The sequence below is a fragment of the Sodalis praecaptivus genome (assembly GCF_000517425.1).
Taxonomy (GTDB): domain Bacteria; phylum Pseudomonadota; class Gammaproteobacteria; order Enterobacterales; family Enterobacteriaceae; genus Sodalis_A; species Sodalis_A praecaptivus.
Map to the genome: position 1 here is coordinate 4,029,694 of NZ_CP006569.1, position 679,835 is coordinate 4,709,528.

Here is a 679,835-nt window from a genome sequence, read left to right on the forward strand (position 1 = left end):
TGCAGTCTATGGATTAGGAAGATTAAGCGCTACACTTGCCCCATCTTGACACCACGACCATGATACCTTCAGGAGTTATTTTGAATAAGAAAGTCGCCCTCATAACCGGTATTACTGGCCAAGATGGTTCATATCTTGCCGAATTCCTTTTGAATAAAGGCTATGAGGTCCATGGCATAAAACGACGGTGTTCTCAGTTTAATACGCAGCGTATTGAACATATTTTTCAAACGTCACATGATAATAACGCCACACTGAAATTGCACCATGGCGATCTCTCAGATACATCAAATTTAACCCGAATATTAGCGGAAGTCCAACCGGACGAAGTTTATAATTTGGGCGCGCAATCCCATGTCGCGGTCAGCTTTGACTCACCCGAATATACCGCTGATGTCGATGCCATCGGCGCCCTACGGTTGTTGGAGGCTATTCGCTTCCTGGGTCTTAGTGAAAAAACGCGCTATTATCAGGCATCCACTTCGGAACTTTTCGGTTTGGTGTGCGAACCGCGACAAAAAGAGACCACGCCTTTCTATCCCCGCAGCCCTTATGCCGTGGCGAAAATGTACGCCTATTGGATTACGGTAAACTACCGGGAAGCGTACGGTATTTATGCCTGTAACGGTATTTTGTTTAATCATGAATCGCCACGTCGCGGCGAAACTTTCGTTACCCGTAAAATCACGCGCGGTCTGGCAAGTATCGCTCACGGGCTGGAAAAGTGCCTGTATATGGGCAACCTTGGCGCCCTGCGCGACTGGGGCCACGCGCGCGACTACGTCCGCATGCAATGGATGATGCTGCAACAGGATAAACCCGAGGATTTTGTTATCGCTACCGGTAACCAGTATAGCGTCCGTGAATTCATTACCATGGCGGCGCGGGAGCTGGGTATTGACGTTGTTTTTGAAGGTCAGGGTATCAATGAGAAGGCCTTCGTCAGTAAAATTACCGGCGATCTTGCTCCCTCATTACGCGTCGGCGATGTCATTGTGGAGGTGGACGAACGCTATTTCCGGCCGACCGAAGTAGACACCCTCCTGGGCGATCCCAGCTACGCGCAGCAGCGGCTCGGTTGGAAACCCGAAATCAGCCTCCAGCAATTAATTGCAGAAATGGTGGAACACGACCTCCAGGCCACACGCCAGCACAGTTTACTCAAGTCTCACGGTTACGCCGTTTGCCATAGCATCGAATAACGTCTGAAAGCGGGTCTTTCCGGCAACATTAAAAAATCAATGATTATTATCACATGCTAACCGATCTGATCATGGCGTTAAAAAAGCCGCAAATCTGGAGCGTGCTTTCTTGGTTTGATATTAAACAACGTTATAAGCGCTCCGTTCTTGGGCCATTTTGGGTAACTTTAAGCACCGGCGTCCTGGTGGGAATGTTAAGCGTATTATGGTCCACGCTTTTCAAATTGGATGTTCGCGATTATTTACCTTTCTTTTCCATAGGGCAGGTCGTCTGGACCTATATATCGTTGCAACTTACGGAAGCTTGCAATGGATTTGTGCAATTCGACTATATTATCAAACAAAGCAGCACCTCTTTTTGCTCACTGATCTTGCGTATCTTGAGCCGAAACGTCATCGTTTTTGCGCACAATTTCATTATCATCGCGTTGGTTATCACACTCGTGGGCCCAGGCTGGCATTGGCGAATGCTCTGGTTTCTGCCGGGATTATTCATCCTGACCACATCGCTTTTTTTCTGCTCTATTATTCTCGCCATTATCTGTACACGTTTCCGGGATGTATTGATGATAATGCAAAACCTCCTCATTATTGCTTTCTATTTCACCCCCATTATGTGGAAAACGGAGCAAGTGCCCGCAGCGATGTTGCATTACATCAATTACAATCCCCTAGTCTATTACTTCAACATCATTCGCCCGCCGTTGTTGGGCGTGATGCCCGACGCGCATTCGCTAAGCGTTGCGCTCATCATCACTGTTATCCTTTTTTTACTGGCAATGCTATTGCTAGACAGAACGCGGCGTCGAATCGCCTACTGGTTATAAACGATGCAAGCCATTATCAAAGTGGAAAAACTCTCCGTTGAGTTTCCTATTTATACCGCCTCTCAACGCAGTTTAAAAAAATTACTGTTTCGGCGTGCAGTGGGCGGCAATCTGGCCAAGCACCATCAGGCGCTGGCGGTGAAAGCGCTGGATAATGTTTCCTTTGAAGTCCACCAAGGTGAGCGCGTGGCGCTGTTAGGCGGCAACGGCGCCGGCAAAACCACCTTATTACGGGTTTTGGCCGGCGTCTATCACCCGACCGGCGGCCGCCTATCCATACGCGGCGAGGTGGTGTCGCTTATCGATATGGCCATGGGGATGGAAAGCGAGGCGACCGGTTACCAGAACATTTTTATCCGCGGTTTACTGCTCGGCCTGACCATGAAACAGATAGCGCGCCAGGTTCCGTTTATCATCGAATTTAGCGAGCTGGGGGAATATATCTCCCTGCCGGTGCGTACTTATTCCAGCGGTATGCTGCTGCGCCTGGCGTTCGCCATTATTTCCGTCTTACAGCCCAGCGTGTTGCTGATGGATGAATGGCTAACGGTAGGAGACAGTCAATTTCGCGAAAAAATGAGTAAAAAATTGCAGCAGATGGTAGATCGGTCCGCGGTGATGATTCTGGCCTCACACTCCCGCGAGACCATCAAGGCGTTTTGCAATACCTTTTTTCTTATGCAAAACGGATCGCTACGTCAAATAAGCCGCAGGGAAATTGATGATTATATTTAATCAGGGAGTCGACGATGGAACAGGACGCTAAAATCCTCATTACCGGCGCCAATGGCGTGTTGGGCCACGGACTGCGGCATGCGCTGCAGAAACGGGGATATCGTCATCTCCTTTGCCCGAACCGCCAGGAGCTGAACGCGCTGGATGCGCAACAGATGGACGACTTCTTTTCTTATCATCGGCCGCACTACGTTTTTCATCTTGCCTCGCTGGTATTTGGTCTGCTGGGCAATATGGAAAACCAGCTCAACGCTATCGCGACCAATACGCTGATAAATCAGCAGCTGTTTCTGGCCTGCCAGCGGTATCCGGTACGTAAGATCTTTTTTGCCAGTACCGTCGCCGGCTATGGTTACCCTTATCAGTCACTGCCGTTAACCGAGCCCTATTTCTTTAGCGGCGCGCCTCATGCCGGCGAATACGGTTATGCTATGGCAAAACGCCATGCGCTGGGCTACTTGGAAATCCTGCGCCGGGAATATGATATTGATTACTGCTACGGTATTTTTACCAACCTGTTCGGCCCGTACGATCGCTTCGATATTCACTGCGGCCACGTAATTCCTTCGCTGATTGAAAAAGCCGCCGCCAGCGTCCAGCGGCAGGATCGCTGCCTCCATGTTTGGGGACGGCCGGAAACCAGCCGCGATTTCATGTTTAGCGAAGAAGCCGGCGCTGCGGCACTGCACGCCTTTTTGCACGGCAGCGGTATGGTCAATATTGCCAGCGGCTGCGAATCAACTCTGGCGCAGGTGGTGGCGGCAATCAACCTCTGCCATCAGCCTCGCCTGAATATCGTTTGGGACGCCGACGCGCCGATAGGCGTCGCCAAACGCAGCGTCGATATCAGCCGGTTACGCGCCCTCGGCTATTACCCCACGTCCAACCTTAATGATGCCATCGCTCAAACCATCGATTGGCACCGGCAAAATAGAGACAGGATCCGCAAATGAAAAGAATCGCCATCGTATCGAGTTTCGCCGAAAGCTGTGGCAACGCTTATTTCACCCAAATATTGGTGAATTCAATGCGCCGCCTTGGCTACCACGTGGAATGTTTGGGCCTGAATCTGTTGCTCACGCAATCCACCAGCCGAGCCATCCGCGCCAGAGCCGATGAACATATCGATGAGATTTGTGCACGGCTGAAGACTTTTGACGGGGTGAATATCCAATTTGAATCAGGTTTGTATGGCTCGCTACCCGGCGATATTCTTCGCCGCGCCCGTAAGCTCATCGACGCCAATCCTAATACCAGTATCACCCTGCACAGTCCACGCCTGCTGAGCGAAACCGCTACGCAGCGCGAGGCGATCAAAATGGCCCTGCGATTGTCATTTAAGCGCGCGCTACAGCTTTACGTTGAACCGCTCCGGCAAAACATTCCGATGCGAATCAACCATCGCCTAATACGCTATCTCAAGCAGCGTAATATCAATATCATCGTTCACACGCTGCGCGCCCGTGAGCAAATTGAGATGTACCACAACTACCGCAACGTGGCGGTTCATCCGCTGAAGATCGTCGATGACTACACCGACATCAAGCCGGACCTGATGGACGCTATCCGCAGGAAATACCGCTTTGGCAAAGACGTGAAGATTATCGGCATGTTCGGTTTCATCAATGAATACAAAGGGCACACCCTGGCGATCAAAGCATTAGCCTGTCTGCCACGCAATTATAAACTTCTGCTGTTCGGACGTCAGCATCCGCAAACCATTAGAAAAAATGAACCGGTAAGCCATTACACTCATTTGCTACAGGCGAAGATCGAAGAGGCCAAACTCGAAGACCGCGTGTTCTTTATGGGAGAATATGAGCATGAAGCCTTCGTGAGTCTCGTGGCGGCGGTGGATGTCGTCTGGCTACCCTATGTGGAGAATGGTCAGGACGGATCCGGCATAGCCTCTATCGCGTTCGACGTCTCGGAGTGCGTACTTTGCTCCTCCTCGTTCGCTTTCGATGAGATGTTCCGGCTGCTGCCCCATTATGACAATTACATGCGTTTCGATATCGGAAATTACATGGAACTTGCCAGTAAGACCTGCAATTTCTTGCCGATAACACCCGCCGCTGGTCGCAGCGCGCAGCCGGTGTTTAGCACCGATAGCCAGGCGGAACTGTATGTCCGGCTTAGCCTGGGCGAACCGCTGCATGAAACGATGGCCTGCGAAGTAGATGCGTTACCGGCAACGTGACCCGTTGCAAAACAGTGTAGTGCGGCACGCCGTCATCGGGGGGCGACATTGCCAAACGCGTTCACGTGAAGGAAATTGGAGCGGGAAACGAGGCTCGAACTCGCGACCCCAACCTTGGCAAGGTTGTGCTCTACCACTGAGCTATTCCCGCTGGGTTGCCGCTTACCGGTAGCGTTAGGTGCCGGTTGGCGCTAATGGGTAAATCGAAACAGAAAAAGCAACGGGTATTTATTGCTAATGAATTGAATACTGATGCTTTTCCTATCCCCTGTTGGGGAGTGGGCGCTATTATGGCGATGTTTCGCGTCTCTGGCAAGGGCCGCTACCGCTTCCCAAAGGCGTTTGCCGAAATCTTGTTCATTGCGCCGGCAAGCGGCGATGCTCACGACCCTATAGCGCGGCGCGGCAGTTCACGTTGACGACACTGTCCACCTGGAGGCTAGCGCTTCACGCCAGCCACGCCAGCCACAGCATCGTTGCGCCTAGGGCCACAGCAGGCTGTCGCGCGAGGTACTGAGCGACACCAGCGCCGGTTTATAAATCATCAATGGCTCCGCCAGCGGGCAGGCAATATAGTTACCGTGCGGGCTCGGCACGAATTCCGAGCGGGGAATAAACGCGGCGCCGTCAAAACCCTGTTCCATCATTTCCAAAATCAGGCTGGGCTCCGAGACTTTGATACTAATATTCACCGGCGTCAGCGTCTCGTAAAGGGTGTTGCGCAGCATTTCATAGGTCCCCTCACCGCCGATACGGTGCAGCAAAATAAGCGGCAGGCCGCTAAAATCATCAAATTTTAACGCTCTGCCGGCAAACCGCGCGGCATCATGGCTGGAAATCACGGCCAGCGTGTCGATGGGCGCCAGCTCACGCAGGGACCAGGGCGTTTTATCGGCGGGACACTGCATTAAGGCGATATCGATAGCGTGATTGAGCAGCATCTCTTCGAGATGGCTGGAATCCGATACCAGAATGTGGATATCCCATTCTGGCCGTTGGCGATAATAATCCAGCAACAGCGTGGTAAAATAGCGGAGAAACAGATAGGAAACGCCGATAGAGACCACCCGTTTTTTGCGGGTGGCTATCTGACGGGTTTGCTGTTGCAGGCTATTGACCTTACTTAGAATGTCGCAAGCCTGACGATAAAGGAATGTTCCTGCCTCGGTGAGTCGCATTCGCCGCGAGGTGCGAATGAACAGTGGCGATCCAATTTCGTTTTCCAGTTCCTGAAGACGTTTCCCCAGCGGCGGTTGTGCCATATTCAATAGCTTCGCGGCCTTGCTGATGGAGCCCTGTTCCGCGATGGTGCAAAAATACTGCAACCTTTTCAGATCCAAAGTCCCTCCTCTCTCACAGGTCCGGCGTTAAGCCGTTAGCGAATAGTATGGCGCCCACCGCGCGCCGCCGGGCGTTAATGTATCAGCAACGTCCAAAGATATGATACCGGCATCGCCAGTATCAGCGCCGGCAGCATATTCGCTACCGGAAAAGATTTGATGCCGGCGATACGAAAACCGGCGGCCAGCATGACAAACCCGCCGGCGGCGGTAAAGTCGTTCATCATTGGCCCGGTAATATGCGGCATAATGAGCACGGCGGACGAGGCCAGCAGCAGTTGAATAATCAACTGCGGGATGGCGATAACCGCTACCGCATAGCCGAGTACCGTGGCGAAAATGGCGGCGGTAAAAATATCCATAATCGACTTCACCAGCAAAATATTGGGATCATGGGTCATACCCTCGGTCATGGCGCCGATAATACCGGTTCCGCTTGCGCAAAACAGTACCATGATGGCGACATACTTTTCGGTGAACACCAAAGGATCCATCCCGGCGTCAGCGGTCTGAAACCGGCTGACCCAGCCTTTCGCCAAATTACCCACTTTGCCGATTTTTTTCTCCAGGAATATCCATTCCCCCAACGCGCTTCCGATAATCAGCGCCAGTACCACCGCCGGCAGACTATGAATTTTACCAATCAGAACAATGCCAAGACCCATGGACGACAGACCAAAGGTCATCGGCAGCGCCACGCGCAGCCTTTCAGGCACTTTAGTGCCGAGAAAGGCACCGACAAGCCCCCCTATCAGCACGGCGCTCCCATTGACAAACGGGCCCACTACCATTATTAACTCCTTCTTTCTTCTATTTTTTTTCACCCCAGCGCGTGAGGTCCCCAACGTCCAGATCAAAAAGATCCAGCGCGCGGGCTACGCTGTGATGAACGATGTCATCCACCGATTGGGGTTGTTGATAAAAGGCGGGAACGGGGGGATAAATAATCCCGCCCATTTCGCTCACCAGATGCATATTTCTAATCTGTGTCAGATTAAGCGGTGTCTCACGCACCATTAGCACCAGGCGCCGACGCTCTTTTAGAATAACGTCCGCCGCCCGGGTTAACAAATTACCGGCTAACCCGTGGGCAATGGCTGCTAATGAATTCATAGAGCAAGGCGCGATAATCATGCCAAGGGTTTTAAAGGAGCCGCTGGCAATAGCGGCGCCGAGATGATGAATGCTGTGGACCTCATCGGCCAGGGCGACCACCTGCTCCCGCTGCCAGTGGGTTTCCATCGCGCGGGTGACTTCCGCCCCTTTGGTCACCACCAAATGCACTTCGATATCTTGGTCACGCAGCAGCGTTAGCGCTTTCATGCCGTACTGGAAACCGGATGCGCCGCTGATACCCACGATAATGCGCCTTTTGCCCACGGCCGCCTCTCTTATACAAAATCTGGCAGAAAACGTTTCACATCAACCCGTTTGAACTTGGAACGTTCAAAGTGCGCCTTGAGGTGCCAGGGGACGGTACAATCAAAAATCGTCTTGCACGTCATCCCTTGCTGCAAAATGCTCGGGCTGTAGGACGGCATTTGCGATGGATCGAGCGGATGGCAGCGCACGCCGGGAATGAAAACGGTATCGACGTCACCCTGATAACGCGTCTGCATCGCCCAAAGAATGTCGTCGGTGTCAAAAATGTCGACATCCTCATCTACCACAATCACCTGCTTAAGTTCCGAGAATGCGGCAAAGGCAATAAGCGCGGCCTGCCGCTGGCGGCCTTCATCCACCGGCGAGGCTTTGCGAAATTGCAGCACCGCCAGTAGCTTACCGCCGCCGGCGGTATGCGCGTTCACGTTCAGGACGCGCCCCGGCATGGCGCGGTCGAGCATATCGAGAATGCTGGCCTCGGTCGGAATGCCCGCCATGCTGACATGCTCGCCGCTGGGACCAAGCGTGGTTTGTAAAATCGGCTGACGGCGGTGAGTTACCGCTTTGACTTTAATCACCGGCAGCGCGTCTTTGGCCTCGCCGGTGTAGCCCGGAAACTCCGGCATGGCTTTACCGGTATGGGTATTCTGGTCCTCACGTACGCGCACATGCGGCAACAGCTCGCCTTCAATAACGATTTCCGCCTGGGCAATGGCGCGTTCATCAATGGTCAGGCACTGCGCCAGTTCCACCGGTTTACCGCGTAGTGCGCCGGCGATACCGAGTTCGTTAAAGCCCAGCGGCGTGGTGGGCGGCTCGAAGCAGGCGGCGATTTCAATCGCCGGATCGACGCCGATGCTAATAGAAATCGGCAACGCCTTGCCCGCCTTCTCCGCTTTTTCGCGGAAAGCATCAATATGACGGCCGGGCGTCAGCCACATCGACAGTTCATCCCGGCTCTGAATACACAACCGGTGAATGGTGATATCCGATTCGCGCGTGTCGGGATCAGAGGCGTAGCACATGCCCATCGTGAAATAAGGGCCGGCATCCTCTTCCGTATTGGTGGGCGCAGGCAGTAACGTACGCAAATCAAAGGCCGGATCATCGGCGTAATGGACGACTTCCTGGCAAACCGGCGCACCAGAGGCCAGCACCGGGGCGATGGCACGATGAACCGAGTCACGTAGCAAAAAACCCAGCTTTTCCGGCGCACAATCGAGCAAATGGCCGACGCGTTCGCGGGTGGACATCAGACCGGTCACCACGCGCACCTCGGGAAAACCTTTAATCTTATTGAACATCATGGCCGGCCCCTTACGGGTCGGACGTTCGCAGGTCCCCCCCGCCCCGACATAACGATAAACGCCGGATAATTCGGCGTGAGGATCGACTTCGGTATCGGTGCTGACAAATTCACCGTCTCTTTTTTTAAGTAATTCGATGGCTGAGCGTAAATCATAGGGGGCCGTTTCTTTGTGACTTGACATATTCCCTCCGGCGAATAATGCGAAACACAATAATTGGCAAGAACTATAGCGCCAATAAAATGAAGGGAAAACTACCGTTTATATTTCCTCGCCAAACCTTTTTGGTTTAGGAGAGAATTAACCGTATCAACGTGAGTCAAAGAATAACGCTGCGGATAAGAAAATTGATAAAAACACTGATATATCAACTGCGTTCTATTTTCTTGGCGGCTTCATCCAGCGCATCGATTATGGCGTGCAGGGCGGCCTTGGATATATCGGCTTGTGATAGTCGCGTATTTAACGCGGTTTTCATATTATGAATTGCCCGCTCAACTTCAGGAAGACGACGATTATTTACCAGAATTGTTAATGATGTTAAACGATTTATAATCTTCGTTACGCGCTCCCGGTTTTCCTGTAGCAAAATAGTGCCTTTTCGATCGGCCATATAAGCTTTACGTTTATCACCCACGTCCTGCACGCGAATACCGCCCGTCTCTTCCAGCAACGTCAGGTTCGGATAGATGATACCGGGACTCGGGGTATATTCGCCCTGGGAAAGATCCTCGATAGCTTTGATAAGCTCATAACCGTGGGCGGGCCCCTGGGTGAGAAAATGCAGAATCAGAAGCCGTATTTCGCTGGCCTCCAGCATCTTTTCCCGCCGTTTGCGGCGCACGCTGGCGCACGCGGCACGACGCTCGTTATCGGGGGTCAGCGGGGCAGCGCTGTGATCGGGTTTCATCGCTTGTCCGGGCCTGCCATGAAAGGAGGTTGATAGTAGTCCGCCGCCCGCTAAAATTCAACTCGGCCGACGGCAGGCTAAAGGCAGGCATAGAGGTTATTTCTGATGCCAATAAGCCACCGCGCGCACAGACGCGTCATCCCGCCGACGCTGGCCGATGAAATAGTCGCTAAGCCGTTTCACCCGCTGCCCTTCCCCCGTCAACCAGATAAAGTAATCCTCATCGGGCAAGGTCAGCGTATCCAACGTGGTGATAAGCGCGGTGGGATCCTGCGCGCCGGGCAGGTCGCCGCTGCCCAGCCAGGTGACCTGCGCGCCGCCGATATCCCCCAGATAGGCCTGGCCTATCGCGGCATCGGTCAGAAGATACAGGTGAATATCGGCTGCCTGTACCGTTTGCAACCGGCGTTTTAATGCCGGCAAGCCGGTTTCATCACAAACATACAGTTGGAACGCATAATCCTCCGCCACCACCAGCGAACCGCGCGGGCCGCCCAGCGCCAATTTGTCTCCCGGCTGCGCCCGGCTGGCCCAATCGCTGGCCACGCCGCCCGGGTGGATATAAAAATCCATCGTCAGACGGTTACGCTCGGCGTCAAAATCCAGCGGCGTATAATCCCGAGCCGCCGGCCGCACGCCGTCCTGCCAGACAATCCCCTGTTCGGTGACGGTCGGTAGCCGTAATTCGCCGGTAGCATCGGGGAAAAACACCTTAACATGGTCGTCGAAACCGGGCGCAAGGAAGCCGTCCAACGCATCACCGCTGAAAACGATGCGATAAAAGCGCTGTGCTACCAAGACCTTTTCCGCCACCGCAACCTGGCGGAAGCGTAGCTCATGGCGAATGCGCTGCGGCAGTCGACGGAGGTTATCCTTCTCACTATTAGACACGCTAGTACTCCTCTTTTCCCCGCGGCGGGGGAAATTAAGCATTACGCCGCCCGCGGCGGAGTAGGCATAGCATCATGATATTCTTCGGGGCGGCCAAATCGCTGTTGCGCCCCTGGCCAGCCCGCATTGAAAATATATCTATGATATATCTTAATGCAAGCGCAATTCATGCGATGCCGGGCGTTAAAGGGGGAGATCGGGCGGCTACGCTTTACGCCGCCGCACGCGCAGCGCAGCGGCCCAGGGCTCGCTGCCGGCGTGTTAGACGAAGCGGTACCCCACCCCGTTTTCGGTAATAAAATGCCGCGGCTGGGCGGGTTCGGCTTCCAATTTGTGACGTAAATGCCCCATATAGATGCGCAGATATTGGCTATTGTCCGCCGTCGGGCCCCAGACCTGCCGCAGGATATGCGCCTGCGTCAGCACCTTACCGGGGTTGCTTACCAACAGGGCGAGCAGTCTGAATTCCGTCGGCGTGAGATGCAGATCGTTGCCGGCGCGCGTCACGGTGTGGCCGCTAAGATTGACCGTCACATCGTCAAAGGTTATCACCTGTTCGCGCGCATTTTCACCTCTGCGCAGCGCCACCCGCACCCGGGCCTGTAGCTCCCCCATGCCGAAGGGTTTACACAGAAAATCATCGGCTCCCGCATCCAGCGCCTCGATTTTGTCGTCTTCGCCTACGCGCGCGGACAGGACAATAATGGGTTTATCGCTCCATTGGCGGAATTCATGGATAAAGGTCACCCCGTCGCCGTCGGGCAACCCCAGATCCAAAATCACCAAATCCGGCTGGCGCGCCGCGGCGGTACTTAGCCCACGCGCCAAGGTTTCCGCCTCGAAGACTTTGATGTCGTCGCTCTCAAGCGACGCGCGTAAAAACCGGCAAATATGTTTTTCGTCGTCGATGATAAGTAAGGTTTTCACGCGTCCTCCTGTAAAGGTTCCTCCAGCGCGGGAGCGGGCGGCAAGGGAAGAATAATCGTAAAGCAGGCACCGCCCGAAGGACGATTCGCCGCATAAATTTCACCCTGATGCATCTCGACGATAGCGCGGCAAATCGCCAGCCCCATGCCCACGCCGGGAATAGCCGATTCCTGGTGGCCGCGGGTAAATTTATCAAACAGCTGGTTTTCCTTGCCCACGGGCAGGCCAGGACCATTATCCCATACCGTTATCGTTAGCGTATCCGTGCGTTTTTCCGCCCGGATGCCGATTTCCGCCCCCTGACCGGCGTATTTTTGCGCATTTTCCAGCAAATTGACGAAAACGCGTTCCAACAGCGGCCCGTCCGCCCGCAGCAGTATCATTTCCCGAGGTAAATCCAGCCGGACGTGGCGCGCCGACACGACACCCTCCAGGGATTTCAGCGCGCTGCCGATGATCTCTTCCAGCGCAATCCAGTCCGTTTGCGGGCGAAAACCATCCGCTTCGATTCGCGCCATATCCAGCATATTATTCACCAGCCGAATAGTGCTCAGCGTTTGCCGGCGCAGCTCGTCGGCCTGGTGAACGTAGCGCGATCCCTCGGCGGAGAGATTAAGCATCAAAATCTCCGCCTGACCAAACAGCACCGTGAGCGGGGTGCGCAAATCGTGGGACAGCGCCGCCAGCAGCGAATTGCGCAACTCTTCGCGCTCCGCCGCCAGACGCGACAGTTGCTCGCGGCGCGTCAGCTCGAGGCGCTCCAACGCCCCGGCAATTAGCACCAGGAACGTTTCCAGTAAGCGCTGCTGCTCTGGAATCATCAGATGACGTACATTGCTGGGTTCGATTATCAATAATCCCAGCGTCCGTCCCGATGAGGTCAACGGCAGGATCTTGTAGGGTACGCCGGGCAGCGTGTCGGTACCGGCCCCGGCCACCTGCCCTTTATCAAAGCTCCATTTGACGATCGCCGCATCCGGTACGGTATGCATCATGCTTTGGGCCGGCCCCTGCAGCTCGCCTTGTCTATCGGGCAGCCAGATTTCACAGCGGGCCAGCAACGCGGCGCTTACCACCCGCTGGCAGATGTGCGCGATCGCCTCTGGCCGTCGGACACGGCTCAGGCCATCGGCCATCTCATAAAGATAGCGCGCCCGCTGCTCCCGATGTCGGGCGACGCGGGCCTGGTAGCGCACGCCCGCGGTTAAGTTGCCGGTAAGCAGACCGACGGCCAGCATCACGGTAAAGGTGACCAGATACTCGGCGTCCGACACGGCAAACGAGCCGGCCGGCGCGACAAAGAACAGATCAAACGCCACGATATTCAATAATGCGGCAGCCACCGACGGCAAGCGGCCAAAGACGATCGCTATCAGCACCACGCCCAGCAAATAAATCATCACCAGGTTTATCGGCGAAACGCCCGGCAGCCATTGGCACACCAGCGTAATCAGGGCGCACAGTGCCGCCGCCGCCAGCGCGCCGCGCATATTCTGCCGCCAGCCGTTGCCCATGCCGCGGCCGTCCTCGGCTCTTGCTAGGCTCGTGTCGGGCACATCATCCAGGGCGACAATCAGCAAATCCACATCCGGACCGAGACGGCTAAGGCGGCGATGGAAACGGTTGGCAAAACGCCAGCGGCGCTGCGGCGGCCGGCCCAGAATGATTTTGCCCAGGTTATGCTCGCGCGCATAGCGCAGCACCGCCTTTGCCTCGTCGGGGTCCGATAGGGTAGCGGTGACGGCACCCATTTTTTGCGCCAGCTGCAACGTGCGCAGCGTTGCGCGCCGTCGCGCCTCGCCCCGGCGGTAAAGCGTCGGCGTCTCGACCGTCACGGCATGCCATTCGCTGCCAAGTTTGGCGGCCAGCCGCGCGGCGGTGCGCACCAGTTTTTCGCTACCGGTGCTGGCGCCGATGCACAGCAATACCGCGTCCCGGGTATGCCAGACTTTCTCCTCGCGCCCGCGGGCGTCGCGCCAGGCGCGCATCTGGCCATCGACGCGATCGGCCGTTCGCCGCAGCGCCAGTTCGCGTAACGCGAACAGATTTCCCTTGCGGAAAAAATTCTCGATCGCCCGCTCCGCGCGATCGCCGACATAGACTTTGCCCTGCTTGAGACGCACCAGCAGATCGTCCGGCGGCAGGTCCACCAGCACTACTTCCGCGGCGGCATCGAAAAACGGATCCGGTACCGTTTCACGCACCCGCACGCCGGTCACGCCGCTGACCACGTCGTTGAGGCTTTCCAGATGCTGTACGTTGACGGTGGTCAGCACATCGATACCCGCCTCCAGCAGTTCCTCGATATCCTGCCAGCGCTTGGGGTGCCGGGCGCCCGGGGCATTGGAATGGGCGAGCTCGTCCATCAGGATCACGGCGGGACGGCGCGCCAACGCGGCGTCTAAATCAAATGCCTGATGGCGGCGCCGTCCGGTGGCGCGTGGCTTGAGCATCTCCAACCCTTCCAGCAGCGCCGCGGTCTCCTGACGACCGTGGGTTTCCACGACGCCGGCCACCACATCCAGCCCCTGCGCCCGCAGCCGGCGCGCCTCTTGCAGCATCGCCCAAGTTTTGCCCACCCCCGCGCAGGCACCAAAGTAGATTTTCAGCTTACCGCGGCCGTCATTATCGGCCTGCGCCAGCAGGACGTCCGGATCGGGACGCAGGGGTTCATCCGTCATGAAGATTCCTTAACCTTTCGCGCGCGCATCCAACGCCTCATTCAGCTCAAGCACATTGACCACCGGCTCGCCGATAAAATACAACAGCGGGCGCGTGGTGTAGTCATCCACCAGGCGGCGCAGCTCCGCCTGCGGCATTTGCCGGGCCTCGGCCACGCGCGGCACCTGCCACAGCGCGGCGGCGGGGCTGATGTGCGGATCCAGACCGCTGGCGGAGGCGGTAACGAGCTCAACCGGCACCGGCGCATCCGCGTGCGGATTGGCCTGCAATAGGGCCGCTACCCGCTGTTTCACCGCGTCGTCCTGGGCCGGGTTGCTGACCGCCAGATTACTGCCCGACGAGGCCAGCGCATTATAAGGCGTCGGTGCCGTCGCCGACGGCCGCCCCTGGAAATAGCCGGCGCGGGTAAACGCCTGACCAATCAGCGCGGAACCGCGCGGTTGGCCGTCTTGCATCACCAGCGAACCTTGCGCCGCGCCGGGAAACCACCACTGGGCCAGGCCGGTGACGACCAAAGGATAGGCGACGGCGGTCACCAGCACCAGCAGGAAAAATACGGATAGCGCGGGACGTAACACATTCATCATCAGACTCCTCACACCCAGCCCAAAACGGTCAATAGCACATCAATCAATTTGATGCCGATAAACGGCACCAGCAGTCCCCCCGCGCCATATATCCACAGGTTGCGGCGCAGCAGCAGCGCCGCGGACATCGGCCGGTAACTTACCCCTTTCAACGCCAGCGGGATCAGCAGCACGATGATGAGGGCGTTGAAAATAACCGCCGACAAAATGGCCGAGGTCGGCGAATGCAGCGCCATGACATTGAGCCGATTCAACGACGGATAGGTCACCGCAAAAGCCGCCGGAATAATGGCAAAATATTTCGCCACATCGTTGGCGATGCTGAAGGTGGTCAGCGACCCGCGCGTCATCAGCATCTGTTTACCAATATGCACCACTTCCAACAGCTTGGTGGGATTGGAATCCAAATCGACCATATTGCCCGCTTCCTTGGCGGCCTGGGTCCCTGAGTTCATCGCCACCGCGACATCGGCCTGCGCCAACGCCGGCGCGTCATTGGTGCCGTCGCCGGTCATGGCGACCATGCGGCCCTCGCTCTGATACTGGCGAATAAGCGCCAGCTTGGCCTCGGGCGTGGCCTCCGACAGGAAATCATCCACCCCCGCCTCGGCGGCGATGGCCGCCGCGGTCAAAGGGTTGTCGCCGGTAACCATCACCGTTTTGATGCCCATTTTGCGCAGCTCGGCGAAACGTTCCTTAATCCCGCCTTTGACGATATCCTTCAGCGCCACCACGCCCATTACGGTGTTATCTTCGGCCACCACCAGCGGCGTCTCCCCCTGACGCGCCACCGCCTCCACCTGCGCTTCCACATCGCGCGGGAAGCGCCCGCCATGACTTTCCACATGGCGGCGAATAGCGTCCACCGCCCCTTTACGCACGAGTTTTGACCCAATGTTCACGCCGCTCATCCGCGTCTGGGCGGAGAAGGGAATAAAGGTGGCGTTCAGACTTTGCAGGCTGCGCTCGCGCAAGTTGTACTTGGTTTTCGCCAGAACCACGATACTGCGCCCTTCCGGAGTTTCATCCGCCAGCGACGCCAGCTGCGCCGCGCTAGCCAGCGCGTCCTCGCGGATCCCCTGCGCCGGTAAAAACTCGCTGGCCTGGCGATTACCCAACGTGATAGTGCCGGTCTTATCCATCAGCAAAACATCCACATCGCCGGCGGCTTCAACCGCCCGACCGCTGGTGGCGATCACGTTCGCGCCCAGCATGCGGCTCATGCCGGCGATGCCAATCGCGGACAACAGCGCGCCGATCGTGGTCGGGATGAGGCAGACCAACAACGCCACCAGTACCGTCACGCTGACCGGCGCGCCCCCCCAGGCTGAAAACGGATAGAGGGTGGCGGTGGCCAGCAGGAAGACAATCGTCAGCGAGACGAGCAAGATGGTCAGCGCCACTTCATTCGGTGTTTTACGGCGCTGGGCGATCTCCACCATGGCGATCATCCGATCCAGGAACGTCTCGCCCGGATTCACGCTGCACTGAATCACCAGCCAATCGGACAAGATGCGCGTGCCGCCGGTCACCGAGGCGAAATCGCCGCCGGCTTCCCGGATGACGGGCGCCGATTCGCCGGTTATCGCGCTTTCATCCACCGAAGCGCCGCCGACCAGCACTTCGCCGTCGCAGGGAATGATCTCCCCCGCCTCCACCAGCACGTAATCTCCTTTACGCAGACTCTCGGCCGCGACCTTTTGCCGCGGGGAGTCTACCTGCGGCGTGGTCAATTTTTGGGCCCAACGGGTCCGTTTAATACCTCTGAGACTCTCCGCCTGCGCTTTGCTGCGCCCTTCCGCCAACGCTTCAGCCGCGTTGGCGAACAAGACCGTGAACCAAAGCCATACGCTGATGGCGAGCGTGAAGCCGAACGGCCCGCCGGCCTGGCCCGACGCTATGGCGATGGCTAGGCACGTCGTCAGGATACTGCCCAAATACACGACAAACATCACCGGATTGCGAAACTGTACCCGGGGATCGAGCTTATACAACGACGCGATCAGCGCCGTACGCCACAGCGCGCTGCGCTGAAGGGAAAAAGATTGATGTCCCATAGGGATTTTCTCCGGCAATTAATGACCCGTTAATTGCAAATGTTCAACAATGGGCCCCAAGGCCAGCGACGGAATAAACGTCAGTGCGCCTATCAGCAGTACCGTGCCGATAATGAGGGCGACAAACAGCGCGCCATGGGTCGGCAACGTTCCAGAGCTAGCGGGCTGGGTTCTCCTTGCCGCCAGCGAGCCGGCAATCACCATCAGCGGCACAAACGGCGCGAAACGCCCAAGCAGCATGGCCACCGCCAGCAAGACATTCCAAAACGGCGTATTGGCGGACAGACCGGCGAAGGCGCTGCCGTTATTGTTGGCCGCAGAGGAGACCGCGTATAGCACTTCGCTGAAACCATGCGCTCCTGGGTTGAGCATGCCGGCGCGCCCCGCGTCGGTCATCATCGCCAGCGCCGTTCCCAGCAGTACCAGCGCGGGGGTAATAAGGATATAAATGGCCGCCATTTTCATTTCCGGTACGCCAATTTTCTTACCGAGATATTCCGGCGTGCGTCCTATCATCAACCCGGCAATGAACACCGCCAGCAGCACATTGATCAACATGCCGTATAGCCCCGAGCCCACGCCGCCAAACACCACCTCGCCGAGTTGTATCAGCCACAGCGGAATCAGGCCGCCGAGCGCGGTGAAGGAGTCATGCATCGCATTAACCGCACCGCAGGAGGCCGCGGTGGTGATAACCGCAAACAGGCTGGAGGTCAAAATGCCGAACCGGCTTTCCTTGCCTTCCCAATTCATCGCGCTGTCCGCTCCCAACGCCGTGAGATGCTCATTGCCGTGAACTTCGGCCAACATGACCAGCACCGCCGCCGCCACGAACATCAACACCATCGCCCACAAAACCGTTTTTCCCTGACGTCGATCGCCCACCGCCTCGCCAAAGGTAAAACACAGCGCCGCCGGTATAAGGAATATCGCCAGCATTTGCACAAAATTGCTTAGCGCGGTCGGATTTTCAAAGGGATGGGCGGAGTTGGCGTTAAACAGGCCGCCGCCGTTGGTGCCGAGCATTTTTATGGCTTCTTGTGAGGCGACCGGCCCCATGGGCAGCGTCTGCTGCGCACCTTCCAGCGTGGTGACCGTCAGATAGGGGCTAATGTTTTGTATTACTCCCTGGTTGACCAAAAACAGCGCCAGCAGCAGCGATAGCGGCAGCAGGACGAACAGCGTGACACGTACGAGATCCCGCCAGGCGTTACCGAGATCCTGGGTACTGTGCCGGGCGAAACCCCGGATCAGCGCGAACAGCACGGCGATCCCGGTCGCCGCCGACAGAAAATTCTGTACGGCGAGGCCGGCCAGGGTGCTGAAATAGCTGATGGTGGTTTCACCGGCATAAGATTGCCAATTGGTATTGGTGACGAAACTTATCGCGGTATTTAATGCTAAATGCCAGGATAAGCCGGGCAAGTGCTGCGCATTGAGGGGCAGCAGCCCCTGGAGCAGCAAAATCGCCAACAGCAGCGCGCCGCCCAGCAGGTTGAATAGCAGGATGGCGCACAGATAATGACGCCAGTGCATAGCGCCGCCAATCCCGCACAGGCGCCAGAGAGTCCGCTCAAAGCCCGCCGTCAGCGGCAGCGGACGATCGAGCACCAGCCCCGTCATCAAACGCCCCAGCGGTTGCGCCAGTAATAGCAGCACCGCTAAAAAACTGGCCAGCAATAAAAACGCTTCGGCTGCCATTAGAATTCCTCCGCCCGGAACAGGGCATAAAATAAATAGGCTAATAGCAAAAACACCAGCACAATGCCGGCGATCACCCCTATATTCACGGCGATTCTCCAAAAGAGTTGGCGTCAGGAAAGTCTAAACAAATAAAAATATAAATATCGTCAATATTGTCGGGGCGGGTATATAAAAAATATAAAAATGGCGACTTTCGGTCTGGCGTGGGTATAGCGTCGCGGTCGGGCTGAGGCAGCATGCTGAGGCGTTGATGCTCGAGCGAACCGCACGGCGTCATGACAGGGCGCTAGCACCCGTGAGGGTCCGCCTGCCGCCAGGTGATGATGACTGGATTCATTACGACACTGGAATCAGTGCTAAACGGGTTCATCACTATATCGGGTTTAGCGCAATACCAGAATCATAGAGTGAGCCACGTTATAAAATAGCGGGTTGCCCCACTCTGTGGCCTTTATTGCGGCAACGGGAAAAAGCGTCAACGGATTGGACCGGCCGGAAAATAACCCCAAAGTATACGCGACGGTAAATGACAAATTAACCAGGCACCTGCCGTCCAACGACTCATCGGATATTGATTCTTTTCTGCGGTTAATGGCAACGTTCAGAAAGCTAATGACAAGCCGTTATTTTGCGCTGGAGCAGTGTAAGCGCGATGGCAACAGTGGGAATGGGGTATTTTGTGTCACAATCAGGCAAGGCGAAGGATCTGCCGAGGCAATGGCGGTACGAATTGGAGAATTGGAGCGGGAAACGAGGCTCGAACTCGCGACCCCAACCTTGGCAAGGTTGTGCTCTACCACTGAGCTATTCCCGCTTGGGCGTAACGTGAAAGTCTGGCGTTACGGGGAGCGAATTATACGGAAAACGCCACCGGCTGCAAGCCTTTCAGCGACAAAATGGAGTTTCGCCGGTGCGATTGACGCAAAAATAACCACACCGGCGCCATTTTCACCGCAAAGCGGCTACAGACGGATAAAATGCTCGCGATAGTAGGCCAGTTCCGCCACCGACTCGCGGATATCGTCCAGCGCCTGATGGGTGTTTTTTTTCTTCAGTCCGGCCAGGATTTCCGGCTTCCAGCGGCGGGCCAGTTCTTTAAGCGTACTGACATCCAGATAACGGTAGTGGAAATACGCTTCCAGCACCGGCATATAGCGGAACAAGAAGCGCCGGTCCTGGCCGATGCTGTTGCCGCAAATCGGCGACTTGCCGGCAGGGACCCATTCGGCCAAAAAGGCCAGCGTCTGCGCCACCGCCGCCTCTTCATCCAGTTGGCTGTGACGGACCCGGTCAACCAGCCCGCTGGCGGTATGGGTACGCACATTCCATTCATCCATCAGCGCTAACTGGGCGTCGGATTGATGTATCGCCAGTACCGGCCCTTCCGCCAGAATAGCCAGATTGGCGTCGGTAACAAGCGTCGCGATTTCAATAATGCGATCGCGCTCGGGATCCAGCCCGGTCATTTCCAGATCAATCCAAATCAGGTTGTTATCATTTACCGGCATGTTTTTCTCGTAGCAAGGGATTTTACGGCTTATCTGATAGAATACCCTGTATGATAGCCGTTTTCGTCGCCACGGGCGATGCATCCGTACTAAGTGAGGCGCAGTGAGCAAAAATAAACTGTCCAAAGGTCAGGAGCGCCGGGTACAGGCCAACCATCAGCGCCGCCTGCAGCAGCGTGAGCGCGGCGCCGCCCAATGGGACGACCAGCAATTGGGGGAAGCCCAGGAGGGGGTGGTCGTTAGCCGGTTCGGCATGCATGCCGACGTGGAGGACGCCGCGGGCCGCATTTACCGCTGCAATCTGCGCCGCACGCTGAAATCCCTGGTCACGGGTGATCGGGTGGTCTGGCGCGCCGGTAGCCCTCAGCCGTCCGGGGTCAGCGGTATTGTAGAGGCGGTCCATCCGCGCCGTTCGGTGCTGACTCGTCCCGATGTGTATGACGGCGTCAAACCTATCGCGGCAAATATGGACCAAATCGTCATTGTCTCCGCGCTTTTGCCCGAGCTGTCTTTGAATATTATCGATCGCTATCTGGTGGCGTGCGAAACGGTGGAGGTGGAGCCGCTTATCGTTTTGAATAAAATTGACCTATTGACGGCGGCGTCGCGGGCGGACGTGGAGCGTCAAATGGCTATCTATCGCCGCATCGGCTACCGGGTGCTGATGGTGTCAAGCCATACCGGCGAGGGGATGGATCCTTTCCGGGAGACGCTGGCCGGACGAACCAGTATTTTCGCCGGTCAGTCGGGGGTGGGCAAATCGAGCCTGCTCAATGCGCTGCTGCCGCCGGATCACGAGAAGATTTTGGTCAATAGCGTCTCCGATAACTCGGGGCTCGGGCAGCATACCACCACCACCGCCCGGCTATATCATTTCAGCCACGGAGGCCATTTAATTGACTCTCCGGGGGTACGGGAATTTGGTTTGTGGCACCTGGCGCCGGAACTTATTGCCCGCGGTTTCGTCGAATTCAGGGATTATCTGGGCACCTGTAAATTCCGCGACTGCCGCCATGATACCGATCCCGGCTGCGCGATCCGGGGGGCGGTGGAAAGCGGCGCTATCGCCCGCGAACGCTTCGATAACTACCATCGTATTCTCGACAGTATGGCGCAGGTCAACGCCCGTAAGGCGTTTTGATGGCCCGATCGCTGACATTTATTGCCGCCGCCGGTACAATGCGGCCCCCTTTGGCTATTCATTGAAACAGGAAAGAGGTCCCCGTGCTGGACAGGATAAAGATAGCTCTACAACACCTACTGCCCAAGCGCTGGCTGACGGAGCTGGCCGGCTGGGGCGCAAAACGCCGCGGCGGCTGGCTTACCCGCTGGGTTATTACGCTGTTCGTGCGCTGCTATAAGGTTGATATGCTGGAAGCGCAGCAGCCGGATGTCGCCGCCTATCCCACCTTTAACGCCTTCTTTGTCCGGCCGCTGCGCGACGACGCGCGGCCCATTGATGCCGACCCGGCGGTAATGGTCTTGCCGGCGGATGGGATCATCTCGCAGCTCGGCCCCATTGAGGGAGAGCAGATATTCCAGGCGAAGGGGCACCATTACAGTCTGGAAGCGCTGCTGGCCGGCAATGAGCCGATGATCGCCCACTTTCGCGACGGCAACTTCGTCACGACCTATCTGGCCCCGCGCGATTATCATCGCGTGCATATGCCTTGCAACGGCGTGCTGCGCGAAATGCTGTACGTGCCGGGGGAGTTGTTTTCGGTGAATCCGCTGACCGCGGCCAATATCCCCAACCTGTTCGCCCGTAACGAGCGCGTTATCTGCCTGTTCGATACCGATTTCGGCCCGATGGCGCAAATTTTGGTGGGCGCGACCATTGTCGGCAGTATCGAGACCGTTTGGGCGGGCACCGTCACGCCGCCGCGGCAGGGGATTATCAAACGCTGGCGCTACCCGCAGGCGGACGCCGACGAGGCGGTGGTACTGCTGAAAGGACAGGAAATGGGGCGCTTCAAACTGGGTTCCACCGTCATCAACCTGTTTGCCGGCAAAAACGTGCTGCTGGGCGATCATCTGTCCACCCGCTATGTCACCCGCGTCGGCCAGCGGCTGGCCCACGGCACCGCGCAAACCGACAGCCCGCTGACCTGAATCCGCTACGGTTAACAAGAGAGTCCTCACCTTGCGCCCGATTACACTTTTTCTCCTGGGGTGGCTGCTGGCCTCCCCGGCCTTCGCCGCCAACCTGCCAGACGAGGGTCAGCTCAAAAAGGAACTGCAGCAGGCGCAGGATGATAAAACCGCGCCGAACCAGGCGGCGATGGTTGAGGCGCTACAGTCAGCGCTGAACGCCCTCGCCGAGAGTAAAGCGTCCAGCGCCAAAATACGGGAATATCAGAAAGCCATCGACGACTTTCCGGCGCTGACACGCCAACTGCGGGATGAAAAAGACAGCGAACCGGATGAACCCGACCCTCTTAGCCCCAAACTCGCCAGCGGTGAACTGAATCAACGGCTGCTACAGGCCAATAGTCAATTGATGGATTTGGCCGGCCAGTTACAGCAAGAGCAGGATCAGGCGCGCGCCATCAGCGACTCGCTGGGCCTGCTGCCGCAGCAGCAGACCGAAGCGCGCAGGGCGTTAAGCGATGTGGAACAACAGCTCCAAGCGCTGCCCACCCCCGGCACGCCGCTGGAACAGGCGCAGGCCACCGCGCTACAGGCTGAACAGGCCGCCCGCCGCCTCAAGGTGGAGGAGCTGGATCTTGCCCAGTTAAGCGCCAATAACCGTCAGGAGTTGTCGCGCCTGCGCGCCGAGCTGCTCAAGAAACGTCACGACCGCGTGGATCAAGCGCTACAGGCGCTGCGCAACCAGCTTAATAGTCTGCGTCAGCAGGAGGCTGAGCAGGCCATCGAACACACCGAAATGCTGGCGGAACAGGTCGGCGAGCTGCCCAAGTCGATCGGCACCCCGTTGCAAACTAATCGCGAACTGTCCATTGCGCTGAATCAACAGGCGCAGCGCATGGATCTCATCGCCTCGCAGCAGCGTCAGGCCGCCTCGCAAACATTGCAGGTCCGTCAGGCGCTTACGACGCTACGCGAGCAGGCGCAATGGCTGGATAAGTCGCCGGCGCTCGGGGAAACGCTGCGCGCCCAGGTGTCCAGGTTGCCGGAGATGCCCAAACCGCAGCAGCTCGACAGCGATATGGCGCAGTTGCGCGTGCAGCGCCTGCATTTTGAAGACTTAATGAACAAGCTGCCGCAGCTTGCTCAGGGAACGCAGGACGACGGTCCCCCGCTGACGCCGGCGCAACGCCGCATTCTTGACGCGCAGCTCGCCACCCAGCGCAACCTGCTCAATGCGCTGCTGACCGGCTGCGATACCCAGATCCTGGAGCTTACCAAGCTGAAGGTGGCCAATAGCCAGCTTGAAGAGGCGATGAATGAGATCCAGGAAGCGGCCCATCGCTACCTGTTCTGGGTGGCCGACGTCAGCCCGATTGGCCTTTCCTACCCGCTGCACGTCGGTCAGGATCTGCGCCGGCTGGTGACCCTGGATACGTTCAGCCAATTGACCCACGCGCTTGGCATGATGCTGACCAGCCAGGAAACGCTCATTCCGCTGTTCGGCGCGCTGTTGCTGGTTGGGTTCAGCCTCAGTTCCCGCCGGCATTATCATGCCTTTCTTGAGCGCTCCAGCGGCCGGGTGGGGAAGGTCAATCAGGACCATTTTTCCCTGACCCTGCGCAATGTGTTCTGGTCGGTACTGGTTGCCCTGCCGCTGCCGGTCCTGTGGGCGGCCCTAGGCTATGGCTTGCGCCACGCCTGGCCCTATCCGGTGGCGGTCGCTATCGGCGACGGCGTCAGCGCCACGGTGCCGGTGCTGTGGGTGTTTATGGTATGCGCCCACTTCGCCCGCCCGCAGGGGCTATTTATCGTGCATTTTGGCTGGCCACAGCAGCAGGTGAAGCGCGCGCTGCGCTACTACACGCTGTCTATCGGTATGATCGTACCATTGATTATGGCGCTGATATCGTTTGATGATTACAGCGAGCGGGAATTTGCCGGCACCCTGGGCAGATTATGCTTTCTCCTGTTGTGCGCCTGTCTGGCGCTGGTGACCAGTAGCCTGAAACGCGCCGGCTTGCCGCTGTATCTTGATAAGCACGGCGCCGGCGATAATGTCGTCAACCGTTCGTTGTGGAATCTGATGATCTGCGCCCCCATCGTCGCGGCGGTGGCGGCGTGTCTGGGGCATCTGGCGACCGCGCAGGCGCTGTTGGCGCGGCTGGAAACCTCGGTTGCGATCTGGTTCTTCCTGCTGATCATTTATCACATTATTCGCCGTTGGATGTTCATTCAGCGGCGGCGCATCGCCTTCGAGCGCACCAAGCAGCGCCGTGCGGAGATGCTGGCCCAGCGGGCGCGCAATGAAGAAGATTTGTCGCAATCCCAGCTGAATGAGGCCGCCGCCGAAGTCGATGAAAAGGTGTTGGATCTCGATACCATCAGCGCGCAATCGCTACAGCTGGTGCGTTCCATATTGACGCTGATTGCGCTGCTATCGGTGATTTTACTGTGGTCGGAGTTGCATTCGGCGTTCGGCTTCCTGGAAAACATTACCCTTTGGGATGCCACCTCCACTACTCAGGGCGTCGATAGCATCCAGCCGATTACGCTCGGCGCGGTGCTGATCGCCATTCTGGTCTTCATTATCACCACCCAGATGGTGCGCAATTTGCCCGCACTGTTGGAGCTGGCGCTGCTGCAGCATTTAGATTTAACCCCCGGCACAGGATATGCCATTACCACCCTGACCAAATATGGCCTGATGCTGTTGGGGGGAATAATCGGATTCTCCATGATAGGCATCGAGTGGTCGAAACTACAGTGGCTGGTGGCGGCGTTAGGCGTAGGGCTGGGGTTTGGCCTGCAGGAGATCTTCGCCAACTTTATCTCCGGCCTGATGATCCTGTTTGAAAAACCGATTCGGATTGGCGATACCGTTACCATTCGCAATCTGACCGGCAACATTACCCGTATCAACACCCGCGCCACCACCATTACCGACTGGGATCGAAAAGAGATCATCGTGCCCAACAAGGCCTTTATCACCGAACAGTTCGTCAACTGGTCGCTATCCGATACCGTCACGCGCGTCGTGTTGAGCGTGCCCGCCCCCGCGGGGGCCAATATCGAGCAAGTGGCGCACATTCTGGTGCAGGCGGCGCGCCGCTGCCCGCTGGTGTTGGAGCTGCCGGCGCCGGAAGCTTTCCTGGTGGATTTACAGCAGGGTTTACCGCTATTTGAGCTGCGTATGCACGCCGCCGAAATGGGGCACCGGATGCCGCTGCGCCATCAGGTCCACGCGCTGATCTTGGAAGGCTATCGCGAGCACGGCATGGAATTGCCCTTCCCGCCCTTCCAACTGCGCAAGGATCAAATCAAGGCTGATAATACCCCTGGCAACCGCATTAAACCGGAAAGCGGCTCGCTCTGACGGGGGACGGCTCGCCGTCCTCTATACTGAGCGCGCGGGCGGCGAAACGCATCAGCCGCTCTGCGAGTAAACGGGGCGAAGCCGGACGCGGCACCTGGCGGCGCTAGCGGGCTGTCAGTAACGGCGGTGGTCCCGTCAACACGGGGCGGACAGAACCTGCGATCGCGCCAGTGCCGGCAAAGGCCGTCGGCGCCGGCGCACCAACGGGGGCGCTTAGGCGCGCTCCACCGGAAAGGCGATCACATCACTCAAGCGCTCGGCCTTCAGCGCCAGCATGACCAGTCGATCCACGCCTAACGCCACCCCGGAACACTCCGGCATACCCTGCGCCAGGGCCGCCAGTAAATTTTCATCGATGGGCTGTTCGGTCAGGCTCATCGCCACCCGCTTGCGGTTATCCTGCTCGAAGCGCTGGCGCTGCTCGCGCGCATCGGTTAATTCACGGAAACCATTGGCCAGCTCAATGCCCTTAAAATAGACTTCAAACCGGTCCGCCACCCGATGATCCTCGGTGCTGATTTCCGCCAGCGCAGCCTGAGAAGCGGGAAAATGGTAAACAAAAGCCGGCTTATCGCGCCCGATGTTGGGTTCGACCACCATAGCAAACAGCAATTGCAGCAGGGTATCGCGATCGTCCTCGGCAGAAGTCGCCTCACCGAGATCCCATTTAACCGCCGCCTCATACAACTGCCCTTTGTCCGCCGATAAAGGATCAATACCCACATGTCGGGTAAAGACCTGCTGATAAGAAAGCGTTTCCGCACTGTCGCAATCCAGGATCTGCTGCAGGAGATCGTCAACCTCATTCATCAGGCGGTACATATCATAATGGGGGCGATACCACTCAAGCATGGTAAATTCTGGATTATGATAACGACCGGCTTCCTCATTACGAAAGCTGCGGCAAAGCTGGAATATAGGGCCGCTACCGGCCGCCAGCAGGCGCTTCATGTGATATTCGGGACTGGTCATCAAATACAGCGGCAGACCGCCGGCCGCGCCTGGCCCGATAAAGCGGGTCTGGAATGGAACCAGATGGATATCCGTCACCGTTGCCTGGCTCATGGCCGGCGTTTCTACTTCAAGTAATCCGCGATCGCTAAAAAACCGCCGGATCTGGCCCACAATTGCAGCACGCTTTAACAAATTGGTAATGGGCGCGCTTGGTTGCCAGCTGGCCGAATCGCTCATATTTTTCCCTCCGTTAAACAGGGGATGCAGTCTACCCGTATCTTTGAGCGCAAACAAATATCGCCGTCGCCCTTTTCAACGCCGGCCACGCCTTAAAAAGGGGTGGGTTAGCGCTTTCCATTCTTAATACAACGACCTGTACCGTTTCGCATCAGTCGCCCTCCCCGCTTTTTTTTATCGGGCCGGCTACACATTCGCGGCGGATTACTACACTTATTTCTTTTCCCTAATGGATTATGCGCTATGTCTGCATGGAGAACCTTTTCGCTGCTCATCTCTTCGCTGCTGTCTTTATCCTGTAGCGTATCGCCGCCCGCCGGCGTGCGACCGGTTGAGCCTTTTACCGTCGACCGCTATTTGGGGACCTGGTATGAAATCGCCCGTCTCGATCACCCCTTTGAGCGCGGCCTGGATCATGTTACCGCCCAATACATCCTTCGTTCTGACGGCAGTATCAAGGTCATCAATTCTGGATTCTCCGCCGCCAAACAACGCTGGAAGCAAAGTATCGGAAAGGCGCGTTTTCTTGGCTCGCCGCAGACCGCCTCGCTAAAGGTCTCTTTTTTCGGCCCCTTTTACGGCGGCTATCACGTTATCGCCCTGGATGAAGATTACCGTTATGCGCTGGTTGCCGGACCGAGCCGTGATTATTTGTGGATTTTATCGCGCACACCAACGCTGAACGCACAGGCGAGGCAAGCGCTGCTGCACACCGCCAGGGAACTCAACTTTCCGGTGGACAGCCTGATTTGGGTTAAGCAGGACATGCCGCCGCCGGCATAAGCGTTGTTGGCACCCCCATAGTGAAACGCGTTGACGCTGGCAAGGATGCCGGATGTATAGATACCAATAAGCGAACCTGACGTATTGACGCCGACAACGACAGGGGGTTCATCGGCGCTGGGAATTCAACGAAAATAAGGACACGCTGCGGGAGATTGGACAACAACCAGCAGCCCAAAGCCCACAGGCAACTGGCGGCAGGCAACTGGCGGCAGGCAACTGGCGGCAGGCGGCAGGCGGCAGGCGGCAGGCGGCAGGCGGCAGGCGCAACGGTACACTGTTCGCGCTGGGGGTAAACTGGGAAAACGGCTGACCACTTTGATAACGGTCAGGAAAATCACGATTAACGTCACAAACCAGCGTCAATGAACGTCATCAACCCGCATCAGTGTCAGTGTCAGTGTCAGTGTCAGTGTCAGTGTCAGTGTCAGTGTCAGTGTCAATATGAGCGTGCATAAGAAGACGCGTGGTGAAAGCACAGAGGGGGTGAATATCATACAAAGCAAAGGGATACGGCCAAGCACTTTCTCTGGTCGTACCCCTCGGACATCGCTTGCGCTACATCATCCTAAGCCTTTAGGGGGCGCGGTGCGCAAAGGTGAAGCTCTAATCGCTACCAAATTGCCGTTACTGTGCTGCGCGCTGAATCGCCTCACCCCCCGCAGAGACGTCTTCACCGGCACCACGGGTGGTGTTACACGCGGTCAGGGAAGACAACACCACAACTGATAACAGGGCAATGACAGTTTTTTTCAACATAGTATTATCCTTATAATGAACACCAAACGTGATTCACTATAAGCATAGTTTAACTATCCCGTTTCTGTAGCCAACATGCTCAATTTCAGACTTTTTACGCGCTGAGATCAGCTGGCGACCCGGGAAATGGCCCCGCCGAGATGTTGTACATCTTCGCCGAAGCCGCGGGTGGTGTTACACCCGCTTAAAGTCGTTAATGCCAGAACGGCGAGCAACAATAGCTTGGTCATTTTTGCCAACCAGGTTCCAAAAATCCACGAATGCCAAAAGTCAGCTACCGCCGCCTCTGGGACGGCGTTTCCCGTAACGCGTTATTTAACCCGGGAGACATACTCGCCGGAGCGCGTATCGACTTTAATCACTTCACCAATCTGAACGAACAGCGGTACTTTCACCACCGCGCCGGTGGTCAACGTGGCGGGTTTGCCGCCGGTGCCGGCGGTATCGCCTTTGAGGCCCGGATCGGTTTCGGTGATTTCCAGCTCCACGAAGTTAGGCGGCGTCACGGCAATCGGCTGGCCGTTCCACAATGTCAGCACGCATTCGGCCTGTTCGACCAGCCATTTGGCGTTGTCGCCGACGGCTTTAGCATCGGCGGCCAGCTGTTCAAAGTTTTCATTATTCATGAAATGCCAAAACTCACCGTCGTTGTACAGGTAAGTCAGGTTGATATCCATCACATCGGCGGCTTCCACCGAGTCACCGGATTTGAAGGTTTTTTCCAGCACTTTGCCGGAAACCAGCTTGCGCAGACGGACCCGGTTGAACGCCTGGCCTTTGCCGGGCTTCACGAATTCATTCTCAATGATCGCGCACGGCTCGCCATCAAGCATGATTTTAAGACCGGAACGGAATTCATTGGTACTATAAGACGCCATGGTGGTCCTCTTAAATATAAACTTGGTAATTAAGCCAAAAAATGGCACATATTATAACCCGAAATACGCCCGCTAGAGAAGAATGGTTACATCAACTTGCCGATGTCATCACCGACCCCGTGCAACTCCTAGAGCACCTTGGGCTCGAGCAACACCCTGACCTGCGCGAGGGCGCCGAGGCGCGACGCCTGTTCCCGTTTCGCGTTCCCCGCGCTTTTGCGGCGCGCATGGTGCCGGGCGACCCAAACGATCCGCTCTTGCGCCAGGTGATTACGGCACGTGAGGAATTCGATCGAGCGCCGGGATTCAGCACCGATCCGCTGGACGAACAGCACAGCGTAGTGCCCGGCCTGCTGCATAAATACCAAAACCGCGCGCTGCTGCTGGTGAAAGGCGGCTGCGCGGTCAATTGCCGCTACTGTTTTCGGCGCCATTTTCCCTACCAGGAAAATCAGGGCAACAAAACGAATTGGCTGCGCGCCGTGGCCTATATCCGGCAGCATCCTGAACTGAATGAGATCATTCTTTCCGGCGGCGACCCGTTAATGGCTAAGGATCATGAGCTGGATGAGCTGATTTGTCTGTTGGAAGAGATCCCCCACCTGACCACCCTACGCATTCACAGCAGGCTGCCGGTCGTCATCCCGGCACGTATTACCGCGCGTCTTTGCCAGCGGCTGGCCGGCTGCCGACTGAAGGTGGTGCTAGTGACCCACATCAACCACGCCCGCGAAATCGATGCCGCCGTGTGCGACAGTATGACACGGTTGCGCAATGCGCGGGTGACATTACTCAACCAAAGCGTACTGCTGCGCGGCGTCAATGACAACGCGGCTACGCTGGCCGCGCTCAGTGAAACGCTTTTCGCCGCCGGCATTTTGCCCTATTACCTGCATGTGCTGGATAGGGTACAGGGGGCTGCGCATTTTATGGTGCAGGATACCCAAGCACGAGAGATTATGCGGCAACTGCTGGAGAAAGTATCAGGCTATCTGGTGCCGCGGCTGGCGCGGGAAATCGGCGGCGAGCGCAGCAAGACACCGCTGGATCTGGGACTGCGGCAACGCTAACGGCATTGGCTGCCCAGCGGCTACGCGCCAGAGTGGCAAGAATGGCCCCCAGCCTGGCGTTTGTGGCTGCCCGGAGAGGGCGCGCCATGGCCCGCTGTCTGCCGGCGGTAAACGGTCTCTACCGTGGCCGCCGGGCAGATCAGCAGCTCGGGCTTTACGGCTTCACGGACAGTTATACACCTGGCCCTGGATCTTACTGTCCAGCGGTACAAAGCTCGCCAGGTAGGTTTCTTTTTTACTGACCGGGCTGGTGGCACCGTAGATAACGTTGCCGCCCATTGCGGCCGCGCGGTTCCTCAAATCATTCGCGGCCCCACGCATGGCGCTATTTTCGCCGTTCTGGCCGGAAAACCAGTTACTCTGAGTACCGGTAAGCTCGCCCAAAAGGCGGCATTCGCTGCCGGGCTGGGTATCGGTGAAACGCACCGATTGGCCGGCTGCCGTTAAATCATGCGTACTGCTGCATCCCGCCACCAACAGACTGCCGGCACAAAGCATCATTAAGAATTTGGTCCGCATCTTTTTCCTCATGAATTCCTGAAGGGTATGGCAAATTTGCTGTGCGCGCCACGCTCCCCGCTGGCGCGGCCGGCCCGTTTTATCCGGCGGCCCGTCCTGTGGACGCCCTGAATTTATACCCTAAATCCCGCTTGGTTGATAATTTTTTACCAAAAAAACAAAAACCCCCGGCAAGCCGGGGGTTTCAACGCCATTAGCGATACGGGGGGATTACATCATACCGCCCATGCCGCCCATGCCGCCCATGCCGCCTGCGCCGCCCAGGTCAGGTTTGTCTTCCTTCGGCAGGTCGGTCACCATACATTCGGTGGTGATCATCAGACCGGCGATGGAGGCCGCATACTGCAGCGCGGAGCGGGTTACCTTGGTCGGATCCAGGATACCCATGTCGATCATGTTGCCGTACTCTTCAGTCGCCGCGTTGTAACCGGTATTACCTTCACCCGCTTTCACCTTATTGGCGATAACGGACGGCTCTTCACCGGCGTTAGCGACGATCTGACGCAGCGGCGCTTCCATCGCGCGACGCGCAACTTTGATGCCGACGTTCTGATCTTCATTGTCGCCACGCAGTTCAGCAATGCTGTTGGCTACGCGAATCAGCGCCACGCCGCCGCCGGCGACCACGCCTTCTTCCACTGCGGCGCGGGTAGCGTGCAGGGCGTCTTCAACGCGGGCTTTCTTCTCTTTCATTTCGACTTCGGTAGCGGCACCTACTTTGATAACCGCAACGCCGCCAGCCAGTTTGGCCACGCGCTCTTGCAGTTTTTCACGATCGTAATCGGAGGTGGCTTCGTCACGCTGCTGGTTGATTTGCGTAACGCGGCTATCGATAAGGGCCTTGTCGCCCACGCCGTCGATGATGGTGGTGGTGTCTTTGGTAATAACAACACGCTTGGCCTGCCCCATATCTTCCAGGGTAGCTTTTTCCAGCTCAAGGCCGATTTCTTCGGAAATAACGGTACCCGCGGTCAGGATAGCGATATCCTGCAGCATGGCCTTACGGCGATCGCCGAAGCCCGGCGCCTTCACGGCGGCGACTTTAACGATACCGCGCATGGTGTTTACCACAAGCGTAGCCAGCGCTTCGCCTTCAACATCTTCAGCAATAATCAGCAGCGGTTTGCCTGCTTTGGCAACGGCTTCCAGCACCGGCAGCATTTCGCGGATATTAGAGATTTTCTTGTCGGCAAGCAGAATGAACGGGCTTTCCAGTTCAACGGCGCCGGTTTCCGGCTTGTTGACAAAATAGGGGGAGAGATAACCACGATCGAACTGCATCCCTTCAACCACGTCCAGCTCATCCTGCAGACCGGAACCCTCTTCCACGGTGATGACGCCTTCTTTGCCGACTTTCGCCATGGCTTCAGCAATCAGGGTGCCGACGGTTTCGTCGGAGTTGGCGGAGATAGTACCCACCTGAGCGATCGCTTTGGAATCGGAGCAAGGTACGGACAGTTTTTTCAGCTCTTCTACAGCGGCGATAACGGCTTTATCGATACCGCGCTTGAGGTCCATCGGGTTCATGCCGGCGGCCACGGCTTTCAGGCCTTCGTTAACGATAGACTGAGCCAGCACGGTCGCGGTGGTGGTGCCGTCGCCTGCAGCGTCATTGGCTTTAGAGGCAACTTCTTTCACCATCTGGGCGCCCATGTTCTCGAATTTATCTTCCAGTTCGATTTCACGTGCAACTGATACGCCGTCTTTGGTGATGACCGGCGCGCCGAAGGATTTGTCCAGCACTACGTTGCGGCCTTTAGGACCCAGGGTCACTTTTACCGCGTCGGCCAGAACATTTACGCCGCGAAGCATTTTTACGCGAGCGTCGTTACCGAATTTTACGTCTTTAGCTGCCATTTCGATTTCCCTTAAATTCGTTCAGTTCAGATGATTACGCGCGGATTACTGCTCAACGATAGCCAGAATGTCGCTTTCGGACATAATCAGCACTTCATCGTTGTCGATTTTCTCAGCCTTCACGCCATATCCGTCATTGAAAATCACGATGTCGCCAACTTTCACGTCCAGCGCTTTCACTTCGCCGTTTTCCAGAATACGGCCGTGGCCCACAGCCAGTACTTCACCGCGAGTGGACTTGCCCGCTGCAGAACCGGTCAGCACGATGCCGCCCGCAGACTTGGCTTCAACTTCTTTACGCTTGACGATAACGCGATCATGTAATGGACGAATTTTCATTGATAGCTCCCCTTGAGAAAGTCCGTATCAGTTTTTTTGGGATGAATGCCCGGCATGATGCTATGCCCGGCCTCGTGGTGAATAAGATGGGGGCGTTCAGAGAAGCTTCAAGGGGGAAAAAAAAAAATTTTTCACTTAAGCGAGGGAATTTTAGCCATAATAAATTTAACGTTAATTTAATCAACAGGTTACATGTTATCACCCCACCCTTTTTTTTTACCTATTTTTCATCGTCACGCCGGTCGTTTAATCTGTCGTGAGGAAGATCATGACGGCGGTACTCGCCCTCAAAGGTCTCACCGCCGGCGCCGGGACCGCGCTGAAAACGCAAATAAGGCAGCAGGCGCAGCGTCAACAGATTCTGTATCGGCGGCAATAACAGTAGCAGACCGAGGAAATCAGTGAAAAAACCGGGCAGCAGCAGCAGAAATCCCGCGAGCGACAGCGAGACGCTTTTGATCATCTCGCCGGCGGGACTCTCACCGCGGGCCAGTTTGATCTGCATTTGCCCCAGAATACGCAGCCCCTGGGCCCGTACCAGCGATACACCGATAAATGACGTCGCGATCACCAGCAGTAACGTTGCCAGTACGCCAAGCACGTGGGCGACCTGGATGAAAAGGGAAATCTCAATGTAGGTGATGATAAAAATGATTAATAACGGGATCCAACGCACCGAATTCTCCTGTGTTATCGATTGCCGTCGCGAGAGGTTCCGCCCAAAGCGATAAAATTCGCCACCGCAAAAAATGCGCCTTGTTGCCGGCTGGTCTTAATGTAATGGTATCCCTTAAGACAATTTTCAAGCGATACGCCGAGTCGTGGCCTGCCAGCGCCCTTCACCTCCCGCGCTAACTGGTTAAATAAAAACGATTAACTAAGCGTGATCGGCTTAATGGTCTTGTCTTAATGACAGAATATAATGGCAAAAATAAAAACAACGTCAGTTTAAGACACTATATAGAGTAGATATTAACCCATTTTCTTTTAACATTAATGATAAAGACCGACAATTACAAGGAAGACGCATGTCAACCCTCATCCGTATAGAAGAAGACCTGCTCGGCACCCGTGAAGTGCCGGCCGACGCCTATTATGGCATTCATACCCTGCGCGCCAGTGAAAATTTCTACATCAGCAATACGCGTATCAGCGATATTCCCGAGCTGGTACGCGGTATGGTGATGGTCAAAAAAGCCGCCGCATTGGCCAATAAAGAACTTAAGACGCTACCGCGGGATATCGCCGATATCATCGCCCGCGCCTGTGATGAAGTTCTGGTCCGGGGCCGCTGCATGGATCAGTTTCCGGTGGATGTATTTCAGGGTGGCGCCGGCACCTCCGTTAATATGAATACCAATGAAGTGCTGGCAAATATCGGCCTGGAGCTGATGGGGCACCAAAAAGGGGAATACCAATTCCTTAATCCCAACGATCACCTCAACTTATGTCAGTCCACCAATGACGCCTACCCCACCGGTTTCCGCCTGGCGGTCTATCACGCGCTCCAGCGCTTGGTGGAAGCGATAGATTATCTGGGGGCGGGTTTTGAGAAAAAAGCGCAGCAATTCAACGGCATTCTCAAAATGGGCAGAACCCAGTTGCAGGACGCGGTTCCAATGACGCTCGGCCAGGAGTTCCACGCCTTTAACGTGCTGCTAAAGGAAGAGAACAAAAACCTGCTGCGCACCGCGCAATTGCTGCTGGAGGTGAACCTCGGCGCGACCGCTATCGGTACCCGCCTGAACACCCCTGAAGGGTACCAGACGCTGGCGGTGGAGAAGCTGGCGGAGATAAGCGGGCTGCCCTGCATCCCGGCCGAAGATTTGATTGAGGCCACCTCCGACTGCGGCGCCTACGTCATGGTCCACAGCGCGCTGAAACGCCTGGCGGTGAAACTGTCCAAGATATGCAACGACCTGCGGCTGCTGTCTTCTGGCCCGCGAGCCGGCTTGAATGAGATCAATTTGCCCGAACTGCAGGCGGGATCGTCTATCATGCCCGCCAAGGTCAACCCCGTGCTGCCGGAGGTGGTAAATCAGGTGTGCTTCAAGGTGATCGGCAACGATACCTGCATCACCATGGCGGCGGAAGCGGGGCAGTTGCAGTTAAACGTCATGGAACCGGTTATCGGCCAGGCCATGTTCGAGTCGATGCATATTCTTACCAATGCCTGTTTCAATCTACAGGACAAATGCATTGGCGGGATTACCGCCAACCAGGCTATTTGCGAACAATATGTTTTTAATTCCATCGGTATCGTGACCTATCTTAACCCGTTTATCGGCCACCACAACGGCGATATCGTCGGTAAAATCTGTGCCGAGACCGGTAAAAGCGTGCGCGAGGTCGTGCTCGAGCGCGGCCTGCTCACCGCGGCGCAACTGGATGATATCTTCTCGCTGCAAAACCTGATGCATCCAGAATACAAAGCCAAACGCTATCCTGACGATACCCCGTCCTGACCCTGCACTGTCGCCGGCGGCGCGAACAGGCTATAATGCCCGCCGGCGTTTTCCACACAGGGGGTGATAATGGCAGATAACCCAGACGGCAAGCCGGAAGGCGTTCTCCCACAGCCCGACGATGCCGGATTGTGTATCATTCTTTGCACCGCGCCCGACGACGCCTGCGCCCGCGCCATCGCCCAGCGCTTATTGGCCGGCAACCTCGCCGCGTGCGTCACGCTATTGCCTGGCGCCACGTCGCTTTACTACTGGCAGGGGGCGCTTGAACAACAGGCCGAGGTGCAACTGCTTATCAAAAGCCACATGGCCCTGCGGCAGGCGGTATTCACGCACATCAAAGCCCATCACCCTTATCAAACCCCGGAGTTATTGGTACTGCCCGTCACCGGCGGCGACCCCGATTATCTATCATGGCTCAACGACTCTTTACGCTGATCTTGCTGGCGTGGCTGGCATGCCTGCCGCCGTCGCCCGCCCAGGCCGCCTTGTTCGGCAATACTCACGGCAACCAGTTCATTCCGGTGGATCAGGCGTTCCGCTTTGATTTTCGTCAGCAGGGATCGCAATTGACGCTGAGCTGGGACGTCCATCCCGGCTACTACTTATACCGTCAGCAGATCCGGCTGGAGCCGGTAAACGCCACCCTCGGCGCCTTCACGCTGCCCGCCGGCAGCCGTCATCACGATGAGTTTTACGGCGATGTGGCGATCTACCGCGATGACCTGCACATCACGCTGCCGCTGACGCAGGCGCAAAACGACAGCCAGCTGCGGGTCAGTTGGCAAGGCTGCGCGGAAGCGGGCTTTTGCTACCCGCCGGAAACCCAGGTCATTCCGTTATCAGCCGTCGTGGCGGCGCCGGCTGACGCGAAAGCCCCCGGCAGCGCCGCCCTCGTCCCGACACCTTCGCCCGCGATCGGCCAGGGAATGATAACCCCAGCGCCTCCGCCCCAAAGCGACAGAGTGCCGTTTTCGCCGCTGTGGGCACTGCTTATTGGCATCGGTATCGCCTTCACGCCCTGCGTGCTGCCGATGTATCCGCTGATTTCCGCCGTCATTCTCGGCAATCGCGTGCGGCTTAGCGCCGCCCGGGTACTCCTGTTGGCGGTGGTCTACGTTATGGGGATGGCCATTACCTATACCCTGCTGGGCGTGGCGGTGGCGGCCGCCGGCCTGCAATTCCAGGCGGCGCTGCAACAGCCCGCGCTGCTGATTGGACTTGCCGTGCTGTTTTTCCTGCTGGCGTTGTCGATGTTCGGCGTGTTTACCCTGCAACTCCCCCCGGCGCTACAGACCCGCCTGACGCTTTGGAGCAACCGCCAGCGTCAAGGCACCTTACCCGGCGTCTTTATCATGGGCGCGCTGGCGGGCCTGTTTTGCTCCCCCTGCACCACCGCGCCCCTGAGCGCCATTTTGCTGTACATCGCCCAAAGCGGTAATCTGTGGTTCGGCGGTTTCACGCTGTGGCTGTATGCGGTAGGCATGGGTATTCCGTTGGTGCTGGTCGCGCTGTTCGGCCATCGAATGCTGCCCAAAAGCGGCCCCTGGATGCAACAGGTCAAACAGGGGTTCGGTTTCGTTATCCTGGCGCTGCCGGTATTCTTGCTGGAGCGCATCCTGGGCGATAACTGGGGGGCGCGGCTATGGAGCCTCCTGGCGGTCGCGTTTTTCGGCTGGGGATTTATGCTATGCCTGCAGGCCCGCGGCCGCGGCCGCCTGCTGGCGGTGCTGCTGCTTGGCCTGACGCTGATAAGCGCGCGGCCGCTGCAGGATTGGCTATGGGGAGCGCCCTCCGGCACGCCGTTGGCCACCGGCGCGGCGCCGGCGTTCCAGCCGGTGCAAACGCTTGAGCAAATCACGCGGGCGCTAAATGCCGCCCCCGGAAAGCCGGTGATGCTGGATGTGTACGCCGATTGGTGCGTGGCCTGTAAAGAGTTCGATAAATACACCTTCAGCGATCCCGCCGTGGCCGAGCAAATGCATCGCCTGACTCTGCTTCAGGCGGATGTTACCGCTAATGCGCCCGCGCAAAAAATGCTGCTCAGCCAGCTGCAGGTGATGGGGCTGCCGACAATTTTGTTTTTCGATAGCCGCGGCAACGAAATCCCCGGCTCGCGGGTAACCGGTTTTATGAACGCGGCGGATTTTGCGCAGCATTTGCGGAAACTGGCGCCGTGAGCGACACTCAGCAAGGCAACCGCCGGTTAACCAGGAGGAAATGTGCAACGAGAACATATACGGGACCGGGCGCTGAGCCTGCTTGAGCAACGGGGTTTCGCGCGGGTATCACTGCCGATGCTGGCCGATGAGCTGGCGCTGCCGCTAGCGCAGTTGAGCGTCTACTGGCCGGATCGCGAGGCGCTGCATTATGACTGCTTGCGCTACCATGCCGGCCAAGTGGACGAATGGCGCAACCGCGTACGCCAAGATGATGCGCTGGATGCGCAGCAAAAATTGCTGGCGCGTTATCAGATCTTGGCGGAGCACGTTGAGCAACGGCGTTATCCTGGCTGCCTGTTTATCGCCGCCTGCAGCTTTTATCCCGAAACGGCGCACCCCATCCATCAACTGGCGGACCAGCAAAAACAGGCGTCCTATCGCTACACCCGGGCGCTACTGGTAGAGCTTGAGGCTGACGATCCGACCATGGTCGCCCAGCAAATGGAGCTGGTGTTGGAGGGCTGCTTGAGCAAACTGCTGGTCAAACACAACGCACAGGATGTAGCGGTAGCGCGCCGTCTGGCGGAAGATATTTTACGTCTGGCGCTGTGCCGGAAAAACGGCGCTTTGAGTTGAATTTTCCGCGTTTTGCCTGAAAACTCAGCAATTGACGACGGTTTCACGTAATTCTCGGATAAACCCGTTGACGAAATCGAGCCAATACGGTTTAATGCGGCCCGTTGCCCGGATAGCTCAGTCGGTAGAGCAGGGGATTGAAAATCCCCGTGTCCTTGGTTCGATTCCGAGTCCGGGCACCATTCATCTGCATCAAAGCACGCTGGTTAAGAGAGAAGAACCTTAACGGGCGGTTAATACAGGGGCCGGTCGTCACGGAATGTATTCCGGTGTAGGCAGGTCTGGAACTGGCTAACGTCTCTGAATCAGTCCCTCAAGGAAGGGAGTCTGTGTCAGCGGGTTCCTTACTCTTAAGCGCTGGCAATAATTCAAGTCAATCAATTTGTGTCAATAGTTGTAGTTCCCTTTCTACACAAAAATCTGTGTGCATCAACAATTTTTCTTTCAGTGTTTTGCCCATATTGTCCATTTAACTACAGGCCAGAAGTGTCCAGGATCCTAAGGACAGTCCATCAACACGAGGGTGTTATTCTGCACCAGAAAAAAACTGATCAGCACAAAAATCACTAAAAAAAAATGACAGTGTATTTGATTCTATTTTCCAGATTTCTTTTTTTGTTTCAGCTTAATTCACCCCATCAATTCGTTAATTTTATTGAAGAAAAAAACCGCAGCCTACCGGCATTAACTGGCGGGCAGATTAAAAGGAAAATAAAATTTTTAGTCAGATAGTGCTGGCCTGAGACTTATATTTCCCTATTTTAAAATACTCTTATCCGAAAGACTGTTCTTTTTATCCAACGCGGCGATTTCCGTACTCATTTGCTTATATACGATGGCAACAATTTCACGTACAGGTTGTAAGGCAGCCAGCCGGCTGTCGCTCTCATTTCTGGCCTGCTGCGCCGAGCTGACGGCGGGGTTGAACGAACTGCCCGCCGTGATGCTGACGTTGCCCTGACTGCTGCCGACGGTGCTAACGCTCAGGCTTTGCGTGGTCCCCTTTTCGTCTACCTGATGACGGCTCGACTGGCTGCCGAGGGTAAAGCCAATGCCTCCGCTGCCCAGCAAGCCACTCTTTTTCTTCTCCTCGAGCAGAAAGTGCGTCTCGCTTTCGGTGGCGGCAATGATATCGACGTTATTACCCGCCTGAAGGCTGATGTCTCGGTCGGCGGCGAGGGCTGAACCTTTCACCGTCAAGTCATTGCCGGCGGTAACGGTGACGCGCTCCCCGCTGAGCAGCGCGCCCCTCTCGCGTATGCTACGGTCGTTGGTCACGGTGAGGCTGCTGCTTTTGCTCAAGAACCCTTTGCTGTTTGACCGCTCGACACTGTTTTGCGACTCGCGCTCGGTGGCGCTGTCGAGTATGACGTCTTTTTTCGCCCGCAGCCCGATGGCGCCCTGCTCACTGTGAAGAACGCTGCCGGTGACCGTGATGTCGCCCTCGCGACCCACAATCGTGACACCCTGTTGCCCGCTAAAAGTGCTGCCCGTGCTGATCTCACGGCTAGACACCTCTCCCCAGGGCACCCTCCCGCGGCGTGCCATGTCAGTGAAACGGTCAAGCGTGCGATCGCCAGCCCACAGCGCTGACGACTCCAGTCTGATGGGCCGCGCCTTCGGCAGGACGGTGTCTGCGTCGGGCATCAGCTTATATCTCACTCGCCTTAAGGCAAACTCTCACGGCTTTCGCCGTCAGGGTCTCACCGACAGGCCGGCTCCCCAGCGCCTGCTGCTGTGTCTTCCGTGCCGAAAGGCGGGAGACAGTCAAGGCACTGACATCATCACCAACGTCTCGGCCTTAAAAAACGCGTATCACGACCGATAATGCCTTGCCGGGACGCTCCTGCTATGGCGCAAGCAATGTTGGACGGGCGCATATCGGTCGATGATACCGATCGACGATATGCGTGATGGCTAAATCCCGCGCCAACAAACATGCTCCCACGACCGTGGCCTCCGGCCCCATTTGGGAGACCTCGATGCGCGTGTCCTGATTTCGTAGACTAAACTCGTCCATAATCCGTTGAGCGAAGGGCTGATTTTGCGACAGGCCGCCCCCCAGGATCAAAATGCTGGGGTCGAGGATCGTCGCGGCGGTGGCGGCGATGCGGCCAAGGGCGACGCCGTGCTCGTCCATCAGCGCCTGCGCCTGTTCATGTCCCGCGGCGGCCAGCGAAAATAGCGCCTGCGGCGACAGCGGTTGGCTACCCCTATATGATCATGCCGGACCATGTCCCGACCATCGGCGGCCGAGACCCGTTAGGCGTCGCCTTCAGCTTTTGCTACGGTTATATCGCCGCGCTGCTGGAAGCCATGGAGGCGGGGCATTTGTAGGCGCGGGCCTGGGCCTGACGCCGGCCGCCGCCATGGCTGAGAAGACATCAGGATCAATCGGAAGGGAGGTCCTGATACCCTACGGGAAAGAGGGCATTTCAGATCCCCCTTTCCTTTGCCGCTCCACGTATTATTCCCACCCTCCGTCCTTACTTAGAACCTTATCCGCGCCTGGCTTTCCCCCCGATGATCTTCACTGCGCTGCATGAAATGCCTCAGGCCCTGGTACAGCAAAGGCGCCGCTTGCCGCGGGTACAAGATCGGTTGTGGTTAAGAAGGCATAGCTTCCTTAAGCGCACCCACCCGAATAAGGAACGGCCGCGCCCCTATCAGCAAGAACGCGCCAACGGGGAACCAAGAGCCGGGAGTTTGTCAAATTCTGTACCTTAGGTTATTGGAACCTCGCGCGTCGCAGCTGTCAGTCGTAGCCGCTCATGGTAAGATGAATCGTGTCGGCCAGAAACTGAAAGCGTTTGCCGCTTGTTGCAACCTCTCCTTTGCGCGGCGGATTCACCCCGCGGGGGCCCCAGCCGGCGTCAGCGAGTGCTGCCGGGGCGCCTACGGCATACGGTATGAAATCCTGCGTTTACGCCCCCACGGCTGAGTGGCTTGTGAGCCATGTTACGGGCGAAGCAGAACGTTTGCTGAAGGCTTGGTCGATTGATGCACGACATGAACGTCGCACGATTTTACTTTTTATCAGGGCGGAAGCATGCAAGAACCGGTAGAAAAAAGTGAGTTGAAATGGTGGCAGCAAGGAAAACGTCCCGATTATCGTTTTTCACTGGCCAATGAAAGAACCTTTCTCGCCTGGATCCGCACTGCCCTGGCGCTTCTTGCCGGCGCGGTGGGACTGGAACAGTTTACCGCTCATTTCGATTCGTCCCGGACCAGCCATATTCTCTCATTTTCCCTTGCCATCGGTGCCGGTTTACTGGGTGGCCTGGCCTGGTATCGCTGGAAAGAAAATGAAAAAGCGATGCGCACGGACCGCGATATGCCCTATTCAAAGCTACTTATTGCGCTCTCGTTATACCTGCTGTTTATTGTCTTGGTATTTATCTATTTGACCTTTATTGACTGAACGAGGCCAACTGATGCGGGACCCTGGTTTACAACCCGAGAGAACCTCACTGGCGTGGGCCAGGACAAACTTTCTTCTTTTTGTGGTTGCCCTGCTTTTCATACGGGAAGCCATTTTGTACGATAAATATCTTTATGCCCTGGCCGCGGTGATATTATGTTTCATCGGCAGCAGTAATTTTATTATCAACAAAGTGTCCGCTTTTTATCCCTGCCCGGATACCCTGGGCAACTATCCGGTACGCTATTTTATGATCCTGGCCTATAGCGCCTCGGTCGTTTTGGCAAGCCTGCTATTTCTGGTGGACTTTCTATCTGATGGGCATTAACGCCTGCCGCAGGCTTAAACGCGAGTCGCCCTTAGGGCCGTGAAAATGGCGGCAACCGCGCCGGCCGAGCTGTTCCCTGACGCGTCAGACAGGGATCGCGGATGGCCGCCTACGGCGCAGGACCAACCTCGCTAACGCTCGATTGCCAAGGACCTCCGCTGCAATTCGCGCCGCGCTTGATTCAGCTTCGCTTTGCGCTTTACGTTGCTGCAAAACATACCATGAGTTATTTACCCGCGGCCGAATCAAAGGCCGGTTTTTTAAAGTGTGGTGCGCACCATTATGGCATTCTCGCCACCTTGCCATTATTAACCTGACCTGTTTTCTACGGATCTCCTCCCAGCAGGTCAAGGCTAATCAATATTGACTTTTGGCGAACATCCCTTGCTAACACCTATTTGCACTCATGCCAAACCAGGGAGTCATCATTGTATGAATAGTAGTGCTCTACGACCTTATCATGCCTGTTACCCCCATTATACTTCCTACTCGTTTGCGGACGTCCCGGTAAGCCGGCCGCCCCGCCTTACCGTCGCCGAAGAAGCTTCGGGACGGCGTCAGGAAGATTATCATTTAATCTGGGAGACCTGGATGAATAACGCGCCGCCAGGCTCGCTGGAGCATCGCGCTATCGCCTGCGAAAGAATGAAAAATTGTTTGGCCAACAATGACCATGAGCTGTATTTAACAGAAATGAATTTGTCCTCGCTTCCCTCCCCGCTACCGCCGTGCATAAAGCTACATCTTTCCGACAATCGCTTAGAAATATTGCCCGAATTGCCTCCTGAATTGGAGTATTTAGACGCCAGCAATAATCAACTTAGGGAATTACCCGTGAATTTGCCGCCACAGTTGACCTTTCTGCTGGTGGATTATAATCAGTTGGAAGCGCTGCCCGAAAATTTGCCTGATAGACTGAAAATACTGCTGGCCTGCAATAATAGCCTGACAGCCCTACCGGAAAGGCTGCCCGCGGGCATGCTAACGTTAAAAGTCTGCAATAATTGCCTCAGCGCGCTGCCCGCGGTGCTGCCCACGCAATTAACGCATTTGGCCGTCGACGCTAACAGATTATCTACGCTGCCGAACGTTTTACCGCCGAGGTTGATTACCTTGAGCGCCAATTTCAATAACCTTCAGTCGTTGCCGAATATGTTGCATACCGCCATTGCCACATTGCTCATCAGCAACAATTGGCTGGGGAAGCTTGACGACGCGCTACCGAAAGACATCCTGTTCCTCGACGCGAGTTTCAACCAATTAACGCGTCTGCCGGACACCCTTGGCGAAAAGCAACCCAGACTGATGTTTCTTAATCTGAGCAACAATTCGCTGACCTCATTGCCGGCTTGCCTGCCAGCGGGACTGACCCAAATTTATCTTGGCCATAATCAGCTTACCGCGTTGCCCCCTTGTCTGCCCGAGACGCTGGTTTATCTCCAGGTAAGAAATAATTTATTGCGCACGCTGCCGGCCAGCCTGCCTGCAGGTCTCGCGCGGTTGCAGGCGGAGAACAATCAGTTGGTCTCCCTACCGGAGACATTACCCGCCAGTTTAACTCACCTCACTCTGACCAATAATCAACTTACCGCATTGCCAAAAACGCTGCTGACGGGCCTGGCGTATCTCAACGTAGATAATAATCCGCTGCCCTCTTGTTAGGTCGTGTTGCCTAAACCCAATCGCCGTTGGCGGTTGTGCCGCATGCTCGTTGGCGCGCACGCGTCGGTTACTGACACCGTCCCTGGCATACGGCGCGCGCGCTATCTGTTATCATAAAGCCCATTAGCCGGCCCTGATCTTTACATCGCCCTGCCGGTAAACCGTCGTTCTGCCGCCAGCGCCGTTTTGCCTGCGACGACATGACGCCGCTATCACGGAGCATTATGAACAACAAACATACCGGCCTGATGCGCCTGTCGCGAGCCACTGTCTATTCGGTCCAGGGCATTCGCGCCGCCTGGCGCCATGAGGCGGCCTTTCGTCAGGAAATCGTCCTCGGCGCACTCGCCATTGCCGTCGCCTGCTGGCTGGATATTGATGCCATCAGCCGGTTACTATTAATCCTTCCCGTCATCTTGGTGGCGGTGGTGGAATTGCTTAATAGCGCCATCGAAGCGCTAATCGATCGGGTGAGTCCAGAACGGCATCCGCTGGCCGGACGCGCAAAAGATATGGGATCAGCTGCGGTCTTGATGGCGATAGTGCTGGCCGCGACCAGCTGGCTTACCCTATTATGGCACCATTATGGCTGATTTCTCGGCCTGGCGCGTCAGGAGCGACGGATGAAAATTAATGTTGTCGGCACCAGCGGCAGCGGCAAATCCACCTTTTCCCGCCGTCTGGCGGCGCAGCTGGCGATCCCGTATATAGAAATGGACGCGCTGTTCTGGCAACCGAATTGGACCCCAAGCAGCGATGCGGCGTTTTTTGCCCGCCTAGAACAGGCTTTGGCGCAGGCGCATTGGGTGCTGGACGGCAACTATCATCGCAGTTGCGGGATAAAATGGCGGCAGGCGCAGATGATCGTTTGGCTGGATTACAGCCTGACGCGCACCCTATGGCAGGCCACCGCTCGCGCCTGGCGCCGCAGTTGGCGGCAGCAGGAGATTTGGCCCGGTACCGGCAACCGGGAGAGTCTTCGGCGATCCTTTCTCAGCCGCGAATCCGTGGTGCTTTGGACGCTAAAAACCTACCGCAGCAACCGCCGGCGCTACCTGGCGATTCAGCAAGACCCACGCTATCGGCACGTGCAGTTTGTCCCGCTGCGCTCACCGCGCCACGCGGAGCGCTTTCTAAGTCAGCTGACCGCCAGCGTGAGCGGCCAGCCCTTGAGCGCCGCCGCCGATGGACGCGATAGCGCCGCCGGCGGCGAGACCGACCAGTAGGACAGCGCCACTCTGCTTAGGGTGGGGGGCTGCATGAGCGGTTACCGGGCACGGCGCTGGCGGCCATGGTCAACATCCTGCTGGTCCTGTTGATCATCGACGGCCGACAGGCATATTGGCCCGAGGAGGAGGGCAACGGCCCCGACCTGACCACGCCGGACGGGGACCGGAACGGCTAGCCCCGTTTTTCAGGAACGGCGGAATCCCGCTTGGGGATGGGGCGTCCCGACCAGTAGCCCGCTAGCACCGAGCCGGACAGGTTGTGCCACACCGAGAACAGCGCGCCGGGCAATGCCGCCAGCGGCGTGAAATAGATCTTGCCCAGCGTCGCCGCCAGGCCCGAGTTCTGCATGCCGACTTCCATGGCCAGGGTACGGCAGGTGGTTTCGTCGAAACCGAACAGCCGGCCGCCCCAATACCCCGCCAGCAGTCCGATGCCGTTATGCAGGATCACCGCCACAATAACGATAAGACCCACCGAGCCGATAAAACTCTGGCTGCCCGCCACTACCGCGCTGATGATCAATAAGATACACACCATTGAGAAGGCAGGTAAAAACGGCTCGACCTTTTTGACCGTGGCGGTAAACAGATGATGGATCACCAGTCCGGCGAAAATCGGTATTACCACGATCTGTAGAATGCTCATCAGCATGCCCGCCACGTCCACCTTGATGTGCGTGTCGACATAAAGGCGCGTAAGCAGCGGCGTGGCGAAAACCCCCACCAGCGTCGACACGGCGGAGATAGTAACCGACAGCGCCACATCCCCCTTCGCCAGATAAATCATGACATTGGACGCGGTGCCGCTGGCGACGCTGCCGACCAAGATCATCCCCGCAGATAAATCCGGCGGCATACGAAAGAGCCAGGCCAAGACCCAGGCCGCCAGCGGCATGACCAAATAATGCAGGAAGGTGGCGGCGGCCACCGGCGCAGGACGGGACAGTACGCGTTTAAAATCTGCGAAGCGCAGGGTCACGCCCATGGCGAACATGATAAGCATTAACAGCGTGCTCACCCAGGCGCCGATCGGCGTAAAACTGCCCGGCGTATAATAAGCGACGATGGACAATAAAATAGCCCACAGCGGGAACAGGCGGGTAATTTTGTTCAACATATTCGGGAGGATCCTTAATTGTTTTTTTAATTGTCTGTGATGTTGCGGTCATGCCAGCGAAGACGCGACCCGTGCCATAGCGGCATTAGTTTTACCGTCTATTGTTTCTAGTAGCAATAATTTCACGATAATTCCCCGCCTTGACGCACAGGCGCGTTAGCTCCAGCTTGCCACTGAGCTCAAGCCGTTACTGGCAGAGATGCGGAGGTTTATCGCTATCGAACGTTTCCAGCGTCAGAATCCCCCGGGAAAAGTCTTTCCCTTTCCTGGTGGGAAAATGAGGAGGCCGTGGCCGGTTGGCAACGTCATCGCATGCATCAGGCGGTCAGGAAGACGGGTACGGCCGTTACGCGGCTTTTAGACAGGTAAAGAATCTCAGGCGAGCCTGCGCCATTGGCGGCCCGTTGCTAAACACCAAAGCGGGAAAGGCAGCGTAAACAGCAGCAGTAACCATATCAGGCTATAAACCGCATTGACGCCATCATTTTGCAGGTTGATATACAGCTTGACCGGTATCCCCTGCGGGAAATAGGAAAACACCAGCACGATGCCGAATTCACCGACGGCGCGCACCCAGGCGATCGCCAGCCCCGTGGCCAGACCGCGCCGCGCCAGCGGCAGCGTTACGCGCCATAGCACCTGCCGCGGCGGCGCGCCCAGCACCTTGGCCGCGTCCTCAAGCGACGGCGGTACGCTTTCAAAGGCCGCTCGCGCCGACAGGATGAAATAAGGCAGCGCGCCGTAAACCTGCGCCAGCACAAAAGCCGCGGCATTGTTGGTCAGGGCCAGTCCCACCGTCGCCAGCGCTTCACCCAAAGTACTGTAGGGGCCGTAGGCCGATACCAGTAAAATACCCAGGGCCAGCGGCGGGGTCAGTAGAGGGATCAGCACCAGCACCTCGGCCCAGCGCCGCAGCGGCGACGTGGCACGAGCCAGCCACAGCGCCAGCGGCGTGCCCAGCACGATGATGAGCGGCACGGAAACCGCGCTGAGGCCGAGCGACACCGCTACGGCATTCCAGTCGCCGTAGGCCAGATGAAATTCCCCCCACGAGGTCACGCCAATGAGGGTGATAAACGGCAGCGCCAGCAACAGCAGCGCCGGCGCGCCGAACCAGCCGGCCGGCGACAACGGGCGTCGGATCATTAGCGGTTACGGATACAGCACGCCGCCTTTCGGCTGGCCATAACCGTTATCCTTCAGCAACTGTTGACCGGCCACGCTTTGCATAAAGCTGATGAAACGGCGTCCTGCCTGCGCATCGGGGGCATTTTTCAGCACCGCCGCATAGAACACCAGCGGCTGCGTGTGCAGCACTTTCTCTTTACCCGCCGCGTCGCGCACCGGGAAGCTTACCTTGCTATACCATTGCTCGTTCATATCGGGATTACTCAGATTGATTTCGTCCGGCAGCGTGATATAGGGCAGCTTAGCGGAAATCGTCGCGCTCTCATAGCCGGAAGCCGCGTCCACCTGTCCGGCTTCCAGCCGGGTCAGCAATCCGCCTTCAGCAAACACCTGTTGTGGATTTTGCACGTCGCCGAGGATACGGTGCGCCAAACCGGGCTGATGATAGAAATTTTCCGCCAGCAACAGCGTAAAGACGATGTTTTGCCCCTGCGGATCGCTGACCGGATCGGTGCGGCCAAAACGCAACCCGGGGCTTTGCAGCACTTTCCACCAGGGTTGCGCGTCCGCTTTGCCCTCTTTAGCGGCGGCCAGCGCCGGCGCAAATTTGCCTTTCGGATTGTAGGCTATCACCATGCGGGTACTGGCCACCGGCACGGCGCTGTCAATGAGCCCCGCCTGTTTGAGGATATCCATCGGCCCCGGGGTGATGGAAACAAAGACGTCCGCCACGACTTTTTTCGACGCCAGCAGGCGCGCCATACCGTAAGCACCCTGCCCCTGTCCTTGGTAAGTAAGGTGCTCTTTCTCGGCAAATGCCGGTCCCAGATGCTTATCCATCACCACGCCCATTGAGCCCGCATAGGTCACGCGAATTTCATTCGCCGCCTGCGCCTGCAACGCGAGGAAAATGCCCAAGGTCCCTGCAAGTACCGTTTTAAATAGATGTCTTTTCATTGTCTCTGCTTATCGTTATATAAAAAGTTATATAACAATAGCGAATTTAATCCCTTGAAAGCAAGCGGTGTCCGCCGGGATCGCGACGCCTTTCGCGGTCCGAACGCCGTCACACCTTGGCTCGGGCGATCATCATGCAATAACTCATTGATTGACGGGTCATTGCCCGCTGCTGGGATGCTGCCTACCCTTAAATTATTGTCAATCATCGCGTTATATTTCCACTCTTTCGCCAGGTGGTGTCGTGAGGTACGCGGAGATGTCACCCATAAGCGCATCGCCCATGCGCCTTCCGCGCTTGCCGAGCATCGACGGTACACGCGACGCCCGTTGAGGCGTCACGGCAGCATTCTCGCGACACGGATCACGGTCGTGATGGCGCGGGGCCGTGGAGAGACAAGACAACAACCTTTCCGGTAGGAAACAAAGCAAACTGCACTAATGCATAAACGACAAGAATAACGACAAACCTAGGGTCACCCGCGGTCGACGAGACCACGCCGACCGTCATGACAGGGTGGCAATTAACACTTATCCCTAATGAGAGAAACTAATATGAAAATGACATTTATTGCCGCGACGGCGCTTATTCTGGCAACCTTTTCGTTCCCCCTGCTTGCTGCGCAGGAAGTCACCTCGCCGCCGCCCGGACAGCAGCCGATGGGTACCGTTTCCGCCACGACGTACAACAGTAGCGTGACCGATTTACAGCAGCAATTAGAGGCCAAGGCGGATGAAGCGAACGCTTCCTCCTATCGCATTACTTCCGCTGGCGGCACCGATACCATGAGCGGCACCGCAGAATTGTATAAATGATCCCCACGACCGGGGCGGGGGACGCTTCCCGCTCCGGTATTCCCCTCTCTCGCTGCGGCAAAACGCTCCCTCCGTGACACTCCCCCCCTACGCGGCGGCAAAGACAGCCCATCAGCGGCAATCCCCCCGCCCGCGACGGCAGAAACCCTTATCAGCGACAATGACACCTTATCGCCCGCGGCGGCCAAGACCTGTCATCCGCGGCACTAAAGCCACCCCACCCGCGGGGGGCGGTCACTCCGCAACCGGTACGGCAAACAACAGGCCGGTGACTGCGAGCGTCATGGCCGCTGCTGATAGTGGAGCAGCGCCACGCGGTGATTACGGTGCACCATATCCGCCTTCGGCAGGCCGGGCGGCAGATCCTGCCCGCGATCAAGCAACAGCAGCAGCGCCACGTCCCCCTTATGGCGCATCCGCGCTAGCCACGCGGGAAAATCCTCCCGGCTCAGATGGCGTCCCTGCGCATCGGCGTAAGTCAAACCGTAGGCTAACTCGCCTTTATCGTCATACATGACGATATCGTTGCGCTCCAGCTCCCAGGCCAGCGCCGTCGCTACGCCGACATGATTACTGAGCACATAGCGGCTTTGGTTGAGCGTGGTCTCATGACGGCGGATGAATTCCTGCGGCTGATTCCCATCAATGACGCGTTGGGGAATGATCTGCCCCACCAACAGGCTTAACAGTAGCGGACAAAGCGCCGCCAGCGCCCAGCGGTCCCCCTGTGCCCGTCGCGACACCGCGGCAAAACACAGCCAACCGGCGAACGCCAGCGTACCGATGACAATGCGCGGCCACTCGCCGGTGGAGTAAATTCGCGCGCACGGCAGCATACCGCTGCCCGCCAGCAACAGGGCGGCGATGGCGCCCAGCGCGAAGATGGTATTGATATTCGCGTTGGCGTTGAAGACCTTACACCGCAGCGCGTCGGCGCACTCTCGCCCGTGGGCCGCCAGCAGCAACGCCAGCGGCGCCATACACGGCAGGATATAGGTCAGCAATTTTCCTTTCGCCACGCTGAAGAACAGCAGCGGCATCATCACCCAGCACAGAAGCAAGAAGCGTTCCGGCTGCGTCTGGCGCGCGCGCCAGCCCGCGGCCAATGCGCCCGGCAGCAGCCCCAGCCAGGGCAACGACCCCAACACCAGCACCGGCAGGTAAAACCAAAGCGGGGCCCTGTGCTGGGCATTTTCCGCGGCGAAGCGCTGAATATGTTCTACCCAAAAAAAGTAGCGCCAGAAATCCGGCTCCAGCCGCGCCAGCCTCAGCGCCCAGGGCAAATTGACCAGCGCCGCCAGCAGCGCTGCCAATGCGCCGTACCCTAACGTTGACTTAAACTGCCGGTAGTAAAGCGACACCGGCAGGACCGCGATAGCGGGTACCACCAGGGCAAGAAACCCCTTGGTCATAAAGCCCAGGCCGCAGGCGAGGCCGAACACCAACCAGGCGCAGAATCGCCCCGTCCGGCTGTTGGCGCGCAAGGCGAAGACGTGCGCCGCCATGGCGGCGTTAAGCCAGAGGGCGAGCATCGGATCCAGCACGCTGTAGGTGCCGACGCCAAACACCAGCAGCAGCGACAGAAATATGAGCGCCGACAGCACAGACTGACGCAGTTGATGCCGCTGCGTCCACGCCAGACCAAACACCAGCAGCGCGCTTAGCCCGGTACTGAGCACCGAGGCGAACCGCACCGCAAAGTTGGTACTGCCAAACAGCCACTGACCGATGTTATTCATCCAGTATCCCGCCAGCGGCTTCTCAAAGTAGCGCAGCCCCAGTAAATGAGGCACCGTCCAGTCGCCGCTGGCCAACATTTCCCGGCTGATTTCGGCGTAGCGGGTTTCATCGGGCTGCCACAACAGCCTCCCTTCGAGCGGTACCAGATAGGTCAGCACGAAAAACACCGCCAGCAGACCCAGCCAGATCCCGGCCTTATCCCCGAAACTTCCCGGCCGGGCGCCACGCAGGGAGGGATGAACGGCCGCCGGCACCGCACCGGTGGCGCAAACGCCGGGTTTCCCCCTGCGCCAGACGATGTCGCCCCGTTCCCCGTCCGTCTTGTATTCGCCGCTCATGACGATATCTCGCCGCGCGCGGCCGGTGACGCGCCCACAACCTGCCGGATTACCGCACCGGGTCGGTCGCGCAGGATCTGGTAGATGCGGCCGAGATACTCGCCGAGCAGCGCCAGCGCCAGAAGCTGTGCCCCGACGAAGGTGAAGAGAAAGGCGAAAAGCGTAAACACGCCGTCCCCGGCCCAGACCTGGCCCAGCAGGCAGCGCAGCAGCAGCATCCCCAGCCCCATGCAAAACCCGGCCAGGGCGACGATACCGCCGATAACGCTCAGCAGACGCAGCGGGGCGGTAACCAGCGTCGCGGCCAGATCGCACAGACGGTGAAAGCCGCTCAGGGTTCTGCCCCCTGATGTGCCGTGCTTTCGCGGCGCGTGGCTTATCTCTATATCGGTAATGCGCTCGGTCAATCTGTTCGCCAGGATGGGAACGATGCCGCGCTCGCGGCTTTGCAGCAGCGCCGTGACGATGGGCCGACGATAGGCGCGCAGCGCACAGCCATAGTCCGCCGTGCTTTTACCGGTGACGCGACGGATAATCCCGTTCACCGCAACGGAGGCCAGCCGGCGCGGCCAGCCATCTCGGCGGTTGGCACGAATTGCGCCTACGATGTCATAGCCTTCGCTGGCAATGCTCACCATGCGCGGAATCTCTTCCGGCGGCGACTGCAAATCGGCGTCGAGGGTAATGATCACCTCTCCCCGCGCCTGGCTGAAGCCGGCCATGATGGCGGGGTGTTGCCCATAATTACGGTTGAGCAGCACCGCCACAAACCGACTGGCGGGCGCCTGGGCGGCGGCGCGCAACAGCGCGGAGGTGCCATCGCGGCTACCGTCATCCACCAGGATAATTTCGTAGGGCAGCCCAAGCTGGCGACAGGCGGCCTCGGTGCGCAGCAGCAGGGCCGGCAGGTTTAGTTCCTCGTTGAAAAGGGGAATGACGACCGAAACCGAGCTCAAACGCGCGACGTTAGACACCTGCCTGCTCCTGCAATGGCCAAAGGCGCCCAGAGTACGACGTCCTATTATTTCCGTTGTCGGTCATGAGGGAAGAAAAAGACGGATAGAAGCTCACGGCAGTTACCCTATAAATATCATATTTCCGGGCACTATAAATCCTGACTCCTTAACGAAGAATAAACATCAAAAGGATCCGTTTAATATTGCACAGCGTTTATAGGGATTATTCCCGCCCTGTCGCACATAAAAATAAGCGCGCACCACAAAGATATTAAAGAGGATAGTCATTGGCGGATATTGGCGATGGGTGTTCGCCAACCGCGGCCGGCGCCATGAGATATCCGCGGATTAAACGGGGCATAATGGCAATGTCATCTCGCCTATTATTGATGGAAAGCAACATTATTCCGACGTGGTGTTATTTATTACTGTAATTGAATAAAAGAGGTTCAATGATCCCGGGCCAAAACTATTTTTCACCCTCGCGGGTCGCGTTTGCCGCCTTGGTAAACAGATAAATTTTCCGCCGGCGGGGTCAACTTTCTTATTCCCACGGGCGCCCCTTGCCCGCGCGGTAGGACCACGGGAGCAGTGACGCGCACGTTCACCCGTGGAGACGCTTCGGCAAGCCTATTTACCGCCGGGGGACGGGAAAACGCCCCCCACAGGGTTGCGACCAGGTTAGCAGCGCTTTGCGGCTGCGGCCAACCCTGCCGCCTGCGGCCTGTCTCAGCAGGGGAACAACGCCGGGAGCGATGTGGACATCAAGGCCGCGGCACGGCCGGTTTGCCGTCGTGATCGCCGAAAGGCAGATCGGGATAATCCAACCAGCGGTCGGCGCGGCGCGCTTCATACTCGGGATTCATGGGGTAGCGGATCCGGTTCTCCGGCTTGTCGGCCTCCCCCACCACCAGCAGCATCACATCGTCTGCGGTGTTATTAATGAAGGTATGGCAAATTCCGGTACCGGCCGGCAACCCGACCGCATCACCCGGCGACAGAGGGTACAGCTCCCCGTTTAGCCAGACGTCGGGATTGCCCGCCAGGACATAGACGAATTCCTCTTCCTGGCTTTCCGCGTGGGGATAGGTGCTGCGCCGCCCGGGGGGTAAACGCTCATGGTGGATGCCGATACGCGTCAGCCCCAGCGCCCGCCCGAGCGGCGCACCGAAGCTGAAACGTTCGTTATCGCCTTCATAGGTGTCGTTGCCATCGTCTTCTAATTCTTGCCAGTGGCGGATAAAGTCGGGTCGTGTCATTGAAGATACCGATGAGCTGACGACCCGAATGACGGATCGACAGACTACTGAAGTCGCGGGTTACTTACCAGCACATAGCGGCCGGCGCCAAGCAGCATAATAATAATGCCGCCCATGAAGTATAGCGCTTCCGTTTCCAGCTTCCAGGCGCCGACCTGGGTACGGGTAAAGAAATCGGCGGTATGCACCAGCAGGGTCGCGACCACTAAATTGATGGCGTAAATCAGCGCGGCGGGACGGGTCATGAAACCAATGAGTATCATCAGTGGCGTCACGATTTCACCGATATAGGCGCCATAGGCGATGAACGCCGGCAGCCCGTGCTGCGCCAGTAGGCCGCCGATCCAGCCCACGCCGTGCTGCATTTTGAACGCGCCGTGAAACAGCATGAGGATCCCGAAAGTCAGGCGCAGTAACAACTTGGCGAAGTCAGGATGGTCGGACAGCCTGGAAAAACCGTTATTCAGGGAAGCGAACATGGGAGATACCGCTCATAGGATTTACAGTAAAAACAATCCTAACGATAAAAAGTATCAATCTCCAATCAAATTCCCTGACTAAGTTCTTCGAATAAATGCGCCGACAGCGGCGCCGATGGGGTAGGTTCGAGACATTATTGCGGACGCTGCTGACGTTTGATTTCTTCCAGTTGACGGGAAATATCCGCCAATTGCTCTTTAATCGAGGTAACGATATCGCCTTCCAGGTAATCAGGTAATCAATTTTATCGTGCAGCGCGTACATTTCCAGATCCGATTTGACGTTAACGTTAGAGGCGATTTCCGCTCGATAGCGATCCACTTCCCCCTCCCTTTTCTGGCTCATCATAATCGCCGGCGCGGTATAGGCCGCCTGGAAGGATAAAAATAAATTCAGCAGGATAAAGGGGTACGGATCGAAGCCGCTTTTGCCCATCAACAAGTTATAACTGGTCCAGCCAATAATGATGATGGTCTGGATAATAATAAAGGTCCAGGTCCCAATCACCGCGGTAATGGTATCGGCCATGCGCTGGCCCAAAGTCCGTGGCGCGATGGCATCCGAAGAAGGCATTAATAACGTTGCATGCTCACTGCGACTGCTCGCCCGTAATTCTTCAAGCTGTTTTTTTGATTTGGCGTCCATGGTGGCATCCCTGGTTAAGTGTATTTTATTGATAATATTGATTATTATTTAAAATAAAGTATAAATGACTTCAACAAATTTGCCACTTTTCCGCCGAGGAATTGTATATATATTTGTTTCCGTTGCCTGTTATGACATTAAAAATTCACAGGTTATCGGTTATCTTTCTTAAGCCAGCACGAAGCCGCCAGCGGGTTTTTTTGCAGAATTCATGGTAGGGTTGAGCTTGGGTAACCCTTTGCAGAGGTGACGGCAATGGAAAAACGCTGGTCAGAGGTAGACCGTTATATCGCGGCAAAACTGATTCCTGACGATCCCGTGTTCAGCCAGACGCTGGTAGCCAACCAGCGCGCCGGACTGCCGGCGCAGGATGTCGCCCCCAATCAGGGGAAATTTCTGCATATTGTGGCGCTGATGATTCAGGCTCGGCGCATATTGGAAATCGGCACGCTCGGCGGTTACAGCACCCTTTGGCTAGCGCGGGCGCTGCCGCCGTCAGGCCGGATTGTGACGCTTGAGGCCAACGCCCGCCATGCCGAGGTGGCGCGGGACAACCTCCGACGGGCCGGCGTCCTCGACCAGGTCGAGCTGCGTACGGGTCCGGCGCTGGCCAGCCTACCGACGCTGACCGGGCCGTTCGATTTGATTTTTATTGATGCGGACAAACCCGCCAATCCCGAATACCTGGCCTGGGCCATTAAACTATCCCGCCCGGGCACGGTCATTATCGGCGACAATGTGGTGCGCGCAGGGGAACTGGTAAATGCGCACAGCGAGGATGAACGGGTCCAGGGCGTGCGGCGATTTTTTGACCGGCTCGGGGAAGATCAACGGCTTATCTCCACCGCGCTTCAGACGGTGGGCGGCAAAGGTTGGGACGGTTTCAGCCTGACCTGGGTGCGCTAAGCGCTTCGCACGCAGGCGCTTAGATGCCGCCCAGATAAGCTTTGCGCACCTCCTCGTTGCCGAGCAGCGCTTTGCCGGGACCGCTCATGCGAATCTGGCCGTTAACCATCACATAGCCGCGATCGGACAGCGTAAGCGCGTGATGCGCGTTTTGCTCCACCAGGAAGAGGGTCATTCCGCCGGCCGCCAGCTCGCGCAAGATCTGGAAAATCTGCTTGACGATAATCGGCGCCAGCCCCAGGCTCGGCTCATCGAGCAGCAGCAGTTTGGGCCGGCTCATCAGCGCGCGGGCGATGGCCAGCATTTGCTGCTCGCCGCCGGACATCGTCATTGCGCGCTGGCCGCGCCGCTCCTCCAGCCGAGGAAACAGCTGATACATCCGCGCCAGATCCAGAGCCTGATAGCGGGTGCCGATGGCGATACTGCCCATCAATAAATTTTCCTCCACCGTCATATCGGGGAATACCCGCCGCCCCTCCGGCGACTGCGCGATGCCGTTGGCGGCCACGTAATGGGCGGATTTACGGCTGATATCTTCCCCTCGATAGAGGATCTGGCCGCCGCCGATACGCGGCTGTCCAAAGATGGACATCAACAGCGTGGATTTGCCGGCGCCGTTGGCGCCGATTAGCGCCACGGTTTCGCCTTCATCGATCCGCAGCGAAACCTTCTGCAGCGCCTGGATGGGGCCATAGTTGACGTCCACCTCGCGAAATTCCAGTAAAGGGGTCGTCATAGCGTCACCGCCTGTTCATCGGTGCCCAGATAGGCCGCGATAACCCGCGGGTCTTTTTGCACCGCCTGCGGCGGCCCGCTGGCGATGACGTCGCCGTGATCCAGCACGATAACCTGATCGGATATGTCCATCACCATGCCCATATCATGTTCAATCAACAATACGGTCATACCGTGATCATCGCGCAGCGTGCGGATAATACGGCTCAGCGCGCGCGTTTCCACCGGGTTTAAGCCGGCCGCCGGTTCATCAAGGCAAATCATCTCAGGCCCGGTACACATCGCGCGGGCGATCTCCAGCCGCCGCTGTTGACCATAAGACATCTCGCCCGCCAACCGGTTGGCGCAGCTGACCAAATCCACCACCTCCAGCCAGTAAAAGGCGCGATTCAGCGCCTGGCTCTCCGCGCGGCGATAGGCTGGCGTATTTAATATTCCGGCCAACAAATTGCGGTTAATCTGCATATGCTGCGCCACCAGCAGGTTCTCCACCACCGACATCTCGCGGAACAGGCGAATATTCTGAAAGGTGCGCGCCAGACCGGCGCGATTGACCAGATGGGTGCCGCCGAACATTTTATAAAAAAGCCGCCTGCCAAGCCGGGTGGGATGAAACCCGTCCGCCAAGCGCAGTCTCTCCCCCAACACCTCGATGACATTGATGCGGCGCCGCCGGGTGTTAAGCATGATCTGTCCGCCGCTGGCCCGATAAAATCCGGTCAGGCAATTGAAGACGGTGGTCTTGCCGGCGCCGTTCGGGCCGATAAGCGCGGTAATAGAGCCGCGCGCCACGTCCAGATTAACATCATTCAGCGCTTTGATGCCGCCAAACCGCATATGCAAATGCGCCACGCTCAGTATCGTTTCACTCATGGCGCCACCCCCTTGCGCGGCGTAAACCCGCTGCGGCTGACGCGGATCAGGCCGCGCGGTCGCCAGATCATCATCAGCACCATCAGCACGCCGAACAACAGCACCCGATATTCGGCAAAGCCGCGCAGCAACTCGGGCGCGACCGTCAGTACAAAAGCGGCGATCACCACGCCGATAGTGGATCCCAACCCGCCCAGCACCACAATGGCCAGGATCAGCGCGGATTCAAAGAACGTGAACGAGGTGGGATTAACAAATCCCTGGTAGCTGGCGAAGAACACGCCGGCCAGACCGGCGGTGGAGGCGCCGAGCGTAAAGGCGGACAGCTTGACCAGGACATGATTCAGCCCCATCGCGCGGCAGGCGATCTCATCTTCGCGCAGCGCTTCCCAGGCGCGGCCGATGGGCATCCGCGTCAACCGATGTTTGATATACAGGACCAACAGCACTACCAACACCAGCACCGTATAAATAAAAATAAACTTCAAATTCGGGTTATAGCTCATCCCGAAAAACTCATGAATAGGCACGCCGCCCTCCCTGGCGCGGCGGCCAAACTCCAGCCCGAAAAAGGTGGGCGACGGCACCGGAACGCCGTTAGGGCCGCCGGTAAACGCCAGCCAGTTATTCAGAACCAACCTGATTATCTCGCCAAATCCCAGCGTCACGATCGCCAAATAATCACCGTGCATCCGCAGCACCGGGAAGCCGAGCAGCGCCCCCGCCGCCGCCGCCATAACGGCGGACAGCGGCAACATCGACCAGAATCCCAGCCCAAGATATTGGTATCCCAGCGCCAACCCGTAGGCGCCGATGGCGTAAAACGCCACATAACCCAAATCCAGCAGGCCGGCCAGCCCCACCACGATATTCAACCCCAGACCCAGCAGGACATAAATCAGCCCCAGGATCCCCACCGTCAGCAGGTATTTGGTGGCCACGAAGGGAAACAGTATCGCCAGCAGCAGCAGCAGCGGCACTATCCAGCGCAGCCGGCTTTTCGCCTCCGGCGCGCGCACATAAACGCCCTCTCTTTCCCCCTCGAAACGGGACAGCCAGCGTTTGCCCGGCGCCGTCTGCCAAAAAAGACTCAGCAACAGCCGCCCGACCACCACGGTCAATACCATCACCGCCAGGCGTAGGCCGTGAAAATCGAAGCGATAACCGTTCAATACCACGCCGACCATCGGGCCGAAAATGATGAGCGCGATCAAACCCGCCAACGCCGCCTCCTTAAAAGCGTCCCTTAGCGCCATGTCGCGTTTTCCCGTCGTCGTTGTCATCGCGCCAGCTCCTATACTTTGGCGACCAAGGGCCGGCCCAACAATCCCTGGGGTCGGAAAATGAGGATCACCACCAGGAGAGAAAAGGAAAATACGTCTTTGTAATCGGAATTCACCATGCCGGAGAACTGCGCTTCCGCCACGCCGAGGATCAACCCGCCCAGCATCGCCCCCGGTAAGGAGCCTATCCCGCCCAGCACCGCGGCGGTGAAGGCCTTGATGCCGATGATAAAGCCGGCGTAGAAATCGAAGGTGCCGTAGTTCATGGTTATTAATACGCCCGCCAAACCGGCCATGGCGGCGCCGATAACGAACACCGCCGAAATGACCCGATCGGTGTTGATCCCCAGAATGGCGGCCATCTTGCGGTCCTGCTGCGTCGCGCGGCACATCCGGCCGAGGCGGGTATGCCGGATGACCCAATTCAGTACCAGCATCCCCACTAGCGATGCCGCCAGGATAAACACCTTGGTATAGGTCAACTGCACCACGCTGTCGCCCAGTGAAAATTTGACGACGCCATCGAGCAATGTGGGAATGCCCTGCTGGCGAGGCCCTTGGCTGATTTGCGCATAGTTCTGCAATATCAGCGACATACCGATAGCGGAAATCAGCGGCGCCAGCCGGGTGGAGTTGCGCAGGGGCCGGTAAGCGATACGTTCGATGACCCAGCCATACACCCCGGTGACCACCAGCGTGAACACCAGCGTGCCGAAAATCAGCAGCGGAAACGAGGACACCCCGAAGAAAGAGAGTAGCGCCAGGCCGATGGCGCACAGGTAGGCGGAGATCATATAGACTTCGCCATGGGCGAAATTAATCATGCCGATAATGCCATACACCATGGTATAGCCGATGGCGATAAGACCATATACGGCGCCCAGGGTTAAGCCGTTAAACATCTGCTGCCAAAAAAATGCTTCCATAGATAAGCGGTCCCGTCTGGCCCGACAGAACGCCTCGCGGCGCTCTGCGATTACGGCGCGCCGGGCTTATCATGCCGGCGCGCCCCTCGAAGTGCATGCCGCGCGGTTAAGGCAACTGCTGATATTTACCCTGGTTATCCCATTGATAAACGACATAATCAGAGACTTTCAAATCCCCCTTGCTGTCCCAACTTTTCTGCCCCATCACGGTGTCTACCGAATGGGATTTGAGCCAATCGCTGGCCTTGGCGGAATCGCTACCGCCGATGGCTTTGAAGGCGGCGGCAATGGCCTGTAGCGAGGCGTAAGCGTACAGCGTGTACCCCTCAGGCTCGAACTTGCTGGCGCGGAATTTCTCAATGACCGATTTGCCCGCCGGTATCAAACGCGGGTCCTGGCCAAAGGTCATCAGCACGCCGTCGGTATATTGCGGTCCCCCCGCCGCGGTCACCAGTTCTTCGGTGACAATGCAGTCGCCGGAGAAAAATTTCGCCTTCACGCCCTGTTCACGCATTTGACGAACCAACGGCCCGGCTTCGGGATGGCAGCCACCGAAATACACCACCTGCGGGTCTACCGAGCGGATTTTGGTCACCAGGGCATTGAAATCTTTTTCGCCGCGCGATAACCCTTCGTACATGACCTCCTTCACGCCCGCTTTATTCAGCGCGGCCTTAGTGGCATCCGCCAGCCCCTGCCCGTAAGTATCTTTGTCGTGGATGATCGCCACTTTGGTCGCTTTTAATTTGTCGATGATGTAACTGGCGGCGATAGCGCCCTGCTGGTCGTCTCGGCCGCACATGCGAAACAGGTTGCTCATGCCGCGCTCGGTGATCTGCGGGTTGGTGGAACCGGGCGTGATGGCGAGAATGCCGGCATCGTCATACACCTCCGAGGCCGGCATCGTGGACGACGAACAGAAATGGCCGATGACCGCCGCCACGTGGGATTGATCCACCAGCCGGTTGGCTACCGCGACCGCCTGTTTGGGCTCGCAGGCGTCGTCCCCCTGCACCAAGGTAATTTTCTCACCGTTGATCCCACCGGCGGCATTGATATCCGCCGCGGCCTGACTGGCGCCGCGCCAGTATTGATCCCCGTAGGTCGCGTTGGGACCGGAAAACGGCCCGGCGACGCCGACGGTAATATCGGCGTGGGCCGCAAACGCCGTTCCAAGACAGCCGATGATGAAAGCGGCAAGCGGAGAGGCTATCGGTTTCAATGACATTATCGTGTTCCTTAGTGCTGGGTTATTGGAACGCCAAAGGGCGACAATCGGCAACAAACTCTGCAGTAACACCGTTTAACCAATGAAAACAGCTGATGACACGCAACCGCCGGTCACGAATGCTCAGGCAATTCAGCTAAGCAATATCTCTGCCAGGTCGGCGAAGGGTGGCCAGCCGTGGGCAAGCAACAATCTCGGCTCCCCTACCCTTGGGGTTTGTTAAGCGTAGAGGGGCGAGCGCACCAATCCGGTGCGTGGGTTCTCATTTTAAGGAAATAATGGAAAATAAAGGTTGGGCGTGATATCCCCGCCAGCGCTTATCGCACGCCGTCATTCCCACCTGCGCTTCAGATGGGGGTGGCTGCATACCTTCAGGGCGATGCGATGACGACCGTGCCCCGAGCTGCCCAACACGCCGCTCCCGGGTTGTGACCTCTGATGCGAAAGCGATGGGATCCCACGGGTAAATGGGCGTTTGATGCGAAAGCGATGGGGTTCCACGGGTAAATGGGCGTTTGATGCGAAAGCGATGGAGTCCCGCGCGCAAATGTTGCTTTCTCCTTTCGCGCGGGAGACGACGCGCCCAACTCGGTGACGCTGTACCCGCGACGGGCACGCCTCGGGTACGGTGACGCTTTACTCTCGGCGGGTACGCCCCGGGCGCGGTGACGCTGTACCCGCGGTGTAGCCCCAGGCGCGGTGACGCTTTACCCGCGGTGTAGCCCCAGGCGCGGTGACGCTTTACCCGCGACGACACGCCTCAGGTACGGTGACGCTTTACTCTCGGCGGGCACGCCCCGGGCGCGGTGACGCTAAATCAGATCGGCGCGCTAGCGCGACTTCTATGCGATGACGCCGCCGGCATAATGGCGCCGCACCTGCACGGGGTCGTGCCGCTTTAGGTAAACGCGTCGGTTACCGTTTTGACGAAGCCGCCGGTCGGCAACGGCTAAGCGCGCCGCCGCGCCGACCCAGGTCGCATAAGCGATAAATCAGGGAGATACTGAGCAAAAACCCGCCGCCGACCGTTAACGACATACGGGTGTCCGGGCTTAACGCCATCCCCAGCAGCACACAGCCTAAGAAAGCCATGGTGAAATAATTTACCCATGGGAACAGCACCGATCGGAAAGGATGATCGACTAACGCTTGCCGATGGCGGCGGCGAAAGCGCAGCTGGCTTATCAACACCACGAACCACGGCACCATTCCCGGCAAAACGCTGGCGCTGTATACGTAGACAAACACTTGCCGCGGATTGGGGATAATATAATTCAAACAAGAGCCCGCCAGCAGTACGATTATCGACACCGTCACGCCCACCGCCGGCACGCCGCTCTGCGAAAGCCGCCCCATCGCCGCCGGCAGTTGGCGGTTATTCGCCAGGGCGTATAACATACGCCCGCAGCTGTACATCCCGCTATTGCAACCCGATAGCGCCGCCGTCAGGATGACAAAGTTAATAATCCCCGCGGCGGCGGTGATCCCGATTTTCGCGAAGGTCAGTACGAACGGACTGCCGTTGGCGCCGATCTGGTTCCACGGGAACAGCGTGACGATGACAAAGATAGCGCCGACATAGAAGATCAGTATGCGCCAAAGAATATTGCCGATGGCGCGACGCAGCGTCACCTGCGGATCTTTCGCTTCGCCTGCGGTAATGCCCACCAGCTCTACGCCTTGATAAGAAGCCACAACAATACACAGCGCGACGAGAAATCCTCGCCAGCCGCCGGTGAAGAAACCGCCGTGGGCGGTCAGATTTGCCAGCCCCACCGGCTGGCCGCCGTTGCCGACCCCCAGGAAAATCACCCCCAGTCCAACCAGGATCATGACGATGATGGTGGTGATCTTTATCAAGGCGAACCAGAACTCGATCTCGCCATATAACCGCACCGCCGCCAAATTGGCGGCCGCCACCAGGCCTACCGCCGCCAGCGCCGGGATCCACTGCGGCAAATCGGGAAACCAGAATTGCACATAAACGCCAATCGCGGTGATTTCCGAAATCCCCACCGCCATCCACATAAACCAGTAACTCCAGGCGGTCAGGTAACCAAAGAAGGGGCTCATATAACGGTGGGCGTAGACGGCAAAAGAGCCAGTGACCGGCTCCAGATAGAGCATTTCCCCCATGGCGCGCATGATGAAAAACACAAAAATACCGGCGATAATGTAGGCCAGCAGAACCGACGGCCCGGCCCATTGCAGCGTGCTGGCCGCCCCCATGAACAGACCCACGCCGATGGTGCCGCCCAGCGCAATCAATTCTATGTGGCGGGCCTCGAGACCTCGGTTCAGCCCCTGATGTTCTACCGTCATAATCCCTCAATATCACCGCCGTTCCGGCAGTCCCGTTAAAAAATGGCGATAAGAGTAGCCTAAATTGCCGCCCAGCGCAGGTAGCAAATTGCCCGGTAGGCGAAAAAATATCCCTGCCCCCGCGCAGGTGCCGCCAGATGTAGCCTTTACCGCGAGTGGAGATTTAGCTGTTGGGAGAGTAGCCACAGCAGCACAGCGGACGGTTTCGGTGGTTTTGGTGGTTTCGGTGATTTCGGTGATTTCGGTGGTTTCGGTGGTTTCGGTGGTTTCGGTGATTTCGGTGATTTCGGTGGTTTCGGTGATTTCGGTGGTTTCGGTGGTTTCGGTGGTTTCGGTGGTTTCGGTGGTTTCGGTGGTTTCGGTGGTTTCGGTGGTTTCGGTGGTTTCGGCAGGTTCGGCAGGTTCGGCAGGTTCGGCAGGTTCGGCAGGTTCGCCAACGTTGACGGCATTATCAGAAGGGGCAAATGCCATCGTAAAAAGTAAATAGCACGGGCAGATGGCGACTCATCGGCAGTTGGGGGATGAAAAGAGCCCACCCGTAACGCGAGGGATTCGAGACCCGCTACCGCGCCAGCCGCTGAAAACAGGACAGACCTCCTCGCCGACGGCAGCTTACGCTAAACGCTAGCACCGTAAACAGCCGGCGCTAGAGCGGTCGCCGCCGAAAGCAATCTAGGGTCGGCCATCGGCAGCGGGGATTTGTCAGACGCAGATAACGTAAACCCCTCATGCCACCAGACGTCGAAAAGCTAAGCCGACCCCATCACCCGACGGCGATAACGTAACGCCTGTGGGTGACGCGGGCGAAAGGGAAGTGACGTCATTTTGAAGGGGGGCGGCACCATTCTAGAGGGTAATGACGCCGTTAAACCTATACGGCGTCAGTAAGGCACCCCATCGCCCCAGCTCGCTTTAGGGAGGGTTAGCGAACGCTAACTTCAGGCGTTGGCGGGGTAAAGCATTAGAGCCATGCCGCCTTAACGTCGTGTTACGCGATTTCGCCTTAACGTCGCAGCACGCGATGCCGCCTTGACGTCGTGTTACGCGATGCCGCTTTAACGTCGTGCTACGCCGTTAACGCATAATCCGCTTTCCCCTTCCACGCGCCGGGATTATTTCGATGCGGCAGGTTTTCTACCGCCGCCATGGCTGTTGCGTCCCCCTTTTTCTCCCGCTTTGGACGCACGCTGCGGATCGTTTTTAAAGTTTCCGCCGCTCATCTGACCGCCTTTTTTACCGGCGCTGGATGCTTTGTCACGATCTTCGGCAAAGTTGCCGGAACCACCACGGTGTGTTGCCATCTTTAACCTCCGATGAAAATGACTCTATAACCAGAGAGATATCGCTTTTTAAGCATGTATAAATTAAAAAACGCTGTTGCTGGTCACTCACGCTTAAATTAATCGTTTAAGCGAACGGTATATTTAAGGGTAGTCAACTTGGCGGTGCTGGCAAGCCTAATTAACACCTTGAAACATTCTGGCGCAGCGGTGGATATCTCCCGGCTGAAACTTCTTACTAACGCGGTGAAATTGCAGTGAAATAACGCGCAACCCCATTCATACCGGCTTAAACGCCGCGATTTTCCTGCAAAGGCCACACTATAGCACCTGCTGCGGAGTCACGCCTGGCGGGCAGCACCGCGAATCCCATGCTCGTCACAGTCTAATGCCCAGCCGCGCCCTGTGAATGCTACAGCGGCGGCACCAAGTGAGTTTTCGTCTATAATTAGAGTGAGAGTTATTATTGCGTTAATTATATTATCGTTTATATACCGTGGCCGAGGGATATTAAGACGTGGCCCTGAGCGCCTAATTTCGTCGCCCATATTCATACTTAACGTTAAAACATTAACGCACTTTAACGTTAAACAAACGCGAGGTTGACCATGACGCAGAAACCACAACAGAAACCGCAGCAGAATCGAGAGAGCCGTCCAAAAGATGATCCCGCCAGCGCGCCTGAATCGGGCGATAAGCAGCCTGAAAAGGAGTAGGCGTCTTTATCCCTGTGGGGCAGCGTTGTCGTGAACGGCAACGCCGCGGGCCGCGTTCCCCCTTTCCATGAAAAAATGGATCAAATGCGCGGCCCCGGGATCGTATGCGCGGTGGGATCGCATGGCGAATTGCATTACCTGGCATGCCGCGCCCACCTTGAACAATGCTTTTTTTGGGCACTTCGCCACCTCGATTCCTCACGGGCGGTGACGCCCCTGTCTGTTAGTGGAATTACTCTTAGCTTAGGGCATCCCCCAGGGTGCTCTCCTGCCCGCCTTTGTTGTCGATTTATCCCTCCCTCCCACGCCAATACTATCCCCCGGCCCCGCATTGCTGGCGCTCGTTGCCGCCGTTTTACCCGCTTTCGGCTATCTTTAACTCCGGACTTCTCATTTGCCCGCCTCGAAATGGAGCTGTGCGCTAACTGGATAGCCATTATGAAGACAAATTCCCAGATAACCCCGCAACGGACCGACGGATACGCCGAACTGGGCGATTATGCGGCGATTGGTGAAGGCCGATCGGTAGCGCTGATCGCCCCTGACGGCGCCATAGATTGGTGGTGTGCGCCGAATCTTGACTCGGCGCCGCTGTTTGACAGGATCCTGGACGCCGGCAACGGTGGCTTCTTTCAGCTTGAGCCGGTGGGGGCATATCACATTCAGCGCCGCTACCGGGAAAACAGTAATGTTTTGGAAACCCGATTTATTACCGAACGGGGGGAGGCGCTGCTCACCGAATCCATAAACAGCACCCTTGCCGGCCGGCTGCCCTGGAGCGAACTGGCCCGGCGAATTGAAGGTATCCGTGGGGAGGTTATCTTTCATCTGACGCTACGTATTGGCACCTTTGCCGAAACCATAAGCCCTTGGCTGCAAAAAAATCCGCTGGGTATCGTTTATCATATCGGTCCTTTAATGGCGATGCTGCATGCTTCGGAAGACGTGGTCTTCTCCCACTACAGCGACGAAGGCGCGCGCGGCCGTTTCCATACCCACCCCGGCTCACGTAGCCTGGTGGCGATTCTGGCCACGGAAAATGAACCGCTGGCTATTCCGCCGCTGGACAAAATCGACCAGCGTATCGAGACCAGCCACCGCGCCTGGCGCGATTGGGTGGCGAATTTAAGTTACCGCGGCCTGCACCGCGACCATGTCATTCGCTCGGCGCTGGCGCTGAAATTTTTGTGGTATTCGCCGAGCGGTGCACTGGCGGCGGCGGCCACGATGTCGCTGCCGGAGGGAATCGGCGGCAAAAAAAACTACGACTATCGCTACGCCTGGGTACGTGACGCTTGCCTGATAATCAAGTCGTTTGTCTATCTCGGCGCGCTGGAGGACTGCAAGGCCGCTTTTTCCTGGCTGTCGTCGACGATTATCAAACACGGCCCCGAGATGAAAACCTGCTATACCCTGGCGGGGGGAAAGGTGCCCGATGAACGCTATCTGCCGCTCCACGGTTATCGCGGCTCGCAGCCGGTACGTGTCGGCAATAACGCCCACGATCAGCGCCAGCTCAGTATGTATGGCGATATGCTCGCCACCGCGGCGCTATTCGTTAAGGCGGGACACGTTATCGACATCGCCACCGCCCGCATGCTGATAGATTTGGCTAATCAGTGCGCCGATCGCTGGCGGCGCCAGGATTCCGGAATCTGGGAATTGCCGGAGCAACAACATTATACCCACTCTAAAATGGCCTGCTGGCTGGCGCTGGATCACGCGGTGGCCCTGGCCCGCGACGGCCATCTCGAATCTACCTGGCAGGAACGGTGGAAACGGGAGCGGGACCGTATCAGCAAGTGGGTAGAAAACCACTGCTGGTCTGACGCCAAGCAGGCCTATACCTTCTATCCTGGCAGCGACAAGCTGGATGCCGCGGTGACGCTAATGCATGCCTACGGCGCCAGGATCAACCGGCCACGTATGCTGGCAACTTACGCCGCCATCCATCATGAATTGGGGCATGGAAGCGCTATGCTGTATCGTTATTCAGGCGTGGAGAAAGAAGAAAGCACCTTTATCGCCTGCTCGTTTTGGCGCGTGGAGGCGCTGGCCAATCTTGACGGCAGGGATGAAGCCAATGCCGCCATGGGCGAGATTTTCGACAACCTGTGCGATAACGGCAACATTGAGACCTTTAATGAGATGTTTGACGTGAACACCGGCCTGTGGCGCGGGAATTTGCCGCAGGGACTCAGTCATTTGGCGCTTATTTGCGCGGCTGCGGCCCTGTCGCACCAGACGATACCCTCTGCCGTCACGTCGAGGCAACGCGGGACCACGGACGATGAATGACGTCTACTCCAGGCCAGAGGAATGAAGCCGTCAGCGCCGCGCAGCAACCGGTTCCGCCCGTAAAACCAGGCGAATCTCCGCCCGGCGTCCGGCAAGCGTGGGCGGCGGAGACGGCGCTTACAACAAACCTGAAGGGCGTAGGCGCCGAGGATGCAGTCTGGCGGAGGTGACCACCCGGCATCGTAAGCGACATCCCTATCGGCAAGCGGGTCATCCGGCCCGTGACTGCTGCCCGCGACCGATGCATTTTTTTATCAAGGCGACAGCCAACACAACGATCGTACCGGCAATCAATCCCAACAGCATATCGCTGAGACTTATCACCAGCGTCCCGATTAGCCCGCGATAGTGTTCGCCGATGCTGTCGATAAGACCGTGCGTCCAGGGAAAACCATGCGCCAGGATGCTGCCGCCCACCAAAAACATGGCAATGGTGCCCACCACCGACAGGGTTTTCATCAATAGCGGCGCGGCGCTGACGATCCCTGCGCCCACGCGACGCAGTAAGGCGCGCGACGCACCCTGCCCCGTCAAGCGGCTCATATACAGCCCCAGGTCATCCATTTTGACAATAGCCGCCACAATGCCGTAAACCCCCAGCGTCATCACCAGCGCTATCAGCACCATTACCGCGATCTGATTCAACAACGGCGCTTGAGCGACGATATTTAGCGATATCACGATTATCTCGGCGGAAAGAATAAAATCGGTGCGCACCGCGCCTTTCACTTTGTCATTTTCCAAGGCTAACAGCGCTTCACGCCCGCGGTTTGGCCCGGCATCCTTGTCAACCGCCGCCGCATCGCTAACGGATGGCGCGTCAGCCAGTGCAGGTTCGTCGGCCATTTTGGACGGGCCCGCCTCCGACGGGTTTACCCCCTTGCGGGGGTCTGGGAGGCGCTGTTTTTTGGCTTGGCGGTGGTGCCAGTTTTCAATTAATTTCTCCACGCCCTCGTAGCTCAGGTAAGCCCCCCCTACCATCAACAGCGGCGTAATGGCCCAGGGAAGCCATGCGCTGATAACCAACGCCAGCGGCACCAAAATCGCTTTGTTGAGCAGCGATCCTTTCGCGACTTTCCATACCACCGGCAATTCGCGATCGGCTTTCACGCCTGAAACCTGTTCGGCATTCAACGCCAAATCGTCGCTCAATACGCTGGCGGTTTTGCGGGCGGCGACCTTACTCATCGCCGCAACATCATCCAATATCGACGCGATGTCGTCGAGTAATGCCAGCAAGCTGGTTCCGGCCATATTTAATTCCTTTCACTGCACAGAGACAAAAGCGACGTTAGCCATAATCAACGATAACCCGCACGATTCTCGATCGTGACGGGTCCAATGATAGTAGCATGTCGTAAAATGGTTAAGACCGGACTCAACCGAAATCATCAAAGGAGAAGTCAATGTCCACCGATATCCATGTTGTGGCAGTCGTAGAAGGCAAACCCGGCAGCGCAAAGGCAATCGTCGACGTCGTCGCCCCGTGCATTGCGGCCACGCGGCGCGAGCAGGGCTGCCGCAGCTATACTTTTCATCAGGATAAAGAGCGTCCCGATCGCTTCATGTTTATTGAAACGTGGGCCAGCGAGGACGCGCTAGAGCAGCATGCGCAATCGGCGCATCTCAAGGCGCTGGTAGACGGTCTGGCGCCGCTGACCTCCCGTCCGCTGGAAGTCTCGGTGTTACAAACGCTGTTCTAAGCGGCAGCCGCCAATGGTGCGGCGGTCCGTCCGGCAACGAAAGCGCTGGCCTGAATCGGCGCCAGGCGTCGGCGGGGGCCCGCCTGCGGGATAACGGTGAAAATCGGCCGGAACTAACCTCTGCCGGGCGCTGGCGTTCGGCGGCAAGAGATACCCGCCCCCTGCCAGGGCGGGCTCGACGGCGGAAATGGGGGCAGCCGCAGGCTCGGTCGATGTTGTCGACGGCCGCGCTGTCGCCGTCCGGCCTGTCGGTGCCTCGGGCTTTGCAAGCCAAACGTCGGCGTTATAAATGCTGTTTCAACCATTGTAATTGCAAGCCGATGACGTTCTCAAAATGTTTTCCCTTGAACATATCGAAGTGATAAGCCTGCGGTTCGATATGGCAGGCTTTCGGCGCGGTGATGGCCTGATACAGCGCCAAACCATGTTCCACCGGTATGACCTTATCCCATTCCGCCAGGACGACCAGCGTCGGCTGTGTAAGCTGTTGTGCATTAATTTTCGGCTGATACAATATCGCCTCGAGTACGGTCAGATAAGGAACTTTGACGTTCAGCGAGGGATAATCGTGTATTGCATGCTCATAGAAACGTCGCGACTCTTCATCGGTCATCACTTTGATGATGGGAACCATCAGTTCACGCCCGGATTGGTTCTTTTTCTGCTGCATACGTTCCATGGTGTTCATGAAACGCTCTCTTTCCTCTTCGGCCATATCGCCCGTCACCAGCCGATTGCCGCTGGCGAAGCCCATCTGGCTTATCACGCACTTCACCTCAGGACAGCGCACGGCCACATCGATAACCAGGCAACCGCCCAACGAAGTGCCCCATAATGCGATACGTTTAGCATCTATATAGGACTGGGTTTTACTCCAGGCTAAGACCGCGATAATATCGTTATTCTGTTGTTCGGGAATGATCCGGCCCTGATCTCCCTCGCTTTCACCGAAACCACGGTAATCAAAGGTAATGGCATGGTAGCCGGCCTGGGTGAATGCCTGGGCATAAATGGGTAATAACAGATCCTGAATGCCATAGAAACCATGGCACAGCAGAACTGCCGGTGCCGGCACCTTGCTGTTGGCACGGTATACACGTACAGCCAGTTTTTCATTTTGGCTAACGACATAGTGCCGTTCAGTGTTCATCGTCAAATCTCCTTGTATTACAAACAACATTCAACGTATGACTATAATGATGATAAGACGCCATACCCTTCAGAAAACACGACACCTGTCCCTCAACATCAAGCCGCAGACGACGCGCTTGAACGTGGAGGAAATAATGATGCAGCTTAACGCTTTCTGTTGACGCAAGGGATAATAGTATTGATTCGCAAATCCGAAAAAGCTAATAAATACAATTTTAGATAATTTCAATTACAATGATATTAAACATTAATCAATAGATAAACCAGATAATAGTGCTACCTACCCTGGTTAAACACTTATTAATGCTGTCCGTGGTTGACATCACTTTGCAAGTGCCCTGCGGCCGGCGAGCGAAATAAAGAAACCATCGCGAACCGTTTATGTCAACGTCAACCGGTGGCGGCACACATGAAAGGGTAACGACGGATTCCCCCAGGCGCGACAAGATAATTAACCAAGCCTCTACTAACGAAAATAATAGCCGCCGTTATGGCTCATCTGTATGGCTTATGATTTTCTATCTAATAATTATTAAGCTATTTATTAGTGGTAAATTTTTGTTAATAAACCGCTGACACACTAAAAATAACATATCCAGTAAGTCAATATCGTTAACGTCGTCACTGGCAATGACTATTTAACCTGGCGGCAAGGCGTTTTTTTGTTTCTCGCCTGTATTCGCCAGTGGTGGTAAAGCGACAACAGCGGCGCTGCGCGAGTGATACCGCTGGCGATACCAGGATAGAAACGCCTGTAGCGGCAGCGGCTCGGCAAATAAATAGCCCTGCTGATAAACCACCCGCTTATTGAGCAGATAGTTTTTCTGCCATTCTGTCTCGACGCCTTCAGCAATCACCTGCATCCCAAAGCGGTTGGCAAGATCGATGACCACATCGACCAAATCGGTGGTGCTCTCGTCCTCCGCTATCATCGCGACAAAAGACCGATCGATTTTCAGAAGATTAATATGCATGCTGCCCAAGTATGAAAGCCCCGAATAGCCCGTGCCAAAATCGTCGATAGCGATGATGACACCGAGGGCCTGTAGCGAGGCCAGGACATGACGGGTAACGGCATTGAACTCGATATACTGCCGCTCCGTCAGTTCCAGTACCAAAAGAATATGACGCGGATGCACCTTTTGCAAAAACTGGCGGCAATCCTTGACGATTTGCTCGTTGCGCAAATGAATGGCCGCAATATTGAATGCGACGTGCAGCGTTCCGTCATCATCGTTCCAATGCCGCGCCAGATCTTCCGCTACTTGCGTCATTAAATGCGCCGTTAACGGCAAGATTAAACCAGAGGTTTCGGCCAGGGGCACGAAAACCTCTGGAGAAATAACCCCATCCGAGGGATGTCGCCAGCGCACCAGAATTTCCACGCCGGAACAATAACCTTGCGCAACGTTCATGACCGGCTGATAATAGGCCTCGAATTCATTCCGCTTAAGACCCAGCATGATATTATTCTTCAATGAGCTTGCCGCCCGCAACCATTGGTGAATTAACAGCGCCATCATGAACGCAATGGCGGCAATCAGAAAAATAATAGGGCCGTGGTTAATGAGAAAATAACGCCAGGACATGCCCGGAGAAATCGCTACCTGCAACCGGTAGGGATATCGCGTCGATGCGCCGGTAACGATAAGCATTTGCGGGTCTTGAGCGCCCAGTGGAATAAGCGTGCCGGCCGACGTTAATACCGTGTCGCCTATTGTCAGCGCCACCGTTCGGGAGGGGCTTAACGTATTCATCATCGTGCGCAAATATTGCGAATCAATTATCACCACCGCGCGCGTTTGCCCCCTACGCTGTTGCAGCACCATTTCAGCCGCAGCGGTGGCAGCGTGCAGACTAAGCGCCGCCCCATTCGCGCCGGCGGGCATAGGCGCCAGCGCATCTTTCATCGCGGCCATCGGCACCGGCGAACAGTAAAGGCCGTTTTGGTCCGCCAAACTGACCGAGCGTATCAGAGGATATTGCCGGCCAAGATCGCGCAATGCCTCCACCACCACCGGACAGGGACGCCCCGCCAGCAGCAGCGCCCGTTGAGCGGTTTCGTCGCCATTGCCCAACACGGTGTCGATAAAGTCGATAAGGGCATGGATATCCTGGCGTACCTGACTTTTCATATTTTGCTGGGTAATAAACAGCAGCAGAACAAGAGAAAAAATAAAGAAAAGAAGAGGAATGATACCCCATAGGATAAAACGGTTGTTATTCATCACCTTTGCCAGCATCGCGGTTGCAAGTATCCTGCGCATGTTCATTTTTCCTGATGTCGGTCTTGATGCGCGGGCCTATCCCCTGAAAGGATGTCACCACAATGGCATGAAGAAGAAGTATAAGTTAAACCCGCTCTCGTGTCAGCTTCGCCGGATGCGTCATGGCCGCATCGTGGCGCAGACGTAAAGTTAGCCGGCTAATCAGATGCATCATTCATTTTATAATATACACAAATTATAAATTTAATAATTATTTAAGTTACTTTTAGGTTAATACCCTCCCAACAATAAAATTTGACTTATTGTGAAAATAACATGATACTGAATAGTAAATAATAGATACGTGGTATATTTAGCGGCATAAACATTAGCCAAATCTTTTCATTCTCGCTAACAATATAAAAACTAATAATCAAACAAATTGGTTATTTAAAAGCTATATCGTGTTAAGTGCGCACAACCGCTAACGGGCACGTTTTGCCTGTTGCTAATTTTCTCATGGCAGACAATGCCTGGAAAATATTTTCATGATTATCCTTTTGCGCCTCAATATACCGCCATTATCACTTAAATCAAACGATGAGAAGCAAAATGTTCTCTATAATTAAGCCATTTACGTCTCGGGAAAACGGTCTGATCATTGCAGAAATTCATGATCTCCTACAGCATGAAATGAATATAGGTCAGCCCATCCGCTTCGCTTATTTTATTTTCAACAAATCGCAGGATGAAAAACCCGTCATCTATTCTAACTACCCAAAGGACTGGGTAGAAAAATACATGAAGAATGAATTATATAAGCAAGATCCCGTTCTGTTGGTCGCTAGCCAAAAGATTATGTCGTTCCCCTGGCACAAGAATTACTTTAAAAAAACCAAACGTCAGAAAAGCAATATTTTCATCCAAAGTTCAGAATACAACATCACCCGTGGCTATACTTTTCCGTTGCACGATTATGAAAATAATCTGGCTATGCTGAGCCTGTACACTGAAAGCGATCCCGACTTGCTGATGAAATGTATCAGCGACCACGAGGACCGTCTTTACCTGCTGTTTCTTTCCATTCATAACCGATTTCTAGCGGAGAAGACGCAGCAGACCAATAAACTGCATGCTAAAGTGGAGAAAAGGCTTACATCCCGCGAAATCGAGGCGCTGCATTGGGCCAGTATCGGTAAAACCTACCGCGAGATCGCTATCATTATGGGCATTACCGAAAGCACCGTAAAATTCCATATCGGCAACCTCATCGTAAAGCTCGACGTCATTAACGCCAAACATGCCATAAAAAAAGCGACGGACCTGCACCTACTTAATTTCAATGAGTAGCTATCTAATTACATTGTCAATGGCTCAAGAAATAGCGTGGTGGAGTATATTCTTTTTGGCCTAGGATAGCTCATGCCATTGACAATCGATATCTGTCAGAAGGCGGTCACGCTTTATCCACAAATAACTCTTTAAAACGTCGCGATTACAGATAAACGGGCCATTTCTTTAGATAATACTCATCACAATAATGATAACGCCGGATATATTTTATTAAATTGGCCTGACTATCGTCATCGATGGCGAGTCGCAGCAGATAAACCGGTTCGTCTTTTTCAGAATTACCGATGGTTTCTACCTGAATATTCCAGCCGCTGCGCTTGAGGATGGTGTACATCGACCGGCTGCACACGGTGAGTATCCCTTTCATCCCGATGGCGCGCGTGTAATTAATCATGCCTAAAAACAGCAGATGGCAAAAGGGCAGTTTAGTTTCCGTCAATGACTTAACTCTGTCTTTATCGACAAAAAAGCGGCTCGACTCCAATAGTGTATCGTCTGCTGACGCAGTGTAATGAAAAAAGTCGCGAAAGGGGCCGGTAATCATGTTAGGGTATTTCATGCTGATAAATCGGACGCTGCAAATCAGTTCACCGTTATAGCACCCAAGCAAGTAGTGAGTGTTTTCGTTATCGTACTCATCAAATTCACGTTCTCCTTTACAGGTAACCTTCCAATTCAAACGATCTTTAAACGTTCTTTTGCGCAGAAGATATAATTCTTCCAGCCTGTCATTTATTATGTCTTTGTATTCTACGTTGATCAAATTAAACATAGACCATCCTTTTATCATTATAAATAAAAATGAGCAGAAGATATTTAAAGCGTATTTATAGTATCAGTAAAGAAATTGACTAACAACCTGTACTAAAGTTCAGGTTATTAACGCTGTTTCCTATCGCCATAGTTAATTTAATATACCGAAAAAGGAGTGAAAGACCAATCGGAAGGGAATGATAAGAATAATTACACTGATTTACTCGCAGCAAAAATAAACGCTCGCTGGAGTCGCTCCCTTACATTGCAATAGCATTGCAGAGAGAACGCTTTTTCCATCAGCATAATAGGGATAATGATACGGCAATTTTTCAGAAAGAGAATAAAAAATCACGCAACAACCCCTTACCTCAGATTATTATATTATTTACCGTTACATAGTTTGTTATCGATAAATTTACTTATTCTGATAGTAATTAGACAAATTCATAAACATTAACTAACCTTAATGCTACCTTTCGCCAAAACAGACACAGCACATGGAGAGAATAATGGCTGATTATGATCAATATAAAATGCAAAATCCGGTGACCCAATATTCAAAGGACGGCTTTCCTAAACAACAACAGAATCCGCCCGGCTTGCAAACCGACATGACCCCTGTTCCTGACTGTGGTGAAAAGAGTTATCGCGGCACCGGTCGCCTTGAAGGCCGTAAAGCCTTGGTAACGGGTGCCGACTCCGGCATCGGACGCGCGGCGGCTATCGCCTTTGCCCGGGAAGGCGCCGATGTCGCTCTGGCCTATCATCCCAGCGAGCATAAAGACGCCGAGCAGGTCGCCGAATTGGTTAAAGAAGCCGGTCGTAAAGTGGTGCTGCTGCCGGGCGATTTGCGTGACGAATCGGTTAACGTGAAGGTGGTTGAGGATGCGCTGAATCAATTGGGCGGCCTGGATATTCTGGCCCTGGTGGCCGGTAAGCAAACCGCCGTGGAAGATATCGCCGACCTCACCACCGAGCAGTTTCGCGAAACGTTTGAAACGAATGTTTTTTCCCTATTTTGGATGACTAAAGCCGCGCTCCCCCATTTGCCCCCCGGCGCTTCGATTATCACTACATCGTCAATCCAGGCATATCAACCCAGTCCGACGCTGCTGGATTACGCCTCGACCAAAGCCGCCATCCTGAATTATACCCGCGGCTTGGCCAAACAAGTGGCGCAGAAAGGAATTCGCGTTAATTGCGTGGCCCCGGGGCCCATCTGGACCGTCCTGCAGGTGTCCGGAGGACAGCCAACGGATGCGCTCCCCTCTTTCGGTACCTCGACCCCGCTGGGCCGCGCGGGTCAGCCTGCAGAACTGGCGCCTATCTATGTTTACCTTGCCTCGCAGGAATCAAGCTATGTGACGGCGGAGGTACACGGCGTTACCGGGGGTAATCATTTGGGATAAGCGTCTGACCGGATACAGACCGGCGCGTTCAACGCGGCAAACGCCAAGTGGGCCCAGGTGAGCATCGACGTTCGCGCTTAGGACGGGACGTTGCAACGATGGGCTGCTTGACGCGACCGGCCGAGCATGACACCCAGCGCTAACGGCGCCGGCGCCCGTCCGCCGGCGAACAGTTATCCCTGTCCGGGGGATTCCAGCCCTACCAGGCCAACTTTGAAATACCCCGCTTTACGCAGGTTATCCATCACCGACATCAGCGTGGCATAGTCCACGCTCTTATCGGCTTGGAAAAATATCGGCGTGTCTTTATTGCCTTGAGTCTGTTCGTCCAGCGTCTGGGCGAGCGTCGCCATCGTTACCGTCCGATCGCCTATAAACAGCTGTTTATCCGCTTTAACCGATAAATATACAGGCTTGTCAGGCCGCGGTTGAGGCGCGGCGGTGGAGTTGGGTAAATCCACCCGGATATCTACCGTTGCCAGCGGCGCGGCGACCATAAAGATAATCAGCAGCACCAGCATAACGTCGATAAAAGGCGTAACGTTGATATCGTGCATTTCGCCGTCGGTATCAACATCCTCGTTTAAATGCATCGCCATGACTTATCCAACCCGAAACTTGGTCACCTGTGCGGACACTTGGCTGCCCGCTTCTGCGGCCAGATCCAAATCGCGGCCGAGCAACAGCAGCAGCTGTGCGGCGCAGTCCCCCACCATCGCTTTGTAGCTGGCGATGGTACGGGCAAAGATATTATAAATAACCACCGCCGGAATCGCGGCAAACAGGCCAATGGCCGTCGCCAGCAGCGCTTCGGCAATACCGGGCGCCACTACCGCCAGATTGGTGGTCTGGGTGTGGGCGATGCCGATAAAACTGTTCATGATGCCCCAAACGGTGCCGAACAGACCGATAAAGGGGGAGATGGCGCCGATAGTGGCGAGAAAACCGTTACCTTTCCCCATGGCGCGGCTAACGCCGGCAACCCGGCGCTCCAGACGAAACGCCACGCGCTCTTTAATCCCGTTGTTATCGCTGAGGCGGGCCGACAGGTCGAGTTCGTTGGCGGTTTCGGCCAATAAACTGGCGCTCAAGCTGCGGGGAGAGAAATTGGCCGCCACCGTCGTGGCTTGATCCAGGCTGCGCACGTCTTTTAGCAGCTGCAACTCGCGGCGCAACCGGCGCTTAACCGCCAATAATTCTGCCCCTTTACCGAAAAACAGTGCCCAGGTGACGACCGAGGCCAGCAGCAGGCCAATCATAACGATTTTCACTACGATATCGGCGTGCTGATACATGCCCCAAACGGAGAGGTCCATCTGCATTAATTGCCGCTGTGCGGGCGTAGCCGACACCGAAGCCGGCAGCGACAACGGGCTGCTGGCCGCGGTCTGATCGGCGGTAGGCGTTGGGGTTGTATCGACGGCGGCCTCGGCCGAGGCGGCAGTGGCCGGCGGCGCGGCAGTGGTCGGCGCGGCGATGGCGCTGCCCACCACGCCCGCCCCCAAAAGCAGGCTCAGGAAAATGCCGCGCAGCATCGGGGCGAATACTGCGCCGTGTCCGGCTAATACGCCGTCAAATGATAAACTCTGTTGCTTAACAGCCGATTTCACGCTGTGCCTCCACCCGATACTCACCCAAAATTAATTCAGCCAGAATAATAGCAAATGGGACAGGAATTGATAGTGGTTATCATTATTATTTGTGCTACGCACCCGTCACCTTCGGGGTAATAGCATAGTAAAATTTTCACCCGCGCAATAAAACCCCAGGGTGTCCGTGGAACCGCCATCGAGGTCGAAACCGATATTTGCTGTCGATACCGCGCGGGCATAATAGCGCGGTAGCGCCAAACGGCGAAAAAGCCGGCGCAACGTCTGCCCCGCGCCCGGCATTAGTGATAACCTGAATCGCATGACACACCTCCCGCCGCCACGTACGGTATTTATCATCTCTGCTAGAAGGCAAAGCGCGAATAATGACGTCGAAGAAATTGGAAACGGTGCTGGTCAGCGCCGGCAGAAAACCCTCGTTTACCCATGGGTCGGTTAATCCGGTAATCCAGCGGGCATCCTCGCTGGTTTTTGACTCAGTCCAGCATAAGAAAAAGGCGACGGCGGGACGCGCCAGCGGCGAGCTGTTTTATGGCCGGCGCGGCACGCTTACTCATTTCTCATTGCAGCAAGCGATGGTGGAGTTGGAAGGGGGTGCCGGCTGCGCGCTCTATCCCTGCGGTACCGCAGCAGTCAGCAATGCGATTCTTTCCTTCGTCTCGGCGGGCGATCATATATTGGTGACCAATTCAGCCTATGAACCGACGCAAGACTTCTGCCGGCATATCCTTGGCAAAATGAATATCGCCACCACGTGGTTTGATCCGCTCATCGGTGCGGATATCGGCTCTCTGCTTCAGGATAATACGCGGGTGGTGATGCTGGAATCCCCCGGTTCGATTACCATGGAAGTGCAGGATATCCCGGCCATCGTACGCGCGGTGCGGGCCAGAAAGCCGGATATCGTCATTATGCTGGATAATACCTGGGCGGCAGGCATATTACTTAAGGCGCTGGATTTGGGCGTCGATATCTCCCTTCAAGCCGGCACTAAATATCTGATCGGCCATTCCGATGCGATGATCGGTACCGCGGTAGCCAACGCGCGCTGCTGGGAGCAGTTGCGCGAGCAATCCTATCTGATGGGACAGATGGTTGACGCCGATACCGCGTATATGGCCGCACGGGGGCTGCGTACGCTCGGCATCCGGCTAAAGCAGCATGAGGAAAACGGCCTGCGCGTGGCGCGCTGGCTGGCGCAGCGGCCTGAGGTGGCGGTAGTCAATCACCCGGCGCTGCCGGGCAGCAAAGGGCATGACGTCTTCGTGCGCGACTTCACCGGGGCCAGCGGGCTGTTTTCTTTTGTGCTAAAGCAACGATTAAGCGATCAGCAACTGGCACATTACCTGGACCACTTCACGCATTTCAGCATGGCTTACTCATGGGGCGGTTTCGAATCGCTGATACTGGCGAATCAGCCGGAAGAACTGGCGGCCATACGGCCCGCGGGCGGTGTCGATTTCACCGGCACGCTGGTGCGGCTGCACATCGGGCTGGAAAACGGCGATGATCTCATCGACGATTTGGCCGCCGGCTTCGCCCGCATCGCGCAAGGAGAGCGATAAAATCACGTTTATGCGCCGATTAATCGCCGGTTGACGCTTTGCTGACTAAAATAGATTAAAAAAAGTGTTTGGTTGGGTGATGGATCAAGGACTGGGAACCGGCGTAACGCTAAGCTGTCGATAAAATGTGAGTAAGCAGGTTGAAATGAATCTACTAGAAGAGATTATCCGGGCGCTTTGGCATCAGGATTTTGCCGCTTTGGCCGATCCCCGGGTGATCTGGGTGGTCTATGGGGTAATGTTTACCACGCTGTTTTTAGAAAATGGATTGCTGCCGGCTTCCTTTTTGCCGGGTGATAGTCTACTGCTGCTCTCGGGCGCGATGGTCGCCAAAGGCGTCATGGCGTTTTTTCCCACGCTCATCATTCTCAGCGCGGCGGCGGGTTTCGGCTGCTGGTTCAGCTACCTGCAGGGGCGCTGGCTGGGTGATACGCGCATCGTCAGAAGTTGGTTGCTCCATCTGCCCGCCCACTATCACCTGCGCGCTTACACCATGTTTAATCGTCACGGGCTGACCGCGCTGCTGGTCGGCCGTTTTCTGGCTTTTGTGCGCACGCTGCTGCCGACGATGGCCGGCATCTCCGGCCTCAGCAATACCCGTTTTCAGCTGTTCAATTGGTTAAGCGCGCTAATCTGGGTCACCGTGCTGGTGACCCTTGGCTATGCTATCAGTCATGTGCCGGTGGTGAAACATCATGAAGATCAGGTGATGATGGCGCTAATCGTCCTGCCCGTGGTGCTGCTGGTCACCGGTCTGATAGGCAGCGTACTGCTGATTATCCGCCGGCGGCGGGTGAAAAACGCCTAAACCCGTGATGCAGTAACGCAGGCAAATCTGTTGCGGCCGGCCGTTTTCCCCATCGCCGCGGCGTGAAGCGGGTCACCGCCTAACATCATTGCGCGCACAGCGGCCCTAACGCATCGCCGACGCCGCGGCAGGCTCTTTTTTCTGCTAAAACTAAACTTATCCCATCACTCATGGCCCTCGCCGTCCCGCACGGGCGCGGCGCTTGGACAAAAAAGGAGAAAGCATGACAACGCAACCTACGGTCACATTCCACGATGGACATACCATGCCGCAGTTGGGTTTGGGGGTTTGGAAAGCCAGTAACCAGGAAGTGGTCACCGCAATCGAGGCGGCGCTGGAGGCCGGCTATCGCTCCATTGATACCGCGGCTATTTACAAAAACGAAGAGGGTGTCGGTCAGGCGCTGCAGGGCGCCACGGTGGCGCGGGAAGATCTGTTTATTACCACTAAACTGTGGAACGGCGATCAAACCATGGCCCAGAAGGCTATCGAGCAAAGTCTGGCCAAGCTACGCCTGGATTATGTCGATCTTTATTTAATGCACTGGCCGGTACCGAGCAAGGATAACTTTGTACAGGCCTGGCGCGACATGGTGAAACTGAAGGAAGAAGGGCTGGCGAAAAGCATCGGGGTGTGTAATTTCGAGCCGCACCATCTTCAGCGCCTGCTGGATGAAACCGGCGTGGTGCCGGTGATAAACCAAATTGAGCTGCATCCGCTGTTGCAGCAGCAGGCGTTACGAGACTTCGATGCCCGGCATCAGATTTTGACTGAATCCTGGAGTCCTCTGGCGCAGGGCGGTAAAGGGGTGTTTGACCAGGCGATTATCCGAGAGCTGGCGGACAAATACGGCAAAACGCCGGCGCAGATTGTTATCCGCTGGCATATCGATAACGCCTTGGTGGTGATCCCGAAATCGGTCACGCCGGCGCGGATACGCGCTAACTTCGACGTACTCGACTTCAGCCTGACGCAGGATGATCTGGATGCCATTGCCACATTGGACAGCGGCAAACGGCTGGGTTCGCATCCGGATACCATGGCTATGGTCTGAGACCGAAGCCGGATCCGGCGCCGCGAGGGTAGCGGGCCGCGCTAGCTCCCAGCGCAGGAATAGCGCTGGCTCCCCCTGCCCCGTTTTCACGCACTGGCCGCTTTGGCGACGCGCGCCACGTTCGGCGCGACGCGCACGGCTTTGCTGTCGCGGCGGCACCTCACGGCGGTGGCGCACTCTGCGCCGCCGTTAACCCAGGGCCGCGGGCCGTACGACAAATTGCCCCGTGGCGCCGCGATCGGCCATTTCCAGCGTCTGGCTGTAATAGAGATAAGGAAAGTGCTCCGGCGCCACCTGTGGGAACCAAACCAGCAGTTCCACTTCGTTATCGACCCACACCGTATCTTTCCAACCCTGATCTTCCGGCAATGGCGTGCTGCCATTGACGCGTTTAATCAGAAAAGCCACCCCCTGAATATGGAACGCCTGCGGGGTATTGGTATGGACTATCCAGCGCTCAAAACTGCCCTGTAAACTTTGAAAGTCGTTGCGGCTCATATTCCATAGCGCACCGTTGATATCGGGGGTAGCCCCCCCGAGGGAGAACTCGCGGGTGCGGCTGATGCCGCCGTCGATCAGTTGATCGGACAACAAGCGCATCGGCAGGTTATCGGTGACCAAGGGTAACAGCCCGGTCGGTTTAAGCGTCAGCACCGTGGTATTGACCAGTATTGACGAGGGTTCAAAAAAGCCGCGTACCCGATCCATCAGACCGGCCGCTTCGCCGGCGGTGATGACCACGTCTTCCCCTTTGGACATGTCGATGAGAATCTCACGCCGCTCGCCAGGCGCCAGCGACAGCCGGGTGACCGGCACCGGCGCAGGCAAGAACCCCTGGTCGCCGGCAACGACCTGCATGGCGCGGCCGTCGCTGAGTTGCAGCTGATAACGCCGAGCGTTGGAGGCATTGAGCAGCCGCAGACGCACCCAACCGCGCGACACTTCCACAAAGGGGCTCTGCGCGCCGTTCACCAGCAGAGTATCACCGAGGAAACCGCCGCTGGCGGGTGGGTTGTACACCGGCTGGCCGAAATTATCCAGCCGTTTGTCCTGGATGATAAGCGGGAAGTCATCGACGCCATAATGATTCGGCAGCGGCAGCACTTTGCTTAGGGCATCCTCCACCAGCCATAACCCCGCCAGGCCGTTATAGACATGCGGCGCCATACGATTAGGAGTATTGGCATGGTACCAACAGGTGGCCGCCGGCTGACGGATCGGCAGCACCGGCGACCAGTCCGCGCCCGGCGACATCATCCGCGCCGCGCCGCCCATTAGCGTACCGGGCATCTGCAGACCGCTGACGGTCATTGCCACGGGTTCATTCAGCCGATTGTTATAAATAAGTTTGACGTCATCACCGTTGAACACCCGCACCGTCGGGCCGAGATAACCGCCGTTGATGCCCCAGGTAGCGGCGCGTCGGCCGGCGGCAAAGGTCCAGTGCGAGCGCTGCAGCGTCAGAAATAACGGCTGCCCGCGGCGTGATTCCAGCAAGGGTGGGATCGGCAGCGCTACGGGCGCATCGGCGGCTCGCGCCCGCAGCGGCAGCGCGCTGGCCGCAAGCGTAACCCCGGATGCCTGAATAAACCGACGCCGACTGAGTGACATATCTGCTCCATTAGACACGGCAAAGCTTTTCTCGTCATGTCCGGCCTGCGTCAGGCCGGGAAATCATCAACCGTACACCGGGACCGAATTGCGCCTGGGCCTCAATTCGTCCCGGCCACGGCTTTATTGTTACGGATCCGGCCGGCATTAAGGGGAAAGGCTTTCGCCCTTGCAGCACCCGCCGTTCGTCAAGTCGCGACCGACGGTCTGGGGTCAAAAGCTTTCAGCGCTCCAGCGTTTCTCGCCTGGCCACTTCCGCGTTCAAATCGTCGAGCTTGTTTTTCATCACTTCCCGACAGTGTCGGGTCAATGCGCGCACCTGCTCACGGCTATAACCGGCCGTTTCGACCGGCGGCAAGATTTCGATGATGACCAAGCCGTTGGACCAGCGATTGAGTTTGATTTTGTTCGAGGTATTAGAAACGCAAATCGGCACAATAGGAACCTCGGCGGCAATCGCGGTGTAGAACGCCCCGGTTTTAAAGGGCAGCAAACCGCGACCGCGGCTGCGGGTCCCTTCTGGAAACATCCAGATGGAAATATTGCGCTTTTTGATACTCTGTACGATTTCGGTAAGCGTGCTATGGGCGCGGGCGCTGTTGTCGCGATCGATAAGCAAATTGCCGGTCAACCAGTAAAGCGGCCCAAACAGCGGGATCCATAGCAGGCTTTTTTTTCCCACCGTTACGGTACGCGGCTGCACGACATAGGCCGCGGTTACCATATCGTAGTTGTTCTGATGATTGGCAATATAAATGCAATTTTGCGGTAGCGTCACGCCTTCGGGATGGCGAACTTCCACCCGGATGCCAAACAGGGGCGACATACGGCCAAACCAGCGGCCGAAGGTGGCGACATGACGAGGGTCTCGCGGGCTGAACAAGCAATAAATCAAGCCAAAAACGCAGATGATTATCGACAACAGCACCACCAAAATGGTGCGAACAATAGCGAGCATAGTTACCCCTTAACCTTCAGCCGTCGCTAGTATACCGGCTTCCTGACAAAATACACGGTTATTCCCCCGGCCGTCGGGCGGTATTAAACAACACGGAGGATCATCACCTGTCACCAAAGAGAAAACCGGCCGGGGGATGCCCGGCCGGCGCAGGTATTACGCCGTTTCCTCTTCGCCGGCGCCGGCCAGCGGATCGTTGATTTCCACCCGATCGATTTGTTGCAGTCCGCGCGGCAACAACGTTCCCTTACGCCCGCGTTCAGCGCTGAATTTCTGCAAGTCTTCCGGGCGAAGAGTGAGCTTGCGTTTGCCGACATAGAAAGTAACGGAGGCTTTGGTGGACAGCAGATACAGACCGGCGAGACGATCCTTGCCCGCCGCCGCCTCTGCGGAGGGGATGGAGATGATTTTATTGCCTTTTCCTTTCGACAGCTGCGGCAAATCGTCGACCGGGAACATCAGCAAACGCCCGGCTTGGGTGAACGCCAACAGCTTATCGGCGGCGCCTTTTATCCAGAGCGGCGGCATGACTTTGGCATTTTCCGGCAGCGTCAACAGCGCCTTACCGGCGCGATTGCGCGCCACTAAGTCGCTAAAACTGCACACGAAACCGTAGCCGGCATCGGAAGCCATCAGCAATTTCTGATCGTCAGCGCCGGTGAGCATTTGCTCCACCGAGGCGCCCGGCGGTAGCGTTAGTTTACCGGTCAGCGGTTCGCCCTGGCCGCGCGCCGACGGTAGACCGGCGGGCTCTAAGGCGTAGCTGCGTCCGGTGGAGTCGATGAACACCACCGGTTGGTTGCTCTTGCCGCGCACCGACGACAGGTAATTGTCGCCGGATCGGTAACTAAGCCCGCTCGGATCGATATCGTGGCCCTTGGCGCTGCGTACCCAGCCCATGGTCGACAGGATCACCGTCACCGGCTCCGACGGAATCAGCTCATTTTCGCTCAGCGCTTTCGCCTCGTCGCGTTCCACCAGCGGCGAGCGGCGCGCATCGCCGTAAGCGGCGGCATCCGCCTCGATTTCTTTTTTCAGCAGGTTGCTCAGCTTGCGTTCCGAGGCCAGGATCGCCTGGATTTTGTCGCGTTCCTTCTCCAGCTCATCCTGTTCGCCGCGGAGCTTCATTTCTTCCAATTTGGCCAAGTGGCGGAGTTTTAATTCGAGAATGGCGTCAGCCTGGGTTTCGCTCAGCTCGAATCGCTGCATCAGAACCTGTTTCGGCTCATCCTCGGTGCGGATAATGTGGATAACCTCATCCAGGTTGAGGTAGGCCACCAACAGGCCGGTCAGGATATGCAACCGGCGCAGGACTTTCTCCAGGCGGAAGTTCAGCCGGCGGCGTACGGTGTCGCGACGATAAACCAACCATTCCGACAAAATTTCGTGCAGGTTTTTCACCGCCGGACGGCCGTCCAGCCCGATCATGTTCATATTGACGCGATAGCTGCGTTCCAAATCGGTAGTGGCGAAAAGATGGTTCATGACCTGCGCCAGGTCAACGCGGTTGGAGCGCGGGACGATGACCAGGCGGGTCGGGTTTTCATGGTCCGATTCGTCGCGCAAATCCTCCACCATCGGCAATTTTTTCGCGCGCATCTGACTGGCTATCTGTTCCAGAACCTTAGCGCCGGAAACCTGATGCGGCAACGCGCTGATAACCGCCTCGCCCTCCTCGATGGTCCACAGTGCGCGCATGCGCACGGAGCCGCGGCCGGTCTGGTAAATCTTGCGCAGATCGTCATGGGGAGTAATGATTTCCGCCTCGGTGGGAAAATCCGGCCCCTTTACATATTCCAGCAAGTTTTCCAACGTGGCGGAAGGGTTGCCCAGCAGCGCAATCGCCGCGGCCGCCACTTCGTTGATGTTATGAGGCGGTATATCGGTCGCCATCCCGACCGCGATACCGGTCGTGCCGTTCAGCAACACATTCGGCAACCGCGCCGGCAGCATCTTCGGCTCTTCTAGCGTCCCGTCGAAGTTGGGTACGTAATCCACCGTGCCTTGCCCCAATTCGCCGAGCAGTACTTCGGCATAGCGGGACAGGCGCGATTCCGTGTAGCGCATGGCGGCGAACGATTTGGGATCGTCCGGCGCCCCCCAGTTACCCTGGCCATCCACCATCGGATAGCGATACGAAAAGGGTTGCGCCATCAGCACCATGGCTTCGTAACAGGCGCTATCGCCGTGGGGATGGTATTTACCCAGTACGTCGCCGACGGTACGCGCCGACTTTTTGTATTTCGCGCTGGCGTTCAGCCCCAGCTCCGACATCGCATAAACGATGCGGCGTTGCACCGGCTTGAGCCCGTCGCCGATAAACGGTAGCGCACGATCCATGATGACGTACATGGAATAATTGAGGTACGCGTTTTCGGTAAATTTATGCAGCGCCAGGCGTTCGGCGCCGTCATGAGTCAGCTCGCTCATTGATTATTGTTTCCTCTGACCGCGGTATGGCCACGTGAGCAGTCACATCGCATACGCCGCGGGTATGGGGTTCGTGAGCATGATACTACCCTATCCGCCCCCTCGCTGTCACAGGACTCGCGCGGGCGCCAATACGTCAGCGTGGCTTAGGCCCCGCTGCATTCAGTATAATAAGTGGTCGAATCACGGATGCGATAAAATATCACGAGCATCCGGCCCGCGTCTTTGGTTAACTAATGGCGCCCCCGAACGAAAGTGAAACAGAGGAAGCGATGATCACGGTAATTGCAGAAATCAAAGTCAAACCGGGACGAAGAGAAGCGGTTTTAGCCGCTATCGAAGCGCTCAGGCCGAACGTGCTGGCCGAAGACGGATGCGGCGAATACACTTTGCTCACCGACTATAAAGCGCAAGTACCGTGGCGTAAAACCGCTCCCGACTCCATTTTTATGCTGGAACAATGGAAGAGCATTCGGCATTTGGAGCAGCACCAACAAACCGCACATATGGATGCCCATCGCGCCAATATTCGCGATGACGTGATGGATGTCACATTTCATATTTTAGAGAGACGCACGGGAGCGTAACCGGCGACACACATGGGCCGGTCGCGACGACATTATTGTCGTTGATCGCGCCAAAACAAGGGGAAGGGAGGCTGGCGCTAACGGGCGTGCCGTTAGCGCCGGTCGGAATCAGAAGATCAATTTAAAGACACCGGTCAACGTCAGCAGGCCGACGATAAAAATAATGGCAATTATCCACAGAAATATTTTCATTCCCTGTTCCTTCTCGTTAAGTGATTATCGTTTTGACCATAAGTCGATGATATCGTTATTTGAGTATAGAAGAGGAATCAGGATTTACCGTATCGGCCGCAAGAAAATTGTCCGTCGCGCAAGGGACACCGCCTGACAGAAAGCCGCTTTGCGCGGCCCCGGCGCGCGGGATAACCCCGCGGCGGCGGCCCGGCCGCTTAGGCATGTTGACGTATACGGGCGTCCAACGCGTCGGCGTCGGCGATGTGCGGTGCGGCGAGGATCAGCATTTTGCCCAGCGCCAGCGCCCGTCGCTGGCAAGCGTGGCGCATTTCGGCGTCTTGAATCCCGTCCAGATCGCTAACGTGGGCCAGCCCCACCGTACGCCGGATAAGCTCTGTGCCGCAGTAACCTATCGCGTCCTGTAACACTTCACGCAAAAACAGCTGTACATAACCGGGCTCAGCCAAGGTCTGGTCACGGCTTTTTTCCGCCGCCAGGCCGTGAAATCCCTCACTGAACGCCTGCCAGACTTCCTGCACATCGCGCAGGCGCTGCTCGCGTCCCGCCGCGGCTTCGCGCGGCGGCAACAGCCCCGGCAAACCGCAGTAATTGAGCAACAAATTACCCACCGCGGTGCCGATATCGAACCCCACGGGACCATAGTAGCCAAATTCAGCATCGATCACCTTTAGGCGCTCGCGGGCGACGAAAAGGGAACCGCTGTGAATATCCCCATGCAGCAGCGCTTCCGCTTTCGTCAAGAAACGGTGTTTGAGCACCGCCACCCTGAGCTTCAGCTCCCGATCGTCGCGCAGCGCGGCCGCGTCCGCTTCCAGTTCGGGCTCATAGGCGTTGCGCTCATGGACCCGATAGGGGTCGGTAAAGAACAGATCTTCCGTTATGCGGCACATTTCAGGGTTGGAAAAACGGGCGACTTCGCTTTTTTTCTCCTCGGGCGGCTGAAAGAAATCAGAGGTGTGAAACAATGTCTGCGCCAGATACTCGCCCAGTTGACGGGCGGCATCAGGATACCACGCCCCCTTCACCAGCTCGTTGCGCCAGATGAGATGATCGGAAAGATCTTCCAGCACCATCGTCGCCTGGAGCGGATCGTGATGTATCACCCGCACCGTGTGCTGCGGGCAATAGCGGCCATGAATCAGCAGCGTTTCCGCCTCAATACGCGCCCGATCGAGCGTCAGCGGCCAGGATTCCCCGACGCAGCGCACGTACGGCAGCGCCTGTTTGACGATGACCCGGCTGACGCCGTCAGCCTGTAAGATTTTGAATACCAGATTGAGATTGCCGTCACCAATCTCCTGCGCGGCAATAAGCGCGCCGGGGTCGCTTACGCCGGCGAACCGGCGGGCATAGGCCACCGCGTCAGCGGCGGTAAGGGTACGGTAAGCTGTCATATCGACTTCCCTGATTAGCTGCTAAAAGGCCGTAAAGGCGTAAAACCATTTAGACGTCTATACATCTTGATGGCATGTTGGCAGAATAGTCAACCAGATGCAATAACCAGTAAGGGACAACAGCAATGCTGACGTTTAGCACCACCAGCCTGCGGGTCAGGGAAAATCAATTATGGATTTTGGATCAGCAGGCGTTACCGCAGCAGCAACGCTGGCATCCTGCGCAGACGGTGGCGCAATTGGTGGATCACATCCGCGCGCTGCGCGTGCGCGGCGCGCCGCTTATCGGTCTGTCCGCCAGCCTGCTGTTGGCCTTATTGGCGGAAAACGGTCAGCCCCGGGCGCAGCTTGAGCGCGATTTGGCGGTGCTGCGCGCGGCGCGGCCGACCGCGGTAAATTTGATGAATAATCTCTCGCGCATGGCGCAGGCGTTGGCGCAGTCTGATTTCGTCACCGCGATGGGGCAGGAAGCGCTGCGATTGGTGGAGGAAGATCGGGCGCTGTGCGACGCCATTGCCCGGCACGGTGCCGCGCTGGTCAAACCGGGAAGCCGCCTGTTGACCCACTGCAATACCGGCGGGCTGGCAACGGCCGGCACCGGTACCGCTCTGGGCGTGATTGCTCTCGCTCATCGCCAGGGCAACATCGCGCAGGTATGGGTGGACGAAACCCGGCCGCTGCTCCAGGGCGGCCGTCTCACCGCCTGGGAACTGGGAGAGTTGGGAGTACCTTACCGGCTGATATGCGATGCGATGGCCGCGGACTTAATGGCGCGCGGACAGGTGGACGCCGTTTGGGTCGGCGCGGACAGAATCGCCGCCAACGGCGATGTCGCCAATAAAATCGGTACCTATAGCCTGGCGGTGCTGGCCCGTTGGCACCGTGTGCCGTTTTACGTGGCGGCGCCCCATACCACCTGTGACGCCAGTTGTCCCAGCGGCGATGCCATTCCCATTGAGCAGCGCGACGCTGCTGAAGTGACCGGCGTAACCGGCAGCTTTGGCCAATGCCGATGGGCGCCGGACGGCGCGGACGTTTACAACCCCGCCTTTGACGTCACCCCGGCAGCGCTGATTGACGGCTGGGTGCTGGATACCGGTATCGTTACACCGCAGCAGGTAGGAGAGGGCCTGTTCAGCCGGCCGTTGCGCTCAGAGGGAGCCGTCTGAGGCCGCCGAGGCTTTGCCCGCCGGCGAAACGGCTGGCTTAGCGGCGAACGATGGCCGTACCGGTTGCTGGGCTGCCGATGGCTGCATTGATTGATAGGCTGACGCGTCGGCAACGATAGGCTTGCGGAACCAGCCTGGCATGCTGCCAGCCTGGACTTAACGGCGCTGCCAGCTCAGCGCCTCAGCCGCGGATACGCGTCAGCGATAGCATCGCCGGTAAAGCGGGCAATCCAGCCCTCGGGATTATCAAACACTCGGATAGCGGTAAAATAGGGCGCCTCGCCCATATCAAACCAGTGCGGCGTGCCCGCCGGCACCGAAATCAAGTCATTCTTTTCGCACAATATCTGATAGATTTTTCCCTGCACATGCAGGCAGAACAGACCGGCGCCTTCGACGAAAAACCGCACTTCATCCTCACCATGGGTATGCTCCGCCAGGAATTTCGCGCGCATGACCTCGCGCTGCGGATTATCCGGACGCATGCTGATGACATCCCAGCTTTGATAGCCCTTTTCCGCCACTAAACGATCGATGGCGTGTTGATAGGCGGCAATCACCGTCTCGGCGTCGGGATTTTGCCCCAGTTCGCCGTCGGCCTGCCAACGCTCGAAACGAACGCCGATAGCGTTCAGCTCACGTTGAATGGCGTCCCCCTCGCGGCTTTGCCAACGCGGCGCCGAAGCATCAGTATCGGAATAAACGGTCAATGCGCTCATTAAACAAACTCCTGGAGGGTTATCTCGTCAAAACGACGCGCCTGCGGATGGCTTCCGCTGGCGCAATGATCGTTGCGAATCAGCTGACAGGTGCGCCATCCGGCGTCACGGGCGGCATCCAGCTCCTGATAGATATCGGATAAAAATAAAATAGCCGCTGGCGGCAGCGCCAATTCAGCGGCAATAGCCTGATAGGCCGCGCTCTGCCGCTTAGCGCCGACGCGCGTATCAAAATAGTGGCTGAACAGCCAACGCAAGTCGCCCTTGTCGCTGTGGCCAAATAGCAGCTGCTGTGCTTCCACCGATCCTGAGGAATAAACGCCGAGCGCTACCCCCTGCCGACGCCAGGCCGTCAGCTGCGGCACCACATCGTCGTAAACATGGCCGAAAAAGTCCCCCTGTCGATAGCCGTCACGCCAGATAATACCCTGCAAAGTTTTTAGCGCGGGGGATTTACGATCTTCCGCCATAAAGCCGTACAGCACCGTCAGCAAATCATCGCCATCGGCATCGGGCCTGCCAATCTCGGTGCGCAGCGCCTGTAACGCCGGCGCGATCTCGCTATCGTTGGCACGCCGGTGCACCACCTCGGCCAGCCGTTGCCGGGCGTAGGGAAATAGCACCTCATGGACGAAACGGATATCGCTGGTGGTACCCTCGATATCGGTGATGACCGCCTGGATCATTTGGCCTCCAGCAAACGGCGACGCCACTCGCACTCAAACAGAAATTCGAGGCCTTCTAGATGGCGCCGGGCCTCGCGCACATCCCGTCCCCAGCAGGTCAAACCATGGCCGCGCATCAAAAAGCCATAGCGCAAAGGGGTAATTGTATCCCGCTGCGCAATGCGCTGAACCAGCGCCGGGATGTCCTGAGCATTATCGAAAACGGCAATCGCCACCTCATCTTGGTGATCCGATTGGCCCGCCAGCGCTTTTTGCATCTCGTAGCCGGACAGCCGCAGGGCGCTTCCCGGCTCCGCCCGCGATAGCACGGTGGCGCTGACCGAATGGGTGTGGAGCACGCAACCGACCTCGGGAAAACGCCGATAGAGAAAAGCATGCAAGCCGGTTTCCGCGGAAGGCCGGCGCCCGGACTGGGTCTCGCCGGTATGGATATCCACCGTAATAAAATCGTCGGGGCCGAGGTCGCCCTTGTCCAGCCCGGAGGTGGTGATAAAACAGCTGTGCGCGTCTCGCCGCTGCGACATGTTGCCGCCGGTAGCCGGGCTCCAACCCCGCGCGCCTATCCAGCGGCAGGCGGCGACCAGTTCAGCCAAAGGTTTATTTTCCGCCATGAGCGTCCTTGTTGCGATCCGCCGACATCAATGCCGTCCGGGAATCTAGCCATCTGTATGTCTTGATAGCCAAATACTACCATCGACGCCCGGCGGCAGCAACCGACAGACTGAGGCATCCGCCATCCGCAGAGAGGCGGGGTCGAGAATGTGGCGTTAATGTCCTTTAAGGGTGAAACGCCGGCGATAGGCGCTGCAAGTCGGAGAGGGTTGCGGCAAAAACAGCGTTCGGCAGCCCGCGCTGCGTTACGCCAGCCATTATCGCCAGCACGCTAGAACGCCAGCGCCAGCGCCAGCGCCAGCGCCAGTAGGGACCTTGAATTAGGACGACGCCTCATGGCTATACCGACAGGGACGCATTCGGCCTGCTATGCATAGACTGCATAGGAGGTGTTTCATGCGCTGCGGGCAAGCCGCTAGGAACAGGTAAGCGCTCCTGGAACGGACTGCAAATCAGGTGTGTGACGCACCGCGGGCAGGCTGCAGCGGCGAGATTTTGGCCAACCACCGTGAAAGCCCCGCTATACGCCTGGGAAGACGCACAGCGTAGTGGCACGGGATCGACTCCCCATCCCCTCGCCGCAATCAAAGCCTGCTGCCGCGGCCCGAAGCTTGCGGTATTCTGAGACGAACGCCGGAGATCCCTCGAGGTTTACACCTCGATTTCCGCTTCGTCGCCCTTTTCCTGCAACCAGTTGCGGCGGTCTTCAGCGCGCTTTTTCGCCAGCAGCATATCCATCATCGCCAGCGTCTGCTGCACATCGTCCGCCCCTACCGTTAACTGCACCAGCCGGCGGGTATTGGGGTCGAGCGTGGTTTCGCGCAACTGCAACGGGTTCATTTCCCCCAGCCCTTTAAATCGCTGTACGTTGGGTTTGCCCTTTTTGCGTTTCAACTGCTCCAGCACGCCGGTCTTCTCTTCCTCATCCAGGGCGTAATAAACCTCTTTACCCAAATCGATGCGGTAGAGCGGCGGCATCGCCACGTAAACATGCCCCTCCTCCACCAGCTTGCGGAAATGCTGCATAAACAAGGCGCACAGCAGCGTGGCGATATGCAGGCCATCGGAGTCGGCATCCGCCAGGATACAAATTTTACCGTAGCGCAGCTGGCTAAGATCGTTGCTATCGGGATCGATACCCAACGCCACCGAAATATCATGGACTTCCTGCGATGCCAGCACCTCGTCGGAGGAGACCTCCCAAGTATTAAGGATCTTTCCCTTAAGCGGCATGATCGCTTGATATTCCCGATCGCGCGCCTGTTTGGCGGACCCGCCCGCCGAATCCCCTTCCACCAGGAACAATTCCGTACGCGCCAGATCCTGGGCGGTGCAATCGGCCAGCTTGCCCGGCAGCGCCGGCCCGCTGGTCAATTTTTTACGCACCACCTTCTTCGCGGCGCGCAAGCGACGCTGGGCGCTGGCGATAGCCAGTTCCGCCAGTTGCTCCGCCACCTGGATATTCTGATTCAGCCACAGGATAAAGGCATCTTTCACCACGCCGGAAACGAAGGCGGCGCTTTGCCGCGACGACAGCCGCTCTTTGGTTTGGCCGGCAAACTGCGGATCCTGCATTTTCACCGACAGGACATAGGCGCAGCGCTCCCAAATATCATCAGCCGACAGCTTGACGCCGCGCGGCAAAATATTGCGGTATTCGCAAAACTCGCGCATCGCGTCCAGCAGGCCCTGACGCAGCCCGTTAACGTGGGTCCCGCCCTGCGGGGTGGGGATCAGATTCACATAGCTCTCGGTCAGGAGTTCCCCCCCCTCCGGCAGCCACAAGAGCGCCCAATCCACCGTTTCGGTATCGCCGCTTACCGCGCCCACAAAGGGCGCTTCGGGCAGCGTGATAAGCCCATTTATCGCTTCGTTGAGGTAATCTGTCAGGCCCGCCTGGTAGCACCAGCGCTGCTCGGTGTTATTGACCTGATCCTGGAAGACGATTTCCACGCCGGGACACAGCACCGCCTTCGCCTTCAGCAAATGGGTCAGACGGGATATCGAGAAGCGGGGACTATCGAAGAAGCGCTCGTCCGGCCAGAAATGGACGCTGGTGCCGGTATTGCGCTTGGGACAGGTGCCGACCACGCTCAGATCTTCGACTTTATCGCCATTCTCGAACGCGATGCGGTAGACATTGCCGTTACGGCGCACCGTCACCTCGACCCGCGTGGACAGGGCGTTGACCACCGAAATCCCCACCCCGTGCAGACCGCCGGAAAACTGATAGTTTTTATTGGAGAACTTGCCGCCGGCGTGCAGACGGCAGAGGATTAACTCCACCGCCGGCACGCCCTCTTCGGGATGGATATCCACCGGCATACCGCGGCCGTCGTCGGTGACCTCCAGCGACTGATCGGCATGCAAAATCACATCAATGCGCCGGGCGTGGCCGGCAAGCGCCTCGTCGACGCTGTTATCGATGACTTCCTGTCCAAGATGATTGGGCCGCGAGGTGTCGGTGTACATCCCCGGACGGCGGCGGACCGGTTCCAGTCCGCTCAGTACTTCTATCGCGTCAGCGTTATAGCTTGATTGAGTCATGGCTTGAATCATATTTCGTGACAAATTGTTGGAGAGCCTACCGCAAAGGCCGGCCTTCGGGAAGCAGATATTCTGTGCGGCGTCGATTGCGGTCTCACCCGATGGTAAGCCCCAAAAAATGCACGATGGAGGAGAAATAATGGTCAAAACCGACGAAAGCGTGGTTGCCGCCCGACTCGACGGTTTGGCGACAATGGGTGTAGTAGGCCACCGCCTGGCGATAATCGAGGATCTCGTCGCCGCTTTGCGCCAGCAACCAGATAAGATCCGGCGACTCTAACACTTCGACCTGCATCACCTTTAAATCATAGATATGCCGCGGCGCCAAAACATATTTCTCGCCGGTATAGGGGTTCAGGTTTTCCCCCAAATAGCCCGTGAGCAAATCAAACGGCCGCACCGCCGGATTGACCACCACCGCCGGCAGCAGAAACGATTGCGACAGCCAGGTGGCAAAATAACCGCCGAGGGACGAGCCCACCAGCCCCAGCGTTTCTCCGGCCCGCTCCATCACCAGCGTTTCCATCATTTCCGCCGCATCGGCGGGGTACACCGGCAACTGCGGCACCAGCAGCTCGATATCGGGATGGTGGCGCGCCAGCCAGGCGCCGAGGGCGGTGGCCTTGGCGGAAGAGGGAGAACTGTTGAAACCGTGGAGATACAAAAGCGTCGCCATCAGTAGCCTTCATAATCGGTGTCGGGCAGATGTTCAGTCCCGTCCAGCCGACGGACTTCGGTCTGCACCGCGCCGCCCGGCAGCAGGTCGAGATAGCGCCAGCCGGGCCCCAGGGTGTCGATGGTGAAGTTGGTGCAGTGCGGTTTGAACTGCACGCAGGTGGAAGGCGTTGCCAGCACGCGCCGGCCCAGCCAATCAACGTCCAGTTCCTGATGAATGTGGCCGCACAGCAGGGTCTTCACCCGCTGATGGGGCTGTAGCACCTCCGCCAGCATGTGGGCGTTGCGCAGGCTGTGCTGATCAAGCCAGATACAGCCGGAAGGGAAAGGATGATGGTGCAGCAACAGCAGCGTATGGCGTTCAGGCTGGCCGGCCAGCGCCTGCGCCAGCCACTCCAGTTGATAGTCGCTCAATTCACCGTGGGGCACGCCGTAGACCTGGCTGTCCAGCAGCAGCAATTGCCACTCGTCGCCGATTAACACCTGTTTGGCGCAGGAAATTCCGCACTCCGCCAGCACATCAACCATCGCCGGCTGAAAGTCATGGTTGCCCGGCAGCCAGACGCAGGGCGCGGGCAGGCGCGCGATCCGGGTGGCAAAATGCCGATAGGCCTGGGGCGAGTGATCCTGCGCCAGGTCGCCCGTGGCGACCACTAAATCAAAATGCCGCTGTTCAGCCTGTACCGCCTTCAGCACCGCGCTGTAGCTGCGCAAGGTATTCACCCCGAGCAACGTCTCGTCCTCACCCGCAAACAGGTGAGTATCGGTGATTTGTAAAATCCTGATATTGGCCCCACGCGCCACAGGAAGTTTCAACAGGCTTTCCAAAGATTGTCCTTGGTTATCGAAATCTGCCTAACAAACAGGAACCGCCATGGCACCATACGCCAAACAATAGCGTAACCAGTCCGCGAGGAACTGGTTGATTTGATGTTTCTCATCACGTTGATGTAACTTTTTATTCGGATAATCATAACGCGCTTTGAAGCGAGAGATCTGCTGACTGGAACACACTTCCGCAACCGTGGCGTCATGGTAGAGCCTGACGGTCATCGAGGGTAGGCTCCAGTAGCTGGCGACGGGCGCGGTCTGGGTGATTTCCACAAGCGTTGTGTAGCGGGTGGACTCCTGAATGGTCAGCCGGTAGCTGGCGCCGTGCACCTGATAGGCGACGGTTTCACCCACCTGATTCATCGGCGGCAGCAACCGGCGCAGCTGGGCGAAATTGGTTTCGCACAACCGCATCATTTCAGGGAAATCGGGCGTGTAGCGCTTTATCATTAATCGGCCCACTCTTTTCTCAAGGATTCATGGTGTAATGCCAGCCATTGCAGGGCAATGACAGAGGCGGCGTTATCGATCACTCCCTCCTCCACCCAGCGGTACGCCTGTTCGCGGCTCACGGCATGGAGACGGATATCTTCATTTTCCTCCACCAGTCCATGGATACCCTCGGCTTTCAGCGCGTCCACTTCCCCCACCATTACCGTCAGGCGTTCGCTGGTGCCGCCAGGACTGGCCAGATAGCTTAGCATCCGTTTGCAGCGGCCCACCGCAAGTCCCGTCTCCTCAACCGCTTCGCGCCGGGCAACCTGCTCCAGCGTTTCTCCCGGCTCAATCATACCGGCCACCAGCTCCAGCAGCCAGGGGGTCGGGCTGCTGTCATAGGCGGCGATGCGGATTTGCTCCAATAATATCACCTGGTCACGCCGCGCATCATAGGGTAATAGGACGACCGCATGCCCGCGCTCGAAGATTTCCCGAGTCACCGTTTGGCTCATGCCGCCATTAAACAGCCGGTGGCGGAAGTGGTAAAGCTCCATCTTGAAAAAGCCGTTATATAACGTCTCACGGGAAAGCATTTCAACATCATCACGGCCAAATGTCACCGGCGTGACAAAAGAAGAGGTCATCATAGCGCTCCTATTGGCAAATAACGCCGCCGGCCGGCCAGCTAAAACAGTCTGCCGGAAACTGACGGTTTATGATAGATTTTGTAAATAGCGCCGGCATGGCACGTTAAGCCACCTATTCCGTCCGGCAGTGTCTGCTAGAATTAGCCACAATTTTTTTAATAGCGCTACCCTAGCAATTTTGCTGTTTCAAAAGGAATGCAAATGAAGAAACTGCTCCCCCTCCTTATTGGACTGAGTCTTGGTGGCTTCAGTGCAATGAGTCAGGCAGAAAATCTGCTACAGGTGTATCAGCAGGCGAGACTGTCCAATCCGGATCTTCGCCGTTCCGCCGCCGATCGCGATGCAGCCTTTGAGAAAATCAATGAAGAGCGCGCCCCGCTGCTGCCTCAATTGGGATTGGGAGCAGATTATACGTACACCCAAGGTTTTCGCGGCAACCGTGATATCAACTCTAACGCGTCCAGCGCCGCGCTACAGTTGACGCAGACCCTTTTTGACATGTCCAAATGGCGTGCCCTGACCCTCCAGGAAAAAACGGCGGGTATTCAGGATGTCTCGTATCAAACCGACGAGCAATCGTTAATTCTTAATACCGCTACCGCTTATTTTAACGTATTGAGCGCCATTGATACACTGTCTTATACCGAAGCGCAGAAGCAGGCGCTTTATCGCCAGTTGGATCAAACCACCCAGCGCTTTAACGTCGGCCTGGTGGCCATTACGGATGTGCAGAATGCGCGCTCGGAATATGACACGGTTTTGGCCTCGGAAGTGAGCGCCCGTAACGATCTGGACAATGCGCTAGAAGCGCTGCGCCAGATAACCGGCATTGATTATCCACAGTTGGCGACGCTGAATATTGCAAGCTTTAAGACCCAGCGTACCGATGCGATTACCAATCTGTTAAAAGAAGCGGAAAACCGGAACCTTAGCCTGTTATCGGCACGTCTGTCGCAGGATCTGGCCCGTGAACAAATTCGCTACTACCAAACCGGTCATATGCCGACGCTGGATCTCAACGCCTCGTCGACCGTCAGCAATACCGACTACAATGGCTCGCGCAATAATTCCGTCACCAATCCCGATAAGCATATCGGCGGAAACGCTATCGGCCTAAGTCTGAACGTGCCTCTGTATAGCGGCGGTTCCGTCACTTCCCAGGTAAAGCAGGCGCAGTACAATTTCGTCAGCGCCAGCGAGCAACTTGAAAGCGCGCATCGCACCATGGTCAGAACCCTGCGCTCGTCGTTCAACAATATTTCCGCCTCCATTAGCAGCATCAATGCTTATGAACAGGCGGTAGTGTCGGCGCAAAGCTCCCTGGACGCCTCGGAAGCCGGCTACCAGGTGGGTACCCGCACTATCGTTGATGTGCTGGACGCCACTACCACACTTTATGATCGCAAGCGGAATCTTTCCCAGGCGCGCTACGATTATCTGATTAATCAATTAAACCTGAAATCCGCTCTCGGCACGCTGAACGAAGCGGATCTGGTGACGTTGAATAATACGCTCGGCAAAATAGTCCCGACCGATCCGCAGACGGTGGCGCCGGAAAACGCCACGCAGGAAGCCCGTGCCGATGGCGCCGATACGTCGCGCAACGCCAATACCGCGCGCGGCAGCGCGGCGCAAAGGGCTGTCCAGCCGCGCGCGGCCAGCGTGACGACAGCAGCGCCTGCCGCCGGTACCGGCAGCGCTACCGGACGTAATCCATTCCAGCATTAAGTCCTTTCCCGGCGGCCGGGGCGAACCTTTGGTTCCCCCTGCCGGGCACGCTCGCGGGCGCAATCCTTTTTAGCATTACGTCTTTTCCCGGCGGCCGTGGTGAACCTTTAATCCCCCCTGCCGGGCACGCTCGCGGGCGCAATCCTTTTCGCATTACGTCTTTTCCCGGCGGCCGTAGCGAACCTTTGGTTCTCCCTGCCGGGCACGCTCGCGGGCGCAATCCTTGTTAGCATTACGTCCTTTCCCGGCGAACAGGCGGATCGTCTGTTTCCTCTGTTGGCCGCCGGCGCCGTCCCTTGCCCACCGCTGTCCGCGCGAGCGATCACAGGGAAGTGTATAACTACGTAAAGATCCCGGCCGTCGGCGGCCCATGCTTCATTTATCACCGTTTTTCCCCTATTCTACAGTGACTTCTCTGGGTCGCAGTGACTATTAATAAAGCAGGAACATAATGAAACGCACTAAACAGATTAATCACGCCAGCTTTCGCAAGCATTGGCGCGTTTACCGTATGGCGCCCATCGCGCTGGCCGTCGGTGCCGTTTTTGTACTGGCCGGCTGTGAAAAAAGCGACGAAAACGTTTCGATGTACATGAACAGCGACGACTGCGCGCGCGCCAATCCCTCACTGAGCGAACAGTGCAGCACCGCTTACAACAGCGCGCAGCAGGAAGCGGTGAAAACCGCCCCCAAATACGTCTCCCGCGCCGACTGCGTGGCGGAGTTCGGCGAAGATCAATGCACCCAGGTCCCGGCGCAGGCCGGCATGGCGGCGGAATCCCAGCACAGCGGCGGCATGTGGATGCCGTTGATGGCGGGCTATATGATGGGCCGCATGATGGGCGGCGGCGGCTATGCGCAGCAGCCGCTGTTCAGCTCGCGCGCCGCCAATAGTCCGGCGCGCGGCCAGTTTGTCGACGCCAGCGGCCGCAGCTACGGTGCGGCCACCAGCGGCCGGTCGATGACCGTGCCCAAGACCGCCCTGGCACCTAAGCCGGCAACCACTCAGACCATTACTCGCGGCGGCTTCGGCGAGACCGTCGCCAAACAGAGCGCCATGCGCACCAGCAGCGGCACCACGCACCGCACCATGGGCGGCTAACGGGACATGAAACGAGTCACCCTCAGCGAAAGGCCGGACTGGCGCGAGAAAGCCACCGAGTACGGCTTTAATTTTCATACCCTCTACGGCGAGCCTTACTGGTGCGAGGACGCTTACTATCAGTTCACCCTGGCGCAAATCGAAACGCTGGAGGAGGCCACCGCCGAGATTCATCAGATGTGCTTGCAGGTGGTGGATAAAGTGGTGGCCAGCGACGAGCTCATGACCAAATTCCGGATCCCCCGGCATACCTGGTCGTTTGTACGCAACGCCTGGCAAACGCGTCAGCCGTCGCTCTATTCGCGCCTGGATCTGGTCTATGACGGCCAGCACCCGCCAAAACTGTTAGAAAACAATGCCGATACGCCCACCTCGCTGTACGAAGCGGCGTTCTTTCAATGGATTTGGCTGGAAGATCAAATAAACGCCGGGCAGTTGCCGGCCAACGCCGACCAGTATAACAGCCTTCAGGAGAAGCTTATCGCCCGCTTCGCCGAACTTCAGTCGCAGCACGGTTTCAGCCTGCTGCATCTGGCCTGCTGCCAGGATACCGAAGAAGATCGCGGCACGGTACAGTATCTCCAGGATTGCGCCACGGAAGCCGGGTTGCCCAATACGTTTCTTTATATTGAAGAGCTGGGGCTGGGTGAGAAAGGGCAATTTACCGATATGCAGGATCAGGTCATCAGCAACCTGTTCAAGCTCTATCCGTGGGAGTTCATGTTGCGCGAAATGTTCTCTACCAAGCTGGAAGACGCCGGCGTGCGCTGGCTCGAACCCGCCTGGAAATGCATTTTGTCTAACAAGGCGCTGCTGCCGATGCTTTGGCAGATGTTTCCCGACCATCCCAATCTGCTGCCGGCCTATTTTGCCGAAGACGATGTCCCGCCGATGGACAACTATGTCGTGAAACCGCTGTTCTCGCGGGAAGGCGCTAACGTGCGGGTCGTTGAGCAAGGGCGGGAGACCGCGCGGGTGGACGGCCCCTACGGCGAAGAGGGGTCGATTGTCCAGGCCTTTTGCCCGCTGCCCCGCTTCGGCGACAGCTATACGGTGATCGGCAGCTGGCTGGTTAACGATCAACCTTGCGGCATCGGTCTGCGCGAAGACAGGCAGATCATTACTCAGGATCTCTCCCGCTTTTATCCGCACATTATCGTTGATTGATCCTGCGGCGGCGCAGTGATGTTGCGCCGCCGTCTTAGCCCACCTGCACCGACAGCATACTGATGGACCCCAGCGTGATACCGTCCACGGGCACCGTGACCGGCTCATCGCCGATCCGGCTACCCAGCACATACAGCAACGGCAAAAAGTGCTCCGGCGACGGGTTGGACAGCGCAGCATCCTGATGCTGCCGATACGCTATCAGCGGATGCGGTTCCTCTTGCGCACTGAGGTTTTCGCGCACAAACTGATCGAACGACAGTGCCCATGGGTAAGGTTCAGCCTCGTCCTGCCAGCGTACCGTGCGCAGGTTATGTACTACATTGCCGCTGGCCACCAGCATCACGCCTTCATCGCGCAGCGCGGCCAGTTTTCTCCCGAGGGCGAAATGGTAAGCGGCATCGCGCGTCGCGTCGATGCTGAGTTGCACCACCGGAATATCCGCCTCGGGATACATTTTAATGAGTACGCCCCAGGTGCCGTGGTCCAACCCCCATTCGCCGGTATCAGCATGCACCGCCACCGGTGCCAGCAGAGACTGTACGTGTTGCGCCAGCGCAGGCGATCCCGGCGCCGGGTAACGCTTATCGAATAGCGCCTGCGGAAACCCGCCGAAATCGTGTAGGGTGCGCGGCTGCGCCATGGCGGTGACGGCGGTGCCCTGCGTATACCAATGGGCCGAAATGGCCACAATGGCTTTCGGCCGCGGCAGTGTCTGACCCAGCTGTTGCCAGGTATGGGTATAGCGGTTGTCTTCCAGCACGTTCATCGGACTGCCGTGACCGAGGAAAAGGGCGGGCATGCGTGGGCTACTCATCGGGTATCCTTATTCGTAGTGCGTCGCTTACGGCAACGGATGACATCACATTAGCGCTTTTCGCCGCGCAAAGAACCGAGATAACGATGATGAAGATAATCAGGAAAATTGAATAACCGAGGCCAACAAATGAAAACAGCATTGCTATTTGGCGCCAGCGGATTAGTGGGCGGAAATCTTTTGTCCATCTTGTTAGGTCATCGCGCCTACGGGCAGGTCATTGCGGTAGTGAGGCGAGAGCTGCCGCTGCGCCATCCGCAGTTGATTCAACTCATCGGCGATATCGACACGCTGCCCGCGCAGGCGGACGCGCTGGCGGCGCAGGATGTGTTTATCGCGCTCGGGACGACGCGCAAAAACAGCCCCGATCGGCGAGACTATTACCGCATCGATCATGATTATCCCCTGCTGGCGGCGCGGCTGGCCCTCGAACAGGGCGCGCGTTCGCTATCGCTGGTGTCAGCGGTGGGCGCGAGCGTCGGCTCTTACGCGTCGTATCTGCGTATTAAAGGGGAAACGGAACGGGATATTATTGCCCTACGCGCGGCGCAGACGCATCTATTTCAGCCCGGCATGATCCTGGGCGAGCGACAAGAGCGCCGCCCGCTGGAGAGAGGGCTCAACCGCGTTTGGCCGCGGCTGGATCCGCTACTGCGGGGACGGGCGAAAAAATACCGCGCCATAACGGCGGCGGATATCGCGGCGGCGATGGTTGCCGCCGCGCAGCTCTCCACAGACGAAGTGATGATTTACACCTGGCAGGAAATGCGGAGCTTAGCGCTGGCGGCCCACTGACGCCCCCCTGCCCTGCCAGGACGGTCAGCTTACTTCGCGCGCCAGAGCGCGACGATAGGTCACCAGATCTTCAATGGTGAGCACCGGCATGCCGTGGTGCCGGGCGAAGGCCACAATTTCCGGCGCATGCGCCATAGTGCCATCGTCATTGGTCACTTCGCACAGCACGCCCGCCGGCTTCAGGCCGGCGAGGGTGGTTAAATCCACGGCCGCTTCGGTATGACCGCCGCGCACCAGTACGCCGCCCGGCTGCGCGCGCAGGGGAAACACATGCCCAGGACGGTTAAGATCGGTGGGTTTGGCGTTATCTTTGATGGCGGCCCGAATTGTCGTCAGGCGATCGGCGGCGGATACCCCGGTGCTGACCCCTTCAGCGGCTTCGATAGTGACGGTAAACGCCGTCTGATAATGACTGCTGTTGCGTTCAACCATCATCGGCAGCGCCAATTGCTGGCGGCGCTCTTCGGTCAGGCACAGGCACACGATACCGCTGCCGTGGCGGATGGTTAGCGCCATCTGCTCAACGGTCATGTTTTCCGCGGCGAATATCATATCGCCTTCATTTTCACGATCTTCATCGTCCAGTACCAGTACTCCGCGGCCGTTGCGCAGCGCCTCCAGCGCGTTTTCCACGCGTTGGAGCGGAGAACCGAATTCGGAAAGAAGCGTCTGATTCATGGTAAATAAAACCTCATAATTGATATGGATTACCAGAATCAGGGCAGACTTAGGAGCGGCCGCGAGCGGGCCAAAAAATAACGATAGCGGGCCATAGCCCGTTTGGACGTCGTTACTCTCTCCCATCCGGACTATCACCGTCGGCCCCGGAATTACACCGGATCTGCTGACCTCAGATTGCACGCAACCTGAGCGCTCGCGGGCTTCCTGTGCAATAATTTAGCCAGGTTTACCGCCGGTGGGGAATTGCACCCCGCCCTGAGAATAAGCAGAAATACTATAGCGCCAACCCGCTGCCGAGGCAATTAGCAAACGCATAATTTCAATGAATGCTTTTGTTTCCACTCAGGGGGAACTGGCATTACACTTAATGCATTCTGACCAGTTAGGGAACCGACGATGATTGATCCAAAGAAACTTGAACAGCTTGCCCGCCAGGTGCAGGAATCGCTGCCGAAAGGCATTCGCGATTTGGGCGACGACGTGGAAAAAAAGATCCGTCAGGTGCTGCAAAACCAGTTCAGCCGAATGGACTTGGTCAGCCGCGAGGAATTTGACGTGCAGACCCAGGTGCTGTTGCGCACCCGAGAGAAACTGAGTCAATTGGAACTGCGCCTTAACGCGCTGGAAACCATGCCGAAAAGCGATCCGCTGGTCAGCCCGGCGGCGCCTGCCGGAGCCGCGGCGGGAGCGCCGGTGGCGGGAGCGAAACCCGCGGGCGTGAGCGGCGTGGACGACACCACCAGCGTCTCCCCCGCGGAACAGGCGGTGCCGGAGGGCAGCGGTGCGGACGACAAGCCGGCCAAAGACACCTTCAAGAAGCTATAACGGCCCTAGCCCCTTGCGACGTCAGCGGCAGCGATGCCCCGCTGACGTGCCGCTCGCCTCGACCAGGACGGCTCCCCCCGGCGCGCGCCTTATCCCCGCTCGCCGCGTTTAATGGCGTTGATGATATTGGTGGTGGAACAGCCGTCTTCAAAATTCAGCACCAGCACCTCGCCCCCGTTGTCCCAGACCTCCTTGCTGCCGGCGATCTGATGCGGCTGATAGTCGCCGCCCTTGACCAACACATCCGGCAGCACGTCGGCAATTAGCCGCTGCGGCGTGTCCTCGCTAAAAGGCACCACCCAGTCCACCGCCTCGAGCGCCGCCAGGACGGTCATGCGCTGCGCCAGAGGATTAACCGGGCGGCTTTCTCCTTTAAGACGCTTGGTGGAATCATCGCTGTTTACCGCCACGATAAGCCGGTCGCCCAACCTGCGGGCGTTGGCGAGATAGCTGACGTGGCCCGCATGCAAGATGTCGAAAATACCGTTGGTCATCACCACCTTTTCGCCGCGCTGGCGCGCCAGCGCCACGGCCTGCTTTAATTCGCTTTCGGTCATGACGCCAAAGCCCGTTTCGGCGCGGCCGCGGATGGCGTTTTCCAGCTCGATGGGGCTGACGGTCGACGTACCCAATTTCCCGACCACCACGCCCGCCGCGGCATTGGCCAGAAAACAGGACTCCTCCAGGCTATTGCCAGCGGCCAGCGCGGCGGCCAGCACGCCAATGACCGTATCCCCGGCGCCGGTCACGTCGTAGACCTCCTGCGCCTGGGTCGGTAAATTCAACGGTTCTTTACCCGGCTGCAGTAGGGTCATCCCCTGCTCCGACCGGGTAATCAGCAGCGCCGAAAGCTGATAATCGGCGATAATTTTCATGCCGCGGCTCACCAGCGTTTCCTCATCTTTGCAAGCCCCTGCCACCGCCTCGAACTCGGACAGGTTTGGCGTCAGCAGCGTCGCCCCTTGATAGCGGCTGAAGTCGGTACCTTTCGGGTCGACAAGCACCGGCACGCCGGCGGCCCGCGCCAGCGTAATCATCTCGCGCACGCGCGCCAGTGCGCCTTTTGCATAGTCGGACAGCACCAGCGCGCCGGTTTTCGGCAACGCGAGCTGGATACGCTCTAACATGGGAGCGGCGTCGACATCGTCGAAGCCCTGCTCGAAATCCAGGCGGATAAGCTGCTGATTACGTGATAACACCCGCAGCTTGGTTATTGTGGGATGGGTGGCAACGGCAACAAAATCGCAGGTCACCGCCACTTCGCTAAGCCGCGCGCCCAGGGCACGGGCGGCGTCGTCAATGCCGGTCAGCCCGACCAGGCGCGAATGGCAGCCCAGCGCGGCGATATTCATCGCGACGTTGGCGGCCCCGCCGGGGCGCTCCTCAATAGCGTCCACTTTTACGATAGGCACCGGCGCTTCCGGTGAAATCCGGCTGGTAGGACCGTACCAGTATCGGTCCAACATCACATCGCCCACGACCAGCACGCCCGCCCGGCGGAAATCAGGCAAGGTCACTTTCATCCACTCGCTCCAAAGAGATCCTGTTCAAGGGGCGCAATAATATCACAGGCGGGAGAAATTCGCCCCCTGCGGCGCCTGGCCCTTGCCCGCCCGCGCCCGCGCCGCGTAGTCGAACCCTTGCTGCGTACCGATGATGCGGGCAGCGCGCACCCGCGAACACTGAGCGCTTCCTGCCCACGGCGGCATCGCTACGCAGCCAAGCCGCTGCCGTCAGCGGGCGTCGAGGGTATCACGGCCTGCAAAGACATGGCGCTCCGCGATTGCGGCAGCCACGGCGCCCCTCAGTCCAGCCATTGACGCCAGCAGCGGCCGATCAAGGCGCGCTCGCGGGCGAACTGCGATACCGGCACCCGACCGGGCAGCGCCTGCAGCGCCAGATGATGAAGGGTATCGCGCAGCGTGGTGTAACTGGCGCGCAGCCCATCGGCATCGTCGCCGTCAATAATCCCATGTTGGGCCATCAGCTCGAAGATACGCACATTATCCGACCAGCGCGTCAGTTCAGGCTTTTCGGCGGCGTGGCGCAGCACCAGATACTGCGCCAAAAACTCGATATCGGTAATACCGCCCTCGTCCGTTTTGATATCAAAAACGTCAGATTGCTTACTGGCCAAATGTTGCCGCATCTTGGCGCGCATTTCACTGACCTCTCGGCGCAGCGTCGCGGGATCGCGCCCGCGGCACAACACGCGGCGGCGAATAGCGTTAAACCCCTCTTGCAGAGCCGAGGTACCATAAACCATCCGCGCGCGCACCAGCGCCTGATGCTCCCAGGTCCAGGCTTCGTTGAGCTGATAATCCTCAAACGCCGCAAGCGTACTGACCAGCATACCGGCGGCGCCGGAGGGGCGCAGCCTGGCGTCCACTTCATACAGTACCCCCGCCGGGGTTCGGGTACTGAATAAATGCATCACCCGCTGCGCGAGCCGCAGATAAAATTGCCGGCCATCAATGACGCGTGGCCCGTCAGTGATGGCGTCATCCGGGCACTGATGTAAAAACACCAGGTCCAGATCGGAGCTATAGCCCAGCTCCCAGCCACCGAGTTTCCCATAGCCGATAACCGCAAATCCGGCGTCCTGGCCGGCGCCCAGATGCGAAGGACGCCCGTGACGTGCCACCATGGACTTCCACGCCTGCTGGATAACGGCGTGGATCATGGCTTCCGCCAAATACGTTAAGTGATCGCTGACCTGCATCACCGGCAGCACGCCGGCAATATCGGCGGCGGCAATGCGCAGCTGCTGCGCCTGCTTGAATTGGCGCAGCGCCTCCAGCTGCTGCTCCTCGTCCTCTTCAGGCACCCGCAGCAAGTATTGGCGTAGCTCGTCGCCATAGGCCGACGGCGCCGGCGGGTGGTAGAGGGTGGCAGGATCGAGTAATTCATCCAGCAGCAGCGGATGTCGCGCCAGCTGGCTGGCGATCATCGGCGACGCGGCGCACAGACGAATCAAGTGCCCCAGCGCGCCAGGGTACTCCAACAGCAGCTCCAGATAGGTGGTGCGGGAGACGATACTGAGCAGCACCGGCGCCAAGCGTTCAAACGCCACGTCCGCCGTGTCGCCATCGCCGATATGCGTCAGCAACCGCGGCATCAGCGCGTCCAGCACTTCCCGCCCGCGCGGGCCGAGCGTGCGTTTCGCCACATCGCGACGGAAATCGGCGACATGCTGCGCCAGGCGGGGCCAGGGAATCCCTGCGACGTCGGCCTCCGACGCCTGCGACATCGGCTCCAGCCACAACGCCGCCGCGGCGCCGGGCGTATCATTATCTTCGGCGTCGGGCGCATCATCGCCTATGAGCTCATCAAACACCGCCCTCACCGCCTGCATATGGGCGGCCAGCCTCCGGGTGAGCTGCGGCCAGTCCGCCTCGTCCATACCCCAGGCCAGACGCGCCTGATTGAGCGCGTCGGCGGGCAGCGTTTGGGTCTGCTGGTCGTTGATGCCCTGCAACAGGTTTTCCAGCCGCCGCAGGTAAAGATAAGCTGCGCCCAGGCGCGCGCTTTGCGCCGGCGCGAGCAGACCCAGTTCGCCTATTGCCGCAAGCGTCGGCAACAGCGCGCGCGCCTGGAGGCGCGGTTCGCGGCCGCCGCGGATCAATTGAAACACCTGGGCGATAAACTCTATTTCACGGATACCGCCGGCGCCCAGTTTGATATTGTCCTTCAACCCGCGCCGCCGCACCTCCCGGGCGATCATCTGTTTCATATTACGCAGCGACTGGATAACGCTGAAGTCAATGTAGCGGCGGAAGATAAAAGGACGCAGCATACTGCGCAGTTCCTGGCTATAGCGATCGCCGTCGCCGCCCATCAGCCGCGCCTTTATCATCGCATAGCGTTCCCAGTCCCGGCCCTGCTCTTGATAATAGTCTTCCAGCGCAGCAAAGCTCAGTACCAGCGGCCCGCTGTCGCCGAACGGCCGCAATCGCATATCCACCCGATAAACAAAACCGTCGACGGTAGGCTGGTCGAGCGCCTTAATCACCCGTTGACCGAGCCGGGTAAAAAACTGGGCGTTATCCAGCTCGCGGCGGCCGCCGCGGGTGAAACCGTTTTCTGGGTAAGCGAATATCAGATCGATATCGGAGGAGAAATTCAGCTCACCGCCGCCCAATTTGCCCATGCCCAAAATCAGCAGCGGCTGAGGGGTCCCGTCGGCGCCGCAGGGCGTACCCCATTCGCGACAACACGCCTGCCACAGCCAGTCGCGCGCGGCGATAATCAGGGTTTCCGCCAGCTGGCTGAGCTGGGTCAGCGTTTCGCCGGTGTCACACAGGCCGAGGATCTGCGCCCAGCCGATACGCACCAGCGTACGGCGCCGGAACAGCCGCAGCTCGCGCATTAGCGCGGTCTCATCATCCACCGCCGCCAGGCGAGAGGCCAACAGTCCGGCATAATCCCGCCACTCGCCCGGTCGAGGCGGCTGCGCCGCCAGCTCCTGCAGCCATGCCGGATGAGTTATCAGCGCGTCGCTGATGAAATCGCTCATGGCCAGCGCAGAGATGGCTGCGTCGTCCGCCGGCGCCGGCAATGCGGCCGCCGTCTGCTGCCCTTGCTGTTGCAGGATCGGCGGTAGAGGTCGCGTCATCATCGAACAAACTCCTTGCAGACAAACAGGGCTTAACGGCGGCGCGGTGGCCGCTAACGCATTTTTGCCGCTATTTTAGCCAGAATCCCACCTGCGCCAGCGCTTGCCGACGCAAATGTTCCCTATCCTCGGGTCCTTGCTGCACGATTGATTGATGCAGCGCTTTCCAGTGCATCAGATAGGCCACGACCTCGGTCGGCCGATAGGCGCCGGATAAGACATGAAAGGCCATCAGCCGCCGTTCCAGCCGCGGCAACTGTTGCAGGTATTCTTCATCGGACAGCGTGCGGCCGAACGCGACCTTCAATTCCGCGCCGCAGCGCGCAAGCGTCATGTCGGCGAACTGCCGGTAGGCGCCGGCGAGTTTTTTGCGTGTAGCCTCATCGGCGGTATTCTGCCAGACGCTGAACATTAGCCAAGAGGTCAACGCCAGTTTGGTTTGCAGATAGACGGGCAGATAACAGATCGCCTGCGGATCCGCCCGTTCGGCGGCGATTAACGGCATAATATCCGCCAGCAGCGCGCGCAGCGCGGTCGTCGCTTTCCGGCGCACCAGGTTACCCATTACGCGGAAGGTCTCGCGTATCAGCGTGATACCCTCCATCACGCCGACCTTGGCCTGCGGATCGTCGCGCAGCCAGAGCTCCTCATGGTATTGCCAATGATCCAGCGCCAGATGCAGCGCCGCGCTCATTCCCTCCTCCACCGTCGCCCGCGCGGCGGGATTAAGCAGCGGCAGCGGCCGGATGGCGCGCGCAGGATTTCCCCGCTGAAGATGATAACCGCGCGCGGCCTTGCTCAGGCTACCCAAACGAAGGCCGCCGGCATCGCTCAGTGTCCTGGCGAAGGTAAATAGATCGCGCGCGTTGCCGCTCAGCAACTCCATTTCCAGTTCGCAGATCGGCTCGCTGAGAGAGCCAGCGCTGACCTCACCTCGATCCAGCGCGACCTCGATTTGGCTTTCACCCTGCGTCACCCGCCATTTCTCACGCGCGAAATCGGTGGTGAACAGCGGCTTAAGGCGCGATTGCAGCGCGGCGGGACTCAGCCCTTCCGGCCACGCCTGCGCCGGCAGCCGTTGCAGTTCCAGCATCGGCCCCGGCAGCGGCACATTATATTCAGGGTGCTGATGTAATCCGCCGATAACCTGGCCAGCGGTTTTCATCGTCATCTCATATTGCCCGTCCACCTGACGAATGCGTAACCCTATGCCGTGGCGGCGTAAATCAAAACCGTCCGTCTCAAAATAGGTATTGGTCAATTGCCGGAGCGCATGACCGTCATGGCCCGTCGCCGATAACCGCTGCCGCAGTGCGGGCAGCGTCTCGGGCTGCACGATAAATTTTAACTCGATTTCTTCATTCATAGTGTTATATGGCCATACCGGTGAAGTTCATTGACGCTTAAGCCATCCCTAGATGAGAGCAACCACTTGAGATGACAAGTGTTAACGCCTAATCATGGCCTTAATGGACAAAACGGACAAGCCCAACGGCACTTTTCGTGCCAGGCGTGGTCAAAAGTTTTCATCGCTTTTGACGCGTTTTGTCATTTTCACCCCTCACCACCGCCACCGGCGGCGAAGAGGGCACGCCGCGCCCGTAGCCGCGCGGCGCCGGCCCGTGGATGCCGGCCTCATCGTGTAGCGGCAGCGGCAACGGCCTGGCGCGGGTTCGAGAGTAAGAGTGTTCTCATTTCGGACCCGACGTTGCGTCGTCACACTGAAGCCACTACTATCGTGCAACATTTGCTTAAAAATGACGGAATAATGCTGAAATTACGCCATATTTACTTCGCCGCGCTCGGTCTGGGTCTCGCCTGCGCCGCCAGCGCTGACGAGCAACGTTATGTTTCCGACGACCTGCTGACCTATATACATAGCGGCCCGGGCAACCAATATCGCATTGTCGGCACCTTGAATTCCGGCGACGCCGTTACGCTTATCGGCCAAAACGACGACGCCGGCTTTGCGCAGGTGCGCGATGAAAAGGGTCGCACCGCATGGATCCCGCTGGACCAGTTGAGCGCCCAGCCCAGCCTGCGCACCCGGGTGCCGGCGCTGGAGCAGCAGGTGCAGGATCTGACGCAAAAGCTCAATACCCTCGATGCCAGCTGGAATCAGCGCACCGCCGACATGCAGAAAAAAGTGGCCACCAGCGATGGCGTTATCAATGATCTCAAGAAGCAGAATCAGGCGCTGAAGGATCAACTCACGACGGCACAGAAAAAAGTCAACGCGGCGGCGGTTCAGCTTGACGATAAACAGCGCACCATTATCATGCAGTGGTTCATGTATGGCGGCGGCGTGGCCGGCGTTGGCCTGCTGTTGGGCCTGTTGCTGCCCCATATCATTCCCCGCCGCAAAAAAGACAACCGCTGGATGAACTGAGCCGTGCGCCCGCTACGGCGCCGGTGAATCGCGCGCGAGATACGGCTACACTCAATGGATAGTACCGATAAAGGCAACACCGGCTTTGCCAGGAGTGAATTGTGAAAAAATATCTGGTGGGCGGCGCCGTGCGTGACGGTATCCTGCAGCTCCCCGTCACGGAAAGGGACTGGGTCGTGGTCGGCGCGACGCCGCAAGACATGCTGGCGCAGGGTTATCAGCAGGTCGGCAAAGACTTCCCGGTTTTCCTGCACCCGAAGAGCCGCGAAGAGTATGCGCTGGCGCGCACGGAGCGCAAATCCGGTCAAGGGTATACCGGTTTCATTTGCTACTCATCGCCGGAAGTCACGCTGGAAGAGGATTTGCGCCGTCGCGATCTCACCATCAACGCCATCGCCCGCGATGACCAGGGCAATCTGATCGATCCCTATCAGGGGCAGCGCGATATCCGCCAGCGCTGGCTGCGTCATGTCTCCGACGCCTTCGGCGAAGATCCGTTGCGGGTGCTGCGGGTCGCCCGTTTTGCCGCGCGTTTTGCCCATCTGAATTTTCGCATTGCGCCGGAAACGCTGGCGCTGATGCAGCACATGACCAATGAGCTGCCGCTGTTGGCCCCCGAGCGGGTCTGGAAAGAGACCGAGCGGGCGCTGGCAACTCGTAACCCGCAAGTCTATTTTCAGGTGTTGCGCGACTGCGGCGCGCTGAAAACGTTGTTCCCGGAAGTGGATGCGCTGTTTGGCGTCCCTGCGCCGGCAAAATGGCATCCGGAAATCGATACCGGCATTCATACCCTCATGACGGTATCGATGGCGGCCCGGCTATCGGATGATATCGCGGTACGTTTCGCCACGCTTTGCCATGATGTGGGCAAAGCGCTGACCCCGCGCGAATTGTGGCCCAGTCATCACGGCCACGGCCCGGCGGGGGTGAAAGTGGTGGAAGGACTGTGCCAACGTCTGAAAGTACCCAATCCGCTGCGTGATTTAGCGAAGATCGTGGCCCAATACCATGACCTGCTGCACGGCGCCGAGAGCCTGACGCCGAAGACGCTGGTAAAATTGTTCAGCGCCATTGATGTCTGGCGCCGGCCGGAGCGTCTGGAGCAAATGATCCTCGCCAGCGAAGCCGACGCCCGCGGACGTACCGGTTTTGAAAACCATCCCTATCCGCAGGGAGATTTCCTGCGCGAAGCGTTCCGCGTGGCTGCGTCGGTTATCGCCCGCGACGTTATCACGGCGGGATTCAACGGCGCCGAGATCGGCGAGGAGCTCACCCGGCGGCGCCAGCAGGCCCTGGCCAGTTGGAAGCGACAGCAGGCAAGCAGCGACACCGAAACCATTCAGGACTGAGCCGTCGCCGTGGACGCTACGCCCAGGACGTCGACGGGCAGGCCCCCTGCCGAAGCAGTGCGCCACGCGGCCGCGAATAATGCCTAGCGCCTATCGGCGGCGTCCGCTGTACTGTTCCGCCTCGCCCCCGATCTGGCGTTATGACCACATCCCAGCGACGGGTTGGGCGCTTTTGCGCTCCTCGGCGACATCGACGCTTTATCGTTTGGCCGCCCACGCGCTAGGCGCGACGGCGGCGTTGGCCCCTATCGCTCGGCCGGCATCGGCGCAGCGAGAGCGGCCTATAACGTCCGATCAGCCGACCAAGACCCAATACACCACCGCCGCCAGAATAAAGCGATAAATGGCAAACGGCACGAACGAGATGCGCTTGATGATTTGCAGGAAGAATTTGATGGCGAGCAGGGCCACCACGAAGGCGGTGACGAAGCCGATGGCGAACATCGGAAAATCCTGCCAAGCGAGGAACGGCAGGCTTTTGTAGAGATCAAGCACCGTGGCGCCCAGCATCATCGGCACCGCCAATATAAAGGAAAACTCCGATGCGGCATAACGGCTGACGCCGACCAAAAGACCGCCGCTGATGGTGGCGCCGGAGCGGGAAAAGCCCGGCCACAGCGCCAAACACTGGAAACAGCCGATCAAAAAGGCCTGCAGATAGGTCAAATCATCAATGCCCGCCGCACGCGGTTGCTTGGGTTTCAGCCATTCCCCCGCCAGCAGAAGCAACCCCCCAACCACCAGGGCATACATGACATACTGCGGCGCGAAGATGGCTTTAATCTGCTCATGAAACACCAATCCCAGCACCACCGCCGGGATCATGCCCAGCAAGATATGCCCCAAACGCAGACGGCCGCTGCCGATCCCCTCGTGGGGTACCTGGCCAAAATGAATCCCGATAAGACCAAACAGCCGGCGCCAAAACACCACCACCACCGCCAGGATCGACCCCAACTGGATGATAACCTCGAAGGTCTTGGCCTTATCATCCGTGAAGCCAAGCAGGCTACCGACCAATATCATATGTCCCGTCGAAGAAACCGGCAGAAATTCCGTTAACCCTTCCACCACTCCCAGAATGAACGCGATAACCCACTCGTGCATATCCGCCATACAACGTTTCCCTCAAAGTCACGACAATAAAAAAGCGGCGGTATGTAAACAGACCAGCCGCTAAATCTCCCGAAAATTGAGACAAACATACGGTAATTTGGTTGCAACCGCATGGCCAAATGATTACCGCTACGCTATTTTCAGACTTTTCGCCGACCGCGCTCGATGACGACGCCGACATTGGCCGCCTGCGGTACCGCGCCGGGTTTACCGATTTTGACGCGTATCCAGGGCAATTTAAACTGGGTCATCAGCCGCTCCGCCGTCTCCTCGGCGACCCGCTCCACCAGCGCAAAACGCTTACCGTTCACGAGCGACAGCACGGCTTCGGTGACATCCGCATAGCTCAGGCAGTCCGCAACATCATCGCTACGTGCCGCCGGGCGGTTGTCCCAACCCATTTCCAGGTCGAAAACCAATTTCTGGAGGCGTTGCTGCTCCCAGTCATAGACGCCTATCACCGCCATTACCGTTAATTGCTCAATAAATACAATGTCCATGTGCCATACTCGGTTTTTGTGGCTATCGGATACCACTTCCTCGGGAATATGCGTATTATCCACAGATAGCGAAATAAAACGAATGTTGATGAATGGAATGTGGTTATGAATGCTATCGCGATTGGCATGATAATCTTCGCCTACCTGTGCGGCTCAGTATCCAGCGCGATCCTGATCTGCAAAGTCGCGCGTCTGCCGGATCCACGTACCAGCGGCTCCGGCAATCCCGGCGCCACCAATGTGCTGCGGCTCGGCGGCAAACTGGCGGCCGCGGGCGTGATGGTATTCGATATACTCAAAGGGATGATCCCGGTGTGGATAGGCTACGGCCTCGGTCTGCCGCCGTTCTGGCTGGGCCTGGTGGCGATTGCCGCCTGTCTCGGCCATATTTATCCGGTGTTCTTTCACTTTCGCGGCGGCAAAGGGGTCGCTACCGCCTTGGGGGCTATTGCGCCCATTGGCTATGATCTGTCCGGCCTGATGATAGGCACCTGGCTTCTGACGGTACTGCTCTCCGGTTATTCTTCGCTGGGGGCGATCGTCAGCGCCTTGATCGCGCCCTTCTATGTCTGGTGGTTCAAACCGCAGTTCACCTTCCCGGTCGCAATGCTCTCCTGTCTGGTGCTCTTGCGCCACCATGACAATATTCAGCGGCTGTGGCGCGGTCAAGAAAGCCGCATCTGGCGCCGCCGACAAAAAGACCGGGATATCGACCAGCAACAAAGCAAACATTGACTCACGCACCGAGCGCCGGCAATTCCCCGGCAAAACAGAACCGGCTCATGCACCGAGCGCCGGTAATGACCCAGCAAAACAGAACCGGCTCACGCACCGAGCGCCGGTAATGACCCAGCAAAACGAAACCGGCTCATGCACCGAGCGCCGGTAATTCCTCCAGCGGCCAGCGCGGCCGTACCGACACCGCCAGATCCTCCCGCGTCCCGCCCTGCAGCCGCACCATGCCGGCATAAGCGATCATCGCGCCGTTATCCGTACAAAACTCAGGACGGGCGTAGAACACCTCCCCGCCCCGCTGGCGCATCATTTCCCCCAGGCTGGCGCGCAGGGAGTGATTGGCGCTGACGCCGCCGGCCATCACCAACCGCGAGAAACCGGTGAGATCGAGCGCGCGCCGGCATTTTATCATTAGCGTCTCCACCACGGCGTCCTCGAATGCCCGCGCGATGTCCGCACGCGTCTGGTGATCATCGGCGCCGGCGCGAACGGTGTTGGCGGCGAAGGTTTTCAACCCCGAGAAGCTGAATGCCAACCCCGGCCGGTCGGTCATCGGGCGCGGGAAAGTATAACGTCCCGGCACGCCCTGCTGTGCCAGACGCGCCAGCATCGGCCCGCCGGGATAATCCAGCCCCAGGAGCTTGGCGGTTTTGTCGAACGCCTCGCCGGCGGCATCATCAATAGACTCACCCAGCAGTCGATATTCGCCGATACCCGTCACCGCGATAAGCTGGGTATGGCCGCCGGAAACCAGCAGCGCCACGAACGGGAACGCCGGCGGGTTTGCCTCCAGCATGGGCGCCAGCAGATGCCCCTCCATGTGATGCACGGCGACCGCCGGGACCCGCCAGGCATAAGCCAGCGCGCGGCCGACGGTGGCACCGACCATCAACGCGCCAACCAATCCCGGTCCGGCGGTATAGGCCACCCCGTGGATATCTGACGCCTGCATACCCGCCTGCGCCAGCGCCGCCTGAATCAGCGGCACGGTTTTGCGGACATGATCGCGGGAGGCCAGCTCCGGCACCACCCCGCCATAATCGGCGTGCAGTTTCACCTGACTGTACAGCTGATTAGCCAGCAACCCTTGATGCTGATCGTAAATCGCCACGCCGGTTTCATCGCATGACGTCTCAATACCCAATACGTGCATAGTCATTACCACCCTTTTTTGCGGCGCACAGTCTATCATAGTCTACGCCGCGACGAGGCGTTGGGACCACGCTTTGGCGTAAACCGCTATCTTTCCGGCGGCCGTCATGATAAAAAAGCCGGCCTGTCGCTGACCTGCCCCAGCAGGATCCCGCGTCGATCGACCGCGATCTTGCCGTTAGCCCAAGCCGCCGCCCTAATTAAACGATTACGCCGATTGATACGGGTTTTTTCATCGGCAGTTCTGCCCAGTGGCGTTTTTTTTGCGCGCCTCTGGCGCTATTTTGCTCCTGACATCAGCGGCTTGTGCCGCACGGGGCGCGAGGATCATAAGATCATGCAGCGCGGCGCTTTACAAAGCGGGCAGGCTTGAAGTAAAATTCCGCACCATTTTGAAAAGGCTGGCACAGGTCAGCGACAAAATCCGAATTCTATCGAGGTGAGAGGCACATGCCGGTAATCAAAGTACGTGAAAACGAGCCCTTCGACGTAGCACTGCGTCGCTTCAAGCGTTCCTGCGAAAAAGCGGGTGTTCTGGCCGAAGTTCGTCGTCGCGAGTTTTATGAAAAACCGACGACTGAACGTAAGCGCGCTAAAGCGTCTGCCGTTAAACGTCATGCCAAGAAACTGGCTCGCGAAAACGCACGCCGCACTCGTCTGTATTGATTTTCCGGGGTGCGAGCTACCCCGACCGCGTGATTAATCCGCAGACTTAGCTGTTGCATACGAAGGCCGTGCCGTCCGGAAGGATTGCGCGGCTTGTTGTCGTTCAAGTGCTTACCTGACAGGGCTTATGGCTGGACGAATCCCACGTGTCTTTATCAATGACTTGTTGGCGCGTACCGACATCGTCGATCTGATCGATGCGCGGGTAAAGCTCAAAAAGCAGGGCAAGAACTTTCACGCCTGCTGTCCATTCCATCATGAGAAAACCCCGTCGTTTACCGTGAACGGCGAAAAGCAGTTTTACCATTGTTTTGGCTGCGGCGCCCACGGCAACGCCATCGACTTTTTGATGAATTACGATCGGTTGGAGTTCGTTGAATCCATCGAGGAACTGGCCGCCCAACACGGCCTGGAAGTGCCGTATGAAACCGGCTCCGGCCCGAATCAGCAGGAGCGCCATCAGCGTCAAAGTCTGTATCAGCTGATGGACAAGCTCAGCGGCTTTTACCAGCAGGCGTTGAAGGCGCCGACGGCGACGCAGGCCGATCACTATTTGCAACGGCGCGGGCTAAGCGAAGCGGTCATCGCGCATTTCGCCATCGGCTTCGCGCCGCCGGGCTGGGATAATGTCATTAAGCGTTTCGGCCGTTCGGCCGAGGATCGCGCCGCGCTCAACGACGCCGGCATGCTGGTGGTCAACGACACCGGTCGAACCTACGACCGTTTTCGTGAACGCATCATGTTTCCGATCCGCGACAAACGCGGCCGCGTTATCGCCTTCGGCGGGCGGATATTAGGCGAGGGGCAGCCAAAGTACCTCAACTCGCCGGAAACCGACATTTTCCATAAAGGCCGCCAGCTGTACGGTCTGTATGAAGCCCAACGACAGCATCCGGAATTATCGCGGCTGCTCGTGGTCGAAGGGTATATGGACGTAGTGGCGCTGGCGCAGTTCGGCATCGACTATGCGGTGGCTTCGTTGGGCACCTCGACCACCGCCGACCATATTCAACTGCTGTATCGCGCCACCGATCGGGTGATCTGCTGTTATGATGGCGATCGGGCCGGGCGTGAAGCGGCCTGGCGCGCGCTGGAAAACGCGCTGCCCTACCTGAGCGACGGCCGCCAACTGCGTTTTATGTTCCTGCCGGAAGGCGAAGATCCCGATACGCTGGTGCGCAAAATTGGTAAAGAGGCGTTTGAACAGCGCATCGAACAGGCGCAGCCGCTATCGACGTTTTTATTTGAAACGCTGATGCCGCAGGTAGATTTAAGCAGCCCCGACGGCCGCGCCAAACTCAGCACCCTGGCGTTGCCGCTGATAGGACAAGTGCCGGGGGAGACATTGCGTCTTTATCTACGCCAGCAGTTGGGCAATAAACTGGGGATCCTTGACGACAGCCAGCTGGAGAAACTGCTGCCCAAGGCGGCGCTAAAGGCAAATATTTCACCGCAGCCGCGGATAAAACGCACAACCATGCGTATACTGATAGGATTGCTGGTGCAACATCCGCGGCTTTCCGCCCTGGTCCCCACGGTCCAGGGGCTTGAGCAGGCAAATCTGCCGGGCGTGCCGCTGTTTATCGAGTTAGTCGAGGCCTGCCAGGCCCAGCCGGGGTTAACGACCGGCCAACTGCTGGAGCATTATCGGGAGAGTAAATTCTCCTCACAGCTTGAAACTCTGGCGACCTGGAACCACATGATCATTGATGAGATGATCGAGGCGACATTTGTCGACACCCTGGCGAGTCTTTACGACTCCATACTTGAACACCGCCAGGAAGCGCTTATCGCCCGCGACCGGACCCACGGCCTAACGGCCGAAGAACGCCAGGAGCTCTGGTCGCTGAATCAGGCGCTGGCGAAAAAAACCTGAATGACGAGGCTTAATTGCCTATATCTGGCAGGGCAAGACCCTGCGCAATGCCGTATTGGGCTACGGCGCGAAACAAAGCCCAGATCTCTTGTTGGTGATGCGCTTTCACCAACCAACACCGATTATTACTCTGAAGTGTGGATACCGTCTTATGGAGCAAAACCCGCAGTCACAGCTCAAGCTGCTTGTCACACGTGGTAAGGAGCAAGGCTATTTGACCTTTGCCGAGGTCAATGACCATCTGCCGGAGGATATCGTCGACTCCGATCAGATCGAAGATATCATCCAGATGATAAATGACATGGGCATCCAGGTGATGGAAGAAGCACCGGACGCCGATGACCTGCTGCTGGCCGAAACCACCTCCGACACCGACGAAGATGCGGCGGAAGCCGCGGCGCAGGTCTTGTCCAGCGTCGAGTCCGAGATTGGCCGCACCACCGACCCGGTGCGCATGTATATGCGCGAAATGGGTACCGTGGAGCTGCTGACCCGCGAAGGCGAGATCGATATCGCCAAACGTATCGAAGATGGCATTAATCAGGTTCAGTGCTCGGTCGCCGAGTACCCTGAGGCCATCACCTACCTGCTGGAACAGTACGATCGCGTCGAGGCCGGCGAGGCCCGCCTGTCCGATCTTATCACCGGCTTTGTCGATCCCAACGCGGAAGAAGATATGGCGCCCACCGCGACCCATATCGGCTCTGAACTCTCCGCCGACGAAATCGCCGATGACGACGACGAGGATGAAGAGGACGGCGACGACGACAGCACGGACGACGATAACAGCATCGATCCGGAGCTGGCGCGCCAAAAATTTGTCGAGCTGCGTGAGCAGTATGAAATCACGCGCAATGTCATCAAAACCAACGGGCGCAGCCATGCCAAATCGGCCGCGGAGATTCTGAATCTTTCCGACGTGTTCAAACAGTTCCGCCTGGTGCCGAAGCAGTTCGATTACCTGGTCAACAACATGCGCGCCATGATGGATCGCGTGCGTACCCAGGAACGTTTGATCATGAAGCTGTGCGTCGAAATCAGCAAGATGCCGAAGAAAAACTTCGTCACGCTGTTCGCCGGTAATGAAACCAGCGAAAGCTGGTTCAAAGCCGCGTTGGCCATGAACAAGCCCTGGTCGGAAAAACTGCATGAGGTCGATGATGACGTGCATCGCAGCCTGCAAAAGCTGCGGCAGATTGAAGAAGAAACCGGTCTGACTATCGAGCAGGTGAAGGATATCAACCGCCGCATGTCGATCGGCGAAGCCAAGGCGCGGCGCGCCAAGAAAGAAATGGTCGAAGCGAACCTGCGTCTGGTTATTTCCATCGCCAAAAAATACACCAACCGCGGCCTGCAGTTCCTGGATCTGATCCAGGAGGGGAACATCGGTTTGATGAAGGCGGTGGATAAATTTGAATACCGTCGTGGTTACAAATTCTCGACCTACGCCACGTGGTGGATCCGCCAGGCCATCACCCGCTCTATCGCCGACCAGGCGCGCACCATCCGCATCCCGGTGCATATGATTGAGACCATCAACAAGCTCAACCGTATCTCCCGGCAGATGCTGCAGGAAATGGGACGCGAACCGACGCCCGAAGAGCTGGCCGAACGCATGCTGATGCCGGAAGATAAGATCCGTAAGGTACTGAAAATCGCCAAAGAGCCTATCTCCATGGAAACGCCTATCGGCGACGATGAAGATTCGCATCTGGGGGATTTCATCGAGGATACGACCCTCGAGCTGCCGCTGGATTCCGCCACCTCCGAGAGCCTGCGTTCAGCGACCCATGATGTGTTGGCCGGTCTTACCGCGCGCGAAGCCAAGGTGTTGCGCATGCGCTTCGGTATCGATATGAATACCGACCATACGCTTGAGGAAGTAGGGAAACAGTTCGACGTCACCCGCGAACGTATTCGTCAGATCGAAGCGAAAGCGCTGCGTAAACTGCGGCATCCGAGCCGGTCTGAAGTGCTGCGCAGCTTCCTGGACGATTAAGTCCCGTTGTGGCAGGCGTGGAACGGCCTGTCACAACGCACGATAAAACCCCGCGGACACCCGCGGGGTTTTTTATTGTCCTTCGCTTAAGCGGCGGTATGGCCCGTGCGCTGGTCAGTAGGGAGGGAGCGTGTCGGCCAGTGCGCGATAGGCCGCCAGCAGCGCATCACCGCTCATACGGTTCAGCCCGCTGGGATTGGGCAGTACCCAGAGCTGCGTTACGCCGATGCGCCGTTCCTGCCGTCCCCAGGGGGCGTTCCTTACCTGAAACGCCTGGCAATACGCTTGCTTACCTAAAATCGCCAGCGCCTGCGGCTGATAGGTTTCTATCTTGGCCATCAGCCGCTCGCCGCCCTGGCGGTATTCCGCCAGCGACAGCTCAGAGGCTTCGGTAGTGGGTCGCGCCACCAGCATGGTGATCCCGCAGCCGGTCTCGAGTAGCCGCTGCTCTTCCTCCGGCCGCAGCTGACTTGAGGTAAACCCCGCCAAATGAATCGTTTTCCAGAAACGGTTGTTGGGATTGGCGAAATGTACCCCTTTATGTGCGCTGGATAACCCCGGATTGATGCCGCAAAACACCACCCGTAGCCCTTGCCTGAGAATATCTTCCATTATTGATCCCTCTCATTTATCTCTGGCACTGGCGCCGAAGTGTTAACGATTCTAGCCAAAAAACGGCGATAAATCATCCATCTGGCGGGGGAGACTATAGACCCCGTTGGCGCCATCATTTATAATCAACGCCCACTCGGCCCCTTAGCTCAGTGGTTAGAGCAGGCGACTCATAATCGCTTGGTCGCTGGTTCAAGTCCAGCAGGGGCCACCACATTAAGTGATTGAAATCATGAAATTAAGCCATCCCTCACGGTGGCTTTTTTGTTATCTGTCTTGCCACTGCCCCCTTTTGTCCCCTACGGATCAGCTTGATACCGACAACGCACTGATTAATCTCTTTTTTGGTTGGGTGATAGAGACCGAACAAATCCCCCATCATCTGCAAATACGTTTTTTCTACTCTGGTAATGTGAGAAGGATCACTCTGAATTGAAAAAATGATCAGGACACCTCCGCCGCTCTTACTTAGCTCCAATTGTGCGATGTCGGGTAAAGTATCTGCTGTCGTTAATAGTCGCTGGTTTTACGAAGCACGGGCAAATAGCTATTGGTTATTCCACTGGTGACAGTTTTCACGGCTTCCCCTTACGGTCAAAAATATTAAGCACCCAACGACGAAACTCTTTGGCAACCCGCGTTCTGGCGCACATAGCCAGCAGGTGGGCACCACGCAGCGAGAAAAACGTGTAATGTTCGCTGGACTGTACGCCATTGACTTAGACCCACGATGTGATAGCATTGTTTAAAGCATACGCCATTGACGTACTAAATCATGCTGTTTATCGAAACCCATATTTTCACCGAAGATGTAAAGGAACTATTGAACGATGACGAATACCGTGAGTTTCAGCAGTTCATGGCAGATAACCCCGATTGGGGGGATGTAATTCAAAATACTGGCGGGCTGCGTAAAATCCGTTGGGCGGCCAGAGGCAAGGGCAAACGTGGAGGTGTCCGAGTGATTTACTATCACAAGGTCACTGAATCACAAATCAGGCTGTTGCTGATCTACAAAAAAGGCGTCCAGGATGATTTATCCGAGGGCGACAAGCGCCAGTTAAGGGCGTTAACCGAGGGCTGGTAATGGAAAAAAAACTATTTGAGCGTCTGAAAGAAAGTATGATGCAAATGAATGAAATCATCGAGGGTTCCCGCGAACCCTCTCGCGAGACAAATGTTATCGCCGTTAAGGTTAAAGCTATCAGGACGGCTACAGGGTTGTCACAAAGCGGGTTCGCTAAGCTGATTTCGGTCAATGTTGATACGTTAAAGAATTGGGAACAGGGCAGACGTGAACCCACTGGGCCAGCTAAGGCTCTTTTGAAAGCCATTGAGCGCGACCCGTTACACGTGATCCCAGCGCTATCAGCTAAACCGTGACCAGTAAATTTTAACCAGCTTGCGAGCTGGTTTTTACCCCCCTCAGATGTTTAATATCGCAGTTTGCCCCCTACGTTAAATTTTAGCCGTCATCGGACAACCGTGACAACCATTACGCCCGATAAGATTACCGTTTAATAAACTGATTATAAATAATTAAAGGTTGTTATGATTCCGATAGATCCCTTTAAGTTTATAAACCTTTATCACTGCTAGTAAAAAATATTGAATTGTTCGAGAGTATGTAATTACTCCGTTACTGAGTATGCGACAGACGCAAGTGAAATAATAGCAACTTGATGAAGCGCTGGTTGGGAAAAGTATTTGCAGTTCAGTTTTCGTCACAATTATCCCTTAAAGATTACCAAGCAAGACTAGTCCGGTTCCCCCCGTTTACTGTATTCCGTTGATGACTGGAGTTTAACACTCACGTTATCGTTGTTGACTCCGCATGGGGTCTGGCTCCGGCTTTCAGCACGTCAGTCCGTCGACTATACAAAAATTGAAATTTATGAAATCCATTTCACACACTTCAGTTGGTGAGCGGCCGTCAAAGCCTTAGCTCTGGCACGGGTTGGTCTGATAGTTTGTATGGTCAACAAAACTAGAATCATTTCCATGGCGAAAACCGCAGGCGGGTACGGTGTAGCGCCGTTTTCGTCACTTCCATAATTATTCCGTCCTATTCACGCAGCGTTGCAAAGGTGGTACGTCATTTATAATTATTTTTCTGCTTTGGGCAAGGTATAAATGATGGACCTATTGAGAATGCGTTTGTAGGATATAAAGAAAAAATGCATTAATTCGGGTACGGTACAAGGAGGGAATAGCGGAAATTAGACAATGATTGGAGAGAAAGCTTCGATGAGTTCATCGGCACGGGTACCGTTGCCACGCATTGCCGCCGCGTTGGTCGGCGCGCCGGTGTTGCTAAGGCTATAGTCAGCCGTCTGCTCCGTCAGTTGCTTTACGACGTCTTATCAGTACAGTCGGTGGAACTGATAGTAAGGCAATCCTATGCTTGTCTTCAAAGCGGTAATAAATTCCCGTTATGACAATAGGCAGAGCACGATCATCATCATATTCAGCCCTGGGCGTCCGCATGAAATAAATTGCGGGCTACACTAAAATCCGTTAAGGCATTTTTATCGCCATATAATTCTGAGAGATGACTGATGAACCGGGAATTCTAAATACAAGGATTATCATATTGAATTACTCCTTCCTCGATTAGCAAAAAAATCATTGGAATTTCGCCATTAAAGGCTTCACATCCTGATATCTATCCTCTTGTTTTCATTTGTCAGCTTCGTAAATTGGACGGCTTTCTAAAGAGTTTACTCCAGGACTCTAGAACAGTGGTTTGCTACAGGCGCCAATAGTTTGTGACAACCAGAGCGTTGCTGGCGCATGGCTAGGAGCCAACGTGTTATGGCAAAGAAGAGGAATCAATATTCGTGTCGGTAACGGAAGCCCTTGAAGCTGAGCGGGAGTTGGAGATAAACTCTGTAGGTCAAATTGAACGTGCGCTTGAGCGACACCTTCTACGCCGCAATCGAGAAAACTATAACCTATACCCTAACTTGATATTGACTTATTATCAAACTCATCACCATATATTTCGTGACGCTGCTCATGCTTATGATTTGAAGCCGAATACGTCGTCGATGGGAAAATGGCAACAAAATTACCTGTTCATAATTAATCGTGACGGGGATCCTAACAATCCTTGATAAATACATCAAACATCGTGACTTACCTATCGACGCCCGACCCAAAACCCCAGCCGCCCTATATCATCATCATTTTCGCCATGAAATCAATCTATGCCTAAGAAATCTTTTCTATATATCTTAGAACCGCCGAGGCTGAAAAATTGAACAATTAAGAGATTATGACAGTTTGTGAAACGACCAGAGAAATTTCTTTAATATTTGCTGATTGAATCTTTATAAAATTGGGAGTCATCATGAATAACTTCTATAGGTTAATGTTCGCTTTAATTTTTTTACCGCTAATGAGTTTGGGGATAACCAAACAGAGCAATGCTTATCAACTCAAAGGCAAAGTAACCGGACTTTTAGCCACCAATGATAAATGTTATGTGGCAATACACGACGACAATGATAAATACTATTCTGACCAGTGGCACTTAGCCAAAAGCGATGCGATATGTCATTTTGCCAAAATGGCTTATTTAATGAACATATCGGTAATTACCGAGGTCGATATTGATTTTGCTCCAGCGAATGCCAATAACATACAATCCATTGAAATCTCAAATCGTAAAGTTACTTGGCCACCGTATACTGAAGATAATAAATGATTTAACAATAACCGTCTGTTGTACGATAGAACACTCTTTCACCAAGTCACTCAGGCGCGGTTGCAGGTTACCTGCGGTCACAGTTGACGTTGTGCTTTATCTGAAGTGGCTGCGGAAAAGAGGTTAGGACGTCACTCTAAGGGGCATATGCCTTATGAGCAGGATATAAAACGGGTAAGAGATTTAGCATGGCTTTACCTATCACCGCACACGACGTCAACCGGTTGCATCTACGCCAAGGGCAACCCGGTTTCTCTTTCATTTGTGTTCCAAAGGTCTTATCCGCCTGCCGCGCAAATTGGCCGGCGATAAGTGTGGGTTTGGATCAAAATACTCGCCCGCCCAACGGGCGAGCGATGATTAATACTCCGTGGCCGTTTCGTTGCGCGTTGGCTGGTCTTGCCAGTCGTGATGCCCCTGGTTTAGCAACAATGCCCCTATTGCGGCCAGAATCGCCAGTGAAATGGCATAAACGGCAATCGGCCACCATTCCCCGCCGGCGCTGCTTTGCAGTGCAACGGCGATAAACGGTAATGTTCCTCCGGCAATGGCGCCCGCAAGCTCACGGCTGCTTGCCATACCGGTGTAACGTATATGGGGAGGAAAAGCCTCCGACAGCATAGCCGCCTGCGCGCCGAGCATGGCATCGTTGCACAAACAATAAATCAGGAACATCCCTAGCCAAATCAGGCCCTGTTCTCCGGTATTCAGCAATAAGAAGAACGGCACCATTAATACCCCCAGCCCGAAAGCCCCCGCTAAAAAAACTTTTTTTGCGCCAAACTTATCGCTCAAAGCGCCGGCCGAAGGAACGGTAATGAATTTGATAAAATTACAAATCATTACCCCCATTACCCCCACGCTCTTATCAACGCCGACGTGCGCGACAAGGTACGTTAGCGCAAACGCCGAAGGCAAATAGGACGTGACGTTTGGCCCGATGCTGAGTAGAAAAGCCCCAATAAAATTGCGTGGCTTACGCTGAATAATTTCAAACAGCGGAAGGCGTTTTGCGGGATGCGTCGCTTTGGCGGCGTTAAATTCCGGGCTCTCGGCGACCCCGATCCGTATCCAAATACCGACAATACCGATGACAAATGAAGCGACAAAGGGGATGCGCCATCCCCAACTAATCATCTCTTCTTTTGGCATTTGCTGGACGGCGATGATGGCGAGACTCGCGATGATCGACCCCAACGCATTTCCCGCGCCGGGAATTGAAGCGAACAGGCCCCGGTTCTTTTTCCCCGCATGTTCGGCGGATAATAATACTGCGCCTGAGTATTCACCGCCCGCAGCAAACCCTTGCCCAAGTCGGCAGATAACCAGCAATATCGGCGCCCAGAGGCCAATAGTATGATACGCCGGTATCAGCCCGATAAGCGTGGTGGAGACGGCCATGAGCACCAGGGTAAAAAACAGCATACCTCTGCGCCCGAGTTTATCCCCTAAGGAACCGACAATTAGACCGCCAAAGGGACGCGCGAAAAAACCAACGCCGAAAGTGGCAAAGGAAGCGAGAACACCGTAAGCGCCGCTCATTTCGGGAAAAAAAACATAGGGAAAAATTAGCGCGCTAGCCATACCGTATAGCGCAAAATCATACCACTCAAGAGCGGTCCCCACCGTCGAGGCCAGGGCAGAACGTTTTGGATCGGACATAACCTACCCCTTCAATGCCAAATGCAATGTGATCATCGCCGTTTGTGCGGCGCCTTCCAGGGAGAGCTCAAGTCGCAACCATCCGCCGAAATGGGATTGCGCTATGGCGGTTAATCCCGGTTCGCTGATAAGCGTGGCATCACCGGGCGCATTGACCCAATGCACGCCATCAGGCGAAATTTTTGGCCTGACCACTATCGTGTTGAAGTCGGCTATGTCTGGATGCACCGTCAAAAAGAATAGCGCTTCATTCGCCCAGCCGCATTCATAAGGTTCACTGGAAAATTGCCGGCTGATAGGCTGGCGCAGTTCAATGACCGAGGTATAAAACTCTTTCATTATTATATTCCTTACTTGGCAGGATTAACGTAACCATCGGTGGAAATGACTACTGAATCAAGGTAAAGAAAAACCCGACGGTTTGCCCCGGTTTCGATAAAAAAAACAGGATTCAATAATCCAGTAATGCCTTTATATTCCGGGGCTAGCGTGGGTTGTTTTCCGCGGAGATCCATAATTTTATCCATACATTGCAATTCCACATATTCCCGCCGTGAAACATCAATGGTTAATCGCAAATACATCCAATTAATTTTGTCATCCGCTTCATTAGCGACCAGATCCTGATCCCCTCCCTCAATCCATTGAAACCCATCGCCCGCGCCATCAGCCTGGCGTTGCCCATACCATTGCCCATCGACCCCAACTTTGTGCCAGCCGTCATGGCCGTAATTCCAGCGCCGGTGATCAACCCCCTCGCTTACCCGAAAATATTGCCAGCGTTTGATCTGTTCCCCATCGGCGCTGTTGACGTAGCGAACGCCCGGCATCCAACGATTTCCCTGGCTTTGTAAATCAACAAAACAGCCGAAGGCCCGCACATCTCTATCGCCGATTCCAGAAACGGAGGGTTCGGGCGTATAGGTGAACCAGGCCTCAACCTGCAATAAATGCAGGCTGCCGGGTACCGCCATACGTTTAATCGCCAGTCCCATGCTCCCAGGGGCCGGCGGCTGGTCAATGGGCGCACTGTTGGCGCGCGTGGTTAACTTTAAAGACCGGCTTCCGCTCATTGCGCCATGGGTGCCCATCATCGGAAAGGTAGCGGACGAGAGCATTGTCGGCCCCCAATGAATAAGGTCGATTTCTTCAGAATGCGGCGCGAAACCGGATTTAACAAAATTCGGCCTCAAATCGAGCCAACCGTTATGGCCATGATTAAAATCATCGAAGGTGATGATCTTTTCGAGGGGATTATATTTTGCAAGGCTGTAATTAACCATGGCGCTCTCTCTTATTTTAGCGATAGCAATACCGGCCATTAACGCGAATGGCGAGGTAAATATTGGGGAGTGTCGGTTTGACGCACGGCGCATACCGTCACGCTTATTATTATCTCGCGTGCGACAATCGCCTGCTTTTTATATCTCTCGTTTACTAAAGCAGAAAGTATGAAGTGAGCATAATAGCGACTTCAATTACGGGTAAAGTCGCTTGAATCGATTATGTGAAGCAGAACACAAAATTGGTCTGACTTAATGCTGACAAACGCCATTTCGGCCGGACCAATTTTAATGGCTACCAGCTCAATCGCTGTTCAGTGGTGAGGACGTAAACATGTAGCCGTCGAAATCGGCCGCCGCTGTATCTGCCAGCTTGAGCATTTTATTTTTCACATTTTCAATATGTTGCCACATTGCACGCTTCGCTCCACGGGCGTCGCGGCGCTGAATCGCTTGTACAATACGTAAACGGTCTTCATACCACTCCCAGCGCGCGCTAAAATCGCTGGTGTCACGATGTTGATTGAGCCACATACCGGACCGGTTGCGCAATTTCCAGCTCTCTTGCATGATGGCCACCAATGCGGCATTTTGCGTCGCCGCCGCCACCAGATAGTGGAAATGCTCATCCGTATCATCAGCAATGATGCCGGAAGAGAGCTGCTCCCGTTCCAGCTCGATTGCTTTACGCAGTTCCTGAATGTCGTTTCTGTTCGCCTGAAGGGCGGCAAAGGAGGCGATTTCACTTTCCATAAGCTGCCTGGCCTGTAATAGCTCAAACACGCCGCAGCTCACGCTGTCCGACAAAGCCTCCGAGGATAATGTCGTTTCAGGCGATGGCAGGACATAGACACCGGAACCTTTGCGGATTTTGACGCATTGCTCCAGTTCCAGCAGGATGAGCGCTTCTCTGACGACGCTGCGGCTGACTTCAAATTGCGCCGCCAAATCGCGCTCCGCGGGCAATTTATCGCCAGGTTTGAAAGCGCCTCGAGAAATGGCATCGCGCAATTTCTGTCCAATTTCTTGGTATAGTCTCATGCTCACCCTATTCATTTTGTCTATAAGGCTGGACTGACCACCCTCCCCTCCTTTGGTCAGTCCAATAGTGGTTTTATCATAACGTCTCCTCCGCGCAATAGCCAATGGCCAATCGCGCTGCCGTTTGCGGCGACGTCATCCACAACGCGGGCGGCAATAACCACGGTTGCGCCAATCCGCTTATTTCTTGATCCACCTTACGCTGCGGTAATGTCCACCCTGTCAACCGCAGGACACGGTATATCGGCATTGGCCCTGGCGGCACGCAAAACAGAAAAACGTCGGTGTGACCCCAAGGGTGCCCAGCGTCGGCTATCCAGGCTCCGTGATGCGTCAGAAAACGCTGATCGCCCTCGCAGAAATATGCCGGTAAAAACGAGATGAACTCCGTTGTGCACGGTGAGACAAATGATTGACCCTTTGCGATTGCCCTAGCAGAAAGAGACGAAATGCGGCTGGTTATCCGCTGGTAAGCCAGCGGGTCAGCATGAGCATTGGGCCATTGACGGTTGCGAATTATGCGCAGCGCCGGCGTCATAAGGCTTCAAACTTCAAACTTCAAACTTCAGGCTTTAGGCTTCAGGCTTCAAGCTTCAGGCTTTAGGCTTTAGGCACGAAGTGAGTGGAAAGAGGTAGGACGTCAAAGGAAAGAGATTAACAGTACGAGGCTTCGAGTATCGAGCATCGAGCATTAAGCAGCAGGAGGCTGGAGGCAGGAGGCAGGAGGCAGGAGGCAGGAGGCAGGAGGCAGGAGGCAGGAGGCAGGAGGCAGGAGGCAGGAGGCAGGAGGCAGGAGGCAGGAGGCAGGAATTATCTGTTTTCGGCGTGTCATCGTCCATCATCTTTCTTTTCTTTCAAGGATTATGTAGTCTGAGGCCATCTTGATTCATGGAGCGTTCCATTTTGTCGACCCCCACGCCGTATGGCTGCCGGCCACTGCGCCAGCAACCGCCGTTTCGCGACGACCTTCTTCTGGCCGCAGCCCCCCCGGTTCTTTCCCCTGTAGATTGCCATCTGCGTTGATCCTCAATGTAACCGTGTAACTAAGGCCAAAACGTCTATGCTGTTGATCAACAAATACTCCAGGCTGGAAAATGCCGCGCTGATATTGTTCACGGCGTTCCTGTTTTTCAGCACGCTGTTTTGCAATGTCACGAAAGTCAACAACCTGTTCCATGCGTCCTGCGCGCTGCTGCTGGTAAGTCTGTTGATGCGCGGGCAGCTTTACCGTGACCTGCGGCAGGATCGGATAACGTTACAAGGACTGAGCTTGATAGCCCTGTTTGCGGTCTATTTCGCCGTTAGCAATATCTGGGGCGGCGACGCGCGGCAAACTTCCTCTACGTTGACCCACGGGTTGTACCTGATTATCTTCACCCTATTGGGGTCGCTGGCGCTGCAGAATTCGAGCCGTCATGTGGTGATGATCGCCATGATCGCCGGGGTTACGGCGCTGTCGGTGTTCACCATTGCCACCGATGCCGGCAAAGTCCTTTATTTTCGCAAAGTTTCCGACTTCAATCCCGGCCCTGACAACGTGATCGATCTGGCGGGCTATTGCGCCATCGCCATCATGCTGAGCATGATAATCGCACGGGAACGGCGACGCGTCGGCTATCTCTTGTTGGCGGTCATCCCCGCGGCCATGCTGGTGATGACCCAAAGCCGCGGTCCCTTACTGGCGCTGGTACTGGTCACGCTGACGACGCTGCGCTGGCGTCGCCCGGCGCCGCGCGCGCTATGGCTTGGCGCGCTGCTGGCGCTGCTGGCGGCGCTAATGCTGATTTTCACCCCGGTCGGCGAGCTGTTGTTGTTGCGTTTTGAGAGCCTGAGCAACGAATCCGGCCTGCGTATTAGCATTTGGCATCATGTTTTGACGGAAGTGAGCCTGCATCCCTGGTTCGGGCTGGGTTTCAACCACGAGCTGAACTTTATCAATTACGACGGCACGCACATCAGTACCGCCCATAGCGTCTATCTCGGTACGCTTTACAAGGGGGGGGCTATCGGCCTGGCGTTGCTGGCGCTGCTGCTGGGCTTCGGCCTGCGCTGCGCGCTGCGCGCCTATCGATCGGAATATCGCCTGGACGCGGCGCTGTATCTGTTCATGCTGCTGTTTATCGCCTCGCAGGGCATGTTTATGATAAGCAATCCACGCGAGACGTGGATTTTGATTTGGTTACCGCTGGCGGTGGTGTTCAGCGCCGGCAGCCGAGCGTCTTCCGCCTAATCCCCCATCGCGACGGTGGTAGACGACGCCCGCAAGCGAGTCATGTCGGCCAGTTTCTCATCCACCGCCGATAATAACGTTTCCAGCGGCAGCTCGCGCACCGCGGGACGATCGATGACCAGCTGTACCGCATTATCGTAATGCGGCGCCCAGATGTTATAGCCTACCAGCCCGTTGTCTTTAAGCCGACGCGTGTTGTATACCGCGACCAACGGAGTGTTAAAGGCGCAGGCCATATGCACAATGGAGGTATCGGGGCTGACCACCAGATCGGCGCTGCGCACGATCTCCACCGCCGTGTTGATGGTGCTATCGGCGACAAACGCCGCATCGTCGATCCGCCAGCGACTCAGTAAATCGCCGCGGCCGATCAACAACACGCGAAAACGCACGCCGCGCCGGCGCAAATGGGCGATCAAGCCTTCTACCTGCTCGCGGGAAAAATCTTTATCTTCGGCGCCGGTAAACGGATTGATGGCAATAAGCCATTCGTTGGCGGGGCGGGATAAATAAGGCGCCAGAGCGGCGACGGCCGACGGATCGCGCCCGAGAGAATAGAGAAACGGCGCCGGCGGTAAATTGAACAGCGCCAGGACCGCCCGATGTCGTTCGGTGATATGCCGTTCACTGTCTCGCCAGGCCAACTGGGGCGCATAGCGCGCCAAACCCGGTTTATTGAAACCAATGACATATCGCGGCGCCAGGCGGTGCAGGAGCCGTAGCCTTTCGTAGTTCGCTACATCGTCAAAATCGATGATCACATCAAAGCGCTGCTGGCGCAGAACAGTTAGCGACATTCGCTTATCGTAGCGGTAGGTTTGATGTACCGCATCGCAACAGGCCAGTAATGTCTGGCACGCGGGACCGGTTAGTACCGAGATGTGATAGCCATTGTCGGCCAACTGTCGGGCGGTGCCGGTGGTAATCACCATGTCGCCGATTTTATCGTCCAGACGCAGCAACAAGATCCGCTTAATCTTGTCCAGCGCCCAGTGCTGCGGGCGACAGGTCAAATTTAACCAAGCATTTAGCGCTTTGAATTTAAGCTGGCGAAGCGCCGCATTTTTGCCGCGATTAATGTCTCTTAAGGTATACATACCTGTCCGCCAAGCTGGAGCGATTCAGTGACCAGAAAGACCAAGATAACAAGCGTGCTAACGAACCGCAAGAAAGCGCTTACTACAACCAGTAACCCACTGCGCTTATCTGCAGACCCGATTGCTATCAGCAATGAATAACGGTTACAGGCGATTAATGAGCTTGGCGCATAGACGCATGCACAGGAAGGCGACTAATAGGCTGTCGCCGATTCACGTATCATCTTGCTAAACCAGTCTTGGCCAAATAGGCGTTGACGCTTTCGCCGCCGCGCGCGAACCGCCGGCGTCTGGCAGGCGTAAAACAGAGAGGAAAACCTGATGCAGAGCACAACATTAAATAACGGCATCGCCATGCCGTTGGTGGGATTTGGCGTCTACCAGATCGCTGAGCCTGTCGAATGCGAGCGCGCGGTGTTGGATGCCATTAACGTGGGGTATCGCCTAATAGACACTGCTGCTTCGTATCAAAATGAAATTCAGGTGGGCAACGCTTTAAAACAAAGCGGTTTGCCGCGTCATGAGCTGTTTGTGACGACCAAACTTTGGCTACAGGATGCCCACTATGAGGGAGCCAAGGCGCAATTCGAGCGATCCCTTCATCGCCTGCAACTTGACTATTTGGACCTGTACCTGATTCACCAACCCTACGGTGATGTCCACGGCGCCTGGCGGGCAATGGAGGAACTGTATCAGGCGGGTAGAATACGAGCGATTGGCGTGAGCAATTTCCATCCCGATCGCCTTGCCGATATGATGGCGTTTAACCGCATTCCTCCGGCGGTTAACCAGATAGAAATAAACCCTTTTCACGCGCAACCGCATGCCGTCGCCTGGATGAAGAGCAAAGGCATCCAACCGCAGGCCTGGGCCCCTTTCGCTGAAGGGCGTCAGGAGATATTTCAGCACCCGCGGCTGACGGCAATCGCTAATCACTATGGCAAAAGCGCCGCTCAAGTGATCCTACGCTGGTTAGCACAGCGCGGCATCGTATCGCTGGCAAAATCCGTACGAAAAGAGCGTATGGCTGAGAACTTCCACGTTTTCGACTTTCAACTAAGCGACGAAGACGTGACGCAAATTGAAGCGATGGATACCGGTATCAGCGCATTTTTCTCACACCGCGACCCGGCTCGAGTAGAATGGCTGACGGCGCGCCAACTTGACGTTTAACCCGGTAGATCCAACACCATTGGTGTAACGTTAGTCGATAACATTTTCTCCGTATCTCCGCCTCAGTACGCCGTTGCTAAACGACTCCCCGGCCCCCACATACGCTGAGCCAAATGCTTACGAACCGGCGGTCTATGTCCTCAGCGGCGTCATGGCAATAACGCTATTTCAGGTCGCGCCATACCGAGCCAGCCGCTGGTGCTGAGACTACCTGGCGGTGGCGCGGCATACCTTTCGCAACGCGGGAGCCGATGCCTTTCCTCTTCACAGCGGAGTCGTTGGCCAACGGCTTAACCCGATACGGGCCTTGGGGGGTCCTGGCGGGATAGCCGTTAGCCCCAAGACACGGCGGATGTTCCTTAGCACTAAACTTATTCGTTTCAACAACCGGCCGGCTTAATGAGCAATACTGAGTGGTAGTTGCGGCTGTCATTAATCGGCAGCAGAACCCGAACAGTAATAAAGATTTATTCTTAATCCTTTGGCAGTAGGGTAATTATCTATGCGCATTAAGCACAATGTATTTAACGCAGCATCTAAAAACTACCCGGTGTATGCCACTATTATTAAAATATATTTAGTAAATTTATAATTACCTATAGCAAAAAGAGGGCATAAATAGCCGTGCCCTTTCTAGCATCAAATTACAAAAATACCTAGAGATGAATCACAAAAAATTGAATATCTTCAGCAGCAATTTCGTCATAAGCGCTCAGGTAAGACGTATTGTCTTATACACATCTTTCTCATTAATTACCTGACTGAAGGATATTAATTACTCTCGCCACATGGGGTCCGGCAAGAAATTAATTAGATTTATCTACCACCTGTCAAACATGTCTAATTCCTGAGCGCAGATTAAAGAGGAGTAGTGACGAAAGAGATTTTCCTGGCCGCACTAATCCGTGCTAACGCATGCGTGTGGCACCACCGCAGCCACCACGCCCGGTTTGACGATAGACCCGGTAATACTCTCTAAGGTTTTAAAAGTATGCCCACAGTTGATATTAGTACATTGATGATAACGTTCCTTGGTTGTTTCGCTCAAATAACGGCTGGAACGCGTGTGTGCTGAAGATTTGCAGAGGGGGCAGTGCATCATGGCAATTTCTCCTTATTGATTTAACTATCGGCACTGAAAGGATATCATCAAGGGAGACGACTTAACAAATAGTTAATCACCTTAATACCTTAACTATTCGTTGTGTCATCCTCTGGCAATAAACCGTTAATTGACCTTATTCACTAAGTGATAAAGGCATATCAATTTGCCTGGGTGACAACGACAAAGTAACCGTTTACTTGCTGGAGTCGGACCCGTTAGCTAGACGGTGAATTATTATGACGGTCTCTTCGACGGGTCTTTGCGCATATCTATCGTGGCAAACAATGTCACCGTTGCCACAGCCAACTCACACCGGCGCGAATGGCAAGAGAGTAGGGTCGAGAACCGCCGTGAGTTAAGCCTGTCGCGCTTTTGCCGCTGCGCTGCCCATCTGCCGCTATAGCGAGAGAAGCCTGGCGGCGCGCCGCCTGCCGGTTCGCGAATACCGCTGACTTAGCCGCTCGCTCCGTCCTCTTCTGTGTATCATAAACGGCCGAGCCTTTTACGTACGTCGCGTTGCGGCTCATAAGGGTGCAGGCTCTGGGAAGCACTCGCCTGATGATCGTGCCGTTGAAGGTATGGCTCTTGTTCGGCGTCTACGCGTCCGGCCGATGATGACACCGTCCGCTACCGGTTTGGGAAATCGCCCCTAGGCGCTAGCCGCTTTCCCGCGCTGGCGGGCCGCATTTTTCGCGGGTGCAGTGGCATAATGAATACCCGCCGCGGCAGGGGTTACTCACATCCTAAGGCACGGCAAAAGAGTGCCAAGAAAAACGCCTACCGCTCTGGCTCTGCCGGAATACGTGCCGACACCAGAGCGTTGAAGCGCCCTATAAAAACTGATCGGCTCTTCATGTGTGGTAAGGACGGCTGAGTGAAGCCGCCACCGTATACCCCTATAGTCTATCCCACCGTGGCCTTATCGCTGAGCACAAGCTTGCCGCTACCGTGGCCGTGAAGGCTCATCATGTCATCGATTAATCGCAACATGACTATTGACCGCTGCGAGACACCTGACTCAATAAAACGAAAAAGAGATGAAAGTAACATTTTGACTCTCCTCTACGGTGGAAGGAACAAGTAAGCCCCCGGTAATAAATCCTGCGTTTTGCAGCTGGAGCGTCAGTAATATTATGCACCGTCATGAAATACAATAAATTTTATGCTTCTGCTTCTAGATGCCATTCCTTTTCTTTTGACGCGATCGTAAAACTTACCAGGGATATAGGATATATTAATTGTAATATGCCATCTTCAATGAATATCTTTAACAATAATTTTGTGCATCTATTATCAAGAAGAGATAATAGGAACGAACCCCCTTCTGCCGAATAAATGAGCACTATGAAGCGGGGTCGAACAATCCATCAACACTTACCCTCCAGATCGGTGAAACTGGGAATCATAGCCAGCTTATTTACTTTGATAACGTATTAATGCGCTTCATCAACCTTCTCGTGAAAAACCGGCACGACATTTTGCAAGCAATGATGAGAATATCACCGTTTTGCTGATAAAAAACAGATTGCTTACCTTCGGTAGATTATCCAATCATGCCTGGGAATAGCGCGAAAGGTAATTTTCTATAAGGCCAATCCCTCTTTATTTTGATTTTGAACAATATCCGTATCCAGGATGCTCTGCGCAATTTCGGCTATCATCATCAAAGCTATCTCCTTGTCTCTTTCACGACATTCCACTGCAGTGGTCAATCTAGCAATTAACTCCATTCGCTCTAACAGCACCAACTTATCAAACGTGAGGTCCATTGATCCTCCTCGTTATAACATGATTTTTTTGTAAATTGTCGCATCACCCGGATAATAGATAGGAATTCCTCCCCAATACATCAGGCGAAATATTATGTTTATAACGTTGAAATTGTAAAAGCGCAACCACTATTCATCCGTATTCCTGCATAGAAAGAAGGAAATAGGCGCGATACGGCAGCGAAAGCCTGGAGGGTAGCCCGCGAAGATTCCTTTATAATGGAGCAAAATATTTCCATTACACTTCTTTAGTTTCTATAAGGAGAGACGCGAAATGATTCCATCGTCTCTGCCGTAATGGGGCTCATCATGTGATTAATTGCGCCGAGGGAGCGCCTGGTGGACGATGCACGCGCAGGGCAAACACGGTTTGTCGGCGATACGGGCGAAAACATCGCACCATCGCCATGTTTTTGGCCTACGCCCCATCCTCGACCTGAGATCGAGTTGAATCAGTGTTGAACCGTCGCTATCCGTTTTGCCCCGCTTTCGACGTTTGGGGGTCTGTGACGTCGCGTCGAGGTCAAAAATCGCGAATAATGACGCTGTCGACCCGAGCGATTGGCATCAATGACAATCATTGCACATAGGGATGAAATCCCAGGACAATTAAATCTTCAGAGTAGGCGATGCTCTCCAGCCGCCATGTCGGCTCATGGCAGCCTGTTGTTTGCCGCTTTTTACGGCGTCGCCATTATGGTTGAACACTGCAAAGCCGTTAATTGAAAATTCTAGCGGCATAAGGCATCATTCTTTATTAACAAAACAGAAGAATAAGCGGTTAAAATTAAGCGTTAATCTAAGCGATGACAATAATAATTTACAAGAGATAATGTATCTTTGCGGAAACCATGCCATGTTCAGTATAAATTTTAAAGCGGGAGGCGGTGCAGTCTTGGACAGAATTATCCAAGCCTATGGTTTTGATACTAAAATTGAGTATTGTAAGCATCTTGGTATCACGGCCAGCAATCTTTCAATGCGCTATAAAAGAGATTTATACCCTTCTGATTTAGTGGTCAAATGCCTGGCGGATACGGGCGTCCGTCTGGAATGGCTCACCGGCGGTCAGGGAGATATGTTTGCCGGTCCGAACGCGCGCAATCAAAGTCAGCAACAAACACTCGAAGTCCCGGCAAGTAACCTTATCAAGGGTGAAATCTATGATGCAGGCACATTTTACCTTGATATTGGTTGGTTTAAACCCGATCGGGATATCCCCGCCCGGCCCGGCGTGCTGTTGGAAGGGAGCAAACGCTTTATCGTCGATTATCAGTTCAGTGACGTTAGCGATGGCCGGTGGTTAACGGAAATAGAAGGCCGCCTTCTGATACGGGACCTGTTCCGCATCCCGATCGGCCGGGTTAAAGTCTGCGGGGGCGAGATGCCTTTTGACTGCGACTTACAAGATATCCGCATCCTTGCCCGAGTGATAACAAGTTGCGTATAACCGCTAAAGGGCCCCTGCCAGTCTCAAATCCTGATTCTTCCACTCCCGATGGGTAAGCCGCGATAGTTTAACATATCGACCAGACACCTAAAAAATTTTACCCCTCAAGACATTTCGCTGGAAGTGCCACTTTCATCGTTTCTCCTTTACGCATCTTGAGCCGGTTTGCGGTAAATGACCCTCCGCGTTAATTTTCACCCTCATTTTTGATTATCGCGACAATAGTCGCGGTAAAAAATAAGCCACGTCAAAGATGAGAAAAACAGGTGCGACAGGGGCCAATCGGTATCACATACGTTATTAACTCAATATAAATTGCGTAGAAAGTTATTCACTGCATGCGAAAAGACAAATCTTTTTTTTTGCTTATTATGTTTGCTTTCTCTGTTAAAGGGTCGCCAAGCGAAACACCTCAACACCGCCAGGATTCACCCGTAATCCGGTGGAACGGTTTTGCATTGGCTTATTCATCCATTCAATCAGGGCCGCGTTTTATGCAACCCACTCTTTTCGCTCCCGCTATTATCACCGCCAAAATTTTTCCGCCGCCCCCCTACGAGGAGCAGGCGCTACACCGCCGTTTGGAGGACTATTTCAACCGATTTACCCCCGCCGACAAAGCGGATGTCATTGCGCAACTGTGGGCCGCGCCACCTGAACCCGGCGGCGCGCTCAAGGGCCTGGCGCCTCCCGGCGAGACGCTAGGTTTGGGCCTCGCGCTGTGCGATCGCATGGCGCAAGACGGGGAATACACGACGGTACAGCACCATTTGGCGTACGCGGCCCATAAAGTTCTTTTCTCCATCGCCTCGGGCGCGATGCCGATGCCGCACCCGCCGCTGAAGCACTTGGCGCGTTTGTGTCATATGGCGTTGAAATGGCAAATAATACAACCGACGGTGACCGGCGAAGCCGCACTTAACGATGTGTGGCAGAATTTCTGTCAATTGGCCCAGTTGCCGGCGGAATTTAGCGCCATCGCGCTGGCGAGGGAACAGGTCGACTGGCATGTGCTGCATCAGAGCATTTCGCTGCTGTGCGCGCCCCATGACAATGTGGTGGTGAGCCCAACCGTGCTCTACAATCCGATACACCAGGACAGCATCAAGGCTGTTGCGCGCTACCTGCGCGATGAATTGACGCAGGGCCTCAACCTGGCGCGGGAGAAGTTAAAACAGCTGCTGGAGGGGCAGATGCTGCTGTTGCCGATGATGTCCGTCCCCATTTGTCCTTATGAAGGAACCGTGCTAACCGGGCATTTCAGCGCGGTCGTTGCGGTGAAAAAAGATGAGTATTGGCATTTTGCCATTTTCGACAGTCTGGACGACAGCGACACTGAGCCGCTAAAAGAAGCGGTACTCGCTCAGTTAGTGCCCAAAAAGCGCGGGCGCTACTATTTTTTCCAGCAACATTTTCAGCAGCGCAACGACTGTGCCATTCATGCCTTTAATTTCTTCAGCCGCTGTCTTACCTTGAAGGAAACGTATTGGAGCGGACCGGCGCAATGGGGGCAGCTGTTTGATGATTATTGCCAAGAGACCGCGGACTTGACGCTAATGCTGGGCGAAGATAGCACCTTAAGCAGCACGATGTTGCGCCGCTATTTTATGCTGGAGTGTCTAATAAACGGCTATCGTCCCGACGAATGGGCAATGGTGCAAAATGAACCGGTTTTGCGGCGCGAGCCTAGACGCGGTCTGAGTTTGTCGCACTCTTTCCGTCATTTGTTGGGCTGTACCGGCCACTATCGGCGGCTGGAAGACAATTAAGCGTCGTGCGCCGAGGCAAATTCTCGGGCGTTAAGGGAGGGTGTCGACGTCAGTTTGTGGCCGCGCCACCCGGGATAGCACAAAACACACCACCGCGGCTGGCATGGCAGGGTTCACCGTAGCGCGGCGCCGCGGATGAAATGAAGAACGCCGCACGCGGCACGGCACAGGTGCGCCACCGGTCGGGAATCGGACACAGCGCCTATCTCGCCCATCAGTGCTGGCATGACTGGCGAAACGCCGCGGCCTCTTTCGCTAACGCATCAATATGCGCGCTGATAATTTTTATCTTGTGAAGCAGGGGATTGCGATCCGGCGAGCTGTCCAGGCTATTGAGTTTGCCCACCAGCATAGCGTTATGCTCCCGCAGCCGCGCCTCGCGCGCCAGGCATTGCTCTAACTGGTGCTGCAACGACTGGTACTCCTGCCGCCACACATGCTGGCGCTGTATTACACTGTTTTCCAGCAGTGAAAAGGCCGCATCTAAACGCGTCTCTAACTCTTGCAACAACATGACTGTTCCTTTCCTCGGTCTTTGGCGCAGTATAATGATTGTCCAGCGCGGCAACAAACCCATTATGGCGCGGGCCGCCTGTCAGCGCCCCTGGCGCGTCTTTATGCTTTTTAGCACCACAAATTTCTGATTGGCGCCCAGGGCCTGGCAGTTGCCAAACAAACGTTTAAGTTGACGAAAATAATCCAAATTACGATTGGCCACGATGCGCAGCTCGCCGCCCTGCTGCAGGCTGCGCCGAGCATCGCGGAACATTTGCCGGGCGATGTGATCCGTTATCGCCTGCTGTTGGTGAAAAGGCGGATTACAGACAATGGCCTGTACACTGTCCGCCGCGACGCCCGCCAAGCCGTTGTCAACCTGAAACCGGCAGCGCGGCAGATCCGCCGGCCGGTTTTCGCTTATATTAAGCCGGCTGGAGGCGATTGCCATATAGGACTCATCGACAAAATGTATCTCGGCCCGCGGGTTGGCCGTCAGCGCCATCAACCCCAGGATACCGTTGCCGCACCCCAGATCCACCAGCGTCCCCTCAACCTCTTGCGGCAAATAGGACAGAAAAAAACGCGCGCCGATATCCAGCGATGTGCGGGAGAAGACGTTGGCGTGGTTGTGGATCCGATACGGTGTGTGCTCCAGCGGCCAGATGCAGGGCGTCGGCGGCGATAACGGCGCCTGCTCGGCCAAGGTGCTGTAGATGAGCCGCGCCTTTTTTTGCGCCAGCGAGGTGTGGGTCGGGCCGATAATGTCGCTAAATAGCGCCAGCGTGGAACGATGGATCTCGCGTACCCTGCCGGCGGCAAGGAAAAGAGTGTCAGGACCCGCCACCTGGCGCACGGCGTGCAGTTGCTGTTCAAGCAGCGCCAGGGTTTTGGGCACTTTTAGCAGCACCAGCCCGGGCGACGGCGGCAAAGGCGCCAGACTGTCCAGCAGGGTGACCTGCTCCCCCTGTGTGTTTTGCGCCAGGTTATGACGGGTGGCGAGCTGGCTCAGGTACGAATCGCTGACGCAAAACGGCGCGCGCCCTTGCAGCGCACAGGCCAGCGCGCCGAAGGCATCATTGAAAATCAACGTCGGTCCGGTTATCGCCTGCGCCGACGGGCACGCCTGTAGCAAATATTCATCCGCGGCATCCCAGGCCTGTAGGGTGTCATTGGCCGCGCCGGGCGGATAACGTTCCAGCCGCATTGCGCCGAACGGGGGTTCAAAAAGGCTCATACGCCCTACCTGATAATGAAATGATGCGGTTAAGCGGTAATAAGGGCGGCAGTATACTGTTTTTTTACCCGGTGCAGGAGACTTGCCTTGCCGGATGGGCATGTTACTCTGCTGTTATCCTCCCTTACCTGCAGGTTGTCGGTTCAGATGATTCGTTTCGCAGTCATAGGTACCAATTGGATCACCCGTCAGTTTATCGATGCCGCTCATGAAAGCGGTAAGCTGAAACTAACCGCCATTTATTCGCGCCAGCTCACGCAGGCCCGTGCCCTGGCGGCGGATTACCCGGTCGAACAGTGTTTTGATTCTCTGGAGCAACTTTCCACCTCCGACCTGATTGACGCGGTGTATATCGCCAGCCCCAACGCCCTGCATTGTCAGCAGAGCCTGCTGTTTATGCGCCAGGGTAAACACGTGATCTGTGAAAAACCGCTCGCATCCACGCTAGCCGAGGCGGAACAGATGATTGCCTGCGCCCTTGAACATCAGGTGGTGCTGTTCGAGGCGTTCAAAACCGCCTATCTGCCCAATTTTCAGGCGCTCCAACGGGCACTCCCGAGCGTCGGGCGACTGCGTAAAGGGCTTCTGAATTACTGTCAGTACTCTTCGCGCTACGACAAATATCTTGCCGGCGAGAATCCCAACACCTTTAATCCCCATTTCTCCAACGGCTCGATCATGGATATTGGCTTTTATCCGCTGGCAACCGCGGTGACCCTATGGGGGGAGCCGGAACGGGTGCAGGCCAGCGCGTCGCTGTTGCCCAGCGGCGTGGACGGCCACGGCACGGTCATTCTCGATTACGGCGATTTTGACATTACCCTGCTGCACTCCAAAGTGAGCCAGTCTGCGCTGCCGAGCGAGATCCAGGGCGAGACCGGGTCGCTGCTTATTGAGAAAATAGGCGAATGCCAGCGCCTGACGCTGGTTGCCCGCAACGGCAATCAGCAAGATCTGAGCCAACCGCAGCATATCAACAGTATGCTGTATGAGGCGCATGCGTTCGCCGATCGGATAGCGCAACGGCAAAGCGATCACCCCGCGCTGGCGATAACCCGCAGCACGGCGCGGCTACTCACCGAAATCCGGCGGCAAACCGGGGTCGTGTTCCCTGCCGACTCGTCAGCGCAAGGTGAGACAAGCTAATGAGCGATAGTAAGCCCATACTCATCTTGCAGACCGGCGATGCCCCCGAATCGGTCAGGCGCGAGCACGGCAACTTTGACCGCATGTTCATACTGGCGGGCGAAGTGAATGAGGCGCGCGTTCAGGTGGTTTATCTGCCCGGTGGCGAGCGGCCTGAAGCGCCGGAAACCTATGCCGGCGTGATGATTACCGGCTCCGCGGCGATGGTGACGGACAAACTGCCCTGGAGCGAGTACGCCGCCGATTGGCTACGCCGGGCGGTGGCGGAGAACACGCCCGTTTTCGGCGCCTGTTATGGTCATCAGTTGCTGGCCTATGCGCTGGGCGGTAAGGTGGATTATCACCCCGACGGCATGGAGCTGGGTACTCAGGCCATCGAACTGCTGCCGGCGGCGGCGGATGACGCGCTGCTGACGGCGCTGCCCCGACGTTTCGGCGCCAATCTGGTGCATTCGCAGTCAGTGCTTACTTTGCCTCCAGGCGCTACGGTGCTTGGCCGTTCCGCTCATGATCCCTACCAGATCCTGCGCTATGGGCCCAACGTCATCAGTACCCAGTTTCATCCTGAGTTCACCGCAGCCGTCATGCGCAGCTATTTGGCGCGCATGATGGCGCAAGAGCCGGAACGGCGCGACCATTACCAGCATCTAGAGGGTCAAATCGCCGCTACGCCCCACAGCCAGGGTCTGCTGGCGCGCTTCGTGCGCCGCTGTTTGCGCGGTGATGTTACGGTTTGATATTGACGGTTGCAATTTTTTACATTAACGTGGTTCACAGCAAAGGGGAGTAACTTTCCGCCGGCCAGCCGTCAATACGATGCCAATGCATCCGGTAGCCGGGCAACTGCAGAATTTTCATGCGGGTTGTAAGTGAGACCTTGCCGGAAGGCGAGACTCGCTTATAGCCCAGACCGTGAACAACGGCTGGCGCCTTCTGACGTCAGCCGTTGTTCGTTGTGGAAGGACTATCTCAGATGCATACCGTCGGAAATCCCTTGCTGTGGGGCAGCTTTGCTGTCGTGGTGATAATCATGCTGGCCGTGGATTTATTAATGCAGGGCCGCGCGGGGGACAAACCCCCGTCGATGAAACAGGCGGCGCTATGGTCGCTGCTGTGGGTCGCGCTGGCGCTGGTGTTTAACGCCCTGTTCTGGGCCTATTTGCTCCAGACCGAAAGCCGGGCGGTGGCCGATAGCCAAGCGCTGGCGTTCCTTACCGGCTACCTGCTGGAAAAAACCCTGGCGGCCGATAATGTGTTCGTCTGGCTGATGCTGTTTAGCTATTTTGCCGTACCGCTTTCACTACAGCGCCGCCTACTGACCTGGGGCATTCTGGGCGCCATCGGGCTGCGTGCCGTCATGGTGTTCGCCGGAAGTTGGCTTATCAGCGAATTCCAGTGGCTGTTGTATGTCTTCGGCGCGTTTTTGCTGTTTACCGGCATCAAGATGGCCCTGCCCGGCCATAACGAACAGGATATCGGTAACCGCCCGCTGGTCCGCTGGCTCTACCGCCATTTGCGGGTGACGAATGAACTGCACGGCGAGCGTTTTTTCATTCGCCGCAATGGTCTGCTGTTCGCCACGCCGCTGTTGCTGGCGCTGATCATGGTGGAATTCAGCGACGTCATTTTCTCTCTCGACAGCATACCGGCGATCTTCGCCGTTACGACCGATCCCTTTATCGTATTGACGTCCAATTTGTTTGCCATCCTGGGGCTACGGGCAATGTATTTTCTGTTGGCCAATGTGGCCGAACGTTTCTCACTGCTGAAATACGGGCTGGCGGTGATTTTGGTCTTTATCGGTATCAAAATGCTCATTGTGGATATCATCCATATTCCAGTCGCCGTATCGCTGGCCATGGTCGCGCTCACGCTCACGGTGACGCTGATGCTGAACGCCTGGGTCAACCGGCGGCAACGCCGCGTCAGGCAACGGTAGCGGCGGCGGAGCTAGCGCGCCGGCGCGCGTGGGACGGGGGCATTCCGTCGGGGTTATGCGCCAGCGGCGCGCTTAAATAGGCAGGTCAGCGGCGGTGCGCCGCAATAGCACCAGGATCTTGCCGGCGGGAGCACCAAAGGCGTCGCTCAGCGGCCGGGGACCTGAGCCGGCAGCGCGCGGTTTTCCGTGACGAAGGGGTCAATGCCCTGCTTGATAAGCCGGTGAAAACGCACAATCGCCAGGCCATTCATGATAAGAAAGCTGCCCTCTATCAATGAACCGCCGATGGAGCCGAGCCAGATATTGTGGGTAACCCAACATGCGGTCGAGCACCACATCACGCAGCGTATGGTCAGACCGCGACAGCGAAACAGCGCCCAGGTACTGGCCACCGTACCAACGATCGGCAGTAATTCGACCCCATAGCGGACTTTCGGCAAACCGAGCCCCAGCGTTAAAGCGATAAATACCAGCATGGCCCAGACACTGCGGGTGCGCGTGGAAACCAGCGTGCGTAACGTATTCAGCACGGCGCTCATGCCGGCGGCATTCGCGCCCAATAAAAAGAAATGCAGGCCGATTATCAGGCTATAGAGCGCCAGTTGCAGCTTAAACCGGCGCTCGTTGCGGTTGAAAAAAGTGGTGATGCCGACGACGAACGCCAGCCCGCCTACCGCTTGGGCAAACCAATACAACGTCATGAGGGAAAATCTCGGTCAAGAGAATGGGAAAGTAAATGAAAACGGCGTTTCATAATACGAAACGCCGTTCCCCGGCCGAAAAAAAAACCGTTAAAAAAATTACAAGGTCACGCCGCTTTTGAAAATCGCCAGTTCGCGAAAATCGTTGATCTCGTTTCGGGTTTGCTTGCCGTTGGCAAAGGCGACGATAAGATCGACAAACTCGGTTAACACCGCATCCATACTCATACCGTGGATCAACCGCCCGGCGTCGAAATCGATCCAGTGCGGTTTTTTCGCCGCCAGCTCGCTGTTGGTCGCCAATTTCACGGTCGGTACAAAACCGCCGTAGGGCGTACCGCGACCGGTGCTGAACAGCACCATGTGGCAGCCTGCACCGGCGAGGGCGCTGGTGGCCACCGCATCGTTGCCCGGCGCGCTCAGGAGATTTAGCCCCGGTACGCTTAACCGCTCGCCGTATTTCAACACGTCGACCACCTTGCTCTGACCGGCTTTCTGGGTGCAGCCAAGGGATTTCTCCTCAAGCGTTGTGATACCGCCGGCTTTATTGCCCGGAGAGGGGTTTTCATAAATCGGCTGCTGATGGGCGATAAAGTACTGTTTGAAATCGTTGACCATATGCACGGTCTTTTCAAAGGTGGCTTCATCACGGCAGCGGCTCATCAGGATCCGTTCGGCGCCGAACATTTCCGGGACTTCGGTCAGCACGGTGGTGCCGCCGTTGGCGATCAGATAATCCGAAAAACGTCCGAGCATGGGGTTGGCGGTAATCCCCGACAGGCCGTCCGAGCCGCCGCATTCTAGTCCAAATTTCAGTTCGCTGAGCTTGCCCGGTTCGCGATGGTCGTCGCGCATGCGCTGATAAAGCGCGCGCAAACATTCCAGTCCGGCCTCCACTTCATCATCCTGCTGCTGGCAAATCATGAAGGTGACCCGCTCGCTATCGAACTCGCCGAGGGTGGTGCGGAACACATCCACCTGATTATTCTCGCAGCCCAACCCGATGACCAGCACCGCGCCGGCGTTGGGGTGGCGCACCATGTTTTGCAGCATGGTGCGGGTGTTCTCATGGTCTGCCCCCAGCTGCGAACAGCCGAACGGGTGGGTGAACAAATGCACGCCGTCGATATCTTCCGCGCCAAAGGTCTCCTTGAGGAACCGCTGCTGGATCTGGCGGGCGATGCCGTTGACGCAGCCCACGGTCGGCAGGATCCACAGCTCGTTGCGAATACCGACCTGGCCGTTGCGGCGCCGGTAAAGCTGCACCTCGCGGTCGGGCATTTGCGGCGGCAGCGCGGGGAACGCCGGCTGATATTGATATTCATCCAGATCGCTGAGATTGGTTTTCGCGTTCTGCGAGTGAATATGTTCGCCCGGCTGGATGAGGCTTTTGGCGTGCCCGATGGGCAAACCGTATTTAATAATCATCTCCCCTTCGCCGATGGGCGTTAGGGCAAACTTATGGCCGCGCGCAACGGGCTGACGTAGCGTAACGCGGTCATTACCGACAGTTACCGTCTCGTCAGCCGGCAGGTCTTGCAGGGCGACCGCCACATTGTCAAGGGAATGAATTTTAATAATATTCATGATGAACCTTTGGGTTTCAGCAATAGGCGGAAACGGCGTCCCGCATGCCCCGGTCAAGGATGGCCTGCAGTTGCTGTTCAACCTGTTTCGCCAGACCGGGTACCTGCAGCAGATCCTGCTGCCAGTGTCCGGTATCGCTCAGTACGGTTTCGACCAGTTCGCCAAGCGGGGTGGTGCCGGCCGTCACGCCGCTCCATAGCGTCTGGTAACGATCCAGCCATGACTTATCATCTTGCAGCGGATAAGACTCGCCGTTGCGTTCGCCGCGATAAAACGCGATAAGCGCCGCCAGCGCGAACGTCAGCCGTGCCGGCAATTCGCCATGCTGTTGCCGGTAGGCCAGCAGCTGCGGCAGGATCCGGGTGCGGAATTTGGTCATACCGTTGAGCGCGATGGACAACAGTTGATGCTGGATAAACGGATTGCGAAAACGCCCCTGTACCGCCTCGGCAAAAGAGATAAGTTCGTCGTGAGGCAGATCCAGCACCGGCACGATTTCTTCGGCGATGGTTTTTGCCACGAACGCACTGATCTGCGCGTCGTTCATCGCCGCGCCCACGGTATCCAGACCGGCCAGCCAGGCTACCGGCACCAGAGCGGTATGCGCGCCGTTCAAAATAGCCACTTTGCGCTCTTTATAGGGTTTGATGTCGTCGACGATGCGGATGTTCAGGTTGAGCTGATCCAAACGCAACGCCTGGGCCAGCCAGGCCGGTCCCTGAATAACGAACAGATAAAAATATTCGGCGGTGTCGAGGAAGGTGTCCTGATAGCCGAGCTCCGTTTGCAGCGCCTGCACTTCATCGCGCGGGTAACCCGTGACGATGCGGTCCACCAGCGTCGAGCAGAAGGTATTGCTATCGTTCAACCAGTGGACAAATTCCGCCGGCAGCGCCCACAGGTCGGCATAGCGCAGCACCATTTCGCGCAGGGCGTCGCCGTTATAATCGATAAGTTCGCAGGGGATAAGCACCCACCCTTTATCCGCCGCGCCGTCAAAATGGCAGAAACGTTCGTACAGCAAACGCGTCAGTTTGGCGGGGTAACTTTGCGGCGGCGCATCCTGCAGCCGGTCGCCGTCGTTAAAGCTAATGCCGGCCTCGGTGGTGTTGGAGAAGACAAACCGGATGTTGGCATCGTGAGCCAGCGCCAGATAGTCATCGAACTGGCGGTAGACATTGATCTCGCGGTTGACCGACCGGATAACGCGCGACTGGCGCACCGCGTCGCCCTGCTCGTTCAGGCCGCGGATAATCGTGGTGTACAGGCCGTCCTGGGTCGACAACGACGGGGGGAAATCGGTATCGATCGGGCGCACGACGACGACGCCGGCATCAAGATCGGTGTGTTCGTTCAGCAAGTCCAGTTGCCAGTCGACAAAGGCGCGCAAGAAATTCCCTTCGCCGAACTGGATAACGCGGTCGGTATACTGGCGACCGGGAAAATTTTGACGATTTAGCGTTTGCATTCGGGGGTTACCTTCAATATAAAGCCGTTCACGGGCGAGCCGTCGGCCCGCCCGGCTTAATCAGAGTTCAATGGCAAAGTAGTTTTTGGCGTTGTCGAAGCAAATGTTTTTCACCATTTCGCCCAACAGCTTGATGTCCGCCGGCGCTTCGCCCTGCTCCACCCAGTGACCGATCATCCGGCATAGAATGCGGCGGAAGTATTCGTGACGGGTGTAGGACAGGAAACTGCGGCTGTCGGTCAGCATGCCGACAAAGCGGCTGAGCAAGCCGAGGTTGGCCAGTTGGGTCATCTGACGCTCCATACCGTCCTTCTGATCGTTAAACCACCAGCCGGAACCAAACTGCATCTTGCCGGGCATGCCTTCGCCCTGGAAGTTGCCGACCATGGTCCCGATGGTTTCGTTGTCGCTCGGGTTCAGGCAATAAAGGATGGTTTTCGGCAGCGCATCGTTTTTCGCCTGTGCATCCAACAAGCGGGAGAGGTTCTGTGCCACCGGCTGATCGTTGGCGGAATCGAAACCGGTATCGGGGCCGAGCAGTTTCAGCATGCGGCTATTGTTATTGCGCAGCGCGCCAATATGGTACTGCTGTACCCATCCGCGGCGGGCGTATTCTGCGCCGAGGAACACCAGCACCGCGGTTTTGAACTGCGCGATTTCCTCGGCATTCGGCAGCTTACCGTCCAGGCGACGGGCCAGGATGCCATCGAGCGTGTGGGTATCGGCTTCGCCATAGACCACCACATCAAGCGCGTGGTCAGAGACGCGGCAGCCGTGGGCGGCGAAATGGTCCAGACGTTTCGACAACGCGTCGCAAAGCGCGCTGAATCCGCTAATGGCGGTGTCCGAAGCGCCCTCGAGCTTCTGCAGATAATCCACGTAACCTTCGGCTTCAATATTGAAGGACTTATCCGGGCGCCAGCTGGGCAGCACTTTGATGGCGAAGCTGCTGTCTTGCGCGACGGCTTTATGATGGCGCAGGTCATCGATCGGATCATCGGTGGTGCCGACCATTTTCACGTTCATCTGCTGCATAATGCCGCGGGCGGTGAAATTATCCTGTTCTAGCAGGGCATTACCGCGGTCCCAGATTTGCCGCGCGGTCGCCGGCGACAATAAGGTGTCGCTGATGCCGAACGGACGGCGCAGTTCCAGATGGGTCCAGTGATAGAGGGGGTTGCCGATGGTGTGCGGCACGGTCTGCGCCCAGGCTTCAAATTTTTCCCAGTCGCCGGCGTCGCCGGTACAAAAACGTTCGGCCACGCCGTTGGTGCGCATCGCGCGCCATTTATAGTGGTCCCCTTTCAGCCAGATGTCGTACAGGTTTTTGAAGCGGTAATTTTGCGCGATCTGTTCCGGCGGTAAATGGCAGTGATAATCAAAAATCGGCTGGTCTTTCGCATAGTCATGATACAAGCGGCGGGCGAATTCGCTGTCCAGCAAAAAATCTTCAGTTAAAAACGCGGTCATAACAGGCTCCTCACCTTCGTTTTTTTAAGCAATGTTTCCAAAATGTTGAAAGATGTTATACCAATTTAGGACCAACTGATTGGATTCTAAGCCCTGTCGTAGCGAACACCCTTCATGAATCAACAAAAATGTCACATCTTTGCGCCAATTCCGCCGAAAAAGGCGGCTGGCGGGACCGAATTATTATCCCTTAAATTATTAATGGTTTTTGTGATGGTCCTCAACTTTTAAATCTGTATGACAAGTTATCGTAACGCCGTTTTCAGTCAGGACTCAAGTTTTGTTTATTGGCGAGGACCGCGGGGCGTTTAGCGACACCCAAGCGGGGTGGGTGCGATTCGGAAGAGCCGGCAATTAACCGGCCCGCTGAAAAGCCGCACCGGCAGGACGCAGCACCCTGGGCAGCCTGATAAAAACAATACCTAGGGGAACACCCTACGTTGGGTTCTCTATATCACACCGTCGAGCCACCGACCGAGCAGTTGGATTGACGGCACTACTATTGGGAGAAGTTTTAATGCGTAAGATTAAAGGGTTACGCTGGTATATGATCGCCCTGGTCACCGTGGGCACGGTGCTGGGCTACCTAACGCGTAACGCCATTGCGGTGGCGGCCCCGACGTTGCAGGACCAGCTGCACATTACCACACAGCAATACTCTTATATCATCGCCGCTTATTCCGCCTGTTATACCATTATGCAACCGGTGGCGGGTTATGTCCTGGACATGCTGGGCACCAAGGTCGGCTATGCGGTGTTCGCGATTCTGTGGGCGGTATTCTGCATGGCCACGGCGCTGGCCAGCAGCTGGGGTGGACTGGCTATCGCCCGCGGCGCGGTGGGGATGGCGGAAGCCGCAATGATCCCGGCCGGTCTGAAGGCCAGCAGCGAATGGTTCCCGGCGAAAGAGCGCTCTATTGCGGTCGGCTACTTTAACGTTGGCTCCTCCATCGGCGCCATGGTTGCGCCGCCGTTGGTGGTTTGGGCGATTATGATTCACAGCTGGGAAATGGCCTTTATCATTACCGGCGTGCTGAGCCTTATTTGGGCACTCTGCTGGTTGTTGTTCTATAAGCACCCGAAAAATCAGAAGAAATTGACGGAAGAAGAACGGGATTACATCCTGAGCGGCCAGGAAGCCCAGCACCAGGTCAATAACGGCAAGAAAATGAGCGCCTGGGAAATCCTGCACAATCGCCAATTCTGGGGCATCGCGCTGCCGCGTTTTCTCGCCGAGCCGGCGTGGGGGACTTTTAACGCCTGGATCCCGCTGTTCATGTTTAAAGTTTACGGCTTTAACCTGAAAGAAATCGCTATGTTCGCCTGGATGCCGATGTTGTTCGCCGATTTGGGCTGTATCGTCGGCGGTTACATGCCTCCGTTCTTCCAGCGCGTCTTTGGCGTGAATCTGATCGTCTCGCGCAAACTGGTCGTGACGCTGGGGGCGTTCTTAATGATTGGCCCCGGCATGATTGGCCTGTTTACCAGCCCGTATGTGGCTATCGGCCTGCTGTGCATCGGCGGCTTCGCCCATCAGTCGCTGTCTGGCGCGCTGATTACCCTGTCCTCGGACGTCTTTGGCCGTAATGAAGTGGCGACCGCCAATGGCCTGACCGGCATGGCAGCGTGGCTGGCGAGCACCCTGTTCGCCCTGGTGGTCGGCGCGCTGGCGGATACCATCGGCTTTAGTCCGCTGTTCGCGGTCCTGGCGCTGTTCGATTTGTTAGGCGCCCTGTGCATCTGGACCATCCTGAAAAACCGTCCGGCGGATGAGGTGGAATCACAGAGAACCCCGGCGACGGTGTAACGTCGCCCCGGCGCGCCAGCGCCCGCAGTCGGCCTGGCGCCCGCCCTTCTCTGCCCCGCTCCCCGGCGACGGTTGTCAACCGCGCCGGGGATTTTTTCCTCCACGGGTGGGGAAATTAAAGAACGGTAAGGCCGGGTGGCGCATCTGGCCCATGAGGACAAAAAGTGGTATAACAAATACGTGCCGGCCCTCCTTTTTGTCCCGCCGGCGCCGGCCGCTAAACGTCAGCGCCACCCTTTCTCTGTATTGTGAAGAGCATGCAAAATGGAACCCACTGAGACCCGCAGATTATACCAGCAGCTGGCGGCCGAACTGAAACGGCGCATCGAATCCGGTATTTATCCGGTCGGCGAGAAGCTGCCGGCGGAACGCTATATCGCCGAGGAGATGAACGTCAGCCGCACGGTGGTGCGGGAAGCGATCATCATGCTGGAGGTGGAAGGTTACGTGGAAGTGCGCAAAGGCTCGGGTATCCATGTCATCGCCAATCAGCAAAAACATGTGGTGTTGCCCGCCGGCGAAATTCAGGCCGCCACGCCCGGCCCGTTTGAGATGCTGCAAGCGCGGCAGCTTATCGAAAGTAATATTGCCGAATTCGCGGCGACCCAGGTGTCCAAACAGGACATTATCCTGCTGATGGAAATCCAGGAGAACGCGCGCCAGGAAGACAGATTTCGCGATTCGCAATGGGACCTGAAATTCCACGTTCAGGTGGCGCTGGCCACCGGCAACAGCGCCATGGCGTCCATCGTTGAACAAATGTGGACCCAGCGGGTGCATAACCCCTATTGGATCAAGCTGCACGAGCATATCGACGATAAAGCGATAGAAAGCTGGTGCGAGGAGCACGACCAAATTCTCAAGGCGCTGATCCGCAAGGATCCCTACGCGGCCAAACTGGCGATGTGGCAACATTTGGAAAACACCAAGCAGATGCTGTTCCACGCCACCACCGACGATTTTGAATCCAGCGTTGACCGCTATATGTTCAGCGACAACCCCGTGGTGCACCTGGACACCGTGACTACCGGGGTAAAATAACCGGCGCGCCGCCGCCTCAGGCCTCGAAGGTTAGCAGAGCGTAGGTGGCCAGCCAGTGGGCGCCCATATAGTTGGTGTCCAAATGCGCCAGCGCGGCGTGCAGATGCGCCGCGGCCACCTGCTGTAGCCCATGATCCGGCGCCGTTCCCAACTGCCGGGCGAGGGTGCGCCAGCACCAGGCGCGGCTGAGGTTCAAGCCGTCGAGATGAGCAATCTTGCTGTCAAAGCGATCGCTGACGAAAACCGGGTGGAACAGCGTCTGAGGCTGTTGCGCGTCAAGCTGTGGCAAGAACGTCTGCCACCAGGCGCTAAACGCCGTAGCCGAGAGACAGCGCGACATATAGACCGCTTCTATCAGCGTCGGCGATAAAAATTCATCTCCCGCCGGCTCCCACGCCTGACAGGCGCGATCGCCGCCGAACCAGCGCTTCCCGCCCTCGACCAGCACCGCTTCCAGCGCCGCATCCTGGCTGCCTTGCGCGTAATCCAGCGCCAGTACGCCGGCAAAGGCGCTATTAAAGTGCGTGCCGGTGCGGATGGGGTAGGTTTGCAGCGGCCAGAATTTTTTGAAACTCGTCACCATGTGATCCGCCAGCGGCGCCAGCGCCTCGGCGTAGCGGCTGAGACGATCGTCGTGACCGGCGCCAAACTCAGCCACCAGTTTTAACAGCCAGGCCCAGCCGTAGGGACGCTCGAAGCTGCCGCGGTTGGGCTGGGTAAAATAGGCCAGTTCTTGCGCTATCGCCTCGGGCGTAAGGCGGCGGGCAAACAGCGCGCGGGCCGCTTCCGCCTCCGCAAGCTGGGGAAAGCGGTTGGCAATGCGCGCGAGTAGCCAATAGCTATGGACGCACGAGTGCCAGTCGTAGCTGCCGAAAAAAACCGGATGCAGGGCGCGCGGTCCGTTGATGTCCCGTTCGTCCTGTAAATTGTGCATGATGTGGTTGGGGTATTCGCGTTCCACATGTCCCAGGGCGATGCGCGCCATAGCCGCGGCCCGTTCGCCGTCCAATAGAAACGCGTCGCTTTGCAGGGTAGTCATTGTCTTTTCCTTATTCTCGTCACCGAATCAAAAACGGAACACCAGTACCGACATTAATATAATATTGATAATTAATAATAAAATGGCGGTAGGAAATTGCACCTTGATGACCCCATGCTGGTCGGAAAGCTCCAGCAGTGCGGCGGGAACAATATTAAAATTGGCCGCCATAGGGGTCATTAGCGTACCGCAAAATCCCGCCAACATGCCGATGGCGGACATGATAGCCGGATTGCCGCCCATATGGCCGACGATAATGGGTAAACCGATGCCGGCGGTCATGATGGGAAATGCCGCAAAGGCGTTGCCCATAATAATGGTGAACAGCGCCATGCCGATGCAGTAGGCGGCGACCGCGACGATGGGCAGTCCAAGCGGGATGACATCGGTAATCAGCCCCGCCACCAGCTTACCCACCCCGGCCAGGGCGAAAATTCCCCCCAGCGCCGCCAGCATTTGCGGCAGGACGCTGGCCCAGCCGATGGCGTCCAGCAGCCGCCGGCCTTCGTTCATCGCGCTGGCGGGCGTCTCACGCAACATCATCAGCGCGACGAAGAACGCAACGATAATGCCCAGGCCCAGCGCGGCCAGGGTGGAGGAGCCGGCGGGGATCAGCAGCGCGCCGTTCCAGGTCAGGTTTTTAAAGACAAAGGTGCCGAGCAGTGTCACCAACGGGATCAGCAACGCCGGAATGAACAATCGGTTGCCAAAACGACTGGCGCGCACTTCCCGCTGTTCAACAGACGCCTCGGGTTGCTTGCTGCGGCCCAATCCACCCAGCCCCGCGAGCAGCACCATGACTATCACCAACAGACCATTGGCCAGCGCCGGCAAATAACTGCCGAAAATGAAAATAATCGCATTAATGCCCCAAAAGCCGGCGCTTTTCCAACGTTTTGGGTTAGAACTATCACGCAAGTTGATGATAGCCGTGGCGGCGAACATGATGCCCACCAGCAAATAAAGCGCATCCAGAATCGTCATCCTTTATACTCCCCTGCCGCCCGCGTTTTGTTCTGCGCGGCATAGCGCCGAATAAGCGCGCGCTGGTAAAATGCCACGCGGCAGCTATGAATGATAAACGCAAAAAAGGCGGTGGGAATGGCCCAGACGGCAAAATGCAGCGGTTCGATAATATAACCGTTTTGCTCCATAAATCCTTTCATCAATAAGATCGAGCCGATGGCGATAAATATGTCTTCGCCGAAAAATACGCCGATATTATCTACCGCCGCACAGTGCGCTCGGATTTTTTCACGCTCCGCCTGGGGTAAATCCCCCAACCGTTTACGCGCCGCTCCTTCGGCCATGGGGGCTATCAGTGGCCGCACCATTTGTGCATGGCCGCCGAGCGCGGTCAAGCCCAGCGCGGCGGTTAACTGCCGCATCAGCATATAGAGAATCAGAATGCGCGACAGCGATGCGGAGTGGATGCGCGTCACCAGGCGCTGCGCCTGCTCGCGCAGTCCGTTGCGCTCCAGCAGCCCGATGACCGGCAGCGCCAGCCAGATAAGCGCCATATACCGATTTTGCACATAGGCGGTACCAAAATCGCTTATCACCGCAGGCAAATCCAGACCGCTGGTCAGCCCGGTGATAAGGCCCGCAAGCGTTACCACCACCAGAGGATTGAAACGTAGCGCAAAGCCGAGAATAACGATAACGATGCCTATTAAAGGCCACATAATGATACCCCAAAAAATGGTGAGAATGGCTTTCACCCGAGTGATGAAGGCTTAAGGAATAGCCTTCCGCTGGCCAGCCCGAACAATGGGTAAACCCCTTTCTAAGCTATTTCCAAACAATTTGGAATACTTAATTACCGATCCTTTCTTAACAGAATAAAAAGTGCACACCTGCGCCGGCGCATAATTGGCCTGACGAGAAGCGAAGCGGGGAATTATCATCGCTGCGCGTAAGTGATTACCGCACGCGCGCAAGATAGCTACGACGTTAATTATCTGCTAAGCAAAGAAGCCTGCCGGCATAAATATCTTACCGCTGGTTTTTTATGCTGCTTTATTAGCGTATAGCGCGGCAAATTGCCTTTTTTTGCAGACTTCCCGGCCAGACCTTTTTGCCGGCTAACGCGATCTCTTCTGTTTGGCAACGCTCTTCGCCACCATCAACGCTGTCCCTGTCGCGCCGGTCGCCGCCTTAGACGCGTTTTCACGCCCGAGGGGGGCGCCGCCGCCGCTCGTCATTAAGGCTTGGCCGGCGCTATTTTGCAGCGCAAGGCGACGGCGGCGCGGGCGGATAAAGTCAGTAAGCGTGATTTTATGTCAGCCGATGTAAAACTGACGGCGCAGGGCCTATTTTTCCCCTTAAAAGCGCCCATCGCGGGGCATTTTCGGCTATATTTCACTGTCTCAATGGAGTTGGTTTTGTTACAGTATGGATGATTTTTTTACACTTTAGCCGGTTCGCCAGCCGCCGTTTCGCGCGCGGTTTTTCTCTCGCTTCAGACGCAGGGACGGGTTTCGCCGGCGCGGATAGAGCAGCGCTTGCCTTGCCGTTCGCGGTTGATAGGCGCGTAAGCGTGCGTTCCGAAGCCAACGCCGCGGGTTCGCTTCCTCTGTTCCGATTCGGCGGCGGGCAGTAGATGACATGCCGTCAATGGTTGAGAATACACAATGGATATCTTTAAGGAACTGTTGCACGCCCTCTGGCAACAGGATTTTGAAACGCTTTCCGATCCCAGCCTGGTTTGGACCATTTATTTGCTGGTGTTTGTCATCCTTTTTTTGGAGAACGGCCTACTGCCCGCCGCCTTTTTACCCGGCGACAGTTTATTGATATTAATCGGCGTGCTGATTGCAAAAGGGACGCTGAATTTTCCTCTCGTGCTGCTGCTTCTGACCGTCGCCGCCAGTTTGGGCAGTTGGATTAGTTACATACAGGGGAAATGGCTGGAAAATAACCGGCTGGTGAAGAGCTGGCTGGCGCATCTGCCGGCGCACTATCATCAGCGGGCCTACCGGATGTTCCATCGCCATGGGCTTTCGGCTTTGCTTATCGGCCGGTTCGTCGCGTTTGTGCGAACGCTGCTGCCGACTATCGCCGGTTTGTCCGGCCTAGGCAGTTCGCGTTTTCATTTTTTTAATTGGATCAGCGCCTTTCTATGGGTGTTTATCTTAACGCTCGTCGGGTTCATCCTCGGGAAAACGCCGGTGTTTCAGCGCTATGAAGAGGAATTGATGCTGTGCCTGATGCTGCTGCCGCTGGCGCTGTTGACTATCGGGCTGGTGAGTTCGCTGGTGGTCATCTGGCGCCGTAAACGGCTTACCGATTCGGATAAAGAATGATGAAAGTGTCAGGTTGTTTTGGCCTTATGAAACGCTCCCGCCTCGGTTTGCTGGCGGTGGCGGTGCTGGTGTCGCTGACGCTGTTATTGCCGACGCTGTGCCGCGACGACAGCACGCTGCAAATCACCGTTGCCCGCGAACGCGGTTCGCTGCCGGACGGTTTTTTTCTCTATCAGTTGCTTGAGGATCGCGGTATCCGCGTGAAAAGCATTACCCCCGCCAAGGACAGTATGATTATTCATCTGGACACCCCGGAACAAGCGCAGGCGGCGCAATTGGTGTTGCAAAGTCACCTGCCCGAGGGCTATGCGATTCTAAAAAGCCGCCGCTACAGCGCCTGGCAGTGGCTATACCGTCCTGCCGCCGATGAGGAGCGTCTGGGTTAACCCCGCCGCTTCGGCGTGCCGTCCTTGCCAAGCAGGCGCGCTCGCCAACCCTCTGCCCACTGCCGCCGTCGGGCGGCCTGGTCTTTAGCCGGATTAACCCTAAGAAATTGTTACCACTTTTTTGCGGTTTAGCGGATCCGGGGCTACGCTTACCTTAAGCGCTAAACATCAGAAGCCCTTCTGGCTTTTAGCATGACGACCCGGATTCAACGCACCCGGTGCAATGACCTCTCACCCCGCGGTACGCCGCTACAGGCCGCGCTTCATGCCTGGCTCATGACGCCGGGAGGTTTCATCGGCGCTATCAGCGCCGGCGGGCAACACGGCTCAGGGCGTAGCAGGGTTAAAAATAATTAATGGTTGGTCGGGTGGACGCGGGCTTTTTTTCACCCCCTCCCCCGATGCCAAAACCTTGAAGGAGTCTAACCATGGTCAAAGATGCCACTTCTGAACATTTACGTGCGGAATTGAAATCACTGGCGGATACGCTGGAAGAAGTGCTGCGTGGTTCCGCGCAGAAGCCCAAAGCCGAGTTTGAAAAACTGCGTACTAAAGCGGAGAGCGCGCTCAAGGATACGCGCAGCCGTCTTGGCGATGGCGGCGAGCGCTTGGCGGAGCAAACCCGCGTGGTGGCCAGTAAGGCAGATGAATACGTACACGAATATCCTTGGGCGGGCATTGGCGTTGGCGCCGTGGTCGGCTTTATCCTCGGTGCACTTATTACACGGCGCTAATCATTATGATCGAACAGCAAAACCAGGGCCCTGGTAATGGCTTATTCAATATCGCCCAGCGAATCCTTACTATTGTCGTCGGTATGGTAGAGACCCGCCTGCGCCTGGCCGTAGTGGAGCTGGAGGAGGAAAAATCCAATATCATCCAGATGCTGATGATGGCCGGTATCACGCTGCTGTTTGCCGCGTTTGGTCTGATGAGTCTGCTGGTACTGGTGGTCCTGGCCATCGATCCGCAATACCGCCTGACGGCGATCGCCACCACGACCGGCATATTGCTGCTGCTGGCGATTGTCGGCGCGGTGGTGACCTTAGCGAAAGCGCGGAAATCCTCGTTACTTGGCGCCACGCGCGAGGAGTTGCAGGTGGATCGTAACATTCTTGAAAAGCTTCAGGATGAAATTAAAAACGAAGAAGCCGAACGCAAGCACGAGGAAGCGGTAAAAAGTAAGCAGCGCGACAGGATTGCGGAGGCAAAATGAGCGAACTCAAGCCGAAACACGCCAAAAAGCGGCTGCTGCTGCACCAAATCCAGCAACAGCGCCAGGCGCTGGGCGTGCAAAGCCGCCGGTGGCAGCTCGCCACCGCCCCTTGGGATCGGCGCTGGTTGCGTCTGCTAAGTTTCCGCCGCTATCTGATTGCGGGCACCAGTCTATTGGCGCTATACAACGTTCGTCACCCCAGCCGACTGATGCGCTGGGCGAAACGAGGCATTGGCATTTTGGGCGCGGTCAAAATGGTGCGTAAGGCGCTGGAAACCCGCTAGCCTTCGCCCGTATCGAGGGGCGCGTATAATCAACACCGCCCGGCAATCAATGGCGGGTTAACCCGCCTTTAATTGCTCAAGCAGCCGTGCCGCCGTCGCCGCGGACGACGCGGGATTCTGGCCGGTTATAAGCAGTCCGTCGCTGACGACGTAAGGCGCCCAATCTTCCACCTTGGTATAATGGCCGCCCAAAGCCCTCAGCTCATCTTCGACCAGAAACGGCACGACCTCAGTCAATTCGACGCCGGCTTCCTCAGAATTGCTAAAGCCCGTGACATGCTTACCCTCCACTAGCGGCCTCCCCGCCGGGGTCTTAACGTGACGCAGCGCGCCCGGCGCGTGGCAAACTAAAGCTATTGGCTTGCCGGCGGCCAGAAAGGCGGCAATCAGCGCGATAGAATGCCTGTCTTCGGCCAAGTCCCACAGCGGACCATGGCCCCCTGGGTAAAACACCGTGTCGTAATCGGCCTGCGCTACGCTGTCCAGGCGCACGGTAGCGGACAATTGCGCCATCGCCCCGGCATCGGCCTCGAAACGGCGGGTCTTTCCGGTCTGGAAAGCCGGCTCGTTGCTTTTGGGATCGAGCGGCGGCTGGCCGCCGTTAGGCGAGGCCAACACGATCTCGGCGCCGGCATCCTTGAAGGCGTAATACGGCGCGGCCAATTCTTCCAGCCAGAAGCCGGTTTTACGGCCGGTATCACCGAGCCGATCGTGCGAAGTCAGGACCATTAATATTTTCATTCTCACTCCAGGTTGCGTAAACGTTGCTATTAGACCGGTCGTCTCGAAACGAAAGATATAAAAGCACTCCGGTGGAAGTGCGTTTATCTGTTTCCCTCCGATCAGAGGGTCAGATGCAAAATATGACGCGTGGTTGCCATGGCCGTGACAAAGGGCTGAGTATCACGGGCTATCTTGACCATGACGCTGGCGCCTAGCCACAATTGGTAGAGGCTTTGCGCAACTTCCGCAGGCGAACCCTCAATGGTTAGCGACCCATCCGCAACGCCGTCTTTAATGGCGCGCGTCAGTCGACGGGTGATGCCAGAGGTCCCGCGCGCCAGCGCCAGCCGCATCGCCTCGGACAGATCGGCTACCTCCGCGCCCAACTTGACCGCCAGACACTTGCCCTGGCAATCGTGAAAAGACTGCGTGTCCTGCCAGTTCTGCCAATACGCCATCAGACGCTGCGCCATGTTCTGGTCGGGTGCGCTCAGCGTGGCGTCAAGATAAGCGAGATAGTCCGCGAAATAACGCTCCAGCAGCGCTTCGCCAAACGCCTCTTTTGAACCGAAGTAGTGGTAAAACGACCCCTTCGGCACGCGGGCAGCAGCCAGAATTTCATTAAGCCCTACAGCGGAAAAACCCTTGCCGGCCATGATCCGCTGACCGTGCGCCAGAATGCTGTCCCGAACGGGATGGGTTTCGGTGTTTGTCGCCATGTTCATACTTTGAAGGTAGCATCGATTGGACCGGTCGTCTAGAACCATTTTTATCGCCCCCCGTTATTCAATTTTTCTGATCAATCCTGACAGTTTTACTCGCTATCACCGGTCAGAGCTGCGCATTACACTGCCTGCATCCGGTGTCCTCCCGCCGACTCATCCGCGGGGCGCATCCTATAGAAGCCTTAGCCGTGCATTGCGCCGGCAGACACAAACCAAGAGAGAATCATGAAAAAATTAGATGATAGCGCCTTGCTGGTGGCACGTGTATTGATGCCTATACTGTTTATTGTGGCCGGTTACGGCAAACTGGGCGCCGGTTATGCCGGTACCCAACAATACATGGCGGCGATGGGCGTGCCGGGCTTTTTATTGCCGTTGACCATTTTGCTTGAAGTCGGCGGCGGTCTGGCGGTGCTGTTCGGCTTACTGACCCGCAGCGTAGCGCTTATCACCGTGGTATTTACGCTGTTGACGGCGTTTATTTTCCATGCGGATTTTACCCAGGCGGGTAACCAGATCAATTTTATGAAAAATCTGACCATCGCCGGCGGTTATCTGCTGCTGGCGGTGAGCGGCCCTGGCGCCTTCAGCATTGATCGTCTGCTGGCTAAAAAAGGGTAACCGCGGCACCCTCCTAACCCGCCGGCCCAAGCGGGTCAAGGGGGTAAGCGGATAAAAAAACCGACCTCCCGCTCTTTCCGCTGACGGCGGGCTCGGGGCGTCGAAAAGCGAACGGCATGATGTTGAGAGGAGTGTGGACATGGGCTTACTCGTCGAGGGGCAGTGGCAGGACAAATGGTACGATACCGCCGCCAGCGGCGGACGGTTTCAGCGCTCGGCGTCGGTATTCCGCAATTGGATAACGCCCGACGGCAGCGCCGGTCCTGAAGGGCGCGGCGGCTTTCGCGCCGAAGCCGGCCGCTACCATCTTTATGTGTCATTGGCGTGCCCATGGGCGCACCGCACCCTGCTGATGCGTCAGTTGAAAGGGTTAACCCAGTTAATCCCCGTCTCGGTGGTCCACCCGCTAATGCTCGAGAACGGCTGGACCTTCAGCCAGGATTTTCCCGGCGCTACCGGCGATCCCCTGTTCAACAAAGCGTTTCTTTATCAACTCTATTTACAGGCGGATCCCGGCTATAGCGGCCGCGTTACGGTACCGGTGCTGTGGGATAAGCAGCAGCAGACCATTGTCAGCAATGAATCGGCGGATATCCTGCGGATGTTCAATAGCGCGTTCGACGGCGCCGGCGCGCTGGCCGGCGACTATTACCCCCCTGACCTGCGCGCCGCCATTGATGAAATCAACGGCTGGGTATACCCGCAGGTCAATAATGGCGTCTACAAAGCCGGCTTCGCGACCCGTCAGGAGGCCTACGATGAGGCGGCGGAGGAGGTTTTTGCTGCCCTGGCGCGATTAGAGGAGATCCTCGGCCGACATCGCTATCTGACCGGCCCCCGCCTGACCGAAGCGGATTTACGGCTGTGGACCACGCTTATCCGCTTCGATGCGGTGTACCACACCCACTTCAAATGCGATCGTCAGCGCCTGAGCGACTATTTGAACTTGTCGGGGTTTTTGCGCGATATTTATCAGCTGCCGGGCATTGCCGAAACGGTGGATTTCGCCCATATTCGCCACCATTATTTCCGCAGTCATCCGACCCTCAATCCGCACGGTATTATTTCTATCGGGCCGCAGTTCGATCTCGGCGAACCCCACGGCCGCGCAGCGCGTTTCGGCACCCGCGAGGCGTGAGCGTCGACCGCCGGACGGCGACGGCGGGCGCTAGCTAAACAGTTTGGGAATTTCGCGCAGGAACCAAGATTTGGCTTCGCCCATGCTGTCGCGGCGCCAGGCCATGATGATATCGCTGCCGGCGCTGTACTCCGGGCTAACCACCCGCAGCCGCCCGGCGGCGATATCCGCCTCCACCAGCGGGTAGGGCATCGTCGCCACCCCCAGCCCGGCGAGCAACGCCTTATGTTTATCCGCCATCGTGCTCACCGTTAGGCGCTGCTGTTTATCCAGCAGTTGCACCGTCAACACCGGCCGTTCGCGGGCGGTATCGGCGATGGCGATCCCGCGATATTTGACGCGGGTGACTTCGGACAGCGGTTCGGGCTCCTGGTGGATCGGATGATCGGGGCTGGCGACATAAACATTGAGCAAGCGGTAAAGTTTGCGGCTGTTGATTTCCGAGGACGCGCGGAAATGCAAATCCGGCGCGATGACGATATCGGCCCGCCCTTGTTCCAGACGCTCCCAGGCGCCGGCCAGCACTTCACTAATGATGGAAACTTGGGTGTTGGCTTTGCGCGCCAGTTTGTCTATCAGCGGAAACAGTTTCTCAGCGGGGACCAGCGCTTCGGTCACCAGCGTCAGGTGGGTTTCCCAGCCGCGCGCCAGCGCCTCCGCGTCGGTGGTAAGCTTATCCGCCGCTTCCAGTAACACCCGCCCGCGCTCCAGCAACATACGGCCGACATTGGTGAATTTGGTGCGATGGCCGGAGCGGTCGAACAAGACCACATCCAGCTCCTCCTCCAATTTCTGCATAGTGTAGCTTAGCGCCGAAGGCACCCGCCCCAATTCATCCGCCGCGGCGGCAAAGCTGCCGCGCCTATCGATCGCATCCATTACCCGCAGGGCTTCCAGCGTCAATGCCCGGTCTTTAGCCATCGGATCTTCTCATTCAGGATTTTTGAATATGGCGTCCAGATTAACTTGCTAACAATCCGCCGTCCAGCCGCTTACACTTTATCCAGACCCCGTGGAAACAGATTACGCCATGATTACTTGCAGAACAGCCCAACAATGCGGCCAGGCGGACTTCGGATGGTTGCAGGCACGCTATACCTTTTCTTTCGGCCACTATTTCGATCCGGCTTTCTTGCACTACGCTTCGCTGCGGGCGCTGAACCAGGAAGTGCTGGCGGTCGGCGCCGCCTTCCAGCCGCGGACCTATCCCCCCGTCGATGTGTTGAATCTCGTCTTGCGGGGCGAAGCCGAATACCGCGATAGCAACGGTCATGCCGTCCGCGTGGCCGCCGGCGACGCGTTGATGCTGGGTGCCCAGCCCGGCGTTAGCTATAGCGAGCATAATATCGGCGCGCAACCGCTGACCCGCATGCAACTGTGGCTCGATGCCTGCCCCACGCGGGAAAATCCCGCCGTGCAAACGCTTACGCTGCCCGTAGCCCCCCACGTCCTGCTGGCCTCGCCACAGGGGGAACAGGGGAGCCTGCGGCTGCGCCAGCAGGCGTGGGTGCATCGGGTGACGCTGGCGGCGGGTGAGAGCCTGACGCTACCGCTAAACGGCCGACGCGCTTATGTGCAATCGGTGTATGGCCAGGTGGAGATTGGCGGTATGCAGGGCGCGCGCGGGCAGCTTTCCTGCGGCGACGGCGCGTTTGTGCATGATGAGCAGCCCCTGACATTGCGAGCCACTGCGCCGTTGCAGGCGCTGTTGATTGATTTGGCCGGCGACGACCGACCGGCGCCCTAAGCCCGCGGACGCCAACGGCAAAAAAAAAACCCGCGCCAGGGTGAGGCGCGGGGTTAACGCAAGAGTGGAGTTGACCGTTAAGCCGGGTTCTGTCGTGGACAGTCATTCATCTAGGCCAGCGCTCGCGCGCTGGCTCAAGCAGCCTACCCGGGTTCAGTACGGGCCGTACCATGTGAACCCCTATTTGGCCTTGCTCCGGGTGGAGTTTACCGTGCCGCGAACTGTTACCAGCCGCGCGGTGCGCTCTTACCGCACCCTTTCACCCTTACCTGTTCCCGCCTGCGCGGGCCATCGGCGGTTTGCTCTCTGTTGCACTTGTCGTGGGTTTGCACCCCCCAGGCGTTACCTGGCACCCTGCCCTATGGAGCCCGGACTTTCCTCCCCTCCTCCTGTTTCCCCTTGCGGGGACGACGGCGAAGCGGCGACTGTCTGGTCAACTCCGGGGCGCAGTATAGGCACTTTCCCGACGCTTGTCATCCGCGATATGCGTTCCAGGCATGACGCCGGCGCGCCGCGTTATGCTTTTTGCTGCCGATCGAGGGCGTAGCGGTACAGCGCATTCTTTTTCACGCCGTGGATCTCCGCCGCCAGCGCCGCGGCTTTTTTCAGCGGCAATTCGGCCAGCAACAGCGCTAACGTGCGCAGCGCCTCCGGCGGCAGCGCATCGTCCGGCGCACGATAGCCTTCGACGATGAGCACCATTTCGCCGCGGCGGCGCATGTCATCCTCCCGCACCCAGGCCAATAGCTCCCCGACGGGCGCGCCGTGAAGGGATTCCCAGGTTTTGGTCAGCTCCCGCGCCAGCACTACGTAGCGCAGCGGCCCCCAGGCGGTGGCCATATCCTCCAGGCTCTCCAGCAACCGGTGGGTGGACTCGTAAAAAATCAGCGTGCGCGGCTCCTGTGCCAGCCCCTGTAGGGAATCGAGGCGCGCTTTGCGCTTCGCCGGCAGAAAGCCTTCATAACAGAAACGATCGGAAGGCAGTCCGGCGGCGGACAGGGCGGTAATCGCCGCACAGGCGCCCGGCAGCGGCACGACGCGAATGCCGGCCTCGCGGCAGCGGCGCACCAGATGATATCCCGGGTCGTTGATAAGCGGCGTGCCGGCGTCAGAGACCAGCGCTATACTTTGTCCGTCTTGCAGTTTCGCCAATAAAACGTCCGCCTTTTGCTGTTCATTATGGTCATGCAACGCGAACAGCCGCGCATTTATGGCAAAATGTTGTAACAATAGACCGGTATGACGGGTATCCTCAGCGGCAATAAGATCAACGCCCTGTAGGACAGACAGCGCCCGCCGGGTGATGTCCTCCAGATTACCAATGGGAGTCGGTACCACATACAGCGTTGCTGCGGAAATATCCGCTTGTTGGTGTTGATTCATTGTTTCATCCGGATTGCCGATTTAATATTGAGCATCTTGAAAAAAAACATCACTGGATACAGTATGCTTTCCTCTTATGTATTGGGTTTTAAAACAGGACGTCTGCTTCCTGTCTTGCTGGCCTCGTTGATACTGGCCGCGTGTACCGCCCAGGGTCCGGAAAGCCAGACCGGCCGCGCGTCCATTCCGGCCAACGCCAATGCCGACTATTATTTGCAGCAGATGCAGCAAAGCCGCAATGATACCAAGACCGACTACCAATTACTCGCCATTCGCGCGTTGATTAAAGAAGGCCGCCTGCCGCTGGCGCAGCAGCAGCTCGCCGCGCTGCCGCCCCAGCTTGATGCGGCGCGCCAGCGCGAACGCCTGCTGCTGAGCGCGGAATTTGCGCTGGCCTCGCGTCAGCCGCAAAGCGCCGCCGCCGCCCTACGGCAAATCGACAGCGACTCCCTCGACCCGCAGCAGCGCCTGCGCTACACCCAGGCGATGATCGATGCCGGTCAGAGCCAACCTTCGCTGGATCTGGTACGGGCCTATATTGCTCAGGCGCCGCTGCTGACCGACCCGGCCGCCCGTCAGCAAAATATCGATAAAACCTGGCAAACGCTGGTGTCGCTCCCGTCCCAGCAGGGCAATCTGGTGATCAACGCCAATGAGAACGTGCTGCAGGGCTGGCTGGATCTGTTGCGGGTCTATCAGGACAACCGTCAGGATCCTACCCTGCTGCAAGCGGCAATAAAAGACTGGCAGACCCGCTATCCGCAAAACCCGGCGGCGAAAACCCTGCCCACCCCCCTGGGCCAGGTGCAAAACTATTCATCGTCATCGGTGGGGGGCATTGCTTTGCTGCTGCCGCTGAACGGTCAGGCGCAGGTATTTTCCAACGCGATTCAGCAGGGGTTTACGGCGGCGAAAAACGGTCTGACCGCACAACCCAGCGCCCCGGTTCAGGACCCTAACGCCGCCGGGCAGACCGCCGATGGCGCCAACCTTAACGACGGCGCGGCGGGCACGCCGCCCGACGGCGGTAGCGCAAATCAGAACGGACCGGTAACCGCTCCCGGGACAACGCCTGCACCGGCCGCGTCGGAAGACGGCGGGCAGAATCCCGCCTCCGGCGCCGTACCGCGGGCGACAACCCTCGACGGGCGAGACGCCGAAGCGCCGGCCCCCGCCGCTGCTTCTACCGCCAGCAGCGTGCAGGTGAAGGTCTATGATACCTCCAGCCAGCCGCTGCCGGCGCTCCTGGCCCAGGCGCAGCGGGACGGCGCCAGTATGATAATCGGTCCGCTTTTGAAAAACGACGTGGAGCAGTTGTACAACGATAACGCCGGCGCCGTGGCCGCCGGCACGCTGAATGTCCTGGCGCTCAATCAGCCGGAACATCTGCAATCGCGGCCCAATATTTGCTATTTTGCCCTGTCTCCGGAAGATGAAGCGCGCGACGCGGCCAACCATATTCACCAGCAGGGCCGACAGCAGCCGCTGTTGCTGCTGCCGCGCGGCGCGCTGGGGGACAGAGTGGCGAAGGCGTTTTCCGACGCCTGGCGCCAGGCCGGCGGCGCCACGGTGCTGGAACAGCGCTTTGGCTCCTCCGCCGAGCTGAAACAAAGTATCAACAGCGGCGCCGGCATCCCGCTGACCGGCACGCCGGTAGCCGGTGGAGAAGCGCCGGCCAACGCGGCGGTGACCATCGCGGGCCTTACCATCCCCGCACCGCAGGATAACGGCGCGGTGTCGACGTCCGCCAATGCCAACGGCGGTATCGACGCGGTCTATATTATCGCCACCCCCGACGAGCTGGCGCTGATTAAACCGATGATCGACATGCGCGTCAGCTCCCGCGCCCGGCTGGCGCTGTATGCCAGTTCGCGCAGCTATCAGGCCGATGCCGGTCCCGATTACCGCCTGGAAATGGAGGGGCTTGAGTTCAGCGATATCCCGCTGCTGACCGGCGACAACCCGGCGCTGCTGTCGCAGATAAGCGCCCAGTTCCGCGGTGATTATTCGCTGGTGCGGCTGTATGCCATGGGCATGGACGCCTGGACGCTGGCCAATCACTTCAGCGAAATGCGCCAGCTTCCGGGCTTTCAGGTCGCGGGCGAAACCGGCACGCTATCGGCAACGCCGGATTGCGTGATCAACAGGACGTTGTCATGGCTGAAATACCAGCGGGGCCAACTCATAGCGGCGCGGTAAGCGGCCGCTCACGCGGGGCGCAGGCGGAGCGGTTCGCGCGCCGCCGCCTAGAGCAGGCCGGTCTGCGCTTTGTCGCCGCCAATATGCAGGTGCGCGGCGGCGAGATTGACTTGATTATGCGCGAGGGGATGACCTGGGTGTTCGTCGAGGTCCGCTACCGTCGCAGCGACACTTTTGGCACCGCCGCCGAAAGCGTGACGGCCCGCAAGCGCCGCCGTTTACTGCGGGCGGCGCAGGTCTGGCTGGCGCAGCGCGGCGCCAGTTTTGACACTTCCGCCTGTCGCTTCGACATTATCGCCATTACCGGAAGCCGGGTAGAATGGCTGAAAGACGCCTTTGGCGCACCGTAATGACGCCCCATTCATTTTTTGACTTATCAGGTTGTTAAACGTGCTGGAAAGAATAAAAGGCTGTTTTACCGAAAGTATCCAAACCCAGATAGCGGCAGCGGAAGCGCTGCCCGACGCCATAGCCCATGCCGCCAATGTACTGGCGCAGGCGCTGCTCGACGATAAAAAAATCTTATGCTGCGGCAACGGCACCTCCGCCGCCAACGCGCAACACTTCGCCGCCTGTATGCTGAATCGTTTTGAAGCCGAGCGCCCCAGCCTGCCGGCAATGGCGTTGAATGCCGATACCGTGGTGTTGACCGCCATCGCCAACGATCGCCAGCATGACGAGATCTACGCCAAGCAGGTGCGCGCGCTCGGGCAGGTCGGTGATATCCTGCTGGCGATTTCCACCCGCGGCAACAGCCGTGATATCGTGAAAGCCGTCGAGGCGGCGGTCACCCGGGACATGAAAATTATCGCCCTGACGGGCTACGACGGCGGCGAATTGGCTGGCCTGCTCGGTCAACAGGACGTTGAAATCCGCATCCCGTCCCATCGCAGCGCGCGGATTCAAGAGATGCATATGCTCACCGTGAACTGTCTATGTGATTTGATAGATAATAAGCTGTTTCCCCACCTGGACGATTAAGGAGCCCAGATGAAGGTTCATACGCCATTAATACTGCTGTGTACCGCCCTGATGCTGCAAGGATGCGTCGGCGCGGTGGTGGTTGGTACCGCCGCGGTTGCCACCAAAACCGCCACCGATCCCCGCACCGTCGGCACCCAAGTCGATGACGGCACGCTTGAAGCCCGGGTCGCCAATGCGCTGGCCAAAGATCAGCAACTGAAGAAAGAGGCGCGCATTGTCAATACGGCCTATCAGGGCAAAGTTCTGCTAACCGGCCAGGCGCCGACCCCCGAACTGGCCGAACGCGCCAAGCAGATTGCGATGGGCGTCGACGGCGCCACCGAGGTGTATAATGAAATCCGTCAGGGGCAACCGGTGTCGCTCGGACGCGCGTCAATGGATACCTGGATCACCACCAAGATCCGTTCGCAGCTGCTGGCCAGCGACGCGGTCAAGTCCTCCAACGTCAAAGTGACCACGGAGAACGGCGAAGTCTTCCTGCTGGGGCTGGTGACCAACGCCGAAGGCAAGGCCGCGGCCGAAGTCGCCAGTAAAGTGAACGGCGTGAAACATGTCACGACCGCCTTCACCTACTTGCAGTAATCGCGGTTTAGGCCGACCGCTGTTAACCGCGGCTTAACGCAGGCCCGCCTGCGCCAGATAAGCATCACCGCCCATTTGCCGCATCTGACGCAGGATCCAGCGCTGCCGTTGGCGAACATAGCCGCTGGGAGCGTCGGCGCGTAAACTTAACGGGTTGGGTAATACCGCCGCCAGCAGCGCCGCCTCCTCGGCGGTCAGCCGGCTGGCGGGTTTAGAAAAATAGCGCTGTGCCGCCGCCTCCACGCCAAATATGCCCTCGCCAAATTCCGCAATATTCAAATACACGGTCAAAATGCGCCGCTTGGTCCACACCCCCTCTATCCCGAGCGTCAGGCCGGTTTCCAGTCCTTTACGCAGCCAGCTGCGCCCCTCCCACAGCAGCAGATTCTTCGCCGTCTGCTGCGATAGGGTGGACGCGCCGCGAATATGCCGGCTGCGCGCATTGTGATTAAGCGCATCGCGGATAGCGGTGATATCGAACCCCCAATGGCGGGAAAACTTTTGGTCCTCGGCCGCCATTACCGCCAACGCCATCGGCGGGGCAATAGCCCGCATCGGCACCCAGCGCGAGTGGGCGACATAGCGGAAATCCCCTCTTAGCCAGTGGTCTATCTGCCGCTCCGCCATGACGGCGGTGAAAGGCACCGGCACAAAAGCGAACAACACTATCGCCAGCAGCCACAGCGCCACCAGGGCCAGACAGCCTCTTAATAGCCAGCGCCATACGCGCCGCAGCACGGAGCGATCGCCCGCGCGCCCCCTCATGGAATAAATTCCAGCACGCGCGCCACCAGTTTGTCGATACCCTTGGCCACCTCGGCAATCGAGGTCTCTTGCATATAGGCCGGCGTGGTGATGATGTTGTTATCGCCGTCGATAACGATGTCATCCACCGGGCAGGTAACATGGATCGCGCCCATGTCGTCGACCATCTCGGCGGCATCGACATCGGTGCCCAGCGTTAACCGTAGCGGGACCGCCAGAATTTTGGGCAATAGCGCCGGCGCGATGCAGATAAACCCTAATGGCTTGCGCTTTTCGTGCATCGCCTGCACCAGGCGCGCCAGTTCGGCATCGACTTCACAATCAGCGCCCGTTTGCGCCAAATTGCTGAGGTTTTTTGCCACACCGAAGCCGCCGGGAACGATCAGCGCATCGAGTTCATCGGCGCTGGCCGCCGATAGCGGCTGGATATGCCCGCGCGCGATCCGCGCCGCTTCCACCAGCACATTGCGCCGTTCGTCGCACGGCTCGCCGCTAAGATGATTTATCACCTGCAACTGCGGTTTATCGGGCGCAAAACAGAGCGCGCCGGCCCCCGCGCGGTCGATGGCCAAAAGCGTAAGCACCGCTTCATGAATTTCACTGCCGTCATTGACGCCGCAGCCGCTCAACACGACACCGATCCGTTTCATTGGCTAGATTCCTTCTGTCTGGTAGGTGAACTTGTTATTTCCATTGACAAAATCTGTATTACATCCCAAATTTTAATGGATCTTGTAACATTATTCTGTTGTTTTGCTATGGTTTATCCATGAATACGGGTGACGTCTTTTCCCCGTCCCCTACCCCCGCTGAGCTTTCTCGGCGGTAAACAGTTTCCCTGGTGTTGGCGCAATCTTCGCGCACCCCGGCATAAGTCGGGGTCATTTTTTTTCTGCCTGCTGAACCCAATCACGCAACGTTTGCACATCGTGGCGCCATTCGTGCTTCAACTCGTCGATCCACTCCTGGACGTTATCCCACCAGGCCGGCAGCTCAGGGCTTTGGATCTGCTGCGCCAACTGCTGCAAATGACGTAGCCCTACCGACCCCGCCGCGCCCTTGATTTTGTGCCCCTCTTCCGCGATGCCCTGCCGATCGCGGGCGGTCATGTTGGAATCCAGGATCGCCAAATAGCCAGGCATCATTTTTTCAAACATCGCCAGGCTTTGCGTAATCAGTGACGGCCCCACCAGTTCCAGATATTGTTCCAGCATGGCGGTGTCCAATACCTGGCGGTTTTTATCCACCGCCGCCGGCTCTGCTGGCGCCACAACGGCGGCGCTATCGGCATGATCCCAAAACGTCTTTATCACCTGGGTAAGCGCCGCGACCTCTAGCGGCTTGCTGAGTACATCGTCCATGCCGGCCGCCTGGTACTCTTTTTTGTCCTTCAAGACGTTGGCGGTCAGCGCGATGAGCGGCGGCATATGCCGCCCCTGGTAGCGGCTCTTCAACTGGCTGGCGATATCCAGACCGGTCATATCCGGCAGTTGTATATCCAATAGCACCAGGTCGAACTCATCGGGATCGAACATTGCCAGCGCGTCCTTGCCGGTCATCGCGACCTCCACGCTGCTGCCGAGCTTCTCCAGTACGGAGCGGGCCACCAAGACGTTCAGCTCGATGTCCTCCACCAGCAGGACATTTAGCGCCGGCAGCGGCATCGCCTCTTCATCCTCAACCTGCTCTTGCACCTGCGCCACTTCCGGCGCCACGATGGAAAGCGTAAAGCAAGAGCCTTGGCCGGGTTGGCTCTTAACGGTGATATCGCCGCCCATCGCCTGCGCCAGCCGTTTGGAGACCGCCAGGCCAATCCCGGTGCCGGTCGCCGGCTTGCCGCCGTGCTGCCCTTTCACCTGGTAGTACATAGCGAAAATCTTCTCTTGCTCCTCTTCGGGAATGCCGATACCGGAGTCCTGCACGTCAAAGCATAAACGGTCCTGCTGTTCACGCCAGATGCGGATCACGATCTCACCCTGTCGGGTGAATTTCACCGCGTTGCCGATGAGGTTCCACAGAATTTGCCGCAGGCGGGTGCCGTCGGCGATGATAGCGCGCGGTAGCGGCTGCTGCGGCGCCATCACCAGCTTCAGCCCTTTCGGCTGCACCAGCAGGCCGGAAAGGTTTTCTAAATCCATCAAGAAATCGGTGAAATCCAGCGGCTGATTGTCCAACCGTACCTTGCGGCGCTCCAGCTTATCCATTTCGATAATATCGTTGAAGATATAGCCTAAGGTAACCGCGCTGACATGGATGGTTTTCAGGTAGTTATGCTGCTCTTGCGTCAGTTGGGTATCCAGCAAAATCCGGCTCAAACCCACGATGCCGTTAAGCGGCGTACGCAGCTCATGGCTGATGGTGGAAATAAAAGTGGTTTTCTCCCGGCTGGCGCTTTCCAGCGCGTCCTGATAGCGCTTACGCTCGGTAATATCGCGACCAAAGCCCATGAGGCCGTGGCGCTTGCCGATACGATCGTAAAACGGGACTTTGCGCAACTCAAAGCAGGCTTTACGACCGTCGGGATATTCCAGCCATTGTTCATAGGTGAGTGAAACGTTATGGCGGAAGACCTTTTCATCGGTTTCGATCACCTTTTCCGCGATCTCGGGGGAATACACCTCGCGCGGAGTAAGCCCCACCAACTGTTTCTCACTTTTACCGGTGAGCAGCTCGGTGGCGCGGTTACAGCCGGAAAACTCTTTGTTCTCATTACGGTAGTACACCAGGTCGGGCGATGCATCGAGGAAGGAGCGCAAGAGCGAGGACTGCTGCTCAAGCTCTACCTGCGCCTGTTCACGCCGCGCCATTTCCTCGGTCAGTTTCTCCATCGCCCCGCGCCGCGCCTCTTCGGCCTTTTCGCGGTCTGCCATCTCCTGGTTGAGCTGAGCGATGTTGTTTTGCAGTTGGGCGTTGAGCTGTAAATCGCGATTGCGCATTTCCTCAAGCTTATCCACCAGCCGCGACAGGCGCTGGCGTGATGCCTCAAGCTGCTCCACCACCACCGACAAAAAGTAAACCGCCCACGGAGTGATTAACAGACCGAAGAAAATGGAGCGCACGACGTCGATACTCTCCACTTCGCCCCTCAGCACCATCGTGACGGCCATTTGGACGATCATCGCCAGAACCACCAGCGCCGAGGCCAGCAGCAAGGAGAAGCGTACCAAGCCGAGTTTCACCATCAGGTCGACATAATATTGAGCCAGCAGGCGAATTTGCTTCATGGAAGATTCCTTTAAGGGCAATAGATGAATCATACCGTAAATAATTCCTACTGAACCAGTCCGGGTGCGTCACCCTCGCCGGCGATGTTGAAAACGCGAGTGGGATCAAAATGGTGGCAAGGGGGGCGGTCTCGGCGCATGCGCCGTCTCCCGTTCAGCCCTGGCGTCGATCTGTGGTGTGATGCCGGTATGGCGCGCGCGGCGGTGCCGGTATGGCGCAGCCTTAGCCCGCGCGACGGTGCCGCTTGCCACGCGGCATAGGTCCGCGCCGCGGTGCCCGTTATGACGCGGCTTTGGCCCACGCTGCGACCTCAGTATGGCACGCTCTCGGCGCGCGCAGCGGCGTCAAAGCGCGGTGGCGGAGGGCGGTGCCTAATCGGCAATGTCGCCGCGCGCGTGGGCTGGCCGGCAAATGCGCATAAAAGAGTAAGCGGTCACAAACTCTGTTCGGCGACGGGGAGCCGCCAAGGTGTGCCGATGGCGCTGCCCTGCGGTCCTTGTTCCTGTAGATAGTGATACACGGCCAGCATGCCGTCCCAACGATTTGCGCACCATTGTGGCGCAAGCAGTAGGGAACGATGGGCATTGGCGGATACGCGATGAAAGAGAATGTCAGGGGGGGTATGGCGAATCATTTCGCCGGCGATGGCGGCATAGGCCGCCAGCGTCAGCGTCGTCAACCTGCCCGCCCGCCAGGCGCGGGCCAATACGCTGCCGTCAACAATATGCAGCGGATGCAATTTTAGACCCGCCACGCCCCCAGCTACGACTTTGCTGAGGGTGTCGAGGCACGCCGTCGCGTCCTCGCCGGGCAAACCAATAATAAGGTGAGTGCACACTTTCAGTCCCCGCTCCCGCGCCAGGGCAACGGTGCGCTGGTAACAGGCAAAATCATGGCCGCGGTTGATGCGCCGTAGGGTTTTATCCTGCGCGCTCTGTAAACCCAACTCCAGCCAGATTTCATAGCCCTTATCCCGATACCCGGCCAGCAGATCCAGCACCGACAGCGGCACGCAATCGGGTCGTGTGCCGACACATAAGCCGGCGATATTCCCTTGGCTAAGCGCTTGTTGATACAGGCTGTCCAAAACCCGCACTTCTGCATAAGTACTGGTATAGGCCTGGAAGTAGGCGAGATAGCGTTTGGCGCGATCCACCCCCGCGGCCTGGCCGGCCAGCTGTTCGGCGATAGGAGAATATTGCCGCTGCGGATCGCTGAACGCCGCGACATTGCAGAAGGTGCAGCCTCCCCGTCCCCGCGTACCGTCGCGATTGGGGCAGCTAAAACCGCCGTGTAGGCTGAGTTTATGGATCTTCTCGCCGTAGCGGCGCTGGAGATCGTTGCCAAACATATTGACTAATTTCTGTAACTGCATAGGCTATGGATCCGGTGTTTCCGTCGCCCTGAAGCTTACGCTTTTCCCCGCCCTCAAATGCTGACCGCGATCAAATGCCCTGACCGTCCTGTTTCAATGGCATAAATATGCATTATAATCGAGAATTGAAGCACTTTCCTGTGGATTAATAATTCTTATTCCGCCCCTGTGATTCATTCAAATGCGCACTAATCCTGAAAAACAGTGGCATCCGTCGCAGAAAATGGCGTTGACAGAATAACGTGCTACCAAAGCGCCCCGCACTAGCATGGTGCAGAGATGGCGGCGCTGCACTACAGTGAGACAGCGCAATACCCAGGCCCCTCGCCGACGCCTCATTAACGGGGTAAAAATCACACTTTATTATTATCTTTCAAATAGTTAATCCATAAATTTCCCTTATCACCGTCCTTTACATGGATATTTGACCTGCGTGGTGAATATCGTTAATTTGGAAGGCCGCTGGAAGAAATCCTGACGGGGCAACGACTCGTCATATTTATGCAGTTATTGAAGACTCCTTCTTAATACTAGTCGTTTATCAGTGTCAGACCGCCACGAGAGGTATTGAGTGAGAGCGGGACAGCAGATCGCAGAGAGGGTTTCATCCTGCCATCCGCTGCCGTTCCATACCGATTCGCCTCCTCGCAGCAGGTTGTGTGAGTTAGCAGGAGCCTGGGGAGGTTCACGATATGTTGTACGATTCTACGCACGAGAAGGACAACTGCGGCTTCGGCCTGATTGCCCATATAGAGGGCGAGCCCAGCCATAAAGTCGTGCGCACCGCCATTCATGCGCTGGCCCGTATGCAGCATCGTGGCGCGATCCTGGCCGACGGCAAGACCGGCGACGGCTGCGGTCTGCTGTTGCAAAAACCCGATCGCTTCTATCGTATGGTGGCGCAGGAGCGCGGCTGGCGGCTGGCGAAAAACTACGCCGTCGGCATGATGTTCCTGAGCCAGGATGAAGAGGAAGCCCGCGCCAGCCGCCGCATCGTCGAAGAAGAGATGCAAAACGAGACGCTGTCCATCGCCGGCTGGCGTGACGTCCCCATCAACGCCGACGTATTGGGCGATATTGCGCTGTCTTCACTGCCGCGTATCGAACAAATTTTCGTTAACGCCCCCGCCGGCTGGCGCCCGCGCGATATAGAGCGCCGCCTGTATGTGGCGCGCCGCCGTATTGAAAAGCGCGTCACCGACGACAGTTTCTACGTCTGTAGCCTGTCCAATTTGGTGACCGTGTATAAAGGCCTCTGCATGCCGGCGGACCTGCCGCGCTTTTATCTCGACCTGGCGGATTTGCGGCTGGAATCGGCCATCTGCCTGTTCCATCAGCGCTTTTCAACCAACACCGTGCCGCGCTGGCCGCTGGCCCAGCCATTCCGCTACTTGGCCCATAACGGTGAAATCAATACTATTACCGGTAACCGACAGTGGGCGCGCGCGCGCGCTTACAAGCTGAAAACACCGCTGATCCCCGATTTGCAAGATGCCGCGCCGTTCGTCAATGAAACCGGCTCGGACTCCAGTTCGCTGGATAATATGCTGGAGCTGTTTTTAAGCGGCGGGATGGATCTCATCCGCGCCATGCGCCTGTTGGTGCCGCCCGCCTGGCAGAACAACCCGAATATGGATCCCGAGCTGCGCGCCTTCTTCGACTTTAACTCGATGCATATGGAGCCCTGGGACGGCCCGGCCGGTCTGGTCATGTCCGATGGCCGCTTCGCCGCCTGTAACCTGGATCGTAACGGCCTGCGCCCGGCGCGCTACGTCATTACCACCGATAAGCTCATCACCTGCGCCTCCGAGATCGGCATATGGGACTACCAGCCCGACGAAGTCGTGGAAAAAGGCCGCGTCGGCCCCGGCGAACTGATGGTAATAGACACCACCAGCGGGCGCATTCTGCACTCGGCGGAAACCGATAACGATCTCAAAAGCCGCCATCCCTATAAAGAGTGGATGGAGCGCAACGTGCGCCGCCTCACGCCGTTTGAGGATCTGCCGGACGATCAGGTTGGGTTCCGCGCGCTGGATAATGATTTGCTCAGCAGCTATCAAAAACAGTTCGGTTATACTTTTGAAGAGCTGGACGCCATCGTGCGCGTGCTGGGGGAAAACGGCCAAGAAGCCACCGGGTCGATGGGCGACGATACGCCGTTCGCCGTGCTTTCCAGCCGGCCGCGGGTGATTTATGACTATTTCCGCCAGCAGTTCGCCCAGGTGACCAACCCGCCTATCGACTCGTTGCGCGAGGCCCACGTGATGTCGCTGGCCACCTGTATCGGCCGCGAAATGAACGTGTTTAGCGAAGCGGAAGGTCAAGCGTACCGTTTGGCGTTCAAATCGCCCATCTTACTCTATTCCGACTTTACCCAGCTCACGACGCAGGCGGGAGATCACTATCGCGCCAACAAGCTGGATATCACCTTTGAGCCGACGCAGGCGAGCCTGCACGACACGCTCTTAGGCTTGTGCGATCGGGCGGAAGACATGGTGCGCCAGGGCACGGTGCTGCTGGTGCTGACCGACCGCGCCATCGCGCCGGGCCGCATACCGGTGCCGGCGCCGATGGCGGTGGGCGCCATCCATACCCGCCTGGTGGAAAAGAACCTGCGCTGCGACGCCAACTTGATTGTTGAAACCGCCAGCGCCCGCGATCCGCACCACTTTGCGGTGCTGCTGGGCTTCGGCGCCACCGCTATCTATCCGTTCCTGGCCTATGAAAGTCTGGCCGGGATGGTGGATAACGGCACCATCGAGAAAGATTATCGTACGGTGATGCTGAACTTCCGCAATGGCATCAACAAAGGGCTGTACAAGATCATGTCCAAAATGGGCATTTCGACCGTCGCCTCGTACCGCTGCTCGAAGCTGTTTGAAGCGGTAGGTCTGCATCGCGATCTGACCGATCTGTGCTTCCAGGGCGTGGTCAGCCGCATCGGCGGCGCCAGCTTTAGCGATTTCGAGCTGGATTTACTGAACCTGTCGAAACGGGCCTGGCTGAAACGCAAAGCCCTCGATCAGGGCGGGCTATTGAAATACGTCCACGGCGGCGAATATCACGCCTACAATCCTGATGTGGTGCGCACCCTGCAACAGGCGGTACGGAGCGGCGATAGGCAGGATTATCGTCAGTATGCCGATCTGGTCAACCAGCGGCCGGTCGCGACGCTGCGGGATTTGCTGCAACTGAAGCCCAACGGCCAAGCGGTCGCATTGGATCAGGTGGAGCCGGCCGAAACGCTATTTAAACGGTTCGACACCGCCGCGATGTCCATCGGCGCGCTCAGCCCGGAGGCCCACGAGTCGCTGGCCCAGGCCATGAACGGGCTGGGCGGTTTCTCCAACTCCGGCGAGGGGGGTGAAGATCCCGCCCGTTACCGCACCGATAAAGTCTCGCGCATCAAACAGGTGGCGTCCGGGCGCTTCGGGGTCACGCCGGCCTATCTGGTCAATGCCGACGTCATCCAGATTAAGGTGGCACAGGGCGCCAAGCCCGGAGAGGGCGGTCAGTTGCCTGGCGACAAGGTCACGCCGTATATCGCGCGCCTGCGCTATTCGGTACCCGGCGTCACGTTGATTTCGCCGCCGCCGCATCATGATATCTACTCGATAGAAGACCTGGCGCAGCTGATTTTCGATCTCAAGCAGGTAAACGCCAAGGCGCTGATTTCGGTCAAGCTGGTGTCCGAGCCGGGCGTCGGCACCATCGCCACCGGCGTGGCCAAAGCCTATGCGGATTTGATAACCATTGCCGGTTATGACGGCGGCACCGGCGCCAGCCCGCTGTCCTCGGTGAAATACGCCGGCTCGCCCTGGGAATTGGGCCTGGTGGAAACCCAGCAGGCGCTGGTGGCCAACGGGCTGCGCCATAAAATCCGCCTGCAGGTGGACGGCGGGCTCAAAACCGGCCAGGACATCATTAAGGCGGCGATCCTCGGCGCCGAAAGCTTTGGCTTCGGGACCGGCCCGATGGTGGCGCTCGGCTGCAAATATCTGCGCATCTGCCACCTTAACAACTGCGCCACCGGCGTCGCCACCCAGGACGAAAAACTGCGCCGCGATCATTACCACGGCCTGCCGGAACGCGTGACGAATTATTTTCACTTTATCGCGCAGGAAACGCGCGAAATCATGGCGGAGCTGGGCGTGACCCGCCTGGTGGATTTAATAGGGCGCACCGATCTGCTTTGCGAGCTTGACGGGATAACCGCCCGGCAGAATAAGCTGGATCTCGCGCCGCTGCTCGCCACCGCGCAGCCCCATCCGGGCAAAGCGCTGTATTGCACCGAGGAGCGCAATCCGCCGTTTGACCCGGGGGCAATGAATAAAACCCTACTGCAGCAGGCGATGCCGTATGTGGACGCGCGCCAAAGCAAGACGTTCTACTTCGATATTCACAACACCGATCGTTCGGTGGGCGCATCGCTGTCGGGCGCCATCGCCGACGTTCACGGCGATCAGGGCCTGTCCGCGGATCCGATTAAAGCCCACTTTACCGGCACCGCCGGCCAAAGTTTCGGCGTCTGGAACGCCGGCGGCGTGGAGCTGACACTGACGGGGGATGCTAATGATTATGTCGGTAAAGGGATGGCGGGCGGCAGCATCGTGGTGCGTCCGCCGGTCGGTTCGGCGTTTTTGAGCCATGAAGCCACCATTATCGGCAACACCTGCCTGTATGGCGCTACCGGCGGCAAGCTGTTTGCCGCCGGGCGGGCCGGCGAACGTTTCGCGGTGCGTAACTCCGGCGCCATCACGGTGGTGGAAGGCGTGGGCGATAACGGCTGCGAATACATGACCGGCGGCATTGTTTGCGTGCTCGGCCGTACCGGCGTCAACTTCGGCGCAGGGATGACCGGCGGCTTCGCCTATGTCCTCGACGAGCATGGCGACTTTGCCAAGCGCGTGAATCCAGAGCTGGTGGAAGTCCTGGCCGTGGCGGATTTGGCCATTCACGAAGAGCATCTGCGCGGGCTGATAACCGAACACGTTCATCTGACCGGCTCCCACCGCGGCGAGGAGCTGCTGGCCGATTGGCCGGCCTGGGCGGGTCGCTTCGCGCTGGTGAAGCCAAAATCGAGCGATGTGAAAGCGTTATTGGGCCACCGCAGCCGCTCCGCGGCAGAATTGCGCGTGCAAGCGCAGTAAGAGGTTAATGATGAGTCAAAATGTCTATCAATTTATCGACCTGCAGCGTGTGGATCCGCCGAAAAAGCCGCTGAAGGTGCGTAAAATTGAATTTGTGGAAATCTACGAGCCGTTCTCCGACTCGCAGTCCAAAGCGCAGGCGGACCGTTGTCTCTCCTGCGGCAACCCTTACTGTGAATGGAAATGTCCGGTCCACAACTACATTCCCAACTGGCTGAAGCTTGCCAACGAGGGACGCATTATCGAAGCGGCTGAACTTTCGCACCAGACCAACAGTCTGCCGGAAGTGTGCGGGCGCGTCTGCCCGCAGGACCGGTTGTGCGAGGGCTCCTGTACGCTCAACGACGAGTTCGGCGCGGTCACTATCGGCAATATTGAACGCTATATTAACGACAAAGCCATTGAAATGGGCTGGAAACCCAGCGTTGCCAACGTGGTTCCCACCGGCAAACGGGTGGCGATTGTCGGCGCCGGCCCCGCGGGGCTGGCCTGCGCTGACGTGCTGGCGCGCAACGGCGTACAGGCGGTGGTGTTTGACCGTCATCCTGAAATCGGCGGTTTGCTGACTTTCGGCATCCCCGCCTTTAAGCTGGAAAAAGAGGTGATGATAAAGCGCCGCGAAATCTTCAGCGACATGGGCATTGAGTTCCGATTGAATACCGAAATCGGTAAAGATGTGCAGCTGAGCGATCTGCTCGGCGAATACGATGCGGTGTTCCTGGGCGTCGGCACCTATCAATCGATGCGCGGCGGTTTGGACAATGAAGATGCGCCGGGCGTGTATGACGCGTTGCCGTTTCTGGTCGCCAATACCCGTGAACTGATGGGCTTCGGCAACCCCGCCGAAGCGCCCTATGTCAACATGAGCGGCAAACGCGTGGTCGTGCTGGGCGGTGGCGATACCGCCATGGACTGTGTCCGGACCTCCATTCGCCACGGCGCCAGCCGGGTTGTCTGCGCCTATCGCCGCGACGAGGAAAACATGCCCGGCTCGCGCCGTGAGGTAAAAAACTCGCGCGAGGAAGGGGTGGAGTTCATGTTCAATCTGCAGCCGGTAAGTATCGAAGTGGACGCCGAGGGCCGGACCTGCGGCGTGAAGATGGTCCGTACCGCCATGGGCGCGCCGGATGCCCACGGACGCCGCCGCGCGGAAATCGTTGCCGGCTCTGAGCATATTCTTGATGCCGATGCGGTGGTCGTCGCCTTCGGCTTCCGTCCGCACCACATGAGCTGGCTGGCCGGTTTCAGCGTTGAACTGGACAACCAAGGCCGGATCTTGGCGCCGGAACACGGCGCGGCCGCCTTCCAGACCAGCAATCCGAAGATCTTCGCCGGCGGCGATGCGGTACGCGGCTCCGATCTGGTGGTCACCGCCATTGCTGAAGGGCGTAAAGCGGCCGAAGGCATCATGGATTATCTGGAAGTGTAAGCGCTTCCATCCACGCTAGGGCCAAAAACACACGCCGTCCCGCCGCAGTGCCGGGACGGCGTTTTATTGTGCGGTTTGGAACCGGCGTGTTTCTGTTAAAGGCGGGAAGCGGCGGCGGGATCAGGCCGCAAATCAGCGGCCTGGGGCGGGCAGCGCCGCAACGTCGTCGGGCAATTACTTCACCACGCGCAATGAAGGTCGGCCACCGCCGCGCGGCGGCGTGGGCGGCTCGTCTTCCGGATTATCGGCCTGCGCGTTGTCGGGCCGATCGCCGTCGATAACCGACATGACGGTTTCCGTGGTCGGGTCTTCAGCGCTATCGTCGTCGGCCAGCGCCAGCTGCTCGTAGGCCACCTCGGGCTCAAACATCGTGCCGGCGCCGTTTTCACGGGCGTAAATCGCCAGCACGGCCGCCATCGGCACTACCACCTGCCGCGGAACCCCGCTAAAGCGGGCGTTGAATTGCACTTCATCATTGCCCAGCGCCAGATTCGCCACCGCGCGCGGCGCGATATTGAGCACGATTTGCCCGTCGCGGGCAAATTCCATCGGCACCATCACGCCATCCACGTTGACATCCACCACGAGATGCGGCGTCAGCTGATTATCAAGCAACCATTCGTAAAACGCCCGCAGCAGGTAAGGCCGGCGCGGCGAAAGCTGAGTCACCTCCATCCCTCTACCCCCGGGTCTGTAGGCGCATTTCGCGCTCGGCTTCGGTCAGCGAGGCCAGGAAGGCATCGCGTTCAAATACGCGCGTCATGTACCCTTTCAGCTCTTTGGCGCCCGCGCCGGCCAGTTCAATGCCCAACTGCGGCAAACGCCACAGCAGCGGCGCCAGGTAGCAATCCACCAGGCTGAACTCTTCGCTCATGAAAAACGGCGCTTCGTTGAACACCGGCGCCACCGCCAGCAGCTCCTCGCGCAGTTGCCGGCGCGCGTTATCCGCCTCGCTGCCGCTGCTTTGCTCGATTTTGCGCATCAGCGTGTACCAATCGTTTTCGATGCGGTGCATCATCAGGCGGCTGGTGCCGCGCGCTACAGGATACACCGGCATCAGCGGCGGATGAGGGAACCGTTCATCCAGGTATTCCATGATAATGCGTGACTCGTAAAGCGTCAGTTCGCGATCGACCAGCGTCGGCACGGTGCGGTAGGGGTTAAGGTCAATCAGGTCCTGCGGCAGATTATCCATCTCAACCTGCTCAATTTCGACACTTACCCCTTTTTCCGCCAGCACGATGCGCACTTGATGGCTGAAAATGTCGGTCGTGCCGGAAAACAGCGTCATCACCGAACGTTTGTTGGCAGCGACAGCCATGAAAACCTCCAAGTTTATTGAGAAAATACCGCGAATAACCCTAACCCAGGGTTATTTTCCTGATTTGTCCGCCGTTGACCCGTAGCCACTTTGCCCGCTGCAACCGGAGCCGGAAAGCTTGCAGCCGGTTGACAAAACGCCAGCCAAGTAAACAGGCATATAAGCGTTGGCTAGTTTATCAGATTTTGCCTGTTTTGTGGGGCACGATATGGCAAATCAGCGTGAATAACTGGCTGCGGTTGATATTCCAGGCGGGTCAGGACGCAATAAATAAAAAAGCCCGGACGGGTCGGGCTTTTTGTGGCAGTGAATACTGCGAAATTAACGTTTGGAGAACTGCGGACGACGGCGTGCTTTACGCAGACCGACTTTCTTACGTTCAACCTGACGGGCGTCACGGGTAACAAAACCGGCTTTGCGCAGATCGGCGCGCAGCGTTTCGTCATATTCCATCAGCGCACGGGTGATACCGTGGCGAATGGCGCCTGCCTGACCGGAGATGCCGCCACCTTTAACGGTGATGTACAGATCCAGTTTGCCCACCATGTCGACCAGCTCCAGCGGTTGGCGAACGACCATGCGGGCGGTTTCGCGACCGAAGTACTGATCCAGACTACGCTGGTTAATAACGATGTTGCCGCTGCCCGCCTTAACGAAGACGCGAGCGGAAGAGCTTTTGCGGCGACCAGTGCCGTAATATTGATTTTCAGCCATTGCCTATAATCCCGATTAAATGTCCAGAACTTGCGGTTGCTGTGCCGCGTGGTTGTGCTCGGTACCGGCGTAAACTTTCAGTTTACGGAACATAGCACGACCCAGCGGGCCTTTTGGCAGCATGCCTTTAACCGCGATTTCAATCACACGCTCAGGGCGGCGGGCAATCATCTCTTCAAAGGTCGCTTGTTTGATACCACCGACGTGACCGGTGTAGTGATAGTAGATCTTATCGTTACGCTTGTTGCCGGTAACGGCCACTTTGTCAGCGTTCAGAACAATGAGATAATCACCGGTATCCACATGCGGCGTATATTCCGCTTTATGCTTGCCGCGCAGACGACGAGCCAGTTCGGTAGCAAGACGGCCAAGGGTTTTCCCTTCGGCGTCGACAACATACCAGTCACGTTTGACCGTTTCCGGCTTTGCTGTAAAAGTTTTCATTAAAAGCTTACCCAATTTAAGTTACACGTTGGTGAACACCCAAACGCTTCAATGAACAGTTATGAGGCTCACACGGCTTTCAGTCCAGCAAACCTACCCCTTCGAGTAGCCGTTGCTGGCGCGATTGAAGTTTTGGGAAAAAACCTCAATGTAACGTGGGGTCGCAAGATTATAGAGAAGTCATCCGCAAAGATCGACCCTTTTTTACGTCATCAGGGCTGATGCGCCAACCGGAGATACTCCTCGCTCTGCATTTCCTGCAAACGCGACAAGCAGCGCTGGTACTCGAAGCGCAGCAGCTGCCCCTGATAGAGCGCGGCCATCGGCACGCTGGCGGCGACCACCAGCTTGACGTGGCGCTCGTAGAACTCATCCACCAGCGCCAAAAATCGGCGGGCGGTATTTTCCTCGTCGCTGCTCATCGGCCGCACATTGTGCAGCAGGACGCTATGAAAGCGCTCGGAGAGCACAATATAGTCGTTTTGACTGCGCGCGCCGCCGCACAGCTCGGCGAAATCCAGCGCCACCACCCCGTCGGTCACGCCCAGGGTCGGCAGCGGCCGATGATTGATTTCCAGCGCCGGGGCGTCGCCCTCAAGCGCGAGATGTTTCCCCGCCAGGGCGCTGAACATCCGCGCCATCGCCCGGTCCGTCTCGCCGCCGAGGGGGGTGAGCCACAAATTGGCCTGCGTCAAGGTGCGCAGCCGGTAATCGATGCCGGCATCGACATTCATCACTTCGCAATGGCGTTTGATAAGTTCTATGGCCGGCAGGAAACGCGCGCGCTGTAACCCGTTGCGGTAAAGATCGTCCGGCGGAATATTGGAGGTGGCCACAAGCGTAATGCCGCGGGCAAACAGCGCCTGCATTAGGGTACCCAGCAGCATCGCGTCGGTAATATCGGTGACGAAGAATTCATCAAAGCAGAGCACGTCGGTCTCGGTTTTGAAGCCGTCGGCGATGATCTCCAGCGGATCCTGGTGGCCCTGGAGACGGGTCATCTCCTCATGCACCCGCAGCATAAAGCGGTGGAAATGCAGCCGCAGTTTACGCTCGCCGGGCAGGCTGCGATAAAATAAATCCATCAGCCAGGTCTTGCCTCTGCCTACTCCGCCCCACATATATAAACCCTGGACCGGCTCGTCCGTTGCGCGCTCACCCTTGCCACGCCATTTTTTGCCCAGCAGGCGTAACAGGCCCGAGGGGGCGCTGGCGGCGGTGTGTTGCGCCGCGCCCAACTGCTGGTGGATCCGGTCCAGGCGGGCAATGGCGGCGGCCTGGACGTCATCGGGCTGGTATTCCCCTTGCGCCAGCATCTGCTGATAAAGGGACAACGGCGAGGTGGCTTGCATGTGGCTGACGTTCCCTGAATGAAAATGAAAGGTAAAAAAGCGCGTGCCGCACATCCTAAACAGCGGCGCGGTCGAACACAATAGCCCCGCGTCCCGGCCGGTAACCCGTCGTCACACTCTCCGGTTCCACTGATGGCGCGTTACCGGTTATAGTGAAGCTAACTGTGTATTAAACCCTGCGGGACAACGAAGTCAAAAATAGGAGTCATTATGACCTGGGAATATGCGCTGATTGGGTTGGTGGTGGGCATTATCATCGGTGCGGTCGCCATGCGGTTCGGTAATCGTAAACTGCGTCAGCAGCAAACGCTTCAGCACGAGCTGGAGAAGAGTAAAGCCGAGCTGGACGAGTATCGCGAAGAGCTGACCAGCCATTTCGCCCGCAGCGCCGAATTGTTGGACAATATGGCCGACGATTACCGTCAGCTGTATCAGCATATGGCCAAAAGCTCCAATAGCCTGCTGCCGGACCAGCGCCGCGAAGATAACCCGTTCCGCTATCGCCTGACCGAAGCGGAAGCGGACAACGATCAAATCCCGGCGGAAATGCAGCCGCGGGATTACCCGGAAAGCGCCAGCGGCTTGCTGCGCACCACGCGCGGTTTGCGCAAATAGCGCCGCCAGCCCGCGTTTTGCCGGCGTCGACGCGCGCCCCGGCTGAACTTTTCCGTGCCCGGCAGGGTCATAATGGCGATTATGCTACCGTCACCGGGTGCCTGAACCAGGGTATCTGATACGAAAACGAGCGAGTTAACGTTACAATGAAAACAACACCTCTATTCAGCGCATTGGCGCTCAGTATCGGGCTGAGCCTACTCCCTTTTTCGGCGCCCCGGGCGGCGCTGCCGGCCGAAGTGGCGGGGCAGTCCATGCCCAGCCTGGCGCCGATGCTGACCAAAGTCCTGCCGGCGGTGGTAAGCGTCCATGTGGAAGGCTCCCAGCCCGTCCGGCGTCCCACGCTGCCCAAGGAATTTAAATACTTCTTCGGTCCCGACGCCCCGGGCGGCAACGGCGGAACGCGTCCGTTTGAAGGGCTGGGGTCAGGGGTCATCATCAACGCCGCGAAGGGTTATGTGATCACCAACAATCATGTGGTCAACGGCGCGGACAAAATCAAAGTGCAGCTCAATGACGGTCGCGAATTCGACGCTAAGCTGGTAGGGCACGACGAGCAGACCGATCTGGCGCTGCTGCAGTTGCCCTCGCCGAAAAACCTCAGCGAGGTGACCATGGCCGACTCCGACGCCCTTAAGGTCGGCGATTTCGCGGTCGCGGTGGGTAACCCGTTCGGCCTCGGCCAGACCGCCACGTCCGGTATCGTATCCGCCCTGGGCCGCAGCGGCCTGAATTTGGAGGGCCTGGAGAACTTCATTCAGACCGATGCCTCCATCAACCGCGGCAATTCCGGCGGCGCGCTGGTTAACCTCAACGGTGAGCTTATCGGCATCAACACCGCCATTCTGGCGCCGGGGGGCGGCAATATCGGCATCGGTTTCGCCATCCCCAGCAACATCGTCAAAAACCTGAGTCAGCAACTGATTGAATTTGGCGAAGTCAAACGCGGCCAGTTGGGCATTAAGGGCACCGAGCTGACCGCCGATATCGCCAAAGCCTTTAACATCGACGCCCAGCGCGGCGCGTTCGTCAGCGAAGTGTTGCCGAATTCCGCCGCGGCCAAGGCCGGTATCAAAGCCGGCGATATCATCGTCTCGGTGGAAAACAAGCCGATTCAGAGTTTCGCCGAACTGCGGGTGAAAGTCGGCACGACCGCCCCCGGTAAAACCGTCAAACTCGGCCTGCTGCGCAACGGCAAGCCGCAAACGGCGTCGGTGGTCCTGGATGACAGCGCGTCCGCCACCACCAGCGAAGAGATCCTTACTCCGGCGCTGCAGGGGGCTTCTCTGAGCAATGGTCAGTTGAAAGACGGCACCAAGGGCGTTCAGGTAGAGGATGTGGTGAAAGATTCCCCCGCCGCCGCGATCGGCCTGCAGAAAGGCGATGTGATCGTGGGCCTGAACCGCGAACGGGTACAAAGCCTGGCACAACTGCGCAAAGTGTTGGAAGCCAAACCGGCGGTCATGGCGCTCAATATCGTGCGCGGCGACGCGAGTATTTTCCTGTTACTGCGCTAAGGGATTAAAAAAACGGACGCCGGCGCTGCGGTGTCCGTTTAACTCATGTTATCCTGCCGCTATTTTCCACTACCCCTGCGAGTCCCATGCTCCTCAAGTTGCTACGTGCCGTCATTATCGGTTTCATTGTCGCAGCCCTATTGCTGGCGCTGGTGCCCACGCTTCGCTCCACCACCGGCCAGTTGCTGCATCGTGCCGATAATAGCGATAGCGAGGAGCCCGTCAGTTATAATCAGGGGGTGCGCCGCGCCGCGCCGGCGGTGGTCTACGTGTATAACCGCAGCATGAACAGTAGCGCCCATAACCAGTTGGAAATCCGCACGCTGGGCTCCGGCGTCATTATGAACCAGAAAGGCTACCTGCTGACCAACAAACATGTCATCAACGACGCCGAGCAAATTATCGTCGCGCTGCAGGACGGGCGGGTGTACGAGGCGCTGCTGGTCGGTTCGGATAGTCTGACCGATCTGGCGGTGTTGAAAATCGACGCCAACAACCTGCCGGTGATCCCGATCAATCCCAGCCGCCAGCCCCATATCGGCGATGTGGTGATGGCGATTGGCAATCCCTACAATCTGGGGCAGACGATTACCCAAGGCATTATTAGCGCCACCGGCCGCATCGGTTTGAGCCCGTCCGGGCGGCAGAATTTCCTGCAAACCGACGCCTCCATTAACCACGGCAATTCCGGCGGCGCGCTGATCAACACGCTTGGCGAGCTGGTGGGCATCAATACTTTATCATTTGATAAGAGCAATAACGGCGAAACGCCGGAAGGTATCGGTTTCGCCATTCCAACCGCGCTGGCCACCAAGGTGATGAACAAGCTGATCCGCGATGGTCGGGTGATCCGCGGCTATATCGGTATCGGCGGCCGTGAAGTAGCGCCGATGCACAACGGCGGCGGCCTCGATCGCATTCAAGGCATCATCGTCAACGAAGTGACGCCGGGCGGCCCGGCGGCGCAGGCCGGTATTCAGGTGGAAGATGTGATCCTGAGCGTCAACCATAAGCCAGCCATTTCCGCGATCGAAACGATGGATCAGGTGGCGGAAATTCGTCCCGGATCGCGTATTCCGGTCGAGATCTTGCGCAACGGCAAAAAATTGACTGTCGAGGTCACCATTCAGGAATATCCCGCCTCAAACTAAAGCGTCGTGCGCGCCCCGCCATGACGCGCTAGCCGCCGCAGAGGCGAGCCAGGCCGCAGGGGCGACGCCAACGAGCGGCAGGCCGCACGCCCTGATGCTAGTTTGGCGCGCCGTACAGCAAGGCGCCAGGCCGCAGAGGCGACGCCGGCGAGCAATACGCCAATCACTCAAAGCGCGCCGGTGTGCACTGCGGCCGGGCGCGGCGGTTGACTACTCGCCGCTGATCCGTTCGATATTGGCACCCATACGCCGCAGCTTTTCCTCGATACAATCATAACCGCGATCGATATGATAAATACGATCCACCACCGTCACCCCCTCGGCAATACAGCCGGCCAGTACCAGGCTGGCGGAAGCGCGCAGATCGGTCGCCATGACCTGTGCGCCCGACAGCGTCTCGACGCCGTGGCAGATCACGGTGTTGCTTTCGATTTCCGCATGCGCGCCCATCCGAATCAGTTCGGGAACGTGCATGAAACGGTTTTCAAAAATGGTTTCGGTAATCACCCCCGTGCCGTCGGCCACCAAATTCAGCAAACTGAACTGCGCCTGCATATCGGTGGGGAAGCCGGGATGGGGGGCGGTGCGCACCGTCACCGCTTTCGGACGCTGGCCGTGCATATCCAGACTGATCCAGTCGTCGCCGACGGCAATATCCGCGCCCGCTTCTCGCAATTTGGCCAGTACGGCATCCAGCGTATCGGGACGCGTGGCGTGGCAGACCACGCGACCGCGGGATATAGCCGCCGCGACCAGGAAGGTGCCGGTTTCGATGCGATCGGGCAGTACGCGATAGACGCCGCCGCCGAGGCGCTTCACCCCTTCGACGGTAATTTTATCGGTACCGGCGCCGCTGATTTTCGCACCCAGCGTGATAAGGAAATTGGCGGTATCGACAATCTCCGGCTCGCGTGCGGCGTTTTCAATAATGGTGGTGCCGGTCGCCAACGTCGCGGCGCTCATGATCGTGACCGTGGCGCCGACGCTGACTTTATCCATGACGATATGCGCCCCGCGCAGACGGCCGTCTACGGAGGCTTTGACGTAACCCTCTTCCAGCTTAATGGTGGCGCCCAGCTGCTCCAGGCCGCTGATATGCAGATCCACGGGACGCGCGCCGATGGCGCAGCCGCCCGGCAAGGATACCTGCCCCTGGCCGAAACGCGCCACCAGCGGCCCCAGCGCCCAAATCGACGCGCGCATGGTTTTCACCAGCTCATAGGGCGCGCAATAAACGTTAACGCCGCTGGCGTCCACATGCACCGAACCATTGCGTTCAACTCTGGCGCCGAGCTGGCCCAGCAGTTTCATGGTGGTGTCGATATCTTTCAGCTTGGGGACGTTTTGGATCTCAACCGGCTCTTCCGCCAGCAACGCGGCGAATAAAATCGGTAACGCGGCATTTTTGGCCCCCGAAATGGTGACCTCGCCGCTTAACCGGGTAGGACCCTGGACACGAAATTTATCCATTACGACTGCTCTCTATTTAACGGGAAGACTGTTGCCCGCCAGGGTCAACATTTAAAAACCGTTCAGCTTGCGATCGCGCTGCCACTCTTCGGGGGTGTAGGCTTTGATCGATAAGGCGTGGATGCGGTTGTCTGAAATATATTCCATCAGCGGCGCATAAATCGTCTGCTGTTTTTTCACCCGGCTCATGCCGGCGAACTGGGCGCTGACCGCAATAACCTGAAAATGGCTACCGTCGCCGCTTACGTGGGCTTCGTCCAGCTTCAAGGCGTCCATCAGCACCGCTTTGATTTCACTCGTTTCCATATAACGTCTTACTTTGCAGGGTCGGGAATCAGACCGCTATCTTAGAGGAAACCGCCGCGCTCGGGAACAGGCAATAAGATTAACCGCGATTCTTTACGTCGCGCAGCCAGGGGCCAGGCGCCGGTTCCCCACCTCAGCAGGCGGGGCGCCAGCGGCTACTGCACCAAGACGCTGCCCGCAGCGTGGGAGACGTCGACAACGTCAAAACAAGTTAATGATTACGTCAGGCGGGGGTTTAGCGGGTTTCGCGACAGCATCTTCCGGCGGCGTGGGAAGCACCGCCGGGATGATAGATTAGACGCTCGCGGACGGCGCACAGGGCAGGATCGCCTGCAGCTTGTATAAAGCGATCAAGGTGCGCAGCCGATCGGTGACGCCGGTGAGCGCGAGCGTCGCGCCCCGCTGCTGCTGCTGATGATAAAAATGCAGCATCAGCGCCACGCCGGCGGAATCGACACGTTTTAGGCCGGATACATCCAGGAAACGGATGCCGTCAAGCAACCCCTGGCGCTGCTGCCAAAGCGTCGGCAGCGTGTCGCGATCCAGCTCGCCCCGTAGGATTAACGTTTGCCCCTGCGCGTGCCAGCTTAGCTCATCAGCCATTGCGTTGCTTATCCAGGGTAATGGGCTGACCGGCGGCGGCCTGCAATTGCTGGGTCAGCCCGTCAATGCCCTTGGTGCGCAGCGTGGAGGCCCACTCGTTTTGCTTGGTGGTAATCATACTGACCCCTTCGGCAATCATGTCGTAGGCCTGCCAGTTGCCGGAGACGCTATTTTTACGCCACTGAAAATCAAGACGTACCGGCGGCCGGCCGCCCTGATCGATAATCGTGACGCGTATAGCCACAATCGTTGCATCACCCAGCGGTTTCTCCGGCGCGATTTGATAGGTTTGATTGCTATAAAGCGCCAGCGCTTGGCCGTAAGCCTGCTCCAGATAGGCCTGGAAGGCTTTAAAATAGGCGTCGCGCTGCGCCGGCGTGGCTTCGCGATAATAGCGCCCCAGCACCAGCGCGCCGGCGTATTTCACCTGCACATAGGGGAGCAGCTCTTCACGCACCACGGTGCGCAGATAGTTGGGGTCCTGGTGGATTTTGCCCTGTTCATTCTTTAAGCGGGTAAAGGTTTTGCTCGCCGCATCGTTCATCAAATGATAAGGGTTGGTCTGATCGGCAGCCTGTGTCAGCGGCGCAATCACCAGCAGCGCCACCATTAATAAACGTTTAAACATGCATTTCTCCTGTTGAGGTTACCCCGCTGCCGCCGCCCTCAAGCGGTGCGGCGACGGGACAACCGGTCGGCGACGCTAACGAGAGAACCGCGTCGCCCGGTATCGATCATAAGTCGGCGGCCGGCGGCAAAGCCTTTGCGGCCGCGGACATCACCTTATTGCCCGGCCGCGGTGCCGTTACTCTGGGCCGCGCCGGCACCGTTTGCGTTCTCGGCGCCGCCGCTCTGGCCTGCATCCGAGCCGTTTGCCTTCTCGGCGCCGCCGCTCTGGGCCGCGCCGGCGCTACTATTGTCACCGCCGCTTTTATACAAGAACTGGCCAATCAGGTCCTCCAGCACGATGGCGGATTTGGTATCCTGGATCACGCCGCCGTCTTTTAGAATAGACGTCCCCATTTCCGGATCCTCGAAACCGATATTCAGCGCCAGGTATTGTTCCCCCAGCAGCCCCGAGGTGCGAATCGCAAGGGAACTGGTATCCGGTATATGATTATAGGTCTGTTCAATGTCCATGGTGACCTTCGGCGTATACGTTTGCGGATCGAGGGTGATATCCGCGACCCGGCCGATAACTACCCCGCCAACCCTCACCGGCGAGCGCACTTTGAGTCCGCCGATATTATCGAAAGACGCGCTGATCCGATAGGTTGCGGCATTGCTCACCGAACGGATATCCGCGACCTTGAGACAAAGAAACACGATGGCGCAGAGGGCGATAATCATAAACGCGCCGACCCAGATTTCACTTTTTTTGGTTTGCATTCACTCAGTTCCCAAACATCAGTGCCGTCAGCACAAAATCCAATCCCAATACCGCCAACGAGGCGTGAACCACCGTGCGGGTCGTTGCGCGGCTGATACCCTCGGAGGTCGGGATCGCGTCGTAACCATTGAACAGCGCAATCCAAGTGACGGTGATAGCGAAAACCACACTCTTGATTACACAGTTGACCAAATCTTGCCGCCAGTCCACGGCGCCTTGCATCGCGGACCAGAAGAACCCGCTGTCGATACCTTTCCATTCCACGCCGACCACGGCGCCGCCCCAGATGCCGACCGCGACGAAAATCGCCGTGAGCAGCGGCATACTAATCACGCCGGCCCAAAAGCGCGGCGCCACCACTCGGCGCAGCGGATCCACCGCCATCATCTCCAGACTGGAAAGCTGCTCGGTGGCCTTCATCAACCCTATCTCGGCGGTAAGCGCCGATCCCGCCCGGCCGGCGAACAACAGCGCGGTCACCACCGGTCCCAGCTCGCGCAGCAGCGACAGCGCGACCAGCATGCCCAGACTGGATTCCGCGCTGTAGGTCGTGAGAATAATGTAGCCCTGCAGCCCCAGCACCATACCGATGAACAGGCCCGAGACCATAATAATCACCAGCGATAATACGCCGACGCCGTAAAGTTGTTTCACCAGCAGCGGCCATTGTTCGCGCAGGGCCGGTTTGCCTATCAGCGCATTGAACAGCATGACACCGGCCCGGCCGAAACCGTGGCAAATACTGATCCCCCGGCGCCCGAAGGACGCTATAGCTTCTAATACCATGACTGAGGTTAACTCCCTGCGCCCAATAGCTGGGTCTGATAATCTTCGGCGGGAACGTTAAAGGGCACTGGCCCGTCGGCGATGCCGTCGAGAAATTGTCTCACCCGGGGATCCTGGTTGTCACGCAGACTGGCCGGGGTGCCTTCCGCCACGACGTGCTGCTCGGCGACGATATAGGCGTAATCGGCGATGCTCAACACCTCCGGCACGTCGTGGGACACGACGATGCAGGTGACGCCGAGCGCGTGATTCAGCTCGTCGATAAGCTTGACCAGCACCCCCATGGTAATCGGATCCTGTCCTACGAACGGTTCATCGAACATAATCAGCTCAGGATCCAATGCAATAGCGCGCGCCAGCGCCGCACGGCGCGCCATACCGCCGGAAAGTTCGGCAGGCATCAACGCGGCCGCCCCCCGCAAACCCACCGCCTCAAGCTTCATCAGCACCGTGCTGCGCAGCACCGGCTCCGGCAAACGGGTATGGCGCCGCAGCGGAAACGCCACATTCTCAAAAACGTTGATATCGGTAAACAGCGCACCGGATTGAAACAGCATGCTGATTTTTTTACGTACCTCATAGAGGCGCCGGCGCGACAGCGTGGGAATATTATCGCCATCCACCCAAATTTCACCGCTGTCCGGCGGCAGCTGCCCGCCGATGAGGCGCAGCAGGGTGGTTTTACCGATGCCCGACGGCCCCATGATCGCGGTGACTTTGCCGCGCGGAAACTGCATGCTGATATCATCGAAAATAACGCGATCGCCCCGACGAAAGCTTAATCCGCGAATCTCGACCAGGTTATCGCTCTGGTTCATAGTTTACTGCCCTTTTCTTCCCGCACCCACGGTCTGCAGTGATGATAGTAAAGCAAGCTGACCATTTCATCGAACTTTTCTCGCCCCATCAGGCCCATCAATGCGGATAACTTTATCGCCGCGTTTTACTTTTATCCGTCAGGCGGTCAAAATTAATGCCAGTTTGCGTTTATTGTCCGCCTTTCGTCTCCCTTTTAAGGCTATGATGCGCCAACGGAACAGGTTTTTGCTCAAGCCAAGGATTTATCATGCTTTTTGCCACGTCATTATTAATTATTGGCCTCATTCTATTGGTTTATGGCGCGGACAGATTGGTCTATAGTGCGGCCGTATTGAGCCGCTCGCTCGGCGTTGCGCCCTGGCTTATCGGCTGTACCATCGTCGCTTTCGGCACTTCGCTGCCCGAATTACTGGTGTCGGTGACCGCCGCGCTGAATAATCAAATCGATATGGCGGTGGGCAATATCCTGGGCTCCAACATTATCAATATCATGCTGATTGTCGGCGGCGCGGCGCTTATCCGGCCGGTGACCTTCCGCTCCGACATCGTGCGGCGCGAGCTGCCGCTACTGCTGTTGATTACGCTATTGTGCGGCCTGCTGCTGGCGGACCACAGCCTGGGCAGGCTTGATGGCGTCTTGCTGTTGGCGGCGGCGGCGGGTTACCTGCTGATTATCGTCACCATCTCCCGGCTTGCGCTGCGCGAAGGCAGCGACACGCTAACCCGTGAACAGCTGGCGGAGCTGCCGCAGGATAGCAATAATACCGTGGCGGTCCTGTGGCTGGTGCTGGCGTTTATTATTATGCCCATTTCGGCGCGCATGGTGATTGATAACGCCAGCGTCCTGGCGCGTTATTTTGGCTTGAGCGATTTGCTAGTCGGCCTGACGGTACTGGCGATCGGGACCAGCCTGCCGGAGCTGGCGACGCTTGTGGCCGGGGCACTCAAGGGAGAAAATGATATTGCCTTGGGGAATGTTATTGGCTCCAATATCTTCAATAGTGTTATTGTGCTGGGCGTTCCCGCGCTGCTCTCTCCCGGCCCGTTCAATCCCGACGCCTTTGCCCGCGATTATTGGGTCATGCTGGCGGCGAGCATTATCCTCGCCGCCCTATGCCTGCGCAAACGGCGCCGGATTAATCGCCTGTCGGGGGCTTTGCTGGTTTGCGGGTTCATCGCCTATCTCGCGGTGCTGTTGATCTAGTTTCCCGCACCGCGAATAATCAGGATACGTTTTATGTCGCAGAATACATTAGCGCCGGCCTTTGATTTTATCGCCGCCGGAAAGCAAGTTCTCGCAATTGAGCGCGAGGGTCTGGCGCAGTTGGATCAATATATCAACGACGATTTTCGCCGCGCCTGTGAAGCGCTGTTCCGCTGCACCGGCAAAGTGGTGGTAATGGGCATGGGCAAATCCGGCCATATCGGCCGCAAACTGGCCGCCACTTTCGCCAGTACCGGTACTCCGGCGTTTTTCGTCCATCCCGGCGAGGCCAGCCATGGCGATCTGGGCATGGTTTCGCCGCAGGATATCGTCATCGCGCTGTCCAATTCCGGCGAATCCCACGAGGTACTGGCGCTGATTCCGGTGCTCAAGCGCCTGCATATCCCGCTCATCTGCATGACCGGCAAGCCGGACAGCACCATGGGGAAAGCGGCGGAAATCCATCTTTGCGTGCATGTGCCGGAAGAGGCCTGCCCGCTCGGCCTGGCGCCCACCGCCAGCACCACCGCCGCGCTGGTGATGGGCGACGCGCTGGCGGTGGCCCTGCTGCGGGCGCGAGGCTTCACCGCCGAAGATTTCGCCCTGTCCCATCCCGGCGGCGCATTAGGACGCAAACTGCTGCTGCGCGTGAGCGATATCATGCACAGCGGTGACGATATTCCGCAGACCGCCCGCACGGCCTCATTGCGCGATGCGCTCTTGGAAATCACCCGTAAAAATTTGGGCATGACGGTGATTTGCGATGCGCAAAATGTCATTGCCGGTATTTTTACCGACGGCGATCTGCGGCGGGTGTTTGATATGGGCATCGACCTTAACCGGGCGCGCATCGCCGATGTCATGACCCCCGGCGGCGTGCGCGTCGCCCCCGACATGCTGGCGGTGGAGGCGCTCAACCTGATGCAGGCGCGCCACATTACCTCGCTGCTGGTAGCGCAGGACGACCACCTGATAGGCGTGGTGCACATGCATGATATGCTACGCGCCGGCGTGATATAACAAGGAACACCTTCATGCAACAGACCCCCACCGTCGAGACGTGTTATGGACCGGTCGCGCAGCAGGTGCTGCAACGGGCCCGCCATATTCGTCTACTGATTTGCGATGTGGATGGCGTGATGTCCGACGGCCTGATTTATATGGGCAATCACGGTGAAGAACTCAAAGCCTTCAATGTCCGCGACGGCTACGGCATTCGCTGCCTGCTGACATCGGGCATTGAGGTCGCTATTATTACCGGCCGCTCCGCCAGGCTGCTGGAGGACCGCTGCGCCACGCTCGGCATTACGCACCTTTACCAGGGGCAGTCGGATAAGACTTTGGCCTTTAAAGCGCTTCTGAGTAAACTGACATTAACGGCACAACAGGTCGCCTACGTGGGCGACGACCTGATTGATGCTCCGGTCATGGACCAGGTTGGCCTGAGCGTGGCGGTGGCGGATGCGCACCCGCTATTGCGGCCCAGGGCCGATTACGTTACCCGCATCGCCGGCGGTCGCGGCGCCGTGCGGGAAGTCTGCGACCTGCTGCTGCTGGCGCAGGGAAAGCTGGAGGATGCCAAAGGGCAGTCGGTATGAGTAAGAATTTGCGTTGGACCACGGCGCTGCTGGGATTATTGGTACTGGTGCTTATCGGCTGGAATCTGGCGGATACCGACTCGGCGCCCGCCCAGGCGCCGGTCAATACCGGCGAGCCAACCTATCAGAGCGAATATACCACCACGGTGGTGTATAACCCGGCGGGGGGGCTTAACTATAAGCTGGTGGCCGATCACGTGAATCACTACGCCGAGCAACAGATAACCTGGTTTACTCGGCCGGTCGCCACCACGTTCGATGAGGACAAAGTGCCGACCTGGACGGTAAAGGCCGATAAGGCCAAGCTGACCCAAGACAGGATGCTTTATCTGTATGGCCATGTTCAGGTGGATAGCCTGACCGACGCCTCGCAGCTTAAACGCATTACAACAGATAACGCGGTGGTTAACCTGGTCACGCAGGACGTCTCCTCGGATGATGAGGTAACCTTATATGGTACCGGCTTTAACTCCACCGGCATGAAGATGCGCGGCAATCTGCGCAACAAGACCGCCGAGTTGATTGAAAAGGTTAAGACCTCTTATGAAATCCAGAATTCACAACGTACGCCCTAGCCTGCTTCTGGCCGGCGGCTTAATGCTGGCCAGCGCGCAGGCGCTGGCGCTCACCAGCGACAACCAGCAGCCGATTCATATCGACTCCGCGCAGCAGGCGGTGGATATGGCGACCAACACCGTGACCCTAACCGGTGAGGTGGTGGTCAAGCGTGGCTCCATCGATATTCGCGCCGATAAGGTGGTCATCACCCGTCCCGACGGTAAGGACGGTAACGAAGTGGTGGAAGGCTTCGGTAATCCGGTGACCTTCTATCAGTTGCAGGACGACGGCAAGCCGGTGCGCGGTCATTCGCAGAAAGTGCGCTATGAGACCGCTAATGATCTGGTGATCCTGACCGGCAATGCCTATCTGGAGCAGTTGGACAGCAACGTCAAGGGCGATCGTATTACCTATCTGGTCAAGAAACAGCAGATGGAGGCGTTCAGCGACAAAGGCAAACGGGTCACCACCGTACTGGTGCCGGCGCAGTTGCAGGATAAAAGCGGCGCTAAAGCGCCGGCGAAATCGGCCAAATAAACGGGTATAGGATGTATGGCAACATTAATCGCAGAAAATTTGGCTAAAGCCTATAAAGGGCGCCGCGTGGTGGAAGACGTCAGCCTTAAGGTAAGCTCTGGCGAAATTGTGGGATTGCTGGGGCCAAACGGGGCGGGTAAAACTACCACGTTTTATATGGTGGTGGGCATTATTCCCCGTGACGCCGGCCGCATTGTGATCGACGAAGACGATATCAGCCTTCTGCCGCTGCATACCCGCGCCCGGCGCGGTATCGGCTATCTGCCGCAGGAAGCCTCGATCTTCCGCCGTCTGAGCGTGTTCGACAATCTGATGGCGGTGCTGCAAATCCGCCAGGATCTGACCAGCGAACAGCGCAACGACCGCGCGAAAGAGCTGATGGAAGAGTTTCATATCAGTCACCTGCGCGACAACCTCGGCCAGTCGCTATCCGGCGGTGAACGACGCCGGGTGGAGATCGCGCGCGCGCTGGCCGCCAATCCTAAATTCATCCTGCTTGACGAACCTTTTGCCGGCGTCGATCCGATTTCGGTCATCGACATCAAAAAAATCATTGAACATTTGCGCGACAGCGGCCTTGGCGTGCTGATTACCGACCACAACGTGCGTGAAACCCTCGACGTGTGCGAACGGGCCTATATCGTCAGCCAGGGTAAGCTTATCGCCCACGGCTCCCCCGCCGACATCCTGCTCGACGAACAGGTCAAGCGGGTTTATCTGGGCGAAGAGTTCCGCCTCTGATAAGGTGACGTTACCGCCGTGGTTCGTGAGGATAGTTGACGCATTATATGAAGCAAGGTTTACAACTCAGGCTGAGTCAGCAGCTAGCCATGACCCCGCAGTTGCAACAGGCCATCCGTCTGTTGCAATTGTCCACGCTTGAACTCCAGCAGGAAATTCAGACGGCGCTGGAAAGTAACCCCTTGCTTGAGCAGGCCGATTTGCATGACGAGGTGGAGGCGCACGATGCGCCCGACAGTGAATCGCTGGACACCCGCGAGGCGATGGAACAAAAGGACATGCCGGAAGAGCTGCCGCTGGACGCCACCTGGGACGAAATGTACTCCGCCGGCACGCCATCCGGCACCGGTACCGATTATCGCGACGAAGAATTACCCGTCTATCAGGGCGAAACCACCCAGACCCTACAGGATTACCTGATGTGGCAGGTGGAGCTCACCCCTTTCTCCGATACCGATAAAGCCATCGCCACCTCGATAGTCGACGCCGTGGACGACACCGGTTATTTGACGGTGCCGCTGGACGATATTCTCGACAGCATCGGTGACGAAAACGTGACCCTCGACGAAGTAGAAGCAGTGCTAAAACGCATTCAGCGCTTTGATCCGGTCGGCGTGGCGGCGCGGGATTTGCGTGATTGCCTGCTGATTCAGCTCTCGCAGTTTCCGGTCGATTTGCCCTATCTCAACGAAGCGCGGCTCATCGTCAGCGATTATCTTAATCTGCTGGGCAGCCATGATTTCCGCACTCTGCTGCGTTCGACTAAGCTGAAAGAAGAGGTGCTGAAACCCGCGATGGGGCTGATACAGTCGCTGGATCCGCGTCCAGGGCAGTCCATCAATACCGGCGAGTCGCACTATGTCATTCCTGACGTGCTGGTGCGCAAACTGCAAAACCGCTGGGTCGTGGAACTGAATACCGACAGTATCCCGGCCCTGCGCATCAATCAGCAGTACGCGGCGTTGGGTAGCAGCACCCGCAATGATTCGGACGGTCAGTTCATCCGCAGCCATTTGCAGGAGGCGCGCTGGCTGATTAAAAGCCTGGAAAGCCGCAATGAAACGCTGCTGAAGGTGACGCGCTGTATTGTCGAACGGCAGAGAGCGTTTTTTGAACAAGGGGAAGAGTTTATGCGGCCGATGGTGCTGGCGGACATTGCCCAGGCGGTAGATATGCACGAGTCCACGATCTCGCGCGTCACCACCCAAAAATATCTGCACAGCCCGCGCGGCATCTTTGAATTGAAATATTTTTTCTCAAGCCACGTCAATACCGAAGGGGGAGGCGAAGCGTCCTCAACGGCTATTCGTGCGCTGGTGAAAAAACTCATCGCCGCGGAAAACCCGGCGAAGCCGCTTAGCGACAGTAAGCTCACCGACCTGCTTTCCGAGCAGGGTATCATGGTGGCGCGGCGTACCGTAGCAAAGTACCGAGAGTCTTTATCCATCCCGCCGTCGAACCAGCGAAAACAATTGGTTTGACCTCTACAGAGAAGGAAGACACTATGCAGCTGAACATTACCGGACAGCATGTTGACATCACCGACGCCTTACGAGAATTTGTTACCACCAAATTCTCAAAGCTGGAACAGTTCTTCGATCGCATCAATCAGGTTTATATTGTCCTGAAGGTGGAGAAAGTTCAGAAGATTGCCGAAGCGACGGTGCATCTCAACGGTGGTGAGCTGCACGCGACTGCGGAAGCGGATGATATGTACGCCGCCATCGATCTATTGATCGATAAACTCACGCGGCAGTTGAACAAGCATAAAGAGAAGCTGAAACAATATTAATTTAACCGTAGCCGACAACGCTACCTAAACCTCACATCGGCTCGTTATCCCTACGGTAACGGGCCGATGAGTCTTAAAGGTTAACCAGCGCCTAAGTGACCCGAAATGACTAACGATACAGCAATGCAAATTGATTCAGTGTTAAACATTGAATGTACCCGCAGCGACGTCCACTGCCAGAGCAAGAAAAGAGCGCTGGAAATCATCAGCGAACTGGCGGCGAAGCAGCTCAACCTGGCGCCGCAAGTGGTGTTTGACGCCGTATTGACGCGTGAACGCATGGGCAGCACCGGTATCGGTAATGGCATCGCCATTCCGCACGGGAAGCTGGAAGAGGACACGCTGCGCGCGGTCGGGGTTTTTATCCGGCTTGAACAGCCTATCGCCTTTGACGCCATCGATAATCAGCCCGTGGACCTGCTGTTCGCGCTGCTGGTGCCGGCGGAGCAGTGCAAGGTCCATTTGCACACCCTGTCGCTGGTCGCCAAGCGGCTGGCGGACAAAACCGTTTGTCGCCGCTTGCGCGCCGCGCAAAGCGACGAGGAGCTGTATCAGATTATGACCGAGACGGATGACGGCGACTGATGTCGCGGCGCCGTCCCGACCGCGGGATGGAATGGGCGAGGCATGGCCGCATCGCCAGGGGATGAGATAAGTAAGGCAGAGGGGTGTAGCGTCATGGTGCTGATGATAGTCAGCGGTCGTTCCGGCTCAGGTAAATCCGTTGCGCTGCGCGCGCTGGAGGACATGGGTTTTTATTGCGTCGATAATCTGCCGGTGGTGCTGCTGCCGCAGCTTGCCAGTACGCTGGCGGCGAGCAATATCTCCGCCGCGGTGAGTATCGATGTGCGCAATATGCCCGAATCGCCGGAAATTTTTGAGCAGGCCATGGATAACCTGCCGCAGGGCTTTTCCCCGCAGCTCCTGTTTCTGGACGCCGATCGTAACACGCTCATCCGCCGCTATAGCGACACCCGCCGGCTGCACCCGCTCTCCGCCCGGAACCTGTCGCTGGAAAGCGCCATCGATGAAGAGGATTCGCTGCTTGAGCCGCTGCGCTCGCGCGCCGATTTAGTGATCGACACCTCCGAAATGTCGGTGCATGAGCTGGCCGAAATGCTGCGCACCCGCCTGTTGGGCAAGCGCGAGCGGGAACTGACCATGGTGTTTGAATCCTTCGGCTACAAGCACGGCATCCCCATCGACGCCGACTATGTATTCGACGTACGCTTTTTGCCCAATCCCCACTGGGATCCCAAGCTCAGGCCGATGACCGGCCTGGATCGCCCCGTCGCGGCGTTTTTAGATCGCCATACCGAAGTACATAATTTCATCTATCAGACCCGCAGCTATCTGGAGCTGTGGCTGCCGATGCTCGAAACCAACAACCGCAGTTATCTCACGGTGGCGATAGGCTGTACCGGCGGCAAGCACCGTTCGGTCTATATCGCTGAACAGCTGGCGGACTATTTCCGTTCTCGCGGCAAGAATGTCCAGTCCCGCCACCGCACTCTGGAAAAGCGCAAATCATGACGGTCAAACAAACGGTAGAGATAAAAAACCGCCTGGGGATGCACGCCCGGCCGGCAATGAAGCTGTTTGAATTGGTACAGAGTTTTGATGCCGAAGTGCTGTTGCGCAACGACAGCGGCACCGAAGCGGAAGCCAGCAGCGTTATCGGTTTGCTGATGCTCGATTCCGCCAAAGGGCGGATGATCGAAGTCGAGGCCACCGGGCCTGACGAGGTACAGGCGCTGGCGGCGGTGATCGAGCTGTTTAACGCCGGGTTTGACGAGGATTGACCCCGACCCCGTCCGCCACCCTTTCCCTGCCCCCTCTGCGGTCCAAGCCTGTCACGGGCGACGCTCTCGCCGCGTGTAGCTTCCCCGTCTTGCATCGGCATTCAACGCCGACAAACCTTTGCCCGCTTAGAACGTAGCCGGCGGTCGACGCCGCCGGGTGGTGGCGATGGGTATCCGGTCGGGCTATCCGCACCCGGGTGCAGGCAAATGCGATCTTCCGAGCTTCGGCCGCCCCAGCACCGAAGTGCGGCCATTACGATGGGGGAATGGATTCAAGTTAAGCGTAAAGTCCAGGTCCAAATCCAGGTCCAAGCCCAGGTCCAGGTCCACGTCCACGTCCACGTCCACGTCCACGTCCACGTCCACGTCCAAGTCCAAGTCCAAGTCCAAGTCCAAGTCCAAGTCCAAGTCCAAGTCCAAGTCCAAGTCCAAGTCCAAGTCCAAGTCCAAGTCCAAGTCCAAGTCCAAGTCCAAGTCCAAGTCCAAGTCCAAGTCCAAGTCCAAGTCCAAGTCTTATATTTAGTTTAAGTTTACATTCTAGCTACTGTGTTAATATTTATTTTTAATCGTCATCTTCAATAATCAATCTACTTTGAAAAATAAGTCTCCCTTGAGTAGGGAGCTGCCTCGTTTTTATTTCTTGGCCACCGGCAGTCAGGGTTGTCATTTAACCGACATTCATATCAAGAACGTAAAATCAATAAGCCACCTACGTCGCGGCCGTTTGCGCGCGGTCAATTAAAAAGGGAATCATTAATAAAAGGATTTATTTATGAAACCGCTGTTTTTTATCATCGTCTTTGGTATTGCCTTATCGCAACCCGTCCCTGCCTTGGCCGAGTTCCACAGCCTTAGCGCCAGTTACCTTCACAGCTTTATCAAAATTAAAACCGGCGGCACGGAAGCCGACGCCGGCGCCTTGGACGGCATCAACGTTAAATATCGTTATGAATGGGGTGGCCCGCTCAGTCTTATCGGCTCGCTGAGCTATATGACCGCCAATGCCTACAACCGCCAAGTTTCTGAAAATAGTTTTCAGGAGGATGCTCGATATCGCTACAGCGCGGTTTCATTGACGGCAGGGCCTGCCTGGCGTTTCAATGAATACGTCTCTCTTTATGGCATTATCGGCGTGAATTACGATGATTATTCATTACACGCCAGCAAAATCGCTATAAAGGCAGGCACATCGACCGCTACGCAGCATTACCGAGATCAACGACAGAAAGCCGCCCTCGCCTATGGCGCAGGCGTGCAAATCAACCCGGTCCAACACATGGTAGTGGACCTAGGCTATGAAGCCAGCCGCTTCGACCATCGCGGTTTAACCTTTACCCGAAACGCGCTGCTTTTCGGCGTCGGCTATCGTTTCTGAGCGCTGAGCCGGCGCGCAGGACGGTGGTCTTCCTCTTCCTTCGCCGTCTGAGACGTTTTGCCCGCGGTGCCTTGGTGTCTGTCGAAAGGCCGGCGCGTTAAGGTGGTTCTAAGGCTAGAGCGAGGCTAGTGAGGCTGGTGGGCCAGCGAAGCTAGTGGGGCCTGCGAAGCCTGCGAAGCCTGCGAAGCCTGCGAAGCCTGCGAAGCCTGCGAAGCCTGCGAAGCCTGCGAAGCCTGCGAAGCCTGCGAAGCCTGCGAAGCCAGTAAAGCCAGTAAAGCCAGTAAAGCCAGTAAAGCCAGTAAAGCCAGTAAAGCCAGTAAAGCCAGTAAAGCCAATAAAGCTAGTCTGTGTCTGTCAAATGATTAAGGCAGAACATCTGCCTGAGTGAAGGAATAAATACCGTTATGGCACTGAATGATCTGCCCGATGCAGCCTGGGCATGGTTATTCCCCCGTCCTCTCGACAGGACATCCTCAGAAGCCATTTGATGCCGTTGAGTCGCAGTTGAACTGCGTTAAGCACCTCCGCAACACCCTCGACTATTCATCGCCAATCTGATCGAATAATGATCGCCCTCAGGCATACAGTTAACTGGCCTATACCTAGGCTACTCTAGGTGCGTTATTGTAACTTAGTGTCTCAAGTAATATCGTTTAGGTCTCCCCCCATCGTAAAGAGGCATGTCTACTATGACCACCACCGATGTCCTGTTTCGTCCTTTCCGTATTGGCACCATGGAGCTACCTAACCGTATCGTCATGGCACCCATGACCCGCAGCTTCGCCGTGGATGGGATCCCTGGCGCGGCGCATGCGGATTACTATCGCCGTCGGTCGGAGGGCGGGGTGGGCCTTATTCTCTCCGAAGGCACGGTTATCGATCGTCCTGCGTCGCGCAACGATCCTGGCGTCCCGTTTTTCCACGGCGACGCAGCGCTGGCGGGCTGGAAGGGCGTGATCGATGCGGTTCATAATGGCGATGCCAAGATGGGCCCGCAGCTTTGGCACACCGGTGCGCTCAAGAGCTTTCTGACGGAGTGGGAGCCGGACTCGCCGGTCGAAAGCCCGTCTGGTTTAGAGGCACCGGGCGTTGAGCGCGGCGTCGCCATGAGCGATGGCGACATTGCCGACACGATCGCCGCCTTTGCCCGCGCCGCCAGCGACGCGAAGCGCCTTGGCTTCGACACCATCGAACTGCACGGGGCGCACGGCTATCTGTTCGACCAGTTCTTCTGGGCGGCCACCAACCGGCGGACCGATAGCTATGGCGGTGCCACGATCGGCGAACGCTCGCGCTTTGCCGCAGAAGTCGTCGCGGCGGTCCGGGCGAGCGTTGGCCCCGACTTCCCGATCATCCTGCGTCTCAGCCAGTGGAAAGTGCAGGACTTCACCGTGCGGCTCGCAAAGACGCCCGACCTCATGGCCGACTGGCTGCTGCCCCTGGTAGAGGCCGGCGTTGACGTGCTGCACTGCTCGCAGCGACGATTCTGGGAGCCCGAGTTCCCGGACATCGATGGCGAGCAGGGCCTGAATTTCGCCGGCTGGGCCAAGAAGCTGACCGGCGCAGCCACCATCAGCGTCGGCTCGGTCGGCCTTACGGGAGACTTCATGGGCGCATTCAGCGGCGAGGGCTCGTCTACGGCAAGACTCGACAAACTCGTCGAACGGATGGAGCGCGATGAGTTCGACCTGATCGCCGTCGGCCGCGCTCTGATCGCCGATCCGGCATGGTCAGAGAAGGTACGGAACGGCAATAGCAGCGCCTTGAAGGACTTCGACGTAGCCATGCTCGCCGATCTGGTATAGCAATTGGCAGCGCCGTTCATCACCGCGAACCCGGCGGACCCGAGACGCGGAACGATCAGGCTTCGGCCCCCAAGACCTGAGACCTTGATGACGGCGCATCCGTGATGCGCGACATTAAACACATCCCGACCGGGCGTATGTTGTACAGGTAGCATGCGGACGGCAGCGTCGTCGGGTACGGTCAGTGGGCGCCCGAGCTGGTCGAGCAGCACATCTTCGCACCGCTGCGCGCCGGGACGTCGGCCTCGCAGATCTGACCTGGGCCATGCTGCCGTCCACCGGCAGCGCGGCCCCGTTGAGGTATCGATCGCGTCGGCGATTTTCCTGAAAGCATGCCCAACCCTCCGCACCTCGCTGGTGATGACGAAGATATCATTCCTATATATAATCACAGGAAGGCACCGGGTGGTGCTCAGATAGTGAGGTGGATACCTATGCCCAAAGACGTGCTCGAGCTGCCTCTTGATGTCACCGCGACGCGGCCTATCCTCGAACATATTGCCAACAAGTGGACGGTGCTGATCCTGAACGTTCTCTGCACGCAGCCGGCGCGGTTCAACGACCTCAGGCGCCGCCTCGACGGCATCTCCCACAAGGCCTTGTCTGAGGCATTAAAGCGTCTGGAGCGCAACGGCCTTATCAGTCGTAAAGTCCTGCCGACGCAGCCGGTCGGCGTCGAGTACACCATTACCTCGCTTGGCTGCTCGCTACGCGAACCCTTTGCTGCCCTCTACAACTGGTCGCTTGCCAACGGCGCCGCGTTGGAAAAAGCGCAGCGTGCCTATGACGCATCGCGAAGGAACGAAGGGTTGGAAGAGCAGATGTAGCTACCAGAGGGCATGACATTGCTTTTTAACCGTCAATGCGGTTTGCTGCCGTGATGCTCTCCACCATAACGATCGCCGGCTATACCCTGGTTTTCTGGCTACCGCAAACGATTCACCCCATCCAGGGCTGTGGCGAGTTCGGTATCGGCCTGCTGACCGCGCTTCTCAGGCTGTGCGCCATCCTCGCCATCACTCTGATGGGAAATATCAGCGACCGCTTCGGTCACTGCCTTTCATCGCGCCGCCATCCGATAAAATCAAGGACCGGCGCCACCGCCCGGTCCACGGCTCGCGTTCAGGATTGGTACTGCAGATAGACCACGTGGGTTTGCAGGTACTCCTCCAGCCCGTGGCGCCCGTCGGCGCCGCCGATGCCCGATTTGCGCCAGCCGGCGTGAAAACCCTGCATCGCTTCAAAATTTTCCCGATTGATGTAGGTTTCACCGAACTTCAGCTTTTTAATGGCCGCCATGGCGGTGTTCAAATTGGTGGTGTAAATCGATGACGTCAGTCCGAACTCGCAATCGTTGGCCATGTTTACCGCCTCATCCAGGGTTGAGAAGGTTGTCACCGGCAACACCGGACCAAATGTCTCCTCGTGCATAATATCCATCTCGTGGCGCACGTCCACCAACAGCGTCGGCTGAAAAAAGAAACCCTTACCCTCGGCGCGCTTGCCGCCGGTCACCAGCGTTGCACCCTGAGAAACCGCGCGATCGACTTTTTCCTGTACGCCCTGGAGAGAAACTTCATCAATCAGCGGGCCCATATCCAGCGCGTCCTTTTCGGCGGGATTGCCGAAGGTCACTTGCTTGAACGCCTCGGTCAGGCGGTTGAGAAACGCATCCTTAATACTGTCCTGCACATAGACCCGCTCGGCGCAGTTACACACCTGCCCGGTATTGATCACCCGCGAGGCCACGATGGCCTTCACCGCCAGATCCAAATCGGCATCCGCCATGACAATAGCCGGCGCCTTGCCCCCCAGTTCCAACGACACCTTAATGATGTTCTTCGCCGCGGCGGCCATCGTTTGCTCGCCCGCCGACACGCTACCGGTAAGGCTGACCATGCCGACTTTCGGGTTGGAAGCCAGCTCATTGCCGACCACAGAGCCGCGGCCGGTCACCAGATTGAATACGCCCTTCGGCAGTCCGACCTCGTGGACGATTTCAGCAAAGGCGATCGCATTATTTGGCGTCAACTGACTGGGTTTGACTACGATGGTATTGCCGGTCACCAGCGCCGGCGCCGCTTTGCGCGCTACCAAAAAGAAAGGAAAGTTCCATGGCAAAATGCCGGTAGTGACGCCGATGGCTTTTTTAAAAACAAAGATATTCTCATCGCGCCTGTCGCTTTGCACGATTTCCCCTTCGTAGCGCCGCGCCCACTCCGCCATATAATCCAAATAGTCGGCGGTAAATAACACTTCAGTATTGGCAAGGGCGCGGGTTTTACCCCCTTCGGCAATAATGATGTCGGTCAACGCTTTCTCACGGGCGCGAATACCCGCCGCGATTTTATGCAGCCAGACGCCGCGCTCCTGTGCCGGAAGTTCCTCCCAGGCTTCTTGCGCACGCTCCGCGGCGTCAATAGCGCTTCTGACGTCTTCCACGCCGGCGTCCGGAACGCGGGAGATCACTTCTTCGGTCGAAGGATTCAGTACCTCAATCCATTTATCCCCCCGATGATCAACAAATTGCCCATCGATATACATTTTCTGCTGCTTAATCGTCATGAGAGCGGCTCCATTAAAGAAATGTTGGGAAAATGTTACGCGTTTGCCTCACGTTGTACCCCGCCGGCGCTGAGAATGCAATCCAACCGACGTCGGGCGACAGCGAGGAAAAAACGGCGGCGGGCGGCTGCGATTCTCATCCCCACCGACAGGAAATAAAGGATAGAAAGAATATCAAAAACAATGAATTAGGTGCCATTCATTAACACTTGACCGCAGCAGACCGACGGGCGCTGTCTAACGCGAACGGCGTGGATAACAGATCATTATAACGGGCTATAACCTCTTCGCGCCTTTATCGGGCTGCCAAAGAAACGAAATGAATGGCAATAACGCAAAGGAAAACACGATATCAATCACAAAAAATGGCCGTAACGCGGAGGTTTTCCCCGATGGAATAGGGAAAATATGGGACGAGGTCCGGCAAAAAAATTGTCAAATCATGATGACCATCACGTTTTGCTCTGATTGGCAGGGCGAGACCCGGCCGCCGCTGACGCAGCATTAGCAGCGATGATCCTCCCGGCTTGCGCACGCGCAGCGCCATGGCGCGACGACGCCGCAATAGCGACCTCTCTGACAGCGGCCACATCGCCGATATCGTCTACGCCGCCTATACGTCTACTTCATCTACTTCATCTGATTTGTCTACTTTTTCTACTTCGTCTACGCCGCCTATACGTCTACTTCGTCTACACCGCCTTTACGTCTACATCGTCTACATCGTCTACATCGTCTACCTAGCAACAATGACCGTCTGACGGGCTAAGGGCAAGAAACCGCAACGCCGGATAAAGCGGCGGCGCCCTGCCCTGCACGGCGGGCGAAACGCAAGCCTAGCCCGCGCCGTTGCAGCCGCTTCAACGCGGCAGACTAGGGATCCTTGCGGCCAGGATTTATTTCCGTTTGGGATCGCGCAGCGGATCAAGAGCACCGTTGCGCTCCTCGTTAGGGAGACCGTCTTCATCCACCCACAACGGGTCGCGTTCTTCCTCTAGCAGAGGATCTTCACCGCGCAACCGCTGTTCCCCCGTCGCGGGATACGTTTCCTCGCGTGTTCTTTCATCATCAATATGCTCGATATCGACTTCCTGGCGGCGTACGGTTTCGTTTACCCGCGCAACCCGATCGGAGCCGTCGGTGCGCACCACCACTTCTTCCACGATGTCGGCGGTTTTATTAATCACCGGCTGCTCGCGGGTTTCGGCGACCTCGACGGTTTTATCCGACCAATCGACTTCATCCAGATAAGCCGGTTCGTTTCGGGCGCGGCGAAAGATATCGGCATGTTGCTCATGTAGCGCCACCTCGGCCTCGACATCCTCATTCACCACATAGCGACGTACGCGCGTGGCGCCCTCTCTAACCACCCGTTTACCCACTTCAAGCCGCTCTTCCGCCAGGCGCAAGACTTCTTCACGCGGCGCGTCAGGGTCAAGAGAGCGGGAGGCTGGGGACGTTTCATCCCCGACGTCGTAAGACGGGGCGCCATCGCGCGCCACATCCGCGGCATCCGGCAATACCCCGCGGCTTACGGGCAATAGCGCCTCATCTTCATAGTCTGGCGCGTCAATACCGGCCTGAGTCCGGCCAATGGGAGATGTTGTCTGATAGTCCTCGACGTCGCGAGCATAGCCGGTGTCTGGCCCCCCCGCATAGTCCGCGCCAGCGCCGGCCGCTGCACCGCTCGCGTCCAGAATCGCCAGCGCCTGCGGCACGTCGTCCTCTTTGGCGCGCAAGGTCAGAATCACACCGCCGGTATCCAGCGCTTGCGTATAAAGTTCCGCATTTTCTTTATCGACGCCGGTACCAAATAGGCGCTGCCACAAGCTAGGATGACGAATCGCTTTCCCTTCCGATTGCAGGTCCTCGCCGGAGATAATACTGATATCGTGATTCGCAAAACCGGCGGCTTCAAGCTCTCGCCGGGCGTCTTTCGCCTGCTGGACAGTATCGAACAACGTTACGATTTTTTCGTGTGCCATGATTGCTACCTCGTTAATGGGGTAAATTGTACGGTCATTCATCATCCCGCTGTTTTTCAACGGTTATATCCTGACTGCGCAACGTCACACTCTCCTGATAAGGGACGGCGGTCGTCACTTTGCGAATGTGGATCTCTTCCCGCAACACCAATGTGCGCACCACTTCAACATGCTCATCCACCACCGGAATAATCATCACGCCATCTTCCTCACGGATAGCGGGATGGGCTTCCAGCGGCGTCCCTTTTATAACGCGGTGTATCTCGACATTTTCCTGTTGTAACCACTCCTCAATGGCCTGCTCGCGCTCGGTTGTCCTGCGCGTGACCCTAACGCGCCCCTGCACTACCCGCTGTTTCGCTACCTCGACCCGCTCCTGAGCCAACGGCAGGGTCTCCTGGACGGTTTCCGCGGTTTCCCCCTGTGCCGTAGAGGGCGGCGACGAGTCATCCGCCGAGTGATTACGCATCGTTCGATCCTCCCCGTGCCCTCTCTGGCGCTATTTGATTAATATCACTGATATTTTCGCTAGTAAGCCGAAAAATATTTTAGATTAATAATTATCCATATAATTATTAGCCTCATTCAACGATAGCCCAAAACAGGCGGGTTCGCCGGCGATAAGCGAAATAAGACGCCGCCATCGCCGCCGCCCAGAGCTTAAAAGGTTAACGGTAAAAACATTAGCGCAAGATAAGTTTTCACCGTCTGAGAGAGGTATCAGAGGTATTCCATGCGGGCATCTCTTTGCCACACCAGCCTTTTTTGCCCGTTGTTTGCCGCGGCTCGGAAAGCGAGAGAGGGTTATTTCCAGCCGGGTAAGATCCGACGCTACGGCTGTTGCGGCCGAAAGCGCACCGTTTCACGCCGTCGTTAACCGACCACGCTAAGGTTACGGCACGCGTTTACGCCGTAAAAAGCAGCGGCGGACGGTTAGCCGCCGCGATCGTCGTCGACGCAGCGCTGATAACGGCTATCGACCCGCTTGGCGAACCAGGCGGTGGTCAGATCGCGGGTGATCTTCGGGCTTTCCAGTTTAATGCCGGGCAGCATTTCCCGCGGTAACCGTTTACCGCCGCGTTCCGCCAGGGCGTAAACCTGCCGGTAGAGGGCCGTTTTCTCGAAGCTCTCTCGTTCCCCCTGCTCAAGCATTTGACGAATCGCCGATGCGCTCAATCCCAGCGGTTGCTGCACCGAACGCAGCGCCAGTTCCGTCTGGCCCGGGCTGTCGGCAGCGTAATTGATCAGATCGCCATCGAGCGCCAGCTTTTTACCGCTAATGCGGCTGACCGCGCTTTGAAAGGCGGCGTTGCGGCTGGCGTACCAGCCGGCGTTATAGTCGGCAAAGCGGTACAGCGGCTGGGAATAGGCGGCGGGATAACCGAGTAAATGCGCCAGGCCGAAATAGATCCCCCCGCGGCGGGTGAACACTTCCTGACGCAACGTGCCCGGAATGGGATAGGGATAATGCTCGGCGTGAGCCTGCGCGAAGGCGATACTGACCTGCATGGGCCCGCCGGTGTGCACCGGATTGAGGTTGCCGAACAGACGCTGTCCCAGCGGCACGGCGTCGATAAAATCATCAAACAGGTCGCTGAGATCTTTCTCGCTGCGCACCTTATCTAGCCGCGTGCTGTAACTGCGGCCATCGGATGAAGGGAGTAGTAACGCGGCATGCATCACAAACGCCGGAATATGCCGCGCGGCGCCGCGGCGGTCGATTTCAGCCCGGGCGATCCCCGCCAAATTTGGCACCGTGGGATCGGCATTAAAGTTGGATTCTTGAGCAATGACCGCCAGGACGGAACAGATATTTTCCGTGCTGGCGGGAAGGGTCTGCGCCGACAGCGCGGCGGCGATATCGGCAGCCCAACCCGGCCTATCGCGCACGCTGGAGGGCATCAGGCGCAGGATATGCGCCTTCACCACCTCCGGTCTGGCGCTGTCGGCCTGCTTACTTTGTTGACTGCCGCAGCCGGTAAGTCCCAGCAGCAGCGTCAGCATTCCCAGCGCCGTCACTCCCGGCCACCGCACGGGCTTAGACCTTACGCCAGGCGGCACTGCGCCGGCGGCGCGCAACGGGTAAAGCACTGCGGGGAATACCAACCGATGAATGTTGTGCAACAGGTGATCCATAACGTCCTTAATAGCGATGCTAACCCTCAAAATCCGTACACCGGGCGGTTTATAGGCCGCGCTGCCCACCGCATCGCACGCCCCAAGACGATGATTGCCGTCCGGAAACGTTGCGTCCTTTGCCGAAAGCAGTATAGTCTTTTCGGCCAGCAATGGCGCGCCGCCGCCGGCATTCTGGCGGCGGACAACATTTCACCGCGGGGCCAATCGTAATGGATGATCAACTGGCGGCCATTTGCCGCTTTATCACTAAACAGCACGTCCTGACGCTGTGCGCCGGCAACCTCGACGATCTTTGGTGCGCCAACTGCTTTTATGTCTTCCACCAGCCGGCGATGGCGCTATGGTTGTTGACCTCTCCGCAAACCCGCCACGGCGAACTGATGCGGCAAAATGCACGGGTAGCCGGAACCATTGCCCCACAGCCGAAAACGGTAGCGTTAATAAAAGGCGTCCAGTATCGCGGTATCATCACCTGTCTCGAGGGCGAGGAGGAACAACAGGCGCGTAGACGCTATTATCATCGCTTCCCGCTGGCGAAAGCGCTGCCCTCTGCGATCTGGCAGTTGGATTTGCTGGAGGTAAAAATGACCGACAATACCCTGGGCTTCGGCAAAAAATTGCGCTGGCGGCGGGAAGCCCTTTGAGATTTGCCGTCCAGCCGAAGGTCTGCGTCGCTGGCCGTTGCGTTCGGCGCGCCGGATCTTGCCCCGCGCGCGGCCTCGTCAGCCTTTTTTGCCGGTGCTGATGCGCCGGGATATGCTGCCGCTGCAATGTCCAGGCACACAGTAATCCGTCTGACTGGCGGGTTTGCGACGCCGGCCGGAGGCAATAATCAAGGCATAGATTTTGCGCGGCAATTGGGACAAGCGATCGCCCGGTAATCGCGTTTGTCCCTCAGGGATATACCGCCTCCCTCTCCCCAGGTCGTAGATGTACGTCGCCACCGTATCGGCATCATCCATCAACAGATTGGCCCTAAGAAGCGTATCCTGCCACAGGCGCTTGATGAAGGCCGCTTTGCTCATGGCCGTGACGGCACGATTGCGCCGTTGCCGCGCCGCCGGGTCCGTTTCGCCCAGCGCCGCGACAGACTTAAGCAAGGCCCGGCGGTAACGATCGATAAATTGACCCTCCACGTTGTAATACATCAGATCCGCCTCGCGAATATCCTCTCTATCTTCATAGACTTCAACGCGCTCGTTGGTCTGCCCGTTATCGGTCGCTATCGGCGCACGGAGATAATTGACGCTGGCGAGGCGTAATGAGGCTTCGTGCAATAAATGCATTCTCGGCAACGTCTGGTTAGCGTCATCAAAGCTATCGGCCATGATGAGCAATCGCCGGTATTTATCGTTGCAAAACGTAAACCCCATAAGGGAAGGCTTACCGTCAGGCTGTATCCGACGCGCCTTATGCGCAACGAACAGGACATTTTCGGCAAGGGGTCGCGCCGCAAATTCCTCATCAATGCGTTCGGTGTAATAACACAGCCAGCGCGCCGCATATTGAATAATCTTATCGTCTGCGGGCGTCACCCCCAGCGCAAACAGAAGGTAATGATATATCGGGCTGGTCCGGGGAAGGGGCGGCGACTGAGCCAACGATTTATCCCGATCGCGCGGCAGAAAGCCGGCTTCTGCAAACAGCTGCTTCAACGCGAGCACCGCCTCGCGGGCCTCAGCGGTTTTCTCAAGCATGCGCTCTTTGTTCTGGTGTAAAAAACTGGCTGGAAACGTCGAGGTCGCCTTTTGGTTTTGCTGAAGGTCGTCATGCGACAACATATAATATTGCCCTTTACCCAAAAAACGATCGAGCAACACGCTGATTTTTCTTATATTGATATACTTGAGGCCCATCGCCGGGCGCAGGGAAATAAAACGTTGCAGCGCAGGAAGATCCCCTGTCGCAATCCCGGCCAGATCCAGCGTGATATGGGCCGCGCGCATGACGGATGCACCGCGTGAGGATGGGGGAAACATAAAATAGACATCCAACACATCGGACGTTTGTTCAATTACGCCGATGCTGTTTTTGTTGCGTTGCTGAAGCATAAATTGCGGGCCATAGAGGGCTCCCATCTCCGGCATCACCTTCGCGTAAATGCCGTGTTGGCTGATGCGTTGAAACGGCAGCGTCAACTTGTATTGCCCCGCCACGGCGATGAGATCGGCTACCGGCGCGTCCGGCAGCGGGCGCAGGAAAGCATGGTCGTCCATCTTCGTCAGCAGCCAGCCATTATCGTGCAACGTTTCGCTAACGGCGTACCCCATGGTCACGACATGGGCCACCGCGGCTTTGGACAGCGAGTAAATGCCTTCCACGTCCGGATCGAGCCTGTAATCCACTCCGGACGTCGGCGCGCCGGGAGGTTGCTGGGCGGCCGGCTGCCCGTGATTCGCCGCGTCGGGCAGGGGGATACGCAGTCCATCCCCCCCTCGCTTGGTGAGCAGCAAGTTTGACCGGATACCCGTGATAACTGCGTCAATCACCCGGCGTTGGGCGTCATTTTTGGCCGATGTCGCCATTTCGCCCATCACCGTCATAAGCAAATGCGTATTCAGATGGCAATCTAGCCCTTCGGCGTCGGGACGATGCTCGTAGCAATCGGTGAACGGCATTTTCGCGACTAATGCCGTATGCAACATCTCGTTGAAGCTCGTCAATTTGCCAAACTCACTCAACCGGCCGGTGAACATTTCCTGATGCCGGTGCGCGATGGTGTCAATAAACGTCGCCAGGGACTGCTGTTCGCTTTTGACCTGTATGAGGGGGGAGACGCGAATTCCGGCTTCCGCCACCGTGGTTGCCTGCATCAATTCGTCTAAATGGGTGTCAATCTTGTCAATTCGCCTGACTTTGCACCCGTCAGAGGCGTTGATGGCGGCATAGAAACGCACCTCGTCGCCCCACACCGCCTTAAAGACATCGATACTTTCCTTCGGTCGGTAAACATGCTCGGATTGGCTCCATTCTGGACGCCGCTGCGATGGCTGCAAAAACCACAGCTGTATCAGATGGATCGTCGCCTGGCGAAGATAGTTCTGCTCGTCGTCAGTCAACCCCTCCCAGCCCGCAGCGCAAAGCCAGCGGTACTGCGCCACATAGCTTCGACTGACCTTTTCCGTCGTTTGCCGGTACGCTTCCTCAAGTTGGGGTAAATCCGTCAGGTCAGATTGCGGCGTATCGGTGGCGTGAGCCGGTTTGCGGGCGGTGAGTCCGGCGTAGGGGTAGAGGTAACGTTGCAGGGTTTCAGCCTGTTCCGCCGGTGAGAGCCCGGGACGATGACGGGCTATAATGTCTTTCGCCAATTGCCGCCGCGTTCGCCATTGCCCGATCGCTTCCTGGAAGGCCGCCACCCGATCATGCGTCGCGAGGTGAGCGTTGCGCGCGGCGAAATAGTGACTCAGCGAGTAAGGCCGTTTTTTAAACATCACGCCTTGCGTCGGGGATGACGTCAGCGCCGCATGCAGCGCCGCCGGCAGTTTGAAGAAATGGCCGTATTGGCCCGTCGCACGGCTAAGGATAAAGAGGATGTTGCCAATAGCCTGAGCAAAGGATTTATCCTTGGGGATGAGGTGGTCCGGACTGGCATAGCTCAAAAAAAGCGTTCCAGCGTGCAAGTCGTGCCAGTCAAAACTGTCGATCCGCAGCGCGTCGGTGGCTTGATCATGAGGTATCAATAGGGGACAGTGCGCCAGCATAAGGAATTGCCATAATTGATTGGCCTCGTCCCGCGTAGAGGAGGCGTCACATTCCACCAAATTCAATAACTGGTCGTACATTTTCCCTCGTAATTTACTGAGGGTGAGTTCGCTTTCGTCGCATTGGGGAATAAGCGTATGCACAATCCAATGCTCTAACGTCCCGCCCAATAAAAGCTGGGTCAGCCAAAGCCGAATCGCGGTATCTTGCTGACTGACCAAGGTAACGTGATGGCCCTGGCCCCCATACCAATAATTGGCTTTTTCCAGCGCCTGAAACAGTAATGTTTTATTAGTCGGGGAGCGCTGAATAAAAGACAGCGATTTTAACGCCAACGTGACCAACCCCTTATCATCAAGCGTGATGTTTGGCGCGAGTTCACCCATTCTGATGAGTAAATGGAGAATGGACCGCCGCTGCTCTGCCACGTAAGGGGGAATAAACGGCGCTCCCGCCGAGCGTGTCTTTCTGACTGTCGCCGGTGCCGAATGCAGGGGAAAAGCGCCGCGCTCGCCCCCGGTCTGCTCCGGGGCCGACAGCCTCAGCATGGCGTTTCCCGGCGGCAGGGGCTCAACAGGCGGCGTTATCGCCAGCTCGACGTTGGGCGGGTGAACAGATGCCGGGGCGAGCGCTGAGTGAGCCGCGACGGCAGGACCGTCGCGGCCGTCTGCCGCTGATGTCGAATCGGTATAAATGACTTCTTTATCCATGGTGTCCTCAATAAAGCTGATTTAAGCCTATTCGCCCAATGCTCTTGCATTAGGCGAGCTTGCAAACGAATAGCAAAATCTGATTACGCTCGCGCCATGTCTGGCGAGTGGCTAAAAAAACTTGGCGTAGCCCGTCATCGGTAAGGGGTGCTGCACCTTAATACCGACATGACGGCGCAAAATAACGTTGCGCGCGCGCCGAAGGCGGTAACAGCGCTGAATAACTTAATCCCTTCTCTCATACCTTGTTGGGTAACTATTGACGTTAATAGCAGTGAAAATGAGGATTCAACGCCGGAATGCAAATTGCCGTTTAAGTCCATTTACTTAATATGCCGCGTAGCTTAAGCCCATTGGCTCAAAATGCCGTGTGGCTTGAGCACATTTGCTTATTATACCGTGTAGCTTGAGACCATTTTCTCAATATGTCGCGTAGTTTGAGCACATTTGCTTGATACACCGCGTGGTTTGAGCACATTTTCTCAATATTCCGTGTGGCTTGGGACATTTGTTTAATATACCGCGTAGCTTGAGCGCATTTGCTTGATACACCGCGTGGCCTGAGCCCATTTTCTCACTATTCCGTGTAGCTTGTGCACATTTGTTTAATATACCGCGTGGCTTGAGCGCATTTGCTTAATACACCGCGTGGCTTGAGCCCATTTTCTCAATATTCCGTGTAGCTTGTGCACATTTGCTTAATATACCACGTGGCTTGAGCGCATATGCTTATTATACCGTGATGAAATCTACCGCTTATTTTCTCTCGTGATGAACGAAAGCCAGGATCTCAGCGTCGCTTTGCCCGCGACGCATTCCCATGCACTGTTGTCGGTGTCAATTACAAAGCGTTTAACATCGCCATACATTGAACTCATGCAGACGTTTAGCCAGAGGGGCACCCCCCGTTTTAGCTTAAATAACGCGGCAAACCGCGCAGGGTGGTCGTGGCCTCTGATCGGTTTAGGACGCTATTAATCGATTCCTCTACCCACGGTGTTTCGCCTTCTCTCCGCTCTGGATAGACAGACCTTAGCGGCGTTTTTACTCTACCATGAGTCAGCACAGTCGGGTCAATAAACGGTTATTATCGCTCCCGTCATGAGGTTGCCTGAAGACGTTCTGGAGGGGTTGCGGGGCGTTCAAACAAGGACTTACGACACCCTCAGCCTTGGCGATGCCACACAAGAGGCGATAATACAGACTGCGGTGCTGTGTACCGACAAGCGGAATAAGGCGTCAGCCCGGGCCAGGCGGATCTCAGGGCTCGGGCGGCGTAACCCCGCCGATCCAGATCCGCCGCGCCGCCTCGTGGCAGATGATCAGCTGCGCCGCCCCGTCCTCTCGACATTGTTCAGCCGCTGCGGCCAACGACAGCCAGGGCGTGGCCATCCCCGCCGGGCCCAGTACATCGTCAAGATGATGAATCAGCGTCTGCGGCGCTAAGCGTAGCGCCTGCTCTGTCGCGGCGGCGACCGCGCCGTTGCCCGTTAGCCAGGCATGTCGCACCGCTTTCGGCTCCAGCCGCGCCCACAACAACGCCCGCGATAACGCACGGCTACAGGCCGACGCCGGCTCAGGCTGGGGCCGATGGATCCGCGCCAGCACCGGCAACGACGGGCAATATTCGCTTATCATCACCAGTCCCACCGTCGACTCGATAATCCCTTCCGCTCCCGGTAGCGCCCCTTTCTCCTCCAGGGCGTCCTCCGGCGGCACGGCCCGCTGTACCGCAATAACCACCAAGGCGCTCGGCGCACGCGCCGTATCATCAAGCCAGTCATCCAGCGCCAACAGCCCGCTCGCGGACAAAGGGGTAAAGTGTCGGTTAAAAGGGGCGCCGGTTTGCAACAGTAATTGCTGCTCTTCTTCCACCGGCAGGCCGCTGTCACACTGCATCACAAGGTAACAGGGCATCGAAGGGGGCAAGGCGTTCAGTGCTGGGCCCAATTGCTGTGCCAACCAGGTAAAATGGCCGGCGAGCCAGCGCGGTGGCGTCATGGCCTGGATCTGATCCCTCGTCGGCGTCACGCCAGAGCAGGCGAGTATCTCGGACTGAAACCGACCCACCGGCGGCAGGATTCCGGCCGCCAGACGCTGGCCGTCCCTGTCGAGACAGGTTGTCGCACAGCGGGCCACAAGCCGTCCGTAACGCTGCCCGCGTTCGATTTCATCGCGCAAACGCTGCGCACGCTCACAATCCTGGGTAGCGAAATACAGAGTATCACAGCGGCCGCCGATACGGCTCAGAGCATAAAATATCCCGGCAATCACGGCAGCAACCAGCAGGCAGCTTAGCCAGAACGTCTCGCCGCGCGCATGCTCACACCAAAGACACCAGCCGCTGAGCGCCGAGAGAGCGAAGTACCCCGTCGCCTTAACGCCCCAACGTTTACTGCCGCGCCACCGCGGGCAGGCGTTTTCCTCTTTCTCTGGCGACCGATCAATTGACATAGCTTGCCCTGCCCCTAACGGTAGCTGCCCCGCCGACGACACCGAAAGGCGCTTCCCTCTTAGGCACTCTGCTCGTCAGCGCTAAGCGCCAGGTCAATAACATGGTCGATCGGCATAAATGCGTTACCCACATAACTGTTCCTTTTAATTACTTTTTATTCATCCACCCTGGACCCTGGCCGGCATGTAAAATAGAAACATACAATTCAAATATTATGCTGGATACCTATTACCGCTGATTTTCACCTTAGCATAGGGCAGTTGCGCTTATATTAATGAAATAGCAACGGCTAAGTTAAAAAGTCTTTATCGACAGCGGGCTTATACGCGCCAGCCGCCAACGTGGACGGCATCGCGCAACGGCCCCCCGGTAAGGGACAACCTGGGCTCAACGGCCCGCCAGCGATACCCTAGGCGGGCCGTAATATACGCAATTAATAATTAAGTCAAAAATAATAATAAATACATATTTTATGCGATATTTTTATCAAAAATGACGCAGCGATATTAGCCTATTTACCCACGGTTATCGCTTGCAATAATAGACCTTATTTCAGAAAGTTACATCGCCGCGCAGAAACCCGCATGATTATTACGCCTTTTCGTGAGTGTCGGACATTGACGGCAGCAGGCGTTAAGCTACAGTTGATTGAATTTGCCAATATTCATTGCGCCTAAGGGAGGGGGCACCATGAATGAATTTTTTTCCTTGCTCGAAAGCATGCATATTGATTTTTCTCAGGCACCCGGCGGTATGTTATTAGTCGGCGAAACACTGGATCTTTCCGCCAGCCGAATTGATCGCTTACCTAATGACATGGTCATTATCGGTTCGCTTATATTGCGCGGCTGTAATATCACCGCATTACCCAGCGGCCTGCGGGTGCTGGATTATCTCGATCTCAACTATACGGCAATTCGCCGGCTGCCGGCAGACTTACACGTAGGCGGGTCTCTTTACATCGAACGCTCACAATTGCGTCAGCTGCCGGACAATTTCAGCCTCGACGATCATCTGGTGCTGGAAAATACCCCGATAACCTCACTGCCGCGGAATATGTGCGTCGGGGGCTGCCTGAATATACTCGGTACCGGTATTACCTATCTGCCGGAAGATCTGTACGTGGGTGAACGGCTATTGCTGGATGCGGAGAAAATGACCGGCAACGTTGCCTGGCGCCAACTGCGTAACGCCGAGCTGCCGCCAAATCCGCTGTTCAGCCCTGCCAGCGGCAGCCACCAGCGCGACTTGACGGTATATGCGGTGTCGCTCGCCGGTGAGATCAAAATTTCCGCCGGTCGATTCTACGGATCGCCCTCGGCGTTTATTCGCAATAATCCACCGCAGCCTTTTCGCCAACGGGTATTGGAGTGCGTGGAGGAACTGAACCAGAACGCGATGATCGGTTGAACGCTACCGTGCGCCCATGAACCCCCAGCCGCCGCCAACGCGGCGCGCTGCCTCTTTACCCCATCCCCCGCAACAGCCATACTAGGAAGGCGTCCATCGCGGGCGCGCCTCCCGTCACCGCAGCGAGAAAAGGAGAAACTGTTGAACGGAAATCTGCCTGGATGGGGCCGGCGCCTGCTTTTGCTGGCCGCACTGCTGTCGCCAATGGTGTCTTTTGCCCATCCGCACAGTTTTATCGCTATGCGCGCCACGTTTATCAACCAGGCGGAGACGTTGACCGGCGTGCATATGCGCTGGACGATGGATGAGATGACCTCCGCCGATCTTCTCTACGATGCCGGTGACGCGCCCGCCGGCTCGGTGATATGGAAAAAACTGGCGGCGCAGGTCATGGCAAATGTCTTGGGGCAGCATTATTTCAGCGAGCTGTACCATCAGGGGAAGCGGGTAAAATTCGACAACCTGCCGCCGGCGTATCAGTTATCGCGGGAAGGCCACAAAGCAGTGCTGGACTTCGTGTTGCCGCTGGCGGAGCCGCAGCCCCTGGCAGGACAGACCTTTACGCTCAGCACCTTCGACCCCACCTATTTCGTAGATATGACCTACAAAGATGCTGCCGCGCTGGTGCTGCCGCCGGCGATGGCGCAACGCTGCAAGGTAACGCTGACCACACCCGATCCTGACGCATCGTGGCAGGAGTATGCCCGCTCGCTGGACAAGGCGGACGCGCCGCCGCCGGATAAAGATCTCGGCAGGCAATTCGCCCAAACGGTCACGCTGACCTGCCGCTAACGCGCCAAGGACAATAATTTATCATCACTCTTTTTGGTCCTGTGTTGGAGTAGGCTTATGCGACTAAGCGCTTTTTGTCTGCTCCTGACGCGATGTTGTCCCCCCTTAAAGTGCATAACGGTAACAAAAGTCATCGCGCCATAGTGATAGGCGCCTGGGTGCCAGGCTTATTTTCGGGCCGATGTTCTCTATTAATAACCCCCGGGCGCTATCATCGTTAATTTCTTCTTGCTGAAACGCCAACGTCGCGGATAAATATAAAACAGCAGCAGCGACACAAAAATTATTAGAAAGGTTAGCGTTAGCGAGACAAATCAATCTCTCAGCACGTCATGTTCCAAGCACCTTAATGGGTGGCTATATTCTCCAGGCGCAAATGCTAACCAGTTGATTTTTCTGGCTGTAATTTACTTGGATTTTAAATAAATCATTATTTATTTTTTGAAAATTAACTTTCAATTAATGTCAGTGAGCGAATAATAAAATAGATCGAAACGATCGAATAAAGTCATTTTATTTTTAATTCACGTTGATGAACAATCCGACTCCTGCGATTCCGGCCGGTTCGTATAACTAATTATCTTTCTGCGTGAATAAGGATTGAAACATGAGCAGCAAAAAATTAAAGTCGGAATTATTATTTTCATCCACCTTAAGTGAATCGCCGTATAGCACAAAATATAATTCCAATAGAGAATCAACCATGAGGGGTTCCTTGCCGAGAAAGGCAATGCTGTCCTATTGTATTTTGGGAATCTTAAGCGCATTTTCCCATTCCGCCATTGCGCACGGGCCAGAAAAAATTACGCCAATAGAGAATGACGAGCAATTCTTAACGGGCGTGCCCGATCCCAATACGCGCAATGCGAATCAGGAAGGCCTGAGAGGAATTCTCAATTCTAATCCGTTTGGTGTCGCGGATGGGGGTTTGACGGGACAACGGACAAATAGCCCCGCGCCGGCAACGGCAGCCACATCGGGCGAGAATGCGGCGGTACTGCCTACCCCTCCCGCCGCCGCTGCTTCACCCACCGTAGCGGCTGGAAGTAGCAAGGCAACTTCCGTTACCACCACCGAACCGGTAGCGGTCACAGCACATAAAGAGAGCGCGGCGGTACCGCCTACCCCTCCCGCTGCCGCTGCCGCTGCTTCACCCATCGCCGTGGCTGGAAGTAGCAAGGCAACTCCCGTTACTACCACCGAATCGGTAGCAGTTACGGCACATAACGAGAGCGCGGCGGTACCGCCTACCCTTCCCGCCGCCGCTGCTTCACCCATCGCCGTGGCGGGAAGTAGCAAGGCAACTTTCGTTACCACCACCGAACCGGTAGCGGTTACGGCACATAACGAGAGCGCGGCGGTACCACCGACCCATGCCATTGACACTCTCTCCCCGGCCGCACCGGCTGAAAATCTCATGGCTCCCCCTGCCGCCACCCCAGCGCCGGCAACGGCTGCGGTAATAAAAGATCCCTCTTCTGCCTCTGATGCGGAATCTGACAATGAAAAATCTCAAGACAAACGACGCAGCAAAAAAAAGAAAAAACTCAAGCAGGCCGCCCTTAATCACGCAAAGGGGACCGGACACGCCGAAGATAATGCAAAAACGGCGGCTGACGCGTCAGTCAAGCACAAAAGCAGTGTACAGAATCCAGCACAATCTGCGGGTCAAACGCTTGAGCAGGAACAGGCGGCTATGAATGCTCGTCGTCCGGTGGATTCCGTTGCCGCCAACGCCGGCAATCTCACCCTAGCGGCAGGGTCATCCCCCTCAGCGGTGGCGCAGCAGCGCCACGGAGCGGCGTTATCAAGGGGACAAAACATCAATCAAGCCTCTAACCCTGAGGACATGTTCACTTATGACCCGCAAACGGGCGTCATGCATGTTGGTGAAAACGCCGTGGGCACCACAATTTCCATAGCGGGTAGGCAAGGCGACAGAGGCATCACCGGTTTAGCCGATGGCGTTCATAACAATGATGCCGCTAATGTCGGGCAACTAAACCGGGTCAATAATACGGCGACATCAGCGCAAGCGCTGGCGCAGAAAAATACAGCTCGAATCAAAGATATTGAGAATAAATTATCCAAAACCAATACCAAAATTGACCGCGGATTAGCCGCTTCCGCCGCATTGACCGGGCTATTTCAGCCCTATGGCGTAGGTAAAATCAACTTCACTGCGGGCATGGGGGGCTATGGCTCGTCCCAGGCAATAGCCGTCGGTTCAGGGTATCGCATCAGTGAGAATACCGCCTTTAAGGCCGGGGTCGCCTATTCCGGCGGCAGCAATGTCATGTACAACGCGTCCTTCAACCTGGAATGGTAAAGCGCTAATCTACCATTAGCCCTCACCCCGGTTTTGGCCGGGGATGAGGCTACTCTTTTGCCACCTCTCATCGTCGCCGACCGTCTCGATGCGGCCACGATCGTAGGTGTTGTGGGTCTATAACAATATCCTTCCTGGCCAACACGCGTTGACTGCTGTACGCGCAAATACCGCTTTCGGCATCGGATGGATGAGACCTACCGAGGGCATGGCCATACTCGCTTCGCCATGGCTGTGCCGTTTCACGCGTTATTCTGTGAGGTGCTTGATTAAATATCGCCGATTGCCGTCATCCCGATGCGTTCACGTCGGGCTTAGAAATGTTGTCTAGGCTTGTGGGGTGAATACATTGTCGCGCTGAACCCTTCGATCCCGCCTTTAACGCCGACGCTTCGTGATTAACCTCGGCAATCGCCTGGCATGTTGTGTTTCGTCTCCCATAAGTCACAGCGTGATGCCGTGGCCGGGCAATTCCCCCGACCACGGCGCTTACCCCCGTGTTTATTTCATACTGCCGGCAAGCGTGGTGACATTGTGGCGAAACGCCGCTTCATAGGTAGCGGCGGGGCCATCCTTGGCGGACAAGGCTTCGGGGTACAACTCACCACCGGGCTGAGCGCCGCTGGCGCTGGCGATTTGTTTTACCAGCCGCGGGTCGGTCTGGTTCTCAATGAAATAGGTGGCGATGTGTTCCTGCTTAATTTGATCGATTAACCCCGCCACATTGCTGGCGCTGGCCTCGGATTCGGTGGAGAAACCGACCGGTGACAGGAATTGCACGCCGTATTCGGCGCCAAAATAACCAAAGGCATCATGGCTGGTCAGCACTTTACGTTTTCCCTGCGGTATGGCGGCAAATTCCGCCTTAGCCCAGGCGTCGAGCTTCTCCAATTGCTGAATATACGCTTCGCCGCGCTGACGGAAATAGTCAGCGTCCTGCGGGTCGGTGGCTATCAGCGCATTCATGACGTTACGCGCGTACAGGGCGCCATTGCGGGCGCTGTTCCACGCGTGCGGGTCGGTAATGGTTTTGCCATCCTCTTCCATTTTGCGCGGACTGACGCCGTCGGAAGCGGTAATGACTTTACCCCGATAACCAGAAGCGGTGACCAGGCGATCGATCCAGCCCTCAAGCCCCAGCCCGCTGACAAACACCACGTCCGCTTTCGCCAACGCCTGGCTGTCCTTCGGCGCCGGTTCAAAGGCATGGGGATCGCCGTCCGGCCCGACTAATTCGGTCACCTTGACATGCTCACCGCCAACCTGCCTAACGATATCCGCCAGCACCGAAAAACTGGCCACCGCGTCTACGGTTTTCGCCAGCGCCGTCGGGCTGACCACGATCAATGCCATCGCAATTGACAGCGTAAAACGTTTCATATCTTCTCCTTGTTAACTACCCTGCGACGCCGGCGCAGCAGCAATGCAATACCGCCGCGCGGACCTAATAATACCGAGAGGAAAAACACCAGACTGGCCGATAACACAATGGTCGGGCCGGCGGGCAACGAAGCGTAGAATGACCACAGTAGCCCACCCCACGAACAGAACACGCCGATGGCGGTCGCCAACGCCAGCATCCGCGGCAGGCTGGTGGTCCAGCAGCGCGCGGCCACCGGCGGCAACATCATTAATCCCACCGCCATCAGGGTGCCCAGGATTTGAAAGCCCGCCACAAGATTCAGCACCACCAGCGCCAAAAACAGCGCCTGGATTAAGCGCGGAAAACCGGTGGGATTGACGCGCAAAAACGCCGCGTCAAAGGCTTCAACCACCAGAGCGCGATACATCAATGCCAGGCTGAGGAAGGTGCTGCTGGCAATGGCGCCGACAAAACGTATGGCGTCGGTATCCACCGCCAGGATGGATCCAAACAGTAAATGCAATAAATCGACGCTGGACCCGCGCAGGGATACCAGCGTCACCCCCAGCGCCAGCGATCCGAGATAAAAGCCGGCGAAGCTAGCGTCCTCTTTAAGCTGCGTCATTGAGCTGACCCAGCCGGACAGGACCGCCACCACCAGACCGGCGATAAAGCCGCCTATGCCCATAGCGATAAGCGACATGCCGGACAGCAGATAACCGATGGCGACGCCCGGCAATATGGCATGGGATAGCGCATCACCCACCAGGCTCATGCGGCGCAGTAACAAGAAACTGCCCAAGGGCGTGGTGCTGAGGGACAGGGCGAAACAGGCCACCAGCGCCCGGCGCATAAAGCCGTAATTGACAAAAGGATCAAACAACAAATGCAACATGATCACACACTCTGCAGGCGACAAGCGCTCAACGGGGCGGCCGACTCCGGCCATGGCGCCAATACCTGGGCGGAGGGCCCCCAGACGGGCCGCTCTGGCGTTAGCCACAGCGTTTGCGGAAAATGCTCGACGACCAGTTGATTGTCGTGCAGGACGACAATAATCGTGCGCCCCTGGCGGTGCAGTTGCTCAATGACCGTCATCAACAGGCCGCAGGTGGGTTTATCGATGCCGCTGAAAGGCTCATCAAGCAAAATCAGCGGCGCCTCTTGGACCAGCAGTCGGGCAAACAACATGCGCTGAAATTGGCCGCCGGAGAGCGTGCTGATGGCGCGATGGGACAATGCTTCTAGGCCGACGCGCGTCAACGCTTGCCAGACAGCGGCCTGTTGGGCACGATGAAGGCGGCGCAGCAGGCCACAGGTCGGCCAGCAGCCCATCGCCACAACGTCAAATACCGTCAAGGGGAACTGTCGATCCATTTCCGCCTGCTGCGGCAAATAGCCTACTCGCGGTCGACCGCCCTGGCCGAACGATAGCGACCCTTGCACCGGGGGCAGCAGGCCGGCCAGGGTTTTCAGCAGTGTCGATTTACCGGAACCGTTAGCGCCGACGATGGCGGTCATGCTGCCGCTGGCGAAGCAGCCGACCAGCGGCACGCCGATGCCTTGCCCTTGATATCCCGTAAGCAGATTGCGCAACGTTATCATGGCAGCATCGTCGACCAGATGATGGCGGCCCACAGCAGCGCGAGCAGGGCCAACGCCATCAGCATCCGCGTCAACCCCGAGGCAATAAGCAGCCTCCGACCCACCGTCAGGCGCCGTGATGATACGTAAGAAGACATGAAGTTACCCGAGACTGTAAATGTTATAATATAACATACCATGCAGAACGATCTGCGGGCAATGCTTAATGTGCGCCGAAAGGATTTTGTTTCTAAACATATATGTGCCGTACCGCTACGGCGAAAGACTGCGGGCATGCGCCGGGTTAAATTTTTCGTGAAGCAGGATGTTGTCTTCGGCCATGCCGTCCCCGTCGTAGCGCAACGGCGGGCGCGGCAGCGGCCAGCCCCCAAGGCGGCCTACGCTTTTCGTCGCTGTTTTGCGCGCGGCGGGAGCTCAATTTCTGAAACATTTATTTTCTATCGCAGAGGGGGGATATTCAGTAACACTTTCTCGTGTTTCAACCACCGCTGATTTCCGAAGAGAGCGTTATGTCGACCGCCAAAAAAACGCCGCGCGCCCCTACCCCTTATCTGGGCTCCCGCTTTACCTTGTTATGCCTGGGCGTATTGTGCTGCTTGCTACTGCTATTGGCGCGCGTCGGCTATTTGCAGCTTCTCAAACGACCGATGCTGGAAAAGCAGGCGGACGCCCGTTCGCTGCGCACCATGCCGATTCAGACCAACCGCGGTACCCTCACCGATCGCAATGGCGAGGTGTTGGCGCTCAGCGTTCCTTCGCGCACTATCATTGCCGATCCGAAAGTGATCCTGGCCGCCCGTCCCGATTTTAATGACGGCAAATGGCGCTATCTGGCGGAGGCGTTGAAAATGCCGCTGGCGGATTTACAGCGTATCATCGCGCAGGATCCGTCTCGCCGCTATGTCGCGCTCGGACGCAAAATCGAATCAGGTATCGCTCAGGATATTATGAAGCTGCATCTTAAAGGGATAAGCAGCCTGTTCGACGACAGCCGCTACTATCCGATGAGCGAAGCGGCGGCGCCGCTTATCGGCATTGTGGGCGCCGACAACCAGGGGCTAAACGGTATCGAGCGCGGTTTCGATAATTTGTTGCAGGGCAAACCGGGCATGCGGCAATACCGTCAAGACGGCGATAATAACGAAATTGCGCTGGTCAATTATACAGCCCCCCAACAGGCGCCCGATGTTACGCTGAGTATCGATAAATTCGATCAGTATGCGCTTTATTCCCATCTGCGCGCCGGGGTGATTTTAAACAAAGCCGACTCCGGGGCGGCGGTGCTGGTCAAAGTAAGCACCGGCGAGATCCTGGCGATGGCCTCTTACCCCTCTTTCAATCCCAATAACTTCGCCGATGCCACGCCGCAGAGCATGCGTGATGTGGCCATTAGCGACAGCTTCGAGCCAGGCTCGACGGTGAAACCGCTGGTGGTCATGGCCGGGTTGCAGCAGCATTTGATCCAGCCCAATTCGGTGCTGGATACAACCCCTTATCGCATTAACGGGCATTTGATCCGCGATGTGGGCCATTGGCCGCGGCTAACTATTACCGGGATTTTGCAGAAATCCAGCGATATCGGCGTTTCGCACATCGCCATGGCGATGCCCGCCAGCGTACTGGTGAATCTTTACCAATCCTTTGGTTTGGGCAAACCCACCGGGCTGGGCATCACAGGGGAAACCAGCGGCTATTTCCCTTTTAATCGGCAGCGCTGGGCGGATATTGAGCGCGCCACCTTTTCCTTTGGCTATGGTCTGCGCGCCACGCCGCTGCAAATCGCGCGCGAATACGCCACCATCGGCGCCTTGGGCGTTTACCGGCCGCTGTCCATCACCCGCGTAACGCCGCCCGTCATGGGTAAACGGGTTATGGACGCCGGCATTGTGCGTACCGTATTGCATATGATGGAAAGCGATGCGCTGCCCGGCGGAAGCGGGGTACGCGCGGCGGTACCGGGCTATCGGCTGGCTATTAAAACGGGAACCGCCGAGAAGATGGGTCCCAGCGGCAAATACGACGGCGGCTACATCAACTATACCGCCGGCGTGGCGCCGGCCAGCAATCCGCAGGTCGCGCTGGTCATTGTCGTCAACCATCCCACCGCCGGCGACCATTTCGGCGGCTCGGTGGCATCGCCGATTTTCGGCCAGGCCATGGGCGCCGTGCTGCGGCACATGAATATTGCGCCGGACGCGATGCCGGAGAAACCGCCGGCCGATAACCCGACGCCCGCCGCCGGCAAGGCGATGGTCATGAACGGTGGACGGTCTGGCGGCGGCGCGTAACATCCTCGGCCGCTGACGCCATGGCGGACGGGAACGGCATAGAATGTACACATCGCTAGACGCCACGGCGGACGGGAACGGCATAGAGCGCATACATCGCTAGACGCCACGGCGGACGGAGACGGCGTAGAACGCACACATCGCTAGACGCCACGGTATACAAAAGCGCCCATCGCGGGACACGACAGCGGCAAAGAAGGCGCCGTCCGCGCCGGTGCCTCAAGACCCGCGCCCTGCGCCGTCCGGCCCGATACAGGATAAGCCAGCGCCATTTGGCGCCAAAAAAGCGCCATAACGGCATCTTATTGGTGCCGTTTTAGTGTCAAATGCATCTTTACCGATGTCGACCGCACGGCTTACGCCGAAGAAGCCTTCCCCCCGGCTACCGCCGCCGTACCGCTAAGCGGCTGGCAGCCGTTATTATTTCCAGGGGAGGCGTCCTAACGCTCGGCGGGTCGCGCCTTCGCCGGTGGACTGGCGCGGCCCCCTCGCCCTTTTTCCTGCGCGATATGCCCCGGCGCACGGCTACCGTCGGGGCAAAGCGGCCTCTCCCGCCCGCATTACGCTTTGCGCGCGGGTGAATAGGGTGAATAATGTAACCACAGCCGCATGGCAGCGGCGTTCTTTTGATATGTCTTTTGACGGTGAAAATAACCTTATGGCCAGGAGTAAACAGGCGCCAACAGCGCAGCACGACGAGACGTCCTCGGAAAGCGATACGTCGCCACAGCACGCAACCAAGGGCATTTCAGGTATGGCGCTACTGGTGGCAGGCGCCTTCTTTATGGAATATCTCGACGGTACGGTGATCGCGACCGCCCTGCCGCAAATGGCCCGTGATTTCGGCGTGGCGGCGGTGGATTTAAACATCGGTATGAGCGCCTATCTTATTACTCTGGCGGTGCTGATACCCGTCAGCGGGTGGACGGCGGATCGCTACGGCGCGCGCAACATTTTCAGCGCCGCTCTGTTGATTTTCACCCTCTCCTCTTTTCTCTGTGGGCTGACGCAAAACGTCGGCGAGTTCATCGCCATGCGGGTGGTCCAGGGTATCGGCGGCGCCATGATGGTGCCGGTCGGCCGCCTGGCGGTATTGCGCAACACGCCGAAAAATCAATTGATTGTCGCCATCGCTACCCTGACCTGGCCCGCCTTGGTCGCGCCCATTCTCGGGCCGCCGCTGGGGGGATTTATCACCAGCTACGCCAGTTGGCGCTGGATTTTCTTTATCAATATTCCGCTGGGGATAGCAGCGATGATTATCGCCTGGATCATCATTCCCAATGTGAGTGAAAACAAGCCACAACCTTTCGACAAAATGGGCTTTGTCTCGATGGGCCTGGCGATGCTCTGCCTGGTCACCGCGCTGGAGCTTTGCAGCCAGCTGCCGGTCAACTGGCCGGCGGTCTGGCTGCTGCTGGCGGTGGGGCTGCTCGCTCTGGTCATTGCCTTACGCCACCTACGTCGCGCGCGTTATCCGATGGTGCGCTTGGATGCGCTGCGCATTCACACGTTCCGCATTACCATGGGCGGCGGAACGCTGTTCCGTATTACCGTCAGTTCGGTACCTTTCCTGCTGCCGCTGCTGTTCCAAGTGGGCTTCGGCATGGACCCTTTTCATGCCGGCATATTGGTGCTGGCGGTTTTCGCCGGCAACCTGGCGATGAAACCGGCGACAACGCCGCTGATGCGCCGCTTCGGTTTCCGGCCAATCCTACTGGTGAATGGCGCGCTGTGCGTCCTGTCGCTCCTGGTCTGCGCCACCTTCACCCCCGACACATCGCCGGCGTGGGTCATGCTGATGCTTTTTTGGGGCGGGCTGTGCCGCTCAATGCAATTCACCGGCATCAGCTCGCTGGCGTTTGCCGATGTTCCCGCCGGCGAAATGAGTTCCGCCAATACGCTGTTTAGCACCGCGCTGCAATTGTCGGCGGGTCTGGGGATTACCCTGGGCGCGCTCGCCGTTCGCGCGGGTGAGCTTATCGCCCGGCATAGCGGGTTGGATGCGATACCGGGCATCGCTTTTCGGCTGGCGTTTGTGTTTATCGCGCTGGTTACCGCCGTCGGGCTTATCGATCTGCTGCGTTTACCGGCTAATGCCGGCGACGGCGTGGCGCGAAAAACACCTAACCGTAAATGACGACGCTCGTCGCCTGGGGATGCGCCGCGCTTTAATAAAAGGACACTGGCGGCGGGTCATCCTCGCCGTTTGTCTCCTAAATAGACAAACGGAATGCAGGGAACGCATTCCTTTACCGATTAAATTGACAATCGCGATAAGCGATATAACTTATCTGCAATTCGCGCGCAAATTATGTCATGCCTTCTATGATAAAGACGAGGGAACGTTGACATGAGTGAGTGACATTCGGATTAGCGGTTACCTAGTGAATTCACTAAACGATGAGATAGATCCATGAAACCAGCGGCAATGTCTTATATCCCCAATATACCGATACTGGGGATATGGTTATTGGTTTATTATCTTTCTGGGATAATATCGGTTCAGTTTGACAATCCCGAGTTGCATGTTGCCCTTATCTGGTTTCCGGCGGGCGTCGCCACAGCGGCATTTCTCCATTATGCCATGCGGCATTGGCCGTTACTGCTGCTGACATTTATTATTATCGATTTTTCGGTGAGCCATCCCTCAAGCGAGCATCTCATTTTCAATATGGTGTTTGCCGTGGTTTCGTTGCCATCCTCTCTGGCCATCGCTTGGATTATCAAGCGGTTTTCCCGCCCTGGCGATGATATCAACATCATATTTTACTGGTTCATCACGACTATTCTGGTCAGCCTACTGGATTCTCTTTGCTTTGCGCTGGTCTTCGCATTCGAGACCCAAAAAGCCTTTGGGCAGATTTTCTGGGCGTGGTTCATCGCCGATATCAGCGGCAACTTCTTCTCCACGACCGTCATCATGGGATTCCTCAATAACCGGCTACGGCCCGCCCCCCTCGCAGCGCGGCATTTACTCCTTGGCGCGATAATCTGGGTGTGTATGGTGCTCTACACTACGTGGGCTTTTAGCGGCAATGTCAATGCCCTCAACTTCGGTAAAGCGACAGGCTTACGCGACATTGTGTTATTCACTTCGATCCTGTTACCCGTGGTTCTCACCGCCTTTATGACGCTCGTTTGCGGTAACCGCGGTGGAGCGCTGGCACTGCTGACGTTAGGGAGCGTGATGATCTTTTATGCGGATAAAGGCATCGGCCCGTTATTTCTCAAAAGATTGCATGCTAATGAAGCGTTACTGCTGGTACAGGTCTATTTGACGGCAACCTCCCTGTTCTTGGTTTTTCTGCGGGTAATTACGCATAATATCAGCCATATGACCTCCGACGGTCAATTACGCCACCAGCGCCAGGCCATTTATCAGCTCAATCTCACTAACGGCTCGCTGAGTTGGGATAATCTCCCCCCGCCGTTGGCGGCGCTTCCCCTCGCAACGCTTAATAACAGACAACGGCTCATTGCACAGCTGCATCCGGGCGATCAAGCGCGGCTAGCTAAGCATTGGCGCACCGATGCATTTGTTCATAAATTCCCCACGATACGCTTCAGGCTGCAAGATGCACAGGGCGACTGGTTACACGTTACCGACAGCGGTGCGGTTCTGATCGACGATCGTGGTTCGTTAGTCATTGTTGGGAATTGGTCTTTATCTTCTTAAATGACCAGAATGACAATCGAGAGAGGCATAAATTGATCCAGTTAGTATTGCTACTGCTTGGTACCAAATACATCAAGCGCAACGCGTTATATCTGTCCGTCGCCGGTATTATTTGGATGGTATGTGGGCTACTGATTTTCATTGATGGTTTAGACAACCATCCCTACTTCCCTTTAAAAACGTTCGGTTGCATTTTATTACTGGAAAGTCTGTTGACCCTAAGCGTCATGTCCAGCGTTGAAGGAACGAAGAAAAGCATCCTCTTTTTTAAGGGGGGACTATTTTTCTTGGTGGCGCTGCTCATTCTGGTTGGAAAGTCGTATAGCAACCTGCTATTGGCGCTCATTTTCGCCTTTTCCTTCTTCCTGATAGGCTTTTTCACCACGCTCTCTTCGTTTGTCGTCCGTTATCCTCATTGGAAAAAAGCGCTCTTTTATGGCTTATCGTTGATGTTGTTCTCCTTGTTTTTGCTGCTTCATCACGCCGCGGCGATTTCATTTTTTATCGGCTTACAGCTGATTGTCAGCGGATTAAGCTGCGTGGGAATTGCCCGCAAAGCCAGGCGCATGGAAAATGGCACGTCCATTTTTCAGCTGATTCAGCCGGGGGATGTGCTGTTAAGTTATGTGCCTCTTCAGGAGGGCAAAGGCGCCGCGCCAGTGGCCGAAACAAAAAAAAGAAACACCACCCCGTTGATTGTCCACATTTGGACACCGGAAGAATCTGCGGCAACCCAGCCCGTTCCGCGTCCTATCATCAATCGCTATATCGCCGCCGTGGATGCGGACGGCGTCATCTCGACCGGACACGCTGCGCTAGAAGTGCCGGGGAAGCTCTATTTAAGCCTCTACCCGGCGGAAGAAATTGATCGCTCTCCTTCAGAATTTCTGCGAATTCTCAGAGCAACGCGTGATAATGATGTTGGCGGCCGATTTTTAACCGACTATGGTTCGGAGGCCGAGAGCTGGTGTGAATCGACGCGCAAAATTGAATTCCACAAATTCAATTACCACAAGCTGGAGTCGTTTTGGCAAAATTATAGCCTCGATAAAACCTACAACCTCACCTACCGTAATTGCTCAAGCACCGTGGCCTACGCTTTGGAAGCCGCGCTGGATGGGGTATTGGAAAATAATAAATTCAGTTATCTTTTCCAGTCGCTGATCGTCCCCGAACTTTGGATTGCGGCGCAGGTGCGTAAGCGCGCCCAAATGATGGCCTGGACGCCGGGTCTGGTAATGGATTATAGCCGCGCACTGTATTCGATTGTTCATCCCGCTTCCCGGCCCTGGTTCCGACGCCTTCCTGGGTTAATGCGCAAAAGCGTAAAATGATCTCAAACCAGCCTGCGCCGGGATAGACCTTTTGGAGCAACCACGGAATTTTATCCCGTTTATTGGTGTCCTTTTCCCGCTGCTGGCGCTGATAAGCAGGCTGGCCCGGAGGCTGGCACCGCGCTACGGCGTAAAAGAGACACCGCTTAAGTGTCTTACCCGCGTGACGCGGGCATGTAAACTCTGCCGATCACGTGGCGTTCCCGCTTCACTGGCTCCGCGCTGGCGGTAGCTATTACGGCGTCTTCAATCTCAGGGGCGATAGGCGCTTAGGTAAAACCGGGTTTGTCAGGGGGCGTTGTCGTGACCTTCACGGGGGGTTAACGCAAACGTTGACGCGATCATGCGCTCTTTCCGCCTGTGTTCCGCGGGCAGATGAACGGGTTCGACCGCAGTTCCCCTTTGCGTTAAATGACATCGGATGCGGAGCACAGTTTTGCGATGAAAATCGACCGCAATCACAGATGCGCAACATTTCCGAAACCTTTTATTGATCTTTCCATCGCCGCTCATTATATCTTCTATGAAATTTATTTCTTACCGATGAAATAAATTCCAAAACCGCCCCGGCTCGTTTTTCCGTGTTAATGCTGTAACGGCTGAGCCAGGAACACCAGACGTTTTCCGGGGAAGATAATAATGAAAAAATCTTACGCTGTTGCCGCCTGCCTGCTTTGCGCCCTGACGTTGGCTCCCGCCGTCAAGGCCGCGGATGAGACACCGCAATTCCGCTGCAAACCGGGTGAAACCTATTACATGAATGTCATGAACACCGGCGTGGAATATTGGTTCCCGGTGTACGAAATGTTCAAACAGGCCGCCCAGCAACTGGGATGCAAAACCGTTTACGGCGGTACGCCGGCCTATGATGTCAACCAGCAGCTCTCAAGCTTCGAGCAGGTGCTGGCTCAGAAACCCGCCGGTATCTTTCTCCATCCGATGAATCCCGATCCCTTTATTGAACCGATCAACCGCGCCGCGGAAATGGGCATTCCGGTGGTCACCTTCGCCGCCGACTCGCCTAACAGCAAACGTGTCGCTTATGTCACCTCGGACAATTTCCGCGAAGGTAAGGCGGCCGCGGATGAAATGGGCAAGGTCATGCAGGGTAAAGGCGAGTACGCCGTGCTGGAAAATCCGGGTCAAGATAATCACGACCGACGCGTCAGCGCGTTCATTAATGAAATGAAAACCGCTTTTCCAAACACCAAACTGGTGGCGCGGGCGGCAACCAATCAGGATCCGTCGAAGGCCTATAACGCCGTACTGTCCATGCTGCAAGCGCACCCCAATCTGGCGGTGCTGTTTATGCCCGAGGCCAGTTCGGCTATCGGCGCGGCTCAGGCGGTGGCCGAGAACGGCGGCAAGGTGAAGGTCATCACGGTCGACGTTAACGCCAAGGTGCTGGATATGATAAAAAGCGGTCAGGTGTACGCCAGCATCAACCCCAATCAGGGGATCCAAGGCTATCTCGGCTTTATCACCTTGTTCCTTGCCGCCCATCCTCAGTTGATCGATCCGATGAATGACGCCAAACGCAGCGGTGCCAACCCGTTCGCGTTCCCCATTTTGGATAACGGTTTCTCGGTGGTAACCAAAGACAATGCCGATGATTTCCGTTGGGACACCTATTTGAAACGCCGCGGCACCAAAGGCATTAACGAGTAAGGAGCGTTTAATGAGCATCTCACCGGTATTAACGCTGCGCGGCATCAGCAAATCATTCGGCGCGGTCAAGGCGCTGCGGCAGGTGGATTTAACCGTGCGCGCGGGCGAAGTGCACGCGCTGGCGGGGGAGAACGGCGCCGGCAAATCGACGTTAATGAATATCGTCGATGGCATTTTGCGCCCGGACGCCGGCAGTATCCTGCTGGACGGTGAACCGGTTGACATCCGCTCACCCGCCGACGCTCAGCGGCTAGGTATCGGGCTGGTGCATCAAGAGATAGCTCTGTGCCCGGATATCTCGGTCTATGAAAATATCTGGATGGCGCAGACCAGCGGCAGCGGGCGGCCGCTGATGCGCCATGACGACCTACGCCGGCGGGCGCAGGCGGTGATGGATCGTCTGGCGCCGATCCCGGTCACCGCGCGGGTACGGGATCTTTCGCTGTCGCAGCAACAGTTGGTGGAGATAGCCAAGGCGCTCACGCTGGATTGCCGCATTCTGATCCTCGATGAGCCCACGGCGGCGCTGACCGAGCCGGAGGCGCAGACGTTGTTCGCCATCGTCCGCCAGCTCAAGGCACGCGGTATCGCCATTATTTACATTAGCCACCGCATGGCGGAGATTTTCGCGCTGTGCCAGCACATCACCATCCTGCGCGACGGCGAAACCGTCTACAGCGCGCCCCTGGCCGGTATGACGCCGGACGAGGTCATTACCCGTCTGGTCGGTCGGCCTCTGACGCAATTGTTTCCCGACAAACGTCCACCCGCCGACGCCGCGCCGCGGCTGGAGGTGGTCAATCTCGGCGACGGCAAACATTTTCACGACATCAGCTTTAGCGTGCGCCCCGGCGAGATTGTCGGCATCGGAGGCCTGATGGGCGCCGGACGTAGTGAGATCGCCGAAGCGGTCTGCGCGCTGCGCCGCCATTCGCAGGGGGAAATCCGTCTGGGCGGCCGGCCTGTCGCCCTGAAAGATTACCGCGACAGTATCCGGCGCGGCATGGTTTATCTGTCGGAAGACCGCAAGGAGGCGGGGCTGTTTCTGGCAATGCCCATCGACTGGAATATGTCGGCGCTGGATTTGGGGCCGCTACAAAATCGGTGCGGGTTATTGAGCCAGCGCGCCGAACGACGCCAGGCAGAGCGGCTGGCGTCGCAGGTGCAGTTAAAGAAAGGCCGTCTTAGCGATCCCGCTTCTTCGCTTTCCGGCGGTAATCAACAGAAGGTGGCGCTGGCGAAAGTGCTGTCTGTGGCGCCGGACGTGGTGTTTTTCGACGAACCGACCCGCGGCGTGGACGTCAGCGCCAAAGCGGAAATCTACCAGATCCTGCATCGGCTGGCGCAAAACGGCGTGGCTCTGGTGGTCATCTCCTCCGAACTGCCGGAGCTAATCGGGTTATGCGATCGCATCCTGGTCATCCATGAGGGGCGACTTAGCGGCGAAGTCCGCGAGGACGCCATGACAGAAGAAAATATTATGCGGCTCGCCGCCGGCATCGCCGCTTGAACCGGGGGACCTATGGCGCTGAACACTCTGCTTTCCAACCCGAAACCCAGCGGCGCGGTGACGCCGCTGAGTCTCTTGATAAAACTCTTCGCCGCGCTGTTTCGCCAGCGGGAAGTGGGATTGGTCACCATCATTGTGGTCATTTTTGTGGTGATGAGCTTTACCTCGCCCTATTTCCTCAGTTGGGCCAACATGAAGGCCATGCTGCTGTCGTTTTCCATCGAGGGGATCGTGGTGGTGGGCATGACCATCCTGCTGATCGTCGGCGGCATCGATTTATCGGTGGGATCGGTGGTATGTCTATCGATGGTGGTGGCGGGCCAGCTATTTCTTAACGGCGTCGATCCCTGGCTGGCCAGTTTGGCCGGGATTGCGGCGGCGGCGGCGGTCGGCCTGTTAATGGGGCTTACCGTCACCCGCATCGGTCTTAGTCATTTTATCGCCTCGCTGGCGGCGATGGTTATCGTGCGCGGTCTGTGCATGATTATCACCCAAGGCACGCCGCTGTCGTTATTCACCCTGCCGGGGAGCTTTAAATTCCTGGGACAGGGGGCGGTGTACGGCATCCCTTTCGTTATCGTGCTGTTTTTCCTGCTGGTGGCGCTGTTCGACTTCCTGCTGCGCAAGGCGACGGCGTTTCGTAAGGTGTTCTATACCGGCAGTAACGAGCGGGCCGCCGCGTACTCTGGTATCCGCGTCAATAAAATCAAGCTGGCGGTGACGGTACTGACCTCCACGCTCGCCGGGGTGGCCGGCATTATTTATATGGCGCGCCTCGGGTCCGCCACCCCGACCTTCGGCGTCGGTATGGAGCTGAACGTTATCGCTGCGGCGGTGATCGGCGGCGCCAGCCTGAAAGGCGGCACCGGCTCGATTCTCGGCGCGGTACTGGGGGTTGCACTGCTCTCCATCGTTACCAGTTCGCTGATACTGATTAACGTATCGGTTTACTGGCAGGATCTTATTAAGGGATTGATTCTGCTGGCGGCCGTGTCGATGGATCATATTATGAACAAATACCGTGCGGGCTGACGGCAACCCTTGCCGCCGGTCTTCTTGCCTCAACAGGAGCTGATGCCGATGGATAATGAGAATGAACTGCTGTCGTTCAACGGTAGCCGTCAGGTGTATCGGGTGCTGGTGATGTACTACCAGGACGGGCGCAAGCAGTCGGAGATCGCCGCGGCCACGGGGTTATCGGTAACGACGGTCAACCGCATGATTCGCCAGGGCCGGGAAAGCGGCATGGTAGAGATAACGATCACATCTCCCTTTTTGTCCGCTCATCAATTGGAGAAAGATCTGGCGCGCGCCGGCGGGTTGTCTGAGGCGGTGGTGGCGCCCAACGTCACCCGCGCCGATGACGCGGAGCTGCGCGTCGTCGGCGCGGCGGCGGCGGCGTTTTTGCTGTCGCGGCTGCGCGATGGCGATGTTATCGCCATCACCGGCGGCAAGGGCGTCAGCGCGCTGGTGGAAGCGCTGGCGCCGGCGCGCAAATATCAGGTGGAAGTGGTGCCGGCGCTCGGCTGCGTACAGGGTAAACACTATACCGATGTCAATCATGTCGCCTCGGAGATGGCGGCGCGCCTCGGCGGCCGCGCCTGGCAAATCCATGCGCCGCTGTTTGCCGACACGCCGTCGCAGCGGGAATGGCTAATGGGCATCAGCGGAGTGGATCAGGTGCTACAAAAGGCGCGCGAGGCCACGCTGGCGGTGGTGGGACTGGGCTCCATCTTTAGTAACAGCTCCAGTTACTACGACCTGAACCTGACGGCGCGCGAGGCCAGCGATAGCATCGAAACCAGCGGCGCCCGTAGCGAATTACTGGCGTGGCTGCTGGATGAAACCGGCCGGCCGGCGCGCTTCGCCGATAACCAGCGATTGGTGGGACTGACGCTGCCGGAGCTGCAGCGTATCCCCTTCTCCTTCGCGGTGGCGGCGGGGAGCAACAAGATTGACCCCATCCATTGCGCGCTGCGCGGCGGCTATCTCAAAGGGCTGGTGACCGACGAAGCTACCGCCGCCGGCGTAATTGACCAGTTCGGTACGTCAGGAGGACATCATGGCTGAACACGACCGCGAACCGCTATTGGGGCGGGAAACCCAGCTGGCAGCGCTGCGCGCGCGCGATCGGGTGCCGGTCCTGATCGTGGGCGGCGGCATCAACGGCATCAGCACCTTCCGTGAATTGGCGCTACAGGGCATCCCCGCCATTATCGTCGAGCAAGGCGATTGGTGTCAGGCGGCCAGCGGCGCGCTGTCGCGCATGATTCACGGCGGTTTGCGCTATTTGGAGACCGGCGAATTCGGTTTGGTGAAAGAATCCGTTACCGAACGCGACCGGTTACTGCTCAACGCCCCGCACTATGTCGCGCCGCTGCGCACGACGGTACCCATTGACAGTTGGGGCGGTGGTCTCGTTAACGCCGGTAAGCGCTTTCTGCGTCTTGGCGAAAAACCCGCCCGGCGCGGCGCGCTGATCATTAAAACCGGCTTGACGCTTTACGACCTCTATACCCGTCAGAGCGGCACGATGCCGCGTCATCAACTCAACGGCCTTGGCGCCACCCGCCGGCGCTGGCCGGGATTCGCCCCCTGGATCCGCTGTAGCGCCACCTACTACGACGCCTGGATCACCGCGCCGGAGCGTCTGGGTGTTGAACTGTTGGAAGATTCACGGCGCGCGAATCCACAGGCGCTGGCGCTGAATTATCTCAGCGTGGAAGGCACCGACGGCGTGCAGCTGACCCTGCGCGACGCCCTCAGCCAGGAAACCTTTACGCTGCGACCCCATATCGTGGTCAATGCCACCGGCGCCTGGGTCGACGCGCTTAATGGCATGCTGGCGCCGGAGCGGGCGGGTCAGAAAATGATTGGCGGCACCAAGGGATCTCATCTTATCGTGCGCAGCCCCGAACTGTTGCGCATGCTGGGGGATGAGATGGTGTATTACGAAAACCACGAGGGACGGGTATGCATTATGTTCCCCTGGTTTGGCAATGTGCTGGTCGGCTCAACCGATATCCGCATTGATGACCCCGATGAGGCGGTCTGCGATGAAGCGGAAAAACGCTATATCTTGGAATCCCTGAACTTTGTATTCCCCTCGCTGCGCGTGGGCGAAGACGATGTGCTTTATACCTTCAGCGGGGTGCGGCCCCTGCCCGCCAGCGATGCCGCGTTAAACGGCCGCATCTCGCGTAACCACTCTCTGGCGCTGCTGCCGCCGGTCAACGGACGGGAGTTCGCCACGCTATGTCTTATCGGCGGCAAATGGACCACGTTCCGCGCTTTTGGGGAACAGGCGGCCGACCGGGTGCTGCATCTGTTGGGGGAAAAGCGCCAGGTCGGCACGCAACACCTGGCCATCGGCGGCGGTCGCGATTACCCTGCCGCCGAGCAGTACGCCACCTGGCTACGGCAACTCACCGTGCAAAGCGGCCTGCCGTCGACGCGCGTGGCGCAGCTCGCGGCTCGCTACGGCACGCGGGCGGAGGCGATTATCGCCGCCATCGGCCGCCGGCCCGACCGGCCGCTGCGCCATCATGCGGACTACAGTGAAAACGAAATCGCTTATCTTATCCATCACGAGCAGGCGGTCATGCCGGAAGATGTGCTGGTACGCCGTACGCGTATCGCCATCAGCGGCGAAGCTACCCTGGCGCGGGTGACCGAGCTGGCAACGCTGATGGCGCGCGAACTCGGCTGGTCCGACGATCTGCTGGCGCAAAACATCGCTTTGACCTGCTCCCGTCTGGCCAGCCGGCATGGACTGGCCAATCTTACTTCAACCGCTGATACCGAGGAAACCCGCTATGCCGACCACCCCTAAAGTGAGACTCCATCGGCTGTTTAATCATGACAAATGCCTGGACGTCGCCATCGACCATGGTATTGCCAACGAGCCGGATTTTCTCGTCGGACTGGAGGATATCCGCGGCGTAATGAAGAGTCTCATCGCGGCCGGACCCGATGCGATCCAGGTGAATTTTGGTCAGGCCGATTTGCTACAGCAAACGCCGGGACCGAAGCCGGCGCTGGTAATGCGTGCCGACGTCGGCAATGCCTACAACGCCACCCGCCATCGGGAAATGTGGGCGGTATTGCATAACCCCGAGGCGCCGATCCTGGCGGCGCTGCAAATGGACGCCGCGGCGGTCGTGGTCAATCTTTACCAGATCCCCGACGAGCCGGGCATTTTCCGCCAGTGTATCGAGAATATCAGCCGCCTGCGCCATGCGTGCGACCGCTATGGCATGCCGTTGATGATTGAGCCGCTGGTCATGGCGCCCGCCGGCCAAGGCGCGGCCTATGGCTCGTTGGGGGATGTCGGGCAGATCGTTCCGCTGGTGCGGCTGGCACGTGAGCTCGGCGCCGATATCATCAAAGCCGATCCCACCGATGAGGTCGACGAGTTTTATCGCGTGGTGGAGGCGGCACGCTGTCCGACGCTGGTCCGCGGCGGCGGCAAAGGCGAGCTGGCGGACGTGTTGGTCAAAACCGCGGCGCTGATGGCACAGGGCGCCGCCGGCATGGTGTACGGGCGCAACGTCTATCAACATGCCAATCCTTCACGCGTCGTCAGGGCGTTGATGGCCATTATTCATCAGGGCGCCAGCGGGCAGCAGGCGCTGGCGATTTATCAGCAGGACTGACCTGCGACGGCGCCTGTGCAGTACGCCGCATCCTCCCCGTGTTGCGGAGAAAAAAATGAGCCAATGTTTGCTGGGTATCGATGCCGGAAATACCATGATCAAAGCGGTATTGTTCAGTCTGGAGGGTCATGTGTTGTCGGTGGCCGGTCGCGCCGGCGCCACCCATCAGCCCCGGCCGGGCTACGCCGAACGGCCGATCGAAGACATATGGCGGGACGTGACGGGCGCCATCCATGACTGCCTGCGCCAGGCCGGCGACGCCGGCCACCGGGTCATCGCCGTGGGCGCCGCGGGGCACGGCAACGGCCTGTACGCGCTCGACCGCCGGCAGCAGCCCGTCATCGGTATTCAATCCATCGACAGCCGCGCGGATGCCCTGGTACGCGAATTTGAGCGTCAGGGGAAGCGCGCAGCTATTTATCAACGCTCATTACAAACCCCCTGGGCCGCCGCCACGCCGGTACTGTTGAGCTGGCTGAAGCGCCATGACGCCGCGCTTTACCGCCGCATTGGCCACGTGCTGTGCGCCAAGGATGTTATCAGCCATTTCCTGTGCGGATCGCTCAGCGGCGATTACTCCGATGCCGCCGGCGCCGGTCTGATTGACTATCGCCGGCGCGACTACGACCGCGAGCTCATGGCGCTGTATGAGGTGCCCGACGCGCTGGCGCTGCTGCCGCCGCTGCGCGAATCCTGCGAGGTCGCGGGACTCGTCAGCGAGCGCGCCGCCCGTTTGACCGGCCTGACCGCCGGCATCCCGGTCGTAGCCGGCATCTTCGACGTGGTGGCCAGCGCCATCGGCTCGGGCGTGGTCGCCAGCGGCGATGCGTCTATTGTCGCCGGCACGTGGAGTATCAACCAGGTGGTGGTGGACAGGCCGGATTATCTACGGCCGGTATTTATGAATTCCATCATCGAAAAAGATCGCTACATGGCGATCGAAGCCAGCGCCACTTCCGCCGCCAATCTCGACTGGTTCGTGCGCGAATTCGCCGACGGCCGCGGCGGGCAGGGCGCGGCGCGCAGCAGCGAAGAGGTGGCGTCGGTGCTGCCCGATGACCGTTTGCCGCTCTATCATCCCTATTTGTACTCGGGCCGCAAGGCAGGCCCCGCCAAAGCCGGCTTTTACGGCTTGGGCGGCTGGCATACCCGGGCCGATATGTTGTATGCGCTATTTGAGGGCGTGACCTTCGCCCATCGCGCCCATATCGACCGCCTGCGGGCGGCCGGCATCGCGTTCACCCACGCGACGCTTTCCGGCGGCGCGGCGCGCAGCTGCGTCTGGCCGCAGATGTTCGCCGATGTGCTCAATATCCCTATCCGCACGGCGCAGTGCCAGGAGACCGGCGCGCTGGGTGCAGCGCTGTGCGCCGGCGTGGGCGTCGGCGTTTGGCGTAATCTGGCCGCGGGGGTGGCGCAGGCGGTCCAACTCGACCCCCGGACGTTATTACCGCGCGTCGATCGACACGCGTTTCACGACGCCCGCTATAAGCTATTCAAACGGCTGGAAATTGTCATGGGCCAGGTCTGGCAACAGGATCTGGATGACGCTGTTTAGGCCACATAACGCCCTCGCCGCCGGCGGCGCCTGCCCGCCAGGCATGGAACTTGCTTGCTCGTTAAAAGGGCATGTCGCGGCCGTGCGGGCGGGGACAAGCGCGCATCGCCGCCCTGGCCTGCACGTTAGGGCGGCGATGGCAGAGCGTTTACGTGTTGTACGCAGTGACCTGCACTCTTGCGGCGCAGATGCACCCGACCCAAGCTGGCGTGGCCCCGATACCGCCCGGCCGGCGTTTGTCGCCGCGCGGGCGTTCGCCGATGGGTTTTCCGATGACAGCAAGATGCGGGAGAAACGGTATGATCATGAATTGGCCTCAGGCCACCGCCGTCGCGCAGGCCATTGTTGACGACTGGCAGCGCGACGGGGAGCCGGGCGGCGCTATTGCGCTGTTCGATGCTAACGCCATTCACGCCTTTTGCTGCGGCGGGCTGGCCGATTTGGCACAGCGCACCCTGTTCAGCCCCGACAGCGTTGTGCGGTTCGCCTCGGTGACCAAACACCTCTTCGCTGCGCTGGTTACCGGGCCGGCGGCGGAGGCGCTCGCGCTAGAGGATCCGCTGGCCCGGCATTTGCCGCAGCTGACCGGCGCCAACGGCCAGGTCAGCGTCGGCCAAGCGCTGGATATGACCGGCGGTCTGCCCGACGTGCGCGAGACGCTCTCCTTACTGGGGCTCTCCATCTTCAGCGCCACCCGCCAGGAAGATCTGCTGCCATTTCTTACCGACTGCGGCGCGCTTAATTATCCCGCCGGCAGCGAAATCAGCTACTCCAATACCGGTTACCGGCTGGTGGAGGAAGCGCTGAACGCCAAGGGCATCGCCTTTGCCGATCTTCTGCAGCGCCACATCTGCGCCCCGCTGGGGATCCGGTTGCATGCGCCGGCGACGTGGTTCGATATTGTTCCCGGACTGGTGCCCGGCTACTGGCGCGGCCGCGAAGGCTGGCAGACCGCGTGCGCCGGTTTGCCGCTTTCCGCCTCCGGATCCGCGGCGGGCAGCCTGCGCGATCTGGCCCGCTGGCTGCAATCGCTGTTGGGGGAGGACGCAGAGGCGGTGTTGACTCGCCTTAGCGCGCCGCGCCGGCTGGCGGACGGCCGCGAGACGGGTTATGGCCTGGGCCTCGGCCATGTGCGGTGGGGCGAGACGCATCTGCTGGGCCACGGCGGATCTCATCCCGGTTATAAAACCCATTTTTTGCTCGATCCTGTCCAGCGCGTCGGCATGGCGCTGGTCGCCAATCGGGAGGATGTCGCGCCGCAAACTGACGCGCTGCGGGTGATGGCTGCGCTGCTCGGCCAGCCCTTACCGCCGATCGGTCACAGCTTGAGCCCCGGCCTATACCTCGCCGAAGGCGGCGACGCGTGGCTGGAGGTGGCTGAGCACGGCGTCAGTTGGCTTGACGCTGACGAAACGCTTTATCACGACGCGCGGTCCGGTAACGCGTATTCCCTCACCAGCCATTTGCCGATGCGTTTGCACCAGAATGGCGCGGCGGTGGAAGGCGAAATCGGTCACCGCGTCCGCCGCTTTGTGCCGGCGGACGCGGATGCGCGCGCTTTCGCGCCGGCGCAGGGCCGCTGGCGGCTGGCGCGGTGGCGTAGCGAGTTGACGATCGACGGCGATCGCCTGCTCCTAGGCCCCGGCCCGTCGCCGCTCACCGCGACCCTGCGCCCGCTCGGGCAGGGCCAGCTGCTGGCAACGGCCTGCGATGGTCCATGGCGAAAACGGATCCTGCTTAAGGTCCGGGATGACCAGTTGGCGTTGACCACCCACCGCAGCCGTGTAGTGCACTATTGCCGGGCCTGACCGCTTGTTCGAGGATCTGTCCGAGGAGCTTTTCAATCGTCAATCCGCAGGCCGTAGGTTTTAAATTTTTCCAACACGCGCGCCATCTCCTGCTTTGACAGCACCGGTACAGGATCCATCACCGGCAGGACGGCCAGATAGAGCTTGGCAAGAATTTCGACTTCCTGCGCAAGCCATAACGCTCTGGCCAGATTCTCACCGCAGGTAATCAAACCGTGGTGTTGCAGCAGCGTCGCTTTACGGTCCCGCATCGCCACCGCCACATGCGCCGCCAGATCGCGGCTGCCAAACGTGGCATAGGGCGCACAGGGCACATTGTCGCCGCCGGCGGCGGCAATCATGTAATGAATGGCGGGGATCGCCCGATTGAGGACCGACACCGCCGTACTGTAGACGGCATGATTGTGAATGACCGCTTGACTGTCTGGCCGGGTCAGGTATACCGCCTGATGGAAGCGCCACTCGCTGGAAGGAAGCTTGCCCCAGTCGGTCCTGCCGTCGGCGTCAACAAACACGATGTGCCGTTCGGTCAACCGCTCGTAGGGAATACCGGTGGGCGTGATCAGCATTCCGGTTTGATAACGTACGCTGACATTGCCGGCCGTTCCCTGATTCAAACCCATCTTTCCCATCCGCAGGCAGGTGGCAATGATATCGCGCGCCAGCGCCGTTTTATTCATAATAACGTCCTCTTCCATCCTGAGATGCTCCACATCTTTACCCGCCGCCGGCGTCGGGCAAATAATAACGCTGGTTCTGTGATCGCCATCATGACTAAGCTGTCTTCCTAATCATTAGTTAGATTAAAATTTCGCTAAAATCTGGCCGTTTGTCGTTTGCGGTCGATAAACGGGCAAATGCGCTTTATTAATTTGCCCGTTTCACCTCGAATTAAAATATACGGTCAACGAAGGCGACATTTTCCCTTGCCCAAAGGGCAAATTAGGCATTATTTTTGTTTAATTAGGGTGATTAAATCCCCAAAACGCTGGGCAATTATTTTTAATGTGAGCTGACGCATATTTTTGCCGTTTATGAATTTTGACAATAGCCCCATCGATTGTGCCGGCGGCGGGTACCCCGCCGTCGGTAACGGCGTAAAGGGTCAACCGCTTGCTCCGGCCCGAACAGCTAATACCTCTACTTTCACTTCATCGCCGCAGTACGGGCCAGACGAGGATGTTATGGGAAATGCGCTACTGCCGTCAGAAAAATACCGCGTCGCTTCCGGTCCCCGGAACAATAATAACCTGCTGCCCTTCACATTACTCTGCTCATTATTTTTTCTTTGGGCAGTTGCTAACAATTTGAATGATATTCTTCTGCCTCAATTTCAAGAGGCCTTCACCCTTAATAATTTTCAAGCAGGATTAATACAATCTTCTTTTTATTTTGGCTACTTTATTATTCCCATCCCTGCCGGAATTTTGATGAAGAAGCTAAATTATAAATCAGGAATAATTACCGGACTGATGTTTTATGCCGCCGGGGCCGCCCTATTCTGGCCCGCCGCGCAAACAATGAATTATTCCCTCTTTCTGGCCGGTCTGTTTATTATCGCCGCCGGTCTGGGCTGTCTGGAAACCGCCGCCAACCCCTTTGTTACCGTACTCGGGCCGGAGGAAAGCGGCCATTTTCGTATCAATCTCGCGCAAACCTTCAACTCTTTCGGCGCCATTATCGCCGTGGTGTTCGGCCAAAATTTTATCCTGGCCCATGTCCCTCACCAACCTCCCGCGGTACTGGACAGCATGACCCCCGAAGCGCTGGCCTGCTATCGCCACAGTCTGGTGATGGCGGTTCAGACGCCCTATATGCTGGTGGTGGCGGTGGTGCTGACGGTAGCGCTGTTGATTCTGCTCACCCCTTTCCCCCCCATTCACAGCGAAAGCGGCGACGAGAAACCCGGCGGCTTTTTTCACGCTACGCGACGGCTGCTTGGCTATCGCCACTGGCGCTGGGCGGTAATGGCCCAGTTTTGTTATGTCGGGGCGCAGACCGCCTGCTGGAGCTATCTTATCCGCTATGGTGTGGAGGAGGTGGCGCAAATGACCCCCGATTTTGCCGCCAATTATCTGACCGCGACCATGGTGTGTTTCTTCGTCGGTCGTTTCAGCGGCACCTGGCTCATACGCCGTTTCGCACCGCAAAACGTCCTGGCGGCCTGCGCCCTGGCGGCCATGCTGACCTGCCTCATCGCCGCCGCCGGCGGCCAGCGTGGCCTGATGGCACTGACGCTGTGCAGCCTGTTCATGTCCATCCAGTACCCCACCATTTTTTCGCTTGGCATCCGTAAGCTTGGGCACGACACCAAATACGGCGCATCGATTATCGTGATGACCATCGTTGGCGGCGGCATCGTCACGCCGGTGATGGGCTATGTTAGCGATGCCGCCGGAGCTATCGCGCCCGCCGAGCTGATCCCCGCGCTGTGCTTCGGCGTGATTTTTTTCTTTGCCCGGTTCCGCTGTGGCGTTAAGCCCGAGGCAGGCGTAGCCGCGGTGTCCCATTAACCGAATCGTAAAAGGACTTACTATGTCTGAGACGAAAAATCTGCCCAGGGTTGGCATCCGGCCGGTGATCGACGGACGCAGAATGGGTGTGCGCGAAGCCCTGGAAGCGCAAACCATGGCGATGGCCCGCGCCACCGCGGCGCTTATCAGCGCGCGCTTACGCCATGCCTGCGGTGCGCCAGTGGAATGCGTCATCGCCGAACACTGTATCGCCGGCATGGCGGAAGCAGCGGCCTGCGACGCGCAGTTCGATACCTGCCACGTCGCTCTCACGTTAACCGTCACGCCCTGCTGGTGCTACGGCAGCGAAACCATCGATATGTCCCCGCTGCGGCCGAAGGCCATTTGGGGCTTCAACGGGACGGAGCGGCCGGGCGCGGTCTATCTGGCCGCGGCGCTCGCCGCCCACAATCAGAAAGGGCTGCCGGCATTTTCGATTTATGGACGCGACGTGCAGGATGCCGGCGACCATCATATCCCCGTCGACGTGCAGACCCGCCTGCTGCGCTTTGCCCGCGCCGGCCTCGCGGTCGCGGCAATGAAAGGGCGTAGCTACCTGTCGCTCGGCGGCGTCTCGATGGGTATTGCCGGCTCGATCGTCGATCACCACTTTTTCGAGGCGTGGCTCGGGATGAAAGTGCAAACGGTGGACATGACCGAGCTGCGCCGCCGGATCGAACATGAGATCTACGATCGGGACGAGCTGGCGCTGGCGCTGGCGTGGGCGGAAGTGAATTTCCGCTTCGGCGAAGATACCAACGCCGCCGAACATCGTCGCTCGCCGGAGGGCTATCGCGACGTGCTGCGCCAAAGCCTGCAAATGACGCTTTGCATCCGCGATATGATGCAGGGCAATCCACGTTTGTCCGGCCTGGGTTTTGCGGAGGAAGCGCAGGGGTATGACGCCATTGCGGCCGGTTTCCAGGGCCAGCGTCACTGGACCGATCAATATGCCAACGGCGACATCGCCGAAGCACTGCTCAACAGCGCTTTTGACTGGCACGGTGTTCGCCAACCCTTTATCGTCGCCACAGAAAACGACAGCCTCAACGCCGTGGCGATGCTGTTTGGCCATCTGTTGACCGGCAGTGCGCAGGTTTTTACCGACGTGCGCAGCTACTGGTCGCCGGAAGCGGTGAAAAGAGTCACCGGCCACGCGCTTGAAGGCGACGCCGCGCCGGGGGTGATTCACCTCATCAACTCCGGTTCCGCCGCGCTTGATGGCGCCTGCCGCCAGCGGGATGAGCAAGGCAGGCCGACCATCAAACCGCATTGGGAAATCACGCAGCAGGAGGTGGCTACCTGCCTGGCGGCGACCGAATGGTGCCCCGCGATCCACGAATATTTCCGCGGCGGCGGCTTCTCCTCCCGTTTCCTCACGCTCGGCGGCGTGCCCTTTACTCTGTCTCGCATCAATCTCATCCGCGGCCTGGGACCGGTGCTGCAAATCGCCGAAGGCTGGAGCGTAGATCTGCCGCCGGCGATCCATAAGCAACTGGATAAACGCACCAACGCTACTTGGCCTTCCACCTGGTTTGTACCGCGCCTGACCGACCGCGGGCCATTCAAGGATGTCTGGACCGTAATGTCCCACTGGGGCGCCAATCATGGGGTGCTGACCGCCGGCCATGTGGGTGCCGATTTGATGACGCTGGCGGCGATGCTGCGCATTCCCGTGTGCATGCATAATGTTGCCGAGGAGCATATCTTCCGGCCTTCCGCGTGGGCGTCGCACGGTATGGATTTGGAAGGACAGGACTACCGCGCCTGCCTTAACTATGGCCCGCTTTACCGGAACTGAATGCCTAACGCGGCGACCTTGCCGTTCCCGCAGACAGGAGAGATTATGAATCGTGATGTTGTCATCGTGCTGGATTGCGGCGCTACAAGTATCCGCGCCATCGCGGTAGACGCCGAAGGCCGGCTTGTCGCCCAGGCCACAACCCCTAACGCCACCGCGCCGGCGGCTGAAAATCCCCAGTGGCATATCTGGCCGCTTGAACCGCTGCTGCAACGCTTCGCCTATTGCTGCCAGCAGATCATGCCGCAGCTCAGGCAAGACCATATCCACGCGCTCACCGTCACGACCTTTGGCGTCGACGGCGCACCGGTGGACCAGCAGGGAGAACTGTTGTATCCCGTTATCAGTTGGAAATGCCCGCGCACCACGCCGATCATGGCGCAAATTGGCCGCCTCATCAGCCCTCATGAACTTCAGGTGCTGTCCGGCATTGGTCAGTTCAGTTTCAATACGCTCTATAAGCTGCTGTGGCTACAACAGAATCATCCGCGGCTGATGGAGCGGGCGCACTGCTGGCTGTTTCTTTCCTCGCTGATTAATCATCGCCTGACGGGCGAATTCACCACCGACCGCACCATGGCGGGCACCAGCCAGCTGCTCGACGTGCGCCAAGAGAAGTTCAGCGACACGATTTTACAGCGTACCGGTCTGTCGCCCGATCTCTTCCCCCGTCTGGTGGCCGCGGGCGAAGTCATTGGCACGCTGCGCGCGTCGATGGCGGCACGGCTCGGTTTACCCGTCGGGCTGCCGGTCATCGCCACCGGGCACGACACGCAGTTTGCCCTGTTCGGTTCCGGTGCGGCGCTCGATCAGGCCGTACTGAGCTCCGGGACCTGGGAGATTTTGATGGTGCGAACGCCGCAGGTGGATACCAGCCTGCTGCCGCGCTATGAGGGTTCTACCTGCGAACTGGACAGCTGCCGCGGCCTGTTTAACCCCGGTTTGCAGTGGCTGGCGTCGGGCACGCTGGAGTGGGTGCGTCAGCTTTATTGGCCCGACGATCCGCTACCCGCCGCCTATGATCTCATGATTGCCGAGGGGCGGACCATTCCGCCGGGTTGCCAGGGCGTGCGTTTACAGGGTCAATTGCTGGACTGTCGACGCCAGACCAGCTGGACCGGCCTGTCCCTGTACTCCAGCCGCGGTCATTTTTACCGCGCCGCGCTGGAAAATCTCGCCTGGCGTCTGCGCCATCATCTCGGCGTGCTGCAGAATATCGGCGGTTTTCGCGCCACCGGCCTGCTGCTGGTAGGCGGCGGCAGCCGCAATCCGCTCTGGAATCAAATCAAGGCCGATGTCCTTAATCTGCCGATCAACGTGCTGAAAGATGCCGAGACCACCGTACTCGGCGCCGCCATGTTCGCCTGGAGCGGCGCCGGCTTCTATGATTCGCCGGAAACCGCGCGCCAGCAGGTCAACTACCGCTACTACCGCTACTATCCCGGCGAGCAGTGCGGCGATTATCAACAAATGGTGGAACAACTTGACGCAATGACGGAAGGAGAATGACATGTTGAAAACGCTTTCGCCGCTTATTGGACCCGAACTGCTCAAGACGCTGTGGGAGATGGGGCACGGCGATGACATTATCTTCGCCGACGCCCATTTTCCAGCCCATCGTCTAAACCCGCGCGTGATACGGGCCGATGGCCTGCGCATCGCCGAATTACTGGCGGCGGTGGCGCCGCTGTTTGCCTTGGATAGCTACGCCCCGCCGGTGGTGATGATGGCACCGGTCGGTGGCGACACGCTGGATATCAAGGTGGAGCTGCGCTATCGCCAGGCGCTGTTCGGCGCGGGGGACGGCGTGGCCGTAGAGCGGATTAGTCGTGAAGCCTTTTATCAACGCGCCGGGACAGCTTACGCCGTGGTAGTGACGGGTGAGACCGCCCGCTATGGCAATATTTTGCTGAAAAAAGGCATCACGCCTTGATTCCCCGGTGATTATCCGGCCACTACGGCCGGCGCGAAGGATGTATGCGGTGAAAACAATGCGTCAACAGGATCTGGTGCAATTGCTGCACCAGCACGGCAGCCTCACCACAGAACAGCTGGCCACCATGCTTAACGTTAGTCGGGAGACAATCCGTCGCGATTTGAATGCCATGCAGAGCCAGGGCAAGGTGTTGCGTCAACATGGGCGCGCCCGCTGCGTGATAGGCGATAGCGAGGATAATGGCGATCCTTTTCTTACCCGGCTGAAGATCCAGCTCAACAGCAAGGCCGAGGTTGCCCGGCTGGCGTTGCGCTGGATCGATCCCGGCATGTGTATCGCGCTAGACGCCAGCTCGACCTGCTGGTATCTGACCAAGCAGTTGCCCGATATGGATATCACGGTTTTTACCAATAGCGTGCGCGTGTGTCAGGCGCTGATTAAACGCCAGCATATCCGGCTTATCTGCTCAGGCGGTGTGCTACAGCGCAAATATGCTTGTTATGTTAATTCGGCCATTCTGTCGCAGCTAAAAAATCTGGAGGTTGATCTGTTTATTTTCTCCTGCGAAGGGATCGACCAGGCGGGGGTGATGTGGGACTCCAATTTGTACAATGCGGGGTTTAAATCCCTGTTGCTTAAACGCGCCGCGCAATCGCTATTGCTGATCGATAAAAGCAAAATGCATCGCACCGGCGAAATTCGCCTTGGCGACATCAGCCAAGTGACCGAGATCATCACTAACAAGGAGTAGTCAAACGGCATCGGCCCGGGGCGGCAATCATGCCCTTTAAGGCGAGGTCAATCGCCTGACGGCATCGGCCGGGGTCGGCAATCATGCCCTTTAAGGCGAGGTCAATCGCCTCGACGGCATCGGCCCGGGGTCGGCAATCATGATTCTCCAGGCCGAGTCGAAGACGCATCAGCCCTGGCGAAACGGCAAGGCGCCGCGCGCCTCCTCAAGCCAGCCGCGTACCGCATCACTCTCCTGTACCAAAAACGCGGCGACCGCCTCGCGCAGGCCCGGATGGCGTAAATAGTGCCAGGAGCGGGTCAGTGCCGGCTCAAAACCGCGAATGAGCTTATGCTCCCCCTGTGCGCCGGCGTCAAAACGCGTTAAGCCGGCGGCGATGGCGTACTCTATTCCCTGATAGAAGCAGGTTTCAAAATGCAGGCCGTCAAATTCCGCCAGGCAGCCCCAATAGCGGCCGAATAAGCTGGCGCCGCCGGTCAGATAAAACGCCATCGCCACAGGCTCCCCGTGACGCTGAGCCAGCACCACCCGAATGCACTGCGGCAGCGCCGCCGCCAGCCGGCTAAAAAAATCGCGGGTCAAATAGGGCCGTTGGCCGCGCACGGCATAGGTATTGGCATAACAGCCATAAATAAAATCCCACTGCGCTTCGCTAACCTGACAGCCGTCGAGCCAGTCAAAACTGAACCCCTGCTCCGCCACGCGCGCGCGCTCTTTGCGCAGTTGCTTACGCTTGCGCGAAGTGAGCGTATCGAGGAAATCCTGAAAATCCCGGTAACCCCGATTGTGCCAGTGGTACTGGCAACCGAGCCGCATCAGCCACTGCGGCTGTTTCTCCAGCAGGCGATCGGCGTAAGAGTCGGTAAAGTTGATATGGGCACTCGACAAGCCGTGCCTGGCCAGGTGATCTGGCAATTCGGCCAGCAGACGGGCGGCGGCGGTGGGCGCCCCGATCACACGCGGTCCGGTGACCGGACTAAAGGGCACCGCGCCCAGCCATTTGGGATAGTAGGCGATACCGGCACGATGGCAGGCTTCGGCCCAGCCCTGATCGAAAACATACTCGCCGCGGGAGTGCGTTTTGCGATAGCCGGGAATGGCGGCCAGAACACTGCCCTGCTCCAGCCACAGTAAATGATCGCTCTGCCAGCCGCGCCGGGCACCCAGGCTGCCGCTCTCTTCCAGCGCCAGCAAAAAGCCATGACGCAAGAAGGGTTGGTCCTCCGGCAACAAAGCATCCCACTGGTCGGCGGACACATCGGCGATTCGCGCCAGCGGCATCAATGACATGGTCGTTCTCCGCGGTTAGCCGATTTGCCGATTATGCCGCGTTTGTTCCCCCCCGATCCAAGTATTTTGTGCTGGAGGGAATGCCCCCCGCTGGAGAAGGGGACTCCGCCGACCGCCGTTTAGACCTTAAGAGAAGAACTCGACCTTGCCGCCGACCAGATGATACATGCTGCCGACGAGTTTGATTTTGCCCTCATCTTCAAGCGCTTTCAGCACCGGGCTTTTTTTACGAATATCTTCCAGGGTCATGATGACATTGGTTTTGGCTACAGCATCCACAAAACCATAGTTTTTACCGGAGCGTTCGCCCTCATATTCTGTTCTGGCGATAGCGGGTTTGATCATATTAAGCAGCCCGGTCAGGTTACCTAATTCGGCGTTATCGATAGCGCCGCGCACCGCGCCGCAGGAACTATGTCCCATGACCAGGACCACTTTAGCGCCGGCAAGGGCGCAGGCGAATTCCATACTGCCAAGAATATCCGCGCTGGGAATATTCCCCGCCACACGGCAATTAAATGTCTCGCCAATGCCGGCATCCAGCAGAATTTCCGCCGGCGCCCGTGAATCAATACAGCTTAAAATGACCGCGCCGGGATATTGCCCCGCCTGGCTGGCCTGTTTCTGCGCCAGATAATCGTGACGCAGCATTTTGCCCGCGCGAAAGCGGGCGTTGCCCTGTTTAAAGCTCTGAATAATATCATCCGGCGTCATAGCGTCGCGTTGCGCTCTGGTCATCGCGGCGGCGAAGGACAATGAGGGTGTCATAAAACCCGCTATCCCGGTCATGGCCAATAACGAACACGCTGTCGTGGCTTTTAATAGAGTGCGGCGGGACGGCTTGGCGGCGGTATGGTCAGTCATAATAGGTTACCTCAGGCGTGATAAAACAAAAGGTGATTATGATTACGGATTTACGCCGCTCTCGCCGGGCAAACACGTAAGCAAATATAGCACTTAAAACTAATGTTGTTTGTCATTATTTAATCACTATCGTTGTGTGATGCAAGGAAAACATTGAGATTATTTGTTTTACACATCATCAATAATTACAGGAATAGATAAAACACTTCCAATGAAAGTTATTTACCCCGTTTTTATCGGGAACTAATTCATTGGGTTACGGCTTAATTTTTCACCGTAAACATTAGCGAGCATTAATGTCTTTAATTGGACGTTGTATCGGTGTTAACCCCAGCGCTAATGTCACCACATTTAGCGAAGCGCCGCGCTGACGCAAGAAAGCGTACGCGGCAGAAGCGCCGCGCTGGTGCAAGGAAGCGCACGCGGCAGAAGCGCCGCGCTGGCGCAAGGAAGCGCACGCGGCAGAAGCGCGCTTTGGTATTCAGCGGCGTTGGTTGCGCAGGCCGCTCAGCCTGTAGACGCTCAGCTCCCCTGCACGACGGCTTGGTGGATGGTGTTTAGCGTGCTATGCAGCGCCGCTGCGTCAATTTGCCCCGGCGCAGAGGCGCCGCCCACCTTACCGAAAGTGAGCGCGGACCCCGTTAATTCCCCCGCCAACCGGGTGACGACACCGCGGCTCCCCATGGCCATCGTAAGCAGCGGCCGCTCGGCGTAGCGGGAAAACATTTCCCAGGTCGCGTTCATCAGGCGCAGCGCATCGCCCCCGTCCCGCGGCATGACGGCAATCTTTAGAATGTCCGCGCCCAAAGCCTGCTGCTGGCGCAGTCGGCGGACGATCTCCGCCTGCGGCGGCGTGGCGTGAAAATCATGATTTGACATCACCACCCCGACGCCCGCGCGGTGCGCCTGGCTGACAAGCCGGGTGACAATTTCCCGCTCACGCATCATTTCCACATCCAGCAAATCCATCTGGCCCTCGCGCAGCAGGGTCACATAGAGGTCGCCGTAGGCAGGATCCGTTAGCGCGCGCAGGCCCCCTTCAGCTTGGGTACGAAAGGTCAGCAGTACAATGTGCTGCGGCAAGCGCGCGTAAATTTGCCGGCTCAGCGCCGCGATAGTCGAGGGATCCCGTACCGGCGGCAACGCATCAATACGCAGCTCGACCACCGCGATATCCCGGCGTCGGGCCAGCGCATCCGCCCTCGCGAGCGCTTCGTCGGCGTTGCCGGCGACGATCGGCACGACTATCTTGGGCCGGCCCGCGCCGATGGTAATATTTTTGATTTGCAGCGTCTTCACTTGACCACTGCCGCCGGCGGAGACTGAACCGCGCTTGGCGACGGGCGCCGGATGCCCACCGGTTGCGGCGGCCGCAATCCCTTCGGCTACAGGCGCCGGATGCCCCTTGGCGGTTACCCCGCCGGCGTTTCTGGCCGCTAGACCGTTGAGCAACAGCGCGGAACCCGCCATTAGCAATTCACGTCGTTTCATAATACGTCATCCTTATACGATATCCGCCGGCGCGGATGGCCTCCTGCCGCGGCGTTGTTGCCTAAAGTACCCGCTGGCGTCGGGCGGCGCTATTTCACGCCGACCAGTCCCCCCGTCTGATGACGCCACAACCGCGCATACAGCCCATTAAGCCGCAGCAGCGCATCATGATTGCCGGTTTCCACCCTCTTGCCGTTATCCATCACCACCAGCCGGTCCATCTTGGCAATCGTGGAGAGCCGGTGCGCAATGGCGATCACCGTTTTGCCCTGCATTAGAGTTTCCAGATTCTCTTGGATAGCGACTTCGACCTCCGAATCCAACGCCGAGGTGGCCTCGTCCATAATCAAGATGGGTGCGTCCTTCAACAGCACGCGCGCAATGGCGATACGCTGACGCTGGCCGCCGGACAGTTTCACCCCACGCTCGCCTACGTGGGCATCCAGGCCGGTGCGGCCCTGATTATCCATCAGGCGAGGGATGAATTCATCGGCCCGGGCGCGGCGCAGCGCCGACAGCAGTTCGGCATCGCTGGCGCCCGGTTTGCCGTACAGCAGATTATCGCGGATGGAGCGATGCAACAGGGAGGTATCCTGGGTGATCATACCGATCTGCGCGCGCAGGCTTTCCTGGCTTACTTCGGCGATGTCCTGATCATCGATCAGAATGCGGCCATCGTCGAGGTTGTACAGCCGCAAGAGTAAATTCACCAGCGTTGATTTGCCCGCCCCGGACGGTCCGACTAAACCGATTTTTTCTCCCGCGGCGATATCCAGTTGCAAATCGCTTATCACCGGCGTTCCCTTGCCGTAGTTGAAATAAATATGGTCAAAATGAATAGCGCCGCGGCGCACCTGCATCGGCGCAGCCTGCGGCCGATCGCTGACGGCAACCGGCTGGGTGATGGTCTGTAGGCCGTCCTGCACCATGCCGATGTTTTCAAAAATACCGTTCACCACCCACATAATCCAGCCGGACATCGTGACGATTCGTATCATCAGCCCGGTAGCGAGCGCAATGGCGCCGACGCTTATCAGCGATTGCGTCCACAGCCACAGCGCCAAGCCGGTGGCGCAGACGATTAAAAGCCCGTTTAGCGTGGTGACGGTGACGTCCATACTGCTGACCATCCGGCCGGCGCGCTGGCTTTTATCCGTCTGATCGCTGATGGCATCGCGGGCGTACTGCTGTTCCAAATCCGTATGGGCGAACAGCTTCAGCGTGGTGATATTGGTGTAACCATCGACGATACACCCCATCAGGCGCGAACGAGCATCGGAAGATTGTACCGAGCGACGTTTCACCCGGGGGACAAAATAGGCCAGACATAGGGTGTAGCACAGGATCCAGACAATAAGCGGGATCATCAGCCGCCAGTCGGCCTGCGACAGCAGCACCAGCGCGGTGACGGCATAAATGACCACGTGCCACAGCGCATCCACCGCCTGCACCGCCGAATCGCGCAGAGCATTGCCGGTCTGGATAATGCGCTGTGCGATGCGCCCCGAGAAATCACTTTGAAAAAAAGGCAGGCTCTGTTTAAGGATGGTGTTATGGTTTTGCCAGGTGATCATACTGGTCATACCGGGATTGATCGTTTGATGAATCAGCAGGTCGTGCAGACCGATAAACACCGGGCGCAACAGCAATGCGACCACCGCCATCCACAGCAGCACCGGCGCGTGGGCGCGAAAGAAACTTGCCGCGGGGGTTGTGTTAACCATATCGATAATGCGACTCAGGTAGTCGAACAGCGCCACCTCAATCAGGGCGCCGACCAGTCCCACCACCAGCAGTGCGGCAAAACTCGGCCAGACCTGGCGCAAATAGTAGAGATAAAACGGCACCAGCCGGTTGGGCGGTGGCGAGGATGGCGCGGGTTGGAAAATGTCGATCATGCGCTCGAAGCGGCGATACAGCATAGATAAGCCTCTCAGGGTTTTCTGACCGGGAGACGTCCTGCCGACGCGCGGCGCCGGCTCCCGATAATGGTCGCGTCATTGCCGTGCCGCGGGCGCCAGACCGGCGCAACGATCCTCGCCTGCGGGCGCAGCACGTTGAAAACAACGCGAAACGTCTGAGAAAGCTTAGTGCATTTTTGCGGGGGTAAGGGCGCCGGACGCCGATTCCTTCCTCTTGGGCGTTTCCGGCGCCGTTATCGACGCGGCGCTCTACAATTTGCCGATACTGCCGCAGATACGCATTTTTTCACGCACCACCGCCTGCATCGCCACCTTGCCCGGCGCGATATATTTACGCGGATCGTTGGCGTCGGGATGCGTCAGAAAGTACGCTTTTACCGCATCGGCAAAGGCGATTTTTAAATCAGTGGCCACATTGACTTTGCAAATACCCAGCGCGATGCTGCGCTGCACCATCTCTTCAGGAATACCCGAGGCGCCATGCAGCACCAGCGGCAGGCTAACCTGCTGGCGGATTTCGCTAAGACGCGCAAAATCCAGCTTCGGCTCTCCCTGATAAAGACCATGGGCCGATCCGATCGCCACCGCCAGCGAATCAATACCGGTTTGGTCGACAAATTCCGCCGCCGCGGCCGGATCGGTAAAGAAACTATCCCCCTCGGCCACGACCACGTTATCCTCCGCGCCGCCGAGGCGGCCCAGTTCCGCTTCGACGCTGGCGCCATAGCGATGGCAGAGCCTCACCGCGTCGCGCACCAGTTGGATGTTTTGCTTAAACGGCAGGTGAGAACCGTCAATCATCACCGAACGTACGCCCTGACGCACCTTGGCGCTAATATCGTCCAGGGTCTCGTGATGATCCAAATGCAGCGCCAGCGGCAGATTATAGCGCCGCGCCGCGGCCTGGCAGATCTCCACCAGATAATCGGTGCCGGCATAGCTGAAAGTCCCCGGCGTGCCGGCCATGATGACCGGCGACTGTAGCTCGGCCGCCGTTTCCGCCACCACCTGCACCGTTTCGAGATTATGGACATTGAAGGCCGGGACGGCGAAACCCGAACGCTGGGCGTGGTGCAACATCTCGCGATTGGAAATTAAATACATGCCGACCCCCGCTTATCAGAACGATCGCCGGCCGCCGCGGGGGCGCCTGCGTAGGGATAGATGGAAACGCCTTGCACCACCCGATTGACGCTGCCGCCGGGGCTGGGATTATCGGGGGTGATGCCCAGAGCCAGAGAAGTTTCAAACGCCAACATCTGGGTTAACAGCAAATAAGGGAACATGAGCCAGGCGTCGTTGTCTTCCCGGTAGATAACATCCACCCCTTCCACCGCTTCGCCAGCGCCGCCAAACGCGCACAGCACGCCGGCCAGACCGTCGCGCCGCAGCTCCTGCCACAGGTCACGGTCATATTGCCGGGCATAGGGATCGGCGGAAAACAGGACGAGTAGCAATGTGTGGCCGTCAACCATGAATTTTGGCCCGTGCCGCAACCCCAGCGAGGAATCGAACCGGGTGGCGACATTGCCGGCGGTCAACTCCAACATCTTCAACGCCGCCTCCTCCGCCAGACCGGTGAAGCAACTGCCGCCGACGACGATATAGCGGCGGTAACCGCCGGCCGCCAACGCTTTGACCTGCGGCTGCCGGCGCACCAACAGCTGTTCACACTCGTCGGCCATCCGCGCCAGAGGCGCCGCCGTCTGCGCGATGTCCTGCGGGCCGAGCAGCAGTAGCCCGGCGAGCAACATACTGCTGAAACTGGAGGTCATCGCAAAGCTTTTATCGTGCGTCCCTTCAGGCATCACCTGGGTACAGACATGGGCCTTGCCGGCGGCCCAGTCGCACAGTTGGCTGTCGGGGTTGCACACCAGCAATAGATGGTGGCAGGCCGGCACGCACTGATCCGCCAGCGCCACCGCGGCGACGCTTTCGGGGCTGTTGCCGGAACGGGCAAATGACACCAACAGCAGTGGCCGCGACGGGTCAAGATAATGATACGGATTGGCGACGATATCGGTCGTGCCGTAGGCCTTTACATCGCGCCCGGTCTGCTGGCGTAGCCAGGGCGCCAGGGCGCGGCCGGCAAACGCCGAACTGCCGGCGCCGGTCAGCACGATCTGTAGGCGCGGATCCGCCAACAGCGGCGCTAGGAACGATTGCCAGTACGGACGATCCGCCGTCAACTGCCGATGCAGCGCGCGCCATACCGCCGGCTGCTGCCAGATTTCCCGGGCGGTATGCTGCGCCTGATGCTCGTTCAGCCAGGCGTTGGAATAGCCAAAAAATTCAGTCATGGATAGGGCTCCTTGATGAAAACTGACAGGCATCCGCATAATCGGTAAGCACTTCGCCGATTTTATGCATGATCCAGTCAAGGGGATCGGCGGAAATCTGCCCCGCGGCCAGCGCCCGCGCCTGGGCCGGCAGGTATTGACTCAGCAAGGTCATCGGCGCCGGATGGGCACGGAGGTTGTCCAGCAGCGCCTCCACCGCCTGCGCCACCTCGGGCCGCGGCCAGTAGTAGCGCACGCGATCGCTTAGGCTGTAGCGCCGGTGCAACCGTTGCTGTTGGGGCGTACCGGGGTAATAGCGCTGCCAGTAACCGGGATGATCGCCCATCACCTGTTCCAGAGTGGCGCAAAGATGGGCGGCGCGATGTTCACCGCGCCACTCCCGCTCAATGCGGTCCAGCGCGAACAGCGCCTCACGCAGCGCATAGGTCAGCGCCGGCCCGACCTTGAGGATAGCGAAGTGATCGCGCACTAACTGGCGATACGCTTGCGGCGACTGATAGTCGGTGGAGTGCGCTTCATAGACCAGGTGTGGCCATTGCTCAATGAAACGGCTGAGGGCGGCGGCGCGCTCGGGCCGATAGCGCTCCACGCTCTGATGATCGAATTCCACCCCCGGCTGCACCACCAGCCCGATAACCCGCGGCCACACCGCCTCCAGGCCGGCCGCACGCCACGCCTGATGGTGGGTGTTTAAGGTTTGCGCCACCGCCTGCGGCGAGGTGACCGCCAGCCCGTCCAGCGCTTCATGCGCGCCGCCGGGCACCGGGACTTCCGTACCGATAATGTACACCGGCGGTTCGCCGCCGTCCCGCCGCCAACGCCGCTCGGCCACCGCACAAAGCCTGGCGGCGCGCTGCGAAACCTGCTCATCGTCCAGCTGCGCCGGATCATCCTGACAGCGCATCGAGCAATCCAGGTGGATCTTACGAAAACCCGCCGCGACATAATCGTCTATCAATGTCTCGGCCAAGGCCATTGCTGCCGACGCCGGCCGATCCTGCCAGGCGTTAGGGCCAAGGTGATCGCCCCCCAACCAGACCCGCTGCCGCGGCAGCCCGCACTCATCCGCCTGGCGCCAGACCGCGTCGCGAAACTGCGCTGGCGTCATGCCGGTGTAGCCGCCGAATTGATTAACCTGGTTAGAGGTGGCTTCAATCAGTACCGGCTTGCCACGGCGCACCGCCTGCGCCATTGCGGCGCGGATCACCCAGGGATGGGCGGAACACACCGAGAAAACGCCCACCGGCTCGCCCGCTTTATGTCGTTCGATCAGTGCTATCAGCTGTTGCATTGGAACTCCTGGAAAGTGTGGCTAACGATCGGCGATGATCACCTCGACGCCGAGATCGCGTAGAGCGCGCAAGTAGTGGTCAGAAATCCCGCTGTCGGTTATCAGACGGTGAATCTGACCCACCTCGCGGATCATGCAGAAACTGGTGCGGCCGAACTTACTGGCGTCGGCCACGGCGATGATCTCTCGCGACACATCGCACATAGCGCGATTCAGCTGCGCTTCCCCCTGGTGGGGCGTAGTAATGCCGCTCGCCAAATCCAGCCCGTCGACGCCGAGAAACAGCTTGTCGAACCGATACTGCCGGATATGTTGTTCGGCCACGGGGCCGCTCAGCGACCACGACTGGCCGTGTACGCTGCCGCCGATGACCATCAACTCAATATGATCCTTGCCCGCCAACTCGTAGGCGATGTTGAGCGCATTGGTCATCACCACCAGACCGCGTTTTTCTTGTAACGGGCCCGTCATCAGGCTGGTGGTGGATCCGGAATCAAGAATGATCGTATCGCCGTCGTTCACCAGCGCCGCCGCGGCGCAGGCGATGGCGGTTTTGACATCGCGGTTGATGCGGCCCTTATCCTCCAGCGGCCGGTCGAAAACGAACTGCTTATTTAGCCGTGCGCCGCCATAGCCGCGGATCGCGCAGCCGCTTTTTTCCAGAAAACGCAGGTCGTTGCGGATAGTCACGGTGCTGACATTAAACAGCGCGCTGAGCGCCTCCACCCGCACCGCCCCCTGACGGCACAACTGCTCGATAATCTGTTCCCGACGTTTGCGGGTATTAATCATCACGACCGGCGCCCTCCTCGCTGAGCAATGCCGCACCGCGTACGCCGCTGCTGTCGCCATAAACGGGCGGCATTACGGGCGCCGGGGCATAGCCGGGGAATAGCCAACGGCCCATGGCGGCGGGCAATAGCGGGTAAATTTCGCTGATATTGGACAGGCCGCCGCCAAGCACAAAGGCATCCGCATCCACTACCATTTGCAGCCCTGCCAGCGCGCAGGCGAGAATATCGATAAACAAGTCGAACAAGTCGCGCGCATGAGGATCGCCGGCGCGGTAGCGGGCCATCAGCGCCGGCAGACTGTCCGCCGGATGCCCCCTATGCTGGCTCAGCGCCAGCAGTCCCGGGCCGGAGACATAGCGCTCATAACAACCGGTCAAGCCGCAGCCGCACGGAAAAAGCGGTAACGCGTAACGCTGCACCAGCGAGGCCGGAATCGGTAGATGCCCCCACTCTCCCGCCATGCCGTTGCGGCCCCGCTGTAGCCTGCGGTCAATCACCAGGCCGCCGCCGGCGCCGGTGCCGATGACGGCGCCGAACACCACCCGGCACGCCGCGGTCTGCGGCGTGCTGGCTTCCGACAGGGCAAAACAATGGCAATCGTTGCCAATCGCCACCGGACGCCCCAGCATTTTTTCCAGATCGTCCGCTAAACAGCGGCCGGTCAGGCAAGGTACGTTGGCGGAAAGCTGCCGGCGGGTCTGGGGATGCACCACGCCGGGCAGGCCGATGCCGATGCGGCCCGTCACGCCCAGCTCGCCATCCGCGCGCTGCACCAGCTGCTTAACGGCCGCCAGAAACGCCGCATAATCCTCGCCGGGGGTGCTGACGCGCTGGCACCAGACTTGATTGAGTAGGTCATCGTAGGCGGCAAGCTCCATTTTGGTGCCGCCGATATCAAAACCGTATCGCATGGGGATAGCCTCTCAGGCCGCCGCTGATGCGGCCGGGTTCAATAGGTTGCCTGCACGCCTTTGTCCGGCGTTTATAAGGTGTGAAAGTTGCCGGTAAGCCTAAAGGACGTTATCGCCCGGTGTAAGGCGACGATTCGTGCGATCTGGCGCCCAAAGCGCCCTTTTTTCGTTGCACTCTCTTTGCCGTGTGACACATCGTAATAAATACCGCGCCGCCGGCGAGTAGCGAAGACGCCCTTAATTGCGCGACGCTATTTCTTTTTGCGCTGCTATTTCCGGTTTCGCTGCGAACCCATATTTATCCTCTCTCATTTTGGAGAAGATTAATTAAATGACGACAGCCATCGAGGCCAGAAAAAATAACGCCACGCTGACGGCCTGACGGTTTAATACCGCATCAACGATGGCGCGAAGGCGTTTTCATCCGCGATGCGCGAGTAACGGTCCAGCGAAAAACGTGACGTCATGATTGGGCGGTAATGTCTTTGTAACGGCTAAGCTGAATGCTGTCAATATGGAACCCTATGCACCAAAATAGCGCAAAATGCTTTCGTTTCAGTCAAATCGAAAGGTGTCACCGAAAGATTTATCGCCCGCAACGCCCTAATGTTCACCCATGGGGGAAAAAAAGGATCCTAGCGAACGTCGGCGCGACGCCCCGCAAAAGTCCTCACCGCAGCCGTCCAAGCGCCAACGTGCTAAGGGTAAATAAAAGTTTTTTTTTGCCAGCCGCTGCATTTTCTTTCGCTTATCGGGGAAAAATAACCGGCTTTTTTTTCAAATTTTCCTCGTCCTCACTTATTTGCAGGCCCCGATCGTCTCCCACGGACCTTATCATTATTATGATGCTGGCCCCCTAAACCTATTTTCTCGCGCTTGCGTTCGCGCAAGAGATGTTATGAATCATTGAGCAGCATCAATCATGGCCCTGGATGCTTGAGCCTTTCCCCTGCAAAAGAGATTCTCCTATCCGCGCCTGGCGCGTCACGCTAACGCCGACAATGGAATATCATCGCTGCGCGGTATCCCTTGCCGGAAACACGAAGGGCGACAGGTCGGTCGGAAGAAATAACGACGCCGCGCTGACTGCGGGCGCTTACGGCGTGGGGATCTGCACCGAGAGCCACAAAGGGCGACCGAACGGCAAAAACGGCAGGGCGAGAGGCAATTGGGGGCATGAGGCAACAGGGATGACAGAGACAACAGGGGCGACAGGAACAACAGGAGCGATCTCGGGGTGGCGCAGCGGCAGCGATGCCAACCGTGCGCGGTCATCGCTACTCCCGCTGCGCCAAAATTGCTTCAAGCAGCCCCGGAAAGCGGCAATCCAAATCGTCTTTGCGCAGCGTGTTCATATGGGTGGTGCCAAAGTTTTGGGTATGAACCAGCCCGGCGTCGCGCAGCACGCGAAAATGGTGGGAGACGCTGGATTTTGGCCGCCCGCCGTCCAATTCGCCGCAGCTGGCGGCATCAACGCAGGCAAGACGGCGCACGATTTCCAGGCGCAGCGGATCGCTTAGGGCGTAAAGTACGCGCCCAAGGCTAAACTCATTGACGTTAGGGTGTTTGAAAGGTCTCATGATCAGATCATACACAGCCGGTTGCCAAAAATCCATAATTCGATTATTATCGAAATACAGAATCAATGACGCTAATAATTTGGGAATGCCTATGTCAGCTTTGTTTCAGCCCTTCAAACTGAAGGATATTACTTTACGCAACCGCATCGCCGTTCCGCCGATGTGCATGTACTCTGCTCATGATGGCCTGATTAACGACTGGCATCAAGTCCATCTGGCTTCGCTGGCTCGCGGCGGCGCGGGTCTGGTTATCGTCGAAGCGACCGCCGTCTCGCCCGAGGGCCGTATCACCCCGGGGTGCGCAGGTATTTGGAACGACGATCTGGCGCAGGCGTTTGTCCCTGCGGTGAAGGCGATCAAAGCCGCCGGCGCGGTCCCCGGCATTCAAATTGCCCATGCGGGACGCAAAGCCAGCGCCAATCGCCCGTGGGAAGGCGACGACCACATCGCGGAAGGCGAGCCGAACGGTTGGCAGACCATCGCGCCTTCGGCTATTCCCTTCGGCGCTAACCTGCCCAAACGGCCGAAAGCCATGACCCTGGACGATATCGCCCGCGTCCGCCAGGATTTCGTCGATGCCGCTCGGCGCGCCCGCGATGCCGGTTTTGAATGGCTGGAGCTGCATTTTGCCCACGGCTATCTGGCCCAGAGCTTTTTCTCTGCGCACGCCAATCAGCGTGACGATTTGTATGGCGGCAGCTTCGATAACCGCAGCCGCTTCCTGCTGGAAACCCTGGCGGCGGTGCGCGAAGTGTGGCCGGAGCACCTGCCGTTTACCGCCCGTTTTGGCGTCATCGAGTTTGACGGACGCGATGAGCAGACGTTGAGTGAATCCATTGAGCTCGTCCGCCGCTTCAAACAGGCCGGGCTGGATATGCTCAGCGTCAGCATGGGCTTTAACATCCCCGACGCCAAAATCCCCTGGGCGCCCGGTTTCATGGGCCCCATCGCGCAACGCGTACGGGACGAAGCGGGTATCCCGGTGTCCTCCGCTTGGGGCTTCGGTACCCCGGCCGTGGCGGAAAAGGCGATCCAAGAAAAGCAATTGGATCTGGCGATGATCGGCAAGGCCCATTTGGCCGACCCGCACTGGACCTATACCGCCGCCCGCGAGTTGGGCATTGAGCGCCCGTCCTGGACGCTGCCGGCCCCTTACGCACACTGGCTGGAACGGTATTGATCCTTTCCCCGGCGCGGAGTTATCGCCGCGCCGCGGGCTCACACCAACGCGGGGTTATCGCCGCGCCGCAGGCTCACACCATCGCGGGTTATCACCGCGCCGCGGGCTCACACCAACGCGGGGTTATCGCCGCGCCGCGGGCTCACACCATCGCGGAGTTATCACCGCGCCGCGGACTCACACCATCGCGGAGTTTTCGCCGCGCCGCGGGCTCACGCCGGCACGGGGTTATCGCCGCGCCGCGCGCTGACACCGACGCCCTATTGAGGCCTCGGAGCAACTCAGCAGCTATCGCCGCGCTGCAGGCTAACGCCGACGTTAGCCGCGTTGCTTGGTGGCAGTATCCATCCACACCGCCAGCAGCAAAATGGCGCCCTTCACGATGTACTGCCAGAAGGTGGGCACATCCAGCATACTCATACCGTTATCCAACGACGCCATGATGAACGCCCCCATGACTGCGCCGGCCACGCTTCCGACGCCGCCGGCCAGGCTGGTGCCGCCGATGACGCAGGCGGCAATGGCATCCAGTTCGGCGATATTCCCAGCGGACGGCGAGCCGGCGCCGAGGCGTGAACTGAGGATAAGCCCCGCAATCGCTACCAGCAGACCATTGATGGCAAATACCGCCATTTTGGTGCGCTCGACGTTGATGCCGGAAAGACGGGCGGCGTCGATATTGCCGCCAATGGCATAAATTCGCCGACCGAAAGCGGTGCGCATCGCCATGAACAACCCGGCAAGCATCAGCGCCACCAGCAACAGCACCGGCGTCGGTACGCCGCGATAATCATTGAGCAGGTAAATTGCCCCGAGCACCAATAGCGCGGTCAGTGTCTGGCGGCCAATCTCGCCGCCGCGTGCCGCGACGGCCAGCCCCAGACGCGCGCGGTGATGACGCCGCCGCCACTGCCAGGCGATAAACAGCGCCAGCGCGACAATACCGAGAGCAAAACCGGCGCTCCCCGGCAGATAACTTTGGCCGATTAACGCCATGGCCGGCGTCGTGGGCGAAACGGTGGTGCCGTGCGTTACGCCAATCAAAATCCCGCGGAAGGCCAGCATCCCCGCCAGCGTGACGATAAACGACGGCACTTTACGGTAGGCGACCCACCAACCGTTCCAGGCCCCCAACAGTAGGCCGAGCAGCAGCGTTACCGCAATCGTCAACGGCAGCGGCCAACCGAGCCAGACGTCAAAAATCGCCGCGGCGCCGCCCAGCAACCCCATCATCGATCCCACCGAGAGATCGATCTCCGCCGCGATGATGACAAATACCATGCCCACCGCCAAAATTCCGGTGATGGCGGTTTGGCGCAGCAGGTTGGAAATGTTGCGCGCGCTGAGATAGGCCCCCTCGGTAGTAAAGGTAAAAAACAGCATAATCACCACAATAGCCGCCAGCATGACGAAGACCTGGAGATGGATAGCGGCAAGTTTGCCGCGCACCGCGGCGGGCGCGCTGTTAACGGGGGGTAGTTTCGACATGGGGAACACTCCTCAGCGCCGCCTCCATCACCTGCTCTTGCGTCAGGCCATGGTTGGGCAGATCGGCTTTAATGGAACCTTGATGCATGGCCAAAACCCGGTCGCTAATGCCCAGCACCTCAGGCAGCTCCGACGAGATGACGATCACCGCGATGCCCTGCTGCACCAGTTGATTGATCAGCAAGTAGATTTCCTGTTTGGCGCCGATATCGATCCCTCGCGTCGGTTCATCGAGGATCAGAATCTGCGGATTGAGCAATAGGCATTTGGCGAGTATCGCTTTTTGCTGGTTACCGCCGCTCAGACGGCCGATAGCCAGCGCCGGCGAAGCGGTCTTCACCCGCAAACGCGTCAGGGCCGTGTCGATCATGCTTTGTTCTCGCGCTTCATCTATCACGCTCAAGGGGCCGCTGACGTTATCAAGCGCCGCCAGGGTAATATTGGCGCCAACCCCCATCACCGGAATGATACCGTCTTTCTTTCGATCTTCCGGCACCATGGCGATGCCCTGGCGCATAGCCTGACGGCAGTGGCGAAAGCGCACCTTGGCGCCGTTTAGGGTAATGTCCCCTTCCCAGCGGCCGGGATAGACGCCAAACAGACATTGCACCATCTCCGTTCGGCCCGATCCCACCAAGCCGGCAATGCCGAGGATCTCCCCCTGCCGCAGCGTGAAAGCGGCGTTATTGACCCGCTTAATATGCTGATTAACCGGATGCCAGGCGTTGAGCCTCTCCACGCGCAAAATTTCCTTGCCGGGAGTATGCGGCGCGCGCGGATAAAGTTCGGTCAGCGCTCGTCCCACCATCAGGTTAATAAGCCGATCCTCGCTAAGCGTATGCGCCGGGCATGTCGCGATAGGTTTGCCATCGCGGATCACCGCGATCACATCGGAAATGGCCTTCACTTCGTTCAACTTATGGGAAATATAGATACAGGCGATGTCGTGATTACGCAGATCGTCGATGATCGCCAGCAACAGCGCGGTTTCCTTTTCCGTTAGCGAGGCGGTCGGCTCATCCAGAATAAGTAAGCGCACCTGCTTGTTTAACGCTTTGGCGATTTCCACCAGTTGCTGCTGTCCCAGCCCCAGCTCGCCCACCGGGGTATCGGGGTCGACATCCAGCTTCACCTGCGCCAGCATCCGCTGGCAGCGCGCATACATGCCCGCATCGTCCATCACGCCATAGCGCTGCCATTCGGCGCCGAGAAACATGTTCTCCCGCACCGTCATCGTCTTCACCAGCGCCAGCTCCTGATGAATAATGGCGATCCCTTTTCGCTCGGTATCGCGGATCCCCTGCGCCCTGAGCGGTTCGCCGCCAAACTGGATTTCCCCGTCAAAGCTTCCCTCGGGATAAATACCGGCCAGCACTTTCATCAGGGTGGATTTGCCCGAACCATTTTCGCCGCATAGCGAGAGAACTTGCCCCTGCGCCAGGGCCAACGAGACGTCGTCCACCGCTTTCACCCTGCCGAACCGCTTGGTGATATGCTTCATTTCCAATAGATTTGCCGCCATGGTCTCTCCCCGCGTCGGACGGCCATTAACCGTCCAGCGCCTATGTTGACGATGAAACAGTGCGGATGAGGCGGGACATTACTTCAGCTCGGCCTGGCTGTGAAAACCGTCGGCGATCACGGTGCTGGCAATGTTGGTGTTATCCACCGCAATCGGCGTCAATAACCAGGCGGGAATATCCTTCAGGCCGTTATTCAATTTGGCATTGCTTTTCGGCGTTTCCCCCTGCCCCAGCTGCACCGCAATCTCCGCCGCCTCGGTGGCCAACTGTTTGATGGGCTTATAAACCGTCATGGTTTGGGTTCCTTGCTGGATCCGTTTGATGGCCGCCAAATCGGCATCCTGACCGGAAATCGCCACTTTTCCCGCCAGCCCTTGCGCCGCCAGGGCCTGAATGGCCCCGCCCGCCGTAGCATCGTTAGAGGCCACCACCGCATCGATATGGTTGTTGTTGGCGGTTAACGCATTTTCCATGATTTTCAGCGCATTTTCCGGCAACCAGCCGTCGGCCCATTGATCGCCCACGATGTGGATTTTGCCGCTATCGATAAGCGGCTGTAATACTTTCATTTGCCCTGCGCGAAACAGCTTGGCGTTATTGTCCACCGGCGATCCTCCCATCAGGAAGTAATTACCCTGCGCCACGCGCGTCACCAGGCTGTGGGCCTGTAATTCGCCGACCCGCTCATTATCGAAGGAGATATAGAAATCCACATCAGCGTTATTAATCATGCGATCGTAAGCCAGCACTTTTATTCCCTCCTGCTTAGCCTCGGCGATAACATTTGCTAACACCTGGCCGTTATAAGGAATAATTACCAGCACATCGACGCCGCGGTTTATCATATTCTCGATCTGAGACATTTGTGTTTCTTCATTACCGTTGGCGGATTGAACAAACACGCTGGCGCCAAGGGATTCCGCCTGGCGGACGAAAATATCGCGGTCTTTTTGCCAACGCTCAAGACGCAGGTCATCTACCGCCATACCTATCTTTATCTGTTTGGCCAGAGCGGGCTGGCAGGCCAGTAAACATACCGCACACGCGGTCAGAAGCAGGTTATAGAGTTTCATCTTTGCATTCCTATTATGTTTTTATCAGAATTGGCGCAGTGAAGGGAGCGGCTGCGCGGGCAACGTCGTAATTTATGCTGTTACGGGCGGCGACGCAGGTAAGAAATGATGATCTTCACAGGCAATATTCCTCGCCGCGCGCGATCCGGCAATTGCAAATTTTCACAATGCTATTACAAAATTTCGTATCCATTGTTAATTTGTGAGCCACGCCTTATTTTGCAGCGATAATCGCCGCTTAATGCTTATCTCGGTAACCCAACATAGCCGGCGGTTATTTCCCATCGAGACGTGATCGTGCGCACAATAAATAATTTCATGAATGGCGTTGTGAAATAACATAATTGATCCGCGGCGGCGTTTATTACCACAATCTCAACACTTAAAGGTTAGCGCCTATGGATCCCACGGGTCTGTCGTGGCGCATCCGTCGTTCCCACATCCTCACCGCGTGGTTTACCAGGAGCCGTATCATGTCCCACTATTTCGACAACATTGACAAAATCCGTTACGAGGGCCCGCAAAGCACCAATCCCTTCGCCTACCGCCACTATAATGCCGATGAGCGGGTGCTGGGGAAACGGATGGAGGATCACCTGCGGCTGGCGGTGTGTTACTGGCACAGCTTCTGCTGGGGCGGTACCGATATGTTCGGCACCGGCGCTTTCGAGCGTCCGTGGCAGCAGCAAGGGGACGCGTTGGCGATGGCGCGGCTAAAAGCGGATGTCGCGTTTGAATTTTTCAGTAAGCTCGGCGTGCCCTATTACTGTTTCCACGACGTGGACGTCTCGCCGGAGGGCGGTTCGCTCGCGGTGTACCGCCATAATCTGGCGACGATGACCGATGTACTGGCGCAAAAACAGCAGCAGACCGGCGTAAAATTGCTTTGGGGTACCGCCAACTGTTTTAGCCATCCGCGCTACGGCGCCGGCGCCGCGACCAATCCCGATCCGGCGGTGTTCGCCTGGGCGGCGGCGCAGGTCAACGGCGCCATGGAAGCGACCAAAACGCTGGGCGGCGAGAATTACGTGTTGTGGGGCGGCCGTGAAGGTTATGAAACGTTGCTCAACACCGATTTACGTCAAGAAAGGGAACAGATCGGCCGCTTCATGCGCATGGTGGTGGAACACAAACATAAAATCGGTTTTCAGGGCGCGCTGTTAATTGAACCAAAGCCCCAGGAGCCGACCAAGCACCAGTATGATTATGATGTCGCCACCGTGTACGGCTTTCTTAAGCAGTTCGGACTGGAGAAAGAAATACGGGTCAATGTCGAGGCCAACCACGCCACCCTGGCGGGTCACTCTTTCCACCATGAGATCGCCACCGCCATCGCGCTGGGCGTTTTGGGCTCCATTGACGCCAACCGCGGCGATCCCCAGTCAGGGTGGGATACCGATCAATTTCCCAATAGCGTGGAAGAGAACACCCTGGTGATGTATGAGTTGCTCAAGGCCGGCGGGTTTTCTACCGGCGGCATGAATTTCGACGCCAAAGTGCGGCGCCAAAGCACCGATCGCTACGATCTGTTCCATGGCCATATCGGCGGCATCGATACCTTGGCATTGGCGCTGAAAAAAGCGGCCAGAATGATAGAAGACGGCCGCCTGGATGAGTGGGTCAAACAGCGTTATGCCGGCTGGAATGAGGATCTCGGCCAGCGCATTTTACAGGGCAACCTCTCGCTAGCGGATCTGGCCCGCTACGCCGATGAGCAGGGGCTGGCGCCGGTCCATCGCAGCGGCCGGCAGGAACTGCTGGAGAACATCGTTAATCAGGCGTTATTTGACTAACCACGGCGGGGCGCGCCGCAGCGCCCAGGGCGACGCGCAGACAGGCGGCGTACTGGGTAGGCGCTTCCCCGCCGCCACAATTGGTTCGTTCCGCACAGGCGCGGGGGTAACGCGCGCCTTCCCAGGAGCCTGTATATGTATATCGGCATCGATTTAGGCACCTCCGGCGTGAAAGCTATCCTGCTCAGTGAGGATCAGCGCATCCTCGCCAGCCACAGCGAACCGCTACGAGTGTCACGTCCGCATCCACTGTGGTCGGAGCAAGATCCAGAAATTTGGTGGCAGGCCACCGATACGGCGCTGCGCGCTCTGGCCGCTAACCATAGCCTGCGCGGGGTGAAAGCGGTGGGGTTGAGTGGCCAGATGCACGGCGCGACCCTGCTGGACAAGCGGCAACGGGTGCTGCGACCGGCGATTTTATGGAACGACGGCCGCAGTTATGCCCAATGCCAAGCGCTGGAGGCGGCGGTCCCGGCCTCACGGCGCATTACCGGCAACCTGATGATGCCGGGTTTCACCGCGCCCAAATTACGCTGGGTGGCGGAACAGGAGCCGGATATTTTCCGCCAAATAGATAAGGTTTTACTGCCAAAAGATTACCTACGCTTGCGCATGACCGGCGATTTCGCCACCGACATGTCCGACGCGGCGGGGACCTTATGGTTGGACGTTGGCCGGCGGGACTGGAACGAGGCGCTGCTGGCGGCCTGCGGCCTGGACCGCACGGCTATGCCAGCGCTGTTTGAAGGCTGCCAGATCACCGGCACGCTGCGCGCCAGTCTGGCTGCACGCTGGCAAATGCCGGCGGTACCGGTGGTGGCGGGAGGCGGCGACAATGCGGCGGGCGCCATCGGCGTCGGCATTTACCGTCAGGGTCAGGCGATGCTCTCCCTCGGCACCTCCGGCGTGTATTTTGCCGTCAGCAACGGTTTTTTAAGTAATCCTGAACAGGCGGTACACAGTTTTTGTCATGCGCTGCCGGATACCTGGCATTTGATGTCGGTAATGTTGAGCGCCGCGTCGTGCCTCGACTGGGCTGCCAGGCTAACCGGCCTGAATAACGTGCCGGCCCTGCTAGCCGCCGCCGCCGGCGCGGACGATAACGCACCGCCGGTGTGGTTCCTGCCCTACCTTTCCGGCGAACGCACGCCCCATAACAATCCCGCCGCCACCGGCGCTTTTTGGGGGTTGACTCACCAACACGGGCCGTCGGAGATTGCCCGGGCGGTAGTGGAAGGCGTCAGTTTCGGCCTGGCGGACGGTATGGATGTCCTGCACGCAACCGGATTACGGCCGGCATCGGTGACGCTTATCGGCGGCGGGGCGCGCAGTCATTGGTGGCGACAGCTGTTGGCGGATGTCTGTGGACAGCAGTTGGATTACCGCACCGGCGGCGATGTGGGACCGGCGCTCGGCGCCGCGCGCCTGGCGCTTATCGGCCTGCATCCCGGCGAGCCGCTGGAGAATTGGCTGACGCCGCTGCCGCTGGAAGCCAGCTATGTGCCGGAGGCGGCGCATCATCAGCGTTATCAAACGAAGCGACGGCTATTCGCTGACCTCTACCGGCAACTGGCGGCGCTGCGCCCCTAGAGCGCGTCGGCCATGCGCGAGAGCGCCGACCGCCGCCGCTGCGCCTCATCGGGCGCCGCTGTGGGGAAATTGACTGATTTTGCCGGTTGACGCACAGCGGACCAATTCTTTCTTATCCTTGGACGGTATATGCTGGCTTCCCGGACACTTCAGGCGAGATCTGCCGCTATGTTTGACAAGCGTTATCGCATCACATTGTTGTTTAACGCCAACAAAGTGTACGACCGGCAAGTGGTTGAAGGCGTTGGCGAGTACCTCCAGGCATCGCAGTGCGATTGGGATATTTTTATCGAAGAAGACTTCCGTTGCCGCATCAACGGCGTGGACGAATGGCTGGGAGACGGGGTGATCGCCGATTACGACGACCGCGCCATCGAGCACTTTCTGAGCGGCGTAGCGGTGCCGGTGGTGGGCGTCGGCGGCTCTTATCAGCACGACGAGGATTATCCGCCGGTACCTTACATCGCCACCGACAATTACGCACTGGTCGCCAGCGCATTTAATCACTTAAAAGAAAAGGGCCTTAGCCGATTCGCCTTTTACGGCCTGCCCGCCAGCAGCGGGAAACGCTGGTCCATTGAGCGGGAACAGGCATACCGCCAGTTGACCGCTAACGAATATTATCAGCCGGTGGTCTATCAAGGCATGGAAACTACCGCCGACAACTGGCAGCACGCGCAGAACAGACTCGCCGACTGGGTACAGTCGCTGCCGCCGCAGACGGGGATCATCGCCGTTACCGATGCCCGCGCCCGCCATTTATTGCAGGTGTGCGAACATCTCAACATCGCCGTGCCGGAAACGCTGTGCGTTATCGGCATCGACAATGAGGAGTTGGCCCGCTGTCTGTCGCGGGTCCCGCTCTCCTCGGTAGCCCAAGGGACGCGGCAAATGGGGTACCAGGCGGCCAAATTGCTGCATCAACTGCTGAATAACGCCCACCAGCCCCTCGCGCGCATCAACGTGCCGCCGGTACGCGTAGTGGAACGTCGTTCGACGGATTTCCGTTCGCTGAACGACCCGGCGGTGATCCAGGCCATGCATTACATCCGCTATAACGCCTGCAAGGGCATCAAAGTGGAGCAGGTGCTGGATGCGGTGGGCATGTCGCGCTCCAATCTGGAAAAACGCTTCAAGGATGAAACCGGTAACACTATTCATAATATGATCCACCAAGAACGGCTCAACAGCGCCCGTAATTTGCTGACCTCCACCTCGTTGACGATCAATGAGGTGTCGCAAATGTGCGGCTATCCTTCGCTGCAATATTTCTACCTGGTGTTTAAAAAAGCGTTCGATACCACGCCAAAAGAGTACCGCCAGCGCCAGGGGGAAACCGCTTTCGGATCCCCCTGACGCGACGGGGGCGCCGGTTAAACGACCGCGTTGCGTCGTCACACCCGGTCGCAAAAACCGGCCGCCGCGCCTCCCTGCGCGGATCCCGCTGTCACGCCAGCTGACGCGCCGCGGCCGTTTATTTACGCATATGCTGCAGGATAATCAGAACGTGGGTAATGATCAGCAGCCCCAGGAAATACAAGATAATCAGGCGAGCCACATTGTGCTTTTTCACCGCGCGCCCCTTATCTCAGAACCACTGGCCGAAACGGCGGATATACAGCTGTTTCACCCCCTGCGCCAGCAGGCAGTAACCCAGCAGGAGAGCGACCAGCCACGGGAAATACTGCCACGGCAACGCTACCAGCCCGACCGCCTGTCCCAATGGCGAGAAGGGAATAGCGATGCCCGCCGCCATGATTAGCAGGGTCATCAGCATCACCGGCAGCGCGGCGCGGCGCTGAATGAACGGGATTTTCTGCGTGCGCAGCATATGCACTACCAGCGTTTGCGACAATAGCCCCTCGATGAACCAGCCGGATTGAAACAGCGACTGATGCGCCGCCGTATTGGCGCCAAACACCTGCCACATCAACCAAAACGTGGCTATATCAAAAATCGATGACGTCGGCCCCATCCACAGCATGAAACGCCCGATGTTTTTGGCATCCCATTTACGCGGCTGGCGCAGAAATTCCTTATCCATCTTGTCCCACGGCAGCGCCAATTGGGAAATGTCGTACATCAGATTCTGAATCAGTAAATGAATCGCCAACATCGGCAGAAACGGCAGGAAAGCGCTGGCCACCAAAACCGAAAACACATTGCCGAAATTGGAGCTGGCCGTTAGATTCAGGTATTTAATAATATTGCCAAAGGTTTCCCGCCCTTTGATAACCCCCTCTTCCAATACCAGAAGATTTTTCTCCAGCAGAATGATATCTGCCGATTCCTTGGCGATATCGGCGGCGCTATCCACCGAGATGCCGATATCCGCGTGGTGCAACGCCGGCGCGTCATTGATCCCGTCGCCCAGAAAGCCCACGGTATGAGCATTACCCTGTAGCGCTTGTACCACCCGGGATTTCTGCTGGGGCGTGAGACGGCAAAAGACGGTGGTGGTTTCCACCGCGCGCGCCAGTTCGTCATCGTTAAGCTTAGCGAGATCGCCGCCGCATAACGGTGTCCCGGGCGCCAGCCCGACATCGCGGCAAATCTTGCCGGTAATCACCGCATTATCACCGGTGAGCACTTTCACCGACACGCCGTTAGCTTGCAGCGCGCTAATGGCTTCGGCGGCGCTTTCTTTGGGCGGATCCAGGAATGTCAGCAGCCCAAGAATGACCAGCTCACGCTCATCGTCTGCGCATAAGGGCGCGGCCAGCGTCCCGTCTTCCAACCGGCGCATCGCCACCATCAGCACGCGAAATCCCTGTTGGTTATAGTTCTCCACCCGGCTGAGCCAGCGGTCGCGGGCCGCCTGATCCAACGCCCGCAGCTCATCGCCTTCCATCCAGTAGCGGGATACCGCTAGCATTTCATCCACCGCCCCTTTGCAAATCAGCGTCTGCTGACCGTCCTCATCGGCGACGACGATGGACAACCGGCGGCGTTCAAAATCAAACGGCAATTCATCGATTTTGCGATAGCGCTGCAGGCCGGCGATGGCGGGATTGTCGCTGCCGAAATGTATGATGGCCCGGTCCATCAGGTTTTTGATACCGCTCTGGTGATGGCTATTCAGCCAGGCCATCCGCAGTACGCGGTCGTCATTATGGCCGTTGATGTCCAGATGCTGCTCAAGGATGATTTCATCCCGGGTCAATGTCCCCGTTTTGTCGGTACACAGCACATCCATGGCGCCAAAGTTCTGAATAGCGTTAAGGCGCTTGACCACCACCTTACGCCGCGACATGGCAATCGCCCCTTTCGCCAGGTTGGAGCTTACGATCATCGGCAGCATTTCCGGTGTTAGCCCCACCGCCACCGCTAAGGCAAACATCAGAGCATCGGTCCAGTCGCCCTTGGTGAACCCATTCAAGAACAGCACGATAGGCACCATGATCAGCATGAACCGGATCAGTAACCAGCTTACGCTGTTAACGCCGCGATCGAAGGCGGTTTGCGGCCGACGGCCGACGACCGATTTCGCCAGCGTACCGAACCAGGTCGCCGACCCAGTCGCCACCACCACCGCACTGGCGCTGCCGCTGGTCACATTCGTGCCCATCAGGCAAATCCCCGGCTGACTCAACAGATCACCCGCGTCGCCGGACGCCTGGCTTTCTTTCGCGCTGACGTTGGCCAGAAGATCATACTTTTCAACGGGAATCGCTTCACCGCTCAGCGCCGTCTGGCTGACAAAAAGATCCCGCGATTTCAGTAATCGCACATCCGCGGGTACCATATCCCCCGCCGACAGGAAAATAATGTCACCCGGTACCACCTCCTCCAGCGCGATCTCTTTCTTTTCCGGCCGGCCCGAGGGCGTCGCGCGCCGGATTACCGTTGCCGTGGTGCGCACCAGCGTTTTCAGCATCTCCGCGGCTTTATTGGTGCGATACTCCTGCCAAAAGCGCAACATTCCGCTAAGCGTCACCATCAACAGCATAATGGCGACGCCGGTGAGATCGGTGTCGTCGCCTTGGCGCAGCGGCAGCCAATAATCGGTAACAAAACTGATGGCCGCCAGCACGATAAGTACCCAAATAAAGGGATTATTAAATGCGCCAAGCAACTGAATGAGCGCCGGCGGCGCCTTCTCGGTCGCTACGCGGTTTTCGCCGTAGTCGAGCAAACGTTGCTCGGCTTCATCATCGGTCAATCCGCTGCGCTGCGTATGCAGGCGCGCCAGCGTCGTCTCCAGGCTCTGCGCCTGCGCGCTGGCGATAGCCAGGTCACGGGCGGCATCTAATTTGGTATGTGTCATTTTCATTGGCCAATTCCTTGCAATCATCAAAAATGGGCGCACGGCCAGCCTCTTGGCAGCGGGAAGCGGGCAGTGCGGAACGCGTAAGCACAGGAAGTGGGCAAAGGGGGTTTACTGCGGGGATCGAAGTGTTGTTATTCTCCCGGCATCTCTCCGCCTTTCCCGCCTGTCGCCGGATGGGGGTTCATTCATAGTCATCTCCTGCTCAGCAACGGGATTGAGGGATAGCGATACACCAGTTAACCGCACAGACGCTTTTCTCCAGACTGATACGGCAAACCATATTTTCGATGTCTTTTTGCGCGGCCGGATAAGCCATGATGTCCGCACTCACCTCCAGGTGGCCTGGTCGGGCAATATCCGAGCTGCGCAGCGCTTGCAACCGCAAGGCGACGTGATTCACCGCCTGCAAAATCAGCGTACGCACCAAAATTTCATCATCGCTGCCGCAAACGATACGTATGCGGAAACGTTGCTCGACGTCGTTATCCGGCGCTTTCGGCTGCAAATTGATACGCTGGGCCGCTTCGCGCAGCAGAATGTTGGCGCAGAGCAGCACCAGGGTCGCGACACAGGCATTGGCGAACTGTCCGAGCCCGCACAACAGCCCCACCGCGGCGGAACACCACAGTGTCGCCGCGGAATTCAAGCCAGAGATATTCATGCCTTGACGCATAATGACGCCCGCGCCTAAAAATCCGACCCCGGAGACAATTTGCGCGGCGATGCGGGAGGGATTATCGGCCGCCGTACCGAGCGAACTCATAATGAAAATAGCGGCACCGGTGGCCACCAGCGCATTAGTGCGCAAGCCGACCATGCGCTGGCGCCATTGGCGCTCGGCGCCAATGGCGGCGCCCAGCAATGCCGCCAGCGATAAATGCAGGATAAAAGAGGTCCATACCATAACGCTTTCCTCATGGTTGGCGTAATTACGTTTTCTTTTTGCGCACGCGTTATTCGCGTCGTGTAATTAAACGCGGAAAACCCGGAGGAAATAAGTGATGGCGTTGTGGGATAATTAATGGCATAAACATAACCCGTCAACGCGCGGATGAATGATCCACACGCAAAAGAAATTCAGTTCGGGTATGAGACAGCTCTAAGAGGTGAGATGAAACATTGCCCGCCGTGTTAAGGCAAGCAAACGATGAAGTTGGCTGGCCTTATAAGTTGTCACTTAAAGGGTGAACGTCCAATTCATTACTCCATCTATTAAAATTGCCGCTACTATAGCCGCGCGCCTCAGAATTGTAAACCTGAAAAATGCAGCATGCCGTTAGGATAAATATGAAATAAATTTATTAAAAACAATGAGTTATTATTTAATACACTTTCGTTGCCACGTTTCAATCTTAAACACGCCATCAACGAAAGTGATTTCGCTGATCGCCCCGAGGTAGGTTGCGTTTGACCGTTTACCTTCGGAGGTATCGTGCTTGTGCCGGCAATCGGCATGATATTGATATTGCGACATCTTATTATTTTTCTCATGAACATTTTCGCCATCACTATTACGGAATTTAGATTAATAAAGTTTAGCGCGGACCACTGTAACAACAGCGCCCGTATCATAACGGCATTAGCGCCGACCAAGACAACGACGGCGCTCGTTTCGTAACGGGGTTGGCACGATCTGTTGCAACGAAGGTGACAATGACATAACGGTGTTAAGGTGCAGAAAGAGACGTGTTACGCCTTTACCTTTTTTAGGATGATGAGGTATTGTCACCAGGGACGAGAATTGTCGACGCGCTAACGGTTTGCACCGGTCTAGGCTGACAGCAGCGCTACAGGTCACGAAACCCTCGTACCCTTTGCCCCATTCTCGTCTGAAACGAAAAACTTATTGGTTGGTTACTAGACGAGCTGTATTTCTGGCCCGCTGGCAGCGGAACGTCATAGGGGCGTTATCCCATTAACCTGACCTGAAAGGAAAGTATTTCTCCCGATAAGCTAGTCAAACCATGCAGACCATATAGACCATGCAGGCCGTTCAGTCCATTCAGTCCATTTAGGCTATACAGACCATTCACGCCATTCACGCCATTCACGCCATCCACGCCATCCACGCCATCCACGCCATCCACGCCATCCACGCCATCCACGTCATCCACGCCATCCACGCCATCCACGCCATCCACGCCATCCACGCCATCCACGCCATCCACGCCATTAAGAATAGGTCTCTCTCGGTATTAATAAAACACCAATTTGGTACCTTTATGGTTCCTATTATGTATATTTTTAGCACTTTATCGGTACCAATAAAACCTGTTGCTGTGGGTACCGCTTTGATGGGCTGTACTAATAAGCCGCTGAGATGAGGCGAGCAAAGATGCCAGAGCCCCCTTGAATGGAGTTAGGCAAACGTCAGCGGCGGCGCCATTACAAGATAGGTTCGCCCAGTTAGGCCTATTATCCATGCTTATCAACGGCATTAGGCGTACCGGCGGCCGAGTGCTTGGTGCTTTCTGCCGTGAGTTTGGGGTATGGGGTAGGGGAATTGAGGAGTTTAGGCCTTACCTCGAGACCGCCGGATGTCACTGCTGGCAGCTGTCTTTTATACTATTGGCGTCCCCGCCTGTAGTAATCGATCAATGTTTATAAGCAGCCAATCCCGTGCCGGCGATGTGCAGAGATGGCCTTCATTTGGCGATTGCTCTAAAACATAATCATCTATTACCGCGATTACGTGATTTGGGTGATTTAGGTGATTTAGGTGATTTCGGTGATTTCGGTGATTTCGGTGATTTGGATGATTTGGATGATTTGTGTGATTTAAATGTATTTGGTGATTTTGGTGGTTTAGGTGATTTTGGTGGTTTAGGTGATTTTGGTGGTTTAGGTGACGCCATCCTGCTCTGCGATGTGAAGCAAATAGGTCTAAGCAACGGGACACCAGGGCTTTAGCAGCAGTTGGAGCAGTACGGGGCCACTAGAGCAAAATGCGCAACAATCGCCCTTAAGGGTATCAATAGATCACACCTAAGGCCCCAAAACGGCACCATAGCACCAGAATTGCACCTTATTAACACCATTGCAGCACTAAAAATGCACCTTAATGATTTCAATCCAGCACCCTACCAAAACGCTAAAGACGCTTCGCTCACAGATATTACGCTTAATAGGAGTTTGGTACCTTATCGACGCAAAATATGCGCAGTAAGGGAGCCTATTTTGCACTCAAACAGCACTATAGTGGTACTTAAATGGCGCCATCTCTCTATAGCATTTGTACAGCGCTATTTTTTCACAAGCAGATCTTCAACGAGTCCTTATGCCAATACAATGAAAGCCTATTCGCTTCTGGCCGTAGGGTTGCATACCCTTTGATGATAACGTTTGTTTTCCCTTAGTTATCGGCTTCTGCGCGCTGTCGAGCGCAAGGCCGACGACTGCCTCAACAAAGATGCCGACGGCGACTCATCTAGCGAATACCGATACCTCACACATCATTGCTGGCCATGGCGGCTCATTTAGCGAATACCGACGCCTCACACATCATTGCTGGCCATGCCGGCTCATCTAGTGAATACCGACGCCTCCCACATCATTGCTTACCATGGCGGCTCATCCAACGGACGAGAAAACTGGCGCCGCCGGCCCAGGTGATAAGAATGACCACACCGGGCCAACCCCAATGGGCGAAAATCGCGCTACCCACGGCCGACCCGGCCGCCATACCGATAAATACGCCGGTAAAGAGCAGCGCATTTAGCCGGCTGCGGGCTTCCGGCTCCAGCCCGTAGATGATCGTTTGATGCGCAACCAACGCCGCCTGTACTCCTAAATCAAAACCCACGGCGCTCAATACGATGAGCCCCAATTGCAACGGTGCCGGCAACAGCGGTAAAAAAAGCATCGCGGCGAATGACAACGTCGCTAGGGCGGTACCCAACCGGGTCACCGGTTCAGCACCTCGTCGATCGGCCATGGCGCCCGCCAGCCTGGCCGCCAGAGCACCCGCGGCGCCCGCCAGTCCAAAGGCCCCGGCGGCAGCGCTGCCCAAGTGAAAATCCTGGTGCAGCATCATGGCAAGCGTTGACCAAAACGCGCTGAACCCGACCGACAAAAGTCCCTGCGCCAGCGCCGCTCGCCGCAGTGCCTTATAGTGGCGTAATAGCTTTCCCATTGAGGTAAAGAGCGCCGGATAGCTAAGTGTTGTTGTGGGACTAAAGCGAGGCAGTTTGCGCCAAATAACCACTGTAATCACAGCAATAGCCACTGCCGCCGCCACAAACACCGCCCGCCAGCCAAAATATTGCGCCACCGCACCACTTATCACCCTGGAAAGCAAAATACCCAGCAGGAGACCGGTCATTACCGCGCCGACTATTTTGCCGCGCTGCGCCACAGGGGCCAGCGTGGCCGCCGCAGGCACCAAATCCTGCGCCATTGTTGCCGCCACGCCAACCGCCAGGCTGGCCGCCAGCAATCCGCTCATGGCGGAGGCAAAACCGCTCAGCAGCAGCGCCAAGGTAAGTAATGCGCCTTTGGCCAATATAATCCGTCGGCGATCGTGGCGATCCCCCAACGGCGCTAAAAACAGTATCCCCAACGCATAACCCATTTGCGTCAACGTTGGCACCAGGCCGATAGTATCGGCCCCAGCCTGCATATCGGCGCCTAAAATGCCCAGCATCGGCTGACTATAGTAAATCGACGCCACGCTCAAACCCGCCCCGGCGGCCATTATCATGACAATGGCCGGCGTTAGTACATGTGGCGTATGGGAAGCAATGGGCACTCCCTTGGATACTATGGACATAATCTTTTTTCCTAAACGGGTAACCAGGCAGGATTATTGCCTGGGAAAGCGACGCCGGGTAGTAGCCGGCAGAGTAAAACTGTTATACGTTATATGTATGAACCAGTTCTCATTATCCGGCATCGACCGCATCGCGCTGATGGAAACCTTCGTCCGCATCGTCGACGCGGGCAGCCTATCGGCTGCCGCCGCACAGCTGGGCACCAGTCAACCTACCGTCAGCCGTCGGCTACAGGCGCTGGAACGCGCCCTGGGGTTGAAGTTGCTGCAACGAACGACTCACGTGATGACGCTGACCGACGACGGCCAGCGTTGTTACACCCATGCCAAAGCGCTGCTGGATAATTGGCAAGGGATTGAACAAGATTTGCGCGGCGCCACCGAGGAGCCGCGCGGCGTATTGCGCGTCCTGGCGCCGCACGCCTTCGGCCAGGAACAACTAATCACGCCATTGCTGGCGTATCTCCGCCGCTTTCCCGCCATGACGGTCCAGTGGATGCTCAACGATCGCCGCCCGGACTTCATCGCAGAGGGTATCGATTGCGCGATTCAGGTAGGCAGCGTCACCGATCCTTCGGTCGTCGCCATTCAGTTGGCGGAAGTGCCGCGCATCGTCGTGGCGGCGCCGTCGCTGCTGGCAGGGCGCGCGCCTCCCGCCACGGCCGCGGAGCTGCACGCGTTGCCCTGGCTGGCGCTAAGTACCTTTTACCTCAATGAGGTCGCGTTAAGCCGTCAAGCCGACGGCAAGATGCATCGATTCGCCATACAACCGCGCCTGATTACCGACAGCCTTTACGCGATTCGTAATGGCGCATTGGCCGGCTTTGGCGCCGCGCTGGTCTCTACCTGGATTGTCCTTGAGGACATTCGCCAGGATCGTCTGCTGCATCTGGCGCCCGATTGGCAGGGCCTGCCGCTGCCGGTCTATCTGGTCTACCCGCAGGCCAGTTTCTATCCGGCGCGCCTGTTGCGTTTTTTGGACATGATGCGTCTGGCAATGGCGCAACTGCACGGTACCCGCAGACCGGGAGCAGGCCGCGCCGGTAAATTCTAAAACAGGCGCCCAAATCCTGTTAACGGCAATAGGCCCGTGTGCGGGCTACCGCGGGCCGCGTATGGGCCAGGTATCAGCCGTTCGCTATTCACACTCCCTTGATTTGACTCTATAAGAGCCTGCGGCGCCGCCTGACCGGGCGACGGGCGACGGGCGACGGGCGACGGGCGACGGGCGACGGCCCAGGCGACCGTATATTAGCCGCTTTTGCAAGTTAAATCGCCTTGTCTTGGCGCCGGACTCGCTGCGTCATGGCAGGGTAAGCGTTAACCCGCCAGCAAAATCTTACTTTTGATGATGACGTTTGTCGCATTACTTTCCACTCCGTTTCCAGTCAGGCGTCCTATCCGTCTATAGTTAACTAGTCATTAACTAAACAATAGGTTGAATCGCGCGACATTCCCTGTCTGTCCGCATTCGTTATGTTTCCTTACCGGCAACTCACGCTGCCGATGTTGACAACGGAGTTGAACATGCTGGCCGACCACATCCACGGTTGCAAACCCGCCCTGTTATCATTTGTCCTGGCGCTGTGTCTGGGCTCTGCGCTGCCCGCCACGGCGGTGGCTCCAGCAGCGGAGCCGCTAATAAGCCCTAGCGCCGGCGGCAATCCTTTCGCCGATCGGCCTGCGGACCCGACGACGGACACTCGCGGCCCGCGGCTCGACGCGCCGCAGCCGCCGGACACGCTTTTCGGCCCGCTCTTTGACGCAGTACAACGAGCCAAACTCTACCCCGATCAAAAAACGTTCGCCGACGCGGTGCCGCGTCAGGCGCCGGCCGCCATCCTTGCCGCTTACCGCCAGCAATACCGGCAGGCGGGATTTGATCTTAAACGCTTCGTCGAGGCACGCTTCGACCTGCCGGCAGCAAGTAAAGGCTGGCAACCGCCAGCCGGCCAAAGCCTACGCCAGCATATCGACGGACTTTGGCCGATATTGACCCGTAAAACGGCTACGGTGCGTCCTTATGATTCCTTATTACCGCTGCCGGAAAGCTACGTCGTGCCCGGAGGACGGTTTCGCGAAGTCTATTATTGGGACAGTTATTTCACCATGCTGGGGCTGGCGGAAAGCGGGCAGTGGACGCTGGTGAAAAATATGACCGATAACTTCGCCCATGAAATAGACGCCTACGGACATATCCCTAACGGCAACCGCAGTTACTATCTGAGCCGTTCGCAGCCGCCGTTTTTCTCGTTCATGGTAACGTTACTGGCGCAGCACCAGGGTACCGGCGTTTATGCCCGTTACTTACCCGAGTTGAAGCAAGAGTATGCCTACTGGATGCAGGGCAGCGCACAACTGCCGCCGGGACAGGCAAGCGAGCGCGTTGTGCGTTTGGATGACGGCAGCCTGCTCAATCGCTATTGGGACGATCGTGACGTGCCGCGTACCGAATCCTATAGCGAAGATATCGCAACCGCCGCCAAAGCACAGGGCCGAAGCGCGGCCAGCGTCTATCGCGATTTGCGCGCCGGCGCCGCTTCGGGATGGGATTTCAGCTCTCGCTGGCTAGGCGATCCTAACGACCTGTCCACTATCCGCACCACCGCGCTGGTGCCGGTGGATCTAAACGCACTGCTTTATCACCTGGAAACCACGCTGGCCGAGGGCAGCAAGGCGCTCGACGCCCATCAGGATGCCGCCCGCTATACGCAGTTGGCGCAACAGCGCCGGCAGGCGATCAATCACTATTTATGGAATGAGCAGGACGGCTACTACACCGATTATGATTGGCAACGGCGGCAGATTACCCGCCCGGTCACCGCCGCCACGGTATTTCCCTTATGGGTGAAAATAGCGCCGCAAGATCGCGCCGGTCGAGTTGCCGCGACCGTGCGCAATCTGTTACTTAAACCCGGCGGACTGGTCACCACCACGGTTAATAATGGGCAGCAATGGGACGCGCCAAACGGTTGGGCGCCGCTGCAATGGGTTGCCGTACAAGGCTTTGGCTATTACGGTCAGGATGCGCTGGCGCGGGCGATTGGCACCCGCTTCCTGGCCAACGTCGAGAAGCTTTATCAGAAAGAGCATAAGCTGGTGGAAAAATATGTGGTTGAAGGCGATGGCCTAGGTGGCGGCGGCGGCGGCGAATATGCGCTACAGGACGGCTTTGGCTGGACTAACGGCGTCACGCTGATGTTGCTGGATGCCTATTGTGCCGGTATGAGCGGCTGTAGCCCGGCGGATAGGCCCGTTAACCCCAGTCCAGATCACGAAACCGACGCCCGCGCGCCGCTGGCCGGTGCGGCCGCCTCAACGCCGGCGATGACGCAGCCCTAACATAGCGCCGCTGGCGCGCTGCCCGGCGGCGATCTCCTGTTAACGGCGGCATCGATGCCTGCCGCCGCGATGTGCCGTCCGCCGCCCCCTAAAGGTCGGCGGCGGACGGCACTGGGTTAGGGATACAGCCCGCGCTCGCGGCGCGCCATCAATATCCGCTCGCAGGCGACGGCGTAAGCGGCGGTGCGCAGCGTGACATCCAGCGCATCCGCTTTATGCCACACCGCCTCCAGCGCCTCGCGCATGATGCGATCCAGACGGTCATTGATTTCCTGCTCGCTCCAAAAGAAACTGGAGAAATCCTGTACCCATTCAAAATAACTCACCGTCACGCCGCCCGCATTGCAAATCACATCCGGCACTACCGTTATGCCGCGCTGGCGTAGAATATCATCCGCACCCGGCAGCGTAGGGCCATTGGCGCCCTCCAGCACCAGACGGCATTGCAGCGCGCGGGCGCGTTCGGGCGTGATCACGCCTTCCAGCGCGGCGGGCACAAAAATGTCGTACTCCTGGTGCCAGAATTCGTCCTCCTTCAATGGCGTCCCCCCGGCAAAACCGGCAATAGCGCCATGCTGGCGTTGATAGTCCGCCAATGCTGGAATATCCAGCCCGCGGGCCTCAAACACTGTGGCGCTATGATCCTGCACCGCCACCACTTTGGCCCCTGCGCGATGAAACAGCCCGGCCGCGACGCTGCCGACATTGCCGAATCCCTGGATTGCCACGCGGCAGTCCGGTACCGTTAAGCCGATGCGGTCCGCCGCGCTGCTGCCGGTAACAAACACGCCACGGCCGGTCGCGTTCACCCGCCCAAGGGAGCCGCCTAAATGGATTGGCTTACCGGTGACGACGCCGGTGGTGGTGGCGCCAATATTCATGGAGTAGGTATCCATCATCCACGCCATCACCTGCGCATTGGTGCCGACGTCCGGTGCCGGGATATCCTGCTGCGGTCCGATAATAGTACCGATTTCGCTGGTGTAGCGTCGGGTCAGACGCTCCAGCTCCTTTTCCGAGAGCTCGCGCGGATCGACGCGAATCCCCCCTTTCGCCCCGCCGAAAGGCAGATTTAGCGCGGCGCTTTTCACCGTCATCCACGCCGACAACGCCATCACCTCTTCCAAAGTGACATCGGGATGGAACCGCACGCCGCCTTTACCCGGCCCGCGCGATAAATTGTGCTGCACTCGAAAACCTTCAAAATGACGGATGGTGCCGTCATCCATTTCCAGAGGAATATCCACTATCAGCGCGCGTTTAGGATGGCGCAACGTGTCTGCCCAGAGGGCCAGGTCGCCCAAATAGGGAAGCACGCGCTCCACCTGCGCCAGAAAAGTGGACCACGCAGAATTGTTATCTGTAGAAACATAGGAAAGGGAACTCATAACACAACCTCTTTCAAGCTAAGCGATGGGACGGTAACGGCGAATCGACACGGACATTGGCGCTTACGCGATTACCGGCGGGGAAATTGCACATCCATTTTTGTTTTACACTGCTGCGGCCCTAGTTTACCCGCGCAAAACCCCGCGAACCTTGCCGACGCTAGCAATTCCATCTTGTTGTTACCGCCACATCGTCATAACTTTACTGTGCCGGCGCCGCAACAGGACCCGGAGCGTAGCGATGTCGCATCTTCCCTCTCGCCACTGCACGCGCATTCTGCTTCGCCCTCCTCTTCGACCGCATCAACGTGACGCGAGCGTTATCGGCGGTCACCGTCATGTGCCGCCTACACGCCCGCGCCCCCCAATGAACGCGGCGACGGAATGTTGCTTTATCGGCAGCGTACGCGCCCTTATAGCCGGGTGGCCTCAATATCCATCTCCCGCGCCGGCGTCAGCCTGGTAACGCTTGCGACGTTGCGATGGCGGGTAACCATCAGGCTGAGCAAAAAGACAATCAGCGCCACGGCACCCGTCATCAACGCTTCATATCGGTAGAGGGGCGCGCAAGCCATGTAACCCAGCACGGTGCCGATAATGCCGATGCACAGCCAGTTAAGCCAGGGGAACAACCACATTTTGAACTGGGGCGGCTGCCCTTGCCGCTCCAAGATGCCGCGCATCCGCAGTTGCGATATTGCGATCACCAAATACACCAGCAGCGCTACCGCGCCGGTGCTGGAGAGCAGAAAGCCGAACACTTTACCGGGAAACAGATAATTGGCCAGGCAACCCAAAAACCCGGCCAAGGTAGAGGCCAGCACCGCAATGCGCGGCGTGCCATGGCGAGAAACCCGCTTACCCGCCGCAGGTGCATCTCCCCGACAGGCCAGCGCATAAAACATGCGCGAGGCGGTGTAGAGAGCGGAGTTCATACAGCTACTTACCGCTATCAGCACCACAAAATCCATAATCCGTTTAGCGCCAGGCACGTTGAGCATCGAGAGAACATATTGGAAGGTTCCCTGACGGGGAAGCTGCGGATCGTCCCAATTAACCAGGCAGACCACGAGAAAAATCGACAGAAGATAAAACAGCGCGATCCGGTAAATAATCAGGTTGGTAGACCTGCGGATTTGCTTTGCCGGCTCCTGTGATTCCGCCGCGGCAATACTCAAAATCTCCGCGCCAAAGAAAGAGAATATCGTCACCAAAACCCCGCCTAACACCGCCCCTGGGCCGTTGGGAAGGAAACCCCCGTGACTGAACAGCCTCGCCGCGCCACTGATGTCGGCCAACGGCCAAAACCCTATCACCGCCAGCGTGCCGATGACGATAAACGCGATGATAGCCAGCACTTTGACCAGCGAAAGCCAGAACTCGAATTCGCCAAAATGCCTAACGTGGCAAAGGTTGGTCAAGGTCAATAACATCATAATGCCTACCGCGTAGGCCCAAGGCGGCACCGAGGGAAACCAGGCATGCAATATATCCGCTCCGGCAATGGCTTCAACGGGGATCACCAATACCCAAAACCACCAGTAAAGCCAGCCGATGGTAAAACCCGCCCAGGGGCCAATCGCGCGGGCCGCATAGGTGGAAAATGAACCTGAGTCCGGTTGAGCGACGGCCATCTCGCCAAGCATACGCATCACCAATAACACCAATAGACCCGCAATAGCATAGGAGATAAGGATTGCAGGGCCGGTAACGGCAATAGCGTTAGCGGAGCCGATAAATAACCCGGCGCCGATAATACCGGCAATTGAAATCATGGTGACCTGACGGTTGGAAAGCCCGCCCCCCAGCGAGGGTGAAGCTTCCGATGCTTTTAGGTTTTTCATAAGTCATCCCGCTAACTTAGCATTTGAAAAGGTTTTTCTCGGCGAAGCGCCGATCGTGCCCGAGATAAGCCTTTACCTTCGTCATTTCTGCGAAAGGTTAATGTCTCCCTTACGTCAACAACTGCCTCTTCATGAGGGATTTGGCAGCATGATGTTAACTCTCAGTTAACCTCTATGACATATCATTTTCTTCTTGTTCACGACCAGCGCATAAACGCTGAAATAGCGATTAATATTGCATTTTTAGTCATTGATCACATCCCGCGCGTGCGGCGGTTACAGGTTTAGCTCAAAAAAAAGTGAGTATCTTCATATACTTTCCTCGCAGCGGCGCTTGGCCCTTTTTCGGCAATCAGCACGGGAGACGTTTTTCCGATGACCGTTTGCTGCACTGTTGTTAAAAAGGCAACGGACAAAAGCGTTCGCTTTAGAGCCGAGCGAAAGCCGCCTAGGGTGCAGATTTGGCTTATTAACGCCACCGGTAGCCGAGGGCGCCCCTCTTTTGCCGCACAGGGTGCAACACCCTACGTCGTAACGGCCATGCCTCCCCGTCTGCAGCAGGCGAAATAGTCCAGACAGGCAGCGCCACAGGCGTTTTGCTACGGAGCCTTACCTTGCCACCGCCCGCCGTCGGGGTCGATGGGGTAAAGGACTGACTCGCCGCGGCGGCGATAATGCGCTAAGCCGACCAGAAACGGTGACGCGCCCGGGCTTGAGCCTGGTTGAATACATAAGTAATTTATTATCTAATTAATCATTAGTTACTGAATTAAATAGATTTTTGCTTTCCTGCCGTTAACGAGGGACAATCAAGCTAGGCATGCTGTCTTCGGTTCCTCCCGCTTCTGCGGCATCACCCCGAGCCGGTTCGCCCGGCGATACCTTTTCAGCCCGAAGAGGGCAGATGATCTTCCCGGCACGCCAGTCGCTCAGGCGAGATAACCCAGCATTGCCTACGCAACCCTCTCTTTTCACATGTGTTTATGCCAAAAGGAGTTACTCATGATGATGAAAGCCGCGGTCGCGAAAGCCTTTGGCAAACCCCTGGAGATAGAACAGGTGCCGGTTCCTGACGTTGGTCCCGGTCAGGTGCTGGTGAAAATCGCCGCAACGGGCGTTTGCCACACCGACCTGCATGCCGTAGAAGGAGATTGGCCCGTCAAGCCTGTTCCTCCATTCATTCCAGGCCATGAGGGTGTCGGACAGATCGTCAAAATTGGAGCGGGCGTCACCCATCTAAAGGAAGGCGATCGCGTCGGCGTTCCCTGGCTTTATTCGGCGTGCGGACATTGCGACTACTGCCTGGACGGGTGGGAAACCCTTTGCCCCCGACAGCAGAATTCGGGTTATTCTGTTAACGGCTGTTTTGCTGAATATTGCCTGGCTGACGCCGATTATGTCGGCATTCTCCCGGATAATGTTGATTATCATGCTATTGCCCCCATTCTTTGCGCCGGCGTCACGGTTTATAAAGGGCTTAAAATGACCGATGTCAAACCAGGCGACTGGGTGGTTATCTCCGGTATCGGCGGTCTGGGTCACCTGGCGGTACAATATGCCCTGGCAATGGGGCTAAATGTCGCTGCGGTGGATATTGATGACAGCAAACTGGAATTGGCCAAGCAATTAGGCGCCAGCGTAACGGTCAACGCCCGTAATAGCGATCCCGTTGCCCATTTGAAGCAGGAAATAGGCGGCGCGCACGGCGTGCTGGTAACCGCGGTCTCCCCGCGGGCATTTGAACAGGCTATCGGCATGGCGCGGCGCGGTGGCACCATTACCCTTAATGGCTTGCCGCCGGGCAAATTCGATCTCTCAATCTTTGACATGGTGCTCGATGGAATAACCGTACGCGGTTCGATTGTCGGGACGCGCAAGGATTTGCAAGAAGCGCTTGATTTCGCCAGCCGTGGTAAAATTTCGGCCAATATCAGCGTTGAACCGCTAATGAATATCAACGCCATTTTTGACCGCATGCGCGCTGGAAAAATCGCGGGCAGGGTTGTTATCGATATGGCGTTGTAATCGCGCTATCTGTGTCGGACGGCCGCTTGGCTGCTTAACGCGGCCTATTTCCGCCCGCGCCGCGCTCGAAGAATCGATAGGCGCTTATGGGCATACCCCGCCCCCTGGGGCAATAGCGTGTACAGCACTGATTAGAATTCTGTTGGCCAACATTATATCAAGGAGTAAGTTATGGCTTTACCCTTTCATAGTTTAATGATCAAGATCTCTCTTATTAATCCCACATAAATTACCCTGCACAGGCCAATTTGAAACGGCTCCCCAACATTTATTTGTATTGTTCCCCCTTTTGCTGATGAACGAGTTAATACATCTATTTTCGTCTTAACCGCCCAACCTTATTAATATTCACAACTGTGAACGAGATCATAATAATTATTTCAAGTGCAGAATACACTGTTAATAATTTCTCTTATTCTCATTAGAGCGAACCGTTACATTGATCGGCGTTTCGCGTGACGACAGAACGGCGTTTTTTATAAACGCATTCACTTCTACTAATACAGGAACTGAAGTTTAACTTGCCTGAAGCTGTTTATTATTGGAAGTAGAGTCAAATTGGAGGTGAACATGAAAGCCATGGTATATAAAGGTCCAGGGCAGCGTTGTCTATCGGACGTCGAAAAACCCTCAATGCGCAAACCCACCGACGCCGTGGTAAAAATCCTGAAAACCACTATTTGTGGCACCGATCTTCATATTTTACAGGGTGATCTCCCTGAAGTCGCCGCCGGGCGGATTTTAGGCCATGAAGGTATTGGCATTATTGAAGAGACAGGAGAGAGCGTCCGCCATTTCAAAAAAGGGGACCGGGTGATCATCTCCTGCGTTACCGCCTGCGGCACCTGCCGCTATTGCAAGCGCGCGCTGCCGGCCCATTGTGAGGACGGCGGTTGGATTTTGGGGCATCTGATCGACGGCACCCAAGCGGAATATGTTCGCATTCCTCATGCGGACAACAGCCTTTATCTCCTGCCGGATAATGTGGATGAGGAAGCCGCACTGATGCTGAGCGATATTCTGCCAACCGGTTTTGAAATAGGGGTGCTCAATGGCAAAGTTAAACCGGGAGATACGGTGGCCTTGGTGGGGGCCGGGCCGGTTGGCATGGCGGCCATGTTAACGGCGCAATTTTTCTCGCCGGCAAAAATTATCATGATCGATACGGACAAACAGCGTTTGGCAATGGCCAAGCGCTTTGGCGCCACCGACATCATCAATCCTCAACGGCAGGATGTTGTGGCGCAAATCGCGGCTTTAACCGGCGGAGACGGTGTGGATGTGGCGGTGGAATGCGTGGGATTAGGCGCAACATTTAAAATCTGCCAGGACATAGTGGCGAAAGGCGGCCACATCGCCAATGTCGGCGTACACGGCAAGCCGGTCGACCTGCATCTGGAAACGTTGTGGATCAAAAACATTACGCTGACCACCGGTTTGGTGAATACCACCAGTACGCCGATGCTGTTAAAAGCCCTTAATCACATCCGGGTGAACCCCAATAAATTGGTCACGCACCATTTCACCCTTGCGGAATTGGATAAAGCCTATGAGGTCTTTGCCCATGCCGCGCAGGAAAAAGCCATGAAAGTTGTTATCGCGGCCCATTAAACAGCGCGCAGGATGCCGGAATCGACTGCGCCGGCAGGTGCAGAAACATTCATAGTCATTGAAAATGCTCGGCGCCGCGACCCTTAACTGCCCATGACGTACCGCCGCGCCGGAATATAGGTCAACCCCCCTATACCGTCTACTTAACCAGGGTATCCATTTTACCGCCGGCGGTCATGGCGCTACCCATGCCGGCGGTGATGGAAAAAGCGATCGCAATAACCTGGATAAACGTAAGATGTTCGGAAAGCATGAAAAAGGCGATGATCGCCACTATCGCCGGCTCCATACTGACCAAAATGCCAAACGTTTTATGCGGCAAGCGTTTCAGCGCGGCCATCTCCAGCGACATCGGCACTGAACTGGAAAATAAGGCGATCAAAAGCCCCATCAACACCAAATAAGGATGCGCCATGATGTTGCCGGCATCAATGATCCCCACCGGAAACGTCACCATTGAGGCAAAAATCAAGCCGATCGCCACCGTATGGCCAGAGTGAAGATGGCTCAGTTTCTTGCCGAAAATGATATACAGCGCCCAGCAAAATGCCGCGCATAGCGCAAAGAGCACGCCGGTGGCGTCCAAGGCGCTATGATTATTCCCTAACGGCAGAATGAGCAAAATGCCGGTAACCGCAAAGGCAATCCAGATGAAGTCGATTGGCCTGCGGGAATAAATCAGCGTGACGCTAAGCGGCCCGATAAATTCAATGGCGACCGCCAGGCCGAAAGGGATGGTTTGTATCGACAAATAAAAGCATAGATTCATCACGCCAAGCGTCACGCCATACAGGGCGATGTAACGCAAATCCCCCAGGGTGATTTGCGCGCGCCACGGCCGCCACAGCATCAGCAATATGATGGCGGAAAAACCGGTGCGCAGCGCCGTGGTCCCTGTCGCCCCCACCAGCGGAAATAAAAACGTCTTGGCCAACGAGGTGCCGATACTCAGGGATAATATTGACCCCAGCACCATGAGAAAGGGAACCATGCGGTTCGATGCGGATCCTTGCATAACATTTAACCGTTTATCTTCTTTGTTGAGAAGGGAGGTTTTACCATGGAGAAGAAGGATTAGAAATGAAAATAAAATGAAAATGACGGCGTGCAGAGACGGGCTGCGGCAGGCTGCCTCCGCCGGGCGGACGTTTGCGTTCCGCCGGCGGCGAGATCATCGCGTTAAGCGCTATCTATCCCGCGGTGGTTATAGCGGCGAGATCATCACGTTAAGCGCTACCTATGCCGCCGCGGTGGTTTTAGCGGCGAGATCATCGCGGCAAGCGCTATCTCGCCGCTGCGGCCGTCTAGCTAATCTCCGTATCTATTACCTGGTAAAAAGCATTTCCCGTATCGGCAACATTCCAAACCGCAAGCAAGACATGATATCCCGAATAATTCTCCGGAATTGTATATTCGATAGTGACGCTTTCAGGGGGAATGTCATCATCGGCAGACTTATCATAAAGCGGTCGCAGGTCAAACTGCGCGCGGCTTAGCGGTTGATTGGGATCCCAATCCTCTCGGGTGATATATAACTGCCAAGACTCGGTGCGGTGCTGTACCTCTATGCGCCAATGAAGGACATTGTTGCCGGTTTTGAGCGGCTCTTTATGCCATCTGTCCGCGCTTTGCTCATCCAGTGGAGCAAAACGCTCATTACCCGCGCTGGCAATAGCGCCATCCACCGGTCCCCCGTCGGGAAACCCTTTCGGCCCCTCCAAGGACTGCGGCTCCCATTCTACTTGACCACAGTTTATATTTAATGCGCCCCCTTCGGCGGTACATAAAAACGCGCGGCATTTTGGTTCATCGATAATACCGTGTCTCGGCTGTATGGCGCGGGCTGGCGTTACGGGAAGGTTGGCGGCTAACGCCGTATCAGAAATCATCGCAATTAAAACGCTCATATGAGTCTCCTCCTTAAGTGTTACCGGCCTAATACGTTGCCGGTCGGAATAAACTATAAATCGACTTTATCAATACGCCGGTAAATAACTTTTAGCGCCAGGACGCGTTTATTTAACTGGACAAGACAGCGTGATACTTTCATCATTCTCGTTGAATTTAGTTCATTTTTCTTGCCGATGCGGGCGCCGGCATTACGCTTTTGTAAAATATCCCACCTGTGTTTTGGTGATGAAATTATAAGCGGGCGCATTCTATTTTTTAATGAGTAAATCGAAGCCGATCTCTGGCGAAAAAAATAAACAATCTGGCGTTAGGATAAGCCTGTTGCCTTTAATCATGGATTAGGTTCGAGGAGGTTGGCACCCGCTTCTCGGATAAGGGTAAGGAGATTTGCCAGTTTAACCGTAAAGTTGGACACCGGCGAGCACGTGAGCCCGTCTCGCCGGCAGGGTAATAGCCATCATGCTAATGCATGCTAATAAAAGTGGCCGGGCATCCAGGGAGGGCAAGGCATGCGCCCATCACTGAACGCCCTTAATCGGTTATTACCCAAGCGCTAATTCAGCTGATAATTGAGAGTGACTTCCGCTTTGACAAGCTGTGACACCGGACACCCCGCTTTCGCCTTCTGGATGATTTTGTCGAAGGCCGCTTCATCAATGTTCGGGACGTTGACTTTACTGTCCAGGGCGATTTTGGTGATGGCAAATCCTCCCTCGACCTTGTCCAGCGAAACATCGGCGGTGGTGTCGATGCTTTCCGGCGTATAGCCTTCCTCCCCCAACATCAGCGACAGCGCCATTGAGAAACAACCCGCATGAGCGGCGCCGATCAGTTCTTCGGGATTGGTCCCCGCCGCGCCTTCAAAACGCGTATTGAAGCCATAGGGTTGCTGCTTTAAGGCGCCGCTTTCGGTGGAAATCGTTCCCTTGCCGCGTTTAATGTCGCCTGCCCAGTGGGCCTGTCCTTTCTTATGAATTGTCATACGCTCCTCCTATTTTCCAGAACATAAGGGTAAGTATAGAAGGAATTTCATCCCCCGCCGCGGATGGCGCTTCCGCCGACGGCCGCGAACAGAGTTGATGGCATCCTGAATGCGCCATGGAGCCTCCCCTAGCGGACAAAGCACTTTGCCAAAAGGCCGTTCTTTCACCTTGTCACATTTAACGCACCGCGACCATTCGTGGCGCCAAGAGCATTGCACAACGGTGCGCGATACCCTAAATTCATGGACATGAACACTGTCCCTGTCGGAGGGAACAAATGGATGTTACCGCGCTAAAGAAAGTGACCCTCACCGAGCAAATTATGGAGCAAATAGCCTCGCAAATTACCTCGGGCAAACTCAAGCCAGGGCAACGGTTGCCAAACGAGCGTGCGATGGGCGAAATGTTCAATGTTACCCGCAGCCGGGTGCGTGAAGCGTTGCGCGCCCTCTCGCTGATAGGCTTGATCGAAATAAAACCGGGGGATGGCAGTTACGTTTGCGAAAATAAGCCACATTTGCCGGAAGAAACCATTACCTGGATTTTCCACAAGGAAATCCATAACTTGGATGAAGTCTACGCCGCGCGTAAATTGATCGAGGAAGAGGTCTACTTGACCGCGGTGGACATTGCCAGCCGTGATGATCTCATCCGACTACAGGCCATTATCGATAACATGACGGAAGTGCCGCTATCGGGCGGCAAGCCGGAAGATTATCATCATTTATTGGACGAATATGATCTTTTGATGGGCAGGATTTGCGGTAACCAAATCTACGACAAGCTGATGCAAACCATTGTCATGTTACGCAAAGACTTTTCGCGCAAGCTCTTGAATGCGGAGGGCGCGATGACCCATAGCCTTAAACTCCGTCTGAAAATCCACGACGCGTTCATGGGGCGCGACAAAGCGCAATTGAAGAAGAACCTGCATACCTTCTTCCAATCATCGCGCAAATTTTACGACAAGATGGCGGACAGCTAAGATAATTACGATGGCTAAAGTAAAATCAGCGGAAAGAACTTTCAGGCTAGTGGAGTTAATCGCTAGCCATCGCGAGGGATTGAGTTTTACTCAATTACAGGCCAGCTTGGCTATCCCGCGCAGTTCGGCACACAGCCTTATCCAAGAATTTCTGGATAATGATTATTTACTCTATGTGCCGGACAACAAGAAATATTACGCCGGATTGGCGTTGATAAAAGTCGCGGCCAATTGTATTGAAAGCACCGATCTCATTCGCGATTTGCGGTTGCTGACCACGTTCTTAAGCAAGAAACTTGGAAAGACCACCCATGCCGCCATTCTGGACGGTAATCAGGTCATTTATCTGGCGAAGGCGCATGCGCAAGAAGACCTGTCGTTGATGCGCAACATCGGCAACCATTTGCCCGCCCATTGTACGGCGGTGGGGAAAGTACTGCTCAGTCAGTACAGCGATGAAGACATCGCGCGCCTGTACGAGGATGTTCCCCTGGAGAAAATGACCGTGAACTCCATCGGTACGCTGGCGGTGCTGTTGGCGGAATTAAAACAGGTGCGTCAGCAAGGCTATGCGCTTGACCAGCGTGAAGCGAATGAACGCGCCGCCTGTCTGGCGCTGCCCCTGTACGCGACCAGCGGCAAAATGATTGCCGCATTCAGCGTGACGTTTCTCGCCTATGAATGGGAAAGTCTGCCGACAGATGAGGTACTGCAGGTAATGAAAGAAAGCCGGGCGATGGTACGTTAACCTCTCCCGGCGGGAAGGCGCGCGTCAGGCGGGATTGTCGGCGCCAAGGGGCGGCGCGCCCACGGGACTTGTGAAGATTGCGCCGTCGATTTTGATAGGACAGCGTGTGGTCAGCAGCGTTTTGCCGCTGTGCAACGTCAACCGTTGCACCATATCCAGCGCCTTGAAGCCCTCGCTGGCGATAAGCTGTTCCCAGTTAAGCACGTTTGCGCACCAAATATCTTCCTTTTCCAATAGCTCTAGCCAGTGAGCGCTGGTCTGCTGCCGTAAATGGTTTAACAATAACGTTTTGATTTCATCGCGGCGGTCAAACGCGCTTTGCGGGTCGCTAAAGGCCGTTAACGCCGGACAGCCCAGCAATTCTCCCAGACGAGGCAGAGGCGCCATCGCCAGCGCAAGGAAACCGTCTGCGGTCGGATAGATACCGTAAGGCGCCGCGATATAGGCATTGGCGTTATTGACCGCGCTTCTGACGGGATCTTGCTGCCCATCGTTAAGCCAGGTGGTTAACACCTCGAATTGTAAATCCAGCAGCGTATCCAATAGGCTGACCTGTACCAGGCAACCGCCGCCGGTGGCGCTGCGTTGTACCAGACCGGCCATAATGCCCTGCACCAGGTAGTCGCCGGCGAAAATATCGGAGACCGACAGACCCAGGGGCAACGGCGGCTGGTCGGCGTTACCGTTGAGATAACCTATACCGGACAGCGCCTGTACCAACAGATCCTGACCGGGGCGCGACACCCAGGGCCCGCGCTCGCCGTATCCCGAAATTTCGCCGTAAATCAACCCCGGATTGAGCGCCTTGAGCGAGGCATAGTCCAATCCGAGGCGTTGCGTCACCCCTGGACGATAGTTGAATATGACAACATCGGCCTGCTCAATACGCGGGCGCAGCGCTGCCCGCGCCGTACTCTCTTTGAGATCGACGGTAATACTTTTTTTATTTCGGTTAATGGCGTGAAACAGCGCGCTCTCCCCATCAATTTGCCATTCTGAAAGATACAGGCTGCGGCAAATATCGCCCCCCGCCGGATTTTCGATTTTCGTGACGTTGGCGCCCAGATCGGCTAAACGCAACGCCGCCGAGGGCCCGGAAAGGAATTGGCTGAAATCGAGAACGTTAATACCTGCCAGTGGTTTCATTCGCCAGCCCCCTTCAATTGCATGTGCGCGCTAATACGCGCCGTATCCGCCCCTAACCGTGGTGCAGGACGGCCTATCTCGGGCCGCACGCCATTAAAACGTAGCGGGCTGCGCAGCAGCGTGATGTCTTTACCCTGCGGCAGATGAACGCACTGGGTCATTTCCAGCGCGCGAAAGCCCTCGCTGGCGTAGAGCGTTTTCCAGTCATAAACTTCGGCGGCCCAAAAGCCGCGCTGCCAAAGCAGCGTCAGCCAATGCCCGGTCGAGTTCTGCATTAGGCATTCGGCGATAATGGCCTTAATGGCATCGCGGCAGCGAAATCCACTGGTCGGGTCGCGATAGGCGGCAAGCTTGTCTGAGCCAAAGACCGCCGCCAGGTCAGCCAACGATCCCATCGCCAGCGCGAGATAACCGTCGGCCGTCTGATAGATCCCGTAGGGCGCGCTAAGCCAGGCATGGGCATTGTTTTTTGCGCAGCGGCGCGGTGGCTGATGGCCATCATTGAGCCAGGTAGTCAGGACTTCAAATTGCAGGCTTAACAGTGACTCCATTAGGCTAATCTCAACCCGTCCCCCCTGCTGTGTCTTGCCGCGGCGGATTAAACAGGCCAGGATACCCTCCACCAGGTGCGCGCCGGCAAGGGAATCCGCGACCGACAGCGCGAAAGGCGTGGGCGGCTGATCGCGATCGCCGTTTAGCCAGGTCAGCCCAGACATGGCCTGAATCAGCAGATCCTGGCCGGCCTTTTTGGCCCACGGCCCGCGCGTGCCATAACCCGTTACCGATGCGTACACCAGGCGGGGGTTAAGCGTTTTGACCGCGTCAAATCCCAAGCCGATTTTGTCCATTACGCCCGGACGAAAGTTTTCAATCACGACATCGGCTTGAGCGATAAGCGTCTTGACCAGCGCCAGCGCCTGGGGATCTTTCAAATCGGCCGTGAAGCTCTCTTTACCGCGGTTAATGGTATGGAACAGCAGGCTATCCTCCCCCACCCATTGATTCCTTAAACTTAGCCGTCGACTGCCGTCGCCGCCTTCCGGCCGCTCTACTTTAATAACCCTGGCGCCCATATCGGCAAGGCGTAGCGCCGCCGACGGGCCCGCCAGGTACTGGCTAAAATCCAGTACCATCAAACCTGCAAGAGGCAGCATAGTTACTCCGTTCCGCGCAGCGAATCTTGATAAAGTTGATTCAGGGTGTCAAAGGTGGCTTTGCTGCTGCCGCCCCGCATGACGAAGTCGCGCACGCCATGTCCGGCGTGATCCTGAAAGTTAAGAAAACCGTTGTAGCGCGGCCGCTTGGCCGACCTGTCGAGGGTCATTAGCGTATCGGCGAAAAAGTCGAGGCTGCGGCGGTTGACCTCGGCGTCAATCCAGGCCGCACGATGACCGGGCTGGCCGCCGGTATCAAAAAACAGCGTTTTCTGTATCGCCGCTGAAGCGGTATAGCGTAGGTAATCCAGCGCAATGTCCCGGTGCTGGCTATGCGCCGAAATCGCCAGACCCGTTCCGCCGAGCACGGTCCGCAATGCGTTGCCGTGATAGCTCACCACATCGGTAGCCTTAAGCAGGTAGCGGGCATATCCGCGCCGCGAGTAATTGGAATAGCCATAGGCGAACGGGCAGTAACTCCAACGATCCTCTTGCGATAGCGTTTCATGGATTTGTATCGGATCGGCGTCAAAAATGGCCTCGGGACAATATGACGCCAGTTCGCGCAGCGTCTCCAGCGCCTCGATACCGGTTTCACGATCGGTAATGGTCTCGCCGTCAAACCAGGTGCCGCCGCGAGTGGCGCACAGCATGAGAAAATCCATCAATAAATTGATGGGGATACCGGCATAGATCACGCGCCCCGCCTGCGCCAGGGCGAGCAGGTGATCCCAAGTGGTAGGCAGACTAAAGCGCCCCGCCGCCAGATGATCCGGGCGATACACGGCTATCGGCGTGGCGGCATCAATGGCCAGCGCGCTCTGGCAACCATTGAATTCATAGCTTTCATAAGAGCCACCTACCGAGTTCGCTTTCTGATCGGCGAGATACCCCGCCGGTAAATACTGCTGCAACGGCAATAACAGCGATTTTTCCACCACAAAACCGGCCCAGGGATGATCAATTACCAGCAAATCATATTGCTGCGCCAAAGTATCAAGGCTGCCATCGGCGAAGGCCTGCAGCGAGCGCTTTTCCCATTGAATATTCACCTCTGGATGCAGTTCACCAAACCGCTGAGCCGTGGCGACCACCGATGTGTATCCCCGGCTGTGCCCCCAGGTGATCCCCCGTAATGTCACCATAATTGCTCCTTTTTGGAATTCTGATCACATAAAATTGGTACTACCACGCTACCATTGAGGCACAGCATTAGCCGATTTTGTAGTGAAAGCTGGCGAAAATGTGATCGCCGCTGAAAAAAAATAAGCAGGACAATATTTAGGTTGAATATTGAAAAAAGGAGGATTAGCTTCCCTGTGAGTTTCTCATAAAGAACTTCTGTTCACATATAAGAACAAACAATTATCCGCGATGTTCTTTAGACAACAAAGATAATTCATAGGAGAGACGCTATGCTGGCGGGATTTATCGTTTTAATGATCGCTTGTCTGTTTCAGGGAAGTTTCGGCCTTGGAATGAAAAATTACCGGCCTTTCTCATGGGAGGCTTTTTGGATCATCTTTTCTGTTATCGGAATATTGCTAATTCCCATTCTCTGGACCGGGATCGAAGTACCGGGATTCCTGCGCTATATCCTGGCAACGCCCACCTGGGTATTGGCCATTGCGGCCGCCTGCGGGTTCCTATGGGGCATCAGCGCTATCTGGTACGGCAAAGGCATCGACAGCATCGGTCTGTCGTTAACCGTGGGCATCAATACCGGCGTGGGTTGCTCTCTCGGCTCGCTTATCCCGTTATTCATCCTGGGCAATATCCCTGCCGCCCGTTCGCTTACGTGGCTACTGGCGGGAATGGCGGTGATGATCGTCGGGGTCGCCATTATCACCCGCGCCGGAATCTTAAAAGATCAACAGTCAAAGCTTGAAATTACGCGAGTAAAGAATGAAAAATTTGTCAGTGGGTTGCTAATGGCGCTGGCATCCGGCTTCGGCACCGCCGCCATGAATATCGGCTACACCTACGCCAGCCGCGCCAGCGCGCTCGCCGTCGCCGACGGCATCAATCCCGTAAGCGCCAGCCTGATCGCTTATGTGATCGTCTTTGCCTCCGGCGGGTTTATTTCCAATATAGGTTACGCGCTGTGGATGCTGAACAAGAACCACACCTTCAGCGATTTTTCGCGTCCAGGCTCATCCTTTGCCTGGTTCAAGGCGCTGCTCACCGGCTGCATCTGGTTCGGCGCGCTCGGCTTATATGCTAAATCGACCGCCTTGCTGGGTGATTTGGGCCCGGTTATCGGCTGGATTGCTTTCCTTTCCGGGGCTTTGATTATATCCAACGCCTGGGCATTAAAAACCGGCGAATGGCGCGGATATGAGCGGCCTAAAAAAGTGATGCTCCTGGGGAACGTGGTGCTTGTGCTCTCGGTCGCTATCGTCGGTTATGCCAACGGACTGGCCTAATATAATGGAGAAACCTATGTCATTGTCAACGAAACACCCCTTGCCTGTTAACCCCAAAGCGATTGCCATTATCGGCGCCGGCGGCATCGTCACCGACTCGCATTTGCCGGCCTACCGCAAAGCCGGTTTTACGGTGTTCGCCCTGTACGATCGCGATAAGCAAAAAGCAAAAAACGTGGCGGAACAGTGGCACATCCCCCACTGCTGCGACACATTGGAGGACTTGATAGTGCGTGGCGCGCAGGAAGGGTGCGTTTTTGATATCGCCGTCCCGGCGTCCGAAATTCTGACCATCCTGCAAAAACTGCCCGCACGCGCCGGTGTCCTCATTCAAAAACCGATGGGTGAAACCCTGGCGCAGGCCCAGGCCATCCTCGACTGCTGCCGGCAAAAAGGGCTTATCGCCGGCATCAATTTTCAACTGCGCCGCGCGCCCTTTATGATGGCCGCTAAACAGCTGGTGACGGAAGGCAAATTGGGAGATATCCACGATGTCGAAATGCGCGTGATCTGTCAGACGCCGTGGAACCTGTGGCAATTCCTGTATGAAAAAGAAAGGATGGAAGTCAATTACCACAGCATTCACTACATTGATGTGATCCGCTATTTCCTGGGCGATCCGCAGGCGGTTTATTGTAAAACGATGAAACATCCCAAAATGTTGGAATTGGCGCAAACGCGTTCGTCCATTATTCTGGATTATGGCGATATAGTACGTGCCAATATTCATACCAATCACGGTCATGATTACGCGCCGGATAAACAGGAATGTTTTTTCAAAATTGAAGGCACCCGGGGCGCCATCAAAATTCAGATTGGCGTGATCCTGAATTACCCCCAAGGATCCGTCGATAAGTTTGAATATATTCTCGATGACGGTAAAGGGTGGCGGGAAATGTCCATCGACGGCACCTGGTTCCCGGACGCTTTTATCGGCCCGATGGCGGGCCTGCAATGCAAAATGGAAGATGAGAATTACCCCTACCTTAATAGCGTCGAGGATGCCTGGAAAACCATGTGCGTGGTGGAAGCCTGTTACCGTTCATCCGCAACAGGCGCCACCCCGGTATCCTATTAGAAAGCCATCAGGAGGCACGTCGTGCTGCACATTACCGATACGCATCTTCATTTGTGGGATCTGTCCCGTTTCCGGCTTCCGTGGCTGGAGGCGGTACCGGCGCTGCAGCACGATGTGGCGTGGCAGGATTACCCGACCGGCGACCGCAACGGTCGCTGGCGCATCGATCGGGCGCTGTACGTGGAAGTGGACGTTGCCCCCGACCAACGGCAGCAGGAAGCGGACTACCTGCGCGAGCTGTGCGAAGACTCCGCCAATTCTGTCTGCGGTGGCATCATCTCGATGGATTTGCAGCAACCGGACGCCGTCGCGCGCTGGCGGGAGGCGGGGCTGTTCCATCGCTGGGTGAAAGGCGTCAGGCACGTTTTGCACGTGCCCGGCCAGCCGCCCGGCAGTTGCCTGACGCCCGTATTCATCTCAAATGTCATCGCTCTTGGCGACGCCGGTCTATGCTTTGAGGCCTGCGTGCGTAATGAAGAGTTGGGTGACGTGACCGGTATTGCGCGCCAAACGCCGCGAACCGATATGGTATTGAATCATATGGGGAACGTGGATGCCGAGCGCCTGAGGCATGACGCGAACTACTCCCGGCGCTGGCGGCGCAATCTGCAATCGCTGGCGGCGTGCGACAACGTCTTCTGCAAGGTCTCCGGCGTTATAACCCCTCCCAAAGCCGATATTAACCTGGTCCGCCCCGCCGTGGATATTGCCCTCAACACGTTCAGCCGCGACAAAGTGGTTTTTGCCAGCAATTTCCCCGTCTGCGATCTCGGGACGGGAATGACGCCGTGGATCGATGTGATGATAGATATCACTCATGAATTCGGCGTTGACTATCAGGCCAGACTGTTTAGCGCTAATGCCGCGCGGCTTTATCGGTTGTCATGATTAAAGCGTTCACTCCCGGCAACGGGCAACGTCACACTTTCATTCAAGCAGGAGAAAAAGTATGTCCGTGAAGTTTAGAGGGGTCATTCCACCGGTTCCGACGCTATTTGACGATCGGGAGCAGTTTGACGAAGCGGCGATGGGGCGGCTTATCGATCATTTGCTGACCACCGAGGTTGATGGGCTATTTTTCCTCGGCAGCGCCGGGGAATTCGCGCACATGTCGGACGCGCTGCGCACGCAGGTAATGAAGTTTTGCATTGGCCATGTCGCCGGCCGCAAGCCCGTGCTGGTGGGGATTGCCCATTCGGGCACCCAGGCGACGTTGGCCTTCGGCCGGTTGGCGCAGGAATATGGCGCGGACGGCGTGGTGGTGGTGAACCCGTGGTATAACCCGCTGGCGGAAGACTATCTCTTTGAACATTACCGCTATATTGCCGAGAATCTTCCGTTGCCCATCGTGCTGTATAATTTCCCGGGGCTGACGGGCCAATCCATTCCGGTAGCATGCATCGTCCGCCTGGCGCAGACGTGCCCGAATATCGTTGGCCTTAAGGATACCGTGGACACCCTGAGCCATATTCGCGAGGTGATCCACGCCGTCAAGCCTGTGCGCCCTGATTTTGCCGTGTTTGCCGGCTATGACGAATACCTGCTCGGTACGTTGATCCTCGGCGGCGACGGCGCTATTCCCGCCAGCGCCAATTTCGCCCCAGAGCTCACCTGCGGGATTTATCGCCACTGGCGGCAGGGCGAGTATGACCAGGCCAATGCTCTGCAAAGCCGGCTGTCGTGGATCCCTGCCCTCTACGGGCTGGATGTGCCGTTCTATAACGTCGTGAAATATGCCCTGACACAGATCGGACTGGAGATTCCCGTACATTCGCTACGCCCTACCGGTCCGCTCACTGAGCAGCGCAAAGGCCAAATTCGTGAAGCGCTGGCGCGCAGCAAGATTATTTAACCGCGGAGGGAAATAGTATGAGACCCATTCAGCGTTTTGGTGGCGTGATCAAAGTTAAGCCCGAAAAATATGCCTATTATGCGAAATTACATGCTAATCCCTGGCCCGATGTTAATGCCATGATCAAAGAATGTAATATTGCCAATTATTCTATTTACTTTAAGGATGGCTATCTCTTCAGTTATTACGAATATCATGGCGATAATTATCAGGACGACATGAAAAAAATGGCTGCGGATCCGGTTACCCAACGATGGTGGGCTGAATGCGTCCCCTGCCTGACGCCGCTTGAGACGCGCGCGCCTGAGGAATTATGGGCGACCATGAAAGAAGTCTACCACCTGGATTAACCGGCAGCCTGGAGTAACATTATGTTCATCGATAAATACTTCGAAGAATTTGCGCTGGACGACACCCGTACCACCACGGCACGCACGATTACCGAAAGCGATATTGTGATACACGCCGGCCAGACCGGCGATTTTTATCCGCATCATATGGATGCCGAATGGTGTAAAACCCAGCCCTTCGGCCAGCGCATCGCCCACGGCACTCTAACCTTCGCGGTGGCGGTGGGGATGACCGCGGGCGATATCAATTCCCGCGCCATGACCTATGGCTATGAGAAATTACGTTTCCCCGAGCCGGTATTTATTGGCGATACCCTGCATGTGAAGGTGCGGATCAGCGAAAAAAAAGATCATCCGCGCAAACCGGGCTATGGCTTGGTTACGGAACAGCTTGAAGTGCTCAATCAACGGGGCGGCTGCGTGCTGGCAACACAACACATCTTATTAGTCGAAAAACGCAGCCACGCATAAGCCTTCCTATCCATTATTTTTTTCAAGGAGAATAAGATGGCATACAGAATGGTTTTGAATGAAACAGCCTGGTTTGGCGCCGGCGCGATTGCGCATATTGTCGACGAAGTTAACCGGCGCGGTTACCGTAAGGGCCTAGTGGTGACGGATAAAGTCCTGCGCGACTGTGGTGTCGTGGATAAAGTCACCACCCTCCTGGAGGATAATCATCTGGAATATGCACTTTTTGATGAAGTGATGCCTAACCCCACTATCGGGGTGGTAAAAAGGGGCGTGGAGGCGTTCCGACACAGCCGCGCCGATTATTTACTGGCGATCGGCGGCGGTTCGCCGCAGGATACCAGCAAAGCCATAGGCATTATTATCAATAACCCTGAATTCTCTGATGTACGCAGTCTCGAGGGGTTCGCGGCCACCCGCAAGCCTTCGGTGCCGATTATCGCCGTGCCGACCACGGCGGGCACCGCCGCTGAAGTCACCATCAATTATGTCATCACCGACGAGGAGAAACGGCGTAAATTCGTTTGTATCGACCCCCATGATATTCCGGTTGTGTCGATTGTCGACGCCGATATGATGGCCAGCATGCCCGCCGCATTAAAAGCCGCCACCGGTATTGATGCTTTAACTCATGCCATAGAAGGCTATATCACACGCGGCGCCTGGGAAATGACCGACATGCTGCACCTTAAAGCCATCGAGCTCATCGCCCGATCCTTGAGAGATTCCGTTGCCGGGCAATCCGCAGGCGGAGAAGGGATGGCGCTGGCGCAATATATTGCCGGCATGGGCTTCTCCAACGTCGGTCTCGGATTGGTGCACGGCATGGCGCATCCCTTGGGTGCTTTTTATAATTTACCGCACGGTGTGGCGAATGCGATTCTGCTTCCGCATGTCATGGCCTGGAATGCCGAATACACCGGCGAAAAATATCGCCAAATCGCCATAGCTTTGGGCATAAGCGATGCGCGCAATGTGAGTATTGCACAGGCGCGCCAGATGGCGGTCGACGCGGTTAAAACCTTGTGCCGCGACGTCCATATTCCCGGAGGATTACGCGAGGTAGGGGTGAACGCAGAGGACATTCCCCCGTTGGCGCAGGCGGCGCTAGATGACGTCTGTACCGGCGGCAATCCCCGCACCGCCGAAATTGACGATATTAAAGCGTTATATTTAAGCGCCATGTAAGCGGCGGGAATTCGGTTTCCCAAGCGCAAGACCTAGGGCGGGGAAATCAGCCCGCCCAGCGCAAGGAAAGCGGCCAGCTATGAGGCCGCGCAGCGTCAGGGTCAATAACGCGATGTTGATAACATCGCGTTTTACTGCGTCACGTCAAATGAGCTCTGCCTGCGCCTGAGCACACCGTCTGACGCAAGCGTAGTCAGAGGCGCAGAAGTTGCCTTGGCCATCAACGGCGTAATGTGTCCCCCCTTTAGGCGGTTGTATATTACTGGTTGTTAATTGCAACCTTACCGCAATAGACCATAATGGCCGAGGGGGAGAAAGATGACGCCACGTTAATATGGAGCCGGTTCATTATTCGCGCATTGCCTCATATCGTTCTTAACCTCAACCTCACTTTTTGACCTGCATCATTTCTTATTTCCGCATAGCAACGGCAACCTCTAATCTCAATGTCGCGATCGGATGAAAAGGCCTTTCCGTAGGCGCAATGGAGCGCAGGATAGATATAACGAGATAAGGTATTTTGCGGATCATAATAGCCCAGTATCATTGTCACCGGTACGCCCTGCTGAGCAGGTTTAACTACCACAGGAAACGAGAAATCATCCACACGCGTCCAGCTTGCCCCATTTGACTCCTAACCACAACGTCGCCACGCGTAATGGCTACAGATTGGCCATTGACATACACCCTAGCATTACAGGTGGCATCATGAAAAATATGAACACCTCGGGCTTCATTGCTTTGATTCGCTGCCGGTATTTCTCTATCTTTCGCAGATCAGCGAAACGGCAGCGGATATTAGCGCGCTCAACAGTAGGCTGAAAGCCCGAGTACCGCCAAACAGCCATTGGCCGGGCTTTGTTCTATATCACCATGCTTGCAAGCAGAATGAATATCAGACCGCAGATCGACAAGAGCGTCGACATCAGCGTCCAGGACAACAAGGTTTCTTTTGTCGTCAGGCCAAAGAAATCTTTTATCATCCAGAAGCTGGCATCATTCACATGAGAACAAATGCAAGATCCCGCTCCTGTTGCCAGCGTAATCAACGCCAAATTGGTGTTTGGATGTGCAGCCAATAGCGGGATGACCAACCCTGCGGTTGAGATCGCCGCAACCGTCGCTGATCCCAGACAAATTCGCAAAAAAGCAGCCACACCCCATGCCATTAGAATCGGGTTGATGTCCAATCCCGATACCAACGTAGAAATGTACTGACCCACGCCCGAATCAATAAGCACCTGCTTAAAAGCGCCACCGCTACCGATGATTAATAACAGCCCCGCAATACCGGCAATGGCCTTGCCGCACGAGTCCATCAGTTCCGGGATAGATTTTCCTCTGCTTATGCCCATCGTATACACTGCGAAGATCAGTGAAATTAGCATCGCAATGGTGGAGTTCCCCAAAAAGAGAAACAGATTGAACAGTGCGCCAGGATCACCGGCGTCTTTCGGACGCACCATCTGCATTAATGTCACCAGCGCCATCAAGATCACGGGCAGCATCGCTGTTAAGAAACTGATACCAAACCCCGGCATTTCCTGTTCGCTAAAACTTTTGGTCGCACCAAGCGAAGCGATGTTGCCCTCCTTTTTGAACGCATCCGGTATCAAACGCATGCACACCTTATTCAATACAGGGCCGCAAAGAATAAACGTCGGGATACCCACGATAATACCGTAAATGAGCACCATACCAACATCAGCGCCGTATTCTCTCGCAATCACCGTAGGACCAGGATGGGGCGGCAGGAACCCATGCGCCACCAGTAAACCGGATAACATCGGCACACACATATGCATCGGTGAGATGTTAGCGGCGCGAGCGATAGCGAACAGGATTGGCACCAACAAAATCAAGCCAACCTCGAAAAATAACGCAATCCCGACGATAAAGGCTGAGCAGACCACCGCCCAGTCCAGTTTTTTGGCGCCAAAATAACGCAGCATGGTTAACGCAATACGCTGCGCGCCCCCCGCATCGGATAATAAGCGCCCGAGCATTACGCCAAAGCCGAATATAAGACCGATATGGCCGAGCGTCCCGCCAAGCCCTGATTCGACCGACGTAACAACCTTTTGAAGATCCATTCCGCTGGCGATGGCAACACCAATCGAGACGATAATCAAGGAGACAAATGTGTTTAGTTTAATTTTTATAGTTAACAGCAGGAGTACAGCAATACCTGCCACAACAATTAAAAGTGGCATAACATCCTCTCAGTAATCAGGTAAACACCCAGAGTGATTCAGGTTGCATGAATAATTTCTTTTATTTGCAACCCGAATGATTCAGGATAAATAATATTTTTTTATTTCAGGTCTTAGCAATATAGTGGCGCAGCGCCTGGTTGATTTTATCCACATCATAAATACAGCCAGTCCACGTGCCGCCGCTGACCGCCTGAAGCAGTGCCCATAGTCGTGTATCATCAGGTAATTCCGGATCGGGCATTAAATCAGGATGCGTGCTTCTGTTATTCAATATGTCGGTTGCCTCCTCGCGTGAAGGTAATGTTTCCTCGGTACCGGCACCCAAGAAATTGACTTCTCCCTGAAGTTGCCTGCAATCAATCTTAATTTCAATAATATCTCCGGTGCGTAGTTTGCCAATTGCTCCCCCTGCCAATGCTTCCGGCCCAACGTGACCAATACAGGCGCCGGTTGATACCCCAGAGAATCGGGCATCGGTGATTAATGAAACATGCTTGCCATAAGACAGATGTTTCAATGCGCTGGTAACCTGATATGTTTCCTCCATCCCCGTCCCACACGGGCCAACGCCGATAATCACCAATATATCACCCGCCTTGATCTTATCGTGCTTGATATCATAGATGGCGGCTTTCTCTGAGAGATACACCTTCGCTATCCCTTTGTGGTAATAAATCCCCTCTTTGTCGACGACAGAAGCATCAATGGCGGTAGATTTTATTACCGAACCTTCTGGCGCAATGTTGCCCACCGGGAAAGTAATGGTGGAGGTTAACCCTCGTTTTAACGCCTGTTCAGGAGACATAATCACGTCATCGGGCTCTACGTGTTCCTGCTTGCGCAAAAGATCCTTAAATTGCTGACGCCGGTCGGAATTCTGCCACCAGTCGAGGTTCTCTTTTAACGTATTGCCCGTGACGGTCATGACCTCTTCATGCAGCAAACCGAGGCTGCGCAAATGCAGCATGACCTCTGGAACGCCGCCAGCCATGAAAGCGTTTACCGTCGGATGGTAAACGGGGCCATTTGGCAGCACACTCACCAACCGCGGCACTTTTTTGTTTATGCGAATCCAATCCTCTACGGTAGGTATGCGGCAACCCGCCTGGTGAGCAATGGCCGGAATATGCAGCAACAGGTTAGTGGAACCGCCAAAGGCGGCGTGTACCATCATGGCGTTCTCAATGGCTTTATCGGTAAGGATCGCCTTAGTGGTGATGCCTTTGCGAATCAGCTGTAACGCAGCACGCGCTGACGCGCTGGCAATCTCTTTCCAGACGGGTTCCCCCGAAGGCGCCAGCGCGGAATGGGGGATCGCCAGCCCAAGCCCTTCGGCAACGACTTGCGACGTCCCCGCCGTTCCCAGGAACTGACAGCCTCCGCCGGACGAGGCACAGGCCTGACAGCCCGCACGACGCGCGGCCTGTAACGACAATTCACCATTGGCAAAACGTGCGCCAATCGTCTGCACCTTTCCGTTATCTTCGCCTCCTTGCGCCGGAAGCGTAGCCCCTCCAGGGATTAATACCGTCGCTTTATCATGCTGAGAAGCCAACGCCATCATGGTGGCGGGCAGGCCTTTATCGCAGGTCGCTATACCTATCACCGCTTTAGCATTGGGCAGCGAGCGGATCAGCCGGCGCATCACCATCGAGGCATCATTGCGATAAGGCAGAGAATCGAACATTCCGTTCGTGCCTTGGGTCCGCCCATCGCACGGATCCGAGACGTATACCGCATAGGGCAGCGCCTGATTGGCTTTTATCGTTTCTGCCGCTGCTTTCATCTGGATATCAAGTTCATAATGTCCCTGATGCAACGCCAGCGCGACGGGTTTACCGTCATCGCCCCGCAGTCCGCCTAAGGTACTCAGCAACAGGATGTCGTCACGGTCAAGTTCTGTCGGCGCCCAGCCCATACCGGCATTCATCGTCATACCGAATATATCCCCGCTGGGACGTTTAACGAGCATTTCTGAGGTTAGCGGCAGTTCGCCCTGCGGGCCTGCCGCATGGGTTCTGATACGGTAAATATCTTGGTTTGCGTCATTAAAAATATCGCGGATAGACATGGTGCCCCCTTATTTCAAAATCCCCTGTGCGACCAGCAGCGCATGCACTTTATCTTTGGCCTCGTCCGATGCAGCCAGTATCGGCGGCAGACAATAGGCGTCTATTGGCAAGCCGACACACTGCATGGCATGCTTTATCAACGAGACAAAAGGCGTTTCCAGCGCATAAAGGGAGGGGAGTTGTAATAATTTTTGGTTGAGGGTTGTGGCAAGCGCGAGATCGCCCTCCTGCCAGGCGTGATAAATGGCAACCGATAATTCCGGTGCAAAATTCGCGCTGGCGGTAATTGCGCCATCACCACCCAAGAGCAAGGTATTCAACAGATGGTCGTCGTAACCGCAAAACACGGAAAACGTCGGACGTACGGCTTTCACGGTATTGATCATTGCGCGTAAATGGCCAACGCTATCAATGGTATCTTTGATGCCGACGATATTCTCGTGTTCCAGCACCAGACGTTTCACTATCCCCGGCGTTAAGTCCTGGCCGGTAAGATCGGGGAAATTATAAATGATCACCGGCAGGCCGACGCTGCTTGCGATTTGGTGGTAATAATCGTCAAGGTTACGGGGAGCCAACTTCCAGTAGTAGGGGTTAATGGCGACAATACCCTCAGCACCGCAGGCCTCTGCGTGTCGAGCCAGTCTTACCGCTTCATCCGTGGAAGGCGAGCCGACGCCAATCAGGACCGGGACACGCCCCTCAACCACACGGATAGCTTCTTCGGTAAGAACCCTTCTCTGGTCGGTGCTCATCTGACTAAACTCGCCACCCGTACCAAGATAAAACAACCCATCGACGCCTTTTTTTATCAGGAAATCGGCGACGATTTTCATCGCTGTTTTATCAATATTTCCCTTAGAATCAAAGGTACTTGAAACCGGTGGGATAATGCCTCGAAATTTTCTCATTACATCAATTTCCTTTTCTTAAATATTCATTTTCATTCCGGTACCCCAGCCCATATGATACTTGCCCTGCGCATTTCCTCAGCAATTTCAGGTAGCTATTGACATTTTTTCCTGAATACACGGCCGGATCTCCTGACAGTGATATCGCATAGTTAACGCGGTTATACATATTGAAAACTGGCATACTTAAACATACGGCCCCATAGGTAGATTCCTCATTATCTATGGCCCATCCTCGCAGACGCGTTTTTCGTAACTCCTCCCTAAATACGCTCATTTCCGTGATGGTATTTTCCGTGTAACCCTTTAAAACCAGCGCATTCAAAAAATAATCGATTTCTTCCTGTGACTTCCAGGCCAACAGTGCCTTGCCTAGTGCGGTAATATGCAGCTCCAGTGTTTTACCAATCCAACTTTTCCGTGTGGGCACCGAGTTTGGGCTTTCGACCTTGTCGAGATAAATGGCAGAAAAGCTTTCCATCGCCCCCAAATGGCATACGAGCCCGCTTTTCAGCGACAGCTCCTGCATGGGTCGCTTGGTGATCTCAAAAATGTTTTTTCGGTGCAATGCTTGGCAGCCTAGCTCATAATTCTTTATGCCTAACGCATATTGATTACGTTCACTTTTGATTAAAAACCCGCAATCTACCATTACGTTCAGTAAATTTAGCAAACTGCTTTTGGGGAATTGAAATTCTTTTAGAATTTCCATGAAACTTGCCTCCCCCACATAAGCAATATGGGTTAATATTTTTTCGGCACGAACTAATGAATTACACCCTTTACCGCCCATAACGGCTCCTAATTCTGCTGGAAATAAGTTTATCGCATGTAACAGCATAAAAACACGCCTGGTTCAGCATGCTGAACCAGGTTACACGGCTAAAATGTGATCCAATGCATATTTCAGAACTTAGTACGGCGCGTAATAAACATTTTCCCTTTATTCTCCGCTCAGGTTTTGCCTAAGCCTAAAAAGCACGCCATAAAACCTGGCGACATGCATTTGCACCCTCATTACCCATCCAATTATTTTTTATAACATTCGCCGATGATCAGACATCTATCCCTATGGACATTTAAAAAAGCCACTAACGTTGTTATTCAGTAGCGTCTGCCGGATGACAATTTAGCGGCAAGCGCCAACCCGGCAATGATGACTTCCGCCATGTACCTTGGTTGAGCCTGTGACAAAAAAAAGCCAGCATGACGCTGGCTTGTTACGAAGGGAATGTTTAACGGACTGGGGCATCTGACCTAACGCGCACCCGCACGGTGACCGTTTTCTCTGTCATATTCAGCCAGGGTCGGCCATAGGCGAAGTGAATATCCCCGGTACCCTGCTGTACCCCTCTGAAGGTGAAAGTTCTTTCCACCGGGCAGCCTGTCGCTTTTTTACCACAGCTGGCGGGCTGCCGGTAATTTTCAGAAACTAACATGACAGGGGCAGGCAACGTGCGTAACATCCACTTATAGCCCGTTCCCGGCGTATCCTGCAGCGTGACCGTGAACTGCTCGCCGCCTGAGATGTTTTTATCTGATATCTCACCTGACAAAGCCTGAACGGAGCCAACCAGACAAAGTAACGCAACGGCGGTTTGGGTTATGCGCCTAAGGATGTTTCCAAACACCTTGCTCTCCTGACTTATTAATAAAAAGAGTTATTGACGTCAATTCTTACATCCCTACCTGATTTATCACAGGGCAAAATAGCAGCCGGTTTAGCTGCCATTTGATTTACGCCGCCTGCCGGTTTATCGCCGGGCGCACGGAGTGGTGTTTTTTTGCGCGACAGCGGACCGCGGTTGCGGCGTGCCGTTCCGGTTTGGCAGCTTGATGGCATTTATCTCGGTTGTTGCATGAAAAGTGCATACGCCTGGACGAGCTGAAAGCTCAGATCTATTACCGTCGCGCTTATTCATTTGGCTGCCGATGTATTCCTCAAGCTCAAACACACGCCCTGCGCTGCCCATCCGCGCTGCCTATGCTCAGACTTTAGAGCGGGATCCTCTTACCGGCGCGCTTATTCATTTGGCTGCCGATGTATTCTTTAAACTCAAACACACGCCCTGCGCTGCCCATCCGCGCTGCCTATGCTCAGACTTTAGAGCGGGATCCTCTCTAGGCGCGAGGGCTGTTTATCTGTATGGCAGGACAGCCTACCGCGACGAGGGGCAGTTTAACCGCAAGGCGGGATCGCCTATCGTGCGGGGGCTCACTATCCGCTGAGAAGGGCCAGCCCCCGTTTGCGCCGCGAGTACTTTTTCAGCCTCCCAGCATCTGAGCACTGAAGCCAATGGCAGCAAGGGCTGCTGTTTCCTGGGGAGACAGTTCGTTGTAATGCCCTATTTCTGCATAATCGTTTGAAGTTTTATACCTATCACTTATTGCAGAAACATCTTGAGGCGACAGCCGCTCACAAAGAGCGATAGGAAAATAAGATAGATGCGTCATGAGATTACGGGCGCGAGAAATCGTTTCTGGCTCTACGTCATTAAAGCCGATTTTAAAAGCGACAAAATCTAACACCCCGCGCATGCGATTGCCAAAGTCTCCGTTGAGATTATCGAGCATCTGAGTACACTCTTCTGGGGTGTGGCTTTCAAGTAATGTTATCAGCGTTGCATTAATAAACTGCCCGCGCTTATCTGCATCATACAAGCTGGCGCGATCTTGATCTTGTTTAGCCCAATCCTGGCTTGTTTCTCTCACAAGATGATCTAGAAATAGCAGAGTCCCCATCGGTTCAGGCGTTGTCATCATCAATCCAGACTGGGCCAGCGTCCGGACCGCCCCGCTGGATTCCGCCGGTGAATCCAATCCGGATGGCGTTTTTTGAAACACCCGGACAATATGTCTAAATACGCTAGCGAAAGCACGTTTGATGAATGACCAACATGAGGGTTTGCTATCGAAATCCGACGGCTGGTTTTTAACTTCGGCTATGCCAGCCTTTAAGGTAGAGAACGATTGTCCGCTGGATGCAGGATCAATTGTTGGCGAAGACCATCCCTCTCTTTGATATGTCGCTGAAGCAATAAGCATAAAACCTCCGCATGCATCTTCTTTCCCAATAAATATTATTATCACATTAACGCTATGTAATATAAAAAAACGCCCCGTCCGGAAAGGCCTCTCATCGTCAATGACGTTCTATAGAAAAGGTTTGATGGAGAGTTATTATGCTCGCCCTAGCGGAAAATGGCAGGGGGAGAGCCATGCACTACAGTAGGCGACTCGTTACGCGACATCAATGTGCGGTTTCAGCGCGCAGGGAGGCTCCCTTAATGAGGGGAGAGGATTGCCGTCAACACAGCATTATCCCTCCCTGGCATCGGATCATCCGAGTACCGATGCTTGTCAACTCGGTGTTCGGCCACACCTCTTTTTCCCTGAAGGCTGGACAATGTGTCGAAGGCGGCATTCGCTTTGGTGAATCTCCCAGGTCGCCTCAAGGGCAAGCGGCCGTGACCTAATCTGTCCACGCTTGCCAATAGCCCCTGCGACATGAAGCGACTGGTACCCTAAAAGCGACAATGAGAATGGCGCCCATTTACGGGACATTCAGGCCCGCATGCCTCCCATCGTAAATCCTCCATCTACTCTGATTTCCTGGCCGGTAACATATGCCGCGTCCTCTGAAAGTAACCAGGCCACGGTTCCTGCCACGTCATTCGGAACCCCATTGCGCAACAGAAGTGAATTTGCGGCCAGCCGGTGCACGACATCACCAGGAAGAGCAGCCTCGGCCATGGGCGTAATTATCACGCCGGGACTGATGGCATTTACCCGTATCTCACGCGGTCCGACTTCAAGTGCCAGCGTTCGCATGATGGCCAGTAAGGCTGACTTTGTCGCGGAATAAATCCCGGCGCCAGGCATGACACCCTGAGTCGTCCAAGAGGCGTTAATGAGAATTGCACCCTGCCGCATTAAGGGCAGGCAGTGCTTAATGGTTATAAATGTGCCGGTAAGATTGGTTGCTAAAGGTGCGGAAAAATCCTGCACTTCAGCGTCTGATAATGGCGTAAAGTGACCTAAAACACCCGCGTTGGCAAAAAGTGCATCGACCCCGCCAAAACGTAGACGGGCTTCTGCAAAAGCGGTTTTTATCTGTACTTCATCAGTGATATCGCAGGCTAATGCCAGCGCGGTTCCGCCTTCTGATTGAATGTCTTTTACCAGCTGTTCCAGCGGCTCGGCCCGCCTGCCGATTAGCACCAGCGCAGCGCCTTCCGTCGCCAAACGAAGCGCGCAGGCGCGGCCCATGCCGGTCCCGGCCCCGGTGATAACGAAGTCTTATTTCTAAATCGCAAATCGCTCATGTTTTTCTCCGTATTGATGTCAGGGCAATAGCGTAATACAGAAGTTTTGCTAAGATAATTTGGCTAAAACTTTCTACATTCAAAAGCACAGGTATCAAATGGATCTTTTTCGCTCAATGAACGTGTTCATCACCGTCGTGCAAGCGGGTTCCATGAGCGCAGCGGCAATGCGGCTCGGAATTTCACCCGCTATGGTTGGGCAATATATTGCCGCCCTTGAAGATCGGTCGGGGATGCGTTTACTCAATCGGACGACGCGCAAGCAGAGCCTTACCGATTACGGGAAAAGCTATTTTGATCAGTGTCGAGATATTCTTGAACGAGTTGCGGTGGCTGATGCGCAAGCTGAAACGCAGCAGACTTCATTGCATGGAAAAATCAGGGTCACGGCGCCCATGACCTTTGGCACCGAACGGCTAATGCCGGCACTAGTGGATTTTCGGCGTTCCGCCCCGGATGTGATGCTCGATATCGTGCTTACCGATCGCACCGTTGATCTCGTGGATGAAGGCATTGATATCGCTTTTCGCATTGGTCATTTGCCCGACAGCAATATGGTAGCGCGTCCGTTATCGCCGTACCGTATGATGATTTGTGCTTCCCCTGACTATCTGTCGCAAAAAGGCATACCTGGGCATCCATCAGAGCTGGCTGACCATGAGGTAGTCGGTTTGACGACGGCCGCGCGCTCCTCATGGCGTTTAATAAAAGGGGAAAACAAGGTGGTGGTTTTACCTTCCAGCAAACTCGTCGTGAATAGTGGCCAAGCCGTACGAATGGCCGCCAAGGCGGGTTTGGGGATCGTCATGCAGCCTGAAATGCTTTTGTCCGCGGATGTACGCGCAGGCGATCTAATACAGCTTTTTCCTGATTGGCAACTGAGAGAACGCCCTATGTGGCTGCTTTATTATAAAGACAATAAAATGACGCCACGAATGCGTCGTTTTATTACTTTCGCGGTTAATGCCTTCGTTTGATACCGCTTTGTTGACGGATGGCTAAGTGACCACCTCAGCATAAAAAGAGATGTTGAGCCAGGCGAGGGAGATCTCAAGGACAGCCTTCAATTCTACAGTATTGAGAAATGCAGGTGTAGTAGCGTTGAGCCACAACCCCATAGGCAAAAAAATATGCAGCGACGACGCGCTGGGTAAAATAGGTGAATGGCCGCCCTATGTTCATGGCAAGGTCATTTTATTTTTACCCATTCGTGTATTAACAAAAAAATAGCGGTAACGAATATGACCGCCCATAAAGCTATATAATAATAATCAAAAGAGAAATGGGTTGTGAAATTGCTATTGTTATATAACGCATTGTGATTATAAGAATAGGGCGTGTAGATCGACTGTGATAATTCAAGAATTGAAACTACTGATGCTGCCATGCAGTAAATTTTGCTATATTTGTGCGTGGTCCCGCGCTTGACTCTCGCTATGATAATAAGCAGACAAATAACAGAAATTGTTATCAAAACCAGAGCATCTTTCATAGTGTAGTTCCCTTGTTAATTCGTTTCCCTATCGGGTAATATTAGCAGCCACGCAACTTTTCGGCGTGACCACATCACCTACCCACTTCTACGGCGTTAATATTACCCTGATGTGCCGTCCGCGTCGACACATCCTGTTCAATTAGTCCTATCTACTTAGGATTGCAAATGAATAGGCTGCCACTGTCAAATGACGGCGATGACCGGCTATTGACGACCGCGATAATTGCGTGGGTATTATCCATAAAGCTATCAACATCGATTTCGCCGCGTCCTTTTCTTGTCCGACCATCGTTATCATTCTTGCGTATAAATCAACAGCATCGAAATAGCCACAATTTGGTTTATCAACGATGATTGGCTATCATTCGCTGGCTAGACTATAGCAGGCGATCTCTACATTAATCTTACGGCAGGTCAATCTGATTAATCACGGCCACGTATGGGCCAGGCAAATTCTCTGTTTGGACCGACCCCGGGCTTAATGCTGGCAAAGACAGGGAAAGGTATAGCACTGGCTTTACCCTTTATATCGAAAGCCGATACCCTCCCTCACGTCTGGCGCCAGACTTATAGCTGGCGCTGTTCGAGGCTGGTATAAATCGTTTTGATTTCACTTTGTAAGCTATCGCCACGATACACCATCGACGTGTCGTACCGTTGGTACTTCTCATCTCGCGCGGCACTGAACCAGTTGAACGACCCTACGCATAATAAACCCTGATCCCCAATCACGATTTTACTGTGAACGCGCTTGACCAGCTTAGTGGTAACTCCCATCGCCGCCAGCTTTTCCATCGCGCCATGAAGACGCCGTTGTTTTTCTTGTCGCTTTTCATAATCGGCGTGTTCGGTATTGAAATCTCTGTCCGTCACCACGGTGATATCAATACCACGCGAGCGCGCCTGAGTCATCGAGGTTAAAAAACCGGTTTGCTCCAGCTTTTGCCAAGTCAACCAAGGTGAAACGATGGTAATGCTGTGCCTGATAGTATCGAAAGTTTGATGCAAAAACGCATCGTGCTGTTCAACGCCATGCAGGGCGGAAATATGCGTTTGCGCGGTGCTTAAATCTTTGCGTTCTTTATAAGCAAACCGCAAAGCATTACCTTCACAAGCGAAAAGGTATTTCGCCAGTAATCCTCGGGGTGAAGAGACTGGCTGGATCTCAAATAAATCCATGTCGCCAAAAACCAAAAAACTGTCTTTGGCACGGGAAACAGCGACATTGAGCATGCTGCTGTCGCTGTCAATAAACCCACCATCCTCATGTTTGGAATAGACCGGGGAGAAGAGCACGATTGCTATTTCAGCCCCCTGAAGGGCATGAACGGTCCCCACCGTCAATGAATTTTCATTGCCCGAACAAATCAGGCCCGCCTTACGTAAAGCTTGTCGAATGGCGTTGACCTGTGCCGAAAATGGCGTAACAACCCCCACCAATTGGTGCAACGGTTTGTCGTAATGACGCTCTATTTCCTCTTTGTGAGCCACCAGCCATACAGCAATTGTCTCAGCTTCAAAGGCGTTGTAACGGCTCCCGCCGTTTGCCTGCATACCTTTGCCATCGATATGCAGATAACCCATTGCGGGGAAAAGCACCTCTTTTTCAGCGCCTCGTTTGGGCTGCAACTTACCGTGATAGCAAAGAGCATTACAGAAGCCGATGATGTTATCAAAGCAGCGCCGGTGCTCATAAAGATACATTCCGCGCGCAAAATCAGGGTCGTAGCGGTATCGCGAGTTAAATTGCGCAATTTTCATGACGCTGCCGGATGCAGCACTTTTGCCTGATTCGCTCACCAATGCATAAGCATCAGTAAGTTCTTCTTGCGTGCCGCCCGGCAGAATGTGCTCTTCAACCATATTGCCGATATCAATGCCGGGTAGACTATTCCAGATTGGCGCTATTTGTTCCGTATCGCCAATCACTAACGCTTTCTTCGCCAATGCGAAGGAGGCTGCGGCTACCTCAGGGAGTACCTGCCCCGCTTCATCGACGATCAACAAGTCGGCAAAATTATATAAATAGCTGTCATCAAATTTCTTTGCCCCGCCGACAAATTCACTAGTTTTCATATGGTGAGGCAACATGTAGCAGGTCATCACCACGCAGGGAGTGAGCTTCATTCTTCGCAGCCAGCGGGCTTTAACGCTTTTCGCCCCGCTACGGGTTTTTTCTTTTTGTAGATTATCAATCGCGGCCATATCCATCAGCCAGCGACCTTCCCAGTAATGGCTCGCCATCAGGAACGCCGGAAAACGGATTTTAGTATCGGCAAGCTCATCGGCTTCAGCCAGGCTCAGCTCCTCTTCGCCCTTATGTCCCAGCAAAGAAGACAGCTCGCGCCAACGTCGGGCGGCGTCGTTTTCGCGTCGAGAAACATTTTGGGCACACTCGATTTGCTGTTGATATTCATCCTGCTGTTTTCGCGCCTGAGCAATAAGTCCGTCGATATAGGCGTCAACGCCTTCCGGCAATATTCCCTGGAACGCTGACATTCTTGCCCCAAACGTAGCCTCCAGGAAAAGGTTAATCTGATAATGGCGCTTAATACGGACAACGGGGAGCCAGGAGAGGAATCCATATACCATCGACTCACTGGCGCGGTAGTTCTGCCACTGTTTTTTTCCCCGAGTTAACAACGCGATTTCGTTCGAGCTGCCAAGCAGTAACGCACTTTTATCTTGAATATACTGGTCGAGATCTTCACTGATAGCACACCGCTCCCGGCGGATACAATTCAGTCTGTCCCAAGCGGGCTCGATTTGCCTAAGCTGGGTATAGAGTTCAGTTAAACGCTCATGTAAGCAATCAACAACATGCTCGGGTGAACGACACGCCTCATTCACAAACGCCGCCCTTGCCCTTTCAAGGTAGAAAACCTGCGCGTCTTCAACATACTCCAGGGATTCAACGCGGTTAAAAAAATCTTCCGTCTGGTATTTTTTCACTGCGTCAGCCCGGCGGCCGGAAGACGGAAAGTAAGCGCCAAAGCTTTTCAATTCAGGCAGCCAACGCCCGGCCATGGCACCGGTACCGGTGCCAAAATCTTTCCCAAAGGCTTCAATGATGTTGGTCACGGCCTGGTTATTGGTTGAAACGGCGATGACGACTGGCGGTTCGGTTTTGTTAACAGCGGCTCTTACCCATCCAGTGGCAACGATAGAAAGAACCAGTGTGGTTTTTCCGGTGCCTGGCGGCCCATTAACGGCGAGGATATCGCCCGACTGCTGAGTGAGATAATGGCTGAGGGCATCACGCTGCGCCACAGCCAGCGGGAATTTATCGCCAGAATGCCCTAAACGCTCGCTAATTTTGGCATTGCTCGCGAGGAGCGGCTCTACAGGACGCATTTCTTTCGAGGCAAAACGCGTTAATAGCGGGACCTCTTTTTTGCACGTGAGGAGATGATCGTACATGGGGAGGATATGGATGCTGGCACTACCGGGTTGGTTCGCTTTGATCACATAACCATATCTAGCAAATTCATATTGCTCGTGGGTATCGGTCCATTTTCCGGCCACGTTGGTTAGAAGTTCGTCGGACTTCTCAAAATATCTTTTCAATTGCTGCTGATGCCGTGCAAGCCGTTCTTCCTGCTGTTCGTCAGTTTCCGAGCAGGGCTCAAGCTCATTATCAGCAACAAAAGTGGTTGAGTTATGCGTGGTTTTGTATTTGTCATACTGCGCCATCTCACCAATTGAAAAAGTACCTTTGGAAAGTGGTTCAAGCAGGTCACGAGGAATCGTGGCAGGAGCCTTGGGGAACAACCAGCCTTTGCGGTTCAGCCTCGCGGAGATAACTAATGGCGTAACGATGCTTGGCGCGCCAGCCGTCCGCTCTTTGCCATGCTGTAACAGGCGAAACCATACCTGAGGCCGTAACAACACTTCGACGGTTTCAACCGAATCGTCCTCACCTTTAAAGAACGCATGGACAATTTTTTCATCCAGCGCCTCCGAGAGGGGACTCATCCACTGGATGAACCTATCCTCATCTTTACGTTCAAACGCGCCTTTACCAGACTCGGCATCGGCTAAGGTATTGCGCCAGTATGAAGTGAATCTTTCAGTGTTCCTGTCCATTTCACATCCTGTGAATGAGTAAAATATAATAATTTCATTGATATAAACGCTTCCCTACAATAAGCATTGTCCACAATGCGAGCGTGATCGCAACAGGTTGTTTGTGCTGGAATGGGGGCTGGGCACGGTAACCTCAGCAATTCAGGCCCTAAAAAACCCTGTTCCTGCTTACTTGATAGCCAACACAGGATCAAAAGCGCGTTGCAACCGTCGGTAAACATCACAGCGGGCGGGTAACGTTCGCTAGATACCTTAGGGAAAATCGTAGTTGTGACATTACTCGTTAAGAAGTAACGCTTTGCCACCTTGGGATTGCTAATCAAGACATGACTCGTATCGCGGTGTGTTACTCATTGGGAGCAGGTTCCTAATGTACAATCGGAACAGATAGCGCGAAATATACCTTATGGATAAGAACAAAACGTTATAGTCACCGATACCAAGGATGAGTAATAGCGATGATATTGTCAAACCGGCGTGGGCAACTGCACTTATTAAACCTGAATTTATATGCATAAACACTTTTTCTGGCTATAGAGGAAGCCTGCGTGATCCCCACGGTGCCCATTATATCGCTGCTTCGGACACCACGGATATTGAGTTCAGTTTTAACGTCCTCGATGCATTGACCCGTAGCCGATTTGTCGTCCCAGAACGCCGGCCCGATGTTTGAGTCCATCCTGAAGCAACCTTTGATTCGATTTTATATGAAAGGACGTCTTTGTACAAAAACAATGCAGACTGGATAGATGATATGATGACGCGGTTTAATGATAAAAACCCGCGTGCATTATGTAAAGAAATGCATAGAGTAGGCATCGTTAGCGCCAAAATAACATGACTTTTAGTCCTAGTTATCATGTTAAAGGTGATTATCGGACTGACGATGGATTCACCGCTACAGATAATGTTATCATACTATCCGACAGCAAAACTGAACAGATAGGTGCGGCGTTACGTTTGGCAATTTTACGATGTAAAAGTTGAAGGCGTTTTCCTCTCTAATCAAAGCAATATCAGTTTTATGCTATTCTTACTTTCAGCAAACACTTAGCGCCCGCCGCATGCGGGCTATTCCCCCCCCCTTAACCCGCACGAAACGTGCTTACTTTACCCGCTAAAACTCTACTCTTCATTACAAATATAGCGCCTTGCGGGAAGCTCGCTTTTTCGGGTCATCATGTTTATTTTACTTTTGCGCTTATATAGCGTATTTCTGTAAATAAGTCTATCCGGATTGTCTGGATCTTGTATTAACTTTCTAAGCTTCAAAGTGCTTAGTGAAATAAATCCCCCCCTGTTTTCTGGGTCTGGTATATTTTTTCGATAGAATAATCTTTTTCGAGAAATAAGCCGAGCCGGATTTTCAGGATCTGGTACCAACTTGCGCCAATATAACTTGTTTTGAGAGATAAGCAATCCTGGATCATCAGGATCCGGTACTTTTTTTCGACTATATAACGTTCCTAAAGTAATTAACTTTCCCGGTTTGTCCGGGTCTGGTACTTTCTTACGCTTGTAAAGCGTATTTCGAATGACATATTTACCCGGACAGTCAGGATCTGCTATCTTTTCCCGATAATAAAGCTTTCTTTTACTAAAAGCATGGTCAAAATTGACTAGTTCTTTCCCTTTCTGGCTGCCTTGCACGGGAATGAGTTCATCTAGATTCGGAACCACGGAACTCAGGTCAGGCAGAGGGGGTGAACTTCTCCCATTTGTCAGTCGAACGAGAATCTTATATGTATATTCTTCAAGAAATTGAGAATCAGATTCAGCCATATCTGGTTTATACGCGATATTCTTTCCCAATGCAGTCTCGTACCATTGCGTCTTAAAGATATCTTTTTCCTTTGGACCTTCTTTTGTAAGTTGATCGGTTAAAATATTATCTATTATATTCACTTGTTTTGATGAAACGCTCTGACCTATGTTATTAAATCCATTTGTGATTCCTGTCGGAGATGGAAGGTTATTGATTTGCATGTTGGCATTTTTCACATCCTGCTTTCGTATATAAAAATTCAACGGCGTGTTGCTAATGAATTCTGGGCTATACATGATGTTATTCCGGAAAGATACCTGTCCAGATGATGTCATTGGAGTGGCAGCGTATGGTTGCGTGATAAAAAAATTCTCTGATTTGAATAGTGTTGAGTTGATGTGCATCATGACAGTCCTGTTAATATAGGTGTCCAAAGGCATGTGAATTTAAATTAAAGTACATCAACAATTAATAAATGAGTGGCAACTATGTTGGTCTATAGGTAAATTACACCTTGATAAATATTGAATTAGTGCCATGGCGCGTCTTTCTCTCTGTCGCCTTGAGGTTATAAATTTTGTATCCGTCACTGTTGATCCGTGTTGATTGGTTACTTCGTGACTTCAACATCATCGAACGCACACCACGAAAATGTCTATCACAAGCACATTAATTCTGTTGCATTGAGTCAGCCTGCTACTTTTGGACTATTTCCATCTAAGTGGCATTAAATCATTGTTCAGTATCTGCAGTTTTACGCGTGTGCGGAAACGCATTTTTATCTCCGAATTAGCCATCAACCACTCTTTTTTAAATTTCTATTAAGATGATCTCAAAATCCATTGCAAACATTCCCGCTAAACTTTTCGACTTATATTTTAGCGTCCCCCTAACCTGAAACTAATATTCAAATAAAAGTCAGTCTTGGCGTTTAGTCTTTACGACTAGATGATAGCTTGCAGGTTAATCTACAAAGTACCATGAAAAAATCAGTCATGGTACATGTCGTAAATTTGGCGAATAAGTCCGACTTCGCTCACTTGCACGGTCGAGCTAGTTTACCGATGGCCACTGCGTATCCCAATATCCCTGAGGGCGCGATGAGCTTCAGCATCTCTAGTTATGCTATGATCATCCAATACTTTGTAGATGTTTTCACCGTTACGTACGCGCTCTCCCGCTACTCCGGTTACCGCTTTTAGCTCAAGATTAATATAAGCGAGGCCCTTTATGTCATGCTCAAAAGCGACTTTGTCACAGGGTTCTCCATTCTTTACTCGTTTTGAGGCGATATCTAAAGTCAATTGGGGATTTTTTGTAAATTGTAATATCTTGGATACTGACCAATTGAGTGAATCATGCATTCTCCTAGTATAGGATTCACTGTCCAGATAATTTGATACATTTCTTATATTAGACTCCCATAAGGTCATATTGGATGTGTCTCGATTAGCCAAAGCGTATATGCACCATGTAGAAATTCGTTGGACAGATTGCGTGCTTTGAAAGGTATTATTTGTATTTGACGCTTTGGTTACCATGTTTATGATTGATGAATACGTTGGCTGATTAGGCGCTATGGCGCCATCTTCTGCCCTAGTGGGTCTTTGTATAGCGTTTAAATTAGCATTGTTTACGTTCATTGTTGCTATATCCTCTTAATCAAACAGACGCACATTCAACATAAAACTATTTATATTATTTTATATAAAAAAACGATTGCGAACATATGCCTATATAAAGACCGGGTTTTACATTGATGCTAATTGATTGAATAAAAGGAATATTGCGGAACTTTTTTGTCACACCTGGACGTTTTCCACTGATGTGCGGCTTGGCGTATTGCGATCGAAGCTCTATAAAAGTGAAGTAGCACATTGGTTTGCCGGAAGATCAGCTAATATAACGAGCTCTTTCATCCTCTGAGTGCGCTGGGACACTGTCAACAGGCGGGATAAAGTTTGCGTTGGGTGTTTATCTGATCCTACCTACGTAAAGTGGACACAGCCCTAAGCGAGGTTTTGGTTTTCAAACTGTACCGGGCTGAGCCCGCTACAGGCACTGTGGCGACGCCAGCGATTGTCATCGCACTCGATATAATTAAACACCGCCGTTCGCATTATTTCCCGGCCGGCAAAGCACTCACGGTGGTTACATTCCACTTTCAGCGAGTGGAAAAAGCTTTCCACACAAGTATTGTCGTAACAGCATCCCTTTGCGCTCATGCTGCCACGCAGATTATGGCCTTTTAGCAAGATAATCTCTGGAGCAGAACTGACCGCCGCGGTCGGTATAAACACTGACGTTTTAGGGGCACTTTCGCCGCCACAGTGCCATGTGGAGTGCATTACGTGCCAGTGCCGTCGTCATTCTCGATGACATCGATCAGCCGATAACGGCGCGCGACTACAGGTCAATAACCACCACCAGATACAGCCAACCTTCATCTGTACCTAAGAAAGTGATATCTCCTGCCCCTTTTTGATTCGGACCGCTGGCGATAAAATCTTGCTTCAGCAGATTTTCAGACACTGGCAGGCCGTGCTCCCGGTAGCTGACCGGACTGAACTTCCGCGCGGCTTTTGCTCGCAGCCCCTGATGGCGCAGACTGGCAGCAATGGTTTACACGTTATTTTCCGGTAGCTCATCTGCCAGTCGTGGGACACCGTACCGCTGTTTAAGGCATACTTCATTTCAGGCGCTTCGCGAAGTATGTCGCGGCCTTTTGGAGGATGGCCAGCTCCTCATCCCGCTCAGCCAACTGCCGTTGGAGACGGGCATTCCTTGCGGCCAATTCGCTTTCGCGTTCTGAAGATGTCATTTGCTGCTGTTGTTTACTGCGCCAAGCATAAAGCTGTGATTCATTGAGACTGAGTTCGCGGGCAGCGGTAGCGGCAGCATGGCGCGCTGCCAATTTCAGGGCATCATTGCGAAACGCTGGCGTATGCTGTTTACGGGGCTTCTTGCTGGTTGGTATGGACTTTGTCATGTGAGTCACCTTGGTCTCACTTGGTCGTGTGTCCACTGTTGGTGGGTAGGATCAATCACCCTTCGGGGGTTGATGCTCATCTTTGCCGCCGACGATTAGGAAGCGGAGCGGAAAAGGTAAAACGTTCCGCTCCAGAAACCGAACTACCCTAGGGCCTTAGTGAAACAAAAAGCAATCACTTTGCGTGTTTATGTTAATGCTTAACGAAGCGGCGTTACGCAAGGGTACTGAAGGGTGCCCCCCTCTTCGGGTTGCTTGGGTATTAGTACTTTGACGGCTCTACCGGATGACTGTCACCGGGTAAATGTGGGGATTTAACAAAAACGCCTTTCCAGGGCACTTCTCCTTTATTCACCAGAAAATGCGCTTCGCCGGGGTCGCAGTGCAAAACATCACCCAAACCCAACGTGTGCGGCTCACCGTTCAGATATAGCGTCACTTCACCTGCCAAGGTATAAAAAATCTCGCAGGCTTCGATATGCCGATGATTAGGGAAAGACTGCCCAGGCTGGAGCATCACTACGCCCATGTCACACACCGGACCGCGAATAAGATATTTAGGACCATTATCGCCAAAACGGTACTCATGCTGCGTTTCATTGGATTTAATCATTGCGATCTCCTTTTACAAACCCGGCGCTTTCCACAAAGAGGTCGTTAACCCGTGATCGACCAATCCAAGCTGCTCTTGATACACCGCCTGCCATTTCTCGCGGGACTCAAGATAGAGCGCATGCTTCGCCATATCCGGCACATGCTTGCGCTCCCAACGTACCAGCCGCTCCCCGGTTTCTGCCATCGATGACCAGATCCCCGCGCCCACTCCGGCAGCAATCGCACAGCCCAACGCGGTTGCCTCTTTGACCACCGGCACGTTCACCGTCAACCCTGAGACATCCGCCAGAATCTGGCTCCAGAGACGACCTTTTGCACCGCCGCCGGCAAACACCAGTGATGTCGGGTGAATGCCGGTGAAATCGGCGATTTGCTGTAAATTACAGGCAGAAACGATGGCGGCATTCTCTTCCAGGGCGCGGAACAGCGTGGCTTTATTACATTTTTCCGGGTCGATAGACAGATTGATAAACGAAGGCGCGGCGTGATACCAGCTTTTAAAGCGCATTCTGTCTGAGAAAATGGGTATAACGCCCCACGCGCCGGCGGGCACCCGGGTGGCCATTTCCTCAAGTAGCGTGTAGGTGTCAACACCCAGACGCTCTGCCATCAATTTCTCTTCTGCACAAAACGCATCGCGGAACCAGCGCATCGTCAGACCGGTAAAAAAGCTGATTGATTCGGTTTGCACCATCCCGGGAATTACGTGCGGGTTAACACGAACGTTCATTTCGGGATCAACAACCGGCTCGGGCAAATTAACCACCTGCTGCCAGAATGTGCCTCCCAGCACGGCGGTTTGCGCCGGACGTACGACCCCAAGCCCAAGGCAACCCAGTTGGACATCACCGCCGCCTACCACCACCGGCGTTCCCGCCTTCAACCCGCACTGTGCGGCGGCCTGCGCGGTAACGCCGCCCAGCAACGTTCCCGTCTCTTTTACCGGGGAAAGAATATCGGCCCGCAGTCCGGCCATTTCCAGTAATGAAGGCTTCCAGTTACGCGTCTTGAGATCCAACAGGCCCGTTGTTCCGGCATTGGAGGGATCCACCGCCAGCTCGCCGCTGAGCATATACGCCATCCAGTCGCTTATCATCGTGACGGTTGAAGCGCGACGATAGATATCCGAACGATGGTGCGCCAGCCACAGCAGGCGTGGAATGGCGCTCAACGCCAGCGTCTGACCGGTACTGCGATAGACATCGCTCTCAAAGGTGTAATCGTGGAGCTCCTTAAGCTCGCTCACCTCCCTTGCCGCCCTGGCATCTACGTTCGCGCAGGCCCACACGGGCGTGCCCGCAGCGTCATAAACCACAATACCTTCACGCATCGAACAGGCGGCGACGGCAGCGATCGCTTCAGGTGCAATCCCGCCGATATGTAGCGCCTGTCGGATACATTCACAGGCCAGTTGCCAGTTTTTCTCCAGACTGAACTCCATCGAACCGGGAACGTCCGGTACGGCAAGATGCCGCCATTCCGCCTGTCCCACAGCGATTTGTTTGCCATCCAGGTCGAAAATAACCGCCCGGACGCTGCCGGTTCCGGCGTCCAGTGCCATCAGATAATGTGCTAATTCAGTGGGGGTACAGAGTCGGGCCATCGTTTTAGTCCTCGGCTTATTATTTCTGTCAGGTCGCCAATGCTTTCTCCAGGGTACAAACCAAAAAGCGGTTACAGCTCTGCTGCGCAATGGCGCGGCAGATTGATATCATTAATCACTGACAATCGCGGCGGCAGTATCCTGGTCGGTGACCAGCGCGTTGATATACCCCCCTTTCATCGCCGCAGCGATTGCTTCCGCCTTATTCACGCCCCCGGCCACACCGATCACCGTCGGGATCGTTTTTAGAGAATTAAGGGTTAAGCCGATCAGTTCATTGTGGATGTTCATGTCGGGAATAACGTGCCCGTCGGCATCAAAGAAATAACCCAGAATGTCCCCCAGGGCCCCTTTACGTCCGATCATGAGCTGTTCACCCTGAGTGATATAGCCTGAGCGAATAATCGTGGCTTCCTCTTTCTGGTTGATTGCGCCAATACCGACAATGGCCGCATCGGCCGCCTGCGCCGCCAGCAGCACATCCTGTACGCTATTCTCATGCTTTAAGGTACGGGCAATTTCCGCAGAGGAAGCGCGAAGCGGTGCTGGAATAATGCTGACCGGGCAGGCGGCATTAAGCTGCCCGATCCCCGTCATATAAGGCCCAACGCCGCCCGACAGCGTTACCAAGCGAATTTGCTGGGCAGAGATAAACCCGCTGAGCCGCTTTAAGGTGTTCATGGTCGCTTCACCAAAGCCCGCCGCCAGAATTTGCTGTGGTTGTAACGACTCCATCAACATGTGCGCCGCGCCGATTCCGAGTCGGACACAAACGTCCGCGCCGGGAAGCCCCGGAATAACGCGTACGTTATTCAGACCAAAGCGGCTACGTAATTCAGTTTCATATTGAAGACAGCCTTCAAAGCGAGAATTAATCTGTACGCGAATAATCCCGGATTGATGCCCTTTCTCCAGCAGTCGCGAAACTTTAAGACGCGTCAGCCTAAGTCTGTCGCTGATGTCGCTCTGGGTCATACCATCGTGGTAGTAGAACCACGCAATGCGCGCCACTAGCTCTTCTTCACTCATGCCTTGCTCGGACATCATCGGGTCGTTAATTGTCATTATTCTGTCTTCACATTGAACATATCGAAATCCTCAACACAATTGTTCATTCATTACGGGTTAATAACTGTGACCGAAGCCACATTACGGGCGTACGCCAGTGAACAAATTAGTTATTCCAAATCATTTTAGCATGAAACGTGATCTGTTCATCGGTTTTATGAGCAGTTAGGTCATAAGGTTATGAACAATTCGACTAGCAAAATACATTTGTTCAACCCGAAACGACTCTGGGTGAACGGAGGTGATAGGCCAATGCGTCACGAAAAAAACTCACCGCTGCTCAGCGCCCGATCAGTTCATAAACAGTACTCTGGCGTCAACGTACTGAAAGGCATCGACTTTGTTTTGCACAAAGGCGAGGTACATGCGCTATTAGGGGGAAATGGCGCGGGGAAATCGACGTTGATGAAAATCATCGCCGGTATTACCCCTGCCGATAGCGGCATTATTGAGATTGAGGGAGCCCGCTGCACAAAACTGTCCCCCGTGCTGGCGCACCAGTTGGGCATATACCTGGTGCCTCAGGAACCGCTGCTGTTTCCCAGCCTGACGGTAAAGGAGAATATTCTCTTTAGCCTGCCCAAACATCAGAAATCGGTGCAGAAAATGGCTTCGATGCTGCTCGCGCTCGGCTGTCAGTTCGATATCAACAGCCCTGCGGGTTCACTGGATGTCGCCGACCGTCAGATGGTCGAAATTATGCGTGGGCTAATGCGCGATTCACGCATTTTAATTCTCGACGAGCCCACCGCATCACTGACGCCGGCAGAAACGGATCGCCTGTTCAGCCGCCTGCGGGAATTACTGAGCACCGGCGTGGGGATCGTGTTTATCTCCCACAAGCTGCCCGAAATACGTCAGATTGCCGACTGCATCAGCGTGATGCGCGACGGAACCATTGCGTTATCCGGTAAAACCACGGACCTCACCACCGACGAGATTATTCAGGCTATTACGCCAGCCTCACGGACCACCGCCCTGAGCGCGACACAAAAACTGTGGCTGGAGCTGCCTGGCAACCGTTCCCAGCACGCGGCGGGCACACCGGTTTTGACCCTGGAAAACCTGACGGGTGAAGGGTTTATGAACGTCAGTTTTGACGTGCGCGCCGGGGAAATTTTAGGTCTGGCCGGACTTGTCGGCGCAGGGCGTACCGAACTGGCGGAAACCCTGTATGGGCTTCGACCCCGGCGGGCGGGACGCGTCGTGCTCAATGCGCAGGACATCTCCACGCTTTCCACGCGCGAGCGCCTGCAGCGTGGACTGGTCTATCTGCCGGAAGATCGACAATCTTCAGGGTTGAATCTGGATGCCTCGCTGGCGTGGAATGTCTGTGCCTTAACGCATAACGACAGCGGCTTCTGGGCCAAACCGGTAAAAGATTGCGCCACGCTCGAACGCTACCGGCGGGCGCTCAATATCAAGCTCAACGATCCCGAGCAGCCGGCCCGCACGCTTTCAGGCGGCAATCAACAAAAGATTTTGATCGCCAAATGTCTCGAAGCCTCACCGCAGGTTCTGATCGTGGATGAACCCACACGCGGCGTGGACGTCTCTGCCCGCAACGACATCTATCAGCTGATCCGGAGTATCGCGGCACAGAATGTCGCAGTGCTGTTTATCTCTTCCGACCTGGAAGAGATTGAACAGATGGCCGATCGCGTTTACGTCATGCATCAGGGAGAAACCGGCAATGACGCCCTTTTGGGCGACGATATCAATGTCGACACCATCATGCACGTTGCCTTCGGCGACCGCGCGTCAGGGACCACGCAGCATACAGGGGAGGCATCATGTTGAAATTTATTCAGAATAACCGCGAGGTGACCGCGCTGCTGGCCGTCCTGCTGCTGTTCATTCTACCGGGCATACTCGATAGCCAGTACCTCAGTGTCCAGACGCTGACGATGATCTTCAGCAGTGCCCAAATTCTTATGCTGTTGGCTATGGGGGCAACGCTGGTCATGCTGACGCGTAACATCGACGTGTCGGTCGGCTCTATCACCGGGATGTGTGCTGTTCTGCTGGGGCTGCTATTGAACGCGGGATATTCCTTACCGGTGGCCTGCTTGGCAACCCTGCTGCTGGGCTTGCTCGCGGGCTTTATCAATGGCGCGCTGGTCGCTTGGCTAAAAATTCCGGCGATCGTCGCCACGCTGGGGACGCTTGGCCTGTATCGCGGCGTGATGCTGCTCTGGACCGGCGGTAAATGGATTGAAGGACTACCGGCAGAACTGAAGCAACTCTCTGCCCCGGTGTTCATGGGCATTTCCGCCATCGGCTGGCTGACGTTGCTGCTGCTGATGATGATGGCCTGGCTACTGGCAAAAACCGCCTTTGGCCGCTGTTTTTACGCCACCGGCGATAATTTGCAGGGAGCGCGGCAGTTGGGCGTGCGTACCGAAGCCATCCGTATCCTGGCCTTCTCGCTCAATGGCTGCATGGCGGCGCTGGCCGGTATCGTCTTTGCCTCCCAAATTGGCTTTATCCCCAATCAGACGGGAACCGGGCTGGAGATGAAAGCCATCGCCGCCTGCGTTTTGGGTGGAATCAGCCTGTTGGGCGGTTCCGGTACGATTATTGGCGCAGTACTCGGCGCCTATTTCCTCACCCAAATTGACAGCGTACTGGTACTGCTACGCATTCCGGCCTGGTGGAACGATTTCATTGCCGGTTTGGTATTGCTGGCGGTACTGGTGTTCGACGGCCGTCTGCGCTGCGCGCTGGAGCGCAATATTCGTCGGCAAAAATATGCCCGCTTCACGCCGCAATCCCCGTCGCCCCCGTCGGTAAAAAATGATGCTGACCCGGTGTGCGCCGCCAAAAAACGTGAGGTAGCCTGATGACACGTTTACACCTTTACGGATGGGAACTGGCGCTTGCCGCGCTACTGGTGCTTGAAATTCTGGGATTCGGCGCGCTGAATCCACGCCTGCTGGATCTGAACGTATTGCTGTTCAGCACCAGCGACTTTATTTGCATCGGCATTGTTGCCCTGCCTTTAACGATGGTCATTGTCAGCGGCGGGATTGATATTTCATTTGGCTCGACAATGGGCCTCTGCGCCATCGCGCTGGGTGTCATGTTCCAGGGAGGTATTCCCCTACCGCTGGCGGTTGTTCTGACGCTCGCCCTGGGCGCGCTCTGCGGCGTGATCAACGCCGGGCTGATTATCTACACGGGGGTGAACCCTCTGGTCATTACCCTGGGGACATTGTACCTGTTTGGCGGCAGCGCGTTGCTGTTGTCGGGGATGGCGGGGGCTACCGGTTATGAAGGTATCGGCGGTTTCCCTCAAGGCTTCACCGATTTTGCCAATCTCGCTGTGCTGGGGCTGCCCGTCCCGTTGATCTTCTTCCTGGTCTGCGTGCTGTTTTTCTGGCTATTGATGCACAGAACCCATGCCGGACGAAATGTCTTCCTGATTGGGCAGAGCGCACGCGTCGCGCTGTACAGCGCAATCCCGGTAAACCGGACGCTATACGCACTGTATGCCATGACAGGCTTGGCCTCGGCGGTCGCGGCGGTTTTGTTGGTTTCTTACTTTGGCTCCGCCCGTTCCGATCTCGGTTCCTCCTTCCTGATGCCGGCCATTACGGCGGTCGTTCTGGGCGGAGCCAATATCTATGGCGGTTCCGGGTCAATTCTCGGTACCGCTATCGCTGCGCTGTTAGTGGGCTATTTGCAGCAAGGGTTGCAGATGGCGGGCGTACCGAATCAGGTATCCAGCGCCCTCTCCGGCGCGCTGCTTATTGTCGTTGTCGTAGGTCGTTCCGTCAGCCTGCATCGTCAGCAAATCAAGGACTGGCTGGCGCGTCGTCGCGCCAACCGGCAGGCCGAAAACCCATTGCCATAAAGGAAAAGTACATGACTATTCAGAGCATTAAAAAAATTGCCGTAATCAGTACCCTTAGCCTGGCGGCGTTTACCCTTAATGCCTACGCCGCAGAGCGAATCGCGTTTATCCCGAAACTGGTTGGCGTGGGATTCTTTACCAGTGGAGGTAACGGTGCCCTGGAAGCCGGTAAAGCGTTGGGGATCGATGTCACCTACGACGGTCCGACAGAGCCCAGCGTTTCCGGTCAAGTTCAGCTTATCAATAACTTCGTTAACCAGGGGTATAACGCCATTGTGGTTTCCGCCGTCTCGCCTGACGGCTTATGTCCGGCGTTAAAACGCGCCATGCAGCGTGGCGTGAAAGTCCTGACCTGGGATTCCGACACCAAACCGGAATGCCGTTCGTACTACATCAACCAAGGTACTCCCTCCCAGCTCGGCAGCATGCTGGTTGATATGGCCGCGAATCAGGTCAAAAAAGAGACAGCCAAAGTGGCCTTCTTCTACTCCAGCCCGACCGTCACCGATCAAAACCAGTGGGTGAAAGAGGCAAAAGAGAAAATCGCGAAAGAGCACCCGGGCTGGGAGATCGTCACCACCCAGTTTGGCTATAACGATGCCACAAAATCGCTGCAGACCGCAGAAGGCATCATTAAAGCTTACGCCGATCTCGACGCCATCATCGCTCCGGATGCCAATGCCCTCCCCGCCGCCGCCCAGGCAGCAGAGAATCTGAAAAAGACCAACGTGGCGATTGTTGGATTCAGCACCCCCAACGTGATGCGTCCTTATGTTGAACGCGGCACGGTGAAAGAGTTCGGCCTCTGGGACGTGGTCCAGCAGGGCAAGATTTCTGTCTACGTCGCTGACGCTTTACTGAAAAAAGGCGACATGAATACCGGCGACAAGCTGGATATCCCGGGCGTGGGTCAGGTAGAGGTGTCGCCTAACAGCGTACAGGGATACAGCTACGAGGCAAAAGGCAACGGCATTGTTCTTCTTCCTCAACGCGTGGTGTTCAACAAAGAGAACATCGGCAAATACGATTTCTAATTTTATTCCTTAACGTGGAGCAGATCATGGCTGATTTAGATGACATTAAAGATGGCAAGCATTTCCATATCGATACGCCGCAACGCAATACCCCGTTTACGCTTAAAGGCTGTGGCGCGCTCGACTGGGGTATGCAATCCCGATTGTCGCGAATTTTTAATCCCGCCACGGAAAAAACGGTCATGCTCGCCTTCGATCATGGCTATTTTCAGGGACCGACAACGGGACTTGAGCGTATTGATATCAACATCGCCCCCCTGTTCCCGCTCGCCGATGTCCTGATGTGTACCCGCGGGATCCTCCGCAGCGTGGTTCCTCCCGCCACCAATAAACCAGTGGTCCTTCGCGCCTCTGGCGCTAACTCAATCCTGACCGAGTTGAGCAACGAGGCGGTCGCGCTGTCCATCGACGATGCCCTGCGTCTGAACAGTTGCGCGGTGGCGGCACAGGTCTATATCGGCAGTGAGTACGAGCACCAATCGATCAAAAACATTATCAAACTCGTCGATGCCGGGATCAAAGTCGGCATGCCGACAATGGCGGTGACGGGGGTGGGTAAAGACATGGTGCGCGATCAACGTTACTTCTCGCTTGCCACCCGTATCGCTGCAGAGATGGGCGCACAGATCATCAAGACCTATTACGTTGATAAAGGTTTCGAGCGCATCGCCGCAGGGTGTCCTGTGCCCATTGTCATCGCAGGCGGCAAAAAATTACCGGAACGTGAGGCGCTTGAGATGTGCTGGCTGGCTATCGACCAAGGGGCATCCGGGGTGGATATGGGACGCAATATTTTCCAATCCGATCACCCGGTCGCCATGATGAAGGCGGTTCACGCCGTGGTGCATCGCAATGAAACCGCAGACCGCGCCTACGAACTCTATCTGAGCGAGAAAAACTGATAAATCATGGGCCTGCCCGGCTGGCCCATGCTTCCCAAGGAGGAAATTATGCATGTCACTCTGGTTGAAATTAACGTTCATGAAGACAAAGTTTACGAATTCATCGAGGTGTTTCGCCTGAATCATCTTGGGTCTGTGCGTGAAGAAGGTAATCTCCGTTTCGACGTGTTACAGGATCCGGAAATTCCAAGCCGCTTTTATATTTACGAAGCTTACAAAGATGAAGATGCCGTCGCGTTTCATAAAACCACGCCCCATTATCAGGCTTGTGTCGCCAAACTGGAATCACTCATGACCGGTCCACGTAAAAAGCGTGAATTTATTGGGTTGATGCCATGAGGATCTAAAAATGAATGCTCTTTTTTCCGGTTTGAATCGCGCAGAGTGCGTATCGTTGATGAGGCGTTACCCGTTAAGCATGGGTATCCTTGCCGGCCGGTGGCTCAAACTCGGGGAGTATCAGCAAATTCTTCGCGCGCTGGAACAGCCCATACTTCACCTTGACCTGATGGACGGGCATTTTTGCCCTCAGTTCACCGTAGGCCCCTGGGCAATCGAACAATTGCCACAGCAGATGATTAAGGATGTTCACCTAATGGTGGATAATCCCTGGCCCGTGGTGCAGGCAAGCGTAAAGGCTGGAGCCCATTGCGTCACTTTGCAGGTGGAAAACACGCCGCACCTGCACCACATGCTCCATTGGCTTGGTGAACAAAACGCTGAAGTCGCAGGCGGCAGTATGCCTGTGTTGCGTGGCATTAGCCTGTGCCCGGCAACACCGCTGGAACAACTGATGCCGTTAATTGAAGAGATTGACATCGTGCAGATTCTGGCGGTAAACCCCGGCTACGGCAGCAAGTTACACATCTCAGCGTTACTCAGGCGCATCGCCCAGGTTGTGGCGTTACTCCGTGCTGCCGGCAAGCGGGATTCCACTCTGCTCGCTGTTGACGGTTCGCTAACCTTGGATCAACTTCCGCAGATTATCGCCAGTGGCGTCGATCGCGTGGTATCCGGCAGCGCCCTGTTCAGAAACGATGCTCTGGCTGAAAACATCACCCGCTGGCTCACGACAATAAATGCTGCAAAGGTGTAGTGGGGGGGGGTATTTCTGCTGCGTAAAGAGCAGCTTAGGGCTAAAAATGGCTTGTTTTGGATGAGATAAAGTTTAAGGAATAGGGCTGAGGGAAGCGAATGAATTGACCCGAACCCCGAATTAGCTCCGCCTATTATTGAAAATTGCCGGTTCGTTTTATCTATCTTTTTGCCCTGATCCGGCGGATTTTCGGGCATAGTCCACCGGCGTTTGCCACCCCAGGTAAGAATGGGGACGACTCTGATTATAAAATACTCTCCACGCCTCGATTTTGCACCGGGCATCGTTCACAGACATGAACCATTTCTCGTTCAGGCACTCTTGTCGTGGCCGGCCGTTGAAAGATTCCACTGTGACATTATCTGTAGGTTAACCGGCCGGGAGAAATTGATCTTTATCCGGCGTTCGTACACACACTTGTACAACATTTTGCCGGCGAATTCGCTGCCGTTATCTGCCTTCAGCATTAACGGCCAAGGGCGGCTAAAGGGAATAGTATCCAACATATCAATGACATCGTCTGCCCGCAGATTTTGCTCCACGCAGATCCCCAGGCATTTGCGGGTAAACAAATCGATAATGGTCAATGACCTCAGGCGGCGCCCGTCATACAGCGCGTCCGAGACAAGATCCATGCCCCAGATATGATTGGGGTGGCTCCCTTGCTTTACCGGTTGACGGGAGCGGGCTGATTTATTCCGGTGCGCACGCTTCAGATGCAATGACAACCCTTGATCCCGATAAAGGCGATAGATCCTTTTATGGTTATCGCGCAGCCCTCGCGCCTAAGCAGGATGTGCACCCGTCGATAGCCGTAATGGACACATGTCTCGGCAATCTCCCGGATACGCAGACATTAGGCACCTGAATCACGGGCGACCGAACGGTATCGCACTGAGCTGCGGCTGGCTTTGTACGCGCCACATATCTGACACTGACTGGCTCCATAGCGCGTCTGCAAATCGAGGATCCATTCGCGTAACCGTGTCAGCGTCATTTTTTTTTAGATAGCACATCCTGCAGCATGGCTTTGTCGAGGCTTAAATCGGCCACCCACTTCTTCAGCCGGGTATTTTCTTCTTAAAGTTGCCGTAAGTGTTTCAATTCAGAGGGAGACAGGCGGCGAATCGTTTTCGCCAAGTGTAAAACGTGGCATCGGAAATGCCCAACTTACGACACACTTCCGGTACTGGCGTACCCAGTTCGGCCTGCTTAAGGGCAAACGTGATCTGCTCTTCGGTGTAGCGAGACGTTTTCACCGGCATCACCTCCGTCAACGGGGTGGTTTTATCATGCCGGATTTCCAGTTTTGAGTGGAGCAGAATTGTGGGTTAGGGTTAGGGTTAGGGTTAGGGTTAGGGTTAGGGTTAGGGTCAGAGCAACATCACAGACAGATAAGGATGGCACTGCCGTTGTGAGTACAGGAACACTATCGAGCAAATATCAATATCCCTGTTCACTACAACGATCCTGGAAGTTTCACCAACATAAGGCAGGTAATCGCGTATATGATAAAAATCCAACAGCAGGAGGGATTGCTACTCCACGGCTGCAACGAAGTACCTGAAGCGTCCGCTGACAGGTCGTCCACGGCCTACCCTGAGAATCAACTGACAGGTATGCAGGTTTATCTGCTGCAGGATACGCTCTGATGCCCAATGCGGCAGACCAGAAAACGATTGCCGCAGCAACAGCAAATAATCAAATTTTTACGATGCACACAGATACGGGTAACTGGCATAGCCTTTCTGCCTCCGCGGAGGCCTCTTACCGGAAAAGGTATAACTGGATCAGTTATAGGTACAGTCGTTGAGAACAAATTGCGGTAAAATCTCGTCAACAGTAGTTGTTAAGAATCGAACACAGGATAAAAAATGACTAGCTTTCAACAGCGTGCAGAACTACATCGTCAAATCTGGGCCATCGCCAACAATGTCAGAGGCTCGGTAGATGGATGGGATTTTAAACAGTATGTTTTAGGCGCGCTTTTTTACCGCTTTATCAGTGAAAACTTCTCAAGTTACATCGAAGCCGGTGATGACAGCATCCACTATGCTGCGCTGGATGACAGTATCATAACCGATGACATCAAAGATGATGCCATCAAAACCAAAGGTTATTTCATTTACCCGAGCCAGCTATTCTGCAATGTTGCTGCTAAAGCGAATACCAACGACAGGCTGAATGCTGATTTAAACAGCATCTTTGTTGCCATTGAAAGCTCAGCTTATGGTTATCCGTCTGAAGCTGATATCAAAGGCCTGTTTGCCGATTTCGATACCACCAGTAATCGCCTGGGTAATACCGTTAAAGACAAAAATAGCCGTCTGGCCGCCGTGCTGAAAGGTGTCGAAGGTTTAAACCTGGGTAACTTTAACGACCACCAGATTGACCTGTTCGGTGATGCGTACGAGTTTCTGATTTCTAACTATGCGGCTAATGCCGGTAAGTCAGGCGGGGAGTTCTTCACACCACAGCATGTCTCTAAGCTGATTGCACAACTGGCAATGCACGGTCAGACCCACGTCAATAAAATCTACGACCCGGCAGCAGGCTCGGGTTCACTGCTGCTGCAGGCCAAAAAGCAGTTTGATGACCACATCATCGAAGAAGGTTTTTTTGGCCAGGAGATTAATCATACGACGTTCAACCTGGCGCGTATGAACATGTTTCTGCACAATATCAACTACGACAAATTTGATATCAGGCTGGGCAATACCCTGACTGAACCACACTTTGGCGACGAAAAGCCGTTTGATGCGATTGTTTCGAATCCGCCTTATTCAGTCAAATGGATTGGCAGTGACGACCCGACGCTGATAAACGATGAGCGTTTTGTTCCGGCAGGTGTGCTGGCTCCAAAATCAAAAGCTGACTTTGCGTTTGTGCTTCATGCACTAAACTATCTCTCAGCCAAGGGCCGTGCGGCGATAGTGTGTTTCCCAGGCATTTTCTACCGTGGTGGTGCTGAGCAAAAAATCCGTAAGTATCTGGTCGATAACAACTATGTTGAGACGGTGATTTCACTTGCTCCTAACCTCTTCTTCGGCACCACCATTGCCGTTAACATTCTGGTGCTGTCAAAGCATAAAACCGATACCAGCGTGCAATTTATTGATGCCAGCGGACTGTTTAAGAAAGAAACCAATAATAACATTCTCACCGATGCCCATATCGCTCAGATCATGCAGGTGTTCTGCAGCAAATCAGATGTTGACCATCTGGCGAAATCTGTAGCCTTCGAGGAAGTGGCTGGGAATGATTACAACTTGTCCGTCAGCAGCTACGTGGAAGCTAAAGACACCCGAGAAATCGTCGATATTACGGAACTGAATGCCGAGCTAAATACTACCGTCAGCAAAATTGATCAGTTACGCAAAGACATTGATGAGATTGTGGCTGAAATTGAAGGCAGTGAGGCGCAGGCATGAGCGAGCTAAATTATCTGGAAAAACTGTTGGATGGGGCAGAGGTGGATTGGTTGCCATTAGGTGAACTAGGCGAACTAGTGCGTGGAAATGGATTACCTAAATCTGATTTCACGGAGTCGGGAGTACCTGCTATTCACTACGGTCAGATATATACTTTTTACGGACTATCAACTGAAACTACAAAATCATTTGTTTCTCATCAAACAGCGGAAAAGCTAAAAAAAGTAAATCCGGGTGATGTTGTTATTACTAACACTAGTGAAAATTTTGAAGATGTTGGCAAGGCGTTGGTATATCTTGGAAAAGAACAAGCCGTTACTGGTGGGCACGCTACAGTCTTTAAACCCAGCAATGGAATTATCGGGAAATATTTTGCTTATTGCACTCAAACGGGATTTTTTGCAAGCGAGAAAAGAAAGTACTCCAAAGGAACAAAAGTAATAGACGTATCGGCAACTGATATGGCGAAAATTACTATCCCAATCCCCTGCCCCGACAACCCGGAAAAGTCCCTTACCATCCAGTCTGAAATCGTACGGATTCTGGATACATTTACTGCACTTACCGCTGAGCTTACCGCTGAGCTTACCGCTGAGCTTAGCATGCGTAAAAAGCAGTACTACTACTATCGCGACCAGTTGTTGAGTTTTGACGATGGTGAGGTTGAGTGGAAGACGCTAGGAGAGTTGGCAGAGAATCTTGACTCCAAAAGAAAGCCAATCACTAGTGGTTTGAGGGAAGCAGGGAAAATACCTTATTACGGAGCATCAGGGATTGTCGATTATGTAAAAGATTATATTTTCGATGGCGACTTTCTATTAGTATCAGAAGATGGCGCAAACCTGTTGGCTCGCAATACTCCGATAGCGTTCAGTATCAGTGGTAAGACTTGGGTGAACAATCATGCTCATGTGCTTAAATTCGATACCTATGCAGAAAGAAGATACGTTGAGTACTATATGAATAGTATTGACTTAACAACCTATATTTCAGGTGCCGCACAACCTAAGCTGAATAAGAAAAACTTAGAGAGCATCCGTATCCCAAATCCGTCGCCAGAAGAAAAAGAGAGGATCGTTTCAATCCTCGATAAGTTTGATGCATTAACAAACTCCATCACTGAAGGCCTTCCCCGCGAAATCGAGTTGCGCCAGAAGCAGTACGAATATTATCGGGACATGCTATTTAGTTTCCCGAAGCCGGAAGTGGCAGAGGCGTGACATGAGCAAGACACTCCTGGAAATAGCCCAACAGCTGAGTACGCCTAAGAAAGTCAAGCAAACTGTCTCTGAAAAAACGCAGGAAGTTGAAGAGACCAGGCCCGTGCCAAAGGTGCAGTTAATCTACGCTTTCAATGGCACAGGAAAGACGCGCCTTTCCCGGGATTTCAAGCAATTGATTGCGCCCAAAGTCATGGACGGAGAAGGTGAAGACGAAGCTGAACAGTCCGAATTGTCGCGCAAAAAAATCCTCTATTACAATGCTTTCACTGAGGACTTGTTTTATTGGGATAACGATCTCCAGGAAGGCTCCGAGCCGAAGCTGAAGGTGCAGCCGAATTCCTACACAAACTGGTTGCTGACACTGCTGAAAGATTTGGGACAGGATGGCAATATCGTCCGTTATTTCCAGCGCTATGCGAACGACAAGCTAACGCCACACTTCAATCCAGATTTTACCGAGATCACATTTTCTATAGAACGCGGCAATGATGAGCGTTCCGCCCATATCAAGTTATCCAAAGGTGAAGAAAGTAACTTCATCTGGAGTGTGTTTTACACCCTACTGGATCAAGTCGTCACAATTCTCAATGTCGCCGACCCAGATGCGCGCGAAACCCGCGCATTTGATCAACTGGAGTATGTATTCATTGATGATCCCGTCAGCTCCCTCGATGACAACCATCTGATTGAACTGGCGGTTAATCTTGCGGGGCTGATCAAATCCAGCGAATCCGATTTGAAGTTCATTATCACGACGCATAGTCCACTATTTTATAATGTACTTTTCAATGAGCTGAACAGGAAAGCTTGTTACATGTTGGAGAGTTTTGCGGATGGTACATTTGCCCTCACAGAAAAAAATGGCGACTCTAACAAGAGTTTTTCCTACCATCTCCACCTAAAGCAAACTATCGAACAAGCCATTGCTAACAACAACGTGGAAAGATATCACTTCACGTTACTGCGCAATCTTTATGAGAAAACGGCCAGTTTTTTGGGCTACCCTCGATGGTCCCTACTTTTACCTGACGACAAACAACTCTATTTGAACAGAATTATGCAGTTCACAAGCCACTGTACGCTATCGAATGAAGCCGTTGCGGAGCCAACGCCAGCGGAGAAAGCAACGGTCAAACTGTTGCTCGATCACTTGAAAGATAACTATAACTTCTGGCAGCAGGAACAAAAAAATGGTTGATTGCACCAAGCCAATTGCTGAGTCCAATAATTTTATCATTTTGGACAAATACAACCCGGACTGGAAGATTACCGAAAGCTACCAGAGCGAAGGTGATCTGGAGCGTGAGCTGATTCAGGATTTAGTTAACCAGGGCTATGAATACCTGCCAACCCTGAACAATACCAAAGCTATGCTCGCTAATGTCAGGGAACAGTTGCAAACCCTTAACAATGTGGAGTTCCTGGAGGCTGAATGGCGTCGCTTTGTGGAAACTTGGATGGACAAGCCCAGCGATGGCGTTGTCGAAAAGGCCCGCAAGATTCATGATGATTATGTTCATGATTTCGTCTTCGACGATGGCCGTATTCAGAATATCTATCTGCTGGATAGAAAAAACATCCTTCGCAATAAAGTGCAGGTCATCAAGCAGTTTGAACAAGCAGGCACGCACGCCAATCGCTATGATGTCACCATACTGGTCAATGGCCTACCGCTGGTTCAAATCGAGTTAAAAAAACGCGGTGTCGCTATACGTGAAGCCTTTAATCAGATACACCGCTACAGTAAGGAAAGCTTTAACAGCGACAATTCTCTGTTTAAATATCTGCAACTGTTTGTGATATCTAACGGCACCGATACCCGTTACTTTGCCAATACCACCAAGCGGGATAAAAATAGTTTTGATTTCTCCATGAACTGGGCGAAGTCCGATAACACGTTGATTAAAGACCTGAAGGACTTTTCCGCCACGTTTTTCCAGAAGCATACCTTGCTCAATGTGCTGTTTAACTACAGCGTGTTTGACAGTAGCCAGACGCTGCTGGTGATGCGCCCCTATCAGATTGCTGCCACCGAGCGAATCCTATGGAAAATTAACAGTTCCTTTAAAGCGAAGAACTGGTCAAAGTCAGAAAGCGGGGGGTTTGTCTGGCACACCACCGGATCGGGCAAAACCCTGACCAGCTTTAAGGCCGCACGGCTGGCAACCGAACTGGACTTTATTGATAAAGTTTTCTTTGTGGTCGACAGGAAAGACCTCGATTACCAGACCATAAAGGAGTACCAGCGTTTCTCGCCGGACAGCGTCAATGGTTCTGACAATACTGCAGGCCTTAAAAGGAATCTGGATAAAGACGATAACAAAATTATCGTCACCACTATCCAGAAACTGAATAACCTGATTAAGGCGGAAGCGGACCTGCCCGTCTACCAGCAGCAAGTCGTCTTCATTTTTGATGAATGTCACCGCAGTCAGTTTGGTGAAGCACAGAAGAACTTAAAAAAGAAATTCAAACGTTTTTACCAGTTCGGTTTTACCGGCACGCCAATTTTCCCGCAAAACGCATTAGGGTCGGAAACGACCGCCAGCGTGTTTGGCCGTGAATTACATTCCTACGTGATTACCGATGCTATTCGTGATGAAAAGGTGTTGAAGTTTAAGGTGGACTATAACGATGTCCGCCCGCAGTTTAAGGCGCTGGAAACCGAAACCGACGAGAAAAAACTCAGCGCCGCAGAAAACCGGCAGGCTTTTCTTCACCCGCTGCGCATTCAGGAAATCACACAGTACATACTGAACAACTTCCGCCAGAAAACACATCGAACTTTCCCTGGAGCCAGAGGTTTTAATGCCATGCTGGCAGTAAGTAGCGTGGATGCGGCAAAAGCGTATTACGCGACGTTTAAAGAGCTACAAGAAGAGGCGGCTAATAAATTAGCCAGCTATAAACCGTTGCGGGTGGCAACTATCTTCTCTTTTGCGGCTAATGAAGAACAAAATGCTATCGGTGCCATTACTGATGAAAGCTTTGATACCAGTGCAATGAATAGCAGCGCCAAAGAGTTTCTGGATGCAGCCATTGATGACTATAACGCTTACTTTAAAACAAATTTCAGCACTGACAGCAACGGCTTTCAAAACTATTACCGTGATTTAGCCCTGCGAGTTAAAAATCAGGACATCGACCTGCTCATTGTGGTGGGAATGTTTTTAACCGGTTTTGATGCGCCGACGCTGAACACCCTGTTCGTCGATAAAAACCTGCGTTATCACGGTTTGATGCAAGCATTCTCCCGCACTAACCGTATTTTTGATGCTACAAAGGCCTTTGGCAATATTGTGACGTTCAGAGATCTGGAACGCGCAACCATTGATGCCATCACGCTGTTTGGCGATAAAAATACCAAAAACGTGGTGCTGGAGAAAAGTTACAAAGAGTACATGGAGGGCTTTACCGATATCGTGACAGGTGAGGCCAAGCGCGGGTTTATGGATATTGTTACGACATTGGAACATCAGTTCCCTGATCCGGCTAGCATTGATAGCGAGAAGGGGAAAAAAGCCTTCGTTAAATTGTTTGGCGAATACCTGCTGGCTGAAAATATCCTGCAAAACTACGATGAATTTGCCATGCTGAAAGATCTGCAAAAAGTCGATATCAGCGACCCCGATGCCGTCGAAACCTTCAAGACAGCGCATTATCTTGACGATGAAAAGTTTGCCGAACTACAGACAATTCGTCTCCCCACAGAACGCAAGATTCAGGACTATCGTTCAGCCTACAATGATATCCGTGACTGGCAGCGTCGCGAGAAAGTGGCTAATGACAAGGATAAGTCAAGCACTGACTGGGATGATGTCGTGTTTGAAATTGACCTGTTGAAATCTCAGGAAATTAACCTGGACTACATTCTTGGTCTGATTTTTGAACATAACAGGCAGAATAAAGGTAAAGAGGCACTCACTGAAGAGGTTAGACGATTAATCCGCTCAAGTATGGGTAACAGGGCCAAAGAAGGTCTGATTGTTGACTTTATTCAGCAGACAAACCTTGATGACATGCCGGACAAAGCCAGCATCATTGATGCGTTCTTCGTTTTTGCTCAGCGTGAGCAGCAGCGTGAAGCTGACGCGTTGATAAAACAAGAAAACCTGAACGAAGAGGCTGCAAAGCGCTATATCCGTACATCGCTAAAACGCGAATATGCCACCGAAAATGGTACTGAGTTAAATGAAACTCTACCAAAGCTTAGTCCGTTAAACCCCCAGTACAAAACGAAAAAACAGACCGTTTTTCAGAAAATTGGTGAGTTTATTGATAAGTTTAAAGGGGTAGGTGGACAAATTTAGTCGTGGGCACATAGGGGGACAAAGGGGTCCCCCTGATCTATCCCCAGTGTTCGATACAACTGTCAATTAGAAATACCGGCTTTTTGACTGAAGTGCAGATTTCAGTGTATTAGATAATAATCGATAAAAACATCTTTAAAGATACGGTTTATTTTTCAAAATGGTAGACTTGGATAAATTAATCTATCTGCATCGCTTTATTTATTATTATATTTGGTGAGCGCCTACACCTCCATCTTTATAACATTTACTATTTCATCGTTACGCAGAAAGAGTTTCTAAATATCACTAACTATAAACATCTCGATATTCATAATCTACATTGTCTCGAATCCCCTCTAATGAATTATTAAGAAATATTAGAGCGGATTATCTATTCCAGAGCGCTTTGTGTATTTTTCCTGTCTGGTGATAATCAGAAACCAGATCGATAAACTCTTTAAAATCCTTGTTCTCTACCACCAGGCGGTTGACGGATTGCCAATCAATGCTGGTGCGCTCTCGCGCAGGAATCAGAGTTAGGCTATTACCGGGATCTTGCGGATTAATAAGGATCACACCAATACCATGCAATGCACACAACATCTGCAGTTCTCTTTCTACGCCTCGCTGCTTATCTTCATTTATTTCTGTCGCAACCAGATAACCAAAATGGGCCCAGCTTGAATTACTCACTGCCTGGAAGAAACATTCTCGAACATTGCTTCGGTTAAGCTGACGTTTTACCTCAAAAGACCACAGTCGGGTTAAACGCCCTTCGCTATACCGTACACAGTTTTGCACGACGCTATCCCAACCTTTATCGAGAGGCTGCAATGCAACAATATCAGGATAAAGCCAATGGTTCGCCCCAAGACCTTTGTTGTTGCTTGAACGCTTTTCATCGATACGGCGACAAAGTAATTCTTCTTCTTCAGAAAGATACTCGATCAAAAGCGGGTAAAGAGCATGCTCAGAAAAACCTACCGTCTCAGCAGACGGAGTCGGAGCAATATCAAAAGATGACTCTTGTTGCACACCATTATCGATTTCCTTACCCCAGTAATAAAGTCTGGGCCGAGGTTTGTCACGCGTCATAACTTGGGGACACATCGCTTTTGCCTGAACGGTTCTGCTCCCACCGATTTCAGCAGCTATTTGACTCAAGAAATCTTCATCACTGGCAAATCGAGGATTTTGACGCTTTACAGCAAGCTCTGCACCATAGTGATCTATAATTTTTTGGGCAAGCTGACGGGCTGTAAATTGCTCATCAGGATTAGCCTGAAGAACATTAATAATCATCTGTGGGCGACTAGTCATGGCTCCTGCCTTTGATGTAACAGTAAGAACGCTTCTATCTGAATGAATGGCTAAACCTCGGATGCTGCTTTTCTGATGACACAGTGTAAAACTACTTATCACTTGAACCAAGCTTACAATATGAGTTTTTGGCGTTGAACAACAGATTTAATTACCAAAACGAACACCCCATCAGAAGCCATGTTTTAGAGAAAAATGAGGTATGTCAATTACATACCTTAAATATATCTAATCATCCCGTGCTTAAATTTGGCAAAATCAAATGGACTCACCGTCTAATCAGGATTCGCATCAAGAAAGCCAGCCCACCACTGCAGCATCAGTCCGCGCTCATCCAGATGCTCGGCCTTATGAATATATGAATATAACCCGCACGCACAGAGTTACGCTCCATATGGCTCATCTGCCGTTCAACCGCATCTCTCGACCACAACCCCGATTCTATCAATGAACTACATGCCATCGTCCTGAAACCGTGTCCACAAACCTCTACCTTAGTGTCATAACCCATAATGCGCAGCGCCTTGTTCACCGTGTTTTCACTCATCGGTTTGCGATGGTCGTGATGGCCAATGAAAACAATAGATTAGCCCCATAGATCACCAGACACTTCGCCTCTCTTAAAATAAGAGGTAGTCTTGGAACTATGTTTAACACCAGTCAGAATAATAAGATGGTTGAAGTGTTATCAGGACCTGAGCGGCGTCGGCGTCGTACACCGCAGGAAAAAATTGCCATTATTCAGCCGACTATGGAACCCGGTATGACCGTGTCTCATGTCGCTCGCCTGCATGGCATCAATGCTAATCAGATCTTCAAATGGCGCAAGCAATATGAAGATGGTTCTCTGACTGCCGTGGCTTCAGGCGAAGAGGTCGTACCCGCCTCTGAACTTGCTGAGGCTAATAAGCAAATCCGCGAGCTCCAGCGCCTTCTGGGCAAAAAGACGATGGAAGCCGAGATCCTTAAAGAGGCCGTGGAGTTCGGTCGGGCAAAAAAATGGATTGCGCATGCGCCCTTGTTGCCCGGGGACGACGACTAACCGACGTCTGCCGGAGTATTGGTGTGTCGCGTGCGCAACTGAGCATCAGGGCTTACCGGCCATCTGACTGGCAGGATCACAGACGGCAGCCCCGTTCTGACGATACCACCGTATTGTCCCGGATAAACATGGCGGTGGCTGACCTGCCGACGTATGGTTATCGTCGGGTGTAGGCGCTGCTGCGACGGGAGTCAGAGCGGGACGGCCTGCCTGTGGTTAATGCGAAGCGGGTGTATCGCATTATGAGAACACATAATCTGCTTCTTGAACGTAAACCCGCAGCTCCTTGCCGTAAGCGGGCTCATAAGGGGCGTGTAGCAGTCGCTGAAAGTAACCGGCGCTGGTGCTCAGATGGCTTTGAGTTCCGCTGTGATAATGGCGAAAAGCTGCGGGTGACCTTCGCGCAGGACTGCTGCGACAGGGAGATCATTGACTGGGCAGGGAGCACCGGAGGCTATGACAAAGAAACGGTGCAGGATGTCATGCTGGGTGCGGTGGAAAAACGCTTCGGAAGGCAGTTGCCAACAGAGTCGCTGGAGTGGCTGACGGATAACGGTTCAGCCTACAGGGCTCATGAAACACGGGCGTTCGCCCGGTTGCTGGGACTGGCGTCTTGCACGACAGCAGTGCGAAGCCCGGAAAGCAACGGTATAGCAGAAAGCTTCGTGAAGACGATAAAACGGGACTACATCAGCATCATGCCGAAACCGGACAGCCAGGCAGCGGTGATGAATCTGGCGGTGGCGTTCAGTCATTACAACGAACATCATCCGCATAGTGCACTGGGATATCGCTCACCACGGGAATATATACGCAGGAAGTTATCGCAACCGTAAGAGAGCAAAAACGTCTGGATATAAAGGGTCAAATCTAGCTGTTCTGACTTTAATATCTGTTAGAGCCATGCTTATCCCCTCCTGTTGGTACAAGCATTATCGAACCGGAAATACCATCATCTGTACCAACATCTGTTGGTAGATGTACGTTGAACCCGGTTGACCTTGAGAGAGTTACTATAGCGGGAAAGATAGGTAAATATTGGAATTCAGGCACAAAAAAAGACGTCCGTTGACGTCTATTGATGTTCCGATGGTGCCGAAGGCCGGACTCGAACCGGCACACCCGAAGGCGGTTGATTTTGAATCAACTGCGTCTACCGATTTCGCCACTTCGGCACTGAAGGGGTACGGATAGCGAGGTGCATTATACCGTTAACAGATCCCGGCGCAATACTAATCCGCCTCTCGGGTGCGCAACTGCTGAAAAAACGGCCTTACGGTGCATTTTGGCACCTGTTGGCTAAGGTGGGTTGGTGGCTTGGTGGGCTGGTAGGTTGGTGGGCTGGTGGGCAGACAAAGCAACTCTCCCCCTGCGCATCTGTTGGCTAACGCGAGCAGCCGGAGCATCCACGTTGCCCGCACGCCTGCTAGCGAGTCTGGACGCCGGTTTACATTCCTCCCGCGCTTGCTGGCTATTGCTGGCATCCCGGGCACCAATAAAACGGTCGGCCGGAAAACGTGGTTTTCTCAATTGCGTGGCCACAGCGCTCGCAGGCTTTGCCTGCACGGTGAAAGGCGCGAAAGCGAAACGTGGCGCCGTGGTGATCTTTAGCGCCCGGCTGGCCGCGGGTCGTGTAAGATAAGCGCGGAATGTCGAGAATAGCCTGACACAAAAGCCGTTGCTGCTCCTCGTTTAAAACGCGCGGTCGATGTTGCGGCGCCAGCCGCGCTTGCCACAGAATTTCCACCCGCAGATAATTGCCCAGGCCGGCAATGAAGGATTGGTCCAGCAGCAGGGCGCCAAGCTGGCGGCCGCTAAAGCGCTTGGACATCAGCCGCGCCTGCACGGTTTCCACCGTCAGTTGCAAGTCCAATGCATCTGGGCCAATGCGCAGCAAAAAGGGGTGCTCGGTAACCTCGTCAGCGCTTAAGATACTGATTTCTGATGCGCTGTAGAGCAAGATGGCGGCGTTGTGATTCTCCAGCCGTACGCGCAGGTCGCGTTTCGTCACCGGCGTTTCCCCCGCTTTGACTACCCGCCAGACGCCGTACAGCTGGTTGTGGCTGTAAAGCACCAGTCCATTGGAAAACCAGGTCAGCAGCGCTTTACCCCGCGCCTCGATCTTGTCGATGGTTTGCCCGGTCAGTTGCGTCTCCCATCGTTTAAGATGGGGAAAGGCAAACCACGCCAGGGTTATCGGTAAATGGGACATCGCCTGCATCAAGCCATCGGCTGCACGACGTATTTCCGGTCCTTCCGGCATTCTCCCCTCCCTTCAACAAGCCTGCATGCTGATGATAGCACCCGGCGGGAAAAGTCGTCTAAGCGAAATTCTAGGAAACCCGTCCCGGCATTTCCCCCGAGACTCTACCCGAGGTCGAAGGCGCGCACCGATTGTCGCTGGCGACCCCGCGTGATGCAACCGTTGCGGATTGACAAGCGCTTTGTCTAGCTGTCGCCGCCGTTCTATTAATCGATAGCGGCGGCCGAACGAAGCGCAAGGACGTCAATTACCGCCCTTACCCCTGGTCGCGGCGTCGCAGTTGGCTAAGGATGCATCGCGAGAGGTTTCACATCAATTGAGCTCATACCGTTGCCACCGGCAGGAATAGTCCCAAAATGGCAGTTTACGGTGGGTTGGTCCGATATTCCGCTGCCCGGCAGGCATTGATGCGGCATACTGTGTCGATACGCCTACAGGGTTGCGACGCTTATGCAGGTGCCGCGATCGGCTATTAATTCAGGAGCTTATTATGATGACCCCTTCCCGCCGCCTATTATGCGCGCTGAGCGTCTGTATCGCCATGTCTTGCGGTGTGGCGCAAGCGGCCAGTTGGATGGATTCTGCCGCGAATGTGGCCAGCAGTTTGCAACAATCGAACGCCAACAGCGGCGGGCAAAATTCCACCGCTACCAATAATAATGGTACCTCGTTAAGCTCGCTCGCCGGGCTGCTGAACGGCGGCGATAAGGCGTTAAGTTCCGGTTCAATGACTAATGCCGCCGGCGTGCTGCAATACTGCGTTAAAAATAATTTACTGTCCGCCGGCAGTACTTCCACGGTCAAAGATCAACTGTTGGATAAGCTTGGCATTAACAATAATGCATCGACCACCGCCTCCGCTGCGAAAACGCAGGATTACCAGTCCGGTCTGGCGGGTATCTTGAATACCCGTCAGGGCAACACCGTGAATTTGAATGCCCTTAGCACTTCACAGCTGACTGAAAAGGTCAAAACCAAAGCCTGCGATTTGGTCCTTAAGCAGAGCAAAAACTTTATTTCCTGACGCGTGTACCGGCGGGGTGCCGCTGCACGCCCCAGCGGAAGGCATGCTAGCACCCGAGCCGGGATACTACCGCCTCCCGACGCAGACGGCATAAAGGCGCTCACCGCGAAATGCGTGCGGATGATTCAGCCGTCCGCTATAAAAAGACGTCATCACGAAGAGCGAGATTCGCCTACATAAAAAGCTTGGGGTGCTATAGCAGCCCACAGCTAAACACGCTTCAGCGCAATGGCCATTAGTGGGCCGCTTTGCGCGCTGTGAAGGTGATTCAGCAGCCCATGGCTGAAGCAGCGCCAGCGCGAGGTTCACCCTTGGGCGAGACTGGGCAACCTCTGCCCGCTGCACAGCCTCGCGTTGGGAAACCCTGGCGCTTGCCGCTACGCATCCGTCAGGGGAAAATAGCCGAGCACCTCGCAGCCCTCACCCACCCGCGGTGTGGCAATCACTTGCAGCAGGTGCAAATCGATCGCGCTTAGGGTGCCGTCATCCTCATTAGCAATCAGCAACAGCGCGTTATCGGGGCTGAAGCAGCCATCCATCGGCTTATTGCCGACGCGCAAGCTGGCCAGCGGCGTGAGTTCACCGTCCAAGAGTGTCACCACCGGCTCGCCGTCGCCCACGACCGCCAACAGCGAACCGTCGTGATTAAAGCGGACGACCTGTGCGTTGTGATGATGATCGTTAAGAGCTAACGTGCCGCGCAGCTGATGGCTGTCGCTATCGACAATATACAGCGCCGGGCGGTCGGCGGCCGTGGCCACCACATAGGGATGGCGGGGCGAGGCGGCGATACCGCCGATCGGTCCCGGCATAGCAATGGTATCCAGCACCCGTCCCGGCGAGACGGCGATATCCACTACGGTAATACTGGCGTCCTCTTCATTCTCGGTAAACAGCTTTTTCCCCGACGGCGTAATGGTTAGGCGGTGCGTGTTGGCTGAAGGGGTCGCTATCCGCTCAACCACCCGGTCATCATCGGTGTCGATCACCACGATGGCGCGGCTATTTTCACAGCAGAGATAAAGGCGCCCATCATCGCCAATACGGCCGGTATGGGGAGATTGCAACGGGCTAATGTCGATAAAACCCCGTAGGGTGCGCCGCGCCAGGTCGATGACGGCGATTTTGTGTCCTGGATGCGGATTGTCTCCATGTACGCCGTCGCCGTACAAGGGAACGTAGGCCTTCCCTTTCGCTGCCGCGATCACCAGCTCGTGCGGACGGGGCGGAAAGCCGTTCAGCCTTTGCTGTACAACATAGCTGTCAGCATCAAGGAACAGAACGTTTGAGCCTTGCTTGTCAACGGCAATCAGGCCATAGGCGTTGGCGAGTGTGGTCATAGTCGCTCTCCCTTCTCAGCTATCTTTACCCTGAGAATAGTTCATCATGCAAGGTTTGGCGCCGACGCAGACAGCGTTTACACTGGGAGCAGTGTCGACAGTCGCTATGGTAATAGCGTAAGTAGCGGCGGTGGCACCGTCAGCAACATGCGCGGCGGCTCGGGCAGCGAAACATTCATAGGTCATCAGAAAGAGTCTGTCGGAAAGGGTACCTCCCCGCCTGCGAGAGGGGCCTTTTATTAATTTATTCACAAATTAATAATATATTTACTAGCATTAAAATGGCCCTGCGGCGGGAAGATTTAATTTATGTCATGTGCATTAAAATAAATAACCCACTATTTACCTAAGGACAATAACATTATTCCCCACAGGTGGAAAAGGAGGACAAGCCAGTAATAGCGCCCGCTGCGGGGGGATTGGCCGGCAAAGCGATAACTCTGGACCAGAGGGGAAGGTTAATTTAATGTTGTCATAATTAAAAAATCAAAGATAGAATCATTAGTTACCAAAAGCAGTTAACTATCGCGCCCAATGTTATTTTCGTTCACGACCTTGTCAAGGACGTTTAATGACTTGGATTCCTTAATATTCGTTCACTAACGAATATCTCACAAACCAGCCATTTAACGAATGCCTCTTATATGAATAACTTTGATTTTAATTTATTAGTGGTTCTCAACGCATTACTGGAAGACTGTAGCGTCAATCTGGCTGCCAGGAAGCTTAACGTCACCGCGCCGGCTATCAGCAAATCGCTGAATAAAATCCGCGCCTTATTCAATGATCCGATTCTGGTGCGCAGCGGCACCAAATTAATACCTACACCCAAGGCGATTGCATTAAAGGAGGATGTTAGACAACTCGTCAATCGGATTGAATCCATGCTCAACACCAATATGGCGTTTGAGCCGCACACCACCACCGTCTCATTTACCATCGCCGCTAATGCCACTATCGTGTTCACCCTGAACGCGCTGCTGTTCTGCGAGGTTCAGCGCAGTGCGCCAAATGTGTTTATTAATCTGGTGCACGACTCGGACTACGACGATGATTTTCTCCGCTCCAACGATATAGATCTCTATATCGGCGAGATGCGTGATTTAAACCCGGAGATTACCATTCGCACTATACACTCGGCGAAATGTTACTTTATGTGCCGATGCGGCCATCCTATCCTGGCCAGCGATAAAAGCATGGACAATCTACTAAAATATCATTTTGTTCAAACCAAGGAGAAGTATCCGACGGGAACCGACGAGGCAGCGAAATACTTTTGGTCGGCGCGTCATGTGATGGGGGCCACCCCCGGCTACATGGCAACGATGAACGCCATTACGCATTCTGATGCGCTGGCTATCGTGCCCGATTTTGTGGTCACCACAATGAAAAAACTGAATGTGGCGGTGGAATTTTTCAGCGCCGATTTCGATCTGGGTAAGCGCAGTATTATCCAGGCATGGCATTCAAAACATAATCATTCACCCTGCCATAAATGGTTGCGGGATTTGACCAAAGGCATGTTTATTGACAGCATGAAATAATTTGCCGCTGTCGGCATGACACAGCATTAAGGTCCAAAATGAAAGCCACGGCAATAAAAAAACGGCGCTGACGGTATTAACCAACAGCGCCTCACCAGGGAATAATTACCGCGTCATCGACGCCTTAACAGCATAACAATGCTGATGATAAGAAACGCCATACTGGGTAGCAAGGCCCCGAATACCGGCGGCATGTTGTACACCAGACTCAACGGCCCGAAGATCTGATCCAGCACGTAAAACAAGAAACCGAAGCTTATCCCGGTGACGACCCGTACCCCCATAGGTACGCTGCGCAGCGGTCCGAAAATAAACGACAACGCCATAAGCATCATCACCGCCACCGAGAACGGCGAGAAAATCTTACTCCACATATTTAGCTGGTAACGGTTGGATTCCTGCCCGCTCTGCTTGAGGTAGTTGACGTAATTATACAGCCCCGAGATAGACAACGAATTTGGCTCCAGCGCGACGACCCCCAGTTTATCCGGCGTCAGGTTGGTTTTCCATTCGCCGTTCAGGGTTTGCCGGCCGGTTATCTGCTTGTCGTTGGTCAAATCCGATTCATCCACCTGCGACAATTTCCAACTGCCGTTGCTGAAGGTGGCCGTGGCGGCATAGCGCAGCGATTGCAGCCGTTCGGCCTTGTCGAAATGATAAATATTGACGCCGGCCAGCTCATCACTGCCCACCACCCGCTCGATGAAAATAAAGTCATTACCGTCCTTGGCCCACAGCCCGTTCTGGGTTGAGAGCATGGAACCGCCGTAAATCGCCTGAGTGCGGTAGCTGTAGGCCATTTGCTCGCCCGCCGGCGCCACCCATTCGCCGATGGCCATGGTCAAGAGCACCAGCGGAATGGCGGTTTTCATCACCGAACCGGCCACCTGCAGCCGGCTGAAACCGGATGCCTGCATTACCACCAGCTCACTGCGGGTCGCCAGCGAACCCAGCCCCAGCAGCGCGCCTAGCAGCGCCGCCATCGGGAAGAAGATTTCGATATCCTTGGGTACGCTGAGCAAAGTAAACAGGCCCGCGCCCAGCGCCGAGTAGCCCCCCTGTCCCACTTTGCGCAGCTGCTCGACGAATTTGATAATGCCCGACAGCGACACCAGCATGAACAGCGTCATCATGATGGTATTGAAAATGGTTTTACCGATATAGCGGTCCAATACGCCAAACATTAGGCCGCTCCTCTTGCATGCAGCCGCCCGCGAAGCCTGCGCGCCGGTACGCTGTCCCATAAATTCAGTACCAGCGCCAGCGCCAGGTACGCCACATTGGTTAGCCACATCCACAACATCGGGTCAAGCTTGCCCTTGGCGCCGTTGGAGCGCAGCGAGGTTTGCAGCAGGAAGAAAATCAGATACAGCAGCATCGCCGGCAGCATGCTCAGGACCCGGCCCTGCCGCGGGTTGACCACCGATAACGGCACCACCATCATCGCCATAATCAGCACCGACACCACCAGCGTGAGCCGCCAGTGCAACTCAGCGCGCGCCTCCGGTTCCGGCGAGCGCCATAGCTGGTGCAGCGTCATCTGCTCGGCGTCGGTGCTGTCCACCGCCACCGCCCGATGGCCGATAACCGCCTGATATTGCGTAAAATCGGTAATGCGGAAATCGCGCAGCAGCGCGGTCCCCTCATAGCGGGTGCCCTTATCCAGCATAACCAATTGCGATCCGTCCGGCCGCTGGGTCATATGACCACGGTCCGCGATAACCACGGAAGGACGCGCATTGCCGTTCGGCTTGAGCTGGGCGAGAAACACATGTTCAAACCCTTTATCTTTCACGTTGCCGACGAACAGCACCGAATTGCCGTTTTCCGCCGGTTTGAATTGCCCCTCGACCAGCGCCGCCATGCTCGGGTTGGCCTTGGCTTCCGACATCACCAGATCCTGATGGCGCGACGACCAGGGCGAAAGCCATACCACATTCACCGCCGCGACTATCGCGGTAATCAGGCTGAGCACAAGCGCTGCGCGAATCAACACGCTTTTACCCAGCCCGCAGGCGTGCATAACCGTAATTTCGCTCTCGGTGTACATACGGCTCAGCGTCATCAACAACCCCAGGAAGAGACTCAGGGGAAGGATCAATTGCGCCATTTCAGGCACGCCCAAGCCGAGTAAAGATAAAACCAGGTTTGTCGGAATATCGCCATCCACCGCCGCGCCCAAAATCCGCACCAGCTTTTGACAGAAAAAAATCAGCAGCAGGATGAACAGAATGGCAAGCTGGCTTTTAAATGTCTCCCGAACCAGATATCTAGTGATTATCACGCTTATTTCGCCTGTGAAAACTTGTCTTTTTGCAGGAAAATCGATAATTTCATCGCTAATCCATCATTAATACGTATCAAACAGCCACCTTTATCGCTAGATAGAGTATAACAACATTAAGCGTTCGGCCGAGCCATGAGAACGCACTGATTGTCGACAGAATAGCGTCCTTTGCGTCGTTCAGATTAACACATAGAGTGAATGCAAAGGCGGGACGATGACGGGAAAGTCTATTTTATCCCGCGCAACCGTCTTTGTCTTTAAGATTCAGGAGAGTGCATGGAGTTCAGTGTAAAAAGCGGTAGCCCGGAAAAACAACGCAGTGCCTGTATCGTCGTCGGGGTTTTTGAGCCGCGCCGTCTGTCCCCGATCGCCGAACAGCTTGATAAAATCAGCGAAGGCTATATCAGCGCGCTGCTGCGCCGTGGTGAACTGGAAGGCAAGGTCGGGCAGACGCTGCTGCTGCATCATGTCCCGAATGTGTTGTCCGAACGTATTCTGCTTATCGGCTGCGGTAAAGAGCGCGAGCTGGATGAACGCCAGTATAAGCAGGTTATCAACAAAACGATTAATACGCTCAACGACACCGGCTCCATGGAGGCCGTGTGCTTTTTGACCGAGCTGCACGTCAAGGGGCGTAATACCTACTGGAAAGTACGCCAGGCGGTGGAGACGGCGAAAGAGACGCTTTATACCTTCGATCAGCTGAAGAGCAATAAAACCGAGCCGCGCCGGCCGCTGCGCAAAATGGTGTTCAATGTGCCGACGCGCCGCGAATTAACCAGCGGCGAGCGCGCGATTGCGCACGGTCTGGCTATCGCCGCCGGTATCAAAGCCGCTAAAGATTTGGGCAACATGCCGCCCAATATTTGCAATCCGGCCTATCTGGCCTCGCAGGCGCGCCAGCTGGCCGACGGCTACGGCAAAGCCACCACGACCCGGGTCATCGGCGAACAACAGATGAAAGAGCTGGGCATGAACGCCTATCTGGCGGTCGGTCAGGGCTCGGCCAATGAATCGCTGATGTCGGTGATTGAGTATAAAGGCAACCCCGACGCCGAAGCGCGGCCGATCGTGCTGGTGGGGAAAGGGCTGACCTTTGACGCGGGCGGCATTTCCATCAAGCCCGCCGACAGCATGGATGAAATGAAATACGACATGTGCGGCGCCGCAACGGTCTATGGCGTGATGCGCATGGCGGTGGAGCTTAATCTGCCGTTGAATATCGTCGGCGTATTGGCCGGTTGCGAAAACATGGTGGACGGTCGCGCGTTTCGGCCCGGCGATGTGTTGACCACCCTCTCCGGCCAAACGGTGGAAGTGTTGAATACCGACGCCGAGGGCCGGCTGGTGCTGTGCGACGCCCTCACCTATGTCGAACGCTTCGACCCGGACGTGGTCATCGATGTCGCTACGCTGACCGGCGCCTGCGTTATTGCCCTGGGGCATCATTTGACCGGGCTGATGTCGAATCATAACCCGCTGGCCCATGAGCTCATCGGCGCCGCCGAGCAGGCCGGCGACCGCGCCTGGCGTTTGCCGCTGGGGGATGAGTTCCAGGAGCAGTTGGAGTCGAATTTCGCCGATATGGCGAACATTGGCGGCCGGCCCGGCGGCGCGATAACCGCCGGCTGCTTCCTGTCGCGTTTCGCGCGTAAATATAATTGGGCGCACCTGGACATCGCCGGCACCGCCTGGCGCTCAGGTAAAGCCAAGGGCGCCACGGGACGGCCGGTGGCGATGCTGTCGCAATTCTTGCTCAACCGCGCCGGACTCAACGGTGACGAGTAACCGCAAAAAAGGTATGCTTGCACGGGCGGCCCTTGCCGCCCGTTGTTTTTTCAGTCATCCCCTGGTGAACAAAACGGTACATGAAAAACGCAACCTTCTATTTGCTCGACCAACACGCCACCAGCGACGACCTGACCGCCGTGGAGCGGCTTGCCTGCGATTTGGCGGCCGGTAAATGGCGGGAGGGGAAACGGGTGCTTATCGCCTGTGAGGACGATGCCCAAGCGCTCAGACTGGACGAGGCGCTGTGGGCGCGCGATCCCGATGCGTTCGTGCCACATAACCTGGCGGGTGAAGGCCCGCGCTACGGCGCGCCGGTGGAAATTTGCTGGCCGCAGCGCCGCGGTAACGCGCCGCGGGATCTGCTGATAAGCCTGCTGCCGGCCTGCGCGGATTTTGCCTCCGCTTTCCATGAAGTGATAGACTTCGTCCCGGATGAAGATGCTTTAAAACAGCTGGCGCGCGATCGTTATAAAGCGTATCGCAGCGTCGGCTTCCAATTGACTACGGCCACGCCGCCAACGCAGTGATTAACGACGCATAATGGACAAAACATACAATCCCAAAGATATCGAGCAGCCGCTGTACGAGCACTGGGAGCAGCAGGGCTATTTCAAGCCGAACAATGATACCCGGCAGGATAGCTACTGCATCATGATCCCGCCGCCGAACGTCACCGGCAGCCTGCATATGGGCCATGCCTTCCAGCAGACCATTATGGATACCCTGATTCGTTATCAGCGTATGCAGGGTAAAAATACCCTGTGGCAGGCGGGCACCGATCACGCCGGCATCGCGACGCAGATGGTGGTGGAGCGCAAAATCGCCGCCGAAGAGGGTAAAACCCGCCACGATTACGGCCGCGACGCCTTTATTGACAAAATTTGGCAATGGAAAGCGCAATCCGGCGGCACCATTACCCACCAGATGCGCCGACTGGGCGATTCGGTGGATTGGGAACGCGAGCGGTTCACCATGGACGACGGGCTGTCCAACGCGGTGAAGGAAGTGTTCGTGCGTCTGTATCAGGACGATTTGATTTACCGCGGCAAACGCCTGGTGAACTGGGATCCGAAATTACGCACCGCGATCTCGGATCTGGAAGTGGAAAACCGCGAGTCGAAGGGCTCTATGTGGCACCTGCGTTACCCGCTGGCCGACGGCGCGCGCACCGCCGACGGTCTGGATTATCTGGTGGTCGCCACTACGCGGCCGGAAACCATGCTCGGCGACACCGGCGTGGCGGTTAATCCGGAAGATCCGCGCTATCGCGATTTGATTGGAAAGTTCGTCATGCTGCCGCTGGTCGGCCGCCGTATCCCGATTGTCGGCGACGCGCACGCGGATATGACCAAAGGCACCGGCTGCGTCAAAATCACGCCGGCGCACGATTTTAACGACTATGAGGTCGGCAAGCGCCATGCGCTGCCGATGATCAATATCCTGACCTTTGACGGCGACATCCGCCAGGAAGCCGAGGTGTTCGACACCAACGGCGAGGCCAGCGAGGCGCTGTCTGGCGCTATCCCGGCGGCTTTTCGTGGCCTGGAACGTTTCGCCGCCCGCAAGGCGATCGTGGCGGAATTCGACCGCCTGGGCCTGCTGGTCGAGGTCAAGGCCCATGATCTCACGGTCCCGTATGGCGATCGCGGCGGCGTGGTTATCGAGCCGATGTTGACCGATCAATGGTACGTGCGCGCCGCGCCGCTGGCGAAAGTGGCGGTGGCAGCGGTGGAACAGGGCGAGATCCAGTTCGTACCGAAGCAGTACGAGAACATGTATTTTAGCTGGATGCGGGATATTCAGGATTGGTGTATTTCCCGCCAGCTGTGGTGGGGCCACCGCATTCCAGCCTGGTACGATGCCGAGGGTCGGGTCTATGTGGGCCGCAGCGAGGCCGAGGTGCGCCAGCAACATCAGTTGGCGGACGACATCCCGCTGCGCCAGGACGATGACGTGCTGGATACCTGGTTCTCCTCCGGACTGTGGACCTTCTCTACCCTTGGCTGGCCGGAAAACACCGACGCGCTGCGCACGTTCCATCCCACAAGCGTAGTGGTGAGCGGCTTTGACATTATCTTTTTCTGGATAGCGCGCATGATCATGCTGACCATGCATTTCATTAAGGACGACAACGGCAAACCGCAGGTGCCGTTTAATACCGTCTATATGACCGGTCTGATCCGCGATGAAGAAGGGCAGAAAATGTCCAAGTCCAAAGGGAATGTTATCGACCCTCTGGACATGGTGGACGGCATTTCGCTGGCCGATTTGCTCGAAAAGCGCACCGGCAATATGATGCAGCCGCAGCTGGCGGAAAAGATCCGCAAACGCACGGAAAAACAGTTTCCGAACGGCATCGAGCCGCACGGTACCGATGCCCTGCGTTTCACGCTGGCGGCGCTGGCCTCTACCGGCCGCGATATCAATTGGGACATGAAGCGCCTGGAAGGGTATCGCAATTTCTGCAATAAATTGTGGAACGCCAGCCGTTTTGTGCTGATGAATACCGAAGATCAAGACTGCGGTTTCAACGGCGGCGACCAAGTGCTGTCGCTGGCGGATCGCTGGATCCTGGCGGAATTTAACCAGACGGTGAAGGCGTTTCGCGAAGCGCTGGACGCTTACCGTTTCGATTTGGCGGCCGGGATTTTGTACGAATTCACCTGGAACCAGTTCTGCGACTGGTATTTGGAGCTGACCAAACCGGTGATGAGCGGCGGCAGCGACGCCGAGCTGCGCGGTACCCGCCATACGTTGGTCAACGTGCTGGAAGGGCTGCTGCGCCTGGCGCATCCCATCATTCCGTTTATTACCGAAACCATCTGGCAGCGGGTGAAACCTCTCACCGGTGAACCGGGTGAAACTATTATGCTGCAGCCTTTTCCGGCCTATGATGCGGCGCTGGCGGACGCCGACGCGCTCACCGACCTGGAATGGATCAAGCAAGCCATCGTCGCGGTGCGCACGATTCGCGCCGAAATGAACATTGCGCCCGGTAAGCCGCTGACGGTGCTGCTGCGCCAGGCTTCACCGGCGGTGGCGCGCAGGGTGAACGAAAACTTGAGCTTTATACTCACCCTGGCACGGCTTGACAGCATTACCCTGCTGCCGGCGGACGATAAAGGGCCGGTTTCTGTCACCCAACTTATCGACGGCGCCGAGCTGCTGATCCCGATGGCGGGCCTGGTCGATAAAGACGCCGAGCTGGAGCGTCTGGCCAAAGAAGCGGCGCGCATCGAAGGCGAAATCGGCCGTATCGCCGCCAAGCTCGGCAACGAGGGCTTTATCGGCCGCGCGCCCGAGGCGGTGGTGGCGAAAGAGCGCGAGAAGCTGGAAAGCTATCAGCAATCCAGGGCGAAATTGCTCGAACAGCAAGCGATCATCGCCGGCTTGTAATCGCGCTGACGTCGGTTGGCAAGCGCGCGACTCCCGGCCGGCAACGGTGCTATCGCCGGGGGTCATCACGCTATCGCCGGGGACCGTTACGCTAGCACCGGTTTACCCGTGCACTATCGCCAGCGGTCATCACGCTAACGTCGGCGGTTAAACACGTAATCGCTGGCGAGTGATCGTTCCCCGGTCACCGCGCCCCGTCAGGCGGCGGCCGTCCCCGACCATCGCCCAGGCGCCTCGGCGGTTTCAGTTGCATCGCCAGGCCCTGCGGTGCTATTACTTTTAACCCATTGTGCCTTTATTTATGACTATCCGGATCATGACCATGCCCACTACCTCTGCAGATGCCATACGGGTGCGTCCGATAACACCGGCAGACAATAACGCCATCGCGCAGGTGATCCGCCGGGTTTCCGCCGAATTCGGCCTGACGGCGGATAAAGGCTATACCGTTTCCGATCCCAACCTCGATCATCTCTATGAGCTCTACAGCCAGCCGCGCAGCGCCTATTGGGTCATTGAGTTGCACGGGCAGCTGGCGGGCGGAGGCGGCGTGGCGCCGCTGAGCGGCGCAAACGAAGAGGTTTGCGAACTGCAAAAAATGTATTTCCTGCCCGAACTGCGCGGACGGGGGGTGGCGTGGGAGCTGGCGCAGCGCGCGCTGACATTTGCCCGCGAGCAGGGTTTCCGCCAATGTTATCTGGAAACCACCGCCACCCTGGATCGCGCTATTGCCCTCTATGAGCAGCTGGGCTTTTGCCATATCGCTGGCCCGATGGGCAATACCGGTCACGTCGACTGTGAAGTCACCATGTTGAAAACGTTATAAACCGTCTGGGTGGACGCGAATAGCGCCGGCGACGGCCGTTATTCGCATCATCCTTCAGCCGACCTTGGCGGTCAGCGGCGGGGGCAATCAATGGCGTGTGGCGGGCACCTCGTCGCTATCCGCCGGGTCGTCGTCTTCGTCTTGATCGAACTCATCGCCTTCTTCATCCTCTCCGTCTGGATCCTCGAAATAGGTGCCCCAGCCGTCGTAATTTACCCCCAGACGCTGCGCCAGGGTGAAGAGCTGTTCTACCTGTGCATCGATAAGCTCCGCCTGTAGCGCGACTTCACTGACCGCATCGCAGCACATCAGCGTTTCGCCGCCTTCCACTTCCAGCTCTTCGGCATCGGTGACTTCGTAACCCAATTTGAAGGCCTCTACCGCAACTTTCTCCAGGGTGTCAAAATTGTCCGCGGAGAGATGATGTTCGATGGTATAAAGCGCCTCCGGATCGCTGCCGTCTTCCAGCAGTTCGTCAATAATCAGACGCGTCTCTTCGCGTTGCTCTTCAAGAAATGAATGTGCCATGCCCCTGTCCTCAATACGTCGGCCTGTAGGAGGGCTATTTTCACACACCGACGGGTGCGGCTCCAGCTTAATGGTGAAAGATTTGCTGTCAGCACTTGAATTTGAATATTCATACATATAAAGTGAATTTTAATTCAACCTGTTTGACAGAGTATTCATGGAGAAACGGATGATGAATCAGTTATTTCAACGCAATTTGCTGAGGTTAATGGATTTTACCTCTGCCGAAATTAATCAGTTACTGACGCTGGCCGCCGACCTGAAGCGCCAGAAGCGCGCCGGCGGCGAGACGCCGCGCCTGGCCGGTAAAAATATTGCGCTCATCTTCGAAAAAGATTCGACCCGTACCCGCTGCTCTTTCGAAGTTGCCGCCTTTGATCAGGGTGCCCGCGTGACCTATTTGGGGCCGAGCGGTAGCCAGATAGGCCATAAAGAATCCATAAAGGATACCGCTCGGGTACTCGGCCGTATGTATGACGGAATCCAATACCGCGGTTATGGCCAAGGGATCGTCGAAACGCTGGCGCGTCACGCCGGCGTGCCGGTTTGGAACGGGCTTACGACCGAGTTCCATCCTACCCAATTGCTGGCTGACTTGATGACCATGCAGGAATATTTGCCGGAAAAACCTTTCAATCAAATGTCGCTGGCCTATGTCGGCGATGCGCGCAATAACATGGGCAATACGCTGCTGGAAGCGGCGGCGCTAACCGGTATCGATTTGCGGTTGGTGGCGCCGAGCGCCTGCTGGCCGGATCAAGAGCTGGTGACAACCTGCCGTCGATTGGCGCAGCAAAACGGCGGCGATATTACCCTTACCGAAGATATCGCCGCCGGCGTGCAGGCGGTGGACTTTATCTATACCGATGTATGGGTATCCATGGGCGAGGACAAAAGCGTATGGCAGGAACGCATCGCGCTTCTGCGCGCCTATCAGGTCAATATGGCCATGCTGCGCCAGACCGGCAATCCACGGGTGAAGTTTTTGCACTGTCTGCCCGCGTTCCATGACGATCAAACCACCCTCGGCAGGCAAATGGCGGAACACTATGGCTTGGCGGGCGGCATGGAAGTGACCGACGAGGTATTTGAGTCCGCGCACAGCGTGGTATTCGATCAGGCGGAAAACCGCCTGCATACCATCAAAGCCGTCATGGTGGCGACGCTGACGCAGCCGTCAGCCGGTTAGTTAGCGCCCGTTTATGACGCCGAATGACTGCCGCCAAAATCCGGCGATTGCCTTATTGCTGGCGGCGCATAACGGCGCCAAGCGCGGATCAACGTCGTTGTTTCTGCTGCTACACGGCTGACGCACGCAGTGGCGCATCCTTTGCGCTTAAGCTGAGGTTGGGAAACCGCGCCGCGGCCCACGGCAACGAGGCGCCAAGGGTAACGCGGTAGCACACCTCGGGCCGGCCGCGGCGGAGGTCGGCGTCGCGCTTACATCGCCCGCGCCGCGTCGATTTTTATCACCGCCTTGCGAATATTCGCCGGCTCGCCCACCGCGCACAGCGGCGTATGCACTTCACCGGGGAAATACACCACGAAATCCCCCGCCTGTAGCACTACCTGTTTTTCATGCTGGCCCGACGGCAGAAAGGCGATATCTTTTTCTTCCAGCCGGTCGGTCTCCGGTTTACCCGCCGGCAGCGTGCTGTAGCATTGCGCTTCGGTACCATGCAGCAAAATCTGGATATCAAGATATTTCGCATGATATTCGGCACGGCGCGCCTGGCGCGGTTCCGTCACATCATTGGAAACGATAACAAACACTTCATTGCCCTCGATATCATGCTTGCCCAAGGGCGTCTCATCATTAATGTGGCGTTTGACGTAATCGATGGCGGCGCGCAATTTGGCGGGCAGATACGGAATGAATTCGAGATGATTGACGTTACCGGTGATCATAATAGTTCCCTGAAAATGAAAAGTCGTTTTAGTGTAAAACAAGAAATGGGTGAAAGGTGAGAGCAATCCGTCAGTTATTTTACCGCGCCGACTAATTGGTTCCTTTTCGTTGCCGTCGGACAAGATTTAGGCTTGAAGTAGAAAATCACCGGCGTATAATGCCGGGCAATTTGCCGGGAGGAATCATGCACAGCATCAGCACGTTGGCTTATATTCAGCTGCATACGTTTCACGCTGGCGGCCAGGCGCCGCGGCTGCTCCCGTTATATTCTGTTAATATCGCCCCTCAATGAGGGGCTTTTTTTTGGACGCAAATCGGCGCGCCCTACGTCATCCGACGGCATTACCGGCACCTATAAGGAGGAAGGAAAGATGGTGAATCCCCTTTATCAAAAGCATATCATTTCCATTAACGACCTGAGCCGCGAGGAGTTGGAAATGGTGTTAACCACCGCCGCCGCGCTTAAGGCCCGGCCGCAGCCGGAATTACTGAAACACAAAGTCATCGCCAGCTGTTTTTTCGAGGCTTCGACCCGGACCCGCCTGTCGTTTGAAACCGCTATTCACCGGCTGGGCGCGTCGGTCGTCGGTTTCCCCGATGCCGACAATACCTCGCTCGGTAAAAAAGGCGAGACGCTGGCCGACACCATCTCGGTCATCAGCACGTATGTCGACGCCATCGTGATGCGCCATCCGCAGGAGGGGGCAGCCCGGCTCGCCACCGAATTCTCCGGACAGGTGCCGATTTTGAACGCCGGCGACGGCGCCAATCAGCATCCGACCCAGACGCTTTTGGATCTGTTCACCATTCAAGAAACCCAGGGTCGTCTGGATCATCTCAGCGTCGCCATGGTAGGCGATCTGAAATACGGCCGTACCGTGCATTCACTGACCCAAGCGCTGGCCAAATTCGACGGCAACCGCTTCTATTTTATCGCGCCGCAGGCGTTGGCGATGCCGGCCCACATCCTGCACATGCTGGAGGAAAAGGGAATCGCTTACAGTCTCCACACCAGCATTGAAGACGTGGTGCCGGCGCTGGATATCCTCTATATGACCCGGGTGCAGAAAGAGCGGCTGGATCCCTCGGAATATGCCAACGTGAAAGCACAGTTCGTGCTGCATGCCGGCGATTTGCAACAGGCACGCGCTAACTTGAAGGTTTTGCATCCGCTGCCGCGAGTGGATGAAATCGCCATTGACGTGGACCGCACGCCGTATGCGTATTATTTCCAGCAGGCCGGTAATGGAATTTTTGCCCGTCAGGCGCTGCTGGCCGCCGTGCTGGGCCACAACCCGGACCAACCGACGCCGTAAAGTTATCGTTCGCTTCAAGGAGAAGCGGTAGACCGTTCCCTGTGAGGGCGGCAGTACGATGGCGGCAGCGCGCGGCGGCCGGCGTTCTCGCCCTCACAGGGTGATGCTGTCCGGCGCGCGATTGCCGATAGACACCCGGACACCATCCGGCTAGCATAACAGCGCGTATCGTTGGTGCTGCGCCGGGCCAGCGGTTGACGCGGCGCTTACGGTCTGGTGCGCTGCGGCTGCAAGGTTTAGGCCGCCGGCTGAGCTGCGCCGCCCGTGCTCTTCGCCCGCCCGCCGGCACGGTGTGGCCCGATAGCCGCCGCGCCCCGCTGACGGGGTCAGGACCACCGGCGACGACGCGGCATACTGAGTTAACCGCCTGATCAACAGCAGGCGCATGAGGGGGAATCACCCATGACGCAAGATAATAAACTACAAGTCGAAGCGATACGCCGCGGCACGGTCATCGACCATATCCCGGCGCAGGTGGGCATGAAATTGTTGAGCCTGTTTAAGCTTACCGCCACCGATGAACGCATTACCATTGGTCTCAATTTACCGTCCAACCAGCAGGGTAAAAAGGATCTTATCAAGCTGGAAAATGTCTTTTTGACTGAAGAACAAGCCAACCAGCTGGCCATCTATGCGCCGCACGCCACGGTTAACCGTATTGATAATTACGATGTGGTGCGTAAACAGACGCTGCAATTGCCGGAGCGTATAGATGGTGTGCTCACCTGCCCCAACAGTAACTGTATTAGCCGCAGCGAGCCGGTGGCCTCCGGTTTTCGCGTCAAGGTCCGCGGTCAGCAGGTGCACTTACAGTGCAAATATTGCGAGAAGGAATTTGAACACCAAGCGGTGATTCAAAGCGCCTGATCTCTTCGCAGCGGCCGGCCTATGGCCTATGCTGGCCGGCACCGTTATTTCGCTTAATGTACAATCATCAGGAGTAGCCATGACCCGCATAATCAATACGGAAAACGCGCCCGCAGCCATTGGTCCTTATGTGCAGGCGGTCGATCTCGGCAATATGATCCTTACCTCCGGCCAGATCCCGGTGTGCCCGAAGAGCGGCCAGGTCGCGGAAGCGGTTGCCGATCAGGCGCGCCAGTCGCTGGAGAACGTCAAAGCTATCGTCGAGGCGGCGGGTTTACAGGTCGCGGACATTGTAAAAACCACGGTGTTTGTCAAAGATCTTAACGATTTTTCGACGGTTAACGCCACCTATGAAGCCTTTTTCACCGAACATCACGCGCCGTTTCCGGCCCGCTCATGCGTGGAAGTCGCACGGTTGCCGAAAGACGTGAAAATCGAGATTGAAGCTATCGCCGTACGCCGCTAGGCGCAGCGCCGGCGGGGCGTTGCCTGCCGGCGTCATCTTGGCCGATCTGTTATTGCTCCCACAAGCAACATATTACAGCACAGCAGTAAGCCCAGATAAATCCCGGCATCGCCATCGACCACTCAGACCACCGCCTGTGATCGATCCCATCCATCTGCGCCATGCTAAGAGCCAAAATGCCTTCGTTAATCGAACTGAGCGCCATTCGCGCTGCTGCAACTCGCATAAGCCGGGATATCATTCGCACGGCTTCTATCCTTAGTCCCGGCTTATCAGCAATGATAAAGCGGCCGGTCTACCTAAAGCTGGAAAATACCCAGATAGGCGGCTCATTTAAAGCACGAGGCGTTTTGAACAAATTCGCCGGTGTGGCTGATGAATTATCTTCCGGGCGCTTCGTCGCCGTAAGCGGCGGCAATTTCGGCATTGCCCTTGCGCAGGCCGCAGCCAAACTGCATGCCATGGTAACCATTATCATGCCGCAAACTGCGCCTGCCGCATCAATGCGGAAAATACGCGCGCTCGGTGCCAGTGTGATAGTTACTGATGACGTCAAAGACGCTTTTGCTCATGCTGAAAGACTCGCGCAGGCAGGCGATAAAATTCTCGACGATTGCGCTGACACGGCCATTGCCGAGGGGCACGGTACGCTGGCGCTGGAATTTATCGAAGATTGTCCTGCTTTAACCGATGTTTTCGTAGCTGTGGGCGGGGGGGCGATGTTGGCCGGGGTTGGGGCAGCGTTAAAAAACATCAAACCGGAAATCCGGATCTGGGGTGTGGAGTCAGCGGGGGCGAACTCAATGGAGCGCGCATTATGCGCAGGGAGGCCGGTTGAGATCGACGTGACCTCGATCATATCGACGCTCGGCGTTCCGCTGGTAAGCGACATAATGTTTCATCATGCCAAAGCCTACGTCGAAGGGATCGTGGTTGTTTCTGATGACGATGCCATTAGAGGGATGATCTCCTTTGGCGAAAACGCCGGGCAGTGGGTAGAGCTTGCTACGGGTTCCTTGATTGCGGCGGTTCATAAGATCGCGCACCATTTGCCGTCCGATGCTGTCGTCGGGCTTGTTGTCTGTGGCGGCAATATTTCGCACCAGGATAGGCAAAAGTGGAGCGCTAACCAACCCAGGGGTCGCGGGGCGGCTCAGGCGTGAAACGAGATGGAGCGGCAGCGTGCTATGTGGTAGGTTGAACGCCACATGCGACAATATTGATGGAAAACCCGTGTTCGCCGATAAAATTGACCTGACACTTGAACATCTGTGGGCAGAAGCCGCCAATTTCGCCGAAATTGAGAGCAAATATGATGAGCCGGCGTTATATGGAGTAACGGACGGCAAGGCGGTCGGGACCTATCTTGAGCACAAATTCACCTCCCATCTCATGGAGCGTTATCGGTTCGGCGCGGGTAATTCGGCCAACGGCATCGATCTGCCGAGTTTGAACGTTGATATCAAGGTTACGAGCATCCGCCAACCGCAATCCTCCTGCCCCTATAAGTCGGCGCGTCAGAAGATCTATGGTCTCGGCTACCACCTCATTGTGTTTGTCTATGAGAAAGTGGACGATCCGTTCGCCCGTACGGGCCGGCTGAATATGATGCACACGATTTTCGTGGATAAGGGCCGTACCGCCGACTTCCAGACGACGCGCGGCCTACGACAAATTATTGCTAATGAGGGAAATGCTGACGATATTGTGGCCTTTCTCCAGGATAGAAACTTGCCCGTTGACGAAATCGAAGCGCGTAACATTGCCGAAACCATTTTGGCTGAACCGCCGCTGCAAGGTTACCTCACTATCTCAAACGCACTGCAATGGCGGCTGCAGTACAGTCGGGTGATAATACAGGCGGGTAGCGTGGACGGTCTGGAAAGGGTGCGCTGACCATGGCCGGCAAAAAAGAGCGGAACGTGTGGCAATTCGGGGATTTTCAAACGCCGCTGGGTCTGGCGCGCGCCGTGTGTGCCGTCCTGACTCGACGCGGCATTTCCCCCGGCGCCGTGGTGGAGCCCACCTGCGGCCAAGGCGCTTTCCTTGAGGCCGCCGTTGCGCATTTCCCTGCGGCGCGGCATGTGCTGGGCCTTGAAATCAATGCGGCATACGTGCAGGAAGCCCGGATGCGTCTTGGTCGCGCCGCCCGGGTGGACCAGGGCGATTTCTTTACCCTCGACTGGGACGCGGTGCTGTCTGACGATCCGGGGCCATGGTTAGTATTGGGTAACCCCCCGTGGGTCACCAATGCCGAACTGGGGCTGCTACAGAGCGCCAATCTGCCCGCGAAAAGCAATTTCCAAGGGCATAAGGGACTGGACGCACTGACCGGCAAAGCCAACTTCGATATTTCCGAATGGATGCTGCTTAGGCAGTTGGAATGGCTTCGGGGACGCTCAGGCTGGATAGCAATGCTCGTCAAGACCGCGGTGGCGCGAAAATTGCTGCGGCAAGCGTGGCGGCGAGGCGACCCGGTCGGTCGAGCCGCCATCTATAAGATCGATGCCATGCAGCATTTTGGCGCTGCCGTCGAAGCCTGCCTTTTTGTCCTGCCGATCGCCGTTGGGGATGACTCGCAAGACTGTGATGTCTTTGCCAGCCTTGAAGCCTCGGCGCCGGAATCCACCATCGGTTTTCACGATCAGTTTCTGGTCGCCAATGTCGACTCGTACCTCCGCCATCGCGATCTGATTGCCACCAACACGCATTACGTCTGGCGCTCCGGCGTGAAGCACGACTGTTCAAAGGTCATGGAGCTGTCCAAGGGGGGGGACGGCCTGCTGACCAATGGCCTGGGAGAGTGCGTGGATCTTGAAACCGACATCGTCTTTCCGCTGCTCAAAAGCTCCGATGTGGCGAAAGGCAGGAGCCGCGCGGACCGCGTCATGATCGTCACCCAGAAAGAGATCGGCGAGGATACCGCTACGCTCGCCGGCACGGTGCCGAAGACCTGGCGATACCTGATGGATCATGGGGATAGACTCGATGCCCGGGGCAGCGTTATCTATCGGGGAAAGCCGCGTTTCTCGGTGTTTGGCGTCGGCGCCTATACCTTTGCGCCCTGGAAAGTCGCCATCTCAGGCTTCTACAAGTCGTTTAATTTCATGAAGGTGGGGCCTATGAATGGCAAGCCCGTGATGCTGGACGACACCCTTTATTTCCTGCCTTGTCAGCATGAATCGGAGGCGGATTTCATCATGACATTGGTGCAATCACAGCCGTTCACCGAGCTTCTCGGCGCGATGGTGTTTAACGACGAGAAGCGCCCCATCACCGCCGAACTGTTAAAGCGCGTTTCCCTTGAGCGCGTGGCGGGCAAATTGGGCATGAGCAAAGCCTACGACGCCATCACCCGGCAGCATCAACCGGCGCCGCCTCGCCGTAGGATCACCACGGTACAGCCTTAATCGCTGACAAGGTCCCTTTTCTCTTTATCGCCCATCGCCGCTGCGCCAGGTGCCGGGGGTGGCGTTGGCGTTGGCGTTGGCGTTGGCGTTGGCGTTGGCGTTGGCGTTGGCGTTGGCGTTGGCGTTGGCGTTGCCGCAGCGCACCGCCGATTTATCACCGCCGTCAAGTCCAAATTTGCTGCCGGGAAAGGGGTAAAATTCGCCTACCTCCCCTTTTCCCAGCTATTTCAAGCGTTACCGCGCGGACGGGTAAAAATCGCGCTGACCAGCAATTCATCCGAACATAAACTTTATTGCGCAAAGTCAATTTTTAGTGCGATCGTTGCGACGCTTTTCTACATCTTGTGCCAAAATCACATCACAAAGACTACATATAGTGCCATGCGATGCAGCGCACACACTGCCGGCAATCGGCCGCTTCGTCGCATCGCGGATGATTACTGGCCGGCACGCGCGGTTTGCGCGCGTAAACGCTCCGCGGCGTAGCCGACCTTGGCAACATGAGCGATTGTCTTTTTCAGGCGCTGCCCGCAGGTGCGGCGCTTAACCTCTCTCGGCATACAAGGAGTCACATCGTGCAACCGGTAGTGATCAAACGGGACGGATGTCAGGTCAATTTCGATGAACAGCGTATTTTCCAGGCGGTTTTGCATGCCGCACAGGCGGCAGGCGTAGACGACGCGGATTATTGCGCGACCGTCGCCGCGCTGGTCGCGCGGCAGATGGCGTCCCGCTCCCATGTGGATATCCGCGATATCCAGGACGCGGTGGAAAATCAGCTGATGGCGGGTCCTTATAAAACCCTCGCGCGGCTGTACATCGAATACCGTCACGATCGCGACGTGGCGCGCGAGCAGCGCGGCCGGTTGAACCAGGAAATCCGCGGGCTGGTGGAACAGAGCAATATGGCGCTGTTAAACGAAAACGCCAATAAGGACAGCAAAGTGATCCCCACCCAGCGCGATTTGCTGGCCGGGATCGTCGCCAAACATTACGCCCGGCAACACATCCTGCCGCGCGATGTGGTGCTGGCCCACGAACGCGGCGAGATTCATTATCACGATCTGGATTACTCGCCGTTCTTTCCCATGTTCAACTGCATGCTCATCGATTTACAGGGCATGCTTACCCAGGGTTTTAAAATGGGCAACGCCGAGATAGAGCCGCCGCGCTCGATCTCCACCGCCACCGCGGTCACCGCGCAAATTATCGCCCAGGTCGCCAGCCATATTTACGGCGGCACCACCATTAATCGGATCGATGAAATCCTAGCGCCCTATGTCGCCGCCAGTTATGACAAGCACCGTAACACCGCCAGTGAATGGCATATTGCGGATGCGGAAGGCTATGCCCGCGCCCGTACCGAAAAAGAGTGTTTTGATGCTTTCCAGTCGCTGGAATATGAGGTCAATACTCTGCACACCGCCAACGGTCAGACGCCGTTCGTCACTTTCGGCTTCGGGCTGGGCACCAGCGCGGAATCGCGGCTGATTCAGCAGTCCATACTGCGCAACCGCATCGCTGGTCTGGGTAAAAACCGGAAAACCGCGGTGTTCCCCAAGTTGGTGTTCGCGATTCGCGATGGCGTCAATCATAAATTCAGCGATCCTAACTACGATATCAAACAGCTGGCGCTGGAGTGCGCCAGCAAACGGATGTACCCCGACATCCTCAATTATGACCAGGTGGTGAAAGTCACCGGATCGTTTAAAACGCCGATGGGCTGCCGCAGTTTCCTCGGTGCCTATGAGGAAAATGGCCAGCTTGTCCACGATGGCCGCAATAATCTTGGCGTTATCAGCCTCAATTTGCCGCGCATTGCGCTGGAGGCTGAACGCGACGAAGCGCGCTTCTGGTCATTGCTGGACGAGCGGCTGCGGCTGGCCAAAAAAGCGTTGATGACCCGTATCGCCCGACTGGACGGCGTAAAAGCGCGGGTCGCGCCAATACTGTATATGGAAGGGGCCTGTGGCGTGCGCCTGAAGGCGGATGACAACATCGCCGAGATCTTCAAACACGGTCGCGCCACCATTTCGCTGGGCTATATCGGCATTCACGAAACCATTAACGCGCTATTTGGCAACCGCACCCACGTTTACGACAGCGTCGAGCTGCGGGAGAAAGCGCTGGCGATCGTCGCACGGTTGCAGGCGGCGACCGACCGTTGGAAGAAAGAAACCGGTTATGGTTTCAGCCTCTACAGTACGCCGAGCGAAAACCTGTGCGACCGTTTTTGCCGCCTGGACGCCGCCGAGTTCGGTATTATCGACGGCGTCACCGATAAAGGGTATTACACCAACAGTTTCCATCTGGACGTGGAAAAGAAAGTGAATCCCTATGACAAGTTGGATTTCGAGGCGCCCTATCCTCCGCTGGCAAGCGGCGGTTTTATCTGTTACGGCGAGTACCCTAATCTGCAACACAACCTGCGCGCGCTGGAAGATGTCTGGGACTACAGCTATCACCGCGTGCCTTACTACGGTACTAATACCCCTATCGATGAGTGCTACGAGTGCGGTTTTACCGGCGAATTCGCCTGCACCAGTAAGGGCTTTACCTGCCCGAAATGCGGCAACCATAACCCGGCGCGCGTGTCGGTGACCCGACGGGTCTGCGGTTATCTGGGCAGCCCGGATGCGCGGCCGTTTAACGCCGGTAAACAGGAGGAAGTCAAACGGCGCGTCAAGCATCTCTCGACCGGCGAGCTGGGTTGAGGGACGATGAATTACCATCAGTACTACCCGGTGGACGTCATCAATGGCCCCGGTACGCGCTGTACGCTGTTCGTCTCCGGCTGCGAGCACCAATGTCCGGGATGCTACAACAAAAGCACCTGGCGGCTTAATTCCGGTTTACCCTTTACCGCGCAGATGGAGGATCGCATTATTTGCCATTTGCAGGATACGCGTATCCGGCGGCAGGGTTTATCCCTGTCGGGCGGCGATCCGCTGCATCCGGCAAATCTGGCGCCGATTCGCCGTCTGCTGCAACGGGTACGTCGGGAATGCCCCGATAAAGATGTTTGGATGTGGACCGGCTATACCCTCGGGACGCTAACCGAGGCGCAGCAGCAGGTGGTAGCGCTTGTGGATGTGCTAGTGGACGGCAAATTCGTGCAGGATTTACACGATCCCGCGCTAATTTGGCGCGGCAGCGGCAATCAGGTGATCCACGATTTGCATGCGCAGCGCAGGCTACAAGGGGCGAGCTTGCGGGCGTCGCTCAACGCGGCGGAGATAAGCGCAGCGATGGAGACCGGCGACGCGAAGGGGAGCCCCGCTCCCACCGGCGTCGCCGACACGAGGGAGTAACCAAACCGATAGGGGCTGCCGACGCGGGGGGGCAGCCATTTCCACCCATGCCGCCGCAGAGAGAGAGGCGGCCAATTTACCTCTGTCGCCGCAGTGAGGGAGGCAGCCACATTCCCCCCTGTCGCGGCAGTGAGAGAGGCGGCCAATGTAGCCCTGTCGCCGCAGTGACAGAGGCGGCCTATTTAGCCCTGTTGCCGCAGTGACAGAGGCATCCATACCTACTGGCGCTGCCGGATCATTTGCGCGGCGCCGATGGCTTAGGCGCCGCCCGGCCGGCGGTGCGCCCTGATCTTGCCCGCGGGTATCCCGCCGGTTCGTGGTGGTGCGCCAAGCCGCCGTAGCGCCAGCGAACAGGGTGACGCTCACGCGTAAGCCGTGTCGGTTATTGCGGCGGCGAATTGTCAATAAGCGCAAATTTGCTCATGTAATGGGTGTTTATGCCGATAATATTGATGCGTATCAATAAGCCTGGTGTGTTTTTCACGTTCACTTAAGCTTGGCCAACTTATTTATCAACAACTTGAAATAGGAATTTCATGCGCGTTTGTGTTCGTCCCGCCCGATTCAGCCATCTGCTTAGCCGCCGCCGCCGGCGGATTGCCTGGCAGTGCATGCTGTTTATCTGGCTGTGGATGAACGCGCAGCTGGCGCTGGCCAGCCACGATTGCAATCTCAAACCCATCTCGCTGCCGCCCAGTATTCAGCACAGTGAGGGCATGATCCATAGCGCCATCCCGCAGCCGGGCCACACCAGCACCACCGAACCGATCTGCGGTAAACACTGCCTGCCGGATTCGGCGCAGCAGGAAAACCATCACGCGCCGATTATCGCGCTGCCGAACAGCGCCAGACTCAGTCTAATCGACCGGCATGAGCCGCCACGGCAACAAATCGTTGCCTGGCTGATGCCGCCCATCGCGGGGCCGCCGGCGGAAGAGAAGTTCTGCCGCTACCGAGAATAACCACCTGACAAAACGCAATCGGTTGTCGACGCAGTCATTGCGCCGGCAGTTATTGACTTTTGTTCAGGAATTGTCCTCATGCGTACTTTATCGCTCAGCGTTAGCGCTGTTGTAAGCCTGTTTTCCCTTTTTTTGCCGCTGGACGCCTCTGCGTCCGCCACGCTAACCGTCGCCGGCGCTCCTGGCGCGATGGCGCAGATGATGCACGGCCACGCCGACACCCCCATTACTCCAGCCATGACGCTCATCGCCGCTGACGGCCAGCCCGGCATGGCGCAAATGATGCTCGACCACGCCGACACCCCCGCTACCCCAGCCATGACGCTCATCGCCGCTGACGGCCAGCCCGGCATGGCGCAGATGATGCACGACCACGCCGGCGCGATGACCGCCGCTGCTCAGACCTTGCCGGCCACACAGCAGGCCGACGTCGATACCGCCGCCGCAGTCTATAGCGCGCAAGGCGCCATCGCGCGTTGGGATGCGCATGAAGTCGCCATCGCCCATCACGCGATCCCCGCGCTCAAATGGCCGCCGATGACCATGACGTTCGCGCTGCCCGACGCGCTGGCGGCCAAGCCGCTCGCCACAGGCACCGCGGTGAATTTCAGCTTCCGCTTGCAAAACGGCAGCTATACCGTCACCGCCATTCAGCCCATCCAGCCATAAGCGAGGAATATCATGCTGTTACCGTGCCGTTATCCTCGGGCATGGCTGGTCCTCGCGCTCCTTTTCTCTACGGCCGCCGGCGCCGAAGAGATGGGGCTTGCTGAGTCACTGGTCCGAGCCGAACGCTACTCGGCGGATTTATCCGCCACCGTTTATCAACGTCAGGCGCTGGAAAACCAGGCCGACACCGCCAACCAGCTGCCGGACCCGCAGCTTAAGTTCGGTATTGAAAATGTCCCGGTGGGCGGCAGTAACGATCGCCGCTTCAGCCGGGAGGGGATGACCATGAAGCGCGTGGGCATCATGCAGGAGTATATCAGTCAGACCAAACGTGACCGCAAGGCGGACGCCATCCGCGCCGAGGCGGACGCCGTCTCGGCAAACTATCAGCGTCTGCGCGCGCAGCTCCAGCGGGATACCGCGCAAGCCTGGCTGGATCTGGCGCTATCGCAACGCGCCGTGGACAGCGCCGTGCGGCTGGCGGCGGAGAGCGAACAGCAAATCGGTGTACGACGCGCCGGCGTCGCGGCCGGCGCCAATGCGGCCGCGGTGCTGGACGCACGCCTGGCGCTTAGCGCCATGCGCGATACCGTCACCGATGCCCACCGGGATGTGGCGCTGGCCCAAGCGCGTCTCACGCAACTCACCGGCGTCGCTCAAGTGCAACCTACAGGCGCGCTGCCGCGCTTTGAGCGCCTACCGGCGGATGTGGCCGTGCTCACTCAGGGTATCTCGCAGCACCCCGAAATTCTGCAGGCGCGTCGGGAGGCGGACGTCGCGCAGGCTCGCTCGGCCCAATCGGCCGTCGCCGCGCTGCCTGATGTCGGCGTGGAGGTGTACTACGCCCAGCGCGCCAGCGGCTATGACGATATGGCCGGCATCATGTTCACGGTCGATTTGCCGCTATTTCAGTCGCAGCGCCAGGACAAGGAGCACGCGGCCGATCGGGCGCGCACCTTTGAGGCCAATGATCGGCTGGCGCTCGCCATTCGCGATCATACCGCGCAGTTACAGGCGCTGATCGCCCGCTATGAAGCATCCCAAAGCCGCTGGCGGCGGCAAACCCAGGAGGTCTTGCCATTGCAGCGCCAGCGCATCGCGCTTGTGCAGGCGCAATATCGCAGCGGTACCGCCGGCTTGGGCGAGCTGCTTGAGGCTCGCCAGGCGCTATTGAGCAGCGAGCTCGAGGAAAGCCGTGCCGCCAGACAACTGGCCCAGGACTGGGCCGCCATCCGCTATTTGATCCCCGAGGAGAATAGGCTATGAGCCTCTCTGTTACCGGCCGTACCGGCGTCATCACGCTGGCGATCGCCGGGTTGATTGCGGCGTTCGCCGCCGGCTATGCGCTGCACCCAGCCGCGCCGGAGCAGGTCGTCACGGCGCAGGATGCGCGCCCTGACGACCATCGCAAAGTATTATATTGGTACGATCCCATGGTACCCGGCCAACGTTTCGACAAGCCCGGCAAATCACCGTTTATGGATATGCCGCTGACGCCCCGCTATGCCGATCAGTCGCAGGATAACGGCGGGATAACCCTCAGCGCCCGCCAACAGCAAAACCTGGGCGTGGCGGTCGCGACGGTGCAGAAAAGTACGCTGTTGCGGGACCTGGACGCCTTCGGTACCGTCAATATCGACGATCGCGGCCTTCGCGTTATTCCGGCGCGGGCCGGCGGACTGGTGGATAAATTATACGTCCGCGCCGAACAGCAGCGCGTCACGCAGAATCAGCCGCTGGCGCGGCTGTGGATCCCCGAGTGGAATGCCGCCCAACAGGAATATCTGGCGATAAGGCAACTGGGGGACCGCGCCTTGACGGCCGCTGCGCGCCAGAAACTGCAATTGCTGTTGATGCCGGAGGAGGTCATCCGCACGGTTGAGCGAAGCGGGCAACCGCAGACCCGCATCACCCTGCGCGCGCCGGCAAGCGGCTTTATTAGCCAATTGTCGGTCCGTGAGGGTAGCCAGGTCACCGCGGCGCAGCCGCTGTTTGAGCTGGCATCGCTGGATCCGTTGTGGTTGGTGGCCGATTTCCCGCAGGCGCAAGCCGGTGCCGTGGCGGCGGGGGATGACATTGTCGCCACCACCGCGCGCTGGCCGGACATGCGTTTTCACGGGCGTGTCGAAGAGTTGCTGCCGGTCGTGGATAACAGCACCCGCACCTACCGGGCGCGTATCGCTATCGATAATCATGACGCCCGCCTACAGCCGGGCATGTACATGCGGGTGCAGCGGGCCGACGGCGGCGCTACAGGTGAAACGGTGCTGACGATCCCCCAGGACGCGTTACTACAGACCGGCAGCCGCAATACCGTGCTGCTGGCCGAGGGTGACGGCTATTTCCGGCCGGTTGCGGTCACTGCCGGGCGCAGTTTGGGCGACCGGGTTGAAATCGTCAACGGGCTGCACGACGGGGATAAAGTCGTCGCCGCCGGGCAATTCCTCATCGACTCCGAGGCCAGCCTGCGCGGCGCGCTGCCGCAGCTAGCGGGTGCGCCGGCCGATGGCCAGGGCGCCTCAGCGCCCATGCCGGCAACACCGTCAGGCAATGACAGCGCCGGCGGCGTATCGGCCCCGCCACAGGCGCATCATGATGCCGGCAGCCACGACATCTCGTCGCCCATGCCGGCGACGCCGTCAGGCAATGACAGCGCCGGCGGCGCATCGGCCCCGCCACAGGCGCATCATATTGCCGGCAGCCACGACGCCTCGCCGCCCATGCCGGCGATGCCGTCAGGCAATGACAGCGCCGGCGGCGCATCGGCATCGCCACAGGCGCATCATGATGCCGGCAGCCACGACGCCTCGCCGCAAACCTACCGGGGAGAAGGGACGCTGAAAGCCCGTCATGATCGGCGGGTGACCCTGGCCCACGGCGCCATCGCGGCGTTGGACTGGCCGGCGATGACCATGGATTTCACGCTGCTCGAGAGCGGTTTACCGCCGGAGGTCAACATCGGTAGCCGGGTGCAATTCGCCTTTATCCTGAACGACAGCGGCGCGCAACTCACCACCATCGTACCGCTAAGGGGCGACCAATGATCGCTTTCATTATTCGCTGGTCGCTGCGCAACCGCCTGCTTGTCATCTTGGCGGCGCTGCTGCTGGCGGCCTGGGGCATTTGGTCTCTACAACGCACGCCGGTGGACGCGCTACCGGATCTGTCCGATGTCCAGGTCATCGTTCGGGTCAGCTATCCCGGCAAAGCGCCGCAGGTTGTAGAAGATCAGGTTACCTGGCCTTTGACGACCACGATGCTGTCGGTTCCCGGCGCGACCACCGTGCGCGGCTTCTCCATGTTCGGCGATGCTTATATCTATGTCCTGTTCGCCGATGGTACCGATCCCTATTGGGCACGATCGCGGGTGCTGGAATACCTGAGCCAGACGCAAGCGACGCTGCCGGCAGAGGCTCGCGCCGGCCTGGGTCCGGACGCAACCGGCGTCGGCTGGGTTTATGAGTACGCGCTGGTGGATCGCAGCGGCCGGCACAATCTGGCGGAGCTGCGGGCGTTGCAGGATTGGGTCCTTAAGTTTGAGTTGAAAACCGTGCCCAACGTGGCGGAAGTCGCGAGCCTCGGCGGCATGGTGCGGCAATACCAGTTGGTGCTGCAGCCGGACAAGATGCGCGCATTGAATATCAGCCATCAACAAATCATCGAAGCGGTACAGCAGGCCAACCAGGAGGGCGGCGGCTCGGTGCTGGAGATGAGCGAAGCCGAATATATGGTACGCACCGCCGGCTATTTGAAAACGCTGGCGGATTTCAACCACATTGTCATCGACGCCCGCGGCGGCGTGCCGATATTGTTGTCCGATGTGGCGCAGGTCCGCCTCGGGCCGGAGATGCGACGCGGCGTGGCGGAACTGAACGGGGAAGGAGAAGTCGCCGGCGGGATCGTCATTATGCGCTACGGTAAAAATGCGCTGGATACGATCAACGGCGTTAAAAACAAGCTGGCGGACATTCGCCGCAGTCTGCCGCCGGGCGTAGAAATCGTGCCGGTTTACGACCGTTCCCACTTGATTGAGCAGGCCATTGATTCGTTATCCCATAAACTGATCGAAGAGTTTATCGTCGTGGCGCTGGTGTGCAGTCTGTTTTTGTTTCACTTCCGCTCCGCGCTGGTGGCGATAATCACCCTGCCGCTCGGCATATTGGGCGCCTTCATCGTCATGCGTTATCAGGGAATCAACGCCAATATCATGTCGCTCGGCGGTATCGCCATCGCCATCGGCGCCATGGTCGACGCCGCCATCGTGATGATAGAGAACATGCACAAGGTGCTGGAGCAGTGGCGCCATGATCATCCCGGCAAGACGCCGTCAAACGAGGACTATTGGCACGTTTCCGCCCGCGCCGCCACCGAAGTGGGGCCGGCGCTTTTCTGTAGCCTGCTGATCATCACTCTATCTTTCATTCCGGTTTTCTCGCTGGAGGCGCAGGAGGGCCGGATGTTCAGCCCGCTGGCGTTCACCAAGACCTACTCCATGGCGATCGCCGCCGGCCTGGGGATCACGCTGGTGCCGGTACTGATGGGGTACTTCATCCGCGGCCGCATTCCAGACGAGAGGGCCAATCCCCTTAACCGTTGGCTGATTGCGCTGTATCGCCCCGTGCTGGATTTGGCGCTGGCCAGGCCCTGGGCCACGCTCGGTCTATCGCTCACGCTGTTGTTGGTTACCCTTTATCCCCTCAGCCGGCTAGGCAGCGAGTTCATGCCGCCGCTAGACGAAGGGGATTTGCTGTACATGCCCTCGACTCTGCCCGGCATCTCGGCGCGCGAAGCCGCTCGGCTACTACAGCAGACCAATCGGCTTATCAAGACCGTGCCGGAAGTGGAGACGGTATTCGGTAAAGCGGGCCGGGCGGATACCGCGACGGATCCAGCGCCGCTGACCATGCTGGAAACCACGATTCATTTCAAACCCAAACAGCAGTGGCGACCGGGGATGACCATGGATAAATTGGTGCGCGAGCTGGATAACGCCGTCTCCCTGCCCGGCATTGCCAATGTGTGGGTACCGCCCATCCGCAACCGGCTGGATATGTTGGCCACCGGTATCAAGAGTCCGGTTGGCATCAAGGTCAACGGCAATAACATTGACCAGATTGAAGAGGTCGCACAGCAAATCGAACGGGTGGTACGGCAGGTGCCGGGCGTCACGTCGGCGCTGGCGGAGCGCTTGAAAGGCGGACGCTATATCGATGTGGATATCGACCGGGTGCGCGCCGCGCGCTATGGCGTCACGGTGCAGGCGCTACAGTCCCTGGTCGCCGCGGTCGTCGGCGGAGAGAACATCGGCCAAACCATCGAGGGGCGCGAACGTTATCCCATTAATGTGCGCTATCCGCGCGAGTTGCGGGATTCGGTGCAAAAACTGCGCGACCTGCCGGTTATCACCGCGGCCGGCGCGCAGGTTACGCTGGGGGATTTGGCCTCCATCCGCGTTAATGACGGGCCACCGATGCTGAAAAGCGAAAATGCCCGGCTGTCGAATTGGATCTATGTCGATCTGCGCGGCCGGGATTTGAAATCGGCCGTCGAGGAGATGCAGCGCGCGGTGACGCAACAGGTCAAGCTACCGCAGGGGGTGTCGCTCAGTTGGTCCGGGCAGTTCGAGTATCTTGAGCGCGCCAGCGCCAAGCTGAAAATCGTACTGCCTTTCACGCTGGCGATTATCTTTGTTCTACTGTATATCACCTTCAGCCGGGTGCGCGATGCGCTGCTTATCATGGGCACACTGCCGTTTGCGTTGATTGGCGGCGTCTGGCTGCTCTATCTGCTGAACTACAATTTGTCGGTGGCGGCCGCGGTGGGCTTTATCGCGCTGGCCGGCGTTGCGGCAGAATTCGGCGTGATTATGGTGCTGTATCTTAACCACGCGCTGGTCAAGCACCGCGACGAACAGGGGCAGTTAGACGAACGGGCGTTGCTGGCGGCCATTCGCGAGGGCGCGGTGCTGCGCGTGCGGCCGAAAGTCATGACCGTTGCGACCATCATGGCCGGCCTGCTGCCGATCATGTGGGGCGGCGGCGTCGGCTCGGAGGTGATGCAGCGCATTGCCGCGCCGATGGTCGGCGGGATGGTCAGCGCGCCGCTGTTGTCGATGCTGGTCATTCCGGCGCTGTACAAGCTGCTGCACCGCCGCGGCTGATGGCGTCAACGCATCTGGGGCGATCCGCGGGTTTTTCCACGCCGCCTTGGCCGCGCGGGTCACCTTGACACCTCATTACCGCTCCAACCAAAACGGCCTGATATCATTAACATCGGGCCGTTTTGGTCTCTGCTTCGCGCCGGCATTCCCCCTGCCGATAGCGCCATGGGGCGCTGATCGGGCAGACGGGTGACAATCAGTCTTTGGTTGCCAACATCTCTTTCTCATACGCCAGCGCCTGCACGCTGTCGTACTGATTTTCCCATTTGGCGATCACCAGCACCGCCAGCGCATTCCCCACTACGTTAAGCGCGGTACGCGCCATATCCAGGATCCGGTCGACGCCGGCAATAAACGCCAGCCCCTCTAGCGGAATGCCCACGCTGCCAAGCGTCGCCAGCAGCACCACAAAGGATACGCCCGGTACGCCGGCGATCCCCTTGGAGGTGACCATCAGCGTCAGCACCAGCACCACTTCCTGGCCCAGGGACAGTTCAATGCCGTACAGCTGCGCGATGAAAATGGCGGCGATACTCTGATACAGCGTCGACCCGTCCAGATTGAACGAATACCCCGTCGGCACCACGAAGCCGGTAATCGCCGCCGGTGCGCCGTACGCCTCCATTTTTTCGATAATGCGCGGCAACACGCTTTCCGAACTGGCGGTGGAGAAGGCCAGAATCAGCTCTTCCTTTAAAATGCAGATAAGCGTCCAAATACGCAACCGGCAGAGCCGCGCCACGGCCCCCAGCACCACCAGGGCAAAAAAGATAATGGCGCCGTATACCAACAGCACCAGCTTGGCCAGCGGCAGCAGCGAGGCGAAGCCAAAGGTCGCCACGGTGACCGAAATCAGCGCAAAAACCCCCACCGGCGCATAGCGCATCACCATATGCGTGACTTTGAACATCGTCTCCGCGACCGCGTTGAACACATTTAACAGCGGCGCTCGGGTATTTTCCGGCAAAGAGGCCAGGCCGAGGCCGAACAAGACGGAGAAGAAAATGATCGGCAACATGTCGCCGTTGGCCATCGAGGCAAAAATATTCGCCGGGATAAGCGACAAAATGGTGCCGACCAGACTATGACCGCTGGACTGCACTGCAACGGTGGTTTGCTCATATTTTGAGATATCCACCACCGCCAGCGTCGACATATCAATCCCGTGGCCGGGGTGAAAGACATTGGCGAGGGTAATTCCCAGAATGATCGCCAGCGTCGTGATTATCTCGAAATACAGGATGGTTTTAAATCCGATGCTGCCGAGCTTTTTGGCATCGCCAATACCGGCAATGCCGACAACCAGCGTGGCGACCACGATGGGCACCACGATCATTTTGATCATGCGGATGAAAATATCCCCGGCCGGCGAAAGAATATTGGCAATCATCCAATCGCGTAATTCTCCCTGGTTATGGAGTACCGCACCGAGCAGGATACCCAGGACTAAAGCAACGAGAATTTGCCAGGCGAGCGTTATTTTTAACTTTTTCATAACAATAGTGCTTTCCATAGTAGACCCCACCGTGACGAACACCTGTCCATCTCCGTCACCGGCTTCACTTATTCACCTCTTATGATCATGCGAAGCGGGGGTGCTTTAAAAAGTTGGTATAAATCGAAAATCTCAAAAACGCCGAGCACACGCGGCGCCTCGTTAAGACTTGATTTATAAGAGCTTTCGACAATTTTTCCGGTTATTCCACGTATTTTACAGGAGATTAACTTTAACTCTTTGTTATTAAAGGGTTAAGTAATAGAAAACGCGCTGAAATCGCTGCTATCAGACGCGCTACCCGCCTTTATATACGCTTTTTAAACAGAATAAAATGATAAATATCGCTGAAAAGGGTCTGAGAGGGCCATTAATGCCTGTTATCCCAGGTCTGGCGGGGGTATGTTTTTTCCATAAGTGCAGAGACCTTATAGGCGATGCGTGATCTGTCGCGCAAAAAAGAAACAAAGCCAATCCAGGGAGGTTTAATTAACCAAGGGTTGACATATCATTAACAAATACAAGGAGGAAACTATGAGCCAACCCCATCGTTACCCGATTCCCGATAGCCTGGCGGAACATACGCTGATTTCTGCAGAGCAGTATCGGAAATTGTATGCGCAGTCCATCAACAATCCCGATTCCTTTTGGCGGGAATATGCTCAGATTGTGGAATGGATTACCCCTTTCAGGACGGTGAAAAATACTACCTTCGATCCCGGCCATGTCAATATCCGCTGGTTTGAAGACGGCACATTAAATGTGGCTGCCAACTGTCTCGATCGTCATTTGTCAGAACGAGGCGACCAAACCGCCATTATCTGGGAAGGGGATGACGCCAGCCAAAGTAAAACCCTTACCTACCGCGAATTACATCAGGCGGTGTGCCGCTTCGCCAATGTTTTGAAGGCGCAAGGGATCGGTAAAGGGGATGTGGTGGCCCTGTATATGCCCATGGTGCCGGAAGCGGCGGTGGCCATGCTGGCCTGCGCCCGCATTGGCGCCGTCCACTCGGTGATTTTCGCCGGTTTTTCGCCGGAGGCGATCGCCGGCCGCATTATCGACTCCAGCGCCAAATTGGTGGTGACCGCCGACGAAGGGCTGCGCGCCGGGCGGAAGATCCCGCTGAAGAAGAATATCGACGACGCGCTAAATCATCCGGCGGTGAAGAGCGTCAACCGGGTCATCGTGTTCCGCCGTACCGGCAACGCCATTGACTGGCACCCCGACCGGGATGTGTGGTGGCATGACGCCGTCAACGGCGCCGACGAGGCCTGCCCGCCCGTGGCGATGGGCGCAGAGGATCCGCTGTTCATTCTTTATACCTCCGGCTCCACCGGCACCCCGAAGGGCGTGCTGCACACCACCGGCGGTTATCTGGTCTACGCCGCCACGACCTTTAAATACGTCTTCGATTATCATCCCGGCGATATTTACTGGTGTACCGCCGACGTCGGTTGGGTAACCGGCCACAGCTATCTTCTCTATGGTCCGCTGGCCTGCGGCGCCATTACCCTCATGTTCGAGGGCGTACCCAACTGGCCTGACGCCAGCCGGATGGCGCAAGTGGTGGATAAACATCAGGTTAATATCCTCTATACCGCGCCGACCGCTATCCGCGCGCTCATGGCCGAAGGGGACAAGGCGATAGCCGGCACTTACCGTACGTCGCTGCGGATCATGGGCTCGGTGGGCGAACCGATCAATCCCGAAGCCTGGGAGTGGTATTACCATAAAATCGGCAATGGCCGCTGCCCCATAGTCGATACCTGGTGGCAGACGGAAACGGGCGGTTTCATGATCACCCCGCTGCCCGGCGCCATGGCGCTGAAACCCGGCTCGGCGGCGCTGCCGTTTTTCGGCGTGCAGCCCACGCTGGTGGATAACGCCGGCACGCCGGTGGAGGGCGCCGGCGAAGGCAATCTGGTGATTGCCGACTCCTGGCCCGGCCAGGCGCGCACGCTGTATGGCGATCACGATCGTTTCGAGCAGACTTATTTTTCCACTTTCAAGGGCATGTATTTCAGCGGTGACGGCGCCCGACGCGACGAGGACGGTTATTACTGGATAACCGGTCGCGTGGATGACGTGCTGAACGTTTCCGGCCACCGCCTCGGCACCGCCGAGATCGAATCGGCGCTGGTGGCGCATCCGAAAATTGCCGAAGCGGCGGTAGTGGGGATCCCCCATAACATTAAAGGCCAGGCAATTTATGCCTATATTACGCTCAACGCGGGCGAAACCCCGACGCCGGAATTATATAACGAGGTCCGCGCCTGGATGCGCAAGGAGATCGGCGCTATCGCTACCCCTGATGTCCTGCACTGGACCGATTCGCTGCCGAAAACCCGCTCCGGCAAAATAATGCGCCGCATCTTGCGCAAAATCGCCGCCGGCGATACCGGCAATCTGGGCGATACTTCCACGCTCGCCGATCCCGGCGTGGTCGAAAAGCTGCTGGAAGAAAAACACTCTCTGACCTTGCCTTCGTAGTCCTCCGCCACCTTCGGGTGGCTTTTTCTACCGTACCTCTGACCCCACTGGAGAATCCCTGATGAATGCGATCATTTATCAACGGATACAGAGCAATCCGCGTTTTCAAGAGCTGGTGAGTAAACGCCAGCGTTTCGCCCTGTTGCTTGCCCTAATCATGCTGGTGCTGTACTACGGGTTCATTCTGCTTATCGCTTTCGCGCCAGACTGGCTGGGAACGCCGCTGCATCCCGGTACCAGCGTGACGCGCGGCATCCCGCTCGGCATCGGTCTGATTGTGGCCTCCTTCATACTGACCGGTATTTACGTCATTCGCGCCAATGGCGAGTTCGACCGTCTGACCCAACAGCTGTTGCGCGAGGTGCAGTATGACCAATAAATACCTCTGGACCGCGGCGCCGCCGCTGGTCTCCTTTCCGCTGCTCATCCAGGCCGAAACGGTCAACGGCGCGGTTGAGCGCCAACCGCTTAACCTACAGGCCATTATCCTGTTTGTGCTGTTTGTCGCCGCTACGCTGTATATTACCTATTGGGCGTCGAAACGGACCCGCTCGCGCAAAGATTATTATACCGCCGGCGGCAATATCACCGGCTTGCAAAACGGGCTGGCGATCTCCGGCGATTTTATGTCCGCCGCGTCGTTCCTCGGTATCTCGGCGCTGGTCTATACCTCCGGCTATGACGGGCTTATCTACTCGCTCGGCTTTCTGGTGGGCTGGCCGATCATTCTATTTTTAATAGCCGAACGGCTACGCAATCTCGGGCGCTATACGTTTGCCGATGTCGCGTCATACCGCTTGCAGCAGAAACCGATCCGCACGCTTTCCGCCTGCGGCTCGCTGGTGGTGGTGGCGCTGTACCTGATAGCGCAGATGGTGGGCGCCGGCAAACTGATTCAACTGCTTTTCGGCCTCAATTATCATGTCGCCGTGGTGCTGGTGGGCATTTTGATGGTGTTGTACGTCCTGTTCGGCGGCATGCTGGCCACCACCTGGGTACAAATCATCAAGGCGGTGCTGCTGCTGGCCGGCGCCAGCTTTATGGCGCTGATGGTGATGAAAACCGTCGGTTTCAGCTTTAACCGACTGTTTGCCGATGCCATGGCGGTACACGCCAAGGGCGCGGCTATCATGCGGCCCGGGGGGCTGGTGGCCGATCCGGTCTCGGCGCTGTCGCTGGGGCTGGCGCTGATGTTCGGGACGGCGGGCCTGCCCCATATCCTGATGCGTTTTTTTACCGTCAATGATGCCCGCGAGGCGCGTAAAAGCGTGTTCTACGCCACCGGTTTTATGGGCTACTTTTACTTTCTGACGTTTATTATCGGCTTCGGCGCGATTTTGTTAGTGGGCGCCAACCCCGCTTTCAAAGACAGCGCCGGCGCGCTGCTCGGCGGTAACAACATGGCGGCGATCCATCTGGCCAATGCGGTGGGCGGCAACTTTTTTCTCGGCTTTATTTCGGCGGTGGCTTTCGCCACCATTTTGGCGGTAGTGGCGGGGTTAACGCTGGCCGGCGCGTCGGCGGTTTCCCACGATCTGTACGCCAGCGTGATTAAAGCGGGAAACGCAACGGGGCGCGACGAGCTGCGGGTGTCGAAAATTACCGTGGTGGTGCTGGGATTTGTGGCTATCGGTCTCGGCATACTGTTTGAAAACCAGAATATCGCCTTCATGGTGGGCCTGGCGTTTTCCATCGCCGCCAGCTGTAATTTCCCCATCATTTTACTGTCGATGTATTGGCGCCGGCTGACCACGCGCGGCGCGATGGTCGGCGGCTGGCTGGGGCTGATTACCGCGGTAGTACTCATGATTATCGGCCCAACCGTTTGGGTGCAGGTGTTGGGGCACGCCAAGCCGATTTATCCTTATGAATATCCCGCGCTGTTCTCAATGCTGGTGGCGTTTATCGGGACTTGGCTGTTTTCCATAACCGATCACTCGCCGCAGGGCGCGAGGGAACGCGAGCTGTTTCTGCCGCAATTCATCCGTTCGCAGACCGGTATCGGCATTTCAACCGGCGCGGATCATTGACCTCGCGCTTCGTTACGCGCGCCCCCTTTGCCCGCGCCAAAGGGGGCGCGGCGCGGGGTGACGGGCGCTACCACATGATATGACCAATTAACGGCGCCAGTAGCACCGTCACCACCCCTGCCAGCATCATCACCAGACTGGACACCACCCCTTCCCGTTGCCCCATTTCATAAGCGCGGGCGGTGCCAGCGCCGTGGGAGGAGGCACCTAATCCCGCCCCGCGCGCCACGCCGGCACGCACCGACAGACGCAAAAACAGGATATCGCCAACCGCCATGCCGAACACGCCGGTAATCACCACGAACAGCGCGACCAAATCCGGCTGGCCACCCACCTGCTCCGCCGCCGCTAGCGCAAAGGGGGTAGTGATTGAGCGCACAGACAAACTGCGCTGCACCACTTCCGGCAGCGCCAGCAGCCGCGCCAGCCACACCGAGCTGCCCACCGCCACCACGGTAGAGGTGATGACCCCGGCGCTCAAGGAAAGCCAATGCCGGCGGATGATGGCCATATTTTCATAAACCGGTACCGCGAAAGCAATGGTGGCCGGCCCCAGCAGCCATAATAGCCAGCGAGCCTCGCCCATATAGTGCTGGTAAGAGATATGGGTCAGTACCAGCAACAAGACCAGCACCGCTGGCGTAAAAATCAGCGGCATCAGCGGCAGATGATGGAAACGGCGATAAAGATGTTTGTTAAAGAAATAGAGCAGCAGCGTGACCAGCAGACACAGCGCCCCCAGCATAAAATCACCGCTCATGTCGTTTCCTGCGCGCCAGCCAGAGTTCAAAACGATAGACCCGGTCCACCACCAACGCGGTGATCCCCAGTACCAAGGCGGTGCTCAGCGCGATGACCAGAAAGATCCGCCATCCCTCAACGCGCAACAGTTGAGTGTAATTGACCACTGCCACCACCGCCGGCACGAAGAACAACAGCATTTCCGCCAGCAGCCAGCGGGCGCCGTCGCGCACCCAACGCAGAGGAAGGATGCGCAATAGAATTAGCGCCAATAACAGGAACATGCCGACGATATTGGCCGGCAATGGCAAATGCAAGCGCAGCACCAGCTGCTGCGCCAGCACAAATAACCCGACGTACAGCGCCACCTGCAACGGCACCTGCACTCGACCCCAACGCGACGGCATAACGAGGCGCCCGGTCAGCGGCATAGCGATACCCTTATTAGTGTGAGATTGCTCACAGTATAGGCGGCTAGCAAATATTGCTGAAAATGAATTAATATCATAGAAATTATGCCCTCCAGGAATAGTGAATGGACATCCGAACGCTACGCTATTTTGTCGAGGTGATCCGGCAACAAAGCTTCACCCGGGCGGCCGCCAAACTCTACGTGACCCAGCCCACCATCAGCAAAATGCTCAAACATCTTGAGGAGGAGTTGGATTGCCGGTTGATCGTTCGTGAAGGACGCGCGCTCAAGATGACCGATAGCGGCCGGGCGGTCTATCAGCGCGGCTTGGCGATCCTTGACGAATTCGGGCAACTGAAGGCGGAACTCGAGGATATCACCGCCCTGCGCAAAGGCAGGCTACGGTTGGGGATCCCGCCGATGGTGGGGACGCAGATGGCGGAGCTTATCGGCGATTTCCGCCAGCGCTACCCGGGCATCGAGCTGGAGATCGCCGAGTTTGGCGGCGTCACCATGCAGCAAGCGGTGCTGGCCGGAGAACTGGATCTGGCGCTGACCGCATTGACCGCCGAAGTCGACCCCGCCCTCGCGGCGCTGCCGCTGTTCAGTCATCCGCTGTGTGCGGTAGTGCCGCGTCGCGCGCCGTGGCTGACGCGGCGGGACGTGCCCTTTACGCTGCTGGGGGAGTGGCCGGTATTGATTTACAACGAAGACTTCTCGCTCTACCGGCAATTGCTCGACGCATTCGACGCGGCCGGCATTGAGCCGCAGATTGCGGTACGCAGCGGCCAGTGGGATTTTCTGGCGGCGATGGTTGCAGCCGGCATCGGATTAGCGGTACTGCCGGAACCCCTCTGCCGGCGGTTGGATAGTCAACGCCTGCTCTGGCTGCCGCTGATGCCGCAAATGCTATGGCAACTCGGGCTTATCTGGCGTCAGAACAGCTATCTCTCTCATGGCGCGCAGGCGTGGATTGTCGCCTGCCGCGAACGTTGGCTACCCGGCGAGCGCCTGCGGGGGGCGCAGCAAGCTCCCCGCTAGCCGCGTAACGCAGCGGGCAGCAGGTGCGTGAGGGCGCCCAAAGCGGCCGCCCGACCGCGCGGCTTATTCGTGCTCGACCAGCAGCGCTTCCAGCAGATCTAAATCGTGCAGCAACTTCATCAGCGTTTCATTGCTGATTTTTTGCTGCGCGCGTAAATGATAATATTCACCGCGCTCGGCGCGCAGCGCATTCAGCCGCATGCGCCGTTCCAGATTTTCAATCAGCAGCGCGCTGTCCGCATCGTCATTGCCGTCAATCCGGCGGCGTAGATTGCCGATAACCCGGGCGCTAACTTCATTTAGGATCTGAGCGTCGATATTCTCTTCCTGGCTATTGGCCAGCCGCTCTTCCATTTTATGCAGGCTTTCAATGGCCACTTCCGCCGCCGCCGCGCGCGCCATGCGCTCTTCCTGGCGGTGCTGCGCTTTGTCGGACACCTGAATACCGCGCAACAACAGCGGCAAAACAATTACGCCGCAGATCAGGGAAAACAGAATCACGCCGGTGGCGATAAACACCAGCTGATAGCGCGAGGGAAACGCCGATCCGTCGCTGAGCAGCAGGGGGATCGACAGCACACCCGCAAGCGTGATGGCGCCGCGCACGCCGGCGAAAGACGATATCAGAATCTCGCGGGTGCTATAGTCGCCGAACACCATCGGCCGCTTGGTCATAAAGCGTAAACTGATGCGTTTCATCAGCCACAGCCAGCCGAAACGCAGCACCATCAGCGCGGCGTAGATGAGGATCACATCGGTAAACAGCATCCAGGTTTGGATAGTGGGATCCAATTCAGCCTGGGTGATGGAGGTCTCAAGAATGTCGGGCAGCTGTAGCCCGAGCATAATAAACACCATGCCGTTGAACACAAACTCCAGCATCGCCCAGACGCTATTGCCGCGCAGGCGCATCGCCAACGGGGCATTGCGTATTATACCCGACTGGCCGATGGTCATACCCGACGCCACCGCGGCCAGGATGCCGGAAACGCCGATATGTTCGGCAATCAAATAGGCGGCGAACGGCAGCAACAGCAGCAGTACCGTCTGCGTCGCGGCGTCGTCGCCGCTCCAGCGGGTGATAAGCCGCAGGGACTTGCTGTATCCCCAGGTCACCGCCACGCCGGCCAGCAGCCCCCCTGCCGCCACTTTGACAAACTCAAGCGAAGCGCCGCCGACGGAAAACACCATCGTCCCCATCGCGACCGCAATGGCGAACTTGAGCGACACCAGACCGGAGGCGTCGTTCATCAGCGCCTCGCCCTGCAAAATGTCCATCAGCTTTTTCGGGATGCGGCCTTCGCCGACGATGCCCGACAGCGCCACCGCGTCGGTGGGCGATAACACCGCCGCCAGCGCCAGCGCCGCCACCAGCGGGATGCCCGGCACCATCCAATAAATCAGATAACCGATTCCCACTACCGTAATAATGACCAATACCAGCGCCAGCGCCACTATCTCGCCGCCGTGCCGCAAAAATTCGCGCGTCGGCGTCTTCCAGCCGTCGGAAAACAGCAGCGGCGGGATGAACAGCACCAGGAAGAGCTCGGGATTGAAATCGACGTGCAGGCCGAATTTGGGCCAGGCGAGCAGCGCGCCGAGCGCGATTTGCATCAAGGGCAGCGGAATTTGAAACGGTAGAATACGTGTCACTACCCCGGATAGGGACACGATAAGGGTGAGGATAAGAATCGTAAAAAAGATTTCCATGCTTTCCTTAGTCTCTAACTTTTGCGGCAATGTACAGGACGCGCGAGAAAATCTCCCCGCAAACGCGAACCCCGATGATAGTAGATCATTTTCCCGGCAGTTAAAAAGCCGTTATCAACTATCGGCCGGCGTAACGGAATTTTTAACCGAGTGGGGCGACGGCCGCTGCGCCGCCGCCGGTAGGGAAAAAAAAACGCACCGGCAAGCCGGTGCGTCTGTATCTCTGGGCGACAAGCGCCAGCCGCGTGGCGCTTAGAAGTCCACGGTCATGGAGAGTTTCAGCGAGCGCGGATCGCCCTGGGTCAGGTAGCCATCGCTGGCGGAAGCCCAGTAGTTCTCGTTGGTGACGTTTTCCACGTTGGCGCGCCAGACGATATTGTTTTTCGGCAGTTGCATGTCGTAACGCACGCCCAAATCCAGGCGGGTCCAGCCGCTGGCTTTCAGGTCATTGGCTTCATCAACATACTGTGACCCGGTACGGATCACACGACCGGTGGCGGCGACGCCGCTGAGCCACGGCAGATCCCATTCGCCGCCCAAGACGAACTGATAGCGCGGTACGCCGATGGCGTCGTTACCATCGTTGGCGCCGTCCTGGGTTTTGGTCAACTCCGGATCCATCCAGGTGGCGCTACCGTTGAGGCGCACGCCGAGTATCGGTTCGCCGAACAGATTCAGCTCAATACCGCGGTTGCGCTCTTCGGCGTAGTTGCCGTATTCATACTGTGCGCTGCCGTTGCTGGTACCCAGATAGCGATAGGCCGCGACCGGTTTTTTGATTTCAAACACCGCCAGCGAGCCGGCGATACGGCCGTAATCCGCTTTTACTCCCACTTCGTTTTGCTTGGACGTTTCGATGCCGGTCACCTGGCCGCCGTTGACCACGGTGCCGGAGTTATAGGTGCTGCCGGCGGTTTCGCCGGCCTGCAGCGCTTCGATATGGTTAGCATACAGGGAGATGTGTTCCCAGGGCTTCACCACCAGGCCATAGGCTGGCGTCAACTTGGTGCGCTCAAATTTGGCGGACTGCTCGCCGGTATAGGCGTAGTTAGTGACATTTACGCTCTGACGGCGCAGACCGGCAATCACTTTGACGCGATCATCAAGCATCGAAAGCGTATCCGACAGGCTCACACCGCTGTTGTAGGTCCGGTTGGTGACGCCAGGGTTGCCCATTTTGCCGCCCGCATAGGTCGCGTCCGTCGGCTCGTCGGAATAGCTTGGATCGTAGATATTGGTGGAGATGCTGCTGGACGAAATTTGATAGGCCGTACGTACGCGGCGGTAGCTGCTGGAGTAACCCAGGTTGACGCTATGATCGATAAAGCCGGTGTCGAATTTCCCGCGAATACCCGCCTGGCTGGAGAAGCTGTCGGAAAAATAGGGAACCCGCATCTGGCCCATGGTGGCGTCGCCGCTGTCATTATAAGGAGTAGGCACTGAATAAGAGCCATACTCATGGGTATGATTGCCGCCAACCGCGCCATAAACCGTCCAGTCATTGGTCAGATCGTATTCGCCGCGCAGCGCGCCAAACTGGCTTTCAGTGTTGGTAAACGCCCACTTCTGGCCGTAGTTGGTGGTGGCGGAGGGCGCCTTGAGGATCTTATCCATACCGGAGGTGTACACCACTGAGCGGGCACCGTGAACCGTTTGTTTCTCGGCGCCCGCATCCAGCGAGGCGCGGAAACGATCACCGCGGTAATCCAGGCCAATGGTGCCCAGCGTCAGACGGCGTTTCTGCTCATCCACCGCCGTCTCGCCTTCGCGATGCACGCCGCTGACCCGTACGCCCCATTGGTTGTTATCGCCAAAACGGCGCGCGACGTCAAAGGCGCCGCCAACCTGAGATTTCGAGGTGTAGTCGACGGAGACGCGATTCAGCGGCTCGTCGCCGGCGCGTTTCGGTTCGATGTTTACGGTCCCCCCCACGCCGGTACCGCCGGGAGGAACGCCGTTCAGGAACGCGCTGGAGCCTTTGAGTAATTCGACGCGTTCCGCCAGCTCGGTAGCCACAAATTGGCGCGGCAGCACGCCATAGAGACCGCCGTAGGCGATATCTTCGCTGTAAAGATCAAAACCACGCACCCGGTACGACTCTTGGGTATTACCGTAGCCGTAGGTGGTCTGTACCGAAGCATCGTTACGCAACACATCGCTCAGAGAGCGGGTCTGCTGATCCTGCATCAGCTTGGAGGTATAGCCGACCACGTTAAACGGCACATCTTGTGCCGACTGTTCGCCCAGCAGGCCCAACCGGCCGCCGTTGGCGATCTGGCCATCCAAATAGGCCGGCACCAGCCGATCGCCGCCGGGGGTAAAGCCGTTGTCCGGTTTTGCCACAACGGTAATGGTTTCCGTGCCTTTACCGGTCGCAGCAGCGGACGCAGCGCCGCCGGTTGTTGCCGGGGTCACGGTGGCGGAGGGGGTCGCTGCCGTGGATGTCGTTGCCGTGGTGGCGGCAAAGGCCGGTACGGCGAAAGAGCCGCAGCTGGCGCTAATCACTAACGCCAACAGACGCGGCGAAGAAACCTTGGCCGCAGGAAAAGCGAGACGCGCGCTGTACATATACTTTTTACCCGGTTAAATGTGAATGATAATAATTATTATAAGAGTTAGTGATTATGTAAATTCAGGTCAATTTTGCAAGAGCTTATTAACTATTTTTAATGAAAAGTTTTACGGGGGGGAAAGGCGCATCGTTAAGAAAGCGTAAAGAGGGCCTGAGCAGTCGCACGGCGCTTCCTTCGCCATCGTTAGGGCCGCCGGCCCGCGGCGACATGATACCGTCAATCGCCGCCCGCCCGCGGCGCTTGACGCCACTGCGCCCCGGCTAAGCCGCGTGGCCAGCGTGCTTACGCCGGCCAGTGCCTGGGCCGCAAGGGTTAAAGGTACATTCCGCCGGACGCCTCAACGCGCTGAGCGGTCATCCAGTGGCAATTATCGCTCAACAGCGCCACGACCGCCGCGCCGATATCATCCGGCAGTCCCACCCGTCCCAGGACGGTATTCTCGGCGATGACCTGATTCACCTGTTTATTATCGCGCACCGTGCCGCCGGCGAAATCCGACTCGATCGCGCCGGGCGCGAGAATATTAACCCGTATCCCGCGGCTGCCCAGCTCTTTGGCCTGATAACGGGTCAATACCTCCATCGCCCCTTTTGTCGCGGCATAGGCGGCGAAGCCGGGCGTAGTGAACCGCGTAAGCCCGCTCGACATATTCAAAATACTGCCGCCGTCGGCCAGCAGCGGCAGTAATGCCTGGGTGAGGAAGAACGGGCCTTTGACATTAATGCTCATCAATTGATCGAACTGCGCTTCGTCGGTCGCGGCAAACTCGGCATGAATGCCAATCCCGGCATTGTTCACCAAATGGTGAAACTGTGTCTGGCTAAATTTATCGTTCAGCACCTGCTGCAAATCGCTGACGAAACCGGCAAAGCGACTGCTCTCCCCGGTATCAAGCTGCAACATGGCCGCCCGGCCCCCGCTCCATTCAATTTCCTTTACCAGCGCCTGCGCTTCCTCTGCCCGGGAGTGATAAGTGCCAATAATATCGAAACCGGCAACGGCAAGATGAATTGCGGCGTTGTAGCCCAGTCCGCGGCTGGCGCCGGTGATTAATGCAATGGGACGACTCATAGCAAAACTCCTATGGCTTGCGATTGAATAACCCTGCGCCGGTTGACGCAGAACAGCGACTGTATTAATAAGAATATTGACCGGATCGAAAGGGATAAAGAGCGTTAAACCGGAAATACTGTTCAATAAAAGCTAACAATCAAGGAAGCGATGATGAACAAACTGGCGGTGCTGCAAAGCTTTGTGCGGGTTGTCGAGCTGGCAAGTTTTACCCAGGCGGGCAACAGTCTCGGTCTGCCTAAATCAACCATGTCCGAGCACATCCAAACGCTGGAGAGCGTGATGGGTGCCCGATTGCTGCACCGCACCACTCGCCGGGTGACGCCGACGCAGGACGGCCTGGTCCTGTATGAACGCGCGCGGGACGTACTGGCCTCGATGGATGAACTGGACGGCTTGTTCCGCCAGCAGGGACCGGTGTTGGCCGGCAGACTGCGCGTCGACATGCCCACTGCCTTTGCCCGACTGGAAGTCTTCCCGCGCCTGGGGGAATTTTTACAGGCGCATCCGGCTATCCAGGTGGAAATAAGTTGCACCGACAGACGGGTGGATGTCGTGCGCGAGGGTTTCGATTGCGTGGTGCGCATCGGCCAGTTAAACGACGCCAACCTGGTAGCGCGCCGCCTGGGAAAACTGCGCATGGTCAATTGCGCCAGTCCGGCCTACTTGCAGGCCCATGGCATACCCGCCACCCCTGCCGACCTGGATCATCATGTCTTGATAGATTATGTCCAAGTTTTGGGGTCGCAATCGACGGGATTTGTCTATCAACAACAGGGCCGCAGTGTCAGCCGGCAAATGCCCGTCCGGGTCACGGTGAATAATGCCGATGCCTATGAAGCGGCCTGTCTACACGGACTGGGAATTATTCAGGTTCCCGTCGCCCGTTATGTTGACCTTTTCACCAGCGGTCAACTGGTGGAGATATTGCCCGATTACCGGCCGCTGCCCATGGATATTACACTACTTTATGCCCACCGTCGCCATCTGCCCCCGCGGGTAAAGGTGTTTATGGATTGGCTGGCGGACCTGATTACCCCAGGGGTATTTCCCGGTTGAACCGGCATGTCGAAAGGACCACAGACGCCACGGCCGCTGACCGCCGACCGCCGACAGCCGACAGCCGACCGCCGTTGGAGGATCCCCCGCCACGGCGCGCCGGGCAAAACGAAACGCACCGACCCACGTCGCCTAAATCCGCGCCGTTTCCGGCCGGCCTTGGCGCGTCAAACCCCCTGACGCGCAAGGGCTAATGCATAACGCCTAATGCTTTACGCTAATGCCTAATGCCAGAGGGCTAATGGCTAATGGCTAATGGCTGATGGCTAATAGCTGATGGCTGATAGCTGATAGCTGATAGCTGATAGCTGATAGCTGATAGCTGATAGCTGATGCTTAATGCCAAAAGCCAAAAGCCAAATGCCTGATGCCAAATGCCTGATGCCTGATGCCTGATGCCTGATGCCTGATGCCTGATGCCTGATGCCTGGTGCCTGGTGCCTGGTGCCTGGTGCCTGGTGCCTGGTGCAGATTAATTGCGGCTCAGGTAATCCGCCAGGAAATATTGCGGACTCAGTTGCGCCGACAGCGTAGCATCATAGGCGACCGGATAAGCCTGTGTCTCGCCGGGCAAAGTGATGCGTCCCGAGCCGTCTTTCGCGACAGTGAGCGCGACAAAGCGTTTGCCCTGCACATTAAGCCAATAAAGGCTCTCCGCGGCGGTTTTTTTTACTTCCAGCTTTTGGATCTTGCCCTCCCAGGCGTGTTTGCTGCCGCTGAACTGCACCAGCGCTTCGCTTACCCGGGTGGGACCATAACGCAGTACCAAGACATCGATTCCGTCGGGGCCGGTATAGACACTGACTTCATCACCCACCTCCTGGCGCGCCGGCATATCCATCGGCGCGGCGGGCATCAGCGGCCGCGGCATGAGGCGCTGAGGACCGCGCGACGGAGGGTTATTGGCTTCCTTCGCCGCGCCGCCAGGGGGATCCTGCAGACTTGGCGTTAGCCCTTGCGCCTTGCGGTAGCGCTGCAAAGCCTCATGAGCCGCTAGCGCCGCGCCATCCGCCGCCGCGACCGTTGACGGCGCATTAACCGTCTCGGCGGCGGGTACCCTACCCACGGCGGTAACGGCATTTTTTTGTGGCACGGCGGCAGAACCCTGCGGCGCGGCGGGGGTATCAGTCGTTTGCGTGGCGCCAACGGCGTCAGCCGGCGCGGACGCCGCAGCATTGGGCGTCTCTGTTGCGGCGGTCATTTCACCCTGCGCATTAGTGGCTGACTGGGCGCCGGCCGGCAATGCCAGCATTAATACTATCAATGGCCAACAGGGCCCGATACATGATTCCATAACGATCCAGAAGATAAAGTTAACGGCCAACGCGGCGGCCTGCTAAGGCAGAGCGCGCCTTCCCTGCCGCACAAGCCGCGCCGGCGGCGGCGCTATGGGCATAACCTCACGGTCGGTGATGAAGCTCTAGTATGACGCAGGATGCTCAGGGACGACAGCCAGCATAACGCCGCATAGCGTAACCGGATAGATGAGTACCTCAATAAACGTTGCGGCCCCTCCCGCCTGAATAAACGTTGCGGCCCCTCCCGCCTGGCGATGCCTCGTTAGAGACCGCGGCGCGATAAGCGTGTCGCCATTGGCGCAATAGCCCGCGGGGTGAACCAGCGCCAGTTCGCCGTTTCATCCGAGCATTGTTAAAGCACATTATTCGCTAAGCGTGCGCAAAAAAGTTGTTTGTTATCAATGCGCGGGCTGGTTAGGGTGAACGCTTTCACAGGGGAGCGTTCCATGTTGTTATCGGCTTATTTACGCTTTAAAATCTGCTGGCGGGCCACATGGCCATTATGGATAAGTCTGCTTTGCATGACGTCCGCCTCCGCCGCCGCGCCGTTGGCCAAAGAGTCACAGACCGTACTGCGCGTCGGCGTCGCCAGCCGTCTGGGCCAGGATTTGTGGTTTAAAGCTTCCGGCGAAGATCAACACTTACCTTACACCGTGCAATGGGTAAATTTCGACGCCGCGCCGCCGGCGATGGATGCCTTGCTGGCGGATTCGATCGACACCTTTTGGGGCGGCGACACCCCTGCCGTGTTTCTCGCTTATAACCAGCGCGATGCCAAAGTCGTGGCGGCCAGTGAAAAGGGTCTGTTTGGCGCGCTGCTGGTAGCAAAAGACTCCCCTATAACCACCGTCGAGCAGCTGAAAGGGAAAAAAATCGCCGTCTATCGCGGCTCAGGATTCCACAACAGCCTGCTGTCCATCCTACAGGATCACGGCCTGTCCGCCGACGATGTGCAGTTGAGCTATCTGGCGCCGGCGGAGGGATTGGCGGCGCTGACGCAAGGTCGAGTTGCTGCCTGGGGCATTTGGGATCCGAACGCGGCCATTGCCGAGAAAACCTTCGGCGCCCGCATTCTTGCCACACCGCGCACCTTTAGCCTCGGTTTGCAGTTTGCCTCGCAGAAGACCCTGGCAGACAGAGGAAAATCCCAAGCGTTACAGGACTTCTTATTGCGCAGCTACCGCGCGACCGCCTGGCTACGCGCGCACCCGCAACGGTGGGCGGAGCTGCAAGCGAAAGAGGCCAATATCAGCCCCGACGTAGCGCGCCTGGCCGCTTCCCGCGTAGGTGGACAATTCGTGCCGATCGACGCCGGCCTTGATAAGGCGGTACAAACTATCGCCGATAACTTTTACCGGCTCGGGATCATTGACCATGCCACCGACGTCAGCCCCGTCTTTGATGCGCGCTACACCGCCTTTTTGCAGCAACGGCTTCTGGAGAAAAAATAATGTCCGGTTTACGTGAATACCTCCAGGTTAAACGCGAAAAAATGTTGGCCTGGCGCAAAAAAATCAGCGCAGACGGCAGTCAGCCCAGCACGATTTCCGCGCAGGTAACGGCTGAGGGCCGCAGCGGCGTGCGCCGTATCCGTATCAAGGATCATCAAATTATTCTCGACAGCCCGCCGGAGCTGGCAGGCTACGGCCTCGGTCCCGGCTCGCAGGAAGTGCAGCTCGGCGTATTGGGCAGTTGCCTCACCCATGTCTACCTGACGCAGGCGGCGCTGCAATCGGTGCCGCTGGATGCCTTGTCGGTAAACGTTACGGCGGAAATCGACCATCGCGCCACTCAGGAAGCGTTCGCGCACTTGCCGGTATGGCCGCAAAATGTGCGCTATACCGTACAGGTATCCTCCCCCGCCAGCGACGAGCAGTTGGCCGCCGTGCTGGCGGCGGTGGAAAAAACCTGTCCGATTTATAATTTTCTCATACGGCCCCAAACAATTACCGGCGCCGTGCAGCGCATCCAGGCTGAAGGCTGATCGCTATGGCGTTTAACATTATTGGTCATGTCCCCCACAACGCCTTCAGTGAACAACCGGAAGCACGCCGCGCCGCCGAGATCGATCTGCCGTGGATTAGCGAATGCGCCCGCATTCACGAGCGGGCGGGCTTTGACAGCGTTCTGATAGGCCACGACGCCTGGCGGCCAAACGCCTGGCTGTTGGCCGCCCATATTGCCGCGCAAACGGAACGGCTAGGCGTCTGTATTGCCGAAAGACCCGGTACCGCACTACCCACTTATGTCGCCCGCCAGGCCATCACGCTTGAGCGGCTAGCGGGACGCGGCCGCGTAACGCTACATGTAGTAACGGGCGGCAGCGAAAAAGACCAGCGACGGGATGGCGATCAAATCGATTATGCCAGACGCTACGATCGCTGCGCCGAATATCTGGACATCGTGCGCCAGACCTGGCGCGCGGCGGCGCCCTTCGATTACCAGGGCGACTATTTTCAACTGCGCGAGGCCTGGTCGCCGGCGCAACCGCTGGCGCACGGCAGCATCGGTTTATCCTTTGCCGGCACGTCGGAGGAGGCGCTGGATTTATCGGCTCGTTATGCGGACCTGCATATGCTGTGGGGCGAACCGCTGGCGGAGACGGCGCAAAAAATTGCCACATTGCAGCAACGTGCCGCCGCTCAGGGTCGCCAGCTGCAATTTTCCATTTCGCAGCGCGCGATTGTGGAAGACAGTGAAAAACTGGCGTGGGAAAAAGCGGAGCATCTGTATCAGCAGGCGCTGAAGCAGCTGGGACCGAAAGCGGACCAGCCTGCCGATTTCAAACTGGATATGCAGCAATCCGCCAGCGCACGACAGCTTAACGAACTTGCTGCCCGGCGCGATATCTATGACGAACGATTATGGATGAAATATGCCCGCGTACTGAAAGTGGGCGGATCTACCACCGCCCTGGTCGGTACGGCGGAGCAGGTCGCGGAAGCGTTTTTACGCTACCGCCAGTTGGGAGTTTCCGCCTGGTATCTGCGCGGCTGGGATATTGCCGAAGACGCGCGCCGCTATGGCGAGCAACTTATCCCATTATTGCGCGCGCGCGTGGCGGCAGCTGAGGAGGCGTTAGCGTAACCGGCTAAATTTGGTCAGGGCGAGAACGGCGCTAATTATTGCCTAAGGCGGTGGCGAACGTCATCAGCCAGCGGGTTGCTGACCCGCGTAGTAGACCCGGCTGCTATCGTCCAAACGCGGGCAAAAGCACCGGTTTTGCCACATTGTCTCTGCGCCAACGATCATCAAGTCGTTTCTGCGTGACTAAAACGCCATTCGCTCAGCTGCGGCGCCAAGAGATTTCATCCCACACCCGTTTACAGCCTGCGACGGGGAAGATGAATTTGTCATAATCCACCCTTGTTTCCTTTTGCAACGCGGTAGTTTGATCTCGTGGACCGTTTGCGGAATTAAACACCTTCATCATAGTGAGTTCATCGATAGATTTCACGCGTGCGCGAGTATAGGGCATCATTTATACCAGGGCTGCAACGTATATCGAGATGCATAGGCCAAGTTATCACGGTATCGAAATTTTATAGAATACCCCTCTAGAATCATTAAACTCCTTGAACACATTGGATAAAAAAAACAAATAAAAGACGAATTAGTCTTAAATAAAATCGTCTGAAGAAACTACTGGCGGCAAGGATTTATTGGGTCGATGTCAATATATCGGTCATCCTGCTTGGCAAGTATTTCCTATCTTTCATAGATTCGTTAATTTAAAAAAGGTAAATGTATGACATGCATAACTTCTCTTCATAAGCCAGTTCATTCTGCTCATAACAGCGTAAGCTGCGAAGCAAATAAAACATCCCCAGTAATTAACCGGCATGGGACATTATTTCAACCTTATTGGTGCGGCAATAATGCGAATGCCGTGTTGAAAACCACTATTTATCGCTCCACCGGCACGTTAAATATCATAGGGTCAACGCCGAAAGGCGCAGGCGCGGCGGTTAACCAAGATAAAGCCTTGCCGCTGGCCAAAAATGCCCTCCAATATAATAGCCAACCCCTCGCGCAAACCTCACCTGCGGTTGATAGATTCAAGGCCAATACCACCGCTAGCATTGAATTTGCTAAAACGTTGCTGAATACTGACGACACGCCGCCACCCATCAAATGGTCCACGCACCCTCTTCTTAACGCGGTACGGCATACCCCTTCTTCGCTCGCTAATACCGCCACAAACGAGGCTGGTACCCCCACGCAGGATGAACGCATTCCACCTCAGGCCAAAGATCTGCATCAACATCAGCGTCTAGAGTCAAAAGCGCTATTGCCTATAACCGCTACCGGCGCGAATACACAACAGACAAGGGTGAATTTAACGGCCAATATCGTTAAAGTTACCAATGTTTTGATGCGCTTAGAGGAGAACAGCAAAAAATTACGGGCGATGCAACAGCAAGCTGTAGCGACAAGCACAACGTTGCAAACGTTGGCGGAAAAAAATCACGCCACCAGGGCGGAGTTCAACCAACGCATCCGATCCCGGGACAATAATCAACACGCCTCGCGTCTGACCGACGGTCCGCAGGCAACCCCACAGGGCCGGTTTGAGAGCACGGCGATGCCCAGCGTCTCTTCAGCGCTACCGCTGCAGCCGGTCAACGTCAAAAGAAAAGGGGCCAGGATTGTGGTGCCACCAGCACAGCCCCATCAAGCCTCGTTAGATCCGCAGACCAACGCCAGCAATACATCAAGCAATAACGCGGCTCGTATTACTCGCTCGCCGCGCAAGAAGCCGATTGTCGCCGAAAGCCGATTGCCGAATTACATGAAACCCACTCAATCCACATTGGCGAAAAGGGTGAAAACGCCTCAACAGAGTAAGCATTCCCGATAAGGTATTCTGGGGTTGCAATGTCGTTTACTTACTCTCGGTCAAGGTAACGCGTTAGGGGCATGGCAGGCATTTCTGAATATGCGTCAGCTCAATGGTCATGCTTATATAGCATGCTGCTTGGTGATAAGCATTTAAAGAGGCGTTTTATTTTAACCGACCGGATATAAAGCGTTGCACCGTGATGGGAAAGTGAATGATGACGCCACTGTTGTCGTTTTGCTTATCCTAGTCTGCGAACAGTACCGCACAGAATAGGACGCTAACCCTTATTATTGTGATGGTTATAGACCAGGAAGCAGCCGATCCCTTTTTCGATAGCAACATTGCCGCTAGCCAGCGAAAATAGGCTGATGTCGTAGCGTTATTTTAGTTAATACACGAAATAGTGTACGCGAAAATAGAGGATATGCTATTCATTAAATTACGCCATTACCGTTAACGTCTCCAGCATCGAGTTAAAACAAAAAACCTCCTGGTATAGGAGGTTTTCTTTGCGCATCAGTGACAATGTTGTCTAAGGTTAGCCTTAGAACGGAATATCGTCATCGAAGTCCATCGGCGGTTCGTTGCTGGGCGCAGGCGCTGAGTTCTGCGCGGGGCGCGCCGCCGGCGCGTTGCCGCCGCTGAACTGCGCGTTATTGCCCTGCGGCTGCTGAGGCTGCCCCCAGCCACCCTGCTGCGCGCCACCGGCGTTACCGCCCGCCCCGCCGCCCTGTCGACCGCCGAGCATTTGCATGGTGCCGCCGATATTGACCACCACCTCGGTGGTGTATCGATCCTGGCCGCTCTGATCTTGCCATTTGCGGGTCTGTAGCGATCCCTCAATATACACCTGGGAGCCCTTACGCAAATATTCACCCGCCACCTCGGCCAGCTTGCCAAACAGCACCACGCGATGCCATTCCGTTTTCTCCTTGGTCTCGCCGGTCTGCTTGTCGCGCCAGCTCTCAGAGGTGGCCAGGGTGATGTTGGCTACCGCACCACCGTTAGGCATATGGCGGACTTCCGGATCCTGGCCCAGGTTTCCGACTAGAATCACTTTATTAACGCCTCTGCTGGCCATGGGGGTCTCCTGATAAGATGAATGACTAAGTTTAATCGCTCAAGTTTACCATTGCCAACGCTTAAAGAACATGTTTAGAAACTTGGACTGCGCATCGAAAAACCGGGTGAAGCAGAATTATTTGTTACAATCAATACTGGATATTCATTCAGCTTTTTTTGTGCCATAATTGACCGTTTCGCGCCGCCGCGGTTTTGTCAACCGCACAGGCCGCCCTCGTTCATCCGGTGTTGGGATTAGTTGAATGGATAAGATTGAAGTTCGTGGTGCTCGTACCCATAACCTGAAAAACATCAGTCTGGTGATACCCCGCGATAAATTGATAGTAATTACCGGCTTATCAGGCTCGGGAAAATCATCGCTGGCGTTTGATACGCTCTATGCCGAGGGTCAGCGTCGCTATGTGGAATCGCTTTCTGCCTATGCCCGGCAGTTTCTGTCGTTGATGGAAAAACCGGATGTGGATCATATCGAAGGGCTGTCGCCCGCCATCTCGATTGAGCAAAAATCCACGTCCCATAATCCGCGCTCGACGGTGGGCACGATCACCGAAATCCACGATTATCTGCGTCTGTTGTACGCCCGCGTCGGCGAGCCGCGCTGCCCGGACCATGACGTTCCGCTGGCGGCGCAGACCGTTAGCCAGATGGTGGATAATGTGCTGTCGCAGCCGGAAGGCAAACGGCTGATGCTCCTGGCGCCCATCGTGAAAGAGCGCAAGGGGGAGCACAGCAAAACGCTGGAAAACTTGGCGGCGCAGGGCTATATCCGGGCGCGTATCGACGGGGAGGTCTGCGATTTGTCGGATCCGCCGAAACTCGAGCTGCAAAAAAAACATACTATCGAAGTCGTGGTCGATCGTTTCAAAGTGCGCGAGGATCTCGCCCAGCGCCTGGCGGAATCTTTTGACACCGCGCTCGGTCTCTCGGGTGGTACCGCGGTAGTGGCGGATATGGATGACGAAAAAGCGGAAGAGTTGCTGTTTTCCGCCAACTTCGCCTGCCCGATCTGCGGCTATAGCATGCCCGAGCTGGAACCCCGGCTTTTCTCTTTCAACAACCCGGCCGGCGCCTGCCCCACCTGCGACGGGCTCGGCGTGCAGCAGTACTTCGACCCCGACCGGGTTTTGCAAAATCAGGACATCTCCCTGGCCGGCGGCGCCATTCGCGGCTGGGATCGGCGCAACTTCTATTATTTTCAGATGCTGCGCTCGTTGGCCGAACACTATAAGTTCGACGTTGAGGCGCCGTTCCATGCGCTGAGTCCGACGGTTCAGCAAAAAATTCTTTTCGGGTCCGGCAAGGAAAATATCGAATTCAAATATATCAACGATCGCGGCGACACCTCGGTGCGGCGCCACCCGTTTGAAGGGGTGCTGCCGAACATGGAGCGCCGCTATAAGGAAACCGAGTCCACCGCGGTGCGCGAAGAGCTGGCCAAATATATCAGCAACCGCCCCTGCGCCACCTGCGGCGGGACCCGTCTGCGGCGCGAAGCCCGCCACGTCTTCGTGGAGCACACTACCCTGCCGGAAATTTCTGAGATGGGCATCGGCCATGCGCTGGCATTTTTCGACGAGATGAAACTGAGCGGTCAGCGCGCCAAGATCGCTGAAAAAGTATTAAAGGAGATCCGCGATCGGCTGAAGTTTCTGGTCAACGTCGGTCTGAACTACCTTTCCCTGTCGCGTTCGGCGGAAACGCTTTCCGGCGGCGAGGCGCAGCGCATCCGTTTGGCCAGCCAGATTGGCGCCGGCCTGGTGGGCGTGATGTATGTGCTGGATGAACCCTCCATCGGTTTGCATCAGCGCGATAACGAGCGATTACTGGAAACCCTGGTGCATCTGCGCGATCTCGGCAATACGGTGATCGTGGTGGAGCACGACGAGGACGCTATTCGCGCCGCCGATCATATTATCGATATCGGCCCGGGCGCCGGCGTTCACGGCGGAGAGGTGGTGGCCGAAGGCACCGCCGAGGAGATCATGGCCCATCCGGCGTCGCTGACCGGCCAGTTCCTCAGCGGCAAGCAGGAAATTGCCATTCCGCAGGCGCGCATTCCGGCGGATCCCACCCGGGTATTGAAGCTGGTCGGCGCGCGCGGCAATAACCTTAAGGACGTGACGCTGACCCTGCCGGTGGGGCTATTTACCTGCATCACCGGCGTTTCCGGCTCGGGCAAATCGACGCTTATCAACGACACGCTGTTCCCGGTAGCGCAGCGCCAGCTCAACGGCGCGACCACTACCGAAGTGGCGCCCTATCGCGAAGTGCAGGGCCTGGAACATTTCGATAAAGTCATTGATATCGATCAGAGCCCTATCGGCCGAACGCCGCGCTCCAATCCCGCGACCTACACGGGCGTGTTTACGCCTGTGCGCGAATTGTTCGCCGGCGTGCCGGAATCCCGCGCCCGCGGTTATACGCCCGGCCGTTTCAGCTTCAACGTGCGCGGCGGGCGCTGCGAAGCTTGCCAGGGCGATGGCGTCATCAAGGTGGAAATGCACTTCCTGCCGGATATTTATGTGCCCTGCGATCATTGCAAGGGCCAGCGCTACAACCGTGAAACCCTGGAAGTGAAATATAAGGGCAAGAATATCCACCAGGTGCTGGAGATGACCATCGAGGAAGCGCGCGAGTTTTTCGACGCTGTTCCCGCCCTGGCGCGCAAACTGCAAACGCTGATAGATGTCGGTCTGTCCTATATTCGCTTAGGGCAATCCGCCACCACGCTGTCCGGCGGCGAGGCGCAGCGGGTCAAGCTGGCGCGCGAGCTGTCCAAGCGTGGCACCGGCCAAACGCTGTATATCCTCGACGAGCCGACGACCGGCCTACACTTCGCCGATATTCAGCAATTGCTGGCGGTGCTGCATCAGTTGCGGGATCAGGGCAATACCATCGTGGTAATTGAGCATAACCTGGACGTGATCAAAACCGCCGATTGGATCGTCGATCTTGGCCCGGAAGGCGGTAACGGCGGCGGTGAAATTCTGGTGGCCGGCACGCCGGAAACGGTGGCGGCCTGTAAAGCGTCCCATACGGCGCGCTTCCTGCGCCCCATTCTCGAGCGCGCGTTGCAAAAAGCTTAGGGGGCGGCCGGATACGGATAGGCGGGACGAAAGTGCCTCGCGACCTCCGCTAACGTCTGGCGCTTTGGCGCTGGATCCGTCGACGTATTGACACTTTGGCCGCGGACCCGTCGACGCTTTGGCCGCGGCACCACCGGCGCTTTGGCCGCGGACCCGTTGGCGCTTTGGGCGCGGCACCCCCGGCGCTTTGGCCGCGGACCCGTTAGCGCTTTGGCCGCAGCACCCCCGGCGCTTTGGCCGCGGACCCATCGACGCTTTGGCTGCGGCGGCACCGGCGCTTTGGCCGCGGACCCATCGACGCTTTGGCTGCGGCGGCACCGGCGCTTTGGCCGCGGACCCGTCGACGCTTTGGCCGCGGCACCGCCGGCGCTTTGGCCGCGGACCCGTTGGCGCATTGGTGCATTGGTGCATTGGTGCATTGGCGCATTGGCGCATTGGCGCATTGGCGCATTGGCGCATTGGCGCATTGGCGCATTGGCGCATTGGCGCATTGGCGCATTGGCGCATTGGCGCATTGGCGCCTCAGAGTTTAAAGGCGTCTTTTTGCTAATACCATCCCAGGCCGCCGCTATGCCTCACGGCACGCAGGGGTCATCGCACGTCGCGGCGCGCGGGTATTTCGCTGCAAACAGGCAGCGCCGCGTCAGATATTCAGCGTTTGGCGCGTCGCTTCCGGCAGGCCCGCTACCGCCCATTGCCAGGAAGCATCCACCAGTTGATAAAATTGTGAATCAGGGATATCACCGTCAAGAAACAGCGTGCTCCAGTGGGCTTTATTCAGCCGCTCGCCCGGCACCGCCGCATTAAACGCGCTGCGTAATGCCTCAGCCATTTCGGCGCTGCTTTTCAGCGATACCGCCGGTCTGCCGTCCACGGTATGGGTCATAGCAAACATCACCTCTCCGACTTTAATCTGGTTTGCCTGCCACTCCTGGCGTACGCTCTGTACCGCGCCCGGTTTGGTCATGCAATAACTCAACAGCGTCGATTGATCCATAAATTATTCCCCCTGTAATGTGGCGACGATACGTCGGCCACCGCCGCGATTACGATGCTCACCCAGCCAAATTCCCTGCCAAGTGCCCAACAACAGCGTGCCATGACCAACGGGCAATAACAGTGAGGTGCCAAGCAGAGAAGATTTGATATGTGCCGGCATGTCATCCGCCCCTTCATAATCGTGCTGGTAGGGGGCCGATTCCGGAACCTGACGTAAAAAATGGTTTTCCATGTCGGTTCGGACGGTGGGATCGCAATTTTCATTTAGCGTCAGCGAAGCGGAAGTATGTTGCAGCAATAAATGAAGCAGCCCGCGACGGACAGCGCTCAACGACGTCAATTGGGAAACGATTTCATCGGTGACCAGATGAAAGCCGCGCGGTTGGGCTTTCAAAGTCAGGGTTTGTTGGTACCACATAATACCTGCTCCTTTTTACCACTCAGTATAGTGGCTACACGGGAGCAGGGGAAAATCGCTCGCGGCTACTGCACGGCCGCGAAGGCTTGGGCCACTTTGCCGACGTTAGCGGTATTCAGCCCGGCCAGACACATCCGGCCGCTGTCGATCAGATAGACGCCGTACACTTCGCGCAAATGCGCCACCTGGGCCGGGCTGAGGCCGGTATAGCTGAACATGCCCCGCTGACGCAGCAAATAGTCGAATTGATGTTCGGGTAGCGCGACCTTTAGCGCCGCCACCAGGCTCTGGCGCATTGCCAGAATACGCAGGCGCATCGCCGCCACCTCCTCACGCCACAGAGCATTGAGTGCCGGCTCGTTCAGCACCTGCGCCACCACTTGAGCGCCAAAGTTCGGCGGACTGGAGTAGTTGCGGCGCACGGTCGCCTTTAATTGGCCCAGCACGCGCTCGGCTTCGTTCGCGCTATCGCACACAATCGACAGCTCGCCCACCCGCTCACTATAAAGGGAGAAAATTTTGGAGAAAGAGTGGCTTACTAGGCAAGGCAACCCCAGGCGCGCCATTTCACGCACCGCATAAGCATCTTCCTCCAACCCGTCGCCGAACCCTTGGTAGGCGATATCCAGGAAAGGAATGAGCTGACGTTCCGCCACCACCTCGATGATTCGATCCCATTCGGACCGGGTCAGGTCCGAGCCGGTCGGGTTATGGCAGCACGGATGCAGCAGCACAATGCTCCGCTGCGGCAATTGCTGAAAACAGGCCAGCATCGCGTCAAAATTGACGCCCAGTTTCTCACCGTCGAAATAAGGATAACGATTAACCTGGAATCCGGCGCCGGTGAAAATGGCCACGTGGTTTTCCCATGTTGGGCTGCTGACCCAGACCTGGGAGTCGGGAAAGTAACACTTCAGGAAATCCGCGCCGACTTTCAGTGCCCCTGACCCGCCCACGGTCTGAATCGTGGCGATCCGCTGCGCGTTGCGCATCGGATGGTCCTCTCCGAACAGCAGCGCCTGGGTGGCGCTGCGGTAGGTTGACAACCCTTCCATCGGCAAATAGGAGGAGGAGCTTAGCGCCGGGCGGGCGAGCAGCATGGCCTGCGCCTCGGCCACCGCCCGCAGTTGCGGGATAATCGCCTGTTCGTTGTAATAAAGACCGATGCTTAGATTGACCCTATCAGGGCGCGGATCCTGTTTATAGGTTTCCATCAGCGTAAGGATGGGGTCTCCCGCATAAGCATCAACATTTTGGAACACGGTGCAGCTCTCCTGGATGAGCGGATGCAACGTTGCACCCACTGCTCACAATATCAAATAAAGCGAATTGAGTGGCGATTAAGTTAACAAAAAGCGTCAAAAATGGGAGCGCGATAAGAAAAAAAAGGCGCCGAAGAGCATCACTCATCGTCATATTGCGGGCCGGCATAATTGTCGAATCGTGACCATTGTCCGTTAAAGGTTAGCCGCACGGTGCCGATAGGGCCGTTACGCTGCTTACCGAGAATAATTTCAGCAATCCCCTTCATATCGCTATTCTCGTGATAGACCTCATCGCGGTAGATAAACATAATCAGGTCGGCATCCTGCTCGATTGAACCGGACTCACGTAAATCGGAGTTGACGGGGCGCTTATCGGCGCGTTGTTCCAAGCTTCGGTTCAGCTGCGACAGCGCCACCACCGGCACCTGCAGCTCTTTAGCCAGCGCCTTCAACGACCGGGAGATTTCCGCGATTTCCAGGGTACGGTTATCGGACAGCGACGGTACGCGCATCAGTTGGAGATAGTCGATCATGATCAGACTCAGGCCATCGTGTTCGCGAAATACCCGCCGCGCGCGCGATCGCACTTCTGTCGGGGTCAACCCTGACGAGTCATCAATATACATGTTGCGTTTTTCCAGCAGGATCCCCATGGTGCTGGAAATGCGCGCCCAATCCTCATCGTCCAGCTGGCCGGTACGAATCCGGGTTTGATCGACGCGCGAGAGCGACGCCAGCATACGCATCATGATCTGCTCGCCGGGCATCTCCAGGCTAAAGATCAGCACCGGTTTGCCCTCGGTCATGGCAGCGTTTTCGCATAGGTTCATGGCAAAGGTGGTTTTCCCCATGGACGGGCGCGCGGCGACGATGATCAAATCCGACTTTTGCAGGCCGGCGGTCTTTTTATCCAGGTCCAAATAGCCGCTGGAAACGCCGGTGACGCCGTCGTGCGGCTTCTGGTAAAGCTGTTCGATGCGCGCCACCGTATCTTCAAGAATACGGTCGATGCTCTTCGGGCCTTCATCTTTACTGGCGCGGTTCTCGGCTATTTGGAAAACCCGCGACTCCGCCAGATCCAGCAGATCCTCGCTGCTGCGTCCCTGGGGATCGTAACCGGCATCGGCTATCTCATGGGCGACGGCGATCATTTCCCGCACCACGGCCCGTTCGCGCACAATATCGGCATAAGCGGAAATATTCGCGGCGCTGGGGGTATTTTTCGAGAGCTCCGCCAGATAGGCGAACCCGCCAACGGCGTCCAATTCCCCTTTTTGTTCGAGAGATTCCGAAAGCGTGATCAGATCGATAGGCTTGCCCAGCTCCAACAGACGCTGCATCTCGTTGAAGATAAGACGGTGCGGGCGGTTAAAAAAATCGTTGCCGGTCACACGTTCGGCGACGTTGTCCCAGCGTTCGTTATCCAGCATCAAACCGCCCAGCACCGACTGCTCCGCTTCCAGCGAATGGGGCGGCATCTTCAGACCTTCAACCTGACGGTCGCGGGGAAAATTTGCTTTGTTAGACGGTTTTTTTTCTGACATGAAAGGGTACTTTACCTATCAAGAAGTCCTTGGATAAGGGCGCATTGTATCCTCTCTCGGGTCGAGATCCTATGCGCTTTGCAAACCACGCCGCAAGGCTTATGGTTATTAAAGATATCTTAATTGGAGGAAGAGTGATGGCTAAGCGTATACAGTTTGCCGCCCACGGCGGACCGGAAGTGATGGAATATGTGGATTTCACCCCCGTGGATCCCGGTCCGGGCGAGGTACAGATAGAGAATAAAGCCATCGGCATCAATTACATCGACACTTATGTCCGTTCCGGCCTCTACCCCACGCCATCGCTGCCCTCGGGCCTTGGCACGGAAGCGGCCGGGGTAGTGAGCAAGGTCGGCCCCGGCGTCGAGGGGTTTAACACCGGCGACCGGGTGGTGTACGCCCAGTCCCCGCAGGGCGCCTACGCCACGGTGCATAATGTGCCGGCGGAAAAACTGGCTTTGTTACCCTCGGCCATCTCGTTTGAACAGGCCGCGGCCGCTTTTTTAAAAGGGCTGACGGTGTTTTATCTGCTGCGCCAGACTTACGAAATCAAGCCGAATGAGATCTTTTTGTTCCATGCGGCAGCCGGTGGCGTCGGGCGCATCGCCTGCCAGTGGTCGAAAGCGCTGGGCGCGAAAATGATCGGCACCGTCGGTAGCGCGGAAAAAGCGGCGTTGGCGAAACGGGCGGGCGCCTGGGAAACAATAAATTACCGTGAGGAAAATGTGCCTGAGCGCGTGGCGGCGTTGACCCACGGTAACAAGGTTAACGTAGTGTACGATTCGGTCGGCAAAAACACCTGGGAAGCCTCCCTCGACTGCCTACGCCGCCGCGGATTGATGGTCAGCTTCGGCAACTCCTCGGGACCGGTTACCGGCGTCAATCTGGGGATCTTGAATCAGAAGGGCTCACTGTACGTCACACGCCCCTCGATCAACGGCTATATCACCGATGCCGCAAGCCTTAAGCTCGCCGCCGATGAACTGTTCAGCATGATTGCCAGCGGGGTGATCAAAGTCGACGTGCCCGACCAGCAAAAATTCCCGCTGGCCGAGGTGCAACGGGCGCATCAGGCGCTTGAGAGCCGGCAAACCAACGGGTCGCTACTGCTTATCCCGTAACGGCAGACTGCCGCCTGGCCCGCGAAGACCCTTGTGCCTGCCCCGGCGTCACACTGACCGTAAAAACAACGGGCTTCCCAAGGGAAGCCCGTCACGTAACGCTATGACATAACACACTGTAAAAATGTAGGGGCAGAGCAGAATTTGCCGGGCCATGCGGGTTGCCGCCGCTATTATTGCCCGGCAATGATGAAATCAATGAGTCTAAAGCGGGTTTATCCTAGCAGCCGCCTTCTAAAAAAAATATCGCCCCGGGGTGTAAAACTCAAAGCTGTGATCCATCCCCCATTTTCGCACCGAAGACCTAGCGCAGACGGGAATCAAACCGCGAGCGCGGGGGCGACGGTTTTTTTATCGCACGCCATAGCCACGCCGCCGCCAGCGCGACCAACAGCCACGGCAGCAATTTGACCGCCGTGACGAACAGCCCGGCAAACAGCATCGCCAGCGACCCCACCACCAGCGCCACCAGCACGCCCAACGCCGAGATACCGGTCAACAACAACATGAGAAAAAAACCAATGACAAAAAATAATTCCAGCATGGGGGTGGCTCCTTATTGAGCGCAATAGCGCTCGCCGCGGCGGTAAATGTTAGCTCTCTATATGCATTACAAGAACCATGCCAAGTTGGCATTCCCCTAAACGGCTGTTTTTGCTGATTAGTGGGTAAAAAGACACTGTTGCGACTTAGCGAATTTGACCACTTTTTAGCAAAAAGCGCCACGACGGGTTCCTTCCGCGGACCGCGATTAACGTACGGGGGCCAGCGTGCCCACCGCCCGGGCCCGGATCCTAATCGCATTTGCGGGCATATAACCCAGCGGCAGCGAATCCAGCTCGATAATATCCACCGTCTCCGGCAGCGCGCCGGCGGCGATGGCCGCCTCCCGCGCCTGATGTTCCGCCCGCCGCAGGCACGACTCCAGCGACTCATCGCCCGGTAACACAATGGTATCCACGCTACCGCTGACCTGGGCAATAGCCACACCGGTGGCGTTGGCGACGCCGGCGTGGGGCGGACGTATCACCTCGGAGGCGCCTTTGAGATGCATAGGAAGCAATACCGCACCGCCCCCCACCAAGATGACGGGCATGTCATGCTGACTGGTATTCATACGCGCAAGGCATTTTTCCACCATCGCCACATAATGCTCCGCCACCCGGGCCACCATTGACGGGCACAGATGCGCGACCCGCCCGGCGTTGCCAATGTCCGCCCAGCCACGGGCCACCGCGATATCCGTCACCGTTAGGGTGTCGCCGCCAAAGACCAGCGACCGCTGCGGCAAGGCATATCCTACGCTTTCCGGCCCGACGCTGATGTCGCCGTCCGCGTCCACCGTGACCACAGAGCCGCCCCCGAGGCCGATAGACGCGATATCCGGCATGCGGAAGTTAGTACGTACTCCGCCTATTTCAGCCTCCATCGCCGACTGGCGGGGAAATCCGCCGCACAAAACGCCGACGTCCGTGGTCGTGCCGCCCACATCGACCACCAGCGCCTGTTGCAGACTCGATAGCCGGGCCGCGCCTCGCAGGCTATTTGTGGGCCCGGAGGCGATCGTCAGGATCGGGAAAGTCCGCGCCTGATGCAGCGGCATTAACGTACCGTCATTCTGACCGAAAAACAGTTCGGCAATGATCCCCTGCCGCGCCAGCGTCTGACGAAAACCCTCGGTGAGAGTATGCGCAATCCCGCACAACGCTGCATTCAGCACCGTGGCGTTCTCCCGCTCCAAAAGGCCGATGGAACCGATTTCCGATGACAGGGAGATCGGCGTATTTGCCCCCAGGATCTCACGCGCCAGGGCCGCGACCCGCTGCTCTTGCTCGGCCACCACCGGTGAAAAAATACCGCAGACCGAGACCGCCCGCACCGCCCCTTTGACCGCCTGCAACTGTTGACGCAGGGCGGATTCATCCAGGGCTGATAATATATCGCCGTTGTAATGATAGCCGCCGGCAAGGGTAAACAGCCGTACCGGCAAACGCGCGCGGAAGTCGGCCGGCATATCGCTTAACGGCGGCACCGCCAGCGAGGCCGGTGCGCCGAGGCGGAAATGCGCCACCGGCTGTAAACCTTTACGCTCAACGATGGCATTGGTGCAATGGGTCGTGCCGAGCATCGCCCGGCGTATGTCGCCGCGGTCCACGTTGACCAAAGCCAGCAGGGCCGCCAGCGCCTGACCTATCCCTTGCATGACGTCAACGCTGGTGGGCTGTTTAGTATGGGCGATAATCCTTTGCCGCGCATCCAGCAGCACCGCATCCGTATGGGTGCCGCCGACATCGATCCCCAAAGATATACTCATGCGCTTTCCTCCTTGCACCGGGCTGCCAGCGTCTCCACCGGCGTATAGTCATTTTGATAATGAAAATAACGCGGTCCGCACACCTCGATTCCCCGCGACGTGCGCCATTTTTCATGGGCGGGAACGCCCAGCGCCACCACGCGCATCCCGTAACAAAGCCTTTCGCCCAGAATCGGCAGCCCCGTTTCCTCATCGAGCAGAATAATCAGATCCGGCGTCATGCACAGCGGCCGATCGTCCCGGCGTGCCAGCAAATATTCGTTCTGAAAAAGCACGTCAAAGCGGCCGCCGCTATCGTTGTCCACCCCGACAAAACAGGCGGTGCCGTGATTGAAACCGCCTTCGCTACGCTGGTTTACCCGATTCGCTTTACCGCGAAACAGCACGACGCCGTGCAGCAGCGCCGTGAGGGTATCGATAACGTTGCGGCGCGCGGCGCGCGCTTGCTGAACTTCTCGGCCGATGCGCCACATCAGCCCCAGCGTCCCCGCAATCCCCGAGGCGCGCGCTTGGCCGACCGTAACCGGATAACCGGCGAAGGTTGCGGCACCGCCCATCTTCACCGCGACCGCGCGGGCCAATTGCTCCGCCTTCATGCTGTCTTCAGCCTCCACCAGCACGGTGTTAGCATGCTCATCCACGACGGCAAACGGCGACGCATTGAGGCCGTCGAGATAGAAGGTGGTCATTTGAAACTCGGGAAAAGCCCGGCCCATGGCGTCGACGTCCATGACGGGTAGCCCGAGAATACAGGCCGAGGCCAGCGGTAACAGCGAATTGATGCCGCCGGTCTCAATCGGGTAAATAGCGGATAAAGCGCGGCCCATATGCTGAGCGATAATTCGGCAGGCCGTCAGGGATTCCTGACCGTTTGGCAACTTTTCCATCATCACGGCCGGCGAACCTATCATGCCCGTCGCCAGCAGCAATTCTTCCGGCTGAAGCTCATCTAACGTTAATAATCGAATAGGCCCATACTCGGCAATTGCCCGCTGAGCCATGATTTTACCGATATAGGGATCGCCTCCACCGCCGCTGGCAAGGATAGCGGCGCCGTAACTGATGTAATCAATCGCTTCATGATCCAGCCATTTCATCTCACCACCTCCCTTGGTTCTGCACAGGCGCTGATGCCCTATTCCCCGTTAAGAAACCCATTGCGTAGATATACGCCGGCGCACGCATAATAAGCATGACATCAATATTAGACATATTATAATTCCCCACCTTTGATATTCCCTTCAAAGACAGAGAAATTAAACCATAAATATATTCGACCTCACAAAATTTTTCTAATCAATCCAGGTTTAAAAATTTAATATCACGATTAATGAATGCAATATTCATAATAAAACAGATCAAAACAATAGCAGATTATTAATCAACCCTGGACTTTGAATAAAAGCCTGAAGTCTATTCTTTTGGTGCGCCTCCTTCGGAATATTCAATTAACCCTGCATCGGCCGATAAACCTATCGTCTTATCCTTTAAACGAACGCACGGCCAGGTAACCAAATACTTTGACGCCTGGCCGATTTACTCCCCTCTCCGACATTTCCCCATCACCTATTCTTGGTCCAGCGCCATGCTCTCTCAACGGCCCATGACCTGTAATATAATCACCCGTTTTTTTTGCCGAGAAGACAATCTATCCACATTACCCTTGTCGAGCCATCGACATTCCCATCCATAAGCACATAAATAAGCGCAACAATAGCCGCCCACAGATAGCAAAATAAATAAATTAATTATCACCTCATTAATAACCTTGGCCGAGGGAATATTACACGAAAGGCGGACGGGCTATATCGACGAAGCCGTTAATCATAAATTTATAGGGGGCCAGGCTGGATCAAAAATAACATTTGCGGTAAAAATAGAATTGCCACGCGGTATTTTTCAAAAGGACTTTATATGAACAGCGATTGCCTATCTCGCGATACTCAGGATAGCGTCATAGCACCGCAGCTGCTAATGCTATGGGAATCGTCCCGTGAACCTTGGGGCGTCAAGGACCTTGAATCACGCTATCTTTATGCCAACCCTGCTTATTACGATCTGCTGAATATTAATCCAGCACTTTTCACCATCCCCGGCTGCTTCGATCATGATTTACCGTCACCGGTGGCGGATTTTGCCTCGCATTTCCAACGCCACGACCGTTGCACCATCAAACAGCAGGATCGCCTTTGCTCCATCGAAATCCATTGTTACGGCCGAGAAAAGCTTATTCAACCTTATTTTTTCGATAAATATCCACTCTACCATCAGATCACCCGTGAGTGCATTGGCTCAATTTTCCACGCGCGTAAAGTCGAAGACGTCTCGCTGCAAAAGCAGTTATGCGGCAAAAGCCCCGGTTATTTCCTGTTTTATCCGCCGGAACCGATCTTTACCGAGGGCGAGCTGGACGTGATCTTTTTTGTCCTGCAAAACATGAGCAGCAAAGTCATTGGCCGTCATCTTGGTCTTTCGCACCGTACGGTGGAGAACAAGCTCCAGGGCATCTATCAGAAAGCGGGAGTACACTGTTTGCGCCAGTTTAGCGAATACAGCCGCCACACCGGTTTTGACCGTTATGTGCCGCAAAAATTCTTGAAGCCCTTGAGTCAATTATTAATGCTGGACGCAGGATAGCGCTTTAATCAACACCTCGGCACCCGCGCCTGGGCGGTGGGCGTGTTCGCTTAAATAGCGGCGCCACTGCCGGGCGCCCGGCATTCCTTGAAACAGCCCGAGCATGTGGCGCGTAATGTGGCCAAGGGCCGTGCCGCAAGACAGCTCCCGCTCTATATAAGGCAACATCGCGTCAATCACCGCCGCCGGATTCGGCAGGGGATCCGCCTCGCCGAACAGCTCGCTGTCAACCCGGGCCAGGATGCCCGGGTTCTGGTAGGCTTCGCGGCCCATCATGACCCCATCAAGTCGCTGCAAATGTTCCCGAGTATCATGTAGGGTGGTGATTCCGCCGTTGATCATGAGCCGAAGCGACGGGAAATCCCGCTTTAGCTGATACACCCGGTCGTAATCCAGCGGTGGAATTTCGCGATTCTCTTTGGGACTCAAGCCGCTAAGCCAGGCTTTGCGGGCATGAATGATGAAGGTCTGGCAGCCGCCGCGAGCGGCAACGGTATCGATGAACTCACAGAGAAACGCGTAGCTGTCCTGCTCGTCGATACCGATACGGGTTTTTACCGTTATCGGCAACGATACCGCTTCGCGCATGGCGGCGATACACGCCGCCACCCGCTCTTTCTCGGCCATCAAACAGGCGCCGAAACGGCCGTTCTGCACGCGATCGGAGGGGCAACCGATGTTGAGATTGACTTCATCATAGCCTCGCGCCTGTGCCATTTTCGCGCAACGCGCTAGTGCATCCGGTTCACTTCCGCCCAGTTGCAGCGCCAAGGGATGTTCCGCGTCGTTATAGGCCAGATAATCGCCTTTACCGTGCAACAGAGCGCCGGTGGTTACCATTTCGGTGTACAGCAGCGTACGGCGGCTCAACTGGCGCAGAAAATAACGGCAATGACGATCGGTCCAATCGAGCATCGGCGCAACGCTGAACCGGCCGGGCGCAGTCGATACCAAACCGGCCGAGGTCATCGTGGACGGCTGAACGTTTTGATTAAGGCGGTTTTCAAGCATGGCTGATATTTTCACGTCTGTTCGGGCAATCGGCTACCCACGCGGCACGGGAACAAAGGGAACCGACAGGGAATTCTTCGGGGAGATTCTAGCATAGAAAAGCGGTTGCCGGTGGCCCCTGATAAAAGTCAAACGCCGCTTCCATCGGCGCGCGTTAGAGAAGTTAAAACAAAACACGCTGGCGCCCCTCTTGCCTATGGGTTGTTTAAACCACTCTCCGTATTGCCTGACCGCAGGATGACACGATCTTACCGCTATATTCTGTTAGCGCCGTTTCCGCCAGAAACCGGTTGCGTATGCCTATCAATCGGCGGCATATCGCAGTAAACAACGAAGCCGGTTAACGTGTTATGTAGCGAATAGGCATTTTGCGTCTTTTATTAATCTCTATAATCATGGAAAGGGGAGTTAACGGCCTATCAGGCTGTGCGGCTAAAGGCTTTGGCACGATGGGCGCCGCAGCCGTTTACCGTCCCGGCCGGCGTGGCATACGTACATAGACTTAGATAACCTCAATCAGGAGCTGATGCGATCATTTTGTCCCAAATTGCCCACACTGCGTCCCAATACCCGGAGGGTGGATTTACAAAATGCCGCGTCTGTTCTATCAAAAGAAAGCTGGGCATTGAAAATGCATGCCGGCGTTGCCCAAGGCAAAGGACCCGCGCTTCGCATGTAATCGTGAACAACTGCCTAGTATCGGTAGGTCATTTTTACGGCTATTAACCGCCGACTCACAGCAACGGCACCGGCCTGCGCCGCCGCGAAATCGGCGGCAACATGCGTAGTTCTGAGGCCTGATATGTTAGCCAAATAATAATCTCTTTTTCCCGATGGTGAAAAAGCTACCAGACTGAGCAATATGACAGCCTTTATCCTTGATCATTGTGTATTTACCCGTAGTGCAATGCGGTCATTGCTAACTGATAGTGGCGTGAGAGGAAATATCTATACTCTTAATGATGTTCTGAAATTGGATACGCTTTGCCATAAAATTATCCCTGACATTGTCATAATCAGTCAACGCTATATGCATGCAAAAGATGACGGCCACATTTTAAAGACATTAATCGAACGACTGCCCCACACTTTTTTTCTGATTTTTATTGGCAATGAAAACATTGTCTATAACGCCGTTGTCCCTCTTAAAAGTAATGTTATCGTGACCTCCAAATTTCTTGCCGTTGACGGATTTACACAGCTATTCCGCCATTTCGCCGGACAAGAAAGATCTCCGATCGCCAGCAGAGCTAAACGCTGCACACCGCTGCGATTCAGTAAAACCGAAAAGCAAATTCTGGCCATGTGGATGGCTGGCGAGAACACTAAAGCAATTTGCGCCCATCTGAATATTAAAGATAAAACGCTGTCGTCACATAAGATCAATATTAAACGCAAAACCAATGCCGATAATAAATTGATTATCTATTATATTTTGCAGATCGCCGGCAGCGTCACCGATGATCTGTATGCCCGCCAATACAACGGTTGAGGCACCTTTAGTCGTGGTTTTGGCGCCGTCGTGGTAATATGACTAGAGAAACCGTAACCGGGGAGCATCATGAAAGCCACCACTGAAAACCCACTTCTCAGCCAGGCCGAACAATTGTGCGAGCAGCGCAATGTCCGCCTGACGCCGCAGCGGCTGGAGGTACTGCGCCTGATGTCGCAGCAAAACGGTGCGATAAGTGCTTATGATTTGCTGGATTTATTGCGCCAGTCTGAGCCGCAGGCAAAACCACCGACCGTTTACCGCGCCCTGGATTTTCTCTTGGAGCAAGGTTTTGTTCACCGCGTTGAATCCACCAACAGCTTTGTGCTGTGCCATCATTTTGCCGAACCGTCCCATACCTCCGCTTTTTTCATTTGCGACCGCTGTGGCTTGGTCACTGAGCAAACCACACAGGGCATTGAAGACATATTACAGCGTATGGCGGCCGTCGCCGGCTTTACCCTCTCCCATAACGTGGTAGAAGCGCACGGTTTCTGTCCGCAGTGTGCTGAAGTGCAGGCCTGTGAGCATCCTGACGCGTGCGAACACGACCACAGCATTGCAATAAAAAAACGATAAAAATCCTCGCCTACCTAGGCATTATTTTAATGAGGGCGGGATGGCGGACCCTGTGCTCGGCTGGGCCAACAGCGCCGCGTTTTAGCACAGATAATAAGGCGCCTAGGCGGCGAGTCGCATCATCGCTGTTGACCACGCCCTGTAAATCAGACATCAATTGCATGACGCTACAACCTCACATCGTTAAAAATGGCCAACCGGCCTGCCAGTGATCCCCTCGCCAGTACTTCGAGCCTTCCACCCTTCGTGTGGGGGGTCGAAGAGAGGCAATAGCAGCCAGAATACGCGCTCTGAATTGATGTGGTAATATCCCACAGGATTAGACCCAAGGTAGGGTAATATTCCATTAGGGTTAATGGCAGCATCTACCGTAATAGTGTTTTGATCGCAGCGTTGCACATCGGCTCGGTGTTAACGAAGAAGCATCAAGTAACGTTTAGTTTGATGTCAATTTGCCTTATCACTTCTTGGCCATGATAAATGTGCAGTGGTCGTCTATTATCTGGCGTAATAAAATCCTCTGCTATTAAGTCGTTCAGTAGCGTTATTTATTTCTCAGCCCTCTGTCACAAAACATGCCAACAAACTATTAATCCTTAAAAACGTTATATTAATAAATCATAATCTTCCCATTAACGTGACTATAGGCCTAATGTGTCGATAACCTCGTTGATGGGATAATGTCAACCGCTAAGGAGCGAAAATATGATTATCGGATTAATTAGTGATATTCACCAAAATGGGCAAAATGAGAATAAGGTACTAGAAATATCCCTGAAGAATATGGCAAAAAATGGGGCTACGGCATTGATTATGGCCGGCGACATCGGTGATGAGCACAGCAGGAGAGAGAAAGCGTTTTCAATCATAAACGATTGTTTCCCCCAAGAATTTCATAACGCCATGATGCTTATGTTAGGCAATCATGATGTCAGAACGGGTGTAAGACCAGATAAATCCTTAGATCCAGATTTGGTAAACTTATATCACGACTATTTAGATAAATTTGGCATTCACTATTACGATAATACCATGTGCATTGACACTTGGTTTAACGATTATCATGTTTTGTGTTTGAATACCGATCAGGGTCTCAAAGATAGTATGTTTCTAATTGCGACTTCACTAGCATGGCTAAAAGAGAAATTAGCCGAAGATAGCGACATCCACAAACCCATTATTGTCGTTACACACCAGTCTTTCAACTCATCCCATTGGCGTGCGGGGCTTTTTGGGGGTTTTGGCGAGCAAGATGAAATACTTAAGGAATTATTCAACCATTATCCGCAAATCATTTTGCTGAACGGCCACATACATAATGGCTTGGGCGTGATCGAATTTATTCAACGCCCTTTTGGCACACTTGTCGAAATCCCCAGTTTAACTAAAAGTGAAAATGGCGTTAAATCAGCGGGCACGGGATGGTTAATTAAAACAAGTCAGGAAACATTTGTTTTTGAAGCATGGGATTTTTTTAATGACAAGAGATTAAATCAATATGACCAAGCCATTAATTTCCCGCAATTGTCGGTCTTGACCCAGGAGCTAACGGATGCCGAGAAAAGTGCACCGCAGGACCTGCTGGCTAAAGCATCAGTGTTAATGAACAAGCAATACCTGGACGATATGCCTGATGGCGATTCTACCGTTAAAGGGCAAAGTGATTATGGTATTAATAAAATTTATGATGAGGACACTTGGATCGATATAGAAGCGTTACGACATGAAATAATTGATTATTTAGACGAGGAAAATTCTATCTCTTCCCCATAAACAATGGAGAAATTATCAGCGACGTGTCATTGCGAAAAATATTAAATGCCCACGATCAGGTCCTCATTAAAATATACGATGGCGGATGGACCCCTAAGATTTTTCTTCCTGCAATGGATGGCGGCAATAAAACGATCAAAATCGTTACCAACGCCGGCTATCAGACGCGAGTCTATTACGATAAGCAAGAGGTGGTCCTCAACAAGGGGAATGCGTTAAAGGTAACTACCCGCGTGAAATGGCATCGGGTTTAAGCGGTTAAAAGCTGTGCTGAGTAATGAAAGAGGTTTGCTTTGCCGTTGGCGGTAACTCATTATCATCATTGATGACGACAACCTTGAGACGGCACTTAACAGATCAAAAAGAGAACAGAAATAACATCTTCTATATCAAGAAAGGGTAAGCGCGTAGCGTCATTCATTATTGTGTGGTTAATGAGAGAAGGGTTTAGGGTCTACCCAACTGTGAGGAGAACTCCCGCTTTATCAGAGCAACGAATTTAGTAAAACGGCGATAAGGATGACAATCAATAGCACAGATCGGTGATTGCAGTTTTATCTTAAGCAGCTTCATTTAATAGAAAGGAGAACCGGCATCTTGACCCGCTATAGCCAACAATATACATCATAAATAAGCGCCTGGCACTTGCAGCCAGGTGGTACATCCTTGTACCTTTGGGTAGGAACCCTTCGGTGGGAAAGCACTTAGGCTAACCCACCCTTGATGACCTGAAACCGCTTACCAACGATATTTGTTGCGGGTTTCCCAATCTTTCACTTCGGTTTCGGCCGCATCTTTGCCGTAGCCGTAGCGTTCCTGGATTTTACCGACTAATTGATCGCGTTTCCCTTCCACCACGGTCAAATCATCATCGGTAAGTTTTCCCCATTGTTCTTTGATTTTACCTTTGAATTGTTTCCAATTGCCGCTGGCTTCGTCTTTATTCATGTGATGACTCCTTCTGTAAGGTAGTTTATCAATAACCTTCATTTCCTCGTCTGAATTCGCAAATCCAGCCATACGTGTAAAGAAGCGATGCGCTAAGCATTAACTAAATTATAGCAGCGGATTTGGCAAAGGCCGGATTTACCAGACGATCCCATCGTAAAATGCCGTAGAGGGTGGAAAAATTGAAATAACACCTGTTAAAACAGCAGGAAGTAAGACATTGGAAAAATACTTAGTCTGTAAGTAAATGTGTCGGTGACTCGGGTTAACCGCGTGACGCCGATCGGAGAAGAGCAAAAGGCAGCGTTAGGCCCGCATTTCCGCACTCATCACCGCCGAGCGCCTAAGGGCATAGAGCGCATGGCGACCTGGACGCCATTTGCCCGGAAAACGGACGACCGCGCAGTGGGGCCAGCGTGGTGCGACCCCGCCGCGCTGCGATCATAGCCAGTTGCCGTTGCGTATCACGCCAACCGCAAGCCCCTCGATGGTCAGTTCCTGCTGACGCAGATCCACCACGATGGGAGAAAATTCGCTGTTTTCCGGTAATAATTCGACGATGTTGCCCTGGCGCTTCAGCCGTTTGACGGTGACGTCATCGTCGATGCGCGCCACGATGACTTGACCATTGCGGGCTTCCTGCGTTTTATGGACCGCCAGCAGGTCACCGTCCATAATACCAATGTCTTTCATTGACATACCGCTAACACGCAGCAGAAAATCCGCGTGGGGCTTAAACAAGGCGGGATCCACCTGATAATGGCTTTCAATATGCTGTGTCGCCAGCAGAGGCTCTCCGGCGGCCACGCGACCAATCAGCGGCAATCCGCTTTCTTCTTCTATCATCAGACGGATGCCGCGCGATGCGCCGGAGACAATTTCGATAGCGCCTTTGCGCGCCAGCGCTTTCAAATGCTCTTCCGCCGCATTGGGAGAACGGAACCCCAGACGCGACGCAATCTCGGCGCGCGTGGGCGGCATGCCGGTCTGCGTGATATGGTCGCGGATCAGGTCAAAAACCTCTTGTTGTCTGGTGGTTAGCGCTTTCATTCCGTCCCCTGTTTGTTTATACAGTCTTTCTGAGAGTATATACAGGTCATTGCCAATTGAAAACCGAAAACGCGCGAAATAGGGTGCCATTCACGATAATATAACTCCCTCGCCGTGTAGTCGCGGCAACCGGGCGCCCTAAGACATGGCGCGGGCAGCGCTCATAACATTGCTCCGCCTCCCTTGGTTAGCCGCCGCCCCCGGGCCGGTTACCCACGATTGCCATGGAACCCGAACCCGGCGGGCATTAATTTTGCACGCGATGCCGCAGCGATTGCCGCTGTGGCCTCAGACGCTGACGCGCCACAGATCCGCCGCGCGGTTTCTGGTATTCTTGCATCGCATTGCTAACAAGAGGCTTCACAAAGACATGTCAGGTTGGCGTAGAATTTATTATACGTTGTTGGATTTACCGCTAAAGTTGCTGGTAAGAAGTAAAGTTATTCCGGCCGATCCGCGCGCTGAAGCTGGCCTCGATCCCCGGCAGCCCATGATGTATGTGCTGCCCTATAATTCCAAAGCGGACCTGCTCACATTACGTACGCAATGCCTGAAACAGGGGTTGCCCGATCCGCTGACGCCGCTGCATATCGACGGCGTTACCCTACCGCGCTATGTTTTTATTCATGACGGGCCGCGCATATTGTCGTGGTACGCCGAAAAACCGCAGTCGGTCTCGCTGTTTCATAATTATCTTGATTTGCACCGCTCGAATCCTGCGCTGGATGTGCAGTTGGTGCCTGTGTCGGTCATGTTCGGCCGTTCGCCCGGCAGAGAGTCGCAATCCAGTCAGCCGGCGCCGCAATTGCGACTGCTGAACGGTATCGAGAAGTTCTTCGCGGTGCTGTGGCTTGGACGCGACAGTTTCGTGAGGTTCTCGCGGCCGTTATCGCTGCGTTATATGGCGACAGAGCACGGCACCGACAAGTCTATCGCGCAGAAACTCGCCCGTGTCGCGCGTATTCATTTTGCCCGGCAGCGGCTGGTGGCGGCGGGGCCGCGGCTGCCGGTACGTCAGGATCTGTTCAATAAGCTGCTGGCCTCCAAAGCCATTGAAAAAGCGGTGGAGGATGAGGCGCGCAGCAAGAAAATTTCCGTGGAAAAGGCCCAGCAAAACGCCATCGAACTCATGGAGGAAATCGCCGCCGATTTTTCTTATGAAGCGATCCGCCTTTCGGACCGGGTGCTGAGCTGGACCTGGAACCGGCTGTATCAAGGGCTACACGTGCGCAACGCCGAGCGGGTCCGTCAACTGGCGGAAGAGGGCCACGAGATTGTTTATGTGCCCTGCCACCGCAGCCATATGGATTATTTGTTGCTTTCCTATGTGCTTTACCATCAAGGGCTCGTGCCGCCACATATCGCCGCCGGCATTAACCTAAATTTCTGGCCGGCGGGCCCGATTTTCCGCCGGCTGGGGGCGTTTTTTATTCGTCGCACCTTCAAAGGCAATAAGCTCTACTCCACCATTTTCCGCGAATACCTCGGCGAGTTATTCACCCGCGGCTATTCGGTGGAGTATTTCGTCGAAGGGGGGCGCTCCCGCACCGGGCGGCTGCTGGAGCCGAAAACCGGGACGCTGACCATGACCATTCAGGCCATGCTGCGCGGGGGTAACCGCCCCATTACCCTGGTGCCGATTTATGTCGGCTATGAACATGTGATGGAAGTGGCGACCTACGCTAAAGAATTGCGCGGAGCGGCCAAAGAGAAAGAGGGGCTTTGGCAAATGCTGCGTGGATTGCGCAAATTGCGCAATCTCGGCCAGGGTTATGTCAATTTTGGCGACCCGCTGCCCCTGGCCACCTGGCTGTCGCAACAGGTACCGCAGTGGCGTGATTCCATCGATCCCATCGAGGCCCAGCGCCCGGGCTGGCTGGCGCCGGCGGTGGATGACATTGCGGCTACCCTTATGGTGCGGATCAACAACGCCGCCGCGGCCAATGCGATTAATTTATGCTCCACCGTACTGCTGGCCTCGCGCCAGCGCTCGCTCACCCGTCCGCAGTTGCTGTCGCAGTTAGCCTGTTATCTGGAGCTGCTGCGCAATGTGCCCTATGCGCCGGATATCACGGTACCCGATTTGACGCCGGAGGCGCTTTTGGCCCATGCGCTGGCGATGAACAAGTTTACCGTCGCGCATGACACTATCGGCGATATCGTCTGTTTGTCGCGCGATCAGGCCGTACTAATGACCTATTATCGCAATAACATCCAGCATCTGTTCATCCTGCCGTCGCTGGTGGCGAGTATTATTTGTGGCCGTCCGGGTATCGCGCGCCCGCAGCTGCACCAGCGGATCATGCTGTTGTATCCACTCCTGAAAGCGGAACTCTTTATGCGCTATAGCAAACAACAGTTGCCGCAGGTTATCGACAGTCTCATTACCGAACTGGCGCGCCAGGGACTGGTGGAAACGCGGGAAATGCTGCTGTACCCGGCACAAACGCGTCTCCATCCCTTGCAACTGCTGGCCGCCAGCGTGAGCGAAACGCTCCAGCGCTACGCCATTACCTTTTTGTTATTGCGCGCCCATCCGCAGCTTAACCGAAGCACGCTGGAAAAAGAGAGCCGGATTATGGCGCAGCGGCTTTCGGTACTGCACGGCATCAACGCGCCGGAGTTTTTCGATAAAGCGGTGTTTTCGACCCTGGTGGCGACGCTGCGCGCCGAGGAATATATCAGCGATACCGGCGACGCCATCGATGAGAAAGTCAGCGAGATGTGCGACATCCTGAGTGAATTGATCACGCCGGACGTCCTCGGCACCATCGAAAGCGCCAGTCTACTGGCGAACGGGCCGGCTATCGCGGCGCTGCCGGCGGAATAAGCGCAAAACCGCCGGCAGGCGCGATGGCGATAGTGCCGCGGCGACACCGCATTTCGTCAACCCATCGCGCCGATAACCGCCTACGCCGCAGTCTGCATTCCCCTCGCGGCGAAACGCGTTTAGATGAGGCAGCTTAACGCGGTAATAAACTCAGCAAAATGCCGATAAAAATCAGCATGCCAACAAAGTTATTATTCAGAAACGCCCGAAAGCAGGCCTGTCGCTCGCGGTTGGCGATAAGCTTTTGCTGCCAGAGAAACAGTGCCGCGGCGCCCGCCAGGGCCGAATAGTAGATCCCGCCGAGCCCGGCCTGCCAGCCGATAACGCCGAGCAACCCCAGCGTCGCCAATTGCAGCAACCCGATGATCAGTTTATCGAAGCGACCAAATAGGATGGCGGTGGATTTGACGCCGATACGCAGATCGTCGTCCCGGTCCACCATGGCATATTGGGTATCGTAAGCCACCGTCCAGGTGATATTGGCAAGAAACAGCAGCCAGCAATTTAGAGGTAAGGACTCACTCACAGCCGTAAACGCCATCGGAATCGACCAGCCGAACGCCGCGCCCAGCACCAGCTGCGGCAAATGCGTGTATCGCTTCATGAACGGATAAGCCCACGCCAGCGCCAGCGCTACCGTTGACAGCGCGATGGTCATACTGTTCAACGTCAACACCAGCGCAAACGAAATCCCCACCAGCGCGCCAAACAGGAGTTTGGCCTCTTTTTCACCGATTGCGCCGCTGGGCAAGGGGCGGGCGCGGGTACGTTTGACATGACCGTCTATTTTACGGTCCGCATAATCGTTAATCACGCAGCCGGCGGCGCGCATAAAGAAGACACCCAGAACAAATACCGTCAACGTTCCCAGAGCGGGCACGGCCATGCCCGCCAGCCACAGGGCCCAAAGCGTCGGCCACAGCAACAGCAGCGAACCGATGGGCTTATCAATCCGCATCAATCGGCACCATGCCTGCCATTTATCCTGTGTCAGACTGTGATCCAACGGAATTCTCCTTTTCTATTCTGGCGCACCGCCGCCGCGGGCATACAGCGGGCAATCGGGTAGAAACGCCTCTGTCAGCAGCAGCGGTTGCCCGTCGGGAAGCAGGCGAGCACGCCGCGCCCATAGGTCGCCCACCCGGCCGAATTGCATAATATCGCGCGCCGGCGGCCGATGGCGAAAAAGCCATTGCCCGAGCGGCACATCGCCGAGGCTCAGCACGTGCTGCGCCGGCCCTGCCTTTGTCGCGGCGGGAACCAGAGTGCGCGCGGTCAGCCAGGGCTTGTCATGACCATAAAGCACCACTTCCCGCAGCCAGAATCGCCCGCAGTCCGGCAGTAACGCCGCCTCGCCCGGTTCGATGCAGGCGGGGACAAACCCTTCACGAAAGCGCTGTACGCGGATTTGCCCGCAGTAGCGTTCAAGACGGCGCGTCATCGATCCACGCTCGGTCAACCAGCTGCGCGTGACGTCATCGGGCCAGGATGGCGGCGCGTCCAGCCACTGAATACCGTCAAGTAGCGCAACAATCGCCTGATCCGGCATAGGGTCCACGCTCGCTCCCAGGGTTAAAGATTTCATTGTAGCCCAGAACCGCCTTTCATTGACATGCCACACCTACAATTCACCGCGACGGACCGCGCCTCACGCCCGACGCAGATAGCCCTCTCCATGACACACAAACAGGCCGTGCCGAGGCGCGGATGAAAAAAATGGCCTCCATGAGGAGGCCATCCGTATTATGTACCGCGTCAGAGCGCTTATTCTACCGCGGGCGAGCGCCTATTCCACCGCGGGCGAGCGTTCGTCGGTCAGACCATAGAGATAGTATTTGCGTCCCACCATCTGACCACCGTCGCGGGTAAGCGGCGTCCAGTTGAACTGAGCGCGGGTCCGGTTCGGCGTAACCGTGAGGACATCCAGCGGGATCGATAGATAGAAGCCTTTGGTAAAGGATCCCTCGCCGTACTCCTCTTTCGAGACGTTGGTAAAGGTGGCGTAAGCACCGGCGGTAATACCGCTGTCGAAACGTTTAGAAAGGTCGAAGGTGACGCCCTTATCTTTCGCCAGATACTGCCCGACGCTGGCCTTGACCAGTACCCCCTTCAAGAAGGTCGGCTGCCAATACCCCGTCAGGTTACCGGTCGCGACCTTGTAGTCGGTGAACTTCATCATATTGTCCCAATCGCGCTGCTTGACGTAGTTACCGTCAACGCCGACCGCCCAGTTACTGTCCAGCGGACGATAAAGCAGCTCGCCGCCGACGCCGCCATACATCATCTCCAGATACCCACCGTACAGCTGGCCGTACCAGCCATCCCCCAACCGATCGATATAGGTGGTCTGCAAGTTGCTGATATAAACGTCGTTTTGCACGTAGGAGCGGATATGGGTACGCACGCGCGGCAGATGGGAATCCGACGGCGGATCGGTGTAGTTGAATTTATCGTAATTATTTACGATATTGCCGAACAGGCTACCCGACAGCGCCCAGTGGTTAGTAAGCCAGTAATTGGCCGTCCCCTCCACGCCGATCTGATAAAGATAGAAACTTTCCGGGCCGCCAAAGGACTGGTTCAGCACCGGCGACCAGCTCAGCTGCAGCCGGCTGCGGTCGATGTAATAGCCCTGCTCGGCGGTTTTCGGCACGTCGGGCTCGACGCGGCGCTGAATCAGCGGCTTCTCATGGCCCAGCGGATAGCCTTGCAGCGTGTCTTGCAGGCTGCGTACATTGGTCTCGGTGGTCACCATCGGCATATTTTCGCGCATTTCGGTGACTTTCAGCGTGTCGATATTTTCCGGCAGATTATTCACCATAATGCGGTTGGCGCGATCCACGCCCTCCGCGCTATCGCGGTATTTATACTGCTGGCCGGTCATATACATGGTGTGACCTTTCACCTGAATATGCGGTGCCGTATAGCCGGCATTACTCTGCATATCGGTCAATTGCTGCGCCACCACCTGATGCTGCAAAATTTCCGTCTGCGGATTCGGGGCGTAGTCCGGTTTTTTCTCGTCGATATGCTGCTGCCGCAAATCGTTAAAGTTGGTGCGCAGCGTAACGCCGAACATGAAGGTGTTGCCGCGTTCGTAGCTTACGTTGACGTCCGCCCAGTCGGCGACTCGGTAAATCGCCCCGACGTTAACGGGGGATTTCTGATCGAGGGTCCCCGCGAAATCATCCTGGTAATTGTTACCTTCATACTCGACCTTCAAACGCAGCGGCTGCCAGGGGGTTTGATATTCAACGCCGCCAAAGACCGCCGACGGCCCGTGGAAGAAAGAGTCGGTATTGAAATTGCCGGCCCGGCGATTGGAGTTATCGCGATAGCAGTAGCTGTCTTTGACCTTACAGAACGGGTTGGTGACGTTACCGCGGCTGCCGAGATAGCCCCATCCCAAACCAAGGCTGAAGTCGAACGGCCCCCAGGCTTTGCTGGCCGCGACAAATTCGCTGTCAAACAGGCCGGTACCGCCGAAGTCGCGTACGCCCACCGATAACTCAGGCAGCCAATAACTCTCTTTCAGCAAGCGCAGTTTGAAATCGACGCCCTTATCTTTGTAGGTCTGATCGCCGCTGAAACTTTCCACGCTGCTGTATTTCCGCGTACGCACATCGGTATAGCGGATGGTGCTTTCCAGCCAGGGGAACAGTTGCAGGTTCAGGGAGTAGAAGCGATATTGATCGTTATCGCGGTAGTTCATGCTGAACTCGCCTTCCCGCGCCATACGCCCGGTAGGCGTTTGCAGCAGGCCCACGCCGCCCTGATCCATTTGCGACGGCCCTACCGGTTCGGGATAAGAAGCGGCCTGACAGGCGCTGGCCACCGATAGCGCAATAAAACTGAGGAGATATTTTTTATTCATCAGTCAGGGATCCGGTGAGTCAGTAAGGAGATAATCTGTTCATTTACGTCCCGGTAGGCCCTGGGCAGTGACCAGGAAGAGAACCCGACATAGATGATGCTGCCCGGTGCCACTTCCACATGACGGTGATTCCAGTAAGCCACGGGCACCTCCTCCGTTTTACCATCCGGCGCAATGACCCAAGCCACGTTTTTCTCCGCACCGCTTAAACGCTGGTGGGTTTGCAGATATTCCACAACATCGCGACCAGGCTGATAGGGCTGCGGGCCGGCAGGCGTCGTGACACCGACCACCAATACGCTGGTGGGCCGGGATAAGGTATAGACGCTATAATCGCCGCTCAGCCTGCGGTTGGCTTCGGGATGTAAACGTATCCAGTCAGGATCCAGCGGCACAAACTGCCGTCCGGTCACCCGCATCGCGGCCAATTGCGCGCGCACCCGATCCACGGAGTCGGCCAACTCGCCGTTGTTATCCGCGCGCAGTTCGGCACTGAAGGCACTTAACCGAGCCAGCCATTGTTGCTGCACCTGCTGCTGCACCCCGCTGGCGCCCCTTTCCGCTATCACGGTGCCCGGCCACCAGGTGCGTCCGTTAAGCTCCGGGCGCAGCGTAAGCTGTTCCAGATTGGCGGCGCCTTGTAACACCACCGCTTGAGATTGCCCAGGATAATGAATCGCCACCCGGCTGTCGGCCAAGGCGGACGCGATAAAACCAGCACATAAACTCACGGCGATTAAGAGTTGTTTTTTCATGGTTTATAGGGATTTAAAGTGGTGGTTTCAATCGGGAAGTAATCCGGGCCAATGGATTGTTCCGTTTTTATCACGGCGCCGGATCGCGCATCGACCCAGTAACGGTTACGATAGTGCGTTTTCAGCTCGACAACGGTGACATCTTCCTCAAGCACGCGGGTTGCGCGGGGGACATTGAGTATCGTCAGGGTTTCGTTATCCGCCAGGCTGAACCGGGAGACAAACGTCGCGGCCCGCAGTTGGCCTTTCTCCGTCCACGACCGGGTAGAGGTCCATTCGGTACCATTGAGGATACGATTGGGATGGATAAGGGGATCGGTGTCGAGGTTGGTCACTTCCAAGAGGTTATCCGGCAGACCCAGGGTTTTGATAAGACGGCCATTGCGCGTGACCAGCATAGCCTGATCGCGGGTAGCCCATTTAAGATCACCCTGTTCGGCATAGGCCAACACCACAAAGATTTGCGACCCGTCGTTCACTTTGGCGTACATGCTGGCGTAAGGGATCGCGCGCACCTGGGCCGGCGTCATCTCAACGTCAGGCGTCCCAAAGATGGCCAATGCGAACGTATCACCTATACCCTTTTGTGACTGACTGCAAGCGGCCAACAGAAAGCACACTACTAACAAAAAGAAATAGCGCACGTCGTTTCATCCTAAACGAAAAATGTCCAAAAAATAACCACACTTGCGTGTGGTTACTGATTATTTTTTTACTTAGAACGTTGAAGTCGTGGTGCTGGTGCTGGTGTTATTGCCGCCACCATTATCGTCGTTGTGGGAGGAGATCAACGCCGCGCCAGCGATAACGGCGATAGCGCCGACACCTACCGCAGTGGCCGCGCCAGCGCTCAGGCCGGAAGCCGTAGCGCCACCCGCGGTGCCGCCCTGATCAGAACCGGTCGTGGTCGCCGGTGCAGCGATCGCATAGGAACCACTCGCCATCAACGCTGCAGCTATTACTACATTTAACAGTTTTTTCATATTAAATACCTTTAACTCATGAGGATGATGACTATAGGCAAGATAAATGGTTATCTGCCTTATATAAGCATCATAAAGCAATATAATGCAATAAAATACAGATTGCATTCTTGGCTAATGAGAAGGTCGCAAAAGTGCTGAAAGGCGGGTAAGAAGAGAACAATGCGATATATTTCACTGCCTTGTTATCGGCATGTAAAATTAAATATCGCCATTACTCCATTATTGTCGCGATAATTTGCTGAAAGGCTTATCAAGTGGACCGCGCAGTAGGCGAAAAGTTGCATCCCACAATAACGGCAACATAGACGAAAAAGGGCGACGGCGTTTAAACGCGTAATGGGTTAATTCACTGATTTTAAATGTCTAATAGACGTTTACCACCGCTAATTTTCATCGCCCGCGACCGGCGATGACCGGGGTATTTTTAAGAATAACCCTAAAAGTGTTTCTTAATAGTCGCCGGCGTCACGCTTTGAGTTATTGGTGGCCTGCTGCGGGAAGTAAAGCGGCCCGGAATCGGCCGCACTTCCACAAAGAAAATTTATCAGTGACGCCAGGCCTTATAGCGATTAATCAGGCCGTTGGTAGAACTATCATGCGCGTCAATCGGCTTATCCTGAGCCAGTTCCGGCAAAATGCGATTAGCGAGCTGCTTGCCCAACTCAACGCCCCACTGGTCGAAGGTATAGATATTCAATATCGCCCCTTGGGTAAAAATCTTGTGCTCGTACAGCGCAATCAGCGCGCCCAGGCTGTAAGGGGTAATCTCGCGCAGCAAAATAGAGTTGGTGGGACGGTTGCCCTCAAACACTTTAAACGGCGCCACATGCCGCACCTGTTCCGGTGATTTACCGGCCGCGCTGAATTCTTGCTCCACGGCATCGCGTGATTTGCCAAAGGCCAGCGCTTCAGTCTGGGCGAAGAAATTGGACAGCAGTTTGGCGTGGTGATCGGCAAGAGGATTATGGCTGATGGCGGGAGCGATAAAATCGCAAGGCACGATTTTCGTCCCCTGGTGAATCAGCTGATAAAATGCATGCTGGCCGTTGGTGCCCGGTTCACCCCAGATAATAGGCCCGGTTTGATAACTCACGGGATGCCCTTCGCGATCGACATATTTCCCGTTGGACTCCATATTACCCTGCTGGAAATAGGCCGCGAAGCGGTGCATATATTGATCGTAAGGCAGAATCGCCTCGGTTTCCATGCCGTAGAAATTGTTATACCAGATGCCGATGAGCGCCAACAGTACCGGTAAATTCTTCTCCAGCGGCGTTGCGATGAAATGATGGTCCATGGCGTGCGCGCCGCTGAGCAGTTTTTCAAAATTATCAAAACCCAGCGACAGCGCAATGGATAAACCGATGGCGGACCACAGCGAATAGCGGCCGCCAACCCAGTCCCAGAACTCAAACATATTCTCGGTATCGATGCCGAATTCCGCTACCGCTTTGGCGTTGGTGGACAAGGCGGCGAAATGGCGGGCGACATGTTTCTCATCACCGGCGGTTTTCAGGAACCAATCCCGCGCGCTGTGGGCATTGGTCATGGTCTCCTGGGTGGTAAAGGTTTTGGAGGCCACCAGGAATAAGGTGGTCGCCGGATCCAGGTTTTTAATCGTTTCAGCGATATGGGTGCCGTCAACGTTGGACACATAATGCATGTGGAGATGATTTTTATAAGGCCGTAACGCCTCGGTTACCATATACGGACCCAAATCGGAGCCGCCGATACCGATGTTGACGATATCGGTGATGGTGCGGCCGGTATACCCTTTCCATTCGCCGCCGATCACCCGTTCGCAGAAGTGTTTCATTTTCGCCAGCACCGCATTGACGTCCGGCATCACATCCTTGCCGTCAACGTTGATCGGCGTATTGCTGCGGTTGCGTAGCGCCACATGCAGCACCGCCCGATCTTCGGTACGGTTGATTTTCTCGCCGTTGAACATGGCGGCAATCGCTTCCTTGACGCCACATTCTTCCGCCAGCGCCAATAAGCGGGTCAAGGTCTCGGCGGTAATGCGGTTTTTGGAGTAATCCACCAGCATCTGGTCGTCGAACGTTGCCGAGAAGGCGGAAAAACGCGCCGGCTCCTGCGCGAACAGGTCGCTTATCTGCACGTCTTTCATCGAGTCGAAATGTTGTTGCAGCGCTTTCCAGGCCGCGGTATGACTGGGATTGATATTTTTCATAACAACACTCTTATAGGTGATTAAATCGTCGCATATTTTTTTGATTGTATCGCTTAACGCCGCGCCGGGGAGGCTTTTTCTTGCGCTAATGCGTCGCCCTGTGCGAAAACCGGCATCGGCCGCGCGGCATACCTTTATTCAGCCTAACAGACTCGCGCTGTTTTTCCTGCAGCAAATTATCCGCCGCCAAGAATCGGGCCGGCGATAATAAAATCACGCGCTGCCACGTTGACATCATCGTTATTACCCGTTATTTCTAATGGCCTAGTGACGCATCTGATGCGTGAACCAGAAGAGGCGCGTCGCCCAGGCAGGGTGTGGGAGGATCCGTTTTCCCGCGATCACACCCCAGGGGGAGCGACGCCGAGACGATAGCGGGCATACGGGCCGGCCGCCGTCGACCACAGGGGCTGAATCCCCTGGGTTGTCACCAGCATTGTTCGCCACCAGGCGATCGGCACGGTGGGGCGCTTCTGGGTGTACCGTAGCCTACCTCTACGCCTGCTCCCTGTTTCCCGCGCTTGACTCGTGCCTGGTCTGATATCACCGATGCCACCAGCCATGGCATCTGACACGAGGCATTTTTAGGCATGTCAAACAACTCTGCTGCTCCCCTGCGAGTAGCCAAATTCGGCGGCACCAGCGTGGCCGATTTCGACGCGATGAACCGCAGTGCCGATATCATCTTAGCCAATCCCGCGGTGCGTCTGGTGGTGCTTTCCGCCTCGGCCGGCGTCACCAATGTGTTGGTGGCGTTGTCGGAAGGCAACGAAGCGGAGCGTCGCGCCTACTATCTGGACGAAATCCGCCGCATCCAATATAGCATTATCGACCGTCTGGCCGAGCAAACGGTGATCCGCGAAGAGATCGATCGGATGATTGATAACATCGCTATGCTGGCCGAAGCGGCGGGCCTTGCGACCTCACTGGCGCTGACCGATGAGTTGGTCAGCCACGGCGAGCTGATGTCGACCCTGCTGTTTGTGGAAGTTCTACGGCAGCGCGGCGTGGCGGCGGCGTGGTTTGATGTACGTAAAGTGATGCGCACCAACGATCAGTTTGGCCGCGCCGAGCCGGACAGCCATATGCTCAAGGCGCAGACGCGCACCCTGCTGCTGCCGCGCCTGGAAAGCGAGCTCGTCATCACCCAGGGCTTTATCGGCAGTGAGGCAAAAGGGCGCACTACCACCCTCGGCCGCGGCGGTAGCGACTATACCGCGGCATTGCTGGGGGAAGCGCTGGAGGCGGGACGCATCGATATATGGACCGATGTGCCCGGCATCTATACCACCGATCCCCGCGTCGTGCCGCAGGCCAAGCGCATCGACGAAATCAGTTTCGAGGAAGCGGCGGAAATGGCCACCTTTGGCGCCAAAATTCTGCATCCGGCGACGCTACTGCCGGCGGTGCGCAGCGCGATTCCGGTGTTCGTCGGCTCCAGTAAAGATCCCGGCGCCGGCGGTACTCTGGTGTATAATCACACCGACAATCCGCCGCTGTTCCGCGCCCTGGCCCTGCGCCGACGCCAAACGCTGCTGACGCTGCATAGCCTCAACATGCTGCATGCCCGGGGGTTTCTGGCGGAGGTGTTTAATATTCTGGCGCGGCACGCGATTTCGGTGGACCTTATCACCACCTCCGAGGTGAGCGTCGCGCTCACCATGGACACCACCGGCTCCACCACCACCGGCGCAAGCCTGCTGACGCAAGCGCTGCTGACCGAACTCTCCTCTCTTTGCCGGGTAGAAGTGGAAGAGGATCTGGCGCTGGTGGCGTTGATTGGCAATAAATTGTCGCAGGCTTGCGGGGTGGGAAAAGAGGTCTTTGGCGTCCTGGATCCGTTCAATATCCGGCTTATTTGCTACGGCGCCAGCAGCCATAATCTCTGCCTGCTGGTGCCGGGCGGCGATGCCGAGCAGGTAGTAAGAACCCTGCACGGCGCACTGTTCGACTAAACTTGCCCGGCGACGGGCTTAGCCCGCCACCGAAGCGAAAACGGGCGAGCATACCGCCCTCCTCACCCTGCGGGGGGACGGCCGAGCCTTGCCTATCCCTCACCCGCCGGCGCGGCGACAGGAAGCCGCTATGACGCGGGCGGGCCATGGGGCGCCCTACCGGCGGCCCCGGGCCGTACCGTCAGGGCTTACCGGCGGCCGGGGGCCGGTTGTCGTCACGGTCGCGGATCTCATCCTCTTCCGACTCCTCATCCAGCTCCAGCACGTTATAGGCCACCGAACAGAACAGCGAATTGACCCGTTTCAGATCCCCCAGCAGGCTCAAATGCAGCGAGCTGGTTTCCAAACTCTGCACATTCTGCTGGTGCAAGCGATCCACATGGGCGTGCGCATAGCGGCGGTCGGTAATACGAAAGCGGTGCTTGGCGCGGCGCAGGCGGCGGGCGCTGGTCATATCGTTTGATAAGAACACCGATAGACTTAAGCGCAGATTTGACATCAGCTGCTCATGCAGCGTGTCCAGCTCCTTCATACCCTGGGCGGAGAAAGCCCGGCGCGCATTCAGCGATTTGGCGGCAATATCCCCCGTCATGCGCTCGATAATATCCCCCGCCTGCTCCAGATTGAGCGCCATTTCAATAATTTCCGCCCAGCGGCGCGAATCCGCTTCGTCCAGATCTTCCTTGGGGATCTGCGCCAGATAAAGTTTAATGGCCGTGTACAGCACATCAACGTCGTCGTCCAGACGGCGAACCTCGCGGTTTTTTTCCACCTGACCGTGCAGCACCTCGGTGTGCAACAGCAACATGCTTTCCACCACGTCACCCATACGCAGCGTTTCACGGGCGGCGTTCACCAGCGCCAGCGCGGGCGTATCCAGCGCGCTGGTATCCAAATGGCGCGGGCGCACGCTGCGATCGTCTATCGGCGTATCGGCAATCCACTTACTGCACAGCCGCGCCATAGGATCGGCGAAGGGCACCATGGCCAGACAGCGGAACAGGTTATAAAACACGTGGAAATAGATGACCAATTCCGAATCCGCCAGCGGCAGTCGTTCCAATAGCCCCGCCAGCGGCGAGACAAACGGCAGCACCACCAGGCAGCCGATCAATTTGAACAGCAGGCTGCCGAGGGCGACGCGTTTGCCCTCGGCGTTCTGGCCGCTAGCGTTAAGCATTGCCAGGATCCCACTGCCGAGATTCGCGCCTATCGCCAGGCATAGCGCCACTTTGAAGGAGATGACATCGGTAGCGGAGAGGGTCGCGGTCAGCAGCACCGCCGCCAGGCTGGAATAACTGATAATGGCGAACAACGCCCCGGTCAGCGCATCCAACAGGATATCGCCGGTAAGGGAGGAGAACAGCACTTTGACGCCGCTGGCCTGGGTGATGGGCGTGGAGGCGCTGACAATCAGTTCCAGGGCCAGCAGAATCAGGCCCAGGCCGATAGCGACACGGCCCAGTTGCCCGGCGCGGGATTGTTTACGGCCGAGAAACAGACAAACGCCGATGAAAATAAACAACGGCGACAGCCAGGAAAGATCGAAGGTCAGCACCCGCGCCATCAGGGCGGTACCCACATCGGCACCGAGAATAATGACCAGCGCCGGCGTCAGCGCCACTAATTTCTGGGCCACGAAGGAGGTCACCAGCATCGCCGTGGCGTTGCTGCTCTGCACCAGCGCGGTCACGCCGATACCGGCCATGAAGGCCATAGTTTTTTTCTCTACGCTGCGGCTAAGCACCTGCCGCAGACGGGCACCATAGACACGCATAATTCCTGTGCGAACGATATGGGTGCCCCATACCAGCAACGCCACGGCGGACAGCAAATGTAACAGCGTTAACACTCGGTTTGAAGCTCCCTTTTGCAGATGAATACCGGCGCTCCCTACCGGCGATGCTGATAAGGAGGTTCATGGGGCCGCGCAATCAGGCAACCTCGCATAGTGTTGATATCTCTAACTGTAGACCAATTCGCCCGCCATTTGGATAGAGATCGGCCACAGAACGATTCAAAACATCCACCGCGAGGGAAACCTGGCGACATTCTACCCGATAGCGGATGACATTGCCCAACAGGCTATGGCCGAGGATGACGGCATCAAGCCCTTGTCCGGCCGGCAGCAGCGTTATGGATTCCGGCCGTATCGCCACCCGCGAGCTGTAGCGCCGGCCGGTCAGCGCGCTGGCCTGGTCGCCCTCCAGGATATTGTAATTACCGATAAATCCGGCGGCGAAAGCGTCCACCGGCCGGGTATAGAGCATTTCCGCGCTGTCGTTTTGAACGATGCGGCCCTGATTCATCAGCACCACTCTATCGGATAGCGTCAGCGCCTCCTCCTGATCGTGGGTAACGAAAATGGCGGTTAATTTAAGCTCCTGCTGAATAAGGCGTATTTGATCGCGCAAATAGCGGCGTATGCGCGCATCCAGCGCCGATAGCGGCTCATCGAGCAGCAATAGCCGCGGCCGGGTCACCAGCGAGCGGGCCAGCGCCACCCTCTGGCACTGACCGCCGGAAAGCTGATGGGGATAGCGGTGGGCGAAGGTTTGCAACTCCACCAGCGCCAGCGCCTCATCGGTTCGCTGGCGAATCACGTCGGCCGGCAGCCTCAGCATTTTCAGACCGAACGCGACATTGGCCGCGACCGTCATGTTGGGAAACAGCGCATAGCTTTGGAACACCATGCCGATACCGCGCTGCTGCGGCGGCAGCGGCACCAGGTTTTGTCCTTGCAACATCATCTCGCCGCTGTCCACCGATGTCAAACCGGCCAGGCAGCGCAGCAGCGTGGACTTGCCGCAGCCGCTCGGGCCCAGCAATGTGACGAATTCGCCTTCGTCGGCGCTGAAGTCGATATTGGTGAACACCTGAGTCGGACCATAGTGTTTATTCAGCTGCTTAACCGTCAAATACGCCATGTTTACTCCTTTTCCCTGCCGAGGGCATTGGCCAGCAATGTCAACAGCAGCACCACCACAAAATAAGAAATGACCAGCGCGCTGGTGAAATGACCGCTGCCGTTGCGCATATTGTAGAGATAGACCTGCAGGGTTTCGTAGCGATTACCCACTAACAGATTGGCGAAGACAAACTCGCCGATAAGAAAGGAGAATGACAATAGCATCGCTATCATACAGCCTTTGCGCAAATTGGGCAGGATGACCAGCAGCGCCGCCTGAGCGGTGCTGGCGCCCAGCAAATGCGCCGCATCCATCAAGTCGCGCAGATTGATCGCCTGCAAGTTGTTATTCACGGCGCGATAAATAAACGGCAGCATTAGCGTGAAATAGCAGCAGACCAAGATCCAGGGGGTGCCGGTCAGCGTCAGCGGACCATCGGAATAGAGTTGCAGCAGTCCTACCGATGAGACGACCGGCGGCACGGCGAACGGCAGCAGGATCAAAATGTTCATTACCCCGTCCAGCCAGGGGAAATAATAGGCGATAACGAAAATCACCGGCAGCACCAGCAGCACCGACAGCAGCAGCGCCCCCAGGCAAATGAGCAAAGAGTGCCCCAGCGCCGCCAAAAATCGCGGGTCGCGCCACAGATCCGCAAACCATTTAAGCTGAAAACCCTGCGGCAGAATCGTTGCCCCCCAGGTGGTGCTGAGAGCATAAACCAGCGTTGCCGCCAGCGGCAATAACAGTACCACCAGCAGCAAGGCCACCACGCCGCGATGCCAAAGTAATTCGGCCTGACTCATACCTTTCTCCTCGCGCCTTTAGGGGCGGGCGCGGATATAGCTGCGGCGTACCAACAGTTGATGCGCCAACGTGATTAATACCATCAACGCCACCAGCACCATTCCCAGCGCGCTGGCCAAGTACGGGTCGAGATCGAGATCCCCTGCCACCAGCGCCGATATACGGATCGGAATGATGTTGTAATTACCGGTGGTGAGCGCAAAGAGGGTGGCATAAGCCCCGAGCGCATTGGCCAGCAGGATAACAAAGGTGCCCAGGAGCGCCGGCGTCAATACCGGCAAACCGATATGCAGCCAGAAACGCAGGCGGCTCGCGCCCAAGAGCGCCGCGGACTCGCGCCACTCTTCGCGCAACGCGCCGAAAGCGGGATACAGCAGCAGCACGCCCAGCGGGATCTGAAAATAGGTATAGAGCACCGTCAACCCGGTTTTTGAATACAGGCTAAAATCCGTCATCCAGCCATAGCGGCGCAGTAGCAGGGTGACGCAGCCGTTGGCGCCCAGCAGAATAATAAAGGCGAAAGCCAGCGGCACGCCGGTGAAGTTGCTGGTCATGTTGGTAAAGGCGATGGCGCCGTCGCGCAGGGGCGAAATCCCCAGCCGGTGCAGGGAGTAGCTGGCGACGGTGGCGATGAGCAGGCCGCACAGGCTAGAGGAAAACGTCAACTGTAAGGAGAACTGCATGGCCTGGCGATAAAACGGCGAGCTGAAAATGGTGCGATAGTTGCCGAGACCCCAGCCGTCGAGGTCGCTCATGAAACTGCCAATGGCCATCCACACCAACGGCGCTATCTGAAATGCGGTAAACAGCAACGCAAACGGCAGCAGCACCAGCGCCGCAATCCCTTTGCCCTTCATCGCAGCAAGTCCCCGCAGACCGGTCTGTCGTGGTCTACCCCGAGCAGATGACATACCGTGCCGCAGAGTTCCGTTTGCTGTGGTCGGGCCGGAGCAAGGCTGAAGGCATCGCCGAACACAAACAGCGGTACCTGACGCTCTTCAGGCAAAATGCCGCCGTGGCTGCGGTCATCATTCATACCGTGATCGGCGGTCACGATGACCTGATAGCCCGCGGCCAGCCAGCCCGGCAACCAGCGCGACAGCAAACCATCGGCGTTGCGTGCGGCGTTGCGGTACTGCGGCGTCGACAAGCCGTGGCGATGGCCGGCGTCATCGATATTCATCGGATGGATCAGCAGGAAGTCCGGCTGATGGCGCAGACGCAGGCTTTCCGCATCCTCGAACAAATGGGAGTCCGGATAATGATCCGCATGATAAAAGTGCCCGTATTGAATGGGCAACGCCGGCGCCAGCGTGTGCCGGTCTTCCGCGGCGTTGAACGGCGCGCGGTTGTAAAGTTCGCTGACCCAATGATAGGCCGCCGCCGCGGTTGTCAGCCCCGCCGCGCGCGCGAAATGAAAAATACTGCGGTGGTGAGACAAACGGATGACCTCATTGTGCACCACGCCGCTTTGCACCGGCGGGACGCCGGTAAGAATACATTCGTACAGTGGACGCGATAACGACGGCAATTCGCAGGTCAGCGAGTACAGCCGCCCACGTCCGGCGGCGCATTCACCGTGCAGGTAACCCATAGTGTCATAGGCCACCACATAGCTCAGTCCGTCCAATACCACCAAGATTGTTTTCACTGCCCTTCCTCATACCAGTCCGCCGCGCTTGTTACGCCGTTCGCCGCGGAGGAATACCGTGGCGGGGCGCAATACGCCGGCGCTCATGCCCCCTGCCGCCGGCACGCAACCGGCGAGGAGGGGGATGTCCGATGGCCCGTGACCGGGCGATCCCCTCTACCGCGTTTACTGCTTCATCGCCATCATGACGTTTTCCTGCCACAGACGCGGCAACGCTTTGGCATTCTTCTCCCAGGCCGCGGCGTCGGCTATCGGGTGCGCATTTTTATACTGTTCGTCAGGCAAAAGTTTCGCCTTGACGTCTTCCGGCAACGTCAGTCGTTCAACGCGGATCGGGCGGGCATAGCCGCGAGCCAAATTGATCTGCCCCGCGTCTGAGAAGATGTATTCGCGCGCGAACTTGGCGGCGTTGGGATGTTTGGCGTATTTATTGATGATAGTGCTGTAACCGGAAATGACGCTGCCATCGGAGGGGATCAGTACCTCAAACCGGGTTTTATCAATCTGGTCGCGATAATTGAGGCCGTTAAAGTCCCAGAGGATCCCGACGTCCACTTCTCCCTTCTCCAGCGCGGCAATAGAGGGATCGTTTAGGCCCAGCCGACCGGCCTTGGCCAGTTTGGCGAAGAAGTCGAGGCCCGGTTGCAGATTCGTCTCGTTACCGCCCATGGCGTAAGCGGCTGCCAACACGCCATTGACCGCCTGCGCCGCAGTGCCGACATCCCCTAAAGCAACTTTGTAATCGCCCTTCAACAGATCCGCCCAGCTATGGGGAATCGTTTTCACCGTCTGCTTGTTGACGATAAACGCAATCGTGCCGGTGTAAGCCACCGCCCACTGCCCCTCTTTATCTTTCGCCCAGTCGGGGATCTGATCCCAAGTGCTGGGTTTATAGGGCTGCGTCACGCCTTTTTGTACCGCCAGCGGGGCAAAGGAGACGCCGACATCGCCGATATCGGCGCTGGCGTTATTCTTTTCCGCCAGGAATTTGGCGATTTCCTGCGCGGAACTCATATCCGTATCGCTGTGCTGTATCTGATACTGGCTGGCCAAATCCTGCCAGGTCTGTTTCCAGTTTGCCCACGAATCGGGCATGCCGACGCTCATGACCTGCCCTTCCTGACGCGCCGCCTGCTCCAGCGCCGCCACATCGGCCGCCGCGGCATAGCCTGCCGGACCGATGGCCAGCAGCGCTGTCGTTAACACAGAAGCGTACAAATATTTCATAGCTGAAGCTCCGCATAGAGGATGAAAATGCCTGGCCCTACTGGTCTAGTCCAGCAAGAACTACGCCAATCTACCCCAGCCGGATGAATATTTAATGACAGCAACCCTTACCGGCGTTTTTTTGTTATGGTTTTCGTTCATACCGCCGCTGCTGGCGAAAACAGCTGCACTGAAAACAGGCAAACCGGTGATAAACATGCCCTCTGATAAAGCCTCCCCGGCCGGGGAAAGCGCGCGCTACAGGACGGTGGATGCTATCTGCCAGACCATCGCCGACTGGATAGATGCCGGTCGGTTGGGCCATAACGATCGTCTGCCGGCGGAGCGGATGATGAGCGCGCACTTTGCCACCACCCGCATCACGCTACGTGAAGCGCTCGGGCAATTGGAGGCGAGAGGTATGATTTATCGCGAAGAGCGGCGTGGCTGGTTCGTCAGCCCGCCGCGGGTGGTGTATAACCCGCTGCAGCGCAGCCACTTTCACGCCATGGCGCGCGAGCAGGGGCGGCGCCCTGCCACGCTGGTGCTGGACGCACGTGAGGTGGAGGTACCGGCAGCACTCTGTAGCCTGCTCGCGCTGCCGCCGGCCGCCAGAGTTTACCGCATCCGCCGGGTGCGGCGGATCGATGGCCGCGCGGTACTGTATGTAGAGCATTATCTGAACCCGGCCTATTTCCCGGCGATTTTGCAGCAGGACCTCACCGCCTCGCTGACCGAGCTGTACGCCAACCGTTATGATATCCGCTATGGCAGAGTGCGCTTCGATATGTGCCCGACCACCTTTCCGACGGCGGCGTCGCTGGCGCTAAAGGTCGCGGAAAACAGCCCGGCGCTGTTTATTACCCGCATCAATCGCGACCAGCATGGCCGTATTATCGATTGCGATCTGGAATATTGGCGCTATGACGCTCTGCACGTTAGCGTTGAGGCTGAATAGCAGCGCCGTGGAGAGACGCACATCGCTGTCTGCCGCGCAGACGCTGCGATGTCGGCGAGAAAACCCTCTTAGCCTTGCCCCGGCGGCGAGGTGTTACCGCTAAAGCCAGCCGCACGCGGCGTAAAGCTTACGCCGTCGGTATCCCGCACGCGGCGTTAAGCCTACGCCGTCGGTATCCGGCACGCGACGTAAAGCCCACGCCGTCGGTATCCCGCATACGGCGTTAAGCCCAAGCCGCCGGCATCCCGCACGCGGCGAAAAGCCTACGCCGTCGGTATCCCGCATACGGCGTTAAGCCCAAGCCGCCGGCATCCCGCACGCGGCGAAAAGCCTACGCCGTCGGTATCCCGCACGCGGCGAAAAGCCTACGCCGTCGGTATCCCGCATACGGCGTTAAGCCCAGACTTTCGGCATCCTGCGGGAGCTGCCGCCTCGTCCAGAACACGCCAGGTCCACGGAAAGGAGTCTATAGCCCCTTTCCGCCACGCCCGCGACGGCGAAACCGGGCGTTTAAAACGCGTCCGCCGGCAGGCGGGGCTGTCCGTCGGACGCGGTGACGCCGCCGTCTACCGGCAGGTTGACGCCGGTAATAAAACTGGCGTCATCGCTGGCCAAAAAGGCCATGGCGGAAGCGACCTCACTGGCCTCCCCTGCACGCTCCATTGGGATACGCTGATAAAACTTCTCGCAGGTTTCAGCGGCGAACCCCGCCGTCATCCCGGTCATTACCAGGCTGGGACACACGGAATTCACCCGCACGCCGTCGGCGGCATGGTCAAGCGCCATAGCGCGGGTGAGATTCACCACCGCGCCCTTGGCGGCGCAATAATGCGCGCCGCCCCAATCGCCGCCGAGTCCCGATACCGAGGCATTATTGACAATGCAGCCGCGGCTGGCGATAAGATGCGGCAGCGCCAACGTCGAACAGGCGAGAACGCCGTCAATATTGACCGAGGCCACCTTATGCCAGTTGTCCAGGCCGCTTTGCAACACGGTTCCAGGTATCTGCACCCCTGCATTATTCACCAGCACATCTATGCGGGCATAGCGCCCCATCACCTGGCCTATCATGGATTCCACCGCCTGCCTGTCGGCCACATCCGCCTGCACCACCATATGCCGGTCGGGCGCCAGTCGCGCGGCCACGCGCTGCAGTTTATGCAGTTGGCGGCTGACCAGCACCACCGTCGCACCTTCCTGGGCGAAACGCTCCACCGCCGCCGCGCCGATACCGCTGGACGCACCGGTCACTACCACTACTTTCCGCTGAAAACGCATGGTTGACACTCCTTTGGGTTGTAACTCCTTTAACTAGCTGACGCAGGCTTCGCTTCCGGCAGCCTGCAGTTTGATACCGCTAAAGCGGGCGACCAGCCCCGCTTTATCCGGACAGGCGGCGTAAACGCCCCACAGCAACGGCGCACGACCAACGGGAAAGGGGCAAATCCGCACTACCCGCAGACAACCGTCCGATCCGCCGGCCGACAGCACTAGCGCCTCCTGGCGCAGACTGATTTTGAAAAATAGCCGCTGGGTCTGCCCCCCCGGCCACTCCATCCCCGACCAGTCGGACAACCCCGCGCGCGTCGCCGCCACGCCGAGCCAGGTGGCATTATCCGGCTCGCGTTCCGCGCAAAATTTGATCCAATCGTCGGCGGACAGTCGGACCATCAGCCCGGCCTGGTCATAGCAATGGCGCGGCCGGAAGTGAACGCAGGCGCAAAGCTCGGCATCGCCGCGAAATTCGCTCAGCAGCGCATGTCCATTGTCGGCGTTATGACCAAACCAAGTCTGTCGCCAGAAATCGGTGCCGGCGGCCGGGCATATCGACACCCCCGACGGCCCGATGAACATTTTGCCGGCAGGATTGAGCGCCACCATACGACTATCGGGCGGACGAAGGGTAAAGGCCTCAGCGACCATCGGTACCGTCCTCCGCCCGGCGATCGAAAACCAGCAGCGACTCGACACCCTGCGCCAAGGCCGGTAACAGGATATCGCCGCTGACCGTTTGATGATGGGGATGTGCCAAATAGGCCTCAAGCGCCGACCTATCCTCGAACCAAAGCGCTATCATATGGTGGAAGCCTTTATCGCGCTGCTCACGGCTGAGATTGTCGTACCAGCGCGCGCGTTTGATGCTCGGGATATGCGTCTCCATATCCAGTAGCGCTTTGGCGACAGACTGAATCGTTTCTTGTGATGCATCCTGACGAAATTGCAAAAAGACATTGTGCTCTATCATGGTCCCTCCTGCTTTAGGCTTTCCTTAATAAATACCGGCGGCGAGCGCTTGCCGCCGGCTTGCCGTACTGTCGGCCGTCGTCACGGCGGCGGTGAGGTTTTTTTCACCGCCTTGGCCGGCAGATAGTTGCGCTGCATATAGCGATGTGTTGAAACAAACGCCGCCACCAGCGTCATAACAAAGTGTCTTTTTTCATGTTTATCCATACCTCCCCCTTGCCTTAAAAGACCCGAGAATCGTCCCTCGGGATTAATCGCCGCTGCCCGCCCTGCCGGGTGACATCACGACCCAGCTTCGCGTGCCGGGCAACGGCGGGTTATATAAAAGTTCATAAGGCAACTGACGCAGGTCGGTTTTTTTGCCCAGCAACGTGGCGAAAAAAGCCTGATGCTGCTCGACATAACTCAGCGCCTGCAAAAAAATGGATTGCGTACAGCCCGACATTGACGCCATCAACGTCAATTCACGCTCGAATATCTCACGCGCGCTCACCGGTAACGTTTCCCCGGCCTGCGGTACGCCATAAATCATCACCACACCGGCGTCGCGTACCGCCGCCAGCGCCGTCAGCATCCCGTCCCGGCTACCGGAGCACTCAATCACCATGTGGTAATGCCGGTCCTGAGGGGTTTGCTGGCACACGATGGGATAACTTTGCGCCCAGGCCATCGCGTCGTCATGGATATCGCATAGCGCCAGATGCGCTTGCGTCCAGCGGTGCAGCAACAGATGGCCGAACATTTTGCCCGCCACCCCTGACCCGACGATCAACACGCGTGGCGCGCTGGTGTGTTGTAATGCCGCAGCATGGGTCAATCGGCTAAGGCCGTGCATGACGCACGCCAGCGGTTCCACCAGCACCCCCAGACGGGGATCGTTCAGCGACAAAGTATGCAGACTGCTGTCCGGCGCGCAGATATGGGTGGCGAAGCCGCCGTGGTGGGTAATGCCCAGCTCCTGTTTATGGAGACAATGGCTTACCCACTCTTCCAGGCAGTACTCACACTCACCGCAGGGGATCTCGTTATTCAGCACCCGATAGCGCCCGTCGGTTCCGCGGCAAACGACTTCATGGCCGAGCACACGGCCCTCGCTCTGATCGGACCAGGCCAGGGCGCGATCGGTTTTACAGATGCCGCAGTAGCAAACTTCCCATTGTTGCCACTCGTGGTGTTGCGGGATCAATTTCTCCAGATAACACAACTTACCCGGACCGAGCTTGACGACCGCGGCCATATCAAACCTCCTCCGCGTCGGCCAGGGCGGCGAAGACCTGATCGAGAATGGTCAGCATGCGCTCCATTTCTTCGTAACCCATATCCAGCCAGGGGGCCAATTTGATTTTTTCGCAATGGTAGCCGCCGCTATTAAGGATCAGACGCAGCGTTTCTCCCTGGTAGACGTAATCATTATCCTGCGCCAGCGTGACCGCCTGCTTACCCGCATTACGCCAGGGCAAACCGTCCGGCGTGGTGAAGGTAACGCTAAACAGCATCCCCAGCCCCTCGATTAGCCCAATGAAGGGATAACGCTGTTTTAGACGCCGCAGTCCGCCCATGAAATAGGCCGATTTTTGCGACAGTAGCGGCTCATAATCATGAGCGATCATATAGCGCCAGGTTTGCAGCGCGGCGGCGGTGCCTAAGGAGTGATTGGCAAAATTGCTGTGGGCATGGCCCGGGGTAAAAATATCGCGACTCACTAATTCTTCCCGAGCCCAGACCGCACTGAGCGGGCTGAGGCCGTTAGTCAGCGATTTACCCAGCGTGATGATATCCGGCACAATATCGTAATGCTCAAAGGCAAATAATTTTCCTGTTCGGAACATGCCCACCTGTATTTCATCATCAACGATTAATATCCCGCGTTTTTGCATTTCCGGCACAAACTGGCGGAAAAAGTCTTTTGGCGGCACCGTATAACCCCGCCCTTGGCAAAGCTCAAGGAAGAAAGCGCCTATTTCATTACTGTTTTCGCTGGCAATACCATAAAAATCATTTTCCATCGCTCGCGAAATCATTTTGCCGCAATAACTGCCGCATTCGCCGGGCTGTTTGTCATAATAGCATTGCCCACAATTGGCGTAAGGAAACATTATCGCCCGATCGGCGAATTCGCCATAGTACTGGCGATAACGGTGACTGCTGGACATACCCGACACCGTTAAAGAGCGGCCGTGATAGCCCCCCATCAGGGTCGCCACCCGGTTGCGCCCGGTATTCTTACGTACGATTTTCAACGCATCTTCTACCACCAGCGTGCCGCCGACGTTAAACCCTACCCGGCCGCGTAGCCCGGTGCGTTGATAGATCGCTTCGCAGATTTCCTCCGCCAGCAGTAGCTTTTCCTCATGCAGATAATCCCCGCTAACCTGCGGCAGCTTGTGCAGTTGGCGCTCCACGGCTTGTTCAATTTCACGGTTGCGGTAGCCAAAATTGCAGCTGGAATGCCACATTTGGCTATCCAAATAAATATTGCCGTGAATATCAACCACACGATCGCCCAGACAACTGTCGGCGATAATGGGTCGCGATTGATAATGCACCGTGTCGCCCCAGGACATATATTTATCATCCAGTCGATACAATGCGCTATTTTTTAGCTCCTGCTCACTCAGTTGGGGAACGCTACAGTTCGTCATGACTCATCCTCATCATGAATTAAATTCCGAAAGCTGCCATTTGTGTGATTTACGCTTGAAAAAGCAGATTGCATGGCTAATTTTGCGTGACTTAATGGATTCAGCTCCTTGACCAGGATCAACTTTATGCGGCAGGAAATTAAAGGCAACAGCAATATATTATTTTCAAAAATTACTTAGCTGAATATTAGTTTTTAATATAAATAACAATGGAATATTATTATGGAATAACTGATGACAAAGGCGAAGAGAATATTGGTTTTTGTCGCGACATGAGATATTGCCGCTGTTAACGGATAGCGTTCACAACAGGATTGCCTGCCTTCCCGCACTAGGGCCGGCGATCGCCGGGAGTAGCAGAGGCAGCGGCATCGATGGGTTGGGTGCGTACCGGCGCCGCCGTCTATAGGCGCGGTTGGGCGCCGCTAGGCATGGCTGGACACCCCTAACGCAGGGATGGGCGCCATTAACGCAGGGGTGGGCGCCACTGGGCATGACTGGACACCCCTAACGCAGGGGTGGGCGCCATTAACGCAGGGATGGGCGCCGCTAGGCATGGCTGGCCACCCCTCACGCAGGGGTGGGCGCCATTGACAGAGCCCGCCGAGGCGGAGGCCCAGAGTTGCGGCGGCGGGCGCGAAACGGGCGGTTATTCGGCGTCGTAGCCCAGATTTGGCCCCAGCCAGCGTTCTATTTCTTCCAGCGCCAGCCCTTTGCGTATCGCATAATCCTCTACCTGGTCGCGCTGGATCTGCGCCACGGCAAAGTATTTGCTGTCAGGATGGCTGAAATACCACCCCGCTACCGACGCCCCCGGCCACATGGCGAACGATTCCGTCAGTTGCATGCCGGTGTGGCGCGTTACCTCCAATAATGACCACAGCGTTTGCTTTTCGGTATGGTCAGGGCAGGCGGGATAGCCTGGCGCCGGCCGGATACCTTGATAACTTTCGCGTATCAACGCCTCATTGCCTAAATTTTCATTAGCGGCATAGCCCCAGTACACCTTACGCACCCGCTCGTGAAGATATTCGGCAAACGCCTCCGCCAGCCGGTCGGCCAGCGCTTTGACCATAATCTTGTTGTAATCATCCAGGCGGGCATCAAACTCCGCCGCCAGGCTATCCTCTTCCAAACCGCCGGTGACGGCGAACGCGCCCAAATAGTCTGCTTTGCCGCTGGCTTTCGGCGCCACGAAATCCGCCAGACAATAGTTGGCGAAATCGTTTTTTTCGGTCTGCTGGCGCAGATGATGGGCGACGGCCAGCCGCTCGCGCCGGCTTTCATCGCGATAAATGACGATATCATCGCCCTCCCGGTTGGCGGGAAACAGCCCCACCACGCCGCGCGGCCGCAATAATCCGCCTTCATCCAGCTTGTCCAGCATGGCATTGGCGTCCGCAAACAGCCGCCGGGCCTCTTCGCCCACCACCTCATCTTGCAGGATACGCGGATATTTACCCGCCAGCGACCAGGTCATAAAGAACGGCGTCCAGTCAATATAATTGCGCAGCGTGCCGACGGTCGCGCTGACCGCCTGCACGCCGGGACGATGCACCACCGGCGGCGTGTAGCTCTGCCAGTCCAGCGCCAGCGCATTCTCCCGCGCCGCTTCGAGGCTGACCGGCGGGGTACGCGACTTTTTACGTCCGTGCTGAAGACGTACCGTTTCATATTCGCGGCGGGTGCGCTCCACCAACCCTTCCCGCAAGGTCTCAGACAGCAGCGCGGCGACCACACCGACGCTGCGTGAGGCGTTCTGCACGTAAATCGTCGGCCCGCTGTAGTGTGGCTCGATTTTCACCGCCGTATGGGCTTTGGAGGTGGTGGCGCCGCCGATCAACAGCGGCAGCGTAAACCCCTGACGTTCCATTTCTTTGGCAACGTTGACCATTTCATCCAGCGACGGGGTAATCAGTCCCGATAACCCTATGATATCTACTTGCTTTTCGCGCGCGGTCTTGAGAATTTTATCCATCGGAACCATGACGCCAAGATCGATAATGTCATAGTTGTTGCAGGCTAACACCACGCCGACAATATTTTTGCCGATATCGTGTACATCCCCCTTCACGGTCGCCAGCAGAATTTTGCCGGCGGCTTTCAATTCGGTCTTCCCGGCTTGGATGTAAGGCTCCAAATAGGCCACCGCCTGTTTCATTACCCGGGCCGATTTCACCACCTGCGGCAAAAACATTTTGCCGGCGCCAAACAGGTCTCCCACCACGTTCATGCCGGCCATTAACGGCCCTTCGATCACTTCGATAGGGCGTGCCGCCTGCTGCCGCGCCTCTTCGGTATCCTGCTCAATGAAGTCGGTAATGCCCTTAACCAGGGCATATTCCAGGCGTTTAGTCACCGCCCATCCGCGCCACTCCGCCTGCTGCGCCGGCGCCTCGCCGTCCCCCTTGCTGTCGCGATACGTCTCGGCCAGCGCCAGCAAGCGTTCGGTTCCGTCTACGCGCCGATTCAGCACCACATCTTCCACCCGTTCGCGCAGCTCTGGCGGCAAATCGTCATAGATCGCTAATTGGCCGGCGTTGACAATGCCCATATCGAGGCCGTTGCGAATAGCATGATAAAGAAACACGGCATGAATCGCTTCACGTACCGGCTCGTTGCCGCGAAATGAGAATGAAACATTGGAAACACCGCCGGAAATGAGCGCATGGGGCAGTTCCGCTTTAATATCCGCGCAGGCGCCAATAAAATCCTGAGCGTAGTTATTATGTTCTTCGATACCGGTGGCGATGGCGAAAATATTCGGATCGAAAATGATATCTTCCGGCGGAAAATCTAGCGTCTCGGTCAAAAGCCGGTAGGCGCGGCGGCAGATCTCGATTTTACGTGCCCGAGTATCGGCCTGGCCCTGTTCGTCAAACGCCATTACCACCAAAGCGGCGCCATAGCGCCGTACCAGCCGCGCGTGATGGAGGAACGCCGCCTCTCCCTCCTTCATCGAAATGGAGTTAACGATGCCCTTACCCTGAATACATTTCAGCCCCTGCTCGATCACCTGCCATTTGGAGGAGTCGATCATGATCGGCACGCGGGCGATATCCGGCTCGCCGGCAATCAGATGGAGAAAGCGCACCATGGCCGCCTCGGCGTCCAGCATGCCCTCATCCATATTGATGTCGATGATCTGCGCACCGCTCTCCACCTGCTGGCGCGCCACCGCCAGCGCCTCATTGTATTTCTCTTCTTTGATCAAACGCTTGAAACGCGCCGAGCCGGTGACATTGGTACGCTCGCCGACGTTAACGAACAGTGAGGCCGCCGTAATATTCAGCGGCTCCAGCCCCGCCAGCCGGCAGGCGACCGGCAGCGACGGCAGCGGGCGCGGCGCCACCCCTTCCACGGCGTGGACCAGGGCGGCGATATGCTCCGGCGTCGTGCCGCAGCAGCCGCCGACGATATTCAGTAAGCCGGCGTGGGCCCATTCACCAATATGGTGCGCCATCGCCTGCGCGCCCAGGTCATATTCGCCGAACGCATTGGGCAGGCCCGCATTGGGGTGGGCGCTGACATAGCAATCGGCGATGCGCGACAGTTCCGCCACATATTGGCGCAATTCATCAGGACCCAACGCACAGTTCAGACCGAACGACAGCGGTCGCGCGTGACGCAGCGAGTTGTAAAACGCTTCGGTGGTCTGCCCGGAAAGCGTACGCCCGGAGGCATCGGTAATGGTGCCCGAAATCATCACCGGCAGGGTGATCCCCAGCGCCTCAAATTCCATTTCCAGCGCAAATACGGCCGCCTTGGCGTTAAGGGTGTCGAAGATGGTTTCCACCATAATCAAATCGACGCCGCCTTCGATCAGCGCTCGGCTACTCTGACGGTAAGCATTTACTAACTGGTCAAAGTCGATATTACGGTAGGCGGGATCGTTCACATCCGGCGATATCGAAGCCGTGCGGTTGGTTGGGCCTAATACGCCCGCGACATATCGCGGCTTTTCCGGGGTACGCGCGCTCCAGGCGTCTGCGCGCTCTCGCGCCAGACGGGCGGCGGCGAAGTTAATTTCGCTGGCCAGCGACGCCATCTGATAATCGGCCATCGCAATAGTGGTGGCGTTAAAAGTGTTGGTTTCCAGAATATCGGCGCCGGCGGCGAGATAGGCATCATGGATGGCGCTGACGACATCAGGCTTACTCAGCACCAGCAGATCATTATTGCCTTTCACATCGCACGGCCAGTCCGCGAAACGTTGCCCACGATAATCCGCTTCTTGCAGCTGATAACTCTGAATCATGGTGCCCATGCCGCCGTCCAGCACCATTATCCGTCGCGCCAGCGTCGCACCCAGTTCGTTTATCCGATTCGTCACGATGATCTCATTTGCCGCCAATGTAAGCGTCATTCCGCCTGAAACAGAGCAACATCCTAGCACAGGTTGGTAATGAACCCGGTTATCGCCTAACAAGACTTTTTTCCTTCCGCGGCGGCGTTGTTTAACGTTTTGTTAAGGGGGCGGGACATAATGTTTTAATGAGGCTTGAATATTTGATGTTGATCACAGTTAAACATTTATTACGCCATAAAGGTTGAAACCTCATGAAAAGCGCGCACAATGTTACCGGTAACATCATTGTGTTCCATATTATTGCTCACGGAGCTACGTCCATGACTACCCAAACTCAAAATCATATTTTCGTCCTGATGGGCGTGTCGGGCAGCGGCAAATCCGTTGTGGCTACCGCCCTGTCCCGTGAGCTGTCCGCTGCTTTTCTTGACGGAGATTTCCTCCATCCGCGCGCCAACATTGAAAAAATGTCCGCTGGCCATGCGCTGAATGACGATGACCGCGCCCCGTGGCTGAGCGCCATCAATGACGCTGCTTTCGCGATGCAGCGGACCAACGCTATCTCCATTATTGTCTGTTCAGCCCTGAAAAAGCACTATCGTGACCGGTTACGTGAGGGGAATCCCAATCTGTCGTTCATCTATATGCAGGGCAGCTTTGACGTGATTGAAGCGCGCATGAAGGCCCGGAAAGGACATTTCTTTAAACAGCAGATGCTGATAACGCAATTTGAGACATTGGAAGAGCCGGGCAGCGACGAACCGGACGTGCATACTATCAATGTCGATCAGCCGCTGGAAGGCGTCGTTGCCGATACCGTGGCCTGGATCCGCACCGCTACCGCTGGTTAAGCCGCCGTCGGGGTTGTGTTAAGGCGCGTGGCCAACCGCGGCGGCGCGCATATAAGGAACGCCAGCCCTCATGCTGGTTGTTGCAAAGTCCATCACGGAGGTGGGCTCTATTCCATTCGGTTGCCAAACCGAATGCAGATTACCGTTAAAGATAAACGCGGTGATCGCCGCGCAGCAGCGTCCCGCACGCGGGTAAAGCGACTCTGCTCCAACTGAATCGTTTCAAGGAATATCACCCGCATCCCAACATGAGGCCTTCGCCTTGGGAGGCGCGGTTAATAATAACAAACGGTATTACCATATTGTCATTCAACCTTCTCAGCCAGCTTCAGGGACAAAGGGGATGACGCGGTATTAAGTGAGGAATGTATGAACGCCACTCTGCAACGCGTAACCCAACGCATTATCGACCGCTCATGCGTCAGCCGCGATGCCTACTTGACCCGCATTGAGGCCGCGCGCAGCCAAACCGTCCATCGCGCGCAGCTGGCCTGCGGTAATCTAGCGCACGGCTTCGCCGCCTGCCAGCCTGGCGATAAGGCCGCGCTGAAAAGCCTGACCCACAGCGATATCGCCATCATCAACGCCTACAACGATATGCTTTCCGCCCATCAGCCATACGAGCATTACCCGCAGCGAATCAAACAAGCGTTGCAGAGCGTTGGCGCGGTAGGCCAGGTGGCCGCAGGCGTGCCGGCTATGTGCGATGGCGTTACTCAGGGCCAGGATGGTATGGAGCTATCGTTGATGAGCCGCGAAATCATCGCCATGTCGGCGGCCATTGGCCTGTCGCATAACATGTTTGATGGTGCGCTCTATCTGGGCATATGCGATAAAATCGTCCCCGGCTTGGTCATGGCGGCGCTCTCGTTCGGCCATCTACCTTCGGTGTTTGTTCCCGCCGGCCCCATGGCTACCGGGCTGCCAAATAAAGAGAAAGTGCGTATCCGCCAGCTGTATGCCGAAGGTAAAGCGGATCGTCAGGCAATGCTGGAAGCGGAAGCCGCCTCCTATCATAGCGCGGGCACCTGCACTTTTTACGGCACCGCCAATTCTAACCAAATGGTTATGGAAATGATGGGCCTGCATTTGCCCGGCTCCTCCTTTATTCAGCCGGACAGCCCGCTGCGCGACGCCCTTACCGATGCGGCGGCGATACAAGTTACGCGACTCTCCGAAGCCAGCGGTAACTATCTTCCGATCGGGCGCTTGATAGATGAAAAAGTGGTGGTCAACGGTATCGTGGCGCTACTGGCTACCGGCGGCTCAACCAACCATACCATGCATTTGGTGGCCATGGCCCGCGCCGCCGGTATCATCATCAACTGGAACGACTTCTCTGACTTGTCGGATGCGGTACCGCTACTGGCCAGGATTTACCCAAACGGGCCGGCAGACATTAACCAATTTCATGCCGCGGGCGGCGTTGGACTATTGGTGCGCGAATTGCTGGCCGGCGGACTGCTGCATGAAGACGTGCAGACGATTGTCGGATTCGGCCTGAGCCGTTATACGATGGAACCCTGGCTGGATGACGGCCGGCTGGCCTGGCGCGACAGTCCGGCGGCCTCGCTGGATGCAACCATTATCGCCAGCGTCGCCCACCCCTTCGCGCACCACGGCGGCACCAAAGTCCTCGACGGCAATCTCGGTCGCGCGGTGATGAAAACCTCCGCCGTACCCGAGGAAAATCAAGTTATCGAAGCGCCGGCCATGGTGTTTGAAAGCCAGCACGACGTCGGCCCGGCGTTCGACGCCGGCTTACTGAATAAAGACTGCGTGGTGGTGGTCCGCTATCAGGGACCCCGCGCCAACGGCATGCCGGAACTGCACAAACTGATGCCGCCGCTAGGGGTGTTGCTGGATCGCGGTTACAAGGTGGCGCTGGTGACCGACGGCCGTCTCTCCGGCGCATCCGGTAAAGTGCCCTCAGCGATTCATGTGACGCCGGAAGCCTATAACGGCGGTCTGCTTGGTAAAATCCGCGACGGTGATACCGTGCGGGTGAACGGCAAAACGGGCGAATTGACGTTATTGGTGGACGAGGCGGAACTGGCGCAGCGCCAGGTGCCTGTGCCGGATCTTTCTACCGGCGCGGAGGGCTGTGGCCGCGAGTTGTTCGGTGCGCTGCGCCATCAGCTTTCCGGCGCGGAACAGGGCGCCAGTTGCATCAGTTTCTAAAACTCGACGGCCGCACAAGGTGGCACGCGGGGTTAACCGCGCGGCAAAATGGGAACGCGTTTTTTGGCCGGCGGGAAGAGAAGGGTACGCGCTAGCCGACGCTTATTCTAGCGTCGGATTCATGCGCCGCAAATCAAACGGGGTAATTTGATAAACGTAGTAGTTAAGCCAGTTGGCAAACAGCAAATGGCCGTGGCTGCGCCAGCTGGCTTTCGGCGTCAGGTCGGAATTATCATGCGGGAAATAGTTAACCGGCAACGCTGGCTGGAGACCGTTTTCCCGATCGCGGTGGTACTCGCTGGCCAGAGTAAGCGCATCGTATTCCGGATGGCCGGTGACAAACGCCAGACGCTTGTCCGGGCTGGCGAACAAATAGGCTCCCGCCTCGTCAGATTCGGCCAATATTTCTAAATCGGTGTACTGTCGAATCACCGCGGTGGGGAAATCCGCATTGCGGGAATGCGGAGCGAGAAAGGTTTCATCAAAACCCCGGGTCAGTAATGCATGTGGCTTCAGCGTGTGGTGCTGATAGACGCCCGCCAGCTTCTGCTGGCGGGTCATTTTGGGGATGCCGTAGAGAATATTCAACGCCGCCTGAACCGCCCAACAGACAAACAGAGTGGACGTCACATGATCGCGGGCCCAATGCAGCACCCGGTCAATCTGCGGCCAGAAGACAACATCCCGGAAATCCACCAGGCCCAACGGTGCGCCGGTCACGACTAAACCATCGAAGTTATCATGCTGAATATCTTCAAAATTGCAGTAAAAATTATTTAAATGCTCCGCTGGGGTATTCTTCGATTCACGGCTGTCGATGCGCAGCAGTTGAATATCCACCTGTAACGGTGAATTGGATAATAAACGCAGAAACTGATTTTCGGTTTCAATTTTCTTCGGCATCAGGTTCAGGATCAGCACTTTCAACGGGCGAATTTCCTGCGTGCTGGCGCGCGAGGACGTCATCACAAAGACATTTTCATTACGTAGAAAATTGACAGCAGGGAGCTCGTCTAACACCCGAATCGGCATAACCTTAGATCCTCAAAGCATACGTTTAAACGTTTAGACATCCAGATGCCTGAAGATAGCCGTTTTAAGGCGTGATGTCGAGTTCTCAGCCGTTAGTTGAAAATGTTTCATCTTGTCCCGAAAAAGGTATTAGCAGACTTGCCATTGCAAACGCCCTTGATGCGCGCCGCAGCGGTGAACTCATCGATTTAGCGTCGGATGCCGCCTAGGGAAGTGGGATAGGATAGTCATAATCAATTATGGCGTTATCCCGGCAGGTATCTCCCTGCCGGGATCGCTTTTCAGGGCCATAACGATTAATTGAGGCTCCAATAATCTACGGTACTTTTGCTATCAAAGGTGATGTACAAACGATTACCATGGATTTCAGTGTTACCGCTCATTTTTCCCGAAACTTTGTTCGCCTGAGAAGAGGCTGAATTGGCCATAGTCGCCATCCCTAATGCGCTGGAAATCGCGCTAGCGCCAGGTATATAGCTTGTCAGACTGGAGGCATCGTTTAAATTACCGTTTTTGTGATACACCCAAGTGACGCCGTTGGATGATTTTTCATTATCGTCGGGTACACCATATAAACTCTGTACTTCACTTTGGGTCGTTTTTCCTTTAACGATATGCGACTCAACATAGGAAGTACTGAATTTGTCTTCTCCCCCCGTTGTTCCGCCCGCACACGCGCTAAGAGAAAGAATTACCGCTAACACCAAACCGGCCTTTTTCATTTTTATCTCCTGGTATTTCGATTAGACAAGCAGCAAGTATCAGGCAAGCCATCCCGAATTTTTTGTAACATAAAACTAATTAATATCCAACATATTATCTGCATACGCACGCCATCACCCCCTTACACATTGATTTATATATCGATTAAAAGCGCATCTCTCAGCGCGAATCGCAACAAATGTCAGAAAATCGTTAAAGACCGTACCCTTCTCACAAAGGAACATAAAACAGGATAAAATTAGCTTTTACGACAGGGTGTCTCAGGGGAAATAGCATTGCGCGGAGGCGACAATTGCTGCGGGCCTAGGGCAGCGTAGCGGAATATTTTATTTCGTCAGAGGGAAGTCTATTTTTAGCGCGTAAAAAATCCGCTAGCTACCAGAATATATTGCCCTGGCGGAATCTTATAGCATTAATGACTTAAGTTAATGACGGTATTTCGCTATGATTATACCTGTATTCCCCGCCACCCCCTTATACGCACGCAGACGCTTTCTTTCGCGCACCCGCTCTTAATGCGTTAAAGCTGTATAGCTGGGGATCTCTTCTCACCGGCATGTCTAAAATAATTGTGGCGCTTAAAAGCGCTGCACGTTATTCCCGAAGGACGCGAACGCGGGCCCGTCAATAACCGATGCGCAGGCTAGCATTCCAATGACCCCTTTCACAACGTCCCCTGCGCTGGCAGAGGGTTCATTGATAGCACCTGCCGTCCCGGCCTTGACCGTGACAATCGCGTGCCTCGGAGGCAAGAAAAAAGCCCCCGGCTTGCGCCGAGGGCTCATTGATAGTGCCTGCCGTCCTGGTCTTGACCGTGACAACCGCGTGCCTCTAGGCAAGCAAAAAGCCCCCGGCTTGCGCCGAGGGCTCGTTGATAGCATCTGCCGCCCCGGCCTTGACCGTGTCAACCGCGTGCTTTAGGCAAGCAAAAAGCCCCCGGCTTGCGCCGAGGGCTCGTTGATAGCCCCTGCCGTCCCGGCCGTGACCGTGACAACCGCGTGCTTCTAGGCAAGAAAAAAGCCCTCTGCGTTAGCAGAGGGCTTCTTGATTGGCTGCCTGGCAGTTCCCTACTCTCGCATGGGGAGACCCCACACTACCATCGGCGCTACGGCGTTTCACTTCTGAGTTCGGCATGGGGTCAGGTGGGACCACCGCGCTAGTGCCGCCAGGCAAATTCGTTCTCCGCACCGCTTTCGCCGTGCAGAAGGCTCTTGCTGCCCGACCCTCACTCACGTGACCGTCGGGCGTTATCCGGAACATCGCTGATAGTGTCTTGTCTCTTGCGCACGCTGCACGCCCTGCCGCCGCACCGGGGTCGGTGTGGCTTATGCCTTTCGCGGCCATATCTGGCCTGCGGTTGGCGCGGGTGTCGGCGGTGTCATCCGCCTGCGCTTTGAGCGTCAACGTTCGCTTTCGCTCTCGTCTCACGCTCGCTCTCAAACAGCTCAGGTGTTGTAAGGTTAAGTCTCACGGGTCATTAGTATCGGTTAGCTCAACGCCTCGCAGCGCTTACACACCCGACCTATCAACGTCATCGTCTTTAACGTCCCTTCAGGAGGCTCTAGGCCTCAGGGAAGACTCATCTCGAGGCAAGTTTCCCGCTTAGATGCTTTCAGCGGTTATCTCTTCCGCACGTAGCTACCGGGCAATGCCATTGGCATGACAACCCGAACACCAGTGGTGCGTCCACTCCGGTCCTCTCGTACTAGGAGCAGCCCCTCTCAATCTTCCAGCGCCCACGGCAGATAGGGACCGAACTGTCTCACGACGTTCTAAACCCAGCTCGCGTACCACTTTAAATGGCGAACAGCCATACCCTTGGGACCTACTTCAGCCCCAGGATGTGATGAGCCGACATCGAGGTGCCAAACACCGCCGTCGATATGAACTCTTGGGCGGTATCAGCCTGTTATCCCCGGAGTACCTTTTATCCGTTGAGCGATGGCCCTTCCATTCAGAACCACCGGATCACTAAGACCTGCTTTCGCACCTGCTCGAGCCGTCACTCTCGCAGTCAAGCTAGCTTATGCCTTTGCACTAACCTCACGATGTCCGACCGTGATTAGCTAACCTTCGTGCTCCTCCGTTACACTTTGGGAGGAGACCGCCCCAGTCAAACTACCCACCAGACACTGTCCTCGGCCCGGATAACGGGCCTGAGTGAGAACATCAAACATTAAAGGGTGGTATTTCAAGGTTGGCTCCATGCAGACTGGCGTCCACACTTCAAAGCCTCCCACCTATCCTACACATCAAGGCTCAATGTTCAGTGTCAAGCTATAGTAAAGGTTCACGGGGTCTTTCCGTCTTGCCGCGGGTACACCGCATCTTCACGGCGAGTTCAATTTCACTGAGTCTCGGGTGGAGACAGCCTGGCCATCATTACGCCATTCGTGCAGGTCGGAACTTACCCGACAAGGAATTTCGCTACCTTAGGACCGTTATAGTTACGGCCGCCGTTTACCGGGGCTTCGATCAAGAGCTTCTCGCAAGCGATAACCCCATCAATTAACCTTCCGGCACCGGGCAGGCGTCACACCGTATACGTCCACTTTCGTGTTTGCACAGTGCTGTGTTTTTAATAAACAGTTGCAGCCAGCTGGTATCTGCGACTGGCTTCAGCTCGGGGCGCAAGGCCCTCCACCTACATGCCAGCGTGCCTTCTCCCGAAGTTACGGCACCATTTTGCCTAGTTCCTTCACCCGAGTTCTCTCAAGCGCCTGGGTATTCTCTACCTGACCACCTGTGTCGGTTTGGGGTACGATTCGATGTGACCTGGAGCTTAGAGGCTTTTCCTGGAAGCGTAGCATCAATTCCTTCACCACCGTAGTGGCTCGTCATCACGCCTCAGTGTTAAGAATGAGCGGATTTGCCTGCTCATTCCACCTTCACGCTTGAACCGGGACAACCGTCGCCCGGCGAACCTAGCTTTCTCCGTCCCCCCTTCGCAGTCACACCCAGTACAGGAATATTAACCTGTTTCCCATCGACTACGCCTTTCGGCCTCGCCTTAGGGGTCGACTCACCCTGCTCCGATTAACGTTGAACAGGAACCCTTGGTCTTCCGGCGAGCGGGCTTTTCACCCGCTTTATCGTTACTTATGTCAGCATTCGCACTTCTGATACCTCCAGCAGCCCTCACAGGCCACCTTCGCAGGCTTACAGAACGCTCCCCTACCCAACAACACTTACGTGTCGCTGCCGCAGCTTCGGTGCATGGTTTAGCCCCGTTACATCTTCCGCGCAGGCCGACTCGACCAGTGAGCTATTACGCTTTCTTTAAATGATGGCTGCTTCTAAGCCAACATCCTGGCTGTCTGTGCCTTCCCACATCGTTTCCCACTTAACCATGACTTTGGGACCTTAGCTGGCGGTCTGGGTTGTTTCCCTCTTCACGACGGACGTTAGCACCCGCCGTGTGTCTCCCGTGATTACATTCTACGGTATTCGCAGTTTGCATCGGGTTGGTAATCCGGGATGGACCCCTAGCCGAAACAGTGCTCTACCCCCGTAGATGACGTCACGAGGCGCTACCTAAATAGCTTTCGGGGAGAACCAGCTATCTCCCGGTTTGATTGGCCTTTCACCCCCAGCCACAAGTCATCCGCTAATTTTTCAACATTAGTCGGTTCGGTCCTCCAGTTAGTGTTACCCAACCTTCAACCTGCCCATGGCTAGATCACCGGGTTTCGGGTCTATACCCTGCAACTAGACGCCCAGTTAAGACTCGGTTTCCCTGCGGCTCCCCTATACGGTTAACCTTGCTACAGAATATAAGTCGCTGACCCATTATACAAAAGGTACGCAGTCACACCCCGAAGGATGCTCCCACTGCTTGTACGTACACGGTTTCAGGTTCTATTTCACTCCCCTCGCCGGGGTTCTTTTCGCCTTTCCCTCACGGTACTGGTTCACTATCGGTCAGTCAGGAGTATTTAGCCTTGGAGGATGGTCCCCCCATCTTCAGACAGGATATCACGTGTCCCGCCCTACTCATCGAGCTCACAACAAGCACACCTTCGGATACGGGGCTATCACCCTCTGTCGCCGGACTTTCCAGACCGTTCTCCTGATGCGCAAGCTGATGATGGCTCTGGGCTGTTCCCCGTTCGCTCGCCGCTACTGGGGGAATCTCGGTTGATTTCTTTTCCTCAGGGTACTGAGATGTTTCAGTTCCCCTGGTTCGCTTCGTTAAGCTATGGATTCACTTAACGATGATGCAACGAATTGCACCGGGTTTCCCCATTCGGACATCGCCGGCTGATAACGCTTCATATCAGCTCACCGGCGCTTTTCGCAGATTAGCACGTCCTTCATCGCCTCTGACTGCCTAGGCATCCACCGTGTACGCTTAGTCACTTAACCTCACAACCCTGAGCTGTTTGCACCTTGTCCGACGGGCTGCACGACCGAAATCCGGCGTTGCGCGGTGCTCGGCATCCTCATGGACATCAAGTCCACTGCGGTGCCTGCGTGCCGTGCGCCTGGGCTTTCAGCCGTTCGCGCCGTCTCGCTCGAGTGTCGCCATACTGGCGAGACCCGGCGGCGTCTGTGAAGACGCCACGGAGACGACAAGGCCTGTCGCGCTACAGTGATAACGCTTACGCGTTATCTCAGGTTTGCTTACTTCGTTTGAGAGACTCGCATACTGAGTTTGCACTTCAGCATGTGTTTCAAATTTTCAGCTTGTTCCGGATTGTTAAAGAGCGGTATTTCGCAGCGCGCTTGATAAACGCGCTCTGAAATAAATCAACGACAGAAAAACCTCTCATCCCGCAGGATGACAAAAACATTCCATGACGGAATGGTGGAGCTAAGCGGGATCGAACCGCTGACCTCCTGCGTGCAAAGCAGGCGCTCTCCCAGCTGAGCTATAGCCCCAAGTCGTTCACCTTGCATATGCCGTCGGTCACCCGCGCTGAGTCCGCCTACCTGCGTGCACAGGTAATGCCTCGTTCATCACAGTCAGTAAACAGGACGACAGCCAGTTTCCCTTTTCGCCGCATGCCGGACACCGCCTGACACGCTTGCCTGGCGGCAACACGCTGCGGTCTCATTCATCGGGATAAGCGAAACTGGTAGGCCTGAGTGGACTTGAACCACCGACCTCACCCTTATCAGGGGTGCGCTCTAACCACCTGAGCTACAAGCCTATAGAAGGTTTTTCTTGCTCGTTACAGTTATCAGACAATCTGTGTGGACACGTCACTCAACGTATCGTCTAGGTAAGGAGGTGATCCAACCGCAGGTTCCCCTACGGTTACCTTGTTACGACTTCACCCCAGTCATGAATCACAAAGTGGTAAGCGCCCTCCCGAAGGTTAAGCTACCTACTTCTTTTGCAACCCACTCCCATGGTGTGACGGGCGGTGTGTACAAGGCCCGGGAACGTATTCACCGTGGCATTCTGATCCACGATTACTAGCGATTCCGACTTCATGGAGTCGAGTTGCAGACTCCAATCCGGACTACGACGCACTTTATGAGGTCCGCTGACTCTCGCGAGATCGCTTCTCTTTGTATGCGCCATTGTAGCACGTGTGTAGCCCTACTCGTAAGGGCCATGATGACTTGACGTCATCCCCACCTTCCTCCGGTTTATCACCGGCAGTCTCCTTTGAGTTCCCGACCGAATCGCTGGCAACAAAGGATAAGGGTTGCGCTCGTTGCGGGACTTAACCCAACATTTCACAACACGAGCTGACGACAGCCATGCAGCACCTGTCTCAGAGCTCCCGAAGGCACCAAGGCATCTCTGCCAAGTTCTCTGGATGTCAAGAGTAGGTAAGGTTCTTCGCGTTGCATCGAATTAAACCACATGCTCCACCGCTTGTGCGGGCCCCCGTCAATTCATTTGAGTTTTAACCTTGCGGCCGTACTCCCCAGGCGGTCGATTTAACGCGTTAGCTCCGAAAGCCACGGCTCAAGGCCACAACCTTCAAATCGACATCGTTTACAGCGTGGACTACCAGGGTATCTAATCCTGTTTGCTCCCCACGCTTTCGTACCTGAGCGTCAGTCTTCGTCCAGGGGGCCGCCTTCGCCACCGGTATTCCTCCAGATCTCTACGCATTTCACCGCTACACCTGGAATTCTACCCCCCTCTACGAGACTCTAGCCTGCCAGTTTCAAATGCAGTTCCCAGGTTGAGCCCGGGGATTTCACATCTGACTTAACAGACCGCCTGCGTACGCTTTACGCCCAGTAATTCCGATTAACGCTCGCACCCTCCGTATTACCGCGGCTGCTGGCACGGAGTTAGCCGGTGCTTCTTCTGCGGGTAACGTCAATCGATAGCGCTATTTACGCCATCGCCTTCCTCCCCGCTGAAAGTGCTTTACAACCCGAAGGCCTTCTTCACACACGCGGCATGGCTGCATCAGGGTTTCCCCCATTGTGCAATATTCCCCACTGCTGCCTCCCGTAGGAGTCTGGACCGTGTCTCAGTTCCAGTGTGGCTGGTCATCCTCTCAGACCAGCTAGGGATCGTCGCCTAGGTGAGCCATTACCCCACCTACTAGCTAATCCCATCTGGGTTCATCCGATGGTGTGAGGCCCGAAGGTCCCCCACTTTGGTCTTGCGACGTTATGCGGTATTAGCTACCGTTTCCAGTAGTTATCCCCCTCCATCGGGCAGATCCCCAGACATTACTCACCCGTCCGCCGCTCGCCGGCAAAGAAGCAAGCTTCTTTCCGCTGCCGCTCGACTTGCATGTGTTAGGCCTGCCGCCAGCGTTCAATCTGAGCCATGATCAAACTCTTCAATTAAAAGCTTGATGCTCAAAGAATTAAAACTGGTATTCATATGAATATTCGTTGTTCACTCTTCAAGACTTGATATTTCGTGTATCGATATCGTCTTGTGAGTGCCCACACAGATTGTCTGATAAATTGTTAAAGAGCGCTGCGCTGCCGTCATCGGGCTGGCGCGAGGTGCGTATATTACGCTTTCCTCTTACAGAGTCAAGCCCGCCGGGCCAACTTCTGCGTCGTTCAGCCTGCTGCGCCGTAGCGGTAACAGGCCGGACAATGGAGGCGCATTATAGGGGGTTCCGGCCCCATGGCAACCGCTATTTTTGTCAAATGACACCGTTTGCTGCTTTCCACAGCAAATACCGGCTTATACCTGCTTTTACACAAACTTATCCACAACAACAGGCGCGAGAACAAAATTTGGCGAGCATCGCGCAATCGTTTTCGCTACAATTCAGGCAAATTTTTCTTGTCCGGGTCGAGTGGCCACGGACATCAATGCCGCTTCGGCATTGCCTGACAACGCCAGTTAACGTCATTGCTATTCATATCAAGGGTCATTTGCCATGCAACCACCACGTCCTGTCCGCCGCGCGCTGCTCAGCGTCTCCGACAAAGCCGGTATTCTGGAGTTCGCCCGCTCTCTGTCCCAGCGCGGAGTTGAGCTGCTTTCCACCGGCGGCACCGCCCGCCTGCTGGCCGAGGCGGGCCTGCCGGTCACCGAAGTGTCAGACTATACGGGCTTTCCCGAAATGATGGACGGGCGTGTCAAAACGCTGCATCCCAAAGTGCATGGCGGCATTCTGGGACGTCGCGATATTGATGACGCCGTTATGCATGAGCATGACATTGCGCCGATTGATATGGTGGTGGTCAACCTTTATCCTTTCGCCGCCACGGTGGCGCGCGCGGACTGTACCCGCGAAGAGGCGGTGGAGAATATTGATATCGGCGGCCCCACCATGGTGCGCTCTGCGGCCAAAAACCATAAAGATGTGGCAATTATAGTCAACAGCGCCGACTATCCCGCGGTGCTTGCGGAAATGGACAGCCACGGCGGCTCGCTCACCTTGGAAACCCGATTCGACCTAGCGATTAAAGCATTTGAACATACCGCCGCCTATGACAGTATGATTGCCAACTACTTCGGCAGCCAGGTGCCGGCCTATCATGGCGACACCAAGCAGCCTTCCGGCCGCTTTCCACGCACCCTCAATCTCAACTTTATCAAGAAACAGGACATGCGCTACGGCGAGAACAGCCACCAATTGGCGGCGTTTTATACCGATCCCGAAATGCATGAAGCGTCGGTGGCCACCGCACGGCAGCTACAGGGGAAAGCCCTCTCCTACAACAACATCGCCGACACCGATGCGGCGCTTGAATGCGTGAAGGCCTTCACCGAGGCGGCTTGCGTCATCGTTAAGCACGCCAATCCCTGCGGCGTGGCCACCGGCGATACCCCGCTGGCAGCCTATGATCGCGCCTACCAGACTGACCCCACTTCCGCGTTTGGCGGGATTATCGCCTTCAACCGGCCGCTGGACGCCGAGACCGCCAAAGCGATCGTGAGCCGCCAATTTGTGGAGGTCATTATCGCCCCGGCCGTCGACGATGACGCCCTGACGGTGCTGGCCGGTAAGCAAAACGTGCGGGTACTGGCCTGCGGACGCTGGCAGCAGCAGACGCCGGGGTTGGATTTCAAACGGGTTAACGGCGGCCTGTTAGTGCAGGAGCGCGATGTGGGTATGGTGGATCTGCAGGATCTGCAAGTGGTTACCGAACGCCAGCCGACAGAGGCGGAAATGCGCGATGCGCTGTTTTGCTGGAAGGTGGCGAAATTCGTCAAATCCAACGCCATCGTTTATGCCCGCGAGCAGCGCACCATCGGTATCGGCGCCGGACAAATGAGCCGCGTTTACTCGGCAAAAATCGCCGGCATCAAGGCGGCGGACGAAGGTCTGGACGTCAAGGGATCGGCGATGGCCTCTGACGCCTTCTTCCCGTTCCGCGACGGTATCGACGCCGCGGCGGCGGTAGGCGTACGCTGTGTCATTCAACCGGGCGGATCGATTCGCGATAACGAAGTCATCGCCGCCGCCAATGAGCATGGCATCGCCATGATCTTTACCCATATGCGTCATTTCCGCCATTAAGCCCAGGAGTTAGCTCGCCATGAATATTTTGATTATCGGCAACGGCGGACGTGAACACGCCTTGGCCTGGAAAGCCGCGCGATCGACGCTTGCCGACAACGTCTATGTTGCGCCCGGCAACGCCGGCACCGCGCTGGAACCCACGTTGCAAAATGTAGACATCGCCGCGACCGATATTCCGGCGCTGGTCGCCTTTGCCCAAGAACGTCACATCGGGCTGACCATCGTGGGACCGGAAGCGCCGCTGGTGAAGGGGGTGGTGGATGCTTTCCGCGCCGCGGGCCTGCGGATTTTTGGCCCAACGCAAGCCGCCGCGCAGTTGGAGGGTTCCAAGGCCTTTAGCAAAGACTTCCTTGCCCGCCACGGTATTCCCACCGCGCGCTATGAGAACTTTACCGAGGTCGCGCCGGCGCTGGACTATGTGCGTCAGCGGGGCGCGCCGATCGTTATCAAAGCGGACGGTTTGGCTGCGGGTAAGGGCGTGATTGTCGCCATGACGCTGACGGAAGCGGAATCCGCCGTGAACGATATGCTGGCCGGCAACGCTTTTGGCGATGCGGGGCACCGTATTGTCATTGAAGAGTTTCTCGACGGAGAAGAGGCCAGCTTTATTGTCATGGTAGACGGTGAGCATGTGCTGCCGATGGCCACCAGCCAGGATCATAAACGCGTGGGCGATGGGGATACCGGCCCGAATACCGGCGGTATGGGCGCTTATTCACCGGCGCCGGTCGTGACCGATGAGGTCCATCGCAGGGTGATGGAGCAGGTGATTTGGCCAACGGTGAAAGGCATGGCGGCGGAGGGGAATGTCTATACCGGTTTCCTGTATGCCGGCCTGATGATAAGCCCTGATGGCCAGCCGAAAGTCATTGAGTTTAACTGCCGCTTCGGCGATCCGGAAACCCAACCTATTATGTTGCGCATGCGATCCGACCTGGTCGCCCACTGCCTGGCGGCCACCGAAGGCCGTTTGGACGAGGAAACCTCCGAGTGGGATGAACGGCCGGCGCTGGGCGTGGTATTGGCGGCGGGAGGTTATCCCGGCGACTACCGCACCGGGGATGAAATCAGCGGTCTACCGACAGCCGAGGCGGAAGGGGAAAAAATCTTTCACGCCGGCACCCGCCTGCATCAGGGTAAGGTATTGACCCAGGGAGGCCGCGTGCTGTGCGTCACCGCGCTGGGGGCGACCGTTGCCGACGCGCAGGCCCGGGCCTACCGCGCGGCCAAGCCTGTCCATTGGCATGAGGGTTTTTGCCGCCGCGATATCGGCTATCGCGCTATCGCTCGCGAAACCTAAACCCTCTCACGGAGCGGGGCCAGCGCGGTCCCGCCCCGCCAAGGCGGCCTAGAGATCGTTCTCATTCGGCTGCCAGCGGCAGAAATTCTCATTGGCGACCAGCAGCAGCTGGGTGCCTTCCGGCGCGTCCAACCAGGCAATCCCTAAGTCTCCCGACGCGTTGCGGGTGCGGCCGGCAAGCCAACCCGCGGCGCGCGCGTCAAAATCTGGCGTCGCCGTCCCACCCTGGCAAAGCGTAATCACGCCGTTATGCCAAATTCCCTGCTTTAACCGGACCTGGCCGGCGCGCAGCGCCTGGCTGATTTCCAGCACGCGGCGGGCCTCGAACGCATACAGCGCCGTCTCGTCATCGCTAAGGGATTCTCGCCGCTGCCCGCGCTCGCGCTGCATGAAACTCAGTTTACCCTGCTGATCAAAGCGTAGCTGTACCGTTTCAGGTTGTTCTCCGCTTTGTTGTCGGCGGATCTGACGCACCTCGCCCTGCTGGTATTCATAACGGGTCACGACCGTGTCAGCGCCGCGATAGGGGCTGTAGACACTTTCAAGCGTCACGCGCTCGCTGGCGGTATCGTCTTTACGCCAAAGACGAACGGCGCCGCGATCGGCGATATAACCGGTGGCGGTAAACGCGGGGGGGGTTTGATGGAAGCTACATGCCGTCAGCATCAGAGCCATAAGCCCTATCCGACCACAGAGCCGTAAAGACAAAAGGGGCATGGGTGCCCCTCTGCTTATTGTTTTCACCTGCACACTGCGTTTATTTGACTGCGTCTTTCAGTGCTTTACCAGAAACAAAGGCAGGTACGTTGGCAGCTGCGATTTTGATTTCTTTGCCAGTCTGCGGATTGCGGCCAGTGCGTTCGCTACGATGATTAATTTTGAAAGTGCCGAAACCAACCAATTGTACTGCATCACCCTCTTTAAGAGACTCGGTAATTGCTGCCAAAGTGGATTCCAGCGCAGACTTCGCTTGTGCTTTAGAAAGATCAGCTTTATCAGCAATTACATCAATCAGTTGAGTCTTGTTCATATGTTATCCTTACAGTGTGTTTATCGCTTGCTAAGCATCGAGTGCGACGGATATGCCGATTGACAGCACTCTCCTGCATACACGCACCGATAGCCACTTTTTTCACGCCCCCCAAATGTAGACCAGACAGGGTGCTAATGTGAAGCCTTATGGACCAGCAAAACAGGTGTTAAATCACGTTTTTCTGCCTTATTGCTGCAAATTTATCCCAATATTGCTAATTCCGGCCTCGCGCAGATCGGCGCGCAGTCCTTTAATCAATTCAATGTCGCGTTCTTCGCTGGCCGCCAATAAACGGTAAATTTCCCATTGCACATCCCATTCCTGCTCAATGGCCGGCAATGCATTTAGCTCTTCTTCGGTCATTTCCCGTTCCGCTTGGGTCATTTCCACCATCGCCACGCTACGAATAGACGTCTCGCTTACGGTGACGGCATGCGCCAACGTTTCTCCGCTCAAGCGAGAGTGAAGAAGTTCACTTAAAGCGACACAGGCGTCTATTGCGGGATAAACGCCGTAAAAATTATAATCATCGGCGGCCGGAATCGCTTCCTCAAGTTTTTCCAGCTGCAAATCGAAATTGACCTTAGCATCTTTTACTACCAGCGTCTCCCAGACGAGATCCAGAATGCGCCGAAAAATCGCCGCGTCGCCAAAGGCGGTTTGTAGACAAAACAGCTGATAGTTAGGATACATGCGCTCACAGAGGGAAGCCATAAACGTGATATGTTGCCAGCTTTCCAGCTTTTCCAGGCGCAAATGTATCGGATTACGTAACATTGGGTGTCCCATTACTCTTTATCTTGCGCGCAGTTTACCTGAAATTCGCGCCAGACCCTATTGCGGCGGGAAAAAGTCCGCTTCATCCCGCCCCTGCTGCCAGCGCTGAAAAGCCGTGCGGTTCGATGCCACCGCATCCGCCCAGCGCGTCGGCTCCGGCAAGCGGTAGCCGCGCATGCAAAGTTGCACCCAATGCAGGGCCGACTTCAGCCCCACCCGATGGCCGGTGGAAATAAACAGCGGATTGCAGCGCGGTTTGCTGCGCCACACCCAGGCCAGTTGCTCGCCTTTGTCCATCAGCGGCGCCAGCGCTCCCTCCTCTTCCGCCAGCGACGCGAATTGACCGCATAAGCGTCGCTTGGCCACGCCGATGGTCGGGATATCCACCAACAGGCCGAAATGGCTCGCTACGCCCAAACGCCGCGGATGCGAAATGCCATGACCGTCCACCAGCAACAAATCGGGACGGCGGCCAAGCTTGTCCCATGCCGCCAGCAGCGCCGGATATTCGCGAAACGACAAAAAGCCGGGAATATAGGGCATTGTCGTGGCGACACGCGCCACCTGATATTCCAAGAGCTCCAGCGACGGAAAGCGCAGCAGGGCAATGGCGGCGCGCGTGACCTCGCCCCCTTGCTCAAAGCCGACATCGGCGCCGGCGATAAGCGCAGGCTGGGTAAAGGCGAAATCGTCGTGGCGTATAATTTTTCCCGCCGTGGCTAGCTGTTCGGCGCGCAGCGCTGCGATATCCATACGTCTATGTCCTAGCGGTGATAAGGCTGCGACAGCCGGTGTACCGCCTCAACGAAATGGCCCGCGTGCGCCGGCGGCACATCCTGATGAATGCCGTGCCCAAGATTGAAGATATGCCCCTCGCCCGGGCCGAAACCCTTCAGTATAGCGGCCACTTCGCGCTCGATTCGCGCCGGGGAGCCGTAGAGCACCGACGGGTCCATATTCCCCTGCAATGCCACCTTGTCGCCAACCCGGCGGCGAGCGTCCGCAATATCGGTGCTCCAGTCAAGGCCGAGCGCATCGCAACCGGTGGCGGCCATCGCTTCCAGCCATTGGCCGCCGCCTTTGGTAAATAGCGTTACCGGCACCCGGCGGCCCTCATGTTCACGCTGGAGGCCGTCAACGATTTTGTGCATATAGTGCAGCGAAAATTCGCGATAATCCGCGCCGGTCAGCGCGCCGCCCCAGGTGTCGAACAGCATGACCGCCTGGGCGCCCGCGCGGATTTGGCCGTTCAGATACAACACCACGCTGTCCGCCAGTTTATCCAGCAGCAAATGCAGCGTTGCCGGCTCGGCGTACAGCATCTGTTTAATTTTGGTGAAGGCCTTGGAGCTGCCGCCCTCCACCATATAGGTGGCCAGCGTCCAGGGGCTGCCCGAGAAACCGATTAACGGAACCGCCCCCTCCAGACGCCCGCGAATGGTGCGCACCGCGTTCATCACATAGCCAAGCTCCTGCTCGGGATCGGGGATCGGCAGGTGTTCCACGTCGCGTCGGCTTTGTATGGGACGCGCAAAGCGCGGCCCTTCGCCCTGTTCAAACCACAGGCCCAGTCCCATGGCGTCCGGGACGGTGAGAATATCGGAAAACAGGATGGCGGCGTCGAGCGGGTAGCGGCGCAGCGGTTGCAGCGTCACCTCACAGGCCAGATCGGCATTGCGGCACAGCGACATGAAATCGCCAGCCTCGGCGCGCGTGACTTTGTATTCCGGCAAATAACGGCCGGCCTGGCGCATCATCCAGACCGGCGTGACGTCGACCGGCTGGCGCAGCAGGGCGCGCAAATAGCGGTCGTTTTTCAATTCACTCATTCGGGTATCCTTGCTGTTATGGGTGAATTGTAGCATGGGCGCCGGGTTTTACCGATGCGCGCGACAAAGGGCAACGGTATCTTCAATCAACCGGCGCGCCACGGTCCCGGGCGGCGGCAGCAGCGGTAGCGCGTCGTAACGATACCAGCCGGCGTCGAGAAGCTCGCGCGGATCATGCTGGATGTCGCCCCGGTCATAATCGGCCATAAACGCCATCATCAGCGAATGGGGAAACGGCCAGGGCTGGGAGGTCACGTAACGCACATTTTTCACCTGCACCTGCGTTTCCTCCATCACTTCACGCGCGACGCATTGCTCCAGCGTTTCGCCCACTTCAACAAAGCCGGCCAGCACGGTATAAATGTCTCCGCGATGGCGGCTGTGGCGCGCCAGCAAAATCTGGTCATCGCGGCGGATGGCCACGATAATGCAGGGGGCGATTTGCGGGTAATAACGTTCGTGGCAGTGATCGCATAGGCAGGCCCATTCCGTTTTGCTCAAGCGCATCCGGTGGCCGCAATAACCGCAATGACGATGCGAACGGAAGAACTCCGCAAGCTGCACGCCCCGCCCGGCCAGTTGGAACAGGCCCGGCTCGGCATCCAGCATTTGCCGCACCGATCCCATGTCCCGCGGCATCGTTTGGCGCACCAGCCAGACCGGATCCCCCGCCCATTCGCCGATGGGCAGCGCCAGCATGCCGGTCAGTCCCGCATCCGCCGCGCTGCCGAAAGGCAGTTCCCCCTGCGGCAGCCAGAGTTTGGCCTCTTGGCTGACCACCCACCAGCCCCGTTCATACCCGCTAAGTTCGTGTTCCATTTTAGTTGCACTACCTCTTATTCACTGGCAAGCTAGAAAACCTTAACGTTTTACTCGCTTTTATTTATCCGTCACGCAGCGTTATTTTTATCACTTCGGAGTCAATCATGCTAAACCAGTTGGAAAATCTGGCGAAATGCGTTGCTGGCAATAATGAATTTATTGATCAGTGGTTACAGGCCCGCAAGGGACTTTTGGTGGCGTACTACCATTTGATCGGCTTAAAGCCCAACAAAGAAAAGCATACTCCCCTGGACGAAGAAGCGCTGGACGCCTTTTGCCATCAGTTGGTGGATTATCTCTCCGCCGGTCATTTCCACGTTTACGATCGTATCGTGCCGGAAGGGGAAACGACGTCCGCACTGATTTACAGCGCTCTACAGGAAAACACGCAGCAGATCATGGCGCTTTACGACAGTCACCTTGAAAGCGCTATCGACCACGACAACTATCTGGCGTTTCAGGAAGCGTTGTCGGGCGTGGGTGAAGCGTTGGCGAACCGTTTCATCCTTGAGGATAAACTGATTCAGCAGGCGCTGGAGTACAGTGTGCAGGCCGCATCGGCCCTCCCTGCCGCCAATAGCGCCGATATGGCCCGCCCGGCCTGAATCTCCCCGGTAACGGTCAGCGCCGACGTTGCCATTTAGTGCCAAGAAATTGTAGTCTGTAGCGGTCCGCCTGGCGGACCATCATCTTGTCGGAGTGCCCAGCGCGTATGTTACGCCGGGCTGAGACCGTTCATTCGGGATCCGCGGAACCTGATCAGGTTAAAACCTGCGAAGGGAACAAGAGTAATTCATTCTGTCTGGCGTCATTGCCCCTCATCACGGCCGCGGCGCCATTCATTACTCCCCGCAACGCTCCTGACAAGCAACTCCCGGTAATTTTATTGAGGAACTTGCTATGTCATCATCTGCTCCTCCCGTTTCACGCCGCACCAGCCGCGCGCAGGCGCAGGCGTTTATTGATACCCTTAAAGGCACCGATTTCCCCCGCTCCCGCCGCATCTATTTGCAAGGACAGCACCCGTCAGTTCGCGTGCCGATGCGCGAAATCCAGCTCAGCCCCACCCTCATCGGCGGCCACGGCGCTGAGGCGCAGTATGAGGATAACGAGCCGGTGCCGGTCTACGATACCGCCGGTCCCTACGGCGATCCGACGGTACCCATTGACGTTCGCGTCGGGCTGGCGCCGCTGCGCGCGCAATGGATCGCGGCGCGCCAGGACAGCGAACCGGTGACGACGCTCAGCTCCGGCTACAGCTGCGCGCGCCGCGCCGACGCCGGACTGGCCCACTTGCGCTTCGCCGCACCGCCCACGCCGCGGCGCGCCCTGACAGGCCGCTGCGTTACCCAAATGCACTACGCTCGCGCCGGCATCATTACGCCGGAAATGGAGTTTATCGCGCTGCGGGAAAATATGGGCCGGGAACGCATCCGCGGCGATACCCTGCGTCAGCAGCACCCCGGGCAAGCGTTCGGCGCGGCGCTGCCGGAAAATATTAGCCCGGAGTTCGTGCGCCAGGAGGTGGCCGCCGGCCGCGCCATCATTCCCGCCAACATCAATCACCCCGAAGCGGAGCCGATGATTATCGGCCGCCACTTTTTGGTCAAGGTCAACGCCAACATCGGCAACTCGGCGGTCACCTCCTCGATTGAGGAAGAGGTGGAAAAGCTGGTGTGGGCCACCCGCTGGGGCGCAGATACGGTGATGGATCTCTCCACCGGTCGCTATATTCATGAAACCCGTGAATGGATTTTGCGCAATAGCCCGGTGCCTATCGGCACCGTCCCGCTGTATCAGGCGCTGGAGAAAGTCCACGGCGTGGCGGAGAACCTCACTTGGGCTATCTTCCGCGATACGCTGCTGGAGCAAGCGGAACAGGGTGTAGATTATTTCACCCTGCACGCGGGCGTGCTGCTGCGCTACGTGCCGATGACCGCGCGACGTCTGACCGGCATCGTTTCGCGCGGCGGCTCCATCATGGCCAAATGGTGCCTGTCGCACCATCAGGAAAATTTTCTTTACGCGCATTTCCGCGAAATATGCCAAATTTGCGCCGCCTATGACGTGGCGTTGTCGCTGGGCGACGGGCTACGTCCGGGGTCGATTCAAGACGCCAACGATGAGGCGCAGTTCGCCGAGCTTTATACGCTGGGCGAGCTGACCAACATCGCGTGGGAATACGATGTGCAGGTCATGATCGAGGGGCCGGGACATGTACCGATGCAGATGATCCGGCGCAATATGACCGAACAGCTGACGCATTGTCATGAAGCGCCTTTCTATACCTTGGGGCCGCTCACCACCGATATCGCGCCCGGTTACGACCATATCACATCCGGTATCGGCGCCGCGCTTATCGGCTGGTACGGTTGCGCGATGCTCTGCTACGTCACGCCGAAAGAGCATCTCGGGCTACCCAATAAAGAAGACGTCAAACAGGGGTTGATTACCTATAAAATCGCCGCCCACGCCGCCGATCTCGCCAAAGGGCACCCCGGCGCGCAAATCCGCGATAACGCGATGTCGAAAGCGCGTTTCGAGTTTCGCTGGGAAGACCAGTTCAACCTGGCGCTGGATCCCGACACCGCCCGCGCCTATCACGACGAAACGCTGCCGCAGGCGTCGGGTAAAGTGGCGCATTTCTGCTCCATGTGCGGCCCGAAATTCTGTTCGATGAAAATATCCCGCGAGGTGCGCGACTTCGCGGACGCTCAAGCGGCGCAGGCCAAAGCGGCAGGAATGGCCGGCATGGCTTCGGCGTTTCGCGAACGCGGCGGCGATATCTATCTGCCGTCTGCCGATAGCGAGGTGAGCGATGAAGACTAAAGCACCCTTTGCGCCGGTACCGCACCGTCTCGGCCTCTATCCGGTAGTGGATTCGCTGGCCTGGCTGGTGCGCATGCTGGATGCCGGCGTGACCACGGTACAATTGCGCATCAAAGACCGCAGCGAAACGCAGGTGGCGGCGGATGTCGAAGCGGCGGTCCTGCTGGGCCGCCGTTATGACGCCCGGGTGTTTATCAACGATTACTGGCGGCTGGCTATCCACTATGGCGCCTACGGTGTGCATCTGGGTCAGGAGGATATGGTTAGCGCCGACGCCGACGCCCTACGCGCCGCCGGCCTGCGGCTGGGTCTGTCCACCCACGACGAAACGGAGCTGGCGCGTGCGCTGGCCTGGCAGCCCTCCTATATCGCCCTTGGTCACATCTTTCCCACCGCCACGAAAGTGATGCCGTCCCGCCCTCAAGGGCTGGAGACGCTGCGGCGCCTGGTCGCCGAGCTGCCGCCTATCCCCACCGTGGCCATTGGGGGAATCGGTCGCGAACAGGTGGAGGCGGTATTGGCGTGCGGCGTGGGCAGCGTCGCGGTGGTCAGCGCCATCACCCGCGCGCCGGACTGGCGCCAGGCGACCTCCGCCTTACAGTCGATAATAGCGGCATGGGAGCGTCGCCATGACCAATGAACCCCGACGCACCACGGCCGACGCCGACCGCTTGCCCGAGGCTAAGGGCGGCCGTTCGTCAGAGACGTTAGACGATCAGGCTTTTATGCGCTACAGCCGCCAGCTGTTGTTGCAAGATATCGGCGTAGAGGGCCAGCAACGGCTACAGGCGGCAACGGTGCTGCTGGCGGGGCTGGGCGGACTGGGTTCGCCGGCCGCCCTGTATTTGGCGGCGGCCGGTGTCGGCACGCTGCTGCTGGCGGATGACGATGCGCTGCACATTACCAATTTACAGCGGCAAATCCTCTATCGCACCGCCGATCTCGGCCGGTCGAAAGCGGAACTGGCGCAGCGCGAACTGACGGCGCTCAATCCCGGCGGCCGCTACCTGCCCCTTACGCGGCGGCTGGCGGGCGACTGGCTTGACGAGCAGGTTGCGCGCGCCGATTTGGTACTGGATTGTAGCGATAACATGGCGACCCGCCACGCCATCAATGCCGCCTGTGTGCGGCGAGGGCTCCCCCTGATTAGCGCCAGCGCGGTCGGTTTCGACGGCCAATTGTTGATAGTGCGCCCGCCGTGGCGCGAAGGTTGCTATGCCTGCCTGTTTCCCGAGAAAGAGGAGGTACAGCGCAACTGCCGCACCGCCGGCGTGCTGGGTCCGGTGGTTGGCATGATGGGCACGCTGCAGGCGCTCGAGGCAATTAAGCTTCTCTGCGGCCTCCACGGCGATAGCCCCGATCAATTGCGGCTGTTCGACGGCAAAACCCTGCAATGGCGCACCCTGCGCCTGAACCGCGATCCCCACTGCCCCGTCTGCGCCGCCGCGTTAGCGCGCCCCGCGTCGACCGCGGGGACCGCACGGAGAACCCTTTGATGAAAATCACGCTCAATGACCGCCCGCTGACGCTGACGCACCCGGTGACGCTGGATGCCTTACTCACGGAGCATCACCACCCGGGGCCGGGCATCGCTCTGGCCGTGAATCAAACCATTATCCCGCGCCGCCAATGGACACAATACCGGGTGCAGGACGGTGACGATATTCTCTTATTCCAGGCAATCGCCGGAGGCTGACCCATGTTTACCCTTGCAGATACCCCATTCCGGTCACGGTTATTCACCGGTACCGGCAAATTCGCCTCGGCGCAGCTGATGCTGGACGCCATCCTCGCCTCCGGCAGCGAACTGGTTACCCTGGCGATGCGTCGGGTAGACTTACGCGGCGGTGACGACGCGCTACTGCCGGCATTACGACAGGCCGGTGTCCGGCTGCTGCCCAACACGTCCGGCGCCAAAACCGCCGATGAGGCGCTGTTCGCCGCCCGTCTGGCGCGCGAGGCGTTAGGCACCCACTGGATCAAACTCGAGATCCATCCGGACATGCAATATCTGCTGCCCGATCCGATAGAAACGTTAAAAGCAGCGGAGCAACTGGTCAAAGAGGGGTTTGTAGTATTGCCCTATTGCGGCGCCGATCCGGTGCTTTGCCGTCGGCTGGCGGAGGCGGGCTGCGCCGCGGTGATGCCGCTGGGATCGCCTATCGGCTCTAATCAAGGACTGCAAACGCGCGATTTCCTGCGCATTATCATCGACCAGGCGCAGGTCCCGGTCGTCGTCGATGCGGGTATCGGCGCCCCCAGTCAGGCGTTGGAAGCGCTGGAAATGGGCGCGGATGCGGTGTTGGTGAACACCGCTATCGCCGTGGCGCAAGATCCCGTTGCCATGGCCCGCGCTTTCCGGGTCGCCCTGGAGGCCGGCGAACTCGCCCGCCAGGCGGGTCTGGCGCCGCGCCGTCGTCAGGCCAGCGCCACCAGTCCGTTAACCGGCTTCTTAACACCGACCGCGGAGGCGCAATCATGACCACCTTCACGCAGCACTGGCAACAGCTCCAGTGGGACGACGTCGGCATGCGGATCCACAGCCAGACGGCCGCCGATGTCGAGCGCGCGCTGGCGGCGGACAATCCCGGACCGGAGGAGATGATGGCGCTGCTGTCGCCGGCGGCGCTGGCGTATCTCGAGCCGTTGGCCCAGCGGGCGCAGCGGTTGACCCGCCGGCGCTTTGGCAACACCATCAATTTCTACCTTCCGCTCTATTTGTCTAATCTGTGCGCCAATGACTGTACCTATTGCGGCTTCTCCATGAGCAACCGCATCCGCCGCAAAACGCTGAATGAACAGGAGATCCTGAGCGAATGCCGCGCCATCCGCGCCAAAGGTATCGACAATGTGCTGCTGGTCACCGGCGAGCATAAGAGTAAAGTGGGCATCGACTATTTCCGCCGCTACGTGCCGCTGGTGCGCCAGGCGTTCAGTTCGCTGATGATGGAAGTGCAGCCGCTATCCCAGGCGGAGTATGCCGAGCTGAAAGGGCTGGGTTTGGACGGCGTGCTGGTATATCAAGAAACCTATCACCCGCCTACCTATCGGCGCCATCATTTGCGCGGGCAGAAGCAGGATTTTGTCTGGCGGCTCGAAACGCCGGATCGCCTGGCCCGGGCCGGGATCGACAAGATCGGCCTCGGCGCGCTTATCGGCCTTTCCGATAACTGGCGTGCCGACTGCTATATGGTGGCACAACATCTGCTTTATATGCGCCACACCTATTGGCAGAGCCGCTATTCGCTGTCGTTTCCCCGGTTACGCCCCTGCGCCGGCGGCGTCACGCCGGCCTCCCTAATGGACGAAGCTCAACTGCTACAGGTGATGTGCGCTTTTCGCCTGCTGGCGCCGGAAGTGGAGATATCCCTGTCGACCCGCGAATCCGCCCATTTCCGCGATCATGCGGTTCCTATCGTGGTCAATAGCGTCAGCGCCGGCTCCAAAACGCAGCCGGGCGGCTACGCCAGCGATCGGCCAGAGCTGGAGCAATTCCTGCCTCACGATAACCGCTCGCCCCAAGAGGTGGCGCAGGTCCTTACCCGCGCAGGGCTACAGCCGGTGTGGAAAGATTGGGATCCGTATCTGGGACGCGTGAGCGTCGCCGCCGACGGCGCCTGAGCGCGGGGAGAAAACCGCGCGCGCCGGCGCCGCTTGGCAACTTATCCGGGCGCGGCGACGGCGGATGTGGACAGATTGTTCCGGCTATCGAGGGCGCGCGGCCGTCCTCTTTCGAGCGGAGGTAAAAAAAAACCGCTCCCGAAGGAGCGGTTTTGCTTTCGCCAGCGGCGAGGGACAATGCCGACAATCAGTCGTCGTTGCCGCCCAGACCCGCGTTCAGCAGCTCAGCCAGATTGGCAGAAGCTTCATCGGCGGTAATCTGCGGTGCGGCAGGCGCTTCACCCTGCTGACGATGGCGGGCGCGTTCCTGATGATAAGCGTAACCGGTACCGGCCGGGATTAACCGTCCGACGATGACGTTTTCCTTCAGGCCGCGCAGTTCATCGCGTTTCCCGGCAACGGCGGCTTCGGTCAGCACGCGCGTGGTTTCCTGGAACGACGCCGCGGAGATAAACGACTCCGTGGCCAGCGAGGCTTTGGTGATACCCAGCAGATCGCGCATGTAGGTCATTTCCACCTTGCCGTCGTTTTCCAACTGACGGTTGGCGATCTTGATGCGCGAGTACTCCGCCTGCTCCCCTTCCAGGAACTCAGAGCTGCCGCTGCTGGCGATCGTCGCTTTACGCAACATCTGACGAACGATAACTTCGATGTGTTTATCGTTGATCTTCACGCCCTGCAGACGGTAGACGTCCTGGACTTCGTTGACGATATAGCGGGTCACCGCATGCACGCCACGCAGACGCAGAATGTCGTGCGGCGATTCCGGACCGTCGGAAATCACATCGCCGCGCTCCACGCGTTCACCTTCAAAGACGTTGAGCTGACGCCATTTCGGGATCATCTCTTCGTAAGCGTCGCTGCCGTCCACCGGCGAGATAACCAGGCGGCGTTTGCCTTTGGTTTCTTTACCGAAGGAAACGATACCGCTGATCTCGGCCAGGATCGCCGGCTCTTTCGGACGACGGGCTTCAAACAGATCGGCAACGCGCGGCAGACCACCGGTAATATCCTTGGTCCCGCTGGTTTCCTGCGGCAGACGCGCCAGCGTATCACCGCCGGTGATTTTGGCGCCGTCTTCCAACTGCACGATCGTTTTGCCCGGCAGGAAGTACTGCGCCGGCATGTCGGTACCCGGCAGCAGCACATCATTGCCGTTGGCATCCACAATGCGCAGCGCCGGGCGCAGATCTTTACCGCCGCCGGTACGCTCGGCGGTATCCAATACCACGATAGAGGACAAACCGGTCAGTTCGTCGGTCTGGCGGGTAATGGTCTGGCCGTCGATCATATCGGTGAAGCGGACGAAACCGTCGACTTCGGTGATAACCGGCATGGTATGCGGATCCCAGTTGGCAACGGTTTCGCCGCCCATGATTTCCGCGCCGTCGCCTTTGGCCATCACGGCGCCATAAGGCACTTTGTAGCTTTCTTTGGTACGGCCGAATTCGTCAATCAGCTTCAGCTCGGTATTACGCGAAGTAATCACCAGCTTGCCGCTGCCGTTAACCACGAACTTGGCGTTGCTGAGACGGATGGTCCCTTTGTTTTTCACCTGAATGCTGGATTCCGCAGCGGCACGGGACGCGGCCCCGCCGATATGGAACGTACGCATGGTCAGCTGGGTACCGGGTTCGCCGATGGACTGCGCGGCGATAACGCCGATGGCTTCGCCCTTGTTCACCAGATGCCCACGCGCCAAATCGCGGCCGTAGCAGTTGGCGCACACGCCGAAATCGGTGTCGCAGGTCACGACCGAACGCACCTTGACGCTGTCCACGGAGTTTTCTTCCAGCACGTCACACCACTGCTCGTTCAACAGGGTATTACGCTCAACCAGAATATCCGCGGTGCCCGGCTTCAGAACATCTTCCGCCGTGACGCGGCCCAGTACGCGTTCGCGCAGGGGCTCTTTCACGTCGCCGCCTTCGATGACCGGCGTCATCACGATACCGGCGAAGGTGCCGCAGTCGTCCTCGGTCACCACCAGATCCTGCGCCACGTCGACCAAGCGACGGGTCAGGTAACCGGAGTTCGCGGTTTTCAGTGCGGTATCCGCCAAACCTTTACGCGCGCCGTGGGTGGAGATGAAGTACTGGAGTACGTTCAAACCTTCACGGAAGTTCGCGGTAATCGGCGTCTCGATGATCGAGCCGTCGGGCTTGGCCATCAGACCACGCATACCGGCCAGCTGACGAATCTGCGCCGCCGAACCACGGGCGCCGGAGTCGGCCATCATAAAGATGCTGTTAAACGACACCTGACGTTCTTCCTCGCCGTCGCGGTTAATCACCGCTTCGGTGGACAGGTTGTCCATCATCGCCTTGGCGACACGCTCGTTGGCTGCGGCCCAGATATCGATAACCTTGTTATAGCGTTCGCCGGCGGTCACCAGACCCGACTGGAACTGCTCTTGGATCTCGGCGACTTCGGCTTCGGCTTCATCGATGATTTCGGCTTTCTTCGCCGGGATCACCATGTCGTCGATACCGACCGACGAGCCGGAACGGGCAGCGTAGGCGAAACCGGTGTACATGATCTGGTCGGCAAAAATGACGGTCGGCTTCAGACCCAGTACGCGATAGCAGGTATTAAGCATCTTGGAGATGGCTTTTTTACCCAGCGCCTGGTTCACCAGCGAGAACGGCAGCCCTTTCGGCACGATCATCCACAGGATGGCGCGGCCGACGGTGGTGTCCACCAGACGGGTGTTCTCCACCCACTCGCCGTTGTCGCGTTTCTCATGCTCGGTGATACGCACTTTAACGCGCGCATGCAGCTCGGCCACGCCGGCGCGGTAGATGCGTTCCGCTTCTTTCGGCCCGGTCAACACCATGCCTTCGCCTTTGCCGTTGACGCGATCGCGGGTCATGTAGTACAGACCCAGCACCACGTCCTGCGACGGTACGATAATCGGCTCGCCGTTAGCGGGCGACAGGATGTTGTTGGTAGACATCATCAGCGCGCGCGCTTCCAACTGGGCTTCCAGCGTCAGCGGCACGTGTACCGCCATCTGGTCGCCGTCGAAGTCGGCGTTGTACGCCGCACACACCAGCGGGTGCAGCTGAATGGCTTTACCTTCAATCAGTACCGGCTCAAACGCCTGGATGCCCAGACGGTGCAGCGTCGGTGCACGGTTCAGCATGACTGGGTGCTCGCGGATGACTTCGTCCAGGATATCCCAGACCACGGCTTCTTCGCGCTCCACCATTTTCTTGGCGGCTTTGATCGTCGTGGCGAGGCCGCGCAGTTCCAGCTTGCCGTAAATGAACGGCTTAAACAGCTCCAGCGCCATTTTTTTCGGCAGACCGCACTGATGCAGACGCAGGTACGGACCGACGGTAATAACCGAACGGCCGGAGTAGTCGACGCGTTTACCCAGCAGGTTCTGGCGGAAGCGACCTTGCTTGCCTTTGATCATGTCGGCCAGCGATTTCAGCGGACGCTTGTTGGAGCCGGTAATGGCGCGGCCGCGACGGCCGTTATCCAGCAGCGCATCGACCGCTTCTTGCAGCATACGCTTTTCGTTGCGCACGATGATATCCGGCGCAGCCAGATCCAGCAGGCGCTTCAAGCGGTTATTACGGTTGATCACCCGGCGATACAGATCGTTCAGATCCGACGTTGCAAAGCGGCCGCCGTCCAGCGGCACCAGAGGACGCAGATCCGGCGGCAGCACCGGCAGCACGGTCAGGATCATCCATTCCGGTTTGTTGCCGGACTGCACGAAGGCTTCCAGCAGCTTGATGCGCTTGGTCAGCTTTTTGCGCTTGGTTTCAGAGTTGGTTTCTTCTAGCTCTTCGCGCAGCTGCTCGCATTCCTGCTCCAGATCCATATTTTTCAGCAGGGCCTGGATCGCTTCGGCGCCCATTTTGGCGTCAAATTCGTCACCGAACTCTTCCAGCGCGTCCAGATACTGCTCTTCGGTCAGGATCTGACGGCGCTCAAGGTTGGTCATGCCGCCTTCAACCACGACATAGGATTCAAAATACAGCACGCGCTCGATATCGCGCAGCGGCATATCCAGCAGCAGGCCGATACGGGACGGCAGCGATTTCAAAAACCAGATGTGGGCGGTAGGCGAAGCCAGCTCAATATGGCCCATGCGCTCACGACGCACCTTGGTCTGGGTCACTTCAACGCCGCACTTCTCACAAATGACGCCGCGGTGTTTTAAACGCTTGTACTTACCGCACAGGCATTCATAGTCTTTTACCGGCCCGAAAATACGCGCGCAGAACAGACCGTCGCGCTCCGGTTTAAAGGTACGGTAGTTAATGGTTTCCGGCTTCTTCACTTCACCGAAAGACCAGGAACGGATCATGTCTGGCGAGGCCAGCGCAATTTTGATCGCATCAAACTCTTCGGTCTTAGTTTGCGCTTTCAGAAACTTAAGTAAATCTTTCACGGATTGGCTCCTGTCGGAGTTGGACCTGTTAGGCGCCTGAAACGCTCAGGCGCCCTTATTACCAGTGCGAATCGCACCCGGGCGGAAAAATCAGTCTTCTTCCAGCTCGATATTGATGCCCAGCGAGCGGATTTCTTTCAACAGAACGTTGAAGGATTCCGGCATACCGGGTTCCATCATGTGATTGCCATCCACGATGTTTTTGTACATCTTGGTGCGACCGTTAACATCATCCGACTTGACGGTAAGCATTTCCTGCAGGGTGTACGCCGCGCCGTAGGCTTCCAGCGCCCACACTTCCATCTCCCCGAAGCGCTGGCCGCCGAACTGCGCCTTGCCCCCCAGCGGCTGCTGGGTAACCAGGCTGTACGAGCCGGTGGAACGCGCATGCATCTTGTCATCAACCAAATGGTTGAGTTTCAGCATGTACATATAACCCACGGTAACCTGGCGCTCGAACTGCTCGCCGGTACGGCCATCGAACAAGGTAATCTGACCGGAGGTCGGCAGGCCGCCGAGCTGCAGCAGCTCCTTGATCTCTTTCTCTTTGGCGCCGTCGAATACCGGCGTGGCGATCGGCATTCCTTTCTTCAGGTTCTCCGCCAGACGCAGCACTTCCTCATCCGAGAAAGTGTTGAGATCCACCCGCTGGCGCACGTCATCACCCAAATTGTAGGCTTTCTGAATGAACTCGCGCAGTTTGGCCACTTCTTCGTGCTGCTTGAGCATGGCGTTGATCTTGTCGCCGATGCCTTTTGCCGCCATACCCAGATGGGTTTCCAGAATCTGGCCGATGTTCATACGCGACGGTACGCCCAGCGGGTTCAGAACGATATCCACCGGCACGCCGTTTTCGTCGTAAGGCATATCTTCGATCGGGTTGATCTTGGAGATAACGCCCTTGTTACCGTGACGGCCCGCCATCTTGTCGCCCGGCTGAATCTGACGTTTCACCGCCAGATAGACCTTGACGATTTTCAGCACGCCCGGCGCCAGGTCATCGCCCTGGGTAATTTTACGGCGCTTAGCTTCCAGCTTCTTCTCGAACTCGTGCTTAAGCTCGTCGTACTGCTCGGCCAGCTGCTCAAGCTGATTCTGCTTCTCTTCGTCGGCCAGGCCCAGTTCCAGCCAGCGCTCGCGGGTCAGCTTATCCAGCTTCTCCGCCTCGATGCCGCCAGAGATCAGCACGTCGCGAATACGGGCAAACAGACCGGCTTCAAAGATCTGCAATTCTTCGGTCAGGTCCTTTTTGGCCTGCTTAAGCTGCATTTCCTCGATTTCCAGCGCGCGCTTGTCTTTTTCCACGCCGTCGCGGGTAAAGACCTGAACATCGATAACGGTACCGGAAACGCCGTTCGGCACACGCAGCGACGAGTCTTTAACGTCGGAGGCTTTTTCACCGAAGATGGCGCGCAGCAGTTTCTCTTCCGGGGTCAGTTGGGTTTCGCCTTTCGGCGTCACCTTGCCTACCAGAATATCGCCGCCGGTCACTTCCGCGCCGATATAGACGATGCCGGACTCATCCAGTTTGGAGAGCGCGGCTTCACCCACGTTCGGGATGTCGGCGGTAATCTCCTCAGGCCCCAGCTTGGTGTCGCGGGACACGCACGCCAGTTCCTGGATATGGATAGTGGTGAAACGATCTTCCTGCACCACGCGTTCGGAGACCAACATGGAGTCTTCAAAGTTGTAGCCGTTCCACGGCATGAAGGCGATACGCATATTCTGACCCAGCGCCAGCTCACCCAGATCGGTGGACGGACCGTCGGCCAGCACGTCGCCGCGCTCAACCGGCTCACCCAGCGAAACGCAAGGCGTCTGGCTGATACAGGTGTTCTGGTTGGAACGGATGTATTTGGTCAGGTTGTAGATATCAATGCCCGCTTCGCCCGGATACATTTCATCCGGATTAACGTTAATCACGATACGGGAGGCGTCCACGTACTGCACCGTTCCGCCGCGTTTCGCCACGGCGGTCACGCCCGAGTCAACGGCAACCGCACGCTCCATACCGGTGCCGACCAGCGGCTTATCGGTACGCAATGTGGGCACCGCCTGACGCTGCATGTTCGCACCCATCAAGGCGCGGTTGGCGTCGTCGTGCTCCAGGAACGGAATCAGCGAGGCGCCGACCGAGACCACCTGCTGGGTGGAAACGTCCATATAGTCAACCTGATCGCGACTGAACAGGCTCGATTCGCCCTTGCTGCGGCAGGTTACCAGATCATCAACGAAACGACCGTCTTCGCCGAGGTTGGTGTTGGCCTGCGCGATAACGAAGTTGCCTTCCTCAATCGCCGACAGATAATGGATCTCGTCGGTGACCACCCCGTCCTGCACGCGGCGATACGGCGTTTCCAGGAAACCATACTCGTTGGTCTGCGCATACACGGACAGCGAGTTGATAAGACCGATGTTCGGCCCTTCCGGGGTTTCGATGGGGCACACGCGGCCGTAATGGGTCGGATGCACGTCGCGCACTTCAAAGCCTGCGCGCTCGCGGGTCAGACCGCCCGGGCCCAGCGCGGAGATACGGCGCTTATGGGTAATCTCGGATAGCGGGTTGTTCTGATCCATGAACTGCGACAGCTGGCTGGAGCCAAAGAACTCTTTCACCGCCGCCGAAATCGGTTTGGCGTTGATCATGTCCTGCGGCATCAGGGTATCCAAATCGCCCAAAGACAGACGCTCTTTCACCGCGCGCTCCACGCGCACCAGGCCAACGCGGAATTGGTTTTCCGCCATTTCGCCCACCGAGCGGATGCGGCGGTTGCCCAAGTGGTCGATATCGTCGACTTCGCCTTTACCGTTACGGATATCGATGAGCTTCTTCATCACGTCAATGATGTCGTCTTTGCTCAGGATACCGGAACCTTCAATCTCTTCCCGCAGCAGCGAACGGTTGAACTTCATCCGGCCTACCGCGGACAGATCGTAACGATCTTCCGAGAAGAACAGATTTTCAAACAGGTTCTCGGCGGCTTCGCGGGTCGGCGGCTCGCCGGGACGCATCATGCGGTAGATTTCCACCAGCGCGCTCAGGCGATCGCTGGTCGGATCGACGCGCAGCGTCTCGGAGATATAGGCGCCGTGGTCCAAGTCGTTGGTGAACAGCGTCTCAATACGCTTGTGCCCCGCCTGGCTCAGCTTGGCCAGCAGGTCCAGCGTCAGTTCCATGTTGGCGGGAACAATGATTTCACCGGTGTTTTCATCGATGTAATCTTTTACCACCACCTTGCCGATAATGTATTCGACAGGGACTTCGATCTGCGCGACGCCGTCTTTTTCCAACTGACGAATATGGCGCGCGGTGATGCGACGGCCTTTTTCGACATAAACGGTGCCGTTGGCCTCGATATCAAACGAGGCGGTTTCACCACGCAAGCGCTCAGGAATAAGTTCCATCTGCAGCTTTTTGTCGTGAATTTCGTAAACCACTTTGTCGAAGAACGTATCCAGGATCTGGCCGGTGCTGTAGTTCAGCGCGCGCAGAATGATGCTCGCCGGCAATTTGCGGCGGCGGTCGATACGGACGAACAAATTGTCTTTCGGGTCGAACTCGAAATCCAACCAGGAGCCGCGGTAAGGAATAATGCGTGCGTTATACAGCACCTTACCGGAGGAGTGCGTCTTACCCTTGTCGCTGTCGAAAAATACGCCGGGACTACGGTGCAGCTGGGAAACGATAACACGTTCGGTGCCGTTGATGACAAAGGTACCGTTGTCGGTCATGAGCGGGATTTCGCCCATGTAGACTTCCTGCTCCTTGATGTCTTTTACCGTGCCTTCCGGCGCTTCACGCTCATAAATGATCAGGCGCAGCTTCACGCGCAGCGGTGCGGAAAACGTCACCCCACGGATCTGGCACTCTTTGACATCAAAAACAGGCTCGCCCAGACGGTAACTGACATATTGCAGTTCAGAGTTGCCGCTGTAGCTTTGTATGGGGAATACGGAACGGAAAGCCGCTTCCAGACCGTACTGACCTTCCGGATCTTGCTCGATGAACTTCTGAAACGAGTCAAGCTGGATGGATAGGAGATAGGGAACGTCCAAAACCTGCGGACGTTTTCCGAAGTCCTTACGAATGCGTTTTTTTTCGGTATAGGAGTAAACCATAGGGTTCCTCAGCTCGCTGACAAGTCGACCCACTCTGTCCGCCCTACTAGGACAGTACATGCAACACCATTTTCGTGTTCGGAGATTGGCTATCCTCTCCGCAATACCTGTTTCTATCACTCTTAAATCATTTCGCTGCACTTTGCTAAACCAGGGAGGCTCGGCAGGCGATGCAGTATATTAAGTCGTCGATAGAAAAAAATATTGTGGTTAATCAGCAGCTAAATGATGTGAAACGCTACTGACCCCCTACAGCGCAAAAAGGCTGGTGACCCAAAAGCCACCAGCCATCAGCCTAAATCAGGCTGCAACCTGGAAGGTTAACTTATTTAACCTCAACAGAAGCACCCGCTTCTTCCAGGGCTTTCTTCAGTGCGTCAGCGTCATCTTTGCTCACGCCTTCTTTCAGGGTGGCAGGTGCGGATTCAACCAGGTCTTTGGCTTCTTTCAGGCCCAGACCGGTAGCGCCACGCACGGCTTTGATGACGGCAACTTTGTTCGCGCCGATTGCGCTCAGCACAACGTCAAACTCGGTTTTTTCTTCAACGGCTTCAGCCGGGCCACCCGCAGCAACGGCAACGGCGGCAGCGGCGGAAACGCCGAATTTTTCTTCCATCATGGAGATCAGTTCAACCACGTCCATGACGGACATTTCGGCAACCGCGTCCAGAATTTGTTCTTTAGTGATAGACATAACAAGTGTTCCTAAAATTCAGAAAGTGTGTATACGTTTGCAATTGCTTCAGAATAGAGCCGGCGATTATGCCGCTTCTTTCTGATCGCGCAGTGCGGCCAGCGTGCGAACCAATTTGCCTGCAGAGGCTTCTTTCATGGCCGACATCAGGCGGGCGATTGCTTCTTCGTAAGTTGGCAGAGTTGCCAGGCGGTCGATCTGCGACGCCGGGATAACTTCGCCTTCAAAGGCTGCGGCTTTGACTTCAAAATTGGCATTGTCTTTGGCAAAAGCCTTGAACAAACGAGCGGCTGCGCCCGGGTGTTCGTTAGAAAATGCAATCAGGGTCGGACCGACAAACGTGTCTTTCAGGCACTCAAAAGGAGTGCCTTCAACGACGCGGCGCATCAGCGTGTTGCGAACAACGCGCATGTAAACACCGGCTTCACGACCTGCTTTACGCAGTTCAGTCATTTTATCTACCGTCACGCCGCGAGAATCCGCGACAACGGCAGACAGCGCGCCTTTGGCTACTTCGCTGACTTCAGCAACAATCGCTTGTTTGTCTTGAAGATTTAATGCCATTAGCTTGTGCTCCTGGATTTAGCCGGGGAAAATCCCCGGAACTCACTTCACATACCGTCACAGTGACGGTAAGCGTCGACATACGGTGAGCAGAATCCAGCAAACGAATATGTTATTCAGGCTCTGTCACCGTCTACGCAGGAAAATTAAGTGCTGTGACACACACCTGCGGTCTTGGACGGAGGCTTGGATAGGCCAAGCTCCAACCGAAAAAATCTTGGCGTTGCGCCCGCGGTCAAAAGGAAACCGCTCCGGCGAAACTTCGGGCGTTAGATTCTAGACAAATCCAACGCCCGCGTAAAGCAATAATTAAGCGGTCGCCGTGGACAGGCCGCTTTGATCGATTGCTACACCTGCGCCCATGGTGGTAGACAGGCTGACTTTCTTGATATAAACGCCCTTGGCCTGCGTCGGTTTGGCTTTCTTCAGCGCAACCAGCAAAGCTTCCAGGTTTTCTTTCAATTTGTCAGACTCAAAGTCCACTTTACCGATGGTGGTGTGGATGATGCCGTTTTTGTCGTTGCGATAGCGCACCTGACCGGCTTTGGCGTTTTTAACCGCTTCAGCGACGTTCGGGGTAACGGTGCCGACTTTCGGGTTCGGCATCAGGCCGCGCGGACCGAGGATCTGGCCCAGCTGGCCGACAACGCGCATCGCGTCAGGAGAAGCGATAACCACGTCGAAGTTGAACTCGCCTTTTTTGATCTGGTCAGCCAGATCGTCCATGCCCACCAGATCCGCGCCGGCGGCTTTGGCCGCTTCGGCGTTGGCGCCCTGGGTGAACACGGCAACGCGAACGCTGCGGCCGGTGCCGTGCGGCAGTACGGTGGCACCGCGGACGTTCTGATCGGATTTACGTGCATCAATGCCCAGATTCACGGCAACGTCGATGCTTTCAACGAACTTGGCGGTGGCCAGCTCTTTCAGCAGCGCTACGGCTTCACTGATGTCGTACTGTTTGGTGGAATCAACTTTGTCGCGGATGACGCGCATGCGCTTGGTCAGTTTAGCCATTTCTTAATCCTCCACTACCAGGCCCATGGAACGCGCGGTACCCGCAATGGAGCGGGACATCGCTTCCACATCGGCACCGGTCATATCAGCCGCTTTGGTTTCCGCGATTTCACGGACCTGAGCGCTGGTCACTTTACCGACTTTTTCTTTATTCGGCTTACCGGAACCGGATTTGATGCCCGCGGCTTTTTTCAGCAGCACGGCGGCCGGCGGCGTCTTGGTAACGAAAGTGAAAGAACGGTCGGAATACACGGTGATAACAACCGGAATCGGCAACCCTTTTTCAATGCTTTCGGTTTTGGCATTGAAGGCTTTGCAGAATTCCATGATGTTAACGCCCTGCTGACCCAGGGCCGGACCTACCGGCGGACTCGGGTTTGCCATGCCTGCAGCAACCTGCAGTTTGACATAGGCTTGTACTTTCTTGGCCATGTTGATTTCCTCTAATGGGTGATAGCGCCGATTAAGGCTCCCCGTGAATAAGCGTTTACGCGTTCAAGGACGCATAAAAACGAAAGGCGCGAAATTTTAGATTAATTTCGCGCCCCGAGCAAGCAAAAATGTGTTAGGCGACTCAGCCTTTCTCGACCTGACCGAAGTCCAGCTCCACCGGCGTGGCGCGACCAAAGATCGACACCGACACCTTCAGGCGGCTTTTCTCGTAGTCCACCTCTTCCACCACGCCGTTGAAGTCGGCGAAGGGACCATCGTTGACGCGAACCAGCTCGCCCGGCTCGAAAAGGGTTTTCGGCCGCGGCTTGTCGCCGACCTGCTGCAGGCGGTTCATGATGGCATCGACTTCTTTGTCGCTGATAGGCGCAGGACGATCCGAGGTGCCGCCGATGAAGCCCATGACGCGCGGTACGCTGCGCACCAGATGCCAGCTGGCGTCGTTCATCACCATCTGCACCAGGACGTAGCCCGGGAAGAATTTACGTTCGCTTTTGCGACGCTGGCCGCCGCGAATTTCAACCACCTCTTCCGTTGGCACCATCACTTCGCCAAACAGCTCTTCCATATCATGAAGTTTGATATGTTCGCGGAGGGACTGCGCTACGCGTCCCTCAAAACCGGAAAACGCCTGAACGACGTACCAGCGTTTTTTTGGAGCTTCGGACATCTTAGAACCTCAGGCCAGTAATAAACGATACCACACGGACCAGAATGCCATCCAGTCCCCACAGAATCAGTGACATCACGGCGGTCACCGCGGCGACGATCAACGTGGTATGTAACGTTTCCTGGCGGGTCGGCCAAATCACTTTACGTACTTCGGTACGCGCTTCACGCGCAAACGCAACCGTGGACTTGCCTTTGGCAGTCATCATGGCCACACCGCCCGCGATAGCGATAATAAGCACGACAGCCAGCGCTCGCAGGGGTAAGTTGTAATCGCGATAAAAATAGTTACCGACGATAGCCACGACCAACAGAATCGCGACGACTAACCACTTAACCACTTCCAGGCCGCGCCCGCTTCCTTGAGCTTCGGTATTCGCACTCATAAAAAAAACCTGTCACATAGGATTCAGACAAACAACTTATCAGCCCCGTAAAGATCGAGGCTACCAACCGAAGCATGCTCTGAATTAGCAACAAAACCTCGACGTTTTACGCCGCAGAACAAGAGCCCATCTCACCAATGATTATGACTCAAAATCGCTGATGAGATAGGTTCTCTGTCACAGCGTAGAAAAAGGGCATCAAATGATGCCCTTTAACCGCATGTCGCGTCAAATGGTTATTCGACAAATGTCGGCATTTGCCGACTTAAGCGATAACTTTGGCAACAACGCCGGCGCCAACGGTACGGCCGCCTTCGCGAATAGCGAAACGCAGACCGTCGTCCATGGCGATCGGGGCAATCAGGTTAACAACCATCTTGATGTTGTCGCCAGGCATCACCATTTCAACGCCTTCCGGCAGTTCGATGGTACCGGTCACGTCAGTGGTACGGAAATAGAACTGCGGACGGTAGCCTTTGAAGAACGGCGTGTGGCGGCCGCCTTCGTCTTTGCTCAGAATATACACTTCCGATTCAAACTGGGTGTGCGGCTTGATCGAGCCCGGCTTGGCCAGAACCTGACCACGCTCGACGTCGTCACGCTTGGTGCCGCGCAGCAGCACGCCAACGTTCTCGCCGGCACGGCCTTCGTCCAGCAGTTTACGGAACATTTCAACGCCGGTGCAGGTGGTTTTGGTGGTGTCTTTGATGCCGACGATTTCCACTTCTTCACCCACTTTGACGATGCCGCGCTCTACACGACCGGTTACCACGGTGCCGCGGCCGGAGATGGAGAATACGTCTTCGATCGGCAGCAGGAACGGCTTGTCGATGGCGCGTTCCGGTTCCGGAATGTAGCTGTCCAGCGCTTCCGCCAGTTCAATGATTTTCTGCGTCCAGGCTTCGTCGCCTTCCAGCGCTTTCAGCGCGGAACCGCGGATAACCGGCGTGTCATCGCCCGGGAAGTCGTACTGCGACAGCAGTTCGCGCACTTCCATTTCCACCAGTTCCAGCAGCTCTTCGTCATCAACCATGTCGCATTTGTTCATGAACACGATGATGTAAGGTACGCCAACCTGGCGACCCAGCAGGATGTGCTCACGGGTCTGCGGCATCGGGCCGTCGGTGGCGGCTACAACCAGGATCGCGCCGTCCATCTGGGCCGCGCCGGTGATCATGTTTTTCACATAGTCGGCGTGTCCCGGGCAGTCTACGTGCGCGTAGTGGCGGGTCGGGGTATCGTATTCAACGTGCGAAGTGTTGATGGTGATACCACGGGCCTTTTCTTCCGGCGCGTTGTCGATCTGATCGAACGCGCGCGCGCTACCGCCGTAGGCCTTGGCCAGAACGGTGGTGATGGCGGCGGTCAGGGTCGTTTTACCATGGTCAACGTGGCCGATAGTACCGACGTTAACGTGTGGTTTTGTGCGTTGAAACTTTTCTTTAGACATCGATTGTCCCTCTAAGACACGAATATATCGGTGGTATCACCACATCAACCAGGCGAAATGCCTGATGAATTTTTTTTCTTACAGAAAGTGAATCAGGAGGGAGACTAGAAGTGGTGCTGATAGGCAGATTCGAACTGCCGACCTCACCCTTACCAAGGGTGCGCTCTACCAACTGAGCTATATCAGCACATTGGAGCGGGCAGTGGGAATCGAACCCACATCATCAGCTTGGAAGGCTGAGGTAATAGCCATTATACGATGCCCGCATCTTGGAACTCGGCTACCTGATATTTCTGTAGATTGTAGTATGATGCATGGGTTCAGGACCGATGCTGCGCATCGTTGTCTCGCTGCGCTCGGCCCGAACCTTGGTCGAAGGTTCTCACCTTCCCCCCACTGCGCCATGATGCTCCGCAGCCGGGTGTGTATCGTGCTTGATACGAATTTGGTGGTGGGGGAAGGATTATTCGTCGCTTCGCTCCTCACCCTTCGGGCCGATGCTGCGCATCGTTGTCTCGCTGCGCTCGGCCCGAACCTTGGTCGAAGGTTCTCACCTTCCCCCCACTGCGCCATGATGCTCCGCAGCCGGGTGTGTATCGTGCTTGATACGAATTTGGTGGTGGGGGAAGGATTCGAACCTTCGAAGTCTGTGACGGCAGATTTACAGTCTGCTCCCTTTGGCCGCTCGGGAACCCCACCAGATTTTTTTTGGTGCCGGCAGAAGGAGTCGAACCCTCGACCTACTGATTACAAGTCAGTTGCTCTACCAACTGAGCTATGCCGGCATCAAGTGCTGCGCATTCTAGGTAGAGCGGACGACCTATGCAACAAAAAAATCGCGTAAATCGCACTTTCGCTCAGAAATTACCCAATTTCACAACACGGCGCGCAAAATTGGTTATTATTCATGCTCGAAGCAGTGAGATATCACGCTTTGGCCGGCATAGTAGCACTGTCGGCGTAACGGGTACAGCCCCGGCATAGCCCCGTTTATCCCTCCCTGATCGTACATCGGCGATGGGAAGGCGGCGGCACCGGTCGAGGATCCCCCGTCAGGTTCACAATTCCTCTCCAGCGGCAGAAAAAACACTCTACGACAGGGGCGAAGCTGTCTATACTATGCAGCTTGTTTTCTTTCCGGGTTAGCGTCCTGCGCCCTGAATAGACTGTGCAACGGGCTGGCTCACGTTATGACTAAAGCTGTGCAATCTCCCCCCACGCCATATCTGCAATTCAGCCGCAAACAGTGGGCCGCGTTGCGTAATTCCGTGCCGCTGACGCTCACCGAGGCGGAAATCGTCAAGCTGAAGGGGATTAATGAAGATCTCTCCCTTGATGAAGTGGCGGAGATTTACCTGCCGCTGTCGCGTCTGCTCAACTTTTATATTAGTTCCAATCTGCGTCGCCAGGCGGTGCTGGAGCAGTTTCTCGGTACCGACGGCCAGCGAATACCCTATATCATCGGTATCGCCGGTAGTGTGGCGGTCGGCAAAAGCACCACGGCGCGCGTCCTGCAGGCGCTGCTGAGCCGCTGGCCCGAACACCGTACGGTTGAGCTGGTGACGACCGACGGGTTTTTGCATCCCAACCAGGTGCTCAAGCAGCGGGATCTCATGAAAAAGAAGGGTTTCCCGGAGTCTTATGATATCCGCAGCCTGGTCAATTTCGTCTCGAAAGTGAAATCGGGAACGCCGCGGGTGACCGCGCCGGTCTATTCCCATTTGATCTACGACGTCGTCCCCGACGAACAAAAAGTCATTTCTCAGCCGGACATTTTGATCTTAGAGGGGCTGAATGTTTTACAAAGCGGCAGCGATTATAACCACGATCCGCACCACGTGTTTGTCTCCGACTTTGTCGACTTTTCCATCTATGTCGATGCGCCTGAAGCGCTACTGCAAAGCTGGTATATCAATCGTTTCCTGAAATTCCGTCAGGGCGCGTTTTCCGATCCCGACTCCTATTTTCACCATTATTCTCAACTTTCCGAACAAGAGGCGGTGGCTATCGCCAGCCAGCTGTGGACTGAAATCAACGGGCGCAATCTGCAACAAAACATTCTTCCCACGCGCGAGCGCGCCAGTTTGATCCTGGGTAAAAGCGCCAATCATGCGGTGGAGAGGGTCCGGCTGCGCAAATAGCGTCGCGCGGCCGTCGGGTCATCTCAGTTGGCGCCGATACCGCGCCCGCTAGCGTCCCGCACCTCAGCGCCTGACACCCTGTCCGGCGCGTTGCAGCGTCCGCGTCGCGGCTTTCGCTCCTTAAGCCGCCCTGTTTATTGGCGCAAGATGTTCCCCCAGGTAGTATGATGCTCACACGGTATGTCTCCGGCGCGCCTCTGCCGCGTCGTCGCCCCGCTCCTATGAGCACAGCATGACGCGCAGCGGCTCGTACGAGAGCCCATTATGCGGTCCTCGCTACCCGACCGGCCGCGACGGCGCGCCCTGAACCGCAACCGGCCGTCTTCCTGGCCAGCTCGGGCCGGCAGGCGCGATAATGACCACCGACGCAGATAACATCTTATCTGCCCGACACTGGGCGGAGTCGATTTTTTAAGGGGGGAGTGAATGCAATTATTACTACTCAGCAACTCTACATGTCCCGGTAAAAGCTATCTGGAGCACGCCATCGCGCCAATCGGCGAACTGCTGCGGGGCCGACGGCAGGCGCTGTTTGTGCCCTTTGCCGGCGTCATCGTCGATTGGGACGCCTATACCGATAAAGTCAGGCAAGCGCTGACGCCGCTGGGGGTAGACGTCATGGGAATACATAGGACGGCGGACGCGGGTGCGGCTATCGCCACTGCCGAGATCATCATCGTCGGCGGCGGCAACACCTTCCATTTAGTGAAACATTGTCGCGACCGAGGCTTATTGCGCGCGATTCACCGGCGGGTACAGGAAGGGGCGACCTATATCGGCTGGAGCGCTGGCGCCAATCTGGCTTGCCCCACCCTTTGCACCACTAACGATATGCCGATTGTCGAACCAGGCGGTTTTGACGCGCTGGGGCTGATAAATTTTCAAATTAATCCCCATTATACCAATCAACTTCCCGCGGGCCATCAGGGCGAAACCCGCCAACAGCGGCTGGATGAACTCTTGCGCGCACGACCGGAGATGACGGTGGTAGGGCTGCCGGAGGGGGATTGGTTAACGGTGGCCGACGGTGCGGCAACGCTTGCCGGCCCTTACGATGCGGCGCTTTACCGCGCCGATTTGGCCGAGCCGGGCGTGCTGACGCCGGGAAGTACGATCACGTTGAAGTAAATGCCCCGCGTTCGGCTTGGCGCCGAAATAGGCCGCGGCACAACCGGCGGCGGCAGGGCCCAAGCATCGCACGGGTTTGCCGCCATCGTCGCCGCCAGGACGCTACGGCTAAAGACCGCGTAGCGATATCTCTCCGCCCAAATAGGCGTGGCGTTCTCCGTCCTGCTCCAACAATAGGGCCCCTTGCGCGTCGATGCCGCGCGCAATGCCCCTTATCTCCCGATCGCCAATGAGTAATTTCACCGGCCGGTCAAAGAAGTTATCCAACGCCTGCCAGCGGGCGACAAAGGGCGCGAACCCCTCGCCCTCGAACTGCCGCAGCGCCTGACGCAGCGTAGCGGTCAATTCGGCGACCAGCGCATTGCGATCGATGACGATGCCCGCTTCCTGCAAATTGATCCAACCCTGGTCGATCATCCCCGCCGCAGGCTCGCGCATCGCCAGGTTAATACCGGCGCCGATCACGACATGGGCGGCATCGCCGGCCTTACCGTTAATCTCAACCAAGATCCCGGCCAGTTTGCGATCGTTGAGATACAGGTCGTTCGGCCATTTGACGCGCACCCCTTCAGCGCCCAGTCGCTGCAGCACCTCCGCCATGACGATACCGACCATCAGACTGAGGCCGCCGGCGGCCGCCGGACCCTGCTCAAGACGCCAATAAAGGGACAGATAAAGATTATTGCCGAACGGCGAAATCCACTGTCGACCGCGTCGACCGCGTCCCTGCGCCTGATATTCCGCCACGCAGGCGTCACCCGGCGCTAAGGTGCCGATACGCTCGATCAAATATTGATTGGTTGAGTCAATAACCGGCAGAACCGCCAGGCGACCCGACGGTAGGCGCGAACGGATCGCGGCTTCATCCAATAACTGCAGCGGCGCATGCAAACGGTAGCCTTTACCGGGCACCGTAAAGACATCCACCCCCCAGTCGCGCACCGTTTGAACGTGCTTGTTGATGGCGGCGCGGCTCATTCCCAACGCCGCACCAAATTGCTCGCCGGAATGAAACTCGCCATCGGCCAGTAAACTTATCAGCTTAAGCGGGATGGTCACGTCTTTCATGTTAATACTCCCACCGCATCCACCTCGCCATTGGCGCCAATGAAGCGCACTTCCGGCTCCAGCCAAACGGCAAAGCGTTCCGCAACCTCTTGACGCACATAGCGCGCCAGCGCGGCGATATCCTTACCCGACGCATTATCGGCATTGACCAAAACCAGCGCCTGCTTGTCATGAATCGCCGCGCCGCCGAGGCGATAGCCTTTGAGACCACAGCGATCGATAAGCCAACCTGCCGCCAGCTTCACTCCGCCTTCCGGCTGAGGGTAATGGGGCGCATCAGGATAGCGGCTTAGCAATCGTTCCGCTCTCACAGCATCAATCACCGGATTTTTGAAAAAACTACCGGCATTGCCCTGCACCGCAGGATCGGGCAATTTCCCACGACGCATCGCGCAAACCGCATCATAAATCTGCCGCGGAGTGGCCTGCTGCGGGTCCAGACGGGCCAAATCGCCGTAGGTTAATACCGGTTGCCAGGCTTTGGCGAGCCGAAGGCCAACCGCAACAATGGCATGGCCTTCGCGCAACGCGTGTTTAAAGATGCTGTCGCGGTAACCGAATTGGCATTCAGCCGCGCTCAGACGCCGTAAGGTGCCGGTTGCCAACTGCAGCACGTCAACATAGTCACAAAACTGACGCAACTCGACGCCATAGGCGCCAATGTTTTGGATTGGTGCAGAACCCACGCAGCCGGGGATGAGCGCCAAGTTCTCCAGACCAGGCATGTGTTGTTCGAGACAGGTACGCACCAGGTCATGCCACACCTCCCCGGCGCCGACGTGCAAATGCCAAGCGTCGGAACGCTCTTCGATTGCTACGCCCGCTATCCGGTTTAGCAACACGGTGCCAACATAGTTTTCCAGAAACAACACATTACTACCGCCGCCCAACATCAGCACCGGTGTAGCGTCCTCCGCCGCCTGCCGCCAGATCGTGAACAGCTCGGCCTCCGTATGCGCAACGATTACGCGCCGCGCCAACGCATCAATCGCAAAGCTGTTCAGGGACTTTAGCGCCCCACTGTCCGTCATCATCACATAATCCGTCTTCACTTTTGTTGCCGTTAGTCTACTCGATCGCACAGGAAGGCAGCGAGTGACATTTTATGACGTGAGCGTGCCTGTACAGCGTTAACACAGCAAAGAGAAGCGTTATTGGTCCTGCTTATTCACCGATTACGATTTTTTCAACTTATTCTCTACAGCCCATTTATCGTACGCAGCGTCCAGTGCAGTTTTGAAACCGGTTAGCTTATGGTCGGCGGTGTCGCATAGCGTATAGATTTCTCGGCAAACCTGTTCTTTATGTTCCTCGCCTAATTTCGCTTCGGGAGCCGTGAACAACATGTTGTTTTGAAAAACACCATATAGCGCGTGCATGCCGGCACCTTTGAGACTTAATCTGCCGTCCTTTCCTAGACTTCCCGTTAGCTTCCGGTCGAACGCAACAGCGTTTAACTTCTCTAGCCCGGTCTTAGTATCGATAGAAAGCGCAGGATGTTTTTCGCGCTGCGCTAGCACGGTATCACTGGCATTGCTCAACGCTAATGCATACGCCGTCTCGCGGCACTCCTCGACAAATTTCGGACTTTGCCTCATTTCGACAAAAACAGCCTTCATTTTTTCAATAGATGCTTGTACCGCCACGTCCAATTGCGGACCACTCTCACCACGGGGAGCCCCCAAACACGTATGATTTGATGCCTTAAAATCATCGGCGGGTCGCCTTACGAGTGTCGGATTGAAGGCAGAGACAATGTTCGTACGGATGGATTTAGTCGTTTTATCGCCGCTGCCTTGTTTCTTAGTGGTAAATTTCAGGATTCCGTTATGGAATATCTCTTTTATCTTGCTCCATAGCCCGGAGTTAGGATTACTGCGCGCGGAGGCGTCCTTATCTATTTTATCATCAGCTGCGGCTCTCAAATTATAACTGCCGGTTCTGAAGCCAAAATTCACGCTGCTCAAGATATTCATCTCCATTCATTATACGTAGTCATTCCCTCTAACGAGGCAAACAATCCACACTTTCTGTCGCTGTTTAGTCGTTACGAGGCTGAATTTTTGGCCAATAAATACACTGCATTGAGTGCCTGACCTTATGGCAATTAGATAATGAAAGTGAATGGCCAACTATCAAATACCGATATTCACGGTTAATCTTTTTTGAACGACTTGGGCCATCGATTTGAGTCGCGTTTTAGCAAACAATATCAATGCATTATAATATTCAGCTGGCATGCGCCTTTTATCACTACGGCGCGACTGCATCGACCGTCATTGGTCGCCGTACAAGGAGGGAGGTTTCTGACCGATGGAGAACAATGCTACGTGGCCGCATGGCGAAGACGCGAGACTGGCGTTCGCCTACGGCGCTACCCATGGGCGATTCCTTATGGCGCGCTGCCTGTTCCGTCCCTAGCGGCGGGTCGCCGTTGCCCAAAAAAAGCCCCCGGCTTGCGCCGAGGGCTCGTTGATAGCCCCTGCCGTCCCGGCCTTGACCGTGACAACCGCGTGCCTCGGAGGCAAGAAAAAAGCCCTCTGCGTTAGCAGAGGGCTTCTTAAATGGATGCCTGGCAGTTCCCTACTCTCGCATGGGGAGACCCCACACTACCATCGGCGCTACGGCGTTTCACTTCTGAGTTCGGCATGGGGTCAGGTGGGACCACCGCGCTAGTGCCGCCAGGCAAATTCTTTCAGCCGAACTCGTACCGTTTAATGACTGGTGCTGATACCCAGAGTCGAACTGGGGACCTCACCCTTACCAAGGGTGCGCTCTACCAACTGAGCCATATCAGCGTGCTTCTTGTCGTCACCCCGGGCTACCAGAGGGCTTCTTGATTGGATGCCTGGCAGTTCCCTACTCTCGCATGGGGAGACCCCACACTACCATCGGCGCTACGGCGTTTCACTTCTGAGTTCGGCATGGGGTCAGGTGGGACCACCGCGCTAGTGCCGCCAGGCAAATTCGTTGTCCGCACCGCTTTCGCCGTGCAGAAGGCTCTTGCTGCCCGACCCTCACTCACGTGACCGTCGGGCGTTATCCGGAACATCGCTGATAATGTCTTGTCTCTTGCGCACGCTGCACGCCCTGCCGCCGCACCGGGGTCGGTGTGGCTTATGCCTTTCGCGGCCATATCTGGCCTGCGGTTGGCGCGGGTGTCGGCGGTGTCATCCGCCTGCGCTTTGAGCGTCAACGTTCGCTTTCGCTCTCGTCTCACGCTCGCTCTCAAACAGCTCAGGTGTTGTAAGGTTAAGTCTCACGGGTCATTAGTATCGGTTAGCTCAACGCCTCGCAGCGCTTACACACCCGACCTATCAACGTCATCGTCTTTAACGTCCCTTCAGGAGGCTCTAGGCCTCAGGGAAGACTCATCTCGAGGCAAGTTTCCCGCTTAGATGCTTTCAGCGGTTATCTCTTCCGCACGTAGCTACCGGGCAATGCCATTGGCATGACAACCCGAACACCAGTGGTGCGTCCACTCCGGTCCTCTCGTACTAGGAGCAGCCCCTCTCAATCTTCCAGCGCCCACGGCAGATAGGGACCGAACTGTCTCACGACGTTCTAAACCCAGCTCGCGTACCACTTTAAATGGCGAACAGCCATACCCTTGGGACCTACTTCAGCCCCAGGATGTGATGAGCCGACATCGAGGTGCCAAACACCGCCGTCGATATGAACTCTTGGGCGGTATCAGCCTGTTATCCCCGGAGTACCTTTTATCCGTTGAGCGATGGCCCTTCCATTCAGAACCACCGGATCACTAAGACCTGCTTTCGCACCTGCTCGAGCCGTCACTCTCGCAGTCAAGCTAGCTTATGCCTTTGCACTAACCTCACGATGTCCGACCGTGATTAGCTAACCTTCGTGCTCCTCCGTTACACTTTGGGAGGAGACCGCCCCAGTCAAACTACCCACCAGACACTGTCCTCGGCCCGGATAACGGGCCTGAGTGAGAACATCAAACATTAAAGGGTGGTATTTCAAGGTTGGCTCCATGCAGACTGGCGTCCACACTTCAAAGCCTCCCACCTATCCTACACATCAAGGCTCAATGTTCAGTGTCAAGCTATAGTAAAGGTTCACGGGGTCTTTCCGTCTTGCCGCGGGTACACCGCATCTTCACGGCGAGTTCAATTTCACTGAGTCTCGGGTGGAGACAGCCTGGCCATCATTACGCCATTCGTGCAGGTCGGAACTTACCCGACAAGGAATTTCGCTACCTTAGGACCGTTATAGTTACGGCCGCCGTTTACCGGGGCTTCGATCAAGAGCTTCTCGCAAGCGATAACCCCATCAATTAACCTTCCGGCACCGGGCAGGCGTCACACCGTATACGTCCACTTTCGTGTTTGCACAGTGCTGTGTTTTTAATAAACAGTTGCAGCCAGCTGGTATCTGCGACTGGCTTCAGCTCGGGGCGCAAGGCCCTCCACCTACATGCCAGCGTGCCTTCTCCCGAAGTTACGGCACCATTTTGCCTAGTTCCTTCACCCGAGTTCTCTCAAGCGCCTGGGTATTCTCTACCTGACCACCTGTGTCGGTTTGGGGTACGATTCGATGTGACCTGGAGCTTAGAGGCTTTTCCTGGAAGCGTAGCATCAATTCCTTCACCACCGTAGTGGCTCGTCATCACGCCTCAGTGTTGAGAATGAGCGGATTTGCCTGCTCATTCCACCTTCACGCTTGAACCGGGACAACCGTCGCCCGGCGAACCTAGCTTTCTCCGTCCCCCCTTCGCAGTCACACCCAGTACAGGAATATTAACCTGTTTCCCATCGACTACGCCTTTCGGCCTCGCCTTAGGGGTCGACTCACCCTGCTCCGATTAACGTTGAACAGGAACCCTTGGTCTTCCGGCGAGCGGGCTTTTCACCCGCTTTATCGTTACTTATGTCAGCATTCGCACTTCTGATACCTCCAGCAGCCCTCACAGGCCACCTTCGCAGGCTTACAGAACGCTCCCCTACCCAACAACACTTACGTGTCGCTGCCGCAGCTTCGGTGCATGGTTTAGCCCCGTTACATCTTCCGCGCAGGCCGACTCGACCAGTGAGCTATTACGCTTTCTTTAAATGATGGCTGCTTCTAAGCCAACATCCTGGCTGTCTGTGCCTTCCCACATCGTTTCCCACTTAACCATGACTTTGGGACCTTAGCTGGCGGTCTGGGTTGTTTCCCTCTTCACGACGGACGTTAGCACCCGCCGTGTGTCTCCCGTGATTACATTCTACGGTATTCGCAGTTTGCATCGGGTTGGTAATCCGGGATGGACCCCTAGCCGAAACAGTGCTCTACCCCCGTAGATGACGTCACGAGGCGCTACCTAAATAGCTTTCGGGGAGAACCAGCTATCTCCCGGTTTGATTGGCCTTTCACCCCCAGCCACAAGTCATCCGCTAATTTTTCAACATTAGTCGGTTCGGTCCTCCAGTTAGTGTTACCCAACCTTCAACCTGCCCATGGCTAGATCACCGGGTTTCGGGTCTATACCCTGCAACTAGACGCCCAGTTAAGACTCGGTTTCCCTGCGGCTCCCCTATGCGGTTAACCTTGCTACAGAATATAAGTCGCTGACCCATTATACAAAAGGTACGCAGTCACACCCCGAAGGATGCTCCCACTGCTTGTACGTACACGGTTTCAGGTTCTATTTCACTCCCCTCGCCGGGGTTCTTTTCGCCTTTCCCTCACGGTACTGGTTCACTATCGGTCAGTCAGGAGTATTTAGCCTTGGAGGATGGTCCCCCCATCTTCAGACAGGATATCACGTGTCCCGCCCTACTCATCGAGCTCACAACAAGCACACCTTCGGATACGGGGCTATCACCCTCTGTCGCCGGACTTTCCAGACCGTTCTCCTGATGCGCAAGCTGATGATGGCTCTGGGCTGTTCCCCGTTCGCTCGCCGCTACTGGGGGAATCTCGGTTGATTTCTTTTCCTCAGGGTACTGAGATGTTTCAGTTCCCCTGGTTCGCTTCGTTAAGCTATGGATTCACTTAACGATGATGCAACGAATTGCACCGGGTTTCCCCATTCGGACATCGCCGGCTGATAACGCTTCATATCAGCTCACCGGCGCTTTTCGCAGATTAGCACGTCCTTCATCGCCTCTGACTGCCTAGGCATCCACCGTGTACGCTTAGTCACTTAACCTCACAACCCTGAGCTGTTTGCACCTTGTCCGACGGGCTGCACGACCGAAATCCGGCGTTGCGCGGTACTCGGCATCCTCATGGACATCAAGTCCACTGCGGTGCCTGCGTGCCGTGCGCCTGGGCTTTCAGCCGTTCGCGCCGTCTCGCTCGAGTGTCGCCATACTGGCGAGACCCGGCGTCGTCTGTGAAGACGCCACGGAGACGACAAGGCCTGTCGCGCTACAGTGATAACGCTTACGCGTTATCTCAGGTTTGCTTACTTCGTTTGAGAGACTCGCATACTGAGTTTGCACTTCAGCATGTGTTTCAAATTTTCAGCTTGTTCCGGATTGTTAAAGAGCGGTATTTCGCAGCGCGCTCGATAAACGCGCTCTGAAATAAGTCAACGACAGAAAAACCTCTCATCCCACAGGATGACAAAAACATTCCATGACGGAATGGTGGAGCTAAGCGGGATCGAACCGCTGACCTCCTGCGTGCAAAGCAGGCGCTCTCCCAGCTGAGCTATAGCCCCAAGTCGTTCACCTTGCATATGCCGTCGGTCACCCGCGCTGAGTCCGCCTACCTGCGTGCACAGGTAATGCCTCGTTCATCACAGTCAGTAAACAGGACGACAGCCAGTCTCCCTTTTCGCCGCATGCCGGACACCGCCTGACACGCTTGCCTGGCGGCAACACGCTGCGGTCTCATTCATCGGGATAAGCGGAACTGGTAGGCCTGAGTGGACTTGAACCACCGACCTCACCCTTATCAGGGGTGCGCCCTAACCACCTGAGCTACAAGCCTATAGAAGGTTTTTACTTGCTCGTTACAGTTATCAGACAATCTGTGTGGACACGTCACTTGAACGTATCGTCTAGGTAAGGAGGTGATCCAACCGCAGGTTCCCCTACGGTTACCTTGTTACGACTTCACCCCAGTCATGAATCACAAAGTGGTAAGCGCCCTCCCGAAGGTTAAGCTACCTACTTCTTTTGCAACCCACTCCCATGGTGTGACGGGCGGTGTGTACAAGGCCCGGGAACGTATTCACCGTGGCATTCTGATCCACGATTACTAGCGATTCCGACTTCATGGAGTCGAGTTGCAGACTCCAATCCGGACTACGACGCACTTTATGAGGTCCGCTGACTCTCGCGAGATCGCTTCTCTTTGTATGCGCCATTGTAGCACGTGTGTAGCCCTACTCGTAAGGGCCATGATGACTTGACGTCATCCCCACCTTCCTCCGGTTTATCACCGGCAGTCTCCTTTGAGTTCCCGACCGAATCGCTGGCAACAAAGGATAAGGGTTGCGCTCGTTGCGGGACTTAACCCAACATTTCACAACACGAGCTGACGACAGCCATGCAGCACCTGTCTCAGAGCTCCCGAAGGCACCAAGGCATCTCTGCCAAGTTCTCTGGATGTCAAGAGTAGGTAAGGTTCTTCGCGTTGCATCGAATTAAACCACATGCTCCACCGCTTGTGCGGGCCCCCGTCAATTCATTTGAGTTTTAACCTTGCGGCCGTACTCCCCAGGCGGTCGATTTAACGCGTTAGCTCCGAAAGCCACGGCTCAAGGCCACAACCTTCAAATCGACATCGTTTACAGCGTGGACTACCAGGGTATCTAATCCTGTTTGCTCCCCACGCTTTCGTACCTGAGCGTCAGTCTTCGTCCAGGGGGCCGCCTTCGCCACCGGTATTCCTCCAGATCTCTACGCATTTCACCGCTACACCTGGAATTCTACCCCCCTCTACGAGACTCTAGCCTGCCAGTTTCAAATGCAGTTCCCAGGTTGAGCCCGGGGATTTCACATCTGACTTAACAGACCGCCTGCGTACGCTTTACGCCCAGTAATTCCGATTAACGCTCGCACCCTCCGTATTACCGCGGCTGCTGGCACGGAGTTAGCCGGTGCTTCTTCTGCGGGTAACGTCAATCGATGGCGCTATTTACGCCATCGCCTTCCTCCCCGCTGAAAGTGCTTTACAACCCGAAGGCCTTCTTCACACACGCGGCATGGCTGCATCAGGGTTTCCCCCATTGTGCAATATTCCCCACTGCTGCCTCCCGTAGGAGTCTGGACCGTGTCTCAGTTCCAGTGTGGCTGGTCATCCTCTCAGACCAGCTAGGGATCGTCGCCTAGGTGAGCCATTACCCCACCTACTAGCTAATCCCATCTGGGTTCATCCGATGGTGTGAGGCCCGAAGGTCCCCCACTTTGGTCTTGCGACGTTATGCGGTATTAGCTACCGTTTCCAGTAGTTATCCCCCTCCATCGGGCAGATCCCCAGACATTACTCACCCGTCCGCCGCTCGCCGGCAAAGAAGCAAGCTTCTTTCCGCTGCCGCTCGACTTGCATGTGTTAGGCCTGCCGCCAGCGTTCAATCTGAGCCATGATCAAACTCTTCAATTAAAAGCTTGATGCTCAAAGAATTAAAACTGGTATTCGTATGAATATTCGTTGTTCACTCTTCAAGACTTGATATTTCGTGTATCGATATCGTCTTGTGAGTGCCCACACAGATTGTCTGATAAATTGTTAAAGAGCGTGGCCGGGAGGGTATTTTCTCTACCGGCGCGGGTGGCGTATATTACGCTTTTCCGCTGTAGAGTCAAGCTTTTATTTGCCCTTCGCGGGTCGCTTGCCTCTGGCTGAGCCGGTAAGTCGCAACGACTGTTCCCGGTCAGTGGAGGCGCATTATAGGGCCTTCACGGCCGGTGACAAGCGCTAATTGCAACTTTTTCGTCGACTGGCGATAAATTAAACGAAGCACTCTTTTTTCCCCGCCCGTTTATCCACCGGAACCTATTTTTCAGTCAACTCTGACGCCGACGGAGGGAAAAATTCATTTTTTTGCTCGCTGGTGAAAGGTTTCCACCTCCGGCACGTGCGCGGGGTGAGGCTGGCATCGCGATCGCGGATCGCGAAGAGGGAGTAAGAGAGACGAAACGCCAGCGGCCTAGGCGTCAACGGTGAGGACAGCACAATGGGACAGGTCGGGTTAACGCCGTGTCCTAGCCAAACGGCATGGTCCGTTGCTTGGCATTGTCGGTGGTTAGGCATGGCCTGCTATGAAAGACCTGGCCGCTAAAAAGGCATAGCCTGTTGGTAGAGGCATGGGCTGCTGTTAGAGCGTAAGCTTTCCCAATGATCCGAAACCATAGCGCGTCAATGCGGGCATCAGCGCCACCGCTTGCGGCGTGGTGGCAAGGCAGTAGGCCCTGTTTGGGCCCGCTTCGCCCTGTAGGCCGTTGACATCGATATCATGTTCTACCAACCAGGCGGCGCGGCGGGCAATGGCTGAGCCGGAATCGACCAGGCGGGTTCCTTCCGGCAGTACCGACTGTAATTCTGGGCTTAACAAGGGAAAATGGGTGCAGCCCAGCACGACCGTGTCGGGGGGCTCCACCGCTCTCAACCAGGGACGAAGGAGTTTACGCAGCACCGGCAGCGGCACCATTTCACCGTGCAGTTTGGCTTCCGCCATATCCACCAGTTCGGCCGTCCCCAATTGCAAAATTTGGCAATCGCCGGCGAATTGACTGATGAGATCGTGAGTATAGCTGCGCTGCACGGTAGCGCGGGTCGCCAGTAGTCCGACGATGCCATTACGGGTAAGCCTGGCCGCCGGTTTGATGGCCGGCACCACGCCGATGATGGGGCAGGGAAAACGCTCGCGCAACGCCGGCAGTGAAATCGTGCTGGCGGTATTACAGGCAACGATGACCATATCGAGCTTATGCAGCCGCCACATCGCGCCAACGATGGCGACGACCCTATCAACAATGAACTGTTCCGGTTTCTCACCGTAGGGGAACGCCTCATTGTCAAATACGTATAGATAATGGGCATCCGGCAAGGTTTGCCTGACCTCATCATAAATCGATAGGCCCCCCACGCCGGAGTCAAAGACAAGAATGGTGGGCCGTTTAGCGGTGCTGCCGTCAGAAAGCATAGGTCCCGGTGAGATAGAATTCCCGTCCTGCAGTCTGGTAGCCATAAGCTGTCTCATAATTTTTATCGAACACATTGGCAAGTCTACCACGAACCGTCAAGCGGGTTGTGAGCGGATATGACGCCGCGATATCCCAAAGACTCACGCCGCCCAGCCGTACGCGTTGATTGGTGTTGTAATTCGTATCCCAGCGCTGCCCCAAATAACGGTAATTCAGCGACCAGTCGATATTGGCCACCAACCAGTCCAGTTGATATTTCACCTGTTGTTTGGCGCGGCGCGCCAAGATTTCGTTGGTCTTGGCATCGCGCGGATCGAGGTATTCCAGCGTCACCTGGTGGGCCAGCACGCCTGTGGTAAACGAGCCCGTCCACTCAAGCCCTTTAATGCGCGCCTTGCCGATGTTGTAATAGGTTTCGCTGCCGGTATCCCACGCGATCATATCGTCTATATCATTGCGATAGGCCGATAAACGCCAGTCCAGCGGACCGGTTAAACCTTCTATTCCCCCTTCCCACTGTTTACTCTGCTCGGGATCGAGCTGTGCATTGCCGCCATAGGCGCTATAAAGCTGGCCGAGATTGGGCGCTTTATAGGCGGTGCCATAGGACAGCAGGAGGCGATAACCGTCGACGACTTCCCAGGCGGCGCTGCCCTGCCAAGTCCCGTGCCAGCCGAACTGCGAATTATTATCTTCGCGCGCCGCCCCCTCCAGAGTGACCGGGCCGTATAATTGCTGAACCGTGGCATATAAGCCGGTATTACGTTGCTGGTAGCCATCGCTGAGATAATCGGTACCGGGCTCGGTGGTCTGTTTCTGCCAATCCACCCCGGCGCTGGCGGTACCCTGTGCAATTTGCAATGTATTACCCCATTGCAGGTAATACTGCTTGGAGTCGTCCAACGTGGCGGAATCCGCATAGGGTCCATAGTGGGGATCATAGTTATAGTCTTTGGTATGGTTATAACTGAAAGACAGTTGGGAAGCATAAATCCCCTGCTGGAAACGCAGGCCGGTATCCCAGGTACGGCTGTAAAGCTGCCGGGTGTCCGGCAGCGCATCCAGATGATTGGGGTCGCTATAGGAATAGGTGCCGTCGTAGGCGCTGCGGTTGTTAAAACCGTAAGTGCGGGTGAAACCGCTGAATTGTTCGTTGAACCGATGTTCCAATGCGGCGTACAGCGTTTTGCTCATAAAGCCATCGCGATCGGGCTGGGCCGGATCGCCATAGTTATCCGGCAAGTTGGCCCGAACATCGAATCCGCGGGTATAGGTATAATTGCCCGCCAACGTGGCGGTGGTGTTTTCCCCCAATTGCTGACGGGTAGCGCCGTCATAGGTTTGGTAACCGTGGGAGCCCATACCGGCGCTAAGCGTGCTGCCGTCCTGTTCTCGGGTGGTGATGATATTTACCACGCCGCCAATCGCATCGGAACCGTAAACCGCCGAACGCGGCCCGCGAATATATTCAATGCGTTGCACCAGCGCGATGGGAATTTGGCTAAGATCGGAGGCGCCGGATATGCCCGCCTGATTCATCCGCACGCCGTCGATTAACACCAGCGCATGGCTGGCGTTGGTGCCGCGGATGAAAAGCGAACTTTGCTGGCCGAGACCGCCGTTCTGGCCGATATCCACACCCGGCAACCGGCTCAGCGCCTCGGCCACCGATTTGATCTGGGCGCGATCGATATCTTCGCGGGTGACCACGCTGACCGGCGCCAGTACCGAGGATACGGGCTGGGGAAAGCGGTTGGCGGTCACAATCAGCGCCTGGCCCCCGGCAGCCTGCGTAGCGGCATTATTATCTTGTCCCCAGCCGGAAAAGGCCGTGACGGACAGCGTCACCAGTACGGTTGTTTTTGTTTTAGACATCTCTTCGCATCCAATCGATTGGCAGGACGCCGCTGGCTACAGGTACCGGCCGTCTGCGGCGGACCCTGGAGGAGACGGCGGAAAACCGGCAGCGTCTTGGGCCGGCCCATAATCCTACCGTTCCGGCGATAAAAGTGTCCAGGGAACAAATGCGCCAGGACACTTACACGCGACAAAACTGGACATTAACGGTTTATTCCCTACAATCCCGGGCAAAAGCGGTCAATACCGCCCAATTAGCAGGAAACGACCATGACGCCACAGACGTTACCCCTCGACCAGTATGAACACCAGTTGACGGAAAAAGCGAACCGTCTGCGGCAGATGATGTTGGCGTTTCAGGCGCCCGAGGCGCAGATTTTCCGATCGCGGCCGGCGCATTATCGCATGCGGGCCGAGTTCCGCATCTGGCATGATGAGGACGATCTTTATCACATCATGTTCGATCAGCAGACCAAAGCGCGGATCCGCATCGATCATTTCATGGCCGGCAGTGCCCTCATCAATACGTTAATGACCGAGATGATGACGGCCATACGCCCTGATCCGGTGCTGCGCGCCAAGCTGTTTCAAATAGACTATCTCACGACGCTAAGCGGTGAAGCGGTCGTTACGCTCATTTATCACCGACCGCTGGACGATGCCTGGCGCGATGGCGCCGCGCGCCTGCGCGACACATTGCGCGCCCGCGGGTACCACATCCAGCTCATCGGCCGCGCCAACAAGACTAAAATATGCCTGGATCGCGATTATGTCGACGAGCGCCTGCCTGTCGCCGGCCGCACGCTTATCTACCGACAGATTGAGAACAGCTTTACCCAGCCCAATGCCGATATCAATATTCACATGCTGGAATGGGCGCTGGCGGCCACCGAGGGCGCGCAGGGTGATTTGCTGGAGCTTTACTGCGGCAACGGCAATTTTTCCCTGGCGCTGGCGCGTCATTTTGACAAAGTGCTGGCTACCGAAATCGCCAAACCGTCGGTGGAGGCGGCACAGTACAATATTGCCGCCAACCATATCGATAACGTACAAATAATCCGTATGTCGGCGGAAGAATTTACCCAGGCGATGCGGGGGGAACGTGAATTCACCCGTTTGAAGGGCATTGATTTGCGCAGCTATCGTTGCGAAACGATTTTTGTCGACCCGCCGCGCAGCGGGCTGGACGATGAGACGGTGAGCATGGTGCAGGCCTATCCGCGCATCCTGTATATCTCCTGCAATCCCGACTCCCTGTGCCGCAACCTCACCACGCTCGCCGCCACGCACCGTATTGAACGGCTGGCGCTGTTTGACCAGTTTCCCTACACCCATCATATGGAATGCGGCGTGTTGCTGGTGCGCAAGGCGACGGCGGGTTAACGCCGCCGGCACGCCACGCCGGCGCTTAACACCAGAAGGCAACGCCTGGACATCCCTACAAGGCCAGGCGCCGCCCGCGCGCGTCATCAAGCGGGGCATCGTTAACCGTCAGCCGGGGCGGTCATGCCGATGGCGCGAGGACGTCAGACCGGCGCCTTTTGGCTAAGAAGCAAGACAGCCAGACCTACGCGGCAAGCGATTCCCCGCACGGGGTGATGCAGGCATCAGTAATTTTCATCGCCGTCCGTTTGCGTCCGACGCAGCATTTTCAGCCGCCGGCCAATCCACAATACCAGCACCACCGCCAGAATTGACGGCACAAAATTGGAGCCGATAGCGGGGTATTCGGCGCGCACGATGGCGCTGTACACCAACAGGCCCAGCAGAAAATTTGCCGCCACCAATAGAGGATAACCCGGCGGCATCGCATGATGCTGATAACGCTGATGCAGGCAATACAGCGCCAGCGCCAGCGCGATCGGCGGAAAGAGGGAAAACGGAACGATGGCGCTAAACAGCGCGGTGAAACTGCCGTTAAGGGACAGGCCCGCAATCAGTGCCAACAGCAGCGTGCCTTTCTCTGCGAGGGGATTTTGGGTCATCTGTTACCTGCCATTATTCTGGGTAAGGGTCAGCGCTTTTTCCTGTTCGCGACGGTACCAATAAAAAGCCCCTTTGGAAATCATACGCAACTGCAGCACCAACCGCTCTTCCAGTTGGCGGCGCTGCTCTAAATCGACATCCAGCGCTTCGGCACCGGCATTGAAAACGATGATAACCATCGCTTCCGCCTGCGCTTCGGTAAAGTTGCGCGGCATATGGTTTTCAATTTCCAAATAATCGGCGAGCTCGGCAATAAAATGCTGGATTTCCCGCGCCACCGCGGCGCGAAAGGCGCTGGAGGTGCCGGAGCGTTCGCGCAGCAGCAGGCGGAAGGCATTGGGGTTGTTACCGATAAATTCCATAAATGTGGCCACCGAGGTGCGGATCACGCTCCCCCCCTTGGCGATGCGCTGACGCGCCTGGCGCATCAATTGGCGCAACATCAGGCCGCTTTCGTCCACCATGGTGAGCCCCAGCTCATCTACATCGCGGAAATGGCGGTAAAACGAGGTGGGCGCAATGCCCGCTTGGCGGGCAACTTCACGCAGGCTCAGGCTGGCGAAACTGCGTTCAGCGCTCAACTGGCTGAATGCCGCCTCAATGAGCGAACGCCGCGTCCGCTCTTTTTGTTGCGCTCTGACGCCCATATAAACCATCCAGCCTCGCAATAATCGTAAAAAAACAACTATATCAAAATTTGTTGCAACAGCGTTGATACAAACTGTGTATTTTAACGTCCCGTACGCCTTGCCACCCTCAGCGACCGGGGGGTCTGACAGGACGATCCGTGCTGTTACGGCCCACCCGCTACGTTGACAATTGGGATATGCGGGCGTTGATGTTACAATTAGGTTGTTAATTTGTATTCATCAGGTTGGGACAGCTATGCAACCAAAGTACGATTACGATGCCATTATTATCGGTTCCGGACCGGGCGGCGAAGGCGCCGCCATGGGGTTGACCAAGCGTGGCGCGCGCGTCGCGGTGATTGAGCGCTATGACAACGTCGGCGGAGGTTGCACCCATTGGGGCACCATTCCCTCCAAAGCGCTGCGCCAGGCGGTCAGCCGGATTATTGAAGTCAACCAGAGTCCGCTGCATGGCAATACCCGCCTGCCCCATACCGGTTTCGCCGATATTCTGCGCCACGCCGATCAAGTCATAAAGCAGCAAACCCATATGCGCCAGGGCTTTTACGAGCGCAACCATTGTCAGATATTCACCGGCGAGGCCAGCTTCGTCGATGAACACCGGGTGCAGATCCACTATGGCGACAATACCACCGAAATCCTGAGCGCGGAAAATATCGTCATCGCCTGCGGCTCGCGCCCCTATCATCCCCAGGATGTGGATTTTGACCATGCGCGTATTTACGATAGCGACTCTATCCTCGATTTAAAGCACGATCCCCACCATGTTATTATTTACGGTGCCGGCGTCATCGGCTGCGAGTACGCATCCATTTTTCGCGGCATGAACGTCAAGGTTGATTTGATTAACACCCGCGATCGACTGCTGGCGTTCCTCGACCAGGAGATGTCCGACGCCCTGTCTTATCATTTCTGGGAAAACGGCGTGGTTATCCGCCACAACGAGGAATACGAAGAAATCAAAGGGCTCGATGACGGCGTTGAGGTGCGTTTCCGCTCCGGTAAACGCATGAAAGCCGATTGCCTGCTTTACGCCAACGGCCGCACCGGCAATACCGACACCCTTCAGTTGGATAATGTCGGGCTGGAAGCGGACAGCCGCGGCCTGATTAAAGTCAACAGCATGTATCAAACCGCCGCGCGCCATATCTATGCGGTCGGCGATGTGATTGGCTATCCCAGCCTGGCCTCCGCGGCTTACGATCAGGGCCGTATCGCCGCACAGGTGATAATCAAAGGGCAAGCCAACGTGCAGTTGATCGAAAATATTCCCACCGGCATTTATACCATCCCCGAAATCAGCTCTGTCGGTAAAACCGAGCAAGAACTTACGGCAATGAAAGTCCCCTATGAAGTCGGACGGGCGCAGTTCAAACATCTGGCGCGGGCGCAAATCGTCGGCATGAACGTTGGCAGCCTAAAACTGTTATTTCACCGCGAGACGAAACAGATTTTGGGCATTCACTGTTTTGGCGAGCGCGCCGCCGAAATTATTCATATCGGCCAAGCCATCATGGAGCAGAAGGGGGAAGGCAATACCATCGAGTATTTCGTCAATACGACCTTCAATTACCCCACCATGGCGGAAGCTTACCGGGTTGCGGCGCTTAACGGGTTAAACCGCCTGTTTTAAGCCAGTCCCCATGTAGGCTTGCATATGGCTGCGGATACAGTCCGCCAGTTGTTCATAACGCGCGCGCAGCGGTGAACCGGGCCGGTACACCAGCGCGATAGTGCGTTTGGGCTCTGGTTTATAGCAGTTGAGATAGCAAACGCCATCCCGTTTGCGTTCCCGCGGTACCGCCAGCGAGGGCAGTAGGGTGATGCCGCTGCCCGCCGCCACCATATTACGCAGGGTTTCCAGACTGGTAGCGCGAAAGTGGGTATCTTCGTCGGCGCCGGCCTGGAAGCAGAAACCCATCGCCTGGTCGCGCAGACAGTGGCCGTCTTCCAGCATCAGCAGCCGCTCGCCGGCAAGATCCGACATCGGCACCCGATCGCGATCGGCCCAGGGATGATCGGCATAGATAGCCAACTGCATCGGTTCATCGAACAGCGGCACCTCGATAAACGCTTCCGACTCTTTCACCAGCGCCAAAATAGCGCAATCCAGCTTGCCGCTATCAAGCTGCTGCAACAGCTGACTGGTTTGTGACTCGTGCAAATACATTTCCAGCTTGGGAAAGGTCTGGTGCAGCGTCGGAACAATATGCGGCAGTAGGTAGGGCCCCACGGTGGGGATAAGACCGATATGCAGCGGCCCCGACATGGATTCTCCCTGCTGGCTGGCCATCTCGCGCAGAACTTTTACTTCCCGTAGTACCGTCCGCGCCTGATCCACCAGCAGCAGGCCGGCTTGGGTAAACAGCACTTTACGGCTGGTTCGTTCCAATAACATCACGCCCAATTCATCTTCCAGCTTGCGCACCTGTCCGCTGAGAGTGGGCTGACTAACATGGCAGGAATCGGCGGCGCGTCGGAAATGACGATGCTCGGCCAAGGCCACCAAATACTCAAGATCGCGAATGTTCATGAAGTCCTCCGTCGACGCGATAGCCCGCGTCGATAGATAGAATAGCAATCAACGATTAGCCCTATCAATAGCTAAAACCAATAATAATCCCCGCAGCAGGCTCAGGCCGCCGTTTTTCATCCATCCCGTTAATAAGGTTAGTTATGTTCCATAGTCAGGAAGGAAAGAGGGTCCCGCACGTCATATTCCATACCCGCCAGGACGATCAATGGGTGGATGTGTCAACGGATGAACTGTTCAGCCATAAGACGGTAATCGTTTTTTCACTGCCGGGGGCGTTCACGCCAACCTGCTCTTCCAGTCATTTGCCGCGTTATAACGAACTGGCGGGACTGTTTGCACAGCAGGGCGTGGACAGTATCGTCTGCCTCTCCGTTAACGATGCTTTTGTTATGAATGCCTGGCAAGCGGATCAGCATGCGGACCACATCCAATTCATTCCCGACGGCAACGGCGAATTCACCCGCGGCATGGGTATGCTGGTGGAGAAGGCGGCGCTGGGCTTCGGTCCCCGCTCTTGGCGCTACTCCATGCTGGTGCGCGACGGCGTAGTGGAAAAGATGTTCATCGAGCCGGACAAATCCGGCGATCCGTTTGAAGTGTCCGACGCCGATACGATGCTATGTTATCTGGCGCCGGGATGTCAGGTGCAGGCGTCGGTGTCGTTATTTACCAAACCCGGCTGCCCGTTTTGCACCAGAGCCAAGCAGATGCTGGTCGAGCGCGGTATGCCCTTCGAGGAAATTTTACTCGGGAAAGACGCCACCTCCGTCAGCCTGCGCGCGGTCACGGGACGCGCAACGGTGCCGCAGGTGTTTATCGGCGGCAAACATATTGGCGGCAGCGAAGAGCTGGCGGCGTTTCTGGAACAGGCGTAGGCGCGCGTCCCACGTCTAAGCGGCAGCGCCGCGGGACGTTCATTTTTGCCCCGGGCGCAGAGCCGCTCACGTCACGCCAGACGCTGTTTCGCCTCGGCGATAGCCTGCGCGATCTGTTCCGGCGCCACGCCGCCTTTCGCCTTACGCTGCGCCAGGCATGAGGTTAGCGCCAATACCGGATAGACATCATCGCCTATCACCGGGCTGAAGGCCTGTAATTGCGCCAGCGGCAGCGCCTCCAGGGGCAGCCCCTGGCGAATCGCCTCCACTACCGCCTCACCGACGATATGGTGCGCCTCGCGAAAGGGAATACCCCGCGCCACCAGATAATCCGCCAGTTCGGTGGCATTGGCATAGCCCTGCTGCGCCGCTTCACGGCAGCGCGGCGATTTCAGTTGGATGCCATCGAGCACCAGCACCGCCATGTGCAGGCAGTCAAGCCAGGTATCCAGCGCGTCAAACAACCCCTCTTTATCTTCCTGCATGTCCTTGTTATAGGCCAGCGGCAACCCCTTGAGCGTCATCATCATAGCGGTCAGCGCGCCCTGTACCCGGCCGCATTTACCGCGGATAAGCTCCAGCGCATCGGGGTTTTTCTTCTGCGGCATCAGCGACGAACCGGAGGTGACGCGATCCGATAACTCAATGAAGCCCGCCTCGCCGGTGTTAAAGAAGATGAGATCTTCGGCAAAACGGGAAAGATGTACCATGCCGATGGCCGCGTCCGACAACAACTCCAGAACGTGATCGCGATCGGAAACGCTATCCAGGCTGTTGCGGGTGGCGCCAGCGAAACCCAGCCAGCCGGCCAGCCGATCGCGATCGATAGCGTAAGCGGTGCCGGCTAACGCGCCGGCGCCGAGCGGGCTGACGTCCAGCCGTGTTAATGTGTCGCGCAGGCGGCTTTCGTCGCGGGACAGCATCTCGCCGTAGGCCAGACACCAATGGGCGAAGGTGACCGGTTGCGCGCGCTGCAAATGGGTATAGCCGGGCATCACGACGTCCTGATTGGCCTCGGCGGTGAGCACCAGCGCCTGCTGCAATTGGCGAATTGCGCCAAGCAGCTCGGCGACTTGCGCTTTGCACCACAGCTTCAGATCCGTCGCCACCTGGTCGTTGCGGCTGCGCCCGGTATGCAGCTTCTTGCCCAAGTCGCCCACCTTCTCAATCAAGCGCTGCTCCACCCAGCTGTGAATATCTTCCGCATCGCTGGCGAGGATGGCCTGCGGCGCGGCGCGCACTTCTTCCAGGGTGACGTTCAGGGCGTCTTCCAGCTGCTGTTGTTCCGTTTCGCTCAATACCCCAACGGTGACCAGCGCGCGGGACCAGGCCACGGAGCCAACAATATCCTGCTCGGCCAGGCGATAATCGAACCGCAGCGAGTCGTTAAAAGATTTAAAACGTTGATCCGCCGCCTGACTGAACCGTCCGCCCCAAAGTGCCATAACCTGCTCTCCTGAAAACCATGCTGACCCGCGCCGTCGCGCGCGGGCAATGTGAGGGCGCGGCCTCATGCCGCGCCGTAAGAGGGTAATATCAAACCGGCCGGCGACCGAAGCGGCCGGCGGCGCCGAGAATCAGGCCAATATGCGGGTGCCGATGGCAACGCCGTTGAACAACGCCGGCAGCTGCTCGGCGTGACGCCAGCTGGCGATATCCACCGGCCTGCCCAGCGTACGTGCCGCATCGAGCGCGGCATTGACCTTCACTATCATACCGTCGGTGATGATCCCCTGTTCGATCAGCTGTTCGGCTTTCTGCGCCGTCATTTCCGCAATGCGCTGGCCTTTGCCGTCGAGGATCCCGCTGACGTCGGACAGCAGGATCAGATCCGCGCCCAGGGTGGCGGCCAACGCGGTCGCCGCCTGATCGGCGTTAACGTTCATCAATTCGCCATCGGCGGTGATCCCGATAGAACTGATGACGGGCAGATAGCCCGCGTCCAAGAGCGTGGTCAGCAGCGCCGGTGAACCGGGATGCGCATGGCCGACATGGCCCAGCGCCGGGTCAAGCGGCGTCACGCTTACGCTGTCGCCGTCCCCTAGGCACAGCCCTACCCCATTAATGGCGTGTTTCTTCGCCCACGCCAACAACGTCTTATTCGCGGTGCCGGCCAGCGCGCCGGTAATAATCGCAATCTGATCCGCAGGCGTCACCCGCAGACCGTTTTTCTTTACCACCGGTAGGGAAAGTTTATGCATCAACTCGTCCACCAGGCAACCCCCGCCGTGGACGATAAGCAAGGGGCGCTGGTGCTCGGCGCGGTAACTATCGAGCGCGGTAAATAAACGCTCCAGCGCCTCGTCGCTGTCCAGCAATACGCCGCCCAGTTTGATAATCAATGGATTCATTATGTTGTTGGCCTCACTTGCCCTTACCAAAGCGCCTGCGTCTGCGCATAACCAAAACGGATATTGGCGCACTGCACCGCCTGCGCCGCCGCTCCCTTGAGCAGATTATCCTCGGCGGCCACCACAATCAGATGTTCGCCCTGCATTTTAAAACCAATATCGCAAAACGGCGTGCCCACTACCGCTTTGAGCGCCGGCACGCCCTGATCGTAAAGCCGCACCAGCGGCTTGTCGTCATAGGCCTGATGGAAACTGGCCGCGACCGCCGCCTGGGTCACGCCGGGCCGCAGCCGACAGGTAATGGTCGCCAGGATGCCGCGGGCGAAATTGCCCAAATGCGGCGTGAAAATCACCGGGATACCCAAATGGCGGGCGATTTCCGGCTGGTGGCGATGGGTGAAGATACCGTAAGGCTGCAGACTGACTTCGCAGAAGCTATTGCCGAGCGTTGCCTTGCGGCCGGCGCCGCTGACGCCGCTGACCGCATTTATCACCGGCCATTGTTCGCCGTTAAGCAACCCCCCTGCGACCAGCGGTTTAAGCGCCAGCTGCGAGGCGGTGGGATAACAGCCGGGCACCGCTATCAGCTGGGCGGTTTTAATCGCCTCTTCCTGCCACTCCGCCAGGCCGTATACGGCCCGGTCTAGCCAGTCAGCGTGCTGGTGCTCGAACCCGTAATATTGCGGGTAAAAGTCTGCCTGATTGACGCGGTAGGCGCCGGAAAGATCAATCACCACGCAGCCGGCCGCCAGAAACTGCGGTGCCATCGTATGGCTTACTTCATGGGCGGTGGCGAGAAACACCACATCGGCGCGCTTCGCCCATGCGCTGACATCGTCCATCGGCTGCAGCGGCAGATCAACTATGCCTTTTAACTGCGGATGCAGCTCGGAGAGCAATTTGCCGGCGTCGGCGCTCTGCGCGGAAACCGTCAGCGCGGCAAGATTCATCTGCGGGTGGCGGGCCAGGTAGAGCGCGAGCTCGGCGCCCGTGTAACCGCTGGCGCCGACAATCAGCGTATTCAGCATGGAATTTGTTTGCCTTCTTAACCTTATCGAAACGGGAGTTGGGCGATTCAGCGCCAATCCGCTGTTCACCCGCGAGGTCAAGCGTAGTAGTCTGGTAGGAACCCGTTTACATCACGCTCGACGTTAATGTATTTTTATTCACAATAATTGCATGAATATTGATACTATCCAAAGCAAAGGCTGTCAACTACGATGATAAAAATACCCCCTTTTATTGAGCTCTACCGTGCGCTTATTGCCACGCCGTCCATCAGCGCCACCGACGCCGCTCTGGACCAAAGTAATGAGGCATTAATCACTTTGCTGGCGGGCTGGTTCCGCGATTTGGGGTTTCAGGTTGAAGTCCAGTCGGTGCCGGGGACACGCAACAAGTTTAACATGCTGGCAAGCATAGGCAGCGGGCCGGGGGGATTATTATTAACGGGCCACAGCGATACGGTCCCGTTCGACGATGGCCGCTGGACGCGGGATCCTTTTGTCCTGACCGAGCACGACAATAAGCTTTACGGCCTGGGTACTGCGGATATGAAAGGCTTCTTTGCTTTCGTGCTCGACAGCCTGCGGGATATCGATGCCGCCATGCTGAAAAAACCGCTCTATGTGCTGGCGACGGCGGATGAAGAAACCTCCATGGCCGGCGCCAGTTATTTCGCCCGCAGCAGTCAATTAAGGCCGGATTGCGCCATTATTGGCGAACCGACCTCCCTGACGCCGGTACGCGCCCATAAAGGCCATTTGTCCAACGCGGTCACCGTGATGGGGCAATCCGGGCACTCAAGCGATCCCGCCCGCGGCGTCAACGCCATCGAAGTGATGCATGAGGCCATCTCTCAGCTCAAGCTCCTGCGTGATTCGCTACAGACGCGCTATCACCATCCGGCCTTTGTCATTCCTTACCCCACCATGAATTTTGGTCATATTCACGGCGGCGATGCGGCTAACCGCATCTGCGGCTGCTGTGAATTGCATATGGATATTCGTCCGCTGCCCGGCCTAACGCTCGGCGATCTGGAGGCGCTGATGACCGAGGCGCTGGCGCCCGTCAGCGAACGCTGGCCGGGCCGTATTACGGTGTCGGCGCTGCATCCGCCCATCCCAGGCTATGAATGCCCGGTGGATGCGCCGCTGGTGCGCGTGGTGGAAAAACTGCTAGGGGTAGAGACCGAGGTGGTCAACTATTGCACCGAGGCCCCGTTTATTCAGGCGTTATGTCCCACCTTGGTGCTCGGTCCCGGCTCTATCAATCAGGCGCATCAGCCCGACGAATTTATCGACACAGCATTCATCAAACCCACCCGGGAATTGATCACGCAAATTGTTCAGCATTTTTGCCATCACTGAATGAGTAACACGCTTTCCACGCCGGCATCGTCGCGCGTGGAAAACACCCTTTGCGCAGAAAATACCGCCTGAATGAATAAGATATTCTTATAATTGGTAGGTGTAATTAAATTTCGCGAATTGCCGCGAATGTGAGGATTTTTGTCGTGAAATGTTGGCAATTGACGAACCTTGCGATACGTGGCTAGATAATGGCAAACAATTTACGCCATCCGGTGAAATAAATTTTCAAAGAGTCCAATCAGGGTCCATATGAACGAACAATATTCGGCAATGCGAAGCAACGTTAGTATGCTCGGGAAGCTTCTGGGCGACACGATTAAAGATGCGATGGGAGAAAATATCCTGGAAAAGGTTGAAACCATCCGCAAGCTGTCCAAATCGTCCCGGGCCGGCAATGAAAAGCATCGCCAGCAGTTACTTTCCACCCTGCAAAACCTTTCCAATGATGAGCTGCTGCCGGTGGCGCGCGCCTTCAGCCAATTTCTTAATCTAGCCAATACCGCTGAGCAATTTCATTCTATATCCCCCCATGGCGAAGCGGCTAATAATCCTGAAGGCCTGGGCAAAGTCTTCACCCGGTTAAAAAACCACCCTGAACTAAATGAAAAAGCGATTCGCGCCGCGGTGGAATCCCTGTCGATTGAATTGGTCCTTACCGCGCACCCCACCGAAATTACCCGCCGCACCCTGATACACATGCTGGTCGAGGTCAATAACTGTCTGAAACAATTGGATCACAACGATCTGGCGGAGTATGAACACAAGCAGATCATGCGCCGCCTGCGCCAATTGATCGCCCAATATTGGCATACCGACGAAATCCGTAAACACCGCCCAACGCCGGTGGATGAGGCCCGCTGGGGGTTCGCGGTGGTGGAAAATAGCCTTTGGGATGGAGTACCGCGCTATTTACGCGAGCTCAATGAACAACTGCAAAAGGTTTTCGGCTATAAACTGCCGGTGGAAAATGTCCCGGTCACCTTCACCTCCTGGATGGGCGGAGACCGCGACGGCAACCCGAATGTTACCGCCGACATCACCCGCCGCGTGCTGCTGCTCAGCCGCTGGAAAGCGGTGGATCTTTTTATGCGCGACATACAGGTGCTGGTCTCGGAGCTGTCGATGGGGGAATGCACCCCCGAGCTGCGTGCGCTGGCCGGGGGCGGCGAAGAGGAGCAAGAGCCTTATCGCCGGCTAATGAAGCGACTGCGCGCGCAGCTGCTCAGTACCCAGGACTGGCTGGCGGCACAGCTGCGTGGGGAACATCGCGCGGCGCCGCCGGATTTACTGGAAACCAACGATCAACTTTGGGAACCGCTTTTCGCCTGTTATCAGTCGCTGCGCGCCTGCGGCATGACGATTATCGCCAGCGGTCAGCTGCTGGATACGCTGCGGCGAATCAAATGCTTCGGTATTCAATTAGTGCGCATCGATGTGCGCCAGGAAAGTACCCGCCATACTGAAGCGTTGAGCGAAATTACCCGCTATTTGGGGCTGGGAGATTATGCCAGCTGGTCGGAGACCGATAAGCAGGCATTCTTGATTCGCGAGCTCAATTCTCGGCGACCGCTGCTGCCCCGGCGCTGGCAGCTGAGCGAAGAGACCACCGAAGTGCTCGATACTTGCCGGGTGATCGCCGACGCGCCCCAGGGGTCGGTGGCCGCCTATGTGATTTCCATGGCGCGCACGCCTTCGGACGTCCTGGCGGTACATTTATTGCTGAAAGAAGCGGGCTGTGATTATACCTTACCGGTGGCGCCGCTGTTTGAAACCCTGGACGATTTGAATAACGCCGATCGGGTCATGACCGAGCTGCTTAATATCGATTGGTATCGCGGTATCATTCAGGGCAAGCAGATGGTGATGATTGGCTATTCCGATTCCGCCAAAGATGCCGGCGTGATGGCCGCCTCCTGGGCGCAATACCGCGCGCAGGACGCGTTGATCAAAACCTGCGATAAGGCAGGTATCAATCTTACGCTGTTTCATGGACGCGGCGGCTCCATCGGCCGCGGCGGCGCGCCGGCCCATGCCGCGCTGCTCTCGCAACCGCCCGGCAGCCTGAAAGGCGGCCTGCGCGTGACCGAGCAGGGCGAGATGATTCGCTTCAAATACGGTCTACCGGAAGTCGCTATCAGCAGTCTGGCGCTGTACACCGGCGCCATCCTCGAAGCCAATCTACTGCCGCCGCCGGAGCCGCGCCAGGAGTGGCGCGCGCTGATGGAGGAGCTGTCGGCGGTCTCTTGCGATATGTATCGCGGCTACGTGCGCGAAAACCCGGATTTCGTTCCTTATTTCCGCTCGGCAACGCCGGAGCTGGAGCTAGGCAAATTACCGCTCGGTTCTCGGCCGGCCAAACGCCGGCCCTCCGGGGGCGTCGAAAGCCTGCGCGCCATTCCCTGGATCTTCGCCTGGACGCAAAACCGCCTGATGCTGCCGGCCTGGCTGGGCGCCGGCGCGGCGCTGCAGAAAGCCGTGGAATCCGGTAAGCAAGACCAATTGGAAACCATGTGCCGCGACTGGCCGTTTTTCTCCACGAGGATCGGCATGCTGGAAATGGTTTTCGCCAAAAGTGACCTGTGGTTGGCCGAATATTACGATCAGCGGCTGGTCGAAGAATCGCTGTGGCCGCTGGGTAAACAGTTGCGTCAACAGTTGGCGGACGACATCAACGTGGTGCTGACGATCTCCAACGATGATCATCTTATGGCCGATTTACCGTGGATCGCGGAATCCATCGCCCTGCGCAATGTTTATACCGATCCGCTGAACGTGCTGCAGGCTGAGCTGCTGCATCGCTCACGGCAGCAGGAGCAGCCCGATGCGCGGGTGGAACAGGCGCTTATGGTCACCATTGCCGGGGTCGCGGCGGGCATGCGTAACACAGGCTGAGCAACGGCAATGCGCCGGCGGCGGGAGACGGCTTGCGCCAGAGGAGGGGCCGCCGCCGTCGCAGGATGGCGCGCGGTGGGCGTCTGTGGTGCCGCTGCCGTAGGCGCGCGCGGTAGGCGTCGGTGAGGACGCTGTCGTTGGCAGGCGCGCGGTAGGCGTCTGTGAGGACGCTGTCGTTGGCAGGCGCGCGGTGGGCGTCTGTGAGGCCGCTGTCGTTGGCAGGCGCGCGGTGGGCGTCAGGATGAAGTGTCGTCCGCGGGCTTTACCTTCCGCGAACATGTCATAAACGCCTGGCCGGCCCCGTAACTAACCCGCGGCCCGATTGGCCGCAGGGGCAGCCTTGATTTCCGGGCGCACCCCCAGCGTATGGCAGATGGCATAGGTGAGCTCGGCGCGGTTCAGGGTGTAAAAATGAAAATCCTTCACCCCCTCCCGGCTGAGAATTTTTACCATGTCCATGGCGATGGAGGCCCCCACCATCTTGCGCGTTTCCAGATCGTGATCCAGCCCGTCGAACATGGCGGTCATCCAATTGGGCACTTTCACATTCGTTAGGGAAGCGAAGCGTTGCAGCTGGCGAAAATTGGAAACCGGCAGAATGCCCGGCACAATTTCCGTATCAATCCCGGCGGCCACACAACGATCGCGAAAACGCAGATAACTTTCCACATCGAAAAAGAACTGGGTGATCGCCCGACTGGCGCCCGCATCCACTTTCTTTTTCAGATTGATGAGATCCGACTGGGCGCTTTTAGCTTCCGGATGTACCTCCGGATAAGCCGCCACGGAAATATCGAAATCGCCCACCTTTTTGAGCAGCGCGACCAAATCAGCGCCGTACATCGCCGGTCGGCCGCTGCCGGGCGGCAAATCGCCCCGCAACGCCACAATATGGCGGATCCCGCTGCGCCAGTAGTCCTGTGCAATCGCCTGCAGCTCGTGCGGCGTGGCGTCGATACAGGTTAAATGCGGCGCGGCATCCAAACCGGTGCGCTCCTTAATATCTTTGATAATGCTGTGGGTACGCTCGCGTTCACCGGAGTTCGCACCGTACGTCACCGAGACAAAAGTCGGTTTCAATTCGCTCAGCCGGTCGATAGATTGCCAGAGGGTCTGTTCCATCTCGCTGGTGCGGGGCGGAAAAAACTCAAAAGAGACGTTTATCTGACCCTGCAGTTCAGCCAGATTCTGGTTCAACGCTTCCCGCTGATTGGCGTGAAAGAAACTCATACTTATACCTCATGACACAATGTAGGGGGGGCGAAAAGCCCGCCACAGATAAGCGTCTATACGTTTAGACGTCTAAATAGAAAATGACTGAATTCGCGATGTTCGTCAATCAATTCATTGTTGCCGGAGGCGAGTAATATTCAAGGCGCGTGAATTAATTTCAATTTGCCCGCGGCGGGGGTGAATCGATTACAGCGATGGGGCGCAAAGAGGAAACGGACACAAGCGCGGCCCGGTGTAAACGGGCCTGAGCGACGACACCCAAGGCAGCGGCAACCATGGAAAAGGCGCGATACCACATTGTGGGTTATTGGCGAAGGTGCGCACGGCATGAAGATGGGTGATATTGCCACCGAGACGACGTGGGGATGCGGCGTAAAACGCACGGCATGACAATGGGTCGCTTTGCCGTCGAGAGGATTTGGGGATAGAGTGTAAAACGCACGACTCGCATCTGGGGTCAAAGCGACGGAGCGGTCGGGGTATAACGCACCACAGGGCATTACGGCGGGAATGTAACAAGTCATAAGCGCTAGCGGCCCCCGTTTGCCACGAGAACCGCTAGCCCCGCACGTCTCCTGCTGCAATGGCGCGCCGTTGAGGCTGCCCCCGCCCTTCCTTATCTGAAAGGTATGAACGACGTACGGCGCCGGCCACGCCCGCCGTTTCTCGTTGCGTTCCGCTGCCTCGGACGGCCCGCCGCTGCGCGCTTAGAGCAATTGCGCCAGGCGGTTTAGATCCGACTGAATAGCCCCGGCGGTCACATCCCGCCCGGCGCCGGGCCCGCGGATAACCAGCGGGTTATCACGGTACCAGCGGCTCTCGATAGCGAAAACATTGTCGCAAGGCAGCAATGAGGCCATCGGGTGTTCCCGCCGCACCGCCTCCACGCCGACTCGCGCCTTGCCGTTAGCCTCGAAGCGCGCAATATAGCGCAGCACCAGCCCCATTTCCTTCGCCGCTTCCAGCCGCTGCAGCATGTGTTCGTTAAGCGCCTCGCCGCCCTCTTCAAAGAAGTGATCTACCGACCCCGCTTCATGACCGGGCGCCACCAGCGATTCGACCCGCACCTGATTAGGCTCGATAGCATACCCCGCCTCGCGGGCCAAAATCACCAGTTTACGCATGACGTCCTGACCGGAAAGATCGACGCGCGGATCCGGCTCCGTCAGCCCCTGTTGCCAGGCTTGCTCCACCAGTTCGGTAAAGGGCACGCTGCCGTCAAACTGCAAAAACAGCCAGGACAGGGTGCCGGAGAAGATACCGCTGATGGAGAGGATGCTGTCGCCGCTGTCCAGTAAATCCCGCACCGTATGGTTCACCGGCAGGCCGGCGCCCACTGTCGCGTTGTAAAGCCAGTGGCGACCGGTTTTGGCGAAGGCGTCGCGCACCTGACGATAGTTGTCGCCGCCCGACGCGCCCGCCAGTTTGTTGGCGCTGATGACGTGGAAGCCGTAGCTGGCGAAATCCAGATACTGATCAGCAACGGCCTCGCTGGCGGTCACATCCAGCACGACCAGATCGTCATACGGGTGGGCGCGCATCCACAAAAACAGATCTTCCGGCTCCGTAAGCGTCGCCTCGTCGTTGAAAAAGGCCAGCGCCCGGCTGGCATCCAACCCGTCGTAGCTAAGCAGGCTGCGCTGACTGTCCACCACACCGCTGAGAATGAATTCAAAGCCGGTGCGCGCCGACAGGTTTTTTTGCTCGCGGGCAAAAAGCTCCAGCCAGCGGGAGCCAATATTGCCTTTGCCGAACAGCATCAGGCCGATACGTTTTTCGGCGCGAAACAGCGAGGTGTGCAGCCCCTGTATAACATGCTCGGTAGGCCCGACGCGCAGTACCGCCACCAGACTGATGCCGTCCTCGGCCTGCCAAAAGAATTCGATAGGTTGATACTTCAGTTGCTGATAGAAACGGTGGCTGTGCAGCGGATTTTTCGCCACGCCGGCGCCCACCAGCGCCACCAGCGCCACTCCCTCGCGCAGTTGTAAATGCGCCGGTAAACCGGCCTGTTCAAGGCTATGCAGCGCGCTACCGGCGACCTCAGAGGTGTAGCACAGCTGCAGCAAACGCCGGTCGCGGTGCACCCCTACCGCCAGCGGTTTGATCTGGGCGCGTTTTAGTACCAGCTCCATCTCTTTGTGGGCCAGCGCGAAGTCGTGCTGCGGCGGGATGGTGAGTTCAATCAGGCAGACATCATCATGACTGGTGACGATTTTCGCGCCGGTACCGGAGGCCAATACCCGCTCAATGCGCGTAGAGCCTTGCTCCGGCTGATAGCTACAGCGCAGCAGTAAATCGATATCGCTAGCCGATACCGGCTGCAGGGTGCGGGCGTGCAGAACCGGCGCCGCGAGACGCGCCAGCTCGCTGGCCTCATCCAAGCGCAGCAGCGGCAGTAGGCAGGCATCCTTTACTTTGCGCGGATCGGCGCTGTAAACGCCGGCCACATCGCTCCAGATAGTGACGCGGGCGACACTGGCCAGCGCGCCAATTTGGGTGGCGGAGTAATCGCTGCCGTTACGGCCCAACAACACCGTTTCACCCGCCTGGTTGCGGCAGATAAAGCCCGTCACCACCAGCCGTTTGGTGGGATGCTGGGTCAGCAACTGCTGCAACAGCGGCCACGAACGCCCTTCATCTACCTGGGGCTGGGCAGCGCGTTCGGCACGGAGAAAATCGCGTGCGTCCAGCCACTGCGCCTCCATGTCAAGCTGGCTGAGCAGCGCCGCCATCAGCCGCGCCGACCAAATTTCACCGTGCCCAACCACCTCGGCATAAACCGCGTCGGTAATAGGGCCGTCAAGCAGTGCCGCCAGCCGCTCCAGGTCGCGAATGAACGCGACAAGCAACCCTTCGGCATCCGTGGCGGGCAGCAAGCCGTTGATAAGCTCGCTTTGATAGCGTCGCAAATTCTGCTGCACCTGATGGGCAGACAGGCGATCGCTTTGGCTCAGCGTCAACCAGCTTATCAGCTGGTTGGTGGTGCTGCCCGCCGCGGAAACCACCATCAGATCGCCAGGCTGGCTGTATTCGGCCATAATCCCTGCCACCCGCTGGTAGCATTTCACGTCAGCGAGACTACTGCCGCCAAATTTATGCAATTGACGGCCAATCGGGCTGTCCGCGCTTACTAGTGGACTCATGCTTACCTCTGTAGCGCCGCCTGGAAAGCCTGTTCCAGATCGGCAATTAAATCTTCGCTATCTTCGATCCCGACCGACACCCGCAGCAGCGTTTCGCCAATACCGGCGCGCGCGCGCGCCTCGGCGGCCATTCCCGCATGCGTCATGGTCGCGGCGTGGGAGATAAGGCTCTCCACGCCCCCCAGCGATTCGGCCAGGGTAAACAGCTCCAGCGCGGCCAAAAACCGGCGCAGCGTGGTTTCGTCGCCGTCCAGTTCAAAACTGAGCATCGCGCCAAAGCCGCTTTGCTGGCGGCAGGCGATGGCGTGGCCGGGATTCTCCGGCAGGCCGGGATAATACAACTTTTTCACCTGCGGATGTTGCTGTAAATAGGCGACGATAGCTTGGGCATTACTTTGCTGTTGCCGTATGCGCGGCGTCAGGGTACGTATTCCGCGCAGCAGCAGATAGCTGTCAAACGCGCTGCCGGTCACGCCGATATTGTTGCCCCACCAGGCCAATTCGGTGGCAACATCCGCCTCGTTGGCAATCACCGCGCCCGCCACCACATCGGAATGCCCGTTGAGATATTTGGTGCAGGAATGCACAACCAGATCGGCGCCCAGCGCCAGCGGCTGTTGCAGCGCCGGACTCATAAAGGTGTTATCCACCACGCATAAGGCGCCCGCCTGGTGCGCATCGCGGCAGATAGCGGCGATATCCACCACCCGCAATAGCGGGTTACTGGGCGTTTCGATCAATACCAGCTTCGGCTTGGCGGCCAGCGCCTGGGCCAGCGCCTGCGGGTTTGCCTGATCGACGAACTGCACCCGATAGGCGCCACGCCTGCTTTGACTTTCAAACAGCCGATAGCTGCCGCCATAGCAATCATGGGGCGCCACCAACAGATCGCCGGGTTTGAGAAAGACCGTGCACACCAAATGAATAGCCGACATGCCGCTGCTGGTCATTACCGCGCCCGCACCGCCCTCCAGCTCCGCTAGCGCCCGCTGCACCACATCGCGCGTCGGGTTACCGCGGCGGGAGTAGTCGTGGGCGCGCGGCTGGTTGAAGTCAGTAAAATTATAGGTACTCGAGAGGGTGATCGGCGGAACAACACAGCCGAATTGCTCGTCGTTATTCAACCCGCTACGAACTGCGATAGTGGCCTGCTTGCGCGTCATGGTGTCGCATCCTGACAAATGCTAAAAGTGAGGTGAAAGAGTAAACCGCGCAAAGATAGACGTCAATACATCTGGACATCTAAACTTCTTTGCGTATAGATTGAGCACAGCAACAATAACCGCTAAAATTATGCTGAATTGAACAGTTAAAATCCATTTCATCTGTTGTAACGTAGGCGAAGGGCGGGGTCGAGTGCGAAACGATAGGAAATGGTGATAAACAGCAAATTTAGCCGGCATTAAGTAGAGCGTTTCCCGCATATACGGCATAATTAGCGAACTTTCTGCAATTTATATTCATTCGTTGAGACATTAAGGTATCCCATGGCGGAATGGAAAGGTGAATATGTCAGCCCTTATGCTGAACATGGTAAAAAAAGCGAACAGGTCAAAAAGATAACGGTATCCATTCCGCTGAAGGTTCTGAAGATTCTGACCGACGAAAGAACCCGGCGTCAGGTCAACAACCTGCGCCATGCCACCAACAGCGAACTGCTGTGTGAAGCGTTTTTGCATGCGTTCACCGGCCAACCGCTACCGGACGACCACGATTTGCGTAAAGAGCGAAACGACGAAATCCCCGAAGTGGCGAAAGAAATGATGCGCGAAATGGGGATAGACCCCGAGACCTGGGAATATTAACAGCGAGCAAACCTGACAAGGCGCACAGGGCCACCGCGCGCGTTAACCGGCAGCAACGAAGGTCATTGGCGTCTTAACCCCTCCCGCGCACCGCGCGGTAGAGAGTCTGACGAAGCATCAACCAATACGTTAGCCTTTACCACCCTAGAGTGCGCCAATCAGGTGCCGCCTATCACACCGGCCCGCATCGTGGATTTGGCTGCCGCGAGCGCTCCGCGGAATCGGCGCTAGCCGCGCTTGGACGAAGACAACTTGACTGAGCGATAAGCAAAGCCTGGGCTAGGCGTACTCTTTCCCTCAGCCAGCGTACCCGTGGGCTGGCTGTATCGCTATCTTCTTTTTTTCCTTGTACCTACATCCAGCACTGCGCTATGGCATGTTCGCATGAAACTATTTAAACCCTGCGGGAGGCGGCGATGTTCAAACCCGAGACGGCTGGCCGCCGTGGCCTGACTTACCGATTAGCATTATTTCCCACTGCCCGACGGGTAAACGAGATGACCGTTATAAGATAATAGATCGCCAGTCAATGAGAGAGCACGGCGGCGCCTGTGGGACAAAACTTTAGCCCTTCTCACATAGCGGGCGGCAATAGGGACGACAGCGGTTCTCTATTAGCGACAACATGTCTTTTCATCGCTTAAGATGCGTAGCGGATCGCCGTTTTCGATCTTTGGTTATTCAGCCATACACTGATACCCGCTATTTTCGCGACGCATGTTTACCGTGGCGCGTGAAGCGCCGTACAGCGGCCAAGAATTCAAGAAAATTTATACCTTGCTTAAGGCTCTTGATAAATTGCCTCTCGGCCGCGCCCAAATTGTCTATATGTCACGACGCTCGATGTCAAACATCTATCGCTTTTCACAACTGATCATAACTAAGGTCGTTACTCCAAACAAATTCGGTCAATCGCTTCATAAAGTTATCAACCCAGCGCTATGAACGGATGATAGAGCAGGAGATCCATGACGCGTTCATCAAATAGAGCTAACGCCATAGGGTTTATTTCCTGCCAAAACAGCGTCCCAGACGATAAAGAGAGAATTCATGCCCAAGGATCTGCGAAACGCCACATTTGCAGCGATTAAAAAGATCGCAACGGGCAATGTGAAATCTTTAACCACAGCGTTTGTCATGTATACAGCCATTAATTGTTTACATTCTAGCACCGGGCAGTTTTGCTTTGCTCAGATCGATATAGTTTAGATCTACCTGGCTCAGATCAGCGAAGCTTAAATTGACACCGGTAAAATCCGCGTCCGTTAAATGACTACCAATAAGTTTAGCGAAGGTCAAATCGGCATCGATAAGGTCGGCACCGGTAAGATTGGCCTGGACCAGATTAGCATAAGACAAATTGGCCCGGTTCAGGTCAGCGTGATTCAGCCGGGCTCGAAAAAAAGTCGCCTCCGTCAGATTGGCGCTGTCCAGTTCAGCCCTGGTCAGGTTAGCATCGGTTAAGTCAGCCTCGGCCAAGGTCGCATTGCACAGGTCGGCTTCAATCAATTCAGCACGGTTTAGATCTGCTTCATTCAGGTTAGCCGCGGTGAGATCGGTGCCACTCAAATTGGCACGAATCAGCCTGGCGCCTGTCAAGTTGGCGCCCGCTAAGTTTGCGCCCGCTAAGTTGGCACGGATGAGATTCGCATGGGAAAGATCAGCATCGGACAGGTCAATACCGGCTAAATCAGCCTGTGCCAGGTTAACGCCGGTAAGGTTCATCTTACCCTTATCAGTCAAAATAACGGGGTCTTGCGCAAGCTGTAACTCTTTTCTGAGCAATAATGTCCGGCATACTTTGTGGTATGCCTGGATATCAATGTCATGACCTATTAAATGACCGCCTTCTCGTACTTCCACCGTCACTTTGGTATCATCGCTGCCCATAGGCGGAAGTTTAAATGAGACTTCACAGCCCATGACATCATGTAAGGTGATAGCCTTAGGCTCGGTGATATCTGTGCCATCCAATGCTTCGGCCATTTTATCCATCATAATCGTGTACACATTTTCCTTTCCGCGGCGGATACCGCCAAATGTTAAAAGATCCAAAATATGCTGGAAAATACCTGAGGGCGTTATGGCATCTTTCACGGCATCCGCTGAGCCAACGCCCGCGGCACAAGCGAATGTCAAGGTGTTATTGATGGACGTATTCATTGCAATCATACCAGCCTCTATGTCTAAGGTGTGTGTATTGAGCTGACGGGGCGAATATAGGAAGAGTGCTATAAATTTAAGATATGCAAAATCACGTTGCCTCATAGCGCATCGTTAATTCATGATTCCGCAACATAACGATGACGTAATTTAAGCTATTTCCTGTGCATTGATCTGCATGCGCCGGTGCCGGTTAAAAATCAATTTTTTCTTGGCTTGAACTTGTCATAGTCGGTTATATCTATCAACACAGGTTAAATTAAATCACCACGTCACCATTATTGAGATTGAACAGCGCCTTATTATTAGTGAGCATTATATTTATGCCACCCTTCCGGTGTAAGGAGTGCAGATGATTTTGGTGTTTTTTTGGAAATGCGGTAATAAGGTGAACGCCTTATTTATCCATAGGCGATTCGCGCGCATTTATTAAGGAATTAATCCTCGACTATCGCTATGGCGCAGATAGATTTTAAAAGAGACCCTATTGGACCCTACTGTCTTATCACCATGAAAAATGCGGCGGAGTTAATATGAAAGGCGCGAGTGGCTCTTTCGCCAGGCGCGATAAAATCTCAATATCGGTTGTAAGCCAAAAAACCATGGAAACCGTAGCGCAATTAAAAGCTGGGCTGACCAAGAGAAGATCCATCACCCTTTTTATCGGCACGCCAAAAGGCTGATAAAAAAAAGGCGCCCGCGGCGCCTTTTTCTTCTGGTGGGGCAATTATTTCTTGCCGACCGGAATGCTGAAACGCTTGTTGAAGCGATCAACACGACCACCGGTATCAACAACACGTTGTTTACCGGTATAGAACGGATGGCAAGCGCTGCATACGTCCAGGTTAAGGTCGTGGCCCAGAGTAGAGTGGGTCTTGATGACATTACCGCAGGAACAGGTTGCAGTAATTTCTACGTATTTCGGGTGGATATCTTTTTGCATGAAAACCTCTTCGTAAGGCCGCGTCGCTATCCGGTCTACTTTAGCCAGACACCACGCGAATGGCGTTTATCGCTTTAATGCCGGATGACATCAAAGGCGGCGAATCATACAGAATGCCGCCAATCTTTGCAAACACAATCCGCACATCAAAGGCAACACAGTGTACACTATCAGCGCTTTTTTGACACCCAGGATGGATGCATGCCCGTTGTAAACGTCGCATTACCGGTGCCGCTGGCTCGGACTTTTGATTACCTTTTGCCCGCTAACGCCGCGCCTGCGGTTGGGGGGCGGGTGCGGGTTCCGTTTGGTCAACGCCAGGCCATTGGTATCGTCACCGCCATCCGCGAGCACAGCGACGTGGCCCTGGACAAGTTAAAGCCTATCAGCGAAGTGCTCGACGACCGGTCGCTGTTTTCCGACAGCCTCTGGCGCATACTGAACTGGGCCATCGGCTACTACCATTACCCCGCCGGCGAAGTGCTGTTCCACGCTCTGCCGATCCTGCTTCGTCAGGGCAAGCCCGCTGAGATGGCGCCGCTATGGCAGTGGTTCGCCACGGAACAGGGGCGCAGCACGCTGCCCGATAGTCTGAAGCGAGCGCCCAAACAGCAACAGGCGCTGGCGGCGCTGCTGCGCGGGCCGGTTTATCGCCACCAGGTAGGCGAGCTGCTGCTTGCCGACCCGGCGCTGCAGGCGCTGCGCGCCAAAGGATTATGCGATCTGCGGCCCCAGGCGGTGGAGGCAAGCGACTGGCGGCCAGGGTTCGGCGTTAACGGCGAACGGTTGCGGCTGAACACTGAACAGGCCACCGCCGTGGGCGCTATTCGCAGCGAGGACGATCGGTTCACCGCCTGGCTGCTGGCCGGCGTGACCGGCTCCGGCAAGACCGAGGTTTATCTGACGGTGCTGGAGAATATTCTGGCCAAAGGGCAGCAGGCGCTGGTGCTAGTGCCGGAAATTGGTCTGACGCCGCAAACTATCGCCCGCTTTCGTGAGCGCTTCAATGCGCCGGTAGAGGTCCTGCATTCGGGGCTCAACGACAGCGAACGGCTGGCGGTCTGGCTTAAAGCGCGACGCGGCGAATGCGCTATCGTCATCGGAACCCGTTCGGCATTGTTCACCCCGTTCGCCCGGTTGGGGATTATCGTCATCGACGAGGAGCACGATAGTTCTTATAAGCAGCACGAAGGCTGGCGCTACCACGCCCGCGACCTGGCGGTTTTTCGCGCGCGGGAAGAAAATATACCGATAGTGCTCGGCACCGCCACGCCGTCCCTCGAAACCCTTTATAATGTACAGCAGAAAAAATACCGCCAGCTCACCTTGGCCAAACGGGCCGGCAGCGCCCGACCAGCCGGCCAGCACTTGCTGGATATGAAGGGGCTACCGCTGACCCATGGCCTCTCAACGCCGCTGCTGGATAAAATGCGCGCACATCTACAGGCCGGCAATCAGGTCATGCTGTTTCTTAACCGGCGCGGCTTCGCGCCTGCGCTGCTGTGCCATGAATGCGGCTGGATCGCCGAATGCCAACGCTGCGATCACTACTACACGCTACATCAGCATCAGCGTCAATTGCGCTGCCACCACTGCGACAGCCAGCGCCCGCTGCCGCATCAATGCCCACAGTGCGGCTCCACCCAGTTGGTGGCCGTCGGGTTAGGCACTGAACAGCTGGAGGCGGCGTTGACGCCGCTGTTTCCAGAGGTGCCGGTGACGCGAATCGATCGCGACACCACGGCGCGCAAAGGCGCGCTTGAGGACTATCTGGCCCAGGTACAGCGCGGCGGCGCGCGGATTTTAATCGGCACCCAAATGCTGGCCAAAGGCCACCACTTTCCAGATGTTACGCTGGTTTCGCTGCTGGACGTGGATGGCGCGCTGTTCTCCGGCGATTTCCGCGCCGCCGAACGTTTCGCCCAACTTTATACCCAGGTTGCCGGCCGTGCCGGCCGCGCCGGCAAACAAGGGGAGGTTTTACTGCAAACCCACCATCCCGAGCATCCCCTGCTGCAAACGTTGCTGCATCACGGTTATATGGACTTCGCCAATCAAACGCTAGAGGAACGCCGCCAGGCGGGCCTGCCTCCCTTTACCAGTCATATCCTGTTTCGCGCGGACGATCACGACAACCGCCAGGCGGGGCTGTTCCTTGATCAATTACGCCAGCTGCTGGACGCCAGCCCGCTGCGGGATAACGCCCTGTGGCTCATGGGGCCTATCCCCGCGCTGGCGCCCAAGCGCGGCGGGCGTTTTCGCTGGCAGTTGCTGTTGTCGCACCCCTCGCGTCCGCATTTGCAACGCCTGGTGGCCGCCAGTTTACCGCTGATAAGCACCCTGACTCAGGCGCGCAAGGTTAAATGGTCGCTGGATGTGGATCCCCTCGACGGCTGACGCCGCAGGTTTTGCGATCGCGCTTCGGCAATAGCGTAAAGATAAAAATCAGCGTGAAATTGCCCTCTGCTCGTCGACGTGGGATCTGATACAAAGGGAGGGCCGTAGAGCATGAATAGGGCCACGGTGCCCCCAGGAGTAATGCGTGGAACAGAAAAGGAGCCGTACCTGCGCTGCGACAATGCGAGATGTGGCGCTGCAGGCGGGCGTTTCCACCGCGACCGTCTCACGGGCGCTGATGCGTCCAGAAAAAGTGTCGCCGGCAACGCTGCAGCGCGTGCGGCGGGCGGCGTGCAGCATCGGTTATGCGCCGCTTACGCCGGGCCGCCTGATAAAACGCGACGAGAGCGCTACGCTTCTGGCGTTGCTGCCCGATAGCGGCGACCCGCACCTCAGCGAGGTTTTGCGCGGTATCCAGGAAACCGCCGCCGCGCAAGGCTATTGGCTGCTGCTGCTGCCATATCGCCCTGCGCCGACGCAGAAAAAAAGCCTTAGCGACATGATCTACGGCAGAACGATTGATGGTATGTTGCTGCTCGGCGCCGATGTGCCGTTTCGCATCGATGGCGATACGCGCTCAACCCTGCCGCCGATGGTTATGGTGAATGAATATGTGCCGGCGCTGGCGCTGCCGACGGTGCATACTGATAATTTGACCGCGGCCTGGCGTGCGGTGGATTATCTCTATCGGCTGGGCCATCGCCGCATCGGCTGTATCAGCGGTCCGGCGCAGTTGCCGGCGTGCCGGCTGCGTCTGGAGGGGTACCGTCATGCGCTGCGCCGTCACGGCATCGCGCCGCGAGAACAAGGTGTCTTTCAGGGCGCGCTAAATTGCCAGACCGGCAAAGCGGGACTTAACATGTTGATTTCACGACCACAGCCGCCTACCGCTATCTTTTGCCATAGCGATATGATAGCGCTAGGGGCGCTGGCGCAGGCGAAAGTGCTCGGCCTCAGAGTACCGGAAGAATTATCCCTGACCGGGTTTGGCAATTTAACGGCGGCGGCCCACTGTTGCCCACCGCTCACGACGGTGGCGCCCCCCAGTTATTGCATAGGCCGCGAAGCAGTGCTGTTACTCTTGCGCCAACTCAGGCAACATGCGACAAGGGCGGCAGCCTCTGTCATGCTCGACAGTGAATTGGTCATCCGCGGGTCCAGCGCTCTGCCCCAGACACGTCACTGATGCGCATTTCGGAATGCTGACGCTGGTCAAATATTATTGCCTTCAGTAACATGACGGCCTGATGATTATCTCAAATTTAGCGAAACGATAGTGGCACAAAGAGACTATGTAGGCCGTGGCAAGTCCTCGGGCACGCGGCGTAAAACGACCAACCGTAAAAAGAAACGTTCCTCCTCCGGCACGTCCAAAACGATGATCGCACTGGCGGCGGCCGTACTGATTACGTTTATTGGCGGTCTCTATTTCATCGCGCATAACAAATCGGAAGAAGCGGTGATTGTGCCTAATCGCGGCAAAAACGCCGGCAGCGGGTTACCACCCAAGCCGGAAGAACGCTGGCGTTATATTAAAGAGCTGGAAAATCGTCAGATCGGAGTGCAGTCCCCCACCGAGCCAACCGCGGGCGGAGAGGTGAATTCGCCGGCGCAGCTGACCGATGAGCAGCGTCAGCTATTAGAACAGATGCAGGCGGATATGCGCCGTGAGCCCACGCATTTGAACGAAGTGCCTTATAACGATCAAAGCAAAGCGCCCGCAGCGGGCACGGCCCAAACCCGGCCAACCACCCAAACGCCGCGCAATCCGTTCAGTCAGCAACCGGTGCAGGCTCCGCGTCAAACGCCGCCGGCCACGGTCGCGCCTCAGCCGGCTCAACCGGCGCGCCAGGCGCCCGCGCCGACACGTCAGACCCCCGCGCCCATTCAGCCGGTTCAGAAAAGCGCCGAGCAGAATGCGGCGAAAGAGTCGCCAAAAGAGAAGCCGCAGCGCTGGCTAGTCCAGTGCGGTTCGTTCAAAGCGATGGACCAGGCGGAGTCGGTGCGTGCCCAACTGGCCTTCGCCGGCATCGAAAGCCGCATCACCACCGGCGGCGGCTGGAACCGCGTCTTGCTGGGCCCCTATTCCAGCCGCGCCGGCGCTGATAAAATCTTGCAGAGCGTACGCGCCGCCGGAGTATCAAATTGCATCCCCGTTGCCGCCGGGGGTTGAAAACCCGTATTCCCGCCCCATTTAATAGTTATCCTCGCCCCGTATTCTTTGCGGGGCGCTCACTATTTCCATTCCAAGGGGTTGCTCGTGACAACAATCGTAAGCGTACGCCGCAATGGGCATGTCGTCATCGGTGGTGATGGACAGGCTACTCTGGGTAATACCGTCATGAAAGGTAACGTGCGCAAAGTCCGTCGCCTGTATAATGAAAAAGTTATCGCAGGCTTCGCCGGCGGCACCGCGGATGCTTTCACCCTATTTGAGCTGTTTGAACGTAAATTGGAAGTGCACCAGGGCCATCTGGTCAAAGCGGCCGTTGAATTAGCCAAAGACTGGCGCACCGACCGCATGCTGCGCCGTCTGGAAGCCTTGCTAGCGGTGGCCGATGAAAACGCCTCGCTCATCATTACCGGGAATGGCGATGTCATACAGCCGGAAAACGATCTGATCGCTATCGGATCTGGCGGCCCGTATGCCCAATCTGCAGCGCGCGCGCTGTTGGAAAATACCGATCTCGGCGCACGTGAGATCGTCGAAAAAGCGTTGGGTATTGCCGGTGATATCTGCATCTACACCAACCATTTCCAAACCATTGAAGAATTAACGTCCACGCGTAAGGATCCTGAAAATGTCTGAAATGACCCCACGGGAAATCGTCAGTGAACTCGATGGCTATATTGTAGGCCAGCACAACGCCAAGCGGGCGGTGGCCATCGCGTTGCGCAACCGCTGGCGCCGCATGCAACTGGACGAAGCATTGCGCCATGAAGTGACACCGAAAAATATTCTGATGATTGGCCCCACCGGCGTCGGGAAAACGGAAATCGCCCGTCGCTTGGCAAAACTGGCCAACGCCCCGTTTATCAAAGTCGAGGCCACCAAATTCACCGAAGTCGGCTACGTCGGTAAAGAAGTGGATTCCATCATCCGCGATTTGACCGACGCGTCCGTCAAAATGGTACGGCTGCAATCCATTGAGCAAAACCGTTTCCGTGCAGAAGAACTGGCGGAAGAACGGGTGCTTGACGTCTTGATCCCGCCGGCCAAGAATAATTGGGGACAGCCGGAGGAGAGCGGCGAGCCCTCCAGCGCGCGCCAGAATTTCCGCAAAAAATTGCGCGAAGGTCAGCTGGATGATAAAGAGATAGAAATCAATCTCGCTGCGGCGCCGATGGGGGTGGAGATTATGGCCCCTCCCGGCATGGAGGAAATGACCAACCAGTTGCAATCGATGTTCAAAAATCTGGCCGGCCAAAAACAGAAGCCGCGCAAGATAAAGATCAAAGAGGCCCTGAAGCTTTTGGTGGAAGAAGAAGCCGCCAAGCTGGTTAATCCGGAAGAGCTGAAAGAAAAAGCGATCGAGGCGGTGGAGCAGCACGGCATCGTATTTATCGACGAGATCGATAAAATCTGTAAACGCGGCGAAGTATCTGGACCGGATGTTTCCCGGGAAGGCGTGCAGCGGGATCTGCTGCCGCTGGTGGAAGGTTGTACCGTTTCTACCAAGCACGGGATGGTGAAGACGGACCATATTCTGTTTATCGCCTCCGGCGCGTTCCAGGTTTCCAGCCCGTCGGATCTCATTCCCGAGCTACAGGGGCGTCTGCCGATCCGCGTCGAGCTAGAAGCCCTGACCACCGAGGATTTTGAACGCATCCTGACCGAGCCCAGCGCTTCGCTCACCACCCAATATATCGCCCTGATGGCGACGGAAGGGGTGAGCATTACCTTCACCGAGGACGGCATCAAGCGTATCGCCGAAGCGGCCTGGCAGGTGAACGAGCGCACCGAAAATATCGGCGCCCGCCGTTTGCACACCGTCCTGGAGCGTTTAATGGAAGATATTTCCTATGACGCCAGCGAGTGGAACGGTAAAACTATTTCTATTGATGCAGATTATGTTCGCAGTCACCTGGATGAGTTAGTATCTGATGAAGATTTGAGCCGCTTTATCCTGTAACCCATCTCAGGGTAATCGACATCCGCAACGGGAGGCTCAGGCCTCCCGTTTTTTTTGGCGTTCCCGCCACCGTAGAGAAGAGTGCAAACATGAGCGACACAGCCACACTCAGCCCGACAAAAGCCTGGATGATCAGCCTGCGGCTACGCACCCTGCCGCTGGCGCTGGCCTCCATTGTAACCGGTTCGGCGATAGCCGGCTGGCAGGGACAATTCCGGCCGGTGGTGGCGCTGCTGGCGCTATTAACCGCTTCCATGCTGCAAATTCTCTCCAATCTGGCCAACGATTATGGCGATGCGGTGAAAGGCAGCGACGACCGCGGCCGGATTGGTCCCCTGCGCGGTATGCAACTGGGCCTGATTTCCCGCGAGCAGATGAAATTCGCGCTGCTGCTGGCGGTGGCATTATCGCTGCTGTCGGGCGCGCTATTGATTTTCGTGGCCTGCAACACCGCGGCGGACGTGCTCGGCTTTTTGTGTCTGGGCGTCTTGTCGATCATCGCCGCTATCACCTATACCGTCGGCACCCGCCCCTATGGCTATATGGGGCTCGGCGATTTGTCGGTGCTGATTTTCTTCGGCTGGCTGAGCGTGGGGGGAAGCTATTACCTGCAAACCGGCGCCTTTCACGCCGTGGTGATCTTGCCCGCCACCGCCTGCGGCTTGCTGGCCGCGGCGGTGCTGAATATTAATAATTTGCGCGATATCGAAAGCGATCGTCAAAACGGCAAAAATACCCTGGCGGTACGCCTGGGACCGCAACGGGCGCGTTATTATCACGTTTGCCTGCTGGCCGGCGCCGTGTTGTGCCTAGCGATTTTTGCGCTGCTGGAGCTGCATAATCTCACCGGTTGGCTGTTTTTGCTCGCGGTCCCGGCGCTGTATATGCAGGCGCGCTATGTCCTGCACGAAACGGATCCGTCCGGTATCAGACCGATGCTGGAGAAAACCGTGAAATGCGTGTTGATCGTGAATATTCTGTTCGCGCTGGGCTTGCTGCTGGCCTAACGCCGCCGCTTTTCTGACGTGCGTCAAGTTCGCCTTTGATGACTTTGGCAACTCTGCCGAGAACGCGATATACTTGCGACTCCAGTGGCAAACCGACGTAAATCCTATGAAATACGATACCTCAGAATTATGTGACATTTATCAGGAAAACGTGAACGTTGTTGAGCCTCTTTTCACTAATTTTGGCGGCAGAACCTCTTTCGGCGGTCAAATAACGACCGTGAAGTGTTTTGAGGATAACGGATTGCTCTACGAGCTGCTGGAAGAAAACGGCCGCGGCCGCGTCCTGCTGGTGGACGGCGGCGGATCGGTACGACGGGCGCTCATTGATGCCGAACTAGGCAATCTGGCCGTACAGAACGAGTGGGAAGGGATCGTGGTTTACGGTGCGGTGCGCCAGGTGGACGACCTGGAAGAGCTGGATCTTGGCATTCAGGCTATGGCCGCCACCCCCGCTGGCGCCGCCGGCGAAGGGATTGGCGAAAGCGATATCCGGGTAAATTTCGGCGGCGTCACTTTCTTTTCCGGCGATCATCTCTATGCCGACAATACCGGGGTCATCCTGTCCGAAGACGCGCTAGATTTGGAATAACGTCAGCGGCTCCACGCGCGCCGTCGTCAATAGCCGGGCCGGCGTCCTATCTCGGCCCGGCGTGGTGATCTCTGGGCAACGCCCGATGTCGGCGAGTGGCTCAGCGGAGATCACCGCCGAAGTACGTCAGGTCAGGATGCACAGCGCCGCTGCCCGGACGCGCAAGGCGATGCACGCACCGCCCGCAGGGAAACCCTAGGGTGTTCAAACCTCATCCATTTTGCTCAACAGGCCGCGCAAGCGCTCTTGCCACACATGCTGCTCCTGCTTTAGCTGCTCGTTTTCATTTACCAGCGACTCACGGTTGCTCTGCGCCTGCTGCACTTCCTGGCTCAGGCTGGTGTTCTTTTCTTTTAGCTCCTCGATTTCCATCTGCAAAAGCGTGATGGTATCAATAGCCTGCTGGACTTTCGCTTCCAGTTTCTCAAATACTTCAAATGCCATTTGTTTCCCCTTAAAGACACAAGGCGTCTTGGTCAGTGGTCGCTACACACCCTTGTGTAACTCGAAAAAGCCGACCGCCCAGGCGTGTTGCCGCTGCCTTTTGCCGTGACTGATACCGGATTTTAAGTAGCCTGCCTGCCCGTGTCCATACACATTGTCTCAATTAGGACATTAGCCCCCCGCCTATGCCGCCGGTTCGCCCCGCGGCGGGAAAACCGGCCATGGCGACTTCTTGCTTCCGGCCGACGGCGGCGCGTGCGTTTTCCTTTGAGAGGGAAACGCGGCAAAAAAATTAAGGTACTTAGCGGCGTAAGAAATGGGTGTTTAGGAACCAATTTTTAAGCGAATACGCGCATTTTTATGACACGGCCCACACATTTAGATTTCGATATTTCTCGTTTTTGCTCGTTAACGATAAATTCACATTATAACTACATAAGTTATTACCCTATATTTTATCAGTGACAAGGGTGTTGCATCAGCCTGGTTCAACACCTTTCCAGCCACAGGAACCGTTTATGAGCCAATTAACATCACCGACAATAAAAGGGCAATGCATCGCCGAATTCCTCGGGACAGGATTACTGATTTTCTTCGGTGCCGGCTGTGTCGCCGCCATGAAATTGGCCGGGGCCTCTTTCGGTCAGTGGGAAATCAGCATTATCTGGGGCATGGGCGTGGCAATGGCGGTCTATCTCACCGCGGCCGTTTCCGGTGCGCACCTCAGCCCGGCGGTCACCATTGCGCTCTGGCTGTTCGCCAGCTTCGAGCGACGCAAAGTGCTACCGTATATTGTGGCGCAAATGCTGGGGGCCTTTTGCGCCGCGGCGCTGGTTTACGGCCTTTACTATAATCTGTTTTTTGATTATGAGCAGGCACACCATATGGTTCGCGGTAGCGTCGAAAGCCTGGATCTGGCCGGCATTTTCTCAACCTATCCTAATCCGCATATCATCTCGGTAGCCCAGGCGTTTTTGGTGGAAATGGTGATTACCGCCATCCTGCTGTGCCTGATCCTGGCGCTGACCGACGACGGCAACGGCATTCCGCGCGGCCCGCTGGCGCCGTTGCTGATCGGTATTCTTATCGCGGTGATAGGCGCCTCGATGGGGCCGCTGACGGGCTTCGCCCTGAATCCCGCCCGCGATTTCGGCCCCAAAACCTTCGCTTTCCTGGCCGGCTGGGGCAAAGTCGCCTATACCGGCGGCCGGGAAATCCCTTACTTCTTGGTTCCGTTGATCGCCCCGGTGGTCGGCGCCTGTCTGGGCGCCTTCGGCTACCGCGCACTGATTGGGCCGCATTTGCCCGGCCAACTGAGCGGCGAAGAGGCCGATGATGTCGCCGTTGCCCAAAGTCGCGCCGCGCGCTCCGAACCCAAGACCTGATTTCCTTTGTTGAACGTCTAAAATAGCGAGAAACTTTTATGTCAGCAGAAAAAAAATATATCGTCGCGCTCGACCAGGGAACCACCAGCTCGCGCGCGATCGTGCTCGACCACGACGCCAACATTGTCAGCGTTTCCCAACGGGAGTTTACGCAAATTTATCCTAAACCCGGCTGGGTGGAACATGACCCAATGGAAATTTGGGCCAGCCAGAGTTCAACCCTGGTGGAAGTGCTGGCTAAAGCCGATATCCGCTCCGACCAAATCGCCGGCATCGGCATCACCAACCAGCGGGAGACCGCGGTGGTATGGGATAAAGAGAGCGGTAAACCCATTTATAACGCCATTGTATGGCAGTGCCGCCGCACTGCGGACATCTGCGAGAAACTGAAACGCGACGGCCTCGAAGAATATGTGCGCCACACGACGGGTCTGGTCATTGACCCCTATTTCGCCGGCACCAAGGTCAAATGGATCCTCGACCACGTAGAGGGCGCCCGCGAGCGCGCCAAGCGCGGCGAATTGCTGTGCGGCACCGTTGATAGCTGGCTCATTTGGAAAATGACCCAGGGACGGGTCCACGTCACCGACTACACCAACGCCTCGCGTACCATGCTGTTCAATATCCATGAACTGGAGTGGGATGACCGCCTGCTGGATATCATGGATATTCCGCGCTCCATGCTGCCCAAGGTACGGCCCTCGTCGGAAATTTACGGCCAGACCAATATCGGCGGCAAAGGCGGCACCCGCATTCCCATCGCCGGTATCGCCGGCGATCAGCAGGCGGCGTTGTACGGCCAGCTGTGCGTCACGCCCGGCATGGCGAAAAATACTTACGGCACCGGCTGCTTCCTGCTGATGAACACCGGCACCGAAGCGGTACAGTCGCGCCACGGTCTGCTGACCACCATCGCCTGCGGACCGCGCGGCGAAGTGAATTACGCGCTGGAAGGCGCGGTGTTTGTCGCCGGCGCCGCCATTCAATGGCTACGTGATGAGATGAAACTGATTAACGACGCCACCGATTCGGAATATTTCGCCGGCAAGGTGAAAGACACCAACGGCGTGTATGTGGTGCCGGCTTTTACCGGTCTCGGCGCTCCCTATTGGGACCCTTACGCCCGCGGCGCCATCTTCGGCATTACGCGCGGCGTGAACGCCAACCACATCATCCGCGCGACGCTTGAGTCGATTGCCTTCCAAACGCGCGATCTGATCGAGTCGATGCAGGCGGATTCCGGCGAGCGGCTGAAAGCGCTACGGGTAGACGGCGGCGCGGTCGCCAACAATTTCCTGATGCAGTTCCAGTCCGATATTCTCGGCACCCGCGTCGAACGCCCGGAAGTGCGGGAAGTCACCGCGCTCGGCGCCGCTTACCTGGCGGGTCTGGCGGTCGGCTTTTGGAGCGATCTGGAAGAGGTGCGCAGCAAAGCGGTTATCGAACGAGAATTCCGTCCCGGTATTGAAACCGTGGAACGCAATTATCGCTACGAAGGCTGGAAGAAAGCGGTGGCGCGCGCACGCGCCTGGGAAGAGCAGGACGAGAAGTAACGGCCCCATCAACCCCAGCCGGAATCCCCGAGGGGAGCGGCGGAGTGTGGTAAACTGACGGCAATATTCCTCTTTGCCGTCAGGAAACTCAAAGTCATGAAACGTGAATTAGCCATTGAATTCTCCCGCGTCACCGAAGCCGCCGCTTTGGCCGGCTACAGCTGGCTTGGCCGCGGCGATAAAAACGCCGCGGACAACGCCGCGGTTCAGGCTATGCGCATTGTGCTGAATCAGGTGCCGATCAATGGCCGCATTGTGATAGGCGAAGGGGAGATCGATGAAGCGCCGATGCTCTACATCGGTGAAGCGGTCGGTACCGGCGCCGGCGCGGCGGTGGATATCGCCGTCGACCCCATCGAAGGCACCCGCATGACCGCCCTGGGGCAGGCCAACGCCCTGACGGTGCTGGCGGTCGCTGAAAAAGGCGCATTTCTCCACGCGCCGGATATGTATATGGAAAAATTGGTGGTCGGGCCGGCGGCGCGGGGCGTCATCGATCTCGCCGCCCCGCTGGAAGATAATTTACGTGCGGTGGCCAGCCGTTTGGGAAAAACCCTGTCGGAGCTGACGGTGTCGCTGCTGGCCAAGCCGCGTCATGATGCGTGCATTCAAGCGTTGCAGCGGCTTGGCGTGCGCGTTTTCACCTTCCCCGATGGCGACGTTGCTGCGTCTATCCTCACCTGCATGCCCGATAGCGAAGTTGACGTCATGTACGGCATCGGCGGCGCACCGGAGGGGGTGATTTCCGCCGCGGTGATCCGTGCCATGGATGGGGATATGCAAGGCCGCCTGCTGCCGCGGCATCAGGTAAAAGGCGACAGCGAAGAGAACCGCCGGATCGGCGCGGATGAGCTGGCCCGCTGCGCGGAGATGGACATCATGGCAAATCAGGTGCTGCGGCTGGAAGAGATGGCGCACAACGATAACGTCATATTTTCCGCCACCGGCATTACCAAAGGCGACCTGCTGAACGGCATCACGCGCAGAGGCAATATCGCCACTACCGAAACGCTGCTTATCCGCGGCAAAAGCCGCACCATTCGCCGCATTACTTCGGTTCACTACCTCGATCGCAAGGATGCCGCGCTGCATCCCTTAATCCTATGAACCACCGCCCGGCCGGCCGCTGCGTATTTTTAAACGATTTCCGAACCCTGGCGAGGCATGGTTTGCGACAGCGGCAACCAGCACAGCAAAATTAGCATACCCATGGCGAAGGTGATCATCCCCAGGCTGAACTGCCCTTGCTGCGGCAGCAGCGAGGAGAAGCCGGCTACCACGCCTGAGCCGATGTTTTGCAGGCCGCCGACCAGCGCGCCCGCGGTACCGGCCAGATAGGGATAAGGCTCCATCGCGCCGGTGGTGGCTAGCGGAAACAGCATGCCGGCGCCGAAAAAGAACAGGCCGGCGGGCAACAGCAGTGTCCAAAGGGTCATGATGCCGAACCAGGCCGGCAGCCACATCAATATCCCCGCCAGCAGGCAGCTCAGCACCGCCCGCCACATCAGCGCGCTGAACGGCCTGACCGCGCGCCCCGCATACCAGGCGCCAAGAAACGTGCCCGGCAGCGGCAGGATAAATAACAGGCTGACCTGCCGGCCGCTCAGCCCCATACTGCCCAACAACACGCCGCTACCGGCCTCGAAAGCGACAATCCCCGCCAGTCCGCCGACCAGCATCAACAGATAATGATTGAACACTTTCTCACTCAGCAGGGGCCAAAAGCCAAGGCTTCGGCCGCTGCTGGCCGGCCGCATCGGACGCGTTTCCGGTAGACGAAACCAGACCAGCAGACTGACGCTGCAGCTCAGCAACAGCAAAAACGCGAAGCACGCGCGCCAGCCCAGCCAGTCGGCAAGCACGCCGCCGATTAGCGGCGCCAGCAGCGGACTAATCAAAATGCCCATATTGAGCAGACCGTTAGCCCGCCGCAGCGAGCGACCATCGCAGATGTCGCGCGGCAATGTCCGCGCCATCACGCCGCCGACGCCGGTACCGACTCCCTGGATACCGCAGGCGAATGTCATCAGCGACAGCGATTGGCTGAGCATGGCGAGCATTGTCCCCAGGCAAAAGATCGCCATACCGCTCAAGATGACCGGCCGGCGCCCGACCCGATCGGAGAGCGGACCATAAATGAGCTGCGAGCCGCCATAGCATAGCAGGTAGGCGGCCATCAGCCGCTGTATCGCGCCCTCGCGCACCATCAAATCGCGGGCGATAAGCGGTATGCCCGGTACGTAAATGGTCTGAGCCATCTGCCCGACGGCCACCAGAATAATCAAAAGCATTAACACGGATATCGCACGCGGGTTCATCATAGATATTACTTAGATAGCTGATTAATTCTGTGTATTGCTTATAAGTAGTGATATATACAGAATATTGGTTAATTTTCCGACATAAATACCATATTAAGGCCACTTGTCCAGTTAATATCTTCATTATCTCGCCGTACTGGCTGTAATGTCCGGTGGACAGAAGGTAAATTTTTCTGTACGTGCGCCCTAATTCGCCGCCGCCGCGCCGTGGACTGGATGCGCTAGCGAAATTAGCTGATAATGGCAAGTCCGCGGATTGGCGGTTCAGGCCGCGCGCCGGACGCCGGCGCGTCCTGAAGCACAAATCTCAGCCGCTGTGACAGAGCGGATAAACGCATGTCGACCGGGGAACATCCGGCAGGATCAAGGGGAGTTAAACACTATGGCTGAATGGGTAACGGGTAACGTGGTGCAGGTGAAGCACTGGACAGAGAGTCTTTTTAGTCTCATTGTGCATGCGCCAGTCGACCCCTTTACCGCCGGACAATTCGCCAAGCTGGGGCTGGAAATCAACGGCGAAAAGATTCAGCGCGCCTATTCCTACGTTAACGCGCCGCGAAATAACAACCTGGAATTTTACCTTGTCACCGTGCCGGAGGGGAAACTCAGCCCGCCGCTGCATGCGCTTGCACCCGGCGACAGCCTGATGGTGACCAAGGAGGCGGCGGGGTTCTTCGTGCTGGACGAGATTCCCCCCTGTGACAATCTGTGGATGCTGGCGACGGGCACCGCGCTAGGTCCGTATCTATCGATTCTCGAGCAGGGCGAGGGGCTCGAGCGCTTCCAGCAAATTATTCTGGTGCACGCGGCGCGCTTTGCCCAGGACCTTAGCTATCTGCCGCAGATGCTGGAGCTACAGCAGCGCTATAACGGTAAGCTGCGCGTCCAAACGGTGGTCAGCCGCGAGCAGGCTCCCGGATCGCTCACCGGTCGCGTCCCCGCCCTGATTGCCGATGGCTCACTGGAGGCCGCGGTAGATCTGCGGCTGGACGCCGAAAACAGCCACGTCATGCTGTGCGGCAACCCGCAAATGGTGCGCGACACGCAGCAGATGTTGAAGGACAGCCGCGGCATGCGCAAACATTTCAAGCGCAAACCGGGCCATATGACCAGCGAGCATTACTGGTAATGGCGGCGCCGTCCTCTGCGCTGAACCGCCGGGCCGCACGCCGCCGTAGCGCCTGGCTGCTGGCGATGCTCTGCGCGACGGGCATCGACGTCGTCCATGGGGAAGCGACACCCGCCGCGCCGCCGCCCGCCGGCAACGCGGGGGGCGCCAACCATGGCGCATCTGCCCCCCCCGCCAGTGACGTGAACCCGCCGCCGCCCGCCGGCAACGCGGGAGGCGCCAACCGCGGCGCATCTGCCTCGTCCGCCCGTGTCGCCAACGCGCCGCCGCCCGCCGCCAAGGGTATCGCCGGGCCGCCGGCGCCCGCCGGCACCGCACCGACCGCCCCGTATCTGCTGGCCGGCGCCCCCACTTTTGATACCACGGTGACGCAATTCCGCGAACGGTACAATCGCCATAATCCGACCTTGCCCATCGGTGAATTTCGCGCGCTGGAGGGCCCGAGCGAACCGGCGAATCTCACTCGCGCCGCCAGCAAGATTAATGAGACATTGTACGCCTCCACGGCGCTGGAGAAAGGCAGCGGCAAGATCAAAACGCTACAGCTGACCTATCTGCCGGTGGAAGGTGGTACCGAAAAGGCCGCTCGCGCGACCGCCATTGCCTACATGGCGGCGCTGCTGCGCGAGTTTGAACCGACGATCAGCGCGGAACAGAGCACGGCGCGGGTGTTAGATCTGCTCAACCGCGGGCAGGGTTCACGCTTTTTCCAACAGCAATGGGGCGCGTTGCGCTATGTCGTGGCGGACAATGGCGATAAAGGGCTGACCTTTGCCGTTGAACCCGTCAAACTTGCGCTGGCCGAGCCCTGATCCATGCACGATAAATGACAAAAAACAAAGCCACCTTAGTATTTCCTCTTTATACTGAGGTCAGGTAAAACTTGCCCTTTGGCACTCATTTTCATCTCTCGCGTTCCCTGAATGGAGGAATAACAATGCGACATCCGTTAGTGATGGGTAACTGGAAACTTAACGGCAGCAAGCACATGGTCAACGAACTGATCGCGGCGCTGCGCAATGAACTCAGCAGCGTTGTCGGCTGCGACGTGGCCATCGCCCCGCCGGTGGCCTATCTCGACCTGGCGAAACATCATTTGGGCGGCAGCCGAATCGCTCTCGGGGCGCAGAACGTTGACACCCATCTTTCCGGCGCCTTCACCGGCGAAGTTTCCGCCGAAATGCTTAAAGATATCGGCGCGAAATATATCATCATCGGACATTCCGAACGCCGCACCTATCATAAAGAAAGCGATGAAGTTATCGCCGAAAAATTCGCCGTGCTGAAAGAAGCGGGTCTGATTCCGGTTTTGTGTATCGGTGAGAGCGAAGCGGAAAACGAAGCCGGACAAACTGAAGCGGTATGCGCTCGTCAGATTAATGCGGTACTGAACAGCCTCGGCGCCAAAGCGTTCGAGAATACCGTTATCGCTTATGAGCCCATCTGGGCCATCGGCACCGGCAAATCCGCCACCCCGGCGCAGGCGCAGGCGGTGCATAAATTCATCCGCGGCCATATCGCCAAACATGATGCGGCAATCGCCGAGCAGGTCATTATTCAGTACGGCGGCTCGGTCAACGCCGGTAATGCTGCTGAACTGTTTACCCAGCCGGATATTGATGGCGCCTTGGTCGGCGGCGCATCGCTGAAAGCTGACGCTTTCGCCGTTATCGTTAAAGCCGCGGCACAAGCGAAACAGGACTGACGGCCTACAGCCGACGACGGGGTTCACCGTCATCCCGCAAACAACCGGGCCGGTCACTCGCTGACCGGCCCGGTATTATTGATGGCGACCAGCCGGCGGGTCGCCGCTCGTCAATCGTTAGCGTTGGCTAATCTGATCGAAACTGCCGCCGCTGGCGAAGTGTTCCTTCTGTACTTTGGTCCAATCGCCAAAGGTTTCAGCCAGGGTGAACAGCTTCAGCGTCGGAAACTCTTTGGCGTATTCCTTCGCTACAGCCGCGTCGCGCGGGCGATAATAGTTTTGCGCCGCGATACGCTGCCCCTCGGTTGAATAGAGATAGTTGAGGTACGCCGTGGCGACATCGCGGGTTCCGCGTTTATCCACCACTTTATCCACCACCGACACCGTCGGCTCGGCTAAAATCGATTCACTCGGGGTGACGATTTCAAATTGATCCTTACTGTTCAATTCATTGATCGCCAACAACGCCTCATTTTCCCAAGCGATAAGCACATCCCCCTGGCCGCGCTCAACGAAAGTATTGGTGGCGCCGCGGGCGCCGGAATCAAGCACTTCCACATTTTTGAACAGCGCTTTGACAAACGCCTGCGCTTTGGCCTGATCGTTATTATTCTGGTGCAGCGCATAGCCCCAGGCCGCCAAATAGTTCCAGCGCGCACCGCCAGACGTTTTCGGGTTAGGCGTAATAATCGACACGCCGGGTTTGATGAGATCGGGCCAATCATGAATCTGTTTCGGGTTGCCTTTACGCACCAGGAAAACGATGGTTGATGTGTAAGGCGCGGAATTGTCGGGCAGGCGCTTAATCCAGTTTTTATCAATGCGTCCACGTTCGGCGATAGCGTCCACATCCGACTCCAGCGCCAGCGTGACCACATCCGCTTCAATGCCATTGATAACGGAAGTCGCCTGTTTACCGGAACCGCCATGAGACTGGCGCACCGTAACATGATCGCCGGTTTTTTGCTGCCAGTATTGGCTAAACGCCTTATTGTATTGCTGATAGAATTCACGGGTAGGATCATAGGAAACATTCAGAAGCTGTACATCCTTAGCCATTACGCTTCCTGACAGCAACATGAGTAATACGCCGGCACGCCATTTGGACATCTTTCACTCCCTCTGGAAATGTTTGGAATTGGAAACGTTTTCTGCAGAGAGTGGCAGAAAAATATAGCCAGCTAAAAGAATATAAAAATAGTTTATATAACCAAAGAATATAATGTGAATTGTCAGCATGAGGGGAGCCGGCGCACGGCGCGCCAAAGCGCTTGCCCCCAGCAGCGAGGGCAAGCCAGCCGGCGAAATTAGAAGAGTTTTTTTGCCGTTTCCAGAATATCGCTGCGGAAGGGCCGTTTCATATTTTCGATGGCGTCAACGATATCGTGATGCACCAACCGCTCATTTTGCACCCCGACACAGCGGCCGCCATAGCCCTGCAACAGCAGTTCGATGGAATACGCGCCCATGCGCGAGGCCAAAATACGATCGTACGCCACCGGACTGCCGCCGCGCTGGATATGGCCCAGCACCGTGGCGCGGGTTTCCCGTCCCGTTTCTTTTTCGATGTATTGCGCCAACTCGGCGACATTACAGATGTGTTCGGTGATAGCGACAATGGCGTGTTTTTTACCCTTAGCAATACCCGCCTTGATTTCGTAGACCAGGTCTTCCGGTTTGAATTCCACTTCAGGTAGCACAATGAATTCGCAGCCGCCGGCGATGGCCGCCGCCATGGTCAAATCACCGCAATACCGGCCCATGACTTCCACGATGGAGATACGTTGATGGGAGGTAGAGGTGTCGCGCAGGCGGTCGATAGCCTCGACGACGGTTTCCAGCGCGGTAAAATAGCCAATAGTGTAATCGGTGCCCGCCACGTCATTATCAATCGTGCCAGGCAGGCCAATGCAGGGGAAACCCATTTCAGTCAAGCGCTTGGCGCCCATATAGGAGCCGTCGCCGCCGATCACCACCAGTGCATCCAGGCCGCGCTTGGTCATGTTTTCAATAGCGATAGCGCGCGTGCCTTCCTCGCGGAATTCTGGAAAACGCGCGGAACCGAGAAAGGTACCGCCGCGGTTAATCATATCCGAGACGCTATAGCGGTCCAGTTTCGCCATCCGATCCTGAAATAGGCCCAGGTAGCCGTCATAAATTCCGTAAACTTCCAGGCCTTCGGAAAGCCCGGCCCGCACGACGCCCCGGATGGCCGCATTCATTCCTGGTGAATCACCGCCGCTTGTCAGTACACCGATTTTTTTAATCATGACTACCTCTGAACTTAAAATACTGCTTGTAGAATACAATACGTTTGTTACCGCTTTTCCCATCAGCAACGAATGCCGGGGCTTGTGATGAAAGAGTATAACAAAACGCCAAAGCTGAATTGATTCAGGTCAGACTACTTTCCAATACTCAGCGAATAAATACCCGTTTTGCGGTACATATCATACTGTAAAACGTACCCGACCGCTTCCGCTTTAATGCGGCCACTAGCACCACATCGGCAGCATAAATCCCTGCCGTCAAGCATGCACCGGTGCCAACAAGGTGCTGTTTATGTACTAGTTTAGTACCAACTGCCTGCGCACCGCACCATAGCCCGTCTAACGTGGTATCAAGCCTCGCCTTAATTTAAACCGCAGTTAAACCGGACGCCGGTTAACCGCCTCAGTCTTATTTTGTGACATAAGTCACATTGAAAAGCGTTATACTGCCGCTGAGATCCCCAGATACTGTTAACGCAGGGTAATGACACCATGATTTCCGGAACGCGTATTGCCGATGCACTGCAAATGATTTTGAATATCGGCCTGGTATGCTTGAGTATAATATTGATTATTTTCTTAGGCAGGCAAACCTTCGATTTGGCACGGGTGCTGCTCAACGCTGGAGAGCAAAGCTCCACCTACCTGCTTATTGAAGGGATTGTCACTTATTTTCTTTACTTTGAATTTATCGCTCTGATAGTGAAATATTTCCAGTCCGGGTATCACTTTCCCCTACGTTACTTTATTTATATCGGCATCACGGCCATCATCCGACTCATCGTCGTCGATCATGAAAACCCGTTGGATACACTCTGTTATTCCGCTGCCATATTGATATTGGTGGTGACATTGTGGCTGGCCAATAGCTCGAGACTGATGCGCGAATAGCCCCGGGGGGCGGCCGATTTTTTGCGGTGTGCGCTCTCATCCGCATCGCTGCTATGCAGCCCGGTTTTCGCCGTCGCTTTTACCCGGTTTTCGTCGTCGCTTTTATTTGAGGAATTTGCTCTCCACCGCGCGCATTCTGGCGTCGCCTTGCAGCGCGATAATATCGCTCACGGTAGGTAATGCGGCATCCACGCAATGGATGCCGCCATCGCGCCGTATCTGCCCAAAGAGACTGCGCATCGCCCCCACTGCGGCGCGGATAGCGTGATTCCCATAAATGACGATCCCCACTTTGCCGCTGGCGGCAATGGTCGACTCGGTAAGCTGTGGATAGGCCGTAGGCACCAGCACCAGCGGAACCCGGCCGGCCCAGGCGTCGATGAAAGCGAGGATCTCGGCGGGCGTTTTCTGCCGGGAATGGATGAGGATCGCATCCGCGCCCGCTTCCTGGTATGCGTAAGCCCGGCGCAAAGCTTCTTCCTGGCCCAGCCCTGCAATCAACGCCTCAACCCGGGCGATGATCACTAAATTATTATCCTGTCGGGCGTCGATAGCGGCGCCAATCTTACCCTGAAACGTCTCGAGATTAACTAATTCTTGCCGCCCACCGGCGCGCAGGCTCGTGTCTTTGGGGAAAGTTTTATCCTCCATCACCACCGCTGAAACGCCGGCCGCCTCATACTGCGGGATAACATAGCTGACATTCACCGCGTTACCAAAGCCGGTATCGATATCCGCAATCACAGGCGTCGCGACGACGGATGCGATGGCGCGCATCATCTCCAGATGAATCCCCATGGGCAAAATATTGGCGTCCGGCACCGCATAGCTGGCCGCCAACTCGAAACCGCTGCCCCAGATACCGTCAAAGCCCGCCTCTTCGGCAAGCCGCGCACACAAGGGGTTATGGGCGGCCATGACGGTGAAAAGCCGCCGGTCGTTGAGCGCCGAGCGCAACATCGCGTGCTTAGACATAGTTTACTCCTAATCGGAAGAAATCATGGACCGCGGCAGCGGCGACGCTGGTTTTCCGTTCGCCGTTCCTCTTTTTGCGCGCCAGGGTACTAATGTTGGCCGATAGCAGGGTAGTGGCCCCGGGCGTAAGCGATGTGGCGCACGTTAACGATCACAACGAGCAGGTCAAACAGGTCAAACAGGTCAAACAGGTCGAGCAGGTCGAGCAGGTCGAGCAGGTCGAGCAGGTCGAACGGGCCAAGGACCCTTGCTGCTGGCTAATACTATTCATCCACCAGGAATTCATCGCCAGCGAGACGCTTGAAGACGTGCCGGGTTTATTCGACGGCCGGCGATCAACCATACTTTCTGGCGAATTTTTCATCAGACGTGCATAAATAGACGATGAATTCGATGAACGCAATAAATGCGGGAATGAAGGTCCAGCAGAACAGCAGGTAAAGCACCCCTTGCCCAATTTTGCCCAGATAAAATTTATGAACGCCAAGGCCACCCAGAAAAAACGCCAACAGCGCGGCGGCAATGCGGTTTTTACTGCCGATGACGCTAATGATGGCGCCACAGTGCGGGCAACTTCTTGCTGTTTCATGGATTTCCTTCCCACAGCCCCGGCAGTAAACATAATTTCCCATCGTCATAATCCTTATTGAGTTATTTTTTATTGCAAGACGTTATGCAAAAGCTTTGAGATATATTTTACTGCTCTCAACCATCTTTACAAGGCCCTGATCAACGACATCCCGCGGGCATCTTCAGCCTAATGTCAGCCCGACACCGCCTCCGATGCCGGTTGCCTCATGGCCGATGTGCCATAGTGAAATTTCCGCCATAGGTTTATTACTCACTTAACATTCGTCAAAACTCTATTGACGCTGGAAATGTGTTTCTTAAATGAAAAGGTCACGCTTCGCCAATGTCTGGAATAAACGCTATTCGCTATCGTTTTTTTCCAGTAACCTTTTTGCTGATGCATTCCAGTTTTATCACCTACGTTTCCCCGTCAATGATCATGAGGATTTTTATGCCTATTAAACAAGAAAAGATGAATAGAATTACCCTGTTAGCATTCAAAAAATTACAGTGCGCTATTTTACTCGAGCACTTCCACCAGCAAAGCCTTGAAAATCTTGCTCACCTCGACAAACAGAAAGTGATTCACCGTGCTTTGTTCTATTTAACACTTGAACTCATGCTATTCGATTATGCCGAGCCGAGCCGTGATAATTGGAATTATATAAATGGTGATAAATACGCACGTACATTCATCATAGCCCGGACAAACATCGATCCCGCCGCCGCATTGAGTTTGACCGCGCCTCAACTCATTTTCTTACTCTATCCCTATATTAATGACTATGATATCGATCTTAAATTAAAAGCACATCTGCAAAGTGAAATAACCCTGCTCTCGGGCTACCGAGGCGAAGACGCTCTGCCGTGGAGACCGTCGAAAGAATGGATCCCAGGCGTCATCTTTTCCTATTATCGTCAAGAAACTATCGTAACGTCTCCCCCTCAAGACGGCTGTTGTGGCACGACGGCGGAATCCTTGGCGCCAATTAGGGCGGACAAGAAAGACGCTGGGTCAAATGCTGAGCTGAAATAAGGGGCATTAGGATAAAGATGCGCGGAAAAGCGGCGCCTATGAGGGCATCACCCCTTCATTTCATCAGATCGCGGTAGATAAATTTCCCGCCTGTTTTTGCTCCAGCCTCAACCCCGGCTTTATCTGGCGAACAAAGGCGGTAAACGATAAAATCATGCCGAGATGGCGGGGCCAACGCGCTGCCAGCGCGCCAAACCGTTGCGTACCGCACCACGGCCATAAAAGACAGCGCCGGGCCATTACCCAAAACATAGGGTCTGCAACCCTTAAACGCTGCGTTAGGCGGCAAGCGCAGCCTCAACTTGGGCCTGGCATCGTCGTCGTATGCAATCGGCTTAACGCCGCATTTGCGCCCTGATTCACGTTATGTTGAGGGCAAGCGGATTTAGAAACGTTCGGCACGAGCGGCCACCCACAGGGGGAAACCGCATACAGCCAGCTAAATTACAGGTTAATCATATGAGTAGTGTAGGAATATTTTGCGGCTCCGCTAACGGCAATGATCCGGTTTACAGCAAAGCCGCCAGACAGGTCGGCCAGCGGTTAGCCGAACAGGGGGTGGGTATCGTCTACGGCGGGGGAAAGGTCGGACTGATGGGGGCCGTTGCTGACGCGGCGTTACAGTACGGCGGCGCTGTCATCGGGGTGATTCCGCAGTCGTTGGTCGCGCGTGAAATCGCCCATACCGGATTAACCCACCTTCACGTCGTCGCGAACATGCACGAACGAAAAATGAAAATGGCGGAGCTGGCGGATGCTTTTATCGCGCTGCCCGGCGGTGCCGGGACGCTGGAAGAGATATTCGAGCAATGGACATGGGCTCAGCTCGGGCTTCATGCCAAGCCCTGTGCCTTTTTTGATGTCGACGGTTTTTACCGCCCGCTGCAAGACATGATTCGTCAAATGGTCAGCAAAGGCTTCCTGAAAAAGAGCTATGAAGATATGCTCCTTTTTTCGGAAAATCTGTCGGAAATTACGGAATATTTCGCTGATTACCGCGCGCCAGACGTCAAATGGTCGAGATAAGAGAAAAGAACATGGCGGATGAAAAAGTAATCCATATCGCTGCGGCGGTAATCACTGACCCGTTGGGCCGCGTATTGCTGGTGAGGAAACGGAATACGGCCTTTTTTATGCAGCCGGGGGGCAAAATCGAGGCGGGCGAGCGGCCGGCAACGGCGTTGGTGCGTGAACTGCATGAGGAGCTTCAGATGCAGGTTGCCGAGCAGGACGCCGCTTTTCTCGGGCAATTCACCGATATCGCCGCCAACGAACCCGGCTACAGGCTGATTGCGGATGTTTTTGCCGTGCCGGCACCCACCCATATCGTCACGGCCTCCGCGGAGATAGAAGACGTTATTTGGCTCAGTCCATCAGCCAGTGAAGGTGTTCCGCTGGCGCCCCTTACTCGGAAGCAACTTCTACCTTTGCTAATGGAAGCGAAGACGCCGATTAACCCCTGAGCCCGTCGGCACCGCTTTTGCGTCAGGATGCGGGTGCATCTGCCACAATAAAAAAAAACCCCGCTGATGAGGCGGGGAAGACAGGGATGGTGTCTATGGCAAGGAAAAAAAGTGAATCTTTATTCATTTACTGCTGGCTTCTGGGCAGAAGTCGAAATCCTGTCCGCCATCTGCAACTTTAAATCATTGATCCGCTGCAGATGCTTTTGCTCTAGAATCTGTTGCTGTTCCGGCGTAAGCAAGTTATACATTTGGTTGCGCACCCGAGCCATTTCAACCTGACGAGCAACCTGCTCCTGGGCCATTTTTTCCGTTTGTTCCCTAACGGCGGCCTCGTCAAAAGTTTTAGCGGTCACCAGCGTATGCAGGCGTTCCATTTCGCTAATATTGATGCGGGGCGTATCGCGACTTGCGAGGCTCATGAGATCCCGCAACTGCTGCCGCTGCTGTTCCGTAAGCTTAACGCCATCGAACATGCTGTAATGGCTATCCTGTATCCGGTGCGTAAGGGCATCCTGTTGCCAATTTTCCAAAGTATTCTTTTCAGCGGCTACAGTATTAACAGAGACCAGCGTGGCGGCGATGAACAAGAGGATGTATTTGTGCATCCCGGCCCCCTTGGCATGTTTCTTTGTCGCTATATGATGGAAGTTAGTTTACCCAAGCCGCTGCAAACATGCGTCAGGCGGTGTAAAGCTACGTAAAGTCATGGATTGGAAGGGATTGATGACGTATTTTGCGTCAGGAGGTGAATAAAATGAATAAAATCCTTTTGGTTGATGATGACCGCGAATTAACGTCGTTGTTGAAGGAACTATTGGAAATGGAAGGCTTTAACGTCCAGGTAGCCCATGACGGGGAACAGGCGTTGAGCCAGTTGGACAGTTCCATTGACTTATTGCTTCTTGATGTGATGATGCCGCGCAAGAATGGCATTGACACCCTAAAAGAGCTGCGTCAGCAGCATCAGACGCCGGTGATTATGCTGACCGCCCGCGGCAGCGAGCTGGATCGCGTTTTGGGCCTGGAGTTGGGGGCGGATGATTATCTGCCCAAACCGTTTAACGATCGCGAATTGGTGGCGCGCATACGGGCAATTCTGCGCCGCTCGCACTGGACGGAGCAACAGCAGACCGGCGAGGCGGGCACCCCGTCCCTTGAGGTGGATTTTCTGCGCCTGAATCCGGGCCGGCAGGAGGCGACCTTCGACGGTACGCCGCTGGAATTGACCGGAACCGAATTCACTTTGCTGTATTTGTTGGCGCAGCATCTGGGCCAGGTCGTGTCGCGCGAGCATTTAAGCCAGGAGGTCCTGGGCAAACGATTGACGCCGTTTGACCGGGCGATTGATATGCATATTTCCAATTTGCGTCGCAAGCTGCCGGAACGCAAAGACGGGCATCCCTGGTTCAAAACGCTGCGCGGCCGGGGCTATTTGATGGTATCCGCTGCATGATCAATAGTTTGACCGCACGCATATTCGCCATATTTTGGTTGACCCTTGCCCTGGTGCTTATGTTGGTGCTTATGGTGCCCAAGCTGGACTCTCGCCAGATGACGCAGTTGCTCGACAGCGAGCAGCGTCAGGGCGTGATGTTGCAACAGCATGTGGAGGCGGAGCTGGCCGCCGATCCGGCTAACGATTTGATGTGGTGGCGCCGGCTGTTCCGCGCCATCGATAAATGGGCGCCGCCCGGCCAGCGTTTGATTTTGGTGACCAGCGAAGGACGGGTCATCGGCGCCCAGCGCAACGAGATGCAGATCATCCGCAATTTCATCGGCCAATCTGACAATGCCGATCATCCTCAGAAGAAAAAATATGGCCGCGCGGAACTGGTGGGGCCTTTCGCCATTCGCGACGGCGAGGACAATTATCAGCTTTACCAGATTCGTCCGGCCGGCAGCGCCCAGTCGGACTTTATTAGCCTGCTGTTCGATCGCCCGCTGCTCTTGCTGATTGTCACCATGCTTATCAGCATCCCGCTGCTGTTATGGCTGGCCTGGAGCCTGGCCAAACCGGCGCGTAAACTGAAGCATGCCGCCGATGAAGTGGCGCGCGGCAATCTGCGCCAGCATCCTGAGCTGGAAGCGGGGCCGCAGGAATTCTTGGCGACCGGCGTCAGTTTTAATCAGATGGTCAGCGCGCTGGAGCGCATGGTGACCGCCCAGCAGCGTTTGCTGTCCGACATCTCTCATGAGCTGCGCACGCCGTTAACCCGACTACAGCTGGCCACCGCGCTGATGCGCCGGCGGCACGGCGAAGGGCATGAACTCGCGCGCATCGAGACCGAGGCGCAGCGGCTCGACTCAATGATTAACGATCTGCTGGTGCTGTCCCGCAATCAGCATAAAAACGAGCTATCGCGTGAGGTGTTGAAGGCCAACGATCTATGGTCGGATGTGCTGAGCGACGCCCAGTTTGAAGCGGAGCAAATGGGCAAAAGCCTTGAGCTGACTTCGCCACCGGGCAACTGGACGCTGATGGGGAATCCTTCCGCGCTGGACAGCGCGCTGGAGAATATCGTGCGCAACGCCCTGCGTTACTCGCACCAGCGCATCTCGGTCGGGTTTAGCGCCGATCAACAAGGCATCACCATTACCGTGGACGATGACGGCCCCGGCGTCAGCGAGGATGACCGCGAGCAGATTTTCCGACCGTTCTACCGCACCGATGAAGCGCGAGACCGCGAGTCCGGCGGCACCGGCCTGGGGCTGGCGATAGTCGAAACCGCCGTTATGCAGCACCGCGGCTGGGTAAAGGCCGAGGACAGCCCGCTCGGAGGGCTGCGGCTGATTATCTGGCTCCCCCTTTTGCCCCAGCGCTGAGGGCGCTCAGGCGCGGGCTTCTGACCGTGGGCGGCGGCATGTCCGCCGCCGTTCGCCGGGGGGCTTTCCCTGGCGCGACAGGAAGAGGCAACCGCGCGCCGCTGCCCCCCCAGCGTCCCGCGCTTTTCCTGGCGCCACAGGAAGAGGCGGCGGGAGCGAACTATTTTTGCTATTCTGCGCCCTGCTTAAGGGGGCATCATGCTGAACATTGTGTTATACCAACCGGAAATACCGCCCAACACCGGCAACATCATTCGCCTGTGCGCGAACACCGGTTTTCACCTTCACCTCATTGAACCGCTGGGATTTACCTGGGACGACAAGCGCCTACGCCGTGCGGGGCTGGATTATCATGAATTCGCCGCGATTCAGCATCATCGAGATTACGCCGCCTTCCTGGCGCAGGCGCAGCCGACGCGGCTGTTTGCGCTAACGACCAAGGGCCAGCCGGCGCACAGCGCGGTAAGCTATCAGGCTGGAGACTATTTGTTGTTCGGGCCGGAAACCCGCGGGCTGCCGCCGTCGATTCTTGACGCGCTGCCCATGTCGCAGAAAATCCGCATTCCGATGCAGCCGGACAGCCGCAGCATGAACCTGTCCAATGCGGTGTCGGTCGTGGTGTACGAGGCCTGGCGCCAGCTGGACTACGCCGGCGCACGGCAATAAACGCCGTCAGATGCCGTCGCCGAATTCAAAACCGGGGCTGCTGAAAGACTGATCCATCTCCTCCGACGGCCGGTCGCTGTCCGGTCTGCCCACCACCCGTGCCGGTACGCCGGCGGCGGTGGTATGGGCCGGTACCGCGCGCAAGACGACCGAACCGGCGCCGATTTTCGCCCCCCGCCCTACCTCGATATTGCCGAGGATGGTGGCGCCGGCACCGATCATCACCCCTTCGCGGATCTTGGGGTGGCGATCGCCGCTGGTCTTGCCCGTGCCGCCGAGCGTAACGGATTGCAGAATGGAAACATCATCTTCCACCACCGCGGTTTCGCCAATGACGATCCCCGTGGCGTGGTCGAGCATAATGCCGCAGCCGATGCAGGCCGCAGGATGTATATCCACGCCAAAGGAGACGGAAATCTGATTTTGAAAATAAATCGCCAGCGCCTGGCGGTTTTGATACCACAGCCAATGGCCGATACGGTAAGCCTGTAGGGCGTGGAATCCCTTAAGATACAGCAGCGGCGTGGAATATTTATCCACCGCCGGGTCGCGCAACCGCACCGCATGGATGTCGCGCGCGGCGGAGAATATCATGCCCGGATCGGCGCCGTAGGCCTCCTCCACCACCTCACGAATGGCGATGGCCGGCATGATGGGATTGCTAAGTTTATTGGCCAGCATATAGCTCAATGCACTGCCCAGGTTTTCATGCTTTAGCAGGGTAGCGTGAAAAAAACTGGCCAGCATGGGTTCACAATCGGCCAGCAATCGCGCTTCAGCTTTAATGTTATTCCATACAAGTTCCAATTCTTCTGTCGACATACCGCCCGCCTTTTTCTTCTGTTGCTGGGTGACCGACCTTAGCCGCCGGCCCTTTCATCTTTCTGCGCGCGGCCCAGCAGCGTCAGCGCCGCCTGATGCGCGTTTTTGTTCTGATACAGCACCTGATAAATCTGTTCGGTAATGGGCATCTCCACCCCGTAACGGTTGGCCAGCGCCAATACCTCCTTGGTATTGCGGTAGCCCTCCACCACTTGCCCAATCTTTTCCTGCGCGTCCTCGACGCCGGCGCCCTGCCCCAGCAGCATGCCGAAACGGCGATTGCGCGACTGATTGTCGGTACAGGTAAGCACCAAATCCCCCAGCCCCGCCATGCCCATGAAGGTGCCGGGCTCGGCGCCCATCGCCGCGCCAAGGCGCGACATTTCCGCCAGACCGCGAGTGATCAATGCGGTGCGCGCGTTAGCGCCGAAACCGATGCCGTCGGAGATGCCGGCGCCGATGGCAATAACGTTCTTCACCGCGCCACCGAGCTGAACGCCAATGAGGTCGGGATTATTGTAAACCCGAAAACTTTTACCGCAGTGTAACAACCGCTGTAAATCGGCGCTGAACGTAGCGTCGGTGGCGGCCAATGCGATGGCGGTGGGCAGACCGGCCGCCAATTCGCGCGCGAATGTCGGCCCCGACACAACCGCCAGCGGTATCTCGTCGCCCAGCACCTCCCGCGCCACCTCCTGCAATAGCCGCCCGGTCTCCGCCTCCAGTCCCTTGGTAGCCCAGACAATGCGCGCATCCTGCCGCAGATGCGGTTTGAGTTGCGTTAGCACGCTGCCAAATACGTGGCTCGGGACAACAATCAGCACATCGCGGCCGGCGGCCAGCGCCGTCGGCAGCGAGGCTTCCAGGCGTAGCGTCGGCGGAAAGGGCACATCGGGCAAAAAAGCCTGATTGCAGCGCGCCACCTCCAGCGCCTGGATATGGGCCGGATCGTGCCCCCACAGCAACACCTCATGACCGTTACGCGCCAGGGTGATAGCCAGGGCCGTACCGTAAGAGCCGGCACCGATAACAATCATTGAAGCATCGCCAGGCATAATCAGGCGTCCTGAGCCGGCTGGCTGCCTTCGCCGTCGGCCTGCTGCTGCAGGTAGTTCATGAACAGCGCGTCAAAGTTGACCGGCGCCAGGTTCAGCTGCGGGAAGGTACCGCGGGACACCTGACTGGTGATGCACTCGCGGGCGTAGGGGAACAAAATGTTCGGGCAGTAGGCGCCGAGGCAATGCGCCATTTGGGTGCCGTCAATGCCGGAGATGGTAAAGATGCCCGCCTGCTGGACTTCGCATAAAAACGCGGTGTCGTCCCCCAGCGTCGCCGTCACGGTGACCCGCAGCACGACTTCATAAATCTCTTCCGCCAGCTGGCTGGACGCGGTATCAAGATCCAGTTTGATTTCAGGCTGCCACTCCTGCTGGAACACCTTGGGCGCGTTCGGCGCTTCAAACGAAACATCCTTGGTGTAAATGCGCTGAATCTGAAACGCCATCTCGGTATTATTTTGTTCTGACATTGAAAAACCCTTTGGTTAACGTGCCGGGTATGGGCGCCAAGGCGCCCGCCCCGTGGTTTCTGTTTATTTAAGCAGGGGATCCAGGCCGCCGCGCGCATCAAGCGCGTGCAGATCATCGCAGCCGCCCACATGCTTGCCATCAATAAAAATCTGCGGCACCGTGGTGCGGCCGCTGCGCTTAATCATCTCTTCTCGCAGATCCACGTCGCCATCGATGGGGATTTCCTGAAACGGCACCTGTTTGCGGGTGAATAACGCTTTAGCGCGATGGCAATAGGGGCAGGTTGCTTTGGTATAAATTTCGATATTGGCCATGGTCTTCCCTTCTTAATGGAAAAAGAGTTATTTACCCCGGACCAGCGGTAAATTTTCCCCGCTCCAGCCGGATATGCCTTCTTTAAGCACATAAACCCTCTCAAAGCCGGCTTTGATCAGGTTTTGCGCCGGATCGCGCGAGGTGGTGCCGCTGGCGCAAACGACAATGACCGGTTTACCCTTCGCTTTCTCCAGCTCGCCCAGATTGCCGGATTTGATGTCCGACGCCGCCAGATTCAGGCTATTGGCAATATGCCCTTTACGGTAATCATCGCGGTTGCGCAGATCAACAATCACCGCGTCTTCCTTGTTGATCAGGCGGATAGCTTCACCGCGGGCGATGTCGCCCACTTTGGAAAACCGGCTTTGGAAAGTGGTAAAAATTACGGCACCCAAAAGGACCACCCACGCTAAACTAAGCATGGGATGGTTGCCGACAAATTGCATAATTTCTTGCATGGGGTGAAAAGACTCCCGTTAGTAAATGTCCACACGTCAAAGCATTCGAGTATACCCTCGCCGTCGGGCAAATTCAGCCAATATACCGATACATCGCCAAGAAACTGACGGCAATGCGCGTCTCGACGCAAAAATCTCGGATGAAACCGATGCCAAAGCGCTAATAGATGACTGGTAAGCCGCTGTTCAACGTGAAATAATCGCCGCCATGAGGGAAAAAGCACCGTTGAAAAATTCATATCCTATGCGCGCCGGCGATCGGCAGCGCGCCACAGGATTCAGGTATCGTCTCTGCGCCGGCATGCTTTACGCCGGCGCACTGCTGTTGCCTGTCGCCGGCCACGCCGCGGATAACAAACAGCAGCTTGAAACGGTGCAACAATCTATTCTCGCCAAAGAAAAAAGCGTACAGCAACAGCAAAAACAGCGCTCCGCTTTGCTCGGCCAACTCAAGCAGCAAGAGCAGTCCATCGCCCGCTCCTCCCGCGCCCTGCGGGATACCCAGCGCACGCTGGAGACGCTGAACCGCGACATCGATCGGCTGACGCGCTCCATACGCCAGTTGCAGGACCGTCAGGCCGCGCAGCAGAAATTGCTGGCGCAGCAGTTGGACGCCGCTTTTCGCCAGGGGCAGCATTCCGGGCTACAGTTGATCCTCAGCAACGAGGAGAGCCTGCGCAGTGAACGCATTCTGGCCTATTTCAGCTACCTTAACGAAGCGCGCGCGAAAACCATTAATGATCTGCGCCAGACCCGTACCGACCTCGCGGCGCAAAAGCGCGAACAGCAGCAGAAACAACAGCAGCAACAGCAGGTGTTGCAGCAGCAACAACAGCAACAGCAAACGTTGCAAAGCGCCCGCGCCGCGCGTCAGAAAACCTTGAGCGGCCTGAATTCGTCTATCGCGGAAGATAAGCAGCGTCTGGCGGAGCTGCACCAAAACGAGGCGCGACTGCGCGATACCATCGCCCGCGCGGAGCGCGAAGCCAAGGCCCGCGCCGAGCGCGAAGCGCGGGAAGCGCAGCGGGTGCGTGACCGGGAAGCGCAGGCGAAAAGCCGCGGCAGCAGTTATAAACCCAGCGCAAGCGAGCGGGCGCTGGTCGCCCGTACCGGCGGTCTCGGTCGTCCGGCGGGACAAGATCTCTGGCCGGTGCGGGGCCGCACGCTGCACAGCTTCGGCGAGCCTCAGCAGGGAGAACTGCGTTATAAAGGGTTGGTGATTGCGGCGCCGGAAGGCAGCGAGGTGAAAGCCATCGCCGCCGGCAGGGTACTGATGGCCGACTGGTTGCAAGGTTATGGGCTGATGGTCGTAATAGAACACGGCAAGGGCGATATGAGCCTGTATGGTTATAACCAGAGCGCGCTGGTCAACGTCGGCGACCAGGTCAAGGCCGGGCAACCTATCGCTCTGGTCGGCGCCAGCGGCGGCCAGGGCACGCCGTCGCTTTATTTTGAAATTCGCCGCCAGGGCCAGGCGGTCAATCCCATACCCTGGTTAGGAAGGTAGTTTGTCGATTAAAACGTTCAGCACCGCGATAGTCACTCTTCTGCTGGCAAGCGCTGCGGCACAGGCCGGGAAATTGGCCATCGTCATAGATGATTTCGGTTACCGGCCCGCGACCGAAAATCAGGTATTGGCCATGCCGGTCAATATTTCCATCGCGGTGCTGCCCGATGCGCCCTATGCCCATGCGATGGCGGTGAAAGCCCACCAGCAGGGACGCGAAATCCTGATACATTTGCCGATGGCGCCGTTGAGCAAACAGCCTTTGGAGCGCAATACGCTTACGCCGGCGATGAGCCGCGAACAAGTGGCGGACATCATTCACCAGGCGAGCCAGAAAGTGCCTTACGCGGTGGGGCTGAATAACCATATGGGCAGCGCCATGACTTCCAGTCTCAGCGGCATGCAAAACGTCATGCAGGCATTGAGTCGCTATTCCTATTATTTCCTCGATAGCATGACCATCAGCAACAGCCAGTCGGTACCCGCCGCCGCCGGCACCGGCGTTCGGGTGCTCAAACGGCGGGTCTTCCTGGACGACACCGATAACGAGGCCGACATCCGCGCGCAGTTCAACCGCGCGGTGGCCTTGGCCCGCCGCAACGGATCCGCTATCGCTATCGGTCATCCCCATCCCGCCACCGTGCGCGTGCTGCAACAGATGCTGCCGTCCCTGCCCGGCGATATTGTGCTGGTGCGTCCGAGTATGCTGCTCAACGAACGGCCCGAGCCGGGTACCGCGGCGCCGCCGATAGGCAAACCGGCGCCGGCGCGCCGGCCTGCTTTCCGCGGCGTGCCCTACTGTTCGAGCCGCCAGGCGCCGCCGCCGGTCTATGCCGACGCCCTGGTAAGCGCCATCGCATCAAGCGTCGCCGAGACCTGGCGGGGGATTTTGCGCGGTGAGACCCCGCCTCAGGCGGGTAAGCTTGATCTCGGTAAACCTGACGACGGTAAGCCCGACAACAGCACGCCCGGTATCGGTAACCCCAACAGCAACAAGCCCGACAGCAGCAAGCCCGACGATAGTTCGCCCGCGGTCGGTCAACCCGACGCAGGCAAGACTGGCGTCGGTAAATAGCCGACCGACAAACCGCGCGACCCGTTCCAGCCCTTAGGTGAAGAAGAGGTCTTGCCAGCGCAAGGCCGTCAGGGGGAAAAACATAGCCCGCTTGCCTCACCCCCCCCTGGAACCGCAGCCACAACGCCGCGCGTTTAGCCCGCGCAACTCGCCATTTTCACGCCCGGCGTCAACAACCGGCGCTCGCCGCCTTACCCCCTGGGACCGCAGCCGCAGCGCCGCAGGTTTAGCCGGCGCGACACGCCATTTTCCCGCCCGGCAACAACAACCGGCCCTCGCCGCCTTACCGCGGTGACATAGTGTGTGGTTGTGCATCTATGTTACTATGCGCCCAACTTATGGATGGTCTGTCCGGTGGAAAAGCATGACGATGCCACAAGGTCGGTTGAAAATTCTGCTGTTGGATAACGGCAAAGAATGGGGCGGCGGCACCAACAGCCTATTGGAGCTCCTCAAACGTATCGACCGCGACCGCTTTGAGATTACGTGCTGTTTTTACCATAATTATCGGCGCGACAACGAAGAAACCATTGGCGACGTCCTGAACGCCATAGGTATTCCGACGCGGTTCATTGTCCAGCGCCGGCAGCCGTCGTGGGCCAAACTGAGCAAGGAGATCTTGCGCGGCCTATTGCTGTTCAACGCCGACTGGCGCAAACGCGCGGTGCGAGCCATCGACCAGCGCTGGCGCGTCGCGCCGAACGCCCGCCGTATTGCCGACCTGCTGCGCGCAGGGAAATATCAGCTGCTGTATATGAATAATCAGCCCAGCTCCAATGTAGAAGGGTATCTCGCGGCCGAGAGCCTACCGGTAGCGGTGGTGCAGCATTGCCGCATCGAACCGCTGCTCGACCCGCCGATTGTCGCACGCGTCAACCGGGGCGCGCGCTGCGTCATTGCGGTCTCCGACGGCGTGCGGCAAACCCTGGTCCAGGGCGGCGTCCGTCCGGCGTTGTGCCAAACGGTGTTCAATGGCATCGATATTCACCAGCCGCTGCCGGATGGCGCGAGACTGCGCGAATCCCTTGGCGCCGACGCGCGCACTTTTCTGTTCGGCAGTATCGGTTCGCTCATCGCGCGCAAGGCGCATGACCATACGCTGCGGGCGCTGCGGGCGTTCCAACAGGCCCACCCCGACGCACGCTGGAAAATGGTACTGGTAGGGTCGGGTAGCGAGCAGGCCAATCTGGCGCGCCAAGCGGCGCAATTGGGTCTCGGCGATCGCGTGATCTTTACCGGCTTTCAGCGCAATGCCATGGAATACCTGGCCGCCTTCGACACGCTGATACTAGCCTCGCGCAGCGAGGGGCTGCCGCGGGTGGTGTTGGAAGCCATGCTGCTCGGGACGCCGGTTATCGGCTCGGCGGTCACCGGCACCGCCGAATTGGTGCGCCATCAGGACACCGGCCTGCTCTTCCCCTATGGCGACGTGGCGCAGTTGGCGCACCATCTGGCCACCCTTTACAGCGACGCCGACCAGCGTCGTTTGCTGGCCCGGCGCGCCAATGAGCGCCTTCGCCGGCAGTTTACCATTGAAAACTATGTCGCCGGCGTCGAGGCCGTACTCGCAGGCGGACATTCATCCTGAGGCTGGGTATGTTTACTTTGTTCAATGCCAAATACCGCCGCATCCGCGCGCGCCACGACAGGCCCTATCAACCGGTCGCCGGCGGTTTGCCGGTCTCGTCGGTGGTGATCCCCTCCGTGGGCGCCGATTATGTTGAGGAAGCGCTGCTCAGCGCGACGTTTGCCGCGCGCTATGCGCCGGACTTGGCCGAGATAGTGATCGTCACCGATCAGAGCGCCGCCGCCTTTCCCGTATTGCCGGCCAAAACCCGCGTCGCCACGCTCAGCGATGAAACCCGCGGCGGCGATTACCCCTATAAGCAAATTTTTCTCAGCCGCCTGGTCAAAATGCAGGCACCGCTACAGGCCCGCACCGATGGCATCCTGATGATCGATTCGGATCTGAATTTGCTGTCAATGCCGCATATTGCGCTGCATGATGATCATCTCTACTCCAGCTTTCGCCGCGGGAAAATGATCGACAAACTGCGCGGCCTCGCACCGGAGGCGGTGCCGGCTTATTATCGCGATGCGGTGCGGCCGAAACTGGTGGACCATGTCAACGGCGCCTTTCTCGCCGCCACTCGCCAGACCTGGCTGCGCATGTGCCCGATATGGATCGCGTTTTTCCGCGATACCTGGTCGCGCATGGCCGGCTCCCAGCCGCCGACCGATCAGCTGCCGCTGGCGGCGATGCTGGATACGCTGGACATCCGCACCGTCAATTTGGGCGAATGGATGAACTGGCCGGTGGCGAAACGCATTGGCGGCACGCTCTCGGTCATTCCACCGCAGGTGGTGGGGGCTCACGGCGGCTTCCCTCTGTCGGAATGGCAGAAATATCTTCAATCACGGGAGACCCCGCTGCTGTTTAAGCCGCAAACCTACACCCGTAAAGTACGTTATCTAAGCGATGAGGAACGGCTTGCGCATGCTGCGGCACCGCATTCGCAGTCAACCGGGAAGATATAAAGCCGGGGGAGGAAATGCTATGATAAGACCATTATCAGGAGCTGACGTTGTGCCGGCTCCGACAGTCACGCAAGGGTAACCCATGATAGTTGTCACTGGTGGGGCCGGTTTTATCGGCAGTAATATCGTCAAGGCGTTAAATCAGATCGGCTACAACGATATTTTGGTGGTGGATAACCTGAAAGACGGCACCAAATATGCCAATCTGGTCGACCTCAATATCACTGATTATATGGATAAAGAGGATTTCATCGCCAGTATCGTCGCCGGCGATGATTTCGGCGATATTGATGCGGTATTCCATGAAGGCGCCTGTTCTTCCACCACCGAGTGGGACGGCAAGTACATGATGGATAACAATTATCAGTACTCTAAAGAGCTGTTGCACTACTGCATGGAACGCACCATTCCCTTCCTGTACGCCTCTTCCGCGGCAACTTACGGCGGTCGGACGGAAAACTTCATTGAGGATCGCCAGTACGAACAGCCGTTGAATGTTTATGGCTATTCCAAATTCCTCTTCGATCAGTACGTACGTGCGCTGTTGCCGCAGGCCGAGTCGCAAATTTGTGGCTTCCGTTATTTCAATGTGTATGGCCCGCGCGAAGGGCATAAAGGCGGCATGGCGAGCGTGGCCTTCCATTTGAATAACCAAATCAACGCCGGTGAAAATCCAAAACTGTTTGCCGGCAGCGAAGGTTTCAAACGCGATTTCGTCTATGTGGGCGACGTGGCGGCGGTAAATCTTTGGTTCTGGCAAAACAGCGTCTCGGGGATTTTTAATTGCGGCACCGGCCGAGCGGAATCTTTCCAGACCGTCGCGGACGCCGTGCTGGATTATCATAAAAAAGGCCAGTTAGAATACATTCCGTTCCCTGAAAAACTGAAAGGGCGCTATCAGGCCTACACCCAGGCGGATCTCACCCAGCTACGCGCCGCCGGTTATCAGCAACCGTTTAAAACCGTCGCCGAAGGGGTCGCGGAATATTTACGCTGGTTGAACCATAACCATTGATATCCTTCAGGGCACGAAAGAGAGCGGCGGCATGAAAATACTGGTGGTCGGACCATCCTGGGTCGGCGATATGATGATGTCCCAGAGCCTGTATCGCCTGTTGGCGCAGCGCCATCCCGACGCGCAGATCGATGTGATGGCCCCGGCCTGGTGCCGCCCTTTGCTTAACCGCATGCCGGAGGTCAACCAGGCGCTGGCGATGCCGCTCGGCCACGGCGCCCTGGCGCTGGGGGAGCGCCGCCGGCTGGGGCGGGCGCTGCGGGAGGGCGGCTATCAGCAGGCGCTGGTCCTGCCTAATTCGTTCAAATCAGCGCTGGTGCCGTTTTTCGCCGGCATCCCGCAACGCACCGGCTGGCGCGGCGAGATGCGCTATGGTCTGCTTAACGACATCCGCACGCTGGATAAGCAGGCCTTTCCGCTGATGGTGCAGCGCTACGCCGCCTTGGCCTTCGATCGCCAGGAGATGCGCAGCGCAGCCGATTTACCCACGCCGCTGCCCTGGCCGCGCCTGACGGTCAGCGCGACGGACATCGATCTGGCCCTGAGCACTTTTGTGCCCGACGGCGCGCGCCCGCTTATCGGCTTTTGCCCCGGCGCGGAATTTGGCCCCGCCAAACGTTGGCCGCATTATCATTATGCCGCGCTGGCCGAGGCGCTCATACGCCGCGGCTATCAGATAGCGCTGTTCGGCTCCGCCAAGGATCAGGCGGCTGGAGAGGCGATCGGCGCCGCGCTGCCCGCGGAGTGTCGCGGCCACTGCCACAACCTGGCCGGCAAAACTTCGCTGGAGCAGGCGGTAGCGCTTATCGCCGCCTGCCAGGGGATCGTCAGCAACGATTCCGGCCTGATGCATGTGGCCAGCGCCCTGGACCGTCCTCTGGTGGCGCTGTACGGTCCCAGCAGTCCGGATTTCACCCCGCCGCTTTCCCACCAGGCCCGGGTGATTCGCTTAATCAGCGGTTACCATAAAATACGAAAAGGTGACGACGAACAAGGCTATCATCAGAGCCTGATCGCTATCCAACCTGCCCAGGTGCTGAGCGAACTGGAAACATTATTGCCCCCCCGAGAGGAGAATGAATGCAGGTTCTGATCGTCAAAACGTCCTCGATGGGTGATGTATTGCATACGCTGCCTGCGCTGACCGATGCGGCGCACGCCTTGCCGGGGATCCGTTTCGACTGGGTGGTGGAAGAAAATTTCGCCCAGATCCCCACCTGGCATCCGGCGGTGCGGCGGGTCATTCCGGTGGCGATTCGCCGCTGGCGAAAAAACTGGTTCGGCACGGCCACGCGGCAGGAGCGCTGCGACTTTAAACGGCAGTTGCAGCAAGAGCGTTACGACGCGGTTATCGACGCGCAGGGCCTGATGAAAAGCGCCGCACTCGTCACCCGCGTAGCGCGCGGCGAAAAACACGGCCTTGACTGCAAAAGCGCGCGCGAACCCTTCGCCAGCTGGTTTTACCACCAGCGGCACGACGTGAGCAAGCAACAGCACGCCATAGAGCGCATCCGCCAGCTGTTCGCCGCCAGTCTGAATTACCCGCTTCCCACCACAGCCGGCGATTACGCCATTGCCGGCCACTTTACCCCTGCGTTCGGCGGCGAAGCCTACCTGGTCTTTCTGCACGCCACCACCCGTGCCGGCAAACACTGGCCTGAAGCCCACTGGCGCACGCTTATCCAGCTTGCCGCTGACGCCGGTTATCGCATCAAGTTGCCCTGGGGGACGGAGCAGGAGCAGCTACGCGCCCGACGTCTGGCCGAGGGATTTAGCGCCGCGCAAGTGCTCCCGCCATTGTCGCTGGCGGAGGTGGCGGCGCAGCTGGCGGGCGCGAGGGCGATGGTGTCGGTGGATACCGGCCTCAGTCATTTGGCCGCGGCCCTCGATCGGCCGAACCTGACGCTGTACGGCCCTACCGATCCCGGGCTTATCGGCGGTTACGGGCGCCACCAGCAGGCGCTGCGCGCGGACGACGGCAATATGGAGAGTCTGACGGCGGAGCACGTCTGGCGGACGTTGCAACCGATGCTGCCGCCAAAGGAACAGGGATAGCCCATCATGAATTATCTGTTCATCTTTCTGCTGCTACTGCCGGTGAAGCTGCTGCTAAAGCTGATTCAGCGGCCTACGGGCAAAAATCTGGTTATCCAGACGGCGAAAATCGGCGATTACGTCAACATTACCCCGCTGCTGCGCCATCTGAAGCGGTCGGACGCGCTGCTCAGCCGCACGGTCCAGCCGCTGGCGGAACATGACGACACGCTGGCGGAGTGCCTGTATATCGAAGACTACAAGCAGAATCTGTTCAGCAAGATACGCCTGGGCTTACGGCTAATAAACCGCTACAGCCACGTCTACCTGCTGCATCCCAACAACGGTAATTTGTTTTATGCCGCCCTGTGCAACGCGCCTGACAAACAGTTTCTCAGCACCTACACGCGGCGCTGGTACCATAGATTATTTTATCTCACCGCCAGCGGCGTGGTCGAGCATCGGCGCGATACGCTGACCCTGCAAAACTATCTGCGGCTGGCGGATCGTTCCCTTAGCTGGCGCAGCCAGCCTAAACACGCCACCTCGCCGCTGTGGAAACCCTCCACGCCACGCCCGGAGCTGGCCGTTCCCTCTGATACCCTTAACATCGGCATCAGCATCTCCGCCGGGAATAAAGCCAAGACGCTGCCGCCGTCGGTGTGGGGAGAAATTTTTACGCTGCTGGCCAGCCTGCCGTGCCGTTATTATGTCTTCGGTCCCGCCAATGAACAGGGCTATCTTGATGCGCTTATTCGCGACGCCGGCGCCGAGGCGGAAATCGTCAGCCTGATAGGTTTGCTGCCCCTGGAGGAGGTGCCGGATGCCATTCGCCGCATGGACTGCTATATCGCTACCGATTCCGGCAATATTTATATTGCCGATGCGTTACGGGTACCGGTAATCTGCTTTGCGGGTCCCTGCGAGGCTGAAGAACAACGGCCGCTAAACAATGCTCTGATAATTCGCCCCGACGCTATTGCGCCCTCATCTTTTGTCTTCGCCGCGCTGTATCATTTCGCTCACCCGGCGACGGAACTTTACGCGCTAACCGCGGAGGATCGGGTGAATATTGTCAATTTTGTGGGGAGTCTGCCCGCCAGACAGCGGCTGACCGCCAAGCGGTCGGATGCGCCTGCCTCTTGAATGGTCCCTTTGCTGTCTGCGCTAACCTGAACGCTATGGCGTAAGAATCGAGAAATGAGCACATTTTTTAAGCAGATATACCGCTATACCCGACCGCGCGCTTACCGGCACAACGAAAACCTCTGGCCCTTTTGCCGCATCACCCGCGCCTCGACAGGCGACATCACCCAACTGCGCTATAAGGGGCAACCGGTGCCGCTGGTGCCGCTGACCGACTGGCATCACCGTTTCAGCGGCGATGCGCTTATCACCGCCACCGGCCCCTCGATCAACGAGATGGATTTCGCCGGGCTGCCGCCGATGACCGTCGTGGGCGTAAACGGCGCTTACGCGCTCAAGGATCGGTTGGATTTTCAATTGTATATTATCGTCGATATGAGCTTTATCGATCGCCGCACCGACGTTGTGCGGGCCATCATCGCCGATCCGACGCTGACCTTATTCACGACCTTGCACGGTATCGCGCGGATTATCGATCGGTTCACGCTGGCGGCGGTGCGCTGCCGACTGGCGCTGATTGAAGACGCCTGTTATCGCATCTATCAACCCCGGGTACCCGGCGACGGTGTAGGCCGTCACTTCGGCCAGGAACCCCACATTCGGTTCAGTCCTGACCATCCTGATATCGCCTTTACCACCGATATTCGCAGCGGCATATTCGATGCGGGCACGGTGGTGTTTTGGGCGCTGCAAATCTTGCTTTATCTGGGGTTCACGCGTTTGTACATCGCCGGGCTGGACATGACCAACTTCCACCAGCCACGCTTTTATGAAACCGATCACGACAAGCTGCCGTCGTTCCTGGCGGAGAAATTTGCATCGATCATCGTACCCGCCTTTACCCTGGCCAGCGAGGTGCTGCACCACCACGGGGTAGAGGTGAAAAACTTATCATTGAACAGCGCGTTAAGCAGCGAGATTTTCGAGAAGGTCAGTTTTGATGATGCTTTTCAGGATTAGCGTTTATGCGGAGAAAGGCTTCGAGGTGTTGTTTCCGCTATTTCTTTTCTCCAGCGCTATTTTTTGCGGTTATACGCGAGTCAATAATCTCTTTCACCTGTCCGCGCTGTGCCTGATGGGGATGCTGGCGGGCAATCCCGTCCTGCGACGTCGACTCTTCAACGACCGGCGGTTCAATACCGGGCTGTCGCTGACCGCTTTGATGTTGGGCTACTTTTGCCTTACCACACTATGGTCCGCCCAGCCAAACGACCTGGTTTCCGACCTCACCCACGCTCTCTATCTGCTGCTGTTTATGATTATGTACCGATCCATGGTCCTTCAGGGCCATCGGTCGATCGCGCTATGGGCCGTAGCCGCCGGGATGATGGTGCTGGTAGCGCTGACGTTTTTGACCGTCAATACCCAGACTATCCTAAGCAATCGCCTGACGGACGGTTTTTTCGGCGCGCCGGCTAACGTTATCGATCTGGCGGGCTATTTCGCGTTGGGCATCTTTATGTGCCTTATCATTATGCGCGACACGGGCGCGCGCTGGCTCTATTTACCGGTCGCCGTGCTGTTGCTGGCCCTCTTGCTTACCCAAAGCCGCGGCCCTTTACTGTCGTTGCTCTGCGCGCTGGCCGTTTTGTTGACCTTACGATCGTCAGTGCGTCGGCGCCATCTCGTGGCGGTGGCGCTGATAGGGGTAGGGGTGGCAGCCCTGTTGTTGATGACCCGCTTTGGCGATATCTTTTTGCAGCGCATGGCGAACGGCTACCAGCAAAGTTTCATCCGTTTCGGCATTTGGCGCCACACGTTGGCGCTGGCGGCGCAGAAACCCTTTTTCGGCTGGGGACTGGATGAACAGCTGTCGTTTATCAACCTGCTGGGCGATAGCATCACCACTACCCATAGCCTGTATCTGGCCGCGCTGCTGAAAGGCGGCGCAGCCGGCGCATTGCTGCTGGCGCTGGTCATAAGCTACGGCTTCATCATGGCCAAGCGGCAGTGCGATGGTCATCAGGGGCTGGAGGGGGCGCTATTTCTGTTCGCCGTCGGGTTTTACCTTACCCAGGGCATGTTTATCATCGGCAATCCCAACGTCGCCTGGTACATGTTCTGGTTCCCGCTGGCGGTGGTGCTGACGCTGCCGTCGCCCGCCCCTCAGACCGAGGCTGCCGATTGCCCCAGGCGGTGCTGATAATACTGCGCCAGCGTCATACCGATTACCCGATTTTGCAACCCGTCGAACAGCATCTCCAAATCGTGATATAGCCGCTCTATGGCGGCCTCGTCCTTGAACGTCGGGCTACCGCCCGGCATAAACTCGGACGAATGCAGCATAAACTCCACATAATCACTTCCGGCGGCCAGGCTCTGCGCCGCCACCTGGCACATTTGCGCGGCGTTGCCGCCGGCGGGCCGTAACCATTGCACCGAAGGGCCACGCCGTTTACCGCGCAGACGATCGTAAACCTGACTGATTGCATTCACCCACGGGGCGTGCTTGTAGGCGGTGGTCACCGGCACTTCCAGCAGCCGTGAGGCGCCAGGACGTGAAATATCCTCGGGATCGATAAAATAGGCGCGATCGGGAAAATGACGGTAATTGCTGCCGCCCGCCCCTGACGGCGCGCCGGGGGAGCGACGCCAGTCCACCCGCGGAGTGACGGAGCAATCCACCTGATAGCCCAGCTCAAGCAGCATCGCGGCGTAGCGCTCGTCAAACGCCCAGCGGCCGGCGCGATGGCTTAACATCTTTGTCTGGAAAGTCTCTTCCAACAGCTGCGTCATAAACAGAATTTTCTCCCGCATCACCGCCTCGGGATATTCAATCAGGTAAGGCTTATGACGCCCGTCATTGCCGGTGAGATCGTGGGCAGGCGGGCTATTCCAGGCGTGCAGATGCATGCCGATTTCCGCGCTGCCGCGCGCTATGGCGTCGCGGGCGAAGTCCACAAAGGCGTCGTCCATCGCCATTTCATAATTGGTGAGATACACCGGCTTGAAGCGATACTTTTCGCATAATGTCTGGAAACGCGGCAGAAAACGGGCGTTCTCGGTAGTAATATGCCCATGGTTTTGCCAGAGATTGTCGCCTTCTGTGTCTATAGTAATAATAAAAGCAGGGGTAGCCATACCGAGTCCAGTCTGAAATCAGAGAAATCCATGTTACGCAGCCGCCGTTAACAGCGCAAACTGGATTGTTCGCGATAATCTACCCAACAGGTGCGCCAATGTGATGGATACCTTCATGGTCTCGATGAAACTTAAGGAGATTTTCATCTCGCCTTAGGGTAGGATCACCGAGAAAACAGACCGTGTACAGCGGCATACAGCGGAAATCAGCATGCGTATATTGATGATCATTGATGGTTTACCCGGCGGGGGCGCAGAGAAAGTGCTGCTAACGCTCGCGCAGGGGTTAGCGTCCCAGGGCCATCGGGTGTCGATATTTTCGCTGCGGGGAGTGTGCGACTACGCGCTACCGGACGGCATTGAGTATCAGATTATCGCTGACCACGCCAGCACCCCCTGGCGCAAACTGACGGAGCTATCGCGCCGGGCGCGGGCGCTGGATAAGGCGGTGCTGGCATCGCAACAGCGCAACGGCGAGTTCGATCTGGTGGTCTCCCATCTGCACAAAACCGACCGCATCGTGGCGCTCAGCCGCGTGTTACCGCGGGATCGCATCTGGTTTTGTCTGCATACCATGTTTTCGTTGGGCTATTTGGGCCATCGCACGGGCTTCTCCCGCTGGCTGAAACGCCAGAAAATTCATGCGCTCTACCAAAACCGCAATATTATCGCCGTCTCGCGCGGCGTCCTGGATGATATGCGCCAAGCCTTCAACGTGATGCCGCGCCATGCCGAGGTGATTTACAACCCCTTCGATTTCAGCGCTATCCGTCGGCTGGCCGAGGCGCCTTGTGAACTGGCCGGTCAGGATTACCTCATTCACGTTGGCCGTTTGCATGAAAATAAACGTCAGGATCGGTTGCTGAAAGCCTACGCCGAAAGCGGTATTCAGGCGCCGCTGGTCATTCTGGGCAAAGGCAGCGACGCTATGCTGCGGCGGCTTAAGTCCTTGGCGCAAGATCTGCAAATTACCGATCGGGTGTTGTTCAAAGCGTTCAATACCAATCCTTATCCCTATATCCGCCACGCCCGTATGCTGATCTTAAGCTCCGATAGCGAAGGGTTTGGTAATGTGCTGGTGGAAGCGCTTATCTGTGACACGCCGGTGGTCAGCACCCGTTGTCCCGGCGGTCCGGAGGAGATTCTGGACGGCGAACTTTCCGCGGGGCTGGCGGAGTTGAGCAGCGTTTCGCTGGCGAAAACCATGCGCGCGGTTTATGACCGGCCGCCGGCGATTTCCTCTTCCCGTCTGCAAGCCTACGAGATAACGACGATTTGCCGGCAATATATCGCCTTGGCGCAAGGTGCGTCCTGACGCCGGCGGCAGCGCCAGGCGCTTTTCATCCGATAAAAGACCCATGACGACAATGACACAACCGGAATCCGCAACGATTAAGCTAAGCGTTATCGTTCCTCTGTATAACGCCGGCGCCATGTTTCACACATTTATGTCTTCCCTGTTGGCGCAAACGCTTACTGACCTGGAAATCATCTTGGTCAACGACGGTTCGACGGATGGTTCGGAAGTGCTGGCGCATGAATACGCCGAGCGCTATGCCCATGTCCGGGTAATTGACCAGCCCAACGGTGGGGTATCGCGCGCGCGCAACGCCGGCCTGGCGACGGCGCGCGGCGTCTATGTCACCTTTCCCGACGCCGACGATATGCTCTATCCCACCCTATATCAGCGGCTGTTGACGATGGCGGAGCAGGATGACCTGGATGTGGCGCAATGCAACGGCGAGCGTTTTTTCGCCGGCTCGCAGCGGATTAAGACGCTTATTCCCCTTGATCGCCTGAGCTCGACCGGCGTACTGAGCGGTAGCCAATGGCTGCGCCGAGCGCTGGCCACCCGGCGTTACCTGCATGTGGTCTGGCTCGGCATCTATCGCCTGTCGTTGATAAAGCAGTTGGATTTGCGCTTTGAGCCGGGGCTGCATCATCAGGATATACCCTGGACCACCGAGCTGATGTTCAACGCCCGCCGCGTGCGCTATACCCAGGACGTGCTGTATCGCTATTACATCCACGAGAGGTCCATCAGCAATCGAAAACGAACCGGCGTGAAAAACGTCGAATATCAGCGGCATTATTTGCGCATCGCCGAGCTACTCGAAGGCATCAACCGGCGCTATCGCGGCAAAATCCCTCTTTACCCTGAGTTTGCGCGGCAGGTGACCCATGAAGCGCTGTCCGTTTGCCATGCGGCACGGCGCGAACCGGATCCGGCGGCGCGGCGGATGATCATTAGCGATATTTTCAGCAGCGGCACCCATAAACGCATGATCCGCAATGCGCGCGGCATCCGCCAGTGGTACCAGCTGCTGCTGTGGCTGTGCCGTCTCTACGCCTGGCGCCGGCGATAACCCGAGCGCCATTAACGCTCTCCGGCGGTATAGCGATAGCTGAATGCCCGGCGCACTGCGCCGCCGGTTTTTTTTGTTCCTCCGTTAGCGCGACGCCTCACCTCTTACGGCTGGGGCCTGTCTTCATCATCTGCCCCAGGATCCCTATCCTACGGCGGTGAAAGCTTAGCCTTTGCCATTTGACCCCACCACATCCGGCGACTGCCCTGCTGGCACCCTTTGGCTGCCGTTCAACCACGCTGGCGCTTCGCCCCTCATACCACAACCTGTCGATACCGCTCGCGATGATTAATGAGATATTGCGAAGCGCGACCCCGCCGCGTAATCCCCGCTCTGAGCGCGGACTGGGGCGCCCATCGCCCAGTTTGCCGCGTTTACCCCGCTTCTCTGACTAACGTTTGCTTGATGAATAGAGGTTGTCGACACCATTTTCGATACTTATAATTATCTAATAATGGTATTCCTTACCGGAATTTACCGGATAAAGCAGGTGTTCACCCTTGGCGATTCTCATTTCCTGGCCGGTCCTGCTCAGTAATCCACTGTTTGATACAGGTCCGCGCCACCATGCCCACGCGTCACGACGATACGCCCTTCCTGCCCCGCAAGATTTTACTGATTAAATTACGCCACCATGGCGATATGATTTTGACCACGCCGGTGATTAATAATCTGCGTCAGCATTATCCGGCGGCGGAAATTGACGTGCTCTTGTATAAAGAAACGGCGCCGATCCTGGCGCATCATCCGGCGATAGGCCAGATCCACGTCATCGATCGTCAGTGGAAAAAACAGGGCCCGCTGCGTCAGTTGGAACAGGAATTCGCGTTAGCGCAAACCCTACGCGCGCGCCATTATGATCTTGTCATCAATCTTGCCGATCAATGGCGCAGCGCGATTATCACGCTGCTCAGCGGCGCGAGGTTGCGCATCGGTTTTAATTTCACCAAGCGGCGTTCTTTTCTCTGGCGCCTGGCGCACAACCGTCTAGTGGCTACCAGCAACCACGCGCAACTGCACACCGTGGAACAAAATCTCAGTATTCTGGAACCGCTTAACCTTGCCATTACCGACCGCAGTTGCAGCATGTACTTTACGGCGGCGGATAAAGTCCGGGGCGAAACGTTATTGCGCGAACAAGGGGTGTCGGGCGACTATATCGTTATCCAGCCGACCTCGCGCTGGTTGTATAAATGCTGGGACGACGCCAAAATGGCGCAGCTGATTGAAGGATTGGCAACCAGCAGGTTGCCGGTGGTGCTGACCGCTGCGCCTGACAAAAAAGAATTGGAGATGGTTGATCATATCATTTCGCTTTGCCGCGCAGTGAAACCCGTCTCCCTGGCCGGGCAGCTCTCGCTGCCTCAGCTGGCGGCGGTCATAGAGGGTGCACGCCTGTTTATCGGCGTCGATTCTGCGCCTATGCATATGGCGGCGGCGCTGGACACCCCCTGCGTGGCGCTGTTCGGCCCGACTAAACTGCAGCGCTGGCGTCCCTGGAGCGAAAAGAGTACCGTGCTGTGGGCCGGCGATTACGCCGAACTGCCGGATCCGGATACGATTGATACTCAAACCCGGCAGCGCTACCTCAGCGCGATACCGCTTGAGCCGGTGCTGACGGCAGCGAGAGGCTATTTATCAGCACCCGACCCGCTGACGGTAAGGGATCTTGCGCCGTAAACGCGCGACGCCGGCGGAAACGCGCCATCGGCCTACCGCGCGGTGCCGGCAAGGGCATTTGCGCCATCGCAAACGGCCGCCCGTGGATCGCGGCGGCAAGGGAAACTCCGACATGACAACTATCCGCCTGGCGATAGTACGGCAAAAATACCGTCCCGACGGCGGCGCGGAACGCTTTATCTCCCGCGCCTTGGAAGCGCTTGATAACAGCGGACTGGAACTGAACATCATTACGCGCCAGTGGTCAGGCGAACCGCAGCCCGACTGGCAGGTGCATATCTGTAACCCGCGCGGTGGTGGCCGCATCGCACGCGAGCGCGGTTTCGCCGATGCCGCCCGGCGGTACTGGCAACAGCACCATTTCGATCTGGTGCAAAGCCATGAGCGCATCGCCGGCTGTGATGTGTTCCGCGCCGGCGATGGCGTCCACCGGGCGTGGCTGGCGCAGCGCGCGCGCATCATTCCCGCCCATCAGCGCTGGCTGACGCATATCAGCCGTTATCACCGCTATGTGCTGTCGGCGGAACGCGACATGTTTCAATCCCCGCAGCTAAAGAAAATCATCTGCAATTCGGCGATGGTGCGGAACGATATCATGCACTATTACGGCGTAGCGGAAGATAAGTTCGCTCTGATTTACAACGCCATCGATCCAAATCGATTCGCCCCCGCCGACGGCGCGCAACGCCGGGCGGCACGGGAAGCGCTATCGATTCCGGAACAGGCCTGCGCGCTGATTTTCGTCGGCTCCGGTTTTGCGCGCAAAGGGCTACGACAGGCCCTTAGCGCGGTAGCCGACACCGATCGCTACCTGATTGTCGTTGGACAAGACAAACACCAGCGGCGCTATCAGGCCCTGGCGCAAAGCCTGGGCTGCCTGTCGCGCGTGCGTTTCACCGGGGTCCGCCAAGATGTGCTGCCCTGTTACCACGCCGCGGACGCGCTCATCCTGCCGACGCTGTACGACCCGTTCCCCAACGTGATCCTTGAGGCCATGTCCTGCGGCCTGCCGGTCATCACCAGCCAGCGCTGCGGGGGCGCGGAATTTATTGAGCAGGGCCGCGAGGGCTTTGTCTGCGATGCGCTGGATATCGCCAGCCTGAAGACGTTCGCCGCCGAGATGCCGTCCCGGGAGCGAGATCCCGCCATGGGCGCCGCCGCGCGCCAGCGGGTAAGCACTTGCACGCCGGCAAATCTTTCACGTCAGCTTATGGGTCTTTATCGGCAACTGTTATCATAGCCGTGGCGTCGGTCTAGGATGGCTCGCGCGCCGCGGCCGGCAATCAGCACTAATCAGATAAATGCCTGCCCGCTAATGAGGGATAATGACTTATCTGCTAGCATGTTCCCGATTTTGGGGAAATTCACATTATCTGGTTAAAAACTCACTCAGCACATGGGTCGCTGTGCCTTACAATAGTTAATTATAATGATCTACAACATAATCATATATTTAATCCAGCCGCTGGTGTGGATACGGTTATTATGGCGCAGTAGAAAAGCGCCCGCCTACCGCCGCCGCTGGCCCGAACGTTACGGCTTTTGCCAGGGCAAGGTGAAACCCGGCGGTATCATGCTGCATTCCGTGTCGGTAGGCGAGACGCTGGCGGCCATACCGCTGGTGCGCGCCCTGCGCCACCGCTACCCGTTGCTGCCTATTACCGTCACCACGATGACGCCCACCGGCTCCGAACGGGTACAGTCGGCGTTCGGCAATGATGTCCATCATGTCTACCTGCCCTATGATCTGCCCGGGTCGATGAACCGTTTCCTCGATCGGGTCAATCCCAAGCTGGTTATCATTATGGAAACCGAGCTGTGGCCAAACCTTATCAAGGCGCTGCACCGCCGCAGTATCCCGCTGGTGGTCGCCAACGCGCGCCTCTCGGCCCGCTCCGCCGCCGGTTATAAAAGGTTTAGCGGCTTTGTCGCCGACATCATGCGCCGCATTACCCTCATCGCGGCGCAAAACGAAGAGGATGGCGCACGCTTCCTCGAGCTTGGCCTGAAAAAGAACCAGCTGGCGGTCACCGGCAGCCTGAAATTCGATATTTCCGTGACCCCCGAGCTGGCGGCGCGGGCGCTTACTCTGCGCCGCCAGTGGGCGTCGCGGCGCCCGGTATGGATAGCCACCAGCACCCATGATGGTGAAGAAACGCTATTATTGCAGGCGCATCGCCAACTGCTGGCCAACTTTCCCGATCTGTTGCTTATCTTGGTCCCGCGCCACCCGGAGCGTTTTCCGGCGGCGCGGGAGATGACCATGAAGGCCGGCTTCAGTTACATCATGCGCAGCAGCAGTGAAATTCCGTCCGCCAGCACGCAGGTGGTGGTGGGCGATTCCATGGGCGAGCTGATGCTGCTGTACGGCATCGCCGACCTGGCGTTCGTCGGCGGCAGCCTGGTGGCGCGCGGCGGCCATAATCCCCTCGAAGCGGCGGCGCACGCCATTCCTGTGCTGATGGGGCCGCATACTTTGAATTTCCGCGATATTTGCAGCAAACTGGATGAAGCCGGCGGGTTGATTACCGTCACCGACGTGCCGTCGCTGGTCAACGCGGTGTCCACGTTGTTGACCGATGAGGACTATCGCCTGTATTACGGCCGTCACGCCGTCGAGGTTCTGCATCAGAACCAGGGCGCGCTGCAGCGCCTGCTGAATCTGCTTGAGCCTTATCTGCCGCAACGGAGCCAGTGAATGTCGCAAAGAAAGCGTCTGTCGGTGGTGCTCATTACCCGCAACGAGGCTGAGCTCCTGCCGGATTGCCTGGCGTCGGTAAGCTGGGCCGATGAAATCGTGGTGCTGGATGCCGGCAGCAGTGACCAAACGCGCCATATCGCCGCGCAGGCGGGCGCACGCGTTTTCCAGTCCACAGACTGGCCGGGCTTCGGTGTACAGCGCCAGCGGGCACAGGCCTATGCTAGCGGCGATTATATTCTGATGCTTGACGCCGACGAGCGCGTCACGCCGCCGCTGCGCCGGGCGATTCAGGAGGTGCTGCGACAGCCCGACCCGGAGTTGGTCTACAGCTGCGCGCGGCGCAATCTGTTTCTTGGCCGCTTTATGCGCCACAGCGGCTGGTACCCTGACCGGGTGGTGCGGCTGTATGCGCGCGAGCGCTATCGCTACAACGCGCTACCGGTACATGAATCCCTTGAGACCAGCGGCGCCGGCATCGTTGCCCTGGCGGGTGATTTACAGCATCTGACGTGCCGCGATTTGCCGGCTTTTCAGCGTAAACAGCTGCAGTACGCCGAAGCCTGGGCGCGGGAACGCCATCGCCAGGGGCGGCGATGCGGCATGTTGGCCATTATTAGCCATACCTATGGTGCTTTCCTTAAAACCTGGCTGCTGCGCGCCGGTTTTCTGGACGGCAGACAGGGCTGGTTGCTTGCGGTGGTGAACGCACAATATACTTTCAATAAATACGCCACGCTGTGGGCCTTAAACCACGCCGAGAGGGAAAATGACCTATGACCACCAAAGCCATCTATCCCGGCACCTTCGATCCGCTGACCAATGGCCATCTGGATTTAGTGACCCGCGCCGCGCAGATGTTTGATGGCGTCGTGCTGGCGATCGCCGCCAGCCCCAGTAAACGGCCGCTGTTTGATTTGCATGAACGGGTGGCGCTGGCAACCCAGGTGACGGCCCACCTGCCCAATGTGACGGTCACCGGCTTTAGCGATTTGATGGCCGATTTTGCTCGCCAGCAGCAGGCAAATATCCTCATCCGCGGCGTACGTGCGATGACGGATGTCGAATATGAGATGCAACTGGCAAAAATGAATCGTCATTTGATGCCGACGCTCGAGACCGTGTTTATGATCCCCGCCGAAGCCTGGTCTTATATCTCCTCCACGCTGGTGAAAGAGGTGGCGCTGCACGGCGGCGATGTAGATCACTTTTTGCCCGCGCCTATCGCCAAAGAGGTCCGGGCACGGCTGCACCCCTAACGGGCGGCACGCAACGCCGCGCCACAGGGAGGCGCGGTATCGCACCGTTCAGTGCTGACATTGGGGGCAGAAAAACGTGCTTCGCTGGCCGTGCTTGGCGGCCTGTATCGGCGTTCCGCACGCTCGGCAGGGTTCGCCCGCCCGGCCGTAAACCTGCAGCTCTTGCACAAAATAGCCCGGCTTGCCGTCTGACTGCAGGAAATCTCGCAGCGTGGTGCCACCCTGCTCAATCGAGCGCAGCAATACCGCCTTGATGCTCTGCGCCAGCAGCGCAGCGTCATCTTCGCTTAAGGAATTGGCGGCGCGGCCGGGCAAAATGCCGGCGACGAACAGCGATTCGCTGGCGTAAATATTGCCGACGCCAACCACCAGCTTATTATCCATCAGCCACGGCTTGATCGGCGTGCGTTTATTGCGCGACTTCTCGTACAGCCAGCGGCCGTCAAACTCGTCGCTGAGCGGTTCAGGCCCCAGGTGAGCCAGCACGCGGCTGGTGAGCAGATTATCGCTCCATAGCCAGGCGCCAAAACGCCGCGGATCGGTATAGCGGATGACACAGCCGTTGCTAATGACCAGATCGACATGATCGTGCTTTTCAGGCGGCTGCGGCTGCGGCAGCACCCGCAAACGTCCCGACATACCGAGATGGATAATGATCCAGCCCTGATCCAGCTCCAACAGCAGATATTTCGCCCGGCGCTGTACGCTCAGTACCCGCCTGTCCCGCAGCGCGATAATCTCTTCGTCCACCGGCCAGCGCAGCCGCGCATTACGCACCTCCGCCCGCAGAATCGTCTGCCCCGCGACCCAAGGTTCAATCCCTCGGCGGCTGGTTTCCACTTCCGGTAATTCCGGCATCTGATGCTCCCTGTCAGCGGGATGTCCGCCGGTCGAGAATAGCACGTCCGACGGCCCATAAAAAAACCCGGCCGGAGCCGGGTTTTTAGCCAGTCGCCAAAATTATTTGATTTTGGCTTCTTTGTAAATCACATGCTGGCGTACAACCGGATCGAATTTTTTCAATTCCATCTTTTCAGGTTTGGTACGCTTGTTCTTCGTGGTGGTATAGAAGTGACCAGTACCAGCAGAAGAAACCAGCTTGATCTTCTCGCGAACACCCTTAGCCATGATTTAGTTCCTTACCTTAATACTTCTCACCGCGGACACGGAGATCGGCCAAAACCGTTTCGATGCCCTTCTTATCGATTACACGCATACCTTTAGCAGATACGCGCAGCGTGACAAAGCGTTTTTCGCTCTCAACCCAAAAACGGTGAGAGTGCAGGTTAGGCAGAAAACGGCGTTTGGTCGCATTCATTGCGTGGGAGCGGTTGTTGCCGCTCACCGGGCGCTTGCCAGTAACTTGGCAGACTCGGGACATGTCTATTCTCCAAAAATCAAATCAGCTCGAGCTCTAAGAAAGGTGGTAGCCGCCTCGTCAGGCTTTAGAGCCCATCTCAGCATATTCACTGAGGAGAGACTTCCAACAGAGAGACTCTGCTGAGATAGGCTCTCAACGCTACACCCAAGATTCTCAAAGGTGGCGTAGTATACGCTTTGACGCGCGACTGCTCAAGTCCCGCACGGCTAAAGATCCCGCAGGATCGCCGGAAAAAGGCTTACAGCCAACCTTTTTCGGCAAAAGAAACCATTTCCCCCGCGCCGATAACCAGATGGTCCAGCACCCTGATATCGAGAAACAGGCAGGCTTTAACCACCCGTGCCGTTACTTCGCGGTCGGCTCGGCTCGGTTCAGCGTTACCAGAGGGATGATTGTGCGCCAAAATAATCGCCGCCGCATTGATCTTGAGCGCCGCGCGGACAATTTCCCGCGGATGGACCTCTACGCTGTTCACCGTACCTTGAAACAACTCCTGGTGATTGATAAGGCGATTGCGGTTGTCGAGAAACATGACTACAAACACCTCTCTTTCCCGGCACACCAGAATTTGCTGCAGGTAACGCCGGGCCATATCCGGGCTGGTCATTGCATCCTCGCGCATCAGATGCGAACGAAAAATGCGCTGCGCCATTTCGCCAATCGCCCGCAGCTGCGTACATTTTGAGACCCCCAGACCGTACGTGGCGCTCAGGGTTTGGTGGTCGGCAGTCATCAATTTATCGAACGAACCGAACTGCGCCAGCAGTTCTTCCGCGAACTGCAGCACATGTTTTCCCCGAGTGCCGGTGCGCAAAAACAGCGCCAGTAATTCAATGTCCGTCAGCGCGTCGGGACCGTGGGCAATCAACTTCTCACGCGGTGCCAGCGTTGATGGCCAGCTTTTGTTACTCACCTTTTCCATTGTACGGACCTCCCCGGGCACCGTTCCCCCCCTAGCTTTATAATGCCAGCAGCAACACCGTTGTTCGACATGGCACGGTGAAAAGCCGAATGACGATTCCAAAACAGCCGTAAACAGACAAATGACCGTGGCGCTGAGGGTTATGATAAAATGCCTATAACCATATTTTCACCTGGACATGCGAGATGACGGGACTGGCCGGTAAACATATTGTTCTGGGCGTAAGCGGCGGCATCGCCGCCTACAAGGCCCCCGAACTGGTGCGCCGTTTGCGCGAGCGGGGTGCCGAGGTGCGCGTGGTGATGACGGCGGCAGCAAAGGCGTTTATTACCCCCTTGAGCCTGCAGGCGGTATCGGGCTATCCGGTGGCGGACGACCTGCTGGATCCCGCCGCAGAGGCGGCGATGGGCCATATTGAACTGGCAAAATGGGCCGATCTGGTGCTGCTGGCGCCCGCGACCGCCGATCTGCTGGCGCGCCTGGCGGCGGGAATGGCCAACGATCTGCTCACCACGCTCTGCCTGGCGACGGCGGCCCCCGTCGCGGCGGCGCCGGCCATGAACCAACAAATGTACCGGGCGGCGGCCACGCAGGCGAACCTGACCACGTTGAGCGGCCGCGGCGTGCTGCTGTGGGGACCCGACAGCGGCAGCCAGGCCTGCGGCGATATCGGCCCGGGGCGGATGCCCGATCCGCTGGTGCTGGTGGACCACGTGGCGCAGCATTTCACCCCCGATCGCTCGCTAAGTCACCTCAATATCATGATAACCGCCGGGCCGACCCGAGAAGCGCTGGATCCGGTACGTTTTCTCAGTAATCACAGCTCGGGCAAGATGGGCTTCGCCATCGCCCGCGCCGCCGCGGCCAAAGGCGCGCGGGTCACGCTGATAGCGGGCCCGGTCTCCCTGCCAACGCCTGCGGATGTGGAGCGTATCGACGTGACCAGCGCGCTGGAGATGCAGGATGCGGTCATGCGCACCATCCACCAACAACACATTTTTATCGGCTGCGCGGCGGTGGCGGACTACCGCGCCAGCCGTTTTTCACCGGAAAAAATCAAAAAACAGGGCGATGACCTGATGATCACCCTGATTAAAAATCCTGATATTGTGGCGGCCGTGGGCGCACTAACCAAACAACGTCCCTACGTCGTCGGATTTGCCGCCGAAACCCACAATATGGAAGAATACGCCCGGCAAAAGCGTATCAATAAGCAAATGGATTTGATTTGCGCCAATGACGTTTCCCAAACCGGCCAAGGGTTTAACAGTGATAACAATGCGTTGCATCTGTTCTGGCAGGATGGGGAAACCCTGTTACCTCTGAGCGATAAATCACTGCTCGCTCAACAACTAATTGACGAGATTGTCAGCCGTTATGATGAAAAAAATCGACGTTAAGATCCTGGACCGCCGCATTGGCGATCGTTTCCCGCTGCCGGCTTACGCCACCACGGGGTCCGCCGGTCTGGATTTACGCGCTTGTATCGATGAGCCGGTGGTGCTGGCGCCGGGTGAAACCACCTTGATCCCGACCGGGCTGGCGATTCACATTGCCGATACCCATCTGGCGGCGGTTATCCTGCCGCGATCCGGTCTGGGTCATAAGCACGGTATTGTGTTGGGCAATCTGGTGGGGCTTATCGATTCGGACTACCAAGGGCCGCTGATGGTCTCGGTCTGGAACCGCGGCCAGGACATTTTCACCGTTGAACCGGGGGAGCGCATGGCGCAAATGGTCTTTGTGCCGGTCGTGCAGGCGGAGTTTAACCTGGTGGAATCCTTCGATACCAGCGAACGCGGCGAGGGGGGCTTCGGCCACTCCGGGCGACAATAGCCCCTGACGATTCGGCCCATTACCCGGCATCGAATACAAATCCATTAACGCCATAGCGCCACGGGCGCTACGGCCGATGCCTGGTGTTTAACCATTATTGACAGTGATTACTCAGGGACCTATTCAGCATGGCAGAAAAAGAGAATACGAAACGCAACCGCCGCGAGGAGATTCTGCAGGCATTGGCACAGATGCTTGAATCCAGCGACGGCAGCCAACGTATTACCACCGCAAAACTGGCAGCCAATGTTGGCGTTTCGGAAGCCGCGCTTTACCGCCACTTTCCCAGCAAAACCCGGATGTTTGACAGCCTTATCGAATTTATCGAGGACAGTCTGATTAGCCGGATTAATTTGATCCTACAAGATGAGAAAGAGACTCTGAATCGGCTTCGTCTGATATTGTTGTTGATTTTAGGCTTTGCCGAACGAAATCCGGGTCTTACGCGCATTATGAGCGGCCACGCGCTAATGTTTGAACAAGACCGACTTCAAGGGCGCATCAATCAGTTGTATGAGCGTATCGAAGTGCAGCTGCGCCAGGTATTGCGCGAGCGCAAACTGCGCGAAGGGGAAGCGTTTGAGCTGGATGAGTCGCTGCTCGCCAGCCAGCTGCTGGCTTTTTGCGAAGGCATGCTGTCGCGCTTTGTGCGTACTGAATTCAAATACCGGCCCACGCAGGAGTTCGAGCTGCGTTGGCCGCTTTTGGTGGCGCAGCTCCACTGAGCGGCGCGGCGCGGTGGATAGCGGCGCTCCACCGCCCGTCAACGTGAGCGCTTCACTACCGGCATGAAAGCGGAACGTCCGTCACACTCGGTCGACTCAGATGCCGTACTGCTGCTGATAGGCGCGAACCGCGGCGAGATGGTCGGCCATTTCGCCTTTTTCTTCCAGATAGGCGATCAGATCCGCCAATGTGATAATAGCTAAAACCTTGCAGTGATAATCCCGCTCCACTTCTTGAATGGCAGAAATCTCGCCGCGGCCCTTTTCTTGCCGATCCAACGAAATCATCACCCCGGCAAGCGTTGCCTGATGGGCGGCAATAATGGCCATCGACTCGCGGATAGCGGTGCCCGCGGTAATAACGTCGTCAACCAGCATCACTTTACCCTGGAGCGGACTACCGACCAGCGTCCCGCCTTCACCGTGATCCTTGGCTTCCTTACGATTAAAACAATAGGGAACGTCCCGTTGATGCTGCTCCGCCAGCGCCACCGCGGTGGTGGTCGCAATCGGAATGCCTTTGTAAGCAGGCCCGAACAACAGATCGAATGGCACGCCTGAATCCACTAACGCCGCGGCATAAACCCGCCCCAAAAATGCCAGATCGCGCCCGGTATTGAACAAACCGGCATTAAAGAAATAGGGGCTGATGCGGCCCGATTTGAGCGTAAATTCGCCGAATTTTAATACCTGTTTGTTTAACGCATACTCGATAAATTTACGCTGGTACTCTTTCACGGACTGTTACTCCTCACCGGTGGGTTGGACAAGCTGCGGCGTACGGTACCGAAAAGGTATCGGCGCCGGGACGATGATAAAGTGGCCGTTACCAAGATGCCAGCCATAAATCGGCTGGCGGCATGCTTCGGTATAAACGCCGGCGAGTGGGTACCGGTTGGCGGTATCGATCAGACGTACTCAACGCAATGGCGTTTGCCCCAATTGCGCGGCAAACGCCAAGTCGTTTCAATGCTTACTGGTTAAGATTCTATTCGTTAGAAAAAAACTTGCGTAATTCTGCTACCGACAACCTTCCCGAATCTTGTTGCCGAATTGCCCGCTCTGATTTAACCGGTGTCATCTGTTTTCCAGCGGCACTTATCGGATGGCTTGGGCCCGGCAAGGGGATGCTGCTTGATGAGGAAGGCACGCCTGTAACACTGGTGGTTGTTACGGGCCAATTCGCGAATATCTCTCTGAACAGGTCGGGCATGTCTTGCTTGAATTCATTGGGCGACTGCGGCGTAGTTTTTGCAAACAAACTAGACGATATAATCAACGCTAAGGCCTGCTTATTGAATTTCGCATTAATATCCTCTACGGCATGGTTATAGCAAAAGTTCACTGTTGAGAGCAATTGCCGGATGTGAGCCTGCTCAACAAGCTTGGAACGATAGTGGTAAGCAATGTCAGCATTCAGCATATGACCGGATTGGCTTTTATGATCCTTCATCTTAAGATAAAGATCTTGATGTATTGGTGTTAGTTCTCGTAATAGTGATTTAAATATGCGTGAAAGTTCATTATTGTTAAGATCATCTACAGCCAGCGCCTGTTTGTCGAAATTAGCTAAGGCCTGGTCGGCTTTGAGTTGTTTGCTCACTTCGCGAAATAACCCCATATTTTCTTCGGGATTTTCAGCGATACTCTCTATCTTTTGACAAAGTGTTCTCAAATTGGTCGTTTTTATCGAATTGTCTTCTCCTTTAGACAGAGTGCCCGGTGTAACAGATGTATCAGCACCGCGCACATTACGCCAATTTGAGAGTACAGCCTTACAGATTGTGGAAAAATTATACGTTGTTATCTTGTTCAAATCTATTTGTACTTTGCTGAACAGCCTAGGGGCTATTGTGTTAAGGTCATTTTTTCTATCAATGACCTCGCCTCCGCTCTTTCCATCTAAATTGAAATATTCACACAGTGCTTCAAGCATTACCCGAAAATTATTTTCTTTTTCCGGTTGCAAGGAGTAATGATAAGCTATGGTGTCATTGAGACTGTGACACGCTCCTTGCGGATCTGTCGCCATATGCGCAAAATCGTCCTGCGTAACCGGTGATAAAGTAGCCAAAGTTCTTTTAAAGATGCCTGCGATATCATAAGGTTGCAATTCATCTTCTTTCAGAAGCGTTTGGTCGATTTTTTCGCAAGCCTGGTTAATTACTCTAACATTACCCGACTTGCAAAGGAGGTCCTTATCATTAATCTCTTTGCTGTCCGCCACAAGACGCTGACAAAGTATCTTGATATTTTCCCTAAATATCATCTCTTTCTTCATAATATCGTTCAGAGTACGGGCGACTTCATAAATATTTACACCCTGCTTTTCCTGACCCTGTTGAAGTTTTGCTTGGATACTTTCGTCATCAGGTACAAATTTAATCTGGCCATCGACCTCTTTCAAGATAAAGGGAACATCGCCGATAACGACTCCCCTTAGGGTATTGAGATTGAGATGTTCTTTATGTTGTTCAACTTCTTCCAGTGAGGAAAACGTCCGTACGTTTTGCCCTACTTGTTGGACGCTCAATCCTTTCCCTGAAGAGGCCGCTTTTTTTTCTTCACCGAGCCCTGTGATCTGACGATATGCTTGACCCACCTGGCTGGTTTGAGAATCACGAGATTGACTTATCGGGTACATGGCTAACTCCTTGAATTATTTTTGTTGCAAGGAAAATATAGCCCCGACTAATTCAGATGCACTATAAAAAAACGCTTACCAAAAAGATATATAATTAAAATTAATCTTTTGTGATAATATTAACTAAGGTTACCTTAAGCTTCAACGATAATAGATGCAGTAAATTATTGCCTACCTTCAATTATTCACGCGATGGTACGAGTTAGCAGCAAATTGTCGCTGTGGCAGAGATAACGCAAATTGCGTGCCTAAACGGATAGGATTAGTGTGCCATCGGACCACCAGTCGCAAATAGCGGCGACTAGGCTGGTTAGGCTGACTTAAGCCGACTGGGTTTTAATTTGCTTATTGATAATCTCCCCTACAGGCGCCCCATCCCTAATACTGCGATTACACGAGGCAGCAGAGATAGCGTTAAACGTTAAGCTACGGCAGGTTAATGACCTTGTATTTGTCCCTTATGGTGATAAAAGGTGCGGATATACCCTTAAAGATGGTCTACACCTTCTGACGGGTTAAACAGCGCCACGGCGGCAATCGCGAGAAAGACTGAAGGATTAAGGGCACCCAAGGAGGGGCCGGCGGGTATCGTGAGACCGCTGAAAAAGCGGCGGATTATCATCTATCCGCCGGCGATAGGCGCTGACGGCTTAAGACCATTGGCCTTAACAGTAGCGGAAATGTAAAGTGTGAAGGGCGGCCGGCTCATGATATTGCAGGTGCCCGCCCAAACGGCTGCTTACTCATCAATCGAGCGTAGCGGGCGCCAGTCGGTGAACAACATCACGAAACAGGCGCGAAATGCCCGCGATCGCGGCAGACTATGCTTCCGCCAGCGCGGCTTTTTGCGCCTGGATCAAGCTGTCAATACCGCCGCGCGCCAATTCGAGCAGCGTAATTAGCTCCTGCTGACTGAAAGGCTCACCTTCGGCGGTTCCCTGCACCTCAATCATGCGACCGTCTTCCATCATCACCACGTTCATATCGGTTTCGGCGGCCGAATCTTCCACATATTCCAAATCGCACACCGCCTCACCGGCCACAATGCCGACGGAGATCGCCGCGACGAATCCTTTCATCGGGTTGGTCTTCAGTTGGCCCTTTTTCTGCATGCTGGCCAGGGCGTCAGCCAGCGCCACGCACGCGCCGGTAATGGACGCGGTGCGGGTGCCGCCGTCAGCCTGTAGCACATCGCAATCCAGGGTAATGGTGTATTCGCCCAATTTGCTCAAATCCACCGCCGCGCGCAGCGAGCGGGCGATAAGACGCTGAATTTCCAGGGTGCGGCCGCCCTGCTTGCCTTTCGCCGCCTCGCGGGGATTGCGGGTATGGGTCGCGCGCGGCAGCATACCGTATTCGGCGGTAATCCAGCCCTGGCCCTGCCCCTTGAGAAAACGCGGCACACCCTCTTCCACCGACGCGGTACACAGCACGCGGGTGTCGCCGAAGGCTATCAGCACCGAGCCTTCTGCGTGTTGGGTAAAATGGCGGGTAATGGTTACTGGGCGTACTTGCTGTACGCTTCTGCCTGCTGGGCGCATAGGGGTATCTCCGGCTCGCAAATCATGGGTTGGCTGCGCATTATACGGACTTCCCCGCCTAATGCCTATCTTGCCTGCCGCTGCGGGGCTATAATCGCAGCAACTTCTTAATAAACGGGTACGCCTATGATCCGCAGTATGACCGCCTTCGCCCGGCGTGAAATTAAGGGCACTTGGGGCACTGCCGCCTGGGAGCTGCGCTCCGTTAATCAGCGCTATCTGGAAACCTACATACGTCTACCGGAACAATTCCGCGGTCTGGAGCCCGCCATTCGCGAACGCATCCGCCTGCGCCTCACCCGAGGCAAAGTGGAATGTAATCTGCGCTTCGACGTAAATCCCGGCGCGCAAAGCGCGCTGATCCTCAATGAAAAACTCGCCAAACAATTGGTGGAAGCCGCGCAGTGGGTGAAAATGCAAAGCGACGAAGGTGAGATCGACCCGCTGGCCATTCTGCGCTGGCCGGGCGTCATGTCCGCGGCGGAGCAGGATTTGGACACCATCAGCGCCGAATTACTCGCCGGGCTGGACGCTACCCTCGGCGACTTTATCAGCGCGCGCGAAACCGAGGGCAACGCGCTCAAGGCGTTGATAGAACAACGGCTGGCGGGCGTCAGCGCCGAAGTGGCCAGCGTGCGCCAGCAGATGCCGGCGGTGCTGGTCTGGCAGCGTGAAAGACTGCTGAGCAAACTTGAGGAGGCCCAGGTTCAGCTGGACGGTAATCGCCTGGAGCAGGAACTGGTCATGCTGGCGCAGCGGATAGACGTCGCGGAGGAGCTGGATCGCCTCGACGCCCATGTTAAAGAGACCTACCAGATTTTGACCAAGAAAGAGGCGGTAGGCCGTCGGCTGGATTTTATGATGCAGGAATTTAACCGCGAGTCGAACACGCTGGCGTCGAAATCCATCAATGCCAGCGTGACGGCATCCGCTATCGAACTGAAAGTATTGATTGAACAAATGCGCGAGCAGATTCAAAACATCGAGTAATCACCGCACCGGTCCATTATCTCCCTCCACGCCCTTTTCCAGGGCGTGTTTGATAGTACCGGTGTAGGCGGTCCGACCTGTCGCGAGCCGATGTTCGCTTCAGCCGACGAGGCTCGAAAAAAGTAGCAACAACGGCCGTTCCATCATCGAACGTCAACGCCAATGACCTGGAGGATCCCTACCGTCGTGGAGGCGTTTGTTTTGCTGATTTCGATGCTTTATGTTCTCGCTAACATCGCCCTTTATAGCATGCGTCACATGCCATAACAGCGCAGGGAGGTGATACTGCGTATCGCCGATTAACGGCGTTTCATCTGGCGGCCGCTGCAAACGTAGGGTCCCTCACCCGGAAAGTTTGGCGATTTCCTGTATCACGGTCTTTGCCAGGGACGATATTAATTAGACGTCCTGCTAGGCGAGGAAATGCATTTAAAGTGGGAGAACCACGGCCGTCGCAACTTAGCCATTATTAATGAAGTATTCACGGTCATCGACATAGATTCAAGACCCAACATGATCCCAGCCATTTACCGGCGTCGCATGAATCGAAAATAAGGGTAAACAATGGCGATGGTTGATAAGGCGGTAAAATAGCCCGGCAGTATGAATACACCCCATCCCCATAACGGTGCGCCTAAATATCAACGCACAAATTTAATTTAAATAAGCCATCAAAATCATCATCTTTTACCAATTGGTCGACAAAAGGAAACGCAGCATCTTGGATCATCCGAAAGCTGATGGTAGTCAAGGATGCGGGTAAAACGCGCGTTCCCGGCATTAACTTCATTACATGTTCATTTTGCATATAATAATTACCCTTTTCAAACAGGCTGAGAACCTGCTGTGGCTCCTGATCACGGAAATCCAAATGGGTAAATCGATGGTAATCTGCGTCACCATAAACCTGCCGTAGATGGGTAAGCTTCGCAAAGATTTCGCCATCGGCTTGCAGGCGAGGTCTTTTCATTTGCGGGCCATTATCGCTGACCCTGTCCGCGCTATTTCTTTTGTGTCCGTGCTCTACGTTCCGTACCTGTGACAAAGGGGAAGCGATTCGCCCGATGGGCATGTCATGATCACCACGGTTGACGTCGTATAAGGAACCACAGGGTGCGGTGCTATTTGTTCTCATAAATTCTCCATATAAAAATAATATAATAATCAATAAATCAAAAGCTTTTGATTGTGACCGCTAATCCGGCAAAAGAACAGAGGCCATTAGCTGACGACTGCGCTCGCCCTAAGATAAAAGTCATTAGCGCTGATATATCAGGCTGAAGACTAGTGCTTTCGATTAAATATCGATTCGATGAAAAAATGCTTTTTTTGGCTTAATTAATCTCCCTAGCGCTTAAACGTTAGCGCGCAAAAAAACGCAAGCGGCAAGGTAATGAGGTGGCATAGCGGTAAGGTATCGATCGCCATCCTGGCCCAACCGCGTCCGACCTTGGGCGGTTGCCCCATGGCAAGCACCAAGGAGAGGGCAATAAGCACGCTCCCCTCTGGGGTGACTTTTTAGCGTTGCCGTTTCAAGTCGGCTTGACGCTTATGTCGCCGGCGCGCGGTTTCTGGCGCAAATGGCAGGCGACCCAGCGGCCATCGCCTCTATCGCTCAGCGTCGGCTCAACCGTGCGGCACTTCTCCCCCACGGAGGGGGCATAAGGGCAGCGGGTATGAAACCGGCACCCGCTTGGGACATTCAGCGGCGAGGGGATATCCCCCGCGAGAATGATGCGGTGACGCTTCACGGTCGGGTCCGGCACCGGAATGGCCGATATCAGCGCTTCGCTGTAGGGGTGTAACGGCGCGGAGTAGAGCTGGCGCGTCGGCGAAATTTCCATAATTTTCCCCAGATACATCACGGCCACCCGATGAGAGATGTGCTTTACCGCCGCCATACCGTGGGCGATAAACAAATAACTCAGTTCCAGCTCTTGTTGTAATTGGCGCAGCAGGTTGAGGATCTGCGATTGTATGGAGACATCCAGGGCGGAAACCGGTTCATCACAAATAATCAGCTTGGGGTCGAGCGCCAGCGCGCGCGCAATACCGATACGCTGGCGCTGACCACCGGAGAACTCATGGGGGTAGCGCCGGGCATGGTAAGTGGCCAACCCTACCAATTCGAGCAATCGCGCGATGCGCCGCGTTCTGTCCGGGCCCGCCGCCAGTCCGTGAATGTCGAACGGTTCGGCAATGAGCTCCTCTACCGTCATTCGCGGGTTAAGCGAGGCAAAGGGATCTTGAAAAATAATCTGCATATCGCGCCGGCAATGGCGCAGTTGGCGGGGTTTGAGCCCAAAGATATCGACGTTTTGGAAAATAGCCTGCCCCGCCGTCGGCTCATGCAGACGCAGGAGGGTCTTGCCCACCGTGGTTTTGCCAGACCCCGACTCGCCGATAAGCGCTAAGGTTTCCCCTTTCGCCAGCGTGAAGCTCACGCCATCCACGGCCTTGAGCATCGTGCCTCGCTGTCCTGGCGCGGGGAAATATTTTTTCAGGTCATGTACCTGCAAAAGGGGGGTGCCGGCCTGCGGTGAAGATGATGTCATCGTGCTTGACCTCTTTTCAACGGCGGCGTTTTCACGTCCGCCTCATCAGATTGCGCGCAGGAGACCGGCAGCGGCGGAGGAACGATAGCGGGGGGCGCCCGGAACGAAATCGGTATCCCTGCGAGACGTTCCTGAGCGAAATGGCAGGCAATGTGCCGTCCCGGTTTCATTTCACGTAACGGCGGTTCCTTTTGCCGGCAGATATCCTGAACGTAAATACAGCGCGGATGGAAACGGCAGCCGCTCGGGATCTGCTGCGGATTCGGCACATTGCCCTCAATAACAAACAAGGTGTCCTGTTCAATATCCATGCGCGGCATGGCGTTGAGCAACCCTTCGGTATAAGGATGGCCGGGTTGGGCAAAGAGGGAAAAGACATCCGCGCTTTCCACCACGCGGCCGCAGTACATCACAAGGACCCGCTCCGCCATCTCCGCCACCACGCCAAGATCGTGGGTCACCAGGATAATCGACATACCGAGCGTCTGTTTCAGTTGCTTCATCAACTCAAGCACCTGCGCCTGGATGGTGACATCCAGCGCGGTGGTCGGTTCGTCGGCGATAAGCAGGTCGGGATGGGTAAACAGCGCCATCGCAATCATGACCCGCTGCCGCATACCGCCTGAAAGCTGGTGCGGGTAATCCCGCACGCGCCGTTCCGGCGAGGGAATGCCCACCAGGCGCAGCGCCTCAACGGCCTCCCGTGCCGCGGCGCGGCGCGACAGGCCCTGATGCAGGCGGATGGCTTCGGATAACTGTGACCCTATGGTGAAGATGGGATTCAGCGACGTCATCGGCTCTTGAAAGATCATAGAGATATGATTTCCGCGCAGGCCGGTCATCTCTTTTTCCGAATAAGCGAGCAGATGACGGCCGCGAAATACCATTGTCCCGCCGGCAATTCTGCCCGGTTTCTCAATCAAACGCATGATGGAAAGGCAGGTTTGACTTTTGCCGCAACCGGACTCACCGACAATAGCCAGCGTCTCGCCCGCCTGAACCTGGAAGCTGACGCCATCAACGGCCCGCACCACACCGTCTTCGGTGTCATAGACCGTTTGCAGGTCGTGAACATCAATGAGGGGTTTTGGCGTGGCCATCGCTTAACCATCCTCGCGCACAATAAGATTGCCATAAGCGTCCACCCGGGCGATTTGTCCCGGTAGCAGATAGGTGGTCGCATCCAATTGTTCGATAATGGCCGGCCCCGCGATAAGCGCTTCAGCGCCGAGCCGGACCCGTTCATAGATAGGACAATCTTGCCATTCCCCGCCGGCATAAACCCGCTGGCTGCCGCGCTCAGACGCCGCGGCCGGCGCACCCGCTGCCGCGAGGGTGGGTAATTGCGGTTTCGCCAGCCGCCCGGTCGCTTTAACGCGGGCCAGCACCACTTCCACCGGCATTTCGGGCTGCGAGAACGTATACAGTTGGTGATGCGCCGCATGAAAACCGTCAATCGCCCGCTGAAGTTCCGCCGGCGTTACGTCGTTGCCTTGCCAAGGTATGGTCAGTTCAAAACCCTGATGGATATAGCGCATACCCACATACCACTCAATCGTTCGGCCTTCGGCCGGCACCTGCTCCGCGTCAAGCCAGGCGACAGCGCCGGCGTTCAGCTCGCTGAACGCGCGCGCCAAGCGATCGAGATCATAATCCGGCGCCCGCAGGATACAGGTCACGGAAAAATCGTTTTTCAGATCGGAGGAGAGCAGCCCCAGACTCGATAGCACGCCGGCTTCCGGCGCGATGATCGCCGCCTTCATGCCTAACAGGCGGGTTAAGAAACCGCTGTGCAGCGGGCCAGCGCCGCCGAACGGCACCAGGGCGAAATCGGCCGGGTCATAGCCGCGCACCACCGAAACTTCGCGTATGGCGCCCATCATATTATTGTTGGCGATATCGATGATACCGCTTGCGGCGTCTTCCACGGTCAGCCCCAGCGGCTTGGCGATGCAGTCTTCTATCGCTTTGGCCGCCGCCGCAACATCCAGCGTCATTTCACCGTTTAATAGGCGGGGCGTCAAATGGCCGAGCACCAGATGCGCGTCCGTCACCGTAGGCTCGGTGCCGCCGCGGCCGTAGCAAACGGGCCCCGGCATGGCGCCCGCGCTCATCGGCCCTACCATTAACGCGCCGTTGACGAAGCGGGCAATCGAACCGCCGCCGGCGCCAATGGTATGGATATCGATCATCGGCAGGCTGAGCGGCCAGTCACCGACGTGGCCTTCGGTGGTGACATTGGCATCTCCGCCGTTGATAAGGCAGATATCCGCCGAGGTGCCGCCGACATCAAAGGAAATCAGCTTGTTCTCCCCGGCCAGGCGACCCACCAGCCCGGCGCCGACCACGCCCGCCGCCGGACCGGAGAGTGCGGTCTGGACCGGCTGACGGCGAATGGTATCCACGCCGGTCACGCCGCCGCTGGATTTCATCAGCAGCAAACGGCCGTTAACCCCCTCGTCGACGATGCGCTGTTCCAGGCGGGTGACATAACGCGAAACTTTTGGCATCACGTAACAGTTGAGCAGCGTCGCCATGCTGCGCTCGAATTCCCGAAAGGTGGGCAAGACTTCAGATGACAGGGAGACCAGCGCCTGCGGGTACGCTTGCGCGATAATATCGCGCGTCCGCTGCTCATGGCGGGCATTGGCGTAAGAATGCAGATAGCACACCGCGATGGCCTTGATGTTGCGTTGCCTGATGCGGGCAATGGCGGCGCGCACCTGCTCTTCACAGAGCGGCGCCAGTTCATGCCCTGCAAAATCCATACGGCCGTCCACTTCATAGATGCGTTCCGCCGGTACCGGCCGCGTCGGCTTTACCCATGAGTAGATGTTCTCATTGCGCGGAATATCGTGCCGGCCGATTTCCAGCACGTGTCTGAAGCCGGTGGTTGTCAACAAAGCGCATTCGGCACCGTCCATTTCCAAAATGGTATTGGTGGCAACGGTTGTGCCGTGAAACACGTGACTGATGTCTTGCGCCCGCATCCCGGTTTCGGCGAGTATTCGCCGCATGCCCGTCACGAAACCCAGCGAGGGATCCTCAGGCGTCGACGGAGTTTTCGCCTTGAAAAGTTTGCCGGTGCGGCGATCCACCAAGGTGATATCGGTAAAGGTACCGCCAGTGTCGACGGCAACGGAAAGCAGGTGTTCCATGATAGCTGATCCTTGGGTTAAACGCGCGATGGACGGGAGGAGCGAAGAGCGTCGGCAGAGTCCCACCACTCTTCGGCATCAAAGTAACGGCGACGGTGAAATAATTTGGTTGGCCAGCGGTGCGCCGCGCGGCGATCGCGGGTCGCGGCCAAATCAACGGCCTCCGACTCGACATCCAGGACGACGCCATAGTCCTCCAGTGCGCTTTCGCTGCTGACAAAACCCGCCAGCACATCGCGTAAGACCCGTTCCGGTTCGCGATCGAAAGGGTGGCCATAACCGCCGCCGCCCGGCATGGCGATTTGCAATATATCCCCCGTCTCAAGCGTCACCCCATCTTGCAGGCTGGGCAGGATTTTCTCGCCGGGCGTGCCGGGATTAAGCACGAACCGGCCGGAGCGGCCGCTCATGCCGGCGTTAACGCCATAGGCGGGATAGTCCACATTGCTCATGCGAATGGAAATGGAGGCGGTTTTCGAGATCATTTGAAATTCGCGGATTACGCCGCAGCCCCCGCGCCAGCGTCCCGGTCCGCCGGAATCCTGATTGATGGCGTAACGCCGCATAAGCAGAGGGTAATTCTGTTCGGCGAACTCGAGGGGGTAATTTTGCTGGTTGAGGAAATACACCGCGTCCGGCCCGTCTGACGCGGGACGCGCGCCTTGGCCGGCGGCGATCGCCAGGGTTTTCAGGAAGACTTTGCCGCTGCCCATAAACACGCCGCGCAATTTATTGGCGCTATAGGCGGAGCTGGACGCCAGCGCCAAATCAGGACGGGCAACGGCGATAAGGCCCAGGCAGGCGCTGGTCACGCGCGAAACGGTGACGGAGCGCTGACCGAGAGAGGCGGGGAAACGGGGCTTAATGACGCTGCCCTCGCGCAGTTTTACCTCATCAATGATACCCAGCAGCCCCTCGTTGAACATAAATTCCGGATGTCCCGCCAGGGCATAGATGCCAAAGACCATCTGTACCACCGACGGATGCATGAGAAAATTAATCGGACCGAGGGTTTGATCGTCGGTATCGGTGGCATCGAGGACAAGCTTTCCCTCGGCGGCGGTGAGCGTCATACGGATGGCGATAGACGTGGTGCCGTGGCCGTCCTGGTCAATAAGCTCGGCAAACTTATAGCTGCCGGGGGTAAAAATGGCATCGAGCCGGGCGCGGGCGAATTCCCGGGTCTGTTGAATAAGTTGGTCGAAAGCCTGATGAGCGGTCTCCACGCCGAACCGCTCGAACAACTCGACCATGCGCAAACGGCCCAGCTCCACCGCCGCCATCATGGCGCGCACGTCGCCTTTGATCATGTCGGGGAAACGTGAATTGCGCACAAAGGTGCGAAACAGGTCTTCGTTCAGCACCCCTTCGCGATACAGTCTGACCGGCGGAATGAGAATACCTTCATGGAAGATTTCGGTCGCATCCGGCGTGGTTGACCCGGAATGGGTGCCGCCAATGTCCAGGAAATGCGCCCATGAATGGGTAAAGCCGACCAATTGTTCCGCAACAAAGATGGGGCTGATAAAAACCTGATCCGGCGTATGGGACACTCCTCCCCGGGAAAGGTAGGGATCGTCGTACCAATAGACGTCGCCCGGTTTCATCTCCGACATGGGAAAGAATTCCAGCACCGGATCGAGAATGTTGCCCAGCAGCGGCAGCTTGGTTCCCATCAGCAGACGGCCTTGCCTGTCGAACAGCCCACAAAAATAGTCCTGTTTTTCACGGATGACCGGCGACATGGCGGTGCGCTGTAACAGACGTTCCATTTCAGCCTGGGCCGAACTCAACGCGCCTTTGACAATTTCCAGCATGACCGGCGTTACGCTCGGTGCCGGCCGGACACCGCTTGCCTCAACGAAATTTTGCATGAATAAATCCTTTCCGATAAATTGCGCGGCGTCGCGCAGGCGTAGTTAATTGCCGAGCCGCCCGAGGGCAGCCGCGATAAAGTTCAGATGGCTCTGGCTATCAAGGCGTTGTAGCTGCGCATACAGCTCATCGGCCCTCTGCTGATCCAGGCGTCCGTTGCAACAATCAAAAAATTTCTCCCGGCGGTCGCCGGCGCTAAACGGATCGGCAAGACCGCCTTTGGCCATTGCCCGCGCGGCATGGAGCGTCCTGCCGTCCCGCAGATGTACGCTGAGCCGGTGCGTCACATAGCCAGAGCTATCCTCTTCGGCGGGGCTCGCCGCATGCATCTTGGTTAACGGCAGGAGACGGCGGAGGGCCGGATCAAAAATCCTCTCGCGATCAAAATCCGCCAGGCGCAGCCGGTTATTGGTCAGGGCGACGGCGAGGCAGTAGGGCATCGAAAAGCGCGCCTGCATTGCGTCGATCGGCTCGGCGTAGGGCAGGTTGTTCTGATTAATTGAGCCCACCAGACAGTCCAGCAACACAACGTCTTCCGCCGCAAAGCCGTGGGCGGCTTTGAGATCCAGCAGCATATCAATCGCATTATGGGTGGAAGCGCAGCAGGGATGCCGCTTCGGCGTCAGTCCCAGGGTTTCGATGACATGCCGCTCATCGCCCGCGGTTGTCGCCGCGGCCCAGGGCCGGCCGGCGGCACCGTACAGGGCGGCAAAACCAAACGGATGATCCATGATGTCGGGATTGCCGCCCATGCCGGCGGCGGCGAGCGCGGCGGCCTCAACCGCATTGCGCGCCGCAAGGCCGGCATGCAGAGGTTTGGCCGCGGTGCCAAATTGCCCCTTGACGCCGGCGGCCATACTGACGGCGAGACACATGGCCTGCAAAATGCCCTCTTCATTCAGCCCCAGCAACCAGGCGGTGCCGGCCGCGGCGCCGATGGCGCCCACCGTCGACGTCGCGTGCCAGCCGGCGGCATAGTGGCCTGGATTCACCGCCGCGCCGATGACGGCCTGCGCCTGTAGCCCGACCAGATAGCTTTCCAGCAGCCGCCTGCCGTCGGCGTCCGCGGCCTGCGCCGTGGCCAGCAAGGCGGGAACCAGAACCGCGGAAGCATGGCCCATCAAAGGACGAAACGTGTCATCGTAATCAAGGGCGTGCGCCGCCGTCGCGTTTATCAGCGCCGCCACGCCGGGTGAACCGGTTCCTCCGCCGATCGCGGTACTGACGCCGGCGCTAAGGCTCGTGCGATAGGCCTGTCTGACCATTGCCACAACGGGATCCCCGGCGCCGGCTATCATGCAGGCCAGCGTATCGCGGATCGCCTCGGCCGCCCCCTGCCTGGCCGCCGGGCTCACGTTTTTGCTCTTCCGGCTCCAGCCGGCGAGATATTGCAGAATATTCATCGGCATCTTCTCGTTATAAGGCGGTATCCAAGGCGTCGCGCAGACCGTCGCCCAGCCAGTTGAACAGCAGCACCGTGACGAAAATAACCATGCCGGGAATAAAGGCCAGCAGGGGCGCGTTCCACATGTAACCGCGCGCATTGGACAGCATATTTCCCCAGCTCGGGTCCGGCGGCTGCACGCCAAGGCCGAGAAAAGATAAGGAAGACTCGATGAGGATCGCCCAGCCGATGCCGAGCGTGGCGGAGACAATGATGGCCGGCCAAGACTGCGGCAGGATATGTTTGAAAAACAGCCTGAGCGGGGTCGCACCCAGCGCCCGTGCGGCTTCGACATACACCAGCTCCCGATTGCGCAGCACCTCGCCCCGCACGATGCGGGCGATGCTCATCCAACTGGTGACGCCGATGACGATCACAATATTGGCGAGCGTCGAGCCAAACAGCGCCAGCACGGTCAGCATAAAAAAGAAGATGGGCACGGATAGCATGCCGTCGGTGAGCCGCATCAAAACGCTATCGACCCGGCCACCGGCGAAGCCCGCGATACCGCCTATCAACGTGCCGATGGCCACCGAGAAGATGACTGCCGACACCCCAACCGACAGAGAAATTTGCGCGCCGTAGATCAAGCGGGAAAAAACATCGCGCCCGTTCTCATCTGTCCCCAGCAAATGGGTTAACCCCGGCGGCTGCATGCGGTCGCGCAGCGACATCTGGTTTGGCGGAAAAGGCGCGATAACCGGCGCCAGCGCAGCGCCCAGGCTGAGTATGACAAGCAGAAGCAAGGCCATTACCGCGCCTTTATTGCGCCCAAAACGGCGCAATGCCCGCCGGCCTGGTGAACGGCTCGCCGGCGCTGCGGCGTCGGCTAACGGCTGTATCTGTTGCAGCGTCATAGCGATCCTCACTCTAATGAGATGCGCGGATCGATCCACGCATACAACACATCCACGATAAAACTGGCGATGATGACAATGGCGGAGGTCACCAGCGTCACCGCCATAATGACCGGATAATCCCGCTCAAAAGCGGCGCGCACGGCAAGCTGCCCCATGCCAGGCCAGCCGAAAACGGTTTCGGTGATTGCCGCGCCGCCAAACAGCCGAGGAATCAATAACCCAATCACCGTGACGACCGGTATCAAAGCGTTGGCCAACGCGTGTTTGTAAATCGTGACGCGTTCGTTTACGCCTTTGGCACGGGCGGTGCGGATGAAATCTTCTTTTAATACCGTGATCATGGCCGAACGGGTATAGCGCACCAGCTCCGCCATATTGGCCACGGCCAGCACCAGCGTGGGCAGCACCAGATGACGGGCCACGTCCAAAAATCCGCCCCCGCCTTCGCTTACCATGCCCCCCGCCGGCAGCCACGGCAGTTTGATGGCAAAAACAATCACCAAAATCAGCCCAAACCAGAACGGGGGTACCGATAAACCGAAGAAACTGAACATCGCCGTGGCATGATCAAACGGACTGTTGCGCCGTCTGGCCGACATCACGCCAAGAGGAACCGACAGCAGCACGGCGGCCACCAGCGAACAGGCCGCCAGCAACAGGGTATTGGGCAATTGTTGGGCGATAATGCCCGCAACGGGTAGCCGGACGCTGAGCGAGGTGCCGAAATCCCCCCGCAAAATGCCGTTCAGCCAGTGTCCATACTGGACAATAAACGGCTGGTCCAGCCCCATCAGCCTCTTCATCAATGCCGCGTCTTCCGGCGACATGCTGGGATCGATAAGAATCGAGGGCCCCCCGGGCGCCATCGTGATCAGCATGAAAGCCACAAAAGACACCACCAGGAGAAGCACCGCCGCGCTTAACAATCGGCGTACAAAATACCGCACCATCAGCGCCACCTTGTTGAGTCAATACTATTATCGGTCCCGCCGAACGTCGGCGAGTTCACCCAGGCTGTAGCGGTAGCCCAGCGTGGGCGACCAGCCGTGAATGGCGGAGGAGAGACATTCAATGTCGTGGGCGTAATAGAGGAAAATCACCGGCGCATCGTCGGCGATAATTTCCTGTACCCGCTGATAAATGTGGATACGCTCGCCCTCGTCCACCGTCAGGCGACCTTTTTCCAGCAGCGCGTCGGTTTGTGGATTGGAATACTTAGCGATATTCAACGACCTGTCGGTACCGTAGTAGGTGATGATGTCCGGATCGGGCGCGGTGATATACCAGGTAATCGCCGCCTGAACATCGGAAGGTTTCGCCCGTAACCGCTGAACCAGCGCGCCGAAATCACCGGCTTTCAGAGTGACGTCGACACCCAGTTTCTTCCAGGTATCCTGCAGGATCAGCGCGATCTGCTGGCGGGTCATGTTGCCCGCGTCCACCTCCAGCACAAATTTAAGCGGCTTACCGTCTTTGCTTCTGATGCCGCGGGCGCCGACTTTCCAACCGGCATCATCCAAAATCTGCGCGGCCCGCGCTAAATCGAAGTCATAACGTTTAACGCTGCCGTTATGGTACTTGGCGAGCACCGGTGTAATGGGGGAGGCCGCCGGCTCCGCCATACCGTACAGGCTGCTGTCGATAATCGATCGGCGATCGGTGGCATAGGCCAACGCCTGCCGCACCTGCTTATCATTGAACGGGAAAACCTGGTTATTCAGGCTCACAAAGAAGTAGGTATTCGACAGCACTTCATTGACCCGCAGCTTGGGATTGCCTTTGAGGGCATCCATCTGGTAAGGCTCGATCAACATCCAATCGAGCTGCCCGCTTTGCAGCTGGGCGAATTGCTGCTCCAGATCGGGCATGACCTTAAATGTCACCGCGTCCAACTGCGGCTTGCCGCCAAAGAAGTCATCAAACCGCGCCAGGCGGACATAGGAGCCGGGAACAAATTCGGCGAATCGAAACGGCCCGGTGCCGATGGGGCGTTTGGCAAACGCCGCGGGCTGCGTGAATTGCTCGGGCGTCCAATCGCCCAGGCTGTGTACGGGCAGTATCGGCGCCAGGTAACCCAGCAGGACCGGCAGGACGGGGCTGGGATCGGTGGTGATCAATTTGACGCTATAGTCATCCAATTTTTCCGCCCGGACCAACATGGTGAAATTAGAGCGCTGCGGGAAACTGATTTCAGGATTCAGCCAGACCTTATTAATGGTAAAAATGACATCGTCCGCCGTGAAGGCCGTACCGTCATGCCACTTCACATTTTTACGCAGATTAAACGTCCAGCTCAGTCCATCTTCGGCCACCGTCCAGCTTTCGGCGAGATCCCCCACCACTTTTTGCCCCGGATCGCCGTAAGTGGTCAAGTTGTTGAACAGTACGCGGTTCACCATGACGTTCTGCACGCCGCCAATCAACGGCCAAAGCGCCGGGTTACTGATGACCGGCAGCGTGAAGACGCCGCCCGCAGCGGCGGGTGCCGCGGCGTCCTGAGCAAAGGCCAGGTGGGTAACGCCGACGGGCAGCGCCGCGAGCGCAACCGTACGCGCAAGCGTTGCCAGCAATGACCGGCGGGATAAGCACAGAACATCATGCGGTGTAGTCGTGGACATCTGAACCCTCTCTTTGATGTTGCTCAATCAGGTCCGGCTACGGGACGGAACGACGGTGCTATCGAGCCGGGACAAAAATTGGATAAGCTGTTGCAGGCCGGGAACCATAGATGGTATGTGCAGACTTTCACCCACCGAGTGAACGCCTTTTCCCAGGCTGGAGCCGATGGATAGGGCGGGGATATCGAGGGAAAAGGGGATATTCGCGTCGGTGCTGGAGTAGGTTTTGTTGGGGGTGATGCCCATCGCCGTCAAGACATCACAGGCGGTGCGAATCAGCGGGTGCGCTGCATCGATTCCCCCTCCGGGCCGGTCGCCCACTTGCTCAATGTCGTGTTGACAGCCGAATTCCTGCGCCGTCGTCTGGAAAATATCGCGTGCCGCGCTGGCGACCTTTTCCAGTTCTAGCTGGGAGACGGAACGCATATCGATCACCGCCACCGCCTCTTGCGCAATGACATTGACCGACACACCGCCGTTGAACTTACCGACATTCAGCGTGGTTTTGGGATCGCGCGGTACCGGGATTTGGCAAAAACGGGCACAGGCGGCGGCCAGGCCATGCACCGCGCTCGGGTTGCCAAAAGCGGAGAAACTATGGCCGCCTTCGGCCCGGTAAGTGATCTTGTATCTTTTACTGCCGGCGCCGCCATAAACCACCGTGCCCAAATCGCCGTCATAGGCCACCACGGCGTCAACCTTATCACCCCAGGTGGCCATCAACCGGCGGATGCCGCGCAGATCGCCCAAGCCCTCTTCACACACGCTGCTCGCCAGGATCAGATCGCAGGGCAGGGACAGGTTGCTCTCCTGCAACAGGCGGGCAAGGCTTATCAGATTCGCCACCGCGGCGGAGTTATCCCGAATACCGGGACAATAGAGGCGATCGCCCTCGACACGCGGTTGCAGGGGGGTTTCGAGAGGAAAGACGGTATCCATATGGGAAACGACCATAACGCGCGGCCCACGACCGGCGCGGCGTCCCGTTACATTGCCGATCTCGTCGCTGGCCACATCGGCCAACCCCACCTCGGAAAAGCGCCGCGCGATATGCGCACCGCGTTTGGCTTCGTTAAAGGAAGGGGCCGGAATGGTCGCAATGGCGACCGCTTCCTCCAGCAGTCGTTCGGCATTGCGTTCAACAAGCCGCATTATCGCGGTGAGATCAGGTTCCATAAGAAATAAGCTCCTGTTTTGCGCTCCGCAAGGGCGGACCGGCCAAAGGAAATAGGTTCAGGTGGGGATTCACGCCGTGAATCCACGCCAAAACCCGCTGCGGTATGTGGCCCGGATGTAGAGGTATTGGGAGAATATGACTTCTCTTATGTTAGCGAGATAACGATATTTGTTGCTTGAAACTCGGTCAATCTTGAATCAATAATTCAACATATGACATATTTATGCATCTAGGGCAGGACGATGGACGACAGCGATAACCATGGAATGATCGACGCCGGTGAAGCCACCCGCCGATTAAGAGTGAGTTTTGCGACGTTATATTCCTACGTAAGCCGTGGCCTTATCCATTCAGAGGCCCAGCCCGGCAATACCCGCACCAGACTGTACTCCACGGCGGATATTGAACGGCTTATTTGGCAGAAAACCTTGGCGCGCAAGCCCTCCGCCGCCGCCGCTACCGCCCTGAGCTGGGGATTGCCGGTACTGGAAACCCGCATCAGCCAGATTCAAAATGGCATGCTGACCTACCGCGGACGAAACATTCTTGAACTGGCCGATACAAGTACGCTGGAAGACGTGGCGATGCTGCTATGGAACGCGCCGGTAAACCCGTTTGCCGCCGCCCGTTTTTCCCGTGCGGCTATTCCCGGCTGGTCTGAGGCGGCAGAGCGGCTTAGGGATGATCCGGTCATCGATCGGGCCATTACGCTCATGTCGTTTGTGCGCCGCGTTCTGAAAGACGCCGACGATAGCTCTGCGTTGGCGGCGCAGCTGGTGCAGGCGATGGCTGCCGCCGTCGTTACCGGGACCCCCGATGTCGAACGCCCTTTGCATGAGGCGCTCGCCGCCTGCTGGCACGCGCCCGCCGCCGCGGATATCATTCGACGCGTGCTGGTGTGCTGCGCGGAGCATGAATTGAATACGTCCTCATTTTCGGTACGCGTCGCGGCGTCCACCGATGTCGATCTGGCAACCTGCCTGCTTACCGGCCTGACGGCCTATTGCGGTTATGAACATTCTGGCGTGGTGCTGGAGGCCAGAGAACTGTTGCGCCAGGTTATGGCGCAACAGGATCCCACCCCGCTCATCGCTTCCCTGACCCGGACCGGCGTGCCGGTAGCGGGGTTTTTCCACCGCCTTTACCCGGATGGCGATCCGCGCGCCCGGGAGATTCTTTCTCATCTCAGCGTTCCGGCTCCCGTCGCCCGGACAATCGAGGCCATCGGCCAAATCACGGGCTTAAAACCCAACATCGAACTGGCGCTGGTCATCGTCGAGCAGGTGTATCGCCTGCCGGTGGGGGCGGCCGAGGCGATGTTCATTACCGGCCGGTCCGTCGGTTGGATATCCCATGCCATGGAGCAAAAAATGAGCGGTATCCGAATCCGTCCACGCGCCAGCGCGGGGCGTTAGTATTCCCGCCGCCCTTCGGGAGACGCTGACGATCCCTTCATTGGCGCCGCACCCTCGCACCCGACGGCCGCCCCGTCCCCCAGCGATTCACACAGAAAATCGATAAACACGCGGCTTTTGAGCGGCATAAACGGCCCCGCGGGCCAAAGCGCCCATAAGGGCTCGCAGCGTTCGGAAAAATCCTCCAGCAGGCCAACCAGCGACCCGCGCCGGAGATCCTCTTGTACGTAATAATCGGGAAGCCAGGCGAGTCCCAGCCCTTTTCTGGCAAAATCCCGCCGCGCATGCATGTTGTTGCACACCATCGTCAACGGTAGCGCGGCAAACTGGGCGGGAGAAAAAGTCTTCAGTTGCCACAGTTCCAGCTTACCGCTGTGGGGAAAACGGTAATGTAAACAGGCATGGCCTGCCAAATCCGCTGGCGTCTCGGGGGCTCCCGAGCGCTTGAGATAGGCCGGTGACGCCACCACGCTGGAGCTGAAGGTGGTGATTTTGCGCGCCATCAGGCGCGAATCGGCGACGTGGCCGCTGCGTAACGCGACGTCATAGCCTTCTTCGATCACGTCGACCAGGCGGTCGCAGAAATCGAGATCAAGCACGATATCAGGGTATTTGGCGGCGAACGCCGTCATCCACGGAAACGCCTGACTTTCCTGGGCCAAACTTAGCCGTAGCGTGCCGGAAGGGGCATGGTTAGCCTGCAGCAGCTCGTTTCTGGCCTCCTCGACGGCGTTGAGGATCCCGACGCAGCGCTCATAAAAGCGCATACCCTCCGTCGTCAGCGCCATGCTGCGGGTGTTGCGGTTCATCAGCCGGGTGGCAAGGTGCTGTTCCAGGCGAGTCATGGCTTTGCTCACCGCCGAGGGAGAGAGGCCGGTGGCTCGGGCGGCCGCCACAAAACTGCCTGATTTGACGACCTGAACAAAAATGTCGAGATTATCCAACTGCGCCATACCGTCTCCGCGCTAGTGATTAATTTTCACGAAAGTCGTGAATAGAAGCCTGTTTTTCAGCAATCCGCTTCAGGATACTGTTAATGCCCCTACGCTTGCAAAGAGAGAAGTGAACGTCGCATGTTGAAGGCGCTGTTGATATTAATGTTGGGGGCATTTGTTTCCCAGACGACGGAATATCTGCCGATTGGCCTCCTCCCCCTGATAGCTAAGGATCTACAGGTGACACCGGGACAGGTCGGTTTTCTGGTGACCGGCTATGCCTGGATTATTACGATTACGGTTCTGCCGATGACGTTGTTGACACGCAGAGTCGACAGACGCGTGCTGTTTTTGTGGCTGTTGGCCATTATCACGCTGTGCAATGGCCTCGCTCTGGTGACCCACCACTATTGGCTGCTCATGATTTTACGTATCGTTGCGGCGCTGGGACACGGCGTGTTCTGGTCAAGTATCGCCTCTTACGCTATCAAAATCGCGCCGGCGATGCCCGCAAGCCGCGTGACGGCAATCGTGTTTGCCGGCATCTCCCTTGCCATCGTCGGCGGCGTGCCGCTTTCCTCGGCAATCGGTCAGGCGTTCGGCTGGCAGCCGGGGTTCGCGCTGTTTGGGCTGCTGGGACTGCTTATTTTTGCCGCCGCCTGTTTCTGGCTGCCGTCGCGGCAAGAGGGTGAGCCAGGGAGCCGACGCGGCGTATCGTCACGCCCCATGACGCTGTACGGCGCGGTAGGCGTTACGCTGCTGATGATTACCGCCCATTTCACCTGTTACACCTATATCACCGCGCTGCTGCAATCGCCGCTCAAGGTCAATGAGACGGCAATTCCGTTCCATTTATTACTCTTCGGTCTGGCGGGCGCCCTCGGCACACTCCTTGCCGGTACCCTTTCCCTGCGCCCATCGGCGATGACCGCGCTGGCCGGGACCGGCGTGGCCGTCAGCTTATTTCTCATGTTGACGGCCCCGCCGTGGACGGGATATGCCTGGCTTGTGATGGCCGTCTGGGGAAGCGCGATTGCCCTGTTGATTATCGGTCTGCAAAGCTGGGTGATTGCGCTTGCGCCCGACAATGCCGAATTTGCCTCCGCGCTGTACGTCATGGCATTCAATATCGGTATCGGCGGCGGGGCGATGGCCGGAGGGTTGATGCTCGAACGTCTGGGTAGCGCCAGTCTGCTGTACGCGGGCATCGGCATCGCCCTGGCCGGTCTGATGGTATGGGCGTGGACGGCGCGCGCCAGGCGCGCCGTTTACGCCCGCGGCTAATGCAGCTCAATAGATATGTTCGGAGGAAAAATGACTACACCACAGGACCCATCCTCTTCTGCCATGATGGCCTTAACGGCCCTTGCCCAGAAAATCCAGGCGATTGCGCAGACCGGCCTGACCTATACCGCTGACGGTTACGATAAAGAACGTTATGAACAGCTACGCGATATCGCCGGCGCGCTGTTTGCGCAATTTTCCTCCAGCGAAGCGCAGACGTTTATCGGCGCGTTTACACAGCAGGAGGGGTATGCCACGCCGAAGGTCGATACCCGCGCGCTGATTCTGCGCGCCGGCAAAATCCTGCTGGTTAAGGAAGCGGACGATTCGGCCTGGAGCCTGCCCGGCGGCTGGGCCGACGTGGGCGACCGCCCGTCCACGGCGGTTTGCCGTGAGGTGATGGAGGAGACCGGGTTGCAGGTTGAGGCTACCCGCCTGCTCGGGCTATGGGACCGCAACCTGCATGGCCATCCCCCCTATCCCTGGCACGTTTATAAACTGATTTTTCATTGCCGCGAAACCGGCGGCGCTATGCGCTTGAGCCAGGAATCGCTTGATATCGGTTTCTTTGATCCTAACCACTTACCGCCGCTGTCGCTCACGCGCATCGTCCCAGAAGAGATTCTCACCAGCTTGGACATCATTAAAAACGCGGCGGACACCTGGTTTGATTGAGGAGGGCATGACCGACGCGGTGAGCGTGGGTCATGTGGTATTGTCGCCATTTCCTGCGCATTGAAAAAACCATCCGCGCGCAATAAAACGACAATTTCCGTCGCGATAAAAATAACAAGAAACGCCCCTCAGTGATTATGCACATCAACAATTAATCAAGAAAACGCTAAGATAATTTATCTCTTCTCCACAGCGTATAACCACCATGAATAATGATGAAAAACATCAATCCATCATCTATTACGGCTGTATTATGTCAAAAGTTTCCCTGCTGATAACGCTACTAATGATTATCATTAACATCTTAAGCTGGTATATACCGGATATTATGCTTAATACCTATGGGCTGGGTCTATTTGTGACGCAGAGAGTTATTACTAACCCGGAAATAATACTGACCAATATCGGACAAATGACGCTAGGCATGATAGCCACTACCCTGCCATTACTGTCGCTCGCCTTTGGTCTGTGCGCCCTTCATCAATTATTTACTCTTTACCGCCTAGGGCATCATTTTTCCCTGCGCGCCGCGCGACAACTTAATCTCGCCGCCGTCGGCTTTTTCCTTTGGGCGATAGCGGACATAGTGTGCGAACCCGCGGTGACTTTTCTTATCACGTTGCCTAAAGCCAAGCGCATCATCTCACACAGTTTTTCTGTCGGGCATAGCGTGGCGCTGCTGCTCTCGTTCGCGCTAACGGTTATCGCCCAGATTCTGCGGCACGCCTGCCGCCATAATAACGAACGGCGTAACGTCGATTAAGGCGCTGGGATAAGCCATTAACCTATTGCGCCACCAGAAAAATAAAACCGTGATACGTTGTAACAGAAACCGTTAACCTTATTATTGGCAGACCACAGGGTGATAATTGGCGCGCGAGGGTGGCTGTGAACACCGCTGCTCTGGCTAAAGCGTCCAACCAACGGACGTGGGGTTAGGTTAATAAACGCTGTCATTGTTTACGCTATTTCATTAACGTACAGCGCCCTTGTGTTTTAGCTCGCGGGTAAGTTACCCTTTCCCCACCCTAGCGATTAAACATTATAGTCATTATCTCCCCGCCGGTATCGGGTCTTATTCCCTCATGCCCCGGTTAACCCTCTGCCAAAATGCGTTTTTCCTGTTACATATGTTTAGAATTTACTAAACCAAGTAAAGCTGGGTCAAATCGCAGCTTTTAAGACATTTCGTTATTTAATACCGCCAACGCGTATCCCATATTAGTCAGTAACAGGTAGTACCCGGCAGTCGTTTAATGAGGAAGCTATGATGAAAAAGACCACGCTTGCATTGGTTATGACGGTTTTCGCGGCCAGCAGTTGTTTCTCCGCGTTTTCCTGGGCCGACGGCCCACAGGGACAGCCATCTCAGCAGCAGTGGCAACAGGGCCATGGCGGTCAGGGCGGGCAGGGCGGCCCAGGTGGACACGGCGGCGAACATGCCGGCGGCCCGGGCGGTGGCCGCGGCCATGAGGGTGGCCCGCACGGGGGCCCGGGCAGACCCGGCGGCGAACGGAATCATTTCGCCTGGAACGGCCATGATTTTCGCCGTGGCCATCCCGCGCCAGAGCGTTTTCGCGGCGATGATTACCGCGTTTACGATTGGCATGCGCGCGGCCTTCAGGCGCCGCCTCCAGGAGAGCACTGGGCCTACATCGACGGCAATTACGTGTTGATCGCCGCCGCCACGGGGATCATTACATCAATCATAATGAGCACGATGCTGCCTCATTAAGCGTTTCCCGCCGGTGGCGTTACGCGCCGCCGGCGGTTTGCGGGCCCGTTTGCCGCCCGCGACCCCGGCCGGCGCTGTTGCGTCCCGCGGCGCCAATCATTAAGCTGTAAATTATCTACCCCCCCTTCATCTTCGCTGGCGTCGGCGCAGCACCGACCGATCGATCCCGGCGGAAAATCAGCAGGCAAAGCGGATGGAAATCATCATTATCGGCGCCGGCATGATCGGCGCGTCACTGGCGTTTGAAGCCGTCAATCTCGGTGCCAGAGTGACCGTGCTGGATGCCGGTGAACGCGTCAGCGGTACCTCCGGCACGTCGTTCGCCTGGGTCAACGCCCACGGTAAACCGCCGCGAGTCTACCAGCAATTGAATAACGCCGGCATTGACGCGCATCAGGCGCTCCAGGCGCGCTTTCCTCATCGCCGCTGGCTGCACTTGACCGGCAGCGCCGAATTTCGTCACCCGCACGACGCGGCCGCGCTGGCGGTACAGGCGCGGCAATTGACGGCGTGGGGGTATCCCGTCCGTTGGCTGGACAAAGAGGCTTTACTGGTGCGGGAACCGGCGCTGGCGCGCGACGCCGTGCCGGCCATGCCGATATTGTGGTGTGAGCGAGAGGGATGGCTGGACACGCGGCTGTATATCAATACCTTGCTGGATGAAGTTATCGCTGGCGGCGGAAGCGTAGCCACCGCTACCGCCGTCGCCGGCATCATCCGTAACAACCAGCGTGTCACCGGGGTCACCTTGGCCAACGGCCGCGCACTTAACGCCGATCTGGTGGTGAACTGTTGCGGCCGCTGGGCCGATAGCCAGCCTTTCCAGCCGGATCTCGCTTTGCCGCTGGCCCCCACCGCGGGCCTGCTGGTGCGGGTGCCATCGGCCGCGGCGCCGGTGCGCCACGTTCTTATCACCCCGACATTCGACGTCCGCCCCGACGGTCCGGGCCACAGTCTGATCTGCCCTAACGACTTAGAGGTAGCCTGGGCATTGACCGAATCTCCCGCCGCGCGGGATCAAGCGGCGGCCGATCTGTTACGGGAAGCCGCCCGGCTGTTGCCTGGATTACGCGGTATCACGGATTATCAGGTCACTACCGGCATTCGCGCGCTGCCGAAGGATGGTTTGCCCGCAATCGGCCCGTTACCGGGGTTAACGGGCTATTACTGTATGGTCACCCATAGCGGCGTGACGCTGGCGGCGCTGCTGGCGGCATTGGCGGCGCGAGAGATGGTGACAGGCCAGACGGCGTCGGCATTAGCGCCCTTCCGCCCCGACCGTCTTTTCGCCTAACGGCCAGCGCCGCGCCGTGGCTATTGCGCGGGAGGCGCTAACACGCCGCCCATTGCCCCTGAGCTATTGCGGTTGGGTGTCGTTGACGGCGGGTTTAATCACGCGGGCCATTGCCGCGATAACGTCCTTGATGCCGTGGGCCTGGCAGAAAGAGACCAATGCCTGCAACGGCGGTATGTTGCCGGCAAGCTGCGCCGGCGGCCGAAGCGTAATCCGATGCCCTGGCACCTCGGGTAGCGGCGGCAGCCAGCGCTGTACGCAATGCAGCGGGTCGTATTGTCCGCTATAACAGCGGATACTCCCGTTCGCCGCCCGTCGTTTCGCCCTGGCGGGCGACGCCCCGTAGCGGCTAAGGGTCTTTTCAGCCACGCCCGCCGGATTAAACGTCACCGCCATCGAACCGGTCGCTACAGCGGCGATGGCGGCAAGCGAACCGCCGAGAGAATGGCCGGTAAAAAGCACTTTATCGCCAAAAAGGTGTCTGGCCTGCCGCGCCAGCGCCACCGACGCTTGATACTGCGCATCCCGGTAGCCCAGCGACGCCCGTAGATTGGTCAGCCAGTCGTTGAAACCGTTGGTGCCGGCAAAGGCCAGCGCCACCTGCCTGCCGTTGCCATAGAAATTGGCCTGTAAGCCGGAACGTTTGTCGCGCAATAACGCCTTATCGAGGCCGTATCGGCGCAAATCGTGCGGGGTAAAGCGGCGGAAGGCGCCCGGCGGAAGGGCGGAATGTTTAGCGTAAACATCGCCGGCTATCTGCGCTAACTGATAATCCCCCTTCTGCGGCAGGACGCCGCAGGTGATATACTCCTCACCGCCGCGCCCTTGCTGCATTGCCGGCGCTGACCTGCGTTGCCGCGGCGCCGCGGCCGCGGCTGGCGCGCGCTCAGCGGCCGTGAGGCGCGCCGCCAGAGCAGACGTCGCCTGCTGCCCGGCGGCGTAGGAACGCGCCCAGGACACCGCCCCGGGCCCCGGTGGGAAAACTCGTGGTAACATGCTGACCTCCTATCGCCATATCGCTGTTCTGACTGGCAATTTAAGCGATGGCGCCAGGCCGAAATTGCAGGAAATGTTCATGGCGCCCCCTTTTGTGGGATATTCTAGTGATGATTGCCGGCAGGTTGAGCATCGCCTCGCCATAAAGACGGTTATCGTCGCAATTTGCTGAGCGCGGCAAGAGAGGACAGAGGAAGATAAATAAAGCCGTTATTTATCTCTGCAATAGCCACAGGCTTAAACATATATTTCTTTGATTACTCACCCGGTAGCGAAGACCGCAAATACCCTAATTAACCCATTTATAAACCAGTAAATTTTCTCGAAACAATCGCACAGGAAAATTAATACTGCTGTCAGAGCGCATTGACAATCTCCGGCCAGCTTAACAAGATGACGACGGACAAGGGTAATCGATCGGCTTGATAACCTCAACTTATTCAAGCTCTTATGGAGACTATTAAATATGCCCACTCTGCACAAGCCTGCGGTTTATTTGCCGGAATACATCATTAGCCAGCAAGACACGATTAATTTAGCCAGGACAAACTTTAAAGACAATCCGAATTTGGAAAAATCGATCGAATTGATTATTAATACTGGCGTTATGAAAAGACATATTATACAGCCCATCGAGCTCGCCACGTTGCATCCTGGATTTGGCTATCGGAATGCGGTATTTGAATATGAGTCAAAACGCTTGGTTCCCGGCGTAGTTGAAGAAGCGCTGCACAATGCCTCCGTCAGCGCCAGCCAAATCGCCGCGATTATCTATGTCTCCTGCTCGGGTTTTTTGATGCCGTCGCTGACCGCCTGGCTTATTAACCATATGGGACTACCGGATAACACCATGCAATTGCCCATCGCCCAATTAGGCTGTGCCGCCGGCGGTGCCGCCATCAACCGGGCACATGATTATGTTTTGGCCCATCCCGGGAGCAACGTACTGATAATTAGCTGTGAGTTTTGCTCCCTGAGCTATCAACCCACCGATGGCGATGTCGGCAGCCTGCTTTCCGACGGGCTATTCGGCGATGCCATCAGCGCAGCGGTCGTCACCGCTGAACCCGGGGAGGGGCTCTCGCTGGAGCGCAACGCCAGTTATCTGATCCCCGACACCGATGAATGGATCCGCTATCAGGTTAAAGATACCGGTTTTCACTTCCGTCTGGACAAGCGCGTACCGGGTACCATGAAACCGCTGGCGCCCGTGATGCGTCAGATGACCTGCGAGCACGGCTGGGATATTGAAAACCTGGCCTATTACATTATTCACGCCGGCGGCCCGCGTATTCTCGACGATCTCGCCAAGTATCTGCGGGTCGATTTGCAGCAATTCTCTTTCAGCCGCGACACGCTGGTCAACTGCGGCAATATCGCCAGTTCGGTGGTGTTCGAGGCCTATCGCCGCATGCATGAAAAAGGCATTTTCACCCGCGGCGGCAAGGCGATTATCGCCGGCTTCGGCCCCGGCATTACCGCCGAAATGAGTTTGTCGCAGTGGAACTAACGGGCAAATAACGGCACCGCGTGGCTTACTCCTTCAGCGTGTACGGCGACGGCCGCCGCATGCCGATATGGGGAATGCCATCTTCATCGTAAATGTCCGTCACCGCCGCAAATCCAAGCGCGCGGTAAAAAGCCTGCAAATGCGCCTGGGCGGAGAGGGTTACCGGTTTCTCCGGCCATCGCGCGGCGCATGACGCCAGCGCCTGATGCATTAGCCGTCCCCCCAGGCCCAGGCCACGCGCTCGGGGGGCTATGACTACCCGTCCAATACTCACCGCGTCCCGCTGCACCAGCAAACGGGCGCACGCCACCAGTCCCGACTCGTCAAAGCCGGCAATATGGCGATTGTCGCCCTGCATATCCAGGCCATCCATATCCGCGTAGAGGCACTGCTGTTCGAGTACGAATACCGCGCTGCGCAAAGACAGCAACTGATAAAGTACCGGCGCGCTCACTTCGCTATGGTGCCAGTCGCACCAGTTTACCATCATGATATCCCCTTCTATCTGGTTAATGACCTATTGCCTCCGCGACCGCCCGGCGCCGCGCGTGCGGCGATAACCTACACTTATAAGGGCATTATGCCTGAGACAGCGTTATCGATGAGGTAAAAATGAAACAGAAAAAGAGCACGATCGGCATTGCGCCTTATGGCGGCTCCGCCGGCGGATGGGGCGCATTGAAAGCGGTGGCCGACGCCATTCGCGGCCAAATGGCGGTGAATCAGGATGTTATTGCCCTGTTTAACGTTAACCAACCGCAGGGATTCGACTGTCCCGGCTGCGCATGGCCGGATCCGCTGCATACCTCATCTTTTGAATTTTGCGAAAACGGCGCCAAAGCGGTCAGTTGGGAAGCCACCGGCAAGCGAGCCACGCCGGACTTTTTCGCCGCCCATACCGTAAGCGAACTCTGGCAGCGCCACGATTTCGATTTGGAAGGGGAAGGGCGACTGACCCAGCCGATGAAATATGATGCCGCTACGGATACTTATCGCCCTATCGAATGGGAAGTGGCTTTTCGCGAAATTGGCGCGACGTTGCAGCGCTACGCCGACCCTGATTGCGTGGAGTTTTACACGTCCGGACGCACGTCCAACGAGGCGGCATTCCTTTATCAGCTTTTTGCCCGCGAATATGGCACCAATAATTTCCCCGACTGTTCCAATATGTGCCATGAACCCACCAGCGTGGGTTTACCGGCCTCTATCGGCGTGGGTAAAGGCACCGTCACCCTTGAGGATTTCGAGCATTGCGATCTGGTCATGTGCATCGGCCATAATCCCGGTACTAATCATCCGCGCATGCTAGCCACCCTGCGCGAGGTGGCCAAACGCGGCGCCACCATTGTAGCGTTTAATCCCCTGCAGGAGCGGGGGCTTGAACGGTTCACGTCTCCCCAAAGCCCGATAGAAATGCTCACGCTCAGCGCCACCACACTGTCGTCGACCTATTATAAAGTCCGGGTCGGCGGCGATGCCGCCATGCTGAAAGGCATTATGAAGGCGCTGCTTACCCTGCATCAAGATGCGCTGGCCCGCGGCGATAACGGGGTAATCGATGAGGCGTTTATCGCCGAACATACCCAGGGTTTTACGGCCCTGAAAGCCGATTTGGACAACACGCCGTGGCAGGACATCATCGCGGTTTCCGGTCTGAATCACGGCGAAATTTTACATATCGCCCGCCTGTACGCCAATGCTGAGCGGACCATTATTTGCTACGGCATGGGCATCACCCAGCATCAGCATGGGACGCAAAATGTGCAACAGCTGGCCAATTTGCTGCTGCTGCGCGGGAATATCGGCAAGCCGGGCGCGGGAATTTGTCCCCTGCGCGGGCATTCCAACGTGCAGGGCGACCGCACGGTGGGCATTACCGAAATCCCCTCGCAGGCGCTGCTAGACGGTATCAAGCGCACCTTTGGTTTCACGCCGCCGGCCAAACATGGCCACGCGGCGGTGGCAAGCATACGGGCTATTCAGCAGGGCAGTTCCAAGGCGTTGATTTGTCTTGGCGGCAACCTGGCAACGGCGATGCCGGACCCGGACGTGACTTTTGCGGCCATGCGCAAATTGGAGCTGGTGGTGCATATGGCGACCAAGTTGAACCGTTCCCATCTGCTGTTGGCGAACGACAGCTATCTTCTGCCGGTGCTGGGCCGCACCGAGAAGGATAGGCAGGCCAGCGGCAGTCAATCAATTACCGTCGAAGACTCCATGTCGATGGTCCATGCATCGCGCGGAACGCTGCAACCGGCGTCCCCTTATCTGCGTTCGGAGCCGGCCATCGTCGCAGGCCTGGCCCGCGCAACGCTGCCTAATAGCAAGGTGCCCTGGGAGGCATTGGTTGCCGATTACGCGCGCATCCGCGACGCCATAGCATCGGTATTTCCAGCGTTCAAGGACTACAATACCCGCATTCAGCAGCCCGGCGGTTTCCGGCTTTACAATGCCGCCTCGGAACGTCAATGGAATACCCCTAATGGACGCGCCCAATTTATTATTATGCCGGGCATCAATGAAGATCCCTGTGGCTCGCCGCATCATGACTTGGTGCTGACCACCCTGCGTAGCCACGATCAATACAATACTACGTTGTATGGCCTTAACGATCGCTACCGCGGCGTCACCGGCCGGCGCGATGTGCTGTTTCTTAACGCGGCGGAGGCGGAGCGGCGGGAATTGCGGGTGGGGGATAAAGTTAACGTCATCGCGCTGGACGCCGACGGCGGGCACTCTTCGCGACGGCTGGATAATTTGACGGTGGTCGTATACGACATGGCCCCCGGCTCGGCGGCAACCTATTATCCCGAGGCCAATAAGCTGGTGCCGCTGGACAGTTATGATCACGACAGCGGCGTCCCGGCGTATAAAAGCGTGCCCGTCGCGCTTGAGCGCTGCGCCTGACGGCAAGAAATAGCCAAGGCGACGGGCGCTTTATCTTGACTTCTGTTTCCATTATACCGGATTATTAATCCATTATTATGGAAATGAGGTCAATCGTATGGACATTAACGCGCGCATCGCCGCCCGGCTGAGCGCGCTGCGCCGGCAGCGTGGATTATCGCTGGAGGCGCTGGCGCAACAATCCGATGTTAGCCGGTCGATGATCTCGCTGATTGAGCGTGGCGAAAGCAGCCCGACGGCCGTGGTACTGGAAAAACTCGCCTACGGCCTCGGGATGCCGCTCAACGCGCTATTCGAGGTACCGGCTACCGACAGTACGCCGCTGGTGCGGCACGACGACCAGCCGCGGTGGCAAGATCCACAATCGGGCTATATACGGCGCAATCTTACTCCGGACAACGCCCACTTTCCGGTGCAAATGATCGAGGTGATATTCCCTGCCGGCGCCAGCGTCGCCTATGAAACCGGCCAGCGTGATCCCGGCATTCATCAGCAAATCTGGCTGCTGGCGGGGTCTATTCTTATCCGTGTCGGAGAGCGGGAGTATCGTCTGCGGCAGGGAGATTGTTTGGGTTTTGCTCTGGACCGTCCCACCGCCTTTCATAATCCTCATCATGAGCCGGCGCGCTATTTGGTGCTGCTGTCGCCGGTCAGGAGCGTACCATGACCCCTTGCATCACACTGCAATCGCTGGGTGCCGACATTAACCGGGCGGATTTGGCGGACCTGATCGCGCTGTTGATTGACTGCGTGGAAGGGGGCGCGTCGGTCGGTTTTATGTTGCCGCTTCCCGAGGCGCACGCCGAGGCGTTCTGGCGTCGAAAAACGGCGTTGGCGGCCAGCGGTGATAACGGTCTGCTGGTGGCGCGCGATGCCGGAGGAAAGATTATCGGCACGGTGCAGGTGGTATTGGCGCAGCCGGAGAATCAACCGCACCGCGGCGACATTATCAAACTATTGGTACACCGCGGAGCACGTCGCCTCGGCGTGGGCGAGGCATTGATGCGGGCGGCGCAGCAGTGGGCGGCGCAGGCAGGCAAGACGCTGCTGGTGCTGGATACCGCCACCGGCAGCGCCGCTGAACGACTTTATACCCGCCTTGGCTGGCGGCGCGCGGGCGTCATTCCCGATTACGCGCTGTATCCCGACGGCCGTTTGACCGCGACCACCGTCTACTATTTACAGCTGAAATAATCATTGCGCCGCTCGCCGGCGGCGGCCAACATCGCGCGCCGTGTTCACGACGCCGGCGCCGACCGAGGGTGCGCTCGACGCTACGGCGGCTGCCGGAGGCCAGCGCCAACCCGCCTGTGACACGTTTCATCCGCCCGGTGAACCACCAGGCAACGGGCGTAGCGTGACGGGTGGCCGAGGGGAGAAAGACGCCGCCCGCTTCTGGACCGCTACACCAACGGCGCCCGTCCTTTTTGCCCTTAAGTCGCTTTTCGCGTCAAACGGGTCGCAAACCGGATGGTTTCCGTGGCGCACTGTGCAAAGATAGAGCCAACGTTGGTATCGTCAGGAGCGGTGTGTCATGCGGATAATCGAAACGGTCTGGATCCCTCTCTCGGACGGTTGCCGTCTGGCCGCCCGCCTGTGGTTACCGGACGAAAGTTCGCCGGTGCCCGCCATTTTGGAGTATTTACCCTACCGCCGCCGCGACCGGCATCGCGGAGATGATGCCGTGCTGCATCCCGGTTTGGCCGGATGCGGCTATGCCGCCCTACGCGTCGACATGCGCGGCGCCGGCGACTCCGACGGGCTGATGAACGACGAATATACGCTGCAGGAGTGGCGCGATGCCTGCGAAGTCATCGCCTGGATCGCCGCGCAGGACTGGTGCAGCGGCAGCGTCGGGTTGATAGGCATCTCCTGGAGCGGTTTTAACGCGCTGCAAATCGCCGCCCTGCGGCCGCCGGCGCTCAAAGCGATCGTCACCGCCTGCTCCACCGACGACCGCTACGCCGACGATATGCATTATATGGGCGGCGCCCTGCTCAACGACAATCTGCAATATGGCGCCACCCTGTTTACCTGGACGCCGACGCCGCCGGATCCGGCCATCGTCGGCGATCGCTGGAAGGCCATGTGGCTGGCGCGGCTCAACGCGATGGATCTGCCGCCCGCGGCACGCTGGATGCAGCATCCCCAGCGGGACGACTACTGGCGCAGCGGTTCGGTGTGTGAGGACTATGGCCGCATTACCGTGCCGGTGCTGGCGGTCGGCGGTTGGGCCGATGGCTATACCAACACCGTGCTGCGCCTGCTGGAGAACCTGCGCGGCCCGCGCAAAGGGCTGATCGGCCCATGGGGGCACGCTTTTCCCCACATTGCCACGCCGGGGCCGCGCATTGATTTTATCGGCTATGTTCAGCGCTGGTTCGATCAGTGGTTGAAAGGGCGAGAGACCGGCATTATGGCCGAACCGATGCTGACCTATTGGCAACAACGGCCGGAACCGCCCCGCGCCCGCTATGTGCAGCGCCAGGGTCATTGGGCGGCGGAACGCCGCTGGCCCTCCGCCGACGTCCGGGCGCACACGTTGCATCTGGCGCCCGGTCGGCTACAGGACACGCCGGCGCAATTTACCGCAACCCTGAGTTCCCCCGCCACCACGGGACTGGCGTCGGGGGAGTGGTGTCCTTACGGTTGGGGACCGGATATGCCGGGGGACCAGCGCGAGGATGACGCCGGCTCCCTGTGCTTTGATGGACCGCCCGTGGCAACGGCGCTACAGCTCCTCGGCCGCGCCGAGGTGCGGCTTGAACTGTGCGCGGATAACCCCCTGGCGATGCTGGCGGTGCGCCTGAATGCCGTGGCGCCGGACGGCACTGCCATCCGCGTGAGCTATGGTTTATTGAATCTGGCGGCGCGCAACGGCTTTGATCGCGCAGAACCGCTGGTGCCGGGACACTATTATCAGATCAATGTCCTGCTAAAAGCGGCGGCGTTTGTCCTGCCGGCGGGCTATCGCCTGCGCGTTGCGCTTTCAACCTGTTACTGGCCGCTGGCCGCGCCGCTGCCGGTACGTCCTGTTCTGACGGTACAACGCGGCAGCGTAATACTGCCGCTGCGCGATCCCGACGCTGAGGTCTGCCCGCCGCCGGCGCTGGGGGATCCCTGGTCGCCGCCGCCGGTCCCGGCGCGGGTTCTGGTCGCGCCTGCCCGCGGCCGCCAACGGGTGATCCGGGATATGGACGATGGCGAAACGACGCTTGAGGTGGTGCGTAATCTTGGCGCAGTTGAATTGGCGGAGACCGGACTGCGCCTTGAGGCGCTGGGCCGCGAGATCTATCGCGTCAATGCTCACGACCCCGCCGGCGCCCGTTCCGAAGCCTGGCGCAGCGCCGGCTTTCATCGCGGCGACTGGCAGGCCCGGCTGGAAATTCACAGCCTGCTTACCGCTGACGCCGGCGGCTGGCGGCTGGAATCCACCCTCGACGCCTGGGATGGAGAGGAGCCGTGTTTCTCCCGGCGTTGGCGGCTCGACTTTCCTTTTTTTTCCCCGCCGGGAGATGAACCCGCATGAAGATTGGCATCGTCCAGACCGCCGACGCACCGGCGGAAATCGCCGCCATTCCCGACTGGCTGGACGGCGCGCTGGCCGCGGCGGCGCCGGCGGATTTGCTGCTATTGCCGGAACTGGCGCTGTGCGGTTATCAACACCAGGATGCCGTGCGGCGTCTGTCGCTGCCGCAGTCGGGAGAGACGCTGCGCCGGTTAGCGGCGCTGGCGCGCGGACGTCGTCAGACGCTAGCGTTTGGCTATGCGGAACAATGCGGCGACGAGCGCTATAACGCCATGATGGCGATCGATGCTCAGGGCAACGTTTGCGCCAACTACCGCAAAATCCACCTCTGGTCGGGTTATGAGCAGGCGTTATTCCGTCCCGGCGACCGGCTGGCGGGGTTTCAATTACACGGTTTCCGTTTCGGGATGGCGATTTGCTATGATCTGGATTTCCCGGAGCTGGTCCGCGCCCAGGCGCTGGCGGGCATGGATTGTTTATTGTGTATCAGCGCGACCACTCGCGGTTATGACGTGGTGCCGCGCCATGTGGTGCCGGCGCGGGCTTACGAAAATGGCTGTTACATCGCCTTCGCCAACCGCGGCGACGGCGACGGCCCGTTCGCCTGTATCGGCCAAAGCCGTATCGTCGGCCCGGACGGCGGCATAGTGGCCAGCGCGCCGGCGGCCGGCGCGTTCACGCTCAGCGCCACGCTGGACCGTCAAAGTTTGGCGCGCTGGCGCCGGCAGCATCCGTGGCCGGCCGACAGCCGCCACGCCCACTACCTGAACGGCCTCATGCCCGCGGATTAACGCCGCCGCAGGAAATAAGACTCGCCCCTTCCGCGGCCTGGGTGGGTACCATCAATCAACGACGGAGCACGCCCGCCGGCGCTGAAAACGCTCGCTTACCGCGCCGTCGACAACCTTACCCGCCGCTCCTGGCGCATGTCCGAAGGGAGCACGCCGAAGATGCGGCGAAACCATCCGGCGAAATGGGAGGTGGAGCTGAAACCCACCGAGACGGCGATATCGATGATAGACCGGTCGGAATAGATCAACATTTCGCGCGCCTGTTCCAGCCGCAGCTCCAAATAGTAACGCTGCGGCGTCTTACCGAAATGACGGCCGAACAGGCGCTCCAATTGGCGCGTACCCACCCCGACCTGCTGCGCTACCGCCAACAGCGAAAGCGGCTCCTCGAAAGTGGACTGCATCACCGCTATCGCCGCACTCAACACCGGCGGCAGCGGCGCCCGATGCTGGCGGTGGCCGCGCTGATCGTCCGCCGCGCTGCGGATCCGTTCATGGTGAAATTGGTTCGCCACCGCGGTGGCGCGATCGTCACCGTAGCGTTCGGCAATGAGGTTCAGCATCATATCCATTGCCGCGGTGCCGCCGGAACAGGTTAAACGATGGCGGTCAATTTCGTAAATCTTGCGGGTACATTCGATATCTGGATAACTCTCCGCAAACGCGGCGCGGCTTTCCCAATGAATAGTGCAGCGGTGGCCGTTCAGCAGCCCGCATTTTGCCAGCAAAAACGTGCCGGTGGACAAGGAGCCGATAAACAGACCGGCGCGGGCCGCTTGGCGCATCGCGCTTTGATAACCCCGCTCGTATTGCGGCGCCACCACCCGCTCCCCGCCGCAAATAAAGAGATAATGCGATGCTGCCAGCACTTGGTTAACGGGGCAGGTAGGAAACGGGATGCCGTTGGCGGCGGTGACCGGCTCGCCGTTGAGGCTGGCCAGATGCCAGCTAAAGGCGCGTTGCTTGAATAAGCGGTTGTAAGACCGAAGCGGCTCAATTGCCGAGGCCAGGCTCATCATGGAAAAATCCTGGCCCAGTAAAAACGTGAATATGGTGGGTTCAACGGATGGCATGGTCGTCAATCGCTTCTGGCAAAGAAAAACAAAAAACACCGCTAGGCCCGGCGCGTGGGCGCGAGCCCGATATGGCGCGAACGGCCGCACCGCCCCCGCTTACCTTGACTGTAACGTTTCTGCCAAGTCTCAGCTATCCCCCACATTGCTTGCATCGCGATGGCGGGAGGGAAAGCGATGGCACCATTCGCGGCTGAATACCGATCGGTCGTTTTCCCATGCCTGATAACGGGAGGTCAGCACTAGCCCCCCCGCCTGCCAGGCGAGAGAGGTATCGCACTCCAGCCTGATATCCCAGCCGGGACGGGTGTAGCGCTGGACACGATGGGTCTCCATGCGCGCACTCTCCGCCAGCGCGCCAATCGTATACACCTCATGCCCCTCGCTGCCAAAGCATAATTCGCCAATACGCGTATGCTGACGCTGCGCGTCCATCACCACCCGGTGGATGCCCGCGCCGACGTCCCACTCCACCTGGCGGCGGGTGACCTCCGGCGAAACCACCTCATGGGGATGAGGCGGTGCGGAGCGCGGGGCACCGAACGCTGGGTCGTCAAGGGTGATGGCATCACCGGGACCAGGCAGTTGTAATACCGCGCCGTCCGGCCACAGCCGCACCGGCCCCTGGCCAGGCTCCGCCCAGACCATCGGCCAATAAGCGGTGGAGAGCGCCAGCCGCAGCCGACAGCCGGGAGAAAAGCGGTAGGCCACCCCTTTGAAAGACAGCCGAACGCGGAAAGGCTCGCCCGGCGCCACGCCCGCAGGACGCGTAAGCCGGTGTACGCCGAACGTCACGCGCGCAGAATGTCCGTCGGCGCTTACTTCATTTAGCCGCAACACCAGCAATGCCGAGGGACTCTCGAAGGCCACCGCCACCTCCAGCGCCGCTTTGCCGCACAGCGTCAACGGCGCCGTCAGCCGCGGCGTATCGAAACACTGCGACAAGCCGTCATCGCTACGCTGATCGGCCTGGAACTCCGGCGCGCCACCGCCGCCGTCAAGCGGGCACCATTCGCCGCCCGTCATGCCGCAATGCATAGGCGTATCAATCATCAGCGGCGCGGCCGGCGCCGACGGCTGCGTTATCAGCCGATTATCGTCCAGGTAAAAATCCTGCCGCGCGTGGCTTGCCGGCCAGCCCGGCGCGCTCAACCATTGACCGCCAAGGGTCATGCCGCGGGGATCGGCGCGCAGCCCCTCCCCCTGCCAGAGGCGCAGCATCGGTTCATCCATGATGCCGGTGTTTTCGCCCTGTAGCCATTGTCGCCAAAACCGCAGACACTCCCCCAGGAAGTCGATTGCCGGACCGGGCAAGCCCCAGGTGGGATAAACATGGGTCCAGGGGCCAATTAACCCTTTGCGCGGGGCATCAAGATGATGCATGAGCCGCAAGATGGCGTCGCAATACCCATCGGTCCAGCCCCCTACCGCATACACCGCGCACTCGATTGCCTGGTAATCTTCACATACCGATCCATGGCGCCAAAACGCGTCGCGATCGCCGTGCGCCAGCCAGTGGGCCAGCGGCGGTTCCATCCCTGCAAGGCGCGACAACCACCCTTCGCGCCAGCGCTCGCCGACGTGAGCCGGGTCCAGCGGTCTGCCCAATTGGGTAAACAGGCCGCTGCCCCATTGCAGCCCATCCGTCAGCAGCGCGCCGCCCATATAATGCACATCGTCGCTATAGCGATCGTCGGTGGAGCAGCAGGTAATGATCGCCTTCAGCGCCGGCGGCCGGCGTGCGGCAATCTGGAGCGCGGCGAATCCGCCCCAGGAAATACCGATCATGCCGACATTGCCGTTACACCACGCCTGACGTGCGATCCAGGCGATGACCTCCACCGCGTCATCTTGCTCCTGCGCCAGGTATTCATCGCGCAGCAGACCGTCGGAATTGCCGCTGCCGCGCAAGTCAATCCGCATGGCGGCAATACCGTGCGCGGCGAAAAACCCATGCATCATCGCGTCGCCGGTGGCGGTATTGTCCGACTGCCGGTAGGGGATCCACTCCAGCACCAGCGGCGCCGGCGCGGCGCTCTCCGGCAGCCACAGCCGGGCGGCAAGGCGGGTACCGTCCGCCAGCGGCACAAAAATCTGACGGTAGGGCGGCACCGTTAGCGAACGATCGAGGGTGGATAACGCATGGGACATAGGACTGCTCCTGTCGCTAAAGTTAAAAGGATGAGGCCGAAGCCTGGCGCTGGCGGTCCGCGCGATCCCAAAAAGAGATCATCGCCGCGCCCGCCAGGCACAGCGCGCCGCCAATAATCAGGGTCAGCGGCAGGCCGATCCAATCCGCCGCACCGCCGCAGATAATGGCGCCGATCGGCACGGTGCCAATCAGCATCATCGAGTAAAACGACATCACCCGACCGCGCAGATGATCCGGTACCCGGTGCTGTAACAGCGAGTTGGAGGTCAGGTTCTGGGTAAGAATGGCGTAACCGATCGGGGCGGCGATAATGGCGCTCAGCCAAAAGTGCTGCGATAGACCCAGCAGGATCTGCGCCAAAGCCAGCATCACCGCAGCCCGCAACGGCCAGGCTCCCATAGCGCCGACATGGCCGGCAAAGGTCAACCGTAATGCCGCCAACAGCGCGCCGACGCCGGTGATACTCATCAGAATGCCCGATCCGGCGGGACCGCCGCGTAACACGGTATCCGCCAACATGGGCAGAAAGGAAAAATACGGCACGCTGGTGAGACTACACAGACCGACCAGCAGCAGGATGCGTAATGCCGGCGGGTCCTGGCGTAAAAAAGCCAGGCCCTCGCCCATCTCGTGCAGCAGACCTTTCAGCCGGGTCGAGGGCGGTCGCTGCGGTACGCGGATAGTGAACAAAAACAGGATCAGCGGCACGTAGGAGGCGGCGATAAAGGCAAAACACCAGCCCTCGCCGACGGTATCCACCAGCACACCGCCCAGCGCCGGCCCTACCAGGCGCGCGCCGTTGAAAATCACCGAATTCAGCGCCAGCGCATTGGCCAAATCGTCGTGCGCCACCAGATCCACCACCAGCGACTGCCGGCCGGGTAAATCAAAGGCGCTGATAAGCCCCAGGCCGGTCGCGATAGCTATCGCCAGCGCGCCGGTAATCAGATGATTGAGCGTTAGCACCGATAATAACGTCACCAACAGGGTGATACCGATCTGCGTCGTCAATACCAGCCGGCGGCGATCGCAGCGGTCGACAATCACGCCGGTAAACAGGCCGAAGAATAAAATCGGCCCCTGGCTGCAAAACGCCAGCATCCCCAGCAATACCGGTGACGACACGCCCAACCGCCAGATAAGCCAGCCGAGAGCGATGGTATGCACCCAGTTGCCGATGACCGACAACAGCTGTCCGCCAAAAAATCGACGATAATTAGCGTGCCGCAGGGCGTTGCCCGAAGGGCGCAAACCCTTTTTTGGCAACAGGGAAAAACGGGCAGTAGTCAAGGAAACTCCCACAAACGGCCGCGCGCGGCATCACCCCGGAGGGAATGCCGGCCAGACAGGGCCCGGGCCGCGTCGCCCGGGCGGTATAGCCGACGTCTCAGGCGCCGGTGACATCCCGGAACAGCGGCCATTGGCCATCGGGCGTCCAGGCGCCGTGCACGGTTTTCGGCGTCAGCCAGGCGTTGCTGCCGTGGTATAAGAAGACATAGGCGCCGGTCTCCTCCAACTGATCTTGTAATGTGATATACATAGCCGCCCGTTTCGCTTGATCCAGCTCTACCGCCGCCTCGGCGTTGAGCGCATCCCACTTTTTGTCGCAGGTGCGTTGGGTGTTCCAGATACCCACCTGATCGCAGGTAAACCAGGCGGTCACCCAACTGGCGTCCGGCGCGGTGGTAAAGGTAGTGAGGCGCAGTTGCGAGTCCTTCCAGGCATCGCCCTCCGATTCCTGGCCCGCGGCAACAAATGCCGCCCCATCCATCTGGTTGATTTTCAAGTCGATACCCACCTCAGCCAGCTGCGCCTGAATGACTTGGGCCACCGTTCCGCCATCGGTGGAAGTGGACAGGTCCAGCCTGAGCTGCAAACCCGAGACACCGGCTTTTTGCAACAGCGCTTTCGCCTGCGCCGGATCGTAAGGATACAGATTTTTGCTACGCGCCCCGGCAAGCGGCGGCGGCACCAGGCCATAAGCCGGTTTCACCGCGCCGCCGAAAGTGGCGTCCAGAATGGCGGGCACATCGATAGCCTGCTGAATGGCTCGACGCACCTGCAGGTCTTTCAGTTTAGGGTGGTCCACATTCATTCCGAGCCAGGTGTAGGCCAGCGCCGGCCGAACGGTCAGCGTATTATCGCCCGGGTCGTCCCGGTATTTCCCGATGGCGCTGATATTGATTTTGGTCATGTCCAAATCGCCGGCTTCAAAGGCGATTTGAGCGGTATTCAAATCACCGATGGGTACCAGCTGGATTTGATCGTACTCGCTGTGGCGGCCGTTCCATCCCTCGTTGCGGACCAGCGTTAACCGCTCGCGCGGCTGCCAGTCGCCGATTTTATACGGCCCGGAGCAGGCCGCGGGCGCGGTGCCGATTTTTTTATCTTTGGTGGCTTCCAGCGCTTTTTTACAGACTATCAGCCCCGAGGCGTGGGGCAGAGTGCTGGTAAACAGCGGTGCGAACGGGTGTTTGAGATGGATAATGCCCTCATAATTGCCGGTGACCTCGACATGATCCAGCGCCTCCCAATCGGAGGCATAAATCGCCGCCAGCTCTTTATTAAGAAAACGTTCGTAGGAATATTTCACGTCTTCGGCGGTCATTTCGCCAAAGCCGCCGGTCCACATGATGCCGGGACGCAGCGCGAAACGGATAGTGAGCGGGTCGACCTGCTCCAGCGATTGTGCGGCATCCAACTGCCAGCCCCACTCGGTACCCGGCTTGTATTGGCACAGCCCGGAATAGATAGCGAACATCACCATTTCGTCATACCAGCCGCTGCGGTTGGCGGGGTCCAGATTGGTGATGTCCAGGTCATTTTGTACCCGCAGCACTTTATTTTGGCTATCGGCGGCGAAGACCCTTCGCTGGCCGCCCACCACCAGCAAGCCGGATACGCCGGCGGCGAGCACCGCCAGCGTTTTAATCAACTCGCGTCTGTTCATCGACAGGCCTTTCATGCATGTGTCTCCTTGAAGATAATGGCGCCGGACCGGGCGGGGGAAAGTGCCGCGCGGAGAAGAGGGAAATGACAGGCAACGTGCTGCCCGTCGGCCAACGGCCGCAGCAAAGGCGCATCGACGCGACAGCGCGCCTGCGCCTGCGGGCAACGGGTATGAAATTCACAACCGGCGGGACGATGGGAAAGCGTCGGGATCTCGCCCACCAGCACCCCTTTTCCCGCCTCGCCGCCGCTGCCTTTGGCGCTGAGCAGCGCGGCGGTATAAGGGTGCGCCGGCGCGCGGAACAGGGCGGCGGTCGGCCCGCTTTCGACAATGCGTCCGAGATACATGATGGCGATGTCGTCGGTAACATGGCGAGTAATAGCCAGATTGTGGGTGATGATTAAATAGCTCATCCCCAGCTCGCGTTGCAGGGCGGTGAGCAAGTTCAGCAGCTCACCTTGTACCGACAAATCCAGACCGGCGGTCGGTTCATCGGCGATAATCAGCTTCGGCCTGAGCGCCAGCGCCCGCGCCACCGCCACGCGCCTCGCCTGCCCCCCCGACAATTGATGCGGGTAGCGATCGATAAACGCCGCCGGCAGCCCGACCATGGTCAATAAACGCCCCGCCTCCGCACGACGGTTAATTTCGCGGCCGTTGACGCTAAAAGGCTCGGTCACCAGTTTCTCCACGCGCATGCGCGGATCGAGCGCCGCCATCGGATCTTGGAAGATCAGGCCGGTATCCCGCCGGATCCCGCGCCAGGACCAGTCGCTGGCGTCCCGCGGCTCGCGGCCGTTAACCTGTACCGTGCCGCCGCTAATCGGCGTCAGGCCGATCACCGCCCGGCCAAGGGTCGTCTTGCCGCTACCGCTTTCACCGATAAGGCCCAGCGTCTTTCCCGGCGCCACCTGCAGGCTGACGCCGGCCAAGATATCCACATAGCGCACAGCGCCCGGTTTGAGCCGGCTCAGAAGGTTACCGGTGCGAAAGCGCACCACCAGATCGTTAATTTCAAGCATGCGGACTCACCTTATGGCAACGTACCGTCCAGTCGCCTTGACCGAGGGTGGTCAGGGCCGGCGTCACAGCGAGACAGGGCCCGAAAGCCGAGGCGCAGCGTGGCTGGAATGGACACCCGACCCGCTCGCCGCCGGGCGGCGGGACCGCGCCGGCAATAAACGGCAACTCGCGGCTAACGCCGGGAATGCGCGCCGGATCGCAGGCCAGCAGCGCCCGGGTATAGGGGTGCGACGGCGCGCCGAAAATGCTGTCTATCGGTCCCGCCTCGACAATTTCGCCGGCGTACATCACCGCCACCTTGTCGCACAACGCGCTGACCAGATGCAAATCGTGGGTGACAAAAATAATCGCGCCGTCCACCAGCTTCCGACTGGCCTTAAGGACCTCTACCACCTGCATTTCCGTCGTGGCGTCCAGCGCGGTGGTCGGCTCATCGGCTATCAGCAGTTCCGGTTCGGTCAGTAACGCCGCGGCGATAGCGATACGCTGACGGATGCCGCCGCTCAGCTCATGAGGATATTGGTGCAGCCGGCCGCCGGGGTCGGATATCCCCACGCGCTCCAGCATGTGACGGGCGCGCTGGCGTTTTTCCGCGCGCGTACCGGCTTTATGGTGTTGAAAAGCGACAAGCTGTTTACCAATCGTCACCACCGGATTAAGCGCGGTAAACGGATCTTGCGAGACGGTGGCGATACCGTTACCGCGCAATTTGCGCCGATCTTCCTCGGACAACGTCAGCAGATCGACCCCGCGATAGCGCAATTCACCGCTGGCCTGGGCATTCGGCGGCAGCAGGGTCAACATGGCGCTGACCAGGGTGGATTTTCCGGAACCGCTTTCGCCCACCAGCCCCAGCACTTCACCTTTATTAAGCGACAGGCTGATATTGCGCACCGCCTGTAGCGGCCCGCGGGGAGAAGCGTAGCTGACGGTTAACTGATTGATATCGAGCAACGTCATGGGCGATCGCCTCCGGTGTGGCTATGGGTGCGTGGATCCAGCGCGTCGCGTAGCGCCTCGCCGAGAAAAGTGAATCCCAAGGTGGCGAGAACGATCGGCATGCCGGCGGCAATAACCATATGCGGCGCCTGGCGGATATAGGAGTAGCCATCGTTGAGCACCGTGCCCCAGCTGGCGTCCGGCGGCTGAATCCCTTGTCCGAGGAAGCTCAGACCCGACTCGATGGCGATAACCGCGGGGATATCCATCGCCACCATGACCAGTAGCGTGCCGGTCAAATTGGGAATCAGATGCCGAACGACGACGCTGACCGGCGACGCGCCCATGGCCCGGGCCGCGACAATATACTCCATGCGCTTAAGTACCCGCGTTTGGCTGCGCACCACCCGGAAATAGCCCGGTACCATGAAGGTAATAATAATAAGAATAATGGTGGCTAGACTGGAGCCGGCCAGCGTCACCACCGCCAGCGCGAACAAAATCATCGGAATCGACATCAGCGAATCACACAACAGCATCAACAGCGTGTCGAGCTGGCGCGGCCCGTAGCCGGCCACCAGCCCCAACAGCGATCCCAGCAGCAGTGCCCCGCCCGTGCCGGCAAAAGCGACCATCATCGCGATACGCGTACCGTAAATCAGCCGCGACAAAATATCGCGACCCAGCTGATCATTCCCCAGCCAATACGCCATGCTTGGTCCTTTAAGCCGCAGAACCGCTTTGATGGCGATGGGATTGTGCGGCGCCAGCCAGGGCGCGAATAACGCGCACAGCATTAACGCGACGACGCAAATCAAGGCGAAGCGGCCGATCCCGGTCGACCAGACCTGCCGTAGCACTCGATAGAGGCCCATGCGCGGCGGCGTGGCGGCGTTCTGTGCCGGGGAGCCGGCGACCGGCGTTGACAGTTCTATCATCACAGCTCCTGGCGCACGCGCGGATCGAGGCAGGTATTAATGACATCGGCGATAAGGTTAGCCAAAACATACAGGCCGGACGTTACCACCACCGTCCCCATCACCACCGGAAAATTGCGGGAAATCACCGAATCAAACGCCAATTTGCCGAGCCCCGGCCGGGCAAAGACAATCTCCGTCAGCACCGCCCCCGAAAGCAACGAGCCGATGCCGACGCCCAGTACCGATACCACCGGGACTACCGCGATCGGCAGCGCGTAGCGCAGGGCGATCAGCCGATCGGGCATACCGAAAGCGCGGAAAGTGCGAATATGATTTTCCTTCAGAACCTCCAGCATGGAGGCGCGCACCAGGCGGGAAAGATAACCGATCCAGCCCAACGCTACCGTCAGCGACGGCAGCACCAGCGCGTGGAGCTGCGAAGCTACATCGCCGCGATGCCCGGCGCCGATAGCGGGAAACCACTTCAGGGTCACCGAGAAAATCAACAAGGCATAAATAGCCACCACGAAGGCCGGCAGCGCGATAACGCTGATAGACAGCACGCCGATGATACGGTCGGCCCAGCTGTTCTGGCGCAGCGCCGCCCAGCAGCCGAGCGGGATGCCGAGCGCCATTGCCCAGCCGATGGCGCACAGCGCCAGCACCAACGTGTTGGGCAGGGCGCGGGCGATGAGTTGTGCTACCGGCCGGTGGGTCAGCACATCTTCACCCAAATCGCCGCGCACCACTCTGGCCAGGAAACGGCCGATCTGCACCGGTGCCGGCTGGTCCAATCCCATGGTGACGCGCAAAGCCTGTTTTTGCGCCTCGCTGGCGCGCGGACCCAACGCTACCGATGCGGGATCGCCGGGCACCAGGAACACCAGGCAAAACAACAGCGAAACGGCCACCAACATAACCGACGCCGCCAAAAGCAGCCGGCGAAGCAGATAAATGAGCATAGATGCAGCCTGTAAAGTATCGGCGGCGGAACGCCGGCCAGGACCGAAACCGCCGGAATGCGGTTGGAAACGGTTATGAGCTTGCCAGTCTTTGTTGGCGATAAACGTCGCGTTTGCGACCTTATCGGTGAGAAATGCGACATATAAGAACGCCGTATGTCGCGCGGCGCCGCCGCTTGAGAAAGGATGACCGGGTGCAGCCAGACGCTCAGGACCCGGCCGTAGAATCGCACGTCGGCGTACGCTCTGGCGCACGGCGTTAGGTTTTTGTCCGGGCTCGGGTGACAAACGGGCCGCGCTAGGCGCGCGCCGGGCAGGAATATTGACCGAGGGCGGCAAAAGATGGCCCCCGTCAGCGGCAAGGCGGGGGCCAAAGGCGCGACGTCGACGGCAGGTCAGGCGCGGCTTAGCCGTTTACCCCGTCAGCATAGACAAAACAGAGCTTGTTCCCCTCCGGATCGCGGCAGTAGGCGCCGTAGAAATCCGGCGCATACTGCGGCCGTAGCCCCGGTTCACCCTCATTGATAGCGCCGAGGGTAAGCGCCACCGACCATGCCGCCGCCGCCGCATCGGGCGAGGGTGCGGCGAAGCTTACCTGGCTGCCGTTGGCCCAGGTGGCAGGCAGGCCATTGAGCGGCGCGCGCAGCACAAACTGAGGCCAGCGCCGATCGGCGCGACGCCAGATGACCCCCGCCTCGCCGGCCCGCTCTTCCGCTACCCGCACCAAGCCGAGTTCGGCCAAGACCGAATCATAGAATTGCTGCATGCGCGTCAGGTCCCGCACGCCAAGCTGAATATGGCTGAACATGAGTCTCCCCCCTCATGCGACTCGTGCCTTAACTATAGCCAGCGCGCCGCGATTCGTGGCGGCGCCAGCGACATCAGTTATAGCCTGCCAGACACAGCTTCATTTATACCGCGCGTTGGCGGCTTGCCTATTTCCACCGCCTCTTCGTCTGTCACTCTTCGGCGCTGAAATAGTCTTGTTACCGCCGGACAGGTTAAATTTCGGGCGACCTCGGCACGGCGAAGCATTGTGTCATGGCGTGCCGACCCCCTCAGCGGCAACGGCGGCCGGCTAACGCTTCACGGGAATAGTGCCGGTGTCACCCGCCCTTGCCTTACCTCGCCGCGCGTCCCTCTGAATAGCACAGGGGCAGCCCCAAAGCAGCGCCCGTGAACGGGGGGAATATCCGCCGTCGCCGTCGCCTGTTTTGCCCCATGCAGGCATTTTCACCGCAAATAGTACGGCGTCCTAATAGACGTTTTACCCTTCCTGACGGCGGTCGCGGTGCGCTTTATAACGCCAGCGGTAACGGCGGCAAGCAAACCGATGCCATTAACCCGATAGAATTAGGTCGACGACAGGATATCAGGGGATATTTCAGGGCCGAATTTCGCCGTTTTCATCTCATATCCTTAAGTAAGCGTAGACCCTGACCGCTTTAATTATTGCCTGAAAAGAAGCAATTTTGCGGGCTATTTTTGCTCCTTATGCCACCGCGCGAGCAAAAGGATGGCGCCCGCCGGACGCCGTTGTCGCGCCAATAGATTATAAAATCTACAATTAGTTGATTTTAATGATAAAAACACCATAATTCTTTGCTAAATTTAGATTTTTAGCGAAAAAGATAAAAACAGAATACTGAGCAATTACAACAACTTAACTGGTTTACGCTAAATCGACTTAAGGCATATTAAAGGTTTTTTATCTTTTTTGTGAGTTTTTAATTTGCGATTATTTTTTTTTAGCTCGATTTTTGCGTGAACTACTGCAACGAAACCGGCACACTGTTTCAGCTAAAAAAAATTCTAAAAATCCTTTTCCTACAACATGTTGCAGCCGCCAGATCTGTAAATTCCGGTAAAGCTTAGCAGGCTATTAATATACAGAATCACTAATAAAACATAAAAAGATATATTTGCCATTATATTTTCATAATATATGCGCCTTTTTCTTATTGTCATATTTCAAATTTAAAAAAACTTCGATAAACTGCTCGGGCAGTCAGTAATGAAGCAGGGGGTCCGATCATACTCCGATTGGGCATTAATAATAACCTGGAAGTAACCCATACTCTTCTGTCTCCAGGATGCCCCTATTTAATGGAGGTTGAGAGAATTTCAATATTTTTGTTAATAAAATGTATTTCTTGTTAGCGTAAGCTGACAACATTGCTTGTTTAGAATATTTCCCAGCGTCGTCGATTCTGCTTAAGTGTAATATTTACCTGATGCCATTAAAGCCATCTGTAATACTAAACGGAAATCTAACGTGCTTTGGGAATAACTGATAGCGAATAAATAACATATAGAGATTAGAACATGGATAAATCAACCGATATTTCAGTAATGGTAGAGTCCCTATCGCGTATCTATCACCGCCTGAGAAAAGAAGTGAATGGTCAGCTGGTGAACGAAGGCCTCTCGATGTCGAAAATGAAAATTCTGCATCTGATTACTACCGGCAAAACCAGCGCCACCGATATCAAAAACTATATGGGCTTCTCATCCCGTACCGTGGTCACCGTGCTTGATGCATTGGAAAAAGAGGAGATGCTGCAACGCCAGCAAAGCCCTACCGATCGCCGGGTGAAGTATGTCTATATCACGGAAAAAGGGCGTGAGAAATTGCGTATCGCCGAACAGACCCACAAAGTCATTCTGGATCGCATGTTTGCTCCGTTATCCGAGATGCAGTTAGAGAAGTTCAGCGAAGTCTGCAATGTACTTGAAGCTCAGCAAAAATAGCACGGCTTATGATGTTATATCAGCATTGAAATCCGCAGTAAAAAAAGGGCCGGACAGTTGTAGTCATTTATCGTGACCGGACTGACGGGTCGGACGGCTATTCCGGCTACCAGATAATAGACACTTTATCGCGATTTTTAATACTCAAAGGTGGTTTTTTTTACTGGTGGATTTTTGCAGATAAATATCTAAAACGTTCAAAAAGGGAGGCCACGGGGGTTTGCGTCTTCGACGGGTGCCCGTGCTTCCTTAATTCCTTCATAACCGATACTTTACCCCCTCCGCCGGCCCTGCCGCTACGTTGACAGCTGCATCGACTCTCAATGCCGTGTATAATAGAAACGCGCCCTGTCGTTCTTTCAACCTCTGCTGACTATTTCATGATGATTCAAGGTACGCTCTATATCGTTTCCGCCCCGAGCGGCGCGGGAAAATCCAGCCTGATCCAGGCGTTGCTGAAAACCCAGCCGCTTTATGACACCCAGGTGTCAGTCTCCCACACCACCCGCGCCATGCGTCCCGGCGAAGCGCACGGACAGCATTACTTTTTCGTGCCGGTGGCGGAATTTGAGCGCATGATTGCCGAAGATGCCTTTTTGGAACACGCCCAGGTATTTGGCAATTATTACGGCACCTCGCGTGAAACCATCGAGCAGGTGCTGGCGACCGGCGTCGATGTGTTCCTCGATATCGACTGGCAGGGCGCGCAGCAGATCCGGGGTAAAATGCCCGACGCTCGCAGCATCTTTATTTTGCCGCCGTCCAAGGAGGAGTTAGATCGCCGGTTGCGCGGACGCGGTCAGGACAGCGAAGAGGTCATCGCCCGGCGCATGGCGCAGGCGGTAGCTGAAATGACCCACTTTGCGGAGTATGATTATCTCATCGTCAATGACGATTTCAATACCGCATTGCTTGATCTGAAAACCATTATCCGGGCTGAGCGGCTGCGCCTTGAGCGTCAGAAATTACGCCATGACGCATTAATCAGCAAATTGTTGGCAGACTGACACAACTTTCAGTATGATGCCCAGTCATTTCTTCATCTGTGGAGTAGCTCACATATGGCACGCGTAACTGTACAAGACGCCGTCGAGAAAATTGGTAACCGTTTTGACCTGGTGCTGGTCGCCGCGCGTCGCGCCCGTCAGATTCAGGTAGGCGGTAAAGATCCACTGGTTGCGGAAGAAAACGATAAATACACCGTTATCGCCCTGCGTGAAATCGAGGAAGGCCTGATTACCAATCAGATCCTGGATTTACGCGATCGCCAGGAGCAGCAAGAACAGGAAGCCGCCGAGATTCAGGCGGTCACCGCGATCGCTGAAGGCCGCCGTTAACAGCAGGTTACTACCCTACCTTGTATCTGTTCGAAAGTCTGAATCTTCTGATTCAACGCTATCTGCCCGAGGATCAGATAAAACTCCTCCGGCAGGCTTATCTTGTCGCTCGTGATGCGCACGAGGGACAGACTCGTTCCAGCGGTGAGCCTTATATCACCCATCCGGTAGCGGTCGCCTGCATCCTGGCCGAGATGCGTCTCGATCATGAGACGCTGATGGCGGCGCTGCTGCATGACGTTATCGAAGATACCCCAGCCACCTACCAGGACATGGAACAACTGTTCGGCAAAAGCGTCGCCGAGCTGGTGGAGGGAGTATCGAAGCTGGACAAGCTGAAATTCCGTGACAAGAAAGAAGCCCAGGCGGAAAACTTTCGTAAAATGATCATGGCGATGGTGCAAGATATCCGCGTCGTGCTGATAAAGCTTGCCGACCGCACCCACAATATGCGCACCCTCGGCGCCCTGCGGCCGGACAAACGGCGTCGCATCGCGCGCGAAACGCTGGAAATCTATAGCCCGCTGGCCCACCGGCTGGGTATCCATCACCTGAAAACCGAGCTGGAAGAGCTGGGGTTCGAGGCGCTCTATCCCAACCGCTACCGGGTTATCAAGGAAGTGGTGAAAGCGGCGCGCGGTAACCGCAAGGAGATGATCCAGAAAATCCTCGCCGAGATTGAGGGTCGCTTAACCGAAGCGGGCATTCCCTGTCGCGTCAGCGGACGGGAAAAACATCTCTACTCGATCTATTGCAAGATGCACCTGAAAGAGCAACGTTTTCATTCCATCATGGATATCTACGCTTTTCGGGTGATCGTCAGCGAAGTGGACACCTGTTACCGGGTGCTGGGGCAGATGCATAGCCTGTATAAACCGCGCCCCGGGCGGGTGAAAGATTATATCGCCATCCCCAAAGCCAACGGCTACCAATCGCTGCATACCTCGATGATAGGTCCCCACGGCGTGCCGGTGGAGGTGCAGATTCGCACCGAGGACATGGACCAGATGGCGGAGATGGGGGTGGCGGCGCATTGGGCGTATAAAGAGCAGGGCGAAACCGGTACTACGGCGCAAATCCGCGCGCAGCGCTGGATGCAAAGCCTCCTCGAGCTTCAGCAAAGCGCCGGCAGCTCGTTTGAATTCATTGAAAGCGTTAAATCCGATCTTTTTCCCGACGAAATCTACGTATTTACCCCAGAAGGGCGCATCGTCGAATTGCCGGCCGGCGCGACGCCGGTGGATTTCGCCTATGCCGTGCATACCGATATCGGTCACGCCTGCGTGGGCGCGCGGGTGGACAGGCAGCCCTATCCGCTGTCCCAGTCGCTCACCAGCGGCCAGACCGTGGAAATTATTACCGCTCCCGGCGCGCGGCCCAACGCCGCCTGGCTGAATTTCGTCGTAAGTTCCAAGGCGCGGGCCAAAATTCGCCAGATGCTGAAAAACCTCAAGCGTGATGACTCCGTCAGCCTCGGCCGTCGCCTGCTTAACCACGCGTTGGGCGGCAGCCGCAAACTGGTCGAAATGGCGCCGGAAAATATCCAGCGCGAGCTGGACAGGATGAAACTGGCGACGCTTGAAGATCTGCTGGCGGAAATCGGTCTCGGCAACGCCATGAGCGTGGTCATTGCCAAAAATCTGCAGGGAGATCGGTCCAACCTGACGCCGCCCGTCGGCCCGCGGACGCTGCCAATTAAAGGCGCCGACGGCGTGCTCATCACCTTCGCCAAATGCTGCCGGCCTATTCCAGGCGATCCGATCATCGCCCACGTCAGCCCCGGCAAAGGGCTGGTGGTACACCATGAATCTTGCCGCAATATCCGGGGCTACCAGAAAGAGCCCGAGAAATTTATGCCGGTAGAGTGGGAAATGGTGAGCGAACAGGAGTTTATCGCCGAAATCAAGGTAGACATGTTCAACCATCAGGGCGCGCTGGCCAATTTGACCGCGTCGATTAACGCCGCCAATTCCAATATTCAGAGCCTTAACACCGAAGAGAAAGACGGCCGGGTGTATAGCGCGTTTATACGCCTAACCACCCGCGATCGCATCCATCTGGCGAATATCATGCGTAAAATCCGCATCATGCCGGATGTCATCCGGGTTAACCGTAACCGCAATTAAGCCATGATGCCGGCCCGTTTTGCCTGGCGAGGCGACATGCCGGCGGCCCGCCGGCCGGTTCTGATGCCGGTTCTCCTATGCCGCGCGGCGAATTTCCGCCCCCTTGATTATCGCCGTTCGACCTGTATTCTTATGGAGCGGGGTCGCCGCGCGCAAACGCTCGGCCCGGCCGGACAGCGGCCCCGGCGGCGAGAGGACCTCTCCCCCAGAAGGGTCGGCCTGATGATAAGCCACGGAGAGCTGATATGACCGAAGGCCGCCTGTTAAACGCCATTCCGCTGAATACGCTATCAGGGATCGGCCCGAGTCTGGTCAGCAAATTTGCCCGACTCGGGCTGGAAAGCCTACAGGACCTACTGCTGCATCTGCCGGCCCGCTATGAGGACCGCACCAAACTTTATCCTATCGGCGAGGCGCTGCCGGGGATGACGGTGACCGTGCAGGGCGAAGTCCTGAACAGCGATATCAGTTTTGGCCGCAAACGCATGCTCACCTGCCGCCTGCGCGACGACAGCGGCGTTCTGACGCTGCGCTTTTTTCATTTCAACGCGGCGATGAAAAATAGCCTCTCCCCCGGCCAATGGGTGACCGCCTATGGCGAAATCCGTCGCGGCCAGCTCGGCGGCGAGATAATCCATCCCGAATATCATGTTATCAGCGAGCGCAGCCAGGTCACGCTTGCCGCCGCGTTAACGCCGGTATATCCCACCACCGAAGGCGTTCGACAGGCTACGCTGCGCAGCGCCATCGATCAGGCCCTGAAACTGCTCGACATCACACCGGTGCCCGAGCTGCTGCCGCCGGAGCTAAGCGGCGCTTTGATGAGCCTGGCCGATGCCTTACGGATGCTGCACCGCCCGCCGCCGGAAATCTCTCTGGACGATTTGGCGCTGGGCCGTCACCCGGCGCAGCGCCGGCTGATTCTCGAAGAGCTGTTGGCCCACAACCTCAGCATGCTGGCGGTCAGGGCCGGGGTGCAGAAAGACCGGGCGTTGCCGCTGCGCGCCGATAATCTTTTGTCTCGGCGCTTTCTCGCCGCGCTGCCGTTCTCCCCCACCGGCGCCCAACGGCGCGTGGTGGCGGAAATCACCCAGGATCTGGCGCGAGATGTCCCGATGATGCGGTTGGTTCAGGGGGATGTGGGATCCGGCAAAACGCTGGTGGCGGCGCTGGCGGCGCTGTGCGCCATTAGCGATGGTCGCCAGGTGGCGCTAATGGCGCCCACCGAGCTGCTGGCCGAACAGCACGCGCAAAATTTCCGCGACTGGTTCGCGCCGCTGGGCATCGAGGTCGGCTGGCTGGCGGGCAAGCAGAAAGGGAAAGCGCGCCAGGCGCAGCAGGAGGCCATTAGCGATGGCCGGGTGTCGATGGTCGTGGGCACTCACGCTATTTTCCAAGAGCAGGTGCGCTTCGCCGGGCTGGCGCTGGTGATTATCGATGAGCAGCATCGTTTCGGCGTTCATCAGCGGCTGGCGCTTTGGGAGAAAGGCGTGGCGCAGGGTTTCCATCCGCATCAGTTGATTATGACCGCCACCCCCATTCCCCGGACGCTGGCGATGACCGCCTACGCCGACCTGGACACCTCGGTCATTGATGAGCTGCCGCCGGGCCGGACGCCGGTGACCACGGTGGCAATCCCGGATACCCGGCGCGCGGAAATCATTCAGCGCGTCCGTCAGGCCTGCCTGCAGGAGCAGCGTCAGGCTTACTGGGTCTGCACGCTGATAGAAGAATCGGACGTGCTGGAAGCGCAGGCGGCGGAAGCCACCTGGCAGGAATTGCAAAGCGCGCTGCCCGAGCTTCGGGTCGGGCTGGTGCATGGACGCATGAAGGCGCTGGAAAAGCAGCAGCTGATGCAGGCCTTCAAGGCGGGCGAGGTACAATTACTGGTGGCGACCACGGTCATCGAGGTGGGCGTCGATGTGCCTAACGCCAGCCTGATGATCATCGAAAACCCCGAGCGGCTCGGGCTGGCGCAGCTGCATCAGCTGCGTGGACGGGTGGGTCGCGGTGCGGTGGCCTCCCACTGCGTGCTGCTGTACAAGTCGCCGCTCAGCAAAACCGCACAGTCGCGTCTACAGGTTCTACGCGACAGCAACGATGGCTTCGTCATTGCCCAGCGAGACCTGGAAATTCGCGGCCCCGGCGAGCTGCTGGGCACCCGCCAAACCGGCAATGCCGAATTCCGGGTCGCGGATCTGCTGCGCGATCAGGCGATGATTCCAGAGGTACAGCGCCTGGCGCGGCATATCCATCAGCATCACCCCGACTCGGCCCGCGCCCTGATTGAACGCTGGATGCCCGAGCGCGTCCGCTATACCTTCGCCTGAGCGGCGTTCGCCGCCGCTACCTTGTCCCGCAGTGCCGCTATAACGCGGTTACGGGACGCAGCCGGTTTGCGCGCCCGTCTTGGATCGACGTTTTGCGCAAAGCGGGCTTTCGCAACCGCGTTTGCCCCGGTGCCTTAAGGTCGATATCCCCTCGGCAAAACTGACCGTCACGCCCGCGCGGCGGCCCTAATCGAGGCGGCGCGCGCCGGACCGTTGATCGACGTCAAGGACCCGCCATCGATGGCGGTGCAATCGATTGCTTTTCCCTTCAAGATGATTAAAATGCCCTCTTTGCCGCCCAGGAACGTTGCTTGCCATGACATCGCCCGTGATCAACACCGCCCCCGCCTCCGCTGACAGCGCCCCCAGCGAACTGATTTACCGTCTCGACGACAGGCCGCCGCTGCCGCAAACGTTATTCGCCGCCTGTCAGCATCTGCTGGCGATGTTTGTAGCGGTCATCACCCCGGCGCTGCTGATCTGCCAGGCGCTGGGCCTGCCGGCGGACGATACCCGCCATATTATCAGCATGTCGCTGTTCGCTTCCGGGCTTGCGTCCCTCCTGCAAATCAAAACCTGGGGACCGGTGGGATCGGGCCTGCTATCAATACAGGGCACCAGCTTCAATTTCGTGACGCCGCTGATTATGGGCGGTCTGGCGCTGAAAAACGGCGGCGCCGATGTGCCGACCATGATGGCCGCGCTGTTCGGCACTCTCATGGTGGCTTCCTGCACCGAAATTCTGCTCTCGCGGGTGCTGCATCTGGCCCGGCGCATTATTACCCCCCTGGTGTCGGGTATCGTGGTGATGATCATCGGCATTTCGCTTATCCAGGTGGGACTCACGTCCATAGGCGGCGGCTTCGCCGCGCTGAACGACCATACCTTCGGCGCCCCGAAAAATCTGATGCTGGCCGGAGTCGTGCTGCTGGTGATCATCCTGCTGAACCGCCAGCGTAACCCCTACCTGCGCGTCGCGTCGCTGGTAATCGCTATGGTGGTGGGGTATCTGCTGGCCTGGGCGACGGGGATGCTGCCGCCGTCGGCGCCGGCGACGGCACAGCCGTTGATTGTGGTGCCGACACCGCTGTATTACGGGCTGGGCTTCGACTGGAATTTGCTTGTTCCGCTGATGCTGGTATTCATGGTCACCTCAATCGAGACCATTGGCGATATTACCGCCACGTCGGACGTGTCGGAACAGCCGGTGCGCGGCCCCCTCTATATGCAGCGCCTGAAAGGCGGCGTGTTGGCCAACGGCCTGAACTCCATGCTGTCTGCGGTGTTCAACACCTTTCCCAACTCCTGCTTTGGCCAAAACAACGGCGTCATCCAGCTCACCGGCGTCGCCAGCCGCTATGTCGGTTTCGTGGTGGCGCTGATGCTTATCGCACTCGGCCTGTTCCCGGCGGTCAGCGGCGTGGTGCAACACATTCCCGAACCGGTGCTGGGCGGCGCGACGATTGTCATGTTCGGCACCATCGCCGCGTCGGGCGTGCGTATCGTGTCGCGCGAACGCCTCAACCGCCGGGCGATAATGATTATCGCGCTGTCGCTGGCGATCGGTCTTGGCGTCTCGCAACAGCCGCTTATCTTGCAATTCGCGCCGCAGTGGCTGAAAACGCTGTTATCGTCCGGCATTGCCGCGGGCGGTATTACCGCGATTATCCTCAACATCCTGTTTCCCCCCGAAAAAAACTAGCTCAGGGCGGCGAACCACAATCCAGACCGCGGCGGTGACGTCGCGGTCTTTTTTTGTCTCCGCACCGCTTTGTCGCTTGAGATAGCGGGTCAATTACGGCATAAACAGTGTATCTGTTTTCACCGCTGCGGAATGTGCAATGAAATTTATTGGCAAATTGCTGATCTCACTGCTTCTGATCCTATTATTGCTCATTGTGCTTATCTATATGCTGCTGCAAACCACCTGGGGCGCCGGCTGGCTGGGCCGGCAGTTGACCCGGCACAGCGGTTACCAGGTTTCCCTCGGCAATATCAATCACAGCTGGACGCAATTTCGCGAGATCCAGCTTGATAACGTCAGCCTCGGCAAAAAGGGCGCGCTGCCGACGCTGGTCGCCAAACGGGTAGTGGCGGAGCTTGGCACACAACAACTCACCGATCCCTGGCATGTTAATCGCTTACAATTGCAGGACGGCACCCTGAATCTTGACCCGGCCGCGCCGGCCTGGCCCCTGCAGGCGGATACACTGCAGCTCAATGGTATGGCGGTTCGCGCCCCGCACGGCGAGTGGCGACTCAACGGCCAGAACGTCAACGCCGGTATCTCGCCCTGGCGTCCCCAGGCCGGTTATCCGCTGGGCCGGCAGGCGCGTTTTCAGCTTAGCGCCCGTTCTCTGACGCTCAACGGCGTGCCGGCACAGAATGTCCTGGTCCAGGGTGAAATAAACAATCAGGCGCTCACCCTGGATAATCTCGGGGCCGATCTCTACCAGGGCGAGCTTACCGGCACCGCGCGGCGCGCGACCGACGGTAGCTGGCAGGTAGACAGCCTGCGGCTGAGCAACGTGCGTTTGCAGTCGGACAAGACGCTGCACGACTTCTTGCGTCAGGTATTTTCCGTGCCCAAAATTACCCTGCGGCGCGCAGATTTGATCGATGCGCGTATGGAGGGGCTTAACTGGGCGTTTAACGATCTGGATTTGACCCTGCGTGATATGACCTTTCAGGACGGCGACTGGTCGGCGCAGGACGGCTCGCTTTCCTTCAACGCCAGCGATTTGATTAACGGCGGCGTGCATTTAACGGATACCCTCGCCAATATGACTTTTTCGCCCCAGGGCGTTGAGATCCGCCAATTCAGCGGCCGCTGGGAGCGAGGCTTACTGCGCACCAGCGGACGCTGGCTGCGGCAAGAACACCGGCTGGCGCTGGATGAGCTGATGATAGCCGGCCTGGAATATACATTGCCGGCAAATTGGCGCGCGAGCTGGCTGCAATCGCTACCGCCTTGGCTTGCCGGCGTGTCGGTGGAAAGGCTGAGCGCCAACCGCAATCTGATCATCGATATTACCCCGGCATTTCCGTTCCAGATCACCGCCCTGGACGTCACCGGCAGGCAACTGGTGCTGGCGCGCGACCATCAATGGGGGGTCTGGTCGGGCAGCATGACCCTCAACGGCAGCGATGCTACTTTCAATAAAACCGACGTGCGCCAGCCGTCGCTGACGCTGGACGCTACCGGCGACACGCTGAATATCAGCGAGCTGAGCGCGTTTACCGGCGAGGGGCTGCTGGAAGCTACCGCCGCCTTCAGCCAGCGGCCAGCGCGGGACTTTACCCTCAGTTTGAACGGGCGGGCGGTAGCGGCCAATGTGCTGCATAACTGGGGGTGGCCGACGCTGCCGCTAACGGGCAACGTCAACCTCAAACTGCAACTGCGGGGGCAGATGACGGCAGCCGCGCCGCTCAAGCCTTCGCTGAACGGCACGCTACAGGCCCAAAGCACGACGGGGCAAACCCTGAATCAAACCCTGCGCCACGGCGAGGTGACGGCAGCGCCTGCGCCCTAACAACATCGCTGGTTACGGCCCCGTCAGGTTCAGCGGCAGCGGCAGCGGCATAGAGCCCTTAACCGGCGTTGGAGCTGCCTCGCGCCAGCGAAACTTTCGCCACGGAGAAAGGATGACATCGCACGGCCCTCAGCCGGCATTCGAGCCGCTTCGCGCCAGCGAAACTTTCGCCACGGGAAAAGGATGACGGCGCGCGGCCCTTAACCGGCGTTCGAGCCGCCTCGCTCCAGCGGAATATCCAGCGAGGGCGGCAGCACCAGATAGACCCCTTCAAAGATGGCGCCCTTGATATCATTCCCGTACAGTTCGACCTCAAGCTGCACCCGCGCTTTGCGTCCCTGGGCCAGCCGGTCTAAATCTCCCGATAGCGATCCCAGATCCGCCACCGCCCCCGGCCGGCCAATCACCGGTTTAATATACCGGATATGGGCATCGGCCAAAATAATGGTGCCGCCCAGCTGGCGCTCGCGCAGCAGTAGCCAAATCAGCCCCCAGCCGGTCAGGGTCGCCAGCGAAAACAGACTGCCGGCGAAGAGCGTATGGTGCGGGTTTTGGTTGCCGCTCTCGGGCATAGTGGTCATAAACTTCTGCCCGGTATACTGGCTAATGCGCACGCCCATTTTCTCGCTGAGCGGAATATGCTGATACCAGGCCTGCTGCAGCTGGCCGCACCAATCGGGCCGGTGCAGGATATCGTCCAGGGTGACGATGGGCTTAATCATCAAAAAATGCCGGATAGGGGTAGTGGACGGAGTGATGATCTCCCCTTGATTGACGAACCCCAGCTTGGCGAAAAACGCCACCGCATCTTCACGGGCGCTGCACACCACCCGTTTGACCCCTTCCTGGCGCGCCACCGACTCCAGCGTCATCGCGACCAGCGTGCCGAGGCCTTTATCCTGCACCTGCGGATGCACCGCCAAAAAGCGTATCGAGGCCTCATTATCAGCATTGACATAAAGACGCCCTACCGCCACCGGCTGGCCCTGCTCGTCCACCACCATCTGGTGATGCGCCATGCCGTCGTAAGCGTCCCTTTCGGAGCCCGGCGGCTGATGCAGCGGCTTGCGCAACATCTCCCAGCGGAACTGATAATATTGTTGGAGCTCCTGTTCGGTTTCCGGAACGCGCAAGTGATACATACCCATCTCTCTTAATTGAATACGCCGTCCGGCCGCTCAGACCTGCAGCCAAAAGGTTACCGGCCCGTCGTTGACCAGCGCCACCTGCATATCGGCGCCAAAGCGCCCGGTTTCGGTGCGAATGCCGGCTTGCCGGCAGCGGTCGGTAAAGTCATCATACAGCCGCCGGGCATCCGCCGGCGCCGCGCCGCGGGAAAATCCCGGTCGCAGCCCCCGATCGGTATCCGCCGCCAGGGTGAATTGGGAAACGACCAGCACGCTCCCTCCCGACTGGTGCACATTAAGGTTCATCTTGCCCTGCTCATCGCTGAATATACGGTATGCCAGCACGCGTTCACACAATTTGGCCGCGCGCTGTTCATCGTCCTGCCGCTCCACGCCCAGCAGGATCAAAAGCCCCGGGCCAATCGCGCCCGCCACCTCATTATCAATGGTGACGCTGGCCTGCGTGACCCGTTGTATCAACGCTATCATCGGAATTCCTTGCAATCTGGGCGGCGTGATGCGCGGCGACCTGCCGGTGCTCGCTCAGCGACGCGGTGATCTCCGCCCCCAATAATACAATGCACCAGCTCCAGTATACCCAGAGAAAGAGAATGGGGATCACCGCCAGCACGCCATAAATCAGCTGGTAGGACGGAAACAGGGTGACATACAGACCGAACGCCTTTTTCCCCAATTCAAACAGCGCGCCCGCCACCAGCGCACCCACCAGCGCATCACGCGCCGGCACCCTCACCGTGGGCACCAGGCTGTAGAGCAGCCAGAACGACGCGCAGGAAAGCAACAGCGGAAAGACGCGCAATAGTAGCGTCATCACGCCGCTGACGCCGCTAGCGTTGAGCCAGGTAAGGGAAAATAGATAAGAGCTCAGCACCATGCTGGCGCCCGCCAACAGCGGGCCCAGCGTTAAAACCATCCAGTAGACGGCGAAAGAAAAAATAATCGGCCGTTTGTTTTTACTGCGCCAGATACTGTTGAGCACCGTATCCACCGAGTAAATCAGCAGCAGCGCGGTGACGATGAGGCCACAGGTTCCCACCGCCGTCATACGGCTCGAATTGAGAATGAATTGCTCCAGATAGCGCTGGATAACGTCGCCGGTGGCCGGCATGAAATTGGTGAAAATGAAATGGCGCAGCTCAATACTGACATCGGAAAACACCGGAAAGGCGGCAAAGAGCGCAAAGATGACCGTCACTAACGGCACCAGCGACAAGAGCGACACGTAGGCCAGATGACCGGCCAGTACCGTGATATCATCGCGATAAACGCGCTTACCCAGGTGCCGGATAAAATGCAGCACCGGCATGAGCTTCTTCAGCCGCAGACCCGTCATCGCCACCCTCTTCGCGGTGATTGCATCAGCGCGGGACATCCACGCTTTCTTGCCGTCAGGCAAAAAATGCCGGCACGACCTCCCGGTCGGTCACATGCACGCTGCGGATCCCCACCTGGCGTGCCGCAGCAATATTATCGGCATTATCGTCAAAGAAAACCGAACCATCCGCCGTCGCCCCTTCCTGCTCAAGTACGTAGCGATAAATGGCCGGGTCCGGTTTGCGCATGCCCAGATCCTGCGACAGATAGAGTTTGTCCACGCATTCTTGCACCTCGGGATACTGGCTCGGCCAGTAATCGCAATGCAGACGGTTGGTATTGGAGAGGATCACCACGCGATGCCCCTGTTCGCGCAGCCGGGTCAAAATCTCCACCATCTCGGGCCGCAGGCCGACGAACACCGCCTGCCAGCCGGCGGTAAATTGTTCAAAGCTCAACGCGATGCCCAATTCGCCGCAGATTTTGGCGGCAAAGGCTTCATCGGTGATATCCCCACGCTCATGCTGTTCAAAAGCCTCACCCATGACGAACTCTTTTTGCAGGGTGGCCAGCGGGACACGGCTGAAATTGCTCCAGACCCCCAGCACGCGGTTAAAATCGATATCGATGACGACATTCCCCAGATCAAAGATATATAGCATGGTCCCTCCCGAATCCTTCATGAGATCTTCACTGTAGCGGGAAACGGCCTAACTGAACAGCGCGATCGCGGATGCCCTTGAGGTAACAAGGCGCCCGACGGCGCCTCCAACGGGCCGGCGGGGAGCGCCAGAAGATGACGCTCCCCGTCGCGGCGCGGTGAAACCCAAATTCGGTGGGCGCCGCGACGCGCAATCGGCGTTGGGCCGTGACGAAATTGGGTCGACGCCACACCGTAACCGAACCGGTTGGGCGCTGTGCCGTAAGCGGGGGCGCCGGCTAGAATTTGCCCTGCGCGGCGGCGGGCAACGCCGTCCGCCTGCGCTCCTGATGGCGTAGCTCTCCCCAGAAATAGTAGCCGACAAACGCGAAACACAGCAGCGACACGCCGAAAGATCGTTGCATGGAGCCAAGATAATCGGACACATAACCCTGTAGCGCCGGCACTATCGCCGCGCCGACGATGGACATCACGATCACCGCCCCCGCCACTTCAGTATACCGGTTCTCTACCGTTTTAAGCGTGCCGGTGTAAATCGTGGCCCAACAGGGACCGAACAATGCGCTGACGCCTACCGCGGCATAGACGGCGCTAAAATTTGGAACCAGCATCACATACGCCAACATTGCGACGCCGATTACCGAATAGGCGATCAGCACTTTCTGCACGTTGCAGCGGGTCATCAGGCAATTGGCGATGAATTTGCCGATAAAAAAGCCAATAAAACTGTAGATCATGAAATTGGACGCGTGGCGCTCATTATCGGCCCCCAGCGTCAGCGCCAGACGAATGGTGAACGACCACACCGCCACCTGCAAACCCACATACAAAAATTGCGCCAGTACCCCGCGGCGGAACCGTTGATTGCCCGCCAGATAGCGCAGCGTCTCGGCCATGCCCGGCGCCGCATGGCGCTGAACGGCCTGGGGCTTACAGTGGGGAAATCGGGTCAGCATAAATAACAGAAGTACGCCCAGCAGCACCATAATCAGATACTTATAGGGCTCTAGGGTATTTTCCAGCATCGTCAACCTGAACGCGTGGATCTGCTGCGCCGTCATTGACGCCATACGGCTTTCGAGACTGTCGCCCTCATCAAATACCAGGTATTTCCCCAGCACGATGCCCATGAGCGCCCCGACGGGATAAAACGTCTGGCTGATATTCAAACGCAAGGTCGCGTAATCGCGATGGCCTATCATTGCGCTGTAGGTATTGGCGGCGGTCTCGAGAAAGCTCAGTCCTATGGAGATGGCGAAAATCGCCGCCAGGAACATGGTATAGGTCGCCATGCGCGCCGCGGGATAAAACAGCGCGCAACCGATGATATACAGCGTCAAGCCGAGAATAATCGCAAGCTTGTAGCTGCTGCTGCGGATAACCAGCGACGCCGGGATGGCTATCAAAAAGTAACCGCCGTAGAAGGCGCTCTGTACCAGCGCGCTGGCGAAATCGCTTAACGCGAAAACGCTTTTAAATTGAGTGATCAAAATATCGTTCAGGCTAGCGGCGCAGCCCCAGAGCGGAAACAGGCACGACAGCAGGATAAATTGGAATATCGGCGTCCTGTTCAGATAGCCGTCGGCTAATTGTACGGTTGGCTGAGGCATGGGCTATTCCTCAGTAGGGACGACGATAACGGCGCTAAGCGCGGGGTTGAGCGCCGCCGTGGGGCGAGCGTAGGAGCTTATCAACATCATCAGCTTCCGCCCGCTCGCCGCGACGCGGGGGCGAGGGGCGGCAGTGGGGCCTACGTAACGCCGCTGCGCTGGATGCTGAGACGTTCCGCCGCTACCGTGGCGCGAGTTGACACTAAAGGCACCGATGGCCGTAATATCCATATACCGATCCTCTTCATGAGTTAAGTTACCTAGTGTCATTTAGCCAACATTAACAATTGTTAAATGTAATTAGATTTACACCTAACGCTTAATAAGGAGGGATATGCCGGTTAATCACTTATTAACAAGCAATAATGTTAAGTTAAAAACATTCGCGCTGCCCTCTACCCGCGATGAAGCAGCGCCGGATCATCCCCGTTTGCGTCCTGACCGTCCGGGCGGCAAACGGCCGGCGAATCAGATGGATAGTGAACAGGCGCGGTTTGCGTGCTATAGCCATTGCGGGTAATATCCCCGCAACGGCCTGCCCGGCACATTGGTTTGGGTTGGCGCGCGAGGGCCTAAAGCGCGACGCCGCATTGGCGACCCCGGCCCCTTCTTTCAGCAACAGCGGGATATTCCCATGGAAATGCGGCGCGAAGAACGGATTAACAGACTGCGGCAGGCGCTAAAGCGAACGGACAAACTGCATCTGAAAGACGCTGCCGCGCTCTTGGGCGTTTCCGAGATGACCGTCCGCCGGGATTTAAGCGCTGAATCGACGTCGGTGGTTCTGCTCGGCGGCTATGTGGTCACCGCGCCGCACAACAACCCGGTGACGCGCTACTTCGTCTCCGATCAGCAGGCGCGACACGTCGACGAAAAAGCGCAGGCCGGCCGGCTGGCGGCGGCGCTGGTCGAGCCGGACGAAACGCTGTTTTTCGATTGCGGCACCACCACGCCGTTTATCATTGATGCCATTGATGACGATCTCCCGTTTACCGCCGTTTGCTATTCGCTGAATACCTTTTTGGCGCTGCGGGAAAAACCGCGTTGTAACGCCATATTGTGCGGCGGGCGTTATCACCCCGCCAATGCCACCTTCACGCCGCTGACCACCCATTCGCCGCTTGATGATATCTGTCCCACCAAGTCTTTCTTCTCCGCGGCGGGTTTATGCCTACAAAGCGGCGCCACGTGCTTCCATTTCGATGAACTGGCGCTGAAACAGCGTGCGCTCGCTATGGCGCAGCACGCCATTCTGGTGGTCGATCACGGTAAATTCGATTGCGTACGCCCTGCCCGTATTGGCCCGCTAACCGCATTTTCCGCGTTAATCACCGATAGACGGCCGGACCAGAAATTCGTTGATTACTGTCGGCAGCAGGCCATCATGCTGCGCTATGACGGGATATAACGCAGACGACTCGCCGTGATGATAGCAGGCGGACAGCCAGGGGGCTGACGTAGCCACCGGCGCGGCGGCAGGCGGCAAAAAAAAAAGCCGGTTGACCTAAGTCAACCGGCGTAGCGGTCACGGTTCGCCCGGCGGGCAACGGCCGTTATGAGCGATTAGCGCGCTTACGCTCGTTTTCGGTCAGATGACGCTTACGCAAACGGATCGACTGCGGCGTCACTTCCACCAATTCATCATCATCAATGAATTCCAGCGCCTGCTCCAGAGACATCTTGATCGCCGGTACCAGAGTAGTGGCTTCGTCGGTGCCGGAAGCGCGCATGTTGGTCAGCTTCTTACCGGTCAGACAGTTCACCGTCAGATCGTTGGAGCGGGTGTGAATACCGATAATCTGGCCTTCATAGACTTCCGCGCCGTGGCCCAGGAACAGACGTCCGCGATCCTGCAGGCTGTACAGAGCGTAAGCCACGGCCTTGCCCTGGCCGTTGGAGATCAGCACGCCGTTCTGGCGCTGGCCGATTTCCCCGGGACGCACGTCGTCGTAGTGGCTGAAAGTGGAATATAACAGCCCCGTGCCCGAGGTCATGGTCAGGAAATCGGTACGGAAACCAATCAGCCCCCGGCTGGGAATCACGTAATCCAGACGGATGCGGCCTTTACCGTCCGGCAGCATGTCGCGCATCTCGCCTTTACGGATGCCCATGGCTTCCATGACCGGCCCCTGATGCTGCTCTTCAATATCCAGCGTCACCGACTCAAACGGCTCCTGCTTGGCGCCATCAACGGTACGGAAAATGACTTTCGGTCGGGAAACGGCAATCTCGAACCCTTCGCGGCGCATGTTCTCGATGAGCACCGACAAGTGCAGCTCGCCGCGGCCGGAAACGCGGAAGGTATCCGGATCTTCGGTTTCTTCCACGCGCAGCGCCACGTTGTGCACCAGTTCTTTATTCAAACGTTCCAGAATCTGGCGGGAGGTAACGTATTTCCCTTCTTTACCGCAGAACGGCGAGGTATTGACGCCGAACGACATGGAGACGGTCGGTTCGTCAACCGTCAGCGGCGGCAGCGCTTCAACCTGAGCCGGATCGCAAATGGTATCGGAGATATTCAGCTCGCCCAGCCCGGTGATCGCGATGATATCGCCGGCTTCCGCCAGTTTGGATTCAATACGCTGCAAACCCATATGGCCCAGAACCTGGCCTACTTTACCGTTGCGGCGTTTGCCTTCGCTGTCCACCACCGTCACGTTCTGGTTGGGTTTCACCGAACCGCGCTTGATGCGGCCGACGCCGATAACGCCAACGTAGCTGTTGTAGTCAAGCTGGGAGATCTGCATCTGGAACGGGCCGTCGACGTCAACCTTCGGCGCTTCGACGTTTTTCACGATGGATTCAAACAGCGGAGTCATGTCGTCGGCCATCTCTTCATGTTCCAGACCGGCGATACCGTTCAGCGCGGATGCGTAGACGATCGGAAAATCGAGCTGCTCGTCGGTGGCGCCCAGGTTGACGAACAGATCGAAGACCTGATCCACCACCCAGTCGGGTCGCGCGCCGGGGCGGTCAACTTTGTTGATGACCACGATGGGTTTCAGACCATAGGCGAACGCTTTCTGCGTCACGAAACGGGTCTGGGGCATCGGACCATCCATGGCATCGACCAGCAGCAATACCGAGTCAACCATCGACATCACGCGCTCAACTTCGCCGCCGAAATCGGCGTGTCCAGGGGTGTCGACGATGTTGATACGGTAGTCGCGCCAGTTGATGGCGGTATTTTTAGCGAGGATGGTAATCCCACGCTCTTTCTCCAAATCGTTGGAGTCCATCACGCGTTCGGTTGCATCGTTGCGGTCACCGAGCGTGCCGGATTGTTGCAACAATTTGTCAACCAGGGTAGTTTTACCATGGTCTACGTGCGCGATGATGGCGATGTTACGCAGATTTTCGATCACAACTTTGCCTCAGGCATTAGAAATAGCGCGTTATTGTACACGTATTAGGCGAGGGACTAAACAAGATCCGTCGTTCTTGGCGATTGCGTCATTTTGCGCGCCGCCGCGTCCCTGTCCCGGTGCAAAATCTCATCCCGCCCCACCCCATGCACCAAAATAGTGCCCACCTTTTCGTCAAATGCACTAAGATGGATCAATCCGGCCAATCTGGTGCAGCCACCCGTGCAGCAAAAGACGGCGGCGCAGCGTTTCGCGCCGATTTGGCAATGTTGGCACAGTTTTAGCTTTAGACTATGTAAGCCAGAAAATCCAATCCATAGGCGTTCGTTCCACGACGACAACAAGCAACATCCGGGAGAATATGAGTTATGTCCGTTGAACAAGTCATGTCGATGCTTAAAGAACATGAAGTAAAATTCATCGACTTACGTTTCACCGATACCAAAGGTAAAGAGCAGCACGTTACCATTCCTGCACCGGTCAAAAAAGAAGAGGTGGATGACTTCTTTGAAGAGGGCAAGATGTTCGACGGCTCCTCTATCGGCGGCTGGAAAGGCATTAACGAATCCGACATGGTCTTGATGCCCGACGCATCTTCTGCCGTGATGGATCCGTTCTATGAAGAATCGACGCTCATCATCCGCTGCGACATCCTTGAGCCGGCAACCATGCAGGGCTACGATCGCGATCCTCGCTCTATCGCCAAGCGTGCGGAAGACTTTCTGAAATCTTCCGGCATTGCCGATCAGGTGCTGTTTGGACCGGAGCCGGAATTCTTTCTGTTCGACGACATTCGTTTCGGTACCTCTATTTCCGGCTCGCATGTGGCAATCGACGATATCGAAGCGGCCTGGAACACCGGTAAAGCTTATGAAGGCGGCAACAAAGGCCACCGTCCGGGCGTGAAGGGCGGTTATTTCCCGGTTCCGCCGGTAGACTCCTCGCAGGATCTGCGCTCCACCATGTGCTTGACCATGGCGGAAATGGGCCTGGTCGTGGAAGCGCACCATCACGAAGTGGCGACCGCCGGCCAGAATGAAGTGGCTACCCGCTTCAACACCCTGACCAAAAAAGCCGATGAAATCCAGATCTACAAATATGTCGTGCATAACGTTGCTCACGCATTCGGTAAAACCGCGACCTTTATGCCCAAGCCGATTTTCGGCGATAACGGTTCCGGCATGCACTGCCATATGTCGTTGAGCAAAGACGGCAATAACCTGTTTTCCGGCGATAAATACGGCGGCCTGTCCGAAGCGGCCCTGTTCTATATCGGCGGCGTTATCAAGCACGCTAAAGCCATCAATGCCCTGACCAACCCGACCACCAACTCCTACAAGCGTCTGGTCCCGGGTTATGAAGCGCCGGTCATGCTGGCTTATTCCGCCCGCAACCGCTCCGCCTCCATCCGTATTCCGGTGGTTGCCAGCCCGAAAGCACGCCGTATCGAAGTGCGGTTCCCGGATCCGGCCGCCAACCCGTACCTGGCCTTCTCCGCGCTGCTGATGGCCGGCCTGGACGGTATCATCAACAAAATCCATCCTGGCGACGCCATGGATAAGAACCTTTACGATCTGCCGGCGGAAGAAGCCAGCGAAATCCCAACCGTGGCCGGCTCCCTTGAGGAAGCATTGAACGCCCTGGATGCGGATCGCGAGTTCTTGACCCGCGGCGGCGTATTCACCGACGACACCATCGATGCCTATATCGCGCTGCGCACGGAAGAAAACGATCGCGTACGCATGACGCCGCACCCGGTGGAGTTCGAGCTGTACTACAGCGTTTAATCGCCCGAGTTTTTTGTTGCCGTGGAAACTTTCAGCCCATCTCCGGATGGGCTTTTTTCTCCACCAAACCTGGCGCGCAGCCATGCGCAATCACCGATAACCGATCGCTTTGCACTAACTGAGTGCGGGAGACTGCTAAATGGCAACCGGCACACTGCCCGAAGCTGGGCAGATCCTTAATTCGCTCATCACTAGTATTTTGCTGCTGGATAATGATCTGGCGGTGCACTACGCCAACCCGGCGGCGCAGCAGTTGCTGGCGCAAAGCTCACGTAAGCTGTTCGGCACACCGCTGCCCGAACTGCTGGGCTATTTCTCCCTCAATGTCGAGCTGATGCGCGAAAGCCTGGACGCCGGCCAGGGTTTTACCGATAACGAAGTGACGCTGGTGGTAGACGGCAGGGCGCACATCCTGTCGCTGACCGCGCAGCGGCTGCCGGAAGAGACTATTCTGATGGAGCTGGCGCCGATGGATAACCAACGCCGTCTTAGCCAAGAGCAGCTCCAGCACGCCCAACAGGTCGCGGCGCGGGATCTGGTGCGCGGCCTCGCCCATGAGATCAAAAATCCCCTCGGCGGGCTGCGCGGCGCGGCGCAGCTGCTGGCCAAGGCGCTGCCCGACCCGGCGTTGACGGAATACACCAAAGTGATCATCGAGCAGGCCGATCGGCTGCGCAACTTGGTCGACCGCTTATTGGGTCCCCAACAGCCCGGGATGCACGTCACGCAAAGTATTCATCAAGTCTGCGAACGGGTGTTTAAGCTGGTGTCGCTTGAAATGCCGGATAATGTCACCCTGGTGCGGGATTATGATCCCAGCCTGCCGGAGTTGACCCACGATCCGGATCAGATGGAGCAGGTATTGCTGAATATCACCCGCAACTCGCTACAGGCGCTGGGGGAGGAGGGCGGCACCATTACCCTCAGAACGCGTACCGCCTTCCAACTGACGCTGCACGGGGTTCGTTACCGGCTGGTGGCGCGCATTGATATCGAGGACGACGGCCCGGGGATCCCGGCGCAATTGCAGGATACGCTGTTTTATCCCATGGTCAGCGGCCGCGAAGGGGGCACCGGCCTGGGCCTCTCCATCGCCCGCAGTCTGATCGATCAGAATTCAGGAAAGATTGAATTTAACAGTTGGCCGGGACATACCGAATTTTCGGTATACCTGCCTATTCGCCAGTGAGGTTCTGTATGCAACGAGGGATAGTCTGGATCGTCGACGACGATAGCTCCATCCGCTGGGTGCTTGAACGCGCACTCACTGGGGCCGGGTTGACCTGCACCACCTTTGAAGGTGGCAGCCAGGTGCTGGACGCGCTCGCCACCCAAACGCCGGACGTGCTGTTGTCCGATATTCGCATGCCCGGCATGGACGGGTTGGCATTGCTAAAACAAATCAAACAGCGTCACCCGATGCTGCCGGTCATCATCATGACCGCCCACTCCGATCTGGATGCCGCAGTAAGCGCCTATCAGCAAGGGGCGTTTGACTATTTACCGAAACCGTTCGATATCGACGAAGCGGTGGCGCTGGTGGAACGCGCCGTCAGCCACTACCTGGAACAGCAGCAGCCGCCCCGCAGTCAGCCCGCCAGCGGTCCCACCGCCGACATCATCGGCGAGGCGCCGGCGATGCAGGATGTGTTCCGCATCATCGGCCGGCTATCGCGCTCGTCTATCAGCGTCCTTATCAACGGCGAGTCCGGCACCGGCAAAGAATTGGTGGCCCACGCCCTGCATCGCCATAGTCCACGCGCCAAGGCGCCGTTTATCGCGCTCAACATGGCGGCGATCCCGAAGGATTTGATTGAGTCGGAATTATTCGGCCATGAAAAAGGGGCGTTTACCGGCGCCAATCAAATCCGTCAGGGCCGTTTCGAGCAGGCCGACGGCGGCACGCTGTTTCTGGACGAAATCGGCGATATGCCGCTGGATGTGCAAACCCGCCTGCTACGTGTATTGGCAGACGGTCAGTTCTACCGCGTCGGCGGCTATGCGCCGGTCAAAGTGGATGTGCGGATCATCGCCGCCACCCACCAGAACCTGGAACTGCGCGTGCAGGAAGGCCGCTTTCGCGAGGATTTATTCCATCGCCTGAACGTGATCCGGGTCCATCTGCCGCCGCTGCGCGAGCGACGGGAAGATATTCCCCGGCTGGCGCGGTATTTCCTGCAGGTGGCGGCCAGGGAGCTGGGCGTAGAGCCGAAAAATCTGCACCCGGAAACCGAAACCGCGCTGACCCGCCTCCCCTGGCCGGGGAACGTGCGCCAGTTGGAAAATACCTGCCGCTGGTTGACGGTAATGGCCGCCGGACAAGAAGTACTGATTCAGGATTTGCCGCCGGAGCTGTTTGAAACCACCGCGCCGGATAACGTGGTGCAATCGCTGCCGGATAGCTGGGCCACGCTGCTGGCGCAGTGGGCGGATCGCGCGTTGCGCTCCGGCCACCAGAACCTGCTGTCGGAAGCGCAGCCGGAGATGGAACGCACCTTGTTGACCACCGCGCTGCGCCATACCCAGGGCCACAAGCAAGAAGCGGCCCGTTTGCTCGGCTGGGGCCGCAACACGCTGACGCGCAAGTTAAAAGAGCTTGGGATGGAGTAATCCCCTAACGCACCACAGAGAGTGCGCCGCGATGCAAATTTTCGTTTAAACGGTTTACATCGCGGTCCGGCTCAGTATTATTTCTGAGCACAAGGGGGAGACAAGCCATGTTGCAGACCATTATCGCTTTCGTGACGCAGGGATTGGACGCGGTTGTCAATGCGGGGCACGCCCCACAGACGGCGCTGGCGGCGGTCATGTGCGCCGCGCTCATCAATTCACTGAATTGATCGGTCGTCCGACGCCCTCATGACGCCCCTTTTCGCCTGATGGCGGAAAGGGGTGATTTAGATCACCCGGGAAAACTGACGCTGGCGCTGGCTGGCGCGTAGATAAGCATCGAAACACATGCAAATATTGCGCACCAGCAGACGGCCGCGGGCGGTTATTTCCAGCGCGCCGGCGCTCATCGTTACCAGCCCGTCCTCCACCAGCGGCGCCATTTGCGCCAGATCCTCGGCAAAGTAGTCGGTAAATTGGATACCGTAAGCCGTTTCAATCACATTGAAATCAAGGCGAAACTGGCAAATTAGCGCTTTGATGACATCCCGACGCAGGCAATCGTCGCGGCTGAGCGCCACGCCACGCCACAAACCGTTGCCCTGCCGCTCAACGGCATCGCGATAGCTGCGCATGACTTTCTGATTTTGCGCATAATGGTCGCCGATCATACTTATCGCTGATAAACCCAATCCCAGCAGATCGCACTCGCCCTGGGTGGTATACCCCTGAAAATTGCGGTGCAGCCGCCCCGCCCGCTGCGCCAGCGCCAGTTCATCGTCCGGCCGGGCAAAATGGTCCATGCCGATAAACTGATAGCCCGCGTCGGTGAGGGTCATAATACTGTGCTGCAACAGGGCCAGTTTTTGCCCGGCGTCGGGCAAATCCGCGTCTTTAAACTTGCGCTGCGCGGCAAATAGCGACGGCATATGGGCATAATTGAACACGCTTAAACGCTGCGGCCCAAGCGCGATGACCCGCTGCAACGTGTAAGCGAAGCGATCGCGCGTTTGGCGCGGCAGACCGTAAATCAAATCAATGTTGGTCGAGCGGAATCCCAGACGGGTGGCGCGCTCGATTAGACCAAAAATCAGCGCTTCGTCCTGCTCGCGATTGATAAGGCGCTGCACCTCGCCATTAAAATCCTGCACGCCGACGCTGATACGATTGAACCCTTGGCGCTGCAAATCATCAATGAGATCCAGCGGGATATCCCGCGGATCGATTTCAATGGACAGCTCGGCGTCGGCAGCAAAAGAGAAGTGCTCCCGCAGCAGCGCCATTAACCGCGCTGTCTGCGCCACCGACAAAAAGGTCGGCGTCCCGCCGCCCCAATGCATTTGGCTGACGTGCCTGCCGGCGAACAATGGCGCCCGCGCGCGAATTTCCCGCGCCAGCGTATCGAGATAATCATCGACCTTCGCGCCATGGCGGGTGACTATCTTATTGCAGCCGCAGAAGTAGCACAGCTTGTGACAGAACGGGATATGGACATACAGCGACAGCGGCCGCTCGGGATAACGGCGCGTCGCCGTGGCAAACGCCGCGTCATCATACTCTTGGCTGAATTCAAGCGCGGTGGGATAGGAGGTATAGCGCGGCCCGGAGTAGTTGTATTTCTGAATGAGGGCCGAATCCCATTCGATTGCTGGCAGTGATTTCACGGCTTACTCCTTACCCGGGGGACGTCGACGGCGCCGTCTGACGTGCGGAGCGGGCCGGCGAACCGCGGCGCGGGCCGCTTGCAGCCGCGCCCTGCGTCGCGAGAGGCGCCATAGTTTACCCGATAACCACACAAGATAACAGGTTAACAATAGCGCAAGGAGCAGCGTTAAGGCCGGCAAGGATTAGAAGCTGTCTTTGTCGTAGCCGCGTTTTAGCAGCTGCAGTATATCTTCCTGATCCGTCTGCGCGTCCTCATCGTCATCGTCAATAAGCTCAATGCCCAACTCGGTCATCAGCTCATCAATTCGATCCAGCGCCTGGTCGACATAGCGGCGCTCCTCCGTGGAAAGGGTTTCGTCCTGCTCAAGACGCTGCAATAACCCATCCAGACGATCGTCATTCTCCAAACGTGCCAACTCCTGTTCGGCCGTTTCCCGCGGCTTTGGCGGCTGCGGCGCGGGCGCGAGGGATTTGGGTGGGATCGTTGTCCCCTCAACCGTCAGCGGCACGGGTTTTTTGCTGCCGATACGGCCATCCTGCGGCGTACGGGTATTTTGGCGTACGGCCTCGCCGCCGCCCTGACTGCGTGAACCGGCGGCCAGCCCGCGGCGTTTTTTCTGCCGCTTACGTTCACGCCCTTCGAGATTCAACTCTTCGCGGCTTTTACGCTGCTTTTTTTTTCGCGCGTCGCCGGGCTTGCCGCGGCCGCCCCGTGCTGATGAATTCATAATATTGGCTCTTGGGTAAGGGTATGACATCTACCGTTGCGGCGGAATCTATCAGAAAGCCGCACAAGAAAAAAGATGACCGCGCCCGTGGGCGAAGATAAAAAACGCATCCCGGGACATAACCGGTATAATTGCCGTTAATATGCCATCTCCAGAGAGAGGATACCGTTGACCAAATCTTATAACTATCAGATAACCCATTTCGTGACCAGCGCGCCGGATATTCGCCATTTGCCGATCGACAGCGGGATTGAAATAGCCTTTGCGGGGCGTTCCAACGCCGGCAAATCCAGCGCGCTTAACACTCTGACCAACCAAAAAAACTTGGCCAGGACCAGTAAAACCCCCGGACGCACCCAGCTTATCAACCTGTTTGAGGTGGAGCCCGGCATCCGGCTGGTGGACCTTCCCGGCTATGGCTACGCCGAAGTGCCGGAAGAGTTAAAACGCAAGTGGCAGCGCGCCCTGGGCGAATATCTGCAAAAGCGCGACAGCCTCAAAGGGCTGGTGGTATTGATGGATATTCGTCACCCGATGAAAGATCTCGACCAGCAAATGGTGCAATGGGCGGTGGATGTCAATATTCCGGTTCTCGTCCTGCTTACCAAAGCCGATAAGCTGGCTTCCGGCGCGCGCAAAGCGCAGTTAAATCAAGTGCGCGAAGCGGCGCTGGCATTCATGGGCGATGTCGAGATTGAAACATTTTCGTCGCTGAAAAAACAGGGCGTGGATAAACTGCGGCAGAAACTCGACGCGTGGTTTACCGCCATCCCGCCGGCGATAGCGCCAGAAGCGCCGGCGAGTGAAGAATAACGCCCTGTTTCACGCCCTGGCCGAGGCCACGGCGGCGCTATGTACCTTGCCTGTGACGTCACGCCCTGACCGGGATAGCGGCGGCGCCGCTGTTCACGTTGCCATGTTCACGCTGCCGGACAGCGCACGGCAAGGTTTTCCACGCCCAATAAAAAACGCCCCAGTCATAAAATGACTGGGGCGGCTAATACTTAGCCAAATCCGATTACGTGAAGTAAAAGGTCTGAAAGATAGAACATCTTACCTCTGTACCCTACGCCGATAACTTTACCCTATTTTTTGATGGGGAAAAAGAATTTTTTGTAGTTTACTTTCACCTTTTTACGTATAAGGAATGCTTATTGTGGGAATACATCACACTTTAATGTAGCTTAATTACAAAAAGTGCTTAGTCATTCGCCACTTAGTGAGCTTGATCCCAGTTTTCACCGACCCCCACGTCCACCTGCAACGGTACATCCAGCGTAAAACATCCCTCCATCAGCGCCTTAATCCGCGCTTTGGCGCTCTCTACCGCATCCCTTTGCACCTCAAACACCAATTCATCATGAACCTGCATAATCATGCGAACCGGCGGCGCCTCCTGCTGCAACCAGCCATCGATCGCAATCATCGCCCGTTTGATGATATCGGCGGCGGTGCCCTGCATAGGCGCATTAATGGCCGCGCGCTCCGCGCCTTTCTTGCGCATGCCGTTGCGCGAGTGAATATCCGGCAAATAAAGCCGGCGCCCGTCCAGGGTGGCGACATAACCTTGATCGTTCGCCTGCCTGCGGGTGCGTTCCATATAGTCCAAAACGCCGGGGTAGCGCTCGAAATAAAGATTCATATATTTCTGCGCCTCCGAACGCGGCACCGACAGCTGACGCGCCAGACCAAAGGCGCTCATGCCGTAAATCAGGCCAAAGTTGATAGCCTTGGCGCTGCGGCGCTGATCCTGTGTCACCTTCTCCAACGGCATCCCGAAGACCTCGGCGGCGGTGGCGCGGTGAATATCCTTGCCGGCGGCAAAGGCGTTCAGCAATCCGGGATCGCGCGAGAGATGCGCCATGATGCGCAGCTCAATCTGCGAATAGTCCGCCGCCACGATAAGCGCATCCGGCGGCGCGATAAATGCCTGGCGTATACGCCGTCCCTCATCATTACGCACCGGAATATTTTGCAGGTTCGGATCGCTCGAAGATAGTCGTCCGGTAGCGGTAACGGCCTGATGATAGGAGGTATGCACCCGTTTCGACACCGGGTTGATCATCTGCGGTAGTTTATCGGTGTAGGTGGATTTAAGCTTGGCCAGGCCGCGGTATTCCAAAATCAGCTTCGGCAGCGGATAATCCAGCGCCAGCTCCGCCAGCACCTCTTCATTGGTGGAAGGGGCACCGCCGGGGGTTTTTTTCAGCACCGGCAGTTTCTGTTTATCGTATAAAATCGCCTGCAGCTGTTTGGTAGAGGAAAGATTGAACGGTTCTTCAGCCAGCTGATGCGCTTCCAGTTCCAGCGCTTCCAGACGTTTGGTCAGCTCCACCGAATGCGCGGCGAGAATGTTTTCGTCAATAAGCACGCCGGTGCGCTCAATGCGCGACAGGACCGGCACCAGCGGCATTTCAATTTCCTGAAAGACTTTTTTCAGCTCCGGCGCTTGCTCAATGCGCGGCCACAGCGTCTGATGCAAACGCAGCGTCACATCGGCGTCTTCGGCGGCGTAGGGGGCGGCCTGTTCCAAAGCGATCTGGTTGAACGTCAGCTGGTTGCGCCCTTTACCCGCGATCTCCTCAAAGCTCACGGTGGTGTGTTGTAAAAAACGATCCGCCAGGCTGTCCATATCGTGGCGGCCGGCGACGCTGTCCAGCACGTAGGATTCCAGCATGGTATCGAATGCGATGCCGGCCAACTCAATGTCGTATCGTTTCAATACCCCGCGGTCGAATTTGAGGTTCTGGCCGATTTTGCCGATGGCGGCATCTTCCAGCACCGGTTTCAACAATGCCAGTACCGCCGCGCGGTCAAGCTGGTCCGGCGCATCCAGATAGTCATGCCCCACCGGCAGGTAGGCAGCTTCACCCGGTTTCACGGCAAAGCACAGCCCCACCAAATTGGCGGTCAGCGTATCCAGCCCATCGGTTTCGGTATCGAAGGCGAACACGCCGGCGCTGCGAATAGCGGTAATCCACTGCTCAAGCGTCGCCATGTCGTAAATGATCTGATAGCCGTCTTTTGACAGTACCTCAGCCGGCGCCTCCGCTGCGGCCGGGCGAGGCGCGGTAAAGGGCGAAGGCGGCGCGACGGCGCTTTTGCGGCCCTGTAGCCATTTACCCGCTTCTAGGTCGCTCAACCAGCGTTTAAATTCATAACGCTGAAACAACAGCATCAGCGCTTCGGCCTCGGGCTCTTCAACCGTTAGCTGATCATAGGGTAAATCCAGCGCCACATCGGTTTTAATCGTCGCCAACTGGTAGGAAAGGAAAGCCACCTCGCGGTGCTGCTCGAGTTTGGCGGCCATGGTTTTGGCGCCGCGGAAGCTCAAGGTGCTGACGCTATCAAGCTGTTGATACAGGGTTTCCAGCCCCCCTACTCCCTGCAATAGCGCCTGCGCGGTTTTCTCCCCGACTCCCGGCACGCCCGGAATATTATCCGAGCTATCGCCCATGAGCGCCAGATAGTCGATGATAAGCTCCGGCGGCACGCCGAATTTCAACTGCACCTCTTGCGGACCGAGGATGGTGTTCGACATGGTATTGATCAGGGTAATTTTGGGCGACACTAGCTGCGCCATGTCTTTATCACCGGTGCTTATCAGCACGTCGCGGCCGTCGCGCGCCGCCGCCAGCGCCAGCGTACCGATAACATCATCGGCCTCTACGCCGCTGATAGCCAGCAGTGGCAGCCCCATCGCCTTGACCATCTCATGCAGCGGCGCTATCTGGCTGCGCAGATCGTCCGGCATGGGCGGCCGGTGGGATTTGTAGTGCTCAAACAATTCATCGCGAAAGGTCTTGCCCTTGGCATCAAACACCACCGCCACATGGCTTGGTCGGTATTGCACCAGCAGGCTTTTAAGCATATTCAATACGCCGTACATCGCCCCCGTGGGTTCCCCCCCGCTATTGGTCAGCGGCGGGAAGGCATGATAGGCGCGGTAAAGATAAGAAGAGCCATCCACCAGGATTAACGGGTTTTCTGCGATTTGAACCATAGCGTATTTCGTTCTTTTTAGTCAGCAAACATAAGGGGTAGCATGCCACAGCCGGCAGCCGGAGACGATGGTTAGCGTAGCATAAGGGCGATAAAAATACCGGGAATGCGGCGAGATCCGCAGGATCATGCTGTGGATAACTTTGTGAGTAAAAATTATAGTTTTTATTGACAGCCGCGATATTTGCGAGGTTGCTAGACAAAAAACCTTTTATATCAAGTGATTAATATATTAACCTGTCAATAGCAAATTTCATCACAAGGGTATTGCCATTGTGGATATAAACCTGCTATGGCCCGTTGCGGGCAAAGGTATTATCCGCTGGCAGATTGAGGAGATACCGCTATTTCTATTGACGTCAGAAACGACAACGCCGGCGATCGCCGGCGTTGTGCTGCATTCGCCCGTGGGCGATATTACTTTTGGCTAAGAAGAAATTTCACGACATCGGCGAATTGTTTGGTATAAGCATCCATCGATGACATATCCAATCCGTCATTCTTCACCATATATTTACCATTGACGAACATGGCCGGTACGCCGCGCAGTTGTAGATCGGCGGCCGCTTTCTCCTGCTGTACGACCAAGGATTTCACCACAAAGCTGTTCCAGGCGGAATCATATTCCTCCGCGCTGACGCCCGCTTTAACAAAGACCGCGCGGATGTCATCCGGCGTTTGAATCGTCTGCGTTTTCTGTAGGCCATCAAACAGCAGCGGACTGACTTTATCTTCTACCCCGAGCGCCATGGCTACCGCCCAGGCCTGGGTGAGCTGTTTACCCATCGGCCCCAGGAAGTCCACGTGATATTTGGTCATTTTGGTTCCTGCCGGCAGCGCTTTTTTCACCGTACTGGAAATGTGATAGACCTGCTCGAATTGATAACAGTGCGGGCAATAAAACGAGAAAAACTCTAGCACCTGGGGTTCACTGGTTACCGGCTTGTCGAGCTGGACATATTGTTGACCTTCAGTAAACTGCGCGGCCGAGGCACTGAATGCCAACGCGATACCCATCAACGCAAACCATATTTTTTTCATAGATAGTCTCTCTCCGAAATGAATCATTTAGGCGTAAAAATAATCAATAGACCGGCATCAGCTGCAGCGGAGGTTGTTGCAGCAGCGTTGCCTGTTCGATGAATAGCGCGGTTTGTTGCGACCAAAATTCCGCCTCAACCATCCACGGGAAACTACGTGGAAAAGCCGGATCGCCCCAGCGACGGCTAACCCAGGCGAGATAATGGATCATTCGCATTGCCCGCAACGGCTCGATAAGCGCCAGTTCCCGAGGATCGAAATCCATAAATTCAGCATAAGCGTCCAACAGCAGCGACAGTTGATACAGCCTGTCGCGGCGATCGCCGTTAAGCAGCATCCAAAGATCTTGGACAGCCGGGCCATTACGGGCATCGTCGAGATCGACAAACGTCGGGCCGTCGCGCCACAAGATGTTACCGGCGTGCAAATCGCCATGCAGACGCAGCGGGCGCCAGTCGGTTGTCCACACCTCATGCACCTGCGCTATGAGCTGGTCGCACGCCTGTAAAAACATCGCTTTCTGCCGGCCAGAGATAAGGGTACTGTTTTCCAGCTCGCGGCGCGGCAACGTCAGATATTCTTCCAGTCCCATGGTCGGGCGCGCGCTAAAACAGCGGCTGCCGTTGTGTCGGTGAATACGGCCAAGAAAACGCCCTACCCACTCCAGCTGATCTTCGTTATCCTGCTCAAAAGCCCGCCCGCCAACGCTGGGAAACAGGGCGAAATAGTAGCCAAGATGATTGTGCAGCGTCGCATTATTAATGACCAGCGGCGCTACGACCGGTATTTCGGCCTGCGCAAGCTCTTGCGCCAGCTGGTGCTCTTCTAAAATTTGCTCGGCACGCCAGCGTTCGGGGCGGTAAAATTTCACCACATAGCGCTTTTTCTCTTCGTCCAGAAACTGATAGACGCGATTTTCATAGCTGTTGAGGGCGGTTAAGCCGGAATCGACGACGATCCCCGTCTGTTGCAGGGCGTCCATAATCAAATCGGGCATTAATGCCTGAAAATTGAATTCTGTGCTCATCACCCGCCGCTTAGCCCCCGCTTACTCTTTGATAATACCGCGGGCGCGCAAAATGGCCGTTTTAAAATCTTCTTCATAATCTTTTGCTAGCCCGGGAATGGCGGCCGTTTTATCGCTGCCGCGCATTTTCAAATGATAGATCAGAATATCATCGGTCAGGCCGCTTAAATCGCCCTGATAACCCGCTTCCTGCGCCAGCTTTAGCAGAAATTGTACCAGGTTGAGATCGGGCTCCTGTTGCCAGGCGGGATGCAACAGCGCCACTAATTCATTAACGCGATGGCATTTCATAATACATTCCTTAGTGAAGGTCTGACAGTACTGTAGCAAGATTCGCGAACGGGGATAAACAGCATTATCCTGCATTCGCTAAAACATTGTATCCTAATATGAAGGGTAATCCCCGTACCCTAGAATTTCATCCTGGAGAGGGCGATGGCAACCAACGGCATTACCGGCGTGATCCTGGCGGGCGGGCTTTCGACGCGCATGGGCGGTGAAGATAAAGGCCTGCTGCAAATCAATCATAAGCCATTATACCGTTACGTAGCCGATCGTCTGGCGCCGCAGGTCGCTGTGCTGATGATTAACGCTAATCGTAACGAAGATGCCTATCAGCACGGCGGTTTTCCGGTTGTGGCGGATACTTTTCCCGGTTTTGCAGGGCCGCTGGCCGGGATGCTGACGGGCCTACGCCTTGCCAATAGCGAATGGGTCGCGTTTGTCCCTTGTGATGTACCGGTTTTTCCGCACGATTTGGTGGCGCGGCTGTGTGAGAATCGACAGCAGGCGTCCGCGGCCTTTGCCAGCGATGATAAAGGTCACGATCATCCCACGTTTACGCTGCTGCACCGCGCTTTGGCGCCGGCGCTGGAGGCGTTTCTGCGCCGCGGAGGAAGGCGGGTCAGGCTTTTTCTGTCCACGCTCCCGGCACAGCGGGTGGTGTTTAACGCTTCCCGCTACGATTTTATGAATCTCAACACGCCGCAGGATCTTGACCTGTGGTCACACGGACAATTGCCATGACCGTATCACCCCTTCCTTTGCTGGCCGTCGCCGCCTATAGCGGTACCGGCAAAACAACACTGCTGCAACAATTGATTCCGCTGTTAGACCAAGCCGGTCTGCGCGTGGGCATTATCAAGCATACCCACCATAAAATGGATGTCGATACGCCAGGTAAGGATAGTTATACGCTACGTAAGGCCGGCGCGCGGCAGACGATGGTGGCCAGTGCGGCGCGCTGGGCGCTGATGACTGAAAACGTGCCGGCGCAGATGCCTTCTCTGGCCTGGTTGGCCAATCAGATGGATCCCTCGCTGCTCGATGTGATCCTGGTGGAAGGCTTCAAGCATGAGCCGGTCAGTAAAATTGCGCTCTATCGTTCGGCGACCGGTCAAGATTGGCGCACGCTCCTCGATCGGCATGTCATTGCGATCGCCAGCGATGTGCCGTTGGACTGTGCGCTGCCGCAGCTTAATATTAACCAGCCTGCCGAGATCGCCCGTTTTATCATGACCTGGTTAGGGCGATCGTAAGCTTGTCGTCACTTGGGGCGTCTGTGAATCGATGGTTGCATGAAAGACAAGAAAAAAACCCCCGGCTTGCGCCGAGGGCTCGTTGATAGCCCCTGCCGTCCCGGCCGTGACCGTGACAACCGCGTGCTTCTAGGCAAGAAAAAAGCCCTCTGCGTTAGCAGAGGGCTTCTTGATTGGATGCCTGGCAGTTCCCTACTCTCGCATGGGGAGACCCCACACTACCATCGGCGCTACGGCGTTTCACTTCTGAGTTCGGCATGGGGTCAGGTGGGACCACCGCGCTAGTGCCGCCAGGCAAATTCGTTGTCCGCACCGCTTTCGCCGTGCAGAAGGCTCTTGCTGCCCGACCCTCACTCACGTGACCGTCGGGCGTTATCCGGAACATCGCTGATAATGTCTTGTCTCTTGCGCACGCTGCACGCCCTGCCGCCGCACCGGGGTCGGTGTGGCTCATGCCTTTCACGGCCATATCTGGCCTGCGGTTGGCGCGGGTGTCGGCGGTGTCATCCGCCTGCGCTTTGGGCGTCAACGTTCGCTTTCGCTCTCGTCTCACGCTCGCTCTCAAACAGCTCAGGTGTTGTAAGGTTAAGTCTCACGGGTCATTAGTATCGGTTAGCTCAACGCCTCGCAGCGCTTACACACCCGACCTATCAACGTCATCGTCTTTAACGTCCCTTCAGGAGGCTCTAGGCCTCAGGGAAGACTCATCTCGAGGCAAGTTTCCCGCTTAGATGCTTTCAGCGGTTATCTCTTCCGCACGTAGCTACCGGGCAATGCCATTGGCATGACAACCCGAACACCAGTGGTGCGTCCACTCCGGTCCTCTCGTACTAGGAGCAGCCCCTCTCAATCTTCCAGCGCCCACGGCAGATAGGGACCGAACTGTCTCACGACGTTCTAAACCCAGCTCGCGTACCACTTTAAATGGCGAACAGCCATACCCTTGGGACCTACTTCAGCCCCAGGATGTGATGAGCCGACATCGAGGTGCCAAACACCGCCGTCGATATGAACTCTTGGGCGGTATCAGCCTGTTATCCCCGGAGTACCTTTTATCCGTTGAGCGATGGCCCTTCCATTCAGAACCACCGGATCACTAAGACCTGCTTTCGCACCTGCTCGAGCCGTCACTCTCGCAGTCAAGCTAGCTTATGCCTTTGCACTAACCTCACGATGTCCGACCGTGATTAGCTAACCTTCGTGCTCCTCCGTTACACTTTGGGAGGAGACCGCCCCAGTCAAACTACCCACCAGACACTGTCCTCGGCCCGGATAACGGGCCTGAGTGAGAACATCAAACATTAAAGGGTGGTATTTCAAGGTTGGCTCCATGCAGACTGGCGTCCACACTTCAAAGCCTCCCACCTATCCTACACATCAAGGCTCAATGTTCAGTGTCAAGCTATAGTAAAGGTTCACGGGGTCTTTCCGTCTTGCCGCGGGTACACCGCATCTTCACGGCGAGTTCAATTTCACTGAGTCTCGGGTGGAGACAGCCTGGCCATCATTACGCCATTCGTGCAGGTCGGAACTTACCCGACAAGGAATTTCGCTACCTTAGGACCGTTATAGTTACGGCCGCCGTTTACCGGGGCTTCGATCAAGAGCTTCTCGCAAGCGATAACCCCATCAATTAACCTTCCGGCACCGGGCAGGCGTCACACCGTATACGTCCACTTTCGTGTTTGCACAGTGCTGTGTTTTTAATAAACAGTTGCAGCCAGCTGGTATCTGCGACTGGCTTCAGCTCGGGGCGCAAGGCCCTCCACCTACATGCCAGCGTGCCTTCTCCCGAAGTTACGGCACCATTTTGCCTAGTTCCTTCACCCGAGTTCTCTCAAGCGCCTGGGTATTCTCTACCTGACCACCTGTGTCGGTTTGGGGTACGATTCGATGTGACCTGGAGCTTAGAGGCTTTTCCTGGAAGCGTAGCATCAATTCCTTCACCACCGTAGTGGCTCGTCATCACGCCTCAGTGTTGAGAATGAGCGGATTTGCCTGCTCATTCCACCTTCACGCTTGAACCGGGACAACCGTCGCCCGGCGAACCTAGCTTTCTCCGTCCCCCCTTCGCAGTCACACCCAGTACAGGAATATTAACCTGTTTCCCATCGACTACGCCTTTCGGCCTCGCCTTAGGGGTCGACTCACCCTGCTCCGATTAACGTTGAACAGGAACCCTTGGTCTTCCGGCGAGCGGGCTTTTCACCCGCTTTATCGTTACTTATGTCAGCATTCGCACTTCTGATACCTCCAGCAGCCCTCACAGGCCACCTTCGCAGGCTTACAGAACGCTCCCCTACCCAACGGACGTATCCTTAAAACGCCTTGCCCTTGGCCGGCTGTTGCCGACTCAACGGGAGTGTCGCTTGCACGCGCCGGCTCGCCGTCGCGTTAAGCGTTTTAAGTGATACGTCCGCTGCCGCAGCTTCGGTGCATGGTTTAGCCCCGTTACATCTTCCGCGCAGGCCGACTCGACCAGTGAGCTATTACGCTTTCTTTAAATGATGGCTGCTTCTAAGCCAACATCCTGGCTGTCTGGGCCTTCCCACATCGTTTCCCACTTAACCATGACTTTGGGACCTTAGCTGGCGGTCTGGGTTGTTTCCCTCTTCACGACGGACGTTAGCACCCGCCGTGTGTCTCCCGTGATTACATTCTACGGTATTCGCAGTTTGCATCGGGTTGGTAATCCGGGATGGACCCCTAGCCGAAACAGTGCTCTACCCCCGTAGATGACGTCACGAGGCGCTACCTAAATAGCTTTCGGGGAGAACCAGCTATCTCCCGGTTTGATTGGCCTTTCACCCCCAGCCACAAGTCATCCGCTAATTTTTCAACATTAGTCGGTTCGGTCCTCCAGTTAGTGTTACCCAACCTTCAACCTGCCCATGGCTAGATCACCGGGTTTCGGGTCTATACCCTGCAACTAGACGCCCAGTTAAGACTCGGTTTCCCTGCGGCTCCCCTATGCGGTTAACCTTGCTACAGAATATAAGTCGCTGACCCATTATACAAAAGGTACGCAGTCACACCCCGAAGGATGCTCCCACTGCTTGTACGTACACGGTTTCAGGTTCTATTTCACTCCCCTCGCCGGGGTTCTTTTCGCCTTTCCCTCACGGTACTGGTTCACTATCGGTCAGTCAGGAGTATTTAGCCTTGGAGGATGGTCCCCCCATCTTCAGACAGGATATCACGTGTCCCGCCCTACTCATCGAGCTCACAACAAGCGCACCTTCGGATACGGGGCTATCACCCTCTGTCGCCGGACTTTCCAGACCGTTCTCCTGATGCGCAAGCTGATGATGGCTCTGGGCTGTTCCCCGTTCGCTCGCCGCTACTGGGGGAATCTCGGTTGATTTCTTTTCCTCAGGGTACTGAGATGTTTCAGTTCCCCTGGTTCGCTTCGTTAAGCTATGGATTCACTTAACGATGATGCAACGAGTTGCACCGGGTTTCCCCATTCGGACATCGCCGGCTGATAACGCTTCATATCAGCTCACCGGCGCTTTTCGCAGATTAGCACGTCCTTCATCGCCTCTGACTGCCTAGGCATCCACCGTGTACGCTTAGTCACTTAACCTCACAACCCTGAGCTGTCTGCACCTTGTCCGACGGGCTGCACGACTGAAATCCGGCGTTGCGCGGTACTCGGCATCCTCATGGACATCAAGTCCACTGCGGTGCCTGCGTGCCGTGCGCCTGGGCTTTCAGCCGTTCGCGCCGTCTCGCTCGAGTGTCGCCATACTGGCGAGACCCGGCGGCGTCTGTGAAGACGCCACGGAGACGACAAGGCCTGTCGCGCTACAGTGATAACGCTTACGCGTTATCTCAGGTTTGCTTACTTCGTTTGAGAGACTCGCATACTGAGTTTGCGCTTCAGCATGTGTTTCAAATTTTCAGCTTGTTCCGGATTGTTAAAGAGCGGTATTTCGCAGCGCGCTCGATAAACGCGCTCTGAAATAAAAAGCAAAGTGGCGTCCCCTAGGGGGTTCGAACCCCTGTTACCGCCGTGAAAGGGCAGTGTCCTAGGCCACTAGACGAAGGGGACACGAAAAATCGGCATAAAAAAAAGCCGCCGACGGGCTGCTTTGCTCGTGACAGTTATCAGACAATCTGTGTGGACACGTCACTTGAACGTATCGTCTAGGTAAGGAGGTGATCCAACCGCAGGTTCCCCTACGGTTACCTTGTTACGACTTCACCCCAGTCATGAATCACAAAGTGGTAAGCGCCCTCCCGAAGGTTAAGCTACCTACTTCTTTTGCAACCCACTCCCATGGTGTGACGGGCGGTGTGTACAAGGCCCGGGAACGTATTCACCGTGGCATTCTGATCCACGATTACTAGCGATTCCGACTTCATGGAGTCGAGTTGCAGACTCCAATCCGGACTACGACGCACTTTATGAGGTCCGCTGACTCTCGCGAGATCGCTTCTCTTTGTATGCGCCATTGTAGCACGTGTGTAGCCCTACTCGTAAGGGCCATGATGACTTGACGTCATCCCCACCTTCCTCCGGTTTATCACCGGCAGTCTCCTTTGAGTTCCCGACCGAATCGCTGGCAACAAAGGATAAGGGTTGCGCTCGTTGCGGGACTTAACCCAACATTTCACAACACGAGCTGACGACAGCCATGCAGCACCTGTCTCAGAGCTCCCGAAGGCACCAAGGCATCTCTGCCAAGTTCTCTGGATGTCAAGAGTAGGTAAGGTTCTTCGCGTTGCATCGAATTAAACCACATGCTCCACCGCTTGTGCGGGCCCCCGTCAATTCATTTGAGTTTTAACCTTGCGGCCGTACTCCCCAGGCGGTCGATTTAACGCGTTAGCTCCGAAAGCCACGGCTCAAGGCCACAACCTTCAAATCGACATCGTTTACAGCGTGGACTACCAGGGTATCTAATCCTGTTTGCTCCCCACGCTTTCGTACCTGAGCGTCAGTCTTCGTCCAGGGGGCCGCCTTCGCCACCGGTATTCCTCCAGATCTCTACGCATTTCACCGCTACACCTGGAATTCTACCCCCCTCTACGAGACTCTAGCCTGCCAGTTTCAAATGCAGTTCCCAGGTTGAGCCCGGGGATTTCACATCTGACTTAACAGACCGCCTGCGTACGCTTTACGCCCAGTAATTCCGATTAACGCTCGCACCCTCCGTATTACCGCGGCTGCTGGCACGGAGTTAGCCGGTGCTTCTTCTGCGGGTAACGTCAATCGATGGCGCTATTTACGCCATCGCCTTCCTCCCCGCTGAAAGTGCTTTACAACCCGAAGGCCTTCTTCACACACGCGGCATGGCTGCATCAGGGTTTCCCCCATTGTGCAATATTCCCCACTGCTGCCTCCCGTAGGAGTCTGGACCGTGTCTCAGTTCCAGTGTGGCTGGTCATCCTCTCAGACCAGCTAGGGATCGTCGCCTAGGTGAGCCATTACCCCACCTACTAGCTAATCCCATCTGGGTTCATCCGATGGTGTGAGGCCCGAAGGTCCCCCACTTTGGTCTTGCGACGTTATGCGGTATTAGCTACCGTTTCCAGTAGTTATCCCCCTCCATCGGGCAGATCCCCAGACATTACTCACCCGTCCGCCGCTCGCCGGCAAAGAAGCAAGCTTCTTTCCGCTGCCGCTCGACTTGCATGTGTTAGGCCTGCCGCCAGCGTTCAATCTGAGCCATGATCAAACTCTTCAATTAAAAGCTTGATGCTCAAAGAATTAAAACTGGTATTCGTATGAATATTCGTTGTTCACTCTTCAAGACTTGATATTTCGTGTATCGATATCGTCTTGTGAGTGCCCACACAGATTGTCTGATAAATTGTTAAAGAGCGTGGCCGGGAGGGTATTTTCTCTACCGGCGCGGGTGGCGTATATTACGCTTTTCCGCTGTAGAGTCAAGCTTTTATTTGCCCTTCGCGCGCCCGCTTGCCTCTGGCTGAGCCGGTAAGTCGCAGCGACTGTTCCCGGTCAGTGGAGGCGCATTATAGGGCCTTCACGGCCGGTGACAAGCGCTATTTCACAAATACGATCTGATTGATTTATTTTTCAGCAAAAGCGCTAAAAATGGCGTTATTATGCGCCAGAAACAGGAATTTCCCACCCGCAATGATTGCGTTGGCATAGTATGTGAAGGTTTATTGTCATGATGAAATAGGGAAGAACGCTATGCATTTATCCGTACAGCAACGGGCCGCACAACGCAACCTCTCCTATGTACTGGCCGAAAAAATAAGTCAGCGTATCCTGGCGGGCGAATTTACCGCCGGAGATATTCTGCCCGGCGAAATGGAATTAGGGGAACAATTCGGCGTGAGCCGTACCGCCGTACGCGAAGCGGTAAAAATCCTGGCGGCGAAGGGAATGGTCTTGCCGCGTCCCAGAATTGGAACACGGGTGTTGCCGCGCCATCAGTGGAACTTTCTCGATCAGGACCTGTTGGGATGGTGGCTTAACCGGGAAAATTTTCAAGACGTCCTGGCGCACTTCCTGATTATGCGCATTAGCCTGGAGCCCCAGGCCTGCGCGCTGGCGGCGTTAAACGCCAACGACGGCGAACGGCAGCGGCTGAGTGCATTGATGGCAGAGATGCGTCGGCTTCACCAGCATTTTGATCGCGAGCGCTGGATAAGCGTTGACGCGGATTTTCACCGCCATATTTATGACATCAGCGGCAACCCGTTCCTTTCCTCGTTCGCCAATCTGTTCAGCTCGATTTACCAAAATTACTTTCGCGCCATTGCCAGCGATGATGTCATCAAACTGGGCCGGCATCAGGCCATCGTGGACGCCATTCTCGCCGGGGACGGCCCGGGGGCCTTCGCCGCCTGTCAGCAACTGCTGGCTGAGAATGATTAAACCTTTAGATCTCTATCTGCGTTCCCAGCTCAATGACCCGGTTAGGCGGGATGAGATATTGATCCGGCGCGCGCAGGGCATTGCGGCTTAAGGCCATGAACAGCTTCCCCCTAACCATGAGATACCAGGGCCGCTTCCCGAGAATCAGCGATTCATGGGACATAAAGAAAGACGTTTCCATCATCCGGCATGACAGCCCCTCCAACCCGCAGCGGTGGAAGATTTCCTCCATATCCGGCGTCTCTTTGTAACCATAATTGGCCACCACGCGCCAGAAGGTCGGCGACAGCGCTTCGATGGTGACCCGTCGTACATTATGCACAAAGGGCGCATCTTCGGTGCGCAGCGTCAGCAACACCACGCGCTCATGCAGGACTTTGTTGTGTTTCAGGTTATGCAGCAGGGCAAAAGGGATGACGTTCATGGCGCGCGACATAAACACGGCGGTGCCGGGTACCCGCACCGGCGGCGATTTTTCCAATGAGGCAATGAGCGCCTCCAGGGAATTCCCGTGCTCGTGGATCCGGCGCAGCAAGCGGAACCGCTCGCTTTTCCAGGTCGTCATGGCGACAAACATCAGGAATCCCAACAGCAGCGGTAGCCAGCCGCCGGAGAAAATCTTGAGCGCGTTGGCGGCGAACATGGGCACATCGAGGCACAATAGCGCCAACAATAGCACCGCTACCAGCAACAGGTTCCAATGCCAGTTTTTTCTGGCCACGGTACAAGACAGGATGCTGGTTAGCACCATGGTGCCGGTCACCGCGATACCGTAGGCCGCCGCCAGATTACTGGAATGCTCGAAGCTGACAATCACCAGCACCACGGCGATATACAGCAGCCAGTTGATGAAAGGAATATAAATCTGCCCCACCTCCATATCGGAGGTATGGATGATGCGCATCGGCGGTAAATATCCCAGACGCACCGCTTGGCGGGTCAAGGAAAACACGCCGGAAATCACCGCCTGAGAAGCGATAACCGTGGCAAGCGTCGCGAGAATAAGCAGCGGAATCATCGCCCAATCGGGAGCGAGTAAAAAGAAAGGGTTTTTGATTGCCGCCGGGGATGACAGCAACAGCGCGCCCTGACCGAAATAATTAAGCACCAGGGACGGCAGCACTGCGCTAAACCAGGCGATGCGGATGGGCAATTTACCGAAATGCCCCATATCGGCGTACAGCGCTTCCACGCCGGTAATGGCCAGCACCACCGCTCCGAGAGCAAAAAAGGAGACGGTTTGATATTCGGCAAAAAAGGCGATAGCCCATTTCGGATTAAGCGCATACAGCACTTCGGGATTACCGATAATGCCGCGCACGCCCAGAACGCCCAGCGTGAGAAACCATACCAGCATCACCGGCGCGAAAAGTTTGCCAACGCTGCCGGTGCCTTTCTTTTGAATGAAAAACAGCAGGGTTAGCACCACCACGGAGAGCGGGACAATAAATTCCTGTAGCGATGGCGCGGCAATCTGTAAGCCCTCTATCGCCGACATGACCGAGATAGCCGGCGTGATCACCACTTCGCCATAAAAGAAGCTGCCGCCGATAAGGCCGATAATCACTAATACCGGCGTCAATTTGGCGCCGGTATTTCTGCCTGCGAGCGACATCAGCGTCAGAATGCCGCCTTCGCCGGCGTTGTCGGCGCGCATGACGAAGAGAAGGTATTTCAGCGAGACTATCAGGATCAGGAGCCAGAAAATGAGGGATAAGAAACCAAACACCGCCACGCGTTCGACGCCAAAACCATAATGGCCGGCAAGACATTCACGTAAGGTATATAAAGGACTGGTGCCAATATCACCATACACGACGCCTATTGCGGCAAGCGTGACCGCCGGCAGCGACTGCTTATGATCTTTATTCATAACCTTTTCTTCGCGCTATTTTGTCGTCCAGGAGCATGCGGTGATGCACTTCCTCGAAAACCAAAAGCGCACAGTATGCCTGAAAAATGCCGAAACCCTAATTCTAATGCTGATTATCCCCCGTTGAGGGGCGATTAACGCAAAAAAAGTTGATAACGGATAAATTTACGCGAGCATTTCTTTATAAAATGCGCTGGTTTATTGTGTCCTTCTCACTACTCATAGGGATAACCGATCTGATTATGGCGCCTACGTCCCTTCTGGCAGAGCGAATCTCTCGCCTCAGCAGCGTGTTGGAAAACGGGTTATACGAGCGGCAGCATACCATGCGGCTCTGTCTGCTGGCGGCGCTTTCCGGCGAAAGCGTATTTTTGCTGGGGCCGCCCGGCATCGCCAAAAGCCTTATCGCCCGGCGCCTGAAGCTGGCGTTCAGCCATGCGCGCGCCTTCGATTATCTGATGACCCGCTTTTCCACGCCGGAAGAGGTGTTCGGCCCGCTGTCCATCCAGGCGCTGAAAGAGGATGGCCGCTATCATCGGATGACACAAGGGTATTTGCCGGAGGCGGAAATTGTTTTTCTGGATGAAATCTGGAAGGCGGGCCCGGCCATTTTGAACACCCTGCTCACCGCCATCAACGAACGACGGTTTCGTAACGGCGATCAGGAACAGACGATGCCGCTGCGGTTGCTCATCACCGCCTCCAACGAATTGCCGGAGGCCGACAGCGGCCTGGAAGCCCTGTATGACCGGATGTTAATCCGCCTGTGGCTGGATAAGGTCAAGGAGAAGAGTAATTTTCACGCATTGCTGACCAGTCACGCGGACAGCCAGCCGCAGGAAGTTCCCCCGCCACTGCGGGTGAGCGACGAGGAGTACCAATCTTGGCAACGGCAGATTGACAAGGTTACGCTGCCGGCGGCCTGTTTCGAGCTGATATATCTATTACGTCAGCGGCTGGAAGCGCTGCCCGAGGCGCCCTATATCTCCGACCGGCGCTGGAAAAAGGCGTTGCGTTTGCTCCAGGCCAGCGCATTTTTCAGCGATCGCCAAAGCATCACCCCGGTAGATATCATCCTGCTAAAGGAATGCCTGTGGCACGATCCGGCCAGTTACCAGCTCATTAATCAGCAACTTGAGCAGCTGATGGTCGAGCAGGGTTATCAACAGCTGACGATTCTGAGCAAGATACAGAACTTTAACCGCCAAAAACGTCAGCATATTGCCCAAACTCAGGCCCAGCGGGCGCTTACGTTTGCGCCCGCCAAAACCCTTATGAGCCGTAAACCCCATTACAGCCTGCCGCCATCGTTGACGGAACCGGTGTTGACCCTCATATTGCAAACGCCGCGGCGATTGCACGATATCCACGTCGATCACATCACCGTTGAGCGTGAAACCCTGCAACAGTGGCTGAATAAAGGAGGCGTGTTCAAGGCCCGGCTGAACGGTATCGGTTTCGCGCAGGGGCTCGAGGCACGCATCAACGCTCAGCATCAGCTTGAAATAGTCGATATCAGCCTTCAGCCCTCATTGCTGGCGCTGGCGGAAAACGTGCCGGCGCAGGCGGTGCCGGCTGCGCTGATGGATGATCTCGAGGAAGCCACGCGGCTCTACCATCAGCAGCGCAGCCTGTTCCACGAACAGCAAAGTTGCCTCTTTATTACCAAAGAGTGGGTCGCGAGGATTGAAGCCAGTTTGCTGGACCTTTCCCAGCAATTAGCCCAGGCCAGACAGGACTGACGCGCGGTGGTGACGCTGGATACGATCAATCTGCTGTTAGCCATTGACCAGGGGCAACTGCTGGATGACATTATCTTGACCTTGATTGGCAGCCCGCAAGTGGTCTTACTACTGGAACAGTTTCCGGCGCTGAAGAAGGAATTGATGAAACGTGCGCCGCTGATGAAACCGCGGCTGGAACAGGCGCTGCGTCGAGGCAAAGTGCCTCCGGCGCTGGCCAGCGAATTTTATCTGTTTCAACAAAACCAACTGCGGGCTCATCTGGATTTTCTCGCCCAATTGCCGGACACCCTGACGCGGCTTGCGGCCCTCTCGTCGCCGTTTTATCCCGAAGCGCAACGGCTCTATCAGGCCGCATCAACAGAAACGGGTCGCCCCGATAACGCGTTCCAAACCCTGTTCTTACAGCGTTGGCGCATCAGTTTGACGTTGCAGGCCACCACGGTGCAGCATCAACTGTTAGAAAGAGAGCGGGAGTTTCTGCTTGACGAGCTACAGCAGCAGCTCGCGATGAGCGGCGCGCTGGCGCCGCTGCTGGCGGAGAATCAACACGCCGCCGGCCGGTTGTGGGATATGGCCGCCGGGCAGGTACAACAAGGCGATTATCGCCTGCTGGTACACTATGGCGAATTTCTGCATCGGCAGCCGGAACTTCTGCAGTTGGCGGAACAATTGGGACGCAGCCGTGAAGCGCGTTTCGTCGCCGCGCCCCATTCGCTTGAGCGCGAAGTGGAGAAGCGCGTGCGCGAGCCGGCGGTTCAGCCTGAAGAAATTAGCGGTATCCATCATAGCGACGACCTGCTGCGGCTGCTACCGGGAGAGTTATCCGTCCTGGGTATTGATGAACTGGAGTACGAATTTTACCGTCGTTTGCTGGAGAAACGGCTGTTGACCTACCGTCTGCACGGTGACGCCTGGCGGACGCGGCGCATTCTACAGCCAGCCAGCAGCCAACAACACGAACAGCAGCCGCGCGGGCCAATGATTGTTTGCGTAGATACCTCCGGTTCGATGGGCGGTTTCAATGAGGAGTGCGCGAAAGGGTTTTGCCTGGCGCTGATGCGTATCGCGCTGGCCGATGACCGACGCTGTTTCATCAGCCTGTTTTCCACCGGCCAGGTGGATTACGAACTGACCGCCGACGGCGGCCTGGAGCAGGCCATCCGTTTTCTGGGCCAGCGTTTTCGCGGCGGCACCGATCTGGCGGCCTGCCTGACGGCGCTGACCGAGAAGCTCGCCGAACCGGCGTGGCAGGATGCGGATGCGGTGGTCATTTCCGATTTCATCGCCCAGCGCCTGCCCGAAGCGGTCCAGCGACGTATACGCGAACGGCAGCGCGATCGTCAGCAGCGCTTTCACGCCGTCGCGCTATCGTCGATGGGAAAACCCGGTATTATGAAGATCTTCGATCACATCTGGCGCTTCGACACCGGACTGAAACAGCGGCTCATGCGCCGCTGGCGCCGTAAAAAGTGATCCCGCGGCGGGCAACGGATTTGCCGCCGGGATCGCCATAGAGGACATCACCATGGCGGAAACTTATCAGCTCGACGCCCTCGATCGCGCCATTTTGCAGGCGCTGATGGCCAACGCGCGCACCGCCTACGCCGAGCTGGCCAAGCAGTTAAACGTTAGTCCCGGTACCGTGCATGTGCGGGTGGAAAAAATGAAACAGGCGGGCATCATCACCGGGGCCAGGGTGGATATTAGCCCGAAACAGCTGGGTTATGACGTCTGCTGCTTTATCGGCATTATTCTTAAGAGCGCCAAGGATTACCCCTCCGCGCTCAAGAAGCTGGACGCACTGAACGAAGTGGTGGAAGCCTATTACACCACCGGCCATTACAGCATCTTTATTAAAGTGATGTGCCGCTCCATCGATGCCCTGCAACAGGTACTTATCAACAAGATCCAGACCATCGACGAGATCCAATCCACCGAAACCCTCATCTCACTGCAAAACCCTATCAGCCGGACTATCGTGCCATAGTGGCCCGATTAATACCCACAATTATCCACAGGTAGATCCCAGCCGGTACACAGCGTACAATACCGGCTCATTTATCTGACGGGACCATCATGGCCGACGTAACCATCATCAGCGGCAGCACCTTGGGTAGCGCCGAATATGTTGCCGAGCACGTCGCCGGCATCCTCGAACAGCAGGGGTTCACCCCCCACATCCTGCACGGCGCAGAACTGGCGGAATTAAGTCCCGAGGGCCTGTGGCTCCTGGTTACCTCCACCCACGGCGCCGGCGAGCTGCCGGAGAATCTTCAGCCGCTGCTGGAAGCGTTGACGGCGCAAGCGCCCTCACTCGCCGAGGTCACCTATGGCGCAATCGGCATCGGCAGCAGCGAATACGATACGTTCTGTGGCGCGATCGATACCTTGGATCGCCAGCTTACGACGCTCGGCGCCAAGCGGATCGGCGAGGTGCTGAAGATCGACATTACTCAGCACGAAATCCCCGAGGATCCGGCGGAAGCCTGGGTAGCGGAATGGATCATGCAGATAAAAGCACACCGATAGCCCTTTTTTTTGTGT

General features: G+C 56.9%; 555 protein-coding genes, 15 tRNA genes, 10 rRNA genes, 2 other RNA genes, 7 pseudogenes and 3 riboswitches. Of the genes and pseudogenes, 275 read left to right on the forward strand and 314 right to left on the reverse strand.

The features are described from left to right. Positions 1 to 59 precede the first annotated feature (59 nt). Genes gmd through SANT_RS17980 form a run of 5 tightly spaced genes read left to right on the forward strand, consistent with a single transcriptional unit; the run spans position 60 to position 4,964 of the window. The gene (gene gmd, locus SANT_RS17960) at positions 60 to 1,202 is read left to right on the forward strand and encodes a GDP-mannose 4,6-dehydratase (protein ID WP_038668762.1); all 1,143 of its coding nucleotides are present in this window, start codon (positions 60 to 62) and stop codon (positions 1,200 to 1,202) included. Between the two features lie 53 nt (positions 1,203 to 1,255). Next, a complete protein-coding gene (locus SANT_RS17965; protein WP_025423629.1) occupies positions 1,256 to 2,029 on the forward strand; it encodes an ABC transporter permease in 774 nt (257 codons plus the stop codon). A 3-nt stretch (positions 2,030 to 2,032) separates the two neighbouring features. Next, positions 2,033 to 2,764: an ABC transporter ATP-binding protein gene (locus SANT_RS17970; RefSeq protein ID WP_025423630.1), complete on the forward strand. Its 732-nt coding sequence runs from the start codon at positions 2,033 to 2,035 to the stop codon at positions 2,762 to 2,764. 14 nt (positions 2,765 to 2,778) lie between these two features. Beyond that, positions 2,779 to 3,717, forward strand: a complete 939-nt coding sequence (locus SANT_RS17975) for an NAD-dependent epimerase/dehydratase family protein (protein WP_025423631.1) — start codon at positions 2,779 to 2,781, stop codon at positions 3,715 to 3,717. After that, on the forward strand, positions 3,714 to 4,964 hold the full coding sequence (locus SANT_RS17980; protein ID WP_025423632.1) for a glycosyltransferase: 1,251 nt from the start codon (positions 3,714 to 3,716) through the stop codon (positions 4,962 to 4,964). The genes SANT_RS17975 and SANT_RS17980 overlap by 4 nt, the downstream gene beginning before the upstream one ends. A gap of 76 nt (positions 4,965 to 5,040) precedes the next feature. On the opposite strand, the gene SANT_RS17985 is transcribed toward SANT_RS17980, so the two are convergent. Beyond that, positions 5,041 to 5,115 (reverse strand) — tRNA-Gly (locus tag SANT_RS17985). A gap of 43 nt (positions 5,116 to 5,158) precedes the next feature. Between SANT_RS17985 and SANT_RS23570 the strand changes: the two genes are divergently transcribed. Beyond that, positions 5,159 to 5,383: a hypothetical protein gene (locus SANT_RS23570; protein WP_025423633.1), complete on the forward strand. Its 225-nt coding sequence runs from the start codon at positions 5,159 to 5,161 to the stop codon at positions 5,381 to 5,383. Positions 5,384 to 5,446: 63 nt separating this feature from the next. Here the strand turns inward: SANT_RS23570 and SANT_RS17995 are convergent, their stop codons facing one another. From SANT_RS17995 to orn, 14 genes are all read right to left on the reverse strand, one after another. Continuing rightward, positions 5,447 to 6,304, reverse strand: a complete 858-nt coding sequence (locus tag SANT_RS17995; protein WP_038668769.1) for a LysR family transcriptional regulator — start codon at positions 6,302 to 6,304, stop codon at positions 5,447 to 5,449. A gap of 74 nt (positions 6,305 to 6,378) precedes the next feature. Beyond that, a complete protein-coding gene (locus SANT_RS18000) occupies positions 6,379 to 7,095 on the reverse strand; it encodes a DUF554 domain-containing protein (RefSeq protein ID WP_025423634.1) in 717 nt (238 codons plus the stop codon). A 19-nt stretch (positions 7,096 to 7,114) separates the two neighbouring features. Further along, the gene (locus SANT_RS18005) at positions 7,115 to 7,684 is read right to left on the reverse strand and encodes a UbiX family flavin prenyltransferase (RefSeq protein ID WP_025423635.1); all 570 of its coding nucleotides are present in this window, start codon (positions 7,682 to 7,684) and stop codon (positions 7,115 to 7,117) included. Between the two features lie 11 nt (positions 7,685 to 7,695). Then, positions 7,696 to 9,177 (reverse strand): UbiD family decarboxylase, encoded by a 1,482-nt coding sequence (locus tag SANT_RS18010; protein WP_025423636.1) that lies wholly within the window; start codon positions 9,175 to 9,177, stop codon positions 7,696 to 7,698. Positions 9,178 to 9,361: 184 nt separating this feature from the next. After that, the gene (locus SANT_RS18015; protein ID WP_148296323.1) at positions 9,362 to 9,814 is read right to left on the reverse strand and encodes a PadR family transcriptional regulator; all 453 of its coding nucleotides are present in this window, start codon (positions 9,812 to 9,814) and stop codon (positions 9,362 to 9,364) included. Positions 9,815 to 10,000: 186 nt separating this feature from the next. Continuing rightward, positions 10,001 to 10,795 (reverse strand): siderophore-interacting protein, encoded by a 795-nt coding sequence (locus SANT_RS18020; RefSeq protein ID WP_025423638.1) that lies wholly within the window; start codon positions 10,793 to 10,795, stop codon positions 10,001 to 10,003. A gap of 261 nt (positions 10,796 to 11,056) precedes the next feature. Next, the gene (gene kdpE, locus SANT_RS18025) at positions 11,057 to 11,722 is read right to left on the reverse strand and encodes a two-component system response regulator KdpE (RefSeq protein ID WP_025423639.1); all 666 of its coding nucleotides are present in this window, start codon (positions 11,720 to 11,722) and stop codon (positions 11,057 to 11,059) included. After that, positions 11,719 to 14,403 carry a two-component system sensor histidine kinase KdpD gene (gene kdpD / locus SANT_RS18030; protein WP_025423640.1) on the reverse strand — a complete coding sequence of 895 codons (2,685 nt, stop codon included), beginning with the start codon at positions 14,401 to 14,403 and terminating at the stop codon, positions 11,719 to 11,721. The genes kdpE and kdpD overlap by 4 nt, the downstream gene beginning before the upstream one ends. A 9-nt stretch (positions 14,404 to 14,412) precedes the next feature. Continuing rightward, complete coding sequence (gene kdpC, locus SANT_RS18035; RefSeq protein WP_025423641.1) at positions 14,413 to 14,991, reverse strand: potassium-transporting ATPase subunit KdpC; 579 nt, start codon at positions 14,989 to 14,991, stop codon at positions 14,413 to 14,415. 8 nt (positions 14,992 to 14,999) lie between these two features. Continuing rightward, on the reverse strand, positions 15,000 to 17,048 hold the full coding sequence (gene kdpB / locus SANT_RS18040) for a potassium-transporting ATPase subunit KdpB (RefSeq protein WP_025423642.1): 2,049 nt from the start codon (positions 17,046 to 17,048) through the stop codon (positions 15,000 to 15,002). An 18-nt stretch (positions 17,049 to 17,066) separates the two neighbouring features. Next, a complete protein-coding gene (kdpA, locus tag SANT_RS18045; RefSeq protein WP_025423643.1) occupies positions 17,067 to 18,749 on the reverse strand; it encodes a potassium-transporting ATPase subunit KdpA in 1,683 nt (560 codons plus the stop codon). Further along, positions 18,749 to 18,838, reverse strand: a complete 90-nt coding sequence (kdpF, locus tag SANT_RS23895; RefSeq protein WP_148203639.1) for a K(+)-transporting ATPase subunit F — start codon at positions 18,836 to 18,838, stop codon at positions 18,749 to 18,751. The genes kdpA and kdpF overlap by 1 nt, the downstream gene beginning before the upstream one ends. Before the next feature lie 653 nt (positions 18,839 to 19,491). Beyond that, positions 19,492 to 19,566, reverse strand: a tRNA-Gly gene (locus SANT_RS18055). Between the two features lie 148 nt (positions 19,567 to 19,714). Then, positions 19,715 to 20,260: an oligoribonuclease gene (gene orn / locus SANT_RS18060; protein ID WP_025423645.1), complete on the reverse strand. Its 546-nt coding sequence runs from the start codon at positions 20,258 to 20,260 to the stop codon at positions 19,715 to 19,717. A 103-nt stretch (positions 20,261 to 20,363) separates the two neighbouring features. Here orn and rsgA point away from each other — a divergent pair, with 103 nt between their 5' ends. From rsgA to mscM, 3 genes are all read left to right on the forward strand, one after another. Continuing rightward, entirely contained in the window at positions 20,364 to 21,401 is a 1,038-nt protein-coding gene (gene rsgA / locus SANT_RS18065; RefSeq protein ID WP_025423646.1) for a small ribosomal subunit biogenesis GTPase RsgA, read from the forward strand. A gap of 83 nt (positions 21,402 to 21,484) precedes the next feature. Continuing rightward, positions 21,485 to 22,372: an archaetidylserine decarboxylase gene (gene asd, locus SANT_RS18070; protein ID WP_025423647.1), complete on the forward strand. Its 888-nt coding sequence runs from the start codon at positions 21,485 to 21,487 to the stop codon at positions 22,370 to 22,372. Between the two features lie 31 nt (positions 22,373 to 22,403). Continuing rightward, entirely contained in the window at positions 22,404 to 25,724 is a 3,321-nt protein-coding gene (gene mscM, locus SANT_RS18075) for a miniconductance mechanosensitive channel MscM (RefSeq protein WP_025423648.1), read from the forward strand. A gap of 213 nt (positions 25,725 to 25,937) precedes the next feature. On the opposite strand, the gene epmA is transcribed toward mscM, so the two are convergent. Continuing rightward, on the reverse strand, positions 25,938 to 26,915 hold the full coding sequence (gene epmA, locus SANT_RS18080; protein WP_025423649.1) for an elongation factor P--(R)-beta-lysine ligase: 978 nt from the start codon (positions 26,913 to 26,915) through the stop codon (positions 25,938 to 25,940). Positions 26,916 to 27,158: 243 nt separating this feature from the next. On the opposite strand from epmA, the gene SANT_RS18085 reads away from it, so the two are divergent. Beyond that, positions 27,159 to 27,698 (forward strand): lipocalin family protein, encoded by a 540-nt coding sequence (locus SANT_RS18085; protein WP_025423650.1) that lies wholly within the window; start codon positions 27,159 to 27,161, stop codon positions 27,696 to 27,698. A 627-nt stretch (positions 27,699 to 28,325) separates the two neighbouring features. On the opposite strand, the gene SANT_RS18090 is transcribed toward SANT_RS18085, so the two are convergent. The 3 genes from SANT_RS18090 to efp all read right to left on the reverse strand — a co-directional run bounded on the left by SANT_RS18090 (position 28,326) and on the right by efp (position 29,335). Continuing rightward, entirely contained in the window at positions 28,326 to 28,457 is a 132-nt protein-coding gene (locus tag SANT_RS18090) for an entericidin A/B family lipoprotein (RefSeq protein WP_025244633.1), read from the reverse strand. A gap of 107 nt (positions 28,458 to 28,564) precedes the next feature. Continuing rightward, complete coding sequence (locus tag SANT_RS23580; protein ID WP_071882042.1) at positions 28,565 to 28,687, reverse strand: entericidin A/B family lipoprotein; 123 nt, start codon at positions 28,685 to 28,687, stop codon at positions 28,565 to 28,567. An 81-nt stretch (positions 28,688 to 28,768) separates the two neighbouring features. Continuing rightward, positions 28,769 to 29,335 (reverse strand): elongation factor P, encoded by a 567-nt coding sequence (gene efp / locus SANT_RS18095; RefSeq protein WP_025423651.1) that lies wholly within the window; start codon positions 29,333 to 29,335, stop codon positions 28,769 to 28,771. A 41-nt stretch (positions 29,336 to 29,376) separates the two neighbouring features. Here efp and epmB point away from each other — a divergent pair, with 41 nt between their 5' ends. Continuing rightward, the gene (gene epmB / locus SANT_RS18100) at positions 29,377 to 30,405 is read left to right on the forward strand and encodes an EF-P beta-lysylation protein EpmB (RefSeq protein ID WP_025423652.1); all 1,029 of its coding nucleotides are present in this window, start codon (positions 29,377 to 29,379) and stop codon (positions 30,403 to 30,405) included. Between the two features lie 162 nt (positions 30,406 to 30,567). On the opposite strand, the gene SANT_RS18105 is transcribed toward epmB, so the two are convergent. From SANT_RS18105 to SANT_RS18120, 4 genes are all read right to left on the reverse strand, one after another. Beyond that, positions 30,568 to 30,924, reverse strand: coding sequence for a DUF4156 domain-containing protein (locus tag SANT_RS18105; RefSeq protein ID WP_025423653.1), 357 nt, complete (start codon positions 30,922 to 30,924; stop codon positions 30,568 to 30,570). Between the two features lie 210 nt (positions 30,925 to 31,134). Beyond that, a complete protein-coding gene (gene groL, locus SANT_RS18110) occupies positions 31,135 to 32,781 on the reverse strand; it encodes a chaperonin GroEL (RefSeq protein WP_025423654.1) in 1,647 nt (548 codons plus the stop codon). Between the two features lie 45 nt (positions 32,782 to 32,826). Next, positions 32,827 to 33,120, reverse strand: a complete 294-nt coding sequence (locus tag SANT_RS18115) for a co-chaperone GroES (protein ID WP_025244364.1) — start codon at positions 33,118 to 33,120, stop codon at positions 32,827 to 32,829. A 220-nt stretch (positions 33,121 to 33,340) separates the two neighbouring features. Then, positions 33,341 to 33,796: an FxsA family protein gene (locus SANT_RS18120; RefSeq protein WP_025423655.1), complete on the reverse strand. Its 456-nt coding sequence runs from the start codon at positions 33,794 to 33,796 to the stop codon at positions 33,341 to 33,343. Positions 33,797 to 34,148: 352 nt separating this feature from the next. On the opposite strand from SANT_RS18120, the gene aspA reads away from it, so the two are divergent. The 5 genes from aspA to SANT_RS18145 all read left to right on the forward strand — a co-directional run bounded on the left by aspA (position 34,149) and on the right by SANT_RS18145 (position 38,565). Further along, a complete protein-coding gene (aspA, locus tag SANT_RS18125; protein ID WP_025423656.1) occupies positions 34,149 to 35,585 on the forward strand; it encodes an aspartate ammonia-lyase in 1,437 nt (478 codons plus the stop codon). Between the two features lie 69 nt (positions 35,586 to 35,654). After that, complete coding sequence (gene cutA / locus SANT_RS18130; protein ID WP_025423657.1) at positions 35,655 to 36,023, forward strand: divalent cation tolerance protein CutA; 369 nt, start codon at positions 35,655 to 35,657, stop codon at positions 36,021 to 36,023. Beyond that, complete coding sequence (locus tag SANT_RS18135) at positions 35,999 to 37,765, forward strand: protein-disulfide reductase DsbD (protein ID WP_025423658.1); 1,767 nt, start codon at positions 35,999 to 36,001, stop codon at positions 37,763 to 37,765. The genes cutA and SANT_RS18135 overlap by 25 nt, the downstream gene beginning before the upstream one ends. 42 nt (positions 37,766 to 37,807) lie before the next feature. Then, the gene (gene dicD, locus SANT_RS18140) at positions 37,808 to 38,383 is read left to right on the forward strand and encodes a division control transcriptional repressor DicD (protein ID WP_025423659.1); all 576 of its coding nucleotides are present in this window, start codon (positions 37,808 to 37,810) and stop codon (positions 38,381 to 38,383) included. A gap of 106 nt (positions 38,384 to 38,489) precedes the next feature. After that, positions 38,490 to 38,565, forward strand: a tRNA-Phe gene (locus tag SANT_RS18145). A gap of 574 nt (positions 38,566 to 39,139) precedes the next feature. Here the strand turns inward: SANT_RS18145 and SANT_RS18150 are convergent. After that, on the reverse strand, positions 39,140 to 40,030 hold the full coding sequence (locus SANT_RS18150) for a hemagglutinin repeat-containing protein (protein ID WP_025423660.1): 891 nt from the start codon (positions 40,028 to 40,030) through the stop codon (positions 39,140 to 39,142). Positions 40,031 to 40,232: 202 nt separating this feature from the next. Beyond that, positions 40,233 to 40,583, reverse strand: coding sequence for an ROK family protein (locus tag SANT_RS18155; protein ID WP_081730479.1), 351 nt, complete (start codon positions 40,581 to 40,583; stop codon positions 40,233 to 40,235). A gap of 849 nt (positions 40,584 to 41,432) precedes the next feature. On the opposite strand from SANT_RS18155, the gene SANT_RS18160 reads away from it, so the two are divergent. The 6 genes from SANT_RS18160 (at position 41,433) to SANT_RS18185 (ending at position 45,020) form a co-directional block, all read left to right on the forward strand. Then, entirely contained in the window at positions 41,433 to 41,804 is a 372-nt protein-coding gene (locus SANT_RS18160; protein WP_025423662.1) for a YidH family protein, read from the forward strand. A gap of 13 nt (positions 41,805 to 41,817) precedes the next feature. Then, complete coding sequence (locus tag SANT_RS18165) at positions 41,818 to 42,132, forward strand: DUF202 domain-containing protein (RefSeq protein WP_071882044.1); 315 nt, start codon at positions 41,818 to 41,820, stop codon at positions 42,130 to 42,132. A 101-nt stretch (positions 42,133 to 42,233) separates the two neighbouring features. Continuing rightward, positions 42,234 to 42,449, forward strand: coding sequence for a hypothetical protein (locus SANT_RS18170; protein ID WP_025423664.1), 216 nt, complete (start codon positions 42,234 to 42,236; stop codon positions 42,447 to 42,449). A gap of 115 nt (positions 42,450 to 42,564) precedes the next feature. Then, positions 42,565 to 43,794: a leucine-rich repeat domain-containing protein gene (locus SANT_RS18175; RefSeq protein ID WP_025423665.1), complete on the forward strand. Its 1,230-nt coding sequence runs from the start codon at positions 42,565 to 42,567 to the stop codon at positions 43,792 to 43,794. Between the two features lie 224 nt (positions 43,795 to 44,018). Then, positions 44,019 to 44,387: a diacylglycerol kinase gene (locus SANT_RS18180; protein WP_025423666.1), complete on the forward strand. Its 369-nt coding sequence runs from the start codon at positions 44,019 to 44,021 to the stop codon at positions 44,385 to 44,387. 30 nt (positions 44,388 to 44,417) lie between these two features. Next, positions 44,418 to 45,020, forward strand: a complete 603-nt coding sequence (locus tag SANT_RS18185) for an adenylate kinase (protein WP_025423667.1) — start codon at positions 44,418 to 44,420, stop codon at positions 45,018 to 45,020. Positions 45,021 to 45,195: 175 nt separating this feature from the next. Here the strand turns inward: SANT_RS18185 and panS are convergent, their stop codons facing one another. The 3 genes from panS to SANT_RS18200 all read right to left on the reverse strand — a co-directional run bounded on the left by panS (position 45,196) and on the right by SANT_RS18200 (position 48,225). Beyond that, positions 45,196 to 46,140: a ketopantoate/pantoate/pantothenate transporter PanS gene (gene panS, locus SANT_RS18190; protein ID WP_025423668.1), complete on the reverse strand. Its 945-nt coding sequence runs from the start codon at positions 46,138 to 46,140 to the stop codon at positions 45,196 to 45,198. 375 nt (positions 46,141 to 46,515) lie between these two features. Continuing rightward, a complete protein-coding gene (locus SANT_RS18195) occupies positions 46,516 to 47,286 on the reverse strand; it encodes a molybdate ABC transporter permease subunit (protein ID WP_051440188.1) in 771 nt (256 codons plus the stop codon). Positions 47,287 to 47,292: 6 nt separating this feature from the next. Beyond that, positions 47,293 to 48,225 carry an extracellular solute-binding protein gene (locus SANT_RS18200; protein ID WP_025423670.1) on the reverse strand — a complete coding sequence of 311 codons (933 nt, stop codon included), beginning with the start codon at positions 48,223 to 48,225 and terminating at the stop codon, positions 47,293 to 47,295. A 555-nt stretch (positions 48,226 to 48,780) separates the two neighbouring features. Between SANT_RS18200 and bhsA the strand changes: the two genes are divergently transcribed. Further along, positions 48,781 to 49,041 carry a multiple stress resistance protein BhsA gene (bhsA, locus tag SANT_RS18205; protein WP_025423671.1) on the forward strand — a complete coding sequence of 87 codons (261 nt, stop codon included), beginning with the start codon at positions 48,781 to 48,783 and terminating at the stop codon, positions 49,039 to 49,041. Between the two features lie 281 nt (positions 49,042 to 49,322). Here bhsA and arnT read toward each other — a convergent pair whose 3' ends face one another. The 5 genes from arnT to SANT_RS23030 form a co-directional block, all read right to left on the reverse strand. Further along, the gene (gene arnT / locus SANT_RS18210; protein WP_081730480.1) at positions 49,323 to 51,119 is read right to left on the reverse strand and encodes a lipid IV(A) 4-amino-4-deoxy-L-arabinosyltransferase; all 1,797 of its coding nucleotides are present in this window, start codon (positions 51,117 to 51,119) and stop codon (positions 49,323 to 49,325) included. After that, entirely contained in the window at positions 51,116 to 52,093 is a 978-nt protein-coding gene (locus SANT_RS18215) for a glycosyltransferase (protein WP_025423673.1), read from the reverse strand. The genes arnT and SANT_RS18215 overlap by 4 nt, the downstream gene beginning before the upstream one ends. A gap of 746 nt (positions 52,094 to 52,839) precedes the next feature. Then, positions 52,840 to 53,334, reverse strand: coding sequence for a cupin domain-containing protein (locus SANT_RS18220; protein WP_025423674.1), 495 nt, complete (start codon positions 53,332 to 53,334; stop codon positions 52,840 to 52,842). 44 nt (positions 53,335 to 53,378) lie between these two features. Beyond that, entirely contained in the window at positions 53,379 to 53,813 is a 435-nt protein-coding gene (locus SANT_RS18225; RefSeq protein WP_025423675.1) for a DoxX family protein, read from the reverse strand. After that, complete coding sequence (locus SANT_RS23030; protein WP_025423676.1) at positions 53,794 to 54,459, reverse strand: DUF1003 domain-containing protein; 666 nt, start codon at positions 54,457 to 54,459, stop codon at positions 53,794 to 53,796. Before SANT_RS23030 ends, SANT_RS18225 begins: the two co-directional genes overlap by 20 nt. Positions 54,460 to 54,714: 255 nt before the next feature. Between SANT_RS23030 and SANT_RS18235 the strand changes: the two genes are divergently transcribed. Continuing rightward, positions 54,715 to 55,365 carry an O-methyltransferase gene (locus SANT_RS18235; RefSeq protein ID WP_025423677.1) on the forward strand — a complete coding sequence of 217 codons (651 nt, stop codon included), beginning with the start codon at positions 54,715 to 54,717 and terminating at the stop codon, positions 55,363 to 55,365. 19 nt (positions 55,366 to 55,384) lie between these two features. Here SANT_RS18235 and SANT_RS18240 read toward each other — a convergent pair whose 3' ends face one another. From SANT_RS18240 to SANT_RS18275, 8 genes are all read right to left on the reverse strand, one after another. After that, positions 55,385 to 56,101 (reverse strand): ABC transporter ATP-binding protein, encoded by a 717-nt coding sequence (locus tag SANT_RS18240; RefSeq protein WP_025423678.1) that lies wholly within the window; start codon positions 56,099 to 56,101, stop codon positions 55,385 to 55,387. Further along, entirely contained in the window at positions 56,098 to 56,973 is an 876-nt protein-coding gene (locus tag SANT_RS18245; RefSeq protein WP_025423679.1) for an ABC transporter ATP-binding protein, read from the reverse strand. The genes SANT_RS18240 and SANT_RS18245 overlap by 4 nt, the downstream gene beginning before the upstream one ends. Continuing rightward, positions 56,970 to 58,229, reverse strand: a complete 1,260-nt coding sequence (gene livM, locus SANT_RS18250; RefSeq protein WP_420480362.1) for a high-affinity branched-chain amino acid ABC transporter permease LivM — start codon at positions 58,227 to 58,229, stop codon at positions 56,970 to 56,972. Before livM ends, SANT_RS18245 begins: the two co-directional genes overlap by 4 nt. Positions 58,230 to 58,267: 38 nt before the next feature. Next, complete coding sequence (locus tag SANT_RS18255) at positions 58,268 to 59,182, reverse strand: ABC transporter permease subunit (protein WP_025423681.1); 915 nt, start codon at positions 59,180 to 59,182, stop codon at positions 58,268 to 58,270. Positions 59,183 to 59,288: 106 nt separating this feature from the next. After that, positions 59,289 to 60,410, reverse strand: coding sequence for a branched-chain amino acid ABC transporter substrate-binding protein (locus SANT_RS18260; RefSeq protein ID WP_025423682.1), 1,122 nt, complete (start codon positions 60,408 to 60,410; stop codon positions 59,289 to 59,291). Between the two features lie 915 nt (positions 60,411 to 61,325). Continuing rightward, the gene (thrP, locus tag SANT_RS18265; protein ID WP_025423683.1) at positions 61,326 to 62,732 is read right to left on the reverse strand and encodes a bifunctional threonine/serine APC transporter ThrP; all 1,407 of its coding nucleotides are present in this window, start codon (positions 62,730 to 62,732) and stop codon (positions 61,326 to 61,328) included. 12 nt (positions 62,733 to 62,744) lie between these two features. Further along, positions 62,745 to 63,203: a hypothetical protein gene (locus tag SANT_RS24305; RefSeq protein ID WP_025423684.1), complete on the reverse strand. Its 459-nt coding sequence runs from the start codon at positions 63,201 to 63,203 to the stop codon at positions 62,745 to 62,747. 641 nt (positions 63,204 to 63,844) lie between these two features. Then, positions 63,845 to 64,033, reverse strand: a complete 189-nt coding sequence (locus SANT_RS18275) for a general stress protein (protein ID WP_025423685.1) — start codon at positions 64,031 to 64,033, stop codon at positions 63,845 to 63,847. Positions 64,034 to 65,166: 1,133 nt separating this feature from the next. Between SANT_RS18275 and SANT_RS18285 the strand changes: the two genes are divergently transcribed. Next, positions 65,167 to 67,026, forward strand: coding sequence for a glycoside hydrolase family 15 protein (locus SANT_RS18285; protein ID WP_025423687.1), 1,860 nt, complete (start codon positions 65,167 to 65,169; stop codon positions 67,024 to 67,026). A gap of 210 nt (positions 67,027 to 67,236) precedes the next feature. Here SANT_RS18285 and SANT_RS18290 read toward each other — a convergent pair whose 3' ends face one another. Beyond that, positions 67,237 to 68,280, reverse strand: coding sequence for a DUF808 domain-containing protein (locus SANT_RS18290; protein WP_025423688.1), 1,044 nt, complete (start codon positions 68,278 to 68,280; stop codon positions 67,237 to 67,239). Between the two features lie 152 nt (positions 68,281 to 68,432). Here SANT_RS18290 and SANT_RS18295 point away from each other — a divergent pair, with 152 nt between their 5' ends. Further along, positions 68,433 to 68,729, forward strand: a complete 297-nt coding sequence (locus SANT_RS18295) for a putative quinol monooxygenase (protein ID WP_025423689.1) — start codon at positions 68,433 to 68,435, stop codon at positions 68,727 to 68,729. A 283-nt stretch (positions 68,730 to 69,012) separates the two neighbouring features. Here the strand turns inward: SANT_RS18295 and SANT_RS18300 are convergent, their stop codons facing one another. Both SANT_RS18300 and SANT_RS18305 read right to left on the reverse strand, forming a co-directional pair. Beyond that, entirely contained in the window at positions 69,013 to 69,879 is an 867-nt protein-coding gene (locus SANT_RS18300; RefSeq protein WP_025423690.1) for an alpha/beta hydrolase, read from the reverse strand. 640 nt (positions 69,880 to 70,519) lie between these two features. Then, complete coding sequence (locus SANT_RS18305; RefSeq protein ID WP_158500168.1) at positions 70,520 to 72,148, reverse strand: EAL domain-containing protein; 1,629 nt, start codon at positions 72,146 to 72,148, stop codon at positions 70,520 to 70,522. Positions 72,149 to 72,781: 633 nt separating this feature from the next. Here SANT_RS18305 and SANT_RS18310 point away from each other — a divergent pair. Beyond that, positions 72,782 to 73,438, forward strand: a complete 657-nt coding sequence (locus tag SANT_RS18310; protein ID WP_158500169.1) for a LuxR family transcriptional regulator — start codon at positions 72,782 to 72,784, stop codon at positions 73,436 to 73,438. A 145-nt stretch (positions 73,439 to 73,583) separates the two neighbouring features. Here SANT_RS18310 and SANT_RS18315 read toward each other — a convergent pair whose 3' ends face one another. Continuing rightward, positions 73,584 to 74,213, reverse strand: coding sequence for an acyl-homoserine-lactone synthase (locus tag SANT_RS18315; RefSeq protein ID WP_038668777.1), 630 nt, complete (start codon positions 74,211 to 74,213; stop codon positions 73,584 to 73,586). A gap of 493 nt (positions 74,214 to 74,706) precedes the next feature. Here SANT_RS18315 and SANT_RS18320 point away from each other — a divergent pair, with 493 nt between their 5' ends. Further along, the gene (locus SANT_RS18320; protein WP_025423693.1) at positions 74,707 to 75,606 is read left to right on the forward strand and encodes an SDR family oxidoreductase; all 900 of its coding nucleotides are present in this window, start codon (positions 74,707 to 74,709) and stop codon (positions 75,604 to 75,606) included. A 173-nt stretch (positions 75,607 to 75,779) separates the two neighbouring features. Here SANT_RS18320 and exbD read toward each other — a convergent pair whose 3' ends face one another. Then, complete coding sequence (gene exbD, locus SANT_RS18325; RefSeq protein WP_025423694.1) at positions 75,780 to 76,205, reverse strand: TonB system transport protein ExbD; 426 nt, start codon at positions 76,203 to 76,205, stop codon at positions 75,780 to 75,782. 3 nt (positions 76,206 to 76,208) lie between these two features. Continuing rightward, a complete protein-coding gene (gene exbB, locus SANT_RS18330; protein ID WP_420480345.1) occupies positions 76,209 to 77,216 on the reverse strand; it encodes a tol-pal system-associated acyl-CoA thioesterase in 1,008 nt (335 codons plus the stop codon). Between the two features lie 365 nt (positions 77,217 to 77,581). On the opposite strand from exbB, the gene metC reads away from it, so the two are divergent. The 3 genes from metC to dkgA all read left to right on the forward strand — a co-directional run bounded on the left by metC (position 77,582) and on the right by dkgA (position 80,643). Beyond that, the gene (gene metC / locus SANT_RS18335) at positions 77,582 to 78,781 is read left to right on the forward strand and encodes a cystathionine beta-lyase (RefSeq protein WP_025423696.1); all 1,200 of its coding nucleotides are present in this window, start codon (positions 77,582 to 77,584) and stop codon (positions 78,779 to 78,781) included. Positions 78,782 to 78,926: 145 nt separating this feature from the next. Then, a complete protein-coding gene (locus SANT_RS18340) occupies positions 78,927 to 79,589 on the forward strand; it encodes a DedA family protein (RefSeq protein ID WP_025423697.1) in 663 nt (220 codons plus the stop codon). 223 nt (positions 79,590 to 79,812) lie between these two features. Next, positions 79,813 to 80,643 carry a 2,5-didehydrogluconate reductase DkgA gene (gene dkgA / locus SANT_RS18345; protein WP_025423698.1) on the forward strand — a complete coding sequence of 277 codons (831 nt, stop codon included), beginning with the start codon at positions 79,813 to 79,815 and terminating at the stop codon, positions 80,641 to 80,643. 189 nt (positions 80,644 to 80,832) lie between these two features. On the opposite strand, the gene ftsP is transcribed toward dkgA, so the two are convergent. From ftsP to parC, 3 genes are all read right to left on the reverse strand, one after another. Beyond that, entirely contained in the window at positions 80,833 to 82,254 is a 1,422-nt protein-coding gene (ftsP, locus tag SANT_RS18350; RefSeq protein ID WP_025423699.1) for a cell division protein FtsP, read from the reverse strand. A 223-nt stretch (positions 82,255 to 82,477) separates the two neighbouring features. Then, positions 82,478 to 83,212, reverse strand: a complete 735-nt coding sequence (locus SANT_RS18355; RefSeq protein ID WP_025423700.1) for a 1-acylglycerol-3-phosphate O-acyltransferase — start codon at positions 83,210 to 83,212, stop codon at positions 82,478 to 82,480. 156 nt (positions 83,213 to 83,368) lie between these two features. Further along, on the reverse strand, positions 83,369 to 85,642 hold the full coding sequence (gene parC, locus SANT_RS18360; RefSeq protein ID WP_025423701.1) for a DNA topoisomerase IV subunit A: 2,274 nt from the start codon (positions 85,640 to 85,642) through the stop codon (positions 83,369 to 83,371). A gap of 272 nt (positions 85,643 to 85,914) precedes the next feature. On the opposite strand from parC, the gene SANT_RS18365 reads away from it, so the two are divergent. Beyond that, complete coding sequence (locus SANT_RS18365) at positions 85,915 to 86,229, forward strand: putative quinol monooxygenase (RefSeq protein ID WP_025423702.1); 315 nt, start codon at positions 85,915 to 85,917, stop codon at positions 86,227 to 86,229. Between the two features lie 389 nt (positions 86,230 to 86,618). Here SANT_RS18365 and mtnK read toward each other — a convergent pair whose 3' ends face one another. Next, positions 86,619 to 87,818: an S-methyl-5-thioribose kinase gene (gene mtnK / locus SANT_RS18370; RefSeq protein WP_025423703.1), complete on the reverse strand. Its 1,200-nt coding sequence runs from the start codon at positions 87,816 to 87,818 to the stop codon at positions 86,619 to 86,621. 125 nt (positions 87,819 to 87,943) lie between these two features. On the opposite strand from mtnK, the gene mtnA reads away from it, so the two are divergent. Then, positions 87,944 to 88,987, forward strand: a complete 1,044-nt coding sequence (gene mtnA, locus SANT_RS18375; RefSeq protein WP_025423704.1) for an S-methyl-5-thioribose-1-phosphate isomerase — start codon at positions 87,944 to 87,946, stop codon at positions 88,985 to 88,987. A 173-nt stretch (positions 88,988 to 89,160) separates the two neighbouring features. Here mtnA and SANT_RS18380 read toward each other — a convergent pair whose 3' ends face one another. From SANT_RS18380 to nudF, 8 genes are all read right to left on the reverse strand, one after another. Beyond that, complete coding sequence (locus SANT_RS18380) at positions 89,161 to 89,706, reverse strand: 1,2-dihydroxy-3-keto-5-methylthiopentene dioxygenase (RefSeq protein WP_025423705.1); 546 nt, start codon at positions 89,704 to 89,706, stop codon at positions 89,161 to 89,163. Continuing rightward, the gene (gene mtnC, locus SANT_RS18385) at positions 89,706 to 90,392 is read right to left on the reverse strand and encodes an acireductone synthase (protein WP_025423706.1); all 687 of its coding nucleotides are present in this window, start codon (positions 90,390 to 90,392) and stop codon (positions 89,706 to 89,708) included. Before mtnC ends, SANT_RS18380 begins: the two co-directional genes overlap by 1 nt. Beyond that, positions 90,389 to 91,003 (reverse strand): methylthioribulose 1-phosphate dehydratase, encoded by a 615-nt coding sequence (locus tag SANT_RS18390; RefSeq protein WP_025423707.1) that lies wholly within the window; start codon positions 91,001 to 91,003, stop codon positions 90,389 to 90,391. Before SANT_RS18390 ends, mtnC begins: the two co-directional genes overlap by 4 nt. Positions 91,004 to 91,655: 652 nt before the next feature. After that, a complete protein-coding gene (parE, locus tag SANT_RS18395; RefSeq protein ID WP_025423708.1) occupies positions 91,656 to 93,551 on the reverse strand; it encodes a DNA topoisomerase IV subunit B in 1,896 nt (631 codons plus the stop codon). A gap of 94 nt (positions 93,552 to 93,645) precedes the next feature. Then, entirely contained in the window at positions 93,646 to 94,227 is a 582-nt protein-coding gene (yqiA, locus tag SANT_RS18400) for an esterase YqiA (protein WP_025423709.1), read from the reverse strand. After that, positions 94,227 to 95,054, reverse strand: a complete 828-nt coding sequence (gene cpdA, locus SANT_RS18405; RefSeq protein ID WP_025423710.1) for a 3',5'-cyclic-AMP phosphodiesterase — start codon at positions 95,052 to 95,054, stop codon at positions 94,227 to 94,229. Before cpdA ends, yqiA begins: the two co-directional genes overlap by 1 nt. Before the next feature lie 27 nt (positions 95,055 to 95,081). After that, entirely contained in the window at positions 95,082 to 95,507 is a 426-nt protein-coding gene (locus tag SANT_RS18410) for a DUF1249 family protein (RefSeq protein ID WP_025423711.1), read from the reverse strand. Next, positions 95,507 to 96,139 carry an ADP-ribose diphosphatase gene (gene nudF, locus SANT_RS18415; RefSeq protein ID WP_025423712.1) on the reverse strand — a complete coding sequence of 211 codons (633 nt, stop codon included), beginning with the start codon at positions 96,137 to 96,139 and terminating at the stop codon, positions 95,507 to 95,509. Before nudF ends, SANT_RS18410 begins: the two co-directional genes overlap by 1 nt. Positions 96,140 to 96,343: 204 nt before the next feature. Here nudF and tolC point away from each other — a divergent pair, with 204 nt between their 5' ends. The 3 genes from tolC (at position 96,344) to SANT_RS18430 (ending at position 100,139) form a co-directional block, all read left to right on the forward strand. Further along, on the forward strand, positions 96,344 to 97,870 hold the full coding sequence (gene tolC / locus SANT_RS18420; protein WP_025423713.1) for an outer membrane channel protein TolC: 1,527 nt from the start codon (positions 96,344 to 96,346) through the stop codon (positions 97,868 to 97,870). Between the two features lie 451 nt (positions 97,871 to 98,321). Continuing rightward, complete coding sequence (locus SANT_RS18425; RefSeq protein WP_038668780.1) at positions 98,322 to 98,972, forward strand: DUF1190 family protein; 651 nt, start codon at positions 98,322 to 98,324, stop codon at positions 98,970 to 98,972. A 6-nt stretch (positions 98,973 to 98,978) separates the two neighbouring features. Beyond that, on the forward strand, positions 98,979 to 100,139 hold the full coding sequence (locus SANT_RS18430; protein ID WP_025423715.1) for a glutathionylspermidine synthase family protein: 1,161 nt from the start codon (positions 98,979 to 98,981) through the stop codon (positions 100,137 to 100,139). A gap of 34 nt (positions 100,140 to 100,173) precedes the next feature. Here the strand turns inward: SANT_RS18430 and ygiD are convergent, their stop codons facing one another. After that, complete coding sequence (gene ygiD, locus SANT_RS18435; RefSeq protein WP_025423716.1) at positions 100,174 to 100,956, reverse strand: 4,5-DOPA dioxygenase extradiol; 783 nt, start codon at positions 100,954 to 100,956, stop codon at positions 100,174 to 100,176. A gap of 129 nt (positions 100,957 to 101,085) precedes the next feature. Between ygiD and SANT_RS18440 the strand changes: the two genes are divergently transcribed. Next, the gene (locus tag SANT_RS18440) at positions 101,086 to 101,751 is read left to right on the forward strand and encodes an epimerase (RefSeq protein ID WP_025423717.1); all 666 of its coding nucleotides are present in this window, start codon (positions 101,086 to 101,088) and stop codon (positions 101,749 to 101,751) included. 24 nt (positions 101,752 to 101,775) lie between these two features. On the opposite strand, the gene ribB is transcribed toward SANT_RS18440, so the two are convergent. Then, complete coding sequence (gene ribB / locus SANT_RS18445) at positions 101,776 to 102,429, reverse strand: 3,4-dihydroxy-2-butanone-4-phosphate synthase (protein ID WP_025423718.1); 654 nt, start codon at positions 102,427 to 102,429, stop codon at positions 101,776 to 101,778. 110 nt (positions 102,430 to 102,539) lie between these two features. Further along, a riboswitch (FMN riboswitch) is annotated at positions 102,540 to 102,699 on the reverse strand. 129 nt (positions 102,700 to 102,828) lie between these two features. On the opposite strand from ribB, the pseudogene ubiK reads away from it, so the two are divergent. Then, a pseudogene (ubiK, locus tag SANT_RS24310) lies at positions 102,829 to 103,080 on the forward strand (ubiquinone biosynthesis accessory factor UbiK); the annotation flags it as partial. 266 nt (positions 103,081 to 103,346) lie between these two features. Here ubiK and hldE read toward each other — a convergent pair. The 3 genes from hldE to SANT_RS18465 all read right to left on the reverse strand — a co-directional run bounded on the left by hldE (position 103,347) and on the right by SANT_RS18465 (position 109,238). Next, positions 103,347 to 104,780, reverse strand: coding sequence for a bifunctional D-glycero-beta-D-manno-heptose-7-phosphate kinase/D-glycero-beta-D-manno-heptose 1-phosphate adenylyltransferase HldE (gene hldE, locus SANT_RS18455; RefSeq protein ID WP_025423720.1), 1,434 nt, complete (start codon positions 104,778 to 104,780; stop codon positions 103,347 to 103,349). A 281-nt stretch (positions 104,781 to 105,061) separates the two neighbouring features. Next, positions 105,062 to 107,875 carry a bifunctional [glutamate--ammonia ligase]-adenylyl-L-tyrosine phosphorylase/[glutamate--ammonia-ligase] adenylyltransferase gene (gene glnE, locus SANT_RS18460; protein WP_025423721.1) on the reverse strand — a complete coding sequence of 938 codons (2,814 nt, stop codon included), beginning with the start codon at positions 107,873 to 107,875 and terminating at the stop codon, positions 105,062 to 105,064. A gap of 67 nt (positions 107,876 to 107,942) precedes the next feature. Next, a complete protein-coding gene (locus tag SANT_RS18465) occupies positions 107,943 to 109,238 on the reverse strand; it encodes an inorganic triphosphatase (protein ID WP_025423722.1) in 1,296 nt (431 codons plus the stop codon). A gap of 402 nt (positions 109,239 to 109,640) precedes the next feature. Here SANT_RS18465 and SANT_RS18470 point away from each other — a divergent pair, with 402 nt between their 5' ends. Next, complete coding sequence (locus SANT_RS18470) at positions 109,641 to 110,261, forward strand: TIGR04211 family SH3 domain-containing protein (RefSeq protein ID WP_025423723.1); 621 nt, start codon at positions 109,641 to 109,643, stop codon at positions 110,259 to 110,261. 101 nt (positions 110,262 to 110,362) lie between these two features. Beyond that, entirely contained in the window at positions 110,363 to 111,610 is a 1,248-nt protein-coding gene (locus SANT_RS18475) for a multifunctional CCA addition/repair protein (protein WP_025423724.1), read from the forward strand. A 294-nt stretch (positions 111,611 to 111,904) separates the two neighbouring features. Here the strand turns inward: SANT_RS18475 and bacA are convergent, their stop codons facing one another. Beyond that, positions 111,905 to 112,726, reverse strand: a complete 822-nt coding sequence (bacA, locus tag SANT_RS18480; RefSeq protein ID WP_025423725.1) for an undecaprenyl-diphosphate phosphatase — start codon at positions 112,724 to 112,726, stop codon at positions 111,905 to 111,907. Between the two features lie 140 nt (positions 112,727 to 112,866). After that, a complete protein-coding gene (folB, locus tag SANT_RS18485; RefSeq protein ID WP_025423726.1) occupies positions 112,867 to 113,226 on the reverse strand; it encodes a bifunctional dihydroneopterin aldolase/7,8-dihydroneopterin epimerase in 360 nt (119 codons plus the stop codon). Between the two features lie 105 nt (positions 113,227 to 113,331). Between folB and plsY the strand changes: the two genes are divergently transcribed. Beyond that, a complete protein-coding gene (gene plsY / locus SANT_RS18490) occupies positions 113,332 to 113,961 on the forward strand; it encodes a glycerol-3-phosphate 1-O-acyltransferase PlsY (RefSeq protein WP_025423727.1) in 630 nt (209 codons plus the stop codon). A gap of 133 nt (positions 113,962 to 114,094) precedes the next feature. Here plsY and tsaD read toward each other — a convergent pair whose 3' ends face one another. Further along, positions 114,095 to 115,114 carry a tRNA (adenosine(37)-N6)-threonylcarbamoyltransferase complex transferase subunit TsaD gene (tsaD, locus tag SANT_RS18495; RefSeq protein ID WP_025423728.1) on the reverse strand — a complete coding sequence of 340 codons (1,020 nt, stop codon included), beginning with the start codon at positions 115,112 to 115,114 and terminating at the stop codon, positions 114,095 to 114,097. 449 nt (positions 115,115 to 115,563) lie between these two features. On the opposite strand from tsaD, the gene rpsU reads away from it, so the two are divergent. The 3 genes from rpsU to rpoD all read left to right on the forward strand — a co-directional run bounded on the left by rpsU (position 115,564) and on the right by rpoD (position 119,654). After that, positions 115,564 to 115,779, forward strand: coding sequence for a 30S ribosomal protein S21 (rpsU, locus tag SANT_RS18505; protein WP_001144069.1), 216 nt, complete (start codon positions 115,564 to 115,566; stop codon positions 115,777 to 115,779). Positions 115,780 to 115,906: 127 nt separating this feature from the next. Beyond that, positions 115,907 to 117,655, forward strand: a complete 1,749-nt coding sequence (gene dnaG, locus SANT_RS18510) for a DNA primase (RefSeq protein ID WP_025423730.1) — start codon at positions 115,907 to 115,909, stop codon at positions 117,653 to 117,655. 151 nt (positions 117,656 to 117,806) lie between these two features. Continuing rightward, entirely contained in the window at positions 117,807 to 119,654 is a 1,848-nt protein-coding gene (gene rpoD / locus SANT_RS18515; RefSeq protein ID WP_025423731.1) for an RNA polymerase sigma factor RpoD, read from the forward strand. 114 nt (positions 119,655 to 119,768) lie between these two features. Here the strand turns inward: rpoD and mug are convergent, their stop codons facing one another. Further along, complete coding sequence (mug, locus tag SANT_RS18520) at positions 119,769 to 120,269, reverse strand: G/U mismatch-specific DNA glycosylase (RefSeq protein WP_025423732.1); 501 nt, start codon at positions 120,267 to 120,269, stop codon at positions 119,769 to 119,771. Between the two features lie 135 nt (positions 120,270 to 120,404). Between mug and SANT_RS18525 the strand changes: the two genes are divergently transcribed. The 4 genes from SANT_RS18525 to SANT_RS18540 all read left to right on the forward strand — a co-directional run bounded on the left by SANT_RS18525 (position 120,405) and on the right by SANT_RS18540 (position 123,975). After that, a tRNA-Ile gene (locus SANT_RS18525) sits at positions 120,405 to 120,480 on the forward strand. A 561-nt stretch (positions 120,481 to 121,041) separates the two neighbouring features. Then, positions 121,042 to 121,353: a toxin HigB-2 gene (locus tag SANT_RS18530; protein WP_025423733.1), complete on the forward strand. Its 312-nt coding sequence runs from the start codon at positions 121,042 to 121,044 to the stop codon at positions 121,351 to 121,353. After that, the gene (nadS, locus tag SANT_RS18535; protein ID WP_025423734.1) at positions 121,353 to 121,649 is read left to right on the forward strand and encodes a NadS family protein; all 297 of its coding nucleotides are present in this window, start codon (positions 121,353 to 121,355) and stop codon (positions 121,647 to 121,649) included. The genes SANT_RS18530 and nadS overlap by 1 nt, the downstream gene beginning before the upstream one ends. 1,969 nt (positions 121,650 to 123,618) lie before the next feature. Next, positions 123,619 to 123,975 carry a hypothetical protein gene (locus SANT_RS18540; RefSeq protein ID WP_148296325.1) on the forward strand — a complete coding sequence of 119 codons (357 nt, stop codon included), beginning with the start codon at positions 123,619 to 123,621 and terminating at the stop codon, positions 123,973 to 123,975. Positions 123,976 to 124,335: 360 nt separating this feature from the next. Here SANT_RS18540 and SANT_RS18545 read toward each other — a convergent pair whose 3' ends face one another. From SANT_RS18545 to SANT_RS18560, 4 genes are all read right to left on the reverse strand, one after another. After that, complete coding sequence (locus SANT_RS18545) at positions 124,336 to 125,637, reverse strand: MFS transporter (RefSeq protein WP_038668790.1); 1,302 nt, start codon at positions 125,635 to 125,637, stop codon at positions 124,336 to 124,338. Between the two features lie 3 nt (positions 125,638 to 125,640). Further along, a complete protein-coding gene (locus tag SANT_RS18550) occupies positions 125,641 to 125,976 on the reverse strand; it encodes a hypothetical protein (protein ID WP_025423737.1) in 336 nt (111 codons plus the stop codon). A gap of 11 nt (positions 125,977 to 125,987) precedes the next feature. Further along, positions 125,988 to 126,920 (reverse strand): DUF6772 family protein, encoded by a 933-nt coding sequence (locus SANT_RS18555; RefSeq protein ID WP_025423738.1) that lies wholly within the window; start codon positions 126,918 to 126,920, stop codon positions 125,988 to 125,990. A 303-nt stretch (positions 126,921 to 127,223) separates the two neighbouring features. Then, complete coding sequence (locus tag SANT_RS18560; protein WP_025423739.1) at positions 127,224 to 127,961, reverse strand: GntR family transcriptional regulator; 738 nt, start codon at positions 127,959 to 127,961, stop codon at positions 127,224 to 127,226. A 1,060-nt stretch (positions 127,962 to 129,021) separates the two neighbouring features. Between SANT_RS18560 and SANT_RS18565 the strand changes: the two genes are divergently transcribed. Beyond that, positions 129,022 to 130,191, forward strand: coding sequence for an O-antigen ligase family protein (locus SANT_RS18565; protein WP_038668793.1), 1,170 nt, complete (start codon positions 129,022 to 129,024; stop codon positions 130,189 to 130,191). Here the strand turns inward: SANT_RS18565 and SANT_RS18570 are convergent. Continuing rightward, on the reverse strand, positions 130,188 to 131,288 hold the full coding sequence (locus tag SANT_RS18570) for a glycosyltransferase family 9 protein (protein ID WP_025423741.1): 1,101 nt from the start codon (positions 131,286 to 131,288) through the stop codon (positions 130,188 to 130,190). The two genes, SANT_RS18565 and SANT_RS18570, sit on opposite strands and share 4 nt — an antisense overlap. Before the next feature lie 321 nt (positions 131,289 to 131,609). Between SANT_RS18570 and SANT_RS18575 the strand changes: the two genes are divergently transcribed. Next, positions 131,610 to 132,461 (forward strand): aldo/keto reductase, encoded by an 852-nt coding sequence (locus SANT_RS18575; protein WP_025423742.1) that lies wholly within the window; start codon positions 131,610 to 131,612, stop codon positions 132,459 to 132,461. Positions 132,462 to 133,359: 898 nt separating this feature from the next. Here the strand turns inward: SANT_RS18575 and SANT_RS23585 are convergent. Beyond that, positions 133,360 to 133,563: an ogr/Delta-like zinc finger family protein gene (locus SANT_RS23585; protein WP_071882046.1), complete on the reverse strand. Its 204-nt coding sequence runs from the start codon at positions 133,561 to 133,563 to the stop codon at positions 133,360 to 133,362. A 1,586-nt stretch (positions 133,564 to 135,149) separates the two neighbouring features. After that, positions 135,150 to 135,335, reverse strand: a complete 186-nt coding sequence (locus tag SANT_RS18580) for a hypothetical protein (RefSeq protein ID WP_025423743.1) — start codon at positions 135,333 to 135,335, stop codon at positions 135,150 to 135,152. 856 nt (positions 135,336 to 136,191) lie between these two features. On the opposite strand from SANT_RS18580, the gene SANT_RS18585 reads away from it, so the two are divergent. Together SANT_RS18585 and SANT_RS18590 are read left to right on the forward strand one after the other, a co-directional pair. Further along, positions 136,192 to 136,785, forward strand: a complete 594-nt coding sequence (locus SANT_RS18585; protein WP_025423744.1) for a helix-turn-helix domain-containing protein — start codon at positions 136,192 to 136,194, stop codon at positions 136,783 to 136,785. Positions 136,786 to 137,279: 494 nt separating this feature from the next. Then, positions 137,280 to 138,554 carry a hypothetical protein gene (locus SANT_RS18590; protein ID WP_025423745.1) on the forward strand — a complete coding sequence of 425 codons (1,275 nt, stop codon included), beginning with the start codon at positions 137,280 to 137,282 and terminating at the stop codon, positions 138,552 to 138,554. Positions 138,555 to 138,768: 214 nt separating this feature from the next. On the opposite strand, the gene SANT_RS18595 is transcribed toward SANT_RS18590, so the two are convergent. Both SANT_RS18595 and SANT_RS18600 read right to left on the reverse strand, forming a co-directional pair. Further along, positions 138,769 to 139,068: a hypothetical protein gene (locus SANT_RS18595; protein WP_025423746.1), complete on the reverse strand. Its 300-nt coding sequence runs from the start codon at positions 139,066 to 139,068 to the stop codon at positions 138,769 to 138,771. An 81-nt stretch (positions 139,069 to 139,149) separates the two neighbouring features. Further along, positions 139,150 to 140,286 (reverse strand): methyltransferase, encoded by a 1,137-nt coding sequence (locus SANT_RS18600; protein WP_025423747.1) that lies wholly within the window; start codon positions 140,284 to 140,286, stop codon positions 139,150 to 139,152. A gap of 147 nt (positions 140,287 to 140,433) precedes the next feature. On the opposite strand from SANT_RS18600, the gene SANT_RS18605 reads away from it, so the two are divergent. From SANT_RS18605 to SANT_RS18615, 3 genes are all read left to right on the forward strand, one after another. Next, entirely contained in the window at positions 140,434 to 141,432 is a 999-nt protein-coding gene (locus tag SANT_RS18605; RefSeq protein ID WP_025423748.1) for a Gfo/Idh/MocA family protein, read from the forward strand. After that, a complete protein-coding gene (locus SANT_RS18610; RefSeq protein ID WP_025423749.1) occupies positions 141,432 to 142,169 on the forward strand; it encodes a glutamine amidotransferase in 738 nt (245 codons plus the stop codon). Before SANT_RS18605 ends, SANT_RS18610 begins: the two co-directional genes overlap by 1 nt. A gap of 236 nt (positions 142,170 to 142,405) precedes the next feature. After that, a complete protein-coding gene (locus tag SANT_RS18615) occupies positions 142,406 to 143,371 on the forward strand; it encodes a TerC family protein (protein ID WP_025423750.1) in 966 nt (321 codons plus the stop codon). Positions 143,372 to 143,517: 146 nt separating this feature from the next. Here SANT_RS18615 and SANT_RS18620 read toward each other — a convergent pair whose 3' ends face one another. The 4 genes from SANT_RS18620 to uxaC all read right to left on the reverse strand — a co-directional run bounded on the left by SANT_RS18620 (position 143,518) and on the right by uxaC (position 148,597). Beyond that, entirely contained in the window at positions 143,518 to 144,072 is a 555-nt protein-coding gene (locus SANT_RS18620; RefSeq protein ID WP_025423751.1) for a YgjV family protein, read from the reverse strand. A gap of 99 nt (positions 144,073 to 144,171) precedes the next feature. Continuing rightward, positions 144,172 to 145,662: a UxaA family hydrolase gene (locus tag SANT_RS18625; protein WP_025423752.1), complete on the reverse strand. Its 1,491-nt coding sequence runs from the start codon at positions 145,660 to 145,662 to the stop codon at positions 144,172 to 144,174. A 13-nt stretch (positions 145,663 to 145,675) separates the two neighbouring features. Continuing rightward, complete coding sequence (locus tag SANT_RS18630; protein WP_025423753.1) at positions 145,676 to 147,127, reverse strand: tagaturonate reductase; 1,452 nt, start codon at positions 147,125 to 147,127, stop codon at positions 145,676 to 145,678. A gap of 60 nt (positions 147,128 to 147,187) precedes the next feature. Further along, entirely contained in the window at positions 147,188 to 148,597 is a 1,410-nt protein-coding gene (gene uxaC / locus SANT_RS18635; RefSeq protein WP_025423754.1) for a glucuronate isomerase, read from the reverse strand. Positions 148,598 to 149,114: 517 nt separating this feature from the next. Here uxaC and SANT_RS18640 point away from each other — a divergent pair. Both SANT_RS18640 and exuR read left to right on the forward strand, forming a co-directional pair. Continuing rightward, entirely contained in the window at positions 149,115 to 150,404 is a 1,290-nt protein-coding gene (locus SANT_RS18640; RefSeq protein WP_025423755.1) for an MFS transporter, read from the forward strand. 264 nt (positions 150,405 to 150,668) lie between these two features. Continuing rightward, positions 150,669 to 151,445: a transcriptional regulator ExuR gene (exuR, locus tag SANT_RS18645; RefSeq protein ID WP_025423756.1), complete on the forward strand. Its 777-nt coding sequence runs from the start codon at positions 150,669 to 150,671 to the stop codon at positions 151,443 to 151,445. A gap of 16 nt (positions 151,446 to 151,461) precedes the next feature. Here exuR and SANT_RS18650 read toward each other — a convergent pair whose 3' ends face one another. Genes SANT_RS18650 through SANT_RS18660 form a run of 3 tightly spaced genes read right to left on the reverse strand, consistent with a single transcriptional unit; the run spans position 151,462 to position 154,169 of the window. Beyond that, positions 151,462 to 152,484 (reverse strand): DUF2891 domain-containing protein, encoded by a 1,023-nt coding sequence (locus SANT_RS18650; RefSeq protein WP_038668796.1) that lies wholly within the window; start codon positions 152,482 to 152,484, stop codon positions 151,462 to 151,464. Between the two features lie 27 nt (positions 152,485 to 152,511). After that, entirely contained in the window at positions 152,512 to 153,468 is a 957-nt protein-coding gene (locus SANT_RS18655) for a DUF979 domain-containing protein (RefSeq protein ID WP_025423758.1), read from the reverse strand. Continuing rightward, positions 153,465 to 154,169, reverse strand: a complete 705-nt coding sequence (locus SANT_RS18660) for a DUF969 domain-containing protein (protein WP_025423759.1) — start codon at positions 154,167 to 154,169, stop codon at positions 153,465 to 153,467. Before SANT_RS18660 ends, SANT_RS18655 begins: the two co-directional genes overlap by 4 nt. A 948-nt stretch (positions 154,170 to 155,117) precedes the next feature. Between SANT_RS18660 and SANT_RS18675 the strand changes: the two genes are divergently transcribed. The 5 genes and pseudogenes from SANT_RS18675 to SANT_RS18695 all read left to right on the forward strand — a co-directional run bounded on the left by SANT_RS18675 (position 155,118) and on the right by SANT_RS18695 (position 157,675). Then, positions 155,118 to 155,789, forward strand: a complete 672-nt coding sequence (locus tag SANT_RS18675; protein ID WP_025423762.1) for a DedA family protein — start codon at positions 155,118 to 155,120, stop codon at positions 155,787 to 155,789. Positions 155,790 to 155,815: 26 nt separating this feature from the next. Beyond that, positions 155,816 to 156,175, forward strand: a complete 360-nt coding sequence (mzrA, locus tag SANT_RS18680) for an EnvZ/OmpR regulon moderator MzrA (RefSeq protein WP_038669873.1) — start codon at positions 155,816 to 155,818, stop codon at positions 156,173 to 156,175. A gap of 428 nt (positions 156,176 to 156,603) precedes the next feature. Further along, positions 156,604 to 156,909: a DUF883 family protein gene (locus tag SANT_RS18685; RefSeq protein WP_025423764.1), complete on the forward strand. Its 306-nt coding sequence runs from the start codon at positions 156,604 to 156,606 to the stop codon at positions 156,907 to 156,909. Positions 156,910 to 156,914: 5 nt separating this feature from the next. Further along, positions 156,915 to 157,298 (forward strand): annotated as a pseudogene (locus SANT_RS18690) (phage holin family protein); the annotation flags it as partial. An 89-nt stretch (positions 157,299 to 157,387) separates the two neighbouring features. Then, the gene (locus tag SANT_RS18695) at positions 157,388 to 157,675 is read left to right on the forward strand and encodes a YqjK-like family protein (protein ID WP_025423766.1); all 288 of its coding nucleotides are present in this window, start codon (positions 157,388 to 157,390) and stop codon (positions 157,673 to 157,675) included. A gap of 57 nt (positions 157,676 to 157,732) precedes the next feature. Here SANT_RS18695 and SANT_RS18700 read toward each other — a convergent pair whose 3' ends face one another. Both SANT_RS18700 and SANT_RS18705 read right to left on the reverse strand, forming a co-directional pair. Next, positions 157,733 to 158,416: a type 1 glutamine amidotransferase domain-containing protein gene (locus tag SANT_RS18700; RefSeq protein ID WP_025423767.1), complete on the reverse strand. Its 684-nt coding sequence runs from the start codon at positions 158,414 to 158,416 to the stop codon at positions 157,733 to 157,735. Positions 158,417 to 158,517: 101 nt separating this feature from the next. Continuing rightward, positions 158,518 to 159,117 carry a TetR/AcrR family transcriptional regulator gene (locus SANT_RS18705; RefSeq protein ID WP_200867254.1) on the reverse strand — a complete coding sequence of 200 codons (600 nt, stop codon included), beginning with the start codon at positions 159,115 to 159,117 and terminating at the stop codon, positions 158,518 to 158,520. Positions 159,118 to 159,348: 231 nt separating this feature from the next. On the opposite strand from SANT_RS18705, the gene SANT_RS18710 reads away from it, so the two are divergent. Together SANT_RS18710 and SANT_RS18715 are read left to right on the forward strand one after the other, a co-directional pair. Continuing rightward, entirely contained in the window at positions 159,349 to 159,744 is a 396-nt protein-coding gene (locus SANT_RS18710) for a DoxX family protein (RefSeq protein WP_025423769.1), read from the forward strand. Between the two features lie 139 nt (positions 159,745 to 159,883). Then, a complete protein-coding gene (locus SANT_RS18715) occupies positions 159,884 to 160,882 on the forward strand; it encodes a glutathione S-transferase family protein (protein ID WP_025423770.1) in 999 nt (332 codons plus the stop codon). 30 nt (positions 160,883 to 160,912) lie between these two features. Here the strand turns inward: SANT_RS18715 and SANT_RS18720 are convergent, their stop codons facing one another. Then, the gene (locus SANT_RS18720; RefSeq protein WP_025423771.1) at positions 160,913 to 161,803 is read right to left on the reverse strand and encodes a LysR family transcriptional regulator; all 891 of its coding nucleotides are present in this window, start codon (positions 161,801 to 161,803) and stop codon (positions 160,913 to 160,915) included. Positions 161,804 to 161,912: 109 nt separating this feature from the next. Between SANT_RS18720 and SANT_RS18725 the strand changes: the two genes are divergently transcribed. Next, a complete protein-coding gene (locus SANT_RS18725) occupies positions 161,913 to 162,629 on the forward strand; it encodes a pirin family protein (protein WP_025423772.1) in 717 nt (238 codons plus the stop codon). Positions 162,630 to 162,691: 62 nt separating this feature from the next. Here the strand turns inward: SANT_RS18725 and rnpB are convergent. Both rnpB and rsmI read right to left on the reverse strand, forming a co-directional pair. Next, an RNA gene (gene rnpB / locus SANT_RS23090) (RNase P RNA component class A) lies at positions 162,692 to 163,070 on the reverse strand. A 75-nt stretch (positions 163,071 to 163,145) separates the two neighbouring features. After that, positions 163,146 to 164,012, reverse strand: a complete 867-nt coding sequence (gene rsmI, locus SANT_RS18730) for a 16S rRNA (cytidine(1402)-2'-O)-methyltransferase (RefSeq protein WP_025423773.1) — start codon at positions 164,010 to 164,012, stop codon at positions 163,146 to 163,148. Between the two features lie 63 nt (positions 164,013 to 164,075). Here rsmI and SANT_RS18735 point away from each other — a divergent pair, with 63 nt between their 5' ends. The 4 genes from SANT_RS18735 to dolP are packed head-to-tail and all read left to right on the forward strand — an operon-like array spanning position 164,076 to position 167,777. Next, entirely contained in the window at positions 164,076 to 166,211 is a 2,136-nt protein-coding gene (locus SANT_RS18735; protein ID WP_025423774.1) for a penicillin-binding protein activator, read from the forward strand. Beyond that, entirely contained in the window at positions 166,169 to 166,561 is a 393-nt protein-coding gene (locus SANT_RS18740) for a YraN family protein (protein WP_025423775.1), read from the forward strand. The genes SANT_RS18735 and SANT_RS18740 overlap by 43 nt, the downstream gene beginning before the upstream one ends. A gap of 40 nt (positions 166,562 to 166,601) precedes the next feature. After that, positions 166,602 to 167,192, forward strand: coding sequence for a DnaA initiator-associating protein DiaA (diaA, locus tag SANT_RS18745; protein WP_025423776.1), 591 nt, complete (start codon positions 166,602 to 166,604; stop codon positions 167,190 to 167,192). A 9-nt stretch (positions 167,193 to 167,201) separates the two neighbouring features. Next, positions 167,202 to 167,777 (forward strand): division/outer membrane stress-associated lipid-binding lipoprotein, encoded by a 576-nt coding sequence (gene dolP, locus SANT_RS18750; RefSeq protein WP_025423777.1) that lies wholly within the window; start codon positions 167,202 to 167,204, stop codon positions 167,775 to 167,777. 33 nt (positions 167,778 to 167,810) lie between these two features. Here dolP and mtgA read toward each other — a convergent pair whose 3' ends face one another. The 4 genes from mtgA to SANT_RS18770 all read right to left on the reverse strand — a co-directional run bounded on the left by mtgA (position 167,811) and on the right by SANT_RS18770 (position 173,142). Continuing rightward, on the reverse strand, positions 167,811 to 168,542 hold the full coding sequence (mtgA, locus tag SANT_RS18755) for a monofunctional biosynthetic peptidoglycan transglycosylase (RefSeq protein ID WP_025423778.1): 732 nt from the start codon (positions 168,540 to 168,542) through the stop codon (positions 167,811 to 167,813). Then, positions 168,539 to 169,192 carry an isoprenoid biosynthesis glyoxalase ElbB gene (gene elbB / locus SANT_RS18760; RefSeq protein WP_025423779.1) on the reverse strand — a complete coding sequence of 218 codons (654 nt, stop codon included), beginning with the start codon at positions 169,190 to 169,192 and terminating at the stop codon, positions 168,539 to 168,541. The genes mtgA and elbB overlap by 4 nt, the downstream gene beginning before the upstream one ends. Before the next feature lie 231 nt (positions 169,193 to 169,423). Then, positions 169,424 to 171,766 carry an aerobic respiration two-component sensor histidine kinase ArcB gene (gene arcB, locus SANT_RS18765; RefSeq protein ID WP_025423780.1) on the reverse strand — a complete coding sequence of 781 codons (2,343 nt, stop codon included), beginning with the start codon at positions 171,764 to 171,766 and terminating at the stop codon, positions 169,424 to 169,426. A 434-nt stretch (positions 171,767 to 172,200) separates the two neighbouring features. After that, a complete protein-coding gene (locus SANT_RS18770; RefSeq protein WP_025423781.1) occupies positions 172,201 to 173,142 on the reverse strand; it encodes a TIGR01212 family radical SAM protein in 942 nt (313 codons plus the stop codon). Positions 173,143 to 173,834: 692 nt separating this feature from the next. On the opposite strand from SANT_RS18770, the gene gltB reads away from it, so the two are divergent. Together gltB and SANT_RS18780 are read left to right on the forward strand one after the other, a co-directional pair. Continuing rightward, positions 173,835 to 178,295 (forward strand): glutamate synthase large subunit, encoded by a 4,461-nt coding sequence (gene gltB / locus SANT_RS18775; protein ID WP_025423782.1) that lies wholly within the window; start codon positions 173,835 to 173,837, stop codon positions 178,293 to 178,295. Between the two features lie 10 nt (positions 178,296 to 178,305). Beyond that, positions 178,306 to 179,724: a glutamate synthase small subunit gene (locus SANT_RS18780; RefSeq protein WP_025423783.1), complete on the forward strand. Its 1,419-nt coding sequence runs from the start codon at positions 178,306 to 178,308 to the stop codon at positions 179,722 to 179,724. Positions 179,725 to 179,898: 174 nt separating this feature from the next. Here SANT_RS18780 and sspB read toward each other — a convergent pair whose 3' ends face one another. From sspB to zapE, 5 genes are all read right to left on the reverse strand, one after another. Continuing rightward, the gene (gene sspB, locus SANT_RS18785) at positions 179,899 to 180,399 is read right to left on the reverse strand and encodes a ClpXP protease specificity-enhancing factor (protein ID WP_025423784.1); all 501 of its coding nucleotides are present in this window, start codon (positions 180,397 to 180,399) and stop codon (positions 179,899 to 179,901) included. A gap of 4 nt (positions 180,400 to 180,403) precedes the next feature. Next, complete coding sequence (sspA, locus tag SANT_RS18790) at positions 180,404 to 181,045, reverse strand: stringent starvation protein SspA (protein WP_025423785.1); 642 nt, start codon at positions 181,043 to 181,045, stop codon at positions 180,404 to 180,406. 321 nt (positions 181,046 to 181,366) lie between these two features. Then, entirely contained in the window at positions 181,367 to 181,759 is a 393-nt protein-coding gene (rpsI, locus tag SANT_RS18795) for a 30S ribosomal protein S9 (protein ID WP_011410081.1), read from the reverse strand. A 15-nt stretch (positions 181,760 to 181,774) separates the two neighbouring features. Further along, entirely contained in the window at positions 181,775 to 182,203 is a 429-nt protein-coding gene (rplM, locus tag SANT_RS18800; RefSeq protein ID WP_011410080.1) for a 50S ribosomal protein L13, read from the reverse strand. Between the two features lie 212 nt (positions 182,204 to 182,415). Next, positions 182,416 to 183,555, reverse strand: a complete 1,140-nt coding sequence (zapE, locus tag SANT_RS18805) for a cell division protein ZapE (protein ID WP_025423786.1) — start codon at positions 183,553 to 183,555, stop codon at positions 182,416 to 182,418. Positions 183,556 to 183,765: 210 nt separating this feature from the next. Between zapE and zapG the strand changes: the two genes are divergently transcribed. The 3 genes from zapG (at position 183,766) to degS (ending at position 186,838) form a co-directional block, all read left to right on the forward strand. Continuing rightward, entirely contained in the window at positions 183,766 to 184,170 is a 405-nt protein-coding gene (gene zapG / locus SANT_RS18810; RefSeq protein ID WP_025243955.1) for a Z-ring associated protein ZapG, read from the forward strand. 146 nt (positions 184,171 to 184,316) lie between these two features. Continuing rightward, positions 184,317 to 185,687 (forward strand): serine endoprotease DegQ, encoded by a 1,371-nt coding sequence (gene degQ, locus SANT_RS18815; RefSeq protein WP_025423787.1) that lies wholly within the window; start codon positions 184,317 to 184,319, stop codon positions 185,685 to 185,687. Positions 185,688 to 185,773: 86 nt separating this feature from the next. Further along, complete coding sequence (degS, locus tag SANT_RS18820) at positions 185,774 to 186,838, forward strand: outer membrane-stress sensor serine endopeptidase DegS (protein WP_025423788.1); 1,065 nt, start codon at positions 185,774 to 185,776, stop codon at positions 186,836 to 186,838. A gap of 210 nt (positions 186,839 to 187,048) precedes the next feature. On the opposite strand, the gene murA is transcribed toward degS, so the two are convergent. From murA to mlaF, 7 genes are all read right to left on the reverse strand, one after another. After that, positions 187,049 to 188,308: a UDP-N-acetylglucosamine 1-carboxyvinyltransferase gene (gene murA, locus SANT_RS18825; protein ID WP_025423789.1), complete on the reverse strand. Its 1,260-nt coding sequence runs from the start codon at positions 188,306 to 188,308 to the stop codon at positions 187,049 to 187,051. Positions 188,309 to 188,359: 51 nt separating this feature from the next. Continuing rightward, positions 188,360 to 188,614, reverse strand: a complete 255-nt coding sequence (gene ibaG / locus SANT_RS18830) for a BolA family iron metabolism protein IbaG (protein ID WP_025423790.1) — start codon at positions 188,612 to 188,614, stop codon at positions 188,360 to 188,362. 294 nt (positions 188,615 to 188,908) lie between these two features. Then, entirely contained in the window at positions 188,909 to 189,217 is a 309-nt protein-coding gene (gene mlaB, locus SANT_RS18835; RefSeq protein WP_025423791.1) for a lipid asymmetry maintenance protein MlaB, read from the reverse strand. Continuing rightward, positions 189,210 to 189,845: a phospholipid-binding protein MlaC gene (gene mlaC / locus SANT_RS18840; RefSeq protein WP_025423792.1), complete on the reverse strand. Its 636-nt coding sequence runs from the start codon at positions 189,843 to 189,845 to the stop codon at positions 189,210 to 189,212. Before mlaC ends, mlaB begins: the two co-directional genes overlap by 8 nt. Positions 189,846 to 190,000: 155 nt before the next feature. Next, positions 190,001 to 190,606 carry an outer membrane lipid asymmetry maintenance protein MlaD gene (mlaD, locus tag SANT_RS18845; protein WP_025423793.1) on the reverse strand — a complete coding sequence of 202 codons (606 nt, stop codon included), beginning with the start codon at positions 190,604 to 190,606 and terminating at the stop codon, positions 190,001 to 190,003. Positions 190,607 to 190,610: 4 nt separating this feature from the next. Next, complete coding sequence (gene mlaE / locus SANT_RS18850) at positions 190,611 to 191,393, reverse strand: lipid asymmetry maintenance ABC transporter permease subunit MlaE (RefSeq protein WP_025423794.1); 783 nt, start codon at positions 191,391 to 191,393, stop codon at positions 190,611 to 190,613. Between the two features lie 8 nt (positions 191,394 to 191,401). Beyond that, positions 191,402 to 192,211, reverse strand: a complete 810-nt coding sequence (mlaF, locus tag SANT_RS18855; RefSeq protein ID WP_025423795.1) for a phospholipid ABC transporter ATP-binding protein MlaF — start codon at positions 192,209 to 192,211, stop codon at positions 191,402 to 191,404. A gap of 248 nt (positions 192,212 to 192,459) precedes the next feature. Here mlaF and SANT_RS18860 point away from each other — a divergent pair, with 248 nt between their 5' ends. From SANT_RS18860 to npr, 11 genes are all read left to right on the forward strand, one after another. After that, positions 192,460 to 193,416 carry a calcium/sodium antiporter gene (locus tag SANT_RS18860; RefSeq protein WP_038668803.1) on the forward strand — a complete coding sequence of 319 codons (957 nt, stop codon included), beginning with the start codon at positions 192,460 to 192,462 and terminating at the stop codon, positions 193,414 to 193,416. A 33-nt stretch (positions 193,417 to 193,449) separates the two neighbouring features. Continuing rightward, entirely contained in the window at positions 193,450 to 194,436 is a 987-nt protein-coding gene (kdsD, locus tag SANT_RS18865) for an arabinose-5-phosphate isomerase KdsD (protein WP_025424173.1), read from the forward strand. Between the two features lie 14 nt (positions 194,437 to 194,450). Continuing rightward, complete coding sequence (gene kdsC, locus SANT_RS18870) at positions 194,451 to 195,014, forward strand: 3-deoxy-manno-octulosonate-8-phosphatase KdsC (protein ID WP_025423796.1); 564 nt, start codon at positions 194,451 to 194,453, stop codon at positions 195,012 to 195,014. Next, on the forward strand, positions 195,011 to 195,589 hold the full coding sequence (gene lptC / locus SANT_RS18875; protein ID WP_025423797.1) for an LPS export ABC transporter periplasmic protein LptC: 579 nt from the start codon (positions 195,011 to 195,013) through the stop codon (positions 195,587 to 195,589). Before kdsC ends, lptC begins: the two co-directional genes overlap by 4 nt. Further along, positions 195,558 to 196,109, forward strand: a complete 552-nt coding sequence (gene lptA / locus SANT_RS18880) for a lipopolysaccharide ABC transporter substrate-binding protein LptA (protein WP_025423798.1) — start codon at positions 195,558 to 195,560, stop codon at positions 196,107 to 196,109. The genes lptC and lptA overlap by 32 nt, the downstream gene beginning before the upstream one ends. Before the next feature lie 15 nt (positions 196,110 to 196,124). Next, positions 196,125 to 196,850 carry an LPS export ABC transporter ATP-binding protein gene (gene lptB / locus SANT_RS18885; RefSeq protein WP_025423799.1) on the forward strand — a complete coding sequence of 242 codons (726 nt, stop codon included), beginning with the start codon at positions 196,125 to 196,127 and terminating at the stop codon, positions 196,848 to 196,850. Positions 196,851 to 196,897: 47 nt separating this feature from the next. Further along, positions 196,898 to 198,331, forward strand: coding sequence for an RNA polymerase factor sigma-54 (rpoN, locus tag SANT_RS18890; RefSeq protein WP_025423800.1), 1,434 nt, complete (start codon positions 196,898 to 196,900; stop codon positions 198,329 to 198,331). Positions 198,332 to 198,354: 23 nt separating this feature from the next. Continuing rightward, positions 198,355 to 198,642 (forward strand): ribosome hibernation promoting factor, encoded by a 288-nt coding sequence (gene hpf / locus SANT_RS18895; RefSeq protein ID WP_011410062.1) that lies wholly within the window; start codon positions 198,355 to 198,357, stop codon positions 198,640 to 198,642. Between the two features lie 105 nt (positions 198,643 to 198,747). After that, the gene (ptsN, locus tag SANT_RS18900) at positions 198,748 to 199,227 is read left to right on the forward strand and encodes a PTS IIA-like nitrogen regulatory protein PtsN (RefSeq protein WP_025423801.1); all 480 of its coding nucleotides are present in this window, start codon (positions 198,748 to 198,750) and stop codon (positions 199,225 to 199,227) included. Positions 199,228 to 199,320: 93 nt separating this feature from the next. Next, complete coding sequence (rapZ, locus tag SANT_RS18905; protein ID WP_025423802.1) at positions 199,321 to 200,175, forward strand: RNase adapter RapZ; 855 nt, start codon at positions 199,321 to 199,323, stop codon at positions 200,173 to 200,175. Further along, positions 200,172 to 200,444 (forward strand): PTS phosphocarrier protein NPr, encoded by a 273-nt coding sequence (gene npr, locus SANT_RS18910; protein WP_025423803.1) that lies wholly within the window; start codon positions 200,172 to 200,174, stop codon positions 200,442 to 200,444. The genes rapZ and npr overlap by 4 nt, the downstream gene beginning before the upstream one ends. Before the next feature lie 183 nt (positions 200,445 to 200,627). On the opposite strand, the gene SANT_RS24625 is transcribed toward npr, so the two are convergent. Beyond that, positions 200,628 to 200,948, reverse strand: a complete 321-nt coding sequence (locus SANT_RS24625) for a hypothetical protein (RefSeq protein ID WP_200867255.1) — start codon at positions 200,946 to 200,948, stop codon at positions 200,628 to 200,630. Positions 200,949 to 201,216: 268 nt separating this feature from the next. On the opposite strand from SANT_RS24625, the gene SANT_RS23040 reads away from it, so the two are divergent. From SANT_RS23040 to SANT_RS18935, 4 genes are all read left to right on the forward strand, one after another. Then, positions 201,217 to 201,819: an Ail/Lom family outer membrane beta-barrel protein gene (locus tag SANT_RS23040; protein WP_025423805.1), complete on the forward strand. Its 603-nt coding sequence runs from the start codon at positions 201,217 to 201,219 to the stop codon at positions 201,817 to 201,819. A gap of 689 nt (positions 201,820 to 202,508) precedes the next feature. Beyond that, a complete protein-coding gene (locus SANT_RS18925; protein ID WP_200867256.1) occupies positions 202,509 to 203,624 on the forward strand; it encodes an NADH:flavin oxidoreductase in 1,116 nt (371 codons plus the stop codon). Positions 203,625 to 204,058: 434 nt separating this feature from the next. Next, complete coding sequence (locus SANT_RS18930; protein WP_025423807.1) at positions 204,059 to 204,451, forward strand: winged helix-turn-helix transcriptional regulator; 393 nt, start codon at positions 204,059 to 204,061, stop codon at positions 204,449 to 204,451. A 53-nt stretch (positions 204,452 to 204,504) separates the two neighbouring features. After that, positions 204,505 to 204,768 carry an MFS transporter gene (locus SANT_RS18935; protein ID WP_148296326.1) on the forward strand — a complete coding sequence of 88 codons (264 nt, stop codon included), beginning with the start codon at positions 204,505 to 204,507 and terminating at the stop codon, positions 204,766 to 204,768. On the opposite strand, the gene aldA is transcribed toward SANT_RS18935, so the two are convergent. From aldA to SANT_RS18960, 4 genes are all read right to left on the reverse strand, one after another. Beyond that, a complete protein-coding gene (aldA, locus tag SANT_RS18940) occupies positions 204,747 to 206,189 on the reverse strand; it encodes an aldehyde dehydrogenase (protein ID WP_025423809.1) in 1,443 nt (480 codons plus the stop codon). The two genes, SANT_RS18935 and aldA, sit on opposite strands and share 22 nt — an antisense overlap. A gap of 896 nt (positions 206,190 to 207,085) precedes the next feature. Then, positions 207,086 to 208,174: a YsnF/AvaK domain-containing protein gene (locus tag SANT_RS23920; protein ID WP_025423811.1), complete on the reverse strand. Its 1,089-nt coding sequence runs from the start codon at positions 208,172 to 208,174 to the stop codon at positions 207,086 to 207,088. Positions 208,175 to 208,208: 34 nt separating this feature from the next. Then, positions 208,209 to 208,643 (reverse strand): YsnF/AvaK domain-containing protein, encoded by a 435-nt coding sequence (locus SANT_RS18955; protein ID WP_025423812.1) that lies wholly within the window; start codon positions 208,641 to 208,643, stop codon positions 208,209 to 208,211. Positions 208,644 to 209,107: 464 nt separating this feature from the next. Continuing rightward, positions 209,108 to 210,178, reverse strand: coding sequence for a DUF1615 domain-containing protein (locus SANT_RS18960; protein WP_051440250.1), 1,071 nt, complete (start codon positions 210,176 to 210,178; stop codon positions 209,108 to 209,110). A 344-nt stretch (positions 210,179 to 210,522) separates the two neighbouring features. Here SANT_RS18960 and SANT_RS18965 point away from each other — a divergent pair, with 344 nt between their 5' ends. After that, entirely contained in the window at positions 210,523 to 210,957 is a 435-nt protein-coding gene (locus tag SANT_RS18965) for a YhbP family protein (protein ID WP_025423814.1), read from the forward strand. A gap of 78 nt (positions 210,958 to 211,035) precedes the next feature. Here the strand turns inward: SANT_RS18965 and SANT_RS18970 are convergent, their stop codons facing one another. Together SANT_RS18970 and SANT_RS18975 are read right to left on the reverse strand one after the other, a co-directional pair. Continuing rightward, positions 211,036 to 214,725, reverse strand: a complete 3,690-nt coding sequence (locus SANT_RS18970) for a hypothetical protein (RefSeq protein ID WP_025423815.1) — start codon at positions 214,723 to 214,725, stop codon at positions 211,036 to 211,038. A 1,260-nt stretch (positions 214,726 to 215,985) separates the two neighbouring features. Further along, positions 215,986 to 217,179, reverse strand: coding sequence for a hypothetical protein (locus SANT_RS18975; protein ID WP_025423816.1), 1,194 nt, complete (start codon positions 217,177 to 217,179; stop codon positions 215,986 to 215,988). A gap of 691 nt (positions 217,180 to 217,870) precedes the next feature. Between SANT_RS18975 and SANT_RS23045 the strand changes: the two genes are divergently transcribed. The 3 genes from SANT_RS23045 (at position 217,871) to SANT_RS24750 (ending at position 221,711) form a co-directional block, all read left to right on the forward strand. Next, a complete protein-coding gene (locus SANT_RS23045) occupies positions 217,871 to 218,590 on the forward strand; it encodes a hypothetical protein (RefSeq protein ID WP_025423817.1) in 720 nt (239 codons plus the stop codon). 141 nt (positions 218,591 to 218,731) lie between these two features. Beyond that, a complete protein-coding gene (locus SANT_RS18985; protein WP_081730485.1) occupies positions 218,732 to 219,382 on the forward strand; it encodes a DUF1007 family protein in 651 nt (216 codons plus the stop codon). Between the two features lie 607 nt (positions 219,383 to 219,989). Continuing rightward, a complete protein-coding gene (locus SANT_RS24750; protein ID WP_237234631.1) occupies positions 219,990 to 221,711 on the forward strand; it encodes a YadA C-terminal domain-containing protein in 1,722 nt (573 codons plus the stop codon). A 501-nt stretch (positions 221,712 to 222,212) separates the two neighbouring features. On the opposite strand, the gene SANT_RS18995 is transcribed toward SANT_RS24750, so the two are convergent. From SANT_RS18995 to SANT_RS24635, 4 genes are read right to left on the reverse strand one after another with little or no spacing between them, the layout of a single operon-like run. Beyond that, positions 222,213 to 223,091 (reverse strand): metal ABC transporter substrate-binding protein, encoded by an 879-nt coding sequence (locus SANT_RS18995; RefSeq protein WP_025423820.1) that lies wholly within the window; start codon positions 223,089 to 223,091, stop codon positions 222,213 to 222,215. Further along, the gene (locus SANT_RS19000; protein ID WP_148296327.1) at positions 223,088 to 223,969 is read right to left on the reverse strand and encodes a metal ABC transporter permease; all 882 of its coding nucleotides are present in this window, start codon (positions 223,967 to 223,969) and stop codon (positions 223,088 to 223,090) included. Before SANT_RS19000 ends, SANT_RS18995 begins: the two co-directional genes overlap by 4 nt. Before the next feature lie 2 nt (positions 223,970 to 223,971). Continuing rightward, positions 223,972 to 224,679, reverse strand: coding sequence for a metal ABC transporter ATP-binding protein (locus SANT_RS19005; protein ID WP_025423822.1), 708 nt, complete (start codon positions 224,677 to 224,679; stop codon positions 223,972 to 223,974). Beyond that, positions 224,676 to 224,816 carry a hypothetical protein gene (locus SANT_RS24635; protein ID WP_200867257.1) on the reverse strand — a complete coding sequence of 47 codons (141 nt, stop codon included), beginning with the start codon at positions 224,814 to 224,816 and terminating at the stop codon, positions 224,676 to 224,678. Before SANT_RS24635 ends, SANT_RS19005 begins: the two co-directional genes overlap by 4 nt. Before the next feature lie 372 nt (positions 224,817 to 225,188). On the opposite strand from SANT_RS24635, the gene SANT_RS19010 reads away from it, so the two are divergent. From SANT_RS19010 to SANT_RS19065, 12 genes are all read left to right on the forward strand, one after another. Beyond that, a complete protein-coding gene (locus SANT_RS19010) occupies positions 225,189 to 226,967 on the forward strand; it encodes a penicillin-binding transpeptidase domain-containing protein (protein WP_025423823.1) in 1,779 nt (592 codons plus the stop codon). A gap of 658 nt (positions 226,968 to 227,625) precedes the next feature. Then, entirely contained in the window at positions 227,626 to 229,107 is a 1,482-nt protein-coding gene (locus SANT_RS19015; RefSeq protein WP_025423824.1) for an MFS transporter, read from the forward strand. Positions 229,108 to 229,383: 276 nt separating this feature from the next. Then, positions 229,384 to 230,646 carry an MASE1 domain-containing protein gene (locus tag SANT_RS19020; RefSeq protein WP_025423825.1) on the forward strand — a complete coding sequence of 421 codons (1,263 nt, stop codon included), beginning with the start codon at positions 229,384 to 229,386 and terminating at the stop codon, positions 230,644 to 230,646. A 32-nt stretch (positions 230,647 to 230,678) separates the two neighbouring features. Further along, on the forward strand, positions 230,679 to 231,980 hold the full coding sequence (locus SANT_RS19025; RefSeq protein WP_025423826.1) for a hypothetical protein: 1,302 nt from the start codon (positions 230,679 to 230,681) through the stop codon (positions 231,978 to 231,980). A gap of 639 nt (positions 231,981 to 232,619) precedes the next feature. After that, positions 232,620 to 233,648: a substrate-binding domain-containing protein gene (locus SANT_RS19030; RefSeq protein ID WP_025423827.1), complete on the forward strand. Its 1,029-nt coding sequence runs from the start codon at positions 232,620 to 232,622 to the stop codon at positions 233,646 to 233,648. Between the two features lie 10 nt (positions 233,649 to 233,658). Then, positions 233,659 to 235,158 (forward strand): sugar ABC transporter ATP-binding protein, encoded by a 1,500-nt coding sequence (locus tag SANT_RS19035; protein ID WP_025423828.1) that lies wholly within the window; start codon positions 233,659 to 233,661, stop codon positions 235,156 to 235,158. Positions 235,159 to 235,170: 12 nt separating this feature from the next. Then, entirely contained in the window at positions 235,171 to 236,190 is a 1,020-nt protein-coding gene (locus tag SANT_RS19040; RefSeq protein ID WP_025423829.1) for an ABC transporter permease, read from the forward strand. Positions 236,191 to 236,238: 48 nt separating this feature from the next. After that, positions 236,239 to 237,228: a sugar-binding transcriptional regulator gene (locus tag SANT_RS19045; protein ID WP_081730486.1), complete on the forward strand. Its 990-nt coding sequence runs from the start codon at positions 236,239 to 236,241 to the stop codon at positions 237,226 to 237,228. After that, positions 237,221 to 238,990, forward strand: coding sequence for a glycerol-3-phosphate dehydrogenase/oxidase (locus SANT_RS19050; protein ID WP_051440191.1), 1,770 nt, complete (start codon positions 237,221 to 237,223; stop codon positions 238,988 to 238,990). The genes SANT_RS19045 and SANT_RS19050 overlap by 8 nt, the downstream gene beginning before the upstream one ends. Further along, on the forward strand, positions 238,974 to 239,813 hold the full coding sequence (locus SANT_RS19055) for a class I fructose-bisphosphate aldolase (protein ID WP_025423832.1): 840 nt from the start codon (positions 238,974 to 238,976) through the stop codon (positions 239,811 to 239,813). The genes SANT_RS19050 and SANT_RS19055 overlap by 17 nt, the downstream gene beginning before the upstream one ends. 55 nt (positions 239,814 to 239,868) lie before the next feature. Continuing rightward, complete coding sequence (locus SANT_RS19060; RefSeq protein WP_025423833.1) at positions 239,869 to 241,371, forward strand: FGGY-family carbohydrate kinase; 1,503 nt, start codon at positions 239,869 to 239,871, stop codon at positions 241,369 to 241,371. Positions 241,372 to 241,670: 299 nt separating this feature from the next. Then, positions 241,671 to 243,179 (forward strand): serine hydrolase domain-containing protein, encoded by a 1,509-nt coding sequence (locus tag SANT_RS19065; protein WP_025423834.1) that lies wholly within the window; start codon positions 241,671 to 241,673, stop codon positions 243,177 to 243,179. 32 nt (positions 243,180 to 243,211) lie between these two features. Here the strand turns inward: SANT_RS19065 and SANT_RS19070 are convergent, their stop codons facing one another. After that, on the reverse strand, positions 243,212 to 243,859 hold the full coding sequence (locus SANT_RS19070) for an L-fuculose-phosphate aldolase (RefSeq protein ID WP_025423835.1): 648 nt from the start codon (positions 243,857 to 243,859) through the stop codon (positions 243,212 to 243,214). 504 nt (positions 243,860 to 244,363) lie between these two features. On the opposite strand from SANT_RS19070, the gene fucP (SANT_RS19075) reads away from it, so the two are divergent. Genes fucP (SANT_RS19075) through fucR form a run of 5 tightly spaced genes read left to right on the forward strand, consistent with a single transcriptional unit; the run spans position 244,364 to position 250,180 of the window. Beyond that, on the forward strand, positions 244,364 to 245,692 hold the full coding sequence (gene fucP, locus SANT_RS19075) for an L-fucose:H+ symporter permease (protein ID WP_025423836.1): 1,329 nt from the start codon (positions 244,364 to 244,366) through the stop codon (positions 245,690 to 245,692). A gap of 22 nt (positions 245,693 to 245,714) precedes the next feature. Next, the gene (locus SANT_RS19080) at positions 245,715 to 247,493 is read left to right on the forward strand and encodes an L-fucose isomerase (RefSeq protein ID WP_025423837.1); all 1,779 of its coding nucleotides are present in this window, start codon (positions 245,715 to 245,717) and stop codon (positions 247,491 to 247,493) included. A gap of 45 nt (positions 247,494 to 247,538) precedes the next feature. Next, positions 247,539 to 249,002 carry an L-fuculokinase gene (gene fucK / locus SANT_RS19085; protein ID WP_025423838.1) on the forward strand — a complete coding sequence of 488 codons (1,464 nt, stop codon included), beginning with the start codon at positions 247,539 to 247,541 and terminating at the stop codon, positions 249,000 to 249,002. A gap of 1 nt (position 249,003) precedes the next feature. Beyond that, complete coding sequence (gene fucU, locus SANT_RS19090) at positions 249,004 to 249,426, forward strand: L-fucose mutarotase (RefSeq protein WP_025423839.1); 423 nt, start codon at positions 249,004 to 249,006, stop codon at positions 249,424 to 249,426. A 49-nt stretch (positions 249,427 to 249,475) separates the two neighbouring features. Further along, positions 249,476 to 250,180, forward strand: coding sequence for an L-fucose operon activator (gene fucR, locus SANT_RS19095; RefSeq protein WP_025423840.1), 705 nt, complete (start codon positions 249,476 to 249,478; stop codon positions 250,178 to 250,180). Between the two features lie 168 nt (positions 250,181 to 250,348). Here the strand turns inward: fucR and SANT_RS19105 are convergent, their stop codons facing one another. From SANT_RS19105 to SANT_RS19155, 10 genes are all read right to left on the reverse strand, one after another. Beyond that, positions 250,349 to 251,470, reverse strand: a complete 1,122-nt coding sequence (locus SANT_RS19105) for a GNAT family N-acetyltransferase (protein ID WP_025423842.1) — start codon at positions 251,468 to 251,470, stop codon at positions 250,349 to 250,351. 126 nt (positions 251,471 to 251,596) lie between these two features. After that, positions 251,597 to 252,334: a carbonic anhydrase gene (locus SANT_RS19110; protein WP_025423843.1), complete on the reverse strand. Its 738-nt coding sequence runs from the start codon at positions 252,332 to 252,334 to the stop codon at positions 251,597 to 251,599. A gap of 522 nt (positions 252,335 to 252,856) precedes the next feature. Further along, positions 252,857 to 253,825, reverse strand: a complete 969-nt coding sequence (aroD, locus tag SANT_RS19115) for a type I 3-dehydroquinate dehydratase (protein ID WP_025423844.1) — start codon at positions 253,823 to 253,825, stop codon at positions 252,857 to 252,859. Between the two features lie 89 nt (positions 253,826 to 253,914). Next, positions 253,915 to 255,747, reverse strand: a complete 1,833-nt coding sequence (locus tag SANT_RS19120) for an ABC transporter ATP-binding protein (RefSeq protein ID WP_025423845.1) — start codon at positions 255,745 to 255,747, stop codon at positions 253,915 to 253,917. A gap of 249 nt (positions 255,748 to 255,996) precedes the next feature. After that, a complete protein-coding gene (locus SANT_RS19125) occupies positions 255,997 to 256,851 on the reverse strand; it encodes a tagatose bisphosphate family class II aldolase (RefSeq protein WP_025423846.1) in 855 nt (284 codons plus the stop codon). Further along, positions 256,842 to 258,047 carry an SIS domain-containing protein gene (locus SANT_RS19130; RefSeq protein ID WP_025423847.1) on the reverse strand — a complete coding sequence of 402 codons (1,206 nt, stop codon included), beginning with the start codon at positions 258,045 to 258,047 and terminating at the stop codon, positions 256,842 to 256,844. Before SANT_RS19130 ends, SANT_RS19125 begins: the two co-directional genes overlap by 10 nt. After that, positions 258,040 to 259,338: a D-tagatose-bisphosphate aldolase, class II, non-catalytic subunit gene (locus tag SANT_RS19135; protein WP_025423848.1), complete on the reverse strand. Its 1,299-nt coding sequence runs from the start codon at positions 259,336 to 259,338 to the stop codon at positions 258,040 to 258,042. Before SANT_RS19135 ends, SANT_RS19130 begins: the two co-directional genes overlap by 8 nt. A 21-nt stretch (positions 259,339 to 259,359) precedes the next feature. After that, positions 259,360 to 260,130, reverse strand: coding sequence for a transcriptional repressor AgaR (agaR, locus tag SANT_RS19140; protein WP_200867312.1), 771 nt, complete (start codon positions 260,128 to 260,130; stop codon positions 259,360 to 259,362). Further along, positions 260,123 to 261,043: an ROK family protein gene (locus tag SANT_RS19145; protein WP_025423850.1), complete on the reverse strand. Its 921-nt coding sequence runs from the start codon at positions 261,041 to 261,043 to the stop codon at positions 260,123 to 260,125. The genes agaR and SANT_RS19145 overlap by 8 nt, the downstream gene beginning before the upstream one ends. A 1,277-nt stretch (positions 261,044 to 262,320) precedes the next feature. After that, positions 262,321 to 262,623: an ArsR/SmtB family transcription factor gene (locus SANT_RS19155; protein ID WP_038669892.1), complete on the reverse strand. Its 303-nt coding sequence runs from the start codon at positions 262,621 to 262,623 to the stop codon at positions 262,321 to 262,323. Between the two features lie 91 nt (positions 262,624 to 262,714). Between SANT_RS19155 and SANT_RS19160 the strand changes: the two genes are divergently transcribed. Further along, on the forward strand, positions 262,715 to 263,803 hold the full coding sequence (locus SANT_RS19160) for an NADH:flavin oxidoreductase/NADH oxidase (RefSeq protein ID WP_025423853.1): 1,089 nt from the start codon (positions 262,715 to 262,717) through the stop codon (positions 263,801 to 263,803). A gap of 318 nt (positions 263,804 to 264,121) precedes the next feature. Here the strand turns inward: SANT_RS19160 and xylH are convergent, their stop codons facing one another. The 3 genes from xylH to xylF form a co-directional block, all read right to left on the reverse strand. After that, positions 264,122 to 265,291 (reverse strand): xylose ABC transporter permease XylH, encoded by a 1,170-nt coding sequence (gene xylH / locus SANT_RS19165; RefSeq protein ID WP_038668811.1) that lies wholly within the window; start codon positions 265,289 to 265,291, stop codon positions 264,122 to 264,124. After that, positions 265,269 to 266,813 (reverse strand): xylose ABC transporter ATP-binding protein, encoded by a 1,545-nt coding sequence (locus tag SANT_RS19170; protein WP_038668814.1) that lies wholly within the window; start codon positions 266,811 to 266,813, stop codon positions 265,269 to 265,271. Before SANT_RS19170 ends, xylH begins: the two co-directional genes overlap by 23 nt. 78 nt (positions 266,814 to 266,891) lie before the next feature. Further along, positions 266,892 to 267,887, reverse strand: coding sequence for a D-xylose ABC transporter substrate-binding protein (gene xylF, locus SANT_RS19175; protein WP_025423856.1), 996 nt, complete (start codon positions 267,885 to 267,887; stop codon positions 266,892 to 266,894). A gap of 473 nt (positions 267,888 to 268,360) precedes the next feature. On the opposite strand from xylF, the gene xylA reads away from it, so the two are divergent. From xylA to xylR, 3 genes are all read left to right on the forward strand, one after another. Further along, entirely contained in the window at positions 268,361 to 269,680 is a 1,320-nt protein-coding gene (gene xylA / locus SANT_RS19180; protein WP_025423857.1) for a xylose isomerase, read from the forward strand. 135 nt (positions 269,681 to 269,815) lie between these two features. After that, entirely contained in the window at positions 269,816 to 271,270 is a 1,455-nt protein-coding gene (xylB, locus tag SANT_RS19185; RefSeq protein ID WP_025423858.1) for a xylulokinase, read from the forward strand. Positions 271,271 to 271,438: 168 nt separating this feature from the next. Beyond that, the gene (gene xylR, locus SANT_RS19190) at positions 271,439 to 272,626 is read left to right on the forward strand and encodes a D-xylose utilization transcriptional activator XylR (RefSeq protein WP_025423859.1); all 1,188 of its coding nucleotides are present in this window, start codon (positions 271,439 to 271,441) and stop codon (positions 272,624 to 272,626) included. Positions 272,627 to 272,858: 232 nt separating this feature from the next. Here xylR and mgtA read toward each other — a convergent pair whose 3' ends face one another. The 3 genes from mgtA to SANT_RS23055 form a co-directional block, all read right to left on the reverse strand. Further along, positions 272,859 to 275,543: a magnesium-translocating P-type ATPase gene (gene mgtA / locus SANT_RS19195; protein WP_038668818.1), complete on the reverse strand. Its 2,685-nt coding sequence runs from the start codon at positions 275,541 to 275,543 to the stop codon at positions 272,859 to 272,861. A gap of 199 nt (positions 275,544 to 275,742) precedes the next feature. Beyond that, positions 275,743 to 276,444 carry an MgtC family protein gene (locus SANT_RS19200; protein WP_025423861.1) on the reverse strand — a complete coding sequence of 234 codons (702 nt, stop codon included), beginning with the start codon at positions 276,442 to 276,444 and terminating at the stop codon, positions 275,743 to 275,745. Between the two features lie 1,003 nt (positions 276,445 to 277,447). Further along, a complete protein-coding gene (locus SANT_RS23055; protein WP_025423862.1) occupies positions 277,448 to 277,699 on the reverse strand; it encodes a hypothetical protein in 252 nt (83 codons plus the stop codon). Between the two features lie 490 nt (positions 277,700 to 278,189). Between SANT_RS23055 and SANT_RS23930 the strand changes: the two genes are divergently transcribed. Then, positions 278,190 to 278,450 carry a hypothetical protein gene (locus SANT_RS23930; RefSeq protein ID WP_200867258.1) on the forward strand — a complete coding sequence of 87 codons (261 nt, stop codon included), beginning with the start codon at positions 278,190 to 278,192 and terminating at the stop codon, positions 278,448 to 278,450. A gap of 640 nt (positions 278,451 to 279,090) precedes the next feature. Here the strand turns inward: SANT_RS23930 and SANT_RS19210 are convergent. Further along, positions 279,091 to 280,308 (reverse strand): MFS transporter, encoded by a 1,218-nt coding sequence (locus SANT_RS19210; protein WP_025423863.1) that lies wholly within the window; start codon positions 280,306 to 280,308, stop codon positions 279,091 to 279,093. Positions 280,309 to 280,405: 97 nt separating this feature from the next. Between SANT_RS19210 and SANT_RS19215 the strand changes: the two genes are divergently transcribed. Next, the gene (locus SANT_RS19215) at positions 280,406 to 281,362 is read left to right on the forward strand and encodes a LysR family transcriptional regulator (protein WP_025423864.1); all 957 of its coding nucleotides are present in this window, start codon (positions 280,406 to 280,408) and stop codon (positions 281,360 to 281,362) included. Positions 281,363 to 281,835: 473 nt separating this feature from the next. Next, positions 281,836 to 283,650, forward strand: coding sequence for an alpha,alpha-trehalase TreA (gene treA / locus SANT_RS19220; RefSeq protein ID WP_025423865.1), 1,815 nt, complete (start codon positions 281,836 to 281,838; stop codon positions 283,648 to 283,650). A gap of 116 nt (positions 283,651 to 283,766) precedes the next feature. Here the strand turns inward: treA and SANT_RS19225 are convergent, their stop codons facing one another. Further along, complete coding sequence (locus SANT_RS19225; RefSeq protein WP_025423866.1) at positions 283,767 to 285,038, reverse strand: Glu/Leu/Phe/Val family dehydrogenase; 1,272 nt, start codon at positions 285,036 to 285,038, stop codon at positions 283,767 to 283,769. 413 nt (positions 285,039 to 285,451) lie between these two features. Continuing rightward, positions 285,452 to 286,882 carry an amino acid permease gene (locus tag SANT_RS19230; protein WP_025423867.1) on the reverse strand — a complete coding sequence of 477 codons (1,431 nt, stop codon included), beginning with the start codon at positions 286,880 to 286,882 and terminating at the stop codon, positions 285,452 to 285,454. 1,008 nt (positions 286,883 to 287,890) lie between these two features. Between SANT_RS19230 and adhP the strand changes: the two genes are divergently transcribed. Next, a complete protein-coding gene (adhP, locus tag SANT_RS19235) occupies positions 287,891 to 288,907 on the forward strand; it encodes an alcohol dehydrogenase AdhP (protein WP_025423868.1) in 1,017 nt (338 codons plus the stop codon). Between the two features lie 570 nt (positions 288,908 to 289,477). Beyond that, positions 289,478 to 290,518, forward strand: coding sequence for a zinc-dependent alcohol dehydrogenase family protein (locus SANT_RS19240; protein WP_025423869.1), 1,041 nt, complete (start codon positions 289,478 to 289,480; stop codon positions 290,516 to 290,518). Positions 290,519 to 290,657: 139 nt separating this feature from the next. On the opposite strand, the gene SANT_RS19245 is transcribed toward SANT_RS19240, so the two are convergent. The 3 genes from SANT_RS19245 to SANT_RS19255 form a co-directional block, all read right to left on the reverse strand. After that, positions 290,658 to 291,533, reverse strand: coding sequence for an EamA family transporter (locus tag SANT_RS19245; RefSeq protein ID WP_025423870.1), 876 nt, complete (start codon positions 291,531 to 291,533; stop codon positions 290,658 to 290,660). Positions 291,534 to 291,822: 289 nt separating this feature from the next. Further along, complete coding sequence (locus SANT_RS19250) at positions 291,823 to 292,425, reverse strand: lytic polysaccharide monooxygenase (protein ID WP_025423871.1); 603 nt, start codon at positions 292,423 to 292,425, stop codon at positions 291,823 to 291,825. 557 nt (positions 292,426 to 292,982) lie between these two features. Further along, a complete protein-coding gene (locus tag SANT_RS19255) occupies positions 292,983 to 293,411 on the reverse strand; it encodes an OsmC family protein (protein ID WP_025423872.1) in 429 nt (142 codons plus the stop codon). Positions 293,412 to 293,689: 278 nt separating this feature from the next. Here SANT_RS19255 and SANT_RS19260 point away from each other — a divergent pair, with 278 nt between their 5' ends. Further along, a complete protein-coding gene (locus SANT_RS19260; protein WP_025423873.1) occupies positions 293,690 to 294,397 on the forward strand; it encodes a FadR/GntR family transcriptional regulator in 708 nt (235 codons plus the stop codon). Positions 294,398 to 294,407: 10 nt separating this feature from the next. Beyond that, on the forward strand, positions 294,408 to 295,145 hold the full coding sequence (locus tag SANT_RS19265; RefSeq protein ID WP_081730488.1) for an IclR family transcriptional regulator: 738 nt from the start codon (positions 294,408 to 294,410) through the stop codon (positions 295,143 to 295,145). Between the two features lie 24 nt (positions 295,146 to 295,169). Here the strand turns inward: SANT_RS19265 and SANT_RS19270 are convergent, their stop codons facing one another. From SANT_RS19270 to SANT_RS19280, 3 genes are read right to left on the reverse strand one after another with little or no spacing between them, the layout of a single operon-like run. Beyond that, positions 295,170 to 296,291 (reverse strand): CaiB/BaiF CoA transferase family protein, encoded by a 1,122-nt coding sequence (locus SANT_RS19270; RefSeq protein WP_025423875.1) that lies wholly within the window; start codon positions 296,289 to 296,291, stop codon positions 295,170 to 295,172. Further along, complete coding sequence (locus tag SANT_RS19275) at positions 296,288 to 297,445, reverse strand: CaiB/BaiF CoA transferase family protein (protein ID WP_025423876.1); 1,158 nt, start codon at positions 297,443 to 297,445, stop codon at positions 296,288 to 296,290. The genes SANT_RS19270 and SANT_RS19275 overlap by 4 nt, the downstream gene beginning before the upstream one ends. Positions 297,446 to 297,447: 2 nt before the next feature. Further along, positions 297,448 to 298,590 (reverse strand): extracellular solute-binding protein, encoded by a 1,143-nt coding sequence (locus SANT_RS19280; RefSeq protein ID WP_200867259.1) that lies wholly within the window; start codon positions 298,588 to 298,590, stop codon positions 297,448 to 297,450. Between the two features lie 270 nt (positions 298,591 to 298,860). Between SANT_RS19280 and SANT_RS19285 the strand changes: the two genes are divergently transcribed. From SANT_RS19285 to fucO, 7 genes are all read left to right on the forward strand, one after another. Beyond that, entirely contained in the window at positions 298,861 to 299,871 is a 1,011-nt protein-coding gene (locus SANT_RS19285) for an L-rhamnose/proton symporter RhaT (RefSeq protein WP_025423878.1), read from the forward strand. A gap of 16 nt (positions 299,872 to 299,887) precedes the next feature. Then, entirely contained in the window at positions 299,888 to 300,949 is a 1,062-nt protein-coding gene (locus tag SANT_RS19290) for a Gfo/Idh/MocA family protein (protein ID WP_038668822.1), read from the forward strand. Positions 300,950 to 300,970: 21 nt separating this feature from the next. Beyond that, positions 300,971 to 301,837: an amidohydrolase family protein gene (locus SANT_RS19295; protein WP_025423880.1), complete on the forward strand. Its 867-nt coding sequence runs from the start codon at positions 300,971 to 300,973 to the stop codon at positions 301,835 to 301,837. 61 nt (positions 301,838 to 301,898) lie between these two features. Beyond that, the gene (locus tag SANT_RS19300) at positions 301,899 to 302,801 is read left to right on the forward strand and encodes a dihydrodipicolinate synthase family protein (RefSeq protein WP_025423881.1); all 903 of its coding nucleotides are present in this window, start codon (positions 301,899 to 301,901) and stop codon (positions 302,799 to 302,801) included. A gap of 17 nt (positions 302,802 to 302,818) precedes the next feature. Next, complete coding sequence (locus SANT_RS19305) at positions 302,819 to 303,151, forward strand: L-rhamnose mutarotase (RefSeq protein ID WP_200867260.1); 333 nt, start codon at positions 302,819 to 302,821, stop codon at positions 303,149 to 303,151. A gap of 21 nt (positions 303,152 to 303,172) precedes the next feature. Then, the gene (locus SANT_RS19310) at positions 303,173 to 303,622 is read left to right on the forward strand and encodes a MaoC/PaaZ C-terminal domain-containing protein (RefSeq protein ID WP_025423883.1); all 450 of its coding nucleotides are present in this window, start codon (positions 303,173 to 303,175) and stop codon (positions 303,620 to 303,622) included. Between the two features lie 36 nt (positions 303,623 to 303,658). Next, the gene (gene fucO / locus SANT_RS19315; protein ID WP_025423884.1) at positions 303,659 to 304,810 is read left to right on the forward strand and encodes a lactaldehyde reductase; all 1,152 of its coding nucleotides are present in this window, start codon (positions 303,659 to 303,661) and stop codon (positions 304,808 to 304,810) included. A gap of 364 nt (positions 304,811 to 305,174) precedes the next feature. Here fucO and SANT_RS24530 read toward each other — a convergent pair whose 3' ends face one another. The 8 genes from SANT_RS24530 to SANT_RS19350 form a co-directional block, all read right to left on the reverse strand. Continuing rightward, positions 305,175 to 305,417 (reverse strand): TagA domain-containing protein, encoded by a 243-nt coding sequence (locus SANT_RS24530; protein ID WP_335328932.1) that lies wholly within the window; start codon positions 305,415 to 305,417, stop codon positions 305,175 to 305,177. A gap of 256 nt (positions 305,418 to 305,673) precedes the next feature. After that, entirely contained in the window at positions 305,674 to 307,023 is a 1,350-nt protein-coding gene (locus tag SANT_RS19320; protein ID WP_025423885.1) for a GntP family permease, read from the reverse strand. 106 nt (positions 307,024 to 307,129) lie between these two features. After that, a complete protein-coding gene (locus SANT_RS19325; RefSeq protein ID WP_025423886.1) occupies positions 307,130 to 309,097 on the reverse strand; it encodes a YjhG/YagF family D-xylonate dehydratase in 1,968 nt (655 codons plus the stop codon). 9 nt (positions 309,098 to 309,106) lie between these two features. Then, a complete protein-coding gene (locus tag SANT_RS19330; RefSeq protein ID WP_025423887.1) occupies positions 309,107 to 310,009 on the reverse strand; it encodes a dihydrodipicolinate synthase family protein in 903 nt (300 codons plus the stop codon). A gap of 4 nt (positions 310,010 to 310,013) precedes the next feature. After that, positions 310,014 to 310,802 carry an IclR family transcriptional regulator gene (locus SANT_RS19335; RefSeq protein ID WP_025423888.1) on the reverse strand — a complete coding sequence of 263 codons (789 nt, stop codon included), beginning with the start codon at positions 310,800 to 310,802 and terminating at the stop codon, positions 310,014 to 310,016. Between the two features lie 442 nt (positions 310,803 to 311,244). Next, positions 311,245 to 311,640, reverse strand: coding sequence for a protease inhibitor I42 family protein (locus tag SANT_RS19340; RefSeq protein ID WP_025423889.1), 396 nt, complete (start codon positions 311,638 to 311,640; stop codon positions 311,245 to 311,247). A 634-nt stretch (positions 311,641 to 312,274) separates the two neighbouring features. Continuing rightward, on the reverse strand, positions 312,275 to 313,054 hold the full coding sequence (locus SANT_RS24320; RefSeq protein WP_148296329.1) for a hypothetical protein: 780 nt from the start codon (positions 313,052 to 313,054) through the stop codon (positions 312,275 to 312,277). 519 nt (positions 313,055 to 313,573) lie between these two features. Further along, positions 313,574 to 314,278: an SDR family NAD(P)-dependent oxidoreductase gene (locus tag SANT_RS19350; RefSeq protein ID WP_051440193.1), complete on the reverse strand. Its 705-nt coding sequence runs from the start codon at positions 314,276 to 314,278 to the stop codon at positions 313,574 to 313,576. A 154-nt stretch (positions 314,279 to 314,432) separates the two neighbouring features. On the opposite strand from SANT_RS19350, the gene SANT_RS19355 reads away from it, so the two are divergent. Next, positions 314,433 to 315,311 (forward strand): LysR family transcriptional regulator, encoded by an 879-nt coding sequence (locus SANT_RS19355; protein ID WP_025423891.1) that lies wholly within the window; start codon positions 314,433 to 314,435, stop codon positions 315,309 to 315,311. 1,085 nt (positions 315,312 to 316,396) lie between these two features. Here the strand turns inward: SANT_RS19355 and SANT_RS19365 are convergent. The 7 genes and pseudogenes from SANT_RS19365 to lsrR all read right to left on the reverse strand — a co-directional run bounded on the left by SANT_RS19365 (position 316,397) and on the right by lsrR (position 327,952). Further along, positions 316,397 to 319,915, reverse strand: a complete 3,519-nt coding sequence (locus tag SANT_RS19365; RefSeq protein ID WP_025423893.1) for an AAA domain-containing protein — start codon at positions 319,913 to 319,915, stop codon at positions 316,397 to 316,399. 1,125 nt (positions 319,916 to 321,040) lie between these two features. Beyond that, on the reverse strand, positions 321,041 to 322,087 hold the full coding sequence (locus tag SANT_RS19370) for a hypothetical protein (protein ID WP_148296330.1): 1,047 nt from the start codon (positions 322,085 to 322,087) through the stop codon (positions 321,041 to 321,043). Positions 322,088 to 322,738: 651 nt separating this feature from the next. Beyond that, positions 322,739 to 323,323, reverse strand: coding sequence for a hypothetical protein (locus SANT_RS24325; protein ID WP_148296331.1), 585 nt, complete (start codon positions 323,321 to 323,323; stop codon positions 322,739 to 322,741). 366 nt (positions 323,324 to 323,689) lie between these two features. Further along, positions 323,690 to 324,669, reverse strand: a pseudogene (locus SANT_RS23615) (IS3 family transposase). A 262-nt stretch (positions 324,670 to 324,931) separates the two neighbouring features. Continuing rightward, positions 324,932 to 325,282, reverse strand: a complete 351-nt coding sequence (locus SANT_RS19395) for a cupin domain-containing protein (RefSeq protein WP_025423898.1) — start codon at positions 325,280 to 325,282, stop codon at positions 324,932 to 324,934. A 12-nt stretch (positions 325,283 to 325,294) separates the two neighbouring features. Beyond that, entirely contained in the window at positions 325,295 to 326,887 is a 1,593-nt protein-coding gene (gene lsrK, locus SANT_RS19400; RefSeq protein WP_025423899.1) for an autoinducer-2 kinase, read from the reverse strand. A gap of 111 nt (positions 326,888 to 326,998) precedes the next feature. Beyond that, positions 326,999 to 327,952, reverse strand: a complete 954-nt coding sequence (gene lsrR, locus SANT_RS19405) for a transcriptional regulator LsrR (RefSeq protein WP_025423900.1) — start codon at positions 327,950 to 327,952, stop codon at positions 326,999 to 327,001. Between the two features lie 255 nt (positions 327,953 to 328,207). Between lsrR and lsrA the strand changes: the two genes are divergently transcribed. Genes lsrA through SANT_RS19440 form a run of 7 tightly spaced genes read left to right on the forward strand, consistent with a single transcriptional unit; the run spans position 328,208 to position 334,843 of the window. Beyond that, positions 328,208 to 329,755, forward strand: coding sequence for an autoinducer 2 ABC transporter ATP-binding protein LsrA (gene lsrA / locus SANT_RS19410; RefSeq protein WP_025423901.1), 1,548 nt, complete (start codon positions 328,208 to 328,210; stop codon positions 329,753 to 329,755). After that, positions 329,749 to 330,798 carry an autoinducer 2 ABC transporter permease LsrC gene (gene lsrC, locus SANT_RS19415; protein ID WP_025423902.1) on the forward strand — a complete coding sequence of 350 codons (1,050 nt, stop codon included), beginning with the start codon at positions 329,749 to 329,751 and terminating at the stop codon, positions 330,796 to 330,798. The genes lsrA and lsrC overlap by 7 nt, the downstream gene beginning before the upstream one ends. Further along, positions 330,798 to 331,811 carry an autoinducer 2 ABC transporter permease LsrD gene (lsrD, locus tag SANT_RS19420; protein WP_025423903.1) on the forward strand — a complete coding sequence of 338 codons (1,014 nt, stop codon included), beginning with the start codon at positions 330,798 to 330,800 and terminating at the stop codon, positions 331,809 to 331,811. Before lsrC ends, lsrD begins: the two co-directional genes overlap by 1 nt. Positions 331,812 to 331,822: 11 nt before the next feature. After that, positions 331,823 to 332,845 carry an autoinducer 2 ABC transporter substrate-binding protein LsrB gene (gene lsrB, locus SANT_RS19425; protein ID WP_025423904.1) on the forward strand — a complete coding sequence of 341 codons (1,023 nt, stop codon included), beginning with the start codon at positions 331,823 to 331,825 and terminating at the stop codon, positions 332,843 to 332,845. 26 nt (positions 332,846 to 332,871) lie between these two features. After that, positions 332,872 to 333,747, forward strand: coding sequence for a 3-hydroxy-5-phosphonooxypentane-2,4-dione thiolase (gene lsrF / locus SANT_RS19430; protein WP_025423905.1), 876 nt, complete (start codon positions 332,872 to 332,874; stop codon positions 333,745 to 333,747). 48 nt (positions 333,748 to 333,795) lie between these two features. Continuing rightward, complete coding sequence (gene lsrG / locus SANT_RS19435; RefSeq protein WP_025423906.1) at positions 333,796 to 334,086, forward strand: (4S)-4-hydroxy-5-phosphonooxypentane-2,3-dione isomerase; 291 nt, start codon at positions 333,796 to 333,798, stop codon at positions 334,084 to 334,086. A 10-nt stretch (positions 334,087 to 334,096) separates the two neighbouring features. Continuing rightward, positions 334,097 to 334,843 carry an epimerase gene (locus SANT_RS19440; protein WP_025423907.1) on the forward strand — a complete coding sequence of 249 codons (747 nt, stop codon included), beginning with the start codon at positions 334,097 to 334,099 and terminating at the stop codon, positions 334,841 to 334,843. A gap of 156 nt (positions 334,844 to 334,999) precedes the next feature. Here the strand turns inward: SANT_RS19440 and SANT_RS19445 are convergent. Then, positions 335,000 to 336,102 (reverse strand): annotated as a pseudogene (locus SANT_RS19445) (IS3 family transposase). Between the two features lie 615 nt (positions 336,103 to 336,717). Between SANT_RS19445 and SANT_RS19450 the strand changes: the two are divergent. From SANT_RS19450 to SANT_RS19465, 4 genes are read left to right on the forward strand one after another with little or no spacing between them, the layout of a single operon-like run. Continuing rightward, positions 336,718 to 338,274: a type I restriction-modification system subunit M gene (locus SANT_RS19450; RefSeq protein ID WP_025423908.1), complete on the forward strand. Its 1,557-nt coding sequence runs from the start codon at positions 336,718 to 336,720 to the stop codon at positions 338,272 to 338,274. Beyond that, positions 338,271 to 339,494 (forward strand): restriction endonuclease subunit S, encoded by a 1,224-nt coding sequence (locus SANT_RS19455; protein WP_025423909.1) that lies wholly within the window; start codon positions 338,271 to 338,273, stop codon positions 339,492 to 339,494. The genes SANT_RS19450 and SANT_RS19455 overlap by 4 nt, the downstream gene beginning before the upstream one ends. A 1-nt stretch (position 339,495) precedes the next feature. Continuing rightward, entirely contained in the window at positions 339,496 to 340,695 is a 1,200-nt protein-coding gene (locus SANT_RS19460; protein ID WP_025423910.1) for an AAA family ATPase, read from the forward strand. After that, positions 340,688 to 343,807, forward strand: a complete 3,120-nt coding sequence (locus SANT_RS19465) for an HsdR family type I site-specific deoxyribonuclease (protein WP_025423911.1) — start codon at positions 340,688 to 340,690, stop codon at positions 343,805 to 343,807. The genes SANT_RS19460 and SANT_RS19465 overlap by 8 nt, the downstream gene beginning before the upstream one ends. Positions 343,808 to 344,176: 369 nt before the next feature. Here SANT_RS19465 and SANT_RS19470 read toward each other — a convergent pair whose 3' ends face one another. Together SANT_RS19470 and SANT_RS23630 are read right to left on the reverse strand one after the other, a co-directional pair. Next, positions 344,177 to 345,109 (reverse strand): COG2958 family protein, encoded by a 933-nt coding sequence (locus SANT_RS19470; protein WP_025423912.1) that lies wholly within the window; start codon positions 345,107 to 345,109, stop codon positions 344,177 to 344,179. A gap of 275 nt (positions 345,110 to 345,384) precedes the next feature. After that, a pseudogene (locus SANT_RS23630) lies at positions 345,385 to 345,692 on the reverse strand (tyrosine-type recombinase/integrase); the annotation flags it as partial. Between the two features lie 90 nt (positions 345,693 to 345,782). Between SANT_RS23630 and SANT_RS19480 the strand changes: the two are divergent. Continuing rightward, positions 345,783 to 346,987, forward strand: a pseudogene (locus tag SANT_RS19480) (IS3 family transposase). Positions 346,988 to 347,241: 254 nt separating this feature from the next. Here the strand turns inward: SANT_RS19480 and SANT_RS19485 are convergent. Beyond that, positions 347,242 to 347,326 (reverse strand) — tRNA-Leu (locus tag SANT_RS19485). Positions 347,327 to 347,622: 296 nt separating this feature from the next. Continuing rightward, entirely contained in the window at positions 347,623 to 348,414 is a 792-nt protein-coding gene (nei, locus tag SANT_RS19490; RefSeq protein ID WP_025423914.1) for an endonuclease VIII, read from the reverse strand. Between the two features lie 493 nt (positions 348,415 to 348,907). On the opposite strand from nei, the gene SANT_RS19495 reads away from it, so the two are divergent. Continuing rightward, positions 348,908 to 349,438: a DUF2501 domain-containing protein gene (locus tag SANT_RS19495; protein ID WP_025423915.1), complete on the forward strand. Its 531-nt coding sequence runs from the start codon at positions 348,908 to 348,910 to the stop codon at positions 349,436 to 349,438. Between the two features lie 377 nt (positions 349,439 to 349,815). On the opposite strand, the gene SANT_RS19500 is transcribed toward SANT_RS19495, so the two are convergent. Beyond that, complete coding sequence (locus SANT_RS19500; protein WP_025423916.1) at positions 349,816 to 350,778, reverse strand: hypothetical protein; 963 nt, start codon at positions 350,776 to 350,778, stop codon at positions 349,816 to 349,818. A gap of 644 nt (positions 350,779 to 351,422) precedes the next feature. Here SANT_RS19500 and SANT_RS19505 point away from each other — a divergent pair. Beyond that, complete coding sequence (locus SANT_RS19505; RefSeq protein ID WP_025423917.1) at positions 351,423 to 352,322, forward strand: LysR family transcriptional regulator; 900 nt, start codon at positions 351,423 to 351,425, stop codon at positions 352,320 to 352,322. Positions 352,323 to 352,435: 113 nt separating this feature from the next. On the opposite strand, the gene lptG is transcribed toward SANT_RS19505, so the two are convergent. Both lptG and lptF read right to left on the reverse strand, forming a co-directional pair. Then, on the reverse strand, positions 352,436 to 353,506 hold the full coding sequence (gene lptG, locus SANT_RS19510; protein ID WP_025423918.1) for an LPS export ABC transporter permease LptG: 1,071 nt from the start codon (positions 353,504 to 353,506) through the stop codon (positions 352,436 to 352,438). Then, the gene (gene lptF / locus SANT_RS19515; protein WP_025423919.1) at positions 353,506 to 354,606 is read right to left on the reverse strand and encodes an LPS export ABC transporter permease LptF; all 1,101 of its coding nucleotides are present in this window, start codon (positions 354,604 to 354,606) and stop codon (positions 353,506 to 353,508) included. The genes lptG and lptF overlap by 1 nt, the downstream gene beginning before the upstream one ends. Positions 354,607 to 354,885: 279 nt before the next feature. On the opposite strand from lptF, the gene pepA reads away from it, so the two are divergent. From pepA to SANT_RS19535, 4 genes are all read left to right on the forward strand, one after another. Continuing rightward, positions 354,886 to 356,397 carry a leucyl aminopeptidase gene (pepA, locus tag SANT_RS19520; RefSeq protein ID WP_025423920.1) on the forward strand — a complete coding sequence of 504 codons (1,512 nt, stop codon included), beginning with the start codon at positions 354,886 to 354,888 and terminating at the stop codon, positions 356,395 to 356,397. A gap of 80 nt (positions 356,398 to 356,477) precedes the next feature. Further along, a complete protein-coding gene (locus SANT_RS19525; RefSeq protein WP_025423921.1) occupies positions 356,478 to 356,927 on the forward strand; it encodes a DNA polymerase III subunit chi in 450 nt (149 codons plus the stop codon). A 13-nt stretch (positions 356,928 to 356,940) separates the two neighbouring features. After that, positions 356,941 to 359,796: a valine--tRNA ligase gene (locus tag SANT_RS19530; RefSeq protein WP_025423922.1), complete on the forward strand. Its 2,856-nt coding sequence runs from the start codon at positions 356,941 to 356,943 to the stop codon at positions 359,794 to 359,796. 322 nt (positions 359,797 to 360,118) lie between these two features. Then, positions 360,119 to 360,622, forward strand: coding sequence for a GNAT family N-acetyltransferase (locus SANT_RS19535; protein WP_025423923.1), 504 nt, complete (start codon positions 360,119 to 360,121; stop codon positions 360,620 to 360,622). Between the two features lie 87 nt (positions 360,623 to 360,709). On the opposite strand, the gene rraB is transcribed toward SANT_RS19535, so the two are convergent. After that, on the reverse strand, positions 360,710 to 361,150 hold the full coding sequence (gene rraB / locus SANT_RS19540; RefSeq protein ID WP_025245418.1) for a ribonuclease E inhibitor RraB: 441 nt from the start codon (positions 361,148 to 361,150) through the stop codon (positions 360,710 to 360,712). A gap of 172 nt (positions 361,151 to 361,322) precedes the next feature. Here rraB and argF point away from each other — a divergent pair, with 172 nt between their 5' ends. Continuing rightward, positions 361,323 to 362,339 (forward strand): ornithine carbamoyltransferase, encoded by a 1,017-nt coding sequence (gene argF, locus SANT_RS19545; RefSeq protein WP_025423924.1) that lies wholly within the window; start codon positions 361,323 to 361,325, stop codon positions 362,337 to 362,339. 251 nt (positions 362,340 to 362,590) lie between these two features. Here the strand turns inward: argF and SANT_RS19550 are convergent, their stop codons facing one another. Further along, positions 362,591 to 363,058, reverse strand: a complete 468-nt coding sequence (locus tag SANT_RS19550) for a YhcH/YjgK/YiaL family protein (RefSeq protein WP_025423925.1) — start codon at positions 363,056 to 363,058, stop codon at positions 362,591 to 362,593. A gap of 372 nt (positions 363,059 to 363,430) precedes the next feature. Here SANT_RS19550 and pyrB point away from each other — a divergent pair, with 372 nt between their 5' ends. The 13 genes and pseudogenes from pyrB to SANT_RS19615 all read left to right on the forward strand — a co-directional run bounded on the left by pyrB (position 363,431) and on the right by SANT_RS19615 (position 380,220). Continuing rightward, positions 363,431 to 364,375 carry an aspartate carbamoyltransferase gene (pyrB, locus tag SANT_RS19555; RefSeq protein ID WP_025423926.1) on the forward strand — a complete coding sequence of 315 codons (945 nt, stop codon included), beginning with the start codon at positions 363,431 to 363,433 and terminating at the stop codon, positions 364,373 to 364,375. A gap of 402 nt (positions 364,376 to 364,777) precedes the next feature. Next, entirely contained in the window at positions 364,778 to 365,242 is a 465-nt protein-coding gene (gene pyrI, locus SANT_RS19560; protein ID WP_025423927.1) for an aspartate carbamoyltransferase regulatory subunit, read from the forward strand. Between the two features lie 79 nt (positions 365,243 to 365,321). Then, on the forward strand, positions 365,322 to 365,708 hold the full coding sequence (gene ridA / locus SANT_RS19565) for a 2-iminobutanoate/2-iminopropanoate deaminase (RefSeq protein ID WP_025423928.1): 387 nt from the start codon (positions 365,322 to 365,324) through the stop codon (positions 365,706 to 365,708). 176 nt (positions 365,709 to 365,884) lie between these two features. Next, positions 365,885 to 366,871 (forward strand): threonine ammonia-lyase, encoded by a 987-nt coding sequence (locus SANT_RS19570; RefSeq protein WP_025423929.1) that lies wholly within the window; start codon positions 365,885 to 365,887, stop codon positions 366,869 to 366,871. Between the two features lie 70 nt (positions 366,872 to 366,941). After that, the gene (locus tag SANT_RS19575; RefSeq protein ID WP_200867261.1) at positions 366,942 to 367,604 is read left to right on the forward strand and encodes a hypothetical protein; all 663 of its coding nucleotides are present in this window, start codon (positions 366,942 to 366,944) and stop codon (positions 367,602 to 367,604) included. Between the two features lie 2 nt (positions 367,605 to 367,606). Then, a complete protein-coding gene (locus SANT_RS19580; RefSeq protein WP_025423931.1) occupies positions 367,607 to 369,118 on the forward strand; it encodes a class I SAM-dependent methyltransferase in 1,512 nt (503 codons plus the stop codon). Between the two features lie 575 nt (positions 369,119 to 369,693). Further along, positions 369,694 to 371,832: an anaerobic ribonucleoside-triphosphate reductase gene (gene nrdD, locus SANT_RS19585; protein WP_025423932.1), complete on the forward strand. Its 2,139-nt coding sequence runs from the start codon at positions 369,694 to 369,696 to the stop codon at positions 371,830 to 371,832. A 6-nt stretch (positions 371,833 to 371,838) separates the two neighbouring features. Further along, positions 371,839 to 372,297, forward strand: a pseudogene (nrdG, locus tag SANT_RS19590) (anaerobic ribonucleoside-triphosphate reductase-activating protein); the annotation flags it as partial. A 668-nt stretch (positions 372,298 to 372,965) separates the two neighbouring features. Further along, positions 372,966 to 373,391, forward strand: coding sequence for a hypothetical protein (locus SANT_RS19595; RefSeq protein ID WP_025423934.1), 426 nt, complete (start codon positions 372,966 to 372,968; stop codon positions 373,389 to 373,391). A gap of 78 nt (positions 373,392 to 373,469) precedes the next feature. Beyond that, complete coding sequence (locus SANT_RS24335) at positions 373,470 to 374,060, forward strand: copper-binding protein (RefSeq protein ID WP_025423935.1); 591 nt, start codon at positions 373,470 to 373,472, stop codon at positions 374,058 to 374,060. A gap of 12 nt (positions 374,061 to 374,072) precedes the next feature. Further along, positions 374,073 to 375,326: a TolC family protein gene (locus tag SANT_RS19605; protein WP_025423936.1), complete on the forward strand. Its 1,254-nt coding sequence runs from the start codon at positions 374,073 to 374,075 to the stop codon at positions 375,324 to 375,326. After that, positions 375,323 to 377,104 carry an efflux RND transporter periplasmic adaptor subunit gene (locus tag SANT_RS19610; RefSeq protein ID WP_025423937.1) on the forward strand — a complete coding sequence of 594 codons (1,782 nt, stop codon included), beginning with the start codon at positions 375,323 to 375,325 and terminating at the stop codon, positions 377,102 to 377,104. Before SANT_RS19605 ends, SANT_RS19610 begins: the two co-directional genes overlap by 4 nt. Further along, positions 377,101 to 380,220, forward strand: a complete 3,120-nt coding sequence (locus tag SANT_RS19615; protein WP_025423938.1) for an efflux RND transporter permease subunit — start codon at positions 377,101 to 377,103, stop codon at positions 380,218 to 380,220. The genes SANT_RS19610 and SANT_RS19615 overlap by 4 nt, the downstream gene beginning before the upstream one ends. Before the next feature lie 196 nt (positions 380,221 to 380,416). On the opposite strand, the gene gltP is transcribed toward SANT_RS19615, so the two are convergent. Then, on the reverse strand, positions 380,417 to 381,715 hold the full coding sequence (gltP, locus tag SANT_RS19620) for a glutamate/aspartate:proton symporter GltP (protein WP_025423939.1): 1,299 nt from the start codon (positions 381,713 to 381,715) through the stop codon (positions 380,417 to 380,419). Positions 381,716 to 382,249: 534 nt separating this feature from the next. On the opposite strand from gltP, the gene acs reads away from it, so the two are divergent. The 3 genes from acs to SANT_RS19635 all read left to right on the forward strand — a co-directional run bounded on the left by acs (position 382,250) and on the right by SANT_RS19635 (position 386,238). Continuing rightward, entirely contained in the window at positions 382,250 to 384,208 is a 1,959-nt protein-coding gene (gene acs / locus SANT_RS19625) for an acetate--CoA ligase (RefSeq protein ID WP_025423940.1), read from the forward strand. 61 nt (positions 384,209 to 384,269) lie between these two features. Beyond that, a complete protein-coding gene (locus SANT_RS19630; protein ID WP_025244829.1) occupies positions 384,270 to 384,587 on the forward strand; it encodes a DUF485 domain-containing protein in 318 nt (105 codons plus the stop codon). After that, complete coding sequence (locus SANT_RS19635; RefSeq protein ID WP_025423941.1) at positions 384,577 to 386,238, forward strand: cation acetate symporter; 1,662 nt, start codon at positions 384,577 to 384,579, stop codon at positions 386,236 to 386,238. Before SANT_RS19630 ends, SANT_RS19635 begins: the two co-directional genes overlap by 11 nt. A gap of 67 nt (positions 386,239 to 386,305) precedes the next feature. Here the strand turns inward: SANT_RS19635 and SANT_RS19640 are convergent, their stop codons facing one another. Together SANT_RS19640 and SANT_RS19645 are read right to left on the reverse strand one after the other, a co-directional pair. Then, positions 386,306 to 386,998: an LrgB family protein gene (locus SANT_RS19640; protein WP_025423942.1), complete on the reverse strand. Its 693-nt coding sequence runs from the start codon at positions 386,996 to 386,998 to the stop codon at positions 386,306 to 386,308. Then, positions 386,988 to 387,410: a CidA/LrgA family protein gene (locus SANT_RS19645; RefSeq protein WP_025423943.1), complete on the reverse strand. Its 423-nt coding sequence runs from the start codon at positions 387,408 to 387,410 to the stop codon at positions 386,988 to 386,990. The genes SANT_RS19640 and SANT_RS19645 overlap by 11 nt, the downstream gene beginning before the upstream one ends. Positions 387,411 to 387,514: 104 nt before the next feature. Here SANT_RS19645 and SANT_RS19650 point away from each other — a divergent pair, with 104 nt between their 5' ends. Then, a complete protein-coding gene (locus SANT_RS19650) occupies positions 387,515 to 388,432 on the forward strand; it encodes a LysR family transcriptional regulator (RefSeq protein ID WP_025423944.1) in 918 nt (305 codons plus the stop codon). Between the two features lie 63 nt (positions 388,433 to 388,495). Here the strand turns inward: SANT_RS19650 and SANT_RS19655 are convergent, their stop codons facing one another. From SANT_RS19655 to SANT_RS19670, 3 genes are all read right to left on the reverse strand, one after another. Further along, complete coding sequence (locus SANT_RS19655) at positions 388,496 to 390,142, reverse strand: Na+/H+ antiporter (RefSeq protein ID WP_025423945.1); 1,647 nt, start codon at positions 390,140 to 390,142, stop codon at positions 388,496 to 388,498. A gap of 252 nt (positions 390,143 to 390,394) precedes the next feature. Then, positions 390,395 to 392,710 (reverse strand): TonB-dependent receptor, encoded by a 2,316-nt coding sequence (locus SANT_RS19665; protein WP_025423947.1) that lies wholly within the window; start codon positions 392,708 to 392,710, stop codon positions 390,395 to 390,397. Between the two features lie 317 nt (positions 392,711 to 393,027). Further along, entirely contained in the window at positions 393,028 to 393,786 is a 759-nt protein-coding gene (locus SANT_RS19670; RefSeq protein WP_025423948.1) for an SDR family NAD(P)-dependent oxidoreductase, read from the reverse strand. A gap of 153 nt (positions 393,787 to 393,939) precedes the next feature. Between SANT_RS19670 and SANT_RS19675 the strand changes: the two genes are divergently transcribed. Further along, positions 393,940 to 394,845 (forward strand): LysR family transcriptional regulator, encoded by a 906-nt coding sequence (locus tag SANT_RS19675; RefSeq protein WP_025423949.1) that lies wholly within the window; start codon positions 393,940 to 393,942, stop codon positions 394,843 to 394,845. 472 nt (positions 394,846 to 395,317) lie between these two features. Here the strand turns inward: SANT_RS19675 and SANT_RS23940 are convergent, their stop codons facing one another. Next, positions 395,318 to 396,097, reverse strand: a complete 780-nt coding sequence (locus SANT_RS23940) for a hypothetical protein (RefSeq protein WP_025423950.1) — start codon at positions 396,095 to 396,097, stop codon at positions 395,318 to 395,320. A gap of 567 nt (positions 396,098 to 396,664) precedes the next feature. On the opposite strand from SANT_RS23940, the gene SANT_RS19685 reads away from it, so the two are divergent. From SANT_RS19685 to SANT_RS19700, 4 genes are all read left to right on the forward strand, one after another. Next, on the forward strand, positions 396,665 to 397,594 hold the full coding sequence (locus tag SANT_RS19685; RefSeq protein WP_158500170.1) for an aliphatic sulfonate ABC transporter substrate-binding protein: 930 nt from the start codon (positions 396,665 to 396,667) through the stop codon (positions 397,592 to 397,594). Beyond that, a complete protein-coding gene (locus tag SANT_RS19690; RefSeq protein ID WP_025423952.1) occupies positions 397,594 to 398,127 on the forward strand; it encodes an OsmC family protein in 534 nt (177 codons plus the stop codon). The genes SANT_RS19685 and SANT_RS19690 overlap by 1 nt, the downstream gene beginning before the upstream one ends. 5 nt (positions 398,128 to 398,132) lie before the next feature. After that, entirely contained in the window at positions 398,133 to 399,230 is a 1,098-nt protein-coding gene (locus SANT_RS19695; RefSeq protein ID WP_025423953.1) for an LLM class flavin-dependent oxidoreductase, read from the forward strand. A 661-nt stretch (positions 399,231 to 399,891) separates the two neighbouring features. Further along, positions 399,892 to 401,004 (forward strand): hypothetical protein, encoded by a 1,113-nt coding sequence (locus SANT_RS19700; protein WP_148296332.1) that lies wholly within the window; start codon positions 399,892 to 399,894, stop codon positions 401,002 to 401,004. 526 nt (positions 401,005 to 401,530) lie between these two features. On the opposite strand, the gene ssb1 is transcribed toward SANT_RS19700, so the two are convergent. Next, positions 401,531 to 402,067, reverse strand: coding sequence for a single-stranded DNA-binding protein SSB1 (gene ssb1 / locus SANT_RS19705; RefSeq protein ID WP_025423955.1), 537 nt, complete (start codon positions 402,065 to 402,067; stop codon positions 401,531 to 401,533). Positions 402,068 to 402,311: 244 nt separating this feature from the next. On the opposite strand from ssb1, the gene uvrA reads away from it, so the two are divergent. Beyond that, a complete protein-coding gene (uvrA, locus tag SANT_RS19710; protein ID WP_025423956.1) occupies positions 402,312 to 405,155 on the forward strand; it encodes an excinuclease ABC subunit UvrA in 2,844 nt (947 codons plus the stop codon). Between the two features lie 643 nt (positions 405,156 to 405,798). Here the strand turns inward: uvrA and SANT_RS19720 are convergent. The 4 genes from SANT_RS19720 to dnaB form a co-directional block, all read right to left on the reverse strand. Next, positions 405,799 to 406,152 (reverse strand): MmcQ/YjbR family DNA-binding protein, encoded by a 354-nt coding sequence (locus SANT_RS19720; RefSeq protein WP_025423958.1) that lies wholly within the window; start codon positions 406,150 to 406,152, stop codon positions 405,799 to 405,801. Positions 406,153 to 406,155: 3 nt separating this feature from the next. Continuing rightward, entirely contained in the window at positions 406,156 to 406,572 is a 417-nt protein-coding gene (locus SANT_RS19725; protein WP_025423959.1) for a secondary thiamine-phosphate synthase enzyme YjbQ, read from the reverse strand. A 65-nt stretch (positions 406,573 to 406,637) separates the two neighbouring features. Further along, complete coding sequence (locus SANT_RS19730) at positions 406,638 to 407,834, reverse strand: aromatic amino acid transaminase (protein WP_025423960.1); 1,197 nt, start codon at positions 407,832 to 407,834, stop codon at positions 406,638 to 406,640. Positions 407,835 to 407,974: 140 nt separating this feature from the next. After that, positions 407,975 to 409,381: a replicative DNA helicase gene (gene dnaB, locus SANT_RS19735; protein WP_025423961.1), complete on the reverse strand. Its 1,407-nt coding sequence runs from the start codon at positions 409,379 to 409,381 to the stop codon at positions 407,975 to 407,977. Between the two features lie 137 nt (positions 409,382 to 409,518). Between dnaB and SANT_RS19740 the strand changes: the two genes are divergently transcribed. Beyond that, complete coding sequence (locus SANT_RS19740) at positions 409,519 to 410,502, forward strand: quinone oxidoreductase (protein WP_025423962.1); 984 nt, start codon at positions 409,519 to 409,521, stop codon at positions 410,500 to 410,502. Positions 410,503 to 410,806: 304 nt separating this feature from the next. Here SANT_RS19740 and pspG read toward each other — a convergent pair whose 3' ends face one another. The 3 genes from pspG to SANT_RS19755 form a co-directional block, all read right to left on the reverse strand. Further along, positions 410,807 to 411,046: an envelope stress response protein PspG gene (gene pspG / locus SANT_RS19745; RefSeq protein ID WP_025423963.1), complete on the reverse strand. Its 240-nt coding sequence runs from the start codon at positions 411,044 to 411,046 to the stop codon at positions 410,807 to 410,809. Between the two features lie 207 nt (positions 411,047 to 411,253). Then, complete coding sequence (locus SANT_RS19750; protein WP_025423964.1) at positions 411,254 to 412,816, reverse strand: hydantoinase/oxoprolinase N-terminal domain-containing protein; 1,563 nt, start codon at positions 412,814 to 412,816, stop codon at positions 411,254 to 411,256. Further along, the gene (locus SANT_RS19755) at positions 412,813 to 413,913 is read right to left on the reverse strand and encodes a DUF917 domain-containing protein (RefSeq protein WP_025423965.1); all 1,101 of its coding nucleotides are present in this window, start codon (positions 413,911 to 413,913) and stop codon (positions 412,813 to 412,815) included. The genes SANT_RS19750 and SANT_RS19755 overlap by 4 nt, the downstream gene beginning before the upstream one ends. Positions 413,914 to 414,730: 817 nt before the next feature. Between SANT_RS19755 and SANT_RS19760 the strand changes: the two genes are divergently transcribed. Next, positions 414,731 to 415,453 carry a helix-turn-helix transcriptional regulator gene (locus SANT_RS19760; protein WP_025244805.1) on the forward strand — a complete coding sequence of 241 codons (723 nt, stop codon included), beginning with the start codon at positions 414,731 to 414,733 and terminating at the stop codon, positions 415,451 to 415,453. Here SANT_RS19760 and dusA read toward each other — a convergent pair. Further along, complete coding sequence (dusA, locus tag SANT_RS19765) at positions 415,433 to 416,422, reverse strand: tRNA dihydrouridine(20/20a) synthase DusA (protein ID WP_038669923.1); 990 nt, start codon at positions 416,420 to 416,422, stop codon at positions 415,433 to 415,435. The two genes, SANT_RS19760 and dusA, sit on opposite strands and share 21 nt — an antisense overlap. A 904-nt stretch (positions 416,423 to 417,326) precedes the next feature. On the opposite strand from dusA, the gene rcsA reads away from it, so the two are divergent. The 4 genes from rcsA to SANT_RS24915 all read left to right on the forward strand — a co-directional run bounded on the left by rcsA (position 417,327) and on the right by SANT_RS24915 (position 420,562). Beyond that, positions 417,327 to 417,956 (forward strand): transcriptional regulator RcsA, encoded by a 630-nt coding sequence (gene rcsA / locus SANT_RS19770; RefSeq protein ID WP_081730492.1) that lies wholly within the window; start codon positions 417,327 to 417,329, stop codon positions 417,954 to 417,956. Between the two features lie 69 nt (positions 417,957 to 418,025). Next, a complete protein-coding gene (zur, locus tag SANT_RS19775) occupies positions 418,026 to 418,535 on the forward strand; it encodes a zinc uptake transcriptional repressor Zur (protein WP_025423968.1) in 510 nt (169 codons plus the stop codon). Positions 418,536 to 419,240: 705 nt separating this feature from the next. Then, entirely contained in the window at positions 419,241 to 420,308 is a 1,068-nt protein-coding gene (locus SANT_RS19780) for a metallophosphoesterase family protein (RefSeq protein ID WP_025423969.1), read from the forward strand. 113 nt (positions 420,309 to 420,421) lie between these two features. Then, on the forward strand, positions 420,422 to 420,562 hold the full coding sequence (locus SANT_RS24915; RefSeq protein ID WP_420480363.1) for a hypothetical protein: 141 nt from the start codon (positions 420,422 to 420,424) through the stop codon (positions 420,560 to 420,562). A 484-nt stretch (positions 420,563 to 421,046) separates the two neighbouring features. On the opposite strand, the gene SANT_RS19785 is transcribed toward SANT_RS24915, so the two are convergent. Continuing rightward, positions 421,047 to 421,256 carry a CsbD family protein gene (locus SANT_RS19785; protein WP_025423970.1) on the reverse strand — a complete coding sequence of 70 codons (210 nt, stop codon included), beginning with the start codon at positions 421,254 to 421,256 and terminating at the stop codon, positions 421,047 to 421,049. A gap of 441 nt (positions 421,257 to 421,697) precedes the next feature. Beyond that, on the reverse strand, positions 421,698 to 422,306 hold the full coding sequence (lexA, locus tag SANT_RS19790) for a transcriptional repressor LexA (protein ID WP_025423971.1): 609 nt from the start codon (positions 422,304 to 422,306) through the stop codon (positions 421,698 to 421,700). Positions 422,307 to 422,676: 370 nt separating this feature from the next. Between lexA and plsB the strand changes: the two genes are divergently transcribed. Beyond that, complete coding sequence (gene plsB / locus SANT_RS19795; protein WP_025423972.1) at positions 422,677 to 425,136, forward strand: glycerol-3-phosphate 1-O-acyltransferase PlsB; 2,460 nt, start codon at positions 422,677 to 422,679, stop codon at positions 425,134 to 425,136. A 133-nt stretch (positions 425,137 to 425,269) separates the two neighbouring features. Here the strand turns inward: plsB and ubiA are convergent, their stop codons facing one another. From ubiA to pgi, 7 genes are all read right to left on the reverse strand, one after another. Beyond that, positions 425,270 to 426,142 carry a 4-hydroxybenzoate octaprenyltransferase gene (gene ubiA, locus SANT_RS19800; protein WP_025423973.1) on the reverse strand — a complete coding sequence of 291 codons (873 nt, stop codon included), beginning with the start codon at positions 426,140 to 426,142 and terminating at the stop codon, positions 425,270 to 425,272. 15 nt (positions 426,143 to 426,157) lie between these two features. Next, the gene (gene ubiC, locus SANT_RS19805; RefSeq protein ID WP_051440195.1) at positions 426,158 to 426,721 is read right to left on the reverse strand and encodes a chorismate lyase; all 564 of its coding nucleotides are present in this window, start codon (positions 426,719 to 426,721) and stop codon (positions 426,158 to 426,160) included. A 201-nt stretch (positions 426,722 to 426,922) separates the two neighbouring features. Next, the gene (locus SANT_RS19810; protein WP_025423975.1) at positions 426,923 to 429,010 is read right to left on the reverse strand and encodes a YjbH domain-containing protein; all 2,088 of its coding nucleotides are present in this window, start codon (positions 429,008 to 429,010) and stop codon (positions 426,923 to 426,925) included. Beyond that, positions 429,010 to 429,765: a capsule biosynthesis GfcC family protein gene (locus SANT_RS19815; protein WP_025423976.1), complete on the reverse strand. Its 756-nt coding sequence runs from the start codon at positions 429,763 to 429,765 to the stop codon at positions 429,010 to 429,012. The genes SANT_RS19810 and SANT_RS19815 overlap by 1 nt, the downstream gene beginning before the upstream one ends. After that, on the reverse strand, positions 429,762 to 430,409 hold the full coding sequence (locus SANT_RS19820) for a YjbF family lipoprotein (RefSeq protein ID WP_025423977.1): 648 nt from the start codon (positions 430,407 to 430,409) through the stop codon (positions 429,762 to 429,764). The genes SANT_RS19815 and SANT_RS19820 overlap by 4 nt, the downstream gene beginning before the upstream one ends. Positions 430,410 to 430,481: 72 nt before the next feature. Beyond that, on the reverse strand, positions 430,482 to 430,856 hold the full coding sequence (gene yjbE / locus SANT_RS24755; protein WP_237234634.1) for an exopolysaccharide production protein YjbE: 375 nt from the start codon (positions 430,854 to 430,856) through the stop codon (positions 430,482 to 430,484). A 439-nt stretch (positions 430,857 to 431,295) separates the two neighbouring features. Beyond that, complete coding sequence (gene pgi / locus SANT_RS19830) at positions 431,296 to 432,945, reverse strand: glucose-6-phosphate isomerase (RefSeq protein ID WP_025423979.1); 1,650 nt, start codon at positions 432,943 to 432,945, stop codon at positions 431,296 to 431,298. Between the two features lie 284 nt (positions 432,946 to 433,229). Beyond that, a riboswitch (Lysine riboswitch) is annotated at positions 433,230 to 433,426 on the forward strand. 109 nt (positions 433,427 to 433,535) lie between these two features. Here pgi and lysC point away from each other — a divergent pair. Next, a complete protein-coding gene (lysC, locus tag SANT_RS19835) occupies positions 433,536 to 434,900 on the forward strand; it encodes a lysine-sensitive aspartokinase 3 (protein WP_025423980.1) in 1,365 nt (454 codons plus the stop codon). A 181-nt stretch (positions 434,901 to 435,081) separates the two neighbouring features. Here lysC and SANT_RS19840 read toward each other — a convergent pair whose 3' ends face one another. From SANT_RS19840 to SANT_RS19865, 6 genes are all read right to left on the reverse strand, one after another. Then, positions 435,082 to 436,752 (reverse strand): Na/Pi cotransporter family protein, encoded by a 1,671-nt coding sequence (locus tag SANT_RS19840; protein WP_025423981.1) that lies wholly within the window; start codon positions 436,750 to 436,752, stop codon positions 435,082 to 435,084. A gap of 82 nt (positions 436,753 to 436,834) precedes the next feature. Beyond that, entirely contained in the window at positions 436,835 to 437,827 is a 993-nt protein-coding gene (locus SANT_RS19845) for an ABC transporter ATP-binding protein (RefSeq protein ID WP_025423982.1), read from the reverse strand. A gap of 2 nt (positions 437,828 to 437,829) precedes the next feature. Beyond that, positions 437,830 to 438,615, reverse strand: a complete 786-nt coding sequence (locus tag SANT_RS19850) for an ABC transporter permease (protein WP_025423983.1) — start codon at positions 438,613 to 438,615, stop codon at positions 437,830 to 437,832. Between the two features lie 18 nt (positions 438,616 to 438,633). Continuing rightward, positions 438,634 to 439,473, reverse strand: a complete 840-nt coding sequence (locus tag SANT_RS19855) for an ABC transporter permease (RefSeq protein WP_025423984.1) — start codon at positions 439,471 to 439,473, stop codon at positions 438,634 to 438,636. Next, a complete protein-coding gene (locus tag SANT_RS19860) occupies positions 439,470 to 440,267 on the reverse strand; it encodes an alkaline phosphatase family protein (protein ID WP_025423985.1) in 798 nt (265 codons plus the stop codon). The genes SANT_RS19855 and SANT_RS19860 overlap by 4 nt, the downstream gene beginning before the upstream one ends. Positions 440,268 to 440,432: 165 nt before the next feature. After that, complete coding sequence (locus SANT_RS19865; RefSeq protein ID WP_025423986.1) at positions 440,433 to 441,494, reverse strand: ABC transporter substrate-binding protein; 1,062 nt, start codon at positions 441,492 to 441,494, stop codon at positions 440,433 to 440,435. 196 nt (positions 441,495 to 441,690) lie between these two features. Here SANT_RS19865 and SANT_RS19870 point away from each other — a divergent pair, with 196 nt between their 5' ends. Then, positions 441,691 to 442,431, forward strand: coding sequence for a UTRA domain-containing protein (locus SANT_RS19870; RefSeq protein WP_051440254.1), 741 nt, complete (start codon positions 441,691 to 441,693; stop codon positions 442,429 to 442,431). 510 nt (positions 442,432 to 442,941) lie between these two features. On the opposite strand, the gene SANT_RS19875 is transcribed toward SANT_RS19870, so the two are convergent. The 7 genes from SANT_RS19875 to metH all read right to left on the reverse strand — a co-directional run bounded on the left by SANT_RS19875 (position 442,942) and on the right by metH (position 451,683). Further along, positions 442,942 to 443,709 (reverse strand): SDR family NAD(P)-dependent oxidoreductase, encoded by a 768-nt coding sequence (locus SANT_RS19875; protein ID WP_025423988.1) that lies wholly within the window; start codon positions 443,707 to 443,709, stop codon positions 442,942 to 442,944. Between the two features lie 33 nt (positions 443,710 to 443,742). Then, positions 443,743 to 444,354, reverse strand: coding sequence for a DUF1349 domain-containing protein (locus tag SANT_RS23075; RefSeq protein ID WP_025423989.1), 612 nt, complete (start codon positions 444,352 to 444,354; stop codon positions 443,743 to 443,745). Beyond that, the gene (locus tag SANT_RS23080) at positions 444,344 to 444,676 is read right to left on the reverse strand and encodes a Dabb family protein (RefSeq protein ID WP_025423990.1); all 333 of its coding nucleotides are present in this window, start codon (positions 444,674 to 444,676) and stop codon (positions 444,344 to 444,346) included. Before SANT_RS23080 ends, SANT_RS23075 begins: the two co-directional genes overlap by 11 nt. 80 nt (positions 444,677 to 444,756) lie before the next feature. Further along, positions 444,757 to 444,882: a hypothetical protein gene (locus SANT_RS24815; RefSeq protein ID WP_257720073.1), complete on the reverse strand. Its 126-nt coding sequence runs from the start codon at positions 444,880 to 444,882 to the stop codon at positions 444,757 to 444,759. Between the two features lie 43 nt (positions 444,883 to 444,925). Beyond that, the gene (locus SANT_RS19890) at positions 444,926 to 445,912 is read right to left on the reverse strand and encodes a zinc-binding dehydrogenase (RefSeq protein WP_025423991.1); all 987 of its coding nucleotides are present in this window, start codon (positions 445,910 to 445,912) and stop codon (positions 444,926 to 444,928) included. 1 nt (position 445,913) lies between these two features. Further along, positions 445,914 to 447,317, reverse strand: a complete 1,404-nt coding sequence (locus tag SANT_RS19895; RefSeq protein WP_025423992.1) for an aspartate aminotransferase family protein — start codon at positions 447,315 to 447,317, stop codon at positions 445,914 to 445,916. A 649-nt stretch (positions 447,318 to 447,966) separates the two neighbouring features. Then, complete coding sequence (metH, locus tag SANT_RS19900; RefSeq protein WP_420480346.1) at positions 447,967 to 451,683, reverse strand: methionine synthase; 3,717 nt, start codon at positions 451,681 to 451,683, stop codon at positions 447,967 to 447,969. Positions 451,684 to 451,946: 263 nt separating this feature from the next. On the opposite strand from metH, the gene gntK reads away from it, so the two are divergent. After that, positions 451,947 to 452,477, forward strand: coding sequence for a gluconokinase (gene gntK / locus SANT_RS19905; RefSeq protein WP_025423994.1), 531 nt, complete (start codon positions 451,947 to 451,949; stop codon positions 452,475 to 452,477). Positions 452,478 to 452,846: 369 nt separating this feature from the next. Then, positions 452,847 to 454,658: a phosphogluconate dehydratase gene (edd, locus tag SANT_RS19910; RefSeq protein ID WP_025423995.1), complete on the forward strand. Its 1,812-nt coding sequence runs from the start codon at positions 452,847 to 452,849 to the stop codon at positions 454,656 to 454,658. Between the two features lie 102 nt (positions 454,659 to 454,760). Here edd and metA read toward each other — a convergent pair whose 3' ends face one another. The 7 genes from metA to SANT_RS19950 all read right to left on the reverse strand — a co-directional run bounded on the left by metA (position 454,761) and on the right by SANT_RS19950 (position 463,181). Further along, positions 454,761 to 455,690, reverse strand: a complete 930-nt coding sequence (gene metA / locus SANT_RS19915) for a homoserine O-acetyltransferase MetA (protein WP_025423996.1) — start codon at positions 455,688 to 455,690, stop codon at positions 454,761 to 454,763. 296 nt (positions 455,691 to 455,986) lie between these two features. After that, positions 455,987 to 456,412: a hypothetical protein gene (locus SANT_RS19920; RefSeq protein WP_025423997.1), complete on the reverse strand. Its 426-nt coding sequence runs from the start codon at positions 456,410 to 456,412 to the stop codon at positions 455,987 to 455,989. Between the two features lie 1,055 nt (positions 456,413 to 457,467). Then, positions 457,468 to 457,583: ribosomal RNA gene (gene rrf, locus SANT_RS19930) — 5S ribosomal RNA — on the reverse strand. A 286-nt stretch (positions 457,584 to 457,869) separates the two neighbouring features. Further along, positions 457,870 to 460,778, reverse strand: a 23S ribosomal RNA gene (locus SANT_RS19935). 440 nt (positions 460,779 to 461,218) lie between these two features. Beyond that, positions 461,219 to 461,294 (reverse strand) — tRNA-Ala (locus SANT_RS19940). A gap of 195 nt (positions 461,295 to 461,489) precedes the next feature. Beyond that, positions 461,490 to 461,566, reverse strand: a tRNA-Ile gene (locus SANT_RS19945). Between the two features lie 73 nt (positions 461,567 to 461,639). Continuing rightward, positions 461,640 to 463,181 (reverse strand): 16S ribosomal RNA (locus SANT_RS19950). Together the 16S, 23S and 5S rRNA genes with 2 tRNA genes alongside form the textbook arrangement of a ribosomal RNA operon. A gap of 551 nt (positions 463,182 to 463,732) precedes the next feature. On the opposite strand from SANT_RS19950, the gene purH reads away from it, so the two are divergent. Then, positions 463,733 to 465,322 carry a bifunctional phosphoribosylaminoimidazolecarboxamide formyltransferase/IMP cyclohydrolase gene (gene purH / locus SANT_RS19955; protein WP_025423999.1) on the forward strand — a complete coding sequence of 530 codons (1,590 nt, stop codon included), beginning with the start codon at positions 463,733 to 463,735 and terminating at the stop codon, positions 465,320 to 465,322. 19 nt (positions 465,323 to 465,341) lie between these two features. Next, positions 465,342 to 466,625, forward strand: coding sequence for a phosphoribosylamine--glycine ligase (gene purD / locus SANT_RS19960; RefSeq protein ID WP_025424000.1), 1,284 nt, complete (start codon positions 465,342 to 465,344; stop codon positions 466,623 to 466,625). A 48-nt stretch (positions 466,626 to 466,673) separates the two neighbouring features. Here the strand turns inward: purD and SANT_RS19965 are convergent, their stop codons facing one another. From SANT_RS19965 to nudC, 6 genes are all read right to left on the reverse strand, one after another. Beyond that, on the reverse strand, positions 466,674 to 467,300 hold the full coding sequence (locus SANT_RS19965; protein WP_025424001.1) for a DUF1481 domain-containing protein: 627 nt from the start codon (positions 467,298 to 467,300) through the stop codon (positions 466,674 to 466,676). Between the two features lie 82 nt (positions 467,301 to 467,382). Beyond that, positions 467,383 to 467,655 (reverse strand): nucleoid-associated protein HU-alpha, encoded by a 273-nt coding sequence (gene hupA / locus SANT_RS19970; protein WP_025246531.1) that lies wholly within the window; start codon positions 467,653 to 467,655, stop codon positions 467,383 to 467,385. A gap of 189 nt (positions 467,656 to 467,844) precedes the next feature. Further along, positions 467,845 to 468,435: a YjaG family protein gene (locus tag SANT_RS19975; protein WP_025424002.1), complete on the reverse strand. Its 591-nt coding sequence runs from the start codon at positions 468,433 to 468,435 to the stop codon at positions 467,845 to 467,847. Positions 468,436 to 468,492: 57 nt separating this feature from the next. Then, entirely contained in the window at positions 468,493 to 469,188 is a 696-nt protein-coding gene (gene nfi / locus SANT_RS19980) for a deoxyribonuclease V (RefSeq protein ID WP_025424003.1), read from the reverse strand. Positions 469,189 to 469,199: 11 nt separating this feature from the next. Then, entirely contained in the window at positions 469,200 to 470,264 is a 1,065-nt protein-coding gene (gene hemE / locus SANT_RS19985) for a uroporphyrinogen decarboxylase (RefSeq protein ID WP_025424004.1), read from the reverse strand. Positions 470,265 to 470,312: 48 nt separating this feature from the next. After that, positions 470,313 to 471,083, reverse strand: a complete 771-nt coding sequence (nudC, locus tag SANT_RS19990; RefSeq protein ID WP_025424005.1) for an NAD(+) diphosphatase — start codon at positions 471,081 to 471,083, stop codon at positions 470,313 to 470,315. Between the two features lie 107 nt (positions 471,084 to 471,190). Here nudC and SANT_RS19995 point away from each other — a divergent pair, with 107 nt between their 5' ends. The 7 genes from SANT_RS19995 (at position 471,191) to thiH (ending at position 477,536) form a co-directional block, all read left to right on the forward strand. After that, positions 471,191 to 471,691, forward strand: a complete 501-nt coding sequence (locus SANT_RS19995; protein WP_025424006.1) for an Rsd/AlgQ family anti-sigma factor — start codon at positions 471,191 to 471,193, stop codon at positions 471,689 to 471,691. Between the two features lie 80 nt (positions 471,692 to 471,771). Further along, positions 471,772 to 471,885, forward strand: a riboswitch (TPP riboswitch). Positions 471,886 to 471,986: 101 nt separating this feature from the next. Continuing rightward, positions 471,987 to 473,915 (forward strand): phosphomethylpyrimidine synthase ThiC, encoded by a 1,929-nt coding sequence (thiC, locus tag SANT_RS20000; RefSeq protein ID WP_025424007.1) that lies wholly within the window; start codon positions 471,987 to 471,989, stop codon positions 473,913 to 473,915. Beyond that, positions 473,905 to 474,555 carry a thiamine phosphate synthase gene (gene thiE, locus SANT_RS20005; RefSeq protein ID WP_025424008.1) on the forward strand — a complete coding sequence of 217 codons (651 nt, stop codon included), beginning with the start codon at positions 473,905 to 473,907 and terminating at the stop codon, positions 474,553 to 474,555. Before thiC ends, thiE begins: the two co-directional genes overlap by 11 nt. An 85-nt stretch (positions 474,556 to 474,640) precedes the next feature. After that, positions 474,641 to 475,411: a HesA/MoeB/ThiF family protein gene (locus SANT_RS20010; RefSeq protein WP_051440255.1), complete on the forward strand. Its 771-nt coding sequence runs from the start codon at positions 474,641 to 474,643 to the stop codon at positions 475,409 to 475,411. Next, positions 475,411 to 475,611, forward strand: coding sequence for a sulfur carrier protein ThiS (gene thiS / locus SANT_RS20015; protein WP_025424010.1), 201 nt, complete (start codon positions 475,411 to 475,413; stop codon positions 475,609 to 475,611). Before SANT_RS20010 ends, thiS begins: the two co-directional genes overlap by 1 nt. Positions 475,612 to 475,614: 3 nt before the next feature. Beyond that, a complete protein-coding gene (locus SANT_RS20020) occupies positions 475,615 to 476,397 on the forward strand; it encodes a thiazole synthase (RefSeq protein WP_025424011.1) in 783 nt (260 codons plus the stop codon). Further along, entirely contained in the window at positions 476,394 to 477,536 is a 1,143-nt protein-coding gene (gene thiH / locus SANT_RS20025) for a 2-iminoacetate synthase ThiH (protein ID WP_025424012.1), read from the forward strand. Before SANT_RS20020 ends, thiH begins: the two co-directional genes overlap by 4 nt. Before the next feature lie 187 nt (positions 477,537 to 477,723). Here the strand turns inward: thiH and rpoC are convergent, their stop codons facing one another. The 14 genes from rpoC to SANT_RS20090 form a co-directional block, all read right to left on the reverse strand. Then, positions 477,724 to 481,944, reverse strand: coding sequence for a DNA-directed RNA polymerase subunit beta' (gene rpoC / locus SANT_RS20030; protein WP_025424013.1), 4,221 nt, complete (start codon positions 481,942 to 481,944; stop codon positions 477,724 to 477,726). A gap of 90 nt (positions 481,945 to 482,034) precedes the next feature. Further along, positions 482,035 to 486,063, reverse strand: coding sequence for a DNA-directed RNA polymerase subunit beta (rpoB, locus tag SANT_RS20035; RefSeq protein ID WP_025424014.1), 4,029 nt, complete (start codon positions 486,061 to 486,063; stop codon positions 482,035 to 482,037). Positions 486,064 to 486,388: 325 nt separating this feature from the next. After that, positions 486,389 to 486,757 (reverse strand): 50S ribosomal protein L7/L12, encoded by a 369-nt coding sequence (gene rplL, locus SANT_RS20040; RefSeq protein WP_025424015.1) that lies wholly within the window; start codon positions 486,755 to 486,757, stop codon positions 486,389 to 486,391. Positions 486,758 to 486,823: 66 nt separating this feature from the next. Beyond that, entirely contained in the window at positions 486,824 to 487,321 is a 498-nt protein-coding gene (rplJ, locus tag SANT_RS20045) for a 50S ribosomal protein L10 (RefSeq protein ID WP_025424016.1), read from the reverse strand. Positions 487,322 to 487,630: 309 nt separating this feature from the next. Further along, positions 487,631 to 488,335, reverse strand: a complete 705-nt coding sequence (gene rplA / locus SANT_RS20050) for a 50S ribosomal protein L1 (protein WP_025424017.1) — start codon at positions 488,333 to 488,335, stop codon at positions 487,631 to 487,633. A 3-nt stretch (positions 488,336 to 488,338) separates the two neighbouring features. After that, on the reverse strand, positions 488,339 to 488,767 hold the full coding sequence (gene rplK, locus SANT_RS20055; protein WP_025424018.1) for a 50S ribosomal protein L11: 429 nt from the start codon (positions 488,765 to 488,767) through the stop codon (positions 488,339 to 488,341). Positions 488,768 to 488,909: 142 nt separating this feature from the next. Continuing rightward, entirely contained in the window at positions 488,910 to 489,455 is a 546-nt protein-coding gene (gene nusG / locus SANT_RS20060) for a transcription termination/antitermination protein NusG (RefSeq protein ID WP_009639145.1), read from the reverse strand. A gap of 1 nt (position 489,456) precedes the next feature. Beyond that, on the reverse strand, positions 489,457 to 489,840 hold the full coding sequence (secE, locus tag SANT_RS20065; RefSeq protein ID WP_025246565.1) for a preprotein translocase subunit SecE: 384 nt from the start codon (positions 489,838 to 489,840) through the stop codon (positions 489,457 to 489,459). A 265-nt stretch (positions 489,841 to 490,105) separates the two neighbouring features. After that, positions 490,106 to 491,290 carry an elongation factor Tu gene (gene tuf / locus SANT_RS20070; protein ID WP_025420673.1) on the reverse strand — a complete coding sequence of 395 codons (1,185 nt, stop codon included), beginning with the start codon at positions 491,288 to 491,290 and terminating at the stop codon, positions 490,106 to 490,108. Between the two features lie 111 nt (positions 491,291 to 491,401). After that, positions 491,402 to 491,477 (reverse strand) — tRNA-Thr (locus SANT_RS20075). Between the two features lie 4 nt (positions 491,478 to 491,481). Then, a tRNA-Gly gene (locus tag SANT_RS20080) sits at positions 491,482 to 491,556 on the reverse strand. Between the two features lie 180 nt (positions 491,557 to 491,736). After that, positions 491,737 to 491,864: non-coding RNA, RtT sRNA (locus SANT_RS23645), on the reverse strand. Between the two features lie 40 nt (positions 491,865 to 491,904). Next, a tRNA-Tyr gene (locus tag SANT_RS20085) sits at positions 491,905 to 491,989 on the reverse strand. 10 nt (positions 491,990 to 491,999) lie between these two features. Continuing rightward, positions 492,000 to 492,075: transfer RNA gene (locus SANT_RS20090), tRNA-Thr, on the reverse strand. Positions 492,076 to 492,480: 405 nt separating this feature from the next. Here SANT_RS20090 and coaA point away from each other — a divergent pair. Both coaA and pepE read left to right on the forward strand, forming a co-directional pair. After that, positions 492,481 to 493,431, forward strand: coding sequence for a type I pantothenate kinase (coaA, locus tag SANT_RS20095; RefSeq protein WP_025424019.1), 951 nt, complete (start codon positions 492,481 to 492,483; stop codon positions 493,429 to 493,431). 426 nt (positions 493,432 to 493,857) lie between these two features. Beyond that, complete coding sequence (gene pepE, locus SANT_RS20100; RefSeq protein ID WP_025424020.1) at positions 493,858 to 494,559, forward strand: dipeptidase PepE; 702 nt, start codon at positions 493,858 to 493,860, stop codon at positions 494,557 to 494,559. Between the two features lie 108 nt (positions 494,560 to 494,667). Here pepE and birA read toward each other — a convergent pair whose 3' ends face one another. The 12 genes from birA to btuB all read right to left on the reverse strand — a co-directional run bounded on the left by birA (position 494,668) and on the right by btuB (position 507,608). Next, a complete protein-coding gene (birA, locus tag SANT_RS20105) occupies positions 494,668 to 495,627 on the reverse strand; it encodes a bifunctional biotin--[acetyl-CoA-carboxylase] ligase/biotin operon repressor BirA (RefSeq protein ID WP_025424021.1) in 960 nt (319 codons plus the stop codon). Then, entirely contained in the window at positions 495,624 to 496,679 is a 1,056-nt protein-coding gene (gene murB / locus SANT_RS20110; RefSeq protein WP_257720074.1) for a UDP-N-acetylmuramate dehydrogenase, read from the reverse strand. The genes birA and murB overlap by 4 nt, the downstream gene beginning before the upstream one ends. Positions 496,680 to 496,802: 123 nt before the next feature. Continuing rightward, positions 496,803 to 497,609, reverse strand: a complete 807-nt coding sequence (locus SANT_RS20115) for a hypothetical protein (protein ID WP_025424023.1) — start codon at positions 497,607 to 497,609, stop codon at positions 496,803 to 496,805. Positions 497,610 to 498,197: 588 nt separating this feature from the next. After that, positions 498,198 to 498,313: ribosomal RNA gene (rrf, locus tag SANT_RS20120) — 5S ribosomal RNA — on the reverse strand. A 36-nt stretch (positions 498,314 to 498,349) separates the two neighbouring features. Beyond that, positions 498,350 to 498,425: transfer RNA gene (locus tag SANT_RS20125), tRNA-Thr, on the reverse strand. A 48-nt stretch (positions 498,426 to 498,473) separates the two neighbouring features. After that, positions 498,474 to 498,589: ribosomal RNA gene (rrf, locus tag SANT_RS20130) — 5S ribosomal RNA — on the reverse strand. Positions 498,590 to 498,875: 286 nt separating this feature from the next. Beyond that, positions 498,876 to 501,784, reverse strand: a 23S ribosomal RNA gene (locus tag SANT_RS20135). A 440-nt stretch (positions 501,785 to 502,224) separates the two neighbouring features. Continuing rightward, a tRNA-Ala gene (locus SANT_RS20140) sits at positions 502,225 to 502,300 on the reverse strand. Positions 502,301 to 502,495: 195 nt separating this feature from the next. Further along, a tRNA-Ile gene (locus SANT_RS20145) sits at positions 502,496 to 502,572 on the reverse strand. A gap of 75 nt (positions 502,573 to 502,647) precedes the next feature. Beyond that, positions 502,648 to 504,189: ribosomal RNA gene (locus SANT_RS20150) — 16S ribosomal RNA — on the reverse strand. Between the two features lie 715 nt (positions 504,190 to 504,904). Continuing rightward, a complete protein-coding gene (gene murI / locus SANT_RS20155) occupies positions 504,905 to 505,777 on the reverse strand; it encodes a glutamate racemase (protein WP_038668838.1) in 873 nt (290 codons plus the stop codon). Beyond that, entirely contained in the window at positions 505,722 to 507,608 is a 1,887-nt protein-coding gene (gene btuB / locus SANT_RS20160) for a TonB-dependent vitamin B12 receptor BtuB (RefSeq protein ID WP_025424025.1), read from the reverse strand. The genes murI and btuB overlap by 56 nt, the downstream gene beginning before the upstream one ends. A gap of 252 nt (positions 507,609 to 507,860) precedes the next feature. Between btuB and trmA the strand changes: the two genes are divergently transcribed. Further along, positions 507,861 to 508,973 carry a tRNA (uridine(54)-C5)-methyltransferase TrmA gene (gene trmA, locus SANT_RS20165; protein WP_025424026.1) on the forward strand — a complete coding sequence of 371 codons (1,113 nt, stop codon included), beginning with the start codon at positions 507,861 to 507,863 and terminating at the stop codon, positions 508,971 to 508,973. 224 nt (positions 508,974 to 509,197) lie between these two features. On the opposite strand, the gene SANT_RS20170 is transcribed toward trmA, so the two are convergent. Both SANT_RS20170 and fabR read right to left on the reverse strand, forming a co-directional pair. Next, positions 509,198 to 509,575, reverse strand: coding sequence for a YijD family membrane protein (locus tag SANT_RS20170; protein ID WP_025424027.1), 378 nt, complete (start codon positions 509,573 to 509,575; stop codon positions 509,198 to 509,200). A gap of 3 nt (positions 509,576 to 509,578) precedes the next feature. Further along, positions 509,579 to 510,223: an HTH-type transcriptional repressor FabR gene (gene fabR / locus SANT_RS20175; RefSeq protein ID WP_025424028.1), complete on the reverse strand. Its 645-nt coding sequence runs from the start codon at positions 510,221 to 510,223 to the stop codon at positions 509,579 to 509,581. 238 nt (positions 510,224 to 510,461) lie between these two features. On the opposite strand from fabR, the gene sthA reads away from it, so the two are divergent. Continuing rightward, positions 510,462 to 511,859, forward strand: coding sequence for a Si-specific NAD(P)(+) transhydrogenase (gene sthA / locus SANT_RS20180; RefSeq protein WP_025424029.1), 1,398 nt, complete (start codon positions 510,462 to 510,464; stop codon positions 511,857 to 511,859). Here the strand turns inward: sthA and oxyR are convergent. Then, positions 511,842 to 512,759, reverse strand: coding sequence for a DNA-binding transcriptional regulator OxyR (oxyR, locus tag SANT_RS20185; RefSeq protein WP_025424030.1), 918 nt, complete (start codon positions 512,757 to 512,759; stop codon positions 511,842 to 511,844). The two genes, sthA and oxyR, sit on opposite strands and share 18 nt — an antisense overlap. 143 nt (positions 512,760 to 512,902) lie before the next feature. Here oxyR and SANT_RS20190 point away from each other — a divergent pair, with 143 nt between their 5' ends. After that, positions 512,903 to 513,637 (forward strand): glutathione peroxidase, encoded by a 735-nt coding sequence (locus SANT_RS20190; protein WP_025424031.1) that lies wholly within the window; start codon positions 512,903 to 512,905, stop codon positions 513,635 to 513,637. A 71-nt stretch (positions 513,638 to 513,708) separates the two neighbouring features. Here SANT_RS20190 and argH read toward each other — a convergent pair whose 3' ends face one another. The 3 genes from argH to argC all read right to left on the reverse strand — a co-directional run bounded on the left by argH (position 513,709) and on the right by argC (position 517,016). Continuing rightward, positions 513,709 to 515,082, reverse strand: a complete 1,374-nt coding sequence (gene argH, locus SANT_RS20195; protein ID WP_025424032.1) for an argininosuccinate lyase — start codon at positions 515,080 to 515,082, stop codon at positions 513,709 to 513,711. A 132-nt stretch (positions 515,083 to 515,214) separates the two neighbouring features. Then, entirely contained in the window at positions 515,215 to 515,991 is a 777-nt protein-coding gene (argB, locus tag SANT_RS20200) for an acetylglutamate kinase (RefSeq protein WP_025424033.1), read from the reverse strand. 20 nt (positions 515,992 to 516,011) lie between these two features. Continuing rightward, entirely contained in the window at positions 516,012 to 517,016 is a 1,005-nt protein-coding gene (argC, locus tag SANT_RS20205) for an N-acetyl-gamma-glutamyl-phosphate reductase (protein WP_025424034.1), read from the reverse strand. Positions 517,017 to 517,208: 192 nt separating this feature from the next. Between argC and argE the strand changes: the two genes are divergently transcribed. Next, the gene (gene argE / locus SANT_RS20210) at positions 517,209 to 518,357 is read left to right on the forward strand and encodes an acetylornithine deacetylase (protein ID WP_025424035.1); all 1,149 of its coding nucleotides are present in this window, start codon (positions 517,209 to 517,211) and stop codon (positions 518,355 to 518,357) included. 252 nt (positions 518,358 to 518,609) lie between these two features. Continuing rightward, the gene (gene ppc / locus SANT_RS20215) at positions 518,610 to 521,252 is read left to right on the forward strand and encodes a phosphoenolpyruvate carboxylase (protein ID WP_025424036.1); all 2,643 of its coding nucleotides are present in this window, start codon (positions 518,610 to 518,612) and stop codon (positions 521,250 to 521,252) included. A 306-nt stretch (positions 521,253 to 521,558) separates the two neighbouring features. Here ppc and metF read toward each other — a convergent pair whose 3' ends face one another. The 3 genes from metF to metB form a co-directional block, all read right to left on the reverse strand. Continuing rightward, positions 521,559 to 522,482, reverse strand: a complete 924-nt coding sequence (gene metF / locus SANT_RS20220; RefSeq protein WP_025424037.1) for a methylenetetrahydrofolate reductase — start codon at positions 522,480 to 522,482, stop codon at positions 521,559 to 521,561. A gap of 710 nt (positions 522,483 to 523,192) precedes the next feature. Then, the gene (locus SANT_RS20225; RefSeq protein ID WP_025424038.1) at positions 523,193 to 525,631 is read right to left on the reverse strand and encodes a bifunctional aspartate kinase/homoserine dehydrogenase II; all 2,439 of its coding nucleotides are present in this window, start codon (positions 525,629 to 525,631) and stop codon (positions 523,193 to 523,195) included. Between the two features lie 2 nt (positions 525,632 to 525,633). Continuing rightward, positions 525,634 to 526,794, reverse strand: coding sequence for a cystathionine gamma-synthase (gene metB / locus SANT_RS20230; RefSeq protein WP_025424039.1), 1,161 nt, complete (start codon positions 526,792 to 526,794; stop codon positions 525,634 to 525,636). A 324-nt stretch (positions 526,795 to 527,118) separates the two neighbouring features. Here metB and metJ point away from each other — a divergent pair, with 324 nt between their 5' ends. Beyond that, entirely contained in the window at positions 527,119 to 527,436 is a 318-nt protein-coding gene (metJ, locus tag SANT_RS20235) for a met regulon transcriptional regulator MetJ (protein WP_025245883.1), read from the forward strand. Positions 527,437 to 528,594: 1,158 nt separating this feature from the next. Here metJ and SANT_RS23085 read toward each other — a convergent pair. Next, positions 528,595 to 529,608, reverse strand: a complete 1,014-nt coding sequence (locus SANT_RS23085; protein WP_025424041.1) for a pentapeptide repeat-containing protein — start codon at positions 529,606 to 529,608, stop codon at positions 528,595 to 528,597. 524 nt (positions 529,609 to 530,132) lie between these two features. Here SANT_RS23085 and SANT_RS24535 point away from each other — a divergent pair. Then, on the forward strand, positions 530,133 to 530,282 hold the full coding sequence (locus SANT_RS24535; protein WP_158500171.1) for a hypothetical protein: 150 nt from the start codon (positions 530,133 to 530,135) through the stop codon (positions 530,280 to 530,282). 44 nt (positions 530,283 to 530,326) lie between these two features. Here the strand turns inward: SANT_RS24535 and rpmE are convergent, their stop codons facing one another. Then, on the reverse strand, positions 530,327 to 530,542 hold the full coding sequence (gene rpmE / locus SANT_RS23655; RefSeq protein WP_071882051.1) for a 50S ribosomal protein L31: 216 nt from the start codon (positions 530,540 to 530,542) through the stop codon (positions 530,327 to 530,329). A 201-nt stretch (positions 530,543 to 530,743) separates the two neighbouring features. Between rpmE and priA the strand changes: the two genes are divergently transcribed. The 7 genes from priA (at position 530,744) to rraA (ending at position 538,671) form a co-directional block, all read left to right on the forward strand. Beyond that, positions 530,744 to 532,939, forward strand: a complete 2,196-nt coding sequence (gene priA / locus SANT_RS20260; protein ID WP_025424044.1) for a primosomal protein N' — start codon at positions 530,744 to 530,746, stop codon at positions 532,937 to 532,939. A gap of 145 nt (positions 532,940 to 533,084) precedes the next feature. Next, the gene (locus tag SANT_RS20265; RefSeq protein WP_025424045.1) at positions 533,085 to 534,125 is read left to right on the forward strand and encodes a substrate-binding domain-containing protein; all 1,041 of its coding nucleotides are present in this window, start codon (positions 533,085 to 533,087) and stop codon (positions 534,123 to 534,125) included. A 90-nt stretch (positions 534,126 to 534,215) separates the two neighbouring features. Then, positions 534,216 to 535,112 (forward strand): cell division protein FtsN, encoded by an 897-nt coding sequence (ftsN, locus tag SANT_RS20270; protein ID WP_071882052.1) that lies wholly within the window; start codon positions 534,216 to 534,218, stop codon positions 535,110 to 535,112. Positions 535,113 to 535,199: 87 nt separating this feature from the next. Continuing rightward, a complete protein-coding gene (gene hslV, locus SANT_RS20275; RefSeq protein ID WP_025424047.1) occupies positions 535,200 to 535,748 on the forward strand; it encodes an ATP-dependent protease subunit HslV in 549 nt (182 codons plus the stop codon). Continuing rightward, positions 535,741 to 537,072, forward strand: coding sequence for an HslU--HslV peptidase ATPase subunit (hslU, locus tag SANT_RS20280; protein WP_025424048.1), 1,332 nt, complete (start codon positions 535,741 to 535,743; stop codon positions 537,070 to 537,072). The genes hslV and hslU overlap by 8 nt, the downstream gene beginning before the upstream one ends. A gap of 89 nt (positions 537,073 to 537,161) precedes the next feature. After that, complete coding sequence (locus SANT_RS20285; RefSeq protein ID WP_025424049.1) at positions 537,162 to 538,079, forward strand: 1,4-dihydroxy-2-naphthoate polyprenyltransferase; 918 nt, start codon at positions 537,162 to 537,164, stop codon at positions 538,077 to 538,079. A 106-nt stretch (positions 538,080 to 538,185) separates the two neighbouring features. Further along, the gene (gene rraA / locus SANT_RS20290; protein WP_025424050.1) at positions 538,186 to 538,671 is read left to right on the forward strand and encodes a ribonuclease E activity regulator RraA; all 486 of its coding nucleotides are present in this window, start codon (positions 538,186 to 538,188) and stop codon (positions 538,669 to 538,671) included. Between the two features lie 204 nt (positions 538,672 to 538,875). On the opposite strand, the gene zapB is transcribed toward rraA, so the two are convergent. Beyond that, positions 538,876 to 539,115, reverse strand: a complete 240-nt coding sequence (gene zapB / locus SANT_RS20295; RefSeq protein WP_025244505.1) for a cell division protein ZapB — start codon at positions 539,113 to 539,115, stop codon at positions 538,876 to 538,878. Positions 539,116 to 539,633: 518 nt separating this feature from the next. On the opposite strand from zapB, the gene SANT_RS20300 reads away from it, so the two are divergent. From SANT_RS20300 to glpX, 3 genes are all read left to right on the forward strand, one after another. Beyond that, on the forward strand, positions 539,634 to 540,500 hold the full coding sequence (locus SANT_RS20300) for an MIP/aquaporin family protein (RefSeq protein WP_025424051.1): 867 nt from the start codon (positions 539,634 to 539,636) through the stop codon (positions 540,498 to 540,500). 38 nt (positions 540,501 to 540,538) lie between these two features. Then, the gene (glpK, locus tag SANT_RS20305) at positions 540,539 to 542,053 is read left to right on the forward strand and encodes a glycerol kinase GlpK (protein WP_025424052.1); all 1,515 of its coding nucleotides are present in this window, start codon (positions 540,539 to 540,541) and stop codon (positions 542,051 to 542,053) included. A gap of 96 nt (positions 542,054 to 542,149) precedes the next feature. Next, positions 542,150 to 543,160 (forward strand): class II fructose-bisphosphatase, encoded by a 1,011-nt coding sequence (glpX, locus tag SANT_RS20310; protein WP_025424053.1) that lies wholly within the window; start codon positions 542,150 to 542,152, stop codon positions 543,158 to 543,160. 29 nt (positions 543,161 to 543,189) lie between these two features. Here the strand turns inward: glpX and emrD are convergent, their stop codons facing one another. After that, on the reverse strand, positions 543,190 to 544,374 hold the full coding sequence (emrD, locus tag SANT_RS20315) for a multidrug efflux MFS transporter EmrD (protein WP_025424054.1): 1,185 nt from the start codon (positions 544,372 to 544,374) through the stop codon (positions 543,190 to 543,192). 382 nt (positions 544,375 to 544,756) lie between these two features. Here emrD and fpr point away from each other — a divergent pair, with 382 nt between their 5' ends. From fpr to tpiA, 3 genes are all read left to right on the forward strand, one after another. Further along, on the forward strand, positions 544,757 to 545,503 hold the full coding sequence (fpr, locus tag SANT_RS20320; protein WP_025424055.1) for a ferredoxin--NADP(+) reductase: 747 nt from the start codon (positions 544,757 to 544,759) through the stop codon (positions 545,501 to 545,503). 284 nt (positions 545,504 to 545,787) lie between these two features. Beyond that, complete coding sequence (locus SANT_RS20325) at positions 545,788 to 546,315, forward strand: DUF1454 family protein (RefSeq protein WP_051440256.1); 528 nt, start codon at positions 545,788 to 545,790, stop codon at positions 546,313 to 546,315. A 125-nt stretch (positions 546,316 to 546,440) separates the two neighbouring features. Next, entirely contained in the window at positions 546,441 to 547,208 is a 768-nt protein-coding gene (gene tpiA, locus SANT_RS20330; RefSeq protein WP_025424057.1) for a triose-phosphate isomerase, read from the forward strand. Between the two features lie 117 nt (positions 547,209 to 547,325). On the opposite strand, the gene SANT_RS20335 is transcribed toward tpiA, so the two are convergent. Further along, positions 547,326 to 548,318 carry a sulfate ABC transporter substrate-binding protein gene (locus SANT_RS20335; protein ID WP_025424058.1) on the reverse strand — a complete coding sequence of 331 codons (993 nt, stop codon included), beginning with the start codon at positions 548,316 to 548,318 and terminating at the stop codon, positions 547,326 to 547,328. Positions 548,319 to 548,515: 197 nt separating this feature from the next. Next, positions 548,516 to 549,478, reverse strand: coding sequence for a 6-phosphofructokinase (gene pfkA / locus SANT_RS20340; protein WP_025424059.1), 963 nt, complete (start codon positions 549,476 to 549,478; stop codon positions 548,516 to 548,518). A gap of 492 nt (positions 549,479 to 549,970) precedes the next feature. Here pfkA and psiE point away from each other — a divergent pair, with 492 nt between their 5' ends. Next, a complete protein-coding gene (gene psiE, locus SANT_RS20345) occupies positions 549,971 to 550,369 on the forward strand; it encodes a phosphate-starvation-inducible protein PsiE (protein ID WP_025424060.1) in 399 nt (132 codons plus the stop codon). Positions 550,370 to 550,471: 102 nt separating this feature from the next. On the opposite strand, the gene SANT_RS20350 is transcribed toward psiE, so the two are convergent. Further along, positions 550,472 to 551,344, reverse strand: coding sequence for a phosphonopyruvate hydrolase (locus tag SANT_RS20350; RefSeq protein ID WP_025424061.1), 873 nt, complete (start codon positions 551,342 to 551,344; stop codon positions 550,472 to 550,474). Between the two features lie 92 nt (positions 551,345 to 551,436). Here SANT_RS20350 and SANT_RS20355 point away from each other — a divergent pair, with 92 nt between their 5' ends. Beyond that, positions 551,437 to 551,721 carry a hypothetical protein gene (locus SANT_RS20355; RefSeq protein ID WP_025424062.1) on the forward strand — a complete coding sequence of 95 codons (285 nt, stop codon included), beginning with the start codon at positions 551,437 to 551,439 and terminating at the stop codon, positions 551,719 to 551,721. Here the strand turns inward: SANT_RS20355 and SANT_RS20360 are convergent. After that, entirely contained in the window at positions 551,680 to 551,976 is a 297-nt protein-coding gene (locus SANT_RS20360) for a TM2 domain-containing protein (RefSeq protein ID WP_025424063.1), read from the reverse strand. The genes SANT_RS20355 and SANT_RS20360 overlap by 42 nt on opposite strands. Positions 551,977 to 552,257: 281 nt before the next feature. Between SANT_RS20360 and SANT_RS20365 the strand changes: the two genes are divergently transcribed. The 3 genes from SANT_RS20365 (at position 552,258) to SANT_RS20380 (ending at position 554,413) form a co-directional block, all read left to right on the forward strand. Then, entirely contained in the window at positions 552,258 to 552,950 is a 693-nt protein-coding gene (locus tag SANT_RS20365) for a hypothetical protein (RefSeq protein WP_148296334.1), read from the forward strand. Positions 552,951 to 553,409: 459 nt separating this feature from the next. Next, a complete protein-coding gene (locus SANT_RS20375; protein ID WP_025424066.1) occupies positions 553,410 to 553,976 on the forward strand; it encodes a TIGR00730 family Rossman fold protein in 567 nt (188 codons plus the stop codon). Positions 553,977 to 553,987: 11 nt separating this feature from the next. After that, positions 553,988 to 554,413, forward strand: coding sequence for an NUDIX hydrolase (locus SANT_RS20380; protein ID WP_025424067.1), 426 nt, complete (start codon positions 553,988 to 553,990; stop codon positions 554,411 to 554,413). Positions 554,414 to 554,532: 119 nt separating this feature from the next. Here SANT_RS20380 and cpxP read toward each other — a convergent pair whose 3' ends face one another. Beyond that, positions 554,533 to 555,021 (reverse strand): cell-envelope stress modulator CpxP, encoded by a 489-nt coding sequence (gene cpxP, locus SANT_RS20385; protein WP_025424068.1) that lies wholly within the window; start codon positions 555,019 to 555,021, stop codon positions 554,533 to 554,535. A 149-nt stretch (positions 555,022 to 555,170) separates the two neighbouring features. Between cpxP and cpxR the strand changes: the two genes are divergently transcribed. The 3 genes from cpxR (at position 555,171) to trmL (ending at position 557,905) form a co-directional block, all read left to right on the forward strand. After that, positions 555,171 to 555,869, forward strand: coding sequence for an envelope stress response regulator transcription factor CpxR (gene cpxR / locus SANT_RS20390; protein WP_025424069.1), 699 nt, complete (start codon positions 555,171 to 555,173; stop codon positions 555,867 to 555,869). Beyond that, positions 555,866 to 557,239, forward strand: coding sequence for an envelope stress sensor histidine kinase CpxA (cpxA, locus tag SANT_RS20395; RefSeq protein WP_025424070.1), 1,374 nt, complete (start codon positions 555,866 to 555,868; stop codon positions 557,237 to 557,239). The genes cpxR and cpxA overlap by 4 nt, the downstream gene beginning before the upstream one ends. A gap of 198 nt (positions 557,240 to 557,437) precedes the next feature. Next, positions 557,438 to 557,905, forward strand: a complete 468-nt coding sequence (trmL, locus tag SANT_RS20400; protein WP_025424071.1) for a tRNA (uridine(34)/cytosine(34)/5-carboxymethylaminomethyluridine(34)-2'-O)-methyltransferase TrmL — start codon at positions 557,438 to 557,440, stop codon at positions 557,903 to 557,905. Between the two features lie 6 nt (positions 557,906 to 557,911). Here trmL and cysE read toward each other — a convergent pair whose 3' ends face one another. The 5 genes from cysE to SANT_RS20425 form a co-directional block, all read right to left on the reverse strand. After that, on the reverse strand, positions 557,912 to 558,727 hold the full coding sequence (gene cysE, locus SANT_RS20405) for a serine O-acetyltransferase (protein ID WP_025424072.1): 816 nt from the start codon (positions 558,725 to 558,727) through the stop codon (positions 557,912 to 557,914). Positions 558,728 to 558,765: 38 nt separating this feature from the next. After that, positions 558,766 to 559,782, reverse strand: coding sequence for an NAD(P)H-dependent glycerol-3-phosphate dehydrogenase (gpsA, locus tag SANT_RS20410; RefSeq protein WP_038668849.1), 1,017 nt, complete (start codon positions 559,780 to 559,782; stop codon positions 558,766 to 558,768). Between the two features lie 2 nt (positions 559,783 to 559,784). Next, positions 559,785 to 560,255 (reverse strand): protein-export chaperone SecB, encoded by a 471-nt coding sequence (secB, locus tag SANT_RS20415; RefSeq protein ID WP_025424074.1) that lies wholly within the window; start codon positions 560,253 to 560,255, stop codon positions 559,785 to 559,787. Between the two features lie 63 nt (positions 560,256 to 560,318). Then, positions 560,319 to 560,570, reverse strand: a complete 252-nt coding sequence (gene grxC / locus SANT_RS20420; protein WP_025424075.1) for a glutaredoxin 3 — start codon at positions 560,568 to 560,570, stop codon at positions 560,319 to 560,321. A gap of 27 nt (positions 560,571 to 560,597) precedes the next feature. Beyond that, a complete protein-coding gene (locus SANT_RS20425) occupies positions 560,598 to 561,029 on the reverse strand; it encodes a rhodanese-like domain-containing protein (protein ID WP_025424076.1) in 432 nt (143 codons plus the stop codon). Between the two features lie 244 nt (positions 561,030 to 561,273). Here SANT_RS20425 and envC point away from each other — a divergent pair, with 244 nt between their 5' ends. The 10 genes from envC (at position 561,274) to SANT_RS20475 (ending at position 572,487) form a co-directional block, all read left to right on the forward strand. Continuing rightward, positions 561,274 to 562,536 (forward strand): murein hydrolase activator EnvC, encoded by a 1,263-nt coding sequence (gene envC, locus SANT_RS20430; RefSeq protein ID WP_051440197.1) that lies wholly within the window; start codon positions 561,274 to 561,276, stop codon positions 562,534 to 562,536. Between the two features lies 1 nt (position 562,537). After that, positions 562,538 to 563,611 (forward strand): divergent polysaccharide deacetylase family protein, encoded by a 1,074-nt coding sequence (locus SANT_RS20435; protein WP_025424078.1) that lies wholly within the window; start codon positions 562,538 to 562,540, stop codon positions 563,609 to 563,611. 370 nt (positions 563,612 to 563,981) lie between these two features. Next, entirely contained in the window at positions 563,982 to 565,199 is a 1,218-nt protein-coding gene (locus tag SANT_RS20440) for a glycosyltransferase (protein ID WP_025424079.1), read from the forward strand. A gap of 8 nt (positions 565,200 to 565,207) precedes the next feature. After that, a complete protein-coding gene (locus SANT_RS20445; RefSeq protein WP_025424080.1) occupies positions 565,208 to 566,149 on the forward strand; it encodes a hypothetical protein in 942 nt (313 codons plus the stop codon). Between the two features lie 82 nt (positions 566,150 to 566,231). Then, the gene (gene rfaD, locus SANT_RS20450; RefSeq protein WP_025424081.1) at positions 566,232 to 567,164 is read left to right on the forward strand and encodes an ADP-glyceromanno-heptose 6-epimerase; all 933 of its coding nucleotides are present in this window, start codon (positions 566,232 to 566,234) and stop codon (positions 567,162 to 567,164) included. A gap of 31 nt (positions 567,165 to 567,195) precedes the next feature. Then, complete coding sequence (gene rfaF / locus SANT_RS20455) at positions 567,196 to 568,257, forward strand: ADP-heptose--LPS heptosyltransferase RfaF (RefSeq protein WP_025424082.1); 1,062 nt, start codon at positions 567,196 to 567,198, stop codon at positions 568,255 to 568,257. After that, complete coding sequence (gene rfaC / locus SANT_RS20460) at positions 568,245 to 569,219, forward strand: lipopolysaccharide heptosyltransferase RfaC (protein WP_025424083.1); 975 nt, start codon at positions 568,245 to 568,247, stop codon at positions 569,217 to 569,219. The genes rfaF and rfaC overlap by 13 nt, the downstream gene beginning before the upstream one ends. A gap of 6 nt (positions 569,220 to 569,225) precedes the next feature. Next, the gene (locus tag SANT_RS20465; RefSeq protein WP_025424084.1) at positions 569,226 to 570,344 is read left to right on the forward strand and encodes a glycosyltransferase family 9 protein; all 1,119 of its coding nucleotides are present in this window, start codon (positions 569,226 to 569,228) and stop codon (positions 570,342 to 570,344) included. 54 nt (positions 570,345 to 570,398) lie between these two features. Further along, positions 570,399 to 571,304 carry a sugar glycosyltransferase gene (locus tag SANT_RS20470; protein WP_025424085.1) on the forward strand — a complete coding sequence of 302 codons (906 nt, stop codon included), beginning with the start codon at positions 570,399 to 570,401 and terminating at the stop codon, positions 571,302 to 571,304. Continuing rightward, positions 571,285 to 572,487 carry an O-antigen ligase family protein gene (locus tag SANT_RS20475; protein ID WP_025424086.1) on the forward strand — a complete coding sequence of 401 codons (1,203 nt, stop codon included), beginning with the start codon at positions 571,285 to 571,287 and terminating at the stop codon, positions 572,485 to 572,487. Before SANT_RS20470 ends, SANT_RS20475 begins: the two co-directional genes overlap by 20 nt. Here SANT_RS20475 and SANT_RS20480 read toward each other — a convergent pair. Next, positions 572,451 to 573,425: a deacetylase gene (locus tag SANT_RS20480; protein ID WP_025424087.1), complete on the reverse strand. Its 975-nt coding sequence runs from the start codon at positions 573,423 to 573,425 to the stop codon at positions 572,451 to 572,453. The genes SANT_RS20475 and SANT_RS20480 overlap by 37 nt on opposite strands. 211 nt (positions 573,426 to 573,636) lie before the next feature. Here SANT_RS20480 and SANT_RS20485 point away from each other — a divergent pair, with 211 nt between their 5' ends. The 7 genes from SANT_RS20485 (at position 573,637) to coaD (ending at position 581,428) form a co-directional block, all read left to right on the forward strand. Then, positions 573,637 to 574,740: a glycosyltransferase gene (locus tag SANT_RS20485; protein WP_025424088.1), complete on the forward strand. Its 1,104-nt coding sequence runs from the start codon at positions 573,637 to 573,639 to the stop codon at positions 574,738 to 574,740. Positions 574,741 to 574,792: 52 nt separating this feature from the next. Further along, entirely contained in the window at positions 574,793 to 575,791 is a 999-nt protein-coding gene (locus SANT_RS20490) for a glycosyltransferase (RefSeq protein WP_038668853.1), read from the forward strand. Between the two features lie 567 nt (positions 575,792 to 576,358). Beyond that, the gene (gene rfaQ, locus SANT_RS20495; protein WP_025424090.1) at positions 576,359 to 577,471 is read left to right on the forward strand and encodes a putative lipopolysaccharide heptosyltransferase III; all 1,113 of its coding nucleotides are present in this window, start codon (positions 576,359 to 576,361) and stop codon (positions 577,469 to 577,471) included. A 112-nt stretch (positions 577,472 to 577,583) separates the two neighbouring features. Further along, positions 577,584 to 578,711: a glycosyltransferase family 4 protein gene (locus SANT_RS20500; protein WP_025424091.1), complete on the forward strand. Its 1,128-nt coding sequence runs from the start codon at positions 577,584 to 577,586 to the stop codon at positions 578,709 to 578,711. Positions 578,712 to 578,900: 189 nt separating this feature from the next. Continuing rightward, on the forward strand, positions 578,901 to 580,169 hold the full coding sequence (waaA, locus tag SANT_RS20505) for a lipid IV(A) 3-deoxy-D-manno-octulosonic acid transferase (RefSeq protein WP_038668856.1): 1,269 nt from the start codon (positions 578,901 to 578,903) through the stop codon (positions 580,167 to 580,169). Continuing rightward, entirely contained in the window at positions 580,170 to 580,949 is a 780-nt protein-coding gene (locus SANT_RS20510) for a glycosyltransferase family 2 protein (RefSeq protein ID WP_025424093.1), read from the forward strand. It abuts the gene before it with no gap. Next, a complete protein-coding gene (gene coaD, locus SANT_RS20515; RefSeq protein WP_025424094.1) occupies positions 580,946 to 581,428 on the forward strand; it encodes a pantetheine-phosphate adenylyltransferase in 483 nt (160 codons plus the stop codon). Before SANT_RS20510 ends, coaD begins: the two co-directional genes overlap by 4 nt. A 48-nt stretch (positions 581,429 to 581,476) precedes the next feature. Here the strand turns inward: coaD and mutM are convergent, their stop codons facing one another. The 4 genes from mutM to radC form a co-directional block, all read right to left on the reverse strand. Continuing rightward, on the reverse strand, positions 581,477 to 582,286 hold the full coding sequence (gene mutM, locus SANT_RS20520; protein ID WP_025424095.1) for a bifunctional DNA-formamidopyrimidine glycosylase/DNA-(apurinic or apyrimidinic site) lyase: 810 nt from the start codon (positions 582,284 to 582,286) through the stop codon (positions 581,477 to 581,479). 102 nt (positions 582,287 to 582,388) lie between these two features. Continuing rightward, on the reverse strand, positions 582,389 to 582,556 hold the full coding sequence (gene rpmG, locus SANT_RS20525; RefSeq protein ID WP_011412018.1) for a 50S ribosomal protein L33: 168 nt from the start codon (positions 582,554 to 582,556) through the stop codon (positions 582,389 to 582,391). 16 nt (positions 582,557 to 582,572) lie between these two features. Continuing rightward, positions 582,573 to 582,809: a 50S ribosomal protein L28 gene (rpmB, locus tag SANT_RS20530; protein ID WP_025424096.1), complete on the reverse strand. Its 237-nt coding sequence runs from the start codon at positions 582,807 to 582,809 to the stop codon at positions 582,573 to 582,575. 238 nt (positions 582,810 to 583,047) lie between these two features. Further along, complete coding sequence (gene radC, locus SANT_RS20535) at positions 583,048 to 583,731, reverse strand: RadC family protein (protein ID WP_025424097.1); 684 nt, start codon at positions 583,729 to 583,731, stop codon at positions 583,048 to 583,050. Between the two features lie 185 nt (positions 583,732 to 583,916). Here radC and coaBC point away from each other — a divergent pair, with 185 nt between their 5' ends. The 3 genes from coaBC (at position 583,917) to slmA (ending at position 586,292) form a co-directional block, all read left to right on the forward strand. Continuing rightward, positions 583,917 to 585,131, forward strand: a complete 1,215-nt coding sequence (gene coaBC / locus SANT_RS20540; protein ID WP_025424098.1) for a bifunctional phosphopantothenoylcysteine decarboxylase/phosphopantothenate--cysteine ligase CoaBC — start codon at positions 583,917 to 583,919, stop codon at positions 585,129 to 585,131. After that, positions 585,109 to 585,567 carry a dUTP diphosphatase gene (dut, locus tag SANT_RS20545; RefSeq protein ID WP_025424099.1) on the forward strand — a complete coding sequence of 153 codons (459 nt, stop codon included), beginning with the start codon at positions 585,109 to 585,111 and terminating at the stop codon, positions 585,565 to 585,567. Before coaBC ends, dut begins: the two co-directional genes overlap by 23 nt. 128 nt (positions 585,568 to 585,695) lie before the next feature. Next, positions 585,696 to 586,292 carry a nucleoid occlusion factor SlmA gene (slmA, locus tag SANT_RS20550; RefSeq protein WP_025244465.1) on the forward strand — a complete coding sequence of 199 codons (597 nt, stop codon included), beginning with the start codon at positions 585,696 to 585,698 and terminating at the stop codon, positions 586,290 to 586,292. Between the two features lie 96 nt (positions 586,293 to 586,388). Here slmA and pyrE read toward each other — a convergent pair whose 3' ends face one another. From pyrE to rph, 3 genes are all read right to left on the reverse strand, one after another. Continuing rightward, the gene (pyrE, locus tag SANT_RS20555; RefSeq protein ID WP_025424100.1) at positions 586,389 to 587,030 is read right to left on the reverse strand and encodes an orotate phosphoribosyltransferase; all 642 of its coding nucleotides are present in this window, start codon (positions 587,028 to 587,030) and stop codon (positions 586,389 to 586,391) included. A 250-nt stretch (positions 587,031 to 587,280) separates the two neighbouring features. Then, the gene (locus SANT_RS20560) at positions 587,281 to 588,936 is read right to left on the reverse strand and encodes a hypothetical protein (protein ID WP_025424101.1); all 1,656 of its coding nucleotides are present in this window, start codon (positions 588,934 to 588,936) and stop codon (positions 587,281 to 587,283) included. 821 nt (positions 588,937 to 589,757) lie between these two features. Next, positions 589,758 to 590,477 carry a ribonuclease PH gene (gene rph / locus SANT_RS20565; protein WP_025424102.1) on the reverse strand — a complete coding sequence of 240 codons (720 nt, stop codon included), beginning with the start codon at positions 590,475 to 590,477 and terminating at the stop codon, positions 589,758 to 589,760. A gap of 126 nt (positions 590,478 to 590,603) precedes the next feature. Here rph and SANT_RS20570 point away from each other — a divergent pair, with 126 nt between their 5' ends. Continuing rightward, entirely contained in the window at positions 590,604 to 591,467 is an 864-nt protein-coding gene (locus SANT_RS20570; protein WP_025424103.1) for a YicC/YloC family endoribonuclease, read from the forward strand. Positions 591,468 to 592,101: 634 nt separating this feature from the next. Here SANT_RS20570 and SANT_RS20575 read toward each other — a convergent pair. The 10 genes from SANT_RS20575 to SANT_RS20620 all read right to left on the reverse strand — a co-directional run bounded on the left by SANT_RS20575 (position 592,102) and on the right by SANT_RS20620 (position 605,153). Then, positions 592,102 to 592,602 (reverse strand): hypothetical protein, encoded by a 501-nt coding sequence (locus SANT_RS20575; RefSeq protein WP_148296335.1) that lies wholly within the window; start codon positions 592,600 to 592,602, stop codon positions 592,102 to 592,104. A gap of 397 nt (positions 592,603 to 592,999) precedes the next feature. After that, positions 593,000 to 594,022 (reverse strand): ABC transporter ATP-binding protein, encoded by a 1,023-nt coding sequence (locus tag SANT_RS20580; RefSeq protein WP_025424105.1) that lies wholly within the window; start codon positions 594,020 to 594,022, stop codon positions 593,000 to 593,002. Beyond that, positions 594,019 to 595,122 carry an ABC transporter ATP-binding protein gene (locus tag SANT_RS23945; RefSeq protein ID WP_025424106.1) on the reverse strand — a complete coding sequence of 368 codons (1,104 nt, stop codon included), beginning with the start codon at positions 595,120 to 595,122 and terminating at the stop codon, positions 594,019 to 594,021. Before SANT_RS23945 ends, SANT_RS20580 begins: the two co-directional genes overlap by 4 nt. Positions 595,123 to 595,125: 3 nt before the next feature. Next, positions 595,126 to 597,180 (reverse strand): hydantoinase/oxoprolinase family protein, encoded by a 2,055-nt coding sequence (locus SANT_RS20590; RefSeq protein ID WP_025424107.1) that lies wholly within the window; start codon positions 597,178 to 597,180, stop codon positions 595,126 to 595,128. Positions 597,181 to 597,197: 17 nt separating this feature from the next. Beyond that, positions 597,198 to 599,054: a hydantoinase B/oxoprolinase family protein gene (locus SANT_RS20595; RefSeq protein ID WP_025424108.1), complete on the reverse strand. Its 1,857-nt coding sequence runs from the start codon at positions 599,052 to 599,054 to the stop codon at positions 597,198 to 597,200. Positions 599,055 to 599,099: 45 nt separating this feature from the next. Next, a complete protein-coding gene (locus tag SANT_RS20600; RefSeq protein ID WP_025424109.1) occupies positions 599,100 to 600,458 on the reverse strand; it encodes an MmgE/PrpD family protein in 1,359 nt (452 codons plus the stop codon). A 13-nt stretch (positions 600,459 to 600,471) separates the two neighbouring features. Further along, positions 600,472 to 601,356: an ABC transporter permease gene (locus tag SANT_RS20605; RefSeq protein ID WP_025424110.1), complete on the reverse strand. Its 885-nt coding sequence runs from the start codon at positions 601,354 to 601,356 to the stop codon at positions 600,472 to 600,474. An 8-nt stretch (positions 601,357 to 601,364) separates the two neighbouring features. Further along, positions 601,365 to 602,309: an ABC transporter permease gene (locus SANT_RS20610; protein ID WP_025424111.1), complete on the reverse strand. Its 945-nt coding sequence runs from the start codon at positions 602,307 to 602,309 to the stop codon at positions 601,365 to 601,367. Positions 602,310 to 602,336: 27 nt separating this feature from the next. Beyond that, positions 602,337 to 603,977, reverse strand: a complete 1,641-nt coding sequence (locus tag SANT_RS20615; RefSeq protein ID WP_025424112.1) for an ABC transporter substrate-binding protein — start codon at positions 603,975 to 603,977, stop codon at positions 602,337 to 602,339. 27 nt (positions 603,978 to 604,004) lie between these two features. Further along, on the reverse strand, positions 604,005 to 605,153 hold the full coding sequence (locus tag SANT_RS20620; RefSeq protein ID WP_025424113.1) for a M20/M25/M40 family metallo-hydrolase: 1,149 nt from the start codon (positions 605,151 to 605,153) through the stop codon (positions 604,005 to 604,007). A 243-nt stretch (positions 605,154 to 605,396) separates the two neighbouring features. On the opposite strand from SANT_RS20620, the gene SANT_RS20625 reads away from it, so the two are divergent. Continuing rightward, positions 605,397 to 606,569, forward strand: coding sequence for a citrate/2-methylcitrate synthase (locus SANT_RS20625; RefSeq protein WP_025424114.1), 1,173 nt, complete (start codon positions 605,397 to 605,399; stop codon positions 606,567 to 606,569). Here the strand turns inward: SANT_RS20625 and SANT_RS20630 are convergent. Then, positions 606,566 to 607,522, reverse strand: coding sequence for a LysR family transcriptional regulator (locus SANT_RS20630; RefSeq protein ID WP_025424115.1), 957 nt, complete (start codon positions 607,520 to 607,522; stop codon positions 606,566 to 606,568). The two genes, SANT_RS20625 and SANT_RS20630, sit on opposite strands and share 4 nt — an antisense overlap. A 120-nt stretch (positions 607,523 to 607,642) precedes the next feature. Here SANT_RS20630 and SANT_RS20635 point away from each other — a divergent pair, with 120 nt between their 5' ends. The 5 genes from SANT_RS20635 (at position 607,643) to SANT_RS20655 (ending at position 612,492) form a co-directional block, all read left to right on the forward strand. Continuing rightward, entirely contained in the window at positions 607,643 to 608,788 is a 1,146-nt protein-coding gene (locus SANT_RS20635; RefSeq protein ID WP_051440198.1) for an MFS transporter, read from the forward strand. A 30-nt stretch (positions 608,789 to 608,818) separates the two neighbouring features. After that, complete coding sequence (locus SANT_RS20640) at positions 608,819 to 609,463, forward strand: NUDIX hydrolase (RefSeq protein ID WP_237234635.1); 645 nt, start codon at positions 608,819 to 608,821, stop codon at positions 609,461 to 609,463. 205 nt (positions 609,464 to 609,668) lie between these two features. Beyond that, positions 609,669 to 610,226 carry a DUF2975 domain-containing protein gene (locus SANT_RS20645; protein WP_025424118.1) on the forward strand — a complete coding sequence of 186 codons (558 nt, stop codon included), beginning with the start codon at positions 609,669 to 609,671 and terminating at the stop codon, positions 610,224 to 610,226. Between the two features lie 504 nt (positions 610,227 to 610,730). Next, positions 610,731 to 611,198, forward strand: a complete 468-nt coding sequence (locus SANT_RS20650) for an RcnB family protein (RefSeq protein WP_025424119.1) — start codon at positions 610,731 to 610,733, stop codon at positions 611,196 to 611,198. 193 nt (positions 611,199 to 611,391) lie between these two features. Next, positions 611,392 to 612,492: an NAD(P)/FAD-dependent oxidoreductase gene (locus tag SANT_RS20655; protein WP_025424120.1), complete on the forward strand. Its 1,101-nt coding sequence runs from the start codon at positions 611,392 to 611,394 to the stop codon at positions 612,490 to 612,492. A gap of 63 nt (positions 612,493 to 612,555) precedes the next feature. On the opposite strand, the gene SANT_RS20660 is transcribed toward SANT_RS20655, so the two are convergent. Next, positions 612,556 to 613,488: a hypothetical protein gene (locus SANT_RS20660; protein ID WP_051440199.1), complete on the reverse strand. Its 933-nt coding sequence runs from the start codon at positions 613,486 to 613,488 to the stop codon at positions 612,556 to 612,558. Between the two features lie 466 nt (positions 613,489 to 613,954). Between SANT_RS20660 and SANT_RS20665 the strand changes: the two genes are divergently transcribed. After that, positions 613,955 to 614,998, forward strand: coding sequence for a type III polyketide synthase (locus SANT_RS20665; RefSeq protein ID WP_025424121.1), 1,044 nt, complete (start codon positions 613,955 to 613,957; stop codon positions 614,996 to 614,998). A 25-nt stretch (positions 614,999 to 615,023) separates the two neighbouring features. Here SANT_RS20665 and SANT_RS20670 read toward each other — a convergent pair whose 3' ends face one another. After that, positions 615,024 to 615,485 carry a GNAT family N-acetyltransferase gene (locus SANT_RS20670; protein ID WP_025424122.1) on the reverse strand — a complete coding sequence of 154 codons (462 nt, stop codon included), beginning with the start codon at positions 615,483 to 615,485 and terminating at the stop codon, positions 615,024 to 615,026. A gap of 125 nt (positions 615,486 to 615,610) precedes the next feature. Here SANT_RS20670 and SANT_RS20675 point away from each other — a divergent pair, with 125 nt between their 5' ends. The 5 genes from SANT_RS20675 to SANT_RS20695 all read left to right on the forward strand — a co-directional run bounded on the left by SANT_RS20675 (position 615,611) and on the right by SANT_RS20695 (position 622,225). Next, the gene (locus tag SANT_RS20675; protein WP_025424123.1) at positions 615,611 to 617,905 is read left to right on the forward strand and encodes an FdhF/YdeP family oxidoreductase; all 2,295 of its coding nucleotides are present in this window, start codon (positions 615,611 to 615,613) and stop codon (positions 617,903 to 617,905) included. 97 nt (positions 617,906 to 618,002) lie between these two features. Beyond that, positions 618,003 to 618,572: a helix-turn-helix domain-containing protein gene (locus SANT_RS20680; protein ID WP_025424124.1), complete on the forward strand. Its 570-nt coding sequence runs from the start codon at positions 618,003 to 618,005 to the stop codon at positions 618,570 to 618,572. Continuing rightward, positions 618,569 to 619,099 (forward strand): GNAT family N-acetyltransferase, encoded by a 531-nt coding sequence (locus tag SANT_RS20685; RefSeq protein WP_025424125.1) that lies wholly within the window; start codon positions 618,569 to 618,571, stop codon positions 619,097 to 619,099. Before SANT_RS20680 ends, SANT_RS20685 begins: the two co-directional genes overlap by 4 nt. Positions 619,100 to 619,439: 340 nt before the next feature. Then, positions 619,440 to 621,434 carry a CocE/NonD family hydrolase gene (locus SANT_RS20690; RefSeq protein ID WP_025424126.1) on the forward strand — a complete coding sequence of 665 codons (1,995 nt, stop codon included), beginning with the start codon at positions 619,440 to 619,442 and terminating at the stop codon, positions 621,432 to 621,434. Then, on the forward strand, positions 621,431 to 622,225 hold the full coding sequence (locus tag SANT_RS20695) for a nitrilase-related carbon-nitrogen hydrolase (protein WP_025424127.1): 795 nt from the start codon (positions 621,431 to 621,433) through the stop codon (positions 622,223 to 622,225). Before SANT_RS20690 ends, SANT_RS20695 begins: the two co-directional genes overlap by 4 nt. A 95-nt stretch (positions 622,226 to 622,320) precedes the next feature. Here SANT_RS20695 and SANT_RS20700 read toward each other — a convergent pair whose 3' ends face one another. The 9 genes from SANT_RS20700 to SANT_RS20740 form a co-directional block, all read right to left on the reverse strand. After that, positions 622,321 to 623,298 (reverse strand): GlxA family transcriptional regulator, encoded by a 978-nt coding sequence (locus tag SANT_RS20700; protein WP_038669961.1) that lies wholly within the window; start codon positions 623,296 to 623,298, stop codon positions 622,321 to 622,323. Between the two features lie 129 nt (positions 623,299 to 623,427). Beyond that, positions 623,428 to 625,449: a CocE/NonD family hydrolase gene (locus tag SANT_RS20705; RefSeq protein ID WP_025424129.1), complete on the reverse strand. Its 2,022-nt coding sequence runs from the start codon at positions 625,447 to 625,449 to the stop codon at positions 623,428 to 623,430. A gap of 22 nt (positions 625,450 to 625,471) precedes the next feature. Continuing rightward, the gene (locus SANT_RS20710) at positions 625,472 to 626,740 is read right to left on the reverse strand and encodes an MFS transporter (RefSeq protein ID WP_025424130.1); all 1,269 of its coding nucleotides are present in this window, start codon (positions 626,738 to 626,740) and stop codon (positions 625,472 to 625,474) included. 97 nt (positions 626,741 to 626,837) lie between these two features. After that, complete coding sequence (locus SANT_RS20715; protein WP_025424131.1) at positions 626,838 to 628,415, reverse strand: ABC transporter substrate-binding protein; 1,578 nt, start codon at positions 628,413 to 628,415, stop codon at positions 626,838 to 626,840. Then, positions 628,412 to 629,422 carry an ABC transporter ATP-binding protein gene (locus tag SANT_RS20720; protein WP_025424132.1) on the reverse strand — a complete coding sequence of 337 codons (1,011 nt, stop codon included), beginning with the start codon at positions 629,420 to 629,422 and terminating at the stop codon, positions 628,412 to 628,414. Before SANT_RS20720 ends, SANT_RS20715 begins: the two co-directional genes overlap by 4 nt. Then, positions 629,415 to 630,383, reverse strand: coding sequence for an ABC transporter ATP-binding protein (locus SANT_RS20725; RefSeq protein WP_025424133.1), 969 nt, complete (start codon positions 630,381 to 630,383; stop codon positions 629,415 to 629,417). The genes SANT_RS20720 and SANT_RS20725 overlap by 8 nt, the downstream gene beginning before the upstream one ends. Then, positions 630,380 to 631,300, reverse strand: coding sequence for an ABC transporter permease (locus SANT_RS20730; RefSeq protein ID WP_025424134.1), 921 nt, complete (start codon positions 631,298 to 631,300; stop codon positions 630,380 to 630,382). Before SANT_RS20730 ends, SANT_RS20725 begins: the two co-directional genes overlap by 4 nt. Next, positions 631,300 to 632,244: an ABC transporter permease gene (locus SANT_RS20735; RefSeq protein ID WP_025424135.1), complete on the reverse strand. Its 945-nt coding sequence runs from the start codon at positions 632,242 to 632,244 to the stop codon at positions 631,300 to 631,302. Before SANT_RS20735 ends, SANT_RS20730 begins: the two co-directional genes overlap by 1 nt. Before the next feature lie 406 nt (positions 632,245 to 632,650). Then, positions 632,651 to 633,052 carry a VOC family protein gene (locus tag SANT_RS20740; protein WP_025424136.1) on the reverse strand — a complete coding sequence of 134 codons (402 nt, stop codon included), beginning with the start codon at positions 633,050 to 633,052 and terminating at the stop codon, positions 632,651 to 632,653. 1,517 nt (positions 633,053 to 634,569) lie between these two features. Between SANT_RS20740 and SANT_RS20745 the strand changes: the two genes are divergently transcribed. The 7 genes from SANT_RS20745 (at position 634,570) to SANT_RS20780 (ending at position 644,321) form a co-directional block, all read left to right on the forward strand. After that, complete coding sequence (locus SANT_RS20745; protein ID WP_025424137.1) at positions 634,570 to 634,995, forward strand: MarR family winged helix-turn-helix transcriptional regulator; 426 nt, start codon at positions 634,570 to 634,572, stop codon at positions 634,993 to 634,995. Positions 634,996 to 635,378: 383 nt separating this feature from the next. Next, on the forward strand, positions 635,379 to 636,002 hold the full coding sequence (gene gmk / locus SANT_RS20750; protein ID WP_025424138.1) for a guanylate kinase: 624 nt from the start codon (positions 635,379 to 635,381) through the stop codon (positions 636,000 to 636,002). A gap of 54 nt (positions 636,003 to 636,056) precedes the next feature. After that, complete coding sequence (gene rpoZ / locus SANT_RS20755) at positions 636,057 to 636,332, forward strand: DNA-directed RNA polymerase subunit omega (RefSeq protein WP_025424139.1); 276 nt, start codon at positions 636,057 to 636,059, stop codon at positions 636,330 to 636,332. Positions 636,333 to 636,352: 20 nt separating this feature from the next. Further along, positions 636,353 to 638,458 carry a bifunctional GTP diphosphokinase/guanosine-3',5'-bis pyrophosphate 3'-pyrophosphohydrolase gene (gene spoT / locus SANT_RS20760; RefSeq protein ID WP_025424140.1) on the forward strand — a complete coding sequence of 702 codons (2,106 nt, stop codon included), beginning with the start codon at positions 636,353 to 636,355 and terminating at the stop codon, positions 638,456 to 638,458. A 245-nt stretch (positions 638,459 to 638,703) separates the two neighbouring features. Beyond that, a complete protein-coding gene (gene recG, locus SANT_RS20770; RefSeq protein ID WP_025424142.1) occupies positions 638,704 to 640,788 on the forward strand; it encodes an ATP-dependent DNA helicase RecG in 2,085 nt (694 codons plus the stop codon). Between the two features lie 316 nt (positions 640,789 to 641,104). Continuing rightward, on the forward strand, positions 641,105 to 642,490 hold the full coding sequence (locus SANT_RS20775; protein WP_038668862.1) for a uracil-xanthine permease family protein: 1,386 nt from the start codon (positions 641,105 to 641,107) through the stop codon (positions 642,488 to 642,490). Positions 642,491 to 642,629: 139 nt separating this feature from the next. Then, positions 642,630 to 644,321 (forward strand): AsmA family protein, encoded by a 1,692-nt coding sequence (locus SANT_RS20780; RefSeq protein ID WP_025424144.1) that lies wholly within the window; start codon positions 642,630 to 642,632, stop codon positions 644,319 to 644,321. A gap of 200 nt (positions 644,322 to 644,521) precedes the next feature. Here SANT_RS20780 and fabY read toward each other — a convergent pair whose 3' ends face one another. The 5 genes from fabY to fucP (SANT_RS20805) all read right to left on the reverse strand — a co-directional run bounded on the left by fabY (position 644,522) and on the right by fucP (SANT_RS20805) (position 649,054). Continuing rightward, positions 644,522 to 645,463, reverse strand: coding sequence for a fatty acid biosynthesis protein FabY (gene fabY, locus SANT_RS20785; protein ID WP_025424145.1), 942 nt, complete (start codon positions 645,461 to 645,463; stop codon positions 644,522 to 644,524). Between the two features lie 36 nt (positions 645,464 to 645,499). Next, complete coding sequence (gene dtd, locus SANT_RS20790) at positions 645,500 to 645,937, reverse strand: D-aminoacyl-tRNA deacylase (protein WP_025424146.1); 438 nt, start codon at positions 645,935 to 645,937, stop codon at positions 645,500 to 645,502. Continuing rightward, positions 645,891 to 646,802: a virulence factor BrkB family protein gene (locus tag SANT_RS20795; RefSeq protein WP_025424147.1), complete on the reverse strand. Its 912-nt coding sequence runs from the start codon at positions 646,800 to 646,802 to the stop codon at positions 645,891 to 645,893. The genes dtd and SANT_RS20795 overlap by 47 nt, the downstream gene beginning before the upstream one ends. A gap of 55 nt (positions 646,803 to 646,857) precedes the next feature. After that, complete coding sequence (yihX, locus tag SANT_RS20800) at positions 646,858 to 647,445, reverse strand: glucose-1-phosphatase (protein ID WP_025424148.1); 588 nt, start codon at positions 647,443 to 647,445, stop codon at positions 646,858 to 646,860. 277 nt (positions 647,446 to 647,722) lie between these two features. Further along, on the reverse strand, positions 647,723 to 649,054 hold the full coding sequence (gene fucP / locus SANT_RS20805; RefSeq protein WP_025424149.1) for an L-fucose:H+ symporter permease: 1,332 nt from the start codon (positions 649,052 to 649,054) through the stop codon (positions 647,723 to 647,725). Between the two features lie 634 nt (positions 649,055 to 649,688). Here fucP (SANT_RS20805) and deoR point away from each other — a divergent pair. After that, positions 649,689 to 650,462 (forward strand): DNA-binding transcriptional repressor DeoR, encoded by a 774-nt coding sequence (gene deoR, locus SANT_RS20820; protein ID WP_025424152.1) that lies wholly within the window; start codon positions 649,689 to 649,691, stop codon positions 650,460 to 650,462. Between the two features lie 145 nt (positions 650,463 to 650,607). Here the strand turns inward: deoR and typA are convergent, their stop codons facing one another. Continuing rightward, positions 650,608 to 652,419 carry a ribosome-dependent GTPase TypA gene (gene typA, locus SANT_RS20825; protein WP_025424153.1) on the reverse strand — a complete coding sequence of 604 codons (1,812 nt, stop codon included), beginning with the start codon at positions 652,417 to 652,419 and terminating at the stop codon, positions 650,608 to 650,610. Positions 652,420 to 652,787: 368 nt separating this feature from the next. Here typA and glnA point away from each other — a divergent pair, with 368 nt between their 5' ends. The 4 genes from glnA (at position 652,788) to SANT_RS24355 (ending at position 657,046) form a co-directional block, all read left to right on the forward strand. Then, positions 652,788 to 654,206 carry a glutamate--ammonia ligase gene (glnA, locus tag SANT_RS20830; protein WP_025424154.1) on the forward strand — a complete coding sequence of 473 codons (1,419 nt, stop codon included), beginning with the start codon at positions 652,788 to 652,790 and terminating at the stop codon, positions 654,204 to 654,206. Positions 654,207 to 654,345: 139 nt separating this feature from the next. Beyond that, positions 654,346 to 655,395, forward strand: a complete 1,050-nt coding sequence (gene glnL / locus SANT_RS20835; protein WP_025424155.1) for a nitrogen regulation protein NR(II) — start codon at positions 654,346 to 654,348, stop codon at positions 655,393 to 655,395. Positions 655,396 to 655,403: 8 nt separating this feature from the next. Then, complete coding sequence (glnG, locus tag SANT_RS20840; RefSeq protein WP_025424156.1) at positions 655,404 to 656,816, forward strand: nitrogen regulation protein NR(I); 1,413 nt, start codon at positions 655,404 to 655,406, stop codon at positions 656,814 to 656,816. A 107-nt stretch (positions 656,817 to 656,923) separates the two neighbouring features. Then, on the forward strand, positions 656,924 to 657,046 hold the full coding sequence (locus SANT_RS24355; protein ID WP_148296336.1) for a YshB family small membrane protein: 123 nt from the start codon (positions 656,924 to 656,926) through the stop codon (positions 657,044 to 657,046). 57 nt (positions 657,047 to 657,103) lie between these two features. Here SANT_RS24355 and hemN read toward each other — a convergent pair whose 3' ends face one another. Then, entirely contained in the window at positions 657,104 to 658,480 is a 1,377-nt protein-coding gene (hemN, locus tag SANT_RS20845) for an oxygen-independent coproporphyrinogen III oxidase (RefSeq protein WP_038668868.1), read from the reverse strand. 183 nt (positions 658,481 to 658,663) lie between these two features. Next, positions 658,664 to 659,209, reverse strand: a complete 546-nt coding sequence (yihI, locus tag SANT_RS20850) for a Der GTPase-activating protein YihI (protein WP_025424158.1) — start codon at positions 659,207 to 659,209, stop codon at positions 658,664 to 658,666. A 168-nt stretch (positions 659,210 to 659,377) separates the two neighbouring features. On the opposite strand from yihI, the gene yihA reads away from it, so the two are divergent. Further along, entirely contained in the window at positions 659,378 to 660,022 is a 645-nt protein-coding gene (gene yihA / locus SANT_RS20855) for a ribosome biogenesis GTP-binding protein YihA/YsxC (protein ID WP_025424159.1), read from the forward strand. Positions 660,023 to 660,425: 403 nt separating this feature from the next. Here yihA and polA read toward each other — a convergent pair whose 3' ends face one another. After that, positions 660,426 to 663,212 carry a DNA polymerase I gene (gene polA / locus SANT_RS20860; protein ID WP_025424160.1) on the reverse strand — a complete coding sequence of 929 codons (2,787 nt, stop codon included), beginning with the start codon at positions 663,210 to 663,212 and terminating at the stop codon, positions 660,426 to 660,428. 274 nt (positions 663,213 to 663,486) lie between these two features. Between polA and SANT_RS24540 the strand changes: the two genes are divergently transcribed. After that, the gene (locus SANT_RS24540; protein WP_158500172.1) at positions 663,487 to 663,642 is read left to right on the forward strand and encodes a hypothetical protein; all 156 of its coding nucleotides are present in this window, start codon (positions 663,487 to 663,489) and stop codon (positions 663,640 to 663,642) included. On the opposite strand, the gene dsbA is transcribed toward SANT_RS24540, so the two are convergent. Genes dsbA through SANT_RS20875 form a run of 3 tightly spaced genes read right to left on the reverse strand, consistent with a single transcriptional unit; the run spans position 663,629 to position 665,570 of the window. Continuing rightward, positions 663,629 to 664,252 carry a thiol:disulfide interchange protein DsbA gene (dsbA, locus tag SANT_RS20865; RefSeq protein ID WP_025424161.1) on the reverse strand — a complete coding sequence of 208 codons (624 nt, stop codon included), beginning with the start codon at positions 664,250 to 664,252 and terminating at the stop codon, positions 663,629 to 663,631. The two genes, SANT_RS24540 and dsbA, sit on opposite strands and share 14 nt — an antisense overlap. Before the next feature lie 43 nt (positions 664,253 to 664,295). After that, positions 664,296 to 665,282: a serine/threonine protein kinase gene (locus tag SANT_RS20870; RefSeq protein WP_025424162.1), complete on the reverse strand. Its 987-nt coding sequence runs from the start codon at positions 665,280 to 665,282 to the stop codon at positions 664,296 to 664,298. A gap of 18 nt (positions 665,283 to 665,300) precedes the next feature. Beyond that, a complete protein-coding gene (locus SANT_RS20875) occupies positions 665,301 to 665,570 on the reverse strand; it encodes a YihD family protein (protein WP_025424163.1) in 270 nt (89 codons plus the stop codon). 144 nt (positions 665,571 to 665,714) lie between these two features. Between SANT_RS20875 and mobA the strand changes: the two genes are divergently transcribed. Together mobA and mobB are read left to right on the forward strand one after the other, a co-directional pair. Beyond that, a complete protein-coding gene (gene mobA / locus SANT_RS20880; RefSeq protein ID WP_025424164.1) occupies positions 665,715 to 666,305 on the forward strand; it encodes a molybdenum cofactor guanylyltransferase MobA in 591 nt (196 codons plus the stop codon). Then, positions 666,302 to 666,817: a molybdopterin-guanine dinucleotide biosynthesis protein MobB gene (gene mobB / locus SANT_RS20885; protein ID WP_025424165.1), complete on the forward strand. Its 516-nt coding sequence runs from the start codon at positions 666,302 to 666,304 to the stop codon at positions 666,815 to 666,817. Before mobA ends, mobB begins: the two co-directional genes overlap by 4 nt. A 179-nt stretch (positions 666,818 to 666,996) precedes the next feature. Here the strand turns inward: mobB and rrf (SANT_RS20890) are convergent. The 4 genes from rrf (SANT_RS20890) to SANT_RS20905 form a co-directional block, all read right to left on the reverse strand. Further along, a 5S ribosomal RNA gene (gene rrf, locus SANT_RS20890) occupies positions 666,997 to 667,112 on the reverse strand. A gap of 286 nt (positions 667,113 to 667,398) precedes the next feature. After that, positions 667,399 to 670,403 (reverse strand): 23S ribosomal RNA (locus tag SANT_RS20895). Positions 670,404 to 670,795: 392 nt separating this feature from the next. Next, positions 670,796 to 670,871 (reverse strand) — tRNA-Glu (locus SANT_RS20900). 100 nt (positions 670,872 to 670,971) lie between these two features. Further along, positions 670,972 to 672,513: ribosomal RNA gene (locus tag SANT_RS20905) — 16S ribosomal RNA — on the reverse strand. Positions 672,514 to 672,983: 470 nt separating this feature from the next. Here SANT_RS20905 and SANT_RS20910 point away from each other — a divergent pair. Further along, a complete protein-coding gene (locus SANT_RS20910; protein WP_025424166.1) occupies positions 672,984 to 673,673 on the forward strand; it encodes a FadR/GntR family transcriptional regulator in 690 nt (229 codons plus the stop codon). Between the two features lie 4 nt (positions 673,674 to 673,677). On the opposite strand, the gene kup is transcribed toward SANT_RS20910, so the two are convergent. After that, positions 673,678 to 675,546 (reverse strand): low affinity potassium transporter Kup, encoded by a 1,869-nt coding sequence (kup, locus tag SANT_RS20915; RefSeq protein WP_025424167.1) that lies wholly within the window; start codon positions 675,544 to 675,546, stop codon positions 673,678 to 673,680. Between the two features lie 242 nt (positions 675,547 to 675,788). Between kup and ravA the strand changes: the two genes are divergently transcribed. From ravA to mioC, 4 genes are all read left to right on the forward strand, one after another. Next, positions 675,789 to 677,288 (forward strand): ATPase RavA, encoded by a 1,500-nt coding sequence (gene ravA / locus SANT_RS20920; protein WP_025424168.1) that lies wholly within the window; start codon positions 675,789 to 675,791, stop codon positions 677,286 to 677,288. Between the two features lie 6 nt (positions 677,289 to 677,294). Further along, a complete protein-coding gene (viaA, locus tag SANT_RS20925) occupies positions 677,295 to 678,764 on the forward strand; it encodes an ATPase RavA stimulator ViaA (protein WP_025424169.1) in 1,470 nt (489 codons plus the stop codon). A gap of 52 nt (positions 678,765 to 678,816) precedes the next feature. After that, entirely contained in the window at positions 678,817 to 679,278 is a 462-nt protein-coding gene (gene asnC / locus SANT_RS20930; RefSeq protein WP_025424170.1) for a transcriptional regulator AsnC, read from the forward strand. Between the two features lie 89 nt (positions 679,279 to 679,367). Continuing rightward, on the forward strand, positions 679,368 to 679,820 hold the full coding sequence (mioC, locus tag SANT_RS20935; RefSeq protein ID WP_025424171.1) for an FMN-binding protein MioC: 453 nt from the start codon (positions 679,368 to 679,370) through the stop codon (positions 679,818 to 679,820). Positions 679,821 to 679,835: the final 15 nt, after the last annotated feature.

Bases quoted from the DNA above. Each gene is read 5' to 3' on its own strand.
- gmd (WP_038668762.1), top strand. From the start codon at position 60: ATGATACCTTCAGGAGTTATTTTGAATAAGAAAGTCGCCCTCATAACC.
- SANT_RS17965 (WP_025423629.1), top strand. From the start codon at position 1,256: ATGCTAACCGATCTGATCATGGCGTTAAAAAAGCCGCAAATCTGGAGC.
- SANT_RS17970 (WP_025423630.1), top strand. From the start codon at position 2,033: ATGCAAGCCATTATCAAAGTGGAAAAACTCTCCGTTGAGTTTCCTATT.
- SANT_RS17975 (WP_025423631.1), top strand. From the start codon at position 2,779: ATGGAACAGGACGCTAAAATCCTCATTACCGGCGCCAATGGCGTGTTG.
- SANT_RS17980 (WP_025423632.1), top strand. From the start codon at position 3,714: ATGAAAAGAATCGCCATCGTATCGAGTTTCGCCGAAAGCTGTGGCAAC.
- SANT_RS23570 (WP_025423633.1), top strand. From the start codon at position 5,159: ATGGGTAAATCGAAACAGAAAAAGCAACGGGTATTTATTGCTAATGAA.
- SANT_RS18000 (WP_025423634.1), bottom strand. From the start codon at position 7,095: ATGGTAGTGGGCCCGTTTGTCAATGGGAGCGCCGTGCTGATAGGGGGG.
- SANT_RS18010 (WP_025423636.1), bottom strand. From the start codon at position 9,177: ATGTCAAGTCACAAAGAAACGGCCCCCTATGATTTACGCTCAGCCATC.
- SANT_RS18015 (WP_148296323.1), bottom strand. From the start codon at position 9,814: ATGCTGGAGGCCAGCGAAATACGGCTTCTGATTCTGCATTTTCTCACC.
- kdpD (WP_025423640.1), bottom strand. From the start codon at position 14,403: ATGACGGATGAACCCCTGCGTCCCGATCCGGACGTCCTGCTGGCGCAG.
- kdpC (WP_025423641.1), bottom strand. From the start codon at position 14,991: ATGATGAATGTGTTACGTCCCGCGCTATCCGTATTTTTCCTGCTGGTG.
- kdpB (WP_025423642.1), bottom strand. From the start codon at position 17,048: ATGGGACATCAATCTTTTTCCCTTCAGCGCAGCGCGCTGTGGCGTACG.
- kdpA (WP_025423643.1), bottom strand. From the start codon at position 18,749: ATGGCAGCCGAAGCGTTTTTATTGCTGGCCAGTTTTTTAGCGGTGCTG.
- orn (WP_025423645.1), bottom strand. From the start codon at position 20,260: ATGCCGGTAAATGATAACAACCTGATTTGGATTGATCTGGAAATGACC.
- epmA (WP_025423649.1), bottom strand. From the start codon at position 26,915: ATGAGCGATTCGGCCAGCTGGCAACCAAGCGCGCCCATTACCAATTTG.
- SANT_RS18085 (WP_025423650.1), top strand. From the start codon at position 27,159: ATGTCTGCATGGAGAACCTTTTCGCTGCTCATCTCTTCGCTGCTGTCT.
- SANT_RS18090 (WP_025244633.1), bottom strand. From the start codon at position 28,457: ATGTTGAAAAAAACTGTCATTGCCCTGTTATCAGTTGTGGTGTTGTCT.
- SANT_RS23580 (WP_071882042.1), bottom strand. From the start codon at position 28,687: ATGACCAAGCTATTGTTGCTCGCCGTTCTGGCATTAACGACTTTAAGC.
- efp (WP_025423651.1), bottom strand. From the start codon at position 29,335: ATGGCGTCTTATAGTACCAATGAATTCCGTTCCGGTCTTAAAATCATG.
- epmB (WP_025423652.1), top strand. From the start codon at position 29,377: ATGGCACATATTATAACCCGAAATACGCCCGCTAGAGAAGAATGGTTA.
- SANT_RS18105 (WP_025423653.1), bottom strand. From the start codon at position 30,924: ATGCGGACCAAATTCTTAATGATGCTTTGTGCCGGCAGTCTGTTGGTG.
- groL (WP_025423654.1), bottom strand. From the start codon at position 32,781: ATGGCAGCTAAAGACGTAAAATTCGGTAACGACGCTCGCGTAAAAATG.
- SANT_RS18115 (WP_025244364.1), bottom strand. From the start codon at position 33,120: ATGAAAATTCGTCCATTACATGATCGCGTTATCGTCAAGCGTAAAGAA.
- aspA (WP_025423656.1), top strand. From the start codon at position 34,149: ATGTCAACCCTCATCCGTATAGAAGAAGACCTGCTCGGCACCCGTGAA.
- cutA (WP_025423657.1), top strand. From the start codon at position 35,655: ATGGCAGATAACCCAGACGGCAAGCCGGAAGGCGTTCTCCCACAGCCC.
- SANT_RS18135 (WP_025423658.1), top strand. From the start codon at position 35,999: ATGGCTCAACGACTCTTTACGCTGATCTTGCTGGCGTGGCTGGCATGC.
- SANT_RS18150 (WP_025423660.1), bottom strand. From the start codon at position 40,030: ATGCCCGACGCAGACACCGTCCTGCCGAAGGCGCGGCCCATCAGACTG.
- SANT_RS18160 (WP_025423662.1), top strand. From the start codon at position 41,433: ATGCAAGAACCGGTAGAAAAAAGTGAGTTGAAATGGTGGCAGCAAGGA.
- SANT_RS18165 (WP_071882044.1), top strand. From the start codon at position 41,818: ATGCGGGACCCTGGTTTACAACCCGAGAGAACCTCACTGGCGTGGGCC.
- SANT_RS18170 (WP_025423664.1), top strand. From the start codon at position 42,234: ATGGCCGCCTACGGCGCAGGACCAACCTCGCTAACGCTCGATTGCCAA.
- SANT_RS18175 (WP_025423665.1), top strand. From the start codon at position 42,565: ATGAATAGTAGTGCTCTACGACCTTATCATGCCTGTTACCCCCATTAT.
- SANT_RS18180 (WP_025423666.1), top strand. From the start codon at position 44,019: ATGAACAACAAACATACCGGCCTGATGCGCCTGTCGCGAGCCACTGTC.
- SANT_RS18185 (WP_025423667.1), top strand. From the start codon at position 44,418: ATGAAAATTAATGTTGTCGGCACCAGCGGCAGCGGCAAATCCACCTTT.
- panS (WP_025423668.1), bottom strand. From the start codon at position 46,140: ATGTTGAACAAAATTACCCGCCTGTTCCCGCTGTGGGCTATTTTATTG.
- SANT_RS18195 (WP_051440188.1), bottom strand. From the start codon at position 47,286: ATGATCCGACGCCCGTTGTCGCCGGCCGGCTGGTTCGGCGCGCCGGCG.
- SANT_RS18200 (WP_025423670.1), bottom strand. From the start codon at position 48,225: ATGAAAAGACATCTATTTAAAACGGTACTTGCAGGGACCTTGGGCATT.
- bhsA (WP_025423671.1), top strand. From the start codon at position 48,781: ATGAAAATGACATTTATTGCCGCGACGGCGCTTATTCTGGCAACCTTT.
- arnT (WP_081730480.1), bottom strand. From the start codon at position 51,119: ATGAGCGGCGAATACAAGACGGACGGGGAACGGGGCGACATCGTCTGG.
- SANT_RS18220 (WP_025423674.1), bottom strand. From the start codon at position 53,334: ATGACACGACCCGACTTTATCCGCCACTGGCAAGAATTAGAAGACGAT.
- SANT_RS18225 (WP_025423675.1), bottom strand. From the start codon at position 53,813: ATGTTCGCTTCCCTGAATAACGGTTTTTCCAGGCTGTCCGACCATCCT.
- SANT_RS23030 (WP_025423676.1), bottom strand. From the start codon at position 54,459: ATGGACGCCAAATCAAAAAAACAGCTTGAAGAATTACGGGCGAGCAGT.
- SANT_RS18235 (WP_025423677.1), top strand. From the start codon at position 54,715: ATGGAAAAACGCTGGTCAGAGGTAGACCGTTATATCGCGGCAAAACTG.
- SANT_RS18240 (WP_025423678.1), bottom strand. From the start codon at position 56,101: ATGACGACCCCTTTACTGGAATTTCGCGAGGTGGACGTCAACTATGGC.
- SANT_RS18245 (WP_025423679.1), bottom strand. From the start codon at position 56,973: ATGAGTGAAACGATACTGAGCGTGGCGCATTTGCATATGCGGTTTGGC.
- livM (WP_420480362.1), bottom strand. From the start codon at position 58,229: ATGGCGCTAAGGGACGCTTTTAAGGAGGCGGCGTTGGCGGGTTTGATC.
- SANT_RS18255 (WP_025423681.1), bottom strand. From the start codon at position 59,182: ATGGAAGCATTTTTTTGGCAGCAGATGTTTAACGGCTTAACCCTGGGC.
- SANT_RS18260 (WP_025423682.1), bottom strand. From the start codon at position 60,410: ATGTCATTGAAACCGATAGCCTCTCCGCTTGCCGCTTTCATCATCGGC.
- thrP (WP_025423683.1), bottom strand. From the start codon at position 62,732: ATGACGGTAGAACATCAGGGGCTGAACCGAGGTCTCGAGGCCCGCCAC.
- SANT_RS24305 (WP_025423684.1), bottom strand. From the start codon at position 63,203: ATGGCATTTGCCCCTTCTGATAATGCCGTCAACGTTGGCGAACCTGCC.
- SANT_RS18275 (WP_025423685.1), bottom strand. From the start codon at position 64,033: ATGGCAACACACCGTGGTGGTTCCGGCAACTTTGCCGAAGATCGTGAC.
- SANT_RS18285 (WP_025423687.1), top strand. From the start codon at position 65,167: ATGAAGACAAATTCCCAGATAACCCCGCAACGGACCGACGGATACGCC.
- SANT_RS18290 (WP_025423688.1), bottom strand. From the start codon at position 68,280: ATGGCCGGAACCAGCTTGCTGGCATTACTCGACGACATCGCGTCGATA.
- SANT_RS18295 (WP_025423689.1), top strand. From the start codon at position 68,433: ATGTCCACCGATATCCATGTTGTGGCAGTCGTAGAAGGCAAACCCGGC.
- SANT_RS18300 (WP_025423690.1), bottom strand. From the start codon at position 69,879: ATGAACACTGAACGGCACTATGTCGTTAGCCAAAATGAAAAACTGGCT.
- SANT_RS18305 (WP_158500168.1), bottom strand. From the start codon at position 72,148: ATGCGCAGGATACTTGCAACCGCGATGCTGGCAAAGGTGATGAATAAC.
- SANT_RS18310 (WP_158500169.1), top strand. From the start codon at position 72,782: ATGAATATAGGTCAGCCCATCCGCTTCGCTTATTTTATTTTCAACAAA.
- SANT_RS18315 (WP_038668777.1), bottom strand. From the start codon at position 74,213: ATGTTTAATTTGATCAACGTAGAATACAAAGACATAATAAATGACAGG.
- SANT_RS18320 (WP_025423693.1), top strand. From the start codon at position 74,707: ATGGCTGATTATGATCAATATAAAATGCAAAATCCGGTGACCCAATAT.
- exbD (WP_025423694.1), bottom strand. From the start codon at position 76,205: ATGGCGATGCATTTAAACGAGGATGTTGATACCGACGGCGAAATGCAC.
- metC (WP_025423696.1), top strand. From the start codon at position 77,582: ATGACGTCGAAGAAATTGGAAACGGTGCTGGTCAGCGCCGGCAGAAAA.
- SANT_RS18340 (WP_025423697.1), top strand. From the start codon at position 78,927: ATGAATCTACTAGAAGAGATTATCCGGGCGCTTTGGCATCAGGATTTT.
- dkgA (WP_025423698.1), top strand. From the start codon at position 79,813: ATGACAACGCAACCTACGGTCACATTCCACGATGGACATACCATGCCG.
- ftsP (WP_025423699.1), bottom strand. From the start codon at position 82,254: ATGTCACTCAGTCGGCGTCGGTTTATTCAGGCATCCGGGGTTACGCTT.
- SANT_RS18355 (WP_025423700.1), bottom strand. From the start codon at position 83,212: ATGCTCGCTATTGTTCGCACCATTTTGGTGGTGCTGTTGTCGATAATC.
- parC (WP_025423701.1), bottom strand. From the start codon at position 85,642: ATGAGCGAGCTGACTCATGACGGCGCCGAACGCCTGGCGCTGCATAAA.
- SANT_RS18365 (WP_025423702.1), top strand. From the start codon at position 85,915: ATGATCACGGTAATTGCAGAAATCAAAGTCAAACCGGGACGAAGAGAA.
- mtnK (WP_025423703.1), bottom strand. From the start codon at position 87,818: ATGACAGCTTACCGTACCCTTACCGCCGCTGACGCGGTGGCCTATGCC.
- mtnA (WP_025423704.1), top strand. From the start codon at position 87,944: ATGCTGACGTTTAGCACCACCAGCCTGCGGGTCAGGGAAAATCAATTA.
- SANT_RS18380 (WP_025423705.1), bottom strand. From the start codon at position 89,706: ATGAGCGCATTGACCGTTTATTCCGATACTGATGCTTCGGCGCCGCGT.
- mtnC (WP_025423706.1), bottom strand. From the start codon at position 90,392: ATGATCCAGGCGGTCATCACCGATATCGAGGGTACCACCAGCGATATC.
- SANT_RS18390 (WP_025423707.1), bottom strand. From the start codon at position 91,003: ATGGCGGAAAATAAACCTTTGGCTGAACTGGTCGCCGCCTGCCGCTGG.
- parE (WP_025423708.1), bottom strand. From the start codon at position 93,551: ATGACTCAATCAAGCTATAACGCTGACGCGATAGAAGTACTGAGCGGA.
- yqiA (WP_025423709.1), bottom strand. From the start codon at position 94,227: ATGGCGACGCTTTTGTATCTCCACGGTTTCAACAGTTCTCCCTCTTCC.
- SANT_RS18410 (WP_025423711.1), bottom strand. From the start codon at position 95,507: ATGATAAAGCGCTACACGCCCGATTTCCCTGAAATGATGCGGTTGTGC.
- nudF (WP_025423712.1), bottom strand. From the start codon at position 96,139: ATGACCTCTTCTTTTGTCACGCCGGTGACATTTGGCCGTGATGATGTT.
- tolC (WP_025423713.1), top strand. From the start codon at position 96,344: ATGAAGAAACTGCTCCCCCTCCTTATTGGACTGAGTCTTGGTGGCTTC.
- SANT_RS18425 (WP_038668780.1), top strand. From the start codon at position 98,322: ATGAAACGCACTAAACAGATTAATCACGCCAGCTTTCGCAAGCATTGG.
- SANT_RS18430 (WP_025423715.1), top strand. From the start codon at position 98,979: ATGAAACGAGTCACCCTCAGCGAAAGGCCGGACTGGCGCGAGAAAGCC.
- ygiD (WP_025423716.1), bottom strand. From the start codon at position 100,956: ATGAGTAGCCCACGCATGCCCGCCCTTTTCCTCGGTCACGGCAGTCCG.
- SANT_RS18440 (WP_025423717.1), top strand. From the start codon at position 101,086: ATGAAAACAGCATTGCTATTTGGCGCCAGCGGATTAGTGGGCGGAAAT.
- ribB (WP_025423718.1), bottom strand. From the start codon at position 102,429: ATGAATCAGACGCTTCTTTCCGAATTCGGTTCTCCGCTCCAACGCGTG.
- hldE (WP_025423720.1), bottom strand. From the start codon at position 104,780: ATGAAAGTGACCTTGCCTGATTTCCGCCGGGCGGGCGTGCTGGTCGTG.
- glnE (WP_025423721.1), bottom strand. From the start codon at position 107,875: ATGATGACGCGACCTCTACCGCCGATCCTGCAACAGCAAGGGCAGCAG.
- SANT_RS18465 (WP_025423722.1), bottom strand. From the start codon at position 109,238: ATGAATGAAGAAATCGAGTTAAAATTTATCGTGCAGCCCGAGACGCTG.
- SANT_RS18470 (WP_025423723.1), top strand. From the start codon at position 109,641: ATGCTGAAATTACGCCATATTTACTTCGCCGCGCTCGGTCTGGGTCTC.
- bacA (WP_025423725.1), bottom strand. From the start codon at position 112,726: ATGGCGGATATGCACGAGTGGGTTATCGCGTTCATTCTGGGAGTGGTG.
- folB (WP_025423726.1), bottom strand. From the start codon at position 113,226: ATGGACATTGTATTTATTGAGCAATTAACGGTAATGGCGGTGATAGGC.
- plsY (WP_025423727.1), top strand. From the start codon at position 113,332: ATGAATGCTATCGCGATTGGCATGATAATCTTCGCCTACCTGTGCGGC.
- tsaD (WP_025423728.1), bottom strand. From the start codon at position 115,114: ATGCACGTATTGGGTATTGAGACGTCATGCGATGAAACCGGCGTGGCG.
- rpsU (WP_001144069.1), top strand. From the start codon at position 115,564: ATGCCGGTAATCAAAGTACGTGAAAACGAGCCCTTCGACGTAGCACTG.
- dnaG (WP_025423730.1), top strand. From the start codon at position 115,907: ATGGCTGGACGAATCCCACGTGTCTTTATCAATGACTTGTTGGCGCGT.
- rpoD (WP_025423731.1), top strand. From the start codon at position 117,807: ATGGAGCAAAACCCGCAGTCACAGCTCAAGCTGCTTGTCACACGTGGT.
- SANT_RS18530 (WP_025423733.1), top strand. From the start codon at position 121,042: ATGCTGTTTATCGAAACCCATATTTTCACCGAAGATGTAAAGGAACTA.
- nadS (WP_025423734.1), top strand. From the start codon at position 121,353: ATGGAAAAAAAACTATTTGAGCGTCTGAAAGAAAGTATGATGCAAATG.
- SANT_RS18540 (WP_148296325.1), top strand. From the start codon at position 123,619: ATGAATAACTTCTATAGGTTAATGTTCGCTTTAATTTTTTTACCGCTA.
- SANT_RS18545 (WP_038668790.1), bottom strand. From the start codon at position 125,637: ATGTCCGATCCAAAACGTTCTGCCCTGGCCTCGACGGTGGGGACCGCT.
- SANT_RS18550 (WP_025423737.1), bottom strand. From the start codon at position 125,976: ATGAAAGAGTTTTATACCTCGGTCATTGAACTGCGCCAGCCTATCAGC.
- SANT_RS18555 (WP_025423738.1), bottom strand. From the start codon at position 126,920: ATGGTTAATTACAGCCTTGCAAAATATAATCCCCTCGAAAAGATCATC.
- SANT_RS18560 (WP_025423739.1), bottom strand. From the start codon at position 127,961: ATGAGACTATACCAAGAAATTGGACAGAAATTGCGCGATGCCATTTCT.
- SANT_RS18565 (WP_038668793.1), top strand. From the start codon at position 129,022: ATGCTGTTGATCAACAAATACTCCAGGCTGGAAAATGCCGCGCTGATA.
- SANT_RS18570 (WP_025423741.1), bottom strand. From the start codon at position 131,288: ATGTATACCTTAAGAGACATTAATCGCGGCAAAAATGCGGCGCTTCGC.
- SANT_RS18575 (WP_025423742.1), top strand. From the start codon at position 131,610: ATGCAGAGCACAACATTAAATAACGGCATCGCCATGCCGTTGGTGGGA.
- SANT_RS23585 (WP_071882046.1), bottom strand. From the start codon at position 133,563: ATGATGCACTGCCCCCTCTGCAAATCTTCAGCACACACGCGTTCCAGC.
- SANT_RS18580 (WP_025423743.1), bottom strand. From the start codon at position 135,335: ATGGACCTCACGTTTGATAAGTTGGTGCTGTTAGAGCGAATGGAGTTA.
- SANT_RS18585 (WP_025423744.1), top strand. From the start codon at position 136,192: ATGTTCAGTATAAATTTTAAAGCGGGAGGCGGTGCAGTCTTGGACAGA.
- SANT_RS18590 (WP_025423745.1), top strand. From the start codon at position 137,280: ATGCAACCCACTCTTTTCGCTCCCGCTATTATCACCGCCAAAATTTTT.
- SANT_RS18595 (WP_025423746.1), bottom strand. From the start codon at position 139,068: ATGTTGTTGCAAGAGTTAGAGACGCGTTTAGATGCGGCCTTTTCACTG.
- SANT_RS18600 (WP_025423747.1), bottom strand. From the start codon at position 140,286: ATGAGCCTTTTTGAACCCCCGTTCGGCGCAATGCGGCTGGAACGTTAT.
- SANT_RS18605 (WP_025423748.1), top strand. From the start codon at position 140,434: ATGATTCGTTTCGCAGTCATAGGTACCAATTGGATCACCCGTCAGTTT.
- SANT_RS18610 (WP_025423749.1), top strand. From the start codon at position 141,432: ATGAGCGATAGTAAGCCCATACTCATCTTGCAGACCGGCGATGCCCCC.
- SANT_RS18615 (WP_025423750.1), top strand. From the start codon at position 142,406: ATGCATACCGTCGGAAATCCCTTGCTGTGGGGCAGCTTTGCTGTCGTG.
- SANT_RS18620 (WP_025423751.1), bottom strand. From the start codon at position 144,072: ATGACGTTGTATTGGTTTGCCCAAGCGGTAGGCGGGCTGGCGTTCGTC.
- SANT_RS18630 (WP_025423753.1), bottom strand. From the start codon at position 147,127: ATGCAAACGCTAAATCGTCAAAATTTTCCCGGTCGCCAGTATACCGAC.
- uxaC (WP_025423754.1), bottom strand. From the start codon at position 148,597: ATGACCGCGTTTTTAACTGAAGATTTTTTGCTGGACAGCGAATTCGCC.
- SANT_RS18640 (WP_025423755.1), top strand. From the start codon at position 149,115: ATGCGTAAGATTAAAGGGTTACGCTGGTATATGATCGCCCTGGTCACC.
- exuR (WP_025423756.1), top strand. From the start codon at position 150,669: ATGGAACCCACTGAGACCCGCAGATTATACCAGCAGCTGGCGGCCGAA.
- SANT_RS18650 (WP_038668796.1), bottom strand. From the start codon at position 152,484: ATGACTACCCTGCAAAGCGACGCGTTTCTATTGGACGGCGAACGGGCC.
- SANT_RS18655 (WP_025423758.1), bottom strand. From the start codon at position 153,468: ATGACGATTCTGGATGCGCTTTATTTGCTGGTGGGCATCATGTTCGCC.
- SANT_RS18660 (WP_025423759.1), bottom strand. From the start codon at position 154,169: ATGTGGCCTTTAATAGGCATCGTTATCGTTATTCTCGGCTTTGCGCTA.
- SANT_RS18675 (WP_025423762.1), top strand. From the start codon at position 155,118: ATGGATATCTTTAAGGAACTGTTGCACGCCCTCTGGCAACAGGATTTT.
- mzrA (WP_038669873.1), top strand. From the start codon at position 155,816: ATGAAACGCTCCCGCCTCGGTTTGCTGGCGGTGGCGGTGCTGGTGTCG.
- SANT_RS18685 (WP_025423764.1), top strand. From the start codon at position 156,604: ATGGTCAAAGATGCCACTTCTGAACATTTACGTGCGGAATTGAAATCA.
- SANT_RS18695 (WP_025423766.1), top strand. From the start codon at position 157,388: ATGAGCGAACTCAAGCCGAAACACGCCAAAAAGCGGCTGCTGCTGCAC.
- SANT_RS18700 (WP_025423767.1), bottom strand. From the start codon at position 158,416: ATGAAAATATTAATGGTCCTGACTTCGCACGATCGGCTCGGTGATACC.
- SANT_RS18705 (WP_200867254.1), bottom strand. From the start codon at position 159,117: ATGGCGACAAACACCGAAACCCATCCCGTTCGGGACAGCATTCTGGCG.
- SANT_RS18710 (WP_025423769.1), top strand. From the start codon at position 159,349: ATGAAAAAATTAGATGATAGCGCCTTGCTGGTGGCACGTGTATTGATG.
- SANT_RS18715 (WP_025423770.1), top strand. From the start codon at position 159,884: ATGGGCTTACTCGTCGAGGGGCAGTGGCAGGACAAATGGTACGATACC.
- SANT_RS18720 (WP_025423771.1), bottom strand. From the start codon at position 161,803: ATGGCTAAAGACCGGGCATTGACGCTGGAAGCCCTGCGGGTAATGGAT.
- SANT_RS18725 (WP_025423772.1), top strand. From the start codon at position 161,913: ATGATTACTTGCAGAACAGCCCAACAATGCGGCCAGGCGGACTTCGGA.
- rsmI (WP_025423773.1), bottom strand. From the start codon at position 164,012: ATGAATCAACACCAACAAGCGGATATTTCCGCAGCAACGCTGTATGTG.
- SANT_RS18735 (WP_025423774.1), top strand. From the start codon at position 164,076: ATGCTTTCCTCTTATGTATTGGGTTTTAAAACAGGACGTCTGCTTCCT.
- SANT_RS18740 (WP_025423775.1), top strand. From the start codon at position 166,169: ATGGCTGAAATACCAGCGGGGCCAACTCATAGCGGCGCGGTAAGCGGC.
- dolP (WP_025423777.1), top strand. From the start codon at position 167,202: ATGAAGGTTCATACGCCATTAATACTGCTGTGTACCGCCCTGATGCTG.
- mtgA (WP_025423778.1), bottom strand. From the start codon at position 168,542: ATGAGGGGGCGCGCGGGCGATCGCTCCGTGCTGCGGCGCGTATGGCGC.
- elbB (WP_025423779.1), bottom strand. From the start codon at position 169,192: ATGAAACGGATCGGTGTCGTGTTGAGCGGCTGCGGCGTCAATGACGGC.
- arcB (WP_025423780.1), bottom strand. From the start codon at position 171,766: ATGAAGCAAATTCGCCTGCTGGCTCAATATTATGTCGACCTGATGGTG.
- SANT_RS18770 (WP_025423781.1), bottom strand. From the start codon at position 173,142: ATGCAGTTACAGAAATTAGTCAATATGTTTGGCAACGATCTCCAGCGC.
- gltB (WP_025423782.1), top strand. From the start codon at position 173,835: ATGTTGTACGATTCTACGCACGAGAAGGACAACTGCGGCTTCGGCCTG.
- SANT_RS18780 (WP_025423783.1), top strand. From the start codon at position 178,306: ATGAGTCAAAATGTCTATCAATTTATCGACCTGCAGCGTGTGGATCCG.
- sspB (WP_025423784.1), bottom strand. From the start codon at position 180,399: ATGGAGGTGACTCAGCTTTCGCCGCGCCGGCCTTACCTGCTGCGGGCG.
- sspA (WP_025423785.1), bottom strand. From the start codon at position 181,045: ATGGCTGTCGCTGCCAACAAACGTTCGGTGATGACGCTGTTTTCCGGC.
- rpsI (WP_011410081.1), bottom strand. From the start codon at position 181,759: ATGGCTGAAAATCAATATTACGGCACTGGTCGCCGCAAAAGCTCTTCC.
- rplM (WP_011410080.1), bottom strand. From the start codon at position 182,203: ATGAAAACTTTTACAGCAAAGCCGGAAACGGTCAAACGTGACTGGTAT.
- zapE (WP_025423786.1), bottom strand. From the start codon at position 183,555: ATGCAAGCCACCTCGCCGTTGTCCCTTTATCAGCAGATGCTGGCGCAA.
- zapG (WP_025243955.1), top strand. From the start codon at position 183,766: ATGACCTGGGAATATGCGCTGATTGGGTTGGTGGTGGGCATTATCATC.
- degQ (WP_025423787.1), top strand. From the start codon at position 184,317: ATGAAAACAACACCTCTATTCAGCGCATTGGCGCTCAGTATCGGGCTG.
- degS (WP_025423788.1), top strand. From the start codon at position 185,774: ATGCTCCTCAAGTTGCTACGTGCCGTCATTATCGGTTTCATTGTCGCA.
- murA (WP_025423789.1), bottom strand. From the start codon at position 188,308: ATGGATAAATTTCGTGTCCAGGGTCCTACCCGGTTAAGCGGCGAGGTC.
- ibaG (WP_025423790.1), bottom strand. From the start codon at position 188,614: ATGGAAACGAGTGAAATCAAAGCGGTGCTGATGGACGCCTTGAAGCTG.
- mlaB (WP_025423791.1), bottom strand. From the start codon at position 189,217: ATGGCTGATGAGCTAAGCTGGCACGCGCAGGGGCAAACGTTAATCCTA.
- mlaC (WP_025423792.1), bottom strand. From the start codon at position 189,845: ATGTTTAAACGTTTATTAATGGTGGCGCTGCTGGTGATTGCGCCGCTG.
- mlaD (WP_025423793.1), bottom strand. From the start codon at position 190,606: ATGCAAACCAAAAAAAGTGAAATCTGGGTCGGCGCGTTTATGATTATC.
- mlaE (WP_025423794.1), bottom strand. From the start codon at position 191,393: ATGGTATTAGAAGCTATAGCGTCCTTCGGGCGCCGGGGGATCAGTATT.
- mlaF (WP_025423795.1), bottom strand. From the start codon at position 192,211: ATGAACCAGAGCGATAACCTGGTCGAGATTCGCGGATTAAGCTTTCGT.
- SANT_RS18860 (WP_038668803.1), top strand. From the start codon at position 192,460: ATGCTTTTTGCCACGTCATTATTAATTATTGGCCTCATTCTATTGGTT.
- kdsD (WP_025424173.1), top strand. From the start codon at position 193,450: ATGTCGCAGAATACATTAGCGCCGGCCTTTGATTTTATCGCCGCCGGA.
- kdsC (WP_025423796.1), top strand. From the start codon at position 194,451: ATGCAACAGACCCCCACCGTCGAGACGTGTTATGGACCGGTCGCGCAG.
- lptC (WP_025423797.1), top strand. From the start codon at position 195,011: ATGAGTAAGAATTTGCGTTGGACCACGGCGCTGCTGGGATTATTGGTA.
- lptA (WP_025423798.1), top strand. From the start codon at position 195,558: ATGAAATCCAGAATTCACAACGTACGCCCTAGCCTGCTTCTGGCCGGC.
- lptB (WP_025423799.1), top strand. From the start codon at position 196,125: ATGGCAACATTAATCGCAGAAAATTTGGCTAAAGCCTATAAAGGGCGC.
- rpoN (WP_025423800.1), top strand. From the start codon at position 196,898: ATGAAGCAAGGTTTACAACTCAGGCTGAGTCAGCAGCTAGCCATGACC.
- hpf (WP_011410062.1), top strand. From the start codon at position 198,355: ATGCAGCTGAACATTACCGGACAGCATGTTGACATCACCGACGCCTTA.
- ptsN (WP_025423801.1), top strand. From the start codon at position 198,748: ATGACTAACGATACAGCAATGCAAATTGATTCAGTGTTAAACATTGAA.
- rapZ (WP_025423802.1), top strand. From the start codon at position 199,321: ATGGTGCTGATGATAGTCAGCGGTCGTTCCGGCTCAGGTAAATCCGTT.
- npr (WP_025423803.1), top strand. From the start codon at position 200,172: ATGACGGTCAAACAAACGGTAGAGATAAAAAACCGCCTGGGGATGCAC.
- SANT_RS23040 (WP_025423805.1), top strand. From the start codon at position 201,217: ATGAAACCGCTGTTTTTTATCATCGTCTTTGGTATTGCCTTATCGCAA.
- SANT_RS18925 (WP_200867256.1), top strand. From the start codon at position 202,509: ATGACCACCACCGATGTCCTGTTTCGTCCTTTCCGTATTGGCACCATG.
- SANT_RS18930 (WP_025423807.1), top strand. From the start codon at position 204,059: ATGCCCAAAGACGTGCTCGAGCTGCCTCTTGATGTCACCGCGACGCGG.
- SANT_RS18935 (WP_148296326.1), top strand. From the start codon at position 204,505: ATGCTCTCCACCATAACGATCGCCGGCTATACCCTGGTTTTCTGGCTA.
- aldA (WP_025423809.1), bottom strand. From the start codon at position 206,189: ATGACGATTAAGCAGCAGAAAATGTATATCGATGGGCAATTTGTTGAT.
- SANT_RS23920 (WP_025423811.1), bottom strand. From the start codon at position 208,174: ATGGCACACGAAAAAATCGTAACGTTGTTCGATACTGTCCAGCAGGCG.
- SANT_RS18955 (WP_025423812.1), bottom strand. From the start codon at position 208,643: ATGCGTAATCACTCGGCGGATGACTCGTCGCCGCCCTCTACGGCACAG.
- SANT_RS18960 (WP_051440250.1), bottom strand. From the start codon at position 210,178: ATGCTGACGCTGCTGCTGGGACTTACCGGCTGCGGCAGTCAACAAAGT.
- SANT_RS18965 (WP_025423814.1), top strand. From the start codon at position 210,523: ATGGATGATCAACTGGCGGCCATTTGCCGCTTTATCACTAAACAGCAC.
- SANT_RS18970 (WP_025423815.1), bottom strand. From the start codon at position 214,725: ATGGATAAAGAAGTCATTTATACCGATTCGACATCAGCGGCAGACGGC.
- SANT_RS18975 (WP_025423816.1), bottom strand. From the start codon at position 217,179: ATGTCAATTGATCGGTCGCCAGAGAAAGAGGAAAACGCCTGCCCGCGG.
- SANT_RS23045 (WP_025423817.1), top strand. From the start codon at position 217,871: ATGAATGAATTTTTTTCCTTGCTCGAAAGCATGCATATTGATTTTTCT.
- SANT_RS24750 (WP_237234631.1), top strand. From the start codon at position 219,990: ATGAGCAGCAAAAAATTAAAGTCGGAATTATTATTTTCATCCACCTTA.
- SANT_RS18995 (WP_025423820.1), bottom strand. From the start codon at position 223,091: ATGAAACGTTTTACGCTGTCAATTGCGATGGCATTGATCGTGGTCAGC.
- SANT_RS19000 (WP_148296327.1), bottom strand. From the start codon at position 223,969: ATGTTGCATTTGTTGTTTGATCCTTTTGTCAATTACGGCTTTATGCGC.
- SANT_RS19005 (WP_025423822.1), bottom strand. From the start codon at position 224,679: ATGATAACGTTGCGCAATCTGCTTACGGGATATCAAGGGCAAGGCATC.
- SANT_RS24635 (WP_200867257.1), bottom strand. From the start codon at position 224,816: ATGTCTTCTTACGTATCATCACGGCGCCTGACGGTGGGTCGGAGGCTG.
- SANT_RS19010 (WP_025423823.1), top strand. From the start codon at position 225,189: ATGTCGACCGCCAAAAAAACGCCGCGCGCCCCTACCCCTTATCTGGGC.
- SANT_RS19015 (WP_025423824.1), top strand. From the start codon at position 227,626: ATGGCCAGGAGTAAACAGGCGCCAACAGCGCAGCACGACGAGACGTCC.
- SANT_RS19020 (WP_025423825.1), top strand. From the start codon at position 229,384: ATGAAACCAGCGGCAATGTCTTATATCCCCAATATACCGATACTGGGG.
- SANT_RS19030 (WP_025423827.1), top strand. From the start codon at position 232,620: ATGAAAAAATCTTACGCTGTTGCCGCCTGCCTGCTTTGCGCCCTGACG.
- SANT_RS19035 (WP_025423828.1), top strand. From the start codon at position 233,659: ATGAGCATCTCACCGGTATTAACGCTGCGCGGCATCAGCAAATCATTC.
- SANT_RS19040 (WP_025423829.1), top strand. From the start codon at position 235,171: ATGGCGCTGAACACTCTGCTTTCCAACCCGAAACCCAGCGGCGCGGTG.
- SANT_RS19045 (WP_081730486.1), top strand. From the start codon at position 236,239: ATGGATAATGAGAATGAACTGCTGTCGTTCAACGGTAGCCGTCAGGTG.
- SANT_RS19050 (WP_051440191.1), top strand. From the start codon at position 237,221: ATGGCTGAACACGACCGCGAACCGCTATTGGGGCGGGAAACCCAGCTG.
- SANT_RS19055 (WP_025423832.1), top strand. From the start codon at position 238,974: ATGCCGACCACCCCTAAAGTGAGACTCCATCGGCTGTTTAATCATGAC.
- SANT_RS19060 (WP_025423833.1), top strand. From the start codon at position 239,869: ATGAGCCAATGTTTGCTGGGTATCGATGCCGGAAATACCATGATCAAA.
- SANT_RS19065 (WP_025423834.1), top strand. From the start codon at position 241,671: ATGATCATGAATTGGCCTCAGGCCACCGCCGTCGCGCAGGCCATTGTT.
- SANT_RS19070 (WP_025423835.1), bottom strand. From the start codon at position 243,859: ATGAATAAAACGGCGCTGGCGCGCGATATCATTGCCACCTGCCTGCGG.
- fucP (WP_025423836.1), top strand. From the start codon at position 244,364: ATGGGAAATGCGCTACTGCCGTCAGAAAAATACCGCGTCGCTTCCGGT.
- SANT_RS19080 (WP_025423837.1), top strand. From the start codon at position 245,715: ATGTCTGAGACGAAAAATCTGCCCAGGGTTGGCATCCGGCCGGTGATC.
- fucK (WP_025423838.1), top strand. From the start codon at position 247,539: ATGAATCGTGATGTTGTCATCGTGCTGGATTGCGGCGCTACAAGTATC.
- fucU (WP_025423839.1), top strand. From the start codon at position 249,004: ATGTTGAAAACGCTTTCGCCGCTTATTGGACCCGAACTGCTCAAGACG.
- SANT_RS19105 (WP_025423842.1), bottom strand. From the start codon at position 251,470: ATGTCATTGATGCCGCTGGCGCGAATCGCCGATGTGTCCGCCGACCAG.
- SANT_RS19110 (WP_025423843.1), bottom strand. From the start codon at position 252,334: ATGACTGACCATACCGCCGCCAAGCCGTCCCGCCGCACTCTATTAAAA.
- aroD (WP_025423844.1), bottom strand. From the start codon at position 253,825: ATGAAACGACGTGAATTGCTAATGGCGGGTTCCGCGCTGTTGCTCAAC.
- SANT_RS19120 (WP_025423845.1), bottom strand. From the start codon at position 255,747: ATGCTGTATCGCCGCTTCGAGCGCATGATCGACATTTTCCAACCCGCG.
- SANT_RS19125 (WP_025423846.1), bottom strand. From the start codon at position 256,851: ATGTATTTAATTTCCAATCGCGAGATGTTGCACCACGCCCAGCGTTCG.
- SANT_RS19130 (WP_025423847.1), bottom strand. From the start codon at position 258,047: ATGACTGAATTTTTTGGCTATTCCAACGCCTGGCTGAACGAGCATCAG.
- SANT_RS19135 (WP_025423848.1), bottom strand. From the start codon at position 259,338: ATGCAACAGCTGATAGCACTGATCGAACGACATAAAGCGGGCGAGCCG.
- agaR (WP_200867312.1), bottom strand. From the start codon at position 260,130: ATGATTAATACCCGCAAACGTCGGGAACAGATTATCGAGCAGTTGTGC.
- SANT_RS19145 (WP_025423850.1), bottom strand. From the start codon at position 261,043: ATGCGATACGGTTTTGATATCGGCGGCACCAAAATGGAGCTTGCCGCC.
- SANT_RS19155 (WP_038669892.1), bottom strand. From the start codon at position 262,623: ATGAGACCTTTCAAACACCCTAACGTCAATGAGTTTAGCCTTGGGCGC.
- SANT_RS19160 (WP_025423853.1), top strand. From the start codon at position 262,715: ATGTCAGCTTTGTTTCAGCCCTTCAAACTGAAGGATATTACTTTACGC.
- xylH (WP_038668811.1), bottom strand. From the start codon at position 265,291: ATGTCGAAACTACCCCCCGTTAACAGCGCGCCCGCCGCGGTGCGCGGC.
- SANT_RS19170 (WP_038668814.1), bottom strand. From the start codon at position 266,813: ATGGCGGCAAATCTATTGGAAATGAAGCATATCACCAAGCGGTTCGGC.
- xylF (WP_025423856.1), bottom strand. From the start codon at position 267,887: ATGAAACTCTATAACCTGCTTCTGACCGCGTGTGCGGTATGTTTACTG.
- xylA (WP_025423857.1), top strand. From the start codon at position 268,361: ATGTCCCACTATTTCGACAACATTGACAAAATCCGTTACGAGGGCCCG.
- xylB (WP_025423858.1), top strand. From the start codon at position 269,816: ATGTATATCGGCATCGATTTAGGCACCTCCGGCGTGAAAGCTATCCTG.
- xylR (WP_025423859.1), top strand. From the start codon at position 271,439: ATGTTTGACAAGCGTTATCGCATCACATTGTTGTTTAACGCCAACAAA.
- mgtA (WP_038668818.1), bottom strand. From the start codon at position 275,543: ATGAAAATGACACATACCAAATTAGATGCCGCCCGTGACCTGGCTATC.
- SANT_RS19200 (WP_025423861.1), bottom strand. From the start codon at position 276,444: ATGGTATGGACCTCTTTTATCCTGCATTTATCGCTGGCGGCATTGCTG.
- SANT_RS19210 (WP_025423863.1), bottom strand. From the start codon at position 280,308: ATGTCCATAGTATCCAAGGGAGTGCCCATTGCTTCCCATACGCCACAT.
- SANT_RS19215 (WP_025423864.1), top strand. From the start codon at position 280,406: ATGAACCAGTTCTCATTATCCGGCATCGACCGCATCGCGCTGATGGAA.
- treA (WP_025423865.1), top strand. From the start codon at position 281,836: ATGCTGGCCGACCACATCCACGGTTGCAAACCCGCCCTGTTATCATTT.
- SANT_RS19225 (WP_025423866.1), bottom strand. From the start codon at position 285,038: ATGAGTTCCCTTTCCTATGTTTCTACAGATAACAATTCTGCGTGGTCC.
- SANT_RS19230 (WP_025423867.1), bottom strand. From the start codon at position 286,882: ATGAAAAACCTAAAAGCATCGGAAGCTTCACCCTCGCTGGGGGGCGGG.
- adhP (WP_025423868.1), top strand. From the start codon at position 287,891: ATGAAAGCCGCGGTCGCGAAAGCCTTTGGCAAACCCCTGGAGATAGAA.
- SANT_RS19240 (WP_025423869.1), top strand. From the start codon at position 289,478: ATGAAAGCCATGGTATATAAAGGTCCAGGGCAGCGTTGTCTATCGGAC.
- SANT_RS19245 (WP_025423870.1), bottom strand. From the start codon at position 291,533: ATGCAAGGATCCGCATCGAACCGCATGGTTCCCTTTCTCATGGTGCTG.
- SANT_RS19250 (WP_025423871.1), bottom strand. From the start codon at position 292,425: ATGAGCGTTTTAATTGCGATGATTTCTGATACGGCGTTAGCCGCCAAC.
- SANT_RS19255 (WP_025423872.1), bottom strand. From the start codon at position 293,411: ATGACAATTCATAAGAAAGGACAGGCCCACTGGGCAGGCGACATTAAA.
- SANT_RS19260 (WP_025423873.1), top strand. From the start codon at position 293,690: ATGGATGTTACCGCGCTAAAGAAAGTGACCCTCACCGAGCAAATTATG.
- SANT_RS19265 (WP_081730488.1), top strand. From the start codon at position 294,408: ATGGCTAAAGTAAAATCAGCGGAAAGAACTTTCAGGCTAGTGGAGTTA.
- SANT_RS19270 (WP_025423875.1), bottom strand. From the start codon at position 296,291: ATGAAACCACTGGCAGGTATTAACGTTCTCGATTTCAGCCAATTCCTT.
- SANT_RS19275 (WP_025423876.1), bottom strand. From the start codon at position 297,445: ATGCTGCCTCTTGCAGGTTTGATGGTACTGGATTTTAGCCAGTACCTG.
- SANT_RS19280 (WP_200867259.1), bottom strand. From the start codon at position 298,590: ATGGTGACATTACGGGGGATCACCTGGGGGCACAGCCGGGGATACACA.
- SANT_RS19285 (WP_025423878.1), top strand. From the start codon at position 298,861: ATGCTGGCGGGATTTATCGTTTTAATGATCGCTTGTCTGTTTCAGGGA.
- SANT_RS19290 (WP_038668822.1), top strand. From the start codon at position 299,888: ATGTCATTGTCAACGAAACACCCCTTGCCTGTTAACCCCAAAGCGATT.
- SANT_RS19300 (WP_025423881.1), top strand. From the start codon at position 301,899: ATGTCCGTGAAGTTTAGAGGGGTCATTCCACCGGTTCCGACGCTATTT.
- SANT_RS19305 (WP_200867260.1), top strand. From the start codon at position 302,819: ATGAGACCCATTCAGCGTTTTGGTGGCGTGATCAAAGTTAAGCCCGAA.
- SANT_RS19310 (WP_025423883.1), top strand. From the start codon at position 303,173: ATGTTCATCGATAAATACTTCGAAGAATTTGCGCTGGACGACACCCGT.
- fucO (WP_025423884.1), top strand. From the start codon at position 303,659: ATGGCATACAGAATGGTTTTGAATGAAACAGCCTGGTTTGGCGCCGGC.
- SANT_RS19320 (WP_025423885.1), bottom strand. From the start codon at position 307,023: ATGCCACTTTTAATTGTTGTGGCAGGTATTGCTGTACTCCTGCTGTTA.
- SANT_RS19325 (WP_025423886.1), bottom strand. From the start codon at position 309,097: ATGTCTATCCGCGATATTTTTAATGACGCAAACCAAGATATTTACCGT.
- SANT_RS19330 (WP_025423887.1), bottom strand. From the start codon at position 310,009: ATGAGAAAATTTCGAGGCATTATCCCACCGGTTTCAAGTACCTTTGAT.
- SANT_RS19335 (WP_025423888.1), bottom strand. From the start codon at position 310,802: ATGGGCGGTAAAGGGTGTAATTCATTAGTTCGTGCCGAAAAAATATTA.
- SANT_RS24320 (WP_148296329.1), bottom strand. From the start codon at position 313,054: ATGCTTATTGCTTCAGCGACATATCAAAGAGAGGGATGGTCTTCGCCA.
- SANT_RS19350 (WP_051440193.1), bottom strand. From the start codon at position 314,278: ATGGGCCGCGCCTGCGCGCTTCGTTTGGCGACGGAAGGCGCTGCGCTG.
- SANT_RS19355 (WP_025423891.1), top strand. From the start codon at position 314,433: ATGGATCTTTTTCGCTCAATGAACGTGTTCATCACCGTCGTGCAAGCG.
- SANT_RS19365 (WP_025423893.1), bottom strand. From the start codon at position 319,915: ATGGACAGGAACACTGAAAGATTCACTTCATACTGGCGCAATACCTTA.
- SANT_RS19370 (WP_148296330.1), bottom strand. From the start codon at position 322,087: ATGATGCACATCAACTCAACACTATTCAAATCAGAGAATTTTTTTATC.
- SANT_RS24325 (WP_148296331.1), bottom strand. From the start codon at position 323,323: ATGAACGTAAACAATGCTAATTTAAACGCTATACAAAGACCCACTAGG.
- SANT_RS19395 (WP_025423898.1), bottom strand. From the start codon at position 325,282: ATGATTAAATCCAATGAAACGCAGCATGAGTACCGTTTTGGCGATAAT.
- lsrK (WP_025423899.1), bottom strand. From the start codon at position 326,887: ATGGCCCGACTCTGTACCCCCACTGAATTAGCACATTATCTGATGGCA.
- lsrR (WP_025423900.1), bottom strand. From the start codon at position 327,952: ATGACAATTAACGACCCGATGATGTCCGAGCAAGGCATGAGTGAAGAA.
- lsrA (WP_025423901.1), top strand. From the start codon at position 328,208: ATGCGTCACGAAAAAAACTCACCGCTGCTCAGCGCCCGATCAGTTCAT.
- lsrC (WP_025423902.1), top strand. From the start codon at position 329,749: ATGTTGAAATTTATTCAGAATAACCGCGAGGTGACCGCGCTGCTGGCC.
- lsrD (WP_025423903.1), top strand. From the start codon at position 330,798: ATGACACGTTTACACCTTTACGGATGGGAACTGGCGCTTGCCGCGCTA.
- lsrB (WP_025423904.1), top strand. From the start codon at position 331,823: ATGACTATTCAGAGCATTAAAAAAATTGCCGTAATCAGTACCCTTAGC.
- lsrF (WP_025423905.1), top strand. From the start codon at position 332,872: ATGGCTGATTTAGATGACATTAAAGATGGCAAGCATTTCCATATCGAT.
- lsrG (WP_025423906.1), top strand. From the start codon at position 333,796: ATGCATGTCACTCTGGTTGAAATTAACGTTCATGAAGACAAAGTTTAC.
- SANT_RS19440 (WP_025423907.1), top strand. From the start codon at position 334,097: ATGAATGCTCTTTTTTCCGGTTTGAATCGCGCAGAGTGCGTATCGTTG.
- SANT_RS19450 (WP_025423908.1), top strand. From the start codon at position 336,718: ATGACTAGCTTTCAACAGCGTGCAGAACTACATCGTCAAATCTGGGCC.
- SANT_RS19455 (WP_025423909.1), top strand. From the start codon at position 338,271: ATGAGCGAGCTAAATTATCTGGAAAAACTGTTGGATGGGGCAGAGGTG.
- SANT_RS19460 (WP_025423910.1), top strand. From the start codon at position 339,496: ATGAGCAAGACACTCCTGGAAATAGCCCAACAGCTGAGTACGCCTAAG.
- SANT_RS19465 (WP_025423911.1), top strand. From the start codon at position 340,688: ATGGTTGATTGCACCAAGCCAATTGCTGAGTCCAATAATTTTATCATT.
- SANT_RS19470 (WP_025423912.1), bottom strand. From the start codon at position 345,109: ATGACTAGTCGCCCACAGATGATTATTAATGTTCTTCAGGCTAATCCT.
- nei (WP_025423914.1), bottom strand. From the start codon at position 348,414: ATGCCGGAAGGACCGGAAATACGTCGTGCAGCCGATGGCTTGATGCAG.
- SANT_RS19495 (WP_025423915.1), top strand. From the start codon at position 348,908: ATGACCCCTTCCCGCCGCCTATTATGCGCGCTGAGCGTCTGTATCGCC.
- SANT_RS19500 (WP_025423916.1), bottom strand. From the start codon at position 350,778: ATGACCACACTCGCCAACGCCTATGGCCTGATTGCCGTTGACAAGCAA.
- SANT_RS19505 (WP_025423917.1), top strand. From the start codon at position 351,423: ATGAATAACTTTGATTTTAATTTATTAGTGGTTCTCAACGCATTACTG.
- lptG (WP_025423918.1), bottom strand. From the start codon at position 353,506: ATGTTTGGCGTATTGGACCGCTATATCGGTAAAACCATTTTCAATACC.
- pepA (WP_025423920.1), top strand. From the start codon at position 354,886: ATGGAGTTCAGTGTAAAAAGCGGTAGCCCGGAAAAACAACGCAGTGCC.
- SANT_RS19525 (WP_025423921.1), top strand. From the start codon at position 356,478: ATGAAAAACGCAACCTTCTATTTGCTCGACCAACACGCCACCAGCGAC.
- SANT_RS19530 (WP_025423922.1), top strand. From the start codon at position 356,941: ATGGACAAAACATACAATCCCAAAGATATCGAGCAGCCGCTGTACGAG.
- SANT_RS19535 (WP_025423923.1), top strand. From the start codon at position 360,119: ATGCCCACTACCTCTGCAGATGCCATACGGGTGCGTCCGATAACACCG.
- rraB (WP_025245418.1), bottom strand. From the start codon at position 361,150: ATGGCACATTCATTTCTTGAAGAGCAACGCGAAGAGACGCGTCTGATT.
- argF (WP_025423924.1), top strand. From the start codon at position 361,323: ATGAATCAGTTATTTCAACGCAATTTGCTGAGGTTAATGGATTTTACC.
- SANT_RS19550 (WP_025423925.1), bottom strand. From the start codon at position 363,058: ATGATCACCGGTAACGTCAATCATCTCGAATTCATTCCGTATCTGCCC.
- pyrB (WP_025423926.1), top strand. From the start codon at position 363,431: ATGGTGAATCCCCTTTATCAAAAGCATATCATTTCCATTAACGACCTG.
- pyrI (WP_025423927.1), top strand. From the start codon at position 364,778: ATGACGCAAGATAATAAACTACAAGTCGAAGCGATACGCCGCGGCACG.
- ridA (WP_025423928.1), top strand. From the start codon at position 365,322: ATGACCCGCATAATCAATACGGAAAACGCGCCCGCAGCCATTGGTCCT.
- SANT_RS19570 (WP_025423929.1), top strand. From the start codon at position 365,885: ATGCCTTCGTTAATCGAACTGAGCGCCATTCGCGCTGCTGCAACTCGC.
- SANT_RS19580 (WP_025423931.1), top strand. From the start codon at position 367,607: ATGGCCGGCAAAAAAGAGCGGAACGTGTGGCAATTCGGGGATTTTCAA.
- SANT_RS19595 (WP_025423934.1), top strand. From the start codon at position 372,966: ATGCGCGTTTGTGTTCGTCCCGCCCGATTCAGCCATCTGCTTAGCCGC.
- SANT_RS24335 (WP_025423935.1), top strand. From the start codon at position 373,470: ATGCGTACTTTATCGCTCAGCGTTAGCGCTGTTGTAAGCCTGTTTTCC.
- SANT_RS19605 (WP_025423936.1), top strand. From the start codon at position 374,073: ATGCTGTTACCGTGCCGTTATCCTCGGGCATGGCTGGTCCTCGCGCTC.
- SANT_RS19610 (WP_025423937.1), top strand. From the start codon at position 375,323: ATGAGCCTCTCTGTTACCGGCCGTACCGGCGTCATCACGCTGGCGATC.
- SANT_RS19615 (WP_025423938.1), top strand. From the start codon at position 377,101: ATGATCGCTTTCATTATTCGCTGGTCGCTGCGCAACCGCCTGCTTGTC.
- gltP (WP_025423939.1), bottom strand. From the start codon at position 381,715: ATGAAAAAGTTAAAAATAACGCTCGCCTGGCAAATTCTCGTTGCTTTA.
- acs (WP_025423940.1), top strand. From the start codon at position 382,250: ATGAGCCAACCCCATCGTTACCCGATTCCCGATAGCCTGGCGGAACAT.
- SANT_RS19630 (WP_025244829.1), top strand. From the start codon at position 384,270: ATGAATGCGATCATTTATCAACGGATACAGAGCAATCCGCGTTTTCAA.
- SANT_RS19635 (WP_025423941.1), top strand. From the start codon at position 384,577: ATGACCAATAAATACCTCTGGACCGCGGCGCCGCCGCTGGTCTCCTTT.
- SANT_RS19640 (WP_025423942.1), bottom strand. From the start codon at position 386,998: ATGAGCGGTGATTTTATGCTGGGGGCGCTGTGTCTGCTGGTCACGCTG.
- SANT_RS19645 (WP_025423943.1), bottom strand. From the start codon at position 387,410: ATGCCGCTGACCGGGCGCCTCGTTATGCCGTCGCGTTGGGGTCGAGTG.
- SANT_RS19650 (WP_025423944.1), top strand. From the start codon at position 387,515: ATGGACATCCGAACGCTACGCTATTTTGTCGAGGTGATCCGGCAACAA.
- SANT_RS19655 (WP_025423945.1), bottom strand. From the start codon at position 390,142: ATGGAAATCTTTTTTACGATTCTTATCCTCACCCTTATCGTGTCCCTA.
- SANT_RS19665 (WP_025423947.1), bottom strand. From the start codon at position 392,710: ATGTACAGCGCGCGTCTCGCTTTTCCTGCGGCCAAGGTTTCTTCGCCG.
- SANT_RS19670 (WP_025423948.1), bottom strand. From the start codon at position 393,786: ATGAGTCGTCCCATTGCATTAATCACCGGCGCCAGCCGCGGACTGGGC.
- SANT_RS19675 (WP_025423949.1), top strand. From the start codon at position 393,940: ATGAACAAACTGGCGGTGCTGCAAAGCTTTGTGCGGGTTGTCGAGCTG.
- SANT_RS23940 (WP_025423950.1), bottom strand. From the start codon at position 396,097: ATGCTGGCATTGCCGGCCGGCGCCCAGTCAGCCACTAATGCGCAGGGT.
- SANT_RS19685 (WP_158500170.1), top strand. From the start codon at position 396,665: ATGACGTCCGCCTCCGCCGCCGCGCCGTTGGCCAAAGAGTCACAGACC.
- SANT_RS19690 (WP_025423952.1), top strand. From the start codon at position 397,594: ATGTCCGGTTTACGTGAATACCTCCAGGTTAAACGCGAAAAAATGTTG.
- SANT_RS19695 (WP_025423953.1), top strand. From the start codon at position 398,133: ATGGCGTTTAACATTATTGGTCATGTCCCCCACAACGCCTTCAGTGAA.
- SANT_RS19700 (WP_148296332.1), top strand. From the start codon at position 399,892: ATGACATGCATAACTTCTCTTCATAAGCCAGTTCATTCTGCTCATAAC.
- ssb1 (WP_025423955.1), bottom strand. From the start codon at position 402,067: ATGGCCAGCAGAGGCGTTAATAAAGTGATTCTAGTCGGAAACCTGGGC.
- uvrA (WP_025423956.1), top strand. From the start codon at position 402,312: ATGGATAAGATTGAAGTTCGTGGTGCTCGTACCCATAACCTGAAAAAC.
- SANT_RS19720 (WP_025423958.1), bottom strand. From the start codon at position 406,152: ATGGATCAATCGACGCTGTTGAGTTATTGCATGACCAAACCGGGCGCG.
- SANT_RS19725 (WP_025423959.1), bottom strand. From the start codon at position 406,572: ATGTGGTACCAACAAACCCTGACTTTGAAAGCCCAACCGCGCGGCTTT.
- dnaB (WP_025423961.1), bottom strand. From the start codon at position 409,381: ATGTCAGAAAAAAAACCGTCTAACAAAGCAAATTTTCCCCGCGACCGT.
- SANT_RS19740 (WP_025423962.1), top strand. From the start codon at position 409,519: ATGGCTAAGCGTATACAGTTTGCCGCCCACGGCGGACCGGAAGTGATG.
- pspG (WP_025423963.1), bottom strand. From the start codon at position 411,046: ATGCTGGAATTATTTTTTGTCATTGGTTTTTTTCTCATGTTGTTGTTG.
- SANT_RS19750 (WP_025423964.1), bottom strand. From the start codon at position 412,816: ATGAGTATATCTTTGGGGATCGATGTCGGCGGCACCCATACGGATGCG.
- SANT_RS19755 (WP_025423965.1), bottom strand. From the start codon at position 413,913: ATGAAATGGCTGGATCATGAAGCGATTGATTACATCAGTTACGGCGCC.
- SANT_RS19760 (WP_025244805.1), top strand. From the start codon at position 414,731: ATGAACAGCGATTGCCTATCTCGCGATACTCAGGATAGCGTCATAGCA.
- dusA (WP_038669923.1), bottom strand. From the start codon at position 416,422: ATGACCTCGGCCGGTTTGGTATCGACTGCGCCCGGCCGGTTCAGCGTT.
- rcsA (WP_081730492.1), top strand. From the start codon at position 417,327: ATGACAGCCTTTATCCTTGATCATTGTGTATTTACCCGTAGTGCAATG.
- zur (WP_025423968.1), top strand. From the start codon at position 418,026: ATGAAAGCCACCACTGAAAACCCACTTCTCAGCCAGGCCGAACAATTG.
- SANT_RS19780 (WP_025423969.1), top strand. From the start codon at position 419,241: ATGATTATCGGATTAATTAGTGATATTCACCAAAATGGGCAAAATGAG.
- SANT_RS24915 (WP_420480363.1), top strand. From the start codon at position 420,422: ATGGATGGCGGCAATAAAACGATCAAAATCGTTACCAACGCCGGCTAT.
- SANT_RS19785 (WP_025423970.1), bottom strand. From the start codon at position 421,256: ATGAATAAAGACGAAGCCAGCGGCAATTGGAAACAATTCAAAGGTAAA.
- lexA (WP_025423971.1), bottom strand. From the start codon at position 422,306: ATGAAAGCGCTAACCACCAGACAACAAGAGGTTTTTGACCTGATCCGC.
- plsB (WP_025423972.1), top strand. From the start codon at position 422,677: ATGTCAGGTTGGCGTAGAATTTATTATACGTTGTTGGATTTACCGCTA.
- ubiC (WP_051440195.1), bottom strand. From the start codon at position 426,721: ATGAAATCTTTAACCCTGGGAGCGAGCGTGGACCCTATGCCGGATCAG.
- SANT_RS19810 (WP_025423975.1), bottom strand. From the start codon at position 429,010: ATGAATAAAAAATATCTCCTCAGTTTTATTGCGCTATCGGTGGCCAGC.
- SANT_RS19815 (WP_025423976.1), bottom strand. From the start codon at position 429,765: ATGAAAAAACAACTCTTAATCGCCGTGAGTTTATGTGCTGGTTTTATC.
- yjbE (WP_237234634.1), bottom strand. From the start codon at position 430,856: ATGCAATCTGTATTTTATTGCATTATATTGCTTTATGATGCTTATATA.
- pgi (WP_025423979.1), bottom strand. From the start codon at position 432,945: ATGAAAAATATCAATCCCAGTCATACCGCGGCCTGGAAAGCGCTGCAA.
- lysC (WP_025423980.1), top strand. From the start codon at position 433,536: ATGTCAAACAACTCTGCTGCTCCCCTGCGAGTAGCCAAATTCGGCGGC.
- SANT_RS19845 (WP_025423982.1), bottom strand. From the start codon at position 437,827: ATGGCGTATTTGACGGTTAAGCAGCTGAATAAACACTATGGTCCGACT.
- SANT_RS19850 (WP_025423983.1), bottom strand. From the start codon at position 438,615: ATGAGTCAGGCCGAATTACTTTGGCATCGCGGCGTGGTGGCCTTGCTG.
- SANT_RS19855 (WP_025423984.1), bottom strand. From the start codon at position 439,473: ATGAAGGGCAAAGGGATTGCGGCGCTGGTGCTGCTGCCGTTTGCGTTG.
- SANT_RS19865 (WP_025423986.1), bottom strand. From the start codon at position 441,494: ATGAAATATTTGTACGCTTCTGTGTTAACGACAGCGCTGCTGGCCATC.
- SANT_RS19870 (WP_051440254.1), top strand. From the start codon at position 441,691: ATGCCCTCTGATAAAGCCTCCCCGGCCGGGGAAAGCGCGCGCTACAGG.
- SANT_RS19875 (WP_025423988.1), bottom strand. From the start codon at position 443,709: ATGCGTTTTCAGCGGAAAGTAGTGGTAGTGACCGGTGCGTCCAGCGGT.
- SANT_RS23075 (WP_025423989.1), bottom strand. From the start codon at position 444,354: ATGGTCGCTGAGGCCTTTACCCTTCGTCCGCCCGATAGTCGTATGGTG.
- SANT_RS23080 (WP_025423990.1), bottom strand. From the start codon at position 444,676: ATGATAGAGCACAATGTCTTTTTGCAATTTCGTCAGGATGCATCACAA.
- SANT_RS24815 (WP_257720073.1), bottom strand. From the start codon at position 444,882: ATGGATAAACATGAAAAAAGACACTTTGTTATGACGCTGGTGGCGGCG.
- SANT_RS19890 (WP_025423991.1), bottom strand. From the start codon at position 445,912: ATGGCCGCGGTCGTCAAGCTCGGTCCGGGTAAGTTGTGTTATCTGGAG.
- SANT_RS19895 (WP_025423992.1), bottom strand. From the start codon at position 447,317: ATGACGAACTGTAGCGTTCCCCAACTGAGTGAGCAGGAGCTAAAAAAT.
- metH (WP_420480346.1), bottom strand. From the start codon at position 451,683: ATGACGCTTACATTGGCGGCAAATGAGATCATCGTGACGAATCGGATA.
- gntK (WP_025423994.1), top strand. From the start codon at position 451,947: ATGACTACCCAAACTCAAAATCATATTTTCGTCCTGATGGGCGTGTCG.
- edd (WP_025423995.1), top strand. From the start codon at position 452,847: ATGAACGCCACTCTGCAACGCGTAACCCAACGCATTATCGACCGCTCA.
- metA (WP_025423996.1), bottom strand. From the start codon at position 455,690: ATGCCGATTCGGGTGTTAGACGAGCTCCCTGCTGTCAATTTTCTACGT.
- SANT_RS19920 (WP_025423997.1), bottom strand. From the start codon at position 456,412: ATGAAAAAGGCCGGTTTGGTGTTAGCGGTAATTCTTTCTCTTAGCGCG.
- purH (WP_025423999.1), top strand. From the start codon at position 463,733: ATGCAACCACCACGTCCTGTCCGCCGCGCGCTGCTCAGCGTCTCCGAC.
- purD (WP_025424000.1), top strand. From the start codon at position 465,342: ATGAATATTTTGATTATCGGCAACGGCGGACGTGAACACGCCTTGGCC.
- SANT_RS19965 (WP_025424001.1), bottom strand. From the start codon at position 467,300: ATGGCTCTGATGCTGACGGCATGTAGCTTCCATCAAACCCCCCCCGCG.
- hupA (WP_025246531.1), bottom strand. From the start codon at position 467,655: ATGAACAAGACTCAACTGATTGATGTAATTGCTGATAAAGCTGATCTT.
- SANT_RS19975 (WP_025424002.1), bottom strand. From the start codon at position 468,435: ATGTTACGTAATCCGATACATTTGCGCCTGGAAAAGCTGGAAAGCTGG.
- nfi (WP_025424003.1), bottom strand. From the start codon at position 469,188: ATGGATATCGCAGCGCTGCGCGCCGAACAGCTAGCCACGGCGGGAAAA.
- hemE (WP_025424004.1), bottom strand. From the start codon at position 470,264: ATGAGTGAATTGAAAAACGACCGCTATTTGCGCGCCCTGCTGCGCCAG.
- nudC (WP_025424005.1), bottom strand. From the start codon at position 471,083: ATGGAACACGAACTTAGCGGGTATGAACGGGGCTGGTGGGTGGTCAGC.
- SANT_RS19995 (WP_025424006.1), top strand. From the start codon at position 471,191: ATGCTAAACCAGTTGGAAAATCTGGCGAAATGCGTTGCTGGCAATAAT.
- thiC (WP_025424007.1), top strand. From the start codon at position 471,987: ATGTCATCATCTGCTCCTCCCGTTTCACGCCGCACCAGCCGCGCGCAG.
- thiE (WP_025424008.1), top strand. From the start codon at position 473,905: ATGAAGACTAAAGCACCCTTTGCGCCGGTACCGCACCGTCTCGGCCTC.
- SANT_RS20010 (WP_051440255.1), top strand. From the start codon at position 474,641: ATGCGCTACAGCCGCCAGCTGTTGTTGCAAGATATCGGCGTAGAGGGC.
- thiS (WP_025424010.1), top strand. From the start codon at position 475,411: ATGAAAATCACGCTCAATGACCGCCCGCTGACGCTGACGCACCCGGTG.
- SANT_RS20020 (WP_025424011.1), top strand. From the start codon at position 475,615: ATGTTTACCCTTGCAGATACCCCATTCCGGTCACGGTTATTCACCGGT.
- thiH (WP_025424012.1), top strand. From the start codon at position 476,394: ATGACCACCTTCACGCAGCACTGGCAACAGCTCCAGTGGGACGACGTC.
- rpoB (WP_025424014.1), bottom strand. From the start codon at position 486,063: ATGGTTTACTCCTATACCGAAAAAAAACGCATTCGTAAGGACTTCGGA.
- rplL (WP_025424015.1), bottom strand. From the start codon at position 486,757: ATGTCTATCACTAAAGAACAAATTCTGGACGCGGTTGCCGAAATGTCC.
- rplJ (WP_025424016.1), bottom strand. From the start codon at position 487,321: ATGGCATTAAATCTTCAAGACAAACAAGCGATTGTTGCTGAAGTCAGC.
- rplA (WP_025424017.1), bottom strand. From the start codon at position 488,335: ATGGCTAAACTGACCAAGCGCATGCGCGTCATCCGCGACAAAGTTGAT.
- rplK (WP_025424018.1), bottom strand. From the start codon at position 488,767: ATGGCCAAGAAAGTACAAGCCTATGTCAAACTGCAGGTTGCTGCAGGC.
- nusG (WP_009639145.1), bottom strand. From the start codon at position 489,455: ATGTCCGAAGCTCCAAAAAAACGCTGGTACGTCGTTCAGGCGTTTTCC.
- secE (WP_025246565.1), bottom strand. From the start codon at position 489,840: ATGAGTGCGAATACCGAAGCTCAAGGAAGCGGGCGCGGCCTGGAAGTG.
- tuf (WP_025420673.1), bottom strand. From the start codon at position 491,290: ATGTCTAAAGAAAAGTTTCAACGCACAAAACCACACGTTAACGTCGGT.
- coaA (WP_025424019.1), top strand. From the start codon at position 492,481: ATGACTAAAGCTGTGCAATCTCCCCCCACGCCATATCTGCAATTCAGC.
- pepE (WP_025424020.1), top strand. From the start codon at position 493,858: ATGCAATTATTACTACTCAGCAACTCTACATGTCCCGGTAAAAGCTAT.
- birA (WP_025424021.1), bottom strand. From the start codon at position 495,627: ATGAAAGACGTGACCATCCCGCTTAAGCTGATAAGTTTACTGGCCGAT.
- SANT_RS20115 (WP_025424023.1), bottom strand. From the start codon at position 497,609: ATGGAGATGAATATCTTGAGCAGCGTGAATTTTGGCTTCAGAACCGGC.
- murI (WP_038668838.1), bottom strand. From the start codon at position 505,777: ATGGCTACCAGACTGCAGGACGGGAATTCTATCTCACCGGGACCTATG.
- btuB (WP_025424025.1), bottom strand. From the start codon at position 507,608: ATGTCTAAAACAAAAACAACCGTACTGGTGACGCTGTCCGTCACGGCC.
- trmA (WP_025424026.1), top strand. From the start codon at position 507,861: ATGACGCCACAGACGTTACCCCTCGACCAGTATGAACACCAGTTGACG.
- SANT_RS20170 (WP_025424027.1), bottom strand. From the start codon at position 509,575: ATGACCCAAAATCCCCTCGCAGAGAAAGGCACGCTGCTGTTGGCACTG.
- fabR (WP_025424028.1), bottom strand. From the start codon at position 510,223: ATGGGCGTCAGAGCGCAACAAAAAGAGCGGACGCGGCGTTCGCTCATT.
- sthA (WP_025424029.1), top strand. From the start codon at position 510,462: ATGCAACCAAAGTACGATTACGATGCCATTATTATCGGTTCCGGACCG.
- oxyR (WP_025424030.1), bottom strand. From the start codon at position 512,759: ATGAACATTCGCGATCTTGAGTATTTGGTGGCCTTGGCCGAGCATCGT.
- SANT_RS20190 (WP_025424031.1), top strand. From the start codon at position 512,903: ATGTTCCATAGTCAGGAAGGAAAGAGGGTCCCGCACGTCATATTCCAT.
- argH (WP_025424032.1), bottom strand. From the start codon at position 515,082: ATGGCACTTTGGGGCGGACGGTTCAGTCAGGCGGCGGATCAACGTTTT.
- argC (WP_025424034.1), bottom strand. From the start codon at position 517,016: ATGCTGAATACGCTGATTGTCGGCGCCAGCGGTTACACGGGCGCCGAG.
- argE (WP_025424035.1), top strand. From the start codon at position 517,209: ATGATAAAAATACCCCCTTTTATTGAGCTCTACCGTGCGCTTATTGCC.
- ppc (WP_025424036.1), top strand. From the start codon at position 518,610: ATGAACGAACAATATTCGGCAATGCGAAGCAACGTTAGTATGCTCGGG.
- metF (WP_025424037.1), bottom strand. From the start codon at position 522,482: ATGAGTTTCTTTCACGCCAATCAGCGGGAAGCGTTGAACCAGAATCTG.
- SANT_RS20225 (WP_025424038.1), bottom strand. From the start codon at position 525,631: ATGAGTCCACTAGTAAGCGCGGACAGCCCGATTGGCCGTCAATTGCAT.
- metB (WP_025424039.1), bottom strand. From the start codon at position 526,794: ATGACGCGCAAGCAGGCCACTATCGCAGTTCGTAGCGGGTTGAATAAC.
- metJ (WP_025245883.1), top strand. From the start codon at position 527,119: ATGGCGGAATGGAAAGGTGAATATGTCAGCCCTTATGCTGAACATGGT.
- SANT_RS23085 (WP_025424041.1), bottom strand. From the start codon at position 529,608: ATGATTGCAATGAATACGTCCATCAATAACACCTTGACATTCGCTTGT.
- SANT_RS24535 (WP_158500171.1), top strand. From the start codon at position 530,133: ATGAAAGGCGCGAGTGGCTCTTTCGCCAGGCGCGATAAAATCTCAATA.
- rpmE (WP_071882051.1), bottom strand. From the start codon at position 530,542: ATGCAAAAAGATATCCACCCGAAATACGTAGAAATTACTGCAACCTGT.
- priA (WP_025424044.1), top strand. From the start codon at position 530,744: ATGCCCGTTGTAAACGTCGCATTACCGGTGCCGCTGGCTCGGACTTTT.
- hslU (WP_025424048.1), top strand. From the start codon at position 535,741: ATGTCTGAAATGACCCCACGGGAAATCGTCAGTGAACTCGATGGCTAT.
- SANT_RS20285 (WP_025424049.1), top strand. From the start codon at position 537,162: ATGAGCGACACAGCCACACTCAGCCCGACAAAAGCCTGGATGATCAGC.
- rraA (WP_025424050.1), top strand. From the start codon at position 538,186: ATGAAATACGATACCTCAGAATTATGTGACATTTATCAGGAAAACGTG.
- zapB (WP_025244505.1), bottom strand. From the start codon at position 539,115: ATGGCATTTGAAGTATTTGAGAAACTGGAAGCGAAAGTCCAGCAGGCT.
- SANT_RS20300 (WP_025424051.1), top strand. From the start codon at position 539,634: ATGAGCCAATTAACATCACCGACAATAAAAGGGCAATGCATCGCCGAA.
- glpK (WP_025424052.1), top strand. From the start codon at position 540,539: ATGTCAGCAGAAAAAAAATATATCGTCGCGCTCGACCAGGGAACCACC.
- glpX (WP_025424053.1), top strand. From the start codon at position 542,150: ATGAAACGTGAATTAGCCATTGAATTCTCCCGCGTCACCGAAGCCGCC.
- emrD (WP_025424054.1), bottom strand. From the start codon at position 544,374: ATGATGAACCCGCGTGCGATATCCGTGTTAATGCTTTTGATTATTCTG.
- fpr (WP_025424055.1), top strand. From the start codon at position 544,757: ATGGCTGAATGGGTAACGGGTAACGTGGTGCAGGTGAAGCACTGGACA.
- tpiA (WP_025424057.1), top strand. From the start codon at position 546,441: ATGCGACATCCGTTAGTGATGGGTAACTGGAAACTTAACGGCAGCAAG.
- SANT_RS20335 (WP_025424058.1), bottom strand. From the start codon at position 548,318: ATGTCCAAATGGCGTGCCGGCGTATTACTCATGTTGCTGTCAGGAAGC.
- pfkA (WP_025424059.1), bottom strand. From the start codon at position 549,478: ATGATTAAAAAAATCGGTGTACTGACAAGCGGCGGTGATTCACCAGGA.
- psiE (WP_025424060.1), top strand. From the start codon at position 549,971: ATGATTTCCGGAACGCGTATTGCCGATGCACTGCAAATGATTTTGAAT.
- SANT_RS20350 (WP_025424061.1), bottom strand. From the start codon at position 551,344: ATGTCTAAGCACGCGATGTTGCGCTCGGCGCTCAACGACCGGCGGCTT.
- SANT_RS20355 (WP_025424062.1), top strand. From the start codon at position 551,437: ATGTTGGCCGATAGCAGGGTAGTGGCCCCGGGCGTAAGCGATGTGGCG.
- SANT_RS20360 (WP_025424063.1), bottom strand. From the start codon at position 551,976: ATGGGAAATTATGTTTACTGCCGGGGCTGTGGGAAGGAAATCCATGAA.
- SANT_RS20365 (WP_148296334.1), top strand. From the start codon at position 552,258: ATGTCTGGAATAAACGCTATTCGCTATCGTTTTTTTCCAGTAACCTTT.
- SANT_RS20375 (WP_025424066.1), top strand. From the start codon at position 553,410: ATGAGTAGTGTAGGAATATTTTGCGGCTCCGCTAACGGCAATGATCCG.
- SANT_RS20380 (WP_025424067.1), top strand. From the start codon at position 553,988: ATGGCGGATGAAAAAGTAATCCATATCGCTGCGGCGGTAATCACTGAC.
- cpxP (WP_025424068.1), bottom strand. From the start codon at position 555,021: ATGCACAAATACATCCTCTTGTTCATCGCCGCCACGCTGGTCTCTGTT.
- cpxR (WP_025424069.1), top strand. From the start codon at position 555,171: ATGAATAAAATCCTTTTGGTTGATGATGACCGCGAATTAACGTCGTTG.
- cpxA (WP_025424070.1), top strand. From the start codon at position 555,866: ATGATCAATAGTTTGACCGCACGCATATTCGCCATATTTTGGTTGACC.
- trmL (WP_025424071.1), top strand. From the start codon at position 557,438: ATGCTGAACATTGTGTTATACCAACCGGAAATACCGCCCAACACCGGC.
- cysE (WP_025424072.1), bottom strand. From the start codon at position 558,727: ATGTCGACAGAAGAATTGGAACTTGTATGGAATAACATTAAAGCTGAA.
- gpsA (WP_038668849.1), bottom strand. From the start codon at position 559,782: ATGCCTGGCGATGCTTCAATGATTGTTATCGGTGCCGGCTCTTACGGT.
- secB (WP_025424074.1), bottom strand. From the start codon at position 560,255: ATGTCAGAACAAAATAATACCGAGATGGCGTTTCAGATTCAGCGCATT.
- grxC (WP_025424075.1), bottom strand. From the start codon at position 560,570: ATGGCCAATATCGAAATTTATACCAAAGCAACCTGCCCCTATTGCCAT.
- SANT_RS20425 (WP_025424076.1), bottom strand. From the start codon at position 561,029: ATGCAAGAAATTATGCAATTTGTCGGCAACCATCCCATGCTTAGTTTA.
- envC (WP_051440197.1), top strand. From the start codon at position 561,274: ATGCGCGCCGGCGATCGGCAGCGCGCCACAGGATTCAGGTATCGTCTC.
- SANT_RS20440 (WP_025424079.1), top strand. From the start codon at position 563,982: ATGCCACAAGGTCGGTTGAAAATTCTGCTGTTGGATAACGGCAAAGAA.
- SANT_RS20445 (WP_025424080.1), top strand. From the start codon at position 565,208: ATGTTTACTTTGTTCAATGCCAAATACCGCCGCATCCGCGCGCGCCAC.
- rfaD (WP_025424081.1), top strand. From the start codon at position 566,232: ATGATAGTTGTCACTGGTGGGGCCGGTTTTATCGGCAGTAATATCGTC.
- rfaF (WP_025424082.1), top strand. From the start codon at position 567,196: ATGAAAATACTGGTGGTCGGACCATCCTGGGTCGGCGATATGATGATG.
- rfaC (WP_025424083.1), top strand. From the start codon at position 568,245: ATGCAGGTTCTGATCGTCAAAACGTCCTCGATGGGTGATGTATTGCAT.
- SANT_RS20465 (WP_025424084.1), top strand. From the start codon at position 569,226: ATGAATTATCTGTTCATCTTTCTGCTGCTACTGCCGGTGAAGCTGCTG.
- SANT_RS20470 (WP_025424085.1), top strand. From the start codon at position 570,399: ATGAGCACATTTTTTAAGCAGATATACCGCTATACCCGACCGCGCGCT.
- SANT_RS20475 (WP_025424086.1), top strand. From the start codon at position 571,285: ATGATGCTTTTCAGGATTAGCGTTTATGCGGAGAAAGGCTTCGAGGTG.
- SANT_RS20480 (WP_025424087.1), bottom strand. From the start codon at position 573,425: ATGGCTACCCCTGCTTTTATTATTACTATAGACACAGAAGGCGACAAT.
- SANT_RS20485 (WP_025424088.1), top strand. From the start codon at position 573,637: ATGCGTATATTGATGATCATTGATGGTTTACCCGGCGGGGGCGCAGAG.
- SANT_RS20490 (WP_038668853.1), top strand. From the start codon at position 574,793: ATGACACAACCGGAATCCGCAACGATTAAGCTAAGCGTTATCGTTCCT.
- rfaQ (WP_025424090.1), top strand. From the start codon at position 576,359: ATGCCCACGCGTCACGACGATACGCCCTTCCTGCCCCGCAAGATTTTA.
- SANT_RS20500 (WP_025424091.1), top strand. From the start codon at position 577,584: ATGACAACTATCCGCCTGGCGATAGTACGGCAAAAATACCGTCCCGAC.
- waaA (WP_038668856.1), top strand. From the start codon at position 578,901: ATGATCTACAACATAATCATATATTTAATCCAGCCGCTGGTGTGGATA.
- SANT_RS20510 (WP_025424093.1), top strand. From the start codon at position 580,170: ATGTCGCAAAGAAAGCGTCTGTCGGTGGTGCTCATTACCCGCAACGAG.
- coaD (WP_025424094.1), top strand. From the start codon at position 580,946: ATGACCACCAAAGCCATCTATCCCGGCACCTTCGATCCGCTGACCAAT.
- mutM (WP_025424095.1), bottom strand. From the start codon at position 582,286: ATGCCGGAATTACCGGAAGTGGAAACCAGCCGCCGAGGGATTGAACCT.
- rpmG (WP_011412018.1), bottom strand. From the start codon at position 582,556: ATGGCTAAGGGTGTTCGCGAGAAGATCAAGCTGGTTTCTTCTGCTGGT.
- rpmB (WP_025424096.1), bottom strand. From the start codon at position 582,809: ATGTCCCGAGTCTGCCAAGTTACTGGCAAGCGCCCGGTGAGCGGCAAC.
- radC (WP_025424097.1), bottom strand. From the start codon at position 583,731: ATGGAAAAGGTGAGTAACAAAAGCTGGCCATCAACGCTGGCACCGCGT.
- coaBC (WP_025424098.1), top strand. From the start codon at position 583,917: ATGACGGGACTGGCCGGTAAACATATTGTTCTGGGCGTAAGCGGCGGC.
- dut (WP_025424099.1), top strand. From the start codon at position 585,109: ATGATGAAAAAAATCGACGTTAAGATCCTGGACCGCCGCATTGGCGAT.
- slmA (WP_025244465.1), top strand. From the start codon at position 585,696: ATGGCAGAAAAAGAGAATACGAAACGCAACCGCCGCGAGGAGATTCTG.
- SANT_RS20560 (WP_025424101.1), bottom strand. From the start codon at position 588,936: ATGTACCCGATAAGTCAATCTCGTGATTCTCAAACCAGCCAGGTGGGT.
- rph (WP_025424102.1), bottom strand. From the start codon at position 590,477: ATGCGCCCAGCAGGCAGAAGCGTACAGCAAGTACGCCCAGTAACCATT.
- SANT_RS20570 (WP_025424103.1), top strand. From the start codon at position 590,604: ATGATCCGCAGTATGACCGCCTTCGCCCGGCGTGAAATTAAGGGCACT.
- SANT_RS20575 (WP_148296335.1), bottom strand. From the start codon at position 592,602: ATGAGAACAAATAGCACCGCACCCTGTGGTTCCTTATACGACGTCAAC.
- SANT_RS20580 (WP_025424105.1), bottom strand. From the start codon at position 594,022: ATGACATCATCTTCACCGCAGGCCGGCACCCCCCTTTTGCAGGTACAT.
- SANT_RS23945 (WP_025424106.1), bottom strand. From the start codon at position 595,122: ATGGCCACGCCAAAACCCCTCATTGATGTTCACGACCTGCAAACGGTC.
- SANT_RS20590 (WP_025424107.1), bottom strand. From the start codon at position 597,180: ATGGAACACCTGCTTTCCGTTGCCGTCGACACTGGCGGTACCTTTACC.
- SANT_RS20595 (WP_025424108.1), bottom strand. From the start codon at position 599,054: ATGCAAAATTTCGTTGAGGCAAGCGGTGTCCGGCCGGCACCGAGCGTA.
- SANT_RS20600 (WP_025424109.1), bottom strand. From the start codon at position 600,458: ATGAATATTCTGCAATATCTCGCCGGCTGGAGCCGGAAGAGCAAAAAC.
- SANT_RS20605 (WP_025424110.1), bottom strand. From the start codon at position 601,356: ATGACGCTGCAACAGATACAGCCGTTAGCCGACGCCGCAGCGCCGGCG.
- SANT_RS20610 (WP_025424111.1), bottom strand. From the start codon at position 602,309: ATGGTGCGGTATTTTGTACGCCGATTGTTAAGCGCGGCGGTGCTTCTC.
- SANT_RS20615 (WP_025424112.1), bottom strand. From the start codon at position 603,977: ATGTCCACGACTACACCGCATGATGTTCTGTGCTTATCCCGCCGGTCA.
- SANT_RS20620 (WP_025424113.1), bottom strand. From the start codon at position 605,153: ATGGAACCTGATCTCACCGCGATAATGCGGCTTGTTGAACGCAATGCC.
- SANT_RS20625 (WP_025424114.1), top strand. From the start codon at position 605,397: ATGGACGACAGCGATAACCATGGAATGATCGACGCCGGTGAAGCCACC.
- SANT_RS20630 (WP_025424115.1), bottom strand. From the start codon at position 607,522: ATGGCGCAGTTGGATAATCTCGACATTTTTGTTCAGGTCGTCAAATCA.
- SANT_RS20635 (WP_051440198.1), top strand. From the start codon at position 607,643: ATGTTGAAGGCGCTGTTGATATTAATGTTGGGGGCATTTGTTTCCCAG.
- SANT_RS20640 (WP_237234635.1), top strand. From the start codon at position 608,819: ATGACTACACCACAGGACCCATCCTCTTCTGCCATGATGGCCTTAACG.
- SANT_RS20645 (WP_025424118.1), top strand. From the start codon at position 609,669: ATGAATAATGATGAAAAACATCAATCCATCATCTATTACGGCTGTATT.
- SANT_RS20650 (WP_025424119.1), top strand. From the start codon at position 610,731: ATGATGAAAAAGACCACGCTTGCATTGGTTATGACGGTTTTCGCGGCC.
- SANT_RS20655 (WP_025424120.1), top strand. From the start codon at position 611,392: ATGGAAATCATCATTATCGGCGCCGGCATGATCGGCGCGTCACTGGCG.
- SANT_RS20660 (WP_051440199.1), bottom strand. From the start codon at position 613,488: ATGTTACCACGAGTTTTCCCACCGGGGCCCGGGGCGGTGTCCTGGGCG.
- SANT_RS20665 (WP_025424121.1), top strand. From the start codon at position 613,955: ATGCCCACTCTGCACAAGCCTGCGGTTTATTTGCCGGAATACATCATT.
- SANT_RS20670 (WP_025424122.1), bottom strand. From the start codon at position 615,485: ATGGTAAACTGGTGCGACTGGCACCATAGCGAAGTGAGCGCGCCGGTA.
- SANT_RS20675 (WP_025424123.1), top strand. From the start codon at position 615,611: ATGAAACAGAAAAAGAGCACGATCGGCATTGCGCCTTATGGCGGCTCC.
- SANT_RS20680 (WP_025424124.1), top strand. From the start codon at position 618,003: ATGGACATTAACGCGCGCATCGCCGCCCGGCTGAGCGCGCTGCGCCGG.
- SANT_RS20685 (WP_025424125.1), top strand. From the start codon at position 618,569: ATGACCCCTTGCATCACACTGCAATCGCTGGGTGCCGACATTAACCGG.
- SANT_RS20690 (WP_025424126.1), top strand. From the start codon at position 619,440: ATGCGGATAATCGAAACGGTCTGGATCCCTCTCTCGGACGGTTGCCGT.
- SANT_RS20695 (WP_025424127.1), top strand. From the start codon at position 621,431: ATGAAGATTGGCATCGTCCAGACCGCCGACGCACCGGCGGAAATCGCC.
- SANT_RS20700 (WP_038669961.1), bottom strand. From the start codon at position 623,298: ATGCCATCCGTTGAACCCACCATATTCACGTTTTTACTGGGCCAGGAT.
- SANT_RS20705 (WP_025424129.1), bottom strand. From the start codon at position 625,449: ATGTCCCATGCGTTATCCACCCTCGATCGTTCGCTAACGGTGCCGCCC.
- SANT_RS20715 (WP_025424131.1), bottom strand. From the start codon at position 628,415: ATGAAAGGCCTGTCGATGAACAGACGCGAGTTGATTAAAACGCTGGCG.
- SANT_RS20720 (WP_025424132.1), bottom strand. From the start codon at position 629,422: ATGCTTGAAATTAACGATCTGGTGGTGCGCTTTCGCACCGGTAACCTT.
- SANT_RS20725 (WP_025424133.1), bottom strand. From the start codon at position 630,383: ATGACGTTGCTCGATATCAATCAGTTAACCGTCAGCTACGCTTCTCCC.
- SANT_RS20730 (WP_025424134.1), bottom strand. From the start codon at position 631,300: ATGATAGAACTGTCAACGCCGGTCGCCGGCTCCCCGGCACAGAACGCC.
- SANT_RS20735 (WP_025424135.1), bottom strand. From the start codon at position 632,244: ATGCTCATTTATCTGCTTCGCCGGCTGCTTTTGGCGGCGTCGGTTATG.
- SANT_RS20740 (WP_025424136.1), bottom strand. From the start codon at position 633,052: ATGTTCAGCCATATTCAGCTTGGCGTGCGGGACCTGACGCGCATGCAG.
- SANT_RS20745 (WP_025424137.1), top strand. From the start codon at position 634,570: ATGGATAAATCAACCGATATTTCAGTAATGGTAGAGTCCCTATCGCGT.
- gmk (WP_025424138.1), top strand. From the start codon at position 635,379: ATGATTCAAGGTACGCTCTATATCGTTTCCGCCCCGAGCGGCGCGGGA.
- rpoZ (WP_025424139.1), top strand. From the start codon at position 636,057: ATGGCACGCGTAACTGTACAAGACGCCGTCGAGAAAATTGGTAACCGT.
- recG (WP_025424142.1), top strand. From the start codon at position 638,704: ATGACCGAAGGCCGCCTGTTAAACGCCATTCCGCTGAATACGCTATCA.
- SANT_RS20775 (WP_038668862.1), top strand. From the start codon at position 641,105: ATGACATCGCCCGTGATCAACACCGCCCCCGCCTCCGCTGACAGCGCC.
- SANT_RS20780 (WP_025424144.1), top strand. From the start codon at position 642,630: ATGAAATTTATTGGCAAATTGCTGATCTCACTGCTTCTGATCCTATTA.
- fabY (WP_025424145.1), bottom strand. From the start codon at position 645,463: ATGTATCACTTGCGCGTTCCGGAAACCGAACAGGAGCTCCAACAATAT.
- dtd (WP_025424146.1), bottom strand. From the start codon at position 645,937: ATGATAGCGTTGATACAACGGGTCACGCAGGCCAGCGTCACCATTGAT.
- SANT_RS20795 (WP_025424147.1), bottom strand. From the start codon at position 646,802: ATGACGGGTCTGCGGCTGAAGAAGCTCATGCCGGTGCTGCATTTTATC.
- yihX (WP_025424148.1), bottom strand. From the start codon at position 647,445: ATGCTATATATCTTTGATCTGGGGAATGTCGTCATCGATATCGATTTT.
- fucP (WP_025424149.1), bottom strand. From the start codon at position 649,054: ATGCCTCAGCCAACCGTACAATTAGCCGACGGCTATCTGAACAGGACG.
- deoR (WP_025424152.1), top strand. From the start codon at position 649,689: ATGGAAATGCGGCGCGAAGAACGGATTAACAGACTGCGGCAGGCGCTA.
- glnA (WP_025424154.1), top strand. From the start codon at position 652,788: ATGTCCGTTGAACAAGTCATGTCGATGCTTAAAGAACATGAAGTAAAA.
- glnL (WP_025424155.1), top strand. From the start codon at position 654,346: ATGGCAACCGGCACACTGCCCGAAGCTGGGCAGATCCTTAATTCGCTC.
- glnG (WP_025424156.1), top strand. From the start codon at position 655,404: ATGCAACGAGGGATAGTCTGGATCGTCGACGACGATAGCTCCATCCGC.
- SANT_RS24355 (WP_148296336.1), top strand. From the start codon at position 656,924: ATGTTGCAGACCATTATCGCTTTCGTGACGCAGGGATTGGACGCGGTT.
- yihI (WP_025424158.1), bottom strand. From the start codon at position 659,209: ATGAATTCATCAGCACGGGGCGGCCGCGGCAAGCCCGGCGACGCGCGA.
- polA (WP_025424160.1), bottom strand. From the start codon at position 663,212: ATGGTTCAAATCGCAGAAAACCCGTTAATCCTGGTGGATGGCTCTTCT.
- dsbA (WP_025424161.1), bottom strand. From the start codon at position 664,252: ATGAAAAAAATATGGTTTGCGTTGATGGGTATCGCGTTGGCATTCAGT.
- SANT_RS20875 (WP_025424163.1), bottom strand. From the start codon at position 665,570: ATGAAATGCCATCGCGTTAATGAATTAGTGGCGCTGTTGCATCCCGCC.
- mobA (WP_025424164.1), top strand. From the start codon at position 665,715: ATGGCAACCAACGGCATTACCGGCGTGATCCTGGCGGGCGGGCTTTCG.
- mobB (WP_025424165.1), top strand. From the start codon at position 666,302: ATGACCGTATCACCCCTTCCTTTGCTGGCCGTCGCCGCCTATAGCGGT.
- SANT_RS20910 (WP_025424166.1), top strand. From the start codon at position 672,984: ATGCATTTATCCGTACAGCAACGGGCCGCACAACGCAACCTCTCCTAT.
- kup (WP_025424167.1), bottom strand. From the start codon at position 675,546: ATGAATAAAGATCATAAGCAGTCGCTGCCGGCGGTCACGCTTGCCGCA.
- ravA (WP_025424168.1), top strand. From the start codon at position 675,789: ATGGCGCCTACGTCCCTTCTGGCAGAGCGAATCTCTCGCCTCAGCAGC.
- asnC (WP_025424170.1), top strand. From the start codon at position 678,817: ATGGCGGAAACTTATCAGCTCGACGCCCTCGATCGCGCCATTTTGCAG.
- mioC (WP_025424171.1), top strand. From the start codon at position 679,368: ATGGCCGACGTAACCATCATCAGCGGCAGCACCTTGGGTAGCGCCGAA.